Origin of the sequence: Paraburkholderia pallida, assembly GCF_004524855.1 — a bacterium.
GTDB classification, from domain to species: domain Bacteria; phylum Pseudomonadota; class Gammaproteobacteria; order Burkholderiales; family Burkholderiaceae; genus Paraburkholderia; species Paraburkholderia oxyphila.
This window is the reverse complement of sequence record NZ_CP038149.1, coordinates 1,669,765-2,583,974: the sequence shown is the minus strand read 5'-3', so window position 1 is coordinate 2,583,974 and position 914,210 is coordinate 1,669,765. Positions and strand designations below refer to the sequence as shown.

Below are 914,210 nucleotides of genomic sequence, written 5' to 3'. Positions count from 1 at the left end.
GAACAGATGCATGATCGCGAGCGTGGTGAACTCGAAATAGGTGAGCGAGACGGGCTTGTCGAACGCGTTGCGCGCGGCTTCCACGGCCTCGAAGTGCGGCAGCAGGTCGGCGTCGCTCGCTTCTGCGCCGTCGATGCGCGCACGCTCATTGAACGACAGCAGGTGCGGCGAGGTATGACAGCCGACGTGATAGCCCGCCTTCAGCAGGATGGTTTCGAGAATCGCGCAGGTGGAGCCCTTCCCGTTCGTGCCGCCGACCGTGAACATCGGGCATTCGAACTTCAGGTTCAGCGCCTCCTTGACCTTGCGGATGCGATCGAGACCCATGTCGATGCCGACCGGATGCGCAGTTTCGAGATGCGTGAGCCACGCGTCGAGGGTAGGAAAAGTACTCATCGGGACGATTCAGGAAATCCGTGCACTGCGTGCGTTCGTGCAATGGCGCGTGGGTTCGGCGCGCCGTTCACGCGCGCGAGCCGCTGCGAAAAAACGGCATTATCGCGGAAATGACAACGCGCCGCTTGCTTTCGCTTGCGGCGCGTGTGACAGGGCGCGGAAGCTGCGAGTTCCGCACGTTTGCAATTATCTTTGCTGCCTCGCCTTTACGGCGACACTAACGGCTGCTTGGGGGGACTCAGGCCACCGCGTCGGCGGGCTGACGCTGCAGCAACGCCATCAATTGGGCGATTTCTTCGCGCATCTTGCGGCGGTCGATGATCATGTCGATGGCGCCCTTCTGCAGCAGGAATTCCGAGCGCTGGAAGCCTTCGGGCAGCTTCTCGCGCACCGTCTGCTCGATCACGCGCGGGCCAGCGAAGCCGATCAGCGCCTTCGGTTCCGCGATCACGACGTCGCCGAGGAACGCGAAGCTCGCCGAGACGCCGCCCATCGTGGGGTCGGTCAGCACGGAGATGAACGGCAGCTTGGCGTCCGAGAGCTTCGTGAGCATGGCCGTGGTCTTGGCCATCTGCATGAGCGAGAGCAGGCTTTCCTGCATGCGCGCGCCACCGGAAGCCGTGAAGCAGATGAACGGCACTTGCTGCTCGAGCGCGTTCTGCGCGCCGCGTGCGAAGCGCTCGCCCACCACCGAGCCCATCGAGCCGCCCATGAACGAGAACTCGAAGCAGGCGACCACGCACGGCAGCGTGTGGATCGCGCCGCCCATGACGACCATGGCGTCGGTTTCGCCGGTGTCGTCCATCGCTTCCTTGATGCGGTCGGGGTACTTGCGGCTGTCCTTGAACTTCAGCGCGTCGACCGGCACGATTTCCTGGCCGATTTCATAGCGGCCTTCCGGATCGAGCAGACCGTCGAGGCGCTCACGCGCGTTGATGCGCATGTGGTGATCGCACTTCGGGCAGACGTGCAGATTGGCCTCCACGTCGTTGCGGTACAGGACCGCTTCGCACGACGGGCACTTGATCCACAGACCTTCCGGAATGCTCTTGCGGCTTTTCGGATCGGTTTGCTTGATCTTGGGCGGCAGCAGTTTATCGAGCCAGCTCATGAATATGGATTCCTTGTTCGTGATGCGCGGGCGCGGCAGACGGTCGTTGCTTGTCGGCCTGCAATGGCAGCAGGCCCGACGGCGACGTCATTCGATCGGGTCTCGATAGACCGGGTTCCGACCCCGACCGCGCATGGCGAAAAAGCGATTTTACAGCAGTCTCATTTCGCGTTGGCCGATACTGCATCGAGCGCGGTCCGAATGTCGCTCACGAATTGCGTGAGCGCCTCGGCGGCGGTCTCAGCCGGCGCCTGCTCGAGCAGTTGCACGATACGGCTGCCGATCACCACGGCGTCGGACACCTGGGCCACCGCGGCCGCGGTTTGCGCGTCGCGAATGCCGAAACCGACGCCGACCGGCAACGGCACGCGCGCCTTGATCGCCGGGATTTTACTCGCGATGCTCGCGACGTCGAGGTTCGCGGCGCCCGTCACGCCCTTGAGCGAGACGTAGTAGACATAGCCGCTCGCAACGCGGCCCACTTCGGCGATGCGCTCGTCGGTGGAGGTGGGCGCGAGCAGAAAGATCGGGTCGATGTCGGCGGCCTTCATCTTCGCGGCGAACTCCACCGACTCCTCGGGCGGATAGTCGACCACCAGCACGCCATCCACGCCCGCGGCCTTCGCGGCGGTGGCGAACGCGTCGGCGCCCATGCGCTCGATCGGGTTCGCGTAGCCCATCAGCACGACGGGCGTCTGGTTGTCGGTTTCGCGGAAACGCTTGACGTCGGCGAGCACGCTCTTGAGCGTCACGCCCTTCTCGAGCGCGCGCTCGGAGGATTGCTGGATCACCGGGCCGTCGGCCATCGGGTCCGAGAACGGCACGCCGAGTTCGATCACGTCGGCGCCGCCGGCGGCGAGCGCATGCATGAATTCGACCGTGCGCGCCGGATCGGGGTCGCCGGCGGTCATGAACGGGATCAGGCCTTTCTTGTTGGCGGCGGCGAGCGCCTCGAACGTGGTTTTGATGCGGGACATAACTAGGGTCCTCAGATTCGGTCGTTACCGCGCGGCGCGAGCCGGCGGCGGCGCGTCAGGCGTCCGCCGCATCGATGGCGGCCGCGGCAGCGGGCGCGGTGGCCGTCATGGCGGCCGCGCTCACGCGTTCGCGCGCGATCGCGCAGTAACTTTCGTTAATTTCATAGCCGACGAATTCGCGTCTGTGGCGTGCGCAAGCGACTGCCGTGGTGCCGCTGCCCATGAACGGGTCCAGCACGCGGCCGCCCGGCGGGCAGCTCGCGAGCACCATGCGCTCGACGATCTCAAGCGGCTTCTGGGTGGGATGATCCACGCGCTCGGCGTGCTGCCGGTGCAGCCGCGAGACGGACCAGACGTCCTTGGGGTTGTAGCCGAGCTCGAGCCACTTGCTGCCTTCGAACAACTTGCGCGAACGCGCCTTCTTCGTGACGGCATCGTACGGGATGCGGACGGGATCGAGATCGAAGTAATAATCCTTCGAAACCGCGAAGAAACCGATGTTGTCGTGCACCGAAGTGAAGCGGCGGGTCGTGCCGCCCATGCTGGGTACGCGGCGATCCCAGACGATCTCGTTAATCATCGTCATTTTCGACTTCAGATAAACGAAGATCTCGGGCGCGTACTGCCAGGTGCAGAACACATAGAGCGAGCCGCTCGCCTTGAGCTTCGGAATCGCCAGGTCGAGCCACTCGTACGTCCAGGCGAGGAAATCCTCGCCCGAGCGCATGTCGGAGTCGTTGCCGTAGTCCTTGCCGAGCCCATAAGGCGGATCGGCGACGATCAAATCGATCGAGGCATCGGGCAGGTTCGCCGCATCGGTCAGAAAATCGCGGTTCAGGAGCCGGATGCCATCGGGCACGGCAGGCACTGCCGGCACCGGGGGCACCTCGGCTGGCGCTTCGGCGGCCGCTACGGAAGCGGTCGCCTCGGCACCGGCCTCGCCCACGGGCGCCGGCATCTGCGGCTCGTCGAACTCGTCACGCATCGCTTGTGTCGCTCCGGGAGCTCAGAACTGGATGCCCGATCGCTCGGCGACCGTGTGCATGTCCTTGTCGCCGCGGCCCGACAGGTTCACCAGCAGAACCTTGTCCTTGGGCAGCGTGGGCGCGAGCTTCGCCGCGTACGCGAGCGCGTGGCTCGATTCGAGCGCCGGAATGATGCCTTCGATGCGGCAGCAGTCGTGGAACGCCTTGAGCGCTTCCTCGTCGTCGATGGTCACGTACTGCGCGCGGCCGCTGTCCTTGAGCCACGCATGCTCGGGACCGACGCCCGGATAGTCGAGGCCCGCCGAGACCGAGTGCGTCTCGATGATCTGGCCGTTCTCGTCCTGCAGCAGATAGGTGCGGTTACCATGCAGCACGCCCGGCGTGCCGGCTGCGAGCGAGGCCGCGTGACGGCCCGTCTCCATGCCGTCGCCGGCAGGCTCGACGCCGATCAACTGCACCGAACTATCCTCGATATACGGGTAAAAGATGCCCATCGCGTTCGAACCGCCGCCCACGCACGCGATCACGGCGTCGGGCTGGCGACCCGTCATTTCCGGCATCTGCACGCGGCATTCGTCGCCGATCACGCGCTGGAAGTCGCGCACCATCATCGGATACGGGTGCGGGCCCGCGACGGTGCCGATGATGTAGAAGGTGTTTTCGACGTTGGTGACCCAGTCGCGCATAGCTTCGTTGAGCGCGTCCTTGAGCGTGCGCGAGCCCGATTCGACCGGAACCACAGTCGCGCCCAGCAGCTTCATGCGGTAGACGTTGGCAGCCTGGCGGCGCACGTCCTCGGCGCCCATGTAGACGACGCACTCCATGCCGAAGCGCGCCGCGATGGTCGCGGTGGCCACGCCGTGCTGGCCCGCGCCGGTTTCCGCGATCACGCGCGGCTTGCCCATGCGCTTGGCGAGCAACGCCTGGCCGATCACGTTGTTCACCTTGTGCGCGCCGGTGTGGTTCAGGTCTTCGCGCTTCAGATAGACCTGCGCGCCGCCCAGCAGCTCGCTCCAGCGCTGCGCGTGATAAATCGGCGACGGACGGCCGACAAAATGCTTCAACTCGCGCTCATATTCGGCGCGGAAGTCGGGATCGTCCTTGAATTTCGCGTAGGCGTCGCGCAGTTCGTCGATCGCCTGCATGAGGGTTTCGGCAGCGAACACGCCGCCATAAGGGCCGAAATGGCCACGTTCATCGGGCAAATTGTACATAAGTCACTCGCTGAGGCCAGAACCCCTTGCGTTGCGCAAAGGCTGGCTGGCCCAAGAAATTATCCCGCGTCCGCTTCGCGCACTGCGCGCACGAACGCCGCCATGCGGGCGTGATCTTTCACGCCCTTGGTGCCCGGCACCTCGATGCCACTGGAGACATCGACGGCGAACGGACGCACCTGGCGAATCGCATCACTGACGTTTTGCGCGTTCAAGCCACCACTCAAAACGGCCCGACGCGCGAGCCCTGCGGGGATAAGTGACCAATCGAAGACCTTCCCGCCGCCGCCGTAGCCTTCCACATGGGTGTCGAAAAGCAGGCCGCTGGCTGATGAATAACGATTTGCCGATTCTATCAAATCGGCCTCGCGAGTATCGGCCGCCACCCGCAATGCGCGCAACCAGGGCAAACCGGCAACCGAGGCCAGCGACTCGCACTGCTCGGGGGTTTCGTCGCCGTGGAACTGCAGCAGCGTGAGCGAGACGTTGCTCGCCACCTCGCTGATCCATTGCGGCGTGGCGTTCACGAAGAGGCCCACGACCGAGACGAACGGCGGAATGTCGTGGGTGAGCTCGACGGCCTGGGCCACGCTCACCGAGCGCGAGCTCGGCGGATAGAACACGAGCCCGATGGCATCCGCGCCCAGGTCGATGGCGTGCGCGACCGCCTCGGGCGTCGAAAGCCCGCACAGCTTGATGCGCGTGCGGTGCGTGGCGGCGGTGGCAGGTTGCTCGGCTGGCGTCATGGGTTGAGGCTCGATGGCTTGTCTGGCTGTTTCAGGTTTTGCGCGGCTGTGGCGCGGCACGCTTTTGCACGATTTTCGCGTCAATTTAAGCGCGCTTTCGGGTATTTTCGGAACCGGATGCGGATGAAGCTAGGTTGCGTCGGTCCAGACCGTGCTCCACGGCACGCTCGCCGTATGCGCAGCAGGTACCGCGAACTCGTCAGGATAGCCTACTTGCGCGAGATACAGGCCATCCGGCATGAAGGTCGGCGCGGCCTTCGTGCGGTCGAGCCCGGCCAGCACCTCGGCCATCCACGCGGCCGGATAACGGCCCCGCCCCACCGCCACGAGGGCGCCCATCAGGTTGCGCACCATGTGGTGAAGAAAGGCGTTCGCGCGGAAGCGAAAGTGGATGAAATCGCCAAGCGGCCGGATGTCGATCTGATACAGGTGCTTCACGGGCGTCTTCGACTGGCATTCGGACGAGCGGAACGCCGAAAAATCGTGCTCGCCGATCAGGCAGGCAGCGGCCTCGCGCATCGCGTCGACGTCGAGCGGCGTGTGGATCCAGCCCGCACGGCCCGCCAGCATTGGCGAGCGCACGGCGTTCACGTAGAGCGCGTAATAGTAGGTGCGCTCGAACGCCGAAAAGCGCGCGTGGAACGCCTCAGGCATCGGCTGCGCCCATTGCACGGCCACCGTCGATGGCAGAAACGCGTTGGTGCCGCGCACCCACGAGAACGGCGCGCGGTCGAGATCGGTGTCGAAGTGCACGACCTGGCCGAGGCCGTGCACGCCCGTGTCGGTGCGGCCCGCAACGACCGTGGGCAGTGGCACGGTGGCGAACTCGCGCAGCGCGCGCTCGAGCGCGTCCTGCACCGTCTTGCCGTGCGGTTGCGATTGCCAGCCGCAGAACGCGGCCCCGTCGTACTGGATTCCTAGCGCGATACGCATATGGCGGCGTCGGCGTCAGGACAGCGGCGAGAGCGTCGACAGCAGCGCCTGCGCGTCGGCGCGCGTGGCGTGGTCGTTCGACTCGATCACTTCGTTGATCAGCGCGCGGGCGCCCGACAGGTCGCCGAGCGCGATGTACTCGTGCGCGAGGTCGAGCTTGTTGCGGGCGATGCGCGAGAGCTGATCGGGCGTGAAGACCGGCAGCGGCTCGGCGGAATCGGCCGGTAGATTCAGGTCGAAATCGAGCGTGAGCGCGCCAAAGCGCGGTGCGCCGAGGCCCGCGATCGCGCCTGCGCCCGCGATGCCCGCTTCGATGGCCTCGCCGGCCGGCGGCACGGGCGGCTGGACAAACGGCAGCGATTGACGCGCGATGGTCTCGGGCGTCGCGACCGGCTCCGTCGAGATCGGCATGCCGGGCATGGGCTCGGGCGTTTCGACGCGCGGCGGCAACGGCATGTCGAGGCCGCCGAGAGCGTCGACGGCGGACTTCGGAAACTCCTGCGGGACTTCCAGCTTCGGTACTTCCTGATGGGGCATTTCTACTTTTTGTTCTAGTGGGACAGCGGGTGCTGCAAACGCTTCTGGCGGCGCTTCTGGCGCGGCCTCGTCGCCCGGGATCGCGGGCGCGTGCAGATGCGGCGCTGCTGTCTCAGCAGGCGCCTCAGGTTCGGTCGGCGCCTCGGGCGCCGGGGCCTCGTGGGCGGCGGGCGCGTGCGGATCAGCCGGAGCGCCCGGGATCGTCAGTTCGATCGGGCGTGGTTCGGCATGGGCTGCCTCGTGCTCGGCGTTGGCCTTGGCTTGATCCTGCGCTTCGGCCTGGTCCTGCGCCTTGGTCTGGTCCTGCGCTTCGGCCTGATCCTGCGCTTCGGCCTGATCCTGCGCTTCGGCCTGGTCCTGCGCTTCGGCCTGATCCTGCGCTTCGGCCTGGCGGGCCAGCTCCTCCATTTCGCCCACCGTGCGCAGCCCCGCCAACCCTTCGGGCGGCAATGCGGACGCGCCCAGTTCCGCTGCGGCGGCAAAGCTCGCGGCATCGGTTGCGTCGGCGAGCGATTGCGGCTCGCCGGGCTCGACACCGTGCGGGTGCGTGCCGTGCTCCACACGGTCCGCGCACAGTTCCGCGGGACCGTCCTGCGCCGCGCCGTGCAGCGCCTCGAACCCCGGCGGCGGCAGTGCCTCGCCGCCCAGTTCGGCGGCGGCCGACAGGCTCGCGGCATCCGTGGCGCGGTCGAGCGCGGCGTCGTGGCGCGGCGTCTCGGCTTCTGCCGAGGCCGCCTCGGCGGCCTTGGCGGCGTCCATTGCGGCTGCGGTGGCTGCAACCGCACCGGCCGACAACGGCGCAGCCGGCTGTGCAAGCGATTCGGGCGGAACCGCTGCATCCTCGTACGCCGGCTGGGGCGCGGAAGTTTGCGCGGCGGGCGAGACGGCGGATGAAGGCGGCACGTCCAGCGCCTGCGCATTGGCTGCATCGGCCGCAGGCGCCGGCTTGCGGCGCTTGCGCATGAGCAGGCGCACGATCAGCGCGACGAAAGCCAGCACGAGCGCAGCCAGAACGCCCAACGTCACCGGCGAGACCTCGGGCTGCGCAGCATTTACGCCCAGCGCCGCGCCGCCTGCGGCAGCACCGCCTTGCGCACCCGCCGTCCCGGCCGGAGCGCCGGCTACCGGCGCCTGCTTGCCGATGCCGTGCTGCTGCAACGCCATCAGCACGCGATTCTTGAGTGCAAGCAACTGCTGCAGGCTCGACACCGTGACGGGCGCCGACGCCGCCGCGCCCGGCGTGGCGGACGCACCCGATGCCGCGCCTGCGGCCGGTGCGGCCTGGATGGCGCCGCTCCACGAATGAGCGTCGCTGGCTGATGCGGGCTCCGCGCCTGCATTTGCTGCGGCCGAAGCGCCGGACGCCGCCGCCGCATTCACCGCGCTCGCGCCAGCCTCCATAGACGCCGAGGCACCAGCCGCGCCGCTCGCCGCGGCTGCACCGGCATTCGCAGCCGCACCGCTGCTTGCGCCGACTGCAGCGCTGGCGGAAGCGCCCGCCGTGGTCGCTGCATGGGTGGCGGCACTGGCGCCCGTGGCACCCGAAGCCGAGGCAGCGCCAGGCGCCGCTGCGGGCGCACTCGCCGCAACGGCAGGCGCCACTGCCGAAGCCCCCGCCGCAGGCGCCGAAGCACCGGCTGCGGCGCTGGCCATGTCGGGCGTACCCGGCACGTTCAGCACGGCGCCCACCCGCAGGCGGCTCGGATCGTGCTTCATGAACGCCGCGGGATTCGCTTCGAACAGCGCCTGGCTCGCGCGTGCGAGCACCGTCTTGTCGTGCGACTGCGTGACATCGACGGCCACATCGTGCAGCGACTGCCCCGCACGGACGGTGTACTGGCCGATCACGGGCAGCGCAGCCGCAGCGGCGGAGGCGCCCGACGCGGCAGCGGCAGCCGCCGCGCCGCTCGCCGTTGCTTGAGCTGCTGCAGGCGCCGCGGTTGTTGCCGCCTTGGCGCCGCCTTGCGCGTGCGCCACACCGGCGGTACCGGCCATGGCGGCCATTGCCGCGGCAGAAACGGCAACGGCGATGCGCCGCGCTTTCAAATTCAGGTTGGTAACGGAATCAAATCGAACGATCATCAGATGCCCTGGCACACCGCTCGCGCGGCAGTCGATGAAACGGAAATTCGTTGCGTGCGGGCGCACTGGCCATCGGCCAGTTTCCGGAAATCAACCGGAAATAAAAAAGCGCCGCGACAGGCGCGGCGCTTTTATCACCCTGTCTACGCGTCATCAGGCGCGTAGTTTAATTCATTCACTTGTCGAGCAGAATGCGCAGCATGCGGCGCAGCGGCTCGGCGGCGCCCCACAGCAGCTGGTCGCCGACCGTGAAGGCGGACAGATACTCGCCGCCCATCGCGAGCTTGCGCAGGCGGCCGACCGGCACCGAGAGGGTGCCTGTGACGACTGCCGGCGACAGTTCGCGCATCGAGACTTCGCGCTGGTTCGGCACGACCTTGACCCAGTCGTTGGCCGAGGCGAGGATGCCGTCGATCTCGTCGAGCGGCACGTCCTTCTTGAGCTTGATGGTGAGCGCCTGCGAGTGGCAGCGCATCGCGCCGATGCGCACGCACAGGCCGTCGACCGGAATCGAGCCCGGCTCGCCCATGGCCGGCTTGCCGAGGATCTTGTTGGTTTCGGCGCCGCCCTTCCACTCTTCCTTCGACATGCCGTTGCCGAGGTCCTTGTCGATCCAGGGGATCAGCGAGCCCGCGAGCGGCACGCCGAAATGGGCGGTCGGCATGGCGTCGCTGTTCATGGTGGCGAGCACCTTGCGGTCGATATCGAGAATCGCCGACGACGGGTTTGCCAGATCGGTTGCAACCGCCGCATTGAGCGCGCCCATCTGCGCGAGCAGCTCGCGCATGTTCTGCGCGCCCGCGCCCGAAGCGGCCTGATAGGTCATGGCCGTCATCCAGTCGACGAGGTTCTCGCGGAACAGGCCGCCGAGCGCCATCAGCATCAGGCTGACCGTGCAGTTGCCGCCGATGAAATCCTTCTGGCCCTTGACGAGCGCGTCCTTGATGACGTCGAGGTTGACCGGGTCGAGGATGATGACCGCGTCGTCCTTCATGCGCAGCGCCGAGGCCGCGTCGATCCAGTAGCCGTTCCAGCCTGCCGCGCGCAGCTTCGGATACACCTCGTTGGTGTAGTCGCCGCCCTGGCAGGTGATGATGATGTCGCACTTCTTGAGCTCGTCGACGCTATTGGCGTCCTTGAGCTTCGTCTCGTTTTTGGCGAACGACGGTGCTGCGCCGCCTGCGTTACTGGTGCTGAAAAACACCGGTTCGATCAGGTCGAAATCGCGTTCTTCCTGCATGCGCTGCATCAGCACGCTGCCGACCATGCCGCGCCAACCTACGAGACCTACGTTCATGATTAACCCTTGAAATGGACACTTCCCCGCTTCGCTCGCCCGGCGTGGCCGCGCGGGGAAGATGAGCGGGCACGACGAGCGATCAACGAGTGATGATCGTTTTGGTAATAATCGTTTTCGTGGTGATGGCGAGCGTAATCACACGGGCCGTGCCGTGGATGTTCGAAACAGAAGTGATCTGGGGGATCGTCGCCATCGGGACAATATACACGAAAACCGTAATTTCGCGCGGGGCTTACCCGCACTTTCCGTTATTTGCGACGGGCTTTGGCCGCGCCGCCGCTGCGCGCCTTGCATCCGCGCGCATCTCAAAACATTGCCCGGGACATCTGAAAAAAGGGCACGCCTGAATACTGCTCAGGCGTGCCCTTTTACGACAGCTTTACAGCGCCGCGACCACCGCGTCGCCCATTGCTGCCGTGCCGACCTGCTTGCAGTCCGGGGTGACGATATCGCCGGTGCGATAACCCTGTTCGAGCACCTTCTTCACCGCGTTCTCGATGCGCTCTGCCTGCTCGGCGCGGCCGAGCGAATAGCGCAGCATCATGGCGGCCGAGAGGATGGTCGCGAGCGGATTGGCAATGCCCTTGCCCGCGATGTCCGGTGCCGAACCGTGCGAGGGCTCGTACAGGCCCTTGTTGTTCTTGTCGAGCGAGGCCGAGGGCAGCATGCCGATCGAGCCCGTGAGCATGGCGGCTTCGTCGGAGAGAATGTCGCCGAACATGTTGCCGGTGACGACCACGTCGAATGCCTTGGGCGCCTTCACGAGCTGCATGGCTGCGTTATCGACGTACATGTGCGAGAGCTCGACGTCCGGGTACTCCTTCGAGACATCGATCATGATGTCTTTCCAGAACTGCGAGGTTTCGAGCACGTTGGCCTTGTCGACCGAGGTGAGCTTCTTCTGGCGCTTTTGAGCGGCCTGGAAGGCCACGTGCGCGATGCGGCGCACTTCGGGTTCCGCGTAGCGCATGGTGTCGAAGCCTTCGCGCGCGCCCTTGAAGTTGCCGTCCGGCGCCTCGCGCGTGCCGCGCGGCTGGCCGAAGTAGATGTCGCCGTTGAGTTCGCGCACGATCAGGATGTCGAGGCCCGAGACGATTTCCGGCTTCAACGACGAAGCGCCCGTCAGTTGCGGGTAGCAGATCGCCGGGCGGAAGTTCGCGAACAGCTCCAGGTGCTTGCGCAGGCCCAGGATGGCTTGCTCCGGGCGCAGCGCGCGCTCGAGCTTGTCGTACTTCCAGTCGCCCACGGCGCCGAAGAGGATCGCGTCGGCGGCCTTTGCGAGCGCGAGTGTGGCTTCCGGCAGCGGATGGCCGCTTGCTTCGTAGCCTGCGCCGCCTACGGGCGCTTCTTCCAGCTCGAACTTCTCGCCGAGGGCGTTGAGGACCTTGACGGCTTCCTTGATGATCTCGGGACCGATGCCGTCGCCCGGCAACACTGCAATCTTCATCTCTTGATTCCTCGATAGGGGTTGTGTTGGGTGGGGTGGGGTGCGCTGTGCGCGCCGATGCTCGATTTGGGTTGCTTGGACAGGCTGGCGCCTGGGGTCTTGCGCTCGGGACTTCGGTGCTATTGCTCTTTGGCCTTAACTTGTATTCGCGGCGGGCCGCAGGCGTTGCCCCTGTGCGGGGCGGCGCCTACTTTTCTTTGCAGCCGCAAAGAAAAGTAGGCAAAAGAAAGCGGCTCACACCGCCAGTGTGACGCCGTCCCCCACTGCCCTTATTATCGGAGCGGCTCCGGGGCATCCGTCTCCTCGCACACTCCACCTAAGTGACAAAGGACTCATACTTCCCGCCACGCGCTACGCGCAGGCGGAAGGGTCTGCAAGGAAAACCCAGCGTGCGACCAAGTCATACGCAGGAATCCTACCAATACGCATGCATCCCCCGGGTTTGGGTTGTACCCCACGGCGCGCGTAGCGCCGCCGGATGGATGAGCCCTTAGTCACTCCGCTATACGTCCCGTGATGGCAGACGCTCCGGAGCCACTCCGATATACGGTTAGTGGTCCACTGCGTCACACTGGCGGTTTGAGCGGCTTTCTTTTGCCTACTTTTCTTTGCCGCGGCAAAGAAAAGTAGGTGCCGCCCCGCACAGGGGCAACGCTAGCGGCCCGCCGCGAAAACAAGTTTAAGGCCAAAGCAGCATAGGGCCACCGGCCCCAAAACATCTCAATACAACCGCTTAAATAACGCGGTTCTTCAGCCAGGGCTGACGCGCAAGCCGCTCAGCCTCAAACTGCCGAATCTTGTCGGCATGCCGCAGCGTAAGCCCAATATCATCAAACCCATTCAAGAGGCAATAACGCCGGAACGCGGCCACTTCAAACGGATATTCCCTGGCGCCATCCACGGTCCGCACGACCTGCTTATCCAGATCGACGGTAAGCTGAAAACCGTTAAAAGCATTCGTTTCGTTGAACAGATGATCGACATCCGCCTCGGAAAGCACGATCGGTAGCAGCCCGTTCTTGAAGCAGTTGTTATAAAAAATATCAGCAAAGCTAGGCGCAATGATCGCCCGAAACCCATACTGATCGAGCGCCCAAGGCGCATGCTCGCGCGAGCTACCGCAGCCAAAATTCTTGCGCGTCAGCAGAATCGACGCACCCTGATATCGCGGCTGGTTCAGCACGAAATCTGGATTGAGCGGACGCTTCGAGTTATCCTGCCCCGGCTCGCCATGATCGAGATAACGCCACTCGTCGAACGCATTCGGCCCAAAGCCCGTGCGCTTGATCGACTTGAGAAACTGCTTCGGGATGATCGCGTCGGTATCGACGTTCTCGCGATCGAGCGGCGCCACGAGGCCGGTATGTACGATGAATTTTTCCATGATCGGTGATCCAGTCCTCAGCCCAGCTTGCGAATGTCGACGAAGTGCCCTTCGATTGCCGCGGCAGCTGCCATGGCCGGGCTCACGAGGTGCGTGCGTCCGCCCGCGCCCTGGCGGCCTTCGAAGTTGCGGTTCGAAGTGGACGCGCAGCGCTCGCCCGGCTCCAGCCGGTCCGCATTCATCGCGAGGCACATCGAGCAGCCCGGCTCGCGCCATTCGAAGCCCGCTTCGGTGAACACCTTGTCGAGCCCTTCGCGCTCGGCCTGCGCCTTCACGAGACCCGAGCCCGGCACGACCATCGCCAGACGGATGTTCGACGCAACGCGGCGGCCGAGCTTCTTCACGACGTAAGCGGCGGAGCGCAGGTCTTCGATGCGCGCGTTCGTGCACGAGCCAATGAAGATCTTGTCCGGCTTGATCGATTCGATCGGCGTGTTCGGCTCGAGCGCCATGTACTGCAGCGCGCGTTCCATCGCGTCGCGCTTTACCGGGTCCTTTTCGCGCTCGGGATCGGGCACGCGGCCGTCGATCGACGTGACCATTTCCGGCGACGTGCCCCACGTGACCTGCGGGACGATGTCGGCGGCGGTCAGCTCGACCACGCGGTCGAAGTGCGCGCCGTCGTCGGTGCGGAAGCCCTTCCAGTATTCGACAGCCTGATCCCACTCCACGCCCTGCGGCGAGAACGGACGGCCCTTGAGGTACTCGATCGTGGTGTCGTCCACGGCCACCATGCCCGCGCGTGCGCCGGCCTCGATCGCCATGTTGCACACGGTCATGCGGCCTTCCATCGTCAGGCCGCGGATCATCGAGCCGCCGAACTCAATGGCGTAACCCGTGCCGCCCGCCGTGCCGATCTTGCCGATGATGGCGAGCACGATGTCCTTCGCGGTGCAGCCGCGCGGCAACTGGCCCTCGACCTTCACGAGCATGTTCTTGCTCTTCTTCTGCAAGAGCGTTTGCGTGGCCAGCACGTGCTCGACTTCCGAGGTGCCAATGCCGTGCGCAAGCGCGCCGAACGCGCCGTGCGTCGAGGTGTGCGAGTCGCCGCACACGATGGTCATGCCCGGCAGCGTGGCGCCCTGCTCCGGCCCGATGATGTGGACGATGCCCTGGCGCAGGTCGGTCATCTTGAACTGCGTGATGCCGTAGGCGTCGCAGTTCGCATCGAGCGTGTCCACCTGGAGCTTCGAGACCGGGTCCGCGATGCCGTGGCTGCGGTCGGTGGTGGGCACGTTATGGTCGGAAACGGCCAAGTTCGCGCTGAGGCGCCACACCGGGCGCTCGTGCAGCTTCAGGCCTTCGAATGCCTGCGGACTGGTGACTTCGTGCAGCAGATGACGGTCGATGTAGAGGAGCGTCGTGCCGTCGTCTTCCGTGTGGACCACATGGGAGTCCCACAACTTGTCGTAGAGCGTCTTTGCCATGATATGCGGGGATTGAATGACTTCGTGTGACTGCGGGGGCGTTGCGTTGTGAATCGATTATGCCACGCGAAATGCGCCGCCCGCACCGCCTCTCGTGAAAAAAAGCGATAAAAAACAGGGAGTTGGGTGGTAGTGGCGATACCTGTATCGATGTTACCCGGCGAGCGGCGCAAGCGCTTTTGGCCCGTTGCGCGCCGCCCGCGCGCAGGGAAACCCTTGTTTTTCCGGCTATTTTCCCGGCCGGTCGCACGAATCATTGCGGCCCGCGAGAGCCGGCCTGGCCGCGCAGGCGTGCCGGCGCGATGCGCGGGCCGTGCAACGGACGCCCTGGCGCAGGCACGTCGATTGCATGGTGTGCGCCAACGCACGGGCAGCCGCGATGGTGTCCCATCACACTGAACGGAAATGTCCCGGCGAATCAGGCAACCACGGAGGCCTCATGCCTTGCGCACCCGGTACCGCGTACGAGCGAACAACCAGAACAAGTCCACGCCAATGGCGGTATCGGAACGACGCTTGCGGCACGCGGCCACGCGCCGGCCGGCGCGCATCGCTGACCATCGCTGCGGCAGCCTGCGTACTCGCCGCCTTCGCGCCGTGCGCTTCGGCGCAAACGCCCTCGCCGCTCGGGGAATGGCAATACTCGGCCGGCATCCCGCTCGAAAAACTGTTCGAGCCCGAGCGGCCGCCGCTCGAGGCGCGGCTTGGCATCGGCTCAACCTTCGAGCCGCGCTACGACGGCTCGGACCGCTATCACATGCTGGCCGGCCCGAGCATCGACATCCGCTACAAGGACATCCTGTTCGGCTCTACCGGCGAAGGCTTCGGCGTGAATGTCCTGCAAGGCCCGAACTGGCGCGTGAGCGTGGCCGCCGCGTATGACCTCGGGCGGCGCGGCCAGGACGACCCATCGCGCCTGAACGGCCTCGGCAACATCAACCCGGCGCCCGAGATGAAGCTGGCCGCCGAATACGTGGTGTCGAAGGATTTTCCGCTCGTGTTCCGCGCGGCGTTCACGCGCAGCTTCGGCGGCTCGAATGGCTGGAGCGCCGACCTCGGCACCTATATGCCGCTGCCGGGCAGCAACGAAACGTTTTATTGGTTCGCGGGCCCGTCCGTGACGTTCGCCGACTCGAACTACATGCAGAGCTGGTTTGGCGTGACGCCACAGCAAGCCGCCGCCTCAGGCTACCGGCAGTACAGCGCAGGCGCAGGGCTCAAGTCGGCGGGCTTCGGCATCACGATGGTGTACTTCGTCAACAAGCACTGGTTCGTGAGCGCGGATGGCGCAATCAAGCGCCTGCTCGGCAGCGCCGCCGGCAGCCCGATCATCCAGACGAAGACCGATGGCGTGTGCGATATCTCCATCAACTACCAGTTCTGAGGCGCGACGCGCGCCCTCTTGAAACGCACGTCGCAAGCCGTGCGCCTCGCGCTCCTGGCACGCCTCACGTGCCTCATTTCCCGCTCATTTTCCGTCGCTAAGCTGACGTTTGGGCCCCGGCCCAATCGTCAGCCATCGCGCGAATCCCGCGCGTGGCCGAATTTCCACTCAGATGCAACGCCACGACAAGGACTCAGCCCATGCTCCCGCCGCTTTTCACCGCCAGCTTCCTCGGACAGCCTGTCTGGCTCTGGGCCGCCTTCCTCGCGGTGGTGATCGTGCTGCTGGCGCTCGATCTCGGCGTGCTGCATCGCGACGACCGCGAAATCGGCATCCGCGAAAGCCTGTGGCTCTCGCTCGGCTACATCACGATCGGCGTGCTGTTCGGCGGCTTCATCTGGTGGCAGCTCGGCGCACAGCCGGCCACCGAGTACCTCACCGGCTATCTGATCGAAAAGTCGCTCTCGCTCGACAACGTGTTCGTGATCGCGTCGATCTTCGGGGCGCTCGCGGTGCCGCGCGTGTATCAGCATCGCGTGCTGTTCTGGGGCATCGTCGGTGTGCTCGTGCTGCGCGCGATCATGGTGGGCCTCGGCGCGGCGCTCGTCGCGCAGTTCGAGTGGATGCTGTTCGTGTTCGGCCTCTTTCTCGCGGTGACCGGCGTGAAGATGCTGCTCGGCACGAAAGAAGCAACGAACGAAAACGCCAGCGAAAAAGCAGGCGTGGAGAACAGCAAGACGCTGCGCCTGATCCGCCGTGTGCTGCCCGTCACGCCGCGGCTCGAAGGCGGCGCGTTCATCGTGCGGCGTGCGCACCCGGAAACGGGCAAGCTCAAGCGCTTCGCCACGCCGCTGCTGGTCGCGCTGCTGATGGTCGAATTCGCCGATCTGATCTTCGCCGTCGACTCGATCCCGGCGATCTTCTCGATCACCACCGATCCGTTCATCGTCTATACGAGCAACATCTTCGCCGTGCTCGGCCTGCGCGCGCTGTTCTTCGCGCTCGCGGCCATGGCGCACCGCTTCCACTACCTCAAGCATGCGCTTGCGCTCGTGCTGGTGTTCATCGGCGCGAAGATCTTTCTGGTGGGCATCATCGGCAAGATTCCGCCGCTGCTGAGCCTCGGCGTGACGGCGGCGCTGCTCGCGGGCGGCGTGGTGGTGTCGCTCTTCAAGACGCGTGCGCCCGAGAGCAAGGGCGGCAGCCTGGAGACGCCGTAACGCGTGCGGGGACGGACCCGCGCCGTCCTCATTCTTCGCTCATTTTTCTCTGCGAGGATGAATTCCATCGCAGCCGCACCGGCCCGCAAGAGCAAGCCTGGTGCGGGCTTCGACGATCCAACTTCAACGGAGCGCATCATGAAATGCCCGAACTGTCCTGACACCACGCTCGCGATCTCGGAGCGTCAAGGCGTCGAACTCGATTACTGCCCGCAATGCCGCGGCGTCTGGCTCGACCGTGGCGAACTCGACAGGCTGATCGAACGCGCGGTGGCCGCCAGTTCCGCCGAAGCACGCCGCTTCGACGACGGCTACGGCGGGCAACACGGCGGGCACCGCGCCGCGCGCCACGACGATCACGGCGCACGGCGCAACCACGAGCGCAGTGGCGATGGACGCCGCCACAAGTCGTGGCTGCGCGACCTGCTCGACTAAGCGCGCGCTTGCGCCGCGCCCGATCCCTGCAACGACTTCTCGACCACACTCGACCATGCGAACCTACACCAGCAATAGCCCGCAGGCCGCGGGCCGAATCGTCGCCATCGCCCTGCTCGCCGACGGCCATCTGAGCTCCAGCGAACTCGCCGCCGTGCATCGCGCGCGCATGGCGGACCGGCTCGGCCTCGCGCCCGGTGAATTCGGCACGATCCTGCAAGACCTGTGCGAAGACTTGCTCACGAACGCGCATCTGGATTGGAGCGACGCCTGCAAGCTCGACTCCGGCGTGATGCAGCAGGTCATGCGCGAGCTCGAGGATCCGGCGCTGCGCGCCGAGGTGCTCAGCCTGTGCCTCGTCGCGGTCCACGCGGACCGCCATCTCGCCGATAGCGAGGCCGAGCTCGTTCGTGCACTCGCGAGCGCATGGCGCGCGCATCCGTGGCAACGCTTGCTGGCCTCATGAGCGTTCGATAGCGACACAGCAGCACCGCAGTCATAGACCTCAGTTTTGGCGTGCGCGCTGGCGCTCCCCTCCGCTACGCGCGCCGCGCGGCGAGCTTTGCGCTCGCCGCGTTTTTTTCGTTTACGGTTGTTCCTCGTTGCGGTTCGCGCGCCGCCGTTCAAACGCACACCGCCCAGCCAAGGCCCCGGACGTTGCGAATGACCGCGTTGCCAAACTTGCGCCGCACGCTGTAGATCACCGCGTCCACGGCGTTGCTCTCCACCTCCTCGCCCCAGCCATAGAGCCGCTCCTCGAGCTGCTGGCGCGAGAGGATCGCGCCGGGCCGCTCCAGCAGCGCGAGCATGAGTGCGTACTCGCGCGCCGAGAGATCGTCGGACTCGCCGTCGAAGCTCAAACGCCGCGTGTTCATATCGAGCGTCACGCGCGCGCTGCCCATCGTCGACGAGGCAAAGCCCGACTTGCGCCGCACCACCGCGCGAATGCGAGCAAGCAGCTCCTTGCTCTCGAACGGCTTGACGAGGTAGTCGTCGGCGCCGAGATCGAGGCCCTCGACGCGCGTATCCACGTCGTCCTGCGCGGTGATGATGATGACGGGCGTGGCGTCGTTGGCCTCGCGCAGGCCGCGCAGCACGTCGAGGCCGCTCATGTCGCCGAGGCCCAGGTCGAGCAGGATCGTCGTGTACGAGCCGTCGCGGACGGCCGCGCGGCCGTGCTCGCCCGTGCGCACCCAGTCGACGCTATAGGAGGCATCCTTCAGCGCGCGCAGCAGCGCGGGCCCGATCAGCAGATCGTCTTCGATCAGCAGAATCCGCATCGCTCAGTTTTCCTCAATATCTTCTTGCGCTTTTCAGTTCGCGCCGTTTCAGGCGAGCGGCAGCTCGATGCGCGCGACGATGCCCGTATGGCCATCGGCACGATTCTCGAGCGTCACGCGGCCGCCATAGCTTTGTGCCAGCGCTTGCGCAATCGCCAGTCCAAGGCCGCTGCCTTCGGCGTCGTTGCCGCCCGCGCGAAAGAAGCGGTCGAACACGCGCGGCAGGTCGTCTTCGGCGATGCCGGGGCCGTCGTCGGTCACTTCGATCGTCACCGTTTGCGCCTCGCGGCGCACTGTCACGTCGACGCGCCCGCCCGCACGCCCATAGCGAACCGCGTTGTCAACGAGATTGCGCACCAGCACGCGCATGTCGGCCTCGGTCGCGCGCACGCTGGCGTCGTCCAGACGCTCGACGCCCAGATCCACGCCGCGCGCATCGGCGAGCGGCAGCAGGTCGGCGAGCACCTCGGTCACGAGCTGCGGCAAGGCGACGTCGGCGCGCGCGCGCTGCCCGCCGCCAATCTCCGCGCGCGCGAGGCCGAGCAATTGCGACACGAGCGAGCCCGTGCGCGCCACGCCGCGCCGCAACTCGTCGAAGCGTTCGTGGTACTGATCGGGCGGCGCAGCGCGCAGATTGTCGATTTGCAACTGCATGGCCGAAATGGGCGAACGCAGCTCGTGCGCGGCGTCGGCGATGAACTTGCGCTCGGCGTTCACGAGCACCGCAAGGCGCTCGATCATGCGGTTGATCGACTCGACGAAGGGCCGCAGCTCCACGGGCGCCTTCTGCGCGTCGAGCGGCTTGAGCTCGTGCAGATCGACTTTCGCCGCGCGCCGCCCGATGCGCTCCAGCGGCCGCAGCGACAGCCGCACCGTCACGGCGATCGTCAGGACGAGCAGCGGCAGCAGCGCGAGCACCGGCAGCAGGCTCCAGAACGCCACGCGCAGCGCGTTGCGGTTGCGCATGCTGCGCGATTCGGCCACCTGGATCTGCTCGTCGCCAGCGGCGAGCGCGAAGACGTCCCAAGCCTCGCCGTCGTATTGAATCGAAGAGAAACCCGCCTGCGTGCGCGGCAGCGCGATGTCGGGGTCGCTCGTGCGGCCCGGTGCGGCGAGGTCGTGCGCGGACCAGATCTGCACGACGAGGTCGTCCGAAGGCAGGCGCACGCCGTTGGGCTCGCGGCTCGACCCGCCATGGCGATGCGGCACGCCGGATTGCACGTGCGCGGCGGCGTCGCGCAGGCTCGAGCTGAATTCGCTCGCGAGACTGCGCACCACGAGAAAGGTCCCGAACGAGCCGAGCAGGCCGACGAGAATCGCCAGCGTGCCGATGGCGATGCTCAGGCGGCGGTGCAGGGAGTGCGCGGCGAAAAACATGGAGCGGCTCGGGAATTTGGGCGCGTTCCATCATAAAGGATTCGCCGTGATCCGCAGGCGGCGGGCCGCCGTTCACGGACGGCGGCCGTGCGTCGCTGCGCGGCTGTGCGCAGCGCAAACCGGCGGGCGGCTCGCGCCATGGACGGCGTGAGCCGCCCCGAAGCCGGCGTGAGCCGCCCCGGCGCCTGTGCGGACCGCTCTAACGGCGGTGGCCGCCGCCCATGCTGCCCGTGCCGCTCCACACGGTGCCCGCATGCACGCCGCCGAAGCCGCCGCCCGTACCGCCATGACCGCCGCTGTGGAAGGTGCCGTGCACGCCCGTCATCCGCATGCCGGGGCCGCCCGCGTGAACGTGATCCATGTGATGAAAGTGATGGAAACGGTCAACGAACACGACCGACGCGCCCACGAAGAACGGCGGCCAGACGCCGTACCAAGGTGCGCCGTAGTAGTCGATGGGGCCCTGCCACGCCGGATAGACCAGCGTGCCATCATCGCCCTGCACGATCTGCCAGCTGCCGTCGGGCTGAAGGCATGCGAGGCCGCTGATCTGCTGCGGCGTGCCGTCGATATCAGCAGTGCCGATGACCGTGCGGCAGACTGGCCCGTCGGCGACCGGCATGTCAGCTACCGGCTGGGACGCCACCGGCGTCGTGCAGCCTGCCAGCACGCCGCACAGCAGGCCTGTGAAGGAAAGTTTGCGCATGATGCCGCCTCTCGCGATGGACCGACTCTGCGGCACGCGATGCGCGCCGGCGCCGTGTAGACCCCATCGATACGCCTTGCACGAGGCGTGCGCCGAAGCGTGGAAATGACGCCCGCGCGCACGTGTCATCTGCAAAACGAGGCGTGCGGCATGGCTATTCCTGATGGCGCGCCCGAGCGTTCCGGGCCCCGTTTACCAGCTGTTTCCGCGGTATGTTTTTGTTTCCGCCGATATTATTTCGCCCGGAACGCGCGCGCCAGGCGGACGATTCATGCCTGGCATTGCCTGGCGAATGCGGCAATATCGGCGCTCACGCGTGCGGCCTGGTTCAGGTACATGCCATGCGTGCCACCTTCGTAGACTTTGAGCGCGCCGTGCGCGAGCAGCGCCGCAGTGGGGCCGCCGGTCAACTCCAGCGGCGCCGAAGCATCGCTGTCGCCGTGCAGCACGAGCGCGGGCACGTCGATCTGCGCCAGCTCGCGGCGAAAATCCGTCGAGACCTGCACGCGGCTCAACTGCGCCGCCGCGTAGAGCGAGGCGCGCAGCATCATGTCCGCGGTCCACTGGATCACCGCGCGCGACGTGCCGGGCTCGAAATAGGCCTCGGCGCGCCGCTCGATCCAGTCGGGAAATGACGTCAGCATCTCGTCGAGCGAGGCAGCAAAGAGGCTTGCGTCGAGGCCATGGGGGTTATCGGCGGTCTTGAGCAGACAAGGCGTCGAGGCCGGCGAGAGCAGCACGATGCCCGCCACGCGCCGCGCGCCGTGACGGCTCAGGTAGCGCACGATCTCGCCGCTCGCGAACGAGTGCCCGACGAGCGTCACGCCCGAGAGATCGAGCGCGTCGAGCACGGCCTCGAGATCGTCGGCGAGCGTGTCGTAGTCGTAGCCACGCCCCGGATCGCTCGAGCGCCCGTGCCCGCGCCGGTCATACGCCACGCAACGAAAGCCCGCGTGCGCGAGCGGCACGCTCTGGTAGTGCCACATGTCGGCGTTGAGCGTCCAGCCCGACATGAAGACGAGCGGCGCGCCGGCGCCCCAGTCGCGGTAGTGCAGCGCGGTATCGTCGCGCACGCGGATAAAGCCAGGCAGGGTCGCAAGACGCGGATCGTGGTTCATGGTGGTCGCTCCTTTCGTTCGTCGCGCTCGTTCATGGAGTTGCTGCTGGGTGGATGAACGTCATGCTCGGCGAACGCGTGCGCGCTGGCGATTACCCCGCAGGTAATGTAGCGGGCGCATTCTACGGACGCTTAAATATCTGTGGCGAGGGATCGCGCCGAAGCACAAGCAGGCCGCACGCAAACGCCTTGCGGCAGTGCTAGATTCGTTGCTCGCGTAGCAACGCGCTCCTCGCACAACTTTGCATGGGATCGGACCCAGTGCTAAAGCACCCGGTCAGATCGCAATTCAGGAGACGATCATGAGCAGCACTTCAGAACGCCCGGCCTTCGGCGCCGCCGTCTTTTACCGCGATCCGTTCGCCGCGCTCGACTGGCTGGAGAAAGCGTTCGGCTTCACGCGCCAGTTCGTCGTCACCTCGCCGGACGGCAAGCTCTGCCATTCGGAGATGCGCTTCGAAGACGGCTACCTGATGATCTGTGGCGAGTGGCCCGGCATGCCAGCCACGAGCCCCGCGTCGCTCGAGGGAAAGAACACGCAGTCGGTGCACGTGCAGTTGAAGGGCGGCCTCGATGCGCATTGCGAGCGCGCACGCGCGGCGGGCGCGAAGATCGTGCGCGAGCCCGACGACCAGTTCTACGGCGACCGCGTCTACGCGGCATGCGACCCCGAGGGCCACCTCTGGAGCTTCGGCCAGACCGTACGCGAGGTCTCGCGCGAAGAGGCCGAGAAAGCGAGCGGGCTGAAGATTGACGGATGGATTTAACGCCGCACGTATCGAAACCGCGCGACCGCTCCTGTTCTTGCTCCCAAACAAGAACGACACAAGACCGTATGCGCACGTAAGGGACGAACCATTACCGCATCCCGCCATCATCGCCAGTGCGTCTGAACCCGGGTCGAATGCGTATCGGTATACCGCGGGTCCGGCGCTGCATCTCGATGCGTAAAGCACTGATACGTGCCACCACTGGCAATTCTTTTGGACCGGCAACGACCATTGTTGCCGCAAGATCGAATGCTTGGTCCACTGCCGCCCCGTGAGCCGCTCCTTTTGTGAGGAAATTCCGTCACATCGTCGGAAAGAACTTCATTGGCTTATAAGGCCATTGATCGAGCACAGACATCTTCGCATCAGTGCAACAAGGATTGTTACCGCACTTTACATTCCAATCGAAAGAAGAATGTAAATTCCGCGCAATGACTCCAAGGCTGCTCATGTCCCTATCCCCTTGTCGACCGACCAGGCACACCGCAATCAAATGCCTCCTGAGATATCTCGCAGTCCTGGCAATATCTGTGCTGAGTAATGCGGCTCGGGCCGAAAGTCTTGGTCAATCCGCCTTGGATGCGTTGTCTGCCGACTCCAGATTTCAGGCCGCGATGGCAACACAGCGAGCCGGTATCGAGCGAAAGCCGCAGGCGCGCGCGGGATTGCTTCCGCAGATAGGCATTCAGCAATTGATCAATCGAAATGGTGTTCGTATTCCCGGTCAGTCAGTGCCCGGTTACTCCACGGTGGGCTTCACAATCACATTGAATCAACCGCTTTTCGATTTGCAAGCGTGGGAAAACTGGCAGGAAGGCAAACTCCTTGCCACCGATGCAGATCTGGAACTGGCGCAAGCGCAGCAGGACTTGCTGCTGCGGCTGGCTCAAGCCTATTTCGACGCGCTGACCGCGAAAGTCGACCTTACCCTTTCAGTCAGGCATCGCATATCGATCGTCGAACAATTGACGCTCGCGAAACGTCGATTCGCCCTTGGTGACGCCACCATCGTCGACGAGAACGAGGCAAAAGCAAGCTTCGATATGGCGCTGTCCGACGAGATTGCCGCACAAACACGCCTGACAGCCAAATATGCGGCACTGTCGAAAATCGTCGGCCATTCCATCACGCGGGTAGATGACTTTCGGGACGATGTCCCCGTTCCCGGCCTCGATCCCGCCGGACTGACCCAATGGCTCGACGCGTCTTCCGGTAGCTACAGCGTCAGCAGAAAGCGCATCGCTCTGCAACTCGCTGAGCACGAGCGCGCCAAGGCGCGTTCGGGAGACTACCCCACCGTGTCACTGGTCGGCACGCTCAACAATGGAAACGCGGCGTTCATCAACGGACAGGCCAATTTCTACACGGGTGGCAACCGCGGCACTGCCGGCTATATCGGAGTCCAAATCTCCCTGCCGCTCACCGACGGGTTGATGACCCGCAGCCGCATACGCGAGACGCTTGCCCTGCGCGATAAAGCACAGCATGAACTCGACGATACCCTGAGCGACGCTGAGCTCGCTACCCGCGACGCGTACTCAGGCGTGACACAGGGCGCAGCACTGGTTCGCGCACTGGCGACTGCGGTTCAATCCGCCTGTGTTTCGCTGCGCTCCAACAACACGGGCTATCGGGCTGGGGTGCGCATCAATGCGGACGTCCTCGATGCGCAGGACAAACTGATTCGCGCACAACGCGATCTCGTCCGCGCACGGGCGGACGCATTGGTTCAAGGCCTCAAACTGAAGGCCAGCACCGGTACGCTCGACTACGCAGATCTGGCCGATCTCGACAGGTTGCTCCAATCCGGCCAATCGGGATCAGGCGCAAACGGAGATTGGCCATGTACCGCCTGATGCGCGCCCACCTGTTGATCGCCGGTACGCTCAGCATCCTGTCCAACCTGCTGCTACTGGCGCCTACGATCTATCTGCTTCAAGTCTACGACCGCGTGTTGCCAAGCCGAAGCATGGAAACGCTGTTCATGTTAATGGCATTTGTCGCCATCGCACTTGCTATGCAGTTTATCGTCGATGTCGCACGCAGCCGAGTCCTCTCCGATCTGGCGAGGCAAGTTGGTGACCTGCTCGACCGAATGATTCTCAAGGAGCAGATCGCCGTCAATGCTGGCCATTCGCCGACGCCATCGGTCGCGAGTCCGGGCGACGCGGGCACATTGCGCGGGTTCCTTGCCGGCTCCGGAGTACTTGCTCTATTCGATAGCCCATGGTTGATCGTTTATCTGATCGTCATCGGACTATTCCACTGGTTACTCGCGCTTATCGCGACCTTGAGCGCGATGGTGCTAGTCGGCATTGCGTTGTACGGCGACTGGAGAACCAGAAGCGCGATCGAGTCTTACGTGCGCCAACAGCGTGCCGAAGACATGCGCCTCCATGGATATCTGCGCAACGCCGAAGTGATTGTGGCGATGGGCATGATCGAGAATGTTGCCAATGCATGGGATGCCCGCAAGCACGAGCACGTTACGGCTCAACAACGCGTCGTGAACAACGGCGCGCTTTATCGCGAGGTGACGAAAGGAGTGCGGCAAGGCGTACAGGTGATCATGATGGCCGCGGGCGCGTGGCTCGTGATTTCGGATCACGCGACGGCCGGCGCGATGATCGCGACAACGATCCTGCTCGGCAAGGCCCTTGCGCCAATCGAGCAGTTGATCGGTAGCTGGAAACAACTGGGCGAGCTGCGGGACGCCTGGCATCGGCTCGACCGGCTGCTTTGCTTGCCGGAGGATGAGGAAAAGGTCGAGTTACCGCGCCCTACGGGCATGCTCGAGGTTGAGCACGTAAGCTACGCTGTGCCGATGCGCGAGCCCTCTGCACGAGGATCGGGCCGAGTGCTGTTACGTGGAGTCAACTTCTCCATCGAAGCTGGTCAAACACTCATCGTCACAGGACCGAGCGCGTCGGGTAAATCCACACTCCTGCGCATCATCGCGGGACTGTTGCGACCTCAAGCAGGTGTGGCACGACTGGATGGCGCAGACGTCAGCCAATGGTCGAGAAGCGCTTTCGGCCAACATTTGGGATACGTCCCACAGGATGTCGAGCTGATGTCCGGCACGATCGCAGAGAATATTGCGCGCTGCGAGCGACCATTGCCACTCGACTCCGGCGCGATCGTGGATGCAGCGAGGCGCGCAGGCATACACGAAATGATCCTGGACCAGCCACAGGGCTATGAAACCGAAGTAGGCGAAGGTGGACAATTCCTGTCCGGAGGCCAACGCCAACGCATAGCATTGGCTCGGGCGCTTTTCGGCAATCCGTCGCTACTGCTGCTGGACGAGCCCAACGCCAGTCTAGATGCAGAAGGCGAAGCTGCATTGGTCCGGGTCTTGCAGCAAATAAAGTCTGCAGGCGTTACGGTAGTCGCAGTCACCCACCGCCCGTCTCTGCTGGCACTCGCCGATCAGATACTGGCACTGCGCGACGGCCACATCGAATACTTCGGCCCTCCGCCCGCTGCCGAATCAGCCGCTAATTCAGACACGCCGATTCGCGATGACCTCCCGGCCAGGAGACCGTCGCCTCGCGGCGTCCTTCCTGTTCAGCCGCCCACCATCGAGCAAATGATGGGGAGCGGCTCATGAAATCACCCCGCAAGATCGTCAATAGGGGCTGTCGCTTCCCTGCCGCGCGCTCTGCCACATCGGCAAATCCCGCCGCGCGTGCGTTGCCACTGCCGCGTCGCGTGATCGTGACAGCCTGCATTGGCGTCGCAGCCGGAATCTCGCTCATGTTCGCGTGGGGCACGCTTGCGCCGCTTTCAGGGGCCGTGGTCTCGGAAGGCGCCGTGCGTGTCGAAGGGGAACGGAAGATCGTTCAGCATCAGGAAGGCGGCATCGTGAAAGCTGTCCTCGTTCGGGACGGTGACCGCGTCAAGATTGGGCAACCGCTGATCGAATTGGACAATGTCGTACCGGCCGCTGAACTGTCCGCGCTGGAAGCCCAATTTGACGCGGAACAGGCAAAGATTGCACGCCTGGCTGCCGAACGAAACCTCGCGGAAACCGTGACCTTTCCGGTCTTGCTAACTGAACGCCGCAGCAACGCACGGATCGCAGAACTGCTGCAACGCGAATCGACGCTATTCGCCACACACAAGCGTGGCCTGACCGATCAGACCGACACATTGCACAAGGAGCTTTCGCACGTCCGACGCGAGCTTGCGGTCAACGCGCAAATGGGTGAGACCATGAGGCGCAGCCTCCAGATCGCGACCCGACAACGACAGACCAATGAAACGTTGCAGCAAGAGGGCTTCGTGTCGACCGCGAGAGTCCTCGATCTTCAGAGGACGGAAACCGAGGCTCTATCGCGCGTTCAATCCAGCGAAGCGGAACTCGATCGCGCGCGGCAACGCGAGGCGGATCTCGAGCGGCGACTCGCCGCCGCGCGCAATGACTATGTCAAAGCCGCCGACGACGAATTGAAGGAAGCCAATAACCGCGCTGTTCAACTTGACGAACGTCTTAAGCCAGCGCGGGATCTCGCCACGCGCACGACAGTGAGCGCGCCCGTGGCCGGAACCGTTGTCGGACTCCGCGTCCATACCCCCGGCGCAGTGCTCGGTCCGCGAGAGGCGCTGCTCGATATCGTGCCTGCCAATGCTCCTCTGATTGTGGAAGCGAATATCCGGCCCGACGACGTGCGCGAAATCAGGCCAGGTTCCCACGCGGACGTGCGGCTGACTGCGTACAACCCTCGAACGACGCCCGTGCTGGATGGCACGGTGACCTATCTGTCCGCCGATGCCCTCTCCGACAACCAGACCCGGGCCCGCTATTACGTCGTGCGAGTTGAGATTCCGACGCGGGAAGTGGAACGCGTCAACCGTATCGCCCACGAGCCGGTCGCGCTTGGCCCGGGCATGCGTGCCGAACTGTTTATCCGCAAGCACGCGCGGTCGGCCTTCGATTATCTGCTTGAACCCGTGCTGGAAGGGATTCGCAGGTCGATGCGGGATTGATGGCTGGATAGTGCTTTTTGGGAGCAGGCTACTTTTTGGATGAATCCATCAAGAGGAGGAGATATATACCGCAAAAAGGCAAACAGGATCGTTTACTGCAGTTCATCAGATGCATGGATATTTGGCGTGTCCGATGACCACGCCAAAAAATTCATGTTTCGTGTAGTTCACCTGAGAAGGAGATGTGTATGAAACCAGCAACACCCATCGTGATAACCGCCGCTGCATTGAGCAGCAGTCTGGCGTTTGCTCAAATGCCTACGCCAGGCATTGTCGTTAGTACCGAGAATCAAAGCGGATACGTCGAAATGCACGAATTAATTTCCATGCCCAAGACAGCCATTGATTTCATTAAAAACATCAAATATGCGTTTGATAACAATTTACTTCTTGATGATCATTTTTTCGAAAAAAACAATGTATGCAACGCATTCAGCATAGACGAAAAATCATGCATCCCACATGAAATACATCAGCCGGATGGTACGCATGGGATATCGTTTTATTCTGGCGATTTCGTCGGAATATTTCCTAGAGAACAAAATTCAATTGAACCCAATTCCACTCAGCACCACAACCCACCCCCTGGCAGCTCTATTTCGACCGCACAAATCTCAATCCTCAAAACAGCCAATCCACTTGGAATAGTGAACGGTGAAATTAGCTTAATTACACGAAAAGATGGCCCAAATTTCAACGAAACAACCAATGCATTAGACGTCAATCTGCATCAAGTTTTTGAAATTCCTCTGCATGGCGTAATGCCACCTCCGAGTATCGACGCACATGGAAATGAAACATGGAAATATGAAACATCAAACCAAAATTTCAGGAAAAATCTTGTGATCAGCTTTCGTGAAGATGGCACGCTCATGTCAATTCGCGCTGAAATCGAAAAAATGGGAGGGCATCAATAATGGCCATCGCCCTCAATGCCAACACTCTCAACAAATTAGCAAATGCATTCGTAAAAAATTCATCAAAATATAACGCTATCATCGCGGCCGCTGAAAGATCTCCATATTTGGCAGACGAACTAAATGCATTTGGGGACAGCTCATGGAAGATATTAGTTGAAAATAATGGAATAGGAGTCTACACCAACCCCACCGACAAATTCATCAGTTTCCCAAGCAATTGGAACGAATCCGGCGATAAATTCGCCACCACCCAGCAGTTCGAGTTCAAAACCGACAAGAGCTACACAAAGTACGACTTCGCCACCGATGGTTCCCAGACTGCCATGCTCTATGGCACGACCGGACAAATCGTCGAAATCGCCAAATTCAATACTTCCGGCTTCAAGACCGTAGACACGTTCTTTGGCTCGAACGGCAAAGCCACCCAGCAATTCGAGTTCAAGACCGACAAGAGCTACACGAAGTACGACTTTGCCACCGATGATTCCCAAACTGTCACGCTATACGGCACGACGGGCCAAGTCGTTGAGATCGCCAAATTCAACTCTTCCGGCTTCAAGACCGTGGACACGTTCTTTGGCTCGAACGGCAAAGCCACTCAGCAATTCGAGTTCAAGACCGACAAGAGCTACACGAAGTACGACTTCTCAGCCGATGGCTCCCAGACCGCCACGCTCTACGGCACAGCGGGAAAGATCGTGGAATTTGCGAAGTTCAATCCATCGGGATTCAAGACACAGGACACGTTCTATGGAGCAGACGGAAAAGCCACACAGCAATACAACTTCAATCTCGACAAGAGTTACACCTTGTATAACTTTGTGGCCGACGGCTCGCAAACCGCGACATTATTTGGAGTCAATGGGCAGGTGACCGAATATGTAAAATTCAACACAGGTGGAATGAAGACACAGGACATCTATTTCGGCTCGAATGGAAAATCCACCCAGCAATTCGACTTCAATCCGGACAAAAGCTACACATGGCATGGCTTCAATGCGGATGGATCCCAGAGCGGCGCGCTCTTTGATTCAAACGGAAAAATAGTCGAAATGGCGCAGTTCAGCACCAATGGCTACAAGACTCAGGACATTTTCTACAATCCAGTCGGCACCAAAAAGATGCAATTCGATTTTTCCCTGGATAACAGCTATGTATCACATAAATTCGAGGGGCCAATGGAATACGTCGGCATGTTCGGGTCGAATAACATCATTTTCGACTACTACCAGTTCTCTTCAGGCAAAATGATACTACATGACTTTTTCGACAAGAGTGGCCGCGTTATCGAAGCTGATCGATATGGAATGGATGGAAAATTGAGCGGTTTTTCCAAATATCTGTACAACAACGACGGTTCGTACTGGTCCAACGACTACAATGCAAGCGGAAATCTGATCGCGAAAGCTCTGTATGGCAATGGTGGCCAAATTTTGACAGACGCTTCCATTTATAGCAACAAACTGGGTGGCGTTGGCTTTGGAAACCTGATCGCATTCGGACAGATATAAACGAAAGCGCTGTCGCGAGTTGGAAATGTCTTAATTTTCACTTTCATTCATATCAAGTATATTAAGCATTCCTACTTTTTCGCATCAGTTGCCTACAGCGCACTGCATTCGATTCGTACAGATCCGGGTCGCGCTCCTCGGCAATCCTAGATGAACAAAGAGAAACGCCCCGACGGGCAAAACCCGTCGGGGCGTTTTCGTATCGCTCAGCGTCGTCCTCACGCGACGCGCTGAAAACCGCGCACCGCGTGGCACGACAGCATGGCTTAGCGCTGCGAAACCGGCTTGGCTTCGCGCGGCGTTTCGCCGATGAAGAGCTGACGCGGACGGCCGATCTTCTGCTCGGGGTCGGCGATCATTTCGTTCCACTGCGCAATCCAGCCCACCGTACGCGCCATCGCGAAGATGCAGGTGAACATCGACGTCGGGATGCCCAGCGCGCGCTGCACGATACCCGAGTAGAAGTCCACGTTCGGGTACAGCTTGCGCGACACGAAGTATTCGTCTTCCAGCGCGATCTTCTCGAGCGCCATCGCGAGCTTGAACAGCGGATCGTCGTGCAGGCCCAGTTCTTCGAGCACTTCGTGGCACGTTTCGCGCATGAGCTTCGCGCGCGGATCGTAGTTCTTGTAGACGCGGTGGCCGAAGCCCATCAGCTTCACGCCCGAGTTCTTGTCCTTCACCTGCTTGATGAACTCGGGGATGTTGTCGACCGAGCCGATCTCTTCGAGCATGTTCAGCGCGGCTTCGTTCGCACCGCCGTGCGCCGGGCCCCACAGACACGCGATACCGGCCGCGATACATGCGAACGGGTTCGCGCCCGACGAGCCCGACAGACGCACCGTCGAGGTCGAGGCGTTCTGCTCGTGGTCGGCGTGCAGGATCAGGATGCGGTCGAGTGCGCGCACGAGCACGTCGTTGACCTTGTACTCTTCGCACGGGTTCGAGAACATCATGTGCATGAAGTTCGCGCTGTACGAGAGCTCGTTGCGCGGGTACACGAACGGCTGGCCGATCGAGTACTTGTACGCCATCGCCACCAGCGTCGGCAGCTTGGCGATCATGCGGATTGCCGAGATGTCGCGGTGACGCGGGTTATTGATGTCGAGCGAGTCGTGGTAGAACGCCGAGAGCGCGCCCACCGCGGCGACCAGAATCGCCATCGGGTGTGCGTCGCGGCGGAAGCCACGGAAGAAGAAGTGCATCTGCTCGTGCACCATCGTGTGCTGCGTGACGGTCTTCACGAACTCGTCCTTCTGGGCCTGGTTCGGCAGCTCGCCCTTCAGGAGCAGAAAGCAGGTTTCGAGGAAGTCGGCGTTCTGCGCGAGGTTGTCGATCGGGTAGCCGCGATAGAGCAGCTCGCCCTTGTCCCCGTCGATGTACGTGATCGCCGAGTTACATGCCGCCGTCGACATGAAGCCCGGGTCATACGTGAACTTGCCGGTCTGACCGTACAGTTTGCGGATGTCGATCACATCCGGGCCCATCGTGCCCTTGTAGATCGGCAGTTCGACGCTCGGCGAATTGTCGCTGAACGATAGCGTGGCTTTTACATCAGACGGGGTCATAGCACATCCTCAATCGAAGATAAACACAGGATTCGATAGTGTCGTCCGGCGCGGCGCCCGCCGCTCATGCAACTGCAGGAACAGCGGCAATTGCGGCAATTACAGCAACTACGGGCACCGCCGCATCTCAGACGTTGCGAAGCAGCTCCAGCACCCGCTTCACGTCCGGGTCGGCAAGTTCGCCTTCTGGTTCCTTGCGGGCAAGCAGCAAGTCCATCAGGTCGTTATCGCTCAGCTCGAGCAGGCGCGTGAGAGCGCCCACGTCGGCGTCGCTGAGGTCATGCTCATAGCGGTCGAAAAAACGCTCGAAAATCAGGTCGTTTTCGAGCAGACCGCGCCGCGCGCGCCAGCGAAGGCGCGCGCGGCGATGGGGATCAGACTGATGTGATTCCATTTCGCCAATTTCGATAGCGCAGCATCAAACCGCGCGGCGAACCATCAGTTCCTTGATCTTGCCGATCGCCTTCGTCGGGTTCAGGCCCTTCGGGCAAACGTCGACGCAGTTCATGATCGTGTGGCAACGGAACAGACGGTACGGGTCTTCGAGATTGTCCAGACGCTCGCCCGTGGCTTCGTCGCGGCTGTCCGCGATGAAGCGGTAAGCCTGCAGCAGACCTGCCGGGCCGACGAACTTGTCCGGGTTCCACCAGAAGCTCGGGCACGACGTCGAGCAGCTCGCGCACAGAATACACTCGTACAGACCATCGAGCTCGTCACGCTGCTCGGGCGACTGCAGACGCTCCTTCTCGGGCGGCGGCGTGTCGTTGATCAGGTACGGCTTGATCGAGTGGTACTGGTTGAAGAACTGCGTGAAGTCGCAGATCAGGTCGCGCACGACGGGCAGGCCCGGCAGCGGACGCAGCACGATCTTCGCCGGCAGGTCGTTCAGGTTCGTCAGGCACGCGAGACCGTTCTTGCCGTTGATGTTCATGGCGTCCGAGCCGCACACGCCTTCACGGCACGAGCGGCGGAACGACAGCGTCTCGTCCACTTCCTTGAGCTTGACCAGCGCGTCGAGCAGCATGCGCTCGTGCGTGAGATCCAGCTCGTACGTCTGCATGCGCGGCGCTGCGTCCTTGTCCGGATCGTAGCGGTAGACTTCAAAAATTCGTTTGGCCATTTCCGATTCCTTTTGACTGGCTTTGCCTTAGAACGTACGCGCCTTGGGCGGCACGGACTCGACGGTCAGCGGTTGCATGTGAACCGGCTTGTAGTCGAGACGGTCGCCTTCGCTGAACCACAGCGTATGACGCAGCCAGTTTTCGTCGTCGCGATGTTCGAAGTCGCTTTGAGCGTGCGCACCACGGCTTTCCTTGCGGGCTTCTGCCGAGACCATCGTTGCGCGCGCAACTTCGATCAGGTTCGCCACTTCGAGCGCTTCCACGCGCGCCGTGTTGAACACCTTCGACTTGTCCTTCAGGTGGATGTGCTTTGCGCGCTCGGCAATCTCGGCGATTTCCTTCACGCCTTCAGCCAGCAGCGCCGAAGTGCGGAACACGCCCGCGTGCTTCTGCATCGTGCCGCGGATGTCGTTTGCCACGCTCTGCGCGTACTCGCCCGAGGTCGACTTGTCGAGCTCGGCCAGACGCGCGAGCGAGTAGTCGCCTGCATCGGCCGGCAGCGGCTTGTGATCGCGCTGTTCCTTCACGTGCTTGACGATGTGATTGCCGGCCGCACGGCCGAACACCACGAGGTCGAGCAGCGAGTTCGTGCCCAGACGGTTCGCGCCGTGCACCGAGACGCACGAGCATTCGCCCACGGCGTAGAAGCCGTTGACCGGGTCTTCGTGGCCGTTCTTCGTGCCCACGACCTGGCCGTGGATGTTCGTCGGGATGCCGCCCATCTGGTAGTGGATGGTCGGCACGACCGGGATCGGCTCCTTGATGCAGTCCACGTTCGCGAACTTGAGCGCGATTTCGCGGATCGACGGCAGACGCTTCATGATCGTCTCGGCGCCGATGTGCGACAGGTCGAGCAGCACGTGGTCCTTGTTCGGGCCCACGCCACGGCCTTCCTTGATTTCCTGGTCCATCGAGCGCGAGACGAAGTCACGCGGCGCCAGGTCCTTCAGCGTAGGCGCGTAGCGCTCCATGAAGCGCTCGCCGTTGGCGTTGCGCAGAATGCCGCCTTCGCCGCGCACGCCTTCGGTGATCAGCACGCCCGCGCCGGCCACGCCGGTCGGGTGGAACTGCCAGAACTCCATGTCCTGCAGCGCGATGCCCGAGCGGGCCGCCATGCCGAGGCCGTCACCGGTGTTGATGAACGCGTTCGTGGATGCCGCGAAGATCCGGCCCGCGCCGCCCGTGGCGAACAGCGTGGTCTTGCCTTCGAGGATGTAGACGTCGCCCGTTTCCATTTCCAGCGCGGTCACGCCGAGCACGTCGCCTTCGGCGTCGCGGATCAGGTCCAGCGCCATCCATTCGACGAAGAACGTGGTCTTCGCCGCAACGTTTTGCTGATACAGCGTGTGCAGCAGCGCGTGGCCGGTACGGTCAGCAGCGGCACAGGCGCGCTGCACTGGCTTTTCGCCGTAGTTGGCCGTGTGGCCGCCGAACGGGCGCTGGTAAATCGTGCCGTCGGCGTTGCGGTCGAACGGCATGCCCATGTGTTCGAGCTCGTACACGGCGTTCGGCGCTTCACGGCACATGAACTCGATCGCGTCCTGGTCGCCGAGCCAGTCGGAGCCCTTGATCGTGTCGTAGAAGTGGTAATGCCAGTTGTCTTCGCTCATGTTGCCGAGCGAGGCGCCGATGCCGCCCTGCGCAGCAACCGTGTGCGAACGCGTCGGGAACACCTTCGAAAGCACGCAGACCGACAGGCCCGCACGCGCCAGTTGCAGCGAAGCGCGCATCCCCGAGCCACCCGCGCCGACAATGACCACGTCGAACTTGCGACGCGGCAGACCATTCTTGATTGCAGCCATTCTTTTACACTCTCCAGAGAATCTGAGCGGCGTAGCCGAGGCTGCCCAGCAGCCATGCGATCGTGAGGACGTCCAGCGTGATGCGCAGGCCGACCGGCTTGATGTAGTCCATCCAGATATCGCGCACGCCAACCCACGCGTGATAGAACAGCGCGAGCAGCGTGACGAACGTGGCGAGCTTCATCCACTGTGCGGAGAAGATCGAGGCCCAGCCGTCATACGAAAAGTCGTGCGCGCCGAAGAACAACACGAGCAGCACGATCGTGTAGATCGCCATGATCACGGCGGTGGCGCGCTGGGCCATCCAGTCGCGCAGGCCGTAGTGAGCGCCAACGACGAGGCGCTTCGGACCGATACCGTTTTTAGCCGACATTATTAGAACGCTCCGAAGAGTTTGGCCGCGAAAGCGATCGTGAGGATCGTGGAGATGACAACGACGACGAGCGAGGTTGACTTGCCCTTTTCTTTGCTCACGAGGTCATGGCTGAAGTCCATGAACAGGTGGCGCACGCCAGCGCAGAAGTGGAAGAGGAACGCCCATCCGAGGACCAGCACGATGAGCTTGACGATGATGTTGGAGAGGAAGCCCTTGAAGACCTCGAAGCTGAGCTCCGAAGTGAGGCTCTGGTCAAACAGGAACAACAGGAAAGGCAAGAACAGGAACAACAGCACACCGCTGATGCGGTGGCCGATCGATACGCGACCTGCCAGAGGCAGGCGGTATGCGAACAAGATCTGCCCAAGCCCGATGTTCCGGTATTCCGGCCTCGGTTTTTTTGCGGCTTCTGCCATGCTAGACCCCTACTATGTGTTAACACTAATACGCGATTTTAGCGCCTTTTCATATCGCGCTGCAGCGAAATCCGCCTCTGGAACCGCGGATGCGCGCACGATGCAAGCGCCTCGAAAGTGCCCGCGCACCAGGCGCGAGCGCTCACTTCAACTCAAGTCATTCTGATAGTAATACCCGGTTGTGACATACCAACCGCGACGCACTTCGACCGGACGGTCTCCATAGGTATAGGACACACGCTCGACAGATAGCAATGGGAAACCAGCCGGAACATTGAGCAGATCGGCCACGGCGGGGTCGGCAGCAACGGCGCGGATCTTCTCGCTCGCCCGTATCATGCGCGTGCCGAAGTCCGCTTCGAACATGGCGTAGAGCGGCCCCTTGTATTCGGCGAGCCGCTCGGCCGTGAGGCCGCGGAACACGCCGCCGGGCAGCCAGATTTCGTCGAGCACCGTGCTCTCGCCGTCAAACTGCAAAAGGCGCTTTATGAGCACGACCGGGTCGGCTGGCTTAAGATCCAGTTGTCGCGCGATCTCGGCCGAGGCGCGCAGGCGCCGGCACTCGAGCAGCTTGCTCACGTGCGGATGCTCCGCGCCGTCATCGGCCAGCAATCTCAGGAAGCGAAACTGGGCGCGCTCTTCGTTGTGCGTTGCAACAAACGTGCCCTTGCCCTGGCGGCGCACCAGCAGGTTCTCGGCGGCCAGCTCATCGATCGCCTTGCGCACGGTCCCCTGGCTCACCTTGTAACGGGCGGCCAGTTCGACTTCGCTGGGGATGATTTCGCCGGGCTTCCATTCGCCGGACACGAGGCTCTGTGTAATGAGCCCCTTGATCTGCTGATAGAGCGGGCTGAAGGTAGGCGACGTGGCAGCCGCGGGGGTGGACGCAGACGCGCGGGCCCCGCTCTCAGGAGCGGAGGAATTCGCGGAGGAATTCGCGTTGCTGACCGGGTTCGCACTCATGGCGCGCATTTCAACATAAAGCCCCCCGGAAATCTACCCTTTTGGCTGCAATAGATATGTCTTATATAAGACATAAGATACTGTTGACTTTGCCCCTTCCGGCTCCTACACTGCCGATCGAGCAAGGGTTTGCGGGCGACTTGAAGGGTCTGCCGGCAGCATCCGCCGCGTGGCGGAATGCGCCGCAGGGCCGCCTTGGCAATCATGCTGTTCCTCCAGGATGTTCCCCTACCCAGGCGCCCTATCCGGGCGATCCAACCTGGGCGGCCCTATCCGGGCGACCGCTTCCCATTGCTTCGTCGCACAGGTTAATGGCGCTCCCGCCTCCTGGGCGCGCGGCCCGAGCCCACAAGGCCTCGCACGCCCGCCCGGCAAAGGATCGCCGGATTCACCAACGCTTCGTGTAGCGCCCATATAGAATGGCGTTTTACTCTGGCGTCTAACGCATCTTCCTGGAGATTTTCAATGGCTAAGCCCGCAAAGCGCGTTGCCGTCACCGGCGCCGCAGGTCAGATCGCTTACTCCCTGCTGTTCCGCATCGCGAACGGCGACCTGCTCGGCAAGGATCAGCCCGTCATCCTGCAACTGCTCGACCTGCCGCAAGCGCAAGCCGCCGTCAAGGGTGTCGTGATGGAACTGGATGACTGCGCATTCCCGCTGCTCGCGGGCGTGGTCATCACCGACGACCCGAAGGTCGCGTTCAAGGACGCCGACGTCGCCCTGCTGGTTGGCGCACGTCCCCGTTCGAAGGGCATGGAGCGCAAGGACCTGCTCTCGGCCAACGCCGAAATCTTCACGGTTCAGGGCAAGGCGCTGAACGACGTCGCCAGCCGCGACGTGAAGGTGCTGGTCGTCGGCAACCCGGCCAACACGAACGCCTACATCGCCATGAAGTCGGCTCCGGATCTGCCGAAGAAGAACTTCACGGCCATGCTGCGTCTGGACCACAACCGCGCGCTCTCGCAACTGGCCGCCAAGTCGGGCAAGCCGGTCGCTGCGATCGAGAAGCTCGCGGTGTGGGGCAACCACTCGCCCACGATGTACCCCGACTTCCGTTTCGCCACGGTCGACGGCCAGTCGCTGAACGCGCTGATCAACGACGACGTGTGGAACCGCGACACGTTCATCCCGACGGTCGGCAAGCGCGGCGCGGCGATCATCGAAGCGCGTGGCCTCTCGTCGGCGGCATCGGCTGCCAACGCGGCGATCGACCACGTGCGTGACTGGGTCCTCGGCACGAACGGCAAGTGGGTTACGATGGGCATCCCGTCGGACGGCTCGTACGGCATCCCCGAAGACATCATCTACGGCGTGCCGGTGACCTGCGAAAACGGCGAATACAAGCGCGTCGAAGGCCTCGAGATCGACGCATTCTCGCGCGAGAAGATGGACGGCACGCTCAACGAGCTGCTCGAAGAACGCGAAGGCGTGGCTCACCTGCTCGGCAAGTAAACCCAGTCAGGCCAACCGGAACTCCGCAGCAGCGCGGCGGGTTCCGGTTTTTTGCGCGGCCTGCCTGACCGCAGGCCGCCTGAAACGCAGGCCGCCTGATTCGCACGCGCCTTGGGGCCTTCGCCCACCCCCTGGCTCCAGTCCCAGGACGCGTCCGAATCAGTTTCCACCTCCAGAAATCGAGCCCTGAGCCCGAAGATGCGCGCCATCACCGCCGCCGAAGTGCTGTTTGAGGGCGAAGCGCCGCCCACCCTCCTGCCCGTGTGCGATCACTACGCCGGCAGCGAGAAGCTGATGCTCAAATCGCTCGCGCTGCAGCAGCAGCTCGGCCCGGTATTCGACATCACGCTCGACTGTGAAGACGGCGCCCAGGTCGGCCGCGAGGCCGAGCACGCGGAGCTCGTCGCGTCGCTGCTCGGCAGCGAGCACGACCGCTTCGGGCGCGTGGGCGTGCGCATTCACGACTTTCATCATCCGCACTGGCGCGACGACGTGCGCCTGATCCTGCGCGCCGCAAAGCGCGCGCCGGCCTACATCACGCTGCCGAAGATCCGCGCCGTGGGCGACGCCGCCGAAATGACGGCGTTCGTCGAAGCCACGCGCGTCGAGATGGGTATCGACAAGCCTATTCCCGTGCAGCTGCTCGTCGAAACGCACGGCGCGCTCGCCCGGGCGTTCGACCTCGCCGCGCTGCGCGGCGTGGAGGCGCTCAGCTTCGGCCTGATGGACTTCGTCTCCGCGCACGACGGCGCGATTCCCGACACCGCGATGCGCTCGCCGGGCCAGTTCGATCACCCGCTCGTGCGCCGCGCCAAGCTCGAAATCGCCGCGGCCTGCCATGCCTTCGGCAAGGTTCCGTCACACAACGTCAGCACCGAGGTGCGCGACATGGAAGTCGTCGCGAACGACGCGCGCCGCGCCCGCAACGAGTTCGGCTATACGCGCATGTGGAGCATCCACCCCGCGCAGATTCCCGTGATCGTGGCCGCATTCGCGCCGCGCGACGAGGAAATCGCCGTCGCCGCCGAGATTCTGCTGGCCGCGCAAGCCGCGCAGTGGGGCCCAACGCGCCACGGCGACACGCTGCACGACCGCGCGAGCTACCGTTACTACTGGTCCGTGCTGCGCCGCGCGCGCACGACGGGGCGCGCCGTCCCTGCCGAAGCCGCGCCGCTGTTCACGCCGGGCGTCGATACGCCGGGCACCGGCACGCCGAGCGTCCAAGCGCAAGGGGCAACGTCATGAATCGCAAGCGGATTCTTTTCAAACGGTAAAAAACTGAGTCTGTACCGACAAATAGGTGAAAATAGCGTCCGCTGCGTGCTTTCGGGGCGCGCGCAGTGCACCTGGCGGCTGCATCCGGCAGCCGCGCACTGATCAACCGATTTAGAGAGAGAAAGGTCTGACTCCATGAAGAAACTGCTGATCGCTACCGTTATCGGCGCGCTGTCCACGACGATGTTGCTGGCAGCCACCGAAGCCGCCGCGCAAACCACGTCGACGACCACCGCCAAGCCCAAGAAGCCCGCGCCGAAGCACCGCATCATCAAGCGCAAGGCGAATCCGGCCAAGGAAGCGAAGGTCGACGCGGTCCCGGAAGGCTCGGAGCACTGGTCCTGCGCGGAAGGCATGGCCTTCGACCTGAAGGGCGACATGGCGCGTGACCAGATCGTCACCGTGCACTGGGCGAACAAGAACTACAACCTGCCGCGTCAGACCACGACGACGGGCGCTGACCGCTTCCACGACGCCGCCACCGGCCTCGACCTGGTCGTGATCCCGACCAAGGCCATGCTGTTCTCGGACAAGGACAGCTCGCGTCTGGCCGACGAGTGCAAGACTGTTGCAATGCAGCAAGGCGCGATGGCGCCGACCCAGGCCAACGCGCTGAACCGCAGCGCGGCTCCGGCTGCGGGCGCAAGCGCAGCTTCGGGCCAGTAAGCGGGCCGCATCGGGGAGCCTCGATGTCCGCACACGTCTCCAACGTCAGGCCGCAGCCGGATCAGGTCCTGGTCGATATCGTCGACTACGTGCTGGATTTCAGGATCGACAGCGCGCTTGCGCTGTCGACGGCGCGCTACTGCCTGCTGGACACGCTCGGCTGCGGACTCGAGGCGCTCTCCTACCCCGCCTGCACCAAGCTGCTGGGACCGATCGTGCCGGGCACGATCGTCCCGCATGGCGCCAAGGTGCCGGGCACCTCATTCCAGCTCGATCCGGTTCAGGCCGCGTTCAACATCGGCGCGATGATCCGCTGGCTCGACTTCAACGACACCTGGCTGGCCGCCGAGTGGGGCCATCCGTCGGACAACCTGGGCGCGATTCTCGCGACCGCCGACTGGCTCTCGCGCACGGCCGTCGCCCACGGTAAAACGCCGCTCACCATGCAGCACGTGCTCGAAGGCATGGTGAAGGCGCACGAGATCCAGGGCTGCATGGCGCTGGAGAACTCGTTCAACAAGGTCGGTCTCGACCACGTATTGCTCGTGAAGCTGGCGTCCACCGCCGTGGTCGGCCAGATGATCGGCCTCTCGCGCAACGAGCTCATCAACGCCGTGTCGCTCGCGATGGTCGACGGCCAGGCGCTGCGCACCTACCGCCACGCGCCCAATACCGGCTCGCGCAAGTCGTGGGCCGCCGGCGACGCCACGTCGCGCGCCGTGCGCCTCGCGCTCATCGCGAAGACGGGCGAAATGGGCTACCCCTCCGCGCTCACGGCGAAGACGTGGGGCTTCTACGATGTCTCGTTCAAGGGCCAGCCGTTCACATTCCAGCGTCCGTACGGCTCGTACGTGATGGAAAACGTGCTGTTCAAGATTTCATTCCCCGCCGAATTCCACGCGCAGACCGCGGCCGAAGCCGCCATGACGCTGCACGGCCTGCTCGCGCAGCGCGGCCTCACCGCCCAGGACATCAAGCGGGTCACCATCCGCACGCACGAAGCGGCGATCCGCATCATCGACAAGACCGGGCCGCTCGCGAACCCGGCCGACCGCGACCACTGCATCCAGTACATGGTGGCCGTGCCGCTCCTCTTCGGGCGCCTCACCGCCGCCGACTACGAAGACGACGTGGCGCAGGACCCGCGCATCGATGCGTTGCGCGCGAAGACGGCCTGCGTCGAAGACCCGCAGTTCACGAAGGATTACCACGACCCGGACAAGCGCTCGATCGCGAATGCGCTCACCGTCGAACTCAACGACGGCACGACGCTCGAAGAAGTCGTAGTGGAGTACCCGATCGGTCACAAGCGGCGCCGCGATGAAGGCATCCCGCTTTTGATCGAAAAGTTCAGGATCAACCTCGCGCGCCGCTTCCCCGCGAAGCAGCAGCAGGCGATACTCGATGTTTCGCTCGATGCGGCGCGGCTCGACGCCATGCCGGTGAACGAGTACGTCGACTTGTACGTGATCTGAGCAATCAGGCATGCAGGCAATCAGGTAGTTGTAAAGCGTAATTTCCGCGATTAAACGAAGGAAAACACCATGGCCCACAACCTCCACAAAACGCTAAAGGAATTCGACAGCGGTTCCGGCAAAGGCAAGTTCTACTCGCTGCCGCATCTCGGCAAGCAGCTCGGCGTGAAGATCAATCGCCTGCCGGTTTCGATCCGTATCGTGCTCGAGTCCGTCCTGCGTAACTACGACGGCAAAAAGATCGCGGAAGAGCACATCGAGCAACTCGCGAACTGGAAGCCCACCGCGGCCCGCGTCGACGAAATCCCGTTCGTCGTCTCGCGCGTCGTGCTGCAGGACTTCACCGGCGTGCCGCTGCTCGCCGACATCGCGGCCATGCGCGGCGTCGCCAAGCAAGTCGGCAAGAACCCGAAGGTCATCGAGCCGCTCGTGCCGGTCGATCTCGTGGTCGACCACTCGGTGCAGATCGACTACTTCCGCCAGAAGGACGCGCTCGACCTGAACATGAAGCTGGAATTCCAGCGCAACAACGAGCGCTACCAGTTCATGAAGTGGGGCATGCAGGCGTTCGACACGTTCAAGGTCGTGCCGCCGGGCATCGGCATCGTCCACCAGGTGAACCTCGAGTACCTCGCTCGCGGCGTGCACAAGAAGGCCGAAGGCGCCGACACGGTCTACTACCCGGACACGCTCGTGGGCACCGACAGCCACACCACGATGATCAACGGCATCGGCGTGGTCGGCTGGGGCGTGGGCGGCATCGAAGCGGAAGCGGGCATGCTCGGCCAGCCGGTGTACTTCCTCACGCCGGACGTCGTGGGCGTGGAGCTGAAGGGCAAGCTGCGCGAAGGCTGCACGGCCACCGACCTCGTGCTGACCATCACCGAAATGCTGCGCAAGGAGAAGGTCGTCGGCAAGTTCGTCGAGTTCTTCGGCGAAGGCACGGCCTCGCTCTCGCTGCCGGACCGCGCGACCATCGGCAACATGGCGCCCGAATACGGCGCGACCATGGGCTTCTTCCCGGTCGACGACAAGACGATCGACTACTTCAAGGGCACGGGCCGCACCGAAGCCGAAATCTCGGCCTTCGAGAACTACTTCAAGGCGCAGGAGCTCTACGGCATTCCGAAGGCCGGCGAGATCGACTACACGAAGACGCTGACGCTCGACCTCGCGACGGTCGCACCCTCGCTGGCCGGTCCGAAGCGCCCGCAAGACCGTATCGAGATCGGCCACGTGAAGTCGACCTTCACCGACCTGTTCTCGAAGCCGGTCGCGGAAAACGGCTTCAACAAGAAGGCCGACGACCTCACGGCCGAATACGCGGTGACCGACAAGGTCAAGCTGCATAACGGCGACGTGCTGATCGCGGCCATCACCTCGTGCACGAACACGTCGAACCCGAGCGTGCTGCTGGCCGCCGGCCTGCTGGCGAAGAAGGCTGTGGAAGCCGGCCTCACGGTCGCCCCGCACATCAAGACCTCGCTCGCCCCGGGGTCGCGCATCGTCACGGAATACCTGACGAAGACGGGCCTCCTGCCGTACCTCTCGAAGCTCGGCTTCGAACTGGCGGCCTACGGCTGCACGACCTGTATCGGCAACGCCGGCGACCTCACGCCGGAGCTGAACGAGTCGATCACGAAGAACGACGTGGTCGCGGCGGCGGTGCTCTCGGGCAACCGTAACTTCGAAGCGCGTATCCACCCGAACATCCGCGCGAACTTCCTGGCCTCGCCGCCGCTGGTCGTCGCTTACGCGATCGCCGGCAACATCACGCGCGACCTGATGACCGAGCCGGTTGGCAAGGGCAAGGGCGGCCGCGATATTTACCTCGGCGACATCTGGCCGACCAGCGACGAAGTCAACGCGCTGCTCAAGTACGCGATGGATGCGGACGTCTACCAGAAGAACTACAGCCAGCTCACGAAGAAGGGCGACCTGTGGAGCAAGATCGAAGGCGAGGAAGGCCAGGTCTACGACTGGCCGAAGTCGACCTACATCGCCGAGCCGCCGTTCTTCGGCACGGACTTCTCGATGACGCCGTCGTCGTCGGTGGCTGAGGTCAAGGGCGCGCGCGCACTGGGCATCTTCGGCGACTCGGTCACGACCGACCACATCAGCCCGGCCGGCTCGATCAAGGAAGACTCGCCCGCCGGCAAGTGGCTCAAGGCCAACGGCGTGCAGAAGGCCGACTTCAACAGCTACGGCTCGCGCCGCGGCAACCACGACGTCATGATGCGCGGCACGTTCGCGAACGTGCGGATCAAGAACCTGATGATCCCGGCGAAGGCCGACGGCACGCGCGTCGAAGGCGGCCTGACGATCCACCAGCCGAGCGGCGAACAGCTGTCGATTTACGACGCCGCGATGAAGTACATCGACGCCGGCACGCCCACGATGGTGTTCGCGGGCGAAGAGTACGGCACGGGCTCGTCGCGCGACTGGGCGGCCAAGGGCACGCAGCTGCTCGGCGTGAAGGCCGTGGTCGCACGCAGCTTCGAGCGCATCCACCGCTCGAACCTCGTCGGCATGGGCGTCCTGCCGCTGCAGTTCAAGGGCTCGGACAGCGTGCAGTCGCTCGGCCTGACCGGCGAAGAAACGTTCGATGTCGAAGGCCTGACGGACGACTTCAAGCCGCAACAGGATCTGACGCTCGTGATCCACCGCAAGGACGGCAAGGACGAGCGCGTCCAGGTGCTGCTGCGCATCGACACGCCGATCGAAGTCGACTACTACAAGCACGGCGGTATCCTGCCGTTCGTGCTGCGTTCGCTGCTCGCAGCGTAAGCAGGCAGTTTTGCAGGTACCGCGCCCGGCAACGGGTGCGGTCAAACTTGGAGCCCGACGCAAGTCGGGCTTTTTTTTCACATTGCGGCGGATTTTTGACAGGCGTAAGGTAGCTTTGCCTCTTGAGAACAGGCGAGCCTTATGACCCCGGCCGACGGACACCGTCACGACCGGGGTTTTTTCTGTGCGCTGCCTGGGGAGAACTTCAGGAGAAGCGCGGCGCAAGACCCGCCGCGCCGCGATGAATTCGAAATATGACGGATCACCGAATGAGGAGTTCGGCATCGCTCCAGCCAGAGCTAGACCCGTCATGAAACGTATTATCGGTGCTGACGGCCGATACGTCATTAGCGCAAGCCGCAAGAAACCATTACGTAATCTGTCAGATTTGAGGACTTGCAATGTCCGCGGCGGCGGGGCACGCGCAAGCGCACGCGGCCAGGCGGTCCGCGTGGTGGCCAGGATTGCCGCCCGCATCCGCTAACATGGCGCTAACATCACGCTTTTGCCCACGCCGCACTGCCCGCTTTGCCCACTTACACCCTTGCCTCAACCGTCAGCGCGGAGCTCGAGATCCGCAAGAGCCGCTTTATCGGCCTCGCGATTCCGGTCGAGGACCGCGAAGCGGCCATGGCCGAGCTGCGCCGCCTGCGCGACGAACACCCCACCGCCACACACGTCTGCTGGGCGCTGCTCGCGGGCGGCCAGTCCGGCATGTCCGACGACGGCGAGCCTTCCGGCACCGCCGGCCGCCCCATCCTCGAAGTGCTGCGCCATCACGACCTCGACGGCGTGCTGGCCGCGGTCGTGCGCTATTACGGGGGCGTGAAGCTCGGCGCGGGCGGGCTCGTGCGTGCCTATACCGACGCCATCGCGAGCGCGCTGCAGGACGCGCCGCGCGTGGAGCGCATCGCTCAGGCGCGCCTGACCGTGGAGGTCAGCTACGCCGACGAAACGCGCGTGCGGCACTGGATCGAGCAGGAGCGGCACACGCTGGCCGACAGCCGCTACACGATGACCGTGCGGCTGACGATCCAGCTTCCCGTCACCGCCCTCGATGCCGCGCGCGACACGCTGCGCGATCTCACGCAAGGACGCGCGGGCTTTCCCGAGCACGAGTGAGGCGGCAGGCGCCGCCCGCCGCATCCATCGCGCAGCCATCTGCCTGGCCGCGCCAATGCGCAAAAAAAACCGCCGTATGGCAACGGCGGTTAACAGGGGACGTGAAGAACAACCGCGAATCGACTATCGAATCGACCCGACGTACCCATCATGGCGATACAAAATTAAGGCAAACTTAAACGCGCGCGAAAGTGCGAGAAACTTGCGCCGCGAGGCACGGCGCGCACGCGTTGAAAGCGCAGAATCCCCCGATCGCTATAATCGATTCGAGTCTGAACGCGAACCGCATTGCGCCGCGAGTTCCGGTGAATTCCGCTGAATCCCGCCGCTTCCCGATGAAGCCATTACGCAACGCAATGCGGCCCGCCATCAACGGGGAAAGCCATCATGATTTTCGATCGTTTAAGGGCAGGCGCCGGTCCCGAACGACGCCATCGCGTCTGGAGCAAGCTGCGCATCTTCGTTGCCGCGCTTGGCACGCTCGGCTCGGCCACCGGTATCGCCATCGCCGTGACCGGTCTCGTGGAGTTCGACCACGCCAAGGTGATCAGGGGTGTCGCCGTGATCCTCGTCTGCACCGTGGTGTACGTCTCGATCCTCGTACGTGATCGCAATCGCGTCGACTAACGCGCGCAGGCGCATCGCGCGCCGTCTCACTGCGCGCGCGAGCGCGCTCTCACCGCCCTTGCGCTCACGCCTGTTGCATCCACATCGTCAGCACGATTGAATGAATTGAGCCACTGCGGCGCGCGGGCCTGATCCTCCCTGATGCTCGTGTTCGACCCGCATGCGCCGCGCTGCCGGATAAGCGGCAGCAGCTTCCCTTTAAGCAAGCGCCGGAACCTCGACGACACTGCGATAGTGGTCGTACACGCGCTCGCGCTCTTCGCTCGCGAGCTGGCGCTTCTCCACCAGCTTGAGCATGCGATGCCGGTCGGCGCCGAGCGTCGCGTAGTAGCGCTCCGCGTGCAGGCGCCGAAAGCGCAGATAGAAGTCGGGGCCCGGCAGGCCCGAAGCGGTCGCGAGCAACGACGCGTAGTCGGCCACGCGCGGCTCGCACAGCGCGGCCGCGGCGGCTTCGAGTTTTTCGTAGCGCGCCTGCAGCGGCACGCCCTGCGCGAACAGCGCATGGAATGCCGCATAGGGTACGAGGCCGCGTCGGCTCGCCGCGCGTCGCAGCAAACGCCCAACCTTTTCGTCGAGTTCCTGATTCATGCCTGTCAATTTTCGAGCGGATCGTCAATCGGTTCACCAAGTGGGCCACGAGCGGGTTCGCATCAAGACGCGCGGTGAGGCAAAACCCGCAAGCCCATTCAATCCGAATAGAATCGAATTATCAAAACGATTCATGCAAATTCGGAAAAGGCATTCTGCCCAAAATTACCGATTCGCTCTCGCCAGGTGCCCCAATGCCGGGCAAAAAAACAAAGATTGCAAACATTTCATCGGCTCTTCAGGCCATGCATCATGGCCTGAATGGGCAACATTCACGGGCATTGTTAAGCGATTTGGATAGGTTCTTTTTGCCGATAGTCCAGGATAATCCGTAAGTCAAGCAGACTATTTTTCCGCTAGCTATACACATTCCCTACAAAAACAATTATTAATATCCGCTGCGGAATGTCAAAAGCAGTCCGCACGCGCCCCGTGTGGGCGCGTTGTTTCGCCGTCCGCGACGGCCCGGCATCTAGCGAATGCCATGCGGGGCCGTGGCAAGCGAGAAGACCCGCATGCACTGAAAGGGTTGACAGGAGCGGCGCATCCGCGAGCCGCATGACCGGAATCTTTCGTTGACGAGTGATCACATGCTTACCAGAACCGAGAATTTGCCGAGCGTCGCGCGCAGAATGGCGGCCGGCCAGATGTTAGTCGAGGGTGCAACGGTCCATGCCGTGGCCGACTCCCTGCACCTCTCCGCCCAGACGGTGCGTCGCTACAAGTCGATCGTCGAAGGCGGCGGACTCGACGCGCTGCAGCAGATGAGCGTGGGCGGCCGGCCTTCGGTGCTCGACAAGGCCGCGCTGGGCTGGATCGCGAGCGCGCTGCACGGCTCCGCCCGCGACCATGGCTTTCCGAGCGATGCGTGGACCAACAGCCGTGTGCGCGAGCTGATCGGCCGCCAGTTCGGCGTGCACTATTCGCGCGTCTATACCTGGCAGATCGTTTCGAATCTCGGTCTCGGCCATCGCCTGTCGAAGTCGGCGCGCTGAAAGCGCCGGCGCCCCAAGCCACCCCCGGCTGCCGCGCGGCTTTCAGCGCTTCCCGTGTGCCCTCACGGCTTCACGACGCCCCACGGGCGCCGTGAGTTGCCGCGCGCGCGTGAGTCCAAGCCAGCAGGCGACTGCACAGAATGCACGCGGCCGCTTCGTGCCGCCCCGCTGCGTTGCCTTCCCGCCGCGTGGCGCTACGCGGCCTCGCCGGTCCATTGCTTCGCCTGCACCTGGTTGCGGCCCGCTGCCTTGGCTTCGTATAGCAGGGCGTCGGCGGCGGCGAGCAGCTTCGCGCCGCTATCGCCCACCGGCGGCTCGCAGCTCGCACAGCCCACGCTCACCGTGACACGGCCGTAGCTCGAGGCGCTATGCGCGAGATTGGACGTCTCGATGCGCCGCCGGATCTTGTCGGCGACCTTGCGCGCGCCCTGCAGCGCGGTGCCCGGCAGCAACACCGCGAACTCCTCGCCGCCGTAGCGCGCCGCCATGTCCGAGGTGCGCCGCGTGCCTGAGGCGATGCGCTCGGCCACGAGCATCAGCACTTCGTCGCCCGCGGCGTGGCCGTAGGTGTCGTTGAACAGCTTGAAGTGATCGACGTCGAAGAACAGCACCGAAAGCGGCGTCTGCTCGCGCGACGCCCGATGCCATTCGGCCACGAGCCGCTGATCCAGCGCGCGGCGATTCGCGAGGCCCGTGAGCGGGTCGGTCACCGCGAGACGCTGCAATTCGCCTTCGGCGATGATCTTGTCGCGCAGTGCGAACGCCAGCACCCAGGACACCCCCACCCACGCGCCGCCGAAGAGCGTCGTCATGACGAGCGCGAACCAGGCGCGGCGCCGCCAGGGTGCGAGGATATCGCCGACGGCGGGTGCCACGCCCACGATGATGGGCGTATTGCCCACGTGCGCGTAGGTATAGACGCGCTCCACCCCGTCCGCTTCCGAGTGCGCCGAGAAGGTCCCCGCATCGCGTCTCGAGATGATCTTGTAGTTGCGCCAGCTCGAGTAATCGGCGCCCACGCCGAGCGGCATGGGCGGCTTGCTCGCGAGCAGCGTGCCGTCCTGCATGATGATGAAGACGCCGCCGCGGCGCCCGACGTCGACCCGGTCGACGAGCTGCTGAAAATAGTCGAGCCGCACGGCCACCAGCGCGACGCCCGCGAACGCGCCATCGGGCATGTCGATGCGCCGTGTGAGCGCGATCGAGAGCACGCCGTGACGCAGGCGCGACTGATAGGGCTTCGAGATGAAGAGATCTGCATCCGGATTGCGCTGCTGCACGAGGAAATAATCGCGGTCGGCAAACGAGACGCCGGGCTCGTCGATGCCGCTCTGCGAGGCCTTCAAGTGCCCCTGCGCGTCCAGCACGTACGCGCCGCCCAGAAACGAGGCCGCCGTCGCACGGTCGAACAGCACGCGCTGGCGCAGCGCCTCGGACATCGCCCACGTCTCGGGCTGCTGCGCGGCGCTCACCGCGGCGCGCAGCGAGAGGTCGTAGAGCTCGACGTTGCGCGCGATGTCGCTGCTCACGAGCCGCACGATGTTCTCCGAATTCTCGACCGCGTGGCGCAACTCTTCGGCACGGCCCGCATAGAGCGCCGTATAGGTGAGGGCCGCCATCAGCGTGGCGATGAGCGTGCCCGCCAGCCCCGCGAAAAACGGATTGCGGCCGATCAGGCGGGTGGCGTCCTTGCCGCGCACGAGGAGCCAGTGACGCACGCGCAGCCGCAGATGGGGGACAAACACACGACGCCGGGAAGGCCCGGTGGACGGTTCCCGCACAGGTTTGTGAACGCGCTCAGACACGTACGCAATCCTCCGACAATTGCCCCGCGCGCCGGCCGCCCGCAGCGGCCCCGGCGCTGCGGCACGGCATGCACAAAAGCGTCATCAAAACGTCATAGGCGCTTTGCATGATCGAAAGCGTTGCTTTGACCGCCAATTCCGGCTCCGCCCAACCGCGCGATTTTCCGTGCGCCTAGTTTGAGGAACCCGCTCGCCATGCCGGATCTTTCCCTGTCACCCCAGCCGGGTGCCGCGCCCACCCGCGGACGCAATGTGAGCATGCTCGTCTTCCTGCTCATCATTGCCGCTGGCGCCGTCTACGTGGGCATGCATCTCGCCGACGATCTCTCGCCCGTGCGCCAGAGCTCCGCGATGCCGTGGCTCCTGCTCGGCATCGCGCTCATCATCGCGCTGGGCTTCGAGTTCGTGAACGGTTTCCACGATACCGCGAATGCGGTGGCAACGGTCATCTACACGCACTCGCTCACGCCCAACCTCGCCGTGATGTGGTCCGGCGCCTGGAACTTCCTCGGCGTGCTCACCTCCACCGGCGCGGTGGCGTTCGGCATCCTGCAACTGCTGCCCGTCGAGCTGATCCTGCAGGTGGGCAGCAGCGCGGGCTTCGCGATGGTCTTCGCACTCCTGATCGCGGCGATCATCTGGAATCTCGGCACCTGGTACTTCGGCCTGCCTTCGTCGAGCTCGCATACGCTGATCGGCTCGATCATCGGCGTGGGCCTGATGAACCAGCTGATGCACGGCCCGAATGGCACGAGCGGCGTGGACTGGAGCCAGGCCATCGGCGTGGGCAAGTCACTCCTGTTTTCGCCGATCGTCGGGTTTCTCCTGTCCGCCCTGCTTCTCGTCGTGCTCAAGGCGGTCGTGCGCGTGCCCGCGCTCTACACCGAGCCCAAGGGCAACGAGCCGCCGCCGTTCTGGATCCGCGCGCTCCTGATCCTCACCTGCACCGGCGTCTCGTTCGCGCACGGCTCCAACGACGGCCAGAAGGGCATGGGCCTCATCATGCTGATCCTGATCGGCACCGTGCCCACCGCCTATGCGCTCAACAAGGCCGTGACGGCGAGCGAGTCGCAAACCTTCATTGCGGTCTCGCAGCAGGCCGCGCGCACGCTCGACAAGTACAGCAACGGCGTGGCCGCGCCCGCGGGCGGCCCGAATGCCGTGCGCGCGGAAGTCGAACGCTACGTCGACACGCGCACGCTGACGCCTCAAACGGTGCCCGCGCTGGCTGCGCTTTCGATGCAGGTGGGCCAGCAGGTGGAGGGCTATGGTTCGATGGCGGCCGTGCCGCAATCGGTGGTGGATAACGTGCGCAACAACATGTACCTGGTCTCCGAGGCCATCCGCCTGATGGAGAAGGCGAAGCAGCCCGCCTTCTCCGAAGCCGACGACCGCGCGATCCACAATTTCCGCGGCCAGATCGACCACGCGACGAAGTTCATCCCGACCTGGGTGAAAGTGGCCGTGGCGATCGCGCTGGGCCTCGGCACGATGGTGGGCTGGAAGCGCATCGTGGTGACGGTGGGCGAGCGCATCGGCAAGCAGCACCTGACCTACGGCCAGGGCGCCTGCGCGGAAGTCGTGGCGATGGCGACCATCGGCGCGGCCGACGTCTACGGCCTGCCGGTCTCGACCACGCACGTGCTGTCCTCGGGCGTGGCGGGCACGATGGCCGCGAACGGCTCGGGCCTCCAGGCGAGCACGGTGCGCAGCCTCGTGCTCGCCTGGGTGCTCACGTTGCCCGTCTCGATCGCGCTGGCAGGCGCCCTGTACTGGGTGTTCCGGCACGTGTTCTGAAGCGCCGCGCTGGAACCGGCGCGCACGAGCAAAAAAAAGCCGCGCCCCTCGTCATGGGGCGCGGCTTTTGCGTTTGCACGCGCGCAAGGCTGCGCGGCGCTGCCGGCGTCAATAGATGTCGGGCACGAACATGTTCTCGGGCACTGGCTGGCGGATGTAATCGGGATGATGCACGCGCGCGGGCAGCGTCACGCTCGGATGCTCGATCTCGTGATACGGCACCTGGCTCAGCAGATGGTGGATGCAGTTCAGGCGCGCGCGCTTCTTGTCGACGCCCTGCACGACCCACCACGGCGCCTCCGGAATATGCGAGCGCTGCAGCATGACTTCCTTCACATGCGTGTACTGCTCCCAGCGGCGGCGGCTTTCGAGATCCATCGGCGAGAGCTTCCACTGCTTGAGCGGATCTTCGATACGGCTCTGGAAGCGCATTTCCTGCTCGTCGTCCGTAATCGAGAACCAGTACTTGACGATCTGGATGCCGCTCCTCACGAGCATCTTTTCGAACTCGGGCACCGAGCGGAAGAATTCCTCGTACTCCTCGTCGGTGCAGAAGTTCATCACGCGCTCGACGCCCGCGCGGTTGTACCAGCTCCGGTCGAACAGCACCATTTCGCCGCCCGCGGGCAGATGCTGCACATAGCGCTGGAAATACCACTGCGTGCGCTCGCGGTTGTTCGGCGCGGGCAGCGCCGCCACGCGGCACATGCGCGGATTCAGGCGCTGCGTGATGCGCTTGATGACGCCGCCCTTGCCCGCCGCGTCGCGGCCTTCGAAGATCACGACGAGCCGGTGGCCCGTGCTCACGATCCAGTCCTGCATCTTGACGAGCTCGCCCTGCAGGCGGATCAGCTCGCGGAAATAGACGCGGCGCAGCGCGCGCACGTCGTCGCTGATCTCGAGGCCGGCTTCCTGGAGGCGGTCGTCGACTTCCATTTCAAGCTCTTCGTCGTAGGCGTCGATGAGCTCTTCGTCGAGACGCCGGCGGCGATAACGCTCAGCGTCCTCGCCGGCTTCCGGCCCCGCTTCAATGCCACCTTCAATGCCCGCTTCAGTGCTCGATTCGCGCCCGGCTTGCCCGGCACGGTCCAGTTCGTTCATGGCGACTTCTCCTCTTGCGATGAATGGCAATCCATGCCAGGCGCGCTGCGGAGCATCGAGCGCGGACAGACACGGCCACGCGCCACTATCGATGCTACGGGTGTCATTCATATTTCAAATGCATCGGTGACCACCGCGGCAGCCGGCCTGCCGGGCGGCGCGCCCCCTTGGGTTCGGCCGCGGCTCAGGCCAGCGGCTTCGCGAAGCTCAACTCGTGGCCGTCCGGATCGACGAGATGAAAATAGCGCTCGCCCCACGGCGCGTCCTGCGGCGCGAAGGCGGGCGTGAGGCCCGCGGCCAGCGCCTGCGCGTAAAAGGCGTCCACGTCCGAGACGTAGAAGATCGCGCGCCCCCACCCGTCCACCTTGCCATGTGGCCCTTCGAGCAGATTCAGATAGCATGCCGCAGCCCCGGCGCCGTCGCCCAGCACGAACGACGCGAACCCGGCGATCGCGGTGCTGGATTTGTGCACGAAGCCGAGCACCTCGTAGAAGCGCACCGAACGCGCTATGTCGCTCACAGTGAGCGTGATGGCGCTCAGGGATTCGATACGTGCGACGGGCGGGTTCATGGCCTGGCCTCCTTCTAATCGTGTTCTTGCGGGCGCCGCTCGACCGCCTTGTCCGTGCCGGCCAGCAACGCCCGTCCTCTCCCGGCGACTTTAGCAGCCTTTGGGCGCCACGGGCTGCAACCGGCGCGTTTCCGCCGACGGCGGGTGCCGCTCCATATTGCGGCACGCCCGCTCCGGCCAATTCAGGCGCAGTGTTATTTGCACGACAACACCGCGACGCCGCCGACGACCCACGAATTCGGCAAGGTAGCCGTGTAACCGAGCGCAATGAGCGGCTGCGTCGCGTCATGCCCGACGACGACAGACTGGATCGACTGTTGCCCGCTAGTCGAGACGCCGTTCAACGGTGCCTGCGTATTGGTCAGCGTATAGTTGGCGTTCTCCAGATTGATCTGCATGTTCAGATTGTCGAGCGTGCGGGCACCGAGATCGAGGGTGGCCGAAGCGGTGCCAAGCGTACCGCTCGCGCCGCTGAGGTCATTGGTGACCGTGTCCGAGATCACCTGGGTACAGGCCAGCGTTCCACTTGTTGCAGTCAGCACCAGAGGTGTACCGACAGCGTAGTGAAGGCCCTGCCAGTTGCTGTAGGTATTGCCATCCGTATCCATCGCCGCGTTCCAGCGCCCGATTGCCACGTCGCTACCGAGACCCTGTATCTCCGAGACCTTGCCATGATCCAGTCCAAGGCAGTCCGTTGCCGCGTCCGATGACGCCAGCGTCGTAAAGGCGCCACTCGCCTGTTGCACCTGACTCGAAGCAGGCGCGGCAAACGCCGTGAAATTCCGGTTCTTCTGAGCGTCCGCCGGCAAGCTCGGCACCACCACGACCGCCAGCGTGCCATTGCTGGCCGCTACCTGAGAGGCCGACCCCGAATAGGCAAAGTTACCGTCCGGTCTGCACGCGACCTGAGCGGATGCCTGTGAGGCGGGGGTCGAAGAGGACTCGGGTGCAGGCGGCGTGGTCGAAGACGGCGTTGCCGCAGGTGACGCTGTCGCGCTGGACGTACTCCCGTTGCCGCCGCCACATGCGCAAAGCACGGAGGCGACCAGCACAACGGTAAGAAATTTTCGACTGCTAATGGACTTCTGCATTGCATAACTCCCTGTATCCGGTTCACCGGATTGAATATTCAAAGCTGCCCCGTCACCTGAAAGCCGAGTATTAGGCCCGGCGCGGAAAAGCCGGACGGAGCATGGATCGGCGTACCCGCGAATACTGAATTCGCGCACAGATTACACAGATACCCGGATGAGTCAGAGCCAACTTTTTGCGGGTTTGTCCTGCGTCAGTTCGCACAGCGCGCGGCGGCTCTTCCATGCCACTCCGTAGCCGTTGATTCCACCGGTCGTGACCGGGCGCTTCAATTCGCTATTGCATTCATACACGCATCTCTGCCCGATTTGGTTCAATGCACTGAGATATGTTGCATTCACAACTATGAGCGGAAAAATTCAAGATTTTGCAATAGATGATCAATAAAAAATCAGCGCATAATATTTCAGAAATCTATATTGAATTTCGATAAATAGCAGACCTTCGATTTATTGAGAGACGATGACGTGATAGCGAAGAGCGCGTGCCGATCGCGCACGGGCAGCACAAGAAACTCGCGCAAAGAAAATGGCAAATCCTGGCAATTCTCATGAGCCAAAGCGATCGCCGTGAGTGAGGCATCGCAGCGTGAACGTGAACCGGTCGGTTCGACGATACGATCGGGCACGCTGCTCGTCGCCACCCATACCGCGAGCGGCACGACAAGCACGTTTTCCCCGCGTTTTAAGGCACTTTTAAGCCGCCCTGCCTACTCTGGATTCGTCCGGCGCACACCACGCGCCGGAGTATCTGAACCATTGGAGGTAAAAATGAAAGCACGCTCAACTCCGTGGATGGGCGCGGCCCTCTCGCTTGCCGCCGCGCTCGCGCTTGCGCTCGGCGCACCCGCCGCTTTCGCCGCGACCAACAGCGGCCCGGGCACCATGGCAGCGCAGGCCGCCGCAGGCGTCCTGCCGCCGGCGCAGCACGCGGGCGGCATCTCCTACCTGTCCGGCGGCATCGGCAGCGACCAGTCGGCGGCGTTCAAAGCCGCGATGACGCGCTACCCGCTCTCGCTCGAATTCGCGCGCCAGTCAGCGAACGGCAACGAGTACCTGGCCAACGTGCCCGTGAAGATTGCCGACGCGCACGGCCAGTCGCTCCTCTCCACCCGCACCAACGGCCCGTTCATGCTCCTCACGCTGCCCAACGGCCACTACGTCGTCACGGCGAGCCACGACGGCAAGACGGTCCATCGCGCCGTGGATATCGGCAAGACCTCGCACGCGCACGAAGCCTTCGTCTGGCCGATGTAACGCGTCGCGGCTCCGTCGTCGTAGCAGCGAAATGTCCGTTTCGGCGGACGTCTCTCATCGCGTGCCTTGCATGCCTTCGCTGCACGCCTTCTCTGCACGCGTTAGCTACACGCATTAGGGGGCCGCGCGCGCTAGCCCCACCGCTTGCGCAATGCGTGCCGCGCGCGTGACACGCGCTATTTGTCTTGCGCATCGCACACCTGGCCTTCACGCCTTTTTCCCTTATGCCAGGATCGTAGCCGGATCGGGTCGACGTGCTCCGCGCGCGGCCCGCCCGCGATGCGCTCCGCATACCGCGGTTCGCCATCGTCCGCCCCAAGCGCTACGAGATGACGACCACGCCCCGATCGAATCGCCTGCCCGCGACGCGCATGCGCCGCATTGACACCCCGGCAAACGACCTGTGCGCGACACCCCGCCGCAGCACCCCACCAGAGCGCCTTGCGGCGCGCCACGACGTACATCAAACGCCCTATATCTTCGCTACGTCGGGCGGCACTGCGTCGCACCCCACGGCACTTGTCGCGCCGCGCGGCATCACACATATCGTAGGGCCGCACACCTGATCTCGCAGGTCCCTCGGTGCCACGCGGCGACGTTGGCCGGTGTGAACCGCGCTCGCAAACGAAGTCCGCACATGGCCCGAGGGACCGGCCGCAAGTCTCGCGCATTGCGCGCGGCCGCGATCGAGAGCGCGATGTGCGCCACCCAACCCGCTCGAGCATGAGGCTTCGCCGCCGCTCGGGCACGAACACCCGCAGCACGCGCGAGAGGAGAAAACATCGATGACCCGCCGCCTCACCGCCCATGGCCGAAACAACGCGCCAGGCGCGCGCGTTGCGGCCCGGCATCTGCCGCTCGCCGTGCTCGTTGCGATGCTGGCCGGGTGCGTCTCGCTCGCGCCGAACTACGAGCAACCGCCGCTGCCGGTGCCCACAACCTTCCCCGAGACCGAAGCGCCCCAAAGCGCGAGTGCACTGAACGCCACCGCCATCGGCTGGAAAGACTACTTCACCGACCCCACGCTGCAAGGCCTGATTGCCGAAGCGCTCGAATACAACCGCGATCTGCAACTCGCGATTCAGCGTGTCGAGGAAGCGCGCGCGATATACGGCATCCGCCGCGCCGACCAGTTCCCGACGCTCGGCGTGGAAGCGGACCTCGCGCGCTCGCGCGTGCCCGCCGGCCTCTCCGGCGTGGGCCGCCCGATGACGGGAAGCCAGTACCAGGCCGGCATCGGCATCGCCACGTGGGAGCTCGACTTCTGGGGCCGCGTCGCCAATCTCAAGGAAGCGGCGCTGCAAAACTATCTCGCCACCGACGCCGCGCGCCAGGCCGTCACGCTCACTCTCGTCGAGCAGGTCGCGAACAGCTACCTGAGCCTGCGCGAGCTCGACGAGCGCATCATGCTTGCGCAGGCAACCATTGCGAGCCGCGAGAAGTCGTACCGCATCTTCAAGCGCCGCTACGAGGTGGGCGCGATCTCGAAGCTCGATCTCAAGCAGGTCGAGACGTTGTGGCGCCAGGCCGTCGCGCTCGGCGCGCAGCTTCAGCAGGAGCGCGCCACGCGCCTGAATGCGCTGCAGTTGCTCGTCGGCAAGCCGGTCGACCTGCCGCACGAAGACGTGCGTCTCGACGATGCCGCCGTCATGCGCGACCTGCCCGCGGGCCTGCCCTCCGACCTGCTCACGAACCGGCCCGATATCGTCGCCGCCGAATATCAGTTGCGCGCGGCCAACGCTAACATCGGCGCGGCGCGCGCGGAGTTCTTCCCGAAGATCACGCTCACGGGCTCGTTCGGCACCGCGAGCGCTCAGCTCTCCGATCTGTTCACGGGCCCGAGCCGCGCCTGGAGCTTCGGCCCCGGTATTTCCCTGCCGATCTTCGACATGGGCCGCCGCGAGTCGAATCTCGAAGCGGCGAAGGCGCAGCGCGACCAGGCCGTGACCTCGTACGAGAAGGCGGTGCAGTCGGCGTTCCGCGACGTGGCCGACGCGCTCGCGGCCCGCCAATGGCTCGCCGAGCAGGTCGACACGCTGCGCGCGACCGTGGATGCCCAGGCCGAGCGCGCGCGCCTTGCGCAATTGCGCTACGACCACGGCGCCTCGCCGTTCCTCGAAGTGCTCGATGCGCAGCGCGACTTGCTCGTCGTGCAGCAGCAGCTCGTGGAGACGCGCCGCGCGCTGCTCTCGAGCCGCGTCTCGCTCTACGCGGCGCTGGGCGGCGGCGGCTTTGCCACGAGCGCACAGACCCAAACAACGGCGGCGACAGCGCCCGCACCGAACGGCGCAAGTGCTCCGGCACCCGCCTCCGCCCCCAAAAAACCCTGATCCGAGGTTCCCGTCATGCAGATTTCAGCCCGTAAATGGATTCCCGCCGTCCTCGTGATCGCCATTGCCGCGGGCGGCTATTTCGGCTGGCGCTACTACGCGGATCGTGGCCCCGGCGCCGGCTTCGTGAGCGGCAACGGCCGCATCGAGGCCACCGAGATCGATATCGCGACCAAACTCGCAGGCCGCGTGCAGGACGTGCTCGTGCAGGAAGGCGACTTCGTGAGCGCGGGGCAAACGCTCGCGCACATACAGATCGACACCTTGCAGGCCCAGCGCAACGAAGCCGCGGCGCAGCATCAGCAGGCCGTGAACGCCGAGGCCAGCGCGAAAGCGCAGATCGCCTTGCGCGAGAGCGACCAGCGCGCCGCCGAAGCGGGCGTGGCGCAGCGCGAAAGCGAGCTCGACGCCGCGCGCCGCCGGCTCGCGCGCTCGGAGACGCTCTCCAAGGAAGGCGCGTCTTCAATGCAGGAGCTCGACGACGACCGCGCACGCGCGAAGAGCGCCCAGGCTGCCGTGGCCGCCGCGAAGGCCCAGGTCACGGCGGCGGCGGCGGCCGTCACGGCGGCGCGCGCGCAGCAGACCGGCGCGGAGTCGGCGGTGGCGGCGGCCCAGGCCACCATCGAGCGCATCCAGGCCGACATTCAGGACAGCGATCTGAAAGCGCCGCGCGCGGGCCGCGTGCAGTACCGCGTTGCGCAGCCGGGCGAAGTGCTCGGCGCGGGCGGCAAGGTGCTCAACATGGTCGATCTTTCGGATGTCTACATGACCTTCTTTCTGCCCGAGCAGGCCGCCGGACGCGTGGCGCTCGGCCAGGACGTGCACATCGTGCTCGACGCCGCGCCGCAATGGGTGATTCCCGCGAAAGTCACGTTCGTCTCAGCCACGGCGCAGTTCACGCCGAAGACCGTCGAAACGCAGAGCGAGCGCCAGAAGCTCATGTTCCGCGTGAAGGCGCAGATCGACCGCGACCTGCTGCAAAAGCACCTGAAATACGTGAAGACGGGCCTGCCCGGCGTGGCCTGGGTGAAGCTCGACGCCAATGAGGAATGGCCGGCCAACCTTCAGGTCAAGGTGCCCTGATGAGCGAAGCCGCTGTCCGTATCGAACAAGTCAGCCTGCGTTATGGCAAGACCGTCGCGCTGCGCGCGCTCACACAGGACATCCCCACCGGCTTGATGGTGGGCCTGATCGGCCCCGACGGCGTGGGCAAGTCGAGCCTGCTCGCGCTCGTGGCCGGCTCGCGCGCGGTGCAGGAGGGCAAGGTCTGGGTGCTCGGCGGCGACATGTCGAGCAAGAAGCACCGCGACGACGTGTGCCCGCGCATCGCCTACATGCCGCAAGGGCTCGGCAAGAACCTCTACCCCACGCTCTCCGTCGAAGAGAACCTGCAGTTCTTCGGACGCCTGTTCGGCCACGACGAAGCCGAGCGGCGCCGCCGCATCGACGCGCTCACGCGCAGCACCGGTCTCGATCCGTTTCTCGCGCGCCCCGCGGGCAAGCTCTCGGGCGGCATGAAACAGAAGCTCGGCCTGTGCTGCGCGCTGATCCACGACCCCGACCTGCTGATCCTCGACGAGCCCACCACGGGCGTCGACCCGCTCGCGCGCGCGCAGTTCTGGGACCTCATCAACGGCATCCGCAAAGAGCGGCCTTCGATGAGCGTGATCGTCGCGACCGCCTATATGGATGAGGCGCAGCGCTTCGACTGGCTCATCGCGATGGACGACGGCGCGATACTCGCCACCGGCACGCCCGCCGAACTGCTCGAACGCACGCATACGGCATCGCTAGAAGAAGCCTTTATCGCGCTGCTGCCCGAAGCAAAGAAACGCGGCCACCAGCCCGTGGAAATCGTGCCCTTGCAAGCCGACGAAAACGCCGAGATCGCCATCGAAGCCAAGGACCTGACGATGCGCTTCGGCGACTTCGTCGCGGTCGACCACGTGAGCTTTCGCATCCGGCGCGGCGAGATCTTCGGCTTTCTCGGCTCGAACGGCTGCGGCAAGTCCACCACCATGAAGATGCTCACGGGCCTCCTGCCCGCGAGCGAAGGCAAGGCCTGGCTATTCGGGCACGAGGTGGATCCGCGCGATCTCGACACACGCCGGCGCGTGGGCTACATGTCACAGGCTTTTTCGCTCTACGGCGAGCTCACGGTGCGCCAGAACCTCGTGCTGCACGCGCGGCTTTTTCACGTGAACGAGGACGAGATTCCGGCGCGCGTGGACGAAATGGTCGAGCGCTTCGATCTGGCCGAAGCGCTCGACACGCTGCCCGACAGCCTGCCGCTGGGCGTGCGCCAGCGTCTCTCGCTCGCGGTGGCGATGGTGCACAAGCCCGAGCTGCTGATACTCGACGAGCCCACCTCGGGCGTCGACCCGGTGGCGCGCGACAATTTCTGGCGTCTGCTCATCGCGCTCGCGCGCGAGGACCAGGTGACGATCTTCATCTCCACGCACTTCATGAACGAAGCGGGCCGCTGCGACCGCATCTCGCTCATGCATGCGGGCCGCGTGCTCGTGAGCGACACGCCCGCCGCGATCACCGAAAAGCGCGGCGCGGCAACGCTCGAAGCCGCGTTCATTGCCTGGCTCGTCGATGCGGGCGCGGGCACCGAAGCCAGCGCCACGGGCGAGCTTTCGGCGCTCGCGGAGAACCCGCAAGCAGGCACGCACTTGACGCAGCATCGCGGCTTCAGCTTCCAGCGCGCCTTCAGCTACATGTGGCGCGAGGCGCTAGAGCTGCGGCGCGATCCGGTGCGCGCCACGCTCGCGCTCGCGGGGTCGCTGCTGCTGCTCTTCGTGATGGGCTTCGGCATCAGCATGGACGTGGAGGACCTGCGCTTTGCCGTGCTCGATCACGACCAGACCTCGCTCTCGCACAACTATGAACTGAACCTCGCGGGCTCGCGCTACTTCATCGAACAGCCGCCGCTCGCGAGCTATGCCGAAATGGACCAGCGCATGCGCAGCGGCGAGCTCGCGCTCGCCATCGAGATCCCGCCGGGCTTCGCGCGCGACGTGGCCCGAGGCAAGCCCGTGCAGATCGGCGTGTGGATCGACGGCGCGATGCCGCAACGCGCGGAAACCGTGCGCGGCTACGTGCAGGGCATGCACCAGGGCTGGCTGCTGCAGCAGGCAAAGCAGCGCCTGGGCGCCGATGCCCACGCCGCCGTCTCGGTCGAAACGCGCTTTCGCTACAACCCCGACGTGCGCAGCCTGCCCGCGATGGTGCCCGCCGTGATCCCCGTGCTGCTGCTCATGATGCCGGCCATGCTCACTGCGCTGGCCGTGGTGCGCGAGAAGGAGCTCGGCTCCATCATCAATCTGTACGTCACGCCGGTGACACGGCTCGAATTCCTGCTCGGCAAGCAGGCGCCCTATGTGCTGCTCGCCATGCTCAATTTCCTGCTGATGACGCTGCTCGCCGTCACCTTGTTCGGTGTGCCGATCAAGGGCAGCTTCCCGACGCTGCTCGGCGCGGCCGTGCTCTATTGCCTGTGCGCGACCGCGATCGGCCTGCTCGCCTCCACCTTCACGAAGAGCCAGATCGCGGCGCTGTTCTTCACGATGATCGGCACGATGATTCCCTCCGTGCAGTTCGCCGGGCTGCTCAATCCGGTCTCGTCGCTCGAAGGCGCGGGCCGCGTCATTGGCCAGCTCTATCCGGCCAGCTACATGCTCACGATCAGCCGCGGCGTGTTCAACAAGGCGCTGCATTTCGGCGACCTGTACGCGTCGTTCTGGCCGCTTGCGCTCGCCACGCCCATCGTGCTGGGCGTCACCGTCGCGCTGCTCAAGAAGCAGGAGACCTGACATGCGCCGACACCTCGCCAACATCTACCGCCTCGGTGTGAAGGAGCTCTGGAGTCTCGCGCGCGACCCCATGCTGCTCCTTCTCATCGTGTTCTCGTTCACGGCGATGATCTACTCGTCCGCGACCTCGCGGCCCGAGTCGCTGCACATGGCGCCCGTCGCCGTGATCGACAACGATGTCTCGCCGCTCTCGCAGCGCATCATCCAGGCGTTCTTTCCGCCGCACTTTCTCGTGCCGAAGCCGGTCACGCCCGCGGAGGCCGACAGGGGCATGGACGCGGGCGACTACACCTTCGTGCTCAACATCCCGCCGAACCTGCAGCGCGACGTGCTCGCCAACCGGGCCGCCGAAGTGCAGCTGAACGTGGACGCCACGCGCATGAGCCAGGCGTTCACGGGCAGCAGCTACATCCAGCAGATGATCAACGACGAAGTGACCGAGTTCGCGAACCGCTATCGCGCGCCCACCGAGCTGCCCGTCGATCTCGCGGTGCGCATGCGCTTCAATCCGAACCTCACCCAGGCGTGGTTCGGCTCGCTCATGGAGATCATCAACAACGTCACGATGCTCTCGATCATCCTCACGGGCGCAGCGCTGATCCGCGAGCGCGAGCACGGCACCATCGAGCACCTGCTCGTGATGCCCGTGACGCCCACCGAGATCATGCTCGCGAAGGTCTGGTCGATGGGGCTCGTGGTGCTGGTGGCGGCGGCGCTCTCGCTCACCTTCGTCGTGCGCGGCGCGCTGCACGTGCCCGTGGAAGGGTCGGTGGCGCTCTTTCTCGCGGGCGCGGCGCTGCACCTGTTCGCCACGACCTCGATGGGCATCTTCATGGCCACGCTCGCGCGCAGCATGCCGCAGTTCGGCATGCTGCTGGTACTCGTGCTGTTGCCGCTGCAAATGCTCTCGGGCGGCAGCACGCCGCGCGAGAGCATGCCCCCGTTCGTGCAGGACATCATGCTCGCCGCGCCCACCACGCACTTCGTCGAGCTCGGCCAGGCCATTCTCTTTCGCGGCGCGGGGCTCGCGGTCGTGTGGCAGCCGTTCCTGTGGCTCGCCGTGATCGGCGGCGTGCTGTTCGCCTTCTCGCTCGCGCGCTTTCGCAAGACGCTGAGCCAGATGGCCTGACGCCGCGCACGATGCGGTGCGCAAGCTCGCGCACCGCTTTTCGGCAGCCCCCCCCCTGCGCGCCCCTATGCGCCAAAGCGCGCCCGTACACGCCCGCCTGGCGCAGGATGCCTGCACGTTCATGCCAGATACATGAACTCCGGCCCCGTTTCCAGCTATGATCGTGATCTGCGGGCCGCCAGGCGGTGCGCGACGCGGCGGCGCCCGACGCGACGGCGCCCGACGCGCCTGCACGCTCCGGCCGGCGGGAGCGCACCTTCACACAAGAACGCAGTGGGATTCCCGGAGAGCATCGAATGGCATTGGGGTGGCTCGTCGTACTTCCGTTCGTGGCCGCGGCGCTCGTTGCGCTCGCGGCCCGGCACGCCCGTGCGCTCTCCACATGGATCGCGTTCGGCACGGCGCTGTTCGGCCTCGGTCTCCTTTTAAGCGAACGCGTGGGCATGCCCACCTACGGCGTGCTGCAGTGGCGCCGCGAGTGGGTGCCCGAGATCGGCCTCGCGCTCTCGCTGCGCCTCGACGGACTCTCGTTCATGTTCGCGCTGCTCGTGCTCGCGATCGGCCTGCTCGTCTTCATCTACGCACGCTATTACCTGGCCGGCAGCGACACGCTCCCGCGCCTCTATCTGCTGCTCCTGCTCTTCATGGGCGCGATGCTCGGCGTCGTGCTCTCGAACAACCTGCTGCTGCTCGTGATCTTTTGGGAGCTCACGAGCCTCGTCTCGTTCCTGCTGATCGGCTTCTGGCCTTCTCGGCCCGATGCGCGACGCGGCGCGCGCATGGCGCTGACCATCACGGGCGCGGGCGGCCTCTCCCTGCTCGCGGCCGTGCTCCTGCTCGGCCACGTCTGCGGCAGCTTCGAGCTGAACGACGTGCTCGCGCAAACCGGCAAGATCCAGCACGACCCGCTCTTTCCGGCCATCTTGCTGCTGACGCTATTCGCGGCGTTCACCAAGTCGGCGCAGTTCCCGTTCCAGTTCTGGCTGCCGCACGCGATGTCGGCGCCCACGCCGGTCTCCGCGTACCTGCATTCGGCGACGATGGTGAAGGCCGGCATCTTCCTGCTCGCCCGCCTCTACCCGGTCTTCGAGGGCACCGACTGGTGGGCCTATTCGGCCACGCTCGCCGGCCTCGTCACGCTCGTGGGCGGCGCCTCGATGGCGTTGTTCCAGCGTGACATCAAGGGCCTGCTCGCCTACTCGACCATCAGCCACCTCGGCCTCATCGTGCTGCTGTTCGGCCTCGACACGCAGCTCTCCACCGTGGCCGCGCTCTTTCACACGGTCAACCACGCGGTGTTCAAGGCCTCGCTCTTCATGGCCGCGGGCATCATCGACCATGAAACCGGCACGCGCGACCTGGGCCGCCTGCGCGGGCTCGCGAAATACATGCCGCACACGGCCGTGCTCGCGGGCGTGGCCTCGCTCGCGATGGCGGGCGTGCCGCTCCTGAACGGCTTTCTCTCGAAGGAAATGTTCTTTGGCGAGACGCTAGCGCAAGGCATGTTCGGGCCGCTGAACTGGGCCGTGCCCGTGATCGCGATCGTGGCCGCCGCGCTGTCCGTCGCGTATTCGTTACGCTTCGTCTGGGGCGTGTTCTTCGATGGCTCCGCGCCGCGCGACCTGCCGCACTATCCGCCGCATGAGCCGCCGCGCTTCATGAAGCTGCCGGTCGAAATCCTCGTGGTGCTGTGTCTGCTGATCGGCCTGTTTCCGCAGTACACCATTGGCAGGCTGCTCGAATCGGCGGCATGGTTCACGCTCGGCGGCAAGCTGCCCGAGTACAGCCTGAGCCTGTGGCACGGCATCAACACGCCGCTCGTCATGAGCGTGGTGTCGTTTGCGGCGGGCGCGCTGCTGTTCTTCCTGCGCCGCGACGCCTTCCGCCATCACCGCTCGGTGCTCTCGGACATGAACGCGAGCGAAGGATTCGACCGCCTCGTGCAGCGGCTCGAAAAAGGCGCGGCCGTGGTGGTGCGCGTGTTCGAGACGCGCTCGCTGCCCGACTATCTCTCGTGGATGATCACGGCGATGATCGTCGTGCCGGGCACCGCGTTCGTCGCGCTCGGCGCCTGGGGCGGCGACTTCGTGCGCCTGCCCATCGACCCGCTCACGCTGTGCGGTCTCGTGCTGATGGCGCTTCTCGCCGCGGGCGTCGTGCTGGTGCGCGCACACACGCTCTATGCACTCGTGATGCTGAGCACCTGCGGCCTGCTGGTGACGCTCGCCTTTGCGCGCTTTTCCGCACCCGATCTCGCGCTCACACAGGTGTCCGTGGAACTGGTGACGGTGCTCCTCCTTGTGCTGGCCATCTACTTCCTGCCCGCCCTGCAGCCCGACATCGAGCCGATCCCCACACGCATGCGCAACGGCGCGCTCGCACTCGCGGGCGGCGCGCTGATCGGCAGCGTGGCGTACCAGGTCATGACGCGCCCGCCCGCCCAGGGCATCGCGCCGTACTTCCTCGCCAACGCCCTGCCCGGCAGCGGCGGCCACAACGTCGTGAACGTGATCCTCGTGGACTTCCGCGGCTTCGACACCATGGTCGAGGTCAGCGTGCTCGTGGTCGCCGGCCTCGCCGTGAAGGCGCTGCTGCGCGGCCTGCGCCTGAAGGCGCCCGATACCGGGCCGGGCGGCCTGCCGTGGTCGTCGCAATCGCATCCGCTGCTGCTCGCGATCCTCGCGCGCCTGATGCTGCCGCTCACCGCGCTCGTGGCCGTGTTCGTGTTCCTGCGCGGCCACAATCTGCCTGGCGGCGGCTTCATTGCCTCGCTCATTCTCTCGATCGCGCTGCTGCTGCAGTACGTGGCGAGCGGCGTGCTGTGGACCGAGTCGCGCATTCGCATCAACTACCGCACGCTCGCGGGGCTAGGCATACTCGTTGCGGCCGCAACGGGTCTGGGCAGTCTCGCGTTCGGCCATACGTTCCTCACGAGCGCGTTCGGACACCTGCATCTGCCGCTGATCGGTGAAATCGAGCTGAGCACGGCCATGCTGTTCGATCTGGGCGTGCTGGGCGCCGTGGTGGGCACGACGCTCACGATCGTTTCGCACCTGGGCGTGCGCGACAAGGACATGCAATCCGTGGAGAAAAGCTGATGGAAGCCGCCTTCGCCGCCGCAATCGGCGTGCTCTGCGCGTGCGGCATCTACCTGTTGCTGTGCGCGCGCGTGCTGCCCGTGATCCTCGGCATCACGCTGTTCTCGTATGCGATCAACCTGTTCCTGCTCGGCATGGGGCGGCTCGCCACGGGCAAGCCGCCCGTGATCGCGGGCGGCGCTCAATATGCCGATCCGGTGCCGCAGGCGCTCGTGCTCACGGCCATCGTGATCGGCTTTGCGATGACGGCCTTTACCGTGGTGCTCGCGCTGCGCTCGCTCGCGCTCACCGGCACCGATCACGTGGACGATCAAGTCGACGGCCCACCCAACGGCGGGGAGACGCGCGGCGCATGAATCACGCCCTTCTGCTCCCCATCCTGATCCCGCTCTTCGCGGCGGGCGCCATCGTCGCGCTGCCGTTGCGCGCCAAGCGCCTGCAGCGCGCACTCAATGCGCTCGCGACGCTCGCGCTGCTGCCCGTCGCGTGCATGCTGGCCGCGCGCGCGGCACAGGGCGGCATCGCGAGCTATGCGCTCGGCTCCTGGCCCGCGCCGTTCGGCATCGTGCTGCAGCTCGACCGGCTCTCCGCGCTCATGCTGCTCCTGACCGCCGTGCTCGCGTGCTGCTGCCTGCTGGGCACATCGAGCGCCGACGCGCGGCGCGGACGCTACTTCCGCGCGCTGGTCCAGTTCGAGCTGATGGGCCTGAACGGCGCCTTCCTCGCGGGCGACATGTTCAACCTGTTCGTGTTCTTCGAACTGCTGCTGATCGCCTCGTATGCGCTGCTCCTGCACGGCGGCGGCACGCGGCGTGTGCGCAACGGGCTGCACTACCTGATCATGAACCTGGTGGGCTCGTCGTTCTTCCTGATCGCGCTGGGCGTGCTGTACGGCATTACCGGTACGCTGAACATGGCCGACATGGGCGAGCGCCTCGCGCATCTGAACGCCGGCTCGCTGCCCCTCGCACAGTTCGCGGGCGCGACGCTCATGCTGGTGTTCGGCCTGAAGGCCGCCGTGTTTCCGATGTCGTTCTGGCTGCCGCAGGCATACCGCAGCGCCATCGGCCCGGTGGCCGCGCTGTTCGCGATCATGACCAAGGTCGGCATCTACTCGATGCTGCGCTGCGACGCGCTGGTGTTCGGAGGCGGCAGCCCCGGCGGCGTGCTCGACACCTTCATGCACGACTGGGCGTGGTGGCTCGCCATCGCGACCATTGCCTTCGGCGCGCTGGGCGCCCTCGCCGTGTCGAGCCTGAAGACCACCACCGGCTATCTCGTGCTCGTTTCGGTCGGACTCCTGATCGCTGCCGTCACGCAGCAAACGCCGCTCGCGTGGAGCGCGCTGCTCTACTACCTCATCAGCACGACGCTGTGCACGGGTGCGCTGTTCCTGCTCGCCGATACGCTGGAGCCCGAGCCCGCCGCTATTACCACCACGGCGCACGCCGCGACCCCGGCCAGTGGCGCCGAGCCCGCCTCGCTCGAAGCGCTCGACGACGCGGCAGCAGCAGCCATCTCGCCCGGACCGGACGGCGCAGCGGTCGCGACACTGGCCGTGGCAACGGCAACGGGGGTGCCGGCCACGCTCGCGCCCGTGACGGCTGCTATGGCTGCCACGGCTGATGACGACCCCGCGCCGCAAACGGCGCGCAAGGAACATGCCCCCTGGCCCTCGAACGTGGCCGCACTGCTCTATCTGGCCGCGGCAGTGGGCGCGGCGGGCCTGCCGCCGCTCTCCGGCTTTCTCGGCAAGGCCATGGTGCTCGCGGCCACGCCCACGCATCAGGCGGTCGTCCTGTGGCCTGCCGTGCTGATCTCGAGCCTGCTGCTGATCGTCGCGCTGAGCCGCACCGGCACCCGCCTGCTGTGGGCCGAGCCCGCCGCGCGCGCCGCCGCCTTCGCTCCCGCGCGCGCGCCGAGAGGCAGCGCGGCCAAGCTCGCGGCCTGCGCGCTGCTGCTCGGCTGCGTGACGGCGGCTACGCTCGGCGCGGGGCCGCTGCGGCAGTATCTCGACGCCACCGCCGCGCAGCTGTTCGACCGCGCCGCCTATGTGCACGCGATCCTGCCCGCGCAAGACGCGGCGCCGGCGGCAGCGCCTGCCGCGCCACCCAAGCAGACGAACGGGAGCTGACGATGTTCAAAAGGCTCTTTCCGAACCCGTGGCTCACCGTCGTGCTGCTCGTCTGCTGGGTGCTGCTTATGAACGACGTCTCGCCCGGCAACCTGCTGCTGGGCGCGGTGCTCGGCACCGCGATTTCGTTCTGCGTGGGCAAAGGCTTGTGGCTCCAGCCGGTGCGCTTCGGCCGGCCGTGGCTGCTCGTGCGCCTGTTCGCGCACGTGCTGATCGACATCGTCGTGGCCAACGTCGAGGTCGCGCTGCTCGTGCTCGGCCCCACGAAGCGCCTGCGGCCCGCGTTCATCGAAGTCCCGCTCGACAGCACGCACGAAATCGCGCTCACCGCGCTCATCAGCATCGTTTCGCTGAGCCCGGGCACGCTGTGCGCCGAGCTCAGCGACGACCGCACGCGCCTCATCGTCCACGTGCTCGATCTCGACGACGAAGCGGCGCTCGTCGCGCTCATCAAGTCCCGTTATGAAGCCCCGTTGATGGAGATCTTCGCATGCTAGCCATCGTGATCCCGGTCTCGTTCGCGATCCTCGGCATCGCGTTCCTGCTCACGCTGCTGCGCCTCGTGCGCGGCCCCTCGCTGCCCGACCGCATCGTCGCGCTCGACACGCTCAATGTGAACGCGATCGCGCTGATCGTCGTGTACGGCATCAGCCTGCGCTCGACCGTCTTCTTCGAAACCGCGCTGCTCATCGCGCTGATGGGGTTCGTGGGCACCGTTGCGCTCACGAAGTATCTGCAGCGCGGCGACATCATCGAACTCAACTGAACGGAGGCCCGCCGATGCAAACCGCCGTCGAAGCGATCGTGAGCCTGCTGCTGCTCGTCGGCAGCCTGTTCACGCTGATCGGCGCGATCGGGCTCGCGCGCCTGCCCGACTTCTTCATGCGCCTGCACGGCCCCACCAAGTCGACCACGCTCGGCGTGGGCGGGATCGTGCTGGCTTCCGTGATCTACTTCAGCGCGCACAATAATTTCGCGAGCCTGCATGAGCTGCTGATACCCGCGTTCCTCTTTCTCACCGCGCCTATCAGCGCGCATATGCTCGCGAAAGCCGGTATTCAGCAGCGCGTGCCGCTATCGGCTGGCACGCGTGGGCGCCCGCCCACGACGGGTGCCTGCGCGGAGCATGGGGATACGCGCGAGATGAGCAGCGACGATGAAGGTGTGAATGACGGCGCGGCACTGAACCGGCACAATCCGCAGCAAGACAGCGCACCCGCCGCGCGTGCGGACGGCAAGCCTGCTCAGGACGCCTGAACCGCTGCCTGCCCGGGTGCGGCGGCCCCGCGCCCGCTCTTGTGCGCTTCGGCCAATACATAGTCGATGAAGGTCGAAGCCGCGCGCGTGTGGTGGCGATTGGGCATGTACAACATGTACATATGCGTGCCGAAAATGCTCAGGCGCCACGGTTCCAGCGAAGTGACGACCTGGCCGTTACGAATATCGTCATGCACCACGTAGTCGGGCACGATTCCCACGCCGAGCCCCTCCAGAATCGACTGGCGCAGAAAAAGAAAGTTCTCCGAAATAATTGACGGCTCGAGCAGCACCTCGTGCCGCTCTTCGCCCAGATACCCCGCGAGACGCAGTTGCCGCCCCACCACGGTCGCGGTAATGACGGGCGCGCGCGCGAGATCCTCCAGCGTTTCCGGCATGCCATGCTCGGCGGCCCATTGCGCCGACGCGCACGCAATGTAGCGCACCGCCCCCATATCCCGCGCCACGAGATTCTGCGGCGGCTCATGCATCACGCGCACGGCAATGTCCACTTCATCGCGCAGCAGGTCTTCCACGCGGTTCTCGAACATCACGTCGAGCACGATGCCCGGATAGAGGCGCTTGAAGCGGATCAGCCATTCCGACATCACGAGCTGCCCATAGCCGCTCGGCACCGAAAGGCGCACGCGCCCCTGCAGGCTTTGCCCGAGCGTGGAGACGGACTCGCGCGCCGCGAGCAGCGCGTTCTGGATCGCGCGTCCGTGCTCGTAGAGCTTCAGGCCGATCTCGGTCGGCTCCACGCGGCGCGTGGTGCGCCGCACGAGTTGCAGCCCGATCGACTTTTCGAGGTGGTTGAGGTGGTAGCTCACGTTCGCGCGGCTCATCTTGAGGCGCCGCGCGGCCTCGCTCAGGTTGCCCGCGTCGAGGATCTCCACCAGCAGGGTCAGCGCATTGACGTCCATGGCCGGGCTCACTGTCAAATAATCTTTGACAGCATGTCAATGAACCATGGGATTGTCAATTAACGTTGGCATCCACACAATGAAACCCAGATTGGAGAACCGCCATCCGGCCTGCCGCCTGCCGCGCCCATCGGGCATCGGCGCAACGGCAAGCGCTGGTCAGCCCCCTATTCTGGAGACACCCCTCATGGCAATCGAAACGGCTGCTCCCGCCGCTTTTTCCCCCGTCACCCACGAACTGCGCGGCAAGGTGCTGCTCGTCACCGTCGACAATCCGCCCGTGAACGCCTTGGGCGTGGACGTGCGGCGCGGTCTCGCCGCCGCCATCGAGCATGCCGAAACGGACGCGACCGTGCAGGCCGTGCTGATCGTCGGCGCGGGGCGCAACTTCATCGCCGGCGCGGACATCCGCGAGTTCGGCAAGCCGCCGCAGCCGCCCGCGCTGCCTGACGTGCTCCATCGCATCGAGGCCAGCCACAAGCCCGTGATCGCGGCCATTCACGGCGCGGCGCTCGGCGGCGGCCTCGAGGTCGCGCTCGCCGCGCATTATCGGCTCGCGGTGGCGGGTGCGAAGCTCGGCCTGCCCGAGGTGCAACTGGGCCTCCTGCCCGGCGCGGGCGGCACGCAGCGCGCGCCGCGCCTGATCGGCGCCGAAGCGGCGCTCTCGCTGATGCTGAGCGGCCGCCACGTTGGCGCGCAAGAAGCGCTCAAGCTCGGTCTCGTCGACCGCGTGGGCGCCAGCGAAGACATCCTCGCCGAAGGCCTCGCCTACGCACAGGAGCTGCTCGCGAGCCATGCTCACGTGCGCCGCACGCGCGACGCGCAAGGGCTGGCCGACCGCGCCGCCTCGCAAGCCGCCATCGATGCCGCGCGCGCCGACACCGCGAAGAAATCGCGCGGCCTGTTCTCGCCGCTGAAGATCGTCGATTGCGTGCAGGCCGCGCTCGACGAATCGTTCGAGGAAGGCCTGCGCTTCGAGCGCAAGCAGTTCCTCGCCTGCCTCGAGAGCCCCCAGCGCGCGGGCCTCGTGCATGCGTTCTTCGCCGAGCGCGAAGTGCAGAAGGCCCCTGAAACGAAGAGCGCTACGCCGCGCGCGATCGAAACCGTCGGCGTGATCGGCGGCGGCACGATGGGCGCGGGCATTGCCGTGGCCGTGCTCGACGCGGGCCTCGCCGTGACGATGATCGAGCGCGACGACGCCGCGCTCGCACGCGGCCGCGCGCACGTGGAAAAAGTCTACGACGGCCTGATCGCCAAGGGCCGCATGAAGCCCGAAGCGAAGGCGCAGATCCTCGCGCGATTCAGCGGCAGCACCTCGTACGACGCGCTCGCGAACGTCGACCTCGTGATCGAGGCCGTATTCGAAGACATGGCCGTGAAGCAGGCCGTTTTCGCCGAACTCGACCGCGTCTGCAAGCCGGGCGCGGTGCTCGCGACCAACACCTCGTATCTCGACATCGACGCCATCGCGGCCAGCATCAAGCGCCCGCAAGATGTGGTGGGCCTGCACTTCTTCTCGCCCGCGAACATCATGAAGCTGCTCGAAGTCGTGGTGCCGAAGGCGGTGAGCGCCGACGTGGTGGCTACCGCGTTCGAACTTGCGAAGAAGCTGCGCAAGGTCGCCGTGCGCGCGGGCGTGTGCGATGGCTTTATCGGCAACCGCGTCCTCGCCGTCTACCGCACGGCCGCCGATCATCTGATGGAAGACGGCGCCTCGCCGTACCAGATCGACAAGGCCGTGCGCGAGTTCGGCTTCCCGATGGGCCCGTACCAGGTGTCCGATCTGGCGGGCGGCGACATCGGCTGGGCCACGCGCAAGCGCCGCGCGCCCACGCGCGACCCGAAGGCGCGCTATGTGCAGATTGCCGACCGCCTCTGCGAGCGCGGCTGGTTCGGCCAGAAGACGGGCCGTGGCTACTACCTCTACCCCGAGGGCGCGCGCACCGGCACGCCCGATCCGGAAGTGGAAGCGATCATCGCCGCCGAGCGCGAGCGCGCCGGCATCACGCCGCGCACGTTCACCGACGAAGAGATCATCCGCCGCTACATGGCCGCGATGATCAACGAAGGCGCGAACGTGGTGCACGAGAAGATCGCGCTGCGTCCGCTCGACGTGGACATGACGTTCATCTATGGCTACGGCTTCCCGCGTTATCGCGGCGGCCCGATGAAGTACGCCGATACCGTGGGCCTCGCGAACGTGCTCGCCGACATCCGCGAGTTCGCGAAGGAAGACCCGCTGTTCTGGCGCCCTTCGCCGCTGCTCGTCGAACTGGTCGAGCGCGGCGCCGACTTCGCGAGCCTGAATCAAACCGCCTGAATACGGAGCTGACCCCGCGCTCATGCCGGGGTAGCCAGGAGCAAGACACATGGATCTGAAATTCACCGCCGAAGAAGAAGCCTTCCGCAGCGAAGTGCTCGACTTCCTGCGCGAGCGCCTGCCGCAGCGCATCGCCGAAACCGTGCGCAACGGCCAGCACCTCATGCGCGAGGACATGGCCGCGTGGCACGCCATTCTCAACGAGCGCGGCTGGCTCGCGAATCACTGGCCGAAGGAATACGGCGGCCCGGGCTGGAACGCCGTGCAGAAGTTCATCTTCGAGAACGAATGCGCGATTGCGGGCGCGCCGCGCATCGTGCCGTTCGGCGTGAACATGCTCGGCCCCGTGCTGATCAAATACGGCAATGAAGCGCAAAAGCGCCATTGGCTGCCACGCATTCTCGACGGCTCCGACTGGTGGTGCCAGGGCTATTCGGAGCCGGGCGCGGGCTCCGACCTCGCCTCGGTGCGCACGAGCGCCGTGCGCAAGACGGATGCAAGCGGCGACTACTATGTCGTGAACGGCCAGAAGACGTGGACCACGCTCGGCCACTACGCGAACATGATCTTCTGCCTCGTGCGCACCGCCAGCGACGTACGCAAGCAGGAAGGCATCAGCTTCTTGCTGATCGACATGAACACCCCGGGCATCGAGGTGCGCCCGATCATCACGCTCGACGGCGAACATGAGGTAAACGAAGTGTTCTTCACCGACGTGCGCGTGCCGGTGGAGAACCTCGTCGGCGAGGAGAACAAGGGCTGGACCTACGCGAAATACCTGCTCACCTACGAGCGCACCAATATCGCGGGCGTGGGCTTTTCGGTGGCGGCGCTCGCGCGCCTGAAGCGCGCCGCGCAGCATGTCACGCGCAACGGCAAGCCGCTCGCGCAGGACCCGCAGTTCGCGGCGCGCGTCGCCAAGGTCGAGATCGATCTCGAGAACATGAAGACCACGAACCTGCGCGTGATCGCGGCCGTGGCGGGTGGCGGCGTGCCGGGCGCGGAAAGCTCGATGCTCAAGATTCGCGGCACCGAGATCCGCCAGGAGATTTCGTCGCTGCTGCGCCGCGCGATGGGGCCGTACGCGGCGCCCTTCGTCGAAGAGGCGCTGCACGAAGGCTACGAGGGCGAAGCCATCGGCCCCGATGAAGCCGCCAGCGCCGCCGCGCTCTACTTCAACAACCGCAAACTGTCGATCTTCGGCGGCTCCAATGAAATCCAGAAGAACATCATCTCCAAGATGATTCTCGGTCTTTAAGAGGTCTTGCCATGAACTTCCAGCACTCTGAAGACCGCCGCATGCTCGCGGACACGCTCAATCGCTTCATTACCGAGCAATATGGTTTCGATGCACGCGATAAAATCGCGCGCTCCAGTGAGGGTTTCAGCGCCGATATGTGGCAGCGCTTCGCCGAACTCGGCGTGATTGGCGCGCTGTTCGACGAGGCCGATGGCGGCTTCGGCGGCCAGGGCTTCGACGTGGCCGTCGTGTTCGAATCGCTCGGGCGCGGCCTCGTGGTCGAGCCGTTCCTCGATACGCTGATCGTGGGCCGCACGCTCGCGCATACGGGTAGCGAGGCGCAGCGCGCGTGCATCGCGTCGTTCATCGACGGCTCGCAAATCGCGGCGCTTGCGCATGACGAACCGGGCTCGCACTACGAAGCATCGCGCGTGAGCACGCGCGCCGAAAAGAACGGCGACGGCTGGGTGCTGCAAGGCGCGAAAGGCGTCGTGCAGCATGCGGAGCATGCCGACGTGCTGCTCGTTTCCGCACGCACTTCCGGCAATGAATTCGACGAAGCGGGCATTTCGCTCTTCCTCGTGCCCCGCGATGCGAAGGGCGTAAGCGTGCGCGGCTATCGCAAGATCGACGGCGGACGCGCGGCGGAAGTGAAGCTCGATAACGTGACGCTCGGCGCCGACGCGCTCGTGGGCACGCAGGGCACGGGCTTCGCGACGCTCGAACATGCGCGCGGCTACGGCCTGCTCGCGCTCGCTTCGGAAGCGGTAGGCGCGATGGACGTGGCGCGCGATCACACGCTCGAATACCTGCGCACGCGCAAGCAGTTCGGCGTGCCCATCGGCAGCTTCCAGGCCCTGCAGCACCGCATGGCCGACGTGCTGCTCGAAATCGAGCAGGCACGCTCGGCGGTGATCAACGCGGCGGCGGCCATCGACGCACCGCACGTCGCGCGCGAGCGCGCACTTTCGGCGGCGAAGTACACGGTCGGGCGCATCGGCGCGCGCGTGGCCGAGGAAACGATCCAGCTGCATGGCGGCATCGGCATGACGTGGGAGCTGCCGCTCGCGCATTACGCGAAGCGTCTCGTGATGATCGACCATCAGCTCGGCGACGAGGACCACCATCTCGCGCGCTACATCGCACTGGAAGGCGCTGCTGCATGAACGATGCGAAGTCGCGCCGCTGCATGGATCATGCGGCGGCACGACTTCCATTCACAACGAACCAGGAGTGCCTGCTGATGCAGAGCGACAACAAGAGCCTGCCGCTGGCGGGCGTACGCGTCCTCGATCTTTCGCGCGTGCTGGCCGGCCCGTGGAGCGCAATGGTGCTCGGCGACCTCGGCGCGGAAGTGATCAAGGTCGAGCATCCCGATCGCGGCGACGACACGCGCGACTGGGGCGTGCGCGTCGGCAAGACCGAGACCGCGTACTTCAACAGCGTGAACCGCAACAAGCGCTCGATCACGCTCGATCTGCAAACGCCGGAAGGCCAGCAGATCGCACGAGAGCTCGCGAAGACCAGCGACATCTTCATCCAGAATTTCAAGTTCGGCGGCGCGGCGAAGCTTGGCCTCGGCTATGAAGCGCTGAGCGCGGAGAATCCGCGTCTGATCTATTGCTCGATTACCGGTTACGACCGCACCGGGCCCGAAGCGAAGCGCCCCGGCTACGACCTCGTGGTGCAAGGCGAAGCGGGCCTGATGGCGCTGAACGGCGAAGCGGACCAGCCGCCGCTGAAATTCGGCGTGGCCGCCGTGGATCTGTTCACGGGCATGTATTCGGCGCAGGCGATGCTCGCCGCGCTCTACGAGCGCGAGCGCACCGGGCGCGGGCGCCACATCGAAATGGCGCTGTTCGACTGCGGGCTCATGATCACCGCTTACTACGGGCTCGAAGCGCTGCTGCTGGGCGAGGACCCGCCGCGCTACGGCAACGCGCATCCGTCCATCGTACCTTATGGCGTGTTCGATGCGGCCGATGGCCCGCTCGTCATCACCGTGGGTAACAACGCCCAGTTCGAGCGCTTTTGCCGCGAGGTGATCGAGCGCCACGACCTCGCCGACGACGCGCGCTACAAGACCAACATCCTGCGCGGACAAAACCGCGAGACGCTCGTGCCAGAGCTCGAGCGCGAGCTGGGCAGCCGCCCGCGCAAGCTGTTGCTCGAACGTCTTGCGCAAGCGGGCATTCCGTGCGGCGAAGTGGCGGGCCTGCGCGAAGCGCTGCTCTCGCCGCGCGCTACGCAAGGCGGACTCGTCACGCAGCAGCCGCATCCGCACACGGAAAGCGGCACGACGCCGGTGCTCGCGCCGCCGTGGCGCTTCGACGGCGAACGCATGCCCGTGCGCCGCGCGCCGCCGCAACTGGGTGAAGGCACGCGTGACGTGCTGGAATCGACGCTGGGCTATTCGGCGGAAAAGCTCGCCGAGCTCAAGAGCAAAGGCGTTATTTGATCGGTTTGAAATCAGTTGGATCAGGAGGAGTGCTGTGAAAATTCTTGTACCCGTCAAGCGCGTGGTGGATTACAACGTCAAGGTTCGCGTGAAGTCCGATGGCACGGGCGTGGATATCGCGAACGTCAAGTTCTCGATGAACCCGTTCGATGAGATCGCCGTTGAAGAAGCGGTGCGATTGAAGGAAGCGGGCGTGGCGACGGAAGTCATCGCCGTGTCTGCGGGCCCCGTGCAGGCGCAGGAAACGCTGCGCACGGCGCTGGCGATCGGCGCGGATCGCGCTGTGCTGATCGAATCGAATGACGATCTGCAACCGCTCGCCGTGGCGAAGCTTTTGAAGGCGCTCGTCGATAAAGAACAGCCTTCGTTGGTCATTCTCGGCAAGCAGGCCATCGACGACGATTCGAACCAGACTGGCCAGATGCTCGCCGCTTTGGCTGGTTTGCCCCAGGCGACTTTCGCTTCGAAGATCACCATCGCCGATGGCAAAGCCACGGTTGCGCGTGAAGTCGATGGCGGTGCGGAAACGCTTTCCCTGCAATTGCCCGCCGTGGTGACCACCGACCTTCGTTTGAACGAGCCGCGCTATGTCACGCTGCCGAACATCATGAAGGCGAAGAAGAAGCCGCTGGAGACGGTCAAGCCTTCGGATCTGGGCGTGGATGTCACGCCGCGCCTGAAGACCCTGAAGGTTGCGGAGCCGCCCAAGCGCAGCGCCGGTGTGAAAGTCGCCGACGTGAAGACGCTGGTCGAGAAGCTGAAGACCGAAGCCAAGGTGCTGTAAGGGAGCGAGACGAAAATGACGAATCTGGTAATTGCCGAACACGACAATGCAACCGTGAAAGCTGCGACGCTGAACACCGTGGCTGCCGCGCAGAAGATCGGCGGCGACGTGCATGTGCTGATCGCAGGCCACAACGCCCAGGCGGCTGCCGACGCAGCGGCGAAGATCACCGGCGTTTCGAAGGTGCTGCTGGCCGATGCGCCGCAGCTCGAGCAAGGCCTCGCGGAAAATGTCGAAGCGACGGTCCTTTCGATCGCAAAGAACTACACGCACATCCTCGCGCCGGCTACGGCTGCGGGCAAGAACGTTACCCCGCGTATCGCCGCGAAGCTGGACGTCGCGCAGATCTCGGACATCACGGCAGTGGATTCGCCGGACACGTTCGAGCGTCCGATCTATGCGGGCAACGCGATCGCCACCGTGCAATCGGCTGATCCGATCAAGGTCATCACGGTTCGCACGACCGGCTTCGACGCTGTGGCGGCCGAAGGCGGCAGCGCAGCGGTGGAGAAGATCGAAGCGGCGGCAGACAGCGGCCTCACGCAATTCGTCGGCCGTGAAGTCACGAAGCTCGACCGTCCGGAACTCACGAGCGCGAAGATCATCGTCTCGGGTGGCCGTGGCCTCGGTAGCGGCGAGAACTACACGAAGGTTCTGGAGCCGCTCGCCGACAAGCTCAACGCAGCGCTTGGCGCGTCGCGCGCTGCGGTGGATGCGGGCTACGTTCCCAACGACTACCAGGTCGGCCAGACCGGCAAGATCGTCGCGCCGCAGCTGTACATTGCGGTGGGCATCTCGGGCGCGATCCAGCATCTCGCGGGCATGAAGGACTCGAAGGTGATCGTGGCAATCAACAAGGACGAAGAAGCACCGATCTTCAGCGTGGCCGATTACGGCCTCGTGGGCGATCTTTTCACCATCGCACCGGAGTTCGCGAACGCACTTGCCTGACGAGGCGCGTGCCACAAGACGCGCATCGAGCGGGCGCCCATCGCGGGCCAGGCTCGATGCACGACAAGCAGTAACGACCAGTGGGCCAACGCCCCCTACCGCGCCGCCGGAGAGCGGCGCGGCCATCCAATACAAATAACAGCATAGCCAGCCAGCAAGCGCATCAGGCACCCCTTGAGGGCGGCCCGACCGTGCTCGTCCGTCGCCATCGAACGGCACCGGCTGCTTTGCATGGGACACCGGAGATACCATGACCACCCAATCGATCGACACGATCAAGGCGCACCCCGAATACCGGCGGCTCGTTGCCGTGCGCCGGCGCTTCAGCTTCACGCTGACCGCGCTCATGATCGCCATTTACTACGGCTTCATCCTGATCGTCGCGCTCGCGCCGCATCGGCTCGCGCAACCGCTCTACGCGGGCGCCACCACCAGCGTCGGCATTGTCGTGGGCGTGGGCATCATCGCGGGCGCGATCGCGCTCACCGGCCTCTACGTGCTGCGCGCCAACCGCCGCTTCGACCCGGCCATGCGCACGCTCATCGCGAAGCTCCAGGGCGAGGTGCAGGCATGAACCCGATCCGCCTTCTCAGCACACTCGCACTCGCAGCCGCCAGCAGCTTCGCGCACGCCAACGTGCCGGGCGCCGCGGCGGCACCCATGCCCGCGCCGCAGCACAACCCCGTCGCCATCGGCATGTTCCTGCTATTCGTGCTCGTGACGCTCGGCATCACGCAGTGGGCCGCGCGCCGCACACGCACCACGCGCGACTTTTACACGGGCGGCGGCGGCATCACTGGCTTGCAGAACGGGCTCGCGATTGCGGGCGACTACATGTCGGCGGCCTCGTTCCTCGGCCTCTCGGGCATGGTGTTCATCTTCGGATTCGACGGCCTGATCTACTCGATCGGCTTCCTCGTCGGCTGGCCGTTCGTGATGTTCCTGATCGCCGAGCCGCTGCGCAATCTCGGCAAGTTCACGTTCGCCGACGTGATCGCGTACCGCTTCGAGCAAGGCCCGATTCGCCTGATGACATCGGCCAATTCGCTGATGGTCGTGATCTTTTACCTGGTTGTGCAGATGGTTGGCGCGGGCAAGCTCATCGAGCTGCTGTTCGGGCTGCCTTACTGGATTGCCGAGATCGTCGTGGGCGTGTTGATGGTGATCTACGTGTTCTTCGGCGGCATGAAGGCCACCACATGGGTGCAGTTGATCAAGGCGGGGCTGCTGCTGTGCGGCGCGACCTTCATGGCCGTGCTCGCACTCGCGCATTTCGGCTTCAGCGCGAACGAGATGTTCCGCCAGGCCGTCAACGTGCACCCGGGCGCCCTTTCGATCATGGCGCCGGGCAAGCTGATCCGTGACCCGCTGAACGCGCTCTCGCTCGGCATCGCGCTGATGTTCGGCACGGCCGGCTTTCCGCACATTCTGATGCGCTTCTTCACGGTGCCCAATGCGAAGGAGGCGCGCAAGTCGGTGTTCTACGCGACGGGATTCATCGGCTACTTCTACCTGCTCACGTTCGTGATTGGCTTCTCGGCGATTGCGCTGCTCGCGCAGCATCCCGAGTTTTTCCGCGTCGATGCGGCGGGGCACTTCAATCTCACGAGCGATCTGCTTGGCGGCTCGAACATGGTGGCGGTGAAGCTTGCCCAGGCGGTGGGCGGCAATCTCTTCTATGGCTTCATTGCGGCGGTCACGTTCGCGACGATTCTCGCCGTGGTGGCGGGCCTCACGCTTTCTGGCGCCACTACGGTGTCGCATGATCTCTATGCGAGCTGGCTCGCGCGTGGGCGCAAGAACGAGCAGCTTGAAATGCGTATCTCGCGGGTTGCGACGCTTGTTCTGAGCGCCGTTGCCATCGGGCTTGGCATTTTGTTCGAGCATGCGAATGTGGCGTTTCTTGTGGGACTCGTGGCTGCCGTGGCGGCGAGCGCTAATTTTCCGGTGCTCGTCATGTCGATTTTTTGGAGTGGTATGACTACGCGAGGGGCTGTAGCGGGCGGTGCGCTCGGGCTCATCTCTTCAGTGTTGCTAACGGTGCTCTCCAAGTCGGTGTGGGTGGACGTGCTTCATCATGCACATGCGATCGTGTTTCTCGATAATCCTGCGTTGGTTTCTGTGCCGCTTGCGTTTGTTGGGATTTGGGTGGTGTCGAGGATCGATAGCAGCGCGCGGGCGCGTGAGGAGCGTGAGGCGTTTGCAGCGCAGGAGTTCTATGGGCAGACTGGGCTTCTGCCTATGGAGGCTGTGGAGCACTGAGTGAGGTCCTGCGGCTTGGCGCAGGTTGCTGGCCGTTGGCCTTAACTTGTTTTCGCGGCGGGCCGCAGGCGTTGCCCCTGTGCGGGGCGGCACCTACTTTTCTTTGCAGCCGCAAAGAAAAGTAGGCAAAAGAAAGCGGCTCACACCGCTAGTGTGACGCCGTCCCCCACTGCCCTGTCCTTCGGAGCGGCTCCGGAGCATCCGTCTCCTCGCACACTCCGCCTTAATGACAAGGGGCTCATCCTTCCCGCCACGCGCTACGCGCGGGCGGAAGGGTATGCAAGGAAAACCGGGCTTGCTGCCGGGCGAATACGCGGGATCTCTGCCGCCTAATATGTTGGAATCCTCCTAATGTGCAAGAGTGCCTCCATAAATGCACTGTAGTCCTACTGAATTGCGAGAGTGCTTCCATGAAAATACGCTGGAGCCCTGCGAATACACGTGCATCCCAATGGTTTTTGTTATGCCCAACGGCGCGCGCAGCGCCGCCGGATGGATGAGCCCTTAGTCACTCCGGGTGACGGCGAGTGGCGACAGACGCTCCGGAGCCGCTCCGATATACAGGGCAGTGGGGGACGGCGTCACACTGGCGGTTTGAGCGGCTTTCTTTTGCCTACTTTTCTTTGCCGCGGCAAAGAAAAGTAGGTGCCGCCCCGCACAGGGGCGACGCTTGCGGCCCGCCGCGAAAACAAGTTAAGGCCAACGGCCAGCAACCTGCGAACGCACCAGGCCATTCAGGCGCACGCCGCCCTACCAGCGCCCTTGCGCTGCCTCCGGGCGCATATCCGCCCACCCGGTTATATTTCGCATGGAGCGCCACGCGCAATCAACCACGGCGGAACGCAACCGAACAGAACCGGCTGCAACTGCCCACGCAGCCCTCCTTCCCACTGCAGCCCCCACCCGCCCTTTCAATGGAGCACGCCTACGTCCAGCTGCTGCACCTGCTTGCCGACTATCCGGGCTGGACGCTCGCGTTCGTGGTCTTCGCCGCCTTCACCGAGTCGCTCGCGCTCGTCGGCACGTTTTTCCCCGGCAGCACGGCCATGTTCATCGCCGGCGCCTTCGCGGGCACGGGCACGCTCAATCTTGGCTGGCTCTTCGCCTGCGCCATCGCGGGCGCCGTTGCCGGCGACGCCCTGAGCTTCTGGCTCGGCCGCCGCTATCGCGACTCCATCGCCCAGATCTGGCCGTTCAGCCATTACCCCGCCATCCTCGAAAAAGCACAGTCCTACTTCGAAAGCCACGGCACGCGCAGCGTCATCCTCGCGCGCTTCGTCGCGCCGCTGCGCGCCGTGGTGCCCGTGGTCGCGGGCATGGCAGGCATGTCGCCCATGCGCTTCTTCGTCATGAACGTAATCTCGGCGCTCGTCTGGGCGCCCGCGCACATCGTGCCGGGCGTCGTGTTCGGCGCGTCGCTGCAACTGGCGGGCGCCGTGTCGTTCCGCCTCGTCGTCGCGCTCGCGATGATCGTGCTCGCCGGCTGGCTGGTCTGGCGCGTCACGCACATGGTGCTCGGGCACGTCGACGCCTGGGCGAGCGCCTCGCGCCGCGCCGCCGCACGCTGGGCCGCGGGCCACCGGGGGCAGGCGGCGCGCCGTCTCGCGCGCGCGCTCGATCCGCAACAGCCGGCGCTCGGGGCCCTGCTCGCAGTCACCGCGCTCGTGCCCGTGTGCGCGGCCGTGTTCTCCTATGTGCTCAGCAATCTGCTGCACGGCGCGCCGCTCGTGCAGATCGACCAGTCGGTGCGCCAGTTCTTTCATTCGATTCACACCACCTGGGCCGACGACGTCCTCGCCCACGTCGAAACGCTCGGCAGCAACTACACGCTCGCCGCGCTCGTGGCCACCGTCTCGGCCTGGATGGCGCTCGAGCGCCGCTGGCGCACCATCGGCTACTGGGCGCTCGCCGCCGGCGTCTCGCAGGCGCTCATCCTCGTGCTGCGCTTCGCGATCCACCACAACGCGGCCGGCGCGGCGCACGTGGGCGCCTATGTGTTCCCGAGCGACCGCGTGGCCTCGATGGTGATCGTCTACGGCTTCGCGATGTTCCTGCTCGTGCGGCGCGTGAACATGGCGCAGGCAGCCGCCGTTGCCACGGTGGGCAACGCAATCGTGGTCGCGGTCACGTTCGCGGGGCTGTATTTCGAGCGCTTCCTGTTCTCCGACGCCATCGGCGGCGCAGCTTTCGCCTCGATCTGGGTGGGGGCGGTCGTGATGCTCTCGCTATGGCGCTATCCGCAGCGGCCCGCCGAGCGCAACTTCATGCCATCCATCGTGCTTGCCGTGCTCGCGCTGGCCTTGGTGTTGCAGCGCGGCGCGGCGGAGCGCGAGGCGGCGCTCGCATCGCGCTCCACCGTGCCGCCGGTGGCCGTCACGCAGCTCGCGTGGACCGATTCGCTGTGGAGGACCTTCGCCTGCTATCGCATCGACATGAAGGGCGAGCGGCGCGAGCCGATGACGATCCAGTGGGCCGCAAGCGCGAGCGATCTGCGCGCGGCGCTGCGCGACGCCGGGTGGAGCGAGGGCGTGCAGTTCTCGCTTAAGAGCGTGCTCTCGCTCGTCGCGCCGAACGTGGATGTGCTCTCGCTGCCGCTCATGCCCAAGCTGAACAACGGCCTGCCCTCGCCGCTCGTGTTCGAGCGCGCCCATCTGCCCGGCAACCCGACGCGACCCGGCAGCCGCCGCGACGTGCTGCGCTTCTGGCCGACGGGCTACGCGATCGAGCGGCACGCGGGCGCGGCAGCCGATGGCCACGCGGGCGCGAGCGAAGCAACGGGCGCAAGCGAGACCGCCGCGGCGAGCGGAGCAACGCGCGCAACGATGGGCATGGGAGGGCCCGCAGGCGCGAAGACGCCGGCACCATCGGCCGGCGGCGCTGATCTCACGCCGATCTGGGTGGGCTCGCTCGTGCACGAGCGCTTGCGGCGCGCGTCCTGGCCGTTCAATGTGCTGACCACCTACATCGACAACGCCGACTATGCCGACAACGCAGGCGACAGCGGCAATGCGGGGCACGCCGGCAAGGCGCGCAACGCCGGCCCCGATCTGGCCGCGCCAGGCCAGCCCACAGGCTGGCACGCGGTCACCATGCCCGGCAGCGAGGGCTGCGAAGGCCGGTCCGTGACGCTGATTGTTTCCGGCGCCCGCTGAGCCCGCTGAGGAGCCCACCGAGCCACGCCGAACGCGCCAGGCCCGCTGCCGCCCCGCCGTCAGGCCGCGGGCGCGCTAGCCGCTGTGGCTTTCTGCCCAGCTTCCCGTGGCGCGAAAGCGGTCGATGCGCTCGCGCGCGTCGGCATAGGCCGCGTCGAGCGCGGCGTCGGGACCGATGTAGTTGCGCATCAGATCGTGGAAGCGGATGCTGCGCCCTTCCACATGTGCGTCCGCACCGTGGCGGCAGATGTAGCCACTGTAGTGAAAGAGCGGCTCGGGCGAGCGCGGCCCGAACGCCGGAATCGGCAACACCCAGATCTCGAAGCCTTCATGCTCGGTGTGATCCCACATGGTGTGTCTCTCATGAGCCGTGACGACGACTATCGTCGCACGTCAAGCCACTCGCCTGCAAACCGCCCTTTTTCGCGAGTTTGGCTAAACTATGCGGGCAGCGCGCTCGCGTGGCGCCTCGTGCCCCGCCGCGAACCGCACCACGCGTAGCGCCATCCGCCCCGACCTGGCACCAAACCACGCAGAACCAAGCCGAGCGATACCCCACACCATGACGCCCTCCACCCCAACGCCCGATCCGCAGTCCGTCTCCACCTCCGTCACCCGCAGCGCCATCTTCATCGTCGCGACCCTCAACGAAGGCGCCGCGAGCCGCGCCGCCGTGCGCGCCTGGTGCGCCGACGTCGCCAACCTCGCGCGCGCGGTCGGCAAGCGCGTGCCCAGCGGCAACCTGTCCTGTGTGGTGGGCTTTTCGTCCGACGCATGGGACCGCCTGTTCGGCGACCCGCGTCCGGCCGAGCTGCACCCGTTCCGCGAATTCGGCTCGGGCGAGCGCGTGGCCGTCGCCACGCCCGGTGACCTGCTCCTGCACATCCGCGCCGACCAGACCGACCTGTGCTTCGAGCTGGCCACCCAGCTGATGAACCGCCTCGAAGGCGCGGTCACGACCGTGGACGAAGTGCACGGTTTCCGCAATTTCGACATGCGCGCGATGATCGGCTTCGTCGACGGCACCGAGAACCCCGAAGGCAACGAAGCCGTGCATTTCACGGTGATCGGCGCGGACCAGGACCCCGAGTTCGCGGGCGGCAGCTACGTGCTGGTGCAGAAGTACCTGCACGACATGAAAGGCTGGAACGCGCTGAACGTGGAAGCGCAGGAACGCATCATCGGCCGCACCAAGCTGCAGGACATCGAGCTCGACGCGGACGTGAAGCCGAGCTGCTCGCACAGCTCGCTCACCACGCTCACGGACGCCGACGGCGACGAGGTCAAGATCCTGCGCGACAACATGCCGTTCGGCCGGCCTGGCTCGGGCGAATTCGGCACCTACTTCATCGGCTACGCGCGCTCGCCCGCGCCCATCGAGCAGATGCTGGAGAACATGTTCGTCGGCCGGCCGCCCGGCAACTACGACCGTCTGCTCGACTACAGCCGCGCCGTCACGGGCAGCCTCTTCTTCGTGCCTTCGCAGCCGCTGCTCGAGGCGCTCGCCGAGCGCGAGCCGAGCCTCGCAGGCGCCGTGGACACGAACCTCGACGATCAACCCGAACCCGAGCCCGCCGCCGCGCCAGGCGCGGACGGCTCGCTTGCCATTGGATCCCTCAAAGGAGCACCCCGGTATGAATAATCTCCATCGCGAGCTGGCGCCCATTTCCTCGGACGCGTGGTCGCAAATCGAAGAAGAAGTCGCGCGCACCTTCAAGCGCTCGCTCGCGGGCCGCCGTGTCGTCGATGTGAAGGGCCCCGGCGGCGTGGACCTCGCCGGCGTCGGCACCGGGCACCAGAGCGGCATCGAGGCGCCGCTCGAAGGCATCCGCGCGCGCCAGCGCGAGGTGAAGGCGCTGGTCGAGCTGCGCGTGCCGTTCGAGCTTTCGCGCGAGGCCATCGACGACGTCGAGCGCGGCGCGGACGACTCCGACTGGCAGCCGGCCAAGGACGCGGCCACGCGCCTCGCGTTCGCCGAAGACCGCGCGATCTTCGACGGCTACAAGGCCGCGCAGATCACCGGCATTCGCGAAGGCACATCGAACCCGCTGCTGCAGATGCCCGCCAACGTGGCCGATTACCCGACGGTGATCGCAAGAGCGCTCGAACAGCTGCGCCTGCAAGGCGTGGACGGCCCGTACGCAGTGCTGCTCGGCTCCGACGCCTACACGGCCGTGAGCGAGGCAAGCGACTCGGGCTACCCGATCCTCGAGCACATCCGCCGCCTCGTAAAAGGCGAGATCATCTGGGCGCCGGCGCTCCAAGGCGGCAGCATCCTCACCACGCGCGGCGGCGACTTCGCGCTCCACCTGGGCCAGGACGTCTCGATCGGCTACGCGTCGCACGACGAGAACACCGTGCGCCTGTATCTGCAGGAGAGCTTCACGTTCATGATGCTCACGTCCGAGGCTTCGGTCACGGTCACGGGGGAATAAGCGCGCGGCCGCAAGGCACGCATGCAAAAAAAGCAGGGGGCGCCCGGTGGTATCACGGGCGCCCCCTGCTGCGTTTACGTCACGGCGTTAAAGCCTCAACGCATCACTGATAGAAGTTCAGCGTGACCATGGCCGAGCGGCCCGGCGCCCAGGTCGCGTAGATCGGGTACGCGCTCTGGTAGTACTGCCGGTCGAAGATGTTGTTCACGTTCAACTGCAGATCGACCTTCTTCGTCACGCGCCACGTCGCCGAGGCGTCGAAGCGCGCGTAGCCCGGGATCCACTTGCGCGTGGTCGACGAAACCGACGCGTAAGTCTCGCTCGACACCGTCGCGCCCGCGCCCACCGTGAGCTTGGGCATCACGTCGTAGCTCGTCCACAACGTGAAGTTGTGCTTGGGCACCATCACCATCGGCAAGCCGGAGTTCTGCGGGCTGGTCGGGCCGGCGTTGGTGGTGATCGCATCGAGATACGAATAGCCGCCGAACACGGCCCACTGGTTCGTCACGTTGCCGGCAAAGCCGAACTCGAAGCCGCGCACGCGCTGCGAGCCCGCGTTGATCGTGCCGCCGAGTCCATCGCTCACGCGGGCGTTGGTCTTGTCGGTCTGGAACAGTGCCGTGGTGAGCGAGAGACGCTCGTGGAGCACGTCCCACTTCGCGCCCACTTCGATGTTGCGCGAGCGCTCGGGTGCGAGATTCTGGTTGGCCGCCGTGATCTGGTCGGTGCCGCCGCCCAGGCCCGAGTTCGCGCCCGGCGGATTCGCCGAGGTGCCGTACGACGCATACAGGCTCAGCGTCTGCACCGGCTTGAACACGAGGCCGAACTGGTAGCTGAAGAGATTCGAGGTGTTCGACAGATCGGGCACGCCCGCCTGCTGCGCCGTGACGTCGAAGCGGTCGAAGCGCAGGCCCGCGTTGAAGATCCAGCGCTCGGAAAGCTGCACGCTGTCGAACAGGTAGGCCGAGGCGATGTTGGTCTGCGTATGCGTGGCCGGGCCGGGGAAGCTCTTGTCGCCGTTGAGCAGCACGCTGCCGGTCCACGGATTGTTCGGGTTCCAGTACGCGAGCGGCGTGCAGTTGTAGGCCACCGTGCACGGGCCGCCCGAGCGGATGTTGTTGCCCTTCGAGTCGGTCACGAGATAGCCCTCGTAAAGATCCTGCTCGTGGCTGAACTCCACGCCCGCCGTGAGCGTGTGGCGCATGCCGTAGAGATCGAATTTGCCGTTCGCCTCGGTCTGGTTCGCGACGCTATTAGTCGCGTACTTGCCGCTCTTCGCCTGCAGGCTCAGGATGTTCGAAGTCGCACTCGTGAGCTGCGGGTTCGTCGCGATGTAGTCGAGCGTCGAGCGGCCGAACATCGTCGTGTTCTTGAGCTTCCACGCGTCGTTGAAGCGGTGCTCGACCTTCACCTCGCCCGTGTCGTTCTGCCCGCGCCGGTAGTCGCGCGCGTTCAGGCCGTAGAACTGCCCGCGATTGGTGGGCACCGGCGTGCCGCCCGTGGAGCGGAACGGCACGCTGAAGTCGGGCATGTCGTAGGTGTTCAGGTGGTAGTAGCTCAGCGTGACCGTGGTCGGCGTGTTCAGGCCGAACGCGATCGAGGGCGCCACGCCCCAGCGCTGGCTGTAGATGTCGGTGCGGCCCGGCTGGTCGGCGTCGTGGCCCATCGCGTTCAGGCGGATCGCCGTGGTGTCGTTGAGCTTCTGGTTCCAGTCGACAGTCGCGCGGCGGTAGCTGTCGGTGCCGAGGCCGACGCTGCCGTTGATGAAGTTCTCGTTTAGCGGCGTCTTCGTGGTGATGTCGATGCTGCCGCCCACCGAGCCACGCCCCGCGTACACCGAGTCCGGGCCCTTCACGACGCTGATGTTCTCCACGTCGAAGGTCTCGCGGTTCTGCACGCCCGAGTCGCGCATGCCGTCCACGAAGATCGAGTTGCGCGACTCGAAGCCGCGTATCACGGGACGGTCCGCCGAGGGGTTCGCGGCCGCGTCGCCGCCGAGGAACGTGATGCCGGGCACCGTGCGCAGCGCGTCCTGAAAGGTCGTGACGTTCTTTTCCTTGAGCACTTCCTGCGGGATCACCGTGACCGAGCGCGGCGTGTCGATGAGCGGCGAGGTGAACTTGTACGAGTCGAGTGTCTTTGCCTGCATCTCGGAAGGCGCCGACATGACCTTCACGGCGGGCAGCGTGGCTTCGGCGGCGGCACTGGTAGTCGCGCTAGTGCCCGCGCTGGTGCCGGCATCGGTCGCATTGGCCGTGGGCGCGGCGGAGGACGGGGCAGCGGTTGCCGGCGATCCGGCGGCCGGTGACGCAGCGGCGGAGGCTCCAGGCGTCGCCGGCGCCGTGTGGGCGGCCTGGGCGTGAACGGCCGATACGAAGAAGCCGGAGCAATACAGGGCAGCGACGGACGCGACAGCGCGCATCCGCGTCGGGAAGAGGACGGACATGGTGAGCGGTTGGGTCGAAGGCGGACACGTCCGAGCAGGGCGTCACGCGCCGCCCGCATCAGCGAAATCCTGTGTTGAGTCGTTTTTTGCGAATGCGTATGATTCTCATTTGCTGTCGCAATTGTAATTAAGCGTTATGCTTATGTAAACACTCGTTACGCATTTCGCAGGTTTTCGCTGTCAGATTCCCGGCGGCCGGCCGAGCCGAATCCGCGTGGCCGCTTCGCCGCGCGCATCGAGTGCCGGTATCATGTCGGTCCCGCTCCGCGCGCGCAGAACCGCGCCCGCCTGGCGCCGACGCATCCATTCACGACGACTCAGAGGAAGACCGCCATGACGGCCGCAACACAATTCGACCAGGTTTCCGTAGTCCGCAAAGCCAACGTCTACTTCGACGGCAAGTGCGTCTCGCACACCGTGCTGTTCGCCGACGGCTCGCGCAAGACGCTCGGCGTGATCCTGCCGGGCCAGCTGAACTTCGGCACCGACGCGCCCGAGCTGATGGAAGTGCAAGGCGGCCAGTGCCGCATCCGCCTCGACGGCAGCGACGAGTGGAAGACGTACGGCGCAGGCGAGTCGTTCTCGGTGCCGGGCAAGAGCCGCTTCGACATCGACGTCATCGAGACGCTCGACTACTGCTGCAGCTATCTGTAAAGCGCCAGGGCGCGCACGCGCCCGAGGTGATACGCCCACGCCCGCCCTGCTTCGCGCACGGCGGGCGTTTGCTCATTCATGGGGGCGTGCTGCGTGAGATCGCGGCGCGTGAAGCGCCGGAGATGAGACACGGCGCGCCGATTCACGTGCGCCGCGAGGGTTCAGCACAGGAATCGAATCACGCGCCCAGATCGGCGAGCGGATGCGTGTCCGCGCGCCACGGCGAGCACAGGAAATACTGCACGCGCTCGTCGCGCAATTCGGCGAGCGTCGCGGGCGCCCAACGCGGCTTGCGGTCCTTGTCGACGAGATGCGCACGCACGCCTTCGCAGAAGTCGCCCTCTTCGATCGCGCGCGCAACGATCCCGAGCTCCATGCGGAAGCTCTCGGCCAGCGTCATCTGGCGGCCGCGCAGCAGCGCCTCGCGCGCGACTTCGAGCATGGTCGGCGAGTAGTGCGTGAGCGCTTCGAGCGTGGCTTCGAGCCATGCACGTACGGCCTCGGGCTGCTCGCGCTCGAGATCGGCGCGCAAGGTGCGCACGATCTGCTCGACGTGCGCGCGGTGCTCGAAGTGCCGCGCAATCAGCGCCGCATGCCCGGCGAGCGCGCTTGCCTCCGGCTGGTAGGACGGTGCGCCGAACACGCCATGCAGCGCTTCGAGCACGCCGCCTTCGAAGCTGGCCTGCGCGAGGCGCGCCTCATAGCCGTCGAGCCATTCGCCCGGCACGCAGAGATCGGCGAGATCGCAGTGGAGCGCGTCGGCGCCCGTGAGCAGCACGCCGGTCAGCCCCACATAGAGCTCGGTTTCCACCGGCATCTTCGCGAGGAAATGCGTGGCGCCCACGTCGGGCAACATGCCGATGCGCGTCTCCGGCATCGCGATCTTCGTGCGCGTGGTGGCCACGCGCAGCGCCGCTGCCTGACCCAGCCCCATGCCGCCGCCCATTGTCACGCCGTCGAGCAGCGCGACGAGCGGCTTCTCGAACGTATGCAGCGCGTAGTCGAGCCGGTATTCGTCGACGAAGAACTGCTGCCAGCCGTTTTCGCCAAGCCGCTCGCCCGCGCGCGCGAGACGGTCGATCGCGCGCACGTCGCCGCCCGCGCAAAAGCCCTTCGGGCCCGCGCCTTCGAGCACGAGCGCGACGAGGGTGTCGTCGTGGCGCACGCGTTCGAGCAGCACGGCAATCTCGCGCACCATCGCGTGCGAGAGCGCATTGAGCGCGGCGGGACGGTTCAGCGTGACGATCGCGACACGATTGACCACGCGGAACAACACCTCCTGTCCGGCTTCCGGTGCGGCCGGCTCAGATGCGGCCGGCTGAGTTTTGGTCCTGGCGGAAGCGGGTAGTGCATTCATTATTTAGTTCTCCATTTCAATATGCCAGCGCGGCTTGCGCTTTTCGAGGAAGGCATTCACGCCCTCGCGCTGGTTGGGCGAATCGAACAGGTCGACGAAGCGCTCGCGCTCCACCGCGAGCGCCGGGCCGCGCGGCACGCCGTTGCGCGCCTGATGAATGAGCGACTTGCTGGACGACACGGCCTGCGGGCTGAGCGACGCCACGCGTGCGGCCATGGCGAGCGCGACCTCGCGTGCCCCACCCTGCGGGACCACCTCTTCGACGAGGCCGATGCGCAGCGCCGTGGCGGCATCCACGCGCTCGCCGGTCAGGATGATGCGCTTGGCCCAGCCCTCGCCGACGAGCCAGGGCAGCGTCTGCGTGCCGCAGCCGCACGGCAGCAAGCCGACGGCCGGTTCGGGCAGCGCGAGTTGCGCGTGTTCCTCGGCGATGCGGATATCGCAGGCGAGCGCGCATTCCAGCCCGCCACCCATCGCGTAGCCGTTGATCGCGGCAATCACCACGGGCCGCGCGTTCTGCAGCGTCTCGAAGGCGGCGCCGAATGCCGAGGCCGCCGTGCGCGCCGCTTCACGATCGCCCGTGGCGAACGCGTTCAGGTCCGCGCCCGCGCTGAAGAATTTCGGGCCGCTGCCAGTGATGACGATCGCGCGCACCTTCGCCTCGCGATTGAACGCCTCGATCACCTCCTGTAGCTGGCCCAGGCCATCGACGGTAAACGCATTCGCGGGCGGGCGCGCGAGCGTGATGAGGGCCACCGCGCCGTCATGCGTGTATTCGAATTCGATCATTTCGGACTCCGTCCAGATTTCAACGCAGCTCCGGGAAATCGTCTTCCCAGTATTCGTCGGGCTGGCGCGCGGTATCGTCCGTGCGCTCCATTTCCCGGCGGCGCAGCTCGACGCGGCGGATCTTGCCCGAGATGGTCTTCGGCAACTCGCTGAACTGGAGCCGCCGAATGCGCTTGTACGGGGCGAGCTTTTCGCGCGAGAAGCGGAATACCTCGCGCGCGAGATCAGGGCCGGCCTCGTAGCCCTGGCGCACGCTCACGTACGCCTTCGGCACCGAAAGCCGCAACGGGTCGGGGCTCGGCACCACGGCCGCCTCGGCAATCGCCTCGTGCTCGATCAGCACGCTTTCCAGCTCGAACGGGCTCAGGCGGTAGTCGGACGACTTGAACACATCGTCGGCGCGGCCCACGTAGACGTAGTAGCCGTCGTCGCGGCGCAGCGCCACGTCGGACGTGTGGTAGTAGCCGTTGCGCATCGCCTGCTCGGTGGCCTTCGCGTTGTTCGCGTAGCCCGTCATCAGGCCAAGCGGGCGATGCTCGAGCGGCAAGGCGATTTCGCCTTCGCTCACGGCTTGATCGTCGGGGTCGACGAGCTCGACGCGGTAGCCCGGCAGCGGCCGGCCCATCGAGCCCGCCATCACGGGTTGGCCCGGCGAATTGCCGATCTGGCAGGTGGTCTCGGTCTGGCCATAGCCGTCGCGGATCGTGATATCCCACGCGTGACGCACGCGCTCGATGATCTCGGGATTGAGCGGCTCGCCCGCGCCCACGATCTCGCGCAGCTTGACCGCGTAGCTTGCGAGCGGCTCCTGCACGAGCATGCGCCACACGGTGGGCGGCGCACACAGCGTGGTCACGCCGCATTGCACGAGCGCGTTGAGGGTGTCTTTCGGCACAAAGCGCGCGTAGTTATAGACGAACACACAGGCCTGCGCATTCCACGGCGCGAAGAAACAGCTCCACGCATGCTTGGCCCAGCCCGGCGAGCTGATGTTCCAGTGCACGTCGCCGGGCATGAGGCCGATCCAGTACATCGTGGAAAGGTGCCCCACGGGGTAGCTCTGATGCGTGTGCTCGACGAGCTTGGGCTTGGACGTGGTGCCCGAGGTGAAATAGAGCAGCATCGGGTCGCTCGCGCGCGTCGGGCCATCGGGCTCGAAGGCCGCATTTGCTTCGTAAGCGCGAGAGAGGTCAGTCCAGCCTTCGCGCGACGCGCCTACCGCGATGCGCTTCACGCTCGCATCGAGCGCGTCGAATTTCGCGAGCTCCGCCGCATCCACCACCACGAAGCGCGCGCCGCCCGCCTCCACGCGCTCGCGTACGTCGTCGGGCGAGAGCTGCGTGGTGGCGGGCAGCACCACGGCGCCCAGCTTCATCGCCGCCAGCATCACGTCCCAGAGCTCGACGCGGTTGGGCAGCATCAGCAGCAGACGATCGCCGCGGCCCACGCCTTCCGAGCGCAGGAAATTCGCCATGCGCGAGGAGCGCTCGGACATCTGCGCGAACGAATAACGCGTGCCACCGTTCGCGAGATCGTCGACGATCCACAGTGCCGGGTTGTCATTGCCGCGCGCCATCGCGTCGAAATAATCGAGCGCCCAGTTGAAGGTATCGAGCTGCGGCCACGCAAATTCCTCGTACGCACGCGCGTAGTCGGTGCGGTGACGCAGCAGCATCTCGCGTGCGTCGATGAAAGCCTGTGCGGAAGGGGTGAACCCGGTCATCGTCGTCTCCAGTCCCAAGGCGCGTGTGCGCGCTCATTTATCGATACATCGAATACTTCGTCATCCTTTCTTATAGCTGGCGCGCGATCACCATGCGCTGCACTTCGCTCGTGCCTTCGTAGATCTGCGTGATGCGCGCGTCGCGGTAATGGCGCTCCACCGGATAGTCGTTGAGGAAGCCATAGCCGCCGTGAATCTGGATTGCGTGCGAGCACACTTCCTCGGCCACTTCGGAAGCAAAGAGCTTGGCCTGCGAGGCCTCGGACAGACAGGGCTTGCCGAGCGTGCGCAGCTTCGCCGCATGATGGACGAGATGGCGCGCGGCGTTGATGCGCGTGTGCATGTCGGCGAGCATGTTCGCCACGCTCTGATGGCGGATCAGCGGCTCGCCGAACTGCACGCGCTCGTGCGCGTAGGTGCGCGCCGCGTCGAACGCCGCGCGCGCGATGCCGAGCGCCTGCGCCGCGATGCCGATGCGCCCGCCTTCGAGATTCGACAAGGCGATCTTGAGACCCTCGCCGCGCTGGCCGAGCAGGTTCTCCTCGGGAATCGCGCAATCGACGAGCGAGATCGGGCAGGTGTCCGAGGCGCGAATGCCCATCTTCTTCTCGTGCGGCCCCACGTTGAAGCCCGGCGTGCTGGTGGGCACGACGAAGGCCGAGATGCCGCGCTTGCCCGCGTCGGGATCGGTCACCGCGAACACGATCGCGAGGCTCGCGCGCGAGCCGTTCGTCACGAATTGCTTGTTGCCGTTGAGCACCCACTTGCCGTCGCGCAGCTCGGCGCGCGTGCGCAGGTTGTTGGCCTCTGAGCCGGCCTGCGGCTCGGTCAGGCAGAACGCGCCGATCATCTCGCCGCTTGCGAGCTTCGCGAGCCAGCGGTCCTTCTGCGCGTCGGTGCCGTACTGGAGGATCGGCCCGCAGCCCACCGAGTTGTGCACGCTCACGAGCGTCGCGCACGAGGCGCAGCCCGCGGCGATCTCCTCCATCGCGAGCGCGTAGGCCACGTAATCGGTATACGAGCCGCCCTGCTCCTGCGGCACGATCATGCCGAGAAAGCCCAGCTCGCCCAATTGCGCGACCACATCGTCGGGCAGCTTGCTATCGCGGTCCCATTGCGCCGCGTTGGGCGCGAGGCGTTCGGTCGCGAAGTCGCGCGCGGCGTCGCGGATCATCCGTTGATCGTCGGTATAGAACTCGTCCATCTGTGTCCCCTTCCTGTCTTGCCTGCGCGCTCGCGCCACGAAACGCGAACGCCTGTGCTTGAACTGTCACCCCACACGGCCGCTGCCGCAAGGTCTACGAAAAGTTTAGGCATCCGCGCACCGGCATTCGATGCCCGCCACGATCAAAATCGATGAGCGGATTTACCATAATATCGCCGGCAACCCCACCGGAAGCCGATCCTTGCAGCCAGCGCAAACCAGCAAGGTGAGCGAAAAAGGCACGATCGCGATGAGCCTCGTGCACGAGACGCTCGCGGCGACTTGCCCGTGATCCGGACCGCCGCCTCGGCGCGCAAACCCGCGCACGGCATGCGCATTTTTCTTGTTGCCAACCTTTCAGTTATCGAGATAAGACCTATAATTTTAGGGTTATCCCTAATACGAAAGGCATTGCCATGGACACTCTTTCGCGTGTAGCGCTTGGCCTGCTGACTGCGGCATGCTGCGTCGCTTCGACGAGCGCACTGGCCCAGCCGTACAACCCATCCGGTCCGTTGACGCGCGCCCAGGTGCGCGCGGACCTGGCCGAATGGCGTGCGGCGGGCTACGATCCGCTCGACTGGATCAACTATCCCGAAAACGCCCAGCGCGCCGGCGCAATCGTCGCTCAGCGACGCGCCGCGGCGGCGATGCCGCAATCGGTGCAGTAAGCGGGTCACGCTGAAGATTCTCCCCTCGGCGGGAGCGTCGATCCGTCTGTCAGGACGGACCGATGCTCCCGCTTTGTGCTTTTTGCCGCGCCCACGCCCCTCCCCCACCCGCATTTGATGCACCGCAAACTGTTGCGGCCGTTCCACGTTCGCTCAGGCTTTTCTGCACTTACCGGACAATTGTTTAAAATCCCGCCCGTAAGCCGCGCGAACCGGCCTCGAGCGACGCGCCCGTCGCCCGCCGGCGCCCCTTCCCACAACAAATCCGCACGACTCTCAAGGGCCCGACCTTCATGGACGCCATCAAACGCTATTTCGGATTCGAAGAAGCAGGAACGAACCTGCGCACCGAAGTGCTTGCCGGTTTCACTACCTTCCTCACGATGGCCTACATCATCTTCGTGAACCCGGCGATTCTCGGCGACGCCGGCATGCCGAAGGAGTCCGTCTTCGTCGCCACCTGCCTCGTCTCGGCGCTGGCTTCGATCATCATGGGCCTCTACGCGAACTACCCGATCGCACTCGCGCCCGGCATGGGCCTGAACGCCTACTTCGCGTACGCCGTGGTCAAGGGCATGGGCTTCACCTGGGAAGCGGCGCTCGGCGCGGTGTTCATCTCCGGATGCCTGTTCTTCGTGGTCACGCTGCTGCGCGTGCGAGAGGCGATCATCAACGGGATTCCGCATTCGCTGCGCGTCTCGATCACCTCGGGCATTGGCCTGTTTCTCGCGATCATCTCGCTCAAGACCTCGGGCGTGATCGTCGGCAGCCCCGCCACGCTCGTCGAGCTCGGCAACCTGCACGACCCGCACACGATCCTCGCGATCATCGGCTTCTTCGCCATCGTCACGCTGGACGTGCTCAAGGTGCGCGGCGCGATCCTGATCGGCATCGTGGGCGTGACGATCCTGTCGTTCTTCTTCGGCGGCAACCAGTTCCACGGCGTCTTTTCGGCGCCGCCCTCGATCGCGCCGACCTTCGCGCATCTCGATATCAAGGCCGCGCTCTCGACCGGCATCCTGAACGTGGTGCTGGTGTTCTTCCTCGTCGAGCTGTTCGACGCGACCGGCACGCTGATGGGCGTGGCCAACCGCGCGGGCCTGCTCGTGCACGGCAAGATGCACCGCCTGAACCGCGCGCTGCTCGCCGACAGCACCGCGATTCTCGCGGGCTCGATCCTCGGCACCTCGTCGACCACGGCCTATATCGAAAGCGCCTCGGGCGTGCAGGCGGGCGGCCGCACGGGCGTGACGGCGCTCACCGTGGCCGTGCTGTTCCTCGCGAGCCTGTTTGTCGCGCCGCTCGCGGGCGTGGTGCCCGCCTACGCAACGGCGCCGGCGCTGCTCTACGTGTCGTGCCTGATGCTGCGCGAACTCTCGGGCCTGCCCTGGGACGACGCCACGGAAGTCGTGCCCGCCGCGCTCACGGCGCTCTTGATGCCGTTCACGTATTCGATTGCCAACGGCGTGGCGTTCGGCTTCATCTCGTACGCGGGCCTGAAGCTGCTGACGGGCCGCGCCCGCCAGGTGCGCCCGATCGTCTGGATCATCGCAGCGGTGTTCCTGTTCCGCTACTTCTACCTGGGCGCGGCGTAAGCGCCTCCAGCCTTTGCGCGCGGACGCCCCGGCGGCGTTCGCCCGATGCACAAACGGGCGGCTTGCAGTGTGGACTGCGGGCCGCCCGTTTTCATTGATGCGCCGCATCACGCGCTGCGGTCACGATCCGGCGCAAGCCAGGTCAAGTATTCCGGTCACGCACATGTGCGGTGCGCTGCGACGTCCTTATCATACGAATACCTGACGCTATCGACGCCAACGCCCCACCAAGGAACCGCCCCGTGGCCACGTACCCCGCCTCCGCAGAACGCTACTCGAAGCCCGCAATCTTCTTTCACTGGGTCATCTTTCTGCTCGTCGCGCTCGCGTATCTCGCCATTGAGGTACGCGGCCCCAAAGGCACCGACAGCCGCGTGTTCTGGAACAACGTGCATTACTGGGCCGGCACGCTCGTGCTCGTGCTCGCCGTGCTGCGGCTCTTGTGGCGCATGTGGCAGGGCTCGCCGCAGGACATCGACTCGAACCGCGTGCTCACGTTCCTCTCGCGGCTCGCGCATCTGGCGCTTTACATGTTCATCTTCGTGCAGCCGCTGCTCGGTATCCTGACGATCAATACCGGCGGCAAGCCGGTCACGCTCGCGGGCATCGACCTGCAGATCATGCTGGTGGGCGCCGACCCGCTCGCGCGCAAGGTCATCAAGGACGCGCACGTGCTGATCGGCAATGCGTTCTACTGGATCATCGGCATCCACGCGCTCGCCGCCATCGGGCACCATCTGGTGTTCCGCGACAATACGCTGCGGCGCATGATCTGAACCAGGCGCGCGAGGCTCGACGCACGCCTGGCGTGAGCCAAACGAAAACGCCCCGCGGCCTCAGACAGGCCGCGGGGCGATCTCAAGCTACCCGTGACAATCAGTAATTAGCCGCTCAGGACGCCACGGCATGCGCCTGCACGAAGCGCACATAGCCGCTGCGCAGCGTCAGGCACTGCGCGCGCGTTTCGGAAAGCAGCCGGCGCGCGACCGCCTCGATGCGCTCGCGATGGTGATCGAATGCGTCGAGCATGTCTTCGGCCCGGGTCGAAGCCGCGCCGAAATGATCCTCCAGCGCCGCCGCCGTGATCGTACATTCCACCCGCTCTCCATCGATCATTGCCGGAAACGCCAAGGTCAGGTCAGGTCCCGAGTATTCGGGCACCTCGTTCGGAAACAGGATCTGCATGGAAGTGGCCTTAGGTTGAGAGTGAGCGGGCCGCGCCTTTCGATGCTCCTCCACGACATACGCGCGGTTTAAAAACCGACCGCCGCAAGTGTCGCTACGCTCGACACGATTGCGGCGGCCGTCTGGATTCACTTTAGGACACTTCCGGCTAGCTGCAAGGCCGACTTTGTCACACGCGCGAAAAGATCTTCGTGTGCGGCATTTTTCAGCGTTCTGCGAACTGGCCGTTGCGCGCGCAAACAGCTACTCCCGCACCCGGCATGGCGCACTGCAACATTACAGCCGGCCGCACGCACGGACGGCGCAACAGGCATCCCACTCTGCAGACCCGCGAACTCACGACTCGCGATGCTGGCGATGCTCGATTTCGATGTCCTTCGGGTGCACCGTGAGCATCGCCACGAATGCGACGATGCCGCTCGACACGATCACCATGCCGTAGAGCACGACTTGTTGCTCGTCGAAGAGCAGACCGTGAATCGCGACCGCGAGACCCGCCAGCGCAACAAAGACGGCGAGCGCCGCCACCAGGATCCTCAATTCGCCTTGGACCATGACGGCCCTCCGCAAGGAGCCGCGGCGGCGCCAATGACCCCGTGATACCCAGTGCGCCGCCGCCGGGACGCTACACGCGCGCCCCTGTCTTCATCCTGGCATTCGCACGCGCAAAGGCAAGCCGCACATTGAGCGCACGATCACGCGCGCAGCGCGCACGTGGCGGCGCCCCATGCGCCACTGTCCTCAAACGGGCGGATTGGCCCGGAATCGCCCGAATGTGGCGCACGCCGACCTTCCTGTACCATGGCCCGTCAGATATCGCTGCCGGAGCGCGCCGCACTGCTGCACTGCTGCACTGCTGCACTGCTGCACTGCTGCACTGCTGCACTGCTGCACTGCTGCAATGCTGCAGTGCCATGAAGCGCCGGCGCAGCGTCAAATCAAGATTGGAGACACGCGTGACCCGACACCCCTCCGCCACCGTCAAGCCCCCCGAAGCGGCCCGCGCGGACATGATCGCCCAGGCGCACGCGCGCTCACGCGCCATCGGCTTGCGCGTCTCCGAGGCGCCGGATTTCCAGCCGCTCGGCCGCAACGATCTGCGCGGTCTGATCGACGTGAATCACACGCTCTATGCCGAGGCGCGGCCTGTGATGGATGCGCTGCACGCACAGATCGTCGATACCGAGAGCATGGTGCTGCTTACCGACCGCAACGGCGTGATCCTGCACAGCCTCGGCGACACCGACTTCGTCGAGAAAGCGCGGCGCGTGGCGCTGCGTCCCGGCGTCTCGTGGGCCGAGCGCGACCGCGGCACGAACGCGATCGGCACGGCGCTCGTCGACGGCCAGCCCACCACCATCCACGCGGGCGAGCACTTCCTGCACGCGAACCACATCCTCACCTGCTCGTGCGCGCCGATTGCCGATCCGTGGGGCCGCACGCTGGGCGCACTCGACGTGAGCGGTGAATCGCACGGCTTTCACAAGCACACGCTCGCGCTCGTGCGCATGTCGGCGCAGATGATCGAGAACCATCTGTTCAACACCGAATTCGCCGATGCCATCCGCCTGCAGTTCCATGCACGCGCGGAGTTCATCGGTACGCTGTACGAAGGACTCGCGGCGTTCGCCGCCGACGGCACGCTGCTGTGCGCCAACCGCAGCGCGCTGTTCCAGTTCGGTTCGACGCTCGCTGCGCTGCAACGGCGCGGCTTCGAAGCACTGTTCGGGCAGCCGTTTCCGGCCTTCATGCAGCAGCTCATGCGTGCGCGCGGTGAATTCGTCTCGCTCACGCTGCCGAGCGGTGTGCGCGTGCTTGCGCGCGGCACGCCGGGCGCGGCGGTCGTGGGCGCACAGCCGGCCTGGCCAGAACGCGCCGCACGTGAGCGCGAAAGAGACCCAACGGGCGCCGCCCCGACGGCGGGTGCGCGCGCACCCACGGCCGCCTGGCAGCCCACGCTCGCCGACCTCGACACCGGCGACGCGCGCGTGGCCGGCGTGCTCGAGCGCGTCGCACGCGTGCGCGGACGCGACATCCCCGTGCTCGTGCTCGGCCGCACCGGCACCGGCAAGGAATGGCTCGCGCGGGCGCTGCATCAGGATTCGCCGCGCCGCGATGCGCCGTTCGTCGCGCTCAATTGCGCGGCGCTGCCCGATACGCTGATCGAAGCCGAGCTGTTCGGCTATGAGGACGGCGCGTTCACGGGCGCCAAACGCCGCGGCAGCGCCGGCAAGATCGTGCAGGCGCACGGCGGCACGCTCTTTCTCGACGAGATCGGCGACATGCCCCTCGCCCAGCAGGTGCGGCTCATGCGCGTGCTGCAAGAGCGCGCCGTCGTGCCGCTCGGCGGCGCGCGCGCGGTGCCGGTCGACTTGCGCATCGTTTGCGCGACTCACCGCGACCTGCGCGCGATGATCGCCGAAGGCAGCTTCCGCGAAGACCTCTACTACCGCATCAACGGGCTCGCGGTCACGCTGCCGCCGCTGGCCGAGCGCACCGATCTCGATGCGCTCGTGGCACGTGTGCTGGCCTATGTGCGGCGTGAGATCCACGAGGCGCCCGCGCGGATCACGCCCGAGGTGCGCGAATACTTCGCGCGCTGCCGCTGGCCCGGCAATCTGCGTCAGCTCGCGAACGTGCTGCGCACCGCCGGGATCATGGCCGAAGGCGAGGACGCCATCGACCTCGTGCATCTGCCCGAGGATCTCGCGCACGACTGCGCACCGGCTGAATGCGACGATGGCATCGAAGCCCGCGACGCCGCAGCCCCGCAGACGCCCGTCGCCCCGTGCACGCCCAAGGAAAGCGCTCACGCCTCGCGCCCGGCCCGCCTTTCGGACTGGCAGGCGCGCCTGATCGACGACGCGCTCGCGCGCCACGACGGCAACGTCTCGGCGGCGGCGCGCGAGCTGGGGTTGGCGCGCAACACGGTGTATCGGCACCTGCGGCGGCGTTGAGGCGCGTGAGGCGGAAGGCATCGCACCCGGTCGTACCCATTCACGGATGAGTGCACCCAGCCGCGCCGAATCGCACCTGAGCGCGGTCCGTCGCCTCCCATCGCCCCCTGACGCACGCATTCGCCCCGAACCGCGGCAATCGCAACGCGCCGCGCGTGCCCGCACACGCGCGGCCCGCTCTCGCGCGCCGCGCCGCCAGATTCATGCCGCCAGGTTAAGCTTCGCGTAAAACGCATCTCGCACGCGCATCATGGCCTCCGCCCAGGAACTCCACCGCTACCGGCGCAATCTCGCCGACGAACTCGACAGTGCCGCCGTCTACGACACGCTCAGCGCCGTCGAAAAGGACGCAGACCGGCGCCAGATCTTCGCCGAACTCGCGGCGTCGGAGCGCGAGCATGCCCAGGTGTGGCACGACAAGCTCGCCGCCAACGGCGTGCGCGTGCGGCCGCACCGGCGCAGCGCGAAGACACGCCTGTTGCAGACGCTCACGCGTTACTTCGGCCCCTCGCTCGTGCTGCCCACCGTCGCCGCCGCCGAGTACGCCGACCGCGACCGCTACGCGCACGAACCCGGTGCGGAGAAGCTCTCGGCACAGGAGCAGCAGCACGCCGCCATCGTGCAGTCGATCGTGGCGAGCAAGCGCGCGCACGGCCAGTCGAAGGGCGCGCAGATCGCCGGCGCCGAGTCGTGGCACAAGGGCGCGACCTCGGGCAACGACCTGCGCGCGGCCGTGCTCGGCGCCAACGACGGGCTGGTCTCGAACTTCTGCCTGATCATGGGCGTGGCCGGCGCCGGCAGCAGCAACCGTGCAATCCTGCTGACCGGCCTCGCCGGGCTCATCGCGGGCGCGTGCTCGATGGCGCTCGGCGAATGGCTCTCGGTGACCAACGCGCGCGAGCTCGCGCGCACGCAGCTCGCCAAGGAAGCCGACGAGCTCGAGCACACGCCGGACGCCGAGCGCCACGAGCTCGCGCTCATCTACCAGGCGAAGGGCATCGACGCCGACGAGGCCCGCCGCGTGGCCGCGCAGATCATGCGCGACAAGGACGAGGCGCTCAACACGCTCGCGCGCGAAGAGCTCGGCATCGATCCGAAAGAGCTGGGCGGCAATCCGTGGACGGCCGCGGCCGTGTCGTTCTGCCTGTTCGCGCTGGGCGCGGTGTTTCCCACAGCGGCCTTCCTGTGGGCGCACGGCACGGCGGCCATCGTCCAATGCGTCGCGCTGAGCACGCTGGGGCTCGCGGCCGTCGGCGTATTCACGTCGCTGTTTAACGGACGCAGCGCGGCGTTCTCGGCATTCCGGCAGATCGCCATCGGCCTCGCCGCCGCCGCATTCACCGCGGGTGCGGGCCACCTGCTTGGAGTATCGGTTTCATGAATGTCGACGAAGCCAGCCAGCGCGCGGCCAATGCAACCCGCGAGAGCGGCAACAGTGGCGAGCGTGCCGACGTGCCCGAGGCAGGCGCTGCGGACGGGCCGTCGGTGCAGTCGGGGCAGTCGGGGCAGTCGATGCAATCGGTGCCGCTCGTGCGCGTGGAGCCGCTTGGCCGCACGTTCGAAGCGCCGCCCGAGCTCACGCTGCTCGAGGCGGCCGGATTTGCCGGCATCCGCCTGCCGCGCCTGTGCCGCAACGGCACGTGCCGCACCTGCCTATGCCGCGTCGTGAGCGGGGAAGCGAGCTTCACGATCGAATGGCCGGGACTGTCGCGCGAGGAAAAGGCCGAGGGCTATGTGCTGACGTGCGTCGCGGTGGCACGCACCGATCTCGTGCTCGACGTGCCCGACGCGGAGCTTCTATAGCCCGCGCTGGCGCCCGCCCCAAACGACAAAAAAGCAACCGGCCCGCGACTTCACATCGCGGGCCGGTTGCTTTTGCGGAGCTGGGACGTCAGGCGCCCCGGTGGGCGGCGTTACTGACCGCCGAAATACACCGACTGCGGACCCTTGCGGGCGGCTTCGGAGACGTACATCGCGCCGGCCATCGACGACGAGCTGCTCACGCCACCGTACGAGCTGTCGCCCTGGGTCACGGGCGTGTTCGCGGCCGTCGAGGCGACGTTCTGATTGCGCTGGGTCTGCTGGAACTCGACGAGCTGGGCGCGCACCTGGTCGCGCGTGAGGCCCTGGTCGGACTGGGCGAAAGCGGCCAGCGGCACGGCACAGGCAGTGGCGATGACAACGGCTTGAATGAGCGACTTCATGACGATTACCTCCAGAATTGTTCGAATCGCCTGGCATGGTGCATCGCGTCGCGCACCGCAGGCGTCGATTGGATTCTAGGCAAGTGCGGGCTCCGGATATATGTCGATCACGGTGAATTCCAGTTGCGAATATCGCAATAATTCGCACGCGCAAGGGCTGCCAGGCCGGCCCATCAATGACACCCCATCCGGCCCCTTCACCGAAATAATCAGACGAAATACGCGCCAGATTGTTGTCGCCAGGAGAACACTGAATTCGTTTTATCAGTATTTACCCTGATGCCCCGAAGACCTAAAGTGTCGCCATGGGTCACGCCATCGCGCGGACCTCAAATAAAGAACTTGGAGGTTACAGTTATGAAGTCGATCATCAAGGCCGCAGTCGTTGCCGCCATCATCACCATTCCGGCGCTTTCGTTCGCCCAATCGCAAGAGCAGCCGGTCACGCGCGCGCAAGTTCGCGCCGAACTCTCGCAGCTGCGCGCCGCGGGCTACGATCCGAGCGACTGGATGCACTATCCCGAAAACATTCAGGCTGCAGAAGCGAAGGTCGCTGCCGACAAGGCCAACACGGCCTACGGCCCGTCGACGACCGGCACGTCGCAGTCCGGCCAGTAAGCACGCTTGAACGGGCGTAGCCGCGCAGTCGCGGTTGCGCCGCTGTGTTGCAGGTGCGTTGGCACCAGCCAGGTCAGGCCGCGCCGAAGCAAATCAGGCCCGCCGCTCGTTCGAGCGGCGGGCCTGATCGTTTCTGCCGTTGATGGATTGGCGCGACGGCCGTCAGTGACGGCCACCTCCGCCGCCGTGGCCGCCGCCACGTTCGCCCCCTCCACCGGAAGGTGCCCACGAGCCGCCGCGGCCTTGACCGCCATGCCAGCCGCCTGAATCGCCACCGCGGCCACCAGCGCCATGTCCGCCGCCCGGATCGCCGCCATGCCCGCCACCCGGACCGCCGCCACGGCCACCGCCATGCCAGCCCCCCGGATCGCCGCCGTGGCCGCCGTCATGCCAGCCGCGGCGGTCGTAGTCACGGTCGCGGTAATACCCGCCGCCACCGCCCCAAATGCCAATATTCACGCTGCCATACCCAGGCGCGGCATAGCCAGGCGCGTAGCCGGAATCGTAATAGCCGGGTTGACCATAGCCGTAGTCGTAACCCGGTGCCACACACCCCGCAAGCAGGGCAACGGCACCGGCCATCAGCGCAAATTTGAGCATGGCGGATTCTCCTTTCTGTTTGTAATAAATGAGCGCCCGTCTTAAGTTCTCGCTGAATTGTGAGCGTGGGTTACGAATGTAACGGCCCGGTCTGCCAGATCCAGCACCCAACCGCAGATCCTTTGAGCTTAGCTGCGGCGGCCGAGCGCGTCGTCGATCTTCCGGTCGGTCTTATATTGGCTGAGCGAATACACGGCCCAGATAGCGGCGGGAATCCAGCCGATCAACGTGATTTGCAGGATCAGGCAAATGATGCCCGAGATCGGCCGGCCAATCGTGAAGAACAACAGCCAGGGCAAAACGATTGCAATCAGTAGACGCATCCTGGGACAAGCCTCGCAAGTAAAAAAGTCAGTTGACGGGAGCGAATCGCGGTATGAGCGCGCCTTCGAATTCGACCAGTTCGAAGAAGACGGAAGCGGGCCGCGTCCAGATCGTGCCGTTCGCGGCCCGGTACACGATCATCGTGACCGATGGATCGGATTCGAGTGTCGCCTCGCAAACCAGTTCGTAGATGCCACCTTTGTAGTGCCGATAACGCACCATTGCCTTTCCCTCGTCGATCGCGCAAATCGATATTGCGCCACCGCCGTAGTTTAGCAACGGTTCGCGCGTGGCTTCGAGGTTGCGTTCGTCTGCGCCGCCGTGCCGCAGATGAGCGCCACGCCCGCCACCGCCGTCGCGCGCAGCACCGCACGCGGCTCGCCGGCGCGCGCGCGCAGGGCGATGCTGTGCAAAAGCGCCGATGCCACGCGTGCGAGCATCGCCGGATCGGCATCCGCCGCCAGTTCGCCTTGTTGCACTGCGTGCCGCAGACGACGCTCGAAGGCCTTGTCGAATGCGCGCAGGCCAGTCGCGAGGCGCTCGCGCACGTCCGCGTCGGCTACCGCCTCGACCGCCGCCGTGCCGATCAGCAGACACCCGCGCTGCGCCGCGCGCGGCGGCAAGTACCAGGCGAGCGCGCCATCGAATACGCGCAGCAGCGCCTCGGCAAGCGGGAGCGTCTCGTCGAGCGCCGCTTCCATTGCCGCGCGGCCCGCTTCGATGTAGCGCTCGACGGTCTGCAAATAAAGCGCATGCTTGTCGCCGAACGCGGCATACAGGCTCGGCCGGTTCATGCCGGTCGCCGCGCTCAGCTCGTCGAGCGAGGTGCCCGCATAGCCGTTGTGCCAGAAGGTGTCGCGCGCGTGCGCGAGCGCCTGCTCGGGATCGTAGGCGCGCGGCCGCCCGCGCGGGCGGCTATCCTTTTTTGTACCGGATTGCATAGAAATATTGGAACGACAATTTTTGTTCACTATAGTACAAAAACCCGACAAGGAGGATGACGATGGAACTGTACTTCGCCCCGCTCGCCTGCTCGCTCGCCACGCGTATCGCACTCTATGAAGCGAATGCGTCCGCCCGCTTCATTCAAGTCGATACGCAGTCCAAACTGATTGCGGAGGGTGGCGACTTTTATGCGGTCAACGCGCTAGGCCAGGTACCGGTGCTGCGCGAGGACGACGGCTGGACGCTGACCGAAAACACCGCCGTGCTGCCGTGGGTCGCCGACCGCTTCCCGCAGGCGCAGCTCGCGCCGCCCGCCGGCACGCGCGAGTGTGCGCGCATGCAGCAGTGGCTCGGCTTCATCGGCACGGAGCTGCACAAGGCCGTGTTCGTGCCGCTGCTGGGCCAGGGCGTGGATGAGGCCGTGAACACTACGCGCGCGACAAGGTGGACCAGCGCTTCGCACTGCTCGAGGCGCATCTTGCCGGGCGCGCGTATCTGCTCGATGCGTTCAGTGTCGCCGATGCCTATCTGGTCACCGTGCTCAACTGGGCCCCGTATGCGGGCATCGATCTCGCGCGCTGGCCCGCCGTTGCGGAATACGCGCGACGCATGCGCGAGCGCCCGGCCGTCGCGCGCGCCATGGCGGAAGAACTCGAGCTTTTCCGGCGCGAACGCGAAAAGCAGCGGTAGCGAACGAGCCGGCGCGCGTTGCGCTCGCGCGCCTGTGTGGCGGGCCGTTATCGTTGCGTTGATGCCGCGTTTTCGTTGCGCGCCACACGCTCAAGTCGCCAGATCGGCGAACACGGCCTTCAGGTCGCGGCCCGTGCGCAAGCGGGCCTGCCGGACCACTCGCTCCTCGATTTCGGCCAGATGCTCACGCGCGGTGGCAAGCGCCGCCGCCTGATCGCCCGCCTCCAGCGCCGCGATGATCTGCGCGTGCTCGTCGGGCGCACACGACGTGGCCTTCGACGGATCGAATAGCGCCTTGTAGAGCTCCGTGCGCGCGACGAGGGGCGCGAGCGCCGTCACGAGCGCCGCGCCGCCCGCGAGCTCGGTCAGGATCAGATGGAACTGGCCCGCGAGGCGCACCGCCTCGTCCACGCGGCCCTCGCGCAGCGCCTTCTTTTCGCTGCGCACGTGCGCGGCGAGCTCGCGGCGCATGCCCGCGTCGAGTGCGCCGCACAGACTCACGACGACACCCGCCTCGATCACCTGACGCGCCCGGTACGTCGCGCGAATATCCTCTTCGGACGGCGACGGCACGAACGCGCCGCGATTGGGCTCGAGCTCGAGCTTGCCTTCGAAGCCGAGGCGCGCGAGCACCTTGCGCAGGGCGCCGCGCGTGCAGCCGAACGCGGCCGCGAGCTCGCGCTCGACGAGCTGCTGGCCCGGCACCAGCTTGCCTTGCAGGAGCGCCGAGTTGATCGAGGCGTAGACGAGCGCTTCGACGTCGTCGGCGCTTTCGTCCGCGACGCGCGCCACATTGGCGGTCATCGCTTCATCGACAGGAGAGGGTTCGCCCGTGCGGGCGGATCGCTTTGTAGAAGCCATGAAAGAAGGCACATACGAACGGAATCAGGCGGCATTGTAGCGACGCGCTCGCCCAGACAATAGATGCAGCGCGTGTGCCAGCGTCACTTTTCGCCCTATACCGGGCATAGCGTCAACAACCATAATTGTTGACAATTATATTGTAGAATGGTCAACCAAAGATCGCCATTAAAGTTGACCAGATGAGCATGAGTTCCGACCCCATCGATTCCCGCCAGGACGCCGTGGCCGTATCGGCGCGCACGAGCGCGCTCGCCTGGTACGCCGCCATCGTCGCCATTGGGTTGAACCTGCGGCCGCTGCTCACCTCCATCAGCCCGCTCATGGCGACCATCCGCCAGGCCACCGGCCTCTCGTTCTACGGCGCCTCGCTGCTCACGAGCCTGCCGGTCGTCGCGATGGGGCTGGGCGCGTTCGGCACCGGCCTGCTCGCGCGGCGCCTCGGCGAGACGCGGGGCGTCGCGCTCGGCCTCGTCGCCATTGCGGCGGCTTGCGGTGCGCGCGCATTCGCGTCGACGGGCGGCGCGCTCATGCTCACGGCCACGGCGGCCGGCGCCGGCGTCGCGGCCATTCAAGCCCTGCTGCCCGCCGTGATGAAGCAGCGCTTCGCCCACCGCGTACCGCTCGCGATGGGGCTCTTTTCGGCATCGATCATGGGCGGTGGCGGCCTTGGCGCGAGCCTGAGCCCGCTGGCCGCGCGCCTTGGCGGCTCGTGGCACGCGGGGCTTGCCGTCTGGGCCGTGCCCGCGCTCGCCGCGCTCGCGCTGTGGATTTGGCTCAGCCGCGGCGCGCAGCAAGGCGCACAGGCCGGCACGAACGCGGCGGCAAGCAAGACGGCCGAAGCGGCGGGCGCGCCCCTCCACGTGCCGGTATGGCGCAAGCGCCGCGCATGGACGCTCGGCCTGCACTTCGGCCTCGTGAACGGCGGCTATACGAGCCTCGTGGCGTGGCTGCCCGCGTACTACCAGCAGCACGGCGCGAGCGTCGCGGCCAGCGGCTCGCTGCTCGCCGCCATGACGGTCTTCCAGGCCGTCTGCGCGCTCCTGCTGCCGCTCGCCGCGGCCCGCTTCAAGGACCGCCGCCCCTGGCTCGTCGCCGGGCTGACCGCGCAGTTGATCGGCATCGTCGGCCTCACCGCCTGGCCCGAAGCCGCGCCGCTTCTGTGGGTGGCATTCGCAGGCGCGGGGCTCGGCGGCACCTTCTCGGTTTCGCTCGTGACCGCGCTCGATCACTCGGGCGATCACCGCATCGCGGCGCGCCTCGTCGCCTTCGTGCAGGGGCTCGGCTTCGTGATCGCGGCGATCGCACCGGTCGTGGCCGGCCGCGTGCGCGACCTCACCGGCGGCTTCACCGGCGCGTGGATCATGCTCGCCATCTCCATCTCCTCGATGATCGTGCTCACGCTGGCTTTCTCGCCGCGCAGCTACGGCCACTGGCTCGGTCGGCACGGCGCCGCCGACGCCTGAGCCACCAGGGCCGGTTCACGCCCGGAACCGGTCCTGCAGCCCTTCGCACGCGGGTTGCCGCATCCGCGCAACATTGGCGCAACATCGGCACGCTATGCTCCGTCAAACGTTTGCATTCACCGCTGTACGAATGTACAGTGCGTGCAGCCGACCCTCCGTGCCGCCCACTTGCCGTTCCGGACCGCACCGCCTTCGGGCAGGCGCGTCCGCCAGCCTCGCGCACCGCGCAAGGCCGGTGCAGCCAGGCGGGTTTGCTCACCGAAACGGAGATCACGACGTGCGATTCATTTTGACGGGGACCTTGCTGTGCGTCCTCGCATCCAGCGCACTCGCTGGGGAACACTACACTGAGGTCTGGAATCCACCGGAGGCACGCGTGCCCGCGGCACGTACGCAAGACGCCCATCCGGCCACGCCCGGGAAGAAGACCCACGCGCACCATGGCACGAAGCACAAGCTTACGACCGCCGGGCGCCTGGACGCGCGCAAGGTGGCCGAGCCCTCAGTGCGCGCTTCGGCAGCCACCGTGCCGATGCTGCCCGCGGTGCCCAACGGCGCGGGCCATAGCAGCGCAGGAAGTGCGAAGCCGAGCCGCGACCGCACGCCCTACATCCCGCCGCAGATTGGCCCGGACGGCAACGTCCTGCAAGTGAGCTACGCGCCCTCCGCACCAGCGGCACACGCCGCGCAAAGCCCGCTCATGCCCGTGCCCACCGTCCCGGCCGCCGCGCCGTCCATCGCGCGCGCGCACTGAGCGCCGCCGTCTCCAGACCAGAATCGCGAAAAAAAAGCCCCGTCACCTTGCGGTGCGGGGCCGAATCCCATGTCAAGGAGATGCTCATGGAGGAGACGGTTTCATCTTAGCCGCGCCCCTCGGGCCGACCAACCAATGCTTTCAGCTATGCATATGGCGCGTTGCACGCACAACCGACCCTGCCTCGTATGCATATCCTTAGAACAAAAAGTCGTTTCGCGCGGGCCTGTGCGCTCACTAAGATGGCAGTTCAGGCTTCGGTCAGACTAAAACGAGGCTATAGCCAGGCCAACCAGGCTCAGGCGCGATTCAGGCGTTAGCCGGGCTTCACCCGCGCCGGCCCGGGAGTCGGGCACCGGGAGCGAAATCACGCGTTGCCGCGCGTCGCCGAAGGCCCGCACCGAGCCCCACCGCATATCCGAGGAGCACCCCTTGAGCATTACCGATTCCAGACACCGCCCGCTCGTCGTCGGCATTGGCGGCACGACGCGCGAAGCGTCGTCGACCGAGCGCGCACTCGCCTTCGCGCTGCGCGGCGCGGAGCAGGCCGGCGCACGCACGCGGCTGTTCGGCGGCACCTTCTTGCACAGCCTGCCTCACTACGCGCCCGAGAACGGCACGCTCACCGACGCCCAGCGCGAGCTGATCGAAGCCGTGCGCGCCGCGGACGCCATCATCATCGGGACGCCCGGCTATCACGGCGGCGTCTCGGGTCTCGTGAAGAATGCGCTCGACACGCTCGAAGAGCTGCGCACCGACGCGCGCCCGTATCTCGACGGCCGCGCCGTGGGCTGCATCGTCACCGCCTATGGCTGGCAGGCCACCGGCTCGGTGCTCACCTCGCTGCGCTCGATCGTGCACGCGCTGCGCGGCTGGCCGACGCCGTTCGGCGCCGGCATCAACACGCTCGAGACGCGCTTCGAGAGCGCGCATCAATGCTCGGATGCGAAAGTCGTCGATCAGCTCTTCACCGTCGGCCAGCAGGCCGCGCAGTTCGCGCTCGCGTTCGACGCGCAGCGCGCCGCTTCGCAGGCGGGCGACGCGCGCGCAATTGCGGCGGGTGCCGGCGCGGCGCGCAATGAGGATCGACTCAGCCTCGCCGTTTGAAGCGGCATTCGGAACGTTGCGCGCGTGCTTCGCGCACGCGCGGTTCCATCCCTGACTTGCGTCGCACCATGCGCTGCTGACCCGGGCGCCATCCCGGTGCAGGTCTCCCCAATGCGAGGCGCGCCAGGCGTGTCTCGCGTACCTGTTGCGCGCCATTTCCCCCTCCGGTCCCCCGCGCTGCGCGCGCTGGCGCACACAGGCACGCGCATTGCGTCACCCAGCACACAGACGCTTCGCGCCGTGCGATCCACATTGAAGGCGAACCGTAATCTCGCCTCATCCTGATCATTCTGCTGACCGTTCCAGGCCGCCCGTGATTTGCTTGCGACGAATGATTGGTTCCACGCGCACGCGGCTGCCCCTACGCTTCATTCGTACCCGGAAACGAGCAACGAGGCGCCCATGCGTAATACGCACAAGAGCAGGACGCACCAGCAGGATGCAGAGGCCATGAACGCACCTATCCGCTATAAAGGCTACGAAGTCGCGCCAAGCGCACAGCGGCTTCCGAACGGCCTGTACGCCGCCAATCTCACGATCGGCACGTTGTCGGCCGCGCCACCGCCGTCACAGCCCGCGACGGGCACCCCATCGAACGAGGCTGCGGACACGCTTCGAAGCGTCCCGCGCGGCGCGCTCGTTTCGTTCGACGCGCTCGACTACTTTTTCGACGAACGCCACGCGCTCGCCTACGCGTGCCGCTGGGCGCGCATGTGGATCGACGAACAGCGCCGCTGCGCGTGACGCCGCCGCCATCCTTACAGTTGTGACAGAATAGGAGTCAAATCACCGTCCTCTTTCACGCTCAATGGCCGACACCCTGACGCATCCAGCCGAAGGCGCAAGCGTTGACGAAAGCGCCCTCGCCGACCAGGACGCCGCACTGCGGCACTGGACACACGACACGCCAGGACCCATCAGGATCGGATCGGACGAACATCGGACGATGTTCTGCCGGATGCTGCTGGACACGCATGATCCCTACCGCCCCGCCGTGCTCGACTGGCCGAAGCTCGAGCCCGACGCGCTGCGGCGCCTGACTTCGCTGCCGATCTGGGACATCGCCGTGCAGACCGAGGGCCGCGCGTCGATCCGCGTGAAAACCTATGCGGCCACGGTGGCCGATCCGCTGTTGCGCACCGCCATCGACATGGACGGCGACGAAGAAGCGCGCCACAAGGTCGTGCTCTCGCATCTCGTCGAGGCCTACGGCATCGCGCTCGCCCCCGAGCCTGGCTACCCGCCGCCGAAACATCCCGCATGGGCGTGGATGTTCACGGGCTACAGCGAATGCGTCGACAGCTTCTTCGCCTTTGGCCTGTTCCGCTCCGCGCAGCGCTCGGGCTTTTTCCCCGCCGAGCTCGTCGAAACCTTCGAACCCGTGATCCAGGAAGAAGCGCGCCATATCCTCTTCTTCGTGAACTGGGTCGCGTGGTATCGCGAGAATCTGCCCTGGTGGCGCCGACCGTGGCACTCGCTGCGCGTCGCGGCAATCTGGATCAAACTGGTGTGGGACCGTGTGGCAATCGCGCGCGGCATCGACGCCGATGGCGTCGCGCACGACTCGAACTTCCTGCCCGCCAACCGCGAAGTGCTGGGCGATTCGCTCAAGCCGCGCGAAATGATCGAGTTGTGCCTGCAAGAAGACGAGGCGCGCATGCGGGGCTACGATTCGCGCCTGTTGCGCCCGACGCTCGTGCCCACGCTCGCCCGCATCGCGCTGCGCATCATGAAGAAGTAGCGCGCACACCGGAGCACCCGGCGCGGGCGCATCGCAATGCCTCACCTCCACGGCCGCACGAGAAGGAGATTGCATGACCTGGACTGTCGACCAGCAACTGACACTGACCGCGACGCAAGCCGTCGAGGCCATCCGCGCGGGGCAGCTCAAAGCCGCCGACTACGTCGCCACCTTGCTCGCGCGCGCGCAGGCGCTGGAGAACCTCAACGCGCTCACGACGCTCGATGTGGAAGGCGCGCTGGCCGCCGCGCGGCGCATCGACACGCTCGGCACGAACGAGCGCGCGCATCTGCCGCTCGCGGGCCTGCCCGTGGTCGTGAAGGACAACATCAACACGCGCGGCATGCAGACCTCCGCGGGCACGCCCGCGCTCGAAGGCTTCGTCCCCGCGCGCCATGCGCCTTCGGTGCAGCGGCTCGTGGATGCGGGTGCGATCCTGCTCGGCAAGGCCAATATGCACGAGCTCGCGTTCGGCATCACGAGCACCAATCTCGCGCCGCACGCAGGCCCCGTGCGCAACCCCTGGGACCCCGAACGAATTCCCGGCGGCTCCTCGGGCGGCACGGCCGCCGCCATCGCGGCACGCCTCGTGCCCGCGGGCCTCGGCACCGACACCGGCGGCTCCACGCGCATACCCGCCGCGCTGTGCGGCATCGTCGGCTTGCGCCCGAGCGTGGGCGACGGCGGCACCCAGCGCCGCTACCACGACCCGCAGGCCGTCGTGCCGATCAGCCATACGCGCGACACCGTCGGGCCGATGGCGCGCACCGTCGCCGACACCGCGCTCATCGACGGCGTGATCACCGGGCACGGCCCGCTCGCCCAGGCCGCCGTGACGAATCTGCGCGTGGGCTTGCCCGCGCCGTTCTGGGCGGGCCTCGAGGCCGCGACCGAGAACGTGGCCCGCGCGGCGCTCGCGAAACTCGAGGCGGCCGGCGTCACGCTCGTGCCCGTGGAGATGAGCGAAATCTTCACGCTCAATGACCGCGTGAGCATGGCCATCGCGCTGCACGAGCCGATCGAGGACCTGCAGGCGTGGCTCGACGCGAACCCCACCCGCGCGCGGACTGTGGCGGACGTGGCCGCGCGCATCGCGAGCCCGGACGTGCGCGCGGCTTACGACGACATCCTCGCGGATACGCGCGGCAGCGACTACCAGACGGCGATGACCCTATGGCGGCCGCGGCTGCAGCAGCTCTACGCGCAGACCTTCGCCGCCAGCGGCCTTGATGCGCTGCTCTTTCCGACGACACGCCTCGCGGCGGTGGAGATCGACGAGGTGAACGGATCGTCGAGCGTGTCGATCGATGGCGGCGCACCGATCGACGAACTGGAGGCGTATCTGCGCAACACCGATCCCGCCAGCAACGCGGGCATTCCGGGCCTCGCGCTGCCCGCGGGGCTGATCGACGGACGGCTGCCGGTCGGCCTCGAGCTCGACGGGCCGACCGGCAGCGACCGCAGGCTGCTCGCGATCGGACTCGCGTTCGAGGAGATTTTGGGGACATTGCCAGCGCCGGAAATTTGACGGGGTAACATGCTTTGGCGCGCCGTCGCGCACTATTCGAAGAATCTGGAGACGAACAATGAAGCTTTCGAAGCTCTTCCTTACCAGCGTACTGGCCGTATCGGCTTTTAGCCTGACCGCCGTTGCCGCTCATGCGGAAGACCTGCTGGACAGCGTCAAGCAGGCCGGGGTGCTCAAGATCGGCCTGGAAGGCACATATCCGCCCTTCGACTCCCGCAACAGCCAGGGTGAGCTCGTGGGCTTCGACGTCGACGTCGCGAAAGCGGTGGCCGCCAAGCTGGGCGTGAAACCCGAATTCATTCCCACCGAGTGGAGCGGCATCATCGCGGCGCTGCAGGCCGGGAAGTTCGATGTGATCGTCAATCAGGTGACCATCACGCCGCAGCGTCAGCAGGCGCTCGATTTCAGCCAGCCCTATACCTATTCCGCCGCCCAGTTGATCCAGCGCGCCGACGACAAGCGCGAGTTCAAGTCGCTCGACGAGTTCAAGGGCGACAAGAAGCTCGGCGTGACGCTCGGGACGAACTATGACCAGATGGCGCGCGCCGTGCAGGGCATCAACGTGCAGACCTACCCGGGGGCGCCCGAGAAGCTGCGCGATCTGGCGGCGAAGCGCATCGATGCGACGATCGACGACCGCTTGATGCTGCCGTACATCATCAAGACTTCACAGCTGCCGCTGCGCCCGGGCGCGGTGCTCCAGGGCGCCAATCAGGACATGGGCATTCCGTTCCGCAAGGGTAATCCGAAGTTCGAGAAGGCGATCAACGATGCGCTGACTTCGTTGAAGCAGGACGGGACGCTCAAGAAGATCTCGGAGCATTGGTTCGGGACCGATGTGACGGTGCCGATCGCGCAGTAACGCCTGGAGTGGTTTGGTCGCGCACGCCGGCTTTGAGGGTGGCGGCGTGCGCGAGTGGGGCGATCGCGATCGCTCCCAAGCCCTCCGGTATGCCTTGAAGTGACCGGTCGGAGCCCAAACACCCTCGAATTTCGCGAGACTCGTCAGCGCACGACGGGAATGCCGTATGCGCTCACGATGCGCGCGTCCTGCTCGGCTGCCGAAAACAGCTCCCATTCGAGACCGTTCACATCGACGCTGCTCGAATAGCCTTTTATCGAATCGCCTTCGAATCCGACATGTCGTAATTGGCCCGCCTGTTCAGGCTTCTCGTTGATCGAAAAGTTGAGCAGATCGGTGCGCCACATCGCATACTGCCCGGGCACGACAGCAGACGGCTGCTGGCCGAGCCGGCGACTGTAGTCCGCGATCGACTCGTCAAGATTGGCAACAGCGAGTGCAATGTGAAAGCGCTTCATGATGGACTCCGTAATAGTTATTCAACTCGAAAGCCACACCATTCTGGCGCAGACGCATCGGCGCAAACAGTTCAGCAATGATGCTGGTATAGGCATTACCCGTCATTCGCGTTCGATCCAGCGCCGACGCGTTCAAACGACGCCAAAATCGCTCAGAAAATATCGTTCGCGTTGTTTCCTCGATAAAGATAACGAACCTGGATAGCCCCTACCGATAGAAAACATATTCCGCAAGATAAGGCGAGCTGCCAATCTGATGTTCTGTCGAACATGGCGCGGACGGCATTAACCCGCCGACAGTATCTACGCGCTGTACATACCGGATTGCCGACAGCGTACCGGCACCGCCCGCGCCATGCGTTTCAAGCAAGAGTTGCGGGATGCTTGCCGCCGTTTCACTAGGCCGTTGCGCGATCACATGCCCCACAATTCGGCTGCCATCCTCGGCCTCCCATGAAGGCCCTGCGCCGTGCCGAACCACCGCGTGACCGCTCGCATCGAACAGCGTCGCCTGCGGACTCTTGAAGACCCACCCGAGGCGATGCTGCGCGTCGTACTCACACGAATAGTTCTGCACACCCGATGCATTCAGCGTCATCACGCGTTCTGCCTGCGGTGGATCGATGGATGCGCCGGCAGGGCCAGCAGGCGGCATCGCACACGCCCCCAGCATCGATACAACCGCAGCAGCCAAGCCTGCTTGCAAAGCATTTCTGAGCATGGTTTTCACCCCGGCGAAATGAAGCACGACCCAAAGCGTCGACCGATCAGCCAACTCGCCCGTCGACTCCGCTAGCGGTGATAGTACGCGCACTCCTCCCGGCGGCCCCGTTCCCTGCGCCTTATGACGTCGCGGACTACCGGCAACAACTGCGCGGCGCCAAATGCCAGCTCGACGACGAGGAAAGGCACAATCAGCGGCGTAGCACCGTGGTAGAGCGCGACACCCTCCCATAGAGCGAAGAGCACGCGCGCAACGCCATCGAAAATGCCGTATGCGGGCACGGTGCGCCAGAGACGAACGGCGGCCCAAACAAGCACGACGGAGCCCAGCAAGTTGGCAAATAGCGTATGGACTGGATCGAACGGCGGCACTGGGGCCGTGCTCATCGCCACAGCCATACCGTTCAGGACGCGCAAAAAAGCTCCGAGTGTCCATGGCGTCGTAAAAGCCGAAGTTGCAACAATGTCGTACCAGGCGCTGGCCCGGACGATGCGCAGGTATCGATTCGAATGTGGCATGACGCTTTCCGTTGTTTGGGCTTATAGTCTCAACCCTTGAGCATGCTCCAAGGTCAAGCACCACTGCACGACACCGCCACCTAAACGCTTCGAAGACCATGTTGATAGGCGAACTCGCAGAACGCTCCGGGTTGTCGCGGGACACACTTCGGTTCTATGAGAAGGAAGGCTTGATCGAAGGCCGCAGGCAGGCCAATGGTTATCGGGACTTCGCGCCTGAAACCGTGATCTGGCTGCAGTACGTGCGCATGAGCCAGGCGCTGGGCTTTTCGCTGAGTGAAATTCGGGAGCATGGCGCGAGCATTCGCGCGGCGGCGAATCCCGAACTGGAGTTGTCGAAGCTGCTGAGCGCGAAGCTGAAGGTGGTCGATTCGCGCATTGCCGAGCTCGAAGCGCTTCGTCAGGAAATTGCTTCACGAATTGGGCAGGCCTGTCCGCTGCGGGCTTGACCGAAAGTGGCCGCACGCGGCCAGACGAGGCCCGGCGATCCCCACGCCTCTCCCCCGTGCGTCAATTCCACGCACCCATCCGCCGCCCGCCCCGGCCCGCCGTTCCCACCTCACACCGCATCTGCATCAACCCGCCCCGGCCCGATTGGCCACCCAATCCCTTTCATCGCCGTTACAATGAGAACCGTTCTCATTTCAAGACGACAAGAATCCCCATGCGGTTGACCGACCTGACCAAGGGCGCCACTGCCTACGTCGAGCGCGTCGATGACGCCTCGGCCCGCGACCCCATTGCCCAGCGTCTGCGCGATCTCGGCTTCGTCCCCGGCGAGCCCGTGCGCGTCGTCGCGCGCGCGCCGTGGGGCGCCGATCCGCTGCTCGTGCGGATCGGCTCGACGCGCTTCGCGCTGCGACGCGCGGAAGCGCAGCGCGTGAGCGTGAGCCTGAACGTCGGCGCGGGAGCCGCCGCATGAGTCAGGCACCGCTGCGCATCGCCCTCGTTGGCAATCCCAATTGCGGCAAGACCGCGCTCTTCAATCTGCTCACGGGCGCGCGCCAGAAGGTGGCGAACTATGCAGGCGTGACTGTCGAGCGCAAGGAAGGCCGCTTTGCCACGCCCACGGGCCGCCACATCCAGGTGCTCGACCTGCCCGGCGCCTATAGTTTCGATTCGACCAGCCCGGACGAGCGCGTCACCCACGACGTGCTGCTCGGCCGCTATCCGGGCGAGGCGGCGCCCGACCTGATCGTCTGCGTCGCCGACGCCACCAACCTGCGCCTGCATCTGCGCTTCGTGCTCGAGGTCAAGCGCATGGGCCGTCCGGTCGTGCTCGCGCTCAACATGATGGACGCCGCGAAACGCCGGGGCATTCAGGTGAACGTCGCCACGCTCTCGCGCGAGCTCGGCATGCCCGTGGTAGAGACCGTGGCCGTGCGGCGCGGCGGCGCCCAGGCGCTCATCGAGCTGATCGACCACGCAGGCACCGATGCGGCGCCCGCTTCGCACGAAGGCAGCAAGAGCCAGAACCACGACGCCGACCTGCACGCCACCGTGCGCCGCATCCTCGCCGACGCCGTGACCATGCCGCGCGCCACCGACGCGCGCGACGACGCCATCGACCGCTTCGCGCTGCACCCGATGTTAGGCCCGCTGATTCTCGCGGTGGTGATGTTCCTCGTGTTCCAGGCCGTCTATTCGCTCGGCAAGCCGCTCACCGACGCCATCGGCGACGGCTTCGGCTGGCTCGGCGGTGTCGCGGGCGCGGCGCTGCCCGACGGCCCGCTGCGCAGCCTCGTCACCGACGCGCTCTTCGGCGGCGTAGGCACCGTGCTCGGCTTTCTGCCCGAGATTCTCGTGCTGTTCTTCTTCATCCTCGTGCTGGAGGAGTCGGGCTATCTGCCGCGCGCGGCCTTCCTGCTCGACCGCATGATGGTCTCGGTCGGCTTGACGGGCCGCTCGTTCATTCCGCTCCTGTCGAGCTTCGCCTGCGCGATTCCCGGCGTGATGGGCACGCGCAGCATCTCCGATCCGCGCGACCGGCTCGCCACGATACTCGTCGCGCCGCTCATGACGTGCTCGGCGCGCCTGCCCGTCTACGCACTGCTGATCGGCGCGTTCATCCCGCACCGGCTGATCTTCGGCGTATTCAATCTGCAGGGGCTCGTGCTGTTCGCGCTCTACGCAATCGGCATCGTGGGCGCAATGGCCGTGGGCTGGGTGATGAAGAAGCTGCGCCGCGACCGCGGCGAGCACGCGCTGCTGATGGAATTGCCGTCGTACCGTCTGCCGCGCGCGCGCGATATCGCCATCGGCTTGTGGGAGCGCGGCTCGATCTTCCTGAAGCGCCTCACTGGCATCATCCTCGCGCTGACCGTGCTGATGTGGTTCATCTCCACGTTCCCCTCGCCGCCCGATGGCGCGACACAGCCGGCCATCGACTACACGATCGCGGGCTATCTGGGCCGCGCGCTGCAATGGCCGTTCGCGCCGCTCGGCTTCAACTGGCAGATGAGCCTCGCACTGATTCCCGCGTTCGCCGCGCGCGAAACGGCGGTGGCCGCGCTCGCGACGGTCTATTCGGTAGCGAGCGGCGATGGCGACATCGCCGCGCTCGGCCATACGCTCGCGCAAAATTTTTCGCTGGCCAGCGCGCTTTCGCTGATGGTGTGGTTCGCGTTCGCGCCGCAGTGCATGTCGACGCTCGCCGTGATCCGCCGCGAGACGCGCTCCTGGCGCGCCGTGGTGATCTCGTTCAGCTATATGTTCGTGGTGGCCTACGCGGCCTCGTTCGTCACGTACCAGATTGCGAGCCGCGTCGTATGAGCACGAGTCTCATTCTTCAATATGCGCTCATCGCGCTGCTCGTGGCCGCAAGCCTGTGGACGGCGCTGCGCAAGCTTGCGCCCACGATGACCGCGCGCTGGCAAGCCGCCGCCGCGGCAGCGCTGCTGCGGCCGCAGCGCGGCGCATTCGCGCAGCGCCTGGGCCGCTTCGTGCAGCCGAAAGGCGCCACGGGCCATTGCGGCGATGGCTGCGGCACGTGCGGGACCTGCGGGCCGGCCGATGCGCCCGCCGATGCCCGCGCCGATGCCTCTTCACGCGAGCAGCCCGTTACGTTCCACCCGCGCCGTAAATAAGCGCGTCACCTTGTTTCGGCTACACTCGCGGCAGCAAGGCCAGCCCGCGCGAGCGCGCCGTGTGCAAGCGCGCGGCGAAACGCATCGCTCGGCCCATTCCCGATTCGCCCGACTCTCCCGTTTAGCGCCGATGCCTCACGTCCTCTCTTCTGTCGCCCATCGCAAGTCTGCCTTTGCAGCGCTGTGCGTTTCGCTCGTTGTAGCGTTCGGTGCCACCGGTTGCGTGCGTCTTTCCACGCTCGACGCAAACGGGCTCTGGAAAGTCGTCGGCGAACAATGCGTGCCGAACGCGCGCGACAAGGGCGACCCCGGCCCGTGCACGACGGTGGACTTCCAGAAGCGCTATGCGGTGCTCAAGGACATCAACGGACGCGCGCAGTATCTGCTGATTCCCACCGACCGCGTATCGGGCATCGAAAGCGCCGGGATACTCTACGGCGGTTCGCCCGAATATTGGGTAGGCGCATGGGCCGCGGGCCGCTACGTGGACGCCAAACTGAAAACGACGCTCGCGCCCACCCAGCTCGGCCTCGAAATCAACTCGTCGCAGCGGCGCTCGCAGGACCAGTTGCATATCCACGTCGATTGCATGCGTAACGACATTGTCGATGCGCTCGCGCCGTATCGTCGCGACACACCCGGCACGTGGCGCTGGACGACGCTGGACGGCAAGCGCTATCGCGTCACGCGCGTGACGCGTCTCGATGACGGCGGCAACCCATTCCGCGTGGTCGCACGCGACCTGAGTGCGCAGCAAAGCATGGCTGTGCAGACGATCCTCGTGACCGGTGCCGGCCCCGACACCGCGCGCGACGGCTGGCTCGTCGTCAATAGCGGTCTCGACGTGGAAGGCGGCACGGGCACCGCCGAAGGCCTGCTCGATCATTCATGCGCGCTCGCCCGCGCGCAATAACGCGGCGCGCGACGCTCATACCGCATCGTCTTCGCGCGCCAGGCGCGCCAGCCAGCGGCGAATCACCTGCTCTTCGTCGGGCGTGAAGCCTGCGGTCATCTGCGCCTCGAGCTTCTTGACGCGGGCACGGCACTGCTTGAGCAGCGTCTCGCCTGCGCCGCTCACCTCGATCTGCTGAATGCGTCCGTGCACCGGATGCGGCCGGCGCTCGATCGCGCCGCTACGCTCGAGGTTTGCAACGATCACGCTGACCGTTTGCGGCGTGAGCACCGCGAGCCGGGCGAGATCGGCGCCGGAGATGCCGGGATAGGCCGCGAGCATCGTCAACACTACGAATTGAGGCGGTGTGATCGCGAGGTCGGCCAGCGCGCGCTCCATGCGCAAGCGCTGCGCCGCGCCCGCCTGGCGCAATAGATAGCCCATATGGCCGGCCTCGCCGCGCTTGCCCTCGCCCGGTGCGGGAATGGCTGGGGTGCGCTCGCCGTTGTTGTTCTTCAGCATGGATGTCGCAGTCTTGCGCATGATGTCAGAGTTCGAATATGATGTTCGTGCTCTGATATTATCCTCCAACCAACGCGAGGTCCAGTCATGTCCAGCCCATCCTCCCGCATCAGCTACGAAACTTTCAGGCGCGACGCCGCGCAGGTGGCCACCGCGCTTACGGCCATGAGCAAGGCCGTCGACGAGTCGGGGCTCGAAAAGCCGCTCACTGAATTGCTGAAGATCCGCGCGTCGCAAATCAATGGCTGCGCGTTCTGCATCCAGTTCCACCTGAATATCGCGCGCGAGAAGCATGTGCCGCGTGCGAAGCTCGATCTGGTGGCGGCGTGGCATGAGGCGCCCGCGATCTATACCGAGCGCGAGCAGGCGGCGCTGGCCTATACGGAAGCGCTTACATCGAAACTGCACGAGGGTGTGAGCGACGCGTTATACCGGAAGGTGGAAGAGCAGTTCCCCGGTGCGCAGCTGGCGTTTCTGACTGCCGCCATCGCCAACATCAATGCGTGGAACCGGATTGCTGTGGCGTTGCAATTTGCGCCGCCTGTGAAGGAAGAAGCGTAAAAAAAAAAGCGTTTCGCTCTCACGAAACGCCCCAGGATGAAACTCTCAGTTCTTCACTCCCTAATCGTCACTCGGCTTCCAGCATCAGCAGTTGGGCACCATCAGCGACCTGGTCGCCCACACCGTAAAGCACCTCAGTCACCTTGCCCGCCGCTGGTGCGCCGATGGTGTGCTCCATCTTCATCGCCTCCATCACGATCAGCGGCGTGCCCTTCTCCACCACCGTGCCCGGCTCCACGAGCACCGCGATCACCTTGCCCGGCATCGGCGCCGTGAGGCGGCCTTCGCCGTGCTCCGCGTCCGCCGCGTGCGCCAGCAGGTTCTGCCATTCGAACACCATGGCCGTGCCCAGGCAGAACACGTGGAAGACGTCACCGTCGATGAACACACGGCCCGTCACGCGCCTGTCGCCTATCGTCACGCCGTATTCGTCGGTGCCTTCGCCGCGCCACCACGTGTAGCGCGCTTCCTCGCCCGCCAACGCGAACGTCTGTGCACCGCCGTCCTGCGTGAATGCCGTCGTGTACGCCGCATCGCTTTCGACGTCGCGCCATTCGAAGGTCTGCACAAAGCCGCCATTGAGCCGCCAATGCGCGAGCGCCTGCCACGGCGATGCGCCCTGCCCCAAGCCGCCCTCACGCGCGATCAGCGCCGCGCAAGCCAGCGCGAGCACCTCGCGCAGCGGTTTGTTCTGCGGTGCGAACAGCGCGTCGTTGTGACGTTCGATCAGGCCCGTGTCGAGATCGGCGCTCGCGAACGGCTCGCAGGTCACGAGCCGGTGCAGGAACTCCACGTTCGTATGCGGGCCGACGACTTCACATTCCTCGAGCGCCCGGCGCATGCGCGCGAGCGCATCGTCGCGCGTCGCGCCGTGCACGATGAGCTTGGCGATCATCGGGTCATAGAACGGCGTGATCGTGTCGCCCTCGCGCACGCCGCTGTCGATACGCACGCTCGCGCGCTCGCCCGCATCGCCAATCCTGAACTCGACGCCCGCGGGCATGCGCAGATGCTTGAGCGTGCCCGTCGATGGCAGAAAGCCGCGCGCCGGATTCTCGGCGTAGATACGCGCCTCGAGCGCATGCCCCGTCACCGTGAGTTGCGACTGCTCGAGCGGCAGCGGCTCGCCCGCCGCCACGCGCAACTGCCATTCGACGAGATCGAGGCCCGTGACCATTTCCGTCACCGGGTGCTCGACCTGCAGGCGCGTGTTCATCTCCATGAAGTAGAAGTCCGCGCCCGTCATGATGAACTCGACGGTGCCCGCGCCCTCGTAGTTCACCGCGCGCGCCGCGGCCACCGCGGCTTCACCCATTGCGCGCCGCACGCTCTCATCGAGGCCCGGCGCGGGCGCTTCTTCGAGCACCTTCTGGTGACGGCGCTGCACGGAGCAATCGCGGTCGAACAAATACACGGCGCCGCCATGTTTGTCTGCGAACACCTGCACTTCCACGTGGCGCGGGCGCGTGAGGTATTTCTCGATCAGCACGCGGTCGTTGCCGAAGCTGCTCGCGGCCTCGCGCTTGCACGAGGCAAGCGCCGCCGCGAAGTCTTCGCTGCGCTCGACCACGCGCATGCCCTTGCCGCCGCCGCCCGCGCTCGCCTTGAGCAGCACGGGATAGCCCATCGCGTCGGCTTCGCGCTGGAGCAGCGCGGAGTCCTGGTCGTCGCCGTGGTAGCCCGGCACGAGCGGCACTGCGGCTGCATGCATGAGCGCCTTGGCTGCGGCCTTCGAGCCCATCGCGGCGATGGCCTCGACCGGCGGTCCGATGAAGACGATGCCGGCCTCTTCGCAGGCACGCCCGAAATCTTCGTTTTCCGAAAGGAACCCGTAGCCAGGGTGAATCGCCTGTGCGCCGGTCGCCTTCGCGGCAGCGATGATGCGCTCGATGCGCAGGTAGCTCTGCGCTGCGCCGGCCTCGCCGATATGCACGGCCTCGTCGCACGCGGCAACGTGTTTGGCATTTGCATCGGCGTCCGAATAAACGGCCACGCTCTTGATGCCGAGGCGTCGGCAAGTCGCCGCAACCCGGCAGGCAATCTCGCCGCGGTTGGCGATCAGAATCTTGTTGAACATAGGAAGTCTCGCAATCGTTCTGGTGCGCCTGTCATTTACGCCGGATCACGCCAGCGTGGCGTGCGCTTCTCGAGGAACGACGACACGCCGTCGCGTCCCTCCTCGCTCGCACGGATGCGCGCAATCCGCACGGCCGTGTCTTCGATCAGCGCGTCGTCAATGGTCTCGCCGGCGATGTCCTGCACGAGCTGCTTGCACTCGCGCACCGCGTTCGGGCTGTTCGCGCAGAGCGTATCGGCGATGCGCTCGACGGTGGCGTCGAGCTCGGCCGCGCTCACCGCTTCGCTCACGAGGCCGAGGCGCAGCGCCGTCGCGCAGTCGAATGCCTCCGCCGTCACGAAGTAGCGGCGCGAAGCCTGCTCGCCGAGCGCGCGGATCACATAAGGCGCAATGGTCGCCGGCATCAGCCCGAGGCGTGCCTCGGAGAGGCAGAAGTGCACCGTCTCCACGGCCACGACGATATCGGCCGCGCACACGAGGCCCATGCCGCCCGCGTAGGCGTCGCCGTGCACGCGCGCGATCACGGGCTTCGGGCAGCGATACACGGCTGAGAGCATGTGCGCGAGGCGCAATGCGTCGGCGCGGTTCTCTTCGTCGGAGTAGCCGGCCATCTTGCGCATCCAGTTCAGGTCCGCGCCCGCGCAGAATGCCTTGCCGTTGCCCGCGAGCACGATGGCGCGCACGTCGTCGCGCGCGCCGAGCGCGGTGAAGGCCGCGTTCAGGTCGGCGATCATCGTCTCGTTGAACGCGTTGCGCACGTCGGGGCGATTGAGCGTGACGGTCGCGACATGGCCCGTTACCTCGACCAGCAGCGTTTCGTATTGCATCGTCATGTTCTCTTCTCCGCCCGCGCTTACATGCGGAACACGCCGAAGCGCGTGTCTTCGATCGGCGCGTTCATCGTGGCCGAAAGACCGAGGCCGAGCACGTCGCGCGTCTGGGCCGGATCGATCACGCCGTCGTCCCACAGGCGCGCGCTCGCGTAGTACGGATGCCCCTGGAGTTCGTACTGGTCACGGATCGGCTGCTTGAATGCCTCTTCCTCTTCCGCACTCCACGTGCCGCCCTTGCCTTCGATACCGTCGCGGCGCACCGTGGCGAGCACGGAGGCAGCCTGCTCGCCACCCATCACCGAGATGCGCGCGTTCGGCCACATCCACAGGAAGCGCGGCGAGTACGCGCGGCCGCACATGCCGTAATTGCCTGCGCCGAACGAGCCGCCGATGATGACCGTGAACTTCGGCACCTTCGCCGTCGCCACCGCCGTCACCATCTTCGCGCCGTTGCGCGCAATGCCTTCGTTCTCGTACTTGCGGCCCACCATGAAGCCCGTGATGTTCTGCAGGAACACGAGCGGAATCTTGCGCTGGCAGCACAGCTCGATGAAGTGCGAGCCCTTGAGCGCCGACTCGGAAAAGAGAATGCCGTTGTTCGCGATGATCCCGACCGGATGGCCCCAGATGTGCGCGAAGCCCGTGACGAGCGTGGTGCCGTAGCGCGCCTTGAATTCATCGAAGGCCGAGTCGTCGACGATGCGCGCGATCACTTCGCGCACGTCGAAGGGCTTGCGCGTATCCACGGGAATCACGCCGTAGAGGCTCTTGGCGTCGAAGCGCGGCGGCAGCGGCTCGCGCATCACGACGGGCGGCGTCTTCGTGCGATTGAGATTGCCGACGATCGAACGCGCGATGGAAAGCGCATGCGCATCGTTTTGCGCGAGGTGATCGGCCACGCCCGAAAGACGCGTATGCACGTCGCCGCCGCCGAGGTCTTCGGCGCTCACTTCTTCACCGGTGGCGGCCTTCACGAGCGGCGGGCCGCCCAGGAAAATCGTGCCCTGGTTCTTCACGATGATCGACTCGTCGCTCATCGCCGGCACGTAGGCGCCGCCGGCCGTGCACGAGCCCATCACCACGGCGATCTGCGGGATGTCCTGCGACGAGAGATTCGCCTGGTTGTAGAAGATGCGGCCGAAGTGGTCGCGATCGGGGAAGACGTCGTCCTGGTTCGGCAGGTTCGCGCCGCCCGAGTCGACCAGATAGACGCAGGGCAGGTTGTTTTCCTGCGCGATTTCCTGCGCACGCACGTGCTTCTTCACGGTGACGGGATAGTACGTGCCACCCTTCACGGTCGCGTCGTTGCAGACGATCACGCACTCCTGGCCCGCGATGCGCCCGATGCCCGTGATGATGCCCGCGCCCGGCGCGTCGTCGTTGTACATGCCGTAGGCCGCGAGCTGCGAAAGCTCGAGAAACGGCGTGCCCGGGTCGAGCAGTTGCGCGATGCGCTCGCGCGGCAGCAGCTTGCCGCGCGAGACGTGCTTGTCGCGCGCAGCCTCGCCGCCGCCGAGCGACAGCTTCTGGATCTTCTCGCGCAGGTCCGCGACCAGCGCTTCGAGCGCGGCGGCGTTCGTCTTGAAGTCGTCCGAGCGCGGGTTGAGTTTCGATTCGATGATCGGCATCTCGTGTTTCCTCAGGATGGCGAAATCAGGCGGTTTCCGCGAACAGCTCGCGACCGATCAGCATGCGGCGAATCTCGCTCGTGCCCGCGCCGATTTCGTAGAGCTTCGCGTCACGCCAGAGGCGCCCGACCGGATACTCGTTGATATAGCCATTGCCGCCGAGGATCTGGATGGCCTCGCCGGCCATCCACGTAGCCTTTTCGGCGGTATAGAGAATCACGCCGGCGCAGTCCTTGCGCACCTGGCGCACGTGATCGGTGCCGATCGTGTCGAGCTGGCGGCCCACTGCGTAGAGATACGCGCGGCACGCCTGGAACGTCGTATAGAGGTCGGCAACCTTGCCCTGGATGAGCTGGAATTCGCCGATGGCCTGGCCGAACTGCTTGCGCTCGTGAATGTACGGCACGACCGCGTCCATCACGGCGGCCATGATGCCGGTGGGGCCGCCCGCGAGCACGGCGCGCTCGTAGTCGAGGCCGCTCATGAGCACCTTCACGCCGCCGTTGAGCTGGCCGAGGATATTTTCTTCGGGCACCTCAACGTCCTGGAACACGAGCTCGCCCGTATGCGAGCCGCGCATGCCGAGCTTGTCGAGCTTTTGCGCCACCGAGAAGCCCTTCATGCCCTTTTCGACGATGAACGCCGTAATGCCGCGCGGGCCCGCTTCAAGATCGGACTTCGCATAGACCACCAGCGTGTCGCAATCCGGGCCGTTGGTGATCCACATCTTCGTGCCGTTGAGCACGTATTTGTCGCCCTTTTTATCGGCGCGCAGCTTCATGCTGACGACGTCGGAGCCGGCGTTCGGCTCGCTCATCGCGAGCGCGCCCACGTGCTCGCCCGAAACGAGCTTGGGCAGGTACTTGCGCTTTTGCGCCTCGGTGCCGTTGCGGTGGATCTGGTTCACGCACAGGTTCGAATGCGCGCCGTACGACAGGCCGACCGAAGCCGAGGCGCGCGAGATCTCCTCCATCGCCACCATGTGCGCCGTGTAGCCCATGTTCGCGCCGCCGTATTCCTCGGAGACGGTCATGCCAAGCACACCCAGGTCGCCGAACTTGCGCCAGAGGTCCATCGGGAACTGGTCGGTGCGGTCGATCTCGCCCGCGCGCGGGGCGATTTCCTTGGCCGCGAAGTTCTGGATGCTGTCGCGCAGCATTTCGACTTCTTCGCCAAGCGGGAACTGCAAACCGGGTACGTTGCTCATCCTGTGTCTCCTGTGTAGGGCGCGGGCGTTCTCGCGAGTAACGCGACTTGCCCCTTGGGGACACATTTCACGCCACATTTACGTTAACGTCAATAGAAATTTTTGAGTAACGCTCAGATTTCTTGTAATCTCCACTTCATAGCTCTCTCAGCGCATTGCAAAGCGTGAGACATCGTGCATAATTGACACGAATCCCGCCGTAAACTGAACCTTACTCAGAATGTCTACCGCCCCCAATTCCTTCCTGCCCGCGTCGCGCCGCCAGCCGGCCGGGCGCAAGTCCCAGCAGCGCGTGAAGGAGATTCTCGAGGCCGGGCGTGAGGTGTTCTCCGAAAAGGGCTACACGCGCGCCACCACGGCCGAAATCGCGCAGCGGCTGGGCATCTCCGAAGCCACGGTGTTCAGCTACTTTCGCGGCAAGCGCGAGTTGTGCTCGCGCGTGATCGGCGACTGGTATGACGAATCGATCGAGGCGATCGAGGCGGGCCTGCCGCGCGACGGCACCGTGCGCCAGCAGTTTGCATTCATCGTGCGCATGCATTTGCAACTGATGCTGGAAAGCGGCACGGGCATCTGCGAGCTGGTGCTTTCGGAGGGCCGCACGCGTCATCACGAGCTCAGCGAGGCGCTCACGGAAATGCAGCGGCGCTACACGGCGCCGCTCATGCGCGTGCTCGCGCGCGGCCAGGAATGCGGGCAGATCCGCAACGACATGCCGCTGCGCCTGTTGCGCTCGCTGATCTTCGGGCCGATGGAGCACGTGCTCTGGGACGCGACGCTCGGCAACCGCCGCACCGATATCGACGCCACAGCAGAGAAACTCGCCGACGTGTTGTGGAATGCGCTGCAGCCGCCCAATATCGAGCTGGCCGCGCTCGCGCAATTCAGCCAGGACGTGGGCGAGGCCATGCGCCGGCTCGAGCGCGAACGCGCGCCGCGCAAGGCGGGGGCGCAGTCGTCTTCGCAGGATTAGCGTCCGGTCACGCGGGTCGCAGACGCCAACGCATGGCGCGCCTTGCACGCGCCACGCGCCGGCAAGCCGTGGGGGTTTCGCGCTAAGCTGGTGCTTTCGCATCCGTCCCATCAAGCCGCCCCGCACAGACCACCATGCACGCCACGCTCACTGCTGCGCTCGCCTCCCGCTTTGCCTCACTCGCACTCGCTCACCTGACGCGCGAATATCCGAACAGGCTCACCCATTCGCTGGCCGGCCCGCAGGACATCCAGGGCCCGCGCGCGCTGCATCCCGTGTTCTACGGCAGCTACGACTGGCATTCGTGCGTGCACGGCTACTGGCTCGTCGCGCATCTGCTCGAGCGTTTCCCCGACTTGCCCGAGGCGCCGCACATCGTCGCCGTGATCGACGAGCACTTCACTGAGGCGAACATGGCCGGCGAGCGCGCCTACCTCGACCTGCCGCACAACCGCGGCTTCGAGCGGCCCTACGGCTGGGCCTGGCTGCTTGCGCTCGCTGGGCAACTGCATGGCATGAAGACGCCCGAGGCCCAGCGCTGGTCGCGCACGCTGACGCCGCTCACCGAGGCGTTCGTCGAGCGTTTCGAGGAATTTCTGCCGAAGGCGACTTATCCGCTGCGCGTGGGCACGCACTTCAACACCGCGTTCGCGCTCACGCTCGCCCTCGACTTTGCGCGCCAGACGTCGCGCGATGGGCTCGCGCGCCTGATCGAGGAGACGGCACGGCGCTGGCACGAAGGCGATGCGGGATGCCAGGCGTGGGAGCCGTCGGGCGACGAGTTCCTCTCGCCCTCGCTCATGGTCGCGGTGCTGATGAGCCGCGTGCTGGGCGCCGACGCGTTCGCCGCGTGGTTCGGGCGCTTTCTGCCCGCGCTGGCCGCGCGCGAGCCGGCCACGCTGTTCCTGCCCGCCACGGTCACCGACCGCAGCGACGGCAAGATCGCCCATCTCGACGGCCTGAACCTGAGCCGCGCGTGGTGCCAGCGCACGCTCGCGCGTGTGCTGCCGGAGGGCGACGCGCGTGCGCTCGCGCTGCGCGAAGCCGCGCAGACGCATCTGGACACGGCGCTCGAGCACGTCGCCGGCGACTATATGGGCGAGCACTGGCTCGCCAGCTTCGCGACGCTGGCGCTCGAAGCTTGAGCGCTACGGGCGCACCTGGCCTCGCTGCGCGCGCGTGGGTTAGCGGCGCACGCTGACCGCCCGCAGCGAGCGCCCCTCGCCCCCTTTGCGTGTTGCCTGCCCTCGCGGCGATCAGAACGCCGCGGCTTCCTCGGCCACGCGCTCGCACAGCGGCACGGGGTCGAGCAGCATCAAGGTGCCCTGCCCCGGCAACTCGACCGCCTCGCGCATGTCGCCGCGCGTCTGCGTACCCGCGGCGCGCGTGAACATCGCGGGCATCGTCAGCTGGGCGCTGCCATTGAGCGTGACGATATCCTCGACCGAATCGACCAGCAGTCCGTACTTTTCTCCACGATGCTCGACGATCAGGATCTTCGCGTGCGCGAGATCCTCGTAGGGCGGCATCGCATACATCGAACGCACGTCGATGACGGTCACGATCACGCCACGCAGATTCAGCACGCCGCGCACGAAGGCGGGCAAGCCCGGCGTCTTGACGATGTCGTCGCGGTAGTCGATCACCTCGCGCAATTCGGCGATGCGCACGCCGATCAACTGGCCGATGCGGAACGTCACGAGGGTCTGTCGGGTGCCACCGCGCTTTTGGGCGGCATCGCCCGCTTGCACGGCCTTGCGATAGAGATCGCGATGGCCCGTTGCCAGCGTCGCGATGCGCTCGTTCGCAAAAAGCGCATCGGCGTTCACGAGCAGCACGCCCGTCGATTCGCCCGCGGCGAGATAGCCCGCGAACAGCGAGCGATGCGCGCCTCCATAGGAAGGCATCGGCAAGAGCTCGTCTTCGCGGTACGCGACGATGCTCGCGACTTCGTCCACCAGCAGACCGAAGCACCCTGCGTCGCGGTTGAGCACCACGATGCGCCGCTCATCCGCGGCGACCACCGCATCGGGCGCACGCGCAAAACCGAGGAACGTGCCGAAATCGAGCACCGGCACCGTCGCGCCACGCAGGTTGAGCATGCCGATGCAGACCTCGTCGGCCATCGGCGAGTGCTGCAACGCCGGCACGCGGATGATCTCCTGGATGGCCCCCATCGGCAGCGCCAGCGCAGTGCCGCCCACCTTGAACGAAACATTCTGGCGACGCTGCCCCTGTTGCGCTCTGCGTTCGGTTGTGCGCGCAACTTGTTCGACGAAATGAGGCACGTCGCGCAGCCCGAGCAGCGCCGCCGCCGACAGCACCTGCAGCACGTGCTCGCCGCCGTCGAGCTTGAGCACCGCGCCGATCACGGCCGGCGCACTGCCTTCGGCTGTCTGGATCGCGATCACCTGATCCTTCGGCACACGCAGAATCTCGCCGGTTGCGTCGAAGCGCAATCCGACGCGCACGCCGGCGGTCTCCACGATCGCGATCTTGCGCGCGAGCGCGGTGCCCTCGTCGCGCAGATTCAGCAGCTGGTGCAGATCGACCACGGGAATCAGCGTGCCGCGCAGATTGAACAAGCCGAGCAGATAAGGCGGCGCGAGCGGCACCGGCGTGAGCGTCTCGGGATGATTGACGACTTCCTGGAGCGCGGCGACGGGCAGTGCGAGCTCCGTGCCGGCCAGGTGAAACGACCCGTACAGCTCGAGCTGGCCGGCGGCGGCCAGCGAACGATGGTTCATCGTGAAGCTCCGTAGCGAATGGGGACGATGGGCGTCGAACGGGAGGCGAATACCCTGCGTGAGTGGAGCCAGGCGCGCCGTTCACCCCGGGCGCGAAAAGCGGCGCACCGCGTAGTCCTGCTGCCCGCAATCGATAGTCAGTTGCCGCCCGCACTCGCCGCCCACATCCGTGTGGATGACGCGCACGCGCGCGTGCGCCAGCAGTTGCTGCGCCATGCGCACGTTCAGTTCGCCGATCGGCTCGTGAATCGTGGTCCGGTGATGCATCATGTTCGCGCCGCCCGCCAGCACGGCTTCGATTTCGCCCTCGGGCGCCGCCTGGGCGCCCATCATCGAGATCAGCGCGGGCAGCGCGTCGACCACGTACTTGGCTTCCTGGCCGTGACGCTCGGCCGGCACGGCGCGAACGCTGGCCACCGGCTCCGGCAACAGGCAATGCGCGAGCCCGCTCGTGCCGCGCGCGCGCCACAGCAGCCCGATGCCCACGCACGAGCCCAGCGTGGCGCGCAGGATTCGGGCGTCTTCCCGGGTGCTGACCGCGAGCTCGCACATCCTCACCTGCACATCACGCGTGCTCATGGTCGCGCTCCTCGCGATGCTGGCCGTTGCGGTAGATGAGCGGCTGCTCGAACGTGAACCCCGTCGTCACGCGGCTCAGGGATTCCGACTCGCCCACGATCAGCACGGCATTCGGGCGCATCGCGCGGCGCACGTTCGCGAGCACCGCCTTTTGCCCTTCGAGGTCGAAATAGATCAGCACGTTGCGCAACAGCACCAGATCGAACTGCCCCAGCTCGCGCGGCGCCGCATAGAGGTTGTGGCGGCGGAACGCGACGTGCGCGCGCAGCGCCTCGCCCACGTCCGCCTGCACGCCCTCGCTGCGGAAATACTTCTGCAACAGCGCGGGATGGCTCTGGCGCAGGCCCTCGATGCTGCGGCCCCGATAGCTGCCGGCGCGCGCGTTCGCGAGGATGCCGTCCGAGATATCGGTGCCGACGATCGCGTAACGAAACGCCGCCTCGCGCGCCCGAAACTCTTCGCAGAGCATCGCCGTGGACCACGCCTCCTCGCCGCTCGACGCCGCCGCGGACCACACGCGCAGCGCCGAACCGGGATGCGTCGCGAACCACTGCGGCAGGAAGCTCTGCGCGAGATAGTCCCAGATGCGCGGGGTGCGGAAGAACGACGTCTCGTTGGTCGTCACGAGGTCGATGAAATCGTCGATTTCATCGGCGTTCGTGTCGAGCACCTGCAGATAGTCGCGATAGTCCGGCAAACCGAGCGCCATCACGCGACGGCGCAAGCGGCCCTTGAGCATGGTCCACTTGCGCTCGTTCATGGCGATGCCGGTATGCCGGCGCACCTGCTCGAACAGCGCGCGCTGCACCGAAGGTTCGACATCCTGATCGATATCCACTCCACCCCCCAGCGTTTAGACGACGAAGCGCGCCACCGTGGTGTCGAGCCCCTCGGCGCCGCCCTTGAGCGATGCGGCTGCACGGGCGATGGTGTCGCAGGCGCCCGCCGACTTCTCGGTCTCTTCCGCCACCTGCTGGATCGCGGCGCTCACTTCGCGTGCAGCCACGAGCTGCTCGTCGGCGCCGCACGAGATCTCGGAGATCGCCTGGGTGGTGCGGGCCACGCCCGCCACGATTTTCTCGAACGCCTCGCCCGCCTGCTTCGAGATCTCGCTGCCCTGCGCGACGCGCTTGACCGACTCGTTGATGAGCTTCGAAATCTCCTTGGTTGCCTGCGAGGAACGCTCGGCCAGCTTGCGCACTTCGTCGGCGACCACCGAGAAGCCGAGCCCGTGCTCGCCGGCGCGCGCCGCCTCGATCGCGGCGTTGAACGCGAGCAGATTGGTCTGGCTCGCGATCTCGCCGATCACCTTGATGATCTCGGCAATGTCTTCCGACGAGCGGTTGATGAGCTCCATGGCTTCGATCGAGCGCGTCACCGCCTTCGCGCCGCGCTCCGCTTCCTGCTGCGTGTCCTTGGCCAGTTGATCGGCGCCGCGCGAATTGTCGGCGATCGAGTTGATCGATGCCGTCAGCTCTTCGATCGACGCGTTCATTTCCTCGACGGTCGCCCCGAGCAACTGCGCGCCGCCGGCCACCGTATCCGCGCGCGCCGCGATGTCCTTCGACGAGTCCTTGAACGTGCCCGCCGATTCCACGACCTTGCCGATCACGCCCGAAAGGTCGCTCATCATGCTTTTGATGCCCGCCGCGAGCTGGTCGATGGGCTCGTCGCCGGCCACATCGACGTGACCGGTCAGATCTCCCGACGCGGCATTGCGCACGACCGCTAGCAGCTTTTCGACCTTGAGCTGATCGCTGTCCGCGCGGCGCTTGACGCTTTCCTCGAGCTCGACCTGCGCGCTCACGTCGTTCGCGAACTTCACCACCTTGTAGAGGCGGCCGTTCACGTCGAAGATCGGGTTATAGGTGGCCTGAATCCACACCACGCGTCCGCCCTTGCCGACACGCTTGTAGCGGCCCGAGTCGAACTCGCCGCGATTGAGCTTGGCCCAAAACTCGCGATACTCCGTGCCCTGCGCGTAGGCATCGTCGCAGAACATGCGGTGGTGCTTGCCCTGGATCTCCTCGAGCCGGTAGCCGAGCGTGTCGAGGAAGTTCTGGTTCGCCTGCAGCACGATGCCGTTCGTATCGAACTCGATCACGGCCTGCGCCTTGTCGATCGCGCGCAAGCGGCCTTCGTAGTCGGCATGCTGCTGCTTGGCCTGGGTGATGTCGGTGGCGAACTTGATGACTTTGTAGGGGCGCCCATCCGCGCCGAGCACCGGGTTGTAGGACGCGTTGATCCAGATTTCGCGGCCGCCGCGCCCGATGCGGCGATATTCGCCCCGGTCGAACTCGCCGCGGCCGAGGCGTTCCCAGAACTGGCGATAGGCCTCGCTTTGCACATAATCAGGATCGCAGAACATTCGATGATGCTTGCCGCGGACTTCGTCGAGCGTATAGCCGAGCACGGCCAGGAAATTGTCGTTGGCATGCAGGATGATGCCCTGCAGGTCGAACTCGATCACGGCCTGCACGCGGTTCAGTGCTGCGCTCACTGCACTCAGCTCGATCATCTCGAGCTGCCGGTCCGGCGTCGCATGTTCCATCGTTTTACCCCCGTTGTTGTTGCAGCGGCTGTGCCTCGCGGCGCCATCCAGCGATCCGCCCGCGGCTTGCAGGCGCTCTCTCATTCGTTTTATTGACGTGTTTTATAACGTCTGACTTTTGCACCGAATCCGATCGAAAACGGCAAATCGCTGCGCCGAAGCTGCCGCTCGCAATAGGGCTTCCCTACTTGCGTTATATCGGCGTTTGCGCGACACGGCTTGACCAGGGGTTTTCGCTAATGCAAACGTTTTCTCTGCGGGATTTTTTGTGCACCGATCGAGCAATTGTCATGCGCTCGCAATACGTGCTTTTAAAACGCATAAGCGATGAAAATCGAATGAAAGGTTTCCCCTTTCCGTGCAATTTTCTTTATGCCATTTCGGATATTGTGTTGTTATGTCTTTAAAGAAAAAAGCGCGCCGTTGCGGCGCGCTTTTCATTGGATTCGAGCGGGCGAACTAGTTCGACACGTAGCCGACATACGGACCCGTCGCGCCCGCCCCCGACGACGTGCCATCGATCCCGTAAAAGATGCGCCGCCCGTAGAAGAACGGCATGCCCAGATCGACGGTCTGCGCGAGGAACGAGCCGAGATTGCTGAACGCGAAGTTCAGCGTCGAAAACAGCGCATCCGCATTGCCGATAACGATGTTCGTCGTGGCATTCACGCCGTTCGCGTCAGATAGCGCGACGGTACGCTTGAGCGGCGTGGCGGGCACATACCAGACACCATCCTGGACGATCGACCAGTCCTCGAAACTCAGCGTGTTCGAGCCCGAATCCATGAACGTCTGCACCGTGCTGCCATTGCCGACGCTGCCCGTGAAGTTGCCCCAGCGATCGGTTGCGAGCACGGTGGCGCCGGTACCGGCCAACAGGTTGTTCGACTGCGTGCCGATGCCGAACGTGACCGTGCCGGTCGCCGTGGGCGCACCGCCTGCGACAACTGCCGGCATATCCACGATCAGGCCGTTATTGTCGACGGGGAAAAGCGCCACCGGATTCGTGACCTGATTGACGAGCGGCATCGAGATCGGTGTGGCCGGAGCGCTATCGGCGTAGTAGTAGCCCGCGCGCGGCTTGCTGCCCGCACACGAGGCACCGCAGTCGTAGCGTGCGACGCCTACGCCGAGTATCCCATTCGCGCCCAGCACGGCCGGGCTGGTGAGCGCCGTGTTCCAGACGCACGAGGTCGGCACCGGCGAGACGATCGCGGCGTCGCCCATCACCTGGATCGGCACGGCGGCCGCCACTTCGCGCGAAAGCTTCACGTCTGCGGTGCGCAGGCTTCCCCACGTGTAGCCCGAGCCGAACGCGGCGCAGGCCGCCACGCTCTTGCCGCTGGCGGGATCGGTCTGCACGGGCAGGGCGGCGAGCGTCGAGGCAGGAATCGCCGATGCATAAAGGCGCAAGCCAAACGAGCCGGTGTCGAGCAGGACGTTGTCGATCGTCGCGCAACTGGTTTGTCCGCTGCTGCCTGGCTGACACACCGTGACGCTCACGAGCGGGAAATTACGCACGGCCGTGGCCGACGAGACGCGTACGGGGATCGTGTTGCCGATATCGGCGGTGGAGCCGCCACCCGATGTACCGGAATTGCCGGAACCGGAGCCGGAGTCCGATGTGCCTGAGCCGGAAGTCCCCGAACCCGATGTGCCCGAGCCGGAATTCCCCGAGCCCGAGTTCCCCGAATTGGAATTGCCCGAGCCGGAATTGCCCGAACCCGACGTGCCCGAGCCGGAGTTACCTGAGCCGGAGTTGCCTGAGCCGGAGTTGCCCGAGCCGGAGTTGCCCGAGCCGGAGTTGCCCGAGCCGGAGTTGCCCGAGCCAGAGTTCCCCGAGCCAGAGTTCCCCGAGCCAGAGTTGTTCCCCGAGCCAGAGTTACCCGAGCCCGAACCGCCAGAACCCGAATTCCCGTTATTCGCACCGCCCGAGGCGCCACCACTCGACGGGGCCGACGCCCCCGAAGCGCCGTTCGCCACCACCGCACCGTTGCCCGGCGTACCGTCTCCACCTCCGCCGCCGCAGGCCGACAGCAGCACACCGGCGCTGAGCGCGCAAACCATGATGATCTTGTTCATCGCGCGTCCCCCTCTTATTGGATCTGATCGGCACTCATGCCGAGAGGCAGCGCCTTCGGCAGCCACGCGCGCCCCGTCAACGCACCCATATGGCCGCCCGTTTCGACGACAAGGTCGTCCTGATGCACGGCAACCGGCCCGTAACCGCCGCCGCGCGCGGCGTGCGCCGCCGCGAGCCCCTTTTGCCAGCTGGGAAAGTAGCTGCCCAGCAGCGTATCGAGCGAGCCGACACGCGGTCCGCGCCAGGAAACGGCGAATACGGTGCCGTTAGCGTCGAGATATTCGTGAATCACCGTGCCGGTGTCGAGCGTGGTCGTCGTGACGGTCCAGGGCACCGCAACCGAGCTTGCAGCGGCCATCACGCGCGTACCGGGCGTGCGCTGGGCCTGCGGAAAGGCGGGTGCGCCGCCCAATGCCGCCCATGCAGGTACCGCGGCGAGTCCTATCGCGGCGGCCACACTCAATGTCAGAATCCCCTTCATGTTGTAGTCCTTAGTAAATCGATGACGTCAGCGGATGCTTCGCGCCTCGCACGGAGCGTCCGGCGAGTCTAAGCGGGTCTGAGCACGCGCATCTCGCTCGGCGAATCGAAATGACTATTCGAGTTTTTTTGCGCCCGTGCGGCGCGTCATCGTCTTACACGCTGAAAGCCCGACCGCATCGGCGTCAGACGCGCCGCCGCACAGGCATCCATGGGCATGGAACGCCCGGCGATCGATAGAAATGCGTGAAAGCTGATCGAGATCTCTTGCGCCGAAGGGAAATGCGGTTTGGCGCTCGATCTCCGAGTATTACAAGACAGCGCTCTCGCCCACCGAGGCGCCCAAGGCTCGCCGCTCGAGAGATCGCCGGCAAATCGTTCCATATAGCGGCCGCTTGCACGCCGATCGCCGCCAACGGGCGCCGCCAGCGCCAGCGGCGCCCGCGCCACGCCGCCTGCGTTGTAACAACTCGAAAAAACAGTGGCGTTCGCGTAATTGCATTGAACCTCGCAATGTCATAGCGTTGCAGAATGCGCGGGTGTGCACGGCCAGGCCGGCACGAGCGCCCGGCCCAATTCCGTTCTGGAGATCGTTGTGAGAAGGTCGAAATTGATTCTCGGGGCCGCGTTGGCCGCTCTGGCCTGCGCAAGCGGCGCGGCCCACGCGGCGCGCGTGGGCGTCGCCATCGGTGTTGGCGTGCCTTTCGGCGCGCCTTATTACTATCCGGTCGCCCCCGCGCCCTACTACTACGCGCCGGCGCCCGTGATCGTCGCGCCGCCTCAAGCGCCCGACTACGTCGAGCAGGGCCAGCCGCAAGCCCAGGCGCCCGGCGACGACAGCGGTCCGAACGACGACACGTGGTACTACTGCGACGCCTCGAGGACCTACTATCCCTATGTGAAGCAATGCTCGTCGGGCTGGCGCGCCGTGCCCGCCCAACCGGCACCTTCGAACTGATCTGACGACATCGATCGAGTCAATCATGAAACCGACCTATTTCGCGCTGCTCGCCGCTGCGGGCCTTCTGAGCGCGTGCGCCGTGGTTCCGACCGGGCCGAGCGTGATGGCCTTGCCGGGCACCGGCAAGACCTTCGACCAGTTCCGCAACGACGACTACAACTGTCGCCAGTTCGCCTTCCAGCAGGTGGGCGGCACCACGACCAACCAGGCCGTGTCCAATAGCGCCGTGGGCAGCGCCGTGGTCGGCACGGCGCTGGGCGCCGCGGCGGGCGCGGCGTTCGGCGGCGGCAGCGGCGCGGCCATCGGCGCGGGCGCCGGCCTGCTCGCGGGCAGCGCCGTCGGCATGGGCAACGCGCAAGGCTCGGCCTACGACGTGCAGCGCCGCTACGACTACGCTTATCTGCAGTGCATGTACGCCAACGGCAACCGCATTCCCGTCGCGGGACGCATGCAGACACAGCAGCAGCCGTACTATCAGACGCAGCCGCGCTATCTGCCGCCTCCGCCGCCCGGATCGCCGCCCCCGCCGCCGCCAGGTGCGTACTGAGCGACGCGCGGCCGGCCAAGCTGGTTTGCGCGCTCGCCTGCGCGAGCGCCCGAGCGCTCGAGCGGGCCCAAAAGCAACGCGCCCTTGACGGGCGCGTTTGTCTATCGCTGCAGTGTTCGACGACGCCAGCACATCGCGTCAATCAGCCCGGCAAATCCGCCATACGATACGATCTCACTTCACGTGCGTCTTCGCCTGAATTGATTCGGCATCCGAATAAAACCCCGGCGCGGTGCTGGACCAGCCAGCCGCCGCACGCAGTTGCGCAAGCGGCAAGCTCACGCGTTGCACGGCGCCCGTCTGCTGATCGATCAGCGTCATCTCCTGCGATTCGGTTCCGGCCTTCAGCTTGCCGTCCGGCGCCTCCTTGTCCTCCAGCAGAGGCTGCAGCACCGGTGCGAGCGACTTCAGCAACTGCACCGAGAGCGCGCTCGTGAACGAAAAACGTGCCGCATAAGGCTCGTGCACGAACGCGGTGAGCGTGCCGTAGAAGCGGTTGCCGATGACGAACACGAATGTCGCGGTGCGGTTCACCTTGCGCGACTCGATGAGGCGCGCGCCCGGCGCATACACGTTAAAGCGCTGGTCGCCCGTGCCGGTCTTGCCATAGACCGGCAGCGTCTTGCCGTCGGGGAGCGTCATGCCGTCGGCGAGCCGCTTGGCCGTGCCGCCTTCCACCACCGAAGTCAGCAGCTCGCGCACCACCTGCGAGATCTGCGGCGAGATCAGCGGCTGCGGCGGCGTGGCCGCGTGCACGAAGCGCGTTTCGTACGGCGTGCCGCGCGCGAAGTCGAGCGTTTCGAAGCTATGCGTCGGCAGCTTCTCGCCATTGCTGGAGACGAGGCCGATCAGATACGCGAGCGCCGAAGGCCGGTCGCCCGATGCGCCAATCGCCGCGCCATACGAAGGCGTGATGTTGTCGAACGGATAGCCGAGCGCGCGCCACGACTTGCCGATCTCGGCGTAGGCCTTCATCTCGATCATGCGGCGGATGCGCCGGTTCTGCGTCGCGTAATAGCGCGTCTTGAAGAGCCACTTGTAGGTATAGAGACGCACATCGCGGCTTTGCGCCTGGACCTGGGCGAGCGTCGCGTCGGGATGCGTGTGCAGATAGTTCAGCAGCCACAGCTCGAGCGGGTGAATGCCCGCGATATAGCCGCGATCGTTGAGGTTGAACTTGTCGATCGCGTACTTGTTGTAGTAGTTGGCGAGGTCTTCGTCGTCGAGCCACTGGAACTTGGTGTTCTTCAGTTGCGCGCGCATCAGCGCGTTGAACCAGGTCTGGTCGCCGTTGGGGTTCACGCTGCGCAGCACCGTCGCGATGCGTGCCGGGCCCTTGCGCGTGTGCTGCAGCAGCACCTGCAGCGCCTCGTCGTTGCTCTTGCCCGCATAGCGCGTGTAGAAGCGCTTCATGTAGACCTGGCTCTCGCCGTCGGCGAACTGCGTGAGGTAGTGGTTGCGCACGGCCGGATCGTCGAGATAGGTCGAGGGCGGGCCCGAGACCTGGATCATCTCGTAGTGGACGATGTCGCGCATGAGCCGCACGAACACGAGATTCACCGAATGCTGGAACGCACGCTGCACGGTGAGGATCTGCGCGTTGTCGCTCGACTCGAAGTTATTGAAGGTCTGCGCGCCGCCGCCCGTGTAGAAAGTCTCACCCGGACTCGCGGAATACTTGCGCTGCACGGCCGCTTCGAGCATCGCCGACAGCGACCGGTCGGGCGTCGTCGAGAGATAGTCGAGCGCCCAGCGCGTGAGGGCGTCGCTCGGGTCCACTTGCGGAATCATTGCGCGCAGCGTCTTCGCATCCTCGCCGGCGTATTTCTCGTGCAGCGCGCTCACGATCTGCAAGTACAAAATGAGCGTGCGCAGCTTCGCCGTCGAGCCGAGATTCAGGCGCGCGCCCGAGTTGATGTCGAACGGCTCGTTCACGCTATCGGTCTGCACGCGCACGAGGTTCTCGCCGCCGCGCCGCTCGAACAGCGTGAAGCTGTACGCGATCTTCGACGGATCGTCCCAGGGTTGCAGCATCTCGTAGCCCACGAGTCCCGCCGCGCGCGCACCGTCCTTGGTTGCGGCATCGGCGAGCCGGTCGCCCACGGCCTGCTGCACGGCGTCGTCTAGCGTGGAGGTGGCCGAGAGATCGAGGCGGTCGAGATCGTAGAGCGTCTTCAGGCCCAGCGCCTGCATCAGTTGCGTGCGCATCGTGAGCACCGCCTTGCGCTCGGCGTAGGAGGCCGGCGCGCGCGGCGCGGGCTTCGAGCGGTCGAGCGTGAGCTGCGTCGCGAGCGCGGCGTCGCGCAGCGCGGGCGAGATCACGCCGCCGCTGCCGAGCAGGCGCAGATAGCTGTCCGTGAGCTTGGCGAGCGCGTCGTTGTTCTTCTGCAGGAAATACGAGGGCGCGCGCTGGGCGATCAGCAGCGACAGCACCTGGCGGAACGCGAGCGCCTGTTCGTCGAGCGTCGCGCTCGAAATGGGTTCGCGCAGGATGCGGTTGACGTCGCGGAAGTCGCGCCCGTACCAGGCCACAAGGCCATCGCCGATGCCGTTGACCTCGCCCACGCCGGCCTTGGCCGAGAGCGGCACGGAATTCAGGTAGTGCACGAGGATCTGCTGGCGCGCGGGCATCGTCTGCGGACCGTCCAGATAGGCGCGCACCGAGGCCGACGCAATCTGGCGCAGCTTCTCGGGCGGCGTGGCGGTGCGCCCGCCCGCGGAGTGGCGGAACTTCTCGATCTGCGTGGCGAGCGTGCTGCCGCCCGGCGTCTGCTGGTGCTTGTTCACAAGGCGCGCGCCCTGATCGACGAGTGCGCGGGAGAAGCGCCCCCAGTCGATGGCCGGATTGCGGTTGGGCTGGTCGGCGGCGAGCAGGTACTTGTCTTCGATGAAGAGCAGCGAATCGCGCACGAGCGGCGGCACGGCATCGAAGTTCTCGTAGGCGCGCTGCGGATAACGCGTATGGAACAGCGTCACGCCGGTCGCGTCGCGCAGCACGATGCCGGCTTGATCCTTCTCCTCATAGGGGAGGAAAAGGCCGTCGTCGGCGAGCGAGATCATGCGTTCTGAATCGCGGGCCTGCGCCGCGACCGTGAAGCCGCGCTTTTCGAGCCGGTCGGTGAACGCCGGCAGTTGCGCATAGCCGAGCCGCACGTCGTATGGACCATTCGTCGTGGGAAAGCGGATGCTGTGGCTCGCCCCGGGCTCGACCGCGAAGCCAATGTCACGCGTGAGTTCGGAGAGGTAGCGCGCCTGCAGTCTCGAAGTGTCGATCTCGATCTGGACGATGCGCACCACGATGGCGATGGCCGCCAGAATCGCGACGAGCAAACCCCACTTGATCCACCGCCAGACTGAACCGGCATGGGTGGCAGGAAGAGGAAAACGGACCGACGGGCGGCTCATGGTTATTCTCCCTGACGTCGCGTCAGATCGCGGAGTACACCTCTGAGATAGTCTATCTCGCCTGGTTCATTCGTGTGTAGCGGTGTCGCATCACGGCGGCGTCAGTCGCTTGCCCGCAACAGCCGTGCCCGCCCGATGCGTGCGGCACCGTACATTTCTTCTCGTATTACTAGTCGTGTTTCCACTGTATCCGGCCTGGATGTCGCGCACATGGCGGCCGCCAGCCCATGTCACGCAGCGCCGGCACGCGGCATGCTCCCCGTTATAATCTTCAGTTCCTTGCCGTTTGCGGCCGCCCACTCCATGAGAAATATGAAGAAGCTTGCCGTGCCCCTCGCCCTTTCGCTCAGCCTCGGCGCCTGCGCCTGGTTCCAGGGCAATCCGGATTCTGGCCAGCCCGTCATCGATTCCACGACCAACCGGTCGGTTCAGGATGTCGTCTCGTGCCTGACGGCCGAAGCCACCCGGCACGGCGCGAGCTTCGAAACCACGGCGTTGCCGCAAGGTCAAATGCTCGACTTCGGCGATTCCAACGTCATCAAGATCCGCGCGGACAACGGCACGACCACCTATCGCTTCTACGCCGGCAAGCGGCACGCAGCGAATCTGTGGATCGAAGGCGCGAGCAAGACCTGCGCGCCCTGAGCCCGGCGCTCTGCCACGCCCGTTTGCGCGTGCGAACGGCACGTCGGCGCAAGTCCGCTTACGAATGATTACGAGACGTAAATCCGTGTATTACGGCGACACATCTTCGCCGAGGGTTTTAAGAATCGCTTAAGTCTTCGTCCGCATCATCGCGTCACCCAGAAGAAACGCTGCAGGAGGTACCCAGTGAGCTGGACAGGATCGAAAAAACAGGCAGCAACCGAGGCGCAACCGGCCCGGCCCGCAAAGCGCACGATACTGCGGCGCCTGCTGAGCCATCACGAGCTCGCCACGCTGTTGCTGCTGCTGCATGCGCCCATCGACGCGCACGCCAAACCGGAAGTCGCCACGCTGCAGGAAGCGGGCCTCGTCGAGCAGGTGCCCGGCGACGCCACCGCAGGCACCGCGCAAATCCGCCTGACACCGGAAGGCAATGCGGTGTTGCAGGGGCTCGGCCTCGCGCGCTGATATCGGCGTGGAAACCGGCGTGGGCGCGCGGGCGCCGCACGTCGAACGCGGACAGCACGACCGCGAACCAGACAAAGCAAAACGGCGGCACGCCAAAGCGTGCCGCCGTTTTTATTGCCCTGTTGCCTGAGCCGTTGCGCCGCGCCTCGCGCCACCATGCGCCGACGCGCGCGGCGTCACACGAGACGCGCGGGAGGCCCGGGATGACGCAACGTCATGCCGCCTCGCGCTCGAAGGGCATCGACTCCTCCTGCAGGCGCAGTAGCCGGTAGCCGCTCTTGTAGACGGGCTGCAGGCGAAAGCCGTTGTGCTCCTCGATTTCCAGCAGCACGCGCAGGCGCGAGACGTGGCTGTCGATGGTGCGCGTGAGCGTGTGCAGCTCGCGGCCCCACACCATCGCGTAGATATGATCGCGCGAGAGCACACGGCCGACATTCGCGAAGAACAGCGAGGCGAGCCGATACTGCGTGCCCGACAGTTCGACAGGCTTGCCGTGCACGGTGACGCTCTGGCGGCGCATGTCGAAGTGGTAGATCCCTAAATTTTGAAATAAAAATCAAATAATCAAAGGCTTACGCGCGTTTTTATAGCTAAATCTGCGTGCAAATACCTACATATGCGACCCAATAAAATCAGTCACTTACATAGGGGTTTTGAACAGGGGGAGAGCACAGCAACAGGTGGCGAGCGGGCAAAGAAAAGGCCCGCCAAAGTGGCGAGCCTTATGTCCTGAAAAACGCTCTCTTCGGCGCTCTCAAAAATCAAGCGCCCATCGTTACTGGCGAAGATGCGCAATGCTCAATGCATGGATCTCTTGAACGATTGGCGCGCGGTAGTCGAGGAACCACCCGGCTTGAAGGTTGAACATTTTGATGAGGTCTGATTCATCCTTGGGGTATTCCAGCTCGCAGGCCTGCCTCGCCACCTCACGGGACGCCTCAACGAGCCTGGCACGATCCAGCCAGTCGCACTGCGCGCCATTGGACTTCATCCAGAGCTGCGCCGACTCGATGAGGTGACCGGTACGCAAGAAGCTGCCACTGCGCACAAGCGCAAGCAAATGCCCGACCACCAGAAAGGTGAGCAGCTCCGCTTTCGTTTCCTCATCAATTAGGGTCATTTCATCCCGCCTCTTCGCATCTTCGCATCTTGCTCGCGACCACGGTGGCAAACGTCGCATCTAGCCTTCTCGAGGGCTTCCGTGGCCGCGAGCAATTATGACGCGCACCGGCTTATAATAGTTTTCTAAGGGTGTGATTGGGCCGCGGGGCAAGGACAGTCATGCTGCGCGGGGCGAGTCCAAGATTGTGATTCCTGTTGTCGTGGGTTCGAGTCCCATCAGCCACCTCAAAGAATTCAAGCACTTACGAGTGCTCGCAACGCAGAAAACAAGATTTTTGGAAGATGAAATTCCAAATTTTGGAAGATGCGATGCAAAAGGAAGCCCGCTCAATGCGGGCTTTTTTGCATTTTCAGATCTTGAACATGGGGACGGGAATGGCGATTAACTTCGAGGAAGACTTCTTCATTGCAGTAAAGGAACGCCCCTATGACGCGGTCCTTGAAATAGACGATGAACTCGCCCGTCGGGCCGAGTTCGGCGCGACATGGGACGAAGGCGATTACGAGTATCTGTTGGAGGCATATGCTCTGATCAAGAGCATGCTGGATGGCGAACTCATTGCCGTCTCGGACCGCCCTACAGCCCCGAATGTGACTGGAGATGTCGAATCGGATTGCAAGAAGCTGGCTGGGTTCATTGAGAACATTGGCGGCCAATGCAAAAGAAAGGCTGCTAAAGCGCGACTTGCGAACTTAGAGCGCTCGATGCAGGCGAAGATTGGGACCGCATTCGCTTATGAGTTTTCTCAGGGTGACCTGGATCGTGTCCAAGAGCTCATCAATGAGCTACGCGGGTTGATTTCCGAGTCGGACAAATTTGAAGAAAAGCATCAGCGCAGGCTGCTTATGCGTTTGGAGAGGCTGCAATCTGAGCTCCACAAACGTATGTCCGACTTGGACCACTTGTGGGGTCTGGTCGGTGACGCAGGGGTTGCGATCGGTAAGCTTGGCAAAGACGCAAAACCGATCATCGACCGCGTGAAGGAAATCACAACCATCACGTGGCGCACTCAGGCTCGATCCGAGGAGCTTCCGAGCGGCGCACCATTCCCTCAGCTTGAAGACCGCTCAAGTAATGACGCCGAGGACTAAATCCGCGCGCTGCCGCGCACAAAGAAAAAGGCCCGTCGCGGTGACGGGCCTCATTGGATGGCAAGCGCTCGATGCGGCGCGCGCTATGCGCCGGTCTCCACTGCCTTCTTCGCGCGCGGCGGCGCCGGGAACGCCTCCGCATGCATCTTCTTCGCTGGGAAAAGGTTCAGGAACGACCGCGCCTCGTCCGTCGACCTGCTCGCGAGCCAGCCGTCGTATTCGTCGATCGGCAGGATGACGACCGAGCGCTTCTCATCGTCAGGCTTGTGAAAACGCTTCATTAGCGGGTGATCGGCGGAATTGACCGTCAGCATGGTAAACGATAGGGCTGCACCCGTCTCCTCCTTCCATTCTCGCCACAGACCGGCGATCGCGAACGGCGTGCCGTCAGCCATGCTGATGCGCCAGCGCACTGCCTTCCCGCTCTCGTAGTTCGGTTCGTAGAACGCGTCAGCCGGAATCAGGCAAAGCTGCTGCTTCTTCCATGCGCCGCTGAAGCTCCGCCTTTCGCCCACCGTCTCCGACCGCGCGTTCATGGTATCGAAGGGCTTCACGCCGGGAGGGATGTGCTTGCGCGGCACAATGCCGAACGTCGCCACGTCGGCCCGCTCAGCGCCGTCGACGCGCCGGATGATCGGCGCCGGATAGTCCTTCCAGACATCATCGCGCCACGGGCTTTCGGGTGGCTCGACACCGAAGTGTTTGAAGAGCTGGTCGCGGCGCGCCGCGGCGTAGTTCGTGCACATGGGAAGCTCCAGGTGGCGAACCCCCAATCATAGCCAAGACGGCGTTGGTCCTGGCTATACTGTGTTTTTATACAGTATTCGCGCTAAATCGTGCCGCATCGCCCGCCACTCACCGCCGCGCGCCTCGCCCAGATCTGGAACGAGCACCCGGAGCCGATTGTCCTCGAGCTGCTGTGGGAGATCCACCGGCTGCGCTCGACGATCCTGCGCGCCAATCAGGTTCGGAGGTTTATGGGACCGGACGGCACCTACAACGTGCCGGGGCCAGTGTGGGAATGCTTCAATCGCGAGCTCGACGTCGAGCCGTGTTTGACCGACGAGCCGACCCCGCGCCAACAGGCGGTAATCGACGGGAGTGGGAAGCGATCGCGCGAGGATTAGCGGCGTGGCCGCGAGAGGCATGGTTACTGCGTTGCTGATGCTACAGAGGCAGGCGCAGCGGCAGCTTGGACAGCGCGAAAGTTTCGGAACATGGACTCAATGCGATTAGTTTGGTAGTTTGCTTTTCTGTTGCGTAACTCCAACCCACAACTAATCGAGGCGCTTGGACGGTGACTCGATATGACGCCCGCCGTCTCCCTCAGAATCGGCGGGCTTTTTCTTGGCTTTCCTTTTGAACAGACGGCGCTTCCCGACCCTAAGCGGTCTTTCAACTCGCTGAACTTGGTGTCCGAAAGCGGTCAATCGTGCCGCAATGCTAGCGCGGTTTAAGTAAATGGATAACGGTGAAATCTTGTTCAAGCAAACCCACTCAAGCATCTACGCGCGGAGACATCTTTCGTTCGTGTCAATTTCTGACGTCGACGGATTGCATAGCGGTGATCCGCGAGTGTAAATTGCGAAGGATTGAATTTGTTTCCTATAGTGTAAATGTTTCGCTGTCACTGACGAGCTTTGATCTGTTTGACTCATCACCTGGGAGCGTTCCCATGTCGACCCGAAACGACGGGGTTGTGCCAGTGCCGAATATTCAGTTCATCCTCGTTCACGGCACTTTTGCCACAAATGCGCCATGGATGGCAGATTCGTCAGCGCTAGTTAGGAGTTTGCGAACAGAATTCGGCGACGACGTCGCAGTCACACCGTTCAATTGGGATGGAAAAAACTCATTCGCGTCGCGGAAATCTGCCGAAAGAGAACTAATAAACCTTATCGAAGAGATGTCGATCGACAGAGCGTCGCCATGGATTGTGATCATCGCACACAGTCACGGAGGCAACATCGCGCTCAGAGCCGTCTCCAGGCTACGAAAACCTACACACATTCTTGCCCTGATAACCTTGGGTACTCCGTTTATAGTTTTCAGGTACCGTCAAACATTATTCTACAGACTTTATTCCGGGGCATTCTCTTTGTGGCTTGGCGCGCCAATACTGTTGGTGGCCAAGCTATCACTTTGGAATTGGTGTTCTATTATGTTTGGAGTGGCATATACTGTTATTGCTTTTTTTGCGTATCCGATTTTTTACCGAAAGCTAGAATTTTCGACTGAATTGGCTAATTCGAAAATCCACGATCAAGGGTTGAATCCAAGCGCAACGGAAGTGCCGTTGCTGTGCATCCGGCACAGAGGCGACGAGGCGCACATTGGCCTGTTCGTCTTGCAATCTATCAAACGGATTGAAAGTCTGCTATTTTCGTTTGCCACCATTTCTGACAGCACTCGACTTCTCCCTTTCAGATTGGTATTGATTCTCGTCGCCATTGTGGTTGCCGTTGCGGTAATTGGGGAAATGAATTGGGCAATGTGGTTGAACGCGCCACTCTCTCTTTTGTTGATTGCGCCCGTCAGTGTGGTGGCGAGACTTATTACCTCTCATAAATGGGGCATAGGAGGTCGACCCGATATTGCGTCGTTCTGCTTCGATGTCACGACTGAAGCGTCTCCGGAAGTATCATCAGACCTGCACGCGCAAAATTTCTCATCAATATGCGGATTTTGGAGAACCTCTGCGGTCCACGGTGCGAAAAGATTGATCACGCCACACTCGATGGGTTATTCAGATCCGAAGGCAATCAAGAGAATTTGCAGTTGGGTTAAATATGTAAGGTTAGCTTATCTATAGGGAAACGGCATCGCCGCCCGCGCGTCTACGATTCTACGGAGCAGTCGTCCAGCGTGGCGACCCTCCACGAAACGGTCAGTTGCGAGTATCAGTTCCTGGCCGAACGCGGACATTTCGCCAAGTTCATTGGCAATCCTCGATAACCCCTTTCTTATCGCCCTCCGTAGCCGCTCAAAGTACCAGGTCCCGCAATCATTTCACGCAACTAGGGATGCGCCGATGTTGCTCATGCGGAGAAGGTTTCGAAACATGGACTAAGCGCGCTCCGTCTGCTAGGTTACATTCCGCTTGCTTTGCACAACCTGTAACCGGCCGAGTACTGAGGACGGTGGCTCGGCCTGACGCCGGGCATCATTTGCGATGGGGCTCTTTTTTGGCCGTTACGACGATTCTTCCGACGAACGGACAGCGCACCACTCTATAATGTGACCAATTGGGCGGTCGCGCCGCGTGGCAAGGGCAAGGGCAAGGGCAAGCATGTTGGGTAGGAAGGATCCTAGATTGTGATTCCTATTGTCGTGGCTTCGAGCCCCATCAGCCACCTCAAAGAATTCAAGCACTTAGCCCGGTCATTGCGACTGGGCTTTTTGCGTTTCGACGTCCGTCTAACCGCTATGTAACCGGATTTTCTGAGCGCGGCGTGCCTACGGATGGACGTAGTCGATGCCGCGCCTCGCATCGCACAACATGCAAAAAATGAATCGATTTCTCGCGGCCAGCTTAGTTTCGAGCTTGGCGTTCATATCTGCCGGCACCAAAGCTCAAACGGATACGATCAATCAGCAAAGCGTCGTAACCCATGTTCCCGTGGACGCCCGCTTCGAGATTGTTCAATCGGAGTTGGCGGTTCGATGGACGTTCAAACTGGATAAATTCACCGGCAATGTCTTCCAATTGGTAGCGACGAAGAGCGGGGATTTGGCGTGGGAGGAGATGCCCAGATTCAAGAGTCGGGTACCGGACCCTGTAACTCCGGGTAGGCCCAACTATCAGATATTCATGTCTGGCATTATGGCTAAGAACATGTTTCTCATGAACGTGAATTCAGGCGCGACCTGGCAACTACAGAAAGGTAGCGACGACACCGTTGGCTGGGTGCCTTTCGAATGACCCAAGGCCAGGCGGCGCCGCCTTGACCGCACGGGAATATCCGATGCAGATCCTCCACACTTCCCCGTCCCGGCTTGCCTCCGCGCGGCGTGGAGCGTTCCGAAACGGCTAACCCACCTGGAATACCTCGCACGCATGCACGCGTAAGTGATCGGCCGCGCGAGGAATAACTGCTTGGCCGCGAGAGGCATGGTTACTGCGTTACGGCTGCTGCGGAGGCAGGCGCAGTGGCAGCTTGGACAGCGCGAAGGTTTCGGAACATGGACTCCGCGCGATTAGTCTGATAATTTGCTTCTCTGCTGCGTAGCTCACCCAGCAACTAATTGAGGCGCTTGGACGGTGACTCGATATGACGCCCGCCGTTTCTCTCAGAGTCGGTGGGCTTTTTCTTGGCTTTCCCTTTGAACGGACGGCGCTTCCCGCCCCTGATCGGTCACACGCTGCCAAGCGGATGAGCGGTCGCTTCTTGAAGTACACCGGTCCTTTGCCTCTCGCTATAGATAGCGAAATGAATGGGATGCCTTCTCCCCTACTGTGTGGCTTAAGCGAGCAAGGAACCGGGTGCACGCCACGTCAATTACTTCTTGTACTCAATCGTCAAGGTACCCATAATCATATTCTTTGCAATCTCGTAGTCCGGGTTGAACGTCACCAAGTTGTGAGCTGCAATGCCAATACCGGCAGCCCATCCACCGATCACTGTGGGCGCGACAGGAATGGCAGCAGCAGCAACCGCCGCTGCCCGGCCCTTTGTGTATACTCGGCAACGCAATCCCTCGTCCTCGATCATTTTTTCGATATGGGAGACGGCTTCTGAGAAGTTCGTTCTGTCTATGTCTTCGATGACGAACGACTTGTGATCTCTAATAAGGCTCTTTATCTTGGAATCTGCAACGCTTTTGACCGAATATACGCCATAGTCCATTTGCGCGTCCTCGTTGTGAAAAGTAGTAGGTTTTCGTTCATGAGTCAGCGCGCAGCACTAGTGAGTCCGTGACTTTGAGAAAAGACACTCAGCCTCGTTCGCCGGTTCCGCCTCTCACATCTAGGTATAACGACATCTCTAGGGAAAACTTTAGGCCACGGTGATTGCTAAGGATAATCGCCTGTAGGAGGCCCGATTCAGCCGAGCGCCACAACCGTCTTTTTTTCCTCAAAATTCTTCCCGCCACACTTTGGGCAAACGAATTTTTTCTTGGTTGTAAAAAAATTCAGAAGCCTGTTAACAGGAGGCGGATTTAGGAAATCGCGATAATTCTTATCCATAGGCCCGGCGCTATCGGTCGTAGACCACATGCAGGATTTGCAGGTTTTTGTGATTTTAAAAATTGGACCAAGCACAAGAAGAACCTCAATATTCCTGGAATCAAATTTTTTAACCGAGTTAGCCTCGGCACCTTCACCACCGCACGTGAAATTGTCGGCGATCTGCATCCCTCTGTCGAGTGACCGAAATTGGCGGCTACTGACTCATGCCTTTTGCATGGACGCGACCGCGAGTGGTCGCGAGTGACCGACTCAGTGCGACCCGAAACGGACGATCGTGAAGCTTCGATGAACGTCCGCTTACTGCGCTCCTGATGCCGCCGAAGCCGCAAAGGCTGCCGAAGCGGCGGCTGCGGCGCCGCCGAAGCCGCAGAGGCAGCAGAAGCCGCAGCTGCGGCGGCCACCGAAGCCGCAGAGGCAGCAGAAGCCGCGGCTACAGCCGAAGCCGCAGAGGCTGCCGAAGCCGCGCTAGCACCATAGACAGCCGCCACAGCCTGCGATTTTTTCGCGCCTGTCGCCGCAGAGATGTTCGCCAGAGCAGAAGGCACGGATAGGGAGCCTGCATAGGACGCAACGTCGTACATCGCCACAGACAGTGGATACTTGCCGTAGTCAAGCAGCAGATTTAGCCGGATCTGCGCCCCGATCTGCTCGCGATCCGCGTCCATCTGTGCAAGCAAGACGTACGAAAGTTGGCCGCCCTGCAGATTCTTCTGGATCGACGTCCCCAGACCACTTAGGGTAGCAGCTGTCGCCGCAAGTATGTGCGCGGTGCCTGCTGGCGAAACGGCAGCGAAAGCCCCTAGGCCGATCGCGGAAGATTCGAAGAAGGTGGTAGTGGTTCCGCTGCGGGCAAAGTAGTCTCGCTGAAACATGCTCCACATCTCGTTGATGAACGCGAGGTTCTCTCCTACCACGTGGTCGCGACAGGCACGTGCTGACGTCTGGATCTGGTCGGCGGTTCTGGCGACATGTGCTCCAGATGCGCCGTTGCCTGCGGAAGCCGCACTCGCCGGGGATGCCTCGACCGTAGCGGGATCCTCGCCGGCCGCTATCCGGTAACAGCTTTCCTCATCTACAGAAAGCTTCTGTGCGCGTTCAGTGATCGACTGGTTGCTGCTGTAAAGATAGTCTGCCGGCCGGTTTGCGCCGTTCAGCCCCATCCACCAAGGTGAGGTTTCGCACCCGCAAAGCAGCAATCCTCCTGTCAGAACCAGCAATCTAGATCTAGATTTCGCAAATAGCTGATTAGAAGTTCTCATGACGTCCCCGCAGAATCGTGAATCGCTGTACCACCGCTGACTGCATGTATTGCACGTTTCATTCGGCACGTGTGCTGACATTACAGCGTAACAAAATTTTGTATTCCGAAGAAAATCTATCGTGTAATGAAAAACCCGAACGTGTTCAAGTTGCGTTTCGCTTTCAATGCGTGCTCCACCACTTTTCGAATTCACAGATCGGTGCAAGTCTGTTTTGAAAAGACATTCTTACAGAGCTACAACCAATTAGCGTAGCGATCGCCTGGTGGCCGTGTTCATCACGCTAGAAAGTCCCCGGATAATGCGCGTCGCAGTGCGCGATCGTGGGTCCGGCCTATCCAGCGACCAGCTCGCGATGATATTCAAACCGTTTTTTACCTCCAAGCGCGAAGGCCTTGGCCTCGGATTGTCGATCAGCCGTTCGATTATCGAAATGCACGGCGGGCGGCTTTGGGCCGAAAATAACGCGGATCAGGGCGCGACGTTTTATTTCACGTTGCCCGTTGGGGATGCCACACAGCTAGATCGCTTGAAACCGCAGCCGTGACTGACTCGGCGCGATGTCCGTCCTGGCTGATGACGAAGGTTTCGCCGTGCCAACGTGACGCCACTTTGAGACGTGTTGAGGGACGGCGGGGTGCGCCTTACCGCAAAGTTTCTCTTGAGCCCGAACACCGGACCTTCCGCTGCATCGGGCCTGAGTGACCTTGACTCGATTTATGCCTTTCGCATACCAGCTGCGATCAGCGATCGATTGAGGTCTGCGTTAGCCGTCAGCCAAGTCCGGTCATCTACCTCAATCCATTTGCGGACATTCGAGCATCAGGTGTGCCGCTGACAGAGGACCGTCGGCGTTAAGTTACTCGCAGCGGGCCATTGAGGCGAATGCAGCGATGGGTGTCGAAGGGTTGTCAGTTGCAACCGTGACTGTTCGCGGTCCGGTAACAGGTGGTCCCGCCTGGCCCCTTAACCACGCCCTTGCCATTCATCGTCTTCGCCTCGCCGCCCCGGTTGGTCTGAGTCGTTCGCACTCCATTCTGGTTCGTCTGGGACGTCCAGGCCGTACCCGTGTTCCGGTTGTAGCCCCCGGCCGTCTGTCCGTTGCCACAGACCGTCTCGCCACGGGCGTTCGTCGCACATTCTGCAAACGCGTTCGCGGACAGCATTACGCATGCCAGTACTATCAGAGTCTTCATGAACATTTCCCCCAGAGGGCTTCGGCAGCCGATGTACTTTCCGCGTCAATTGAATCTTGGCCCGGGGTGCTGGCCAGTATCGTAAACTGCCTGCATTGGATATTAGTTTAGGTCTTTCGGAAGCATTTTCCTCCCTCGCAGTATCATTCACTCCGGCGAATTCGGGGCGAACGTCAAGCGATGCGATCGAAGCCGCCACTGCGCAGGAGTTTTGCGCGTTCGTCAGCGGACTTGTATCCCTTAATTTGATATCCGACGAACGGCGGCCATGGCCCTACGGGCTGGCCGGCGTGATGGCATGAGTGACCGTTGCACCTTTGGAAGCGGCCTTCGAGCGATAGCAACCGCGTATGAACGGAGAGGGTCGTTCTGAGCCGGCCGCATCTCGGCGCCTGCCGGCTGGCTCAGTCCTGCCACAAACGGACGCATTCGTGCCGCTCAAACGTTCGACAGGAGCATGCCGATCTCGTCTAGCCGCTCATTTAGCGCCGTGAGGCCGTTTTTTTTAAGCTCGCGGACGCATTTGCGGATCGCCGTTGCGTGGCGCTCTGCCGCATGATCCGGGATCTCCAGCTTTTCCGCGACATCCATTGGATTCACCTTCTCGCCGAAGTACTTCATGATCACGGCGACGCGGAATTCCTTCACAGGCGGCACAACGGGCAGCGCCGCTGCGACGTGGTCCGCGAGCTGGAACACCGCCTCACGGAAGAGCTCCGTCATCTTCCAACCGCGACAGCACGCGCGAGTGCAGTCGCACCGCTCGCTGCGAATTGCCTTGCCCGCCACTAGAGCCACCATTTGCCAGTAGTCGAGCCGGTCGAGCTCAGCGAACACCATGCCCGCCTGCCCGGCGCCGTCCAGGCCGACCAGCCCGCGGCCACTGCCGTACGCGCCGCGCTGCATGATTTTCGCCATCGGCGAAAGAGCATATTGCTGGCTCGAGTAGTTGCAGGCGAACGTGATTGCTTCGTCTGCGCTGGAGAAAATGCCTTCGTGCCTTGCGTTCATAGTCACCTTGTGGATTGTGTTGTATTCGGTCACATGACGACCGTGAAGGAGATGCTCTGATAAGTCAGCCAATCGGCTAACGCGTGCCGCAGCTCGACGTCGCGCGGCCATGCGAACTCGATTTGCGCTCGCCCATCTGAGGCGTCAACGATTTCGCCGCTGAACAGCGAGTTGTCGAACGCGATCAGGCGCGCGCCGGTCAGCGTGTCGCGATGTCGCAGCGCCGTTTCGAGCAGCGCCTCGGGCACGTCGTCGTATTGGATGTAGGCGTGTGCGCTCATTCGTCGGCAGCCCGAGGCTGGGCATCATGATCAACCGTGATTTCGACCACGGCCTCCTTGTGGAAGCCTGTGCTGCTATCGCGGCTCGTGACAAAGCTACGAACGCTGACACCGTCGGCATCCAAATCGATGCCTGCAGCCTTGGCAACTGCCTCAGACAGCACGCGCAGCATGACCTTCTCGTCAAGCGTCGCGCGATGCTTCGTGATGTTCGACTTGCTGCTGCTCACCTTGATTCCGCTCACGTTGCTTTCCTCCACTCCCCATTCACGATCACCGCTAGCCATGAACGGCGCCAGCGACTTCTTGTTGGCCGCCGCCGTGGCGACGCACCAGGCGTATTCCCCATCGACCAGCCTCTTCGCCTCGCGCAGGTGTCGCCGGAATTGCTCCGGCACGAACGCGAGCGCCATTGCGCTACGCGCGACCAGTACGCCGTTGTATTCGCGCCGCCGCAACCCGATAACCGTCGTCTCGACGGGCTGCTCGATCTCACCAGAACCAGACCGCCCCTTGATGCTGAATGTGCCAATGACAGGCATCTCGACCTGCAGACGGATAGGCTTCATGCCGGCACCTCGGCGCGCCATTCGTTGTCGCCGCTCTCCAGAAACGGGCGAAACGTGTCCCAGTTGAGCGCGACGAGCGCGTCCACCCAGGCCAGATCCTTCGTCACCCACTGCCAGCTCTTCACGAAGAAGCGATACCCGCTCGGGATCTGCGCGAGCACGTGGACGATGTATTCCTCGCCGCCCGCATCTTTCTCGCGGCAGCGCCGAAACCCGTACGCCATCGCATGCACTTGCCGCATGATTCGCTCGTTCTTGAATCGCCCATTCACCCACGTGCGCCGCGGCGCCGCAGGCATCGGCAGCTTGATCTCGACTTTCACTGGCTGCACTCTGCTTCCTCCGTAATACCCATCTTTCTTGCTCGGACATCGGCCAGCATCACCGCGAAGTCGGGCGTGTAGAACGTGCTGTCGGCCAGCCGGAACTTCCACGCCTCGAAGCCGACCCATGCGATTTCGCCCGCCTGCTTGCGCTGCTCGAGGTGCTGGGCGTAGCGCTCCTCCGTCTGGTTCATCGCGCCTGCCTTTAGGCGTCCGAGGGCTTGCGTCGCCTTCTTCGCCGCGGCGCCGGGAGCTTCCGGCTTGCTGATCGGCTGCGGCGCGGGCCGCTCGCGCGGCGCCCCGTCGTTAATGGTTGCCGTGCCGATGCCAGTCGCACCGTCTTCGAGGCGCATCGGCCATGTGGTGCGCTTCGTCACTTCGCGCCCCTCCACTTCCAGTAGGCCGAGCGGCCACGGCTTGGATCAGACGGGCCGATGTTCCCGGCCTTGCGCTCGCGCTGGATCAGGCGATCGGCGCCGCGATATGCGACCGGATCGTTGAAGGAAACGCCTAGATGCCGCGCGAGCTCGCGGGTCACCTTAAACGCCGTGAACGTCGGCGCCTGCTTCATGAAGGCGACGACATGCGCTTGATGCACAACTCGAGGCCGAGCTTCTGGCCCGCGCTAATCGCCTTGCGCAGGTAGCCGATGGTGGTCCCGCAGCGGCGCGCGAAGTCGCGTTGCGCGTCAGGCGAGAGTGAGTTCAGGTATGCGAGCAGCTTGTCCATGCCGGAACTTTACCCATGGGTAAATATCATGTCAATACCCATGGGGAATTTACCTCAAAGTAAAGCCCACCCCAGAATGCCGCCTATGGACAAGTTCGAACGACGCCGCCTGCGTCTTATAGAAATTCGTGACCAGCTATGTGCTGGCTCCGCCGCGTCGCTCGCGAAAAGGATCGACAAATCGGATTCTTACGTGAGTAGGATGCTTTGGCCCGAGGGTCGCGCCGGGAAAAAGCGCATCGGCGAGGATATGGTCGACCACATCGAACGCACGTTTGGCCTTCAAAAAGGCGCGTTCGACTCTGATGCGCCTCTTGGCTCGCTACTTCAAAGCGGGCCAGATGTCAATTCTGTGAATACAGCGGAAAAATCGGGCCTTTTCACTAGCCAGCCTACGGTTTCGGAAGGTAGCCTACACGATCGTAATGTAGAGCCTGGCCCGGAAGTGAGAGGAAAGCTGCCGCTGATCTCCTGGGTACAGGCCGGAGCCTGGGAGTCAGTAGTGGGGAATTTTGCTGTTGAAGACGCACAAGAATGGCTTCTCTCACCGATTGCAGCATCGCCGCGAGCGTATTACCTGCGGGTGCGCGGCCTGAGCATGTTCAATCCGGCCGGCGAGCCTTCGTTCCGCGAAAGCGACTTGATCCTTGTCGAGCCGCAGAGCCACGCCGAGTCCGGCGCGCTCGTAGTGGTGATGCTCGACGATGAGAAAGAGGCGACTTTCAAGCAGCTCATCATAGAAGACGGCAAGAAGTATCTCCGCGCCCTGAACCCAGATTGGCCAAACCGAATAATGCAAGTCAATGGAAACGCCACAATCTGCGGAGTCGTCAAAACCAAGGTCGTCAGGTACTAAAGCGCCTTTCGAAACGGCCATCTTAGGCATCGTCGACACCGAGACGACGGGGCTCGGCCCCAACGACGAGCCGATCAGCCTCGGCATTGCCCTATTTGAGGTTGATCTCCCCAAGGGCGGCCTGGTACGTGAACTCGACACGTACTACGGGCTGCGCGAGCCGTCAGTCCAGATCGGCGCGGGTGCGCTGGCCGTCCATGGGATAACGGCCGAGCAGGTGGCAGGCAAGCAGTTCGATGGATCCCGCGTGACGGCGTTGCTGGAGCGCGCCGACATCCTCATCGCCCACAATGCCGAGTTCGATTTCCGCATGCTCGCGCACATCATCCCGCAAGTCCGCAGCAAACCATGGCGCTGCTCCTATCGGCAGATATGGTGGAGCGACCATCTCCCGGTGCCAAATCGCAAGCTCGACACGATCTGCGAGCATCTCGGCATAGAGCGACCCAATCCGCATAATGCACTCGATGACTGCCGCGCCCTCGCTGCGGCGCTCTTTACCCGAACTGGAAAAACAGCGCGATCGCGCACGTTCTTTGGCGTCGCGCTCTCCAAGGGGGACTTTCCTCTTGTTGTGCCAGCGCGACAAACGGCGCCTGATGCGTCACGGGTGCAAGCTAGCGAGCGGGAATTTCCTACCTACGCTCCCCCGCCAACGTCTAGCATCCACGACAACCTGGTACGCGGCTTCGTCTATCTGCTTTTCATCATATTTTGCCTCGCGGTCTATAACGCGGTCATGAACTGACCGAGTCGCGCCGAAGCATCGGCGCGCCGTGTTGCAAAAAATTTTACCCATAGGTATTGACCTTAAACTTTACCCTTGGGTAACATCCCTCTCACGCACTCACCGAAGCACTGAGCGGGGGCGTCTCAAGTCGGCGCGGCGACTCTAAACAGCCCGTAACGGTCTCCAACGGCAGATAGGACGAGACTCCCCCGCTCAGTGCTGCGATACCTGATGGAGATTGAGAGATGAATCGAATCGCTTGCGATAACGCCCTGCTCGCCGCGTGCGATGACCTCTACAGCCGCGTGAAGCGCGTAGCTGCTGTCGCGCTGCTCGGCGCGGGAGTTGGTGTGTTCTGGTACGTGCTCGTCGCCCTCCGCGCTGGTGCGTAATGGGAACGATCAAGCTCGGCATGCGCCTCTGCGTCGCGCTCGCAGCCCTGGCCGCGCTCATGGCGATTCAGGCTTAGCTGGACGACATGAACGCGCCGGTCAGCTGCAACGTGCAACGCTGCGCCTGATCCCGTAAAAGCTCACCGGAGATCTTGATGTTCATCTTCTTAGTAGTCCTGCTAGTTCTCTGCGTAGGATTCTCGCTTGGTTTCGTGAGCGGATCCTTCTGGGCAACGATCGGTTTGATCGATCGGCGCGCCCGCGAGTACGAGCTCGACGCCGGCTCGCCCTACCCGCGAGTCTGGGAGTGAGCACGATGCGCTGCCATGTCCGCTGCCGCCACTGCGCCACGCGCCGCTGCTTGAAGCGAAAGCTGTCCGAGTACCTGGCGTGCCCGCGTGCGATGTCTGCGGCAAGCGCGACTACCGCGTCGACCGCTGGATGAATCGCCGCAACACGACACGCGTCACGTGCACGTGCACCGGCTACTGGTTCCCGCATCGGCAAGGCTCGTTGTTCTGCTGGAACCGCGCAGACGGCTCGCAACGCTATCCCGGTGATCCGGATTTCGCGGATCGCGAATACGACGGCCTCGCGGCCGCATAAAACAGTTTCGCGACGGCACCCACCGTGGGTGGCGTTGTGTGTCTTGGCCGGTGCCCGTATGGGCCGGTCCTTTTTCGAGACAATTGATGGAATGGAAATCAAACCTGGTGACCGACAATTTCTCTGGTCACGTCCTGCAAGATACAACGCCTGCAATCGTTGAAGGCAGCTGCGTACGCCGCATAAACGCTGGTGAACGGTCCGCACGAGTGCCCCTGAATGTCCGGCTGCCGCAGCGAACCGTGCGGAGGCGTGTAGTAGCCATACGGGCGAGTGATGTAGACCTGCATCAGACCGGCTTCGTCAATCGTCTCGTCAATGCAGGCAGTCATTACACGCCCGCGGAATACTTCCGTGCGCCATCGCATCATCGCGCCTCCTCGTCCGCTTCTATTCACGGACATGGTTCTTACTGCGCACTCGGCATACCCAGTCGCCCGGAGCGGTGCCAATGAACACCTGCCCGGAATTACTCGCAGGCGTGGTGGCCCATTCATTCGGCACGCATGAGACGATCTCGGCCCACATTAGCCGCCCCTTTTTGACGCCCGCAGCGATCGGAAACGCTCTAGCTGAAACTTCGCCGATTGCGCAATCTGATCACACGCTCGATGGCACGCCTACAGTCTTTAAAGGCGGTCCTGAAGGCAGCATCAGGACTATCAAACGGACCATAGTCGCCACTCGCTTCCGCTTGATTCCGCGGCGCGTCTACCGAAGATTCCTTGTATGTGACGGGCTCAACGATGTAGTACTGTGCCTCGCCCTTAAAGGTGAGCCTACTTTCAACTACTGCCCTCATTTGCCAACCATTGAATGTGTCGAGGCGAGTTTCCATAGATCCTCCCGTAGAGAGTTGGGAAGACCATCGCGAGATCGAAAGTACGATTCCCTAACCCATGGTGCGCCTATTACCGGCCGGTCACAAGGCATATATATCAGCGCAATGGCAGAGGTCTCCCCATGCCAATGAGAACGCTACCAGCGTTGCTCGCGGTCGCAGCGACCGTTACTGCAGCGTGCCTCTCCGTCCAGTCAGGCCTGCAGCGCGGTGGCTTCTTTGCCGAGCGCGCGCTGTGGGTCGCAGTCGGCGTCGTGTTGGTCGTGGCCGCTCACCTGCTACCCGCCCTCGTTCGGTCGCACGGCTGGCGAGTGCGCACCGTTGGCGCCCTGCTCTGGATCGGCTGCATCGTCGCTACCTGCTACGGTCACGCCGTCTTTTTCCTGACTGCGGCCCGTCACGCTGGCGAGCTGCGCGCCGCCGCCGTGCCCGTCGTGACTGCGCATGGTCGTGACTTGGCCGTGATCGCCAGTGACCGCGCAGGCGTAGTAGCGCGACTGGCGCGAGTAACGGAGCGCCGCTGCGCCCAGTCGTGTCCGGCGCTGCGCATCGAGCGCGCGACGCTCGCGGCCAAGCTGGACGCGCTCGATGCCGAGAAGGCGGAAGCGCTCCGCGTCGAGGCAGCGCAGGACCGCGCCGCCGCCGCACGCGCTGCCGCCCTCGCCGACCCGGTAACCGGCGCTATGACCGCCTTCGGCCTGCCCGCTGCCCGCGCCGACCTGATTGCCGGCCTCGCCTTCGCGGGCGTGCTTGAGGCTGTCGCCTGCTTCGCCTGGCTGCTCGCGCTGCGTGCCGCGACCGTGACTGAAATCCCGGTAACGCCCGCCCAGCAAAGGAGTAACGCCGAAGTAACGAAGCCAGTCACGCCCGAGAGTCACGCCGCCGCGTCAGTCGCGCAGCCGGTCGCGGCAGAGTCCGCCCCTGTGCTTCGCCTGCCAGTAGTCGAGCAGACCGACGACGTGACCCGAGTCAGGAACGCAGTCACAGCCGGCACGCTGCGCGCGACCGTGACCGAGATCCGGAAGTACCTGGGCTGTTCGCAGTCACGCGCCGCAGCCGTCCGCAAGCAGCTTGAACCCCAACCGATTGAGTGAGACGAGCATGGGTCATCCCGAGTTTTTGACTATCTTCGCCGCGGCGTCGGCAAAGAGCTTCTGCGCCAAATTCAACTCCTCGAGCGCGCGCGCAAGTTCCGAGAAGTCCCCGTCGGGCCGCTCGCGCAGCGCGTTCGACGCTTTCTCAAATCTAGCTCGCGCGGCCTGCAAGCGTTCGTATGCGCCGTTCAGGTCGTCCATTTTCTTTTGCATGGTTTTGGCTCCCCAATGGATCGAGGGAAATCGTAGCACGCAGCACTTGACCCACCACTAACGCAGAGACGCATATGAAGCGAGTTGTCTGTTACTCGGGCGGCCATAGCTCCGGCCGCGTCGCGATCGAGGTGGCGCGCCGCTATCCCGACGACGAAATCGTGCTGCTCAACCACGATCTGCCGTTCTGGACCGAAGACGCCGACATCAAGCGCTTCAAGCGGGAGGTCGCGGGCTACCTTCGGCTGCCGGTCACGTACGCGAGTCATGCGAATGCGCAGTTGGACCAGTTCGACGTAACGGTGGCGAAAAAGGCATTCAAGGTCGACGGCGGCTCCGAGCTTTGCACCAGCGTGCTCAAGACCGAACCGTTCATGAAGTGGCTGGCCGCCAACGCAAACGCCGATGAAACGGTTTGCTACTACGGCTTCGATGCCAATGAGACCGGGCGCATCCAGCGCAGGTCTTCGATCATGGGTGCGATGGGCTGGAAAACTGACTATCCGGTCGCGCTCTGGAGCGAACGCACGATCGTGAGCACGCTTGAAATCGGCATCCCACTGCCGAACACCTACGGCGTGTTCAAACACGCGAACTGTGTTGGGTGCCTGAAGGCTGGCTGGCAGCACTGGTACGTCGTCTATTGCACACGACCCGACATCTGGCTCAAGGCGAAGTGGGCCGAGGACGAAATCGGCTATTCGATCCACCACGACGAGAGCGGCGCGGTCTATCTGGAAGACATGGAAGACCGGTTTGAGCGAATGAAGGCCGCAGGCGTGCCGGCAACCGAACACATCCAGCCGCAGCGCTTTTGGACGCAGGCGAAAAAGATCATTGCGGTTCAGCCGCTATTTGACACGAAACCGTGCGAATGCGTGTTCTGACCACCGCTCACGAGGATTTGAGCACCGGACAACGCCAGCCGAACTCAATGACGTTCGCGTTGCGCACTCAAAGCCTCAAGGCCATGCCCAAACCCATGCAAACAGCGCCCAGCACGAATAGAAGAAACGACATCGCGGATGCGGTCTGTCCACGATTCATCGATTGGTACATGACTTTCGTAGGAATTTCGCCGCTTCCAGCAATCATCGCACCCATAGCCCGAGCTCTCGACCTGAACGCAATGACGCCAAAGCAGATGCCCCCGAGGAAAATGGCCATGCTCCAAAGCAAGAATGACTTTAAATCGCGGAAATGCCCGTTAGATACGAGTGCCTGTGACAGTGCCAACAACGCAACAATTGAGCCACTGTTCAAGGCAACAAGTAGTTTGAACGTCTGCTGCGACCAGCTATTTTCGCTCTCTATAGCGTACATGCGCTTCTCCGCATATCAGTGCGTTTTGCGTCGATCGTAGCATGAGCGCCCGCCAGTCTTATCTCTCAGGCAGCTACGCCGGATTTGGGAGTGAGAGAGGTAACCGTTCTCCCATAGACGGGAACCAGCAACACACGAAACAAGCACGGGGAAATGAACAATGAAGATTCGACTCGATGAATGGCTCAAGCGCGAATTCGATCCGCCGCCCGCAATCCGCACGGCGCGCCAGTGGATCAAAAACCGGAAGATTTTCCCGGCGCCAGAGAAGGTCGGCCGCTCGTACTACGTCGACGACAAGGCCGTCTTCCGCAATGGCGTGCAAAAGCCGCGACTCGTTCACAGGGCATTCGGCTATGGCAGCTAGGCCCCGCATCCGCCGCAGGGCCAATTGGCCTGAGAATCTGCACGAGCCGCGGCCCGGCTACTTCGTGTGGCGCAACCCGATCACGAAGAAGACGATCGCACTCGGCAACGTCCCGCTCGAGCAGGCGATATTCGAGGTGCTCGAAGCTAACGCAAAGGCGAAAGAGGTTGTGGTGACGAAGCGGCTTGTCGAGCGCATGGATGCGCACAGTGAGACGATCACTGTGCTGCTAAAGCGGATGCCCGCCGGCGAGAAGGTGAACACGATCCGCTCGCGCAAGTATCTCGACAAGGCGATCAGCGATGCGATCGGTCACATTCACTGCGATGCGCTCACAACTAAGCACGTCGCAGATATGCTCACGGCCATTGAAGAGCGCGGCGCGATGCGCTGGGCGCTCCAGGTGCGCAGCCGTGTTCGCGCCGTGTGCAGGAAGGGCATGGCGCTAGGCTGGATGGAGAAGAACCCGGCCGAGCCGACCGAGCGGCCACAGGTGAAGGTGAAGCGTCAGCGCCTCTCGCTGGAAGCCTTCCGGGCAATTCTGGCGAAGGCGCCCGAGGTTGCGCTGTGGCTGCCGAACGCCATGTTGCTAGCACTCGTCTCCGGGCAGGACCGCGCGACTATCGGGCGCTGGGAGCGCTCATTCAGCAATAGCGGTGTCTCAGTGCTCACACGCGTGAAAACGGGCGTTCGGATTGCCATCCCGAATGAACTCCGCATGGATGCGATCGGGATGTCGCTCGCCGACGTGATCGCGCGCTGCAAGTCAACGGGCGTCGTCAGCAAGTACCTGATCCACCACATCAGGGGCAATCCGGCGGCACCGAAGGGCAGACCGATCAAGCTTAAGACGATTTCCGAGAAGTTTACCGAAGCTCGTCGCCTCGCTGGGATCCCAGACGGGAACGCGCCAACGTTCCACGAGATTCGAAGCCTTTCAAAGCGACTCTACCTCGAGCAAGGCGGCGTCGATACGAAAGCGCTTCTTGGCCACATGACAGACGCCACGGCCGATCTGTATGCTAATACACGAGGGATGGAGCCAATCAACGTCAAGATCTCTGGTGCCTGAGGTTACCCGAGCGACTGACACGCGGCAAACAGCCAATCGAGTGCAAAATCCGGCCGGTAGCATCCTGCAGCGTTCGGCCAACAATGACTTACGAAAACTAGGTGTAGCCGGTTAAAGAGGCTCGCGACCGGCTAACAATTCGACAAGATCGTCAAGGAAGGCGATTAATCCGCCCGACGTACGAATAGCTTTCCAGCGGTTATTTCCTCTCCATCGCAAATAACCGATGCCTTGATGACCTTCGGGCCGTCAATCGCAAACGGGACAAGGAATACATTCGAGCCGAGGGACAGGCTCGTTGCCGGCTCTTCGGTGTTATTGCGACTCAGAAGTGACTTTTGTGTCGCTTCGAGCTCCTCAGACGATACTTCATGCCGCGCCAAGACATTTGATCCTTCACGGACTTCAAAGGCCAGCGTTCGCATCGGCTGGTCAATTGGCGTGCGTACAAATATGATGATCGCGAGCTTGGGGAGGACGAAAGGGAACGAAGGAACTATCAACTCGCCCCCATAGAGTCCCATCAACGAGGATTTATTGCCTAGTTCGATCCGCACATCATCGCAAAAATGGCAGTACGCGAGGCGACTCATTGAACTTCCACAATGTTGGTTGACTGTTGCTCGATCAGCCCGCGCAGAGAATCTAGGGTGACGTTTAGAGCGTCGGCAAGCTGAACTGCGGTCGAGAACTGAATCTGGACCTTGCCGCCCTCAATTTTTGCAATGTGAGATTGGCTCGTACCGATGGCTTCGGCGAGTTTGGTTTGTGATAACCCCGCCTGTAATCGCGCCGCTGCGATCGAATTTGGTTTGGAGCTAAACATCGAAGTGGCCGCGCGAACACGTGCAGCAACCATCTGCTCTCGAAATGCCGGATCGCGTTCTTCGCGGCGTTGAACCAAAGAACGAGGGCTGCGCCGTGATGCTTGTTCTGTGGGCGTCACATTACTGGATTCGCTAACGACTCTCACTACCAGACCTCCCGTCGATGAGGAGGCCCCAACGGCGTTAGTGTCTGATCGCAAGACCCAGTTCTTCGTAGTCGCTGCGGACGCGTAGGGTAATACGATGGTCAGGTTCATAATTGTAAGCTTCGTCTCGGAGTTCCGGTACGGTGTCGTCCGTGCGCTTCAATACGACCGCCAGAATATGAAACATCTCGTCATCTGGATCGGTCGCAGGCTCGTACGCATAGAGAATGCGGTAGTGCCGCCTTCCCCACTCCATCTCCAACGAATACATGCGATACACGTTATAGCCCGTCTGCTGCAGGGCCACCACCGCCTTACAGTCTAACTGCGGGTCCTTGTGCGTCTGCCGATAGTGCCAACTGCATAGGCGGTCCTTAAGTTCGTCACTGCCGTCAACGATTTCCAAAAACGCCCAAATATCGTACGCGTCGTTGGGCGACCTAGCCTCAATTAGCGCCAGATCGTCCTCGGCATGCTCGTGCATTTGAAGGCTCGCCACTATATCACGCAGTATATAAGTGTAGTTTACGGCAGCTCAAGAGAACAGTTGAGCCAGAACGGTGTGCACGCGTACGTTGACTCTGCAAAACGAAGCCACGCGGCGCGACCGAGCATTTTATACCGGTTGTGAAGGAAACCTGATGGGGCAGCGTGGTCACGTGCGGCGGCAGGTTCGTGCGGCCTTGCGGGCACTCGTTACTTGGGTGATCCCGCGATGCGACAATTTGCGCGTAAGCGTCGACAAAGACCTCGGTTCGAGGGGCCTCAGTGACGCCAATTCGGTCTGCACAAGCCAGAGCGGCCGCTCTGGCGCGTGATAATGAAATTCGCAAGAATCAGCTGAAGGGCGCGAATGGGTCGATAACAGCGCTTCGTGCGCAGCGATCGCCGCACGTAAAGCCAGCAGAGTTTTGAACGAATTTTGAACAGATATTGAACAGCCAAGGCGTGACAAGGCTTTCCGGCTGACGTGCCATGTCGAAGTGATACGGGCCGGCGTCGAGCGCCACATTGTCGTAACGATCCGGAAAGGCCCGCCGCAGCAGTGCGTTCACGCGCGCGCGAAACACCGACGGACACACCGGCAGGCTCACGTAGTCGTCCGCGCCCACCGAGAACGCGCGCACCACGCTTTCGTCCGAGGCGTCCTCGGAGGCGAACAGCACCGGAATCTGATTGCCGTTCACGGCGCGCACCGTCTTCAGTAATTCCGTGCCCGAGAGCCGCGAGCCCTGCCAGTCGAGCACGAGCATGTCGACGGTGGATGCGGCCAACGCCTTGGCAAGCGCAATCCCGTCACTGAATGGCATGCACGCGTGCCCGGATTGGGCGAGCGTACGCTCGATCAGCCCACGCTGGGCGGCGTCGCGCTGAAGAATCGCGATACGCATTGAGACCTCCCTTATACGAACAAAGCGGGTGCAATTCTGTGGAGATGTGCAAAGGCCGCCCATAAGAGGACTCTTAATTGCGCCGGTGTAGGGAGATTTCCTGCGGCGTCGGTGCGCAAGGCTGACAGGCAAGGGCTCAAGGCGATGGCGAGCGGCGTCGGACGATGCGGCTTGCTTCGACCTTTCACGCCGGACTGAAACGTCGAAGCGGCCAGCGTCCTAAGATAAGTCGCATGAATACGTCATCTACCTCCGCCCCGCCGTCGCAGCCCGACCAGCCCGTCCGCTTCACGCCCGCGCTTGTGCGCGTCGTGGCGACCGTGAGCGTGGGCTTCGTCGTGACCCAGCTCGACGTCACCATCGTCAATATCGCGCTTGCGCGCATCGCCGCCGATCTGCACGCTAACGTCGCCCGGCTGCAATGGATCGTCGATGCCTACACGCTCGCCTTCGCCGTTCTGATGCTCTCGGGCGGCGTGCTCGGCGACCGCTACGGCGCGCGCCGCATGTATGCGGCCGGCCTTGTCGTGTTCGCGCTCGCCTCGCTGGCCTGCGGGCTCGCCGCCAATCCGGCCCTGCTGATCGCCGCCCGGGCGCTGCAGGGCGCGGGTGCGGCCGCCATGCTGCCCAATTCGCTCGCGCTGCTCAACGAAGCCTGCCGCCACGAGCGCACACTGCGCGCCCGCGCCGTGGGCTTCTGGACGGCCGCCGGCGCCATCTCCATCGCCGCCGGGCCGATCGCCGGGGGACTGTTGATTGCCGCGTTCGGCTGGCGCAGCATCTTTCTCGTCAATCTGCCGCTGTGCGCGGCCGGCCTCGCCGCCACGCTGGCGTGGATTCCCGCATCGCGCCGCGAGACCGGCGCCTCGGCGGCACCGGGCGCGCCCTCTGCGGCCGGCGCGCCTGTGCCACGCCCTCGCAGCCTCGACGTGCGCGGCCAGCTGCTCGCCGTCGTCGCGCTCACGGCGTTCACGGGCGCGGTGATCGAATGGCGGCCGCTCGGCCTCGCGCATTGGGCCGTGTGGGGTGGTTTCGTGCTCGCCTTCGCCGCGGGCGCGGCGTTCGTTGCGCTCGAAGCGCGCATCGAAGCGCCCATGCTGCCGCTCGCCATGCTGCGCAACCGCACCTTCAGCGCGGCCGTGCTGTTCGGCGTGTGCGTGAACCTGACCTACTACGGCACCGTGTTCGTGCTCGCGCTGTTCCTGCAGCATGCGCGCGGCCAGTCGCCGTTGCAGGCGGGGCTCACCTTCATCCCGCTCACGGGCGGCTTTCTGCTCTCCAACATCGCGAGCGGACACGTGGTCGCCCGCTACGGCACGCGCTTGCCGATGATCAGCGGCGCGCTCATTGCGGGGCTTGGCTATGCGCTCCTGATACCCGTCGATGCGAATACGCCGCTCGTCGCCCTGCTCGCGGCCTTTCTGCTGATTCCCGGCGGCATGGGGCTCGCGGTGCCGGCCATGACCACGACCGTGCTGGCGTCGGTCGAGCCGGCGCGTGCGGGCACGGCCTCGGCGCTGCTCAATACGGCGCGCCAGGCGGGCGGCGCGGTAGGTGTGGCGGCGTTCGGCGCGCTCACGGGCAGCGGGTCGGCCGCGCAGGTCGTGAGCGGCCTGCATGCCGATACGGCGATTTCGGCGGCGCTTCTGCTGGTGGCCGCCTGCCTTGCCTGGAATATGCGCGCAGACGCGGCGCATCCGGCCCAGGCCCCTGCGGACGCGAAGCGGATGAAGGCGACGCGCCGGGACAAGCGCGCGTACGAGTGAGGCGTGGGAAATAAGGAGATGCCGCCGCGGCCCCGGAGATAGCGCTCGCGAGCGCGGCCACAGCCGGCCGCCGGGCCTTTGCCCCGGCGCCGGAACGCCGCGCGCGAATGCGCCCGCCTAAAGCGGCGCTTCCTGAATCGCGCCCGTGCTCAGCGCACGCTCGATCAGGCCTTCGGTTTGCGCTTTGCGAATGGCATGCGCGATCAGCCTTTCCGGCTCCTCGAGCTCGGCCTTGAGCGTGCCGATCAGCCCCGACGCGTCGAATATCACCAGCGTCTTCGCCGTGTCGGCGGCGCTGATCAGCACGCGCCGCGTGCCGTCTTCGGCAAGGCTCGCGCAGAACTGCCCAACCTTGCCACCCACGTTGAAATCGAAGTTCTCTATCACGACCCGCTCCCAGGTTTCTCGTTGGATCTTGTTCGTTGCCGACATGCCGCGCCGCACGGCGCCGCGCCTGCGGCAAGCGCCGTGCCGCCCAGGCACACTACCCGGGCCCACGACGGGGCCATTCAGCCCCGCAGGCCACCGCGCGGCGCACGCATTCCATCAATGGAAGCACGTCCCGCGCCCGTTACCGTCAGCAACAGGAATCCACCGGCGATCGCGATGTTTTTCCAGAAATGCACGACCGCGTCTTGCTGCAGTGCAGCTTGGGTCACGTTCCAGAAATCGTGCCCGAGTACGGCCGTGACGATGGTGTACACGGCCAGCGCGAACGCCACGAAACGCGTGCGCACGCCGAACACGAGCGCGAGTCCGCCGAGCAGTTCCACCGCCGTGGCGACGGGCGCCGTGAATTGCGGGTAGGCCACGCCGTGCGTGTGCAGATAAGCGATGAACCCCGCGTACCCCAAAAGCTTCATGGCGCCGCCCCACAAAAACAGAATCGCGAGCGCAATACGGGCGATGAAGATGATGAGGGAATCGGCGGGACGTGTCATGAAGGGCTCCGGTATGCAATATGGCAGTGACCCTGACCCCGTCCTACAGTTCCCTACCTAATGGATTACGCGCATAGCGGCGGCTTGCGGAACCTCCGCCGCTGGCCCGAACTCGATCCCGCGTCCAGACGACTGCGGCAGCCTCGAAAATTGCTTCGGACTGCCATCTATTTCCCACCGCTAAACGCGTGTGCCGGGCGCGCGATCCGCGTTTACCCGCACACGCTTGATTTCGGAGATCGGCTTGCTGGCACGCTCAATGCTTATGGCGCATGCCGTGTCCGCGGTGCGCGTCGAGCCAGCGGGTCACGCGCTCTTCGAGCACGCCCCGGCTACGGCGCGACACGGCCCACATGGCCGCACACACCACCACCATCACGGCAGGACCCAGCAGATAAGCAGCAACCGTTTCCCTCATGGCTCCATCTCCTGTCGCTGGGACTGGGTGCCCACGCACCGGGTCCCATCCCATGCAAAGCTCGCCATGCCATCGAACAAATTATGAGATATGAATTCTAGGCGAAACGCGCGGACATCGATAAGCGGCCTGCGCGAACGTCGCGGAGAATTTTTCGCGCGAATTTCTTATGTCGGCGCTCGCCACCCGGCGCAGCCCGTGCCGGCGGGCGCCCGAGCCCTGTACGCCAATCCATTACCTCACGGGTAATCGATCGAACGCGCCATTTCGCTAGAATCGGCGTCATGAACACGCTCGCTCACGCCTTCGCCGCTCCCTCCACTGTGCCCCCGGCCGCCGGCGCGGTGCGGCGCAGTGTCGGCGAACTGCTGCGCGAGTGGCGGCTGCGCCGCCGCATGAGCCAGTTGCTGCTCGCGACCGAGGCGGACATCTCCACGCGGCACCTGAGCTTCGTGGAGTCGGGCCGCTCGCTGCCCAGCCGCGAGATGGTCATGCATCTTGCCGAGCGCCTCGAGGTGCCGCTGCGCGAGCGCAACGCGCTGCTCGTCGCGGCGGGCTATGCGCCGCTCTACCGGGAGCGCGCGCTGGACGACCCGCAGCTCGCAGCGGCGCGCGAAGCCGTCGAGCCGGTGCTGCGCGGCCACGAGCCCTACCCGGCCCTCGCGGTCGACCGGCACTGGAACATCGTGGCGGCCAACGCGTCGCTCGCGCCGCTCGTCGGCGACGCCTCGCCCGCGCTGCTGACCGCGCCCGTGAACGCGCTGCGCCTGTCGCTGCATCCCGAGGGCGTGGCGCCGCGCATCGTCAACTGGCATGCCTGGCGCGCGCACCTGCTCGCGCGTCTGCAGCGGCAGATCGAGGCGAGCGCCGACCCGGCTCTCGTCGCACTGCACGACGAGCTGGCCGCCTACCCGGCGCCACCGCACGCCCTCCCCGCGGCCGCCGAGCCGCTCCAGCAGTCCATCGCGGTGCCGCTGCGCATCCGCACCGCGCTCGGCGAACTGTCGTTCTACAGCACGACCACCGTATTCGGCACGCCCGTCGACATCACGCTCTCCGAACTCGCGATTGAAGCGTTCTTTCCCGCCGATGCGCAAACCGCACAAACGTTGCGGGCGCAATCAGTTTGAAGCGCCACGTGTCATGCCCGCCGCCTCCATTCCACATCAGGCGAAGCGCTCTTTTACCTTTTCTGCCGCATTCATCACCGAGGTCAAGCGCGTGCCGATCCTCGGCGACAGGCGGGCCACGGTTGCCGGAGCGCACTCGCAGGCGCTCCCCGCCCGCGCTCGCACGGCCGGGGTCTGCTCGCCCACGCGAACAGACCCTAGGCGGCCGCCGCTTCGGCGGCCTCCGGCGTCGTGACCACGAGCACGCTGCACGACACGCGGTCGAGCAGCTTGCGATCGTCCCGGCCCTCCCACCAGCGTGCGAACGGGCCCCGGCGGTGATGGGCCAGCACGATGAGGTCGGCGTTGAACGACGCGCTTGCACGCGCGATCTCGTCGATTGCGCGGCCCACGGCGAAATGCCCCGTGGCCTCCAGCCCGAGCGCTTTCAGGCGCGCCACGCCGTCTTCGAGAATTTCTTTCGCCGCAGCCTCGGCAGCTTCATAGGGCACGGCGGACGCGATGTCGGTGCCCCACTGCAGCGGCGACTGGTCGAGCACCGCGAGCAGATGCGTCTGCGCGTTGCATTCGAGCGCCAGATCCTTGCCCTCGCGCAGCGCGCGACGCCCTTCGCGCGTGGCGTCGTAACACAACAGAATGCGGTTGAACGCGCCCATCTCGCTTCTCCCTGGTTCGCTCTGCCCGAACCCAACCTGCCGATTGAAACGGTTACATTGTTTATATCACGTCATGATACAAAGCAACAGTAAAGCCCACGTCGCCCGGCTTGCACCGGTAACCACGCCGATCGGTCTCGCGCCGGTCGAAACGGCGCCAACGCCGACCTGAGCGTCGCGCCCTCCCGAAACGGCGCCACGCCGCCTGCCACCGCCACGGCCGCCGCCTCGTCGGCAGACGACGCGGTTCCGACTCATGCAATTTACATATCCGCGTAAAAGAACCGTGTTACAAAGCGCGTCAACGTGCCCCACGGCCCACCCGTCTGTCACATCTTGACAAAACTAGTTACACAGGGTCGAAACACTTGTTACAACTCAATCCTCATACTAATTGAATCTGTAACGAGTATTTATTACCGATAAATGCACATTCTTTCAGTTGCATTAATCCGAAAAAGGCCGTTAAAGCGCGTTTCGACATTCATTGAGCATACCCCGACACCCCTCCGGAAAACCCTTACGACACAGCACTTTACGGCGAATCTCCCGTCCCACAAGGCCGTGCGGGTCGCCGTCACAAATGCGTCACGGATAATCAGAAAAAAATACCGAAAATATTTGTAACAGCCTGATTATTTTTTGCGAAGGGGATTGATTTCTCGAAACTGTCCTCATACAATTCGCTCCAACATGTTACGAGTTGTAACGTGTTGTATCAAAGAGTCAGGCGACGCCACCAATGAGCGGGCCGACCAAAGACCAAAAAAGTTACAACGGCGAACAACGCCGGGGGGTTAATCGGGGCTTCGGAAAAGAGAAAATGGACCGCAGCAGCGAGACGCTGGATTCAATCCGCGAAATTAACTTGTCGTACCTGATGCTCGCACAGCGCATGCTGCGCGAGGACAAGCCAGTCGGTATGTTCCGGCTGGGACTGTCGTCGGAACTGGCCGATCTGCTTTCCGGTCTGTCGCTCGCGCAGATCGTGAAGCTGGCCGCTTCCGACCAGCTCCTTTGTTTGTTCCGCTTCGACGACCATGCCATGCTGTCCGCGCTCACGCAGACAACCCGGCATGCCGACGTGGCGGCCACCCACGCGGCCATCCTGCTTGCAGGACAGCCTGCGGTGCAATTCGCCTGAGGACGGGTCATGTCGACGAACCGACGCAGCCTCACCGAAGATGCACAAGAAGTCTTTCGTGCGATCGCGCTGATCGAGCTGGGTGCGCGCATGCAGGTGCTGGAGAGCGAGCTGTCGCTCTCGCGCGACCGCATGATCCGCCTGTATCGCGAGATCCGCGGCGTGTCGCCGCCCAAGGGGATGTTGCCGTTTTCGGCGGACTGGTACATGACGTGGCTCGCGAACATCCACGCGTCGCTGTTTTACAACACGTACCTGTTCCTGAAGCATGAAGCGCGTTGCTCGCATCTCGACGCGCTCACCAAGGGGTTCCGGCTGTATCTGGAACACTGCCAGCACAGCGGGACCGAGCCGGTGCTCGATCTCACGCGTGCGTGGACCCTGGTGCGGTTTTTTGATGCCGATATTCTGCAGATGACGCCTTGCTGCCGCTGTGGCGGCAAGTTCGTCGCGCACCGCCACGACCTGCAGCACAACGTCGTGTGTGGCGCATGCCAGCCGCCTTCGCGCGCTGGCAAGACGAAGAAGGCGGCTGCAGCGCGACGGGGCGCAGAGCAGACCGAACGCGACCTTCCGGTAGAAGTCACGCCGGATGGCATTGCCGAGGCTGCATAAGCGTAGGAGACCAAAGATCCGGCAAGCCGCGCAGGCCGAACCGGGCGCAGCAAGAATAGACGCGAAGCCGTTCGGCGCTTGGGACGAGTGCCGGACGGCGAAGCGCATTAAGGGCTGTTTTGCCCTCCCCCTTCCGCCAGGCGCCGCGCGCCCCGCCTTCCTGCCGTTCCCCTCAATTCCCGCTGAACGTCTGCCCGCTCTTTGCGGGTGATGCCGCCAGAGCACACCGCAAGACACTGCGGTATCGGCTCCGGCAATTCCCGCGTAAGGACCCGCCGCTCAGCTCGAAGCGAGCGGCGCGCCAGGCGCCGCACTCGCTGCCGGCGCAGGATCGGAATTGCCCGCCGGCTGCACAGCAGGCTGCCCGCCAACCTGCACACCAGGCTGCGCATCGGGCTTCACATCGCCCCATCCGCCGCCCAGCGCGCGGATCAGATTGACGGTCGCCACCGCCTGCGAGCCCTGCAGATGGCTCGCCTGCAGTTGCGAGACCAGCACCGAACGCTCGCTATCGATCACGTTCAGATAGCTCACCTCGCCTTCCTCATACTGCGTGCGCGAGAGATGCGCCGCGCGTTGCGAAGCGCTCACCGCGTCGTCCTGCGCGCTGATCTGGTCGTTGAGCAGGCGCAGGTCGGAGAGGTTGTCCTCTACGTCGCGGAACGCCACGAGCACCTGCTGGCGATACTGCGCGACATCCTCGTCGTACTTTCCGCGCGCCTGCGCGAGGTTGGCCTTGCGGCGACCGCCGTCGAACAGCGGCAGCGTGAGCGCCGTGCCCGCGAACGGCCCGAGCAGGAACGCACGGCTCGACCACATGAAGAGGTCGCCGAGCGAGGCCGACTCGAAGCCGAACGCGCCCGTGATGTCGAGCTTCGGAAAGAACGCCGACTTCGCGAGGCCCACGCGCGCATTCGCGGCGGCCATCGCGCGCTCGGCGGCGGCAATGTCGGGGCGGCGTTCGAGCAGCGTCGAAGGCAGCCCCGGCGGCACCTGCACGACCACCGGCGCGAGCGGCGTCTCGGGGAACGTGAAGTCCGCCGGCGCCTTGCCGAGCAGAATCGCGAGGCTGTGCTCCGAGGCCGCGCGCTGGCGCGCGACGCCCACGGCGTCGGCGCGCGCGCTCGCCAGCTCGTTGCGCGCCTGCGAAACGTCGAGCTCGCTGATGTCGCCTTCCTTGAAGCGGCGCTCGACGAGCTTGAGCGCGTCCTCGCGCAGCGCCACCGTGCGCCGGTACAAATCGACGTCGGAGTCGAACTGGCGCAGCTGGAAGTAGTTCTGCGCGACGTCGGCCTGCAGCGCGAGCTGCACCGAGCGGAACAGCGCCTCGCTCTGCTGCTCGTCGGCCTGCGAGGCGTGCACGTTCGAGCTCACGCGGCCGAACAGATCCGCCTCATAGCTCGCCGTGGCCTGCGCGCGCCAGAGCGTTTGCGTGGGCACATTGGCGTTCTGCGGCAGGTATTGCGAAGCGGGCGATGCGCGCTCATAGGTCGGACCGAAGCCCGAGTCGATCGACGGGAACCACGAGGCACGCGCCGCCTGCGTGAGCGCACGCGCCTGCTGCACGCGCGCGGCAGCGGCCTTGAGGTCCTGGTTGGCCGCTTGCGCCTGCTCTTCGAGCTGGTCGAGCGCAGGGTCGCCGAACACCTTCCACCACTGGCCGCGCTGCGCGTCTTCGGCCGGTTGGGCGGGCGTCCACGAACCCACGTCGTGCGGGCCGGCTGGCTGGCCCTGCGTTTGTCCCTGCGTTTGCAGCGGCGCTTCCTTGTACGCCTTCGGCACGCCTGCATCGGGCGCCTTGTAGGTGGGCTCGACCGAGCACGCCGCGAGCCATGCGAACAGCGCCACGCTCGCGGCAAGCCGCGTCAAGCGCCACAAGCCACCCATGTCGTCGATGCCGCTCGCCTTGCCCGGCGAAACTGAATAGTTAGTCATCTTTATGATCCTTCCTTACGCGTCCACCGTAGAGCGCGACGTCCGTGCGTTGTCTTTCTGCGCCACGTGTATCGTGCCGCCCGCGATCGTGCGCAGCACCACGTAGAACACCGGCGTCAGCAGCAGGCCGAAAGCCGTCACGCCGAGCATGCCGAAGAACACCGCCACGCCCATCGCATGACGCATCTCCGAGCCCGCGCCCGACGAAAGCACGAGCGGCACCACCCCCATGATGAACGCGATGGACGTCATCAGAATCGGGCGCAAGCGCAGCCGGCTCGCCTCGATGGCCGCTGAAAGCGGCGTGTGTCCGTCGTGTTCGAGCTCGCGCGCAAACTCCACGATCAGGATCGCGTTCTTCGACGCGAGACCCACCAGCACCATCAGGCCGATCTGCGTAAAGATGTTGTTGTCGCCCTGCGTGAGCCACACGCCGGTCAGCGCACACAACACGCTCATCGGCACGATCAGGATCACTGCGAGCGGCAGCGTCAGGCTCTCGTAGAGCGCCGCGAGCACGAGGAACACCAGCAGCACGCTGATCGGGAACACCCAGACGCCCGAGTTGCCGGCGAGAATCTGCTGATACGTGAGGTCGGTCCATTCGAACTTGATGCCGCGCGGCAACACTTCGGCCGCGATGCGCTCAGCCGCCGCCTGCGCCTGGCCCGACGAGTAGCCCGGCGCCGGGCCGCCGTTGATGTCGGCCGCCGTGTAGCCGTTGTAGCGCACCACCATCTCGGGACCGTACGTGGGCGTCACCGTCACGAGCGACGAGAGCGGCACCATATCGCCCGCGGCGTTGCGCGTCTTCAGTTGCAGGATGTCGTCGGCCTTCTGGCGGAACGGCGCATCGGCCTGCACGCGCACCTGATACACGCGCCCGAAGCGGTTGAAGTCGTTCACGTAGAGCGAGCCCAGATAGATCTGCATCGTGTCGAACACGTCCGTGACCGGCACGCCCAGTTGCTTGGCCTTGGTGCGGTCGAGATCGACGTTCAGCTGCGGCACGTTGATCTGGTAGCTCGAGAAAGTCGGGCCGAGCTCGGGCGTCTTGGCCGCGCGCTTCACGAAGTCCTCGGTCGCGCGATTGAGCGCTTCATAGCCGAGCGCGCCGTGATCCTCCAGCTGCATCTTGAAGCCGCCGAGCGTGCCGAGGCCGAGCACTGGCGGCGGCGGGAACACGGCGATGAACGAGTCCTTGATGCCCGCGTACTGCTGATTGAGCACCCCCGCGATCGCGCCCGCCGCAAGCGCCTTGCCTTTGCGCTCCTTGAACGGCTTGAGCGTGACGAACACGATGCCGGCGCTCGAGCTATTGGTGAAGCCGTTCACGGAAAGGCCCGGGAACGCCACCGCGCTTTCCACGCCCGGCTGCTTGAGCGCGATCGCGCTCATGTCGCGGATCACGTTTTCGGTGCGGTCGAGCGAAGCGCCGTTGGGCAGTTGCGCGAACGCGATCAGATACTCCTTGTCCTGCGCCGGCACGAAGCCGCCCGGCACGACGCGCGCCATCAGCACCGTCGCGCCGATCAGCACCGCGTAGACCGCGAGCATCGCGCCCTTGTGGCGCAGCACGCCGTTCACGCCTTGCCCGTACTCTTCCGAGCCGCGATGGAACACCTTGTTGAACTGGCGGAAAAAGCCGCCCAGCATGCGGTTCATCACGCGCGTGAGCCAGTCCTCCTTCGCGCCATGGCCGCGCAGCAGCAGCGCCGAGAGCGCCGGCGAAAGCGTGAGCGAGTTGAACGCCGAGATCACCGTCGAAATGGCGATGGTCATCGCGAACTGCTTGTAGAACTGGCCCGTGAGGCCGCTCATGAACGCGAGCGGCACGAACACGGCCACGAGCGTGAGCGCGATCGCGATAATCGGCCCACTCACTTCCTGCATGGCCTTGTAGGTGGCATCGCGTGCGGAAAGTCCGCTGGCGATGTTGCGCTCGACGTTCTCCACCACCACGATCGCGTCGTCCACCACAATGCCGATCGCGAGCACCATGCCGAACAGCGAGAGCGCATTGATCGAGAAGCCGAACGCGAGCAACAGAGAGAAGGTCCCGACGATCGACACCGGCACGGCGATGAGCGGAATGATCGACGCGCGCCACGTCTGCAGGAACACGATCACCACGACCACGACCAGCGCAATCGCCTCGAGCAGCGTATGCACGACTGCCTCGATGCTCGAACGCACGAACTGCGTGGGGTCGTAGACGATGCGGTAGTCGACGCCCGCGGGCATGTCCGCCTTGAGCTCCTTCATCGCCGCGCGTACCTCGTCGGAGATCGCGAGCGAATTCGCACCTGGCGCCTGGTTGATTGCGAGCGCAACGGCCGGCTTGTTGTCGAGCAGCGAGCGCAGCCCGTATTCGGAGGCCGCGAGCTCGATGCGCGCGATGTCGCGCAAATAGGTCACGCCGCCGTCGGGATTGGTCTTGACGATGATGTTGCCGAATTCGCTCTCTGTGCGCAGACGCCCGCGCGCGTTCACGTTCAGTTGCAGCGGCGTGCCCGGCACGCTGGGTGAGGCGCCGATCACGCCCGCCGCCACCTGCACGTTCTGCTCGCGAATTGCATTGACCACATCCTGCGCGGTGAGATTGCGCTGCGCCACCTTCTGCGGATCGAGCCAGATGCGCATGGCGTAATCACCCGCGCCCCACAACTGCACCTCGCCTACGCCACGGATGTTCGAGAGGCGGTCCTTGACGTTGAGCAGCGCATAGTTGCGCAGATACGTCATGTCGTACTGATTGTTCGGCGAAATCAGGTGCACCACCATCGTGAGCGTGGGCGAGCTCTTGATGGTCGTGATGCCCAGGCGCTGCACGTCATCGGGCAGCCGCGGCAAGGCCTGGTTCACGCGGTTCTGCACGAGCTGCGTGGCCTTGTCGGGGTCGGTGCCCAGGCGGAACGTGACCGTGAGCGTGAGATTGCCGTCACTGTTCGCCTGCGACTGCATGTAGAGCATGTTCTCGACGCCATTGATCTGCTCTTCGAGCGGCGCCGCCACGGCTTCGGCGATCACCTTCGGGTTCGCGCCTGGATACTGCGCATGGACGACCACCGAAGGCGGCACGACCTCGGGATACTCGGAGATCGGCAACTGGAACAGTGCGATCACCCCGGCCAGCAGGATCAGCACGGACAGCACGCCCGCGAAGATCGGCCGGTCGATGAAGAATTTCGATATGTTCATGGGTCGCTCAAATAATTTCGGATGACTAACTGTGTGCGGGGATCGCACTCGCCCCGGGGACGAGTGCCGCGCGTCAGGAAGTCTTGGCGGTCTTGGGCGCGGAGTTCGCGAGCGAGGAGGCGGCGTCGCCGTCCGGGTCGCCGTTCATCGGCACCATGTTCGAGCGCACGGCTTCGCCCGGCCGCACGCGCTGCGTGCCATTCACGACCACGTGCTCACCCGCCTGGAGGCCGTTCACGATCACGCGCAGATTGCCCTGCTGCCCGCCGATCTGCACGGTGCGATAGGCGACCTTGCCCGCGCCATCCACGACATAGACGAACTTCTTGTCCTGGTCCGTGCCGATGGCCGCTTCGTCGACGAGCAGTGCCGGGTGAGGCGCGCTGCCGCTCACCTTGATGCGCGCGTAGAGACCGGGCACCAGCGCGCCATCCTCGTTGTCGAAGCGCGCGCGCACACGGATCGTGCCCGAGGCGGTATCGAGCCGGTTGTCCACCGACTCGATCGTGCCCGTGCGCGAATAGCCGGTCTCGTTCGCGAGCCCCAGATCGACGGGGACTTTCGAGCCATCCTTCATGCGGCTGATGTAGTCGAGATAGGTCTGCTCGTCGGCGTCGAACTCGGCGTAGATCGGCGACACCGAAACCAGCGTCGTGAGCGGCGGCGCGCTCGCGCCCGCCGAGACCACGTTGCCCACCGTGATCTCCGCGCGCGAGACGCGCCCCGAGACCGGCGCGACGATGCGCGTATAGCCGAGATTGATCTGCGCGGCCTCGAGCGCGGCCTGCGCGGCCTTCAGATTCGCGCTCGCTTCGCGCGCGCCGTTCTGCTTCTCGTCGTAGTCGCGCTTCGCGATGGCGTTGTCGCCGATGAGGCGCTGCGCGCGCTCCCAGTCGCTCTGCGCGTAGCCGGTGCGGGCCTGGGCGGCGGCCACCTGGGCCGCGGCCTGGTCAACGGCGGCCTGATACGGGCGCGGGTCGATCACGAACAGCGTGTCGCCCTTTTTCACGAGCGCGCCGTCACGGAAATTCACGGACACGATCGTGCCCGAGACCTGCGGGCGCACTTCGACCTTCTCGACGGCCGCCATGCGGCCCGAGTAGGTCTGCCAGTCGGTGACGTTGCGCTTGACCACGGCGGCGACATCGACTTCCGGCGCCGGCGGTGCTTCAGCGGCGACAGCCGGGTGCGAATCCAGACGCATGGCGACGAGCGAGCCGAACCCCGAAACGACGAGAAAAGCGGCGACAGCGAGTGCAATGCGCTTACGAGAATACGAGTTGAGTGACATCGCGAGCTCCAGAAAGATGAGTGGTTATTTTTTTGAGTAATGCGATCTTCGGCGCGCTGCACCGGCGCTAACAGGAGGCGCCGGCTTCAAAACAACAGCGGAAAAAGCGCACCGCTTCAGCGAGCGCTTCCGGATGCGCACCAATCTGCGCGTGCGAGACGCTCGGGTAGCGCACCACATGCGTGCGCACGCCCGCTTCGATCAAACGCACGGCATACTTCTCCGCTTCGATATGCAGCACGTCGTTCTGCGCCGTGACGATGAACGTGGGCGGCAAGCCAGCAAGACGCGAGGATTCCAGCGGCGCCGCATACGGATGCATGCGCTGCGAGGCTTCAGGCAAATACGCGCGATAGCAGGCGGCGCATTCGCTCGCGGAAATGTCCGACGCGAGCCGCTTTTCGTCGCCGAGGCGCGTGAGGCTCGGGTCGAGCATCGGCGCAAACAGCGCCTGCGCGGCGAGCCGCACATCGCCCCGATCGCGCCCGATAAACGCGAGCACGTTGGCGATCTGGCCGCCCGCGTCGTGTCCCGCCGCCACAATCCGCTTCGTACTGCCGCCGAATGCGCGTGCCCGTGTGAGCACCCATTGCGCGGCGCGATGCGCGTCTTCGGGCGCGGCCGGAAACGGAAACTGCGGCGCGAGCGAATAGCCCACCGAAACCACGAGCGCAGGTAAGCGCTCTGCGAAAAAACGGCTCGCGGCATCGGCGTCGTCGAGCGTGCCGCGCACGAAGCCGCCGCCGTGGAAATACAGCAGCACGGGCAGATTGTTCGCGCCGCGCGGACGATACAGGCGCAGCACGATGTCCTGCGCATAGCCTTCGATCGTCACTTCGCTCACGTCGATGGGTGACGATGCGCGCGCCTTGCCCGCTGGCGCCGGCACCGCTACGGGCGCAGCGGGCGCTGCAGCCAGGCGCGCTGCCGCGGACTTGCCCGCCACGGACCGCTCTGCCAGAGGGCGCGCGGAAAGCGACGCGGATTCAGAGGCAGGCTCGGACAAATCGGCGGAAATCCACGGCGTCGAACGTTTGAAGGCATCCATGTCAAAACGGCGCAATGCGCGAGAGTAGATTCGAATGGTGCGAATTGTGGGTTCGGCAGACTTGCAAATAAATGCCTATAATCCGGCAACACAATTCGGCGCACCTGAACAATCTGTTTCCCAGTATTTGCGCGAATCTCGCCGCGCAACGTGCGTCCGATGTCTTTCGGAGAATGGCAATGGACCGCCTTCAGGCCATGCAAGTGTTCACCCGCGTCGTCGACACCAACAGTTTCACGCGCGCAGCCGAAACCCTCGACATGCCGCGCGCCTCGGTCACGACGATCATCCAGAATCTCGAAGCTTTTCTGGGCGTGAGGCTGATGCATCGCACCACGCGCCGTCTTTCGCTCACGCCCGACGGCGCCGCCTACTACGAGCGCTGCGTGCGCATTCTTGCGGACGTCGAAGAAACCGAGCTGACCTTCCAGGACCGCAATCGCAAGCCGCACGGCAAGCTGCGCATCGACATGCCGGGCTCGATCGGCCGCCTCATCGTGATTCCCGCGTTGTGCGAATTTCATGGGCGCTATCCCGACATCGATCTGCAACTGGGCCTGACCGACCGCCCCGTCGACCTGCTGCAGGAGGGCGTGGATTGCGTCGTGCGCGTGGGCGCGCTGCAGGATTCGTCGCTGGTGGCGCGCCGCATTGGGCTGTTCGAAGGCGTGTCGTGCGCGTCGCCCTCGTATCTGGAACGCCACGGCACGCCGCAGACGCTCGAGGAGCTGGCCGAGCACCGCGCCGTGAATTACTTTTCGCCCCGCACGGGACGCGTGATCGACTGGGCCTTTCTCGTCGACGGCAAGGAAGTGGAGATCAAGCTCAAGAGCATGGTCTCGGTGAACGATGCCGACGCCTACGTGACGTGCGGCATCGAAGGCTTCGGCCTGATTCAGGGGCCGCGCTACATGGTGCTGCCGCATCTGAAATCGGGCGCGCTCGTCGAGGTCCTGCCCGACTTCAAGCCGCTGCCCATGCCGATCTCGGCCGTGTATCCGCACAGCCGGCATCTGTCGCCTAAAGTGCGCGTATTCGTCGACTGGATCGCCGAAGTGTTCGACCGCTGCCCGCTCCTGAGCGGCCGCGCGTCGCTCGACAAGACCTGCACGATGCGCACGATCGAGGAACGCGAACAAGCGCCCGCGCTCGAAACGCCGGTGATTTCGGAATGGGCCGCATAGGCTGGGCCGCATAGGTTGGGCCGCATAGGTTGGGCCGCATAAGCTGCACGGCGTAAGTGCGGGCACATCCACCACGCCGCTTCTTCCGACTTTTCGGGCCACTCCGGCCCCACCTTTAACGCGCGCCCTCAGGTCCCCCTGCTGGCGCGCGTTTTCACGATTGTTCCGGATTCTCAACAATTCCTTTCGCTTTCGGGACGTTTATCGCGCGAGCCCGTGCACCTACATTTGCACCTGTCGCCACGGCCATCGGTTTATTCGATGCAGCCAAGGCACCTTTAAACAGGAGCAGATCATGAAACGCACTCTCGCAGCCACGCTCGGCGCCACCGTTGTCATCACTCTCGCCGCGAGCGCGTCGGCTTTCGCAGGCGGCATCGGCCGCGCGGGCACCTATGGTCCGCAAGCCGATGCACAGGCCGCGCCGCAAGCCGGGCAAACGGTGCAAACGGCGCAAGCCCCGGTGGCCGACAACAGCGCCCCTAAAACGCGCGCCCAGGTGAAGGCTGAGATCGTCGAGGCTTATCGCGACGGCACGCTGCCCTCGCTGAACAAGACCACTTATCCGGATCAGAGCCTGGTCGGCCGCACGCAGGCGCAGCGCATCGCGCTGCAGGAAAGCCGCGCCAACGACGCGACACGCCTCGCTCGTGCCGGCGAATGAGTTTCGCCATTTCGATTCGATAAGGACGCCTGATCATGAACAATCCCCAACCTTCCGAGCTGGACAACTGGGACGAAACTACGCCTGTGTGGGCGCCGTTTCGGCACTAAAGCACGCTCGAGCAGTAAAAAGGCCCGACAGTCCGTCGACTGTCGGGCCTCCGCGAGCAGTACAAGCAGCGCTTAGCGCTTTGCGAAATCCGGTTCGAAGAACACCCAGCGCACTTGCGGGAATTTCGCCTGAAGCTCGGCCTCGATCACGTTGATCGCCTCGACCATCGTGCGGCTGTGATCGTAGTCGATCATCTCGGCCTGGACGGCTACGACCACCTCCTTGCCCCATTGCAGGGTAATGAGGCTGATGATGCCGCGAATCTCCGACCGCGCACGCAAGAACGCCTCGATGTCACGGCGCGTTTCCGGGCTCGCGGATTCGCCCACGATCATCGACTTCACCTCACGCGCGATGAACCATGAAATCAGCATGAGCAGAATGCCCACGCCGATCGACCCGCACGCGTCCCAGACCGGATTGCCGGTGATGACCGTGAGCAGCACCGCCGCAAACGCAATGGCGAGACCCGCGAGCGCGGCAATGTCCTCGCCGGCCACCACGAGCAGATCGGAGTCGCGCGTTTCGCGCGCCCAGCGCCACAGCGATTTCGTCGGCGAGCCCTTGCGGATTTCGCGCAAAGCGCCGTAAAGCGAGAACGCCTCGAGCGCCACGGAAATACCCAGCACCGCGAGCGCCACATACACGTATTGCAGCGGCTCGCGCACGATCAGCCGGTGTATGCCTTCGTACACCGAAAAGGCGCCGCCCACGAAGAACAGCAGCAGCGCCACGAGCAGCGAATAGAAGTTGATCGCGCGGCCCGTGCCCATCGGATGCAAGGGCGTGGGCGGCTCGCGCGACTGGCGCAGGCCGAACAGCAGCAAGAGTTGATTGCCGCAATCGGCCGTGGAGTGGATCGCCTCGGCGAACATCGAGCCCGAGCCCGTGAACGCCGCCGCCGCGTACTTGCAGACGGCGATGCCGGCGTTCGCCGCGAGCGCATAGAAAATGGCCTTCGGCGATTCCCCGCTCATGCGACTTCCACGCGCGCGGGCCCTGCCGTCAATTCGCCGATCACGCGTGCGGCGTCGAAGCCGTCCGCGTGAAAGAGCGCGAGCACTTCATCCACTCGCTCCGGCGCGCAGGCCACGAGCAGGCCGCCCGAGGTCTGCGGATCGGTGAGCAGCGTGCGCGCGCTGTCCGGCAATTGGGGCGCAAGCGTCACGCCTTCGCCATACGAGGCCCAGTTGCGGCCCGAGGCGCCCGTGAACACGCCTTGCGCGACGAATGCCTCCACACCGGGCAGCCACGGCAGGTCGGCGTAGCGCACGCGCGCCGTGAGGTTCGCGCCGCGCGCGATTTCGAGCGTGTGGCCGAGCAGGCCGAAGCCGGTCACGTCGGTCATCGCGTGCACGCCTTCCAGCTCGGCGAGCGCGGCGCCCGGCTTGTTGAGCATCGTGGCGGCGTCGACCATTGCCCGGTAGCCGGCGTCGTCGAGCAGATCCTTCTTGAGCGCGGCGGACAGCACGCCCACGCCCAGCGGCTTGCCGAGCACGAGCACGTCGCCGGCGCGCGCCGAGGCGTTGCGCTTCACGCGCTCGGGATGCACGACGCCGAGCGCGGCGAGCCCGTAAATCGGCTCGACCGAATCGATCGAATGGCCGCCCGCCACCGGAATGCCGGCCGCCGCGCAGACATCCTCGCCGCCGCGCAGCACCTGCGCGATCACCTCGTGCGGCAGCACGTTGATCGGCATGCCCACCAGCGCGAGCGCGAGGATCGGCTTGCCGCCCATCGCATAGACGTCGGAGAGCGCGTTGGTGGCGGCGATGCGGCCGAAATCGTAGGGGTCGTCGACGATCGGCATGAAGAAGTCGGTGGTCGCGACGATGGCCTGCTCGTCGTTGAGCTTGTAGACGGCGGCATCGTCGGCCGTCTCCGTGCCCACCAGCAGGTTCGGGAAAGCGGCGGTGAGCGGCGTGCTGCGCGCGAGCAGGGCGGACAGCACGCCCGGCGCGATCTTGCAGCCGCAGCCGCCGCCGTGCGAGAGGCTGGTGAGGCGCGGCGCGGCCGGAGCGGGCGCGAGGCGGTCGTTGTCGTTCATGAGAGGGACTCGTTCCAAAGGAAGCCGGAAAAGCGGTCCCCATATTATGGGGCAAACCTCGCGCAGACCGCGTCGACGAGCCATTGCGGATCGTCGTGAGGCAGGTCGTGGCCCGCCCACGGGTGCTCGCGGTGCGTCGCCCGCCACGCCTGCGCGAGGCGCGCCGAGCACACCGGATCGACGAGGCTGTCCGCGCGCGAGGACAGCACGAGCGCCGGGCAGCGCGGCACGCCGCGCACCGTGTAGCGCGCCGCCGCCAGCAACTGGCGCAGCGCGTTGGCGCGGCTCACGGGCGCGCTCGCACGGATGGCGCGCCAGGCGTCGAGATCGGCGGCGAGCGTGTCGCGGCGCGCGCACGTGCGCTCGTGGATCGCCGTTTCGGCGATACCGCCGGGATCGGCGCCGCGCCAGTGCCGGGCGGCGCGCAGCAGCGCGGGCCACGCAGCGGGCTGCAAGCGCTCATAGAAGCGGCTATAGGGCCGCATGCTCGTGTTGATGAGCACGAGCGACTCGACCTCTTCGGGAAAGCGCCGCGCCCACGCCGCTGCCACCATGCCCCCCAGCGACATCGCCAGCACGCGATACGGCGACAGCGCGCCCTGCCGCTGCGCCTCGGCGCGCACGGCGTCCACATAAGCATCGACATCGACAGGCGAGCGCAGATGCGCAAGCGTGCCGTTGCCCGGCAAGTCGATGGGCAGCACCGCGCCGCACCGCGCCTCGAGCAACGGCGCGAACGCTCCCCAATGGCGCGACTCGCGCGTGAGGCCGCGCAGCAGGATCCAGCGCGCCGTCATGCGCCCGGCTTCCGGTACCAGTGCCCGATTGCGCTTTGCAACACCTGCTGGCGCGCCACGCCCTGGGGCAGCCAGCGCGACGAGGAAAACGCGGCGCGTGTGAGGAAGTCGAACAGATTCGCGTGACGCCGCAATACGCGCGCGGTGCGGTGCTGCATGACCGGGTTGAACATGCCCTGGCGAGAGAAGAGCTGGCGCGGATTCTTCTTGATCCACAGCCACGAGCCCAGCTCGAGCGTGAGCGGCAAGAACACGCTGGCCTCGGGGGCGCGGTCGTACGCGCAGTCCCAGAGATCGCCGTGCAGCAGATACTGGTGGCTTTGCGGCTCGAACGTATAGCCGTGATGCGGATGCGCGCGCTCGAACATCGTCTTGAGCACGTACATCTCGGGCAGGTGGCGCATCAACTGGCGCGTGCGCGCGTAGGGAAACCAGATGCTGTCGCTCCAGCCGTAGCCCGAATGGCAATCGAGCGCGAACGCGAGCGGCCGGTGCGCAAGCTCCTCATCGACGACCTTGAGGAGCGCCTGGGCCTCGGGCTCCATCGGCGCGCCGCGCCGGCCGCGATACCACGGCAGCCAGGAGCCCACGCGCTGGCCGCCCGCGAGAAACGGTACGTGCTCGTCGGCGTCCTGAGGCGCGTTGCGCATGAGGTCCACGCCGTTCGGATTCGCGCGGGTGGCGAGCCACATGCCGCCGGGATTGCAGATCGGCATCATCACGAGGCGCACCGATTCGAGCTGGCGCATCAGCAGTTCGTCCCACGCGAGGCGGCCGACGAGCGCGCGCATGTAGTCGAGCACGAGTTGCGAGCCGATGCGCTCGAGACCGTGAATGCCGCCGAAAAAACCGATGGCGGGGGCCTGGGGATCGCGAGAGCCTACCGCTGCGACGTAGAGCGAGAACGGGCGTCCTCGGACCTCGACTTCGCCGGCGCTGCGGATGTCGAACCACGGTGCGCCTGCGTCGAGGAGCGTTTTCAGGTCCTCGTATTCCGCGAAGCTGTCGGGTAGGAAGCTTAGTCCTGGCATCTGTTTTAGGGCGTGGTTGAGCGTTGCCGCGGCTCAATAGGCTTTTATTCGTGGCGCTGACGCTTTGGGTGGTAACTTGTTTTCGCGGCGGGCCGCAGGCGTTGCCCCTGTGCGGGGCGGCACCTACTTTTCTTTGCAGCCGCAAAGAAAAGTAGGCAAAAGAAAGCGGCTCACACCGCCAGTGTGACGCCGTCCCCCACTGCCCTGTCCACCGGAGCGGCTCCGGAGCATCCGTCTCCCCGCACACTCCGCCGTAGTGACAAAGGGCTCATCCTTCCCGCCACGCGCTACGCGCGGACGGAAGGGTCTGCAAGGAAAACCGGCCTTGCTGCATGCGCAGGTGAATACGCATGCGCCCCACCGGTGTTGGGTTATGCCCCACGGCGCGCGGAGCGCCGCCGGAGGTATGAGTCCTTAGTCACTCCGAAATACGTCCCGTGATGGCAGACGCTCCGGAGCCGCTCCGATATACGGTTAGTGGTCCACTGCGTCACACTGGCGGTGTGAGCGGCTTTCTTTTGCCTACTTTTCTTTGCCGCGGCAAAGAAAAGTAGGTGCCGCCCCGCACAGGGGCAACGCTTGCGGCCCGCCGCGAAAACAAGTTAAACGCGAAAGTAACTATAACCCGCACCCATCCCCAGAAATCACAATTTCAAAGCCCCTGTCGAAAAGAATTCCCGCACAAAAGCGGGCCACCGCGAACATCTGCCGCCAATATAACCGCATCACGCCGCATTGCACGTGACACATGCGAGACGTCACACAGATGTCACAAGCGCTGACACTGTCACGCAACCGACATGATCCGAAGCCATCACAGCGCAAAGCCGCGCAAAAAAAAACATATAGTCGTCTAGACGTCGCGACACCTTCACTCAACCGTCATAGTCCCTTCCTAGAATGACCCCGACTCAATCAAGGATTCGTGGCCACGCGCCCGATCCACATGACGAATCGACATGGACGCAATCCGCATCGAACGCCTCTCGAAGACCTTTAGCGGCGCGGCAAACCGCAAAGCCCTCAACGAAATCAACCTGCGCGTAAGCACCGGCGAAATGGTCGCGCTAATCGGCGCATCGGGCTCGGGCAAGTCGACGCTGCTGCGCCACATCGCCGGATTCGTGGCCGCCGATCCGCAACCTTCGCAGATCGAAATACTTGGCCGCCCGATTCAGCAGAACGGACGCGTCGTGCGCGAAGTGCGCCGCATCCGCCGCGATATCGGCTTCGTGTTTCAGCAGTTCAATCTCGTGCATCGGCTCACGGTGGAAACCAACGTGCTGATTGGCGCGCTCGCGCGCCTGCCGTTGTGGCGCCGCCTCACCGGATGGTTTCCGCGCAGCGAGCGCGAGTTGACGGCCGCGGCGCTCGCGGAAGTGGGTATAGGCGACAAAGCGGGCGAGCGCGCCGCCAATCTCTCGGGCGGCCAGCAGCAGCGCGCCGCGCTCGCCCGCGCGCTCGTGCAGCGCGCTCGCCTGATTCTCGCCGATGAGCCAATCGCCTCGCTCGACCCCGAGTCGTCGCGCCGCGTGATGGACATGCTGCGCATGCTGAACCGCAATCACGGGCTCACGGTGCTCGTGTCGCTGCATCAAGTCGATATCGCGATGCGGTACTGCCCGCGCACGGTCGCGTTGCGCGACGGCCGCGTGGTCTACGACGGCCCGTCCGCCGCGCTCACGCCAGCCCTGCTGCACGAGCTTTATGGCAGCGCCGCGCGCGAGTTGCTCGAATCCGATCCCGCTCACGCGGCCACGCAGTGCTTCGGCGCGCAGCCCAAGGCAGCCTGAGGCTGCCCCGATTACCTCACCGCAGCCAAATCACGCAAACGTTCCCCCTCCACACGGACTCCGCCTCTCCCATGAAACTGCTCCGTTCCATGCTCTCCTGGTGCGCCGCCGGCGCCGTTGCGTTCGCCTCGCTCGGCGCATCGGCCGCTCACGCGGAAGACATCAACTTCGGCATCATCTCCACCGATTCGTCGGCCGTGCTCAAGCAGCGCTGGCAGCCGTTCATCGACGACATGAACCGCCAGACCGGCCTGCACGTGAACGCGTTCTTCGCCACCGACTATGCGGGCATCATCGAAGCGATGCGCTTTAACAAGGTGCAGATCGGCTACTTCGGCAATGCTTCCGCGATGGAAGCCGTGGACCGCTCGAACGGCGAAATCTTCGCGAAGGTGCTCTACGCCAACGGCGATGCCGGCTACAAGTCGGTGCTGATCACCAACGTCAACAGCCGCGTGAAGACGCTCGACGATGTATTCAAGAATGCCAAGGATCTCACGCTCGGCTGGGGCGATCCGAATTCCACTTCGGGCACGCTGATTCCCGGCTATTACCTGTTCGCGCAGCACGGCGTCTCGGTGAATGCGTCGGCGTTCAAGACGGTGCTGCCTTCGAGCCACGAAGCGAACCTGCTCGCCGTGGTCAACAACAAGGTCGATATCGCGACCAACAACACGATCGAACTCGCCACGCTCCAGCAAAAGCATCCGGACCGCTTCGCGCAGGTGCGCGTGCTGTGGACCTCGCCGCTGATCCCGTCCGATCCGCTCGTGTGGCGCAAGGACCTGCCCGAGGCCACCAAGCAGAAGCTGCGTGACTTCTTCTATCACTACGCCAAGACCGATCCGAAGGAGAAGAAGATCATGGCCGACATCACGGGCTACGCCGGCTTCGCGCCCGCCTCCGACGCCCAGTTGCTGCCGATTCGCCAGGTCGCGCTGTTCCAGCAGAAAGAGAAGATCGCCGCCGACACGCATCTCTCCGACGAAGACCGCAAGAGCCAGATCGCTGCCATCGACGCGAAGATCGGCGCGCTCGCAACCGCCACGAAGCAGTAATGGGCACGATGGACTTCGACGCATCGCGGCTCGCCCAGCACGCCGACGGCCTGGGCGCGGAGCCTGAGCAACGCCAGGGCGAAGCGCTCGCTCAAGCGCCGGCCAGGCCGGCGCCGCTCGCGAGCCAGATGAGCGCGGTTGCGGCCAAGCGCAGCTGGTCGTCGCTCGTGCTCTGGGCGATCGTGTTCATGCTGCTCGGCGCGGCCTGGCGCGGCGCGGACATGCGCCCGCTCGATCTGTTCGCCGACTCGCAGAACATGGGCATCTTCGCGAGCGGCTTCTTCCCGCCCGACTTCACCGAATGGCGCACCTATCTGCACGAGATGTGGGTGACAGTGGCGGTCGCGCTCTGGGGCACGGCGCTCGCCATCGTCTGCGCGGTGCCGTTCGGGCTGATGTCCTCGCACAATCTCGCGCCGCGCTGGGTCCTCCATCCGGTGCGCCGCCTGATGGACGCGTGCCGCGCCATCAACGAGATGGTGTTCGCGATGCTCTTCATCGTCGCGGTCGGGCTCGGGCCGTTCGCGGGCGTGCTCGCGCTGTGGGTCCACACGACGGGCGTGCTCGCCAAGCTCTTCGCGGAGGCCGTCGAGGCCGTCGACCCGCGCCCCGCCGAGGGCGTGCGCGCGACCGGCGCCACGCCGCTCGACGAGATCATCTACGGCGTGCTGCCCCAGGTCATGCCGCTGTGGATCTCTTACGCGCTCTACCGGTTCGAGTCGAATGTGCGCTCGGCGATGGTGGTCGGCATGGTGGGCGCGGGCGGCATCGGCGTCGTGCTCTATGAAGAGATCCGCTCGTTCGACTATGCGCAGACGAGCGCGGTGCTGATCATGGTGATCGCCGTGGTGACGGTGATCGACCTCATCTCGGCGAAATTGCGCGCGCGCGTGATCTGACACTGACGCGTTCCGCTTCAAGCACCGCAGCGCGGATTCCGTGGCATTCGCCACGGGGCCCGCGCTTATTTCTTCGTGCGGCCCTTCCTTGTGTTCTGGCGCTGCGGCGCATTCGCTGGAATAATCGACCGCTTGCGGCCGCAACCGCCCCGCCCCCTCCCACTCATTGCGCTCGTTCGATGGCAAGCTTCGTCGTCCTGTTGGTCCTGCTCTCGGCACTCATGCACGCGAGCTGGAATGCCTTTCTCCACCTCTCGGGCGACCGCGTCTGGCTGCTCGGCATGTTCTCGGTGCCTTATGTGCTCGTGAGCGCCGTTGGCGTCTGCGTGCTGCCGCTGCCCGCTGCCGAGAGCTGGCCGTATATCGCGGCATCGGCGCTGCTCGAATTCGCGTACTGCTTTGCGTTGATCCGCGCCTACCGTAGCGGCGACTTCGGGCAGATCTATCCGATCGCGCGCGGCCTCTCGCCGTTGCTCGTGTTCGTGGGCGCGCTCGTGTTCGCGCACGAGGAACTGCACGCGCTCGCCGCCACCGGCGTGATGCTCGTCTCGCTCGGCATCATGTCGCTCGCGTTCAGGCGCGGCATGCGCTTCTCGGGCGAAAGCGTGCCCTGGGCGCTCGTGACGGGTTTCTTCATCTCGACCTATTCGATCGTCGACGGCCTCGGCGCGCGCCTCGCCGGCAATCCGCTCAGCTACATCATGTGGGTCTATCTGCTCTGGAACGTCCCGCAGTTCATCGTGGTCTGCAAGCTGCGCGGCGGCGCGGCGCAGATGTTCGTCTCGAAGGCCAATGCCTTGCGCGGCATGCTCGCGGGCGTGCTCGCGCTGAGCGCGTATTGCCTCGTGATCGAGGCGTTCCGCTATCTGCCGATCGCCATGGTGTCGGCGTTGCGCGAGATGTCGTCGATCTTCGCGGTGCTGATCGGCTGGCTCTTCATGCGGGAGAAGCTCACCGCGCGCCGCATGGTCGCGTGTGTGCTTGTGACTTGTGGGGCGGTGTTGATACGGATGTGAGCGGACTCGGGCGGTGCACTGTGCTGGACGCGTCAAGGGACGCAGGCAGGCTCGATATCAGGTGGCGCTCACACCTGGACTGACGACCGTTCGAGGCGGTCGGAACGCCGTCGTCCGTCATCGACCTGTGATCATATGAAACAAACGCATTGCGGCACGCAAAATAATTTCCAATGAATCTCTACCAATTTCTGTAGAAATTCAGTCGCGCTACACAGGCATTATGCTCCTCGCTCAATTTTGAGGCGGTCATCCTGCAATTTAAATCCACATATTTCATCCAATTCAGATCATTTCCATCTGAATTTTGACTTACCAACCTCGAAATCACCTTACCAGTGTCCCCATGCTCATAAAGATTGGCCATAATCGCCAACGATCGCCTAAAATCGTCCATTCCAACCGATGAGTCGAGATAGCGAATTTCCTTTGTTCGCGCCTCCGTCACCGAAGTCAGACATGTCAATTTGTCAATAGCCGCCTCTTCCCCGGGGCTAGCAGCATCATATGCGGATTGACAATATTCCTCTTTATAGACAACCCATAATCGCTGAGTTACAACGAGATCTTGCTTATCTCTTGCAGGCATCTTACTCAGAATATTGTTATAATTTTGGTTGAGATCTTTGTCGGCAGATTCGTAATTTGAACGTGCACAGTGCTCAATCTCATAGTTAGTTTGGCCACCACAAACCGCCTTCGAAAGGGCAGCATGAGATGCAAAAAATATTGCAAGAAAAACAAAAATCTTCATCATCAATCATCTCCAACAATTACAGTTCATGCCCTTTTCGAACAATAGGGCTTCCGCTTCTCGTCTTATGATAAGTCCCCTCTGACTTGCAGGGTCCCAGAGTACCTTCATGGCACGTAGCTGTAAGGGAACACCAGGCAGATTGTTATCCTGGATTGCCTTTCTGATTTCCCTCATTTGAGCACGTGTTTTTTGGTGTGGCTTATCCTCCAAGCCTGGCCCACGATTCACAATCAAACTAAGCAAGGCCCCTTGACAATGTGGATGCAGTCGCGTGACACCCGGAAATGCATCAACGGTGTATTGTGCATAACGTCGCTTCATTCGCCTTGCCAATTCGAGCGCATTTGGGTTTGAAATTCTTATATCGGAAAGAGAAGGGATAAGTGCTCGAGCATGATCTCCGCGCCTTCCGATTGCACCAAGCAACCTCATAATTTGCCCTGGAGGCACCAATCCATTTAGATCGGCAGCAGCTTGTGCAGAAACTTGTTGACCTAAATCATAACCGTATCCTATCGTCACACCGCTAGACTGATCTCGATGATCGCCTGGAACATACGGAGTTTCGCCATATCCTTCAATTCTCAATACAAGCGAAAAGGCTTCCTTCGATGAATAGAACATCCCCTCGGTAGTTTGAAAATCCAAAACGTCCGTCTTGCATTCCTCACTACAGGTTGAGGAAAAATTCCCCACCATCCCCACCGGATGAAAATGCCACGGCATTGGCTCCTTCGGAAACCCCTCGATCCCTGCCGCCTGCTCCCACCATTGCAGCTTCCCGATCCGCTCGATCTCAGCCTTCCACAACCACAGCAGTTTCTTCATCAGCGGCGACATTTCTTCCCACTTGCCCAGCCCGCCGCCCCATTCGCTCTCCGAGCGCACCACCAGATGCGTGATCGCTTCGGCCATCCACGGCGTTTCCTGCGCGTGCTTCAACTCTTGCGCCGTCACCTTGCCATCATGGTTCGCGTCAATCGCCTTCTCGAGCTTGACGATCAAATCCCCCGCGTTCACGCTCAGCGCGCCCGGCTCGAACTCCGACTTGTCTTCATCAACCAGATACTGGTCCGTCACGTGGATATACCGCTTGAGCATGTCGACCGGCCTGAAGCGGGTGTTGTCGACGAGTTCGAACCCAGGCCAGTCCCACGGGCCGCACATCCGTGCGAGCGGATGATTTTCTTCACACACCCAGCCCTGCCGGGTTGATCCGTCCCGGGTGCCGATCGTGATGTTCCACCACCGGTGCCCCTTGTCGTCAATCGCGACGTTGTCGGCACCCAGCCTGTCCAGATCGGTGCGCCGGAATACGTCGCGGAAATCCGCGCCCGGCCCCTTCGCGCTGGAGACGTTCAGGGGGAAATTCGTCCATACCTTGACGACACCGGTGGTCGTCGTGTTCGCGAGTCTGGCCTCCACCCACACCTGGGGACCCGTGTCGGTCAGTATCGGACGCGGTGCAGGATGCCCGTGATGTCCGCCATGGGCACTCTGGGCGCTCGGGGCTGGCGTCGTCACCGTCTTCGGCTGGACCTTGACCCACCTTGAGGCCGTGGCGTTGCCCACCGGCACCAGCTTCAGGCCACCCGGGCTCTGGGGCAGCGTCCTGTCCGGCTGGGGGATGTCCGTCACCAGTTGCGCGCCGGGCGAAATCTCCAGAAACGTCTTCGCCGCCGGCAGGTCCTTTGCGCGCGTCCGGCTCTTTTCGATGAACGCCTGCAGTTCCGGTCCGGCAAAGACTTCGAGATGCAGCAGCGGCCGGGTCGGCTTCGGCGGCAGCGGCGACGCGTCGACGTAGCGCAGGTAGTGCCCCATCTGGCCCACCACGTCGCCGGCCTTCACGGCATACGGCTGCTTGAGCACGACCACCGTGTCGAGCGGCTTCGGATCGAGCACCGCATCGAGTTCTTTCACATACACCCAGCTCCACGGGGCGTGCGGCGAGACCGGCTTCCCGACCTCCGCGCTGACTGGCTGACCGCTCCTGAGCGCCCTGATTTTCTGCCAGCCGGGATGCTTCGGGTCCGTCTCGGAAACCATGAGCTCAGCGCCCCTGGGCAGGATGCCGATGAGCTTGCCGTTCGGCAGGTCGCGAACCGCGATGCCCTTCACCGGCGCAGGCAGCGGGGTGTCGTCAACCGGCTGGGCTGCAGGCGGCTTTGGGGGTGCGATAAAGCCCGCCTCGATGAATTCGCCGAGCAGGTCGTAGTCAATCGTGTCTACCGGCGCGGGTGGCGGGGTCTTCGGCTTTGGCATCGCCTGGATATTGGGCGCCCGGTCGCCCACGCGATAGTAGCGCTCGCCCTCCCAGAACGGCATCGGCGCCAGGTTCAGCTTCGCCGCACCGGCTTGCGCGGTCCGGGCCTGCTCCTGCGCCGCCTGGTAGCTGTTCCAGTCCATCAGGTGCATGTACAGGCTGAAGAACGTGAGCGTTTCGTCCGGCGCGGGCCTCGGCGGTGTCGACGTGCCTGCAGCGGAAGGCGAGGAGGCGGGTGGCGCAGCGGCTGCGCTCTGACTGGAAGCCGCCGCCGCCGATGCGCCCTGCGGGCTGGCCGGGCCCGGTTTCGCTGGCACCGGCGGCAGTTGCAGCGTGTGGCGGATCAGCACGAAGCCCGTGGAGTAGAGCGCCTGGTGGCCGTCCTGCCAGGTCTGCGCGGGATATTTGCTGTCGAGCCGGTACGCCACGACCTCGCCATCGGCGATGGCCCGCACGCCGGTATCCTGCTTCAGCATCGTGGCGGTGGACGAGCCAAAGTGCACGCCTCCGTGCCACAACCCGCTGGCGCCAAGCGGATAAAAACCGTCGTCCGCTTGCGCCAGTGCCTTCATGTACGTCATCGGGTCGGTGGCGTCATCCTTGCCGAGCGGCGTGAACGGAAAGGCCCAGTTCAACGGGGTCCAGGGGGGCGCCGGCGAGGCGGCGGGCGCAGCCGGTGTCGCAGGATGGGCCGGGTGAGGGTGCGTGCTCATGGGTCTCGGAATCGGTCGTTGTTGCTGCTGCGCGTACGGGGGGCAATTCGGGGCGGCGTCTGGCGACTTACCCGGAGAACAGCGAGCCGCGCCCACCGTCAGTCGAAACCGGGGCCGTCTGCAATGGATTGCAGCAATGAAGCATCGATCGGGAAATCCGCTCTCGAAATCGAATTAAAGCGGCGAAGAACCGGCCCAGGAAATCCAGCCTGATAGCGCGGGGATCATATCAACATGAACGCCACAGAACAGTGGCGCGATAACGATAGTTGACCGCCATCCTGCACACCTTCGATTTATGCAAGACTCATTTATTTCGGGAGCCGTCAGGCATAAAAATTATTACTAGCCCTTCGAATTCTGCGAGTGTTCGCGAAAACCTCGCCGTCGATTCGACGGCGTCCCGGCAATTGCTCAACAGTGCCAAAAGTTATCGAAAGCGATCACTCGGCAAACATCGGCAACGTCACATCAATCGCCTCGGCGAGCGTATCGAACGCGGGCGCGATTTCCTCGTCGGGCACGCACGCATAGCCGATCAACAACCCCGACGCCGCGCGCTCGCGCTCCGAGTAATAGCCCGATAGCGGCCGCACGACGATATTGCGCGCGAGCGCGGCCTCGGCCACGGCACGGTCGTCGCTGCCTTCGGGCAATTGCATGACCACGTGCAGGCCCGCGTCGCCGCCCATCGCGGGCAACGCGTCGCCATAACGGCGCGCGACCGCATCGAGCAACACCTGACGCCGCTGGCCATAGAGCGCGCGCATCTTGCGGATATGCGAGGTGAAATGCCCTTCGGCGATGAACTCCGCCAGCACGGCCTGCTGCAAAAGCTGGCCCTCGCGATAAAGCTCGGCACTCGCGGTCGCGAAGCTCTCGGCGAGCGGCTCGGGCGCGACGAGATAGCCCACGCGCAGCCCCGGAAACAGCGTCTTGCCGAAGCTGCCCACATAGATCACCTGCCCCGCCGTGTCGAGCCCCTGCAGCGACGCGAGCGGCCGGCTGCCGTAGCGGAACTCGCTGTCGTAGTCGTCCTCGATGATCCAGCACTGGTGCTGGCGCGCGTACTCGAGCAGCATGCGGCGGCGCGCGAGGCTCATCACCATGCCGAGCGGGTACTGATGCGAGGGCGTGACGAGAATCAGCTTCGGCGGCGCGGCGGCGAAATCGGCCGCCGACGGATTGATGCCCTCGCTGTCCACTGCGATCGGGCGCGGCTTGAGCCCCGAAACCTGCATCACGCTGCGCACGCCCCAATAGCACGGGTCTTCGGTCCAGATCGTGTCGCCGGGGTCGGAGAGCAGACGCACGGCCAGGTCCACCGACTGGTGGATGCCCGTCGTGATGATGATCTGCTCGGGCGAGCAGCGCACCGAGCGCGAAGTGCGCAGATAGTCGGCAAGCACGTGGCGCAGGAGCGCCAGGCCACCACCCGGCGCGTAGGTCAGCAGATCGGGGCGCAGGCTGCGCCAGTACTTGTTGTGCAGGCGCGTCCAGATGCGTGCCGGAAAGCGCGAGACGTCGGGCACGCCCGGCATGAACGCGCCGCCCTGGCGCTTCGAGACGCCCGCGCCCGCGATCAGGCGCGCGCCGCGCGTGGAGAGCGCACGGGCCGCCGTGCGCTGCGCCTGCGTGGGCGCGAACGGCCCTGCTGGGCTCTCCCCGGCATCCGCGCGAAGGGAATGGGCCTGCGCTACGGGAATCGCCGGACTTGGCGGGACGCCCTGGGCGCCTGACGAGGTGTGCGCGTCGAGGCTGTTAGTTGCGATTACGCCGGCATCACCCACCCGGCTTGCCGTCATCGAATTGGGTGCGGATCTAAAATCGACGGCATTTTTAGCCGTTCTCAGAGAGCCAATTTCCGCCGCGCCAACGATCTCGTCGGGCGTAGTATCGGCGACGAAGGTCCCGCGCCCCGTCGCCGAAGTCACATAGCCTTCGAGCACGAGCTGCTCGTACACCTGCGTGACCGTATTGCGCGCGATGCCCAGCTCCGCCGCCAGCAGCCGGGACGACGGCACCCGCGCGCCGGCCGGCAGTTCGCGCGAAAGGATCGCCTGCTGCAGCAAACGATGCAGTTGCCGGTAGACCGGCTGACCGCTGCCGCGCTCGATCCGCTGGGCCAGCCAGTCGGACAGGACACTCGCTCGCATCGAAATTGGCTCCTAATAATTTTACTGAATGGCTCTGAAATTTAGAGCCAAAGGTGAGTATAGTCGCTGCATGGACTGAGTGCGGGCCGAATGGGACCGAAAACCGGTCCACCCGCCAACCGAACCGACACTGTTTTCGAAGGAGACGAACGTGACCAAGAACGCCGATCTGCAGAACCGCAAGAACGCCATTACCCCGCGCGGCGTGGGCGTGATGTGCGACTTCTACGCCGAGCGCGCCGAGAACGCGGAGCTGTGGGACGTCGAAGGCCGCCGTTTCATCGACTTCGCTGCCGGCATCGCCGTCTGCAACACGGGCCACCGCCATCCGAAGATCGTCGCCGCCATCAAGGCGCAGCTCGACCACTTCACGCATACCGCCTACCAGATCGTCCCCTACGAGTCGTACGTCTCGCTGGCCGAGAAGGTCGCCCAGCGCGCACCGGGTAGCTTCGCCAAGAAGGCCGCGTTCTTCACGACCGGCGCCGAAGCCGTCGAAAACGCCGTCAAGATCGCCCGCGCCCACACCGGCCGTCCGGGCGTGATCGCCTTCGCAGGCGGCTTCCACGGCCGCACGCTGATGGGCATGGCGCTCACGGGCAAGGTCGCACCGTACAAGCTCGCGTTCGGCCCGTTCCCGGCCGACGTCTACCACGCCCCGTACCCCAACTCGGTCCACGGCATCAGCACGGCTGACTCGCTCAAGCACATCGAGATGCTGTTCAAGGCCGACATCGATCCGAAGCGCGTCGCCGCGATCATCTTCGAACCGGTCCAGGGCGAAGGCGGCTTCTACCAGGCGCCCGCTGACTTCGTGCGCGGCCTGCGCAAGATCTGCGACACGCACGGCATCCTGCTGATCGCCGACGAAGTGCAAACGGGCTTCGCGCGCACCGGCAAGCTGTTCGCGATGGAGCACTACGACGTCACGCCGGACCTCATGACGATCGCCAAGAGCCTGGCCGGCGGCATGCCGCTGTCGGGCGTGGTCGGCCGTGCGGAAGTCATGGACGCGGCAGCGCCTGGCGGCCTCGGCGGCACGTACGCGGGCAACCCGCTGGCCGTGGCGTCGGCGCACGCGGTGATCGAGATCATCGAAGAAGAGAAGCTCTGCGAGCGCGCCACGAAGCTTGGCGACAAGCTCAAGGCCAAGCTCAACGCGATGAAGGCCGAAATGCCGCAAATCGCCGACGTGCGTGGCCCGGGCGCGATGAACGCCGTGGAATTCTTCAAGCCGGGCACGAACGAAGCAGACGCCGACTTCACCAAGCGCGTGCAGACCGCCGCGCTGAACCGCGGCCTGCTGCTGCTGATCTGCGGCGTGTACTCGAACGTCGTGCGCTTCCTGTTCCCGCTGACGATTCAGGACAACGTGTTCGACGAAGCGCTCGCGATCCTCGAAGAGTCGATCAAGGAAGCCGTGGGCGTGCCGGCGTAAGCCTCGCGTCGCGACTTCAGCCTTAGCACACGCACTTGGTGGCCCGCCGCGCGCGGGCCCTCCACGAAACGGCACACCGGCGTTTGCCGCTGTGCCGTTTGTCGTTCTTATTGCATCGAAATCGAATCGAAGCCTGTCGGAGCTCAAGCATGAACCTGAAAGACGCATCGCTGCTGCAAAGCAACGCCTATATCAACGGCGAATGGCAAGGCGCAGAAGACGGCGCCACGCTCGACGTGATCAACCCCGCCACCGGCGCGCTGATCGGCACCGTGCCGCGCATGGGCGCCGCCGAAACGCGCCGCGCGATCTCGGCCGCGAACGCCGCATGGCCCGCCTGGCGCGCGAAGACCGCGAAGGAGCGCAGCGTCATCCTGCGCAAGTGGCACGACCTGATGATGGCGAACGCCGACGACCTCGCGCTGATCCTCACCACCGAGCAAGGCAAGCCACTCGCCGAAGCGAAGGGCGAAATCGGCTACGCCGCGTCGTTCCTCGAATGGTTCGCCGAAGAAGGCAAGCGCATTTACGGCGACACGATCCCCACGCCCGCGAATGACAAGCGCATCGTCGTGACGAAAGAGCCGGTTGGTGTGTGCGCCGCCATCACGCCGTGGAACTTCCCCGCCGCGATGATCACGCGCAAGGTCGGCCCCGCGCTCGCGGCAGGCTGCCCGATCGTGCTCAAGCCCGCCGAAGCCACGCCGCTTTCGGCACTCGCGCTGGCCGTGCTGGCCGAGCGCGCGGGCGTGCCGCGCGGCATCTTCAGCGTCGTCACCGGCGACCCGAAGGCCATCGGCGGTGAGCTCACGAGCAACCCGACGGTGCGCAAGCTCTCGTTCACGGGCTCGACGCCGGTGGGCCGCCTGCTGATGAGCCAATGCGCGGCGACGGTCAAGAAGGTCTCGCTCGAACTGGGCGGCAACGCGCCGTTCATCGTCTTCGAAGACGCCGATATCGACGCGGCAGTGGCAGGCGCCATCGCCTCGAAGTACCGCAACAGCGGCCAGACCTGCGTGTGCACGAACCGCTTCTATGTGCATGACGCCGTCTACGATACGTTCGCCGCCAAGCTGCGCGAAGCCGTGGAAAAGCTCAAGGTCGGTCTGGGCACGGAAGCCGGCATCACGCAAGGCCCGCTCATCAACGAAGCGGCCGTGCTGAAGGTGGAATCGCACATCGAGGACGCACTCGCGAAGGGCGCGCAAGTGCTCACGGGCGGCAAGCGCCACGCGCTCGGCCATGGCTTCTTCGAGCCCACCGTGCTCACGAACGTCACGCCCGCGATGAAGGTCGCGCGCGACGAAACGTTCGGCCCGCTCGCACCGCTGTTCCGCTTCTCGTCGGATGAGGAAGTGATCAGGATGGCGAACGATACCGAGTTTGGTCTCGCCGCGTACTTCTACAGCCGCGACATCGGCCGCGTATGGCGCGTGGCCGAAGCACTCGAGTACGGCATGGTAGGCATCAACACCGGCCTGATCTCGAACGAAGTGGCGCCGTTCGGCGGCGTGAAGCAATCGGGCCTCGGCCGCGAAGGCTCGCACTATGGCGTGGACGACTACGTCGTCGTCAAGTACATGTGCATGGCGGGCATGTAAGCCTGCTCGGCGATAGCCCAAAAAAACGGGCGCCGTAACAGGCGCCCGCCGAAAATCGAAACGCCGGCGCATCGCGAGGTATTCGCGCTGCGCCGGCGTTTTCGCTGGTGCGAGCGGACCGCGCGGTCCGCCAGCGCTTATTGCGCCTGGCCCACCGGCGTGACTTGCGTTGCGTAGGCCGAAACGAACACGGCGTGGATCGTGTCGCCAACCTTGAGCTTCTTCAGATCGATATCGGGCGTGGCTTCGAGCGTCACCGTCTGATAGGCGCCGCGCAGCGTGACTTCACGCTTCTTCATGTTGATGTGCTGCACCGTGGCCTGCACCTCGACCTGGCGCGCCGCGTCGTAGCCCGACGAAGCCGGCAGATAGACGTTGGTATCGACGCGCTTGCGAATGCCCTTGTCCTTGCCCGTGACCTTTTCGGCCGTCACGAGCAGTGCGTTCTTGTAGAGCACGTCGACGGTATCGCCCACGTTGAGCTGGTCGAAATTGCCCACCTGCTGGCTGAGCGCGATGTCCACGTCGTTGCCGCGCGGGCCGCGCAGCGTGACGACGCGCGCCGCACGGTCGATGCCGACGATCTTGGCCTGCACATGAATCGGCTCCGCATTGGCGACGATCGCTTGCGCCGCGCCCGCAAGCGCCGATTGTGCCTGAGGCGCCGACGCCGGCTGCTCGGTCTGCGCCGATGCGGCTTGCGCGAACGCCATGCTAACGACCACCGCTGCTGCCAACGATGTTGCCTTCATCATCTGTATTCTCCAAAAGTCGGGGTTTAGTTTTCGCTGCAACGGCTTGTGCCGAAGTGGGACGATTCTACGCGTCCCTTTTAAAAACCGACTAGAGAATGGCTGAGAGCCAGATCAGATTAAGCTGAACGCATCACAAAAAGCGCTGCTTTATTGATCGGTGTCGAATCCGAAATAATTCAGCACATTTTTTCTATCCACGAAACGTGGATGTGATGCGTATCGATATGTGACGTTGGTATGAAGTGATACAGGTATTAGGTATGCATGACGAAAAAAAACCGCGAATCAAAAGATTCGCGGTTTTATTCACTACGCATTTCCAGCGTCGACGGCAACTGAAATAATCTTCAGGCTGCCTGAACAGAATCAAACGCGCTCGATGGCGATAGCGATGCCCTGGCCGACACCGATACACATCGTGCACAGTGCATAGCGGCCCTGCGTGCGGTGCAGTTGATACATCGCCGTCGTCACGAGACGCGCGCCGCTCATGCCCAGCGGATGGCCCAGCGCGATGGCGCCGCCGTTCGCGTTGACGCGGGGATCGTCGTCGGCCACGCCGAGCATGCGCAGCACGGCCAGGCCCTGCGAGGCGAACGCTTCGTTGAGCTCGATCACGTCGAACTGGTCGATGGTCATGTTCAGGCGCGCGAGCAGCTTCTGCGTGGCGGGCGCCGGACCGATACCCATCACGCGCGGCGCAACGCCCGCGGTCGCAATGCCGATCACGCGCGCGCGCGGCGTGAGGCCGAAGCGTTTCGCGTTTTCCTCGTTGGCGAGCAGCAGCGCGCACGCACCGTCGTTCACGCCCGACGCATTGCCCGCGGTCACCGAGCCATCCGGGCTCACGACGCCCTTGAGCTTCGCCAGCGTCTCGAGGGTCGTCTCGCGCGGATGCTCGTCGCGCGACACCACGAGCGGATCGCCCTTCTTCTGCGCGATCGTCACCGCGACGATCTCCTGCGCGAGCGTGCCGTCGGCCTGCGCGCGCGCGGCCTTTTGCTGGCTGCGCAGCGCGAACGCGTCCTGATCGGCACGGCTCACGCCGTAATCGACGGCAACGTTCTCGGCGGTCTCCGGCATCGAGTCCACGCCGTACTGCTGCTTCATCAGCTTGTTGACGAAGCGCCAGCCGATGGTCGTGTCGTAGATCGCGGCGTCGCGCGCGAAGGCGCTGGCAGACTTGCCCATCACGAACGGCGCACGGCTCATGCTCTCCACGCCGCCCGCGATCATCAGGCCCGCTTCGCCCGACTTGAGCGCGCGCGCGGCAATGCCCACGGCGTCCATGCCCGAGCCGCACAGCCGGTTCACGGTCGAGCCCGGCACGGCCTGCGGCAGACCCGCCAGCAGCGACGACATGCGCGCGACGTTACGGTTGTCTTCGCCCGCCTGGTTCGCGCAGCCGTAGATCACGTCGTCGATTGCGGTCCAGTCCACGTCCTTGTTGCGCTCCATGAGCGCCTTGAGCGGCACGGCGCCGAGGTCGTCGGCGCGAACCTGCGCAAGGGCGCCCGCGTAGCGGCCGATCGGTGTGCGAATCGCGTCGCAGATGAATGCTTCCGTCATGAGAGTCTCCAGTTCCAGTCGCACGTGGTGCGATCCAATGCAAAGCTGATTGAGATTGACGGACTGCGCGGGCGATAAAAAGTGGCGGGACTCGAGCGCGCATGTCCAGATGCGATTTGTTCGTTACGCGAACTCATGGTCGTTTAACGAACAATTGACGCCCATGATAGGCGTCGCAGCGCGCGAGTGTCAAGCTGGCGTCTCACCTGATCGAAGGGGCGCATTCCGTCAGATGAAATGAAAACGGCCGCACAGAACATCTGTCTGTGCGGCCGTCGGCCTGTACGGACCGGTGCCCCGGCGGTTCCCGCCCGGGCGCCGGTCCGCGCCGGTGATTAACGCGACATCATGTTCATGCCGACGTTGTGCATGACCCAGATCGTGCCGAAGATCAGGAACGCAGCCGCCAGCACAGTATAGGCGAGCGAGAGCACATTCCAGCCCTGCCCCGACGACGTGTTCAGATGCAGGAAGAACACGAGGTGCACGATCACCTGCACGAAGGCCAGTACGGCGAGCACGACCATGATGATGCCCGGCGCCAGCGTGCCGTGCATGACGACGCCGAACGCAGCGGCCGTCAACAGCACCGCGAGGATGAAGCCCGCCACATAGCTGCCGAGGCTGCCATGGGCTTCGCTATGAGAATGTGCCATTTAGATCACGCTCCCGAGATAGACAAAGGTAAACACGCAGATCCACACCACGTCGAGGAAGTGCCAGAAAAGGCTGAGGCACGTGAGACGGCGCACTTCCCGGTCGTCCAGCTGCGGACGGCGGATCACCTGCATCATCAGCACGGCCATCCAGACGAGGCCGAAGAAGACGTGCACACCGTGCGTGCTGACCAGCACGAAGAACGACGAGAGGAACGCGCTGCGCTGCGGACCCGCGCCTTCGGCGATCAGGTGAGAGAACTCGCGCAGTTCCAGCACGAGGAAGAGCGCGCCCAGAATGAAGGTCACGCTCAGCCAGCCGAGTACCGCGCCGGTCTTGCGCTGGTGCGCGCCGAGCATGGCGAAACCGTAGGTGATGCTGGAAATCAGCAGCACGGCGGTTTCCACTGCAACGTCGCTGATATTGAACAGGTCCTTGCCCGTGGGGCCGCCCGCGAACTGATGCCCGAGCACGCCGAACGTGGCGAACAGCGCCGCGAACAGGATGCAGTCGGTCATCAGGTACACCCAGAAGCCGAAAACGGACTGTGAGGGCGGATGATCGTGATGATCGAAATCGGCAAGCGTTGCCGTATTGGTTTTCTGTAACATCGCTTAAGCCTCCACGGCGTCCAACTTGCGCTCGGCGGCAACCGTCGCACGATGGCGCTTCTCTTCGATCTCGCGAACCTTCGCGGCCGGAATGTAATACCCGTCGTCGTCGCCGAAGCTGCGTGCGGCGATGGTGACAACGATGGCGATAAACGCGAGCACACCGAGCCACGTGATGTGCCAGACGCCCGAAAAGCCCAGCACCAGACTGAACATGCCGACAAAGAAGCCCGCCGACGTATTCGACGGCATGTGAATGTCGCTGTACTTCGCGGCGAGACCCATGCCACGGCCCGTTTCCTTCATGTGGGCGAAGGCGTCGATGTCCTGCACCTGCGGGATGAGCGCGAAGTTATAGACCGCCGGCGGCGACGAGGTCGCCCATTCGAGCGTGCGGCCGTCCCACGGGTCGCCCGTGACGTCCTGGCATTCCGCCTTGTTGCGGTTCACGAACGCCATCACCCACTGGAGCACCTGGAACACCACGCCGAGCGCGATGATCGCCACGCCAATGGCGGCCACGATGAAATACGGATGCCATGCGGGGTTGTCGTAGTGGTTCAGGCGGCGCGTTGCGCCCATGAAGCCAAGCACGTAGATCGGCACGAACGCCACGTAGAAGCCCACGAACCAGCACCAGAACGACGCCTTGCCGAGCTTTTCGCTGGGCTTGAGGCCGAACACCTTCGGGAACCAGTAATGCAGGCCCGCGAGGTAGCCGAACACCACGCCGCCGATAATGGCGTTATGGAAGTGCGCCACGAGGAACAGCGAGTTGTGCAGCACGAAGTCCGCGCCCGGAATGGCCATCATCACGCCGGTCATGCCGCCGATCGAGAACGTGACCATGAAGCCGATCGTCCAGAGCACGGGGGCCGTGAAATGGACGCGCCCGCGGTACATCGTGAACAGCCAGTTGAAGATCTTCACGCCCGTGGGGATCGCGATGATCATGGTGGCGATGCCGAAGAACGCGTTGACGTCGGCACCCGAGCCCATCGTGAAGAAGTGGTGCGCCCACACGAGGAACGCGAGGATCATGATCGCGCACGAGGCATAGACCATCGTCTTGTAGCCGAACAGCGGCTTCTTGCAGAACGTGGCCATGACTTCCGAATAGATGCCGAACGCAGGCAGCACGAGGATGTACACCTCGGGGTGGCCCCACGCCCAGATCAGGTTCAGATACAGCATCATGTTGCCGCCGCCGTCATTCGTGAAGAAGTGCATCCCGAGGTAGCGGTCGAAGCCCAGCAGCGCAACGGCGATCGTGAGGATCGGAAACGTGGCCATGATGAGCACGTTCGAGCACAGCGCCGTCCACGTGAACACCGGCATCTTCATGAGGCTCATGCCCGGCGCGCGCATCTTGATGATGGTCACGAAGAAGTTGATGCCGGTAATGAGCGTGCCCACGCCTGAAAGCTGAACGGCCCATATGTAGTAGTCAACCCCGACGGTTGGACTGTACGCGAGCTCCGAGAGCGGCGGATAGGCAAGCCAGCCCACCTGCGCGAACTCGCCGACGAAGAGCGACAGGTTGATGAGGATTGCACTGATGGCCGTCATCCAGAACGACAGCGAGTTCAGGAACGGGAACGCCACGTCGCGCGCGCCGATCTGCAGCGGCACCACGAGGTTGAACAGGCCGACCATGAGCGCCATCGCCATGAAGAAGATCATGATGACGCCGTGCGCCGTGAAGATCTGGTCGTAGTGATGCGGCGGCAGATAACCCGGCCCGTCGAACGCAATGGCCTGCTGGACGCGCATCATGACGGCGTCGGCAAAGCCGCGCACGAGCATGAGCACGGCCACGATGATGTACATGAGACCAATGCGCTTGTGGTCCACGCTCGTGAGCCACTCGCTCCAGATGGTTTTCCATTTGCCGGTCGCGATCACGAGACCGAGCACGCCGATGACGATCAGCGCCATGAACGCCGTGGCGCCCATGATGATCGGCTGATCGAACGGGATTGCCTCTAATGTCAGTTTGCCGAACATGCTGCTTACCCCTTGGTCACGCACGACGGGTCGGTGAAATCCGTGACGTGGCCGTTGTTGTACTTCGCGATGATGTTGTTGAAGAGCTTCGAGTCGACCGTCGAGAAGTACTCAACCGGCGCCTTCTCGCTCGGCTCCGAGACCTTCGCGTACTGGTCCATCGAAAGCGACGTCTGCGACGCCTTCACCTTCTGGACCCACGCGTCGAAATCCTGCTGGCTCGTCGCGAGCGTGCGGAACTTCATGTCCGAGAAGCCCTTGCCGCTGTAGTTGGCCGAGATGCCCGCGTAGTCACCCGCTTCGTCGGCGATCAGGTGCAGGCGCGTCTGCATGCCCGCCATCGCATAGACCTGGGTGCCCAGCTGCGGGATGAAGAACGAATTCATTACCGAATCCGACGTGATGCGGAAATTGACCGGCGTGCCCACCGGCACGGCGAGCTGATTCACCGTGGCGATGCCGAGGTCCGGGTAGATGAACAGCCACTTCCAGTCGAGCGCGACGACTTCGACGTTGATGGGCTTCGCGCTCGATTCGAGCGGCTTGTAGGGATCGAGCTCGTGAGAGGTCTTCCAGGTGAGGATCGCGAGGAAGAGGATGATGACGGCCGGAATGCTCCAGACCACCACTTCGATCGCGGTGGAATGCGCCCATTTGGGCGCGTAGGTGGCGTTGCGGTTGGACGCGCGGTAGCGCCAGGCGAAAAAGAGCGTGAGCAGGATGACCGGTATCACCACCAGCAGCATGGCCCACGTGGCCGTGGCGATGAGGTGCTTCTCGGCCAGGCCGACGCTCCCCTTGGGGTCGAGCACGGTCAGCTCGCCGCTGCATCCCGCGAGGGAGGCGAGCAGCCCGCCGCCGAGGGGGATTAACCACCTTTTGAAGGCTTTTCTCTTCATGTTTGCCTGTTCTTCCGTTTAACCACCTGGACGCTTTTATGCATTTGCATCGCAAAATAGCCACGCAAAATGCACCCCTATCGTGTTTAGCGAAATTCTACGGAAATGGCCTATCCGGAAATTTGATCTCGGACAGATTTTTGACCCTCAACATATCTCGATCGAGCAAGCGCGACAGAAAGACGCAAATTACTTTCGATTATCTTTCAATGCGGCGAGCAGCCCATGAAGAGGGGCTTCCAGCATGCACAGAGCATGTTGGGGAGGGAAATAGAGGAGACCCTGGAGCGCGGAAGAAGTGAAAAGCAACAAGTCCTGCATTTAGTCTGACATTAATATTCGACTGGCTTCAGGGAAGATAATTTGATAATAAGATTGACTTCAACATAACGCCGAAATATCCACTCTCAAATTACGTCAACCCCAATATCCGGCTTTGATATTGCTGAAAATCAAATATCAAAGCGATAAAGTCCGTCGCCGCCTCGATTTTCCGTCTCGACCGGCCTCGCTCGCCGCGCGCCGGTTGGCGAATCAATGCGCTTGCGCTATCGTCATGGGTTCCTTACGCGCCGCCTGAAGCCCTTGATCCGACGCCCCGACGCCATGAACCCCGCCAGCCGCGCTACGCCCGACCCTTCCGACGAGCAGCCGGAGATCCCCGAAAAGCCGGGTGACTCCTACGTGCAGTCGTTCGCACGCGGGCTTTCCGTGATCCGCGCGTTCAATGCCGAGCACCCCGAGCAGACGCTCACCGACGTCGCCGCCGCCACCGGCCTCACGCGCGCCGGCGCGCGCCGCATCCTGCTCACGCTGCAGACGCTCGGCTATGTGGAGGCCGAAGGGCGGCTGTTCCGGCTCACGCCCAAGATCCTCGACCTCGGCTTCGCGTACCTCACGTCGATGCCGTTCTGGAATCTGGCCGAGCCCGTCATGGAAGCGCTCTCGGCCGAGGTGCACGAAAGCTGCTCGGCCGCCGTGCTCGACCGCACCGAGATCGTCTATGTGCTGCGCGTGCCCACGCACAAGATCATGACGATCAACCTCTCGATCGGCAGCCGCCTGCCCGCCTATTGCACCTCGATGGGGCGCGTGCTGCTCGCGACGCTCGACGAAGCGACGCTCGACGCCACGCTCGGCGCCGCGCCGCTCTACGCGCACACGCCGCGCACCGTCACTGACAAGGACGAGCTCAAGAAGATCATCGCGCAGGTGCGCCAGCAAGGCTGGGCCATCGTCGACCAGGAGCTCGAAGGCGGCCTGATCTCGATCTCCGCGCCCATCCGCAACCGTCAGGGCCGCGTTATCGCCGCCATGAACATCAGCGGCAACGCGCAGCGCACCTCGGCGAAGCAAATGGTCAAGGCGTTCCTCGATCCGCTCCTGCAGGCCTCCCAGCGCGTCTCGGAGATGGTGGCGCTGCGCACCTGATCGCGCTGGGCGCCCGCTACCGCCTCACGCGGCGTCGGCGAACACCTGGACGAGCCAGTCCGCGAACGCTCGCACGCGCAGCGAAAGCTGCCGGTTCTGCGCAAACAGCACGGAAACCGGCATGGGCGGGGGCGGCTGGTCCGCCAGCACGACGCACAGCTCGCCGTTGGCCAGCTGCTCGCGCACGCGGTAGCGCGGCACCTGCACGAGCCCGAGCCCCGCAACGGCGCCGGCCGTGTAGAGCTCCGCCCCGTTCACCGCCACCGCGCCGGGCAACGTGAGCGTGCGCACGCCCTCGGGCATCGCGAATTCGAGCGGATGCGCGCGGCCCGTGGCCGGCGAGAGATAGTTGACGGCGTGATGGCCCGACGCGAGCGCGTCGATCGACGCCGGGTCACCGTGCCGTTCGAGATACGCGGGACTCGCGACCGTAACCTGCTCGAGCAGCGCGACACGCCGCGCGATCATCGACGAATCGGCGAGCTCGCCCGCGCGCAGCACGCAATCGACGCCCTCGCGCACGAGGTCGACGAATTGATCGCCCGAGCCGATGAAGAGCTCGATGCGCGGATAACGCGCGAGAAACTGCGGCAGGCGCGGCATCACGAAATACTGCGCGAGCGTGCCCTGCATGTTCACGCGCAGGCGTCCCTGGGGATCGGTGTCGCGAAAGGCCTCCTCGGTTTCCTCGAGCTCGGCGAGCAGACGCGTGCAGCGCTGGTAGTAGGCATCGCCGTCGGGCGTAGGCTTCACTTGACGCGTAGTGCGCTCGAGAAGGCGCACGCCGAGGCGCGCCTCCAGGCGCTTGATCGAATTCGTGACGGTGGCGCGCGGCAGGTTCAGGTCTTCCGCCGCATGCGTGAAGCTGCGGCGGTCGACGATGCGCGTGAAGATCTGCATCTCCTGGAAACGGTCCAAGGGCACTCTCGAATGGGTTCAAGGGGTCGCATGCATCTTCGCATGACCCATGGCACTCGCCAAAAATACCCAGTATCGATGGACGCCCTTGCGCCCGCATAAGGACGCCTTAAGCGCGCCCGGGGCATGCTTGCCGCCTCGCGCGCGGCTTGCTCAGCTCATCGCCACCCGCTGCACCGTCGCGACGAAGGCGAGGCCCGCGTCCTCGAGCCGCCCCGAGTTGTCGATATGCGTGAGCGACGCGCCCGCGGGCACCTCGAACGGCGCGCGCCGCGCGAGACGCGCGGCCACCTGCTCCGGCGTCTCCCGCGCGCGCGAGGCGAGCCGCGCGGCCAGCACGTGCTGCGCGGCGTTCACGTGCACGAGCGACATGCGCGGATAGCGCGCGAGCGCCTCGTTCACGTAGGCGCGCGAGCCGTTCACCACCACCGTGCAGCCCAGCCCGAGCCATTGGTCGACCTCCACGCCAATGCCATAACGCAGCGCGTGGCTGCGCCATTGCAGCGCGAAGAGGCCAAGGCGCGAGCGCGCTTCGAATTCGGTGTCGGTGAGCGCGATGTGGTTTTCGCCGCCGCCGGCTTCGCGCGTGATGTAGCGATGCGCGAACAGTACACCCTCAGCCGCGAGCCGTGCCCGCGCGAAACCGAGCAGCGAGTCCTTGCCCGCGCCCGACGGGCCCATCACGTAGATCAGGCGGCACGTCATGCGCGCACCCGTGCCTGCTCGTCTGCCACGCAATCCGCGGGAAAATCCACGCGTCGCCACAACGCGAACGGTTCGCCCGGACGCGGCTCGACGTAGAGCGCGACACCCTCCACGGGCAGCGGGCCCGCGTCGCGCATCTGCGCATTCCAGGCGTGCGTGAGCGAGGCGCGCAGCGCTTCGTCGTCGAGCGAATCGGAGAGCGTCATGTGGAAGCGGAATTCATCGAACACGTACGGATAGCCCCACTCTTCGACATAGGCGCGCTGGCGTGGCGTGAGCGGCGCATCGAGGCGCCTCGCCAACTCGTCGGCCGTTTGCGCAGCGCGCAGGTGGCCAAGCGTGCGCAAGGCAGAGGCGGCGAGTTCGTTCAGCGCCTGGGCGCCGCTATCATCGGCGGCACTCAGCGCGACGAAGCGCCCCAGCGTGGCTGCCTCCACCGCAACTTCGAAGCGCGCGCGCCCCGCGCCCCATGCCTGCGCGGCGGCAAGCAGCGTTTGCGGCGTCACGCCCGCCGCGAGACGGAACGGCGGCACGAGCGTGCCGTGCCAGCCATATCGGCGCGGCGCGCCCGTGAGCGCCTCGAGCGGCTGCGCGAGCGCGGCGGGCCGCGGCGGCGCGAGGGTCTCGCCGCTTTCCGGGTCGCGGCCGAGCCAGGCGCAACCGGCCCGCCACCACTGCGACGCGCGCGGCGGCGCGTAATAGATCGCGAAGCGCGTGGCCTCGCTCCAGCTTTCGTGCGCCGCGCTCATACGTCGTGCTCCACCATCAACTGCACGCGGTCCGCCGCGAAATGCGTGATGCCGTACTTGATCGGCACGCCGTCGAGATCGACGTCGACGTTCTCGACCCACAGCACCGGCTGCTGCCGGTTGATGTTCAGACGCCGCGCCACTTCGGGCTCGGGCAGCACGCTGCCGATGCGGCTCCACTTGCGCAGATAGTCGCTCACGCCGTATTCGGCGAGCGCCTTCGAGGTGCTGTCCACGCGCTCCATGACCGCGGGAAAATCGGCGAAGCGCGCGGCCGGATACCAGCTGCGCGCATAAGTGAGCGGCACGCCGTCCGACTCGTGCAGCGTCTCCAGCCGATAAACCAGCGCGCCTGCGCGCAAGCCCAGCGCCTTCGCAACGCCAGGGTCGGCCTTCACGCGCGAGGACGCGAGCAGCTTGCCCACCGCCGAATGCTGGTGACGCTGCAGGTTTTCAGTGAAGCGCGTGCGCTTGCCGATGGTGTAGTCGATCGCCCCGGGCTGCACGAAAGTGCCGCGCCCCTGCTCCACGCTCACGAGGCCGAGCGCCGCGAGTCCCAGCATGGCGCGACGCACCGTGTGGCGGTTCACGTCGAAGCGCCGCGCGAGCTCGCCTTCGCTCGGCAGGCGGCCGTCGTCGCCGAAGCCCTTGGCCGCGATCTCGGCCGCGAGGATCTGCTCGATCTGCCGCCACACCGCCACGCCTGCGCCACGCTCTAGCGTGCTGTGCGGGGCGTCGTCGTTCGATGTCATGGTGCTGTCATTCCTCCCGGTTCCAATATGGGGTGTAGCTTGCGCATTGTAGTGTGCATGGCGTGATGGAAATATGAAAACGTTCCCCTTGCGCTCAGAGTATTGCTACCCGTGTAAACATCTAGACGTTTAGATGAGTAGATGCTTCAATGTACACCTTAGTTCACGACACAGGAACTCCGATGAACGCATCTCCCGTCCCGCCCACCGCCGCGTCCGCCGCACGGCGCGCCTGGATGGCGGTTCTCGCGCGCACCCCGCGCGCCGAGCTCGAAGCGGCCTTCAGCGCGGCGCTCGGCGGCGCGCGCGCGCCGGCCTTCGACTGGTTGCGCCCGCCCCAGACCGGGCTCGCGATGGTGCGCGGGCGCGTCGGCGGCACCGGCAACGCCTTCAATCTCGGCGAAGCCACCGTCACGCGCGCCACGCTGCGTCTGCGCGCGCAGGGCGGCAGCGGCGCCACCGTGGGCGTGGCGTGCCTGCTGGGCCGCGACAAGCGCCGCGCCGAACTCGCCGCGCTCGCCGACGCGCTCCTGCAGCAGCCCGAGCACCACGCCCGGCTCCAGACGCAATTGATCGAGCCGCTCGCGGCACGCCTGGCGGCGCAACGCGCCGCACAACGCGACGAGACCGCCAGCACGAAGGTCGAGTTCTTCACGATGGTTCGAGGCGACGCATGAACGAACAACCCAGCATCCCTGATACGCCCGATGCGCCCGGTACGTCCGGCACGCAGGCGGCCCTTCACGAGTCGCTCGATACGCTCGCGCCCGGTTTCGCCGATCCGGTCCACGACACCCAGGCTGTTTTCCGCACGCTGCTCGGCGCGCTCTCGCGCCCCGGGACGATCGCCACGATCGAGACGCCGCTGCCCGCCGCGACGAGCGAGAGCGCCTCATCATCGGGCGCACCGCGAGCGGGTCTCGCGGTGTTTGCCGCGCTGCTCACGCTCTGCGACTACGCCACGCCCGTGTGGCTCGCGCAGCCCGACGCCGCGCTGGCGGCCGCGCTGCGCTTTCACGCTGACGCGCCGCTCGCGGGCACGCCGCGCGAAGCCGCCTTCGCCTACGTGCACGACGCCGCCGCGCTGCCGCCGCTCGATGCGTTCGCATGCGGCACGCCCGAATCGCCGGAGCAATCGGCCACGGTGTTCGTGCGCGTCGAGTCCCTGACCGATGGCCCGTCGATCACGCTGCGCGGCCCCGGCATCGAGTCGACGCACGCCATCGCGCCCGCCGGCCTGCCCGCGCGCTTCTGGGAGGACCGTGCCGAACTCGCGCCGCTCTTTCCATGCGGCATCGACTTCTATTTCGTCTGCGGCGCCCAGATCATGGGCCTGCCGCGCACGACTCGCGTGGAGGTGAACTGATGTACGTCGCCGTCAAAGGAGGAGAGCGCGCGATCGAAGCGTCGTGGCGCCTGCTCGACCAGGCGCGTCGCGGAGACACGCGCGTGCCCGAGCTGAGCGTCGCGCAGATCCGCGAACAGATGCGCCTCGCCGTGGCGCGCGTGATGGCCGAAGGCTCGGTCTACGACGAAGAGCTCGCCGCGCTCGCGATCAAGCAGGCTGCGGGCGATCTCGTCGAAGCGATCTTTCTGCTGCGCGCGTATCGCACGACGCTGCCGCGCTTCGGCTACACGCTGCCGGTGGAAACGGAGCAGATGGCCGTGCAGCGTCGCATCTCCGCCACCTTCAAGGACGTGCCCGGCGGCCAGGTGCTGGGGGCGACCTACGACTACACGCAGCGCCTGCTCGATTTCGCGCTGCTCGCGGAAGGCGACGATGTTTCGGATAGCGAATCGACTGCCCTGTCTCATGCACAACACGGCGCGCAACACAACGTCTCGAACGAAGCCACGCCGATGCCGCGCGTGGTCACGCTGCTCGACAAAGAAGGCCTGATCGAGCAGGAGACGCCGTCGAGCGAGGCCTGCGAGCCCGGCGACCTCTCGCGCGAGCCGCTCGCGTTTCCCGCCGATCGCACCGTGCGTCTGCAGAACCTCGCGCGCGGCGACGAAGGCTTCCTGCTCGCGATGGGCTACGCCACGCAACGCGGCTATGCGCATTCGCATCCGTTCGCGGGCGAGATCCGCTTTGGCTCGGTGGCTGTGGAGATGGTGCTCGACGAGCTTGGCGAGGCGGTCGAGATCGGCGAGATCGAACTGACCGAATGCCAGATGATCAACCAGTTCGCGGGCAGCAAGGATGTGCCGCCCGCCTTTACGCAGGGCTACGGTCTCGCGTTCGGCCACGCGGAGCGCAAGGCCATGGCGATGGCGCTCGTCGACCGCGCGCTGCGCGCCGAGGAGTTGGGCGAAACGCTGGCCTCCCCCACCCAGGACATCGAATTCATGCTTTCGCATAGCGACAACGTGGAGGCCTCGGGCTTCGTGCAGCACCTGAAACTGCCGCATTACGTGGATTTCCAGGCCGAGCTCGAACTCGTGCGCCGCCTGCGCGCACAGCAAGCGCGCGGCGACATGCCAACCGGGGAGGCCGCATGAACGCGCCCGATACCTTTGACACCTCGCTCGCCTCGCACGAAACCCAGGCGGCCCAGGGCTACAACTTCGCGTATCTCGACGAGCAGACCAAGCGCATGATCCGCCGCGCGCTGCTCAAGGCGGTGGCCGTGCCCGGCTACCAGGTGCCGTTCGCCTCGCGTGAAATGCCGCTGCCGTATGGCTGGGGCACGGGCGGCATCCAGGTGACGGCGGCCATCATCGGCGCGAACGACACGCTCAAGGTGATCGACCAGGGCTCGGACGACACCACGAACGCCGTCAACATCCGCCGCTTCTTCGCGCGCACGACGGGCGTGGCCACTACGCGCCGCACCCAGGACGCGACGATCGTGCAGACGCGCCACCGCATTCCCGAAACGCCGCTCACCGAGAAGCAGATCCTCGTCTACCAGGTGCCGATGCCTGAACCGCTGTTCCGGCTCGAACCGCGCGTGGCCGAATGCAAGAAGCTGCACGCGCTCGCCGATTACGGGCTCATCAGCGTGAAGCTCTACGAAGACATCGTGCAGCACGGCAGCATCGCCACGACCTACGACTATCCGGTGACGGTGAACGGCCGCTATCTCACGTCGCCCTCGCCGATTCCGAAGTTCGACAATCCCAAGCTCCACATGAATGCCGCGCTGCAGTTGTTCGGCGCGGGCCGCGAGCGCCGCATCTACGCGATCCCGCCTTATACGCCGGTGAAGAGCCTCGACTTCGACGACCACCCGTTCGAAGTGCAGCGCTGGGAGCACGCGTGCGCGCTGTGCGGCTCGCGCGAGAGCTTCCTCGACGAGATGATCGTCGACGATGCGGGGCAGCGCATGTTCGTCTGCTCGGACAGCGACTATTGCCACGAGCGGCGAGACGCTGAGGACAGCCAGGAAAATGCGCAAGAAAATGCGCAGGCCAGCGCGCAGGCATTGGCAGCAGGAGAACACGTATGACGCCCGGTTTCACGCCACTCCTTCGCGCCCGCCACCTCACGAAGCAATACGGCGGCCGCAACGGCTGCCGCGACGTGAACTTCGACCTGTATCCCGGCGAGGTGCTGTGCATCGTCGGCGAATCGGGCTCGGGCAAGACCACGCTGCTCAACACGCTCGCGCTGCGCACCCCGGCCGACTCCGGCACGCTGCAGTATGTGAACGCGAACGGCGAAACGCTCGACCTGCTCACGCTTTCCGAGCCGCGCCGGCGCCTGCTCGCGCGCACCGAATGGGGCTTCGTGCAGCAGAATCCGCGTGACGGGCTGCGCGCCGGCGTCTCGGCGGGTGCCAACATCGGCGAGCCGTTGATGGCCGTGGGCGCGCGCCACTACGGGCGCATCCGCCAGACCGCGCAGCAGTGGATGCAGCGCGTCGAGCTCGACGCCACGCGCATCGACGAATTGCCCGCCGCGTTCTCGGGCGGCATGCAGCAACGCCTGCAGATCGCGCGCAATCTCGTCACGGGCCCGCGCCTCGTGTTCATGGATGAGCCCACCGCCGGCCTCGACGTTTCGGTGCAGGCGCGCCTGCTCGATCTGCTGCGCACGCTCACCACGACGCTGCATCTCTCGGTGCTGATCGTCACGCACGACATTGGCGTCGCGCGCCTGCTCGCGCACCGCCTGATGGTGATGCAAGGCGGCAGCGTGGTCGAAGCGGGGCTGACCGACCAGGTGCTCGACGATCCTCAGCATCCCTACACACAAACTCTGGTAGCTTCCGTGCTGCCGGTATAGGACGAACCATGACTCCCGATCCCTCGATCGCGCGCGCGTTCGCCGAACGCCCCGCACTCATGCTGCGCGCCGAAGACGTGCGCAAGACCTTCACGCTGCACGGCCAGGGCGGCATCGGCATCGAAGCGCTCGCGGGCGTCTCGCTCGACGTGGAGCGCGGCGAATGCGTCGTGCTGGTCGGCCCCTCGGGCGCCGGCAAGAGCACCTTCCTGCGCTGCCTCTACGGCAACTATCTCGCGAGCGGCGGCTCGATCGCCATCCGCGACGAAGCGGTGCCCGGGCAGCACCTGGAAATCACCGGCGCCGAGCCGCACGACGTGCTGCGCCTGCGCCGCAACGTGGTGGGCTACGTGAGCCAGTTCCTGCGCGTGATTCCGCGCGTGTCCGCGCTCGATATCGTCGCCGCGCCTCTCGTCTCGCGCGGCGTGGAAGAGGACGACGCGCGCGAACAGGCCGCTGCATTGCTCGCGCGCCTGAACGTGCCGCGGCGGCTCTGGCCGCTCGCGCCCGCCACCTTTTCGGGCGGCGAGCAGCAGCGCGTGAACATCGCGCGCGGGCTGATCGCGCAGCATCGCGTGCTGCTGCTCGACGAGCCCACGGCCTCGCTAGACGCCGAAAACCGCGCCGTGGTCGCGGGCTTGATCGTGGAGGCGCGCGAGCGCGGCGCCGCGATCGTCGGCGTCTTTCACGACGAGGACACGCGCGTGCGCGTGGCCTCGCGCGTGCTCGCGCTCGCCGCCCCGCAAGCGCAGGCGCCGGTTGCCGAAATGGCCTGAAAGTGCCTTGAAAAGACGCGGCCTGTCATTTGCGGCAGGCAGAATCACCGTTAAACCCGCGCTCGAAGCGCCGCTTGTACTGTATTCCGACCCGATTTCCGGAGCCCGACGATGTTGATCAAAAACGCTCGCATCGTGACGCGAGACGAAGTTTTCACCGGCACGCTGCGTGTCGAAGACGGCACGATCCGCGAGATCTCGCGCGGCACGACCGCCGCGCCCGACGCGCAGGACTGGGAAGGCGACTTCCTGTTGCCGGGGCTCGTCGAGCTGCACACCGACAACCTCGAAAAGCACCTCGCGCCGCGCCCCGGCGTGCACTGGAACACCGACGCCGCATTCGTGATCCACGACGCGCAGATCGCCGCGGCCGGCATCACCACGGTGTTCGATGCGCTCGCCATCGGCACGCGTGCCGCCGTGAGCGTGCGCGGCCGCGATGTGCAGCTCGCGAGCGCCGCCGCGCTCTCGCGCTTCTCGGAGCGCAAGCTGCTGCGCGCCGAGCACTTTCTGCACTTGCGCTGCGAGATCGCGACCGAAGACGTAATCGAACTTTTCGACATCCTGAGCGAGCACCCGCTCCTGCGCCTCGCCTCGGTGATGGACCACACGCCTGGCCAGCGCCAGTGGCACGACCGCACGCAATGGCGTCGCTTCCAGGAGCGCCACGGCAAGTGGACCGACCAGCAGGCCGAAACCATGCTCGCCGAGATGGCCACCGAGCAGGAGCGCTATGCCGACGCCCATCGCCGCGAGATCGTCGAGCGTTGCCGCGCGCGCAACATCCCGCTCGCGAGCCACGACGACACGCTCGTCGAGCACGTCGAGCAAGCGGCGGCGGAAGGCATCGTGCTGGCCGAATTCCCGACCACGCGCGCGGCGGCCGTCGAGGCGAAAAAGCGCGGCATCGCGACGATCATGGGCGCGCCGAACGTGGTGCGCGGCGGCTCGCATTCGGGCAACGTTTCCGCGCTCGAACTGGCGCAGGCGGACCTGCTCGACATCCTCTCGTCTGACTACGTGCCGTCGAGCCTGCTCACCGCCGCGTTCGATCTCGTGACCAAGGCCGACTGGACGCTGCCGCGCGCGCTCGCGACGGTCTCGTGGGAGCCGGCGCGCAAGGCGGGCCTCACCGACCGCGGCGCGATCGAGCCAGGCCTGCGCGCGGACTTCGTGCGCGTGACGATGCTCGACACGTTGCCGGTGCCGCGCGCAACGTATCGCGCGGGTGCACGCATGGTCTGAGTCCGGGCAAAGCGCGCATTCGTGCGCGCTCTCGATATGCCGCATTCGCACGCGCCACTCGTGCTGCACTGCGGCAGCGGCACGGCGTAATGAGGGCGTACCTGACAACGGACCCAACGGTACGCCATCGTTTCGTTTTCAACTCCCCTTCATATGCCGCGCGCATTCTTCAGACTGTTGCGGCGGAGCATCGCAATCGCCCTCGCCGGCGCCGCCGGCGGCTCCCGCCCCTAACCCCGAGCGCCTTATCCCACAAGGCTTTGCAGCCCGGTGCGCAGGCGTACGAACGAACGTTCAGCGGATCGAATCCCGCTATCCGGTATTACACTAGCGACGCAGCAATTTTGACCGGGTAAGCTTTGCGCCGCCGCTCGCTCCCAAGCCAGCGAGCCCAACGAATGTTCCGGCGCGAGCCGCGCCGGAATCAAGCGCGGCGGCGGCACGACCGCACGCTGCGCGCCCTGAACCATACCGAGGAGTACACATAGTGAAAAAACTGCTTGCCACCCTGTCGGTCGCCCTGCTGGCTGTCTCGGCCGGCGTCGCCCACGCCAAGGATTGGACCACCGTGCGCTTCGGCGTCGACGCGAGCTACGCGCCGTTCGAATCGAAGGCACCCGATGGCAAGCTCGTCGGCTTCGACATCGACCTCGGCAACGAGATCTGCAAGCGCCTGAACGCGAAGTGCGTGTGGGTCGAGCAAGACTTCGACGGCATGATCCCGGGCCTGAAGGCCAAGAAGTTCGACGGCGTGCTGTCCTCGATGACGATCACCCCGCAGCGCGAAGAGCAGATCGCCTTCTCGGCGAAGCTGTTCAACACGCCGACGCGCCTCGTCGCCAAGAAGGGCTCGAGCCTGCAGCCGAGCGCCGATTCGCTCAAGGGCAAGTCGGTGGGCGTCGAGCAGGGCACGATCCAGGAAACCTACGCGAAGGAAAACTGGGCGCCCAAGGGCGTGAACGTGGTGCCTTACCAGAACCAGGACCAGGTCTACGCGGACCTGCTCTCGGGCCGTCTGGACGCAGCGCTGCAGGATGAAGTGCAAGCCGACCTCGGCTTCCTGAAGACGCCGCGCGGCGCCGGCTTCCAGTTCGCGGGCAAGGAAATCCCGACGGGCGCTGCCGCCATCGGCCTGCGCAAGGAAGACGCGGACCTGAAGACGAAGATCGACAAGGCTATCGCCGACATGATCAAGGACGGCACGTACAAGAAGATCGAGTCGAAGTACTTCGACTTCGACGTGTACGGCGGCTAAGCAATACGTCCCATGCCCCGCAGCATGTGCTTGCGGGGTCAACGAAAAGGCCCGGACCGCGACGCGGTTCGGGCCTTTCGTTTCAGCATGACGCCGATACCGGACAATGCAGACCTGATTGCTGCCGGGCTTGCGCCGTTCGCGCCGGAAACCGCAGCGATCAAGGCCGGACGCCTGATGCTGGAAGAAATCGAGCGGAGTGCACGGCGTAATGAGAGCTTTGCTTTCGAAACGACGCTTTCGGGCCTCGGCTATCTGCGCCACATCGCACGATGGCAAGCGCAGGGTTATCGTGTCAGTGTGTATTTCCTGAAACTGCCCGATGCCGAGACTGCGATAGCGCTCGTGGCAAGCCGGGTTCGCCAAGGCGGGCACGACATCCCCGAAGAGGTAATACGCCGCCGCTTTGCCGCTGGCTGGGACAACTTCTGCAACCATTACCGCGGTCTGGCGGATGATTGGGCCGTATACGACAACACGGGCGATGTGCCCGTTCTGCTGGAATGGGGAGAGAAACCATGACGCAACAGGAACTTTACAAAGCGAAAAACCCGGATCTGCGTGCTTCGCTGGCAGCCATGCAACGTGCTGCGGAATTGGCACGGCAAACAGCCATCCTGACCAATACGGAAATTATCGTTGTGCGCAATGGTAAGGTGGTGCGTATCCCGGCTGAACAGTTGCGTATGGGCGAGGCATGAGCCGGGTTGATGATCTCATTGCGGAGCCTTGTCCGGAAGAAGTGATGTTCCACTAACCAGGCCAAAACCAGACAGCGTGCGCAGCGCCTCTTCGTAGCGCACCGCGCGAGCCCATCCTTTTTCATTTCCACTTCACTGCGCCGCAGGCTCGCCGCGCTCCGGGCGGGTGGCCCGCAGCGCGGCGAGATCGTCGATCAGAAGCGATACGTCGCCTGCAGCGACCCCGCCTGTGCCGAAGCGTGCGTCGTATTGATGAGCGCGTCGTAGCCCAGCGAGACGTCGAGGTTCTTCATCGGCTGCATGCTCACGCGGATGCCGGTGGTGAGATAGCCGCGCGGCAGGCTCGTGCCCGGCGCCGCGAAGAGCGTGCCGTCCTGCGACGCCACGCTCACGGCGCGGCCCGCATCGAGCACCTCGTGCGCGTAGCCGAGCCGCAGCTGCACGTTCACGGGCCGCAGCGCGTCGCCGAACGCCTTGTCGAGCGTCACTTCGGCATAAGGCTGGAGGCTGTGCACGTTGTCGGTGCCCACCTGCAGATCCTGGCCGCCCGCGCCGCTCTCGCCGAAGCCGTTCGCGTGGAAATACGCGTAACGCAGACCCACGCGCGGCGTGAGCACGAAGCTGCCCAGCGTGAGCGGCAGGCTCGCCTGCGCCGCCGTCGTGAACTCCTGGCCGACGTGATCGCCCTGCGCGGTGCCCACGCCCACGAACGGACGATTCTGCGAGAGGAAATCGACGCCGTAGCCGACGGTTGCGGCCACATCTACCGGACCGAGCGAGCGGCTGCCATAGAACGCTGCGCGCAGTGTGTCGATGGAGCCCGAATCGCCGGTCTCCGATTCGTCGAGATCGGTGTGCGTGTAGCCGCCCGCGAGACCGATCGTGTAGTCGCCAAGGCGACGCTCGGCACCCGCAAGGAAGCCATAGCGGTTGGCCTGGAAGCCAGGCTCGCCCGCGCTGCCGCCGACCTTGGTCTGCGTGCCGGTAGCGTCGATCCACGCCGCCGGCGATGCGCCCGCCGCCGTGCGCGCACCACCCGCATGCTCGAGCAGCGCGGCGCTCGCGTCCTGCGCGTTGAGCACCGTCGCCGTGCCGAGCGCCGCGTAGATGCTCGTGTCGGTCGGCGCGATGACGACCGGGGCCGTCGCCACGGGCGGATCGCTGGGCGCCGTGGACGTGGGCGCTGCAGTCGTGGATGTCGTCGACGTGGGCGTCGTGGGCGTCGTGGGCGTGGTCGGTGTTGACGCGCTGTTGGCCAACACGAGATCGACGCCGTTCGCGCCATACGCCACCGACGACGTCAACGTGCCCAGATTCGCGCCGTTCTGCAGCGTGCCCGTCACGTGCGCGAACTGGCCGCTCACGCCCTTCGCCGCCGACACGATCGCGTACTGCGTCGCCGAATAGGTGCCCGGATCGTAGGTGATCGCGAGCACGCCGTTGAGCGTCGCGCTGCCATTCACCTTGAGCTGCGAAGCCGCCGTCGGGCTCACTTCGATCGACAGCGTCGCCGTGCTCGCCTGCGTGTAATTGCCGTTCACGGTGAGCGTGCCGATCGAGCCGCCAGGCGCAACGGTGCCGCTGTTCGTCACGTTGCCGAGAATCGTACCGTGGCCGCGCAGCGTGCCCGTGCCGACGACGTTCGCGTCGCCGCCGAGCACCGCGTTCGTGTGGTCGATGTCGCCCACTTCGAGCGTGCCGCCCGAGATGTCGGTCGTGTTGGTAAAGGCGGAGCTATTGCCGTTGAGGATCAGCTGGCCGCTGCCTTGCTTGAGGATCTGGCCGGTGCCGCTGACCGAGCCGTCGAACGTCGTCGAGCCGTTGACGACGTTGAGATTGCGCGTGCCCAGCACCACGCTGCCGGTGCCGACGAGGCCCGCCACGGTCGTGCCGTTGGCGGTGGCCGAAATGTCGAACGTGCCGTAGTCGCTCACGATGCTCGAGCTCGCGATGCTGCCCGCGCCGGCGAGCGCGAGCGTGCCGCCGAGGATCGACGTCGCGCCGGTATAGGCGTTGACGCCGGTGAGCGTGAGCGTGCCCGCACCGACCTTGACGAGCGCACCGCTGCCCGCGATGGCCTGCGCGATCGAGCCGGCGTGGCCGTTGGTGTCGAACGTGCCGCCCTGTGCGCCGAGCGTGATCGCACGCGTGGCCGCGAGCGAGAACGCGCTGCCCCAGCGCAGCGTCCCGCCGCTGAGCGTGAGCGCGCCAGTTGCCGCGCCAAGGCCGCTGTCCGCGTTCACGACGAGCGCGCCGCCGGTGAGCGTCGTGCCGCCGCTGTAGGTATTCGCGCCCGTGAAGGTCTGCGTGCCACCGCTCACAGTCATGCCGCCCGTGCCCGTGATCGCGCCGCCGTAAGTCGCGGCGGCGCTCGAGCCCGTCAGCGTGAGCGTGCGGCTGCCGAGCACGACGGTGCCGCCCGTGCCCGTGCTGCTGAGGCTCTTCACCGCCGCAGCCGCCGCGTTCGAAACGTCGAACGTGCCGTCGACATCCACCGTCTGCGAGCTGGCGATGCTGCCGTTGCCGGTGAGCGCGAGCGTCGCGCCCGGGAGGATGTTCGTCGCGCCGGTATAGGTGTTGACGCCGCCAAGCGCTTCACTGCCGCCCGTCAGGCTGACATTGCCGCTGCCGCCGATCGTGCCCGAAAACGTATCGCCGACCGTGGCGTTCGTGATCGAGAAGCTCTTGCTGCCGAGCACGACGTTGCCGCTGCCGACAAACCGCGTGAGCGACGCGCCGCCCGTCACGTTGGTGATATCGAGGGTGCCGAGATCGTCGACGAGCGAGGAGCTCGCGATGCTGCCCGCGCCGGACAGCGCGAGCGTGCCGCCCGCGCCGATCGTCGTGGCGCCCGTATAGGCGTTCTGCGCGCTGAACGTCACCTTGGCGGCGGGCAGCACGCTGACCTGGCCCGCGCCGGAGATCACGCCGTTCACGTCGAGCGTAGTGCCCGAGAAGTTCACCTGCGCCGCGCTGTCGTCGAGGCTGATCGCGCCGAGCATCGCCCCGCTCTGCGTGCTGCCGATGGTCGCGCTCACGCCTGCGCTCAGTTCCACGACGCCGTTGATGAGCGAATTCGTGCCGATCGTGAGCGCGTTCGTGCCGCCCGTGAAGTCGATCGCACTGGCTTGCACGCCGCCGGACGTGCCGCCGCTGATCGTGCCGTCGTTGGTGATCGTGAGCGATGAACCGACGATGCCTGCGCCGCTGTTGGCGCTGCCATACAGCATCGGCAAAATCAGGCCGCCGCCGGTGCCGCCCGCTGCGCCCTGGATGACACCGCCGGCGTTGTTCGTGATGGTCAGGTTGTTGCCGCTCACGCCTGCGCCGCCCGTGCCGCCCGCCCCGCCGAGACCGATATATGACGAGCCGTTCGCGCCAGTACCGCCGCTGATCATGCCGCTGTTGACGACAGTCATGTCGTTGCCGGCCAGCGCGTTGCCGCCATTGCCGCCGTTACCGCCGATATAGGGACCGAAGATGATTCCACCGCTGAAGGTCGCGCTAGCACCGTTGCCGCCGCTGATCGTGCTGCCGGCCGTGTTCGTGACGCTCAGGCCGTTGCCGCTGATCGCCGTGCCGCCCGCGCCACCCGCGCCACCGCTGCCGCCATCACCGCCCGTGATCTTGCCGCCGTTGCTGACGATGCTCACGCCGTTCGCCGCGATGCCGATACCACCAGCGCCGCCGGCACCCGTCTGACCGCCGCCGAAAATGGCATTGCCCCCGCCACCACCACCGGCGCCCGTAACCCACGCGCCGGAGCCGAGCGTGATCGAAGCATCGCTCGCAGCCGAGAGCACCTGGATGCCGATGCCGCCTGCGCCGCCCGCACCGCCGGTCCCGCCCGGCAGAAATCCCTCGCCGCTACTCCCGCCGCCGCCGCCGCCACCGCCCGCGACGAAGACGCCCGGCTGAATCGTCAGGCCACCTGCGGTCGCGCCATTGATCACGATGCCGTTGCCGCCGTTACCGCCGTTGCCCCCCGATGCGGCCGCGATCGAAGCCCCACCGCCGCCGCCTCCGCCGCCAACCGCGTTCCCGGTCACCGTGAAGGTGCCCTCACTGAGCGTCGCGGCCGCTGTGCCCGCTGCGCCTGCCGCACTGAACGTCGCACCGCCGGCACCCTGAGCATTCGCCGGGTTGTCGAGCCAGAAGCCCCAGCCGCCGTCGTTGCCGGCAGGCGTGCCGCCCCCGGCGCCGCCCACGCCCCATGTGCCCGGCGCGCCGCCCATGCCCACGCCGCCGGCCACGTTATACGTCGTCGAGGCTAAGGTGGCCCACGCATTCGTACCGCTCAGCGCGAGCAGCAGGACCGCCGGACAAGCCCGCAACGCCGGCCGCAAAAAGCGCTGTGCGCGCTCAAGCGGATCGAAAACCTCAGGTGCGACGCGCACCGATCGCGCACCGCGCTTGCCCGTCGTACGCGCCAGTTCCGTGACCGCCTGCCAGGCGCCGGTGCTCGTATTCCATACCACCCGGTAAAACCGATTCATCCCCATCACCCCTTGTTATTACCGACTTTCAAGCCGGGTCCGAGCGAGTTATCGGCCCGCGCCAAGGGTTCTGAATAGGGACGCTCACGAAATACTTCTAGATCGCGTTCGCGCACCAAAATCGCTTTTTTATGGCCTGAATAAAGACAACGTTTGCGCAAACATTTTTAATTAGCCATACGAATTAATCGGGAAAATTGCCCGCTCAATGGCGCAATCGTTTGCGCCATTGAGCGGGCCGCCGGGCATCCTGCCCGCAGCGGCGCCGGACGCCGGCTACGCAGCCGCATTCTGCGCATCGCGCAGATCGGCTAAGATCATGGGCACCGGCCCGCGTTCGGGCCATTCATACCCTCACTCTGAACGCGCCGTGCGCCTCAGCGCGCCGCGCGAGCCCATCATGCAAACCCACCACCATCCGTTGATAGCGCCCGCACTCGGCACCGCGCGCCAGATCACGAGCTTCCATTACGGGCAACCCAACGGCCAACCCGGCGGCAAGAAGGTGTATGTGCAAGCGTCCCTGCATGCCGACGAACTGCCCGGCATGCTCGCGGCCTGGGCGCTGCGACGCAAGCTTGCCGCGCTCGAAGCCGCGGGCCGCCTGCGCGGCGAGATCGTGATCGTGCCTGTGGCGAACCCCATCGGGCTGAACCAGCACTGGCTCGGCCATCTCATCGGCCGCTTCGAGTCGAACACCGCGCAGAACTTCAATCGCAGCTTCTACGATCTCACGGCGCTCGTGCTGCCGCAGATCGAGTCCCGCCTCGGTCCCGACGCCGACGCGAACCGCGCGGCCATTCGCGCCGCGATGGGCGAGGCGCTCGCGGCGCAAAAGCCGAAGACCGAGATCGAATCGCAGCGCCTGGCCCTGCAACGCCTCTCCTACGACGCCGACATCGTGCTGGACCTGCATTGCGACTGGGAAGCCGCGCTGCACATCTACACGAATCCCGAGCTCTGGCCCGATGTCGAGCCGCTCGCGCGCTATCTGGACGCCAAGGCATCGCTGCTCGCGCTCAACTCGATCGGCAATCCGTTCGACGAGATTCACAGCTTCTGCTGGTCAGAGCTGCGCGAGCGCTTCGGCCACCGTTTCCCGATTCCGCATAGCTCGATTTCCGTGACCGTCGAGCTGCGCAGCCAGCGCGACGTCTCGCACGAATTGGCCGAGCGCGATGCGCAAGCCATCGTCGATTATCTGATCGAGCGCGGCGTGATCGATGGCACGGCGGCCCCGCTGCCGCCGCTCGCGTATCCGGCCACACCGCTCGCGGGCACGGAGCCGATCGTCGCGCCCGCGAGCGGCGTGATCGTGTTCCGCGCCGAATGCGGCGCGTGGATCGAAGCCGGTGCGCCGGTCGCCGATATCGTGGACCCGCTCACCGACGCGTTGACCACGCTCCACGCAAGCGTGAGCGGCGTGATGTACGCGCGGCACAGCGCGCGCTTCGCAACAGCCGGCATGGAGATCGCGCGCATTGCGGGCGACAAGCCGATCCGCACGGGTTCGCTGCTCTCGCTCTGAGGCTCGCCCAAACGCACTGGCTCGGGTCCTGCCATGAGCCAGTGCTCCGGATCGAGAAGATCTCCGTGGCAATTACTTCGCATTGCCAGGCAAACCGGAAATCCATATACGCATTCGGCTTATTCAAAGCAGAAAATCTTATAACCCGCCTTTCTCCGCTTCCAGCCCCGCATCGCCCCCTTCAAATTCCCGCCGAGCCAGTCCCGGCGCGGCTCGTGGCCGCCTGACGCCGCTCGCAAGCCCCTTGTCGCATCCGCGCCACACCAAGGCGACATTCAGCCTGCATATCCTTACTGTCACATTTCTTTCGCGGCCGACCCTTAAATTGCAGCGCGTCGCATCAACCGGCCCATCAGAGCGCCGGAGACATACGTCCTTTACCCGGAGAAACAGTTGAAAAACAAGATTCTGACCACCGCTATTCTGACCACCTTTGCCGGCGCAGCCCATGCGCAAAGCAGCGTGACCCTGTACGGCCTGATCGATGCGGGCGTGAACTACATCAACCACACGCAGAACGCGACTAAAGGCAGCTCGAAGGCCTTCACGTTCGGCGACGGCGTCGCGCAAGGCAGCCGTTGGGGCCTGCGCGGCTCGGAAGACCTGGGCGGCGGCCTGAAGGCGATCTTCGTGCTCGAAAACGGCTTCAACGTCGGCAACGGCACGGCTGGCCAGGGCAACTCGATGTTCGGCCGCCAGGCGTTCGTCGGCCTCACGAAGAGCGACATCGGCTCGCTCACGTTCGGCCGTCAATACTCGTTCAGCACCGACGTGCTCGGCGGGCAGTACTCGACCGGCGGCAACACGGTCTCGGGCAACTGGGCCTACCACGTCAACGACGTCGACCAGCTCACGTCCAGCCGCATCAACAACGCGGTCAAGTTCCAGAGCGTGAACTTCTCGGGTTTCACGTTCGGCGGCCTCTATGGCTTCTCGAACACGACCTCGTTCGCAGGCTCGCCGGCCGGCACGACGACGGCTTCGTCGCGTGCGTACAGCTTCGGCGCGAACTACGCATACGGTCCGTTCAGCCTCGGCGGCGCGTACACCGACATCACCTACCCGGCCGCGGCATCGCCCACGACTTTCTCGACCTCGCTCGCCAACGTCAACACGACCGGCAGCGCGACGGGCGTGATCCGCGATCTGCGCTCGTTCGGCTTCGGCGGCCGCTATGTGTTCGGCCCGGCGACGATGTGGCTGCTGTGGACCAACACGCGCTTCGCGCCGGTCACCGGCTCCTCGACGCTCTACAACGCCTATGAAGCGGGCGCCAAGTACGCGTTCACGCCGGCATTCACGGCCGCAGTGGGCTACACGTACTCGCGCGCTTCGGGCCTCTTCACGGCGCACTGGAACCAGGTCAACGCATCGGCCGACTACGCGCTCAGCAAGCGCACGGACGTGTACGGGCTCGTGGCTTGCGAAGACGCTTCGGGCACCTACAAGGGCGCTCCGGTCCAGGCGCAGATCGGCGATTCGTCGTCGAGCATCTTCGCGCCCTCGGGTAGCGGCTCGCAGAACCAGGTCGCGGTGCGCGTCGGTATCCGCCACAAGTTCTAAGCACGCACGGCCCGGTGCCCGCCACGGCGGGCGCCGGCACACCGTGTGGCGGGCGCGGCGGGCTCGCCCGCCTGCCTGCGGCGGCGTGCAGCCTGCCGCCCCGCGCGCGCTTCTGGTACGCTGCGCCCTTTCCCCTCGCAGCGATCGAACCGATGGAACTCCCTTTCAACGAGGCCGGCGTCTCGGTCACGCGCACCGCACTGTCCGCCGCGGGCCAGGTCTTTCCGCTGCGCGACATCGACGACCTGCGCGTCGTCGCCGGGCGGCGCAATCGCGGCTTGCCCATCGCGCTCTCGCTGATCGGCGTGGCCATCGCCGCCGTGGGCGGCGCATACGGCTCGGGAGCCGGGCTCGGATGCGGCGTGATGATGGTGGTCGTGGGTTGGCTCGCGTGGATCTGGCAGGACGCCAAACACCAGCTCTTCGTCGTGACGGGCGGCGAATCCCGCGAAGCGGTCTGGAGCAACGACCTCGCCTTCCTCGAGCGCGTCGAGCAGGCCGTGCGCGCGGCCAAGGCCGCCAGCGCCGAGGCGAGCGCGGCGCGCCCCGCCGTACAGTAAATCCGCATCGGCTCCGCGGCGAGCCCGCGGGCAACCGCACGGCGCACGAGCGCGCCGAGGCGCGCGTCAGCGCCCCGTGTCGATCGGCTTCGTGTGCCAGATCTCGCGCGCATACTCCGCAATCGCGCGGTCCGACGAAAACATGCCCATGCCCGCCACGTTCTCGATTGCGCTCGCCGTCCAGCTCGGCACGTCGACAAAGCGCCGGTCCGCGGCTTCCTGCGCCTGCACGAACGACGCGTAGTCGGCGAGCACCATGTAGTGATCGCCCCAGTCCACGAGCGTGTGGAAGATTTCCGCATAGCGGGCCGGGTCGCCGGGCGAGAAGAAGCCCCGGCGGATCTGGTCGAGCGCCATGCGCAGCTCGGCGTTCTCTTCGTAGAGCTGACGCGGCCGGTAGCCGGCACAGCGCAGCGCATCGACCTGATCGGCCGTATTGCCGAAGATGAAGATGTTGTCCGCGCCCACCGCCTCGCCGATCTCGATGTTCGCGCCGTCCAGCGTGCCCATCGTGAGCGCGCCGTTGAGCGCGAGCTTCATGTTGCCGGTGCCCGACGCCTCGGTGCCCGCCGTCGAGATCTGCTCGGAAAGATCGGCCGCCGGAATCAGCACTTCGGCCACGCTCACGCCATAGTTCGGCACGAACACCACCTTCAGGCGCTCGCCCACGACGGGGTCGTGGTTCACTTTCTCCGCCACGTCGTTGATCAGGCGAATGATGGTCTTGGCCATGCGGTAAGCCGAAGCCGCCTTGCCCGCGAACAGCACTACGCGCGGCACCCAATCCCGTTCGGGCTCCTGCATGATGCGGTTGTAGCGCGTGATCACATGCAGCACGTTGAGCAGCTGCCGCTTGTATTCGTGGATGCGCTTGACCTGCATATCGAACAGCGCGTCGGGATTGAACGCGAGGCCGGTGCGCGCGGTGAGCTTGCGGATCAGGCGCACCTTGTTCTCGCGCTTGGCCGCGCGGAACGCTTCTTCGAACGCCGCGTCGCGGGCAACCTTGCGCAGCGCGCCGAGCTCGAACAAATCGGTGCGCCATTGTGTGCCGATGGTTTCGTCCACGAGCCGCGCGAGCGGCCGGCTCGCCTGCGCGAGCCAGCGCCGCGGCGTGATGCCGTTGGTCACGTTCGTGAAGCGCTCGGGATAGAGCCGGGCGAAGTCGGCGAAGATATGGCGCGTCATCAACTGCGAGTGCAGCTTCGAGACGCCGTTCACCTTGTGGCTCGCGACGATCGCGAGATACGCCATGCGCACGCGCCGCTGACCGTATTCGTCCACGAGCGAAATGCGGCGGATGAAGTCGAGGTCGTGCGCGCCTTTCTCGCTCGCTTCGCGCAGGAACGCGGCGTTGATGTCGAAGATGATCTCGAGATGGCGCGGCAGCAGACGCGCCAATAGTTCGACATCCCAGGTTTCCAGCGCTTCGGGCATCAGCGTGTGATTGGTGTACGAGAACACGCGCTTGACGTGGCCCATCGCCTCGTCCCACGGCAGGTGATGGACGTCCACGAGCAGGCGGATCAGCTCGGGAATCGCCAGCACCGGGTGCGTATCGTTCAGGTGCACCGCGACCTTTTCGGAGAAGCGGCCGAAGGTGCTGTGCGTGCGCTGGTAGCGGCGGATCAGGTCCTGCATCGTCGCCGAAACGAAGAAGTACTCCTGGCGCAAGCGCAGCTCGCGGCCCGCCATGGTCGAATCGTCGGGATAGAGCAGGCGCGAGACGTTCTCCGAAACATTGCGCGCCTCCACCGCGCGCTGATAGTCGCCCTGGTTGAACGCGGAGAGGTCGAGCTCCTCGGCGGCGCGCGCGGACCACAGGCGCAGCGTGTTGGTCGCGCTCGTCGCGTAGCCGGGAATGATGGTGTCGTAGGCCATCGCGTTCACGTGCTCGGTCTCGATCCACTCCACGGTGCCGTTGCTCTGCACCGTGCGTCCGCCGAAGTGCACGGAATATTGCACCTCGGGGCGTGGAAACTCCCATGGGTTGCCCGAGCTCAGCCAGTAGTCGGGCTCCTCCACCTGCTCGCCGTTGATGATCTGCTGCCGGAACATGCCGTAGTCGTAGCGGATGCCGTAGCCGAAGCCCGGAATGCCGAGCGTCGCCATCGAGTCGAGAAAGCAGGCGGCGAGGCGCCCGAGGCCGCCGTTGCCGAGCGCGGCGTCGGGCTCGAGATCCATCAGCGCTTCCATGTCCACGCCGAGTCCCGCGAGCGCCTCTTTCATCGGCTCGTAGATGCCGAGCGCGAGCAGCGCGTTGGAGAAGGTACGGCCGATGAGGAACTCCATCGACAGGTAATAGACGCGCTTGGCGTCCTGGTCGTACTGGCGCCGCGTGGTCACCATCCAGCGCTCGACGAGGCGGTCGCGCACGGCCAGCGCGGCGGCATGCAGCCAGTCCTGCGGACGAGCGGTCACGGCGTCCTTGCCGACGCCATACATCATGCGGTTCGACACGGAACGACGCAGGGCGTCCGCACTGCTCTTCAACTGGTCGAATTCAAGACCCACAGCTGTCATCGAATGTCTCCCGGAAAAACGGCGCGCTGCGTCCAGCGGATGCGGCCAATGCGGCGGCTGGGCAGGCGCGGATCAGTTTGCAGAGTAGGACATTTTCGGGTGGCGTGCGGCGGCGCGGCATTCGTGCTACGCATGGTTTCTCGCGCGGATGCACGGCCCACTGGCGGCTCCCGGGGATCGCGCACCGTTGGCGGTTAGTTGCGTTTGATGCCTGGCGGCAGGTTCAGTTTTCATGACTGCGCTCGCATTCGGAGCCGGTTTCCGCTACACCTTACAGGTGGCTCACGCTTTGAAGCGTGCGCTGCAAAATCGCGCCGCGTCTGCAACAATCGCGGAATCGCCCGAACCGTGCCTGCCGCGCCCGCGCGTACCTGCCCCACCTTCGCCTCACCCGAGATCCGCCGTGTCCGAAACCCGCACCGCGCAAAGCCTCACCGAGCGCGCCGACGCGCCCATGTCGCCCAAGAACCGCCGCGCCCTGGCCGCCATCATGCTCGCCGTCGCGCTGGCGACGCTCGACACCGCCATCGCCAACACCGCCCTGCCTGCCATCGCCGCCGATCTGCACGCGGCGCCCGCCGCCTCGGTCTGGATCATCAACGCGTACCAGCTCGCGATGGTGGCAACACTGCTGCCACTCGCCGCGCTCGGTGACATCATCGGCCACCGGCGCATCTATATCAGCGGGCTGGCGATCTTCACGGTGGCGTCGCTGGCCTGCGCGCTCGCGCCCACGCTCACGGCGCTCGCCGGCGCGCGCGTGCTGCAGGGGCTCGGCGCGAGCGCGATCATGAGCGTCAACACGGCGCTGATCCGCTTCCTCTATCCGCCACACCGGCTCGGGCGGGGGCTCGGCATGAACGCGCTGATCGTCGGCGTCTCGTTCGCCGTGGGTCCGACCATCGCCTCGATCATCCTCTCGGCGGGCACCTGGCCCTGGCTCTTCGGGATCAATGTGCCGCTCGGGGCTGTCGCACTCGTGTTCGCGCTGCCGGCACTGCCGCACACGGAGCGCGGCAAGCATGCCTTCGACCCGCTCGCCGCCCTGCTCAACGTAGTGGCCTTCGCCGCGCTGATCTTCGCGCTCGGCGAGGCGGCGCAGCGCGCGCCGGGCAAGGAAGTCGCCATAGCGGCGGCGACCGCGCTCGTGTTCGGCGCGCTGCTGATCCGCCGCGAGGCCGGCCATCCCGCGCCGATGCTGCCTGTCGACCTGTTCAGGCAGCCCGTGTTCGCGCTCTCTTCGTTGACGGCCATGTGCTCGTTCGCGGCGCAGGGGCTCGCATTCGTCTCGCTGCCGTTCTATTTCGAAACGGTGCTGATGCGCAGCCAGGTGGAGACCGGCTTTCTGATGACGCCCTGGTCCGTGGTCGTGGCCGCCGCCGCGCCCATTGCGGGACGGCTCTCCGACCGCTATCCGCCGGGCCTGCTCGGCGGGATCGGCCTCGCGATCCTCGCGGCCGGCATGGCGTCGCTCGCGATGCTGCCCGCGCATCCCGGACTGGCCGACATCGTGATCCGCTTGTCGATCTGCGGCGCGGGCTTCGGTTTCTTCCAGTCGCCGAACCTGAAGGCGATCATGTCGTCCGCGCCGCCCGAGCGAAGCGGCGGTGCGAGCGGCACCATCGCCGTCTCGCGCCTGCTCGGGCAGACGACGGGCGCGGCGCTCGTGGCGTTGTGCTTCGGCATAGCGGGCGCGCATGGGCCCACGCTGGCGCTGGGTCTGGGCGCCGCATTCGCGGCGGTGGCGAGCGTGGTGAGCGGCTTGCGGCTGTTCGCGCCGTCGCATCGCGGGGTGAAGCAGTGAGCGGCGAACGAGCGGTGGCGCTCCGCGCGTGAGTGTGGCGCGCGCCCGGCCTTGTTGTGCAAGTCTGCCCAGGCGGCCCAAGCCGTGCTGCATGGCGCGCGCACCGTGAACCCGCACGGCACGCGCACCGCCCGCGTTCTCGTCAGCGCGTGAAGTAGCCCTTCACGGCCGCGACGAACGTGTCGATATCGGCGGCGCTCACGTCGAGGTGCGTCACGAAGCGCGACGCGTAGAGCATCTGCGTGAGGATGCCGCGCTCCTTGAGCCACGCCTCGAGCGGCGCGCAATCGGCCTGAGGGAACTGCGCGAACACCATGTTGGTGGCCTGCGACGCCACCTTCACTTCGTCGATCTGCGCGAGGCCGGCAGCAAGGCGCGCGGCATTCGCGTGGTCGTCGGCGAGACGCGCCACGTTGTGATCGAGCGCGTAGAGGCAAGCCGCCGCCAGCACACCCGACTGGCGCATGCCGCCGCCCAGCACCTTGCGCCAGCGGTGCGCCACGTCGATCAGTGCCTTGCTGCCCACCAGCACCGAGCCGACCGGCGCGCCCAGGCCCTTCGAAAAGCAGATCGACACCGAGTCGAACCCCTCGGCCAGCGCCTTGAGCGGCTGATTCGACGCCACCGCCGCATTGAACACGCGCGCGCCGTCGAGGTGGGTGGCGAGACCGCGGCCGTGCGCGAACTGCGTGGCCTCGGCGACATAGGCCGCGGGCAGCACCTTCCCGCCGATGGTGTTCTCGAGCGCGAACAGGCGCGTGCGCGCGAAGTGGTCGTCGATCGGCTTGATCGCGGCGGCGACGCGCTCGAGCGAAATCGTGCCGTCCTCGGCGTTCTCGAGCGGCTGCGGCTGGATGCTGCCGAGCACCGCCGCGCCACCGCCTTCGTATTTGTACGTGTGGGCCGCCTGGCCGACGATGTATTCGTCGCCGCGCGCGCAGTGCGCCATCAACGCGGCGAGGTTGCTCTGGGTGCCGCTGGGAAAGAACAGCCCCGCCTCCTTGCCGGCCTCTTCGGCCATGCGCGCCTGCAGGCGCAGCACGGTGGGGTCGTCGCCCCAGACGTCGTCGCCGGTTTCGGCGCCGGTCATGGCGGCGAGCATGGCTGGGCTGGGACGGGTAACGGTATCGCTACGCAGATCGATCATGCGGATGGCATCCTCGTAATGGCCGTGCGCGCACGGCGCGTTCCGCCGCGTTGCGCGGCGTGGAAACCATCGAGTGTATTTTCAAACGGCGCGTAGTGGGAAGCCGGGGCTAACGCGCCAACCGCCTGGACACGCCGGGTGCGCAGGGACCCGGCGCGGGGCACGCGATCGTGCCGCAGGGCGCTGACTTAACGCGGGAGCAGTTGCAGCGGATCGACCGGCTTGCCGTCGCTGCGCACTTCGAACACCACGCCCGGGATGCCGTCGTTGTCGACGCCCATTTCGGCGATCGGCTGGCCTTGCGCGACGGCGTCGTCTTCCTTCACGAGCAGCTTGCCGTTGTGGCCGTAAGCCGTCACGGTCTGGTCGTTGTGCTTGATGATGACGAGCGGGCCGTAGGCCTCGATGCCCGAGCCCGCATAGACGACGCGGCCTGCCGCTGCGGCCTTGACCTGCTCGCCCTGGGTTCCGCCGATGATGATGCCGTTGGACTTGCCCGGCGAGAAGCGCTGCAGGATCGGGCCGCGCGCGGGCCATGCCAGCGTGATGCCGACCGGCGCGGGCGCGGCGACGCCGGCGGCCGCCGGCGCGGTGTTGGTATAGGCGGGCGGAGGCGGGGCGACATTGGCGTAGCTCGGCGGCGGCGCCACGCGCAGCACCTGGCCGGGCAGCACCTGCGCGTTCGGCGGCAGCTGGTTCCAGTTCGCGAGGTCCTGCGGGCGCTGGCCATAGGCGCCGGCGATGCGCGAGAGCGTGTCGCCGGGGTTCACGCGGTAGTAGCCGGCGGGCACGCCGTTGGACGTCATGGCGGGTGCAGGGCTCGGTGCGCTTTCCCAAGGGGGCATGAGCGTGCTGCAGGCGCTGCAGACGAGCGTGAGCGCGGCCAGTGCCGCGTACGTGCCCGGGTTTCGCCGTTGTCGATTCATCTTGCTATACCTCGCTGGTTCCTCGCTACGTACGACAGGGATACGTATTTGAATGCGCGTGGGGCCGCTAGCGTTCGCCTGCGATACCCTGATTGAGCCGGAATTGGCGAACGGCCCCCATTATATCGTCCCGTGCGTGACGGCCTTTTTTCGCGCGCAGGCCGCGCGCCGCCCCCGGACCGGAGCCCGCGAAACGCTTACGGACACCCGGCGCACGCACGGCGCACCCGCTTGCGCCCTCGCCTATACTGGGTCTTGCTGCTCTCATCAGATAATCAGACGAAAGGCCTCTCGCTGTGGTGCAACGTCCGTGAGGAATCCGAGGATGAACAAAGCCACTTTCCTTTCTGTGCAGCTCAACGTCGAAGACGTCGCGACATCGCCTGGCCTCGTCGAACTGTTGAACAACCATCTCGTCTTTGCCGCCGACGTCGCAGAAGCCGCCGACGAACTGATCCAGCACGCCAGTATCGCCCGGCTGTCCGGGGGCCGGGAAGCCACGGTCGAGATTCCGGCCCTCGTGGTCGAGCGCCTGCGCGACGCGCTCGACACCCTGAGCGGCTATGACGAAACCTGGCTGTTCGCGCTCGAGCCCGGCCGCGCGCTCTTCGACGATATTGCACGCCGGAGGCGCCCGCTGCACTGAGCGCAAGCACACCACAGGCCATGGCGGAGCGGGCTGCCTACCCCGCAGTATGCCGCTCCACCTCGACCGCGTGCCGACCGCCACGGCCCGCCGCCCCGACGCCCGGGCCGCCGCGATGTCTACCATGACATTTTGGGGGATACGCCGTGAAGTCGTTCCTGAATCGCCGTAGCGCCGTGCTCTCCAACGGCGCGTCGCACCTCGTCGCCGTCGAGCACGAGGCACCGCCAGAAGCAACACGCACCGTGGACGCCGCAGTCGAGCGCGACGAATCCGCCGGACGGTCCGCGAGCGCCGGCGCCGTCACTGACGCCAGCCCGTCCGCCGAAACCGGCGCGCTTGCCCCGAGCCCGCCCGACACCGCCACGGCGGCGCGCCCGGTCTCCACGCTGCACGCGGTGCCGGCCGTGCCCTCGCACCTCTCCAACCGGCCCGTGCAACTCGCCGACGGCGCGTCGTTCGAAGCCCTCGCCGCCGCGAACGAGCTCGTGACCTTCCGCGTGTTCCGCAGCTTCGACTACGTGGTGACGCTGATGTTTCATGGCCCCACGCTCTCCTACTTCGTGACCCTGCATCAGGACAACACGCTCTGGCACGCGCTGCGGGCCAGCGATCTCGATGCGGCCGGCGCGGCGTTTCATCATCTCGAAGAGCAGGCGTCGCGCCTCGCCGATGGCGAAACGCGGCTCGCCCAACTAGCGGCGCAAAACGCGATGCTCACGAAACAGATCGAGCAGTCGGAGGCGCAAGCCGAGCGTCTGCGCGTCGACCTGCAACGCCACGCGGAGCAGGAGCACCGCGTAAGCGCCCGCCAGCATCAGGTGCGCAAGGATGTGGCGCAACTCGAAGCACAACGCATCGCCGCTCAAGCGCAGTTGAACAAGGCGCACCGGACGATCCATCAGTTGAGTGTGACGAGCAACGAAGGCGTGCCGCATCTGCCGGCTCGCTGATGACTGGCGCGCGCCTGCGGCGCGGATAAAGCCAAGCCCGGCGTTTCACGTAGAAACCCGGGCTTTTGTGATCCTGTCTGGTTTTTTTCTGGTCGCTTGCGGGTCACGCATCCGCTTTATTTGCCTTGGCCGTTTGGCTGGCTATAGTCGTTTCCACACGCGTAACTCGCGGAAGCGGGAAGTGCCAAAGCAAACAACACGGCCAGAATGGCTGCAAAGATGCGTCGCGCTTTCATTTGTCATCTCCACTGAGTCGATCATAACCGGCCGTCTCGCACGCAAATGCCGCGGCCGCGGGAAACGCAGCCAATACACCTGGCACTCACAGCGCAGCAGGCAGCTAACGAATTTTCATTTCTTGAATCCGATCGGCGGACCGGCGTAGCCATCGCCCTTGTCGTGTGCATAACCCGCCGTTGAGTACCCGATCGTCGTCGCTATCGCGACGATCACCATGATCGCAACCAGCAAGGGTCTCATGGCACACCTCCACCTACTCGCTTCATCTGATCAGCATAGGTCGGATCATTTAGCGGATCACTTACAGAGTGAGGTGTTCAGGACTTATGTGTTTGCAACCCCGGCGCGCCGCGCCGCTCTGCGAGCGGACATGAAGTCGAACGCCCATAAAAGAAAAGCGCGGGCCGGTTTGTACCGGGCCGCGCTAGACTGCATGCTGCTACTGCGTACTGCAACTTCAACTGCTTACTGCCATTGCTTGCTACGTACTGCAACTGCTAATGCAACCTCTTTGCTTACTTCGGCTTGCTACTGATTACTGCACCTTCTACTACGGACTGCGTACTACAACTGCGGACTGCGTAAAGCAACTGCCATTGCGAACTTCAACTACCCACTACACCTCTTTGCTGACTGCACCTTCTACTGCCTACCGCAACTTCTACTACTGACTGCGTAATGCAACTACCTACTGCATAAAGCAACAACCACTGCGAACTTCTACTACCCACTACACCTCTTTGCTTACTGCACCTTCTACTGCGCACCGCAACTGCTACTACCGACTGCGTACTGCAACTGCCTACTGCATAAAGCAACAACCACTGCGAACTTCTACTGCGCACTGCAACTGCCAACTGCAACCACTTTGCATACTGCACCTTCAACTGCTCACTGCAACTTCTTCAACCAACCGCGTACTGCCACTACCTACTGCGCAACACAACAACCACTGCAACATCTACTGCGCACTCCAACTACCAACTGCAACCGCTTTGCTTACTGCACCTTCAACTGCTCACTGCAACTTCTTCAACCAACTGCGTACTGACACTACCTACTGCGCAACGCAACAACCACGTCAACTTCTACTGCGCACAGCCAACTGCAACTTCCACTACTCACAACACCTTCCAACCGCTACAGGCGCGAAGCCACTCGATGCGGCTTCGCTTCAACCCGCGGCCACTGAACGGCTTAGTGGCCGAAATAAACCGATTGCGCCGGGGCGACTTGCTGCGGCTGTAGCACCGGGGCACCCGACTGCGACGTGCCGACGGCCGGCGCGCCATAACCGCTCGTATCGCCATTAGCCAGCTTTTCCTGGGTCACGCGAGCCTGTGCGGCCTGAATGTTCTGGGGGTAATTCACTTGATCGCCCGCCGGGTTGTAACCGGCCTGCTCGAGTTGAGCGAGCTCTGCGCGCACCTGGGCGCGGGTCAGGCCTTGCTGGCTCGACTGGGCAAACGAAACGGCCGGGATAGCGAGTGCTGCGGCCACGATAACTGCGGGGAAGAGCTTCTTCATGATCCGACCTCCATCTGTTTATGTCCGCTTCGAACTCGGTGTTCGTTAGCGCTTGATGAAAGTCTAGGCGTTAACCCTGACCAGGGAAAACCCTAATTACGCAATAGATCGTTGCGAAACGAGTAATAAAAAAGGGGAACTCGGTGGCTCCCCTTTTTATTCGACCTCGACCTGCAACTGCAATGCGGTCGAGCGCCGCAGTAAGCACTAACTTCGTGTGCGTCTTACGACCAGTCAGCGTGGAAGCTGCCCGGCTTGTCGATGCGCTCGAAGGTGTGCGCACCGAAGAAGTCGCGCTGCGCCTGCACGAGGTTCGCGGGCACGCGCTCCGAGCGGTAGCCGTCGAAATACGCAACCGCCGACGAGAACGCCGGGACCGGCACGCCCGCGCTCACCGCCTGAATCACCACTTCACGCAGCGCGGCCTGATAGTTCGCGGCGATGTCGCGGAAGTAGGGATCGAGCAGCAGGTTGTCGAGCTGCGGGTTCTTCGCGTAGGCGTCCATGATCTTCTGCAGGAAGCGCGCGCGGATGATGCAGCCCGCGCGGAAGATCTTCGCGATCGTGCCGTACTGGAGATCCCACTTGTACTCGTCCGAAGCCGCGCGCAGCTGCGCGAAGCCTTGCGCGTACGAGATCACCTTCGAGAAGTACAGCGCACGGCGCACCGCTTCGATGAACGCCTTGCGATCACCCGCGAACGGCTTGGCGTCCGGGCCCGCGAGCACCTTGCTCGCCGCCACGCGCTGCGTCTTGAGCGACGAGAGCACGCGTGCGAACACGGCCTCGGTGATGAGCGGCAGCGGCGCGCCCAGATCGAGCGCGTTCTGGCTCGTCCACTTGCCGGTGCCCTTCTGCGCGGCGCGGTCGAGAATCACGTCGACGAGATACTTGCCCGTCTCCTCGTCCTTCTTGGCGAAGATCTTCGAGGTGATTTCGATCAGGTAGCTGTCGAGCTCGCCCTGATTCCACTCGGTGTAGACCTGGCCCAGCTCGTCGTTCGAGAGGCCGAGCACCTGCTTGAGCACCGCGTAGCTTTCGGCGATCAGTTGCATGTCGCCGTACTCGATGCCGTTGTGGACCATCTTCACGTAGTGGCCCGCGCCGTCCGGACCCATGTAGGCGACGCACGGCTCGCCATCCGGCGCCTTCGCGGCGATCTCGGTGAGGATCGGCGCAACCAGATCGTAAGCATCGCGCGGACCGCCCGGCATGATCGACGGTCCCTTGAGCGCGCCTTCCTCGCCACCCGAAACACCCGTGCCGATGAAGTGCAGGCCCGCCTTCGCGAGCTCCTGATTGCGGCGGATGGTGTCGGTGAAGTGCGTGTTGCCCCCGTCGATCAGGATGTCGCCCTGATCCAGCAGCGGCTTGAGCGCCGCGATGGTGGCGTCGGTGGGCTCGCCCGCCTTCACCATCATCAGGATGCGGCGCGGCTTCTCGAGCGACTCGACGAACTCTTCGAGCGTGTACGTCGGCACGAGCTTGCGCTCCGGGTACTCAGCGATCAGCTCATCGGTTTTCTCGCGCGTGCGGTTGAACACCGACACCGCATGGCCGCGGCTTTCGATGTTGAGCGCGAGATTGCGCCCCATCACGGCCAGACCCACCACGCCGATTGCCTGTTTGCTCATGTTGAATCTCCACTTCAATCGATTGGGGCAATGCCGCGCGACTGCGCGCGCGGCATCGATCGTGCAAGGATAAGGGAAACGTTCTCGCGGCGTGCCGCAGCGTACATTTTGCGCGCACCGGCTTGTGGCGGCCTCCGGCGGCAACCGGAGTTCGCCCGCGTATTCGTTTCCATGCGCCCATTATTGCGCGCTTGTGTCTACCTCCCTGGTCTCCCCCGCGCCTCCTCGAGGGCCGCGATTATCGCTTACTCGCCAGCCGTCACCGGCTGCTTGCGAAAAACCACGCTGAAATTGTTGGCCGGCATCGGCACAACCGCCTCGCAGACGAAGCCTTCGGCCTGCGCGAGCGCCTCGACCGCTTCCAGATCGCGCACGCCCCACGCCGGGTCGCGCGCGCGCAAATCGGCGTCGAAGGCCTCGTTCGAAGGCGCCGTGTGCGCGCCGCCGCGCCGGTACGGACCATAGAGGACCAGTGCGCCGCCTGCCGCAATGCGCGCGCCCGCACCTTTCATCAGTGCAACAGCCGCCTCCCAGGGCGCGATGTGAATCATGTTGATGCAGACGATGGCGTCCACGGCGGCCACCGGCCAAGGCTCGCGGCGCACGTCGAGATCGAGCGGCTCGCGCAGGTTCGCGAGGCCCGTATGGGCACGCCACGCGGTAATGGACGCGCGGGCGCGCGGATCGGCATCGCTCGGCTGCCACTCGATGCCGGGCAGCGCCGCCGCGAAATGCGCGGCGTGCTGGCCGGTGCCGCTCGCGATCTCCAGCACCGTGCCGCGCGCGGGCAGCGCGCCGCGCAGCACCTCGAGGATCGGCGCTGCATTGCGCGCGGCGGCGGGCGCCGTGAGGCGGTGGATATCCGGGTCTTGGGGATCGTTCATCGTGTCGTGGTTTGAGTCGCGTGGATCGGTCAGTACAGGCTCTTTTTCATGCGCTCGGCGAGATCGGCCTCGTAGCGTTCGACGTCGAAGGTCTCGCCGTATTGCTCCGCGTTGACCCGCTTCAGCATCTCGCCCGCGCTCGGCAGCTGCGAGCGCTCGACGTGGCGCGCCGGGTCCCAGAGATTCGAGCGCGCGATCGCCTTCGCGCAGTGGAAATACACGCTTTGCACCTCGATCAGCAGCACCGAGCGCGGCGGCTTGCCGTCCACGGCGAAGCTCGCGAGCAGTTCGGGATCGAGGCTCACGCGCGCGCGACCGTTCACGCGCAGCGTTTCGCCCACGCCCGGCACCATGAATAGCAGGCCGATTTGCGGCGCGGCCACCACGTTGTGCAGGCTGTCGACGCGGTTATTGCCGGGACGGTCGGGCAAAGCCAGCGTACGCGAGTCGAGGATACGCACGAAGCCGGGCGCGTCGCCGCGCGGCGAGCAGTCGAGACCTTCGGGGCCACCCGTCGCGAGCACCACGAACGGCGAAAGCTCGATGAAGCGGCGGTAATCCGCGTTCACGTAATCGATTTCCTTGCGCAGCGAGCGCTCGTTCGGCGCGCCGTAGTGCGCTTCGAGCTCGGCGGTCGTGTTCGGCATGGGGTTTCCTTGGGGTGACGTTAGGGCTTCGTTGTTGGTGCGTTACGGATTCATTTTTGCTTCGTTGCTTGTGCCGTGGCGAGTTGCCCGAAATCGCGGTGCTTGCGCTGCCTCACACCGAAAGGCGCGCGGCCAGTGCTTCGAGCGTGGCCGCGCACGGCGCCGCCACTTTGAGCGCGAGCAGCGGATCGGCGCGCGTCTTGCCCAGATTGATCGCCGCCACGGGCTTGCCGCGCTGCTGCGCCCAGGCGCAGAAGCGATACCCCGAATACACCATCAGCGAAGAGCCGACTACCAGCACCGCATCCGCTTCGTCGAGCGCCGTCGAGGCCGCCGCCACGCGCTCGCGTGGCACGTTCTCGCCGAAGAACACCACCGATGGCTTGAGCGTGCCGCCGCACGCCTCGCAGGCGGGAATCTCGAAGGCCTGCTCGCCGTCGAAGTCGAGGTGCGCGTCGCCGTCGGCGGCGGGCTCGGCGTTCGCGCCCGCGAGCGCAGGATTGCCCGCTTCGAGACGCGGCTGCAGCGACGCGCGCGTGTATTGCGCGCCGCAGTCGAGGCAATGCACGTGGCCGATGCTGCCGTGCAGCTCGATGACATCGGAGCTGCCGGCACGCTGATGCAGACCGTCGACGTTTTGCGTGACGAGCGCGCCTACGCGCTGCGCGGCGCCGAGTTGCGCGAGCGCGCGATGCGCGCCGTTGGGCTGCGCGAGGCCGACCGTCGGCCAGCCGATCATGCTGCGCGCCCAGTAGCGGCGCCGCGCGCTTTCGGAACCGAGGAATTCCTGCAGCGTGATGGGCGGCGAGCGCTTCCAGGCGCCGTTTTCGTCGCGGTAACCGGGAATGCCTGAGTCTGTGCTGATGCCCGCACCGGTCAGCACGAAGAGGCGTGGATGGCGTTCGGCGAATGCGTTAAGCGCGTCGAGCGCGGCAGGGTCGGGTTGGGTGGCGGCGAGGGGCGAGGCGGGATCGGACATGACGGGACGGTGGGAATTCGGGGTACGAAGGTCGTCGATGCTGACGATGGCGGTATTGCTGGCGCGATGGCGCGCAATTTCAGGCGCTATCCGGGTGTTTCGGCGGGGCGCTTCGTGGATGTTCCGGCATGTGCTTTCGCTTTAGTAGATCCGGCGGATTCACCAGATCCGCGCGCCTTCGTCATGGCGGCTCCGCTCGCCGGCGCCTTCGCTGCCGAGGTTTCCTTATGGTCCTTCCCGCGGCCCTGCGCAGCCGCCGCCTGGCGCGCGGCCTCGCGCGCTTCCCAAGCCGCTAATGCGGCGCGCCAGCGGTCCACCTCTTCGTCGTAGAGATCGAAGATGCAGGGACTGCAACCGCTCTGGCAGCAGTCTTCGTTACTGGGCCGCTCGGGCGGTAAGGGACGCGGGTCGTCCTCGGGACGTGGGGGCAAAGACATGGAGGCGCGGACGTTGTGGCGGTTTGGCGCGTTCAGTATACGGGAGCGTGCGGACGCGCGTGCGGTGGCGCCACGCAGTGGACAGTCGCGCCCCGCGAACGGCATTTTGGTCGCGATGATCGTTATGAACTGCACGTTCGCTTCCAGCGGCAACTGCGCCATGTGCCGGCCATTCTGGAAGACGCTCCCGCCAGTGGCACGCCATCCGTGTCCTGCCTCAGCCGGCCAGCCTTTCCGTGGATGCACGTCGCCGATGCCTGGCTGGCGCAGGCGGGTTTTACTCCCGGACAGCCCGTGCTCCTCTCATTCGATTACAACACGCGCTACCTGACCATTTCGCCTGACTACGACTGCACCATTGCGGGCAGGCCCATGACTGGAACCGGGGCGAGGCCTTGAGCTTGGGGGCTTTGAAGCCGGGCAGCGCGTGAGGATTGAAGTCCATCACGGCAGGCTCGTCATCATGCACGATTGAACAGTACTGCATACGGCAACCCCGGCTATGGCCGGGGTTGCAAGCGAACCACTATTTTTCAGCTACTACAAATACAACGTAGCCTGTCCGCCCATTCAAACTGCGTATAAAGTCGCGGGCTACAGTAATACTCGCGTCTACATCATCCCCTTCATAAAACCAATCTTCGTAAGTCGATTCGAAGCGGCCATCTTCCGTGAGATGGTATACATCACCACCCAGCACACGCCACCGCTGTTGGGCAAACAATTCCAACGCGGTCTCCGCAACCGCAATGGGGAGCGCGGCTTCATTTAAACCGTTATCAATGAGACTTCTTCCGCTTCGGGCATACAATTCAAGTACTTTTGATATTGACATAGCACATCACTTATTCGGAACGAACAGCCGGTGGTTAATCGTGCCGTCCGGGTTGCGAATGTATTCAAATACCCCAGATGTTCCATTGTATGAGCCTGGGATCGTCAATTTCCAGCGAACCACACCATCTCCACCTGTGATCGGCTGCACAGTTCCCTCGCCCGAGAAGGCGTCTGCTGATTGAGGAAACCCGTGATAGTCGCCTGACGCCGCTTGATTGCGCACCTTAGACGTGTACGTAGCTCCGTCGAAGAAGTTGTCAGCAGTAACTGGCTGCGCCGAATCTTTGCCGCTTTTGGCCGTCCCGTTGTCGCCGCTATTCAGCGTCGCGTTGTTCGGAACGTACCCCGGCGTTCCCGGTGTAGCCATTCCTGGCGCCACCACACAACCCGCGTTGGGCGTACAAACCACCGATGGCGTCACCACGGCCCCACCCGTGGCCGGTGGCTTGCCGTTGTCGTTCGCCTGAACCAGCGGATTGGGGTCCGCCTCCGGCTGCAGCCCCGGCGAAGGAATGAGGCTGTTCAGCGCATGATTGAACGCACCCAACGGATCATTTGCCGTATCTACAACGGCATTCCATACCCGATCCACCAGTTCGCTGCCCGTGCCGCCCTGGCCGTTCGCATTCCCGGTGCTCCGGTTATACAGGTCCGCATTCGACGCCGTCGCCGCACCCGCACCGCCTCCAACCAGCGCGCCACCCAGCCCAGCCAGTACGTTCGCCGCTATATTTCCGGCTGTCATCGAACCGGTCGCACCACCAATATCATCAGCCAGACCGTTCAGCTTGCCCGCAAACGCCGATGCTACACCCGCGCCTGCCGCTCCGGCAGCCGCCGTGCCAATGCTACCCCCGCCCAGCCCGCCAATCAGAGCGCCGCCCGCAATGTGCAGGGCCGTGCGCGAGTCGCCTCCTTCGGTCCAGTTGTCGAAGTCTGCCAGGGCCGCCGACACGCCGTCCATATCGCCATTCTTCAGCGCTGTTTTCGCCGCATCAAGCGCGTCGTCACGCTTCTCGTCCGCATACGCCCCGATACTCACACCCGACGCGCGCGCCGTTGTCGATGCCAGTTTTTCCCTGATGCATCAACAACCTGCAAACCGCTTCGCCATGACGTGGCCTTCGAGATGCAATTTTTTTGCCCAGACGCGGGTTTTGATCTGGAGGCGCAGTCTGCCAGAGATCGCTTTGCGTCCATCCCAATTTCCCGCCGGGTTTGACGGCGGCCGAAGGCCGACGGCAAACACGGCGGAACAGGGCCGACGTATACCTCTGCTCCATCAACACGACTGCCTGTGTGTACCGAAGGGCCGGCTGCGCCGGCCCCCATACCGCTTACTACTCCTGTTGCACGTACCGCTCAGGGAAGTTCAGCCGCAGGAAGTAGCCCCCGGCATACTCCCGCAACTGCTCCATCACGCTATTGCCCGCTTCCGGCCGCGCCCCTTCGCCTGCGATCATCACATCCCACATGAAGCACTTGAGCACCACCTCCGGCCGCGTGCCCGCGCTTCGCACATCTCGCTGAACTGCCTGTCCACCTTCAGCACGATTTCCATTGCGTTTCTCCTGTTCGCCCAGCGCCTGACTTGCGCTGCTGGCCCTCCCAACCAACGCCGCGCGCAGACACGTCAGGGCGGGCGCAGCCCGGCGCAGCGAACCCTTGACGTGGCGAGCACGGCGTTACACTCACCAGGCCAGCAGTGCGAGTCCCCCGACCACCTTCGCAGCAGGTCCGGCACTGAACCCGTCAAGGCCGCGCAACGCGCGCCCGAAGGGGCAGCCTTGACGGTGGATGGTGTTAGACGCTCGGCCATGCGGTGCAAGACGACACGGCGGCTTGCACCGCATGACGAACCGCGCTTTGGTTTTTGGGTTTTGTCGTGGGGGTTGTCTTCCGCCGCAGGCGGCTCATCAGGAGCCCTCGGGGCGGACGGGCAGGGGCGGCTGCGAGCACGGAGCGGAGGACGCGCAGCGGCCGCAGCCCGCGCGCAGCAGACCCCGGTGGGCGGGGCCCTTCGTTCCCGCGCGCAGCGCGCTAACCTTGTCTTTCTCGTGCACGGTCCATGGCCGCGACGCGGCCACTGACTTCCCCTTGCGCAGCACTGACCGGGCCGGGGGCGCCAGACATAACGTCAATTGGCGAACTCCGGCGCATGCCGGAGTTTGCTAATTGCCAAACGTTATGTTGAATCCAGCATTGCCTGGCATTCCGAAGGGATGACGGGCAATGCTGGATTTACCCCCGGCCCTCGTGCATCTCCGGCCGCAGGCCGCTGGACCTTACTTCTCCTTCGGGCCGACAGGCACGCTGGAGTTTAAACACGGCGCGTCACCGTCCACTGCCGTATCATCTGGCGCGTCAGTGACTGAGGGCTTTCTTGACTCAGCCATCCCGAACAGGCGTCGGCTCGACTCGATGTACTCGTGCTGCCTGAGCCGTGTCACCTTCTGCTCCGTTGTCTCGCCAGCACGCTCCAGCCGCGCCGGATGCGTCGCCGTGTGAATCTCCTTGAGCGCACGGATCGCCACATGCGTATAGACCTGCGTCGTCTTCAGGTCCGCATGACCCAGCATCGCCTGCACGAAGCGCACATCCGCGCCGTTCTCCAGCATCAGCGTCGCCATCGTGTGACGGAACAGGTGGCACGCGCCGCTCTTCTGCAAACCCGAGCGCCTGATGTACTCCCGCACCAGATGCCCCAGCGGCGTTGCGCCGATTGCCTCGCCCTGGATCGACAGGAACAGCGCCGGGTTGTCATCGCCCAGCATCAGTTGCGGCCTCACTTCATCCAGATATTTCCTGATCCACGCCAGCGCACGATCGCCTACCGGCACCATGCGGTCGCGTTTGCCCTTGCCCTCACGCACCATCAGCGTGCCGCGCTCGTGGTCGATGTCGTGAACCTCCAGGCTCACCAGCTCCAGCCGCCGGATTCCTGTGCTGTACAGCGTCTCCAGGATCGCACGGTCACGCAGGCCCATCGCGCTCGTCACATCCGGCACCGCAAGGATCTGTTCGGCCTCCGGCACCGACAGGATGTGCCGGGGTAGCCGCTGCTCGATGCGCGGCATCTCCAGGTCCGCCGCCGGGTTCGAGAGGATACGGTGCTGCCGCACCAGCCACCGGAACCACACCCGGATCGGCGTCAGCCGCTGGTGCTGCGCATACCCCGAGAGCGGCTGGCCATCCTTCTTGCGGTACAGGTACAGATGCCGCTGATACCGCTCCAGCACTGCACGCGTGACCTCCTGCGGCCGGCCCACGCCCCGCTCATCGCACCACTGGATGAACTGGCGCAGATACCCTTCCTTCAGTCGGATCGACTCCACGCTGTAGTTGCGCGTGAGCAGCCATTCGAGATGCCGCTTCATCTCGTGATACAGGCTGTGCGGGTCATCCGCCGCCCCAATCACCGGGCGCGGTGCGCGGGGTGCCCCTTCTTCTCATTCGGCATCCTTAACAATACGGGCACAAGTACGATGGCGTTCGGTGGCTTCGTTTTTCTCCACGTATACCGCGTTCGCGCCAGTTTCCGCTTCGCTTTCCGGCTCAGCCCCATCCGGCAAGGCTCCCGGGGTGCCTTGCCCACCCCAACCATCCCCCAACTTTGCCCCAACCATAGGCCAACTTTGGGCCAACCTTAGCTTTCCAGACCCCAACTTTCGTTCATCGTTGTCGAGGATTTCAGCATCAATCAGCCCCGCAAGTCGCGGCTCATCGTCTGCCGCACCGTCGTATGCCAGTTCATAGAATTGCAGGCGTCCATGATGGCCGCCATGCGCGAGCAGGTATTCCTGCTCGACCGTGCGCAGGCAATGGACCTTCAGCTGGTTATCGCTCCAGCGCGTGAATTCCCGTATCTCGCGCCGCGTGAAGCGCACCTCGCGCGGCTTGACGTGCTCTTTCTGGCTGCGCTCCAGCACCATCGCATGAACCAGCTTCAGCAGCCGTCGCGTCTGCGGCGGCAACTCGTCCAGTGTGCGCCCCAGCACCTCATGCGCGATCCGGTTCGCCAGCGCAATGTCCGCCTTCGTTACCTCGATGTACGTCAGCGTCTCGCCGCGATGCATCACCGTCCTGTGCTCGCGCTGGTACTGGTGCAGCAGCGCAACCGCGCGGATCAGCGTCAGGTATTTCATATGATCGCGCCGCGTGCGCGTCCTGTCGTCCATGAACGTCAACTGTTCTGCATACGGATTCACCACATGAACCGGCCTGAGCAGCCGCTGCACGTTGCGGTGCAGTTCAACGATGTGCGAGCGCTCCGTCCCGGCCAGCAACCCTTCGAGCGTCTGTTTCGCCCGCTGCATCGCGTGAATCTGCTTCGTCTGCTCCCGGCTCTCGTTGATCGTCAGCACCAGACACCGGTTCAGCAACTCCTCATCGACATCGATGGCCGTCGTCGTCAGCATCAGCATCACCGGACCCTGCACACGATACTGCTTCGTCACCAGGTTCCCCGTCGCCTCGTCCTTGCCCGTGCTCGCAATCGTCAGCTCCCCATCGCTTTGCAGCAGCTTGAGCGCATACGCCGCCTGCCTCACGCCTTCTTCCTCAGCGATCGCCAGTATCCTGTGTTGCAGGTCCGTCTCGCCCAGGTAGAACAGGCTCTGGCCCGTCATCGCGCTGTACTGGATGCGTTCCTCTTCCGGCATCAGGTCCAGAACGGCATCCATCAGCGAGCTTTTACCGGCTGCGCTGCTCGACTGGATCAGCACCGCGAGCGGTGCATCGAGCTTGCGAGATACCGCCGCCAGATACCCAGCCAGCAGGTTCGTCGCTTCGCCCACCACGCCGCAGCGCGCCATGTCCGCCTCGAGCCGCGCCACCAGGTCCGGCGCTTTCAGCCAGTCCAGCGCCGCCGCGTGCTCGAGCGCGTCGAGCTCGACTGCGGGCTTGTCCTTCGGCGCGAGCGTTGCCCGGATCGCCTCGTCCTGCAACGCTTCGAGCTTCAGCAGCACGCGTCCCAGATCGCGCTTGAGCGTGTCCTCCTGCGAACCGAGCTCGACCGCCGCCGCCTTCAGGTACAGCCCGCGCGCCTTCGCGCTGTACACGTCCAGCGTATCCACGTGGTAATGCTCGCCGCGGCGCACCTGCGCATTCACGCGCATCTGCTCCGGGCCCAGGTTCTTTTGCCAGCCGCGCACGCGCCAGGTACGCTCGCCGAACGTGAACAGCAGTTCGCCGCCCGCCGTCTCGCTCATCTGTACGTCATCGGCCTGCGGCAACGGTGGCGGCGGCTCGTCCTTCGCCGCCTGCGCTCCGGTCTGCGTTTCCGGTTCGTCAGGCGCGGCGATGGCGGCTAAAGAAGGAGCTGGTTCGGCATCCTTATTTTCTTCAACGTCCACCGGCTCAACAGGGACCGCAGGCCTGCGCCCCTTGCCGATCCATTCGGCCTGGTGCAGCAGCACGCCCAGGCTCTTTTCTGCCGGCGTCACCTTCCTCGCGTACTCGTTGACGTCCAGCCCTTTTGGCAGCAGCACGCGCCATGTCTCGATGCCCGCTTCGCGCAGTTCCGTGCCGAGCTTTTCCGCAGCCGCATTGCCTGCGTCGTCGCGGTCGTACGCAATCCATACCGCACGCGTGCCGTGATGCTTCAGTGCCGCCCAATGATCCTGCGTAAAGCCGTTCACGCCATACGCCGCGATCACGTTGCGATGGCCCGCGCACCAGAACGTCATCGCATCGATCAGCGCCTCGCATACGATCACCTCGCGGCTCGCCACCAGCGCCACCTCGTTCCACACGCCCGCGAGCGGCAGCGACAGGTAAAGGTGCTTCGGCTGGCCCGCCGGGATCTTGTGACCCGCCGCGATGCGCCGACCGTACATCTGACGCACCGCGCCCGTCTCAAGGTCCAGTACCGGCACCACCAGGCACCCGTTCAGGTGCTCATGGCCCGAGGCGCGGTACACACCCACGCCCTGCAGCTTCGCGCGCACCTCGCGGCCTTCCTTCGAGTGCCCCGGCGGCAGCCGGTAGGTCAGGCTCTTGTTCGCGTACCCGAGCCGGAACGTGTCGACCAGCTCGCCATGCACCAGTGCGCGCTGCGTGAGATAGTCCAGCGCCTCCGGACTCTGTTTGAGTGTCGCGTGGTACGCGTCGGCCACCTCGCGCAACAGCGAGGCCTCATCGGCATCGGCGGCTAAAGAGGGAAGGTGCCGCACGTGTGAGCGGGCCACACCCACCTTTGCCGCGCCATCGAGCGGCGCATCGTTGCGCAGCAGCTGCACCGCGTGCGGCAGGCTCACGCCCTGCGTCTCCATGACCCAGTCCAGCACCGTGCCCGACGCCCCGCACCCGAAGCAGTGCCACACGTTCTTCGACTCCGACACGCTCAGGCTCGGGGTGTCCTCCTCGTGGAACACGCAGCGCATCACCCAGTCGCGGCCACGCTTTTTGAGCTGGTGCCCCTGCGATTCGATCAGCCGCACCAGCGACACCTCGCGCTTCAACCTTTCCAGTTCGTCCTGCGGAATCCGGGGCATGAATCATCCTTTCGGCTAAAACCTGTCAAGTCACTTTGTGTATACTATTTTAGTACCTATAATGTTTCAACCGTCAAGGCGCAGCAAACCGGAGGCTTACCATCATGGCGTCACTTCATATTGAGTTCGATGCGATGAGCTTCTCTGCCCGCCTGATTTCGCTACGCAAGAACAGGGGCCTTACACAGCAGGGGCTGGCCGATGCCACCGGGATTCACGTCCAGCAGGTCAAGCGCTACGAGGCGGGTTCTTCAGAACCTTCGGCCGAAGCGCTGCGCAAGATCGCAAGAACCTTTGCAATCTCCACTGACTGGCTACTTTTTGAGGATGGAGAGCGTGCGCCCTCCGATGACCTTGCCCTGCAGTTCGAGGCCGTGCAGCAGCTCTCCGACGAGGAGCGTGCCGTGGTCAAGGAAGTCGTCGAGAGCCTGATCATCAAGTACCAGACGAGACGCTGGGACTCGCTGCGCACCGCCGACACCTCAACCGCAGCCCATCGCCGCACATCAACCCGAAGCCGATAGGAACGTGAGTCCGTATGACAGACCTGATGCCCAAGCTCACCGATGTAAAGAGCCTCCAGGATCTCTCCAAGATCCTGGCATGGCCCATGCTCGTTGTTGCCTACTTCCTCGTCACCGGCCCGCAGATCACGCTCGATGGCGCCACCTGGCTCGACATCCCCGATGACCTGCCAATGCGCACCCAGACATAGCTCTTCTTTCTGATTTTATCCTGAAGGCCTTCTGGTCCGGCGGCATCGCCGCTTTCGCCTATATCTTTATCGGCGAGCTGCACGCTGAAGCGTACATCCGCTGGAACTGGGTACTTTTCCCATACGTCTCCGCCATCCTTTTTGCGCTCGCGCTGCTTGGCATCTTCGGCTCCTCGCAGTTCATCTGGCTCAAGAACCTCGACAGCTTCTGGTGCTACGCCGCCATCGTCTGGGGCTTCTTCCTGCTCGCCATGACCGAACAGCTTGTTGCCCCTTCGCAGGCGACGGACCGAACGCTCAACCGCGTAAACGAAGCGCGGGCCGTGAGTGCGCCAACACCCACGGCCCGCTGACCACCACCAGCTCCCCGGAGGAACTGATCATGGCTGACGCCAATCTTAATGCATTGACCGCCCATCCCGAGCGGCATGTAACCATCCAGCAGTCGCTGCGATACCGGCGCATCAATGCGCGGACCCGCAACGCGCCACCGCTTTATCCGTGGATCAAGCTCTCGGGGCGGTGGCTTGAACTCGCCGGCTTCGAGGCAGGACAGCGCGTGAGGATCGAGGTCCACCACGGCAGGCTCGTCATCACGCACGATTGAACAGCACTACAAACAATAAACCCGGCCGCAGCCGGGTTTATTGTTGTTACTACGCTTTACCTCTCTTTGCTTGCCAACGCGCTCGCGCCTCGTTCAGGCTGCTTTGATTCGCACCTCCCGCGAACGTAGGATCGTCGGACTGCACGGGGTCATCCTCCCAGCCACATACTTCGCATATCTCATAGTCTCCGCGCCCACTAAGCGTGAGGCTATTGCAGCACGGACACGGGAAGCGGTCTTCTTTCTCTTGCATTACTGTCGATTCCAATAATCCATTCCAGCCGACGGCTTGAACATTGTTTTTGGTGCCCCACCTATAGTCTTTGACGCAAAAGTATTCGTCGCCGGATCATAGTACAACGTATCGCCATTCGGCCGCGTCTTGATCAGCGTTCCGGGCGGGGGATTGTTCACGAAGTCCTGTGCGCCTTGAACATACTGCACTGAGTTTTGATACGCAGGGAACTCATCTCCGTGCTTGGTTGAGTGACTGTAGGCATTCTCAACAGGCGTCTTGTCCTTTGTGGAAGACCAGAATGTGCTCTTGCCACCTGCCGCAGCCCCGCAGCCAGCGCCGTCGAAGGCACCGTTGCGGCCTGGGCACCCGATGGCACCTTGGCTCCAGCCTGGCCCAGCATCGCTCGCTCCTTGTCGAGCGCCTGCTTCAGCTCCTGCGCCTCCTTCTTCGCCTCGGTGTCGTTCTTGTCGTTCGCCGCGTTGTACAGGTTCACGTTGGACCCTGTTGCGGCGCCCGCCGTGCCACCGACCGCTGCGCCCGCAAGACCCGAAGCGATATTCCCGGCCAGGTTGCCGATCAGCGATGAACCCGTCGCGCCCGACACCGAGTCGCTGAACGCTTTCATCTGGTCAGCCAGCTTCGAGGATAGCGCTGCCCCTGCTGCACCGCCTATGGTTGAGAACGCGCTACCGCCACCCAGGCCGCCGATCAGCGCACCGCCCGCGAGGTGCAGGCCCGCTCGTGCATCGCCTCCTTCACTCCACGAATCGAAGCTGGCGAGCGCCGCCGTCGCCCCGTCGAGGTCTCCATTCTTGTAGGCCGTTTTCGCCGCATCCAGCGCATCCGCGCGCTTCGCATCCGCATACGCCCCGATACTCACACCCGACGCGCGCGCCGTTGTCGATGCCAGTTTTTCCCTGATGCATCAACAACCTGCAAACCGCTTCGCCATGACGTGGCCTTCGAGATGCAATTTTTTTGCCCAGACGCGGGTTTTGATCTGGAGGCGCAGTCTGCCAGAGATCGCTTTGCGTCCATCCCAATTTCCCGCCGGGTTTGACGGCGGCCGAAGGCCGACGGCAAACACGGCGGAACAGGGCCGACGTATACCTCTGCTCCATCAACACGACTGCCTGTGTGTACCGAAGGGCCGGCTGCGCCGGCCCCCATACCGCTTACTACTCCTGTTGCACGTACCGCTCAGGGAAGTTCAGCCGCAGGAAGTAGCCCCCGGCATACTCCCGCAACTGCTCCATCACGCTATTGCCCGCTTCCGGCCGCGCCCCTTCGCCTGCGATCATCACATCCCACATGAAGCACTTGAGCACCACCTCCGGCCGCGTGCCCGCGCTCTCGCACATCTCGCTGAACTGCCTGTCCACCTTCAGCACGATTTCCATTGCGTTTCTCCTGTTCGCCCAGCGCCTGACTTGCGCTGCTGGCCCCTCCCAACCAACGCCGCGCGCAGACACGTCAAGGGCGGGCGCAGCCCGGCGCAGCGAACCCTTGACGTGGCGAGCACGGCGTTACACTCACCAGGCCAGCAGTGCGAGTCCCCCGACCACCTTCGCAGCAGGTCCGGCACTGAACCCGTCAAGGCCGCGCAACGCGCGCCCGAAGGGGCAGCCTTGACGGTGGATGGTGTTAGACGCTCGGCCATGCGGTGCAAGACGACACGGCGGCTTGCACCGCATGACGAACCGCGCTTTGGTTTTTGGGTTTTGTCGTGGGGGTTGTCTTCCGCCGCAGGCGGCTCATCAGGGAGCCCTCGGGGGCGGACGGGCAGGGGCGGCTGCGAGCACGGAGCGGAGGACGCGCAGCGGCCGCAGCCCGCGCGCAGCAGACCCCGGGTGGGCGGGGCCCTTCGTTCCCGCGCGCAGCGCGCTAACCTTGTCTTTCTCGTGCACCAGGTCCATGGCCGCGACGCGGCCACTGACTTCCCCTTGCGCAGCACTGACCGGGCCGGGGGCGCCAGACATAACGTCAATTGGCGAACTCCGGCGCATGCCGGAGTTTGCTAATTGCCAAACGTTATGTTGAATCCAGCATTGCCTGGCATTCCGAAGGGATGACGGGCAATGCTGGATTTACCCCCGGCCCTCGTGCATCTCCGGCCGCAGGCCGCTGGACCTTACTTCTCCTTCGGGCCGACAGGCACGCTGGAGTTTAAACACGGCGCGTCACCGTCCACTGCCGTATCATCTGGCGCGTCAGTGACTGAGGGCTTTCTTGACTCAGCCATCCCGAACAGGCGTCGGCTCGACTCGATGTACTCGTGCTGCCTGAGCCGTGTCACCTTCTGCTCCGTTGTCTCGCCAGCACGCTCCAGCCGCGCCGGATGCGTCGCCGTGTGAATCTCCTTGAGCGCACGGATCGCCACATGCGTATAGACCTGCGTCGTCTTCAGGTCCGCATGACCCAGCATCGCCTGCACGAAGCGCACATCCGCGCCGTTCTCCAGCATCAGCGTCGCCATCGTGTGACGGAACAGGTGGCACGCGCCGCTCTTCTGCAAACCCGAGCGCCTGATGTACTCCCGCACCAGATGCCCCAGCGGCGTTGCGCCGATTGCCTCGCCCCGATCGACAGGAACAGCGCCGGGTTGTCATCGCCCAGCATCAGTTGCGGCCTCACTTCATCCAGATATTTCCTGATCCACGCCAGCGCACGATCGCCTACCGGCACCATGCGGTCGCGTTTGCCCTTGCCCTCACGCACCATCAGCGTGCCGCGCTCGTGGTCGATGTCGTGAACCTCCAGGCTCACCAGCTCCAGCCGCCGGATTCCTGTGCTGTACAGCGTCTCCGTGATCGCACGGTCACGCAGGCCCATCGCGCTCGTCACATCCGGCACCGCAAGGATCTGTTCGGCCTCCGGCACCGACAGGATGTGCCGGGGTAGCCGCTGCTCGATGCGCGGCATCTCCAGGTCCGCCGCCGGGTTCGAGAGGATACGGTGCTGCCGCACCAGCCACCGGAACCACACCCGGATCGGCGTCAGCCGCTGGTGCTGCGCATACCCCGAGAGCGGCTGGCCATCCTTCTTGCGGTACAGGTACAGATGCCGCTGATACCGCTCCAGCACTGCACGCGTGACCTCCTGCGGCCGGCCCACGCCCCGCTCATCGCACCACTGGATGAACTGGCGCAGATACCCTTCCTTCAGTCGGATCGACTCCACGCTGTAGTTGCGCGTGAGCAGCCATTCGAGATGCCGCTTCATCTCGTGATACAGGCTGTGCGGGTCATCCGCCGCCCCAATCACCGGGCGCGGTGCGCGGGGTGCCCCCTTCTTTCTCATTCGGCATCCTTAACAATACGGGCACAAGTACGATGGCGTTCGGTGGCTTCGTTTTTCTCCACGTATACCGCGTTCGCGCCAGTTTCCGCTTCGCTTTCCGGCTCAGCCCCATCCGGCAAGGCTCCCGGGGTGCCTTGCCCACCCCAACCATCCCCCAACTTTGCCCCAACCATAGGCCAACTTTGGGCCAACCTTAGCTTTCCAGACCCCAACTTTCGTTCATCGTTGTCGAGGATTTCAGCATCAATCAGCCCCGCAAGTCGCGGCTCATCGTCTGCCGCACCGTCGTATGCCAGTTCATAGAATTGCAGGCGTCCATGATGGCCGCCATGCGCGAGCAGGTATTCCTGCTCGACCAGGCGCAGGCAATGGACCTTCAGCTGGTTATCGCTCCAGCGCGTGAATTCCCGTATCTCGCGCCGCGTGAAGCGCACCTCGCGCGGCTTGACGTGCTCTTTCTGGCTGCGCTCCAGCACCATCGCATGAACCAGCTTCAGCAGCCGTCGCGTCTGCGGCGGCAACTCGTCCAGTGTGCGCCCCAGCACCTCATGCGCGATCCGGTTCGCCAGCGCAATGTCCGCCTTCGTTACCTCGATGTACGTCAGCGTCTCGCCGCGATGCATCACCGTCCTGTGCTCGCGCTGGTACTGGTGCAGCAGCGCAACCGCGCGGATCAGCGTCAGGTATTTCATATGATCGCGCCGCGTGCGCGTCCTGTCGTCCATGAACGTCAACTGTTCTGCATACGGATTCACCACATGAACCGGCCTGAGCAGCCGCTGCACGTTGCGGTGCAGTTCAACGATGTGCGAGCGCTCCGTCCCGGCCAGCAACCCTTCGAGCGTCTGTTTCGCCCGCTGCATCGCGTGAATCTGCTTCGTCTGCTCCCGGCTCTCGTTGATCGTCAGCACCAGACACCGGTTCAGCAACTCCTCATCGACATCGATGGCCGTCGTCGTCAGCATCAGCATCACCGGACCCTGCACACGATACTGCTTCGTCACCGTTCCCCGTCGCCTCGTCCTTGCCCGTGCTCGCAATCGTCAGCTCCCCATCGCTTTGCAGCAGCTTGAGCGCATACGCCGCCTGCCTCACGCCTTCTTCCTCAGCGATCGCCAGTATCCTGTGTTGCAGGTCCGTCTCGCCCAGGTAGAACAGGCTCTGGCCCGTCATCGCGCTGTACTGGATGCGTTCCTCTTCCGGCATCAGGTCCAGAACGGCATCCATCAGCGAGCTTTTACCGGCTGCGCTGCTCGACTGGATCAGCACCGCGAGCGGTGCATCGAGCTTGCGAGATACCGCCGCCAGATACCCAGCCAGCAGGTTCGTCGCTTCGCCCACCACGCCGCAGCGCGCCATGTCCGCCTCGAGCCGCGCCACCGGTCCGGCGCTTTCAGCCAGTCCAGCGCCGCCGCGTGCTCGAGCGCGTCGAGCTCGACTGCGGGCTTGTCCTTCGGCGCGAGCGTTGCCCGGATCGCCTCGTCCTGCAACGCTTCGAGCTTCAGCAGCACGCGTCCCAGATCGCGCTTGAGCGTGTCCTCCTGCGAACCGAGCTCGACCGCCGCCGCCTTCAGGTACAGCCCGCGCGCCTTCGCGCTGTACACGTCCAGCGTATCCACGTGGTAATGCTCGCCGCGGCGCACCTGCGCATTCACGCGCATCTGCTCCGGGCCCAGGTTCTTTTGCCAGCCGCGCACGCGCCAGGTACGCTCGCCGAACGTGAACAGCAGTTCGCCGCCCGCCGTCTCGCTCATCTGTACGTCATCGGCCTGCGGCAACGGTGGCGGCGGCTCGTCCTTCGCCGCCTGCGCTCCGGTCTGCGTTTCCGGTTCGTCAGGCGCGGCGATGGCGGCTAAAGAAGGAGCTGGTTCGGCATCCTTATTTTCTTCAACGTCCACCGGCTCAACAGGGACCGCAGGCCTGCGCCCCTTGCCGATCCATTCGGCCCGTGCAGCAGCACGCCCATGCTCTTTTCTGCCGGCGTCACCTTCCTCGCGTACTCGTTGACGTCCAGCCCTTTTGGCAGCAGCACGCGCCATGTCTCGATGCCCGCTTCGCGCAGTTCCGTGCCGAGCTTTTCCGCAGCCGCATTGCCTGCGTCGTCGCGGTCGTACGCAATCCATACCGCACGCGTGCCGTGATGCTTCAGTGCCGCCCAATGATCCTGCGTAAAGCCGTTCACGCCATACGCCGCGATCACGTTGCGATGGCCCGCGCACCAGAACGTCATCGCATCGATCAGCGCCTCGCATACGATCACCTCGCGGCTCGCCACCAGCGCCACCTCGTTCCACACGCCCGCGAGCGGCAGCGACAGGTAAAGGTGCTTCGGCTGGCCCGCCGGGATCTTGTGACCCGCCGCGATGCGCCGACCGTACATCTGACGCACCGCGCCCGTCTCAAGGTCCAGTACCGGCACCACCAGGCACCCGTTCAGGTGCTCATGGCCCGAGGCGCGGTACACACCCACGCCCTGCAGCTTCGCGCGCACCTCGCGGCCTTCCTTCGAGTGCCCCGGCGGCAGCCGGTAGGTCAGGCTCTTGTTCGCGTACCCGAGCCGGAACGTGTCGACCAGCTCGCCATGCACCAGTGCGCGCTGCGTGAGATAGTCCAGCGCCTCCGGACTCTGTTTGAGTGTCGCGTGGTACGCGTCGGCCACCTCGCGCAACAGCGAGGCCTCATCGGCATCGGCGGCTAAAGAGGGAAGGTGCCGCACGTGTGAGCGGGCCACACCCACCTTTGCCGCGCCATCGAGCGGCGCATCGTTGCGCAGCAGCTGCACCGCGTGCGGCAGGCTCACGCCCTGCGTCTCCATGACCCAGTCCAGCACCGTGCCCGACGCCCCGCACCCGAAGCAGTGCCACACGTTCTTCGACTCCGACACGCTCAGGCTCGGGGTGTCCTCCTCGTGGAACACGCAGCGCATCACCCAGTCGCGGCCACGCTTTTTGAGCTGGTGCCCCTGCGATTCGATCAGCCGCACCAGCGACACCTCGCGCTTCAACCTTTCCAGTTCGTCCTGCGGAATCCGGGGCATGAATCATCCTTTCGGCTAAAACCTGTCAAGTCACTTTGTGTATACTATTTTAGTACCTATAATGTTTCAACCGTCAAGGCGCAGCAAACCGGAGGCTTACCATCATGGCGTCACTTCATATTGAGTTCGATGCGATGAGCTTCTCTGCCCGCCTGATTTCGCTACGCAAGAACAGGGCCTTACACAGCAGGGGCTGATGCCACCGGGATTCACGTCCAGCAGGTCAAGCGCTACGAGGCGGGTTCTTCAGAACCTTCGGCGAAGCGCTGCGCAAGATCGCAAGAACCTTTGCAATCTCCACTGACTGGCTACTTTTTGAGGATGGAGAGCGTGCGCCCTCCGATGACCTTGCCCTGCAGTTCGAGGCCGTGCAGCAGCTCTCCGACGAGGAGCGTGCCGTGGTCAAGGAAGTCGTCGAGAGCCTGATCATCAAGTACCAGACGAGACGCTGGGACTCGCTGCGCACCGCCGACACCTCAACCGCAGCCCATCGCCGCACATCAACCCGAAGCCGATAGGAACGTGAGTCCGTATGACAGACCTGATGCCCAAGCTCACCGATGTAAAGAGCCTCCAGGATCTCTCCAAGATCCTGGCATGGCCCATGCTCGTTGTTGCCTACTTCCTCGTCACCGGCCCGCAGATCACGCTCGATGGCGCCACCTGGCTCGACATCCCCGATGACCTGCCAATGCGCACCCAGACATAGCTCTTCTTTCTGATTTTTATCCTGAAGGCCTTCTGGTCCGGCGGCATCGCCGCTTTCGCCTATATCTTTATCGGCGAGCTGCACGCTGAAGCGTACATCCGCTGGAACTGGGTACTTTTCCCATACGTCTCCGCCATCCTTTTTGCGCTCGCGCTGCTTGGCATCTTCGGCTCCTCGCAGTTCATCTGGCTCAAGAACCTCGACAGCTTCTGGTGCTACGCCGCCATCGTCTGGGGCTTCTTCCTGCTCGCCATGACCGAACAGCTTGTTGCCCCCCTTCGCAGGCGACGGACCGAACGCTCAACCGCGTAAACGAAGCGCGGGCCGTGAGTGCGCCAACACCCACGGCCCGCTGACCACCACCAGCTCCCCGGAGGAACTGATCATGGCTGACGCCAATCTTAATGCATTGACCGCCCATCCCGAGCGGCATGTAACCATCCAGCAGTCGCTGCGATACCGGCGCATCAATGCGCGGACCCGCAACGCGCCACCGCTTTATCCGTGGATCAAGCTCTCGGGGCGGTGGCTTGAACTCGCCGGCTTCGAGGCAGGACAGCGCGTGAGGATCGAGGTCCACCACGGCAGGCTCGTCATCACGCACGATTGAACAGCACTACAAACAATAAACCCGGCCGCAGCCGGGTTTATTGTTGTTACTACGCTTTACCTCTCTTTGCTTGCCAACGCGCTCGCGCCTCGTTCAGGCTGCTTTGATTCGCACCTCCCGCGAACGTAGGATCGTCGGACTGCACGGGGTCATCCTCCCAGCCACATACTTCGCATATCTCATAGTCTCCGCGCCCACTAAGCGTGAGGCTATTGCAGCACGGACACGGGAAGCGGTCTTCTTTCTCTTGCATTACTGTCGATTCCAATAATCCATTCCAGCCGACGGCTTGAACATTGTTTTTGGTGCCCCACCTATAGTCTTTGACGCAAAAGTATTCGTCGCCGGATCATAGTACAACGTATCGCCATTCGGCCGCGTCTTGATCAGCGTTCCGGGCGGGGGATTGTTCACGAAGTCCTGTGCGCCTTGAACATACTGCACTGAGTTTTGATACGCAGGGAACTCATCTCCGTGCTTGGTTGAGTGACTGTAGGCATTCTCAACAGGCGTCTTGTCCTTTGTGGAAGACCAGAATGTGCTCTTGCCACCTGCCGCAGCCCCCGCAGCCAGCGCCGTCGAAGGCACCGTTGCGGCCTGGGCACCCGATGGCACCTTGGCTCCAGCCTGGCCCAGCATCGCTCGCTCCTTGTCGAGCGCCTGCTTCAGCTCCTGCGCCTCCTTCTTCGCCTCGGTGTCGTTCTTGTCGTTCGCCGCGTTGTACAGGTTCACGTTGGACCCTGTTGCGGCGCCCGCCGTGCCACCGACCGCTGCGCCCGCAAGACCCGAAGCGATATTCCCGGCCAGGTTGCCGATCAGCGATGAACCCGTCGCGCCCGACACCGAGTCGCTGAACGCTTTCATCTGGTCAGCCAGCTTCGAGGATAGCGCTGCCCCTGCTGCACCGCCTATGGTTGAGAACGCGCTACCGCCACCCAGGCCGCCGATCAGCGCACCGCCCGCGAGGTGCAGGCCCGCTCGTGCATCGCCTCCTTCACTCCACGAATCGAAGCTGGCGAGCGCCGCCGTCGCCCCGTCGAGGTCTCCATTCTTGTAGGCCGTTTTCGCCGCATCCAGCGCATCCGCGCGCTTCGCATCCGCATACGCCCCAATCCCCTGCGCCACCACCTGACCCGCAGCCTGCGCCGCCTGCATCGTGTCCGCCTGCTGGTTCAGGATCGCGTTCACGTCCGGCGTCTTCGACACCTGCCCGTTCGTGTCCGTCGTGTCCCGGCTCAGGGTTGTGATGTCCTGCGTCTGGTGCGTCGGGTCCGTGATGCTGATCGTCCCGGCACTGATGGCGCTGCGCGTGGTGGCGCTTTGATCACCACTGTCGTTCTGCGCCATCATCGGCACCAGTCCACCACTTCCCGGCACCGACGCCGGACCCACCGCCTTGTCCGACTTCGCTCCTGGCGACAGCCCCACCGACCCGCCCGCGCTGTTCGCCGAGTAGTGCGAGTGGTTTTCAACGTCGGAGAACGTCAGCGTGCCCGTCGTCAGACTGTTCTTTTCCGCATCCGCCGTGCTCGATATCACCGCGCCCGTCAGCCCCGTGTTCCCCTTCACGTTGACGTTAAAGCCACCGGCGCCCGCGTAAATCCCCGCCTGTTCGCCCACTTGTGCGTAATCGCCGTCCGCGTGACCCTTTTGCGCCGTCACGCTCGCGTTCGCCCCGCCGTACTGCGTGATCGAGAACCCGCCGCCCGCGCTGCTCTGGTGCGCCGCGCTCGTGGTCGTATCCTGAATCGAGCTGATATTGAGGTTACCGCCAACATCGGCCGTCACCTGTTTTCCGGCTATTTGCGAGCCCGTAATGTTCGTGTCACCGCCCGAGATGACCGTCACGCTGTTCGCGCCGCTGATATGCGACGCGTTCTGCATCTGCGCATCGCTGTTCGCATCCCCGTGCGCGTTCGACATCGCCGCAGAGATCCCGAACCCACCGCCCGTCGTCCACTGCACCCCCACACTCGCGCTACTGCTGCTGTTCGAACTGCGGGTTTGATCAGTATCCGTCGTGTTTTTTATGTTGACCTGATTCTTCGCCGCCAGCACCGCGTCGTTTGCGCTGACATTCGAACCGGCAACCGTCAGGTCACCCTGGGTTGCCACGAACGTGGCTGTACCACCAGCCTGCACGTTCGAACCACGGTTGATCGTCTGGTCTTCGGACGACTGGCTCTGACTTTGGCTCGAGCCCACGCTAACCTGCACGCCAATATCCGGCTTGCCCTTGCCGGTGATGGCGTTCTTGACACCGATGCCCGCGAGCGTCGCATCGCCGGCCGCCGCAATGGCGTGCAGGGCGCCCGCACGGTCATTGCCGCTGTCCGCCGAGCGGCCAACAGCTTGCCCCTCCGAATACGCGTTGTTGATTGCATTGCCCATGCTGCCCGCGAGACCAATCGTCAGTCCGCTGCTGCTCGTCTTCTGCGTCTGCGCCTGATGCGCCGTATCGGTCGCCGCATCAATGATCACGTTCGCCGCGGTGCCCGTGACGTTGCCACCCGCCACAAGATCACTACCCGTGACATGCAGGGTGTTCCCCGCCTGAATCGAAAGATTGCCGTCGATCGACCCAACCGTGCTCGCGTTGTTCGTGACGCTCGATTCCTGGTCGGTCGTCGCAAGCTTGTTGCTGCCAACCGTCACCGTCAGGCCGCTCGTGCCAAGCCCCGTCGTCTTCTCCTGATACGTTCCCGACGACTGCATGGTGTCCTGCGTCGTGGTGATGTTCACGTCGTGCGCCGCGCTGAGCGCAACATCGTTCGTGCCGACGATGGTGCTGCCCGCCACGTTGATGTCGTTGCCGCTCGCAATCGACACGGCATCAGCCGAAACCAGGCTGCCCTGCGAGAGGGTCGTCGTGGTATCGCGCGAGCTCGACACCTCCTTGCCGCTTACCACATTGCTGTGGCTATGCTGCTCCTGCGAATTGTCGACATGCGTCTCGCTAGCCGCGCCGATATTCGCATTACCCGTTGCCGCCAGCGTCGCCGTCCCCTTGTCGAGGCTGATCGCGCTGCCCGTGACGTTGATATCCTTGCCCGACACCACGGTGAGCGAATTGCCGGCATTCAGCGTGGTCGCCGTGAGCGTGTCGTCGGACCGGTGCAGCGATTCCGAATAACTGCCGTGACTGTCACTGCCCGAACTGTTGCTGTCGATGGTCGAGGTGGCCTTCGCCGCTTCGAGCGTCACGTTGCCGTTCGCCGCGAGCGTGCCGCCACCGCCCAGGTTGAGCTTCGCGCCCGTCGCCGTCAGGTCGCCGCCCACGCCGATCTGCGACACGCCGCCAACGCTCACCGAACTGCCCGTCACCTGGTTGATGTTCGTGTTCGACACCCCGTTCGCGCGCTCGACCACCTTGTGCTCGCCGGTCTGCACCGTGCCCAGATCCCAGTTGCCGCCCACGGCCATGCCCAGGTTGCCGCCCACGTTCAAGCTGCCCGCGTGCTGCTCGAAGTTGCCGCCCGTCACGATGGCGGCGTCGCCCGCCACGTTCACGCTCGCGAGGGAGCCGAGCGTGGTCGTGGTCCGCGTCGCGCCCGTCGCGCTGATCTGGTCGACGGTCTTCGCGGCGGTATTGAGTATCAGGTCGCCGCCCGCGTTCAGCGCGAGGCTGCCGGCCTTCACGCTGGCCGACGTCAGGTCGATATTGCCGCTGGTCGTCAGCGACATCAGGCGGCCGCTTTGCAGCGCGCCGAACGCGTTGTCGATGGACTTGCCGTCGATCGACAGCGTGTTGCCCGCCTGCACCGTGCCGCTGTTCGTGAAGACCTGCGCGTTCTTGAGGTCGATATCAGTTGCCGCGATCAGCGGCCCGTTCATGTTCTGCTGGCTGGCCTTCGCGAGATAGACGACCGGCACCAGCACGGACTGTCCGTCGACGATCTCGGTCTGCATGATGACGACGTTGCTCGTGAGCGCCGCCACCTGTTCGGCCGACAGGCCCACGCCAAATGGCAGATTGAGCGATTGCGCGAGCGATGCGCCCGCGGCGAGCAGCGCCTGGTACATCGCTTGAGGATCGCTGTACGGGCCGAGCACAGCCTTGCCGGTGAGCGAAGTAATCTGGTTGCGCACGAGCATCTGCTCGTAGAAACCGTCGCCGAGACGCTTTTCGGTGGTCTGCGGATTCAGACCGATCTGCTGGAGGTAGTAGTCGCTCGAAATGAACGTCTTCTGGTTCGTGAAGGCCGGATTCGTCTCGATCAGGTAGTCGGCCCCCGGAGTGCTCACAGGATGGAACAGGCCGCCCTGCGGGATCGTGAGGTTTTGCAGGACGTTCTGCGCCGTCGCGCTGGCGATGACCGGATTGACCATGCCCGCGCCGCCGTTGACCGTGGCCGTCCCGGCGCTCGTGCCGCCCGCGTTGCCCTGGACTGAGGAGGCGCCTCCCGTATTCGTGCCGCTCGCGCTGCCCTGGATCGAGGACGTCCCTCCCGTCGCCGTGCCGCTCGCGCTGCCGCCCGGCCCGCTGATAACCACTCCGGAGAGCGCCTGGCCGGGGGCGAGACCGAGTGACGGAATGACCGCATTGCCGGCCGTGTTGTTGACACTGATGCCGGTGCCGGAAAGCGTGCCGCCCGCCACAAAGGTCGATTCATACCCCGGCAGCCCGTAATCGCGGATATCGGCCGGCGCCGCCTGCGTGTAGCCGCCCGGACGCGAGCCGATGAACGGCGCGTCGCCAAACGGAAGGGTCCAGTCCGCGATGCTGTGGTCGTAGTTCGTGTAGTGGTAGTAGCCCGAATATGTCACCTGAACTTCGGGCGCGATTTGTCCCTGCCAGCTATTCTGGTCGAGCGTGACCGGTGCCGTGATGTTGCCGACTGACGCGACCGCGCTCCAGTAGTTCTGGAACAGGCCCACGTTCGTGGCGTCCAGGTTGCCGCCGGCAATGATCTGCGCCTGCGGGCTGATCGACGCGATCAGGTTCGCCACCGCCACGCCCGTCCAGGTCGTGTACTGGTAGCCGCTGTTCCACTGGCCGCCGTGTGGCGGCGTAGTGAAAACGCCACCGATGGCATCGGGATCGCCCGTCAAGACCCAACCGACATAGAAGGTGTTATGCACTTTTGTTAAGGGCTGTAAAGTGGACGAGCATAAGCACGGAGAACACGACGAAATGCAGACCAGCCAAGGTTTCGGGCAATCGCTCGTAGTCTCTGGCCAGTCGGCGGAAGCGGTTGAGCCAGCCGAAGCTGCGCTCCACCACCCAGCGACGCGGCAACAATACAAAGCCCTTTTTCGCCTCCGGCAACCTGACCACCTGAAGCTCGATGCCTTCATCGCGCGCGGCCTCTGCAGGCTCTTCGCCGGTGTAGCCCTGGTCAGCGAACGCGATTCTCACTGTCCGCCCCGTGGCCTGCTGGACCTGTCGCGCCAGCTCTCCGACCTGTGCACGCTCCTGTTCGTTGGCCGGTGTCACGTGCACCGCAAGCAGTTGCCCCAACGTATCCACCGCCATGTGCACCTTGCTGCCTTTCTTGCGCTTGTACCCGTCATAGCCTGCGCGTGGACCGCTCTCACACGTCGACTGCAGTGTGCGGCCATCGAGGATGACTGCACTGGGTTGACCCCGGCGATCCTGCGCCACCCGGATAATCGAACGCAGGTCATTTACCATGGCCTCGAAACAGCCTGCCTGAATCCAGCGCTGCGTCTGCTGGTAGACCGTCTCCCATGGTGGAAAGTCATTGGGCAGCAGACGCCACGGTGCACCCGCGCGGACAATCCAGCGCAAGGCGTTGAACATCTCGCGCAATTCGTAGCGACGCTGAGGCGCGTCCGGGTTCATCAATGTCAGGTACGGAGCGGCGAAGTACCACTCTTCATCCGATACATCCGTTGGGTAGGGCCTGCGTTTCTTCATCCCGCCAGGGTACCAGGTCTGGCCGAAAGTTCATAACACCTTCTAGGGATGACCTGGATCGCATGCTGCCGCGACAATGGCCGTGCAGCCCGACATGCTGATGCCAAGCTGCTCCAGCAGCGCCGGGTCGACCGGCTGCGTCAAGCCGGTCGTGGTCACAGCCGTCCGCGTGTTCGTCACCTGGGCGGCGTCGAGCTTCATGTCGCCCGCCGATTCGATCAGCCCCGACTGGTTACGGATCAGGTTGGCGCGGGTGTAGTTGCCGTTTGCATCCTTGCCGCCCGCCAGCACCACGCTACCCAGACCGTAGATCGCGGTGCTCGCCTGCGTATCGGTCATCGTGGTGTCGTCGCGGTTCTCGATATCGGCCGCGAGCAGCTCGAGCGTCCCGTCGCTATCCGTTGCGCCGATCAGCGCGGTTGCCCCGAGATTCGAGACCGATTGCGTGGCATTGAGCGAGACGCTGCCCCCGACTATCACGCCCGTATTCTCCAGCGTGTTCGAGTGCGTGGTGAGCGTGCCGCCCGCCATCATCGTGCCGCTGTTTTCGATCTCGCCCGCGTTGATGCCGAGGTTGTTCACCGCCTCCAGCAGCGCGCCATTGCTGAACGTGCCGGGCAGCGTAAAGGTGAGATCGTGGCCAGCGGCGAATTGCAGATCCGGCGTGGGCGCGAAGTCGCCCTGGACGCTCACCGCCACGTCGTTGGCCGCGCTGTATGCGCCGCCGCCCGTGAGTGCCGCCGCATTGACTGACAGGTTATGTGTCGCGCCGATCTGCCCGCTCGTGTTCGTGACCACGCCGGTCGTCGTAATCGCGACGTCACCATTCGAGCCGGTCAGGGTGCCAATCTGGCCACCGCTGTTGTCGACGGTATCGCCGTGCACCGTGACGTTCGCGCCGCTCAGCTGGCCGCCCTGCATATTCAGGAATGCAGAGGTATTCACGGCGACATTCCCGTTGCCAGTAATCACGCCGCCCCGGTTGACGGTCTGACTGCCGCCCTGCACGGTCGCGTCGCCGCTGCCGAGGTCACTGATGAGGCCGTCAGTATTGTCGACGGACGCTGCCTGAACGACGAGTGTGCTCGTGTCGTCCGCCGTACCCGTGCCGGACTGGATCTGTCCATTCGTGTTCGTGAGCGCGCCGCCGCTCGCGAGCGTATCGCGCCCTGCGTATTGTTCACGTCGCCCGAAACGTTCGCCGCAATGCTCCCCTGTGCGGCGAGTACGCCATTCGCGTTGTTCAGGTTCCCGGCCCACGCCGCGATCTGGCCGGCGGCAATGATCTTGCCGCCCACGTTCGAGAAGTACCCCGCACCACCGCCTGGTGCGATCGTCAGCGTGCCCGTTCCGGCGTCGAGGATCGTGCCGCCGTCATTGATGAGCGCACCGGGCGCGAGCGCGAGGTCCGTGCTGTTGGTCTGGAGCGCGCCGCCATTCGAGTTGTCGAACGTGCCGCTGACGTTGAACCCCATCGTGGGGGTGCCATACTGCGTAATTGCACCGCCATGGTTGATCAGGTCCGTCGCGCTCAACGCAAGCTGGTTCGCCTCGATATCGCCGCTGCTGTTGTCGAGCGTGGAGTCAATTGTGAGCGCCAGATTCGGCGCGACGATCGAGCCGCCGTTGTTCGTGAGCGAGCCGCTGTGTATGGTTTCGTTCGAGCCCGCGCCGATCTGGCCGCCATCGTTGTTCAGCGTGCCACTGACGAGGCTCAGGTCCGTGTTCGATAACAGCTTGCCGCTGGTGTTGTTCAACGCGCCGCCGACCGTAACCGCCAAGCCGTTCTGGCCGATGATCGAACCCGCCGCGTTGTCGAGCGCACCGGCCTGCGCCACGATCTGACCGTTGCTCTGGATTGTGCCGCCAGCGTTCGAGAGCGATCCTGCGCCGCTGTCTGCGTCAATCGTCAGCTTGCCGTGACCGGCGTGCGTAATCGTGCCGCCGTCATTGACGAGTGAACCAGGGGCAAGCGTGAGGTCCGTGCTGTTGGCCTGGAGCGTGCCACCGTTCGAGTTGTCGAACACGCCGCTGACATTGAAGCCCATCGCCGACGTGCCGTACTGCGTAATCACGCCGCCGCGGTTCAGTACGTTCGCCGCAGCCAGCGCAAGCTCGTTCGCCTCGATATCGCCGCCGCTGTTGTCGAGCGTGCCGCTGGCCGATACCGTGAGGTTCGGCGCGACGATCGAGCCATCATGGTTCGTCAGCGAGCCGCTATGAATCGTTAGGTTCGAGCCCGCGCCAACCTGGCCGCCATCATTGTTCAGCGTGCCGCTGGCGAGGTTCAGGTCCGTGTTCGATAGCAGCTTGCCGTTGCTATTGTCGAGCGCGCCACCGACCGTCGCCGCAAGACCGTTCTGGCCGATGATCGAACCCAACGCGTTGTTGAGCGCACCGGCCAGAGCCACGACCTGCCCGTTGCTCTGGATCGTGCCGCCAGCGTTCGAGATCGATCCTGCGCCGCCACCCGCGTTAATCGACAGCTTGCCGTTGCCGGCATGCGTGATCGTGCCGTTGTCATTGATGAGCGCACCCGGCGCAAGAGTGAGATCCGTACTGTTGGCCTGGAGCGTGCCACCGTTCGAATTGTCGAATGTGCCGCTGACGTTGAAGCCCATCGCCGACGTGCCATACTGCGTAATCACGCCGCCGTGGTTCAGCACGTTCGCCGCGGCCAGTGCGATCTGGTTCGCCTCGATGTCGCCACCGCTGTTATCGAGCATCGAGCCGATTGTGAGCGCCAGATCAGGCGAGACGATCGAACCGCCATGGTTGGTCATCGATCCGCTGTGGACCGCTACATTCGAACTCGCGCCAATCTTGCCGCCATCATTGTTCAGCGTGCCGCTGGCAAGGCTCAGGCCGGTGTTCGAGGCCACGTTGCCGTTCGTGTTGTTGAACGCGCCGCCAACCGTTGCCGCAAGACCGTTCTGCCCGATGATCGAACCCGATGCGTTGTTGAGCGCACCGGCCTGCGCTACGACCTGCCCGTTGCTCTGGATCGTGCCGCCGGTATTCGAGATCGATCCCGCGCCGCCGCCCGCGTTTATCGCGAGCGTGCCGCTACCGGCGTGCGTGATCGTGCCGTGGTCGTTGACGAGCGCGCCAGGCGCGAGCGTGAGGTCCGTACTGTTGGTCTCGAGCGTGCCGCCCGCCGAGTTGTCGAGCGTGCCCGATACCGCAACGCTCATCGGCCCCGAGCCCGTCTGCGTAATCTTGCCGCCTTCGTTGACGAGGTTACCCGGCGTCGAGATGGCGACCGTGTCCCCGTCGATCTCGCCCTTCGTGTTGTCGATGGACGCACCGCTAGCGGTAATCGACGTGCCCGAGAGCGTGCCGCCAGCGTTGTTCAGCGCGCCAGTCGCGTTCGCCGTGAGCGCACCGCCCGCGGTAATCTGGCCGCTGTTGGCGAGGTTCCACGCCTGCAATACCGCGTTCGAAAGCGCCGAGATCTGCCCGGCGTTTGTGAACGAGTAAGCGCTCGCACTGATGTTGCCGTTACCACCGATTACGCCGCCGATGCCATTGAGCAGCGTTCCTGTCACCCCAAGATTCAGACCCTCGGCGTTCAACGAGAGGATATGACCGCCCGTATTGTCGAGCGACGCCCCTGACACCGAGAGACCGGCAGCACTCTGCATCGTCCCCTGGTAGTTGGCGATGGCGCCGCCGCGCACCTGCATCGCGCCCTGCGAGACAAACGAGCCGCCCAGGTTCGCAATCTGCCCGCTTGCCTGCGCAACGAGCGCCCCATGTGCCGAGACTGCGCCGCCCTGGTTCGACAGGTTGCCCGCGCTGAGTGTCACGCTATTGCCGCCGGTGAGCGTGCCGCGGTCGTTCACAAGCGTACCCGCAGCGTTTGCCGCAACCGCGCCCCCGGCGCTCGCCGTGGCAGCCGTCAGATTCAGGTCGCCTGCGTTCGCCGTCATCGACAGATTGCCGTTGGCCGCCGTCTCGCTGCCCGCGAGATTCACGCTGCTGCCCGAGAGATTCGCGTCGCCGCCCGAGACGTTCTGGCCGGTGGCGGTCAGCGCGCCCGAGGCGGTCAAGTTCAGGTTGGCTCGCTGCGTGACGTAGCCGTTGCTGTCCACGCCCGAAGCAAGCGATCCCGTCGACGACACGGCACCGGCGCCGACATTCACGGCCTGCTGCGCGGCCAGTGTGCCGCTGTTGACCAGCGTTCCCGCCGTGTTGGCCGAGAGCGCCTGCTGTGCGTACGTGGCGCCGCTGTTCTCGATGCCCTGCGTGGCGTTGAGCGCCACGTTGCCGCTCGCGCTGGTCCTGCCCGAGAGCACGAGCTTGCCGTCCGCCTGCAAGGTCAGGTCGCCCGACTGTGCCGCGAGCGTTCCGGCATTGCCGACCCCAACCCCGTGCTCATTGCTCACGAGCAGGATTCTCCCGGCGTACATCCCGCCGAGCTGGCTGACGTCAATCGAGACGGGCGACGGGACACCGTTGCCCGCGATGGGCGTGGCCGCGAGCGTGTCATGGTTGACCTTGTTCGCACCCGCGATGACGTTCAGGGTGTTCGCATAGATCGCCGCATTGACCTGGACGGCTCGCGTGATCAAGTCCACCTGATCGACGTTCGAGCCGTTGAACCCCTGGCCCTGCACGGCGATGTTGCCGCCCGAGACGTTATAGCCGGTGAGTGCGCCGTTGGCGTCGATGAGCGGCACGCCGGTTGTGAGGACCGCGCGCGAGGTATTGATAAAGGAGCCGCCGTTCACCGACAAGCCCGAAGGATTGGCGATGACGACTGTCGCCCGCTGGCCCGCAACTTCGAGCGCCCCATTGAACTGAGAGGGGTTCGGGCTATTGACCTGGTTGACGATGACTCTGGCGGACTGGCCCGGCGCAAAGTTCGGGTTGCCGTTGATGTAGCCCGCCTGTTGCGTCTGGACGAGGGTCGGCGAGTTATTGAGGATCGCGCCGTTCCTCTGCACATCGAACTGGCTGTACGTATTCATCGATACGCCAGCGCCGCCCGGTCGATTGATGTCGACTTGCGGCAGACCGTTGGCGGTCTGCTGCACCTTCGGCGCGTTTACGCCGGATGGGACGATCTGCGCGAAGGCCCCGAGCGGCACGCCCGCGAGCAACGCCGCCGCGACGGTTGCCGTCACAACCGTCTCACCCCGGCCCCCTTTGCCACTTGCGCTTGCCGTCTCTTCGACGGCCACGAACATCCCGCGCAGACGGCTATAAACCAGCCTGTAGTTTTGATTCACCAATCGACCCCGCGTCGCATTTATTTGTCACGCGAGCCTGACTGCGGAGTGATCTCAAAACACTTCAAAAATTGTCAAAATCGCCCAAACGGGACCAACCTCAGATTTTTCTCAAGAAATTTAATGCACGGCACATCGTTTCGTGGCTTGCTTGCAACACGCCTTCACCGGCCCCCTCGGTCAGCCGCGCCCCACGAACGGCATCTTGGTCGCCATGATCGTCATGAACTGCACGTTCGCCTCGAGCGGCAGCTGCGCCATGTGCAGGACCGCATCGGCGACGAGCTCGACATCCATCAGCGGCTCGACGGCGATCTCGCCGTTCGCCTGCGGCACGCCGTGCGCCATACGCTCGGCCATCTCCGTGGCCGCATTGCCGATGTCGATCTGGCCGCACGCGATGTCGTGCCGCCGCCCGTCGAGCGACACCGACTTCGTGAGGCCCGTGATGGCGTGCTTGGTGGCCGTATACGCGATGCTGAACGGCCGCGGCGCGTGCGCCGAGATCGAGCCGTTGTTGATGATGCGGCCGCCGCGCGGGCTCTGGCGCTTCATCAGCGCGAACGCCGCGCGCGTGCACAGGAACACGCCGGTGAGATTCGTGTCGACCACGGCGCGCCAGTCGTCGACGGAAAGCTCGTCGATCTCGACCGCCTTCGCGTTGCGGCCCGCGTTGTTGAACAGCAGGTCCAGCCGCCCTTAGTGTGTATGCACGGTCTCGAAGAGCGCGTCCACCGAAGCGGCATCCGCAACATCGCACGGCACGGCCAGCGCCTCCTGGCCGGCCGCGCGCGCCTCGGCGGCGAGCGTCTCGAGCGGCTCGGCGCGCCGGCCCGTGAGCACCACGGCATAGCCGTTCGCCAGCAGCTTGCGCGCGCAGGCGCGCCCGATGCCGCTGCCCGCGCCGGTGACGAGCGCCACTTTGCGCGCGGGATGCCTGGCCGTCGCCGATGCCGCGTCTTCGTTTCGATTCGCTTCAGTCATGGTGTCTGCCTCGTTGCGGTCAATTTCAATCGATTCCATCGTGCAAGTCGTTGCCCTGGCGCGATAGGCGAGGCGCGACGGGCGATGCTCAACGCGCCGCCAACATGCCGCGCAGCACGTCCACGAACGCGCTGCCCGCCTGCGAATCCATGCCGCCGTCGCGCCACACCGCGAACACGCCCACCGTCAGTTCCGGCTCCACGCGGCGGATCGCGACCGGCTCGCCCGCGCTCCTCGCGGTGATCTCGTCGAGCAGCACGCGCCCGATGCCGCGCGCCGCCAGCGAGCGCGCCACGTACCACGTTTGCGCCTCGACGGCGGCAAGCCGCCCATCCACGCCCTGAGTCTCGAGCAGATGGCCGATGGTCTCACCAAGCGGATCGACATTGCCGATGCTGATCCAGTCGCCATCGACGAAATCCTGCAGCGCGAGCGGCGCGTCGGCAGGCGAGGGATCGTCGGGCGGCGCCACGCACACCACGGCCGTGCGGCCGAGTTCGAGCGCCTCGATGCCGGGCCGCGCGGGCGGGTTCAGCGCGACGCCCACGTCCAGCTCCCGCGTGAGCAAGGCGTTGAGCAGCTCGGCCGTATGGCGCGTCTGGACCTTGAGCGAAACGGCCGGATAGCTCGCGCGAAACGCCTGCACGGCCTGCGGAATGAGGCTCAGCCCGAGGCTCGGCAGACAGCCGATGCGCAACAGTCCTTGCGGATGCAGCGCGAGATTGCGCGCGAGGTCGCGGATGCTGTCGAGGGTCGACTGGAGCTTCTGCGTTTCGGCGAACAGCAATTCGGCTTCGCGCGTGGGCTGCAGGCGGCCGTGCGCGCGAGCGAACAGCTTCAGGCCCGCGCTGCGCTCCGCATGCGCGAGCACCTTGCTCACGGCGGGCTGCGAGACGCACAGGAGCTCGGCGGCCTTCGAGAGCGAGCCCGTGCGCATGATCGCGTGGAAGACTTCGATATGACGTAGACGCATGAGACGCGAACGCAAAAATCAGATGCGGAAATCGGCGGCCATGTCCTCGTCGCTGCGCGCCACGATCTCGCCGCTGCGCGCGGCCTTGATGAACGCCTCGTAGTCGCGCTCCACCTGATCCGCGTAGCTGGCCGCATAGCCCGCGAGCGCTTCGGCGAACGGGTCGCCGCGCCCGATATACGAAGCAATCTCGATAGCCGCGTTGCCCGACTTCGCATGCGCGCGCGCCATCGCCCAGCCGCACATGCGCGCGTAGCCCGCGAGCAGCGTGCTGTCGAGCAACTCGAGGTCCACCGAGAGCTTCATGTCGCGCAACTGGCGGAAGTAGAAGTGCCGCCCCGAGGGCCCCGTGGACCAGCCGAGGAAGAGATCGCTCGCGGCCTGCAGCAGGCGCTGCCCCTGCACCACGCGCGCGCCCTCGTGCTTGAACGCGGGCGATTTGAAGTACTGGGAAATGACCGATTGGCGCGCTTCCTTCAACTGCAGGAAGAGCGGCTTGCCGTGATGATCGACGAGCAGCATGACGAGGCAGCGCGTGCCCACGCTGCCCACGCCCACCACCTTGAAAACGAGATCCTGGATCTCGAAGTGATCGAGCAGCTCGCGGCGGTCGGGCGCGAGCGTCTTCAGATAGGCCTCGTAGGTCGGCGTGATCATCGAGCGCCAGTCGCCGAGCGTCAGCCAGTTGTCCTCGTGCTCGTAAAGCGAATTCGGGCCATGCACGTGAAAGAGCGCGGGGGGCGCGTCGCGGATCGTCCAGTGCGTGTTGGCTTTGCCTTCGCGCTCGTCGCGAAAGGCGAGCTTTTCGAGCATGCTCTCGTGCGTGCGGCCCGCGGCCTTCTCCATGCCGCGGCGAATCAGGCGGCGGCCCTCGGGCGTGAGCGCGGTCTCCACCATGCGGTCGAACGTGATCCGGTCGTACCAGAGTTCCAGCGCGCCGAATTCCGCATACTGGCGCATGCGGTCGCGATAGGTGGTCACGGCCGTCATAACGAGGTCTTCGGCCACGCCGCGCGAGTAGCGCATGTGCCGCGCGGCCACCACGAGACTCGCGACGAGCCGCTTGAGATCCCACTCCCAGGGGCCGGGCGCCACTTCGTCGAAGTCGTTCAGGTCGAACACGAGCTGGCGCTCGGGCGTGGCGAAGCCGCCGAAGTTGAGCAGATGGCCGTCGCCGCAAATCTGCATGACCATGCCCGTGTTCTGCACCTGGGCGAGATCGTGGGCCTGCAGGATCGCGCTGCCGCGAAAGAACGTGAACGGCGAGACGATCATGCGCCCGTAGCGCAGCGGCACGAGGTTGGGCACGCACCCGTCGCTGTTCTGCTTGAGCAGCGCGACCGGATCGCGCTGCAACTCGCCCACCTGCCTGTGGCTCGAACGCTTCGCGCGCTCGCGCGCGGCGCGGCCGGCCGCCTCGCGTTCTGCAACGGTCCTTCCATTCATGAACGGCTCCCTTTCTCGAGGATGTTCGTGGATGTTCGTAATGCACTCCGCATTGGCTTGCAAGGATAGCCTGACGCGCCGATCATATTTAAGCGTGCGGCCCCTTTTTGTGCAAGCCGGCAGACCGCGCGCGCAGCGAGCGCGCACGGCGTGCGCCGCTCATGTACCGTGCGCTCTGGACGCCACCCGTCAAGGTTATGGGCGGGTCGCGCCCCGGGGATGCGTCAGGGCCCGGTCCTCACCGCATTACGAGGTCACCATGAACGTCGATGTCTACGGAACACTCGTCGCCGCGTCGCTCGTGCTGTTGCTCGGCAACCGCCTCGTGGCCGCGCTGCCGCTGCTGCGCAAATGGACGATTCCCGAGCCGGTCGCGGGCGGCCTCGTGGCCGCGCTCGTCGTGTTCGGCCTGCATTCGTTCGCGCACGTCGACGTGCGCTTCGACGTCTCGCTGCAAACGCCGCTCATGCTCGCGTTCTTCGCGACCATCGGATTGAACGCCAAGCTCGCGAGCCTGAAGTCCGGCGGGCCCATGCTCGCGCGCTTTCTTGCCGTGGTGGTCGGGTTGCTCGTGCTGCAGAACGTGGTCGGCATCGGGCTGGCGTACGCGCTCGGTGTCGACCCGCTCTTCGGTCTGCTGGGCGGCTCGGTCGCGCTCTCGGGCGGACACGGCACCGGCGCGGCGTGGGGCAAGGTCTTCACGGAGCGCCACGGGCTGCAGTCGGCGACCGAGGCCGCCATCGCCTGCGCGACGTTCGGGCTTGTGATGGGCGGCATCCTCGGCGGCCCCGTCGCGCAGCGGCTCGTCAAGCGCCTCGGACGCAGCGAAGCGGCAGCGGCGCGCGCGGCCGCAGTCGATGTCGATGCCGAACACCATGCTCCAGCCGCCCAGGCCGCCCCGCAGGCGTTCGAAGAACCGCAGGCCGAGCAGCCGACCACCGCCGCCGCCTTCATCGAAACGCTCACGCTGATCGCCATCAGCCTCGCCGCCGGCAACGTGCTCGCGGGCTGGCTCACGGGCACGGCATTCGAGCTGCCCGCCTTCGTGTGCGTGCTGTTCGTGGCGGTGCTGCTCGCCAATGGCCTGGCTGTGCTCGGCCTGCCCGCGATCGAGCACGCCGTGGCGCTGATCGGCAATGTGAGCCTCGCCCTCTTTCTCGCGATGGCGCTCATGACCCTGCGGCTGTGGGACCTCGCCGCGCTCGCGCTGCCGGTATTCTCGATCCTCGTCGCACAGGTCGTGCTGATGGTGCTCTACGCGAGCTTCGTCACCTTCCGCGTGATGGGCTCGAACTACGACGCCGTCGTGCTCTCGGCGGGCCATTGCGGCTTCGGCCTCGGCGCGACGCCCACCGCCATCGCCAACATGCAGGCGGTGACCGCGCGCTTCGGCCACTCGCATCTCGCGTTTCTGGTCGTGCCGATGGTGGCGGCTTTCTTCATCGACATCGCCAACGCCATCGTCATCAAAGTGTTTCTCGCGCTGCCCATTTTTCACTGAGTTTCACTGAGCGGCCTCGCGCACGGGGCCGCTGATCCGCAGCGGCCGGACTTCGCGCTAGAATCGCGCGATGCGCCCCCGCGCGCGCTGCATCGAGTACGAACATGTCCCTCACCGCCTGGCTCTTTTTCCTGCCCGCCTGCTTCGCGCTGAACATGGCGCCCGGGCCGAACAACCTGCTGTCGATCAACGTGGCCGCGCGTCACGGCTTCATGCGCGCGCTGCTGGGCGGCACGGGCCGGCTGGTCGCCTTCGCCGCAATGATCGCGCTCGCGGCCACCGGGCTCGCGTTCGTGCTGCGCGCCTCGGAGGCCGTGTTCTTCGCCATCAAGCTCGCGGGCGCGGCCTATCTCGTGTGGCTCGCCGTGCAGCTCTGGCGCAGCGACGCTGCCCCGATCGGGATGAAGCTCGACGACGACGCCACCCTCGCGCGCATCGCACGGCGCGAATGCCTCGTGGCGGCCGGCAACCCGAAGGCGATTCTCGTGTTCACCGCGTTCCTGCCGCAATTCGTCAACGTCGCCAAGCCGATGCTGGCGCAATTCGCCGTGCTGGGCGCAAGCTTCCTCGTGCTCGAATGCGTGGCCATCGCGCTCTACTCGCTCGCCGGGATGTACCTCGGGCGCTGGCTCACGCGCGCGAGCGTGCGCCGCTGGTTCAACCGCGCGTGCGGCGCGTTTCTGGGCGTCATCGGCCTGAGCTTCCTGCTCGTGCGCCGCGCCTGATTCCGTGCCTTTTCTTCGTCTCGCAGGACATCGGGAAAACGCGTAGTTCATAACGTATTCCTGATGATTCTGCCGAGAAACTTTAACTGTCGTTAATCGACGGCAGCCCCTATGCTCGAACCATCGTCCGCATCCCACATGCGGACACGCGGTTTTCAACGTCATTGGGGAATCCATATGAAGATCTGCATCTTTGGCGCGGGCGCCATCGGCGGCATGATGGGCGTGCAGTTGGCCCGCGCGGGCGCCGACGTGAGCTTCGTCGCGCGCGGCCCGCATCTGGCCGCCATGCGCGAGCGTGGCGCGCGCCTCTTGATGGACGGCCAGGAATACGTCGCAAAGGTCCGGTGTACGAACGATCCGCGCGAGCTGGGCGTGCAGGACGTGGTGATCATCACGCTCAAGGCGCATTCGGTGGCGGGCGTGATCGACGCGATGCAGCCACTCATCGGCAAGCACACCGCCATCGTGACGGGCACCAACGGCATTCCCTACTGGTACTTCCACCGCCACGGCGGCAAGTTCGAAGGCTCGCGGCTCGACAGCATCGACCCGGACGGCTCGCAATGGACGCGTCTCGGGCCCGAGCGCGCGATCGGCTGCGTGCTCTACCCCGCCGCCGAGATCGACGAGCCAGGTGTGATCCGCCATGTGTACGGCAAGAAGTTTCCCATCGGCGAGCCCTCGGGCGAGCGCACCTCGCGCATCGTGCAGCTGCACGAAGCCATGACGGCGGCCGGCTTCGACGCGCCGATCCGCGAGAACATTCGCGACGAAATCTGGCTCAAGCTGTGGGGCAATCTCTGCTTCAATCCGATCAGCGCGCTCACGCACGCAACGCTCGACGTCATCACGGAAGACCCGGCCACGCGCGCCGTCGCGCGCACGATGATGCTCGAAGCGCAGCGCATTGCCGAGCAGTTCGGGGTGCATTTCCGCGTGGACGTGGAGCGGCGCATCGATGGCGCGGGCGCGGTGGGCGCGCACAAGACCTCGATGCTCGTCGATCTGGAGCAGCGCAGGCCGATGGAGATCGATCCGCTCCTGACCGTCGTGCAGGAGATGGGGCAGCTCGTGGGCGAGGCCACGCCCGCCATCGACACCGTGCTCGCACTCGTGAAGCAGCGCGAACGGATGGCGAAACTGGCAGCCTGAAAGCAGGCAGCACATGCTCAAACGGGCCGCGTGAAAGCGCGGTCCGTTTTGCGTTTACCGCCGGTCTTTTGCTTCGCGGAAGAGGGGAAAAAAGAACGCGCTCAAGTATTGCGCGAATGGCCGACGACAATCAGCCGGGAGAGATCAACCGATACGCGCCAGCGCGGCGGCATCACGCTCGAAGCCGTCCGCTACGTGCGCATCGTGGTTTGTCGGGCGATTGGCATCGGCGTCCGTCTCAGCGTGCCCGTGCGCGGCGAACTGGGACCACGCCGCCTGCGCGCAAGGACGCAATGAACGCGTGCGCCGCCGCACGAGCATCGTGCTCACCATCACGACAGGATGCAGCATGCGCGCGACGAGCGGCCCCGTCGGCATGGGCCAATGACACGCCGCGCCCGCCGCATCGCCCTGCGTCGCACGCGTGCCGCCGCTATCGCTACTGATCGGCAGGATGCCGATGCCCATGCCCAATTGCGCCATGCGCGCAACGCCCTCGACGTGGGCAAGCTCCTGCACGGGCCGCCCTTCGGGCCGCAGCCCCTGGAGCGCGCGCATCACCACGCCACCGCAGCCCGCCTCGCGATTGAGCGTGACGAGCGGCTCGCGCGCGAGATCGTCCCAGCGCAGCGCACCCTGCAGCGCGAGCGGATGATGCGAGGGCAGCACCGCGCACAACGGCGCGGCGGCGAGCGGCTGCACCTCGAGGTTCGCGCTCGCGAACGGCATGGCTTGCGCAATCACGCCAAAATCGGCTTCGCCCTGCTCGACGGCCTGCAAGACCGCGTCTTGCGGCAAGTCGCGCAACTGCAGCGCGAGCGAGGGAAACGCCGCGGCACAGCGCGCGAACGCGGCGGGAACCCAGCCCGAAGAAAGCGCGGGATTGCTCGCCACGAGCACGACGCCGCTATACGCCTGGTGTGCATCGCGGCCTTCGTTCAACACCATGTCGATCTCGTCGAGCAGTCGGCCGATGCGCCGCTCGAAACCGCTGCCTGCGAGCGTGAGTTCGACCTGGCGCGTGGTGCGATCGAAGAGCTTCAGATCGATGGCCTCTTCGAGATCGCGCACGCAGCGGCTGACCGCCGACTGCGTGAGCCCGAATTCGCGCGCGGCGCGCGTGAAGCTGCGCTCGCGCGCCACCGCGACGAATACCTTGAGTTGCTGGAGCGAAACGTTCATCGACATGGTCGGGCCTGTTCCTCTGGTGCGCCGCTCATTCACCCGCCTGCCTGGGCCACGGCTGCAGGCCGGCCGGATTCGCCGCGAGCGCGGCGGAGTGTTCGTCGCTACGCTCGATCAGGCGCTGGCGCATGGGCGCGAGGATGAACTTGGCGCTCACGCCCGCCGCGATCGTGATGACGGCAGCCGCAACGAACACGGCGCTCCAGCCACCGGTGGCCGAGAGCACGGAGGCCACCGGCACGAGCAGCGCGGCCGTGCCCTTCGCGGTATAGAGCGTGCCCGCGTTGGCGGCGGCGTACTTGCTGCCGAAGGTGTCGGCGCAGATCGCCGGGAAGATCGAGAAGATCTCGCCCCAGAACAGGAAGATGAGCGCGGCGAACGTGATGAACGCATACGGGTTCGTGCCGTACTGCATCATGCCGAGCAGCGCGAGGCCTTCGCCCACGAAGATGAAGAACATGGCATTCTCGCGGCCGATCTTGTCGGAGATGAAGCCGCACAGCGGCCGCGTGAAGCCATTGCAGATGTTGTCGATCGACAGCGTGAGCGTGAGCAGCGGCAGCGTCGCGCCAAACACGGTCATCGGCAGGCGTGCGAGGCCCCAGTCCTTCGCGATCGGGCCGATCTGCGCGGTCGCCATCAGGCCGCCCGCGGCAACGGCAACGAACGCCAGATAGATGACCCAGAATACCGGCTGCCTGACCATCTGCCCCGGCGTGTAGTCGACGCGCGTGACGAGTCGGCGGCCCGCCGCCATCGCGGCGCGCGGCACAGGCTTCACGAGCAGCAGCGCGAGCAGGAGGATCGCAACGCCCTGCAGGATGCCGAAGACGAAGAACGTATGCTCGTAGCCCGAGCGCGTGATCATGTTCGCGATCGGAATCACGGTGACGGCGGCGCCCGCACCGAATCCCGCTGCCGTGAGGCCGGCCGCGAGCCCGCGGCGATCCGGGAACCACTTGAGCGCGTTGCCCACGCAGGTGCCGTACACGCCGCCCGCGCCCACGCCCGCGAGCACCGAGCCCGCATAGAGCATCGGCAGCGTCGTGGCATACGAGTAAAGCACCCATGCGAGGCCCGCACAGAGGGCGCCGCCCATGACGACCGGGCGCGGGCCGAACTTGTCGACGAGCCAGCCTTCGATTGGCACGAGCCAGGTTTCAGTCAGGATGAAGATCGAGAACGCCAGCTGGATCGATGCTTCTCCCCAGTGATGGCGTGCGTTCATGGGCGCGACGAACAGCGTCCACGCGTACTGCAGATTGGCAACGAGCGCCATGCATAGCATGCCCAACACCAGTTGACTCCAGCGGTTCGTCCAAAACGGACCGCCCTCGCTCCTCTGACTGATTGCATTCATCCCGGTTGTCTCCACTAGTTCCCACTATCCATTCACGGATTGCAGCCGCTTTGCCGGCATGCATAGATATCGACTTATGATCTTGAGTCCGCCCTCTTTTAATGCTCTTTTTTATTCGATCCGGCACACGGCAATTCGAATGAAAATTAGTAATTCCGCGTTCATTAGATTAATTCATGGAGTGCCTGAGAAGCCCACCCGCCAAGCCTTCAGATACGGGTTTTCCCGCTGAAAAGTGCCTTTTCCAGGCGTTAACCCGCACGCCGACACACGGCATTCGAACGGCTTTCAAATCATGTTAGGGTGATTACTCGATTACTAAAAATTAAAGTTTGTTATTATCTTGATTCAGCATCCTTTATGGATCGGCCATGACCATGCGAAACGCCACGCTGCGCCAGTTGAAGGTCTTCGAGACCGTGGCGCGCCACCTCAGTTTTTCGCGAGCGGCGGAGGAGCTTCATCTCACGCAGCCGGCCGTCTCCACCCAGGTCCGGCAGCTAGAAGATCACGCGGGCCTGCCGCTCTTCGAGCAGCTCGGCAAGAAGATCTATCTCACGCCTGCCGGTACGGAGATGCTGCATTACAGCCGCGCGATCATGCAGCAGTTCCATGAAGTCGACGAGGCCATGAGCCAGCTGAAGGGTGTCTCGGGCGGCAAGCTGAACGTGGCCGTGATCAGCGCGGGCGATTACTTCTTTCCGCGTCTGCTCGCCGAATTCACGCGCCGCTACAAGGGCGTTCAGCTCGATCTCTCGGTACACAACCGGGAGCAATTACTGCAGCAGCTCGCGACCAACCAGACCGATCTCGCGGTGATGGTGCGTCCGCCGCAGGCTACCGACTCCATCAACGAACCGTTTGCGCCCCACCCCTACGTGATCGTGGCAGCGCCCACGCACCCGCTTGCCCACAAGCGCGGCATCAAGCTCAGCACGCTCGCGAACGAGGCGTTCATCGTGCGCGAACGCGGCTCGGATACGTGGAATTCCATGGAGGAAGGTTTCGCGGGCAAGATCACGAACCTGAAGATCGCGATGGAGATCCAGAGCACCGAGACGATCAAGCAGGCCGTGATCGCGGGCATGGGTATCGCGTTTCTCTCGGCGCATACCATCAGCCTCGAATTGCAGGTCGGGCACCTCACCGTGCTCGACGTCGAAGGCTTTCCGGTCATGCTCAACTGGTACGTCGTGCACCGCAAGAACAAGCGCCTGCCGCCCGTTGCGCTCGCCTTCAAGCGCTTCCTGCTCGAGGAAGGCGCTCAGCTCATCGAGAACATTACACGGGTGTCAGAATTGACAGTGCATAAGTAAGGTTTGATGGATCGATACGCATCCATCAGGCGTAGTTGATCCTTCGCGCCCCTCGCCGGCAGACGGCGCTGCGCCGGACGGCGTTGCCAAGGGGTGCAAATCGATGCGGTACCTTTCCCCGACTATCTGAATGTGTGGCTTTAGTGCGGCCCCTGGCGCTGCCTGAGCGCGCCATGGCGGCTGCGGTTGCGGTTGCGCCTTCGGCGCGGCAGGTCCTGTGAGGCGTGATGCGATGCACGCGGCGCTTCGCAGGACGGGTCGCAGTCCGCGAGCCAGATGTCGAAGCTCGCGGACTCGAGGGCGTCACGGCCGCCGGCCGCGACGAGCCATTGGCCCGGCACGCTCACGAAGTGCGCTGGCGCGAGCGGCTTCGACGCGATCTGCGAAGGCACACTGGCCTGCGCACCGGCGGACACGCGCACGGTGCCGGGACGCGGCGCGGCAGGTCGGCGCGCGCCGCCCATGAGACGCACGCCGAGCGCGGCAGCCAGCACGCAGGCGGCCACCAGCACCGAGAGCCCGAATTCGGCCGAGGCCATACGCACCGCCGCAAAGCCGTAGCCCAGTATCCCGAACAAAGCGAACGCAATGGCATGGACCACACGATCGACCTGCCGGAGCGGCAAGCGGCTGCGCTCGCTCATGCGTGCACCGCATAGGAGCGCGTTCGCAGCGGCGCCTGAGAGCACCGCGCCGAGCGTCGCCGTGATGTAGAGCGCGGCGCGCCCGGAGGCGGGCAACTCAGGCAGCAGGAGAAAACTGGCGAACGAGACGCAGATGGAAGCCGCACCCACCATGCAACCCGCCGCGGCCATGGCCCGTGCGCGCTTCGCGAGGTCGTGCCGTGCGCCCAGCCACAAGCCGGCAAGGGCGCCGCATTCCGCGGCGGCGAGCGCATCGGGCACATGCGCGACGAGCGCCGCAAGCAAACCCGGCGGCACGGTCAAGAGCAGTGCGAACGATATGGCGAGCGCGTTGCGCGAACGCGGCTTCGCCTCGCATGCACGCTTGCAGCGCGGCTTCGCGCGCCGCGGCGCGCGAAGCGCCCATGCCGGCGCGAACGCAGACAATTGTGCAAATGCACACACCAGCCACGCGAACACCAGGCCGCCACCCAGCCATACCAGGTCGCCCGCCAGTTGCTCCGGCATCTCTCCTCCTCGCACGCGGCGCTCAGGCCGCGCGCGTCATCAGTTCGAGCTTCGTATGCCTGCTGTGGCGCCTGTTGCCTTTGCGCCCTCGATCGGCCGCCTCGTCGCGCGATGCATCACGCGGTACCTCACGCCGTGCATCGCGCCCCGCTTCGGCACGCCGTCCCACTGGTCTTTCCGCTATGCAACCGTGGCCGACTGGCGCTCGCGGCCCGCGCCCGCCGGAGACTGCGCGTCGCCATCCGGTCGCGGCCCAAGCGTGTTCGACAACGTGCCAATACCTTCGATGGAGACCTCGACCGTCGCGCCGTCGCCGATCGAGCCCACGCCCAACGAAGTCCCGCACGCGATCACATCGCCCGGCTCGAGCGTGAGGTCCTGCGAAATCAGGCTCACTTGCTGCGCGGGTGTGAACACCATGTCGTCGAGCGGATAGTTCTGCCGCTCCACACCATCGAGCCGCGTGACGACACGCGCGCTGCGCCAGTCGAAGCCCGAGACGATGGCAGGCCCCAGGCAACAGAAAGTATCGAAACCTTTGGCGCGGCACCATTGCGGGAAGTGCGGATTTTCGGCGAGCAATCCTGCAGCCGTCACATCGTTGACGATCGTGTAGCCGAAGATCGCATCCTCGGCCTCGGCGAGGCTCGCGTTGCGGCAACGCTTGCCGATCACGATGCCAAGCTCGCCTTCGAAGACGATTTTTCCCGCATAGTGGGCAGGACGCCGAATCGGCACGCCCGAACCGATCACCGATTCCGCCGGCTTGATCAGAAAGAGCGGATGCTCGGGCACCGGCTTCTCGAGCTTCAACGCGAGCGCGTGGAAGTTATTCCAGAGCGCCACCACTTTGCCCGGCGCGCACGGCGCAAGCGGCGCGAGTGTGCGCAGCGAGAGCACGGCGCCCGTGGGCACCGCTTGATCGAGCCCTTCGTATTCGTGCAGATAGCCGTCTTCTACGCGGCCGAACACGATACTGCCGTCGTTCGCCATCAAGCGCATCCATGTGTCCATGCTTCGCTCCATCGTTGCGTGGCGCGCAGCACGCCTGTGCCGCGCGGTCCAGCGGTTCAAAGATTCACTCGTTCATGGGCACGGGCGCATCGTTGCGCCCGCATCGATATTTCGCATGCCGCTTTACGTGTCGATTTTCACGTCACTACGCGTGGCGACTCGCAGCTGTGTTCAGATCGCCCCCGAAGCGCGCAGCGAGCGGATATCCGCATCGCTATAGCCGAACTCGGCAAGCACTTCGTCCGTGTGCTCGCCGAGGAGCGGCGAGCGTGTCACATCGGTAGGGCTGTCTGAGAGCTTGATCGGGTTGCCGACCGTGAGGTACTTGCCGCGCACGGGGTGATCGACCTCGACGATGGTGCCGGTGGCGCGCAGCGACTCGTCGGCGGCGATCTCCTTCATCGAGAGAATCGGACCGCAGGGAATGTGCTGGCGATTGAGCACGGCCATCACTTCGAACTTGGTGCGATGCATGGTCCAGCGCTCGATCTCGGCGAAGATCTCCTTCAGATGCGGCAGGCGTGCATTGGGCGTGGCGTAAAGCGGGTCGTCGATCCATTCCTCGCGGCCGATCAGCTTGCAGATGCGGTCCCACACGGGCGCCTGCGCGATGAAATAGATGTACGCGTTCGGATCGGTCTCCCAGCCCTTGCACTTGAGAATCCAGCCCGGCTGGCCGCCGCCCGAGGCGTTGCCCGCGCGCGGCACGGCATCGCCGAAGCCGTCGTTCGGGTATTGCGGATACTCCTTCATGACGCCGGTGCGCTCGAGCCGCTGCTGGTCGCGCAGCTTCACGCGGCACAGGTTGAGCACGCCGTCCTGCATGGCGGCCAGCACCTTCTGGCCGCGCCCGGTGTGGGTGCGCTGATACAGAGCCGTGACGATGCCGAGCGCGAGATGCAGGCCCGTGCCGCTGTCGCCGATCTGCGCGCCGGAGACGACCGGCGGGCCGTCATCGAAGCCCGTGGTGGAGGCGGCGCCGCCCACGCATTGCGCGACGTTCTCGTAGACCTTGCAGTCCTCGTAGGGCCCGGGGCCGAAGCCCTTCACCGAAGCGACGATCATGCGCGGGTTCAGTTCCTGGATGTGCTCCCAGCTGAAGCCCATGCGCTCGAGCGCGCCGGGCGCGAAGTTTTCGACTAGCACGTCGCAGTCGCGAATCATCCGCTCGAGCACGCGCTTGCCCTGCGGATTCTTCGTGTCGAGCGTGAGCGAACGCTTGTTGCCGTTGAGCATCGTGAAGTACAGGCTGTCCGCGTCGGGGAGGTCACGCAGCTGCTCGCGCGTGATGTCGCCGGCGCCGGCGCGCTCCACCTTGATGACGTCGGCGCCGAACCATGCAAGCAATTGCGTGCAGGTCGGACCCGACTGGACATGCGTGAAATCGAGAATGCGCACCCCATCCAGTGCCTTGCCCATGTCATGTCTCCCTTGGTTAGTCGTGGCCGGGCGAGTTTCGAAAATCGGTGGACTGCGGGAACGCCAGGGCGTCCGCGGGTTACTGCCTTGCTGCGTCCTTGCTCAATACAGTATGTGATATATCACAACGAAGCAAGAGGGGATTTACCGCGTGCAAATGCAGGACGAACAAGCCGGAAGCCTTATCTGGTATGGCTTTGATGGGATTTACGGGCTCTTGCCACGCCACGGGGAAGGGAAAACCCCGAGTCGATCGTCGCGAGATATTTCAGATTCGGTGTGCGGGATGCGGGTTGCCAAGCTTGATGCGCATAAAGTCTCGGGGGGCCGCCCCCTCTCCCCCGATTGCCGCGCCCGAAACAAAAAAGGCGGAAGACCATGAGGTCTTCCGCCTGTCTTACGAGGAGGACTGCCGTCTCGCGCCGCTCAGTCGAGGAAGTCGCAATGCTTTTCGACGTACGCCGCGAGATCGAGCGAATGCTGGCGCACGAGCCGCTCAGCAAGCTCCGTATCGCGCTTTTCGAGCGCCTCGATAATGCGCAGGTGATCGACGATCGAGCGCGAAGCGCGGTCGCTCTGCGAGATCGTCATGCGCCGGATCGCGCGCACGTGCACGAAGATGTTCTTGATCGTATCGAGGATCAACTGCGACTTCGACAGCTCGACAATCGCCTGATGGAACGCGATATTGGCGTCCGAATACTCGGCGATATGCTCGGCCGGCGTGCTGTCGCGGAAATTGTCGAACATGTGGCGCAGCTTCGCGATTTCCTCGTCCGTGGCGTGGATCGTCGCGAGGCGCGCGGCCATGCTTTCGAGCGCGGCCCACATCTGGATCATCTCGACGATCTCGCGCTTGCTCTTGCGCACGATATAGATGCCGCGGCGCGGCACCATGCGCAGGAAGCCTTCCTGCTCCAGCAGCGTCATGGCCTCGCGCACCGGCGTGCGGCTCACGCCGAGCGTCTCGCTCAGCACGCGCTCGTCCAGCCGGATCTCTTCGCGCGTCTGATAGATATCGGCGTCGGCGATAGCCTGGCGCAACATCGCATAAGCCTGATCGCGCAGGCTCAGCGTGGCGTTGATGGGCTGCAGCGCCAGCTTGAGCGGCGCGGCGTCCCGGGTGGCGACTGCTTCAGTGTGTTCTGACGACATTCATTGCCTCTTTAACAACCTGCACGCCGGCTCGCGGGCGGCGCTGTGCCTGCTCGGCCGGCTTCGCGCGCGGCGCCTCGCCAAGACCGACATAACGGCCGTGTTCCGCCGCCTGCTCGATGGCCGACTGCGGCAGCCATTTGGCGATCATAACCGTAGCCGCGGCGCCCAAGCCCACAACTGCCAAACCGAAGAGTGCGAGAGAAACCAAATCCATTTGAAGCTCCGCAAGATTGAATCGTCGAATAACTCAATCATATGCTGCGTCGCGACAAAAATCAATATTTTGTATGTGATATATCAAATGCAGACATTCGACATGACGAGCAACCCATCCTGGAGGAAACCGCCGCGCGCGGCAAGGGGCGGGATGGCCGCCAGAGGACAAAACAAAGCGACCGCATCAGGGCGCCTGCCACCCGCCGGCCACTCATCGTACAAATCTTGTTGACAGCGCATGCGGCGCCCCCGCACACTCGACCCATGCACACCTCCACCCCCTTCATCCACGCAAACGCGATGAATCATCCGTGGCATACGCCGAAAGGCATGTCACGGGGAATGTGTGCGTACGAGCAATCCGGGTAGTCCAGTCTGTCCTTACGCAAATCACACAGCCCCGCCGGCATCGACGGGGCTTTTGTTTTTTTGGGTGGCAGTGCCCCGTCCGTCGGCTCCCGATATTGGAGAACACGATGGATTCCGCTTCTCAGCAGGCCGATCAGGACGATGCTTTCAGTGCCCTCGCGCACGACGACGCGCTGCCGGCTGTCTCGATCCACTTTGCCGTGCCCGTTGCCGCAACGCTCACCTGGCGCGTACGCGCCGACAGCACGCTGCGTGTCTACGGCGCGCGCATCTGGCTCACGCGCGCCCGCTCGCCCTACGATCATTGGCTGAAGCCCGGCGAAACGCTGCGGGTCTACCGTGGCGAACGCCTCTGGCTCAGCGCTGACGACGGCAACGCCGCTGCGCGTGTAACGCTCACGAGCGCATGGCGGCCACCGTTTGCGGCGGTGCGGCGCGCAGCCGCCCGCTGCGCCGGCCGACTGGCGTTGCTCACGGTGCGTCTCGCGCGCTAGCGGCGGCGGCCGAGCAGCGATCGAGGGCGGTGCCGCAGCGCAAGCCAGCGGCACTTCACGCCCTGCCCTCATGTAAAAAAGCCGGACGCGCCGCCCATGCGGCACATCCGGCCTTCGCGAAGCAAAGCGCGCTAATGCGTCAGAACACGCATCAGAACGCGCGCGTCAGAACTTGTGCCGCAGGCCCAGGTTGAACATGGTCTGCGTCGACGTTCCGTTGTAGCCGTATGAACCAATCGAAGCCTCGGCCGGCATCGAGCCGCCAGAGCCATCGCCCTGGTCGCCGCTCGCGTGCTGCCAGCCCGCGGTCATGTAGACGTCGGTGCGCTTCGAGAGGTTGTAGTCCGCGCCGATCGACACCTGGTGGTAAGTCGCGTTCGTGTCGCCATTGGCATGCGTGTAGGTGTAGCCAAGGCCGAGCAGCAGCACCGGGCTCAGCTGATAGTTCATGAAGCCCTGGCCCGTGTTGTACTTCTCGGTGCTGCGGAACACCGAGCTCGCGTCCGGCGCGTATTGCGAGTTGCTGTAGCCGAGGCCGAACGTGAACAGGCCCATCGAGTATTGCGCCGCCGCCCGCGCGATGGAAAGTGAGTGAGCGCTCGCATAGCCGCTGTTGATGGGCCCGTCGAAGGTGCCGTCCGAGGTGCTGCTCCAGCCGCCTGTGCGAATGCCGAGCCCAGCCTGGCTGTTGGCCGCGTAGAAGTAGCCGCCCGCCAGCGCGATGGGCCCGTTGTTGTAGGCGACGGCCGCCGAGTACGACTGTTCGGAGCCCGTGGAGCCCGCGATGCCGCCGAACGAATACATGGCGGCGGCTTGCAGGCCGTTCCAGACCGGCGTCGTGTACTTGACGGCGTTGTTGACGCGGAAGCTGTTGTCGTAATTGTCGACGTCGCCGGGCGTCGCGAAGACCGAGCCGAAGTAGTTGTCCTCGGTGATGCCCTGCACGAGGTCGATCAGCGGGTCGTATTGACGCCCGAGCGTGAGCGAGCCGTACTGCGCCGCGGTCAGGCCCACGTACGCCTGGCGGCCGAACAACCGGCCGCCCTGGGCCGATTGGCCCGTCGACGGATTGAAGCCGCTTTCCAACTGGAAGATGGCTTTGAGGCCGCCGCCCAGATCTTCAGCGCCCTTCAAGCCCCAGCGCGAGCCCGAGAGATTGCCGTAGCTGCTGTTGCCGAGCGCCCAGAGGTTCTTGTTGCCGTTTGCGTGATTGACGTAGGTGATGGAGGTGTCGATGGTGCCGTATAGCGTGACACTGGTCTGTGCATGCGCCACGCCGGCAGCGCCGAGCGCGACGAACGAAAGCGAAGTCAGGGCGAGTCTCTTCACGTCTTTCTCCCGGCGCAGTCAAACTTCCGCAGTCAAACAGCACGTGATCGGATCAGACTACCCCCACCGACACGCGAAGTAAAAGAATTAAAAAGCGTGTCTCGAATTGTTAACAGCGGGTTCAGAAACAGGCGTGCCCGGCCGTAAATCATTGCGTCGCGCGGCGCAGTCATGCCAGGCGAAGCGAACGTCGTGGCGCGTCCGGCGATGTATGTAGCGCATGATTCATTGAGGCCGCCACGGCATCCTCTTCTATTCATCAGACAAAAGACGATGCAATGCGCGGTAAAATCCGGGCCTGCGTTGTTGCGTGCTCATCCGGTCCCGTTTGCGGTTTCGTCTGACGTTTCTTCCGAGACCCGGTCAACCGCTCATCCCCTCCACGCGTTTGCTGCTTTACCAGTCATTTACTAAGCGTTTACGTTTTGGTTCGCCGTCACGGCCCCTCGCACCGTGTGCCGCGAAATCGCGCGGCAGCCGGACCAGCGTAACGAACAACATGCGATGCCGCCCCAGCGGACGCCGGCCACGGCGCCCGGGCGGCATCTGAGAATCGCCAGGCCTACCCATGCTTGATTTGCCCCCTTCGCGCATCGCGCGCGCCGTCGTCGTGGCGCTGCGCCGCCGCGCCCGCGTCCTGCGTCTGCAGCGCTTCGTGGCACCGGCCCTTGCCATCGGCATCTGCGCGCTCCTGCTGCTGGTGTTTCAGCACCTCTCGCGCTCCGTCGACTACCGCTCGGTGATCCGCCAGCTCTGGCACCTGAGCCCGACGCAATGGACGGGCGCGCTCGGCGCCACCGCCATCAGCTTCGTCGCACTCGTCGGGCGCGACGCCATCGGCCTGCGCTATCTCGGCGCGCAAGTCTCTCGCGGCGCGCTCTGGGTCGGCGCCATCGCCGGCTCGGCGCTCGGCAACGTCACGGGCTTCGGCGCGCTCACGGGCGGCGCCGTGCGCTGCCGCGTCTACGGCGGCGCGGGCGTCACGGCCGCGCAGATCGGCCGCATGACGGTGTTCACGAGCGTCACGCTCGCGCTCGCCCTCGCGCTCATGACCGCGCTTGGCATGGTGGGCGCCGCCGACACGCTATCGGGCCTGCTGCACCTCTCCCCCGTGGCGCTGCGCTGGATCGGCGGCATCGTGCTCGCGCTCGGCGCCGTGCTCGTCGCGGCCTGCCCCGCGCAGGCGCGCGAGATCGAGCCGTTCAAGCGCGCCTGGCTGCGCTTCGCGGTGCCCGCGCGGCGCGACCTCGTCGCGCAGTTGCTGCTCGCGACGCTCGACGTGGCGGGCGCGGGCCTCGCGCTCTGGTCGGTGATGCCGCACGCGCATATCGGTTTCGCCGACTTCCTCACCGTCTACACCGCCGCCATGCTGCTCGGCCTGATCGGCCATACGCCGGGCGGCATCGGCGTGTTCGAGGCGGCGATGGTGTTCGCGCTCGGCGCCAGCGTGCCGGCGCCCAAGGTGTTCGCCGCGCTGCTCGCCTATCGCGCGATCTACTTCGGCGCGCCGCTCGCGCTCTCGGCCGCGCTGCTCGCCGTATTCGAAGGCCGCGCGCTCAAGAATCCGCTCAACACGAACTTCGCGCGGCGCGGCGCGCTCGGCGTCTCGCAACTCGCCCCGCTGTTTCTCGCCATCGTCACTTTCGTGACCGGCAGCATGCTCGTGATCTCGGGCGCCACGCCCGCGTTCACCCATCGCATCGAGCTGCTGCAAAACTTCATCCCGCTCTGGGTGCTCGAAAGCTCGCAGTTGCTCGGCAGCCTGTTCGGCGTCTTGCTGCTGTTCGTCGCGCGCGGCCTGTTGCGCCGCCTCGACGCCGCGTGGTGGCTCGCCCTCGTGCTCGCGGTCGCCAACCTCGCGCTCTCGCTCACCAAGGGTCTCGCGTTCGTCGAAGCGGGCGTGCTGTGCGTGCTGATCGCGCTCCTGCTGGTGACGCGCGGCCGCTTCAACCGGCATTCGTCGCTGTTCGCCGAGCCCTTCACGCCGGCCTGGCTCGCCTCGGTGGGCTGCGTGATCGCACTCGCCGTGTGGGTGCTGTTCTTCGCCTTCCGCGACGTCGAGTACACGCAGCATCTGTGGTGGCAGTTCGCCTTCGACGAACGCGCGCCGCGCGCGCTGCGCGCGACGCTCGGCGCGGGCGTGTTCGCGGCGGCGCTCGCGTCGTGGCAACTGCTGCGTCCGGCGGCGGGCCGCTTCGTGATCCCCGCGAGCGAAGACCTCGCCGAAGCCGCGCGCATCGTGCGCGCGCAGGAACGCAGCGACGCGGGCCTCGCGCTCATGGGCGACAAGAGCTTCCTGTTCTCTTCGTCGCGCAACGCATTCCTCATGTACGCGAAGCACGGCCGCACGTGGGCCGCGCTGCACGATCCGGTGGGCCCGCGCGACGAATGGCCCGCGCTGATCCGCCAGTTCGTCTCGCTCGCGCACGCGCACAGCGGCCGGGCGGCGTTCTATCAGGTACGCGCCGACGCGCTGCCGCTCTATCTCGACGCCGGCCTCACGCTGATGAAGCTCGGCGAGGAAGCCCGCGTGATGCTGCAGGAGTTCGATCTCAAGGGCCCGCAGCGCGCGCATCTGCGCTATGCGCTCAAGCGCGGCGAACGCGACGGTTTCAGCTTCGAGCACCTCGATCCGGCGCAGATGACCGATAGCCTGCCGGTGCTGCGCGCGATCTCGGACGCCTGGCTCGAAGAGCGTGACGTGCGCGAGAAGAGCTTCTCGGTGGCCGCCTTCGACGACGACTATCTCGCCGCGCAGAACGTGCTGCTCGTGCGCCAGAACGGCGCGCCGCTCGCCTTCGTCACCTTCATGACGACCGACCTCAACACCGACGCGACGGTCGGCGTGATGCGCCATCTGCCGGGCGCCTCGCCCTACGCGATGGAGTATCTGTTCACGCAGCTCGCGCTGCATCTGAAGGCCGCCGGGTATCAATCGCTCTCGCTCGGCATGGCGCCGCTGGCCGGCATGGGGCCGACGCCGCTGGCTTCGTCGTGGCACCGCCTCGCCGGGCTGATCTGGCGTTTCGGCGGCAAGTTCTACAACTTCCGGGGGCTGCGCGGCTTCAAGAACAAGTTCGCGCCGCGCTGGGAACCACGTTATCTGGCCGCCTCGGGCTCGATCAGCGTCTTCATCACCCTCGCGGATCTTTCGTTGCTGGCAGGAGGCTGGCGCTCATGATTCTTCGTACTCTCTCGCTGCCGCGCCGCGCCGGCGCCGCGGCGGGCGCCGCCATGCTCGCGCTTTGCGCAGCTCAGGCCCATGCAACGCTACCGCCCGCAAACACGGCGGTCTCGCACGTCTCGGGCGGCCGCTATGGCGACGTCGCCGTGACGAAACCCATCGGCGCGATGCGCGGCTTTACCGTGCTGTTCTCCGCGGGCGAGCACTGGAACGCCGCCGACCAGACCCGCGCCGACGCCCTCGCGCAACACGGCGCCATGGTCGTGGGTGTCGATACGGAACGCTACGCAACCAACCTCGCGGCGGTGAAGACCGAGACCTGCCACAAGCTCTACGCCGACGCCGAAGCGCTCAGCCATCAGCTCGAACGCCAGGAGGCGTCGCACCAGTATTTCGCACCGATCGCGATCGGCAGCGGCGAAGGCGCGCTCATCGCGCAGCGCATGCTCTCGCAGGCGCCCGCGAACACGATGGCGGGCGCGGTGTCGCTCGATCCCGCTGCGAAGCTCGATGCGCGTTTCGCCCCCTGCCCCGCCGATCCGACGCTCTCGCGCGGCAAGGGCTTGCCTGGCTTTTTCGAGCAAGGTGTGACGACTGTTGCTGGCGCAACCAAACCGCCAGTGCCTGCGTCCGGAGCAACCGGCGCGACACCGCGAACGTTTGCCGCCACCGTTGCCGATACCGACAAGCTCGTCGCGCTGACCGCGCCGCATCTGCGCGTGCAGGCGGAAAACGAGGAAGACGTGTCGGACCTGCCGCTCGTCGAACTGCCCGCCGCGCAGCCGACCGATATGCTCGCCGTCGTGATTTCCGGCGACGGCGGCTGGCGCGACCTCGACAAGACGATCGCCGAGGCCCTGCAAAAGCAGGGTATTTCGGTGATCGGCTGGGATGCGCTGCGCTACTTCTGGAGCGAGAAGACGCCCGCGCAGACGAGCCACGATCTCGCGCGCGTGCTCAAGACCTATGCCGCGCGCTGGCACGCGAAGCACATCGCGCTGGTGGGCTACTCGTTCGGCGCGGACGTGATGCCGTTCGCCTATAACCGCCTGCCCGACGCGCTGCGCGAGAAAGTCTCGTACATGTCGCTGCTCGGCTTCGCGCCCGACGCGGATTTCCAGATCCGCGTGACGGGCTGGCTCGGCATGCCCGCGAGCGAGAAGGCGCTGCAGGTGCGTCCGGAGCTTGCGAAGGTGCCGCCTGCGATCGTGCAATGCGTCTATGGCGCCGATGAAAAAGACACGCTGTGCCCGGCGCTGGCGAACACCGGCATCGAGCTCGTGAAGACGAACGGCAGCCATCACTTCGACGGCGACTACGGCACGCTCGCAGCGAAGATCATTGCGGGGTGGAAGAAGGAGATTGCGGCGCGGGGGTGAGGGAACCCCAAAAAAAACGCCGGCTAAAAGCCGGCGCGTTCAAAGAGAGACAAACTTGTCTGGCCTTGGGGGCTCAAACCTCCACGGCCGCTGCCCGGGCGTCTTCTTCCTGCTCCACCGACGAGCGGATCAGGTAGTCAAACGCACCAAGCGAAGCCTTTGCGCCTTCACCCACGGCAATCACAATCTGCTTGAACGGCACGGTCGTCACGTCGCCCGCGGCGAACACGCCCGGCACCGAAGTCTGGCCCTTCGCATCCACTTCGATCTCGCCGTGCTTCGAGAGCGCCACCGTGCCCTTGAGGAATTCGGTATTCGGCACGAGACCGATCTGCACGAACACGCCTTCGAGCTCGACGTGATGCTTCTCGCCCGTGGTGCGCTCGAGATACGCGAGGCCCGTGACCTTCTGGCCGTCGCCGGAAATCTCCGTCGTTTGCGCGTTCACGTGCACCGTGACGTTCGGCAGGCTGCGCAGCTTGCGCTGGAGCACTTCGTCAGCACGCAGTTGCGCGCCGAATTCGAGCAGCGTCACATGGCTCACGATGCCCGCGAGATCGATGGCCGCTTCCACGCCCGAGTTGCCGCCGCCGATCACGGCGACGCGCTTGCCCTTGAAGAGCGGACCGTCGCAGTGCGGGCAGTACGCCACGCCCTTGTTGCGGTATTCCTGCTCGCCCGGCACGTCCACGTTGCGCCAGCGCGCGCCCGTGGCCAGCACCACGCTCTTCGCGCGCAGCGTCGCGCCGCTTTGCGTGCGCACTTCGAAGCTGTTGCCCACCGCTGTGAGCGCTTCGGCGCGCTGCAGATTCATGATGTCGACGTCATAGGCGCGCACGTGCTGCTCGAGCGCCGTCGCGAACTTCGGCCCTTCCGTTTCCTGCACCGAGACAAAGTTCTCGATGGACATCGTGTCGAGCACCTGGCCGCCGAAACGCTCGGCGAGCACGCCAGTGCGAATGCCCTTGCGCGCCGCATAGATCGCGGCTGCGGCGCCGGCGGGGCCGCCGCCGACGATCAGCATGTCGAAAACGTCCTTCTGGTTCAGCTTTTCAGCGGCACGCGCCGAGGCGCCGGTATCGAGCTTCGCGAGGATCTCCTCGACGCCCATGCGGCCCTGGCCGAACACTTCACCGTTCAGGTAAATGGTCGGCACGGCCATGATCTGGCGCTTCTCGACTTCGTCCTGGAACAGCGCACCGTCGATCGTGACGATCTGCACGTTCGGGTTGAGCGCGGCCATCGCGTTGATCGACTGCACGACTTCCGGGCAGTTCTGGCACGACAGCGACATATAGACTTCGAACGTGAACGCGCCGTCGAGCGCCTTCACCTGTTCGACCACTTCGTTCTCGAGCTTGACCGGGTGGCCGCCCACCTGCAGCAGCGCGAGCACGAGCGACGTGAATTCATGGCCCATCGGAATGCCCGCGAACGTCACCTTGACGTCGGAGTTCGCGCGCTTGATCTCGAACGACGGGGTACGCGCGTCGCCGGCTGCGGCGCCACGGCGTTCCTCGAGCGTGATGCGATCCGAGAGCGAAGCGATGTCCTGCAGCAGTTGCTGCAGTTCTTGCGACTTCTCGCCGTCATCCAGGTACGCAACGATCTCGATCGACTGCGTGACTTTTTCGAGGTAGCTTTTCAGTTGGGTCTTGAGATTTGCGTCGAGCATGGCGTGTTCCGGCTAGAGAAGAAGCGTGGGAATGCTAATTAATTTTTGCTGTTGCGAAAGCTTTTTGGGCCTTGCAGCGAGGCGTCCGGGCCGCAAGCCGCTAGCGTGCGGCCCGGAGATACAGCTCAGTGCGATATCAGCGTCATGCGTTTCAGGCGAAACGCATTGAATGCGCGACGCTTAGATCTTGCCGACGAGGTCGAGCGACGGCTTGAGCGTTTCAGCGCCCGGCGTCCACTTGGCGGGGCACACTTCGCCCGGGTGAGCAGCAACGTACTGAGCGGCCTGAACCTTGCGCAGCAGTTCCTTGGCGTCACGGCCAATGCCGTTGTCGTGGATTTCGCACAGCTTGATCTCGCCTTGCGGGTTGATCACGAACGTGCCGCGCAGCGCCAGGCCTTCTTCTTCGATCATCACGTCGAAGTTGCGCGTGATCGCGCCGGTCGGGTCGCCGACGAGCGGGTACTGGATCTTGGCGATCGTGTCCGACGTGTCGTGCCAGGCCTTGTGCGTGAAGTGCGTGTCGGTCGACACGCCATAGATCTCAACGCCCAGCTTCTGGAATTCGGCGTGGTGGTCAGCCAGGTCGCCGAGTTCGGTCGGGCACACGAACGTGAAGTCAGCCGGGTAGAACACCACAACCGACCACTTGCCGAGGAAGTTCTCTTCCGAAACCGGAACGAACTTGCCATTGTGGTAAGCGGTGGCTTTGAACGGCTTGACTTGCGTGTTGATGAGAGACATCAGTTGTTTCCTCGCTCTGGGTTGGAAAAGGTATGGACGAAGGTTACGGGAACCTCGACCATTTGAAAAATTGATTACGTTGATCGCCGAAATAAAGCGGGTCTATCGATCCCCATAGCCATTCCTGATGGGGCCTGCGAAGCCCGCCAGCACGGCGTTGCACGCCCGCGTCAAGCGGCCCGGACAACCCTCGGGGCGGTGAGCATACAACGAAATTGCGACATTGCGCCTCATGTGCCCGATGCGCGAAGGCTTCATGCCCGCGCACTCGCGCTGCTTGCCGGCCACACCTCGCCGGTCGCACCTCGCCGGTCGCACCTGTTCAGCCTCAGCGGCCGGCCGTGCCGGCAGTCTTCTAGATGCGGGCGCAACCGCCAAATCTCAAGCCCTGCGCACACATTCCGCAGATCATCCGCGTCAAAGCGCACCGCCGCGCGCGGTTGCCGCACGGGCAGTCAGGCGCTCGCGCAGAAATTGCGTAAACGCGCGGATGGTCACGGAAGCTTCACGATGCTGCGGATACAACACGTGCAGCGCATTGGGCGGCGGAATGAACGGTTCGAGCACCTCGACGAGCAGCCCCGCATCCACCGATCCCGCCACGATGAAGTCAGGCAGATAGCAGATGCCGAGGCCCGCCACGGCCGCGTCGCGGAGCACCTCGCCGTTGTTGGCCCGCAGCGGCCCGTGCACCTCGAACGGTGTGCGCACCCCGTCGATCATGAACTCCCACGCGGCGCGCCCCTGCTGCCCGTAGGGCAGGCAGGCGTGATGCGCCAGCTCGTCGGGCGTTTGCAGCGCGCGGTGGCGGCGCCGGTAGCCGGGGCTGCAGCACGGGATCATGCGCACGTCGATGAGCTTCTGGGCGATCAGCGTGGAATCCGCGAGCCGCCCGATGCGCAGCGCCATGTCGAAGCCCTCGCCGATCACGTCGACGTTGCGGTCGCTCAGGTCCATGTCGAAGTGCACGTCGGGGTGCGCGCGCAGGAATTCGGCGACGAGCGGCGAGAGATGCGCCATGCCGAACGACATCGGCGCGCTCACCTTGAGCAGGCCGCGCGGCTCCGAGCGCCGCGCCGACATGGCCTGCTCCGTGTCGGCCACATCGGCGAGGATGCGCCTGGCGCGCTCGTAGAACTCCTGGCCGAGATCCGTCACGGCCAGCTTGCGCGTATTGCGCACGAGCAGGCGCGCGCCCAGATCGGCTTCCAGCGCGGCCACGCGGCGGCTCACGAACTGCTTCGAAAGCCGCAGGCGGTTGGCCGCCGAGGTGAAACTGCCTGCGTCCACGGTGTTCACGAAGATTCGCATGTCGTCGAATTGCATCTCTATTGTCCACCCTCACATGACAGTGAGTCGTATTTTACGACGTTCCATCTCATGCTGGTTGACCTAAACTGACGTTCATCGCAGCAGGACATTGATCAACCGGCCTGGAGCAAGACGCCTCGGCGCCCACTCCGGCCAACAGGAGAAACGAACATGATCGAACTTCGCAAGGCAGATCAACGCGGCCGTGCCGAACATGGCTGGCTCAGCTCGCGCCACACGTTTTCGTTCGCCAACTACTACGATCCGCAGCAGATCGGCTTCTCGGACCTGCTCGTGATCAACGACGACCGCGTCGCCCCGGCGCGCGGCTTCGGCAAGCACCCGCACCGCGACATGGAAATCTTCTCGTACGTGCTGGAAGGCGCGCTCGAGCACAAGGACTCGATGGGCACCGGCTCGGTGATCGTCCCCGGCGACGTGCAGCTGATGAGCGCCGGCACGGGCGTCGCGCACAGCGAGTTCAACCACTCGGCCGAACAGCCGGTGCACTTCCTGCAGATCTGGATTGCGCCGAATGTGAAGGGCGCGCAGCCGCGCTATCTGCAGAAGAATATTCCGGGCGAGGAAAAGCGCGGCAAGCTGCGCCTGATCCTCTCGCCGGACGGCGCCAACGAGTCGCTCGAGCTGCGCCAGGACGCGCGGGTCTATGCGGGCCTGTTCGACGGCGCGGAAAGCGCGAAGATCGAGATTGGCGCCGATCGCTACGCTTATGTGCACGTGGCGCGCGGCAGCGTGAAGGTCAACGGCGTGGAGCTGGGTGAAGGCGACGGCGCGCGGATTCGCTCGGAGCGCGAGCTGACCTTCACCGACGGACACGATGCCGAGGTGTTGGTGTTCGATCTGCGTAATATCGAGGTGTCGGAGCTCTGGTCGTAACCGGGGCCCTGGCGTCAACCTTTCATTGAACGGGCGCCTGCGGTCCGGCGCGGTCCCGCCAACGAGCGGGCCGCGCCGCCGACAGGCGCAACAAAGCAAACAAACGACTTAAACGACACATCGGAGAAATAACATGCGCTACAACCTCTTCGGCCAAGGCAACGACGCCGCCCTGCTCGTCTCACGCATCCTGCTGGTCACCCTGTTCCTGATCTTCGGCTGGTCCAAGCTCACCGGATTTTCGGGCACCATCGACTACATGGCGCACGTGGGCGCGCCCGTGCCCGTGATCTCGGCGATCATCGCCGTCGTCATGGAATTCGTGGTGGGCGTTCTGCTCCTCGTCGGCTTCTATACGCGTCCGCTCGCAGTGCTGCTCGCGCTCTACACCATCGCCACCGCGCTCATCGGCCACCGCTTCTGGACCATGACCGGCATGGATCAGTACATGAACATGATCAACTTCTACAAGAACGTCAGCATCGCGGGCGGCCTGATCGCGCTCGCCGTGACGGGTCCGGGCAAGTTCTCGATCGACAGGAAGTAACGCCGGCGCCTTAAAGGCGCAGTGCGGAAAAGCGCGATGGCCTTCAAGGCATCGCGCTTTTTGTGCGTCTCCTTGCGCCGTGCTGGCCGCCTTGCCCGGCATCGCCTGTGACGCATGGCCTATGCCGTATGTCCGAATGTACTTCGATGCGTGCGCATGCGAGGATCAGTCCGGATCCATACACGGTTCGTACGCGCTTCGCCTTGCACGCGCAGCGCCGAACCCAGGCACAGCCAGCACAATAGGAAACGCCCATGCAAGACCGCCAAGGCGTGAACCGGGAGCGCGCGCAGCGCATCCTGGCACGCGAGCGCGACGCCTTTGTCGCCGCGCGCCCGAAATCGCAAAGCCTCTCCGCGCAAGCCGCGCAGCATCTGCTGTTCGGCGTGCCGCTGCACTGGATGAACGACTGGTCCACGCCGTTCTCGCTTTACGTGGATGCGGCGCGCGGCGCGACCTTCACCGACGTGGACGGGCACCGCTACATCGACTTCTGCCTCGGCGACACGGGCGCGATGTTCGGCCATGCACCGGGCGCCGTGGCGCAGGCGCTCGCGCGCCAGGCGCAGCGCGGCTTCACGACGATGCTGCCGGGCGCCGACGCCGTGGCCGTGAGCACAGCGCTTGCGCAGCGCTTCGGCCTGCCGTACTGGCAGTTCGCGATGACCGCGAGCGACGCCAACCGCTTCGCGCTGCGCTGGGCGCGCGCGGCCACCGGGCGCGACAAGATCGTCGTGTTCAACGGCTGCTATCACGGCACCGTGGACGACGTGTTCGTCGATCTCGTCGATGGCCGGCCCACGCAGCGCGCGAGCCTGCTCGGCCAGGTGCACGACCTGCTGCCGCATACGCGCGTGGTCGAATTCAACGACCTCGACGCGCTCGCACGCGCGCTCGCCGACGGCGAAGTCGCCTGCGTGCTTGCCGAGCCCGCCATGACCAACGTGGGCATGGTGCTGCCCGAGCCCGGCTTCTGGCGCGAGGCGCAGGCGCTCATGAAGCGCCACGGCACGCTGCTGCTGATCGACGAGACCCACACGATCAGCAGTGGCCCGCGCGGCTATGCGCGTGAGCACGACATCGAGCCCGATCTCTTCGTGCTCGGCAAGCCCGTGGGCGGCGGCGTGCCATGCGCGGTGTACGGCTTTTCCGCCGAACTCGCCGCGCGTGCGCAGAAGGCGAAGCTCGACGCGCCGCCGGGCCACTCGGGCATCGGCACGACGCTCACGGCAAACGCGCTCTCGATGAGCGCGATGCGCGCGACGCTCGACGAAGTCATGACCGAGGCGGCCTATGCGCATATGTTCGCGCTCGCCGAGCGCCTCGCGCAGGGCCTCTCGGCCACGATCGCGCGCCATGCGCTGCCGTGGTGCGTGACGCGCGTGGGGGCGCGCAGCGAGTTCCAGTTCTGCGCCACGCCGCCGCGCAACGGCAGTGAGGCGCGCGCCGCGATGGACGACGAGCTCGAGCACATCATCCATCTGTATCTGTTGAACCGCGGCGTGCTCATCACGCCGTTCCACAACATGATGCTCGTGTGCCCCGAGACGACCGAAGCCGACGTCGAACGCCTGATCGGCGCGTTCGATGCCTGTCTCGACGAGTTGTGCGCCCGATAAATAGAATCGGGCGGTAACGGCATGCGAAATTGCTATGCTTGACGGCCAGGCGGCGCGGCGCCCGGTCGCCTTTTCATTTCGCCCTCAAGCCAGTCACAGCCGATGCAAGACCCGCAAGAAAACCTCTTCGCCTATCTCACCTCGCTGCAGCAGTCCGCGCTCAGTGCGCTCAAGCTCCTGCCGCTCAAGAGCCGCGCCGCGCAAGGCGCGTTCATGGCGCTGCGCGCCGTCTGCGGTGCGGGCCTCGCCTATAGCATCGGCCGCGCGCTGCATACCGAGCAGGCGTTCTGGGCGGCGATCACGGCCATCGCCGTCACGCAGCACGATTACGCCGATACGCTCACGCAATCGCGCGACCAGTTCATCGGCGCGATCGCGGGCGGCATCGTCGGGTTCGCGGCGGCCACGCTCGGGCCGGAGAACATGGCCGCGTACCTCGTGGCGGTGGCCGTGGTGATCGTCGCGTGCTGGTGCCTGCGCGTGAGCACCGCGGCACGGCTGGGCGCGATCACCACCACCATCGTGCTGCTCGTGCCCAGCCACGGCTCCGTGTGGGACGTGGCGCTCTTTCGCGTGGCGGAGGTGGCCATAGGCATGGCCTGCGCGCTACCGGTGTGCTGGGGGTTTTCGTATATCGAGCGGCGGTGGCTGCATGTTTAGGTGATCAATGGGGGCAAGAATGTGCGCTATCATCGTATCCAGTGCGCACTTCGAATGACTGCCCCCGACGAGAGAATACCGTGAGACCCTCCGCTGCCCTGAATGCGCATCGCGCCGAAATCCGCGAAATCGTCACGGCCAACAGGGCAATGAACCCGCGCGTGTTCGGTTCGGTAGCGCATGGCGACGATAAGGACGGCAGCGACCTGGATATTCTGGTCGACCCGACGCCGGAAACGTCGTTGCTCGATATTGGCATCATCCAGGACACCTTGGTCCAGTTGCTCGGCGTGGAGGTCGACGTATTGACGCCCAAGGCGTTACCGGAGTCCTTCCGGGCGACCGTAATTGCCGAAGCGGTACCCGTTTGAGTCGCGACAAACTCCGGCTGCCCGAATCTGAAATACCCTGCTGAACGATCTTCCCGCTCTAGCACGCGACGTCCAGGAATTGCTCGACGAACTCGTTCGCCGGGATTGACTTCGTGCTCCAGGGCCTACCAATGGCCTCAGCGCCCTTCCGCTCTCAACCCTCGCGAAATAATCCATCTCCCCACACTGCGTAATCAACGGCGCAATAGCGGCGATAATCAGGGCCGCCGTGCGCAATGCTTCCACGAGCCACGCCCCCGCACCTTTGGGTGCGGCCAGTGCGCGCGGTTAGCGCCCAATCGCCCCGCGGATGCGAAAAACGTGCGAAACTCGTCGCCCCGCGCCATTTCGGGCGCAAGCAACACATCGCACACTAATCGCACGCAGATGAACACGAACAGCCGTCAATCCGTCCCCGCCAGCCCGAACGCTCCCGCGCGCAAGTCCATCTCGCTTCTGCAGATGCTCGCACTGATCGCCTTCGGCGGCATCGCGGCCTCGCTCGTGCTCAGACAGTTCGTCTGAGCGCCGCACCGCACAGGACGCCCGCTCTACCCCGTTTTCGCTTATGTACAAGAAAGGCGTCGCCCTCGAAATCCAGTTCTCACCCGAGCGCCTGAACGACGGCGCCGGCGATCCCTACTGGATCGACCTCACCGCCGAAGAAGCCGCCGCGCTGCTCGAAACGCTGCAAACGAAGCTTGCCGCGCGCGAGAGCACCTCGGCGCCGCTCCTCGTAGCGCTCGACACACCGCGTGAGCCGTCGGCTGCCGATGGCTCGACGGCCACCGCCGTTGTCAGCCCGGCACCCTCCACCCCCGCCGACCAGGGCCTCAAGCAATGGGTCTGCGTGATCTGCGGCTGGGTGTACGACGAAGCGGCCGGCGCCCCCGACGACGGCCTCGCACCCGGCACGCGCTGGGCCGACGTGCCCGACGACTGGCGCTGCCCGCTGTGCGACGTGGGCAAGGAAGATTTCGCGCTGGTCGAGTTCTAAAGCGTTTGCCGTGCATGAGCACCTGAACGCGTGCTCATTCACGCGCACGTCACACGCACGCCCATTCGCGCCCTGCCTTACGCCCCTTCGCGCCCGTTGGGCTCGTAGAACAGCGCAAATAGTTCAGACTGCGAACTAACGCCGAGCTTCGCGTAAATGTGCTTCTTGTGCGCACGCACGGTCTCGAACGAGATTTCGAGCCGCTCGGCAATCGCGCGGGTCGAGAAGCCGGAAAGACTCTGACGCACCACCTCGATCTCGCGCGCCGTGAGCGCCGTGCGGCCGCTTTGCCGTGCCACCGCTTCGAAGCGGCTCGCGTAATCCACGTCGCGCGCGCCAGGCGCGGCCTCGCTCGCCGCGGCGGCCTCCGACTGCGGCGCGCCCTCGTCCCCGTCTGCCGCTTGCGACGCTGCGAGCGGCTCATAGGGCAGCCGCTGCCGCATCAACGCCATCACCCATGGCGCAAACATCGCGAACATCGCAATGTCGCGCTCCGTGTAATGGTGCTTTGCACCGAGCGAGATAATCAGCGTGCGGCGCGCATCGAGCGGGAGATTGAACTGCACCTCGTCGCCGATGATGTTGCTCTTGAAATAGCGCTGGTAGTAGTCCGTCATGCGGAAGTTGTCGGGCGCGACTTCGGCGAGCGTGACGAGCCCCGCGCGCGGCCTTTCGCATGCGTTGATATAGAACGGATCGAGCTGGTACATCCCCTCCAGATACGCGCGGAACAAGAGATCCACGGTGCCGTCGGGCATCGGCGACTCGGCGCAGACGAGCGGCGCGCGATCGCGTATGAAGACGAGCGCGACCCAGTTGTCGAAGGCGAGGAAGCGCTCGATCACGCGCGTCAGGCGGGTCCAGAAATCGGGGCCGTCGAGGGCGTCGATCAGCGTCGCGATATGGTGATGGAATGCGCGGTCCTGCCAGTCGGGTTCCATCGTTCCTCCGGTCAGGGTAACCCTGCAGGGTAATTTCGCTTCAAAAATAACGTGGTGATAATAGCCTCTCCTGAAGCTTGCGCGGCCAATTATCCAGTCCGGCTGCCCGCGAGCCCGAAAATCGAGGCCCATGGAACCCGCATAGGGCGCCATGGGACCGGAGTACGGAGACAAGTATGCAACTCGAACTCGCGCAGATCCCTCTCGTTGACGGCGTAGTCGCGCCCAACCTCGCGCGCACGCTCGACGCCATCGGCAAGCGCCGTGCGGGCACCGACCTGATGGTGTTCCCCGAAGCCACGCTGACCGGCTTTCCCACGCGCGAGAACGTGCGCGACGTGGCCGAGACGCTCTCCGGCCCCTCGCTCAGCGCCGTGCGCGACGCCGCGCGCCAGGCCGGTGTGGCCGTGGCTGTGGGCCTTGCCGAGCGCGACGGCCAGAGTTTCTACAATACGACGGTCCTGATCGACGAGCGTGGCGAAATCGCGCTGCGCTATCGCAAGACGCACCTGTGGGCTACCGACGTGGGCGTGTTCACGCCCGGCGATCGCTTCGAGGTCTGCGAATTCAAGGGCATGACCGTTGGCCTCCTGATCTGCTACGACATCGAGTTTCCCGAGACCGCGCGTGCGCTCGGCATGCTCGGCGCCGAGATGATGGTCGTCACGAACGGCAACATGGATCCGTTCGGCCCCGTGCATCGCCGCGCCATTGTCGCGCGTGCGATGGAGAACCAGGCGTTCGCGGCGCTCGTGAACCGCACCGGCGACGGCGACGACAACCTCACGTTCCCCGGCGAATCCGCGCTGATCAGCCCGTTCGGCGACGTGCTGGCCGAGCTCAAGAGCGAAGACGCAGTCCTGCCCGTCACGGTGGACCGCGCGCTGCTTGCGCAAAGCCGCGAGCACTACAGCTATGTGCACGACGCCCGCATCGCGCTGAATCTCGCCGACGAAAACAACGCGCAAGGGCGCCGCTCGCTCAACATTCGCCCCCGCTCTACCCGCTAACCCGCTGTATCGGCGACGCAGCGCTCGCAAGGGCTGCGCTCGCAGTCATAACAACAAAAGATTGACGCTCACGAGGCGCGCGCTGCCCTGCTGCTGGGGCCGCACGCTCGCGTGCGGGCTTCGCCCGGCCACGCCGCAAGGCAGGTCTTAAAAGCCCGCGCAGACCAAACCGCAGTATTCAGGAGACAACTGCATCATGAAGCCTTCCTCAACGCCGGCCACAAGCGGCACGAACGGTTCAAGCGGCGCACGCGAACCACATCTCAAGCGCACGCTCGGCCTGCCCTCCGTGCTGCTGTTCGGCCTCGCCTACATGGCGCCGCTGATCGTCTACGGCACCTATGGCGTGCTCGCCGGCGCGAGCCAGGACACCGCCGCGCTCGCCTATCTCATCGCGCTCATCGCGATCGTGTTCACGGCGCTCAGCTACGGCAAGCTCGCACGCCTGTTCCCGGTGGCGGGCTCCGCCTACACCTACACGCGCAAGAGCTTCAACGCGCATCTGGGCTTCATGATCGGCTGGGCCACGCTGCTCGACTACTTCTTCCTGCCGATGGTGATCTGGCTGATCGGCGCGGCCTATCTGAACGCGGCCTTCCCGCATGTGCCCACGTGGATCTGGATCGTCGCGTTCATCGTGCTCACGAGCGGGCTGAACATCGTCGGCATCGAGCTCGCCGCGCGCTTCAACATCGTGCTGATGATCGTGCAGCTCGGCATTACCGCCATGTTTGTCGTGCTGTGTCTGCACTATGCCGAGGCAGCAGCGGGCCCCGGCGGCCTCCTCGCCGCGCAGCCGTTCTTCCAGCCGCACGTGCCGCTGTCGGCCACGATGGCCGGCGCCGCTATCGCCGCGTATTCGTATCTCGGCTTCGACGCTGTTTCCACGCTCACCGAAGAAACCATCGAGCCGGAAAAGAACATCCCGCGTGCCATCGTGCTGATCGCGCTGGTGGGCGGCGCGATCTTCGTGATCGCCGCGTACACGCTGCAACTCGCGCATCCGGGCGCCGTGTTCAAGGACCCCGATTCGGCCGCGTTCGAAATCGCACGCAAAGTGGGCGGCGACATCTTCGTGACGATCTTCCTCGCCGGCCTGATCCTCGCGCAGTTCGCCTCCGGCATCTCGGCGCAAGCGAGCGTGGGACGTCTGCTCTACGCGATGGGCCGCGACGAAGTGCTGCCCAAGTCGATCTTCGGCTTCATTCACCCGCGCTTTCGCACGCCCGCCATCAACATCGCGATTGCCGGCGCAGTTGGCCTGATCGCGCTGAAGCTCGACGTTGCGACGTCCACCTCGTTCATCAACTTCGGCGCGTTCCTCGCGTTCACCTCGGTGAACCTGTGCGTGATCCGCCAGTACCTCAGCCGCGCGCCCGGCACGCAAGGCTTCGGCGTGCTCGGCGGTATCGTGTTCCCGCTGCTTGGCGCGATCACCGACATCTGGCTGCTGGTCAGCCTCGAGAAGACCGCGATCGTGCTCGGCGTGATCTGGTTCGTGCTCGGCCTCGCGTATCTCGGCTGGATCACGCGCTGCTTCCGCCGCGCGCCGCCGGAAATGGCTGTGTAAGAGAAACTGCGTGTGGCGGCATCCACTCGCGCGGAGCGCGCGAGTGTGAGTCCGAGTGGCCATGCCGCTCTGCTAGCCGCCGCGTACGGTGGAATCGAATCGGGCTTTCGCTTCGCGCGAGAGCCCGATTTTTTTGTACCTGCGAATCGCGTACGCGCGCGATCCGTAATCTCCAGCCGCACAGGCGCGCCGCATGTGCCGCGCTACGGCCTGCGCGGTTGCGCGGTTGCGCCGTTGCGTGATTGCCCGATTGCGGGGTCGGGACGAAACAAGCGTTCGGTCACGCGGACCCGAACCGAACTACAATGCATGCCGTCCTCCGATTTGCAGGCACGTTCGTCGCCTCGTTAGTACGCACCATGCCCCGTTTTTCAAGAGTTGCCCCGTTCCTGCTGATTTCGCTCGCCACCGCCCTCAGTGCCTGTTCGTCGACCAAACCCGCGTTTCAAGACGACCAGTTGTTGAGCAGCGCCCCGAGCCCGTTCTCGCACGGCTTCAACTACGCCAGCACCGATGCCTGTGAGGCGTCGCGCCGCGCGTTGCTGAGTCAGGGCTACATGACGACGATGACGCACAACGACACCGTCGACGCCACCAAGAACTTCCAGCCGACGGTGGACCAGCACATCGTCGTGGAAGTGCACGTGGTCTGCACCCCCGCCGACGCGACGAACACGAGCATGGTCTACGTGAATGCCGTGCAAAACGGCTATACGCTCAAGAAGAGTGCGACGTCGGCGAGCGTGGGGCTGTCGATTCTGGGGTCGGTCTCGCTGCCGATCCATTCGAACAGCGATGAAATGGTGAAGGTCTCGAGCCAGACGATCCAGTCGGACGCTTTTTACAAGCGCTTCTTCGATCTGGTGGGGCGCTATCTGAACACGGTCGCGCGCAGCGAGCCGGTGCCGGGCAGTGGCGATATCAAGTCCACGCCATTGCCGCCGCCGCTGGAGCCGGACCCGGCGCTGATGAACCCGGTGACCCCGGGTGTTTCCGCGGCGCCTGCGGCAGCCGCTGCAGCGGCTGCGGCCACTGGGGTGGCGGTGCTGCATAACACCGTGCCGCCCACGACGCCCGTACAAGGTATGCAAGCGGCGGTACCCGCTGCTGCGGCTAGTGGCGTGCACGCAGTCTTCCCTGCGTCGCCCGCCTCGGAGGCGACGCTGCTCACGCCGGTCTTGCCGGCGCCGGCTGCATCGGCACCCGCTGCGGCGACGAGCCCGGCGTCGACGCCCGCCGCCGCGAGTGCGCCTGCCGGGGCCAATCATGCCGGGCAGCCCGGTGCGGCGGCCGTGCCGGCCTCGGGCGCTGCCGCAACGCAAGCGGCTGCACCGGGCGCGGGCGCTTCCACAACTCAAGCGGCCGCACCGGCCGCAGGCGCTGCCGCAACTCAAACGGCCGCACCAGCCTCTAGCACTGCCGCGGTCCAAGCGGCCGCGCAGCCCGCTGCGGCATCGGCTGCCGCCCCCGTCACCGTCGCGGCAGCGCCCACGAGCGCTGCGAATTCGGGGACAGCCACGTCCTCACCGGCACCCGCCGGCGGTACGCAAAACGTAGCGGCGGCCTCCACGTCGGGCGCGGCCAACGCGCCCGCCTCGAACTCCGCAACGGCCGCAGCCACGGCGCACTAAGTAAGCGCCCACTCTGTACCCACCCGCGCACATCGATCGACAGCGCCAGCACACACGGTCCGGATGCCGGCTCGGGCATCCGGCGCAAGCCCCACGAGCCAGAGCGGCGCGCCTAGCGCAAGCCCGCCATCATCGCCCCCATCCCCACCAGCAGGCCGCCCATCAGCCGGTTGACCGCGCGCAGGCGCCGGGGCCGCTGCAACACATGGCGCAGCCGGTGCGAGAACAGCGCCATCGACGCCACGCCGCCCGCGAACAGCAGCGCGAACGTCGCTGCCAGCACGAGGTACTGCCGGTTCGCGCTCCATGACGCATCCGCGCTGATGAACTGGGGAAAGAACGACGGAAAGAACAGCAGGGTCTTGGGATTGAGCCCCGAGGTGGCAAACCCGCGCCAGAACAGATCCCGCCGGGAAGTGAGCGCCTGCTCCGCGGGCTCGTCGCCGGACTCGCCCCCCAGCGTGCGGCTGCGCCATTGCTTGCAGCCGAGCCAGACGAGATAGGCCGCGCCCACCCATCGCAATACCGTGAGTGAGTGCTCACTAATGAGGAGCAACGAATTCAGGCAGAGCGCCGTGAAGACGAGCTGCAGCAAAACCGCAAGCGTGCCGCCCCAGACGCAAGGCAGCGCGCGGCGCCAGCCGGCGTGCAGCGCGTGGCTCATCGTGAGGACGTTGACGGGACCGGGGGTGTAGACGAGGACGAGCGCGGCGGCGAGAAACGACAAATACAGCTGGAGCGGCATTTCTTGGAGTTCGGGCGAAAACGTGGTGACGGGCGGTGCTTGAGGATCAAAAACCGGCAACAAAAAACCGCGCTTGAGGCGCGGTTTCAAATGCCATCTGCCCGATCGGACGTCGCTGGCTGCGTGATGAACGCGCGCAACGCCCGATGGCCGCCGCAGGGTGCAACGGAAAACCGGCTCAGACGGTCCACCGCGGCTCGTGGCTGCGGCGGCGCACCCCAGCGCGGGGAGGTGGCCGCGTGGGTCGTGCCGGGCAAGAAGGCATGTGGAAAATATACCGGGGATGAGCCTGTAAAGGCTTCCTGTTTTCGGGTAAAAGGCCCCTCATTGCGGAATCTTCTTCCGCTAAAATGGCGATTCCCTGTAGATAATTCCATTCATCATGAGCACCCGCGAACGCCCGCCCAAAACGCTCGACAACCAGGACCGCAAGATCCTGCGCGCGCTCCAGCAAAACGCCCGCCTTTCCAACGCCGAGCTGGCCGAGCAGGTGGGCATGTCGACCACGGCGTGCTGGAACCGCACGCGCCAGCTCGAAGCCGACGGCTACATCGACGGCTATGTCGCGCTCGTGAACCAGCGCAAGCTGGGTTTCGCCGATATCGTGATTCTCGAAGTCACGCTGGACCGCCACGAAGACGACGCGCTCGCGCGCTTCGGCGCGGAGCTCGCGGCACTGCCCGAGGTGCTGGAGGCGTATCTCGTCTCCGGCGAATACGATTACTGGATCAAGGTGGCCGTGGACGGCACGGCGGGATACGAGCGCTTCCTGCGCGAAAAGCTCTATCGCATTTCGAGCATCCGGCATAGCCGGTCGATGTTCGCGCTGCGCTGCATGAAGGATGTGGCGTCGATGCAGGTGTGAGCCATGTTGCCTTCCACAGCAGTTGCGCCCATCCCGATGCATCGGTCGGCTAGTGTAGGCCGCAAGCTGACAACCAGTAAGACAATCTCCTCTTGGCGGCGAAAAGGCTCATCGCGGTAGGCTACGTGCTCGCGGAGGCAAATGAACAATCGACAAGGATGGCCCGCTTAACTGTCGGTCCTGGAGGAACTGAGGTAGGCGGTCGCGGCACCTCGTAAACGTACGCCGGGTTATGACGCAAACGCGTCCGCTTTATACCGAAGTCGCCGCCAGCGGGCGTCCTGGGAGATAGACACCGAATGAAACCAACAAACGATATACCCTTGCCTGAGGGTGACTATCGCAACACTCTCGGCGACGTGGTCGCACTGCTCGAACAGGGTCGACAGGCCGCGGCACGCAGCGTCAATACGCTGATGACCGCGACGTATTGGCAGATCGGCCGTCGCATCGTTGAATCAGAGCAAGCTGGAAAGAATCGCGCGACGTATGGACACGCGCTCCTGCAGCGCCTGTCTGCCGACCTGACCAAAAGGTTCGGGCGCGGCTTCGGGGTTGATAACCTCGAACTGATGCGTCTGCTCTTCCAGAACTACCCCCCGGCAGTGATTTCCGAATCAGTGATTGGGAAATCTGTCGCGAATATGCCGGCGAAAAAATCCGAATCACCGATTCGGATTTTTTCGCTCCAGCATCTGGCCGAGGCCTTTCCGCTTTCATGGACACATTACGTCTACCTGCTGAGGCGCACGCGTTCGCCTGAAGAGCGTCGCTTTTACGAAGCCGAGGCCTTGCACGGTGGTTGGAGCGTGCGCCAGCTGGGTCGTCAGATTGACAGCCAGTTCTACACTCGCACGCTGATGTCTCAAAACAAGCGCGCGATGCTCGAAAAGGGCAGCATCGCGCAGCACGGCGACACCGTCACACCCGAAGAAGCAATCAAGGATCCGTACGTTCTCGAATTCCTCGACTTGAAAGACGAATATTCCGAGACGCAGCTCGAGGAAGCACTGATCCACCGGCTCGAAGATTTCCTGCTCGAACTCGGCAGCGACTTCGCATTTGTGGGCCGCCAGCGACGTCTGCGAATCGGTGACAGCTGGTTTCGCGTCGACCTGTTGTTTTTTCATCGGCGCTTGCGGTGCCTTGTCATCATCGATCTCAAGCTAACCGAGCTCAATCACGCGGATGTGGGCCAGATGCACATGTACTGCAACTACGCAAAGGAACAATGGACGCTTCCGGGCGAAAATCCACCGGTAGGGCTAATCCTTTGTGCTCGAACCAATACTGCGGTCGCACGATATGCCCTTGATGGCCTGCCGAATAAGGTGCTCGCGGCCGAATATCATATGGTCCTTCCAGACGAAGAATTGCTAGCCCGAGAGTTGGCCCGAACGCGCCGCGAATGGGAGGCCCGGCACACCGCCCGCCCAAACTCCCATCAGGTTCGTGATGAAGTGTGAGCACGTCGGCAGTTAGTTCGACGTCCACATCAAATTTGTCACGCAACTCACGCTTCGGGTGACCGCGCCCCACTCGCGCGCAGAATCATCTTCACGACCTCTTCAGTCGTAGCTTCGAAGCTCGCAGCGGAAAGCGCACGCTTGCCCGCGAGCGCGCGAATCTGCGCTTCGAAATCCGCGTAATGCTGCGTGGTCGCCCAGATCATGAAGAGCAGCGTCTTCGGCTCCACCGGCGCGAGCAGCCCTTCGCCGATCCAGCGCTCGATCAGTTGCACGCGCGACTCCATCCACGGCTTCACGCGCTTGAGCAGAATGTCCTGCATGTGCGTGGCGCCGCTGATGATCTCGTTCGCCCATACCTTCGAACCCAGCGGCCGGCGCCGCGAAAGCTCCATCTTCGCGCGCACGTAGCCGCCTATCGCGACGACCGGATCGTCGCTCGCATCGAAGGTATCGGCGGCGGCATTCCATTCCTCGAACAGATCGTCGAGCACGCGCCAGTAGAGCGCGAGCTTCGTAGGGAAGTAGTAATGCAGGTTCGCCTTGGGCAAGCCGGCACGCTCGGCAATCAGCGCCGTGCTCGCGCCCTCGAAGCCGCGTTCCGCAAAAACCGCTTCGGCGCACGCCAGCAGATGCGTTTCGTTCGACGCGCGGATCGACGCCTTGCGGCGCGGCTTGTGCGTTGCATCAGCGTCGTCGCGCACGCTCGCGGTCGGGCGCATTGCAAGGTTCGCGGCTGGCGTGTTCGTGTCGTCGTCGCGCATGGTGTTCGGTCCGCTCAAGGATGGAAAGGCATCGCGCACTTTGTCCGCTGCGCAACACCGGTTTCATTGTAGTCATGGCGTAAGCACAACGTGCGTATGCACAGGACCAGCCTCAGGGTAAACCTGCGCGCCGCGTGTGCGCTTTCACGCACTGCAACATCGATGGCACGCTTTTCGCTCGTAACACCGCATTGAATTCTCGATGTTTATCGGCTACAACCTGTCCAATCGGACAGGATTCGACTAGCGCAGTTCAACGGCGTGGACCCATCGGCAAGACGCATGCACCTTCGTAGCGCAATGCGCCCCAGACGATGGCACGAATGCTCAACAGGAGAGCACGCATGAACACAGTAAGCGAAGCCGCGCTGACCACCGCGATTCACGTGAATGGTCAGCGTCTCTGGGACAGCCTCATGGAGATGGCGAAGATCGGCGCGACCGCGAAAGGCGGCGTCTGCCGTCTCGCGCTCACCGACCTCGACAAGCAGGGCCGCGACCTCATCGTGAAGTGGGCGAAGGAAGCGGGCTGCACGGTGAGCGTCGATCAGATGGGCAATGTCTTCATGCGCCGCGCGGGCCGCAACAACGACCTGCCGCCGGTGATGACCGGCTCGCACGCCGATTCGCAGCCCACGGGCGGCCGCTTCGACGGCATCTACGGCGTGCTTGGCGGCCTGGAAGTGATCCGCTCGCTCAACGATCATGGCATCGAGACCGAGCACCCCATCGAAACGGTGATCTGGACCAACGAGGAAGGCTCGCGTTTCGCGCCCGCCATGGTGGCGTCGGGCGTATTCGCGGGCGTGTTCACGCTCGATTACGGTCTCTCGCGCAAGGACGTGGACGGCAAGACCATCGGCGAAGAGCTGCAGCGCATTGGCTATGCGGGCGAGCTGCCGTGCGGCGGGCGCAAGATTCATGCGGCGTTCGAACTGCACATCGAACAGGGGCCGATACTCGAGGCGGAGCACAAGACCATTGGCGTCGTGACCGACGCGCAAGGCCAGCGCTGGTACGAAGTCGTGCTCACGGGCCAGGAGGCGCACGCGGGCCCCACGCCCATGCCGCGCCGCCGCGACGCGCTGCTCGGCGCCTCGCGCGTGGTGCAGCTCGTCAACGAAATCGGCCTGCGTCACGCGCCGCTCGCGTGCGCGACGGTCGGCATGATGCAGGTGCATCCGAACTCGCGCAACGTGATTCCGGGCCGCGTGTTCTTCACCATCGACTTCCGCCATCCGGAAGACGAGGTGCTCGCCAAGATGGACGCCGAGCTGCGCGAAGGCATCGCGAAGATCGCGGAGCAAGGCAAGCTCGAAGCCCAGGTTGAGCAGATTTTCTATTACGCGCCGGTGCCGTTCGACCAGGCCTGCGTGAAGTCCGTGCGCGCGGCGGCGGAGCGCTTCGGCTATTCGAACCGCGACATCGTCTCGGGCGCGGGCCACGACGCGTGCTATCTCGCGACGGTCGCGCCCACTTCGATGGTGTTCGTGCCGTGCATCGACGGCATCAGCCATAACGAAATCGAAGACGCGACCCAGGAATGGATCGAGGCCGGCGCGAACGTGCTGCTGCACGCGATGCTCGAACGCGCGTGCGAGCCTGGATAACGCGGCTGACGCATCACGAGCTTCACGAGCACCGCGAGCGGCCATAGAGCCGCGTAGCCAACCCGCAGTTTCCCCACGTACCGGCTGCCGCACACCGCGCGCAGCCGGCGGACCCGTGTTTTGCCTCGCAAGGAGCATCCGGATGTCCCACTCGAACTCGCGTGCCACGCATGGCATCGCCGCAGGACGCCTTGGCGCAGAGGAACTCGGCTGCAATTTCGCCGATGTCTCTCCGCCCCTTTCCGCCGACGCCGCGGTGGTCGCCGCCGACCGCTGCCACTACTGCTACGACGCACCCTGCGTCGCGGCCTGCCCTACCGGCATCGATATCCCGAGCTTCATCCGCAAGATCGGCAACGGCAATCTCAAGGGCGCGGCGCGCGATATCCTGAGCGCCAATCCGCTCGGCGGCATGTGCTCGCGCGTGTGCCCCACCGAAATCCTCTGCGAAGGCGCCTGCGTGCGAAATCATCAGGATGGCGAACCGGTTCGGATCGGCGCGCTGCAGCGCCATGCCACCGACTTCCAGATGGCGCTCGAAGCTGAAGGCGCGGCGCCGCTCTTCAAGCGCACGAGCGAGACGGGGCGGCGCGTGGCCGTGGTCGGCGCCGGTCCCGCGGGGCTCGCGTGCGCGCATACGCTCGCGCTGGCCGGCCATACCGTCACGGTGTTCGATGCGCGCGAGAAGCCCGGCGGGCTCAACGAATATGGCATTGCCGCGTACAAGACCGTCGACGACTTCGCCCAGCGCGAAGTCGAGTGGCTCCTCTCCATCGGCGGCATCTCGATCGAAACAGGCAAGCAACTGGGCCGCGATATCACGCTCGAGGCGCTACGCGAGAGCTACGACGCAGTGTTCGTCGGCATCGGCCTGGGCGGCACGCAGGCGCTGCGCATCGAAGGCGAGGCGCTCGAAGGCGTGCGCGACGCCGTCGATTTCATTGCTGAACTGCGTGAGGCGCGCGACCTGGCTGCGCTGCCCGTGGGCCGCCGCGTCGTGGTGATCGGCGGCGGCAACACCGCCATCGACGCCACCGTGCAAAGCCGCAAGCTCGGCGCCGAGCACGTCACGCTCGCCTACCGGCGCGGCAGCGCGCAGATGAGCGCTACGTGGGCCGAGCAGGAGTTCGCGCGCACCCAGGGCGTGACGGTCGTCGAGTGGATGAAGCCGCTGCGGATCGTGGGCGCGGGCCGAGTCGAGGCCGTCGAATTCGAGCGCACGGCGCTCGACGCGAACGGCACGCTGCAAGGCACCGGCGAAATCGAGCGCATCGAAGCGGACATGGTGCTCAAGGCAATTGGCCAGAAGCTGCTGCCAGCAGGGCTGGAAGCGCTGCAATTGACCGATGGCGGCGTGCGCATCGCCGTGGATGCCGATGGCGCGACCTCGCTCGAAGGCGTCTGGGCAGGCGGCGATTGCGCGGGACACGGCGCCACCGATCTCACCGTGCAGGCCGTGCAGGACGGCAAGCTCGCCGCGCGCGCGATCGACCGCTACCTCGCCGCGCAGGCGGCGAAAGCGGCATGAGCCGCGCGAGCACGACGCGTACACCCGATAAAACGAACGCCCCATGCGTTGCATGGGACCGGAGCAAGCATTAAAGCTCACTCCGGATCGACAAGGAGCCGCATCATGGCCGATCTACGCTGCACGATTGCCGGTATTGAATCGCCCAACCCGTTCTGGCTCGCTTCCGCGCCGCCCACCGACAAGGCCTACAACGTGAACCGCGCCTTCGAGGCGGGCTGGGGCGGCGTGGTCTGGAAGACGCTTGGGCTCGACCCGCACGTGGTGAACGTGAGCTCGCGCTACGGCGCCACCACCTGGCGCGGCCAGCGCATCGCCGGGCTGAACAACATCGAGCTCATCACCGACCGGCCGCTCGACGTGAATCTCAAGGAGATCGCGCAAGTGAAGCGCGACTGGCCCGATCGCGCGCTGATCGTCTCGCTGATGGTGCCGTGCAACGAGCACGACTGGAAATGGATCCTGCCGCTGGTGGAAGACACCGGCGCCGACGCCGTCGAACTCAACTTCGGCTGCCCGCACGGCATGAGCGAGCGCGGCATGGGCGCGGCGGTGGGCCAGGTGCCCGAGTACATCGAGATGGTCACGCGCTGGGTGAAGGAAGGCACGCGCCTGCCCTGCCTCGTGAAGCTCACGCCCAACGTGACCGACATTCGCCATGGCGCGCGCGCCGCGCACAAGGGCGGCGCGGACGGCGTCTCGCTCATCAACACCATCAACTCGATCGTCGGCGTGGACCTCGACGCCATGGCGCCGCTCCCCACTGTGGACGGCAAGGGCACGCACGGCGGCTACTGCGGCCCCGCCGCGAAGCCGATCGCGCTGCACATGGTGGCCGAAATCGCGCGCGACCCGCAAACCGAGGGCCTGCCGATCTCGGGCATCGGCGGCATTTCCGACTGGCGCGACGCGGCCGAATTCATGGTGCTGGGCGCGGGCAGCGTGCAGGTGTGCACCGCGGCCATGCATTACGGATTCCGAATCGTCAACGACATGATCGACGGGCTCTCCAACTGGATGGACGACAAGGGCTACGCGAATCTCGACGCGATTCGCGGCCGCGCCGTGCAAAACGTCACCGACTGGCAATACTTGAATCTGAACTACGACATCAAGGCCCGCATCGACCAGGACCGCTGCATCCAGTGCGGCCTGTGCCATATCGCCTGCGAGGACACCTCGCACCAGGCCATCACGGCCACGCGCGACGGCAAGCGCCACTTCGAGGTGGTCGATGCGAATTGCGTCGGGTGCAATTTATGCATGCATGTCTGCCCGGTCGACCAATGCATCACGATGGAGCGCGTCGACTCGGGCCGTTACGCGAACTGGACCACGCATCCGAACAATCCGGCGCGCGTAGCCGATCCGAAGGCGGCCTGAACCTCACCATCCCAACCGCAACGAGCAGTCACGGAGAAACCGCACCATGAGCCAGCCAGCAGCAAGCGGTGGTGTAGACAGCGACGCGAGCGCGCGCCGCAGCGCCAGCGAGTTATACAACGACGACCTCGCGCCCACGGGCGCCGCGCAGCGCACGTGGCGCTGGTACCACTTCGGCGCGCTATGGGTGGGCATGGTGATGAACATCGCCTCCTATATGCTCGCGGCCGGGCTCACCGAGCAGGGCATGTCGCCATGGCAAGCGGTGGTCACGGTGCTGCTCGGCAACGTGATCGTGCTCGTGCCGATGCTGCTGATCGGCCATGCGGGCGCGAAATACGGCATTCCGTATGCGGTGCTCGTGCGCTCGTCGTTCGGCACCCAGGGCGCGAAGCTGCCCGCCATGCTGCGCGCCATCGTGGCGTGCGGCTGGTACGGCATTCAGTCGTGGCTTGGCGGCAGCGCGATCTACACGCTCGCCAACATCCTCACGCACAACGCTTTGGTAGGCGACGCACTGCCGTTTCTCGGCATCTCGATCGCCCAGGGCGCGTGCTTCCTGATCTTCTGGGCACTGCAACTCTATTTCATCCTGCACGGCACCGACTCGATCCGCTGGCTCGAAAGCTGGTCCGCGCCCATCAAGGTCGTGATGTGCGTGGCGCTGGTCTGGTGGGCGTGCTCGAAGGCAGGCGGCGTGGGCTCCATGCTCTCGCAGCCCTCGCAGTTCGCGGCCGGCGGCAAGAAGGCCGGGTTGTTCTGGGCCACCTTCTGGCCGAGCCTCACCGCGATGGTGGGCTTCTGGGCCACGCTCGCGCTCAACATTCCCGACTTCACGCGCTTCGCGAAGACGCAAAAAGACCAGCTCGTGGGCCAGGCGCTGGGCCTGCCGATTCCGATGGCGCTGCTCTCGGTGGTCTCGGTCGTGGTGACGTCGGCCACCGTCGTGATCTACGGCAAGGCGATCTGGGACCCCATCGATCTCACGAGCCGCATGGAAGGCATCGGCGTGGGTATCGCGCTCGTCATCCTCACGCTCGACACCATGTGCTGCAATCTCGCGGCGAACCTGGTCGGTCCCGCCTACGATTTTTCGAGCCTCTGGCCCAAGGGCATCTCGTACAAGGCCGGTGGCCTGATCACGGCCACCATCGCCGTCGTGATGATGCCGTGGAAGATTCTCGCCACCACGCAAGGCTATATCTTCACGTGGCTCGTGGGCTATTCGGCGCTGCTCGGACCGGTGGCGGGCATTCTCATGGTCGATTACTTCTTCATTCGCGGCACGCGGCTCGACACTGCGCAGCTCTTTGAGGAAAACGGCGAATACGCCTATTCGAACGGCTGGAACCTCGCCGCCGTCATCGCGCTGCTAGCGGGGGTGTTGCCAAATCTGCCGGGCTTTTTGAACGTCGCTTTCCCGAACGCCTTCCCCTCGGTGCCCGACGCGTTCAAAGGACTCTATACGTATGCGTGGTTCGTGGGACTCGCGATCGCGGCCGTCGTCTATGGCGTGCTGATGAAGCTCAGCAAGAGCCGCAGGCCGAGCATCGCGAGCGCATGAGCACGCGCCCATCCGGACAGACAACCGAAGGAGACATTGCATCATGGCGATCCTGATTCGAGGCGGCACCGTCGTCGACGCGGACAAGAGCTATCGCGCAGACGTGCTCTGCGAGAACGGCACGATAGCGGCGATTGGCGAGAACCTTGACGCGCCCGCCGGCGCGACCGTGGTGGACGCGGGCGGCCAATACGTAATGCCGGGCGGCATCGACCCGCACACGCACATGGAACTGCCCTTCATGGGCACGACGGCAAGCGACGACTTCTTCAGCGGCACGGCTGCAGGTCTGGCGGGCGGCACGACGTCGATCATCGACTTCGTGATTCCGAGCCCGAAGCAGCCACTCATGGACGCGTTCCGCGAATGGCGCGGCTGGGCCGAGAAAGCCGCCGCCGATTACGGCTTTCACGTGGCCGTGACGTGGTGGGACGAGAGCGTGCACCGCGACATGGGGCTGCTCGTGCAGGACCACGGCGTGTCGAGCTTCAAGCACTTCATGGCGTACAAGAACGCCATCATGGCCGACGACGAGGTCCTCGTGAACAGCTTCGCGCGCTCGCTCGAGTTGGGCGCGCTGCCCACCGTGCACGCCGAAAACGGCGAGCTCGTGTTTCAGCTGCAGCGGCAGTTGCTCGCGCGCGGCTTCACCGGGCCGGAGGCGCATCCGCTCTCGCGTCCGCCCGAGGTGGAAGGCGAGGCCGCGAACCGCGCGATCCGCATCGCGCAGGTGCTGGGTGTGCCCGTGTATATCGTGCACGTCTCCGCGAAAGAGGCGCTCGAAGCCATCACGCGGGCGCGCGCCGAAGGCCAGCGTGTGTTCGGCGAAGTGCTCGCGGGCCATCTCGTGATCGACGAGGCCGTGTACCGCGACCCCGACTGGACGCGCGCGGCCGCGCACGTGATGAGCCCGCCGTTCCGCACCAAGGAGCATCGCGACGCGCTCTGGCGCGGTCTGCAAGGCGGCCTGCTGCACACTACGGCAACCGATCACTGCGTGTTCTGCGCCTCGCAGAAAGCGATGGGGCGCAATGATTTCACACGGATTCCTAACGGATGCGGCGGCGTGGAAGACCGCATGGCCGTGCTATGGGATCAGGGCGTGAACACGGGGCGGCTCACGCCTAACGAGTTCGTGCGCGTGACGTCCACGAACGCGGCGCAGATCTTCAACCTCTATCCGCGCAAGGGCGCGGTGGCCGTGGGCTCGGACGCAGATCTCGTGGTTTGGGATCCGCAGGGCACGCGCACGATCTCGGTGAAGACGCATCATCAGAACGTGGACTTCAACGTGTTCGAAGGCATGACGGTGCGCGGCGTGCCCACGCATACGGTCTCGCAGGGGGAACTCGTGTGGGCGGACGGCGACCTGCGCGCGCGGCGCGGCGCGGGGCGCTATCTGAAGCGGCCCGCGAATCCGGGCTATTTGCAGGCCTCGCGGCTCGCGAAGCAGTTGAAGGAGACGCAGCCCGTGCATCGCGAGGGGGATCAGCCCGCCTGAGCGCCCCATCGCGACAGCACGTCAATACTGCACCACGATTGTCACGCGCCGGTTGAGCGCGCGGCTTGCGGGGTCGGTGCCGGCAACGAGCGGGAAGTTGTCGGCCCGGCCTATCGCGGCAAGCCGATGCGGCTCGACGCCCCGCTCGACCAGATAGCGCACGACAGCCCCTGCACGCGCCGAAGAAAGCTCCCAGTTCGACGCGTAGCGCGCGTTCGAGATCGGCGTGCTGTCGGTGTGCCCTTCGACAAGGATGTTGCCGTTGGGCACCTGCGCCAGCACGCGCGCGATGCGGCTCAGCACGCCGAACGAATCGGGCAGCAGCGCCGCGTCGCCGGCGTTGAAGAGAATCTTCGCGTTGATGCCGATTTCCACGCCGTGGGCCACCGGCACGATCGTGATCTCGCCGCGCTCGCGCAGCGGGTCGAGCGACGCGAGCAACGCCCTTGCGGCCGCCTGCGGCCTCGCGGCCGGCGCGGAGGCAGCCTGCGCTTGCGCCGCCAGCGACTGCGTGCGGATCGCCTGTTCGCTGTGCTTCGCGAGCTGCATTGCGTAGAGCGCAAGGAACAGCACCATCATCGTGGTGATGAGATCCGCGTAGGAGAGCAGCCAGCGGCCGGACTGCTCGCCGCCTTCGTCCTCTTCACGGTCGAAGGCGCTGACGAGCATGTCATGCGCCGGCCGGCTTTCGGATGAGATCTTCATGGGTGAAAGCGCGCTGCGTTCTCAGTTGACGGGCGCGTTTGCGGGCGCGCCCTGCCGCGACCACGCGTTCGCCTCGCCGGGTACGCCGGCACCGCGTCCCCCCACTTCCGCTGCGAGCCGCGTCGCGATCGTATGCGGTGTTTCCTTGCGCGAAATGGCGAGCAAGCCGTCCAGATAGAGCTTGCGCAGCCGCAGTTCGCTTTCGATGTGCGTGCGCATCTTCCCGTAAAGCGGCAAGAACACGAGATTGGCCAGCGCGAGCCCGTAAAGCGTGGCGACGAACGCCACCGCGATGCCCTGCCCCAGTTGCGAAGGCTCGACCAGATGCGAGGTCACCTGGATGAGCCCCAGCACCGAGCCCAGAATGCCGAACGTCGGCGCATAGCCGCCCGCCTGCTGCCAGACGCGCGCGCCCGCCAGATGCGTGCGTCCATACGCTTCCAGTTCGCGATTGAGCGCGTCTTCGAGCACGGCGGTCGAGACCCCGCTTGCCAGCAATTCGAGCCCGCGCCGCGCAAACGGATGAATGCCGCGCCAGTCCATCGACTCGAACGCGAGCAGGCCGTTGAGCTTGGCCTGGTCGCCCCATTCCAGCACGGCGGCGAGACTCGTTTCATCCACCTGCTGCGCGCGCACGAACACCGTGCGCAGGCGCAGGATCGCGTCGAAGAAGCGCGCCCACGGGTTCTGGATCATCACCGCGGCCAGCGTGCCGCCCAGCACGACCAGCAGCGCCTCGGGCTGCAGCAGCGAGGTGAACTGCCCGCCTTCGAGCGCAAAGCCAATCGCGACGGCCGCCCCACCCAGCAGGACTCCGAATAAAGTCGACAGATCCATACGCCCCCCTTACTGCGCGCCCTTCGCCTTGATCTCGCGCACCGCACCGACAAGACGCTGCTCGATCGCCTCGATCTCCACCGGATCGGCTTTGATTTCGCGCCGCATGAGCCACGAGACTTCGTTCTTGCGCGTCTCCGACATCACCGAGAGCAGGCGCTCGGAAACCGCCTTGTCTTCGAGCGTGGCGAGCAGCTTGGCGAGGTCGTAGCTATCGAGCGAGTTAACGGCTTCGAACAGCGTGCGCTGATCGACGAACAGCAGGTCGTCGAGCGCGTTGAGCTCGCCCGAGCCGCGCTTCGCACGTTGCGTGAAATACGACACGCCCTTCTGCTCGACGAAATTGAGCACCTTCGACTTTCTGAACGCGAACAGCTCCTCGGCGATCTCGTCGTGCGAGAGCTTGTTGAGCAGCAGCTTGCGCTCGACACCGATCAGCGCTTCGAGGTCGGCGAGTTCGATCAGCTCGAGTTCGCTGTTGATCGAGACGTCGAGGTCGTGGTCGGCCACCAGCGAGGCACGCTCCACGATACGAACGGGATCGAACGTGACGACCTGGCGGCCCAGCGCGCCTTCGCCAGCATTCCCGCTGGCCAGACTCGAGGCCCCCTGACCCGCCTCGATCACGACGAGATTGAGCTTTTCCATGCGGCGCAGCATCGCCATCACGTGCGGGCGCGAATGCCCCGCCACGGCACGGCACTTCTGCACGACTTCGGCCAGCGCCACGCTCACCTCGCCCGCTGCCGCACCCCCGCGTGGCCAGCCGCCTTTCGCCTCGCCGCGCTCGGCACGCTCGGCGCCCGCAAGCAGCGAGAGCACGTGGGCATACGAGAGAATGCCCGGCAGGAAGTCGGCGTGCGTGTAGGTGGCGAGCAGATCGTCCTTGGCCTTCGTGCGGCGGATCATCGTGCGCAAGACGTGGCGCAGGAGCGGCGAGACGCGTTCGAGCTCGTCTTCGATGATGCTCGCGGGCACGACGGTCAACTGGCAAAACGTCAGCGCCTTGGCGGTGCTCGGGCGCGGCTCGGTGCCCAGCAGTGCGCTTTCGCCGAAGAATTCGCCTCGGCCGAGCGTGGCGGTCACGACCCGCTTTTCGTCGCAACGCGTGGAGATTTCGACTTTGCCTTCGGCGATGACGAAGAGCACGCGCTCACCCGCGAAGCCCTCCGAATAGATCACTTCGCCCGGCGCGGCGGTGCGCGACCATGTTTGACTGCGATTCAAGGTAATACCCCGTAGCGGATGTCTTTCTTTTCGATCCCGTAAGCTGGCCGGTCTGCGTCGGCGTAGTCGAACGGGGTCTCTCGTCAGTGCCGTTTACGGCTTTCGAGCGGGGGTTCTTGAATCGGTTTGCAAGGCGGCTCGCAGGGGTTGCGGCCCGGTCGATGGCAAACTCATGCGGCAAACGTTGCGCGCGATGGGTTTGCTGGCGAAATCGGCAGGCGCAAACGATTGCGCCTGCAAAAGCGCGATCATGCGAAATGGTGGCGGGGCACGCGATGCGCCCGGCCATGTTTGAGTTGCTTAATGCTTTCGTCGATAAAGCGCGTGCTCAGGCTGCAAGCTTTCCGACAGCTCCGTTCGCGGGCGGCGCGACCACGCCGGCACGCGCGAAACGGATCGCCTCCATCAGTGCTTCATGGTCGCCCACGTGATTCGCGAGCAGCAGGATCAATTGCGCATTGGCCGACTGACTCTGCGCCTCGTCGAGATCGCGATGCATGTCGATGAGCGCCTCGTAGAAGTCGTCAGGACGCGTGAGGTTGAGTTGAGTGTTGAGCATCGTTGTCTCCATCCAAGGCTGAATTCTTGTCATCTGCGCAATGAAATCGAAAGGTGGCCGCATCTCGCGTGCGCCCGCCTTTCGCATCACCGCATCAAGCCGTACCGGCCACGCACAGCGCCCGCTTGAGCGCGCGCTCGACACGCGGCGCATCGGCGCGACGCCAGCGTGCGCACACGTGCTGATCCGGCCGGATCAAGTAGAACGCGCCGTCCTGCGCGCCGTAGCGTTGCGCGGCCAGCCCCTCGGTATCGCGCACGACCGCCGCCCCCGGCGGCAAGCCCTCAGGCGCAGCGCCCTCGCCATCGAGCACCGCCACGAAATGCATCGGCACCGGGCCTCGCGCAAGCGCATCGAGCGCCGCGCGTGTATCGCTTTCGAGCGCCGCGCCCGCGCGGCAGAACAGCAGCCCCGCGAAACGCCCGCCGAGCTGCGCGAGCAGCCACTGCGGCACACCCTGCGCATCGCTCACCGGCGCATCGGCGCACGACGCGCCCGGCACCATCTGGCCCGCGAACGTTTCTTCATCGGCCGTATTGAGCGTCGATTCGTGCAGCACCGCAGGCACCGAAAGCCGCCCGCTGTTCACCAACTGCCGTGCGAACGCATGCTCGCGCGCGAGTGTCAGCACGGCGTCGCGGAACACGCGGCTCACCGCGCTCTTGGGCGTGATGAAGTCGGTCGAGCGCGTGGAGTTGCGAATGTTTTCGTCGGCGGCGTATTCGCGCTCGCTCGCATAGGTGTCGAGCAATGCGTCGGAGGCGCGCTGCTCCAGCACCATCGCGAGCTTCCAGGCGAGGTTCTCGCCGTCCTGGAAGCCGCTATTCGCGCCGCGTGCGCCGAACGGCGAAACGAGGTGCGCCGAGTCGCCCGCGAACAGCACGTTGCCGTGGCGGAAGCTATCCATGCGCAGACACGAAAACGTGTAGATGCTGACCCACTCCAGCTCGAACTTCACGTCGGGGCCGAGCAGCGCGCGCACGCGCGGGATCACGCGCTCGGGCGTCTTTTCGAGCACCGGGTCGGCGTCCCAGCCCAGTTGGAAGTCGATGCGCCAGACGTTGTCGGGCTGGCGATGCAGCAGCACCGACTGGTTCGGATGGAACGGCGGATCGAACCAGAACCAGCGCTCGGTGGGGAAGTCGGCTTCCATCTTCACGTCGGCGATCAGGAAGCGGTCCTTGAACGTGCGGCCGTGGCTGTCGAGGCCCATGAGCTTGCGCACCGGGCTGCGCGAGCCATCCGCCGCCACCACGTAGCGCGCGAGCAGTTCGTACGGACCGTCGGGCGTCTCGATCTCGAGCGCCACGTGCGCTTCATCTGCTTCGCCCGCGCCTGGCGTGCCGCGCTGCGCGATGCCCGTCACCTTGTTCTTCCACCGGATCTCGAGGTTGGGCAGTGCCTGCGCGCGTTCGAGCAGAAAGCCCTCCACGTAGTACTGCTGCAGATTGACGAACGCCGGCCGGTGATGGCCGCTTTCCGGCAGCAGGTTGAAGGTGTAGACCAGTTCGTCCTTGCGGTACACCTTGCCCACGTTCCAGCTCACGCCTTTCTCGACCATGCGCTCGCCGCAGCCGAGCCGGTCGAAGATATCGAGCGAGCGCTTCGAAAAGCAGATCGCGCGCGAACCCGTGGAAAGCGTGCAGTCGTCGTCCACGAGCACCACGGGCAGGCCGTGCTGCGCGAGGTCGATCGCCGTGGCGAGGCCCACCGGCCCTGCGCCCACCACCACTACCGGATGCACGCACGCGGCGGCATCGGGGCTTTGCTCGCTACAACGCGTGTATTCGAAGGTCAGCGTCTGATAGTCGATCATCCTTTTGTCTCCCGTCGACCAGAGTTAGTGCTTTAGCACTTACTCTGGTCCCGTGCCGCCGTCGATCGCAGTTAGCGCTTCAGCTGTCGGCCAGAGTTCGCGCTTTAGCGCGCTACTCTGGTCCCATGCAAAGCTCTTACTGCGATCCCGGGCAAGGCATCATTTTCCCAACCACTCACGTGCTTCAGCGCAATCTCAATCCTGCAGCGCGTCCCACATATCCTTGTCGCGCTGCGCGGTCCAGATGCGCGGATGCGTGATGCCGCTCGCCTCGTCATAGGCGCGCGACACATCGAACGGCAGGCAATGCTCGTAGATGAAGACATGGCCGAACTTCGGGTCCATCGCTTCGCGCGTGAGCGCCATCGCGTCCTTGAGGTCCAGCTTCTGCTCGACCGCCTTGCGGCCCTGCGCGAGCAGCGTCGTCACGAAGTCCTTCGTATAGTCGAGGCCCTTGTTCACTTCGTCGGGCGTGACGAGCGCTGGGCCGCGGCCCGGCACGAGCTTTTCCGCACCCAGCGAGCGCAGCGCTTCGAGCGTGGCGGGCCATTGCTCGAGCTGGGCGTCGCCGCAATAGCAGGCCGCGTCGTATTCCACGAGGTCGCCCGAGAACAGCACCTTCTGCTGCGGCAGCCACACCACGGTGTCGCCCTTCGTGTGACCCGAGCCCAGGTGCGCGATCTTCACTTCGAGCTTGCCGAGGAACAGCGTGATTTCCTTCTCGAACACGAGCGTGGGCCACGTAAGGCCCGGCACCGTCTCCACGCCCGCGAACAGACGCGGGAAGCGCTCGATCTCCGACTTCATGTCGGCTTCGCCGCGCTCGACGATCATTTCGTACGTGCCGCGGCTCGCGATGATCTGCTGCGCGCCTTCCTTGAAATACGCCGAGGCGCCCAGCACGCGCACTGCGTGATAGTGCGAGAGCACGACGTATTTGATGGGCTTGTCGGTGACGCTGCGGATCTTCGCGATGAGATCCTGCGCCATGGCGGGCGTGGCGGTGGTGTCGACGATCAGCACGCCGTCGTCGCCGATGATGACGCCCGAGTTCGGATCGCCTTCCGTGGTGTACGCGTAGGCGTTTTCCGAGAGCTGCGTGAAGGTGACCTGTTTCTCTTCGAGATCGGCCTGCGATGCGAACGCCTTTGCCATCTGAGTCTCCGTATCGGTTGGGGAGCAAATAACGGAGCGAGGCGTGGCGCATGCGCCAGCAGGTGCCGGGAAGCGCGCACGGCGCCCGCCGGTGTGTCTCGCCCCGTCTGGATGTGAATGAGCCGCTGTTTTGTCGGGGTGAGGCCATGATCGCCCGCCCGTTTTTATTTGTCAATAGCGAATACACTAGCCATATGCAAATCAATCGATGGCCAGTGTTCGCGCGCCGTTCGGTTAACATGGACCCTTTTTCAGCCCGGGACAACGAGTGAAGACCCCTCGCAACGCCGCCAGGCCGCCGCAGCCCTGTTCGCCCGACGCGGACGCCGGCGGTGGGAAGACGCAGCGCGGCATTCAGAGCGTGGAAGTGGGCGCGCGCCTGTTGCGCGTGCTCGCCGACGCCCGCGTGCCGCTCGCGCCCAGCGATCTCGCGGCGGGCGCCGAAATCGCGTCGAGCCAGGCGCACGCCTATCTGGTCAGCCTCACGCGGCTCGGCCTGATCAAGCGCGACGCGCTCTCTGGGCGCTACGAGGCGGGGCCGCTCGCGCTGCGCCTCGGCCTGCTGCATCTGGCGCAGGAGCCCGCGCTGCGCGAGGCCGTGCCGCGCGCAGCGGCGCTTGCGCACGCGCACAACTGCAGCATCGCGCTGTGCATTGCGGGGCCGCAGGGGCCGACCATCGTCCGCTACGAGCATGCGAGCCTGCCGCTGCATGTGAACCTGCACGTGGGCACGGTGATGTCGCTGCCGGACACGTCCACGGGCCGCGTGTTCTGCGCGTTCCTCGACGAGGCCGCGCTGCGCGCGATGTGGGGCAACCAGACGGCGCAGCCGGTCTGGCGCGGCACGGCAGAGCCTGCTGCGGCCAACGCGGCGGCGGCCAGCAAAGCGGCGTCAAAGCAAAACCGTGCCGCACCTGAACGCGACGCCGCCTTCCCGGGCGACTTCCCAGCCGACTTCGCGGCTACGCTCGACGCCATCCGCACGCGCGGCTTCGAACTCGGCATCGACGCGCCCAGCCCCGGCGTCAGCAGCGTCTGCGTGCCGGTGCTCGATCCGCAGCGCGCGTTGCGCCTCACACTCACGGCCGTCGGCGCGAGCGGCTCGCTCGACGTGCGCCCGGCAGGCGCGCTCGTGCGCGCGCTGCGCGAAGCCGCACGCGAGATCGCCGTGGCCGCCTTTGCGGCTGCCCCCGCTTCCCCCGTATCCGATTCGAACTGAACCCGCCACCATGCCCCGAGCCCGCACCCCGTCCAGCGCCACGGACGACGCCCGCGCCGAAACCTCCGCTGCGGCGGAATCCGCCGACAAGCCGCAACGCGGCATCCAGGCGCTCGACGTCACGGGCGAGCTGCTCGCCGCGCTCGTCGCGGCCGGCACGCCGCTTTCGTTGCGCGATCTTGCGGCGGCCGCCGGCATGCCGAGCGCGAAGGCCTTTCCTCACCTGGTGAGCCTGCTCAAGACGGGCCTGCTCGCGCGCGACGAGGCGGGCCGCTACGAAGCCGGCCCCTTGAGCCTCGAACTGGGCCTGCTGGGCCTCGCGCGCCTCTCGCCCGTGCGCGAAGCCGACGCCGAACTCGTCGACCTCGCCGCCAGCACCGGCATGAGCGTCGCGCTCGCGGTGCCGGGGCCGCTCGGGCCCACGGTCGTGCGCCTCGAAGAATCGCCGCGGCCCTTGCACGTGAGCTTGCGGCCGGGCACGGTCATGTCGATCGTGAACACAGCCATCGGCCGCGTGTTCGCCGCATGGCTCGACGATGACGTGCGCGCCGAACTGCTCGCGCAGGACGGCCTGCGCCTTGCCGGCGCGCCGGCGCAATCGCAATCTCCATCTCCATCGCAACAGGCCGCGCAAGACCCACGCTACATCGAACGCCTCGCCAAGATCCGCGCGCAACGGCTCGATACGGCGCTCGGCAATCCAATCCCCGGAATCAGCACCGTGGCCGCGCCCGTGTTCGACCACACCGGCAGCGTGTGCCTCGTGCTCGCGCTGATGGGGCCGTCCTGCAACTTCGAGACGGCCAGCGAAGGCGACAGCGCGCAGCGTCTGGCCGCGGCGGCCGAGCGCCTGTCACGCCGCTTCGGCTACGTGGCGGGGGCCGCGCCGCTATAATCGGCATCCTGCGCGGCGGCACCCGGCAGCGCGCCATCGCGCCTTTTCAGCCAGGCGGCAAGAAAGCAAACAAGCAGCAAACCCGTAGCGAAAACCAGGCAGTCCCCCCAAGGAAGCGCTCATGAGCACGGCCTCCACCGGTTCCCACGCGACGCAGCGCCAGGTTGCCGACCTGCCCTGCCCGCGCGGCCTGCCGCTCGTCGGCAATCTGCTGCAGCTCTCGCCTTCGCGGCTGCATCTGATTCTCGAACGCTGGGCCGAAGAGCTTGGCACTCCGTATCGTTTCCAGGTGGGCAGCATCCCCATCACGATCTGGACCGACACCGAGCTGATCCAGCAGATCATGCGCGAGCGCCCGCACCGCTACCGGCGTTATCAGCCCATCGAGGCGGTGCTCGATGAGATGGGCTGCAACGGGCTCTTCTCCGCGGAAGGCGCGGCGTGGGAGCCGCAGCGACGCCTCGTGATGCAGGCGCTCTCGATTCCGACCATCAAGGCGTTCTATCCCACGCTCGCCGAGATCACCGGGCGGCTGCGCTCGCGCTGGCTGCGTGCGGCCGAGCGCGGCGAGACCGTCGAGATGACCGACGACCTCAAGCGCTACACGGTGGACGTGACGAGCGCGCTCGCATTCGGCGAAGACCCGCGCACGCTCGAGCGCGATCACGGCGTGATTCAGGAGCATCTGGAGCGCATCCTGCCGAGCGTGATGGGCCGCATCAACGCGCTCTTTCCGTATTGGCGCTACTTCAAGCTGCCTGCGGACCGCAAGCTCGATCAGTCGCTGATTGAAGTGCATCGCCATGTGGACGCGATGATGGCGCGCGCCCGCGAGCGCATGCGCGACGAGCCAGCCGAGACGCCGCGCAACCTGCTCGAAGCGATGCTCGTGCAACAGCAACAACAGCAGCAAGCCCAGGCGGAACCCGGCGCCGCACCGATCACCGATGCGCAGATCCGCGCAAACGTATTGACGATTCTGCTTGCGGGCGAGGACACCACGGCCGATTCGATCGCGTGGACGCTGCCCTATCTCGCGGCGGACAAGCATCTGCAGACGCATCTGGGCGCAGAGGCGCGCCGCGTGCTAGGCGATGCGAACGTGTGCCCGGACTACGCCACGCTCAAGGAGCTCGATCTCTTCGAGGCGATCTGCATCGAGGCGACGCGCCTGCGGCCCGTGGCGGCCGTGCACTCGTTCGAGCCGCTCGAAGACGTGGTGCTCGACGGCGTGGCCCTGCCCAAGGGCACGCGCATGTTCTTCGTGGCGCGGCCCGCGATGGTCGATGCGAAGAACTTCGTCGATCCGCAGCGCTACGATCCGTGGCGCTGGATGCGCAAGGGCGAGCACGAGCCCCAGAGCGGCCCGCATGACGTGCGCGCGTATCTGCAATTCGGCGCGGGACCGCGTGTCTGCCCGGGGCGCCATCTCGCGACTGTTGAGATGCGCCTCGCGCTTTCCATGCTGATGAACGAATTCTCGATCGAGATGGCCATCGATCCGGCAAAGATCAACGAGATCTCGCAGTTCACGATGGTGCCCGACACCATGCCGGTGAGGCTCACGAAGCGTCAACGCCAGGCAGCCGGACGCTAGTCCCGGTGCAGCGTGCCGCTTACTCTTTCACTTCCACATCATCCGACCCGCCGCGCGCCTGCGCGTCGCGCACCTTTTCGAGCGTCTTCGGGCCGAGCCCGAGCGCCACGCCCATCGCCAGCGCGTCGACCACCGCGAGATGCGCGATGCGCGACACGCCCGGCGCTTGAGGCGCTTCCGAAACCGGCACGCGCAAGAGCAGCGGGATGTCGACCACCCATGCGAGCCGCGAGCCCGCATTCGTGAGTGCAATAGTGGTCGCGCCGCGCTCCTTGGCGATCTGGATGCTCTCGTTGACCTCCACGCTGCGGCCCGACTGCGAGATCGCGAACGCCACGTCGCCGGGTTCGAGCAAGCCGGCATAGAGACGCTGCAAATGCGCGTCCGTAAACGCGCTCGCCGCAATGTCCAGACGCAGCAGGCGCAGCGCAGCGTCTTGCGCCACGAGCCCCGATCCCGCGCCCACGCCGAAGAAGTAAACGCGCCGCGCGCTGCCGAGCGCCGCCACCGCCGCCTCGAACACGGCCGGATCGAGCGAGGCGCGCGCGTGCTTCACGCCCTGCACCACCTGCTCCGCCACGCTGTCGAGCAGCGTGCCCACTTGCGTGAGGTCGCCGCTCGCCACTTCCCGGGCCGCGGCAAACGGCATGCCGCCCGCCGCGCTCTGCGCGAGTCGCATCTTGAAGTCGCGCAGCCCGTGCGCGCCCACCGCGCGGCAAAAGCGCGTGACCGAAGGCTCGGACACCTCGGCACGCAGCGCGAGCTCGGTGATGCTCGCGCGCATCGCGAAGTCGATGTCGGCGAGCACCATCTCCGCGACCTTGCGTTCGGCGGGCCGCAGCGACTCCGCTACGTTGCGGATGTGATGGATCAGGTTGGAGACCGGCAAGCTGTTTTCCGTGGATGAGCCGTGGAAGGTGCAAGGGTCACGATCGTCGCGCCAGGCCCGACGCTTGGCACCCCTGTTCAGTCCGTCAATCGAGCCGCTTGCCGCTTTCGGTGTCGAACAGATGCAGGTGCGCGAGAGGCAGACCCAGCGTCATGCGCTGCCCCGGTTCGATGCCGGGCCGCGCGCGCGTCGTGACGCACCATGTCGTGTCGCCTATTTTCCCGTACAAGTGGGTCTCCGCGCCAGTCGGCTCGATCACCTCGACGTTGAACGGCACGTCGCCACCCTGCGTTTCGATGTGCTCGGGGCGGATGCCGAGCGTCACGCGCGCACCCGCTGGCGCGCGGCCTTCGGGAACGGCGATGCGCACGCCGTCCTCGAGCACGAGCGCCGTGCCGCGCGCGTCGCTCATCACGCTGCCCGAGGCGAAATTCATCGAAGGCGAACCCAGAAAGCTCGCCACGAACAGATTGCCCGGCTTGTCGTAGAGATCGAGCGGCTTGCCGATCTGCTCGATGCGCCCCGAATTCATCACCACGATGCGGTCGGCCATGGTCATCGCTTCGATCTGGTCGTGCGTGACGTACACCACCGTGTTGCGCAGGCGCTGATGCAGTGCCTTGATTTCCGTGCGCATCTGCACGCGCAGCTTGGCGTCGAGATTCGAAAGCGGTTCGTCGAAGAGAAACAGCGAAGGCTCGCGCACCACGGCGCGCCCCATCGCGACGCGCTGGCGCTGGCCGCCCGAGAGCGCGCGCGGCAGACGGTCGAGATAGCCCGACAGGTTCAGCATCTTCGCCGCGGCCTCGATGCGCGGCTTGAAGCCGTCTTCGCGCTCCTTGCGGATGCGCGGCCCGAACGCGATGTTGTCGTAGACCGAGAGATGCGGATAAAGCGCGTAGCTCTGGAACACCATCGAGACATTGCGCTGCTGCGGCGGCAGCGTGTTCGCGCGCGTGCCGCCGATGGTGAGGTCGCCGCCGCTGATGTCTTCGAGGCCCGCGATCATGCGCATGAGCGTGGTCTTGCCGCAACCCGAAGGCCCGACCAGCACGACGAATTCGCCGTCCGCGATGTCGAGGTCCACGCCGTGCACGACCTGGGTGTCGCCGTAGCGCTTGTAGATGCCGTTCAGTTGTACCGCTGCCATGCTGTCCTCGTGGGCTGTCGTTGCTTGCCGTGCGTGTGTTTTGCTGCGTGCGCTTCGCATCTTCGCTACACGCGTTTTGGTTCGGGCTTCAGAACGGATCGAGCGTGAGCTCGTTCGCCATCAGCCGGTTGCCCGCCATGAGGCCCGCGTCCACCGGCAACGCCACGCCCGTGATCACGCGTGCCTGCGGCGAGGCGAGAAATTGCACAGCGTCGGCGATGTCCTCGGGCGTGGCCACATCGCCGAGCGGATACCATTTCTTTAGTTCTTCGAATATCTTTGGATGCTGCGTGACACGCGTGTGCCAGGCGGGCGTCTTCACGGTGCCGGGGCAGACGATGTTCGCGCGGATGCCGTGCGGTCCGAGCTCCATGGCCAGCGCCTTCGTGTAACTCACGAGCCCCGCCTTCGCCGCGCTATACGCGGGGTGGCCCAGCGCGGCGAGCCCGTTGACCGAGCCGATCAGCACGAGCACGCCGCGCCCGCGCTCGATCATCGAGGCGCGCACGGACTCGACCGTGTAGTAGGTGCCGTTCAGGTTCAGATCGACGTCGCGCCGCCAGCTCGCGGCGTCGGTATGCGCGAGCGTCGTGCCGAGCGCGCCGCCCGCGTTGGCCACGGCCACGTCCACCGGACCGCGCGCGGCCACGGCGCGCGCCACCGCGTCTGCCACCGCAACCTGATCGCTCACGTCGGCGGCCAGGGCTTCGAGGCGCGCGGCACCCAGCTCGTCCGCCAGCGCCTGCACGCCCGACGCGTCGCGGTCGAGCGCGAGCACCGTATCGCCCGCCTCGTGAAATCGCTTGCATAGCGCACGGCCAATACCGCCGCACGCGCCCGTCACCAGCACCACCCGGCTCATCGTCGACTCTCCGCGAATGATTCGAAAGACCCGGCCGGCACCACCGGCCGATCTGTAAATTTCCTACATAGTGGTATTTCTCGCGACCTTGGCTGCGGGTTTACACGCACGGCCCGCTGCTGCGATGCCGCATGAATTCCCCCTGCGTTACAGCATGTTAGGCAATTTCAGGCACCCGAAACAATCTCGCGTTTCCCAGGTGACAACATTTTTTTCATCCTGTAGGATTTTTTCAAACAACGCAATACGAACAATCCGATGGCCGGGCGACGGCGGCGGCAAGAACCGAAAAACCAACCAGCAACCACCCCGCATGGGATGGGACGCGGTGCACTGCACCCGTTCCCGTCAACACAGGAGACAGAGAATGGCGTTTAAGGCACGTGCATCCATCACGCTCGGCAAGCTCGCCGTTGCGCTTGCGTTCGCAGGCGTCACCATCGCGGCGCACGCCGACACGGTCCGCGTGACCGTCGCCCACTACAGCGACGCCACGGCCCCGTACTTCGAGAAGATGGCCAAGGAGTTCGAAGCCGCCAATCCCGGCACCACGATCAAGATCGAAGACGTGAACTGGGACTCGCTGCAACAGAAGCTGCAAACGGACATCTCCGGGGGCGCAAACGCCGACCTCGCGATCATCGGCACGCGCTGGCTGCTCGACTTCGTGAAGGACGACATTGCCGAGCCGCTCGATCCCTACATGGACGCGAACTTCAAGAGCCGCTTCATCGGCCCGTTCCTCGCGCCCGGCGAGATCAACGGCAAGATCTATGGCCTGCCGATCGCCGCATCCGCGCGCGCGCTCTACTACAACAAGGACATGCTCGCTTCGGTTGGCTATCCGAACGGTCCGAAGACCTGGAACGACGTGATCGAGGCGTCGAAGAAGCTCAAGGCGAAGGGCATCGCGGGCTTCGGCCTGCAGGGCAAGGAAATCGAAACCGACGTGTACTTCTACTACGCGCTGTGGACCAACGGCGGCGATGTGGTGGGCAAGGACGGCAAGGCCGCCTTCAATTCGCCGGCGGGCGTGAAGGCCGCCACGCTCTACAAGACGATGATCGACGAAGGGCTCACGGAGCCGGGCGTGACGGGCTACAGCCGCGAAGACGTGCAGAACCTCTTCAAGCAGGGCCGCGTGGCGATGATGATCTCGGCGCCGTTCCTCGCCAAGCAGCTCAAGAAGGAAGCGCCGAACATCAAGTACGGCATCGACCCGATCCCGGTGGGCACGACGCCCGCGACCTATGCGGTCACGGACTCGATCATGATGTTCAAGAACTCGAAGGTGAAGAAGAGCGCCTGGAAGTTCCTCGACTTCCTGTTCACCAAGCAACCGCGCGTGGAGTTCACGAGCACCGAAGGCTTCCTGCCGACGACGAAGGCTGAAGCCACCGACCCGGCGTTCCAGGATCCGGACACGAAGGCGTTCGTCGCGCTGCTGCCGCACGCGCGTTTCGCGCCGACCGTGACGGGCTGGGAGGACACCGCCAAGGCCGTGACCAACGCGATGCAGGCGATCTACCTCGGCAAGGCCAAGCCCGCCGACGCGCTGAACCAGGCCGCCGACGAAGCCAACAAGTCGCTCGGCAAGTAAGCGCGGCTGCCGTTTCAGCCGCTTTCTACGGCAGTTTTTTACGGCGGCTTTTTCGTCAGCCTTTTCGTCATCAAGCAGGCGCTTTATCGCCGCAAGAACCGGCGCGTGGCGTAGCATACTAATCGCTACGCGGCGCGCCGGTTCGCCCATGTAACGACCGCAATACCGGACGCTCCACGCCATGACTATGGGTCCCCTGAAGCAAACGCCACCAGCCGGTCCGGCGACCGGCGAAGCGCCCGCCCCCACCCGCGCCAGGAACCGCATGAGCCGCTCACAACGTGCTGTCGCCGTGCCCCGCGCCCCCTGGCTCCTGATCGTGCCAAGCCTCGCGCTGGCGCTGTTCATCATCAGCTACCCGATCTTCAACATCGTGTACCAGTCGCTGCACGATGTCTCGCGCTTCGGCCAGATTCGCGGCTTCAGCGGCTTGCAAAACTTCTATAACGTGTTCGCCGACCCGGTGTTCCTGAGCGCGCTCCAGAACACGCTGATCTGGACGTTCTGCGTCGTGGTGGGCACCGTGGCGATCTCCGTGCCAGTCGCGCTGATACTCAATCAGGACTTCTACGGACGTGGCATCGCCCGCACGATCGTCATGCTGCCGTGGTCGGTCTCGCTCACCATGACCGCCGTGGTCTGGCGCTGGGCCTTCAACGACGACTACGGCATGGTCAACGTCACGCTGCAGCGGCTGGGCATGATCTCGGGTCCGATCCACTGGCTCGCCACGCCCCAATACGCGTTTCCGGTCGAGATTGCCGTGGGCATTCTCGTCTCGATCCCGTTCACCACGACGATCCTGCTGGGCGGCCTCTCCTCGGTGCCCGGCGACATCTACGAGGCCGCGCGCATCGACGGCGCGAGCGCGTGGCAGCAGTTCCGCCAGCTCACGCTGCCACTGCTCAAGCCCTTCATCAACATGGCGATCCTTCTCAACGTGATCTACGTGTTCAACTCGTTCCCGATCATCTGGGTGATGACGCAAGGCGGCCCCGACGACAGCACGCACATACTCGTGACCTACCTCTACGAGCTGGGCTTCCGGCTCGGCCGGCCCGGCGAAGCCGCCGCCGTCTCGCTGATCATGCTCGTGATCCTGTTCGCATTCTCGGTGGCCTACCTGCGCGTGCAGGCAAAACGCGGCGGCAACGCGGAAGGAGACCTCGCATGAACCGCAAGCTCAAACGCTCGCTCTGGTGCTGGCTCGCGCTTTCGCCGCTCGTGGTGGCCGTGCTGTTCCCGTTCGCGGTGATGTTCTTCACCTCGCTCAAGCCCGCCTCCGAGGTGTTCGTCTATCCGGCACGCTGGCTGCCCATGCACTGGCGCTGGGAAAACTATGTCGACATGTGGCAGGCCGCGAACTTCGGCGTCGCGCTGCGCAACAGCATCGTGATCTCATGCCTCTCCACGGCGCTCGCGCTGGCCGTGAGCCTGCCCGCCGCCTACGCACTCGCGCGCTTTCCGTTTCGCGGGCGTGGGCTCTACCGGCAGTTCCTGCTCGTCACGCAGATGCTCTCGCCCATCCTGCTGGTGGTGGGCCTGTTCCGGCTCGCGGCGATGATTCCGTATGGCGACGGCAATCTCGTCGACTCGAAGATCGGCGTGATCATCTCGTATGCGGCGTTCAACATTGCATTCGCGGTATGGATGCTCTCGTCGTATTTCCAGACCGTGCCGCGCGACCTCGAAGAGTCGGCATGGCTCGAGGGCTGCAGCCGCAGCGGCGCCGTGCTGCGCGTGTTTCTGCCGCTTGCGGTGCCCGCCGTGGTGGTGACGGCGATCTTCACGTTCATCAGCGCCTGGAACGAGTTTGCGGTGGTCTATACGCTGATCCGCTCGCCCGAGAACAAGACGCTCACCGTGCAGGTCACCGACATGGTGGCCGGCAAATACACCGTGGAATGGGAACTCGTGATGGCGGCCACGCTCGCGGCCACGCTGCCGGTCTCCGTGGTGTTCGCGTGGCTGCAGCGCTATATGGTGAAGGGGCTCGCGCTCGGTGCCGTGAAATAAGCGCTCGCCCGCGCAGGTGAAGTGACGCCGGCGCGAACGCCGGCGCCTTTCCGGCTAGTCGGCGACGCGATGGATGTCGTGCGTGACGAAGCCCGTTTGATTGCTGGGCAGATCGAGCCAGGTGTCGTGGCTGAGGGTGCGGCGGATGTCGGTCAGCCCGGCGTCCCAGTGGCTCTGCATGGTGGTTCTGCCGAACTGGTAGTCCTTGTCGCCGCGCTCGAACTTCTGCTGCTGGTAAATCAGTTGCAGCACGTTGTAGCGCTTGCCGCAAGCGAGGTCCTCGACAACCTTGCAGAGGTGGTCGCCTTCGCGCACGGCCTCGGGCACGCGCTCGAGCAACTCGCGCAACAGATGCCGGTAGCGCTGCTCGCGTTGCAGCATGTCGGTGACGAGGCGCGTGCGGCTCGAGTACTGAATGTCCTTCACGCGCGTGCCCACGTTTTCGAGCGTCTGCGGCACGGGCCCGCGCGCGGACCAGAGATCCACCTGGAACACCAGCGTGTCGCGGCGCGGCGATGCGCTGAGGACTTCGTGCAACGGCGTATTCGACACCACGCCACCGTCCCAGAAGAACTCGCCGTCGATTTCGACCGGCGCGAAGCCGGGCGGCAGCGCGCCCGATGCGATGAAATGCTCGGCGCGCAGCGTCGTGCGCGTGTTGTCGAAATAGACGAAGTTCCCGGTCGCCACGTTCACCGCGCCCACCGACACCCGCGTCTCGCCGGAATTGATCCGCTCGAAATCGCAGAACCGCTCGAGGGTGGCCTTGAGCGGCGTGGTGTCGTACCAGCTGACCCGGTCCGGCGCGTTCGCGAGCCAGGGCAGCGGTGCCGGCACGCGCGGCGCAAAGAAGCCGTTCTGGCCCTGCGCGGCGGCGCTCGCGGCCTGAAACGCCGTCAGCATCGACCGTGTTGCGTCGGAAGCCATGAATAGCGCGTGCTCGAACGGTGCAGGCATGGCCGGGGTGTAGCCCGGCCTGCAGATCGTCTCCCAGAACTCGCGCAGCCGCGCCACGCGCATGCCAGGCTCGTTGCCGGCAATGATGGCCGTGTTGAGCGCGCCAATCGAAATGCCCGCGACCCAGTTCAGCGGAATGCGCGCTTCTTCCAGCCCCTCCAGCACGCCGGCCTGATAGGCGCCCAGCGCGCCGCCGCCCTGCAGGACCAGCGCAACCGTCTCGTAGTCCAGGCTGCGCGCGTGATGAGCGTGCACGGCCCCAGACCTGGCCTTGCCGCGCCCCACAGGCGCGGACCGCTCGGCGTTGTCGAGCTCGCTCATTGCATGAACCAGCCGTGGCTGACCACAAACGACTGGCCAGTGAGGGCCGCGCTCGGGAAGGCGGAGAGGAACAGCACCGTCTGCGCGACGTCTTCGACCGTCGTGAAAATGCCGTCGACGGTGCCGCCCAGCATCACCTTCTTGACCACGTCCTCTTCGGAGATACCCAGTTCCTTCGCCTGCTCGGGAATCTGCTTTTCCACCAGCGGCGTGCGCACGAAGCCCGGGCAGACCACGTGCGAGCGCACGTTGTGCTTGCCGCCTTCCTTGGCGAGCACGCGCGCGAGACCGAGCAGCGCATGCTTGGCCGCCACATACGCCGACTTCAGCGGCGAAGCCTCGTGCGAATGCACCGAGCCCATGTAGATCACGACGCCGCCGCGATCGTCCTTGTACATGTGCTTGAGCGCTGCCTTGGTGGTGAGGAAGGCGCCGTCCACGTGGATCGCCTGCATCTTCTTCCAGTCGGAGAACGCGTAGTTTTCGATCGGATTGACGATCTGGATGCCGGCGTTCGAAACGAGGATGTCGAGCGCGCCGAACGAAGCCACCACCTGATCGATGCCCTCGTTGACGGCTTCTTCGCTGGTCACGTCCATGGCGATGCCCATGGCCTTGCCGCCCGCACGCTTGATCTCGTCCGCGACGGCCTGCGCGCCGGCGGCGTTGAGGTCGGCAATGGCAACCGCGGCGCCCTGCGCGGCGAGCGTCAGGGCGATCTCCTTGCCGATCCCGCTGGCCGCGCCGGTAATCACTGCAGTCTTGCCTTCGAGCTTCTTCATCATGTTGTTTCCGCTTTGCTTGAGTGGGAATGGAGGGAACTGGCTGGAACTGTGCGGCGCTTATTGCGCGAGGTAGTCGTGCACGACTTCGCCGAGACCGAGCGTGAGGTCCGCAAGCAGATGCCGCGCCTCGACGATCTCGAGCACCGGGAGGTCCGCAACGGGTGCGAGCGCATGCGGGATCAGATGCAACGCGGCTGGCCCCGTCCACGCGCCCTTCAGCACGATGTCCTTCATGTAGTAGCGCACCAGCTCGCACACGCGCGGCGAGCCGTCCACATGCGGCACGATCTTGAGCAGGTAGTTGGGCCCCGCGAGCCGCCGCGCCTGCTCCGCCAGGTCGAGCTCGCGATGCTTGTAGCCCATCGTGCCGGTGGCGATGCGCACCGGGCCGTAGTCGAGCGTGCCGACCAGCGTGTCGGAATGCGGCGCAAGCTGGGGCGTGGCGAGCTTCTTGGGGAAGCCCCACAGCTCGCGACCGCCTGCGATCGGCGGATGGTCGTCGAGGTACATCGAGTGCGTGTAGCTACCGGGCTGGCCCTCGTACATCACCGGGATGACCTGGCCGCTTTCGGTGTAGTCGCCGAAGCCGGTCGAGTCCGGCATGCGGATGAACTCATAGCTCACGAGCGGCTCCGTGACCTCGAGCGGCTCGGGCACGACCTTGCGCAGGCGCTCGAGATCGGTGCGGTACGTGATGATCAGGAACTCGCGATTGACGAACTTGTAAGGCCCCGGCGGAAAGGCGGGGTTGGTGAACGGCATCGCGAAAGCGCGGGATTGTATGTCTTTCATATGAAGCCTCGGTGAAAGTTTCAAAAAATGCTCGCACAACATTTCGGATTACGAATTGCTTGACGCAGAGGGTCGAGCACGTGGACAACGGCAGCCCGGCAAGCGGGACACCATTCGAGGAGAAGATAGCCGAAAGAAGGGATTGACGTCGTTTGGCGGGACGGCATCTCGGCAAAAAGTATATGCGCCGAGTGTCGGGCAACGCCCCGCTAGTCAAACGATGTTTGAGAATGATTAAACGATACTCTGGAAAATCGGCAGGTCGCGTTCGGTGACGGAACCCGTCGCTTTCAGGACAGCCCACCCCAAAGCATTACATCGAGCTTGCAATCACAGTGCTGCTGCCAGGTCAGCCGTGATGCAGATGCAGCAGGATCAGCGTTAGCGTGACGAGCGAGCCGAGTGTCGAGTGCAAGATCGTGCGCGAAGTCACGTGCGCCTCGCGCCGGTAGTACTCCGCGAGCATGAACGGCCCGGTGCCGGTGGGCAGCGCCGCAAGCAGCACCGCGATTTCCACGAGCTGATCGGGCAGCGCGAACACGCGCGCGGCGAGCCACCATGTCAGCGCCGGCTGCGCCACCAGCTTCGTGAGCGTGATCCACCACGACGACTCGGGCGGCGCATCGCTTTTGGCGCGGCGCTCGGCGAGAAAAAGCCCGAGACTCACGAGCGCGCAAGGGCTCGCGGCGCCGCCCAGCAGCTTGAGGAAAGTCTCCGCGCTCGCGGGCAGCGTGAAATGCGTGCCCGATACGATCGCGCCCAGCGCGGGCGCGACGAGCAGCGGATTGCGCATGAGCGAGCGCACCACCTTGATGAGCAGCCGGTGCGGGCGACGCTCGCTTTGCAGGCCCGTCTCGATCAGCACGATAGCGAGCGCGAACAGCACGCACACCACGAGTATCGTCGCGATGGTCGTGGGCGTGAGGCTCGACGGCCCGAACGCGATCATGCACAGCGGAAAGCCCACGTAGCCCGTGTTCGGATACCCGGCGGCGAGCCCGTCGATGCTGGCATCGGCCAGAGGACGCCCGAGAAAGAGCCGCACGCCCACCACCGCCGCGAAGACGGCCAGCCCCGCCACGCCGAACGCCGCAACGAAAGCCGGTTGAAAGAGTTCGTGCCACGTTGCGTGCGCAAGGATATCGAAGAGCAATGCGGGCAACGCGAGCCACACCACGAAGCGGTTCAGCTCCGAAGCGGCCGTGGGACCGAGCACGCCGAAACGGCGGCAAGCGAAGCCAGCGAAGATGAGGCCGAAAACGGGCAGCAGGATCGAGACAGCGGAAAGCATCGGATGAACGTGAATGAAGCGCGCGGGCATGCCGTGCAGCGGGGCGCTGAGGGGCGCAGCCCATGCCCCGCACGAGCGACGAACGAAAAAAGGCGCTGGAGTTCAGTCCATTGCCGCGTGGCTCGCGTCGATCGCCCCGCTCCCCGACGAAGGCCGGATCAGCACGAGCAGCGGAATCACGAGCAGCGTGGCGACGAACATCATCTTGAAGTCGTTCAGATACGCAATCATCTGCGCCTGCTGCGTGATCGACTGGTTGAGCACCGCAAGATCGTACCGCGATCCGGCCGCGAGCATCGGCTGGACCGCGGGATTGAACGGCGTGATGTGCGCGGCGAGATCCGAATGGGCGACCTGCGTGCCGCGCGTGACGAAGGTCTGCACGACGGAAATGCCGATACTGCTGCCGATGTTGCGCATCAGGCTGTAGGTGGCCGTGCCGTCCGCGCGCAACTGCGGCGTGAGCGTGGAGAACGTCAGCGTGGAAAGCGGCACGAACACGAAGCCGAGCCCGAAGCCCTGCACCACGCCGGGCCAGACGATATCGGAGGCCGAGAGCACGAGCGTGTACTGCATCATCTGCCACAGCGCATAAGCGGACACCACGAAGCCGAACAGCAACATGGCGCGCGCGTCCACGTGCTTGAGCAGGCGCCCCGCGATCAGCATGGCGAGCATGGTGCCCGCGCCACTGGGCGCGGTGACGAGGCCGGTGGTCGCGACCGGGTAGCCCATGAGGTTCTGCAGCATGGGCGGCAAGAGCGCGCGCGTGGCGTAGAGCACGGCGCCAATCACGAAGATGAAGAGTGTGCCCGTGGCGAAATTGCGGTCCTTGAGCAGCTGATAGCGAAAGAAGGTATTAGGGCCCGAGGTGGCCGTGTGCACGATGAAGAACGCGAACGCCAGCGCGGCCATGAGCGCTTCGATGCGGATTTCGAGCGAGCCAAACCAGTCGAGCTGCTCGCCGCGGTCGAGCAAGGCCTGCAGCGCGCCGATGGCCAGCGCCAGCGTGGCGAAGCCGAACAGGTCGAAGCGCGTCTCGCGGCGCGGCGCGCGCGAGGGCATGAAGGTGGACACGCCGAAAAACGCGAACGCGCCGATCGGCACGTTGATGAAGAACACCCAGCGCCAGTTGTAGCTGTCCGTGAGCCAGCCGCCGAGCGTGGGGCCCAGCACGGGGCCCACCATCACGCCCATGCCCCAGACCGCCATGGCCTGGCCCTGGCGCTCGCGCGGATTGATGTCGAGCAGGATGGATTGCGAAAGCGGCACGAGCGACGCGCCGAATACGCCCTGCAACAGCCGCGAGCCGACGATTTCGCCCAGCGTCTCCGAAAGCCCGCACAGCGCCGAGGCCACCGTGAAGCCCGCAATGGCCACGCCGAGCAGCGGCTTCACGCCAAAGCGGTCGGCAAACCACCCCGTGAGCGGCGTAGCGATGGCCGCCGCGACGATGTACGAGGTGAGCACCCACGTGATCTCGTCCTGCGACGCCGAAAGCGTGCCCTGCATGTGCGGCAGGGCCACGTTGGCGATCGTGCTGTCGAGCGTCTGCATCAGCGTGGCGAGCATGATCGACAACGTGATCATGCCGCGATTGAGCGGCACGGCCCCACGCTGCGAGGCTGTGCCGTGCGAGACTGCGGTCATCGTGAGTTCGGGCGATGCGTGGGGAAATAATAGTAAGCCTGCTTATTATACGACTCGCTCGACCTGGCGCAATCCGGAAAAACGGGCATGCCGTTGCGGGCCATTGCGGACCGCCCGCGGGCCAGGCGGCGCGGAGCCCCCGTATAATCGCGCGATGACTACCGACCTCGAAAAGCGCTTCGGCTTCCTGGTCGTCGACGTGGGCCGCCTCTATGGCAAACGTTACGACGAGCTTGCGAAGTCGTCGCTCGAACTCACGCGCGCGCAGTGCCGCATGATTGCGTACCTCGCGCATTACGGCGACATGAACCAGGCGAGCCTTGCAGAACGGCTCGAAGTCGCGCCGATCTCCGCCGGCAGATTGCTGGAGAGGATGGAAGAAGGCGGCTGGGTCGTGCGCACGCCCAATCCCGATGACCGCCGCGAATTGCTGGTGAGCCTCACGCCGAAAGCTGAGGGCGTGCTGGGCGGCGCGCGCCGAGTGGGCGACGAAGTGCAGGCGGAAGCGCTGGCCGGCTTCACGCCCGACGAAGCCGAGCAGTTCGGCCAGATGCTTCAGCGGGTGCGCGCCAACCTGGGCGCGCTCGTCGAGCGCTAATCTTGCGCTCGTGCGCTGTTTTTACAGGTGCCGCTTTTGCTGATGCTCTTGCGTGCGAGCTTGCTGCATCACTTGCCCGCCACCTTGCGCTGGCGCCACAGGCATAGCAGATCACAGGCGAGATGCGCGGCGGCGAGCGCCGTGATCTCGCTCTGATCATAGGCAGGCGCCACTTCCACCACATCCGCGCCCACCAGGTTCACCGCTTCCAGGCCGCGCACGATCGCGAGCGCCTGCGCCGAGGAAAGGCCGCCCGCCACCGGCGTGCCGGTGCCCGGCGCGAAGGCCGGATCCAGACAATCGATATCGAAGGTGAGATAGGCGGGCCGCTCGCCCACGATCTCCAGAATGCGCTCGCGCGCCGCGCGCGGGCCGTTCTCGTGCACCCACGCCGCGTCGAGCACGTTGATGCCGAGAAAGTCGTCGTTCCATGTGCGTATGCCCACCTGCACCGAGGTCTTCGGATCGATGAGCCCTTCCTTCACGGCCTTGTAGAACATCGTGCCGTGATTGAGGCTCTCCGGGTGATCGTCGGGCCAGGTATCGCAGTGCGCGTCGAAGTGAATCAGCGAGAGCGGCTTGCCGTACTTCTCCGCGTGCGCGATCAGAAGCGGATACGTGATGAAATGGTCGCCGCCGAACGTGAGCATCTTGGCGCCCGAACGCAGAATCGTGCGCGCATGCTCGACGATCGCGGGCTTGATGGTGAGCGGATTGTGCGCGTCGAACCAGCAGTCGCCGTAATCGGCCACCGCCAGCGTCTCGAATGGATCGAACCCCCATGGATACGGATGCAGTTCCGCAATCTGCACGCTCGCGGCACGCACCGCGGACGGGCCGAGACGCGCGCCCGAGCGGAAGGTGGTGGCGAGATCGAGCGGCACGCCCGAGATCGCCACGTCCACCCCATTCAGATCGCGCGTGTAGTTGCGGCGCATGAACGACAGCACGCCTGCGTAGGTGTTCTCGATGGAGGAGCCGTGTAGCGTTGGGCGGCGGATGGCGCCGTCGCCGTGAAGAATGTCCGACATGCATTGACCCGATAGGAAAACCGCGGCGAGACACGCACGCCGCGGTGGAAGGATTCATTGGCCACGCGGCGGCACGCGCGCACCCACATCCGGTGCACGTGCGCGCCACCGCGCGGGAAGCGCGAATCCTTTAGCGCAACCGCACGAGCGTGGACTTCAGCTCGGTGTACTTCTCCAGCGCATGCAGCGACTTGTCCCGGCCGTTGCCCGACTCCTTGAAACCGCCGAACGGGAAGTTCATATCGCCGCCTTCGTCGTAGCAGTTGACCCACACCGTGCCCGCACGCAGGCGGCGCGCGATCTCGTGGGCGTTCGTGAGATTCGCCGTCCATACCGCCGCCGCGAGACCGTAGTCGCTGTCGTTGGCGATGCGCACCGCTTCGTCGATCGTGCCGAACGTGATCACCGAAAGTACCGGGCCAAAGATCTCTTCGCGCGCGATGCGTGCGTCATGGCGCGTATCGAACACCGTCGGCTCCACGTAGAAGCCACCGCTCGACGCATCCACGCGCTCGCCGCCCAGCAGCAGCGTCGATTCCTTGCGGCCGGCCTCGATATAGCCAAGCACGCGCTCCATCTGGATCTTGTCGACGATCGCGCCCATCGAGACTTCGGGATCGAGAGGATTGCCAGGCTTGTACGCCTTCGCCGCTTCCAGCAGCTTCGCGAGGAACACGTCCTTGATATCGCGGTGCACGAGCAGGCGCGAGCCCGCCGTGCACATCTCGCCCATGTTGTAGAAGATCGCGCCCGCCGCGGCCTTCGCCGCGCGATCGAGGTCCGGGCAATCGGGCAGCACGATATTCGGCGACTTGCCGCCCAGCTCGAGCCACACGCGCTTGAGGTTGGACTGGCCCGCGTACTGCATGATCTGCTTGCCCACGTTGGTCGAGCCCGTGAAGGCGATGCAGTCCACGTCGCGATGCAGCGCGAGCAGCTTGCCCGGCTCGCCGCCGCCGGGCAGCACGTTGAACACGCCCGCCGGAATGCCCGCCTCGCGCGCGAGCTGCGCCACGCGGATCGCCGTGAGCGGCGACTTCTCGGAAGGCTTCAGCACGACGCTGTTGCCTGCGGCAAGCGCCGGGCCGAACTTCCACGACGCCATCAGGATCGGGAAATTCCACGGCACCACGGCCGCCACCACGCCGATAGGCTCGCGCGTGACGAGGCCCACGAGATGATGATCGGCGGGCACGACTTCACCGCCCACCTTGTCGATGGCCTCGGCGAACCATTCCACGCAATAGGCCGCGCCCGGCACGTCCACGGTGGTGGTGTCGCCAATCGGCTTGCCCGCGTCGAGCGTTTCGAGCAGCGCGAGCTCGTCCAGGTGCTCGCGCATGAGCGCGGCCCAGCGCAGCAGGACCGCCTTGCGCTCGCGCGGGTTCAGGCCCGCCCATACACCTTGCTCGAATGCGCGGCGCGCGGCCGCCACGGCGGCGTCGACGTCGGCCGCGCCGCAGTCGGCCACGCTCGCGAGCACACGGCCGTCGATGGGGCTCACACAGTCGAAGGTGCGGCCCGAATACGCATCGCGCGGGGCGCCGTCGATGAATGCGCGACCGTCGATCTTGAGCGACGCGGCCTTGTCCTGCCAGTAAGCGAGATTTCTCTTTTCCATGAGGATGCCTCAATGATTTGCGATTCGTTCTGCGTGCCGCGAACGCGGCCGAACTTCAATCGAACATCAGTCGAACTTCGGCCTTACGGCGGCTGCACGCAGCGAACCGGATTGGCGCGAGTCAGAAAGTGGGCGGCGAATTGGCCGACACCACCTCGCAAACATCGCTCGCGCTGGGATTGCGAAACCGGTGCGGAAGGCGGCTTTCGAAGTAGTAGCTGTCGCCGGGGTCGAGCAGCCAGGTCGTGCCGTCCACGGTGAGCTCGAGCTGGCCCGCCACCACGACGCCGCCCTCGTGCCCGGCGTGCGTGAGCATTTCGCCCCCCGTGTCGGCGAGCGGCTGATACACCTCGCGCATGATGCCCATGTTGCGGTCCTTCACGTTCGCGCCAGCGAGATAGAACTCGATGGAGGCGTTGCCGAGGTTCGGCATCTCGCCGCGGCGCGACACGATGCTTGCGCCCTCGTTCAGATCAAATGTGAAGAATTCCGCGAGACTCATGGGAATGCATTCGAGCAGCTTCTTGAGCGAGCCCACGGAGGGACTGACACGACTTTGCTCGATCAGCGAGATCGCGCCGTTCGTGACGCCCGCGCGCTTGGCGAGCTCGCGTTGCGACAACCCATAGCGCTTGCGCACGTAGCGCAGGCGTGTTGCGACTTCAGTAGAAACGGATACGGACTCGGTCACGTTCGAAAGCCGGTTGATCAGGGAGCGCGCCGAAAAACGGCTGCGGGTAGCAGCGAACGACGGACGAACAACAGCAAAAACGGCGCGGTGGACGTGTTGAATATTCTAATCAGTTTGTATTTTTTTGCGTTAGTAGAAACCCCTGTAAGTTATTCGAAATATAAAAGCCGCTAGCCATATTTCGCATTCCATCGGTGTTTGCAGCCTGCCACCCGGGAAAGTGCTGACTCAAAAACGTAAAAAAATAATTGACGGCCTTTTTGGCTCGTATATGCTGGACAACAGGTCGATCGGACGGTGACCACCCGGATGAAACATCAACGCAACGCGCTGTTCATGCGGGATACATCGAACGGAACCTATGTTTAGCGTGATGCAGTGCGAACTATTCAGGTCGCGCTGAATAAGTCGGGCAATTTAACAACAACCCCAGTCGAGTGTAATTGTGAGAGTCCGTGGCCCTCTGGTGAGATGGGATCGAAGTCATGCGAGGTGTCTTCGCAGTGACTGCGCCGCCATCGCCGACGGCAGTAGCGGCAGGCTTGCCTCTCGCCTGTTTCTATCCGTCATCACAATCCTTTCGCGCCGGTCTGTTCGGCGCCATAACGCTGTCTCTGCACGCGCCTTCATCGCCGTCCATACGGACGAGGTCGCGTCGCTGCTGCCCTAGCGCCTCTTCTTCCTGCGCCGTTCGTTTTCATCGCCGTCGACCGCATGCGAGCCGTACTGCCGCACGCGAGCGGCGTGGCTGTGCACGCCTGTCCACGGTTGCGCCGCATAACGGTAGAAAACGAACCGCCTACATGATCTCAACGCGCAGCGCGATGCGTTAGCTTCACTTTCGCGCTGCACCTAAAGGCTTGCGGCCTTGCCTCGTGCAAGGTTGCAAGGTCATGTCACGCCCGTAGCGATATTTGCACTTGAGTCGAACGGGCAGAAGAAGTGAAACATTAGTCATGCGAACCAAGCCATTGATTGGAGTGACCGCCGATCGCACGATGATGGGACCGCACGCGTCGCACGTGGCCGGCGAGAAGTACATCGCCGCCGCCGTGGACGGCTCGGGCGGGCTCGCGCTGGTGCTGCCGGCGCTCGGCGCACGGCAGGCGGCGGCCGACATACTCGATGCCGTTGACGGCCTGCTCTTCACCGGCAGCTACTCGAACGTCGAGCCGCATCGCTACGGCGGCGCGGCCAGCGCCGCGGGCACGCTGCACGACCCCGAGCGCGACGCCACCACGCTGCCGCTGCTGCGCGCGGCCATCGACGCGGGCGTGCCCGTGCTCGCCATCTGCCGCGGTTTTCAGGAGATGAACGTCGTGTTCGGCGGCACGCTGCACCAGCAGGTGCATGCGGTCGACGGGCTCGACGACCATCGCGAGAACAAGGCCGATACCCTCGAAACGCAATACGGCCCGGCGCATTCCATCGCGCTGGTCGAGGGCGGACTGCTGCAACGGCTCGCCGGCGGCGCACGCGAAGCCAGCGTGAATTCGCTGCACGGGCAAGGCATCGAAACGCCCGGTCACGGACTGGTTGTGGAAGCAACGGCGCCGGACGGCCTCATCGAAGCGATCAGCGTGCCCAATGCGGCGAGCTTCGCACTCGGCGTCCAATGGCACCCCGAATGGCAGCACGCGCAGAACGCGTTGTCCACCGCGATCTTCCGCGCCTTTGGCGAAGCCTGCCGGGCCCGCATGCTGGCCCGAATACCGCGCGAAGCCGGACGCCAGCCCGCGCACACTGCCCGCGCGCACGTTTGACGCCGGCTCATACAGAACAGAGAGAACGACCATGAATGACATCGACGAATTCCTGAAGAAGCACCACATCACTGAAATCGAAGCCATCATCCCCGATATGGCAGGCATCGCGCGCGGCAAGATCATCCCGCGCAGCAAGTTCGAATTCGGCGAGAACATGCGGCTGCCGCAAGCCGTGATGATCCAGACCGTGACCGGCGACTATCCGGAAGACGGCACCCTCACGGGCGTCACCGACCCCGACATGGTGTGCGTGCCCGACCCCTCGACCATCCGCATCATTCCGTGGGCTGTCGATCCCACGGCGCAAGTGATTCACGATTGCGTGCACTTCGACGGCACGCCGGTCGAGATCTCGCCGCGCCGCGTGCTGCGCCGCGTGCTCGAGCTCTACAAGGCGAAGGGCTGGAAGCCCGTGATCGCGCCGGAGCTGGAGTTCTATCTCGTCGACATGAACAAGGACCCGGATCTTCCGCTCACGCCGCCGATCGGCCGCACGGGCCGCCCGGAAACCGGCCGCCAGGCGTATTCGATCGAAGCGGTCAACGAGTTCGATCCGCTGTTCGAAGACATCTACGAGTACTGCGATATTCAGGACCTCGAAGTCGATACGCTGATCCACGAAGTGGGCGCGGCGCAGATGGAGATCAACTTCCTGCACGGCGACCCGCTCAATCTCGCCGACCGCGTGTTCCTCTTCAAGCGCACTGTGCGCGAAGCGGCGCTGCGCCACCACATGTACGCCACCTTCATGGCCAAGCCCATGGAGAACGAGCCGGGCTCGGCCATGCACGTGCACCAGAGCCTCGTCTCGGAGGAAAGCGGCCAGAACCTCTTCACGGGTCCGGACGGCAAGCCCACCGACATGTTCTATGCGTACATCGCGGGGCAGCAGAAGTACACGCCGGCGCTCATGCCGATCTTCGCGCCGTACATCAACTCGTACCGCCGTCTGTCGCGCTTCATGGCGGCGCCCATCAACGTGGAGTGGGGCTACGACAACCGCACCGTGGGTTTCCGCGTGCCGTATTCGTCACCGGCCGCGCGCCGTGTGGAGAACCGCATTCCCGGCGTGGACTGCAACCCGTATCTCGCGATTGCCGCCACGCTGGCCGCCGGCTATCTGGGCATGACGCAGCACCTCAAGCCCACGGAGCCGCTCGTGAGCGACGGCTATTCGCTGCCCTACCAGTTGCCGCGCAATCTGGAGGAAGGCCTCTCGCTGATGAGCGGCTGCGAGCCGCTCAAGGACATCCTGGGCGAGAAGTTCGTGCGCGCCTATCTCGCGCTCAAGGAAACCGAATACGAAGCGTACTTCCGCGTGATCAGTTCGTGGGAACGCAAGCACCTGCTGCTGCACGTGTAATAGACAGGAGACACGAAAGATGAGCTATCGAATCGACGCCCCCGCCAGCGCGCTGCAAGAGCTGCCGACGACGCTGCGCGCGCAAACCGCGCGCTCGACTGCCGAGTACCGCGCACTCGACGCTGCGCATCACATCCATCCGTTCTCCGACATGGGCTCGCTGAACAAGGCCGGCAGCCGCGTGATCGTGAAAGCGAAGGGCGTGTACCTGTGGGACTCGGAAGGCAACCAGATCATCGACGGCATGGCCGGACTCTGGTGCGTGAATGTGGGCTACGGCCGCAAGGAACTCGCGGATGCGGCCTACAAGCAGCTCCAGGAGCTGCCCTTCTACAACACGTTCTTCAAGACCACGCACCCGCCGGTGATCGAGCTTTCGGCGCTGCTGGCCGAGCTCTCGCCCGAGCCGTTCAATCACTTCTTCTATTGCAACAGCGGCTCGGAAGGCAACGACACGGTGCTGCGCATCGTGCACCAGTACTGGCTCACGCAAGGCAAGCCTTCGAAGAAGGTCGTCATCTCGCGCAAGAACGGCTATCACGGCTCGACCATCGCGGGCGGCACGCTCGGCGGCATGGGCTACATGCATGAGCAGATGCCCTCGAAGGTCGAGAACATCGTCCATATCGATCAGCCGTACTTCTTCGGCGAAGCGCAAGGCGACATGACGCCCGAGGAGTTCGGCCTCGCGCGCGCCCAGCAGCTCGAAGCGAAGATTCTCGAAGTGGGCGCGGAGAACGTGGCCGCCTTTATCGGCGAGCCGTTCCAGGGCGCGGGCGGCGTGATCTTCCCGCCCTCCACGTACTGGCCGGAAATCCAGCGCATCTGCCGCAAATACGACATCCTGCTGTGCGCCGACGAAGTGATCGGCGGCTTCGGTCGCACCGGCGAATGGTTCGCGCATCAGCACTTCGGCTTCGAGCCCGACCTCATCACGATGGCCAAGGGTCTCACGAGCGGCTATGTGCCGATGGGCGCGGTGGGCATTCACGACCGCATCGCCAAGGCGCTGATCGAGAACGGCGACTTCAACCATGGCCTCACGTATTCGGGCCATCCGGTGGCCGCCGCGGTGGCGGTCGCGAACCTCAAGCTGCTGCGTGACGAACGCATCATCGAGCGCGTGAAGACGGACACCGGCCCGTACTTCCAGCAGCGTCTGCGCGAGACCTTCGGCAATCACCCGATCATCGGCGACATCTCGGGCACGGGGCTGGTGGCGGGCCTGCAGCTCGCGGAGGATCCGAAGGCGCGCAAGCGCTTCGCGAACGGCGGCGACGTGGGCACGATCTGCCGCGACTTCTGCTTCAACGGCAACCTGATCATGCGCGCCACCGGCGACCGCATGCTGCTCTCGCCGCCGCTCGTCATCACGCGCGACGAGATCGATGAAATCGTGTCGAAGGCAAAGAAGGCCGTCGACGCAACCGCGCAACAACTGGGACTTTCGTAACGCTGCAAACGTAAGGGCTGGCGGCGCACAACGGGGTGCGGGCGCCGCCCGCCAACTTTTATCTTCTGGGGAATTCAACATGAGTGTCAGACATCTTCGTCATGCCGTCGCAGTGGCCGCGCTTGCCGTCTGTGCGGGTCTCACGGCGACCTCGAGCCAGACGGCTCGCGCCGCCGACGACGCACTGAACGTGTACAACTGGTCCGACTACATCGCGAAAGACACGATCCCGAACTTCGAGAAGCAGACGGGCATCCATGTGAAGTACGACAACTACGACAGCGACGACACGCTGCAGGCCAAGCTGCTCGCAGGCAGCTCGGGCTACGACATCGTGGTGCCGACCTCGAACTACATGGCCAAGCAGATTCAGGCCGGTGTCTACCAGAAGCTCGACAAGTCGAAGCTCCCCAATCTCGCGAACCTCGATCCGCTGCTCATGCACATGATTGCCGACGCCGATCCGGGCAATCAGTACGGCGTGCCCTGGGCATTCGGCACCGACGGTGTCGGCTACAACCAGGAAGCGATCGAGAAGGCGCTGGGCGCGAACGCGCCAGTGGATAGCTGGGCACTGATCTTCGATCCGCAATACCTCTCGAAGCTCAAGGGCTGCGGCGTCTCGTTCCTCGACCAGGCCGTCGACGCCTTTGCGGCCACGCTGCAGTACATGGGCAAGAACCCCAACAGCACGAACCCGGCCGACTATCAGGCGGCGTTCGAAGTGCTGAAGAAAGTCCGCCCGTACATCACCCAGTTCAACTCCTCGGGCTACATCAACGACCTCGTGAACAACGACATCTGCGTCGCGTTTGCCTGGTCCGGCGACGTGGGCATCGCCCACCGCCGCGCCGAGGAAGCGAAGCGCTCGTATCACATCAAGTTCGCGAATCCGAAGGAAGGCGGCCTGCTGTGGTTCGACGTGATGGTCGTGCCCAAGGACGCTCCGCACCCCGAAGCGGCCATGAAGTGGATCAACTACATCGAAGATCCGAAGGTCAACGCCGCGATCACCAACGAAGTGTTCTATCCCACCGCAAACAAGGCCGCGCACCAGTTCGTGACGGCGGGGGTCGCTCAGGATCCGACGGTCTATCCGTCGGAAGACGTGCTCAAGAAAATGACGCTGATGAAGCCGATGCCGGCCGACATCCTGCGCCTCGAAAACCGTCTGTGGTCGCAGCTGAAGACCGGCCACTGATCGACTGAACGGGGCGGCCGCCCGCCCCCGGAAGAAAACCGAAGGAGAAGGAAGGAGACAACGTGCGGAAGAGGGATCGCTCGACCCCTCTCCGCCAGAAGTTTGCTGTTCGAAGTCCGGCTGTGCGCGCCGCCCCCTTATTTGAAACCGACGCGCCAGTTTCCAACGAGCTCCGTTCGCAGTACTAAGGTCCGCGAGTCGCATTTGCGCCCCGTGCGGGGCCACTCGCGCCCGCATTTGCCCACGCCATGCAAGGACATGCCGTACCGCGATCAGAAAGGAACCCAGGTTACATCATGAATTCGACGTCCCAAGTCAACGCCTCCGAAGCCGCTCGCGCCACCGCCGCGGCCAGCTCCCGCGACGCTTTCGTGCGCATCGAAAACGTCGTCAAGAAGTTCGGCGACAGCGTCGCCGTCAACAACGTGAGCCTGAACATCGCGAAGAACGAGCTCTTCGCGCTGCTCGGCAGCTCGGGTTGCGGCAAGTCCACGCTGCTGCGCATGCTCGCCGGCTTCGAGGCCGCCACCTCGGGCAAGATCTTCGTTGACGGCGAAGACCTCGCGACGCTGCCCCCGTATCGCCGCCCCGTCAACATGATGTTCCAGTCGTACGCGCTCTTCCCGCACATGAGCGTGGAGTCGAACGTCGCGTTCGGCCTGAAGCAGGAAGGCGTGCCCAAGAACGAGATCAAGGAGCGCGTGGCCGATGCGCTTAACCTCGTGCAGATGGGCCGCTACGCCAAGCGCAAGCCGCATCAGCTCTCGGGCGGCCAGCAGCAGCGCGTCGCGCTCGCCCGCTCGCTCGTCAAGCGTCCGAAGCTGCTGCTGCTCGACGAGCCGATGTCCGCGCTCGACAAGAAGATCCGCCAGAAGACCCAGCTCGAACTCGTGAACATCATCGAGAAGGTCGATGTCACCTGTGTGATGGTCACGCACGATCAGGAAGAGGCGATGACCATGGCCAACCGCCTCGCCGTCATGAGCGAAGGCCGCATCGTGCAGATCGGCTCGCCCAACGACGTCTACGAATTCCCCAACAGCCGCTTCTCTGCCGAGTTCATCGGCTCGACCAACCTCTTCGAAGGCAAGGTCGTCGAAGACGAGCCCGATCACATCTACGTCGAAAGCGAGGACCTCGAAGCGCGCATGTACGTGAGCCACGGCATCACCGGGCCGCTCGGCATGCCGGTGGGCATCTCCGTGCGCCCCGAGCGCGTGCGCGTCACGCGCGAGAAGCCCACCACGCCGCACAACTGGGCGCGTGGCGTGGTCAAGGACGTGGCCTACATGGGCAGCTATTCGCTCTATCACGTGCGCCTGCCCGGCGGCAAGGTGGTCGTCTCGAACCTCTCCAGCTCGCACCTCATGAACGAGGGCGCGCCGGCCCGAACGACGACGTCTATGTCTCGTGGTCGCCCGCCAGCGGCGTCGTGCTCACGCAATAACGGAGATGCCGACATGAGTACGACTTTACCTTCCACGACGGCCGCCTCGCGCGGCACGCTCGCACGCTTCCTCTCGCGCTTCGTGCCTTCGGGCCGCACCACCGTCATCGGGATTCCGTTCCTGTGGCTCACGCTGTTCTTTGCCGTGCCGTTCGTGCTCGTGCTCAAGATCAGCTTCGCCGACCAGATGATGGCCGTGCCGCCCTACTCGAACCTCGTCGAGATGAAGGACGGCATGGTGCACCTGGCGCTGCAGCTCGGCCATTATGTGTTCCTGCTGCAGGACAGCCTCTACGTCGCCACCTACATCAGCTCGCTGAAGATGGCCGCGGTCTCCACCTTCTTCTGCCTGCTGATCGGCTACCCCATCGCCTACTACATCGCGCGCTCGAACCCCGCCACGCGCAACGTACTGATGATGGCCGTGATGCTGCCGTTCTGGACCTCGTTCCTGATCCGCGTCTACGCGTGGATCGGCATCCTCAAGGACGACGGCCTGCTCAATCACGCGCTCATCGCGATCGGCCTGATCCACTCGCCGCTGCGCCTCTATCACAGCGATGCCGGCGTCTATATCGGCATGGTCTATTCGTACCTGCCCTTCATGGTGATGCCGCTCTACGCGCACCTCGTGAAGATGGACCTCACGCTGCTGGAAGCCGCCTATGACCTGGGCGCCAAGCCCTGGGTCGCGTTCACGCGCATCACGCTGCCGCTCTCGAAGAACGGGATCATCGCGGGCAGCCTGCTCGTGTTCATCCCGGCAGTGGGCGAGTACGTGATTCCCGAACTGCTCGGCGGCGCGGACACGCTCATGATCGGCCGCGTGATGTGGGACGAGTTCTTCAACAACATGGACTGGCCGATGGCATCGGCCGTGACGGTCGCGATGGTGGTGCTGCTGCTCGTGCCGATGGCCCTCTTCCAGCACTACCAGGTCAAGGAAATGGAGGACCGCAAATGATCAAGCCCAACCGCACCCTGTCCACGGGCGTGCTCACGCTCGGGTTCCTGTTCCTCTATATCCCGATCATCAGCCTCGTGGTGTATTCGTTCAACGAATCGAAGCTCGTGACCGTCTGGTCGGGCTTCTCGCTGAAGTGGTACGCCGCGCTGCTGCAGGACGACGAGCTCCTCACCGCCGCCTGGCTCTCGCTGAAGATCGGCCTGATGACGGCGTTCGCGTCGATTGCGATCGGCACGTGGGCCGGTTATGTGCTCGCGCGCATGGGCCGCTTCCGGGGCTTCGCGCTGTTCGCGGGCATGATCAACGCGCCGCTCGTGATTCCTGAAGTCATCCAGGGCATCTCGCTGCTGCTGCTGTTCGTCGCGATGGAGCAGTTCCTCGGCTGGCCGAAGGGCCGTGGCGTGCTGACCATGTGGATCGGCCACGTGATGCTGTGCGTCTCGTACGTGGCGATCATCGTGCAGTCGCGCGTGAAGGAGCTGAACAAGTCGCTCGAAGAGGCCGCGCTCGATCTCGGCGCCACGCCCTTCAAGGTGTTCTTCGTGATCACGCTGCCGCTGATCTCGCAGGCACTCATCTCGGGCTGGCTGCTCTCGTTCACGCTTTCGATCGACGACCTCGTGCTCTCCGCGTTCCTCTCGGGTCCGGGCTCGACGACGCTGCCGCTGGTGGTGTTCTCGCGTGTGCGTCTGGGCCTGAATCCGGAGATGAATGCACTCGCGACCCTCTTCATCAGCGCGGTGACGATCGGTGTGATCGCGGCCAACTACATCATGTCGGCCCGCGAACGCAAGCGCATGCGCGACATGCAGATGGCCTTCGTGCAGCCCGATCCCTCGGAAGCGGTGCAGGGCGCCGTGCAGGGCGCACCGGCGGGCGCGGTCGGCTCGCCGCTTGGCCGGCGCGCGGCCTGATCGCCGGATCGCAGTCCACAGAACGCAGTCCACCTAAAGCGGCGCGCGCGGTTCGCAGGCTGCGGCGCGCGCCGCGCGCAACGCCCGGCGGCACAGGGGAAAGACACGCCAGGGCGCCTGCCATAACGATCCATAAGGAGAATCCTGATGAAGAAGAAATTAATCTGTCTGCTGGTGGCCGGGGCACTGCCAGGGCTCGCTTTTGCGGACTCGACCAGCGATCAGATCAAGGCCCTGCAGCAGCAGCTCAACGCGCTGCAAAAAGAGGTGAAATCGCTCAAGAACGAGCTTGCTGCATCGAACACGGGCGCGAAGGGCACGGCGAAGAGCGCCACCGCCGCCACGGGCGCGGCCGCCGCAACGACAGCCGCTGCCGCGCCGGCCGTCGACATGTCCTCGCCCGACTACGGCAAGCAGCCTGCGCACCTGACCAACGACGACGTCGACTCGATGAAGCAGCAGATCGCGAGCCAGCAGCTGAAGGTGGACTCGCTCTCCGACGCGGCCAACACCGGCCCGATCGCGGGCCTCTCGGTCACGGGCTATATCGACCCGACGTATATCTACAACCGTGCCCCCGGCACGTCGTCGTTCCTGTTCGCGAACCACGAAAGTTCGTATAACTACTTTAACAGCACGTTCGGCGACCTCTACCTCGACATCAAGAAGACCTTCGGTGTCGGCCCGATGGCGCCTTCGGCCGAAATCACGCTCATGCCCAACCGCGGCAACGGCATCACGCTGCTGGCCAACGAGCATGGCGACATCGGCAACAACATCCTGAACACGGCGGTCATCACGGTGCCCGTGACGGCCACGGGCACGTTCGTGGCCGGTCTCATGCCGAGCTTCGGCGGCTATGAGGTGCAGCAGTCGAACCAGATGCTCACCCTCACGCACAACCTGCTCTATGACTTCTCGGATCCGGGCAGCTATGTGGGCGTGGGCTGGAACTACTCGCCCGACAGCAGCCAGTGGGCCTTCAAGTTCATGGTCGGCAACGAGCAGTACCGTACCTACGGCGCGGTCACGCAGACCGGCACGAACGCGCTGGGCGACCCCATCACGACGAGCAACAAGATCCCGACCTTCACGGCGCGCGCCGACTACACGTGGTCGAGCGCACTCGATATCGGTGGTTCGTTCAACGTGGGCCGCCAGACGCTGTCGAGCGCGCAGGATCCGACGACCGGCCAGTTCGTCTACGGTCCGGGCGGCCAGGCCACGAGCTCGGGCGGCTACTTCTTCTTCGGCGAAATGGACGCGACCTACACGCTCGCGGACATCCAGTACAACGCCGAGCTCGACTACGGCCAGCAGCAGCGCGCCGCGTTCAACGGCGGCAATGCGCAGTGGTACGGTCTCTCGCTGCTCGCGCACCGCAAGTTCAACGCGCCGGTGGTGGGCCGCATGGGCGTGACCGCGCGCTACGACGTGCTCGCCGACGGCAAGAACGGCGGCGGCGGTGGCGGCATCGCGCTCAACGGCAACGGCATGGATCCGTACAACGGCTTCGGCGTCGGTTCGGAGTGCCTGGCGACTTCGCAGGCCAACGGTGGTCATGGCTTCGAATGCAACGGCGCAACGCGTCAGGACGTAGCCCTCGATCTGCTGTTCTATCCGACGCAGCAGGTCACCGTGAAGGTTGAATATCGTCACGACTGGGCCACGCAGAAGGTGTTCCTGCGCGACGACGGCTCGTACAGCAAGAGCAACGACCTGCTGGGCGCGCAGTTCATCTACTCGTTCTGACGGGTACGTCGCGGGCGGCGGGTTACACCCCGCCGCCCGCATTTTTTTGTACGCTCCCTCTATGCTCAAATTCGCCAATCAGCCTCATGCGCCGTCGTGGTACGCGGCCACCGTCAACGACACGATCCACCACCCCGCCCTGCAAGGCACGCTGGATGCCGACGTCTGTGTGATCGGCGCGGGTCTCACCGGTGTTTCGGCGGCGCTCAATCTCGCCGAACGCGGCTATCGGGTCGCGCTCCTCGAGGCGTCGAAAGTCGGATGGGCCGCGAGCGGGCGCAACGGCGGCCAGTTGATCGGCGGCTTCGCGTGCGGCATGGACACGTTCGCGCAATTCATGAACGAGGGCGAGGTCAAGCAGATGTGGGCGATGGGCCTCGAAACGCTCGACATCGTGAAGTCGCGCGTGGCGAAGCACAAGATCGATTGCGCGCTCACACCGGGCTACTTCACCGCCGCGAACAAGCCACGCGACGTGGACGAACTCAAGCGCTGGCGCGACGAAGCGGCCAAGCGCTTCGGCTACGAACGGTTCCGTTATGTCGATGGCACCGGCGTGGGCCACTACGTGAAATCGGCGCGCTATCCGGGCGGCATCTACGATCCCGATAGCGGACATCTGCATCCGCTCAACTACACGCTCGGCCTTGCACGCGCGGCGCGCGACGCGGGCGTGCAAATCTTCGAAAACAGCGCGGTCACGCGCATACGCGACGAGCATGGCGGCCATGCGATCGAAACGGCGCAGGGCCAGGTGCGCGCGAAGTTCGTCGTGCTCGCGTGCAACACGTATCTCGGCGCGCTTGCGCCGCAGCTCGCGCGCAAGATCATGCCGGTCGGCACCTATGTGATCGCGACCGAACCGCTCGGCGCCGCGCGCATGGCAACGTTGATGCCGGCGCAAGCCGCCGTCTGCGATAGCCGCTTCGTGCTCGACTACTTCCGCCCGGCGCCCGACACCCGCCTCCTGTGGGGCGGCAAGGTGAGCTATTCGAAGCTCGCGCCGCGCAACCTGGGCGAGGCGATGCGCAACGACATGCTCAAGACTTTCCCGCAGCTCGCCGACGTGAAGGTCGAATACGCGTGGGGTGGCTTCGTCGACATCACGATGAACCGCGCACCGCACTTCGGCCGCCTCTCGCCCACCGTGTATTTCGCGCAGGGCTTTTCGGGGCACGGCGTGAACACCACGGGCCTCGCGGGCACGCTGATCGCCGACGCGATTCACGGCCAGGCCGCACGCTTCGACCTGTTCGGAAAGATCCGCCACCGCGACTTCCCCGGCGGCGCTACACTGCGGACCCCGGCCCTCGTGCTCGCGATGGCCTGGTATCGAATGAAGGATTTGCTCTGATGACACTCGACCTCGACGCCCAGGCGGACGTGCTCGCCCGCCACTCGTACTACGAAGCCACCGCCACGCGCCCCGCCGACGACGACCCCGTGCTCGAGGGCACGATCGAGGCCGACGTGTGCGTGATCGGCGCGGGCTTCGCGGGCCTCTCGGTGGCGCTGGAGTGCCGCGCACGCGGGCTATCGGTCGTGGTGCTCGACGCGCACCGGCCCGGCTGGGGCGCGTCCGGGCGCAACGGCGGACAGACGCTCGTGGGCTTCGCCAAAGACGAGGTGCTCGAAAAGCAGCTTGGCGAGCAGGGCATTCGCGCGGCGTGGGCGCTGTCCATCGAGGGCGTGGCCCTGGTGCGCGAGCGCATCGCGCGCTACGGCATCGCGTGCGATTTCACGCCGGGCTATGTGACGGTCGCGACAAAGCCAAAGCGCGCGCCCGACCTACGCGCATGGATGGACGCCGCCCGCACGCGTTGGGGCTACGACAAGCTCGAATGGCTCGACACGGATGCCACGCGCGCGCGTGTGAATTCGCAGAGCTATCTGGCGGGCGTCTACGATCCCGTCTCAGGACACCTGCATCCGCTCAAATACTGTCTGGGTCTCGCCGATGCCGCGCGCAAGGAAGGCGCTCAGCTCTTTGCGCACTCGCGCGCGCTCGACGTGGTGCGCGGCGCGCGGCCGGTCGTGAAAACCGCGCGCGGCGAGGTGCGCTGCCGCTTCGTCGTGTCGTGCTGCAACGCCGCGCCGGGCGGCGTGCTGCCCGCGCCCGTGGCCGCGCGCATCGCGCCCATTGCCTCGTACATCATCGCGACCGAGCCGCTCGGACGCGCGCGCGCCGATGCGCTGATTCCCGGCCGCGCAGCCATTTGCGACAACAATTTCTTTCTCGACTACTTCCGCCTTTCCGCTGACGACCGCCTGCTGTTCGGCGGCCGCGCCGATTCGACGGGTGCGGCGCCCGCGCAACTCACCGATGCCATGAAGCAGCGCATGACCGGCGTGTTTCCGCAGCTAGAAGGCGTGAGCGTGGAATACGCGTGGGGCGGCTTCGTGGACGTCACGCGCAATCGCGCGCCCGACTTCGGCGCCGTCGATCCGAACTATTACTACGTGCAGGGGTTTTCGGGGCACGGCGTGGCGCTCACGGGCATTGCCGGGCGTGTGGTCGCGCAGGCCATTGCCGGCGAGCGAACGTCGTTCGAGCTGTTTTCGCGCGTGCGCCATGCGCGTTTCCCGGGCGGCCCCGCATGGCGCAGGCCCGCACTCGAGATCGGCATGATGTATCACCGGGTGATGGAGATGTTTTAAAGGATCACCAAGCGATCCTTCGCGACACGCTAAAGCATCGCCCTCAACACCCCCGCCAGCGTCTCCATGAGCGCATCCGACGCCTCCGGCGTGGCCTCCGCATAGCCGAGCAGGAAGCCGTTGTATCGCACTGGCTCCCACCCATCGCGCCCATCCGGACCATCGAGGCAAAACGCGCTGAGCGGCGAAAGCGCGAGGCCATGCGCGCGCGCCGCCTCGCTCACGTCCACGTCGGCGAGCGGCGCGTCCAGGCGCACGCTCAGGTGCATGCCGCCCGCGTCGGCGGACACCGTGATGAGCCCCGCCAGATGCTTCTCGATCGCAGCCACGAGCCCATCGCGGCGCGTCTCGTAGAGCTTGCGCATACGGCGTAGATGCCGCGCATAGCGCCCGCTTTCAATGAAGTCCGCCAGCGCCGCCTGCTCGGCCACGCGGCCCTGGCGCATGAGCGTGCGATGCGCAGTCGCCACCTGCGCCACCGCCTGGCGCGGCACGACCATGAAGCCGATGCGCAGCGCCGGAAAGAGCGTCTTGCTGAAGGTGCCGAGGTAGATCACGGGCGTGTCGTCCGCGAGGCCCTGGATCGACGGCAGCGGCGGGCCGTCGTGGCGCAGCTCGCTGTCGTAGTCGTCTTCGATGATCCACGCGCCGCACGCGCGCGCATGCTCGATCAGCGCGAGCCGCCGCTCGAGGCTCAGCACGCAGCCGAGCGGATATTGATGCGAAGGCGTGAGATACACGAGACGCGGCGGCGCCACGCGCCAGTCCTCCTCGCGCGCGGCCATGCCCGCGGCATCCACGGGCACCGGCACGAGCGTGAGCCCCGCCGCCTGCATCGTCACGCGCGCGCCCGTGTAGCCCGGATTCTCGATCCAGACGCGCTCGCCTGCGTCCGCGAAGAAGCGCGCGCAAAGATCGAGGCTCGTTTGCGTGCCGTCCGTGATGAACACCTGGTCGGGCTGGCAGCGCACGCCGCGCGAGACACGCACGTATTGCGCAATGGCGTGGCGCAACGCCGGCAGGCCCGCGCTGTCGCCATAGCCCAGTTCGCTCGCGTCCACCTCGCGCAAGGCGCGCTCCACCGCCGTGCGCCACTGAGCGAGCGGAAAGGCATCGAGCGCGGGCGTGCCGGGCCGCAGCGCGGTTGCCGCGTCGCCTGACGCGCGGCGCGGCGGCAGCTCGCGCACGCGGCGCGAGAGCAGGCGCGCGGTGTCGTCGCGCGGCTCCGCACGGGCGGCTGGCTGCGCAGCGGCAGGCTTCACGTGGTTGACGATGGAGCCATGGCGCGTGGCCGCGACGAAGCCCTCCTCCACGAGCCGCTCATACGCGTAGAGCACCGAATTGCGCGCGATGCCCAGCTCCTCGGCCAGCGTGCGGCTCGAAGCGAGGCGCGTGCCGCACACGATATCGCCGTCGAGAATCGCGCGGCGCAGGCTCTCGTAGAGCAAGTCCTGTTGCGTGAGCCGGCGCGACGCACTTGCGCGCGCCTTGCGCTCGTAAGCCGCCATCATCAGCGCGTAGTCCAATCTCGTGGCTCCATATTTTGTGGCTTGAGTGGGACTAACAATGGTGCCACAAAACGCTTACGCTGACGCCTGTCTTCGAGTGGAGAATGCCATGGAGATCACGCGGCCCGCCCGGAACCGCGCGCGAACGGCGCCTGGCCGGCGTTACGCCGGCGCGCGCACTGCATGCGTGACCGCCATCGCGCTCGTGCTTGCGGCGCTGGTGTACAGGCGTGCGGACCCGGCAGCGCTCGCGCGCGACGCGTATCGCGCCTGTGCGGGCGATGCCGCGAGCGCCTTGCACGCGCAGGACGCACAGCGCCGTGAGCAAGCACTCGAAACGTTGACCGATTGCGCGGCAAAGCGTTGACGCCAGGGCGCCGGCGCCGATACGAACCTACAAACCCAAGGAGAACGAATTTGAGCCCGACGATCCACGTACGCCCCGTCACGCCTGCGGACTACGACGCATGGCGCCCGCTCTGGGACGGCTATAACCGCTTCTATGGCCGCTTCGGCCCGACCGCGCTGCCCGAGGCGCTCACGCAGACCACCTGGACGCGCTTCTTCGACGGCTACGAGCCCATGCACGCCTTCGTCGCGCTGCAAGGCGAGCGCGTGGTCGGCCTCGTGCACTTCATCTATCACCGCAGCACCACGCTCGACGGCCCGATCTGCTATTTGCAGGATCTCTTCACGAGCGAGGACGCGCGCGGCAAGGGCGTGGGCCGCGCGCTGATCGAAGCGGTCTATGCGCACGCGAAGGCTGCGAACTCGGAACGCGTCTACTGGCACACGCACGAGACGAATCACACGGCGATGCGCCTTTACGACGGCGTCGCCGAGAAGCCGGGCTTCGTCATGTACCGCAAGAACGTGTGAGGCCCAGGCAGCCTCGAGCGCGCCCTCAACGCAGGTCGCTCAGGAGCGACTCGCGCACCTCGCCGTCGATGATCTGGTCCGGCACGCGATAGTTCGGATGATCGCAGCCGATCGTGAGCGCCGCGCCTTCGCGCAGGCGCTTTTTCATTTCCGGCGTGAGCTCGAAGCGCACGAAGTGCACGGCCGAGGTCTTCTCGGCATTGTCGCGCTCGAGGTCCTCGTCGGCGATCGCGTAGACGGGCGGCTCGCCGTCCACCTGCAGGAATACGTGGTCTTCGATGCCAATGAGCCGCCCCAGCGCCGCGCGGCGCTCGATTTCGTTTTCGTACTCGATCTGCAGGGTCGCCTTCAGGTTGCTGCCATCCGGCACGAGCGGCAGGTAGGCGTCGAGCTCGCCCTGGATGCCCTCTTCGTCGAAGATCTTCTCGATGTGCAGCATCTCCTGGATCTGATAGCGGATCGTCGCTTCGTCCTCGAAGAGAAAGGTGAGGTGATTGCCCAGCGCCACGGCGCGGCGCTTCTTGTGCTCGATGATGCGGTTGCGCATCTCGGTGCGCTGCTTTGCATAGGTTTCCAGCGAGAGCAGCGAGTTTCTTGCGATCGTCATCAAGTGTGCCTCATGCGTTAAAACGGCGGCGTGAACATTTCGGCCCGGCTTGACGCGCCGGGCCCGATTTACGTCGTTATCCTCATCAAATCCCGTAAGCGCGGCGCAGCAGCGTGAGCGGATGCGCAAGCGGCGGGCCGCCCTGGGCGTTGCCGAGCTTGTTCTCTTCGATGCCCTGCGCGATGTGATGTCCCGCGAGCTGGCAATCGGAGGAGATGAAATCGGGCTCGCTCTGCGCCATCTGCTTGAACACGGGTGTGCCGATCTTCATCGCCATCGCGTGAAATTCCTTCTTCACGCCGAACGTGCCCGCGTGCCCGGAGCAGCGCTCCACCACGTTGACTTTGGTTTCGGGCACGAGCGAGAGCAGGTCGGAGGTCTTGCGGCCGATGTTCTGCACGCGCGCGTGGCAGGGCACGTGATACGAGACGTTGCCGAGCGGCGTGCGGAAATCGGTCTTGAGCAGGCCGTCGCGATTGCGCGCCACGAAGTACTCGAACGGGTCCCAGAACGCTTCGCTCACGGCGCGCGTGTCGGCGTCATCGGGAAACATCAGCGGCAGCTCGTGCTTGTACATCAGCACGCAGCTCGGCACCGCACCGAGCAGCGCGTAGCCCTCGCGCGCGTACTGCGCGAGCACCGGCATGTTCTCGGCCTGTTTCTTCGCCACGCCCTCCAGGTTGCCCTGTTCGAGCAGCGGCATGCCGCAGCACGCTTCGCTCTTCACCAGCACGTAGGGAATGGCGTTGTGATCGAGCACCGCCAGCAGATCGTGGCCGATGCCCGGCTCGTTGAAGTTCACGTAGCAGGTGGCGTAGATCGCGACCTTGCCCGGTGTGCGCTCGCCGTCGCGCACCTCGCTGGCCGCCGCCTTGCGCGCCGCGCTGCGGAACTTGCGCGTAGCGAACGAAGGCAGCCATGCGTGGCGGTCCACGCCGAGCGTATCTTCCATCACCGCGCGCATCGCCTTCGTGCCGTTCACGGCGTTGACGGTTTGCGTGACCACGGGAATGCCCGCGAGATGGCCGAGTGCGTCGGTGTTCGAGAGCACGCGGTCGCGCAGCTGCACCTCGCCGTTGCGGTAGTGAATGGCCTTCGCGCGCAGCATCAGGTGCGGGAAATCCACGTTCCACGGATGCGGCGGCACATAGGGACACTTCGTCATGTAGCAGAGGTCGCACAGATAGCACTGGTCGACCACTTTCGGAAACTGGGCCTTGTCGACGTCGTGGGCTTCGCCGCTATCGGTTTCGTCGACGAGATCGAAAAGCGCGGGAAACGCGCCGCACAGCGAGACACATCGCCGGCAGCCCGCGCAGATGTCGAATACGCGGGCGAGCTCGGTATCGAGCTGCGCCTGGTCGTAGAACGCGTCGGATTGCCAGTCGAGCGGGTGGCGAGTCGGCGCTTCGAGACTGCCTTCCTTGTGGGGCATGACGTCTCCAGTTCTAGTTGTTTCTTCTGGTTATAAGGGAGCGTTCGCGCGGCGACACACACGAGCGCACGCGCGCGGGCGCATCCGCGCGCGGCGTGCAGGCGCTGCGCGAATGCTCGCGCAGGCCGTATGCGGCCGGCCCTAGTCGGCCAGCACTTCCAGCGCCTTCGTATAGCGGTTCGCGTGGCTGCGCTCGGCCTTGGCGAGCGTCTCGAACCAGTTGGCGATTTCGTCGAAGCCTTCGTCGCGCGCGACTTTGGCCATGCCCGGGTACATGTCGGTGTATTCGTGCGTTTCGCCTGCGATCGCCGACTGCAGGTTCAGGCGCGAGCTGCCGAAGGGCAGGCCCGTGGCCGGATCGCCGACGGCTTCCAGATACTCGAGGTGGCCGTGCGCGTGGCCGGTTTCGCCTTCGGCGGTCGAGCGGAACAGCGCGGCGACGTCGTTCTGGCCTTCCACGTCGGCCTTGGCCGCGAAATAGAGGTAGCGGCGATTCGCTTGCGATTCGCCTGCGAAGGCGTCCTTGAGGTTTTGTTCCGTCTTCGAGCCTTTGAGCTGTGCCATCTATGCCTCCTTCAATCTTCCGGATTTGGGGGGACGCGGCGCTGCGCATCTTCGTGCGGTGCAGCAGAACGTGAGCGCGGACTACGCCGCTCTATCAATCTAGGAAATGTCCTTTGCGTTCCCAATTGTGATTTTCAATCCCGCCGATAGCCCGTCGACTAACCGGCCGGTCGGCCGCGGGGCGACGCCGTGCCGCACGCGCGGGAACGCTTATGTGGCCGGCGCATACGGAGAGCCTGTCTCAATATATGAATTAACGACTTGAACCCAGTTCCATACGTCCTACACTAATACTTCGGCCAGATTCGCGCGTCCCGCCCGGCGCGCCCATTCGAAGCCCTTTCGGAGCTCACATGCGATTGACCATTTTGATCAACGGCCCGGACCCGACCGTCAACCACGACTATGCCGTGCTCTGGCTCGACACCGACCAGCAACGCTGGTCGCGCGAGTCGCACGAAGGCATCGACCTCCCTGCCTGGGGCGAGATGCGAGATGCAAACGGTGTAACGGCGCTCTGCGCGCCGCTCGACGATTCCCCCCTCTGCACCCTGCGCGGCCTGCACGTGAACCGCCGCCAGGAAATCAGCTCGGCACACGGTGACGCCACGTGGTCGTGCGAGACCTCGCACGCGCCGATGGAAGGTCAATGGCGTCTGCAGGCCGTGGACCGGCAGATGGTCCACGCCGAAAACGCGCTGTTCGCAGGCTGACGGCGCCGCGCCACGCCGGCGCGTTTATTCATTCCGTCCCTCTTCCCATGATGCGGCGTCGCCCTTCCGGCGACGCCGCTTTGTTTTGGTGCGCTTCGCGCGCGGCTTGAACGCGCTCGCGGCGCGTGAGTGAACGCTCGCATCGCAGGCGAGCGTGATCGGCGTGCGCTGGCGTCATTGCAAGCGGCGCCTCAATCGGCACTCAATCGGCGTTCCATGCGGCCTCTGCCCGATGTGGCCGCGCACGATCGCGCCCGCTATACTTTCACGCCCTTTCATGCCCTTTCAGGAACGCAACACGGCGCGCACGACACACGCGTCTTGTGGGTTCCCTGGCCATTCCCGACTCGCTGATTTGCCGATTTGCCGATGAAGAAGCTGTTTGCCTGCCTCGCCATGGCCCTTGCCGGCCATGCGTTCGCCGCCCCCGCCGCGCCCGCCGCACCCGCTTGTGCCCAATTCGTTCCCGACGGCCAGTTCCCCACACTGACCAACCAGCGCATGGCGCCGAAGACGCACATGCTCTGCTATTCCGATTACGTGGTGCTGCACTCGGGCGTCACCCATGGGCCGCTCTGGTCGGCGGAGCACATCACGCGCGACCACCTCGAAGCCGCGAAGGACATGACGCGCACGAACCGCTTCTTCGAAGACGATCGCCTGCCCGAAGGCGATGGCGCGACGCTCGCCGATTACAAGCGCAGCGGCTTCGACCGCGGCCACATGAGTCCCGCGGGCAATCGCTGGAATCCGCAGGCCATGGCCGAATCGTTCTCGCTCGCGAACGTGGTGCCGCAGAACCGCGAGAACAATCAGCGCCTGTGGTCGCATATCGAAACGGCGGTGCGCAAGCTCGCGACGAAATACGGCGACGCCTATGTCGTGACCGGCCCGCTCTTCTCGGGCGCGCAGTTGCAGACGATCGGCGCGTCGCGCGTGCTGGTGCCCACGCAGATTTTCAAGGTGGTGTACGTGCCCTCGCAGCAACTCGCGTTCGCCATCGTGGCCGACAACGCGAGCGCCGATCGCTACGAGGTGCGCTCGGTGCGCGATCTCGAAGCGCAAAGCGGCATTGCGTTCCCGGGCATTCCCGCGAGCGTGGCCGCGCAAACGAAAGTGTCGTTCAACGGGCGCGCGTTTGCCGTGCGCAAATGGGGCTGGTAGGAAACGGCGAAGGCGAGGTGCGACTCACTCGCGCGCCCGCGCACGCCTCGTCCGGTTGAGCGCCATGATCGAAGCGCCTCCGGCCACTACAAATCCAGCCGGGAGACCTTCGAGCCTTCGAGCGAGGCGCCCGCCATCAGGCCGGCGTTGGTGAGCACGAAGGCCTCGATCGGATTGATGGCCGTCGACGTATCGACCTGACCGTTCACGCCCATCTTCACGAGCGCGACGGTGGCGTCCGCCCCCACCTTCCAGCCGCTGCTGCGCTTGAAGCGTTCGAAGGCGCCCTGGGTCATGAAGGCGTAGTAGACGGCGCGCGACTGTGCACCAATCTGGAAGCCGAACGAGCCGGCCGTCGTGCTGAAATAGCCTACCGTGCGGCCGCCGGCACGCAACGCGCCGCGTCCGTACTGGCCGCCCACGCCAATGGCCGCGCCGACCACGTCGGGAAACACGAGCACGGCGCTGGACTTGCCGATCAGCTCGCGCGAGCCCTTCACCGTGCCATAGAGACGCTCGAGTGCCGCATCGACATCGGCGTCGATCTCGCGGCGCCGGCGCGCGTTCTCTTGTGCAGCTTCGGCGGCGTTGCCGCTGCCGCTGGAGCCTGTCACCGCGCAAGCACTCAGCGCTGGAAGTCCCGCGAGCACCGCCAGCGACGCGGCGACGCTGCCGCCGGCCGCGAGGAATCGTCTTCTGTTCATTTTGTTTCGCACTCCCATTCAACTACGGCTGCTTGCGCGGCAGTTGCGCGACGGGATCGACGGGCTTGCCGTTCTCGCGCACTTCGAAGAGCAGCGCGCCCACGCCAGTGGCATCCGCGCCGCTCGTGGCGATCTGCTGGCCCAGCTTCACGGTTTCGCCCTCCTTCACGAGCAGCCTGCCGTTGCGGCCATAGGCGGTGATCAGGTGCGCGTCGTGCTTGACGATGACGAGCTTGCCGTAGCCCTTCATGCCGCTTCCCGCGTACATCACGCGGCCCGCGGCGGCAGCCTTCACGGGCGCGCCCGGCGCGCACGCGATGACGATGCTGCGCGACTTGCCCGCCGCGAACGGCGTGATGACGCTGCCGCTCACCGGCCAGGCGAGGCGGGCATTGGTGCGTGCGGCGGCCGGCGCGGGCGTGGGCTTGGTCGAGGCCGAAGGTGCAGGCGCAGTGGCGGAAGGCGTTGAAGAAGCACGCGCGCTTGAGGACGCAACAGCCGGCGCCGACGAGGCGGACGCCGCAGGCGCAGTTACCGGGGCCGCTGGGGAAGCGGCCACGCTTTTCGCTGGTGCCGCGGCGGGCGCAGTCGCAAGCCCCTGCACCGGCGGCGCCACGCGCAGCAGTTGCCCCACCTTCACCGTGCCGGAAGCCGGCAGCTTGTTCCAGGCGGCAATATCGGCGGCGCGTTGCTTGTGGGCGGCGGCGATGCGGTTGAGCGTGTCACCCGCCTTGACGCGATAAAAATCGGCGGTGGCGCTGGACGCAGGCACTTCGGCAACGACGACCGGGGCTTGCGTCTCGATCGGCGCTTCGGTCGCGGTGGTCGATGACGCGACGCCCGCGCTTTCGGCCACTGAGGCGTCATCGCCTCGTTGCGCGGACGACTGCCACGGCGTGACCGTGCAGGCGCCGAGCATTAAAACAGATGCCGCGGCGATCGCCATCGCGCATACGCGCGGTGCAAGCGGTAAACGCAAAGTCCGCATCGTCAGACTCGCTGGCCGGCCGCGCGGGTCGCGCCCGCTTCGTGCGGCTTCGTTTCGGCGCGCTCGGCTCGCGCCCGACCGCGCGAGTCGCCGCAACCGGTCGTGGCAACGCTGTCGCCGGCCAGCGGTGATGCGTGACGGCTCAGTTGCTTGTGTGCCTCGACGGCGGCCACGGCGGCGGCAATGCCGGCGCCCTTGTCTAGAATTCCCATGACGCGCTCCTTGTTCGACCTGCTGGAATGCCTGCGCCGCGCGGCGCAGGTGCGTCATGATCATGGGTTTGCCGCAAAGTGCAGCAGATTCGCGTGCCGGTTCTGATTCACGTCAAGGTGAACGGTGTGCGGCGCGGCCCCCCGTGGCTCCGGTTTCACATTCACGCGCGCCGGATGCGGAGTGCGCCGGATTTTGCGATGACAATTGATGACGTGGCGGGCCGCTTCTTATAATGCGAGCCCGCACGGCGCGGCCTCGCGCCGTGGCGCATCACGCTCAAGGAGGAACTCAAGGTGTTCGACGCATACGCAAACGACGACGACGTCCTGAACGTACAAGGCGACGCGCTCACGCTCACGAACGGCACCACGCGCGTGACGCTCTCGGGCACGCTCGAACTCACGCGCGACAAGCGCGGCCTCGCCGCCGCGCTCGCGCTGAAGGCGGCGCTCGACAGCGTGGTCGCGAAACTGCAGGCCGATCCGCACCTGCCCGCACAGGTCAAGGAAGAGCCGGACGCGAAGCCCGGCGTCGTCGACAATCCGTTTAAGTGATCGCGGCGCCAACCGATCGCCGCACCACAGCCGGTGAATCGGCGCGCGTCAAACCGTTCTAGAACGGCTTGCCTTCGCTAGTCTTCCACGCAGGCATGAGCGTGTTGGACGGCAGCGTTTCGTCGAGCAGCTTCTTCGCGCTCGCGGCACCCGCGATGGGCAGCCCGGTCGGATCGATGGCGCCGATCTGCGCGAGCACCGAGGCCTGATCCCAATAGATGTGCTCGTTATAGAGCTTGCTGCCGCGAAAGCAGATCACGGCGAGCATCGGCACTTCGAAGTACTTGCCGGTGGGCGCGAGGCCCGGCAGCAGCCAGTCGATCTCGCGGTCGTGCGTGCAGCAGAAGATGAACTCGTCCACCACGCGGTCCGAGCCGATCGTGCGCGAGATCGGGATCAGGCGCGTATCGGCGGGGTTCGAATGCACGAAGTGGTGCGTGTAGAAACGCTTGAGCTCGTCGTGGCCCACGCCGCCCGTCATCGTCGGGATGTGGTTGACGTAGGGCTGCGCGACCATCGTCGGCATCACGTCGTCCGGGTTGCGCGTGACGAACTCGTGGTAGCAGTGCTCCTCCCACAGCGCGTTGAAGTCGTAGATGGGACCGAGCACGCGGCGCAGCATGGCGAGCGAGCGCGAGTACGCCATCATCGCCGCCGGTTTGTCGTATTGGGGCCGCGAGGGCGCGGCGAACGCGTGATCGCAGCCGGGATACGTGTAGAGCTCGACGCCCGGCTTGCCCGCCAGCGCCGCTTCGATGCGCTCGCGCGTGGCCGCGTCACACCAGCGGTCGATCTCGCCGAAGTGCAGCATGAGCGGGCAGCGGATCGTAGCGGCCTCGTTCAGGGTGTTTTCGAGTCCCACGGCGTAATAGCCGATCGCGCAATCGACATCGGTGCGCGCCGCCGCCAGATAGGCGAGCCGGCCGCCCAGGCAGTACCCGATCGCGCCCACCTTGCCGCGCTGCGAAGGATGCGCGCGCAACTCGGCAAGCGTCTGCGCGACGTCGTCCATCGCGAGGTCGACGTCGAAGCGGTCGTGCAGCTCGAGTGCCTTCGCCATGTCGGCGCCCTCGTAGCCCAGGTCGACGCCGGGCTCGAGGCGCCAGAACAGGTCCGGCACCATCACCACGTAACCTTCTTCCGCGTAACGGTCGGCCAGCGCGCGCATGGATGCGTTCACGCCGAAGATCTCCTGCAGCAGCACGAGGCCCGGGCCGCTGCCTTCCGGCGGCAGCGCCGTGTAAGCGCGGAATTCGCCGCCGTCGCGCGACTTCACCTGGGTCCATTGTCCGTTCATCGGCTTGTCTCCTTTTGTCCTTGTGGTCGGCTGCTCGTCGGGTCAAGGTCGGCTGCTCGTCGGGTCAAGGCCGGCGGCGCGCTGCGCCTGTGGGCCTGCCAGGGCCTGGTCACGCTAATAACCGGCCCTCGCACACAACAGGTCCTATGCCGGCGCGCCAAAACCGCCCGTGGCCACGAGCGGCGGCAACCCGGATTCGCCGCGTATCCACGCGTGGTTCGCGAGCTGGGCCATTTCGCGGTCGCCGCGGCTGTCGCCGTAGGCGTATAGCGTGGCGGGCGCACGCTCGCCCCACCATGCGCGCAATCGGGCGACCTTTTCCGGGCCCCAGCAATTGCGGCCCGCGAGCCGCCCAGTGTAGACCCCATCGCGCCATTCCAGCTCGCTCGCGAGCACCGTGCCGATGCCCACGCTCGGCGCCCACTTGCGCAGATACACCGAAGGCGATGCGCTCACGAGCACCACCTCGTGGCCGAGCGCCTGGTGCTCGCGGATGCGCGCAAGCATCTCGGGGCGCAGCAAGCCGGGCAGGCGCGTGTCGACGAAGCGCTGCGCGGCGGCTTCGAGCGCCTCGCGGCGCACCGGGCCGAGCGCGGCATACAGGAAGCGCGCCTTGGTGCGGCCCCGGTCGGCCCAGCCGGGCGCGATGCCGGCGAGCCACGGCAGGCAGCGCAGCGCGGCGAGCACGAAGCCGGCGTTGCCGGCGGCATCGAGCATGAAGGCGCGGAAGCTATCGGACGTGGTGATGGTGCCGTCGAAATCGAAGGCGGCTACGACGCGGTCGTTCATGAGGCGGGACACGGAAAGCGCCACGGTCAGGGGCGCGTGGTTAGAGGTATCGCGGCAAGCGCGTGCTCGACGCTCGGGCAAGGGCGGCAGGACAAGCCCGTTGCAAGCCGGCGTCATTGTCGGCGCAAATGGCGCGCTGCCGCAATGGCGCGGCCGTTCGCCAGCGCACACAGCCTTGCTTCATGTATCGATGTTGATGCTATCGATCAATATCGATACATGCGATCGAGGCGCTGCCCGATACGGGCATACCGTCGCCCGGCTCTGGCTCAATGCACGGCACCGCACGCCATGTGTCTCACGGTGAGGCTTCACTGTGCGTGCTGCTCGAGCCGCGCCGCATCGACGATTTCGATTTCACCGTAGCGCAGCGCCACGAGGCCGTCCCGCTCGAACTGGCGCAGGATCTGGTTCACCGTCTGGCGCGAAAGCGCGAGCATCAGCGCCAGGTCCTCCTGGGGCACGCGCACCACGCCCGCGCCGCCCATCTCCCGCGCCACATCGTGGCCGCTCTCGCGGCCCGCCTCCCCGTAGCCCGTGGCCAGCAACAGCAGGCGACGCGCCACGCGCGGCGCGGCGGGCAGAAGCGCGCTCTCCTCGATGGCGTCGAACGCGAGCCGCAGCTTCTGCGCGAGCAGCAGACCGAACGCGTGCCACCAGGCGGGCGTGGCGTCCAGCAGCGCGGCCAGCGCCGCGCGCGGGACGTGAAAGAGCGTGGCGTCGCGCTCGGCATAGGCGTCGTGCGTGCGCACGCCCGCATCGAAGAGCGCAATCTCGCCGAACCATTGCGCCGGCCCCACCACGGCCAGCAACGCCTCGCGTCCGGCCGCGCTTGCGGTCCCCACGCGCATCGCCCCTTCGAGCACGCAATAGATGCCGTCGGCGGGGTCGCCGCGCAGGAACAGGCGCTCGCCCGCGCGCAGGGTGCGCACGCGGCCCGCGGCGCGCAAACCGGCACGCAGCGCTTCGGGCGCGCCGGCGAACCATGCGCTGCGCTCCAGCAGCGCCGTCACGGCGGACACGGAGGGCGCGGCGGCGTCCGCCTGCGCGCCGGTGCTGCGAAGCGCGTCGGCGGAAGCGGAGGAGGCAGCAGGGACGGGACGTGAGGTCATCGAAAGTTTGAGCGCGGCACAGGCGGAACGCCTACGCGCATCGGCGAAAAATGATGGCGATCCGATGCCAGGCGCGCGAACGCAAGAGCGCGACTGCACCGATTGCGCCAATTGTCGGCTAGCCGAAGGTCAGCGGCGCGGCGTCCCGGGATCATAATCATTTTGGAGACAGGGAGGCATCCATGAGAAACCTGACCGAGCAGCTCGCCCAATACGCCGAATACCATCGCGATCCCCGCAATATCGCCACGCACTTCGTCGGCATCCCGATGATCGTGCTCGCGCTCGCCGTGCTGCTATCGCGGCCCGCCTGGGTGAGCGTCGCCGCGTGGCCGCTGCATGGCGTGCCGCTCTCGCCCGCATGGTTCCTGTTCGGCGCCACGACGCTCTATTACCTCGTGCTCGACGTGCCGCTCGGCCTCATGATGGCCGCCGCCTCTGCAGCCTGCCTCGGGTTCGGCGCGTGGCTCGCGCAGCAAGGCACGGCGGCCTGGCTCGCGGGCGGCATCGGCCTGTTCGTGGTGGGGTGGATCTTCCAGTTCGTCGGGCACATCGCGTGGGAGCACCGCAAGCCCGCTTTCGCCGACGATCTGATCGGCCTCGTCGTCGGCCCGCTGTTCGTGCTTGCCGAAGCGCTGTTCGGCCTCGGCTGGCGTCCGGCCCTGCGCGCGGCCATCGAGGCCAAGGCCGGCCCGACGCGCATCAATCCCCCGCGCGCTCACGCGGCCCGATAGCGAGTCTCGCGCGGTCCTCGCTCGTCACACTGGCCGGTCCGGGCGCGGTCCGGGCGCATGAAGCCGTCCCGGCGTGCAGTCCGCGCGGCGTCCCGCGTGCTCGCAAAGCGCCCGAAGCGCCGGGCGGCGCAACCTAGCGCGCGAGCCTCACCAGCCGCGCGCCATGGATTGCCGTCAACGCGACGGCAATCCAGATCGGCACATAGGTCCCCAGCTCGCGCAGCCCGAACGGCTCGCGCAGCAGCACGACGGAGACGATCACGAGCAGCACCGGCTCGACATAGCCGAGGATGCCGAACAGCGCCATCGGCAGCAGGCGGCTCGCCTTCAGATAACACGCGAGCGCCACCGTGCTCAGCACGCCGAGCCCCGGCAGCAGCACCCAGGCCAGCAGCGCGTGCGCGTCGAGCAGCTTCAGCGAGCCGCCCGCGTGCACCTCGATGGCGGCCACGGGCAGCAGCAAGATCATTTCGACCGAGAAGGTCACGAGCGAATCCGCGTGAATCTTGCGGCGCAAGACGAAGTAAGGCGGATAGCCGAGCGCGACGAGCAGCGTCGGCCACGAAAACGCGTGCGTCACCCACAACTCGTGCATGACGCCCACGGCCGCGCACGCCACCGCAATCCATTGCAGCGCTTCGAGCCGCTCGTGGTAGTAGTAGCGCCCCACCAGCACCATGACGAGCGGCAGCATGAAATAGCCGAGCGACACTTCCAGCAGGCGGCCGTGCAGCGGCGCCCAGAGGAACACCCAGAGCTGCATGCCGAGCAGCGCGGCGCTGCCCGCCAGCATGAGCGCGACGCGCGGCTCCTTGAACGCGCGCGCCACCAGTTCCGCGAGTTGCGGCGCGCGCGAGCGCAGGACCACCAGCGCGAGCGCGCCTGGCGCGGTCCAGATCACGCGCCAGGCGAAGATGTCGAGCCCGCCAAGCGGGGCGAGCAGCAGGGTATAGGCCGACATCAGCGCGAACAGCGCGGACGCGCCCACGGAAAGCGTGATGCCGCGCTTGGGCTCGTAGGTGTTCACCGACATGTCGAGGCGCCGCGCGGGAGGGAGAAAGCCGGGGCGCGAGTGCGGGCGCGAAAGGCAAACGGCGCGGCGAACCGCGTGACGTTCTTGAAGAAAAGCCCAAGGGGGGCTGGAAAAGACGTTGTCATGTGAATCGGTTATTGAATAAAAGGCGGCTCGCGAAGCGGCGCTGCCAGCCAGAATTTTAATGCGCCGCGCGGCCCGCTGGAACGGCGGGCACGGGCGATGCTGCTACTGCCGGCGCGGCGAGCTCCGCGATTTAGTCCGTGAATTGCCCGCCGCGATGGACTAGAACGTAAATCTTGCTGCGGAGTCGCCACGAAGGCCGTGGTGCGCGCGAAGCAGGCATTCGCGCACCGGCGGCCCGCCGTCCAACCCCACTGCAACCCCGTTGCATGAGGCGAGAGCGAGGCGTTTTGCACTAACTCTGGCCGACCGCGAAGCATGGGGCCAGAGGAAGCGCTCTGCACTAACTCTGGCCCACAGGAGAGCGAATGACCCGATCTGCGTCCCGCCCCACGCTGCAGCCGCATGCCCCTTCCGGCCTCGCCGCCGAATTTGCCGCCGCTGTCCGTGCGGGCCTCACTCACGCGCCGCAAAAAGAGCTGCCGTCGAAGTATCTGTATGACGAAGTCGGCTCGGCGCTGTTCGAGGTGATCACGGTGCTGCCCGAATACGGCGTCACGCGCGCCGAGGAACGCCTGCTCACGCGCTACGCCGCCGAGATCGTCGAGGCGTTGCCGGCCGACGTCGTCGTCGCCGAACTCGGCAGCGGCAGCGGCCGCAAGACGCGCCGCATTCTCGAAGCGCTCTCGCGCAAGCGCCCCACCTCGCCCACTTCGTATTGCCCGATCGAGATCTCGCGCACCGCCTTGCAACTCTGCCGGCGCGAGCTGGCCGACATCGAGCGCATCTCCATCGTCGGCTACGAGCGCGACTATCTGGCCGGGCTCGCCGAGGTGAGCCGCCAGCGCAAGAACGGCGAGCGTCTTTGCGTGCTCTTTCTCGGCAGCACGATCGGCAATTTTGCGCGCCTCGCGGCCACGCGCTTTTTGCGCGACATCCGCGCGATGCTGCGCCCGGGCGACACGCTCTTGCTCGGCACCGACCTCGTGAAGCCCGTGCCCACGCTGATCGCCGCCTACGACGACGCCATCGGCGCGACCGCGGCGTTCAACCTGAACCTGCTCGCGCGCATCAACCGCGAGCTCGATGGCGACTTCGACCTGCGCGACTTCGAGCACGTCGCGCGCTTCAACCCCGATGCGCGCAGCGTCGAGATGCATCTGCGCGCGAGACGCCATGTCAGCGCGCGGGTGGGCGCGGCGCGGCTCGCGGTCGAGCTCGAGGCCGGCGAGACCATCTGGACCGAGAGCAGCCACAAGTACCACGCCGACGAAATCCCCGCGATCGCGGCCGATGCGGGCTTCGAGTGCGCGCATCAGTGGGTCGAGAAGGAATGGGGATTCGCGGAGAGCCTGTTGAGCGCGGCGTGAGCCGAGGCCAGGCTGGGCGCAGACCGCCGTTCAGGGCCGATGGGCTCTTGCACGCACGGTAAGCGAAACGTCAGGCAAACAAAAAGCGGAGCGCTTTTTTCAGGGCGCTCCGCTTTTTTTACAGTGGCAGGTTTCAGTGCTGCTCGAAACGCTCGTAACGTTTATCGGTGTGGCGCTCCTCGCTCTCCACCGAGCTCACGCGCGCCGCGGGCGGGCCGTGGCGCAGCCACGAGAGCATGCGGTCCACCTGATTCGCCGTGCCCTGGATCACGGCCTCCACCGAGCCGTCCTCCAGATTGGCGACATAGCCGCGAATGCGCAGCGCGTGCGCCTGGCGCACCGTCGCGTGACGAAAGCCCACGCCCTGCACCGTTCCGCGCACGCGCACGTAATACGTTTCCACGCGCGCATCCAGATCCGGTTCGCTCATCGTTTGATCTCCCATTGTCTTGCTGCCGATACGCCAGGCATTGTAGACGCCATGGCGCGCGGGCGCCGCCTTGCCCACGAATGCACGCGCTCGCACGGCGCGCAAACCGTGCGCCTCGCCCCGCGTCCCGCTTGATACTCCGCTTGATACTCCGCTTGATACTCCGCTCGATGCCCCGCCCGCGCCGCAAGCCCGCCGCCGTTACCGCGTCGCCGCGCCCCACGTACAATCCGTGCCACGCCAGCAGCGCGCGCCGCGCGCCGCACCGACATCCGAACTGAAAAGCGAATTTCGAATGACCGACACCTCCCGCGCCAACAAGGACCTCGTGCTGATCACCGGCGCGTCCGGCTTCGTCGGCTCGGCCGTCGCCCGCATCGCGCAGGAAAAGGGCTATGCCGTGCGCGTGCTGGTGCGCGCGACTAGCCCGCGCAAGAATCTCGAGGCGCTCGACGCCGAAATCGTCACCGGCGACATGCGCGACGCCGCCTCGATGCGCAAGGCGCTCGACGGCGTACGCTATCTGTTTCACGTGGCCGCCGACTATCGGCTGTGGGCGCCCGATCCGCACGAGATCGAGCGCGCCAATCTCGAGGGCGCCGAAGCCACCATGCGCGCCGCGCTCGACGCGGGCGTGGAGCGCATCGTCTACACGAGCAGCGTGGCCACGCTCAAGGTCACGAGCTCGGGCAACTCCGCCGACGAAACCTCGCCGCTCACGGCCGAGCAGGCGATCGGCGTGTACAAGCGCAGCAAGGTGCTCTCCGAGCGCGCCGTGGAGCGCATGATCGAGCGCGACGGCCTGCCCGCCGTGATCGTCAATCCGTCCACGCCGATCGGGCCGCGCGACGTGAAGCCCACGCCTACGGGCCGCATCATCGTGGAGGCGGCCACGGGCAAGATTCCCGCGTTCGTCGACACGGGCCTGAACCTCGTGCACGTGGACGACGTCGCGAACGGCCACTTCCTCGCGCTCGAGCGCGGGCGCATCGGCGAGCGCTATATCCTCGGCGGCGAGAACCTGCCGTTGCAGCAGATGCTCGGCGACATCGCCGGCATGGTGGGCCGCAAGCCGCCCACGATCGCGCTGCCGCGCTGGCCGCTCTACCCGCTCGCGATGGGCGCCGAGGCCGTGGCGCGCTTCACGAAGCGCGAGCCGTTCGTGACCGTCGATGCGCTCAAGATGTCGAAGAACAAGATGTATTTCACGTCGGCGAAGGCGGAGCGCGAACTCGGCTACCGCGCGCGGCCCTATCGCGAGGGCCTCAAGGATGCGCTCGCGTGGTTCCGCGAGGCGGGGTATCTGGGCACGAAGTAAGCGCCGCACGAGGCCGCTCTTTTCGCGGCTTGCGGCGCGCGCTCAAGGGATCGGTGCCGTAGTAACCTGGACGACCGTCACCGGATGCTCAAGGGAAGAACACGATGATCTCGCATGTTTTTGTGGGTGCCAACGACTTTGACCGTGCCTTCAAGTTCTATTCGGCCGTCATGAATGAGCTCGGACATCGTTTGAAGTTTTGTGAGCCCGATAAGCCATGGGCAGGCTGGATGGCCGAGGGCATGCCGCGCCCGCTCTTCATTGTCGGCAGCCCATACGACGGCAACGCCGCCGCATGCGGCAACGGTCAAATGGTGGCGTTGCTTGCGCCTGACCGGCAATCGGTCGACAACGCCTACGCCAGCGCGCTCGCGAACGGCGGTTCGTGCGAAGGCGCACCCGGTTTGAGGACCCACTACCACCCGGACTATTACGGCGCGTATTTCCGGGATCCAGAGGGAAACAAGCTCTGCGTGTGCTGTCACGCCCCCGCTCCACAGTAGTTTTGCAGGCGCTCGCTGCCCCTGGCGCGCAACGGCTGCTCAATGCGAGAGCAAATTGTTACAACTTTTGTTGCGACCTGCTTACAACGCTGCGCGGGACAGTCGCGTGCGCTATGGGTAAAATCGCGGGTCTTATCAGAGAAGCCTCGCATGAATCTTCAAGACCAGATCGGCGCGCTCGAAGCGGGCGTCGATCAGCTGATCCAGGCCGCCAGCGTCGCGCTTGCGCCGCGCCCAGTCGTTGCGGCAGCGCCCGAACAGACCCACGCGGTGGATGCCTCCGCGCCGGAAGCGGCCACGCAACATGCCGAACTCGAGCCGGAAACGCCAGCCGTTGCGGCGGCGCATCCGCACGAGCCGCAGGCGGCTGTCGTCGAAACCGAAGCTGAAGTCGAAGCCGAGACCGGAGCCGAAGCTGAAGCCGCCACGGCCGAAGTGGCGGCGGAAGTTGGGGCCGAAGTCGCGCCCGAAGTGGCGACCGCTATCGAACCGGTCGACGCCGCGGAACCCGCGCAAGCCGAGCCGGAAGCCGAAGACCGCAAGGTCATGCTGGAAGTCGGGCGGCCGTCGCAGAACGAGATCACGATGTCGATCGGCGGCCAGACGGTGTCGCTGCATCCGCTGCAGGTCGGCCAGCTGATCGAGGAACTCGCGAACGCGCGCGCCTCCATGCAGCCCGAGCCGCCGCCCGCGATTCCGCCCGGCTGGCGTTTCGCGTCGACGAAGAATCCGATGATGGCCGTGCAGAAGCAGTCGAATGGCGACCGCTTGCTGGTGCTGCGGCACACGGGTCACGGCTGGGTGCCGTTCGTGTTCTCGCCCGACATGGTCGTGCAGATGTACATGATGTTGACGCAGCGTTAAGCCTCGTCAACCGTCAGCGCGGTGCTGCGAGCGTCGGCGATGCTGCAAGAGTGCCGCGCTGACCGCAACCATTGCGCCCGAGATCACCAGACTCAGCGCAAGCAGAACGCTCACGATGACGTCCTCGTGTCCCTCGATACCCACTGCGCCGAACAAGTTGAATAGCGGCTCGAGCGTAGCGTAGCCGCGGTCGCTGTACAGCCACGCCGGGATCGCATCGATCCTGGTAACCACGACGAACACCGGCAACGCCAACACGAGCACAAGCAATAACTCGAGCACGACGCGCACGCGCTTCATCGCACGATCACCGTGCCGTAGTAGGAGATACCGGTGCGCGGAATGACACCGGTCTTCTGCGAGAGGAGCCACTGGCGCAAGCGCGCAAAGTCTCTCTGAGCGGCAATGGTGATGCAGCCTTCGCTCCGGCCCAAGCGCCCGTTTGGATGGATACGGAAATTGCCGCGCCGCACGCCGTTGATCACCGTATAGTCGTCAATCTGACCGTCGTCACGATAGAGCGCGAACCAGTCCTCATGATGGACCCCTGAGGCCTGATCCTTGACGAAATCATAGAGCCACCCCATACGACCACCGCTTGGACGGGCCACGATGTAATAGAGGCCGAGCGGCAATGGCCCTGAATTCCTGATCGCGATCGAAGCGGGATTGTTGGTGTCCACGCCACTTCCTGAAAAAGCCGCAAATCCACCGATTCCAACGCACGTGAGCGTGGACATGCGCTGCCCATTGAGGTTGTAAAAACACTGTGCAGGCATTGTGGCTCCTGTTCAACACGATCGCGCCAAAGTAAGGCGATACGCGTTGCGGAGCAACAGCAGCGAGCAGACTTATCCCGACCGCGTCAAACGCGACTTCGATAATAACCTTGGCACAGCCTCAGCGCCCCTGCGCGGGCGCCTGCACGCGCGACTTCCACTGCCCGCCCTTGCCGCGCCAGAAGCGCCAGGCCGAAGCGAAGGTCGCGCCCACGTAGAACAGCGCGACGAGCGGCAGGAACGGCGCCCACAGCGGCGAGCGGCGGTAGTACGCCAGCATCGGCGCGTAAGCGCAGCACATCAGCGCCCAGGCCACCCATGCGGGCCAGCCGAGCGGGCCGAGCACGAGCGCGACCACGGGCGGCGCGAGATAGATGACCGTCATGCCGACGATCGTCCCCGCAAGCTGCCACGCCGAGTAATGGAGCTGCGTGAACGCCGTGCGCGCGATCATGTTCCAGATGTCTTTCCACGAGTCGTACGGGCGCAGCGAGACGCTCTTCGCGGCCACGTCGAGACGGATCGGATGGCGCCCCTCGCCGCGATGCTTGATGCGCGCGGCAAGACTGCAATCGTCGATGAGCTCGGCGCGGATCGACTCGATGCCACCCGCCTCCTCCAGCGCCTTGCGGCGCACCAGCATGCAGCCGCCGGCCGCCGCCGCCGTCTTGTTGCGCGGATTGTTGACCCACGAGAACGGATAGAGCTTCGCGAAGAAGAATACGAACGCCGGGATCAGCGCCTTCTCCCAGAACGAGTCGCAACGCAGGCGCACCATCAGCGAGACGAGATCGCGCTTTTCCGCCTGCGCGCGCACCACGAGCTGCGCGAGGGCGTCGGGCGGGTGGCCGATGTCGGCGTCCGTCAACAGCAGGTAGTCGGCGTTCAGGCCGAGCGTGCGCACGGCCTCGATGCCCTGCGACTGCGCCCACACCTTGCCCGACCAGCCCGCGGGCAGCGGCTTGGCGCTCACCACCGTGAGCTTCTCCGGGCAGCGCAGCGCGAGCGCGGCGGCGCGCGCGGCTTCGGCGGTGCCGTCGGTGCTGTGGTCGTCGATCACGATGACGTGAAACTCGCCGCCATAGTCCTGCTCGAGCAGCGACGTGACGGCCTCGCCGATCGCGTCCGCCTCGTTGCGCGCCGGCACCACGGCGCACGCCGCCGGCCAGCCCGCCGCGGGCTCGACCAGCGGCAGCGGCGCGGCGGGGCGGGCGCGCCAGAAGCCGCCGCGGCCAAACAGCAGGACCAGCCAGATCACGAGCGAAAGGCAGGACACTGCAAAGAAAATCGTTGTCATCATGCGTTGTTACTCTCGATCGAAGGCATGCGCGCTCCCACGCGGCGCGACAGCCACATGGCCGCCGTGCGCATCAGCACCACGGCCCAGTCGGCGGCGCCCAGCCGGGGACGCGCGCGAAATACGTCATAGTCCGCCCGCTCGATGACTTCGAGCATGCGCAGGCCGCCGTGCACGACGCTGCACAGCTCGAGGCCGAAGCGGCCCGGCACGCGCAGCGCGAGCGGCGCGCCGCTCACCATGAGCGCGCGCGCCCGCGCCACTTCGTGCTCCATCAGCGCGCACCAGGCGCCATCCACCCTGCCCGCGGCGATCTGCGCCTCGCTCACCTTCAAGCGCTCGCGGTCGGCCTGCGGGAGGTAGATGCGGCCCCGTTTCCAGTCAGCCGGCACATCCTGCAAGAAGGTGATGAGCTGCAAGGCGGTGCAGATGGCGTCCGAATCGGCGAGGTTCTCGGGCGTGGCCTCGTCGATCAAATGCAACATAAGGTGACCGATCGGGTTCGCCGAGCGGCGGCAGAAGTCGAGCAGCTCGAAACGGTCGGCATAGCGCGTGGTGTCGATGTCCTGATCGAACGCCGACACCAGGTCGTAGAACGGCTCCAGCGGCAGCCGGCACCGGACCATCACCTTCGCGAGCTCCGCGAACAGCGCGGGATGCACGGGCGCGAGACGGCCTTGCGCCACGGCGTCGAGCCCGGCGCGGAAGTCGGCGACGCGCAGGTGGCGCTCCTCGGCGCTCCAGTCGCCTTCGTCGGCAATGTCATCGAGGGTGCGCGCGACATGGTAGATCACGCCGACAGGCGCTCGGAGCGCCTTCGGCAGCAAAATGCGCGCTACCGGAAAATCGTCGTATTGATCGGGTTCCATGAAGCGTCCAGAATGGGGTCGGTCCCGCAAGGCGCGATGCGGCCTGGTACGGGGGACGTTAGTTTAAGGGTTCCCGCACCCTGTTGCACTGCGCAATACCCCCAAGAGTGTCACAGGCTGTGTCGCCGGCAATCCTGCTGCTGGAACGCCGCAAAATGGGGCGGATAACGGGGCCAATTGCGATTGGCGTCGCGTGCGCGCCGCACCTTCCCGTTCGCTATACAGCAAAGCGGCGGCGATGGGGTTAAAATGCGCGTCTGGTTTTTTCCGCCCCCCTTTGGCGGATGTATGCAGATATCAGCACCTTATTAATATGATGGTCGCGGCGAACGGGTCTTTTCGGCTCGTTCGGAATCCGCGGCAGTCGGAGTTCGCCACCCTATGCGAGTCATCCTTGCCCAACCCCGCGGCTTTTGTGCGGGGGTTGTCCGCGCGATCGAGATTGTCGATCGTGCATTGCAGAAGCACGGCGCGCCCGTCTACGTGCGCCATGAGATCGTCCACAATCGCCACGTGGTCGAGAACCTGCGCGAGAAGGGTGCGCGTTTCGTGGAAGAGCTCGACGAAGTGCCCGAAGGCGCGGTCGCGATTTTCAGCGCGCACGGCGTCGCCAAGACCGTCGAGCGCGCCGCCGACGAACGCAGCCTCGACGTGCTGGACGCCACCTGTCCGCTCGTCACCAAGGTGCACGTGCAGGGCCGCCAGTACGTCGCGGCGGGCCGCACGCTGATCCTGATCGGCCATGCCGGCCACCCGGAGGTGGAAGGCACGATCGGCCAGATTCCCGGCACCGTGCTGCTGGTGCAGAGCGAGGCGGATGTGGGCAAGCTCGACTTGCCGCTCGACGCGCCGCTCGCGTACGTGACGCAAACCACGCTTTCGGTGGACGACACGCGCGGCATCATCGACGCGTTGCACAAGCGCTTCTCCGACATCGTCGGCCCGGACACGCGTGACATCTGCTATGCCACGCAAAACCGCCAGGCCGCGGTGCGCGAGCTGTCTTCGCAAGTCGACGTGCTGCTGGTCGTGGGCGCGACGAACAGTTCGAACTCGAATCGCCTGCGCGAGATCGGCGGCGAATCGGGTCTGCCGAGCTACCTCGTGGCGGACGGCTCGGAAGTGAAGGCCGAGTGGTTCGCCAATGCGCAAACCGTCGGCATCACGGCCGGCGCGTCGGCGCCCGAGGAAATGGTGGAAAACGTGATCGACGCGCTGCGCGCGTTGGGGCCTGTCGAGGTGTCGACGATGACGGGCCGTGAAGAAAAAGTCGAATTCAAGCTGCCGTCGAAGCTCTTGCAACCGCTCGTCGCACGCGAAGTTTAAGGAGGACACGCTTTGTCTATTCCGCTGCTACAAAAAGTCCGCGTTGGCTCGTACATCTTTCGCCAGCATTTCAGCGGCAACAAGCGCTATCCGCTCGCGCTCATGCTCGAGCCATTGTTCCGCTGCAACCTCGCCTGCAATGGCTGCGGCAAGATCGACTATCCGGATCCCATCCTGAACCAGCGCCTGTCGCTGGAGGAATGCCTCGAAGCCGTCGATGAGTGCGGCGCACCGGTCGTTTCCATCGCAGGCGGCGAGCCGCTCCTGCACAAGGAAATGCCGCAGATCGTGAAGGGCATCATGGCGCGCAAGAAGTTCGTGTATCTGTGCACGAATGCGCTGCTCATGGAAAAGAAGATGGACGACTACCAGCCGAACCCGTACTTCGTCTGGTCGGTGCACCTCGACGGCGACCGCGAAGCGCACGATCACTCGGTTTCGCAGGAAGGCGTCTACGACAAGGCCGTCGCGGCCATCAAGGAAGCCAAGCGCCGCGGCTTCCGCGTGAACATCAACTGCACGCTGTTCAACGATGCTCAACCCGAGCGCGTGGCGAAGTTCTTCGACACGGTCGGCGAGATCGGCGTCGACGGCATCACGGTCTCGCCGGGCTATGCCTATGAGCGCGCACCGGACCAGCAGCACTTCCTGAATCGCGACAAGACCAAGAACCTGTTCCGCGAGATCTTCAAGCGCGGCAACAACGGCAAGAAGTGGTCGTTCAGCCAGTCGAGCCTGTTCCTCGATTTCCTGGCCGGCAACCAGACCTACGAATGCACGCCCTGGGGCAACCCGGCGCGCACGGTGTTCGGCTGGCAGAAGCCCTGCTATCTGGTCGGCGAAGGTTACGTGAAGACCTTCAAGGAACTGATGGAAACCACCGAGTGGGACAAGTACGGCACGGGCAAGTACGAGAAGTGCGCGGACTGCATGGTCCACTGCGGCTTCGAGGCTACCGCCGTGATGGACACGGTCGCGCATCCGCTCAAGGCCGCGCGCATCGCGCTGTCGGGCCCGCGCACCACGGGCGCGTTCGCCAAGGACATCCCGCTCGACACCCAGCGTCCGGCTGACTACGTGTTCTCGCGTCACGTCGAGATCAAGCTCGAAGAGATCAAGAACGCGGCCAAGACCAAAAAGCCCGCGACTGTCGCGGCAAGCTAAGCGGCGTTGAAGGCCGCGTCCGGAAGGACGGCGGCCTTTGCACGGCGCTCGAGAGGGCGCAACGGTTCACGCCGTTGCGCCCTTTCTGCTTTTGTTGCGGCAGATCGCGGCGGCGCGACGGCAGGCGTTTTCGGGATAGCGGCGCCAGCACAATGGCGGGTTTTCCATCCACCGGATGCCGCCGCCCGGCCCGGCCCGGCCCGGCGTTGCGCTCGCCCGCCCGCCCGCGCCGCCGGCCAGGCCACGCCGGTCGCCACGAAAGCCACGCTAGCCACCATGTACGAAGCCGCACTCGCCGCCTGGCGCGCCGGGCAGCTCACCGCTGCCGATGAGCACTGCCGCGCCGTGCTCGCACAGTCGCCCGGGCACGCCGAAACGCTGCACCTGCGCACCCTGATCGCCCACCAGCAGGGCCGCACGTCCGAGGCCGCGGCGCTGTTGCGCGAAGCGCTCGCCCCGCACCAGGACGGGCAGCGCCTCGTCGATTTCGCCACCGCCTTGTGCATGCAGGGCCGTATCGACGACACGCGCGCCGCGCTGCGCCGCGCGCTCGCGCTCGATCCGACGCTGGCCGCCGCGCACTTCTATCTGTCCAACACCTTCGGCCCGGACGAGGCCGCGCAGGCCGACGCGCATCTGCGCGCGGCCCTCTGCCTCGATCCCGCGTTCGCGGAAGCGCACAACAACCTCGGCAACCTGCTGCGCACGGCGCGGCCCGAAGAGGCGCAAGCGGCGTTCGAACGCGCGATCGCGCTGCGCCCCGATTTCATGCACGCGCATTTCAACCTCGGCACGCTGCTCTTGTCCACGCAGCCCCGCGCCGCCGAGGCCGCGCTGCGCCGCGCGCTCGAACTCGATCCGGGCTTCGCGCCAGCGTGGAACCGTCTCGGGCACCTGCTTGCCGATACGCACCCCGACGAAGCCGAAGCCGCGCTGCGCCGAGCGACCGAGCTGGACCCCGAACTCGTCGCGGCGCACTTCAACCTCGGCAACCTGCTCTGCGAGCGCCGCCCCGACGAAGCGGCGCAGGCCTTGCGACGCGCGTTGGCGCTCAAGCCGGACTTCGCCGTCGCCTGGGTCAATCTCGCCCACACGCTCGCGAAAACGCATCGCGAGGAAGCCGAAGCCGCGGCGCGCGAGGCCGTCGCGCTCGACCCGGGCCTCGCGGATGCGCATTACAACCTCGGCACGCTGATCGGCGTCGCGCGTCCCGACGAGGCCGCCAGCGCGTTGCGCCGCGCCGTCGTGCTGCAGCCCGATCACCGGCTCGCGTGGCATCACCTCGGCCTCGTGCTGAAGGGCGAGCGGCTGCACGAGGCCGAAGCGGCGCTGCGCCGCGCGATCGAACTGGATCGCACGGACCCGGCCACACACGCGGCGCTCGGCAATGTGCTGCTCGACATGGGGCGGCTCGACGAATCGGTGGCGTCGTATCGGGAAGCGCTCGCGCTGGCAAGCGCCACCAACGACCGCAGCATCGACATCGTCATCGCGCACTACGACTTGATCTTCGCGCTCGCCTTCCAGACCGACGACCCGCAGGCGTTGCTCGACGAGTGCCGGCGCTTCGCGGCGTGCTTCGAGGCGCCGTTGCTCGAAGCGGCATCGCGAAGCGCGCCGGCCGATGCGCCGCCGCCCCGCGAAGACGCGCTCGCGCCCGGGCGGCGCTTGCGCATCGGCTACGTCTCGCCCGATTTTCGTTCGCATTGCCAGGCGCTTTTCACGGTGCCACTGCTCTCGCATCACGACCACGCGGCGTTCGAGATCGTCTGCTATGCGAGCGTCGCGAAGCCCGACGCCATGACGCAGCACATCAAGACACTCGTCGATGTCTGGCGCGACGTGCACACGCTCGACGACGCAGCGCTCGCGCAGCAGATCCGCGACGACCGCATCGACATCCTCGTCGACCTCACGATGCACATGGCCGCCGGACGGCGCCTGCTGTTCGCGCGGCGGCCCGCGCCGGTGCAGCTCGCGTGGCTCGCGTACCCCGGCACGACCGGCAGCACGGCGATGGACTACCGGCTCACCGACCCCTGGCTCGACCCGGCCGGCGAGCCCGGCCGCGACGCGCTCTATAGCGAGCGCTCACTACGCTTGCCGAACGCGTTCTGGTGCTACGAGGCGCAGGTTGCCGGTCTCGAGGTCAACGCCCTGCCGGCGGCGGCGGGCGCGCCGCTCACCTTCGGCTGCCTGAACAATCCGGCCAAGATCACCGACCACGCGCTGCGCCTGTGGAGCGGCGTGCTGGCCGCCGTGCCGGATGCGCGCCTGCTGCTGCTCGCGCCGCCGGGCGTGCCGCGCGAAGCGCTCAGAGCGCGCGCGCGAGCGCAGGGCATCGACCCGGAACGCGTGGCGTTCGTCGGCCATCAGACGCGCCACCACTATCTGGAGACCTACCAGCGCATCGACCTCGCGCTCGACTCGTTTCCGTACAACGGCCACACCACGAGTCTCGACGCCTTCTGGATGGGCGTGCCCGTCGTCACGCGCACGGGCCGCTCGGCGGCGAGCCGCGGCGGCTGGAGCATCGCGGCGAATCTCGGGGCGCCCGAGCTCGTCGCGCACACCGATGACGAGTTCGTGCGCATCGCCGTCGAACTGGCGCGCGACCGGCCGCGGCTGGCCGCGCTGCGCGCCGGGCTGCGCGCCCGCATGGAGGCTTCGCCGCTCATGGATGCGCCGCGCTTTGCCGCGAATATCGAAAGCGCGTATCGGCAGATGTGGCGCGCGCATTGCGACGACGCGGTGCGGCGCGAGGCAGCGCCGTCGCGGCGGCCCGGCGATGCCGTTACTTCGCGCTGAATGGCGACACCAGCAGCGCCTTCATCACCTTCACCGCTTTCGCCACCGTCATGGCCGCGCTCACGCCGGTCGCGGCCGTGCTTGCGGCCGTGCTTGCGGTCGTGCTTGCGGTCGTGCTCGCGGCCGGCGGCGTCCAGCGCTGGACCACGATGCTCGAGCCGTTGTAGTTGTCCTTCGTCACGACATACTCGCCGGTCGAGCTCAGATACGCCCGCAGGCCATACATCGAGTCCACGTCGTTGCCCACGTAGACCGTATTCGGGCTGCTGTCGATGAGCGTGGTGTCGAGCGTGCCCGTGGTGAGGTTGAAGGCGTCGATATTGGGCACGGTGTGCACATAGCCCACGAACAGCTCATTGCCGGCGGCCGTAATCGACTTGGGATTCGCGCTCGTGAGCGTGATCACCGGATTCGGCGCCGTCGTATTGCCGGCGAGCCAGCCGTGATAGACCTCGACGCGCGAGCCCACCGCGGTCCAGTCGGTGCTGCCGGTAATGCCCGCGAGGATCATCGTGTCGCTTTCGGGCAGGTAGATGATGCGCGTGAGACGCGAAAGCGTGGCCGGCGTCGGCGTGGTGATCGCGGCGCCCCATTGCGGTTGGCCGCTCGCATTGAAACCGGTCAGCGGATAGTGGGAAATGACGTTGGTCTTGTCGAGCCCCACCCAGAGATCGCCCTTGCTGTCGAGGCAAAAGCCATTGCGGACCGGCGCCGTCGTGTTGAACGCCGGCCCCGGCAGCGTGTAGTCGGGAATCGCGATATAGCCGCTCGCCGGATTGAAATGGAAAAAGTAGAACGTATCGGGATTCTGGCCGGCGGCCACGAGAATGCGCTGTCCGCCCACGTTCGCGAACTGCGCGAAATGCTCGCCGCGCGCGGGATCGGCGAGATTGATGCGCGGGTCGTTCGGATACGTGACGGGGTCGATGGTGTTGGCGACGAAGGTGCCCCCGGCCGTGCCCGAATAGACGTTCATGCCGCTGTAGAACATCGCGCCGTCGGTGGCCGGGTCCGGTACCGCGTTGCCTTCGAAGTTGACCGACTGGAGCATCCAGCGCAGATTGCCGCTGCCATCGTAGGCGTGCAGGTCGGTGCCGCCGTTGCGGCCGAGATCCCATGAGCCGCCCCACGGATTGTTCAGCACATACAGGTTCCCCGCGGCGTCCTTGCCGATGCCGGCTACGCGCGTAAAGCGTTTGGCGCCGACTTGCCCCTTGATGCCGGTGGTCGAGTCGAGATAGCCGCCCTGAATGCCGAACGTGCCGGCAAGAGCAGGCGTGCCCGTCACGTTGTAGATCTTGATGTTCATGTCGGGACCGGAGTCGCCGATCATCAACTGTAAGTTCTGCGAATCGAAATACAACGACGATGGCTGCGCGGCGGAAGCCAGTTGAATGGTGTTCAGAAGCTGACCACCTGGGCTGAACTCGAGCACCGCGCCCGCGCTCTTTTGCGCGACCCAGAGGTTGCCCCCGGCGTCCACGGCGAGCGCGCCCGGCCCCGTCACGGCGATGTCGCTCTGCCAGACGCCGGCCGTGGTGTATACGCGCACGCGGTTGCCGGGGAAGTCGCTGGCATAGAGCAGCGTGCCGGAGGTCGCGAGCCCCGTGATGACATCGGCGAGTTTCTCGGTCGTGTCGGCGCTCACGGGAATGAGCAGATCGCGAGTGCTGCTCGCGCGATTGTAGCGGCCGACGTTGCCGCTGCCGTAAGTGGTGCTGTACTGCATCGCGACGAACAGCGACGTGGCGTTACCCGTGATCGCTCCGCCCTGGAAATCGCCGTGGCCGCCGATCGAGCCCTGGCTCTGGCCGTTCTGGTAAAGGGCCACGCCGCCCTCGTTCTCGTCCCACATCGACGAGGTGTAGATCATGCCTTCGGGGGCGACCCACATCGAGCGGGCGACGTTGCCCACGCGGGTCGCATTGGTGCCATAAGTGTTGGCCACCCAGTCGGTGGTGTATTGCGCTTCGCAAACGGGTGCAACCGTTGCGGCCAGGATGAGCGCGAGCGCGGCGGCGCCCAGTCGATGCAGGACCATGAGTGATTTCTTCAAATGACGCCATGCTGTGCAGGCGTTCAAGGTGAGGTGTTGCCGACCCCGGCAAACTTGCAATCCGCTTTCCCGACGATTCGAATCCCTGCATCACGCCAGGCGCGGCGTCATGCGTCGAATTGGTGTGGAATCTCGTTCGGGTTAACGGCGAGACGCGGGCGGAGTTGAGTGCTGCGCCTCGCGTAGAGGTGGTGCCTGCGATTGTGCCTGGTGTCGCAACGAAGCGCCTCGATCGTGCCTCTTCGGTGCTGCCCGATAAGGGCCAGGTGTCACTACCGCGAGGTCATTCGAGTATGCGGGTAGTGCCGTTCAACCAGCCAACTTTTCACTGTCCCACACGCCGAGGTTAATCGCGCGTTCCAACATACCGACCGTCAGCGGTTGTTTATCGTATTTTTTTTGTTGCTTCCTTGAAAACGGCATGGCGAGAATGGCTAGCAGGTTAAAACCTTCCTCCGAAAAATATCGACTGAATTCGTAGTCACCGGGTTTTACTGGAAATCGCTCGAAGAACTTGCCCATGAATTCATCGGCATCGTCTCCAGTCAGATCCAGATCATCCTCCAACCGGTCAGACGCAGTGACCGGCTTCGTCGCACGAACACCTGCTTCTGTTCTGATGAAAGATTCGAGTTCCATCCAGGTCTGAGTCGTCATTAGAAAACCCTGTCTTCTCGTTTGACGAGTCGATTGTAATGCCGAACCGTATTGATACCGATCATGGCCACGTCATGAGAGACGATGACCCATCCCACTACCGGAACGGTGCGGCCCACAAAAGTGCCAACGTTTCTGACCATCATCACCTTGAGCTTTTTGACGCTCGCATTGGTCAGCGTCGGCAAAATTTTGCGTTTGAGATCGTAATTCAATAGCTTGCGCGATACCAGAGACGCGACGGATGTTCCTTTCGTAGCTCCGTTTGGTTTGGCGCGCGTGGATATCCAGTTCTGTCCACAAAGAATGGCCACGACGGCCTCGACATCATCTACCCCGAGCTGCTTGCATGTCTCCTCGACGGCAACATAGAAAAACAATTCCGAAGGGCTGAGATTCTGATGGACGCCAAATTGATACACATTGGCAGATACAGCGTTGTCAGTGCTCATATTTCACCTGATAGATTCAGCTGATAAATATATCGTCAATCAAAATTGATTCGACGACGCGGAACATGAGCAAGGACTCCAGATCAACGTCTTTCCACATTCATCGCCAATCCGCAACCATGAATAAAAAAAGCGCGGCGGCCTTCGCCGTCGCGCTTCGTATCGTAGATGGCCAGGTGGCCAGGTTATCGAACGTCTCCGTTCAACCGCTCATCAGCAGCATTTCCCCGCACCCGATCCATAGCGCGCGTTCTGCCGCTCGCGGAAAAACTCTTCATAGGTCATCGCCGGCCGGTCGGGATGCGTCGCGCGCATGTGCGCGACGTAGCCCTCGTAGTCCGGCAGCCCCACCATCAGGCGCATGGCCTGGCCGAGATAGCGGCCCGCCGTCTGCACGTTGTCGCGAAGTCCCGAGAACATGATGTGCTCCGTCCAGTTCCAGTCCGTGTCGCCGGCTCAATGCACGCGATTCGCCGCGACGGCCGCGCCGCCCGCCGGCATCGCTTCATACGGCGTTTCCTGCACGGTCGGACGGTCGATGCGGCGTGCGCGCGCAATCGCAATCAGCCCGTACACCACGATGCTCACCACCACGAAGATGAAGAGCCCCGAGAGCGCCGCATCCACATAGTCGTTGAAGACCATGCGCTGCATCTGCTCGAGCGACTTCGCGGGCGCGACGATCTTGCCGTCCGCGATGGCCGCCGAAAGCTTCTGCGCGTGCGCGACGAAGCTCACCTTGGGATTGCTGTCGAAAATCTTCTGCCAGCCCGCCGTGAGCGTGCAGATGAGCAGCCACACCGTAGGCGCGGCGGTGACCCACGCGAACTTCTCGCGCTTCATCTTGAAGAGCACGACGGTGGCGAGCATCAGCGCGATGCCGGCGAGCATCTGGTTCGAGATGCCGAACAGCGGCCACAGCGTGTTGATGCCGCCGAGCGGATCGACCACGCCCTGATAGAGGAAGTAGCCCCAGGCGGCCACGCACAGCGCGGTCGCGATCAGGTTTGCGGGCAGCGACTCCGTGCGCTTGAGCGCCGGGTGGAACGTGCCGAGCAGGTCTTGCAGCATGAAGCGGCCCGCACGCGTGCCCGCGTCCACTGCGGTGAGGATGAACAGCGCTTCGAAGAGGATGGCGAAGTGATACCAGAACGCCATCATCGCTTCGCCGCCGATCACCTGGTGCAGGATCTGCGCCATGCCCACGGCCAGCGTGGGCGCGCCGCCCGCGCGCGCGACGATGGTGGTCTCGCCCACGGCCTGCGCAGTATGCGTGAGCATATCCGGCGTGAGCATGAAGCCCCACTGGCCCACCGTGTGCGCCACGGCGTCGGGCGTCGTGCCGAGCACGGCGAGCGGCGCGTTCATCGCGAAGTACACGCCCGGCTCGATCACCGAGGCGGCCACGAGCGCCATGATCGCGACGAACGATTCCATCAGCATCGCGCCATAGCCGATGAAGCGCGCGTTGGTTTCGTTGTCGAGCAGCTTGGGCGTCGTGCCCGACGAGATCAGCGCATGGAAGCCCGAGACCGAGCCGCACGCGATCGTGATGAAGAGGAACGGGAACAGGTTGCCCGACCAGACCGGGCCCGTGCCGTCGATGAACTTCGTGAAGGCCGGCATCTTCAGCTCCGGCGCGACGATCAGGATGCCGATCGCGAGCGCGAGGATCGTGCCGATCTTCAGGAACGTCGAGAGGTAGTCGCGCGGCGCGAGCAGCAGCCAAACCGGCAGCACCGAGGCCACGAAGCCATAGCCGATCAGGATCCACGTGAGTTGCGTGCCCGTGAACGTGAACATGGCGGCGAGCGTGGGCGAATCGTGCACGTGCTGGCCGAACGCGATGGATGCCATCAGCAACACGAAGCCGATGATCGAGATCTCGCCGATCTTGCCCGGGCGGATGTAGCGCACATAGAGGCCCATGAAGATCGCGATGGGAATCGTCGCGGCCACGGTGAACGTGCCCCACGGCGAATTCGTGAGCGCCTTCACCACGATCAGCGCGAGCACCGCGAGGATGATGATCATGATGAGGAAGGTGCCGAACAGGGCGATCACGCCGGGGACCGGTCCGAGCTCCATCTTCACGAGGTCGCCGAGCGAGCGGCCATCGCGGCGCGTGGAGAGGAACAGCACCACGAAGTCCTGCACCGCGCCCGCGAACACCACGCCCGCGAGTATCCACAGCATGCCGGGCATGTAGCCCATCTGCGCGGCCAGCACGGGGCCCACCAGCGGGCCCGCGCCCGCGATCGCCGCGAAATGGTGGCCGAACAGCACGTACTTGTTGGTGGGCACGTAGTCGAGCCCGTCGTTGTGGCGCACGGCCGGCGTCATGCGCAAGCCGTCCAGCTGCAGGACCGTGCTCGCGATGAAGCGGCTATAGAAGCGGTACGCGATCAGGTAGACGCACACGGCGCAAATCACGATCCACAGTGCGCTGATGCGCTCGCCGTGCGCGAGCGCGATGGTGCCGAACGCGAACGCGCCTAGCAGCGCGACTAGCGTCCAGACGATAAGGCTGGATGTCCGACTCATGCCGTCTCCTGTTCCGGTTTTATGGTTTTACTTCGAGTGGGCCGTCGATGCCCACCGCATGGCCGTGTAGTATTCGCCTTCGCACCGCCTGCCACAAGCGCACAACTACGTAAGCGACCTACGTATAACTACGCAGGTCGTTGCGTCCTCAAGGGCAGGTGTAGCCGCGCCGCAAGGCCTCGCGCAGCGGCACCATCTGCTTTGGAGAATCGGCCAGCACCGCGTCCACTCCCGCGCAGGCCGCCGCCCTGTAGTCGGCTTCGGTGTTCACGGCGATCGCCACGATGCGCACGTCCGGATTCGTGCGGAAGCACTGGACCGCCGGCGCCGTCCAGAGCTGTGCATCGGCGACGGTCGAACGCGCCTCGCCCAGCGTGAACTGCTCGACGAGATCGACCTGGCGACGCCATTCGAAGCCGGTCCACGCCTGTGCGGGCGGCGGCGCCTCGCAGCGATGCGCGAGCGCGACCTCGGCCAGACGCCCGCGCGTTGCATCGCGCGACTCGAACTGGCGCGCGCGCGGCCAGGCGGAAAAGGCCTGCTGGTAGCTCGCATCGGTCGAATAGAGCAGCACACGCTCCCACGCGCCGGCCTGGTCCAGCACGCGCGCCACGGCGGCCGCCTGCGGCTGCGCGGGCAAGGCCTTCATGTCGAGGATGACGGGGACGTCAGCCGGAATCGCGTCAAGCGCCTCAGCGAGCGTGGGAATACCGACCGGCGCGCTGCGGTAGGGATAGACGGCCTGGCCGGAGGCGTCCTGCGTCTTGAACTGCCAGCCCGCGTTGACGCGCGCGAGCTCCGCGGCCGTCTTCGAGGCGACCGTGCCGCGCGCGTCGGTGAGCGAGGAGAGATCGGCGGGACGGTAGAGGACCGGCACGGCGTCGCTGCTCAACTGCACGGTGAGCCAGATGGCGTCGGCGCGATGGGCAAGCGCCGCGCGGATGGCGACCAGCGTGTTCTCGGGCGCGTCGCCCGTGCCGCCGCGATGGGCGATCACTTGCGGCACGGCCAGGTCCGTCTGCGTGATCGTGCGGGCCTCGGATTCGCCGCCGCAGGCGTTGAGCAGCAGCGCGGCGCCGGCGGCGGCGAGCAGGGCTTGGAGCGTTGTTGTTTGTCGAGTCATGGTGCGTTGGAGTCGTGGCCGCCCGATAGATGAAGAAGAAGAACCCGCCCGGCATCGAACGATGCCGGCGACGGAAGCACGAGTGGCGCTGCCCCCGTTCGGCACGGCGAGAGAGGTCAAGCAGCCACGCCGCCCGCCATCATCGCCCGCCCGGTAATCTCGATAAATGTGGGTGCGCGCCGCACCTCGCGAGGCATGCGCGCCGCCTCCAGGTATCTCCGGGTATGCTTGCAGGCTCAGCACCCGAACACCGCCATGCCCGCCCCATTTTTCTTCAACGATCGCCTGAAGACCAAGATCTTCCTGCTCGCGGTGGTGCCATTTCTCGCGGCCATTGCGAGCATCGGGATCGGCGTGCGGCAGCAGGCGACCGCGCTCGCGCGCACGCAACATGCCACGATGCAGGCAGCGTATCTGTCGAGCAAGGAAGTCGAGCTGCGCCACTACGTCGAGCTCGCGACGAGCGCGATCGCGCCGCTGTATGCGCCCGAAGCCGGCGATAGAGCCGCCCAGGACGCCAACTCCACCCATCCCGCCTCCGCGGCCAGCGCCACTGCGCTGCCCGTGCCCGCCGACCTCGCCGCCCGCCAGCGCGCCGCGCTCGCCGTGCTGCAAAAGCTGGACTTCGGCCCGGACGGCTACTTCTTCGTCTACGACATGCACGGCCGCTCGCTCATGCATCCGCGCGAGCCGAGCCTCGTCGGCCAGGATCTCTGGAACCTGCGCGACGCGCAAGGCGCGCTCACGATTCAGCAGCTCGTGAACGCGGCCTCGCACGGCGGCGGCTTCGTGCGCTACATGTGGCATCGGCCATCGACGGGCAAGCTCGCGCCGAAGCTCGGCTACGTGGTCGCGCTGCCGCGCTGGGGCTGGATGGTCGGCACCGGCATCTATCTCGACGACGTCGACTCCGCGCTCGCGCATATCGACGAGCGCGCCTCAGCCAATATCGAGCGCACGCTGCAGTGGCTCGGCATCATCGCCCTCGCGGGCGTGGGCGTGTTCGCGCTCGGCGCGCTCGTGCTCAACGTGAGCGAGTACCGCAGCACCGACGCGAAGCTCAAGCGCCTCGCGCAGCAAGTGGTGCAATCGCAGGAGCAGGAGCGCGCGCGCCTGTCGCGCGAGCTGCACGACGGCATCAGCCAGATGCTCGTTTCCGCGAAGCTGCTGCTCGAGTCGGCGCTCGCGCGCTTCGAGCGCGGCGAGGCGCGCGTCCCCGCGGCGGAAGCCTCGTTGTCCACGGGTCTCGCTCGGCTCTCGGACACGTTGCGCGAAGTGCGCCGCATCTCGCACGCGCTGCGCCCCGCGATGCTCGACGACCTCGGCCTTGCCGCCGCGCTCGAGCAACTGACGCGCGAGCTGGCCGAGGAGTCGGAGATGGAGATCGGCTTCACGCAGTCGGGCGCCCGTTCCGGTGACGCCGGAGCGCACGCGAACATGGGCGCGACGCCCTTGCCCGATGCCGTGAACACGGTGCTGTTCCGCATCGCCCAGGAAGCGCTCACCAACATCGTGAAGCACGCCGGCGCACGCCGCGCCGCGCTCACGCTCGAGATCGCGCAAAACAGCGTGACGCTCAGCATCGCCGACAATGGCCGCGGCTTCGACGTGGCCCATGCGCAGGCCGATCCGCGCGCGGGCATGGGCCTGCGCAACATGCGCGAGCGGCTCGAGCCGCTCGGCGGGCGGCTCACGCTGAGCTCGAAGCCGGGCCACACCGTGGTCGCCGCCTGGGTGCCGATACGGCCCGCCAGCCTGGCAAACGCTGCGACACACACGACAGCGAACACCGCAGGCGCGGCATCGCGCGAGACGCCCTGAACCACGCTACAAGAGAAGACAAGACGCCATGAACGAACCAGGCAAACCGGCGCGCCTCATGCTCATCGACGATCATCCGCTCGTGCGCGACGGTCTGCGCGCGCGCCTCGAAGCCGTGCCGGGCCTCGAAGTCGCGGGCGAGGCGGGCAACGCCGATGAAGCCATCGGGCTCGCCGCCGCGCTCGAGCCCGATCTCGCGCTGATGGACGTGGGCATGGCCGGCATGAACGGCATCGCGCTCGCGGGCATCTTTCACGAGCGCTTCCCGGCCATCCGTGTGCTGATGCTCTCGATGCACGACAACGTCGAGTACGTGACGCAAGCCGTGCGCGCAGGCGCGAGCGGCTACGTGCTGAAGGACTCGCCGGCCACCGAGATCGTGCGCGCGATCGAGGCCGTGCTGGCGGGGCAGACGTACTTTAGCGCGGGACTGGGCGCGCGCATGCTGCAGGCATCGCTCAAGGAGACGCCCATCGAGCGCCTCACGCCGCGCGAGCTGGACATCCTCGATGCCCTCGCCGAGGGCCTGTCGAGCAAGCAGATCGCACAACGCGCGGGGCTTTCGGTGCGCACGGTCGAGACGCACCGGCTCAATCTCAAGCGCAAGCTCGATATCGAAGGTCAGGCGGAGTTGATCAAGTTCGCGGTGGAGAACCGCAGGAAGCGCGCGGGCGCCTGAAATGCAAACGGCGCGCCTCTTGCGGAGGACGCGCCGTCTGTCACGAGCAAAGTAGCGCGGCGACGGCCGCGCGAGCGCGACGCTTTAGCTGCGCGCGTTATGCTCGATGAGGTACTTGATGAGCCCGTCGATGCCGCCCTTGGCGATCTGGTCGGCGAACTGGGTCTGATAGACCTGAATGAGCCATGCGCCCATCATGTTGATGTCGTAGATCTTCCAGCCGTTGGCGGTGCGCGCGAGGCGATAATCGATGGCATCGTCGCCGCCGTTGCTGATCACGTGCGATTGCACGACGGTGTCTTTCGCGCCCGCGCCCGTGTTGGACGGCAAGAACTTGAAGGTGACCTGGGCGTCGCGCAGCTGCGAAAGCGACGACGCGTAGGTCTTCACGAGCAGGAGCTGAAATTGCTCATACAACTTCTGTTGCTGCTCCGGCGTGGCCGTGGCCCAGGCCTTGCCGATCGCGATGCGCGTGGTGCGCTGGAAGTCGGTGGCCGGCACGAAATGGGTCTCGACCAGGCCGGTGATCTTGTTCATGTCGCCGCCACGCGCCTGCGGGTCGGCCTGCATCGCTTTCACGGTGCCTTCCACCGCGCTCTTGACGATGGCGTCCGGCGAGGACTGCGCGAGGGCGGCGCCAGAAACGCCCGACAGGAAAGCGGCGGCGAGGAATGCGGTCAGATAACGTTTCATACGCGTTCTTGGAACAGTGAATAACGGGCGCCGGCACGGCGGTCCGAAAAAAGCTTCGATCGGTGGCCTCACCCGAGACCCGATCCCGCCCCGACCGGCCCAGTATAACGGCTTTGGCGCATATGCTCGTGTGCGCGAGGCGCGCCGCAATGTGCGAGGCCGGTATACTTGAGCGCTTCACATCAAGAACAGTCAATTAACAAGGCCTCCTCGCCTTTATGCTGAAGCCATTCATCATTCACCTCGTCGCCTGGTCGGTACGCCGCGCGGCGTGGGTCATCGCATTCGCGCTCGTTCTCGCCGCGTTGAGCGGCGTGTACGTCGTGAAGCATTTCAAGATCAACACCGACGTGAGCGGCCTCGTCGAAAACAAGGGCGAATGGGCCGCGCTCGGCGACGCCAAGGACAAGGCGTTTCCGAACGGCAGCTCGTCGCTGCTCGTGGTGGTCGAGGCGCAGGCGCCCGAGCTCGCCGACGCCGCCGCCGACAAGCTCGCCGAAGCCCTCAAGCGGGATACGCGCGAATTCAGCGCCGTTTCGCAGCCCGCGGGCGGGCCGTTCTTCGAGCACAACGGGCTGCTGTTCCCGTCCACCCAGACGGTGCTCTCCACCACGGGCCAGCTCGTGCAGGCGCGCCCGCTCGTGAACCAGCTCGCGAAGGATCCTAGCCTAGCAGGCCTCGCCGGCACGCTCACGACCACGCTGCAGCTGCCGCTCACGATCGGCCAGGTGAAGCTGCCGCAAATGGCCTCGCTGCTCGGCAACGCCGCCGACGTGGTCGACCAGGTGCTCGCCGGCAAGCCGGCCGCGTTCTCGTGGCGCGCGCTCGTCGACAAGGATGCCGCCGCGAAGCCCGCCTTCGCGTTCGTGACGGTTCAGCCGGTGCTGAACTTCGCGGCGCTCAAAGCCGGGGCAAGCGCCTCGCAGGCGATCCGCGACACGGCCGCTTCACTGCATCTGGACAGCGAATTCGGCGCGCGCGTGCGCCTGACCGGCGAGCAGCCGCTCGCCGACGAGGAGTTCGCCTCGGTGCAGGACGGCGCCGCGCTCAACGGCGCCATCACGGCCATCGTCGTGCTCGTGATCCTCTGGCTCGCGCTGCGCTCGGGCCGCCTGATCGCCGCCGTGCTCATCACGCTCGTGATTGGCCTCGTCATCACCGCCGCGCTCGGCCTCATGATGATCGGCTCGCTGAACATGCTGTCAGTCGCATTCATGGTGCTGTTCGTCGGGCTCGGCGTGGACTTCGGGGTGCAGTTCGGCGTGAAGTACCGCGAGGAGCGCTTCGAGGACGACCGCCTCGACGCCGCGCTCCTGAAGACCGCGCGCACCATCGGCGTGCCGCTCACGCTGGCCGCCATCGCCGTCGCCGAAAGTTTCTTTTCGTTCCTGCCCACCGCCTACAAGGGCCTCTCCGAGCTCGGCCAGATCGCCGGCGTGGGGATGTTCGTCGCGTACTTCGCGGACATGACGGTGCTGCCCGCGCTCATCCGCGTGTTCAAGCCCAAGGGCGAGCGCGCCTCGCCCGGCTTCGCATTCCTCGCGCCCGTGGACAAGTGGCTCGCCGAACATCGCAAGCCGGTGCTGATCAGCACGCTCATCGTGGTGCTGGGCGCGACGCCGCTGCTGCTGCATCTGCGCTTCGACTTCAATCCGCTGCACCTGAAGGATCCGCATACCGAGTCGATGGCGACGCTCATCGCGCTCAAGAACTCGCCGGTCATCTCGATCAACGACGTGAGCGTGCTTGCGCCCAACCTCGCCGAAGCCGACAAGATCGCCGAGAAGCTCGCCAAACTGCCCGAAGTGGGCCGCGCCACCACGCTCAGCGCGCTGATCCCGGACGACCAGCAGCAAAAGCTCATGCTGATCGCGAGCGCCGCGCAGCAATTGCTGCCCGCGCTCACGCAGCAACCGTCCGCGCCCGTCACCGACGCCGTGCGCGTGGACATCCTCAAGCGCGCGGCCAACCAGCTCGCGCTCGCGGCAGGCGATCACCCGGGGCCGGGCGCCGCCGAGGCGAAACACCTCTCCGACAGCCTCATGAAGCTCGCCAACGCGAACGCCGCCATGCGCGATCGCGCCGAAGCGGCCTTCAGCCAGCCGCTCAGGCTCGCCTTCGCCCAGCTCGCGCGGCTGCTGCAGCCCTCGCCGATTACGCGCGAGAACCTGCCGCGCGCCATGGTGGACGACTGGGTCTCGCCCATCACGGGCCAGGCGATCGTGGATATCGCGCCGCGCGTGCCGGCGGGCGTCGATCCCAACGACGACGTGATGCTCGCGCGCTTCGCGCACGCGGTGAAAAAGGCCGAGCCGAACGCGATCGGCGGCCCGATCTCGATCCTGCATTCGGCCAACGTGATCATCCTCGCGTTCTTCCAGGCGGCGGGCTGGTCGGTGCTGCTCATCACGGCACTGCTGTGGATCACGCTGCGCCATTTCGGCGACGTGCTGCGCACGCTGATTCCGCTGCTGGTATCGGCGCTCGTGACGCTCGAGTTGTGCGTTGTGTTCGGTATCCAGCTCAATTTCGCCAACATCATCGCGCTTCCCCTGATGCTGGGCGTGGGCGTGGCGTTCAAAATCTATTTCGTGATGGCCTGGCGCGCGGGGCAGACCGGCCTCCTGCATTCGAGCCTCACGCATGCGGTGCTGTTCTCGGCCGCCACCACGGCCACGGCGTTCGGCAGCCTGTGGCTTTCGCATCATCCGGGCACCTCGAGCATGGGCAAGCTGCTCGCACTGTCCTTGTTCTGTACACTGATCGGCGCGGTGGTCTTCCAGCCTGTGCTGATGGGCAAGCCGCGCGCAAAACGCGCACGATCGCAAATCCAGGGGATCGATCAATGATTAAAAAACAAGCCGCGCTGACCATGGCGGCGGCGAGCCTGGCGCTCCTCGTGACGTCGGGCTGCGCCACGGGACCCGAGCGCAAGCCGGGCGACCCATTCGAGCCCGCGAATCGCGCGATCTTCAAGTTCAACGACAAACTCGATACCTACATCGCGCAGCCGATCGCGAAGGGCTACCAGAAGGTCACGCCGCAGCCGCTGCGCCAGGCGATCACGAACTTCTTCTCGAACCTCGGCGACGTCAGCAACTTCGCCAACAACCTGCTGCAGTTGAAGATCACCGACGCCACCGAAGACCTCATGCGTCTCGCGATGAACTCGACCTTCGGTCTGGGCGGCCTGATCGACTTCGCCACGCTCGCCGGGCTACCGAAGCACCATCAGGACTTCGGCCTGACGATGGGCCACTACGGCGTGCCGGCCGGCCCCTACCTCGTGCTGCCGCTGTTCGGGCCGAGCGACGTTCGCGACGGCATCGGCATGGGCGTGGACGTGAAGTTCAACGTCATCAACTACATCGAGCCCGCGGTGCGCAACCCGCTGTATCTCGCGCAGTTCGTGAGCGCGCGCGCTGACCTGCTCGGCGCCACCGACCTCCTCAAGCAGGCGGCGCTCGACCCATATTCGTTCGTGCGCGACGCGTACCGCCAGCAGCGCGAATCGCTGATTCGCGGCTCGCAGAACAACAATGCGCCGCCGCCGAATTACGAAGAACCGGGCGCCGACGAGGGCACGTCGGGCGGGGCGGGGGCGGCTGGGGCGGCTGGGGCGGCTGGGGCTGCGGGAGCGGCCGGCAAGTCGAACAGCGGATTGCCGAATTACGAGGATCCGGGTGAGTCGGGCGGTGCGGGCGCACCCGGTGGATCGGGTGGATCTGGCGGGTCCGGTGGCTCGAACAACGGGCTGCCGAACTACGAAGATCCGGGTGAAGCGTCGGGTGCGGCTGGCGGTGCTGCCGGTGCAACGGCGGCGAGCGGTGCTGCAGCGGCCGCGCAACCGGCTTCCGCTGCGGCTGCCGCGCAATCGGCTTCGGCGCCCGTAGCGGCTTCGGCCACGGCGCCCGCGGCCGCTTCGGCACCAGGCGCGGCGGCGGCGCCTGCGCAGCCTGCATCGGCGCCCTGATACGCGCGTCACGTTGGCGCCGCCAGTGAGCGGGCGGCGCCGGCATCAAGTTGGGAGCCTTGCCTTGAAGACGACCGTCACTATCGACGATGCGTTGTATGAGCAAGCGCTTGAGTTCGCCGAGCCCGGCATGGATAAAGCTGAACTGATCCACACGGCTCTCCGGACTTTCGTTCGGGTTCAGGCGGCAAAGCGCCTGGCCGCGCTCGGAGGAACGGTGCGCGATATGCCCGAGATTCCGCGACACCGCAGCGAGACGAACACCGGTTGAGCATCGCGACATTCAAGACGCAGCAACAAAAAACCCGGCAGGCCACAAGCCTGCCGGGTTTTTCTTTTCAAGGCGCAGTGCCATTCAACTCAATGCACTGCTTCCTCGTCGTGCTCCGCCTCGCGCTCGGCTTCGTTCGCCGCCGCCATCGCCGTGGCGTCAGCCGCCGACTGCACCGTCTGGCGATAGCGCTCGTATGCCTCATCGGCGTAACGGATCTGCTCACGCCCGTGCGGCGCCGGCTTGCCATCCGCACCGAGGTTCACGAACACCATCTTTTCGATCGTCAGGATGCTCTTGCGCGTGACCTTGTTGCGCACTTCGCAGCGCAGCGTGATCGACGTGCGGCCAAAGTGCGTCGCCTTCATGCCCAGCTCGATGATGTCGCCCTGACGCGCCGAGCTCACGAAGTTCACCTCCGAGATCAGCTTGGTCACGACGCGCTGGTTATCGAGCTGGCAAATCGCGTAAATGGCCGCTTCTTCGTCGATCCAGCGCAGCAGGCTGCCGCCGAACAGCGTGCCGTTGGGATTGAGGTCTTCGGGCTTGACCCACTTGCGGGTATGAAAATTCATGGCTGGTAACTCCTGCACATGCTCTGCCCCCAGATCCCAAACACAGACCTAGGGTTAACACTTAGTATGTTACCAGATATAGGGTTTTCCCCAGCTATTGCAATAGCCGCTCCGACAAACTGCCGGATCATCCAGGGAAAAAAGCGCCAGATGCAGTGAGCACGCGCCGCGCGGCCGTCAGCGCCTTGCGCGCCGCGCCCGCGTCGGCGGCCACGCGCAGCAGGCCGCCCAGTTGCAGCGGGTCGCGCGCGAGTTCGCGCAGGATCGGCAGGACGGCGGTAGAGCCGTCATCGCGCAGGCCCGCCATTGCCGCCTTCGGCAGGCTGCGCCAGGCCGGATCCACCACCGCGCGGCAGACCACGAACGGCAGGCCGCGTGCAGCGGCTGCAGCAGCCGCCAGATGCGACTCCATGTCGACGGCCAGCGCGCCGCCGCTCGACTGGTGCAGCGCCGCCTTGTCCGCCGCGCCGGTGAGCGGCGCAGCCACGGCGGCTTCCACGCCGCGCCGCGTCCGCGCGGCCAGCGGCGAGTCGAGCAAGGCCGTGGCCATGCGCTCGCTCCAGGCCGCATCGCAGGCGACGCGGCCAAACGGGCCGTCCACGGCACTGGCGATGATGAGCGTGCCCGGCTCGAGGTCCGGCCCGAGGCCGCCCGCCGTGCCGAAGCTGATCACGCCCGAGGCGCCGCGATCGAGCGCGGCCGCGAGCGCGCGTTCGAGCAGGTCGGCGCGCGCGGCGTAGACCGCCTCGATGCCGTCGGCGCCCTTGCCCGCCGCGATGCTCGCCTCGAAGGCCATGCCGGTCACGGCGATCACGGGCAGCGTGCCATTCATGGCGCGTGGGCGTGCAGCGGCGGGGGTGGCAGAGGCAACCGCCATCGTCACAGACCGACGCGGACGTGCGTAATGCCGTCGCGCTTGAGGTTGCGGTAGCGCGCGAGCGCCCACAGCGGGAAGAACTTGCGATAGCCGTGGTAGCGCAGATAGAACACGCGCGGGAAGCCCGTGGCCGTGAAGCGCGTTTCGTCCCAGAGCCCATGCTCGCGCTGCGTGGCCTGTAGCCAGGCGACGCCGCGCGCCACCGCCGGATGGTTCACCTCGCCCGCCGCCATCAGGCCGAGCAGCGCCCACGCCGTCTGCGACGCCGTGCTCGCTGCGCGCTCGTAGCCGCGGTACTCGAGCTTGTAGCTGGTGCCGTCCTCGCCCCAGCCGCCATCGTCGTTCTGGATGGCGATGAGCCACTGCGCCGCGCGCTTCATGCGCGAATCCGCGTGCTCGAGGCCCGCCGCGTTCAGCGCGCTGAGCGCCGTCCACGTGCCGTAGATGTAGTTCATGCCCCAGCGGCCGTACCAGCTGCCATCCGCTTCCTGCTCGGCGAGGATGTAGTTGTAGGCACGCCGCGCCGGCTCGCTCGCCACCGGCAGCTCGTCGAGCTGCGCGAGCATCGAGAGGCAGCGGCCCGAGACGTCGGCCGTCGGCGGATCGAGCAGTGCGCCGTGATCGGAGAACGGGATGCTGTTCAGGTACTCGTGCGTGTTCTCGGGCTCGAACGCGCCCCAGCCGCCGTTGCTGCTCTGCATGCCGACCACCCATTCGCGTGCGCGCGCAATGGGCTCGTCGTAGTCGCTGGTGTTGTCGATCTGGTCGACGCGGCGCATCGCCGCCACGACCACAGCCGTATCGTCGACGTCGGGGTAGTGCGGATTCGCGTACTGGAATGCCCAGCCGCCCGAACGCACGTCGGGACGGCGCGAGATCCAGTCGCCGCGCACGTCGAGAATCTGCAGCGGGCGCAGCCAGTCGAGGCCGCGCCGCGCCGCTTCGTGTGCGCGCGCATCGCCCGTTTCGATCAGCGCGTGCGCGGCGAGCGAGGTGTCCCACACCGGCGAGAGGCACGGCTGGACGTACGCTTCCTCGGCGTGGACCGTCACGAGCTTTTCCAGCGACTGGCGCGCGATCGCGCGATGCGGATGATCGGCGGGGTAGCCGAGCACCTCGTACATCATCACGGCGTTGGCCATGGCCGGGAAAATGGCGCCGAGGCCGTCTTCGCCGTTCAGGCGTTCGTCGACGAACGCCACCGCCGCGTCGATCGCGCGCTGGCGCAGATACGCCGGGAACAACGGATCGGTGATGCGCAGCACGCCGTCCACGGCGCGGAAGAAGCCGAACCAGCCCTTGCTCTGGTGCGGCGAGCGCTCGTTCAGACCCACGGTGACGGGCGCGCCGCGGAACAGCTCGTCGATGCGCACGCCGCGCGGGTTCTTCGCCACCGGGCGCCTGGCGCCCAGCACCAGCAGCGGCACGATCACGGTGCGCGCCCAGTACGAGACCTTCGAGAGATGGAACGGGAACCACTTGGGCAGCAGCATGATCTCGACCGGCATCATGGGCGCCGCGTACCAGCTGACCACGCCGTACAGCGCGAGCAGGATGCGCGTGAACACGTTGGCCTTTTCAGCGCCGCCCGCCGCGAGGATCGCCTCGCGCGCACGCACCATGTGCTCGGCATCTTCGGCATCGCCGATCATCTTGAGTGCGAAGTAAGCCTTGATGCTCGCGCTCACGTCCATCGCGCCGTCGGTGAAGAGCGGCCAGCCGCCGCCGGGCAGCTGGATGCGGCGCAGGTAGCGCGCGATCTTCCCCTCGAGCTCGAGGTTCGCCTCCTCGCCCAGGTAGTGGACGAGCAGCACGTATTCGGCGGGGATCGTGGCGTCGGCTTCGAGCTCGTAGACCCAGTGGCCATCGGCGCGCTGGTCGGCGAGGATCGCGTCGGTCGCGCGCATGACGGCGGCATCGAGCGCGTCGCTCACGTCGGCGGGCGCCGCGGCGCGCAAAAGCGCGCTCGCGTTGTCGAGCGTCGGCGCCGCGCCGAGCGCGTTCGCGAGGTCGTCGGCCGGCATGGCCTCTGAAAGATCGTTCATCGGTACATCCTGATTTTTAAGACTTAAAGCAGATCCGCGGCCTTGCGGCCCGAGCGGATTGCCCCTTCGATCGTCGCAGGCAGGCCGGTGGCGGTCCAATCGCCTGCGAGCGTCAAGTTGGTCCAGCGGGTGCGCGCCGCCGGGCGGCGCAGCTCTTCTTGCGGTACGGCCGCGAAGGTCGCGCACGCTTCGCGCGCGATCTGCCATGCGGGCAGCGGCTCGGGCGGCAGCGACGCCGCGCCCGCCACGTCGGCCCAGACGCGCCGCGCAAGCGCCTCGGATGCGCCCGTATCGAGCGCATCGAACGCATTGAACATGCGGACGGCGGCGGCGTCGTGGATCGTCGCCGAAATGCGGCCGGCGCCCGCGAACAGCCAATCGGCCGTGCCGCCCACCAGCGCCATCGGCGTGGTCAGTCCCGGCGGCGGCGCCACGGCGAAGTGCACCGTGACGACGGCCGTGTGGCGCTGCGGCGTCTGCAGCGCCGGCACGAGCGTGGCGGCGGCGGCGGCCGGCACCGCCAGCACGACGGCTTCATCGGCGCCCAATGCGACGCGGCCACTCTCGAAATCGAGTGCGACGGCGCGGGCCGCCGCATCGTCGTACACGATCTCGTTCAGGCGCGAATCGAGCCGGATTGCCGCGCCGCCGTGCTGGAGCATGCGCAGCGCCGGATCGACGAACGCGCTCGACAGGCCGTTGCGCGCCACCAGCGGCCGGAACGCCTCGCCGCCCGCGGACAGCACGTCGCGCAGCAGCGTGGCGGCCAGCTCCGCGCTGGCCTCGCGCGGCTCGACGTTGAGCGCCGCGAGAAAGAGCGGGCGCAGCAGGCGCTCCCAGAGCAGGCCGTCGCAGCGCATGGTCTGCGCCATCGTGCGGCCGGGCTTGGCGAACAGGAGCGGCAGCAGCGCGAGATAGTCCGACACCTTCGTGCCCGGCACACGCGCGTTGGCGTCGCCGATCCAGAACGGCACGCGCGAGCGCGAAAAGCGCACGGTCCAGCGCGAGCGCGCCGCGAGGTCCATGAACGCGAAGGCCGGCTCGGCCGGTCCCGCGAGCTCGTCGGCGGCGCCGATCGTGCGCACGTAATCGAGCGTGGCTTCATGGCCCGCCAGCACGAGATGATTGCCGCTGTCGAGCGTGGCCGCGAGCGTGCGGTCATAGTACGAACGGCACCGCCCACCTGCCTGCGAGGCTGCCTCGTGCAGCGCGACCTGGACCCCGCGCCGCTGCAGCCGGATGGCCGCCGCGAGGCCCGCAAGCCCCGCGCCGATCACGTGGACGAGCCGGGGCATCAGAAGATCGCGTAGCGCGCGACGATCCACATGAGCCGCGCGCGCGGCTTGACGACCTTGGTGCGCGGCAGGTCGAAGCCGCGCTCGACGGTGCGCTCGAGCAGCACGCGGTACACGCCCGACATGATGCGCGGCGCCTTGACCTGCGCGCGCGGCGTGCGGTCCATGATGGCGTCGGCTTCGGCGAAGTGGCCGAGCGCGCGCTTCACGAGCGTCGCGCAGACGCGCGGCAGCGACGGATCGGCGGCGATGTCGTGCGGATCCGACGCCGCGATGCCCTCGCGCGCGAGCAACTCGCGCGGCAGGTAGCAGCGCTTGATGTCCGCGTCCTCGTCGATGTCGCGCAGGATGTTCGTGAGCTGCAGCGCGCGCCCGAGGTGATGCGAGAGCAGGCGGCCGGGCTCCTCGTCCATCCCGAAAATCCTCACCGACAGGCGGCCCGCCGCGCTCGCGACGCGGTCGCAGTAGAGGTCGAGCGTGGCCTCGTCGGGTGCACAGATGTCCTCGGCGGCGTCCATGGCCATGCCGTCGATCATCGCGTGAAAGTCCTCGCGCGCGAGCCCGAACGTATGGATGTGGCGCGTGAGCGCCGCGAGCGAGGCGCGCGGCGTGCCGGCATAGCACGCGTCGATGTCGGCGCGCCATTGCTCGAGCCCCGCCGCACGCTCGGCGCGCGGCAGGTCGCTGTCCGCGATGTCGTCGACAGCGCGGCAAAAGGCGTAGACCTGATACATGGCGTCGCGCTGCGCAGCAGGCAGGATCCGCATCGCCAGATAAAACGAGCTGCCCGACGAAGCGGCGGCGGCGTCGGTTTGATGTGTATCGTCCACGACGAGGTTGGAAACGGCCAAGACGCTTCTCCGCTGGGGTCGCCCTCGACGGGGCTTTTCAGATATTCGGGCCCGCATGCCGCGGGTCGCCCGCGCGCGCGGACACGCGCGAGGCACCGGACCTGCCGGAACACCGTTCAGGGTCCGAGGCCGGAAACGGGCAAAAGTATAGCAACCTTTGCCGGCCGCCGCAGTCGCGGCCCAGTCAGCGGCGGCGGGGGACAGAGCGGGAAAAGGCGAGGGTCTGGACCCGGCGCTGGCGCCGCGCGAGGAGAAGCGCAATCACACGGGTGATCGCATGATGCAAATTGCATCAAACCACATGAAATTGCGGTGATTTTCGACTATCTACGACCAAAAAATCAGGAAAGCTCGTGAACCAGCGCGACGCAGCGGTTGCGCCCCTGGCGCTTGGCCCGGTAGAGCGCCGCATCGGCTTCGCTGATCATGACCTCATAATCGGGTGCGCCGGGCCGCGCGGCGGCGGCGCCCACGCTCGCCGTCACGGGCACGACCACGCCCTGCACCTCCACGGGCGCGTCGCCGATCGTGTGACGGATCTTCTCGGCCACGTGCAGCGCGTCGTCGAGCGTCGTGCACGGCAACAGCAGCGCAAACTCCTCGCCACCGAAGCGCCCGAACACGTCCTGCTTGCGCACCACCTGCGCCACGCGCTGCGCCATCGCGCGCAGCACCGTGTCGCCGGCGACGTGGCCGAATTCGTCGTTGATCTTCTTGAAGTGGTCCAGATCGAAGAGCAGCACCGACATCTCGCCGCCATAGCGCTGCCAGCGCGCGAATTCGTCGGCGAGCCGCCCTTCGAAAAAGCGCCGGTTCGCAATGCCCGTGAGGCCGTCGCGGTCGGCGTATTCGCGCAGCCGCGCCACGGCGTCCTCGCGCTCGCGCTGCATGACGCTCACATGCGTGACATCGGAGACGGTCACGCACACGGCGATCACCTCGCGCTCGCGCATGAGCGGCATGAATGTGCAGTCCTGCTGCATGTAGTCCACGCCGCCCGTGATGGGACGATCGTGGTCGAAGCGGAACAGGTAGGGCCGCTGCTCCCACGAGCTGAACGCGAAGCTGCCGAGTTGGAACACGCTCTCGACCTTGCGCGTGAGCCAGGCGCGCGGCAGGTCGGGAAAGCGCTCGAAGACCGGGCGGCCGATCACGTCGGCGGCCGCCACGCCGCTGTGGTCCTGCATGAAGCGGTTCCACATCAGCACGTTCATGTCGCGGTCGAGCACGAAGATGCCAAAGCCCACGCGCTCCACGACGAGGTCCGAGAGCGAGAGCGGCATGGCGGGCATGGCGGGCGTCGACGGCGGCGGGGCCGGCAGGTCACGGGTATTCATAGGCTGTGCAGCAACGCGTCGATGGCGCGGCTCACGTGATGGATCGATTCCTCGGCCATCAGCATGACCAGATGGGCACGAAAGCGCTGGTCCTCCAGCGCGAAGTTGACTTCCACGAGGAGCGCGAGATCCCAGGCGAGCATGCCGGGCTGGAACACCTCGTCGAGCATGATGGCTGCGCCCAGCAGCCCCGGCTGCGAGAACACCGGCATGCGCCCGAGCTGATCGAGCATCGACGAGACGCACGCGCCCGAGAGCACGTTGGCCACGTCGAAGATCAGCTCCTGCTCCGTGAGCGCGTCGCGCGTGGCGTGCGCATACGGACCGCCGATCAGCGCGCCCAGCTCGTCGATCTCGCCGCTGCGGCAGATCACGAGCGCCTCGCCCTTGATCTCGGAGCGAAAGCCCTGGCGCACCGCCGTGACCGGACCGTCGATGCCGGTCATCTCGCGCAGCGCCAGCGCCGCCTCGCTCACGGCGACCACGCGCACCCGCGGCACCGAGAGTTCGATGAAGGCGTTGAGGAGCCCCGACAGCCGCGTCGCGGCCTGGCCCATGCCGAGATTGGCGATCTCCTGGAGCGCGTCGCGCTGCAATTCCGTGAACACTCGATCAGGCATACAACCCGTACTCCTTGAGGATGGGTAGCAGCGCCTCCTGCGTAACCGGCTTGGGCACGAACGCCATCGCGCCGAGCGCGAGCGCGCGCTCCTGGGCGCGCGGCTGGACGTCGGCGGAAACAACGATCACGAACGTGTTCAGATCCTCGTGCTGCATGGCTTCGAGCACCTGAAAGCCCGTCATGTCAGGCATCGTGAGGTCGAGAAACATGACCGGTGCACGCCCGGCGCGATACAACGCCAGCGCTTCTTGTCCGTTCGACGCGTAGGAGATCTCGACATCCCAGCCCTCGGGCAGCGCCTTCGTGAGCACCTTGCGGGCAAGCAGCGAGTCGTCGGCGATCACGATGGGCAAGGACATGGCTATGCAGATTGAATGTGCGTGGGACGGAATGCGTTAAGGCGTATTAACGGCTGCGAACGCGAGTTCTTTAGCGTGCGTGCGCATTTTTATGCGTATTGCATGGAACCGTCGGCTGACTGATTGAATCGATGGCACGGCTCGACGCGCGCCCGACCGATGCGAAGCGGCTGCTTTTTTAGGCCGCTATCTTTGCCTTACAGATTGAGGACACCCCGAAAAACACGGCCTTTTGTGCGCCAGACAACGGCCATTTTTGCGCATGTTAATTATCGTGGCAGCGATTTTCGAAGCAAATTGAACTAAATGCAACTCGTCGATAATCGTTCGACGAACAAAAACGACTTGTTTTTGTCGATTTCAAGAAATAAACAATCTATCCCCCAATTAAAGGCCGGCGATTATGCCTTCGTGTACGTTTGCGCTACTCGGAACGTCGCGCAATCGCAGGAACACCGCGAGAAATCGTTCTACCTGCCCGCCGTAGCGCGCACTTTTACCCGCTTTGCGGCGGCGCACGATGGCCGCCTGCGTGGCCGGCGCGTCTATCGCCCGCGCGGATCGAATGCGCATCAAAAGCTCGAACGGCCCGAAGCGCGAGCCCGGTCGTTTATCATGTCGAAGGTCCGCCGCCGTCTTCAGCCTTATCCCTACGATGAATCCCGACCGGCCCGCAGGGCCCGACGATCGCACGCTGCCGCCGCCGCGCGCCGACGAGGTGCCGTTTCCGGCGGCGCCCAGCCACGACTTCACGGTGCGCCGCCGCACGCTGATCGCGCTGCTGCTGGCCGCGATCGTGCTGCCCTGCCTCTATGTCGCCACGATGGCGTGGAACGACTTGCGCACGCGCGAGGCCGACGCCACCGACGCCACGCTGCGCACCGTGCGCGTGGCGGAAGAGCACGCGCTCAAGGTGTTCGACATGAACGATGCGCTTGATGCGCGCATCGTCGATGGCGTGGAGGATCTCGACGACGACGGCATCCGCGTGAACGAGGCGCAGATCCACGAGAAACTCGACGCGATCGGCGGCGGCTATCCGCAGGTGGCAGCCGTCTCGATCTTCGGCCGCGACGGCGAACTGCTCGCGAGCAGCCGCTATTCGCCGCCGCCGCGCGTGTCGATCGCCACGCGCGACGACTTCGTGGGCATCCGCGACGGCCGCATGCTCGACCACGTCTCGCGCGTCATGCAAGGGCAGGTGAGCGGCGAAACGGTCTTCAACACCGGCATCGCGCGCCACGACGCCGAGGGCCAGTTCGCCGGGCTGGTCTCGGTCGCGCTGCGACCTGGCTACTTCGACAAGTTCTACAGCGAGCTGCTGGGCGACGACTCGCCGATGGCGCTCGGCCTCGTGCGCAGCGACGGCGCGATACTCGCGTTCGAGCCGCCGCCGGGTGCACGCGCGCCTCGCGCGACGCTCGCGCAGGCTTCGGCGAGCGCCGCATCCAATGGCGCCAGCTCTCCCATCGGGGCGAGCACGACGGCGTCGAGTAGCGCCGGCGCATCTGGCGCCTCCACCCCGGCCGCCATCACGGCGGACTCGCCGCTCGCCGCCGCGCTCGCGCTGGGCAAGGAAGCGGGCGTCGTGCGCATGCATTCACGGCTGCTCGGTGACAACGCGATCGTCGCCTTCCGGCGCGTGGGCGCGTATCCGGTTTACGTCGCCTGCCTCTATCGCACCTCGGCGATCTGGTCCGCGTGGTACCGGCACCTGAGCGTGCTGATCATCTCGATGTTCACGCCGTCGATCGCGCTGTGGTGCGTGATCTGGCTTTCGCTGCGCCGCCTCGCCGCCGAGGAGGAAGCCTGGGAGCGCTGGCAGGCCGAAGCCGCGATGCGCCGCTCGATCGAATCGGCCTACCGGCAGTCGCGCAAGATGGAGGCGCTCGGCAATCTCGTCGGCAGCGTCGCACACGACTTCAACAATCTGCTGATGATCGTCTCGGCCAACGTGCAGATCGCGCGACGGCGCGGCGTGACGGGCTTCGAGCGCGAAATCTCCGCCGTCGAGCGCGCGCTGAAGAGCGGACAGTCGCTCACGCGCCAGCTGCTCGGCGTCGCACGCAAGCAGCCGCTGCGCAACGAGACGATTCCCGTCGGCCGCTGGCTGCCCGCGTCGCGCGAGCTGCTGCGCGCCTCGCTCGGCGCGAAGGTCGCGCTCGTCATGGACGTCGACGAAACCGTGTGGCCCGTGCGGGTGGATGTCGCCGAATTCGAGCTCGCGCTCATCAATCTCGCCGTCAATGCGCGCGACGCCATGCCCAACGGTGGACGCTTCACCGTGCGGGCGCGCAATATCTCGTTCCGGCCGGGCGAAGGCTTCCCGCTCGATGGCGAATTCGTGCACGTCGCGCTGGAGGACACGGGCGTCGGCATGCCGCCCGACGTGCTCGCGCGCGCCTTCGAGCCGCTCTACACGACCAAGCCGAAGGGCATGGGCACGGGGCTCGGGCTGCCGCAGGTCTTCGCGTTCTGCGAGCGCTCGGGCGGGCTTGCCGCGATCGACAGCGCGATTGGCGCCGGCACTTCGGTGCATCTCTATCTGCCGCGCGCGAGCGCCGCGCCGGCCGCGCAGCGCGAGACCGAGCCGCGCGAGCACAGCACGAATCCGCCGCAAGGGCTGAGCGTGCTGCTCGTCGAGGACAACGACGAAGTCGCGGCGGGCACCGAAGCGCTGCTGCAGATGATGGGCCATCACGTCACCTGCGCGAACGACGCGGCGAGCGCGCTGGCGTTCGTGGACGCGGCCCGCGCCGCGCGCGCGAGCGACGACGATGCGCCGCACTTCGACCTCGTGCTCTCGGACATCCACATGCCGGGCACGATGAACGGCATTGATCTCGCCGAAGCGCTGCAGGCGCGTGAGCCCGGCTTGCCGGTGATCCTCGTCACGGGTTACGCGGAAGAGCTGGAGCGCACGCGCGGCGTGGACGTGCGCGTGCTCTCGAAGCCGTTCGACATCGCCCTGCTGGAGAAAATGCTGGAGGCGATCCAGCACGACCGCCAGGGGCGCGCGCGGCGGGAACGGGACGCGACGCTGTAGGTCGAAATGGCACGCGGGCACCCGGCGGGTGTGCACCGTGCGCTCGGCGAGTTACGCATGAGCGAGCTTCGCGGCACGCGGATTGCGGTATCCGTCTGCGGGATGTGGGAACGGCTATGAGGAGGAACGAGCCATGAAACAGACCGTGACCGGTCTCTTCGAGACCTACGACAAGGCGCGGCATGCGCAGGAAGCGCTGCTGCAATGCGGCTTCCCTGCCAGCGACATCGAATTGCCGGTACACGAGTCAGGTGTGCTGGCCGGCATCGAGCGGATCGTCGCGAGCTTCTTCGCTACGACGGGCGACGCACGCGCGAATACAGGCGCGCCGCCCAAACCCGAAGCACCGGCGGGCAATGTGCTGATCGGCGTGCGCGTCGCCGACGAAGCGCGCGTGGACCTCGCGTGCAATACGCTGCGCGGCGAGCACGCACTCGAAGTCGCGGTACGCGGCGGCAACTGGACATGGGCCGCGACGGACGCCGCCGATCCCGTTGCACGCGAGCATTCGGCACTCGATGAACTCGGCCTCGCCAATCTGGCTGACGCCATGCGCCGGCGCGTGGCACAACCGGCGCAGGACGAAGCGAACGAGGTTCGGCCTGGCGCCACCGGTGAGTCTGCGCGCTCATCAACCGAGGCCACGGCCCAGTCGGCGCGGCCGGTGAACGAGGCCGAGGCCACCGTGCTCGCATCGGCCAGTGCGCCGGGCGCGGGTGCTGTGATGGGCAGGGCAGCCGGCGCGCACGTCGACGTACCCGCCGCGCCGCAGGCGACGCAACCCGCGGGTGCTGCCGCGCCGCGCATTCCAGACGAATTCATCGAGTACGAAGAAGACTCGCACGACCACCGTGCATCGGATGCGCCGGATCGGCCCGTGACCGGGCAGCGTCCGACGCTGCATTAAAGAAGCTGCCGCCTGCGCGCGCCACATTGCGTGCGCAGCGCGTGTCGCGGCGCACTCAGTGTGAGCGCCGCGACACGATCCACTCCCTGCCACTCCCTGCCACTCCCCGCTACTCTCTGACGCGGACCCACCGGCTCGGCCGCGCCGCGGCCGTTGCCTAGCGACCCAACTGGCGCTTGATCCAATCGGCATAACGGTCGACGAACGCCTGCAGGAACTTACGCGTATCGTCGTTCACAATCTCGCCTTTTTCGTTGATTCGCGTGGCATCGTGCTTGATGAACATCTCGGGCTGGCCGAGCGTCGGCACGTCGAGATAGGCGAGCACGTTGCGCAGGTGCGCCTGCGCAAGCGCCGTGCCGATGGCCCCCGGCGACGTGCCAAGCACGGCACCCGGCTTGCCGCTCCACGAGTTCTTGCCCCACGGGCGCGAGCCCCAGTCGATCGCATTCTTCAGCACGCCGGGGATCGAGCGGTTGTACTCGGGGGTCACGAAGAGCAACGCATCGGCGGCCTCGATCTTCTGCTTGAATTGACGCGCGACCTCGGGGTAGTCGGCGTCGTAGTCCTGGCTGTACAGCGGCAACACGCCGATGTCGAGAAACTCGAACGAAAAATCGGCCGGCGCCAGCGACGCCACAGCATGCGCGAGTTGGCGGTTGAACGAAGCCTTGCGCAGACTGCCGACCACGACCGCAACTTGATAGGCCATCTCAGTGTCCTCCCCGGTTTGCCCCGGTAGCGCGCACGAAGCGCAGTGAAAGAGACCCCATCATAGGCGTGGGAGAAATTGGCGGTACGTCAGATGGTCGGAAAGGCGGAAGGGCGGAAGGGCCGCGCGTACGATACGCATGGCAACTGTGGATAAGCGAGGCTAGTGGGAGATTTATCCACAGATTTTGTTCACAACCTTGTGGACAAATTGGCGCGAAGCCCGATGGCGCCGGGCGATTCTCGGGATCGCGACAGGCGTCGACGCGCAGCGTGGTGTGCCGCCCTGTGGCGGAACTCGCGTGACGACGCTTGTCGCGCGATCGTGCGGCAAGCGTCGTTGCGCGGAGATTGACCGTCTCGCGAGCGGCCAACCCGGCGGGTTGTCGTGAACGAGCGTGAGTGCAAGTGCGAAACCTGCACACGAAACGACCGCCCGGCAGGATCTGCCCGAAGAAGGCCACGCGCAGATCTGGCGATCCCGCTTAAGTCAATCGAACAGCGCGGCAACGTTTTCCGGCGGACGGCCGATCACGGCACGTCCGTTACGCACGACAATCGGACGCTGCAGCAGAATCGGGTGGCGCGCGATTGCTTCGTAGAGCTGATCATCTGTGACGCCATCGGCATCGAGTGCAAGCTCCGCGTACTCGGATTCGTTGGTGCGCATCATGTCGCGCAGCGGACCGCCCAACTGGGCGTGCAGAGCCTTCAACTGGTCGACCGTGAGCGGAATCTTCAGGTACTCGACGACCTCGACCGGTTCATTGGTCGTGTTGTACGTGGTCGAGACCAACTCGCAAGTGGCGCGGGACTTCGAGCAGCGGGCGTTGTGATAGATCGTAATCATGGGTTCAAGGCGAGAATGTCTGGGGGATAGATTGCATCGGGAACAGCGGTGCCCGTCTGGTCACTCGGCACGGACACCGGTGCGGTGGATTCAAGGGCACTCCAAGCTTGTCGAATACGCGACCAGGTTGAACAGGCTTCGTGCGGGCTGTTACTGGGACGAATTTTACCGGCCAGGCTGGAGAGGGCAGAAGTAGCTCGTGAATCCAACCTCGGGCTGGTTGTGATGAATAGTGGGAGCAGCTGGGACTTAGCGGTGCCGGCGTAGGCAGCCCTTAAGGATGAAATGGCCCGAACCGGTCGCTTGATCATTGAGGCATCGCGTGACCGCTACCAAACATCTGCTGGTAGCTTTATGCGCATAAAGTTGGGGACACTTATAGCGCATGGGCTCGGCTTCGGATGGCTGTTGAAGTTCGGTGCCTGGGTGCTGCTCTTTCAAATCGACGCGACTTCACGTTCGTCCCCTCGGGCTTTATGCGCATAAAGCGGTGCTCACAGGAGAGGGCACGTGGCGCCGCACGTGCCTACTAAATGTCGTGAGTGACTCCAACTCCCAGCCCGTCATCCGTCGTCACAACCATTATGCGCATAAACCTGTCGGCCGGTCCTGCGCTACACGGCCGACCATGCAACTTCCAGGCGCTCACCAAGGACGCCCTCCGTTGCCGGAATCCTCCAGATGTCTCGCGTCCCCCGACCTTTATGCGCATAAACCTTGGCCGAATGGCCAATCCTTCATGCCGTGCGATGAAAATCATACAACTGCCGTTGAATCGCAACTTAATCCAGGTAAAATTCAAAACAATTAGCAAAAGGAGAAAATCAATTGGCAGCAGAGATAATCGCAGTCACGCAGCAAAAGGGCGGGGTCGGCAAGAGCACGATCGCGATGCATCTCGGCGCGGCATTCCACGAAAGGGGAAAGCGTGTACTCGTGGTCGATGCCGACGGCCAGAACACGTTGGTCCATTGGGCGAGCGCATCTACAGACGGGGAAACCGGCATTCCGTTCCCGGTAGTGAATCTTTCTGAGGCGGGTGGCCAGATCCACCGCGAGATCAAGAAGTTCATCGGCGACTACGACATCATCATCGTCGACTGCCCGCCGTCGATTACCGAAAAGGTCTCTGGCGTTGTCCTGCTGGCCGCTACGGTCGCCGTCATCCCCACCTCGTCCTCGCCGGCCGACTACTGGTCGAGCGTTGGACTCGTCAAGCTGATCCAGCAGGCGCAGGTCATGAACGAAGACCTGAAGGCCGTCTTCCTCCTGAACAAGACCGAAGAGAAGCGCATGCTCACGCGCGAGTTGAAGCGTGCTCTGGAAGAACTCGGTTTCCCGTTGCTCAGAACACAAATACCCACTCGCGAAGCGTACAAGCAGGCCATGGCTCTTGGCCAAACGGTCCTGCAGATGAGCGATCGCGGTGCGCGGCTCGCCGCAGTCGAAGTGCGCGCTTGCGCCGACGAAATAGCGGAGATGCTCCCCTGACTTTATGCGCATAAAGGACGCTGAATGAAGCCCTCACAATTTGCCAAAGGTTTTCAGGCACGGCCTGACACGACGAGCAGCGAAAAACGCACGGCCCTCGACCGACTCAATGCCATCGACGGCATCGTCCAGGACAAACCGAAGTCACGTGAATCGGTCGGTCGCGCAAGTCAGCCAGAGCCAGTCGAGAGCACGGAAGATGCCGCGCTTGCTTCGACGGAGCACGAGTCTGCGGAATATCGCGCGTGGCGCATTGAGCATGGTTATCGTCCCGGCCAGATCATCGAGTTGCCGCTGAAGGCAATCAAGGCGAGCCCGTTCAATCCGCGCCATTTCTATCTGAAGACGTCGATTGCCGAGCTTGCGGTCAATCTCGCCAAGCAGGGGCAGCAGCAGGCCATCCACGTGATTCCCGACTACGCGGCGCCGGGCAGCTATTACGTCAGCGACGGCGGGCGGCGCGTGCGCGCCCTCAAGGAAGCCAACAAGGAGGTCGTCAAGGCAATCGTCGTCGACTTGCCCATCGGCCTCGAAAGCTACAAGCTCGGCTACGATCTCAACGTCCAGCGCGACTCGCAGACCGTCTTCGACAACGCCATCGTCTGGAAGCGCTTTATCGACGAAAAGCATTTCCAGAGCCAGCGCGAGCTCGCCGATCATCTCGGCCTCGATGAATCGACCGTGGCTGTGGCGCTCTCCATCGCCAAGCTGCCCGAATTGGTCATGCACGAAATGGTCGCGCGCCCCGATCGCTTCGGCTCGAACATGGCCTATCAGGTTGGCCGCTATCATGGCGCACGCGGCACCGACGCCACGCTGCGTCTGATCAACCGGATCGTTGCCGACGACCTCAGCACGCGCCAGGTTGCGGACATCGTGAAGGGCCGGGCAACGCCACAGGAAAGCCCCAAGCCCGCTGGCCGACAGCGTTACGCCCAGCGCCTGGAAATCAAGCTCGACGGCGTAGCCGTGGGCGATCTGAAGTCGTACGGCGAGGACCGGCTCGAGCTGCGTTTGAAGGGTCTCACGAAGGATCGGCGCGACGCCCTGCTTCATCAAATCGAAGAAATGCTGAAGCTGAAGTAATCGCGGCAAGCAAAGAAAAAAGGTCTTCACGCGTTATGCGTGAAGACCTTTTCTATTGGTATTTCACTGGAAACCCACTGCGAGTCGGACGACACCCTGATTGCCCTGCCCCCACCGGCCGGCGGAACCGGTGACGCCAAAGCTCAGGCTGCGCGCGACTGGCTCAGCGTAAAGGCGAGCAGATCGCCGTCAGTAGGTTCGCCCCACGTCTTGCGTGCGAGCCAATCGAAGAACGCCGTATCGGCCAGTTTCGAGTCGAGGCCGCGGCGGCGCCAGTCATCGCGCAGATGTGAACCAAGCCCCGGCAACTCATCGTTCTCGAACGACGTACGTGCAATCTCGCGCTCCAGCTCGCCCTGCTCGTCGTAGAGCGCACGCGCTTCCTTGCGCCGGTAGGCCGCGTATTCGTCCATCAGGCGGGCCTTCGGATCGTCCGCCGCCACGCTCCCGGCCACCGCGCGTGTCGAGGCCGGCGTGCCCGGTGCGCCGTCTTCCACCGGGGGCGCGTAGCCCTTCTTCAATGCATCCTTGAACAGCGCTGCGGCGCTGCGCACGGGCGGCAGGCTCGTGCTGCGCATGCGCTGTTCGGTCAGCTGAAGCGCCGCGCGGATACGGTTTTCCTCGCTGTCGGCATAAAGCGACTGGGCTTCCTTCAGCGGAATGCCGATCTTGACCATGCGGTCGACGAGCGTGCTGTCGAAGACGTTCGGGTGCTCGTCGAGCGCGAGCATGGGCTGCTTGCGCTCCGTCACGCGAAACTGGATTTCGGCAACCCGCCGGCCTTCGCGATGCTCGATCAGCTCGACAAAGATGTTCGTTACGGCGTTGACTTCCGCAATGGCCGGTCGCAGGTAATCGCGTTTGAAATACTTGTACTCGCGCTTGGCTTCGTCGCCAGCCTCGGTGTCGGGCGTGCCCGACAGGATCGGCCGCCACCACTCCCACGTCTCGCGCATCGTCAGATGGCTAGGATTGGTGAGATAACGCACGCAGATTTCGTAGAGTGCGAGACCGGCGCTGCTGCGCAACTGGCTCTGGAATTGCAGGCTCAGCCGGGCATACTGGACAGGATCCAGCAGCTTCTTCTTGATCTTGGGCGCGAACGAGAATTCCACCCAGACGCGACGGGTGGCCGGGTCTTCGAGAATTTCCGCGTCGGCGATCAGTGTTGAGATGCCCCACTTGCGCCCCGGCTTCTGGCTCGAGGTGCCCTGGCTCCATTCGACCTGCACCGACACCATGCGCCGCAGATGTTCCTTGACGAGCGCCGTGTCGTTAGAATCGAACGCCGAGTTCGCGACGATGTCGGACAGGAGCGCACGGTAGGTGTCGCCAGACTCATCTGCCTGCTGCGCGACGGCGAGCAGGACGTTGAAGAGCTTGCGGGTCAGCAGGGTGATCTTGCCGCTCTTCGGCTGAATCGCGATCGCCTCGACGGCCTTGCGCAATTCGGCCGAGCTCGGGCTCACCACATCGGTTTTTTTCACGCGCTTCGTGGCCATGCGTCGGGTCGAGGTGAGATTTCGCGAAAGGATACCGCCTGTGGTGAAACGCGTCTATAGGCCCACTCTCACCATTGCCGGTGAAGCGAGTCTGCGGCGCGCACCTCACCGCGACGGGCTCCCGAAAACGCTCACCTTGCCGGCAAGCGCCTGTCCGCCGGGCTCCCAACGCACTCGGGGTTTGGGCATCCACCGCTCATCCGGAGCTTCTCCGAAAGGTGTCGATCGGCTCCCGAACAAGCTCACCTCAAAAAATTTCCTGGCGCAAACGCAACAGCAGGCCGATGTGCTCGCCGCCTTGGCGTGCCGGCGCTGATGGGCCAGCGGGATGCAGCCAGCCCGCATGGAACAGCCCAAAGTGGGGCAACCCAAATGTGCCGAACGGCTCCGAGACCATCACCGGATAGCACCTGGAGCGGATAGCGCACCCGCTTAGGCCCGCCGCATCCGCGATCCATCACCTCCCTCAGGTGCGCTAGTTGCGCAGGCCTGACGCACTGCAACGCCCCCGCCGCTTGCGTCCAACCTCTTTGTGACCAGCTATGGGTGCCCGCTGCAGCGCGTCACGAGAGCCCGCAAGCCCCCCACAGATTGCCCGAACGGCTCGACCGCCCCTGAAAAAGCTCACCTTTAACACGCCACGAGGTTTGAGTCTGTAACGCTTGTGGCCAAAACAGCAAGCCGATCCCCGCCATTACGCTCCCCGAAAACGCTCACCTTTGGAGTCTGGGAGGACGGGAATGGCCGCCGTACCCGACCTGAAGAGGCCAGCGCAACCGCTCCCGAAAACGCTCACCTTTGCTATGGAAAGCCGGAAAAAGCCAATAGATTCCTAGGGTTATCCACAATCCACGTCGACCACTCAAGGAAACCGGCCAGTCCCGAAAATTCTCACCTCAAAGCGTCGTGCAGACTGAAAGCGCGCATCACCACCTCGCACCAGAAGCTCCTGAAAAACCTCACCTTGATGGATCAGCCGAAACACCTGGCAGCATCAGGCGCCTTTGCAAATCAACCTTCCGGCGTCAGTGAACGCCAACTTGCTCCCGAAAAGGCTCACCAGAGCGACTTTTTCGGCCCAAATTGGCTCCCGAATAGACTCACCTGACGCGAGCACAGCACGACAGCCAGGGCCGATTTCGCGGCACTGCGACAAACTCCCGTAAAAGCTCACCTTAATACGCACGCGGAGTCGAGGCCTCCTGCGGCATCGTCGTCTCCGCGGTGAATCAAACACTCTTGCGCTCCTGTAAAAGCTCACCTCAGGGTCCCGAAAGCCGCAAATCCGGTCAAAATGCCCCTTCGCCTCCCGAAAAGCTTCACCTTGGCCAGGCGATTCTTCCCGATCTTCCTCACCGCAGCTTTCAGGCGGCCCAAATTGACGCCAAAAACCCGCCCAATCGCACGCCCCGAATCCCCTCACCGTTGCAATTCACGTAACAACAGCCGCGGCCCCGATGTGTCGGGGGCAGATTCCCCATCCGCTCCTGTATTGACTCACCCTTGCTGCTGAGTCAAGAATCGGGGTCGTCCCGAACCCGCTCACTTCCTGTCCCGCAGGCGCTCACCCCCTTCCCCGAAGCCCATCACCCGCCTGTCCCGCAGAGGCTCACCACCGTTCCCGTAAAGCTTCACCTGTTCGGGCTGAAACCCAAGCCAGGTAAGGGTTTGCTGTGGCGTTAACGTCTTTTAACAGGTATCAAGGGTGTTTACTTTTATTACTCTCAAGCCCATCTACCCCGCGAGCCCTCCGGGATATCCACACCCCTCAGAGCCTCGAGATCCGTTTCTGCCAGTACAACCGCTCGTGAAACAACGTCTATAAATGGTTCGCTTCCAGAAAGCCAAGCATTTACAATGGCTTATGGAACAAACTTCGTTTTGTTTCACGAAATGCTCACTCGAACGACAACAAAAGCGTCATCTGGAGTGCCTTCTTCGCCTGAATGACACATCCGCCAAAGTCCGCACGGATTTTTGTATCGATCAATACGTAATTTGTTATTATTCGATCCATTATCCCTCGCAGAGACGACCATGATTCGAGACGAAGACCGCCTGGCCCTCCGCGAAGAGCTGGAAACTTTGCGCAAAGACGGTGCGCGGCGCCAGGACCTGTCCTTACATGCCTGCAAGCGTCTCTTTTTCGACTTCGGCATCCGTCCCTCAATGGCCACCGTCCGGGATTTGACCCAGACCGGCAGCGCCAGTGACATTCCCAAAGACATCGAGCTTTTCTGGCAACGCATTCGTGCGGCGTCGAAGGTGCGCGTCGGCAACGGCGCCATTCCATCCGCGTTGGAAGAGCGCGCCGGCGAGCTCCTCGGTGCGCTATATGAAGAAGCCCGGGCGCTGGCCCGTCAGACGCTCGAGGCCGAGCGCCAGGAAATCGAGTCTGGCCGCCACGATGCCGAACAGGCATTGCGCGACGCAGAAGCCCGGCGTCTTGCCGCTGATGAAATGCTCCAGCGCAGCGAGGCCCGCATTGAAGCGGCCTGGGCACGCGTGCGCGAGCTCGAAAGCCAGCTGGCGACCGCTTCCGCGCATGGCGCACTGCATCAGGACAGCCTGCAGTCGACGGCGCGCCGTCTCGAAGCTGAAAACGAGTCGCTCCAGAAACGTATCGAGACGGAGCAGACCACCAATGCCGGCCTGCGCGACCGCATCGACGGCTTGCACGAAGAAATGCGCAAAAGCACCGAGCACTATGCGCAACAGATCAAGGATGCGCTCGCGGAGGCCGAGCGCCGCGTGAAGCCGATGTTGGTCGAGCTCGATTCGCTGCGCACGATGTCGTCCACGTGGCAGTCGGCCCAGCGCGAGGCCGGCAAAAAGGAATTCGAATTTATCCAGCAACTCGCCACAGCCAAGGCGCGGGCGGACCGGCTCGACGCCGTGTTGCGCGAGCGCTCGGACGAGGTTGACGTGCTCACGCGCCAGGTTACGACGTTGCGCACGCAACAGGGTCTCGACGGTTCGGTTGCCGGCGTGCTGTGCGCGCTCGCGCAGGCGGGGCGCCTGGGCGAGGACGAGCTGGCGCAGCTCGGCACGCGTGTCGATGCCCATGTGAGCCTGCCGGCGCATTGCCCGAACTGTGAGGACGGCGAGCCAGAGCTCGCACAGGTCGATGGCCGCTTCGAACTGTCGTGTCCCGAGTGCGACTACACATCGGGTCTGGGCGTGTCGCGGCTCGAGGCTGTTGCGCGCTTTGCAGCGGGCAAGAAAGATGCCCGAAACGCCGTTAGGTGAGTATTTTCGGGAGACGCCGGGAGTCAGGAACGGGAGCTTTTACGGGAGCCGAAGCCGTGTGCGATATAGGCGGATAGTGCTTTCCGCCTCGAGCCTCAGTCTGCTTCCGCCTCGAGCCTCAGTGTGCTTCAGTCTGCTTCCGCCTCGAGCTTCCAGCCTGCTTCAGCCTGCTTCGGGTGCGACGTCCGCGCGACTCGCGGATGCCTCCCGGTCGGCCCAGACGCGCCATGCGCGATGCAGCCGCCCCGCGGAAATCGGTTGCAGGAAGCCGAGCCACTGCCCCACCTGATCCGCGTCCGTGCCGCGCTCGAACAGATCGGCCGCGAAGCTGTTGCGCAGGGTTTGCGGGCTCGCGCGTTCGGCGCGAGTTTGCGCGATGCCCGCCGCCTCCATCAACGCATCGATTGCGCGCAGCACGGTGGCCTTGTGCATCGGACGCCCATTGGGCGAGCCGGGAAACACGAGCTGCCCGGGCAGGCCCGCGAGACGGCGCGCTTCGAGCCAGGCCCCCATCACGTCGACGGCGAAAGGCGCGAGCCGCGTGCTGTGGGTGAAAGCCGGATTGTCGGCTTCGAGGGTGATCCACTCCGAGCCGATGGCCGTGGCGTCGAGCTTCAGTGCAATGGCGTCGCCGGTTTTCAGGCCGCCGCCGAGGAAGACGGCTACGAGCGCGCGGTCGCGCCGCTCGCGCCAGCGCTTCGCGGCCGACTGCTCGGTCAGCGGCGCGAACAGCCGCGCGATCACGGCGGCACGCTCTATGGAAGTGAGAAATCCGGTGGGTTCGTTCTCGCGCGCATTGCGCCAGGCGGCCTCGCCGTCTTGGGCGATGAAGCGCGCGGGGTTCGTGGACGCCAGCTCGATCTGGCGCACGTGATCGAGCACGCGCTCGATGAGGCGCAGATAGCGCAGCCGCTGCGGCTTTTTCACCTCGAGCCCCGCGACGAATTCGGCGATCGTGCCGGTGTCCACGGAAACAATCGTCTTGCGCTTGAGCGCGAGCCATTCGAGAAACCGCCCCCATTGCACGCGGTAGACGTCGGCCGACGACTGGCGCAGATCCTGGGAAGCCAGCCAGGCGTCGAAGGCGGCGGCGGGATCGTGCTGCCAGTCCTTGCGTTGCTGGTCGAAGAGGTCGCGAGAGGAATGGGAGGCGCTCATCACTATCCTTCCGTTAGTTGCGTTACGAGAAGGGATTCTAGCGAAATCCACGCGGGCCGGGGCGCCGGCATGCGGCGAAGCCGGCCCTGCCGCGCGCGGCGACACGCGATGGCCGTCAGCCGCCCCACGCGCGCGAGCGCTTCGCTGCGGCGCGCCGCCGGGCTTCGCGCTGGGCGTCCTGTGCGCTTTGGGCCGCCCGCTCATAGGCGCTGACGGCGAATGCGAACACCGCCGGCAGCGCATTGGACTGGCCGAAGTCGACGGTTTCGTCGGTTTCCGGGTACGCGAGACCGCCAGGACGCTGGAACAGGCCGAGCATGAGCGCGTCGTGACGGCTCGCGAAGCCGAGGTCGGCGAGCGCTTCCGCCTCGATCGCGTGCAACAGGCGCCAGGTGAGCGGCACCTGCTGGGCGATATAGCGTTGCGCGATGTTGCGCACGATCTGCTCGAGGTCGCGCGCGGCCGCCTGAAAACGCAAGGCGGCCAGCTCCTGCTCGTTCGGGGTTCGCGAGGTTTGCGGGGTGTGCATGGCGGCTGCTCCGGTCGTTCTTTTTACTGTATGAATATACAGTAGTCGGCGCGATCGTGCAGCCTCATCCGTTCGGCCAGGGATCGTCGAACGGTCGGATGCGGCGCGGCGCTTGAACGTCTGCGACGGGTGACTGCCGTCCGCTCAACCGTGGATCACGATCAGCAGCGCGCGCGCCTCGCCCTTGCCCACGTTGCGGATCGCGTGCGGCTGGTCGCCGATATAGCGCGCCGTGTCCGCCGCCTTCAGCCGCTCGTGCGCGTCCCCCGCCTCTACTTCGATCGTGCCCTGCAGAACGGTGAGATGTTCGCGTGTTCCCGGCTCGTGCGCCGCCGACACCAGGGCGCCGCCTGGCTTGAGCGTGAGCTCGTACCACTCGAAATGGCCGGCCAGCTCGATCGGCCCCCAGACGCGCAACTGATAGCCCGCCTCGTGGCCATGCAGGGTCGGGATGTCGTGCGGCCCGGCTACGGTGATGGCGTCGGGCGCGCGCGGCGCGACGAACAGCGAATCGAGCTTCACGCCCAGCGCGTTAGTGAGCCGCCACGCCACGGCGATCGTCGGATTCGCCTTGTCGCGCTCGATTTCCGATAGCATGGATTTTGAGACGCCGGCCGCGCGTGACAGCTCGTCGAGCGTCATCTTGCGCTCGCTGCGCAGACGCTGGATCTGCTCGCCCACGCGCGGCGGCGCGGCAGGCGCGGCCCGAACGGACGGATCCGGGAGCTCCGCCGCCGGGTTTGCTGCGGCGCGGGATTTGCGCGTGGGGGTTTTGGCCTCCGTGTTCTCGCCTGCGTGGGCACCGGCGTGGTTCGCTGCGCCGGAATGTTCGGCCGATGAATCCGGCGATGCTGCACGCTTGCCCGCACGCGAACCTGTGCCGATGCTTGCCATAGACTGCCTCATCGATTAAAGTTGTTCGATATATCGAACTTGGGTTCGGAAAAACGAATAATTTCGCTCAAAGCTGACGGCGACTATAGCAGCCGCGGCTTGGGCTGTCAGGAGCACGATGCAATGGCTACCCCCTATCTCGATCACCTGCGCGCGACGCTCGACCAGATTCGCGCGGACGGCTTCTACAAGAGCGAGCGCGTGATCGCGACGCCGCAATCGTCGTCCATCGGCTTGGCCGACGGCAGCGACGTGCTGAACTTCTGCGCCAACAATTATCTGGGCCTCGCAAACGACGCGCGCCTGATCGCCGCCGCGAAAGACGGGCTCGAGCGCGACGGCTTCGGCATGGCCTCGGTGCGCTTCATCTGCGGCACGCAAACGGTGCACAAGCAGCTCGAAAGCGCGCTCGCCGCATTCCTGCAGACCGACGACTGCATTCTCTATTCGAGCTGCTTCGACGCCAATGGCGGCCTCTTCGAAACGCTGCTCGGCGAAGAGGACGCGATCATCAGCGACGAGCTCAATCACGCGAGCATCATCGACGGCGTGCGGCTCTCGAAGGCGCGCCGCTACCGCTACAAGAACAACGATCTCGCCGATCTCGAAGCGAAGCTGCGCGAAGCCGATGAAGCCGGCGCGCGCTACAAGCTCATTGCGACCGACGGGGTGTTCTCGATGGACGGCATCATCGCCGACCTCAAGGGCATCTGCGATCTGGCCGACCGCTACGGCGCGCTCGTGATGGTCGACGACTCGCATGCCGTGGGCTTCATCGGCGCGCATGGCCGCGGCACGCCCGAGCATTGCGGCGTGGCGCAACGCGTGGACATCATCACGGGCACGCTCGGCAAGGCGCTCGGTGGCGCGTCGGGCGGTTATGTGGCCGCGAAGAAGGAAGTGATCGAGCTGCTGCGCCAGCGCTCGCGCCCCTATCTGTTCTCGAACACGCTCACGCCGAGCATCGCGGCCGCGTCGCTCGCGGTGCTCGAGCTGATCGCGAGCGCCGAAGGCGCGCAATTGCGCGCGCGTGTGCAGGCCAACGGCGCGCATTTCCGCCGCGAGATGAGCGCGCTCGGCTTTACGCTTGTGCCGGGCGAGCATCCGATCATCCCCGTAATGCTCGGAGACGCGCAGGTCGCCGCGAAGATGGCCGATGCCTTGTTGCACGAAGGCGTCTACGTGATCGGCTTTTCGTATCCGGTCGTGCCGAAGGGCCGCGCACGCATCCGCACGCAGATGAGCGCGGCGCATACCCCCGAGCAGATCGACCGCGCCGTGGCCGCGTTTGCGCGCGTAGGCAAGCAGCTTGGCGTGATTTGAGAAGGATGACGAAATAACATGAAAGCACTTGCCAAGCTCGAACGTGCCCCGGGCCTCACGCTCACCCGCGTGAAGAAGCCCGAAGTCGGCCACAACGACGTGATGATCAAGATCCGCCGCACGGCGATCTGCGGCACCGATATCCATATCTGGAAGTGGGACGACTGGGCGCAAAAGACCATCCCGGTGCCCATGCACGTGGGCCACGAATATGTGGGCGAGATCGTCGAGATGGGCCAGGAGGTGCGCGGCTTCGAGATCGGCGACCGCGTCTCGGGAGAAGGCCATATCACCTGCGGCTTCTGCCGCAACTGTCGCGCGGGACGCCGCCACCTGTGCCGCAACACCACCGGCGTGGGCGTGAACCGCGAAGGCGCATTCGCCGAATACCTCGTGATTCCGGCCTTCAACGCCTTCAAGATCCCGCCCGAGATCTCCGACGATCTCGCCGCGATCTTCGATCCGTTCGGCAACGCCACGCATACGGCGCTCTCGTTCAACCTCGTGGGCGAGGACGTGCTCATCACCGGCGCGGGGCCGATCGGCATCATGGCCGTGGCGATCGCGAAGCACGTGGGCGCGCGCAATGTCGTGATCACCGACGTGAACGACTATCGGCTCGAGCTCGCGCGCAAGATGGGCGCGACGCGCGCGGTGAACGTCTCGCGCGAATCGCTGCGCGACGTGATGAACGAGCTGCACATGACTGAAGGCTTCGACGTGGGTCTCGAGATGTCGGGCGTGCCGAGCGCGTTCACGGCGATGCTCGAGTCGATGAACCATGGCGGCAAGGTCGCGCTGCTCGGCATTCCGCCCGCGCAAACCGCCATCGACTGGAATCAGGTGATCTTCAAAGGCCTCGAAATCAAGGGCATTTATGGCCGTGAGATGTTCGAGACCTGGTACAAGATGGTCGCGATGCTGCAAAGCGGGCTCGATCTCTCGCCCATCATCACGCACCGCTTCAGCGTGGACGACTACGAGCAGGGCTTCGCGGCGATGCTCTCCGGCGAGAGCGGCAAGGTGATTCTCGACTGGACCACCGCCTGAGGTCTCGCGCCGCTCATTGCGGCGCTGCCTCCGATGCCGCCGCCCCGCCCGGCGGCGCCTGTTCGAACTCGGCCTGGATGCGCACGTCGATCTCGTCGCCCACGGCCGGATACCACGTCGTCAGCCCGAACTTCGCGCGGCTGAAACGCCCCGTGGCCGCAAAACCGAGCGTCGGCTGCTTCGTGAGCGGATTCGGCGCATAGCCGTTGAACACCACGTCGAGCGTGACCGGTTGCGTCACGCCATGAATCGTGAGATCGCCCGTGAGCGTGCCGGCGGGCTTGCCATCCATGTCGGCGGTGCGCTCGAAATGTGTGCTGACGAAGCGGATCTGGGCATAGCGCTCGACGTCCAGCATCTGCGAACCCTTCACCATGCGATCGAGCAGCGGCACGTTGGTGTCGAGACTCGCCGCGTCGATCACGGCCTCCACCGTCGCATTCTCCAGTGCGTTCGCGCGCCAGTGGAGCTGCGCGCTCGCGCGATCGAAGCGCATCACGAAGCGCGTGTAGTGCAGATGGTCGACGTCGAACACGATGCTCCAGTGATGCGCGTCCAGCGTGTAATGTCCCGCCGGCACGGACGCCTCGGTGGGGCTCACGCTGTGCGTGACGACGCGCAGCGGCGTGCAGCCGAGCAGCAGGCAGGCCGCGGCCAGCGCGGCGCACAGCGTACGGCGGCCCGCGTGTGGGGAGGCTGCGGCTGGGGAGCGGTTCATGGCGTCTCCGTTTCGGGTGCCTGGCGAGTGAGAATCGTGACTGTAGTTACTGGAGTTACGATTGGCGGCGCACTTTTGTTCCATCGACAGCCATGATTCTTGAATGGCCGCAGATCGGGCGCGGGCCGTCATTCTTGCACGTTGCGCGGCGAGTCTCCTGGCACGAGGGACGAAGCGCATGCGCGCGCAGCCTTCGGACAGCGCCTCGAGCGCAGCGTTTGCCCCACGCATTGCCACGCGGCCCGATTTCGGGTTTGATATCGGATCGCCGCCTGTTACTGGAACGTGGGGAGCCTGGAGCGCCCGGGCCGCCCGGAGGAAGCCGCCGCATGTCCACTGCGAACGATTCGGTCCGCTTTCACGCCACGCACGTGCGCGAGGTCGACGCCATGACGGCCGCCTCGGCGCGCAGCTTCGCGCGCCATGCGCACGACCAGTACGGCATCGGCGTGATCGATGCGGGCGGCCATGTGTCCCTCTCCGATGCGGGCGTGGTCGAGGCCGTGCCCGGCAACCTCATTCTCGTCAATCCCGGCGAAGTCCACGACGGGCGTCCGCTCGGCGCGGGCGCGCGGCGCTGGCGCATGCTCTATTTCGAGCCGCGCTGGATCGATGCGCTGCAGGCCGACATCACCCAGGGCGACGACGCCGGTTTCGCGCTCTTCGCGCCCGTGATCGCCGATCCACGCCTGCGCGCGCTCTTTGATGCCGCGTTCGGCTATGCCACGGCCGCGCGCGGCGACCTCGCGGCCATGGCTTTCGATGGCGCGGCGCTCGACGCCATGACGCGGCTCGTGCGCGACCTCGGCCACCGCCGGCCGCTCGCGCCGTGCTCGCCGCTAGCCGTGGCGCGCGTGCGCGAGATGATCGACGCGGATCCGGGCCAGGCTTTCTCGCTCGCCGAGCTGGCGGGCGCCGCGGGGCTCAGCCGCTTCCAGCTGCATCGCGGCTTCGTGCAGGCGTTCGGCGTGCCGCCGCATCAATACATCCTGCATTGTCGCGTCGGACTCGCGCGGCGCCTGCTCAAGGCCGGCCACGCGCCCGCGCAGGCGGCGCTCGCGGCCGGCTTCTGCGACCAGAGCCATCTGAACCGGGCGTTTGCCCGCCAGTTCGGCGTATCGCCGGGCCGTTACCGGCTCGCGCAGGGCGCCGGCCCCGCCTGACGGTTGCCGTCGACGGCCGCAAAGGCCGCAAAGGCCGCAAAGGCCGCAAAGGCCGCAAAGGCCGCAAAGGCCGGCCGCCGCCACGCTTCGTCGCTTGCTGCACACCGATCCAAGACGCCGCGCCCGCCGCGATCTATACCGGTGCTTCAATCCCTGGAGCGCCCCATGTCCTCTTCGCTGTCACCCGCAAAATCGCCGCGCGCGTCGTCGTCGCGGTCCGTCGCGCATCTGCAGTTGACCCTCGCCATGATCACCGTGGGCAGCACGGTGATTGCCAGCAAGATCATCGGCACCGGACTCGATCCGATGCCCGCGACCGCGCTGCGCTTCGCGTTCGCACTGCCCGTGTGCTTTGCACAGGCGCTCGGCAGCGTCGGCTACACCGTTTTGCTGATCGCCGGGACGCAGCGGACCTCGGCCGCCGACGCGGGGATCATCCTCGGCACCTTGCCCGCCGTGTGCGCGCTCACCGCCGCCGTGGTGCTGCGCGAGCGCCTGCGCGCAAGCACGCTGGCCGCGGTTGGGGTGGCGAGCCTCGGCGTGGCGCTGGTCACGCTCGCGCCCGCCGCACAGCACGCAGGCAACCGTTCGCTGACGGGCGGCGGCTCGCGCCGTGCTGCTGCCGTCTCGCGACGCCGCCGCTTTGAATGGCGGCCTTCTGTCCGCCGTCGCGGCAACTGGCGCGCTGCATGCGCTACCCTCGCACGCCATGTTGGCCGTGGCGTACTACGCACTGGTGCCGACTGGTACACGCCACGGGCGCGAGGCAGCCATCTTCACGGCCGTCGCGCCCGTCTCGGGCGTGGTGCTCGCGGCGCTCGTGCTGGGCGAGCCGCTCACGCCCGCGCGGCTTGCCGGGCTTGCGCTCGTTGTCGCGGCCGTCTTCGTGATTGCGGGACCGGCCGTGTGGCGGCGTCCGGGCGGTCAGGACGCATGACGCGGCGGTTGCCCGCGCGCCCGCACGAACTCGCGTCCAGGTCGTGTCTTGACTTCGGAGAATGATCGTTCTACATTGCGTGACATGGAGAACGATCGTTCCACCTCGCGTTCCGTCGTCTGATCGACCACGGCCCGATTGACCCACGCGCGAAGCGGACACCCTGTGAAGAGATGAAGTCATGAGCAACAACACGAGTGCCGCCGCCGACGCGCCGCAAGCCTCCCCGGCCGCTTCCCCGTCCGATGCACGCGAGCGTCTGCTGGAGGCCGCCGAGGCCCTCATCTACGCGGGCGGCATCCATGCCACCGGAGTCGACGCGATCGTCCGCGCGGCGGGCGCCGCGCGCAAGAGCTTCTACACCTGGTTCGAGTCGAAGGATGCGCTGGTGGCCGCCGCGCTCGCGCGCCGCGACGAGCGCTGGATGCGCTGGTTCGTCGAAGGCACGATGCGTCGGGGTCGCACGCCGCGTACGCGCCTGATCGGCATGTTCGACGTGCTGCGCGAGTGGTTTGCCTCGGAAGGCTTTCACGGTTGCGCCTTCCTGAACGCCGCGGGCGAGACCGCCTCGCCCGACGACCCCGTGCGCGAGGTCGCCCGCCTGCACAAGGCGCGCTTGCTCGCTTTCGTCGGCGAGCAATGCGCGGCATGGGCCGAAGTGGTTGGCGCGGACCGGCGCGTGGCGGCGCGGCTCGCGCGCCAGTGGCTGATCCTGATCGACGGCGCGATTGGCGTGGCGCTCGTGAGCGGCGAGGCGGACGCGGCGCTCGATGCGCGCGCCGCCGGCCAGCATTTACTCGATGCGCTCGCGCCCCGGCCGGCCCGATTGGCTCGAGCGCCGCGAACGCGCGGCGCCGTACCCAACAAGCGCGAGGCCGCACGAGCGCGCCGCTAGCCGCGCAAGCTTCGCTGCCGTTTCTATGCGCGCGCGCCGTCCCGGTGCGCCGCCCTCTCCATGGAGCAGACGCATGAGTGCCACCCAACCGACGACGCCCGCCGAAGTCCGTCCGCCGCTGCCGCCTTTCACCCGTGAGACCGCGATCCAGAAAGTGCGTGCAGCCGAGGACGGCTGGAACACGCGTGATCCGCAGCGTGTTGCGCTTGCCTACACGCCGCAAAGCGTCTGGCGCAATCGCGCCGAATTCGTGACGGGTCGCGAAGCCATCGTCGCGCTTCTCACGCGCAAGTGGGCGCGCGAACTCGATTACCGGCTCATCAAGGAGCTGTGGGCGTTCACGGACAATCGCATCGCGGTGCGCTTCGCCTACGAGTGCCACGACGATTCGGGCAACTGGTTCCGCTCGTACGGCAACGAGAACTGGGAGTTCGATGAGAACGGGCTGATGGCGCGCCGCCATGCCTCCATCAACGACTTGCCGATTCGCGAAGCAGACCGGCTTTTCCGCTGGCCGCTCGGCCGCCGTCCCGACGATCATCCGGGCTTGAGCGATCTCGGGCTCTGAGCCGGACGCCTCGCCTCACGCCATCGCACGCGGCCCGAAGCTTCATCGCCGGGACTCATCGGCCTGCCATCATGGACGCGCCGAACGGCGGCGCCTGCGCGCTCGATGCGCGAATCCGAGCCTGGATTCCATACGCGCACGGGCGCTCTTGCTGTAAAGTTTGCAGTCGCCAGAAAGAGAGCATCAACAGACCCAGCAGCAGACGAACCGAAGCGATTCGGCAAGCGAGAGGACGGAGAGCCCATGCGGTGTTGGCAAGTGCGCGGTGGCAGGACAAGTTGGCGCGGGATCGCACCCGCTGTTCGAGAGACCGGAGTAGGTCCTGAAGCGCGCCCGGCGGCCCAAGCGCGGGCCAGGGCCCCAGCAACGATCAACGGGCGCAAGAAGGTTCCGAAGGCGGCAACGCTCATCGCGTTCACGGCGCTCACGCTTGGCGCCGCAACGGGCGCACACGCGGCCAACTGGTGCGGCGCCGGCCTGTGGGTCGATGCGATGGTCGGCTCGTACCACGTTCATCCCGACAAAGACTTCGAGCAGTTCAACCCGGGCCTCGGCATCGAATGCTGGCCCGGCGACACATGGGCGCTCACGGCCGGCGGCTTTCGCAATTCGCTGCGGCGGCCCTCGTGGTACGGCGGCGGGGTCTGGGCGCCCGAATTCCTGCATTGGGGCTACGTGCGTCTGGCGGCGATGGGCGGCATCATCTCCGGCTATAACTACGGCAACTGGGGGCTCGGCCACAATCACACGATCGGGCCCGTAGCCGCGCCCATCGTGATGGTCGCCTACAAGCGCGTGGGCGTGAACTTCATCGTCATCCCGCCGATTCCTTCCGACGACCTGCCTTTCACGATCGGGTTTCAACTGCGGGTGAAGTTCTGAGCGCCTCCCGGTCTTGCGTCAACGCGTCGAAGCATTGCCGATAGCGCTGCCTGCACGTCTCCCACCCGAACGTGTCGATGGCCTGCTGGCGACGCGCCGCCACCGCCTCGGCCGCCGAAAAGCGCGGCCAGTTTTCCGTGACGTAGCGCACCACCTCCGGCAGCTCCGCTTCGTGCTCGAAGAGCAGGACATTGTCGAACTGCTCCGCAGCCCATCGCGTAAACGGGATGGCCCGCCCGATCACCACCGGCACGCGCCCGATTGCCTCGAAGAACGCGCCGCTCACCAGCATCGAATCGGCCACGTGCGGCAGGATCAGGACGTCGGCGGCGCTGATGCGCGCGTCGAATTCGGCATCGCTGAGAAAGCGGGCATCGAGCGTGACGCATGCCGAGAGATTCCGCTCGCGCAGGATCGCGCGCAGCGCATCGACATAGGCCGCCTGACCTCGCCCGGCAATCAGCAGCGTGTGGCCGGCCGGCCAGGCGGCGAGCACCTCGGCGATGCCTTTGTAGGGCTCGACGGTGCCGAGAATCGCAAACGACGGCTCGCGCGCGCCGCTCCGCGCGGGCGGCACCACGCGCCCCGGCACGTCCCAATAGAGCGGATGCGGCAGATAGCGCGCGCAAAAATGCCCGGCGTAATGGGGATCGTGAACGATGCGGATATCGGCGAGCCAGCGCACGAGCGACATCAAGGCAACGGAGAGCATGCGCACGGCGCCGCGCGCATTGTGCACCGCGTGGTCGTGCACGAAGCACACGACTCGCGCGCGGCCGAGCGCCATCAACGTGCAATAGAGCAGCACCACCGGCAATCCGCGTAGCCGCGGCACGACGCCTCGTCCCTTGTCGATGAAGGCGCGCAGCTCGATCCAATGCAGCATCAGCACGGTCGAGCGTCTGAACAGATCGAAGCATCCGCCGCGCAGCAGGTAGCGCAACGATAGCGGCCGGACATCGTAGCCGATGTCGCGCAGCAGTTGCTTCTGCAAATCGATGTACGGATTCGTCGTATTGGTGAAGGGCGAGAGCAGCACGCGAGGCACCCGCTTGCGCGGTCGTTGCGCCTCGCGCGCGCGTGCGCTCTCGCGTTCGCCTTCGGGAAAAGCGCTGTCGCTCATGAGCGGTGCTCCTCGCGCGTCCTGGCCGGCACGCTCATTGCACCGCATGCATCGGTTGCACCGTGGCGTCCGCCGCGGCCAGCACGATGTCGATGATGCGGTCTTGCACCTCGCGCTCCAGCATGGGGAAGACGGGCAGACACAGCACCTGCTCCGCGATCGCCCGCGCCGCCGGCAGATTTCCGGGGGCGGCGGAAGCGAGGCCACTATACGCCGGGAATTCGCTGATCAGCGGATAGAAGTAGCGCCGCACGGCGATCTGGCGCGCGCGCAGCTCCGCGTAAAGCGCGTCGCGGCTGAGCGGGAAGTCGGGCGTCACGAGCACGGGGAAATACGCATAGTTAGGCGTACTGTCCGGGTCGATTTGATGCAGGCGCAGCCCTTTCACGTGACCGAGACGCTCGCGATAGTAGGCGTCGATTCGCGCGCGCGCCGCGTGAGTCCAGTCCACGTGCTGCAATTGCACGAGACCGAACGCGGCTTGAACCTCGTTCATCTTCCCGTTGATGCCGTGGCCCACCACGGTCACTTCGTCCTGAATGCCGAAGTTCTTGAGCCGGTCGATGCGCCGCTTCATCTGCGCGTCGCGGCAGACGATCGCGCCGCCCTCGAAGGTGTGGAAGATCTTGGTGCCATGAAAGCTCAGCACCGACATGTCGCCGAAGCTCAGGACCGAGCGGCCGTTGCGCCGCACGCCGAAGGCGTGCGCGGCGTCGTAGATCACCTTCAAGCCATGGCGATTCGCGATCTGCTCGATCGCCTCGACCTCGCACGGGTTGCCGTAGACGTGCACCGGCATGATGGCGCGCGTCGCGGGCGTGATTGCCGCTTCGATACACGCCGGATCGAGATTCATGCTCACGGGGTCGATGTCGGCGAAAACCGGCTTGATGCCGTTCCAGTGGATCGCATGCGTCGTCGCGACGAACGAGAACGGCGTGGTAATGACTTCGCCGGTGATCTCGAGGGCCTGCAGCGCGGTGATCAGCGCGAGCGTGCCGTTCGAGAACAGGCTGATGTGCTCCACGCCGAGGTGCTCGCAGAGGGCCTGCTCCAGCCGATGGTGCAGCGGACCATCGTTCGTCACCCAGCGGTTCGACCAGATCTGCTCCAGGTAAGGCAGGAATTCTCCGAGGGGCGGCAAAAAGGGTTGGGTGACCGGCACTACCGCGGCTTTCGTGTCGTTCATCATGATGTTGGGTCCCGTAAGCGTGGTTATCGGTTGTTTTCAGAGCGACCGCATTTCGTCGTAATAATTAAGGATGCCGAATTGAATGCCTGGGTGAGCGGCGTTGAATGATCAAACCCTTGCGGGATCAGGATCGCTGGGTCTGGGTGCCCCGCGCGAGCGGATTGGCGAGAAAGCGAATGGCGTGATCGCTGACGCTGCGCAGCGGCAGGAGGCAGAGCAGTGTCAATGCGACCGCCGCGAACTTCTTGCGCGTCGTCCAGAACGGATTCGCGAGGATCGAGCGGAAGTAGCGCCGCGAGTCGAAAACGATCCAGTGCCAGCGCCGCCACAACGGGGCGTTGTACACGCGCAGGCACAGGTGGGCTTTCTCGTAGGAGAAGTCCATGGGCTGCTCGGGCAATTGCTCGCCGAGGCGCTCGCTCACGAGCTCGCGCAGCGCGTCCCAGCGTTGCGGAAAGGCTTGCACGACCTCGGCAACGTCCTGGCTGTTCGCAATCGAGAGCCCGGCGCGCGGTTTGGCAGTCGCTCCGCTTTCGTTGGCCGGCCGATGCACGCGATAGCCGCCAAGCGGCGTGTCGATCACGCCCACCGGCCCCACCAGCGCGACGCCGTAGATGGCAAAGAAGTCGGCGGCAATGCCGCGGCGCGTCGTCTTCGGCAGTGGCAACACGCGTTTGAGCGCGCTGACGCGATACGCGTTGCCGGACGCCGGCGGTGAGGGGTAGAGCCAGCCACTTCGCAGCAGCCCCGCGCATTCGGCGGGCGGTTGCGAATGCGGCACGCAGACGCCGATGGACCGGCTGTCGCCGTCGATCACGTCCAGGGTGAATTGCACTTTCGCATAGCCGCCGCGCTCGAATGTGTCGAGCACTTGCGCAACCGCGCCTTCATACAGGACATCGTCGGAGTCGAGATACAGGATGTACTCGGTATCGGCCATTTCCAGGCCGAGGTTATACGAGCTCGCCTGCCCGCCATTGGCCTTCAAAACCGGTGTCACACGCGCACCGTAGCTCGCGATGATGTCGCGCGAGCCGTCGGTCGAGCCGTCGTCGATCACGACGACCTGGGTTCGCTGCGGTTCCTGAGCGAGCGCCGAATCGATCGCTTCGCGCAGGAACCGCTCGTAGTTGTAGCTGCATATGACGATTGTGATGTCCTTCACCGGTTATCCCCCGTAGTCAGCGAGCGCGTGCTTGTGCAACGCTTTGTGCGCTGCTTTGAGCGCTTGTCTGACACGTTTCGGCTGGTCGGTGTTGCTCGCGTTACCGCTCGCGTCCGTCCGGCCGATCCGTTCGCCTGATTGCCGTTCGTCGTGTGGCTCGTCGCCGGCAACCAAAGACTTTCACCCCTGCTGGTGCTGATAGCGAAATGAAAGTAATTGGTAATCTTATAGCGCACCGGCGATAGCGCGCGCCACCGCTATCGATGCCTATGTGTGCGGTGTTCAACACAATGACGCAGACCCACGGGAGCGCGGTTTGGGCACCGCGTTTTGCTCACCTTCGATAAGGTGAGGAATTCCAGGAGATGGAGCGAACGCATCCACGGTGCCGCCGTGTGTGCTCATGCACACATGCTCGCGCCCGCCCGGCAAAGCGCGCACGCGTCTCCCGCAAACACTCACCTTTGTGCTCACCTGACAGTCTTGCCATAATCGCGTCAGGGGCGCGCCACGCCCGCGCCATAAGATACGGAGCTTCTTGCCAAGGCCGGTATCGAGCCGATTGATATGACAAAGGGCGCCTGACTGCACGCGCAGCATGCCCAAAGGTAAATAATGAAGAAGTGGATCACGACACTGATTACAGCGAGTGCCCTGAGCACACTGGGCGCATTGGCGGCTCCGGCATCGAGCGTGGCCGCCGACGAGACCGCGTGGCTGCCTGCCACGGCCACCGCGCAATTCCAGGGCGCGAGCGCGATTGTCGAAGGCGCGAGTGGTGCGAACGTCAAGTCGACGCTTTATGTCTTCATGGACCCCAACTGTATTTTCTGTCACCTGGTGTGGAAAGCGCTGCAACCGTATGAAGCCGTCGGACTCCAGGTTCACTGGATTCCAATGGGCTTTCTGAAGCCCGATTCCGCGGGCAAGGCGGCGGCCCTGCTGCAGTCGAAGAACAGCGCGGCACTCCTGAAGGAACTGGAGACGCATTACTCCGAGAAGGACGAATCGGGCGGCATCGCGCCGCTCGCGAGCATCCCGCCGGCCGCGCAGGCGCAGCTCGACAGCAATATGAAGTTGTTCCAGGACCTGGGTTTCCAGGGCACGCCCACCATCATTTATCAGGGTTCGGGTGGCCGCTGGGCCGATGTCGACGGCCTGCCGAAGCTCAGCATGCTGCCAGGCATGCTCAATTTGCCCGCGCAGCCGATCAAGGATCCTGAATTGCAGCGCTATCGTTGAGCGTGGAATTCAGGGCAGCGCGCCGCTGAGGTGAGCTGTTCCAGGAGACGCAGGCTCAGGGTGAGCCGCACGAGGTGCGGTAATCTCACCGGCCCCGGCGATGGTGAGGAATTCCAGGAGGTGCAGGCTCAGGGTGAGCTGCGCGAGGCGCGGCAATCTCACCGGCCGCGGTGATGGTGAGGAATTCCAGGAGATGCAGGCTCAGGGTGAGCCGCGCGAGACGCGGCAATCTCACCGGCACGGCAATGGTGAGGAATTCCAGGAGTCGGCAGATCCCGAAAAGCCTCACCTTTGCGCTGCGCGGTGCGCTGCCATCGCGCACTAGAACTTGTAGTCGGGGTTCTTCGGATCGAAGGCGTCGGCCTCGAAGGTCTTCGGCGTGATGCTTTCGATCACGATCTTTTCGAACATCTGGCCGTCATTGTCGTAAGCTTCGAAGGTGCGGAAATACGGGCGGCGCAGGTCGAGCCCGAGCGTCTGCTTCTTCGCATAGAACTGCGGCTTGCCGGCTGGCGAAACATAAGTGAGCGCCACCACGCGCACGCCGCCGATCGTCCTCACCTCCACTTGCGGCTTATACGGCGCGCCCACTTCGACATACTTCTTCGCGTCCGTCATGAACTGGCTCACGATGAACTCCGTGCCGAGGTCCGTGATCTTGTGATTCGACTGCGAGCGCGCGAGCGAGCCGTCGAGCGCCGTCCACATCGGCATGACGCCGAGCAGGCCGCCCAGATGCCCGTACATCTGGTCGGTGCGTTTGGAGGCGTCGTAGATCACCTCTTCGCCCGAATGTTCGCCGTCGGGCAGCCATTTCGCGTAGATGCGCAGGGGATCGTGCGTGAGCTTGACTAGCATGTGCGCGGGTTTGCTGGGCCACTTGCCGTTCAGGCGCTCCCAGCGCGAGAGCACGAATTCGTACGACGGATAGCCCGAAGGTCCGAGCTGGATGAGTGCGGGCACGACGACGGGATCGAACGCCTGAAACAGCGCCGTGAGTTGCACATCGCTCATCTTGACGAGCGCACCGCTCTTTTGTGCGCGCTGTAGCCAGCGCACCTGCTGCTCGAGAGAGAGCTTGCCGACTTCGGCGGCGGCGTTGCCCGATGGGCTCGCCGAGGCTGGCGTGGCGTCTTGCTGGGCACCCGGTTGTGTGCTCGCTTGTGCGCTTGCATCGGGCGGCGTGTTGTCTTGCGCGAAGGTCGCCGCGCTTGCGAAGGCGAGCGCCGCGCAGGCGAGCGGTGCAGCGAGGCGCCACGCACGCCACGCCGGCGCGCGAGCGGGCTGAGCGCCGGGCGGTGTCGGATGCAATGGATCGGTATTCATGGTTTGGCTCCCTGTGTCGCTATTTTTTTGAACGAAACGTCAAACAGAACAGCGAACGGCGTGACGAAAAAAGCGCGATGGTAACGGCTGCGCTGCGGGCTGTTTCTCAATTTCCTCATCGCGCAGAACGCGGCGCGCGATTCGTTTGCATTCCTTTCTAATAAAGACGCTGGCAGCATGACTATATCGCCGCCCGGCCGCCCAGTGGCGCCGGAGCAATGGGTGCTTGTGCGCCCTCGTGCTGGTCGACGGCGATCGGCCGTTCGTCATGCGCTTGCGTTGTGCCTGCGATTACCGCACGCAGCCAGTCGCAGGTCGCCGAAGGCGCGGTGACAGGCAGCATGTGGCCGCCATTGACGATCTTGAGCGTTACACATTTCGAGCGGCGGCGCAGAGCATCGCCGTGCCGCATCCAGTTGAGGACGATGTCGTCGCGGCCGAACAGCACGTCGACGGGAACCGTCAGGTCTGCGTAGCGTGGCTCCATCTGCTCGAGATCGTCCGAATCTTCGATGGCGATGAGATCCATGGACGCGTTGTGGAACCCCTTCGGTCGCACGCTGAGGAGCGCGCCGCCGCGCGTGCGGAAGTCCGCGGGCACCGCTTCGGGCGCGAACACGGCCTTGAGCGTCGCGGTGCTCGTGGAGAGGCCGAAGGGCGTGGCGAGCATATGCGCCATGAAGCGGCGCACGCGCGCCGAGCGTACGGCGAGCGCGCGGAAGGCCTTTGGAACCTCGGTCTGCTCATGGGTGAGCGGGGCGATGAGCGCGAGCCGCGCGACCGACCCCGGATGGTCGAGCGCGACGGCCAACGCGATTGCGCCGCCGAGCGAATGCCCCACGAGCACGGGCGCCTCGAGGCCGAGCGCGGCGATGAGACGCGCAACCGTGTGCGCCTGGGCGCGAATGTTGGCCGGCGTATGCGCGCCGCGCGTGGAGTACCCGGAGCCGGGCCGGTCGATAAGGATCACGCGATGCTCGCGCGCGAGCGCTTCGAGGGGCAGGTACGCGAAATTGCGCATCTGCCCGCACAGACCGTGCACGAAGACGATGGGTGGCCCATCGGCGTTGCCGCTGCCGTACTCGGCGTAATGGATGCGCTCTCCATCGATATCGATGTGGCGGCCATCCATCGGCACGGCCTGTTCGATGCGGCGCGTCGCGCGCCGCGTGAACGACATGAGCGCGGCGCAGGCAAGGGCTATCACGGCAATTCCCGTTACGAGGGGCAAGGCGATGGCGTTCACGCGATCCTCTGTTGGCAAGATGGAGAGAAGTGAAGAACACGGTGTTCTTCGTTGTCCGTACGACTGGCTTTGTCTCAGGTGCTTTCGGGCTCGCCGCGTTCCGGCGCAGCACGGAATGCCTCGATGTCGTCCGCGCATCGCGGCTGCGCCGACGCCGGCTGCGGGTCGCGCCTTGTCCACGCGATGAAACGTTCGATGCGCATGGCAATGAGCGGCGCGTCGCGCAGGACGGTCCAGTGCGTAGCGTCGATGACCTCGCGCCGGTAGCGGCCCAGCCATTGCGCGACGCCCTCGGAGAGGGCCGGCGTCACATAGCGGTCGAGGCGCGGCACGATGAACAGCACCGGCACCTCGGTGCGCCGCTCGCGCGGACGCCAGGCGCGCGCAATGAAGTTGGCGCGATAAAGCTGCAACCCGTTGATGCCGTTGCGCAGCTGATCGGGGTCGCGCTCCGCGCGCACGCCCTCGGTCTTGCCCAGCCACCACGGCCATAGCGCCGCGCCGCCGAGGCGCCACACGAGTTGTGGCACGAGCGGCAGATGAAAGAGTGCGATGTACCAGGACTTCAGCGTCTGCGAGAGACGCATGCGGGCGTGAAAGACATGATCGAGGCACGGCCCCGAAATTGACGTATAGGAGGCAATGCGCGTCGAGTTGGCCGGGTCGGTCACGGCTTCCCAGCACTGGATCGAGCCCCAGTCGTGCGCGACGAGATGAAACGGCCGCGCGCCACAGGTGGCGTCGGCCACTGCGGACAGGTCGCGGGCGAGCTGCGCGAGCCGGTAGTCCGCGCGCCGCTGCGGCGCCGCCGAGGCGCCCATGCCGCGCACGTCGTACGCAATCACGCGGAAACGCGTATCCAGCTCGCGGCGCAGCGCCGCCCACACGCGCGCCGAATCCGGATAGCCGTGCACGAGGACCAGCGGCGGCGCGTCGGGCGGCCCGCTCACGTACACGGCGAGGCGCACGCCGTCCGATATCACGTCGAGCCGTTCCGGCGCCGAAGGCGCGTCGTGCTCGCGTGAACTGCCGTGTCCCGCTTCGCTCATGGCGCACATGTTGCGTCAGGCGGCGCGTGGCGTGCCCGCCGGATGCAGCGGCACGCGGCGCGGCGCGGCCTGCGCAGCGTATTGCGCGTTGGTCTCGTCGATCTGCGCGATGAGGCCATCGATTCGTTCGAGATACTGAAGATTGTTGTGATCCCAAGGATGGAAGCCCGGCTTGAAAAAGCGCAGCCATTCGAGCGCGATGCCGGGGAACACGCCGTGGCGCGGGCCGTAGAGAAACTTGATGAGCTGCCAGCGGCCGCCGAACTTGCCGATGCGCCGCTTGTGCCGGCGCATGAGCGCGAGGTGATAGTCGAACACGATGACCCAGAACAGCACCGTCGTCGCGAGCATCGTGCCGGTGCGCATCAGATAGCGTTTTACGCCGGGCTCGATCACGAGATTCCAGACGTCAAACGAAACGGACTTGTGCTCGGTTTCCTCGAGCGCATGCCAGAGCCACATCTGCTTGTAGCCTTGCACCGAGCCTTCGATGCGCGTGCCGGTGTCCGCGAGCAGCAGGTCGGCGAGCATCGCGGTGTAGTGCTCGAGCGCCACGGTCTGCGCGAGCTGCAGCGACGGCGGCAGCACTTTGCGCCCGAAGTTCAGGATGGCCCAGAGACGCTTGTCGAGCTTGTGCGCGGGCAGGCCCGCCGCCTCCAGCAGGTCGTTGTACTCGACATGCTCGCGCGTGTGCATCGCTTCCTGGCCGATGAAGCCCATGACCTGCTTCTTGAGCTCGGGGTCGTCGATGCGGTCGCGGTAGTGGCGCACGGCGTCCATGAAAAAGCGCTCGCCGGCCGGAAACAGCAGCGAAAGCGCATTGAAGAAGTGGGTGACCGGCACGCCCTCGACGTGCCAGTCGCAGGCCCTTTCGGGCGGTAACGCGAAGCGGATGTCGCGCCGGATCGGCATCATGCTGTTTCTCCCTGATTGCTGTTGCCTGTGTTGTTGTTCCTTGTCTGTTCGCGTGTGTCGGCGGTGCCGCTTGACAGTCCATTGACCAGTCCGTTCGACTGTTCGCGGTGCGCGCGCTTGCGGGCCTTCGCGGCCTCGCGCCGCGCCTGGAGCACGACGAGCGACTGATAGGCCGCGGGCAGCACGCGCGCGAGCCAGTCCGCCATGCGGGCGTCGCGCCCGATCAGCACGCGCCGCGCGTTGCGGCGCACGCCGTTGAGGATCGTGCGTGCGGCGTCGTCGGCGGTGGTGATGAAGAACTTCTCGAATTCGTCCTTGCCGTGCTGCTCGCTCGCCACCATGAAGCCGACCATGTTCGGCGCCACGCGGCTCGACTGCGCGATGTTCGTGCGGATGCCGCCCGGATGCACGCAGGTCGCGGAAACGCCGCACTTCATCATGTCCAGCTCCTGGCGCAGCGATTCCGTGAAGCCGCGCACCGCATACTTGGTGGCGTTGTAGGCGCTCATGCCGGGTTGCGCGAACAGGCCGAACACGCTCGACGTGTTGACGATATGCCCGTCGCCCGAGGCCTTCAGATACGGCAGGAAGGCCTTGGTGCCATGCACGACACCCCAGAAGTTGATGTTCACGATCCACTCGAGATCGCTGTACGACATGCCTTCGATCGTGCTCGAGAGGGCGACGCCCGCGTTGTTGAACACGAGATTCACGCGGCCGTGCGCGAGGACGGTTTCATCGGCCCACGCGAACACGGCGTCGCGCTCGCCCACGTCGAGCACGCGTGTGCTTACGCGCACCTTGGGGGCGAGCGCGCGTACGATGCGCTCGGTTTCGGCGAGCCCGAGCGCGTTCTTGTCCGCGAGCGCGAGATGGCAGCCGGCGCCGGCGAGCTGGACGGCGAGCGCGCGGCCCATGCCCGAGCCCGCACCGGTGATCGCGGCGACCTTGTTGTCGAAGTGCTTCATGATGAGCGTTCTCTCCCTGGCTATGCGTGGCGTTGCGCTTCGTTGCGCTTCAGACGGCCTCGGTAGTCGGCGTGGTGACGGTGAGGGGTGATTTGGCATCCTCACGATGCGGCGCGCGAAATACCTGATAATCGGCGATCGAAAAATGCGCCGTGGCCTGCCGGAAGCGCCATGTGAAGCCGGGCCAGAGCGTGGTGTTCTTGCCGTTGCGCGGGTCGAGATACCAGCTCTTGCAGCCACCTACCGACCAGATCGCCCGGTCGAGCTTTTGCTGAATACGCGCGTTGTAGCGCGCCTCCACCTGCGGGCGCACCTCGATCGCATCGGCGTGATCGTGCTTCATCGCGTCGAGCGCGCCGAGGATGTACTCGACCTGCGACTCGATCATGAAGACCATCGAGTTATGGCCAAGCCCCGTATTGGGGCCGACGATCATGAAAAAGTTCGGATAACCAGGCAAGGTCGTGCCGAGGTAGGCATGTGCGCCGTTGCGCCAGGTTTGCACGATATCCGCGCCGCCGCGCCCGATGACCGCGCCGGGGGGAAACGGATCGGCCACCTGGAAGCCCGTGCCGTAGATCAGGCAATCCACCTCGTGATGCTTGCCGTCCGCCGTGATCACGCCGGTGGCGTCGATGCGCTCGATCGCGTCCGTGACGACGTCCACATTCGCTCGTGTGAGCGCCGGATAGTAGTCGTTCGAGATCAGCACACGCTTGCAGCCGATCGTGTAGTCGGGCGTGACCGCTTCGCGCAGCGCGGGGTCCTTCACCTGATGGTGGATATGCCGCAGCGCGAGCTTCTGCACGTTTTTCATCAGCGCGGGGTGGACCGCGAAGCCCAACACGCGCGACTCCAGCATCCAGTAGAGGCCCGTGCGCGCGATCTTCTGCGTGAACGGCAGCGTGCGGAACATCCATTGTTCGAAGCGCGAGAGCGCCCGGTCGGGCTTGGGCATGATCCACGGCGGCGTGCGCTGGAACAGCGCGAGATGGGCCACCTGGGGCGCGATTTGCGGCACGAACTGGATCGCGCTCGCGCCCGTGCCGATCACGGCCACGCGCTTGCCTTCGAGCGCATAGCCGTGGTCCCACTGCTGCGAATGAAACGCCTTGCCGTGGAAGGTTTCCGCGCCGGGAATCGCGGGCAGCGCGGGCCGCGAGAGGCCGCCCATGCCGGAGATCAGCACGCGCGCGGCGAGGCGCCGTCCGTTGGCGAACGCAAGGCGCCAGCAATGCGCGCCCTCGTCCCAGTGGGCGCTGGTCAGCTCGTGGTCGAAATGCAGCCAGGGCGAGAGGCGGAACTGCTCGACGCAGCGGTTCAGATACGCGCGAATCTCGGGCTGCGGCGCGAACATGCGCGACCAGCGTGGGTTGGGCGCGAACGAGAACGAGTACACATGCGATTGCACATCGCATGCGCAGCCCGGGTAATGGTTGTCGCGCCAGGTGCCGCCCACCGAGCCGGCCTTTTCGAATAAGGCGAAGTCGGTATGGCCGCGCTGCAGCAGACGGATCGCCATGCCGAGACCGGCGAATCCCGTGCCGATGATGGCGATGCCGAGCGGCTCGGCTGCGTGGCCATTGCCGGCCGCGTCTGAGCCGACCGCGCCTGTGCCGGCCGCGTCTGAGCCGACCGCGCCTGTGCCGGCCGCGTCTGAGCCGGCCGCGCCTATGCCGGCCGCGTCTGAGCCGACCGCGCCTATGCCGGCCGCGTCTGAGCCGACCGCGTCGAAACACCGGGTGGGTGCGTTCATCCGGAGCGTCTCCCTATGGTCCAGTGATAACTGTTACATTGAATAATGTAAACATAGTGGCTGAGGCGCATTGGCGCAAGGGACTAGAGGGAGCCCTCCAGTCAATGGCGCGCAGAGCAAAACAACGCGCCAACGCCCGTCAGACGAGGGTTTCGCGCCGAGGGCGAGTGAGGCGGATGGAGAGAAGCGGACGAGAAAAACGGGGTCTTAAGACAAGCCCGCGAAGGTGAGGCGGTTCGGAGTGCTCCGCCGCACGTGTTGGGTCAGCGCTTTTTGGCTGCCGCTTTGCCAGCCGTTTTACCGGCGGATTGCTTCGCGGCTGCTCTGGCCGATTTCGGCATGGCCCGAGCCTGGGAGGACTTCGTGGCCGCTTCATCCGGTTCGGGCGGCGCCTCCTGAGCCGCAGATGCGGAAGCTGCGCCCGCGCCAGGGCGTCGCCCCAGCGTCTGCTCGAGGATCGTGGCGACGCGCCCGCCCAGATAGGCGCTCGACTGCTCTTCGAGCGCGCGCAGGATTTCGTTCTCGACGAACACGGTGGAGAGGGGCCGCAGCCGCCAGATCGCGTCGACGAGCGCGGGCATGTCGGTGGCGGGCGGCAGGGCGCCCGCGTCGTAGCGATCGAGATGCCGCACGACCATCGCGACCAGCGCGCTCGCAATGGCATCGAAATGCGGGCGCGCCTCTTCGAGCACGTCCAGCAGCTCGCGCGCCGGAATGCCTTCGCGCACTGTGGCCGCGGCGGCGTCGAGCATGGCAGGGTTGCGCGCGACGAACGACAGGCCCTGGCGTTCGAGCAGCCCGAGCTTCGCGAGCCGCGTGAGGCTGCTGGGCACCTGCGGGCCGAACAGCTTGATCAGCTCGGGCAGGGAATAGGTTCTTGGCCGTGTGTGTGACCACGGACCGCCGATCGCATTCTCGAGACCGAGAATCGAGCGCAGGTCGCCGCCGTCGTCGATGGCCTTGATGAGGTCCTGGATGTTCGAAAGCGTATAGCCGCGCGCGAGCAGGTGATTGATGAGCTTCAGGCGCGCCACGTGGGAGTCGTTGTAGATGCCCACGCGGCCGCGCTTGTCGGGCGGCATGAGCAGGTCGCGGTCCTGATAGGCGCGCACGTTGCGCACCGTGGTGCCGGCCACGCGCGCGAGTTCGTCGACGGTGTATTCACTGTCGGCGGCGGCTTCGGGCGCGGTGTCGGTAACGGGGGGCGTGGGCGATTTCGGCATGCGCCGATTTTAGCAAGAGCCGTCGCGCGAGCGCCACGAACGCGCGTTGGCGCGCACGCGCCAGGCGTGCGGGATGCACGCGAGGCACGCAAAACGTGCGAAACGTGTGAAACGCGCCTCAGAACTTGTACGACACCGCGAGGAACGAGATGAGCGGATCGGCCTTGAGCTCGGCGCGGCTCACGGCGAGCTCGGTGCCGTCGGCGGCTTTCACGATCACCGAAGACGTGGTCTTCAGCGGAATGTACGTGAGCGAAGCCACGAGCCCCAGATGCGCCGTGATGTTGTATTCGGCGCCCAGATTGAACACGGGCTGCCACGACGACGACGCCTTCGCGCTCACCTGCGTCGCTCCGGGCTTGCCCGCGCCGGCGGCGAGCACGGAGCCCAGATCGTCCTGGGTGGCCTTCACGAAGTTCGGGTTGAGCTGGATGTCCGAGAACCAGTTGTACGAGACGCCGATGCCCACGAACGGGCGGAACTTCGCGTCGGCATTCCGGAAATAGTACTGAAAGATCAGCGCCGGGCTCCATTGGCGCACGCTCTGCACGATGGGGTTGGTGGCCGGGTTGTCGAGGTTCTGGCTGCCGAGCGCGCCCGCGGGGCCGGGCGGCTTGATCGTGCCGTGGCCGTAGAGCTTGAAGGTGGGCGGCACGCCCGCCACCGAGGAGACCGCAATGTGATCGGTCAGGAAGTGGGTGAACACGAGGCCGACCGTGTTTGCGTTGTTCGTCGACAGGCTCGTGCCTTGCGACGTGAATGAATTCGGCAGGCGCAGCGGCGTGTTGATCGGCGTGGGTGCGACGGTGGTCGTGAGCGGTGTGCTCGAGTCCTTGGGCGCGACGTGGAACCAGCCGAGCACGGCCACGTTGTCGCCCGCGTGCTGGGCGTGGGCGGTCGTGCTCAGCACGACCGCCGCCGCTGCCAGCATTGGCTTTGCGATACGTCTCATCATTCCTCCCTGTTCTTTTTTGCTGCTCTCAGGTTCGGGTGTCCCTGCCTGTTGCTGGCTTTGTGCGCGGCGGCCGTCTCATGAACGGCCGTTCCTGCGCACGCCAGACTGCACGCACGCGCTAGCGTGCGTGCAGGCGGTCACCTCATGGGCTGCACGGCCCTGGTTTATCCATGTGCGACTGCGCGAGTCATGGCAGGCGTCATTGCACGAAGGCGCCGGCCGTGAAATACGGCGAGGACGGATTCGTCATGTCGAGGAAGCTGAACACGCCGCCCGTGAAGGTCATCTTGCCGGTCGGGGTCGTGCCGGTCGACGCGTTCACGTGCGTGGTCGTCACGACGCCCGGCACGCTTTCCGTGAAGTCCAGATTGAGCGCGGTCGCGAGCGAAGCCTGCGAGGCATTGAACGGATCGAGCAGCGTGGCCTGCGTGCCGGCGAGCGCGAGCGTGCGGTAATCGAACTGGCTGTCCACGCTGATGTACTCGCCGTCCTGCGAGCCCTGCGCAACAGCCGTCTGCGGCGCGAGCACGGAGATGCCCGATTCGTCGTCGGCGACGGGGCCGGTCGCGCCGCTCTGCGGATCGACGCCCACCTGCGGATACGCCACGCCCGTGCGCACGAGCACCGGCATGAGTTGCCCGCGCAGCTTGCCGACGATCATGAAGCCCTTGGCCGCGTTCTGTCCGGTCACGAGCGTGGGCTTGACCTGCCCCTGGAAGTGATCGGTTTCAAACGCGCCGCTGCCATCGGCCGATGGCGCCAGGTTCGTGCCCGGCTGCTGGCATTTGCCGGCGTTCACGCCGGTGTTGTCGCACTCGGTCCACGAGCCGTCGGCGTTGATGGTGATCTTCGCGTCGACGGCCGCGGGCAGAAAGTTCTGCGACGGCACCTGGTGATAGCCGAGCTGGTTATACGTGCCGGCGACGTTGGCGATATTCGTCTCGATCGACGAAAAGGCGATGAACGGGTAGTACGGGAACGTCGTGTCCGGCACGACGCCGATGCCGCCCGATCCCGCGAACTGGATCTGGGCGCCCGGAATCGTGCCGCCCGCCACGCCTTCGCCGATGAACACGCGCGCGGGGCGGTTCGGATCGAGGCTCGCGCCGTTGAGCTGGAACGCGCACTGATTGAGCTTCGCGGTGGGCAGTCCGGTCTCCTGAGTAATCGTGCCCGACACCACCTGGCCCTTGCGTGTGGGCGTGACGGTGCCCGTCGTGGCCGGGATCGGCGACTCCACATAGGTGATTTGCCAGGTCTTCTTGGTGGTGTCGATCTGAAGCTTGACGACTTCGCCGTCGCCGCCGCCGCCCGTGTAGACGGTGTTGTAGTCGAGCGTGGTCGGACAGAGTGAGGTTTCGACGAGTGGCGGGCTGCTGTTGCCGCCGCCACCGCCGCACGCGCTCAGCGTAAGCAGCAGCGGCGCGCCAACGCCAAGCGTCGCGATGATCCTGGATTTCATACCGCGTCTCCGGTAGTTCTTGTTGGCGGGGCGCAGGCTCCCTGTCCTTGCGCCCCGGTCGGGCTTCCTTGAATCGATTCGGCATCCGAACGAATTGGCGTCGGATGCCTGCCGCGCGACGCTTACTGCGGCTGGATCAGCGCCCCCACGCCGAAGTAGGGCTGGTTCGGGGTGGCGCTGTTGGCCGAGGTCGACGTGACGCCGCCGTTCTCCTCGCCGTTCAGGAAGATGCCGTACAGGCCGCCTACCGCGATCACGTTGCCCTTGTTGCCGTTGCCGTCGACCGCGCCAATCAGGCCCGGTTGCGTCTGCGTGTAGTCGAGCGTGAACGTGCTTTGCGTCGTCATCGTCGAGGGCTTGAGGAAGCCCGCGGTCTGGCCGTTGATGAGCGTGGCCGTGTAGGCGAAGTTCGAATCGGCGCCGATATAGCTGCCGTCGAACGCGCCCGACTTGAGCGTGGTGGCCGGCGCCATCAACGCGATGCCCGATTCGTCGTCTACGTGGGCGTTCGTGAGGTTCTCGTTCACGTAGCCGGTGCGCACGACGATCGGCACGATCGCATTGTTGAGCTTGCCGAGGATCAGATGCGCCGTCGCGCCGTTGCGCTGGACGACGAGCCCGAGGAGCGGGCCGACGAGCGGCGTGCCAACAGGAGTGGGCGTTTCGATTTGCGGCGCGTTGGCGCTGTCGAAGTAGCTGCCGTTCGCGTCAGCGGCCCACGTGCTCGTGGCCGTCGCGCAGCTCGTGTTGGTTGCGCCGGACGGTACGCTGCAGTTGCCGCTCGCATCGTACTGTTCCTGCGTGACTTCGGCTGCGGGCGCGAAGTTGTTCGACGGCAGGATGTGATAGAGCAGCGCGTTATATGAGCCCTTCAGGTCGGCGATGCTCGTGCTCACCGACGAAAAGCCGATGAACGGATAGAAGTCGAACGAACGGGCCTTCACATTGGGGAAGAGCGTGGAGGCAAGCTGGTCGCCGCTGAAGTCCACGGTCGCGCCCGGAATGCCGCCGCCCGCCACGCCGAAGCCCACATAGATGGTGGGCGGATTGTTGGCGTTATAGGCGGTCGTGTAGGTGCTGCCGCCGATCGTGCCGGTGCCCTGCTGAAGCTGGAACGCGCAGGCGATCTGCGCGGCCGTGGGCAGCGAGCCGCTGGGCGGATGCTGGACCGCGCCCGTGACCGTGAGACCCGCACGCGTGTTCTGCACCGAGCTCGAGTTCACCGGAATCGGCGACGCGAGGAAGGTGAGCGAGTAGGTCATCCTGGTGGGATCGATGTTCAGGCTCACGACTTCGCCGCTGCCCGCGCCGCCCAGGTAGGTGTTTTTGGCGATATCGGCGGCGGCCGGGCACAGCGCTGTGGTGGCGGGCTGGCTCGCGGGCGGGCCCTGGTTCGCGCAGGTCGATCCCGAGCATTGTGCCGGGGTGACGGGCGCCGGATCGCTGGCGTTACCGCCGCCACACGCGACCAGCAACGGCGTGGCGGCTGCGGCCAGCACAATGCAGCGGAGCATGCTCTCCAACATGTGTGTTCTCCCTGTTTCTTAATAATTTATGCGCTGAAGATTGGATCATGACATTGGCCGCTGTCAATTGAACGAATCACTCTAAAACTGGGCCGTGCGGCAGCGCGGCTCGCACCGGCATGGCCTGAGCCGCCTGCAACAGGGGTTTGTCCCGATGTGTTTGCGTGGCTCGTCATTGGCGCGGCGGGGCCGCCGCGCAATCGGCGTTCCCGGCGAACGTGAGGCTTGTTGCGTGCGAATCGTTCGGATTGCAAGATATTTGAAGGGGTCGATGAAAGGCTCGAGGCAAACCCGATTGGCGCATAGTCGAAGAAGGCGCGATGCGATCGATTCGGGCTGCCAGCTAAATCGACTAAGTGATTCGATATCCAAAGTAATTGGAGCGTGCGCAATGGCGTCGTTAGTGAACTGCGTGAGCGCTCAAAGGTGAGGGAATTCGGGGGTCGATTTTGGGGGGCGGCCAGCAAAGGTGAGCGTTTTCGGGGGCGCGGATGCCAGGCATGCGGCGAGTGCCGAAAAAATCGCCGATGACTGGGTAACCGGGTTCGCAAATGGCAAAGGTGAGTGTCTGCGGGAGCAGATATTCACTGCGAGGTGCCAAAAAGCGTTTTTTTCCTGCACGTTGATAAGTTGCTTCGCGGATTTTTCTTGGCAAAGCGTCTGGGAGAATCTGCAAAGGTGAGCGTTTTCGGGAGCGGTGCGCTACGGCACGCTGTCATAGAGGGGCAGTAGGGAAACGGTATAGTGACTCGCGATATGCGCTGGCCGGCTCGTCCCTCGAGCGTCGCCGACGCCGCGCTACGGAGTTGCACCATGGGCTTTTTCGACCGACTGTGGCCACGCAAACGCGCGCTGCCGGTTCAGGAGACGGCGCAGACGCGCGCGCTCGTCGAACGGCTGATCGTGCTCAGCCCCTCGCTGAAGCTCGCGCGCGATTATCGCGAGCGGCTGCGCCCCGCGCTCGCGCAATCGATTACGTACGTGCGCGACATCGTCGAGCGCCTGCCGCCCGCGCGCGAGGCGAGCGCCGCAAACTGGCTTGCCGATCCCTATATTCACGCGTTCTTTGCCGTGCCCGACGAGATCGCGCATGTGCTGAGCCGCTCGCCCGATCTGCATGCGTGGTTCGAGAGCCATCCGCTCGCGCGCGAAACCTGGGCGGTGCTGGGCATGGCGATGAACGAGCGCCGCGGCTTCGGCGTCGCGCAGCAAGGCGACCACGTGCATGCCGACGTCGCCCAGACCACGCTGAGTTTCGACGATCATCAGGTGCGTGTGTGCGGCGAATCCGAAGCGGATCTGCGCGAGCACATCGTGCAGCGCGTGGTCGAGCAGATCGCGCTGGAAGGTCTCGCGCAGATCGGCGCTGACGAGACGCGCCGCGACGCGCTGGAACAGGAGCGCGCGCTGCTGCGCACGCGCCGCCAGCTGCTCACGCGTCAGGGCGCGGGCACGCAGAAGATGGTGGGCGAGCGCGCGATCGCGAACGCCGCGGAGCTTGCGCAACTGCAGGCGCAAATCGAGGCGAACGAGCAGGCGCTCGCGGCGCTCGGCCTGAAGACGGATGCGCTCGAGCATGAAATGGACGTGATTTGCGACGTCCTCACGCATCCCGCGCAGCACGCGAACGTCGAGATGAAGCATGTGCGGCTGAGCCCGATGAACGTCGTGATCGAGCACGGCGCGCCGGGCGGAGGCGCGGAGATCGTGTTTCCGCTCGCGCATCTTCCGGCCAGTCCGCAGGGCGTGCGCGCGTTTTCGCTGATACGCTTCGCGCGCTCGGATCTCATGCCGCTGCCGAGGGTATTGGACGAGGATAGCCGCTTTGTGATTTGAGCCGGAGGCGTTCGCAATAGGGCGTCGTCGCGCGGAAGGTGAGCGTTTTCGGGAGTAGGTCTTGGTGTGCGAGGCTGTTTTGACTCAGCGTAGGGTGAAGCGAATCGATTCAGATTCATTCACCGGTGATCCGAAGCGCGCGCAAAAAAATGCGCGTTTCTTCCATTGATAACGGTGAAAAATTTCATGGGACTCCCAGGTCATGGAACATGCTTTACTAACGCACATGGCACAGCGGCGCGCAAGCGGTAAGGTGAAGGTTTTCGGGAGACATTGGTTCTGGGGCGTTCACACAAGAATTAGGTGAGTCAAGAGTGCGGAATCTGTTCACCTCCATGCGTTCATGGTTATTGGTCCAAGCCTTCCTCTCGCGTGAATCATATGAATTAGCCAAAGTCAGCAAGATTTTGATTTCGACGGCGGCTAAACAAATTCCAGTGCTCCACCAGTGCGTGGCTGTCGGGACCGGAGGTTTCATTTACGAACAGTTGTGCGCCGTCGTAAGGCGCGTAGCCAATTGCCAGCAAAGCTGGGTGCAGGCTGACTGCCATGCTTTCCGGTTCAACACTCAGTAGGTAAAGGTCAAACAGGGTGTGGAGGTCGCTTCTAAGCAGCAGACCGTTCAGGACGCCATTGTCATTTGTTTTTGCATACGGGCGGATATGTGCCGCTTCAACCAGTCCCGGGAAGGTGCACCTGGTGATTTGGCATGCCGAGCCGTAGCGTTTGATGAGCCGCTCGCGAAATTGACTTTGCCCGCGCCTAAGGCTTATTTCGCGCATTACGCGGCGTCTCGCGTCAATGATTGAATCCGGCGGCGATTGGGTTTCCTCAAAGGAGTCCGCCGCAATTGCGTCGATGTAGTCGAAGATGACTTCACGGCAGCCGGCGTCCGGGAGAACCCATGCTTCTATTTTGGCCAGATCGATCTCTTTGATCGACATTTGATCGCTTGGTCTAATGACCGCTTCATTTAGGAGTTCGAGAGTCAAGTCTTCCGGCGCACTTCTATAAGTAGAACCGTAGTGAGCGGCGTAAGTATCAACCTGAACCACCTGTCGTGCTGGTTCGTCGAACAGGTGTTGATTCCGGCATGCCCATTGTGGCCGCTTTGTCGATCGTCGCTTTATGCTTGTGACCTGACATACAGGGCAGCGCAGCCGTTCCTTTTCGCCGTTCTCAGAGGTTATCTTCGTAATCTCTGCAATGCCCAGAACCTCGGAGCCGGAGCGCAGAACTATAACGTGGCCTTCTTCTACTTGCCGGTGGTTGGCAACATCGCTGTCGTACCGGTAGATGGACGACGGGTCGTCATCATATCCAGTGTTTCCGCCGTATTGCCGCTTTCCATCAATTGTCAAAAATGACCACGCACGTGGACTCTTCACGAAGCCTCCGTTGTTCTGTCAATCAATCGTCGCGTGCCGATTGTCGTAGGCAGAATCCGAAAAGGCAAATTTGGATGACGGTGGATCTGTGGCGCGAGTGTGAATTCAATCTCGCTTAGGGGAAAGCCTTGTCAAAAGCAAGCGCATGGGTCGAGTTGCCATCGCGATGACACACTGAACATCTTTGGATTTTAGGCGAGGGCAATGGTCACGCTTGACGGCATCCGCCAAAGGTGAGGTTATTCGGGAGCGGTGCGCGCGGTCGTTTCGAGACACTAACCGTTCGAGCAGAAAGCCTTGAAAACGCTGGAAAACAAGGCCTTCTGCCTGGTGTCGAAATACCCGGCATCGCGCCGGCGATGCCGTAGCGAGACCGAAAGGTGAGCTTTTTCAGGGGTGAGCGGCGGGCCACACGGTGACGCCCGCGGGATCGATCTCGAAGCGCAGGGCACGGGTGTGCTGGCCACTGTGCGCGCAGGCGTGCGGCAACGCCGCGTCATCGGCGGGAATGTCGAACGTTTCGCCGGCCAGCTCGAGCGTGACGTAGCGGTCGCCGTGACGCAGCGAGACGCCGGCGAGGCGGCCTTCGAGCGAACCGCCGGGCGTCGCGCACAGCGCGCGTGGCGACACGCGCCACATCACGCGCGTACCTGGAGCGTGCGGCGTATCGAGGCTGGCGCTACTGCACGGCAGACGCAGCCCGCCCGCCGTTTCGATCTCGCCCGACTCAAGCACGACGCCAACACCAATGTTGTGCAGTCCGAGCAATTCGGCCACCCGCAGCGACGCAGGCCGGGCGAACACCTCGTCGACGGGACCGGCCTGCAGCGTGTGGCCGTGCTCGATTACGAGCACTTCGTCGGCGAGCAGGGCGGCTTCGTCGGGGTCGTGGGTGACGATCACGGTCACCGCGCCAATCTCGCGCTGCAGGGCGCGCAGCGACTGCTGCAGCTTGCGCCGGCGCGGCGTGTCGAGCGCGGCGAACGGCTCGTCGAACAGCAGCAACTGGCTGTGCCGCGTGAGCGCGCGGGCGAGCGCCACGCGCTGGCGCTGGCCGAACGAGAGCTGGCGCGGCAAGCGCTGCGTGAGCGTGTCGAGGCCCAGATGCGCGAGCCAGTAGCGTGCGCTGGCGGCGTCGGCATCGACGGGAAACGCCAGTTGCTGCGCCACCGTCATATGCGGAAACAGGCCATAGTCCTGCGGCATGTAGCCGATCTGGCGCCGCTCGGGCGGCAGCGCGCCGATGTCGGTCGCGCCGAGCGAGACGAAGCCCGCGTCGTTCTGCTCGAGGCCCGCGACGATACGCAGTGCGAGCGACTTGCCCGAGCCCGACGGCCCGATGATCGCGAGCCGCCGCGTGCGCGGCTGCCAGGCGACGTCGAGCGTGAAGGCGCCCAGGCGCCGCTGTGCCGCGAACGCGAGGCGCAGATCGCCGGCGTCCGCTGCCGTGGCGGCGGGCGTGAATGCGGTGAGCTCGTCGCCGTTGTCGACGCTCACCGCGAGCGTGGCGCGCGCGCCGCGGCTGTAGACCGAGAGCACCGCGCAGACGATGGCGATGGCGAGCGTCGGCAGCAGGAGCGGCATCATCGCCGGCAGCCCCTGGCCGCCGAATACCACGTAGGTGTAGACCGGTAGTGAGTACGGGTGATAGGCGACCATCACCGTTGCGCCGAATTCGCCGAACGCGCGCAGCCACGCGAGCGCGAGCCCCGCGCGAATGGCGGGCCACGCAATCGGCAGCGTGACGCGGAAGAAGCGGCTGGCGGCGTGATGGCCGAGCGTGGCGGCGACGTCGTCGTAGACCGGATCGACGGCGGCGAACGCCGAGCGCGCCGCGACGATCAGGAACGGCGCGGCCACGAAGGTCTCGGCGAGCACGATGCCGGTGAAGGAGTCGGTGAGCGAGCCGTTGAAGAGCTGGCCAATGGGGCTATACGGGCCGATCAGGAACAGCAGCAGCACGCCGCTCGTGAGCGGCGGCAGCGCGAGCGGCAATTGCACGACGAAGCCGAGCAGGGCGACGCCGCGTGCGCGCGAACGCGCGAGCCAATAGCCGAGCGGCACGCCGCCCACGAGGATGATGAGCGAGGCGACGCTCGCGCTCGCCACCGAGACGCCGACGGCCGACCCCATGGTGTGCCAGTCGACGCCGGTCCAGTCCGCCTGCTCGATCTGCGGAATGCTGGCGAGAAACGGCGCGCACAGATAGACCGCGAGCAGGGCGCCGAGCCACCAGAGCGGCCTTGCGGCGCGCTGCGCGGGTTGGGTCATGGCTGCTGCATCATTGCTGGGCGGCGTCGATCACGGCCTGCACCGAAGGCGGAATGGCCTGCGCCTCGCCCTTGACCGTGGGCTTCGTGACATCCACGCCGTGCTCGGCGAGCAGCTTGCGGCCTTCCGCGCTCAGGAGGAAGTTGACGAAGCGCGCGGCGCCCGCGTTATTCGGAGCGTCGTTGAGGATCGTGAGCGTGTAGTTGGCCTTGATCCCCAGCTCGGGTGCGGGGTGGATCGACGGAATCTTCAGGTCAGACGTTTCGGTCGAGTAGAAGAAGCCCGCGTCGAGCTGGCCCGACTGCAGACGGCCCACCAGCGTTTCTTCCGGCAACACCTGGGCGGGATTCTCGGGCGCGCCGAGCGTCTTCTCGACGAGGTCGGGCTGGTTATAGGCCTGTGCGGCCTTCGTCATCAGCTCGACGGTGAAGGCGCCCTTCGGGTCGAGCTTGGGATCGGTGCGGCCAACACGGATGCCCGGCTCTTGCAGCACCTGATCCCACTTCTTCGTCTTGAAGTCGGCGGCGAAGCGGCTCTTTGGGTTATAGCCGATCAAGAGCGGCGATTCGGCAAAATTCACGTACCACGAAACATGATTGCCGTTCGCTTCGCCCATGAGGTTGGCGTTGACTTTCGGGCTCGCGCTGATGAACACGTCGCCGCGGCGCAGCTTGCCCTTCACTTCGTTGGCGATCTTGTTCGAACCGGCTGCGTAACCCTTGAAGTGCAGGCCCGTTTCTTTCTCGAACGCAGGACCGACGCTCTTTTCCATCAGATTCACGAGCGAGCCTGCGTAGAGCACGTTGACGTCGCTGTCATCGGCCGCGAATGCGCTCGTGCTTGCGGCGAGCACGCCCGACATCACCACGACAGATGCGATCAGCTTGCGGATCATTTCTTCTACCCCGTAGCGTTATAAAGGTTCATATATTACGACGGACTGTCGGGTTCATGCACCTGGCCACATGGCCAATCTTCCCGATAACACCTGTGCGTGATTCGGCTGCGCGGCTACACTGGGCGTCTGCATTCGGACATCTCGCCGGCGCGCGCCGCGCCGGTTATTTCGTCGTTTCGTGAAATCTCAACTTTGCATGGGGCCGCACTCAACGTGCGGTTCAACAGGAGGCAATCATGCGTACCAGCGCCCGTAATCATTTCTCCGGCCAGATCGCCGAGGTCAAGGCCGGCGCGGTCAACGACGAAGTCACCTTGCGCGCCGACGGCGGTCTCGAGATCGTCGCCATCATCACGCATGGCAGCGCCGCGTCGCTGGGCCTCGCGGCAGGCAAGAGCGCGTTCGCGCTCGTGAAGGCTTCGTCGGTGATCGTCATGGTCGACGCGGACGCCAGCAAGGTCTCCGCGCGCAACGTCGTCGCGGGCACCGTCGCTTCGGTCACGAAGGGCGCCGTGAACGCCGAGGTCGTGATCGCGGCGCCGGGCGGCGCGCAGATCGCGGCCATCATCACGAACGAAAGCGCGGACCGCCTCGGCCTGGCAGCAGGCAAGGCGGCTTCGGCACTCTTCAAGGCGTCGAGCGTGATCGTGGGCGTGGACGCCTGATTCATACGCGCGTACGGCCTGCGCTGAACCGGCTCGCACGCCGGTTCTCGCGCGTGCAACCGCAATCGCGACCGACATGACCGAGACCTTGCCCGGCCACGCGGCGGCGCCCGATTTCGAGCGCCGCGCGGCGGCCTGCCGCGACCGCCTGACCGGCGTGCCCGGCGGTGCGCGCTCCGGCGACGCGTGGCTGTTCGCGCGGCTCGTGGCGGCGCGCGAAGTGCGTGGCGAACTCGCGTTGCTGGGGTTATCGGCGCACGCGTTGACGGCGCTCGCCCAGCGGCATTTCACGGCGGACGCGGTAGTGCCGTTGATGCATCTTGCGCATCAGGCCCCGGTCGTGGAGGCAACGCATGCCGCGTTCGTGGCTTCGATGCGCGAATTCCTGATTGGCCTCGCTGCGCCCGACGTCGATGCCGCCGACGCCCAGTGTCTTGCCACGATCCTCGCGTATGCGTGTCTGCGTCCCGATCACCTATGGCGCGATCTGGGACTTTCCGGCCGCGACGACGTCACGCAGATGCTCACGCGCTTTTTCCCGGAAGTCGTCGCGCGCAATCGTGAAGGCCTGCGCTGGAAGAAACTGCTCGCGCGCGAACTGGCACGGGCCACCGGCGGCGTGCCGGGGCCTGCGCCGGGTTGTCCGGGCTGCGAGGATTTCGCCTTCTGCTTTCCGCAGGGGCACGAGTAGCAAGGCCGCCAGCCGTTCGGCAGACCGAATGGCCCAGACCTTCATGTATGCTTGCGCCCATGACCCCACCCCAAAAAGATCAGACCCAGGCCAGTGCGTCGACACGGCGCGGCGAACCTGAAGTGCGTTTTCGCATGCGTGTCATGCAGGACGGCACCATCGCGCTCGGGCCAGGCAAGGTGCAATTGCTGGAAGCCGTGCGCGAGCATGGCTCGATTTCCGCGGCGGCGCGCAGCCTGAACATGTCGTATCGGCGCGCGTGGCTCCTCATGGACGAACTCAATCGCGCGCTCGAATCGCCGGCCACCGTGTCCGAGCACGGCGGACAAAGCGGCGGGGGCAGCACGCTCACGCCGGTGGGCGAAGAGATCATTCGCCTCTATCGCGGCATCGAGGCGCGGGCCGCCGCCGCGTGCGCGCCCGAAATCGAAGCGCTGAAGAAACTCGTGAAGGGCTGAGCCCGCACCTGCACGCGCGCGTCATGCGCGGTTTCTGCCGGGCGCACGATTGCGCGCTGCCTAGCCGTGGCGCAGGCAGAACCGCGAGACGGGCACGGCGGTCAGCGCAGGCGTGGCACTCACGTGCAGTCGCATCATCAATTCGACGAAGCTCGCGAGGCTCGCGGTGCGCAGCGGGTGCCAGCTTACCCGGTGGCGCTCGCACACGCGCTTGAGCGTGGCCATCGAATCGTGGTCGATGCAATCGACCGGAAACACGGCCAGGTCGGCGCCTGCGAGCGAGGCCGCCAGCAGGCCCTTGCGGTCCTCTAGGCCACCGTCGTGCACCGTGAGCTCGCCACCGGCCGCGGCCACCCAGCGCCGCAGCGCGTGATTCGATCCGGGGCGTCCGCCCACATAGACGATGCGCCGTCCCTTGAGCGCCTCGCGCGGCAGCGCGCGCGGCGTGTCGTCGTCGTCGGGCTGCGCCGCGGTTTCCATCGCGTGCGCCTCGGCGCGCAGCGCCTCGATCAGCGTGTGCGCTTCGTCAAGTTGCGCGCGCAACGTTTGCAGGGTGCTCGCGTCCGCGGCGGCGCGCTGCTCGGCGGCTTCGCGGCGGCTCGTTTCCAGCGCAAGCCGTGCGTCGCGGGCAGCCAGCGCCTCGTGCAAGGCCGCAAGCTGCGGCGCCGCTTTGTCGTGCGCATTGTCCTGCGATTCGGACCGCGCAGCCGCGTGCGACGACTGCTCGTCCAGCGCCTTGCGGGCGTCGTCGCGCTCGCGGCTCATCTCGTTCAGACGCAGCTGCTGGCGCTCGATCTTCGCCTGCAAGTCAGCGTTTTCCTCCTCCAGCGCCACGAGGCGGCGCAGATCGGCGCGGTTCGCTGCGCCCACGAGATGCGAGAGCATGTGCAGGTCGCCGAACGCCGCCTGGCGCACTTCCATCGTCGTGGCCGGATGCGTCATCAATGCCCAGTAGGCGGGGGGGATGTCGCCGTTCGCGCGCGCCTCGTTCCAGAGCGCGAGGACCGCGTCGACATCTCGCGCGGCGGCAAAGCGCCGAAGCGCGCCGGCGTAACGCGTGTCGAGCGCCTTTTGCAGCGCCTTGCTGAGCGCACCGCCCTGGATCGCGTGCTCGACCGCGGTGTGGTGAATCTCGAGATCGCTCGCCCGCTGGCCGTCGAGCGGCGTGTATTTCGGCACGAGCTTGCGCAGTTCGTGTGTGGAAAGACAGGTGCCGATGATCGAGCAGTGCAGATGCGCGTCGAGATCGGCGAGACGCGTGCGGCGCCGCGAACGGTCCAGCTCGGCCTGAGAAGGACCGCAACAGGCGGCGGGGGCGATGGCGCGTAGATGCGGCGCCTCGTCCGGCGTCGCGGCGCCCGGCGTGCGGGCGAGGCGAAACGGCGGTGCGTGCATGGTGACCTCTGATCCGGTTGGGAACGCGGGATGGCGATGCGCGTGGCGCAGCCGTTCGCGATGCCGCGCGGCTGCTTGCCGAAAGCGCAATATACCATGGAATATAACGTGATCGGGCCGCTGAACGCCCCTTGCGGCGCGCTCGCGTGCCCGATGGCGGGGGCTCGCGGAGCGTGTCTGATAGTGCTTGGCGCGCGTAGACGTCGGCTCGCGCGCTCACGTCGGCTCGCGTGCGCGCGGTGGCTCAGGCGGCGTCCCTTTGCATGGAAGCGCCTACGCCGGCATCGACGGCCGCTGGCGGTCTCGCTGCTGCATCGCCCATAGTGGTGCGCGCGTCTTCCCGATGTCGTGCGAGCACGTGCCCGACGCCCAGCCGGACGAACGCGGTATCGAGACGCTCCAGTTCGGCTGCGGTTCGCCGCATGGCGTCCGTGTCGAGGCTGAAGGCGTCGGAGAAGAGCGCGTCGCGGGTCTTGTCGAGGCGGCGCGCGTCGCGAATCGCGCGCTTGAGTTCGCGATGCTGCGCAAAGCGCGCACCGTCGACGCGACGCGCCAGCGCCGTCAGCAATGGCTGCAGCGAAGCGCCGCTGTTCCCGCGCGGCTGTGGCTCGCCCGCTGCGGCGGCGAACAGGCGGTTGAAGCGGTCGATGCTCTCGCGCAGGCGCCGGAAGGCGTCGACGATGTCGCGAATCTGCTCCGCGCGCTCGAGTCCGGACGCGGGGCGCAAGATCGTGAACGTTGCCGGGACGGGGTCGGTTGCCCGCTTGCCGGACGCCTGCGTGCCGAACGCACCGATGCTGGTTGCCGGCACGGCAGACGCCAGTAAGTCGGCTCCCCGCTCGCCGGCCGTTCGCACTCCCGGCGTTGACACGCCGCACGGCGACGCCGCGCGCGGCAGCATGGCGCTCAGCGTGCCAGGTGCGCGAGGCGTGCTCGTGGCGTTTCCCGCTGCATTCGTCGCCAGGGACCGACGGCTCACTCAAGCACCTCTTTCTGACTAATGGATTCCGGATCGCGCATCGGGAGGCCCGACGCATTCGTTATATTCTAATGTATATATCGATGCCAGTAATCCGCCGCGCACATGAATCGGGGCTCGCCGGTGCGCTCAGACCCGCTGCTTTAAAATATGCTGCTTTGCACGTCGCCCGCGCGCCGCGCCCTTCCCGCCGTTCATGAACATACCTTCGTCCGCACCCGAGGCTGCGCCCGGGCGTCTCGCGCGCAATCGCGGTTTCCAGCGCTTGTGGAGCGCACGCGTGCTCGCCTCGATGTCGTTCCAGATGCTCGCCGTTGCAATGGGCTGGCACGTCTATGCGCTCACGAAGAGCGCGTTTGCGCTCGGCCTCGTCGGCCTCTCGCAGTTCCTGCCGATGTTCCTCCTCACGCTCGTCGTCGGCCATGTCGCGGACCGCTACGACCGCCGGCGCATCGCCGCCGTGTGCCAGGGCGTCGAGTGCGCCGCCGCGCTCACCTTCGCGTGCGGCACCTTCGGCGGCTGGCTGAGCGCGCCGGTCATCTACGCGCTGGCGGCCTGTGTGGGCGCGGCGCGCGCGTTCGAGTCGCCGGCCGTGTCTTCGCTGCTGCCCGCCGTGGTGCCGCGCGCGCAGTTGCCCACGGCCACCGCCTGGTCGACCTCGGCGAGCCAGACCGCGCAGATCGTCGGGCCGGCTCTGGGCGGCCTGCTTTACGGCGTTGGCGCGGGGCCCGCCTATATCGCGTGTGCGCTGTCGTTCGCCGTGGCCGCCGTGCTCTCGTCGAGCATCGCGCTGCAGGCGCGGCCCGCCGTCCGCGCGCCCGTCACGCTTGCCTCGGTGTTCTCGGGTATCGCCTTCATCCGTTCGCAGCCCGTGATTCTCGGCGCGCTCTCGCTCGACCTGTTCGCCGTGTTGTTCGGCGGCGCGACGGCGCTCTTGCCCGTCTTCGCACGCGATATCCTGCATGCGGGCCCGCTGGCGCTCGGATTGCTGCGCTCGGCTTCGGCGGTGGGCGCGCTCACGGGCTCGATCTGGCTCGCGCATTTTCCGCTGCGCAGGCGTCCCGGCCTCGCGATGTTCGGCGGCGTGATCGTGTTCGGCTGCGCGACCATCGCGTTCGGGCTGTCGCACAACATCGCCGTGTCGCTTATCGCGCTCGCGGTGCTTGGCGCATCGGACGTGGTGAGTGTGGTCGTGCGCACGTCGCTCGTACAGCTGCGCACGCCCGAGCACACGCTGGGGCGCGTAAGTGCCGTCAATTCGCTTTTTATCGGCACTTCGAATCAGTTGGGCGAGTTCGAGTCGGGCCTGACGGCCGGATGGTGGGGCGCGCAACCCGCAGTGCTGGTGGGCGGCGTGGCGACCATCGGCGTGGCGCTGCTGTGGATGAAGCTCTTTCCCGCCCTGCGCGAGACGCGCTCGCTCGAGCACGAGGAGACGCGGGCCGCCGCAGGCGCGGGGTGAGCGAGGTGTGGGCGGGCGGGGGTCCGCCGTGCCGTCCGTTGATGCTTTCCCGGTATCCTTTTACCGAGGCGCGCGTTGTTCCCGCCCCACCGGGCCGTCACGCCAATGCGCTCCAGCTGCAACGCGGCTACACCGCAAACGCAATCACCATCAAGCAAGTGTTTATGCAACGATCGACTTTCACCCTCGGGAGCCCCGCATGCGCGTAGGCCGACCGGTCAAGGCGCTGCCGCAGCCGCTGTGCGACTACTGCGGCGCGAAGGCGCAGCTCGCCCGCCATGGCGACGAAGCCTATCCGTACCGCGACGATCACGGCCCGCTCTGGGTCTGCGCGGCCTGCGAGGCATGGATTGGCGTGCCCGCGCGCAGCACGCGCAACGTGCCGCTCGGGCGGCTCGCCAATGCCGCGCTGCGCGACGCCAAGAGCCGCCTGCACGATGCGCTCGAGCCGCTCGTCGCCGCCAAGGTGCGGCGCGACAAGGTGAACGTGTTCGAGGCCCGCGGCCGTGCGCTGCGCTGGCTCGCCGAGGAACTCGGCTTCGACCTGCCGAATCCCTCGATCCACCATCTGACACTCGAACAGTGCGAAGCGGCCATCCGCCACGTGGAAGCTTTCATGGCGGCCCGCCGCGGGTCCGACGACGCGCGCTAGCGCGAGGCCGGCGCATCGCGTCGCCGGCTCGCACCGGCTCGCACCGGCGCCAGCCCTGTCACCATTCGTTACATCCATCTCGCGCGGCGGCGCTCAACCTTGGGCGCCAGGTGCCGTTAATGCATCTGAAGAATGACCTTTTTCGTGCGACATGGCCAAGACGATCCCCTTTCCGCAGCACAAGAGCACCCGCGCCCGGCGCAATAAGGCCGAGTTGCTGCCGATGCCGCGCGCAAGCGCGGAGGACCTCGCGCTGCAAGTGCATCTGGCGCTGGCGTCGTTGCGCGCGGACGGCACCCAGCACGACGCGCAGGCGCTCCTGCATGCGCACGTGCTCGCGCAGTCGATTGCCGGCGCGGGCTACGGCGCGCTGACGCCCGAGCAGGTGCGCTGCGCCGACGAGGCGATCCTCGCGTGCTTCGCGCGCGGCGGCGCTGAGGACGACTGGCGTCTCGACGACGCGCAGTTCGAGGCCGTGAAGGCCATCGTGAGCGTGTACGACCATCAGTTGCAGAGCGCGCCGTTCTGGGTGCTGGCGGAGGCCAGCGAGCGGCTGGAACGCATGCGCACGGGCGAGGCACGGCAGCCAATGCGCAAGCGCGCGTGAAGCAGGCGGCCACGCGGCTCGACCAGGGGCACGGCGGGGCATCGGGCACCGGGATTGCGCGTTGTGTACGAGGTGGTCAAGCGGTCCGCCCCCAATGCGCAGCGCAGCGAGGGGAGCAGAAAGAAGTGAGCGCCGCCGCAAGCGGGGCCAGATAAAAGCCAGTGATGTTCGATGGAGCGTCGCGCCGCACTCTCGCTAGCTTGGGACGGCCGCGTGGTGTCCTCGGGCTGGCCGTGCAGTGGCCTTGTGGCGGCATTGGCACGAGATTTGACGCGAGGCGCGAATCGTGTTGACTTCCGGCAGTGGGCGTGACTAAAATTCGCCCGTCTTAACAAAAGGGGCTGACGCCTTGGACAGTAGCAGTTGTCGATCTTCGATTAGTTTCGCTGCCTGACCGGCACGACGTCCGCGCTCCCTTTCTTTCAGCCGCCGTCTTGCCAGCCAGGCAGATGGTGCGCGTCCAGCAGTAATCTCCGTGCACTCTGATTAGCGTCGACCCGGCGCCGCCGCGTTGTTGTTTCGCGCGCAGCACCAGGCCGATATCGCGCCGTGAGCGAATTTCGCTCGCGGCACGGTCCGTTTATTGCGCGCATTGGCAGCCGATGCGCTGCGATGCGCGGACCGCCACTTGCGCCGCGCATGGTGCAGGCCGGGATGGTCCAGGTCAGTATGGCCCAGGCCGTTTCGGCCCCCCGCGCGCCGCCGTGACGATGAGGAGTTCCGATGTCCGACAGTGACAGTTATCCGTTATGCCGCTTCCTTTTTTCGTTCCCTGAGGAAAGCGCGCAGACTTAAAGCCGCTGTAGCGCGCCGAATTGGCCTTGCATTGCGCGCAGCTGGGTCTGCTGGCTTTCCTCGCCATGGCGTCCACGCGAATGCGGGACGCGAGGAGATTCAGCATGAACTTCGGCCTTCTTCTGCCGCACCTGCCGCAAACGCAGCAAAACCTCCATCCCGATGTGATCGGCGCCCGCCAGCGCGTGCCGGCCGCTCCGCCGTGCCGCCATCCGAGACTTGCCGCGCGCTGGCGAGACTTGCGCGCACGGGTGTTCCGGAGCGCGCGGGGCTGACGTAGCTTGCGAGAGCAAGCCAAAAGCTAGACAAGAAAGCGCGGCCCCGCGCACCTGTGCCGCTATCGCGCATGGCGATGCAGGCGAGGCGCAAGGGCCGCGCGACAGCAACAAACAGCAACATCCAGAAACGCCGGTGCTTCAACACATGAATCAGTTCAATCTGCTCAACCGCTCGATGCGAACGACTCGCCGCGCAACGCGCGCACGCGGCGCCGTGCATGCATCCGTCCAAGGAGGCCGCTGATGGAGTTCAGCTTCAACCTGAACCGCACGGCCAACGCTTCGGCGTGGCGCGTGCTGCCCAATCGCTGGGACTTCGTGGCGTTCCCGCTGATCATCGGCCTGATCGCCATGGCCGTCGTGGGCTTTCATCAGACCATGGCGCCCATTGGCGTGCTCAAGACGCAGACGATCTCGCTCGATCCGGCGATGCTGCCCGAGTACGCCTTGCGCACCACGCTGCGCATGCTCGCGGCGATGGTCGCCTCGCTCGTGTTCACGCTCGTCTATGGCACGCTCGCGGCCAAGAGCCGCCGCGCGGGCCAGGTGCTGGTGCCGATTCTCGACATCCTGCAGTCGGTGCCGGTGCTCGGCTACATCTCGTTCACGGTCACCTTCTTCCTCGCGCTGTTTCCCTCGCGCGTGCTGGGCGCGGAGCTCGCGGCGATCTTCGCGATCTTCACGAGCCAGGCCTGGAACATGACCTTCAGCTTCTACCAGTCGCTGCGCACCGTGCCGCGCGATCTCGATGAAGTCTCGCGAGGCTTTCACCTCACGGCATGGCAGCGTTTCTGGAAGCTCGAGGTGCCGTTCTCGATGCCGGGCCTCATCTGGAACATGATGATGTCGATGTCGGGCGGCTGGTTCTTCGTGGTGGCCTCCGAGGCGATCACGGTGGGCAACAACACGATCACGCTGCCGGGCATCGGCGCGTATCTGGCGCAGGCGATCACGGAAAAGAACCTGCACGCGGTGGGCTGGGTCATTCTCGCGATGACGGTGGTGATTCTGGCCTACGACCAGTTCCTGTTCCGCCCGCTGGTGGCCTGGGCCGACAAGTTCCGCATGGAGACCACCTCTTCGGGCGATGCGCCCGAGTCGTGGCTGCTCGACCTGATCCGCCGTACGCGCCTGATTCACCGTCTGCTTGTGCCGATGGGCTTCATGCTCGCCACGCTCGCACGCATCCCCATTCGCGTGCAGTTGCCGAAGGCCATGCCCGCGGCGAGCGCCGCGCTCACCAAGCGCTCGCGCCTGGGCGACATCCTCTGGGCCATTTTTGTGATCGCGCTCACGGCGTACGTGGTCTGGCGCGTGGTCGCGTTCGTGCGCACCGGCGTGACGCTCGACGAAGTCGGCCATGTGTTCGTGCTCGGCCTCATTACGCTGTTTCGCGTGATGCTGCTGATCGTGATCGCCTCGGTGATCTGGGTGCCGCTTGGTGTGCTGATCGGCCTGCGCCCCGCCCTCGCCGAAAAGGTCCAGCCGCTTGCGCAGTTCCTCGCGGCGTTCCCGGCGAACCTGCTGTTCCCGGTGTTCGTGATCGTGATCGTGCGCTTCCACCTGAATCCGGACATCTGGCTCTCGCCGCTGATCGTGCTCGGCACGCAGTGGTACATCCTGTTCAACGTGATCGCCGGCGCCACGGCCTATCCGAACGACTACAAGGAAGCGGCGAAGAACTTCCGCATCCGCGGCTGGCAGTGGTGGCGCCAGGCGATGCTGCCCGGCATCTTCCCGTACTACGTCACGGGCGCGATTACCGCCTCGGGCGGCGCGTGGAACGCGAGCATCGTGTCCGAGTTCGTGCAGTGGGGCGACACGAAAATCCAGGCGCACGGCCTGGGCGCGTATATCGCGCAAACGACCGCCGCCGGCGACTTCCCGAAAATCATTCTGGGCATCGCGATGATGTCCTTGTTCGTCACGCTGTTCAACCGCGTGCTCTGGCGTCCGTTGTACACGTTCGCCGAGTCCCGGCTGCGGCTCGATTGAGATGGAGTAGACCAACATGCTGAATCCCCAAACCGTCTCAGCCGACCTGCTGTCGGTGCGTCCCGTTCCGGGCAAGGAAGTGCTCGCGGTCAAGAACGTTTCGCGCGGCTTTGCGAAGAAGGACGACGAGCGCCTCGTGCTCGACGACGTCAATCTCTCGCTGCGCGAAGGCGAAATCGTCGGGCTGCTCGGGCGTTCGGGCTCGGGCAAGTCCACGTTGTTGCGCATCATCTCCGGCCTGATCGAGGCCACCTCGGGCGAGGTGAACTGGCTCGGCAAGCCGCTCGAAGGCCCGGCCGAAGGCGTCTCGATGGTGTTCCAGACCTTCGCGCTGTTCCCGTGGCTCACGGTGCTGCAGAACGTGGAAGCGGGCCTCGAAGCGCAGGGCGTGGGCGCGCGCGAGCGCCGCGAACGGGCCCTCGCCGCCATCGACCTGATCGGTCTGGACGGCTTCGAGAACGCCTACCCGCGCGAGCTTTCGGGCGGCATGCGCCAGCGCGTGGGCTTCGCGCGCGCGCTCGTCGTGGACCCGGCACTGCTGCTGATGGACGAGCCGTTTTCGGCGCTCGACGTGCTCACGGCTGAAACGCTGCGCACCGATTTGCTCGACCTGTGGACGCAAGGCCGCATGCCGATCAAGTCGATGCTGATCGTCACGCACAACATTGAAGAAGCGGTGTTCATGTGCGACCGCATTCTCGTGCTCTCGTCGAATCCGGGGCGCGTGGTGGCGGAGATCAAGGTGCCGTTCAAGCATCCGCGCAATCGCCTGGACCCGGCGTTCCGCAAGCTCGTCGACGACATCTACGCGAAGATGACCGCGCGCGAAGCGGCCGAAGCTTCGCAACGGCGCCTCGAAGTGGGCAGCCGTTTGCCCGACGTCTCCACGAACCTGATGGCGGGCTTGATCGAGACGCTGGCGGCCGCGCCGTATCACGGCCGCGCCGACATGCCGGAAATCGCGCGCTCGCTGCATCTCGAAGTGGACGACCTGTTCCCGATTGCCGAAGTGCTGCAGCAGCTCGGCTTTGCCGACGTGCGCGAAGGCGACCTGCTGCTCACGCCGCCCGCGCGCGTGTTCGCGGAGATGGGCACGCAGGCGCGCAAGCTGATGTTCGCCGACCATCTGCTGCGTAATGTGCCGCTCGCGGCGCGGATCAAGAAGGTGCTCAACGAGCGCCCGGGCCATCGCGCACCGCGCGTGCGCTTCGAGCAGGAGCTCGAAGATTTTCTGTCCGACGTTGCGGCGGAAGAGACGCTCGATACGGTGATCGACTGGGGGCGTTACGGTGAGATCTTTTCGTACAACGACCAGTCGGAGATCTTCAGCCTCGAAGACGTGGAGGCCTGATGTTCGCTTGACGTGGTGACATGCAGCGATATCGGACCGGGGCCTTGTGCCCCGGTTTTGTTTTGTGACGCGGCAACGCCGCGACGTGCGCGTACAAAGGTGAGCTTCTTCGGGACTCGTGCAATCGCGCTCGCATCAACGCTTCGCATTGCACGCAGGTCATTGATTGGACTGGAAAGTCCACCGCGAGCCGCACGCGCGGCGGCCGCGCCGTGCCGCTTGAGGTGAGTATTTTCGGGAGTGCATGTGTGAAGCGAGGGTGAGGCCGGCGCGCGCGAGCCGCGCACCGGCCACGGTACTGGGCACCGCATCGGCCACCGCATCAATTCGGTTTGCCGCGCGCCGTGCCGCCCTGCGTGCCGCCCGAACCGCTGCCCTTGCCGTTGCGCGGCTTGGCGTTGCTACCGTCGCCTTGCGTGCCCCTCGGGCCGCCGCGTGCTTCATCGCGTGCGAGCGGCGTGCCGCGATCGTCGTCGTCATCGCCCGCGCCGCTTTCGCCATAGAGGCGCCCTTCGACATCGCCCTCATGTCCGGGGCCAACAAGGAAGCTGCGCTGCGGATTCGCGAGCTCGATGCCGCGCTCCGTGAAGCGCGCCAGCACGCGCCGGTTGAACTCGCGCTGCACGCCCCAGCGCGCCGAGTCCTTGCACTGCATCTGGCCCACGAGCGTCACGCTCGCGCCGTCCACCTGATCCACGCCCCAGTACGCGAAGTCGCTCAGAATGCCCTTCTTGAAGGCCTCGTCGCTGCGGATCTCCGCGCCGATCTCCTTGAGCGTGTCGATGGCGCGCTGCAAATCCGCGCCGTGCGCGATCAACACCTTCACCGCCGCGTTGCCGATGCCGCGGTTCGTGTTGTTCACCGTCGTGACCGAGCTGAACGGCACGGTGTAGAGCGAGCCGTCGCCGCCGCGCAGGCGCACCGTGCGGATCGAGAGGAATTCGACCGTGCCCGAGACGCCCGCGACCGTGATCCAGTCGCCTACCTGCATGGCGTTTTCAGTGAGCAGGAAGATGCCGGTGATGAAGTCCTGCACGAGCTTTTGCGAGCCGAAGCCGAGCGCCACGCCGAAGATGCTCGCGCCCGCGATGAGCGGCGCGGTGTTCACGCCGAGCTGCGAGAGCGCCGTGAGCCCGACCACCACGAAGATCGCAACGAACAGCGTGGTGCGGAACATCGGCAGCAGCGTGCGCAGGCGCGCGGCGCGCACGAAGTCGCCCGCATCGGTCCAGGCGTTCAGGCGCCGCTCGGCGGCGCCGTTCGCCGCCTCCCAGATCACGACGGCCACGGCGATGGCGATGACGATCGTCAGCAGCGCGGAGCCGATCAGATGCCCGATGGGCGCGTTGGCGATGAGACGCCCGGGGTGCAGGCCCCACACCTGCACCACAACGTCGAGCGTGACGATCCATATCGCCGCGGTCAAGATGCGCCGCAGCGCCGGGTAGTAGCGATACGCGCGGCGTTGCGCGATCGTCATGTTGTCGCCGTTGCCGCTCGGATCGAACACGCGGCCGAGCGCCCCGAGCGCGACGATGGCCACCATGCGCCCGGCGAGCAGCACGGCGAGTGAGACGCCGCCGTCGCGCATGAGCTCCTGATAACCGCCGCGCAGGTCGAGCGCCCAGACGAACCACAGCGCCATGACGACGAAGACCGCGGCGGCGGCCCAGATGTCGGAGAACCAGTGTGCGAGATAAGCGAACGACCCGCGTCCGGCGGCCCACTTGCGGATCGCCTCGGCCACGTACGGACGGCACTGCAGGATCGCTACCGCGAGCGCGACGTGGGCGAACAGGATGACGAGCTTCAAGAGTGCGAGATGCGCGTCTTCGGTCATGCCGAGCGGCACCGCCCCGCCCAGCACGCCGCCCACGCCGCCGATGACGACGATGCGCACGAGCCAGCGCTGCGCGAATGCAGCCCATGTGTCGGAGAGCGGCATGAGCCGCAGGGCATCCGAATCCGGCGCGAACAGCATGGTGCCGATGGCGATGATGACGCGGCAGATCACCCATGTGTCGACGACGTGGCCGACGGCCGCTGCTGCTGCGGCGTCCTCCGGACCGAACAGCGAGAGCACGCCTGCGGCGCAGAGTCCAAACGCGATGACGGGCACGAGTTCGAGCAGCGCGACGAGGAACGCCCAGGGCAGGCGCTTGAGCAGGCGCCAATGGTGCGCGCCGCGAATGCGGTGGCGCGCCTCGCGCGCGAGCGAGGCGATGCCTGGCTTGTAGCCGTTGTCGGCTGCGGCGGCGAGAGCGCTTGCTTTTGCGCTGGCCTGCTCGTCGACATTGCCGTCCGCGGTGGCCGGCGCCATCCCGGCTGCGGCGCGCAGGGTTTCCTGATCGGTTTCTGTTTGCACCGCCGCGGTATCGGGCGATAGCGGCGACGCTGGCGCTTTGCTCGCCGCGCCCGCGGCGTTCGACGCCGCAGCTGGGCCGCTCTTGTCCGCAGTCTCTTGCGAGGCCGCTGCGTGCACGGCGAGCGCGCGATGTGGTCTGAGGATCGCGCGGCGCAAGAGCGCCTCGATGGCGAGCGCGGGCACGAGCGTGAGCAGCAGCACACGCAGGAGGGCGCCCAGGATTGCGTGGCCTTCGGGCGTGCCAAGACGCATGCTCCACCAGTCGCGAGCAGACGTGACGTTGACAAGCGCGCCGCGTGCCCGCAGGAGCTTTTGGCCGACGATCTGTGCGCTATGGGCGGCGCCGTCGGCGATTTGCAGCACAAGGCCGTTCGAGCGCAGCGCGTTGGCGAGCGGCGCGGATGCCGCAGCACTGCTCGCCGCCGATGCCGCGGCGGGCGCGCTCGCGCCCGCGCTCGCCGAGGCCGGCGTGGCGAGTGCGCCCGCTGCTGCGATCGCGCGTAGCGTGTCTTCGACGTGTGCGCGTTGCACTGGGTCGTCGAGCACCTGGAGCGCCGAATGCGCCTGTGCGGGCGTCAGCACGACGGGCGCGGCGGGGTTCACCGCGGACGCGGCAGCCGGCGCATCCGCGCGGCACGGTGTGGCGGCGAGCAGCAGCATGCAGGCAAATGCGGCTATCAGGGAGTCGATACGCGGAGCCCGAAGGGATCGACACGCGGATCGTAAGCTGGAAAAAAGGGGCGTCCTTGTCATGGGTATCAGTCGCAACGAATCTCGGTAATTGGCCTCGTCAGGCGGACGGGCGAATGCGTGCAAACAGGCGTTTTCGCGCCCGCAGCCTCATGGACACGGCGCGCGTGCTGATGGGGCGCGCGTCATCGCTCTGTCCGAACGGATGTTGGACGCGCGAGCGCAATTTTTGTGCCGCAGGCCTGGCTGCACGGGCAGTCGTGATGGCTCACGCGCGACGGTGTTGTCGCCGTTCAATTCTGAGATTTGCTTGTCGGCCTGACGGTTCCTGTCGGCCGAATATTTTGGGATTGTTTGAAAGGGATTTTTCTGGAGATTTGATAAAAATTAAAAAAAGTCCGCACATGGTAAATCGGTACAACGTGGTTTTGATCGTGTAACTCGTTAAATTTCAAGGAAAAATTGATGTTCTTTAAAAAGTGAAAAGCATATTTCGGGCTTATGTGTGGAATCCAGGCGAGCAATGCCATTTAAATTGTTTCGATTGCTGCACTTTCTTCCTGCCCCGATAAGGAAATCATCCTTGACTGAGTCAAGAAATCTTACAAACGGAAGCAAATTTCCGACGAGCGTGACTGCCACCGACGTCGTGACCGGGTCAGGTTCGCTCGCGTGGTCGATCCTTTCGTCACGGATTCAGTGCCTTCCACGTCTGGGAAAACACGGTCATCCCGCACCAGAGAGAGCAGCCAAAGGCCCGTACGGTTACACACCGGCGTTTTGCTATGACCCTCGTGCTCATCGGTAGGCAGTTGAGCACCGTATATCCCATTCCGAACTGAGCCATTTCGTTCGTTATCCAGAACAATGTGGCGGGTTCGCAAAGAACGACAGTGATCGATTCATGCCCAGTCTGATCCCAATTCGCCGTCCGGCGCGGTGTGTCGCCGCCGGACGCCTTCTGTGCGGCCTCGCGTTACCGTGGCTGGCCGGTTGTTCGGTCTCGCCATCGATCAGCGTGCTGGGGGCCTATTTCCCCGACTGGATGTTCTGCTTCCTCGGCAGTCTCGCGATGACGCTCATCGTGCGGGCCGTGCTGGTGCGCCTGCAGCGAGAAAGCGTTTTGGGTCCGCCGTTCGTCGCGTATTCCGCATTGCTGTTGCTCTTCTCTCTGCTGTTCTGGCTGCTGTTCTTCAATTCCTGAAATGACGGAGCGGTTTCATGGCTAGTAGCAAGCCGCATCAATTTACCAGCAGGGTCGTTCCGGTACTTCTCGTGCTGGTCACGCTTCTCGTCCTGCTTTACGTGCTCTGGCGCGTCGACACCGCGCCGCGAACTGACGACGCGTACGCCTATGCCGATTCGATCGATGTCGTTCCGGAAGTCAACGGACGCATCGTCGACATGGCCGTGCACGACAACGAGGCGGTCAAGCAGGGCGATGTGCTGTTTCGCATCGACCCGCGGCCTTTCGACGACGAGCTGGCGCGCTCGCGCGCGTCGCTCGCCGCGCTCGACAAGCAGATCTCGCTGATGCAGCGCACGGTCAAGGCGCAGCAATACAACGCCGATTCTGCCCAGGCGGCGGTCGAGCGTGCCCGCGCTGCTGCCTCGCAAGCGGCCCTCACGCTGCGGCGCACAGAGCCGCTCCTCCCCAAAGGCTATGTGTCCGCGGAGGAGGTGGACCGTGCCCGCACCGCGCGCCGCTCCGCTGAGGCCGAACTCGAGGCCGCGCGCTTGCAGGCGCAGCAGGCGTCCGCCTCGGTAACCGGCGTCGACGCCCTGGTCGCACAGCGCGACGTGGTGACGGCAGAGATCGCGCTCGCGGAATTCCGCAAGGAAATGACCATCGTGCGTGCGCCGTTCGATGGCCGGATCGTCTCGTTGAAGACCACGGTGGGTCAGTTTGCATCGCCGCTCAAGCCGCTCTTCACGCTCATCGATAACCGCAACTGGTATGTCGTGGCCAACTTCCGCGAGACCGAGCTCAAGCACATCCGCGCCGGCACGCCCGCGAAGGTCTATCTGATGGCGGATACGGGGCAGCTGTTCGATGGCCGCGTCGACTCCATCGGCTACGGCGTATTGCCGGACGACGGCGGGCTCGTGCTCGAAGGCCTGCCGCGCGTGCAGCGCAGTCTGAACTGGGTGCGAGTCGCGCAGCGCTTCCCCGTGAAGATTCGCGTCGAGCGTCCGAATCCGCAACTGTTCCGGCTGGGCGCCTCGGCGGTGGTCAAGCTCGACCCCGGCTCGAGCACGCAGGCGCGCTGATACAGGAGGCCCGCTGCATGAATGAACCGATTGCACAACGGCTCGCGAACCGCTGGGACTGGCTGGCGAGGGAGCTCACGCCGTTTCCGGGCCGCGGCCAGTTCACGCTGCGCGTGACGCTCGCGTGCGCGATTGCCATCGTGATCTCGGAGACGTTCCAGGTTCCGCAGACGGCCATGTCTCTCGTCGCGGTGCTGTTCACCGCGCAGGCCAACATCACGATGACGCGCGTGATCTTCGTGGCGTTGGTCGTGGCGAATCTCATCGCCATTGCGCTCTATGTCACGGTGCTGCAATTCACCTTCGACTATCCGCTATTGCGCATCGTCTGCTCGAGCATCATCTTCTTCGCTTGCATGTTCTGCGTGCGGATCTCGAAGGCGTTCTACGTGCTGCTCGGGCCGGCCCTGGTGCTGCTCTACGCGCAGTCGTTCGTCGACATGACAGGGCAGGCCGACTATCTCGTGCGGCAGCTGCTCTGGGCCGCGTTGGCGATCACGTACGGCAGCGTGATCATGTTGCTGGTGAATTCGCTGTTTTCGTCGACTCATCCGGAACGTCAGCTTCGCGCTGAGGTGCATCGTCAGCTGGAGCGCGCAGCCGATCGTCTGTGCCGGCTCGTGGCGAACGAACCCGCCCCGCCGGCCCTCTCGCCGCAGGCGTTGCAACAGCAAGTCGCCTCGCTGCAGAGCCTGCTTGATTTTGCCGATATGGCGAGGCCGAAGGACCGCGCCAGCAACGTGTACCGGCAGGCGTGCGTGGCCGCCGTCTCGCGCGCGCAGCACATCTGCAACACTCTGCCCGGCGAGCTTGCTGCGGCATCGCCCGCCTTGCGCCGTGCGCTTGGCCGGCTGCAAGCGCAATTGCCGGCGCTGGAGGCGGCGGTTGCGGGAGAAGCCGCTTTCCGTCTCGCGTGGGAGCCCGACACGGACGAGCGCGCGGCGCTGACCGCGCTGCGTCCGGCGAACGATCTCTACTGCACGCTCGAGGCCATCGATCATTTCGACGCCGCCGCCATGCCCGACCAGGCCGCAGCCAAGCCGCCGTTGCTGCCGCCGGATACCTTCGCGAACCCGGCTTACGTCCGCTTCGCGCTGAAGGTGCTGATCAGCGGCCTGCTCGGCTACTTCGTCTACAACAGCCTGCAATGGGCAGGTATCCATACCATTCTGATCACCAGCGCACTTGTTGCGATGCCGGGCCTGGGCACCTCGGTACGGCAAATGACGCTGCGCCTCTACGGCGCGCTGTTCGGCAGCCTGGCCGCGCTGCTCGTCTTCCTCATCGTCATGCCCCGCATCGACACGATTGTGGGCTTGCTGCTCGCGACGATGCCGATCATGGCCCTGGGGGCCTGGGTTGCCGCTGGCTCCGAGCGGATGGCCTATATGGGCATCCAGGGCGCGGCGACCGCGGCCCTGGCGCTGTTCGAGCATTTCGGTCCCAGCACCGATCTGACCGAGATTCGCGATCGCATGGTCGGCATCCTGCTTGGCGTGTGCCTCTGCTGGGTGGTGTACGCCTTCATCTGGCCGGATAGCGAGCACGACGCCACGCGCAGCAAGCTCGCCGCGTTGCTGCGCTCACTGGCGCAGCTTGTGCGCGCGCCCCTGCGCCAGGACGAGCCGGCGCAGCAGATCGCTTATGCGCAGCGTCAGATGCAATGCTGGTCGTCGCTCAATGAGTGCGACATGGACCTCGAACGGGTGCGCTTCGAACCGCAGTTCAAGCACGGCGCGATGGCGCAGCTGGCCACGCAGGCCGACGCGCTGCTCGCCGTGGTGCGCGAGATGCTCGTCGAACAGGACCGGATTCATGGTCAGGCATCCGGCACCCCGATTGCCGCGCCGGGCGCCGACGCGGCGCTCGCGTCGGCCGGGACGCTGCGCGACGAGACAGCCGCCCTGATCGAGCACTACGCGGCGCGCGTTGCACGAGGCGGCGAGCCGCCGAGCGCCGGGCAGGCCGAATTGCGCGCCCACGCACGGCGGATTACCCCAGCCGACGCGCCGCCCGTTGTCGCGCACGTGCAGCGCCTTGCATGCCTCGCCGCCGACCTTCCGGGCTGGACGCGGCCTGCAGCAGAGACGGACAGCGTCACCGCCGCTCCGACGTCCCCCCGAAAAGCCCCGTGACATGAGCAAGACATCCCTATTCGTCGCAATTTGCCTGGTCGGACTGCTGTCCGGCTGCGCGTTGATGCACCGTGACTCACCGCCCCAGACCCGGATCTCGCCCGATCAGATTCACCTTGCCGGCGACATCCACTTGGCGCGCGACGGCTGGCCCGATGCCCAATGGTGGAAACGCTATGGCGACCCCCAGCTCGACGCGCTGATCGAACTCGCGCTCCAAGATTCGCCGACCATCGCGGGCGCCCAGGCGCGCGTGGCGCAATCGGGCTCGCAGGTCGACCTGATCAAGGCAGGCTCCGGCCTGCAGGTATCGGCGCTGGGCTTTCTGAATCGGGAACGGGCCTCCGGCAATGGCTTCCTCGCACCGTACTCGCTGGATTTGCCGAAGCTGGGCCTCAACGGTCCCTGGTACACCGAAGGGACCGTCGGCTTGTTCGCCGGACTCAATATCGATCTTTGGGGGCGCCAGCGTGCACTCGTGGAGGCGGCAATCGGTGCGCGCAACGCGCGCGTCGCCGAGGCCGCGGCCGTGGAGCTGGGCATTGCGGCGGACGTCGCCCAGCTCTACTTCAGCATGCAGACGAGCTATCGCCTGCTCGACCTGTTGCAGCAGACACACGAGGTGCTGGCGTTCGCCGCAGAAGCGCACCAGGGAAAAGCCGGCACGGGGCTCGAAGCCCTCGTGCCGGTGCGCGGCGCGCGCGGGCAATTGCTGGGCGTCGAACGCCAGATTGCAGCCGCGAAGGGGCAAATCGTGCAGACGCGTGAAATGCTGCGTGCCGTCACTGGCGCGAGCGAGCTGCCTGAGATCAGGCCGGTGGGGTTGCCGCAAGCCGCGGCCGGGTTGCCCGATCAGCTTGCGTACGGCTTGCTGGCGCGCCGGCCCGACCTGCAGGCAATGCGATGGTACGTGGAGGCCTCGCTGAGCGAGATCGATGCCGCGAAGGCCGCGTTCTATCCGAGCCTCGACATCAAGGCGTTTTTCGGACTCGATACCATTCAGCTTAGCAAACTGTTTCGCAGCGCGAGCCAGCAGATCAATCTGATTCCCGGACTGTATCTGCCCATCTTCGATGGCGGCCGCCTCAACGCGAATCTGCATCAGGCGCGCGCAGGCAGCAATGTGATGATCGATCAATACAATCAGGCGGTGCTCAACGCCGTGCGCGACGTCGCCGTGAGCGGAAGCCGGCTGCAAACGCTGGACGAGGAGCGGCAACTGCAGGGCGAGAAAGTCGCGGCGGCCCGCTTTGCGCAGGAGGCCGCCGACGCCGCCTACCAGCGCGGGCTGAGCAGCCGCGTGAGCGCCGAGCAGGCACGCTTGCCGTTGATCGCCGAGCAAACGGCGCTGCTGCTGGTCGATGGCGAGCGGCTGAATCAGAACATCGCACTGACGAAAGCGCTTGGCGGCGGCTATCAGGTCGCTGAAACGGCGCAGAAGTGAATCTGGGAAGGGAGAACGGGCTGAACCGCCGGGTCGCGTTTGCGGCAAGCGCCACGTCGCCAACTCGACGATGAATCGCCCGAAGGCGCTTGCACGGCGAAATGCCGAAATCGCTGAATGGGTTACGCCTCAGGGCATATCGTTTTCGCGCCAGTTCGCGAGGATGCGTGCCTTCGCTTCGAGCAGCGTTTGAACATGCGCGTCGAGATGCTGGCGGATACGCTCGGTTGGTCCGCCTATCGAGAGCCCGTAAAGATCACCGCCGGAGGGCGCTCCGCCAGAGGGCGCACCGCCAGAGGGCGCGCCGCCAGAGGGCGCGCCGCCAGAGGGCGCTCCGCCGAAGTCGAGCGCCACTGCCACCGCGGAAAGCTCGGGCGCGCTCTCGCCGAGATTCGCGTACCAGCCACGCGCTTTCGCGGCGGCGGCCTGCTCCACCAGGGCTTCGAGGCTCGTCACGGTGGCCTCCGTGTAGCGCTCGAACGCGAGCTTCGCGCCGAGCGCGGCCTGGGCCTCGGGCGCGAGTTCGCCGAAAATCGCATTGCCGATCGAGTTCGCATGCAACGGCCGCTGCGCGCCAGGCTCGCATGCATAGCGCACGGCCTTCGCCGATTCGACGACGTCCAGATACACCACCGCCGCGCCATGAATCTTGCCGAGCACGACGGTTTCGCCGCTGGCGTCGCGCAACTCGACAAGGCGCGGATGCATCATCTCCACGACGGGGTCCACGGCGTCGATGGCCTGCGCGAGCAACTGCAGTCGCCGCGTGGGATAGTAGCCGCCGCGCTTGCGCACTTCGTAGAGATAGCCGCGGCTCACGAGCGTGCGCGCGAGTGCAAGGCAGCTCGACGCGGGCACGTCAAGAAGCCGCGCCATTTCGACGAGCGGCAGCGGCCGCTGCTCGGCGGCGAAGAGCTCGAACACGTCGAGCGTGCGGGCAACGAGTTTGACGTCCATATCGGGGCTTGAAAGACGGCGTGGCGCGGGGCGGTTCAATACGATTTCGGCAGGCCGAGCACCTTCTCAGCGATGAAGCAGAGGATCAACTGCGGGCTGACCGGTGCGAGCCTCGGAATCATTGACTCGCGCAAATAGCGCTCGACGTGATACTCCTTTGCGTAGCCCATGCCGCCGAGCGTGGCGATGGCGGTCTGACACGACTGGAACGCGGCTTCGGCGGCAAGGTATTTCGCGGCGTTGGCCTCGGCGCCGCAGGGCTCACTCGCATCGTACAGCGTGGCGGCCTTCATCACCATCAGATTCGCGGCCTCGAGCGCCATCCACGCCTGCGCGAGCGGATGCTGGATGGCCTGGTTTTGCCCGATCGGCCGCCCGAACACCACGCGTTCCTTCGCATAGTTCGTCGCGCGCGCAAGCGCTGCCTGGCCGAGGCCGACCGCTTCCGCCGCAATCAGGATGCGCTCCGGGTTGAGCCCGTGCAGCAGGTAGTGAAAGCCTTTGCCTTCCTCGCCGATGCGGTCTTCCACCGGCACGCGCAGATTGTCGATGAAGAGCATGTTCGAGTCGACGGCCTTGCGGCCCATCTTCTCGATCTCGCGCACTTCCACGCGCGTGCGGTCGAGATCGGTGTAGAAGAGGCTCAGGCCGTCGGTGGGCTTTTGCACGCGATCGAGCGGCGTGGTGCGCGCGATGATCAGCATCTTGTTGGCGACCTGCGCCGTCGAGATCCAGATCTTGCGGCCCGAGAGCACGTAGTGGTCGCCTTCGCGCACGGCCTGCGTCTTCAGATGCGTGGTGTCGAGGCCGGCGTCGGGCTCCGTGACGGCGAAGCACGCCTTGTCGCGGCCCGCGATGAGCGGCGGCAGGAAGCGCCGCTTCTGCGCTTCGGAGCCGAACACCTGCACGGGGTTCAAGCCGAAGATGTTCATGTGCACGGCCGATGCACCCGAGAGCCCCGCACCCGAGCCGCTGATCGTACGCATCATGAGCGCGGCTTCCGTCATGCCGAGCCCGGCGCCGCCATACTCCGGCGACATGGCGATGCCGAGCCAGCCGGCATCGGCGAGCGTGCGGTGCAACTCGTGCGGGAAACCGCCTTCGCGGTCGCGTTCGAGCCAGTAGGCGTCGTCGAATCGCGCGCAAATCTTCTCGATGGCGGCGACGATGGCTTGCTGGTCTTCAGTCAGATTGAATTGCATCGCGAGCTTCCTGGTGGGGCAGCGCTTGGCCGGAGCCACATCGGCTACGGGCCTGTGATACGGACTGCAGATTATGTGGAGCGGGTGTGAGACGTCCACAGGCACATGCCGCAGGGCGACTTTTTGAATTGGCAATATTGCAACTAACAGCCAATCCCGGCAACCCACCACGAGGTGGCTGCGTCACGCGGTTAAAGGGCGTCTCGTGCACAGCCGGCGGGCTTGCAGCCCGTGGTCCCGTGCCGTTAGGTGATGGATAAATTCATGTCTATGAATTTATATTCACACACAAGAATTTCAGAGTCAAGAGCTTAGATCCCAGCCGACTCCGCGCCAGGACTCCGCGCGCGGCCCGCGCCGGGGCGGGTTTTGATCAGTGGCGCGCGGCGCACCCCCGGTGCTACCTTTGCACGAAACTTCAACCAGGCTGCGCAGCGGCCACCGGAGACTGCCCATGAACAGCGTCAGCATGACCGCAGTGAGCAAGGGCAAGCTAAGTCGCAAGCAGTTGATTTTCGCAGCCACCATCGGCAATGCGCTCGAGTTCTTCGACTTCACGGTCTACAGCTTCTTCGCGCTCACGATCGGCAAGCTGTTCTTTCCCACCATGTCGAGCTACGGGCAATTGCTCGCCTCGGTGGCGACCTTCGGCGTGGGCTTCGTGATGCGCCCGCTCGGCGGCGTCGTGATCGGCGCCTACGCGGATCGAGCGGGCCGCAAGCCCGCCATGACGCTCACCATCTTCATGATGGCGCTGGGCTGCGCACTGATCGGCCTCGCGCCCACCTATGCCCAGATCGGTGTGGCGGCGCCCATCATTATCGTGTTCGCACGGCTGTTGCAGGGCTTCTCGGCGGGCGGGGAGGTGGGCGCTTCCACCACGCTCCTGATCGAGGCGGGCACGCCGGCCAATCGCGGGCTGCTCGGCAGCTGCCAGTTCGCGAGCCAGGGCATCGGCGTTTCGCTCGGCGCGCTGATGGCAGGACTGCTGACGAATTTTCTTCATCCCGAGAGCCTGCTCGCGTGGGGCTGGCGCGTGCCGTTTCTGATGGGCGTGGCGATTGCGCCGATCGGCATGTGGATCCGCCGCCGTCTCGAAGAGCAGACCCAGACCGATGCGCGTCCCGTGCGCACGCCCGTGCTCGCGGTGCTGCACGACCATTGGCGCCGCGCGCTGCTGGGCACGCTGCTCACGATGGGCTCGACGGTGATCGCTTATGTCGTCACGTTCTACATGCCCACCTACGCGATCCACGAACTCAAGGTGCCCGCGCCTACTGCGTTGCTGGCGGGCCTCGTGTCCGGCGTGGTGACCTTCGTCGTCGGGCCGCTGGCTGGGCTGCTCTCGGACCGTATCAGCCGCCGCGCACTGGTGTTCTGGCCGCGCGTGGCCGTGGTGCTGCTGATCTGGCCGGCGTTCCAGTGGCTCTCGAGCGGCCCGGACGCCGCGCGCCTCCTGATTACCGTGGGCGGCCTGAGCGTGCTGCTCGCCCTGCAGGCCGCGCCCGCCATCACGATGCTGCCCGAGATGTTCCCGCGCGCCGTGCGGGCGACGGGCATGGCCATCGTCTACAGCGTGGGCGTGGCAATCTTCGGGGGCTTCGCGCAGGCGATTGCCACCTGGCTCATCAAGGCCACGGGCGACCTGCACGCGCCCGCGTGGTACGTGATGGTCTGTGCGGCGCTGTCGTGCCTCGCGCTGCCATTCATCCGCGATTTGACCGGCAAGCCGCTGGAGGATTGAGGACGCCTTGCGGCTCAGGCGCTCAGGCGCTCAGGCGCTCAGACGCTCAGACGCTCAGACGCTCAGACGCTCAGACGCTCAGACGCTCAGACGCTCAGACGCTCAGACGCTCAGACGCTCAGACGCTCAACGCGCAGTGGCTGGCGACCCGGAGCGCCGCGCCGCCTCGAGATTCGTGTCGAGCTGGCGCGCGAGCCCATAGAGCATGCCGAGCGACGGCGCGGCCACGCCCGCGCGTTGCGCGAGCTCGTAGGGCGCGCCCAGCAGCGCCTCCACTTCGAGCGTGCGGCCCGCTTCCACGTCCTGCAGCATCGAGGTCTTGAACGCGCCCAGCTTGCGCGTAATCGCGTTGCGCTGTTCGATGGTCATCGCAAGGCCGATGCCGAGCGCTTCGCCGATCGTGCGCGCCTCCGCCATGATGGCCCTGACGAGGCCGGCGGTGAGCGGGTCGTCGAGGATCACGTCGGCGCTCGAGCGCGTGAGCGCGCTGATGGGGTTCATCGTCATGTTGCCCCAGAGCTTGGCCCAGATTTCATGCTGGATCTGCCCGGTGGCCTGGACCTCGAAGCCGGCTTGCGCGAGCAGCGCGCAGGCTTCCTTTGCGCGCGCCGCCGTGCGCTGCGAGGCCGCGCCCACGATGAGCAAATTGCCTTTGCCCTTGCGGATCACGCCGGGCGCCGCAATCGATGACGACAGATGCACGACGCAGCCCGACGCCTGCGCGGGCGGCAGTGCCGCCGAAACCGCGCCGCCCGGATCGACGGACTCGAGGCGGCCATTCGCTTGCGCGCCGCCGAAGTCGGCGAGGAACCACCACGGCACGCCGTTCATCGCCGAGACGATATGCGTGTGCGGCCCGACGAGCGGCGCCAGCGAGGCGGCGGCCTGCACGAGCGCCTGGCCCTTGAGGCAGACGAATACGATGTCTTGCGCGCCGAGTGCGGCGGCGTTGTCGGTGGCGTTCACGCGCGCCGTGTAGCGCATGTCGTGCTCGGGGTCTCCGACTATCGTGAGGCCGTCGCGGCGGATCGCTTCGAGCTGCGCGCCGCGCGCGAGCACGTTGATGTTCGCGCCGTTGTCCGCGCGCGCGAGCCGCGCCGCAATGAGGCCGCCGATCGCGCCGGCGCCAACCACCGTGATACTGCGCTGCGAGGAATTCACCGCTTACTCCTTGTATGAGGGATCGATGCGCTCGACGCGCCGGATCAGTGCGGCCAGCACGTTCTCGCCGGCGCCATGCGCGGGCGAGAATTGCAGCGCGTCGCGCGTGGAGCGCGCGGTGACGGCCGGATCGATAGGAATGGCCTCGCCGCGCATCGAGTCGGTGACGCATTGGATCTCGCAGGCGCGGTTGAGCGTCCAGAGCAGCACGAACGCGTGCGCGAGGCTCGTGCCGTGCGAGAGCAGTCCATGATTGCGCAGGATGAGCAGGCGCTTCTCGCCCATCGATTTCAGCAGGCGCGGCTGCTCCTCGTCGTGCACGGTGATGCCTTCGAAGTCATGGTAGGCGACCATGTCGTGCAGTTGCGCCGAATAGAAGTTCGTGTACGCGAGGCCGCCTTCCATGCACGCGACGGCGAGGCCCGCCGTGGTGTGCGTATGCATCACGCAATGCGCGTCTTCCACGTGGGCGTGAATCGCGCTGTGGATCACGAAGCCCGCCGGATTGATCGGATAGTCGCTGGGGCTCAGGATGGTGCCGTCCAGATCGACCTTCACGAGGTTCGACGCCTTGATTTCGTCATACGCAAGGCCAAACGGGTTGATCAGGAAATGCTTCTCGGGACCGGGCACGCGCAGCGTGATGTGATTGAAGATCAATTCGGTCCAGCCCAGCAGGTGAAATACGCGGTAGGTGGCCGCGAGCTTCACGCGTGCGGCCCATTCCTGCGGCTCGCACCAGCTGGGGCGAGCGGCTTCGGGTGTTGCGCTCATGGGGGCGTCTCCGTTCTGGGTGCCGCGCTCACGCGGCAGGCGAGCTGTCGTGGATGATCAGCCGGAAAACCGATGCTACGCGCAAATAAATGCGTGTGCAAGCATCAAATTTTCGGCGAAAGCCCTTGAATTAAGGGATTCCGTAAATGGTATGCTAGCGTCGTTCAAGCCAGATGGCGAGGCCGCGCGAGACGAAAAATGACAGGCAAGAACCCGATCGAAGAGCTGTTCACTTACCGGCTGCACGTGCTGAAGAAGCAGACGGACCGCACCATGAACGAGGCGTTTTCGGCGGCGCTGGCGCTCACGCTCACGGAGGCGCGCATTCTCCTGAGCGTGGGGGCGTTCGGCCCGATTTCGGTGTCGGATCTCGGGCGCGTGTCGAATCTCGACCGCAGCCAGGCGAGCCGCGCGACCGACGTGCTGGAGCGCAAAGGGCTGCTCGAAAAGGCCTCGAACGCGGCGGACGCGCGCGGCGTGCTCGTCAAGCTTACTGCGCAGGGGCGCAATACCTGGCGGCGCGCCTCAGCCATCTCGAAGTCGAGCAATGAAGCGATTCTCGCGGTGTTGAGCGAGCCGGAGCGCGAGGCGTTGCAGAGCGCGCTGGCGAAGCTCGTGGCGCAGGGCGGCGAGGCCGAGTAAGCGAGTGACGGATTGATGAAAGCAGGGCGCCCAGGTGCGGCGCCCGCTGAGCTGGTGTCAGGCGGCAGACTGGCGGAACGCCGCGGCCAGTTCGCTCGCGCCGCGCGCAAGTAGCGCAACGTCGCTGCCTACCGCAACGAAAGTCGCCCCAGCCTGCAGATATTCGTGAGCGATCGCGCGGTCGGCGGCCAGCACGCCTGCGGCCTTGCCATGCGCGCGCACAGCGCGAATGCCGGCGACGATCGCCTCGCGCACCGCCGGCGCGCCCGGCTGCCCGAGCAGACCCATCGAAGCGCTCAGGTCCGCCGGGCCGAAGAACACGCCGTCCACGCCATCCACGGCGGCAATCTCGTCGAGCTGCGCAAGCGCGTTGGCCGTCTCCACCTGCACCAGCATGCAGAGACCATCCGCGGCGCGATGCAGATAATCGGCGGCGCCGTTCCAGCGCGACGCGCGCGCGAGCGCGCTGCCGACGCCGCGAATGCCGAGCGGCGGATAGCGCGTGGCGGCGACAGCGGCGCGCGCGTCATCGGCATTTTCGATCATGGGCACGAGCAGCGTTTGCGTGCCGATGTCGAGCAGCTGCTTGATGATGGCGGCGTCGTTGCGCACCGGCCGCACGATCGGGTGCGTGGGGTACGGCGCCACCGCCTGCAATTGCGCGAGCGTGCTGCGCAGGTCGTTGGGCGCGTGCTCGCCGTCGATCAGCAGCCAGTCGAAGCCCGTGCTCGCGAGCAGTTCGGTCACGTAAGAGTCGGCGAGCGCGGCCCACAGGCCGATTTGCGGACGGCCTTGCGCGAGTGCGCGCTTGAACGGATTGTCGAGTGTTTGCATGGGAATCCTTACTGATGCTGCACGAAAGGCAAAACGCTACGATCAGACAAAATAGAAGCCAATGCCGCCCAGCGGGCCGTAGTCGGCATGGAACGTATCGCCGGCGCGCGCGGGAATCGGCGCCGTGAACGAGCCGCTCAGAATCACGTCGCCGGCTTCGAGGCGCTCGTCGTGGCGCGCGATCTTGTTCGCGAGCCAGGCCACGCCCGTGGCCGGATGATTGAGCACGGCCGCGGCGAGCCCGCTTTCCTCAACCGCGCCGTTCTTGTAGAGCAGCGCGCCTACCCAGCGCAGGTCGACGTCGAGCGGCTTCACGGGGCGGCCGCCCAGCACCACGCCCGCGTTCGCGGCGAAGTCCGAGATCGTGTCGAACACCTTGCGTGGCGCCTTCGTTTCGCGGTCGAACTGCTCGATGCGCGCATCGATGATCTCGATGGCGGGCGTGACCCAGGCGGTCGCGTCCAGCACGTCGAACAGCGTGACGTTGGGGCCTTGCAGCGGGCGGCTCAGCACGAAGGCGAGCTCCACCTCCACGCGCGGCGCGATGAAGCGATCGGCGCGAATGTCGCTGCCGGCTTCAATGAACATGCTGTCGAGCAGCGGCGCGTAATCGGGCTCGTCGATCTGCGAGGCGCGCTGCATCGCGCGCGACGTGAGGCCGATCTTGCGGCCCTTGATCTGGTGGCCCGCCGCGAGCTTGAGCTTGACCCACTCGCGCTGGATCGCATAGCCGTCGTCGATCGTCATCGTCGGATGCGCGCGCGAGAAATGGCGCAACTGCATGCGCGTGCGTTCGGCTTCGTCGAGCTGGGCGGCCAGCTCGCGAATGAGTTGCGGATCTAGCATGTCGATTTCCGATGATTGCAGGGTTCTCGATGCACGCGCGGGTGCTCAGGTCTTGAGCCGGGCGTGCAGGTTGTTGTGCTTCCACGCGCCTTCTTCGCTGAACTCGACGATCTCCAGCGAGAGGGCGAGCCCGTGCGCGGCGAACGCTTCGGCGAAATGCTGCTTGATCGCTTCGAAGAGCGCGTCGCCGGTGGCGCGGCGCACCTCGGGCGTGCGGCCCGCGCCGATCTTCAGGCAGCCGTGCAGGAAGGCGTTATGCGGGGCGCCGTCGGCGACGAAGTACTGCTCGCAGCGCAGCGCGCGCGTGCGGATGCCGCCACGCGGGTACACGCGCGCGCCGCTCGCGTCGCGCTGCGCGTCGAGCACCTGCGCGAGCGTCGCGCAAAGCGTGCCGATGCTCGCCTCGTCGGCGAGATTGGCGCTGTATTCGAGGGTGAGATGCGGCACGATGCGCTCCTTCGGGATTCAGGCTGGCAGCGGCGTGACAGGGAAGACTGCGTTGATCTGTCCGGTGCCGGAGCTGCCGAAATACGGCGTGATGACTTCCGCGCGTCCTTCATAGCGGTCCCAGCCGAGCGCGCCCAGCAGCATGGCCGTGTCGTGCATGCCGCCTTCGCCCCAGCATTTTTCGGCGTAGAGCGGCAGCATGCCGCAAAAGGTCTTCCAGTCGCCGCGCTCCCAGAGCGAGATGACGTGATGGTCGGTCTGTTCGAGGAACGGGTCCCAGACCTTGTGCATGAACTGCTCGGCCGTGCCATTGTTCGCGAAGTGGTGGCTCAGCGAGCCGCTCGCGAGAATGGCAACGGTGCCGTCGTAGCGCTCTTCGATGGCCTTGCGCACCGCGAGCCCGAAGCGCACGCTCGTGGCGAGGTCGTGCCACACGCACCAGCCCGCAATGGAGACCGTCTTGAAGTGCTGGTCGGCGTTCATGTAGCGCATCGGCACGAGCGTGCCGTATTCGAGCGCGAGCGTCGTATCGCTGTGCGCGCGGCTCTTGACGCCCATTTCGTTCGCGACGTCGGCAATCAGATGGCCGAGCGCGGGATTGCCCGGGTACGCATACTGCATGTTCTTGATGAAATGCGGCAGCTCGTTGCTTGTGTAATTGCCTTCGAAATGCGGCGCGCAGTTGATGTGATACTCGCTGTTCACGAGCCAGTGCACGTCGAACACGACGATCGTGTCCACACCCAACTCGCGGCAGCGGCGGCCGATCTCGCGGTGACCGTCGATGGCAGCCTGGCGGCAGCCCTTGTGCGGTCCGTCGAGCTCGGAAAGGTACATTGACGGCACGTGCGTAATCTTGGCCGCCAGCGCGAGTTTGCCCATCGCGGTCTCCTTGTTTGCGTTATCGAGTGCAGGCCGTGGCTCAGGCGCCCCAGCGCGGAATGTGATGCGAGCCCATCGAGACGCAGACGTTCTTCGGCTCGAGAAACACTTCGTAGCTCCAGGTGCCGCCTTCGCGTCCCACGCCCGAAGCCTTCGAGCCGCCGAACGGCTGGCGCAGATCGCGCACGTTCTGGCTGTTCACGAAGCACATGCCTGCCTCGACGGCTGCGGCCACGCGCAGTGCGCGCCCCGTGTTCTCGGTCCACACGTAGCTGGAGAGGCCGTAGGCGATGTCGTTGGAGATACGGATGGCGTCGGCTTCGTCGTCGAACGGGATCAGGCACGCAACCGGCCCGAAGATCTCTTCCTGCGCGATGCGCATGCGGTTGTCCACGTCCACGAACACCGTCGGCTGCACGAAATTGCCCTTTTTCAGGGCTTCGGGCAGCGCGGGCGCATCGAGCCCGCCGCACGCGAGCGTCGCGCCTTCCTTCGGCCCGAGCTCGATATAGCTGCGCACCTTGGCGAGGTGGCCCTGGCTGATCATCGGCCCGACCACGGTTTTTTCGTCGAGCGGGTCGCCCACCGCGATGCGCTTCGCGCGCTCGATGAAGCGCTCCGCGAACTTCGCGTAGATCGAGCGCTGGACGAGAATGCGCGAGCCCGCCGTGCAGCGCTCGCCGTTGTTCGAGAAGATCATGAACACGGCGGCATCGAGCGCGCGCTCGAAGTCGGCATCGTCGAAAATCACGAACGGCGACTTGCCGCCCAGCTCCATCGAAAACTTCTTGAGGCCCGCGGTTTGCACGATGCGGTTGCCCGTGGCCGTCGATCCCGTGAACGAGACCGCGCGCACGTCGGGATGCGCGACGAGCGGCTCGCCCGTCTCCTGGCCGAAGCCATGCACGACGTTGAGCACGCCTGATGGAATGCCGGCCTCCAGCGCGAGCTGGCCGAGCATCGAGGCCGTGAGCGGCGAAAGCTCGCTCATCTTGAGCACCGCCGTGTTGCCGAACGCGAGACACGGCGCCACCTTCCAGGTGGCCGTCATGAACGGCACATTCCAGGGCGAGATGAGCGCGCACACGCCCACCGGATGAAACAGCGTGTAGTTCAGATGCGTGCTGGTGGGGTAGGTGTGGCCGTCCACCGCCGTGCACATCTCGGCGAAGTAGGTGAAGTTGTCGGCGGCGCGCGGCACGAGCTGCTTGCCCGTTTGCGAAATGGTCTGGCCCGTGTCCTTCGTCTCGGTCAGCGCGATCTCGGGCACGTTCTTCGCGATCAGCTCGCCGAGCTTGCGCACGAGCTTCGCGCGCTCCGCCGCGGGCTTCGCGGCCCAGGCGGGAAACGCGTCTTTCGCGGCGCGCACGGCAAGGTCGATTTCCTCGGCGCCGCCGCGCGCGACTTCCGCGAGCACTTCCTGGTTCGCGGGGTTCACGGTTTCGAAGTAGTCGCGGCCCTTGTGGGCGCGGCCGTCGATCAGGTGTTCGATGCGCATGGCGTTCTCGCTTACGTCTGTTGCGTCGGGGAAACGCGGCCGAACTCGGCGTCGGACGCGATCGTGTTGACAAGGCGGCCCAGGCCGTCGATTTCGCAAATCACTTCGTCGCCGGCATTCACGTTGACGACGCCTTCGGGCGTGCCAGTGAGAATCACGTCGCCGGGCGCGAGCGTCATGAAGCCGCTCAAATACTCGATCAGCTCGGCAATGCCGGTGACGAGGTCACGCGTGTTGCCGTGCTGCTTCAGCTCGCCGTTCACATACGTGCGCAGTTCGAGCGCGTTGACGTCGGCGATATCGGCGGCATCGACGAACCACGGCCCGAGCACGGTGCCGCCGTCGCGATTCTTCACGCGCAGGTTCGGGCGATAGTAGTTCTCGAGATAATCGCGGATCGCATAGTCGTTGGCGATGGTGTAGCCCGCGACGTACTGCATGGCGTCCTCGCGCTTGACCTCGCGCGCCGTGCGGCCGATCACGACCGCGAGCTCGCACTCGTAGTGCATGAACGTGACGTCGGCGGGGCGGCGCGTGACGCCGCGATGACCGATCACGCTGCCCGGCCCCTTGAGGAACACGAGCGGTTCTTCCTGCTTCGTGAACTGCAACTCCCTGGCATGCTCGGCGTAGTTCAGGCCGAGCGCGAAGATCGTGCCCGGCTCGAAAGGCGCAAGCCAGACGACTTCATGTTCTTCGCGCACGCGGCCGTCGGCTAGGCGCACGCGCGCGTTTTCGAGGAGACCTTCCGGTCTTGCTTCGTGGATGGCGCCTGCGTAGGCAACGCGTCCTCGCATCATGCTCGTGCTCCTTGCGTGGCGGTGTGTGCTGCCGTTTGCGGCGCGATGAATTCGATGGCGAGTGCGCGCCAGTCGGCAATGGAAATGGTTGCGCGCGCACCTTCATGCGCGATGGGCATGCCGTGCGGCACGCCGAGCGTGAGCACGTCGCCGGCGGAGAGCGTCATGAAGTCGGTCACGTCCGCGAGCAACTGCGCGACGCCGCGCACGCAGGTGGACGTATCTGCGGTAAAGCGCGGCTCGCCCTCGATGTCGACGTGGATCGCGAGCCGGTCCGGATCGGCGACATGCTTGCGCGCCTGCACCGTGGGGCCGATCACGCAAAAGCCGTCGCGGGCGCGAAAACGCACGGACGGACGATAGACGCTCTCGTGCGGCACGCTGAGGTCGGCGACCAGCGTGTAGCCCGCGATGTAATCGAACGCTTCATGCATCTTGACGCGCGCAGCGGTGCGGCCAATCACGATGCCGAGCGACGCGCCCACCTGGACGCCTTCCGCGCCCGGCACGCTCACGCGCGCGCCGTGGCCGGCGAGCGTATTGCGCGGCTTCAGATAGAGGATGGGTGCGCGGGGCGGCGCCTTGTAGGGCGGGGCGTTCACGGCTTCGCCGAGCGCTTCGAGCGCGGCGCGGTCGTTGAGCAGCGTGCCGTACACGGCGCCGGATACGGGCGCGCGGCAGCGGGCGCCACCGGCAAGCAGCGCGCGCGCCGCGTCGGCGCTCACGTCGCGCGGCAGGGCCTCGCCTTCGAGATGCAGCAGATGGTCGGCCAGTGAAAACATGTCGTGGTTCGCTTTCTCGAAAACACTAATATGTGAGTAATTCTGCGCTTGCTATGATCGAGCGTCAACCATCGATGAAGATTTCGCGGGTTTCCCCTGGTCCTGGACCCGGGCCGCCGCCTATTGAACGAAGCCACCATGTCCGATTCCTCCCGCACGTCCACCCGCGTTGCGCACCGCAACCTGCCCATGCTTCTTTTGCGCGCGCGCGAAAAGATGATGGAGCGTTTCCGTCCGCTGATAACGGCGCATGGGCTCACGGAGCAGCAGTGGCGCGTGATTCGCGCGCTCAACGAGAGCGGACCGCTGGAGCCGCGTCAGATTTCCGATCTGTGCACGATTTCGAGCCCGAGCATGGCAGGCGTGCTCGCGCGCATGGAGGCGCTGGGCCTCGTGACGAAGGAGCGCTTCGCCGACGACCAGCGGCGCGTGCTCGTGACCCTCACGAAAAAGAGCCACCAGCTCGTGAAGGCGATTTCGAGGGATCTGGAAGCGCGCTACAAGGCGCTCGAAGCGGAGGTTGGGCCGGAGGTCGTGGAGCGCGTGTATCGCGCCATCGACGATTTGCTGGCCGGGCTCGAGTGAGCGGGCGGCGCTTCTGGCCGCTCAGCCGAGCGTGTCGAACGCCGCGTCCAGATCGGCGGCGCTCGCCGGGCGCACCACGCGCGCCACTTCCGTGCCGTCGCGCAGGAACACGAGCGTGGGCCAGAGCTTCACGCGAAATGAGCGGCCGAGCGCGCGGCCCGGGCCGTCTTCCACCTTGATGCGGCGCACGCCGGGGCGCTTCGCGAACGCATCGCCGATCAGGGGCTGCGCGCCCTGGCAATAGCCGCACCAGTCGGTGCCGAACTCCAGCACGGCAAGACCGCTCAGCGCATCGATCTCCTTGCGGGCCGGGGCTTTGGTGGCGTAGCTCATCGCGTCTCCTTGCGAGGTCATTGTCATACGATACCGCAAGCGGCAGCGGCGCGCTGGCGGTGCTCACGTGCCTACGCGAGCGCGCGCGTGGCGATCGTGGCGGTCGACTCGATGCGCTCGATGAGCCAGCCATCCTCACCCTGCGCGGCAACAATGGCGTCGATCTCGGCCAGCAGCGTGTCGAGCTGCGCGCCCAGGCGTTCGCGCGAGAGGCTCGACATCGAGAGCGGCCGCGCCTTCAACTGCTCGGCGCTCACGCGCCGGTACTCGATCACCGAAATGCGCTCGATCGCGTCGAACGCCGAGCGTGCGAGCACGTCGATGTGACTTTCCCATTCCGGCGAGCGGCGCATCTCGCGCGCGGGATCGGTGTTGGCGTAACGGTCGAGCAGGTCGCGATATTGCGCGGCCCAGGGGCGCTGTGGATCGTCGAGATGCGCCGTGTTGAAGAGCGCGACGGCGCCGCGTTCGGCGAGGATCGAATCGAGCCGCGCAAGCGTGTCGACACGATCCATCCAGTGGAACGCCCGGCCGATCACCGCGAGGTCGAACTTGCCGAGCGCGGGCGAGAGGTCGTACGAACTGCCGCGGCGGTACTCGATGTTCGGCGCGATGCCCGCGCCCAGTTGCGCGGCGACTTCGAGCATGGCGGGCTCCGGGTCGATCGCCACGACGCTCGCCACCCAGCTCGCGAACGCGAGCGAGAGCTGGCCGGGGCCGCAGCCGAGGTCGAGCAGGCGCTGCGTGCCGTTCAGGCCGGCGTGTTGCGCGACGCGGCGAATGAGTGCGCTCGAGTACGCGGGGCGGCCGCTCAGGTAATGCGGCGCGGCGTTGTGAAAGCGTTCGGGAATGAAGGGCGTGACCTGGTTCATGGGTATCGGCTGAGCGGACTCGCGGGGAAGACTCGCTCAGTCTGGGGACGCGTGTTGGTGGCGTCAAGGCGGGTTGCAGCACGCTCGCTGCGTGTTGGCTGCAAAGGTGAGGCTTTTCGGGAGTGAGCGAGGCGCAGCGCGCGAGCGCACCGTCGGCGTGCCGCGCGCACAGTGTGACGAACCCGTGTCTGGCGAGAAAGTGCCTTGAAACAAGGGAAAACGTGCAACGAAGCGCCGGCACGCAAGCGTCTCGCGTCGCGTTGCTGAGCACCGCAACCGGCGCGCGAGTTCTCCCTCATTGCACAAAGGTGAGCGCTTACGGGAGTGGCCTGACGTGAGCTCGCACGCACGCGCCAGCGCACCGCCGCGCAACCACCCTGGCGCTGAACGCGCGAATCGACGCCTGTTTTCAGGGCTTTTCTTGGTGCTTGCCATGAGCCTCGGCAAGCATGAGGGGCGCACGGATCGGCGCGAAGCGTGCAAAGGTGAGAAGATTCGGGAGCCATCCGAAGCGCTGCGGGGTGGCCGGATGGACCCGCCCACGGCCGATGGACGGCCGTAGGCGTTGGGTATATAACAGCAGTGTGGGATTTTTTTCTACGACGTACCAGCAAGGGGAAACGGTTCATCATGACGAGCGACGACACGCAAAAGGATGACGCTCAAGCGCCTGGCGGCGACGCCCAGAAGCACGACCTGGAGAATCTCAACGCGGCGCTCTCGCACGTGGACGAAGGCGTGAAGACTGGCAGCATCGCCAAGGGCGCGGCCAAGGGCCTGGTCTTTAGCCTGATCGAAACGCTGGGTGCGCTGGTGGGCGACCCGGACCTGCCCGAGCATGCGCGCTCGGGCTATGAAGGCTTGCTCGAAGCGGCGCGCGAGTTGCGCGTGAAGCTGGAGCGCTGAGCATCCGAAGGCCGCGCGGGCGGCGTGCCCTATTGAGGCAAGGGGCGCGCCGCCCGAGCGGCGCTGTTGCGACTCACGACTCGGCGAGCAGCGCGGCGGCCAGCCCGTGCGGCGCCTCGCCAATCCTCAGTTCCGGCGTGCCATGCCAGTCGGCGCAACGTTGCAGCGCGCGCCGCAAATCGCTGACGAGACGGCCGCTCACGCGCACCCCCGGCTCCAGGTGCAGCGACTTCAATTCGAATACAGCCTGCGCGCGATGCGCTTTCGCGTCGGCGCGTCCGATCAGCTTGCCGCGATTCAATATCGGCAGTACGAAATAACCATACTTGCGCTTGTGCGCAGGCAGGTAGCATTCGATCGCATAGTCGAAGCCGAACAGCGCGGTCGCGCGCTTGCGGTCCCACACGATCGGATCGAACGGCGAGAGCAGCGTGGTGGCCGTCGAGGTCAGCGCGCCGCTTGCGGCGTCGTTTATGAGCGCGGCGTAGTCGCGATGCACGAATGCGTCGTGCTTCCAGTCTTCCACGCGCACGGGCACCAGCTCGCCCGCACCGGCGAGCGCGTGCAGCGCCTCGGTGTACGGGCGGCGCGGCAGGCGGTAGTAGTCGGCGGCCCAGTCGGCGCGGATCACCCCTAGTGCCTGGCAGGTGCGCAGGAGCAGCGCGCGTTCGGCGTCCGCGCGCGTGGGCAGATCGCGCGCGTCGCTCCAGTTGGGCAGCACGCGCTCGGCCAGGTCGTAGACGCGCTGAAAATTGCGGCGCTCGGCCACCATCAGCTCACCGGTCGCGAACAGCACCTCCAGATGGCGCTTCTCGGGTTTCCAGTCCCACCAGCCGCTGCCTTTCTCGCCTTGCTCGCGCGCGAAATCGGCGGAGCGCACGGGACCATGGGCGCGGATCCGTTCGAGCAGCGCCTCGATCTCGCGGCGATGCTTCGCGTGCCACTCGGCGGCGTATTTCCAGCCCATGCCCGAAGGGTCGAGCATGCGATGGCGCAGCAGCCCATAGTCCTCGATCGGCACGAAACAGGCCTCGTGCGACCAGTACTCGAAGAGGCGGCCTTCGGCCAGATGGGCGTCGAGCCAGCGCGTGTCGTAGGCGCCGATGCGGCTGAACAGCACAAAGTAAGGACTGCGCGCGACCACATGGATCGTGTCGATCTGCAGTTGCGCCATGCGCCGGATCGCGACGAGCACGTCGTCCTTGGTGGCCTTGCGGCGCGGCGGGGCGAGCAGCCCCTGTGCCGCGAGATGCAGCGTGCGCGCCGCGGCGAGCGGCAGCGTCACGCCTGGGGTCGGTTGCGCGCTCGCTTCGGATGGCGTGTCGAGCGCCGCGTCCTCACGCATTCAGGCCCGCCATCGCGGCCATCGCAGCGGGCGTCACGGCAGCGCGCTGGACGGGCGCCGCGCTCAGCCACTGGTGGATCTGCGCGACCACGGCCGCGCCTTCGCCCACCGCCGCCGCAACGCGCTTGGTCGAGCCCGCGCGCGCATCGCCGATTGCGTAGACGCCATCGACCGACGTGGCGAGGCTGCACGACGCGTCGTCGGCGCCGGTCAGCACGAAGCCGTGCATGTCGAGGGCCACGCCGCATTCGTGCAGCCATTTGGTGTTGGGGTCCGCGCCCGTGAAGAGGAACAGATGGCGCGCTTCCAGGCGGTCGGCGCCCGACGACGGACACTGCGCCTTCAGGCGGATGGCCGCGAGCCCCGCCTCGTCCTCCTCGAGCGCACCGACCTCGCAGTGCGGGTGCACCGTCACGTTCGGCAGCGACGAAATCCGGTCGATCAGATAGCGTGACATCGTCGATTCGAAGCCGGACTTGCGGATCAGCACGTCGATATGGCGCGCGTGCGTTGACAGATAAACGATAGCCTGGCCCGCCGAGTTGCCGCCGCCCACCAGCACGACGTTCTCGTGCTTGCAGAGCTTCGCCTCCACGGGCGAGGCCCAGTAGTAGACGCCGCGCCCCGTATAGCGGTCGAGCCCGGCAATCGCGGGCTGCCGGTAGATCGCGCCGCTCGCGATCACGACGGTGCGGGCGCGCACGTCGCCGCTACAGGTTTCGAGGCGGCGCGGCGCCTCGTTGCAGTGGAGCTTGCGCGCCGAGACGGGAATGGCCACGTGCGCGCCGAACTTCTGCGCCTGCACGAACGCGCGGCCCGCGAGCGCCTGGCCCGAGATGCCGGTAGGGAAGCCCAGATAGTTTTCGATGCGCGAGCTGGCGCCGGCCTGGCCGCCGGGCGCGCGCGCGTCGAGCACGATCACCGAAAGGCCCTCGGAGGCCGCGTACACCGCGGTGGCGAGGCCGGCCGGGCCGGCGCCCACCACGGCTACGTCGTAGACGCGCTCGCCGTCGAGCTCGGGCAACAGGCCGAGGCAGGTGGCGAGCTCGGGCGGGGTGGGGTGACGCAGCACCGAGCCGTCGGGGCAGATCACGAGCGGCAGGTCCTCGCTGCGCGCCGCGAAACGCTCGATTACGCCGAGCATGCTGCTTTCGTCGCGCTCGTCGAGCACCGAGTACGGATGGCCGTTGCGCGAGAGAAAGCCCTGGAGCTTGAGCATGGTGGGGTCGTCGTGCTTGCCGACGAGAATCGGGCCGCCCGCGCCTTTCTCGATCAGCGCGACGCGCCGCAGGATCAGCGCGCGCACGATGCGCTCGCCCAGCTCGGCTTCGGCGACGATGGCCGCGCGCAAGCGCTCGGGCGGAATCAGCAGCGCAACGACGGGCTCGAGTGCGAGGCCATCCACGAGTGCCGGACCGCCGGAGAGCTGGCCCACTTCGGCGAGGAAGCTGCCGCGCCCGTGCTCGGCGATCAGCCGCTCGCGACCGAGACCGTCGCGCTGAAACACCTTCACGCGGCCGGAAAGCACCACGAACATGCCGGGGCCGGTCGTGCCCGTGTGAAACAGCAACTCGCCCGGCTGCCAGTGACCATGCTCGCCAAAGCGCGCGAGCCGCGCGATCTCGTCGTCGGTGAGATCGGGGAACATCTGGTGGCGCCGCGAGGCGAGCGTCGAGAAGGGGGCCTCGGCCGGTTGCGGCTGCGTGTCGGACAGCGTGGACTGCGAAGCCTCGTAGCGAGGCGGCTCGTTGGGGGTAGAGCCCATCAGGCGTTTCTCCTCATGCGCGCGGCGGCGCGGAGGCGCCGCGCGGATTAAACGGGTTTCGGCGTGATGTTGACCGGTACCTCGGAATGCGACATGACCTGCAGCGATTCGAGCGTGCGGCCCGCGTCGCGCCAGGCGTCGATGCCGCCCAGCAGCGGCAGCACATCGACGTACCCGGCCTCGGCGAGCTTCTTCGCCATCCAGGCCGCGGAAATTTCATTGGGGCACGAGCAGTAGATCACGAGCTTCTGATCGAGCGGATACTTCTCGATGATTTCGTCGAGCTGGCGCTCGTCGGCAAAGAGCGAGCCGGGGATGATGTACGGATCGAGCTTGCGCTTTTCGGCCGAGCGGATGTCGAAGATCACGGGCGGCGGCTTGTTGGTCATCGCGCGATAGAGATCGTCGACGGTGATGCGCGCGTTCGCGAGCTTCTTGATGAGCTGGCGGCGGCGCTGCCAGCGGTAGGTCGCATAGAGCAGGAGCAGCACGACCACCACGACGGCGGCAAAGCGCCCAAGGCGGCTTGCGCCGGCGAGCATCATGTCGATCTGCGGCGCGAACAGCACGCCGATCAGGAGGCCCGTGCCCGACCAGAGCGCGGCGCCAATGCCGTCGAAGCCGACGAACTGGCGGTAGGGCGTGCCCATCGCGCCGGCCATCGGCACGGAAACGATCGAGAGGCCCGGCACGAACTTGGCGATGGCGAGCACGCGCACGCCCCAGCGGCCGAAGAAGCGCTCGGTTTTCTTCACACAGGTGTCGCGCGAGAGCGAGAGCTTGCAGAGCGTCTTGAGCGTATTGCCGCCGTAGAGCCGGCCGGCGAGAAACCAGACGCTGTCGCCGATGAGCGTGGCGACAATGGAGAGCCCGAGCACCGGCGCGACCTGCTCGCCGATCGAGCCGGGATGCATGGCGGCCATGGCGCCGAACAGCACGAGCGCCGGCATGGCGGGCACCGGCAGGCCGAGTGATCCGGCCAGCACGTTCAGGAACACGAGCGCAGGCCCGTACTGCGCGATGAGGTCATGTAGCATCGGCTTACTTCCCTTGCCCCGGAGCGCCGCGGGGACGGCGCAAACTGGAAGACTAACGTATCGATTATGGACGCATTTTGAAGGCGTGCAAGCGAGGTCCAAAGCATACGCCCAATGCGGATTTGTTGCGCTCAGGCGCGGGTACGGCGGACTTGCCGGGAGGTGGGACGTGGGAGGCGCGCGCAAGCGTGCGCACGCGAAGGCGCCGACGTGGCGTCTTCGCGTGGAGGGCCGTTACGAACGCGGCCGCGTGTTACCGGCTGTGCGATTCCCCGGGAAGCTCGGCGCCCTGCGCGCGGATGGCCGCGATCAGTTCCGCAGGCGTGATTTCATAACGCACTTCGCGGTGGATGCCCGGCTTGCGCTCGTCGACTTCGACCAGCAAGAGGCTCTTGCCGTCGGCCGCCGATTCGAGACGCAGCGAACGCGTTTCGCGTCCGGTCGCTTCGTCATGCTCGGTGAGCAGGGTCATGGTTCCGGAAGACCCGGTCGTGCGCATTGATGTTGTCCTCGTGTGTGGTCGAGCCATTGTACGGGGTCGGCTGCGCGGCGTCTCATCGCTGTGAGCGCGGGCGCACACACCTGGCCGCCCAGCCCCGGCCAGTCAGTTTAACGCGAGTCCCGGCCCGCACGTGTACCGGCATGAGGATTTTTGCGCGCCCTGCAACGGTGCATGCGCTCTGTGTTGCCGCGTGAGGCGTTGTCATGGGCATGACGCAAAGCGGCCTTAGCGGGGCACCGGCTCCCGCATTTCCTCACCGTTCGCGCCAGAAAAAACGGCTCACCTGGTAGAGGCCAGGCGAGCCGTTGAAACGCCGTTGTTACTCGGATCAGACACCCAGGTCATGGGCGCTGACAAGATCCATAGTGAGGCCTGGTCCGCGCGCCGTCGAGATGGGATTTATGCCGATCTTTCAGCTTAATCGCAGCAAGCGGTGAAATTACGGAACGCTTTCGCCTGCCGTGCGGGGCGGCGTGACCGATGCGCTTTCGTGAGCATGCGCTCGTGACAGCGCTCAAGCTTCGAGCGCTTCCTCCCGTTCATGCGCCTGAGTGTGCACCTGCACAGGCGCGTGCGAGCCGGTGCGCCGCGCCGTTCGCTGTGCGGGCGCGCTGCGCACGCTCGCGTGCGTGCCCGCGAGCGTGAAGAGGCGCACGGCCTCGTCGAGCACGTCGGCCTGCTCGGCGAGCCGCTGCGCCGTGGCGGCGGCCTGCTCGACGAGCGCCGCGTTCTGCTGCGTGGCGCTGTCCAGATGCGCGACCGCCTGATTGACCTGATGAATGCCCTCGGCCTGCTCGCCACTCGCGTTGGCAACCTCGACGATGATGGCCGAGACGCGGCTCACGGCTTCGTCGATGGCGCGCATCTGGGCGGTCGTATGGCCGACCAGCTCCGTGCCCTGGGCGATCTCGCTCACGCTCGCGTCCACGACCTGCTTGATCTCCTTCGCGGAGGCCGCGCAGCGCTGCGCGAGCATGCGCACCTCGCCGGCGACCACGGCGAACGAGCGGCCGGCCTCGCCCGCGCGCGCGGCCTCGACGGCCGCATTGAGCGCGAGGATATTGGTCTGGAACGCGATGCCGTCGATCACGCCGGTGATGTCGGCGATGCGCTGCGAGGCGTTGGTGATGCCGGACATCGTGCGCTCCATGCGGCCCGCGATCGAGCCGCCCTCGGCGGCGGCCGACTGCGCCGCGCGCGCGAGGTCGAGCGCGCGGGTGCTCGCCTCGGCGTTGGCCTGCACGGTGGTGGTGAGCTGGTCCATGGTGGCGGCGGTCTCTTCCAGCGAGGCCGCTTGCAGCTCGGTGCGGCGCGAGAGATCGAGATTGCCGGTCGAAATCTCGTGGGCGGCCTCGAGCATGCCGTCGATCTGCGCGCGCACGTCGAAGACGATGGCGGTGAGATTCGCCTGGAGTTGATTGAGCGCCTGGAGCACGTCGCCGAGATCGTCCTTCGATGCGATGGCGAGCGTCGCAGTGAGGTCTCCCGCGGCCATGCGCGTGGACGCCATCGACATCTGCGTGAGCGGGCCGCCCAGGTGGCGCGTGGCGAGCCGCCAGGCCGCGAGGCTGCACGCCGCCGCCGCGCCGAAAGCGCACCAGAACGGCATGGGCGGCAGCCCGCGCCAGGCGCCGAAGCCCGCGGCGGCGAGCGCGGCGGGCACGAGCGCATAACCGATGGCGATGCGGGTGGCCACGGGCAGACGCATGAGCGACTGCACCGCGCCAACGAGGCCGGTGCGCACTAGCTCGCCGCGGCGCAGGCGCGCGCTGCGCAGACGCCCTTCGCGCATCTGCGCGTAGAGCGCTTCGGCCTCGCGGATCTCCTCGCGGCTCGGCTTCACGCGCACGCTCAGATAGCCCACCACGGTGCCCTGCTCCGAGACGGGGGTCACGTTCGCGCGCACCCAGTAGTGATCGCCGTCCTTGCGGCGATTCTTCACGAGCGCGGTCCAGGGCCGGCCGGATTGAATGGTCTGCCAGAGGTCGGCGAAGGCCTCGGGCGGCATGTCGGGATGGCGAATGATGTTGTGGGCCTTGCCGATCAACTCTTCTTTCGCGAAACCGGAAACGGCGACGAACGCGGGATTGCAATACTGAATGCGGCCTTTGAGGTCGGTGGCCGAGACGAGCATCTGCGAAGCGGGGTAATCGAATTCCTGCTGCGTGACGGGCTGGTTGTTGCGCATGGGGTTCCTTGCAATGGGGTCGCTCATGACCCGACAACATGTAAGGATTAACGGCATTGCCCACACAAACTTTAGGGGATTAGGCGGGAGGCGCATCGACCTCGGCCCGCTCAACCGCCCCCACTCAAATGCCTGGCGAGATAATCGATCAACGCCCGCACTTTCGGCGGCAAGAACCGATTAGGCGGATAAAGCAGCCACACCGGCCCCATGTAGGCACGCGCCTCGAAAATCCATTCCGGCAACACCTGCACCAGCTCGCCCGCACGCAGTGCCTCGGCGGCCGTGAACTCGGGCAGGCTCGCAATGCCCCAGCCCTCGAGCGCCGCTTCGAGCCTTGCGCCCGCATGGTTCGCGATATAGCGGCCCTTTACCTCGACAGTCTGCGTTTGCGTGCCCTGGCTCAAACGCCAGCGATGGTCGTCGGCAGTCTCGCCTAACCAGAGGCAGTCATGCTGCGCGAGCTCGCGCGGCGTTTGCGGCGTGCCGCGCGCCGCGAGATACGCGGGCGATGCGCACAGCAGCCAGCGCACCGCGCCAAGCTGGCGCGCGGCGAGCCCTGGCGGCGGCGTGCGCGTCGGGCGGATCACGAGGTCGAGGCCGTCGCGCAGCGGATCGACTTCGTGGTCGGTGAAGACGAGCTGGACGTCCACCTCGGCATAGGCACGCAGGAACCCCGAAATCAGCGGATGGATCACGGTTTTCGCGTAGGCCGTGGGTGCGCTGATGCTCACGCGGCCCTGCGGCCTGGCGCCGAGTTGGCCGGCGGCGTCGACGGCGCCCGCCGCCGCGCCCAGCATGTCGCGGCAGTGCCGGTAGACCTCCGCGCCGGACTCGGTCACGCGCACCTGGCGCGTCGAGCGCTCCATGAGCCGTGCGCCAAGCGCCTCTTCCAGACGCTTGATCTGCCGGCTGACCGTCGAAGGCGTGCTGCCCAGCTGGCGCGCGGCCACCGAGAAATTGCCGGCCTCCACCACGCGCGCGAACGTCGCGAGGTCAGGCAGCAGGGCGAAGAGCGTAGTGGGGTTCATCGGCAAAGGCCTCGGCACTCGGTGATCGATTTGTGCACTTGCGACATAAAAGCTGTGCGGTGCCACCCGATTATCGCGAGCAGCGCAACGCCGGACAATACCTGCTCTAGCCGTACGAGCCGCTCTAACGCCGACGAGGTCCGCCCCATGTCATCCCGATCCCATCACCTGATGCATCTCACCGACTGGCTGCTGCTCGCCGTCGCTTTCGTCTGGGGCACGAGCTACGGGGTGGTGAAGCACGCGCTGGCGTTCTATCCCGTGCTCGGCTTGCTCGCGCTGCGTTTTGGCCTGACCTTCGTGCTGCTCTCGCCTGCGCTGCGGTTGCTGCGGACGGCCTCGCGCCGGGCGCTAGGCGGCGCGTTGATCGCCGGTGTGCTGTTGCTCGGCATCTTCCTGTGCGAGACGTTCGGCGTGATGCTCACGCGCGCGTCGAATGCGGCGTTCCTCATCAGCCTGTGCGTGGTGCTCACGCCGCTCGTGGAGTGGGCGATGTTGCGCAGGCGTCCGGAGCGCGCGGAATGGGCGGCGGTTGCGGTGTCCCTCGCGGGCGCGTGGCTGCTGGCGGGTGGCGCTTACGTGCCGAATGTGGGCGATGCGCTAATTCTGCTCGCGGCGCTGCTGCGCGCGATTTCCGTCTGTGTGACGAAGCGCGTGATGCGTGACGGTGCGCTCGCGCCGCTTGCGGTGACGGCGGTGCAAGCGGGCTGTGTCGCATTCGGCAGCGCCTCGATTGCCTTGCTGTTCGCGCCGCAACAGTGGCAGGCGCTGCCTGCGCTAGCGCCGCATCATGCGTTCTGGGGGAGCGTGGCGTGGCTCGTGCTGGCCTGCACGCTGTTCGCCTTCTTCGTGCAGAACTACGCCGTGCGCCGCAGCAGCCCGACGCGCGTCGCGTTGTTGATGGGCAGCGAGCCGGCCTTTGGCGCGTTGTTCGCCTGCGTGTGGCTAGGCGAGCGGCTTAGCGTGGCCGCCTGGATGGGCGGCGCGCTCATCGTCGCGGCGTCGCTTTTGGCGACGGTGCAGAGCAAACGCACGCGTGCCGCTGCCGTGGCTGAAACCATTGATGCCTGATAACGCCTGATCCCGTGGTGGACACCTTCAGTCCTTCACACCGCGCTTGCGCAGCAGATAGGTGTCCATGATCCAGCCGTTCGCCTCGCGCGCCTGGGCGCGCACGCGCACGATTTCGTCCTTCACGTCATCGAGGCGACCCGCCACGAGGATCTCGTCGGGCGTGCCCACATAGGCGCCCCAATAGATGTCGAGGTCCTCGCCCGCAAGCTGCGTGTACGCATTCTGCGCGTCGAGCATCACCACGGCGCTGTTGGCGTCGTCGGGGAAGCCGTGCTCCGCGAGCCGCCGCCCGGTCGTGATGCTCACGGGCTGGCCGATGAAGTTCAGCGGCACGCGATGCTTCGCCGCGAGCGCCTGCACGCTGCTGATGCCTGGTATGACCTCGAATTCGAACGCGAGCCGCCCCTCGGCGAGGATCGTGTCGAGAATGCGGATCGTGCTGTCGTAAAGAGACGGGTCGCCCCAGACGAGGAAAGCGCCGCATTGCCCCTCGGCGAGCTCGCTCTCGATCAGGCCTTCGAACACGCGCTGCTTGTCGCGATTGAGCTCGTCCACGGCCGCCTTGTATTCGACGCCGTCACGCCGCCGCTCGGGGCTTTCCGCTTCGACGATGCGGTAATTCGGATCTCTAATGAAACGCGCGCAAATTTCCTTGCGCAGGGCGACGAGCTTGTCTTTCGCGGGACCTTTGTCCATCACGAAGAACACATCGGCGGCGTTGAGGGCCTCGATGGCCTGGACGGTCAGGTAATTCGGATCGCCGGCGCCGATGCCGATGATGAGGATCTTTTTCACGTGGAGAATCCGGTGGATGAGTCGTCGGAGAGCGGTTCGATGCCGACGTCAATGAAAACAGGCCGCGCGATGAATCATAGCGTGAGTTCGAGTGTTCACCCATCGACGCTTCGCGGGGCAGTTTTCTTCAATACGGGCTCGGGCGCGCCGCGTACGCTCGATGGTGGATCAACGCCGGCTGGCGTATTGAGGAGAACCGTGAGCACTGCACTTTCCATGGCCGCCTTCGCGCTGGCCACGTCGATCACCCCTGGACCTGTCAATATCGTCGCGCTGGGCGCGGGCGCGCGTTATGGGCTGCGTGCGAGCCTGCGTCATGTGACCGGTGCGACCATTGGCTTTGCGCTGCTGTTGCTGTTGATTGGGCTTGGCTTGCGCGAGCTGCTTGCGCAGTGGCCCGCGCTCACGCGCGCGATCGAATGGGCGGGCGTGGCGTTTTTGCTGTATGTCGCCTGGAAACTGGCGGTGGACGATGGGCGCATCGAGTCGCCGAGTGCCGCGCGTGGCCCGTCGCTGATGGCGGGCGCCGCTATGCAGTGGCTCAATCCCAAGGCCTGGCTCGCTTCGGTTGCGGGGATGGGGGTGTATGCGGCCTCCGGCGAGAATGGGGTTGTCTGGGAGTTTGCGGCGATTTATTTCGTGGTCTGCTATGCGTCGATTGCGTGCTGGGCTTGGGCGGGGGCGTCGATGAGGCAGGCGTTGCGGGTGCCTGGCCGTGTGCGGTTTGTGAACCGCATGATGGCGGTGATGCTCGCTGTGAGTGCAATGTGGTTGCTGTTGGAGTGAGCCGCGTGGGCGGGCTCTGGCACTTTTGAGTGCGGTTGATGGATTTGGCCTTAACTTGTTTTCGCGGCGGGCCGCAGGCGTTGCCCCTGTGCGGGGCGGCACCTACTTTTCTTTGCCGCGGCAAAGAAAAGTAGGCAAAAGAAAGCCGCTCAAACCGCCAGTGTGACGCCGTCCCCCACTGCCCTGTATATCGGAGCGGCTCCGGAGCGTCTGTCGCCACGCGGCGTATAGCGGAGTGACTAAGGGCTCATTCATCCGGCGGCGCTCCGCGCGCCGTGGGGTATATCCAAAACCAGTGGGATGTGCGCGTTTTCGTAGGACTCCAGCTTATTCGATCTGCGGCTTGCCCACGCATTCACCAGCCAGCACGCCCGTGCATTCACCGGCTAACACCCCAGCGCATTCAGTGGTCGGCATCCCTGCGCATTTACCGGGCGGCACTCCAACGCATTCGCATGCAGCACGCCCGGTTTTCCTTGCAGACCCTTCCGCCCGCGCGTAGCGCGTGGCGGGAAGGATGAGCCCCTTGTCACTGAGGCGGAGTGTGCGAGGAGACGGATGCCCCGGAGCCGCTCCGAATGACAGGGCAGTGGGGCACGGCGTCACACTAGCGGTGTGAGCCGCTTTCTTTTGCCTACTTTTCTTTGCGGCTGCAAAGAAAAGTAGGTGCCGCCCCGCACAGGGGCAACGCCTGCGGCCCGCCGCGAAAACAAGTTAAGGCACCAATCGCCATAAACCCCACCAAAACGAGCCCAAAACCGAGCATCGGTCACAACTTCAAACCGCTCACTCAGCGCGTTCGACACGCGCGCTCTACCCTCGATACTGCCCCGGCGTAGCCGCCACAAACTGCCGAAAGGTCCGCTGCAAATGCGCCTGATCCGCAAACCCAGCCTCGGCGGCGACATCCGCAATAGCACGTCCGCGCCGCAACTGCACACGAGAGAACTCAATACGCCGATTCACCAAATAAGCATGCGGAGTCATGCCATATTGCTCACGAAAAGCGCGAATCAAATACGAAGGCGACAGGTCCGCTGCCGCGCAGATCTCATCGAGCTTGAGCGTACGCGTGTAATTGCCATCGATAAATTCAGCAGCCCGCACGAGCCGCTGGTTCTGCTCACGCGGCGCATTCGCACCAGGCGCAGGATTGAGCGCCTGCTGAAGCGCCACAAAGTACTGCACAACGGCACTTTCCTTGCGCAGCACGTCTTCGCGGGGACTCACGAGCACGTAATACAGTGCATTCAGCCCCGCAAACAAATCGGCACGCCAAGTGAGCGTCTGCTCGAACGGAACGAACCCCGCCTGCGTGCCGAAGCCCTGCGCGCGCTGAAGCTCCGCGAGCCAGTCCGAATCGAGATAAAACATCCGATAGGCCCACGCCTCGTCGGCGGCAGGATTGCATGCGTGCACAACGTCCGGATTGACAATGACCACGGCGCCCGCATGCACATGCTCGAGCATATTGCCGTTCGAATAGGTGCTGCGCCCGCCCGTTACCGCGCCAATCGAGAACGTGCTATGCGCATGACGCCCGTAGCGCAGCTTGCGGCCATCGGCAATGGCGCGCACTTCGATAAACGGGAGGGCGTCGTCGCGCCAGAAAGTGGGCGTGGAATCGGTCGGTTGCGGCACGGGGGGCCTCGGTGGCGTTGCAGCGCGAAGAATCGAATAGTCATATTAACGCAGACCAACGAGGCCGCTATGCGAAGCCGTATGTCGCAATCGTGTTAGCGTCGTGCTTCGATCCCCTTTTATCCCGCACAGCAACGCCCATGAATGCCGTTCCGCTCACGATCCGCACGCTCACCGAAGACGACATAGACGCGTTCCACGCCCTGCGCCTCCAAGCCGCCGTCGATACGCCCTATGGCATCGTGCCCACGCGCGAGGAAGAAGCGCGCTGGTCGCGCGAAGAAAACATCGCGCGCGTGCGCGAGACCGATCAGCAAGCCGTGTTCGGCGCCTTCGACGGCACGGCGCTGGTGGGCATCGTGGGCTGGCGGCGCGAGGCGCGCCAGAAGCTCGCCCACAAGTCGCTCATCTGGGGCGTGTTCGTCGAGCCCGCATATCGGCGCACGGGCGTCGCGCGGCGCTTGATGGAGCGGGCCGTCGAGCGTGCGCGAGCAAGCGGCGTCGAGCAGGTCCACTTGGCCGTGGGCGCAAGAAATCCGCGCGCGCAAACGTTGTACCGCTCACTCGGCTTCACCGTTTACGGCACCGAGCCGCGCGCCCCGTGCATCGACGGCGAATATTTCGACGAAGAGCTCATGGTCCTGATGCTCGACTGAACGCAACGCATATCGCGCGCGCAGCGTCCGTGCGCCAGCGCACGAAACAAGTCCATTCATCATTTCGTCATACATGAGCGTCGATAATGCCCCCCGAATAAATTGGCCTTTCGTGCCACGAGTCGCGCAACCATAGCGCGTCCGGCACGGCGAAGGCCCGGGGATTTCGACATGACCATTCGCCACCGCATCACGCTACTCATCGTGCTGATGTTCGTCGCGTTGTCCGCCATTGGCGGCTACGCGGTCTATCAGACACGCCGCAGCGCCACCGACGTCCATCAGGTCACGCAAGGCGTCGTGCCCAGCGCACTGGCTTCCGCCGATCTCGTTTCGCTCGTGAAAGACGTGCAGCTCGCGACGATGACGCTCGTCTACGCGCCCGATGCGACCACGGCCCAGTTGGCGCAGGACGAGCTCAAGAAGAAGGAAGCCGCGCTGCGCGCCGCGCTCGACGTGCAGCGCCAGGCCGCCGCGAGCCACGCGCAGGACGGGCTCGTCGAGCAGGCGCGGGAAAGCATCGCGAACTACTTCAACGCCATCGAAGAGACGGCCAACATGAAGGCCGCCGGCAAGAACGCGCTCGCGCAGGCGTATCTCTTCGCCAACGTCGCGCAGTATCGCGACGAACTCGAAGGCATCGTCACCACGATGCGCGTGGAAAAGAACCGCCAGAAAGACGCCGCCATCGAGGCGCTCAACGGCATGCTCGACACCACCACGAGCGCCATCGCCGGCGTGACGGGCGGCGCGGTGTTGCTGCTCACGCTGATCGGCGCGCTGCTGTATCGCCAGATCACGCGGCCGCTCTCGCGCATGCAGGAAATGATGAGCGAGATCGCGTCGAACCAGGACTTCACGCGCCGCGTGCCGGTGGGCCGCATGGACGAAATCGGCCACTCGATCGTCGCGTTCAACGGCATGATCGAGAAGATCCAGCACAGCTCCGCCCAGCTCAAGCGCAAGACCGCCGACATTCAGGCGATGCTGCAGAACATGCAGCAAGGCATTCTCACGGTCGTGGAAGGCGCGAGCGTGCACAACGAGTATTCGGCCTACCTCGAAGCGATCTTCGAAACCCGGGAGATTGCGGGGCGCCCGCTCATGGACCTCGTGTTCTCGCACACGGAGCTGGACGCCGACACGCTCGCGCAGATCGATGCCGCCGTGCATGCGTGCCTGGGCGAAGACGACGTGAATTTCGCGTTCAATCAGCATCTGCTCGTGAACGAGATCACGCGCACGATGCCCGATGGCCGCAAGAAGGTGCTCGACCTGAGCTGGTCGGCCATCACCGACGAAAACGACGTGGTCGTGCGCCTCATGCTGTGCGTGCGCGATGTGACCGAGCTGCGCGAACTCGCGGCGGAAGCGGGCGAGCAGAAGCGTCGCCTGCAGATGATCGGCGAGATTCTCGCGGTCAGCGAAGAGAAGTTCCATCGGTTCGTGGAAAGCTCGAAGGGCTTCATCCACGAGAACGAGCGCATCATTCGCCAGCACGATTGCGCGGACATGGATGCCGTTGCCGCGCTGTTCCGCAACATGCATACGGTGAAGGGCAACGCGCGCACGTACAGCCTTCAGCATCTCACAGGCGTCGTGCATGAAGTGGAGCAGCGCTACGACGCGCTGCGCCGCGAAGCGTCCAGCCACAACTGGGACCAGCAGGCGCTGATCGACGACTTGCAGCGCGTGCGCGAAGCCGTCGATCACTACGCGACGCTCAATGAAGTGAGTCTCGGGCGCGGTGCGCGCGCGCAGGGCGACGGTGGCGCGCTTGGCGGCCTTGGCCGCGAGCAGATCGATGCGGGCCTGCGCCTGCTGGAAAGCGCGAACGAGCACGACATCGCCTCGCTGCGCGCGATGCGCACCGAGTTGCGCCGCGTGCTGAGCGGCATCGGCACCGAGAGCGTGGAGCAGGCGCTCGCGGGCGTGCTCGGATCGCTGCCTTCGCTGGCGCAGGAGCTTGGCAAGGTCGCGCCGCACGTGCGTATCGGCGATGGCGGCTACCGGCTGCGCAGCGATGCGGCTGCAACGGTGAGCGACGTCTTCACGCATTTGCTGCGCAATTCGCTCGACCATGGCATCGAGATGCCGGCGCAACGCCGCGCGCGGGGCCTGGACGAGGCGGGGCATATCAGCATCGAACTGGGCATGGCCGACGGGGCGCTGCGCATCACGCTCGCCGACGATGGCCGCGGCCTAGCGCTCGCGCGCATTCGCGCCGTCGCGGTGGAGCGCGGCTGGTTGGGCGCGCACGAGAGCGTAAGCGACGAGACGGTTGCCGCGTTCATCTTCCATGCGGGCTTTTCCACGGCGCACAGCGTGACCGAGGTATCGGGGCGCGGTGTGGGCATGGATGCGGTCCGCGACTTCCTCGAGCGCAAAGGCGGCCATATCGAGCTGCGCTTTACCGATAGCCGGCAAGGCGCCGATTATCGGCACTTCGAAACGATCGTGTACTTGCCGCAGACATGTGCCGTCGCGTACGCCGGGGAGCACCCGGCATTGCGCGAAGCCATGCTGGCGGAATAGCGGGGGTAGCTGTGGTTTTACCGTATTTGATGGGCGCGGCGGCAGGCGTCGCGGTGGCGGCGTTGTGCGCAGCGGGGCACTCATGGCGCTCGCGTGCGCACTGGCGCGAGGCGCAAGAGGCGCAGCACGCGCAGCATGAAGAGGCGCTCGCGCAGGCCGAGGCCCGCGTGCTGGCGGCACAGGAAAGCGCCGCGCAGGAGCATGAGGCGCTGGCCGCGCAGATCGAGTCGTTGCGCGCGGATCTGGCGCAACGCAAGTGGGTGAACGAAGCGATGGAAGCGGCGCTAGGCGCCGAGCGCGCGCGCAGCGCCGAGGCACGGCAGCGCGCCGAACGCATCGCAGGGGAGGCCGCGCGTCTGAAGCAGATGTCGGCCACCTTCGAGCGCTGGCATGAGCAAATGATCTCGCTGATGGCGCAGAACCACGATATGCACCTGAAGAATCAGGAGCTCTCGTCGATCGTGAGCCATGTGCTGATCGTGTCGCTCAATGCGTCCATCGAAGCGGCGCGCGCGGGCGCGGCGGGACGCGGTTTCTCGATCGTCGCGGGCGAGGTGCGCGCGCTCGCCACGCGCTCGCAGGAACTCTCGAAGAGCTACCGCGACAGCCTGAATCGCAATGACCTCATTACCGCCGCGACCTTCCAGGACATTCAGGCGGGCGGCAAGATGATCGCGGCGTCGCTCGCGAGCGTGGACTCACTCACGCAGCAGTTGCACGCGCAGCTCGAAGCGGCGTCCGTGGAGGCGCAGGCATGATCGGCACGCACGCGCAGGATAGCTTCGAGCGGATTTTCTTTGCGGCGGCGCGCACGCGCCTCGTGACCGATCCGCAGCATGTCTGTGAGATCGTGCCGGTAACGGGCGAGGCATCGCAGGGCGAGCATGTGGTCCTGCTGACGATCTCGTCGACGCAGTTTCGGCTGCTGCTCCTGCTGCATGTCACGGATGACGAGGCCACGCGCGCGTATTACGTGGGCGGAGCAGAAAGTGCCGTGGTGGATGCGTTCATGGAGTTCGGCAACCTCTGCTGCGGGGCGATGAACCAGCAACTGGTCGAGCATTTCCCCGATCTGGGGATGTCCACGCCGTACGCGCTAGGCAGTCAATGCCTGCCGTATCTGCGCGAGCTGAAGCCGGACCATGTGAAGTCGTACGCGCTCACGATCGACGGCGCTGTGCGGCTGGGGGCGACGCTGTGCATCTGCACGCACACGCCGCTCGATTTCGTTGCCGAGGCCTTGGCCGAGACCCACGAAAGCGCGGGCGAACTCGAATTGTTTTGAAGATATCGACGTAAAGCGCGCCGCTCCGGGCGCGAAGGAAGAGAACGAGATGGCAAAGATTCTGGTAGTGGACGATTCAAGCACGGTGCGCGACGAAGTCGCGGGCTTCCTGCGCAAGAACGGTCTGGACGTGGACACGGCGGTGGACGGCAGGGACGGCCTCGCGAAGCTGCGCACGAATCCGGGCGTGAAGCTCGTGGTGAGCGACGTGAACATGCCGAACATGGACGGCCTCACGATGGTCGAGAAGATCCGCGGCGAGCTGGGCAACGCGGCGGTCAATGTCGTGATGCTCACGACCGAAAGCAGCCCCGCCATGAAGGAGCGCGGCAAGGCGGCGGGCGTGCGTGGCTGGATCGTGAAACCTTTCAAGGGCGACGCGGTGCTCGAGACGTTCCGTAAGCTGGCGAGCTAAAGGCCCGCCAGCCGCCTCGCGCCTGAGCGGCGCGCTCAGGCCGCGATGGCCTCGTCGCGGGCGCTCGCCTTCGCCAGGCTCAGCAACACCGGAATCGACTTCGACGTGGGCGTGCCCGCGCCATCGGCAATCGACGAAAGCGGCACGAGCGGATTCGTCTCCGGATAATAGGCGCCGAGGCAGCCGCGCGGAATGTCGTACTCCACCAGCAGGAAGTCCTCGACGTGGCGCTCCACGCCGTCGTCCCACACGCTCGTGATGTCCACGCGCTGGCCAGGCTCGAAGCCGAGCATCGCGATGTCCTCGCGGTTCGCGAACAGCACGCGACGCTGGCCATAGACGCCGCGATAGCGGTCGTCGAGACCATAGATCGTGGTGTTGTACTGGTCGTGCGAGCGCGTGGTCATCAGCGTCATCAACTGCTGGCCGTGCGCGGCGCGTGCGCGATGGATCGGCGTATCGAGCGCGATGGCGTGCACCACGTACTGCGCCTTGCCGCTCGGCGTCTTCCAGATGCGATCGCGCGAGGCCACGCCCAGGTGGAAGCCGCCCGGGTGCTTCAGGCGCTCGTTGTAGTTCTCGAAGCCGTCGAAGACCTGTTCGATGCCGTCGCGGATCTTCGCGTAGTCGGCGGCAAGTCCGAGCCAGTCCACCTTCTCGCTGCCGAGCGTGGCGTGCGCCATGCGCGCGACGATGGCGATTTCCGAAAGCAGATTCTGCGAGGCCGGCCGGTTCATGCCGTACGAGATGTGCACCATGCTCATCGAGTCTTCCACGCTCACGCCTTGCGGCACGCCGTTCTGCAAGTCGATCTCGGTGCGGCCGAGCGTGGGCAGAATGAGCGCGTCTTCGCCATGAATCAGATGGCTGCGGTTGAGCTTGGTGGTCACGTGCACCGTGAGCGCGCACGAGCGCATCGCCTCCCACGTGCGCGGCGTGTCGGGCGTGGCGATCGAGAAGTTGCCGCCGAGACCAATGAACACCTTCACGTGGCCTTCGAGCATCGCGTGAATCGTTTCGACCACGTCATAGCCGTGCTCGCGCGGCGGCTCGAAATCGTAGGCCTTGCCGAGGCGGTCGAGGAACGCCTGGGTGGGCTTCTCCTCGATGCCCACCGTGCGGTCGCCCTGCACGTTCGAGTGCCCGCGCACGGGGCACAGGCCTGCACCGCGCCGGCCGATGTTCCCGCGCATCATCATGAGGTTCGAGAGCAGTTGCACCGTCGCGAGCGAGTTCTTGTGCTGCGTGATGCCCATGCCCCACGTCGCAATCACCGCCTTGCCCTTCACGTAGATATCGGCGAGCTTGAGCACCTCTTCGAGCGGCACGCCGGCCTCGGCGACGATGGTGTCCCACGACTCGGCGCGCAGGTCGGCCGCGAAGGCTTCGAAGCCCACCGTATGTTCCGCGATGAAATCCACGTCGAGCACGCGTTCGGCGTCGGCGGCGCAAGCGGCGTCGTCGAGCTCGAGCGTGCGCTTGGCCACGCCCTTGATGAGCGCGAAGTCGCCGCCCACGTGCGGGCGGATGAACACCGAGCTGATCTGGACTCCTGAAGGCGAGAGCATGTCGAGCGTGTGCTGCGGGCTCGCGAAGCGCTCGAGGCCGCGCTCCTTGAGCGGGTTGATCGAGACGATGGTCGCGCCGCGCTTCGCGCAATCACGCAGCTCGCCCAGCATGCGCGGGTGATTGGTGGCGGGATTCTGGCCGAAGATCAGGAGCGTGTCGGCGTGCTCGAAGTCGTCGAGCGTGACTGTGCCCTTGCCGATGCCCACCGTGCCCGGCAGGCCGCGGCTGGTGGCCTCGTGGCACATGTTCGAGCAGTCGGGGAAGTTGTTCGTGCCGTACATGCGCACGAACAGCTGATAGAGGAACGCGGCTTCGTTGCTGGCGCGGCCCGAGGTGTAGAAGGCCGCGCGGTTCGGGTCGTCGAGCGCGTTCAGGTGCTTCGCGACGAGCCTGAACGCGTCGTCCCAGGCGATCGGCACGTAGCGGTCCTGCTTCGCGTCGTAGACGAGCGGGTCGGTCAGGCGGCCGTGCTGCTCCAGCTCGTAGTCCGATTGCGCCATCAGCTCGGTGACGGTGTGCTCCGCGAAGAACTGCGGCGTCACGCGCTTGCTGGTGGCCTCGGCGGCCACGGCCTTCACGCCGTTCTCGCAGAACTCGAAGGTGGAGGCGTGCTCGCGGTCGGGCCACGCGCAGCCCGGGCAGTCGAAGCCGTCGGGCTGGTTCTGCTTGAGCAGCGTCCGGTAGTTGCCGCCCGTCACCTTCTCCTTGATGAGGTTGATGGCGACTTGCTTGAGCGCCCCCCAGCCGGCGGCGGGATGGTGATAGGGCTCGATGCGGGGCTGTGGCTTTTTCATGTTGCGTTCGGATCTGGTCAGGCAGGGACGGTGCGGATGCGCCGCCCGATGTGCGAAGACTACTGTGTTCCTGCGGGCCCGGTGATCACAGAAAAACGAAAAAGCAAGGGATACAGTTGCGGCGATTTGACATAGACTCACGGGATCGCCCGATTCGCTTTGCCCGCCGCCCGTGACCGCCTCGCCGACTGTGCCCCGCTACGAACAACTCGCCGACGACATCGAGGCCGCCGTGCGGCGCGGCGTGTTCGGGCCGGGCGAGCGCATTCCCTCGGTGCGGCGCGCGAGCGGGCAGCATGGCGTGAGCATCAAGACCGTGGTGCACGCGTACGCGCTGCTCGAGAGCCGCGGCGTGATCGAGTCGCGGCCGCAGTCGGGGTTCTTCGTGAAGGCGCGTCCCGTGGTGCACGCAGGGCGAAATGCGCGCGCGGAGCAGGGGCCGCAGGGCGGCAAGGGGCGCCACGCCCGCGCGGCGAAGGCGCCGATGGAGCCCGTGCACAATGCGGCGCCCGCCTCGGTGGACGTGAGCCGCCTCGTGCTGTCCACCTTGCGCAGCATCGTCGCGCAGGACGCGGTGCCGCTCGGCTCGCCGTATCCGGACCCGGCGCTCTTTCCGTGGCGGCGCATCAACCAGTACGCGAACGCAATCGCGCGGCGCCACGCGAGCTGGAACCTGATCGACGACCTGCCGCCCGGCAACCCCGAGCTGATCCGCCAGATCGCGCGCCGCTACGCGGAGAACGGCGCCGACATCGATCCCGAGGAAATCGTCATCACGGTGGGCGCGACCGAGGCCATCAACCTGAGCCTGCAGGCGGTGGCGAAGCCGGGCGACACCGTGGTGGTCGAGTCGCCCACTTACTACGCGATGCTGCACGCGATCGAGCGTCTCGGCATGCGCGCGATCGAAGTGAGCACGCACCCCGAAACCGGCATCGACCTCGATGCGCTCGAGCGCGTGCTCGCGCGCAAGAAGGTGGCCGCGTGCATGGTGATGCCGAATTTCCAGAATCCGCTGGGCTTTCGCATGCCCGATGCGCACATGAAGCGGCTCGTGGCGCTGGCCGAGGCGCACGATTTGCCAGTGATCGAAAACGACGTCTATCAGGAGCTCTACTTCGGGCCGACGCGGCCATCGTCGCTCAAGCAGTTCGACACGCGCGGGCTCGTGCTGCATTGCGCGTCGTTCTCGAAGAGCCTCTCGGCGTCGTACCGCATCGGCTGGGCGCTGCCGGGGCGCTATCGCGCGCAGGTCGAGAAGCTCAAGTTCCTCAATACGCTGACCACGCCCTCGGTGCCGCAGGTGGCGCTCGCCGACTATCTGCGCCACGACGGCTACGACCGCCACCTGCGCCGATTGCGCCGCTTTTATCGCCAGCAGGCGCGCTTGATGCGTGCGATGATCGAACGGTTCTTTCCCGTCGGCACGCGCACGTCCGACCCGCAGGGCGGCTACGTGCTGTGGGTCGAGCTGCCGCCGCGCGTGGATTCGATGCAACTCTACCGGGCCGCGCTCGCGCAGGGCATCACGATCGGGCCGGGCTACATGTTTTCGATGCGCAACCATTTCCACCATTACATCCGCCTGAACTACAGCTATGCGTGGACCGCGCAGACCGAGGCGGCGTTGAAGACCCTCGGCGAGCTGGCCGCGAAAATGGCATGAGGAGACACAGATGAACCATGAAAACGACCGGCAAGATGGCGAGGCAAACGACGACGAAATCGATCCGGCGCTGGTGGCCATCCTCGAGCAGCTCTGGCGCGCGCAATGCGAAACACCGGGGCGCGCCTGGTCGCTCGCGAAGCTCTCGAAACAGGCCGGCGTGCCGATGAGCGGCCTGCGCCGCCATCTCACCGGCCTCGTGGACGGCGGCCTCGCGGTGACGACGCTCGCCGAGGACGGCACCGGCAGCGCAAGCCTTTCCGAGGACGGCCGCGCATTCTGCGCGGAGGTCTTCGGCGCCCCCGCGCCTTGACGCGGCCGGCTCCAGCGCGTTCGCACGGCCGGCCCCAAGTTACTGCACCAAAAAATTATTTCCATTCGACATGGACTATATCGACACCCTGCGGATCTTCCGTTCCGTGGTCGAGGCGCGCAGCTTCACGCGCGCCGCGGACATGCACGGGCTCGCCACGCCCGTCGTCTCGCGCGCGATCGCGCGGCTCGAAAAGCGCCTTGGCAGCCGGCTCTTTCATCGCACCACGCGCGCGGTCTCGCTCACCGAAGCCGCCGAGCGCTTCTACGACGGCTGCTGCCGCGTGCTCGACGACCTGGACGCGCTGGAGGCCGGCGCGACCGAGCAGACGCGCGAGCCCAGCGGCGTGCTGCGTCTCGTTGCGCACACGACGGCCGCGGTGAACCGGCTCGTGCCGCTCATTGCCAGCTTCAAGCGCGCATATCCCAAGGTGACGCTCGACGTGACCTTGACCGAGCGTCCCGTCGATCTGGTCGCGGACGGCTTCGACCTGGGGCTCGTGCTGCCGTTCATGCTCAACAACGACGGCACGGTCACCAAGCTGCTCGACCGCATTCCGCTCGCGCTCGCCACGACGCCCGCGTACCTCGCGGCAACCTCGACACCGCTGCATCCCGACGATCTCGAATCGCACGTGTTCGTGCCCATGCCGCCCTCGCTGCGCAAGCCTTCGCTCACATTCCGCGTCGGCGACGACGACGTGACCGTGCGCATGAGGTACGACGTCGCCTCGAACAATCCCGACTTCAACTGCGCGATGGTGCTCGAAGGCTTCGGCATCGGCATCCTGCCGCTCCCGCTCGTGCAGCGCGAACTGGAGACGGGGCGGCTCGTCACGCTGCTCGACGAGTTTCCCATCATCGACGGACAGATCGAGCTTCGCATCGCCTACGCGTCGCGCACGCTGCTGCCCGCGAAGGTGCGCGCCTTCATTGACCACGCCACCGAGTTTTTTGGCGACGCAACCCAGGTGGCGCAGAAAGGAAATTGAAGGCAAGGCGGCCCCGGCCGCGGCGATTATTGTCGCCGCGGTTATAAATTGATGCCGCGCGCGACGGTTGTTTCGGCGCGTCGCGTCGTCTAATCTGTGCATATGCACGTTTACGCGCTGTGTGCGCTGCTGCGCAGCGCGCGCCGTCTGAAGCTTCCTGATGTCTCTTTGATGGCCGGCTTCAATTGCACGGCGGCTTTTTCAACTTTAAAAGTGCATATGCACAGGTGGTCGTCATGTCGAGTCCTTCCACTTCCGCTCCGGTTGCGGCGCGGCGCGAGCGCGCGGGCCTGCCCTGGATGCCGCTCGCGCTCGGCGCGGTGGCGCTCGTGCTGGCGGTGGCGGGCGGCTACTGGTTTTTCGTGCTGCGCTTCATACAGACCACCGACGACGCCTACGTGGGCGGCAACGTCACAGTGATGGCGCCGCGCGTGAGCGGTTTCGTCGCCGAGATCCTCGTGCAGGACAACCAGCGCGTGCGCGCGAACCAGGTGCTCATGCGGCTCGACCCGCGCGACTATGACGCGAAGCTCGCCCAGGCCGACGCCGAGCTCGCGAGCGCGCGCGCCGCGGTGACGGAGCTCGAAGCGCAGCGCACGCTGCAGGCCGCGGTGATCGGCCAGCATCAGGCCGAAGTGCGAGCCTCGGACGCCGAGCTCACGCGCAGCGCGCAGGATCAGACGCGCTATCGCGCGCTCGTGAAAGACGACGCGGTGTCGAACCAGCTGGTCGAGCGCGCCGACGCCGACTACGCGAAGGCGCAGGCCTCGGTGGCGAAGAGCGGCGCTTCGGTGGTGGCCGCGCAGCGCCAGCTCGACGTGCTGGCCGCGCAGATCGCGGATGCGCAGGCGCGCGTGGCGACGGCCGAGGCGAACCGGCGCCTCGCCGCGCTCAACGTGGAATACACGACGATCCGCGCGCCGGTGGACGGCTACATCGGCAATCGCACGGCGCGCGTGGGCATGCTCGCGAACGTGGGCGCGCCGCTCTTCACGGTGGTGCCCGCCACCGACCTCTGGGTGGACGCGAACTTCAAGGAAGACCAACTGAAGAAGATGCACGCGGGAGACCACGCCGACGTCACGCTCGACGCCGCAAGCGGCACGCTGCATGGCACGGTGGAGAGCCTTGCGCCTGCCACGGGCGCGACCTTCAGCGTGCTGCCGCCCGAGAACGCGACGGGCAACTTCACGAAGATCGTGCAGCGCGTGCCGGTGCGCATTCGCGTGGCGGTGCCGCATGGCATGGAGGGCGTGCTGCGGCCCGGCCTTTCCGCCACGGTGACGGTGCATCTGCGCGATGGCGGGCAAACCGCTGCCGCCGTGGATTGACGCCGTGCATTGAGACAGGGTGGCACGACATGAGCGATACGACTTCCGCCATAGAAGTACGGCCCGTGCGGGCGGGGCACGAGGCACACGAGGCGCGTGAGGCACAAGCCGTGCATCGCGCGCTCGCGCCGCACGAGCAGCCCATGGCGCAGCGCGCCTTCGCCTTCGCGCTGATGTGCATCGGCTTTTTCATGGCCACGCTCGACATCCAGATCGTCGCCTCCTCGTTGCGTGACATTGGCGGCGGGCTTTCCGCGAGCCAGGACGAGCTGTCCTGGGTGCAAACCGCCTACCTGATCGCCGAAATCATGGTGATCCCCATGTCGGGCTGGCTCTCGAAGGTGTTCTCCACGCGCTGGCTCTTCGTGGCCTCGGCGGTGGGCTTCACGGCGACGAGCATGCTGTGCGGCCTCGCCTGGGACATCGACTCGATGATCACGTTTCGCGCCCTGCAAGGCGCGCTCGGCGCGGCCATGATCCCCACCGTGTTCACCACGGCCTTCGTGCTGTTTCCGGGCAAGCAGCGGATCGTGGCCTCCACGACCATCGGCGCGCTCGCCTCGCTCGCCCCCACGCTCGGCCCCGTGATAGGCGGCTGGATCACCGATCAATGGTCGTGGCACTGGCTGTTCTATCTGAACCTCGTGCCCGGCATCGCCGTGGCCGCGCTCGTGCCGAAGTACGTGCATATCGACGAGCCCGATCTCGCGCTCATCAAGCGCGGCGACTATATCGGCATCGCGCTGATGTGCGCCTTTCTCGGCTGCCTCGAATACGTGCTCGAAGAAGGGCCGCGCAAGAACTGGTTCGGCGACGACGCCATCGTGGCCTGCGCCTGGATCTCGGCAATCTGCGGCTTTCTCTTCATCGTGCATGCGCTCACGGCGCGGGAGCCCGTCGTCGACCTGCGCGCGCTCGCGGTGCGCAACTTCGGCATCGGCAGTGTGCTCTCGTTCGTCACGGGCATCGGCATCTTCGTGGCGGTGTTCCTCACGCCGCTCTTTCTCGCCGAGGTGCGTGGCTTCAGCTCGTTGCAGATCGGTCTTTCGCTGCTCTCGGTGGGCGTGTTCCAGATGCTCGCACTAGGCGCCTACGCGTATGCCACGCGCTTCTTCAGCATGCGGGTGTTGATGCTGTTCGGCCTCGTTTGCTTCGGCCTTGGCTGCTATCTGTACGTGCCGCTCACGCACGACTGGGGCTGGCAGCAATTCCTGCTGCCCCAGGCGCTGCGCGGCGTGGGCCAGCAGTTCGCGATTCCGCCCATCGTCACCATGTCGCTCGGCTCGCTGCCGCCCTCGCGGCTCAAGTCGGCAAGTGGTCTCTTCAACCTGATGCGCAATCTGGGCGGCGCGATCGGCATTGCCGTGAGCGCGACGATGCTCAACGACCGGCTCAATTTCCACTATCTGCGCCTCAATGAGCGCGTCGTGCACGGCGCGCCGCAAGTCGAGAGCTTGCTAGCCGGAAGCACGGACCACTGGTCCGCCATTGCAGGCAACACGCTCGATGCGGCGCAAGCGGGCCTCGCGCAACTGCATGCGCTCGTGCTGCGCGAGGCGCTCGTGATGACGTTCTCCGATACGTTCTTCGCGCTCTCGCTGTGCTTCGTGGTAGCGATTGCCTGTATTGCGTTCTCGCAGCCTATCCACAATGCGCCGCCGCCCGATGCCCATTGAGTCCTTGAGGTTTCCTATGCAATCGCGAGACCATTCTCACTCGAAGCCGGCGCGCTTCGCGCGTGCGGGGCTCGCGGCGCTCGCTGCGGCCGTGCTTGCCGCCTGCGCCGTGCAGCCCGCGCAGCACGCCGATCTGCCGGCCGCCGTGCAGGCGACGGCGCCCGCCGCCTGGCGCATCGACGCGCCGCAGGACGCCGTCGATGCGCGCGCGTGGTGGGCCCAGTTCGACGACCCGACACTCGATGCGCTGCTCTCGAGCGTGCTGAGCGGCAATCTCGACTTGCAGGCGGCGGCCGAGCGCGTGAAGCAGGCGCAATCGATCACGACACAGAAGCACGCCGTGCTGCTGCCGCAACTGGACTTCACGGCGCAAGGCGCCTACGAGCGGCAGAACACGCCACCGCCGCTCGGCTACGTGAAAGAGGCGGGCGCCGGCGTGGCGTTGAGCTGGTCGCCGGACGTGTTCGGCGGCGAGCGCCTGGACCTGCTCGCGGCGCAGGCGAACCTGGTGGGCCAGCAACACGCGCTCGACGCGGTGCGGCTCGCGCTGGCGGCGGATACCGCATCTGCCTACGTGGATCTGCGCTGGGCGCAAGCCGAACTGAAGATTCTGCAGGACAACGTATCGATCAGGCAGCGCACGTTGCAGTTGACTCAAGACCGCTTGAAGTACGGGCTTTCGACCCAGCTCGACGTCACGCGTGCGCAAACGCAGTTGAGCGAGTTGCAGGCGCGCATTCCGCGTGCGCAGGCGAGCATCGACCATCAACTGAACCTCATCGCGGTGTATACGGGGCGCACGCCCGAGTCGGTCGCGCAGCTCGCGCTGGCGGCCCCTGCACCCATTCCCGCGGCGCCCGCGGGCGTGCCGCAATGGCTGCCTTCGGAGGCCCTGCTGCGCCGCCCGGACGTGCAGGCCGCATACGCGACCGTACAGCAGCGCGCGGCCGAAGTGGGTGTCGCGCGCGCGGAGCGCTATCCGAAGTTCTCGCTCAATCTCACGGACGGCGTGCTCGCATCGTCGTATCTGGGCCTGCCCACGCTGACCGACAACCTCTTCAGCGCGGCGCTCAGCGCGACGAGCCCGATCTTCAACGCGGGTCGCATCACCGCCGATATCGAGCAGAGCGAGAGCCGCATGCGCGAGTCGCAACTGAACTTGCAGCAGACGATGTTGCAGGCGCTGCGCGAAGTGGAAGACAGCCGCAGCGACCTCGTGAGCACGGCGGGCGAGACGCAGCAGTTGCGCAACGCGGTGACGTCTTCCGAGCAGGCGCTCAAGCTCGCGAACCAGCTCTACAAGGGCGGCGCGGCGGACTTTCTCGACGTGCTGAGCGCGCAACAGACCTGGCTTGTCGACGCCGATCTGCTCAACAACGCGCAGCGCGAGCGCGCGCTTGCGGCGGTGGCGCTCTATCGGTCGCTCGGCGGCGGCTGGAGCGAAAGCGGCGATGTGGTCGCGGGCGGCACGGGCACGCCTGCCTCGCGCGCCGCGGCGTCGTGACGCTTTGCGGCGTCGGCGGCCAGGGTATCGCGCTCGCGCTCGAGAAAGTATGATGGCCCTGCACATGCGTGTGCGGGGCGAGCACGGCGCACGACAAACGAAGCGAACCAGGGTGAGCAGCGATGGCCAAGCGAGTGACGCGTGAGGAATGCAACTGTTTTGCACTGCGGCAGGCGGCGCGTTTCGTCACGCAGCTTTATGAGCGACATCTCTCGCAGGTGGGTTTGACGGCCGCGCAATTCACGATTCTTTCGCGTCTTGCCAGCCATCCGGACGCCACGGCGGCCGATCTCTCGGACGACCTCGTGATGGACCGCACGACGCTCGTGCGCGCGCTCAAGCCCTTGCAGCGCGACGGCCTCGTGCTTGCGTTGGCGGCCGAGCACGACACGCGCACGCTCGTCTACCGTCTTTCGGCAAGCGGCGCGCGCCGCTACGAGAAGGCGCATGCACTGTGGCTCGACGCGCAGGCCGAATTCGAGCAGTACATGAAGCGCGACCGCGCGCGAGCGCTGCGCGCCGAGCTCTTCGCGATCACCGGCGCAGCGGCGCATTGATGGCGCGATGAGCCGCGCATCGCGCGCTTACGTTGCTTTCATGGCGGGCCGCGTAGGTGGGGTCGCCGAGGTGCGGGCCGCGTAGGTGGGCCGCGTAGGCGAGCCGCATAGGTGAGGCCACCGAGGCGCGGGCCCCCTGGATAGGCCGCCGTAGCGAGCCTGCAACGCGCCGCGATTGCGCATACGCACACTCTCGCAAACACCAGCGTCCCGATCCGGCGCGAAAATGGCATGATGAGATTTCCTGAGTTCGACGCATGGCCGCCGGGTTCTCATGAAACGACATCGCCAGCCTTTGCCGCATTTCATGCGCGACCCCTCGCACCCAGCGTGGCGCGATCTCGCGCTCACGACGCTGCCGATCGCGCTGTTCTGCATCGTGGTCGTCGCGGTCTTCGTGTGGCTCGTCGACCCGGCGCCGCCGCGCAGCATCACCATTAGCGCGGGGCCGCGCGACAGCTCGTTCATGCAGATGGCCGAGGCCTACCGCACGATCCTCGCGCGCAATGGCGTGAAGCTCAAGATCCTGGAGTCGGACGGCTCGGTGCAGAACCTGCAGCGCCTGCTCGATCCCAAGGCGAAGGTCGACCTCGCGTTCGTGCAGGGCGGCGTGGCCGACGGACTCGACACGCGCTCGCTCGTCTCGCTCGGCAGCGTCGCGTATCTGCCCATCGTCGTGTTCTATCGCGGCTCGGGGCTCACGCAGCTTGCCGCGCTCGACGGCAAGCGCATCGCCATCGGCCGCGTGGGCAGCGGCACGCGCGAGCTCTCGCTCAAGCTGCTCGACGCCAACGGTATGGAGCCTGGCGGCGATTCCACCTTCCTGCCGCTCGACGGCATGGAGGCCGCTACGGCGCTGGTCTCCAACCGCGTGGACGTTGCCATGCTGAGCGGCGACTCCACCACGCGCGAGCTCATGCAGCGCCTGCTCGGCATTCCCGGCATCTCGGTGATGAGCTTCGACGAGCAGGCCGCCTATACGCGCCTCTTTCCCTATCTCGAGAGCATCGACTTGCCGGCCGGCGTGCTCGACCTGAGCCGCCGCGTGCCGCCGCAGACCGTGCATATGATCGGCCCGACCGTGGAGATCGTCGCGCGCAACACGCTGCATCCGGCGATCTCCGACCTCATCATCGAAGCGGCCGACGAAGTGAACGGCGTGCCCGGGCTGCTGCAGCGCGCGGGCGAATTTCCGAGCCCCGTCGCACACGATTTCCGCATTAGCGAAGACGCCTCGCGCTACTACAAGTCGGGCAAGAGCTTTCTCTACCGAACGCTGCCGTTCTGGCTCGCGAGCGTGACCGACCGCCTGCTCGTGCTGCTGCTGCCGCTCGCCGTGCTGGTCTTTCCGGCACTGCGTGCGATTCCCGCGCTGTATCGCTGGCGCGTGCGCTCACGCATCTATCGCTATTACGGCGCGCTCATCGCCATCGAGCGCGATGCGCTCAAGCACACGAGCGAGGAAGAGCGGCGCGCGCTGATTGCGGAGCTCGACGAGATCGAGAGCGCGCTCAATACGCTGCGCATGCCGCTCGCCTATGCCGATGCCTTCTATGTGCTGCGCGAGCACGTGGGCTTTGTGCGTATGCACCTGTCGCCGGGACACAAGCAACCCGAAGGCGCAGAGCATTGAATGAAAAGCGGAATTACATGCAGTGCGGATTGTTTCGAATTCCGGTTTGTTCAATGCAATTGATGCGATTTTATAAACGGGCAAACTTTAACGAAATCGCTGTTGACACCTTGAGTCATACCCCTTTATTTTTGCCGCAGTACGTTGCACGACGTCGCATCACATCGCGGTGCTGCTGTTGAGTTTCAGTCCGTACCGCAGGCAGGTCTCCTTTTCGGGAACCTGAATGACCCATCCGCAACGAGGAGGAACGATTCGTGAAATCGTCCGGTGTACGCCAGCGCGCTGCCTGGCTCATGTGCGCCGCGCTCGCGGCCGCACCGCTTTTCATCGGCCCGACCGGGCCCACCGCCGCCATTGCCCAGAACGCGGCCCATCTGTCCAACCAGCAACTCGATGCGCTCACCGCGCCCATCGCGCTCTATCCTGACGCGCTGCTCGCGCAGGTGCTCATGGCGGCCACGTTCCCGCAGGACGTGATGGCGGCCGCAGACTGGTCGAAAGCCAATCCGAATCTCAAAGGCGACGACGCCGTGAAGGCCGTTGCTTCGCAGCCGTGGGACCCGAGCGTGCAGTCTCTCGTGGCCTTCCCGCAGGTGCTGGCCACCATGGCCACCAAGCCCGACTGGGTTTCGCAGATCGGCAACGCGTTCCTCGCGCAGCCCAACGACGTCATGGACTCCGTGCAGCGCCTTCGCGCGCAGGCCCAGAAGGCAGGCAACCTGAAGACGAACGAACAGCAAAAAGTCGTGGTGCAGCCGGCAACGGGCACCTCCACCACGCAAACGATCGTGATCGAGCCCGCCAACCCGCAAGTGGTGTACGTGCCCACGTATAACCCGACCGTGGTGTACGGCGCGTGGCCGTATCCGGCCTATCCGCCCGTGTACATGCCGCCGCCTCCGGGCTATGCGCTCGCCACGGGCTTCGTGAGCGGGCTCGCGTTCGGCGCGGGCATCGCGGTGGCGAACTCGTTGTGGGGCGGCTTCGGCTGGGGTAACCACGACGTCAACATCAACGTGAACCGCTACAACAACATCAACGTCAACAACCGCATCAGCTCGAATAACAGCACGGCGAACTGGAATCGCAACGCCAATGTCGAGCGCCGCAACCAGAACTTCAACGGCCAACGCGCCGGCAATGCGAATCTGAACGGCCAGCGCAATCAGTTCCGCGGCTACGACCAGTCGCGTCAGCAGGCCGCGCAGACTTTGCAGAATCGCACCGGGCAGAACATGGGCGGCAACGCCCAGCAGCGCTACCAGGGCATCCAGCAGGGCGGCAGGCCCAACGCGAACGGCGCGCAGAACGCCAATCGCGGCAACGAGATGAACAACCGCGCGCAAAACGGCAACCGTGGCAATGAACTCAACAATCGCACGCAGGGCGCCAATCGGCCGAACGATCTCGGCAACCGCTCGCAAAGCGCGAATCGCGACAACGCGCTGCGTGGCGCCGGCGACGGCAACGCGGCGCGCGCCGACGCGCAGCGCGGTCAGCAAAGCCGTGCCGCGTTCCAGCAGCACCAGGGCGGCGGCTTCAACGGTGGTGGCGGCGGCGGACGTTCGTTCGGCGGTGGTGGCGGCGGTGGCCGGCTGGGTGGTGGCGGTGGTGGCGAACGCCACTTCGGTCGTCGTTGAATCACTATAGGAGTCTTGCGATGATCCGCAAACACGCACGCCGTCTGTCTCAACGCGCATCGCGCAGCGCGCGGCCTGCCGGGTTCGCCCGGCTCACTTCGGTATTGGCGTTCTCGCTGTTCGCCGCGCCCGCGCTGCTCGCCATGCCTGGCGCTGGCGTGGCCTCGGCGCAGGCGGTCTACGCCACGCCCGACGCCGCGGCTGACGCATTCACCAATGCGCTTGCCACCAACGACCACGATGCAATGAAGCACGTGCTCGGCAACGACTTCCAGCACTTCATCCCCACCAGGGACATCGGCCAGGAAGACATTTACGACTTCCTGGGCGCGTGGGCGAAGGGCCATCAGATCGTGCCCGACGCAACGCCCGTGGCAGGCAAGGCGAGCGCCCACCTGGCCGTGGGCGACAGTGGCTGGACGCTGCCCATCCCGATCGTGCAGAACGCCAGCGGCTGGCGCTTCGATCCGCGTGAGGGCGCCAGCGAAGTGCTCACGCGGCGTATCGGCCGCAATGAGCGCGCGGCCATGCTCAGCTCGCTCGCCTATGTCGACGCACAGAACGACTACCGCAAGCTGACGGAGCACTACGCACAGCACATCGTGAGCACGCCCGGCACGCATGACGGCCTTTACTGGCCGGTCGAGCCCGGTGAGGCCGAGAGCCCGCTCGGCCCGCTTGCCGAAACCATGCCGCACAACGCCAAAGTTACGCCGCAGGAGGGGTATCACGGCTACCACTTCCGCATCCTCACCGCGCAGGGCGCGCATGCGGACGGCGGCGCGCGCAGCTACATGGAGAACGGCCAGCTGGCCAACGGCTTCGCGCTCGTGGCATGGCCGGCGCAGTATGGCAAGACGGGCGTGATGAGCTTCATCGTCAATCAGGACGGCAAGCTTTATCAGAAGAATCTCGGGCCCAACGGCGCACGCACAGCCGCCGCGCTCAAGAGCTTCGATCCCGATTCGTCCTGGCAGCCCGCCACGCCTTGAGTCAGGTGGGTACGTGAGCACGTGAGTGTCTCCGGCCGATGCAGGCAGATGGGGCCTGCATCGGCCGGTTTCGCTTCGACGCTATTGCAGCATTTGAGCACCTGAGCACCGGCACGCCATAAATCGGGTGCAATCGCATGCGTGGGCACGCGGCTTGCGGCACCCCTCCACACACCCTCAATTGTGTGGAGACAATGACATGCAACGACGCAACTTCATGCTTTCGGCGGCCGTCGCGCTTGCCTCCGGCGGTTTGGCGCTCGCGGGCTGTACCACTACGCCAGGCAACACTTCGAACGCGGCGACCGATATGTCAAAGCGCCAGTCGATCGACGCAAGCGTCGACAACGCCATGGCGAAGCTCTATTCCACCGTGCAAGGCTCGCGTGAGCTCGTCGCGAAATCGCGCGGCGTGCTGGTGTTCCCTTCGGTGCTGCAGGCCGGCTTCATCGTCGGCGCCCAGTACGGCGAGGGCGCGCTGCGCGTGGGCGGCGGAACGACGGGCTACTACAGCACGGCCTCGGGCTCGCTGGGCCTGCAGGCGGGCGCTCAGTCGAAGGCCATCATCTTCTGCTTCATGACCCAGGACGCGCTGGCCAAATTCCGCAGCACGGATGGCTGGGCCGCGGGCGCCGACGCCTCGGTCGCGCTCGTTACGGTGGGCGCGAACGGCGCCGTCGACACCAACACGGCCACGCATCCGGTCGAAGTGTTCGTCCTGACCAACGCGGGCCTCATGGCCGACGTCTCGCTTGCGGGCACCAAGGTCACGCGCCTGAGTATCTAGGGCGCCTCGTCATGGCCGGCGCGCTCGCGCCGGGCCATGGGGGAAAGGCAGGGCGCAAGGCCTTGCCCGTCTGCCGTTGTGCGCTGAAATTCGCCCATGACCACGCAAGCGGCGCACGCCTTTTGGTGCATCCCGTCCCCCGAGGGGCTTTCCTTAACCTGAGGTTATACCCCTCGCTCAATTCGCAATTGAGTTTGTGATTTTGTCTCGCGAAACTGGTGTTCTCTGGCCACCGGGGCGGCCAGAGAACACAGAAACGAACGAGAACAGCGGGATATGCGAATTTGTGTGCTGGGCGGCGGCGTGATTGGTGTGACGACCGCGTATTTTCTTGCCCGCGATGGACATCAGGTCACGCTTGTCGAGCGTCACGCGGACGTGGCGCAGGAGACCAGCTACGCCAATGGCGGCCAGCTGAGCTATAGCTACGTGGCGCCACTCGCGGATCCTTCGGTGCTGCCGAAGCTGCCCCAATGGCTGTTCTCGCGCGAGGCGGCGCTGCGTTTCGTGCCGCGTCTGGACCCGCGCCAATGGCGCTGGTGCGTGGCATTCCTGCGCGCCTGCACGCGCGCGCGCAGCCGGGCGACCACGGCGGAGCTGCTCGGTCTCGGTTTTCTGAGCCAGCGCCTCATGCACGAGGTCGTCGCGCGCGAGGCGCTCACGTTCGACTATGTGCGCAACGGCAAGCTCGTGGTGTATCGCGACCGCGAGGCCTTCGAGGGGGCGCGCAGCCAGGCCGGCTATCAGGCGCAGTTCGGCTGCGAGCAGCACGCGCTCGATGGCGCGGCGTGCGTCGCGCTCGAGCCTGCGCTCGCGCACATCGGCGTTAATCTGGCGGGCGGCATTCACACGCCGGGCGAAGAAGCCGGCGATTGCGACCGCTTTACGCGCGGTCTTGCGCACGCGGCGCAGCGCGACGGCGTGGATTTGCGTCTCGCCACCGAATTCTCTGGACTCCGTACGAAAGATAAGCATGTGCAGGCGGCCGTGACGTCGGCAGGCGAAATCGAAGCCGATGCGTTCGTGGTGTGCCTGGGCATTCAGAGCCAGCCGATGCTGGCTTCGCTCGGCGTGAGCGTGCCCATGTATCCGCTCAAGGGCTACAGTCTCACGCTGCCCAATGCGAGCGCGCGGGGCGCGCCGCGCGTCTCGGTCACGGATGCGCATCACAAGGTGGTCTACGCGCCGCTTGGCGAGCGGCTGCGCATTGCGGGCATGGTCGATCTCACGGGCATGAGCGCGCATGCGGACAACGAGCGCATCGCGTTGCTCACGCGCCAGGCGCGCGAGACGTTTCCCGAGGCCGGCGACTTCGGCGCGATCCAGACGTGGACCGGCATGCGCCCGGCCACCCCGGACAGCAAGCCGTTGATCGGCGCGACGCATTTCCGCAATCTGTGGATGAATACGGGGCACGGCGCGCTGGGCTTCACGCTGGCGTGCGGGAGCGCGCAACTGATGGCCGATCTGCTCGCCGGGCGCGAGCTGGCGCTCGACGGCGTCCCGTTCGCGCCGGGCCGCTGAAGCACGGTGAGCAGCACGCTTCAGGCAACACCCATACGGCATCACGCATCAGATCCAGACATCACGCATCACATCAGGGCATCAAAACGGGGCACCACGAACCGCGCATTCACTGCGAGGCGACATCATCACTTTGACGAGTTGGGAGAAGAGCACGATGAACAAAACGAAACTGATCGCGGCGATGGCGCTGGCATTCACGGGGCTCTCGGGCATCGCGCACGCGGACGAGCTCACTGGCACGCTCAAGAAGGTTCACGACAGCGGCGTGATCGTGCTCGGCACGCGCGAGTCTTCGATTCCATTCTCTTACTATGACCAGAACCAGAACGTGATTGGCTATTCGCAGGAGATCGCGCTGAAGATCGTCGATGCGGTCAAGCAGAAGACCAATACGCCGAACCTGAAGGTGAAGACGATTCCGATCACCTCGCAAAACCGCATTCCGCTCGTGCAGAACGGCACCATCGACTTCGAATGCGGCTCCACCACGAATACCTTCGAGCGCCAGAATCAGGCCGCGTTCTCGAACAGCATCTTCCTCTACGGCATTCGCTTTATCACGCGCAAGGACTCCGGTGTGAAGGACTTCCCCGACCTCGCGGGCAAGACCGTCGTGACCACGGCGGGCACGTCGGACGAGCGCCTGTTGCGCAAGATGAATGAAGAGAAGCATATGAGCATGACGATCATCAGCGCGAAAGACCACGCCGAATCGTTCCTCAACGTGACGACGGGGCGCGCCGTGGCGTTCGTCATGGACGAGCCGCTGCTCTACGGCGAGCGCGCGAAGACGAAGAACCCGCAGGATTATGTCGTCGTGGGCACGCCGCCTGTTTCGGAGAACTACGCGTGCATGCTGCGCCGCGACGATCCGCAATTCAAGGCGCTCGTGGACGAGACGGTCGCGAAGATGCAGACCTCGGGCGAAATGGCGAAGCTCTACACGAAGTGGTTCACGCAGCCAATCCCGCCCAACGGCATGAACCTCGACTATCCGCTTTCGCAGCAGATGAAGGACCTGTTCGCACATCCGAACGACAAGGCGCTCGATTGATGCCGGTTCACGGTTGATTGGCAAGTGCAGGCGTGTTCGACATGCCTGCACGTTTGAAAGAGCCAAAAGAAAATGACGCAGTCCCGTGAGAGAGTGCGTCATTGTCATTGCGTGGTGCTGAACTGCGTGCACACGCGGTACTGCATATTCGTTGGTAGGCTCGATTGGATTCGAACCAACGACCCCCACCATGTCAAGGTGGTGCTCTAACCAACTGAGCTACGAGCCTGTTGAGAGCGCGAATTATAGAGAGACTCGCGCGGGCTGGCAAGCGCTTTTCGCAAATTGTTGAAAACCGCGCTTCTCGCCGTCCTGGCGAGCGGGTTCAGGATGCGGCGCGGGCCAGATCGCGCAGGGAGTGCGCCGGATCGGCGAGCACCTCGCGTGCGACCCGGGCGCGCTTCGCGATCAGCGCTTTCGCGTTGCGCATCTCGCGGCCCAGGTTCACGGTGATGGCGCCCACCAGCGCGCCATCGGCGTCGAGACCGAACAACACGCACGGCGGCGCCGCGAGTGAACCGCGGCCGATCCACTCGGCGGCGCGCATGTCGCCCGCGAACTGCACGTTCAGGCCGCACTGATCGGTCCAGAACCAGGGCGCGTCCAGCGCTTCGGGCGCGATGCCCAACATCGCGCGTGCGGCTGTCACGGCTTGATGCTTCGCGTTCTCCCATGTTTCCTGGCGGGTGACCCCTGGATTCGCAGTGCTGCGCTGGCCGGCGGCATCGCCCGCCGCATAGATGCGCGGATGCGACGTACGGCATTGTGCGTCGATCACGATGCCGTTCTCGACCTCGAGGCCCGCCATGCTCGCGAGCGCCGTTTCGGGCTCCACACCGATGCCATAGATCACGGCATTGCCTGCGACGCGCGTGCCGTCTTCGAGCGTGAGCACGATTTCATCGTGCTCGCGTGCGGCCGATGCGAGCGGTACGCCCAGATGCAGCGCCACGCCGCGCGCGCGATGCGTCTCGCAGAGATGGCGGCTCAGCACGGGCGGAGCGCAGCGCGCCATCGCGAGCGGCGCCTGCTCGATCACGCTGACCTGCGCGCCGAGATCGATGGCGCTGGATGCGAGTTCGAGCCCGATCACGCCCGCACCCACCAGCAGCACGCGCTTGCCTGGCTGAAGGGCCGTGCGCAGGCGCCGCGCGTCGTCGAGCGTGCGCAAGGTGTGGACGTCCACGCCCAGCCCGCCCAGCGCATCGAGCATCGGCAGGCGGCGTGCGCGCGCACCGGTGGCAAGCAGCAAATGATCGAAGGCGATCGAGGTGCCGTCTTGCAGCGTGATGGTTTGTGCGTCGGCGTCGAGCGCGACGGCCGGCATGCCGAGCCTGAGCTCGATGGCGTGCTGCGCGTAGAAGTCGTCCGCGTAGATCGCGCACCGTGTGGTATCCGGTTGCAGCAGCACGTCTTTTGACAGCGGTGGCCGCTCGTAGGGCCTGTGCGCTTCGTCGCCAATCAGCACGACGCGGCCCGCGTAGCCCTGCTGGCGCAGTTCCGCAGCGGCGATCGCGCCCGCTTGTCCAGCGCCCACGATCGCAATGGTCGAGGCATTCGTCATTGGCGTGTCCATCAGAGATGCAGGCCGCCCGCGGCGTGGCGGATGCCACGAATCCCAAGCCCGGCGTCCGCGTTGATCATCACGCCGCTGAGTACGCGGTTGTTCGCACGCGAGGCGAGCATCACGTAGGGGCCGGTGAAGTCCGCGGGCTGCGGAAAGAACTGCAGCGGCAGAATGCCGGCAATGGCTTCGGGCGTGCGCGAGTCCATGATGCGCAGGTCCTGCTGGCCGAGCGAAACGGGACCGCGCAGATCGCTAGCCATGCCGCAAGGGCCCACGCCGTTGACACGCACCTTTGGCGCGAGCTCGTAGGCAAGCTGGCGGATGATGCCCACGGCGGCATGCTTGCTCGCGGTATAGAGCGGGCCACCGCCGCCTGGATAGAACGCCGAGTTCGAGAGCGTGAAGATCATGCTGCCTTCGCTCGCGATGAGCGCGCGCGAGGCGGCCTTCGCACCGAGCAGATAACCCTTCACGTTGATCGAGAAGAGTTCTTGAAAGCCGCTTTCGAGTTGTTCCGGCGAGAGGTCGACGAGGCTCGACGCGTGATCCCAGATCGCCGCATTGCCGATGAAGACGTCGAGCTTGCCGAAGGTGTCGACGGCGGCCTGCACGGCGCGTTCGTTGTCGGCATAGGCCGTGACGTCGCCCTGCACGGCAACGAGCGTGTGCGCGCCGAAGCGCTCGCGCAGCGCCGCGACCTTCTGCGCCGAGCGGTCGAGCACGGCCACGCGTGCGCCTTCTTCGACGAAACGCTCGACGAGCGCGAGGCCGAGCCCCGAGCCGCCGCCCGTGATCAATGCCACTTCGTTGTCGAGCCAGCCCTTGGTCGGAGTCATCACGCGGCCTCCGGCACGTCGACGTAAATTGCACCCTCGACCAATGCGACCGGGAAGGTCTGGAGCGCCTCAGTGGCGGGCTGGCACAGCGCCGTGCCCGTCTTCAGGCAAAAGCGCGCGGCGTGCAGCGGGCATTCCACCGTGCCATCGTCTTCGACGTAGCCTTCGGACATCGAAGCATTGCCGTGCGTGCAGCGATCGTTCAGCGCGTAGAGCGCGCCGTTCACCTTGAAAACGGCGATGGCGGCGGTCGGGGCATCGACCTTGATGGCTTCGCCATCGGACAACGCGTCGTCCTGGCAGACAAAGATATGGGCCATGATCAGAAAAGCACACTCAGGTTATGGGAGGACAGCACCGCCTGATCGAGCGTGATCTCGCGGCGGCAGATTTGCCAGCCGTGCGCGCCGCCGCCCTCGGCCGTGCGGCGCACGCGGTCGATGCGGCGGCCCACGTAAATGGTTTCGTCGCGCTCTTTCTGCGCGCGGTAGAGCAGATAGTTCACGTGCGCCTCGTATTCGACGGGCGATTCGGTGGGGCGCACGCGCAGGTTCGTCACGAGGTGGCGTGTGCGCGAGGGCGGCTCCTCGGCCCACGCCATGCCCGTTTCCAGACGCGCCACGCGGCGTTCGAGCTGAAAGTACGTGTCGTTGAAAATCCACGTGGTGGGCGGCTGCACGCCGCGCCGCCGATCGCGCGTCTGCGCATTGACGGTCGTGCGCATGGTGTAGTGAATATCCTGCGCCATCAGTTCGAGCCAGTCGCGAAAGCGCCATTCGTCGAGCAGCGCGGCTTCCTGAAAGAGTAATTGCTCGATCTCGTGATGGAGGGCGTGCGGCACGCAGGCCGGTGCAGGCACCGTTTGCATTTCGGCGATTTCGCTCATTTGAGCACCTCCGCCTCGTACTGCGCCGTGCGCGCGTTCACTTCGTCCCACGACCCGGACATCAACAGATCGGCCCACCGCCGGTACATGCCACGCGCGGCCGTCTCCGAAAAAATGTAATTAGTCATGCCAGGAATGCCGTCTTCGCGCACGCGTTCACCGCCCAGACCCATCTCCATGCATAGCTTCGTCTTGCGCGCGCGGTTGCCGCGCAGTACCTTTTGCACTTCCGCCCAGTTCTCCGAGTCGTCCTGTTCGAGGAAACCCGCTGGGCCGAAGGCGCGCGTCGCACTGCGCTCGAAGGCCGCTTTCACATCGTCCGATGCAGCCTTGTCGGCGATGCAGAAGGCCCACACCTCGACCTGATTCGGCCCGCGCGGATGCCATACGCGCAGCGTGGCCGTTCCGTTGAGCCAGGACAGCGTCGGGAACATGTTGTTGTGGCCCGCGAGCCGCATTGCACGCACCTTGCCGAGGCGCGCTTCGGCTTCGGCGTAGGTGTCGCGGAAGTACTGCGAAACTTCGCCGTCGACCCATACGTTCGCGTCGGGCTGCTCGGTGAAGAAAAAGCCGCTGCCGTGGCCTGCCTGCCCGAACTGCAACGCGTCTTTCGCGGTTTCCCATACTGGGCGCGCGGTCTGGCCCGCCCCGAGCGCGCCGCTTTGGCTTCCCTCTGCGCTGGGTTTCGCGCCCAGCACTTCCACTGCGGAAGCGTGCGTGAACAAGGCGTGATACTGGTCGCTCGCGAACTGCTCGGCGGGGAATTTCCAGTTGCAGTCGATGACCCATTTATGCACGCCGCCGACAATCTCGGTGCCACCCTCGCGCCGGTCGAGCACGCCGTCGAGATACCAGGCGATGTCGCCCATATAGGTTTCGAGCTCGGGCGCGCTCGCATCCCAGTTGCCGAACACGAGCCCCTTGTAGACGGCCACGCGCGTGACTTCCTGCAAGCCCCATTTCTCCTTGCACAGGCCTTGTGGGTAGGCGCGCGATTCGAGCGGCACGTCGATCAACGCGCCATCCACGCCATACGACCAGCCGTGATACGGGCAGGTGAACGCGCGGGTGTTGCCGCAATCGGCGAAGCTCACGCGCATCGAGCGATGACGGCATTGATTGAGAAATGCCTTGATCGAGCCGTCTTTCTGGCGCACCACCACCACGGGATCTTCGCCCATGTAGGTATTGAAAAAGTCGCCGGCTTTCGGTATTTGACTGACGTGAGCAAGGAACAGCCAGCAGCGGCCGAAAATGCGCTCGAGTTCGAGCGCGTAGATGTCGGGGTCGGTATAGATCGACGACGTGACGCGGCCGTTGCGGGCGTCGACGAGTGCATCGATGTCGATGGTTGCGGACATGCGAGTCTCCTCCGTGGCTGCATTGCTTTTTTGCGGGAATGCAGACGGATCTTCGTCGTTCGCTTTATCGTTGTGAAATATTTTGTTTGTAGTCGGTTAGACTTTTGAACGATAACCCGACGACGCCTTCAGCATGGAACTGAGACACCTGCGCTATTTCATTGCCGTTGCCGACGAGCTGAGCTTCACGCGCGCGGCCGAGCGCCTGCACACGGCGCAGCCCTCATTGAGCCAGCAGATCCGCAATCTCGAAGACGAAGTGGGGACGCCGCTGTTCGAGCGCACGCGCCGCAAGGTCGAGCTGACCGAGGCGGGCAAGGTCTTTCTCGCCGAAGCGCGGCTCGTGGTGGCGCAGGCCGATCGTGCGGTGACGCGCGCGCGTCAGGTGGGGCAGGGCCGCGCAACGGTCACGATCGGCTTCGTGCCCGCCGCTGAGATTCGGGTTTTCCCGGCAATCCTGCCGCGCTTGCGCCTGCGCTTTCCCGATGTGAACGTGGAGCTGCGCAGTCTGCCGACCGCCGACCAGGAAGAGGCGCTGCTGCGCGGCGAGATCGACGTGGCCTTCATGCGGCGGCCCGTGCAGTCCAGTGCGCTGGCGAGCGAAGTGGTGCTGATCGAGCCGCTCGTGGTGGTGCTGCCGAGTGCGCATCCGCTCGCGCAGCACGAGCGCATTGAACCGCGCATGCTGGGTGGCGAGCCGTTCATCAGCACGCATCCGCAGTTTTCGGGGCAGGTGTACGACGTGGCCGATGCGTGGTTCGCCGCGCACGAGATCGAACGCAACGTCGCGCAGGTGGCCACCAATATTCTGCTGAATCTGAATCTCGTGGGCATGGGGCTCGGCTATGCGCTGCTGCCTGCGTATGTCGAATCGCTCACGAGCGCGGCGATTTGCACGCGGCCGCTGGCAGGCGAGCCGCCGCGTATCGATCTGCTGATGGTGACGCGCAAGGAGCCGCACGGCGCGGAGCTCGAGGCGCTATTCGAGCTCGTGCGCGCGAATGTACGTGACGGTGTGCAAACGTCGTGACGTAGCGCGTATTCCCGAGGGACTGGCCGTTCAGTCTTTGGTGCCGCCCGCGCCGTCTTCCTGCGCTTCCAGCGCCTTCTCCATCTCCTGCGCCGCGCGCTGCAACTCGGGCACGAAGCGGCGCACCGCCTCCGCGGGCTGGATCGCCTGTTCCAGGTAGATGACGTTGAGGCTCGCGATCACGCGCTCATGCGAGCCGATGGCCACCGCGAGCGCGCCGATCTTGCGCTGGTCCGCCCAGTCGCCGTGATTCGAGCCGAATCCGTCGGCACGCGTTTGCCGCACGAGATTGCGGACGAACGCCGGGTCCGAGGCGAGCTTCTGTTGCTGCTCGCCGCCCGCACCCGCGCGCAGCAAATCCAGTATGTCCTCGCGTTCCGCCTCGGGGCAGGCGGCAAAGTAGGCGCGACCCGCCGCCGTGAGCAGCATCGGCAGGCGGCGGCCCACCATCGCGCGGTGAAACGAGAGCGGGCTGAAACGGTGCGTGGTCTCGCGGATGATCATTGCGTCGCCGTCGGGCGTCGTGAGGTCCGATGGCCAGACGATGCGTTGCAGCAACTGGCCCATGATCGGCGGCGCGACGGTCGCGATGCTTTCGTCATCGGTGAAGCCTTCGCTCAAGGCGCGCACGTCGATCGTGAGGCGGAAGCTGTCGTCCGATGCGCTGCGGCGCACGAAATTCTCCTCCACCAGCGTCTCCAGCAAACGCCGCACCGTCGTGCGATGCAGGCCCGTGGCCTCGCTCAATTGCTGGCTCGTCGCACGCCCATTCTCCATGGCATTGAGCGCCCGGAGCACCACCAGACCGCGCGCCAGGCCCCGCACGTTTGCATACTTTGTCATGAAAAATCGCTTTTAAATCAACCCTGTGCATTCTATGCACATTTCTCGAAAAATGTTGAGAGGGCTCCGGCGCGCCCCTAGACTCGCTTGCATTCACCCGTTGGCGACACCGCTTCCAACCCGGTGATCCGTTTTCAGGCACCCCCTGTCAGCATCCGCAGCGGCCGATAAGTCGCGCGGGCCTTGCATGGGGTCGCACTAAGCACTAAAGCGCCAAGTGCGACCGATAAAGGAGACAACATGCACACTACTCCCATAGCGGCGGACCCCGTCCGCCCAGGTCATCGCTCGACCGACGTCGCCATCATCGGCGCCGGCCCCGTGGGCCTCATGATCGCCAACATTCTCGGCCTGCAGGGCGTGCGCGTCACGCTCATCGAAAAGCTCGACCAGATTATCGACTATCCGCGCGCCATTGGTTTGGATGACGAAGCATTGCGTGTGTTTCAGGCGGTCGGCCTTGCCGACGCGCTGCTGCCGCACACCACGCCCGATCACTGGATGCGCTTCGTCACGAAGGATGGCCACTGCTTCGCGTCGATCGAGCCGCGCACCGACGAGTTCGGCTGGCCGCGCCGCAATGCGTTCATCCAGCCGCTCGCCGACCGTGTGCTCTACGAGGGCCTCGCGCGCTTCGAGCATGTGGAGGTGCTGCTCGGCCATAGCGTCAACGCGTTCGTGCAGGATGCGCAGGGCGTGTCGATCGACGTGAGCGACGCAAGCGGTGCGCGCCGCACGATCCGCGCGGCCTGGATGGTGGGCGCGGACGGTGGCAACAGCCTCGTGCGTCGCGCGCTGAACGTGCCGTTCGAAGGCCGCACGAAGCCCAATCAGTGGATCGTGGTGGACGTGCGCAACGACCCGATCGGTTCGCCGCACATCTACATGCACTGCGATCACGAGCGGCCCTATGTGTCCGCGGCGCTGCCGCATGGCATTCGCCGCTTCGAATTCATGGTGATGCCGGGCGAGACCGAAGAGGAACTCTCGAAGCCCGAGAATATGGCTGCCTTGATCCGCAAGGTGGTTGCGGACCCGGAGAAGGTCGACTACATCCGCAAGCGTGTCTATACACACAACGCGCGCCTGGCGGAGACGTTTCGCGTGGACCGCGTGCTGCTCGCGGGCGACGCGGCGCACATCATGCCGGTGTGGCAGGGCCAGGGTTACAACAGCGGCATTCGCGACGCGAACAACCTCGGCTGGAAGCTCGCGATGGTCGCGAAGGGCCAGGCCGACGCCCGACTGCTCGATACCTACACGGTGGAGCGCCGCGCCCATGCGCGCTCGATGATCCACCTCTCCGAAGTGGCCGGCGATATCTTCGCGCCGACCACGCGCTTCGGCGCGCGCTTTCGCGACCGCTTCGTGCGCTCGATGAACCTGTTCCCCTCGGTGAAACGCTACTTCGTGGAAATGCGCTTCAAGCCGATGCCGCGTTACGAAGCGGGCGTGGTGCTGCTGCCGCCGCCGCAATCGGCGGGCGGCTGGCTCGCGCGCATGCTCGAACGCTCGGGCAATTCCGCACCGGGCCGCATGCTGGGCCTGATGAGCCAGAAGCGCGATTCGCTGCTCGGCCGACTCGCGTATGGCCGCGATCCGCATGCGGCGTCGCCGGTGGGGCGCATGTTCATTCAGCCGCGCGTGCGTATGGAAGACGGCCGCGTCGTGCGGCTCGACGATGCGATCGGCAACGGCTTCGCCGTGCTCGCCTGGGGCGCGGACCCCACGTTCGGCCTCACGCCGGAGGCGCGTGCGCTGTGGGAGCGGCTTGGGGCGCGCTTCGTGTTCGCGAAGCCCGACGTCCAGCTCGATTACGCCGACGACGTGCCCGAGGGCGTGCTAGCCCTCGGCGACGTGCAGGGCCGGCTCAAAGACTGGTTTAGCCGCCTGCCGGAGTCCGTCGTGCTGCTGCGCCCGGACCGCTTCGTTGCGGGCGTGTGCACGCCCCAGCAAGTCTCGGACGCGATCGTCGAGCTTGCGGGCAAGCTCGGTGTGACCGGTGTGCCCTCGCGCGAGCCGGGCGCCGTTGCAGTCCCGCACAACCGTCCCACGCGCGGCAACGTTGCCGTTGCGCGGGCAGCAGAAGCATGAGCAGCATCATCAGGAAAAGCACGCATATGCCCGTCCATCTGGAATGTCTTTCTCACACGCCGCTGCACGGCTACTTCGATCCGCCGCCGGACGTGGTGGCCGAAGTCGAGCGCGCGGGCCGTGGCGCGCGTGAGCGCGTCGAGGCCTTCGAGCCGGACCTGATCGTTGTGTTCGCACCCGATCATTTCAACGGCTTCTTCTACGACGTGATGCCGCCGTTCTGCATCGGCGCGAAGGCGCAGGCGATCGGCGATTTCAAGAGCATGGCCGGCACGCTGCCGGTGCCAGGAGATCTGGCGCATGCGCTCGCGGAGAACGTGCTCGCAGCCGATATCGACGTGGCGCTCTCGTACCGCATGCAAGTCGATCACGGTTGTGCGCAGGCGCTCGAAGTGCTCACGGGCGGCCTCGATCGCTATCCGGTGATTCCGGTGTTCATCAATTCGGTTGCGCCGCCCATGGCCACGCTGCGCCGCGCGCGTCTGTTAGGCGACGCGATCGGCCGCTTCTTCTCGCGCACGAACCGGCGCGTGCTCGTGGTGGGCTCGGGCGGTATCTCGCACGAGCCGCCGGTGCCCGAGCTCATGGGTGCCTCGCCCGAAGTGGCCGAGCGCCTGATCGCGGGCCGCAATCCCACGCCTGAGTCGCGCGCCGCGCGCCAGGCGCGCACCGTGGCGGCCGCACAGGCCTTCACGAAGGGCGACAGCCCGCTGCATCCGCTCAATCCCGAGTGGGACCGCGCGTTTCTCGAGCGCCTGGCTTCGGGCGAGTTGACCGAAGTGGACGGCATGACGAACGCGGCCATCACGCGCGACGGCGGCAAGTCGGCGCATGAGATCCGCACGTGGGTTGCCGCATTTGGCGCGCTGGCGGCGTATGGCCCGTACCGCGCGTCGCTTGATTACTACCGCGCGATTCCCGAGTGGATCGCCGGCTTCGCCACCATGCACGCCACGCCCGCGCAAGCCGCCGATGCGCTCGCGTTAGTGGCCTGACTGAACCTGTCTGGGAGAACGGTATGACCGATCCGAAACTCGTCGCGGCGCTGGCCGCGCGGCTGCGCGAGGCCGAAGCATCGCGTGTAGTGATCGAGCCCGTGCGTGGCGAGATCGTGAAGGGCGGCGATCCGGTTGACGACATGGCAACTGCCTACGCCGTGCAGCAAGCTAACGTCGATCTGCGCGTGGCCAACGGCGAGCGCATCGTGGGCCGCAAGATCGGCCTGACGTCGCTCGCGGTCCAGAAGCAGCTGGGTGTTGATCAGCCCGACTTCGGCGCCCTCTTCGCTTCGATGGCGTATGGCGACGGCGAGCCGATTCCACTTTCGCAATTGATCCAGCCGAAGGTCGAAGCGGAGATCGCACTCGTGCTCGAACGCGATCTCACGCAGGAGAAACACACGTTCGTCGACATCCTGAACGCCACTGCATATGCACTCGCGGCGATCGAGGTGGTGGATAGCCGGATCCAGGACTGGGACATCCGCTTCGTCGATACGGTGGCCGACAACGCGTCGAGCGCACGTTTCGTGGTGGGCAGCCGCCCCGTGCCGCTTTCGCAGATCGATCTCAGCGCGTGCGCGATGGAACTTTCGCGCGACGGCGAGGTGCTCTCGCGCGGCAACGGTGCCGCGTGTCTCGGCAACCCGCTCAACGCAGCCGTCTGGCTCGCCGACCGCATGGCGCAGCTTGGCACGCCGTTGCGCGCGGGCGACGTGGTCTTGACCGGCGCGCTCGGGCCCATGGTGGCCGTGAAGGAACCCGGCACCTACACCGCGCAGATCGAAGGCCTCGGCAGCGTTCGCGCGACCTTTACCGTCTGATTGAGGAACTCAAATGGCTTCGGAAAAACTCAAGGCCGCGATCATCGGCTCTGGCAACATCGGCACGGATCTGATGATCAAGATCCTGCGCAACAGCCAGCATCTGGAAATGGCGGCGATGGTCGGCATCGACCCTGCATCGGACGGCCTCGCGCGCGCCGCGCGTCTCGGTGTGGCCACCACGCATGAAGGCGCGGAAGGGCTCACGCGTCTGCCCGTTTTCGACGACATCGACTTCGTGTTCGATGCGACCTCGGCGGGCGCGCACGTGAAGAATGACGCGCTGCTGCGCAAGCTCAAGCCGTCGATTCGCATGATCGATCTCACGCCTGCCGCGATCGGCCCGTACTGCGTGCCGGTGGTGAATCTCGATTCGCATATCGATGCGCCCAACGTGAACATGGTCACGTGCGGCGGCCAGGCGACCATCCCCATTGTTGCCGCGGTGTCGCGCGTGGCGAAGGTGCATTACGCGGAGATCGTCGCGTCGATCAGCAGCAAGTCGGCCGGACCGGGCACGCGCGCGAACATCGACGAGTTCACCGAGACCACCTCGAAGGCGATTGAAGTGGTGGGCGGTGCGGCGAAAGGCAAGGCGATCATCGTGCTCAATCCCGCCGAGCCGCCGGTGATGATGCGCGACACCGTCTACACGCTTTCCGATCTCGAGGACCGCGCAAAGATCGAGCAGTCGATCGAGGAGACCGTCGCAAAAGTGCATGCGTACGTGCCGGGCTATCGCCTCAAGCAGAAGGTGCAATTCGATGTAATCCCCGCCAGCGCGCCGCTCAATATTCCGGGCCTCGGCAAGTTCAGCGGCCTGAAGACCTCGGTGTTCCTCGAAGTGGAAGGCGCTGCGCACTACCTGCCTGCGTACGCAGGCAACCTCGACATCATGACTTCCGCTGCGCTCGCCACCGCCGAGCGCATGGCGCAAACGCTGCTTAGCGTGCAAGGAGCCTAACGCCATGAGCAAGAAACTCTATATCTCCGACGTGACGCTGCGCGACGGCAGCCATGCAATCCGTCACCAGTACTCGATCCAGAACGTTCAGGACATTGCACGCGCTCTGGACAAGGCTCAGGTCGACTCGATCGAAGTCGCACATGGCGACGGCCTGCAAGGCTCGAGCTTCAACTACGGTTTCGGCGCGCACAGCGATCTCGAATGGATCGAGGCTGTCGCCGACGTGGTGAAGCACGCGAAGATCGCCACGCTGCTGCTGCCCGGCATCGGCACGATTCATGACCTGAAGGCAGCGTACAACGCCGGCGCGCGCGTCGTGCGCGTGGCCACGCACTGCACCGAGGCCGATATCTCGAAGCAGCACATCGAATACGCACGCGAGCTCGGCATGGACACGGTGGGCTTTCTGATGATGAGCCACATGACCACGCCGGAGAATCTCGCCGTAGAGGCGAAGAAGATGGAGAACTACGGCGCGACCTGCATCTACGTGGTGGACTCGGGCGGCGCGCTCACGATGAACGACGTGCGCGACCGCTTTCGTGCAGTAAAACAGGTGCTGAAACCCGAAACACAAACGGGCATGCACGCGCACCACAACCTCTCGCTCGGCGTGGCGAATTCGATCGTCGCGGTGGAAGAAGGTTGCGACCGCATCGACGCGTCGCTCGCGGGCATGGGCGCCGGTGCAGGGAATGCGCCGCTCGAAGTGTTTATCGCGGCAGCGGAGCGCATGGGCTGGAACCACGGAACCGATCTCTACACGCTCATGGATGCCGCCGACGACATCGTGCGCCCGCTCCAAGACCGCCCGGTGCGAGTGGACCGCGAAACGCTGGCACTCGGCTATGCGGGCGTGTATTCGAGCTTCCTGCGCCACTCGGAGGTGGCCGCGAAGAAGTACGGCCTGAAAACCGTCGACATCCTCGTCGAACTGGGCAAGCGCCGCATGGTGGGCGGCCAGGAAGACATGATCGTGGACGTGGCGCTTGATTTGAAGAAGCGCGCGCAAGCGCTCCAGCGGTAAGTGCGCGCCGCGTGCCACCGCCAAGTGGCGCGCGGCGTCATCGTTATCGATTATGAATAGCTGCCACAAAGAGCGGCTCAATCACAACATCGGAGACTTTGGAAATGACGTCACGAATCAGTTCTGCTAATGGAGGCCATAGCGCTAGCGCGACGAGCAGCAAGGCCACAATAGGCCTGTGCCTCGCGATCGCGCTGCTCGAAGGGCTGGATCTGCAATCGGCGGGCGTAGCCGGGCCGCGCATGGCGAAGGAGTTTTCGCTCGCCGTCGCGCAGATGGGCTGGGCGTTCAGCGCGGGCGCAATCGGTCTGCTGCCGGGCGCGGCGCTGGGCGGCCGCCTCGCCGACCGCTTCGGCCGCAAGCGCGTGCTGATGGGATCGGTGGCGTTGTTCGGCCTGTTCTCGCTGGCGACCACACTGGTCTGGAGCTTCGAGAGCCTGCTGATCGCGCGTCTGTTGACGGGCCTCGGTCTGGGCGCCGCGATGCCGAACCTCATTGCGCTGTGCTCGGAAGCGGCGGGTCCGCAGCAGCGCAGCACGGCAGTGGGCGCAATGTACTGCGGCATGCCGTTCGGCGCGGCGATTGCGGCGGTGATCGGCATGCTGGGCGCGAGCCCGGCGAGCTGGCGCGACGTGTTTTATGTCGGCGGCCTCGGGCCGATCGTGATGCTGCCGCTGCTCGGCATGTTCCTGCGCGAGTCGCAGCAGTTCGTGGCGGCGCAGGCCTCGAAGGTGCGCGAGGGCATGCCCGGCGTGACGGATGCGCTGTGGCGTCATGGCCGCGCACGCACGACGCTCGCGCTCTGGGTGAGCTACCTGGGCACGCTGATCGTGCTGTACTTCCTGATGAACTGGCTGCCTTCGATGGTGCTCTCGCGCGGCCTCACGCGCGTGCAATCGAACATCGTGTTGATGATGTTCAACCTCGGCGGCGGTATTGGGGCGGTGGCAATCGCGACGCTCATGGACCGCCTCGGCCGCCGGCGCACGGTGATCGGCATGTATGTGGGCATTGCGCTGGCGCTGGCGGCGCTCGCGCACGCCAGCGGCGCGGCTTCGATGGCGTGCGGCGGCTTGCTGTGCGGCCTGTTCCTCGTGGGCGGCCAGTCGGTGCTCTACGCGCTCGCGGGCCACGCGTATCCCACGGAAGTCCGCGGCACGGGTGTAGGCGCTGCCGTGGCAGTGGGGCGGCTCGGCTCGATCCTCGGGCCGCTCGTGGCGGGCCAGTTGTTCGCGCTGGGTCAGAGCGCCTCGATGCTGGTGGCGTCCAGCATTCCGCTGTGCGTGATCGCGGCGCTCGCGGCCTTGACGGTGGTGGGCGGCTTCGCGCGGCACGGCGCGCCCGGTGCTCAGCGTGTTTGAAATAAAGTAAGGATTTCGAACATAATGTCGGAGGAGCGCAAGCCCTCCTTTTTACGGTTACCCGAGTTTTACAGCAAGGACATCATCATGACTGCAACGGCACAAGCGATTACCGAAGCCTCCACGAGCCGGTTCGCCCGCGTGAAGGAAGGCGAGCTCGAGCTGCAAATCCACTACAACGACACTGGCGCAAACACCGCACACGCGCATGGCGAGACCGTCGTGATGCTGCACGGCTCGGGGCCCGGCGCGAGCGGCTGGGCCAACTTCAACCGCAACGTCGAGCCGCTCGTGGCAGCGGGCTATCGCGTGATCCTGATGGACTGCCCGGGCTGGAGCAAGAGCGATCCCATCGTCTGCACCGAATCGCGCTCGGAGCTGAACGGCCGCGTGCTCAAGGGCCTGCTCGACGTGCTCGACATCGAGCGCGTGCATATCCTCGGCAATTCGATGGGCGGTCATAGCGCGGTGGCGTTTGCGCTCGCGAATCCGCAGCGCGTGGGCAAGCTCGTGCTCATGGGTGGCGGCACCGGCGGCCCGAGCAACTTCGTGCCGATGCCCACCGAAGGCATCAAGCTGCTGCAGGGGCTGTATCGCGAGCCGACCATCGAGAACCTCAAGCGCATGATGAACGTGTTCGTCTACGACCCGAGCGCGCTGACCGAGGACCTCATGAAGGCGCGCCTGGACAATATGCTCGCGCAGCGCGTCCATCTCGAGAACTTCGTCAAGAGCCTGGCGGCCAATCCGAAGCAATTCACTGACTACGGCCCGCGCCTTGGCGAGATCGCGGCGCCCACGCTCGTGATCTGGGGCCGCGACGACCGCTTCGTGCCGATGGATATCGGCCTGCGTCTGATTGCCGGCATGCAGAACGCGCAGTTGCATGTGTTCAACCGTTGTGGCCACTGGGCGCAGTGGGAGCATGCGGACGCGTTCAACCGGATGGTGCTCGACTTTCTGCAGCACTGATGCCCGCGCTGCCACGGTAGACGCAGGGCGAAGCGGTGCGGGCCGCTTCGCCGGCGTTTTACGCGGCAGATGGAGGCGGCGGCAGGTCAGCCGCCGCGCTGAAGCGATCGGGTCGGGTGTTTAGATACGTTTTGCACACCGCAATGACGAGGGGGGTACACTGATCGAACCCGACGGCGCGCTATGCTGTTTGCATGACGTCGCGTCAAGGCGAGGCTGCCTGCCGGGATGTTCAACCGCATTCATCAGGGCCGTCATGAAAAAACTCGTCAATCACCCGTCCGACGTCGTGCGCGAGATGCTCGAAGGCATCGCGCTGCAGGCACCGAATGTCGTCATTCTCGGCGAGGAGAACGTGCTGATTCGCCGGGACATTCCCGAGTCCTATGCGCGTCCGGTCGCGCTCATCTCGGGCGGCGGCAGTGGCCACGAACCCGCGCACGGCGGCTACGTGGGCGCTGGCATGCTGAGCGCCGCCGTATGCGGCGAGGTGTTCACGTCGCCGCCCACCGACGCCGTGCTCGCAGCCATCCGCGCAACGGCGGGCCAGAAGGGCGCGCTGCTCATCGTCAAGAACTACACCGGCGACCGGCTCAATTTCGGGCTGGCCGCCGAGCTGGCACGCGCGGAGGGCATCCCCGTGGAAGTCGTGACCGTCGCCGACGACGTCGCGCTGCGCGGCCACGCCGAGCGCCATCAGCGGCGCGGCATTGCCGGCACCGTGCTGATCCACAAGATCGCGGGCGCGGCCGCCGCGCGTGGCGCGACCCTCGAAGTAGTGGCGGCGATCGCGCGCGACGCGGCCGCCAATCTGGGCACGATGGGCGTCGCGCTCGACGGCTGCACGCTGCCGGGCGTCGAGAAGTCGAGCTTCACTCTCGCCGACGACGAAATCGAAATCGGTCTCGGCATCCATGGCGAAAAAGGTGTCGAGCGCAGCGCGCCGCTACCGGCCAACGAGCTAACCGAAGCACTGCTGATCAATATTCTCGACGAGCTCGCCATCACGCGCGGCGAACGCGTCGTGCTGCTGGTCAACGGCCTCGGCGCCACGCCGCAAATGGAGCTCGATATCGTGCTGCGCGCGGCCATTGCGAGCCTGCGCTGCCGCGAGGTGTACGTGGAGCGGGCGTGGGCGGGCACCTTCCTTTCGGCGCTGAACATGCCGGGCTGCTCGATCTCGCTGATGCGCGTGGACGACGGCAAGCTCGCCTTGCTCGATGCGCATACCGATGCACACGCATGGCCCGGCAAAGGCTGCGTGAACCCGACCATCCGCCTCGACACCTCCGGCGTCCATCATGAGGAATCCGTAGTACCGTCGCTCGACGCGGCGCGCGCGGCGTGGGCGGCGCGGCTCAAGGCGGCGCTCGACGCGATTGCGCTCGCGTTGGTCGAGAACGAAGCGCGCCTGACCGAGCTCGATGCCTTCGCAGGTGACGGCGATCTTGGCGTGAGCATGCGGCGCGCCGCCGATGCGGTGGCCGCGACGCCGGTTCATGCGCTCGGCACGGCGCCGCAGGCGCTGGCGTCGCTCGGCGCGAGCCTGCGCCGCGCCATCGCGGGCAGCTCGGGGCCGTTCTACGCCACCGCGCTCTTGCGCGCGTCGCGTCACCTCGCGGACAAGCCGGAGCCCGCGCCGCACGAATGGGCGCAGGCGTTTCGTGGCGCGATCGAGGCGATCAGCGAATTGGGCGGCGCGAAAGCCGGCGACCGCACGATGCTGGACGCGCTGATTCCCGCGCACGATGCCTTCGAGGAAGCGCTCAATCACGGCCAGACGGTGCAGCGCGCCTGGGCAGCCGCCGTGGCGGCCGCCGAGCATGGCGCGCACGCCACGGCGCATATGCACCCGCGCGTGGGGCGTGCGAGCTATCTGGGCGAGCGGGCGATCGGCTCACCCGATGCCGGCGCGGTGGCGGTGGTGTGCTGGCTGGCGGCGTTGCGCCCGCACGTGGGCGGCAAGGCGTGAAGGCCGCTTGAATGGTGCGAGGAGCTCACCGGCTAGCCGCGTGGTCTTCAACGGTCTGACGCGCCGTCGATTGCCCTCGGCGCGCGGCCGGTCCAACGGCGAAACGCGTGGCGGAAACTCCGTGGCTCGCTATAGCCGAGCTGTTCGGCGATCGCCGCCACCGTCAGCGAGCCGTCGTTCAGAAGTCGGGTCGCCGCCTCGTGGCGAACTTCCTCGAGTAGCGCATGAAACGACAGTCCATCCTTCTCTAGCCGTCTGCGCAGCGTGCGCTCCGTCATGTGCAGCGCACTGGCGAGCGCAGTCATCGACTTGAAGCGCGAGAGGTCGCGCACCATCAACGCCCTCGCGCGATCGGCGAAGCGTGTGCCGATCATCGCCGCCCATTGACGCTCGAGCGCCTCGCATTGCTGGTGGAGCGCGTTGAAGCTCACTTCATTCGCGAGCCGCGGCATCTCCAGGCCGCTGATCGACGTGAAGACGAGAGCGTTTTCGTTGGCGTTGAAATTCGGCCGGCAACCGTAGTGGCGCACATACTCGGCCGTGTTACGCCCAGGACGGCGCACGAGATTCACCTCGTCGGGCCACACCGCTCTGCCGACGAGATCGGACACGATCAGCCGCAGGCTCGAGAGGCACATGTCGGTTTGATAGGCCTCGATATCGGGCTCGCCGTTGTAACGCGCGATGGATACCGTCATGCCCTCGGCGGACGCGCGCACGTGGACGTCGAAATAGAGGCCCATGAAGAGCGGAAATTGGCTCATGCAGCCGAACGCCTGGATGACCGAGCCGCTGATCAACATGGCGTAGCCGGCGAGACCCAGCGTCGAGACGTGTAGCCGGCTGCCGATCGCGAGGCCGATCGACGGACTCCGGCTCGCGCGCAAGAGATTGCGAAAGCAGCGCTGCTCCTGACTCCGGTTCACGTAGATGGACGGCGAGGCGACTTCGTTCGCGCTCAGGCCCGTGCCGTCGAGCAAGGCGGTGGCATCGAGGCGCCGTACGCGGCACTCGTCCAATGCCGCGGCAATGGCGTGGACGGTCGCCGGAATGTCTTCCTGGCGTCCGGGCAGCCAATCCAGCCCTGACGCCGAACGCAGGCGGCGTTCGGCGGTGCTCTGTCTTCGACGGGATTCGGGATTCATTGGCGTAGGGCTGCGATTGTCTCTCGCGAAACATAGCGGGAATGCGCGCTCGATGCCAAGCGGTTTCGGGGCCATCAAGCCATTTTCCGCGTCCGGCACAAAAAAACTGTCCGAAACTATCCCCCTATAACGTCCGCTTTTCTCATTCGTCGTCGAATTAATGTCGTTCCACAATCTTTCACAGGCGGTGGCGCTCGAGCGCCGCCGGAAAAAAATGGAGACATAGTCGTGGGCAATCGCCATGTGAGGGATGCATGAGGACTCGGGAGTCGAATCGACGTACGCCTCTCGCGGCATCGAATAGCCGCGAAAGCGTACTGTGGGATAGAGAGGGACAAGCAACGGCGAACACGCCGCCACGCAGGCTCGGACTGTTCACGCTCGTGATCTTCGGGCTCGCCTACATGTTGCCGATGACGGTGTTCACGACTTACGGCCTCGTTTCCGCGAAGACGAATGGGCATCTCGCCGCGGCTTACGCGGTGACGCTGGTCGCGATGTTGTTCACGGCCTGCAGCTACGGCCACATGGCGCGGCTCATCCCGAGCGCCGGCTCGGCGTATACGTTCGCGAGCCGCAATTTCGGCACGTCGGCGGGTTTCATGCTGGGATGGGCGCTGCTTCTGGACTACCTGTTCATTCCGATGATCAGCTACCTCGTCATCGGCGTCTACATGAAGGAGGTGTTTCCCGCCGTGCCGCAGACCGTGTGGGTCGTCGGGAGCATCGCGCTCGTCACGGTCTTGAACGTCTTCGGCATCCGGCTCGTCAGCCGCGTCAACCTGATACTCATTGCGAGCCAGATCGTGTTTATCGCGATCTTCCTGATTGCCGCGTCGCAGTTCGCTGTCGCGCACGGCCAGCCGGTGTCGCTCGCGTTGCCGCTCTCGGAGAACGCGGCGATCTTTGCGGGTGCGGCGATTCTCTGCCTGTCGTTTCTCGGCTTCGACGCCGTCACGACGCTGTCCGAGGAAACGCGCGATCCCAGGCGCACGGTGCCGCGCGCCATCTTGCTGTGCACGCTGCTGGCCGGCCTGCTGTTCATCGTGGTGGCGTTCGTGGGGCAGCTCGTCTATCCGGACTGGCACGCATTCAAGGACCTCGATTCGGCGAGCCTGGAGCTGATGCAGCGCATTGGCGGCAGCACGCTGTCGGCTTTCTTCATCGCGGTGTACGTGGCCGGGTGCTTCGCGAGCGCCATGGCCGGGCAGGCCAGCGTGACGCGCGTGCTGTTTGCGATGGGCCGTGACCAGGTGCTGCCGGAACGCATCTTCGGACATCTGCATGTGCGGCTCGGCACGCCGGTGCGCGCGACGCTCGTGGTCGGGGCCCTGTCGTTCTCGGCATTGTTCATCACGCTCGACATGGCTTCGACGATGATCAGCTTCGGCGCGCTCATCGCCTTCGCGGGTGTGAATCTGTGTGTGATTCGCAGTTATCTGGGCCAGCGGGAAAACCGCCACTTCGCCGGCTGGCTCAAATTCGGACTGATGCCTGCGATCGGCTTCGCAATGAATGTCTGGCTCTGGTTGGGACTGTCGCGGGAGACGTTCTACGTGGGTATGGGCTGGCTGGTGGTCGGGCTCTGCCAGCTCGTCTGGCTCACGCGCGGGTTCACCCGCCCGGCGCCGACGCTCACGATGAACTGAGCGGAAGATTGCAGGATTCTGATGTGGATATGAAACAGGAGAACGAAACAATGAGCAACGCGGACCTCAAACAAGACTTGCAGGCACTGGGCAAGCGCCATCTGCTGATGCACTTCACGCATGCCGACGCCTATGGCGACAAGGATCTGACCGTGTTCGACCACGGCGAGGGTTGCTGGCTCGTCGATCAGGGCGGCAAACGCTACTTCGACGGGCTCGCGGGCCTGTACTGTGTCCAGATCGGCTATAGCCACGGCGCCGAGATTGGCGACGCGGTTCGCGATCAGATGGTCCGCCTGCCGTTCGCGACCAACTGGGGCAATGGGCACGAGCCCGCCATCCGTCTTTCTCACAAGCTCGCGACGCTCGCGCCGGAAGGGATGAACCGCGTGTTCTTCACCTCGAGCGGGTCGGAGTCGAACGAATCGGCCATCAAGCTGGTTCGTCAGTACCACCAGGCGCGCGGCGAGCCGCAGCGGCGCAAGTTCATCGCCCGTCGCGTGGCTTATCACGGCACCTCGTTCGGCGCGCTGGCGTTGAACGGCTTGACGAATTACCGCAAGCATTTCGAGCCGCTGATGTCGGGCGTGCGCCACGTCAACAACACGAAGCGCTACGGCCGCCCCGTGGGCGAGACGGAGGCGCAGTTCACGCAATTCCTGCTCGACGAAATCGAATCGCTGATCATTCAGGAAGGCTCGGATACCGTGGCGGCCATCGTCGTCGAGCCGCTGCAGAACGCGGGTGGCAGCCTGACGCCGCCGGCGGGCTATGCGCAGGGGCTGCGCGAGCTCTGCGATCGCCATGGCGTGCTGCTGATGACCGACGAAGTGATTTGCGGCTTTGGCCGTCTCGGCGAATATTTCGGCTCGCGCCGCTATGGCTTCAAGCCGGACATTCTGACGTTCGCAAAGGGCATTGCCTCGGGCTACGTCCCGCTCGGCGGCGTGATTGCGAGCGACGCGGTCGTCAACACCGTGCTCGAGGGCCCGCAGCAGATGTTCCTGCACGGCGCGACGTATGGCGGCCATCCCGTCGCTTGCGCGGCCGCGCTGGCCAATCTGTCGATCATGGAGCGTGAGGGCGTGCTCGAGAACGTGCGCGAAAACGAGGGCTATTTCCGTTCGCAACTGAACGCGCTGCTCGAATTGCCGTGCGTGGGCGACGTGCGCGGCGACGGCTATCACTACTCGCTCGAGCTCGTGTCCGACAAAGAAGCGCGACGCTGGAAGGCCGATATGAGCGCGCAGACGTTCGTCTCGACGGTGCTCGCACCCGCACTGTTCGACGCGGGCCTCCTGTGCCGCGCGGGCGTCGATCACGAGGGCACGCCGATCTTGCAGTTCTCGCCGCCGCTCGTGATGTCGCGCGACGAGATTACGTGGTTTGTCGCCCAGATTCGCGACATCGTCGCCGACGCGTACGCGCGCGCGACGCGCTGAACGTGAAGGACTCACAGGAGCATTCGATGCGTAGGACCAGACAGAGCTTTATCGGCGGGCAGTGGCTCGATCCCGCGGGCGCGCAGGCAATCGATGTCATCGATCCGGCAACGGAAGTGCCCTATGCACAACTGAGGATTGGCGGACTTGACGAAGTCAATCGTGCGGTGGAGGCGGCGAAGCGCGCGTTCGATGCGTTCTCGCGCTGGACGGTCGAGCAGCGGCTTGGCTTGCTGGAGGAGGTGCTGGCGATCTACAAGCGGCGCTACGAAGAAGTCGCGCAGACCATCAGTCAGGAGATGGGCGCGCCCATCGAGTTTTCGCGCGCGATGCAAGCGGCGGTCGGCACCGCGCATCTCGAGCAGACGATCCGCGCGCTGCGCTCGTTTCCGTTCCGCAAGCAAACCGACTCGCTGCTCGTTTCGCACGAGCCGATAGGCGTGTGTGCGCTGATCACCCCATGGAACTGGCCGATCAACCAGATTGTTTGCAAGGTCGCGCCTGCGCTGGCCGCGGGCTGCACGATGGTGCTCAAGCCCAGCGAGATTGCGCCGTTCAGCGGCATCCTGTTCGCGGAGATCCTGGACGAGGCGGGCGTGCCGCCCGGGGTATTCAATCTCGTGCACGGCTACGGGCACGTCGTGGGAGATGCACTGTCACGGCATCCCGATGTCGACATGGTGTCGTTCACGGGGTCGACGCGCGCGGGCATCGAGGTGGCGAAGGCTGCCGCGGATACGGTGAAGCGGGTTCATCAGGAACTGGGCAGCAAGAGCCCGAATATCATTCTTCCCGACGCCGATATCGAGGATGCCGTCACGCGCGGCGCGCGAAGCTGTTTCAGCAATAGCGGGCAGTCGTGCAATGCGCCGACTCGCATGCTCGTGCACGTGGATCATCTGCATCGCGCGGAGCAGGCGGCGCGCGCCGAAGCCGAGCGGACTGTCGTCGGGAATCCGCGCGACGGCAGTACCGAAGTCGGGCCCGTCGTTAGCCGGACGCAGTTCGACCGCATCCAGCACTTCATCGGCGTCGGTATCGACGAGGGCGCAACGCTGATTGCAGGCGGGATGGGGCGCCCCGAAGGCTTGAAGGAGGGGTTCTACGTGCGGCCCACGGTATTCTCCAACGTGCGGCCGGATATGACGATCGCGCGGGAGGAGATCTTTGGGCCCGTGCTGTCCATCATGACCTACCGCTCCGAAGAGGAGGCGATCGCGCTCGCCAACGACTCGGTATATGGGCTTGCCGCCTATGTGCAGTCGAAGGACCTCGACCATGCTCGCCGCGTCGCGGCGCGGCTGCGGGTTGGGAACGTTCATATCAACTATCCGCCCTGGAATCCGGCGGCGCCGTTTGGCGGCTTCAAGCGCTCCGGCAACGGGCGTGAATACGCCGAGTTCGGGCTGGCGGAATACCTGGAAACCAAGGGAACGACCGGGTACGTGTAACCGGCTGTTCCGCAGCGTCCGCGCGATGCTCGCGCGGACGCTGCCGTTGTCAATTCCTCCTTGGTCGCCTCGTTCGAGGCGACTCTCCCCCGTGCCCCGGCCCTTGAGCGATTGCCTTTGGGGTCGGTACACATCTCCCCGTTGACGGCTCGAATGCCGGTCCTCGCGCGCGGCGGATATTTCGCCTTGCCTTGCGCGCGAAACACCCCGCAGGGCCGGTGCCCAGGTGGGTGGGCGGCTCGCCGGGCGTGCACTGCTATAAAATCACGGCTTAACTCTCATTGAGGATGGGCGATCGGGTCGCTCAATCGAGCGGCACGCCTGTCCGGGCATTGCACCCTCTTGCGCAATGGCCGCGGCCACCGGGCTCCCCGGATGGCCTGGAAACTCGATTCCCCCTGTAACACTAGCTAGAAAGAAGTCAGAATTAATATGGATTCGGATTCACATCGCGTTTCAGCGCCCCCTTCCGGCGCTCGGGACACCACGCCTGCCCTGCACCGTAGTCTAAAAGCCCGCCATCTGACCATGATTGCGATCGGCGGATCGATCGGCACCGGTCTATTCGTCGCTTCGGGGGCGTCCATTTCCCAGGCCGGACCCGGCGGCGCCATGGCCGCGTACCTCGTGATCGGCTTGATGGTCTATTTCCTCATGACGAGCCTCGGGGAAATGGCGGCGTTCATGCCCGTCTCCGGCTCGTTCGCGACCTACGGCGCGAAATTCGTCGACGAGGGCTTTGGCTTCGCGCTGGGCTGGAACTACTGGTACAACTGGGCCGTGACCATTGCGGTCGAACTGGTGGCCTCGCAACTGGTGATGGGCTACTGGTTTCCCCATGTTCCCGGCGTCTGGTGGAGCGCGGCTTTCCTCACGGTGATGTTCCTGCTCAACGCGCTCTCCGTGCGCGGTTTCGGCGAAGCTGAATATTGGTTCTCGCTGATCAAGGTGATTACTGTCGTCGCGTTCATCGGCATCGGCTTGCTGATGATCATCGGCATCCTGAAGGGCGGGGCCGATCACGTCTGGGGCAACTTCACGCTCGATGGCGGACCGTTCACCGGTGGCCTGCCGGCCCTGTTGGGCGTCACCATGATCGCGGGCTTCTCTTTTCAGGGCACGGAGCTCATCGGCGTCGCCGCCGGCGAATCGGAGAATCCCGGCAAAAACATTCCCCGCGCGGTGCGCCAGGTGTTCTGGCGAATTCTGCTGTTTTACGTGCTCGCCATTTTCGTCATCGGCCTGCTGATTCCGCATACCGACCCGAACCTCCTGAAATCCGATGTGACCGATATTGGCGTCAGCCCGTTCACGCTTGTATTTCGTCGCGCCGGCCTGGCGGTTTCGGCAGGCGTCATGAATGCGGTGATCCTGACCGCCGTGCTGTCGGCGGGCAATTCGGGCATGTATGCCTCTACGCGGATGCTCTATAACCTGGCGATCGAGGGGCGTGCGCCGAGGCTCTTCGGGAGGCTTTCGGCAAGCGGCGTGCCGAGGAATGCGCTTTACGCCACCACTGCGGTGGGGGCGCTGTGCTTCCTTTCGTCGATGTACGGCGATAAAACCGTTTATATGTGGCTGCTCAACACGTCGGGCATGACCGGGTTCATCGCCTGGCTGGGCATTGCCGCCAGTCATTATCGCTTCCGCAAGGGCTTCGTCGCGCAGGGATTCTCGCTCAAGGAACTGCCGTATCGATCAAAGTGGTTTCCGATTGGGCCGATATTCGCGTTCGCAGTATGTCTCGTTGTCATGCTCGGGCAGGACTACCAGGCTTTCATGGCCAACAAGATCGACTGGGCGAGCGTGCTGGCCACCTATATCGGGATTCCCTTGTTCGTCGTGATGTGGGTCGGTTACCGGATGGTGAAGAAGAGCCGGCTTGTCGGGTACGGCGAAATGGATATCGAGCCATACATGGCGCAATTGCGTGCGTCTGCACCAACGAACGGCGCGCTGGCGGCTCGGGGTGAGGCCGTCGTCAAAGCGGGCCAGGAAGTGTAGAGGGCCCTTCATGCCGAGCCGGCGGGATTCACCGTCATGAGGCACGACATGTCGATACTGGCTTTCAGGGCCCCGCACAGGTTCATCGCGATATACGCGGGCAGCACATCGCTTCGTGTGGAACCATTGACGAACGTGCATTGGACGCAGCAAATATCGCCCCGGTCGACAACGACAAACGACGCCACGGAGAACGCCTCTTGCGCTTTCAGATAGTCTTGTTCGACCAGGGCAGGCCGCTCACCGAACATCGTGTGAATCGGATGTCGTTTTGCCAGCCCGGTAGCGAATCCGGGGTCATCCGAAACACGCTGAAGGTCCGAGCCGAAGTAGTGAACGCCGCTATAGTGCTCGATACATTGATAAAGGGCGAGGAACTGCTTCTGAGGCCAGAGTGAGAGGCGAGTCGAGCCGGCAGACATCGCGTACTTGATGCATATGCTGCTGACTTCGCCCTGCGCGCCGACGAAGGCCGATTTGAAGCTGCTCACGAGATTCGGCTCATCGGTCGCCTTCACCCTGGAGGTACGCATAGCCAGGCGCTCTATGTTCATGAGGATAGGACAGTCTGCGGAGGGCTAGACCAGATGACACTCCGTTTTTTGCGGTTGAACTCAGTTGGCGATAGCGGGCAAGTTGATCGGGATGGAGGGTGCAGACTGAAGAGAATAGTCCGCACCCTCCGTATGGAGAGTTGAAGCAATGGGTACGACAAGCCGGGCCGGTGCTCAGGCCTTCTTGATGAGGCCCAGTTGCATGAGCGCCGTGACACCGTCGTCGAGCCCGAGTTCCTCGACGATGCGTCCATCCTGAAGACGGAGGACGGTGGTGCCGGTGAAGTGCATCTTGCGCCCCGTGGCTGCAGGCAGCCCGCCGACCAGGAAATCACCGAAGGCCGGGCCCGTATGCGTGCCGCCGCCTTCCCACTGGCCGACTACGTAGTCACCTTCGGCGATGAGGTCCGTGACACCCCAGAAGTTGAGGTCCGGGAATGCTTCGCGGAAGTCGGTCATGAAAGCCTTGATATCATCGCGACCGCGGCGCGGCTCATGCAGCGAGTATTTCAGCAGCATGTCGGGCGCGGCGATTTCGTCGACGATGCTCAAATCGCACTTTTCGCCCCAGAAGCGGGTGAACCAGCGACCAACGATGGCCTTGTTGTCATCTTCCTTCGACATGTTCGACTCCTTCTCAATCTCAGATGGCAGCGAAGCGGAATTGCTACGCCTGGACGAACGATATCGAACGGTAAATCTCCTTCCTATCCGTTTCTTGCGATTGAAGTTCTGCTGGAGTCGCTCACCCAGCCGGGTTTCCAGCACCGCGGGTGTTGGCCTGTCCGCCTGAACAGATACGCGTCGAATTTGGTGGCAAGAGACGGAGTGTTTTGCGTTGACGTCAGGTCTACAGTATCTCTTCAGAACATTGCTGCTGGAAATAGACCATCCGCATTGATGTGACCGGTTTCGTGAACGACGCGGGACGGACACGTCGCTGTTGCATCTGCTCGCCGCCGACTCTACCGGATGGACTGCGGGCGCGTGGAGCCCGATATGACCGTGTCCAGAAACGCCCTTGAGTTAGATATGCCGCCGGATCCAGTGGATGAAGTCACAGAATCCCGACGCCAGGTCGAATCCTGTTGCCAGGCGCTGGTCGATGCCGGTGCCGCGCACTGGTATGTCAACGATGCGGGCGACATTGAACTGGAATTGAGGACCGGAGAGGCCTACCTGTTTGGCGACCTGGGCGTAATTCGATGCAGGTAGCTAGCAAGCTGAAGTGGAAGCAAAATTAAACTTACGTCGTTGATGAAAGAGGAGAGCATCATGCAACTGTTTCTGAGCCGGCTCCCGTCGCCGTTGGGCGAGCTCCTGCTCGTCACCGACGCACAACAGACCATTCGCGCGCTCGAGTTTGCGGATCACACGTCCCGGCTACATCGCGGCTTGCGCGAGCACTACGGCAGCACCGAGCTGGTCGACTCCACAGCGCCGGAAGCGATTGCGCAAGCTATCGCACGGTATTTTGCGGGTGAGCGGGAAGCGCTCGGGGCGTTGCCGACCGCGACTGCCGGAACGGACTTGCAGCGTCGGGTATGGGCCGCACTCCGGCTCATTCCGGCGGGCGCCACTACTACGTACGGCAAGCTCGCAAAGGAATTGGGATTCGAGGACCCGCGAGCGGCCATCGATATCGGCGCTGCCAATGGCGCCAATCCGATTGCCATCGTCGTACCGTGTCACCGTGTGATTGCCAGTAACGGCGACCTGAAAGGATATGCATGGGGTTTGCACCGCAAGCGCTGGTTGCTCGAACACGAGAAGGCGATGTCCGCATCGTCCACCGTGCCCCAGACCCTGACGCTGCCGGGGTTCTGAGGATGGCAAAAAAACTTGCTGCCAATGCACAGCTTCAGGCGTTTCGAGAGGCCACCGGATTCCTTGCCTCCGTCGATGAGGATTGGGCGCAACATATCGCCCGGGTCGGTCCGTGCCGGCACGAGCCCAAGCCCGCGCGGGAGCCGTACGAGGCGCTCGTGCGGGCGATTGCATATCAGCAATTGCATGCGAAAGCCGGCGACGCAATCCTGGGCCGGCTGCTCGCCCTTTATCCAGGCGAGGATTTCCCGTCACCCGAGCAACTCCTTGCCACTGAGCCGGCGCAGCAACGCGCTTGCGGCTTCTCGGCTACGAAGCTCGAGACCATCCGCGGCATCGCGCAAGCGACGGTCGACGGCGTTGTGCCGACCCGCGCCCAAGCCTTGCATCTCTCGGACGAAGCGCTCATTGAACGGCTAGTCACCCTTCGTGGCGTGGGGCGGTGGACGGTCGAGATGTTCCTGATATACACCTTGGAGCGCCTTGACGTCTTGCCAGCCGATGACTTCGGCGTACGGGAAGGCTATCGGCGTTTGAAGGGCTTGGAGAAGTCTCCAACGCCGCGAGAGATGAGAACGATTGGGGAGGTGTTTAAACCGTGGCGGACTGTCGCCGCCTGGTATTTGTGGCGTCTGCCCGCGCGATAAAGGGCATGGCTGATGAATCAGTAAGCACGCCTCCATGGAAACTATGTTCAGCAGAACAGAAAATAGGGTGGTCTCATTGGACGTCGTCGAGACACTCAACAAGACGTTGCATGAGCGAGCCCATATTTCAACCGCGGTCGGAGAAACTCGACTCGACCGCCTTGTTGCGCAGTTGCTCGACCTTGACGATGAGGACGGGCAGGTTCTGCAGGTGTTGGGTGAAGCGCCCGGAACACACCCGGGTCAGTCTTCGGCGAATTTCCACGCAGCTCTGCAACTGGCCATCCGCGAACTTAAGCTAGCTGACCTCTTTTGTACGTCCGAAGGCCGTGAACATCACAGGAGCATCTGCCCGGCCGCTTATGACGAGCGCTCTGGCACGCATCACCCCGTTGAGATGGCGCAGTGGCGGGCCAGATATCGCGCAATGGCACCAGAGCAGCAGATGATGACGGCCACAATTATCTGGCTGTATCAGTCAGGTCGAGATTCTACGTGGCTGCGCCGAGTCCCCTGCACGTGGCGCGCGATAGAGGCTTTGCACTACATGCGGGACACGGGCTGTCTGTCCTTGTGGGTTCGACTGATTGCAACCTGCCCCGGCTGGTGAGTCGTATCCGCCCAAGATGAATTTCACCGCAAGGAATGGAGTTTTTGAGTTTGTATTTCTTCATAAAATATTCGCATTACTAAGTGTAATAGGAGAAATATCATGAAAATTCGACCCGTTTCAGCATTCAAGTACAACTTTCGGGCGCCTGGTCAGCAGGTCGAAGGCCCGATTCAGTATGCAGTTGGCAAGACGGTGCGGGACATGGTGCTGGTCGGGAAGAGTAGCAACGGCATTTGCGCGATTTTTCTCGGCGAAAACGAACAGGTGTTGAGCGAGCAGCTCGAGGCCGCGTTTCCGCGGAGCGAGTTGGAGGCGAACCAGCACGCACTGTCCCGAGAGGTTGCGCAGGTCGTGGCATTCATCGACAAGGACATTGCCGAGGATGTTATCAATCTGGATATCGGCGGTACGCCATTCCAGCAGGCTGTCTGGCAGGCGCTCTGCGGTATTCCGGCCGGGGAGACGCGCAGCTACGGTGATGTGGCCAGGCATCTGGGCGTCCCGGAAGCCGTCCGTGCCGTGGCAGGCGCTTGCGCAGCGAACGTCCTGGCGGTTGCGATTCCGTGCCATCGTGTGGTGCGCAGTAACGGTGCGATTACCGGATATCGCTGGGGCGTCGAACGCAAGCGTGCGTTGCTCGCGGAGGAGCGCAGGCAATGATGATGACGCGGGACATTGACGATGTCTTTCGGAGCAAATATGCCACGCCTGCGTACCGCGTCTTCAGGAATCGGGCTCGACGGGAGTATTGACATGGCAACACTGCAACTCTTCGAAAGCACGGACGACGCGCATTGCGAATCCATCGGACCGCGCGCATTTGTGTTGCGTGGATTCGCACTGCCTCATGCAGACGCGTTGGTTGCCGCCATCGCCGATATCGAAGCGCGCGCAGCCTTCCGGAATATGGTGACGCCGGGAGGTTTTATGATGTCCGTCGCATTGACCAACTGTGGTGAGTTTGGTTGGACGACAGACCGGCGTGGCTATCGCTACACCCGCGAAGACCCGGAGACCGGCAAGCCGTGGCCGGTCATGCCCGATGTGTTTTCGACCTTGGCGAGCCGCGCTGCTTCAGCGACTGGCTTTATCGGTTTCAATCCTGACGCATGCCTCGTCAATCGCTACCTGCCCGGTTCGCGGTTGTCGCTGCATCAGGACCGGAATGAGCGCGATTTCGACGCACCGATTGTCTCGGTGTCGCTCGGCATGTCCGCGACCTTCTTGTTTGGCGGCCATACGCGGTCGGATAGAACGGCAAAGATACCCTTGCACCACGGGGATGTCGTAGTGTGGGGCGGCGTAGACCGGTTGCGGTTTCATGGCGTTATGCCACTGAAGGATGAGCCGCATTCTGTCCTCGGAAGTCAGCGCATCAATTTCACCTTTCGCAAGGCGGGCTGAAGAGACGCCGTCCTGAAGTCGTCGGAAGTCGAATCGCGTGACAGGACGATTCAGCGTCGGTCTTTCTCGACTACGCCGACGAGGGTGACCTGCAACGATTGCTTGACAAGCTGCTTTGGCGTTCAACATAATTAACCTATCGGATAATTAACCGATTGGGAAAATAATTGGAAGCAGACCCCCTCAGCGTCACATTTGCCGCGCTGGCTGACCCGACACGACGCGCCATCCTCTCCAGGCTGGCGCAAGGCGAAGCCACGGTCGGCGATCTGGCTGGGCCTTTCGATTTGAGCGCGCCGGCCATCAGCAAGCACCTGCGCGTGCTCGCGCGGGCCGGGCTCATCACTCAAGGGCGTGACCGCCAGTTTCGCCCTTGTCGCATCGCGCCTGAGCCGCTCAAGCAGGCTGCCGACTGGGCATTGCAGTACCGCGCCCTATGGGAGCAGCGCCTTGACCAGCTCGACAGCTACCTGCAGCAACTGCAACAGAAGCCTGCCGAGGACTCGCCCGGAAAGGCTGCCCCGAAGACGACATCCAAAGTATCCTCAACGCGAACCAGGAAGACACGCCACCATGACTGACAAACTTTCCGCTCCCTTCGTCATCGAGCGTCGATTCGCTGCGCCGCGCGAACTCGTCTACGCCGCTTTGACTGAAGCCAGGCATTTGAGCGCGTGGATGAGCCCACCCGGGATGGAACTGTCCCACTGCACGGTGGATGCACGTGTGGGTGGCGTCTTTCACTACGCGATGAGACCGCGCAACGTCCCCGACGCGCCAGCGATGTGGGGCAAGTGGACGTTCCGTGAATTGACGCCCCCCGAGCGTATTGTCGTCGTCGTGCAGTTCAGTGACGCTGATGGCGGCGTGACGCGACATCCAATGGCGGAGCAATGGCCGCTCTATACGCTATCGACAACCACGCTAAGCGAGGTGGAGAACGGCACGTTAATGCACCTCGAGTGGCGCGCGCTGGACGCCAGCGAGGCCGAAGAAGCCATCTTCGACGCATCGCACGCCAGCATGTCTCAAGGCTGGGGCGGAACCATGGATGCGCTCGACAAGTACCTCGTACAGCAGCAAGCGGACCGCTGAGTCGAGATACTGGAAAGAAGTGTACTTTAGGGTGCACTTCTTTCGTTTGTGATGGCACTTTTGTCCAAAGCCCCGACAACGGCTCGGCGTGTCATGGCTTAAGCCGCGCGGGCGAAGTTCAGGTCGGCTGCGGGAACCCGTGGTTGCGCTGCAAGCGCATTGATATCCCGCAGTGTGCGGCGAAGCGCGCTACTCGAAGTAGCGGCGGTGTATTTGAAGTAAACAATCTCTACCCCGAGCGCAGCAAATTCGCGCTCGAGCTTCATGCCCTTCCCGGTACCTTGCCAATCGTCCCCCTTGAACAGCACGTTGAAGTGCAGCTCATTCCAGATTTCGACCTTGTCGCTTGTCAGGGCCGGGACGGCTGAGTCGACGAACCGGACGTTGCGAACGATTTCGAGTCGCTCATTGAGCGGAATGGTGGGCGTTACCCCTTTGTGTCTGGTGAGCACGTCGTCGGCCACTACGCCTGCAATCAGGAAGTCGCAGCACTCCTTGGCCTGACGCAGGAGATTGAGGTGTCCGATGTGAAAGAGGTCATAAGCCCCTGGGGCATAACCGATCCGATACATGACGATTCCTCACTTTGGTTAGCTTGTTGGGTGGTGTCGAGTCGTTATCTTGCGTCGTGAAAGATGATGCCGAGCGTGTTGCGATTCCCGCTTTGCAACTTGCTCACGCCGTGCCGGAGATTCGTGCGGTAGTAGCCGCGCGCCGAGCGCTCCGGTCGATAATTGACGGCGAGCACAACCGCATCGCCGTGGCGAAGCGGTACAACTTCTGCTCGCCCGGGCTTCTTGGGGTCGCTCTCGGTCAGCAGCAATTCACCCCCTTCGAAATCTCGCCCGGGTTCATCGAGCAGAAAAATGGCCTGAAACGGAAATACATGTTCGCCGTACAGGTCCTGATGCAGACAGCAATAGTCGTTCGCGCGGTAACGCAAAAGCAACGGTGTTGGCCGTGTCTGGCCAGCCCGGCGGCAAACGGCGTGGAATTGGGACAGCGTGGCCGGAAAGCGTTCGTGAATCCGCATCAACTCATGCCAGCGGTTCGCGATGGGCGCAAGGTGTGGATACAGCGTATGACGCAACTGGGCGACGATGTCGGGTAGTGGATTCGCGAAATACTTGTACTCTCCGCTGCCGAAGGCGTAGCGCGACATCACGATGTGGCTGCGAAAGCGTTCGTCATGCGGGAAGTAGTCCGCAAGCTGACGGCATTGCGCGGGATCGAGCATTTTCGGGAGGATGGCATAGCCGTCGCGCGTGAGGCTATGTTCAAACGCGGCCCAGTCAATCCTGCCGATTTTCTCCGCGAGCGTCTCATCAGTCGCATGTGTGTGACCATCGACATGGCCAGCGTCGAGCGGCAATGCTGCTTGCGTATTCATGAATGTGAGCCTCTTGTGGTTGCGTCAGTAGCGTGCTTGGGGCTGCCGGCCTTCCAGACAGCGTATTCATCGGGCAGACAGACCGCACAGGGGCGGTAGCCTGCGGCGATAGCGGTTGTCTCATCACGGAAGAACACGCGATGTCTGACATAGCCGCCGCGTGCAATTGCCCTGAGTGCCGCGCGACAATCGAGGCGACCGTATATCCGGTTGCCTTTGTGTCCGCCAAGCGCGCCAGGCACAGGGCTCGTGTACGGCTTGCCATTTCGCCCGACGAGCGTGTAAGTGCGGTGTTCATTTTTCATGGCTGTGCTCCGGCTGGGTTACGGCGCGTCGTGGAATGACAACTCAACGCCGATTCGCTCGCCTCGATGCACACGGCTGATAGCGTGCTTGAGGTTGACGCGATAGAAGCCTTTGCCGCCTTTGAACGGTTTCTTGGCGGTGCTGATGATTGCCATGTCGCCGAGTCCAAGCGGCAGCACCATCGGACGCGATTGCATGCGGGGCCGCTGCTCTGTCAGCACGAACTCGCCGCCGTGAAAATCCTTGCCCGGTTCGGATAGCAGGGCCACGACCTGCAATGGGAACACGTGGTCGCCCTCATTGCTCTGATGCAAGGCGAGGTAGTCGCCTGCGCCAAGGCGATTCAAGTGAGACAACGGTTGCGTCTGTCCTGCCTCGCGATTGAGCAGAAGAAACGCTTCCAGTTCGGCCGGATAGCGGTATTTGACGCCCAACGCCTCGTTCCAGTGATTCGCCACAGGAGCCAACCCGCGATAGAGTGCGTCGCGCCACGTCGCCCACGGCGCAGGCAGCTTTGAGGCAAATCGCAGCATGTTGCCCAATCCGAGGTCGATGGAGTTCAGGGATACGCGATGAAGCGATTTCAACGTGTCGACCTGAGCGGCAAGCTCCCGTGCCTGGTCCGGAGCAAAAGCCCGCGGCAGCACGGCGTATCCTTCGGCATCGAGTTGCGCAACAATGTCCGTCGAATCGAGCGCTCTCTGCATGATTGTGTTTGGAGCCATGGTGAAGTCCCGTTGAGTTTTGTGCGTTCGATACTCAGGCCACGGCCTCGCGGCGAAGCAGTTCACGCTTGCGGTCCACACCCCAGCGATAGCCGGAGATGTTTCCGTCTTGCCGCACGACGCGGTGACATGGAATCGCGACAGCGATGTGATTCGCTCCGCACGCCTGCGCGACGGCACGCGTCGCCTTCGGAGTACCTATGCGCTCAGCAATATCGGAGTAACTTGCGGTCGTGCCGGGAGGGATTTCGCGCAGGGCTTGCCACACACGTTCCTGGAATGCCGTACCGCGCAAGTCCAGCGGGAGATTCAGCCCAATTGACGGTGCTTCGATGAATCCGACGACCTGCGCAACCAGTTGCTCAAAGTCGGCGTCACCCCCGATGAGCTGAGCATTCGGGAACTGATCCTGGAGATCACGGACGAGCGCGTCAGGGTCATCGTTCATCAGGATCGCGCAGATGCCGCGCTGACTTTGCGCAACAAGAATCGCGCCCAGGGAGCACTGTCCGACTGCGAAGCGAATGACCGCGCCGGCGCCGCCCGCACGATAGTCGCGAGCCCGCATTCCCAACAACTGATGCGACTGCGCGTAGAACCGGCTGTTGGAATTGAAGCCGGCGCCATAAATGGCCGACGTCACGGAGGCATCCGGCGTGCTCAGCTCTTCGCGCAGCCGACGAGCGCGCGAAGCAGACGCGTATGCTTTCGGCGTCAGTCCGGTTTCCGCTTTGAAGAGGCGATGGAAATGGAAGGTGCTCACGCCGGCGTGAGCAGCAAGCTCCTCGAGGTTGGGAGGCGTCTCGGATTCGTCGATTAGTCGGCAAATACGCGTCACGAGTGCGGCGCGCCCGGCCGCGGCACTCGTTTGGTCTCCCATGGCACGGCGACTTTGACGATAGCCGGCAGCTTCTGCTGCTTCAGCGGTGTCGAAGAATTCCACATTCTCACGCTTTGGTAAACGCGTCGACGAGCTGGGTCGGCAATACACGCCGGTGGTTTTCACAGCATAGACAAAGTGCTCATCGGCCTGGACATCGCGCTTGCGTATTGCTTCCCAGCGTGCGTCATCGGTCTCATAGGTTGCAGCGATGGAGTTCATGGCGACTATCCCGAAGTTCTCAATACAGGAACCAGAATAGGCCGGGCGACATTCGCAAGAACTCCGATTCTTGCGCGTAAATCTCGTTGCGTTGAGACTGTGTTTAGTTCGGTAGCCTGAGGTAGGGTTGCCGGTTAATCGCCGATAGCCCAATGCCTGCAAAATCGAGGCGACCACCGTAGAACACGGCACATACGAATTGCGAACCTCAGCTTGGCAGGCGTGACGGGTATCGCCCGCTATCTGCGGGCGGATGTATGTCAAGGTAGGGCATGGAGTGCGCCTTTTGAATAGTCAGGCGCCGATTGGAGGGTGTACGCGGTGTGCCGCTGACCTGTCGTCAAGCGGGCACTAGGGATTCTTGCTCGCTTCAGGTTCTGGAATGCTTTCCGGCGGAGACGCGCTGGTCTTGTCGTTCTCGATTTCGATTGTCGCGCTTAGTCCCGCGCTGCAGCGAGCTCGACTTAGCAAAAGAGCGCGGAGTTCAGGGCGAAGTCCGTCTCCGCGATGAGCCACAAGTGCGTGCAACGATAGCAGTGGGAGCATGATAGACCTCACGTTGACGAGTAGCGACATTGCAATCCCATCAAAGATACAAGCATCCAAAAGCGCACTTTGCAGGATTACAAGGGGCTCGTCGGCAACACGGAACGTGTTCCGGTTGCCGACGGTACCTCCACGCTATCGCCGTGCTTCCATCCGGTCACTCCGTTCCTTGCTATTGAATATGCGCAGATGCAGTCGCACTCGCTTTACGTCTTTCGGCATGAAACGGTGCCCTCTGATGGGTTCAGGGAAACATGCCAGACTGCACCGGTCAATCTTGCTGTACAACGGGGGGTGTCTCGAACACCAAAGTTTGATTTCAAACTCAAACTAGCCCGTTGTTGGCAGCCAGTCTCTTAAACGGTCTCTCTCAAACAATCCCGGTCGCGTAAAAAACCGCGATCACGAAGAACACGGCCATCGTCTTGATGATCGTGACCGCGAAAATGTCGCGATACGATTCGCGATGCGTGAGCCCCGTCACCGCGAGCAGCGTGATCACCGCGCCGTTATGCGGGAGCGTGTCCATGCCGCCGCTGGCCATCGCCACCACGCGATGCAGCACCTCGAGCGGAATATGCGTGGCCTGCGCGCTCTTGATGAACAGATCGGACATGGCGGCGAGTGCAATGCTCATGCCGCCCGAAGCCGAGCCGGTGATGCCCGCGAGCGCGCTTACCGAGACCGCCGCGTTCACGAGCGGATTCGGAATGCTCTTGAGCGCGTCGCTCACCACGATGAACCCCGGCAGTGCCGCGATCACGCCGCCAAATCCGTACTCCGAAGCGGTGTTGAGCGAGGCGAGCAGCGCACCCGCGACGGCGGCCTTCGTGCCGGTGGCGAAACGCTCCTTCACGCGCGAGAACGCCGTGACGATCACGAACGCGATGCCGAGCAGCAGTGCGCCCTCGACCGACCAGATGCCGACGAGCTGCTTGACCGTCGTGGTGACCGGCGCGTGGATGCCGGGCAGCACGTCGGCCGTGACCGTGTAGGTGTCGCCGTACCACTGCGGAATCCAGCGCGTCAGGAAGAAGTTCGCCACGCCCACGAGCACGAGCGGCGTAATGGCGAGGAGCGGATTGGGCAGATGGTCGGTCTTCACATGCTCGGGCTCGTTCACGAGCGAGGTGCCGTACCCTTCGCCCTTTGCCATCGCGCTGCGGCGGCGCCACTCGAGATACGTCAGGCCCACGACGATGATGAAGAGCGAGCCGATCACGCCGAGCGCCGGCGCGGCCCACGCCGTGGTCTTGAAGAACGTGGTGGGGATGATGTTCTGGATCTGCGGCGTGCCGGGCAGCGAATCCATCGTGAACGAGAACGCGCCCAGCGCGATGGCGCCGGGCATGAGGCGCTTGGGAATGTCGCTCTGGCGATAGAGCTCGGCGGCGAACGGGTACACCGCGAACACCACCACGAACAGCGACACGCCGCCGTACGTGAGCAGCGCGCACACGGCCACGATCACCGCGTTCGCGCGCGAGCGGCCGATATAGCGGATCGCGGCATGGACGATCGCCTCGGAGTAGCCCGATAGTTCGATTACCTTGCCGAATACGGCGCCAAGCAGGAACACGGGGAAGTAGAGCTTCACGAAGCCCACCATCTTTTCCATGAAGATGCCGGAGAAGACGGGCGCGACGGCGGCGGGATCGGTGAGCAGGACGGCGCCGAGAGCGGCCACCGGAGCGAAAAGGATCACGCTGTAGCCGCGATAGGCGGCGAGCATGAGAAAGGCGAGGGCGGCTAAAACGATAACAAACGACATGGGGTCTCCTGTGTCGATCCCATGCACGGCTCGATGCGGCGCTGGCGCTACGGCTGGAGCGAGTGCTGCGGCTGTCGATCAGCGTTTGTGCTTCAGCACTGACTCTGATCCCATGCAAGCCCTGGTTCCCGGTCCATGCGGAGCGCTAACGCCGGTTCCATGCAAGGTGGTTGCGGCAATGCGTGTTGCACTTCGTCGATGCACTTCTGTACGGCGTTTTTATTGCATTGGCTGGCGCATGGTGCGCCGCAGCGATTGTACCGAAACGCTTAAGTATTGCGACGCAAGCTGCGCAGTCCTATCTTGACGGGAGCGGGAGCGGGAGCGGGAGCGGGTGCGGGTGCGCGGGGCGATGGGCGATGGGCGATGGGCGGCGCGCCGGGGCGGGAAGGAGACGGTGATGCGGGAAATCGGGGCAGTGCGGGGAAGGCGGCCACGCCCGCGAGCGAGACGGCGCGCGCGGCGGGCAACGATGGCTGCGGCCAGGGTTGCGGCGGCTGTCGTGGCGGTTTTCATGCTGGCGGCCGCGGCGTCCAAGGCAGTGGCACAGCCCGCGCCAAATGGCGCTGCCGCGTTGAGCGGCGTAATGGAAGTGACCGACGTGAGCGTGGCGGACACGGCAAACAGCGCGAGCGCTGCGGCTGCCAATCCCGACGAAATCAGGAACTGGTACAACGATCCGTTCTTCGCGCTCTCGAATGCGCCGGGCGCGTGTCCGCAGCCGCTCGGCCCGCGCATGACGAAGGCCGAAGCCGACGACGATGCCCACTACCGGGTGGAGCGCGGCACCACCTGCTGGCTCGCGCACAAGTGCACGAAGCCGAATTCCTACCTCTACGACGCGGACATCGCCAAGGCGATCCGCGAGCAGTTCAAGGGCGACCCCTCGCTCGCCGGCGCGAGTCTGTGGATCACGGTGCAGCGACGCTTCGTCTACGCCGAAGGATGCGCGCCGGCGGCCTTCGACCGCGCGGCGCTCGAGCGCCGCCTCGCGGCGATTCCCGACGTCGACAAGGTGTTCGTGCGTTTGCGCGCCGATCCGCACGCACTGCCGCCCTACAAGACCTTGCCTCCGGTCCGTTAAAACTTCGCCGGACGCCGTGTGCGATACGGCTTGCGCGCCGCGCAGGCGCGGTCCGGCATGGCACAATCGCAACGTCGAAAAACTAGAAGGCCCTCGGGGTACCCCATGATTCGTTCCGGTTCGTTGTTGTCCCGCTTTGGCAGGCTGTCGTCCACGCTGGGCGCCTGTGCGATGCTCGCGGCGCTGGCCGCCTGCAGCAGCGGTCCGCCGCTGTTTCTCTCGGACGGCCGCCCCACGGTCCCCGTGCAGTGCTCCGCCGCGGGCGACCACGACTCGTGCGTCCAGCAGGCCCGCGCACGTTGCGCAGGCGGCAGCTACGACACCGTCGATACGTCCACCAACGGCGGCACGTACACCCTCGTATTCGCTTGCCGCACCAAGTAACGGGACCGCGAGGTTGCGCCGCCTGCCCACCGTTTCCGGGTATGGCGGCCGCGGGCCGTGGCCGTGGAGCTCGGCCGGCTTGCGGCGCACAGCGGCGGCGTGAGGCGACGCGAGGCGAGATCAAGCCACGTCAATCAAGATCCGGCTGCAGCTAGCGGCATCAAGCGTTGCCATCCGCGCCGCCGCCGCGGCTGCGCGCGGGCAGGTTCATCAACAGGCGCAGCAGATCGGGCTGGCGCCGCGTGGCGGTCTTCTGGAAGATCGACTGTAGTTGCTTGCGCACCGTGTCGTATTGCACGCTCACCTGCGCGGCGATTTCCTTGGGCGTGAGCCCGTCCACCAGCAGATGCACGATCCGGCACTCCGCGGGCGAGAGCTCGAACGCCGTGGCCAGCACCTGCTCGTCCACTGCCGGCGCCGAGCGCGGGTGATAGAACGTGAGCGCCGCCAGGGCGCGCAGCCCGGCGATTTCGCCGGGCGTCACCACGTTGTAGAACGCATAGAGCACTTCCGGGCCACCAGGCAGCGGCGCGGTGCGGCCTCGCCCGCCGTCGGCCATGTCGGCCGTGTCGGCGGCGCCCACGATGCGCAACGCGCGTATGCGCGCCGCCGCCGTCCGCGCGCCGCTCGCGCGGTTCTTCAGGCGCGCTTCGCAAATCGCCACATCCTCCAGGAAGCGCGCCTGATAAGGCGCGGAGAACGCCAGCCGCTTGCCGCGCACGCGCACGAGCGAGGTGGCGCGCAGGAGCCGTTGTGCGGCTTCGTTGCCGTGCAGCACCTCGCCGCTCGCACTCACGAGCATGGCGGGCGGACGCACGCGGCCCGTGAGCGCGTCGGCGTCGGGCAGGAGGCGGCGCACGCTCAGGCGCACCGCGCGCACGAGATGAGGCGCGAGCCGCTCGAGCAGCGCGCGCGTGGCCTCAGGCAGCGGGGCGCCGCGCGCGGGGCCGCGGCAGGCGATCATGGCCGTGAGCGCGCCGCTGTCGATCAGCTTGCAGATCGAAACAAAGCCGCCGCCGGCCGCCATCAGGGCCGGCTCGAAGACCGGATGGCCCTCGCCGGTCTCCCGGTCCGCGCCGCAATGCAGCCATTTGCCGGGTGGGAATGCGCGCAGCCATTCGAGGCGGGCATCGTCGCGATAGAGCGGCCGGATCAGTTCGAGCGGCTCGGTTTCCCGAATACTGAAACCGTCGGCCCATGAAAAGAGTTCGCGCTGCCGGTCGAATACGCAGAGATGAACCGAGGCCGCCTCGATCGATTTCCTGAATTGGGCGCAAAAATCCTTCCAGCCGGCCGGGCGTTCTATTGTTGCGTAAATCGCATGCAGCAGACTGTCGTGCTGCGAATCGTTCGAATTCACACCGTTCTCGTTATCAAAATCCAACGCGACCGCGTGTTGCGCAAAATGCACAGCGCATATTCCCTGCACAATTGAGGAATATACAGGCGCGATTGCCGCCGTTAATCTTCGGTTCTTTCGATGACTGATAACCGTGAGGGTGGACGAGGCGCCCGTCGCGTTCCGTGCGGTAGGCAACCGATGGCGCGCCGTGCCGGGCTTATTCTCCAATGGCCGGGCATGCTGAAATTGTTGCGCCTGAAACAGGGGCCCTGAAATGAAATGGTGAAAAAGGGTTAATGAGTCAGAAAAATGACCGGGGCGGCCGGTGAAATGTCCGGTTGCGTTGATGTAATGCGCGGGTTAATCGCCCTGTGTTATGGAATATTGAATGCGCAGCCGCCGTTGTAGAGGCGGCTTCCAGAAAAAAGGTTATTCCGGGGGGGCAATGAATCATCATCAACTTGAAAAGGACATAGAGCACCTCGAGCACGTCATTGCTCGGCTCTCAGGCAACGATCGCATTCCGCTTTCCTATTGGCGCAACCGCGTCGATTCGGTATCGAGCGCAAATCTGGTCCCTTCGCAGGCGCAGCGGGTCAAGCGTATGTCGGAAGCGCTGTGCGAGCTGGAGGCACGCGCCAAAGAACGCGTGTGACATGAAACGGTTCGTCGGGGCTGCCGGTCGCAGCCCGCTCCGTGTAAAGAATCGCAATAAATTGGCTCAAACCGACCAAAAAAACGCGTAATTTGGCACGCTTCGGCGCCAGAACGTTCACAATGCGAATGTGTGACCGAACTGGAGATCATTGTTTATGCCGAGCTACAAGCAACTGACCGCCCAACTCGAAAAGCTGCACAAGGAAGTTGCGGCGGCACGCGAAAAGGAAATCGAGCAAGCGATTGCCGACATCAAGGAAAAGATCGCGGAGTACGACATCACGCCGGAAGAACTTGGTTTCTCCAGCCGGCCTGCGGCTGGTGCGCGCAAGAAGCCGATGCCGGCGCGTTATGTGAACCCGAAAACCGGCGAGACCTGGAGCGGCCGTGGCCGCGCGCCGGGCTGGCTTGCTGGCGTGAAGAACCGCGACCGTTTTCTGATCAAGGAGTAAATGGGACTCGAAGCGGAGCCCGAAATGGGGCTCAAGCGGGACTCAAAGCGGGGCTCGAGCAGGCGCTGAACGCGAGCCCGGTCCCGTAAAACCTCACCTTTGCGCGGCGCGCGGCCCGTCTGGCGCGCGTGCGCCGCGCACCGCTCCCGTATAAGCTCACCTCAGGCACGCCGCCGGCCATCCGCCGGGATGCGCCCGGCGAGCGCCTCTCCTCGCGCGCGCGCAGCGAACTCGCCGTTAACTTTTAGTCGTGCGCGGCAATGCCGTGTATCATTCGTCCCCGGCGCCTTCTGCCGTGCGCACCGGCTCGCCGCATCCGCAACGCCCGCCGCACGGCCGGCTGCCCGATTTCATCAGCGATACCCCTCCATCCATGTCAGTTGCCGAACTCAGACGCCGCCGCACGTTCGCGGTCATTTCTCACCCGGACGCGGGCAAAACCACGCTCACCGAAAAGCTGCTGCTGTTTTCGGGCGCGATCCAGATCGCCGGTACCGTGAAGGGCAAGAAGAGCGGCCGCTTCGCGACCTCCGACTGGATGGAGATCGAAAAGCAGCGCGGCATTTCGGTCGCGAGCTCGGTCATGCAGTTCGAATATGGCGATGCCGTCATCAACCTGCTCGACACGCCGGGCCACGAGGACTTCTCCGAAGACACCTACCGCGTGCTCACGGCGGTGGACGCGGCGGTGATGGTGATCGATGGCGCGAACGGCGTGGAAGCGCAGACGCTCAAGCTGCTCGAAGTCTGCCGCAGCCGCAAGACGCCCATTCTCACCTTCATCAACAAGCTCGACCGCGAAGTGCGCGAGCCGCTCGACCTGCTCGACGAAATCGAGCAGCATCTCGGCGTGGCCGCGGTGCCGTTCACCTGGCCCATCGGCATGGGCAAGGAGTTCCAGGGTGTCTACGACATCCAGCGCGACCAGGTGCGCGTGTTCCGCGCGGGCGAGCAATCGCTCGGCGGCGCGGTGGAAACGCTGCAGAACATTGGCGATGCCGATGGTGAAGCGCGCTTCGGCTATCACTGGAAGCGCACCAAGGACGAGGTCGAGCTGATCACGGGCGCGACGCCCGCGTTCGACCGCGACGCGTTCCTCGCCGGCGAGCAGTCGCCGGTGCTGTTCGGCTCGGCCATCAACAACTTCGGCGTGAAGGAGATTCTCGACGCGCTCGTCGACCTCGCGCCGCCGCCCTCGCCGCGCATGACCGTGCAGCGTCCGGTGTCGCCCGACGAGCCCAAGTTCACGGGCGTCGTGTTCAAGGTGCAGGCCAACATGGACCTCGCGCACCGCGACCGCGTGGCGTTCATCCGCGTGTGCTCGGGCCGCTTCGAGCGCGGCATGCAGCTGAAGGTCACGCGCAACAACAAGACCTTCCGCGCCAACAACGTGGTGAGCTTCCTCTCGCAGCGCCGCGAAACCGTGGCCGAGGCCTACCCTGGCGACATCATCGGCATTCCTAATCACGGCACGCTGAGCCTCGGCGACACGCTCACCGAAGGCGAAGACCTGCAGTTCACGGGCCTGCCGTTCTTCGCGCCGGAAATCTTCCAGACCATCGAAGTGGTCGACCCGATGCGCGCGAAGCAACTGGGCGAAGCGCTCAAGCAGCTCGGCGAAGAGGGTGCGATTCAGGTGTTCCGCCCGCTGCACGGCGGCGCGACGATCCTGGGCGCCGTGGGCCAGCTGCAGTTCGAGGTGGTCTCGCATCGCCTTGCGGCAGAGTACAAGGTGGAAGTGCGCATCATGCCGGCGCGCTATCGCCTCTCGCGCTGGGTCACTTGCGACGACCCCAACGAGCTGCGCCGCTTCACCGATTCGTACGCGGCCCGCATGGCCTACGATGCGTCGAACGCCCCCACGTATCTCGCCTCGCACGTCTCGGAGATCGAGGTCGCCCAGAAGGCGTGGCCGAAGATCGTGTTCAACGAGTTGCGCGAGCATTCGGGCGCGCCGTTCCGCAAGAACCTGTAAGCACCGGGCGCCGCCCCGCGCGACGGCGCCCGGCCCGGCGGCGCCGTGTCGCTGTGCGCCGCGCAAGCGCGCGCGGCGAAATGCGCGCAGCGCATTCCCGATTCGCCTATCCTCATTCGTGACGACATCCGGCGGCGCTGCCCGTGCGCGCGCCCACACGAACAGCGAGGAGGGGCAGTGACCGTACGCAATCTCGATGCGATATTCCAGCCGAAATCCGTAGCGGTGATCGGGGCCTCGCAGCGGCCGGGCAGCATCGGCAACATGGTGTGGCAGCGCCTTATCGAAGGCGGTTTTGCCGGTCCGCTCTGGGCGGTCAATCCGCGTCATGCGGGCGATTTCGACAGCTTCGACGGCAAGCCCGTGCTCGCCGATACCGGCGACCTGCCCGAGGCGCCCACCGTCGCCATCATCTGCACGCGGCCCGCCACCTGGCCCGCGCTCGTGCATCGGCTCGGCGGCCTGGGCACGCGCGCCGCGATCATCGTGGGCGAAGCGCGCAACGAAGAAGACCGCGCCGACTTGCGCCACGCGCTCGCGGCGGCGCGCCCGCATCTGCTGCGCATTCTCGGGCCCGGCACGCTCGGCGCGCTCACGCCGGCGCTCAACGCGCAACTCGGCGCAGCCGCCACGGTCGCGCGCACCGGCGGCGTGGCGTGGGTCTCGCAATCCAACGCGCTCACCAACGCCGTGCTGCGCTGGGCCGGCGCGCGCGGGCTCGGCTTTTCGCATGCGGTGGCGCTGGGCGACGAAGCCGATGTCGATGTCGGCGACGTGCTCGACTACCTCGCGAGCGATCCGGCCACGCGCGCGATCCTGCTCGAAGTGGACAGCATCCGCGCGGCGCGCAAGTTCATGTCGGCCGCGCGGGCGGCGGCGCGCAACAAGCCCGTGCTCGCGCTGCGCAGCGGCCGCGACGATCCGGGCGACGCGCTCTACACGGCGGCGTTCCGGCGCGCGGGCATCGTGCGCGTGGACACGCTCGACGACCTGCTCGACGAAATCGAAACGCTGGGCCTGGGCCGAGTGGCCGCGAGCGATACGGCCACGCTCATCACGAGCGACCGCGGCGTGGCCACGCTCGCGCGTGACGCCTTCATGAAGGCTGGCGACACGCTCGCGCGATGGAACGACGAGGCGCGCGCCGCACTCGAAGCTGCCTTGCCGCATGCGCAGGCCGGCAATCCGCTCGTGCTCGGCGATACGGCAAAGCCCGAGCACTTCGGCCTCGCGCTGCAAGCGCTCGCCTCGCAGCGCTCGACCGGCACCGCGTTCGTCGTGCACGCGCCCACCCACAGCGCACCCGTGGCCGATGTCGCGCGCACGCTGATCGAAAATCAGCGCTTCGCGTATCGCGGCATGCTCGCGTGCTTCTTCGGCGGCGTGGACGACGCCACGCGCGACGCGCTGCACGCGCACGGCATTCCCGTGCATACGACGCCGCGGCGCCTCGCACGCGCGTTTGCGCGTCTCGTCGATTACCGGCTCGGGCGCGAACTCCTGATGCAGACGCCCGAGAGCCTGCCCGCGCAAGGCGCGGCGGCGATCGAGGCGGCGCAGGGCGTGGCGCGCGCGGCGCTGGCGGCGGGGTGCGACACGCTCGAGGGCGCGGAGGCGGCGCGGCTATTGGGCTCGTTCGGGCTCGAGACGCTCGAGAGCGCGGCGCAGTTCGCGGAGCAGGCCATCGTCGACGTGAGCGTGGAGTTCCGCGACGACGCGAACTTTGGCCCCGTGTTCCACTTCGTGGCGCCGTCGCCAGACGGCTTCTCGCCGCCGCTGCGCGTCTACAGCCTGCCGCCGTTGAACTCGGTGCTCTCGCGCGACATCGTCGCGCACTCGCCGTATACGCGCTACACCACGCCCGAGCCCACGCTCGCGGTGCTCACCGAGCTTTCGCAGGTGGTGTGCGAGGTGCGCGAGATCGTCGGGATGCAGGTGACGCTGCGGGTGTTGCCTGACGCAGTGAAGGTGGTCGCGCCGCGCCTCGCGCTGGCGGAGAAGCGCAGCCGCTTCGCGATCATGCCGTATCCGCGCAGGCTCGAAGAAACGCTCGACTGGCACGGCCAGCGCCTGACGATCCGGCCGATCCGGCCCGAAGACGAGGAGATGCACCGCGCGTTCATCGACACGATGACGCCCGACGATCTGCGCCTGCGTTTTTTCTCGGCGGTGCGCAGCTTCGACCACACGCAGCTCGCGCGCATGACGCAGATCGACTATGACCGCGAGATGGCGCTCATCGCGACCGTCGAGGGCGAGGACGGCGAGCCGCGCACGCTGGGTGTGGGGCGCGCGGTGGCCGACCCCGACAACGAGACCGCCGAGTTTGCGCTCACGATCCAGTCGAATCTGAAGGGGCGCGGCCTTGGCCGCCTGCTGCTGGATCGCATGATTGCCTACGTGCGCTCGCGCGGCACGCACTGGCTGCTCGGCGAGGCGCTGCGCGAGAATGCGCCGATGATCGGGCTCGCGCGCGCCTGCGGCTTCACGGTGACGCCCACGGAGGATCCGGGCGTGGTGGGGTTCAGGATGCCGCTCGACTGAGGCGGTGTGTCCTGTCCGGAGGCGCGGCGCGGCTTCGCTGCGCCTCCGCGTTATGCCTGGACTCTCGCCAGCCGCAATCAGGCGGCGATTTTCGCGAGCGCGTCGTCCACCTGGGCGCGCGTGACGGCGAGCTCTTCGAGCCAGGCCTGCGCGTATTGCGCGCCGGTTTCCTTTTCGAGCCGGGCGATGGTCGCGGCGCAGCGCGCGGCGTCCTTCGGCGTGGCGATGAACACCTTGACCGACTGGCCGCCCTGGAACGCTTCGAACAGCGGCACGCGGATTTCCTCGGGCAGGGCCCGCGTCGTCCACTGATGCGTCTTGCCGTCGAGGGTCAGCGAAGGCGGCAGCACGCGCTCCTTGCGCGTGGCCGGGATCAGACCGAAGTTGCGCGCGGCTTCGGCAATCTGCTCGGCCGAGAACAACTCGTCGGGCGTGATCTCGAATTGCTCGATCGCGGTTTCGACGGTCTTCATCGCGCTCGCGCGGTCGTCGCGCTTTTGCTGGGCGCGCGCGACGATATCGCGCAGCTCGTCGGCTTCCTCGCTCGAAATCGTGAAGCTGGCCTGTTTCTGCTGAAGCTCGGAAAAACGCTGGAATTCTTGATCGGTCAGAAGTTTGGCCATGAGGTATGCATGCGCATCCGGCGCGCCCTGCGCACACCGGACGGTATTTTGAGAGGGTGGCCATTCTAACCGTTTTGCGCGCCCGGCTTCCAGTCGCGATGCTGAACGCGCGCAAGGGCCCGGCGCGCGCCGCACAAAACCAGGAACGTTCTGATATTCGCACCCCATCACGCTTCCTACGATGGCGTGATGAAAATCTCCACTCCGACTCCGTCGTCGCGTTCCGACGCACTGCTCAAGCGTGGCATCGACCGCCTGAACGCCGAGCAGTACACGGTTGCCGAGGCCCTTTTTCGCGAAATCCTGGCGCAAGATCCGCAGTCTGTCGCTGCGTGGCATCAGCTTGGCGTCGCGCTCGCGCGCCAGAAACGTTATGCAGAGGGCGAACAGGCAATCCGCCAGGCGCTTTCGATCGGCGAGAACGGGGCGCTGCAGCGCGACCTCGCGTGGACGTTGCTCTGGCAGGGCCGCGACAACGAGGCGATCGCGGCCTACTTCGCGGCCATCAATCTGGGCGTGCGCGAGGCGCGCATGTTCAACAACGTGGGCAATCTCCTCAAGAAGCGCAACGACGCCACCCACGCCGAGGCCGCGTATCGCGCGGCCATTGAAATCGATCCCGGCTATGCCCTCGCGCACGGCAACCTCGCCATGGTGCAGCAGGAGGCGGGACTCTACGAGGCAGCCGAGGCGAGCCTGCGGCGTGCGCTCGAACTGGAGCCGAAGTCGGCGCACTTCTGGCAGTGCTATGGCGGCTTGCTGGAGCGCCTGAACCGCCTCGACGAGGCTGATGAAGCGTATTGCCGGGGCGGGCGCTGGGAGTCGGCGCAGTACGTGCGGCGGCGCGTTGCGCACTGGCGCGATCTGGACAAGATCGACCATGCGGCGCTCGAGATGGTCGCCACGGGCGCGGCAGAGAATCTCACGCCGTGGGGGCTGCTGGGCATCCCGGCGCTCACGCCGGGGCTGCATCGCGAGGCCGGGCGGCGCTTCGCGCAGTCGCGCTGGCGCGGCGAGCTGGCCGCGCTGCCGCTCATCGCGCGCGGCGCGGGTCTCGCCGAGGCGCTGGCGGCCTGGGAGGCGGGTGCGCGCCTTCGGATCGGCTATCTCTCCTCCGACTTCTACGATCACGCCACGCTGCGCCTGCTCGCGGGCGTGCTCGAATTGCACGATCCCACGCGCTTCGACATCCATCTGTATTCGTACGGCGAGGCCGTGCCCGATGCCGCATGGCGCGAACGGCTCGCGGCGCTGCCCGCCACGCTGCATGAGATCGGCGCGCTCACCGACGCGCACGCGGCCGCGCAGATCGCGGACGACGGCATCCATCTGCTCGTCGATCTGAAGGGCTATACGACCGGCATGCGCCTCGGCATCACGGCGCTGCGGCCGGCCCCCGTGATCGTGAGCTGGCTGGGCTATCCGGGCTCGCTCGGCGAGCCGAGGCTCGCGGACTATGTGATCGGCGATGCGGTGGTGACGCCGTCTGCCGCCGCGCCGCATTACAGCGAGACGCTCGCGCTGATGCCGCATTGCTATCAGCCGAACGACCATCGGCGCCAAAGCGGACGGCGGCCTTCGCGCGCCGAAGCGGGCTTGCCCGAGCGTGGGTTCGTGTTCTGCAGCTTCAATCAGACCTTCAAGCTCAATGCGCAGATGGCGTCGGTGTGGTGCCGCCTGCTCGCCGCGACGCCGGGCAGTGTGCTCTGGCTGCTCGATCCGGGGAGCGAGCGGGCGCAGGCGAACCTGCACGACTTCTTCGAAACGAACGGCGTAGCACGCGAGCGCGTGATCTTCGCGAAGCGCTTGCCGCAGGAGGCGCACCTCGCGCGGCTGCAACTCGCGGACCTCGCGCTCGACACGCTGCCGACCGGCTCGCACACGACCGGCAGCGACGCGTTGTGGGCGGGCGTGCCGATGGTGTCGGCGCTGGGCTCGCTGTTCGCGGGCCGCGTGGGCGCGAGCCTGCTGCACGCGGTGGGGCTCGAAGCGCTGGTTGCGCGCGATCTCGACGCTTATTTCCAGATTGCGCTCGCGCTCGCGAGCGATCCGGCCTGGCACGCGCAGATACGCAAACGGCTCGCGCGGGCGAAGGCCGATGCGCCGCTCTTCGATACGGTGCGGTTCACGCGCGATCTGGAGCAGCTCTTCGTGGCGATCGTCGCGCGGGAGGCGAAGGGCGGAGAAGGGGCTGAAGGACCGGTGGTGGTGAAGAGGTGAGACGCCGCTGGAATGGAGCATGCCCTCGCACGAGCATGGGCACGGCGGATTAGATCAACTCCGCGGCTTCCCTGATTCGCATGGCCGTGCCCGGCAGCCCGCCGCGTTCGAGCGCGCGGGCAAAATCCTCAGCCGTGGCTTCGGGCTTTTTCCAGCGCGCCCGCATTCGCTTGAACGCAGCGATGCAGACGAGCGTATCGAGATCCCACTGACGGACGATGAAGCGATCGGGATCGGCCACATCGATGCCATGGGCCGCGACTGCCTCAGCAGGAAAATCGCGCAGGTTCGTTGTGACGATGCAGTCGGCGTGGCCCGCAATAGCGGCTGCGAGTACGTGCGCGTCGTTGGGATCGGGTAGCGCGATAGAGGGCACGAGGTGTTTCCATGCTCCGTCCGGGATTTGCCAGTCCGGTACGGCGTCGTGCATGGCATCGCGGCGCACGCCTAATTTGCCCACGAGATCGGGGCGGTGCCGTTCCAGCGCCGCCATCCATTCTTGTTCAATGCGATGCGTCCACTTCGCAGCAAAAAGTCCCGCGGTTGCGAGGCTCATGAGCGCATCGGTCATGGCGATGGGGAACAGAACGCACGCGTCCAGTAAAGCCGTGTAGCGTGCGTGCCCCGCCATTCAGTAATCCAGTCCGAGATCGCGGGCGTTATCTGCCATGCGGTCGAGCGCGGCGGACTGCCGTTCGCGCATCGCGCGCTCGTACGCCAGCAGGTCTTCCACGGCGATGCGACGGTGCGTGCCGACCATGCGGTGCTTGAGCCGGCCTTCCTCGATCTCCTTGATCACGAACGGCCGCGAGACGTTGAGGTAGTTGGCGGCTTCGACGGTTGTGAACTCCTGCTTGTCGGGCATGAGCACAACGGTCTTGCCCTCGCTCATCGCACCGAGCAACTGGCCGATGAGCTTGAGCGCGGCGGGCGGTACTTCGATCGAGGGATGAAGGCCGGTTTCGGTCGTGAGCGTGATGGAGACCGCCCGCGAGTGATCGAGCGCCTCCATGATGCAGCGCTGCGCAACGCGGGCCAGTTCCATTTCGTGTTCGCTCATTGCCGGAGGTGCTTCCTTGGGATTTCGTTTGAGAGTGGGCATAGCGTGGCTCCTGATGCGTGTAGCCAATAGCTGCCTGCGATGCACATACTATATGAAACAAGTGAATTAAATGCAATAAATGAAACGAGCGGAGGTGAGGCATATCATCGCCGTCGGCGACTCGCCTCACGTCTCCTGAAAGATCGCCAACGCCTGCGCGGTACGCGCTCTAATTCGAAGACGCCCGGCCGCCGGGAGTTTATTCTTACGGACAAAACCTTCGAGCCGGTCGGCCCAGTGCGCGCGCCGGTGGTCGCTTCGCAGCAAGCGAGCAAGCCTGTCAGCGCTGAGGCATTGATGCCCACGCGCGACGTGCATCGTTGATTCAATCGAGGAGACACCCCGCATGGCGCAGGAGCCCCATCCGCAGGTCGCGCAGCGGCGCCGCATCGGGCGCACGGCGCTCGAAGTGAGTGCGCTGAGTCTGGGCACGGCGCCGCTCGGCGGCCTGTATCGCGATCTCACCGGCGAAGAGGCGCAGGCCACCGTCGATGCCGCCTGGGAGGCCGGCGTGCGCTTGTTCGACACGGCGCCGCACTATGGCCACACGAAGGCGGAGCATCGCCTCGGCGATGCGCTAAGGCGCTATCCGCGCCGCGAGTACGTGCTGTCGACCAAAGTGGGCCGCCGTTTCGTGCCGCGCACGCATCCCTACGACGGCAGCGAAGGCTGGCAAGATCCGCTGCCGTTCGAAGCCATTTACGACTACACGCGCGAAGGCATCCTGCGTTCGTTCGAGGACAGCCAGCAGCGGCTCGGCATCGTCGAGATCGACATCCTGCTCGTGCACGACATCGGCCGCCTCACGCATGGCGAGCGCAACGCGCACTACTGGCGGCAACTCACAGATGGCGGCGGCTTTCGCGCGCTGGACGATTTGCGTGCGTCGGGTGCGGTGAAGGCTGTGGGTTTCGGCGTGAACGAGCGCGAAGTGATACTCGAAGCGATGCGCGAATTCCAGATCGACTGCGCGCTGCTGGCGGGCCGCTACACGCTGCTCGAACAGGCGCCGCTCGACGATCTGCTGCCCGCGTGCAGCCAGCATGGCGTGAGCATCCTGCTGGGCGGCGCGTTCAATTCGGGCATTCTCGCGCGCGGTCTCGCCGGAGATCGCAAGTTCAACTACGGCGAGGCGCCGCCCGACGTGGTGGAGCGCGTGGCGCGGCTGGAAGCGGTCTGCCGCGCGTACGGCGTGCCGCTCGCGGCGGCGGCGCTGCAGTTTCCCTATGCACATCCCGCCGTGGCGAGCGTGCTCACCGGCGCGCGCAGCGCGGCGGAATTGCGTGAGAACGTGGCGTCGTTCGAGACCAGGCTGCCGCGCGAGGTTTGGCTCGCGTTGCGCGACGAGGGTCTCGTCGATGCACGCGCGCCGCTGCCCTGAAGCTGAGTCCAAACCCTCGACGCCGGACGCCATGACCAAGCACATTGCGCACCTGCAGATCGACGCGCACCAGCACTACTGGGACCCCGCGCGCGGCGATTATGGCTGGCTCACGCCCGAGCTGAGCGCGCCGCTCTACCGGTCCTTCGGTCCCGCCGATCTCGCGCCACTGCGCTCACGCTGCGGCGTCGCGCGCACGGTGGTCGTGCAGGCTGCGCCCACCGTCGACGAAACCTGGTATCTGCTCGATCTCGCACGCCACGACGATTCGATCGCGGGCGTGGTGGGCTGGGTGCCGCTCGACGACCCGCTGGCGCCCGAGCTGATCGACGAGCTTGCGCGCGAGCCCAAGCTGCGCGCCGTGCGCCCGATGCTGCAAGACCTCCCCGACGACGACTGGATCGCGAAGGCCGATACGTCACGCGCCATCGAGGCGCTGATCGCCCACGACCTCGCCTTCGATGCGCTCATCTTCACGCGCCATGCGAGCGCGCTCGAAACGTTCCTCGCGCGCCATCGCGCGCTGCGCGTGGTGATCGATCATGGCGCGAAGCCGCCGATCAAGGACGCCGGCGAGGGCGGCGCAGGTTCGCCCGCCTTCGCTGCGTGGTCGCAAGCGATCACGCGCCTCGCGCGCTTTCCGCAGGTGTACTGCAAGGTGTCGGGTCTTGCTACCGAGGCCGCGCCGGGCTGGAGCGACGCCACGCTCAGGCCGTGGGTCGAGCATCTGCTCGCGAGCTTCGGCGCGCAGCGGCTCATGTGGGGCAGCGACTGGCCCGTGCTCAACCTCAACGGCGACTACGAACGCTGGCATGAGAGCGCCGAGCGCCTGCTCGCGCATCTGGGCGAGCGCGAGCGTGCCGCCGTGTTCGGCGGCAACGCGGCCGCGTTCTACGGGCTGCGGACCGATCCAGCCGGTTAGAAAACGCCCGTTAAACCGCCACGGCGCTGGCGCGTCTGGCCATAATGGCCGCTTGCCATACAAACGTGGCATCCCGGCGGCATCGCATCGATCGTTATCCCAAGCCTCATCACTGAACTGAACGCGGCAAGCGCGTCCGCATCGACGGGAGTGGCAGATGGTACAAAGACTGGCCGGCAAGACGGCCTTGATCACCGCGGCGGGCCAGGGCATCGGCTACGCCGCGGCCGAGCTGTTTGCGCGCGAAGGCGCACGCGTGATCGCCACCGATATCCGCATCGACGCACTGGCAGCCTTGCCGGTCGAGGCGCGCAAGCTCGACGTGCGCGACGGCGCGGCCATCGCGGCGCTCGCACGGGAACTGGGGACCATCGACGTACTGTTCAACTGCGCGGGCTTCGTGCACGCGGGCTCGATTCTCGAAGCGAGCGAAGAGGACTGGGACTTCGCCTTCGACCTCAACGTAAAAGCGATGTACCGGACCATTCGCGCTTTCCTGCCCGCGATGCTGGAGGCGGGCGGCGGCTCGATCATCAATATGTCGTCGGCGGCGTCGAGCGTGAAGGGCGTGCCCAACCGCTTCGTCTACGGCGCGTCCAAGGCGGCAGTGATAGGGTTGACCAAGGCCGTGGCCGCCGACTTCGTGACGCGCGGCATCCGTTGCAACGCGATCTGCCCCGGCACCGTGGCCTCGCCTTCGCTCGAGGAGCGCATCGCCGCCCAGGCGGCGGCGCAGGGCACGAGCGTGGACGCGGCGCGCGCGGCCTTTGTCGCGCGCCAGCCGATGGGCCGCGTGGGCAAGGCCGAGGAGATCGCGGCGCTCGCGCTCTATCTCGCGTCGGACGAGTCGGCGTTCACGACCGGCCAGACGCATGTGATCGATGGCGGGTGGTCTAACTAGTGCACCAAATCAAGGAACAGAGACGATGAAATTGCTTCGCTATGGCCCCAAGGGGCACGAAAAGCCGGGCCTCGTGGATGCCGAAGGCCGCATTCGCGCGCTCTCGGGCGCCGTTGCCGACATCGCCGGCGACGTGCTCTCCGACGCGGGCCTCGCGCAACTGCGCACGATCGACCCCGAAACGCTGCCGCTCGTGGAGGGCAATCCGCGCCTCGGGCCCTGCGTGGGCCATATCGGCAAGATGGTGTGCATCGGCCTGAACTACGCCGATCACGCCGCCGAAGCGGGCATGCCGGTCCCGGGCGAGCCGGTGGTGTTCAACAAGTGGACGAGCGCGATCATCGGCGCGAACGACGACATCGAGATCCCGCGCGGCTCGAAGAAGACCGACTGGGAAGTCGAGCTGGGCGTGGTGATCGGCAAGCCTGCGAAGAACGTGAGCGAGGCCGATGCACTGAACTACGTGGCGGGCTACTGCATCGTCAACGACGTGTCGGAGCGCGAGTGGCAGATCGAGCGTGGTGGCCAGTGGGACAAGGGCAAGGGCTTCGACACCTTCGGCCCGACCGGCCCGTGGCTCGTCACGCGCGACGAGGTGCCCGATCCGCAGAATCTCTCGATGTGGCTCGAAGTGGACGGCCATCGCTACCAGAACGGCAGCACGCGCACGATGATCTTCACGGTTGCGAAACTGGTGTCGTATCTCTCGCAGTGCATGAGCCTGCAGCCGGGCGATGTGATCTCCACCGGCACGCCGCCGGGCGTGGGCATGGGCGTGAAGCCCGAGCCGGTGTACCTGAAACCGGGTCAGACGGTGCGCCTCGGCATTGAAGGGCTGGGCGAGCAGACGCAGAAGACGCGCGCAGCGGAGTGAGCGGGCGCCTGTTCTGACTTTGCAGCAGCATGATGGAAAAACGGCCGCGGAGCACCCGCGGCCGTTTGTTTTTCTGGCTTCGCGCGCCGTGCAACGGTCATGTGTGTGTGGCGCCTTCTCCGTGCCCGCCGTTCGTGCCTCCCGCTTCGCCCATCCGGCTGACCGTGCCCTGCGCGAGCGCCACCAGGTGCTCGTCGCCGTTCTCCATCACGAACACGCTGCACTGGCAGGTGGCCTGCTGGCGCCCAGCAAAGACTACGCGCGCCCGCGCCACCAGCGTGCCGGAAATGGCGGGCCGCAGGTAATTGATCTTGTACTCGCCCGTCACCACGCGCGGACCGAGCGCCAGCGCGCCCGCGAACGTGAGTGCGTTATCGGCGAGATAGCTGATGACCCCGCCGTGCACGAAACCGTGCTGCTGCTTGAGTTCATCGCGCACGGGCAGGCGCAGCGTCAGCTCGTCGGGCCCGGCGTTCATGAGTTCGGCCCCGAGCAGCATGCTGAACGGTTGGGCGTGAAGCGCGCCGCGCGCGCGATCCAGCAAGTCGGTCATGTCAGGATTCCTCAGGGGCCACGCCCACGTAGTTTCCTAACCACTGTAGGAAGCGCCATGCGGCGGCGCAAGGTGAATCGCAAGTTCGTCGCCTCCGAATTGTTGCGAAAAATAGCGGAAATCGCGCGGGGATCGTTTCTGCAACACGCTATTGCGCATTTGATGCAGAAATTTCGCGCAATTGACCTCAATCCAACGTTTGCGAGGCCGTAAACCCGTGCGGGTGCGTGCGTTATCCCGCGCGCGCCGAACCTACTCACTGCCATCCCAGGTGTTCAAGATGTTCAGCAAGATCAAGGTCGCATCCGGCCTTTTGTGCGTTTTAGCCGCATTCTGCGTGCTCCAGCTCGTGACCGAAGGGCTCGGCTTCTGGGCGCTCACGCGCACGCACGACGACGTGAAGGATCTGTCCCGAGTGGCGCTGCGCCAGGCGAGCGCCGCCAACGAAACCACCCAGCACTTGATGGACGCGCGCATCAATCTTTCGCGCGCGGGCACCCGCCTGATTCGCGGCGGCGGCGCGGCGCCGACCGACATCATCAGCCACGCGCAGGAGCAATTGAGTGCCGCCGACCAGTCGTACGCGGAGCTCACGGCGGTCGAGCCCGTCAACGACGAAGACCGCGCACGCGTGGCCGCGCTCGGCCAGCGCTATCAGGTCTACCGCAAGGCGCTCGCGGAACTGATCGACGACCTCAACGCCAACAACATCCAGGCCTTCCTCGACCAGCCGACCCAGTCGTACCAGGACGCCTATCTCGCCGAGCTGCGCGACTTCGCGCGCTTTAGCGCGGCGGCCAGCCACGCATCGCTCGCGTCGATCGATGCGCGTCTCGTGCTGTTCCAGACCGTGGGCATCGCGATCCTGATCGTGCTGATCGCGCTCGCCACGGGCGTGCACTTCGCGCTGCGCCGCGGCGTGGTGGCGCCGCTCGAGGAAGCGGGCCGCCACTTCGACCGCATCGCGCGCGGACGCCTGAACGAAACCGTGGCCGCACGCGGCGACAACGAGATCGGTCTGCTGTTTCGCGATCTCGCGATGATGCAGGCGAGCCTTGCGCGCACGGTCCACACGGTGCGCGAGGCGGCCGGCTCGATCCACGTGGGCGCGGACGAGATCGCGACCGGCAACGCCGATCTCTCGGCGCGCACGGAGTCGCAGGCGGCCTCGCTCGAAGAGACGGCGGCCAGCATGGAAGAGCTGACGGGCACGGTGCGCAATACCGCCGACAACGCGCGCGAGGCGAATGCCCTCGCCGAGGCGGCGCTCGACGCGACCGCGCGCGGCGGCGCCGTGGTGGGCGAGGTGGTCGAGCGCATGCACGGCATCGCGCAAAGCTCGGACAAGATCGCGGAGATCATCGGCGTGATCGACGGGATTGCGTTCCAGACCAACATTCTTGCGCTCAACGCGGCCGTGGAAGCGGCGCGCGCGGGCGAGCAGGGGCGCGGCTTCGCCGTGGTGGCGGGCGAGGTCCGCGGGCTCGCGCAGCGCAGCGCGCAATCGGCCAAGGAGATCAAGACGTTGATCAGCGAGTCGGTCGCGCAGATCCGCGGCGGCTCGGAGCTCGTCGAGCGCGCGGGCTCGGCCATGCGCGACGTGTCGACGTCGATCTCGCGCGTCACGCAGATGATGGCGGGCATCAGCGCCTCATCGCTCGAGCAGAGCGCGGGCATCGACCAGGTCAATACCGCCGTTTCGCAGATGGATCAGATGACGCAGCAAAACGCGGCGCTGGTCGAGGAGGCCGCGGCGGCGGCGGCTTCGCTGCACCAGCAGACCCAGCAACTGGCCGATGCGGTGGCGGCGTTCGAGATTTCGCCTGCGGTGCTGGCCGAAGGCCGCGGGCTCGCGCAAGCCGCGGCGCGCTAGGGCAGCGCGCGGTACGCCGTCAGCAGGTGATACGGCGTAGTTGACGGCATGTCCGCGCGGGCGACCTCTCCGCTCGCGCTTCTGCATTCCACCCAGCCTTGCGGCGTGAGAAAGCGCTGCGCAAATGTCCCGATCTGCGCCTCCAGTGTTGCGCGCACAACGGTATCGCCGTGCGTCGCGATGGCGCGCAGATACTCCGTCTGCGCCCAGATGCGCTGCGTGGCGTCGATCAGGCGGCCCTGTTCGTCGAGGGACGCCGCAACGGCGCCGGTGACCGGGTCCACGCCGTGCTTCACAGCGAATGCGAACGCTCGCGCGAGCGCCTCCTGAAGCCCCGAATCACCCAGCCGGTGTGCTCCCGCCTGTGCCGCGAGCCAGAACCACTCGAACTGATGGCCCGGCTCGAGGCGGTTGCCCGCCGTGCCGAGCGGCAATTCGGCGATGCAGCCCGTGCCCGCGTGCAGGAAGTTGCGCGCGAGCGCTTCGATGAGCCGCGTGATCGCCGTGTCGAATGCGGCGTCGCCGGTGGCGTCGCGGGCGACGAGCCACGCCTCGGTCAGATGCATGAGCGGATTCTGCAGCGGCCCGCTCGTGACACTTGCAAAGGATGCGTCGAGCGCCGCGTTCAGCAAGCCGTCGTGCGCCTTGAAGCGCTCGACGATCAGCGCGGATGTCTCGCGCGCCGTTTCGAGCGCCTCGGCCACGCCGAAGCGCTGGCCGTATGCCGCGCACGCGAACACCACGAACGCATGCGTATAGAGGTCCTTCGTGGTATCGAGCGGTGCGCCCTGAGCATCGACGCTATAGAACCATCCGCCGTGCGCGCGGTCCGCAAAGGTATGGCGCAGCGATTCGAAGAGCGTGTGCGCATGCGCGGCCTCATGCTCGCCGGCCTGCGAGAACACGAAGAGCTGGCGGGCGCAGGCCATCGCGCGATAGCGCACGTCGGGCAGCGGCGCCGTGCCCGACGCATCGAGCGCTTCATGCGGCAGGCGTAGCGCCGCGTTGAAGCCGGGGCCGCGCCACAACGGCAGGATCGTGCGGTCGAAATGATCGCGCAGGCTCGCTGCGCCGGTGAGAGCGTTCATGAAAGACGTGGGCGCTCAAGGCGCGGGCACGAGGAAAACAGGGTGTCCGCGATTGTACGCCGGGGCCAGTCTGTCTCGATTATGCGGCTACGATGCATGAGACGCGGCGGCGCGCCGCACCGGGAGCGGGAGCGGCCATGGCGGCACCGGGGCGTTCGGCCGTGGCGATTCCAACAACGGGATGGCCCGCGCAAGCGGCGCACGTCCACTAGAACACGGAGAGCGACAAACATGCTCGGCAACTTCGAACTCATTTCGCGGCTGGTGCTGGCCGCCGCACTCGGCAGCGTGATCGGCTTCGAGCGCGAACGTCTGTCGTGGGCCGCGGGGTTGCGGACCCACATGCTCGTCTGCGTGGGCTCGGCGCTCATCATGATCGTTTCCGCGTTCGGCTTTGCCGATGCGCTCGGCGGCGAGCACGTCGTGCTCGATCCCTCGCGGATGGCCGCCCAGGTGGTCTCCGGCATCGGCTTCCTCGGCGCCGGCTCGATCCTGCTGCGCGGCGAGATCGTGCGCGGCCTGACCACGGCCGCGAGCCTGTGGTCGGTGGCGGCCATCGGCCTCGCAGTGGGGGGCGGTCTCTACACGGCGGCGATCGCGGCCACCGTCATCATTCTCATCATCCTCGCGGGCATCAAGCCGCTCGAGCGGCGCTTCATCACGTTCCGGCAGCGCCGGCGCATTTCGCTGCTGGTCGAGCGCGGCGCGCTCACGTTCCATTCGCTGCACGACGCGCTGGGCACGTCCAGCCCTCGCGTGAAGCAGTTCGTGGTCCAGCAGAGCGACGATTCGCCCGAGCTCGACGAAGTGATGATCGTGCTGAGCCGCGTCTCGTCGACGGAGTACGAGGCGATCTGCACGGCGTTGCGGCGCCTGTCTGCCGTCAAGGAGTTTCGCGAGGACGACACGCAAGGTTGATCCGTCACGCATGGTTCACATTCGAGGGGCTTACAGGTCTGACGTTTGCCGCTAAGATGCCTGACCAGCGGCGCGCGGGTTCTTGAGGACACGCGTCCGAGGAGCGAAACGCGGCTGTCACGCTGCGGCCAGGCGTGACCGACGCGCGACGCGAGTTCACCTGAAGCGAGTCTCATCGTCGATCCATGGCCGAACACGCAGAAAACGAACCCTCCAATACCGGACGCGCTGGGCGCAGCGCGCCGTCCCGGCGTCGAGCAGCGACGCCTCCCCCCGACACCGAAGCGAGCCTGTCAGCGGACACCGAGGCATTGGAGCCCGGCAGTGCGCTCACGCTCGATCTTTTTGGCGAAGGCCGTGAGCCGGCGCTAGAGCCTGACGCGGAAGGGACGGTGCAGGCCGCAAGCGCGAAGGAAGGTCGTGCGGCGCCCGCGCGGCGCGCGGCGCGCACGAAGGCGGCTGTCATGCCGGTGGAGGATGTTGCGAACCCCGGCTTCGGCCGGGACGAACCAGCGGTGGCTAGCGCGCCTGGCGAAGCGCAGCAACTCGCTGCCGCGTTGGAGCGCGAGGCGGCGGAGCGGGAGCGACAGGACAACGAGGCCGCAAGTACGCAAGCATCAGGGACGGCGGTTCTGGCGCACGGCGCACCGGAGCAGCGTGGCGTGCAAGGTGCGGTGGCGCAAATGGAGCAACTGGCGGCCACTACGGCCACTACGGCCACTACGGCCACTACGGCCACTACGGCCACTACGGCCACTACGGCCACTACGGCCACTACGGCCACTACGGCCAGCGTGCCGCCGCAGCCTGAAGCTACGGCCGCGCAAGAGCCGGTGCGACCTGCTCCCGAACCCGTGCCTGGCTTGCACGGCGCAGCCAACGAACCGGCGGCCGTGCCATTGTCGGCGAGCGGCTTTTCCTACGCGGCCACGAGTACCACGGGCAACCCCGCGCGCATGATCTCGGTGGTGCATCCCGCGGACGTCGACACGGCGGTCCACGGCCTCGTGCCCGAGCGCGTGGCAAGCCTGGGCGCCGAGCGCGCCGTGGCCGCCTTGCCCACCGAGATCGTCGCGGCGATGGCCGCGCAGACGCGCAGGACGAAATGGCTGTTGACGGCGGCCGTTGCCGCACTCGTGGTGACGGCGGGCGTGGCGATCGCGCAGACACTCCTGCTCGCGAGCCTCTCAGCCGATACGGCGGCGCAGCAGCAGCGCTTCGACGTGCTGATGCAGAACCAGCAGGCCGCGCTCGACAGCGTTGCGGCGCGTCTTGCCGCGCCGGCCACTGCGGCGTTGGCGGCCGCGCCGGTGCCGCCGCCGGCTGCGGCTGAGACGGGCGCGGGCGCTGCACAGCCGGCTGCAACGCCGCCGCGCCGTGCCGCGCGGGTGAGCAAGGCGCCGAAGACGCCGGAAAAAGCCGCATCGCGCGCTGCGAGCAGCAGCTCGTCGAAGACGCATCCGCAGCACACTAGCCCCTCCCGTCAGGCTGCGTCAAAAAGCTGATCTACCCCCTTTTTTCGTTTCGACCCCTGAATTTATGGCCACCCATGTGTTGTGCTGATGCAACGCATGGGTGGCTTGCCATCAAACTGCGACGCGCTGCCGCAGATTTCTTGCTGCACTGCACTAGCGTTCGACTAGGGAAAACCCTATAATGCTTTTGTTCCTAGGGAAAACCCTTAAAAGCTTGTCAAACCGGGAGTCACCATGAGCTTTATCCTTGCAGTCCTCCAAAAGGTGAACGACCTCTTCGCTTCGCCGAACCTGCCGATGGATGCCGAATACTCGTATGCAGCGCGTCACCGCGAAGCAGAACGCATCCGTCGCTCGCACTACACGCCCTTCGGCATGCCGCGCGACTAATCTCGCCGCATCGGGAGCGCAAGAGCGCCGCCATCCGCGCTGCTCTGATCGATCGCTCCAACTGTCGTTTCATCAAATGAAGCCGGTTCTTGCAAGAGAGCCGGCTTTGTTGCGTCTGGACCTGGGCGTGTAGCCGCCCATCCGGTGAGCGGCGTGTGGGTTAGATATTTCGTTATGCAGATTTAATGACGCTGCGGTGCCATGCCCAACGAGGCGCGAAGCACCCAATGGCGGCGGTTAACGCGCACGACGTAGTTTCCCTTTGTCGACAGGCACTTGGGTGAATCGCCCAGAGCTTGTCCACAGGGCTCTCAACAAAATCTGTGGAAAAGTCGCGAGCCTGCGCGCGCGCCTGCGAAGCGGTGTCTGACAGTTAGTCCTTTCGGATCAATCACCTGGCTGCGATTTCCCGGTGTTGCCCACAGGCCTCTCAACAAAAACTGTGGATAAATGCCCACCCATCCACCGTCAGCGCACGTCCCCGCCCCGTGTCATAGTGTGGGCCGCAAGAAACCCCACCGCTCACCATGTCCGACACTTACTTCTACGACCCCGCCGCCGGCCACGGCCTGCCGCACGACCCGTTCAAGGCGATCGTCGCCCCGCGCCTGATCGGCTGGATCTCGACCCGCTCGCCGGACGGCGTGCCGAATCTCGCGCCGTACAGCTTCTTCGGTGCGTTCGCCACGTTCCCCGCCGTGATCGGCTTTTGCAGCGAAGGCCGCAAGGACAGCATCGCCAATATCGAGGCGACCGGCGAGTTCGTCTGGAATTTCGCCTCGCGCCCGCTGGCCGAGCAGATGAACCGCAGCTCCGCGCCCGTCGCCGCCGAGATCGACGAGTTCGCGCTCGCCGGCCTCACACCCGCGCCGGGCCGCAACGTGGCGGTGCCGCACGTGGCCGAGGCGCCGGCCGCGCTCGAATGCAAGCTGCTGCAGATCGTGCGTCTGAATGCACTCGACGGCTCGCCCATGGACAACTGGCTCGCGCTCGGCCAGGTCGTGGGCGTGCACATCCGGCAGCAGTATCTGAAAGACGGGCTCTTCGACACCCATGCCGCGCAGCCCATCATGCGCGCGGGCTATCGCGCCGACTACGCGCAGGTCGGCGAGATGTTCGAGATGGTGCGGCCCACGGCCTGAGTGCGTGACGCCGGGCGGGGCGGGCGGGCGCGTTGCCGCCGCCGCTGTGCGCGCCGATAATGGCCCGCAAGTCACTCGCAAATCGCCGGCAACGCGCCCGCAAAGAACCCGCAATCACCCGCAACGGCCCACACAGCGCGTCGCGCGCGAGGGGAGACAGTCCATGCAATCTCCGACCGGATCGGTCGTCGCGCTCAGCTCGGCGGCGTCGACGATGTTTTCCATCGGCATGATCTTTCTCGGCTACTGGGGCCTGCATGAGCCCGTGCCGTGGCGTCTCGGTGACCGCGTGATCGTCGTGCTCGCGCTGGCGGGCTTCGCCTGTCTCGGCAGCGTGCCCTGGCTCGCCACCTCGCCCCAGAAGGCCGGCGACGAGTCGCGCTTCCTGCTCGCGCGCCGCGCCTTTCTGGCGGGCGCGTGCGCGGTGTGGATCTCGATTGCGCTGTCGCTGGTGCTGGCCTAGCGCCGCGCCTTAGAAGCGCGCGCGCAGGCCCACCGTGCCCACCACCTGGTTCGCCGTCGACGAAGCGCCGCCCGCCGTGTTGATGAACGCCACGTAGTTGTGGCCCGTGGCGTGCTGGTACATCGCTTCGGCGTAGAGGTCGGTGCGCTTCGAGAGGCGATACACCACCTGCGCGTCCATCTGCTGCCACTTCGGATCGGCGCCCCAGCTCGTGCGGTCGACGTGGCCGTCGGTGTAGGTATAGGCGAGGCCGAGGCTCCAGGCCGGGTTCAGCTGGTACTTGCCGTTCACTTCGTAATTGTTGAAGCTCATGTCGCCGCCCTGCGAGCCGAACGCGTTCGTGCCCGAGTACTCGCTGCGCGTGAACACGAAGCCGGCCGTGGCCGGGCCGAAGCTGTAGTTCAAGCCGCCGCCGAACGAGCGCAGGCGGTCCGCGCCGAGCGAGAAGCCGCCCTTGCCGTTGGCCGCCGACTCGGCGAGGTCCACGGCGCCCGGGCTGCTCGCATTCGCGCCTTGCGTGCCGTTCATCTGCAGATAGCCGGCGGCCACCGCGAGCGGGCCGTTGTTGTAGCTCGCGCCGAAGCTGTAGACGCGGTTGGCCGCGAAGTCGGGCTGGTTCGAGAATGCGTACAGGGCGCCGAACTTCAAGCCGCTATAGCTGTTGCTCGTGTACTTGACCGCGTTGTTGATGCGCAGCGAGTGGTTGAGGTTGTCGTTGTCGAACGGATGCGCGAAGCCCGTGTCGCCGAAGGTGCCTGCCGTGGCCGAGAGCGGCGAGACGAAGTCCACCAGTTCGTCGTACTGGCGGCCCAGCGTGAGCGTGCCGAGTTGGTCGCTCGCGAGTCCCACGTAAGCCTGGCGGCCGAACATGCGGCCGTCCTGGCCGAGCTTGCCGTTCTGCACGTTGAAGCCGTTTTCGAGCACGAACACGGCATGCAGTCCGCCGCCCAGGTCCTCGCTGCCGCGCACGCCGAAGCGGCTGCCGTTGACGTTGCCGCTCGTCGCCTGCCAGAGCGCGCTGCCCGACTTGCCGTTCGCGACGTTGTTCGTGTACATGATGCCGGCGTCGATCAGGCCGTAGAGCGTGACCGAGCTTTGTGCGTGCGCGGTGGTGGTGGCGAGGGCGCCAATGAGGCCAACCGCAGCGCCGAGCGCGGCGGTCGAGGCGAGCGTGGGGGCGTTCTTTTTCACGTGTAAAGCTCCTGAGGCTGTTTTTTCGTAGCGTTTAGAAATGGCTTGCTGCGGGCGAGGGCCGGCAAGCAGCGTCAGGAGTGTAAGGATCGACAGCCGCCGGAAAATCGGCTGTGACTGGAGAGGATTCTTCCTCGATCCGGGATAATTATTTCATCGCCGTGTCATAAATCGCGGCGAGGCGGCGGCTCGCGTCGCCGCCGGTGCGATAGAAGGCGTGCCCGGCAGTTTTGGTACGATGCACGCTTTGTCAGCCGATCCAGAAGCCCGCGTGAAGCGTTCCGTGTCGTTCATCCGCGCTCAAGCCGCGAAGTGGTCCTCCCGCCTGAAGCCCCTCATGTCGCGCGTCTGCGCGTTCGTGCGGCCGTGGCTCGGCAAGGGCCTTCATCATCTGCGCCATCCGACCCGGCGCGGCGTGCTCATCGCCATCGGCGCGCTGCCCGCGGCGCTCGTGCTCTACGTGCTGGTGCTGATTCCGTTCACGCCCAGCATCGGCGACATCCGCAAGGCGAGGGTGGACCAGCCCGCGCAGATTCTTTCCGCCGACGGCAAGCTGCTCGCCGAATTCAAGCCTTCGAACCGCGAGTGGGTGCCGCTCTCGCAGATCTCGCCGCACATGGTCGATGCGCTGATCTCGACCGAGGACCACCGCTTCTACGAGCATCACGGCATCGACTTCAAGCGCACAGCGGGCGCGGCGCTGCACACGTTCTCGGGCGACCGCCAGGGCGGCTCGACCATCACGCAGCAGCTCGCGCGCAACCTCTATCCCGATGAGATCGGCCGCGCGCCCACGCTCACGCGCAAGATCAAGGAGGCGATCACCGCGTTCAAGATCGAGGCCGTCTACAGCAAGCCGCAGATCCTCGAAACCTATCTGAACACGGTGCCGTTCCTCTACAACGCGTTCGGCATCGAGATGGCGGCGCGCACCTACTTCGGCGTGTCCGCGGATCAGCTCACCGTGCTGCAGAGCGCGACGCTCACCGGCATGCTCAAGGGCAACGCCTACTACAACCCGGTGATCAATCCCGAGCGCGCGCTCGCGCGGCGCAACACCGTGCTCGCGCAGATGGTGAAGTACGGCAAGCTCACGGATGCGCAGTACGCGACGCTCTCGAAGAAGCCATTGCGTCTGGACTTCGAGCGTCAGACCGAGCCACCCGGTCCCGCGCCGCATTTCGCGCAGCAACTGCGCAAATGGCTGATCGCGTGGGCGGACCGCAACGACTACAACATCTATTCCGACGGGCTCGTTGTGCACACAACGATCGATTCGCGTCTGCAGGCGATGGCCACCGCCGCGCTCAAGCAGCACGCCAATCAGCTACAGGGCAGCGCGAACAGTGCATGGAGCGGGCGCAACGGCTGCTACGCCGGCAACGATCTGTTCAAGACCTTCATGCGCGAGACGCCCGACTACAAGAGCGCGCGCGACGCGGGTGCGAGCGACGAGGACGCGCTCAAGAAGCTCGGCTCCGACCGCACGTTCATGCGCGCGCTGTGCAAGGACAAGACCACGGTGCAAGCCGGTTTCCTCGCGATCGATCCGCGCAACGGGCAGATCAAGGCATGGGTGGGCAGCCGCGATTTCGCCGATGAGCCGTTCGATCACGTGCAGCAGGCGCGTCGTCAGCCGGGTTCGACGTTCAAGGCCTTCGTCTATGGCGCCGCGTTCGCGGACGGCGCGAAGCCCACCGACACGCTGATCGACCAGCCCGTGGAAATGCCGCTCGAAGGCGGCGAGATCTGGCGCCCCAACGACGACGTCCCGCCCAGCAACAAGCCGATGACGCTGCGCGACGCGCTCGCGTTTTCGCGCAACCGCATCACGGCGCAGGTGATGCAGGCGGTGGGCCCGGACAAGGTCGCGCGTCTCGCGCGCGCGATGGGCGTGCGCGACAGCCAGTTGAACCCGGTACCGTCGCTCGCGCTCGGCACGAGCCCGGTCACGCTGAAGGAGATGGTGTCGGCGTACAGCACCATTGCGAACGATGGCGAGTACCTGGAGCCGCGCATGGTCACGAGCATCGAGGACAGCAAGGGCAATGTGCTCGCGCAATTCGCGAGCGCCTCGCCCGAGCGCGCGCTTTCCGCATCGGCGGACCGCACGCTGCTCGACACGATGCGCGACGTCGTGAATCGCGGCACGGGCGCGAGCATCCGCACGCGCTTCGGCATTCGCGCCGACGTGGCCGGCAAGACCGGCACGACCCAGGACAACGCGGACGGCTGGTTCATCCTCATGGACCCGCAACTGGTGGCGGGCGCGTGGGTGGGCTTCGACGACGGCCGCGTCACGCTCCAGAGCGAGGGCGCGCGCAGCGCGCTGCCGATCGTCGGCGACTTCTTCCAGCGGGCGTTGCGCGCGCGCATCGTCGATCCGCGTGTGCGCTTCGCGACCGAGGTCACGCCCGGCCCGTTCGAAACCTTCCGCGACCGGCTCAAGACGTGGATCGACGGCCTGTTCGCCGCGAAGCCGCCCGCCGAGGCGCCGCGCGCGCCGGCCCGCGCACCGGCGCCGCGGCCTGGCGCGCCTGTTGCGGCGCCGGCGTCTGAACCCACCGAAGTGCCGCCGACAAGCGGCGTCGCGCCAGCGGGCGCGGCTTCGGGGGCGCCCGTGCCGCCTGAGATCCAGCGCATGTTTGGCGAGCCGCCGGTGATCGGCGCTTCGGGTGCCTCGGGCGCGTCGGCGGCGCAGCCGTCGCGTCAGGAGCAGGCGCCTTATCCGCCGCAGGAGCCGTCGCTCGCGCCGACGCCCACGCCCGACGACTCCGATTCGGACAACGGCGCGGGCAACGGCAACGGCGCGCAATACACGCCGCCTTCGCCGTCGCCTGCGCCATCGGTTACGCAGCCGCAGGGCAACTGACTGGCGCGTGGCGCTTAGCGGTTTTGGATGAGGCGCGCGCTGCCGCGCCCATTCACGAGCGTCAGATAGTGCGCGAGACCCGGCGACGCGTGCGCGCCGTCGAGCTCGCCGCTGGCGATGGCTTCGAGCGCATCGAGCGCCACGTCGATGTCACGGGCGCGTTCGGCGTCGATGACCGTGCGCGCCGCGCCGCGGAACGCCAGCACCCAGGCGCCGACCGGCAGCGGGCCGGTGCGCGCGAGATCGATCGCGCAGGCGCCGTGACGCGTCACGGCCTGGGCGGCCAGGCCCTCCGCGCAGACGATGCGGGCGGGAACGCCAAGGAGCATCGGCCATGCGGATCTTGAGGGTTGCCGCATGCGCGTGTGTGGCCGCGAGCGCAGGGGCATGCCGGCGACTGCGGGGCGATCGGACGGGCGGATGAATCGGGTCATGGCACTCCTGAACACCGCGAATGGGCGGCTTGTCGGGCGAGAACGACGGCGCAAGGTAGCCGTATCTCGTTGCCCGCGACCGCGTGGCAACGGGCCGATTGATCGCGCGCAAGTGATGAAGCGCGAGGGCGGTTATCCCCAGATTTCGTGGAAAGGCCTGTGGACAACCTGTCCGCATCCGCGCCAAGGTGTTGATCCTGAAGCGAATTGTGTTTGCGGCCACGAAGCGGGCCGGTTTTTGTGCTGATATGTGTCAAGACCTGGGCAGGTTTGCCCGCGCTTCTGACAAGACTTGACGACCGGTTGCCGAAACATCGGCTAGATTCCGGCGTTTCGGCTTCTTTGGCTCGAGCAGGCGATAATGTGCGGCGGGCCAGCCGGCCTGACCCATTGGAGTGAATCGAGATGTCCCGCATGTCCCCCCTGATCCGCACGCTGTGTGCGAGCGCTATTGTTTCGGTTGTGTTGAACGCAGCGCTGCCTGCGCTCGCGCACGCCCAGGATCTCCCCGCCGCCGCGTCCCAGGCCTTGCCCGCTGCCTCCGAAGGCTTGCCCGTCGCGCCCCAGGCCTCGCCCGCTGCTTCCCAGGGCTTGCCCGCCGGGGCGGTGGCCGTGGTCAACGGCGTGCAGATTCCGCAGTCCGCGATGGAAGACGCGGTGCGCACGGCGGTGAGCCGCGGCAGCGACGTCGATACGCCGCAGTTGCGCGCGGCGCTCAAGCAGCAGTTGATCATCCGCGAAGTCCTCCGTCAGCAGGCGGTGCGCGCGCATTACGACCAGCGCCCCGAGGTGGCTCAGGCGGCCGAAGACCAGAAGGTGGACGTCGAGATCCAGTCGTGGCTGCAAGACAACGTGCACGCGCCCGAGCCGACCGAGCGCCAGATCCGGGCGCGCTATAACAGCGTGAACACCGAGCTCGGCAAATACGAGTACAAGCCGCAGTTCGTCGTGCTCGCCGACCAGGCAGTGGCGAAGGACGTGATTGCACAGGCCAGGGCCGGCCAGCCGTTCGATGCGCTCGCGCGCAAGTACAGCATCGTGCCCTCGAAGGACAACGGCGGCGAAATGCCGTGGGTGAGCTTCAAGACGCCGGTGGTCGCGGGCAAGACGCGCGGCGTGCCGGTGGACGTTGCGCGGATGCTCGCGCAGTTGCCCGTGGGCGGCGTGGCGCCGCAACCGGTGCAGTCGGGCCAGGCCTGGGTGGTCGTCAGGCTCGAAGACAAGCGTCCGATGAAAGTGGAGGCGTATAGCGACGTGAAGGATCAGATTCGCCGCCAGATCATTGCGGAATCGATGGATGCAGGCGCGGCCAAGCTTGTTAAGTCGCTCGTGCAGAGCGCGACCATCGTGCAATAACCGATTCGCTAGCGCTGGCTGGCGGGTTCGTGCTGGCATAACAGCGCGGCCCGCGAGCCAATGAAAAAAGCCGGACGGCGCGTCATGTGCCGTCCGGCTTTTTTCATGGTGCGTCCACCAGCGTGTGGCCGCGACAGTGGCCGGCTTAACGGCGCTCGCGCCAGGTGCGCAACAAGAGCGCGTTGGTCACCACGCTGACACTCGAAAACGCCATGGCGGCGCCCGCGAGCATGGGGTTCAGGAGCCCGAAGGCCGCGAGCGGAACCCCGATCAGGTTGTAGACGAACGCCCAGAACAGGTTCTGCTGGATCTTGCGCCATGTGCGCCGCGAGATGTCGATGGCGGCGGCCACGAGCGCGGGGTCGCCGCGCATGAGCGTGATGCCGGCCGCATGCATGGCCACGTCGGTGCCCGTGGCCATGGCGATGCCGATGTCGGCGGCAGCCAGCGCGGGCGCGTCGTTGATGCCGTCGCCGGCCATCGCGACCACGGCGCCCGTGCGGATCTTCAGGTCGCGGATCGTGCGCGCCTTGTCGTCGGGCAGCACTTGCGCATGAATCTCGTCGATGCCGAGCTGCGCCGCCACGGCGCGCGCGCTGCCCGCGTTGTCGCCGGTCACGAGCACGCTGCGGATGCCCATCGCCTTCAGGCGCGCCACGGCTTCGCGCGCGGTGGGCTTCACCGTGTCGCCGAAGGCGAGCAGCGCGAGCACCTCGTGCGTCGAATCGGGCTGCGCGCCGTGCGTGCTTTTAGCCGCTGCGTGGCCGGCTGCGCCACTGGATGCGCCCATCAGCCAGGACACCGTATTGCCTTCGGCTTCGAGCGCCTGTGCGCGCGCCGCGAGCGCGGGCGGCACGGCGAGACCGAGTTCCGCGACCCAGTGCGCGCTGCCGATCGCGAGAGGCCGGCCGTTCACTTCGGCCTGCACGCCGCGTCCGGGCACCGCGCGCGCATGCGCGGCGGCGGGCAGCGCCACAGCGGCCACGCCTGAGTGCTGGTCTCCGAACGCCTTCACCACGGCCTTCGCGAGCGGATGGTCGCTGTGCTGCTGCACGGCGGCGGCGAGCAACAGCGCGTCGGCGCGCGCGCTGCCGCCGGCCGTTTCGAACGCCGTGAGCGAGGGCTGGCCGAGCGTCAGCGTGCCGGTCTTGTCGAAGGCCACGATGCTCACGTCGTGCGCCGTTTCCAGCGCTTCCGCGTCCTTGATCAGCACGCCGTGGCGCGCGGCCACGCCGGTGCCGGCCATGATGGCGGCGGGGGTGGCGAGGCCGAGCGCGCACGGGCAGGCAATCACGAGCACGGCCACCGCGTTGAGGATCGCGGTTTCGGCGCTCGCGCCCGCGAGCAGCCAGCCGCCCAGCGTGATGGCCGCGATCACGAGAATCGCGGGCACGAACACGGCGCTCACGCGGTCGACGAGACGCTGGATCGGCGCCTTCTCGGCCTGGGCGCTTTCCACGAGGCGGATGATGCGCGCGAGCGTCGTTTCCGCGCCGATGGCAGTCGTGCGCACGGCCACGAGCCCTTCGCCGTTGATGGAGCCAGCGGTGACGGCGTCGTCGGGGGCCTTCGGCACGGGCAGGCTTTCGCCGGTGATGAGCGATTCGTCGATGTGGCTGCGGCCTTCGAGCACCACGCCATCGGTGGGCACGCGCTCGCCCGGCCGCACCACCACGACGGCGCCCACGCGCACCTGCGCGAGCGGCACCTCGCGCTCCGTGCCGTTTTCGCGGATGCGCGCGCGCTCGGGGCGCAGCGCGTTGAGCGCGCGGATCGCGTCCGTGGTCTGGCGCTTCGCGCGCGCTTCGAGCCACTTGCCGAAGCGCACCAGCGTGATGACGACCGCCGAGGCTTCGAAGTACAGATGCGCGGCGTCGCCGGGATGCGCGAGCATCGCGTAGACGCTCACGCCCCATGCCGCCGAGGTGCCGAGCGCGACCAGCAGGTCCATGTTGCCGGCGCCCGCGCGCACGGCCTTCCAGGCGGCGCGATAGAAGCGCGCGCCGAAGCCGAACTGGACGATCGAGGCGAGCACGAGCTGGGCCGCGGCCGGCAGCATCCAGTGCAAGCCGAGCCAGTGGCCGAACATCGGCACGACGAGCGGCGTGGTGAGCACGGCGGCCGCCAGCACGGCGCGCAACTCGCGGCGTGCGGCCTCCTGCGCGGCGGCGGCGCGCGACGGGGCGGCGCCCGTTGCGCCCGTGTGCGCCGCGCTGGTTGCAACGGTTGCATCGCTTGCGCCGGTCGTTGCGGCGGCATGCGCATCCTCGATGAGCGGCGTGGCCTCATAGCCGGCCTTCTGCACGGCCGCAACGAGGCGCTCGCGCATGGCGTCATCGACGGGCGCTTCGAGCCGCACCGCGGCGTTTTCGGTGGCGAGGTTGACGGTGGCGCTGGCCACGCCCGGCACGCGCGCGAGGACTTTCTCGACACGGTTCGCGCAGGCCGCGCAGGTCATGCCGCCAATGGCGAAGCTCGCGGTCTGGGCGGCGGCCGAAGGGCCTGCATCGGCATTCACGTCGGCGGATGCCTCGGCGCCGGCGTCCACGATGGGTTCGGCCTCGTAGCCCGCCTTCTCGACGGCAGCCACGAGCTGCACGGTGAGCGCTTTCGCTGCATCGCCGCCGGCTTCGGCGCGGGCCTCGACGGTGGCTTTTTCCGTGGCGAGATTGACCGAAGCGCGCGTCACGCCCGGCACTTTAGCGAGCGCCTTCTCGACACGCATGGCGCACGAGGCGCAGGTCATGCCACGGATTTCGAGCTCCGCCACGCGGCGTCCGGCGCGCTCGGCAGTTTCGGCAACGAGGGGATCGTTCATGATGATGACGCGCAAGCGCGAGATAACTATTCGACGTTACGCAGTATCTACGTTCCCATCATGGGAAGGTCAAGGGCCGATGCCCGACGCAACGGAGAACTATGTACAGCAGACTTTTCAGGGGCTGACGCCGGCGATACGATACCACCCGGCGGCATTGGCACCATGCTGCGCGGATTGGACCACGGCCCGGGGGGGCCGGCGCGCGGTGTCGGAGGCCGGTCGACGTCAACTCATGGACCGCCCGCTTCGCACATAATCAACAAATGACAACAAAACGCCGAATGATTCCTTATTTCCGCGCCTGCGCCGCACTCGCAGGTGTCGCCCTTATTGCCGGCTGCGCATCGACGCCCGAAGGCGTTGCGCCCAGGAGCAACGGCTGGGTCAAGGACGAAGTGTCCGATTCCTATGTGTTCGGCTATCCGCTCGTGCTGATGGACATCTCGCGCGAGGCCGCCACCGGCAGCGCGCCCGGCCAGGCCGCGCCGAACACGCTGCGCCACGCGCAGTCGCTGCCGCCCGTCGGCGCCTCGAGCCCGCGCGAGCCCAATCTCGACACGCTCGGCTCGTCCGGCTGGCTCGACGTGAGCCGCGAACCGGTGCTCGTCGCGCTGCCCGACTCGCATGGCCGCTATATGGATGCGCGCGCGCTCGACATGTGGACCAACGTCGTCTGGTCGACGGCCGCGAAAGGCAACCAGCGCGTAAGCGGCCTGAAATCGCAAACGATTGCGTTCGTGCCGGTCGGCTGGAAGGGCACGCTGCCCGCGCGCGCACAGCGCGTCGAGGTGAGCACGCGCTACGTCTGGTTCCTCGCGCGCATCGAGACGCGCGGCGGCGGCGATCTCGCTAGCGCGCGCCGTCTGCAGCGCGGCATCCGCGTGGCGCCGCTTTCCGCCTGGGATGCGCGCGGCCAGCGCGTTGCGCAGGCGGACCCGCAAACGGGCGCGAGCCTCGCCGGCGACCCGGTCGCGACGGGCGCGCCGGCCGCGCAGATCGCCGCGCTCGACGCCAAGGGCTTCTTCGACCGCCTCGCGCTCGCGCTGGAAGACAACGCGCCGGAGCCCGACGACGCGCACGCACTCAAGATTCTCGGCGACATCGGCGTGCAGCCCGGCGATCCGGCGCAGCTGCCGACCGGCGCGAAGGATGCCGCCGTCGTGAACGCGGGCCTGGCCGACGGCCGCGCGCGCGTGGCCACGCCGCCTTCGAACCTGCTGGCCGGCAACGGCTGGCTCTGGGTGGGCGACGATGCCGGCAACTACGGCGCCGACTACGCATTGCGCGGCTACGCGGCCTATGCTTCGCCGGGCCTGCCCACCAGCCGCGACGAAGCGCGTGCGCGCGTGGCCCAGGACAGCGACGGCCACACGCTGAACGGCGCGAACCGCTACGTGATTCATTTCAGCGCGAAGCAGCTCCCGCCGGTGCGCGGCTTCTGGTCGATCACGGCCTACACGCCCGACGGCGCGCTCGACGACGACGCGCCCGTGCGCGTCGCCTTCGGTGACCGCAACGGCGCGCGGCGTAACCGCGACGGCTCGCTCGACGTGCAGGTGAGCGCGGAGCGGCCGCGCGGCGGCGCCAACTGGGTGCCGGTGCCGAAGGGCGACTTCCGCCTCGTGCTGCGCATGTATGCGCCGAAGCCCCAGGCCACGGACGGCACGTGGCAGCCGCCGGCGGTCGAGCGGCAGTGATACGCGCGTGGGGCGGCAAGGTCGCCCTGCCGAAACGGTAAAGCGGCGGAGCGTCCAGGACGCTCCGTTTTTCTTTTTGCATAGCGCGGGCGTAATGACGTCATGCGCTGGTCATATCGAGTCCGCTGCTGCACGGCGCATTGCTCACCCGCTTTGCTCATCACTTCGCGGCCATCCTCCTCCGCACCTTCTGCGCGCCTTCGCGGCGCCCCCGCACGCCGACGCACCACCCGCGCCACCCGACGCATTACAGCCGCGCAAGTGCGCATCGGACCTATACTTCGGGCTGTCGGGCTCATCTTCAGTCGAATAGAGCCAACTCGTTTCACTACCGCGGCGAACTGCTCTCCGCGTCACTGGCCGTCAAGCATGGCAAGCCTCAACAAAACATCGCTGACTACTTCCTTGCAATCGGTGCGCGCCGTCGCGCGCGCCCCCCGCACACGGCGCATCTTCACGGGCATCGCGATCTTCCTCGTGGTGTTCGGACTGTTCGGCTTTTTCGCCGCGCCGCCGCTCATCCGCCACGTTGCCGAACAGCAGTTGAGCAAGCTGCTCGACCGCCCCGTCACGATCGCGCGCATCGGCCTCAATCCCTACACGCTGCGGCTCGAGGCGGACCGCGTGCATATCGGCGAGCGCGGCGGCCAGGGTGACTTCTTCGATGTCGAGAAGCTCGTCGTGCAGCCGTCGTGGTCGTCGATCTTCCGCGCGGCGCCCATCGTCGATGAAGTGCGGCTCGACTCGCCGCGCGCGACCATCGTGCGGCTCGATGCGCAGCGCTTCAACTTCACGGACCTCATCGAGAAGTTCGCGAAGCCTTCCGAGACACCGAGCAAGCAGCCCGCGCAGTTCTCGGTCTCGAACATCCAGATCGAGAACGGCCAGATCACCTTCGACGACCGCCTGCTCAACGAAAAGCACGTGATCGACCGCTGGTCGCTCGGCATTCCGTTCATCGCCACGCTGGCTTCGAAGACCGATATCTTCGTCGAGCCGATGCTGCGCGCGCGCATCGACGGCGCCAGCACGCTCGCCATCGACGGCAAGACCAAGCCGTTCGCCGCGTCGCGCGAATCGGAGATCGAGCTGCGCCTCACCGATCTCGACGTGCCGAAGCTGCTCACCTATGCGCCCACCAAGCTGCCGGTCGCACTCAAGAGCGGCAAGCTCTCGACCAACCTCAAGCTCGACTTTGTGATGTCGGGCGAGAAGCCCACGCTGCGCGTTTCGGGGACGACCGACCTCAACGACGTCGATGCCACCGACAACGCCAACGCGCCGCTGTTCGGCGCGCGCGGCCTGCATGTGGCGGCGGCTTCGCTCGAGCCGTTCAGCAACATTTATCGCTTCGACGCGATCCGTATCGACGCGCCCACGGCCTGGATCGCGCGCGACAAGGCGGGCGTGCTGAGCGTCGAGAAGCTGGTCGGCGCGCCGGCGGCGAAGGCCGAGGCGCAGGCGTCCAGCGCAAAGGAAAACGGCGAGCAAAAAGGCGCCGCGAGCGCCGCCACGGCTGTTCCGCCCGCGGCTTCGGGCGCGCAGGCCGCGCCCGCAGAAGCGCAGAAGGCGCCGCCGCTCGACCTCTCGATCCGCCAGTTCGCGATCACGGATGGCACGGTCCACGTGCACGACGAAGCGGCGTCGCGACCGGTGGAGCTGGACCTCAGCAACATCGCCACGACGCTTGCTAACTTCTCGACAGTGGCCAAGGCGCCCGCCGCCTATAACGTCTCGCTGACCTCGCAGGACGGCGGCACGGTGCAGGCCTCGGGCACGTTCGGCCTCGCCGCGAAGAGCGCCGACGCAAAGATCGCCGTGAATGCCGTGAAGCTGCCGCAGCTGCAGCCGTATCTCGACAACCTGACGGCCGCGCAGATTCAGGACGGCAAGCTGAGCCTCGACTCGGCCATCAAGGCGGACTGGGCGCAGCAGCCGGCCGCCGTGCAGGTGGGCGCGAGCACGCTGAATCTCGATGGGCTCAAGCTCGCGGCACGCGGCTCGAAGACGACGGCCGTGGCGCTCGCGAAGGGCACGGTGCAGGTGACCCAGGTCGATCTCGCGGCGCGCACGGCGCAGATCGCCGCGGTGGACGCGAATGGTCTCGCCATCAACGTCGAGCGCACGAAGGACGGCAAGATCGACCTCATGCAGCTCGCGGGCGTCCATGAGGCCGCGCCGGAACGCACGGCCATCCACGCGGCGCAGAAGTCGGTGAAGGACGGCCCGGCGTGGCACTACAAGATCGACTCCGTGAGCGTGAGCGGCGGCTCGGTCAACTTCACGGACAGCTCCACGCCGCGCCCGGTCAAGCTCGCCGTTGCGCCGCTCGACCTGAAGGTCCAGCAGATCAGCGACGACATGAAACACGCGCTGCCGATCGACCTGAAGGCCACCGTCAACAAGAAAGGCACGCTCGCGCTCAATGGCGACGTGAACCCCACGCCGCTGAAGGCGCAGCTGAAGATCGACGCGAACCGGCTCGATGCCGCCGCGTTCGAGCCGTACTTCGGCAGCGAGCTGAACGCGGTGATCGCGAGTGCGCTGCTCAACATGAAGGGGCAGCTCGCGCTCGAGCAGGGCAAGGCGCTCAAGGCGAACTATCGCGGCGACGCGGCGCTCGTGGATGTGCGCATGCTCGACAAGGCGACGTCCGACCCGTTCGCGGGGTGGCGCTCGCTGGCGCTCTCCAACCTGAAGGCGAGCTACGACGACGCGCGCGGCACCGACGTGGACGCGAGCCGCGTGACCTTCGCTGGCTTCTATGGGCGCGTGCTGCTCGACGCACAAGGCAAGCTCAATCTCAAGGACGTGGTGGCGCACCAGAGCGGGCAAGCGCAGTCGCTCACGCGCGACACGAGCGGCCACGAGCCAGTGCCGCTCACGCCGCAAGCGGCGAGCGCGCCGGTGCAGACGGCCTCGGCGCCCGCTCCGGCTTCGGTTCCGGCGACGGTGACCGCCGCGCAGCCGCCCAAGCGCCCGGTGCGCCTGCACTTCGGCCAGCTCGTGCTGCAGGGCGGCCGCGTGACCTACACCGACAACTTCATCAAGCCGAACTACAGCGCCGATCTCGTGCAGATCCAGGGCACGGTGGGCGCGTTCGGCACCGAGTCGACCACGCCCGCGCCCGTCGACGTTTCAGCGAAGCTCGCGGCGAACGGGCCCATCACGATCAAGGGCAACGTGAATCCGCTGATCGACAAGCCCGCGCTCGACATCACGGCGAGCGCGCACGATATCGAGCTCACGAATCTCACCCCGTACTCGGCGAAATATGCGGGCTATCCGATCACGAAGGGCAAGCTCAACGTCGACTTGCACTACCAGCTCGCGAACGACCAGCTCTCGGCGAACAACCATATTTTCATCGACCAGCTCACGTTCGGCGATCACGTCGAGAACGACACGGCGACGAAGCTGCCCGTGCGTCTCGCGATTTCGCTGCTCAAGAACCGGCGCGGCGAGATCGACGTGAACATTCCGGTGTCGGGCTCGCTCTCGAACCCCGAGTTCAGCCTGGGCGGCCTGATCTGGAAGGCGGTGCTCAACCTGATCGCGAAGGCCGTGACTGCGCCGTTCTCGCTGCTCGCGAACGCATTCGGCGGCGGTGGCGAGGAGCTAGGCTACGTGGAATTCGCGCCGGGCACGGCCACGCTCACCGACGCCGACAACAAGAAGCTCGACACCATCGCGAAGGCGCTCGACGACAAGCCGTCGATCAAGATCGACCTGATCGGACGCGTCGATCCGGCCGTGGACACGCCCGCGCTGCGCGAGGCGTACGTGGACCGTCTCGTGCGCCTGCAAAAGGTCAAGGCTACGGTCGGCAACGGCGAGAGCGTGGATACTTCCCAGGTGCAGGTCGATCAGAAGGAATACGACAAATATCTGACGAAGGCCTATAAGGATGCGGACTTCAAGAAGCCGCGCAATATGGTCGGCTTGACGAAGACGCTGCCCGACGACGACATGAAGCAGGCGCTCGCCGAGCACGCACCCGTGGACGACGCCACGCTGCGCGATCTCGCGCAGCGGCGCGCGCAGGCCGTGCAGCAGTACTTCGAAGGCAAGGTCGACCCGAGCCGCGTGTTCGTGGTGGCGCCCAAGCTCGACGCGAAGGGCATCGACGATAAAGGCGCGACGACGCGCGTCGACTTCGGGCTTAAATAGCGGGTCGTGAGCATGCGGGGTGGCCTCGCATGCTCCTGTCTGTCACGCCACGCGTTCGCGCGGCGTACTCGCGGTTCCAACGGTTCCAGCGGTCCTCCGCGTGCCAAACGCATGCGTTTCGATCACGCGCGCGAGCGTGGCGAACGCGGGGCCAATTGCCTCGTGCGGCACGCACGCATAACCCGTTAGCAATCCCTGGCGTTGCCGCTTGCCGAAGTAATAGGAAGCCAGCGGCCGCACGATCACGCCCGCGTCGTACGAGGCCGCGGTCACCACGCGGTCGTCGCAGTGCTCGGGCAGGCCCAGCACGAAGTGCAGCCCGGCCTCGTCGCCCATGACCGGCAGCGCGTCGCCGAAATGCCGCGTCACGGCGTCGATCAGCAATTGGCGCCGCTCGCCGTAGAGCGTGCGCATGCGGCGCACATGCGTGGTGAGACAGCCGTCCATGATGAACTCGGCGAGCACGGCCTGCTGCATGAGCTGGCCTTCGCGATAGAGCTCGGCCACGCCCGTGCGGAACGCGCCCACGAGCCGCTCCGGCACCACCATATAGCCCACGCGCAAGCCCGGAAACAGCAGCTTGCCGAGGCTCCCCACGTAGATCACCTGGCCTGAATCGTCGAGTCCCTGCAGCGAGGCGAGCGGGCGGCTGCCGTAGCGGAACTCGCTGTCGTAGTCGTCCTCGATGATCCACACCTTGTGCTGGCGCGCGTATTCGAGCAGCGTGCGGCGTCTCGCGAGGCTCATCACCATGCCGAGCGGGTACTGATGCGAAGGCGTGACGAGCGCGATGCGCGGCGGATGGCGCAGGTCCAATTCGCGCGGATCGAGACCTTCGTCGTCCACAGGAATGGGCGCGAGCTTGATGCCCGAGGCCTGCAGCACGCTGCGCGCGCCCCAGTAGCAGGGCTCCTCCACCCATGCGCGGTCGCCGGTGTCGGCGAGCAGGCGCACCGCGAGATCGATCGACTGATGGATGCCGGTTGTGATGATGATCTGGTCGGGCGTGCAGCGCACGGAGCGCGCCACGCGCAAATAGTCGGAGAGCGCGCGCCGCAAAGGCCGATACCCGCCGCCCGGCGCGTACGTGAGCAGGTCGGGGCTCACCGACTTCCAGAGCCGCGACTGCAGGCGGCTCCACGTGCGCGCGGGAAACTCGGCCACGTCGGGCACGCCGGGCATGAACGCGCCCCATTGCCTTGCGGAGACGCCGGCTTCGTCGATGAGACGCTGCCCGCGCACCGACATGTCGCCGCGCGGGCTGGGACCGGGCACGGCGCGCGTCGCGGCGTCCGGGCGCGGGCTCACGGCGGCCGAGTCGGGGCGCGTGTCCGCGACGTAGGTGCCGCTGCCGGTGGTCGAGAGGACGTAGCCTTCGGCGCCCAACTGGTCGTAGACGTGCAGCACCGTATTGCGCGCGATGCCGAGGTCTCCCGCGAGCAGGCGCGAGCTGGGCAGCTTCGTGCCGGGCGCGAGCTGGCCGGTCAGGATGGCCTGCTGCATGAGCTGCAGCAACTGGCGGTAGGCCGGTTCCACCGAGGTTTTGTCGAGTTGCGCAGCAAGCCAGTCTGACAGGATGACCATCGCCAAGTGGTTCCATCGGAATTAATGAAATGGCTCCATGAGATAGAGCCGTGAACGTCTATAGTAATCCGCACGTCAGGTCCGGATAAGCTTTACGTCAGAATAAATTAATGGTGCCGGATCTGGTTGGACTGCAAGGAGACAAGGGCGATGAAGACCTCAGAGGTGATCGTCAGCTTTCGCGGCGTGCGCAAGACGTACGACGGCGAGACGCTGGTGGTGAAGCAGCTTGATCTGGACATTTATCAGGGCGAGTTCCTGACGCTGCTCGGGCCGTCCGGCTCCGGCAAGACCACCTGCCTGATGATGCTGGCGGGCTTCGAATTCCCCACCGGCGGCGAGATCCGCCTCGAAGGCAAGCTGCTCAACAACGTGCCGCCGCACAAGCGCGACATCGGCATGGTGTTTCAGAACTACGCGCTCTTTCCGCACATGACGGTCGAGCAGAACGTGGCGTATCCGCTCGGCGTGCGCAAGGTGCCGGCGGCCGAACGTGCCGCGCGTGTCAATGACGCGCTCAAGATGGTGCGTATGGAGGGCTTCGCCAAGCGCTATCCCGCACAGCTCTCGGGCGGCCAGCAGCAGCGCATCGCTCTGGCCCGCGCGCTCGTGTTCCAGCCCAAGCTCGTGCTCATGGACGAGCCGCTCGGCGCACTCGACAAGCAACTGCGTGAACATATGCAGTACGAACTGAAGTCGCTGCACGAGAAGCTCGGCGTCACGTTCGTCTACGTCACGCACGACCAGGGCGAGGCGCTCACGATGTCGGACCGCGTGGCGGTGTTCGACAAGGGCATCGTGCAGCAGCTCGACAGCGTGGACCGCCTCTACGAATCGCCGTGCAACGAGTTCGTGGCGAACTTCATCGGCGACAGCAACCGGCTGCGCGGCAAGATTGCGGCCGTCGACGGCGAATTCTGCGAGATCCATCTCGCCGACGGCACGCGCCTGAAAGGCCGCAACGTGGCGGGCGCGCAGGCGGGCGCCGATGCCATCGCCTGCATCCGGCCCGAGCGCATGAAGCTCGCCGCCCACGGCGCCAACGGTGCCCAGACGCGGGCGGGCAGCGGCGCGAACGCGCTGGCGGGCGAGGCGCGCGGCCTCATCTATTTCGGCGACCACGTGCGCATGCGCTGCGGTCTGCCTCATCAGGACGAGTGCTTCGTGAAGGTGCCGCTCGGCACCGAGGCGCTCGCAGCCTTCGCGCCCGGCCAGCCGGTTGCGCTCGAGTTTGCGCCGGAGCATCTGCGCGTCTTCGCATGACGCCCTGAACCAGTGCGAAAACAAACCACCAAGGAGAAGGGGACTACACCATGAAGCAGATCGGCAACTTGCGCGTTGCGGCGGTCGCGGCCGCGCTCGCACTCTCGTGTGGCGTGGCGCACGCCGCGGAACTGACGGTCGTGAATTTCGGCGGCGCGAACGGCGACGCGCAGAAGGCGGCCTTCAACGAGCCGTTCCAGTCGCAGACCGGCACGAAAGTCACGGTCGTCGAATACAACGGCGAGCAGGCCAAGGTCAAGGCCATGGTCGAGGCGAAGCACGTGAACTGGGACGTGGTCGAAGTGGAGACCGGCGACATCGCGCGCGGCTGCGACGAAGGCCTCTACGAGAAGCTCGACTGGTCGAAGCTCGGCAACAAGGCCGACTTCCTTAAGGCGGCGCAGCAGCCCTGCGGCGCGGGTTTTTTCGTGTGGTCGACGGCACTGGCCTATAACGCCGACAAGCTGAAGACCGCACCCGCGAGCTGGGCCGACTTCTGGGACACGAAGAAATTCCCGGGCAAGCGCGGCATGCGCAAGGGTGCGCGCTACAACCTCGAATTCGCGCTGATGGCCGATGGGGTTGCGCCGCAGGACGTCTACAAGGTGCTCGCGACGAAGGCGGGCCAGGACCGCGCATTCAAGAGGCTCGACGAGCTGAAGCCGAGCATCCAGTGGTGGGAAGCGGGCGCGCAGCCGCCGCAGTTCCTCGTGGCGGGCGACGTGGTCATGTCGACGGCCTATAACGGCCGCATCGACGCCGCGCAGCGCGAGGGCAAGAACCTCAAGGTCGTGTGGAATGGCAGCATCTACGACCTCGACTACTGGGCGATTCCGAAGGGCTCGCCGAACAAGGCGCAGGCCCTCCAGTACATCGCGTACACGCTCTCGTCGAAGCCGCAGCAGGACTACGCGAAGCATATTGCCTATGGCCCGGTGAACGAAGCGGCGATCAAGGCGCTCGACGAGAAGACGCTCGAGAACCTGCCGAACTCGCCGAAGAACGGCAAGAACGCGATCCAGGAGAACCTCACGTTCTGGACCGACCACAGCGACGAGCTGGAGCAGCGCTTCGGCTCGTGGGCGGCGAAGTAAGGGCGTGCAGCATCAGCCACGCGGGCGCGCATCGTTCGATACCCGCTCGCGTGTGAATGGAGGAGGGCCGCGCGCGCCGCGCATCGGGCGTGGCGCGCGCGGTTCGGAGGTTTGCAGGAGACCGAATTGACAACAACGACGACTACGACACACGCAGCCGACGCCGCAGGCGATTCGGGCGCGTGCCTGAAGCGCGAGCTGCGGCTTGCACAGGCAAAGAAGCGCACGATGGCGCTCTTGCTGATCGCGCCGCTGGCGATCTTTCTGCTGCTGATCTTCGTCGTGCCGATCGCGGCGCTGCTCACGCGCGCCGTGCAGAATCCCGAGGTGGCGACCGCGCTGCCGCATACCGTTGCGGCGCTGAGCAACTGGGACCGCAAGAGCGCGCCGCCCGATGCGGCCTTTGCCGCGCTCGCGCAGGATCTCACCGCGGTGCAGGACGGCGACGCCATGGGCGCGCTCGCACGCCGCCTGAACGTGGAGATCGCGGGCTATCGTTCGCTCGTGGCCAAGACCGCGCGCGCGATGCCGCTCGCCGCCGACGACGGCCATCCGCTCAAGCTCACGCCCGCGCAAACGCGCGCCAAAATCGTCGAGCTCGACGACCGGTGGAACGATGTGACGTACTGGCAGGCCATCGCGAAGAACAGCGGCCGCTACTCGCCGTTCTATCTGCTCGCCTCGCTAGATCACAGGCAGGACGCCTTCGGCAGCATCATCCCCGCCGATCCCGACCAGCAGATCTATCTCGCCGTGTTCGGCCGCACGTTCGTGATCAGCGTAGTCGTCACGCTGTTCGCGCTCGCGCTCGGCTATCCGCTCGCGTACTGGATTTCGACGCTCCCGGAGCGCCGCGCCAATCTCGTCATGATCCTCGTGCTGATCCCGTTCTGGACCTCGATTCTCGTGCGCGTGGCCGCATGGATCGTCATTTTGCAGAGCGAAGGATTGCTCAACAAGGCGCTGATCGGCACCGGCATCATCTCCTCGCCGCTTGCGCTGCTGTTCAACCGCGTGGGCGTCTACATCTCCATGACGCACATCCTGCTGCCGTTCATGGTGCTGCCGCTCTACAGCGTGATGAAGTCGATCCCGCCCACCTACCAGCGCGCGGCCGTCTCGCTCGGCAGTCATCCGTTCGCGGCCTTCTGGCGCGTGTACGTGCCGCAGACCTATCCGGGCATCGGCGCGGGCGTGCTGCTCGTCTTCATCCTCTCGATCGGCTACTACATCACGCCCGCGCTGCTGGGCGGCCCCGCCGACCAGATGGTGAGCTACTACGTGGCGTACTTCACGAACGTGTCGATCAACTGGGGCATGGCGTGCTCGCTCGGCGCGCTGCTGCTCGCGGCGACCACCGTGCTGTACTTCGTCTACGGGCGCTTCACGCGCACCCAACTGAGCCTCGGCTAAACGGAGGCATTGCACATGAAATTCGCCAAGCCGCTTTTTGCGCCGCATACCTCGGGTATCGAACGCATCTGGTATTTCGTGCTGCGCGGCCTCGCCGTGCTCACGCTGCTCTATCTGGTCCTGCCGGTGCTGGCGATCGTGCCGCTCTCGTTTTCGTCGAGCACGTTCCTCGTCTACCCGATTCCGGGCTGGTCGCTGCGCTGGTATCAGAACCTCGTGATGTCCGACGAGTGGCGCATGGCCGCGAAGAACAGCTTCATCGTCGGGCCGGCGGCCACGCTCGTGGCGACGGTGCTTGGCACGCTCGCGGCCATCGGCATCACGAAGGCCGATTTCCGCGGCAAGGCGCTGCTCATGGCGGTGCTCATTTCGCCGATGATCGTGCCCGTAGTCGTGGTGGGCGTGGGCATGTATCTGTTCTTCGCCCCGCTCGGGCTTGCCAACACCTATCTGGGCCTGATCCTCGCGCACGCGGCGTTGGGTGTGCCTTTCGTGGTGACCACGGTGTCGGCCACGCTGCAGGGCTTCAACTACAACCTCGTGCGCGCGAGTCTCTCGCTCGGCGCGAATCCGGTTTCGACGTTCTTCCGCATTACGTTGCCCGTGATTGCGCCCGGCGTGATTTCGGGCGCGCTGTTTGCGTTCGCGACCTCGTTCGACGAGGTGGTGGTGACGCTGTTCCTCGCGGGCGCCGACCAGACGACGCTGCCGCGCCAGATGTTCACGGGTATCCGCGAGAACATCAGCCCGACGATCGCTGCGCTCGCCACGATCCTGATCGTGTTCTCCACCTGCCTGCTGCTCGCGCTCGAATGGCTGCGCGGCAGGAATGCGGCGCGCGCGGTGAAGGCCTGAAACGTAAAGCGGCGCATGCGCGCCGCTTTACCCTCGTGAACGGCTCAGGCGCTGCATTTGCTTCGCGTGCCGCCTATGTGGCGCTCATCCGCTCGCGCAGCCCATCACGTGGCGAGCACTGCGGGCAAGCGCCGCTTCACCCACTGCGTGGCCTGATCGTAGGCATGCCCCAACTGCAGCACGGAGAGATCGGCGTGCGGCTTGCCGATCACCTGCAGGCCCATCGGCAGCCCTTGCGCATTGAAGCCCGCCGGCACGCACATCACGGGCAGGCCCGCGAGCGTGCCGCCGATCACCACTTCCATCCAGCGGTGATAGGTATCCATCGTGCGGCCCGCGACGGACTTCGGCCAGTGCTCCTTTGCATCGAACGGGAAGATCTGCGCGCTCGGCAGCACGAGATAGTCGTAGTGCTCGAACAGCGCGAGCAGCGCGTTGTACCACTGCGTGCGCGCGACCGTTGCGTTCCACACGTCCTCGCCCGAGAGCTTCAGTCCGCCTTCCACTTCCCATTGCGCCTCGGGCTTGAGCAGCGCGCGCTTTGCAGGATCGCGATAGAGCGCGCCCAGCGTGCCTGCCACCGAGAAGTGGCGCAGCGTGCGCCAGCAGTCCCAGAGCTTATCCATCGGATAGTCGGGCCGCGCGGCCTCGACCTTGCCGCCGATGGTTTCGAAGTCCTTGAGCGCCGTCTCGCAGAGCGCGAGCACGCCGTCTTCCATCGGCAGATAGCCGTCGTAATTGCCGAGCCAGCCAATGCGTGCGCCGCTGAAATCGCGCGCGAGCGGACCTGTGAACTGCGCCGGATCTTCGGCGATGGAGAGCGGTGCGCGCGCGTCGTAGCCCGCTTGCGTGGAGAGCAGCATGGCCACGTCGGGCACGCTGCGGCCCATCGGTCCGGCACAGCCGAGCTGGTTGTAGAACGCGTCGACGGCGGGCACCGAAGGCACACGCCCCTGCGAAGGCCGGAAGCCGAAGATGTTGTTCCAGCCCGCCGGATTGCGCAGCGACCCCATCATGTCGCTGCCGTCCGCCACCGGCAGCATGCGCAGCGCGAGTGCCACGGCCGTGCCGCCGCTGCTGCCGCCTGCGCTGCGCGTGGGGTCGTAAGCGTTGAGCGTGGTGCCGAACACCGGGTTGTAGGTGTGCGAGCCCAGGCCGAATTCCGGCGAATTCGTTTTGCCGATGAAGATGGCGCCTTGCGCGCGCATGCGCGCGGCCACGAGCGCATCGGCTTTCGGCACTTCGTCGCGGAAGATCGGCGAGCATTGCGTGGAGGGGATGCCCGCCGTCGCAGTGAGGTCCTTGGGCGCCTGCGGGATGCCGTGCAGCCAGCCCAGGTATTCCCCGCGCGCGAGCTGGGCGTCGCGTTCGCCGGCCTCGGCCAGCAGCGCAGCGCGCTCGCGCAATGAGACGATGGCGTTGGCCGGCGTGTTCACGCGCTCGATGTGGTCGAGGAAGGCGCTCATCACTTCGCGGCAGGAGACCTTGCGAAGCCGGATCCATTGCGAAAGCTCGAGCGCGTTGGCCGCGACGATCTCGTTGGGCGTGGGCGCTTGCGTGCCCTGTTGCGCAGCCTGGGCGGGGGAACGTGATGCCTGATTCATGCGTGACTCTCGTGGACGGATGATTGCGGATGGAGCAGGGGGGAGCTTCATTGTCGCGCAGCGCGCGTGCAAGCGAAAGCAAACGGCCAGTTGCCGCGTGAATCAATGGTTGCCGCCTGGCGCGGGCGCTTGTTGCGCATTGATGGGAGTCGGCGCGCGGGTGGCTCGTGTGATGTTGGCTATTTGTAATGCCGCGATTGGTCATCAGGAGGAACCGGGTCGCGGCCACCCCACTACGCAAGTGCGGCTCGCTAGCGTGCCGCTTCGTCGGGCAACGCCGCGCCGCCCAGCGCCTGATAGAGCGCCGCCGTGTCCGTGAGCCGCGTGGCCTGCGCGCGCGTGCGGTCGAGGGCGCTTTGCAGCGCCTGGCGTTGCGCGTCGATCAGATCGAATTCGCTGACGCCGCCCGCCGCGTAGCGATCCTGTGCGATTGCTGCGCTGGCTTGCGCTTCGCGCGCGGCGTCGTCGCGGGTCTGCAATTCCAGCGCATCGTCCTGCAAGGCGTGCAGCGTGTCGGCGACCTGCTGGAGCGCTTGCAGCACGGTCTGTTTGTAGTCCGCGAACGCGGCGTCATAGGCGGCCTGCGACGCGCGCCGCTTCGCGCGCAACTCGCCGCCGTGAAAGAGCGGCTGCGTGAGCCCGAGGCCCACGTTCCAGATGTTCAGGCCGCTGACCACGTCTTCGATATGCGTGCGCTCCGAGCCCACGCCCGCCGAAATCGAAATCTGCGGAAAGAGGTTGGCCGTTGCCACGCCGACGTTCGCGCTCGCCTGATGCAGCAGCGCCTCGGCCGCGCGAATGTCGGGCCGCTCGCGCGCGAGCGTGGAGGGCAGCGTGAGCGCGAGCGTATCAGGCAGCGGCAGCGCATCGAGCGTGAGCGAATCGAGTTGCACGGCGAAGGCCGTGCTGGAGGGCTCCACACCCAGCAGGATCGCGAGCTGGTGGTCGGTCTGCGCGAGCTGGGTGGTGAGCGGCGGCAGCGTGGCGCGTGTTTGCGCGAGCAGCGTGCGCTGGCTATGCACGTCGAGCCGCGCGACGCCGCCGGCCTTGAGCCGTGCCTCCATGATCGAGAGCTGTTGCGTCTGCGCGTCGATCAATCGTTGCGTGAGGTCGATCTCGCTCTTCAGCGCCGCACGGCGGATTGCCGTTGCAACCACATTGCCCGCCACCGTGAGCCGCGCCGCTTCCAGTTCGTATTCCTGATAATCGACTTGCGCGAGCGTGGCCTCGAGTGCGCGCCGATTGGCGCCGAACAGGTCGAACACATACGAGACGCTAACCGATGCGTCGTAAAGCGTGAACGGCGCCGGATTCTGCACCTGGGTGATGCCGAATGCGGCCAGATCGACCTTCTCGCGCGTGCCGGAGAGCGTCAGGTCGACGGAAGGGAAGAGCTTCGCGCCTGCCTGCGCGTTGTAGTTCTCGCGCGCCTCGACGAGCTTCGCACGCGCGGAATCGAGCGTCGGGCTGGCACGGAGCGCTTCGTCCACGAGCGCGTCGAGCGCCGCGTTGCCGAACTGCTTCCACCACGCGCGTGGCGCCTGTGTGGCCGCCGCGAAGGTCTGCGCGGTGCCGGCCGACCCCGGTGCCGAGGCGGTGGCATCTGGCAGCGGCGCGCGCGTGTAGCTTGACCCCGGCGGCGCGGCCGGCGCATGGAAGTCCGGGCCGACGGTGCAGCCCGCGAGCGCCGTGGTTAGCAACAGCACAGGCGCGAAGGCCCGCAGTGGCGCGCGCAAAGTGGCGGAGACGAAGGGCACGGGCGGCGGTGCATCGCGTTTCATGATCGCGGCCCTAATCCAGCGTGCGCCGGTAGAAGCGCACCGCGATCGCCATCACGACCGCCGCAAAGACGGCGAGTGGCCACACGGAAGGCCACAGATCGGCCCAGCCATTGCCCTTGAGCAGGACGCCGCGCACGAGCCGGTTGAAGTAGGTGAGCGGTAGCAGGTCGCCGATCCGTTGCGCCCAGACCGGCATGCCCGCGAACGGAAACATGAAGCCCGAGAGCAGCAGGTTCGGCAGGAAATAGAACACGGCGAGCTGCATGGCCTGCAACTGGTTCTGCGCGAGCGAGGAGAGCGTGATGCCCACGGTGAGATTCGCGGCGATGAACAGCAGCGCCGAGAGATAGAGCGCCACGAGGCTGCCCGCGAACGGCACATCGAACACGAAGCGCGCGGCGAGCACGATGATGGTCGCCTGCACGAGGCCGATCGCCACATAGGGCACGATCTTGCCGGTCATGACCTCGATGGGCAGCACGGGCATGGCGAGCAGGTTTTCCATCGTGCCCCGTTCGCGTTCGCGCGTGATCGCGAGGCCCGTCATCATCACCATCGTCAGCGTGAGGATCACGCCCATGAGGCCCGGCACGACGTTGTACTGCGTGATGCCTTCAGGGTTGTAGAGGCGGTGGACCTGCACGTCGAAGGCGGCGGGTGCGCCGTTCAGATGTGCGAGCGGCCCGGTCAGGTCCTTCGCGGCCGCGGGGGCGATGAGGCCCGGCAGCGCGGCAAGCGCCGTGGTGATGGCGGTGGGGTCCGTCGCGTCCGCCTCGACGAGCAGCGAAGGCCGTTCGCCACGCAGCAGGCGCCGCGAGAAATCGACGGGAATGCTGAGCACGAACTGGACGCTGCCGCGTGCGAGCGCATGCCGCGCCGAGGCTTCGTCGGGCAGCGTTTCGACCACGTCGAAATAGTCCGAATTCTTCATGCCGGCCACGAAGCTGCGCGAGAAGGGGCTGTCGTTGCTCACGACGATGGCCGTGGGCAGGTGCTTCGGATCGGTGTTGATCGCGTAGCCGAACAGCGTGAGCTGGATGATCGGCAAGCCGACGATCATCGCGAACGTCACGCGGTCGCGCTTGAGCTGCAAGAACTCCTTGAGCACGATGCTCCACCAGCGCGACACGGAGAACGCGAGCTTCAGCTTGAACATCAGGCGGCGCCTCCGTAGTTGTCGCGGGTGTGGCTCATCAGGTAGATGAAGACATCCTCCAGGCCCGTGTCTATACGTTGCGCGCGCAACGATGTGCCGGAGACAGCGCGATCGACCGCAGCCGCGAGCGCTGCATGATCGCGCCCGCTCGCGTGCAGCACGGTGCCGAACACCACGGTTTGATCGACGCCCGGCAGGGTGCGCAGTTGCGTCGAAAGCGCGGTGAGCTGCTCGCCGTGGATCGCCCATGTTTGGAGGTCTTGCGAGGCGATTACTTCGGCGGCGGTGCCCTGCGCGAGCAGCTTGCCGTAAGCGATATAGGCGAGCTTGTGGCAGCGCTCGGCCTCGTCCATATAGTGCGTGCTCACGAGCACGGAGATGCCGCGCGCCGCGAGCCGGTGCAGCTCCTCCCAGAAGTCGCGTCGCGCGTTGGGATCGACGCCCGCCGTGGGCTCGTCGAGCAGCAGCAACCGCGGCTCGTGCAGCATGCAGGCGGCGAGCGCGAGACGCTGCTTCCATCCACCCGAGAGCGCACCCGTGAGCTGGTTCGCGCGGCTCGCGAGGCCGAGCGATTCGAGCGCGCGATCGACGCATTCGCGCCGTTTCGGCATGCGGTAGATGCGCGCGACGAAGTCGAGATTCTCGCGGATCGTGAGATCGTCCCAGTACGAAAAGCGCTGCGTCATGTAGCCCACGCTCCGCTTGATCTGCGCGCTCTCGCGCACGATGTCGTAGCCAAGACAGGTGCCCGAGCCCGAATCGGGCGTGAGCAGGCCGCACATGAGGCGGATCGAGGTGGTCTTGCCGCTGCCGTTCGGCCCGAGAAAGCCGAAGATCTCGCCGGGCGCGACTTGCAGCGAGACGTCGTTGACCACGTGCTTGTCGCCGAAATGCTTGTTGAGATTGTGCACGTCGATGGCGTAGCGCGGCCCGTCGTGCGGCGGGGTGCTGTGGTTGCCCGCGCCGTTGCCCATGTCGTTGCTCATATTGGCGCCCGTTGCGCTCATTGCAGCCGCACCTCCACCGGCTGGCCTGGATGAAGCTTCGTGGCGTCCTGCGTGGCCGGGTGCGCCTCGATCATGAAGACGAGCTTCGCGCGTTGCTCGTTGCTGTAGATGACGGGCGGCGTGTATTCGGCGGCGTTCGAGACCCAGGTGATGGTGGCGGGCACGTCCGCGGCGCAGCCGTCGCAGTGCACGAGTATCTTGCGCCCCGGCGCGAGCGATCCCACGACGGTCTCGGGCACGAAAAAGCGCAGCTTGACGTTCTGCGGCGGCAGCATCTGCACGACCGGGCTGCCCGCCTGGACCCATTCGCCCACGCGATACAGCGTGTCGTAGACAAGCCCCGTGGCCGGCGCGGCCACGCGTTTCTGATCGAGCTTCCATCGCGCCTGGGCGAGCGTCGCCTGCGCCGCGTCGACTTCGGCGGCCTGGGCGGCGATCTGCGCCACGCGCCCCGGCAGATTCGCGACACGCACCTGATTCTGCAGCTCGCGCACCTGCGCGGCGCTCGATGCGGCCTGCGCGCGCGAGTCGTCGAGCTGCGCCTGCGCGATGCCGCCCGCGCGCAGCTGCGCTTCGTCGCGCGTGAGCTGGAGCGCCGTCTTGCGCGCGGTGGCCTCGGCCTGCGCCAGCTGCGCTTCGGTCACGCGGACCTCGGGCGGGCGCTTGCCGGTCTGCAGGTCGGCGAGCTGCGCCTGCGCGGCGATGAGACGGTGGCTCGCTTCGTCGCGCGCGGCGGTCTCGTCGACGGATTCGAGCGCGAAGACGGGGGCCGAGGCGGCGACCGTCTGACCGCGCTGGACGTCGAGCTCGGCGAGCGTGCCGGATTGCGAGGAGGCCAGGTAGACGTATTCGCCTTCGACATAGCCTTGCCAGACGGCCGGTTGCTGGCGCGAGCACGCGCTGAGCGCGGCGAGGCTAACGATGCCGATGAGCGCGGACACCGCTGCGGGGCCGAACGTGAGCGCGAAGGCGCGCTCCGGCAAGGTGTCGTCACGCGGATGATCAGGAGTCCGGCGCGATTGACACACACGTTTGATTCGCCCGCTCATGATGCGCTCCCGCGGGCGGGACGCTTGCGCGCTCGCACCGGCATGCTCACCGCCGCAGGCGTGGCGTCGCGCGTAACGCCCGCCGGGGGCGTCGGCACCCGCATGGCGCCGGCGAGCAGAGCGGTGACATGGCGGCGCAGCGCGTCGCGTTCGATCTTCGGCAGGCCGCGCGTGTTCTGCCAGAGTTTCGAGGTGGCGAGCGGCAGCATGACGAGCGCGAGGATCGACATGAACAGCAGTGGCGCTTCCAGATCGGGATTGACCGTGCCCTCGCGCTGTGCATCGCCGATATGGACAACGAATCGTTGCAATTGCTCGATGGGCAGGCGTTTGAGCATGCGCTCGCGCAGCAGGCCGCCTTCGTTGACGATTTCGCGCAGCCATAGCGGCGGCAGCCACGGCAACTGCCCGGTGACTTCGAAGAGCCGCGCGATGAGCTCCTGCACGAGCGCATGCGGGTCGGCGGCGGCTTCGCTGTCCGCGCTGGCCCACACATAGGCGATGGCGCGCGCGATGCGTTCCTCGACGACGGCGTCCAGCAATCTCTCGCGATTGATGAAGTAGTAGTGGACCATAGCCGACGTCACGCCCGCGGCGGCGGCGATCTGCGCCATGGTCGTGGCGGCGATGCCCTGCTCGGCGAACAGTTGGGTCGCGCAGGCCAGCAGCCGCTCGCGCATGTCGAGATCGGCGTCGGCACGGCGACGCCCGCGCGGCTTGTGGGTCCCGATCGCGGCGGGTGGGGGCGGCGGTGCAGCAGTGACGCGGCGTGCATTCATTGATCCAGTCTAATTCACGCGTTAGTTAGGCCCAAATTTATGCGAAACGGGTTAACCCTCGTCAACCGGACGGGATCGTTTCAGAACTTTCCTATACACAAAGGTAAGGGGGTCATTCAGGCTGTCATTCTCGTGCCGCGAGGCACATCGGATCACGCCCTTTACAATGGAACAAAAAATGAAGCGCATCGTGGTAATCGATGATCATCCCATCGTCCTCAAGATGCTCGCCAACGTCCTGCATACGGAGTACGAACTGGTGGGCGAATGCAGCGACGGCGAAGAGGGCCTGCGCGTCGTGCACGAATTACAGCCCGATCTCGTTATTCTGGATCTCGAATTACCGAAGCTGGACGGCCTCTCGGTCATTCGCGGCATCCGCGCGAGGCAATCCGCCACGCGCATCCTCGTGCTCTCGGCGAAGCCGGAGCAGGTCATGGCGAATCACACCCGCATCGCGGGCGCAAACGGCTACGTAAGCAAGAGCCGCGGCGTGGAAGAGCTGTGCGGCGTGGTGAAGGCGGTGCTGCTCGGTTACGACTGCTTCCCGGCGGGCAGCTGCGGCGGCGGCCGCGACGTGGCGCTCAACGGGCTCTCCCCGCGCGAGGTGGAAGTGCTGCAATATCTCGCGCGCGGCATGAGCAACAAGGGCGTGGCGGCGCGGCTCGGGCTCTCCGACAAGACGGTCAGCACTTACAAGACGCGTGTGCTCGACAAGCTCGGTGTTTCGTCGCTGGCGGCACTCATCGAGTTCGCGACGCTCAACAAGCTCATCGACTGAAACCGGGGCGAAAAAAGCCCCAGCCGCAACCGGCCGGGGCAATGAGAATACACCGTGCGCTCCGGGGAACGAAACGCACCCTAACGTTACCTCCCCGCGGCGCGCGAGGCAACGCGCCCGCATTACGCCGCATTACTGTCGGCTCGCTTTCGGCGCGTTTCCAGGGCATCCGATGGCTCTCGATCGAGACCCATGGCGGGCTTTCCAGGCATCCATTTAATTGCACTTTGATTCGGATGTCGAATCAATCGGCCGAAAATACAGCGAGGCCGTTTTCCCTGCAGGGGAAAGCGGCCTCGGCTGAGCCGCCGCGATGGGCGGCGGCGTGGTCCCGCGTCGATCAGTAGTGGGGCGGGGGCGGCGGACGATGGTCGTCGTAACGCGTGTCATGACGGTCGCCGTGCCAGCCCGGGGGGCCCGGATCGTGCGGATGATGGTGCATCCACTCGTCATGTTCCCAATAGCGGTGGCCGTCCCAGTAACGGTTGTCGTGCCAGCCGATCGACAGTTGCACGTCCACGGGGACCATGTGCGCTTCGCCGTATTGCGGCGCCGAGTCGGCGCGCAGTGCGAACGGCGCAGACTGGGCGAAGGCGCTCGAGGCACCCATCAGCGCGCCGCCTGCGAGCAGCGCAGCGGCAAGTGCGCGTGCGGGGGTCTTCCAGCTCTTCGTATTCATATTCGTTCCTCCTCTTCGGGTTCGTCGTCGTAGCGCATTGCGTTGCGTTGCGTCCGACCACGAGACCTAGCTTAGCGAGAGCAAGGCAATGAATACGTGAGCACTTGTAATTGTTCATTTCGAGCCAGACTCTGGCCGAAAATTATGCATTTAACAGTGGGTCCTTGATGCATAACGGATTACGCGGGCTTTCTGAATATTTCCAATGAAATTTAAAGGGTCGGGTTGTCAGAAGCCGTAACATTAGCGGGCCGGCGGTCACGCAGGACCGCCCGCTGACTCGGTTTAATCTTTCATTTTTCGCGCGATAAGCATTCAAAAACCCTTCATTCAAGGGGTCTTTGATGCATTCTGCGATTTGCCCAGATCGATCGCGCTTTGCGAACCCACTTGCGCACGCAATTCGTATTTCTGGATCTTGCCGGTTGCCGTGCGCGGCAATTCGCCGAATTTCACGACGCGCGGGACCTTATAGCTCGCGAGAAAGAGCCGGCAATGCGCAATGATCTCTTCGGCCGTTGCGCTCGCACCTTCACGCAGTTCGACGAATGCGCACGGCACTTCGCCCCACTTCGCGTCGGGCATCGCCACGACCGCCGCGAGCGCGACCGCCGGATGGCGATACAGCGTGTCTTCCACTTCGATACTCGAAATGTTCTCGCCGCCCGAGATGATGATGTCCTTGCTGCGGTCGGTGATGCGCACGTAGCCGTCGGGTGTCATCACGCCGAGATCGCCGGTATGGAACCAGCCGCCGCGAAATGCCTCGTCGGTCGCGCGCTCGTTCTTCAGATAGCCCTTCATGCAGATATTGCCGCGGAACATGATCTCGCCGAGTGTTTCGCCGTCGTTCGGCACGGGCTCCATCGTCGAGGGATTGCGCACGCTGATGCCGCTCTGCAGGTGATAGCGCACGCCCTGGCGCGCGCCGAGGCGCGCCTGTTCGTCCTCGGGCAGCGTTTTCCAGCTCTCCTGGAGCGCGCACACCGAAGCCGGACCATAGACCTCGGTGAGCCCATAGACGTGCGTGAGTTCGATGCCGATGGTCTTCATCTTCGCGATCACGGCGGGCGCGGGCGGCGCGCCGGCGACCATCGTGCGCACCGTGTGCGTGATGCCTTCGCGATATTCGGCGGGTGCGTCGGCGAGCGCACCCTGCACGATAGGCGCGCCGCAATAGTGTGTGACGCCTTCGGTGCGGATCAGTTCGAACACGAGCTTTGCATCGAATTTGCGCAGGCAGACGTTCACGCCCGCGCGCGCCGCCACGGTCCACGCGAAGCACCAGCCGTTGCAATGAAAGAGCGGCAGCGTCCACAGATAGACCGCGTGCTTGGGCAGATCCCATTCGAGGATATTGCTCACCGCATTCAGGTACGCGCCGCGATGGTGATAGACGACGCCCTTCGGGTCGCCGGTGGTGCCCGAGGTGTAATTCAGCGCGATGGCGTCCCATTCGTTCGCGGGCGGCTGCCAGACGAACTCGGGGTCGCCCTGTTCGAGAAAGGCCTCGTAGTCGATGCCGCGCGGGAAGTGCTCAGGGTCCGCAGGCGCGACGTCGGCCACGGTGATGATCTTGAGATCCGGAAATTCGAGCGCCGCGCGTTGCGCGAGCGCGCCGAATTCGGTGTCGACGATGAGCGCCTTCGCTTCTCCGTGACGCAGCATGAACAGCATGGTCGCGACGTCGAGCCGCGTGTTGAGGGTATTGAGCACGGCACCCGCCATCGGCACACCGAAGTGCGCCTCGACCATGGCCGGGATGTTGGGGAGCAGCACCGCGACGGTGTCGCCGCGCGCGATGCCGGCGCGCGCGAGTGCGCTCGCGAGGCGGCGCGTGCGCGCGTAGGTTTCGCGCCAGTTGCGGCGCACCGTGCCGTAGACCATGGCGGGGCGTTCGCCATAGACTTCGGCGGCGCGTGCGATGAAGTCGATGGGCGTGAGCGGGACGTAATTGGCTTCGCGTTGCGCGAGCCCTTCTTCGTACACGTGCGTCATGGCGCTGTCTCTTGATACGTTTCCCATGCAGGGCCCGTGGGGCAGGCCCGATGCCGGTTTGTCGGTATGATTCGCGCTACCGTATCAGGACGGCGCGCGCGAGTCTGTCGCCGGCGCGACAGAGCACGTCCTCCCTACGCCAGGAACGCCCCATTTCGAGGTAAGCGCGATGACGCAGCCCATTATGCCCCCGGACCAAGAGCCGTTTGCCACAGGCCGGATCGATGCGCGCGACGCGGCACGGCTCGCGGCGCTCTACGAGCGCTGCGCGTGGTTCCGCGCGCTCGCGCCCGAGCATCGCGCATGGGTGCTCGAGACCTCGCATGCGCAGGCGTGGGCCGCGGGCGCGACGGTGGCCGCGCGCGAGGCGCCGTCCGCGTACTGGCTGGGCGTGAGCAGCGGGCTCGTGAAGCTGGCCATCTTCAATGCGTCGGGGCGCGGCTGCACCTTCTCGGGCGTGCCGCACGGCGGCTGGTTCGGCGAGGGCAGCGTGATCAAGCGCGAGCCGCGCAAGTACGACGTGATCGCGCTGCAGCCCTCGCTCGTGATGGCCGTGCCCGCCGATACGTTTCATCGGCTCATGGACAGTAGCCTGCCGTTCAACCGCTTCGTGATCCATCAACTGAACAACCGCATGGGCGAGTTCATTGCGCTGATCCAGAACAGCCGTCTGCTCGATGTCGATGCGCGCGTGGCCCAGGCGCTCGCGCAGATGTTCAATCCCGACCTGTATCCGGAGACGGGCAGCGCTCTCGAGATCTCGCAGGAGGAGATCGGCATGCTTGCGGGTGCGTCGCGGCAGCGTGTCAACCAGGCGCTGCAGACGCTCGAGCGCGAAGGGCTCGTCACGCTTTCGTATAACCGCGTGGATGTGGTGGATCTCGGCGCGCTGCGGGCGTTTGGGCGCGAGCAGATTTGAGCGGTTGCGCCTTGCGCGCAGAAGTCCTCACCAATCTTCCGCAGTCAGGAAAGATCCTTCCCTCCGAGGCCCATTTTTACGCGGCAGCGTGCTGCGTAGACTGGTCGCATTGACTCGCCGGCCGCGCGTGAAAGGCGGCCCACGCAGCGAGTCTGCTCAGACCCTCGGAGAATATGGTGAAGAACGCAATCCTACGCACAGCCCTGGTTTCGATGATCGCGATAGTGCCCGCAATCTCGTTCGCCCAGTCCATCCACAATGGCCCAGTCACGCGCGCGCAAGTGCTGCAGGAACTGGCCGATCTGGAATCGGTGGGCTATAACCCCGCGATGGGCAACGAGGTTAACTATCCCGAGAACGTGCAGGCCGCGATGCGCCGCCTCGAGGCCAAGCGCGCCAGCGAGGCCCGCGTGGCGCAACAGGATCTCTCGCAATCGGGCTATGGCGCCCAGCCCGTGCAGACGGGCGACGCCGGCGGCCCCGCGGCGGCGGGCAACGGTGAACCGCCTGCTTATCTGCACCACTAAAGATGCCACTGGGAGCGCTGCGTGCCGCAGCGCAGCGGCGAGCATCGGTCTCGCCGCCTGATTGAGCTGCGTGGAGCTTCGCTCAGCTCAGCTCAATGATCGAGTGCGAGCCGCGCGCCAAGCGCGATGAGCACGCTGCCCATCACCGCATCGACGGGACGGCGCAGCTTCTGATAGCCGCGCTGCACGCGGCCAGTCGAGAACAGCAGTGCCATGCCGCTGAACCAGATGATCGACACGGCCGCGACCGTGGCCACCGTTGCGCCGTGCACCCACATCGGCGCATGGCCGGGCAGCAGCGTGATGAACAGGCTGCCGAAGAACGCCGCCGCCTTCGGATTCGTGAGCCCGACCAGCAAACCGCGCCGATACGCCAACGCGCCGTTCGTGGCCTTCGTTGCCGCCAATGCCGGCGCTGCCGCCGCGCCCGACGCTTGCCGCAGGCTCATGAGCGTGCGCGCGCCGAGATACAGCAGATAGATCGCGCCCGCAATACGGATGCCTTCATAGAGCCACGCCAGCTGCGCGAGGATCAGCCCGAGCCCGAACACCGCGAGCGTCGCCCAGAGCGCGTGCGACGTCGAAATGCCGGCGGCCACGAACAGCCCCGCGCGGCGGCGCGCGAACGCGTGCGAGGTCACGGCGAGCATGTCGGGGCCAGGGCTCGCGCAGGCGAGCAGCATGACGCCGGCAATGCCGGCCAGTTGGGGCAAGTAGCTCATGGCGATGTCCAGATGAGAAGGCAGAAGGGCCGATGGGCGGCGCGAACGCGCCGGAGCAAAGCTGCGAGCATACCGTGAAAGCCTGTGCCGCGCTGGCGTGTGCCTTGCGTCGGCGCATGCTGGCGCGCCACGCGCGAGGCCTGGCGAGTGCCCGGTCAATCGGGCGCTATCGGGCTTGATCGAGCGTCATGAAACGCTTTTCAGGCGTCCGGCGGCACGCCGAGCAGTTTCAGCGATCCCTGCATCACGCCCGAGAATACCGGCCCCGCGACCGTGCCGCCGTAGTACGAGCCGCCCGTTGGATCGTCAATCATCACCGCGACGATCACGCGTGGTGCGCTCATCGGCGCCATGCCGACGAACAGTGCGCGATAGCGGTTCTTCGCGTAACCCGAGCCGATCTGCTTGCGCGCGGTGCCGGTCTTGCCGCCGATCCGGTAGCCTTCGACGTTCGCCGCGCGGCCCGTGCCGCCTTCGCTGGTCGCCATTTCCAGCATCTTGCGCATGGAGGCTGCGGTAGCTGGCGTGGTCACGGCGCGCGGCGCGACACCCGAAGTAGCGGCCCCCTGCGGGCCCGGCATCTCGCTCAGCAGTTTCGCGGGGTACATCGTGCCGTCGCCGGCATAGGCGGTGTAAACCTGCGCAATCTGCAGGAGCGAGGTCGATAGACCGTAGCCGTAGGCCATGGTCGCCTGCTCGATAGGACGCCAGCGCGCCCACGGCCGCACACGGCCCGCGGCGGCGCCGGGGAAGGTCACTTCGGGCCGCAGGCCGAGGCCGTATTCCTGATACTTGTTCCAGATGGTCTGCGCGGGCAGGTTCAGCGCCATCTTCGCGAGTGCGATGTTGCTCGACTTCTGGACGGCTTCCGCCACGGTCATGCGGCCGTGGTTCGAGGTGTCGTGGATCACGGCCGGGCCGATGCGGTAGGTGCCCGGCGAGGTATCGATGATCGTGTTGGCGTTGACCTTGCGCAGGTCCATCGAGAGCGCAGCGACCACGGGCTTGATGGTGGAGCCCGGCTCGAAGGTGTCGATCACGGCGCGGTTGCGCAACTGGCGGCCCGTGAGACGCGCGCGGTTGTTGGGATCGAACGACGGCCAGTTGGCGAGCGCGAGGATCTCGCCGTTCTGGGCGTCGAGCACTACGACGCTGCCGGCTTCCGCACGATTCTTTGTCACGGCGGCCTTCAGCTGCGTATAGGCGAGCTGCTGGATGCGGCGGTCGACGGTGAGCTGCACCGTGTCGCCGTTCTTCGGCAGCACGCGCTCGCTCGGCTCCGAGATCACGCGGCCGAGCCGGTCGCGGATCACCTCGCGCTGACCCGGCGTGCCGTGCAGGCGTGCGTTGGCGGCAAGCTCGACGCCTTCCTGGCCGTTGTCCTCGATGTCGGTGAAGCCGACCACGTGCGCCGCCGATTCGCCTTCGGGATAGAAGCGCTTCGAGTCGGCGATCAGCGTGATGCCGCCGGTGGCCATTTCGTCGATATGGGCCGCGGTCTCGGCGTCGACCTGGCGCTTGAGCAGGACGAACGAGCGCTCGTGCGGCAGGCGCCGGCGCAGCTCGGCGAGCGGCATGCCGAGCAGCTTCGCGAGCGGTGCGTGCGCGGCTTCGTCGAGCAGCTTGGGATTGGCCCAGATCTCGAAGGTTTCGAGGCTCACGGCGAGCAACGCACCGTTGCGGTCGACGATGCGCCCGCGCATGGCATCGAGCTCGAACGTGCGCTGGTAGCGCTTTTGCCCTTGCTTGACGTAGAAGCCGTGATTGACGACCTGCACCCAGAGCGCGCGGCCCGCGAGCGCGGCGAAGGCCGCGAACGTGACGAACACGATGAACTTCGAGCGCCACGCGGGCAGCTTCGGCGACAGCATCGGATGGCGGGTCGCGGCGGCGTGCGGGTCGCGCGGCGGTTTGCTGGAGCGGATCATCGGGTTGGTGCAGGGGGATTCATGGGTGCATTATTGTAAACATAGTGTAATTGAATTGAAATTTTGAGTGCCGCAGGGTGCTGGAAGGATGAGCGGGCGCAGGGAAACACCGGATCGGGCGGCGATATGGGTGGCGCTTCGGCCATACTCCGCCACCGGGAATGTTGTTCCGGTTGGCCGATTCCGTGATGCGTGGCTGAGTCGGCTGCGATAGCGACCAGAGAAAAATGGCGTCCACGCGGGCCATGCCGCATCCGACATGCTTGAAAAACTTCGCCGTTACTACGAACAGGAACTCGGCCTGTTGGGCGACCTGATTGACGATTTTTGTCGCAAGTATCCGAGGGCCGCCGAGCGCTTGAGCATGTCCGGCGGTTACTCCGAAGACGTGCACGTGCAACGTCTCATGCACGCGTTCTCGCTGCTCGCCGCGCGTGCCCGTGTGGAACTGGACAGCGGTGCGCCGAAATTTTCGGAGGCCTTGCTGAACGTGCTGCATCCGCACTACCTGCGCCCCTTTCCCGCCAGTTCAATCGCGAGCCTCGAGTTGATCGAGCCGCCGTCCGCGCCGCACGTCATCAAGCGCGGAACCGTGCTCACCGGCCAAAAGGGAGAGCTGCGTTTTCGGACGGTGTACGACGTAACGGGGGCGCCCATCCGTATCGCCGATGCGCACGTGTCGCCGAGTACGGTCGCGCCTGGGCGAGCCAGCCTGCCGCCCGACACCACGACGATTGTGTCGATCACGTTCGAGTCAACAGACGCGGGAGTGGGATTGACAGCCGCTATGCCGGCTGTGGTTCGCGTGCATTTGACGGGGCAGCCCAAGGCCCTGGCGGCGCTGGCGGACACGCTGCTCCTGCGCACGCGCCGGGCGTTCGTGGAGGTTGATGATGGACGACACTGGGTACCGCTTGAACGGATCCCTCTGACGGCGGCCGGTTTCGCGGAAAGCGACGCGCTGCTGCCCGACGACAGCCCGTCCGGATCATTCGTTCGCCCGCTGCTCGAATACATGGCCTTTGCGCAGAAGTTCGATTTCATCGACCTTGATGCCGCCACGCTCTTGAGGGCGGGCCGCACGCGCGAGGCGAGGCGGATTACGCTGCATCTCGCTATCGCCCAGCATCCTGATAGTCGCGCGGCACGTGCGCTCGCGGGTCTTTCATCGGACAATTTCAGACTGTTTTGCACGCCTGTCGTCAACCTCTTCGGGCGGGCGAATGTGTTGGCCCGGCATGAAGAGTTTGCCGTCGATTATCCGGTTATCGCCCTACGAAAGAAGCCCGAGCTTCGGGAAATCTATGCAATCCACCGCGTCCGTGACGCCGCAGACCGGAGCGTGATTCCACCCTATAACGCGCTTGCCCATGCAACGGCGAAGTCCGGCGCACAGGGGCGCTACTGGTTGCGGCGCAGGGACGAGTATCAGGCTCGCAATCATCCGGGGTACGAAACATCGCTGATCCTGCTGCAGGAAGATGGCAAGGCAGCGCAGCAGTGGCCCGCATTGATCCGGATCGACGTGACGTGTACCAATCGCGATCTGCCTGCTTTGATGAAGATCGGCGACCCGGGCGGGGATCTGCGCGATGAAACACCAGGATCGCGTGCGAGCCGGATCACGCTGCTGCGGCAGCCCACGCGCACATTCCGTCCGGTGAACGAGGAGGACGCGCGCATGCGCATCCTTGCGCTGACGCCGCCGAATCCGACGCAACTCGGAACCGAGGGATGGGCCGAATTCAGGCGGCTCCTTCGTCAGTGCGCGCCGACCGAAGCCCTGGCGCAACACGTTGCCACGGTGTCGCTTGTAGGCAAGAGAAGGATTCATCAGATGTTGCCGGGCAAGCCGAATCCGTTCGTCGCATACGGGCTGGAAATTACCCTGTCGCTCGACGAGCAGGCATTCTCCGGGCACAGTATGGCCGCCTTTATCGGTGTCGTGGACCGGTATTTCGCGCGCTACGCGCCCGCGAATAGCTTCACGCAGCTTATTTTGTTGTCCAAAACGAACGGCTCGGAGATACTGCGCTGCCCGCTCCGCGTTGGGCGGTCGCCGCTGATTTGAGGCAGTTAGATCAGGCTTGATATCAGGTGGCATCCGCATGTCGCCCGGTGGCCGTGCCGGGCGACCGGAATGCCGTTGTCAGTCATTGACGGGTCGCCTTCTTCGATTACGTTCGGTGAAACGTCGGGATGCTGCGGGCAGGAGACGTGGTCGCCCTTGCGTGCGACATGGCGGCCTTCGAAGCGCATGGTTGTGGAGCCGGTTTCTACTTTGCCGCCGTGGTCGGTGTTGTCGCCGACGCGAATCAGGTTGATCATAATCAAGGGAGCACCCAGGAACTTGGCCAATCGTCGGGGTTGCCCAATTGTCTGAGAGCTTCAATGCGATTCGCAGTGACAAGCCAGAGGCATCGATCAGCGTCGCTACTAACTGACGCACGGCAGTAGCGCTCCTTCTTGCCGACCCATAAGCGTTCATCAGTACGCAGATTTTCAGCATTTCTTTCTGCATTTTTTCCAGAAAGTCCGGAAAGGATCTGCTGATAGAGATCATTCAAAGCTCGATCGTCACGGTCGTATAGCCAAGCGTATGGCCGTGCGGGATTAAACGAGGGAAGAGATCCAAGCAAAAAGACCTCTCTGTCGTTGTCCGTATACCAGCCGCCTGACGCTCCTATAATTGCCTTGATGGATCGCTGCGAGACAGGATGCGGAGAGTTTGACTTCCATGTCAATACCGTCCAGTTGCTGTCGCCGATCGTATCAAGAACACGAACTTTCAAGGACTCTACCGGAATGCCATTTTCCCATATTTGAACGCCATAGCAAGGACCTACTCTCCACTGTATATCGTCCTTGAACGACGCAACACAACTGCTAACCACGGGCAGGGTAGTCGTAATTCTGTCAGAACTGTCTTTGCCCGAATCGTTGTCTGTTACTTTCACAAGGAGGGCGATGTTATGCGTATTTGCCTCAACGTGTGCCGCTTCTACGTTGAGGTGTAAAGTTGGCTCAGCTACTGCTGTCATAGCGAAGAATTCCATGACAATGCCAACTGCCAAAATTAAGAAGCGTGTGAAATACATAAATGATTCGTGAGAAATTTATGAAATTGAAATTCAGGCGATGTGGCCGATTAGACATCGGAGTCAATCTGTAGCTGCGTCTGGTTGTATCCAGATTAATAGTCAACAAGTCAACATGCTCCAAGCTTGAAATCAGTCGACTCTCACACATTGCCTTATGTCATGGCGTGCGGTCGGAATGCGGCCATCAATCATCGACGGATCACTTAATTCAATTGCGCTCAATTTGTTTTTTTAAAAAATAGCCACTCATCGTTGTTTTGGGTGGGCGGTAAGAATTGCTCCATATCGTCATAACTTTATTTCCTTTTGTTATTTTCAATGAGAAAAGCCGAGTCTCATGTTCGTAAACTGCCACACCATATTCATTCGTTGTGCTCCCATTTAAATAACTAATAAATAATATATCAATGCTGCTACTGAGTTTATTCTCTTGCGCGAAGCAAATAATGTGCTCATCCTGCTGAAATCCCTCCCGTGAGAGAGTGCATTCGCCGTTTGTGTTAATTTTCAATTTGATTTCTGTTATGACAGACTGCGTGCCATCCCAAAATGTATCGGTAAATTCGTAATTTCCACTCCAAAATCTATCTATGCTGCCTGCGGCCAAAGAGTAGCTAACTGAAGCAATCGTAAAAAGTAAAAATATCAATTTAATGATATTTCTAATTAAAACATGTCTCATCTGATCCTCCGTGTTTAACCTATATAGCCATCGCTCATGCCTTTTCTGTATTTTTCACGGAGCTTGCTTGATATCTGATATTTGGTGATGTAGCCGACATTGCCTGTATCGAATCCCGCGTTTTGCCAGTAAATTGGATCGTCAACCTCCACCCCCGAGTTATTAATTTTCTTTTTTCTTGCAATAATGTAGTCATTCTGCGTGCCAATTGCCTTGGGGTAAAAAATCATGCAGTAGACATCCTCCAAAGTATGCAATTTCCCCTGCTTTGGTAAAAAATATTTTTTTACGTAATCGAGTTGCTCTACATCGGTCATATGGGCAAGTTGTGCGGTAGTAGTTCCCAGGTTGGCAGCTGTGCTGGGCATAAACTGTATAAGCCCTGTTGCGCCACTGCCCGCGGCATTACGTATATCCGGCCTAAATGATTCGCCGGTTTCGAAGGCCATGGCAGACATCAGATAGCTTGGGTTCAACCCCAAATCCTGAGAAATGAGAATTACCTTTTGTTTGAACTGGCGTGACACTTTTTTACCCCAAGCGATCTCGTCATTTATCATATCGCCACCCGTAAAATTCCCCACCACCCCCACCGGATGAAAATGCCACGGCGTCGGCTCCTTCGGAAACCCCTCGATCCCCGTCGCCTGTTCCCACCACTGCAGCTTCCCGATCCGCTCGATCTCAGCCTTCCACAACCACAGCAGTTTCTTCATCAGCGGCGACATTTCTTCCCACTTGCCCAGCCCGCCGCCCCATTCGCTCTCTGAGCGCACCACCAGATGCGTAAGCGCTTCGGCCATCCACGGCGTTTCCTGCGCGTGCTTCAACTCCTGCGCCGTCACCTTGCCATCATGGTTCGCGTCAATCGCCTTCTCCAGCCTGACGATCAAATCCTCCGCGTTCACCCTCAGTGCGTCCGGCTCGAACTCTGACTTGTCTTCGTCCACCAGATACTGGTCTGTCACGTGGATATACCGCTTGAGCATGTCGACCGGCCTGAAGCGGGTGTTGTCGACGAGTTCGAACCCAGGCCAGTCCCACGGGCCGCACATCCGTGCGAGCGGATGATTTTCTTCACACACCCAGCCCTGCCGGGTTGATCCGTCCCGGGTGCCGATCGTGATGTTCCACCACCGGTGCCCCTTGTCGTCAATCGCGACGTTGTCGGCACCCAGCCTGTCCAGATCGGTGCGCCGGAATACGTCGCGGAAATCCGCGCCCGGCCCCTTCGCGCTGGAGACGTTCAGGGGGAAATTCGTCCATACCTTGACGACACCGGTGGTCGTCGTGTTCGCGAGTCTGGCCTCCACCCACACCTGGGGACCCGTGTCGGTCAGTATCGGACGCGGTGCAGGATGCCCGTGATGTCCGCCATGGGCACTCTGGGCGCTCGGGGCTGGCGTCGTCACCGTCTTCGGCTGGACCTTGACCCACCTTGAGGCCGTGGCGTTGCCCACCGGCACCAGCTTCAGGCCACCCGGGCTCTGGGGCAGCGTCCTGTCCGGCTGGGGGATGTCCGTCACCAGTTGCGCGCCGGGCGAAATCTCCAGAAACGTCTTCGCCGCCGGCAGGTCCTTTGCGCGCGTCCGGCTCTTTTCGATGAACGCCTGCAGTTCCGGTCCGGCAAAGACTTCGAGATGCAGCAACGGGCGAGTTGGCTTCGGCGGTAGCGGCGACGCGTCGACGTAGCGCAGGTAGTGCCCCATCTGGCCCACCACGTCGCCGGCCTTCACGGCATACGGCTGCTTGAGCACGACCACCGTGTCGAGCGGCTTCGGATCGAGCACCGCATCGAGTTCTTTCACATACACCCAGCTCCACGGGGCATGCGGAGAGACCGGCTTCCCGACCTCCGCGCTGACTGGCTGGCCGCTCCTGAGCGCCCGGATTTTCTGCCAGCCGGGATGCTTCGGGTCCGTCTCGGAAACCATGAGCTCAGCGCCCCTGGGCAGGATGCCGATGAGCTTGCCGTTCGGCAGGTCGCGAATCGCGATGCCCTTCACCGGCGCAGGCGGCGGGGTGTCGTCAACCGGCTGGGCCGCAGGCGGCTTGGGGGGAGCGATAAAGCCCGCTTCGATGAATTCGCCGAGCAGGTCGTAGTCAATCGTGTCTACCGGCGCGGGTGGCGGGGTCTTCGGCTTTGGCATCGCCTGGATATTGGGCGCCCGGTCGCCCACGCGATAGTAGCGCTCGCCCTCCCAGAACGGCATCGGCGCCAGGTTCAGCTTCGCCGCACCGGCTTGCGCGGTTCGTGCCTGCTCCTGCGCCGCCTGGTAGCTGTTCCAGTCCATCAGGTGCATGTACAGGCTGAAGAACGTGAGCGTTTCGTCCGGCGCGGGCCTCGGCGGTGTCGACGTGCCTGCAGCGGAAGGCGGGGAGGCGGGTGGCGCAGCGGCTGCGCTTTGACTGGAAGCCGCCGCCGCCGATGCGCCCTGCGGGCTGGCCGGGCCCGGTTTCGCTGGCACCGGCGGCAGTTGCAGCTTGTGGCGGATCAGCACGAAGCCCGTGGAGTAGAGCGCCTGGTGGCCGTCCTGCCAGGTCTGCGCGGGATATTTGCTGTCGAGCCGGTACGCCACGACCTCGCCATCGGCGATGGCCCGCACGCCGGTATCCTGCTTCAGCATCGTGGCGGTGGACGAGCCAAAGTGCACGCCTCCGTGCCACAACCCGCTGGCGCCAAGCGGATAAAAACCGTCGTCCGCTTGCGCCAGTGCCTTCATGTACGTCATCGGGTCGGTGGCGTCATCCTTGCCGAGCGGCGTGAACGGAAAGGCCCAGTTCAACGGGGTCCAGGGGGGCGCCGGCGAGGCGGCGGGCGCAGCCGGTGTCGCAGGATGGGCCGGGTGAGGGTGCGTGCTCATGGGTCTCGGAATCGGTCGTTGTTGCTGCTGCGCGTACGGGGGGCAATTCGGGGCGGCGTCTGGCGACTTACCCGGAGAACAGCGAGCCGCGCCCACCGTCAGTCGAAACCGGGGTCGTCTGCAGTGGGTTGCCGATCGTTGCGCTGGCACCGCCTGGCTTGTCCCAGTTCCCGCACTTTTCCAGAATCTGTCCGGTCGTCACGTTTTCGATCAAGCCCGACTTGATGCTGATGTACGAGCCGCCCGCGCCCAGCCAGAGTTCCTTTGCGGCACTGATGATCACGCGCTCGTTCGAGCTCGTGATCGTCACGTTCTCCAGGCCGGCTATGGTCACTGGGCCGCTCTGCGCCTGAATGCTGACGGGCCCCTTCGCCGCGAATATCTTGATGCCCAGGTTCTGCGCGAACAGGCTGATCTTGTCCAGCACGCTCGCCAGCAGCGATTTCCCGGCGGCAACGTTGACGTTCTTGCCCGCGACCACGTTCGCATGCTGATTCGCAGCAATGTGCGCCGACTGCTGCGTCGACGCCGCAATGCCTTCCGGGCTCGAGAGCAGCATCACCGGCTTCGCGAAGCCGTTCGCGTTGCCCGTGCCACCGCCCGCCGTGCGTCCGCCGTGTGAGGTTGTGCTCGCAACCATGTACTGGGTGGCGTCGGTGAACGTCTTGAGCGCATCGTGCCCTTCTTGCAGGCTTTCGGCCTGGTGGGTTTCGCTCGCCTTCGACACGGTCTCGAACACGGCTTCCGCGCCCGCGAGCTGTTCCGTCGCTGGCGTCACGCTCATGGGTTGCGCGCTGGCGGGTTGCGTCGAGACATACAGCCCTTGCTCGGCGCGCACGGCGCCACCGGCGCCCGATTTCAGGTCGAAGCCACGACCGAGGAACGCGCCGCGCGTGTTGTCGGACTGCTCGACAAGGTAGCCCAGGTGGAGGTGCGACCCGTAGCTGGTCGTATATAAATGGATGCGGTTCTGGCCGCTGGCGTCGTCCATCACCAGTTGGTTGAAGCCGTCTCCGCCATATTCGCGGGAGCGGAAGCCGGAGAGCAGGCCGTGCGTATTCCACACCGGCATGGTCTCGCCCCCGTGCAGCCGCGAGATGATCACGGGCATGTCGCAATCGCCGTTCACGAAGCCGACGAGTACCTGATCGCCCTTGCGCAGCGGAAAGTAGCCGCCGCGCTTCGCGCCCGCGTCCGGCATCGCGGCGCGAATCCATGCGGACGCCTTGTCGTCGCGATCCTTGCGGCTGTAGGTCATCCACACTTTCACGCGGTTGCCGTCGTCGGTGGAGATTTCCTCGTTCCCCGCCGTGGCGACGATGCCGGTCTGCAGGTGCATTTCCGGCTTGCGGTGCTCGAACGGGCTGCGGAACGGCGTGCGGCGGCGCTGCGCCTCGATTTCCACCTGAATGAAGCCCACGCTGCCGTCCGGGTGGCGCACGCTCGCTCCGACCATCGTGTTCCTTGCCTGTTCGACTTCGGCGCGCAGGCTCTTCGGAAGGTGCGCGAGCGCGTCCATGCCCGGCACGTTGTTCTGGATCAGCCAGTCGCTCGCGATGATGGCCAATTCGCGCTCGTGCTCGGGCAGTGCGTCGAACTCGGGATGGCCGGTGAGCGTGAACCAGTACCCGGGCAGCGCATAGCGCGGGCTGCCGACGGCAAAATAGCGCTTCGCCCTTGACGCCCATTCCTCGGTACGGATGCCCGCCTGCTGCTCGCCCAGGTCGCGCTCGCCCCAGCTTTGCGATCCCGTGTAGAGATAGTCTTCTCCCTGTCCCGGCAATTCATCCGTGTCCAGCGCGGGCGTGTTGACCTGCTTGTCCAGGTCCGGTCGTTTGTAGTCGGCCGTGGCGGTCGTCAGCGTGGCGCTTTGCGCTTCCTGTTGCTCGCTCAACTGAGTCAGCCCGTCGAACTCTTCGTCGCTGCCGGCGCGGCTGAATTTCATCTCCTGCTGCGGCAGTGGCGGTGCGAAGTACAGGTCGTCCGAGATGACCACCTTGTGCGACTTGCCGTCCTCCGCGAAGTCGAAGCGCGCAAACACGCCGGCTTCTTCCATGCTGCGATGAACGAAATTCCAGTCGCTTTCCCACTGCACGCGGTTCGAATACGAGCGCATTGGCGAGCGCAACTCAAACGCGTAGCGCCCACGCGCCTGGGGGTGCTTGTCGAACACGTCGAACAAGACCTGCTGACCGGACTCTTCCTGCCAGTCGCGTCGGTCGCTGCCGAGCTTGAGGAAACTCAGCCACGAGGAAAATTGAAGCTGAAAATACGTGACACCGCCATCGCTGCCAATTCTGCGGACGCGCTGCACATAGCCGTGGATCGGCAGATAGTTGCCGTTCGTCTGCCGGATCCAGAGCGTGATGGGTTGGAGCATCAGCGCACTGAGCTTGATCTTCGTGTCGTCGACCGAAGCGGCATCGACGACCACCTCGAAGTTGCGTCCGAGCCGGGCGTTGATCTTGACGTACAGGGGAACGAGCCAGTCCTCGCCAAGCGGCGTGTCGAGTCTGGCGAGGCGGTCAAACTGCGCGTACCCGGTGCGCAGCGTCCTGTCCAGCGCCTGAGAAGCCATACGTTACCCCGTTCGTGCGTGGTTCGCGCATCCAGCCGCCGCTAGAACGCCATGGCCGGAGCTGCGTGTTTGATTCCTTGGAGAGAAGAGATTTGGCCGGAAAATCTGCACCCGGAATGGGGCTAAAGCCGCGAAGACGCAGCGCAGATATTCCGGCTCAATAGGGCAGAGACCATATCAAAGCCAACAGCGGGCGACATTGATATGGGTTCGATTTTTGATGGTTATATGGAGCGCAGCAGTTAATTTATGTGTGACGCATGGTTGGCCTCAAACCTCCGCCGGCAACCTGAAGCTCGCAATCGACTCGCGCAGCCCCGTCACCTGATCCTTGAGCGAATGCGCCGCGGCCGCGGCCTGCTCGACAAGCGCCGCGTTCTGCTGCGTCACCTGATCCATCTCGCCCACGGCGCGGTTCACCTGCTCGATGCCCGCGCTCTGCTCGCGCGACGCATGGCTGATCTCTTCGAGAATCTCGTGTACGCGCCGCACCGACTGCACGATTTCATTCATCGTCGAGCCCGCGCTGTTCACGAGCTGCTGACCCTCGACCACCGTGCCCGTCGACTTTTCGATCAGCGCCTTGATCTCCTTGGCCGCCGCCGCCGAGCGCTGTGCGAGGCTGCGCACCTCTGCCGCGACCACCGCGAAGCCGCGCCCCTGCTCGCCCGCGCGCGCGGCTTCCACGGCCGCATTGAGCGCGAGTATGTTGGTCTGGAATGCGATGCCGTCGATCACGCCGATGATGTCGCCGATCTGCTGCGAGCTCGTCGAGATGTCGCCCATCGTGCGCACCACGTCGCCCACCACGGCATTGCCGCGCGTGGCAACTTCGGCGGCCTCGCTCGCGAGCGTGGCCGCGTGCGCCGCGCTGTCCGCGTTCTGGCGCACGTTGGTGGTCATCTGGTCCATGCTCGACGCGGTCTGCACGAGTGCAGCCGCCTGCTCCTCGGTGCGCTGCGAAAGGTCGGTATTGCCGGCGGCAATTTCGTTGGCCCCCACGTTGATGTTCTCCGCGCCGCTGCGCACCCGCGAGACCGTTTGCACGAGCGCACCCTGCATGGTTGCGAGCGCATGCATCAGGCTTTGCGCATTGGCGCCCTGCGCGTGCACGCGCGTGGTGAGATCGCCGTGCGCGATGCGGCTGGCCGTCTCGACAGCGACTTCGAGCTCGCCGCCGATGCTGCCGCGCACGCTGCGCACCACGAGCACCATCACGACGGTTGCCGCGCCGCCGAGCACGAAGGTCACGAGGAGCCAGCGCACGAGGTTCGCGTAGAACGCGGTGCTCACGTCGTCCATGTACATGCCGGTCACGATCACCCAGTCCCACGGCGCGAAGCGTCTCGCGTAGCTCAGCTTGGGCACGGGCGTGGTGTGGCCGGGCTTGGACCACAGATAGTCGACGAAACCGCCGTCCGGCTGGCTGCCGATCTGCGCGAGTTCGACGAAGAGGTGCTTGCCTGCGGGATCGGTGAAATCGACGAGCTTCTTTCCGACCAGCTCGGGCTTGATGGGATGCATCAGCATCACCGACTGTGAATTGTTGATGCTCAGGTAGCCGTCGGTGCCGTAGCGGATCGAGCCGATTACGGCAAGCGCCTGCTTTTGCGCATCGGCTTCGCTCATGACGTTGTGCTGCGAAAGTGTGTAGTAGTACTGGGCGACGCTGTTGGCTTCGTCGACGAGCGTGATGAGTTGCGCGCGGCGTTCGCGGATCATGCCATCGCGGCTTTGCCACGCGCCGAAGGCGACGATCAGGAGCAGGCCGATCCAGAGGATCGCGATCATCGAACGGAGTTTCTGGTTGAGGGTCATCGTCTGAATGGTCGGTCGAGGGCTTTTTTTGGGGCAGCAAATCGGGCTGTGAATCAGGCTGCAAATCGGGTTGAAACGCGGTGAAAAAACGCTTCGCCCACATGCGTTTACGGCGCTGGCAAACGTGTGCGCGAGCCAGGACGAACCCGGTGGGTAAGGACTCTCCTCAGACGAAAGAAAGTCTCATGAGCGTGGCGCGGCGTCGGCTGCGGGGGCATACCGCGGCGCACTAGCCACGACCGGCCACGCGTGCAAAATACGCCGGAAAGCGCCGTTTAAAGCCACAAATTTCACAGTAACTCCATGATTTGCCACTTCTTGCGGTAGCTGAAGGCGGATACGAATCATTTCCGCTATAGTCGCCGCTTTGGCCCCATGCCGCCGCGCCAGACCATAGGCGGCACGACGCATCTTTGCAGCTCGCGGGCCAGAAACGATTTCCCAACGATGCGACGCGCGCGGCGCAGCCACGGCTGCCGACGTGACGACGTCCACTGGAGTAACAAGATGAACGCACGCGAACCCGCCATTGCACTCACATCGCGCAGCGCACGGCTGCGCCAGATGCTGGTGAGCAACGAACTCGAATTCCTGATGGAAGCGCACAACGGCTTGTCCGCGCGTATCGCGCGCGAGGCGGGCTTCAAGGCGATCTGGGGCTCGGGCCTCTCGATCTCCGCGCAGTTCGGCGTGCGCGACAACAACGAGGCGAGCTGGACCCAGGTGGTCGACAACCTCGAATTCATGGCGGACGCGAGCGATCTGCCGATCCTGCTCGATGGCGACACCGGCTACGGCAACTTCAACAACGTGCGCCGCCTCGTGCGCAAGCTCGAGCAGCGCGGCATCGCGGGCGTGTGCATCGAAGACAAGCAGTTCCCGAAGACCAATAGCTTCATCAAGGGCGAGGCGCAGCCGCTTGCCGACATCGACGAGTTCTGCGGCAAGATCAAGGCCGGCAAGGACTCGCAGACCGACGAGCACTTCTCGATCGTCGCGCGCGTCGAGGCGCTGATCGCGGGCTGGGGCATGGACGAGGCGCTCAAGCGCGCCGAGGCCTACCGCCTCGCGGGCGCCGATGCGATCCTCATCCACAGCAAGCTCTCCAAGCCTGACGAGATCCTCACCTTCGCGCGCGAGTGGGCGGGCCGTGGTCCGCTCGTGATCGTGCCCACCAAGTACTACAGCACGCCCACCGATGTGTTCCGCAAGGCCGGCATCAGCGTCGTGATCTGGGCGAACCATCTCGTGCGCGCGTCGGCTTCGGCGATGCAGTCCGTCGCGAGGACGATTCACGAGACGCAGACGCTCGTCGACGTGGAAGACCGCATCGCGCCCGTCAACGAGATCTTCCGTCTTCAGGACGCCGATGAATATTCGGAAGCGGAAAACCGCTACCTGTCGGCTTCGCGCACGGCGGGCTCGGCGATCGTGCTGGCAGCGAGCCGCGGCTCGGGCCTCGACGCGTTCACCGAGGACAAGCCCAAGGTCATGCTGGCGGTGGCGGGCAAGCCGCTTTTGCGCTGGCTCGTCGATGCGTTCAAGAAGCATTCGGTTAACGACATCACGGTGGTGGGCGGCTATCGCGCTGATGCCATCGACACGGCGGGCGTCAAGCTCGTGCGCAATGAGCGCTACGAGCAAACCAACGAGCTTGCCTCGCTCGCGTGCGCCATCGGCACGCTTGACGCGCTTGAGAACGATACGGTGATCTCATATGGCGACCTGCTGTTCCGCAGCTACATCCTGAACGATCTGGTGGAAAGCGAAGCGGATTTCAGCGTGGTGATCGATTCGTCGCCGGAGTCGGAAAACAGCAGCACACGCGATTTCGCGTGGTGTTCGGCGGGCGACGACCGGGGCCTCTTCGGCAACACCGTGCTGCTCGAGCGCATCTCGAGCGAACCGGCCGCGAACGGTGTGGCGCCGCACGGACGCTGGATCGGCCTCATGAACGTGCGTGGCGCGGGCCGCGAGAAGCTTGCGAAGAAGCTCGCGCAACTGCAGACGCGCGCCGACTTCGACACGCTCGACATGCCCGCGCTGCTCAATGCGCTGATCGCCGACGGCGAGCAGATCGAGGTGCAATACGTGCGTGGCCACTGGCGCGGCGTGAACGATCTCGAAGACTTCCGCAGCGCGGGCGAGTTCGCGCAGGGCGTCTATACGCGGGGCGCGCTTGCGCAGGGTGTCGCTACGGAGGGCAAGGCATGATCGAAGCCGCTCAGTTTGTCGAAGCGGCGCGCTCGCGCGGCTTCGAATGGTATGCCGGCGTGCCGTGCTCGTACCTCACGCCGTTCATCAATTACGTGCTGCAGGACGAATCGCTTCATTATGTGTCGGCGGCGAACGAGGGCGATGCGGTCGCGCTGATTGCGGGCGTGGCGCTCGCGGGCAAGCGCGGGATCGCGATGATGCAGAACTCCGGGCTCGGCAACGCCGTGAGTCCGCTTACTTCGCTCACGTGGACTTTCCGCTTGCCGCAGCTCTTGATCGTGACGTGGCGTGGCCAGCCGGGCGTTGCTGATGAGCCGCAGCACGCGTTGATGGGCCCGGTCACGCCGCAGATGCTCGAGACGATGGAGATACCGTGGGAGCTGTTTCCCACGGAGGCCGAGGCTATCGGGCCGGTGCTCGAGCGCGCGATCAGGCATATGGATGAAACGGGGCGCCCGTATGCGCTCGTGATGCAGAAAGGCAGCGTGGCGCCGTATGAGCTGAAGGGCGGTGGTGCGATGCCGGAGAAGCATGCGTTGCCTGTCGCGCAGGTTAAATGGACTGGACGCAGTCCTGAACAATTGCCGACGCGTCAGCAGGCGCTCGAGCGCGTGATTGCGGCTACGCCCGCTGAGTCGACTGTCGTGGTGGCATCGACGGGGTTCTGTGGCCGTGAACTCTATGCGCTCGATGACCGTTCCAATCAGCTCTATATGGTGGGGTCGATGGGATGCGTCACGCCGTTCGCGCTTGGTATCGCGCTTGCGCGGCCGGATCTGAACGTGGTGGCGCTTGATGGCGACGGCGCGGCGCTCATGCGGATGGGGGCTTTTGCGACGCTTGGCGCGTACGGGCCGTTGAATCTTACGCATGTGCTGCTCGATAATGGCGCGCATGATTCGACGGGTGGTCAGGCGACCGTTTCGGCGCAGGTGTCGTTTGCGAATGTGGCCGCTGCGTGCGGGTACGCTGATGCGGTGGAGAGCGATGATCTCTCCGTGCTTGATGCGGTGCTTGCTGGCGCGCAGGAGCGCGCGGTGGGGCCGTCCGGTGTGGCCGGAACACGATTCGTACGGGTGATGATTGGGCGTGGCGCGCCCGATGGACTGCCGCGGCCGACTATCACGCCGCCTGAGGTGAAGGCGCGGCTCATGCGCCATATCGGCGCGCACGTTCGTGCTAGCTGACCATTATGTGTGCGTTTGAGATTTGAAGCAGTAGGGTGCTTTTGCCGCGGGGCTTCCTGCTTTGGCCTTAACTTGTATTCGCGGCGGGCCGCAGGCGTTGCCCCTGTGCGGGGCGGCACCTACTTTTCTTTGCCGCGGCAAAGAAAAGTAGGCAAAAGAAAGCCGCTCACACCGCCAGTGTGACGCAGTTCACCACTCGACTTTGATCGGAGTGGCTCCGGGGCGTCTGCCACCACGCGTCGTATATCGGAGTGACTAAGGGCTCATACCTTCGGCGGCGCTGCGCGCGCCGTGGGGTATAGCCGAAACCATTGGGATATACGTCTAGTCGCAGAACTCCACGTATTCAAATGGAGGCGCTCTCACGTATCAGTAGGACTCCAGTATATTGGGCGGCAGTACTCCCGCGCATTCGCGAGGCAGCACGCGCGGTTTTCCTTGCAGACCCTTCCGCCCGCGCGCAGCGCGTGGCGGGAAGTATGAGTCCTTTGTCACTAACGCGGAGTGTGCTAGGCGACGGATGCCCCGGAGCCGCTCCGATAAGAAGGGCAGTGGGGGACTGCGTCACACTAGCGGTGTGAGCCGCTTTCTTTTGCCTACTTTTCTTTGCGGCTGCAAAGAAAAGTAGGTGCCGCCCCGCACAGGGGCAACGCCTGCGGCCCGCCGCGAAAGCAAGTTAAGGCCAACGCAGGAAGCTCCGCGAAAAAACTTTCAATTCATTCAAAAAGGAAACGCCGATGCTGTTGCTCAACCCCGGCCCCGTAACGCTCACGGATCGCGTGCGCCGCAGCCTTCTGCAAGAAGACCTCTGCCACCGCGAATCCGAATTCTTCGACATGCAGGAAGAGGCCCGCACGCGCCTCATCGACGTCTACGATCTCGCTCCCACGCAATGGCAAGCCGTGCTCATGACCGGCTCCGGCACGGCGGCTGTAGAGAGCATGATCGCCTCGCTCGTGCCGGCCAACGGCAAGCTCCTGATCATCGAAAACGGCGTATACGGCGAGCGCATTACGCAAATCGCCACCCAGTACAACATCGCGCACGAAGTCGTAAAGCACGAGTGGATGCAAGCCCCCGACCTCGCGCGCATCTGCACCGCACTCGACGCCGACAAATCAATCACGCACGTCGCGATCATCCACCACGAAACCACCACCGGCCGGCTGAACGATCTGCGCACGCTAGGCGAGGCGTGCCGCGCACGCGGCGTACAGATGCTTGTGGACGGCGTGAGCAGCTTCGGCGCCGAAGCCATCGACTTCGCCGATACGAGCATTGCCGCCGTAGCCGCGACCGCGAACAAATGCCTGCACGGCGTACCGGGCGCGGCCTTCGTGGTGGTGCGCCGCACGGCACTCGCGCAAGCGTCGAGTCGCACCTACTACCTCGACCTCAAGCGCCTCGCCACGCTCCAGGATCAGCGCAACACGCCGTTCACGCCTTCGGTGCATGCGTACTACGCGCTCGTCGAAGCGCTGCGCGAACTCGCCGACGAAGGCGGCTGGCAAGCGCGTCACGCACGCTATGCGGCGCTTTCCGAGCAGGTGCGCGCGCGACTCGCCGCGCGTGGCATGGATAGTGTGCTGCCGAAGGATGCATCCTCGGTGGTGCTGCGCGCGTTCCGCCTACCGGCGGGCGTCGATTATCCGAAGCTGCATGACGCGCTCAAGGCGCGCGGCTTCGTGATTTATGCCGGGCAGGGCGGCTTGTCGAAGGAACTGTTCCGCATCTCGACGATGGGCGACATTCATGCCGCCGATGTCGACCGTTTGCTAGCGGCATTCGACGAGGTCACGAAGCCAGGCGCCGCCTGAAGCCAGGCTCGACGCGCGCTCAATATCCGGTGAGCACCGCGAACGCAAGCGTTGCCATCGAGAGCACGAGCAGCGCCACAAAGAGCGGCAGAATGAAGCGCAGCCATTCGCCGAACCCCACGCGCGCCGTGGCCAGATAGGCAAGCAGCATGCCGGAGGTGGGCGTGATCATATTGGTCAGGCCGCCTCCGAGCACGAAGGCCAGCACCGAGGTCTGGCCGCTCACCCCTGAAATCTGGGCGATCGGTCCGATGATCGGCATGCTCACCGCAGCCTTGCCCGATACCGAGGGGATAAAGACGTCGAGCAGCATCTGCACGGCCATGAGCCCGTTGGCCACGATCACGGGCGACTGGCCGCGCGCCAGTTGCGTGAAGGCGTGGATCAGCGTGTCCAGCACGAGACTGTTCTGCAAGATGAGCTCGACCGATGCGGCGAGACCGATCAGCAAGCCGGCGAGCACCATGCCCTTCATGCCGTCGACGAAGGCTTCGGAGGCGCTGCGCGAATCGAGCCGGCCCACGAGCGCGGTCACGATACTGATGGCCACGTAGAACGCCGATAGCTCGACGTTGCCCCACTTGAGCTCGCGTGTGCCGAACACGAGTGCCGCGGCGGCGATGGCGAGCACGACGAGCGTGGCCTGGTGGCGGCGCGAGAGCCGCGTCTGGGTCTCCTGCGCCGCGACGGCAGCCTCGCGCCGATAGCCGCTGCGCCGCACATAGAACAGCAGATACGCGATGCCGAGCGCGAGAAAGACCACGAACACGCCGAGCCGCAACGCAATGCCGCTAAAGAGCGGCACGCCGACAATGGGCTGCGCGACGGCCAGCGAAAGCGGGTTCGTGACCGAGGCGATATAGCCGACCTTCGCCGCAATGGCCACCAGCGCGACCGCGAACAGGTTGGACAGGCCGAGCCGTTTCGCGAGCAGCATCACCATCGGAATGATGACCAGGTACTCCGAAATAAAGCCGAGCAGCGTGCTGCCGAGGCCGATCAGGATCATCAGCAAGGGGGCGAGCACGTAGACGTTGCCGGCCGTCAGCTGCAAAAGCCGGTCGATACCGGCGTCCACCACGCCGGTGCGCCGCATCACGCCGAACATCCCGCCGACGAACATCACCATGAAGATGAGCGGCGCGTTCTTGATGAGCCCATTGGGCACCGCCACGAAGACCGAGACGAGACTCGCGGGCGCGGCGTGCTCCGGCGTGCTCTTCGTCACCGCCGGCGCGGCGAGCGTCGCAATGCCGCCGGTTTTGGGCACCACGTGGTAGGTGCCCGGAATCACGAGCTTGCCCTGGCGCTCGAACTGCCCGGCATCGACGAACCAGGTCATGGCCAGCGCCGCGGCGAGCACCCAGAGCATCATCACGACCGGATGCAGCATCTTGCCGTGCGGTTTCTTTTCCGGGCCGGCGCTCCCGGCGTTTTCTGCATGTTCGGCGGGCGGTGCTGCGTCGTGCTGGGAAGAGGGCGGGGCGGCGAGCATGGTGTGGCGTCCTTGGTGCGGTGTCAGGCGGGGAGCGCGACGCGCGCACCCGTATAGCCGAGCTCGGCGGAGATCGTCGCGGCGCAGGCTTGCAGGCGCTCGAGATAGTCGGGTATCTCGGCCCGGCCGATGCGCATCTCCGGGCCGGAGACGGCCACGGCCGCCACCGCGGCGCCCGACATGTCGCGCACCGGCACCGAGATCGCGACCGCGCCCGGCGTCACTTCGCCGAGGCTGACCGCATAGCCCTTGCGCGCAACCGCGTCGAGTTCTTCGAGCAGGGCGATCAGATCGGGCGCGTCGGGCATCTTCTTCACGCGTGCGAGATATTCGGTGCGCACGGCGTCGGGCGCGAAGGCGAGCAGCACTTTGCCCGAAGCGCCATGGTTGATCGGCCGGCGATTGCCGACCGCGCCCACCGCGCGCATCTGGTGCGTGGTTTCGCAGCGCGCCACGCAGACCGTTTCGAGTCCCTCGCGCACGCGCAGCACGATCGTCTCGTTGATCGCCTGGTTGAGCGCGAGCATGTGGCGCGAGGCGGCTCGCACGAGCGTGTTCTGCTGCGCCGCGGCTACGCCCAGTACGAAGGCCTGCGGGCCGAGCGCGTAAGTGGCGGTCTGCGCGTCCTGCACGACATAGCGATGCAGTTCGAGCGTGCACAGCATGCGATAGGTGCGCGATTTGTTGATGCCGAGCTGCGTGGACAGCTCCGTCACGCCAAGGCCGGGGTGCTCGGCTACATAGCTCAGCAGCTTGAGCGCGTTGTCGACTGCATCGACGATATAGGTCATGTCGGTCTCACTGTGCTTCGAGTTGCGCGCGAACGTAAGCGGCCAGCGCCTCTGCGAAGGCGTCGAGGTCGCGCTTGAGCGCGTCGAAACCCGCATGCTTCGCGAATGCCGCTTCGTCCATATAGAGCGCGCGATTCAGTTCGATCTGGATGCTATGGCGCCGGCGCGCGGGATCGCTCACGGCACGCAGCAAGTCGCCGCCCTGATAGGGCTCGTTGATCTGCACGCGATAGCCGGCCGCGGCAAAGTGCTCGGCGACCCATTGCGTGAAAGCGGGGTCCGACGTGGTGCCGCGCCGGTCGCTGACGACGAGATCGGGACGCGCCTCGCCGGCATCGACGTTCATTGCGTTGCCGCGCGACTTCATGGAATGGCAGTTCACGTGCCATAGCGCGCCGTGCCGTGCATACGCGGCATCGGCCGCCTCGCGCAGTGCCGCGCGATAGGGCTGGTAGTACGCGTCGATGCGATGCCGCACTTCGGCAATCGGCAGCTTGCGGTCGTAAAGCGGCACACCTGGCAGTGCGTAGCGCCGGATCAGGCCCATGCCGCGCAGCGTGTAGCGCTCCGGCACGAGCGGCTCGGGCCACGGCTCGGCGAGCAGCTCGGCGTCGATGTCGGTGACGGCGCGGTTGGGGTCGATATAGGCGCGCGGAAAGCGCGCGCCGATCAGTGTGCCGCCGTGTACGGGCACACCGGTCCATAGCTCGTCGACAAATGCGTCCCACGTAGTGAGGATCGCCTCGCGCGGCGCAACCGTGCCGAAATCGTCCGGCAGTGCAATGCCGCTGTGCGGCGAATCGAACACGATCGGCAACGGTGCGGCCTGGGCAGCAACCGTGAAACACGGTGCCGGGTCGTCCGCCTGTGAGGAGAGGGGGCCGGGGGCCGCCATGGAGGTCTTCGTCATTGCTTGTCGATCAATGGGTTCGCGTTTTAAAGAATAAAACAGCGTTTTAAATTTAATCGAAAGCCTACCGCCGTCCATGAAATGAGCGGATTGGGGTTTCCCCTGGCGTGAGGCCGCAAAGCCGGCGAAATCGCACAACCATCAAGCGTTTAAGGGATTTTTGAGGACGCCGCGGCGGCCCGTTATGCGTCGCGGGTTGATGACAGCTTCTTGACGGGGCAGAAACGATGCCCGAATAATAAATAATACGCTGTTTTAAACAATAAAACAAGCGGTTCGACGGGGCGCGGAACTCCCTATCTGGAGGCCGCGCGAGCGGCGGCGCACGCAACGGTGCTTTGCTTGATCCGCGATCCGGTTTAATCAGCAGTACAGAGAATATGCCGCGCCAGCAGAGGCGGACATCAAGATCATCACTACACGGCATCTCGCATGCCAGAAGGAGAAAAAAATGAAGCAGACCTACCGGCGCACCCTCGCACTCGTCCTCGGCGGGATGGGCCTCGCGGCCTCTCAGGCCCACGCGCAGTCGAGCGTGACGCTGTACGGCATTGTCGATGGCGGCTTCACCTATACGAGCAATCAGGGTGGCAAGGCGAACTACCAGGCAACGGCCGGCAGCGAGCAGGGTTCACGCTGGGGCCTGCTCGGCAGCGAGGATCTCGGTGGCGGCAACCACGCGATCTTCCGTCTCGAGAACGGCTTCAATCTGATGACGGGCACGGCAAGCGCGAACGGGCGCATCTTCGGCCGCCAGGCGTGGGTGGGTCTCGCGAGCGACCGCTGGGGTTCGCTGACGTTCGGCCGCCAGTACAACGCGGCACAAGACTCGCTCGAGCCGCTGCAGATGGCGGTGGTGACGTCGCAGTACGGCACGCACCCGTTCGACACCGACGACCTGAACAACACGTTCCGTACCGATAACGCCGTCAAGTACGTGACGCCGGTGTATCGCGGCCTCTCGGTCAACTCGATGTACGGCTTCAGCAACAATGCGGGCTCGTTCGGGACCAATCGCTCGTGGAGCGTGGGCGCGAGCTACGCGGGCGGGCCGCTGCAGTTCGGCGCGGCCTACGTTCAACTCGACAATCCGGCCACCGATACGACCGGCGCGATTCCTTCCGATAACTACTTCACGTTCCTGAAGGGCATCACGCAGCAGCGCATCTGGGGCGCGGGCGGCATCTACAGCTTCGGCAAGCTGGGCGTGGGCGCGATGTACACCAACGTCGCGTTCGAACTCACGCCCGAGAGCCAGCACCAGAACTACCAGAATGCGGAAGTGAGCCTGCGCTACGAGATCACGCCGGCCGTCCATGCGGCGATCGGCGAGACCTGGACGGGCGTGACGTCGAACGGCAAGAAAGATAGTTGGCACTACTGGCAGACGACGAGCGCGCTCCAGTACTTCCTCTCGAAGCGCACCGACGTCTATCTCGACCTGATCTACCAGCGCGCGACGAACGCGGTGGCGCAGATCGAGGGCACCTCGGGCGCGTCGAGCAGCGGCACGCAGTTCCTCGTGGTGACGGGTATTCGCCACAAGTTCTGAGTGCGGCGGCGGCGGGCAGTGCGCGGCGTTGCACGCCCGCAGATTCAGCCCGCCGCGCGTTCTCGCGAGCGCACCGCCGTCGCTTCCGCGGCGCTCTTGAGCGAACTCTTGCGGCGCGCCCGCGCCTTCTTCAGCCAGATCAGCACGCCCGTCACGCTCAGCATCGCAACGGCCACGCCCGTGAAGCTGATCGCGATGCGGCCCGGCAATCCGGCGATGCGTCCCGAGTGCAGCGGAAACTGCGCCTGAATGAAGACGTCGCCCGCGCTGCCGCGCCCGGGAATCTGTCTGGCGATCACCTCGCCGGTGCGCGCATTGATGACGAGCCAGGGATTGCCGAGGCCCGCGTCGCCGTGATCGTTGCCCGCTGCGTAATAGCCCACGCCATAGGCACCGAGCGCCGGCATCGCGAACAAGCCGCCGGGCGGCGCGGCGATGCTTTCGCGGCGTCCCAGTGCGCTCGCCGCGGCCACGATGCGCGTGCGCGCCGCGGCGGCTTCGGCGGCCGTGAGCGCAGGGCCGGGCGCGGCGGTGCGGAACGGGTCCGGCGCGAGCGTCGAGAACAGCGACACCACGGGGCGCACGATTTGCGTGCCCAGGTTCATCGAAATCGACGTGAGCGCGACCACCAGCAGCAGACCCCAGAGCCAGACGCCACCCGAGCGGTGCAGGTCGAACGTGAGCGCGTAGCCGCCGCGCTTGACGCGAAACGCGAGCGACTTGCGCCAGCTCTTGAGGTTCGGAAAGGCGAGCACGATGGCGATGAAGCCGTCGAGCAGCCAGACCATGCCCACGACCCCCATCGTCCAGACGCCGAAGTCGATGCCCATTTTCGTCGGCAGGAAGAGCGTGTAGTGGAGCTGGTAGAGGAACGGAATCAGGTTCAGGCGCGAGAGCGAGGGCGCCCCCCACATGCGGCGGCCTTGAATGACGCCGGTGGCCGGGTCCATCGCGACCTGGTTGTAATCGAGTGCGAACGGCTCGCCGGTCGTCGGATCGAGGCGCGGCTCCACGCGCACGACGAAGGTGTGGCCGGGCTCGACCGAGAGCGGCATGTAGCCAACTTGCGCGCGCGGATCGGCGGCTTCGAGGCGTTGCGCGAGCGTGAGCGCCGGTAGCGGCGCGCCCTCCGTGGAGGCGCGATAGAACGACGGATTAAGCGCCGCGTCGAGTTCGTGATCCCACGCAATCACGGCGCCCGTGAGGCCGGCGAGAAACAGGAAAGCCGCCGTTCCGAGTCCGAGCCAGCGGTGCAGGCGGACCAGCAGGGCTCTCATGCGGCGGCGCCGGGCGTGCGCCGGGCGCGGTGGTTGGCCCGGGCGGGCGCGGTCGGGAAGGCGGTCACGTTGATGGCGTCGGATCGAATTTGGGGTTGAGCGAAACTTGATTGCAAATGCGAATCGTTTGCATTCTACGGACGCACGAGCGCCGATGCAAGCTTCGCGAAAGCAGGGGAAATCGGCGCCGCGTGGGACGGGCGAGTGGCATAGCGCGCGAGCCGTGCGCTATGCCGCCCGCTCCATCAGCGCGGTATTCAATAAGCAGGAATGTGCCGACGCGCGGCCGTGATTCACGCGGCCGGCGAGCGGAGGCGTCTCGTCAAACCGGATCTTTATTCGGCGGACCGTCCGGCCGTTGCGGCTCCTCGCCGTGATGTCCGGGCGGCGGCGGCGTGAGCGGATCGCGCTCGGGATCGCGCGTCGGATCGGCGAGCGGATCGGGTAGCGGATTGGTGTGCGAGCAGATCATCGCGGGTACCTCGTGCGCAGGCGTGGCCAATCGGGCACGACGTGTGGATGGTCCTTATAGCGTAGGCGATCGGCGCTCTTCGTGCGGACTTTCGCATGCGCGCGAGAGACGTCCGGCGCGCGCCGGAGACCCGCGGAGATTAGAGGCCATTCAGGTCGGCGGGCGTATCGACGTCGCGCAGGATGCCGGGGTCGTCCACGTCGATGCGAGTGAGCGCGGGCGAATTGAGCAGCGCGCGGGCGCCCGTGTCGCCGTCGAGTGCGAGCAATGCCGCGCGGTGCTCGAGGCCGAATCCGACCGGATGGCCGCGCTGTTCGCGATAGAACGGCGCGACGAGCGGCTTGCCTGCATCCAGCTCGCGCGCGACGGCCTCGATGGTCGCGTGCGCGATGCGTGGCATGTCCGCGAGCGCGACGATCCAGCTTTCCCCCTCGGTGTCTGCTTCGATGGCGGCGGCGAGACTCGCGCCCATGCCCCTCACGGCGGCGGCGGCGAACACCACGTCGCAGCCCGCGTCGTTCAAGACGTGGGCGAGCACTTCCGCGCCCGGACGCACGACGGCAATCACCTTTGGCGTGACCATCAGGAGCCGGTGCGCGGCCTCGTGGGCGACACTGATGCCGTCGGGCAGCGGCGCGAGGAGCTTGTTGCGCAAACCGTTGGGATCGAAGCGCGATCCTGTGCCGGCGGCGAGCAGTACGCCGGTGGCGAGCGAAGCGTAGGCCATTGGGGAGTACCGCGCGAGAGGGGAACGCGTTGATTGTGCGGTGCAACCGCGCCCGAGGCAAGCCCGGGAAGACGCGCGGCGCGGCGTGCGTGCTGTGGCTAGGTGCGGTTGTCACGCAATCGTCACACCGGTGTTGCCTGGCCGTTCCCTCGTCGTTGTGCCGCCGTTGTCTCGCCTTCGCCTGAGCATCACATGATCGGCACACGGCCTATGCCCGTGCGTCACGCCAGCGCGTGGCGCGGCAGCATGACCTTGTCGAGCGTGATCGGCAAATCGCGCACGCGCACCCCTGTTGCGTGATAGATCGCGTTGGCGATCGCCGCGGGCACACCGGTGATGCCGATCTCGCCGATGCCGCGCACGCCGAGCGGGTTGAAGCGCAAGTCCGGCGCGCCGACGAACAGCACGTCCAGATCGCCGATGTCGGCGTTCACGGGCACGTGGTATTCAGCGAGATTGCCGTTGGCGAAGCGGCCCGTGCGCGTGTCGAGCAAGGCGTCTTCGTGCAGCGCCGTGCCCACGCCCCACACCATGCCGCCCATCAACTGGCTGCGCGCCGTTTTTTCGTTGAGCACCTGCCCCACGTCGTAAGCGCCGACGATGCGCGCCACGCGCAGCGTGCCGAGTTCCGCGTCCACATGGACCTCGGCGAAAACCGCGCCGAACGAGTGGAACGCGTACTGCTGGCGCTCTACGCCGGGCTTCTCCGATGCCTGCGCCTCGATTGGCTTGCCGCCCGCGCGCGCGATGATGGCGGCGGCCGGATCGCGGCGCGAGGTGTCGTTGTTCAAGACGACCCAGCCGTCGACGACCGTGACGTCGGCGGGCGTGGCGCCATGGACCGGCGAAGCGCCATCGGCAATGGCGAGCGCGATCAGCTTGTCGCGCGCGGCGCGCGCCGCCGCCTGCACGGCGGGCGAAACGCTTGCGGCCGACTGCGAGCCGCCCGAGACCGGCGCGCGCGGCAGCGATGAATCGCCGAGCGCGAAGTGGATGCGCTCGGGCGGGAAGCCGAGCGCATCGGCGGCCACTTGCGTCATCACCGTATAGGTCCCGGTGCCGATGTCCTGCGTGCCCGATGCGACCATCGCGGTGCCGTCGGGCAGGATGCGCGCTATGGCCGCCGCTTCGCTGCGGTTCGCCGGATAGGTCGCGCCCGCCGTGCCCATGCCGATCAGCGTGTTGCCCTCGCGCATCGCGCGCGGCGCGTTCACGCGGCGCGACCAGCCGAAGCGCTCCGCGCCCGCCACATAGCACTCGCGCAGCGCCTTCGACGACCACGGCTTGCCGTCCTGCGGCTCCATTTCGGCGTAGTTCTTCAGGCGCAACGCAATGGGGTCCATCTTCAGGCGCCATGCGAGCTCGTCCATTGCCGATTCGAGCGCGAACGAGCCCGTCGTCTCGCCGGGCGCGCGCGTGAAGGTGGGTGTGCCGACGTTCAGCGGCACGACGCGATGGCTCGTGCTCAGGTTCGGGCTCGCGTACATCATGCGCGTGACGAGGCCCGACATCTCGGTCCAGTCCTCGAACGTCGAGGTGTGCGAGAGCGTATCGTGGCGCACGGCGGTGAGCGTGCCGTCCGCGCGCGCGGTAATCGAGAGATGCTGTTCCGTGCGCGGCCGCGAGCCCACCGGCCCGAACATCTGCGTCCGCGCGAGGGCGAGGCGCACGGGGCGGCCGGTCTGCTTCGCCGCCATTGCGCACAGACTCACGTGAGACCATGAGGAGCCCTTACAACCGAAGCCGCCGCCGATGAACGGCGAGATCACGCGGATGTGGTCGGCCGGAATGCCGAACACGGCGGCCACGGCGGCGCGATCGTTCGTCACGCCCTGGGTCGCGTCGTAGAGCGTGAGCTCGGGGCCGTCCCAGCGCGCCATCGTCGCGTGCGGCTCCATCGGGTTGTGGAACTGCGTGGGTGTGGTGTAGACCGCTTCGATGCGCACTGCGCCTTCATGCATACCCGCTTCCACATTGCCGCGCTGCGAATCCATCGGGCGTCCCAGCATGCTGGGCGGCGTGTGCGCCTGCGCTTTCGCGCGCGCGAAGTCGAGCGTCGCCGGCGTGGCGGCATAGGTCACGTTCACGTGCTGCGCGGCGTCGGTGGCGTGCTCGAGCGTATCCGCCACCACGACCGCGATGGGCTCGTTGCTGTAGCGCACGACGTTGTCCTGCAGCAGCGTGAGGCGCCGCACGCCGGGCGGCGAAATCGGCGGGCGCCCCGCGTTCGGCAGGCGCATCGCGTTCTGCCAGGTCATCACGAGCAGCACGCCAGGCAGCGCCTCGGCGCGGCGCGTGTCGATCGACGTGATCGTGCCGCTCGCCACCGTGCTCGTCACCAGCACGGCATGCGCGAGCCGCGCCTCGGGAAAATCCGCCGCATAGTTCGCGCCGCCCGTCACCTTGAGCATGCCGTCGATGCGATCGACTGGCTGTCCGATCAGCTTGTTCATGCGTATTCTCCCGTGCCGGTTGCAGCGTTGCCCGCAGCCAGCATCGCGGCGCGCACGATTGCGCGCTGCGCGAGCTCGACCTTGAATGCGTTGCCGGAGAGTGGATGTGCCTGCGCGAGTTCGGCCGCGGCGGCGGTGCGCAGTGTGGTCGCGTCGAGCGTGCGTCCGGTCAGGTGCTGCTCCGCGCGGCTCGCGCGCCACGGCTTGTGCGCGACGCCGCCGAGCGCGATGCGCGCCGCGCGCACGTGCTGGCCGTCGAGCTGCAGTGCCACCGCCACAGAGACGAGTGCGAACGCGTAGCTAGCGCGGTCGCGCAGCTTCAGGTAGTGCGTGTAATCGCTGAACGCGGGCGGCGGCAGGTCCACCGAGGTGATCAGCTCGCCGGGTGCGAGCGTGGTGTCCAGTTCGGGACGTTCGCCGGGCAGCCGGTGAAACTGCGCAATCGGAATCGCGCGTGGACCGCCTGGGCCGCGCACCTGCACGGTGGCGTCGAGCGCCGCGAGCGCGACGCTCATATCGGACGGATTCACGGCCACGCATTGCGTGCTTGCGCCGAGGATCGCGTGCATGCGGTTGAAGCCCTCACGCGCGGCGCAGCCGCTACCGGGCGTGCGCTTGTTGCATTGCGCGAACGCGGTGTCGTAGAAGTAGGCGCAACGCGTGCGCTGCATGAGATTGCCGCCCACGGTGGCCATGTTGCGCAATTGCGGCGACGCGCCTGCGAGCAGCGCCTGCGTGAGCAGCGGATAGCGCGTGCGCACGAGCGCATGATTCGCCGCGTCGCTGTTGCGCGCGAGCGCGCCGATGCGCAGGCCGCCATCGGGCAACGTCGTGATGCTATCGAGCGCGGCAATGCGCGTGATGTCGATGAGCGCAACCGGATGCGCGATGCCGCCTTTCATGAGGTCGAGCAGATTTGTGCCGCCGCCGATGAAGGCCGCGCCCGGCTGCTGTGCGGCGGCAATGGCGGCGTCGATGTCGGCGGCGCGCTGGTAGGAGAGGGCGTCCATGGCCGTGCTCCTTTTTTCAGGCGCTGGCCGCGTGCGCATCGCGCACGGCGGCCACGATGTTGGCGTAGGCGCCGCAGCGGCAAATGTTGCCGCTCATGCGCTCGCGAATCTCCGCGTCGCTCAGTTGAGCAGGGGGCCTGCGCACGTCGGTGGTCACGGCGCTGGCCGCGCCGGCTGCAAATTCCGTGAGGCACGCGGTGGCCGAGCAGACCTGGCCTGGCGTGCAGAACCCGCACTGCAGCGCGTCGCGCTCGATGAAGGCGCGTTGCACCGCGCTGGGCGCAGTCGCGCTCGCGAGGCCTTCGACGGTCGTAATGCGCTGGCCCTCGTGCATCACGGCGAGCGTGAGGCAACTGTTGATGCGCCGGCCGTCCACGAGCACGGTGCAGGCGCCGCACTGGCCGCGGTCACAGCCCTTCTTCGTGCCGGTGAGGCCCGCATAGTCGCGCAGCGCATCGAGCAGCGTCACGCGCGGCTCGATATGGAGCGCGTATTCGCGGCCGTTGATGTCGAGCTTGACCGGCTGGGCCGGTGTGGGCGTGGGTGGTGGTGCAACGGCATCGGCGGGGGACGGCGCGCTTTGCGAAGGTGCGTCTTGCGACGGCGCATTCTGCGCATGCAGATGGGGCACGCTGCCCAAAGCGGCAGCGGCGGCGGCCGATTGCAGGAAGCGGCGGCGCGCGAGGTCGGCGGGGGACGCGTCGTCGCGTTCGCGCGACGCATCGAGGGGACGTTCGTTGGACATGGCGTTCGACAGACTCCAGGACGAAGGCAAGACGAAAAGCGCGCTATGCAAGCTGCGCAGCGATGCAAAAACGCACGGCGCGTGGCCGCGCAGGGTTGCGTGGCGCGCTTGTCCGAATGCAGCAAATCCGATGCCGCGGCCGCTTGGGCCGATGGCCCCTGCCGCCGCGATCAGAACTGCACGTTGCGCTTGTCGAACCTGAAAGTAAAGCGCTGGAACGCGGGTTTTATGGCGCGAATTGCTTGCTGGCGCAACGCTGTCGCGGGGCTGGCGCCGGGCCGTCGTGAAGCTGGCGTGATGGACAGAATCGCGTTGTCGTGCGCGCCGGACGCGAACGCGAGCGGCGCACCCGTCACGCGACGGGAAAAGTAGCGCAGTGCATCGAAGCGCGCCGCGGCGCCTTTCAACGCGCCACGCCACCCACGCACTTACTCAGGCGCTTCATCGAGGTAGCGATGCACGAACGCGATCGCCATGCTGCCCTCGCCAACGGCCGAGGCCACGCGCTTGACCGGGCTCAGCCGCACGTCGCCGCAGGCGAAGATGCCGGGCACGCTCGATTCGAGCAGCCAGGGATCGCGCCGGTGCGACCAGCGCCCCGCTTTCACGATGTCGTCGCCGGTCAGCACGTAGCCGCGCTTGTCGCAGGCGATCTCGGGCGGCAACCAGTCCGTTTGCGCATCGGCGCCGATAAAGACGAACAGGCCGCCACATTCGCGCCGGCTCACACTGCCGTTCGCCGTATTGAGCATGTCGATGGCGGTGAGATGCGTGTCCCCGTACACGCCGACCACTTCGGTGTTCAACTCGACGGACACGTTCGATTGTGCCGCGACCTGTTCGACGAGATAGCGCGACATCTTCTTTTCGAGCGAGTCGCCGCGCAAGACCAGCGTGACGCTGCGCGCGTGGCTCGCGAAATACAGCGCCGCCTGGCCCGACGAATTGCCGCCGCCGATCAGATACACGTCGAGCCCGTGCGTGCCGCTTGCCTCGCTGCGCGCCGCGCCGTAATAGATGCCTTTGCCGATGAAGCGGTCGAAGCCCTCGATCTCGAGGCGCCGCCACGCGACGCCCGTGGCGAGGATCACGGTGCGCGCGCGCACCACGTCGCCGCCGTCGAGATGGACGGCGTGCGCGGCCGTGTCGATGCGCGCGACGGCGCGCGTGACGAGGATCTCGGCGCCCAGCCGTTTGGCCTGCTGCAAGGCGCGGCTCGCCAGTTCGTCGCCGGAAATGCCGCCGGGAAAGCCGAGATAATTTTCGATGCGCGACGAGGTGCCGGCCTGGCCACCGGGCGCTTCACGCTCGACCACAATCGTACGGAGTCCTTCCGACGCGCCGTAGACGGCCGCGGCGAGCCCGGCCGGCCCGCCGCCGATGATGAGCGTGTCGTATTCGTCGCGTCCCGGCTGAGTCTGCAAGCCAAGCCGCTCCGCGACCTCGCGCGTGGTGGGGCGGGTGAGCAGCGTGCCATCGGCAAGGCGCAAGGTGGGGCAGGCGTGGTCCTCGGGGCAGGCGCCATCCCAGCGGCTCTTGAGCTCCGGCGCATCGGGCGTGAGCCATTCGCAGCTGATCTGGTTGCGCGCGAGGAACTGCCGCAGGTCCGCGCAGGCGGGGTCCCAGCGTGCGCCTATCATCGTCACGCGCGTCTTCGGCGGCTCGGCGGAGAGGCCCTGCAGTCCGCCGATGCGTTCGCGCGCGAGTGCGCCCATGCGGGTGGCGACGTCGGACGAGGCAGCGGCTAGCGCATAGTAGTGCTGAGCGTCTACGCGCATGACACGCGAGGGCTCGGCTGCGCGATAGGCGCCCGGAAACGGCGAACTGAGTGCGAGCGGCACCTCGCCGAAGATCGTGCCCGGCACGCGCCAGCCGAGCGTGCGCTCGACGCCGTCGAACCGCTTGACGACCTCCATCTTGCCGGACAGCACCGCATAGAGCGCACGTTCGCCGCCTTCGTGCACGGCGTATTCGCCGGGGCTCAGATGCAGATCCGCGGAGGTATGGGCGAGGCGTTCGAGTTCGGTATCGGGCAGCGTGGAGAAGAGGGGGATCGCGCGAATTTCGTCTATGGTCAGCATGGCATCGCCAATGAGCGGGCAAGCAGGAAACGACGATGGGAAAACGACGCGGCACGGCGCCCGGGCTTTGCGGCGCGGACGTTTCATGCAGTATAGGCGGCGCTCTGGCCGGCGTTGATCGAATCAATCGACTGAGGAATCGCGCGCGTTTTCAATCGTGACGGCGGCTGCGCCGCAGTCGGTCGATGGTGCGGCAATAACGAGGACCGCTAATCGATGGCGCCGTCCTGCGCTTCGCCCAGCGCCAGCGCGGCTATGGTGTCGCGCAGCCAGGTCAGCGCCGGGTCGGCGTGGCTGCGCGGATGCCAGGCCGCATGCATCGAGAAGCCGCGCGCCTCGAACGGCAGCTCGAACAGGTCCACGTGCTCATGGCAGCGCGCGACGAGCCGGTAGGGGAGCGTCGCCACATAGTCGGTGCGCGCGAGCACGTCGGGCACGAGCGTGAAGTGCTGCACCGAAAGCGCCACGCGCCGGCGCCGCCCGAGCGCTTCCAGATGCTCGTCCATGAAGCCGAAGAAGCTGCCGCCGCTGGTCGAGACGAGCACGTGCTCGAGCGCGCAATAGCTGTCGAGGTCGAAGGCGGCGGTGCCGCGCGGGTGCCCTTTGCGCTGCGCCACGACGAAGCGCTCGTCATAGAGCTTCCTCGCCTTCAACGCCGGCGGCACCTGCTGCGCGGAACCGAGCAGCAGATCGATCTCGCCGCGCTCGAAGCGTTGCGCGAGCGAGCCCGATTCGATGGCGACGAACGCGAGCTGCACGCCCGGCCCCGCGAGGCGCGCCCACTCGATCATCAGCGGCAGGCCGAGCACGGCCACGCACTGATCGCTCGCGGCGACCACGAAGCGCCGCGTGCCGGTGCGCGGATCGAACGCCGGCTGGCGGCGCACCACCGTTTCGAGCGTTTGCAGCGCCGCGCGCAGCGGCTCCATCAATTCGAGCGCGCGCACCGTGCGTGTCATGCCGCGGCCATTGGCGGCGGGAATCAGCAGCGGGTCGTCAAAGAGCTGGCGCAGCCGCGCGAGCTGGGCCGAAACGGCCGATTGCGTGAGGTTCAGGCGCGCGGCGGCGCGCGTCACGTTCGATTCCGCGAGCAGGGCGTCGAGCGAGACGAGCAGGTTCAGGTCGATGCCGGAGAGATCGATCACGGTGATGGGTGCCATGCGGGGAATCGATTTCAAGAATACGTCCGCTTCGCCTACAGTTCAATCCGTCAGACGAACCGTGCAAGCCTTATTCCGTCGGACCAAGGACCAAGGAGAACGAAGCCATGAAAGCCTGGATGCTCGATCGACCCGGCCAGCCGCTCGCGCTGCGCGAAGTGCCGCGACCCGAACCGCGCCGCGGCGCGCTGCTGGTGGGCGTGGAGGCCGTGCCGCTCTTGAGCTACACGCGCCAGTACGTCGAGGGCAAGCTGCCCTACGGCTACCCGGGCGGGCCGTTCTCGCCGGGCACGAACGGCGTTGGCCGCGTGCTGGCGGTCGGCGAGGGCGTGTACGGCTATCGCCCGGGGCAGCGCGTCGCGCTGAGCCCGTACTGGATCGCCGACGAGGCGCTGCGCGAGCCGGCCCAGGCGCTGCTCGGCCTCACCACGATCAGCCCCGACAGCGCGCCAATGCTCGCCGACTTCGCGCACGGCACCCTGCGCGAGGCGGTCGAGTTTCCGGCTTCCACGGTGTTCCCGCTCGACGGCCTGGACGACATGCCGTCCGCGCGCCTCGCCGCGCTCGGCAAGCTCGTGGTGCCGTTTGGGGGGCTGCGGCGGGGCCGGCTAGCCGCGGGCGAAACCGTGGTGGTGAACGGCGCGGCCGGCGCGTTCGGCTCGGCGGCGGTGCTCGATGCGCTGGCGCTCGGCGCGAGCCGTGTGGTGGCGCTCGGGCGGCGCGCCGCCGCGCTCGCGCCGCTCGCGGAGCTTGGCGGTGGGCGTGTCGCCACCGTGGCGCTCAGCGGCGACATCGCACGTGACAGCGAGGCGATCCAGGTCGCGGCGGGTGGCGGCGCCGATCTCGCCTTCGACATGGTCGGCCACGCGACCGACCCGAACGCGACGCTTGCCGCGCTGCGCAGTCTGCGCCGCAACGGCCGCATGGTGCTGATGGGCAGCATGGAGGTGGAGCTGCCGATCGCCTATCGGGAGATGCTGCTCAACAACTGGGAGTTGATGGGCCACTTCATGTACAGCGGCGCGGACTATCGGGCGCTGATCGCGCTCGTGCGCTCCGGCCAGCTGCCGCTCGATGCGATCGAAATCGAGCGCTATCCGTTCGAGGCGCTGGAGGCTGCGATCGACGCCGCGGAGAAGGCGCAGGGGCTCACGTGCGTGACGGTTTGCATGCCCTGAGGCGCTGAAAAAGCCCTTGAAAAAACGATTCGGCCCGCAGGCGCGATGTGCGCGTGCGGGCCGATGTCAATGATCGATGAGCCGGGCGGCGCGTACAGACAAGCCGCGCGCCGCTCACGAGCCTCAGTCGATGCCGTGGAACACGGCGTCGTCCGGGCCGAGGTACGCAGGCGGACGCCACGCGGCATCGCGCATCGAGTGCTGCACGAGATTCTCGACGCCCAGCAGCACCGCGAAGATCGCCATGCGCACCGGAATGCCGTTGTCGGTCTGGCGGAAGATCGCGAGGCGCGGATCGTGGTTCAGATCGGTCGAAAGATCGTTCGCACCCGGGCGGCTGTCGCGCGGCAGCGGGTGCATCACGAGCGTTTCGGCGCTGCAGCACTCGTCCATCAGCGCCTGATTGATCTGGAATTCGGGCGTGTAGCCTTCGAACGATTCGTCGGCGAAGCGCTCCTTCTGGATGCGCGTCGCGTACACGACGTCCGCGCCGCGCAGGCCTGCGCGCAGGTCGTGCGTCTGCTCGACCACGTGGCCATTGGTCGAAATCTTGTCGACGATGTACGCCGGCATTTCGAGCTGCGGCGGCGAAATGAGCGTGAACTTGATGCCGCGATACAGCGCGAGCAGCTTCACGAGCGAGTGCACCGTGCGGCCGTATTTGAGGTCGCCCACGAGCGCGATATGCGCGCCGTCGACGATCTTGCCCAGACGCGAGAACTCGCGCTGGATCGTGTAGAGGTCGAGCAGCGCCTGGCTCGGGTGCTCGCCGGGGCCGTCGCCGCCATTGATCACGGGAATGTTCACGGCGCGCGCGAACTCGGCCACCGAGCCTTGCTCAGGATGCCGAATCACCATCGCATCCACGTAGCCTGCCATCACGCGGCTCGTGTCGTAGATCGATTCGCCCTTGGCCATCGACGAGAACGTGAAACCCGTCGTGTCGCACACCGATCCGCCCAGCCGGCAGAACGCGGCGCCAAAGCTCACGCGCGTGCGCGTGCTGGCCTCGAAGAACAGGTTGCCGAGCACCGCGCCTTCGAGCACGCGCGAGATTTTCCGGCGGCGCGCGATGGGCTGCATGATGTCGGCCACGCGGAACAGGGCTTCCACGGAATCGCGCGAGAACTGGTCGACCGACAGCAGTTGCGGCTTGCCTTCGAACTGCATCTGGCTGGCCAGCGAACGCGGATCTACGCTTTGCGTATAGACTTCGCGCGTTTCACCGTTGCCGACGATCTCCGACACGAAGCGCTCGACGATCTCGGGCATCGCGCGCGATTCCTGCGACTCTTCGGGCAGCAGCCAGGTGTCGAGCGCCCGGCGCGACACGCCGATGCGGCTCGCGAAGGCGTCGCGGGTCATGTTCAGACGCCGCATGGCGTCGCGGAGGAAGGCTTGTTGCGGAACGCTCATGCTGGGCACCTGTGATGGCTGGTTGATGTACGCGGTGCGTATATTAGTGTGCCTGCGTGAGAAGTCAAGCGCTTTTGCGGCTCGCCCCGGCCGCGACACGCGCGATTTGCCGCGCCCGCGCGCGCTTTTATCGGGATGGGCATTTTTGAGGCGCCGGGATAATCGCGGTTTCGATTATGGAGGGGCCGGCGCGCGCCGGGCCTGGCAGCCTGAGATGTACGCATTGTTTTGCACCCTGGTGTCGTGCGCAGCACTCGTGCGCGCGAAACGGCGCCGCCGCCGGAGCCGGCCATGAAGATGCCCTGGTCGAGCTCGGTCGACGAGCTTTCGAGCGGCGAGACCCGCTTTGTCACCCACCGCGCCGCGCGCCGCACGGCGGTGGTGGCCGCCTGCGCGGCCGCCGTGCTCGCGCTCGCGGGCGGCATCGCCATCGGCCGCTACGGCGGCATGGCGCTGGCGCCCGCGGCGCCCGGCCCGGCCGGCGCGGAGATGCACCACTACGTGGTGGGCGAGATCGGCCGCATGAACGCCTCGATTGCGCTGCTCGATCCGCGCATCGCGCGGCTTGCCGCCCAGCTTGCCGAGCTGCGCCAGTTCGACCAGCGGCTGCGCGCGCAGCCGCCGCGCGGGGCGGCGGTGGCGCCCGCCGCGCCCGCCACGCGCTCCGGCGACGACGACGGCGGCGAGGGTGGCCCCGCGCTCGCGCCGCGGCACTGCGTCGAGGCGTCCGCCGCGCGAGCCAACGCGCGCGCCGTCAATGGCGAAGTCGACTGCATGGCCGCCACGCTCGGCGCGCTCGAGCAGGCCGTGGCGCAGCACGAGGCGGCGTGGGACGCGTTTCCGGGCCGCCGCCCCACCGTGGCAGGCCGGCCCGGCTCGCCGTTCGGCAACCGCATCGACCCGTTCACGCAGCGCCTGAGCTTCCATCCGGGGCTCGATATCGTCGCGCCCACGGGCACGCCGATACTCGCCGCGGCGGGCGGCCGCGTCATCTTCGCGGGGCAGAAGTCGGGCTATGGCAACGCGGTGGAGATCGATCACGGCAACGGCTTCGTGACGCGTTACGGGCACGCCTCGAAGATCGACGTGCAGGTCGGGCAGGTCGTGCTGCCGCGCGAGCATATCGCCGACGTCGGCTCGACCGGGCGCTCGACCGGCCCGCACCTGCACTTCGAGGTGATCGTGAAGGGCCTGCAGGTCGATCCCAAGGACTATCTCGATCTCTTCAGCGCGTACCGGGACGCAAGCGAAGCGGCCAACCGCGCCGTAAGCGGAGCAGCGAACGGGGCGGCAAGCGGAGCAGCGAACGCGCTAGCAAACGGCGCCGCAAGCAGCGCTGGAGGCGTCAATGGCTGACCTACGGCGTTCCGCGCGCCAGCGCCGCGACGCGCAGCGCGCCTTCGAACTGCAGCCCGTGCGCTCGCGCGCATGGCGCTGGGGCGTGGCGCTCGCATGGACCGCCGTAGCGGCGGCGGCCGGCGCGGGGCTCACCGCGTGGGCGCTGTATGCCGATGAAGGCGGGCGTTGCCCGGTCGTCGCGCCCGATTTGCTGCAAACGCGGCTCTCCAACGCCGAGCTTGCGCTGGAGCAGGAGCGCGCGGCGCGCTCGGCCTTGCAAAAGGCGGCGGACGCGGCGCAGGCCGAGGCCGCGAAGCTGCAAGCCGAGCTCGTGTTCTTGCGCGGCCACGGCGCGCGCCCGAACGCGCATTGATCCCGCGCGCGTGCTTGAACGCGAAATCGGCCAGGCCCTTTCAGACCAAACGCAACGAAACACAACCGAACACAACCAAACGCAACGGTGTCACCCATGTTCAAGAAGAAGAAACCCCAGCCGGGCATCGCCCAAACGAAGCTCGCGACCTTGATTTCCGAGGACGTCCGCATCACGGGCAACCTGGAATTCGCCGATGGGCTGCGGCTCGACGGCCAGGTCAACGGCAATGTCAGCAGCAAGGCGGGCGCGCAGACGCTGCTCGTGCTGAGCGAGCGCAGCAGCGTGCAGGGCAACGTGCACGGCTACGACATCGTGGTCAATGGGCGCATCGTCGGCGACGTGATCGCCGATCATTTCGTCGAGCTGCAGGCGAACGCGCACGTGGTCGGCAACATCTACTACCAGCAATTGCAGATGGATTGCGGCGCGAGCGTGGACGGCAAGCTCACGAAGCGCGACCCGGGCGAGGCGCCGAGCCTGCTGCTCGATACCTCCGTCGTGGACGTCGAGGTCCACAGCTGATTCTTTAAGCGATGTGCGCAGGCTCGCGCGGTTTCCCGCGATTTCCCGAGTTTTCCGGTACACTGCACCGCATGTCACGTCAGCCGAATTCCTCCGTCACGTTGTTCGCCGTCGCCGCTTCGCGCGCGACGCGTGCGTGCGTGCAGGCTTCGCGCCCGTGCCTGAAAGCCAAAGCCAAAAAACAGCCGCTCATCTGACCGGAGTTCGCTGTTCCGTCAGATGTGCGATGGAACGGCCTGCCGGCGGCGCCCCGCCTCTTTCTCCCTACTGGCTTGCCCGATTCCCGCGTACGGATCGACGGACCTTCCATACGGTCGCGTTCAAGGGAAAGTCATGTCTTCGTTTTCGGGTATCTGGATTCCGCTCGTCACACCGTTCAATCGCGGCGCCGTCGATCACGAGGCGCTCGACGCGCTCGTGCGCCACTATGCGCAGGCGGGCGTAGCGGGTTTTGTTGCGCTCGGCACGACGGGAGAGCCGGCCGCGCTCGACGATCGCGAGCAGGACGCCGTGCTCGCCACCGTGCTCGCGAGCGCGGGCAGCTTGCCGGTGGTCGCGGGCGTGAGCGGCAATCACACGCAGTCGGTCTGCGAGCGCGTCGCCGCGCTCAACGAAACGCCGGTAGCGGGCGTGCTGGCGGCGGCGCCGTATTACATTCGCCCGTCGCAGGCAGGTGTGATCGGACACTTCGCGGCGCTCGCCGACACGAGCCGCAAGCCCGTGATCCTCTACGACATTCCCGCGCGCACCGGCGTGCAGCTCGAATTGCCGACCTTGCTCGAACTGGCGGGCCATGCGCGCATCGTCGCGGTGAAGGATTGCGGCGGCTCGCTCGAGAAGACGCTCGCGCTGATTCTCAACGGCCGCCTGCAGGTGCTCTGTGGCGAGGACATCGAAATGTTCGGCGTGCTGTGCGCGGGCGCGAGCGGGGCGATTGCGGCATCGGCGCATCTGTTGCCGGAGCGTTTCGTGGCGATGGAGCGGGCGCTGCGCGAGGGACGTCTCGCCGATGCGCGCGCGCTCTGGCACGCACTCGTGCCGCTCGTGCGCGCGGCGTTCGCGGAGCCGAATCCGGGGCCGGTGAAGGCGGCGCTCGCGCGGCGCGGGCTCATTCGCAATGAGCTGCGCGCACCGATGACCTGTGCGAGCGAGGCGCTCGAAGAGACGTTGGGAAGGATGGTGGCGTGAAACTGTGGCGAAAATCGCTACAGCAGCGGCGCGTCCTGAAATGTGGGACGCGCCGCGAGCCCTAGCTCGTGGCGCGCGCGCTGGCGCTGCTACGCGCACGGCGCCGCGTGCGCGGGCGTTCGGCGTCCACCGCTTCGCCATTGAGCAGAATGCGGCGCCCGGGCACGTGCTCCGCCACGAGGCGCGCGATGTCGAGCGCCGAACTCTCGGCGGGCACGACCTGGCGGCGCGCGCCGTCGTCGAGCAGCGTGGTCCATTCGACGAGCCGATACGCACGGCCCCATGGATTCTGCAGCGGCATGGAGACACGGCACGACGCCACGCGTGTAGTCGAGCCGTCGCGCAGCAGGGACTGCAAGTGCATCAGCACATCGTCGTCTTCAACCATGACCTCGCTCCTCCTCGGCTAACCGCACAAAAAAACGCCGCCGATGTTCCGGCGGCTCAACAGGGGTGAGCATATGTTTGCAGCGAAGAATTAAACCAGGCTTAAGAGACGGTGCCGGCCGCGTGCGATCGACGCTCGCGCCGCGCGCATGCGGCTGTGAAGCGCGCGCGAACGCCCGCTGCGCGAACCGCGGTCCGCGCGGGAGGGGCAACTTGCTGGCGGGAGTGGGGCGAGCGATCAGTGCGGGTTTGCGCTGTTTTGTCGCAGGGTCGCGCGGACCTTGCGCGCGGCGAAGAGCGGGAGATAGTCGAGGATGCGTGCGTCGGCGCGATAGTTGTCGAGCGCGTCGGCGTAGATGCGGGCTACCGTTTCCTCAGGGGTATTGGTCTCTTCGGCGATGCTGTGGACGATTTGCTCGGCGTCGACTTGGGGCATGGTGGTTCTCCAGTCAGCGAGGGGGCGAGGCAGGCGGAGATGCCATTCAAGGACAAACTCGCGCGCGACGCCAATTGAATCGGCCTATCGGGAGCGGCGTGCGGCCGCGAAAAAGCACGCGCGCAAATGCATCGTCCCCGGCCAGGGCATGGCGCCCTGACCGGGGACGAGTAAGCGAAGCTGATCGCGATGCGGCGTTCGCCGCTTACGCCACGTTCTCGAGCGACGGATAGTCCGTGTAGCCGGTTTCGCCGCGCGCGTAGTAGGTCGACGGATTCGGTGCATTGAGCGGCGCGTTCATTTCGAAGCGGCGCGGCAGATCCGGATTCGCGATGAAGAGCTGGCCCCAGGCGACGGCATCGGCTTCGCCATCGGCGAGCACGCGTTGCGCCGCTTCCAGCGTGAACTTTTCATTCGCGATGTACGGGCCGCCGAATTCGGCCTTCAATTGCGGCCCGAGACGGTTTTCGCCGAGCGACTCGCGCGCGAACAGGAACGCAATCTTGCGCTTGCCCAGCTCGCGTGCGACGTAGCCGAACGTTGCTGCCGGGTTCGAGTCGCCCATCGTGTGCGCATCGCCGCGCGGAGCGATGTGTACGCCCACGCGATTCGGCCCCCAGACGTCGATGCACGCGTCGGTGATTTCGAGCAGCAGACGCGCACGATTTTCGATCGAGCCGCCGTAGCCGTCGGTGCGCTGGTTGGTGCTGTCCTGCAGGAACTGGTCGAGCAGATAGCCGTTCGCGCCGTGAATCTCGACGCCGTCGAAGCCCGCGGCCTTCGCATTGAGCGCGCCCTGGCGGAATGCGGCGATGACGCCGGCGATCTCGTCGGTGGCGAGCGCACGCGGCGTGACGTAGGCGCGTTGCGGACGCACGAGGCTCACGTTGCCCTGCGCCGCGATGGCGCTCGGCGCGACGGGCAGCGCGCCGTCGAGGAACAGCGGGTCAGAGACGCGGCCCACATGCCACAACTGCAGGAAGATGCGCCCGCCCTCGGCATGCACGGCCTCGGTCACGAGCTTCCAGCCCTCGACCTGTTCCTGCGACCAGATGCCCGGCGTTTCCGCGTAGCCCACGCCCTGCGGCGTGACCGAGGTCGCCTCGCTGATGATGAGGCCCGCCGAGGCGCGCTCCGCGTAGTACTTCGCCATCAGTGCATTGGGCACGCGCGCTTCGCCCGAGCGCTGGCGCGTGAGCGGCGCCATGATGATACGGTTGGGCAGCGTGAGGTCGCCGATTTGAATGGGGTCGAAAAGCGTTGCCATGTGTTCACCTTGTTGCGGGCGCGGCCCGCGGCCTTGAATCGATACGGAAAATGAAGCCGGCCTTGCCGGTCGGCTTGCGACGATGCTCGCCGTCACAACTGCTTGCTCACGAGGGCCAGAAACGCCTCGATCACTGGCTCGTTGCGCTTGAAGAACACCCATTGGCCGACGCGTTTGGACGTGACGAGCCCCGCCTTCTGCAGCGCGGCCAGATGCGCCGACACCGTGGATTGCGAGAGCTCGCAGTGCGCGTCGATCCGGCCCGCGCAGACGCCGTGCTCGAGCGGAAGCTCCTGATCGGCGAAATGGACCTTCGGCTCGCGCAGGCATGCGAGGATCTCGCGCCGCACGGGATTCGCCAGCGCCTTGTAGATCGCATCGACGTCGACGTCGAGCGTTGGGGTCGGTTCAGATTTCTTCATGGGCGTTGCATCGTAACTGTGCGAATCATATATCGCATTTTAACGATATGGGCGATGACACTGATTTCAAGAGGGTTGTCCGTCCGGCGAGGCGAAAGACCGCACTTTACGGAGTTGGGGGTTCGGGGCAGCCGGCGGTGGATGCGCATGCGCGGCGCGCAATTCCGCTTCAGCGCGAGCGCGGCTTGCTTGTCGCCGCGACTAACTGCATAGGATTCGCAAAGATCAGACGAAAGACGATGGTCTCGAACGCGATGTCGTGGCCAAACTCTGTTCGTTAATTAGATAAGGAATCCGTATTTCAGATAGCAAGCCTGCTCTGCCGATTGCGCCAGCATCCGCACCGAAAGTATGTCGTAATCATCTGATTTGAAAGGATTTTATAAGGCAAAGACTGGCGCCGCTTTCCATCTCTATTCGACCAATCGCATCGCTCCCGCCCGCAATACGATTTGCATCAAGGAAGGGCGCCTACACCAGATCCCAGTTCACGCGCAGTGGCCTCAAGCTTGTCGGCCAATTGCCGTTAGAGGGGTTCGGGGGATGAGTCGATCCTCCTTTGTGGCCAATCTGCAGGCAATTATGCTATGCAGTCCTTACTTAACAAGGAGTCTTCCCATGCTGCGTTTTATCCGTTCCCTTTCGCGCGACGAGCGCGGCGTCAGCTCGCTGGAATATGCGGTTCTTGGCGGCATCATCGTCGCTGCCCTCGCTCTGGTTGGCACGTACATCGCGGGCAGCAATGGTACGGGTGGTATTCAGGGCCTCTTCAACACGCTGCTCACGAAGGCCACCAACGCGATCTAGTGGTCGTGATGCTCCGGCCCAGCATGAGCCTGTGCGAGCCGGAGCCCACCTTCCTCGGTGCAGAGGCAAACGATGCTAGCCCTGGGTGTAGTGAAAGCGGGTGCCTGCATGACCCTCGTCGTGCTCGCAGGTTTCGATCTGCGCATGCGGCGCCTGCCCAATGCCGCCGTGGCCGCGTTTGCCGCCCTGTATTTCGTCAACGCCGCGATGATCGGGCTCGTCCATGCGTCATGGGACATCCATGTGGCTGCGGGTGCGGCGTCGCTTGGCGTGGCTGCACTGATGTTTCGATTGGGTTGGCTCGGCGGCGGTGACGTCAAGCTTGCCGCCGCGGTCTTCCTTTGGGCAGGGCCCGAGTCCTCGCCGGTGCTGGTGGTGGTTTCGTTGTTCGGAGTGCTTGTGGCCCTCGCCGTGCTCGCCGTGGCCGGCTTGCAGCGCATTCCCGCCCTGGCGGGCTTGAGCATGCGGCTGGACTGGATCGCGCCGGCGCGCGGCGTCCCGTACGGCGTCGCACTCGCGTTGGGCGGCATCGTCGCAGTCTTGTTGCAGCCCACAGCCGGCCATCGCACGACGCTCGCCATGCTTCAGTTGCTCGTTTAGTTATCCAAAGTTACCTGCTGCCGAGTCGTGCGCCGCCAGCCTGAATACAAGGCCGCCCCTATGCAAAACTTCATCAAGCTTGCCGCGCTCGTTGTCATCGCCGCCATTGGCGCATTTATCATTCGTGCGCTGTTCATTGCGGCATCGAGCCCGCACGCGGCGTCTCACGCACCGATGGTGCGCGTGCGCGCCGCTGCCGACGATTTGCCGGACGGCCTGCTGTTGCGCGACGCGGACCTCGTATGGAAGACGATGCCGCGCGACCAGGTCCCGGCAGGCGCACTCGTCGAAGCGCCCGCCGACGACAGCAGCGCGAAAGACCTCAAAGGCGATCTGCTGCGGCACGCGGTACGCGCGGGGACGCCCCTTGGCGTTGCCGACGTGATTTTGCCGGGCGCCCCCGGTTTTCTCGCCGCTGCGCTCAAGCCTGGCATGCGGGCGATCTCGGTGGCCGTCGACGACGTCTCGGGCAATGCCGGGCTCATTCAGCCGGGCGACTATGTCGACATCCTGCTGACCCAGCAGATGCGCAACGAAACAGGCGCTCATGTCGATCCTGCGCGTGCGGTCGAATCGGAAACGGTCGCCGAGCGCGTGCGCGTACTTGCGGTCGGCACGGCGTTTCGTCGTCCGAAGGATGACGACAGCGCCGCGGGCAACGCCCCGAGCACGAACGCTCGCACCGTGACCATCGAAGTCACGCCGACGAGCGCCCAGACGATCACGGTGGCGGCGCACCTCGGCACGCTCTCGCTTGCGTTGCGCAGTTTTGCCACGCGTGACCGGCACGCGCCGGATGTCGAGGACGTCGCCATGACGCGGACACCGCCGGTGTGGGCCGGCGACGTCTCGCGCGCGCTGCGCGGTGAAAGCGCACCGGCCACGCCGCACGCGCTGAAAGCCGCCGCACCGGCGCCGCATGTCGTCATCTACCGCGGCTCGACCGTCGAGCAGGCAGACGTTGACTTGCCCGGCGGCACGTCGACAGGCGCGCCGGGCCTGCCGCCGCTGCCTGCCGGCATGCTGCCCGCCGCGCCCCCACGCGCCGACGCGGCTCCCGCCACCGCTGCAGGATCATAGGACACCCCATGTTCAGCCTCACACACGGCAAGCCGTTTTCACGCTGCGCGCGGGCTTGCGCAGGCGGCCGTTTTGCCGTCACCGCCATGTTCGCCGTGCTGTCTGTCATGGCCTCGTTCGCCGGCCCCGGCGCGGGGGCGGCATGGGCGAAAGAGCCCGCCGAACCCGCCGATGTGTTGTCGGTAGCGGCAGGCAGTGGCACGTTGATCGAGCTGCCGCAGCCCGCCGTGGCCGTCTTTGTCGCCGACCCGAACGTTGCCGATGTCCATGTGCCGACGCCGCGCTCGGTGTTCGTGCTCGGCAAGAAGTCCGGCACGACGACCCTGTTTGCACTTGGCCCGAACAACCGGGAAATTCTGCGCAAGACGATCAGCGTGTCCACGGATACGGCTTCGATTCAGCGCCTCGTCGACGCGCGCTTCCCCAAATTCGGGGTCACGGTCTCGGGTGCGCCCGGTTCGCTGATGGTCAGCGGCGCGGTGCCGAGCGCGGCGGATGCCGATGCCGTTGTCCAAACACTGCAGCCGTATCTGCACGCCAACGAGCAGCTCGTGAACCGCCTCTCGGTCGCACACCCGATTCAGGTGCTGCTGCGCGTGCGTATCACCGAAGTGGATCGCAACATCACGCAGCAACTGGGCGTCAACTGGAATGCCATTGGCGCGGGCGGCAACTTCTTCGGTGGGCTGTTCAACGGGCGCGCGCTTTTCGACGCGACGACGAACCTGTTCAACATTCAGTCCAATGGGGCGTACTCGGTGCTGGGCGGCTTCAAGGCCGGCAAGACGACGATCGAAGGCGTGCTCGACGCGCTCGATCAGGAAGGCTTGCTGACGATGCTGGCGGAACCGAACCTGACCGCGATGTCGGGCCAGACGGCGAGCTTCCTCGCCGGCGGCGAGCTGCCGATCCCGGTGCCGCAGAGCGGCACGACGAGCACGATCACGATCGAATACAAACCGTATGGCGTCGCGCTGAACTTCACCCCGACCGTGCTCGCCGACAACCGCATCAGCCTGAACGTACGGCCCGAAGTCAGCCAGATCGATCCGAGCAACAGCATCACGCTGAACTCGATCGTGGTGCCGGCGCTGACCGTGCGCCGCATGGAGACCACCGTCGAGCTGTCGAGCGGGCAGAGCTTCGCCATCGGCGGACTCCTGCAGAGCTCGACGAGCGACGTGCTCTCCGAGCTTCCCGGCCTCGGCGGCCTGCCGATTCTCGGCAAGCTGTTCTCGTCGAAGAAGTACCAGAACAACAAGTCGGAGCTCGTCGTCATCGTGACGCCGTATATCGTCGGGCCGACGGGGCCGGGCCGCCTGCGCGGCGCGCTGGACGACGTCATCAACCCCAGCAGCGACATCGAGTTCGCCGTGGGCCAGTCGCTCGGGATCGACCCGCTTTCGGCCAATTCGCCTCGCCTCGTTGGCGCTGCGGGCTTCGTCTATTGATCTTCACATGGGACCGCGATGAACGCTCGGCTCTCCCTCATTGCCACGATTTTCGCCGCCATGGCTAGCGTTGGCCTCGCGTCGTGCATGTCGGCGCAGCCGCCGCTCGGCATGCCCGATCCCTCCGTGATCGGCTTTACGCCCGGCGACGGCGGACGCGCGACGCCGCCGCAGTGCGCCTCGCTCAATCAGCGCTCCGGCATGCTCGATGCGGGCGAGGCGCGGCCTGGCGTGGCGTTCGGCTGCGCGACCTACTCGAACCTGGCCACGATGCTCGCGCGGCCCGCCGACCTCGTGGCGCCCGTGCCCTACACCGGCGCGGACGCGCCGCTCGCCGCAAGCGCGGTGCGGCGCTACGAGGAAGGCCGGTCGATTCCGCTGAGCACGGATTCTTCGAGTTCTTCGTCGAACTCGGCATCGACGACGGGTTCGCCGTCCGGATCGCAATAACGGAGATGGGACGCATGGGCGCTTTCGAATCGAACATCCTCAAACGCCGGAGCCGTCCGTCCGGCGCCGAGAAACTCATCGCCGTCGTCGCCGACACGCAAAGCATCGAGGTCGTCAAGAGCGTCATCGTCGATCAGGGCATCGCGACCTCGCACGTCACGCTCGGCTCGCTCGACGATGCGTACGAAATCATGACTTCACTGAAGGAGTCGCCACGCTACCTGATCGTCGATGTGACGGGATCGACGATGCCGATCTCCGATCTGACGCGTCTCGCCGAGGTCGTCGATCCCTCTGTCGCCGTGATCGTGGTGGGCGAGCGCAACGATGTCGGGCTCTTTCGCAGCCTGCTGCACCTCGGCGCGCAGGACTATCTCGTCAAGCCGCTCACCGCGGAGCTCGTCCGGCGCGCGCTGACGTCCACCGACGGCGGCACGTCGGCTCGCATGGGCAAGGTGCTCTCATTCGTCGGCGCCCGGGGCGGCGTCGGCGTCACGACGATCGCCACCGCGCTCGCTTCCCATCTTGCCGGCAAGACGCGGCGCCGCATCGCCTATGTCGATCTCGATCCGTACGGCGGCGCGGCCACCTCGATGCTCGGCGTCACCGCCAACAACGGGCTCATCGAATTGCTGCAAAACCCGCAGCGGCTCGATCAGCAACTGATCAATCAGGCTTTCGTCGCGCAGAGCGATCGTCTTCTCGTGCTGGCCTCGGAGCTCCCGTACAACCAGGAGTTCGTCTTGCGTTCGGGCGCGCTCAGCGAGCTCGTCGCGATGCTCAAGCGCCACTTCCACTACATCATGCTCGATCTGCCCGGGCGCGCGGGCCGACTCGTCGAGGAAGCGCTCGATGCGAGCTCGACGATCCACGTCGTGGCCGATCTCTCCGTGCATTCGGCACGCGAAGCGGCGCGGCTTTGCCGTTTCGCCCAGACCCTCGACGGCGCGCCCGCCATCACGGTGCTGCTCAACGAAGCGCGGCAGCCCGTTTCCGGGCGCGTTCGCGAGGACGATTTCGCCAACGCGCTCGCACGCGGGTCCGTGCATTCACTGCCCTACGAGCCGCAGAGCCTTGCTCTTGCCGAGAACCTCGGTGAAGCCGAAACGCTTGCCCACGCACAACGCTCGCCGTTCGCAACGGCCATCGTGTCGCTGGCCAATACGATCACGGGCAGCGAAGCGACCGTGGCCCGCGAGCCGTGGTACAGGCGCCTGTTGCCCACGCGGAGGGCGAGCTGATGTTCGGCCGCCGCAACACCCTCGCGATCGGCCCGTCCTTCGGCGATGCCGATGAGCCCCGCAGCGGGGCTCCCGACCCCGCTGCAGCCGAGCCCGAAGGGAGCAAGCGCGAGGCGGCGCTGGCTGCGTCGGCAGGCTCGCCGGCCGCCGTGAGCCACGCCGCCGCGGACCGCAATGAAGCGCTGATCCGCTCCGAGACGTTCAAGGCGATTCGTGCGGCCGTGTTTGCGTCGATGAACATGTCGGCGGCGCTGACGATGTCGCGCAGCGAGGTCCGCACGGGCGTCGAGCAGATCGCGGCCGAGACGACCGCCCGCGAGCGCTTGTCGCTGACGCTGGCCGAGCAGACGCTGGTCGTCGACGAGATTCTCAACGACATGTTCGGCATCGGGCCCATCGAGCCCCTGCTCGCGGACGAACGCGTCACCGATATTCTCGTGAACGGACCGGACCAGGTCTACGTCGAGCGTGGCGGCCGCCTTGAACTGACGACGCTGAAGTTCCGCGACAACGCGCATGTCATCAACGTGGCGCAGCGCATCGCGGCCGCAATCGGGCGGCGCGTCGACGAAAGCAGCCCGATGGTCGATGCACGTCTTGCCGACGGCAGCCGCGTCAACGTCGTGCTGCCGCCGATCGCGCTGCGCGGGGCATCGATCTCGATTCGCAAGTTCGCCAAACGCAACATCACGCTCGGCCGGATGGCGCAGCAAGGCAATATCTCGACGCAGATGGTGGACGTGCTGCGCATCGCGACGGCGTGCCGCCTGAACATCATCGTCTCCGGCGGCACGGGCTCCGGCAAGACGACGCTGCTCAATGCGCTCTCGCGCTTCATCGACGAAACCGAGCGCGTCGTCACGATCGAGGACGCCGCCGAGCTGCAACTGCAGCAGCCGCACGTCGTCAGCCTCGAGACGCGGCCCGAAAACAGCGAAGGCCTCGGCGGCGTCTCCCAGCGCGACCTCGTTCGCAACGCGCTGCGGATGCGCCCGGACCGGCTCATTCTTGGCGAGACGCGCGGCACGGAAGCATTCGACGTCTTGCAGGCGATGAATACGGGGCACGACGGATCGATGACGACGATTCACGCGAACACCCCGCGCGATGCCATCACGCGACTCGAGAGCATGGTGATGATGGCCAACGGCAATCTACCGCTCCTGTCGATCCGCAGACAGATTGCCAGCGCCGTCAATCTGATCCTGCAAGTCGAGCGCATGCGTGACGGCGTGCGGCGCGTGACCCATGTGACCGAGATCGCGGGCATGGAAGGCGACGTCGTCATCACGCAAGACCTGTTCACGTTCCGCTACAACGGCACCGCTTACGAAGAGCAGGTGCGCGGGACGTTCGACTGCTCGTCGCTGCGTCCGGTGTTCTCCCAGCGCGCAGCCTACTTTGGTCTCGAAGAGGCGCTGCTCGCGGCGATGCAATCATGAGATCCGCGGACGTCATCGGCTTCGGCGCGTTCTTCGCCTTCGTCATCGGCGGCCTCATCGTGCGCGCGTTGCGCAGCATCGCGCGCCAGCAGCCGCGTACGCGCATTCGCGCGCGCGTGGCCGAGGTGCGTGACGATTCCAGGGCCACGCTCGCGGAGCGCGACGCGGCGCAACAGGCGCAGCTGCTGCAGCCCAAGCGCCGCTTTGCCGACCACGACGCCCTCTTCGCCGTCGTTACGGCCTGGCACGAACGCATACGCACGGTCAGTGGCCCGGGCGGTGTTCGCGCGATGTATGTCATCGCGAGCGCGGCACTCGTTGTATCGATAATCGGCACGGCGTTCGCGCCTGTGGGGCCGGTGCTGCACGTGCTCGCCTGCATCGTCATTCCGGTTCTCATCGTGCGGGGGGCTTACCGCTGGTTGATCGATCGTTTCAGGAAACGCTTTCTCGCCGTCTTTCCCGATACGATCGACCTCATCATTCGCGCGGTGCGCGCCGGCATTCCCGTCGTGCAGGCCATCTGCGTCGCGGGCGTCGAAAGCGAGGAGCCGGTGCGGACGACATTTCGCACCATGGGCGATGCCTTGCTCGTGGGCGCCGAGCTGAAGGAGGTGCTCGAGCAGGCTGCGGCGCGCCTGAGGCTCGCCGACTTCTCGTTCTTTTCCGTCTGCCTGAACCTGCAGCGCGAGACGGGCGGCAATCTGGGCGATACGCTCGAGAACCTCTCGGGCATCGTGCGCATGCGGCGCGACATCCGGGCAAAGAGCAAGGCGCTCACGGCGGAAGGGCGACTCGCGAGCAAGATGATCGCAGCCGTCCCGTTCACGCTCATGGCCTTTCTCTACCTCGTCAATCGGCCCTATCTCGAGACGCTCACGAATACCCGGGCCGGACACAAGATCCTCACGCTTTCCGCCGTGCTGCTCACGATCGGGCTGTGGCTCATCAACAAGATTTCGAACCTGGACACGTCGCGATGATGAACGCCGACCTCTGGCGCAATGGCGCCCTGCTTTTCCTGCTCGCAGCGTTCACCCTGTGGCTGGTCCGGCGCGATTCGAGCCCGCGCGCACGCATCGTTCAGCGCACCCGGCAAGCGGTGGGCCGCGTGGGCGTCGACAACAATGCGACGGCCGACGCCGCGAAACGCATGCCGCAGCGCTTCGCCAAACGGATCGCCGCGCTCGGCGAACGGCTGCCTGTCGTGCAGGCCGACGACCGCGCCAAGCTGGCCATGCGTCTTGCCAACGCGGGCTTCCGCGACCAGCGCGCGGTCGCCGTCATTGCGGGGCTCAAGATCGTTGCGGGAGCCTGTCTCGCGCTCGGCGCCATCGCTCTCGGCGGGCATCTGCCCAAGGTCGGCCAGATATTTGCGGTGCGTGCGCTGCTGATGGCGGGCGCATTCGTCGTCGGCATGATGCTGCCGGAATATGCACTCGCGTTCTTCATCCGGCATCGCCGCAAAGCGATCGCCGCCGCGCTGCCCGACGCGCTCGATCTGCTCGTCGTCTGCACCAACGCAGGCAATAGTCTCGTGGTTGCCATCAAGCGCGTGGCGAGCGAGCTGCGCATCATCTGCCCGCAGCTTGCCGATGAGTTCACCGTAACAGCGGACGAACTCAGCATTGGCGGAGACACCGCGCAGGCGCTCCATGGGATGTCGGCGCGAGTCGGTCTGCCCACGATGCGCGCACTGGTGACGACGCTGGTGCAGTCACAGAAGTACGGCACGCCGGTCACGCAATCGCTGCGCACGCTGTCGCGCACCGAGCGGACCATGCAGATGGTCGCGCTCGAGGAAAAGGCCGCCAAGCTGGCACCCAAGATGGTGATGCCGATGATGTTCTTCATCATGCCGACCGTCTCGCTCATTGCGGCGGGGCCGGCGGCCATTCGAATCATGGCCGTGTTCAACGGCCATTGAGCGCCTCGTGGTTTCAGGAGTTGAAATTGAACCCATCTCTTCCGAAGCTTGCGCGCGCGACGCTCGTCGCGCTGCTGGCACCGCTGGCCGCCGCGTTGCTTGAAACGGGTTGTGCAAGCAATCACTTCGTGACGCCCCAGCCGGCTGCCGCCACGCACCTGCCCGATGCGCAGGCCGACATGCATGTCGCCGAAAGCGCGCTTGAAGCCGGCGACACGCAGCTTGCCATGTCGCTCTTCGAAAAGGCGCTGAAGACCGACCCGCAATCGAAGGCCGCGCAGCTCGGTCTCGGCGATGCGATGTATCAGAGCGGCGACCTCGCGCGCGCCGGCGTCCTCTATGCGCGGGTGGCAGCCGCCGCGCCGGACGATGCGCGCGCGATGCTCGGGCTCGCGCGCGTCGCGCTGCGTCAGCGGCGGCTCGACGAGGCCGAGAGGCGCTATCGCGAACTCCTCGCGGCCCATCCGGAGCATGCGGTAGCGGCCGAGGGGCTTGGCACCACACTGGATCTCGAGGGCAAGCACGTGCAGGCGCAGGCGGTCTATCGGGCGGCCTTGCAGCGCCACCCCGAGGTCGTGGGGCTCAATGCGGATCTCGGCCTGTCACTCATCCTGTCCGGCGATGTGCGCGCGGGCGCCAATGTGCTGCTCGACGTAGCCGGCTTGCCCGACGCGCCGCCACAGGCTCGCCATGACCTCGCGCTCGCGTACGGATTGCTCGGCAACAGCGAGGCGGCCAGGCGTATCCTGGTCACCGACATGCCGGCCGATTCCGCGGACGACAATCTGCGCTTCTATCAGCAACTGCGTGAGCGCCTCGCTACCACGAAGCGTGACACGGGTGGTGCGGGCGATGCGGGCGCGGGTGGAACACAGCCGGTGTCGGCGGCGAGCACCATCGCTGGCGGAGTGCTCCGTTGAAGGCGCGCGGGCGCTCCGGCCGCGGTTCCCGCGCTCACGCGCGTGGCGTCGTTTCGCTCGAGTTCGTGCTGATGCTGCCGTTCCTGCTGATGCTGTTGTTCGGCATCGTCGACGTGAGCATGGTGCTTTGCGACAAGGCCGTGATCACCAACGCGGCCGGGGAGGCGGCGCGCCAGGGCGTCGTGCTGCGCGCGTCGCCCTATACGCAAGGCCAGATCCAGACGGTTGCGCTCGCCTATACGAACAATGGCCTGGTGACCAGCGGCACGAACACGCCCCCTACGGTGACCGTGAGCCCGACGGGCGGCTGCGCGGCCGCCGGTAGCAGCAATCCGCTGCAGGTGAGCATTAGCTACACCTACAACGGCGTGGTGCTCGGCTCGGCATTCAGCGCACTAACGGGGCCTGTCACGGTGAAGGCCGTCGCGGTGAAGAACTGTGAATAAGGGCGTGCATACCCGCCGGGCCGCGGCTGCGACCCTTTGCCCGTCGCCGCTGCGGCGCCATACGCGAGCGCGCCCGCACTCGCGCGTGCGTGCGAGACCGCAAGAGCGCGGGTCGGTCGTACTCTGGTTCTTGCTGACGTTCACGGTGCTGCTGATGTTCGGCGCATTTGCGATGGACCTGCCGCTTGTCTTCGCGGCCAGCGGCGAATTGCAAAACGGCGCTGACGCAGCGGCGCTCGCCGGCGCTGGCGCGCTCCTCCAAAACAACGCTACAGCGCTGAACTGGGCCGGGGCGGCCTCGTCCGCAACGGCGGCCATTGCGTTGAATTCGTCGGGCGGTGTCAAGCTCTCCAGCGGAGCGGTCACGGCGGGCTATTGGGACATTGCCGCGTCGTCGCCCACGCTGCTCACGCCGAGCCAGGTCACGCTGCCGGGCACGTCGGGCCAAATGCTCGAGCCCGCGGTACAGGTGACGATCACTCGCAATGCCGCGAGCAATGGCGGCCTCGTGTCGTTGCTGCTCGGCTCGCTGCTCGGCATGCAGTCGACCGCCGATAGCGCAACGGCCGTGGCGGTCATTGCGCCGCCGTCCGCGGTGCCCGCCGGCGCACTCTTTCCTATGGTCATGGATCAGTGCGTGTACAACCAATACTGGAACTCGGCACAGAATGCACCCACGCTCAATGCGGCAGGCCAGCCTTACGAGTTCGAGATCGGCAACGGCCAAACCTATGGTTCGTCCTGCGAAGCAGGGCAGTGGACGTCGTTCCTCATCGTCGCCAACGACACGCCGACGATCACCGGTTTGATCACTAACGGAAATCCGACCGCACTTTCGATCGGGAGCAGCATCTACATCGAGCCAGGTGTGAAGGCGGCCGTCTACAAGAGCGTTCCCATGGGAACGACCGTCCTCATGCCAGTCGGCACCCAGATCGTGAGCAAGACCACCGTGTCGATCATCGCGTTCGCCGCCTTTTACATCGACACCGTGAGCCAGGGTGGCAAGTACATCGAGGGGCACTTCGTAGCCGGATACAAGATGCCGACGCAGGGGACCGGCGTGTCCTCGTCGAACTATGGTGGCTACGTCGCGCCGCGTCTCGCATTTTGAGCTGGGCGGCGGCGCTCAATAAAAGAAAGTCGCGCGATACACGCGCCATGCTCGGAGAAAGCCGTCTTCAATGGCGATACAGGTCGGCCAGGAGTTCGGGCGACGCGCGGCGTTCGTTCGTTCGTTTTGCCATGTACCATGCGCCGGTATGTCGATAGTGGTGCCATTTTCCATCTGACGCGCCCGCATGGGCCGCCACTTTCAGGCGTTCGTTACGGCCGGCGTAAGCAGGCCTTGCAACCGCCGCGCGAGACGAGACCCACATCTCGCTGGCGTTTGCCTGAGCGACCAGCGTGCGGGCCTCAGGCTGCGTTTCGGGCGTATCGCCGCGTAATGCGATGGCCGAGCCCGTTGCGTCGCTTACGCAATCCCATTGGCCGGCCAACGCGCAGTTGTGCGCCTGGGCGAGCAGCACCCTGACCGGTGCGATCGCTTCGAGCGGCATCAGACGGCCTGGCGGTGCCTGCACACTGGCCAGCCAGGCGCCGCTGGCCGTGTCGGGCGTGTCGGATTGTGGATCACGCAACCGATGCGCGTGATCGTAGCCGATGCCGGCAGCCAGTACGAGCACGTAGAACGCGACGCTCAGCGCCACGCTGAGCCCGGCGCCCGATGTAGCGGGTGTCGGGGAGTCGCCGCGTTCGTGTTCGATTGCGTGCCCGCTGTTGGCAGGCTCGTCAATCGACTGATCTTCAGGCGGGTTCGGTATCGCCATGGCTCGGGTGTTTCCTGAGGAGCGGGCCGCGCAGACCGTGCAGCTTTCAAACCTGTCTGACGCTTACCACTTGATCTGGGCATTCATGGTGCCGGTCTGGACGATTTCGAATTTCATCTCGCCCCGGTAAGTGCCTTCGATACGGTAGTCCGCGTCCGGCACGGAAAACAGGCAATGCGGACCGGCGGCGATGAAATCCATCAGCACACGGCCGTGCCGCCTCACCTTGACGGAAACCTCGGTCAGCGGGGCGCCGCTCGACGAGGAGACAAACGTCACACCAAGGTTGAACGGATGTTGAGGGTCGGGAGACGTTACGTGAGCGTCGATGTTCGTATTACCGCAGACGTAATAGAGCATCTGTTGCGGCGCCGCCGGAGCGTTCGATTGAGCAGCCGGCGTGGTGGAACTGGGTGGGGCGGTTGGCGCCATGGGTGCCGATGGCGCTGTCTCAGCCATTGGCGTCATGGGTTGCGAGTTTTGTGTTCCAACGGGTCTCGCGATCTGTGCCCAGGCAGATACCGCATACGCACTGGTGAAGAGCACGAGGCTCACGGGCAGGAGCAGACCTTTTTTCTTCAGAGTCCCCATGGTTATCTCCCTCTTTGGTGTGCAACTAGGATAGGGACCGTGGGGGCCAAAAGCAACCGCTCACGGGTCGTCAGTAATTTATGCCGCGTCCGTCCACTCGACCACAGAATGCAGGTACATATAGCAGCATAGTTGTGTTAACTAAGTGAAGAAGAGTACTCAGTTGTAACCGGATGAAACGTGCTGATGGATCTCGCATAACCGTGAACTAGAGTGTGGTCATGTGCCTCACGGAGAGGTAGCAATTCAAGTGCCGCACGTTCCTGGTGCGGGAAGCGTTGAAACACACCTGCAACGCTTCGATGTTCTGATCTGATCTGATGTGTTGTCCCGGTACTGTGTCTATCGGGCAATCGCAAGGACGCCGCAAGCCGGATGTTCCGGGTCTGCCGATTGGCGAGCGTGCCGTAGCGCTCGATATTCCATGATGTACTGACGATTTCTTCGCTGCTTCAACAGCGAAGAGTAGCGCGGTTGTGATTGGAGCCTGACTCCATATTTGATTGAGTCCGCAATAAAAAATACTTCACCGATCAGATGAATGACGAGTGAGGACATCACTTGCCGCGCGGGCGGGTGATGCTTGGGCGTCCCGTACCATGCGTTCATAGGTGCGCCCGTTGACTGACATTCACGATCGCTGTGCATGCGTGAGTGGTATTGCCTTGGGATGTTGTGCAGAAGCGATATTCGTACGCAGAAAGCGGTACGACATTTGCAAGTGCCGTGTCGTGTGTCGTACTGAACGACAACAAACAGCAAGGGGCAAACAAAAATGGTCGAGAGCAAGCGTTCGTACACGTCGCCTCGGCGGCGTCCACTCAGTGCATGCGCCCCCGCGGCGGTCATGCTTTTGTCAGCCTACGCAGTGCTCGAAAGCAAGGACGGTTTCGCGCAGGGCGTCGACGCTGCGAAGCCAGTGGTGTTCATGGTGGCGCTCGCGGACAATGCAGCGAGCAGCGATCCCGTCGTACGCCCCGTGATGACCGATGCTTCGGGGAGCACCGTGTATGCCGTCACGGCCTCGACGGACGTGCCCCAAGACACCGTGAGCGACGCTTCGGGCGTTCCGGTTTCGTCGCCTTCCGGGAACGTCGCGCCGGCGCCGGCCGAGACGGTTGCACAGGAGAGCGCGGCGTCGGCAACGGCAACAGCGCCCGTAACTGCGCCCGCGGCGCCGGCAACTGCGCCGGCCGCAGCGCCAACGGCTGAACCGCCGCTTGCTCCCGCTACTGCCGCTGCTCCCGCAACGCCTGCTGCCCCCGCGCCCATGCAGCAAGCGCAGCAGGCACAGGACAATAGCCCCACGCAGCCTGCTCCGCAGCCTGGGCAACAACCCGCACCTCAACCTGCACCTGTTACGCCGCAAATGCAGCTGCCCACGACCGGAAACGGTCCGCAGCCCGGCGAGGATTTGCGCCATCAGATCTTTGGCCTCGCAACGAGTGGCGGTGCGAACCGCGCGCTCGAAGAAGCGAAGAAGCGCCCCGATGTGTTCTCGGCGGTCGATCTCGCGGAGATCGAGGAACTCGCGATCCGGCAAGAAGTGCGGGGCGGCCGCTCCAAGGTGCGCGCAATGACGAGCACGGACCGCTTCGATTCGCTCGATGCCGCCATTCATCATGCGGAAGAATTCGACAAACGTCTGCCGAATACGCCGGAGTACGCGCAAGTGCGCGCATCGCTTGCCGGCGATCGCACCGTTGCGTATGCCGCGCGCGGGCGCATGGAAGACGCCGTCGCCGTGTTCGAAACCATCCCGCAGAATTCGGAGGTGTCGGCCGAGGCCCTCGCGTCGGTGGGCGACGCCTATTCCTATTTGCAGCAGCCGGCCAAGTCGGAAGCGGTGTATCGCCGTGCCATCGAAGAGACGCGCGCGGCGCCCTCCGACGCCGCAACGCTCGGCTACCAGTACGGTTCGCACACGCGTCTGATCGATCTGCGCGAAGGCCTGTTCTATGCGCTCACTGATCAGAACAAATATGCGCAGGCCCACCAGGTGCTCGACGACATTCACGCCGGCCTGCCGCCGGCCGACGAGGTGCATCCGTGGGATCCCGCAAACGACGACTATCTGCGCTACTACCGGCTGGTCGCGCAGTATCAGATTTACATTGGCCAGACGAAAGAAGGCATGGCCGGATTGCAGCGGCTCGAGCAGCAGGTGCCGTTCAACGCGGAAGTGCGCGACGCGCAGGCCGATGCGGTGCTCGGCACGGGCCAGACGCGGCGCGCTCGCGACATGTATTCCGCGACCTTGACGGACCATCCGGACAACATCGAGGCACTCTCCGGCCTCGGGCGCGCATCGATCGCGCTCGAAGACTACGCGAACGCGCACCGGATCAACACGGCTTTCGATGACACGTTCCCCGAGAACGGCTCCGTGCGCAGCTTCAAGCGCGACTATCAGGCGTACCTCGCGCCGGTATTGACGGTCGACGTGAACGGCGAGCATGGCAACTCGGTGCTGGCGGACAACGAGTTCAGTATCGACACGACCCTGTATTCGCCGCCGATCTTCGACAACTGGCGCGTCTTTTCCCATACGTTCTATGGCTATGCGAACACGGACATCGGCAATGTCAGCCGTACCCGCACCGGTATTGGCGGCGACTATCGCAATGGCCCGTTGACGGTGACCGGCGAAGCGACGCGTTCGATGGGCAGCGACGGACGCACCGGCGGCAACGGCGAAGTCTCGTATGCGTTCAACGACTATTGGTCGGCGAGCGCCGGCGTCGACAGCGACAGCAACGCGCTGCCCATGAAGGCGTACCTCAACCATATCTGGGGGAAAACCGCGGAGGCCAGCCTCAATTTCACGGATACCGATCAGCGTTCGGCTTCGCTGTCTTACTCCGCGGCGCGCTACAGCGACTCGAACTTCAATCAGGAGATTGCGTTGAGCGGGACGCAGCGCGTATTCACGACAGCGAACCAGTTCGTGAATATTTCGCTGAACCTGAGTACGGACAGCAACACGATTACCAATGCGGCCTATTTCGCGCCTTCGCGCGACTACACCGCGGAAGTGGTCGCCATGCACCAATGGGCGATCTGGCGCAGCGGGGAAAAAGCCCTGGTGCAGCGTTTCTATTTGACCGCGGGCGCCTATAACGAGCGCGGCTTCGGTACGAGCGCGGAGCTTGGGGCCCGTATCGAACACGCGTGGACGTTCAGTCACGACATCACGCTCAAGTATGGCTTCGGTGTGCTCAGTCACGCGTACGACGGATCGCGTGAATTTTCGGAGATCGCCTATGCCACGCTCACAGTTCCCTTCTGACCTTGAAATCCGAGAGGAGGCGGGCGATGCAATCTCGTCGACGTTTTATTTGTAGCTGTCTGGGTGCGATGGCAGGCTGTTCGCTGTTGCCATCGCTCGCGCCCGCGAAGCTGATCGACATCCTCCCGCCGGCCGATCCGGCCGATGGCAAGACTTTTCGTGTGATCTGCTTTCACGATGTGCGCGACAACCTGCGTGCCGAGTTCCATACGAACAGCATGATCGACCCCTATGCGGTCGACACCGGCACGTTGACATCGATTTTTTCGTGGCTCGATACGAACCACTACAACCCCGTGACGTTCAGCGCAATTGTGGCGTCGCGCAGCGGCGGTGCGCCGTTGCCGCCGCGCGCCGTGCTGCTGACCTTCGACGACGGCTTCAAGAGCCACCATGACAAGGTGCTGCCGCTGCTCAGGCAGTTCAAGTATCCCGGCGTGATGGGGATCGTCACGTCGTGGATCGATACGCCCGCGGATTCGGGCATTCGGCTTTCGGACGCCGTAGTCGTGCCGCGCGACACGTTCATGTCATGGGACGACGTGCGCAATGTGGCGGCATCGGGGCTCGTCGAGCTGGCCTGCCACACGCACGATCTGCATCACGGCGCCATTGCCAATCCTCAGGGTAACGAACTGCCGGCGGCCACTGCGCATCTGTACCTGAAAGACCAGCAGCGCTACGAGACGGATGCCGAGTTCGAGTCGCGCGTGCGTGGCGACCTCGGCAATTGCATGCGGCAGGTCAAGCAGCAGACGGGCGTGTCGATCCGCTCGATGGTGTGGCCTTATGGGGCGCAGAATCTGACCGTGCGCTCCGTGTCTGCACGCCTTGGCATGCCCACGCAGTTTACGCTCGAGTCCGGCCCGAATACGCCGGACATTCCGCTCGATCGCCTGCGCCGCATTCTTGCGACGTATGACATCGACGTGGGCGATTTCGAGCGCTCGATGCGCGAGCCTGCTCAGAACCGCGGCGAGATCAATCCGGTGGAGCGGCCCGTCGTGGTCTCGCTCGACGATGTCTACGATCCTTCGCCCGACGCGCAGGAGAAGAAGCTCGGCGCGCTGATCGAACGCATGTATCGATTGAAGCCGAGTTCGGTTTATCTGCAGGCCTTTTCGGACCCTTCGCGCTCGGGATTGGCGCGCGCGCTCTATTTCCCGAACCGGCATTTGCCGATGCGCTCCGATTTGTTCTGCCGCGCGGCCTGGCAGTTGAATACGCGCGCCAATGTGGAGGTTTATGCCTGGATGCCGGTGCTCGCCTTCGCGGTGCCGGACAAGCTCAACGGGCGCGTCGAGTTCGTCACGGCAGCCGCGGGCAGCACCTTGCCGCCCGGCGCGTCGGGCGTGCGCCGGCTCAGTCCGTTCGATCCGGCGGCGCGCGCTTATGTGCGCGATCTGTATGAGGATCTCGGCAAGTACTCCGCATTCAACGGCGTGCTGTTCGGCGAGGACGTGACGCTCAGCGATTTCGAGGACGACGGGCGGCACGCGCGCCAGACCTACGCGAGCTGGGGCTTGCCGGGCAATGTCGAGCAGATCCGCGCCAATCCAGAGACGATGAAGCGCTGGGGCACGCAAAAGACCCGCTATCTGCTCGACCTCACGAAGGAGCTGCGCCAGATCGTGCTGGACAGCCAGAACAGCGACGAAGTGCTGACCGTGCGCACGATCTTTCCCGACGTCTTGCTCGACCCGGGCAACGAGCCGCGCTATGCGCAAAACTATCCGACCTTTGTGAGCGCGTACGACTTCGTGGGTCTGCTCGCCATGCCGTCGCGACAGGGCATCACGGCGGTGGACAGCTGGCTCGACAAGCTCGGCCGGGTGGTGCAGGCCGTGCCGGATGGCCCGCGCCGCACGGTCTTTCTCCTCGAGGCAACCGATGCACAAACGGGCGACAGCGTGCCGACCGCGCGCCTGACCGATCAGATGCGCCATCTGCGCGAGGAGGGCATGGTGAGTTACGGGTACTACCCCGACAATTTCGCACGCGATCTGCCGAATGCGGTCGCATTAACCGACGTCATGTCGACGCGCCAGCGCCTCGATCCCGCGTCGATCAATGTGCTGCTAAAAGGCGCTCAGGCCGGAGGAGTACGGTAATGGTGCATATCGTGATCAACCGGCTGCAGGACTTTATTTTTTTCTACCCGTTCTTCATGTCGTATCTATGGATGATCGGGGGCTCCGTGCATTTCCTCGCGCTCGAGCATGGCCGGTCGCGCTCGCCGAGCGCATTGAGAATGTCGGGGATGCCGAAGGTGGCCGTCATTGTGCCGTGCTTCAACGAAGAGATGAATGCGCGCCGCGTGTTTCATCATCTGGCGACACTGAAGTACCCCAATTACGAAATCATCGCAGTCAACGACGGCAGCCGCGACCGCACCGGCGAGGTACTGAACCAGCTCGCCACCGAGATTCCACATCTGACCGTCATTCATCATTCGAAGAACGAGGGCAAGGCGATTGGCCTGACCACTGCCGCGGCGCTCACGAACGCGCCTTACCTCATGTGCATCGACGGCGACTCGCTGCTTGGCGAGGATGCGATCGAATGGATGCTCGAGCACTTCATCTCCGACCAGAACGTGGGCGCGGTGACCGGCAATCCGCGCATCCGCACGCGCACGTCGCTGTTAGGCCGTATGCAGGTGGGCGAATTTTCTTCGATCGTCGGACTGATCAAGCGCACGCAGCAGGTCTATGGGCGCATCTTCACCGTCTCGGGCGTCATCACGATGTTCCGCAAGAGCGCGCTCGCCGATGTCGGCTACTGGAGCTCCGACATGCTGACCGAGGATATCGACATCAGCTGGAAGCTGCAGTGCAACGACTGGCGCGTGGCCTACGAGCCGCACGCACTGAGCTGGATCCTCATGCCGGAGACGCTCAAAGGGCTCTACAAGCAGCGCCTGCGGTGGGCCAAGGGTGGCATTCAGGTGTTGTTCAAGTACGCGGGAAGGATTCTGTTCGGGCAGCGCCTGATGATGTGGCCGCTCTTCGTCGAGTACGCGCTCGGTATCGCCTGGGCTTATTCGATGGCGTTCATCCTGCTGCTCTCGCTCGTCAACGCGTTCTACACGTTGCCGCCGGACTGGCACGTCTCGCTGTTGCCACACTGGCACGGCATGCTGTTGGTAGCGACCTGCGTGTTGCAGATCATCGTCGGCTGCGTGATCGACCGGCGCTACGACGAGAAGCTGCTGCTCTACATTATGGACACCGTCTGGTATCCGCTTGCGTTCTGGTTGATCAACATGGTCACCACTGTCGTCGCGCTGCCCATCATCGCCTTCGGGCGCCGCGGCAAGCGCGCAGTCTGGACTAGCCCTGATCGAGGTATACAGCATGAACAACACGCCCGTCATTGACCTCTCCCTGCGCAACCCGCAACAGATCATGTCCGACTACGGCATCGCTCGCGGTGTCCTGCTGGTGCTGTGGTTCCGGCTGCTGCGGCCGGCCTGCGTCGGTTCGATGTGGGCGGGCATTACGATCTACGCCTATCGCTATCTATTGCCGTTCGAGGAGGGCGATCTTTCGTGGCCCGAACTGGTGTCGTATTTCGCGGCGATTGGCGCGATCGCCTCGGTTTTGACGATGTGGATGATACTCGCGCGCGTGGCGCACCCGTTTGCTTCGAAGTCGCGCACGCAGCGTCTGCTGCGTCGCAAGGCAGGGCTGACGGTCGAGCCTGGTCCGTTCGCCGGAGCCGCTTCGCGCGAGCTGAACTCGGTAGCGCGGGTGTTCGTAGCCTCGCATGACGCAAACGGGCTGATCGCGGCGCTGCGCGTGCTGTCCGTAGCAGGACCGGCTACGAGCGGTGCGGGCGCTGCGGGCGAGCGCGAAGCCACGGGCGGCGGCAGCTACGGCAACTCGAAGCAGACGGTGTACACGTCTGCGGCCAAGACGTCGCTCCGGACGCCACGGCATTGAGTCGACAGGCCGATGCGCTGCCACGGCAAAGCGGACGCCGACATGGATCGCACCTTCGAGCGTGCCGGGCGACGCCGCCGATCCGGCTGGCTGGCCGCGGCCGGATTCGCCCTCGCGGTCGCGGCGTATCCGGCGTCCAGCGGTAGCGCCAGCGCCGTGGTGGTCACTGCGCGGCAGGCGCCGCCCGGGGCAGTGGTGGCCGTGCCGGCGCCCGGTCTCGGCGACGAACGGCGCTTCATGCACGGCATCGGCTGGGCGAGCGCCGGCGGCGACAAAAGCTGGGTCTTCTTCAGCAGCTCGGGTCTGCCGCCACGTGGTGCGAATCGTGACGGCAGCTGGCCGCACGACGTCTATGTCGGCGCGTGGTCGCCGGGGCATCCGCGCCTCTCCGGCGTGCATATTTTCATCAGCCGTCCGGAAGCGCAGGAGCCCGTATCGGTCGCGCAAAATACCGAGGGCAATATCTTCGTCAGCTTCGAGGACGGCTGGAACACGCCGAACGAAGTCAGCCAGCGTTACGGCGTCTATCGAGCGAACCTGGCGCCCATCAAGCCCTATCCGAACGATGTCGAGTCGGGCGGCCATTCGGGGCATGTGGCCGCGGTTGGCGAGCGCTTCGTCGTGTTCTATTCGGAGGACTGGGTGAACGGCGGCGGTGTCGACAACCTCGGCACCGGCAACGGCGTGTATGTGAAGGTCTACGACGGCTCGGGCAAGCTGTTGCGGCACGAGAACGTGGCGGCCCATGTTCGCGAGTGGTGGCCCATGATTGCGGGCTCGTCGACCAAGGCGCTGCTCGTCTGGCAGAAGTACATTCCCGGCGAGATTGTCGCGCAACTGGAGTTTGCCGTGTACGACCCCGTGAGCGGCAAGATCGAGCGGCCGGAGGATGGGGTCAATGTGTTCCGTGTGCAGTACTACACGTATGCCGCGGCCTGGGTGCCCGCTGTGAACCGCTTCGTGCTCGAGGCGACGCTGGAGAACGGGCGCACTTCGATACTGTTGATCGACGAAGCCGGGCTCGTCACGGCGAAACTCGAATGTTTGCCCGCCTCCGTGCGCGAATCGAGCATCGCGGTGGACGGCAACGTCGCGTATGTGCCCACGCGCGACGGCCGCTTGATGGCGCTTGCGCTGACCGGAAGCACGATCGACTTGCAGGGCATGATGCGTGCTCCGTTTGCCTGGGGCAACACGGGTGCGATTGGCATTCCGTATGGTCCTGGCGCAGTTCATTTTGTCTCGCTTTCGCCGGTTGGCTTGCGTGAAGCGAACTTCAACGTGCACAACGAGGTGGCGCCTTCCGCATCGGATCGCTGCGGCCCCGAACGTGCACCAAAGCAGTCGGACGTTTCGACGGACGACTAAGGGAGGCGATCATGTGCGGAATCGTTGCGGGCGTGGCCCAGCGCAACATCGTACCTTCGTTGCTGGAAGGTCTGAAGCGGCTCGAGTACCGCGGATATGACTCATGCGGCGTTGCGGTGCTCCAGCGCGGCGAAGCGCGCCGGGTTCGCACGCTCTCGCGCGTGTGCACCCTGGAGGCCGACGCGCGCGCAATCGACCTCGATGGCGCGACCGGCATCGCGCACACGCGTTGGGCGACACACGGCATGCCGGTGATCGACAATGCGCACCCGATCTTTTCCGGCGAGCTGATCGCCGTCGTGCATAACGGCATCATCGAGAATCACGAGCAGTTGCGCCAGTCGCTGCGCGCGAAGGGCTATGTGTTCACGAGTCAGACCGATACCGAAGTGATCGCGCATCTGGTTCACGAACACTATTGCGGCGATATTCTCACGGCGGTACACAACGCGACCAGAATGCTGCAAGGTGCCTATGCGATTGCCGTGATGTGCCGCGATGAGCCGGGACGCGTGATTGGCGCGCGGCAGGGTTCGCCGCTCGTCGTCGGCATTGGAAAGGAGGGTGTGTTTCTTGCCTCGGATACGTTTGCGCTTGCCGGTAGCGCTGAACGATTCATTTATCTCGAGGAAGGCGATCTCGTCGATATCGAAGGCAAAGACGTCAAGATCCTCGACAAGGAGGGGCAGGCCGTTACGCGCCGCGAGATTGCCTTCGTACGCCACGCGTCGGATGCGGAGCTTGGCGCTTACCGCCATTTCATGCAGAAGGAAATCTTCGAGCAACCGGTAGCTGTCGCGCGCACGATTGCGTCGGTCACGGGGCGCGAAACGCATCAGGCGGGTATGCCGAAGCCGGAAGAACTGGCTGAAGTGACGAACGTCGTGATGCTCGGTTGCGGCACCAGCCATTACGCGGCGTTGACGGCGTGCGGCTGGTTCGAGCACTTTGCCAACGTTGCCGCGCGGGCCGAGATTTCCAGCGAGTATCGATATCGCGATTATGTTTCGCCGGGCAATACCCTCGTTGTCGCGGTTTCGCAGTCGGGTGAAACCGCCGATACGCTTGCCGCGCTGCGTTATACGCAGTCGATGGGCGAGCAGCGAACGCTGGCGATCTGCAATGTCGCGGCGAGCGCGATGGTCAGGCAATGCCGCTGGTCATTCATCACAGAGGCTGGCCCCGAGGTGGGCGTGGCGTCGACAAAGGCCTTCACGACTCAGCTTGTCGCGCTGTTCATGCTTGCGATCCAGATGGGCAAGCAGCGCGGGCACGTGAGCGAAAGCGAAGCTGAAAGCTATATGCGCCAGCTCACCGCCCTGCCGGATGCGATGCGCAATGTGCTGGCGCGCGAGCCCGAAATCATGGCGTGGGCCGAAGCGCTTTATCAATCCGATCACGCGCTTTTTCTCGGGCGCGGCACGCACTATCCGATTGCACTCGAAGGCGCGCTCAAGCTCAAGGAGATTTCCTATATCCACGCGGAAGGGTACCCCGCGGGCGAACTCAAGCACGGGCCGCTCGCGCTCGTGACCGATGCCATGCCCGTGATCGTGACGGCGCCCAACGATGCGCTCCTGCACAAGCTGAAATCGAATATGGAGGAAGTGCGGGCGCGAGGCGGACGTCTCTTCGTGCTCGCCGATTCGGACACGGGCTTGACGGTGGAGTCGGGCATGCGCCTGATCCACATGCCGGCCTGGTTCGGGGCGCTTTCGCCGGTGCTGCATGTGGTGGCGCTGCAGTTGCTTGCGTATCACGTGGCGTGCTTGCGCGGGACCGATATCGACAAGCCACGGAATCTCGCGAAATCGGTTACGGTGGAGTAGGGGGCGGGTTTTGGGTTGTGGCCACCGGCAATCATAGGTGTGATTTTTGTAACGCATATGTTGTGATGGCCATCCGAACACCTTCGCACCACATATTTCAATGCATGGTCTTGCGCGCGAGCGCGTCGAGCAGGGTGGTGACGCTCATGTCCTCGTCGAGCTCAGGCCAGAATAGTTGCTGGCCGTCCAGAGAGATTGCGAGGTGCTCGCGTTGCTCACTGGATGCCTCGTCGAGAGTAGGGAACAGGCGCAGGGGCAGTTGGATAGCGCGGGCGTCAGACAGGTCGATATACATCATCGGACCATCGAAGGCCACGTCGATTGCATAGGGTTGCATGGCGACTATCCTGGTGGCAGACGGGACTTCCAGGATAGGTCGCTGCTGGCTGTTACCCAAGCAAAGAAAAAAAGCCCCGCATTGCGAGTGCTTCTCGAGTGTACTCGTGGCTGTCACGCGGGCACGCGCTGTGCCCACGGCGCGAGAAGGTATGGAAGAGCTGCCAGGTCACAACAGTCAAACGCGTGGCAGATGCGACCGATGATGAATGCACCTGCGAGCATTCCAATCGGCGCTCCGATGCGGCCAGAGAAACTGGTGCCACCGATGATTGCAGCCTTCATCGTGTCGGACTCGATGCCGATACCAGCGTTTGCCAAGCGTCGCCTCCTATTTGACAAGTTGCAACACGTCGCGGAACTGGGGATGCTGGCAGGAGCGTAACCACTCGAACGCGACCATCTCCACGGTCGACACTTCGGCACCCGCTCTGGCGAGCCGGTCTATCGCCGCATCACGGTCTGAAGTTTTACGCGAACCGATCGCGTCTTTGACGAGCGTGACCTGCAAGCCTTGACTCAGCAAGCCAATCACAGTTTGCAGTACACAGACGTGCGCCTCGCAGCCAGCAACAATTATCCTCGTTCGCCCTCCAGGTAACGCGTCGACCAGACCTTCTGCGGTCGCATCGAAATGGTCCTTAACGATGGTGTTCGAGCACAGGCTCTTGATATTCTCCGCGTTCTCACCAAGCCGCTGGGGACTCTGTTCGGTGCCGATGATGGGCACGTTGAGCAACTGCGCGATTCTGCCCAGCCGGGCAGCCTGAGCTACGACCACCGCTCCTTCATGTATTGCAGGCATAAGTCTCGTTTGCAGGTCCACCAGGACGACCACTGATGCCTCTAGCGTATGCAGCATTGCCGTTCCTTTGGAGGGGCGTCTTCTAGGATAGCCTCGTTTTTGCGCCGGCGCACCACATGTTTGGCTGTCGGCGTGGTGGTGCTGGGCTGTGGGCTCGCACGAAAGCGCCGGTGCACGAGGGGACGACTATTAGTGTTGCTCACTGCATGGGGCAATTGTCGGCCATTGAGGAGGAAGCGGTGCGCGCTCTCTTCATTGGCGAGTCCGAACGCCGCCCAGCTCTCACGCGCGAAGCTGCGCAGGTCTGACTGTCGCCAGTCTGCTGCCAGCAAACGGGTCGGCATTCCAGTCCACGCTTGGGCGCTTGCTTGGCTCCTGGTCACACGACGTATTGATTGCAAAATGCTGAAGTGACTGTCCGGCGCTGGTCGCATGCATAGGCATCTGCTTCGGTCGAGCCGTCGGAGCCTGAAGATTCAAGCTGGGTTCGCAGGAGACGGCGGGCAGCGAGGTCTGTCAAAGTGCCGTCGAGAATATAAGTTGCGCCCTGCACGCCCTCGTGGTGCGGGAAATAGCCGAGCTTGGTGCGGTTCGGGCCGGTGACGGCGTCGACCTTATACCTTCGGGCTGCGCATAATAGCTTGGTGAGTGCCTGAAGGCGGCTTGAGTTCAGCCACCTTCTTTTTTCCGCCGTCGAGTTTGAACACGTAATCTTCCGAAAGCGACCTCGAGATGTTTCTGACGAGCATTGAGCACCAACCGGCATGGGTAGAACTCAGGGCTCGAGAAACGACTTCGGACTAGCGGTGCGGTCCAACTTCAAGGTGAAGGTAAAACGCTCGCGTATGTTCGCACGACCTCGGGTCTTCAACCCGATAAGGAGCCGAGAGTCTGGGTGGCCACCAGTTTCGGAAGGGGTTCACATAAGCATTGGCACAGGTCGTTCTCGAGGGCGACCGTCTTGCCCATTACCGTCATTGACCGCGGCGAGCCATCGCTGATGATGACGCCGGTCGTGCCGCAGGCCGGGCACTGAACCGACGCCCCAAGGAAGGCCAGGGGCTGCCCCTGAAATGACGCGTCCCCGATACCCTCGACGACAACGCCGTCGCGGTCCGTCTTGTCGCCCTTGCGGATGAAGCGGCGACTCATGTTGCGAGCCGCTTTGTAGTGCGGGGCGCAGCGTTGCATGCGCGCTCGACGTCTTCGGGCCATACGGGCTCGCGACACGTCAATTGGGCGAGGTAGTTAAGACAGCCCTGGATAACGCTTGGAATTGCAGTCAACGCAAACAGAAGCCACAAGGCGGGGTTCGGCGAATTGACAATGTCGGACACGTCTTCAAACTGCATTTTCAGGGAGTTCCTGAGCGAAATTTTTGTCGGCAGGAACTGCGTAATCGGCGGCACCGCAGAGGCACCGTCCGCCATGAAGCGCCGATAGTATTCGAAGAAGCTGTAGAACTCCCCCATCACCTGCTGGCCGACCTCGCTATCCTCCTCGAACGCCAACACCACGCGCTTTCCGAGTGAGAACGTGTCGATAACCTGTCCGCTATCGCTGAGCACAAGACACCGGACCAGCCGGGAGGCGGTCCTTGCGGCACCAGCCTTCGCTCGCCGCTCCACGTAGAAGAAGGCCTTGTCCCAGGGAACCGAAACTAAGCCGCCTGGCCCGTTGTGACGAAATGCGTAAATCATCTGATTCTGCCGACTGAGTCGAATCGGATAGCGCGTGTACCCGAAGCAGTCGCGCATCATGGCCCATACGCCGACCCCAAACAGCCCCATGAAGATGACCAGGCAAAAAGAAAGCCCTCCGTACACAATCCCGGTCTCACCCCGCTCCGCATATATTGGTGGCATATGGGTCATCATCCACAATATGAGAAGAATGCCTGCAAGTGACGCCATACCCGGCAAAAGAAAAGCCAGGAGACCATATCCCTTATCCCTGAACCTGGCATCCGAAATTTCGAGGCAAGATTCACTTATTGAAAAAGCAGTAAAACCATCCTTCGGTGTTGCTGAGCAAGGCTCGCCAGTTGGGAGGCGGGCAGCCTTTTCCTCATCGGTCAGTGGCCGGTTGAGCTGATACCGCGTAAATCCCTCAAACATCTCAATCCTCTTGAACCACGAAAACCTCGCCACACGACATTCTGGTCGCCGAGATGAAAAGACATCAATATCGCTGGAACTGGGTAACGCCAAGTGGTTGCCAACAATGTCTCGAATGCTAGCCCAGCTACTTCTTGGGCTTTCGCGAACCCTCACCCCGACAACGAGCCGAGCGTCTGCGACGCCACCAGCCTTGGAAGCGGGTCACATTTGCATTGACAGAGGTCGTTCTCAAGGGCGACCGTCTTGCCCATTACCGTCATTGACCGCGGCGAGCCATCGCTGATGATGACGCCGCTCGTGCCGCAGGCCGGGCACTGAACCGCAGCCCCAAGGTACGCCAACGATTGCCCCTGAAACGAGGTGCCATCGAGACCCTCCGCGACTACCCCATCCCGGTCCGTTTTGTCGCCCTTGCGAATGAGACGGCGACTCATGACGTAAGCCGCTCAGTCGCGGGCAGTACAGCGCTGCACGCGCGTTCGATGTTTTCGGGCCACACAGGCTCGCGGCAGGTCAGTTGGGCAAACCACTGCATCAGGGAGAAAATCAATGCGGGAAGTACGCCAATCCCCATTACCAGCCACACCATCGGATTGCTCGAGTTAGTCAGGGCTGACCAGCCTTCAAAATTCAACCGAAGCGAATTGCGCAGGGAAGCGCCCTTCGGCAGGAACTCCGTTACGCGCGGCACCGAATCAGGTCCGTTTTCCATGAAGCGGCGGTAGAATTCGAAATCCTGGTAGAGGATTTTCATGACCTCTTGGCCTCCCATACTGCTCTCATCGAATGCCAAGACGACTCGGGTTCCTACCGAAAACGTGTCCTTAACCAGTCCCTTGTCGTCAAGAACAAGGCAGCGAACCATACGCGGCGTGGTACGCGCAAGGCCCTGTCTAGGTTTGCGTTCGACGTACAGGAAGGCACTATCCCAGGGCACCGATACAACCCCGCCTGGTCCGTTGTGCTTGAACGCGTAAATCATCCGGTTACGCCGGTCAAAGCGGACAGGCCTGCAGGTGTAATTGAAACAATCACGGGTCAATGCCCAGATACCAATGCCCGAGAAGCCGAGCGCGATAACCAGGAAAAAACCAAGCACCCCATACATGAGCCCCACTTGTCCCCGCTGCTCGTAGATTGGAGGTAGGTGAGTCATCAGCCAAAGTACGCCCGCAGTGAATGCCAACGAACCGAGCCCAGGCAGCATAAACGCAACGACCCCCCAGCCTTTCTCGGAATAGCGACCATCACGAACTTCAAGACAGGTATCGCTCATCGAGAACACGGAACGGTCATCCTTGGGCATATCAGACACAGACTGTCCGATTGCAAGGCGCGCAGCCTGCTCTTCCTCGCTGACCGGCCGGTTCAGGCGATACCACGAGATTCCATCAAATGCCATCTCACTTCTCCATCACGAAAGCATGGCCACAAATGCCTTCTGGTCTTCAGCCAAAGTCTGAAACCGCTCTGTATCCGCTTTCAACCCAAAAAAGCATCGTTCAAGCCACTCGTCCACTTCCTTACCTTTGAAGTAGTTGATAAGGACACCAATCAGGGCAGCGATAAGTAGAAGCGGCAACGCCACGACGGCAGCAGCGGACGCAGAAAGGAACACGACTGAGTAGGCGAGAGCAAAGCCTGTAAGCGCTGACCCAGCTTCCAAGACAGCCATCGTTACGTTGCCCTCCTTCACATCCTGCCAGGCATGATAGGCGTCAATGGCTGCGGACACGAGGCCAACAACTGCGCCGCCAAACTTTCCCGGTTCAGGCTGTCGGTGTAGACCTCTTCGCCCGACGGCCCAACCACGACGGCCGTCTGCATGTGCATGACGGGCTTGCTGTGCTCGAACGGACTGCGATAGGGTACCGCGCGACGCTGGGCTTCGATTTCAACGAGGAGGAAGCTTTCGTTGCCCAAAGGGTCGCGCGACGTCAATGCAGATTGAAGGTCCCTGTACTCCGCGCGCATCCTCGATATGCGCCGCTCGAGGCTGTCGGGAAAGGGCCGACTGTTGCCAAGCGGCAGGTTGTTCTGGATGAACCATCGCACGCAGAGAACGGCGAACTCGCGGTCTTCAGCCTTGTCCTTGTCGTGCTCAGGATGACCCTGCAGCGTGAAGTACCGACCCGCATTCATGCACGGCACATTGCCCACGCCAAAAAAGCGCTTGCTGCGCGAAGCCATCTCTTCGAGGTGGATGCGAACCGCGCGCTCGCCCAGGTCATCGTAAGAGCTGCCGGTGATGGGAAAACTGTAGTGCCCGGCGTACTCGTAGACCTCGAGCCCCTCGGGGACGTCACCCTGAACAGCCGGCGACGGGCCGCCTCGTTCCCGGGGCCGCGAGGGTGCCTTGTAATCGGCAGTGCGAAAGCCGTATCCAATACTCTGGGCGGTGCGCTCGCTACCCCATTCTACGAGCGTGCCGTCCTTGCCATCCCGGTGACCGCGATAGAAGGACACCTGAGGCTCATCGAGAGGCTTGAAGCCGAATATGTCATCGGTGACGACAATCGTATGGGATTTTCCATCCTCCGACTGCTCGACGTAGGTGAGCCAGCCTTCCGACTCCAGCAGGCGATGAACGAAGTTGTAATCCGTCTCGTACTGGGTACAGTACGAGCGACTGGCGCCCCGAGTCTGGGTATCGAAACGGAATTTTCCTCTCGCCCACACGTGGCCGTTAAATACTTCGGTCAGGATGTCGGCCGTCGTCTGCTCCTGGAAGATGCGCGCGTCCTTGCGCAGGCGCAGGAACTCCATCCACGAGGAAAACGAGAGCTGGTAGTACGTCAGGCCGCCATCCGAGCCGAGGCGTCGCGTCGCGTGAACGTACCCGTGCCAGGGCAGATAGGTATCGTCTGACTGCACAAGCCATAACGTGACGGGCTTGGCCATCAGCGTCTTCAACTCAACGGTCTGCTGCCGCGAAACGAGGTCGACCGTGAATTCATAGTCACGGCCGATTCTGGCCTCACAAACCGCGCGCTGAGGCAGCAGAACCTGTGCACCAAGAGGCGTCTCGAGGATGAGCGTCCTGTTCGCTTGCTCCACTCCCGCATCCGCGAGCAGTGAATGGGCCGAGATACCCATATTGCATTCCCCCGTGGCACACCAACTATTTAAAGACCTGAATCATAAGAGGAAAATTGCCTGCCACACAACGCAGTCGAGCTGTTTTTGATGCCAATTGAATCGCTGCGAAACGCATCGGAAATTCATTCCGTCAGAGAAGTCCCGCAATACAGAAAGCCAGCATTATTTACTCGTAAATTGCGGAGCCTTCGTTCAGGCCAGAGAAGGTGTCGAGTGGTCTATTCACGCTCGCATCCAACAGGATGGGGCAAGTGGTTCCTGGTCGTCAGGCGAGGTATGGTCGGATGTCAAGACGGATGATGGGAAAGACACGCTGGATGAGAGTACGCTCAAGGCGAGGCTGCATGACTGCGTCACGCACGTGATGTCCATCGGTTTGCTTGAGAGCAATCTTGGCCCCGATAACGCCGTCGTAGTTGGACTGCGTACGCTGGAAAAGCAGGATATCGAGAAGGCGAAAGCGCTTCGCAATTCACGTCAGAGCGGTGGCTAGGTCTGGTGCTCCATCAAACAGCGAATTCACGGTCACAACATCGCGGCATCACCGAAGCGACGTTGGCCGTCACGTATATTGCAAGACTGGTCGGACGACAGGCTTTTGCTGGAACGGCGAATAGCCACAATAGCGAAATTTCGGGGCCGAGGGCTAAATACGTTAATCCGGCATGGGAAAAGAATGGCATTTGACGGAAACATCTGGGTCAAGCTTAAGCGGCCGTTATCCGACGGGGAAAAGAGTCAGCATCTCGAGGTGGGTGCCCCTGTCGGCGCAGTCGCACGCCCCGGGCACTCCGTGTTCGACATCAATGACATCTTTCTCGAAATGAGCGATGTGATGTTCCTCGAACGGGGCGTGATTACGTGGGGCGGCCCATGGCTATTGGCGGGCGCTTTCATGCTCCTTGACTTCTGCTACTTTGCGTTTGCGACACCACCAAAAGGTGTACACGGCGGGGAGCTCGTAGCGGCTTACGCCTTTGCGGCCTGCTTTCTGGTATTTTCCCTGGGCCTGGTTGCGGTCATACTTTGGGCCCTGCACCTCGAGAATTTTACGTGGACCCGTAGACCTGTCCGCTTTAACCGTCAAACCCGGATGGTCCATGCCTACCGGGGTGCGGGCTCACAGGAAGTCATCTCGGTTCCGTGGGAGAAAGCTCACTTTTTCATCGAGAAACGCCCACGGGGTGCCATTGTGCGCGCCATTCCGTTTGTCCTGCGCTGCCATGTCCTTGACGACAGCGGTAACGTTGTTCAGTCGTTTTCTATAGGCCCGCGCCTTCTGTCGTTTGACGACGAGACGACGGAGGCGGGTGCGGCCACGATGGAGAAAGTCAAGGCCCGCCTTGAGTTCATTCGCCGGTATATGGAAGGTGGCCCTTCGGCCGTGACAGTAGAAGAATTGCTGCCCAGCACCACCTCCTTTGCTGCTGCCCGCTGGATAGCCACCTGCGATGACAAGATTTTGATTGAACAGGGACATGGCGACATGGTCAGGAGAACGTCTTTCGTGGGCTATATCCAGTCTGTGTGTGCGTGGCTGAGCTGGAAAACGTGCAGAAAGCCGGTTTGGCCGGAAGCTATTCAACAGTCATCGAAACCCGGCGCCTTCGTGGCGGGTGCAACCAAGGTCTGAAAGCTGAATGCCCTGCGAATTTTGATTCGATGGCCTACGATTACATGCCCCGAGGGCCGTCACTCAAGGCCTCTTTCAACATAAATTTTCACGCTTCAAGGAAACGTGAAACGAATTCATTTGGGAAAGTACTGGGTGGCATCGTCGCAGTGCCCATGTTGCTAATGGTGCTTCTGCGTTTCAAAGCCCAGTTAGCCAGTTGCGAGGCAGTATGACCGGCAGACGTTCAACGGGCATCATCCGCGCCTGGTCCGCTGCCATTGACGCGGTCAGGTCGTCCGGTTCCATCCCAAACTCAGCCATTCTGCGCCGCAGTTAGCCTGTGACACCGTTTCGTGCGGTGGGGGAGCGCAATGGCAGGCGCGGAGCCGGTTCGCGAACGCTGGCGCAGTTTGGTTAGGCGACGCAGATGCCCGGCACCGCAACTTTCTGGAATAGGTGCGGCGTAGCAGTGGCCGACGATGGATAGGCCGAGAGTTTGGCCCTGAATTCAGGATTTGTGAACGCAGCCCGGAAATCAGCGGTGGATTCCCAGACGGCGTAATTGAGGTACGTCGGACGCTCGCCAACCGCACGATGCAGTTGGGTGGAGATGAAGCCCGCCTGACGCTTCATGAATTCCGCGTCGTCCTGCCAGACTTGGAGGAACATCTGCTCGTCGGCGGTTTCCAGTGTAAAGACATTCACCAGTACGACGGGGGCGGCATCAATTGCGACCTGGCGCTCTATCGGAAAGGCGGGATCAAGTGGGTGGATGTGCATTGCGAACTCCCTCAACGTACGGTTGTGAGGTGCACAATGGTTTCACATTGACATTATGATGTCAATGTGAAACCATTGTGCCATACTTGGAAAATGGTGATAGATGCGTAAAACCAAGCGAACGCCTGCCGGAACGCTCTTGTCAGAGATGATTCTGGACCTGTTTCGGCTCAACAATCGGCTTCTCTCGGCGGCAGACCGACTGGTCGCCGAGCTGGGTCTGACAAGTGCCCGTTGGCAGATTCTTGGGACCATCGCCACAGCCAGGCAGCCGCAACCCGTCGCCTGGCTGGCGCGCGATGTCGGAGCACATCGTCAGAACGTTCAGCGCATCGTTAATGAGCTCGCGGAGGAGGGAATCGTTGCCTTCGAGCCTAATCCTCACCACCGACGGGCGGCCCTTGTCGTCTTGACGGATAAGGGCTTGCGGGCGTTTGAGGACGCGATGCGCTTGCAGGTGCCATGGGTCAACAATCTTGCTGATGGACTGCAAGTAGAGGACCTTGATGCGACACAAAAGGTCATCACTGAGGTGCTTCGGAAATTGGAAGGCGATGGTGAGTAGCCAGCAGTAGACCGCAAACTCGAGAGTGTGGGGCATCATCGAGGTGAGCGGGGCCGCGACCATCGCGACCGTCCTGACTGCATAGGGTTTCGACGCGTTCAACGAGTGGTTCCACGAGTACGTCGTCGGCGTCTGGCCACGCGCGGCCCGAATTGCAACAACTTAGGAATGTCACTCCGCGACTACGCGGCAGACGTTTCCTAACGGAGTGCGTGAACTATGAGGAAGCAGTTGACCGCAGCAATTGCGACCAATCTCGCGCTGCTAGCCGTCGGGGCACTGGCGGGAACTGTCAATGTTGACTACAGGAATGCGACCTTCCGCATCGACAACGAAGACGTGACGTTGTCGAACGGCGAGCGAGCGGTACCGGCAGCGCCTGGCTCGGCAATGCGGCACGTGACGCGTGTGTTCGGCAAGCCCGTCGGTGGCCGGCCTGACTCAAAGCCTGCGACTGCGGTATTCCTGGCCGACGAACCAGGTGGTAGCGGCACCTTTTACTACGTCGCGGTGGCTATCAGTGACTGCAGTAAGACGAATGCTGTCTTCCTTGGCGACCGCATCATGCCGCGGTCGATTGTGTTCAATGGCCGCTCCATCGTCGTCACCTACCGAGACCGAAAACCGGACGAACCCATGACGGCCATCCCCAAGGTGACGAAGAGCATGACACTTGGCTTTGATTCCAAAACCTGCCGGCTATATTTTGATTCTGTAGATGTGGCACACTCCGCACACCTGCGTCGGCCTCCACTCAAGCTAACATGGGTGACTAGAAGGTGTTATGCACTTTTGCTAAGGGCTGCAAAGTGGACGAGCATAAGCACGGAGAACACGACGAAATGCAGACCAGCCAACGTTTCGGGCAATCGCTCGTAGTCTCTGGCCAGTCGGCGGAAGCGGTTGAGCCAGCCGAAGCTGCGCTCCACCACCCAGCGACGCGGCAACAGTACAAAGCCCTTTTTCGCCTCCGGCAACCTGACCACCTGAAGCTCGATGCCTTCATCGCGCGCGGCCTCTGCAGGCTCTTCGCCGGTGTAGCCCTGGTCAGCGAACGCGATTCTCACTGTCTGCCCCGTCGCCTGCTGGACCTGTCGCGCGAGCTCTCCGACCTGTGCACGCTCCTGTTCGTTGGCCGGCGTCACATGAACCGCAAGCAGTTGCCCCAACGTATCCACCGCCATGTGCACCTTGCTGCCTTTCTTGCGCTTGTACCCGTCATAGCCTGCGCGTGGGCCGCTCTCGCACGTCGACTGCAGCGTGCGGCCGTCGAGGATGACTGCACTGGGTTGACCCCGGCGATCCTGCGCCACCCGGATAAGCGAACGCAGGTCATTTACCATGGCCTCGAAACAGCCTGCCTGAATCCAGCGCTGCGTTTGCTGGTAGACCGTCTCCCACGGCGGAAAGTCATTGGGCAGCAGACGCCACGGTGCACCCGCGCGGACAATCCAGCGCAAGGCGTTGAACATCTCGCGCAATTCGTAGCGACGCTGAGGCGCGTCCTGGTTCATCAATGTCAGGTACGGAGCGGCGAAGTACCACTCTTCATCCGATACATCCGTTGGGTAGGGCCTGCGTTTCTTCATCCCGCCAGGGTACCAGGTCTGGCCGAAAGTTCATAACACCTTCTAAAGTGGCGTAGCGGTGTACGGCTGCGGTTCGTGCCATGATTCGTGGACTGTGACCTTCACATCTATGCGATGAACGTACGCACCTCAGCACATTCTGCCCGTTTCGTTTCAGGCTCGACCATGCGTCACGTGGTTGTCATGGCGGGCACCGGCGCAGTCGGCCTGATGGCGGTATTCGCAGTCGACCTTGCGAACCTTTTCTATATATCGCTTCTTGGCGATACTTCGGTGGCGGCGGCTGTGGGTTTCGCGGGCACCATCACCTTCTTTCATGTCGCCATCGCAATCGGTGCGACCATTGGAGTGAGTGCGACCGTCGCCCGCTTACTCGGCGCTGGTCAACAGGTCAAAGCTCGACAGGTCGCTTCCGCCAGTCTCATCTGGATGGGCATCGTGACCATCATCTTGAGCGCAGTGACGCTGGCGCTACTTGACCCAATTCTTGACGCGCTCGGTGCGAGAGGGGAAACGCGCGAGTTGGCTCGCACGTTCCTTTACATCACTGGCCCGACCTGGCCGCTGCTTGCAATTGGAATGTGCACGGCGGCGATTATGCGCTCGACTGGCGATGCGCGGCGAGCCATGATGGTGACTCTTACGGGGGCTGTCATCACGGCGGTTCTAGACCCAATTCTCATCTTCGGCCTGCGCCTTGGATTGACTGGGGCGGCCGTTTCGAACGTCGTCGCACGCATAGCGTTGGCCGTTGTAGGTTTGTACGGAGTGGCTAGAGTCAATCATCTGGTCGGCCGCCCACGTATTTGGCGCTCGTGGCGGGATGTGAAGCCCGTGCTCAAAGTGGGACTTCCGGCCGTCCTGACCAACCTGGCGACGCCAGTCGCCAGTGCGTACGTCACGCATGCAATGGCGCGCTTTGGTCCAGCGGCGCTCGCCGGACAGGCCACAATTGACCGTATCTCGCCGGTTGCCTTCGCCTTGATATACGCGCTGACCGGAGCGGTCGGCCCCATCATCTCGCAGAACCTCGGTGCTGGCCGTGCAGACCGAATTCGGGAAACTGTACGAAACAGCCTCGCGTTCGTCCTGCTGACCGTTGCAGTGGCTTGGGTCGTGCTGGCGTTGGCCCAGAACAGTGTGATTCGCGCTTTCTCCGCGCACGGAGCTACCGCAACAATCATTTCGTTTTTTTGCTCATGGCTGGTCGCAAGCTATGCCTTCGTTGGATGTCTTTTCGTGGCGAACGCGACGTTCAACAATTTAGACCGTCCTCTGCTATCGACGCTATTCAATTGGGGACGAGCAACACTCGGGACATTGCCGTTTGTAGCGGTCGGAATCCGACATGGTCCCATCGGTGTGCTGGTGGGCCAGGCAGTGGGGAGTGCGATTTTCGGAACGCTGGCGATGCTGGTCGCCTTTCTTGTCGTCAGGCGTCTGCCGATGGGAGATTGCGCTCGCCTGGCACAGCTGCACGCCAATGAGCCGAAGTCGTCGGCAGTCAGCGTCCCGGGCGCGGCGGCTGGCAATACCATCGCGCCGCGTGTGCAATGATGCTCGCTATCTGTCCCTTCAGGATGAGCAGCACGCTTATAACGGCATTGTGAGGCAAGTATGGCATTCGACGGAAACATCTGGGTCAAGCTGCGGCGACCCTTGTCTGACTGGGAAAAGACTCAGCATCTCAAGGTGGGTGCCCCTGTCAGCGCAAGCGCACGCCCTGGACACTCCGTGTTCGACATCAATGACATCTTTCTCGAAATGAGCGATGTGATGTTCCTCGAACGGGGCGTAATTACGTGGGGCGGACCGTGGCTTTTGGCGGGCGCTTTCATGCTCCTTGACTTCTGCTACTTTGCGTTCACGACGCCACCGCTTGGTGACAGACAGGTAAAAAAATAAAGGATTCCTATGCTTGCTCGTCGTATCGTTGCCGCAGGTCTTGTCCTGCTGCTCATATTTGCGATTGCTGTTGCGTGGTTTGCGTGGGGTGGCGGTGCCAGGCGTCTCGCAACACGACAAGGGGGGAACGAATTTCTCACGTATGCCTTGGCGTGTGGGGATGAGAAGTCATGTAATACGCCGGCAATATTCTTCAATGGGGGAGTTGAACCTCAAGCGCCGCATGGTGATCTAGCTGAGAATTTGAATAAGCTCCTTGAAGCGCATCCAGACGTCAGAACTATTTGCTTTGACTCTGGCGGTGGCAATGTTCAAGAGGCATTGAAAGTCGCGAAGCTAATTGAATCGAGGCACCTAGACACATGCGTAACCCAGCTTGCAAATAACGAAGGACAACTTATTTACCTCGCAACGGCATGTCATTCATCATGTATTTTGATGTTTGCGGCAGGTGAGCGGCGAATAGCTCTTCAGCCAGATATTGCCTTTTTGTTCCACCGGGACGACGCGGGCAACCTCTACAAGTGGGATATCGAGAATTTCTACAAAGAAAGAGCTCATTCGGCCAAAGAGCCCAGATTGATAGGGGTGGCAGAATTGACATTATCTCAATCCAATGAGCGTCCGATTTTGAAATCGGTCGCGAACCTCATGAGCGACTACGGGTTGGTGACGGACGTTGAGGCACACAACGTAAAGCGAAATGCCCCAAAGTGCTCAGCGCTCGCCACTTGTATCCGGCATGAAGGCCCGGAGTGCTCGCCTGAGAAGGACGGCACGGTGTACGTTTTGCCTCCAACCGGACTGCTCGACAAACGTTCCTGTTGAACTGAGAGTCTCCAGGATTCCATACTGCTGAAAAGGCAGCTAGTGGACAGCGCTTCGCCGAGGTTAGCCGAAACTAATAATGGTCGCCAGTTGGTTCGTGACAAAAAGTTGAGAACAGGGAATCTGTTGTAAGCGGATACTGACTTCTAACAAGCGATCGCGATGCATGACCACATGACGTGTACTCAAAGCGTCAGTTCCTCCTTTGCCGCGCCGCCGGAGTTTTTTTGCGCTGTTTGTCCATCGGCACCCGGCCCGCGCGTCATTGAAGTGGCGGCCCGATGTAATCGTCCGCCATTAACCGATGATGGAGGCTCATATGCAATACCTGCTGATGATTTATTCAGAAGAAAACCGCTGGGCCGAGATGACCGACGCCGAGCGGCAGCAAGGCGTCGCCGCGTATCACGCGTACACCGAATCGTTGGACAAGGCCGGTGCGCTGGTCGGCGCCAACCGGCTGCAGCACACGAACGCGGCCACCACGGTACGGTTCGTCGACGGCAAGCCGCAGGTGCTCGATGGACCGTACTCCGATTCGAAGGAGCAGCTCGCCGGCTACTACCTGATTGACGTGCCGAACCTCGATGCGGCGCTCGCGTGGGCTTCGCGTTGTCCCGGCGCGGCGCACGGCATCATGGAAGTGCGCCCGGTCTGGACAGCGCCTTACGAAGCGCCATCTGCGGCATGAGTCCGACCGGCGGCGCGCGTGACGCAGACGGCGCCGCGCAAGCGATGGCCGAGGCGGTCGCTCGCCGCAGCTACGGCAAGCTCGTCGCGCTGCTGGCCATGCGCACGCGCGACGTTGCCGCGGCCGAGGACGCGCTGGCCGACGCGTTCGCGGCCGCGCTGGCGGACTGGCCGGCACGCGGCTGCCCCGCCAATCCCGAAGCGTGGCTGATGACGGTTGCGCGCCGCCGGGCGATCGACGGCGCGCGCCATCGACGTGTCGGCGACGAAGTGACGAACCAGCTTGCCATCCTCGCCGACGAGATCGGCGAGGATGAGGCCGCCGCGTTGCCCGACCGGCGGCTCGCGCTGCTGTTCGCGTGCACGCACCCGGCGATCGACGCCGCGATTCGCACGCCGTTGATGTTGCAGGTGGTGCTGGGGCTCGAAGCGAAGACGATTGCGTCCGCGTTCCTGATGTCGCCCGCCGCGATGAGCAAGCGCCTCGCGCGGGCGAAGAACAAGATCCGGGACGCGGGCATTCCATTCTGCGTGCCCGAGCACGAAGCATTGCCCGGCCGGCTTGCCGCGGTGCTGGAAGCGGTCTATGCGGCGTATGCGCAAGGGTGGACCGACCCGCATGGCCGCGATGCCGAGCGGCGCGATCTCACCGGCGAGGCGCTGTTTCTCGCACACCTGCTCGTCGAACTGCTGCCCGAGGAGCCCGAGACGCTGGGTCTGCTCGCGCTGATGCTGTATGCGCAGGCGCGTTGCGATGCACGACGCGATGCGGCGGGCGATTATGTGCCCCTGTCAGCTCAGGATCCGGCGACATGGAATGCGCCGATGATCGACGCAGCCGATGCCCTGCTGCGGCGCGCGAGCACGTTCCATGCAATCGGCCGCTTTCAGCTCGAGGCCGCGCTGCAGTCGGCGCATGTGCACCGCTGCCGGACGCTGCGCCCGAACTGGGATGAGATCGTGCAGCTCTACGATGCGCTGCTCGCGATTGCAGCGTCGCCGGTGGTTGCGGTGAACCGCGCGCTGGCGCTGGCGGAACGGGACGGCCCGCAGGCGGCGCTAGCCGCGCTCGAGCCGTATGCGGGCGACCCGCGGCTGGCCGACTATCAGCCCTATTGGGCCGCGCGTGCCGATTTGCTCGCACGCGCCGGCGCGAAGGCCGAAGCGCTCGGCGCGTACGATCTCGCCATCGGCCTGGAACGCGATCCGGCCGTGCGCCGGTTCCTGCAGCGCAAGCGCCTGGCGCTGTCATCGGCGAGCAGCTAGAACGGTTCGTGACCGGCGCCGCATCATGTGCGGTACTACAGGGCGCTCGCGACGCTCTGAGTGCTGCCGGCTTCCAGCGACACATTGCGCGTCTCGCTGCCGCGCAGCCACCAGTACGCCGCCGCAATCGGCCCGGGCAACGCCAGCGCCAGCAGGGCGATCAATGCTGATGATGGCGTGCCCGAACTGGCGTAAGCGTTCGTCAACATCAGCGGCGCCACCACCGCCCCGACTCGTCCCACTGCGACCGAAATACCCAACCCCGTCGCCCGGACACGAGTCGGCAGAATTTCGGACGAGACCACGTAGCCGGAAATGTAGGCCCAGGTCACGCCGAACTGGATCATGCAGTAGCCGATCACCATGCCGGGCAGCGAACTCGTGCCGTAGATCACGAGGATCGACAGGGTCGTGAATGTGTAGCTGACGAACAGCGACGCGCGCCGCCCCCAGCGCTCGACCAGCACGGACGCAGTGAGGCCGCCCATCAGCGCCGCCGCGTTGCCGTACATGTAGTAGAGCGGCATGTCGCCAGCCGGCACCTTCATGAACGGCAGAATGACGAGGGCCATCAACGACAGCACACCGTAGACGACCGCGGCCTGCGAGAAGTTGAATGCGCTCGCAACGAGGCAGCGGGCGCGATACTCGCCGAACAGCGCTTTCACATTCCACCAGAACGCGACCTGTTCCGGCATGAACCCAACCGACGGGTAACGCCTGGCCGCTTGCGCCGCCTGCTCCGGCGACGCGCAGCCGACGATCCGGTCGACGATCGCCTCGGCTTCCGTCACGCGGCCTTGTTGCAGCAGCCAGCGCGGCGATTCCGGAATCGCGCGGCGAATCCAGAAGAACAGCAGTGCCATCGTCGTGCCGAGGCCGAAGCCGACGCGCCACGACAGGTCCGCGGGCAGGTTGTTCAGCACCAGATACGACACAGCAGCGGACAGCAGCGCGCCGAGCGGGAAGCCCGAGAGAATCAGCGAGTCGGTCTTGCCACGATCCCGCTTCGGAATGAATTCGCCCATCGTCGCGGTGACCGCGGAATATTCACCGCCGACCGCCAGGGCCGTCATCGCCCGGAAAAACAGGAACGAGTCGAAATTCCACGAGAACACGGTCATCACGCTGAACGCGGCGTACCACAGCAACGTCGCGAGAAAGAGCCGCTTGCGGCCGAAGCGGTCGGCCAGATAGCCGAAGCCGATCGCGCCGACAAGCATCCCGAACACCCATACGCTGACAGCAATAGAACCTTGTCCCGCGCTCAGATGCCATTGCGTCTTCAGCACGCCAAACACGCTGCCGATGATGTTGGTTTCGAACGAATCGAGTGCCCAGCCGACGCCCAGCGCGACGATCATCAAGGTGTGAAAGCGCGTCCATGGCATGTTGTCGAGGCGCGCGAGCGCGTCTGTATGTATCGTGTTTTCAGCGTTCACGAGAGTTCCTTGAGCAACTGCGGTGCGAAATTGAAAGAGGGAAAGCGGGCACGCGAGCCAATGAAATTGCGTCCACGAGCACCGTCGAATGCGTCGTCGACAATGCGGGCCCATTCTGCTGATGCAATCCCGTATGCGGCCGGATGCGTATCGACGTTCAGCAGTCCAAGGAATTCACCGAGACGTTGTGGCGCGTGATCCAGCGAGCCGAAGATGGCTTCGAGCGCGGCGTCGCACGCCGGATCGGCGCCGATGGCGGCCTGCATCACTGCCGGCAGGCAGAACGAGCACGCCAGGCCGTGCGGCACACCATGGCCGAGCGTGATCGCATACGAAATGTTGTGCGCGAGTGCGGTGCGCGTATTCGAAAACGCCAGACCCGCACGCAACGCACCGAGCGCCATCTGGCTGCGCGCGTCGAGATCCGAGGGGTCGGCTGCGACGCGCGGCAGCGCGGCGATGATCTCGCGGGCGGCGTCGACGGCGAGGCCGCGCGTGACGGGATTCGCATGCACGTTCCACAAACTTTCGAGCGCGTGCGACAGCGCATCGAGTCCGCTCGCGACGGTCTGCACGGGCGGCAGGCCCACCACGAGCCGCGGATCGACCAGCACGGCTTCCGGGTAGAGATCGTCGCGCGACAACGACAGCTTGCGGTCGTTCTCCGGATCCCACACCGTGGCCCATGACGTCACTTCGCTGCCGGTGCCCGACGTGGTCGGAATCGCGATGATCGGCAACGCTCTGCGGCCGCTTTCGCGCCCCTGGGTCAGGTACGCGAGCATCGGCTCGAATTCGCCGTGCTCGGCGGCCAGCACTTTCGCCGAATCCATCACCGAGCCGCCGCCCAATGCGACGAGCACGTCGGGCAATCGAGGCAACGCCGCGAGTTGCGCGCACGCCGCGCGCAACATCGCAATGGAGGGATTCGCTTCGACGTTGTCGATACAGGCGAGTGCGGGACCTGCGAGCGTTTCGATGCGCTGCGTCATCGCGCGGAACGGTGCGTCGGGATAAGTGATGACCGCATAACTGCGGCCATTCAGCAACGTGCCGATTTCGTTGAGCGTGTCGACGCCAACGCGCACACGCACCGGGTTATGAAAGCTCCACGTATTCACGCCTTTTCTCCAGCGGCGAGGCGCATTTCGATGGCATCGATCACCGGCAGCAGATCGGCGATGCTGTCGATCACATAATGCGCACCGGTCCGCGCAAGGCGCTGACGCGCGGGTTCGATCCGTGCGCGGCGCGCCTCGCTGTCGAGTGCTTGCCAGTCGGCCAGCGACAAACCCACCTCGTTGCCGCTTGCCGCAATGCCTACGGCCCACATGCCGGCCGCGAGACCGGCTTCGAGTCCGGTCGGGCTATCGTCGACGACCACGCAGGCGCACACGTCGGGCGCGCCGAGCGCCAGCGCGTTGTTGAGGCACATGTCGGGGAACGGGCGTCCGCGCAACACATCGCTCACCGTGCAGCAGTGGTCCGGGCTATAGCCTTTGTCGCGCGCGATCGGCATGAGGTTGTTCATCACTTCGCGCGGATAGCCGGTCGTGCTGCCGATGCGGATGCCGCGGGCGCGCAACGCCGCGATTGAATCGAGCGCGCCGGGAATCAGGTCGCTGTAAAGCGCCACGTTGCGTTCGTCGACGCGCAGAAATTCGGCATAGAGCGCGTCGACGTCGCTATCGTTCGACGCCGCGCGATGGTGCGCTTTCCAGCGCGCCTGCACCCCGGGCATCTGCAGAATCGCGACGATGTGTTCGCGCTTGGCTGCGCCCATCGGCGCGCGCGCCTCGGCTTCCGAGATCGGCACGCCGGCCGTTGCGAAACACTGGCGAAACGCGTCGACCGGTGCGATGCAGCCGAAATCCAGCACGGTGCCGGCCCAGTCGAAGATCGCGGTGGTGATGGGGCCGCGATAGGTGCGGCCAGACGAGGAGGCGGCAGGAGAGACAGGTGATGGCATCGTGTTCATGACCCAAAAAGGTAGGTGGGGTGTCGATGAACAGAGCTTAGTTTTGTCACATGACGCGTCTATGATCGAATCACCCGGGTAAAAGCGGGTTTTCAACCGATTTTTTCGATGGATCGTTCGGCCCTTTAACCATGATGAATTCGTCAGACAGGTCATGACGCTTGTTCAATTGCGCAGTTTCATCGCCGTCGTTCAGCACGGCGGATTCACCGCGGCGGCGCGCGCGTTATCGATCAGCCAGACGACGATCACTTCGCAGATCCAGGCACTCGAAGAAGAGCACGGTGTCGAGTTGTTTCATCGGCGAGGCAGGCGTGTCGAGCTATCCGCGGTCGGCATGGATTTGCTGCCGATCGCGCGGCAGATCAGCGGCCTCGAAACCGACGCGACGTCAATGCTGCACGACAGCGGCACGCTCAAGCACGGCTCGCTGAAGATCGGTGCGGTCGGGCCGTTTCATGTGACCGAGATGATCGAGTCGTATCACGCGCTGTATCCGCATATGCATCTCTCCGTCACGCTAGGCAATTCGGAGGCGGTGTTGCGCGACCTGAACGACTACGCCTGCGACGTGGGTGTAATCGCGAGCGTGTTCGACGACGAGCGGTATCACATGCAACCGTATGCGCAATATCCAGTCATTGCGTTCGTCAACCGCGCGCACCGGCTGGCTGCACGCGACACGATTACGCTCGCCGAACTGGCCGCCGAACCGCTGCTGATGCGCGAACCCGGCTCGACCACGCGCAAGGCGCTCGAAACCGCGTTCCGCGAGGCCGGCTTGAATCCGCGCACGGCGATGGAAATCGGCAGCCGCGAAGCGTTGCGCGAGGCGGTAGCGCGTGGGCTTGGCGTGGGCACGGTATCGCATTCGGAGTATGTTCCGGATGACCGGTTACGGCCCTTGCGTATCGATGGCGATCCGGTGAGCACGTACATTCACGTGTGCTGCTTGCGCGAACGACGCGATAGCATGCTGGTATCGTCGTTTTTCAAGGCGTTGAAAGGGAACCCCAATCGCGGCGGGTAAAACGGCCGTGGGCACGGCGAATTGGCGCATGGGTGACCGCTCGTCGGGACGGCTCCGAGGTCTGAATGTCCGGACGAGGGCGCCGTGGCAACCTCGAATATCGTCGTTTTGCGCCGCGGCTATGAATGATCTGGAGGCACGGGCAACGGGCCAAAAAACATGGCCTTGAGCCGATTTTTGCCGAGCGCCCGTGCCAGCTCCGCGATCACGCAATAGTTGAAGATCAATGTCACGAGCAGGATCTGAATCGCCCAATATCGCGGCCAACTGATATGGGCGATCAACGCGTGGTTCGCGGCAGCAAAGCTGCCGGCTTCTTTCCAGAAGTCGTAGAGCCGCTCCAGATAATGAATGACGAGCGCGACGATCGCGTACATCAACGTCTTCCAGGAGACGTTCCAGACGAGCGGTTTGTCGGGAAACTGATTGATGAAGGGCAGCATGTCCGCGATCAGCACGGACTTGCCGAGGATCAGCGACGAGATCAGGACCGATCCCGAGGTGGGCAACGTTATACCCGTCTGCTTGACCATCAGTGAACGGATCAACACGACGATGTGAAGAATGATGAAGAAGAAAATCGTCGGCGGTAAAACCTTCTTGAACTCTTCCTTGGCCTTTTCCATCAGCGAGCTCATGGTGTTCTCCAGTCATCGGCGATGCCGCAAGGGCACCTGAAAGACGTTATCCGAAAAGCAAAATCGCTGTCCGCGCCACGGCCGAGCGATGCCGGTGAACGTTTGTATGGCATCGGCAAACGGCAACGCACCGCACAACTTCGTCCGGACGTTCGCGAACTTCTGAAAGTCGATACTGGTGCGGGCACCAGCTTGCTTGCGCGGTTGCGCATTGCGTCCCGCTATGCGATCGGAAAGAGCGTGACCGGCGTCTCGCATGGTCTCGCGCCTGGTTTCCGAACAGTGGCGGGCTTCCCCCGATGGCTGCCGTCAATCGAAACGATGTACCGTCCCTAAACTGAGTATCATCGCCGCAACGGATCGAACTCGCTCCAGGAGGAACACCATGAAGAAGTGGGCTCTGTGGCTGTTTTCGCTCTATCTGATCCTCATTGCGCCGGCTACGACGGGAGCCGTCACGGCGGCCGCGCAGCCGGCCGGCGTGGCCGCCGCCGCACCAGCCGGTGCGGGGCAGCCAGGACACGCGCTGCGGGTGGCCATCGCCCCGGTCGCACCGTTCGTGTTACCGCAGTCGGGGGCACCGGTGGGCTTCAGCATCGACATCTGGTATGAGATTGCACACCGCATGCATGTCGATTTCACATGGGATCGCGTCGCGAATCAGCCTGATCTGCTGTCCGCCGTCCAGCGCGGCGACGCGGATATTGCAATCGCCGCGATCACCATGACGCCGGAGCGCGAAAAGCTCGTCGACTTCTCGCTGCCGTATTTCGATTCCGGCTTGCAAATCATGGTGCGCGCGCAAAACGACAACTCGTTCGTCGCGACGTTCAAGTCGGTGCCCTGGCTCGCCCTCGGGCAGTTCCTGGCTGCCGCCGTCGTGATCGTCTTCATTCTCGCCAATCTCGTCTGGCTCATGGAGCGCCGCCACGATGCCAACTTTGACAAGCCCTGGCTGCGCGGGGTGGGCGAAGGGCTCTGGGTGACCATGCTGATCATTGCGACAGGCGAGCATGGCGAGCGCGAGAGCGCCGGGCTATGGAAAAGAATACTGGTACCCGCGATGTGGCTGATCGGCGTGGTGCTGATCGCGCAGTTTACGGCGACCGTCACGTCGTTCCAGACGGTTGCGCGTCTGCAGTCGAACATTCGCGGACCGGATGATCTTCCCGGCAAGACGATCGGCACGGTGCCGGGCACGGTCTCGGCCGATTACCTCACTGAGCGCGGCTTGCCGTTCGTGAACGTCAACACGGCCGCCGACGGGTTCCGGATGCTGATGCGCGGCGACGTGCAGGCCATCGTCTACGATGCGCCGACGCTTCAATACTGGGCGGGCCGACTCGGCAACGGGTCGCTCGCCGTCGTTGGCCCAATATTCAAGCCTGCCAAGTACGGGATCGCTTTGGCGAACGGCAGTCCGTTGCGCAAGGCCATCAACGAAACCCTGCTCGCGATGTACGAAGACGGCACCTACGACCAGATCTACCGGAAGTGGTTTACGGAGAGCAAGTAGGCCGAAGGGGCGTCGCGTCGCGCTCATTCCGAAGCATTCGCGCGCAAGCGCATGGCGTTGCAGCCGGCGCCGGCCTATTCGTTTAGGAATACCTGGCTTTCGGGCCAGTTCACGACCGGCTGTCCCGCATCTTCACTCGCGTCGCCTCGCGAAAATCGGTAATTGTCGGAAATCTTGCAATTCGGATGATCTCCCGCTGCGAATCTATAAATTTGAAATAAATCGAAATGATCTGTAAATAAATCAGTTATAGATTTGTAATTTATGTGCGCCTGCACCATTTTGGCTAATGATGCAGAGGTGCTGGAACCATTGTGGTGCGGGGCTCCTAGGCATTTAGAGTTAATCTTCTAAACAACGTTTTCTGACATCAAAAAAAGTTTGCTTAACTGCTTTTTGTTTTGCTACATTTCGATGCGCTGAAACAAAAATGAAACACGCCGCTGCTTGTCCGACATCCCGGGGATGTTTCGACAGGCAATACGGGCTTGTTGTTTGGCCGGATTGATACAGGGCGTGCACGGCATAGAATTAGTACAACTACCTATGTTGTGCCGCTTGCAAAGACTGCGTGCGTCCCGGAGCAGCCTCGCCGTTTCCATGTGGGGTTTCTACGTATATGTTTCGCAGTCCGATTGAATTCAAGGATTTAACCGGTTCTGTCAGGCGGACGGTCATGCAATGACACGGATTCGCTGCGGCCACGATTTGGGCGCGCTGCGCCCGAGGGAGCGAAGGTGGTGATGAAAGTGCAAGTGGAAGTGCCAGCCGGTGGCGCGCGCTCGAGTGGGCCTGGCCGTCCGCGCGAGTTCGGACGCAAGCAGCAAAACCCCGTGCGCCGCTATGGCGGGATTGGGGCGGTCGTCGTCCTGCACGCGGTCCTCATCTACGCGTTGGTCAATGGTCTTGCCACCAAGGTCGTGCAGGTCATCCAGCATCCCATTGAAACCAAGATCATCGAGCCGGTGAAGCCGCCGCCGCCGCCGCCGCTGCCCACCGTGCAGCTGCCGCCGCCCAAGTTCGCGCCGCCGCCCCCGCCGTTCGTGCCGCCGCCCGAAGTGCCGGTGCAGGCGCCGCCGCAGACGACCATCACGCATCAGGCGGCACCCGTCGTGAGCGCGCCGGTCACCGCGCCGCCCGCGCCTCCCGCACCTGTGCAGGCGAAGCCCGTGAGCCACGAAGTCGGTGTCGTGTGCCCGAACTCGGATGAGATCCGTTCGTCGATCCGCTATCCGAAGGAGGCGCAGGAAAACGGCGTGACCGGCGACGTGCTCATCGAATTCGTCGTGGACCCGCAAGGCCACGTGACGAATGAACGCGTGGCGCAGTCGGCCAGCGACGACAGCCTCGACGCTGCCGCATTCAACGCAGTGAAGAAGTTCAATTGCATTTCGCAGGGTCAGCCGGTGCGCGTGCAGGTTCCGTTCTCGTTCAACCTCAACTGATACGAACGGGCTTCACGTCACGGATGGCGAGTCACTACCCAAGGTTTTAGAAGTTCAACGGATGAACTGGAGCAGGCATGAAAAAGCGTTCCTACGCCGCACTGGCGGCCAGCATGTTGATCGCCGTAGCCACGGTCGATACCTTTGTCGCTCCGCAGCTTGCCAACGCGCAGGCTAGCGACGCCACTGCCGCGGCGTCGGCGCCCGCGATCGCCGCCGCTTCGGCGCCGGCCACCGCGGCGCTCGCGGCACCGGCGCCCGCCGCGGCCGCGGACCAGCCCGCACCGCCGCCCGCGCCGGCGACCTCCGAGACCGTCACGAACCCTTATGGCCTCGGCGCGCTCTGGAAGAACGGCGACTTCGTCGCGCGCTTCGTGCTGTTGCTGCTCGTGGTGATGTCGATGGGCAGCTGGTACATCATGATCACCAAGTTCTTCGAGCAGTTCCGTGCCAATCGCCGTGCGAAGAGCGCGGATGAGCAGCTCTGGAGCGCGCCGTCGCTCGCCGATGGCGCGAAGCAGCTCGAGGAGTCGTCGCCGTTCCGCTTCATCGCGGAAACCGCGATCGAGGCCGGTGCGCATCACGACGAAGCGCTGCTCGAAGCCGTCGACCGCAATACGTGGATCGACGTCTCGGTCGAGCGCGCCATCACCAACGTGTCGAACCGCATGCAGGACGGCCTCGCGTTCCTCGGCACCGTGGGCTCGACCGCGCCGTTTGTAGGCCTGTTCGGCACGGTTTGGGGCATCTATCACGCGCTGACCGCCATCGGCATCGCGGGCCAGGCTTCGATCGACAAGGTCGCGGGTCCTGTGGGTGAAGCGCTCATCATGACCGCCATCGGTCTGGGCGTGGCCGTGCCGGCCGTGCTCGGCTACAACTTCCTCGTGCGCCGCAACAAGGCGGTGATGGAGCGGGTGCGCGGCTTCGGCGCGCAACTGCATACGGTCCTGCTGGCCGGCGGCAAGCGTGCCGGGCGCGCCGCGCCGCGCGCCGTGATGGCCGACTGAGCGAGGGGCACGCCATGGCCATGAGCGTTGGAGGGGAAGGCGGCGACGACGAGGTGATCTCGAGCATCAACACCACGCCGCTCGTCGACGTGATGCTGGTCTTGCTGATCATCTTCCTGATCACGATTCCGGTGGTCACGCACACCGTGCCGTTGCAGTTGCCCAAGGAGACGGTGCAGCCGCTGCAGACCACGCCGAAGAGCATCGAGATCGCAGTGAACCGCGATGGCGACTTCTTCTGGAACGAGACGCTGGTGGATGGTCCGACGCTGCTCGCGCGCCTGAAGTCGGTCTCGGAGCAGCAGCCGCAGCCCGAGGTGCACGTGCGCGGCGACCAGGGCACGCGTTACGAGTTCATCGGGCGCGTGATCACGTCGTGCGAGCGCGCCGGGATCGCGAAAGTGTCATTCATTACGGAGCCGCCTGCGCGCGGCGGTTAAAGGGTAAAGAGGGGGCGGTTATGGGCATGAACGTATCGTCGGGCGGCAGCAGCGAACCCGAGGTGATGGTGGATATCAACACCACGCCGTTGATCGACGTGATGCTGGTGTTGCTGATCATGCTGATCATCACCATTCCGATCCAGATGCACGCGGTCAAGATGAATCTGCCAGTGGGCAACCCGCCGCCTCCGGCCGTGCAGCCGGAGGTGGTGCAGATCGACATCGACTTCGACGGCACCATGACCTGGAACGGCACCCTCGTGCCCGACAAGGCGGCGCTCGAGCAGCGTTTCGCGCAGGTCGCGGCGGAGCCCGTGCAGGCGGAGATCCACCTGCGTCCGAACCGGCTCGCGCCGTACAGGGATGTGGCCGAAGTCATGGCGGCGGCGCAGCGCGAAGGCGCAACGAAGATCGGTCTGATCGGCAACGAGCAGTACATGCAGTGAGGCATACAAGGCGATGAGCATTCCTGATCGATTCAAAAGAGCGGCGCTCGCGCTCGCGGTGAGTGGCCTCTCGGCGCTGGCCGTGCTGCCGGTGGCGGCGCACGCCGCGGACACACTGCGTCCCGATGTGGCCAAGCCGCTGAACGATGCGCAGAACCTGTACCGCGCGCACCACTACGACGACGCGCTCGACAAGATCGCGCAGGCCGCGGCCGTGCCGAACAAGACGCCGTACGAAACGTACATGGTCGAGGAGATGCGCGGCGCCGCGGCCATGGCGGCGGGGCAGAACGGCGTGGCAGCGCAGGCTTATGAGTCGCTGCTCGCGAGCGGCCAGCTCAAGGGCGAGGACGAGCAGCGCACGACGGCGGCGCTCGCGGGCATCTACTTCCAGCAGAAGAACTACGCCCAGGCAATCAAGGTCGCGCAGCGCTACCAGAAGGCAGGCGGCGGCGATCCGCAGATGGCCACCTTGCTGGTGGAGTCGTACTACCTCTCGGGCGACTACGCGAGCGCAGTGCACTTGCTGAACACGAGCGTGGACGCCCAGGTGCGCGGCGGCCACGCGCCGGACGAGGCGCAGCTGCAATTGCTGGGCACCTGCGCGCAGCATGCGAACGATCAGGTGGCTTATCGCGGGGCGCTCGAAAAGCTCGTCGCGTATCACCCGAAGCAGGCGTACTGGGATGACCTGCTGCACGCGATCCGCAGCAAGCCCGGCTATTTCGGCGCGCTCGATCTGGATACCTACCGCCTGCGGCGCGCGACGGGCTCGCTTGCCAGCGCCAACGACTACATGGAGATGACGCAGCTCGCCATCGTTGCGGGATCGACGGCTGAAGGCAAGCAGGTAATCGACCAGGGCTTCGCGTCGGGTGCGCTCGGCCACGACGCCGGCGCGGATCGTGAGCATCGACTGCAGGCGCTTGCGGCGAAGCGCGCCCAGGCCGGCCCCGATCCGGCCAACCCGGTCGCGCCGTTCGACGCGGCCTTCAATCAGGTCTATGCGGGCCAGGCGAAGCAGGGGCTCGCGACGATGCAGGCGCTCATTGCGAAGGGCGGGCTCGATCATCCGGATCTCGCGCAGCTGCGCCTTGGCGAGGCGTATTACGCAGCGGGGCAGAAGGCGCTTGCCGTGCAGGCGTTCAAGGCAGTCAAAGGCAGCGACGGTAGCGCCGATCTCGCCCAACTCTGGATTCTGGTGGCATCGAAGCCGTGATCGCTTGAGCATGGTGCGCGGCGGCACTTCGGGCGCCGCCGCGGGAGGCAACGGCGGAGGTGTCGCTGGAGGTGCCGAAAAGCACGAAGTGGAATAAGGACTCCAAATCGACTGGAGCAGCTTGCCGGTCGGAGCATTTCCGTCATGAGGCGTCGGCCCGGGAAGTCGAGCGGTGGGGACGTGCCGTGCCTGAGGGAAAACAATTTGGCGATATCAAACTCATTTTGACGCGTGATTTCTCGCTAGCTATGGTTTCGCCACTCGATAACAAGGCCGTTGTAGCAGCAACAATAGGGAACAGGGTTCGGGGGGTGCGCCAGCGGCTCCAGCTCACGCTGCAGGACCTGGCAACTGCGTCGGGGGTCTCGAAGCCGTTCCTTTCGCAGGTCGAGCGCGGGATGGCAACGCCCTCCATTGTGACGCTCTCGGCTATTGCCAAAGCGATGGGCGTCACGCTGCAGTATTTCGTCGAAACGCAGGATGAAGAACAGGCCGTTTTCCGGCGCGACGATCTGAAATTCTTTGGATTCGCGGGCTCGGCCAACCAGTTTGGCCGCCTCACGAACGCAGGCACGAACCGCCTGCTCGACGCGCAACTGGTTCGGATGCCGGCTGGAGAGACGACACCGGTGGTCATGACATCCGCCGTGGAGGAGTTCATGTACGTGATGAGCGGCGAGGTGTCGCTCACCCTGGAAGGCAGGACCTTTGTCTTGCAGGCCGGTGACACCGCGCACTATGAATCGTCGGTGCCGCATGCGTGGGTCAACACGGCCGATGAGGAAAGCGTGTTCGTGTGGGTCGGCACGCCGAAGCTGTTCTAGCTGGATCGCGTAACGCGGGATGGCATGCGAAGCAAGGTATTTCGTTAGGTATACGAAAAAATTAAAGAAGGTGAGGTTCCGCAGGGCAGGGCTCAACAGGGGTGGATGGTGCAGTAGTGAAGTGGCTGAAGGCGGGGAACAAGCGGCGCGGCGCGACAGCGTCGTCAAATCGAGCGGCGGGGTTCACGAGACCTTGCTTCGCATAACCGAAGTGGACGTGACCGACGAGTGAGAAGGGGAAAAAGTGAAACAAAGGGTACTGGCGCTAGCCATTCGAAGAATAATCTGGGCTGAACTGGCGTTGTCGGCGGCCATCGCCATGCCGGCGTTTGCGCAGAGCCAGCCGCCGGCCAACGCCGGCACGGCTGCTGTGCCGGAAAGCGCTTCGGCGCCAGCGGCGACCTCGCAACCGGGCAAGTCCTCGCCTGCGGCTGCCGCCGCGGGCACGGGCGCTGCGGCCACAGGCGCGGCGGCTGCCGCAGGCGCGGCCGGCACCGGGCCCGTGAAGCAGTTGAAAAAGTTCGAGGTGACGGGCTCGCTGATCCGTCAATCGGACAAGACGGGCTTCCAGCAGGTGCAGACCGTCACGCAGAAAGACATTCAGAATAGCGGCGCGACGAGCGTGGCCGACTTCCTGCGCACGACCACGGCCAACTCGGCCAACAGCTGGAGCGAAGGCCAGGCCGGCAACTTCGCCGCCGGCGCGGCCGGTATTGCGCTACGCGGCTTGAGCGAGAAGTACACGCTCGTGCTCGTCGACGGCCAGCGCGTGGCGCCGTTCGCCTTCTATTCGAACAGCACCGACAGCTTCTTCGACCTCAACACCCTCCCCCTGAACGACATCGATCGTATCGAAATCGTGAAGACGGGCGCCGTGTCGCAATACGGCTCGGACGCGATTGCGGGCGTGGTCAACATCATCACGAAGCACGATTTCCGCGGCCTTCAGCTCGACGGCAGCTACGGCAGCTCGATCAGCGATGGCGCTGGCAACGGCACGACCAAGTTCAGCGCACTGGCGGGCTTTGGCGATCTCAATGCGGACCGCTTCAACGTCACCGCCTCGGCGAGCGTCTATCACGATGCGGGCTCGACGCTGGCCGACCGCGACTCCACTTCCGCGCAGGACTTCACGAACCGGCCGGGCGGCCTCTCGCTGCTCGCGCCGTCCTACTGGCAGACGGGTCCGAACACGGCGCAGGCGTTGAGCGGCTGTCCGTGGGGCGGCGCGGTCCATCCGGCCGGCAGCAACTTCCTCGGCGCGGCGGCCGGCCTGGGCGGCACGGTGTGCAGCTTCAACACGGCCAACGGCATGTCGATCGCGCCCGAGACCACGCGTGCGAGCGCGAAGGTCCACGCCGACTTCAAGATCGACGACACGACCACGGCCTTTGCCGACTTGTGGGAAAGCTACAACGAGACCACTACCAACGACGGTCTCTGGAACAACATTGTCGGCAGCCCGCAGCAGCCGACGCTGGCGTACACCCCGGGCGTCGGCCTGACGCCGTTCAACAACACCGTGCCCGCAGGCAGCCCGTACAACCCGTTCGGGGTGGCGACGCCGCTCACCTATGCGTTCCCGAACACCGTAACGGAAAAGACCGACGCGAACTACTGGCGCGGGTCCACGGGGATTCACGGTTCGTTCACCTTGCCGAAGGCCGGTGACTGGGACTGGTCGGCTTCGTACAGCCATTCGCAGAGCAACGTTTCGAACACCTACACGAACCAGCTCAATACGGCTGCGCTCAACAACATCTTCCAGAACGGCACGTTCAACTTCGCCAATCCGTCCTCGACGCCCAACGGCCTGAACGGCCTGTACCAGGACGCGAACAACCAGGGCATCTCGAAGCTCGATACGGTTGACGCAACGCTGGCCACGCCGAACCTGTACCATCTGCCCACGGGCGATATCGGCATTGGCTTCGGCGCGCAGTTCCTGCACGAGAGCGAGGTCATCAACCCGGGTGCGGAGTATCTGGACGGCACGGTGCTCAACCCGAATCTGGAAACCGTCAACGGCCAGCGCAACGTCGCGGCGGTCTACTACCAGGTCGATATTCCGATCATCCGGAACCTGACGTTCAGCCAGTCGGGCCGCTACGACCACTACAGCGACTTCGGCGGTGCGTTCTCGCCGCGCTTCGCACTGCGTTACCAGCCGATCCAGCAACTGACGATGTACGGCTCGTATAACCGCGGCTTCCGTGCGCCGACGTTCGTTGAAAACAGCAATTCGCAGACGCTCGGCATCCAGCAGTTGTCCAACGGCACGGTCACCACGATCACGCAGGGCAATCCGGATCTGCAGCCGGAGCGCACGCGCAACATCAACCTGGGCTTCCAGACCTCGCCGACGCGTACGACCGACTTCGGCTTCGACTGGTACAAGATTCGCGTCGACCACGTCATTGGCGAAGCGGCCAGCCCGTCGTCGGTGGTGACCAACGCGCAGGGGCAGATTCTCTACGAAACGTTCCCGTACGAGAACCTCGGCTACCTCGATACGAACGGCTTCGAAGGCACGTTCCGCCAGGCGCTGCCGACGAAGATCGGTACGTTCTCGCTGCTGGGCGACTGGGCCTACGTGAACCAGTTCAAGCTCGGTCTGCCTTCGGGCCCGATCAACGGTGCGGGCAACAACTTCACGCTCTCGCAACCGTTCGGCGGCAGCTTCCCGCGCTGGAAGGGCAATACGACGCTGAACTGGGCGTATCACGGCTGGAACGCGGCTCTGACGTGGGAGTTCACGGGCCCGTATACGGAGACGCTTACCGCGGCCGCGCCCACGCTGCCTTCCGGCAAGGTGGGCTCGTACAGCCAGTTCAACCTGATGGTCACCTATACGGGCATCAAGCACTGGACGATCTACGGCGGTATCAACAACATCTTCAACCGTACGCCTCCGTTCGATGCGGTCTTTGCGAGCAGCGCGCTCAACCAGACCGGCTACGACACGTCGCTGTACAACTACATCGGCCGGTTCGCGCAGATTGGAGCGACGTACAAGTTCTAATCCGTATCTGATGAGTAGTGCGTAGTACGAGATTCAGGCGGCGGTAGCCGCCTGAATCGCATGTTTCCCGTAGTGGCGAGCGACATCGGCACACCCTGCCGTGTCTAATCAACGAACCGTGCATCGGCCACACGCCGGCGCGCGTCCTCAAGCAGACTGACAATGAGATTGAAGAAGTTGAGGTTGTTGCGATGCTCGCTCGTAGCGCCCGCACTGGCCGTTGCCATCGGCACGCTCGCGGCGGCCCAGACGCCGGCCCTCGCCGCGACGGCGCTCGCGCAGTACGACCAGCCGAAGTATCCACCCGGCTTCACGCATTTCGACTATGCGGACCACGACGCGCCAGCCAACGGCACGCTGATTTTCCAGAACTACAATCAGTTCACGAGCTACGATTCATTGAATCCGTTTCTCGTGCGCGGCACGGCGGCGCCGGACATCCAGAACCTGATGTTCGACACGCTCATGCAGCGCAGCTGGGACGAGCTCGCGTCCGAATACCCGCTGATCGCGGACAATGTCGAGGTGGCGCCCGACCAGGCGTCGGCCACGTTCCATATCAACCCGGCCGCGCGCTTTTCCAACGGCGATCCGATCACGGCCGCCGACGTCAAGTATTCGTTCGATACCCTGACGAGCCCGCAAGCCTCGCCGCTCTTCAATGCGCAGTTCTCGGTCATCAAGCGCGCGGTCGTGGTGGACCGGCAGACGATTCGCTTCGAGTTCCGCCGGGCCGAGCGCGACGCGCCGCTCATCGCGGGCGATTTGCCGGTGTTCTCGCCCAAATGGGCGCGGCGCGCGGACGGCACGACGATCCCCTTCGACCAGCTCTCGAACGTGCCGCCCATTGCGAGCGGCGCGTATCTGATTGACGGGCGCAAGAACGACAAGCAGATCGCGTATCGCCGCAACCCCGACTACTGGGCCGCGAATCTGCCAACGCGGCGCGGCATGTACCGTTTCGAGCACATCACGTTCAAGCTCTACGTCGACCTGTACACGCAGCTCGAAGCCTTCAAGGCCGGCGACGACGACATACACGTGGAATACAGCGCGACCCAGTGGGCGCGCAAGTACGTGGGCAAGAACTTCCGCAACGGCATGCTCAGGAAGGGCGATTTCGCGGACGGCCCGGCACAGATGCAGGGCATGCTCTTCAACTTGCGCAAGCCGATGTTCGAGGACGTACGCGTGCGCCACGCGCTGTCGCTGGCGTTCGACTACGACTGGATGAACCGCATGATGTTCTACGGCCAGTACGTGCGCCTGCATAGCTATTTCGAGCAGAGCCCGTTCCAGGCCACGGGCACACCGGGCGACAAGGAGCTGCAGTTGCTCGCCCCGTACCGTGCGAGCCTGCCGTCCGCGGTATTCGGGCCGATGCTCGAGCAGCCGGGCACGTTGCCGCCCGATTCGCTGCGCGGCAACTTGCGCGAGGCGCGCGATCTGCTCGCGCAGGCCGGCTGGCACTATCGCGACGGCGCGCTGCGCAATGCGCAAGACGAGCCCATGACGATCGAGATCCTCGACGACCAGCCGGGCATGGACCGCGTGATCCTGCCTTATACGCAAGCGCTCGCCACGCTCGGCATCAACGCGCACCTGCGCGAGATCGACAGTGCGTTGTACCAGAAGCGGCTCGACAACTTCGAGTACGACATGACCACCTGGCTCTACAGCCCGGTGACGATTCCGGGCGCGGAACTCGAGCGCCGTTTCGGCACGGCTGCGGCGTCGCAGGTGGGCTCGGAGAACTATCCGGGCGTGCGTTCGAAGGCCGTGGACGCGCTCGTGGCGGCGGTCCAGGCGGCGAACACGCTCGACGATCTCGAAGCGGCCACGCGTGCGCTCGACCGGGTGTTGATGAACGAGTATTACCTCGTGCCCGAGTACTACGCACCGAACGCGCGCATCGCCTACAAGACCACCTTCGCCTACCCGAAGACCATCCCGGTTACGTACGGGGCCGAGGACTGGACCATCGACTACTGGTATCGCAAGCCCGCATCGGCGCAACCCACCCCGGCTGCGCAGGCGTCCGCCCACTGAGGAGCACCATGTTTGCCTATATTTTCCGACGATTGTTGCTGATGGTGCCCACCTTGATTGGCGTCGTCACGCTCACGTTCGTCGTGACGCAGTTCGTGCCGGGCGGCCCGGTCGAGCAGATCATGGCGCAACTGCGCCATGGCAACGCGCACGGCGGCGAGGGCGGCTCGGGCGGTGGCGGCTATCACGGCAGCCAGGGCGTGGACCCGCAGCAGATCGAGCAGATCAAGAAGCAGTTCGGTTTCGACAAGCCGCCGCTCACGCGCTACTTCGTCATGCTGAAGAATTACGCGAGCTTCGATCTGGGCCAGTCGTACTACCAGCACGACAGCGTCTGGAACGTGATCCGCTCGCGGCTGCCGGTCTCCATCACGCTCGGCTTGTGGACGGTGTTGCTCACCTACCTGATATCGGTGCCGCTCGGCATTGCGAAGGCGGTGCGCAACGGCTCGCGCTTCGACACGGTGACCAGCGTGCTCGTGCTCGCCGGCTACGCGGTGCCGGGCTTCGTGCTGGGCGTGCTGCTCCTGATGCTGTTCGGCGGCGGCACGTTCTGGCAGGTGTTCCCGATGCGCGGCCTCACGTCCGATAACTTCGCCGACCTGAGCCTCACGGGCAAGCTGTTCGACTACCTCTGGCACATCGTCTTGCCGGTGACGGCTTCCGTGGTGGGCAACTTCGCGATCGTCACGATCCTGACGAAGAACACCTTCCTCGAGGAAATCGGCCGCCAGTATGTGCTCACGGCGCGCGCGAAAGGCGCGCCCGAGCGCGACGTCCTCTGGAAGCACGTGCTGCGCAACGCCGCGATTCCACTCGTCACGGGCCTGCCGGCCGCGTTCGTGGGCGCATTCCTGAACGGCAACCTGCTGATCGAAACGCTGTTTTCCCTGAACGGCATGGGGCAGCTCTCGTACGACTCGGTGATCCGCCGCGATTACCCCGTCGTGCTCGGCTCGCTGTTCTTGTTCACGCTGATCGGCCTCATCACCAAACTCATTGCTGACGTCTGCTATGTCCTCGTCGACCCCCGCATCCAGTTCCACCGCCTGGACCGCTGAGTCCGCAGCCGTAGCGCATGCGCCGTCGGTTTCGCCGTGGCGGCGCACATGGCAGCGCTTTCGCGCGCAGCCGCTCGGCTTCTGGAGTCTCGTCATCTTCGCCACGCTGTTCGCGATCAGCCTGTTCGGCGAGGTGCTCGCCAACGACCGGCCGCTCGTGGTGCGCTACGAAGGGCACTACTACTTCCCGATCGTGAAGGACTACCCGGAGACGATCTTCGGCGGCGACTTCCCCGCGAAGACCAATTATCTCGATCCGTATATCAGGCAGCGGCTCGAGTCGAACGGCAACTTCGCGGTCTATCCGCCCAATCATTTCCATTACGACACGATCGATTACTTCGCGGCGCAGCCGTATCCCTCCGCGCCCTCGGCCAGCAACTGGCTCGGCACCGACCAGTTCGGCCGCGACGTGCTCTCGCGCCTGCTCTATGGCTTCCGGCTCTCGGTGCTGATGGCGCTCGCGCTCACGGTCTCGGGCGTCGCGCTGGGCGTGCTCACGGGTGCGGTGCAAGGTTTCTATGGAGGACGAACGGATCTGATCGGCCAGCGCATCATCGAAATCTGGAGCTCGATGCCGGACCTGTATCTGCTCATCATCTTCGCGTCGATTTTCGAGCCCACGCTATGGCTGCTCTTCATCCTGCTTTCGATGTTCGGCTGGCTCGTGCTTTCCGACTACGTGCGCGCCGAGTTCCTGCGCAACCGCTCGCTCGATTACGTGAAGGCCGCGCGCACCATGGGTCTCTCGAACTGGCAGATCATGTGGCGCCACGTGCTGCCCAACAGCCTCACGCCGGTCATCACGTTCCTGCCGTTCCGCATGAGCGCGGCGATTCTTTCGCTCACGAGTCTCGACTTTCTCGGGCTGGGCGTGCCGCCGCCCACGCCGAGCCTGGGCGAATTGCTGCAGGAGGGCAAGAACAATCTCGAAGCGTGGTGGATTTCGCTTTCGGCTTTCGCGGCGCTCGTGATCACGCTGCTGCTGCTGACTTTCATGGGCGACGCGCTGCGTAACGCTCTCGACACGCGCCGCAAAGGCTCGGCATTCGGCGGAGGCAAGTGATGAATCGTCCTTTGCTGGAAATCGACCGCTTTGGCGTGCGCTTTGGCGAGAAGGTGGCCGTGCGCGAACTGAGCCTTTCGATCGCACGCGGCGAGCGCGTGGCGCTCGTGGGGGAATCGGGCTCGGGCAAGAGCGTGACGGCGCTATCGATCCTCGGCCTCGTCGACCATGCCGAGCTGTCGGGGCGCATGCTGTTCAATGGCGAGGATCTGCTGAAAAAGACCGAGCAGCAGATGCGCGGCATACGCGGTGCCGATATCGCCATGGTGTTCCAGGAGCCCATGACGGCGCTCAATCCGCTGTATACGGTGGGCAAGCAGATCGCGGAAAGCCTGCGCCTGCATGAGGGGCTGAGCGCGGGCGCGGCGCGCGAGCGCGGCATCGAGCTGTTGCGGCGCACCGGCATTCCCGAGCCCGAGCGCCGCATCGACAGCTTCCCCCACCAGCTTTCAGGCGGCCAGCGCCAGCGCGCGATGATCGCGATGGCGCTCGCGTGTCGCCCGCGTCTGTTGCTCGCCGATGAGCCCACCACGGCGCTTGACGTGACCGTGCGCCAGCAGATCGTCGACCTGCTGATCGAGTTGCAGGAGCAGGAGGCGGCCGAGCGCGGCATGGCCGTGCTGCTCATCACGCACGACCTGAACCTCGTGCGGCGCTTCGCGCAGCGCGTGGCGGTGATGGAGAAGGGCGTGCTCGTGGAGACGAATACGACCGAGGCGCTGTTCTCGAGCCCGCAGCACCCTTATACGCAGCGCCTGCTCGACAGCGAGCCGAGCCGCGAGGTGGCGGCAATCGAAGCCGGCGCGCCCCCCATTCTCGAAGTGAAGGGTCTGGCCGTGGACTACCGGACGGCGGCCAAGGGCTGGCGCTCGGTGTTTGGCAGCGCAACGTTTCGGGCCGTGCACGAAGCGGACCTGAGCTTGCGTCGCGGCGAAACGCTCGGTATCGTCGGCGAATCGGGCTCGGGCAAGTCGACGCTCGCGGCCACGGTGCTCGGCCTGCAGGGGGCGGCGGCGGGCGAGATCCGCATTGACGGCATCCCGCTCTCGGAGCAGCGCACGGCGCGCGCGCGGCGCGAGCTGTATTCGCGCCTCCAGGTGGTGTTTCAGGATCCGTTCGGCTCGCTCTCGCCGCGCATGACGATCGAGCAGATCGTGGGCGAGGGGCTGGCCGTGCATCGCCCCGATATCGAAGGGCCGGCGCGGCGCACGCGCATCGCCTCGCTGCTCGAGGAAGTAGGGCTGCCGGCCGATTCGCTGCAGCGCTATCCGCACGAATTCTCGGGCGGGCAGCGCCAGCGCATCGCCATTGCGCGCGCGCTCGCGGTCGAGCCCGAGCTGATGGTGCTCGACGAGCCCACCAGCGCGCTCGACGTCTCGATCCAGAAGCAGGTGCTCGCGCTGCTCACGAACTTGCAAAAGAAGTACAAGCTGAGTTATTTGTTTATCACGCACGATCTGGCCGTGATGCGCGCGATGGCGCACCGGGTGATCGTGATGAAAGCGGGCCGCATCGTCGAGCAGGGGGAAACGCTCGACGTGCTGCATGCGCCGTCGCATCCTTATACGCAGTCGCTGCTGGCTTCCTCGATGCTGCAGGAGCCGCCACAGCCGCCGGACCTCAAGGAGAAGTTCGCATGATCGATGAACGCTGGGCGCAGGCCGCACAGGCGCTAAAGAGCGGCGCCGACTTCTGGTCGCTGCGCATCGTGGACGAGCATATCGAGAACCACGCCGTGCGCAACGACGTCGTGCAGCCTTTGCACGCCGTGCGCGAGCGTGGCGCCATGGTGACCGCGTGGGCCGGCGCGGGTGCGGGCTACGCCGCCACGGCCGACTTGAGCGCAGCGGGGCTGCAGCGTGCGCTCGACATCGCCACGGCGCGGGCGCAGGCCAGCGCACACTTCTCGCTGATCGACCATCGCGAGCTTGCCCGGCCCGCGGCGAGCGGCAGCTATGCCTCGCCGAACCTGGAAACGCCGCTGCCCACGCGCGGCGAATGGCTGGAGCGCCTCGCGCAGCAATGCGCGGCCGCGAACCTCGATGCGCGTATCGTCGAGCGCGTGGCGAGCATGCACGTCGCGCACGCGGACCAGCTCTACCTCACGTGCGATGGCGTGCGCATCGAGCAGCGCTTTCGCTACCTGATGCCGGGCCTGAGCGTGGCCGCGCACGCCGACGGCGACACGCAGGTGCGCACGCTCGCGGGCGACCATGGCGCGCTCGCCCAGGGCGGCATGGAGATCCTCGCGCGCCACGGCTTCGAAAGCGCGGGCGCGCGCGTGGCCGACGAGGCGCTGCAACTGCTCGCGGCGCCAAACTGCCCGTCGGGCAAGCGCGATCTGCTGCTGATGCCGGACCAGATGATGCTGCAGATCCATGAGTCGATCGGGCACCCGCTCGAACTGGACCGCATTCTCGGCGACGAGCGCAACTTCGCGGGCTGGAGCTTCGTGAAGGCGGAGATGTTCGGCAGCTACCAGTACGGCTCGGAGCTGCTGAACGTGACGTTCGATCCCGAGCTGCGCGAAGAAGCGGCCACCTACGCATTCGACGACGACGGCAGCGCGGCGACCAAGCAATACCTGATCCGCAACGGCCGGCTCGAACGGCCGCTGGGCGGGGCGCTCTCGCAGCAGCGCGCGGGGCTGCCCGGCGTGGCGAACTCGCGCGCGGCCAACTGGAATCGCCCGCCCATCGACCGCATGGCGAACCTGAATATCGAGCCGGGCTCGCAAACGCTCGAGGCGATGATCGCCAACATCGAGAGCGGCATCCTGATGACTTCGAATACCTCGTGGTCGATCGACGACCATCGCAACAAGTTCCAGTTCGGCTGCGAATACGGCCGGCTCATCGAGAACGGCAAGCTCACGCAGGTCGTGAAGCGCCCCAACTATCGCGGCATTTCGGCGAGCTTCTGGCGCAGCCTCGCTGCGGTGGGCGACGCGAGCACGCGCGAGGTCTACGGCACGCCGTATTGCGGCAAGGGGGAGCCCGCGCAGGTGATCCGCGTCGGGCACGCGTCGCCCGCGTGCGTATTCAGCAACGTCGACGTGTTCGGAGGCGCCTGATGAGCGACAGACTTTTCCCGAGTGAGCGCGCGAGCGTGGACTGGCATACGCATTTCATGATGCTTGCGGGCGAGATCGACGCGCTGTTGGTCGAGGGCGAAACGGCGCTCACGTCGTTCGCGGGCGAGCAGTCGGATTTCATCCGCTTCAATGGCGGCAAGGTCCGGCAGACCGGCCAGGTCTCGCAGGGGCGGCTCACGCTGCGCCTGATCGACGGTGCGCGCCAGGCGTATTCCACGCTCGACATCTGCGGCAACGCCGGGCAGGACCTGCGCGAGGTGAGCGCAGCGCTGCAGACGCTGCGCGCCGGCCTGCGCGACGCACCCGACGATCCGCACTTGCTCTACGACACCACGTCATGGCAGCGCACCACGCGCCGCGCGGGGCGCTTGCGCGATCCCCACGCGCTCGTGCACGTGGTGGCCGAATGCGCGCGCGGGCTCGATTTCGTGGGCTTCTACGCGGGCGGATCGGTCTCGCGCGGCTTCGCGTCGAGCGGCGGCAGCCGCGGCTGGTACGAAGTCGAGAATTTCTGCTTCAGCTGGTCGCTCTATCATCCGGGCGGCCGCGCGATCAAGACGAGCTACGCGGGCGAGAACTGGGACGACGCAGTGTTCGCCCGCAAGGTGCAGGAGGCGGCGGCGCGCTTGCCGGTGCTCGCGCTCGCGCCGCGTGCGCTGGGTCCGGGCCAGTATCGCGCGTGGCTCGCGCCAGCGGCGCTCGAAGAGCTGCTGGGCGTGACCGCGTGGGGCGGCTTCTCGGCGCGCGCGCACGCGACTGCGCAGAGCCCGCTTCATCGGTTGCATGGCGGCGAGGTCGCGCTGGACGCGCGCGTCTCGATTGCGGAGGATCTGGAGCTCGGCATCACGCCCGCCTTCAACGACGACGGCTATCTGCGCGCGAGCGTGCCGCTCGTGCGCGAGGGGCGCAGCGTCGCGCAACTGACGAACGCCCGCACGGCCCGCGAGTACGGCCTGACGCCCAACGGTGCGCTCGCGAACGAGGCGCCTGCGTCGCTTGCGATGGCGGGCGGCGATCTCGCGGAGGAGGACGTCCTCGCGGCGCTCGGCACCGGGCTCTATGTGGGCAACCTGTGGTACGTGAACTTCTCGGACCGCATGAGCTGCCGCCTGACCGGCATGACGCGTTTCGCCACGTTCTGGGTGGAAGAGGGCCGCATCGTCGCGCCGGTGGATGCCATGCGCTTCGACGACAGCCTGTACGGCCTGCTGGGCGAGCGGCTCGAGCGCCTGGGCGCGCAGCCCGAGCTGCGCCTCTCCGACGACACATGGGGCCAGCGCGCGACGGGCGGCATGAAACTGCCTGGGGTGCTGGTGAGGTCGTTCGAACTGACGCTGTAGCCCGCCAGTCCACGCCCGGCGACTCGAAGAACAAGAAGGAAACAACCATGCAGTCGAGGTTACCCGAAGGGCTCGTTGTGCGCGCACTGCGCCCCGGCGATGCCGAAGCGTTCCATGCGCTGCAGCATGGCCCGTCGATCGTGCGCGGCAATGCGGACGCACCGTACAGCTCGGTTGGAGAGACGCGCGAGTGGATCGCCGGTGTCTTGTCGCCCGCGCTCGCCATCGGTGCGTGGGTGGGCGAGACGATGGTTGGCGAGGCCGAGCTGCACCCTCAGAAGCTGCGTCGCGCGCACGTGGGCCAGATCGGCATCAGCGTGCATGACGGCTGGCAGCGGCGCGGCATCGGCGCCCACCTGATGAGGCAGATTCTCGATTTCGCCGACAACTGGCTCGGCCTGCGCCGGCTCGAGCTTCATGTCTTCACCGACAACGCCCCCGCGATCGCGCTCTATCGCCAAAGCGGTTTCGAAGTCGAGGCGCGCTTTCGCGGCACCGTGTTGCGCGAAGGCGTGCTCATCGACGCTTTCCTGATGGCGCGCCTGCGCGAGGCGCTGCCATTCGCTCAGGAGTGCAGCCCATGCACGACATGACTTCATCGCCCACGTCCACGTCTGCCGGCGCTATTCGCGTGCGTACTTCCGAGCCGTCCGATTTCGACGCGCTCGTCGACATGATGAATCAGCCAGGCGTGCGCCACGGCACGCTCCTGAGCGGCTGGCGCACGCCCGAATCCTTGCGCACATGGCACGATAGCCGGCCGCCGGGCTGCATCACGATCTGTGCTGAAATCGATGGCCGCGTCGTCGGCCAATCGCATCTCGCGGTCGCGAAGCCGCGCCGTTCGCACTGCGCGTCGCTGGGTTTCGCCGTGCACGACGCCTATCAGCGGCGCGGCGTGGGCAGCGCGTTGATGGCGGCGATGGTCGAGTGCGCGGACCATTCGCTGGGCCTGCGCCGCCTCGAGCTCGAAGTCTTCGCCGACAACGCAGCGGCGATCGCGCTCTATCGCAAGTTCGGCTTCGTGGTGGAAGGGCGCTCGCGCGGCGCCGCCATGCGCGACGGCCTGCTCGCCGATACGCTCCACATGGCGCGCTACGCGGACGCCCCGCCGTTCGCGTATCCATCAACCTCGTAACCGCGGACCGACAAGCGCGTGCCCTTCTTCTTCATCGACAGGCCAGTCTTCGCGTGGGTCATCGCGCTCGCCGTGATGGTCGCGGGCGTGCTCGCGATTCCCATGCTGCCGGTCGCGCAGTATCCGCGGCTCTCGCCGCCGCGCATCGTGATCTACACGCAGTATCCGGGCGCGTCGCCGGAAGAGGTGGACGCGAATGTGGCGAGCGTGATCGAGGAGAGCCTCGATGGCATCGAAGGTCTGCAGTACTACGAAACGACCAGCGACGCGCTCGGCAACCTCGAAATCGACGTGACCTTTGCCCCGGACAGCAATCCCGACATCGCGCTCGTGGATGTGCAGAACCGGCTCAAGCAGGTGGAGGCGCGGCTGCCGCAGCCGGTCGTGCAGCAGGGCATCGACGTGGAGAAGGCCGCCAACACCTTCTTGATGCTCGTCGCGCTGACCTCCACCGACGGCACGCGCGATTCGGCGCAACTGAGCGACTACCTGAACCGCTTCATCCTGCGCGACCTCAAGCGCGCGCCGGGCGTGGGCGCGGCGGAGCTCTGGGACTCCGACGAGGCCATGCGCATCTGGCTCGATCCCGTGAAGCTGCGCGAATACGGTCTCACGGCCGCCGAAGTCAACCTGGCCATCTCCGCGCAGAACGCGCCGGTGACGGCGGGCACGCTCGGCAACGCGCCGTTCGTGAACGGGCAGCAAACCACCGAGTCGGTGAGCGTGAAGGGGCAGCTCGACACGCCCGAGGAATTCGGGGAGATCGTGCTGAAGGCGAAGACGGACGGCTCGCTCGTGCGGCTGAGCGACATCGCGCGCGTGGAGCTCGGCCGCGCCGATTATTCCTTCTACTCGCGGCTGAACGGCCGCCCCGCGGCGACGGTGGGCATTCAGCTGGGCCCGCGCGGCAACGCGCTCGAAACGTCGAACGCGATCCGCACACGGCTCGCGGCGCTCTCGAAGCACCTGCCGCCGGGCATGGCGATCGAGATCCCGTTCGATACCGCGTACTTCGTGCGCGTGGCGATCCACGAAGTGGTGATCACGCTCATCGAAGCCGTGGTGCTCGTGTTCGCCGTGATGTGGCTGTTCCTGCGCGACCTGCGTTCAACGCTCGTGCCCACCGTGGTGATTCCCGTCACGCTCATGGGCGCGTTTCTCGCGCTCTACGCGGGCGGAATGTCGATCAACGTGTTCACGATGTTCGGGCTCGTGCTCGCGATCGGCATCCTCGTGGACGATGCCATCGTCGTGGTGGAGAGCGTGCACCGCGTGATGCATGAGCGCGGTCTCCCGCCGCGCGAGGCCACACGCGCCGCGATGAAGCGCATCGGCGGCGCGATCGTCGGCGTGACGGCCGTGCTTACGGCCGTGTTCGTGCCGATGCTGTTCTTCAACGGCAACGTGGGCGGCATCTACCGGCAGTTCGCGGTGGCGATGATCGCGTCCATGCTCGTCTCGTCGTTCATGGCGCTCTCGCTGACGCCGGCCCTGTGCGCCAACTTGCTCAGGATGCCGAAGCCTGTGCGCAGGCCGGAGCGCGGCCTTGCCGCGCAAGCGGCGCGGGCCTCGCGCGGCTATCGCGCACTCGTGGCCGCGCTGCTGCGGCGCGGCCCGCGCTTGCTGGCGATCTACGCGCTCCTGTGCGCAGTCGGGGCGCTGCTTTACTGGAAGCTGCCGCAGGGCTTCCTGCCGAGCGAGGACGAAGGTCAGCTGCAGGTGATGATCCAGTTGCCCGCGGGCGCCACCCAGGCGCGCACGTTCGACGTGGTCAAGCGCGTGGAGGCGATCCTCGGCAAGCAGCAGGCGGTGGGCAACGTGACGAGCGTGGTGGGCTGGAGCTTCGCGGGCAGCGGCCAGAACGTGGCGATGGCGTTCGTCGAGCTCAAGCCATGGGGCCAGCGCGGCAAGGAGGAAAAAGACGCGCAGACGCTGCGCGACGCGCTCAACGAGCAGTTCGCGACAATCCTCGACGGCGATGTGCAGGCCACGCTGCCTTCGGCAGTGCCGGGCATCGGGCACGCCGAGGGTTTCACGTACCGGCTGGAGGATCGCGGCGGCGCGGGGATGGACGCGCTGAAAGCCGCGCGCGACCAGCTGATCGACGCTGCGGGCAAGAGCCGCGTGGTGGCGCAGGTCCATTCGGAGGACCTGCCCGACGCGCCGCGCGTGGAGCTCGACGTCGACCGCAACAAGGCCTACGCGTACGGCGTCTCGTTCGACCGCATCGCGGACGTGCTGGGCAGCACGTTCGGCTCGAACTACGTCAACGACTTTCCGGCGGGTGGCCGCATGCGTCGCGTCATCGTTGCCGCCGACGCACCTACGCGCATGAGCGACAGCCAGTTGCTCGAGCTGCCGGTGCAGAATTCGGCGGGCGGCACCGTGGCGATGTCGTCGATCGCGGCCACGCACTGGACGCTCGGCCCCGTGATGCTGAGCCGCTACAACGGCTATCCCTCGCTCGACGTGACGGGGCGCGCAGCGCCGGGCCATAGCTCGGGCGAAGCGATGGCGGAAATGGAGCGGCTCGCACTCGCGCTGCCCGATGGCGTGTCCGGCGAATGGACCGACGCCGCGTTCGAAGAAGTGCAGGCCGCGCGCCAGACGCCGCTCCTGCTCGGCCTCGCGCTGCTCGCGGTGTTCATGGTGCTCGCGGCGCTCTATGAGAGCTGGATCACGCCGCTCTCGGTGCTGCTGGTCGTGCCGCTCGGCGCGGTGGGCGCGGTGAGCGCGATGCTGTTGCGCGGGCTGCCCAACGACATCTATTTCAAGGTGGGGATGGTGACCGTGATCGGCCTCGCGGCGAAGAACGCCATCCTGATCGTGCAGGCCGCGAACGTGCGCGTTGCGCGTGGCGTGCCGCTCGGCGCGGCGGTGGTGGGCGCGAGCGGCGAGCGCCTGCGGCCTATCGTGATGACCTCGGCGGCGTTTCTGCTCGGTGTCCTTCCACTCGTGATCTCACAGGGCGGCGGTGCGGAGAGCCGGCACTCGATCGGCACGGGGGTGTTCGGCGGCGTTATCGCAGCTACGCTGCTCGGGCTCGTGTTCACGCCCGTGCTCTATTACACGGTGGTTTCGCGCACGCGTGCGAAGGGTGTGGGACGCGCGTTGCCGCGCCGTCGTGAGCACGGCTTGCCGCAAACGGTGGAAGACAGTGAAACGCAAGCGCTTTGAAACGTGCTGGAAGCGCTGCCAGTGAAATTGGCCCTGAAGCTGCCACACCGCAACGGTGGGCAGCGCGGCTTCAGAAGATACGCGGCGTACCCACCCAGACGAGCACGGTTTCCTGATCCGACGTGTTGCTCCAGGCGTGCGGCACGGTCGATTCGTAGTGTGCGCTGTCCCCCGCGCGAACCACGAACGACTGGCCTTCGAGCGTGAGCGTCACTTCGCCCGAAAGCACGTGCAGGAATTCCTCGCCGGCGTGCGTGGTGACTTCGCTGTCGCGCTTGCCGGGCGGCATACGCACGAGAATGGCCTCGAGCTGGCGGCCGCCGGTTGGGTTGGTGAGGCGCGCATAGAGGTTGGCCGAGTCGGCGAAGCCAAAGAACTTGAGATCCTGGCCGCGGCATACGCAACCCGCTTCGGTGGGCGCATCGACGAAATAGCTGACCGGCACGCCGAGCGCCTTGGCGATGCTCACGAGCGATGTGATCGAGGGACTCGCAAGATCTCGCTCGACCTGGGAGAGAAAGGGTTTGGAGAGCTGCGCCGCCGTGGCGATGTCATCCAGTGTGCGGCCTTGCCGCTGACGCAGTCCGCGAATCTTGCTGCCTACGGAGACGACGTTTTGTGATTCGACGGCTTTCGAAACCATGGCGGAACTGTGTTGTCTGATGAATGTGCTTTGACCCGGATCTCATGCCAGCCAAAGCACCGGCACATGGCGCGATTCATTGGATGCCCAATGGCTGCTGATATCCGTGGATGCCTCATTCAGGCATCTCGCGGCTTGCAGTGTGGAAGGTCACTGCGAAACGCCAGATGTCCCTGAGGATTCGATTCTAATTATCGCGTGTGGAACTGCGATCATGGGCCAGGTTCGGCGTCCATGAACGACAAACTGCAGGTCGCAGCATAACACTATTCAATGACTGGCTAATAATCACCATTTGTTTTATATGGGCAGCAGGCGGGTCGCTTGTGGCGCGGGCGCATCAGGTTCCGAATTCAGCCATCCTGGGACGCAGTCAGGCCACGATGTTTTCGTGCTTTAATTCGCATATCTAATTGTAATATGCGCTGTGCTCAGTTATTTGGCCGAGAAAAGAAAGTCATAGGCCAGCAGGATGGGACAGCTCGAATGAGTTGAGTGTCCTTGATGGCGGCCGCCAAGGGTACAGCAAGTTGCTACTTCTGCGGCTCGCGCACGGTCAGGCTGGCTTGCGTGGTCTCGTCAGGGTGCATGGAGCAGTAAGCGTCGCACAGGGTCGCGCATAGTTGTGCGAGTGCCGCGAGATTCACCGCCTGGTCCGCATGCTCGACTTCCCCGGCGTTGAGTATGTCGTCGAGGACTGGGGCGAGACGGCGCAATCGCCGGAATGTCTCAGCATCGAGTTCCATTTCACTTCCCGTGTTCTGGTAATAGCGCGCTTTCGGGCAGGATGGCTCCACGGCGAAGCGGCCATCCAATTCTTGACGTGCCTCGTGAGCACGATTCGCGTAATAACTCTTTGCTTGCCGATTTTGACGCGCTGCACAATAGACGTCAATAAAATTCGCACTTGGCCACGGAGTCGTTGTCTCACAAGGGGCGGTGGGCCTCGTGATATGGCCCGATAACGGCCGGAAAAGCGAATCGATGCACGCTGCAGGGCCGGATTGTGCGGTGCACATAAATATTCGCTTTTCAGGCGAGGACAAAGGGAATACCCTTACTGTGTTTCCCTATTGGAGGCTTGTCGTTGTGTCTACTCTTCTCGAGCGAGACGGACTCGTTGCGACTTGGCGTCGGATTCACCCCAACCCTGATTCCGGGTTGTGGGAATGCTGTGAACTGGATAGTAGCGGCGAAGCGGTGCCGCATCCGCAGCCCTCAGCAAGGCGCCAGATTGTCGTGACCGACGTCTACTGCCAGATCGCCGAGCAGATTGGTCACGTGGCGGCCATGTCGGTCGCCGTGGCGACGCCCTCATTCGGGATCCGCGTACCGGACGTTGTCTGGATGCCGCCTGAAAAGTGGGAAGGGTTTGACCGGGAAAGCCCAGTCCCGTTTGTGCCTGACTTGTGTGTCGAGGTGCTCCTTGACCGCACGTTTGCGCATGACATCGGCCCGCGAGTCAGGGCTTACCTTGAAGGCGGCGCCCGAGAGGTCATTGTTGTCGGCCAGCGCGGAGAACTGCAATTCTTCGGAGCGAATGGGCCGCTGAAGTCGTCGGCGTTCGGCATAGCGCTCTCACTCGAGCGGATGTACTTCGACGAGTTTGCCCCGGCTTCCCACTAGGACAAGACACCCAATCGTGTCTGCCATCGTTGAGCCGGGGTGAACCCGTGCCTCACAGGTCCGGCTTTGCCTTGACCATATTGTCCGACCTTCGCATGCCGGGCAAAGCCTCGACGAAAAAATCTGCCTGCAATGCCGCGCCCGCCTGGACGTCGTATTGCGAGAAGTCCCGGACACCCGCCGCCATTAGCACCTCATCATCGAGAAAGAAATTTCCCGTGCACTTCCTCGACGGGCGGGTCAGGATGTAGTGGGCCGCGTCGGCGACAATCTCCGGCTTGCGGCACGCTGCAATCATCTCCGCACCGCCGATCTCGTTTTGCACGGCGGCAGTGGCAATCGCAGTTCTTGGCCACAGCGAATTCACGGCGACGCCACGGTCCTTGAACTCACCAGCCAGCGCGAGGGTGAACAGGCTCATCGTGTACTTCGCGATGGTATAGGCCGGGAAATCCTTGAACCACTTTGCATCGGTGACGAGCGGTGGCGACAGCGTGAGGATGTGTGGATTCGTCGAATTGAGCAGGTGAGGCAGGCAGGCCTGGGCACAGACAAACGTCCCTCTCCCGTTCACCCCATGCATCAGGTCGTACCGCTTGACGGGCGTATCCAGCGTTCCCGTCAAACGGATAGCGCTGGCATTGTTCACGAGTATGTCGATGCCGCCGAACACCTCAACGGTTTGGGCAACCGCAGCCTTGACGCGTTCTTCATCGCGAATGTCGACGACCAGCGCAAGCGCCTTTCCGCCTGCCGCTTCAACAGCCGCCGCCGCCGTATGGATCGTGCCCTCGAGCCGCGGGTCCGGGTCGGCAGTCTTGGCGGCAATCACGATGTTCGCGCCGTCACGTGCCGCCCGGAGTGCAATGGCAAGTCCGATACCGCGACTGCCTCCTGATATGAATAGCGTCTTGCCGCCGAGATTCATGGTCGTCTCCTCAATGCTTGGCCTGGTTTGTGGTTAAGTACGAAACGCGGCGTTGCCACGAGTCAAAACGGCAAGACTGAAGTGGAACGCCGTTGCTGCGACGGCGTGTTGAACGATGGTGGCGCGGCTTTCACGGCTTCCTGACTGGAATGAGCCGTCCCAAGCGAGGCAACGCGACCGCAGCACATCAGGCGCGTTGCAGGGCGGGCTACCGTTTCGCAACGCCTAGCTCAGTTGAAAATCGCGTGGCACTTCCGGCTCTTTCTCGTAGCGAAAAACATTCAGGTCGTCATACTGGATGGCGGGCTTGCGCCCCGATATCAGATCTGCGAGAAGCTGCGCCGAGCCGCATGACATAGTCCATCCGAGCGTGCCATGTCCCGTGTTGAGATAGAGGTTCGGCACGGCGGTGTGGCCGACAATCGGCGTTCCGTCCGGCGTCATGGGCCGCAAGCCGGTCCAGAAAGTCGCTTTCGATGTGTCTCCGCCGCCAGGGAAGAGGTCGTTGACGCACATCTCGAGGGTCTCGCGACGCGCCTCGCGCAGACGCTTGTCAAAGCCAACGATCTCAGCCATGCCGCCGACGCGGATGCGCTTTTCGAAGCGTGTGATGGCGATCTTGTAGGTCTCGTCGAGGACAGTTGAGACCGGTGCGCGAGCTTCGTCGACGATAGGCGCCGTGATGGAATAGCCCTTGAGGGGATAGACGGGAATCTTGACGAGGCCGGACAGGAAATTCGTGGAGTAGGACCCGAATGCGACAACGAACGCATCGGCGTGGATGAGCTTGGCACCATGGCGCACACCGGCGACTTTGCCGCCCTCGACCACCAGACCATCGACCAGCGTGTTGTAGCGGAAGGTCACGCCCGCCTGCTCGGCCAGTGCGGCGAGTCGCGTGGTAAACAGTTGACAGTCGCCCGTTTCATCGCCGGGCAAGCGCAGTCCGCCGGTCAACTTATGCGAGGTGGCAGCCAGTGCGGGCTCCACGCTGGCGAGTTGATCCCGGGACAACAACTCATACGGGACATGCGCCTCCTTCAGCACCGCGATGTCCTTGGCCGCGCCTTCAAACTGCTGTTGCGTCCGAAAAACTTGCAGTGTGCCGCCCGTGCGACCTTCGTACTGAATTCCCGTTTCGGCCCGCAGCGCCTTCAGGCAATCGCGGCTATATTCCGCGAGTCGAACCATGCGGTTCTTGTTGATGGCGTAACGCTCGGCCGTGCAGTTCTGCAACATCTGCCACATCCATTGAAGCTGAAACTGCTTGTCTTCGTCGTCGGGACGAATGGCAAGCGGTGCGTGCTTCTGGAACATCCACTTCACGGCCTTGAGCGGCACGCCCGGCGCAGCCCACGGCGCTGCGTAGCCTGGCGAAATCTGCCCCGCATTCGCGAAGCTCGTTTCGCGTGCGGGACCCGGTTCCCGATCGACGACAACGACATCATGACCCGCACGCGCGAGATAGAACGCGCTTGTCACCCCAACCACGCCACTGCCCAGTACAAGGACTCGCATATCAGTCGACTCCGCCGCCAGAGATATTATTAATTACTCAAATAAGACCTGACAAACCGCGAGAATTGCAGTGCTTTGGTAAATCATATTCTCTTATTGGTCGTTCACGGTGGGTCAGCGGCCTGGCCATCGCGTCGTCTGCTTTCCCTTTATGCTGCACTGAGGCCAACGGCCTGTGGCTCTCGCAAACATCTCTTGCACATCCTTTGACGACTCTGTCGAGTCCATCGTCCGCGCAGAATCTGTTGCACCGCACCACCTTTTGGAGGATATTTAAGCTGCACGCACGCCGCGTCGCCAGCGTCGACCCAGCGGCCCGCTCGTCCGGGTCATCGTTTCCGTTCGGCTCCTCTCGGGGGCGCCGGCGACGGAGGATTGCCATGGAACTCTGTAATGAGTGCAACAGCCTTGATGGACGCTCGTCGAGTTTCGTCAGCAATGACGAGATGATTCTGGTTGGAGTGGGGCAATGCGAAGGTCGCGTTGCCCTCGAGCACTATCGTTGCCGCAAATGCGGTGCGCTCATGGTCCGGCAGCTGTGTGGCGAGTCCTCAGAGCAGGTTTGGATGGCGCTCGTGTAACCGGTGTCGTCTTGCGGTGGGTTCGCCACTGAGCGCGCCGTGCTTATCGCGCGAAAGCGTAGACCTGTTCGGCAAACAGGAGGACGGCGACGAGAATCATCGCTGCGCCGGAGAGCTGCCCCACCATGCGAGCCGCCTTGGGTCGGGTGCCCAGAACAATCTTCGATCCCAGGCCGACGACGGAGTAGACCGAACCGACGTTGACCATGTGCACAAGCCCCAGCGCCACGATCTGGCCGGCCGCCGACCATCCGGCATTGGGCCTGACGAACTGAGGCAAGAGGGCGACGAAAAGCAGAATCGCCTTTGGGTTCAGGCCGCTGATGGCGAATCCCCGCATTGACCATCCCCACGGGCTCTTTTGTGCGTCGTCCTGACCGGCAGCGATTTCGGGCGGACGCATCAAAGTCCTGATTCCCAGCCAGAGCAGATAGGCGCCACCGACGACCGTCAAGATGCTCAGCACTGCCGGAACGCGCGTAACCAGTTTTCCAATGCCTGCCGCTACGACTACGGTGATCGCAAGGTACCCGAGCAGCATCCCACCGACCGCGGGTGCAACCATGCGACCGCGCAGGCCAGCCGAAATCGCGTAAGCCCAGTCTGCTCCTGGGACCATGACCAACGAGAACGAGACGACCCAAAACGCCGTCAACAAACTAGCTTCCACTGCACCACTTCCGGTTATGCGGGCACCCTCGCCCAAGGGGGTAAATATTACGGATTCGGACCCGGAAAGTGCTCCCCATTTCTTGCCTGCAGGCTTGGCCGGGAGCTAGAATTTCGTGCATGGACGCAATCGACCGCAAGATTCTTGCTGAGATACAGCAAGATGGACGACTTTCAATCACGGAGCTGAGCGAGCGGGTTGGCTTGAGCCTGTCGCCGTGCCAGCGACGACTGCGCGCGCTCGAGCGCGCACAGGTCATCAGCGGCTACCGTGCCACGATCGACCCGGCAACGGTCGGGCTGAATTTTTCCGCAATCGTCTTCGTCACGCTGAGTGGAAGCAGTAGCGAAAGTATCCGGTCGTTTGAGGACGCGCTCGTGGGCATTCCGGAAATCACGCTGGCCGAGCGCCTCTTTGGCGAGCCCGACTACATGCTGCACGTCGTCACGCGGGACTTGAAGGCGTTTCAGGCGCTGTACGACCGCCGGTTGACGGCGCTGCCTTCGGTATTGAAGTTGACGTCGACGCTCGTCATGAAGAGCATTTTTCACGACCGGCCGCTGCCATTGTGATTGCGAGTAGCAGCTCGGGAATTGCCGGTTTCGTGTGACAAATAAATCGTCGGCTTCTTGCGACTGCTTGTTCAACGGCTGCGTTTCGGTATAATGGACCGGCGTTCGAGATATCGAACGGAATTTCTGAAGTAGAGCATCCAGAGTCGGACTATCCGACGCCAACCTGCCCTCCCGGGCAAGGTGGACGCCTTTGAGGCGATGCGGCCGATCCACGGCAACGAAACGGGAGCAGCATGGCTAGCACCGGTTCGATCAACATTCATCCGGAGCAACCATGCGCCAAGATACCTCTACCTCCTCCCCAGCAGTCTGTCACGACTGGTCGCACATCCTTCCGGGTTTCACGTTGACGCATACGGTTCATCTCGTGTCGAGACTGGATCTGGGTATTGTCTCGACAGCCGCCGCCATGCTCGAAGGTGAAACAGCTGCCGTCGACCGTTGGGCCGTCACCCGATGCGGTGACGTTCTCGAGCAAAAAATCGTTCTCGGCGCAATGACGGAAGAGCAAGCGGTTCGACTGCGCGAACAACTTGCCGCGCTCGACGGCGTATTGCGCACGAGGATGGAGCATCATTTCATTCGCTCATCCAGCCGTGCGCCGCTCTGATTGCAACCCGCGAGCGGACAAGTCACGGAGCGCTTTTATTTCGAGTAACAGACACTTGTTCGCTTGAAATGAAAGCGTGCCGTGGCGGTCGTGAGCGTCGTTCCTGGGTGGCAGGGCAACAGTGCCTGCACGCTCTATAAGACGGTGCAAGCGCCTCAGCCGGCGCCGAGGCGCTCCGGTTTGATGGTCGCGAGTCGGGTGCCCGCAAATGGGTCATCGCGCCAGTCAACGTTATTGCTTTTCATCGACTCCGCCGCCGTGGTCGCGCCAATTGCAAAATGCTCGAGCGACTGTCCAGCGCTGGTCGCCTGAATCACCCACTGCGGGGCATCGCCTTTGCCGTCCCAAGTGTTGCCGGTGGCGTCGCGGTATCGCGCCGCTCGCAACTGCTCCTGGTCTGCTGCAATGGACGCGGCGATATCGTCGGGTTCAATTCCAAATTCGGCCATCCGGCGCTGCAGGTAGGCCACTATGCTATCGCGTTTTCGTTCGTCCATTTCGTGATGTTCCGCTCCGAATGCAACTCTTGAGCAGATTACTGCAAGTCGCATGCCGCCAGGATAGCACAGGTCCAATGGGCGTCCTTGATAGCGGCCCGCGAATATCCAGCCGGTCAGCCCGTGGCTAGCTGATGCGCACGGTCTGCCTGATGTTGCGCGGCACGTTCTTCGGCCTGCTTTTTCGCAACGTGACGCCCGACAATGCAGCCTCCGACCGCGCCGACGACGGCGTGGTGACCCGCGTAGTGGCCGGCTACGCCGCCGACGACTGCGCCTTTGAGGCATCCGGCTGCATTGGCTGTTCCGGCTGCGGCCAGGCCCAGCGCGGTGGCCGCGAGGAGCATGGTGATTCGATGATTAACTTTCATGACGGGCTTCCGTTTGATATTGGGTTATCGGCATGGGTTCAATAGTCCCGGTGGTCATGGTCGTGCCATTCCCGCTCATGCCACTGGCGCTCGCGCCATTCGTGTTCACGCCGTTCGTGTTCGCGCCATTCATGTTCGCGCCAGTCATCGTCGCCACGCGAGGCCATCATGACCGGAGCGGGGACATACGCTGGAGGCGGCGGAGCAACGTAAGCCGGTTGAACTGGGGCGTAGGCTATGCCAGGCACTTCAACGCCGACGGCTACATCAACATGCGCGCTTGCCGCCGTCGAGGCCGCCAATGCAACTGCACCCAGTACCACGCCGAGAATCGTCCTGTTCATTTCCTTTACTCCTCCGCACGTTGTGTGCGTTCCTGGTGAGCACGGATCGGAGTGTATGCGGCGCGATCGGACACAGGTGCAACGGCGTTGCGAGATTGGTAACAGCGAGTTATTCAGGAGCTCGCCGGCCGATCGGTGAACCTGGGGGCGCTGACCTTTTAGTTTTAGTATCGAGCGGCACGGTGATTTAGATAGGACTGCAACAGTAATTGAATGTTTTCTTAACCGGCAGGGTTGGCGCTATGCACGAAGAACTTGAAGTCATCGGGAATGAATCTTCCCTCGGAATCCAGATCCATCTCGATCAGCTTCTTGACGACGACCATTGCCGTATCGTCACCCCCGAGGTCATGATCGAACGAAAACTCATAGGGGCGCCCGTGCGATTCCGGCAGTGAGACCGCTTCGCTCGACGTGCGAGTGACGACCCATGTCGACGACACCGGGTCACGAAGATCATCGATGAACAGGCGATAGCGGCTATGTGTCATATCGGCCAGCGTATTCGAGCTCGGACGCGGTGGATCCTGGTCTGAGGCAATTGTCCCGAGTATGGCCGAGTCTATGAGCGCCGAGACACAAGCCTTGCGCAATTCTGTTCCAGGCTGACCTTCGGTCGGTCAGGTGCACACCTGATGCTCAATCCATCCGGCTTCGGTGGACAGGCTGTCGTCGACCTTGGTCGCGGGACGCTCCCGTCGAAGGATGGCAGCACCTCGAGGGTTGCGTTCCACAAGCCGTGCGGGTCGATGGGTCGTGCCAGCAGTGGATGTCATGGCTGCGCGGTGCCAGTCCGGCCAGGGAGTGTCGTGTCGGGTCGCCATGATTCGGACGGGGTCCGCGGGCAGGTCAACGAGCGCGAAATATGGCCCGAAAAAATTTTTCGCAAATGCGCTTGACGGCTTTGCGAATGACCCGCATAATTCGCCTCCTTCGCTGATCGCTGCGAACGAAAACGAAGCGATTAAGACGAATTGCTCTTTAAAAATTTACAGCCGATAAGTGTGGGCGCTTGATGAGTTTCAGCGGCCTGACGGTCCTTCGGGGCAGTCAGGAGTAGCGAAAGTATCAAGAGTCTCACACTAAAGTAAGTCAGGTTTTTGAATTTATTCAAATTCCTGTCAGCTTTGAGTGAGCGACCGGTTCGAAAGAACCGAAAACAGTAACAGGTTTGAACTGAAGAGTTTGATCCTGGCTCAGATTGAACGCTGGCGGCATGCCTTACACATGCAAGTCGAACGGCAGCGCGGGAGCAATCCTGGCGGCGAGTGGCGAACGGGTGAGTAATACATCGGAACGTGTCCTGTAGTGGGGGATAGCCCGGCGAAAGCCGGATTAATACCGCATACGATCTACGGATGAAAGCGGGGGATCGCAAGACCTCGCGCTATAGGGGCGGCCGATGGCGGATTAGCTAGTTGGTGGGGTAAAGGCCTACCAAGGCGACGATCCGTAGCTGGTCTGAGAGGACGACCAGCCACACTGGGACTGAGACACGGCCCAGACTCCTACGGGAGGCAGCAGTGGGGAATTTTGGACAATGGGGGCAACCCTGATCCAGCAATGCCGCGTGTGTGAAGAAGGCCTTCGGGTTGTAAAGCACTTTTGTCCGGAAAGAAATCCTTTTCGATAATACCGAGAGGGGATGACGGTACCGGAAGAATAAGCACCGGCTAACTACGTGCCAGCAGCCGCGGTAATACGTAGGGTGCGAGCGTTAATCGGAATTACTGGGCGTAAAGCGTGCGCAGGCGGTGATGTAAGACCGATGTGAAATCCCCGGGCTTAACACGGAACTGCATTGGTGACTGCATCGCTGGAGTATGGCAGAGGGGGGTAGAATTCCACGTGTAGCAGTGAAATGCGTAGAGATGTGGAGGAATACCGATGGCGAAGGCAGCCCCGGCCAATACTGACGCTCATGCACGAAAGCGTGGGGAGCAAACAGGATTAGATACCGGTAGTCCACGCCCTAAACGATGTCAACTGGTTGTCGGGCCTTCATTGGCTTGGTAACGTAGCTAACGCGTGAAGTTGACCGCCTGGGGAGTACGGTCGCAAGATTAAAACTCAAAGGAATTGACGGGGACCCGCACAAGCGGTGGATGATGTGGATTAATTCGATGCAACGCGAAAAACCTTACCTACCCTTGACATGTATGGAATTCTGCTGAGAGGTGGAAGTGCCCGAAAGGGAGCCATAACACAGGTGCTGCATGGCTGTCGTCAGCTCGTGTCGTGAGATGTTGGGTTAAGTCCCGCAACGAGCGCAACCCTTGTCCCTAGTTGCTACGCAAGAGCACTCCAGGGAGACTGCCGGTGACAAACCGGAGGAAGGTGGGGATGACGTCAAGTCCTCATGGCCCTTATGGGTAGGGCTTCACACGTCATACAATGGTCGGAACAGAGGGTTGCCAAGCCGCGAGGTGGAGCCAATCCCAGAAAACCGATCGTAGTCCGGATCGCAGTCTGCAACTCGACTGCGTGAAGCTGGAATCGCTAGTAATCGCGGATCAGCATGCCGCGGTGAATACGTTCCCGGGTCTTGTACACACCGCCCGTCACACCATGGGAGTGGGTTTTGCCAGAAGTGGCTAGTCTAACCGCAAGGAGGACGGTCACCACGGCAGGATTCATGACTGGGGTGAAGTCGTAACAAGGTAGCCGTATCGGAAGGTGCGGCTGGATCACCTCCTTTCCAGAGCTCATCGCTCAAGCTTGTTAAAGCGCTCACACTTGTCGGCTGTAGAAAAGACAGACTCAGGGGTCTGTAGCTCAGTCGGTTAGAGCACCGTCTTGATAAGGCGGGGGTCGATGGTTCGAATCCATCCAGACCCACCAACTGGTCTGACGAGCAAAACCCCTAAGTTGCATGACTGGGGGATTAGCTCAGCTGGGAGAGCACCTGCTTTGCAAGCAGGGGGTCGTCGGTTCGATCCCGTCATCCTCCACCAATCTTCAATGCCTAGTGTCCGGTAGAAACACAAACCGGGTATTACGCATTGGCGATTGAGCCAGTCAGAGCGATGTGAGTAAAACCATATCGGCTGTCGTTCTTTAACAATCAGGAAGAAGTAGTAAAGAGATTCATCTGAAACGCACTTAGAGATGGGTGTGGAGTAAGTGAATCAGGGTTGTGATTGTATCAATGTATTTTTAAGTGATCGAAAGATTGCCTTGAAATACGGCGCAACACGAATACTCAACCTGTAATGAGTGGTCTGACGCGAGCAATCGCCGCAAGACACACCCGTTATAGGGTCAAGCGAACAAGTGCATGTGGTGGATGCCTTGGCGATCACAGGCGATGAAGGACGCGGTAGCCTGCGAAAAGCGGTGGGGAGCTGGCAAACAAGCTTTGATCCACCGATATCCGAATGGGGAAACCCACTCCGTATGGAGTATCCATGACTGAATACATAGGTCATGCGAAGCGAACGCGGCGAACTGAAACATCTAAGTAGCCGCAGGAAAAGAAATCAACCGAGATTCCCAGAGTAGTGGCGAGCGAAATGGGATCAGCCTGTACTCTTTATCTGTATTGTCAGCCGAACACTCTGGAAAGTGTGGCCATAGTGGGTGATAGCCCCGTAGGCGAAGGCAGTATGGAAGAACTAGGTGTACGACAAGTAGGGCGGGACACGTGAAATCCTGTCTGAAGATGGGGGGACCATCCTCCAAGGCTAAATACTCGTGATCGACCGATAGTGAACCAGTACCGTGAGGGAAAGGCGAAAAGAACCCCGGGAGGGGAGTGAAATAGATCCTGAAACCGCATGCATACAAACAGTCGGAGCCTCGCAAGGGGTGACGGCGTACCTTTTGTATAATGGGTCAGCGACTTACATTCAGTGGCAAGCTTAACCGAATAGGGCAGGCGTAGCGAAAGCGAGTCCGAACAGGGCGTTCAGTCGCTGGGTGTAGACCCGAAACCAGGTGATCTATCCATGGCCAGGTTGAAGGCACGGTAACACGTGCTGGAGGACCGAACCCACTAACGTTGAAAAGTTAGGGGATGAGCTGTGGATAGGGGTGAAAGGCTAAACAAACACGGAAATAGCTGGTTCTCTCCGAAAACTATTTAGGTAGTGCCTCGTGTATCACCTTCGGGGGTAGAGCACTGTCATGGTTGAAGGGTCCATTGCGGATTACTTCGCCATAGCAAACTCCGAATACCGAAGAGTGCAATCACGGGAGACAGACATCGGGTGCTAACGTCCGGTGTCAAGAGGGAAACAACCCAGACCGCCAGCTAAGGTCCCCAAATATGACTAAGTGGGAAACGAAGTGGGAAGGCTAAAACAGTCAGGAGGTTGGCTTAGAAGCAGCCACCCTTTAAAGAAAGCGTAATAGCTCACTGATCGAGTCGTCCTGCGCGGAAGATGTAACGGGGCTAAGTCATATACCGAAGCTGCGGATGCGAGCTAGTCTCGCATGGTAGGAGAGCGTTCTGTAAGCCTGCGAAGGTGCATCGGAAGGTGTGCTGGAGGTATCAGAAGTGCGAATGCTGACATGAGTAGCGATAAAGGGGGTGAAAGGCCCCCTCGCCGTAAGCCCAAGGTTTCCTACGCAACGTTCATCGGCGTAGGGTGAGTCGGCCCTAAGGCGAGGCAGAAATGCGTAGCTGATGGGAAGCAGGTCAATATTCCTGCACCATTGTTGAATGCGATGGGGGGACGGATCGCGGAAGGTTGTCCGGGTGTTGGAAGTCCCGGTCCTTGCATTGGAGAAGGCGCTTTGGCAAATCCGGGCGCGGAATTCAAGGGTGCGAGGCCATCCACCTAGGTGGAGAAGCAACTGGAAGTGGTTCCAAGAAAAGCCTCTAAGCTTCAGTTCAACAGTGACCGTACCGCAAACCGACACAGGTGGGCGAGATGAGTATTCTAAGGCGCTTGAGAGAACTCGGGAGAAGGAACTCGGCAAATTGGTACCGTAACTTCGGGATAAGGTACGCCCGGTAGCTTGACTGGCTCGCGCCAGAAGGGTGAAGGGGTTGCAATAAACTGGTGGCTGCGACTGTTTAATAAAAACACAGCACTCTGCAAACACGAAAGTGGACGTATAGGGTGTGACGCCTGCCCGGTGCCGGAAGATTAAATGATGGGGTGCAAGCTCTTGATTGAAGTCCCGGTAAACGGCGGCCGTAACTATAACGGTCCTAAGGTAGCGAAATTCCTTGTCGGGTAAGTTCCGACCTGCACGAATGGCGTAACGATGGCCACACTGTCTCCTCCCGAGACTCAGCGAAGTTGAAGTGTTTGTGATGATGCAATCTCCCCGCGGCTAGACGGAAAGACCCCATGAACCTTTACTGCAGCTTTGCATTGGACTTTGAACCGGTTTGTGTAGGATAGGTGGGAGGCTATGAAGTGTGGACGCTAGTCTGCATGGAGCCGTCCTTGAAATACCACCCTGATCTGTTTGAGGTTCTAACCTTGGTCCGTTATCCGGATCGGGGACAGTGCATGGCAGGCAGTTTGACTGGGGCGGTCTCCTCCCAAAGGGTAACGGAGGAGTACGAAGGTACGCTAGGTACGGTCGGAAATCGTGCTGATAGTGCAATGGCATAAGCGTGCTTGACTGCGAGACTGACAAGTCGAGCAGGTGCGAAAGCAGGTCATAGTGATCCGGTGGTTCTGTATGGAAGGGCCATCGCTCAACGGATAAAAGGTACTCTGGGGATAACAGGCTGATACCGCCCAAGAGTTCATATCGACGGCGGTGTTTGGCACCTCGATGTCGGCTCATCTCATCCCGGGCTGTAGCCGGTCCCAAGGGTATGGCTGTTCGCCATTTAAAGAGGTACGTGAGCTGGGTTTAAAACGTCGTGAGACAGTTTGGTCCCTATCTGCCGTGGGCGCTGGAAGTTTGAGGGGGCCTGCTCCTAGTACGAGAGGACCGGAGTGGACGAACCTCTGGTGTACCGGTTGTGACGCCAGTCGCATCGCCGGGTAGCTATGTTCGGAAGAGATAACCGCTGAAAGCATCTAAGCGGGAAACTCGCCTCAAGATGAGACTTCCCCGGGGACTAGATCCCCTTGAAGGGTCGTTCGAGACCAGGACGTTGATAGGTCAGGTGTGGAAGCGCAGTAATGCGTTAAGCTAACTGATACTAATTGCCCGTAAGGCTTGATCCTATAACAGGTGTGTTTTATACACGCATGGTTGAGTGATCGCGTGTTGTGCCGGAAACAACACAACCCCAATCAGCAAAAACCTCTTTACGCTTCTTCCAGATTGGCTGTGGCGCCCATAAGGCGACGCAGCAACCCGTCAAGCCTGATGACCATAGCGAGTCGGTCCCACCCCTTCCCATCCCGAACAGGACCGTGAAACGACTCTACGCCGATGATAGTGCGGATTGCCCGTGTGAAAGTAGGTAATCGTCAGGCTCCTTATGCAGTATGTCCAGAACCCCGGTGGCTCCGAAAGAGCACCGGGGTTCTGGCGTTTACGCGGCTGAAAAACCTGCAGAATTGCACGTCGCCCATGACCTCATCTGGGCACATGGCCCATTTGGAGGCGCCATATTGCACTGCACACTATCATGAGCGCTTGAACGCCCACCCCGAACACCGAATCTCAACTTCGAAGTCAGGTGCGCCATGGCCGAATTGCTGCTTGGAAACGTCGATGAAAGCGTTCCCGACGAGGAGATCAACGCTTTTTTGCAGAAGTATGGCTTTCCGCCGTACGACAACATTCAGCGCATAGCGGGTACGGGCTCGCATCCCGCCGCGCTGCTGCACTACGCCAACGTATCCGATGAAGTGTTGCGCGCGCTCCAGCCCCGCGTGCACAACATGTTCTGGAACGACCGCACGATTAGCGTACTGATACTGCCAGTGCGCGAAGCCGACTGAATACATGGCTTCAGCACCGCCTGTGGGCGCTGACCCTGCGCGGGAGGCGTATACGCCTGCTACGAAGCGCCTGGCGCAAACCAGGCGCTGTCCGCGCACTATCACCATCCCCCTTGCCGGCAAGCGTCACGCCGTCGGGCAACGTGACGCCATCGATCCAGACGTCCTGCACCGCACCGCTGCACGGCACCTATCTCGTCTACGTGAATTATTACGGCAACGGCAATAGCGGCAGCGACATGACGGTGGCGCAAGTGACCATCATCACCGACGAAGGCACGCCGAACGAAAAGAGCGAGACGGTACGCGCGCCCATGCGCAAGCCGGGCGAGCTGACACTCGTGAAGCGCTTCGTCATCCCTTGAGGACCTCCGCAGGCGCGTGCCACGCGCGGCATCGTCGAATAAATCAGGAAGGATCCCTGAATAGATCGTTGAGCTGATTGCCGGGTGCTGCATTGACGAAGCCGTCGAAGCGGCCTTGCACGAGCGTCTCCACGGCGCGCATGAGGCCACCCCATGCCGAGCGGGCCAGCGCGCCGCCCACGCTCACGCGCCGCACGCCCATTGCCGCGAGATCCTGCAGCGTGAATTCCGAGGGCGAGCCGATCAGCACGTTGACGGGCTTGGGCGCCACGGCCGTCACCACCGCAACGATCTGCTCGCGCGTGTGGATGCCGGGCATGTAGAGGCAATCCGCGCCCGCCGCCGCATAGGCCTTGATGCGCGCAAGCGCATCGTCGAAATCGGGCTCGCCAGTGAAGAAGTTTTCCGCGCGCGCCACCAGCAGCGTGTCGCCGCCACGTTCGTCGATCGCGCGGCGCGCGGCCTTCACGCGCTCGACCGCAACCTCCAGCAGGAACAGCGGCGCGTCCGGATCGCCGGTCGAGTCCTCGATCGAGAGCCCTGCCACGCCCGTGTCCACTGCGAGGCCCACGCTTTGCGCGACCCCTTCCGCATCGGTGCCGAAACCGTTCTCGAAGTCCGCGTTGATGGGCAAACCGGTGGCGGCGACCATCTCGCGCAGATGCGCGAGGATGGCGTCGCGGGGCAGCGAATTGTCCGCGTGGGCGCGCGACCATGCAAAGCCCGAGCTGGTCGTGGCAAGCGCCTTGAAGCCGACGCCCTCGAGATAGCGGGCGCTGCCCGGGTCCCAGGGATTGGGCAAGAGAAAGCAGCCGGAAGCATGCAAGGCGCGGAACGCGGCGCGTTTTTCCGCGACGCTGCGTGGCGAAGAGGGCATGGCGTGTCTCCAGGGTAGGGCGAGCCGACGTGGTGGCGCTGCGCTCGCGTCGAGCTTGGGAAGCGTCGGCATTGGCGGCGAGGCCGGTCAGCGTGCATTGTGCTCCAGCGCGCGCCGGTGCGCTCTCGCGCTGCCGCGCCTGGCCCACACGCCGCGCCCGCTATCATATGCACTGTCCCCAATCCGATCAGTCTGCTCCGATGGCAAAGCCCTCCGCTTCGAAACCCACGCCGCCGCGCATGTCCGATGTCGCCAGCCTCGCGGGCGTGTCGAAGATGACGGTCTCGCGCGTGCTGGCGGGGCAGAGCGCCTCGGAGGCCACGCGTGAGCGCGTGCAGCGTGCGATCGACGAACTGGGCTACGTTGCCGATGCGGCGGCGGGCGCCCTGTCTTCGGGACGCTCGTCGTTCGCCGCGGTGCTGGTGCCATCGCTATCGAGCTCGAACTTCTCGGACACCGTGAACGGGCTCACCGCCGTACTGGAGCCGCATGGGCTCGAATTGCTGATCGGCGACACGGACTATCTGCCCGAGCGCGAGGAGCGCATCGTCCGCCAGATGCTGCGTCATCAGCCGCGCTGTATTGCGCTCACCGGATCGCAGCACACCGCCGCCACGCGCGCGCTGCTCGAGCGCTCCGGTGTGCCGGTTGTCGAGATGTGGGAGCTGCCAGCGGCGCCGGTCGACATGGCGGTTGGGTTTTCCAACGTGAGTGCTGCGCGCGAAATGGTGCGCTATCTGGCGGAAAAGGGTCATCGGCGCATCGCGTTTCTCGGCGGCGCGAGTGAGCTGGACCGGCGCGGCATCGACCGGCTCAAGGGCTATCAGCTCGAAGTGAAGGCGCTCGGGCTAGGCGAGCCGCGGGTGGTGCGCCTGGGCGATTCGCCCATCACCATGAGCCACGGCGGCCCCGCCATGGCGGCGCTGCTCGAGCGCTGGCCCGACACACAGGCGGTGATGTGCGTAAGCGACATGTCCGCGTTCGGCGCGATCATGGAGTGCCAGCGGCGCGGACTCGCGGTGCCCGGCGATATCGCCGTGGCGGGCTTCGGCAACTTTGAGATCTCGGCATGCTGCCATCCGACCATCACGACGGTCTCGGTGGACGCCTACGGGATCGGCCGCCGCGCGGGCGAGGCGCTGCTCGGCGCGCTCGCCGCCGACGCAGGCGAGCGTGGCGCACACGCGCGCCGCACCGCAAGGACGCGCATTCACTACGCCGTGGTGTCGCGCGAAAGCGCCTGAAATGGCCGCTCGCGTCCGCGGGCATGCGAACTTTCGATTTCCCTGCAAGAACCCTTTGATGGCATAGTCGTCGTGACTTGAAGCGCCGAACGGCCATGCTAACATTCGATTGTTACCGGTAACACCATTCCGCCGACTGCATCAAAAGGGCACCCGGGCAGGCCCACACAGGAGACACCGCATCATGACCCAATCTCTCCCGAGCCGTCTGCGCAGCCAGGAATGGTTCGACGATCCTTCGCACGCGGACATGACCGCGATCTACGTCGAACGGTTCATGAACTACGGCCTCACGCGCGAAGAGCTGCAGTCGGGGCGGCCCATTGTCGGCATCGCGCAAACGGGCAGCGACCTTGCGCCCTGCAACCGCCACCACATTGCGCTAGCGGAGCGCGTCAAGGCGGGCATTCGTGACGCGGGCGGCATTCCGATGGAATTTCCGGTGCACCCGCTTGCGGAGCAGAGCCGCCGCCCCACGGCCGCGCTCGACCGCAATCTCGCGTATCTGGGCCTCGTCGAAATCCTGCATGGCTTTCCTCTCGACGGCGTCGTGCTCACGACGGGTTGCGACAAGACCACGCCCGCGTGCCTGATGGCCGCAGCCACGGTCGACCTGCCGGCCATCGTCCTCTCGGGCGGCCCGATGCTCGACGGTTGGTATGAAGGCAAGCGCGTGGGCTCGGGCACGGTGATCTGGCACGCGCGCAATCTGCTGGCGGCAGGCGAGATCGACTACGAAGGCTTCATGGCGCTCACCACGGCTTCGTCGCCGTCCATCGGGCACTGCAACACGATGGGCACCGCGCTCTCGATGAATTGCCTTGCCGAAGCGCTCGGCATGTCGCTGCCCGGTTGCGCGAGCATTCCGGCCGCGTACCGCGAGCGCGGGCAGATGGCGTATGCGACGGGCAAGCGCGCCGTCGACCTCGTGCGCGACGACGTGCGCCCCTCGCGCATCATGACGCGCGAGGCATTCGAGAATGCGATCGTGGTGGCTTCGGCGCTGGGCGCGTCGACCAACTGCCCGCCGCATCTGATTGCGATTGCGCGGCATATGGGCGTCGATCTATCGCTCGAAGACTGGCAGCGTCATGGCGAGCAGGTGCCGCTTCTCGCGAACACGATGCCGGCGGGCGAGTACCTGGGCGAGAGCTTCCACCGCGCGGGCGGCGTGCCGGCCATCCTGCGCGAACTCGATCGCGCGGGCTTCGTGTGGCGCGCTTGCCAGACCGTCTCGGGCCGCACGATCGGCGAGATTGCAGATACCGCTGCCGCGGCGGACCACGACGTGATCCGTTCCTGCGACGACCCGCTCAAGCACGGTGCCGGCTTCATCGTGCTTTCCGGAAATTTCTTCGACAGCGCCATCATGAAGATGTCGGTGGTGGGCGAGGCGTTTCGCAAGACGTATCTGAGCGAGCCGGGCGCGCCGAATGTGTTCGAAGCGCGCGCCGTCGTGTTCGACGGCCCCGAGGACTATCGCGCGCGCATCAACGATCCGTCGTTGAAGATCGATGAGCGCTGCATGCTCGTGATTCGCGGTTGCGGCACGGTCGGCTATCCGGGCAGCGCCGAAGTGGTGAACATGGCGCCGCCGGCCGAACTGATCAAGCAGGGCGTGACCGCGCTGCCGTGCATGGGCGACGGACGCCAGAGCGGCACCTCGGCGAGCCCCTCGATTCTCAACATGTCGCCGGAAGCCGCGGTGGGCGGCGGTCTCGCGTTGCTGCGCACGGGTGACCGCATCAAGGTCGATCTCAACGCGCGTCGCGTAGAAGTGCTGATCGATGCAGACGAACTCGAACGCCGCCGCGCGCAGACCGATTTCCAGGCGCCATCGTCCCAGACGCCATGGCAGGAGCTTTACCGCAAGACGGTCGGGCAGCTTTCGACGGGCGGTTGCCTCGAACCGGCCACGCTCTATCTGCGTGTGATCGCGCAGCGCGGTGAGCCGCGCCATTCGCACTGAGCCATCTTGCGCGCCAGACTGCGCGGGCGCGCCGCTATTCAGAGCGTCTTGCCGATGCGGTGCGCCATCTCCACGATGGCGATCGTCATGCGCTTTTCGCGGCGTGCGTCGAGCCGCTCGAGCGGCAGGCTCGTGCTGACCGCGACGCGCTTGCCGAGCACGGTCACGCCGACGAACGCCGCAAAGCAGGCGAGGCCGGCGGTGACCTCCTCGCGCTCCTGGGCGAGCCCCGAGCGGCGGATCGAGGCGAGCGCCTGCAGAAGATCCTGGCGGCGCGTAAGGGTACGGGCCGTGACGGCGGCAAGCTGCTTCGGCAATAGACCAGTTACTTCGTCATCCGAAAGACTGGCGAGCAGTGCCTTGCCGAGCGCACAGCAATGCGCGGGCAGGCGAGAGCCGAGATCGGAGACGAGCCGCACGGGCCGCGCGGCGTCTTCGCGAGCGATATAGACCACCTCGGCGCCGTCTAGCACGGCGAGCTGCACCACCTCGTTGTGAATGGAAACGAACGTAGCCGCTTCATGTCGGAACGCTTCCTGCAACTGGTCGTGCCGCACATAGGCACTGCCGAGCTCGAACAGCGTCACGCCGATGATGTAGCCATCCGCGCGCTTTTCGATCCAGCGCCGGCGCTCCAGCGAATCGAGTACCAGATAGAGTGTGCTGCGCGAAAGGCCGGTTTGCTCCGCAATGGCGGCGGCGCGTACCGGTGCCTGGGCGTGCGCCAGCACGTCGAGAATGTCATGGATGCGCTTGAGCGCGGGCACTTCGTAGGCGTCAGGCATGGCTCGTGACCCGATTCGATATCCAACAGGTTGGAAATACTAGCACCAGGTTGGACAGTGTGCTCGGGCGCTCCTACGATCGACGTGCTTTATCCCATGTGACGTCGTCAACACCCGCAACGAAGCGGGTCCACCATCATGGCCAATTTGTCAGTTTCCCGATTCCTGCCCACCGATCTCGAAGAGGCGTTGCTGGTCGGCCGCGTCTGGCGACGCGATGGTGCGCACGAGGGGCCGTGCGTGGTTGCCGTGCGCGGCGGCCAGGTGTTCGACATTACGTGCATTGTGGCAACCACGGCGGACCTGTTCGATCGCGACGATGCACTCGAGATCGCGCGCAACGCGCCGGGCGAGGCGCTAGGCGCGGTGGCGGATCTGCTTACGGCGAGCCTGCCTGACGCAGTCGGTGCCGGACGTTCGGCCGACGGGTCGGCGCGCCTGCTCGCGCCTTGCGACGTCCAGGCAATCAAGGCGTGCGGCGTGACCTTCGCGGTGAGCCTGATCGAGCGAGTGATCGAAGAGCAGGCGGGCGGCGACCGCACGAAGGCCGCGGACGTGCGCGCGAGCATCACCGCGCTGGTCGGCGCCGACCTCTCGCAGATGGCGCCGGGCTCCGAAGCCGCGCTGCGCCTGAAGGAGGAGTTGCAGCGTCGCGGGGCATGGTCGCAATATCTCGAAGTGGGAATTGGTCCGGATGCCGAAGTGTTTTCCAAGTCGCAACCGATGTCCGCGGTGGGTTTCGGCGCGGATGTCGGCTTGCTGCGCGCATCGGCATGGAACAATCCGGAGCCGGAGATCGTGCTGGCGGTGAATGTGCGCGGCGTGGCGGTGGGCGCGACGCTTGGCAACGACGTGAACCTGCGCGATATCGAAGGCCGTTCGGCCTTGCTGCTCGGCAAATGCAAAGATAACAACGCGTCGTGCGCGATCGGTCCGTTCGTGCGTCTGTTCGATGGGCGCTTCACGCTCGATTCGGTGCGCGAGGCGAGCGTCTCGCTGCACGTGGCGGGCGCCGACGACGGTTTCGTGCTCGACGGCGTGAGCCATATGCGGGAAATCAGCCGCGACCCACAGCAGCTCGTCGAGCAGACCTGTGGCGCGCATCATCAATACCCGGACGGCTTCATGCTGTTCCTCGGCACGATGTTCTCGCCGATCCAGGACCGCGACGCGGCGGGCTCTGGCTTCACGCATCATATTGGCGACATCGTGACGATCTCGACACCGCAGCTGGGCGCACTCGTCAACACGGTGAAGCTGTGCGACGAGATTGCGCCGTGGACATTCGGCGTGCGTGCGCTCTACGCGAATCTTGCCGCGCGCGGGATCGCGCCCGCTGCGTAATTTTTCCGAACGGAAACCGGAAGCGGGGCGAGGGTTTCCGTTCGGAAATACCGGCACGCTATTTTTCCTCGAACGCGTTCCTTGGTATCGTTGTGTCCACGCCGTTCGGCGCTGCGATGTGCGTGTCGCGCGAATGCGCATCGGGCAATGAGCACGGATTGAACACGAATCGACGCAGGCGGCGTTTCATTGATGCCCGCCGTGCCGTCACAGGGAGTCGCGGACGATGAAATATTCGAATCTGGTAGAGCGCTTGCAGGGGCGGCGCACGTCGGCGTGGGAGATCCATCACGCCGCGCAGCAGGCGGCGGGGCGTGGCGAGGACGTGATCGTCCTGAGCGTGGGCGACCCGGACTTCGCGACCCCCGAGCCGGTCGTCGAGCGCGCCGTGGCGGCGTTGCGCGCGGGCGATACGCATTACACGGCCATCATGGGTCGCGAGCCGTTGCGCGAAGCCATCGCGCGGCAGCACGCGGCGGCGGGCGCGCGCGATGTCACTGCGCAAAACGTGATTCTGTGCGCGGGTGCGCAGAACGGGCTGTTCGCCGCTTCGCTATGCCTGTGCGAAGCGGGCGACGAGGTGCTCGTGCCGGAGCCGATGTACCTGACCTACGAGGCCGCGATTCGCGCATCGGGCGCGACGCTCGTGCCGGTGCCCGTCGATCCGGACAACGGTTTTCATCTCGACTGCGACGCGCTCGAAGCGGCGGTCACGCCGCGCACGCGGGCGATTTTCTTCGCCACGCCGTGCAACCCGACCGGCGCGGTGATGCCGCGTGAGCACCTCGAGCGCATCGCGCAGCTCGCAAAGCGTCACGATCTCTGGGTGGTTTCCGACGAGGTCTATGCCGACCTCACGTTCGAGCGCGAGCACGTGAGCATCGCGTTGCTCGACGGCATGGCACCCCGGACGGTCACCCTCGGTAGTCTTTCGAAATCGCATGCGATGCCGGGTTGGCGCATTGGCTGGGTGATCGCGCCGGAAACGCTGATCGGCCATCTGGGGCGGCTGGCGCTGTGCATGCTCTATGGCTTGCCCGGCTTCATCCAGGAGGCGGCGCTGACGGCACTGGAGCAGCGCGAGCAGATCGTGGCGCAAATGCGCGCGATCTACCGGCGCAGGCGCGATCTCGTCTATGCGCGCCTGAGCGGCGTGCCGGGATTGCGATGCCTGCTGCCGGAGGCCGGCATGTTCATGATGATCGACGTGCGCTGCACCGGCCTCGATCCGCACGCGTTCACTTGGCAGCTGTTCGAGGCGCAAAAAGTGTCGCTGCTCGACGCGAGTGCGTTTGGCGAAACGGCAAGCGGCTTTGTCCGCTTCGGCTTCGTGGTCGATGACGCGCGGCTCATCGAGGCCTGCGAGCGGATTGCGGCCTTCGTCCGGCAACTGCCCGGGATTGAGCGCTAGCCGGCTTCGAAATACAGGCGGGTCGGCTCGAAGAGATTGGACGGCAGCGTATCGCGCGTGAACCAGGCCCAGCGCGCGCATTTTTCCGGCTCCATGACAGCGGGCGTGCCATGTGCCTCGCCTTCGATGAACAGCGTCACGTGACGCACGCGGCCCGCCTCGAGCCAGCCGGTGGCCCAGCCGCCGGAGCGCGGCTCCAGCAATTCGAGGCCCGTTTCTTCGCGCAATTCGCGCGCGGCCGCAACCCGCGGATCTTCGCCCGGCTCGACCTTGCCGCCAGGAAACCCCCATGTCTCGAAGCCCCAGCGCGTCGTCCTGAGACCGAGCAGCCACGCGCCATCGCGCTGGATGACGACGCCGGCGCCCAGGACGGTGACGGGCGCCTCAAATGCTTTAGCGATTGCCATCGAACAGGTCGTTGAGCATCTCGTCGAAGGCCGCCTGGGCGTCTTCGAGCTCCTGCAGCGCGGCGTCGAATGTCTGCAGCGCGAACTGCGACGGCCGGCCTTCGCCCTGTGGCGGAAACTGCGTCTGCAAGGCGGTGAACGCCGTCTTGACGCGTTGCGTTGCGTTCAGCACGCGATCCATCGCGGCGGCTTCTTCGGCTCGTGCCTGTTCTGGGTTCATCGAAAGCTCCGGTTAGAAAAGAGGGTAAGGCGGGGCGGGGACGCTCACGGCAGAGGCAGTCGGCCCTCGGACTTCACGGCGCGCAGCGACAACGCCGATTCGACCGCCGTGACGCCCGGCAGGCTGCGCAATTCGTCGCGCATGAAGGTGCCGTAGTCGTCGAGGTCGCGCGCCACGACCATCAGAATATAGTCCGCCGTGCCGGCCACGTTGTGGCACGAGAGAATCCGCTCGATGGCACACACTTCACGCTCGAAGCGGTCTGCCAGTGCCCGGTCGTGCACGGCGAAGCGCACCGAGACATAGGCGAGCACGCCGTAGCCGAGCGCACGCCGCGAGAGCATGGCCCGGTAGCGCTCGATATAGCCGTCCTGCTCGAGCCGCTTGAGGCGGCGCGCGCAAGGCGTTTCGCTCAAGCCGACGGTTTCGGCGAGCCGGGCGATCGGCATTCTGCCGTCCGCCTGCAGTGCGCCGAGGATCGCACGGTCGAGTTTGTCGAGGTCGCTCATGTCGTGGAGTGGTTTTCCGATTCCGATGAGGAGATTTTAGGGCATTCCGCTTCAAACTGAAGGGTTATCCACAAAAAACGTCAGAATTCGCTCCGGCGTTAGCGGCAACATAGAGCCTCTTTCAAGCGAGGCCATCATGATTTCCGCCCACCTGCTGTTGATGTTCATTGCCGCTCTGATCGTCGTCTCCGCATTGCCGGGCGCGGACATGGCGCTGGTGATGCAGACCAGCATGAGCCGCGGTGCGCGCCGCGGTTTCGCGGCGGCCTGCGGCCTTGCGCTCGCGCGCGCCACGCACGTCACGCTCTCGGCGTGCGGCCTCGCCGCACTGTTGCATAACGCGCCCTGGCTATTTGAGATCGTGCGCTATGCGGGCGCTGTCTATCTGACGTGGATCGCCGTGCAGATCTTCCGCGCGCCGGCTTTTGCGTTGCCGGATCAGGCTGGCACAGCGGTCGAGCGTCCGCTGCGCGCGGACTTCTTCAAGGGCCTGCTGACCAACTTGCTCAATCCGAAGGCGCTGCTGTTCTGTTCGGTACTGCTGCCGCAGTTCATCCGCCCCGAGTTGGGCTCGGTCTGGTTGCAGGTGACCGAGCTGGGCATCCTGCTCGTGATCGTGTGCGCACTCTTCGACGTGATCTATGTGCTGGGCGCGGCCCGCATCGCTGTGTGGCTGCGCCGACATCCGCTCGCGCAGACCGTGCAGAAGTGGGCATTTGCGTCGGCGCTGATCGGTTTCGCGGTGCGGCTCTCACTCGATTGATGCGTTTGCCGCGACCCAATCGCTAAATGGCCCGCCGCGTGCATACGGCGGGCCCCGGCGCGTCACACGTTGCTCGTGCGACGCGCGCGCCGGCCTCGTGAGCGAAGGCCGCGCACCCAGGCGTTTTACGCGCTCGGATTGCCGCCCAGAAAGTCCAGCTTGCCCAGCTCGACGCCGTTGTGGCGCAGGATGTCGTACGCCGTCGTCACATGGAAGTAGAAGTTGGGCAGCACGAAAGCCAGCAGATAGTTCTGGCCCGTGAACTCGATCGGGCCCGAGCGCATCTTCAGCGTGATGCTCTTGCCTTCGGTGCCGTCGATCTGCTCGGGCTTGAACGTCTTCAGATAGTCGATCGTCTTCTGGATACGCGCATGCAGGTCGTCGAAGCTCACTTCCACATCTTCGAATTTCGGTGCATCCACGCCCGCGAGGCGTGCGGCGCAGCCCTTTGCCGTATCCGTGGCAATGTGAATCTGGCGCGCGAGCGGCAGCATGTCGGGGAACAGCCGTGCTCCGGTCAGCACCGAGGGATCGATCTGCTTTTCAGCCGCGTGTGCCTGTGCCTTCCCGATGATGGTCTGCAGGTTGGCGAGGCCGCGCACGAGCACGGGCACCGAGGCTTGATACATGGTGATGGACATGGGAAATCCTCGTTTCTTTGAATGGGCACGCCGGCCTCCGGAGCGGAGATTGGCGGGCGGCTCATTATGCGCCATCGGTTTTGCCGCCGCCATTGCCTGAACGGCCGATCTTGCGGCGTCGCCAGGATCTCTGCTCTCATCGGGGGCCTGTTTCCACGAAAGAACGCCAGTGCGCATCAAGCCGTGCAAGGCGCGGTTGCTCTGCCGAGAGCGTTCTTTGCCCTGAACGAGGAGAATCAAATTGAGACCTGCTCGATACGGCATAGGCAAATATGACGTGAGGTATCATGGCTGAAAGGAAAATCCATGACGCGCGCCACATCATTGCAAAACGCCGTGGCAATGGCGAATTGCGACGCGAAGTGTGGGTGAACGAGCGAGGTCGGGTAACGCGCTACAACCTGGCCTACATCAATCACAACATCTATCAACGCGATAACGGCAGGGTCATTGGTTATGACAATGCGCACGGCTACCATCATCGACACTACTTTGGAAATGTCGAGGCGGTGGGTTTCGTGAGCTTTGAAGACATCGAGGATCAGTTCACGCGTGACTGGAGCGCATTGAGGCATACACCATGAGCAAACTGCATTTTGGGCACGGGACGGAAGCGGATTTTTTTGCAAGCGGCAAACGCGTAGCGCGTGACGCCGATCGCGGAGAAGCCCTGGTCGAAACCCGGGCATTGACGTTCGAAGATCCCGCTGACGCAATACAGTTGCTGGCCGAAGCTCGCGTCGGTGTCTTTCGGGCGATCGAGGCTCATTGCGTTCGATCGCGGTAATCGTTGTTCGATCGCGCTGCGGCTGCAATGCGGCCAAGCGTGATGTGAACGTGCGGCCAGCAGGGGCTTTGTTTCGGTCGAGAGCGTGCCGAATACCGTTGGAATGCCAGTTGCGGGTTGCACAAATGTGCTCGGGCGCTTGTGGCCAGGATGTCCCAAGCGTCCTCGGCTGACTCAACGCCAACCGAAGCCTCTGTATGCCCCCCCATTCGCATGCATGTTTCCTCATGCATGCGCAATTCGGTGACGGTCGAGTCTACCTATTAATCTGCATAACGAAATAAAATATTCCTTGCGACTCGCGGGGTTAGGCATGGGTGTCTGTCGGTGCTCCAGAAGGGGCGGGTAGCCGCACCTTGGCGAAAAAAGGATGTTTCGGGAATTGGGTGCCGGTTGAGGCAACGCCAAAAGCGCGAAGATCCGGCCCGGCCCGGCGCGGCGAACTGCGGGTTGTGCGAAAACGTGCAGCGTTTGGCGCAGCAGATTCACCACTTAGAATTTGAATGTGTTTTAATTACCCGGCATTGACCATCTATTTCGTGTCGTACGGCAGCGTACGGTGCGTCGACCCATGAACGCAGAATTGGCAGAAGGACGTCGCGCCGGGCGTCGCATGGCTGAAGGCAGGGCATGCCGGGAGCGTCTGCGCGGCCCGCGCTCGCTCGGTTACGCGCTGCACGGCGCACTGTTGGCGCTCGCCGTTGGCGGCGCCGTGCGCAGCGCGCCCGTCATGGCGCAGGACGCGCAACTGCTCGATGCGCGCGTCACCCAGGAGTCGGTGGCGGAGACGATTTGCCGGCCGGGCTACGCCGATACCGTGGCGCCACCGTTCGACGAAGCGATGGCGCTGAAGGACCGTCTGCTTGCCGCGCGCGGCATCGACTCCGGCGACGGCGTTGCCTACGCGCTCGACCGGCGCGTGCCGATCCTGCTCGGCGGCTCGCCCGATGCCGCTGCGAATTTCGACCTGCTCCCGTGGGGCGGTCACGCTGGCGAACGGCGCAAGTCACTCCTTACCGTGCGGCTCAAGCGTTGCGTATGCGCGGGGCGGATATCGCTCGCTCATGCGCAGGCGGCCATCACCGGCAATTGGGCGCACCAGTACGATCAGCTCACGCGCATGCAATGCGGCACCGATGTAGGCGATACCACCTCGGCGAGCAGCGACGAAGGTCCCTGACGCGCACAATCGCCCTCCGAGGGCGGACCCACGATCTCTTTCCAGCGCGCCGATGTGCCCCTGCCAGGCACGATGATTGCAAGCACGGAATCGGCTCATCCGACCGGCTGCAGTCCGACAAAATGACGCAGCGCGCAGGCTGGAGATTGAGACTATCCTGCCTATGATCAACAAATGAGGAGAAAGCGAAATGCTATCGTCGACTCTTGTCCTGCTTGCAGCCGCAGCCCTGCTCGGACAGGCGGTTTGGGCTCGCGCAAAGGCGCGCGCGAGTCTGCAACCCGTGCGGGTGCGAGCCGATCGACCGCGCCGCTACCGGTAGTTCAACATGCACCTGACCGTCTGGAACGTCCCCGAAACCTGTAGTGAAGAAGAAGTGCGCGACTTCATCAAACGTGAGCTTGGGCATTACGCCAAGGGCGTCACGGTGTACGACGTGGGCACGCCGAACGCGCATGCGGACATCGAACTCGATTCCGAAGTGCCTTACGTGGGCGAATCGGTCGCGCGCGAGTTGCAGAGCCGGCGCCTTGCCGGCGTCGCACTGCGTGTGAGCGCCGCGCCGTTCGACTGCGAGGGGCCGCAGGATGCGCGCCCAGCGGCAATGCGCTGATTTTTCGCGATTTGCCGTAGTGTCACACTGATCGCGCCCTGCTTGCAGTGGCGCGATGGTTTTTCCGCATCGCTTCCTCGTCGCGCGCCCTTCGCCAGAATCAACTTCCCGCCCTGCCTATGCGCCGTTACTCGCCTGCTTTGGCCGGCACGGGATCTTATGGCGTGCAGGGCAGGGCGCGCTTGTGCCGTGTCGTGTCGTAAAAGCGCAGGATCGTCGCATGGGCGAAGTCGCTGACCGGCTTGCCCTCAAGAAAATCGTCGATCTCGTCGTAACTGACGCCATAAGCGTCTTCGTCGGATCGCAGCGGGCGCAACGTTTCGAGGTCGGCGGTCGGGATCTTGTCCACGAGCCGTTCCGGGGCGCCTAGCAGGCGCGCAAGCGTGCGTACGCGCCGCTTGGTCAATCCGGCCAGTGGCAGCACATCCGCGCCGCCGTCACCGAACTTGGTGAAGAAACCCATCAATGATTCTGCCGCGTGGTCGGTGCCGATGACGAGGCCGGCGCGTGCGCCCGCCACCGCGTACTGCGCGATCATTCGCTGGCGGGCCTTGATGTTGCCGAGCACGAAGTCTTGCTGGGCTGCATCTGCAAACGCCAGGCCGCCCGCGGTCAGCGATGCGAGCATTGCGTCGGCGGGCGGGGCGATGTTTGCGCTCAAGGTCTCGTCGGGGGCGATGAAGGCGAGCGCCTCGGCGGCATCGGCTTCGTCGCGCTGCGTGCCGTACGGCAGGCGCATCGCAATGAAGCGCGCCTCGTGGCCCTCGGCACGCAATGCCGTGACTGTCAACTGTGCGAGCCGGCCCGCCGTAGCGGAATCGATCCCGCCGCTGATCCCGAGCACCAGCGTGCGCAACCCGCTCGCGCGCAGGCAACTAGCGAGAAACGCGATGCGGCGCTCGCGTTCTTCGGGTGCGGAAAATGCTGCGGTGACGTTCAGCTCGGCGGCAATCTCGCGCTGGCGGTGTTGCCAGGTTTCGCGCATGGGGGCGGCGTTCATACTGGGCTCCTTGGGCGGTCTATCGTTTTGTGCTGCGTGCGTCGTACTGCGACTCGCGTGCGTTGTCTGGTTTAATGGCGGATGGTCCTGCCGCGGCGCTGGCCGGGTATGGGCGTAGTGGGGAGCACGTTCTCAGCCGGGCGCGCGGTAATCGTTTCCAGACAAAACGCAAAATCTGCCGGATTCACAATGAAGAAAAGTTTCTCGCGCGGCGCGCTTGCGCGCGTGAATGGTGGTGTTCGGGGCGACTTTACGAAGGCCCATTATCGCGGAGCGCGGCATGCGCCGCTGCGGATTTGCCGCGTGCTGTGCGCGGCTGCCTGCGCGTGGTTGGCCGCTAGTGCATGGGCGGCGGAGGCCGGGCCCGCCTCGGGCGCGCATGCGGTGTCGGGGGCCGTGCAGGCTGCCCATAAGCCATCGTCCGGAGCCGCCGCGGCGACTCACCCGGTTGCGTCGGGTGCCATCGCGGCTTCGACTGCGGCTATGCCAACCGCGACGGCTGCGGTATCGGGCGCGTCGGTGCCTGTACGGGCTTCGTCCGCGCAAGGCGTTGCCCCGGCATCAGCGGCTTCGGCCGCATCGTCGGCCGCATCGGCATCTTCGGCCTCGAGTGCAGTGCCCGCATCTTCGGCTTCGGCGGCATCGTCCGCTGCTGTGCCTGCAACGGCGGCTTCCGCTCCTGGGCCGGCTCCGCTCACGTTGCCCGAGCATCCCAAGCTCACCGCCGCGCAGGCGGCCGCGGAAACACACCAGGCGCTGGCCATGCGCCAGACGTTCGCGCGTGACGTGAAGCGCCGCCTGCGCGTGCCGCTGGCGGATCAACGTGCGTACGGCCAGCGCCTGCAGGCCGCGCTCGGCGAAAAGAACCTCGGCGCGCTGGCCGGCGAGTTCGTCATCCTCGTGGACCGTGCCGCCACGGTCCAGACGCTCTTCATTTACTTCCGAGCGATGCCGGGCGAGCCGTGGCAGATGATCGGCGCCTCGCCCGTCGCGACGGGCCGGCCGGGAGAGTTCGACCACTTCCTCACGCCGCTCGGCGTGTTCGAGCACACGCCCTCGAACATGGACTTCCGCGCGGAAGGCACGATGAACGATAACGGCATCCGTGGCTACGGTGCGCGCGACATGCGTATCTACGATCTTGGCTGGGTCGACGGCGAGCGCGGCTGGGGCAAGGGCGGCCGCTCGCCGATGCGCTTCCAGATGCACGCCACCGACCCCGACCGGCTCGAACCGCTGCTCGGCATTCGCCATTCGAAGGGCTGCGTGCGCATCCCCGCGTCGCTAAACGCATTCATCGATCACTACGGGATCATCGACGCCGAGTACCAGGCGCTCGTCGATTCGGGCAAGTCGCTCTGGGTCCTGCACTCGAACCGCGAGGTCACGCCGTGGGCGGGGCGCTTCATCGTCGTGATCGATTCCGAGCGCAAGACGCGGCCGGCATGGGCGCCGGCGCCGGGTAGCAAGGCGCGCGCAAAGGTGCCCAAGGGTGGCGACACGGCCGATTGACGGCGGATTGAGCGCCGATTGACGGCCGCCGGGAGCGATGCGCGGCGGGCCATGCGCCCGCCGCGCTCCTGTGGTGGGGCACTCAGGCAGTCAGCCGCGTCGCGCGATCAGCACGCCTGCGAGCGCTACACCGAAGCCGGCTATCTGGATCGGCGCGAGCGTTTCGCCGAATAGCAGCCAGCTTTCGAGCGCGGCGAGCGGCGGCGCGAGAAAGAGCAGCGCCGTGGCGCGGGCCGCATCGCCGTGGCGCACCATCCAGACGAGCAAGGTCACGCCCACGCCCGAGAGCATCGCGATGCCCCATGCGAGCGAGATCCAGAGCGTCGTCGATGCAATCCAGCGATGTTCGCCCAGCGCGAGCGCCAGCAGCGCCGCGACCACCGCCGCGCCCGCATTCTGCACCGCGCTCGCGCTGCGGATATCGGCTTTGGCGAGCGAGGTCTTCTGATAGAGGGTGCCAGCGGTGATTGCGCCGACCGCGAGCACCGCGACGAGCACGACTACGAGCGCGTTCGCATGCGTGCCCGAGGCGCCGGCCGCCGCGGTGGTGGAGACGCCTGCGGCCGCCGCATGCAGCTTCGGCATCAGCACAAGCACGACACCGGCGAGGCCGAGCGACAGGCCTTGCCAGCGCCGCGTCGTGAGGCGCTCGCCGAACAGCGGCGCGGCGAGCACGGAAGTCAGGAGCGGCTGCAGTGCGCCGAGCAGCGCCATCACGCCCGCGCTCAGGCCTTGCGCGACGGCCCAGTAACTTGCCCCCAGATACACACCCTGCAGCAGTGCGCCGGCGAACAGGTGCTTGCCGAACTCGCGTCCGCGCGGCCATGGCGCACGCTGTGCGAGAGCAACGCACGCGAACAGCGCCGCAGTGCCGCCGAAACGCGCGAGCAGGAACAGGTTGGGATCGGCGTAAGGTGCGATGGCGCGGGCGACTACGAAGCCCGTCGACCACAGGACGACGAAGAGGGCGGGAGCGAGCGAGGCGAGCATTTTATGGTTATGGCGAGCAAGAGCGGCGCCCCGGGGTTCGGTCGGCGTCGCGCAGCCGGCACGCTTAAATGCGCCGCTACGCGAGTATTTCGCGCTCCATTTTGCAGACAGTTTGCGAAAGACCCGAAGTATCACCCGGGCGGGCCGGGCCGGTCTTGTTCAGGACTGCACTGGTCCGGCGGGCTGGGAGTGCACGGCGTGCGGCGCGCCCTCGCGGTTCGCCTGGTTGATGGGGACAGCCGCGAAAACCGTCGCGGCCACGCCGACCAGCACGCCGCTCACTGCGCATGCGATCAACAATGCGCGCGTGCGCCGGTGCTCGCGGTGCAGCGCCTCGAGCACCGCGGCCTGGGCTTGCGCGGCGCCTGGGCCATGCGCCGTGCGGGTGTGATGCTGCATGAAGTGGTAGATGAGTTGCGGCACGCGTGGCGCGATCTGCGCGAGATGCGGCAGCTCCTGGGAGAGCCGCTTGATCCAGCCTTGCGGGCCGAGATCGCGCCTTGCGATGTCCGCGAGCGTCGCGCTCGCGATACCCCACGCATCGACGCCCGGATGAATCGTGCGTGCAAGCGCCTCGGCGTTGCCGAACGCGCGCTGCGCGGCGGCGAGCCGTGGCGACACCTCGCCGCCGAACGGCTGGACCGAGTGCAGCAGATGATGAAGCACGGCACTCGCGCTGCGCGTGCTCGTATCGCTCGCGAAATGCGCTTCGCTGCGCGTGCGCAACTCGGCTTCGATCTGCTCGGTGCGCGCGTGCGCGGGCACGTGGCCCGCAACGTGGTGCAGCGCAGCGAGCCGCGCGTAATCCTGCTCGAACAGCGCCGTCGCGCCATGCACGAAGAACTCGCGCTCGGGCGAGGAGAGACTCGTCATCAGCGCCGCGCTTGCGAACACGAGGCGGCCGCGCGTCTGCGGCTCGACACTCACGGCCACGCGCCCAGCGTCGAAGGCGGCGTGGAAGAAGCCATGCTCGAAGGCCTGTTGCGTGATCACCTCGATCAGATGCGCGGCCACGCGCGTCACGTTGATGTGATGTTCGGCTAGTCCGGCGATGTCGGTTACGCGTACCGTGTCGATGTGCTCGACCGTCAGTGTCTGGGCCGTGCAGAAGTCCCAGATCACGTCGGGCACCACGACGCGCGCGTCGTTCGCGAGGTGGTGTCCCGTCTGGCTCAGATTCGCGGCCTGCGCGCGCAGATCGAAACGGCGTTGCAGATCCTCGCGCAGCGTCTGGGCGAGCGCGCGCAGGCCCAGCTTGCGCGCGGCGCCCGAGAAGCGCTCGAGCCAGCGCGCCACGGTGCAGAGCAGCGCGGCGTCGTCGTCGACTTCCTGAACCTGCTTCGCGCGCAGCACGCGCACCGTCACCATCTGATGGCCGCTGGCCGGCAGCGCAAGGCGCGCGACGTGGGTCTGCTCGCACCAGCCGTTTTGGCAAGGCGTAGGGTCGATCCACGAGAAGAGCGTTTGCGGCGGCTTGCCGAGCGCCGCGTGCAGGGCGGCATCGAGCTGCTGCGGCGTGAGCGGGTCTTCGAAGTGCTCGACGGCGTCGATGGCGTCGTGCAGCGTCGTGGCGGCGAGCTCGGGCCTGGTGGCGAGCGTCTGCGCGAAGGCGCCCGCGAGCGGCGCGAGGCGCGGCAGCGCGCTCGACAGATGCGTGGCGAGGCGCTCGTCCTCGCGCATGCGCGAGGCGAGCGAGACGATCCAGTGCAGCTTGTGATGCTCGGGCGCTGCGAGCCAGATCAGCCGGATGCCATAGCGCAGCGCGCAGAACAGCAGATGCAGTTGGCGAAGTCGTGAACGCATGGGGGCGGCAGTCGACGGAACGACAAATCGACAAAATGGAGGGCCGTCCGGTTCCCGAACGGCCAACACGAGATTAGCAGGGATGGCCGCGGGATGGCAGGGCCGTTTGGTTCGTTTCGGCCCATTTCGCGCCGGTCCGCCACGCGCCGGTCCGGTCGTGCGGGGGCACAGGGCGTGCCGCCAATCGGCGCTGTTGCGGATCACGCGTAATACAATACGGCGGCCTTTCCGATTTCACGCGCAAGCGCGCCCACCGAGATGCTCGCAGAACAACGTCACCAGTACATCCTTTCTGAAGTGAACCGGACCGGCGCGCTTTCGGTGGCGGATCTCGTGCGCGAATTGCGGGTCTCGCGCGAGACGATCCGGCGCGACCTCAATACGCTCGCCGGGCGCGGGCTGCTCGTGACGACTCATGGCGGCGCGCTGTCCAGCGACCGCAGCGAGCCGGACCTCGATGTGCGCGAGGCCGCCAATGCGAGCGCCAAGCGCGCCATCGGCGAGCGCGCAGCAGAGTTCGTGCCCGACGGCGCGTCCATCATCATCGATTCGGGCAGCACGACGCACGCGCTCGCGCGCGCGCTCATCGACCGCCATCGCCTCACGGTCTACACCAACGACTGGCGCATCGCGCTCCTGCTCGGGCGGCGCAACGAGAACCGCGTGACGCTGCTGGGCGGCGAGCTGTCCGATCAGGAAGAGGCCACCTTCGGCCTCGATACGGTGCAGCAGCTCGCCCAATATCACGTCGATTACGCGTTCGTCGGCGCGGGCGGCATTACCGCCGACGGCTGGCTGACCGACTACACGCGCATGGTCGCCGAGGTGCGCAGCCGCATGCTCTCGGCCGCCGCCTGCGCGGTCGTCGTGGCGGACCACTCGAAGTTCGGCCGCGTCACGCCGGTGCGCATCAACGGCTTCGAGCGCGCCCGTTACGTGATCACCGAGCTCGCGCCCGAAAAGGGCATTGCCCGCGCCATTGCCGCGCGCGGGCCCGAGCTTCTCGTCGCCTGATTTTCTTTTCCTGAGCCTCCCACCGGCGCGGCGCGCGTACGCACCGCGCGCCTTGTCCTGCCCGCCGCTCCGGGTGACTCCCCGATCTGATCGCCGCATGCGCGTCGCCGCTGGGGTTTTCGCACGCGGTGTCATATGCTTATTTTTGGCGAATTGTGGAATTTTCTGACATTCGCCACAATCGTCATTGCCCTGTCACGAAAACCTGTGATTCTTGCCGGGCCCGTTCAGACGGGGCCGGCGCGCGAGACGGGGCGGCTCCTGGTGTGCCATGCGGCACGGCGGTTTTAGGGTGGCAACGGCGGATTGCAGACAATCTGCAATCCGTGCGCCGCACCGGACGGGCATAACAGGCGGCGCAGTCCGCTGACGTTCGACATTCGACTAAGCACGCATCGGGTATCCCCGAGCACAAGGTTTTTGCCTTCGGAGAGCGACATGAACCACAGGAATTCCCATCGCGCAGGTTTCGCGCGCAAGGTGCTGCCCATGGTGGCCGCCGCCACGCTGCTGCAATGCGCGGCAATGAGCGCCCACGCCGCCGGCGCCGTCGTGCTGTACACGGCCGACGGCCTCGAAAATCTCTACAAGGACGTCCTGCCTGCCTTCGAGAAGAAGGAAGGCGTCAAGGTCAATATCGTGACGGCCGGTAGTGGCGAAGTTGTGAACCGCGCCAATGTCGAAAAAGATTCGCCGAAGGGCGACGTGATCGTCACGCTGCCGCCGTTCATCCAGCAGGCGCAGCAAGGCGGCCTGCTGCAGCCGTACCAGAGCGTGAACTACAAGAACGTGCCGGCCATGGCGAAGGCCTCGGACGGCTCGTGGGCGACGTTCGTGAACAACTACTTCTCGTTCGCGATCAACCCCGAAGTCGTGAAGAACCAGCCGAAGACGTTCGCCGACCTCCTGCACCCGGATTATTCGGGCAAGGTCGCGTACTCGAACCCGGCCACGGCCGGTGACGGCATGGCCGTGATCATCCTCACGACCTCGCTGATGGGCGAAGACAAGGCGTTCGACTATCTGAAGAAGCTCGAGCAAAGCGCCAAGTTCCACACCAAGGGCACCGGCTATCTCGACGTGCTGCTCTCGCGCAACGAAATCTCGGTGGCCAATGGCGACCTGCAGATGGATCTCGACGATGCAGCCAACGGCGGTCTCTCGCTCAAGCCGATCTTCCTCGCCGCCGACGCGGGCGGCCATCCGACGACGTTCCAGCTGCCGTACGCGATCGGCCTGATCAAGAATGGTCCGAACCAGGCGGAAGGCAAGAAGCTGATCGACTATCTGATGTCGACGGAAGTGCAGTCGAAGGTGCCGGATATCTTCGGCATTCCGGGCCGCACGGACGTGGCGCTCACGGGCAAGAACGGCGAAGCGGTCAAGCAGGCGATCCAGGGCGTCAAGCTGATTCCGGTGGACTGGAACCAGGTGATGGCGAAGAAGGCCGACTGGACCACGCGCTGGAAGAACGAGGTGATCGGCTCGTCGGGCAAGCAGCTCGAAGTCGTGAAGCCGCAGTAAGGCGTTTGAGCAATATCTGAGTACTTTGTATGGGACCAGAGCCAGCGCTTTTTGAGCGCGGGCTCTGGTCGACCGTTTTGCAGGAGAAGAACCCGGTGAATACCGCAAGCCTTGCGTCGGGCCAGATGGCCCGCGCACTGCCGGATGTGTCCGGCCTGACCGATACCTCCGATGCGTCCAGCTTCGGCGGCGCAGCGGGCGTGCAGATCGACCGCCTGAGCGTGCGCTTCGGCACGCGCACGGTGCTCGACGATCTGTCGCTCACCATCCGCCGCGGCGAATTGCTGACCGTGCTGGGCCGCAGCGGTTGCGGCAAGACTACCCTGCTGCGTTTCATCGCCGGGTTCATCGAAGCCGATGCGCTCGCGGGCTCGCTCACCGTCGCGGGCCGCGACCTGACCCACGTGCCGCCGCATCAGCGCAACCTGGGACTGCTGTTCCAGAGCTACGCACTCTTTCCGCATCTTTCGGTGTTCGAGAACGTCGCGTTCGGGCTCAAGGCGCGCCGCGTGCCGTCGCGCGACATCGCGCGGCGCGTGGCCGACGCGCTCAAGCTCGTGCAGCTCGGCGACGCGGGCCACGTCATGCCCGCCCAGCTCTCGGGCGGCATGCAGCAGCGCGTGGCGCTCGCGCGCGCGCTCGTGATCGAGCCGGACGTGCTGCTGCTCGACGAACCGCTTTCGGCACTCGACGCCAATCTGCGCGCCTCGGTGCGCTCCGAGCTCAAGGCGCTGCACGAGCGGCTGCCCGACCTCACGATCGTCTGCGTGACGCACGATCAGGACGATGCGCTGGTGCTATCCGACCGTACGCTCCTGATGCGCGATGGCCACATCGCGCAGCTCGGCACGCCGCAGCAGCTCTACGACACGCCCAACGACGCCTACGTCGCGCGCTATCTGGGCGCGGCGAACCTCTTGCCGCCGAGCGTGGCGTTCCCGGTGGGCGATGCGCGTCACGACGTGCGCGACAAGCTCGCCTGCCTGCGCCCCGAAAGCCTGCGCATCGCGCCGCTGGGCGAAGGCAGCCTGCACGGCACGATCGAGTCCGTCGAATGGTATGGCTCGGTGCTCTCGGTGCCGGTCCTGCTCGACGCGATGCCCAACGATCCGGTGCTCGTCACCATGCAACGCGGCCACGGCATGACGCCGGAAAAAGGCATGCGTGTTTCCCTGCGTTACGAGGCTGACGATGTCGTCCTTATCAACCCCTGATTCCGCTTTCCCGGGTGCGCCGCTGCCAGGCGCGGAAGCGCACGCGGCCGCCGCGCGTCGCCGCGAGCGGCGCGCGCAATGGCATATCGCCTTTCTGCTCGTGTTCGTGCTGGGGCCGCTCGTCGTCTATCCGCTCGTGCGGCTCGTGCTGCTCAGCCTGACCGGCGCGCATGGCCTGAGCTTGCACGCCTATGAGGCGTTCTTCGGCAATCCCGATTCGCGCGGCGTGATCGGCACGACGTTGTGGATCCTGTTCCTCAGCGCGGGCCTCGCCTCCGTGCTCGGCGTGGCGATCGCCGCGATCCTGTTCTTCAAGCCGTTTCCGGGCGCGCAGCTCGTGACGCGCTTTCTCGAACTGTTCGTGGCGTTTCCGTCGTTTCTCGTCGCCTTCACGCTGATCTTTCTGTACGGCTCGCAGGGCTCGGTGAGCATCGGCCTGCAGCGGATCTTTCATCTGCAGGCGCCGCCGCTCGATTTCCTGTTCGGCATCGGTGGGGTCGTGCTCGCGGAAGTGGTGTTCTATGCGCCCTTCGTCGTGCGCCCGACGCTCGCCGCGTTCTCGCTGCTCGACATGCGTCTGATCGAGGCCGCGCGCAGCCTGGGCGCGAACAACCGCATGGTCGCCGCACGCGTGATCCTGCCGCTCGCGTGGCCGGGCATCGCCGCGGGCACGATTCTGTGTTTTCTGCTGACGTTCAACGAGTTCGGCATTCTGCTCGTGCTCGGCAGCGCGCATCTGGTCACGCTGCCGGTGGCGATCTATAGCTCGGCGACCGTCGATCTCGATCTGCCGACCGCCGCCGCGGGTGCCGTCGTGATGCTCGCAATGTCGCTTTCCCTGTATGCGCTGTATCGGCGCGTGAATCGCCGCAGTCATGGAGGCGCGCGCAATGGCAAATAATCCTGCAACCAATCCCGTGGCGGCGGCTTCGGACCACATCGCCCTGCCGCCGAAGCATCTGCGTGCGCGGCCCGTCGAGCGCAGCGTTCTCGCGCGCTTTGGCAGCGGCGTGCTGCTCGCGCTCGCCGCATTGCTGTGCTTCTGGCTCTTCGTGCTGCCGGTGATCGTCGTCGCACTTTCGAGCGTGGCCTCGCACTGGTCGGGCACGATACTCCCCGACGGCTTCAGCACGCGCTGGTTCGAGCGCCTCGGCTCGAGCGACTTCGACGCGCTCACCACGAGCCTTGAGGTCGGCTTCGGCGTGGCGGTGCTCGGCACCGCACTCGGCCTGTGGCTAGCGCTGGCGCTCGAAGGGCGCGACCGGCGCGGCCTTGGCGCCATTGCCGACGCGCTCGCGATGGTCCCCAACGGCGTGCCGAGCGTGGTGCTCGGGCTTGCAGTGCTGATCGCCTATCACAAGGCGCCGGTGGATCTGTCGAGCTCGGCGGCGATTGTCGTGTTCGTGCAGCTCGCGCTGGTGCTGCCGTTTTGCTATCGCTGCGCGGCGGCGGGGCTGCGCCCCGAGCTGACCGTGCTGCGCGAAGCGGCCGCGAGCCTCGGCGCGCCGCCCGCGATGGTGCTGCGCCGCGTGGTGCTCCCGCAGTTGGTGCCGGCGATCCGCGCGAGCCTCGCGCTGGGCTTCGCGATCTCGCTCGGCGAGCTCGGCGCGACGCTCACGGTGTATCCGCCGGGATTCGCAACGGTGCCGATCGTCGTGGTAGGCGCAGTCGAGCGCGGGTATTACCTGCCCGCTTCGGCGCTCTCGCTGATCCTGCTGATCGTGTCGCTGGCGGCACTGTCGCTGATTGCCGCGCGCGTGCCGCGCCGGCGTGCGGACTGAAACGATGGACGGCATGCGCACCGTTGCGCTGCACCGTCTCGCAGGACCGGCCGGGGACGATGCGGACCCGGCAGACGAGCGGGATCGCGGCCTGAGCGCCGTGCGCCTGCCGGCAATGACGCGCGATGCCGATCTGCGAAGCGCGTCGCGCGCCGAAGTGGCGACGCCGCTCGCGCTGGTGCGCCAGCATTCGCTGGCCGACCTCGTGCGCGACGAGATCGAGCGCTGCATCGCGCGCGGCCAGCTCGCGCCGGGTGCGAAGCTCGTCGAAACCGAATGGGCCGCGCGGCTGCAGGTCTCGCGCGGACCCGTGCGTGAAGCGTTTCGCGCACTCGAGCAGGCGGGGCTGGTGCGCAACGAGAAGCATCGCGGCGTGTTCGTGCGCAGCGTGTCAGGCGCGGAGGCGGATGAGCTTGCCTCGCTGTGCTCGGTCCTCGAAGAGGCGGCGTGCCGGATGCTGGCGGCGCGTATCGACGCGGCGCAGGTTGGCGCGCTGCACGAGCGGCTCGAGGCAATGCGCACCGCGCTCGCCGACGAGGATGCGTTTGCGCGCGCGTGCGAAGCCTTTCGCGACGCACTGGTCGAGGCGGCCGGCAACGGCAAGCTGTACGAGGCCTGGCGGCGCGCTGCCAACGAGCGGCGGCTGTCGCCGCGCGAACAGCAGAGCGAGGCGGCGCGACAGGCGTCCTGCGCGCGGCATCGGGCGGTCTTGAACGCACTCGCCTCGCGCGACGCCGACGAGGCGGTCGCCCAGATGCGCACGCAGGAGAAACACGATGAACGGGACGTCGATGACGTCCGTTGACTGGCTGAGTAATTGCGCGCTGGCGCGATCGGCAATAGGAGGATGGGCAGCATGGCACTGAGTCTGGAAGATATTCGCGGCTTGTTCGAGCAGCATGGCGGGCAGGCCTATAGCGGCGAGCTCGTGACGCAGCTCGAGCACGCGCTGCAAAGCGGCGCACTGGCCGAGGAGGAAGGGGCGAGCGAGGAACTCGTGGCGGCGGCCTTCCTCCACGATCTCGGACATCTGCTCAATCGCCAGGGCGAAACGCCGACTGAGCGCGGTATCGACGACCTGCACCAGTACTACGCGCTGCCGTTCCTGCGGCCGATTCTGCCGGCAAGCGTGCTGGAGCCGATCCGGCTGCACGTCGATGCGAAGCGCTATCTGTGCGCAACCGACGAAGCATACTTCGGTCGCCTGTCACCTGATTCGGTGCGCAGCCTCCAGCTGCAAGGCGGCATTTTCGACGCCGATGGCGCGCGCGAATTTGCCGAGCGCCCCTTTGCCGACGACGCGGTGCGCCTGCGCCGCTGGGACGACCTCGCGAAGATCGAGGGCAAGCAAACGCCGGGACTCGACCACTACCTGCAGATCGTCGATCGCGTGATGCAACGCCACGTGTGAGTCGGTTTCGCGTCTTTTTCGAGGGGGCTCAAAAACCCCCTTGCCAGATGACATCCCTGTGACTAGAATTCAGTCCCTTCGCTTGCGGCGGTTTGCGCAGCGAAGGCCGCCGCGAGAAACGGCGGGGTGCGGGGAGTCGACAGTTTTTAAACGGTGACGTTAAAAAAGATGTTGACGAAACGCGAAAGAGTCTGCATAATCTCGTTTCTCTGCTGCTGACGCAGCAACGCAGAAAACGCCGGGCAGTAATGCAGTAAGCCGGTGGGTTTCGCGATCGATCTTTAAAAATTTACAGCCGATAAGTGTGGGCGCTTGATGAGTTTCAGCGGCCTGACTGGTTCTTCGGAGCCGGACAGGAGTAGCGAAAGTATCAAGAGTCTCACACTAAAGTAAGTCAGGTTTTTGAATTTATTCAAATTCCTGTCAGCTTTGAGTGAGCGACCGGTTCGAAAGAACCGAAAACAGTAACAGGTTTGAACTGAAGAGTTTGATCCTGGCTCAGATTGAACGCTGGCGGCATGCCTTACACATGCAAGTCGAACGGCAGCGCGGGAGCAATCCTGGCGGCGAGTGGCGAACGGGTGAGTAATACATCGGAACGTGTCCTGTAGTGGGGGATAGCCCGGCGAAAGCCGGATTAATACCGCATACGATCTACGGATGAAAGCGGGGGATCGCAAGACCTCGCGCTATAGGGGCGGCCGATGGCGGATTAGCTAGTTGGTGGGGTAAAGGCCTACCAAGGCGACGATCCGTAGCTGGTCTGAGAGGACGACCAGCCACACTGGGACTGAGACACGGCCCAGACTCCTACGGGAGGCAGCAGTGGGGAATTTTGGACAATGGGGGCAACCCTGATCCAGCAATGCCGCGTGTGTGAAGAAGGCCTTCGGGTTGTAAAGCACTTTTGTCCGGAAAGAAATCCTTTTCGATAATACCGAAGGGGGATGACGGTACCGGAAGAATAAGCACCGGCTAACTACGTGCCAGCAGCCGCGGTAATACGTAGGGTGCGAGCGTTAATCGGAATTACTGGGCGTAAAGCGTGCGCAGGCGGTGATGTAAGACCGATGTGAAATCCCCGGGCTTAACCTGGGAACTGCATTGGTGACTGCATCGCTGGAGTATGGCAGAGGGGGGTAGAATTCCACGTGTAGCAGTGAAATGCGTAGAGATGTGGAGGAATACCGATGGCGAAGGCAGCCCCCTGGGCCAATACTGACGCTCATGCACGAAAGCGTGGGGAGCAAACAGGATTAGATACCCTGGTAGTCCACGCCCTAAACGATGTCAACTGGTTGTCGGGCCTTCATTGGCTTGGTAACGTAGCTAACGCGTGAAGTTGACCGCCTGGGGAGTACGGTCGCAAGATTAAAACTCAAAGGAATTGACGGGGACCCGCACAAGCGGTGGATGATGTGGATTAATTCGATGCAACGCGAAAAACCTTACCTACCCTTGACATGTATGGAATTCTGCTGAGAGGTGGAAGTGCCCGAAAGGGAGCCATAACACAGGTGCTGCATGGCTGTCGTCAGCTCGTGTCGTGAGATGTTGGGTTAAGTCCCGCAACGAGCGCAACCCTTGTCCCTAGTTGCTACGCAAGAGCACTGGGAGACTGCCGGTGACAAACCGGAGGAAGGTGGGGATGACGTCAAGTCCTCATGGCCCTTATGGGTAGGGCTTCACACGTCATACAATGGTCGGAACAGAGGGTTGCTGCCGCGAGGTGGAGCCAATCCCAGAAAACCGATCGTAGTCCGGATCGCAGTCTGCAACTCGACTGCGTGAAGCTGGAATCGCTAGTAATCGCGGATCAGCATGCCGCGGTGAATACGTTCCCGGGTCTTGTACACACCGCCCGTCACACCATGGGAGTGGGTTTTGCCAGAAGTGGCTAGTCTAACCGCAAGGAGGACGGTCACCACGGCAGGATTCATGACTGGGGTGAAGTCGTAACAAGGTAGCCGTATCGGAAGGTGCGGCTGGATCACCTCCTTTCCAGAGCTCACCGCTTAAGCTTGTTAAAGCGCTCACACTTGTCGGCTGTAGAAAAGACAGACTCAGGGGTCTGTAGCTCAGTCGGTTAGAGCACCGTCTTGATAAGGCGGGGGTCGATGGTTCGAATCCATCCAGACCCACCACTTTGTCTGCATAAGGCGAAAGCGGATCCCTCGAGCATGTATGACTGGGGGATTAGCTCAGCTGGGAGAGCACCTGCTTTGCAAGCAGGGGGTCGTCGGTTCGATCCCGTCATCCTCCACCAATCTTCAATGCCTAGTGTCCGGTAGAAACACAAACCGGGTATTACGCATTGGCGATTGAGCCAGTCAGAGCGATGTGAGTAAAACCATATCGGCTGTCGTTCTTTAACAATCAGGAAGAAATAGTAAAGAGATTCATCTGAAACACACTTAGAGATGGGTGTGGAGTAAGTGAATCAGGGTTGTGATTGTATCAATGTATTTTTAAGTGATCGAAAGATTGCCTTGAAATACGGCGCAACACGAATACTCAACCTGTAATGAGTGGTCCGACGCGAGCAATCGCCGCAAGACACACCCGTTATAGGGTCAAGCGAACAAGTGCATGTGGTGGATGCCTTGGCGATCACAGGCGATGAAGGACGCGGTAGCCTGCGAAAAGCTACGGGGAGCTGGCAAACAAGCTTTGATCCGTAGATGTCCGAATGGGGAAACCCACTCCGTATGGAGTATCCATGGCTGAATACATAGGCCATGTGAAGCGAACGCGGCGAACTGAAACATCTAAGTAGCCGCAGGAAAAGAAATCAACCGAGATTCCCAGAGTAGTGGCGAGCGAAATGGGACCAGCCTGTACTCTTTATCTGTATTGTCAGCCGAACACTCTGGAAAGTGTGGCCATAGTGGGTGATAGCCCCGTAGGCGAAGGCAGTATGGAAGAACTAGGTGTACGACAAGTAGGGCGGGACACGTGAAATCCTGTCTGAAGATGGGGGGACCATCCTCCAAGGCTAAATACTCGTGATCGACCGATAGTGAACCAGTACCGTGAGGGAAAGGCGAAAAGAACCCCGGAGGGGAGTGAAATAGATCCTGAAACCGCATGCATACAAACAGTCGGAGCCTCGCAAGGGGTGACGGCGTACCTTTTGTATAATGGGTCAGCGACTTACATTCAGTGGCAAGCTTAACCGAATAGGGCAGGCGTAGCGAAAGCGAGTCCGAACAGGGCGTTCAGTCGCTGGGTGTAGACCCGAAACCAGGTGATCTATCCATGGCCAGGTTGAAGGCACGGTAACACGTGCTGGAGGACCGAACCCACTAACGTTGAAAAGTTAGGGGATGAGCTGTGGATAGGGTGAAAGGCTAAACAAACCCGAAATAGCTGGTTCTCTCCGAAAACTATTTAGGTAGTGCCTCGTGTATCACCTTCGGGGGTAGAGCACTGTCATGGTTGAAGGGTCCATTGCGGATTACTTCGCCATAGCAAACTCCGAATACCGAAGAGTGCAATCACGGGAGACAGACATCGGGTGCTAACGTCCGGTGTCAAGAGGGAAACAACCCAGACCGCCAGCTAAGGTCCCCAAATATGACTAAGTGGGAAACGAAGTGGGAAGGCTAAAACAGTCAGGAGGTTGGCTTAGAAGCAGCCACCCTTTAAAGAAAGCGTAATAGCTCACTGATCGAGTCGTCCTGCGCGGAAGATGTAACGGGGCTAAGTCATATACCGAAGCTGCGGATGCGAGCTAGTCTCGCATGGTAGGAGAGCGTTCTGTAAGCCTGCGAAGGTGCATCGGAAGGTGTGCTGGAGGTATCAGAAGTGCGAATGCTGACATGAGTAGCGATAAAGGGGGGTGAAAGGCCCCCTCGCCGTAAGCCCAAGGTTTCCTACGCAACGTTCATCGGCGTAGGGTGAGTCGGCCCCTAAGGCGAGGCAGAAATGCGTAGCTGATGGGAAGCAGGTCAATATTCCTGCACCATTGTTGAATGCGATGGGGGGACGGATCGCGGAAGGTTGTCCGGGTGTTGGAAGTCCCGGTCCTTGCATTGGAGAAGGCGCTTTGGCAAATCCGGGCGCGGAATTCAAGGGTGCGAGGCCATCCACCTAGGTGGAGAAGCAACTGGAAGTGGTTCCAAGAAAAGCCTCTAAGCTTCAGTTCAACAGTGACCGTACCGCAAACCGACACAGGTGGGCGAGATGAGTATTCTAAGGCGCTTGAGAGAACTCGGGAGAAGGAACTCGGCAAATTGGTACCGTAACTTCGGGATAAGGTACGCCCTGGTAGCTTGACTGGCTCGCGCCAGAAGGGTGAAGGGGTTGCAATAAACTGGTGGCTGCGACTGTTTAATAAAAAACACAGCACTCTGCAAACACGAAAGTGGACGTATAGGGTGTGACGCCTGCCCGGTGCCGGAAGATTAAATGATGGGGTGCAAGCTCTTGATTGAAGTCCCGGTAAACGGCGGCCGTAACTATAACGGTCCTAAGGTAGCGAAATTCCTTGTCGGGTAAGTTCCGACCTGCACGAATGGCGTAACGATGGCCACACTGTCTCCTCCCGAGACTCAGCGAAGTTGAAGTGTTTGTGATGATGCAATCTCCCCGCGGCTAGACGGAAAGACCCCATGAACCTTTACTGCAGCTTTGCATTGGACTTTGAACCGGTTTGTGTAGGATAGGTGGGAGGCTATGAAGTGTGGACGCTAGTCTGCATGGAGCCGTCCTTGAAATACCACCCTGATCTGTTTGAGGTTCTAACCTTGGTCCGTTATCCGGATCGGGGACAGTGCATGGCAGGCAGTTTGACTGGGGCGGTCTCCTCCCAAAGGGTAACGGAGGAGTACGAAGGTACGCTAGGTACGGTCGGAAATCGTGCTGATAGTGCAATGGCATAAGCGTGCTTGACTGCGAGACTGACAAGTCGAGCAGGTGCGAAAGCAGGTCATAGTGATCCGGTGGTTCTGTATGGAAGGGCCATCGCTCAACGGATAAAAGGTACTCTGGGGATAACAGGCTGATACCGCCCAAGAGTTCATATCGACGGCGGTGTTTGGCACCTCGATGTCGGCTCATCTCATCCTGGGGCTGTAGCCGGTCCCAAGGGTATGGCTGTTCGCCATTTAAAGAGGTACGTGAGCTGGGTTTAAAACGTCGTGAGACAGTTTGGTCCCTATCTGCCGTGGGCGCTGGAAGTTTGAGGGGGCCTGCTCCTAGTACGAGAGGACCGGAGTGGACGAACCTCTGGTGTACCGGTTGTGACGCCAGTCGCATCGCCGGGTAGCTATGTTCGGAAGAGATAACCGCTGAAAGCATCTAAGCGGGAAACTCGCCTCAAGATGAGACTTCCCCGGGAACCAGATTCCCTTGAAGGGTCGTTCGAGACCAGGACGTTGATAGGTCAGGTGTGGAAGCGCAGTAATGCGTTAAGCTAACTGATACTAATTGCCCGTAAGGCTTGATCCTATAACAGGTGTGTCTGCCTCCGCAGAGGAGGAAAGAGGACGCACAGGTTGAGAGATCGCGTGTTGTGCCGGAAACAACACAACCCCAATCAGCAAAAACCTCTTTACGCTTCTTCCAGATTGGCTGTGGCGCCAGGTTCACCAGAACCCGTGCGACGCAGCAACCCGTCAAGCCTGATGACCATAGCGAGTCGGTCCCACCCCTTCCCATCCCGAACAGGACCGTGAAACGACTCTACGCCGATGATAGTGCGGATTGCCCGTGTGAAAGTAGGTAATCGTCAGGCTCCTTATGCAGTATGTCCAGAACCCCGGTGGCTCCGAAAGAGCACCGGGGTTCTGGCGTTTACGCGCGCAAAACACCCCAAAATCATGCGCATAAAAAAAACAGCCGTCGCTTTGACGGCTGTTTTGCATTCGGCATTCGAAAGACTGCAGTTCACTGCGCAGCTTTAGTCTTCTGCGTTGCTGCAAGCGCATCGGGCGTCGAAATTGCAGCGGCATCTGCGAGTTGTTCCTGCGTGAGCTCTTCGAGCAACGCCATATCGCGAGCAATCACCTGCGGGAGATGCGCCCGCAGAAATTCCACCCAGGTTTTCGTTTTCGCATCGACGAATTTGCGCGACGGATACAGCGCATATACGTGGTTCTTCTGCAGGATGTGCTGGGGCAGCACGCGCACGAGCGTGCCGTTGCGCAGACCTTCTATTGCCGCATACACCGGCAGCATGCCAATGCCCATTCCTTCACGAATCGCTACCGCCAGCGACTCCGCAATGTTCACCTGAACCGGACCGTCCACGTGCATCTCGACGTTGCCTTCGGGCCCTTCGAGCACCCATTCATGCGCGGGCGCAGTCGGCGTCTTGAGGATCAGGCAGTCGTGATGCGCGAGGTCGGCTGGCGTGCGCGGCGCGCCGTGCGTATGCACATACGCCGGTGATGCGCACAGGATGCTGCACGACGAACCCAACTGGTGCGAAACGAGATCGGAGTTCGGCAGCGAAGCCGCAGTGACCACCGACACGTCGCTGCTGCCCTCGAAAAGATCGGGCATGCGTTGCGAGAGCGTAAGCTCGACCGTCACTTCGGGGTGCAAAGCACGATAGCGCGAAATCGCGGGCAGCACGTACTGTTGCCCGATGCTCGCGAAACTGTGCATACGCAACGCCCCCGCGGGACGCTCGTGGGCGCAACTGGCTTCTTCTTCGGCGTTGTCGACGTCCGCGAGAATTTGCGAGCAGCGTTTCAGATAACGTTCGCCGGCGGGCGTGAGGGCGAGTCGGCGCGTCGAGCGGTTCAGGAGGCGCGTACGCAGATGCGCCTCCAGTTCCGAGACTGCGCGCGACATCGCGCCCGTGGTTGAATCGAGCGACTGGGCCGCGGCGGTGAAACTGCCGGCTTCGACAACGCGGACAAACACCCGCATATTTTGTAGCGTATCCATCAGACCTTCTTCAAGAACTTCTTGTTCGGCACGAAAACCGTATTGTCCGCCTTGCGGACCCCGACATTGTTGAGCGATCTGGAACGGAGGTTCCCCGCCCGTCCCGTTAATTCGCTCAACTGACGCTCCTACAATCGGCGCTGGTCGACCCAGGTTGGCGCTTTAACGCTCACCGGGTCCCATGCAACTTCGTTGCTCAGCCACTGCGCCTGCAGCGGCTTTCTTCGTAACAATCCGAGCGTAGTGCGTTTTAAATGAACCGCCAGCCAGCGATATATCGAGCGATCGACCCGCGTCATCGCGCCGAAGTCATATGGCGAGCCGCGCGGCGCGGCCTGCGAGACTGGCAGGGCAGCAGTGGCGCGATCTGGCTGCATCTGCTGAAAACAGTGGCTGCGGGATTGCTCGCGATGGGTATTTCGATGTTGCTCGATCTGCCGCAGCCGCGCATTGCAATGACGACCGTGTTCGTGCTGATGCAGCCGCTCTCCGGCATGGTGTTCGCGAAGAGCGTCTATCGCATCGTGGGCACCGCGGTGGGCATGGTCGCGGCGGTGGTGTTGGGGGCCGTGTTCATCCAGCAGCCCGAACTCTACATACTCGGGATGACGGGATGGGTGGCCGCCTGTACCGCGGCCGCCATGCGCAATCGCCATTTTCGTTGGTACGCTTTCGTGCTGGCAGGCTATACCGCTGCGCTGATCGGCATTCCGCTCGTGATGCAGCCCAACGGACTCTTTCTCGCCGCGCTTGGGCGCGGGGCCGAAGTGGCCGTGGGGATTCTCTGCTCCGGGGTGGTCAGCGCCGTCATCGTGCCCCGGCAGTCGGGCTCGGTGCTCGAACGCACCTTGCGTACCCGATATCTTGATTTTACTGCGTTCGCGGCGCTCGTGTTGTCTGGCGGCCTCGAAAGAGGCGCATTTGAAGGGCGATTCGCGAAACTCGTCGATGAGATCGTCGGCTTCGAGGCCACGCGCGCGTTCTCAATTTTTGAAGATCCGATCATGCGCTCGCGCAGCCAGTTGCTTGCGCGCCTGAACGGCGAGTTCATGGACGTATGTGCGCGCCTGCATGCACTACGTCAGTTGAAGAAGCGTCTGCGCTGGAGCGACGAGGCCATCGCGCCGCTTGCGCCGTATTTCAGCGAGCTTGCGACGCTGCTCGCACAACGTCCGCGCCAGGGCGAGGCCGATCGTGCATATGCACTGCGGATCGCCCAAGACCTCGATACGTTCAAGCGCACACTGCCGCGCCACGTGCGCGAGACGCGCCGGCCACTCGAGGCGGCAGGATCCGACGCGCTGCAGGACTTCGATACGACCGCCGAGCTGATCTACCGCTTCACGACCGAAATAGCCCGCTACAGCAGCACATGGGCGTCGCTCACCCAGGCCGGTCTGCCGCCCGAGCCGCGCATGACGCGCTATGTGCCGCGCACGAGCTGGTATGTCGTGGCGTTCACGTTCCTGCGCACGGCCGTGGTGGTGGCCGCGCTCGGCTGGTTCTGGGTGGAGACCGACTGGCCGAGCGGCGGCCTCGCGATGATCGCCGCCGCGTTGACCTGCGCGCTGACCTCGTCGGCGCCACGCGCCACACGCATGGCTTTTCAGATGGCAGCGGGTGCGGGCTGCGCGGCCGTCGTCGGCTATCTGCTCACCTGCTACGTGTATCCAAACATCGATGGCTTCCCGCTGCTCTGTGCCGCGCTCGCACCGGTGCTCGCGCTCGGCGCGTTCTTCGCGACGCGGCCACGCATCGCCGGTTTCGGGGTCGGATTCTCGGTGTTTTTCTGTCTGCTCGCGGGCCCCGACAACGTGATCGTCTACACCCCCGATCTGCTGATCAACAACGGCATCGCGGTCGTCGCGGCGATGGTCGTGGCCGCCCTCGCGTTTGCGGTGGTTTTCCCGCCGCACATGAACTGGCTCGTCGAGCGCATGCGCGTGGCGCTGCGCGCTCAGGTCGAACTCGCCTGCCGTGGCGAGTTGCAAGGCCTCGGCCAGCAGTTCCAGTCCGGCACGCACGACCTGATGCACCAGTTGCGGCTGCTGCTCAACGGCCGCAAGCAGGCCCATCGGCGTGCGCTGCGCTGGATGCTGATCACGCTCGAAGTGGGGCACGCCGTGATCGACTTGCGTCACGAAGCCCAGGCGGCCACGTGGCTCGGAATGGCAGAGCGCAGATGGTCCACGAGCCTCGATCAGGTGCTGGACGATATCGCGCGCCTGTTCGAGAACCCGGACCCGGCGCAACTGGAGCGTGCACTGTCGTCGGTGCGCGCGGCCACCTGGATCGCACAGGAAGCGCTTCCCGGTGTTCACCACGACCGGGAGCGCAGGCACGACGTGCAGCGGCTCCTGAGCCACTTGCACTTCATTCGCAGCGCGCTCATCGACCGCGATGCGCCACTCGGCGCGCTCGCGCGTCGGGCGCGCCACCGCCAGCCATTGCGCCCCGGCACACCTTGAAATAGCGGCATGACGGCAGGGCGCCTGCGCGATCTTGCCGCAGTCTGGAAATATGCCTTCCACCCCGCCTTCTTAATCATTCCTGGCCCCGGTCATATAGTGACATCACTGCTTCGCAGTACCCGTTAGCACTGGAGAGTAAAATGAAGTCCCTGAAGATCGCTGTTGTTGCCTGTTCGCTGTTTGCCGCCGCCGCTGCTTATGCACAGAACGAAGCACCGGCAGCGAGCGTCCCTCAGCAGGTCGCGCAAAGCGCAGCCCAGCCGGCTGCGCAGGCACCCGCCAATCAGATCGCAAAGCCCGCCAAGAAAGACGAATGCGTCGGTCCGGTCAGCTTCTGCAACCTTTATTTCGGTAGCTGAGATCGAGTGACTGCCCGCCAACCATGAGCGAGGCGCAAGCTTGAGTTTCTTGCCGCGGCGCCTTCGTAAGAGGCCTCGCGGCTTTGCGCATTGTGGCTGCAAAACTGTATTACGCATGCTTTAATGCAAGGCCGCTGAAGCGAGACCTGAAAAGGGCACTTGGTGATCAGTGTGTTTGTGGAGACTTTGATGTACGAAGACCGTATTCGTTGTGCCGCATTGCGCGGGAAAATCACTTCGGCTGCCGAGGCCGCGAAACTCGTGCGCAACGGCATGCGTGTTGGCGCGAGCGGCTTCACGCGTGCGGGCGACACGAAGGCCGTGCCGCTCGAACTGGCGCGCCGTGCGCGCGAAGAAAAGGAGCCGCTGCGCATCACGCTGATGACGGGCGCCTCGCTCGGCCACGACGTAGACCGCACGCTGACCGAAGCCGGCGTGCTCGAGCGCCGCTTGCCGTTCCAGGTCGACGCCACGTTGCGCAAGGCCATCAATCGCGGCGAAGTCATGTTCGTCGACCAGCACCTTTCCGAGACCGTCGAGATGCTGCGCGCGAATCTGCTCGGCAAGCTCGACCTCGCGATCATCGAGGCCGCTGCGATCACCGAGACGGGCGGCATCGTCCCCACGACCTCGGTCGGCAATTCGGCGAGCTTCGCGATCCTCGCGGAGAAGGTGATCGTCGAGCTCAATCTCGCGCAGCCGCTCGCGCTCGAAGGTCTGCACGACGTGTGGATTCCGGGCCGCCGCCCGCATCGCGATCCGCTGCCGATCGTCAGCCCGCAAGACCGCGTGGGCACGAGCTTCATCGATATTCCGGCCGAGAAGATCGCCGCCATCGTCATCACCAACGAGCACGACAGCCCCTCGACCGTGCTGCCTGCCGACGAAGAGACTGCGAGCATCGCGGGCCACCTCATCGAGTTCCTGCAACACGAGGTGAAGCATGGACGCATGAGCGCGCAACTGCCCCCGCTGCAGGCCGGCATTGGCACGATCGCGAATGCAGTGCTCTCGGGATTCGTGAACTCGCCATTCGAAGCGCTTACGATGTACTCCGAAGTACTTCAGGATTCCACCTTCGACCTGATCGATGCGGGCAAGATGGTGTTCGCCTCGGGCGCCTCCATGACGCTCTCCGCTCCGCGTCAGGCACAGGTGCTCGCCGAGCTCGACCGCTATCGCGACAAGCTCGTGCTGCGCCCGCAGGAAGTGAGCAACCATCCGGAAGTGATTCGCCGCCTCGGCCTCATCGCGCTGAACACGGCGCTCGAATGCGACATCTACGGCAACGTGAATTCCACGCATGTGGGCGGCACGCACATGATGAACGGCATCGGCGGCTCGGGCGATTTCGCGCGCAATGCCTCGTGCGCGATCTTCGCGACCAAGGCCATCGCGAAGGACGGCCGCATTTCCAGCATCGTGCCGATGGTGCCGCACGTCGATCACAACGAGCATGACGTGGATGTGATCGTCACCGAGCAAGGTCTTGCCGACCTGCGTGGCCTCGCGCCGCGCGAGCGCGCGACGCTGATCATCGAGCGCTGCGCGCATCCGCTCTATCGCGACCTGCTGCGCGACTACTATCGCGACGCGCTGAAGATCGGTGGCCAGACGCCGCACAATCTTGCCAGGGCGTACGAAATGCATCTGCGCTTCAACGAGACCGGCTCGATGCTGCCGGTTGCGCCAGAGGCGTAAGCGGGCGAACGCGTCGTGAACGGCTGATCGTCGAGACACGCGAGCGGCGCAAGCAACTAGAGCCGCAAGCCGATAAAAAAGCGGGAGCACCGGTGACGGTGCTCCCGCTTTTCATTTGACGGCTTTGAATCGCTACGCTCTTCGGAACAGCCTGATGATGAAGAGCAGGATGACCGCGCCGACGATCGCAGTGATGATCGAGCTGATCATGCCGCTACCGATGTGGATCCCGAGCAGGCCCGCAAGCCAGCCGCCAATGAAGGCACCGACAATCCCGACGATGATATCGACGATCAATCCGAAGCCGCCGCCCTTGACGAGCACTCCGGCGAGCCAACCCGCGATTGCGCCGACGACCAGCCATCCGAAGAAGTTGTGGTGCATATAGCAGCCCCCCTTGTTGATGTGAACAAATCAAGCTGAACTGGAGCTTAGTCCAAGGGCGGGATCGAGTCCATGAAACGCGGCCAGAATTGACAGTTCTTGTAGCCTGCCGCGCAGCATTGCAAAAATTGCAACAGCAATGAAATGAATTCGTAAGGAATGCGTGCCGATTATGGCCGTCGCCCGCTCATTCGGGCGCAACCTCGGTTTCCGCGGCGGTCCAGCTTACGCTCGAGACGCCTTTTTCCATGCTCAGGCGGCTCGCCATCAGCTCGAGCTTGGGCTGGTATTTCGGATGCAGGCGCAGGGTCGCGGTGACGCGCAGGCGCTGCGGGTCGCCAGGAACGTCTTCGCTCGTCAGGCTCTGAAAAGAAAGCGGCGTGGAATACATCGAGTTCGAGAGCACGGTGCGAATGTGGATCTCGTCCTCTTCGCGGCACACCACCGTGAGCACGTAGAGGCTCACGAGGTCGGCGTTGGAGACCGGCGCCTGATTGATGATGCGGCTCACCTCGCGCAGCAAGGTGTTGGTGAGCAGCACGACGCCCGTGCCCGCGAACGCCGGCAGGAAATGGCCCGAGCCGCACAGCACGCCCACGGCGGCCGAGCACCAGAGTGTCGCCGCCGTATTGATGCCCTGAATGGAGCCCTTGTCGCGCATGATCACGCCGCCGCCCAGAAAGCCCACGCCCGAGACCACATAGGCCGCGATCTGCGTGACGCCCGCGACGCCGTTGCCGGTGAGCACGCCGAGCGTGACGAACAGGCACGCGCCGCTGGCGACGAGCGTGATGGTACGCAGGCCAGCGGTGCGCTGGCGCATCTGGCGTTCCACTCCGATGGCGACGCCGCAGGCGAATGCCGCGAGAAGGCGCAGGGCGAAATCGTAAGTCATCGTTCTGTCATGAGGGCGGCACGCGGGATGCCTCGCGTCGCTCGCGATGCGATCCGCAATGCAAGGGGGCGCCGTGGATCATACGCGGGACAAGGCGGCTCGCCAAGCTGGCGCGGCTGCCATGTACGGGTCAGCATGGGGCCACGGCCTGTAAGCGAGACTGGCTCCATTGATGATGGAGTGGGCTAGCGAATGTACGGGAGCTGTTGATGGATACGCTGCGAAACATGCGGATCTTCGTGAGGGTGGTGGAATCGGGCAGCTTCACGCGCGCCGCCGCGAGCGAGACGATGACGACGGCACAGGTTTCGCGCGCCGTCACCGATCTGGAGTCGCGCCTGCGCGCGCGGCTTTTGAACCGGACCACGCGGCGCATGTCGCTGACCGAGGCCGGCGAGCGCTATCTGCAAAGCTGCAGGCGCATTCTCGCCGATATCGAGCAGGCGGAGGCCGAAGCGGCCGCCGCGCAGGCGAATCCGGCGGGCAGGTTGCGCGTCTATGGCGGCACGAGCTTCGGCCAGCACTATGTGATGCCGCTGATCGCACGCTACCAGCAGCATCTGCCCGATGTGGCCGTTGACCTGACCATCGCGCAAGAGATGCCCGATATCATCGAGGAAGGCTTCGACGTGGCCGTCGTGGTGGCCGCCGAGCTCGAGGATTCCGCGCTGATCTCCCAGCATCTGGGGAGCACCGCCGCCATTCTGTGCGCGTCGCCGGCCTATTTGCACTTGCGCGGCGAGCCGCGCTCGTTCGACGACCTCGAGATGCACACCTGCCTGCACCTCACCGATGCGAGCCTGCCCGCGGGCCAGTGGGTCTCGGAAGGGCCGTACGGCGAAACCTTTCGCCATACGGCCGTGACGCCGTTCCAGGTGAACAATCCCGAGGCGCTTGCGCTCGCCATCCGCGAGGGCATGGGCATCGGCCCGCTGCCGGTGCCGGTGGCGCTGCCGGGACTCGCCGACGGCTCGCTTGTGCGCGTGCTGCCCACCCATCGCCTGCAAAAGCTCAACATCTACGCCCTCTATGCCTCGCGCCGCTATCTGGACGCGAAGATCCGCACCTTCGTGGAGTTCCTGCGCGACAAGGTGCCGGCCGTGCTTGCCGAGCAGGAAGCCGCGCTCGCGGCCTGCGCTGCGCCGCCACGTCAGCGCACCGCGGCACGCGCCCGCATGCACGAAGCGCGCCAGTCCCATGAGGTGCATGAAGTCGAGCGGCTGCGGCTCGTGAACTGAGCCGCAGCGTCTAGTGCGGTGGCTTGCGCGAAGCGCAACGCGCACGAGCGCCGTGCCACGCATGAAGTGAGCGCGTGCCGAAATGCGCGTGCCTGTCAATTTCGCCATTTTCGCGCCAGTGCGCGGCCACCTCGATTGCCTATGATGCGAGACCTTCCGAGCGATGCGTCTCGCGTATTCACCCCTCGCCTGAATTGTCCGAAACCGCCTCATGTGGATCGTCAACCTTGCGCTGAAGCGGCCCTATACGTTCATCGTGATGGCCATCCTGATCGTGCTGGCCACGCCCTTCGTGCTGATGTCGATGGCCACCGACGTGCTGCCGAACATCAACATCCCTGTCATCAGCATCATCTGGTCGTACACTGGCTTCTCGGCGCAGGACATGGCCGAGCGCATCACCTCGGTCAATGAGCGCGGCCTGACCACCACCGTCAGCAACATCGAGCACATCGAATCGCAGTCGCTGCCGGGCATCGCCGTCATCAAGCTGTTCCTGCAGCCGGGCGCGAACCAGCAGTCGGCCATTGCGCAGGCCGTCGCCTTCGAGCAGGCAACGCTCAAGCAGATGCCGCCGGGCGCCACGCCGCCGCTTGTGATCAGCTATTCGGCCTCGAGCATTCCGGTGATCCAGCTGGGGCTCTCCAGCAAGTCGATGAGCGAGCAGGCGCTCGCCGACATCGCCATGAACTTCCTGCGTCCGCAGCTCATTACGATTCCGGGCGCTCAGGTGCCGTATCCGTACGGCGGCAAGACGCGCGTGATCTCCGTCGATATCGACACGCACGCGCTCATCTCGAAGGGTCTCACGCCCTCCGATATCGTCAGCGCGGTCAACGCGCAGAACCTCATCTTGCCGACCGGCACGGCCAAGCTCGGCCAGACCGAATACCGCGTGGACACCAACGCGTCGCCCGACACGCTCGCGGGCCTGAACCGGATTCCGGTGCAGACCGTCAACGGCGCGACCACCTATCTCGGCGACGTCGCGCACGTGCGCGACGGCTTCACGCCGCAGACCAACGTGGTGCGCCAGGACGGCCAGCGCGGCGTGCTCATGTCGGTCCTCAAGAGCGGCGATGCGTCCACGCTGCAAGTGGTGGGCGCTCTGAAAGACCTGTTGCCGAAGGTGCGCGACACACTGCCCGCGGACCTCGTCATCAAGCCGCTTTTCGATCAGTCGATCTTCGTTTCGGCGGCGGTGCAGGGCGTGGTGCGCGAGGCGCTGATTGCCGCCGCGCTCACGGCCGCGATGATCCTGCTGTTCCTCGGCAACTGGCGCAGCACGGTCATCATTGCCGTCTCGATTCCGCTGTCGATTCTCGCCTCGATCATCGCGCTCTTCGCGCTTGGCGAAACGATCAACATCATGACGCTCGGCGGTCTCGCGCTCGCGGTGGGTATCCTCGTGGACGACGCCACCGTGACCATCGAGAACATCGAGCGCCACCTGCATCTGGGCGCGGGCCTGCACGAAGGCATACTCGAAGGCGCGGGCGAGATCGCGGTGCCGGCGCTCGTCTCCACGCTGTGTATATGCATCGTGTTCGTGCCGATGTTTTTCCTCACGGGCGTGGCGCGCTTTCTGTTCGTGCCGCTCGCCGAGGCCGTGGTGTTCGCGATGATCGCCTCGTACATCCTCTCGCGTACGCTCGTGCCCACGCTCGCGATGCTGCTCTTCGCGGGCCACGACCCGGGCGCTCACCCGCAGCAAGGCGCGCGCCTCTCGGGGTTCGCGCGTGTGCATTGGCGCTTCAACCACGCGTTCGAGCGCGTGCGTGCGAATTACATCGCGCTCCTGAGCGTCCTGCTCGCGCGGCGGCGTTTATTCGGCAGCACGTTCCTGGCGTTCTGCCTGCTCTCGCTCGGGCTCGTGTTCTTCCTCGGCCGCGACTTCTTCCCCTCGGTCGATGCGGGCAACATCCGCTTGCATATGCGCGCGCCCACGGGCTACCGCATCGAGGAGACGGCGCGCCTCGCCGACGAGGTCGAGCAGACGATCCGCTCGGTCGTGCCGCCCGATCAGCTCGCCACCATCGTGGACAATCTCGGCCTGCCGTATAGCGGCATCAATCTCTCGTATAGCAATGCGGGCACGATGGGCACGCTCGACGGCGAGATTCAGATCGCGCTCAAGGACGGGCATGCGCCGTCGCATGTCTACATCGACAAGCTGCGCACGCTGCTGCCGCAGCGCTTTCCGGGCGTGGAGTTCTTCTTCCAGCCCGCCGACATCATCACGCAGATCCTGAACTTCGGGCAGCCCGCCGCCATCGACGTGCAGGTGGTGGGCGCGAACCTTGGCCAGAACATGGCGCTCGCCAGCACGCTGCTCAAACAGGTGCGCCAGTTGCCCGGTGCCGTCGACGCGCACATCGAGCAGCGCAACAACGAGCCCGCGCTGATGCTCGCCATGGACCGCTCGCGCATGCAGCAGCTGAATCTGAGCCCGCAGAACGTTGCGCAGGACGTGCTGGTCGCACTCTCGGGCAGCTCGCAGACCGCGCCCGCCTTCTGGGTGAGCCCGCAGACCGGCGTGGAGTATCCGCTCACCGTGCAGACGCCGCAGTACCGCGAGGCGTCGCTCAACGAGGTGATGGAGACACCCGTGTCCGCGCACGCAGCGACAGCGGGCGCGGCGGCGCCGCTGCAGCTCGTGAGCAACCTCGTGCAGCTCAAGCCGCACGACGGGCCGGCCATCGTCACGCACTACAACATCCGTCCGGTGATCGACCTGCTCGTGAGCGTGGAGGGCTCCGATCTCGGCTCGGTGGGTTCGCATATCGACGCGTTGATCAAGAGCGCACAGGCGCACGCGCCGCGCGGCACCACCATCACGATGCGCGGGCAGATCGGCACCATGCGCAGCTCGTTCGTGGGGCTGGGCGTGGGGATTGCGATGGCGATCGTCCTCGTCTATTTGCTGATCGTCGTGAACTTCCAGTCGTGGGCCGATCCGCTCATCATCGTGAGCGCCTTGCCGGCGGCGCTCGCGGGCATCGCGTGGATGCTGTTCATCACCGGCACGCATTTGAGCGTGCCCGCGCTCACGGGCGCGATCATGACCGTGGGCGTGGCGACCGCGAACAGCATTCTCGTGGTGGCGTTCGCGCGCCAGCGCCTGGCCGCCGGCGCGACGCCGCTCGCGGCCGCGCTGGAGGCGGGGGCGACGCGTATTCGCCCGGTGCTGATGACCGCATTCGCGATGATGATCGGCATGGTGCCGATGGCGCTCGGTCTCGGCGAAGGCGCGGAGCAGAACGCGCCGCTCGGGCGCGCGGTGATCGGCGGCCTGATGTTCGCGACCGTCTCCACGCTTTTGTTCGTACCGCTGATGTTTGCCACGGTTCATTCGCGGCTCGCGCGCCGCGCGCAAAGCAAGCGCGAACGCGAGGCGCAACGCAGCCGAACGCCACGTCAATGAGCGCGTACGACGCTAACCGGACACGCTATTCCTGGTCGAAGACATGAACGAACCCCATCACCACTCATCCCTCGACATCGCCGTGGGCGGCGAGCAAGGCATGGATTTGCCCGGGCGTGCGCAGGCAGGCAAACGCGCACGCGTCGCGGTGATCATCGTCGCGCTGCTGCTCGCAGCCGGCGCGGCACGCACGATCGTCTCGAACGTGATGAACGCGCATCATCTGGCCGACGTCACGAAGCAGAACGCGAAGCAGTACGTGAGCGTCGTGCAGCCCGTAGCGGCCGGCGGGGACGGACGCATCGCGCTGCCGGGCACGCTGCGCGGCTACGTGGAAGCGCCGATCTATTCGCGCGCGAACGGCTATGTGCTCAAGTGGTATGCCGATATTGGCGCGCACGTCCAGCAAGGCCAGCTGCTCGCGGAAATCGATACGCCCGAGATCGACCAGGAGCTCGCGCAGGCGCAGGCGCAGCGCGACCAGTCGGCTTCGACGCTCGCGCTCGCGAAGACCTCGTTCGACCGCGCGCAGCAGTTGCGCCAGCGCGATGCGGTTTCGCAGCAGGAGCTCGACGACCGCCAGGGCGCGTACAACCAGGACGTCGCGAATCTCGCGGCGGCGGACGCCAACGTGCGCCGCCTGCAGCAGATGAAGTCGTTCCAGCGCATCGTCGCGCCCATCACGGGCGTGATCACGCAGCGCAATGTCGATATCGGCGACCTCGTGAACGCGGGTAACGGTGGCGCGGGGAGAGCGCTGTTTGCGATCGCGCAGTCCGATCCGCTGCGGCTCTATCTCGACGTGCCGCAGACCTACGCCCAGCAAGTGGCCGTGGGCCAGCACGTGAGCGTGACCGAGCAGGAGATGCCCGGCGTGACGTTCGACGGCACGGTCACGCGCACCTCGCAGGCCATCGATGTGGCCACGCGTACGCTGCAGGTCGAGATCACGCTGCCCAATCATGATGGCCGGTTGCTGCCCGGCGCCTATGTGCAGGCGGCGTTGCAGACCGATTCGAAGGGAGTCCTGACGGTTCCGGGCAACACGCTGCTGTTCCGCGCGGAAGGGCCGCGCCTCGCGGTCGTGGACGCGCAAGGCAAGGTCAAGCTCAAGCCCGTCGAGATCGCCCAGGATCTCGGGCAGACGCTCGCTATCAGCCGTGGGCTCGATCCGGGCGATCGCGTCGTGCTGAATCCGAGCGACTCGATCGCAGACGGCGACAGCGTGGTGGTGGTCGCGCCGGGCAAGGGCGGCGCCGCGGCTGCGGGCCATGCCGGCGCACGAGGCGCGACGTGAGCGCCGCGAGACTCATCAAGCGCCGCATGCTGCAACGCGTGCGTCCGACGGTCACGACGCTCGCTGTGCTAGGCGCGGCGGGACTGGCGGCCTGCACGGTCGGCCCGGACTATCGCGCGCCGCAGACGGCGAGTCCCGCCGCGTGGCGCGTCGACCCCGCCGACGCCTACTGGCACGCGGCGCAGCCCTCGCACGCGCCGCTCGATCCGCAGTGGTGGAAGGTGTTCGGCAATGCGGAGCTCGACGGCCTCGAAACGCAGGCGCTCGCGGAGAACCAGACGCTGCGCATCGCGGTCGCGCATTACGAGCAGGCGCGCGCGACGCTCGCTTCGGTGTCGTCGCAACAGGCGCCGCAGGTTTCGCTCGATGCGAACCTCGCACGCGCGCGCGTCTCGGCGAACCGTCCGCAACTGAGCTATTCGACGCCGAACATGTCGACCGTGCAGAACGAAGTCGCCGTTGGCGCGACCATCAGCTACGAGCTCGACCTGTTCGGGCGCATCCGGCGCATGGTGGAGTCGGCGCAGGCGTCGGAGCAGCAGGCCGGCGACGATCTCGCCAATGCGCGCCTCGTGCTGACGGCGGAACTGGCAACCGATTACTTCGCGCTGCGCGAGCTCGACGACGAAATCGACGTGGTGCACCGCTCCGTGGCGCTGCAGCAGAAGGCGCTCGATTTCGTGAATGCGCAACATGACCTGGGCGCGGTCTCGGGCCTCGAGCTGCTGCAGCAGAAGGCGCAGCTCGACGCCACGCAGACCCAGCTCCAGTTGCTCGAGAACCAGCGCCAGCAGGACGAGCACGCCATCGCCGTGCTGATCGGCAAGCCCGCGCCCGAGTTCGCGCTCGCGCCGCAGGTCGTGGCGCTGCCCGTGCCCGCGCTGCCCACGGGCCTGCCGAGCGAGCTGCTGCAGCGGCGCCCCGACGTGGCCTCGGCTGAGCGCGCCATGGCCGCGGCCAACGCGCAGATTGGCGTGGCCCGCTCGGCGTACTTCCCGGACATCACGCTCTCGCCCACGCTGGGCTGGGAGTCCACGCGCTTCGGCAATCTCTTCACGGCGCCGAGCCTGATGTGGTCGCTCGGCGCGGCGGCCGGCGAGGTGCTGTTCGACGGCGGCAAGCGCGCGGCGGGCGTGGACTATGCGCAGGCCGGCTACGAGTCGGCGCAGGCGTCGTATCGGCAAACGGTGCTCACCGCCTTTCAGGAGGTGCAAAATGCGGTGACGGGGCTTTCGGTGCTCGATCTCGCCGCGGCGAACGGCCAGGCCGCCGTGGACGACGCACGCAAGTCCTTCGATCTCGCGAACGACCGCTACCAGGGCGGGCTTGTGGCGTTCATCGACGTGCTCAATGCCGAGCAGCAACTGCTTGCCAGCGAGCGCCAGGAGGTGCAGATTCACGGTCAGCAGGCGGCTACGGTAGTCTATCTGGCGAAGGCGCTGGGCGGCGGCTGGAGTGCAGACGATCGCGCGCTCGCCTGCAGCGCGGGCACCTGCCGCGAAATGCCGGGACCCCAGGCGAGCGCCGCGCCAGGAGGAGGATGATAATGAAAGTATTGGTGATCGAAGACGAGCGCAAGGTGGTGGATTACCTGCGCAGCGGGTTGAGCGAGCAGGGCTGGGTCGTCGACGTCGCGATGGACGGCGAAGAGGGCGCGTGGATGGCCACCGAGTACGACTTCGACGTGATCGTGCTCGACGTGATGCTGCCCAAGCTCGACGGCTTCGGTGTGCTGCGCGCCGTGCGCGCGAAGAAGGACACGCCGGTCATCATGCTGACCGCGCGCGACCGCGTGGACGACCGCGTGCATGGCCTGCGCGACGGCGCCGACGACTATCTGACCAAACCGTTCTCGTTCCTCGAACTGGTCGAGCGTCTGCGCGCGCTCACGCGCCGCGCGCGCGCCCAGGAGTCCACGCTCATCTCGGTGGGCGACCTGCAGGTGGACCTTATCAGCCGCCGTGCGACGCGCGACGGCGTGCGGCTCGATCTCACGGCCAAGGAGTTTCAACTGCTTTCGGTGCTCGCGCGGCGGCGCGGGGAAATCCTCTCGAAGACGCTCATCACCGAGCTCGTGTGGGACGTGAACTTCGAGAGCAACGCCAATGTGGTGGAGACGGCCATCAAGCGGCTGCGCGCGAAGCTCGACGGCCCGCACGCGGCCAAGCTGCTGCACACGATACGCGGCATGGGCTACGTGCTGGAAGTGCGCGAGGACGGAGGCCAGCCATCATGAAGCGCTCGATCTCGCTGCGGCTTTCGGCGATGTTCGCAGCGGTGTCGCTGGTCGTGTTCACGCTCACCGGCGCGGGGCTCTTTCTGCTGATGCAGCATCAGCTCTTCAACGAGCTGCGCGAGACGCTCGACACGCGCGCGCGCATCGCGGGCCTGATCGTCTCGCATGCGCCGGACGTGAAGAAGTGGGCCTTCGTGCAGGAGAAGCTGCGCGATCTCTCGCCTTCGGACAGCCGCATGCATTACTACGTGGAAGGCCCGGACCCGCGATTTCGCTTCGGCGCGCCCATCGCCGGAAAGGTCACCGGCGATGTCGGCCCGAATCATCAGCTCGTGCGGCCGGCGGGCTGCGACTACGACATGATCGTCACGAGCATGATGGTGCCCGCCAGCGGCGACCGGCCCGAGGTGAAGCTCGTGGTGGCCAGCGACTGCATCCGCACGGAAAGCATGCTGCGGCGCTTCGGCATTGCGCTGGGCGTGCTGATCGCGCTTTCGACTATCGCGGTGGCGCTCCTGAGCCGCGCGGTCACGCGCTTCGGTCTCGCCCCGCTCACGCGGCTCTCGCGCGAGGCGGCGCAGCTGAGCCCCTCGAACCGCCGCCAGCGCCTCTGTGACGGCGAGTTGCCCGAAGAGCTGCACGAACTCGCCACCTCGTTCAACGGCGCGCTCGAGCGGCTCGACACGGCCTACGAGCGCCTCGAATCGTTCAATGCCGACGTCGCGCACGAATTGCGCACGCCGGTGAGCATCCTGATCGGCCAGACCCAGGTGGCGCTCACGCGCGATCGCTCGGTCGCGCAGTTGCAGCAGACGCTGCAATCGAATCTTGAGGAATTCGAACGATTGCGTGTGATCGTCAACGACATGCTGTTCCTCTCGCGCAGCGACCGCGGCGAGCGCGCGACCGAGCTCACGGAAGTTTCGCTGCGCGGCGAAGTCGAGCGTATGCTCGAGTTTCTGGAGATGCCGCTCGAAGAGGCGCAACTGAGCGTGCAGGTACACGGCGATGCGCGCGCGTGGGTGAATACCTCGCTGATTGGCCGCGCCATGAGCAATCTGTTCGTGAACGCGATCCAGCATTCGCCGCCCGCAACCGTGCTGCAGGCGACCATCGCGCCGCAGGACGGCCATGTCGAAATTGCCGTGTCGAATCCCGGCGAGCCGCTCGACCCGGTGGTGCGCGAGCATATTTTCGACCGCTTCTACCGCATCCAGGAAGCGCGCTCGAACAGTCACGAGAACCACGGCCTCGGGCTGTCCATCGTCAAGGCGGTGGCGGAGATGCACGGCGGCAGGGTATTCGTGCGCAGTGCGAACGGTGTCAATACGTTCGGCTTTTCAGTGGCCGTGCAGGGCGGCGACACGGCGGCCAGCGCGCCGGTCACGCCCGACGTCACGCGCCAGGGCCGCGCGGGGCTGCCGCTGCACGTCTCGTCCTGAGGCCGCGCCATCTTCGCGCGGCTTGCGCGCTAGACGAGGTCGTCGTCCGTTTGCTGGTTGGCGTCTTCTTCGTTCTGGTGGTGCTGGTCGCGGCGCAGCAGATCCCAGCAGCTGATGAAGAGCGCCGCAATCAGCGGCCCGATCACGAAGCCGTTGATGCCCATCAGCGAGATGCCGCCTAGCGTCGAAATCAGCACGACCCAGTCGGGCAGGCGCGTGTCCTTGCCCACCAGCACGGGACGCAGCACGTTGTCCACGGTGCCGATCACGAGCGTGCCGAACAGCGCGAGGCCGACGCCCTTGGCGAGCGCGCCCGTCGAAATGAAATAGATGGCGATGGGCACCCACACGAGCGCCGCGCCCACCGCGGGCAGCAGCGAGAGCAGCATCATCACGAAGCCCCACAGCAGCGCGCCCTGAATCCCCAGCACCCAGAGGGCAATGCCGCCCAGCGCACCCTGCACGAACGCCACCGCCACATTGCCCTTCACAGTCGCGCGGATCACGGTCGTGAACTTGCGGATGAGATGCTGCTTGTGCGATTCGTCGAGCGGGATCGCATCGCGTATGAGCCGGGAAATCTCGCGGCCGTCGCGCACGAGAAAGAAGAACATGTAGAGCATCACGCAGAAGCTCACCATGACCTGCACCGTGATCTGCCCGACGCTCAGCGCGCGTGTGGCGACGAACTGGCTGATTTGCGCGGCGCCCGCGGAAAGGCGCTGCTGGAGGCCCGGCAGATCCATCAGGTCGTAGCGCGCAAGCAAGTTTTGCAGCGACTGCGGCAGGGCATGCACGATCTGGCTGAAGTAGGTCCCGAAGTCGAGACTGCCCGAGCGCACCTGCGAGTATGCGTAGCCCACCTGCTGGATCAGCGTGCCCGCCACGAGCGTGAGCGGGAAGATCACGATGACGAGACAGATCGTGAGCGTGATGAACGCGGCGAGCGTGCGCCGCCGCCCGAGGCGCGCGACGATGCGGCGCTGGACGGGCTGGAAGATCAGCGCGAGTATCGCGCCCCACAGCACGGTGCTGAAGAACGGCGCGAGCACGAAGCACAGCGCGATGGAGACGACGAAGAGCAGCAGATAGAAAGCGGTCTGGTGGAGTTGCTTGTTGCCGTCCATGAGCGGTGGATTCCTGTGCGTTACGGGCAAGCGCAAACCCGGGCGAGCGGGTGGCGTTGTCGAGCATGATACGGCCTCGCGCGGGCTGCTGGCGGCAGCCTGCGCGCCGCCGGTGCCGCGTTGCTGCGGGTAGCCTTGCGGGGTCTCGAACGAGGCTCGCGGCAGGGGCGTTTGGGCGCGCTCCAGTGACGACTTGGATGCGCGCGCAACAATCTATGGCAATGGACTCAACGGGCGCCGACGAGCCGCACGCGCGTGATTTCCGACGGCGCGCCAAGCCGTTTCGGCGGCCCCCAGTAGCCCGTGCCGCGGCTCGTGTAGACCCATAGGCTGCCGAGCTTTTCGAGGCCCGCCGTGAACGGCTGCTGCAGCCGCACGAGGAAATTCCAGGGGAAGATCTGGCCGCCGTGCGTATGGCCCGAGAGCTGCAGCGTGTAGCCCGCATCGGCGGCGGCATGCGCGGTGCGCGGCTGATGGGCGAGCAGGACGCGCGTGTTCACGTCGGCGGGCGCGCCGCGCAGCGCGCCCTGCGGATCGCTGCGATGCGCGGGATCGAAGTGCCCGCCGGTGTAGTCGGTCACGCCTGCGAGCACGAGCCGCGCGCCGCCGTGCTCGATCACCACGTGCTGGTTCATCAGCACGGTGAGGCCGATGCGCCGGAACTCGGCGACCCACGCGTCGGCGCCCGAGTAGTACTCGTGATTGCCGGTGACGAGGTAGACGCCGTGATGCGACGCGAGCCGTCCGAGCGGCGCCGTGTGATTCGACAGATGCTGCACGCTGCCGTCCACGACATCGCCCGTGATCGCCACCACGTCGGCGTCGAGCTGGTTCACGGCGCGCACGATCGCATCCACGTAGTCGTGCTTGATGGTGGGGCCGACGTGAATGTCGCTCAACTGAACGATCGTGAAGCCGTCGAGCGCGGCGGGCAGCCCGCGGATCGGCACGTCGACGCTGCGCACGCGCGCGCGCCGCCGGGCGTTGAAAAAGCCGAACGCGCTCGAGCAGAAGGCGAGCAAGGCCACGGCAGCGGCGCTGCCCGTGCGCCAGCTCGCGAGATCGACGTTGCCCGGCCAGATTGCGGCGACGGTCATGAGCGAGGCGAGCACGAGATCGCGCACGATCGTCAGCATGAGCAGCGACGAGAAAAAACCCATCGCGAGCATGCCGGTCCATGCGAGACGGTCGCCGAGCGGCTGGCGCTTGAAGCGGCGCGAGAGCATGCCGGGTGGAATCACCAGCACGGAAAACACGAGCCACAGCGCGGCGAGCCACTTGCCCGCGGCGGGCACGGGCAGGTCGGGAATCAGCCGGAAGCCGACATAGATGTGCAATAGCACACCAATCGAAATGAAGCGGAGCAGAAACGAGAGTCGGGGCATGTCGGGCCGATGGTTAACTCAGTTAGCTCAGGCAACTGACGCAACGGGGTGGGAGGCGCGGGCACGTACATTGGGCGGACCGCAAAGCGTGGCGGATTGCGCGAGGCCGGCGGCGCGCGTTGCATGGCGCACGAGGCGATGCGGGCCAATGCATGGCTCACGCATCCGAGGCATTTTACCGGCAGCGCAGCGTTCGTGCCGGAGCGGGGCAGGTGCGACTTCGGCGCACTGCAGCACCGCATGCAAGGGCGCGGTGCAGGCGCCACTCGCAGCTTGCAGCGGGCTTGCGGCGGCCGTGCCGGAATCGTGCGCGCACCGGCGAACGGCAGCACGACGGAGCGAGTGCGGCACTGCGGCATAACCCTGGATTGCCAACCTCGGGCCGCCGTCGCACTATTTTCTTGCGGGCCCGTGTACGCTATTAAACGTTCATTGAATCGGCCTGACCGATGGACTATGCTCGAATCGAGGCCCGTGCGGTTTCGGGCGCTCTGGGGGGAGACGGGTCATGAAAATCACCAAGCCGGATGTGCAAGGGCTTCATGGTCGTCATGTCGGTCATGAGGGTAGTCACGTCATGGTGCCGATGGTCGTGCTGTCGATCATGGCCGTAGTGCTGTATTTCTCGGTCAGGCACGTCGACATCCTCGAGATCGGCCGCAGCGCGCTATTCGACGTCGTGATGGTGTTCGTCGCGCTCGGCATAGCGGGATTCTTCGGCGTAGTGGGGGCGTGGCTGCGCTCGCGCACGACCGACGAACCGCCCGAAGGCTTCTGCTTCGTGGGTGCGCTCATTGGCGCGGTCGTGTTCTATATCGCGCTGCTGACCTGAGGCGGCGCCTTTTCCGGTCCGATGTTCGATCTCTTCGACGATAGCCCGCAACCCGACATCGACTGGCATCCCGCGTGGCTTGCACCTGCGGCGGCCGCCGCCTGGCTCGCGCGCATCGTCGCCGAAACGGATTGGCGGCAGGAGCGCATCCGCACGCCCGGCGGCTGGGTCGACCAGCCGCGGCTCACCGCATGGCAGGGCGATCCCGGTGCCGTCTATATCTATTCGGGCATCCGCAACGTGCCGCAGCCGTGGACGTCGGCCGTGGCCGAGTTGCGCGACGCCATTGCCGCGCTCTGCGGCGTGCGCTTCAACAGCGTGCTGCTCAACCGCTACCGCAGCGGCACGGACAGCATGGGCTGGCACGCCGATCATGAACCCGAGCTCGGGCCAGAGCCTGTGATCGCCTCGCTGAGCCTTGGCGCGACGCGGCGCTTCGACTTGCGCCACAACGCAACCGGCGTGACGCGCTCATTCCCGCTATCGAGCGGCAGCCTGCTTGTGATGCGCGGCAAGACCCAGGCGCAGTGGCGCCACCGCGTGCCGAAGGAGCCCGCGGTGAGCGGCGAGCGGGTGAATCTCACGTTTCGGGTGGTGATGCCTGAATTGCGCAAGAAGTAGGGGAGTTGGCGGATTTTGTCTGGTGATTGGGTGAAATTGCGCCTGGATTATGTGCTTCCGGACGATATCGCGCTAAAAATCCAATTCAACTTTATGCGCATAAATATTTAATTCGCGGATTCACACCGACAGCAGGCATCGCGTCAGTCGACGCCCAGACGCCGCCGCACGGTGGCCGCGAGCCGGTCGAGCGGCAAGGTGGCAGCACTCAATGGCGCGACTTCGGGGTAATGCTCGCGCGCGATGTCGGTGAGCACCTGGCCGGGTGGCGCTTCAACCAGCACGGTCGCGCCCGACTCGATCATGACCGTGAGCGCGTCGAACCAGCGCACCGTGTAGCGCATGTTGGTGGCAAGGTCGGCGCGAATCGCATCGGCGTCATGGAGCGGACGGCCGCCGCGATTGTCGACGTAGACCCCCTCGGGCGAGCGAAACGGAATGTCGCGCGACCACGCCACGAGCTGCTCCGTTGCGTCGGCAAATAGTTCGCAATGCGAAGGAACGGAAACCGCGAGACGCTGCGCTTTGCGCGCGCCCGCCGCGAGCGCGCGTGCAGCGAAGGCTTCGAGCGCCGCGTTGGCGCCTGCCACGACGATCTGGCGCGGCGCGTTGACGTTGGCTACATAGACGCGCTCGCTGCCGTCCTGCGCATTCGCTAGCGTCTCGACCTGAGTCTCGCTGAGTCCCGAGACCGCCGTAAGGCCGTAGCCCGACGGCCACGCGGACTCCATCAGCTCGGCGCGCTTCTTCACCATGCGCAGAGCGTTGGCGAAATCGAGCGCCCCGGAGCACACGGCGGCCGGATAAGCGCCCACGGAGAGCCCGGCACTGAATTGCGGCGAGAGCCCCGCCTGAGCGAGTGCGCGTGCGTGCGCCACGCCGGCTACCACGAGGCCGATCTGCACCGCGACCGTCGATTGCAGCGCCTCCGCACTATCGAGCGCAAGCACGTCGATGCCGAGCGTTGCCGAAGCTTCGTCGAGCGTTTTGCGCACGATCTCGTGCTCGGGCAGCCGGTGCAGGAAGCCGGGGCTTTGCGCACCCTGGCCAGGAAAGAGGCAGGCGAGGCTCATGACGGTTGCCAGGGATCGGCAACGAGGCGCGCGCCGTCGCTCGCGCGTGCGAGCACGCGCGACTTCTTGCCTGGCGCGAGCTGCGCGAGTTCGGCAAGTGCAACGCCGCCTGCCGGCGTTTCCACCTGTGCGTCCACGCGTGTGCCCGCGCGCTGCGCGGCGTGCGCGAGCGCGGCGGCGAGCGCGTGGATCGTGGCCGCGTCGCTGCGTTGGGGCATGCGGATCAGCACGTCGAGATCGCTGGATTCGGTGAGCGTGGGGGCCTGGGTGGCCAGCTCGAAGCCCGCGCTGCCCGTTGGCCCCCAGACGAAGTCGTGCAGGGGGCCTGGAGTCTCGCGCAGTGCCGCGAGGGCCACGAATGCCGCGAATGTGGCGCGAGCGGGTGAGGGCGCTGCCGCGAGCAGCACTTCGGGCGAGATGGACGATTCGATATCCTCAACATCGACCCATGTGCCGAATCGCTCGGCACGCGTGGCGCCGCGTACGCCCGCCGCCACGAAGCCCGGCGCGGCCTGGGCGCGGCGCACGACCGCGAACGGCGCGCGGGCGAATGCCGTGCGCACCCAGTCCGGCTCGCCCTCCACGGGCGTGAGTCGCGCGAGCCGGAGCAGATCGTGCGCGCGCCAGCGCGGGTCGTCCGCACGCGGTGCCTCGGGCGCGAACGGCGGCGCGGCGCACACTCGCATCAACTCGCGTCCCACTGTTGCGCGAGCCGCTTGCGGACCTCGATCGACGCCGCGCGCGTGCGTTGTGCCGCTTCGCCTTGCAGGCGGTGCGCGAGGCCGCTCTTGTCCTCGCGCGCCTCGCGCACCCTGCGTGCAAGCACTTCGCGCACACGGGCGACTTGGGCGTCGTCCGGCGCATCGGCATCGACGTCTGCAATCAGTTCGTCGAGCAGCCCGAGCTTCGCGAACGAGGCCATCGAATACGACATCGGCACGATCTTCTCGCCGAGTTCGTCGAGGTCTTCGACGCTGCGGCGCGTGACGCGCGCCGCCGCTTCCTTGCCCATCGCGTGCACCATCGTGCCGGGCGCATCGAGCGCGACGATGCGGTTCGCCTGATAGCCGTGCGCGAGGAACGCGCCCGACATGGCCGGGCCGACGATCAGCGCCACGACGGGATGCCCGGCGAGGCGTGCGCTCGCATAGGCGTCCACGGCGGCGGCGCAGGCGAGGTGGATGCCGAGCATCTCTTCGCGATAGCCGTACGCCTGGCTCTTCACGTCGACGATGGCGACGATCGGGCGGCGCGTGCCGCTGGCGGCGTCTTCGGCGATCGCTTCGCGCACGGCCTGGGCGAGACGCCAGCCCTGCTCGAGGCCCACCACGTTTTCGCGCGCGCGGGGGAAGCGGTTATCGGGATCGGGCGCGACCGTGATGAAGCGCGCGGTCTCGCCGCCGAGTGGCGCATCGGCATAAGGCACGCAGGGCGTGCATGCGTCGTCCGGCGCGCCTGCGAGTGCGCGCAGCCACAGCGTGCCCCGGCTCAGATTCGTATCGCTCATGCCGGCTCTCCGTGCGTGCTGGAAGAAGTCAAAGAGGTGTCGAACATCGTGCCCATCTTGTCGGGCGCGACGCTGGCGGGATCGATCTGCGCGAGCTTCGCGAGCGTGGCCTCGACCTGCTCGGTGCGATGCGCGTGCGGCACGCCGCGTGCGAACGCGGCACGTACGGCGGCGCGCACGTCGTCTACGGCGTCGTCCACGAGCGCGTCGGCGTAACCGGTTCGCTCGCGCTGCTCGCCGCCGATCAGCTGCCACACGTGGCGCCGGTCGCTCGAGTCGAGCTCTTCGATGCCCGCTTCCTGCTCGATCACTTCGGGGCCGTTCATGCCGAGACGCCCTTGCTTCGTCATCACGAGATACGAGCACAGGCCGGCCGCGAGCGACATGCCGCCGAAGCAGCCCACCATGCCCGCGATCACGCCGACCACGGGCACATGGCGGCGCAGCGCGACGATGGCCGACTGCATCTCGGCGATCACGGCGAGGCCGAGGTTGGCTTCCTGCAGGCGCACGCCGCCGGTCTCGAACAGCACGACGGGGCGCACGATCTTGCCGCGCTCGCAGTCGGCAAGCGCGAGCTCGAGCGCGGCCGCGATCTTGCTGCCCGATACCTCGCCGATGCTGCCGCCCTGGAACGCGGACTCGATCGCGCATACGACGGCGGGCTCGCCGTCGAGCGTGCCGCGCGCGATCACGGCGCCGTCGTCGGCCTGGCACACGATGCCCTGCAGCGGCAGCCACGGCGACTCGAGGCGGTCGAACGGGCCCAGCAGCTCGCGGAAGCTGCCCTTGTCGAGCACGGCGGCGGCGCGCTCGCGCGCGCTCAATTCGATAAAGCTCTCGCGCAGCAGCGCGGACGTGTTCGGACTCGTGCTCATGCCTCGCCTCCTTGCGCAGCGTCTTGCGCGGCTTCCACGGCTTCGGCAAGGCGCAGCGCCACGACGCCGGGTGTCGCACCGAAGTCGTTGATCTCGATGAGCGCCGCGCCGTCGTAGCGCGTGAAGAAGCGGTCGAGCACGCTCTTCCAGATATGGCCGTAGCCGTCCACGCTCGTGTGCACGACCACGCGCGCCTGCATGGCGACGGCGGGCTGCAGCAGCACTTCGAGATCGCCCGAGCCCACCACGCCCACGTGGGCGCGCGTCGTCACGGCGCGCTGCGCCGGATAGTCGAATGTCAGTTGTTCCATGAAACCGTCCTCCCGCCGATGCGGTGGTGAAGCAGTCTGTCGATGAAGAGCGTCGCGGCGAGCAAGTCGGCCGCGCCACCCGGCGATGCGTTGAGCGCCAGTAGCGCACGTTCGAGTGCGTCGAACGCGGCGCGGCCCGCGCGCGTGGCGATGCCGCCCGCGTCGCGCACGCGCTGCGCCCCCGCCTGCGCGGCCTCGCGGCCCGCGAGGCCCGCGCGGTGCAGCACGCAGGTGTCGTCGAGCGAGGCCATGATGGCGAGCAGTGCGTCCACGCGCGCTGCCGCTTCGTCGTGCCCTTGCGCGCGCGCCGCATGAAGCGCGGGCAGGCCCACGTCGATCACGTGCGGAAAGCCATCTTGCGCTTCGCGGCGCGCGCCGCCCACGTTGTAGCGTTGGCGCACGCGTTCGCCGTTGCTTGGCGTGGGTTGGGCAGTGGGTGCCATGCGGTCGTCGAAGCGCGCGATCTGCGCTGCCGTTTCCGCAATCTCCATGGCATGCGGATGGCCGCCCCACGGATGGCCGCCCCACGTAAATACGTTAGTGCCACCCGATGGCGTATGCACGATGGTTGCGCCCGCAACAAGAAGGCCAACGATCCAGATCGCGCCGCGGTGCGCGTTGCTGCCGCCGGTTGCGCACATCATCGCGGCTTCGCCGGCGCGGCCGATGCGCGCGAGGTCGGTGCGCAGCGCGCTGCCCGGCGTCGCGCCGCGCGAAGCGCGCGCGAGCGCCGCAAACGTGGGTTCGAGCGCATGCGCGGAACGCAGCATCGTCGCGAGATCGAGATCGACGTGCGCGCCGCTGCCGCGTGCGTCCACGAGCGCGGGCTTGGGCGTGAGGCGCGCCTCCTCGATGAGCGCATCGCGGGCGAAGCGCGCGAGTTGCGCTTCGGGATCCAGCGCGGCATCGCGGGCGGCCTGTGCATGACGTGACGGTGGCGACGCCGGTGACGTCGTACAGGCGGCCGCTGCGCCTTCGACCAGCGTGTCCAGTGAGAGCGTGCGCATCGCGCTTACCAGCTACGGAAGCGCGCCGGCGGCGTATAGAGCCCGCCCGACCACGTCACGAGATCGTCGATGCTGCGCGCCGCGAGCAGCGAGCGTTTCGCGTCGCCGCGGCGGATGCCGAGATCTTCGGGGAACTGAACGATGCCGCGGCGGCGCAGTTCGTCGGTTTTCTCGGGGTTGGCGCGCAGGCCAATGGGCGTCACGCCCGCGACCGCCGCGAGCACGGCCCGCCGCTCGTCGATGCCCTCCGCGCGATGCAGATGCGCGATGCCTTCCTCGGTCACGACGTGGCTCACGTCGTCGCCGTAGATCATCACGGGCGCGATGGGCATGCCGCTCTTTTCGCCCACGGCAATCGCGTCGAGTTCGTCGACGAAGGTTGGCTCGCCGCCTTTCTTCCACGTTTCCACGAGTTGCACGACGAGTTTGTGGCCACGCGCAATCTGCGATTGCGGGTCGCTCGCCTTCAGCAGCTTGAGCCACGCCTCGCTCGCGTGGCGGCGCCCGCGCGGATCGTGGCCCATGTTCGGCGCGCCGCCAAAGCCGGCAAGCCGCCCGCGCGTGACGGTGGACGAGTTCGCGTCGGCGTCGATCTGCAGCGTCGAGCCGATGAAGAGATCGACGCCGTACTGCCCCGCGAGCTGGCACAGCACGCGGTTCGAGCGCAGGCTGCCGTCGCTGCCGGTGAAGAACACGTCGGGGCGCGCGGCGACATAGGCCTCCATGCCCACTTCGCTGCCGAAGCAGTGCACGCTCTCGACCCAGCCCGATTCGATGGCCGGTATCAGCGTGGGGTGCGGATTGAGCGTCCAGTTGCGGCAGATCTTGCCCTTGAGGCCGAGCGATGCGCCGTAAGTGGGCAGCAGCAGCTCGATCGCCGCGGTGTCGAAGCCGATGCCGTGATTGAGCGACGTGATGTTGTACGGCGCGTAGATGCCCTTGATGGTCATCATCGCGGTGAGCACCTGCAGGTCGCCGATATGGCGCGGATCGCGCGTGAACAGCGGCTCGACCGCGAAGGGCCGGTCGGCCTGCACGACCACGTCCACCCACGAGCCGGGAATGTCCACGCGCGGCAGTTCGTCAACAATTTCGTTCACTTGAACGATCACGATGCCCTGGCTGAAGGCCGCGGCTTCGGCAATCGTCGGCGTGTCCTCGGTGTTCGGGCCGGTGTAGAGATTGCCGTGACGGTCGGCTTTTTCCGCGCACAGCAGCGCGACCTGCGGAATCAGGTCGACGAACATGCGCGCGTAAAGCTCCACGTAAGTGTGAATCGCGCCCACTTCGAGCCGGCCGTCTTCGAGCAGTTGCGCGACGCGCAGGCTCTGCGGACCGGCGAACGAGAAGTCCACGCGGTGCGCGATGCCGCGCTCGAACAGCGTCAGATGCTCGGGGCGGCTGATGCTCGAAATCAGCAGATGAACGTTGTTGAGCTTCGCGGGATCGGCCTTGGCGAACGAGCGCGAGAGGAAGTCGGCCTGCTTCTGGTTGTCGCCTTCGAGGGCGACGCGGTCGCCGGGGCGGATCAGCAGTTCCAGCGCTTCAGTCATGCGCGCGGCAGGCAGGATGCCGTCTTCGAGCCAGCCGGCAATGGCGGCGAGGCGCCGGGCCTTTTCATCGCGGCGCGTGGTCCACGAACGCGGAGCCGGGTTGACGAGGTCGGGCGAAGTGGGCGTTTCAGCTTGAGGCTTCATCGGGAGTTCGGCTCCGTGAGCGGGGTGTTGCGGGAGAGGCGGAAGCAGCGGTGGCAGCAGTGCGGGCGCGCCGTTTTTTGGCGGCGGGCTGCGCCGCTGCAAGCTCGGTCAGGAAACGATAGATCAGTTCGCCCGTGCCCAGCAGGTGCTCGGCCACGAGCGCCTGTGCGGCGGGGATGTCGCGCCGCTTCACGGCGTCGAGGATCTCGGTGTGCTCGGCATCCGATTCGCCCTTGTAGGCCGGAAAGCCGAATTTCAGGCGCAGATAGCGTTCGCCGCGGCGATGCAGGCTGGCGAGCATCTCCATCAACTGCGGGCGGCCGGCGGGCGCATAGAGGCTCATATGGAAGGCCTCGTTGCGCGCCACATAGAGCGACGGGTCGCGCTCGCGCGACGCGGCGGCAGCCAGCGCGCTCACTTCGCGCAGCGAGGCGTCCGTGTGATTCGGAATCGCGAGGCCTAACGCGAGGCTCTCCAGCGCGGAGCGGATCTCGTAGATCTCGCGCGCTTCGTCGCGCGAGAGCGAGGCGACGCTCGCGCCCTTGTTGACTTCGATGCGCGCCCAGCCTTCGCTCGCGAGCTGGCGCAGCGCCTCGCGCACGGGAATCGCGCTCACCGAGAAGTGGCGCGCGATCGCGTCCTGGCGCAGCGGGGCGTCGGGCGCGAGCGCACCTTCGACGATGGCGGTGCGCAAGGCGTCCGCGATCATGCGCGAGGTGCTGGCGCGCGGCGCCGCGGCGGCCGGCAGGCCCGGCAATGCGTGCGGTGCAGGTTGTGAGGCGTCCATGTCGTTGCCTTCCAGGGGAAAACCATTCGTTGCGTGACTCATGAGATCACATATTATATATAAAACGGTGACTTTGAAAGTCCCGGAAACCCTAAACCTGCGCAGCGCAATACGCAGACGAATGCGCAGGAAATAGGGGCTCGCGGATAGCCCATGGTATGCCCGCGAGTGTTTTGAAGGATCGAAAGGGAGCTTGAGACAGCCGGCGCAAGCCCGGTTCGCGTGCTGGCCCGTGTGGCGCCGCTCTGGCGCACTCGGGATCACAGAAGAGAGGAGCATATGAATTCGATCACCGGGGCCGCGCAGCGCGCCCAGAAGACGCCGCTCAACCGCTCGCAGATCGCAGGTTTCTGGGGCGCCTGGGCGGGCTGGACGCTCGACGGCATGGACTCGTTCATCTACGCGCTCGTGCTCACGCCGGCGCTCACCGAGCTGCTGCCACGCTCGGGCTACGCGGCGACGCCCGCGAACATCGGCCTCGCGGGCTCGATCCTGTTCGCGCTTTTTCTGGTGGGGTGGGGCCTCTCGTTCATCTGGGGGCCGATGGCGGACCGCTTCGGCCGCACGCGCGTGCTGGCGGGCACGATCTTCATGTTCGCGATCTTCACGGGGCTCTCGGCCACCGCGCAGAGTGTCTGGGCACTCGGCTTCTACCGCTTTCTGGCGGGCGTGGGCATCGGCGGCGAATGGGCGCTCGCGGGCACCTACGTCGCGGAGTCGTGGCCCGAGGATCGCCGCAAGATGGGGGCGGGTTATTTGCAGACCGGCTACTACGCGGGCTTCTTCATTGCGGCGGCGCTCAACTACACGGTGGGCGTGCACTTCGGCTGGCGCGCGATGTTCCTCACGGGCGCGATTCCGGTGGTGGTCGCCATTCTCGTGCTAACGCGCGTGGAAGAGCCGGCCACATGGCAACGCTCCGAGGCGAGCCACGTGCACCGTGGCCACCCGCTGCGCGAGATCTTCGGCAGTGCTTATCGCCGTCGCACCGTGGTGGCGTGCGCGCTGTTGACGATCGCGATCATCGGCCTGTGGGCGGGCGCCGTCTATGAGCCTTCCGCCGTGATCCAGCTCGCGACCCGCGCGGGCGCGAACAAGGCCGAGGCCATCCGCACCGCATCGATCGCGACCGGCATCCTTTCCATCGGCACGATACTCGGCTGCCTCGCGCTGCCGCCCATGGCCGAGCGCATCGGGCGCAAATGGACGCTCGCGGTCTATTTCGCCGGCATGGCCGTCACGATTGCGGCGAGCTTCGGCTGGGCCTACTACCTCGAGAACGGGCTCGTGCCGTTCATTGCGATCCTGTTCGTGCTGGGCTTTTTCGGCGGCAACTTCGCGCTCTTCAGCCTGTGGCTGCCCGAGCAGTTCGAAACGCGCGTGCGGGCCACGGCGTTTGCGTTCTGCACCTCGTTCGGGCGCTTCGTGGGGGCGGGCGTGAACTTCCTGCTGGGCGCTGCCGTGCTGCGTATGCACACGCTGGGCGTGCCGGTCGCGCTCACGGCGCTCGCGTTCGTGCTCGGCCTGCTGATCATTCCGTTCGCACCGGAGACCAAAGGCGAAACGCTGCCTTCGTAAGGCGTGTTTCGAGTCGTCCCTTCACCACTTCGACCGCCTTGGGCGGCGCGCCCTAGCGCCGCCTGAGCGCGAGGCCCATCGGCAAGAGGCGCCAGCCGAGATTCACGCCGAGGCTCGCCGTCACGATCAGCACCATGCCCGCGAGCTGCGGCACGCTCAGTGCGCGGCCGTAGACGATGGCGTCGACGGCGATGGCCGTGAGCGGATAGATGAACAGCAGCACGGCGATCACAGGCGTGGTGAGCCTGGGCAACGCGCCATAGATCAGCACATACGACAGCCCCGTGTGCAGCACGCCCATGCCGACGAGCCAGCCCCATTGCGCGGGCGCGATATGCGCGAATTCGAGCGGCGCGACGAACGGGGCGATGAGCGGCAGGCAGATCGTGCCCACCGCGCATTGCGTGAGCGTGAGCAGATGCGGGCGGAGCTCGCGCAGGCTCTTCGCGATCAGCGTGACGCTCGCATAGAGCACGGAGCCGCCCAACGCTTCGGCCAGACCGATCAGATAGCGCGGATGGTCCGCTACATGGCTTTCGGCGAGCACGCCCGAGGCGAGCACGAGGCCCACGAAGGCAATCGCGATCCAGCCGAGCCGGTCGGCGCCCAGCCGCTCGTGAAAGAGCGCCGCGCCCATCAGCACGACCCAGAATGGCTGCACATGAAACACCACTGTCGCGACTGCGATGCTCGTGCGATGAATCGAATCGAAGAAGCCCACCCACTGCGTGACCATCAGCACGCCCGAGATGAACGCGAGCGCGAACGTGCGGCGCGTGAACTGGCCTCGGGTGAGCCAACCCTTCCACGCGCAATAGCCGGCGAGCGCGAGCATGCCGAAGAAGCAGCGGAAGAACACGAGCGTGAGCGCGCCCAGGTGCGCCTCTTCGACGAAGATGCCGATCGTGCCCATCAGGAGCCCGCCGCCCGCGAGCATGACGACGCCCTCGCGGCGGCCGGCGTGGAGTTCGGATTGCATGGCCGGAGTAGATAGAAAGCGTGTTGAAATCCGGCTCAGTATTCGTCAGTTGCGGGGTAGCGGCAAACGAATTAAATTGAAGAATTCCATCAACGCGGCTTATGAATCATGAATCCCGAGTTCGACCTCGACCTGTTGCGCACTTTCGCGGCCGTCGCGGACGCGGGCAGCTTCACGAAGGCGGCCGTGACCGTGCATCGTTCGCAGGCGGCCGTGAGCATGCAGATCAAGCGGCTCGAGCAGATGCTCGGCACCACGCTGTTCACGCGCGACACGCGCAATCTCGCGCTCACGCGGCCCGGCAATACGCTGCTGGAATATGCGCGGCGCGCGCTCGATCTGCAGGAAGAGGCCTGGTCGGCGCTGGTGCGGCCCGAGGTGACGGGGCGCGTGGTGCTGGGCGCGCCCGACGACTACATGGCCGCGCTGCTGTCCCCGGTGCTCAGGCGCTTTTCGACGCTCTATCCGCATGTGGAGATCGAGATCGTGTGCGCGCAGAGCGTGGCGCTCGGGCCGATGCTGGCGGACAACAAGATCGACGTTGCCTTCGTCACGCGCGACAAGAAGCTGCGCGGAGAATACGTGCGCAGCGAGGACATGGTGTGGGTGGGTTCGCCCGACGATCCGGCGCCGCTCTCGATGTCGCCGTTGCCGGTGGGCCTCTATGAACATGGGAGCGTGGCGCGCGCGCATACGGTGGCGGCGCTCGATGCGGCGCGCATTCGCTATCGCGCGGCCTATAGCAGCGCGAGCCTGCTGGGGCTGATGGCGACCGTGGAGGCGGGCATCGCGGTGGTGGCACTCACGCGCTGCAGCGTGCCGGCGCGCTTCGAAATTCTCGGCGAGGCGCAGGGACTGCCGAAGATCGAGCCGCTCGACATCATCGTTGCGCGCAGCGTGAAGTCGAACCGGCCGACCTGCGATTACTTCGTACAGCAGATGGTGCAGGATCTCTCGGTGCGGCGTCAGCGGCCGTAACCGGCGCGCTTTTTATCGAGGATAAACGCTGACTTCGCCACCCACGGCAATGCGCACGCGCTCACCGGGGCGTGGGGTGCGATAGCCCGGCACGCGGGCGCGCAGCGTCGTGGGCGTGCCGGAGAGCTCGAGCGTGAGCGCCGCATCCTGCCCCTGGAAGGTGACCTCGCGCACGAGTGCATCGAGGGCGCCGTCGTGTGCCGTGAGTTGGGGCAGCACGTCGATTTGCTCGGGGCGCAGCATCACGTCGACTTCGCCGTCCTCGGACCGAATGCCTTCGGCCAGCGGCAGCCTGCCGAGCACGCAATGTGCCTCGCCGCCCGCGACGCGCCCAGGCAGCAGTACCGCTTCGCCCACGAAGGCCGCAAGCTCGCGCGTGACGGGGCGGCGGTAGAGCGTCTGCGGCGGCGCCGTCTGCACGAGACGCCCGCGCCACAGCACGGCCACTTCATGGCCGAGCGAGAGCGCTTCGGCCTGGTCGTGCGTGACCAGCACGGCGGTTGCGCCGGCGGCCGCGAGCGCGCGCGCCACGGCCTCGCGCGTTTCCACGCGCAGCGCCGCGTCGAGCGACGAGAACGGCTCGTCGAGCATCACGAGCCCCGGCGACGGCGCCAGTGCGCGCGCGAGCGCCACGCGCTGCTGTTGCCCGCCCGAGAGTTGCTGAGGCGCGCGATTTGCATAGGACTGCGGCAAGCCCACGAGCTCCAGCAGTTCCGCCACGCGATGCTGCGCGCGGCGCTGCGTGCGTGGTAGTCCGAACACGATGTTCTCGGCCACGCTCAGGTGCGGAAACAGCGCGCCTTCCTGCGGCACGTAGCCGATCTGCCGCTGCTCCGCAGGCAAATGCAGCGACTCGCCGGTCACGCGTTTGCCGCCGATCTCGATCGTGCCGCTGTCGGCGCGCTCGAAGCCGCATAGCAGGCGCAGCAGCGTGGTCTTGCCGCTGCCCGAGGGGCCGAGCAGCGCGACCAGCGTGCCCGAGTTCACCGTGAGGTGGACGTCGTGCAGCACGGGGTGGCCGTCGAAGGACTTGGAGAGGCCGGCAATGCGTAGTGTGCTCATGGACGTAACGGGCAGAACGTAGGGGCGAAGCAATCAGGATGCGTCAGCGGGCGGCGCTTCGTCGGCGGACGCGGGCAACGGTCCGGACGCGTGCGCGGCGAGCGCCGACTTGCCCGCGAACGCGAACAGCAGCCCCGAGGCCGCGAGCGAGAGCGCGGTGAGCAGCGCTGCATAGGGCGCGGCGGCGGCGAACGCGAGCGTCGAGGTATCGGACCAGACCTGGGTGGCGAGCGTTTGCGTGCCGATCGGCGCGAGCAGCAGCGTCGCGTTCAGCTCGGTCACGACCGAGATGAACACCATCGAGGCGGCCGCGCCAAGGCCCGGCCCCGCGAGCGGCAGCACGACGCGGCGCAGCGTGGCGAACCAGCCGAGGCCGAGCGAGCGCGCGGTTTCTTCGAGCCGCTGCTGCGCCTGCAGCAAGGCCGCGCGCACGCTCACGAGTGCGAGCGGCAGGAACAGGATCGCGTAGGCGACGATCAGGAGCGTGGTGCCCTGGTAGAGCGGCTCGAGCGCGCGCACGGCGAGCGAGACGATGGCAAGCGCGATGACGAGGCCCGGCACGCCCTGCGCGATGAACGCGGTGCGCTCGAGAAAGGTGGCTGCGCGGCTCGGGAAGCGCGCGAGCAGATACGCGAGCGGCAACGCGAGCAGCGCGGTGACGACGGCCGCAATGAGCCCGAGCCGCAGCGACGCCAACGTGGTCGAGAACAGCAGTTCGGGCGAGACTTCGGCGGGCGTGATCGCGGCGGCGCCGGGCTGCGTGAGCCAATAGCCGATCATCCCGAGCGGCACGCCGAGCGTGCCCACGTTGAGCGCGACGAAGCCCGCCGCAACGGGCCAGCGCCAGCGGCCGAGCGCGTGGCGCACGCCCGCGCGTCGCGTGCCGCGATCGATGCGCTCGTAGCGCGCGCGTCCGCGCACGCGGAACTCGAATGCGAGGCACACGAGACACAGCACGATCAGGACGCAGGCAAGCAGCGATGCGCCGCCGCTATCGAAGCTCGTGCGGTATTCCGCGTAGATTTCGGTGGTGAAGGTGCGAAAGCGCAGCAGCGTGAACGCGCCGAATTCGGAGAGCACGCCCAGCGCGACCAGCAGCATCGAGCCGAGCAGGGCGGGGCGCAATTGCGGCAGCACCACGCGCACGAAGGTGGTCCAGCGGTTGCAGCCGAGCGCGCGCGCGCATTCTTCGAGCGCGGGATCGAGCCCGCGCAGCGCGGCGGCCACGGGCAGGTACACCAGAGGGAAATAGGCGGTCGTGATGACGATGAGCGCGCCCAGAAAGTCCTGCAGATCGAGGCTCAGCGAGACCCACGCATAGCTCGTGATGAACGCCGGCATCGCCAGCGGCGCGGCGGCAAGCAAGGCCCACAGGCGGCGCCCCGGCACGTCGGTGCGCTCGACGAACCAGGCGAGCGCGGTGCCGAGCACCGCCGAGGCGAGCGTCGCGCTCACGGTGATGCTCAGCGTGTTGACGAGCAACTCGCCAACGAGCGGCCTGAACAGGAGCTCGGCCGCATCGGCAAAGCCGAACGAGAGCGCGCGCCAGAACGTCAGCGCGAGCGGCAACAGCACGAGCACAGGGCCGAGTGCCGCGGCCAGGAATAGCGCGCGTGGCGCCCGGCGGCGCGCGGGCTTGCTCGCTGCGTCGTCCGGGCTTTGCGGCATGGCTTGCGCCGAAGTTACGGCTTCACTCACAATTTACTCAGACATCCTCTGCAAATTACAGCAAGCCTGCCTGGCGCAGCAGACGGCCTGCCTGGCTGTCGTCGCCGAGCTGCTGGATCGTCAGCGCGGGCGGCTTCAGTTGATCGAACGGCTTGTTGATCGGCTCGCCCGCCACACCCGGGCGCAGCGGATATTCGAAACTGATATGACCTTGCGCCATCAACTTCTGTGCGCGCTCGCTCACGAGGTAGGCGAGGAACTTCTGCGCGCCGTCCGGGTTGTGCGCGGACTTCGTCACCGCCGCGCCGGACACGTTCACGAGTGCGCCCACGTCGCCGTCGGCGAATTGCGCGACTGCGCTGCGCGTGCCCTTGTCGCCGATCTCCGCGTGCAGGCGGTCCCAATAGTAGTTGTTGATGATACCCGTCGCCACGGCGCCGCGGTTCACGGCGGCCACCACGCCTTCGTCGTCGTCGAAGATCTGTGCGTTGTCCTTCAGGCCCTTGAGCCACGCGAGCGTCGCGGCTTCGCCCTTCACGGCGAGCACGGCGTCCACGAGCGGCAGGAAGTCGGCGTCGCTCGGCGCAATGCCGACCTTGCCCTTCCACTCGGGCTTGGCGAGATCGAAGATCGATTGCGGCAGTTGCGAGGGCTGCACCTTCGTCGTGTTATAGGCGAGCACGTCCTGGCGCGCGGTCACGGCAACCCACTGGCCGGCCGGCGAGTTGTAGCGGGCGGGCACTTGCGTGAGCGTCGCGTTCTCGACCGGTGCGAGCAGGCCCTTCTCTTCGAGCAGCATCAGCTCGGGCGAGTTTTCGGTGAAGTAGACGTCGGCGGGCGTCTTCGCGCCTTCGGCCACGAGCTGCGCGGCCAGCGCCGGGCCTTCGCCGCTGCGGATCTTCACGTCGATGCCGGTCTGCTTCTCGAAGTCCTTCGCGAGCTGGTTCACCACCTGTTCGTGCTGGGCGCTGTAGAGCGTGATCGAAGCGGCGTGCGCGGCGAGCGGCAGGGCGCCTGTGAGCGCCATGGCAACGGCAACGGCGCGTGCACGGAAAAACGTCTTGTTCATGATCTGTCTTTGTCCGTTCTTGTCGATTGAATCCGGATTCAATCTGGATTCAATCGGGTTTGATTCTTGAAGGAGGCCTTTTTTCAGGCCTCGAACAGTTCGGCGCCGATGAACGAGCCCGGCTTCGCACCCGGCGGGCACGCGAAAACGGCGCTGCCCACGTGGGTGGTGAACTGGTTCATCATGTCGAACTTCGCGAGCTTCTCGTTGATCGGAATGAAGCCCGTGCGCGGGTCGCCCTGATGCGCAACGAAGATGAGACCCGCATCATATTCGGTTTCCTGGCGCCACGGCGGCCAGCGCTCGATATAAAAGTTCGTGCTGTCGTTGTACGAGTACGAACGGCGCAGGATCTGCGCGCCGTTGTTCGAGGCGCGGTTCGAGAGACGCACGTGCGAGTTATCGGGGATCAGCGGATTGCCGTCCTTGTCCTGAGCGTCCAGATCGACCGCATCGAACTCCTTGTCCTTGCCGATGGGCGCGCCGCTGTACTTGCGGCGGCCGAACACCTGCTCCTGAAAGCCCAGCTGCATCTGGTCCCAGTGCTCGAGTGTGATGCGGATGCGGCGCACCACCGTATAGGTGCCGCCCTGCATCCAGGGCGCGTCGGCGGCGGTGGCCCAGACGAACTGGTTCATCGCCGCGGCGTCCTTGGTAGGCGGATTGTTGGTGCCGTCCTTGAAGCCCATCAGGTTGCGCGGCGTTTGCCCGCGCGGGCCCGAGAGGAAGCCGGCCTGGCCCCAGCGCATGCGCAGCACGCCGTAGCCCTGGCGCGCGAGCTGGCGCACCGCGTGGAAGGCCACTTGCGCGTCGTTCGCGCAGGCCTGCACGTAGAGGTCGCCGCCGGTCTTCTCGGCGATCAGCTGGTCGCCGTTGAAGCGCGGCAGATCGACGAGCGCGGCAGGACGCCGATGCGCGAGGCCGTAGCGGTCCTTGCCTTCCGACGTGAAGAGGCCCGGGCCGAAGCCGAACGTCACCGTGAGGCCTGCCGGCCCGAGTCCGAGCACGTCGCCCGAATCCGGCGCGGGATGGTCGTCGCTCACGCCGTCGAGCGCCACCGCGCTCTGGCCTTGCGTCATGCGCGCGGCGGACTCGGTCCACTGGCGCAGCAGCTTGATCACATCGTCGCGCGAGGCGGTCGTGAGGTCGAACGCCGCCACATAGGTGTGCGCCTGTTGCGGCGTGACGATGCCGCCCTGGTGCTCGCCGTAGAACGGCTCGACGGCGCTCATCGGATCGGCGGCCAGCGCGTGGCCCTTGGCTTGCGCGGCCTGCGCGAGGCCCGGTGCCGCAAGGCCCGCGCCCAGCGAGGCGCCGGCCGCCACCGCGGCGCCGCCTGCCTTCAGGAAACCGCGCCGCGCGGGACGCGCCGGGCAGTTTTGGGAATCATCGGAGGACATGTTATTTCGCCAGCACGAGAGTGTTCACGTCGTCTTCGACGTAGTAAAAGCCGTCGCCCGCCGGAGTGAGCGCGATGCCGAAGAGGTCGCCGTTGCCCGGCGGCGTCTGCGCCTTGTCGGTATCGATCCAGCGTGCGTAAAGCTGCTTGCCCGTCGCCGGGTCGATTTCGACGACCTGGCCGTTGAGCGCGTTGGTGACGAGCAGATGGTTCTGGGGCGTCGCGATCATCGCGAGCGGGCGGTGCAGCAGGCCGTCGGCGGTGAGCTGGCGGCCCACGCCTGCGCTCGTGTCGCGCGTGAGCGGGTCTTCGATCACGTTGATGCGGTTGCCGATCGCATCCGACACGTAGAGCAGCTTGTTGTCGGGCGAGAGCGCGAGGCCGGTCGGGCCAACGAGGAACACGCCCTTGTCCGCCTGCGCGCCGAAGCCGCTTGCCACTACCGTCTCGCTCTTCACGACCGGCGCCTGGCCGCTCGGAATGTCGAGGTCGAGGCGCAGCACCGTGGCCTGCTTGAACACGGGCGGATCGCCGTCCGCGCCGCCCACGCCGAAGCCCGCGTTGCTCACGAACAGCGTGGCGTGGTCGCCGTTGTCGAGCACGGCCATGTTGCCCCACGGGTCGTTGATGTTCGGCGTGCTGATGGCCTTGGCGATCTTGCCGTTGCTGTCGAGCACGATCAGGCAGCCCGCGCCCTTGGTGTTGGTCGTGCCGTCGTTGCTCGGCGTGCTGCCGACGATCACCCAGCCCGACTTCAGCATCGTCATCGCGGTGGAGAGGCCCACGCCGCCCGGACACTCCTTGAGGTCGCGCGGAATGGTCGCGAACAGCGACATCTGCTTCGTGTCGGGGTGATAGTCGACGATGGTGCTGCCGGTGCCCTGCAGGTTCGCGGCGTTGTTGAAGTTGTCGACCAGCACGTCGCCTTGCTTCACGGTCCCGGCGCTCACCGGCGCGACGTAGATCGCGTACGGGTTCTGGTCGCCGTTGTCGGGCACCGTGTTGATGAGCGTGGTGTGATGGTGGACGGTTTCGAGCAGGCCCGACTGGTCCGCGTGCGCCGCGAGCGGCGCGCCGCCCAGGAGGGCAGCGGCGCCGAGCGCGAGCGCCGCGCGGGCGCCATGGGCCGAGCACAGCAGAAGCTTGCGCGTGGCGTGGTTCATCGTATTTCTCCGTGCCTCACCCGCGCTGCGCATGAGCGGTGCGGCTTCGTTCGCCAGCGTGCGTGAGGACTTGGGGTTGAACATGATGCTAAGGATCAGAACGTAATGTTGGTGCGCACGCCCACCACGAAGGTGTTGCGCAGCGGCTGAGTCGGGTCGCTCGGGTTCTGGCCGGCGCCCGCGTTGAAGGTGTACTGCGCGTCGGCCTGCAACTGCCACCACGGATTGACCTGGTACTGGTAGGTCGCCTCCAGCGTGGTTTCCTGCGTGCGCACGCCGTACGGCCCCGTGTTGAAGGTGCGGTAGTCCATGTCGAGGTCGTGCACGTAGTTGCCGACCTTGATATAGGTGAGCGCGAGACCGACGCTGTCGTTGTCGCGGCCCTTGAAGGGCGCCTTCATCACGATGCCGGCGTTGGCGGAGAGGTCGACGAGATTGCGGTCGCCCGGCGCGCCCATCACGCGCGCGAACACGCCGATGCTGCGCGGCCCGTCGGGGTCGGGGCGCCACACCATCTGATCGGCCACGGCGTAGATGCTGTAGTCGCCGTGATGCTGAGCCGGGATGCCGGTCGTGGCCGGATTGTTGAGCGAGAGGCCGGTGTTGTCGTAGCGCTGGTCGGCGAACGACTCGTTGTTGTACCAGAAGCCGAGCTTGTAGGTGCCGGGCAGCTTGCGGCTCGTATCCGCGCTCACGAGCTCGCCTTCGGACGGCTGGTTGATCGCGTACTGCAACTCGCCGATCACCATCGTGCCGTTGTGCAAGTTGAAGTTCGTGCCGCTCAGGTTGTTAGGATTGTTGCCGAGCGGGTCGCCGTCGAACACGCCCAGCAGGCCCGTGAGCGAAGGCGTGATCTGGCCGCGCAGGCGCACGCCGAGACCCGCGAGCGGGTAGGCGGGGCCGCCCGAAGGCATGTCGTACGAGGGCAGCCCGGGCCAGCCGAACATCGTGTTCACGAAGAGCGCGGCGTACTGGCTCGTGATGAATTCCTGGTCGAGGCTCTGCTGACCGATCTTCACGTCGACTTTCTTGTCGAGGAACGACTGCTGGTACCACATTTCCCACAGGCGCGTGGTGTCCTGCGCTTCGATGCCGCTCGCCGTGTTCAGCGTGCCCAGGTTCAGTGCGCTCAGATTGGAGCCGTGAATCTGCAGTGCGCTGATGTTGAAGAGGCCGCCAGGAATGCCGAGCGCCTTGCTCGTGTCCACCTGGACCGTTGCCGTGGTCAGGCCGTCATAGGTGCCGCCGCGGTTGAGGCCGCCGCGCAGGTTCGCGAGATATTCGCTCGTTTCGGTCAGCTGAAAGGTCACGCCATATTTGCCGAGCCAGGGACGCAGGCCGCCCATGTCGCCGAGCAGGTTCTGGCGGCTCCAGATGCCTGTCCAGAAGTCACCCGGCTGCGCCTTGATCGCGAGATCGGCTTCGGGCGCTTCGGGGGCGGCATCGGGGTTGGCGCTCGATTGTGCGTGCGCGCTGCTACACACGAATGCAGCGCAGGCGGCCCACATCGCGAGTCCACGCACGGCGGGGGCGCGTCGTCCAGACATACGGACTGACCGGTTGAATTTCATCGCATTCCTTACTTTTTGCTTTCTTTGTGGCCGGATCGAATCGGCGTGCCCTTATGCGTCTGTGTGCGCGATACGCAAGCGGCTTGTGTTATTTGCCTCCAGGACGGCGCAATCGTACGCATCGTGAATACGATCGTCAACACAAATGAGAATGATTATCAAAACAATTACTTGCCGTAAGCACGGATATTACTAATACCTGTCTATACCGATGCCAATTATTACAATCAGTCAGTTTCGACGTTATCTGGTATGAAGAAAGAACTCGAATATCATCGATGCATCAGGCCGCCTTCCGGGTCTCTTCGATTCTTTCGAACAGCGAGTCGCCTCCATGACCGACCTCGATTTCCGTTTTGATCTCGATCGTTATTTCGCGCGCATCGGTTACGACGGCGAGCGCAAAGCATCGCTCGACGTGCTGCGTGCGCTGCATCGCCTGCATCCGCGCGCAATTGCTTTCGAGAACCTCGATCCGTTTGCGGGGCGGCGCGTGTCGGTGGCGCCGCCCGACGTGTTCGACAAGCTCGTGGCGTCACGGCGCGGTGGCTACTGCTTCGAGCACAACACGGTGCTCGCGCACGCGCTCATGCAACTGGGCTTTCGCATCGAGCCGCTGGCCGCACGCGTGCTGTTCGGCCGCCCGGCCGGCACGATCACGCCGCGCACGCACATGCTGCTGCGCGTGCACGTGGACGGCGCGGCCTGGCTCGCCGATGTCGGTTTTGGCAGCGCGTCACTGTGCGCGCCGCTCTTGTTCGCCGAGCGCGGCGCGCAAGCGACGCTGCTCGAGCCCGCGCGGCTCACGCCGCTCGGCGAGCGCGAGTGGAAGCTCGAGCAGTACGACGGCAATGCATGGATCGATGTCTATCGCTTCGACGACGCGCCCGCGCAGTGGGTCGATTACGAAGTGGCGAACTGGTACACGTCGGCGGCGCCGCAATCGTTCTTCACGGAAAACCTGATCGCCTGTATCGCGCGCGAAGACAGTCGCGCGATCCTCTTCAACGACCGCTATGCGGAGCGCGATGCCACGGGCCAGCAGGCGACGGAGCATTTAATCGGGAGTGCAGAGGAACTCGCGCGCTGCCTGAACGAGCGCTTCGGCATCGATACGGCGGGCTTCGACATGGATGCGCTGTTTGCGCGGGTGCAAGGGCGAGGCGCGAGTCGCTGAAGCAGGGGGTGAGGCATGGCGCAAGATGCGCCTTGCATGGGACCGGAGGACACGATGGACAAGCTGCTCGTCAAGCGTCTGTTCACGCAGACGTTCATCTGGCTGGTGTTTCAAGGCGCGCTGCTGTTCATCTCCGCGGGCACGCTCGCATGGACCGCCGCGTGGCTCTGGCTGCTCGAATTTGCCGTGACCAGTGGCTGGATCGGCCTGTGGCTCGCGCGCACCGATCCGGGCCTGCTCGCCGAGCGTCTTGCGCCCTTCGCACAGCGCACGCAGGCAGGCTGGGACCGCGTGTTCATGATGGCGGTCTCGGTGGGCTGGTGCGCGTGGCTGTGCCTGATCGGCATCGACGCCGTGCGCCATCACTGGTCGTTCGTGCCGTTCTGGCTGAACGTATGCGGCGCGGTGGCGATCTTCCTCTGCATCTATGCCATGCGTGCCGTCTTCGCAGCCAATCGCTACGCTGCGCCTGTCGTGAAGATCCAGAGCGAGCGCGGCCACGCGGTGAGCGACAGCGGTCCGTATGCCTACGTGCGCCATCCCATGTATGCGTTCGCGATCCTGCTGCTCGCGGGCACCCCGCTCATGCTCGGGTCATGGTGGGGCCTCGCGTGCGTGCCGTTCATGGTGGCGGCAATCGGCTGGCGCGCCGTGCGGGAAGAGCGCGTGCTAGCCGCCGAGCTGCAAGGCTACCGCGCGTATATGGAGCGGGTGAAGTACCGGTTCGTGCCCGGCGTCTGGTGAGCGCCGGGCACGCGAGTATCGGCGATGCTCAGCGGGAACGCGTGGCCTGCGCGCCGCCGCTTGCCAGCTCGTTCGCATAGCGCCGATAAAGCCAGGCGAGCGCCGCGCTCGTGAGCATCGCGAAGACGATGTTGACGACGCTTTGCCCGATGGCGAGCGCGGTGAACCACGCGGGCGTTTGCACGGTGTCGGGCGTGACACCGGCGATGCCGAGGCCGAGCAGCGCGAGCACGCCGCAAACGAGCAGCGGCAGCGCCGTGACGCACGAGACGCCCAGCAGGCTCCAGAAGTGTCCGCGGCTGTCCCGCCACGCGGCGCCGAGCGCAAAGCGCCCGCCGATGGCGAGCGACGGATAGAGCAGGCTGAGCCGGACGCCGATGAACACCCAGATCACGCCGATGATCAGCGAAAGAAAGGCCACGCCGCCTTCGTGGCGCGGGCGCAGCACCAGCCAGAGGGCGGCCGCGATGCCCACCAGCGCGAGCATCATGACGAGGCCCAGCCCCACGATGCGCGCAAGCGGCTTCGCGCCGGCCGCCATGAGCGGCGTCGTGCGTTCGTCGAGCAGCACGAAGCGGTAGATCTTCACCGTGAACCAGATATAGACGAACGCGTTCAGTAACGAGGCCAGGTTGGCGGCGAGGACGAGGCCGGCGGAAGGCAGTTCGCCTTCGCCCGGCACGGGCCGCCCGGCCAGCACGAGCCAGCCGAGCACGGCGTAGGCCACGAAGGTGACGAACACGAGCGCCGGCATGCGCGTGAGCGCTTCCCCGGCGCTTTTCCACGCGCGTTTCACGCATTCCATAAAGGTCATCTGCTGCATGGTTTTTATCGCAGGAGTTACAGACGGCCTACAGTCTAACGCGGAGCGGGCAACGCATTGCGTGGAAGCGCGCGTTATTTGACGGCGAAGAGCGTGAGGTTCATGAAGACCTTGAACGCGAAGCCGAGCGAGACTGCCGCGCCCACGCCGGCGCACCAGAGCAGCACGAACCAGAGCCAGCCCGGCAGCGTGCGCTTTGCGCGCGAGGCGGGTGCACCGGCGGCGCCGGGCTTAGTGGTAGTGATGGGTGTCGCCATGACGGAGCTTGCCTCGGAAGACCCAGTAGCTCATCGCCGTGTACGCGACGATGATGGGCAGGATGAACGACGCGCCAACCAGCGTGAACGTCTGGCTCTCGCGCGGCGCGGCGGCTTGCCAGAGCGTGAGCTGCTGCGGGATCGCATAGGGCCACAGGCTCACGAGCAGCCCCACGTAGCCGAGCAGCACGAGCGCGAGCGCGGCGGCGAACGGCGTCTTGTGATGGCGCGATTGCACGGCCCAGCGCATCCACACGGCGCACGCGAGCACGAGCAGCGGCACCGGCGCGAGCCGCCAGAACAGACCCGAGCCGAACCAGCGTTGCGCGATGAGCGGGTCTTGCAGCGGCGTCCACACGCTCACGAGCGCGATGAAGCCGAGCAGCATCACCGTGAGCGGCCACACGAGCTTGTGCAGGCGGCGCTGCAGGTCGCCTTCGGTCTTGGCGATGAGCCAGCAGCTGCCGAGCAGCGCATAGGTCGCCACGAGCCCGAAGCCCGAGAGCAGGGAAAACGGCGTGAGCCAGCCGAAGGCGTCGCCGGCAAAGCGCCCGTCGGCCATCGGAATGCCTTGCAGGAAGGCGCCCAGCGCGATGCCCTGGAAGAACGCCGCGCCCGTCGACCCGCCGATGAACGCGAGATCCCACAGATGCTTCGTGCGGTTGGCCTTCACGCGGATCTCGAAGGCCACGCCACGGAAGATCAGGCACACGAGCATGAATACGAGCGGCAGATAGAGCGCCGAGAGCACCGTCGAATAGACGATGGGGAACACGGCGAAGAGCCCCGCGCCGCCCAGCACGAGCCAGGTCTCGTTGCCGTCCCAGACCGGCGCGACCGTGTTCATCATGAGATCGCGCTCTTCTTCGTCGGGGAAGAGCGGGAACACGATGCCGATGCCCAGATCGAAGCCGTCCAGCACGACGTAGAGTAAAAGGCCGAGCGCGATGATCGCGGCCCAGATGACGGTGACGTCCATGTTTGCGTTGCCTCGTTTCGAATGCGGTTCGTGCGGGTTTTTGCGGGTCGTGGGGATGGCTGGATCAGGCGTCGATCAGCTGATCGGCGTCGGAAGTCGGGCGCCGCGCGGGTTGGCTCGTGGCAAGCGCAGCAGGTGCGAGCCGTGCACCGGCAGCTGGCATGCCGTGCTGCGCATCGTGGTGCGTGGCGGGCCGCGCCGCGGGCGGCTTCGTGCCTGGCACGGCGCCCGGCAACGCCGGGCCGGTGCGTATGAGCTTGAGGATGTAATAGATGCCCGTGCCGAACACGAGGAAGTACACGACGACGAAGGTCATCAGCGAAATGCCCACTTGCTGCGCCGTCAGCGGCGAGACGGCTTGCGAGGTGCGCATCACGCCGTAGACCACCCACGGCTGGCGGCCCGCTTCGGTCGTGATCCAGCCCGCGAGCAGCGTAATGAAGCCGGTCGGGCCCATGGCCAGCGCGAAGCGCTGAAACGCGCGCGACTCATAGAGCGTGCCGCGCCGGCGCAGCCACCAGCCGGCCACGCCCAGCACGATCATCAGGATGCCTAAGCCAACCATCACGCGGAAGGTCCAGAACAGGAGCGTCGAGTTCGGGCGCTCCTCGGGTGGGAACGACTTGAGGCCCCGGATCTCGCCGTCCCAGCTATGCGTGAGGATCAGGCTGCCGAGATGCGGAATCTTCACGGCGTAGCGTGTGGTTTCCGCCTGCATGTCGGGAATGCCGAACAGGTTGAGCGCGGTGCCGCCCTGCTCGGTGTCCCACAGGCCTTCGATCGCGGCGATCTTCGCGGGCTGATACTCGCGCGTGTTCAGTCCGTGAGCATCGCCCACCAGCGCCTGCACGGGCGCAAGCACCAGCAGAAGACCGAGCGCCATCGAGAACGTCTTCTTCACGGCCGCGTCGCGCCGGCCCTTGAGCAGGTGCCACGCGCCGGTCGCGGCCACCACGAGCGCGGCCACGATGAACGCGGCGATCGCCATGTGCGCGAGGCGGTACGGGAACGAGGGGTTGAAGATGATCTTGAACCAGTCGGTGGGCACGACGTGGCCGTCGACCACCTTGAAGCCTTGCGGCGTCTGCATCCAGCTATTCGAAGCGAGAATCCAGAAGGTGGAGATGAGCGTGCCGATGGCCACCATCAGCGTCGCGCCGAAGTGCGCGCGGGGGCTCACGCGGTTCCAGCCGAACAGCATGATGCCGAGGAAGCCCGCTTCGAGGAAGAACGCGGTCATCACCTCATACATGAGCAGCGGACCGGTGACGGGTCCCGCGAACGAGGAGAAGCCCGCCCAGTTGGTGCCGAACTCGTAGCTCATGACCACGCCCGAGACGACGCCCATGCCGAAGGCCACGGCGAAGATCTTCGACCAGAACAGGCACAGGTCCTTGTAGAACGGTTTGCGCGTCTTGAGCCAGCAGCCTTCGAGCACCGCGATGAAGCTTGCGAGGCCGATGGAGAGCGCGGGAAAGACGATATGAAAGGAGACGGTGAAGGCGAATTGCAGCCGGGCCAGGTCGAATGCCGATAGCGACGAGAGAGCCTGTAATGCGGGGATAGACGATTGCATGTGCGTGCCTGCTGTGTGCTTGCGTAGCGAAAAGCGCTTTCGCGTGAGGCTTCGCGCGGCGGTTGGCGGTGAGGGCGCCGCGCGCGCGATGCGTCGTGCGAATGGACGTAAGCGTAGGGGAACAGGACGCGTTTTGCTGCGCTGCGACGTGCGCCAGCGTGTCGCAGCAGTCAATCGTCAAGCGACGAAATCGTGCGCTAAATCGTTGATAGTGATCAATTTAGATTAAGGATTCACTGCGAATTGATTTGGAGCATGAGGTGCGCGCTGCGTCAATTTGCGTCAAATCGGGCGCGATTCTCGGGGATGGCGCGTGCGGTGCGTCAATTCGCCCAGGTGCGAAAATGCCTGGCGTTCGAATCGAATCGGCGCGGGTCGGCGGGGCAGGTGCGAGGCCGCGCGGCGTCTGGAGGAGCATGTGCTCGAAGCCGCGGCAAAGCCTCGCGATCAATCATCAGGACAACGATCTAATGGGGCGGGCAGGCTCAGCGCGGATCGCTCCACAGCTTGCCGGCCGTCGCCCAGTTTTCGGTCTTCACGTCGGTGAAGATGATGTCGACGGATTGGGCATCCACGCCCAGCACCTTGCAGGTGGTCTCGGTGAGCGCGGCGGCCAGCTCGCGCTTTTGCTCGACGCTGCGGCCCTCGAACATCTCGATGTGGAAAGTCGGCATGGGGATCTCCTTGTTTGCAGGGGGGAATGAAAGGGATTCAGTCGCGATACGACGTGTCGATGCGGTCGAGCTTGCGCAACAGCGCGGGCCATTCGAGCACGCCCTCGATCGCGCCGCCGTCGCGCAGTTGCTCGGCGGTGTGCGCGCAGACCTCGGGCGTCGGCATCACGAGCGGCACGCCGCCCGCCTGGGCCTGCAGCTGGATCTCGCAGGCCTTGATGAGCGTCGCCATGAGCACCCACGCCTCCGCGATGGTGCGGCCCGTGGTGAGCGTGCCGTGGTTGCGCAAGAGCATGGCGGGATGCTCGCCCAGGCTCGCGGTCAGGCGCGCGCCTTCGGCGGGGGTGAACGCGAGGCCCTCGTAGTCGTGCCAGCCTAGCTGGCCGTAGAAGCGCAGCGCGTGTTGCGAGGCGGGCAGCAGGCCGTCGCGCTGGATCGAGACGGCGATGCCCGCCGTATTGTGCAGGTGCATCACGCACACGGCGTCGGGGCGCGCGAGATGCACGGCCGCATGCAGCGCGAAACCGGTCGCGTTGACCGGATGCTCGCTCTTGCCGACGATGCGGCCTTCCGTGTCGATCTTCACGAGATTCGAGGCGCACACCTCGTCGAAGGCGAGGCCGAACGGATTGATCAGGAAGCGGCCGGGCTCGCCGGGCACGGCGGCGGATACGTGCGTATAGATCAGGTCGTCCCAGCCATAGAGCGCGATGAGCCGGTAGGCGGCGGCAAGGTCCACGCGCAGCTGCTGCTCCTCGGCGGAGGGCGGCGTGGCGTCGTCAGTGACGCTGGCAGGACGATGGGCGAATGACATGGACGGCTCCTTCAGCGGGCGGTAGAGCGGGCGCGTGACCCAAGTTGCGGCTCGGTTTGCTGTCCGGGTGGCGCTCCGGTTTGTGCTTCGATTGGGGCTCCGGTTTGTGCTCCGATTGGCAATTCGGTTTGCGCCCCGATTTGCACCCCGGCTAGTGTTCCGATCGGTGATTTCATTTGTGCCTCGATAGGCGATGCAATTTGCGGCGCGCGAGGCATGGCCGCTTCGTCGCGCAGCGTGCTGCCTTCGGCGCTGGCGTCCGCGCCGGGTACATCGCCGCTCGCGGACGCCTGGCGCGGCCGTGACCACGCCGGCATCATCAGGCGCCATACGCCGTGCACGGTCCAGCCGGCCAGCGCGAACGGCGCGGTCATGGCGGGCAGGCCCAGGCGCACGGCGGCCAGATGCAGCGCCGCGGCAAGCATCGTCGCACAGATTGCGGCACGTGCGCCGAGCGCGCTGGCGGCGAGCGCCGCCAGCGCGCCATTGAAGCCGCAGAGCCCCGCGGCGAAGCTCGCGGGCGGTGCGCCGAACGCATATTCGATGGCGCTCGCGAGCGCCGCGCCGCCGAGCGCATAGGCCGCCGCACGGCGCGACGACCAGGCTAGTCCCGCGAGCAGCACGAGGCCCGGGAGCGCGCCCGAGGCGAACGTGGTCTGCGCGACGCCGCTCAATATGCCCGCCGCCGCGTCGAGCCAGGGCTGCGCGAGCCGTGCCGGTGCAAGCGCGCCGGCCGCAGCGGCATGTGTGCCGCCGGCGCCGAGCGCGAGCCACGCCCAGGTCGCGATGAGGCAGGGCGCGGAATAGACGGAGAGGCCCGCGTGGCGCAGCCAGCGCGCGAGCGGCGCGCCTATCCACGCACTGGCCGCCGACGCCAGCAGCGCGAGCGCGACGGCCGTGCCGGTGTCGCCCGCGAAGGTGAGCGCCGCCAGTCCCGCGAGCGCGCCATTGAAGCCCGCGAGGCCGTCGCGGATCTCCGTGCGCGGCTGGCCGGCCAGCCGCGCGCAGACGTTGGCCGTCGTCGCGCCGATCAGCGCCGCGCACGCGAGCCACGGGTCGCACAGGGCGAGCGCCGCGAGCACGCAGACGCCGGTGCCGGCGTGCCGCTGCAGGACGATCTGGCCGAGACTGCGCAGGAGCGTGCGCAACGGCCCGGCGAGGCCGGACGGGGCGTCCGTGGCAGAAGCGTCGGCGCGTGGGCTGGCGAAAGCGGCGTCCGGATCGGCTTGGGCGGGCGCTGGGGTGGACATGTTGGGCGAATGGGAGCGAAGAAGGCGCGGACTGTGAAATGCGGATTCGGGCGAACAAGGGACGCAGCGGACTCAAAACACGGCCGAAAACCGCGGACCAGAAGCGAGGCGGACCCAAGGCAGCGGGCCGGAAACCGCGCCCGGTCGACCCGCATCGCGAGGATAGGCGAAGCGGGGCGTCTTGCGTATGCGCGGGTGTTGATAGTCGCTATTTGCTGGCGATCCGGCGATCCGGCGCCGCTGCGCCGGACTCGCGGTTCTGGTTCCGCGCCTGCCTGACGGGCATCGCGTGGCTGGGGCGCCGTCTGCGCTACGATGCCCACAGCGGCCAGGCAGTAGCTTTGCTCGCGACCGCCAGGCATGAGACCGCGAAGCAAAGAACCCGGGTAAGCGCACTGCATGGGACCGGAGTAAGCGCTAACTCGGGCCGACCGCGAAGCGAACGACAGGAGACGAATCATGCGTGAGGTACGTTGGGCTTCGGAGGAGGGCGTCGGCATCGAGCATCTGGCCTTCGATGCGAGCGGTGGCGCGATCCGCGTGGAAAGCGTGGTGGTCGGGCAGCGCTACGGCAAGGCGTATGGGCTCTGCTACACGGTGCATTGCGACGCGCTCTGGCGTGCGACTTACGCGGCGTTTCGCGTGATGGGCGGCAAGGCTTTTGCGATGCATGGCGACGGCCACGGCCACTGGCGCGACGGCGAGGGCCGCACGCTCGAGGCGATCGAAGGCTGCATCGATATCGACATCGCGGCCACGCCGTTCACGAACACGCTGCCGATCCGGCGTCTGAACCTCGTGCGCGGCGAGCGCCGGGAGATCGAGGTCGCCTATATCGCGGCGCCCGGGCTCGTGCCCAAGCGCGTCGAGCAGGCCTACGTGTGCCTCGAGCCGGATCGCGCGTACCGCTACGAAGGTATCTTCCGCGACTTCACCGCGGACCTGTGCATCGACGAGGACGGCCTAGTGATCGACTATCCCACGCTGTTTCGCCGCCTGCCGCCTCCCACGCGCTGACACGGCGGGGGCGTGCAAAACCGGCGAAGCGGCATCGGGCAGCCGCCTCGAGCGACACGGCCTTAAGAGGCCAGGCATCAGGCGGCCCTACCTAACGCGGCCCGGCCTCAGGCGCCCCCGCCTTGCGCGGCCCGACCGCCGGCGGCCCCAACTACGCGGCCCCACCTACGCGGCCCCACCTACGCGGCCCGACCCGCCTCCGTCTTGCCGAACAGCAGATGCTCGATGAGATCGTTGTCGATGGTCTCGTTATTGAGCGTGCGCGCGAGCAGCTCGCCCGCGAGCAGTTGCGGCGAGAACACCATGTCGGGCTGCAACAGGCGCAGGCGCTGCAGATTGCGGCTGTCGTTCACGAGCGCTACGGTGCGCACCTTCGGCGCAAGCTCCTTGATCGCGAGGATCACGAAGGCGTTCTCTGCGTCGTCCATGCGTAGCGCGAGCACGGCGAGCGCCGTCTCCGCGCCCGCGTGATGAAGCGTATGCGTGTCGCTCGCGTCGCCTTCCACGAGATCGGCCTCGGGCGGATAGGTGTGCGGCGTGCCCGGCGCGACGATCACCGTGACGGCGTAGCCGCGCTTCTTGAGGCCCGCGTACACGCTGTGCGCGAGCGGCGAGGCCCCGACGATCAAATAATGGTTCTTGCGGGTCACGTTGGAGATGCCTCCCTTCACGATGCGTTTGAGCTTGCCGCCGATCACCGGCCCGAGCACGGCGCTGACCGAGGTGGCGAACACGGTGATGCCGAGCACGACGATCGAGGTCGTGAAGAGCCGTGCGGTGTCCGAGCGCGGCACGATATCGCCGTAGCCCACCGTCGACATCGACACGATCGAGAAGTAGAACGCCGTGACGAGCGTGCGGATGGGCGGCTCGAAGCCGTCGCCGAGATAGAGCGCGCCGAACACCGCATAAATGAGCAGCGAGCTGATGCTCAGGAATGCGAACAGCGTGCTGGCGGCGAAGCTCGAGCGGTCGAAGCGCCGCCAGTAGTAGATGAGCGCGAAGGCCAGCGCGAGCGTGAAGGCGAACACGACACTGCTGCGATAGTCGCCCCACAGGCTGATGCCGGCGGCCGCGGCGAGCAGCAGGAGCGAGATCCCCCACGCCACGCGGGCGCGCAGCGCAATGCCCATCGCCATCGTCGTGAGGCCCGCCGCGATCACGGCCTGCGGCAGCGCGAGCACGCCGAAAGCGTTGATGAGCGAGATCCAGTCTTCGAACCACGAGCCGCGCGAATGGCGCAGCACGTTTTCGGCTACGGGGCGCAGGAGCATCAGCCCGTCGACGACGAGCAGCAGCGCGAGATACCCATGCGGCACGAGCTGGGTGGCGAGCGTGCGCAGGCGGCGCGCGAAGGCTTTCATACGGGCTTCGGCGGGCAGGGCGTTACGCGCCGTGCTGGGCCGTCGGGCCCGCCGCCGGCAGCGCGGGTTGTGCCGCTTGCGCGGCTAGAGCCGCTGGCTCAGCCTGCGTCTGCACGATATGCAACTCGCGCGCGCGCAGCGGCAGCGCGCATTGCGCATCGGTCAGCGCCTGGCGCACCTTGCGCGAGAGATTCCAGCGCATGTCCCAGAACGTGTCGATGTTGGACCAGACGCGGATGTTCAGGACCGCGGTACTGTCGTCGAAGCGGCTGACCATCACCTGCGGCGCGGGCGTTGGCAGCACGTTCGGTTCGGCGGCGGCAAGCGTGCGCAGCACGTCTATGGCACGGTTCACGTCGTCGCGCACCGAGACCTCCACTTCGAGGTCGAGGCGCCGCGTGGGATTGCGGCTGTAATTGCGGATCGAATTGCTCCACAGCGCGCTGTTGGGCACGTATTCGCAGATGCCATCGGGCTTGGTCAGGCGCGTCGTGAAGAGATTCACTTCCTCGACGGTGCCCGCGACGCTGACGCCGCTGGCGCCATCGATGTAGTCGCCCACCTTGAAGGGCCGCAACAGCAGCAACATGATGCCCGCGGCGATGTTCTGCAGCGTGCCTTGCAGCGCGAGGCCGATGGCGAGACCCGCGGCGCCGAGCACGGCCACGATGCTCGCGGTCTGCACGCCCACTTGCGAGAGCGCGCCGACGATCGCGACGAGGCGCACGCCCCACAGCGACGAGTCGCGCACGATGGGGCGCAGCGTGGCGTCGATACTGTCCTGTCGCGCGAACCAGTTGCCGACGCGCCGTGCGATCCACCAGCCGATCCAGAGGATCGCCGCGGCCGCGCAAAGGCGCAGCGCGAAGCCGGTGAGGGCGTCCCACAGGAAGTTCCAGTTGGACGGGTGAACTTGATTGAACAGGGATTCCATAAGCGCGAAGTCCTCGAAGTCTGCCGGACCGGCGCGCGGCCGGCCTGCCTGGAGGACGTATTGTAAAGGCGCGCGTGCAGCATCGAGCCGCACGGTGCGCACTTCTCACGCGATTTTGCGCCCGATTTCGCCCTCAGCTTCCCGCTCAGTTGCGCGCGCTCTCGTGCGCGCTATTGTGCGCCGTTGCCCCCGGCAAGGTGCGCTGGCCTTCGCCCAGCGTCCGCTGCATGAGGGTCGTGTCGCGCCAGGCGTCGTGCTTGAAGCCCACCGATCGCAGCGTGCCCACGAGCTCGAAGCCCAGGCTGTCGTGCAGCGCGAGCGAGCCGCCCTGCGGGTCGGCGACCACAGCAATCATCTGGCGCCACGGGCCGGCCTCGCAGCGCGCGATCAGCGCTTCGAGCAGCGTGCGGCCGAGGCCGCGTCCGCGAAACGCCTCGTCGATGTAGATCGAGTCTTCGATGGTGTAACGGTAGGCCGCGCGCGGCCGGTAGGGCGTGGCGTAGCAATAGCCGGCCACCCGGCCGTCGATCTCGGCAACGAGCCATGGCAAGCCTTGTTCGCGCACGGCGGCGTGGCGGCGCAGCAACTCGTCCTGTGCGGGCGGCGTCTCTTCGAACGAGGCCGCGCCATACAGCACGTGATGGGCGTAAATCGCCGCGATGGCGGGGAAGTCGGCGGGCGTGGCGTCGCGCAGGAGCGGCGCGGCGATGCGAGGTGCATTCATGAGCTTGGTGCGGGGTTGGCGCGCTTTCGTGGGCGCCGCGCGGGCGATATCGGCATCAGGCATGGGCAGCGCGGCAATGCTTTTCACTATGCCTTGGACGGGCGATGAAAAGTAGCGCGTCAAAAATGCGCCGCCCAGCGAGGCCGCTCCGGCGACGCCTTGGCAACACTGCGCAGGCACCGTGGCGGCGCTTCAGTAACATGTCGGCGGCATTTCGCTGACACCGCTACAACATTTCGACGTCGCTTCTACAACGTCATCCGCGTTGCGCCTGCGGCGCGCGGTTCGATGCCGGAGCACCGCGCCCGAAGCGGCGCGCCCCGGCCACGCAGCCGATCACCACGACAGTCACGGCGATCATCGCGGGCGGCACGGCCTCGTGCAGCAGCAGCGCGGCGAGCACGAAGCCGAAGAACGGTTGCAGCAACTGCAGCTGGCCCACGCCCGCAATGCCGCCGAGCGCGAGGCCGCGATACCAGAAAACGAAACCGATCAGCATGCTAAAGAGCGACACATAGGCGAGCCCCCACCACGAGGCCGCGCTTACCGCCGCGAACGAGACGGGCAAGCACCACCAGGCGAGCGGCAGCATCACGGGCAGCGAGATGACGAGCGCCCAGCAGATCACCTGCCAGCCGCCCAGGTGCCGCGAGAGCCGCGCGCCTTCCGCATAGCCGAGTCCGCAGGCGACGATGGCGGCCAGCATCAGCGCATCGCCGACGGGCGACGCGTCCACGCCGTGACGCAGCGCGAATGCGACCACGGCGCCGCTGCCGATGGCCGAAAAGACCCAGAACGCCGGCTGCGGACGCTCGCCGGCGCGCAGCACGCCGAAGATCGCCGTGGCGAGCGGCAACAGGCCGACGAAGACGATTGCATGTGCCGAACTCACATGGCGCAGTGCGAGCGCGGTGAGGAGCGGAAAGCCCACCACCACGCCAAGCGCCACAATCACGAGCGGCCAGACTTCACGCCGCTCGGGCCGCGGCGCGCGCAAGACGAACAGCAGCAGCGCGCCTAGCGCACCCGCGATCGTGGCGCGCGCGCCGGTGAGAAAGAGCGGGTCGAGTCCGAGCACGGCCAAACGCGTGGCAGGCAGCGAGCCGCTGAAGATGAGGACGCCTGCGAGGCCGCAGAGCCAGCCGTCGGTGGTGGAATCGAGGGGTTTGCGCATGGGTGGTGTAGTCGGAAAGAGCCTGTGCCGGTCGCGCCATGATGCGCGTTCGGCGGCAAACCGGTAAGCCAAGGATCAGTACAATATGGACAAACTGTATTGAACACGGAGCAGTACAGATGGAAGACACCCGGCAGACAGGAAACCTGGCGCTGACCCGCGTCGAGCAGGTGATGCAGGCGCTGCGCGAGCGCATCGCCTCGCGCGCACTGGCGGCGGGCGCGCGCGTGCCGTCCATCCGCACGATGAGCGAGCAGCTCGGCGTCTCGAAGTCCACGGTGGTGGAGGCGTACGAACGGCTCGTCGCCGAAGGCACGCTCATCGCGCGGCGCGGCTCCGGCTTTTTCGTGGCGGGGCATGTGCTGCCGGGCGCGCAGGGCGCCTATGGAGCATTCGCGGCGCGCGGGCTGCCGGGCCCGCGCCTCGATCGCGAGATCGATCCCTTGTGGCTCACACGCCAGTCGCTCGAAACCGATGCGCGCGCGCTGCGGCCGGGCTGCGGCTGGCTGCCCGCATCGTGGTTGCCACAGGATGCCGTGCGGCGCGCGTTGCGCGCCATCGCCCGCGACCCGCGCGCCCAGCTCACCGACTACGCCTCGCCGCTCGGGCTGCCTGCGCTGCGCCAGCAACTGGCGTGGCGGCTGGCGCAGCACGGCGTGGAAGCCGCGCCGGAGCAGATCGTGCTCACCGACGGCGGCAGCCAGGCGCTCGACCTCCTGTGCCGCTTCCTGCTCGAGGCCGGCGACACCGTGGTGGTCGACGACCCGTGCTATTTCAACTTTCAGGCGCTTTTGCGCGTGCATCGGGTGAAGGTCGTGAGCGTGCCGTATACTCCCGCGGGCCCCGATCTCGCGGCGTTCGAGCGCGTGCTTGCCGAGCACCGCCCGCGCCTTTACGTGACCAACTCGGCGATCCACAACCCCACCGGCGCGACGCTCGCACCCACCGTTGCGCATCGGCTGCTCAAGCTCGCCGAGGAATACAACCTGTTGATCGTCGAGGACGACATCTTCGCCGACTTCGAAACGGATCCGGCGCCGCGCCTCGCTGCCTTCGACGGGCTCGCGCGCGTGGTGGCCATCGGCAGCTTTTCGAAGACGATGACGGCGGCGGCGCGCTGCGGCTATATCGCGGCACGCGCTGACTGGATCGAGCCGCTCGTCGACCTGAAGCTCTCAGTTTCGTTCGGGAATGGGGAACTGGCCGCGGATCTCGTGCAGCGGCTGCTGGTGGACGGCACGTATCGGCGCTATCTGGACGGCCTGCGCGCGAAGCTCGCCGACGCAATGGGCGACACGTTGCGCCGTCTCGCGGCGGCGGGCGTCACGGCGTGGACGCGCCCGCAGGCGGGCATGCTGCTGTGGGCGCAATTGCCCGATGGGCTCGACGCGGCGCTAGTCGCGCGCGAGGCGCTTGCGCACGGCGTGGTGCTTGCGCCGGGCAACGTCTTCAGTGTGTCGCGCAGCGCGGGCAACTTCCTGCGCTTCAACGTTTCGCAGTGCAATCGGCCGAAGGTCTACGAAACGCTGCAACGCGCGATGGAGCGGGCCACGGAGGCGAAGGCCGAGCCCGCTTGAGCCTGCTTGACCCCGTCTAAGCCCGTCTAAGCCCGTCTGAGCCCGCTTGAGCCAGCTTGAGCCAGCTTGAGCCAGCTTGAGCCAGCTTGGGCCGGCGAGGGCGTGGCGAGGGCGTGGCGGCAGCGCGGCGCTTTTGTGCGTCACGCCGCGCCGTTATCCGCGTGCTTGCCCGATCAGGGCTCGTGGCGCAGGTAGCCTTCCTTGCTCGGATCGCGCATGCGCCACGACACGATCAGCGAGACTGCGCACAGCGCGGTGACATACCAGTAGAACGTCGATTCGCTGCCGACCGACTTGAACCACAGCGCCACGTACTCGGCCGAGCCGCCGAAGATGGCGTTGGCAACCGCATACGAGAGGCCCACGCCCATCGCGCGCACTTCGGGCGGGAACATCTCCGCCTTGATGAGGCCGCTGATCGACGTGTAAAAGCTCACGATCGCGAGCGCGACCACGATGAGCCCGAACGCGGCCATCGGGCTCGACACGTCCTTGAGCGCATGCATGAGCGGCACCGTGCCGAGCACCGAGAGCGAGCCGAACAGGATCATCGACATGCGGCGGCCGATCTTGTCGGAGAGCGCGCCGAACACCGGTTGCAGCAGCATGTAGACGAACAGCGCGCCGGTCATCACGTTGCTGGCGGTTTTCGCGTGCATGCCGGCCGTGTTCACGAGGTATTTCTGCATGTAGGTCGTGAACGTGTAGAAAATCAGCGAGCCGCCGGCGGTGAAGCCCACCACGGTGAGAAACGCGCCCTTGTGCTGCCACACGCCGCGTATTGTGCCGGCGTCCTTCTTGTGGCGCGATTCGCTCGTCGAGGTCTCGTCGAGCGACTTGCGCAGATACAGCGAGATCAGCGCGGCGGCTGCGCCCACCACGAACGGAATGCGCCAGCCCCATGCCTTGAGCTCCTCGGTCGAGAGCGTCTGCTGCAGGACCACGAGCACGAGCAGCGCGCAGAGCTGGCCGCCGATCAGCGTCACGTACTGGAACGAGGCGAAGAAGCCGCGCCGGCCCTTGAGCGCGACCTCGCTCATGTAGGTGGCGCTCGTGCCGTACTCGCCGCCCACCGAGAGCCCCTGGAACAGGCGCGCGATCAACAGTAGCAGCGGGGCGAACGCACCGATCTGCGCATAGGTCGGCAACGCCGCGATCACGAGCGAGCCGCCGCACATCATCAGCACGGAGATCATCATCGCGGCGCGGCGGCCGTGGCGGTCGGCGATGCGGCCGAACAGCCAGCCGCCGATCGGGCGCATCAGGAAGCCCGCCGCGAAGACACCGGCGGTGTTCAGCAACTGGGTCGTGGTGTTGCCGCTCGGGAAGAAGGCAGGCGCGAAATACAGCGCGCAGAACGAGTAGATGTAGAAGTCGAACCACTCGACGAGATTGCCCGAAGAGGCGCCGACGATGGCGAGCACGCGTCTGCGGGTGTCGTGCGCGGTAGGCACGGCTGGCGCGGTCTTGACGTCCATGGGTGGGTCTTTTCCTGTGTAGTGCGCGGGGTGATGCGCTTATTGGGGCACGACGGCTGTGTGAGCGTCGCGTGTGATTGCGCGGGCCGCCCTGTCAGGCGCGCGGCTACAGGATTTTAGCTAATCGTAATATTTTTGCTGGAAAACGTAAGGTTGGCACGCGCACGCGAAACGCGAGGGCGCAGCAGCGCCGGCAGGGGCAGGACATGCGGCCGAAGCGCGGCGCGCGGGGAAGGGGGGCGGGGCGGCTGGGGTGTCAGCGCGCCGCCGCGGATTTCACTGGTGCTTGCGCAGCGGTACGTCGCGCAGCAGCCACGCCAATGCGAACGCGAACACGACCACGCACGCCGCCGAGAAATAGACCGTATGCAGCGCACCGGCGAACGCGTCGAGGTACTGGGCGTGCACCGCAGGCGGCAGATGATGGATCGCATCGGGCGTGAGCGGCTGGGGCAACTCGACCCCGCTGCTCAACATTGTTTCGAGGCGCGCATTCAGCCCGTGGGAGAACACCGCGCCGAATGCGGCCACGCCCACCGAGCCACCAATCGAGCGAAACAGCGTCGCGCCCGAGGTGGCCACGCCCATATGCTTGAACGCCACGGTGTTCTGCACCGCGAGAATCAGTACTTGCATCACCATGCCGAGGCCGCAGCCGAGCAGGCCCATATACAAATACATCTGGGTGATCGGCGTTTCGATGCGCAGTTGCGCGAGCAGCGTCATCGCGGCAGCCACGAGCGCCGTGCCGACGATCGGAAACATCCGGTACTTGCCGATCTTGCTGATGAGCCTGCCCGAGATGACTGACATGATCAGCACGCCGCCCATCATCGGCAGCATCTGCATACCGGCCTCGGAAGGCGTCGAGCCCTTCACGACCTGCAGATAGAGTGGCAGGAACGTGACCGAGCCGAACAGCGAGACGCCCACGATGAAGCCGATCAGGCTCGAGAGCACGAAGGTGCGCTCGCGAAACAGCTCGAGCGGCATGATGGGCTCGACGGCGTGCTTTTCCTCATGGATGAAGCCCGCGACGGCCACCATGCCGAGCACGAGCGTGAGCCACAATTGCGGCGAGCTCCACGGCAGCAGGGAGCCGCCTTCGCTCGTGAAGAGGATCAGGCAGGTGAGGGCGGCGGCGAGCCAGCCCGCGCCCATGTAGTCGATCACGTGCTTCACGTGCGCGACGCGCGGCTTGAATACGGCGCCGATCACGGCGAGCGCCACGGCGCCCAGCGGCAGGTTGATATAGAAGATCCAGCGCCACGAGAGATGCTCGACGAGAAAGCCGCCGATGAGCGGCCCGATCACGGTCGCGAGGCCGAACACGCCGCCGAACATGCCCTGGTACTTGCCGCGCTGCGCGGGCGGAATGACGTCGCCGATGGCGGCCATCGTCACGACCATAAGGCCGCCGCCGCCCACGCCCTGCAACGCGCGCAGGACGATCAGCTGCTCCATGTTCTGCGCTACGCCGCATAGCGCGGAGCCCAGCAGGAAGATGGCAATGGCGGCCTGCAGCACGATCTTGCGGCCGAACAGGTCGCCGAACTTGCCGTACAGCGGCACCACGATGGTGGAGCTGAGCAGGTACGCGGTGACGACCCAGGAGAGCCGGTCGAGCCCGCCCAGTTCGCCAACGATGGTGGGCAGCGCCGTCGAGACAATGGTCTGGTCGAGCGCGGCGAGCAGCATGACGAGCAGCAATGCCGGAAACAGCAGCCGGATCGGGGGATGCCCGGTTGCCTGCGTGGGGCCTTGTGTGGCCTGGGTCGTGTCTTGCATGGGGGATTGCATCGGGATTCTCCAGCTTTTCTCGATCGTTTCGAGATCGCCTTCGATCTTGAAATTAATTAACTTGAAGATTAATATTAGGATAATTCTCAACGGCCGTCAAAGGCCGAAAACGTAACCCGATGAAAGAACCCAAAGCGCGTGCGGCAACTCCGCGCACTATCCGATCTGCCACGAAATCTGCCGCGAATTCGGCCGAATCGCCGGGAGCGCCGGCATCGGCGGCAACCCCCGCTGGCGAAAAGCCCAAGCCGCGCCGGCCCGGCCGGCCGAGCGGCGGCGTGGGCGGCGCCGAGCAGCGCGAGCGTCTGATTGAAGCTGCGCTCGCGCTGTTCGCGCGTCAGGGCATCGTCGACACCACGCTTTCCGCGATCGCGCGCGAGGCCGGCGTCACGCCCGCGATGGTGCACTACTACTTCAAGACGCGCGACCAGTTGATCGACGTGCTCATCGACGAGCGCTTCCTGCCCCTGCGCTCGGCCACAGGCGGCGTTTTCGAGGCCCATCCCGACGATCCCGTAGCGGCGCTCACGGCGCTCACGCTGCGCTTCGTGGAAGTGGGGCAGACGCATCCGTGGTTCGCGCCGCTGTGGATACGCGAGGTGATCAGCGAGGGGGGCTTGCTGCGTCAGCGCATGCACGAGCGCTTCGGGCACGAGCAGCAGCGCGCCGCGCACGAGGCCATCGCGCGCTGGCAGCGCGAAGGCAAGCTCAACGCGGCGCTGGAGCCGTCGCTGCTGTTCCAGTCGCTGCTCGGGCTTACACTGCTGCCGCTCGCCACGGCACACGTGTGGCGCAATGATCTCGTGCCGCGCCGCGTCGGCGCCGAGGAGATCGCACGCCACGCCGTGGCGCTGATGACCCAGGGCATACGGCCTGCATAGCCGCACTATTGGCGTTCGCGCAAGGTGCCGCGCATTGCGGCGCGGCGGTATTCATCCGATCGAGGTCCACTCTGACTTCCGCACAGCCCGTTCATGCTCCTGTCGTCGTCTGGTTCCGCGACGATCTGCGTCTGGCCGATCAGCCTGCGCTCGCGTACGCGGCCGCCACGGGGCGGCCGCTCATCTGCCTCTATGTTCACGATCCTCAGGCGGCGGGCGAGCGCCCGCCCGGGGGCGCGGCGCGCTGGTGGCTGCACGAAACGCTGCGGGCGCTCGATGCGGCGCTGCGCGAGCGCGGCGGCCGGCTCCTGCTGATGCAAGGCCCCGAGAGTGAGATGCTCGAAGCGTGCGTCGCGGCGAGCGGCGCCGCCGGCGTGTTCTGGAACCGCCGGTACGGCGGCAACGAGCGCGACGCCGACGCCAGACTGAAAGCGCGGCTGCGCGCGCGTGGCCTTGAGGCCGAGAGCTTCAACGGCACGCTGCTGTACGAGCCGTGGACGGTGCTCAACCAGTCCGGCGAGTCGTTCCAGGTATTCACGGCCTGGTGGCGCGCATGCCGTCGTGCTGGCGATCCGCCGCCGCCGCTGCCCGCGCCGCAACGGTGGAATTTTCAATCGCTACCGGCACGTCTTACCCAATGCGCATTGAAGCTCGACGATCTCGGCTTCGCGCCGCACAAGCCCGACTGGGCCGGCGGCCTGCGCGAGACGTGGCCGGCGGGGGAGGAAGCCGCGCTTGAACGCCTGAGCGCGTTTTTCGCCGACGATTTCGAGGCCTATGCGGACGAGCGCGACGCACCGGGGCTCGCGGTGACCAGCCGTCTTTCGCCGTATTTGCGCGTGGGCGCGCTCTCGCCGCGTCAGGTGTACGCGGCGCTGAAGGCGGCGCAACACGACGTGAAAGCGGGCTCGCCCGCGAGCCGCGAAACGAGCGCGGAAAAATTCTCCAGCGAACTGGGGTGGCGGGAGTTCTGCTACTACCAGCGCTACCACTATCCCGATCTGGCGCAGCGCAATCTGCGCCCGGCGTTCGACGCCATGCCGTGGCGCCGCGACGCCCGCGGCCTGCGCGCATGGCAGCGCGGCCTGACGGGCTATCCGTTCGTCGACGCCGGCATGCGCGAGTTGTGGCGCACCGGCTGGATGCACAACCGCGTGCGCATGGTGACCGCCTCGTTCGCGACGAAGCATTTGCTGCTGGACTGGCGCGCCGGTGAGCAGTGGTTCTGGGACACCCTCGTCGACGCCGACCCAGCCAGCAATCCGGCCAACTGGCAATGGGTCGCCGGCTCCGGCGTGGACGCGGCGCCGTACTTCCGCATCTTCAACCCCGTCTTGCAGGGCCAGAAATTCGATCCGCGCGGCGCTTACATCAGGGAATGGGTGCCAGAGCTCGCGTCATTGCCCGACAGGCTGATCCATCAGCCCTGGAAGGCGAGCCAGGAAGACCTGGAAGCGGCGGGCGTGCGTCTCGGCGTGGACTACCCGCTGCCGGTGGTCGAGCACGAATTGGCACGCGCGCGGGCGCTCGAGGCTTTCGCGAAAACCGGCAAGGCGCGAGGCAAGCCAGCCGGCCGCGGGCAAAAAGAGAGCGAATGAGGGTCAATGACCCGATTCGCACAGGCACGCCGACATATGCGCCTGTCATCGGCGTGACTTTGATTGCGGCTAACGTGCGCGGCGCCGGGTTGAACGCCCGGCATCGGGATTGCTCTAATTGGGCGATCGGGCACGTTGCCCGTAGTGTGTTGCCCGCTGCGAACCGCGCGCCCATTGCGCCGCGCGGCAAGCCAAACAGACAGAACGGCATTCAAGCAAACACAATGAACGCAGTACACAAGCTCGACCAGACGACCATCGTGCTGGTCGAAGACGACCCGCAAAGCCGGGATTCCCTGACTTCCTTGCTGGAGGCGGAGGGCGCCCACGTCGTTGCGGTGGAGGACGCCGAAGCGGGCGTCGAAGCGGCACTGAGCCTCATGCCCGATGCAGTGGTCTGCGATCTGGACCTGCCCGCGATGGACGGTTTTTACCTGATCCAGCGCCTGCGCGACCATGAAATCCGCGGCGATCACGCCCCGGCCGTCGCGGTGGCGCTCACGGGCCACACCGACGAAAGCTGGCGCCTGCGCAGCATCGGCGAAGGTTTTCAGCACTTCATGACCAAGCCGGCAAGGCCCGAGGCGCTGGTGGCGTTGCTGAGCGACGCAATCGACGCACGCCACGTGCCTTGAGCGGTCAAGGGCGGAGCGGCATCAGGCGAGATCCTGCGCCGCTCAGGACTGTGCGGTGGCCTTCACGGCTTGCGCGCTATCAGCGCCGGCTGCTTCGGCCTGAGCCGCCTGGCATTGCGCGCAGACGCCCTTGAGCTCGATGCCGTCGCCGGAGAGCCGGTAGCCCGCAGCTTCGATCTGCGCGACGAGCGCCTGACGCAGCTTCGGCTCGTGCAACTCGGTGACATTGCCGCATTGCTGGCAGACGACGAGGATGCCGTGCTGGCACTGCGTGAGATCGTGGCAGACAGTGAACGCGTTGATCGATTCGATGCGGTGGACGAGTCCCGCCGAAAGCAGGAAGTCGAGTGCGCGATAGACCGTCGGGGGCGCCGATCCCGGATGGATCTGGCGCATTTCGTCGAGCAGCGAGTAGGCCTTGGTTGCGCGGCCGGACGTGAGCAGCAGCTCGAGCACCTTGCGGCGGATCGGCGTGAGCTTTTCGCCGCGCTCGCGGCAGTAGGCCTCGGCCATCGCGAGCGCGCTTTCGAGCGACGCGCCGTGCGCGCCATCTGCACCATTCGCGCCGCCCTCGCCATGACGGTGATCGTGCGCTTCGTGGGCGTGATCGTGATCATGCGCGTGGCCGTGCGGGGCCGCGGTGTCCGGGGACGGTTTGGCTGTCTTCATGCCGCGATTATACGGGGCACGCCGCGCCTGCGCTGGCGCGCCTGGGCGGCGCTGGCGTGCATGAGGCGGCAGGCCGGGCGGCGTGCGCCACCCGGGGGCGCTCAGGTCAGCGGCAGGTCGATGTACTTGCGAAAGCCCTGACGCTGCGCGAGGCGCTGATACCAGCGCTCGAGGTTCGGCAACGCGGGTCGCTCGATGCCTTCGAGCCCGAACCAGCGCCGCGCGAACGAGCCCAGCACGATGTCGGCGAGCGAGAAGCGCTCGTTCTCAAGGAAGAAGCGGCCTTGCAGATGGTGGTCGAGCAGCGTCCACAGCGCGGCCACGCTTTGCACATCGGCTTCGATCTTCACGGGGTCGCGCTTCTCGGGCGGCGTGCGCACGAGTGCGAGAAAGAGCGGCCGTTCGGCGGGCGCGAGCGTGCCGATCGACCAGTCGAGCCAGCGCTCGATCGAGGCGCGCACCTTCGGGTCGGCCGGGTAGAGCAGGCTCGAGGGGCCGTACTCCATGGCCAGATAGCGCAGGATCGCATTCGATTCCCACAGCACGAAGTTGCCGTCCACGAGGGTCGGGACTTTGCCGTTCGGGTTCATCGCGAGGTAGGACGGTTCGTCGAGGTGGCCGAACTGGCCGCCCGCGTCGATACGTTCGAACGGCAGCACGAGCTCGTCGCAACACCACAGCACTTTCTGGACGTTCACCGAGTTGGGGCGTCCCCAGATTTTGATCATCTGGTGCTCTCTCCTTTGCAGCAAAAAATTGGCGCGCGATACGCCGCGACATCAGGCGCAGGCGGCGCGCGGCACGGCCCCGTCCGATGGGGACCGGGACCGCAACGATACACGATTCGCGCGGCTTTTTTATTCCGCGATGGCGCGAGCCCGGCACATCGCTGGACTTCGTCCAGGCTGCGCACATCGGGCTCGTCGATTACCAGGGGCGCGCACACCCATCATAAGCCGATCGTTTCCGATAGCCGACGAGCCTTCTGCCCTGGCATGGTGGCCAACGTCCGCCTGGCACTGACGGCGCGCAAGTCCGTGGCGCTGTTCAAGCGCTATGTTCCCCAGACTGACAGAACGAAGGAACGGCGGCATGGCCAGGAAGAAGGCAACTATCGTGTCACCGGCGGCGCCTGCAACGCTGCTGGGCGACATTCGGGCACTGATCGAGGCGTCGCGCCAGCGCGCCGCCCTGGCGGTCAATGCGGAGTTGACCCTGCTGTTCTGGCGCATTGGCCGGCGCATCCATACGGAGGTGCTGGCCGGGCAGCGGGCCGGATACGGCCAGGAAATCCTGCCGACGCTGGCCGCGCAGCTTGTACGCGACTACGGGCGCAGTTTCGCGGACAAGAACCTGCGACGCATGGTGCAGTTTGCCGTCACTTTTCCGGCCGAGCCAATTGTCGTGACGCTGTCACGACAATTGAGCTGGTCGCATTTTGTGGCGCTGATCCCGCTGAAAGACCCGTTGCAGCGGGACTATTACGTGCAAATCTCCTGCGCTGAACGCTGGAGTGTGCGCACGTTGCGCGAGCGCATCGACTCGATGCTGTACGAGCGCACGGCGCTGTCGAGGAAGCCGGATGCGTTGATCGCGCAGGAACTGGCGACCCTGCGCGATGCGCAGCGCATGTCGCCGGCGCTGGTGATGCGTGATCCGTACATTTTTGACTTCCTGGGGCTGCAAGACACGTGGCAGGAAGGCGACCTCGAGGCTGCGATCATCCGTGAAATGGAATCCTTCTTGTTGGAGCTGGGTGCGGGTTTTAGCTTCGTCGCCCGGCAAAAGCGTATCCAGATCGACGACGAGGATTTTCATCTTGATCTGCTGTTCTACAACCGCAAGCTGCAACGGCTGGTGGCGGTTGAATTGAAGGTGGGTGAGTTCAAGGCAGCGTACAAGGGGCAGATGGAGTTGTATCTGCGCTGGCTGGACAAGTATGAGCGGGAGCCGGAGGAAGCCTCGCCGCTGGGGATCATTCTCTGCACGGGCAAGAAGTCCGAGCAGATTGAGCTGCTCGAGCTGGACAAGTCCGGCATTCACGTTGGCGAGTACCTGACGACCTTGCCCTCGCGTGCTGTGCTGGGCGAGCGGTTGCAACGGGCAGCGCAGCGGGCGCGGTTGCAGATCGAGCAGCGCAAGAGCGACAGCGACTAATCCTGCTCCTATCCTGCGGCCGCGCGCAGGTACGTAGAATAGCCGCTGCACGACCTGGCTGAATCTGGCCGACCCCGGCAAACCGCGACGAGGACCGTCCATGGCCCGCATTGTCCCCGACGACTGGCAACATCTGGAAGCGACCGGCGCCGCCGCGCGCGAACGCGAGACGCTCGCGCTCCTCGAGCGCGGCCTGCCCGCCGGCTACACCGTCTATCACGGCGTGCACTGGACGCGCCTTACGGAAGGATTCTCCGTGTTCGGCGAGGCGGATTACGTGATCGTGAGCCCTTCCGGGCGCGCGCTGATCGTCGAGCAGAAGACCGGGTTCCTGCGCGAGACGAAAAACGGCCTCGTAAAGGCGTATCTGCAGACCGAGCGCAATGTCGCGGTCGGGCTCGCGCGCACAGTGGAAGCGTTGCACCTGCGCTTCACGGCCGCGTTCGGCGTGGGCAACTATGGTCTCGAGGCGCTCTTTTACTGTCCCGACCATGCGGTGCGCGAGCCGGCGATTGCAGGCGTGCAGGCCTCGCGCATCGTCGACGCCACGCGCAAGGCGCAGCTCGCGGCCATCGTGCGCGAGGCGCTGCCTGCCGACGAGCCGCGCCTGCCGTGCGCCGCGAAGATCCATCATTTTCTCGCCGACGAGCTCTCGCTCACCCCCGACGCCAGCGCGCTGGTGGGTGCGGCGGGCACGCTAGTCACGCGGCTTGCGGGTGGGCTCGCGACTTGGGCGCGACGGCTCGAATTCGAGCCGTTTCGCCTGCGCGTGATCGGCACGGCGGGCTCGGGCAAGACGCAGCTCGCGTTGCAGGTGATGAGCGATGCGCTCGCGCGCGGCGCACGCACGCTCTATGTGTGCTTCAACCGGCCGCTCGCGGACCACATTGCGAAGGTTGCGCCGCCCGAGGCAAGGGTGGCCAACTACCATCAGCTTTGCGACTGGGTCTCGCGCGACGGCGGCCATGTGCCCGACTTCGAGGGCACGAACGTCTTCGACGATCTGGAGCGGCGCTTCGCGCAGGCGCCCATCGACGCGCGCTGGCAGTTCGATGTGGTGATCGTCGACGAGGGGCAGGACTTCCAGCCGGCTTGGGTCGACGCGCTTGCGCGCCTGTTGCGTCCGGGCGCGGCGTGGTGGTGGCTCGAAGACCCGCTGCAGAACCTCTACATGCGCGAGCCCGTGGCCCTGCCTGGCTGGACGGTGCTGCGCGAGACCACCAATTACCGCAGCCCGCGCGACATCCTCGCGTTCTTGCGCGAAGTAGCGGGCGAGGCCGTGCCCGCGCTCGCCCAGCATGCGGCGGGCAGTCCGTTCGACGGCTCCGAGGTCACACTCGCTGCTTGGGACGAACGCGCCGAAACGAGCGCGGGCGGCAGGTTGGGGGATAGCGCGCAGGAGCCCGCCGTGGTCGCGGCGACCAAGCGCGCGATCACGCAGGCGCTCTCGCTCGGCTTTCGCAAGCAGGACATCGTGGTGCTGTCGTTCCGCGGCCGCGAGCATTCGCATTTCACGGCGCTCGACCATCTGGGACCGCATCGGCTGCGCAGCTTCACGGGGCAATTCGACCTGTTCGGCAATCCGCAGTATCGCGATGGCGACGTGCTGCTCGATTCGATCTATCGCTTCAAGGGACAGTCGGCGCCTTGCGTGATCCTCACGGATGTCGACTTCGGGACACTCGACGAGCGCACGGCGCGCAAGCTCTTCGTGGGTGCGACGCGCGCGACCATGAAGCTGATCGTGGTGGCGTCGGCGCGCGCCGCGCGGGCGATGGGGCGCGATCCAGCGGCGGCCGGCGAGCACGTTGTGTCGGCGGCAGTAGCCTCCATAGCCGCGCGCGAGAAGCGCTGAGACGCGGAACCGGACCACCCGCGCATCAACCCCAGGCCGACGCGCCGATCAGCGTGCCTGCGCGCGCCTGGGCGTTCCACCAGATCACGCGCAACAGCGGTGCGAGCCGCGCGATGTAGATGGCCTGCACCGGGTCGCTCTCGATGAAATGCGTCACGCCGCAGCGCACTGCGGCGGCGGCCTTGTGCGCGGCTGCGCCCGACGGCGTGTCGTCGTGCTCGCCCGGCGCGCGCATCATCAGCTCCAGATGCCCGAAGCCGTGCCGGTCCAGCCATGCCTGGGTGCGCTCGCGGTCGATTTCGGGGCGGCCGGTGATGATCGCGCGCGTGTGCTTCAGGTCGATGTCCGGCACGCGCTCGAGCGGCAGCAGCGCGTCGCGCTCGGCAAGCGCCGCTTCGAGATCTTCGTCGTAGCGCGAGAGCGGGATGTCGGGCAGGAGAATCCCGTCAAGGTCGATCGCGTAGACCGCGTATTCGTGATCGTCGCCCATGCCCGTGCCTTCGCGCGCGCCCTCGCGCGACCAGTCGGCGCGATAGCGGTCGGTATAGGCCTGGCGCTCCCAGGGGAACAGCGCGAAATAGCCGCTCGCGTCGATCGAATAGTCGGGCTGCAAGCGGCTCAGGTCGTCATACGCGCCCGTGAGCGTGCGCACCACGAGGCCGTGCTCGCGCAGGAATGCGATGCAGTCGACGAGCGTATGGCCCCGTCCGGCAATGTCCTCGCACACCAGCACCTTCGAGCCGGGCTCGGGCATGGGCAGCGTGGAGTCCCAGCGCACCTCGCGCGTCTCGCGTGAATAGCGCAGGAAGGCCACGTTCGCGCCGGTCGCGTGCGAGACCATCAGCGCGAGCGGCGCGCCGCCGCGCAGGATGCCGACGACCGCAGCGAAATCCTCCTCGATCAGCAGCGGCTGCAGTGATTCGACCCAATGGTCGAGCTGTTCGTAGGTGAGCGGAACGACGGGTTTGTTCATGGGACGGGGGTGACAGTGCGATGACGGTCTATTGCGCCACGCGGCCGCGTGCTGCCGATGCGTGCGTCAGCGAACAAGACCTCTATTGTCGGAATAATGTTTGACGATATTATGCCTATGCTTGCCGGCTCATGCAGACCGGTACGATGCGGGTCAATCAAAGGGCCATATCGTAGAACTGCACGTAGGACTGCGCGCAGGGCTGCGGCATGAACACACAATGAATATTGCGCCAGGGGAGCGAGAGCCATGCAGGATCCTGTTGTCGGGCAAGACGGCCGGCACGACGCCCGGCCCGCATGCCGCGAGCGCCGGCGCTTCACGGCTGCGCTCGCGGGGCTGCTGGCGATGGCCGCGTTGCCGGTGCCCCGGCTCGCACTGGCCGCTTCGGACGGCTCGCTTCAGCTCGATGTGAACGGCGAAGTGCATGTGACCAATGACGCCGCGCACACCGATTATCACTTCAGTGAAGCGGCGCTGCTCAAGCTGCCCGCGCATTCGATCGTGACGGCCACCACCTGGACGCCGCGCTCGACCTTCACGGGCCCGCTGCTCTCGGATGTGCTCAGTATCGTGGGCGCTTACGGCAGCCAGATCGAAATTCACACCATCGACGACTACACTTGCGTTGTGCCCGTGTCCGACGCCGCGCGCTATGGCGCGGTGCTCGCCTACGAGATGAACGGCAAGCGCCTGAAGGTGAGCAATTTCGGTCCGCTATTCCTGATCTATCCGCGCGACCAGTTCCCGATGGAGCTCGACGGCGCGGCGGGCGACGCCAAGTTCGCCTGGCAGATCGTTTCGATGACCATCAAGCAGTGAGAAGGTGATGCGACGTCCGCTGCGGCGCCTGCTGCATGTGCTGATCTGGGTTGCCGCGCTGGTGCCGCCGGTGATGGCCGTGGGCTATCTGCTCTACGCGAACCTGCTCAATCCCAACGTGGTCCAGCGCCTGACCGGCAACTACGACGGCCTCTACTGGGACGCCGCGCAGATGCAGATCGCCTACGCGCGCTTCGAGAGCCAGTTGCTGATCTACGCCGACGGCCTCGACCGCGACATCGACAAGGTGCGGCTGCGCTACGAGGTCCTGCAGTCGAAGCTCAACGTGATGAAGAGCACGACGCGCACGCTCGCGAGCAAGCCCGAGCTCATGAAGCGTCAGCAGGCCGATCTCGCTGCGATCCATGCCGCGATTGTGCCGTTCGACGCCGAAATCGCGACGCTCGCCGAGAATCCCGAGCGCGCGGTGCCGATGCTGATGGTGCTCGACGCGCAGTGGGCCCAGGTGACCGATCTAGCCTTGAGCCGGCGCTTCGCCGATGTGACCGAGCGCGAAGGCATCCGGCGCGACTTCATCGCGAAGCGCCGCGAAATGTTCGCGGCGGGCCTCGTGCTGCTGATGCTCTCGGCGGCGGCGGCGGTGCTGCTCGTGATGAACGGCTATCGGCGCACGCGCCTGATCCGGCAGCAGCATGCGGCGCTCGAGGCCGAGCACCAGGCGAGCCGCGCCGCGCGCGAGGCAAGTACGGCCAAGGACGCCTTCCTCGGCATGATCAGCCACGAGTTGCGCACGCCGCTGCACGCGATTGTCTCGTCGATCGAGCTGCTCGGCTTCAACTCGCATTCCGAGTCGGACAGCAAGGTGATCCAGCGGCTCGAAACGGCAGCGCGCCAGCTCGAGGCGCAGATGAAGGACCTCACCGACTACGCGCGCCTTGGCGCAGGCAAGCTCGAATTGCGCCAGGAAGCGTTCGACCCGCGCGAGCTCCTGCAGTCGATCGTCGACGAAAACGAGCAGGCCGCGCGCGCTCGCGGCCTCGAGTTCGAGTACGCCTGCCACGGCGTGCATCGGCGTCTCGTGGCCGATCCGCACCGCATCCGACAGATCGCCAACAACCTCGTGACCAACGCGATCCGTTACACCGAGCGCGGCTCGGTGCGCATCGAGTTCGTCAGCGGGGCGGTCGTGCATGGCGGCGTGCCGCTCGCGCAAACGTTGGCGATCATCGTGAGCGACACCGGGCCGGGCGTGCCCGCCACGCAGATTCCGCTCATCTTCAAGGAGTTCACGCAGCTCGATACCTCGCGCTCGCGCCGCTACGAAGGCGCCGGCATGGGGCTCGCGATCGTGCGCGGGCTCGTCGACCTGTTCGGCGGCACGATCGAAACCGATAGCCGCGTAGGCAGGGGCACGACTTTCACGGTGACGATTCCTGTCACGACGGTGGTGGCGCCGGTCGCCGACGTGCTCGCGCCGGCCCCCCACGACGAGGCGCAGCAGCAGGTGCTGGTGGTGGACGACAACCCGCTGGTGCGCGAGTCGCTCTGCGAGATGGTCGCGCACATGGGCTATACGGCGCTCGCGGCCACTGACGCGGACAGCGCGCTGGCCCGCCTCGACGAGACGCATTGCGGCGTTGTGCTGCTCGACCTGCACATGCCGGGCCGCGACGGCTATGCGTTTGTCACAGGGCTCGAGGCGCGCGAGGGCGCCGGGATCGGCGAGCGTCCGCGCGTGATCGCCGTGAGCGCCGACGTGCCCGCGCTCGCGGCCGCCGCCGCTGACAGCGAGAATCCGTTCTTCGACTTGCTGCCCAAGCCGGTGCACTACGAAGTGCTGCGCACGGCGCTGCTGCGCGCGCTCGATGCGCCGCGCGCGCAGCGTGCACCGCACCTGCCGGATCTGCCGCATCTGCCCGATACGCAGCAGACATCCGGCGAAGCGCGCGAGAAGCTTGGGACCTGAGCAGCCCGAAGCACACTGCGCAAAGCGCGCGCTGGCGGCGCGCCCTGAGGGCGCGTCAGCCTTGCAGTCCGGGTAATCGTGGTGATGCGGCTGGCGTCAGCCGCGATTGAGGCGCTTGGAAAGATCGGCGACGAGAATCGCCATGCGCGCGGGCTTTTCGTAGCAGGCCACGTTGTAGTGGCGCACCACCTGGCTGATCTCCGACTCGCTTGCCTTGCCCGTCAGCAACTCGCCCGTGAGCACGAAGATGGGCGCGTCGGGATTCTCGGAGGCGCGCACCTTGCGGATCGCCTCGGCGGAGGTCTGGCTGCCGAACAGCCAGTCGATCACCACGCCGTCGAACACGTTGTGCTCCAGTGCATGATCGAACGCGGCGAGGCCGTAGAGGGCGTGCGCCGTGTAGCCGCAATGCTCGAGATAGTCGCGCAGGTTGTCGGCGGAGGACTGATCGTCGTCCACCACGGCGATGAGCGGCTTGTCGGACTCGGCGCGGCGCGGGTAGATCTCGATCTTGTGAACTTCGCGCGCATTCTGATAGAGCGCGCCGTCGGGGCGCACCACGCGCCACTGGCCCTGCTTCTCGTAAGCGACGAAGTCGGGGCGGCTGCCGGGCTCCACGGGCGCGCCAATCCAGGCCGTGCACGCAAGCTCCACGGCGCTCACGCACAAGAGCGCCTCCTGCGCGCTCGCGCCCACCATGCCGGGGTCGAGCAACTGCGCGCCGAACAGCTGCCCGGCGGGCTCGCCGAACGCCTCGGCCACTTTCTTGATTTGCGCGAGTGTCCACGGGCTGTTGCCGCGCAGTTTGCGGTGGCCCTGCGAAAAGCTCAGGTCGAGGATCCGGCATAGCTCCGTCGTTTGCTGACGTTTGCCGATGCCATGACGGCTCATCAGCTCGCGTACGCGTTCTGCGACCGAGACCGAGTCGGTTGAATGTTCAACGTTCGACATGCTGCAAATGGGGGAGGATCGAGGGACGGTTTGGGCTAATTATCTCGTGCCGCGGCGCCGCTGTTGGAAGAAATAATTCTGACAGGGCGTGGGCGCACATTATTCTAAACGCATAATTTTACAGTTGCGTAAGTTTTCAGCGGCAACATACGGTGACGTCCGTTATCTTGGCGCAACAACCGTTCCTGGGGCAAGCGGCGGCGCCATTGAGCCCGCGCGAATACGCCCGTATTTGCGACAATAGCCGCTCTGCGCGAACTCCCGGGGCCGGGCCGCGGGCCTGTCCACTTGGCGGGGCAGCGCTCGCATCGCGGCGATGTCGTGAGGAAAGATTGAACGAAATAACCAGCAAGCCTGCACAGATACCGGTGGGTGAGGACGCAACGGATCGCGGCCACGATGCCGGGCCACCCGAAGTCCGGCATCGTGACGTGCCGTATTACAGCCAATGGGGCAGCCCGGACTGGGTGGCGCGCATCGTCGAAGAGGGCGCAGACCCGTGCGACGATCCAGGCTGGCGCGCGAGCGGCTTCGCGCTGCCCGGCGACTACCGTTTCTGGGCAAAGCGTCTGTGTGGGCTGACCTGCTTCGAATCCGCGCTCGACTACTGGGGCATCGCCCACGCGCCGCGAGCCGGGCTGCTCGACGATGCGCTGCGCCACGGCGTCTATCGCATGCGTGAGGACGGCGGCGTGGACGGCCTGATCTACCGGCCGTTCGCGGCATGGGCCGAGGCCGCGTTCGGCGTGCGCGTGGAGGTAATGACCGACGAGGACATCGAGGCGAGCGCCGCGCGCCTGGACGCCGACACGCTCGCGATCGTCTCCGTGAGCCCCGAGATCCGCTATCCCGAGCGCGCGAACGCGCATCGGGGCGGCCATCTGATCCTGCTGCACGGACGCAGCGATGGCGGGGTGTGGTTCCACAATCCGTCGGGCGTCGCGCCGTACCAGGCCAATGCCTGGCTATCCTATGAAACCGTTGCGCGCTTTCACGCGCGGCGCGGGATGGCGCTCACGCGCCTGGCGTGAGCACCACCTGATCGAAAACGGGCGGGTAAGGCGCGGGCAGCGCCGCCCGCTGTGCCCGTCTCTGCATCAAGCCGGTTGCAGTCCCCCCAGCAATTGCCGCACGCGAGACAGATCGCGATTGATCGCGCCCGCGTCCTCGAAAAGCGCCGCGAGCCAGTCGACGAATACGCGCACGCGCGGCGAGACCTGGCGCGACTTCACGAACGCGACCGAGACGGGCGTGGGCAGCGGCTTCCATTGCGGCAGCACCTCGACGAGCGCACCGTTGTCGAGGTAGGGCTGCGCCGCGAGCAGCGGGGGCTGGACCAGCCCATACCCTTGCAGGCCGCAGGTGAGATAGGCGAACTCGTCGGAGACGTGCACGAAGCCGTCCACCTTCACCTTGGTCGCGCTGCCGTCCACTTCGAAATCGAACTCGAAGGGGCGGCCCGTGAGCGGCGAAATGAAATTCACCACCGGGTGCCGCGCGAGATCGTCGAGCGATTGCGGCGCGCCATGGCGCTCGAGATACGCGGGGCTCGCGCAGGTCACGTGCTCGAGCACGCCGAGACGCCGCGCGGCGAGCCCCGAGTCGGGCAATTCGCCGAGCTGGATGCTGCAGTCCACGCCCTCGCCGACGAGGTCGACATTACGCAGGCTCACGCCGATCACGAGATCGATCTGCGGATAGCGCGCGTGGAAATCGTCGAGCGCGGGCAGCACGATCGCGTTGGCGATCAGCCCCGGCATCTCCACGCGCAGCCGGCCGCCGATCGCGCCCGGCGACTGGCGCACGCTCGCTTCGGCATCGTCGATGTCGGCGAGGATTTGCGCGGCGCGCTCGTAGTACGCGGCGCCTTCGGGCGTGAGCGAGAGACGGCGCGTCGTGCGCACGAGCAATTGCGTGCCGAGCAGGGCTTCGAGGCTCTGCATCAGCGTGGTTGCACTGGCGCGCGGCATATCGAGCGATTGCGCGGCTTTGGTGAAACTGTTGGTATCGACGATGCGAACAAAGGTGCGCATCGCCTGGATGCGGTCGATCACGGGCGAGCTCCTGAAGATAGTTAGGACTGCGTGAACAACTTCCGCGCTACGGCAGAAAAGAGGTGAACCGCAAAGCGGCGAAAGCGCTTCGCGGCGCCGGCGTCTCGCGGATTGGGCGCGCGGCGGTTAAGCAACGATGTCGGTTCAATGGCGGCGCTCGATGACTGCTAACGGCAGCGCCGGCTCGACTACGTGAGGCCGGGAAAAAGAAGGCCTCGATACGAAAGGGCTGGTTGGGCCGTCCCGAATGGACGGCCCGGCGGGGCAGGGTAGGACGTCGTACGTGGCGCGCTTACTGGCGCAGCGAATCGATATCGATCACGAAGCGGTACTTCACATCGCTCTTGAGCATGCGCTCGTAGGCGTGGTTGATGTCCTGCATCTTGATCATTTCGATATCCGACGTAATGCCATGCTGCCCGCAGAAGTCCAGCATTTCCTGCGTTTCTGCAATGCCGCCGATCAGCGAGCCCGCAAGACGGCGGCGCTTGAAGATCAGATTGAACACTTGCGGCGAGGGGTGATCGTGCTCGGGCGCACCCACCAGCGTCAGCGTGCCGTCGCGTTTGAGCAGCTCGATGAACGGGTTCAGGTCGTGCTGCGCGGCCACCGTGTTGATGATCAGGTCGAAGCTGTTGGCGTGCGCCTTCATCTGCTCCGGGTCTTTCGAAATCACGACTTCGTCGGCGCCGAGGCGCTTGCCGTCCTCGATCTTCGAAGGCGAGGTGGTGAACAGCACCACGTGCGCGCCCATCGCATGCGCGAGCTTCACGCCCATGTGGCCGAGGCCGCCGAGGCCCACGATGCCGACCTTCTTGCCGGGGCCCGCGCCCCACGTGCGCAGCGGCGAATACGTGGTGATGCCCGCGCACAGCAGCGGCGCTGCGCCTGCCGGGTCGAGGTTGTCGGGCACGCGCAGCACGAATGCTTCGTCGACCACGAGTTGCGTCGAGTAGCCACCGTAAGTGATGTCGCCGCTCACGCGGTCGACGCCGTTATAGGTGCCCACGAAGCCGTTCTCGCAATACTGCTCGAGGCCTTCCGCGCAGCTCGCGCAGGTGCGGCACGAGTCGACGAGACAGCCGACGCCCACGAGCTGGCCCACCTTGAAGCGCGTGACGCCCTTGCCCACTTCCGTCACGCGGCCGACGATCTCGTGGCCCGGCACGGCCGGATAGAGCGTGTTGCGCCATTCGTTGCGGGCCTGATGCAGGTCCGAGTGGCACACGCCGCAGAACTGCACGTCGATGCGCACGTCGAGTTCGCGCAGATCGCGGCGCTGGAATTCGTACGGGGCGAGCGGCGAGGCGGCGTCGCGGGCGGCATATCCGTAAGTCGGGTACATGGGCGATGACTCCTGAATCTGAGTTGCAAGGGGCGCGCAAACGCCGAAACGCAGCGCATCGAGCGCCACGCGGATCGGGTGTTGCGGCAGGGTTCCCATCCTAAGGACCGGGGCCGACCCAGGGAATACCTGAAGCTATCGAAGACTTGCCTGTTTCTCCTGCCGAAGTACGCTCGCATGCTTTCGGTGATAGATTGACAAGCCTGTTTCTCTGTCGCTATCGATGAATCCAGGGTGGCAACTGTCATGAAAAGCTCACAAATCCTCCGCGCGGCGCACGGTGGTGCCGCGCTCGCGCCAGCCGCTGCGGTAGCGCCGCTCGTCTCCACGGCCAGTTCCGCCAACGCGTCGCGCCCGGCACCCGACGACGCGATGCAGCGCCGCGTGGTCGAGCTGCTGCTGCAACTCACGCAGCACGACGGCGTGCATTGCACGGCGCTCGAAGGCGTGCGGCTCTACCGCGGCAGCCAGAGCCATCCGCGCAGGCCGGTGATGTACGAGCCGAGCATCTTCATCGTCTGCCAGGGCCGCAAGCGCGGCTTTCTCGGCGACCAGATGTTCATCTACGATGCGCAGCAATATCTCGTGCTCTCGGTGCCGCTGCCGTTCGAGTGCGAGACCGAGGCCACGCCCGAGAAGCCGCTGCTCGCCATTTCCGTGCGCGTCGATCTGACGATGGTGGCCGAGTTGCTGATGGCGCTCGACGACTCGCGCGGCAGCGCGGTGTCCGAGCCCGCGGGCATCTATGCGACGCCGCTCGACGCGCCGCTCTCGAACGCCGTGCTGCGCCTGCTCGAAGCGCTCACGCAGCCGTGCGAGGCGCGCATCCTGGGCCCGGCGATCGTGCGCGAGATCTGCTATCGCGTGCTCACGGGCGAGCAGGGCGATGCGATTCGCGCAGCGCTCACGCATCAGCAGCATTTCGGCCGCATCGCGAAGGCGCTGCGCCGCATTCACAGCGACTACCGTGGCGATCTCGACGTGGGCGTGCTGGCCGCCGAGGCCGGCATGAGCCTCGCGGTGTTCCATGCGCACTTCAAGGCCGTGACCTCGACTTCGCCGATGCAATATGTGAAGACCACGCGCCTGCATCACGCGCGTCTCTTGATCACGCACGATGGCATGAACGTGAGCGCGGCGGCCACGCGCGTGGGCTACGAGAGCGCCTCGCAGTTCAGCCGCGAGTTCAAGCGCCTGTTCGGCTGCACGCCCGCCGACGAAATGCGCCGGGCGCGCTGCGCTGCCGAGGCCGCCGCGCCGCGCGTGGAAGCGCCTGCGCGCTATGTGACCGTGGTGTGAGCCGCCGTTGGAGTCGCCGATATCCATGAAGAATTGATTCGTATAACGAATGAATGATGTCGCCATGAACCCAGCCTCGAAACCGCGCCTGCTCGTGCTGATCCCGCTCACCGGAGCCGACCGTGCCGAGCTGGCCGGGCACTTCGACGTGCTCTATGCACCCGATGCGCAGCAGCGCGCGCAGGCGATCGATCAGCATGGCCACACGGTGCGCGCCGTGCTCACGAACGGCACGACCGGGCTCACGACCGACGAAATCGACCACATGCCCGCGCTCGAACTCGCGGGCGCGCTGGGCGCGGGCTATGAGAATCTCGCACTCGATCATGCGCGCTCGCGCGGCATCGCGCTGTGCAACGGCGCGGGCGTGAACGCCGATTGCGTTGCCGATCACGCGATGGCGCTCCTGCTCGCCGCCGTGCGCGCGGTCCCGCAGTTCGACGCCGCGTGCCGGGCCGGTGTCTGGCGCGATGCGCTGCCGATGCGGCCCACGCTCACCGGCCGGCGTCTCGGCATCGTCGGCTATGGGCAGATTGGTGCGAAGATCGCGCGCCGTGCCGCGGGCTTCGAAATGACGATCGGCTATCACAATCGCTCGCCGCGCGAGGGCGTGAGTGCACGCTATTTCGACACGCCGCTCGCGCTCGCGCAATGGAGCGACTGCCTCGTGGTGGCCACGCCGGGCGGTGCGCAAACGCAGCACCTGATCGATCACGCGGTGCTCGACGCGCTCGGGCCCGAGGGCTTCCTCGTCAACGTTTCGCGCGGCAGCGTGGTGGATACGGCGGCGCTGGCCGTTGCGCTCGCACAGGGCACGCTGGGCGGCGCCGGCCTCGACGTCTACGAGGGCGAACCCGCGCCGCCGCAGGCGCTCGTGGCGCTCGAGAACGTCGTGCTCACGCCGCACGTGGCCGGCACGTCGCCCGACGTGCGCGCGGCCAGCATTCGCCACTTCATCGCGAACGCCACGCAATGCTTCGCGGGCGCGCCGCTGCTGACTCCGCTCTGAACACGCCTGAGCGCGCCGCGATCCTGACGGCGCGTAATCACGCTCGAATCTCGTCGGACCGAGCGGCAAGCCGCAGATTCCGTGGTTGCATTCGCGACTGAAACGGGCACGGGTTGCACCGTGCCTCTCCCCAAAAAGTTGCACTTCACGAGCGAATCGGAGTTTACCCGTATGGTCTCGAGAATATGGGATCGGCAAACTACGTTCTAATACAGAGACAGTGTCTCTTATAGAGAGACAGACGACAATGCTCAAAAGTTTAGGAAGCGCCCTTCAACTGATGCGTTACTTCACGGCCCAGCAACCCGCATGGGGCGTGCGCGAACTCGCCAAGGCGAGTGGCGTGCATCACGCGGTCGTGCACCGCGTGCTCGCCACCTTTGCCGCCGAGGGCTATCTGGTGCAGGACGAACTGGGCCGCTATGCGCTCGGCCTGCGCTGGTTCGAAATGGGCGAGATCGTGCGCCATACGGTGTCCCCCACGGAGGTCGTCGGTCCCGTCCTGCACCGCCTCGTGGAGGAAAGCGGCGAGACGGTGTTCCTCTCGGTGCTCGACGGCGACGAGGGCCTGTGCCTGAACATCGCGCACAGCGAGCAGCAGTTGCGCTTCTCCATCGAAGAAGGGCAGCGCTTCCCGCTGCACGAGGGGTCGCACGGCAAAGCCATCCTGGCGTTCCTGCCCGATGCGGTGCGGGCCGGGCTGTGCGCTCAGGCTCAGCCCCACGGCGAGCCTGTGGAGCGTGCGGCGCTCGACGCGCATCTCGAACAGATCCGCACGGAGGGCTGGGCCTATACGTGCGAGGAGTCGGCCCCGGGCGTGGCTGGCATTGCAGTGCCGGTGTGGACGCGCGACCGGCAGCGGGTGGCCGGATCGCTCGCCATCTCCGGACCCATGCAGCGGCTCGACGAGGCGTCCGTGCCGCGCCTGCTCGACGTGCTGCGCGAGGCGCAGCGCAAGATCGAGGGCGTCGTGGGCCTGCTGCGCTAAGTACTACGAATCAGGCGCGAGGCCTCAACCGGCCCGGCCGCCTGCCCATACCAATCAGGGAGACAAAAATTGATGAACACGATGCACGAACAGGGCACGCAGGACGGCCCTGCCGCGCGGGCGCCAGCGTCGCTGCGCGTCCGCTTTGGGGAGCCGCTGCTGTTGCTGGTTTCGCTCGCGCTCTCGGTGCTGGGCGCGATCATTGGTATGCAGTTGATCGTCACGCTCGGCATTTCGGCCAATACCTCGGTGATCGGGGCGCTGATCGCCATTGTGTTTTCGCGCATTCCGATCGAAGTGGCGCGGCGCTTTCGCGTGCTGGAGCGGCAGAATCTCGTGCAAACGGCGATCTCGTCGGCCACTTTCGGCGCCGGCAACTCGCTCATGATCCCGCTCGGCGTGCCGTATGCCGTGGGCATGCCGGAGCTCTCGCTGCCGATGATGATCGGCGCCCTTGCGGCCATGCTGGTTGACGGCGCGATGCTCTATTTTCTGTTCGGCACGCGCACCTTCCCGGCAACCGGTAGCTGGCCGTCCGGCGTCGCGACCGCGGAAGCGATCTGGGCCGGCGACCAGGGCGGCCGCAAGGCGGCCTTTCTGGGGCTCGGCGTGCTGGTGGGCGTGGCGGGCTCGTGGCTCGGCGTGCCGATGTCCGCGTTCGGCGCGGCGTTCCTCGGCAACATCGCCGCGCTCACGATGTTCGGCATTGGCTTGCTGGTGCGTGGCTACTCCGTTGCCGTGACCGGCATCGACATCGCCAAGGCCTACATCCCGCACGGCATCATGATCGGCGCGGGCACGGTCGCCATGATCCAGGTGGGCAGCGAGATCTATCGCGCGCGCCAGGCTTCGGGCGCGCAAGTGCAAATGGCCGCGCAGGCGTCTTCGGCGGGACGCGCGGGGCGCATCCTCGCGGGCGGCTACGTGATCTACGCGCTCATCGCCTTGCTCATCACGGGACTCGCCGGCGGCTTCACGCACATGTCGCTCGGCATGGCCATCGCGTTCGTGCTGTACGCCGCCTTTGCCGCCTATGTGCACGAGCTCATCGTGGGGATCGCCGCGATGCATTCGGGCTGGTTCCCCGCGTTCGCCGTTGCGCTCATCACGTTGACGATCGGCATCCTGATCGGCTTTCCGCCCACGGCGCTGGCCGTGCTCGCGGGCTTCTCTGCGGCCACTGGCCCGGCTTTCGCCGATATGGGCTACGACCTCAAGACTGGCTTCCTGCTGCGCGGCGAAGGGCGCGACCCCGAGCTCGAGCTCGCGGGGCGGCGCCAGCAGTTCATCGCCGCCATGGCGGGTTTCGTCGTGGCCGGCGTAGTCGTCCTGCTCTTCAGCAAGGGCTTCTTCGCGCGCGACATGCTGCCGCCCGTCGATCGCGTCTACGCCGCGTCGATCAAGGCCGGCTCGTCGTGGGAGATCACCCGCAGCCTCGCGCTGTGGGCGATTCCGGGCGCGCTTCTGCAATGGCTGGGCGGCGCGAAGCGGCAGCTCGGCGTGCTGCTGGCCACGGGCCTCTTGCTCACTTCGCCGCTCGCGGGCTTCGCGGTGCTGGCGGGCCTGCTGCTGCGCCTCGTGCTGCGCCGCATGCGCGGCAAGGAACCGCCCGAGCTGAGCGCGTTCGCAGGCGGCGTCATCGCCGGCGATGCGTTGTTCACGTTCGGCCGCTCGCTCATCAAGATCAAGTAATTCCGCTTTCGAAGACAACGTCATGCCACTGGATATAGAACAGATTCGCCGCGATACGCCGCTCACGCAGAGCACGATTTATCTGGACACCGCCGCCGCATCGCTGCCGCCGGACGCGGTGCTCGACGAGGTGCGCGGCTACCTGCACGACACCGGCCATATCGGCATCTATCTGCCCGCGTTTCGTAAGGAAACCTATGCACGTGTCGATGCGGTGCGTGCGCAACTCGCCGCGTTCCTGAACGCCCAGCCGGACGAGATTGCGTTCATGAAGAACGCGAGCGAGGCCATTTCGCTGGTCGCGCAGGGCATCGACTGGAAAGTCGGCGACGAGATTCTCGTGGCCGATACGGAGATGCTGAGCAACCTGCTGCCGTGGAAGCGCCTCGAGCACACGCGCGGCGTGACCGTCCGGATGGTGGCCGCCAACAGCGAGGGCGTGCTGGACCCGCAAGCGTTCGCGCAGGCGATGACGCCCCGCACGCGGCTGCTCACGTTCTCGCATTTGCCCAATTCCACGGGCGCGCTGCAGGATGCCGCGGCGATCTGCGCCGTGGCGCGCGAGCATGGCGCGCTGTCGCTCGTCAACGCTTCGCAGAGCGCGGGCATGGTGCGCACCGACGTGGCCGCGCTCGGCTGCGATTTCCTGGCCGGGTGCGGACGCAAGGCGCTGCGCGCCACCGAAGGCACGGGCTTTCTTTACGTGCGTCGCGCGCTGGCCGACGGCATGGAGCCCGCACTGGCGGGATGGTGGAACGGCACTTACGACAGGAGCACGGGCGCGTTGTCGTTCGTTTCGGGCGCGCGCCGCTTCGAGGCGGGCTGCCCCATCGTGCCCGCCATTCTTGGCCTTGGCGCGGCGCTGACCTATGCGCAAACCATCGGCATCGACGCCATCGAGGCGCGCGTGCGCGAGCTCACGGCCTATGCGGTCGAGCGCCTGGCCGGCCTGCCCGGCTTCGAGCTGTATGGCCCGCGCGACGCTTCGCGGCGCATCGGCATCGTGCCGTTCAACGTGCGGGGCGTCGATCCGGCTGCGATCGTCGCCGAGCTGGAGCAGCAAAGCTGCATCATCGAGGCCGGCAATTTCATGGCCGATGCCATTCTCGCGCGCTACGGGGTGTCCTCGATGGCGCGCGTCTCGCTGCATTACTTCAACACGCACGAAGAGATCGACCGCGTGACGGCGCTCGTTCGCGCGGCAATTTCCCGTTGATCCCGACCACTGAACCGGAAGACAGACCATGAACCAACGCATTCTGCTCATGAGCAGCTCCCGCAAGGACAGCCTCGGCTACCTCGAACACGCGGGCGACCAGATCCACGCTGTGTTGCGCCGGGAAAAACGGCGCGTCGTATTCGTCCCGTACGCGGGCGTGACGTTCAGCTTCGATACCTACGAAGGCATGGTCAAGCCCGTCTTCGAACAGCTCGGCTACGAGCTCGAAGCGATCCACCGCAGCGCCAACCCGCGTGCGGCGATCGAGCAGGCGGACGCCATTGCGGTCGGCGGCGGCAACACGTTCGCGCTGCTCAAGCGCATGTACGAAGCCGACATCGTCGAAGCGATCCGGGCGAAGGTGCACGCCGGCACGCCCTATATCGGCTGGAGCGCCGGCAGCAATGTCGCGTGCCCGACAATTCGTACGACTAATGACATGCCGATCGTGCAGCCACCGACGCTCAAGGCGCTGGCGCTCGTGCCGTTTCAGATCAATCCGCACTTCATCAGCGGCAAGCCGGCCGGGCACAACGGCGAGAGCCGCGAAGAGCGCCTCGCCGAATTCCTCGAGATCAACGCACCCGAGCAGGTCTTCGCGCTGCCAGAGGGCTCGGCGCTGCTGAGCGACGGCACGACCGGCACGGTGCTCGGCGAGCGCGGCGCGCTCCACTTCGAGAGCAAGGACACGGTGACGAAGCTCGCCGAAAACGAGTCATTCGCGCTGAGCCGGATTACCGGCCCCGCGGGACTGCAGAACTGGGCACGATTCAGCGTATAGGCCGGCACACAAGCCAGCTGCGCGCAAGACGCAGGCAAATCAGGGAGATCAAAACAATGAAGAAGCACTACGTAGCGCTCGCGCTCAGCGCGGGCGCGGCGATGCACGCGCATGCGCAATCCACGGTGACGCTTTACGGCATCGTCGACGTCGGGATCAGTTACCAGACCCATACGAATCCGGCGGGCTCGTCCACTTGGGCGATGCAGCAGGGCAACGAGGGCTTTCTCTCCGGTAGCCGCTTCGGCCTGACCGGCAAGGAAGACATCGGCGGTGGCTGGTACGCCGGGTTCACGCTCGAGAACGGCTTTCTCGCCAACAACGGCAAGCTCGACCAGCAGGGGCAACTGTTCGGGCGCCAGGCGTTCGTGAAGCTCGGCCAGCAGCGCTACGGCGAGCTCGCGCTGGGCCGCCAGTACACCACGGCCAACACCATGCTCTATTACGTCGATCCGCTCGGCGTGGGGGCCGCGCCGACCAACTCCTGGCAGGTGTTCATGACCGGCCAGCGTTATGACAATGCGGTGAGCTACACCGGCAACTATGGCCCCTTGCAGGCGATCGTGGAGTATGCGATGGGCGGCATCGCCGGTGACACGCGTGCGCGCTCGTCGATCTCCGCGGGGCTCAAGTACGCGCAGCCCAGTGTGACGGCGATCGTGGATGTCCAGCAGACCAACGATACGCAGGATCGTTACGCGCGCATCTATCTGGCGGGCGTCAAGGTGCCGGCGGGACCGGTGGACCTCTATGCGAACTACTTGCATAGCGATCGGGAGGCCGGCTTCGATTCGTCCAATGGCGGTGAGGACACCGCGTCGATCACGAGCATGGCGTCCGGCTCGCCCACGGCGGCCGTGGCGATCAACCGGGTGTTCGCGAGCCATCGGCGCGACGACTTCTTCACGGTGGGCGCCGGCTGGCACATTGCGCCGCAGTGGCAGTTGATTGGCGCAGGCATGTACGACCGTACGCTCGCCCAGTCGTTCAGCGGCACGCGCACGACGGCGTACGGCGTGCTCGACTACTCGCTGAGCAAGCGCACCGATGTCTATTTCGCTGCCGCCTACGAACGCGTCACGGGCGGCTGGGCCGGCCTGTTCGGCAATACGACCACCAACGCCGCAGCAGCGGGGGGCGCCGGACTCAATGGCCGCAACGAACAGGTGTCCACGTTTGCGGGATTGAGGCACCGCTTCTGAAACATGTGTTGCCTGCCGAAAACACGGCAGGTACTAATTTAGTTGTACAAAGGAGGTAGGAAAGTATGTCTTTGCAATGTACGCTGACGGTCCACGAAGCGCTCGACAGTGCGAAGGTCAACGGGCAATCCATCGTCGCCATGTTCGCTCCGTATGTGGAGATGGGCGTGAAGGTGACCGTGACGACCGTCGCAGGCGAGGCGCCCGCGGATCCAGCCAAAACGACCGACTTCATTTCGATCCTGATTCCGGGCACGACCGGCAAGACGGCGGGCGGCAACGCGCGCACGCTCGGTGTGATTGGCCGCAACGGCGCGATTGGCGGGCGGCCCGTGCGCATCGGCATGATTTCGGACGCGGATGGGCCGATCGGCTCCATCGCCACCGCGCTCAAGCTGGCGAAGATGAAGGCGGCCGGCGACGACCTGCCGGGCGACGTGATCGTCACCACGCACATCGCGAAAGACGTCTCGATCACCTATAACGACGGCGTGCCGTTTGCCGGCATGCCGGTGTCGTCGGCGACCATGAACCGGTACCAGGTGTCGCCCGAGATGGACGCGATCCTCTCGATCGATGCGTCCAAGGGCAACCGCATCGTCAAGCAGCGGGGCTTCGCGATCTCGCCGACCGCGATGCAGGGCTACATCCTGCGCATGTCGCCCGATCTCGTGAACATCATGGAATCGACCACGGGCCGCCCCGCGTTCACGCTGCCGATCAGCCAGCAGGACATCACGCCGTACGACAACGGCCTGTACCACTTCAACAGCATCATGCAGCCGCACGCCGCGACGCCAGCGCCGGTGGTCGGCGTGGCGCTCACGGCGCAGTCCGTGGTGGGTGGCAGCGATTCGAGCGCCAATCACGAAATCGACATTGCCGAAGCGGTGCGCTTTTGCGTGGAGGTGGCCAAGCGCTTCACGGTGGCGTCGCCGGACAACCCGTGCGAGTTCTACAACGCGGCCGAATGGCAGAAGATCCGGCAAGCGTACCCCGATCTTTCGGTGTTCCAGACCTACGGCCATGCGGAGCTGCGCCGCGCCTGACCCATCCTGGCCCTCCCGGGCGTTGCCGGTTGTTGGCGGCGGCGCGCCTCGGGGGGGCGTCTAAAGACGAAATCAAGGCTAACCCGATGCCGACTTAAGGCCGCCTTAAGGTGCGCCAAGGTAGCGTTCACTGCTCCGATTCGCCCCGGACGCCCTTTCTTCGCCCTCCGGCTATGTACGCTGGACCACGTGCCGAAGAAAGTCTCCACAGTGGCGGCCATCCGCGCGGTTATGCATGCCGTATCATCTTCCGTTGAGCGACGAAGTCTCGCTCGCTGCCTTGCGCGCCGCGCACGGGCGGCCGACTTCCCGGTCCCGGGAGCCATGAGACGTTACGCATGCAAACTTTGATCGAGGCATTGCACCGAGCCGCCGACCTCGTGGTGAACGACTTCTATGAGGAATTGGCGCGCTTGCCCAAGTCCCGGCGCATCCTCGAAATGCTGTCGGGAGAGGAACTCGCGCATCTGAAGACGCGGCAGGTGCAGAACCTGCTCGCGCTCGCGCAGCCGTCATTGACCTCGCAGGAGCGTGCTGAAATGGGGATGCGCGTCGGGCGCATCCATGCCATCGTCGGGCTCGACAAGGAAGAGCTCGTGCGCAGCCGCGGCATCCTGCAGGAACTCGTCGACAAGCAGATCGGGCGCAATGTGAGCCGCCAGGCGCTCTCGCTGTACGCGCGGCGCCTGATTGCGGACACCGCCTGGCAACTGAAGGCGTATCAGGCGGTGCAGGATTCGCAGCAGGAGGTGCTTCAGCGCATCACGCGCATTGTCTGGGAGGCGGGCAGCTATACCCATTTCATCGACCAGGTCATTGCCGCGCTTTCGGATCACGACGAGGTGACGGGATGCGCGATCGGCCGTCCCGATGCGGCGGGAATCTTCCACTTCGAGGCGGGCGCGGGCGGCCGGGGGCACCCAGGCCGCAGTGGCGCGGACGGCAGTGGCGGGTTGATCGACGCGTTGACAGCGGAGGGGCACGTCATCAGCGTGCGTGCCGACCACCCGTGCGGGCAGGGCGCCGTGGGGCGCGCCTGGCGCAGCGGCAAGGCCGAGCGCGTCGTCAATTATCAGACCGATCCGCTCGTCGCGCGCTGGCGCGATGTCGCCGCGCGCGAGGGCTTGCGCTCCGCCGTTGCGCTGCCGCTCGCCGCGACCGGCCAGCCGCCGATCGCGATCCTGATGCTCTATAGCGCGTGGCCGGGCGGTTTCGTCGGGCCGGACCAGGTGGCTTTCGTCGAACTATTGCAGACGCTGCTCGGCTGTGCCGTCACCCGCCTGCAGACCCAGGAGGGGTTGCACGGCGCCGCGGTGCCGGTGAGCGTGCGCCAGCATTGGGCCGCGCTCGTGCGCACGGGCGCGCTGCAGATGCACTATCAGCCGCTGCTGAATCTGGCCACGGGCCGCTGCGGCAAGGTGGAGGCGCTCGCGCGCCTGCGCGACGGCGAGCGCCTGCTCATGCCCGACGAATTTCTCTTCGCGCTGGCCTCCGACGATCTGCTCGAACTCTTCGCGCGCGGGCTGCACCAGGCGCTCGCCGACCGCCGCCAATGGCTCGCGGCGGGACACGATCTGGCAATCTCGATCAACCTGCCGCCGGCCGCGCTCAACGACATCCGCTATTTCGAAGCGGCCCGCGAGGCGCTGCAGACGTACGCGTGCCCAAGCGCGCAGCTCACGCTGGAAGTTCTGGAGACCGAAGCATTCTCGCTGAACGAGGGGCAGCGCTCGATCCTTGGCAAGTTTCGTGCGCTGGGCGTGCTGCTCGCGCAGGACGATCTCGGCTCGGGGCATAGCGGGCTCGCGCGGCTGCGCGAATTGCCGTTCGACTGGATCAAGATCGACCGCGAGATCGCCCATCTCGACGGCGACACGGCGCTCGACGCGCTGCGCGTGGTGTATCAGGTGACGCGTCTCGGCCATTCGCTCGGCAAGCTCGTGCTGGCGGAGGGTGTCGATTCGGCGGATCTGCTGGCTGCGCTCGCGATACTCGGCGTGGACGGCGCACAGGGCTACGTGATCGCGCGGCCCATGCCGGCCGCGCAACTGCCCGCATGGATTGCCCGCGACGAGGCGCGCGAAGTACACGAAGCGCGCGAGGCGCCCGGCGCGCGCGCGGGCGAGAGCGTGCTTGCGCGGCTCGCACGCTTCGTGGTCTGGGAAGAACGGGTGCTCATGATCGCGGCAGCGCCCGGCGCGGCGCGCGATCTTCTCAAAGCCGCCGCGGTTGTCGCGAACACGCCGCTGGCCGACGCGCTGGTGGGACTCGGCGACGTGCTGCCGGCAGGCGAGGCGCGCGAGGCGCTCCAGCGCGATCTCCTGCGCGCCTTGCTGGAAGGCGGCCGCGAGAGCGACGCGTGGCGCGCCGCGCGCGATCGCCTCATGAGCGCGATCGCGGCGACGGCGCACGAGACTCACGCCCCCGAGCCCGTACCGTCGCACACGCACTGAGCGGGCCGCGGCGCGCCCGTGATGCGCGCCCGGTTCGCACGTTCCCCGCGCCTTACTCGGCCAACGCGATGGCCACATCCGTTGCCGCCGCCGGCTGCCTGTGTTGCAGCACCGCGATGCACACGAGCGACACAGCTGAAAGCGCGCTATAGAAGAGCGCCAGCGGCCACCATTGCCCGGGGAAGTCGTGTGCGAGCAGCGTGCCGATCAGTGGCGTGAGGCCGCCCGCAAGCGCCGCGCAACATTGGTAGGAGATCGAAATAGCTGAATAGCGCACGCGCACCGGGAAGGCGTTCGTCATGAAGCCCGCCATCACCGCATACGAGCTCGACATGCACATCACGGCAATGGCAATGCCGATTACGATGGCGGCCGGCTTGCCGGTCGAAACCAGCACGAACATCGGCCAGGGCGAGAGCATCGCGAGCGCTGCCGCGAGTGTGAGGAAGCGGCCCGCGCCCACGCGCTGCGCGAACCAGCCCGAGGCGAGCTGCGTGAAGAGCTGGATGAATGCGACCACGAACAGGCAGTCGAGGATCAGCGCGCGGTCGAGGCCGAGCGTCTGCGTCGTGTAGTTGAGCATGAAGGTGTTGACGAACCACGCTCCGGCCACGCCGATCACGTTGGCGCCGAGGCACAGCAGCACGACGCGCCAGCTGTCGCGCAGCACTTCGAGGATCGGCAGCGCGGCCGTGCGGCGCTGGGTCTTCAGCGCCTCGAACTCGGGCGATTCGCTCACGCCCGAGCGGATCAGCAGGCCCACCACGAGCAGCACCGCGCTCGCGATGAACGGCAGACGCCAGCCCCAGGCAAAGAGTGCGGCGTGATCCAGATGCGCGACGCTGCGAAACGCGAGCAGCGCGAGGATCAGCCCCGCGGGACTGCCCAGTTGCGCGAACGAGGCGAGGAACGTGCGCTTTTCCTTCGGCGCATGCTCGCCCGCCATCAACACCGCGCCGCCCCATTCGCCGCCGATGGCGATGCCCTGCGCGATGCGCAGGGCGACCAGCAGGGCCGGCGCGAGCGCACCCGCGCTGGCGTAGGTGGGCAGAAAGCCGATCCCCACGGTGCCCACGCCCATGATCGAGAGCGTCGCGACCAGCGCCTTCTTGCGGCCGATGCGGTCGCCCAGATGTCCGAACACGAGGCCGCCGAGTGGCCGCGCGAAAAAGCCCACGGCGAAGGTGCCGAACGAGGCGAGCGTGCTGTAGAACGGCTCGTTCGACGGGAAGAACAATTTGCCGAAGATGAGCGCCGCCGCGGTGGCGTAGATGTAGAAGTCGTACCACTCGATCGTCGTGCCGACGAAGGCGGCCAGTGAAGCGCGCGCGGGCTGGCGCGCGGAAATGCTCGTCATGTTTGTCTCCTTCAACCTTCATTTAAGCGGTCGAGCCGGCTCGGGCCGGTCTTCTATCCGTTGATGTCGCGTCCTGATTGCGTTTCGCGTGTTATCCCTTCACCACCCCCGCATCGAAGAGCTTCTGCTGGGTGGCGGCGTCGATGCCGAGCGCGTCGAGCACCGCGCGCGTGTCGCCGCCGAGCGCGGGCGGCGGCGTGCGATAGGTAGCCGGAGTGCGCGAGAGCTTGACGGGCGCGCCCGTGCCCCGATAGCCGTCCATCTCGACGAGCATGCGGCGATGCTGCGTGTGCGGATGGGCCACAACGTCATCGACCGTCTGCACGGGACCGCACGGTACGCCCGCAGCGATCAGATCGCGCGCGAGCGGCTCGCATTCGTGTTGCGCGAGCCGGGCTTCGAGCGCCGCCTTCAACTCGGGCCGGTGTGCGCAGCGGCTGCGGTTGTCGGCGAAGCGCGGATCGTCGGCGAGTTCGGGCACGCCCAGATGCGCACAGAGCTTCGCGAACTGCCGGTCGTTGCCCACCGCGAGGAAGATGGGCGCGGTGCCGGTCGCGTAGCTGTCGTAGGGCGCGATGTTCGGATGCGCGTTGCCGCTGCGCTGCGGCGTGCGTCCGTTGCCGAAGAAGTTCGGCAGATGCGGATGCAGCAGCGAGACGCCGCAGTCGTAGAGCGCGATGTCGACCGACTGGCCCTGGCCGCTCTTTTCGCGCTCCGCGAGCGCGAGCAGGATGCCCGCGAGCGCATTCAGGCCCGTGACCATATCGACGATGGGCAGGCCGATGCGCAGCGCGGGTCCGTCGCTTTCGCCGTTCACGCTCATGAGGCCGGCCATCGCCTGGATCACGGCGTCGTAGCCGGGCAGGCCGCCGAGCGGGCCGTCGGGGCCGAAGCCGGAGATCGCGCAATGAATCAGGCGCGGGAAGCGCGGCTTGAGATCGCGTTCGTAGTCCATGCCCCAGCGCGCGAGCGTGCCGGGCTTGAAATTCTCGACGAGGACGTCGGCGCCTTCGAGCAGCTGCCAGAGAATCGCGCGGCCTTCGTCGCGCGACAGGTCGACGGCAATGCCCTGCTTGTTGCGGTTCACGCCCACGTAGTACCACGCCGTTTCGTCGAGAAAGGGCGGGCCCCAGCCGCGCGTTTCGTCGCCAACGGGCGGTTCGAGCTTGATGACCTCGGCGCCGTGGTCGGCGAGTGCCTGCGTGCAGTACGGACCGCCCAGCACGCGGCTCAGGTCGATCACGCGCAGGCCGTGCAGCGCGCCGTTGACCGTGGACGATGCGGATGCTTCGGATATCTGATGAACGCTCATCGCTCGGACCTCACTGTGCGGGCAGCAGTTGCATCGCGTCCGCGAGCGGCAGCGGCAGTTCGTCGACCAGCGCGCGCAGTTGCGCGGCGTCGGCGTCGCGTTCGTCGAGCGCGAGCGGATCGCGCGGCAGCAGCTTGTGGCGCACGATCAGGTGCGCGAGTGCGAGGCGACGGTAATCCTGCGCGCCGCGCGAGACTTGCGCGGCCTCGCAGGCCATGAAGGCGGCCGTGGTGGCGTGATAGAGCGCGCTCGCGGCCTGGCGCACCGACTCGTCGCGGCCGCATTCGGCCACGCTTTCGAGCGCCGCGCCCGCGCGTTCGAAGGCGGCGCGCAGAAGCGCCGCGCTCGCTTCGGGCAGGCCCGCTTCGGCGAGCTGCGCGCGCACGTAGCGCGCGAGCGCATCGAGCGCGCCTTCGCGTTTGGCCGCGCGCGCGACGTCGAGCGCGACGATGTTGCTCGTGCCTTCCCAGATCGAGCCCAGATGCGCGTCGCGCACGAGGCGCGGGTCGCTCCATTCCTCGATATAGCCCACGCCGCCTCGCACTTCCATGGCGTCGCCGGTCACGCGGCGCGCGTCGCGGCACGCGCGGAACTTGATGAGTGGCGTGAGGATGCGCACGCACTTCGCCGCAAGCTCATCGCCGCGGTCGGCGCGCGCGAGCAGCGTGGCGATCTGCATGAACATCGTGCGCGCCTGCTCGGCGGGCAGCATCATCTTGAGCAGTTGGCGCTGCATCAGCGGCATCTCGATCAGCTTGCGGCCGAACGCTTCGCGATGGCGCGCCACATGCAGCGCTTCCGTGAGCGCGCGGCGCATGAGGCCCGCCGCGCGCACGCCGTTCGACAGACGCGACATGTTGATCATGTCCGCCATCTGATGGAAGCCGCGGCCCACTTCGCCGATCAAAAACGCCTGCGCGCCTTCGAGCACGATCTCGCCACTCGCCATCGAGCGGCTGCCGAGCTTGTCCTTGAGGCGCACAATGCGATAACTGTTGCGCGTGCCGTCGGGCCGCGTCTTCGGCAGCAGGAAGAGCGCGAGCCCTTTGATGCCCGGGGGCGCGTCGTCGGCGCGCGCGAGGACCATCGCGAGATCGGCGTCGGCGTTCGAGCAGAACCATTTGTCGCCGTAGAGGCGCCAGGTGTCTTCGCCGTTCGCGCCGCGTTCGCGGACTGCGCGCGTGGCGATGCGTGCGACGTCCGAGCCCGCGGCCTGCTCGGTCATGAACATCGCACCCTGATAGAGCGTGTCGAAGTCTTGCGACGCGAGCATCGGCAGATAGCGCGCGACGAGCTCGGGCGAGCCGAAGCGGCGCAGCGTGCGCGTGAGCGAGTCGGTCATGCTCACGGGGCAGCACAGCCCGAATTCCGCCTGCACGAACAGATAGGTGAGCGCGTACTTCACGAGCGGCGCGGGCGCGTTCTCGCGATGGCTCATCGCGGCGAGGCCGAGCTCGGCGTAGGCGACGCGCTCGAGCGCGACGTAGTCGGGATGCTTTTCGAGGCTCTGGAGCGGCTCGCCGCGGCGCGTGCGCTGCTTCAGCGTGGGCGGATTGTGGTCGGCGACGAGCGCCAGCGCATCGAGCTCGTCCGAGGCGCGCTGGCCCAGGGTGACGAGTTGGGGCGCGATGGCGGCGTAGGCCGCATCGCCGAGATAGCTGCGCAGCAGCGGGGCCAGACCGGGGTCGCTCGTGAAGAAGTTGATGCCGCGGCTGTCGGGAATGTTGGCCGAGCCGTCGGCTTGCGCGGCGACGGTGGAAAGTTCGCTCATGAGGGTGTCTCCAGCCCTAGGGTTTGTTTGGATCGGCGCGCTCAGGCGCGACAATGGGTCCCAGCACAGAGGCCAAGCTTAGGCACGGCGACGATAACGGTCCAATACAAACGATGTCCTGTACGATAAGCAGTATCTATCGATAACGACATCAAGCAGACGACAAAACCGGACGGAGACACCGCGATGGAACTCAAGCAATTGCGCTATTTCGTGGCCGTGGCCGAGGAACTGCACTTCGGGCGCGCGGCGCGGCGGCTCTTCATTTCGCAGCCTGCGCTGAGCTTCGACATCCGCAAGTTCGAAGAGCAACTGGGCGTGCAGCTGCTCGAGCGCACCAACAAGGCCGTCGCGCTCACGAACGCGGGCTTCGTGCTGCTCGAAGAGGCGCGGCGGCTACTGGAGCAGGCCGAGGAGGTGCGGCGCATCGCGGCGCGCTCGGCAGATGGGCTTGCGGGGCGGCTGCGCATCGGCTTCGTGAACTCGATGCTCTATCGCGGGCTGCCCGAGGCGGTCCGGCGTTTCGAGGCCGATCACCCCGCCGTGGAGGTCGTGCTGCGCGAGATGAACACCATCGAGCAGGTGCACGCGCTGCAGCGTTTGCAGATCGATCTGGGCTTCGCGCACTGGGGGCGGTTTCCGGCCGAGGTACACTCCGAGCCGCTGTTTTCCGAGCCGTTTCTCTGCTGCCTGCCGGCGGGACACCGCTTCGCGCGGCGCCGGCGCATCGAGCTCGCCACGCTCGCGCGCGAGCCGTTCATTCTGTTTCCGCGCTCGGTGTCGCCGCATTATCACGATCAGATCATTGCGACCTGCGTGGAGGCCGGCTTCAGTCCGCAGATCCGCCACGAGGCGAGGCTGTGGCAGACCGTGGTGACGATGGTGGAGTTCGGCATGGGCATCGCGCTCGTGCCTGCCGCGCTCGGCAACATGGGCGGCGAGCGTGCGGTGTTCAGGCCATTGGCAAGCAATCCTTATGAATCGCAGGTGCTCAAGCTGTTGCGCGCGGGCGAGACCGACGCCAGCGTGCAGGGGTTCGTGGAGTATCTGGCGCTGCAGGGGCGCGTTAGTCCGTAGTGGGCCGGCGCATCAGACGGACTGAACTTTCTTGTCCGGGCAATGGGGCGAGCCCAAGTCCAGACAGCGGTAAATCTCCTCGACGATACGTTGCCGCCTCGTTGGTCTATGGAAAACCTTCCAGCGCCAGCGCTTGATCAACAACAGCGTCGTGCACAGGAGCCATACGGCTGCGACGCTGGCGATCGGCCAGGCAGCTTCTGGCCAGAGTAGTGGCCTCGCAAGTGCATAATCGATAGCGAAGGAAACGCCCAATAGCGCCGAGACTGCCCCGATATATTTGAACTCGCTGTTCGGAGCGATTCGGGTCGCAGCGTTTTTCGATTTCACATTCATCCAGCGATAGTGAGCGACATACCCGCACTCGTCTTCGAGACTGTACAGGCCGTAGACCATCCGCGGATCGTTGTTGTCGCTTGCGCCATCGAGTACGGCCACGGCAACCTGATCGCCTTCAGCCAGGAAGGGCGCTGAATCCCGGTCCGAGGTCCCCGTGGAAAACACGAGGTCGCGTTGACCGATTTTGAATTGATATGTGGCGGGGTAGATGAAGGATTGCCAATAGACTTTGGTCGTTCCGCTCAATGTGATTTTATTCAAGCGGCCCTCGATCCTCGTGAATTTGGGTATTTCAACGGCCATGAAGCTCTCCTTCCCGCATCGCGCTATCCGTCGAATGCGTCGAGGCCTGGTAGCGAAGCCGTGCCGACTCCATGGCATCGAGTGTGGCTTTGCGCCGACGGCACGTGTAGAGCGTGCCAAGCTGGCCGATGCCCATGATCAGGGCCCACAGCGCGGCAATGGCGCCCAGGAGTCCTGAAAGTGCCAGGAGGATACTCAGTAACTTCGAGATGTCGGCCACGCGCAAGCCGGCCCAGAGGCCCAATACGGCGACCAGGGAGCCCCATGTCAGGAAGCGCAGCGTTGCCGGTGTGGAAGCGATGGACCGTTGAATCATTGCCTGTCGCGAGGCGATTGAAATGACGGGACGACTATCGGAAAGGAGCCAGCCTAACTCGTGGGTCCCGTCTTTCAACTGGAACACGCCAGCGATCACCCGTCCGCCGGTGTCGGCGATCGATTGAAAATCATCGGCGATTGATTGGCGGGATTGAAAATCGCCATACGCTTCGAGATGGCCATCGACCTTGACGCCGTCCAGGCGAAAACGAATAGGGGTCATGGTGACGGAGACGGCGCGGCGGTATTTTTCCAGCGGGCCTTCCAGTACTTTTACGCAGATGGCGCGTGAATCCTGCTCGATTCTTATGGTTTCATTCATTGATTGTCTCGCTTGGCGAGCGGATCGCTGCTGCTAGTCGACGTTTCCAGCCTCGATGATATCCGCAAGCGATTCAGACAATAACCTGATCGCCGCGCGCGGTATGCGACGGCCGCGGCAGCGGACCGCCATCGGCGAGCACGCGCGTGATGCCCTCGGCATCGAGCGGCTTGCTGAAGCGGAAGCCCTGCGCTTCCACGCAGCCGAGCGCCAGCAGAAACTCCTGCTGCGCGAGCGTCTCGACGCCTTCGGCAATGACGGACAACCCCAGCGCTCTCGCCAGCGTGACGATCGCCTTCACGATCGCCCCCGTGTCGCTTTCCTCGACGCGATGCACGAACGCCTTGTCGATCTTGATGCGATCGACCGGCAGCGCCCGCAATTGGCTCAGGCTCGAGTAGCCCATGCCGAAATCGTCGACCGACACACTGATGCCGGCGCCGCGAAACTCGTTGAGGCGCCGCACGGCGAGGTCGGGCTGCTGCATCAGCGCGGTCTCGGTGACCTCGAGTTCGAGTTTCGTCGGATCGACGCCCGTCTCGCGCAAGATGGCCTGAAACGTCTCCACGATATTCGGGCGCTGCAACTGCAGCGGCGACAAGTTGATCGCGATGCGCACGGGCGCAATCCCCATGCGCCGCCAGACGGCCGCCTGGCGACAAGCCTCCTGGAGCACCCACTCGCCGAGCTTCGCGACGAAGCCCGACTTTTCCGCAATCGGGACGAACTCGGCCGGCGCGATCTCGCCATAAACCTCGTCGTACCAGCGCACGAGCGCTTCGACGCCGAGCACCTGGCCATTACGCATGTCGACCTGCGGCTGGTAGTGCAGGCGCAGCATGCCGTCTTCGATCGCTCTTCTGAGACGTGCCGAGAGGATGAGCTTCGCGTCGGCGTCCGCGCGCATCTCGGGACGATAGCGTTCCCAGCAATTGCGGCCGCGATTCTTGGCCGCGTACATCGCCATGTCCGCACACGGAATCAGCGTTTGCGCATCGCAGGCATCCATGGGAAACACGCTGACACCGACGCTCGCGCTGACCACGAGCTCATGCCCGTCGATGAGCACGGGCTTGGCCATTGCCGCGAGCACGGTGTCGGGCAGATCGAAGCGCGCCGTCTCGCCCCGCCTGCCAGGCGCCACGACGATGAACTCGTCGCCGCCATAGCGCCCGACGATGTCGCCCGGGCGGGCGCAGGCACGCAGACGCTCGGCGACTTCGACGAGCAACTGGTCGCCGACGCTGTGCCCGAGCGCATCGTTGACGGTCTTGAAGGCATCGAGGTCGAGGAAAACGACATGGACGGTTTCGCCGTTGCGGCCGGGGGCCGCGAGCAGGGCCTGCAATCTCGTGCTGACCGCCGCACGATTCGCGAGCCCGGTCAGGCTGTCGCATTCGCTCAGCTCGCGCATGCGGCGCGAGCGATCGAGCAGCTTCACCGAGACGTCATGCGCCGTTTTGGCAAACAGCAGCGGATAGACGCAGATGATCGGCAGCCAGACCGGCGCGACCCGCATGCTCAACGGATAGAAGGCGATGCCGAAGGTTGCCGCCCCGGCCACCAGACCGGCAGCACTGGCGCCCAGCCCGGCGGCGAAGAGCGGCCATCCGCCGATCGCCATGTTGTCGAGCGCGAACATCAACAGGATGACGATGGTCGCGACGGGCTCGAAACGAACGGCTACGGCGAGCCAGCCGCCGAAGGCCGAATCGACGAGCATGTTCCAGCGCTCTTTGCGGGGCGCATCGCCAAGGGGAGGGCTCACGAGCCGGTAGGCGACATGAGGCCAGACGAGGCAGACGACCAGCACGCCCACGAGGAGCCACGCCGGCGCGTGCTGCAGGTGCAGCAAGGACAGCATGGGGAGCGCGCCCATCGCGTAGCCGAGGGTCCTGAGCACGTAAATGCGCCGCACAAGGCCGATGGTCCAGGCCCTGTCGCCCTGGGCGGACGTGAGCACGGGGTCTCCTCCGTCAAGTCTTATGATTTAACGAGAGTAGCCCAGATTTATCTGTCGGTCTAACGCCAAACGTTTGACATCGGCGGCAGCCCCCGCTAACCGCAGGTTCCGATCTCCCCACAGGCAGTGCAGAAGTCGCAGCCGTCGCGCCGGATCACGGCGTTCGCGCCGCACGAGCCGCATTTGCGGCCGAGCATCGCGTGAGGCGCCGCGAGCGCCGCGTCGGCGGGCAGCGCGTTGGGGCCGTCGAGCACGCGCTCGCCCGCGCGCGTTGCGGCATCGGCTTCGCCAACAGGACTTGCGCCTGCGCGCGCGGCGCCTTCGGCGCGCCGCTGCGCGAGCAGCCGCGACGGCACCTGGCGCCCCTCGGCGTCCAGAAAGCCGCGCCGGTGCAGGATCTGCTGGATCGCATAAGCGATGGCCGCCACCTCGGAGTCGTGCCACAGCGGCGTGCGCTTGCCGTCGAGCCGCTGGGTCTCGCCATAGCGCACCTGGCCGCGGTCCCACGAGACCTTGCGCAAGTCCTGCAGATTGCGCGCGACGAAGCCGCCGCGCGCCGCGAGCGAGAGCGAGCGCATCGTCGCCGTGATCCATTGTTGCGACTCGTCGCGCTGGCCGATGGGAATGAAAAATTCGATGGGCCGCTCGATCGTCATCGATTCGCCGCCCACCTGGCCCGTCACTTCGAGGAACGAGACGGCGACATAGAGCGAGACCTTGCCCGTCTGCGTGAGGTATTCGATTTTCTCGATCACGGCGGGCAGCTCGCCCTTGGGCCGATGGTCGATCGCCACGCGCAAGGGGTCGAGCAGGACGTCGCTCTGGGCGTCGTCGAGCGCGTCGCCGGCGGCGGGCAGCGTCTGCAGCACCGCGCCGAGCGTCTCGTTGGGCCGATAGGTGGCAAGGCCCTTGAGCCCGCGCCGCCATGCGTCGAGATAGAGGTCCTCGAAGGCCTCGAACGGATAGTCGGCGGGCACGTTCACCGTCTTCGAGATCGAGGTGTCCACGAACGGCTGCACGGCCGCCATCATCGCCACGTGCTCCTGCGCGCTCATCTGCAGCGCGCTCACGAAATACTCGGGCAGCGCGTTGACATCGCCGCCCAGCTCGCGATAGACGCGCCACGCGTGGTCCTCGACCGTGAAGGTCTCGTTGCTGCCATCGGCCATGCGGCGCGTGCGCTGGTAGGTCCACGAGAACGCTGGCTCGATGCCGTTCGAGGCGTTGTCGGCGAAGGCGAGGCTCACGGTGCCCGTGGGTGCGATCGAGAGCAGATGGCTGTTGCGGATGCCGTACGCGCGGATCTCGGCCTGCAGGTCCTCGGGCAGGCGCGAGGCGAAGGTGCCGGCCGCGAGATACGTGTTCGCATCGAACAGCGGGAACGCGCCGCGCTCGCGCGCGAGCGCCACCGACGCGCGGTACGCCGCGTCGCGCATCGTGCGGCCGACCCGCGCGCCGAACGCGCAGCCTGCGTCCGAGTTGTAGCGGATGCCGAGCATCACGAGCGTGTCGCCGAGGCCCGTGAAGCCCACCCCGATGCGCCGCTTGGCCGCCGCTTCCGCCTGCTGCTCGGGCAGCGGCCAGAGCGTGACGTCGAGCACGTCGTCGAGAAAGCGCACCTGGGTGGCCGTGCGCGCGGCGAGCTCGTCCCAGTCGAACGCCGGCTGGCCACCGCGCAGTTGCGCGAACGGCTCGCGCACGAAGCGCGTGAGATCGAGCGGGCCGAGATTGCAGCAGCCATAGGCGGGCAGGGGTTGCTCGCCGCACGGATTGGTCGCGCGGATGCTCTCCAGCGCGCGCAGGTTGTTGTCCTCGTTCATGCGCGAGATGAACACCACGCCGGGCTCGGCCATGTCGTAGGTCGAGCGCATGATGGTGTCCCACAGCGCGCGGGCGCGCTTTTCCGCGTAGACCCACAGGCCGTCCTCGCGCTGCTTGAGGTCGCCTGCCGCGCGCAGCGCGGGCGAGGGCGCGGCGCGATGCACGAGCGGCCAGATTTCATCGTTCTCGACGGCGCGCATGAAGTCGTCGGTCACCGCCACCGAAACGTTGAAATTATTCCAGCGTCCCTTCGAATGCTTGGCCTCGATGAACTCGGGCAGGTCGGGGTGATCGCAGTCGAGCACGGCCATTTGCGCCCCGCGCCGCGAGCCCGCGCTCTCCACGGTGCGGCACGAGGCATCGAACACGTCGATGTAGCTGCACGGCCCGGAGGCGCTCGATCCCGTCGATTTGACGTGCGCGCCGCGCGGACGGATCGCCGAAAAGTTGTAGCCGACACCGCCGCCGCGCCGCATGGTCTCGGCGGCCTGCAAGAGCGCGACGTAGATGCCGGGGCGGCCTTCGTCGTCCACGCCCTGGATGCTGTCGCCCACCGGCTGCACGAAGCAGTTGATGAGCGTCGCTTCGATGCCGGCGCCCGCCGCGCTCATGATGCGGCCCGCGCCCAATGCGCCGTGGCGCAGGTTGTCGACGAAGCGCGCCTCCACCTCGGCGCGCAGCGCGGGCGGCTCGGCTTGCGCGACGCCGTGGGCGACGCGGCGATAGATGTCGTCGGCGCTTTGCTCGTCGCCCTTGGCGTACTTTTCGAGCATCACGTCGAGCGAGAAGGACTGCGCGGGGAACGGGAGCGGGGACGTGTCTTCAGCCATGGCCGGGCCTCTCGGGGCGCCGCGCGCTCGCTGGACGAAAGATGACGGGTGCGAGAGGCGTGGCGGCGGTTGCGGGACGAAGCGCCGCTCGCGCAAGAGGTGCGCGGCCGGCGCCATCTTCTGCAACCTTACCGCAGCGGCGGCGGTCGTGTGTCAGACAGCGCGTCGCGGAGAGGAGGAACTCAGTCAGGCCGCTTCGCTCAACGGCACATTGGCGACGAGGTCGCCGAACACTTCCGCTGCGATCATCACCGAGGCATTGAGCGGCGCCGGCCGTTCGGCCGGCTTGTACACGGCGTCGCCGCGGCGAATCTTGCGGCGCGAGACGGCGCAGGTGCCCGAGGTGTGCGCCGAACGCCGGCGCCAGCGTTGTTCGCCATAGTGGCAACGGCCGGGTTCAACCCAGCGGATCACGAGCGCTGAATCCGTTTGTTCGAGGATTTCGATGCGTTCACCGTTGGCTCCGTCAAGCGCAAGACACGCTTTCTTTCTCATTGTCGGCTCCGTAAGTGGGGTTTGCCCGGACTGTATTCCTGTGCGCCGCCAAGTGCCATTGTGTCGCCGTTGAAACACCATTCCACAAACGACAACAATCTCCCTGCGACACTATGCGATTAACGAAGGAATGGGGGTTTGCGGACGGTCAGGGCGCGACATGCCGGATTTGTGCAACGCAGTGTTGTGCAAAGCGCGACACGAAAATCGGCCTGGAGGGATGGGGTTGGAACGCCGGGAGCCGGCACGAATCAGATGAAATGCGGCCTGAGGCGGCGGCTGGCGATTCGCGTTTTCGGTGCGCCGCCCGTATGCTGGCGGCCTGACGATTCGTCCGGGGCCGGCTTTGCGCCATGCCGGCGCGCCTCGCGTTCGAATGCCTGTAGGCTCGGCTAGATGGACACCCAGCTGCCGGCATCTGCTTGCGGGTCCGATTTGCTGCGCCGCAAGAGCCGTCTTGTCGAATTTTCACGAGGTTACATGATTCATCGCCCGCCTGCTCCCAACTCCGCAAACGAGCAAAAAAACCAGCGCTTCGCTTCCGCCGCGCTGTTCGCCGTGCTCGTCCTGCTCGCGCTGTGGGTCGTGCGCGAGTTCCTGCCCGCCGTGGCCTGGGCGTGCGTGGTCGCCATCGTGCTGTGGCCGGCCTATCAGGCCATCGAGCGCCACCACTGGTTCAAGTGCCGCACCACGTGGATCGCCACGCTGCTCACGGTGGGCATCGCGCTGCTCGTCGTGCTGCCGATCACGGTCACGGCGATTCAGGCGGGCGGAGAGGCCCACGAGCTCTACCTGTGGGTGCGCGCGGCCCAGGAGAACGGCGTGCCGGTGCCCGACTTCGTCTCGCAGCTGCCAGTCGGCAGCCACTCGGTGAGCGCCTGGTGGCAGACCAATCTCGCGCAGCCGCTCAAGGCCTCGCCCGCGATGAAGAGCCTGCACAGCGACGCCCTCGTGACGTTCGGACGGCATTTCGGCGCGCGCGCCCTGCATGCGTCGATGACCTTCGGCTTCATGCTCGTCACGCTGTTCGTGATCTTGCAGGCAGGGCCGAGGCTCTCCGGCACCGTGATGCGCGGCGCACGCCGCGCGTTCGGCGCGGATGGCGCGCAGTTGTTGCAGCGCATGGCCTCCGCCGTGCGCGCGACGGTGACGGGTCTCGTGGTCGTCGGGCTGGGCGAGGGCGTGCTGCTCGGCATCGCCTACATGTTCACCGGCGTGCCGCATGCGGCGCTGCTCGGCACCGTCACCGCCATCGCGGCGATGCTGCCGTTCTGCGCGCCCGTCGTGTTCTGCGGCGCGGCGCTGTGGCTCGTCGTGCAAGGCTCGGTCATCGGGGCCGTCGCGCTCGCGGTGTGCGGCGTCGTGGTGGTGTTCGTCGCCGAGCACTTCGTGCGGCCCGTGCTGATCGGCAACTCGACGCGCCTGCCCTTCCTGCTCGTGCTGTTCGGCATCTTGGGCGGCGCGGCGACCTTTGGGCTGATCGGCATCTTCATCGGCCCGGCGCTCATGACCGTGCTGATGGTGCTGTGGGTGAACTGGGCGGAGTGATGCCGGCGATTCAGGCCTGTGGCCGCATGCCCTGCGGGCGTGGGCTCTCCGGGACGCCGGGCGGCTTTCATGAGCAGCGCACGGCTTTGAGCGGAGCGCGGTTCTCACGGACGCCGCGCGGCACTTTTAGCGCACGCAGGCGAGCGTGTACTTGAGCGCGGCGGGCAACAGCTCACGCCAGACGGGCCAGACGTGGCCGCCATCGACGATGCGCAACGCAGCGGGGTTGCCCGCCTCGCGCAGGCGTGTGTAAAGCAGCGACGACTCGGCCTGGATCACGAGGTCGTCGTCGCCCGAGGCGATGAAGATGGGCACGCGCCAGGGCCGTCCGAAATAGCCACTCCATAGCGCCGGATAGTTGAGCGCACGCCAGATGTGCGGGTCGAACTGGTGCTCGCCGAACACACCCACGCGCCGCGCCGACGAGGACAGCGGCGGGTCGCCCGAGTAGATCGCCGGCGAGAGCAGGAAGGTGCCGCAAAACATCTCGGGGTGCTCGAACGTGTAGCGCAGGGCACCGAATCCGCCCATCGAGACGCCGCCGATCGCGCGCGCGCCGCGCTCGTCCTCGACCGCGAAATGCGATTGGACCTCCGGTATGAGGTCGGCGAAGAAGGCCGTCTCCATCTTTTCCTTGCGATCGACGTACCAGTCGGTGCCGCCTTGCGGCATCACGATCACGACCGGAGGAATCTCATGGTGGGCGATCAGCGTATCGACGGTGTTCTGCAGGTCGCCTTGCGTGACCCAGTCCATCGCATCGCCATTGTTGCCGTGCAGGAGATAGAGCACCGGATAGCGCGCCGCGTCGGTGCGATAGCCGGTGGGCAGGTAGACCGCGTACGGCCACTCGCGGCCGAGCGCCGTTGCGTGGAAGCTGTGCAGCGCGACCGTGCTGGCCGCGGCGGGGGCGGTGTAGGCGAAGAGCGTGGTGAGTGTCGCGAGGGCCGCGAGCAGCGCGGTGCGCGCGATTTTCATCAGCCCGTTGAGCCCGTTGTGCCGATTGACGTTGCGATTGCTGAAGCCCTTGATCGCCGTGAGACGGACTGCGGCACGCGCCGCGCGAGGCGAAGCGTGGTGCGGGCCGAACAGCGCGGTGCGAGAGGAGCTGCGCATGGCAGGAGAGCCGGTCAGGAAGGCGCGTCAGCGGCGCGGGGTCACCATGCTAGCAGTGGCCCGTGCGCGCCGGAAGCATGGCGGCGAGCGGCGCAGGCACGGGTCCGGAAAAAATCCGCGCGCGCGAGGCCGCGCGGTTTCGTCTGTGACTTTGGCGTGCCTGCGAAACGGACGGATCTTTGCGTGGTTGCCGGTCCGGTCCGCTCAGGCCGACACCTTCGCGCGCGTGGGCAACAGACGCTTGAGCGGATCGGATGCGCGCGCAACCAGAAGCAGCGCGGTGAGCGCGAAGGCGTCGGCGGCGAGGCCGAGCGGCACGTTCAGATAGCCGTCGGTGTACCAGTAGAGCAGCGAGTCGACCGTCAGCGAGATGACCGCGCCGGCCACGAACGAGAGTAGCCCCTTGCGGCCCACGAGTCCCACCCACGGCAGGGCGGCGGCGAGCTTCTTCGCCCAGCCGAGCCGGATCACATGCGCGGTGAGCCAGGCCACGCCGAAGAAGTTGATCGCGCGGAACCAGGCGAGATTGCGCTTGAACTCCCCATCGAGCGCGGTGTTGCCCAGATGCAGACGGTAGATGGCGGCCCCCGCGACTACGGCGAGTGCGAGCGCCGTCACGAAGGCGCCGAGCTTGCGCTGCGCGGTGACGCTTTGGAACACCGGCTGCGTCTGCGCGATCACGCCGGCCACGAACAGCAATTGCCAGGCGAACGGATTGAAGTCCCAGTTGACGTCGGCCACATGCGGCAGCCATGGCGTGAGATGCGGGGCGATGCCCCACAGCGCAAGGCTGATCGCGGCCAGCAGCCACGGCCGCGTGCGCGCGAGCGGCAAGGCGAGCGGCGCGGCCAGCGCGAAGCACGCGTACATCGGCAGCACGCCGGCGAGATACGGCTGGCGGCGCAGCAGCACGATGTCGCGCAGCGCCGCGGCGGGGGCGAGCGTGAGATCGTCGAGATCGGTGGTGGCGAGGTTCGGCGCGTCGACGTTGCAGGCGACCAGGACCGCCGTCACGAGCAGCATGAGCAGCGCGGTGACCACGAAGGCGCGGTAGATCTCGAACGCACGCTTGATGAAGCGCTGACGCGCGACGGCTTCGGTTCGGCGCGCGCAGAGCGCGGCCCAGGCGGTGGCCGTGGCGAAGCCGCCGAGGAACACGAACACTTCGGCGGCGTCGCACAGCGCGTAGGCGTGCAACGTGACGCGCGAGACGATGCTGCCGCCGATGTGGTCGACGACGATGATCAACAGGACAAGGCCACGAAAGAAGTCGAGTTCGACGAGACGATTGGATGACTGTGACATGGCTCCGGCGTCAACCGGACGCGGCGCGCCGAGCGGGCCGGAAACGGCCGGGTGGCGCGCACGGCCGTGCTGGCGCGTGCAAAAAAGGTCGCTGCGGCGGCAGGTTGCCGGAGCGCGATGCTCGACGACGGCAACTGCCTTGGCTTGCCACTCGGGCAGCCGTTGCGCAGCAACGGTTCAAGCCCATGTGACGCAAGCGCCGGGGCCGCGATAGCGCCGCCTCCTGCGCAAGGCCGGAGCGGCACGTGGAGTCAAAGGCCCGGCAAACAGCGACGAGGACAACGGCGGCCCAGGAGTGACCTGTACTGGCGCGCCAAGGTTCCCACGGACCGGGTCTTACGCTTGACGGCCGCAATACTACATGAGTTTCAAATGGCTTTCAGTGGGCGCCACGACTTAAGTTCTGGTTCAGCGCGCCGATATGTCATGAAATGAGGGCTGGATCTGGCGCCGTTTCAGGCCGCGCAGGCGAGAAGATGACGCATCTTTTTAAGATTTGTATCAGAGTGTTGTCGCCTGCCTGATCTATGTGAATTGCGTTTTACAATGCCAGACTGTTTTCAAGATAAAAGCGGAATTGCCGTCTTGAGTTTTGCGCGACAGTGGCCGATTTTGTCGGACAAAGCGTGCATTTTGGATGCAAATGGAAGCGGGTCGGACGCGGGTGCTTGGGCCGGCGAGTGGGGCGGGAGCGCGATATGACGCTGCAGACCTGGCCACTTCGCCTGCTGTGGAGTGTCCGGCTACTCCGATCGACCGCGAAGCATGGGACCAGAGTAAGGCGCTAAAGCGCCAACTCTGGTCGACAGGAGATTAACAATCATGTTTGAGGATCGTTCAGATCCGCGCGCCAACAGTCTGCTGACACGCCGCTTGTGGCAGCGCCTCGCAGGGCTCGGCCTGGCCGCGTTGCTGGGCGCTTGCGCAAACGTTGGCGAGCAGCAGCCGGCGCCTGCGCAGCCGCAGCCCGATCCGTCGGCGGCGGTGAGCCCCGCTTCGGGTGCCGCCGCAACGGCAACTGCAACCAATGCCGCGGCGAGCCAGCAACAGGCCGCTAGCACGCCGGTCACGCGCGTCGTCACGAAAACCACCTGGGTGCGTGTGCGCCGCGGCGATTCGCTGCTGCGGATCGCGTCGAGCCATAAGGTTTCGGTCAAGGATCTGGCGGCATGGAACGGCATCAAGCCCACCAGCCATGTGCGGGCCGGCCAGTCGCTCAAGCTCGTCTCGAAGCAGACGATTACGGTGCAAGCCGCTGCGCCTGCTCAGGCAGGCAGCACGAATGCCGCAGCGAGTCCGGCGGCGGACGCAGCGGAAGGCCGCGAGGTCGCGGCCGAGGTCAAGCGCCATGCGCGCAGCGTGGCGCTGGTGTGGCCGGCGCAGGGCCGCGTCGTGGAGCCGTTCGAGCCGGGCACGACGCGCGGCATCGAGATCGCGGGCAAGGCTGGCGACCCGGTGATCGCCGCCGCCGACGGCAAGGTCATGTATGCGGGCACGGGCCTGAACGAGTACGGCAGCCTGATCATCGTCCAGCACAACAAGGACTTCCTCACCGCCTACTCACACAACCGCCGTCTGCTCGTGAAGACGGGTGACATGGTCCACCAGGGCCAGCAGATCGCGGAGATGGGTAGCGAGAACAACGACCGCGTGGCGGTGCTGTTCGAGGTGCGCCGCGACGGCAAGCCGGTCGATCCGATGCCGTATTTGCCGACGTCGCCGCAGGGCTGAGCGCGCCGATTCCGATCGCGGCGCAAGGGCGCCGCGTTTCTATTGTCCGATTTGCGCGGCGAGGCCGAGCTCGCCCGCAACCTTTCCGAGCCGCTTGTCTCGCGTCCAGATCGCGACGCCCGGCTGCAGGCGGGCGGACGCAAGCAGACTGGTATCCACGTAGCCAATGCCGCGATTGAACAGCTGCGCTTGTTCGATCAGATAGAACGTCTCTTCCGGCGTGGCGATGGGCACGGCTGGCAAGTCGCGTAACGCGCCAAGGACGACCTCGCGCTCACGCAGGCTGCCAAGCGAGATTTCCCCGATCACGTAAGCATGCGCGAGCACGCGCTCGTCTGCGAGCAGGCCCGTCAGCAGGGGATCGGCGGCGTTGAAATGGTCGATCCAGATCGATGTGTCGACCAGAATCATTCGACATCCGTCCGTCGGCGCGGCGCTGCGACGATGCCGGGCTGACTGCCGCCAAGGTTCGCAAGCCGTCGCGCGGCCTCGCGTTGGATCAGGGCTTTGAGGGCTTCGCGCACGAGCGCAGACTTTTCTTCCAGACCGGTATAGGCCTGGGCTTTGGCGATCAAGTCGTCGTCGAGAGCGATGGTGGTGCGCATGATGGTTACCCCTCAAGGTACAGGCATAAAATATAGCATCGATTGATGCGCATTTTGATGTATCCATGGCCGGTCCGGTTGTTTAGCTGGAAAAGCACTGGCGTAAAGCAAAAACGCCCTGATGCATCGCAGCATCAGGGCGTTTTTTAAATCAGCGCAGGCAGCGTGCTTCTTAAAAGCGCTTCTTAAAACGAATCCCCCGGCACCCGCACCGTCCCCTCCATCAGCACGCGCGCGCTGCGGCTCATGATGGCCTTCGTGACCGTCCATTCACCGCCTTCCTGGCGCGCCTCCGCGCCCACGCGCAGCGTGCCCGACGGATGCCCGAAGCGCACCGCGTTGCGTTCGCCGCCGCCTGCCGCGAGATTCACGAGCGTGCCCGGAATGGCCGCCGCCGTGCCGATTGCCACGGCCGCCGTGCCCATCATGGCGTGATGCAGCTTGCCCATCGACATCGCGCGCACCAGCAGATCGACGTCGCCGGCTTCCACGCGCTTGCCGCTCGACGCCGTATAGCCCACAGGTTTCGCGACAAAGGCAATCTTCGGCGTGTGCTGGCGCGTGGCGATCTCGTCGAGGTTCTTGATCAGGCCCATGCGCAGCGCGCCGTGCGCGCGGATGGTCTCGAACTTCTTCAGCGCCTCGGCGTCGCCGTTGATCGCGTCTTGCAGCTCGGTGCCCGTGTAGCCGATGGCCTCGGCGTTCACGAAGATCGTCGGGATGCCCGCGTTGATCATCGTGGCCTTGAGCGTGCCGACTCCCGGCACTTCGAGGTCGTCGACGAGCTGGCCGGTGGGGAACATCGCGCCGCCCGCGCCTTCTTCTTCGGCGGCGGGGTCGAGGAATTCGAGCTGCACTTCGGCGGCGGGGAAGGTCACGCCGTCGAGTTCGAAGTCGCCGGTTTCCTGCACCTGGCCGTTCGTGATGGGCACGTGCGCGACGATGGTCTTGCCGATGTTGGCCTGCCAGATGCGCACGGTGAAGACGCCATTCTCGGGAATGCGGCTCGCGTCGATCAGGCCGCCGCTGATCGCGAACGGGCCCACAGCGGCCGAAAGATTGCCGCAGTTGCCGCTCCAGTCGACGAAGGCCTTGTCGATGGCGACCTGGCCGAACAGATAGTCGACGTCATGACCGGGCCGGCTGCTCTTCGCGACGATCACGGTTTTGCTGGTGCTGGACGTGGCGCCGCCCATGCCGTCGATTTGCTTGCCGTACGGGTCGGGGCTGCCGATCACTCGCATGAGCAGCTTGTCGCGCGCAACGCCGGGCGTTTGCGCGGCTTCGGGCAGATCCTGGAGGCGGAAGAACACGCCTTTACTGGTGCCGCCACGCATATAGGTAGCGGGGATTTTGATCTGGGGTATATGACTCATGAGAATCCCGTGTCGATGATGTCAACGAACTCCCCTCTCCCTGGAGGGAGAGGGGCAGGGGGAGAGGGGGGGGCGGCGCCTTTCGCAACTTCTCCAACGATCACCTCGAGCACCGCTTCGATGTTCTGCAATATCTCGTCGTTCCAGAAGCGCAGCACGGTGAAGCCCCGGCTCTGCAACCAGGCATCGCGCGCTGCGTCGTCGGCGCTGCCGTTGTGTTGCCCGCCATCGGCTTCGATGACCAGGCGCGCACCGAAATGCACGAAGTCCACGATATAGGGGCCGATGGGCTGTTGCCTGCGGAACTTCTGACCGCACAGGCGATGCGCACGGAGGTGGCGCCAGAGTAGGTGTTCCGCGTCTGTCATGTTTTTACGCAGAAACCTGGCGAACTGGATTTGATTTGGTGCGGCCACCATCCCCCCTCTCCCCAACCCCTCTCCCGCAAGGGGAGAGGGGCTGTTTGGTCAGGCTGCTTCCGACGACTCGAGGAAGTCCTGTGCGAAGCGCTGCAGCACGCCGCCCGCTTCGTAGATCGAGACTTCTTCGGCCGTGTCGAGGCGGCAGGTGACCGGCACCGCCACGCGTTCGCCGTTCTTGCGGTGAATCACGAGCGTGAGGTCGGCGCGCGGCGTGCGCTCGCCGATCACGTCGTAGGTCTCCGTGCCGTCGATGCCGAGCGTCGTGCGGTTCGTGCCCGCCTTGAACTCCAGCGGCAGCACGCCCATGCCGATCAGGTTCGTGCGGTGAATGCGCTCGAAACCTTCCGCCACGATCACCTCCACACCCGCAAGGCGCACGCCCTTGGCCGCCCAGTCGCGCGACGAGCCCTGGCCGTAGTCCGCACCCGCAATGATGATCAGCGGCTGCTTGCGCTCCATGTAGGTCTCGATGGCTTCCCACATGCGCGTGACCTTGCCTTCCGGCTCGATGCGCGCGAGCGATCCCTTCTTCACCGCGCCGTCCACCACCGCCATCTCGTTGATGAGCGTGGGGTTCGCAAACGTCGCGCGCTGCGCCGTGAGGTGGTCGCCGCGGTGCGTCGCGTACGAGTTGAAGTCCTCTTCGGGCAGGCCCATCTTCGCCAGGTACTCGCCCGCCGCGCTGTTCGCCATGATGGCGTTGGAAGGCGAGAGGTGGTCGGTCGTGATGTTGTCGCCGAGCACGGCGAGCGGGCGCAGGCCCTGCAACGTGCGCTCGCCCGCAAGCGCGCCTTCCCAGTACGGCGGACGGCGGATATAGGTGCTTTGCGCGCGCCAGTCGTAGAGCGGGTCCGTGGTCTCACCGCTGGCGGCCGTAACCGCGAACATCGGTTCGTAGACCTTGCGGAACTGCTCGGGCTTCACGCTCTGCGCAACGATGGCGTCGATTTCCTCATCGCTCGGCCAGATGTCCTTCAGGTACACCGCCTTGCCGTCCTGGTCCGTGCCGAGCGAGTCCTGTTCGATGTCGAAGCGGATCGTGCCGGCAATCGCATAGGCGACCACGAGCGGCGGCGAGGCAAGGAACGCCTGCTTCGCGTACGGATGGATGCGGCCGTCGAAGTTGCGGTTGCCCGAGAGCACGGCGGTCGCGTACAGGTCGCGGTCGATGATCTCCTGCTGGATCTTCGGATCGAGCGCGCCCGACATGCCGTTACACGTAGTGCACGCGAACGCTACGATGCCAAAGCCGAGCTTTTCCAGATCCGGCAGCAGGTTGGCCTCTTCGAGGTAAAGCTCGACGGCCTTCGACCCCGGCGCGAGCGAGCTCTTCACCCACGGCTTGCGTGTGAGGCCGCGCGCGTTCGCATTGCGCGCGAGCAGCGCGGCGGCAATCACGTTGCGCGGGTTGCTCGTGTTCGTGCAGCTCGTGATGGCGGCGATGATGACCGCGCCGTCGGGCATCTGGCCCGGCGTTTCTTCCCACTTGCCCGCGATGCCGCGCTCGGCCAGCGCCGAGGTGGGCAGGCGCTTGTGCGGATTCGACGGGCCGGCCATGTTGCGCACGACGCTCGAGAGATCGAACTTGAGCGTGCGCTCGTACTGCGCGTTCGCGAGCGTATCAGCCCAGAGGCCCGCGGTCTTTGCATACGTTTCGACGAGCTTGACCTGCTCTTCCTCGCGGCCCGTGAGGCGCAGATAGTCGAGCGTCTGGTTGTCGATGAAGAACATCGCGGCCGTGGCGCCGTATTCGGGCGCCATGTTCGAGATGGTCGCGCGGTCGCCGAGCGTGAGGCTCGACGCGCCTTCGCCACGGAACTCCAGATACGCGCCCACGACCTTTTCCTTGCGCAGGAACTCGGTGAGGGCGAGCACGATGTCGGTGGCGGTGATGCCGGGCTGGCGCTTGCCGCTGAGCTCCACGCCGACGATGTCGGGCAGGCGCATCCACGAGGCGCGGCCAAGCATGACGTTCTCGGCTTCGAGGCCGCCCACGCCAATCGCGATCACGCCGAGCGCGTCCACGTGCGGCGTGTGGCTGTCCGTGCCCACGCAGGTGTCGGGGAACGCCACGCCGTCGCGCGCCTGGATCACGGGTGACATCTTCTCCAGATTGATCTGGTGCATGATGCCGTTGCCCGGAGGAATGACGTCGACGTTCTTGAACGCTTTCTTCGTCCAGTTGATGAAGTCGAAGCGGTCCTCGTTGCGCCGGTCTTCGATCGCGCGGTTCTTCTTGAACGCGTCCGGGTCGAAGCCGCCGCATTCCACGGCGAGCGAGTGATCGACGATCAGCTGCACCGGCACGACCGGATTCACCTTGGCGGGGTCGCCGCCTTGATCCGCGATGGCGTCGCGCAGGCCGGCGAGATCCACGAGCGCGGTCTGGCCGAGGATGTCATGGCACACGACGCGTGCGGGGAACCAAGGGAAGTCGAGCTCGCGCTTGCGCTCGATGAGCTGCTTGAGCGAATCGGTGAGCGTAGCCGGGTCGCAGCGGCGCACGAGGTTTTCGGCGAGCACGCGCGAGGTGTACGGCAACGTGTCCCAGGCGCCGGGCTGGATGGCATCGACGGCTTCGCGCGCGTCGAAGTAATCGAGCCGGGTGCCGGGAAGGGGCTTGCGGTAGGCGGTATTCACGGCTGTGGGGACCAATGAGGTTGTAAGCGGGGTGTTGCAGGGGACCGGCGCGCGAAGTGCTTGCGCGCTGGCTCCGGTCGACGGAGGCGACGTCGTCACTGTACGACGCATCGCCTCCGGTATCGTCTAGCCAATGCTTTGCATGGGGCCTGAGTAAGTGCTAAAGCACTAACTCAGGCCGACAGGCTAACGTTTAGCGATCAGCGCTTGCCGATCGGCGCGAACTTCAGATTCTCCGGACCCGTGTAATTGGCGCTCGGGCGGATGATCTTGTTGTCGATGCGCTGCTCGATGATGTGCGCGCTCCAGCCTGCCGTGCGTGAAATCACGAAGAGCGGCGTGAACATGGCCGTCGGCACGCCCATCATGTGATACGACACGGCGCTGAACCAGTCGAGGTTCGGGAACATCTTCTTGACGTCCCACATCGTCGATTCGAGGCGCTCGGCGATGTCGAACAGCTTCAGGTTCGACTGCTCCTTCGAGAGCTTCTTCGCGACTTCCTTGATGACCTTGTTGCGCGGGTCCGAGATCGTGTAGACCGGATGGCCGAAGCCGATCACGACTTCCTTCGCTTCCACGCGGCGGCGGATGTCCGCTTCGGCCTCGTCCGGCGTCTCGTAGCGCGACTGGATCTCGAACGCGACTTCGTTGGCGCCGCCGTGCTTCGGACCGCGCAGCGCGCCGATCGCACCGGTGATGGCCGAATAGATGTCCGAGCCCGTGCCCGCGATCACGCGGCCCGTGAAGGTCGAGGCATTGAACTCGTGCTCCGCGTAGAGGTTCAGCGAAACATGCATCGCGTCCACCCACGACTTCGAGGGCTCGCGGCCATGCAGCAGGTGCAGGAAGTGGCCGCCGATCGAGTCGTCGTCGGTTTCCACTTCGATGCGCTTGCCGTTGTGCGAGTAGTGATACCAGTACAGCAGCATCGAGCCGAGCGAGGCCATCAGGCGGTCGGCGATATCGCGCGCGCCGGGCAGGTTGTGGTCGTCCTTCTCCGGCAGCACGGTGCCGAGCACCGAAACGCCGGTGCGCATCACGTCCATCGGGTGCGCCGAGGCCGGCACCCATTCGAGCGCCGCCTTCACGTTCGCGGGCAGGCCGCGCAGCGCCTTGAGCTTGGTCTTGTAGGCGGCCAGCTCGGCCGTGTTCGGCAGCTTGCCGTGCACGAGCAGGTAGGCGACTTCCTCGAACTCGCACGCGGTGGCGAGGTCGAGAATGTCGTAGCCGCGGTAGTGCAGGTCGTTGCCGGTGCGGCCCACGGTGCACAGCGCGGTGTTGCCCGCCGTCACGCCGGACAGCGCGACAGACTTCTTCGGCTTGAAGCCGCCTGCGGCCTGCGTGGTGTTATCGGTTTCGCTCATGGTGTCGTCCTCTCACTAATGTTCTGAATGGGGTGCGGTTATTTCTTCGCGGCGAACAGCGCGTCGAGCTTGTCTTCGTATGCGTGATAGCCGAGGTACTTGTAGAGGTCCTCGCGCGTTTGCATCGTCGAGACGGCGGCTTTCTGGGTGCCATCGCGCTTGACGGTCTCGTAGAAGTTCAGCGCCGCCGCGTTCATCGCGCGGTAGGCGCCGCAGCAGTAGAGCGCGATGTCCACATTGGCGCTCTTCAGCTCTTCGGTCGTGAAGAACGGAGTCGAGCCGAACTCGGTGAGGTTCGCGAGGATCGGCACCTTCACCGCAGCGCGGAAGCGGCGGTAGTCGTCGAGCGTCTTCATGGCTTCGGGGAAGATCATGTCGGCGCCCGCTTCCACGTAGGCTACCGCGCGCTCGATGGCGGCGTCGATGCCTTCCACGGCGGCCGCGTCGGTGCGCGCCATGATGACGAAGCCGTCGTCGGTGCGCGCGTCCACTGCGGCCTTCACGCGGTCCACCATCTCGTCGGTTGCAACGACTTCCTTGCCCGGGCGATGCCCGCAGCGCTTCTGGCCCACCTGGTCTTCGAGGTGCACGGCCGCGACGCCGGCCTTGATGAACGACTTGATCGTGCGCGCGATGTTGAAGGCGCCGCCCCAGCCGGTGTCGATGTCGACCATCAGCGGGATGTCCACGGCGTCGGTGATGCGGCGCGCGTCGATCAGCACGTCGTCCATGGTGCTGATGCCGAGGTCCGGCACGCCGAGCGAGTTCGCGGCCACGCCGCCGCCCGAGAGGTACACGGCCTTGAAGCCGGTCTGCTCGGCGAGCTTGGCGGCATAGGCGGTGATGGCGCCCACGACCTGCAGCGGTTGTTCGGTGGCCACGGCCGCGCGGAATTTCGCGCCGGCGCTTGCGGGGGATTTCGTGTTCATATGTGCGAGTCTCCGAAGGAACGGGGCTGGTACTGCAGTTACCGTGCCAGCTTGTGATGGTGTCGCTAATCCGTTGATTTTGCGCCGGATAGACTTTCGTGCGCTTCCCGCCCCGATTTCCAGTTTGAAATTGCGATTTCAAATTTGAAATTCAGGCGCGATAATGAAATGTCGATGAAAATCCGAGCCGCAGTCTCATGAACCGCTTTCCCTCCGCCTCCGAATTCCGCCCGCGCGTCTGGGCCATGGGCATCAGCCGCCTGCGCGACCTGTTCCGCGACATCGCCGGCGAATACGACGGCCTGGCCGACCTGCGCGTGGTTCCGCGCGGCTTCGAGGAAGCCGCCGCCGAAATCGCCGCCGCGCCGCCGAACCAGCGACCCGACGTGGTCGTGGCGGCGGGCTCGAACGGCACCTACCTGAAGGCGCGCATCGACCTGCCGGTGGTGCTCGTGCAGCCTACCGGCTTCGACGTGATGCAGGCGCTCGCCCGTGCGCGCCGCGAGGCCGACCTCGTCGCGCTCGTGACCTATGGCGAGACGCCCTCCGAAGTGCGGCGCTTCGCGAGTGCGTATGGCCTGGACGTGGTGTTCGCCTCGTATCGTACCGTGCAGGACGCCGAGGCCTGCGTGCTGGACCTGCGCGACCGGGGCGTGGGCGCGGTGGTGGGCCCAGGGCATGTGAACGACCTCGCGGCTCGGCTCGGGCTCGCGCCGTTCTTCGTCTATTCGCGCTCGTCCGTGCGTGCGGCCTTCGACAACGCGCTCGAAGTCGTGCAGGCCACGTGGCGCGAAACACAGCGGCGTCAGCGTCTGGACAGCGTGCTGCAGCATTTGCGCGATGGCGTGGTGGCGCTCGACGCGAATGGGCGCGTGGAGGCGATCAACCAGCGCCTCGCCGGCGTGCTCGGCATCGATCCGGCGGCGGCCGGGGGCCGCCTGCTCGAAGACCTCGCGCCCGACATCGCCTTCACGCTGCCCGACGCCGATGGCGAATCGCTCGAAACCGTGCGCGGCGTGAGCTACGTCGTGCATCGCGGGCCGCTCGTCGACAACGGCGTGACCACGGGCGCCGTGCTCACGTTTCAGGAGTCACGCGCGGTGGAGCGCCTCGACCGCACCTTGCGCTCGCGCCAGCGCACCCAGCAGTTCGTGGCGCGCTACCGGCTGGGCGACCTGAGTGGCGCGACGCCGGGCATCGCGCGTGTGCGCCAGCTCGCGCAGCGCTACGCCCGCTCGGACGCCACCGTGCTGATCCGCGGCGAAAGCGGCACCGGCAAGGAGATGGTCGCGCAGGGCATCCATCGCGAGAGCGCGCGGCGCGATTTCCCGTTCGTGGCGATCAACTGCGGCGCGTTTCCGGAGGCACTGCTGGAGAGCGAGCTGTTCGGCTACGAGGAAGGCGCGTTCACGGGCGCGCGGCGCGGCGGCAAGGTCGGGCTGATCGAGGCGGCGCACCGCGGCACGCTCTTTCTCGACGAGATCGGCGAGATGCCGCTGCCGCTGCAAAGCCGCCTCTTGCGCGTGCTGCAGGAGCGCGAAGTGGTGCGGCTGGGCGCGACCGAGCCCACGCGCGTGGACGTGCGCGTGGTGGCGGCCACGCACCGCGCGCTCACCGAGCAGATCGAGTCGGGCGAATTCCGCGCGGACCTGTTCTATCGACTGAACATCCTGAATCTGGCGATTCCGCCGCTGCGCGAGCGCGGCGCCGACATCGTGCCGCTCGCCGCTGAACTGCTGCTGCAGTCGGCGCGCCGCGAGCCGCGCGTGGCGCTGCGCATCCGCACGCAGGACGATGCCATGCGCGCGCTGGCGCCGTTGGGCGAGGCGCTCGCGCGTCACGGCTGGCCCGGCAACGTGCGCGAATTGCAGAACGTGGTGGAGCGGATGGTGGTGGAGCTCGCGGATTCGGACGTGGACGTGCTCACGCCCGAGGTGCTGCGCGCGATTGCGCCGGAGGTGTTCGAGCTTCGTGGCGGCGCGGCGCGCGCGAGCGCTGCGAGGACCGTCGAGGCGTTGCAGGACGATGGCGCCGATGCGGCTGACGTGGCCGATCAGCCGCTCACCTTGCGCGAACGCAGCCTGACGGTGGAAGCCGACGAGATCCGCGCGGCGCTCGAGGCGCACGGCGGCGACCGCGACCGCGTGTGCGCGCAGCTCGGCATCAGCAAGACGACGCTGTGGCGGCGCTTGAACGCCGCCAGGGCAAAGCCACGCACGAACCACGCAAACGGTGGCAACGGTGGGAATGAGGGAGGCGGCGTGCCCGCGCGGCGCAAGCCGGCGCGCGAAGCATGACGCGCAAAAGCGCGCCGCCTTCAGCGCGCGCTCAGTTCTTGATGCCGTTCAGCAGTTTCGCAACCGCGCCGTGCTGGTGCAGCACTTCGGGGCTCTTTTGCAGGAGCGCCTGATAGCGCTCGAAAAATTCCTCCGACTCCTCGCCCGCAAAGAGGCCGGCCACCCCTTCGGCGGCGCCCACGCGGTCTTCGGCTTTTGCGTCCTTCGCATCGAGCGTTTCGTCGACGTTGGCGATCACCGTCGAGAGCGGCATGAGCCAGCGGAACCCCGAGCCGTTGATCAACACCTGCAGGAAGGCGGCCGGCGTCGTCGGGCCGAACTCGCGTTCGTACTCGGCGCGCTCGTGATCGAGGATCGCCTTGTGTAGCGTGAGGAGCGGCTTGCGGACTTCGGAGAGGAACTGGATTGCGCGGACTTCGTCCATCGTGGCGGCTCCTGGATTGTGTTCGACATCGCGCGGCGCACAAGCCGCGCGCCCATGCCGACGATGGTAGCGCAACGGGGCGGCGCGCGTGGCTATGATGCAGCGCGCCTGCCATGGCGTGCCGGATATCGCGTGCCGGATATGGCGTGAGTGAAGCGGCGTGACTCATGTGGCGTGAGTCATCCGGCGTGCCTGAGACAAGCACAAGCGGCGCTCGCAACAGCCTGCCTGCACGCCTCGCGCGGCGGCGCTACACTCGGCCGGTCCTCGAATGGCCATTTTCGTGCCAGCGTGCCGCGCATTTGAGTCGCGTGCAGGAACAACGCCTTGGCATGGCCTTCGATTGATTGCTTGCACTGACCAATCCCCACATCGGAGAGCCGCCTCATGACGACGTTAACCATCAATGGCGAGACACACACGATCGATGCGCCGCCCGACATGCCGCTGCTCTGGGTTCTGCGCGACATCGTCGGCCTCACGGGCACCAAGTTCGGCTGCGGCATTGCGCAATGCGGCGCATGCACCGTGCATCTCGACGGCGAGGCCGCGCGCTCGTGCGTGCTGCCCGTCGCGGCGCTCGAAGGCCGCAAGATCACGACGATCGAAGCCGTGGGCGCCACGCCCGCCGGGCAGAAGGTCCAGAAGGCCTGGCGCGATCTGGACGTGGTGCAGTGCGGTTACTGCCAGTCGGGGCAGGTGATGTCGGCGGCGGCGCTCATCGCCGCGAACGCGAACCCGAGCGACGCCGACATCGATGCCGCCATGGCGGGCAACATCTGCCGTTGCGGCACCTACACGCGCATCCGCGCGGCCATCAAGCAAGCCGCGAAGGAGGCCTGATATGTCGCAAGGTCTCATCGAGGCAGGCAAGGGCGCCGGAGCCGCGCGCGCCGCGGGCAGCGCGGGCGTTTCTCGCCGGACGTTCCTCAAGCTCGGCGCGGCGGCGGGCGGCGGGCTGCTGCTTGGCTTCAGCGTGGGGGCGCTCGGGCAAGGCGACACCACGGACGCGAATGCAGCGCGCAAGTCGGTGATCGGCGGCGACGGCAATGAGGCGCCGCAGCCAGGCGTGTTCGAGCCGAACGCGTTCGTGCAGATCGACCGCGCGGGCAAGGTCACGCTCATCATGCCGAAGGTGGAGATGGGGCAGGGCACCTATACATCGCTGCCGATGCTGATCGCCGAGGAACTCGAAGTGCCGCTCGACAGCGTGACGATCGATCACGCGCCGCCCGACGCGAAGCTCTTTTTCGACCCGCTGCTCGGCGGCCAGCTCACGGGCGGCTCGACCTCGATCCGCTACGCCTGGGAACCGCTGCGCCGCGCGGGTGCGACGGCGCGCGTCGTGCTGATCGCGGCGGCCGCGCAGCAATGGCAGGTCGATCCCGCCACTTGTCACGCGAAGAACGGCGAAGTGCTGCACGACGCAAGCGGAAGGCGCGCGCCGTACGGCTCGCTCGTGGACGCAGCGGCGAAGGTGCCACTGCCGCAGAACGTCCCGCTCAAGGCGCCGAAGGATTTCACGCTGATCGGCAAGCCCACGAAGCGGCTCGACTCGCCCGAGAAGGTGGACGGCAGCGCGCTCTTCGGCCTCGACGTGCGGCTGCCCGGCATGGTCTACGCGGCCATCGTCAACTGCCCGGTGTTCGGCGGCACGCTCGCGCGCGTCGACGACACGCACGCGAAGCAGATCCCCGGCGTCACGCAGATCGTGAAGGTCGACAACGCCGTGGCCGTGATCGGCGCGCATACGTGGGCCGCGAAACGCGGCGCGGCGGCGCTCGTCATCGAATGGAACGAGGGCGCGGCGGCGCAACTTTCGATGCGGCAGATTGTTGGCGAGCTGGCCGAGGCCGCGCAGAACGGGCAAGGCGCCGTGGCGCGCAAGGACGGCGACGTGCAGCAGGCATTCGGCGCCGCGAAAACGCGTGTCGATGCCGTCTACCAGCAGCCCTTTCTCGCGCACGCCACCATGGAGCCGATGAACTGCACCGTGCACGTGCGCGCCGACGCCTGCGAGATCTGGGTGGGCACCCAGGTGCCCACGCGCACCGTGGACGCGGGCGTGGCCGTCACCGGCCTCAAGCCCGAGCAGATCGTCGTGCACAACCATCTGCTGGGCGGCGGCTTCGGGCGGCGTCTCGAAGTGGATCACATCACGCAGGCGCTCAAGGTCGGCAAAGCCGTGAATGCGCCGGTCAAGGTGCTCTACACCCGCGAGGAGGACATTCAGCACGACATGTACCGGCCGTACTACTACGACCGCATCTCGGCGGGGCTCGACGCCAACGGCAAGCCGGTGGCGTGGCAGCACCGGATCGTGGGCTCGTCGATCATCGCGCGCTTCGCGCCGCCGGTGTTCAAGAACGGCCTCGATCCGGACGCCGTGGAGGTGGCCTCCGATCTGCCCTACGACTTGCCGAACCAGCTCGTCGACTACGTGCGTCAGGAACCGCACACGGTGCCCACGGCGTTCTGGCGCGGCGTGGGGCCGACGCGCGGCACCTTCGTGGTGGAGAGCTTCATCGACGAATGCGCCGTGGCCGCGAAGACCGATCCCGTGCTCTACCGGCGCAACTTGCTCGGCAAGACGCCGCGCGCGCTCAACGTGCTCGACGTGGCGACGCGCGCCGCGAACTGGGGACCGCCCGTGCCCAAGGGGCAGGGGCGCGGCGTCTCGGTGATGCACGCGTTCGGCAGCTACTTTGCGATGGTCGCCGACGTCACCGTGACGAACGGCGAGGTGCGCGTGAACCGCGTGGTGTGCGCGGTCGACTGCGGCATGAGCGTGAACCCGGAGACGATCGAGGCGCAGGTCCAGGGCGGCGTGGTGTTCGCGATTTCGGCGGTGCTCTGGGGTGAGGTCACGATCGAGCGTGGGCGCGTCACGCAGAACAATTTCACCGATTACCGCGTGCTGCGCATCGACGAGGCCCCGCGGATCGAGGTGCATATCGTGCAGAGCACCGAGGCGCCGGGCGGAATCGGCGAGCCGGGCACGGCGGCGCTCGCGCCGGCGGTGACCAACGCGATCTATGCGGCCACCGGTACGCGCCTGCGGCAGTTGCCCGTTGGGCGTCAGCTCATGAACGCGCAAAGCGCCTGAGGGGACGATGATGACGACATTCAACGCACCCTTGGGCGTCCAAGGAAACGCTACTAACGGTCTGCCGCCCAACCCACTTTCAAATGAAGGCCGAGGTACGGGTACGCGACATCGAATCGAGCGTTCGAAAGGCAAGCAAGGTTGGCTTTGCAGGAAGGGCCGCAGTGGGCCGCGGCGGGCATCCGTTGCCGTCACTGCTGCGGCGCTGGCGGCCGCGACACTCGCGCTCATGCTTACGCCGGGCGTCGCTGCGGCAGCCACCAGCGCCGCGCCAAACGCCGACGCCGCCACACTCCAGCGCGGCGCCTACCTCGCCCAGGCCGGCGACTGCGCGGCCTGCCACACGGCGCCGCACGGCAAGCCGTTCGCGGGCGGCTTGCCGATGAACACGCCGCTCGGGCGCATCTACACGACCAACATCACGCCCGACCCGGGCACGGGCATCGGCGGCTACAGCGAGGCCGATTTTGCGCGCGCGCTGCGCGAAGGCGTCGCGAAGGACGGCCACAACCTTTATCCGGCGATGCCCTATCCGTCCTACGCCAAGGTCCGCGACGAAGACGTGGCGGCGCTCTATGCGTACTTCATGCACGGCGTCGAGCCGGTCAGCCAGGCCAACCGCGAGAGCGATATCAAGTGGCCGATGAACATGCGCTGGCCGCTCAAGATCTGGAACGTCTTCTTCCTGAAAGCGGGCGTCTACGAAGACAAGCCGGGCAAGGACGTCGCCTGGAACCGCGGCGCGTACCTCGTGCAGGGCCTGGGCCATTGCGGCTCGTGCCATACGCCGCGCGGCATCGGCTTCAATGAGCAGGCACTCGACGAAAGCGGCAGCGCGTTCCTCACCGGCGCGCTGCTCGACGGCTGGTTCGCCTCGAACCTCACGGGCGAGCACAACACCGGGCTCGGGCGCTGGAGCCCGGCCGACCTCGCGCAGTTCTTGAAGACGGGGGCGAACCAGCACGCATCGGCGTTCGGAGCGATGACGAGCGTCATCAACAACAGCACCCAGGCGCTCAACGACGCGGACATCGGCGCGATCTCGGCCTACCTGAAGTCGCTGCCGGCGGCGGGCGGCGATGGCGCGGCGGCGTACGCCTACGATCCCAAGGCCACCAAAGTCTCGCTGGCGCGGCCCGCCAACGACGCGGGCGCGCGCGTCTACACGGCGTACTGCCTGCATTGTCACGGCGCCGACGGCCGCGGGTTCGCGCCCTTCTTCGCGCCGCTGGCGGGCAATCCCAACGTGCTGGCGAAAGAGCCCGCTTCGCTGATCAACGTGACGCTGAACGGCACCGGCGACCTCGTGATCCAGGGCATTCCGGCGCCGTATCCGATGCCGGCCTATCGCGGCCAGCTGAACGACCAGCAGATCGCCGATGTGCTGAGCTTCGTGCGCGCCGGCTGGAACAACGGGGCGGGCGCGGTCGGGGCCGCCGATGTTGCGAAGCTTCGGGCGATGACCGAGCCGGTGCAGCAGGCGCAGGGGACGCAGTGAGACGCGCGGCGGCGGGAAGGGCGCCGCTCGCCCCGGCTGCGGCGACCGGGACGGCAGCCGGCGCGCTCCCCATCGTCGCGCTGCGCCGCCAGGAACTGCCCATCGATACCGTCGAGCTCGCGCGTTTCATGGTCGGCAAGTATCTGGTCCGCGATGCCGATGAAGGCGCGGATGGCGCGCGCATCGTGGGGCGCCTTGTCGAAGTGGAAGCCTATCCGCTTGGCGACTCGACGAGCCACGCGTTCCTTGGGCGGCGCGCCTGGAACGCGTCGATGTTCCTCGCGCGCGGCCACGCCTATGTGCGGCTCACTTACGGCAGCGCCTGGATGCTGAACATGTCGAGCGAGGCCGAGGAGGTGGGGGCGGGCGTGCTGTTTCGCGCCGTCGAGCCGCTCGAAGGACTTGTGGCGATGGCGCAACGGCGCAGCGGCGCGCCGCTGCGCGATCTCGCGCGCGGACCCGGGCGGCTCACGCAGGCGTACGGCATCGGCCCATCGTTCGACGGCGTCGATCTTTGCAGCGGGCGAGGGTTATGGATTGGGCGCCTCGACGCAAGGGCGCAAAGGGCGGCCCGGCACGAGCCGGCGCGGGCCGTGGAGGTGACCACGCGCATCGGCCTGTCGCGCGAAACCGATCGGCTGCTGCGGTTCTACGAGGCGGGCAGCCCCTTCGTCAGCGGTCCGCGCAAGCTGCTGGCGGGCAATGCCTGAGGCCGATTGTTGTGCATATTGCATTGTTGCCAGGAACGAAACTGTATTTTTGAGAAATAGGTATTTGCCCTTATCGCTTGCCTCAATAAACTTCAAATCGTTGGCTCGCGGCAAGCCGTTGCAAGCCGGCCCACAACAAGCGATGGAGGTAAGTGATCATGAAGACCCGTACCCTGATTCAAGCCGCTGTCTTGGCGGCGCTCGTTGCTGCTCCGGCGCTGTCGTTCGCGCAAGACCAGAGCAACGCACCGAAGACCCGCGCTGAAGTCCGCCAGGAATTGATCCAGCTCGAGCAGGCCGGCTATAACCCGGCAACCGCCAATGACGCGACCTATCCGGGCGACATCCAGGCCGCCGAAGCGCGCGTTACGCAGCAAGAAGGCATGGCCCAGACGCAATTGCCGACCGCTGATACCACCGGCTATGGCGGCGCGCCCATGGGCACGATGCAGTCGGGCCAGCCGGCGCCCCACATGGCACCCGCGCAGTCGATCTATTTCGGTAACTGATTTCGACGCTGAGGCTCGGCGCGCAGGCGAGACGCGATGCGGCCAGCGCATCGCGCCCGGTGCCATTCGCACTCGCTAGCCGGACTCGCCGGTTTTGCCGGGATTGACTTCAGGCAGCGCACTCAGGCACGCGGTGCGCGTGCCCATCCTCGATCGCCACGGCCGGACGGGCTGCGCCCGCCTGGCCCGCGCGGTTTGCCAGCCCTCGCAGCATTTTCATTGCGTGGAACCTCCGCCGCCGCAAGGTGGCTTCGCCCAACCCGCCCCGGATTGGGCTTTTTTTGCTGGGCGCGCAAATCGCCCATGCGGGGGCTGCGCGCCGGAAGGCCTGCCGTGCCCCCTACGAGCCGTCAGCTACCCGGACCGCCGGTGATGTAATGCTCGAGCTGCGAGATCGTGAACTGCTGCTCGGCGATGATCTCCTTCACGAGGTCGCCGATCGACACCATGCCCACGAGCTTGCCGTCGGCCATGACGGGAAGGTGGCGCATGCGCCGCTCGGTCATGATCGCCATGCAGTCGTAGGTGGTCTGGTCGAGCTCCACGAAGCGCACGTGCGGGCTCATGATGTCGCGCACGGCGGTCGTCTTGGACGAACGGTCCATCAGCACGATCTTGCGTGCATAGTCGCGCTCGGTGACGATGCCGACGATCGCGTCGCCGTCGGTGACCACCAGTGCGCCGATCTGCTTGTCGGCCATCAGGCGGATGGCGTTGAACACGGAATCGCTTGCGGCGATCGTATGGACCGCCTGTTCCGGCTTGGTTTTGAGTACTTGGGCAACGCTCGTCATAGGGCGACTCCAGTTCGTCCTTCTTGTCGTTCGGACATTGCGTGGTGTGGCACGAGCGGGGTGCGCACCATTCGTGCCAGTTCAGTAAGCCATGAAAGCCATACCAGTATAGGCCGATGGACGCTCGCGCGGCGTCCGGATATGCGCGCGATGGCACATGGCGCCTGGGGGCAGCAGGGCGGGATGGGCCAAATGGCGGTACACTCCGGTTCCAAACATCAATCCGGCATTGGGCCGGTTTTTGCCAGCCATTTGTTCCAGATCATGCCTACGCTTCAAGAGCCGTCCTGCGCGGACGGCGATAACGCCGACGAATGCGTCGTGCTTGACGCAGTCGCCACGCTGCCTACCCGTTACGGCACGTTCGAGTCTTATGTTTATCGGGTCAAGGACGGCGGCGCCGAGCATGTCGCGCTCGTGATGGGCGACGTGGGAAGCGGCGAGCCCGTGCTCGCGCGCCTGCATTCCGAATGCCTGACCGGCGACGTGTTCGGCTCGTACCGCTGCGACTGCGGCGAGCAGCTCGACCTCGCGCTGCGCTACATCGCTGCCGAGGGGCGCGGGGTGCTGCTGTATCTGCGTGGTCACGAGGGCCGTGGTATCGGCCTGTCGAACAAGATTCGCGCCTACCAGCTGCAACAGCAGGGCCGCGACACCGTCGAGGCGAATCTCGACCTCGGCCTGCCCGACGACGCGCGCGAATACGATTCGGCGGCGGCGATCCTGCGCCTGCTGAAGGTCACGTCGGTGCGGCTGATGAGCAACAATCCGAAGAAGTTCGACACCCTTTCGAAGCACGGTATTCCCGTGATCGAGCGCGTTGCGCTGGCGATTCCGATGCGCGAGGAAAACGAGCGCTATATCCGCACCAAGCAGGTCAAGTTCGGGCATTACTTCGAAGAGAACGAATAGGTTTGGCTTGGGCGGGACATTCCACCTGACCTTTTTCCGCAAAGACCTCCGCCGGGGATCCGTATCGGGTCCTTTTAGATCGATCGCGTTGATGCTGCGTGGCTCGCCTGCGAGCGGGCCATTGCGGCACGCGTTTGCCGATCCGTCTTCGGCCAGCGGAAACAATCTCGCGTCGGCCGTCAGCCGGCATCCGTACCGCAACCTGACGAATAGCGAAGGCCGTGACGCGCGCCTCGATCGCTGGATCAATGGCGAGCAGATCGCCCCTCGCGGGTTCCCCAAGCTTTTTTCCTCGGCCATGGGGCTCTCTTGCCCTGTTCGCGATGCGGTCGATCGGCTGGTCGGCGTACACCATGACGGGCCATTTCAGCGTAGGGTCCGCAACGGTAAATTGAGGCAGGGAATGATGAGAAAACTGGTTTGGGGCAGTCTGGCCGGTGCCGCCTGCGTGGCGTTGCTATTCTTCGGTGCGCTAAAGGTGCGCCCGGCGAACGCAGCAACGGTTGACACCGCAAGTCAGCATGAATCGAGCGGCAACCCGTTGGCAGCCGCCGATGATACTCCCATCGTCGCCCCCGATCGCCTCGAATTGCGCGCGGTGGGCATCCGGGTCGACAAGTGGGCACAGACTCAAGTCTGGGATATGTTGAAGAAGCAGACAGACGCGTATCGCAGCGTGCTGCCAGCGGACGCCGGCAGCTATGCGGCGTCTCGCGACCTGGTTCAGTCGCAGGCCGACCGGGCGCTTGGCTCGTCCTTCAAATACAGTGCGGGCGAGGGCGTCGAGCGCTGGCCGGTTCCCGTCATCATCTTCGGGCCACCCAAGGCGTCCGATATCGACAACAAGATCGCCAACTTCATTACCGCCAACCGCCAGGCGGCGAGTCTCGCGCAACACATGTTCCTGACTGCGCAGGCCGTCAACGTGACGAATCCGCAGGCGCAGATCGACTGGCTCTTCGACTTCTTCGCGAAGAACCCGCAAGTGCCGCAAGTGCTCATCTACGGTTTCGACGGTGCGGCGGTGCGCACCTGGTTCGAGCATGTGTCTCTCCCCGAAGGGCAGTTCGTGCCTTCCCAGTTCGATGCAATGGTGGGGCTGCTTGTGTCGCGCACCGATCGTGTCGATGCGTACATGCGCCCATTCGTCAGCAACGACCCAGAAGACGCAGGTCCCGACGACCGCCAGTACGACACGATCAAGCTGGCCAACTTCTTCTGGAATGTGAATTCGGAGCCGAAGCCGGGTCTCGACGTTTCGCCGCCGAGCGTGGCCCACTGGCAGTCGAAGCTGCCCCTGCTTGCGCAATCGCTGGACAGCAAGGGGCCCGGCACGTTCAAGCCCGACCCGTGGTTTCCCGCGCGATGGGCGCGTTGGCAGCTAGACGAATTCGACCGCGAGCCGATGCTCGGCTATCTGCACAAGCCGGTTGCCGTGCGCTTGACCGACGCGAGCGGACAGCCGCTGAAAGCCTCTGCCACGGCTGCAGCCCTGCGCGAGGGCTGGGAAAAGGTGCAGGCCCAGTTGCCGAATAACGGCAAGGTCGCGCGGGTGTTCTTCGATAGCGTCGCCACGCCGGCTGTGTTTCCGCTGCTGCATTCGCTCGCGATGGAGGATGGCCTCGACCCGACCAGCATCACGGAAGGGTTCGACGTCGGGCATCGAATCGGCAATGTGGGGATCATGGGGTCGATGGTCGGTATTGCGATGTCTACGATGGCCAGCTACGACGTCGGACAAGGCAGCGTGACCGTCAACATGACGCCGGACGGGCAGCTTCATTTCATTCTGGTGACGCCGCCTGACGAGGCGGAGAAGGCCGCGAACACGGAGCGCCGTCAGTTGCCGGCGGATCCTTTTCGACACCTTATGCCCAGAGTGTGATGCGGACGGAAAGCATCAGCCGCAACCGGTGGCTACCGACATGAACGCAATGGAATACACGGCCAGCCGCAGCCCATTGAAGCGGTCCCGGCCTTACGGCACGAGCACCGTCGACCCAACCGTCCTGCGCGACTCCAGCGCGCGATGCGCGTCGGCGGCCTCGGCGAGGGCGAACGTCTGCCCGGGTTCACTGCGGATTTTGCCGGCCAGCACGAGATCGAAGAGCTCGCTTGCCATCGAGAGCATATGCGATCGCGGCGTCGCGTAATGCACCATCGCCGGCCGCGTCACCCAGATCGAGCCCTTGCGCGCCAGCACCCGGGTATCGAGCACCACAGGACCGGATGACGTGCCGTTGCTCACCAACGTGCCGCGTACCTGCAGGCTATCGAGCGAGGCGTCCAGCGTATCCTTGCCCACCGAGTCGAATACGACCTCCACGCCCTTGCCGTCGGTAAGCTCGCGCACGCGTTCGGCAATGTTCTCGCGCGAGGTCACGATGGTGTGCGTGCAGCCGTTGCGTTGCGCGATTTCCGCCTTTTCGTCGGTGCTGACTGTCCCGATCATGGTGACGCCGATCGCCCGCGCCCACTGGCTGGCAATCGACCCCACCCCGCCCGCCGCGGCGTGGTACAGGATGGTTTCTCCGCCTTTGAGCGGATAGACCTGCCGGAACAGGTACTGTGCGGTCATGCCCTTCATGATCAGTGTCGATGCAGTCTTGTCGCTGATGCCGTCGGGCAGGGGAATCAGCACGTCGGCGGGCATCACGCGCACATCCGAATAGGCACCCTGGGGTCCCAGCAGGTAGCCGACTCTGTCGCCCACCTTGATGTCGGCCACGCCCTCGCCGATCGCTTCGACCACGCCCACCGCATCGGAACCCAGGCCATTGGGCAGGGCGAGCGGGTATTGGCCGGTACGGAAATAGATGTCGATGAAATTGACGGCAACATACGTGTGCCGCACCCGAGCCTGGCCGGGACCAGGCTCACCCACCGAAACGGTTTCGAGCCTGAGAACTTCAGGTCCTCCGGTCTGCTCGAATCGAATCGCTCGTGACATATTCAGTATTCCTTTGTGAATAATCGATGATTGTGCGGCCACCAGGCCACCAGGCCACACGGCCCGTCTTCGCGGACGTGTGCCCGCGGCGTCCAATGCAGGGCAGGGCATATCGCCCGCGTGCGGGAGGCTTCAGTCCGGCTTGCGCAGGAACCCCTGGTTGCCGCCGTTTCGATTGGGGGCGAAGCCATTGGCCTGCAGCGTCTCTTCCGCTGTGTCATAGAACACGCCGATCTTGCAGATCTCGCGTGCCTGTTTCGCTGTCGCGATCGGGCGGCCGAATTCGCCCGCGATACGCACCAGTTGCCTGACTTGCTCCACCGAGCTCATCTTGCCCGTGCGGGTCTGGTTCCACAGCACATCCTCGATACCGCACCTGACATGCAGGCCCAGGGCAATACCGATCATATTCACAGGCAGCACATTGAGGACAGAGCTTTCCACCGTGACTACCGCACCGTCGGGCACGGCGCGCAGCATGTTGGCCAGGTTGTAGATGTTCGCCTGATCCATGCCGCCGCTGATGGCCACCCAGTTCATCACCAGCGGCCCCTTGTACACGCCGCGGCGTATCAGGCGTTCGATCGTTTCAAAGCTGTTGATGTTGTAGACCTGGAACTCGCTTTGGATGCCGGCGGCCGAGAGGCGCCGGATGTGCTCCTCGATAAAGCTCGGGTTCGAGGGTACGATCATGTCCTTGTAGGTCCCGTAGAGGTGTGGGAATCCGCGCGATACGCCCTTGAAGTCGTCGATGCCGGCGTGCTCCGTCACGTTCATCTGGGTGGTGTTGACGGTGACCGTGACCTGGTCTGGTTTCGGATCGAGTTCGGCCAGCATGTGTCGCGTGTCGTCGGAGAGCCATTTGGCTGCCGCGCCGTCGCTCTCGGGCGCGAAGCTGATGGAGCCACCCACCTGGATGATCATCTCCGGCACGCGCTCGCGCACGCCGGCGATCAGCTCATTGAACATGGACAGGCGCTTGCTGCCCTTGCCATCGGCTTCGCGCACATGCAGATGCAGCACGGTGGCGCCGGCTTCGTAGCAATCCACCGCCTTCTGGATCTGCTCTTCCATGGTGACAGGGATATCTTCGGGGAAGTCCGAGGGAATCCAGCCCGGCGCATAGGGCGCGGCCGTGATGATCAAGGGCTGCTGGTTCTCGGGATACAGGTGTCCGTCAAGAAAATTCATGATGAGGGATCTCTACGTGAAAGATAGATGATAGGGATTCCGAACGACATGGCTGGCTCGCTCGCATGGTCAACAGGGCGGCAATGGCGACTGCACTTTTCCTTCCCACCGTGACTCGGGTTCGGCCGCGCGCTGGCACAAGGCCAGTGTTGCTTTCAGTGTAGTCCCGTCATCGAATAATGTCGACAAGAATATTCGTGGCGAGGTACGATGCGGCTGAGAACCTTCGGGCTGCGTCGATACAGGCTGGATTCAGCCCATCGCAATGGGGTACCTGGTGTAATTATTGATGTCGACAATAATAAAATTTAGCGATCATGGCGCTGCCGACGTTCGACCGAGCGATCGGACCATGGCCGGCAGCAATGGGAGCCGATGGGTGTCTGGCTAGTCGCACAACGCAAAGAAAACGGAGGAGACGCAATGAAGCTGAAATGGGGAGCGGTAGCCGTGTCCGCAGTCCTGGCGGGCGCTGCGCACGCGCAATCGTCTGTGACGCTATATGGCGCCATCGACACGGGGCTGCTCTATCAGAGCACCTCGGCCGCGTCGTACGCGGGCAACGCGAAGAACCTGGGGCATCTCTATTCCCTGAAAGACGCTGGCATCTATGCCAGCTTCTGGGGCATCAAGGGCACCGAGGACATTGGCAACGGCTACAAGGTCAATTTCCGGATGCAAGGCGTGTTCAATTCCGGCACCGGCAAGTTTGGCCTCGCGGATACGACGGGGGCCTCCGCGATCTTCGGCATGCAGTCGAGCGTGGGCGTGTCCGGGCCATTCGGTTCGGTCGACCTCGGGCGGCAGTACGCGCCGATGATCTTCGCGATGGCCGACACCGACGTGCGCGCTGCGCAGTACTTCGGCAGCGTTCTCGGGGCGTGGCTCGGCCTGAACCAGGCCGCGCACTGGACCGGCACGAATACCAACGTTCCGATCGGCGCGCTGTATGACGATAACGCGATCGTCTATCAGTCGCCGAAGTTTTATGGCGCCTGGCTTGCGCTGGAGTATGCGCCCGGTGGCGTGGCGGGGCAGTTTCAGGGCGGTACGCGTGAATCCGCCGTGCTCCGCTATTCGAACTACGGCCTGAACCTCGCGGCGGCGTACTACAACGGGCACGACACCAACCTGGCCGCAGCCACGCCCACTGGCCTCGACAACAACCGCTTCTACTACGTTGGCGGCAAGTACACCTTCCATGGCGTATCGGTTTCGCTCGGGTATGGTCTTGGGCAGAATCCCTCCGACAAGGCCTCAGCCAACCTCGAATTCATTTCGGCTGGACTCGGCTATCAATTTACGCCGTTCTTCAGGCTGACCTCGGGCTTCTACTATATGAAGGACCGCAACGATTCCGCGAATCATTCGAGCGAATACGCGCTGGGTGCGGAATACAGCGTGTCCAAGCGCACGCTGCTCTATGCGCAGGTGGGCTATGTCAACAACCGGGGCACCATGAATCAGGCCATCACGTATGGAGCACCGGTTGCACCAGGCGTTTCCACAACGGCGGCGAATATCGGCATCCGCCACACATTCTGAAGACATGAAATGCAACCGGAGCATGCAATGGTAAAGAACATGATCGCGGGCATTTCGCTCTGCGCGGCGATTTTCACGCTGCTGGCAGGGCTGAGCGTCGATGCGAATGCCCAGGACAACACCATGCCGGAGGCCTCGACGGCGATCCCCGCCACGCCAACGGCAAGGGAAGTCAGGAAAGCAAACCGGGCGCTGAGCCGCAAGGTGTATGCCGCGCTCGCGAAGCACAAGGAAATCAACGCCGGTGACATCAGCATCGTCGCAAGAAGTGGTGCGGTCACCCTCAATGGCACCGTCACCGAGTCTTCACAGATCGGCGCCGTGGCGGAGATCGCGAAGGGCGTACCGGGCGTGACTTCCGTGACGAACCGGCTTTCGGTCCAGCGATCCTTTGGCGAGTAGAAGACCGCCGCACCTGCCGCGTCGATTGCGGGGGGATACGTGAATCCATGAAGGAGACGGAGTTGAATCTTTATACGAGCCCGGCCGCATCGACCGAGTCATCCAGGGTTGCCGGCGGTACCCGCGCATATGCGTGGTTGGTATTTGCGTTGATGTTTTGTCTGCTGTTGTCCGACTACATGTCGCGGCAGGCGCTCAACGCGTTGTTTCCGATGCTGAAGCTGCAGTGGGGCCTCTCCGATACCCAGCTCGGTTCGGTCAGCAGCATCGTGCCGTTGGCGGTTGGCGTGCTGACGCTGCCGTTCTCACTCGTTGCGGACCGCTGGGGGCGCGCCAAGAGCATCACGCTGATGGCGGGCTTGTGGAGCGTCGCCACGCTCGGATGCGCGATTGCCGCCAATTACCATGAGATGTTTGTCGCACGCATGTTCGTCGGTGTCGGTGAGGCCGCCTATGGAAGCGTGGGGCTCGCCATGCTCATCGGCATTTTTCCGAAGCGCATGCGCTCCAGTATCGTCGGCGGTTTTACGTCTGCGGCGGCCTTTGGCTCGGTGCTCGGTGTTTCACTCTCGGGCATCATCGCGACCCACCTCGGGTGGCGCTGGTCAATGGGCATGATGGCGATATTCGGTCTGGTGCTGGTCATTGTTTATGGCGTTGTCGTCACGGAAAAGCGCATGGCGTGTGTGTGTGCAGACGAGACCGATGACGCTGCGGTACATGATCGCCTCGCATGGGCTCCCCGGGCACTGCTGTCCAGCCTGTTTCCGTCGCGATCGGTGCTGTGTGCCTATCTTGGCAGTGCACTGCAGCTGTTCATTCAGGGCACGCTGTTCGTGTGGCTGCCCAGCTACCTGAACCGCTACTGGGGGATGCCTGTGGGCAAAGCGGCCGTTGTGGCGGCGGGTCTCGTGCTTGTCAGCGGTCTGGGCCAATTCCTGTGTGGCGTGATAACCGACTGGGTAAGCGGGAATTCGTCGCTCAGAAGGTGGAACATGGCCATTGGCTATTGCCTTGCGCTCGGCGTGCTGCTGGAGTTCGCATTTCGCTTGCCGCCCGGCAACCTGCAGCTCGCATTGCTGGCGCCCGCCGTGTTCTTTCTGGCCAGCTCGTTCAGTACGTGCGGCGCGATCATCGCGGGAGCCACGTCACCGACGATCCACGGCTCGGCTTTTGCCACGCTGACGCTGTTCAACAATATCCTCGGGCTCGCAGCTGGCCCATTCGTTACCGGGATGGTGTCCGACGCGGTCGGCCTTCAAATCGCCCTGCGGTGGCTTCCCGTTGCGGCAATCCTGCCTTTGACGATGTATCTCCTTGGTCGATGGTGCCACTGCGCGCAAGCGCGGCGCTAACACGAGTCCGACCACTGAACGGTATCTGGAATTCCCGGAGAGAAGCATGAACGTTCTGGCTGATGAACCTGTAACAACTAATCAGGATGCCTATCTGATAAGCAAGAGGCAGGCATGGTTTGCCTTTGGGATGACGTTCGCACTGATGTTCTTCGACTTTATCGATCGGCAGGTGATCGTCTCGCTGTTTCCCCATATCAGGAGCGAGTGGGGTCTGAGTGACAAGGAACTGGGCGCGCTCGTGTCCATCGTCTCCATTGTCGTGGGAGCGGGCGGCATACCCGTCGCGCTGGTGGCGGACCGGATGGGCCGCGTGAAGAGTATCGTCGCGATGGCTGTCTGCTGGAGCCTGGCAACGATCTCATGCATGTTCACGGCCAATTTCAGTCAACTGTTTGCGGCACGCGCCGTGGTGGGCATCGGCGAAGCCGGTTACGGCTCCGTAGGCGTGGCCCTGATCTCGACGTTGTTCCCCGGCCGCTTGCGCAGCGCCGTGCTCGGTGCTTTTTACGCTGCGCCGTCGCTGGGTTCTGTCCTCGGGGTGCTGTTGGGCGGGGCCATTGCGGCCAGGTGGGGGTGGAAGTCGGCTTTTGGCGTGGTCGGCCTGCCTGGGCTCGTATTGGCATTGCTCTATTTGTTCGTGCGTGACTACAGGACGCTGCCGCTGGCCGCCGATTCAAACAAGACGACGCAGTCGCTGGGGGACACGCTGAAACACATTTTCGGCACCCTGGCACGCACGCGAACACTGCTATGGGTGTGCGTCGCTGCTGCGGCACAACTGATTACCGTTTCGGCCATCTGGTCCTGGCTCCCCAGCTATTTGAACCGCTTCCAGGGCATGTCCCCGGAAGCCGCGTCGAGGGCGGCGGGACTGGTCGTGCTGGTCGGCGCCGTGAGTTGTACGGTGTGGGGCGCAGTGGTGGGGCGCCTGGCACTGCGCAGGCCGCGCAACAAGCTACTCGCGCTGTCTGTGCTGTGTCTAGTCACGTCGATCGTCCTGGCGGGTGCATTTGGCGGAAGCTATGCGGCGCATGTGCGGTTCGACCTGATCGTGCTCGGGGCCTTTTTCATGAACTGCACGGTGGGTGTGGTTGCCGGGATTGCGATGGACATTATTCATCCAGGCGTTCGCTCCACGGGTGCAGCGGTGCTTTCCCTCTTTCAAAATATTTTCGGCCTGGCTGTGGGGCCCTTTCTGACGGGCATCGTGTCCGACCAATGGGGTTTGCAAAGCGCCTTGACGGTCATTCCCTTGTTTAGCGTGCTGGCTGCGGTGTGCTTCGTCATTGCAATGCGCAGCTACGACGCGGACGCCGCCCGAATTTCCGCCGTCGAACTGGAGAGGGAGCCGCTTGGCGGCGATGCACTGAACGCTGAAGTACGAGCCTGACCCAATCATTCAATGTCGATATGAATAGTCGAGGAACAAGGAGTAACCGCTCATGATCAAGATCGAAAGGCTGACCTTTTGCATTGGCGCAGAGGTGTCCGGTGTGAACATCGGAGACGCAGCAAGAGATGCGTCGTTGTTTGCAGAAGTAAAGGCCCTGCTGCTCAAACACCGGGTGCTCTTCTTCCGGGATCAACGGATCTCTCGCGAGGAGCACGTTGCTTTTGCGAGCAGATTCGGGAAGCTGGAAGATCATCCTGTTGCGGGAAGCGACCCGGACCATCCTGGCCTCGTGCAAATCTACCGGTCGGAGGAAAAGAACCCTTATGAAAATAACTACCATACCGATGGACTCTGGCGAGCCGCGCCGTCCATGGGTGCGGTCCTGCGCTGCATCGAATGTCCTGAGGTCGGCGGCGACACCATCTGGGTCAACATGGTCGAGGCGTACAGGCAATTGCCGGACGATATCAAGAAGCGCATCGAGGGATTGAGGGCGAAGAGCAGCATCGAGCACTCGTTTGGCGCAGCCATGGGGCTAGAAGAGCGCAGAAAACTGGCCGCGCAAAATCCGGAGGTGGAACACCCGGTCGTGCGGACCCATCCTGAGACTGGCGAAAAGGTGCTTTACGTCGGTAGCTTTACGACCCACTTCGTCAATTACCATACCGTCGATAACGTGCGGTATGGCCTCGACAAGACGCCAGGCGCCAGTCTTCTACTCAATTATCTGCAGAGCCAGGCATCGATCCCCGAGTATCAGGTTCGCTTTCGCTGGAAGCCCAATAGTGTGGCGGTTTGGGATAACCGGTCGACCCAGCACTACGCGGTCATGGACTATTGGCCGGCTCCGCGCAAAATGGAAAGAGCCGGGATCGAAGGTGACAGGCCTTATTGACGGGTTTCCGGCTCAAGATCGCTTCGGCTGAACGCTATGGCTCGCCACAAGACGCAAAATCTTCCCGATTTTTCCGCACTCCTTACGCCGAAAAATTCGTTGATGCTGGCAGTGGAGCGGGCGGTGCTGCGCGGGCAGGACTGCGCCTGTGCTTCGGTGCCCATCGCCGAGCAGATCGCTGCTCGCCTGGCCGGGGTGATCACGCTGGATCTCGTGAAATCGGGGCAGCGCTTGCTGGAAGCGGATATCAGCGAAGTGCTGCACGTCAGCCGCGCGCCGGTCCGCGAAGCCTTGCGCATCCTGGAGCGGGACCGGTTGGTGGAATTTCAGGCGAGACGCGGAGCGATCGTGACGGCGCCCGACGAGAACGAACTCAGGGATATTTTCCGGGTGCGCAGTGTGCTGTATGTCACGATGCTGGAGCAGGCGACCCGCGAGAACTTGCCGGAACTCGAAGCGCTATTGACGGCGCATATTCCCAGGCTGGCCCAGGCTGCCGAGGCGTCGATAGACGCTTATGCCGTGGAGAGTTTCCTCCTGAATTTCGCCACAATCGGTCTGTGCCATAACCGGCTTCTGGTCGATATCCTGCACTCGATCTCATTGCGAACGCTACGTTACGTCCGGCTGGGCATGGTGGCTGCGCCGCAAACGATCCGCACATCCTTGGAGGTCTGGCGCGCGATGCAGGACGCCGCCATGAGGCGGGACGGCCCACTCCTGCTGGCCCTTGCCACTTCGCGTCTGGACGAGGCACGGGATGCGGCTGTTCGCGCAGTCGTGGAACAGCCGTCTTGACCGTATTAGGCAAAGCGGCACGCGAGCCGCTCTGGGCGTCCGCTACTTCACGCGGCGCGCTCGCATTGGCTCGAAGCGATCTCCTGCCGAAACAATTCGGCGAGCTTGTCGGCCGCGAGCGAGAGCGGCGCGTCGCGCAGCTTCATGATGCCAAGCCGAAGCGGCGGGAACTCGAGACGCAGTGGCACGCGCGTTGCCTGCTGCGCATAAGGCTCCACTTCGAGCATGCCCACGGGCACCGCAAGCAGCGCGTCGCTGCGCGCCATCAGGTTCCAGCTCACACCGAACGTGTTCGCGCGGATGATGCGTGTGGGCAACGGCAGCCGGGCCCGGCGCAGGTAGTCGAGCAGATTGCAATGGTGGCTGCCGGGCGAAAGCGTCATGGCCCACGTGCACTCGGCCAACTGGCTCCATTCGGTGGCGTTTGCCATAGGGTGCCCGCGTCGGCAGACCACGATCGTCTCGAGCGTGCGCAGCGGCTCGAAGTCGAACTCGCCACTGACCTCCTCCTCGGCCGGCGCAGCGACCGCGAAGTCGATCGAGCCATCGCGCAGCGCGTGCAGCACATGAGGCATCAGACCTTCCTCGAAAGTCAGTTCTGCCAACGGCATGATCTTGGTGAAGCGCTCGATGACCGTGGGCAGCGCGCCAAGGAGCACCATCGGCGTCACTGCGGCCGCCACATGCCCGCGTTTGCCGCCAAGAAGCTGCTGAATGTCCTGGCGCGCCAGCGCGAGCTGAGCCTGGGCGAGGCGCGCCCGCGAGGTGAGTTGACGGCCGCATTCGGTCAGCTGCACGCCGCGTGAGCTGCGTACGATGAGCGGCGCGTCGAGATCCTGCTCGAGCTCGCGGACCGCTTTCGTGACCGCGGCCTGGCTCAGATGCAAATGGCGCGATGCGCCTCGAATGCTGCCGGTTTCGACCAGGGCAAGCCAGGCCTTCAGGTGATGGTCCTTCATGTCTCGTCCGCCGCGTCCCGGCCCATCGGCCGATGACGATGCAGCGTGGTCTCCTTCGGGATTTAGATGTTGCCGACTCGCGGGACCCCGCCGCAACGGCTCAGGGTTACCCCTGGGAGAGGGGGCAGCACGACAACCTGCAGTGGTCACCGCGAACAATATATCGTCTTTTGCGATCGGGCTGTCCCAGTTAGCCTCTTTCCAGTCTCTGATGTTGGTCCGCGCGGTCAGGCGGGCATAAAAAAACGAAAGCCAATCGAGAGTCCTGGAGGAGCACATATGAGTCAAGCATGGTGGCGCCTGAGCGCAACGGAAATGTCCGCCCTCGTCGCGCGCCGCGACGTTTCATCGAAAGAACTCGTGGAGAGTTGCCTCGCGCGGCTGGAGGAAGTCAATCCGCATCTCAACGCGGTCGTGGACGTGCTTGCGGATAGCGCACTCGAAGCCGCCGCGGCGGCCGATGCCGCCGTTGGCCGGCGCGACGCCACTGGCCTGCTGCATGGCGTGCCGGTGACGGTCAAGGTGAACGTCGACATGGCGGGGCGCGCGACGTCCAACGGCGTGGTGGCCTACAAGGATCTGATCGCGCGCGAGGACAGCCCGGTCGTGGCGAATCTGCGCAAGGCCGGCGCGGTCATCATCGGCCGCACCAACGCGCCCGCGTTTTCGTACCGGTGGTTCACCGACAACGACCTCTACGGCAGAACGCTGAACCCCTGGGATGCCGGCCTGACGCCGGGCGGCTCCAGCGGCGGCGCTTCGGCGGCGGTGGCGGCCGGCATCGGCGCGATCGCACATGGCAACGATCTCGGTGGATCGATTCGTTATCCTGCGTATGCATGCGGCGTGGCGGGACTGCGGCCGACCACGGGGCGCGTGCCCGCCTACAACCCGTCGCAAAGCCGCGACCGCACGCTTGCGGTGCAGCTCGCTTCGGTGCAGGGGCCGCTCGCGCGCACGGTGGGCGACCTGCGCCTCGCGCTCGCGGCCATGGAGGGCGGCGATACGCGCGACGCCTGGTGGATGCCGGTAGCACCGACACCACTCGATGCATCGAACGCACCGAAGGGCGCCCTGGCGCCGTTTCCCACGCGGGTGGCGGTGTGCGCGCAACTGCCGGGCATTCCCACCGACCCGGTGGTGATCGCAGCGGTCCAGCAGGCCGCGCGCTGGCTCGAGGAAGCCGGCTGCGTCGTGGAGGAGGTGGTGCCGCCGCGCTTTGACGAAGCCTCAGAGCTGTGGTTGAAGCTCGTGACCAACGAGGCGCTCACCGGACTCGACAAGACCATTGAGGACTGCGGCGACCGCGCCATCCGCACGGCGTTCGGCAGCCAGCGCCGCATCGCGCCGACGCTCGACCTGGCCGGCTACATGGACGGCCTCTCGCAACGCACGGGCCTGTTGCGCGAATGGCAAGCCTTCTTCGCGCGCTATCCGCTGCTGCTGATGCCGGTGTCGTGCCAGCGTCCGTTCGCTATCGACGCCGACCAGCACGGCGACGACGCGATGCGCCGCATCCTGCAGGCGCAGGGCCCGCTGCTTGCGACAGCGGTGCTCGGTTTGCCGGGCTTGAGCGTGCCGCTCAGTGTGGCGGCATCCTCCGGCACTACCATGCCTTCGGGTGTGCAACTCGTAGCGGGCCGCTATGGCGAAGCGCTGTGCCTCGCCGCGGGAGAAGCCATCGAGGCGCGTGCGGGCGTCTTCACGCCGATCGATCCACTTGCCGCTGCTGTGCGCAGCATGGGGTGAGCCGATGCTAAGGGTTCTGATCGGGCTTGGATTGCCCTATGCCGGCGTGCTGGGGCTGCTGCCCTGGATCGCTTCCGCCGACGTCTACGTGCTGGGCGTACCGCTCGTGTACGCCTGGATGTTTCTGTGGTTCGTACTGACCTCGGCGTGTCTCTTCGTCTGCTGGCACGGCTTCGACAAGCACGCCGCCGACGCCACGCAGGACGATCTCTGATTGCAAGGGAGCACGCGCATGTCAACCGTAGTCTTCGCCGGCTTTATGCTGGCTTCGTTCGCACTTGCGTTGCTCTCGCGTCGCGGCGTGGGCACGCAGAGCGTGCAGGATTTTTTCGTCGCGTCGCGCCAGTTCGGCAGCGTGCTGGTCTTTTTTCTCGCTGCGGGAGAGATCTACAGCGTCGCCACGATGGTGGGCTTCGCGGGCGGCATCTACGCGAAGGGGCCGACCTACGGTGTCTGGTTTCTCGGCTATATTCTGCTTGCCTATCCGCTCGGCTATTTTCTCGGGCCGCGCATCTGGGAGGCGGGCAGGCGCTTCAATGCGATCACGCTGCCCGACCTGTTCAGGGGCCACTTTCAGGACCGCACGATCGAGCGCGTGGTCGCGCTCACGTCGATCCTGTTCCTGTTGCCGATGGCGCAACTCCAGTTCACTGGGCTTGCTGCCGCCTTACGCGGGCTGGGCTGGCAGTTCGAGACGCTGCATCTGGTCATCATCGCGGCGGCGCTCGCGCTCGTCTATATCATGATCGCCGGTATCCGCTCCTCGGCCTACGTCGCCGTGCTCAAGGACACGCTCATGGTCCTCGCGATCGTTGCCACCGGGGTTGCCGTGGCGCAGCGTGTAGGCGTGACGACGGTGTTCCACGAAGCCGGGCTGCAGGTGAGCAACCGCATGGATTCCACGCAACTGCGCTTTGCCATGAGCACGATTCTGTTCCAGTCGCTCGGCTTTCTCGCCATGCCATTCGGTGCGCAGATGTTCTTCACCGCGAAGAGCGCTAACACGATCCGGCGCAGCCAGATCGCCATGCCCCTGTATATGCTGATGTATCCGTTTCTCGTGATCGCGTCGTACTATGCGCTCAGCCAGCACTACAGCCTGAACTCGGCGAACGAGGCGTTCTTCGTGGCGGCCAACGACCTTCTGCCGCCATGGCTGCTCGGGCTCGTGGCGGCCGCCGCCGTGCTCTCCGCGCTGCTGGTGCTCACCGGCATGTGCCTCGCCATCGGGCCCATCGTCAGCCGCAATTTGCTGCCGGGCGTGGGCGGAGCGCAACAAAAGGCGGCCGCGAAGATCGTCATCGTGATCTATCTGGCCGTGTCGATCGTCATGACCAGCGCGACGCCGACATTGATGCTCACGCTCATCAACACGACCTATTACGGCGTCGGGCAATTCTTTCCGGGGCTAATTGCCGTGCTGTTCTCGATGCGCATCCGGCCCGCCGCGGTGACGGCCGGCATTCTCGCGGGAGATGGCCTGGCGCTCGCGTTCTACCTGGGCCGCTACGATCTCGGCGGCTTCAATCCTGGCTTGCTGTGCCTGGTAGTCAACTGCATGGTGATCGCGGTGCTCGAGTACGTGTTGCGGGCCACGCGGGCGAGTGGGGCGGTGCGGTCCTGAAGGCTTGACGAGGAGGCGCCGATATTCGGGCGCGCCATCGCGCGCCACCCCGCATCGCGCCGCGTCGATCAGTGACGGTGTTGCCGGCGCCTGTCATGGATAGTCAATCGACTGGCGCGCATGATCAAGCGGGGAATGGGCCCAAACCGGACAATGGCACGCATCACTATCGGGCGGCGCGCTGGACTCGCCAACGCGCTCGCCTGCGGATGCGACAGCCGCTTTCCCCCCGGAGACCCCGCATGAATTTTCTCGACGGCCACCTCTTTCCCGAGAATCAACAGCCCTTGATCATTACCGCGGCGCCTTACGCGCCAGGCTGGTTGCCCTCGGACTTTCCCGAGGACATTCCGGTCACCATGGATGAGCAGATCCAGAAAGCGGTGGACTGCTACAACGCGGGCGCCACGGTGCTGCATCTCCATGTGCGCGAACTCGATGGCAAGGGCAGCAAGCGTCTGTCGAAGTTCAACGAACTGATTGCCGGCGTGCGCAAGGCGGTGCCGGAGATGATCATCCAGGTGGGCGGCTCGATCTCGTTTGCGCCCGAAAACGAAGGGCAAGCGGCGAAGTGGCTCTCCGACGACACCCGCCACATGCTGGCCGAGCTCGAACCCACGCCGGACCAGGTCACGGTGACGGTCAATACTTCGCAGATGAATGTCACCGATCAGGCGGAAGACGCCGACTTCAAGGGCACCTCGCGCGAGAACCCGACGCTCTTTAACGCGTACAAGGAAATGACCGTGCCCGCACAGCCGGGCTGGGTCGAGGAGCACGTGCGCCGGCTGACGGCCAGGGGCATCCAGAGCGCGTTCCAGTGCTACAACCTCAACAGCTTCGAGTCGGTGGAGCGGCTGATGCGCCGCGGCTTCTACAAGGGCCCGCTGGTCATGAACTGGGTGGCGATCGCCGGCGGCATGGATACGCCGAACATCTACAGCCTCGGCAACTTCATCCGCGCGGTGCCCGACGGCGCGGTGGTCACGGTGGAGAGCAATGTGCGCAATGTACTGCCCGTGAACATGATGGGGATTGCGATGGGCCTGCACGTGCGTTGCGGCACGGAAGACTGCCTCTGGAACCAGAAGCGCACCGAAAAGATGAGCACCGTGAAGCAGATCGAGCAACTCGTGCGCATCTCGCGCGAATTCGGCCGCGATATCGCGACGGCGAAGGAGGCGCGCGAGATCAGCAAGATCGGTGTGTTCTACGACACGGTGGAGGAATCGCTGCACGCGAACGGCTTCGCACCGAACCGCAACGGCGGCACGCAAGGCTTCCTGCGCAAGACGGCTTGAGGCAGCGCCCGCGCGGTCCGGCTTTCATGCCGCGCCGGTATCACCTGTGCTTGCGGGGCGGCGCTTCGTGAGCGACGAGGGCCAGGGCCAAGCGTACGCGCAATCCTTCGCGAGGAAAAAAAATCGCTTGCAGCGGCAATAATGGCCCGCTATCTTTGCACTGTTCGATGAACTGCAGCGGGAGAGACTGTCACTGCGAAAGCATTTGACGGCGCCGACGGAGCAACCGCCCCGGAAACTCTCAGGCACAAGGACCCTGCAGCGAGAACACATCTGGAGAGCGGCGCGCAGGCGCCCACCGAAGGAGATTTCCGCCCGGCGTGCTGGATGCCGGCGCGGGAAGAAACTCTCAGGTACATGGACAGATGGGGCACGGTTGTCGGAAACGACAGTGCTCAATCTAATCTGGACCATGTCATGTCACGAATCGCCATCATTGGCGCCGGGATCACCGGCGTCACGACCGCTTACGCCCTTGCAAAGCGCGGCTTTCGCGTTACCGTGTTCGAACGCCACCGCTATAGCGCCATGGAGACGTCGTTCGCGAACGGCGGTCAGCTTTCGGCGTGCAATGCCGAAGTCTGGAACAACACCGCCACCGTCTTCAAAGGCCTGCGCTGGATGCTCACGCGCGACGCGCCGCTGCTCGTGAATCCGCTGCCCGCGTGGCACAAATATTCGTGGATGGCCGAATTTCTGCGGCAGATCCCGAACTATCGGGCCAACACGCTCGAAACGGTGCGCCTCGCAATGGCGGCCCGCGAGCACCTGTTCGAAACGGCCCGTAACGAAGGCATCGAGTTCGACCTCGAGCAGCGCGGCATCCTGCACATCTACAAGGACCGCAAGAGCTTTGACGTGGCCACGAAGGTCAACGCCGTCCTGACCGAAGGCGGCCTCGATCGCCGGCCCGTGACGCCGGCCGAGATCCGGGAGATCGAGCCGGCCCTGGAGGGCGCGTTTTTCGGTGGCTTCTTCACGCCCTCGGATTCGACCGGCGACATCCACAAGTTCACGCGCGGCCTCGCGATGGCGAGTGTGCGGCATGGCGTCGAATTCCACTACGACACGCAGATCGCCGCGATCCGGCGCGACCCGGGCGGCACGTTCACGCTCTCCACGCTGTCGCAGAACGATTCGCATGACGAAATATTCGAACGTATCGTCGTTTGTGCGGGCGTGAACAGCCGTGCATTCGCGTCGATGCTCGGCGACCACGTGAACGTGTATCCGGTGAAGGGCTATTCGATCACCGTAGGTCTCGACGACGAAAAGAGCCAGCGCGCGGCACCCTGGGTCAGCTTGCTCGACGAGAGCGCGAAGATCGTCACGAGCCGGCTCGGCGCCGACCGGTTCCGCGTGGCGGGCACGGCCGAGATCAACGGGTTCAACCGCGACATTCGCGCGGACCGTATCGCGCCGCTGGTCGAATGGACCCGCCGTCTGTTCCCGCAGGTCGACACGTCGCGCGTGATTCCGTGGGCGGGCCTGCGGCCCATGTTGCCGAGCATGCTGCCGAAGGTCGGCAGGGGGCGCATGCCGGGCGTGTTCTACAACACGGGGCACGGACATCTGGGCTGGACCTTGTCGGCCGCAACGGCGGAGAACGTCGCCGCGCTGATCGAGGGCATGGCCGGCACGGCTCAGGGCGTTCGCCTCGCGGCAGCCTGAGCGCGCGGCGCGCCGCGGCTACTTGCGGCGCGCGGGTTTTGTTGCGTCTCCGTGCCGGCCCGCGCGGTCATTCAGCCAGACCTCCTGCAGGTCGATCATGAACGCCTGCAGGATGGACGGCACGGCGGAGGCCCGGCGCGTCACCGCGCAAAAGGGTGACTGCATGCCGAACTGCTCGGGGCCGATGCGCCGCATGTCGTCGCGTTCCACCCAGCGCGCCGCATAGTGGTTGGGCAGGAATCCGATATATGCGCCGGAAAGAATCAGGATCGCCTGCGCTTCGACGTTGTCGACCGTCGCGGCGGCCTTGCTCGCGCTGAGCATCTTCAGATCGTGCTGCTGCAGGTAGCCGCGCGCCGCGATGCGGCTCGCAGCGATGGCTTCGATCTGAACGCCACCTTCCCCCGCCCCCGCAAACAGGGGGTTCCCCTTGCCGCAATAGAGCCCATCGGGTTCTTGATAGAGCTCGGTATAGGTGAGGCCCGGCACGTGGATCGGGAAGTGCCCGATCGCAACATGAAGCCTGCCGTCGAGCACGCGCTCCTCGAGCTCCGCCGGCGTGCCGATGTAGACGTCGACATGCACGTCTTCGCCGCGCGAAACGAACTTCTGCAAGGCCCGCGGCAGCGGCGAAGCGGTGTCCGTCACCGTGTTGTCGATGATGCCCAGATAGAGTCGGCCCGCGATATGCTGCTTCAGCGCGTCCGTGTCCATGCAGAACGCCTCTACGGCAACCTGCAGGCGCTGGGCCGCCTCGTACGTTGCGAGGCCGTGCTCGGTCAGGCGGAAGCCGCCGCGGCCGCGCTCGCACAGCTTGAGGCCGAGGCGCGTCTCGAGCGTGGTCATCTGCTCGCTGATGGTCGACTGGCTCACGTTCAGCGTTGCCTGGGCCGCTGAAAAGCCGCCGCATCGCACGACATGCATGAAAACCCTGAGTAGCTTGAGATCCACGTCCTGCAGTTGCGTCATTGCCCGCGTTCTCCATGATCGCTTGCTTCGGAAATTCCGATATGAATATCTGAACCCCGGGATTTTTGGTCAAAAATAATACCCACATAGTGTCTCAAAGCGGCGGCCCGATAAAAACCGGGTCGTTCACCGATTCCTGACTGGATGACCCAGCGGATCACACACGGAGACACTCATGCCGGGCAACACATACGAAAGCGGGCGGCTGGATTTGCCGTTCGTGGGCCATTGCACGTTCGCGAAATCGCCGGTCTGCCTCGACTGGGATCGCATCGACGCCGATGTGGCGATCCTCGGCGCGCCCAACGACATGGGCACGCAATGGCGCTCGGGGGCGCGCTTCGGGCCGCGCAGCATCCGCGAAGCGTCCACGCTGTTTTCGTTCGGCCACGCGGGAGCCTACGATCACGAAGACGACGCGCTCTATCTGACGCGCGACCAGGTGCGCATGGTGGACGTGGGCGACGCCGACATCGTCCACACCGACATGGCGGCGAGCAACGCCAACATCGAAAGCGCGGTGCGCAAGATTCTCGCGAATGGAGCGATGCCCGTGACGCTCGGCGGCGATCATTCGATTCACGCCCCGGTGATCCAGGCGTTCGAGGGCCATGGCCCGATTCACATCGTGCACTTCGACGCGCATCTGGATTTCGTCGACGAACGCCACGGCGTGCGTTACGGACACGGCAATCCGCTGCGGCGCGCTTCGGAGATGCAGCACATCAGCGGCATGACGCAGCTCGGCATCCGCAACGTTTCGTCGTCGAACCGCGGCGACTATGACGCCGCGCGAGCGGCGGGCTCCGACATTCTTTCCGTGCGCGACGTGCGCCGGCTCGGCGCGGAGGGCGTGCTGGCACGGATTCCCGAAGGCCGCGCCTACTACATCACGATCGACATCGACGGCTTCGATCCGTCCATCGCGCCGGGCACGGGCACGCCGAGCCATGGCGGCTTCACCTACTACGAAGTGCTGGAAATCATCCAGGGGCTCGCGCGCCGCAGCCACGGCAACGTGGTGGGCATGGACCTCGTGGAAGTCGCTCCGGCCTACGATCCGGCGGGCGTGACGCCCATTCTTGCGGCTCAACTGCTGCTGAATTCGATCGGCGTCATCTTTCACGCTCGCAGCCAGCATCGGCGCTAAGCCATTGAGTCATTGAGGCATTGAGGACCAGGGCCAGCGACGCAGGCAACGGCACGAAACATTAATGCGCGCGCCGTGGGCGCACGACGCCGCGCGAGATCAGGAGACAAGCTTGGATTCCATCGTACGAAACTATCTGGAGCAGTTCGGCGTGCGTGAAGCAACGCGGCGCTTTCTCGAGCAGCCGCAACGCATGTTCATCGCCGGCGCGTTCGTGCCGGGCAGCGAGGGCGAGGTGCTCGACGTGGTCGAGCCGTCCACCGAAGGCATCATCACGCAGATTCCGCTCGCCACGGCAGGCGACCTCGACCGTGCAGTCGCCGCGGCGCGCGGGCAGTTCGACGGCGGCGCGTGGCGGCGCCTCAAGCCGCTCAAGCGCGAGCGCCTGCTGCATCGCCTCGCCGATCTGATCGAGGCTCACGCCGACGAGCTGGCCGAGATCGAGTCGATCGACGTCGGCAAATCGGTGGCGAATGCGCGCGATGTGGATGTCCAGGGAACCGTCGACACGTTCCGCTATTTCGCGGGCTGGGCTTCCAAGCTGCACGGGCGCACCGTGGAGCCTTCGCTGCCCGGTCACTACCTCGCCTATACGCGCAAGGAGGCCGTGGGCGTGGTGGGGATCATCGTGCCGTGGAATTTCCCGCTGCAGACGCTGGCGTGGAAGCTGGCTGCGGCGCTCGCGGTGGGCTGCACGGCGGTGATCAAGCCCGCGGAGCTGACCTCGCTGTCGACGCTGCGCTTCGCCCAGCTCGTGCAGGAGGCCGGCATTCCCGACGGTGTGGTGAACGTCGTGACCGGGCGCGGCAATGTGATCGGCGCCGCCATGGCGCGCCACCCCGGCATCGACAAGGTGACGTTCACGGGCTCCACGGCGGTGGGGCGCGAGGTCGGCAGCGCGGCGCTCGACGGCGTCAAGCGCGTCACGCTCGAGCTGGGCGGCAAGTCGCCGGTGCTCGTGCTCGACGATGCGGACATCGAGGCCGCGGCGCGCGCGGTGGCGAACGGCATGTTCTTCAACTCGGGGCAGGTGTGCGACGCCGGCAGCCGCCTCTACGTGCAACGCAGCGTGCACGAACGCTTCCTCGCCGCGCTGATCGACTACACGCGCACGCTCAAGATCGCGCCGGGCCTCGATCGCGACTGCTTCATCAGCCCGCTCGTCTCGGCGCAGCAGAAGGCGCGTGTGACGTCGTATATCGAGGCGGGCCGTCGCGAAGGCGCGGAACTGGTGTATGGCGGGCGCAACGTGGAGGGATCGGGCTATTTCGTTCAACCGACGATCTTCGCGCATTGCCGCCCGGACATGCGCATCGTGAAGGAGGAGATCTTCGGGCCCGTGCTCGTGAGCGCGCCATTCGACGACCTGAGCGAGGCCGTCGCGCTCGCAAACGACACGCCGTATGGCCTCGCCGCGGCGATCTATTCGCGCGACCTGAATCGCGTGCATGCACTGGTGCCGAAGCTGCGCGCCGGCAGCGTCTACGTGAACGCGCATAGCACGATCGATCCGGCCATGCCGTTCGGCGGCTTCAAGGCATCGGGCTTTGGCAAGGACCTCGGCGCGGAGCAGCTCGACGCCCTGATGGAGACCAAGGCCGTCTGGATCACGCTGAACGACGCGTAGCGGCGCGTCGGTATCAAGTCTTCGATACGCGGCGGACCGGCCCGCTCTCGCGGGCCGCGCTCCGGGCGTCCTGTCTTTATGCAGCATCGTCCATTACGACATGGGGCACACGATGGAAGCAAACGAAAGAGTCGCGGCACGGATTGCAGCACCCAGCGCCGCCATCGGCGAGCACGGCGCGATCGAGGGGCATTCGATCGACTTCATTCCCGAGAGCGAGCGCACCGACCGGCTCTCGCGTCAAGGGCCGTTCTGGTTTCTCGGCAACTTCACGTTCTTCACGATGACCATCGGCTTCGTTGGGCCGAGCGTGGGCCTGAACGCGCTCTGGACGACCGTGGCCGGCACGCTCGGCATCATGTTCGGCACCTTGTTCATGGCGTTCCACGGCTCGCAGGGCCCGCATCTGGGCCTGCCGCAGATGATCCAGTCGCGCGCGCAGTTCGGCTATCGCGGCGTGGTCCTCGTGCTGCTCGCCACGCTGTTCGTGTTCGCGGGTTTCAATATCGTCAATCTCGTGCTGATGATGCAGGGCCTCAAGGCGCTGTTTGGCTGGGACCCGCTCAAGGTGGCGCTGGTCGTGACCGTGCCCGCGGCGGTCCTCGCCATCCTCGGCCACGACTGGATGCACCGCAGCTTCAAGTGGGCGTTGTATCTGTCGCTGCCGCTGTACGGCTTCGTCACGCTGGCGGTGCTCATGCACTGGGTGCCCGATCTGCCGCTGCCGGCGGCGCTGCCCGGCACGCCGCCGCCCGCGCCGCTTGGCTTCTGCTGGACCGGGTTCATCACGCAGTTCGCCGCTGCCGCGAGCTATAACATCGCTTACGCGCCCTATGTGTCGGACTATTCGCGCTATCTGCCAAAGAACACGCCGAGCGGCCGTCTGATCGCCGCGGTGTTCCTCGGGGCGTCGCTCTCGGGTGCCTGGATGATCGCCGTGGGCGGCTGGCTCGGCGACCACCTGCACGCCACCGACGTGCTCGTGGCGCTCAACCAGGTCGGCAGCGATCTGTCGCCGCGCCTCGGGAGCGTGGTGGTGGCCGTCACGATCGTGGCCTTCCTGCCCGTGATAGCGATGAACATCTACAGCGCCAAGCTCACGGCCATCACGGGCGTCGATTCGTTCAGGAAGATCGAGCCCACCGCCCGCGTGCGTGTGCTGGCGATTCTCTTCGTGGTGGTGCTTCAGCTCGGGGTCGCACTCAGCATCTATACGTCGGGCAAGGGGCTCTCGGTCCTGAATATCTACCTGGTGGTGATGCTCTACTTCCTCGTGCCCTGGACCGCCGTGAACCTCACGGACTACTTCTTCGTGCGCAAGGGCCGTTATGCGATCCCGCACTTCTTCCTGCCGCACAACAACATCTACGGCACATGGGGCGCACGCGGCCTGATGTCGTATGCGATCGGGTTTGCCGCGATGATCCCGTTCTTCTGCATCTTCGACGGCGCCAACGAAGTCTATGTCGGCCCGTTTGCGCGGGCGATGGGCAGCGTGGACCTGGCCTGGCTCGTGGGGCTGTTCGTCTCGGGCATGGCGTATTACCTGCTGAGCCGCTCGCTCGATCTTCGCCGCGAGGAGGCGCTCATCGCGCAGATCGAAAAGACCCTGCCTCAGTACACCACGGGCGACCAGCGCTTCTGAACGCCATATTGTCAGGATAACGAATCAGGAATTCATCATGGAAAGCGGGCAATACGACTACATCATCGTGGGCGCGGGATCGGCGGGCTGCGTGCTGGCCAACCGGCTCACCGAGGATCCAGCAGTGAGCGTGCTGGTGCTCGAGTACGGCGGCAGCGACCGCAGCATCATCATCCAGATGCCAAGCGCGTTCTCGATGCCGATGAACACGCGCAAGT

The 914,210-nt window shown here is 65.2% G+C and carries 810 protein-coding genes, 5 tRNA genes, 6 rRNA genes, 9 pseudogenes and 2 riboswitches (2 of these 832 only partly in view); of the genes and pseudogenes, 427 read left to right on the top strand and 403 right to left on the bottom strand.

Annotated elements, in window-relative coordinates; genetic code table 11:
• The 9 genes from folC to asd form a co-directional block, all read right to left on the bottom strand.
• Positions 1-396, bottom strand: the 5' end (the start) of a protein-coding gene (gene folC / locus E1956_RS26700; RefSeq protein WP_134754439.1) for a bifunctional tetrahydrofolate synthase/dihydrofolate synthase. It extends 915 nt beyond the left edge of the window; the window shows 396 of its 1,311 coding nt (coding positions 1-396); its start codon is at positions 394-396; its stop codon lies off the left edge, out of view.
• 238 nt (positions 397-634) lie between these two features.
• Positions 635-1,507: an acetyl-CoA carboxylase, carboxyltransferase subunit beta gene (gene accD, locus E1956_RS26695; protein ID WP_134754437.1), complete on the bottom strand. Its 873-nt coding sequence runs from the start codon at positions 1,505-1,507 to the stop codon at positions 635-637.
• Positions 1,508-1,668: 161 nt separating this feature from the next.
• A complete protein-coding gene (gene trpA, locus E1956_RS26690) occupies positions 1,669-2,484 on the bottom strand; it encodes a tryptophan synthase subunit alpha (protein ID WP_134754435.1) in 816 nt (271 codons plus the stop codon).
• A 55-nt stretch (positions 2,485-2,539) separates the two neighbouring features.
• Entirely contained in the window at positions 2,540-3,469 is a 930-nt protein-coding gene (locus E1956_RS26685; RefSeq protein ID WP_134754433.1) for a DNA-methyltransferase, read from the bottom strand.
• A 21-nt stretch (positions 3,470-3,490) separates the two neighbouring features.
• Positions 3,491-4,684: a tryptophan synthase subunit beta gene (gene trpB, locus E1956_RS26680; RefSeq protein WP_134754431.1), complete on the bottom strand. Its 1,194-nt coding sequence runs from the start codon at positions 4,682-4,684 to the stop codon at positions 3,491-3,493.
• Positions 4,685-4,743: 59 nt separating this feature from the next.
• Positions 4,744-5,430, bottom strand: coding sequence for a phosphoribosylanthranilate isomerase (locus tag E1956_RS26675; protein WP_134754429.1), 687 nt, complete (start codon positions 5,428-5,430; stop codon positions 4,744-4,746).
• A 129-nt stretch (positions 5,431-5,559) separates the two neighbouring features.
• Positions 5,560-6,363 carry a tRNA pseudouridine(38-40) synthase TruA gene (truA, locus tag E1956_RS26670; RefSeq protein ID WP_134754427.1) on the bottom strand — a complete coding sequence of 268 codons (804 nt, stop codon included), beginning with the start codon at positions 6,361-6,363 and terminating at the stop codon, positions 5,560-5,562.
• A gap of 15 nt (positions 6,364-6,378) precedes the next feature.
• The gene (locus tag E1956_RS26665) at positions 6,379-8,982 is read right to left on the bottom strand and encodes a FimV/HubP family polar landmark protein (RefSeq protein WP_134754424.1); all 2,604 of its coding nucleotides are present in this window, start codon (positions 8,980-8,982) and stop codon (positions 6,379-6,381) included.
• A gap of 175 nt (positions 8,983-9,157) precedes the next feature.
• The gene (gene asd / locus E1956_RS26660) at positions 9,158-10,279 is read right to left on the bottom strand and encodes an aspartate-semialdehyde dehydrogenase (protein WP_028219531.1); all 1,122 of its coding nucleotides are present in this window, start codon (positions 10,277-10,279) and stop codon (positions 9,158-9,160) included.
• Positions 10,280-10,368: 89 nt separating this feature from the next.
• On the opposite strand from asd, the gene E1956_RS46315 reads away from it, so the two are divergent.
• The gene (locus tag E1956_RS46315; RefSeq protein ID WP_167760122.1) at positions 10,369-10,629 is read left to right on the top strand and encodes a hypothetical protein; all 261 of its coding nucleotides are present in this window, start codon (positions 10,369-10,371) and stop codon (positions 10,627-10,629) included.
• Positions 10,630-10,661: 32 nt separating this feature from the next.
• Here the strand turns inward: E1956_RS46315 and leuB are convergent, their stop codons facing one another.
• The 3 genes from leuB to leuC all read right to left on the bottom strand — a co-directional run bounded on the left by leuB (position 10,662) and on the right by leuC (position 14,540).
• A complete protein-coding gene (leuB, locus tag E1956_RS26655) occupies positions 10,662-11,729 on the bottom strand; it encodes a 3-isopropylmalate dehydrogenase (protein ID WP_134754422.1) in 1,068 nt (355 codons plus the stop codon).
• A gap of 733 nt (positions 11,730-12,462) precedes the next feature.
• A complete protein-coding gene (leuD, locus tag E1956_RS26650; protein ID WP_134754420.1) occupies positions 12,463-13,113 on the bottom strand; it encodes a 3-isopropylmalate dehydratase small subunit in 651 nt (216 codons plus the stop codon).
• A 17-nt stretch (positions 13,114-13,130) separates the two neighbouring features.
• Positions 13,131-14,540 (bottom strand): 3-isopropylmalate dehydratase large subunit, encoded by a 1,410-nt coding sequence (gene leuC, locus E1956_RS26645; RefSeq protein WP_134754418.1) that lies wholly within the window; start codon positions 14,538-14,540, stop codon positions 13,131-13,133.
• 439 nt (positions 14,541-14,979) lie between these two features.
• On the opposite strand from leuC, the gene E1956_RS26640 reads away from it, so the two are divergent.
• From E1956_RS26640 to E1956_RS26625, 4 genes are all read left to right on the top strand, one after another.
• On the top strand, positions 14,980-15,924 hold the full coding sequence (locus E1956_RS26640; RefSeq protein WP_134754416.1) for a MipA/OmpV family protein: 945 nt from the start codon (positions 14,980-14,982) through the stop codon (positions 15,922-15,924).
• Between the two features lie 200 nt (positions 15,925-16,124).
• Positions 16,125-17,144 (top strand): TerC family protein, encoded by a 1,020-nt coding sequence (locus E1956_RS26635; RefSeq protein ID WP_134754414.1) that lies wholly within the window; start codon positions 16,125-16,127, stop codon positions 17,142-17,144.
• Positions 17,145-17,282: 138 nt separating this feature from the next.
• Complete coding sequence (locus E1956_RS46990; protein ID WP_134754412.1) at positions 17,283-17,579, top strand: TFIIB-type zinc ribbon-containing protein; 297 nt, start codon at positions 17,283-17,285, stop codon at positions 17,577-17,579.
• A 55-nt stretch (positions 17,580-17,634) separates the two neighbouring features.
• Complete coding sequence (locus E1956_RS26625) at positions 17,635-18,045, top strand: tellurite resistance TerB family protein (RefSeq protein ID WP_134754410.1); 411 nt, start codon at positions 17,635-17,637, stop codon at positions 18,043-18,045.
• Positions 18,046-18,202: 157 nt separating this feature from the next.
• Here E1956_RS26625 and E1956_RS26620 read toward each other — a convergent pair whose 3' ends face one another.
• The 4 genes from E1956_RS26620 to E1956_RS26605 form a co-directional block, all read right to left on the bottom strand.
• Complete coding sequence (locus E1956_RS26620; protein ID WP_134754408.1) at positions 18,203-18,859, bottom strand: response regulator transcription factor; 657 nt, start codon at positions 18,857-18,859, stop codon at positions 18,203-18,205.
• 48 nt (positions 18,860-18,907) lie between these two features.
• Entirely contained in the window at positions 18,908-20,236 is a 1,329-nt protein-coding gene (locus E1956_RS26615; protein WP_134754406.1) for a sensor histidine kinase, read from the bottom strand.
• A 199-nt stretch (positions 20,237-20,435) separates the two neighbouring features.
• Positions 20,436-20,942, bottom strand: coding sequence for a hypothetical protein (locus E1956_RS26610; protein ID WP_134754404.1), 507 nt, complete (start codon positions 20,940-20,942; stop codon positions 20,436-20,438).
• A 269-nt stretch (positions 20,943-21,211) separates the two neighbouring features.
• Entirely contained in the window at positions 21,212-22,060 is an 849-nt protein-coding gene (locus E1956_RS26605; protein ID WP_134754402.1) for an alpha/beta fold hydrolase, read from the bottom strand.
• A 301-nt stretch (positions 22,061-22,361) separates the two neighbouring features.
• Between E1956_RS26605 and E1956_RS26600 the strand changes: the two genes are divergently transcribed.
• The 6 genes from E1956_RS26600 to E1956_RS26575 all read left to right on the top strand — a co-directional run bounded on the left by E1956_RS26600 (position 22,362) and on the right by E1956_RS26575 (position 30,252).
• Positions 22,362-22,826, top strand: coding sequence for a VOC family protein (locus tag E1956_RS26600; protein WP_134754400.1), 465 nt, complete (start codon positions 22,362-22,364; stop codon positions 22,824-22,826).
• Between the two features lie 533 nt (positions 22,827-23,359).
• The gene (locus E1956_RS26595) at positions 23,360-24,685 is read left to right on the top strand and encodes a TolC family outer membrane protein (RefSeq protein WP_232071635.1); all 1,326 of its coding nucleotides are present in this window, start codon (positions 23,360-23,362) and stop codon (positions 24,683-24,685) included.
• On the top strand, positions 24,673-26,442 hold the full coding sequence (locus E1956_RS26590; protein ID WP_134754396.1) for a type I secretion system permease/ATPase: 1,770 nt from the start codon (positions 24,673-24,675) through the stop codon (positions 26,440-26,442). Before E1956_RS26595 ends, E1956_RS26590 begins: the two co-directional genes overlap by 13 nt.
• Positions 26,439-27,821, top strand: coding sequence for an HlyD family type I secretion periplasmic adaptor subunit (locus E1956_RS26585; RefSeq protein WP_134754394.1), 1,383 nt, complete (start codon positions 26,439-26,441; stop codon positions 27,819-27,821). The genes E1956_RS26590 and E1956_RS26585 overlap by 4 nt, the downstream gene beginning before the upstream one ends.
• 188 nt (positions 27,822-28,009) lie before the next feature.
• Complete coding sequence (locus E1956_RS26580; protein WP_134754392.1) at positions 28,010-28,738, top strand: hypothetical protein; 729 nt, start codon at positions 28,010-28,012, stop codon at positions 28,736-28,738.
• The gene (locus E1956_RS26575; RefSeq protein ID WP_134754390.1) at positions 28,738-30,252 is read left to right on the top strand and encodes a hypothetical protein; all 1,515 of its coding nucleotides are present in this window, start codon (positions 28,738-28,740) and stop codon (positions 30,250-30,252) included. The genes E1956_RS26580 and E1956_RS26575 overlap by 1 nt, the downstream gene beginning before the upstream one ends.
• Positions 30,253-30,518: 266 nt before the next feature.
• Here E1956_RS26575 and gltA read toward each other — a convergent pair whose 3' ends face one another.
• The 7 genes from gltA to E1956_RS26540 form a co-directional block, all read right to left on the bottom strand.
• Positions 30,519-31,820, bottom strand: coding sequence for a citrate synthase (gltA, locus tag E1956_RS26570; protein WP_134754388.1), 1,302 nt, complete (start codon positions 31,818-31,820; stop codon positions 30,519-30,521).
• A gap of 127 nt (positions 31,821-31,947) precedes the next feature.
• Entirely contained in the window at positions 31,948-32,214 is a 267-nt protein-coding gene (locus tag E1956_RS26565; RefSeq protein ID WP_133193347.1) for an FAD assembly factor SdhE, read from the bottom strand.
• A gap of 24 nt (positions 32,215-32,238) precedes the next feature.
• Positions 32,239-32,940 (bottom strand): succinate dehydrogenase iron-sulfur subunit, encoded by a 702-nt coding sequence (locus tag E1956_RS26560; RefSeq protein ID WP_028221308.1) that lies wholly within the window; start codon positions 32,938-32,940, stop codon positions 32,239-32,241.
• 27 nt (positions 32,941-32,967) lie between these two features.
• A complete protein-coding gene (sdhA, locus tag E1956_RS26555; protein ID WP_134754386.1) occupies positions 32,968-34,743 on the bottom strand; it encodes a succinate dehydrogenase flavoprotein subunit in 1,776 nt (591 codons plus the stop codon).
• A gap of 4 nt (positions 34,744-34,747) precedes the next feature.
• The gene (gene sdhD, locus E1956_RS26550; protein ID WP_028221310.1) at positions 34,748-35,116 is read right to left on the bottom strand and encodes a succinate dehydrogenase, hydrophobic membrane anchor protein; all 369 of its coding nucleotides are present in this window, start codon (positions 35,114-35,116) and stop codon (positions 34,748-34,750) included.
• A gap of 2 nt (positions 35,117-35,118) precedes the next feature.
• Complete coding sequence (gene sdhC, locus E1956_RS26545) at positions 35,119-35,535, bottom strand: succinate dehydrogenase, cytochrome b556 subunit (protein ID WP_028221311.1); 417 nt, start codon at positions 35,533-35,535, stop codon at positions 35,119-35,121.
• Positions 35,536-35,682: 147 nt separating this feature from the next.
• Positions 35,683-36,498 carry a GntR family transcriptional regulator gene (locus tag E1956_RS26540; protein ID WP_043287667.1) on the bottom strand — a complete coding sequence of 272 codons (816 nt, stop codon included), beginning with the start codon at positions 36,496-36,498 and terminating at the stop codon, positions 35,683-35,685.
• Positions 36,499-36,963: 465 nt separating this feature from the next.
• Here E1956_RS26540 and E1956_RS26535 point away from each other — a divergent pair, with 465 nt between their 5' ends.
• From E1956_RS26535 to E1956_RS26505, 7 genes are all read left to right on the top strand, one after another.
• Positions 36,964-37,950, top strand: coding sequence for a malate dehydrogenase (locus tag E1956_RS26535; protein WP_134754384.1), 987 nt, complete (start codon positions 36,964-36,966; stop codon positions 37,948-37,950).
• Between the two features lie 198 nt (positions 37,951-38,148).
• Positions 38,149-39,195: an HpcH/HpaI aldolase/citrate lyase family protein gene (locus tag E1956_RS26530; protein ID WP_134754382.1), complete on the top strand. Its 1,047-nt coding sequence runs from the start codon at positions 38,149-38,151 to the stop codon at positions 39,193-39,195.
• A 165-nt stretch (positions 39,196-39,360) separates the two neighbouring features.
• On the top strand, positions 39,361-39,891 hold the full coding sequence (locus E1956_RS26525; protein ID WP_134754380.1) for a hypothetical protein: 531 nt from the start codon (positions 39,361-39,363) through the stop codon (positions 39,889-39,891).
• A gap of 23 nt (positions 39,892-39,914) precedes the next feature.
• Positions 39,915-41,366, top strand: coding sequence for a bifunctional 2-methylcitrate dehydratase/aconitate hydratase (locus tag E1956_RS26520; protein ID WP_134754379.1), 1,452 nt, complete (start codon positions 39,915-39,917; stop codon positions 41,364-41,366).
• Between the two features lie 69 nt (positions 41,367-41,435).
• The gene (gene acnA, locus E1956_RS26515; protein WP_134754377.1) at positions 41,436-44,153 is read left to right on the top strand and encodes an aconitate hydratase AcnA; all 2,718 of its coding nucleotides are present in this window, start codon (positions 41,436-41,438) and stop codon (positions 44,151-44,153) included.
• 528 nt (positions 44,154-44,681) lie between these two features.
• Entirely contained in the window at positions 44,682-45,275 is a 594-nt protein-coding gene (locus E1956_RS26510) for an IMPACT family protein (protein ID WP_134754375.1), read from the top strand.
• A gap of 387 nt (positions 45,276-45,662) precedes the next feature.
• On the top strand, positions 45,663-45,902 hold the full coding sequence (locus E1956_RS26505) for a hypothetical protein (RefSeq protein WP_134754373.1): 240 nt from the start codon (positions 45,663-45,665) through the stop codon (positions 45,900-45,902).
• A gap of 198 nt (positions 45,903-46,100) precedes the next feature.
• On the opposite strand, the gene E1956_RS26500 is transcribed toward E1956_RS26505, so the two are convergent.
• Positions 46,101-46,490 carry a hypothetical protein gene (locus E1956_RS26500; RefSeq protein ID WP_043287658.1) on the bottom strand — a complete coding sequence of 130 codons (390 nt, stop codon included), beginning with the start codon at positions 46,488-46,490 and terminating at the stop codon, positions 46,101-46,103.
• A 590-nt stretch (positions 46,491-47,080) separates the two neighbouring features.
• Between E1956_RS26500 and E1956_RS26495 the strand changes: the two genes are divergently transcribed.
• Positions 47,081-47,485: a helix-turn-helix domain-containing protein gene (locus E1956_RS26495; protein WP_028221320.1), complete on the top strand. Its 405-nt coding sequence runs from the start codon at positions 47,081-47,083 to the stop codon at positions 47,483-47,485.
• A gap of 194 nt (positions 47,486-47,679) precedes the next feature.
• Here the strand turns inward: E1956_RS26495 and E1956_RS26490 are convergent, their stop codons facing one another.
• Positions 47,680-49,230 carry a sensor domain-containing diguanylate cyclase gene (locus tag E1956_RS26490; protein WP_232071633.1) on the bottom strand — a complete coding sequence of 517 codons (1,551 nt, stop codon included), beginning with the start codon at positions 49,228-49,230 and terminating at the stop codon, positions 47,680-47,682.
• A gap of 255 nt (positions 49,231-49,485) precedes the next feature.
• On the opposite strand from E1956_RS26490, the gene E1956_RS26485 reads away from it, so the two are divergent.
• Complete coding sequence (locus tag E1956_RS26485; RefSeq protein ID WP_134754371.1) at positions 49,486-51,087, top strand: inorganic phosphate transporter; 1,602 nt, start codon at positions 49,486-49,488, stop codon at positions 51,085-51,087.
• Positions 51,088-51,195: 108 nt separating this feature from the next.
• Here E1956_RS26485 and ppk2 read toward each other — a convergent pair whose 3' ends face one another.
• The 4 genes from ppk2 to E1956_RS26465 form a co-directional block, all read right to left on the bottom strand.
• A complete protein-coding gene (gene ppk2, locus E1956_RS26480) occupies positions 51,196-52,188 on the bottom strand; it encodes a polyphosphate kinase 2 (RefSeq protein WP_134754369.1) in 993 nt (330 codons plus the stop codon).
• A gap of 184 nt (positions 52,189-52,372) precedes the next feature.
• The gene (locus E1956_RS26475; RefSeq protein WP_134754367.1) at positions 52,373-52,759 is read right to left on the bottom strand and encodes a VOC family protein; all 387 of its coding nucleotides are present in this window, start codon (positions 52,757-52,759) and stop codon (positions 52,373-52,375) included.
• A 194-nt stretch (positions 52,760-52,953) separates the two neighbouring features.
• Positions 52,954-53,850, bottom strand: a complete 897-nt coding sequence (locus tag E1956_RS26470; protein ID WP_134754365.1) for a hypothetical protein — start codon at positions 53,848-53,850, stop codon at positions 52,954-52,956.
• A 407-nt stretch (positions 53,851-54,257) separates the two neighbouring features.
• Positions 54,258-54,521 carry a hypothetical protein gene (locus E1956_RS26465; RefSeq protein ID WP_134754363.1) on the bottom strand — a complete coding sequence of 88 codons (264 nt, stop codon included), beginning with the start codon at positions 54,519-54,521 and terminating at the stop codon, positions 54,258-54,260.
• A gap of 100 nt (positions 54,522-54,621) precedes the next feature.
• Between E1956_RS26465 and E1956_RS26460 the strand changes: the two genes are divergently transcribed.
• The 11 genes and pseudogenes from E1956_RS26460 to E1956_RS26410 all read left to right on the top strand — a co-directional run.
• A complete protein-coding gene (locus tag E1956_RS26460) occupies positions 54,622-55,107 on the top strand; it encodes a carboxypeptidase-like regulatory domain-containing protein (RefSeq protein ID WP_232071631.1) in 486 nt (161 codons plus the stop codon).
• 785 nt (positions 55,108-55,892) lie between these two features.
• Positions 55,893-57,437 (top strand): efflux transporter outer membrane subunit, encoded by a 1,545-nt coding sequence (locus E1956_RS26455; RefSeq protein ID WP_134754361.1) that lies wholly within the window; start codon positions 55,893-55,895, stop codon positions 57,435-57,437.
• 15 nt (positions 57,438-57,452) lie between these two features.
• Complete coding sequence (locus tag E1956_RS26450) at positions 57,453-58,520, top strand: HlyD family secretion protein (protein WP_134754359.1); 1,068 nt, start codon at positions 57,453-57,455, stop codon at positions 58,518-58,520.
• Entirely contained in the window at positions 58,520-61,255 is a 2,736-nt protein-coding gene (gene rbbA, locus E1956_RS26445; RefSeq protein WP_134754357.1) for a ribosome-associated ATPase/putative transporter RbbA, read from the top strand. Before E1956_RS26450 ends, rbbA begins: the two co-directional genes overlap by 1 nt.
• A 1-nt stretch (position 61,256) precedes the next feature.
• A complete protein-coding gene (locus E1956_RS26440; protein ID WP_134754355.1) occupies positions 61,257-62,384 on the top strand; it encodes an ABC transporter permease in 1,128 nt (375 codons plus the stop codon).
• 296 nt (positions 62,385-62,680) lie between these two features.
• Positions 62,681-65,482, top strand: a complete 2,802-nt coding sequence (locus E1956_RS26435) for a monovalent cation/H+ antiporter subunit A (protein ID WP_134754353.1) — start codon at positions 62,681-62,683, stop codon at positions 65,480-65,482.
• Positions 65,482-65,838 carry a Na+/H+ antiporter subunit C gene (locus E1956_RS26430; protein ID WP_134754351.1) on the top strand — a complete coding sequence of 119 codons (357 nt, stop codon included), beginning with the start codon at positions 65,482-65,484 and terminating at the stop codon, positions 65,836-65,838. Before E1956_RS26435 ends, E1956_RS26430 begins: the two co-directional genes overlap by 1 nt.
• Positions 65,835-67,616 (top strand): monovalent cation/H+ antiporter subunit D, encoded by a 1,782-nt coding sequence (locus E1956_RS26425; RefSeq protein WP_134754349.1) that lies wholly within the window; start codon positions 65,835-65,837, stop codon positions 67,614-67,616. The genes E1956_RS26430 and E1956_RS26425 overlap by 4 nt, the downstream gene beginning before the upstream one ends.
• A 2-nt stretch (positions 67,617-67,618) precedes the next feature.
• Positions 67,619-68,113, top strand: coding sequence for a Na+/H+ antiporter subunit E (locus E1956_RS26420; RefSeq protein ID WP_134754347.1), 495 nt, complete (start codon positions 67,619-67,621; stop codon positions 68,111-68,113).
• Complete coding sequence (locus E1956_RS26415) at positions 68,107-68,382, top strand: K+/H+ antiporter subunit F (protein WP_134754345.1); 276 nt, start codon at positions 68,107-68,109, stop codon at positions 68,380-68,382. Before E1956_RS26420 ends, E1956_RS26415 begins: the two co-directional genes overlap by 7 nt.
• Before the next feature lie 14 nt (positions 68,383-68,396).
• Positions 68,397-68,717, top strand: a pseudogene (locus tag E1956_RS26410) (Na+/H+ antiporter subunit G); the annotation flags it as partial.
• Positions 68,718-68,860: 143 nt separating this feature from the next.
• On the opposite strand, the gene E1956_RS26405 reads toward E1956_RS26410, so the two are convergent.
• On the bottom strand, positions 68,861-69,796 hold the full coding sequence (locus E1956_RS26405; RefSeq protein ID WP_134754341.1) for a LysR family transcriptional regulator: 936 nt from the start codon (positions 69,794-69,796) through the stop codon (positions 68,861-68,863).
• 187 nt (positions 69,797-69,983) lie between these two features.
• On the opposite strand from E1956_RS26405, the gene E1956_RS26400 reads away from it, so the two are divergent.
• From E1956_RS26400 to E1956_RS26360, 9 genes are all read left to right on the top strand, one after another.
• A complete protein-coding gene (locus E1956_RS26400) occupies positions 69,984-72,116 on the top strand; it encodes an FAD-dependent oxidoreductase (RefSeq protein ID WP_134754339.1) in 2,133 nt (710 codons plus the stop codon).
• Between the two features lie 49 nt (positions 72,117-72,165).
• Positions 72,166-73,374 carry an acyl-CoA dehydrogenase family protein gene (locus tag E1956_RS26395; RefSeq protein ID WP_134754337.1) on the top strand — a complete coding sequence of 403 codons (1,209 nt, stop codon included), beginning with the start codon at positions 72,166-72,168 and terminating at the stop codon, positions 73,372-73,374.
• 11 nt (positions 73,375-73,385) lie between these two features.
• Positions 73,386-74,522 carry an acyl-CoA dehydrogenase family protein gene (locus E1956_RS26390; protein ID WP_134754335.1) on the top strand — a complete coding sequence of 379 codons (1,137 nt, stop codon included), beginning with the start codon at positions 73,386-73,388 and terminating at the stop codon, positions 74,520-74,522.
• Positions 74,523-74,599: 77 nt separating this feature from the next.
• On the top strand, positions 74,600-75,814 hold the full coding sequence (locus E1956_RS26385; protein WP_134754912.1) for a CaiB/BaiF CoA transferase family protein: 1,215 nt from the start codon (positions 74,600-74,602) through the stop codon (positions 75,812-75,814).
• 34 nt (positions 75,815-75,848) lie between these two features.
• Positions 75,849-76,598, top strand: a complete 750-nt coding sequence (locus E1956_RS26380; RefSeq protein ID WP_134754333.1) for an electron transfer flavoprotein subunit beta/FixA family protein — start codon at positions 75,849-75,851, stop codon at positions 76,596-76,598.
• Between the two features lie 15 nt (positions 76,599-76,613).
• Positions 76,614-77,549 carry an electron transfer flavoprotein subunit alpha/FixB family protein gene (locus E1956_RS26375; RefSeq protein WP_134754331.1) on the top strand — a complete coding sequence of 312 codons (936 nt, stop codon included), beginning with the start codon at positions 76,614-76,616 and terminating at the stop codon, positions 77,547-77,549.
• Positions 77,550-77,799: 250 nt separating this feature from the next.
• Positions 77,800-78,123 carry a DUF485 domain-containing protein gene (locus E1956_RS26370; RefSeq protein ID WP_134754329.1) on the top strand — a complete coding sequence of 108 codons (324 nt, stop codon included), beginning with the start codon at positions 77,800-77,802 and terminating at the stop codon, positions 78,121-78,123.
• Complete coding sequence (locus E1956_RS26365; protein WP_134754326.1) at positions 78,120-79,811, top strand: cation acetate symporter; 1,692 nt, start codon at positions 78,120-78,122, stop codon at positions 79,809-79,811. The genes E1956_RS26370 and E1956_RS26365 overlap by 4 nt, the downstream gene beginning before the upstream one ends.
• Positions 79,812-80,725: 914 nt before the next feature.
• Positions 80,726-82,963, top strand: coding sequence for a VTT domain-containing protein (locus E1956_RS26360; protein WP_134754324.1), 2,238 nt, complete (start codon positions 80,726-80,728; stop codon positions 82,961-82,963).
• Between the two features lie 75 nt (positions 82,964-83,038).
• Here the strand turns inward: E1956_RS26360 and E1956_RS26355 are convergent, their stop codons facing one another.
• Positions 83,039-83,314 carry a hypothetical protein gene (locus E1956_RS26355; RefSeq protein WP_134754322.1) on the bottom strand — a complete coding sequence of 92 codons (276 nt, stop codon included), beginning with the start codon at positions 83,312-83,314 and terminating at the stop codon, positions 83,039-83,041.
• Between the two features lie 211 nt (positions 83,315-83,525).
• Between E1956_RS26355 and E1956_RS26350 the strand changes: the two genes are divergently transcribed.
• A complete protein-coding gene (locus E1956_RS26350) occupies positions 83,526-84,605 on the top strand; it encodes a Dyp-type peroxidase (protein WP_134754320.1) in 1,080 nt (359 codons plus the stop codon).
• Positions 84,598-85,398 carry a family 1 encapsulin nanocompartment shell protein gene (locus E1956_RS26345; RefSeq protein ID WP_134754318.1) on the top strand — a complete coding sequence of 267 codons (801 nt, stop codon included), beginning with the start codon at positions 84,598-84,600 and terminating at the stop codon, positions 85,396-85,398. The genes E1956_RS26350 and E1956_RS26345 overlap by 8 nt, the downstream gene beginning before the upstream one ends.
• 103 nt (positions 85,399-85,501) lie before the next feature.
• Here the strand turns inward: E1956_RS26345 and E1956_RS26340 are convergent, their stop codons facing one another.
• Positions 85,502-87,844 (bottom strand): TonB-dependent receptor, encoded by a 2,343-nt coding sequence (locus tag E1956_RS26340; protein WP_134754316.1) that lies wholly within the window; start codon positions 87,842-87,844, stop codon positions 85,502-85,504.
• Between the two features lie 333 nt (positions 87,845-88,177).
• Here E1956_RS26340 and ppnP point away from each other — a divergent pair, with 333 nt between their 5' ends.
• Positions 88,178-88,498, top strand: a complete 321-nt coding sequence (gene ppnP, locus E1956_RS26335; protein ID WP_134754314.1) for a pyrimidine/purine nucleoside phosphorylase — start codon at positions 88,178-88,180, stop codon at positions 88,496-88,498.
• 178 nt (positions 88,499-88,676) lie between these two features.
• Here the strand turns inward: ppnP and E1956_RS26330 are convergent, their stop codons facing one another.
• From E1956_RS26330 to E1956_RS26315, 4 genes are all read right to left on the bottom strand, one after another.
• On the bottom strand, positions 88,677-89,855 hold the full coding sequence (locus E1956_RS26330) for an enoyl-CoA hydratase/isomerase family protein (protein WP_134754312.1): 1,179 nt from the start codon (positions 89,853-89,855) through the stop codon (positions 88,677-88,679).
• 3 nt (positions 89,856-89,858) lie between these two features.
• Positions 89,859-90,644 (bottom strand): enoyl-CoA hydratase, encoded by a 786-nt coding sequence (locus E1956_RS26325; protein ID WP_134754310.1) that lies wholly within the window; start codon positions 90,642-90,644, stop codon positions 89,859-89,861.
• A 19-nt stretch (positions 90,645-90,663) separates the two neighbouring features.
• The gene (locus E1956_RS26320) at positions 90,664-92,367 is read right to left on the bottom strand and encodes an AMP-binding protein (protein ID WP_134754308.1); all 1,704 of its coding nucleotides are present in this window, start codon (positions 92,365-92,367) and stop codon (positions 90,664-90,666) included.
• 70 nt (positions 92,368-92,437) lie between these two features.
• Positions 92,438-93,571, bottom strand: a complete 1,134-nt coding sequence (locus E1956_RS26315) for an acyl-CoA dehydrogenase family protein (protein ID WP_134754306.1) — start codon at positions 93,569-93,571, stop codon at positions 92,438-92,440.
• A 130-nt stretch (positions 93,572-93,701) separates the two neighbouring features.
• On the opposite strand from E1956_RS26315, the gene E1956_RS46310 reads away from it, so the two are divergent.
• From E1956_RS46310 to E1956_RS26300, 4 genes are all read left to right on the top strand, one after another.
• Positions 93,702-93,863: a hypothetical protein gene (locus tag E1956_RS46310; protein ID WP_167760121.1), complete on the top strand. Its 162-nt coding sequence runs from the start codon at positions 93,702-93,704 to the stop codon at positions 93,861-93,863.
• A 124-nt stretch (positions 93,864-93,987) separates the two neighbouring features.
• Positions 93,988-94,242, top strand: a complete 255-nt coding sequence (locus E1956_RS26310; RefSeq protein ID WP_134754304.1) for a DUF4148 domain-containing protein — start codon at positions 93,988-93,990, stop codon at positions 94,240-94,242.
• 293 nt (positions 94,243-94,535) lie between these two features.
• Complete coding sequence (locus E1956_RS26305) at positions 94,536-95,837, top strand: NCS2 family permease (protein ID WP_134754302.1); 1,302 nt, start codon at positions 94,536-94,538, stop codon at positions 95,835-95,837.
• Between the two features lie 242 nt (positions 95,838-96,079).
• Positions 96,080-96,613 carry a cytochrome b gene (locus E1956_RS26300; protein ID WP_134754300.1) on the top strand — a complete coding sequence of 178 codons (534 nt, stop codon included), beginning with the start codon at positions 96,080-96,082 and terminating at the stop codon, positions 96,611-96,613.
• 115 nt (positions 96,614-96,728) lie between these two features.
• On the opposite strand, the gene E1956_RS26295 is transcribed toward E1956_RS26300, so the two are convergent.
• Positions 96,729-97,022, bottom strand: a complete 294-nt coding sequence (locus E1956_RS26295; protein ID WP_028222907.1) for a DUF1488 family protein — start codon at positions 97,020-97,022, stop codon at positions 96,729-96,731.
• 336 nt (positions 97,023-97,358) lie between these two features.
• Positions 97,359-97,577, bottom strand: coding sequence for a DUF2964 family protein (locus E1956_RS26290; RefSeq protein ID WP_134754297.1), 219 nt, complete (start codon positions 97,575-97,577; stop codon positions 97,359-97,361).
• Between the two features lie 455 nt (positions 97,578-98,032).
• Here E1956_RS26290 and E1956_RS26285 point away from each other — a divergent pair, with 455 nt between their 5' ends.
• The 3 genes from E1956_RS26285 to E1956_RS26275 all read left to right on the top strand — a co-directional run bounded on the left by E1956_RS26285 (position 98,033) and on the right by E1956_RS26275 (position 101,782).
• Positions 98,033-99,979, top strand: a complete 1,947-nt coding sequence (locus E1956_RS26285) for a sigma-54-dependent Fis family transcriptional regulator (protein ID WP_232071797.1) — start codon at positions 98,033-98,035, stop codon at positions 99,977-99,979.
• Between the two features lie 250 nt (positions 99,980-100,229).
• Entirely contained in the window at positions 100,230-101,360 is a 1,131-nt protein-coding gene (locus E1956_RS26280) for a VIT1/CCC1 transporter family protein (protein ID WP_134754293.1), read from the top strand.
• Between the two features lie 131 nt (positions 101,361-101,491).
• A complete protein-coding gene (locus E1956_RS26275; RefSeq protein WP_134754910.1) occupies positions 101,492-101,782 on the top strand; it encodes a 2Fe-2S iron-sulfur cluster-binding protein in 291 nt (96 codons plus the stop codon).
• Between the two features lie 110 nt (positions 101,783-101,892).
• Here the strand turns inward: E1956_RS26275 and E1956_RS26270 are convergent, their stop codons facing one another.
• Entirely contained in the window at positions 101,893-102,183 is a 291-nt protein-coding gene (locus tag E1956_RS26270; protein WP_134754291.1) for a DUF4148 domain-containing protein, read from the bottom strand.
• Positions 102,184-102,540: 357 nt separating this feature from the next.
• On the opposite strand from E1956_RS26270, the gene E1956_RS26265 reads away from it, so the two are divergent.
• On the top strand, positions 102,541-102,801 hold the full coding sequence (locus E1956_RS26265; protein WP_043287210.1) for a DUF4148 domain-containing protein: 261 nt from the start codon (positions 102,541-102,543) through the stop codon (positions 102,799-102,801).
• Between the two features lie 162 nt (positions 102,802-102,963).
• On the opposite strand, the gene E1956_RS26260 is transcribed toward E1956_RS26265, so the two are convergent.
• From E1956_RS26260 to E1956_RS26245, 4 genes are all read right to left on the bottom strand, one after another.
• Positions 102,964-103,401, bottom strand: coding sequence for a hypothetical protein (locus E1956_RS26260; RefSeq protein ID WP_134754289.1), 438 nt, complete (start codon positions 103,399-103,401; stop codon positions 102,964-102,966).
• A 128-nt stretch (positions 103,402-103,529) separates the two neighbouring features.
• Positions 103,530-103,724: a YqaE/Pmp3 family membrane protein gene (locus E1956_RS26255; RefSeq protein WP_134754273.1), complete on the bottom strand. Its 195-nt coding sequence runs from the start codon at positions 103,722-103,724 to the stop codon at positions 103,530-103,532.
• A gap of 28 nt (positions 103,725-103,752) precedes the next feature.
• A complete protein-coding gene (locus tag E1956_RS26250; RefSeq protein ID WP_134754271.1) occupies positions 103,753-103,947 on the bottom strand; it encodes a DUF1653 domain-containing protein in 195 nt (64 codons plus the stop codon).
• 50 nt (positions 103,948-103,997) lie between these two features.
• Positions 103,998-104,666, bottom strand: a complete 669-nt coding sequence (locus tag E1956_RS26245; RefSeq protein ID WP_134754269.1) for a TetR/AcrR family transcriptional regulator — start codon at positions 104,664-104,666, stop codon at positions 103,998-104,000.
• 56 nt (positions 104,667-104,722) lie between these two features.
• On the opposite strand from E1956_RS26245, the pseudogene E1956_RS46985 reads away from it, so the two are divergent.
• Together E1956_RS46985 and E1956_RS46980 are read left to right on the top strand one after the other, a co-directional pair.
• Positions 104,723-104,890 (top strand): annotated as a pseudogene (locus tag E1956_RS46985) (thioredoxin domain-containing protein); the annotation flags it as partial.
• A 224-nt stretch (positions 104,891-105,114) separates the two neighbouring features.
• The gene (locus tag E1956_RS46980; RefSeq protein ID WP_232071628.1) at positions 105,115-105,360 is read left to right on the top strand and encodes a glutathione binding-like protein; all 246 of its coding nucleotides are present in this window, start codon (positions 105,115-105,117) and stop codon (positions 105,358-105,360) included.
• Between the two features lie 90 nt (positions 105,361-105,450).
• Here E1956_RS46980 and E1956_RS26235 read toward each other — a convergent pair whose 3' ends face one another.
• Complete coding sequence (locus tag E1956_RS26235; RefSeq protein WP_134754267.1) at positions 105,451-106,164, bottom strand: GntR family transcriptional regulator; 714 nt, start codon at positions 106,162-106,164, stop codon at positions 105,451-105,453.
• 245 nt (positions 106,165-106,409) lie between these two features.
• On the opposite strand from E1956_RS26235, the gene E1956_RS26230 reads away from it, so the two are divergent.
• From E1956_RS26230 to E1956_RS26200, 7 genes are all read left to right on the top strand, one after another.
• Positions 106,410-107,687 (top strand): cyanate transporter, encoded by a 1,278-nt coding sequence (locus tag E1956_RS26230; RefSeq protein WP_232071626.1) that lies wholly within the window; start codon positions 106,410-106,412, stop codon positions 107,685-107,687.
• Between the two features lie 277 nt (positions 107,688-107,964).
• Positions 107,965-108,441, top strand: a complete 477-nt coding sequence (locus E1956_RS26225; protein WP_134754263.1) for a hypothetical protein — start codon at positions 107,965-107,967, stop codon at positions 108,439-108,441.
• 414 nt (positions 108,442-108,855) lie between these two features.
• Positions 108,856-109,548 carry an NADPH-dependent FMN reductase gene (locus tag E1956_RS26220; RefSeq protein WP_418789299.1) on the top strand — a complete coding sequence of 231 codons (693 nt, stop codon included), beginning with the start codon at positions 108,856-108,858 and terminating at the stop codon, positions 109,546-109,548.
• A 450-nt stretch (positions 109,549-109,998) separates the two neighbouring features.
• Positions 109,999-110,292, top strand: a complete 294-nt coding sequence (locus E1956_RS26215; protein WP_134754259.1) for a transcriptional regulator — start codon at positions 109,999-110,001, stop codon at positions 110,290-110,292.
• A gap of 64 nt (positions 110,293-110,356) precedes the next feature.
• Positions 110,357-111,289 (top strand): ferritin-like domain-containing protein, encoded by a 933-nt coding sequence (locus E1956_RS26210; protein ID WP_134754258.1) that lies wholly within the window; start codon positions 110,357-110,359, stop codon positions 111,287-111,289.
• Positions 111,290-111,362: 73 nt separating this feature from the next.
• Positions 111,363-112,817: an indoleacetamide hydrolase gene (gene iaaH, locus E1956_RS26205; protein ID WP_134754256.1), complete on the top strand. Its 1,455-nt coding sequence runs from the start codon at positions 111,363-111,365 to the stop codon at positions 112,815-112,817.
• A 58-nt stretch (positions 112,818-112,875) separates the two neighbouring features.
• A complete protein-coding gene (locus E1956_RS26200) occupies positions 112,876-113,679 on the top strand; it encodes a transporter substrate-binding domain-containing protein (RefSeq protein ID WP_134754254.1) in 804 nt (267 codons plus the stop codon).
• 143 nt (positions 113,680-113,822) lie between these two features.
• On the opposite strand, the gene E1956_RS26195 is transcribed toward E1956_RS26200, so the two are convergent.
• The 3 genes from E1956_RS26195 to E1956_RS26185 form a co-directional block, all read right to left on the bottom strand.
• Positions 113,823-114,137, bottom strand: coding sequence for a VOC family protein (locus E1956_RS26195; RefSeq protein WP_134754252.1), 315 nt, complete (start codon positions 114,135-114,137; stop codon positions 113,823-113,825).
• A 208-nt stretch (positions 114,138-114,345) separates the two neighbouring features.
• The gene (locus E1956_RS26190; protein WP_134754908.1) at positions 114,346-114,858 is read right to left on the bottom strand and encodes a DUF3455 domain-containing protein; all 513 of its coding nucleotides are present in this window, start codon (positions 114,856-114,858) and stop codon (positions 114,346-114,348) included.
• Positions 114,859-114,929: 71 nt separating this feature from the next.
• A complete protein-coding gene (locus E1956_RS26185) occupies positions 114,930-115,379 on the bottom strand; it encodes a hypothetical protein (RefSeq protein ID WP_134754250.1) in 450 nt (149 codons plus the stop codon).
• Between the two features lie 98 nt (positions 115,380-115,477).
• Between E1956_RS26185 and E1956_RS26180 the strand changes: the two genes are divergently transcribed.
• The 5 genes from E1956_RS26180 (at position 115,478) to E1956_RS26160 (ending at position 119,378) form a co-directional block, all read left to right on the top strand.
• Complete coding sequence (locus E1956_RS26180; protein WP_134754248.1) at positions 115,478-115,828, top strand: MerR family DNA-binding transcriptional regulator; 351 nt, start codon at positions 115,478-115,480, stop codon at positions 115,826-115,828.
• 215 nt (positions 115,829-116,043) lie between these two features.
• Positions 116,044-116,301, top strand: a complete 258-nt coding sequence (locus tag E1956_RS26175) for a FeoA family protein (RefSeq protein ID WP_134754246.1) — start codon at positions 116,044-116,046, stop codon at positions 116,299-116,301.
• Positions 116,298-118,151 carry a ferrous iron transporter B gene (gene feoB / locus E1956_RS26170; protein WP_134754244.1) on the top strand — a complete coding sequence of 618 codons (1,854 nt, stop codon included), beginning with the start codon at positions 116,298-116,300 and terminating at the stop codon, positions 118,149-118,151. Before E1956_RS26175 ends, feoB begins: the two co-directional genes overlap by 4 nt.
• Positions 118,148-118,465, top strand: a complete 318-nt coding sequence (locus E1956_RS26165) for a DUF6587 family protein (protein WP_134754241.1) — start codon at positions 118,148-118,150, stop codon at positions 118,463-118,465. Before feoB ends, E1956_RS26165 begins: the two co-directional genes overlap by 4 nt.
• Before the next feature lie 223 nt (positions 118,466-118,688).
• Positions 118,689-119,378: a CDP-diacylglycerol diphosphatase gene (locus E1956_RS26160; protein WP_232071624.1), complete on the top strand. Its 690-nt coding sequence runs from the start codon at positions 118,689-118,691 to the stop codon at positions 119,376-119,378.
• Positions 119,379-119,393: 15 nt separating this feature from the next.
• On the opposite strand, the gene E1956_RS26155 is transcribed toward E1956_RS26160, so the two are convergent.
• Complete coding sequence (locus tag E1956_RS26155; RefSeq protein WP_134754237.1) at positions 119,394-119,900, bottom strand: MarR family winged helix-turn-helix transcriptional regulator; 507 nt, start codon at positions 119,898-119,900, stop codon at positions 119,394-119,396.
• Between the two features lie 66 nt (positions 119,901-119,966).
• On the opposite strand from E1956_RS26155, the gene E1956_RS26150 reads away from it, so the two are divergent.
• Entirely contained in the window at positions 119,967-120,440 is a 474-nt protein-coding gene (locus tag E1956_RS26150; protein WP_134754235.1) for a carboxymuconolactone decarboxylase family protein, read from the top strand.
• A 67-nt stretch (positions 120,441-120,507) separates the two neighbouring features.
• Here E1956_RS26150 and E1956_RS26145 read toward each other — a convergent pair whose 3' ends face one another.
• The 4 genes from E1956_RS26145 to E1956_RS26130 are packed head-to-tail and all read right to left on the bottom strand — an operon-like array spanning position 120,508 to position 126,185.
• Entirely contained in the window at positions 120,508-122,517 is a 2,010-nt protein-coding gene (locus tag E1956_RS26145) for an acetyl/propionyl/methylcrotonyl-CoA carboxylase subunit alpha (protein ID WP_134754233.1), read from the bottom strand.
• 35 nt (positions 122,518-122,552) lie between these two features.
• Positions 122,553-123,344, bottom strand: coding sequence for an enoyl-CoA hydratase/isomerase family protein (locus E1956_RS26140; RefSeq protein WP_134754906.1), 792 nt, complete (start codon positions 123,342-123,344; stop codon positions 122,553-122,555).
• A 26-nt stretch (positions 123,345-123,370) separates the two neighbouring features.
• Positions 123,371-124,978, bottom strand: coding sequence for a carboxyl transferase domain-containing protein (locus E1956_RS26135; RefSeq protein ID WP_134754231.1), 1,608 nt, complete (start codon positions 124,976-124,978; stop codon positions 123,371-123,373).
• Between the two features lie 25 nt (positions 124,979-125,003).
• Positions 125,004-126,185 carry an isovaleryl-CoA dehydrogenase gene (locus tag E1956_RS26130; RefSeq protein ID WP_134754229.1) on the bottom strand — a complete coding sequence of 394 codons (1,182 nt, stop codon included), beginning with the start codon at positions 126,183-126,185 and terminating at the stop codon, positions 125,004-125,006.
• 220 nt (positions 126,186-126,405) lie between these two features.
• Here E1956_RS26130 and E1956_RS26125 point away from each other — a divergent pair, with 220 nt between their 5' ends.
• Entirely contained in the window at positions 126,406-127,158 is a 753-nt protein-coding gene (locus E1956_RS26125; RefSeq protein WP_134754227.1) for a TetR/AcrR family transcriptional regulator, read from the top strand.
• A gap of 134 nt (positions 127,159-127,292) precedes the next feature.
• Positions 127,293-128,303, top strand: coding sequence for a DUF2891 domain-containing protein (locus E1956_RS26120; protein ID WP_134754225.1), 1,011 nt, complete (start codon positions 127,293-127,295; stop codon positions 128,301-128,303).
• Positions 128,304-128,414: 111 nt separating this feature from the next.
• Here the strand turns inward: E1956_RS26120 and E1956_RS26115 are convergent, their stop codons facing one another.
• From E1956_RS26115 to E1956_RS26090, 6 genes are all read right to left on the bottom strand, one after another.
• Positions 128,415-129,905 carry a chemotaxis protein CheW gene (locus E1956_RS26115; protein ID WP_134754223.1) on the bottom strand — a complete coding sequence of 497 codons (1,491 nt, stop codon included), beginning with the start codon at positions 129,903-129,905 and terminating at the stop codon, positions 128,415-128,417.
• An 81-nt stretch (positions 129,906-129,986) separates the two neighbouring features.
• Complete coding sequence (locus tag E1956_RS26110; RefSeq protein WP_134754221.1) at positions 129,987-130,484, bottom strand: chemotaxis protein CheD; 498 nt, start codon at positions 130,482-130,484, stop codon at positions 129,987-129,989.
• Positions 130,471-131,322 (bottom strand): CheR family methyltransferase, encoded by an 852-nt coding sequence (locus E1956_RS26105; protein ID WP_134754219.1) that lies wholly within the window; start codon positions 131,320-131,322, stop codon positions 130,471-130,473. Before E1956_RS26105 ends, E1956_RS26110 begins: the two co-directional genes overlap by 14 nt.
• Before the next feature lie 15 nt (positions 131,323-131,337).
• Complete coding sequence (locus E1956_RS26100) at positions 131,338-133,035, bottom strand: methyl-accepting chemotaxis protein (RefSeq protein ID WP_134754217.1); 1,698 nt, start codon at positions 133,033-133,035, stop codon at positions 131,338-131,340.
• A 459-nt stretch (positions 133,036-133,494) separates the two neighbouring features.
• A complete protein-coding gene (locus E1956_RS26095) occupies positions 133,495-135,117 on the bottom strand; it encodes a DUF3443 family protein (RefSeq protein WP_134754215.1) in 1,623 nt (540 codons plus the stop codon).
• A gap of 14 nt (positions 135,118-135,131) precedes the next feature.
• Positions 135,132-135,599 carry a DUF2844 domain-containing protein gene (locus E1956_RS26090; RefSeq protein WP_134754213.1) on the bottom strand — a complete coding sequence of 156 codons (468 nt, stop codon included), beginning with the start codon at positions 135,597-135,599 and terminating at the stop codon, positions 135,132-135,134.
• Between the two features lie 594 nt (positions 135,600-136,193).
• On the opposite strand from E1956_RS26090, the gene E1956_RS26085 reads away from it, so the two are divergent.
• Together E1956_RS26085 and E1956_RS26080 are read left to right on the top strand one after the other, a co-directional pair.
• Positions 136,194-136,556, top strand: a complete 363-nt coding sequence (locus tag E1956_RS26085) for a hypothetical protein (RefSeq protein WP_134754211.1) — start codon at positions 136,194-136,196, stop codon at positions 136,554-136,556.
• Between the two features lie 25 nt (positions 136,557-136,581).
• On the top strand, positions 136,582-137,106 hold the full coding sequence (locus E1956_RS26080) for a YMGG-like glycine zipper-containing protein (RefSeq protein ID WP_134754209.1): 525 nt from the start codon (positions 136,582-136,584) through the stop codon (positions 137,104-137,106).
• Positions 137,107-137,280: 174 nt separating this feature from the next.
• On the opposite strand, the gene E1956_RS26075 is transcribed toward E1956_RS26080, so the two are convergent.
• A complete protein-coding gene (locus E1956_RS26075; protein WP_134754208.1) occupies positions 137,281-140,511 on the bottom strand; it encodes a transglycosylase domain-containing protein in 3,231 nt (1,076 codons plus the stop codon).
• A 312-nt stretch (positions 140,512-140,823) separates the two neighbouring features.
• Between E1956_RS26075 and E1956_RS26070 the strand changes: the two genes are divergently transcribed.
• Positions 140,824-141,156, top strand: coding sequence for a hypothetical protein (locus E1956_RS26070; RefSeq protein ID WP_134754206.1), 333 nt, complete (start codon positions 140,824-140,826; stop codon positions 141,154-141,156).
• A gap of 186 nt (positions 141,157-141,342) precedes the next feature.
• Positions 141,343-141,624: a hypothetical protein gene (locus tag E1956_RS26065; protein WP_134754204.1), complete on the top strand. Its 282-nt coding sequence runs from the start codon at positions 141,343-141,345 to the stop codon at positions 141,622-141,624.
• A gap of 214 nt (positions 141,625-141,838) precedes the next feature.
• Here E1956_RS26065 and E1956_RS26060 read toward each other — a convergent pair.
• Positions 141,839-142,168, bottom strand: a pseudogene (locus E1956_RS26060) (winged helix-turn-helix domain-containing protein); the annotation flags it as partial.
• 231 nt (positions 142,169-142,399) lie between these two features.
• Positions 142,400-142,744 (bottom strand): hypothetical protein, encoded by a 345-nt coding sequence (locus E1956_RS26055; RefSeq protein WP_134754200.1) that lies wholly within the window; start codon positions 142,742-142,744, stop codon positions 142,400-142,402.
• A 284-nt stretch (positions 142,745-143,028) separates the two neighbouring features.
• On the opposite strand from E1956_RS26055, the gene E1956_RS26050 reads away from it, so the two are divergent.
• Entirely contained in the window at positions 143,029-143,838 is an 810-nt protein-coding gene (locus tag E1956_RS26050) for a hypothetical protein (RefSeq protein ID WP_134754198.1), read from the top strand.
• 83 nt (positions 143,839-143,921) lie between these two features.
• Here E1956_RS26050 and E1956_RS26045 read toward each other — a convergent pair whose 3' ends face one another.
• On the bottom strand, positions 143,922-144,584 hold the full coding sequence (locus E1956_RS26045; RefSeq protein ID WP_134754196.1) for an SOS response-associated peptidase: 663 nt from the start codon (positions 144,582-144,584) through the stop codon (positions 143,922-143,924).
• Between the two features lie 90 nt (positions 144,585-144,674).
• Between E1956_RS26045 and E1956_RS26040 the strand changes: the two genes are divergently transcribed.
• From E1956_RS26040 to E1956_RS26030, 3 genes are all read left to right on the top strand, one after another.
• Positions 144,675-144,965 carry a hypothetical protein gene (locus tag E1956_RS26040; RefSeq protein ID WP_134754194.1) on the top strand — a complete coding sequence of 97 codons (291 nt, stop codon included), beginning with the start codon at positions 144,675-144,677 and terminating at the stop codon, positions 144,963-144,965.
• Positions 144,966-145,513: 548 nt separating this feature from the next.
• Entirely contained in the window at positions 145,514-146,650 is a 1,137-nt protein-coding gene (locus E1956_RS26035; RefSeq protein ID WP_134754192.1) for an esterase/lipase family protein, read from the top strand.
• Between the two features lie 663 nt (positions 146,651-147,313).
• Entirely contained in the window at positions 147,314-147,760 is a 447-nt protein-coding gene (locus E1956_RS26030; RefSeq protein WP_134754190.1) for a hypothetical protein, read from the top strand.
• Between the two features lie 577 nt (positions 147,761-148,337).
• Here E1956_RS26030 and E1956_RS26025 read toward each other — a convergent pair.
• Complete coding sequence (locus tag E1956_RS26025) at positions 148,338-148,685, bottom strand: hypothetical protein (protein WP_134754188.1); 348 nt, start codon at positions 148,683-148,685, stop codon at positions 148,338-148,340.
• A gap of 313 nt (positions 148,686-148,998) precedes the next feature.
• The gene (locus E1956_RS26020) at positions 148,999-150,288 is read right to left on the bottom strand and encodes a hypothetical protein (RefSeq protein ID WP_134754186.1); all 1,290 of its coding nucleotides are present in this window, start codon (positions 150,286-150,288) and stop codon (positions 148,999-149,001) included.
• 265 nt (positions 150,289-150,553) lie between these two features.
• Between E1956_RS26020 and E1956_RS26015 the strand changes: the two genes are divergently transcribed.
• Positions 150,554-150,835, top strand: coding sequence for an ATP-binding protein (locus E1956_RS26015; RefSeq protein ID WP_269467641.1), 282 nt, complete (start codon positions 150,554-150,556; stop codon positions 150,833-150,835).
• A gap of 1,087 nt (positions 150,836-151,922) precedes the next feature.
• Here E1956_RS26015 and E1956_RS26005 read toward each other — a convergent pair.
• Genes E1956_RS26005 through E1956_RS46305 form a run of 7 tightly spaced genes read right to left on the bottom strand, consistent with a single transcriptional unit; the run spans position 151,923 to position 154,397 of the window.
• The gene (locus E1956_RS26005; RefSeq protein ID WP_134754182.1) at positions 151,923-152,528 is read right to left on the bottom strand and encodes a hypothetical protein; all 606 of its coding nucleotides are present in this window, start codon (positions 152,526-152,528) and stop codon (positions 151,923-151,925) included.
• Positions 152,525-152,776 (bottom strand): phage portal protein, encoded by a 252-nt coding sequence (locus tag E1956_RS26000; RefSeq protein ID WP_134754180.1) that lies wholly within the window; start codon positions 152,774-152,776, stop codon positions 152,525-152,527. The genes E1956_RS26005 and E1956_RS26000 overlap by 4 nt, the downstream gene beginning before the upstream one ends.
• Entirely contained in the window at positions 152,773-153,345 is a 573-nt protein-coding gene (locus E1956_RS25995; protein ID WP_134754178.1) for a hypothetical protein, read from the bottom strand. The genes E1956_RS26000 and E1956_RS25995 overlap by 4 nt, the downstream gene beginning before the upstream one ends.
• Positions 153,342-153,677, bottom strand: coding sequence for a hypothetical protein (locus E1956_RS25990; RefSeq protein ID WP_134754177.1), 336 nt, complete (start codon positions 153,675-153,677; stop codon positions 153,342-153,344). Before E1956_RS25990 ends, E1956_RS25995 begins: the two co-directional genes overlap by 4 nt.
• On the bottom strand, positions 153,665-154,045 hold the full coding sequence (locus tag E1956_RS25985) for a hypothetical protein (RefSeq protein WP_134754175.1): 381 nt from the start codon (positions 154,043-154,045) through the stop codon (positions 153,665-153,667). Before E1956_RS25985 ends, E1956_RS25990 begins: the two co-directional genes overlap by 13 nt.
• A complete protein-coding gene (locus E1956_RS25980; protein WP_167760119.1) occupies positions 154,042-154,239 on the bottom strand; it encodes a hypothetical protein in 198 nt (65 codons plus the stop codon). The genes E1956_RS25985 and E1956_RS25980 overlap by 4 nt, the downstream gene beginning before the upstream one ends.
• Positions 154,236-154,397 (bottom strand): hypothetical protein, encoded by a 162-nt coding sequence (locus tag E1956_RS46305; RefSeq protein ID WP_167760118.1) that lies wholly within the window; start codon positions 154,395-154,397, stop codon positions 154,236-154,238. The genes E1956_RS25980 and E1956_RS46305 overlap by 4 nt, the downstream gene beginning before the upstream one ends.
• Positions 154,398-154,482: 85 nt before the next feature.
• On the opposite strand from E1956_RS46305, the gene E1956_RS25975 reads away from it, so the two are divergent.
• The 4 genes from E1956_RS25975 to E1956_RS25965 all read left to right on the top strand — a co-directional run bounded on the left by E1956_RS25975 (position 154,483) and on the right by E1956_RS25965 (position 156,981).
• Positions 154,483-155,253 (top strand): S24 family peptidase, encoded by a 771-nt coding sequence (locus tag E1956_RS25975; protein ID WP_167760117.1) that lies wholly within the window; start codon positions 154,483-154,485, stop codon positions 155,251-155,253.
• Positions 155,201-156,001, top strand: a complete 801-nt coding sequence (locus tag E1956_RS25970; RefSeq protein WP_134754169.1) for an exonuclease domain-containing protein — start codon at positions 155,201-155,203, stop codon at positions 155,999-156,001. Before E1956_RS25975 ends, E1956_RS25970 begins: the two co-directional genes overlap by 53 nt.
• Before the next feature lie 227 nt (positions 156,002-156,228).
• The gene (locus tag E1956_RS46300; RefSeq protein ID WP_167760116.1) at positions 156,229-156,375 is read left to right on the top strand and encodes a hypothetical protein; all 147 of its coding nucleotides are present in this window, start codon (positions 156,229-156,231) and stop codon (positions 156,373-156,375) included.
• Between the two features lie 390 nt (positions 156,376-156,765).
• Positions 156,766-156,981: a hypothetical protein gene (locus E1956_RS25965; RefSeq protein ID WP_197732874.1), complete on the top strand. Its 216-nt coding sequence runs from the start codon at positions 156,766-156,768 to the stop codon at positions 156,979-156,981.
• Positions 156,982-157,079: 98 nt separating this feature from the next.
• Here the strand turns inward: E1956_RS25965 and E1956_RS25960 are convergent, their stop codons facing one another.
• Positions 157,080-157,352 carry a hypothetical protein gene (locus E1956_RS25960; protein WP_134754167.1) on the bottom strand — a complete coding sequence of 91 codons (273 nt, stop codon included), beginning with the start codon at positions 157,350-157,352 and terminating at the stop codon, positions 157,080-157,082.
• Positions 157,353-157,968: 616 nt separating this feature from the next.
• On the opposite strand from E1956_RS25960, the gene E1956_RS25955 reads away from it, so the two are divergent.
• Positions 157,969-158,916, top strand: coding sequence for a hypothetical protein (locus E1956_RS25955; protein ID WP_232071620.1), 948 nt, complete (start codon positions 157,969-157,971; stop codon positions 158,914-158,916).
• A gap of 12 nt (positions 158,917-158,928) precedes the next feature.
• Here E1956_RS25955 and E1956_RS25950 read toward each other — a convergent pair whose 3' ends face one another.
• Positions 158,929-159,117: a hypothetical protein gene (locus E1956_RS25950; RefSeq protein WP_134754165.1), complete on the bottom strand. Its 189-nt coding sequence runs from the start codon at positions 159,115-159,117 to the stop codon at positions 158,929-158,931.
• A gap of 86 nt (positions 159,118-159,203) precedes the next feature.
• On the opposite strand from E1956_RS25950, the gene E1956_RS25945 reads away from it, so the two are divergent.
• Positions 159,204-160,016 carry an adenine nucleotide alpha hydrolase family protein gene (locus E1956_RS25945; RefSeq protein ID WP_134754163.1) on the top strand — a complete coding sequence of 271 codons (813 nt, stop codon included), beginning with the start codon at positions 159,204-159,206 and terminating at the stop codon, positions 160,014-160,016.
• A 67-nt stretch (positions 160,017-160,083) separates the two neighbouring features.
• Here E1956_RS25945 and E1956_RS25940 read toward each other — a convergent pair whose 3' ends face one another.
• The gene (locus E1956_RS25940; RefSeq protein WP_134754161.1) at positions 160,084-160,452 is read right to left on the bottom strand and encodes a hypothetical protein; all 369 of its coding nucleotides are present in this window, start codon (positions 160,450-160,452) and stop codon (positions 160,084-160,086) included.
• 160 nt (positions 160,453-160,612) lie between these two features.
• Here E1956_RS25940 and E1956_RS25935 point away from each other — a divergent pair, with 160 nt between their 5' ends.
• Both E1956_RS25935 and E1956_RS25930 read left to right on the top strand, forming a co-directional pair.
• A complete protein-coding gene (locus E1956_RS25935; protein ID WP_134754159.1) occupies positions 160,613-160,819 on the top strand; it encodes an excisionase in 207 nt (68 codons plus the stop codon).
• The gene (locus E1956_RS25930; RefSeq protein ID WP_134754157.1) at positions 160,767-161,891 is read left to right on the top strand and encodes a phage integrase central domain-containing protein; all 1,125 of its coding nucleotides are present in this window, start codon (positions 160,767-160,769) and stop codon (positions 161,889-161,891) included. The genes E1956_RS25935 and E1956_RS25930 overlap by 53 nt, the downstream gene beginning before the upstream one ends.
• A gap of 164 nt (positions 161,892-162,055) precedes the next feature.
• Here the strand turns inward: E1956_RS25930 and E1956_RS25925 are convergent, their stop codons facing one another.
• From E1956_RS25925 to E1956_RS25910, 4 genes are all read right to left on the bottom strand, one after another.
• The gene (locus tag E1956_RS25925) at positions 162,056-162,484 is read right to left on the bottom strand and encodes a DUF6941 family protein (RefSeq protein WP_134754155.1); all 429 of its coding nucleotides are present in this window, start codon (positions 162,482-162,484) and stop codon (positions 162,056-162,058) included.
• Positions 162,481-162,864 (bottom strand): helix-turn-helix transcriptional regulator, encoded by a 384-nt coding sequence (locus E1956_RS46295; protein WP_197732873.1) that lies wholly within the window; start codon positions 162,862-162,864, stop codon positions 162,481-162,483. The genes E1956_RS25925 and E1956_RS46295 overlap by 4 nt, the downstream gene beginning before the upstream one ends.
• Positions 162,865-162,901: 37 nt before the next feature.
• Positions 162,902-163,348 carry a hypothetical protein gene (locus tag E1956_RS25915; protein ID WP_134754152.1) on the bottom strand — a complete coding sequence of 149 codons (447 nt, stop codon included), beginning with the start codon at positions 163,346-163,348 and terminating at the stop codon, positions 162,902-162,904.
• 352 nt (positions 163,349-163,700) lie between these two features.
• A complete protein-coding gene (locus E1956_RS25910) occupies positions 163,701-164,255 on the bottom strand; it encodes a response regulator transcription factor (RefSeq protein ID WP_167760113.1) in 555 nt (184 codons plus the stop codon).
• 233 nt (positions 164,256-164,488) lie between these two features.
• On the opposite strand from E1956_RS25910, the gene E1956_RS25905 reads away from it, so the two are divergent.
• Positions 164,489-166,021 carry an MFS transporter gene (locus E1956_RS25905; protein WP_134754148.1) on the top strand — a complete coding sequence of 511 codons (1,533 nt, stop codon included), beginning with the start codon at positions 164,489-164,491 and terminating at the stop codon, positions 166,019-166,021.
• A gap of 117 nt (positions 166,022-166,138) precedes the next feature.
• On the opposite strand, the gene E1956_RS25900 is transcribed toward E1956_RS25905, so the two are convergent.
• The 3 genes from E1956_RS25900 to E1956_RS46290 all read right to left on the bottom strand — a co-directional run bounded on the left by E1956_RS25900 (position 166,139) and on the right by E1956_RS46290 (position 167,380).
• A complete protein-coding gene (locus E1956_RS25900; protein WP_134754146.1) occupies positions 166,139-166,408 on the bottom strand; it encodes a hypothetical protein in 270 nt (89 codons plus the stop codon).
• 122 nt (positions 166,409-166,530) lie between these two features.
• Complete coding sequence (locus E1956_RS25895) at positions 166,531-166,962, bottom strand: DoxX family protein (RefSeq protein ID WP_134754144.1); 432 nt, start codon at positions 166,960-166,962, stop codon at positions 166,531-166,533.
• 256 nt (positions 166,963-167,218) lie between these two features.
• Entirely contained in the window at positions 167,219-167,380 is a 162-nt protein-coding gene (locus E1956_RS46290; protein ID WP_167760112.1) for a hypothetical protein, read from the bottom strand.
• Positions 167,381-167,664: 284 nt separating this feature from the next.
• Between E1956_RS46290 and E1956_RS25890 the strand changes: the two genes are divergently transcribed.
• Positions 167,665-168,510 (top strand): helix-turn-helix domain-containing protein, encoded by an 846-nt coding sequence (locus E1956_RS25890; RefSeq protein ID WP_134754142.1) that lies wholly within the window; start codon positions 167,665-167,667, stop codon positions 168,508-168,510.
• Positions 168,511-168,707: 197 nt separating this feature from the next.
• Here E1956_RS25890 and E1956_RS25885 read toward each other — a convergent pair whose 3' ends face one another.
• On the bottom strand, positions 168,708-169,166 hold the full coding sequence (locus tag E1956_RS25885; RefSeq protein WP_134754140.1) for a universal stress protein: 459 nt from the start codon (positions 169,164-169,166) through the stop codon (positions 168,708-168,710).
• A gap of 823 nt (positions 169,167-169,989) precedes the next feature.
• Here E1956_RS25885 and flhD point away from each other — a divergent pair.
• Together flhD and flhC are read left to right on the top strand one after the other, a co-directional pair.
• Entirely contained in the window at positions 169,990-170,310 is a 321-nt protein-coding gene (gene flhD, locus E1956_RS25880; protein WP_028220752.1) for a flagellar transcriptional regulator FlhD, read from the top strand.
• A gap of 9 nt (positions 170,311-170,319) precedes the next feature.
• Positions 170,320-170,925, top strand: a complete 606-nt coding sequence (gene flhC, locus E1956_RS25875) for a flagellar transcriptional regulator FlhC (protein ID WP_028220753.1) — start codon at positions 170,320-170,322, stop codon at positions 170,923-170,925.
• 279 nt (positions 170,926-171,204) lie between these two features.
• Here flhC and E1956_RS25870 read toward each other — a convergent pair whose 3' ends face one another.
• From E1956_RS25870 to E1956_RS25855, 4 genes are all read right to left on the bottom strand, one after another.
• Positions 171,205-172,812: an efflux transporter outer membrane subunit gene (locus E1956_RS25870; RefSeq protein ID WP_269467643.1), complete on the bottom strand. Its 1,608-nt coding sequence runs from the start codon at positions 172,810-172,812 to the stop codon at positions 171,205-171,207.
• Positions 172,813-172,875: 63 nt separating this feature from the next.
• Positions 172,876-176,061, bottom strand: a complete 3,186-nt coding sequence (locus E1956_RS25865; RefSeq protein ID WP_134754138.1) for an efflux RND transporter permease subunit — start codon at positions 176,059-176,061, stop codon at positions 172,876-172,878.
• A gap of 73 nt (positions 176,062-176,134) precedes the next feature.
• The gene (locus tag E1956_RS25860) at positions 176,135-177,352 is read right to left on the bottom strand and encodes an efflux RND transporter periplasmic adaptor subunit (RefSeq protein WP_134754136.1); all 1,218 of its coding nucleotides are present in this window, start codon (positions 177,350-177,352) and stop codon (positions 176,135-176,137) included.
• A gap of 67 nt (positions 177,353-177,419) precedes the next feature.
• Positions 177,420-178,241, bottom strand: a complete 822-nt coding sequence (locus tag E1956_RS25855; protein ID WP_418789298.1) for an alpha/beta hydrolase — start codon at positions 178,239-178,241, stop codon at positions 177,420-177,422.
• Between the two features lie 338 nt (positions 178,242-178,579).
• Between E1956_RS25855 and E1956_RS25850 the strand changes: the two genes are divergently transcribed.
• Together E1956_RS25850 and E1956_RS25845 are read left to right on the top strand one after the other, a co-directional pair.
• Positions 178,580-179,584: a LysR family transcriptional regulator gene (locus E1956_RS25850; RefSeq protein WP_134754132.1), complete on the top strand. Its 1,005-nt coding sequence runs from the start codon at positions 178,580-178,582 to the stop codon at positions 179,582-179,584.
• A gap of 295 nt (positions 179,585-179,879) precedes the next feature.
• Positions 179,880-180,248, top strand: coding sequence for a DUF4148 domain-containing protein (locus tag E1956_RS25845; protein ID WP_134754129.1), 369 nt, complete (start codon positions 179,880-179,882; stop codon positions 180,246-180,248).
• Between the two features lie 182 nt (positions 180,249-180,430).
• Here E1956_RS25845 and E1956_RS25840 read toward each other — a convergent pair whose 3' ends face one another.
• From E1956_RS25840 to E1956_RS25825, 4 genes are read right to left on the bottom strand one after another with little or no spacing between them, the layout of a single operon-like run.
• Positions 180,431-181,336 (bottom strand): cation diffusion facilitator family transporter, encoded by a 906-nt coding sequence (locus E1956_RS25840; RefSeq protein WP_134754127.1) that lies wholly within the window; start codon positions 181,334-181,336, stop codon positions 180,431-180,433.
• A complete protein-coding gene (gene selD / locus E1956_RS25835) occupies positions 181,333-182,406 on the bottom strand; it encodes a selenide, water dikinase SelD (protein ID WP_134754125.1) in 1,074 nt (357 codons plus the stop codon). The genes E1956_RS25840 and selD overlap by 4 nt, the downstream gene beginning before the upstream one ends.
• Before the next feature lie 44 nt (positions 182,407-182,450).
• Positions 182,451-183,203 (bottom strand): alpha/beta fold hydrolase, encoded by a 753-nt coding sequence (locus E1956_RS25830; protein ID WP_134754123.1) that lies wholly within the window; start codon positions 183,201-183,203, stop codon positions 182,451-182,453.
• Positions 183,200-184,234: a M14 family zinc carboxypeptidase gene (locus tag E1956_RS25825; protein WP_134754121.1), complete on the bottom strand. Its 1,035-nt coding sequence runs from the start codon at positions 184,232-184,234 to the stop codon at positions 183,200-183,202. The genes E1956_RS25830 and E1956_RS25825 overlap by 4 nt, the downstream gene beginning before the upstream one ends.
• 959 nt (positions 184,235-185,193) lie before the next feature.
• Here E1956_RS25825 and phnC point away from each other — a divergent pair.
• The 4 genes from phnC to E1956_RS25805 all read left to right on the top strand — a co-directional run bounded on the left by phnC (position 185,194) and on the right by E1956_RS25805 (position 189,000).
• Positions 185,194-186,027: a phosphonate ABC transporter ATP-binding protein gene (gene phnC, locus E1956_RS25820; protein WP_134754119.1), complete on the top strand. Its 834-nt coding sequence runs from the start codon at positions 185,194-185,196 to the stop codon at positions 186,025-186,027.
• A 71-nt stretch (positions 186,028-186,098) separates the two neighbouring features.
• Complete coding sequence (gene phnD, locus E1956_RS25815; RefSeq protein WP_134754117.1) at positions 186,099-187,085, top strand: phosphonate ABC transporter substrate-binding protein; 987 nt, start codon at positions 186,099-186,101, stop codon at positions 187,083-187,085.
• Positions 187,086-187,213: 128 nt separating this feature from the next.
• Positions 187,214-187,984 carry a phosphonate ABC transporter, permease protein PhnE gene (gene phnE / locus E1956_RS25810; protein WP_134754898.1) on the top strand — a complete coding sequence of 257 codons (771 nt, stop codon included), beginning with the start codon at positions 187,214-187,216 and terminating at the stop codon, positions 187,982-187,984.
• A gap of 179 nt (positions 187,985-188,163) precedes the next feature.
• Entirely contained in the window at positions 188,164-189,000 is an 837-nt protein-coding gene (locus E1956_RS25805) for an EamA family transporter (protein WP_134754115.1), read from the top strand.
• A gap of 181 nt (positions 189,001-189,181) precedes the next feature.
• On the opposite strand, the gene E1956_RS25800 is transcribed toward E1956_RS25805, so the two are convergent.
• From E1956_RS25800 to pdxR (E1956_RS25790), 3 genes are all read right to left on the bottom strand, one after another.
• On the bottom strand, positions 189,182-189,757 hold the full coding sequence (locus E1956_RS25800; protein WP_134754113.1) for a lysozyme inhibitor LprI family protein: 576 nt from the start codon (positions 189,755-189,757) through the stop codon (positions 189,182-189,184).
• Between the two features lie 3 nt (positions 189,758-189,760).
• A complete protein-coding gene (locus tag E1956_RS25795; protein WP_134754111.1) occupies positions 189,761-192,733 on the bottom strand; it encodes a lysozyme family protein in 2,973 nt (990 codons plus the stop codon).
• 443 nt (positions 192,734-193,176) lie between these two features.
• On the bottom strand, positions 193,177-194,889 hold the full coding sequence (gene pdxR, locus E1956_RS25790) for a MocR-like pyridoxine biosynthesis transcription factor PdxR (protein ID WP_134754109.1): 1,713 nt from the start codon (positions 194,887-194,889) through the stop codon (positions 193,177-193,179).
• Between the two features lie 151 nt (positions 194,890-195,040).
• On the opposite strand from pdxR (E1956_RS25790), the gene gabT reads away from it, so the two are divergent.
• Together gabT and gabD are read left to right on the top strand one after the other, a co-directional pair.
• Positions 195,041-196,327, top strand: a complete 1,287-nt coding sequence (gene gabT / locus E1956_RS25785) for a 4-aminobutyrate--2-oxoglutarate transaminase (protein ID WP_263458592.1) — start codon at positions 195,041-195,043, stop codon at positions 196,325-196,327.
• A 149-nt stretch (positions 196,328-196,476) separates the two neighbouring features.
• On the top strand, positions 196,477-197,928 hold the full coding sequence (gene gabD, locus E1956_RS25780) for an NADP-dependent succinate-semialdehyde dehydrogenase (RefSeq protein WP_134754107.1): 1,452 nt from the start codon (positions 196,477-196,479) through the stop codon (positions 197,926-197,928).
• Between the two features lie 137 nt (positions 197,929-198,065).
• On the opposite strand, the gene E1956_RS25775 is transcribed toward gabD, so the two are convergent.
• The 6 genes from E1956_RS25775 to cyoA form a co-directional block, all read right to left on the bottom strand.
• On the bottom strand, positions 198,066-198,680 hold the full coding sequence (locus E1956_RS25775) for a hypothetical protein (RefSeq protein ID WP_134754894.1): 615 nt from the start codon (positions 198,678-198,680) through the stop codon (positions 198,066-198,068).
• Between the two features lie 369 nt (positions 198,681-199,049).
• On the bottom strand, positions 199,050-200,252 hold the full coding sequence (pcaF, locus tag E1956_RS25770) for a 3-oxoadipyl-CoA thiolase (protein WP_134754105.1): 1,203 nt from the start codon (positions 200,250-200,252) through the stop codon (positions 199,050-199,052).
• Between the two features lie 335 nt (positions 200,253-200,587).
• The gene (gene cyoD, locus E1956_RS25765) at positions 200,588-200,908 is read right to left on the bottom strand and encodes a cytochrome o ubiquinol oxidase subunit IV (RefSeq protein WP_028221735.1); all 321 of its coding nucleotides are present in this window, start codon (positions 200,906-200,908) and stop codon (positions 200,588-200,590) included.
• Complete coding sequence (cyoC, locus tag E1956_RS25760; RefSeq protein ID WP_134754103.1) at positions 200,909-201,520, bottom strand: cytochrome o ubiquinol oxidase subunit III; 612 nt, start codon at positions 201,518-201,520, stop codon at positions 200,909-200,911.
• Positions 201,521-201,523: 3 nt separating this feature from the next.
• Positions 201,524-203,527: a cytochrome o ubiquinol oxidase subunit I gene (gene cyoB, locus E1956_RS25755; RefSeq protein WP_134754101.1), complete on the bottom strand. Its 2,004-nt coding sequence runs from the start codon at positions 203,525-203,527 to the stop codon at positions 201,524-201,526.
• Positions 203,528-203,532: 5 nt separating this feature from the next.
• Entirely contained in the window at positions 203,533-204,426 is an 894-nt protein-coding gene (cyoA, locus tag E1956_RS25750; protein WP_134754099.1) for a ubiquinol oxidase subunit II, read from the bottom strand.
• 606 nt (positions 204,427-205,032) lie between these two features.
• Here cyoA and E1956_RS25745 point away from each other — a divergent pair.
• Positions 205,033-205,857 carry an IclR family transcriptional regulator gene (locus E1956_RS25745; protein WP_134754892.1) on the top strand — a complete coding sequence of 275 codons (825 nt, stop codon included), beginning with the start codon at positions 205,033-205,035 and terminating at the stop codon, positions 205,855-205,857.
• 24 nt (positions 205,858-205,881) lie between these two features.
• Here the strand turns inward: E1956_RS25745 and E1956_RS25740 are convergent, their stop codons facing one another.
• The 4 genes from E1956_RS25740 to phnF all read right to left on the bottom strand — a co-directional run bounded on the left by E1956_RS25740 (position 205,882) and on the right by phnF (position 208,981).
• Entirely contained in the window at positions 205,882-206,775 is an 894-nt protein-coding gene (locus E1956_RS25740) for a LysR family transcriptional regulator (RefSeq protein ID WP_134754097.1), read from the bottom strand.
• A 153-nt stretch (positions 206,776-206,928) separates the two neighbouring features.
• Entirely contained in the window at positions 206,929-207,480 is a 552-nt protein-coding gene (phnN, locus tag E1956_RS25735) for a phosphonate metabolism protein/1,5-bisphosphokinase (PRPP-forming) PhnN (RefSeq protein WP_134754095.1), read from the bottom strand.
• On the bottom strand, positions 207,477-208,229 hold the full coding sequence (locus E1956_RS25730; protein WP_134754093.1) for a DUF1045 domain-containing protein: 753 nt from the start codon (positions 208,227-208,229) through the stop codon (positions 207,477-207,479). The genes phnN and E1956_RS25730 overlap by 4 nt, the downstream gene beginning before the upstream one ends.
• The gene (gene phnF, locus E1956_RS25725) at positions 208,226-208,981 is read right to left on the bottom strand and encodes a phosphonate metabolism transcriptional regulator PhnF (RefSeq protein WP_028221727.1); all 756 of its coding nucleotides are present in this window, start codon (positions 208,979-208,981) and stop codon (positions 208,226-208,228) included. Before phnF ends, E1956_RS25730 begins: the two co-directional genes overlap by 4 nt.
• A 182-nt stretch (positions 208,982-209,163) precedes the next feature.
• Here phnF and phnG point away from each other — a divergent pair, with 182 nt between their 5' ends.
• The 10 genes from phnG (at position 209,164) to E1956_RS25675 (ending at position 217,189) form a co-directional block, all read left to right on the top strand.
• On the top strand, positions 209,164-209,658 hold the full coding sequence (phnG, locus tag E1956_RS25720; RefSeq protein ID WP_134754091.1) for a phosphonate C-P lyase system protein PhnG: 495 nt from the start codon (positions 209,164-209,166) through the stop codon (positions 209,656-209,658).
• On the top strand, positions 209,655-210,347 hold the full coding sequence (phnH, locus tag E1956_RS25715) for a phosphonate C-P lyase system protein PhnH (protein WP_134754089.1): 693 nt from the start codon (positions 209,655-209,657) through the stop codon (positions 210,345-210,347). The genes phnG and phnH overlap by 4 nt, the downstream gene beginning before the upstream one ends.
• Positions 210,347-211,483, top strand: a complete 1,137-nt coding sequence (locus tag E1956_RS25710) for a carbon-phosphorus lyase complex subunit (RefSeq protein WP_134754087.1) — start codon at positions 210,347-210,349, stop codon at positions 211,481-211,483. Before phnH ends, E1956_RS25710 begins: the two co-directional genes overlap by 1 nt.
• On the top strand, positions 211,480-212,433 hold the full coding sequence (locus E1956_RS25705; protein WP_134754085.1) for an alpha-D-ribose 1-methylphosphonate 5-phosphate C-P-lyase PhnJ: 954 nt from the start codon (positions 211,480-211,482) through the stop codon (positions 212,431-212,433). The genes E1956_RS25710 and E1956_RS25705 overlap by 4 nt, the downstream gene beginning before the upstream one ends.
• Positions 212,430-213,212: a phosphonate C-P lyase system protein PhnK gene (gene phnK, locus E1956_RS25700; protein WP_134754083.1), complete on the top strand. Its 783-nt coding sequence runs from the start codon at positions 212,430-212,432 to the stop codon at positions 213,210-213,212. The genes E1956_RS25705 and phnK overlap by 4 nt, the downstream gene beginning before the upstream one ends.
• An 8-nt stretch (positions 213,213-213,220) precedes the next feature.
• Positions 213,221-213,988 carry a phosphonate C-P lyase system protein PhnL gene (phnL, locus tag E1956_RS25695; protein WP_134754081.1) on the top strand — a complete coding sequence of 256 codons (768 nt, stop codon included), beginning with the start codon at positions 213,221-213,223 and terminating at the stop codon, positions 213,986-213,988.
• Between the two features lie 111 nt (positions 213,989-214,099).
• The gene (locus E1956_RS25690; RefSeq protein ID WP_134754079.1) at positions 214,100-215,233 is read left to right on the top strand and encodes an alpha-D-ribose 1-methylphosphonate 5-triphosphate diphosphatase; all 1,134 of its coding nucleotides are present in this window, start codon (positions 214,100-214,102) and stop codon (positions 215,231-215,233) included.
• A 487-nt stretch (positions 215,234-215,720) separates the two neighbouring features.
• Positions 215,721-216,488, top strand: coding sequence for an ABC transporter substrate-binding protein (locus tag E1956_RS25685; protein WP_133193480.1), 768 nt, complete (start codon positions 215,721-215,723; stop codon positions 216,486-216,488).
• A gap of 12 nt (positions 216,489-216,500) precedes the next feature.
• A complete protein-coding gene (locus E1956_RS25680; protein ID WP_232071618.1) occupies positions 216,501-217,010 on the top strand; it encodes a zeta toxin family protein in 510 nt (169 codons plus the stop codon).
• Complete coding sequence (locus E1956_RS25675; protein ID WP_134754076.1) at positions 217,007-217,189, top strand: hypothetical protein; 183 nt, start codon at positions 217,007-217,009, stop codon at positions 217,187-217,189. Before E1956_RS25680 ends, E1956_RS25675 begins: the two co-directional genes overlap by 4 nt.
• Positions 217,190-217,383: 194 nt before the next feature.
• Here the strand turns inward: E1956_RS25675 and E1956_RS25670 are convergent, their stop codons facing one another.
• Positions 217,384-221,685 (bottom strand): autotransporter domain-containing protein, encoded by a 4,302-nt coding sequence (locus E1956_RS25670; protein ID WP_134754074.1) that lies wholly within the window; start codon positions 221,683-221,685, stop codon positions 217,384-217,386.
• A 400-nt stretch (positions 221,686-222,085) separates the two neighbouring features.
• Between E1956_RS25670 and E1956_RS25665 the strand changes: the two genes are divergently transcribed.
• The 3 genes from E1956_RS25665 (at position 222,086) to E1956_RS25655 (ending at position 225,336) form a co-directional block, all read left to right on the top strand.
• Entirely contained in the window at positions 222,086-223,213 is a 1,128-nt protein-coding gene (locus E1956_RS25665) for a succinylglutamate desuccinylase/aspartoacylase family protein (RefSeq protein WP_134754072.1), read from the top strand.
• Positions 223,214-223,606: 393 nt separating this feature from the next.
• Positions 223,607-224,776, top strand: a complete 1,170-nt coding sequence (locus E1956_RS25660; protein ID WP_134754070.1) for a porin — start codon at positions 223,607-223,609, stop codon at positions 224,774-224,776.
• Between the two features lie 152 nt (positions 224,777-224,928).
• Positions 224,929-225,336 (top strand): DUF6232 family protein, encoded by a 408-nt coding sequence (locus E1956_RS25655; protein ID WP_134754068.1) that lies wholly within the window; start codon positions 224,929-224,931, stop codon positions 225,334-225,336.
• A gap of 66 nt (positions 225,337-225,402) precedes the next feature.
• Here E1956_RS25655 and E1956_RS25650 read toward each other — a convergent pair whose 3' ends face one another.
• A complete protein-coding gene (locus tag E1956_RS25650; protein WP_134754066.1) occupies positions 225,403-227,859 on the bottom strand; it encodes a glycogen/starch/alpha-glucan phosphorylase in 2,457 nt (818 codons plus the stop codon).
• A 454-nt stretch (positions 227,860-228,313) separates the two neighbouring features.
• Between E1956_RS25650 and E1956_RS25645 the strand changes: the two genes are divergently transcribed.
• Complete coding sequence (locus E1956_RS25645; protein ID WP_134754890.1) at positions 228,314-229,663, top strand: MFS transporter; 1,350 nt, start codon at positions 228,314-228,316, stop codon at positions 229,661-229,663.
• Positions 229,664-229,805: 142 nt separating this feature from the next.
• On the opposite strand, the gene ltaE is transcribed toward E1956_RS25645, so the two are convergent.
• Together ltaE and E1956_RS25635 are read right to left on the bottom strand one after the other, a co-directional pair.
• A complete protein-coding gene (gene ltaE, locus E1956_RS25640) occupies positions 229,806-230,810 on the bottom strand; it encodes a low-specificity L-threonine aldolase (protein WP_134754064.1) in 1,005 nt (334 codons plus the stop codon).
• Positions 230,811-230,998: 188 nt separating this feature from the next.
• The gene (locus E1956_RS25635) at positions 230,999-231,736 is read right to left on the bottom strand and encodes a peptidoglycan DD-metalloendopeptidase family protein (RefSeq protein WP_134754062.1); all 738 of its coding nucleotides are present in this window, start codon (positions 231,734-231,736) and stop codon (positions 230,999-231,001) included.
• Positions 231,737-232,061: 325 nt separating this feature from the next.
• Here E1956_RS25635 and E1956_RS25630 point away from each other — a divergent pair, with 325 nt between their 5' ends.
• Both E1956_RS25630 and E1956_RS25625 read left to right on the top strand, forming a co-directional pair.
• Positions 232,062-232,382: a hypothetical protein gene (locus tag E1956_RS25630; RefSeq protein ID WP_134754060.1), complete on the top strand. Its 321-nt coding sequence runs from the start codon at positions 232,062-232,064 to the stop codon at positions 232,380-232,382.
• Between the two features lie 146 nt (positions 232,383-232,528).
• Positions 232,529-233,335 carry a DUF2968 domain-containing protein gene (locus tag E1956_RS25625; RefSeq protein ID WP_134754058.1) on the top strand — a complete coding sequence of 269 codons (807 nt, stop codon included), beginning with the start codon at positions 232,529-232,531 and terminating at the stop codon, positions 233,333-233,335.
• Positions 233,336-233,686: 351 nt separating this feature from the next.
• Here the strand turns inward: E1956_RS25625 and E1956_RS47415 are convergent, their stop codons facing one another.
• The 12 genes from E1956_RS47415 to E1956_RS25565 form a co-directional block, all read right to left on the bottom strand.
• Entirely contained in the window at positions 233,687-233,815 is a 129-nt protein-coding gene (locus E1956_RS47415) for a hypothetical protein (RefSeq protein ID WP_256377785.1), read from the bottom strand.
• A gap of 957 nt (positions 233,816-234,772) precedes the next feature.
• A complete protein-coding gene (locus E1956_RS25620; protein WP_134754056.1) occupies positions 234,773-235,102 on the bottom strand; it encodes a DUF4148 domain-containing protein in 330 nt (109 codons plus the stop codon).
• 224 nt (positions 235,103-235,326) lie between these two features.
• Positions 235,327-236,736, bottom strand: coding sequence for an NADP-dependent phosphogluconate dehydrogenase (gene gndA, locus E1956_RS25615; RefSeq protein WP_134754054.1), 1,410 nt, complete (start codon positions 236,734-236,736; stop codon positions 235,327-235,329).
• A gap of 245 nt (positions 236,737-236,981) precedes the next feature.
• A complete protein-coding gene (locus tag E1956_RS25610) occupies positions 236,982-237,620 on the bottom strand; it encodes a DUF938 domain-containing protein (protein ID WP_134754052.1) in 639 nt (212 codons plus the stop codon).
• Between the two features lie 29 nt (positions 237,621-237,649).
• Positions 237,650-238,267 (bottom strand): pyridoxamine 5'-phosphate oxidase family protein, encoded by a 618-nt coding sequence (locus E1956_RS25605; protein WP_134754050.1) that lies wholly within the window; start codon positions 238,265-238,267, stop codon positions 237,650-237,652.
• A gap of 112 nt (positions 238,268-238,379) precedes the next feature.
• On the bottom strand, positions 238,380-239,246 hold the full coding sequence (locus E1956_RS25600; protein ID WP_134754048.1) for an NAD-dependent protein deacetylase: 867 nt from the start codon (positions 239,244-239,246) through the stop codon (positions 238,380-238,382).
• A gap of 86 nt (positions 239,247-239,332) precedes the next feature.
• Positions 239,333-239,845: an oxidoreductase-like domain-containing protein gene (locus E1956_RS25595; RefSeq protein ID WP_232071616.1), complete on the bottom strand. Its 513-nt coding sequence runs from the start codon at positions 239,843-239,845 to the stop codon at positions 239,333-239,335.
• A 364-nt stretch (positions 239,846-240,209) separates the two neighbouring features.
• Entirely contained in the window at positions 240,210-240,518 is a 309-nt protein-coding gene (gene imm40 / locus E1956_RS25580) for an Imm40 family immunity protein (RefSeq protein ID WP_134754044.1), read from the bottom strand.
• A 6-nt stretch (positions 240,519-240,524) separates the two neighbouring features.
• Positions 240,525-241,562 (bottom strand): hypothetical protein, encoded by a 1,038-nt coding sequence (locus E1956_RS47505; RefSeq protein ID WP_197732872.1) that lies wholly within the window; start codon positions 241,560-241,562, stop codon positions 240,525-240,527.
• Positions 241,563-241,860: 298 nt separating this feature from the next.
• Positions 241,861-241,995 carry a hypothetical protein gene (locus tag E1956_RS47410; RefSeq protein ID WP_256377784.1) on the bottom strand — a complete coding sequence of 45 codons (135 nt, stop codon included), beginning with the start codon at positions 241,993-241,995 and terminating at the stop codon, positions 241,861-241,863.
• Positions 241,996-242,805: 810 nt separating this feature from the next.
• Positions 242,806-243,939 (bottom strand): site-specific tyrosine recombinase XerC, encoded by a 1,134-nt coding sequence (xerC, locus tag E1956_RS25570; RefSeq protein ID WP_256377783.1) that lies wholly within the window; start codon positions 243,937-243,939, stop codon positions 242,806-242,808.
• Positions 243,940-243,969: 30 nt separating this feature from the next.
• Positions 243,970-247,014: a CHC2 zinc finger domain-containing protein gene (locus tag E1956_RS25565; protein ID WP_134754040.1), complete on the bottom strand. Its 3,045-nt coding sequence runs from the start codon at positions 247,012-247,014 to the stop codon at positions 243,970-243,972.
• Positions 247,015-247,148: 134 nt separating this feature from the next.
• Here E1956_RS25565 and E1956_RS25560 point away from each other — a divergent pair, with 134 nt between their 5' ends.
• The 3 genes from E1956_RS25560 (at position 247,149) to E1956_RS25555 (ending at position 248,336) form a co-directional block, all read left to right on the top strand.
• Positions 247,149-247,538, top strand: a complete 390-nt coding sequence (locus E1956_RS25560) for a helix-turn-helix domain-containing protein (RefSeq protein WP_335930006.1) — start codon at positions 247,149-247,151, stop codon at positions 247,536-247,538.
• Positions 247,539-247,552: 14 nt separating this feature from the next.
• On the top strand, positions 247,553-247,729 hold the full coding sequence (locus E1956_RS46280; RefSeq protein ID WP_167760109.1) for a hypothetical protein: 177 nt from the start codon (positions 247,553-247,555) through the stop codon (positions 247,727-247,729).
• 382 nt (positions 247,730-248,111) lie between these two features.
• Positions 248,112-248,336, top strand: a complete 225-nt coding sequence (locus E1956_RS25555; protein WP_134754030.1) for a SymE family type I addiction module toxin — start codon at positions 248,112-248,114, stop codon at positions 248,334-248,336.
• Between the two features lie 49 nt (positions 248,337-248,385).
• Here E1956_RS25555 and E1956_RS25550 read toward each other — a convergent pair whose 3' ends face one another.
• The 9 genes from E1956_RS25550 to E1956_RS46685 form a co-directional block, all read right to left on the bottom strand.
• A complete protein-coding gene (locus tag E1956_RS25550) occupies positions 248,386-248,589 on the bottom strand; it encodes a CPCC family cysteine-rich protein (RefSeq protein ID WP_133193506.1) in 204 nt (67 codons plus the stop codon).
• A 157-nt stretch (positions 248,590-248,746) separates the two neighbouring features.
• Complete coding sequence (locus E1956_RS25545; RefSeq protein ID WP_134754036.1) at positions 248,747-249,454, bottom strand: hypothetical protein; 708 nt, start codon at positions 249,452-249,454, stop codon at positions 248,747-248,749.
• 298 nt (positions 249,455-249,752) lie between these two features.
• Positions 249,753-249,974: a hypothetical protein gene (locus tag E1956_RS25540; RefSeq protein ID WP_134754034.1), complete on the bottom strand. Its 222-nt coding sequence runs from the start codon at positions 249,972-249,974 to the stop codon at positions 249,753-249,755.
• A 731-nt stretch (positions 249,975-250,705) separates the two neighbouring features.
• Positions 250,706-251,116, bottom strand: coding sequence for a tyrosine-type recombinase/integrase (locus E1956_RS47350; protein ID WP_252120251.1), 411 nt, complete (start codon positions 251,114-251,116; stop codon positions 250,706-250,708).
• Complete coding sequence (locus tag E1956_RS47345) at positions 251,038-251,874, bottom strand: tyrosine-type recombinase/integrase (RefSeq protein ID WP_167760110.1); 837 nt, start codon at positions 251,872-251,874, stop codon at positions 251,038-251,040. The genes E1956_RS47350 and E1956_RS47345 overlap by 79 nt, the downstream gene beginning before the upstream one ends.
• A complete protein-coding gene (locus E1956_RS46700) occupies positions 251,871-252,839 on the bottom strand; it encodes a hypothetical protein (protein WP_197732871.1) in 969 nt (322 codons plus the stop codon). The genes E1956_RS47345 and E1956_RS46700 overlap by 4 nt, the downstream gene beginning before the upstream one ends.
• Positions 252,808-253,143 carry a hypothetical protein gene (locus E1956_RS46695; RefSeq protein ID WP_197732870.1) on the bottom strand — a complete coding sequence of 112 codons (336 nt, stop codon included), beginning with the start codon at positions 253,141-253,143 and terminating at the stop codon, positions 252,808-252,810. Before E1956_RS46695 ends, E1956_RS46700 begins: the two co-directional genes overlap by 32 nt.
• Positions 253,137-253,628, bottom strand: a complete 492-nt coding sequence (locus E1956_RS46690; protein ID WP_197732869.1) for a hypothetical protein — start codon at positions 253,626-253,628, stop codon at positions 253,137-253,139. Before E1956_RS46690 ends, E1956_RS46695 begins: the two co-directional genes overlap by 7 nt.
• Positions 253,629-253,726: 98 nt before the next feature.
• The gene (locus tag E1956_RS46685; RefSeq protein ID WP_134754032.1) at positions 253,727-254,911 is read right to left on the bottom strand and encodes a CHC2 zinc finger domain-containing protein; all 1,185 of its coding nucleotides are present in this window, start codon (positions 254,909-254,911) and stop codon (positions 253,727-253,729) included.
• Between the two features lie 368 nt (positions 254,912-255,279).
• Between E1956_RS46685 and E1956_RS46680 the strand changes: the two genes are divergently transcribed.
• From E1956_RS46680 to E1956_RS25515, 3 genes are all read left to right on the top strand, one after another.
• The gene (locus E1956_RS46680) at positions 255,280-255,429 is read left to right on the top strand and encodes a hypothetical protein (RefSeq protein WP_197732868.1); all 150 of its coding nucleotides are present in this window, start codon (positions 255,280-255,282) and stop codon (positions 255,427-255,429) included.
• 14 nt (positions 255,430-255,443) lie between these two features.
• A complete protein-coding gene (locus E1956_RS46270) occupies positions 255,444-255,620 on the top strand; it encodes a hypothetical protein (protein WP_167760109.1) in 177 nt (58 codons plus the stop codon).
• A 385-nt stretch (positions 255,621-256,005) separates the two neighbouring features.
• Complete coding sequence (locus E1956_RS25515; RefSeq protein WP_134754030.1) at positions 256,006-256,230, top strand: SymE family type I addiction module toxin; 225 nt, start codon at positions 256,006-256,008, stop codon at positions 256,228-256,230.
• A 49-nt stretch (positions 256,231-256,279) separates the two neighbouring features.
• Here the strand turns inward: E1956_RS25515 and E1956_RS25510 are convergent, their stop codons facing one another.
• The 8 genes and pseudogenes from E1956_RS25510 to E1956_RS25480 form a co-directional block, all read right to left on the bottom strand.
• Positions 256,280-256,483, bottom strand: a complete 204-nt coding sequence (locus E1956_RS25510; RefSeq protein WP_133193506.1) for a CPCC family cysteine-rich protein — start codon at positions 256,481-256,483, stop codon at positions 256,280-256,282.
• A 395-nt stretch (positions 256,484-256,878) separates the two neighbouring features.
• Positions 256,879-261,258 (bottom strand): annotated as a pseudogene (locus E1956_RS25505) (hemagglutinin repeat-containing protein); the annotation flags it as partial.
• A gap of 46 nt (positions 261,259-261,304) precedes the next feature.
• Positions 261,305-262,111: an IS5 family transposase gene (locus tag E1956_RS25500; RefSeq protein WP_134752154.1), complete on the bottom strand. Its 807-nt coding sequence runs from the start codon at positions 262,109-262,111 to the stop codon at positions 261,305-261,307.
• A gap of 42 nt (positions 262,112-262,153) precedes the next feature.
• Complete coding sequence (locus tag E1956_RS47500) at positions 262,154-263,056, bottom strand: hypothetical protein (protein WP_269467640.1); 903 nt, start codon at positions 263,054-263,056, stop codon at positions 262,154-262,156.
• A 23-nt stretch (positions 263,057-263,079) separates the two neighbouring features.
• Positions 263,080-267,348 (bottom strand): two-partner secretion domain-containing protein, encoded by a 4,269-nt coding sequence (locus tag E1956_RS25495; RefSeq protein WP_472802080.1) that lies wholly within the window; start codon positions 267,346-267,348, stop codon positions 263,080-263,082.
• A 177-nt stretch (positions 267,349-267,525) separates the two neighbouring features.
• Positions 267,526-268,329, bottom strand: a pseudogene (locus tag E1956_RS25490) (SDR family oxidoreductase).
• An 88-nt stretch (positions 268,330-268,417) separates the two neighbouring features.
• Positions 268,418-269,302 (bottom strand): LysR family transcriptional regulator, encoded by an 885-nt coding sequence (locus E1956_RS25485; protein ID WP_134754028.1) that lies wholly within the window; start codon positions 269,300-269,302, stop codon positions 268,418-268,420.
• An 18-nt stretch (positions 269,303-269,320) separates the two neighbouring features.
• Complete coding sequence (locus tag E1956_RS25480) at positions 269,321-270,748, bottom strand: DUF2252 domain-containing protein (protein WP_134754026.1); 1,428 nt, start codon at positions 270,746-270,748, stop codon at positions 269,321-269,323.
• 259 nt (positions 270,749-271,007) lie between these two features.
• On the opposite strand from E1956_RS25480, the gene gltS reads away from it, so the two are divergent.
• The 3 genes from gltS (at position 271,008) to E1956_RS25465 (ending at position 274,129) form a co-directional block, all read left to right on the top strand.
• A complete protein-coding gene (gene gltS, locus E1956_RS25475; protein ID WP_134754024.1) occupies positions 271,008-272,249 on the top strand; it encodes a sodium/glutamate symporter in 1,242 nt (413 codons plus the stop codon).
• A 104-nt stretch (positions 272,250-272,353) separates the two neighbouring features.
• Entirely contained in the window at positions 272,354-272,974 is a 621-nt protein-coding gene (locus tag E1956_RS25470; protein WP_134754022.1) for a LysE family translocator, read from the top strand.
• Positions 272,975-273,151: 177 nt separating this feature from the next.
• A complete protein-coding gene (locus tag E1956_RS25465) occupies positions 273,152-274,129 on the top strand; it encodes a 2-dehydropantoate 2-reductase (protein ID WP_134754020.1) in 978 nt (325 codons plus the stop codon).
• Between the two features lie 144 nt (positions 274,130-274,273).
• Here the strand turns inward: E1956_RS25465 and E1956_RS25460 are convergent, their stop codons facing one another.
• Positions 274,274-275,317: a LysR family transcriptional regulator gene (locus tag E1956_RS25460; RefSeq protein ID WP_232071614.1), complete on the bottom strand. Its 1,044-nt coding sequence runs from the start codon at positions 275,315-275,317 to the stop codon at positions 274,274-274,276.
• 28 nt (positions 275,318-275,345) lie between these two features.
• Positions 275,346-276,674 carry an oxalate/formate MFS antiporter gene (oxlT, locus tag E1956_RS25455; protein ID WP_134754018.1) on the bottom strand — a complete coding sequence of 443 codons (1,329 nt, stop codon included), beginning with the start codon at positions 276,672-276,674 and terminating at the stop codon, positions 275,346-275,348.
• Positions 276,675-277,045: 371 nt separating this feature from the next.
• Here oxlT and E1956_RS25450 point away from each other — a divergent pair, with 371 nt between their 5' ends.
• On the top strand, positions 277,046-277,990 hold the full coding sequence (locus E1956_RS25450; RefSeq protein WP_134754016.1) for a LysR family transcriptional regulator: 945 nt from the start codon (positions 277,046-277,048) through the stop codon (positions 277,988-277,990).
• A gap of 140 nt (positions 277,991-278,130) precedes the next feature.
• Here E1956_RS25450 and E1956_RS25445 read toward each other — a convergent pair whose 3' ends face one another.
• The 5 genes from E1956_RS25445 to E1956_RS25425 form a co-directional block, all read right to left on the bottom strand.
• Positions 278,131-279,141, bottom strand: coding sequence for a hypothetical protein (locus E1956_RS25445; protein ID WP_134754014.1), 1,011 nt, complete (start codon positions 279,139-279,141; stop codon positions 278,131-278,133).
• Between the two features lie 180 nt (positions 279,142-279,321).
• Positions 279,322-280,155, bottom strand: coding sequence for a fumarylacetoacetate hydrolase family protein (locus E1956_RS25440; RefSeq protein WP_134754012.1), 834 nt, complete (start codon positions 280,153-280,155; stop codon positions 279,322-279,324).
• 171 nt (positions 280,156-280,326) lie between these two features.
• On the bottom strand, positions 280,327-281,574 hold the full coding sequence (frc, locus tag E1956_RS25435) for a formyl-CoA transferase (protein WP_028219030.1): 1,248 nt from the start codon (positions 281,572-281,574) through the stop codon (positions 280,327-280,329).
• A gap of 426 nt (positions 281,575-282,000) precedes the next feature.
• Positions 282,001-282,729, bottom strand: a complete 729-nt coding sequence (locus tag E1956_RS25430; RefSeq protein WP_133193521.1) for a GntR family transcriptional regulator — start codon at positions 282,727-282,729, stop codon at positions 282,001-282,003.
• Positions 282,710-282,946 (bottom strand): hypothetical protein, encoded by a 237-nt coding sequence (locus E1956_RS25425; RefSeq protein WP_134754010.1) that lies wholly within the window; start codon positions 282,944-282,946, stop codon positions 282,710-282,712. Before E1956_RS25425 ends, E1956_RS25430 begins: the two co-directional genes overlap by 20 nt.
• Positions 282,947-283,424: 478 nt before the next feature.
• On the opposite strand from E1956_RS25425, the gene E1956_RS25420 reads away from it, so the two are divergent.
• Positions 283,425-283,811 (top strand): DUF2917 domain-containing protein, encoded by a 387-nt coding sequence (locus tag E1956_RS25420; RefSeq protein WP_134754008.1) that lies wholly within the window; start codon positions 283,425-283,427, stop codon positions 283,809-283,811.
• Positions 283,812-283,976: 165 nt separating this feature from the next.
• Here the strand turns inward: E1956_RS25420 and E1956_RS25415 are convergent, their stop codons facing one another.
• Positions 283,977-285,140, bottom strand: a complete 1,164-nt coding sequence (locus E1956_RS25415) for a porin (RefSeq protein ID WP_134754006.1) — start codon at positions 285,138-285,140, stop codon at positions 283,977-283,979.
• 568 nt (positions 285,141-285,708) lie between these two features.
• Between E1956_RS25415 and mprF the strand changes: the two genes are divergently transcribed.
• Both mprF and E1956_RS25405 read left to right on the top strand, forming a co-directional pair.
• Complete coding sequence (gene mprF / locus E1956_RS25410; protein WP_134754004.1) at positions 285,709-288,321, top strand: bifunctional lysylphosphatidylglycerol flippase/synthetase MprF; 2,613 nt, start codon at positions 285,709-285,711, stop codon at positions 288,319-288,321.
• The gene (locus E1956_RS25405; protein WP_232071612.1) at positions 288,318-289,703 is read left to right on the top strand and encodes a virulence factor family protein; all 1,386 of its coding nucleotides are present in this window, start codon (positions 288,318-288,320) and stop codon (positions 289,701-289,703) included. The genes mprF and E1956_RS25405 overlap by 4 nt, the downstream gene beginning before the upstream one ends.
• 73 nt (positions 289,704-289,776) lie before the next feature.
• Here E1956_RS25405 and ahpF read toward each other — a convergent pair whose 3' ends face one another.
• The 3 genes from ahpF to E1956_RS25390 form a co-directional block, all read right to left on the bottom strand.
• A complete protein-coding gene (gene ahpF / locus E1956_RS25400; protein ID WP_134754002.1) occupies positions 289,777-291,378 on the bottom strand; it encodes an alkyl hydroperoxide reductase subunit F in 1,602 nt (533 codons plus the stop codon).
• Between the two features lie 180 nt (positions 291,379-291,558).
• The gene (ahpC, locus tag E1956_RS25395; RefSeq protein WP_134754000.1) at positions 291,559-292,122 is read right to left on the bottom strand and encodes an alkyl hydroperoxide reductase subunit C; all 564 of its coding nucleotides are present in this window, start codon (positions 292,120-292,122) and stop codon (positions 291,559-291,561) included.
• A gap of 417 nt (positions 292,123-292,539) precedes the next feature.
• Positions 292,540-293,448: a LysR family transcriptional regulator gene (locus tag E1956_RS25390; RefSeq protein ID WP_134753998.1), complete on the bottom strand. Its 909-nt coding sequence runs from the start codon at positions 293,446-293,448 to the stop codon at positions 292,540-292,542.
• A 156-nt stretch (positions 293,449-293,604) separates the two neighbouring features.
• Here E1956_RS25390 and E1956_RS25385 point away from each other — a divergent pair, with 156 nt between their 5' ends.
• The 7 genes from E1956_RS25385 (at position 293,605) to E1956_RS47495 (ending at position 298,524) form a co-directional block, all read left to right on the top strand.
• On the top strand, positions 293,605-294,330 hold the full coding sequence (locus tag E1956_RS25385; RefSeq protein WP_134753996.1) for a pirin family protein: 726 nt from the start codon (positions 293,605-293,607) through the stop codon (positions 294,328-294,330).
• A gap of 133 nt (positions 294,331-294,463) precedes the next feature.
• A complete protein-coding gene (locus E1956_RS25380; RefSeq protein WP_134753994.1) occupies positions 294,464-294,877 on the top strand; it encodes a DoxX family protein in 414 nt (137 codons plus the stop codon).
• Positions 294,878-295,131: 254 nt separating this feature from the next.
• Positions 295,132-296,496, top strand: coding sequence for an aspartate aminotransferase family protein (locus tag E1956_RS25375; RefSeq protein ID WP_134753992.1), 1,365 nt, complete (start codon positions 295,132-295,134; stop codon positions 296,494-296,496).
• A gap of 102 nt (positions 296,497-296,598) precedes the next feature.
• Entirely contained in the window at positions 296,599-297,156 is a 558-nt protein-coding gene (locus E1956_RS25370) for an FUSC family protein (RefSeq protein WP_134753990.1), read from the top strand.
• 80 nt (positions 297,157-297,236) lie between these two features.
• Positions 297,237-297,527 carry a nucleotidyltransferase family protein gene (locus tag E1956_RS25365; RefSeq protein WP_134753988.1) on the top strand — a complete coding sequence of 97 codons (291 nt, stop codon included), beginning with the start codon at positions 297,237-297,239 and terminating at the stop codon, positions 297,525-297,527.
• Positions 297,528-297,914: 387 nt separating this feature from the next.
• On the top strand, positions 297,915-298,052 hold the full coding sequence (locus E1956_RS46265) for a hypothetical protein (protein ID WP_156992325.1): 138 nt from the start codon (positions 297,915-297,917) through the stop codon (positions 298,050-298,052).
• Between the two features lie 43 nt (positions 298,053-298,095).
• A complete protein-coding gene (locus tag E1956_RS47495) occupies positions 298,096-298,524 on the top strand; it encodes a rubredoxin (RefSeq protein WP_134753986.1) in 429 nt (142 codons plus the stop codon).
• Between the two features lie 77 nt (positions 298,525-298,601).
• Here the strand turns inward: E1956_RS47495 and E1956_RS25355 are convergent, their stop codons facing one another.
• Positions 298,602-299,465 (bottom strand): helix-turn-helix transcriptional regulator, encoded by an 864-nt coding sequence (locus E1956_RS25355; protein WP_134753984.1) that lies wholly within the window; start codon positions 299,463-299,465, stop codon positions 298,602-298,604.
• A gap of 176 nt (positions 299,466-299,641) precedes the next feature.
• Here E1956_RS25355 and E1956_RS25350 point away from each other — a divergent pair, with 176 nt between their 5' ends.
• From E1956_RS25350 to E1956_RS25340, 3 genes are all read left to right on the top strand, one after another.
• The gene (locus E1956_RS25350; protein WP_134753982.1) at positions 299,642-300,475 is read left to right on the top strand and encodes a carbon-nitrogen hydrolase family protein; all 834 of its coding nucleotides are present in this window, start codon (positions 299,642-299,644) and stop codon (positions 300,473-300,475) included.
• Between the two features lie 196 nt (positions 300,476-300,671).
• Positions 300,672-302,045: an APC family permease gene (locus E1956_RS25345; RefSeq protein ID WP_134753980.1), complete on the top strand. Its 1,374-nt coding sequence runs from the start codon at positions 300,672-300,674 to the stop codon at positions 302,043-302,045.
• Between the two features lie 461 nt (positions 302,046-302,506).
• Complete coding sequence (locus tag E1956_RS25340) at positions 302,507-303,676, top strand: DUF2242 domain-containing protein (protein WP_232071610.1); 1,170 nt, start codon at positions 302,507-302,509, stop codon at positions 303,674-303,676.
• A 112-nt stretch (positions 303,677-303,788) separates the two neighbouring features.
• On the opposite strand, the gene E1956_RS25335 is transcribed toward E1956_RS25340, so the two are convergent.
• Positions 303,789-304,421, bottom strand: a complete 633-nt coding sequence (locus E1956_RS25335) for a LysE family translocator (RefSeq protein ID WP_134753978.1) — start codon at positions 304,419-304,421, stop codon at positions 303,789-303,791.
• Positions 304,422-304,803: 382 nt separating this feature from the next.
• Here E1956_RS25335 and E1956_RS25330 point away from each other — a divergent pair, with 382 nt between their 5' ends.
• Complete coding sequence (locus E1956_RS25330; RefSeq protein WP_134753976.1) at positions 304,804-305,286, top strand: Lrp/AsnC family transcriptional regulator; 483 nt, start codon at positions 304,804-304,806, stop codon at positions 305,284-305,286.
• A 299-nt stretch (positions 305,287-305,585) separates the two neighbouring features.
• Positions 305,586-306,752 (top strand): PDDEXK nuclease domain-containing protein, encoded by a 1,167-nt coding sequence (locus tag E1956_RS25325; RefSeq protein ID WP_134753974.1) that lies wholly within the window; start codon positions 305,586-305,588, stop codon positions 306,750-306,752.
• Positions 306,753-306,799: 47 nt separating this feature from the next.
• Here E1956_RS25325 and E1956_RS25320 read toward each other — a convergent pair whose 3' ends face one another.
• Positions 306,800-307,516, bottom strand: a complete 717-nt coding sequence (locus E1956_RS25320; protein ID WP_134753972.1) for a TetR/AcrR family transcriptional regulator — start codon at positions 307,514-307,516, stop codon at positions 306,800-306,802.
• A 344-nt stretch (positions 307,517-307,860) separates the two neighbouring features.
• Between E1956_RS25320 and E1956_RS25315 the strand changes: the two genes are divergently transcribed.
• The 5 genes from E1956_RS25315 to hydA all read left to right on the top strand — a co-directional run bounded on the left by E1956_RS25315 (position 307,861) and on the right by hydA (position 315,102).
• Positions 307,861-309,126: a Zn-dependent hydrolase gene (locus tag E1956_RS25315; protein WP_134753970.1), complete on the top strand. Its 1,266-nt coding sequence runs from the start codon at positions 307,861-307,863 to the stop codon at positions 309,124-309,126.
• 142 nt (positions 309,127-309,268) lie between these two features.
• A complete protein-coding gene (locus E1956_RS25310; RefSeq protein WP_134753968.1) occupies positions 309,269-310,654 on the top strand; it encodes an NAD(P)-dependent oxidoreductase in 1,386 nt (461 codons plus the stop codon).
• A gap of 105 nt (positions 310,655-310,759) precedes the next feature.
• Positions 310,760-312,037, top strand: a complete 1,278-nt coding sequence (preA, locus tag E1956_RS25305; protein ID WP_134753966.1) for an NAD-dependent dihydropyrimidine dehydrogenase subunit PreA — start codon at positions 310,760-310,762, stop codon at positions 312,035-312,037.
• A 46-nt stretch (positions 312,038-312,083) separates the two neighbouring features.
• The gene (locus E1956_RS25300; RefSeq protein ID WP_134753964.1) at positions 312,084-313,601 is read left to right on the top strand and encodes an NCS1 family nucleobase:cation symporter-1; all 1,518 of its coding nucleotides are present in this window, start codon (positions 312,084-312,086) and stop codon (positions 313,599-313,601) included.
• A gap of 43 nt (positions 313,602-313,644) precedes the next feature.
• Entirely contained in the window at positions 313,645-315,102 is a 1,458-nt protein-coding gene (gene hydA, locus E1956_RS25295) for a dihydropyrimidinase (RefSeq protein WP_134753962.1), read from the top strand.
• 21 nt (positions 315,103-315,123) lie between these two features.
• Here the strand turns inward: hydA and E1956_RS25290 are convergent, their stop codons facing one another.
• The 6 genes from E1956_RS25290 to E1956_RS25265 all read right to left on the bottom strand — a co-directional run bounded on the left by E1956_RS25290 (position 315,124) and on the right by E1956_RS25265 (position 321,401).
• The gene (locus E1956_RS25290) at positions 315,124-315,807 is read right to left on the bottom strand and encodes an OmpA/MotB family protein (RefSeq protein ID WP_134753960.1); all 684 of its coding nucleotides are present in this window, start codon (positions 315,805-315,807) and stop codon (positions 315,124-315,126) included.
• 21 nt (positions 315,808-315,828) lie between these two features.
• Positions 315,829-316,644, bottom strand: coding sequence for a flagellar motor protein (locus E1956_RS25285; RefSeq protein ID WP_134753958.1), 816 nt, complete (start codon positions 316,642-316,644; stop codon positions 315,829-315,831).
• A gap of 9 nt (positions 316,645-316,653) precedes the next feature.
• Positions 316,654-317,871, bottom strand: a complete 1,218-nt coding sequence (locus E1956_RS25280; RefSeq protein WP_134753956.1) for a cyclic nucleotide-binding domain-containing protein — start codon at positions 317,869-317,871, stop codon at positions 316,654-316,656.
• 328 nt (positions 317,872-318,199) lie between these two features.
• A complete protein-coding gene (locus tag E1956_RS25275) occupies positions 318,200-318,430 on the bottom strand; it encodes a DUF2783 domain-containing protein (RefSeq protein ID WP_134753954.1) in 231 nt (76 codons plus the stop codon).
• A 94-nt stretch (positions 318,431-318,524) separates the two neighbouring features.
• Entirely contained in the window at positions 318,525-320,246 is a 1,722-nt protein-coding gene (locus tag E1956_RS25270) for an FAD-dependent oxidoreductase (RefSeq protein WP_134753952.1), read from the bottom strand.
• A 195-nt stretch (positions 320,247-320,441) separates the two neighbouring features.
• Positions 320,442-321,401: an MBL fold metallo-hydrolase gene (locus E1956_RS25265; protein WP_134753950.1), complete on the bottom strand. Its 960-nt coding sequence runs from the start codon at positions 321,399-321,401 to the stop codon at positions 320,442-320,444.
• 268 nt (positions 321,402-321,669) lie between these two features.
• On the opposite strand from E1956_RS25265, the gene E1956_RS25260 reads away from it, so the two are divergent.
• The 3 genes from E1956_RS25260 (at position 321,670) to E1956_RS25250 (ending at position 325,112) form a co-directional block, all read left to right on the top strand.
• Positions 321,670-322,620: an IclR family transcriptional regulator gene (locus E1956_RS25260; protein ID WP_134753948.1), complete on the top strand. Its 951-nt coding sequence runs from the start codon at positions 321,670-321,672 to the stop codon at positions 322,618-322,620.
• 10 nt (positions 322,621-322,630) lie between these two features.
• On the top strand, positions 322,631-323,515 hold the full coding sequence (locus E1956_RS25255; protein ID WP_134753946.1) for an IclR family transcriptional regulator: 885 nt from the start codon (positions 322,631-322,633) through the stop codon (positions 323,513-323,515).
• A 121-nt stretch (positions 323,516-323,636) separates the two neighbouring features.
• Positions 323,637-325,112, top strand: a complete 1,476-nt coding sequence (locus tag E1956_RS25250) for a cytochrome P450 (RefSeq protein WP_134753944.1) — start codon at positions 323,637-323,639, stop codon at positions 325,110-325,112.
• Between the two features lie 19 nt (positions 325,113-325,131).
• Here E1956_RS25250 and E1956_RS25245 read toward each other — a convergent pair whose 3' ends face one another.
• From E1956_RS25245 to E1956_RS25235, 3 genes are all read right to left on the bottom strand, one after another.
• Positions 325,132-326,001 (bottom strand): MurR/RpiR family transcriptional regulator, encoded by an 870-nt coding sequence (locus tag E1956_RS25245; RefSeq protein WP_134753942.1) that lies wholly within the window; start codon positions 325,999-326,001, stop codon positions 325,132-325,134.
• A gap of 85 nt (positions 326,002-326,086) precedes the next feature.
• On the bottom strand, positions 326,087-327,151 hold the full coding sequence (locus tag E1956_RS25240) for an ABC transporter ATP-binding protein (protein WP_134753940.1): 1,065 nt from the start codon (positions 327,149-327,151) through the stop codon (positions 326,087-326,089).
• 88 nt (positions 327,152-327,239) lie between these two features.
• Positions 327,240-328,013, bottom strand: coding sequence for an SDR family oxidoreductase (locus E1956_RS25235; RefSeq protein ID WP_134753938.1), 774 nt, complete (start codon positions 328,011-328,013; stop codon positions 327,240-327,242).
• Between the two features lie 367 nt (positions 328,014-328,380).
• Between E1956_RS25235 and E1956_RS25230 the strand changes: the two genes are divergently transcribed.
• The 3 genes from E1956_RS25230 to E1956_RS25220 all read left to right on the top strand — a co-directional run bounded on the left by E1956_RS25230 (position 328,381) and on the right by E1956_RS25220 (position 331,629).
• A complete protein-coding gene (locus E1956_RS25230) occupies positions 328,381-329,613 on the top strand; it encodes an ABC transporter substrate-binding protein (RefSeq protein ID WP_134753936.1) in 1,233 nt (410 codons plus the stop codon).
• Between the two features lie 265 nt (positions 329,614-329,878).
• On the top strand, positions 329,879-330,787 hold the full coding sequence (locus E1956_RS25225; RefSeq protein WP_134753934.1) for a carbohydrate ABC transporter permease: 909 nt from the start codon (positions 329,879-329,881) through the stop codon (positions 330,785-330,787).
• A complete protein-coding gene (locus tag E1956_RS25220) occupies positions 330,784-331,629 on the top strand; it encodes a carbohydrate ABC transporter permease (RefSeq protein ID WP_028219070.1) in 846 nt (281 codons plus the stop codon). Before E1956_RS25225 ends, E1956_RS25220 begins: the two co-directional genes overlap by 4 nt.
• Before the next feature lie 54 nt (positions 331,630-331,683).
• Here the strand turns inward: E1956_RS25220 and E1956_RS25215 are convergent, their stop codons facing one another.
• The 5 genes from E1956_RS25215 to E1956_RS25195 form a co-directional block, all read right to left on the bottom strand.
• The gene (locus tag E1956_RS25215) at positions 331,684-332,907 is read right to left on the bottom strand and encodes a DUF3734 domain-containing protein (protein ID WP_134753932.1); all 1,224 of its coding nucleotides are present in this window, start codon (positions 332,905-332,907) and stop codon (positions 331,684-331,686) included.
• Positions 332,904-333,689 carry a 3-hydroxybutyrate dehydrogenase gene (locus E1956_RS25210; protein ID WP_134754878.1) on the bottom strand — a complete coding sequence of 262 codons (786 nt, stop codon included), beginning with the start codon at positions 333,687-333,689 and terminating at the stop codon, positions 332,904-332,906. Before E1956_RS25210 ends, E1956_RS25215 begins: the two co-directional genes overlap by 4 nt.
• A gap of 60 nt (positions 333,690-333,749) precedes the next feature.
• On the bottom strand, positions 333,750-334,526 hold the full coding sequence (locus tag E1956_RS25205; protein WP_167760107.1) for an acetoacetate decarboxylase: 777 nt from the start codon (positions 334,524-334,526) through the stop codon (positions 333,750-333,752).
• Between the two features lie 307 nt (positions 334,527-334,833).
• A complete protein-coding gene (locus tag E1956_RS25200) occupies positions 334,834-335,775 on the bottom strand; it encodes an AEC family transporter (RefSeq protein WP_134753930.1) in 942 nt (313 codons plus the stop codon).
• Positions 335,776-335,877: 102 nt separating this feature from the next.
• The gene (locus tag E1956_RS25195; RefSeq protein ID WP_134753928.1) at positions 335,878-337,425 is read right to left on the bottom strand and encodes a DHA2 family efflux MFS transporter permease subunit; all 1,548 of its coding nucleotides are present in this window, start codon (positions 337,423-337,425) and stop codon (positions 335,878-335,880) included.
• 154 nt (positions 337,426-337,579) lie between these two features.
• On the opposite strand from E1956_RS25195, the gene E1956_RS25190 reads away from it, so the two are divergent.
• Positions 337,580-338,023 carry a MarR family winged helix-turn-helix transcriptional regulator gene (locus E1956_RS25190; RefSeq protein ID WP_134753926.1) on the top strand — a complete coding sequence of 148 codons (444 nt, stop codon included), beginning with the start codon at positions 337,580-337,582 and terminating at the stop codon, positions 338,021-338,023.
• Positions 338,024-338,091: 68 nt separating this feature from the next.
• Here the strand turns inward: E1956_RS25190 and speB (E1956_RS25185) are convergent, their stop codons facing one another.
• The 3 genes from speB (E1956_RS25185) to E1956_RS25175 form a co-directional block, all read right to left on the bottom strand.
• A complete protein-coding gene (gene speB, locus E1956_RS25185) occupies positions 338,092-339,054 on the bottom strand; it encodes an agmatinase (protein ID WP_134753924.1) in 963 nt (320 codons plus the stop codon).
• A 130-nt stretch (positions 339,055-339,184) separates the two neighbouring features.
• Positions 339,185-340,675: an aldehyde dehydrogenase gene (locus E1956_RS25180; RefSeq protein WP_134753922.1), complete on the bottom strand. Its 1,491-nt coding sequence runs from the start codon at positions 340,673-340,675 to the stop codon at positions 339,185-339,187.
• A gap of 121 nt (positions 340,676-340,796) precedes the next feature.
• Positions 340,797-341,366 (bottom strand): cupin domain-containing protein, encoded by a 570-nt coding sequence (locus E1956_RS25175; RefSeq protein ID WP_134753920.1) that lies wholly within the window; start codon positions 341,364-341,366, stop codon positions 340,797-340,799.
• A gap of 445 nt (positions 341,367-341,811) precedes the next feature.
• On the opposite strand from E1956_RS25175, the gene E1956_RS46965 reads away from it, so the two are divergent.
• The 11 genes and pseudogenes from E1956_RS46965 (at position 341,812) to E1956_RS25120 (ending at position 354,887) form a co-directional block, all read left to right on the top strand.
• A complete protein-coding gene (locus tag E1956_RS46965) occupies positions 341,812-342,036 on the top strand; it encodes a hypothetical protein (RefSeq protein WP_232071609.1) in 225 nt (74 codons plus the stop codon).
• A gap of 286 nt (positions 342,037-342,322) precedes the next feature.
• Positions 342,323-343,129 (top strand): gamma-glutamyl-gamma-aminobutyrate hydrolase family protein, encoded by an 807-nt coding sequence (locus tag E1956_RS25165; RefSeq protein ID WP_134753918.1) that lies wholly within the window; start codon positions 342,323-342,325, stop codon positions 343,127-343,129.
• Positions 343,130-343,160: 31 nt separating this feature from the next.
• On the top strand, positions 343,161-344,495 hold the full coding sequence (locus tag E1956_RS25160) for a glutamine synthetase family protein (RefSeq protein WP_134753916.1): 1,335 nt from the start codon (positions 343,161-343,163) through the stop codon (positions 344,493-344,495).
• A 19-nt stretch (positions 344,496-344,514) separates the two neighbouring features.
• Complete coding sequence (locus tag E1956_RS25155) at positions 344,515-345,948, top strand: aspartate aminotransferase family protein (RefSeq protein WP_134753914.1); 1,434 nt, start codon at positions 344,515-344,517, stop codon at positions 345,946-345,948.
• A 79-nt stretch (positions 345,949-346,027) separates the two neighbouring features.
• A complete protein-coding gene (locus tag E1956_RS25150; RefSeq protein ID WP_134753912.1) occupies positions 346,028-347,149 on the top strand; it encodes a polyamine ABC transporter substrate-binding protein in 1,122 nt (373 codons plus the stop codon).
• 296 nt (positions 347,150-347,445) lie between these two features.
• Positions 347,446-348,596, top strand: a pseudogene (locus tag E1956_RS25145) (ABC transporter ATP-binding protein).
• Between the two features lie 13 nt (positions 348,597-348,609).
• Positions 348,610-349,560, top strand: a complete 951-nt coding sequence (locus tag E1956_RS25140) for an ABC transporter permease subunit (protein WP_134753910.1) — start codon at positions 348,610-348,612, stop codon at positions 349,558-349,560.
• Positions 349,557-350,477, top strand: a complete 921-nt coding sequence (locus E1956_RS25135) for an ABC transporter permease subunit (RefSeq protein ID WP_134753908.1) — start codon at positions 349,557-349,559, stop codon at positions 350,475-350,477. The genes E1956_RS25140 and E1956_RS25135 overlap by 4 nt, the downstream gene beginning before the upstream one ends.
• Before the next feature lie 147 nt (positions 350,478-350,624).
• A complete protein-coding gene (locus E1956_RS25130; RefSeq protein ID WP_134753906.1) occupies positions 350,625-352,229 on the top strand; it encodes a DUF3138 family protein in 1,605 nt (534 codons plus the stop codon).
• A gap of 61 nt (positions 352,230-352,290) precedes the next feature.
• Positions 352,291-353,583 carry an NAD(P)/FAD-dependent oxidoreductase gene (locus E1956_RS25125; protein ID WP_134753904.1) on the top strand — a complete coding sequence of 431 codons (1,293 nt, stop codon included), beginning with the start codon at positions 352,291-352,293 and terminating at the stop codon, positions 353,581-353,583.
• Complete coding sequence (locus E1956_RS25120) at positions 353,583-354,887, top strand: NAD(P)/FAD-dependent oxidoreductase (RefSeq protein ID WP_134753902.1); 1,305 nt, start codon at positions 353,583-353,585, stop codon at positions 354,885-354,887. Before E1956_RS25125 ends, E1956_RS25120 begins: the two co-directional genes overlap by 1 nt.
• A 29-nt stretch (positions 354,888-354,916) precedes the next feature.
• Here the strand turns inward: E1956_RS25120 and pdxR (E1956_RS25115) are convergent, their stop codons facing one another.
• Positions 354,917-356,413, bottom strand: a complete 1,497-nt coding sequence (pdxR, locus tag E1956_RS25115; protein WP_134753900.1) for a MocR-like pyridoxine biosynthesis transcription factor PdxR — start codon at positions 356,411-356,413, stop codon at positions 354,917-354,919.
• Positions 356,414-356,504: 91 nt separating this feature from the next.
• On the opposite strand from pdxR (E1956_RS25115), the gene E1956_RS25110 reads away from it, so the two are divergent.
• Complete coding sequence (locus E1956_RS25110) at positions 356,505-356,762, top strand: hypothetical protein (protein WP_134753898.1); 258 nt, start codon at positions 356,505-356,507, stop codon at positions 356,760-356,762.
• A 50-nt stretch (positions 356,763-356,812) separates the two neighbouring features.
• On the top strand, positions 356,813-357,274 hold the full coding sequence (locus tag E1956_RS25105) for a GNAT family N-acetyltransferase (RefSeq protein WP_134753896.1): 462 nt from the start codon (positions 356,813-356,815) through the stop codon (positions 357,272-357,274).
• Between the two features lie 25 nt (positions 357,275-357,299).
• Here the strand turns inward: E1956_RS25105 and E1956_RS25100 are convergent, their stop codons facing one another.
• The 3 genes from E1956_RS25100 to E1956_RS25090 all read right to left on the bottom strand — a co-directional run bounded on the left by E1956_RS25100 (position 357,300) and on the right by E1956_RS25090 (position 359,880).
• A complete protein-coding gene (locus tag E1956_RS25100; protein ID WP_134753894.1) occupies positions 357,300-357,881 on the bottom strand; it encodes a DUF3501 family protein in 582 nt (193 codons plus the stop codon).
• 85 nt (positions 357,882-357,966) lie between these two features.
• A complete protein-coding gene (locus tag E1956_RS25095) occupies positions 357,967-359,316 on the bottom strand; it encodes a heterodisulfide reductase-related iron-sulfur binding cluster (RefSeq protein ID WP_134753892.1) in 1,350 nt (449 codons plus the stop codon).
• Between the two features lie 141 nt (positions 359,317-359,457).
• Positions 359,458-359,880, bottom strand: coding sequence for a rubrerythrin family protein (locus E1956_RS25090; RefSeq protein ID WP_028218209.1), 423 nt, complete (start codon positions 359,878-359,880; stop codon positions 359,458-359,460).
• A 353-nt stretch (positions 359,881-360,233) separates the two neighbouring features.
• On the opposite strand from E1956_RS25090, the gene E1956_RS25085 reads away from it, so the two are divergent.
• Entirely contained in the window at positions 360,234-360,593 is a 360-nt protein-coding gene (locus tag E1956_RS25085) for a DUF3564 domain-containing protein (RefSeq protein WP_028218210.1), read from the top strand.
• Between the two features lie 369 nt (positions 360,594-360,962).
• Positions 360,963-361,757 (top strand): DNA/RNA non-specific endonuclease, encoded by a 795-nt coding sequence (locus E1956_RS25080; RefSeq protein ID WP_134753890.1) that lies wholly within the window; start codon positions 360,963-360,965, stop codon positions 361,755-361,757.
• Positions 361,758-361,843: 86 nt separating this feature from the next.
• Here the strand turns inward: E1956_RS25080 and E1956_RS25075 are convergent, their stop codons facing one another.
• The 3 genes from E1956_RS25075 to E1956_RS25065 all read right to left on the bottom strand — a co-directional run bounded on the left by E1956_RS25075 (position 361,844) and on the right by E1956_RS25065 (position 363,661).
• Positions 361,844-362,461 carry a BPSL1445 family SYLF domain-containing lipoprotein gene (locus E1956_RS25075; protein WP_134753888.1) on the bottom strand — a complete coding sequence of 206 codons (618 nt, stop codon included), beginning with the start codon at positions 362,459-362,461 and terminating at the stop codon, positions 361,844-361,846.
• Between the two features lie 22 nt (positions 362,462-362,483).
• Positions 362,484-363,317, bottom strand: a complete 834-nt coding sequence (locus E1956_RS25070; protein ID WP_232071607.1) for a peptidoglycan DD-metalloendopeptidase family protein — start codon at positions 363,315-363,317, stop codon at positions 362,484-362,486.
• A gap of 134 nt (positions 363,318-363,451) precedes the next feature.
• The gene (locus E1956_RS25065) at positions 363,452-363,661 is read right to left on the bottom strand and encodes a hypothetical protein (protein ID WP_134753884.1); all 210 of its coding nucleotides are present in this window, start codon (positions 363,659-363,661) and stop codon (positions 363,452-363,454) included.
• Between the two features lie 294 nt (positions 363,662-363,955).
• Between E1956_RS25065 and E1956_RS25060 the strand changes: the two genes are divergently transcribed.
• A complete protein-coding gene (locus tag E1956_RS25060; protein WP_028218213.1) occupies positions 363,956-364,216 on the top strand; it encodes a hypothetical protein in 261 nt (86 codons plus the stop codon).
• Positions 364,217-364,274: 58 nt separating this feature from the next.
• Here the strand turns inward: E1956_RS25060 and E1956_RS25055 are convergent, their stop codons facing one another.
• From E1956_RS25055 to E1956_RS25045, 3 genes are all read right to left on the bottom strand, one after another.
• Positions 364,275-365,513, bottom strand: coding sequence for a dienelactone hydrolase family protein (locus tag E1956_RS25055; RefSeq protein WP_134753882.1), 1,239 nt, complete (start codon positions 365,511-365,513; stop codon positions 364,275-364,277).
• A gap of 144 nt (positions 365,514-365,657) precedes the next feature.
• Entirely contained in the window at positions 365,658-366,302 is a 645-nt protein-coding gene (locus E1956_RS25050; RefSeq protein ID WP_134754876.1) for an HAD family hydrolase, read from the bottom strand.
• A 311-nt stretch (positions 366,303-366,613) separates the two neighbouring features.
• Positions 366,614-367,414, bottom strand: coding sequence for a Crp/Fnr family transcriptional regulator (locus E1956_RS25045; RefSeq protein ID WP_134753880.1), 801 nt, complete (start codon positions 367,412-367,414; stop codon positions 366,614-366,616).
• A 182-nt stretch (positions 367,415-367,596) separates the two neighbouring features.
• On the opposite strand from E1956_RS25045, the gene E1956_RS25040 reads away from it, so the two are divergent.
• Positions 367,597-368,148 carry an Mpo1 family 2-hydroxy fatty acid dioxygenase gene (locus E1956_RS25040; RefSeq protein ID WP_134753879.1) on the top strand — a complete coding sequence of 184 codons (552 nt, stop codon included), beginning with the start codon at positions 367,597-367,599 and terminating at the stop codon, positions 368,146-368,148.
• A 133-nt stretch (positions 368,149-368,281) separates the two neighbouring features.
• Here the strand turns inward: E1956_RS25040 and rarD are convergent, their stop codons facing one another.
• Positions 368,282-369,181: an EamA family transporter RarD gene (gene rarD / locus E1956_RS25035; protein ID WP_197732867.1), complete on the bottom strand. Its 900-nt coding sequence runs from the start codon at positions 369,179-369,181 to the stop codon at positions 368,282-368,284.
• 491 nt (positions 369,182-369,672) lie between these two features.
• Between rarD and egtD the strand changes: the two genes are divergently transcribed.
• Positions 369,673-370,674 (top strand): L-histidine N(alpha)-methyltransferase, encoded by a 1,002-nt coding sequence (gene egtD, locus E1956_RS25030; RefSeq protein WP_134753877.1) that lies wholly within the window; start codon positions 369,673-369,675, stop codon positions 370,672-370,674.
• Positions 370,675-370,807: 133 nt separating this feature from the next.
• On the opposite strand, the gene E1956_RS25025 is transcribed toward egtD, so the two are convergent.
• A complete protein-coding gene (locus E1956_RS25025) occupies positions 370,808-371,104 on the bottom strand; it encodes an acylphosphatase (protein ID WP_028218220.1) in 297 nt (98 codons plus the stop codon).
• Between the two features lie 295 nt (positions 371,105-371,399).
• Between E1956_RS25025 and hpnA the strand changes: the two genes are divergently transcribed.
• The 3 genes from hpnA (at position 371,400) to E1956_RS25010 (ending at position 373,789) form a co-directional block, all read left to right on the top strand.
• Positions 371,400-372,422: a hopanoid-associated sugar epimerase gene (gene hpnA / locus E1956_RS25020; protein WP_134753875.1), complete on the top strand. Its 1,023-nt coding sequence runs from the start codon at positions 371,400-371,402 to the stop codon at positions 372,420-372,422.
• 104 nt (positions 372,423-372,526) lie between these two features.
• Positions 372,527-372,925: a VOC family protein gene (locus E1956_RS25015; protein ID WP_134753873.1), complete on the top strand. Its 399-nt coding sequence runs from the start codon at positions 372,527-372,529 to the stop codon at positions 372,923-372,925.
• Between the two features lie 150 nt (positions 372,926-373,075).
• Positions 373,076-373,789: a hypothetical protein gene (locus tag E1956_RS25010; RefSeq protein ID WP_134753871.1), complete on the top strand. Its 714-nt coding sequence runs from the start codon at positions 373,076-373,078 to the stop codon at positions 373,787-373,789.
• A gap of 6 nt (positions 373,790-373,795) precedes the next feature.
• Here the strand turns inward: E1956_RS25010 and E1956_RS25005 are convergent, their stop codons facing one another.
• From E1956_RS25005 to hpnC, 4 genes are all read right to left on the bottom strand, one after another.
• Positions 373,796-374,089, bottom strand: coding sequence for a hypothetical protein (locus tag E1956_RS25005; RefSeq protein WP_134753869.1), 294 nt, complete (start codon positions 374,087-374,089; stop codon positions 373,796-373,798).
• Positions 374,086-374,568 (bottom strand): DUF2778 domain-containing protein, encoded by a 483-nt coding sequence (locus E1956_RS25000; RefSeq protein WP_134753867.1) that lies wholly within the window; start codon positions 374,566-374,568, stop codon positions 374,086-374,088. Before E1956_RS25000 ends, E1956_RS25005 begins: the two co-directional genes overlap by 4 nt.
• Positions 374,569-374,689: 121 nt before the next feature.
• Complete coding sequence (locus E1956_RS24995; protein ID WP_134753866.1) at positions 374,690-375,868, bottom strand: glycosyltransferase; 1,179 nt, start codon at positions 375,866-375,868, stop codon at positions 374,690-374,692.
• Entirely contained in the window at positions 375,865-376,734 is an 870-nt protein-coding gene (hpnC, locus tag E1956_RS24990) for a squalene synthase HpnC (RefSeq protein WP_134753864.1), read from the bottom strand. The genes E1956_RS24995 and hpnC overlap by 4 nt, the downstream gene beginning before the upstream one ends.
• A 381-nt stretch (positions 376,735-377,115) precedes the next feature.
• Between hpnC and ispH the strand changes: the two genes are divergently transcribed.
• The 3 genes from ispH to E1956_RS24975 all read left to right on the top strand — a co-directional run bounded on the left by ispH (position 377,116) and on the right by E1956_RS24975 (position 382,032).
• A complete protein-coding gene (gene ispH, locus E1956_RS24985; protein ID WP_134753862.1) occupies positions 377,116-378,060 on the top strand; it encodes a 4-hydroxy-3-methylbut-2-enyl diphosphate reductase in 945 nt (314 codons plus the stop codon).
• A gap of 12 nt (positions 378,061-378,072) precedes the next feature.
• Positions 378,073-379,224, top strand: coding sequence for an adenosyl-hopene transferase HpnH (hpnH, locus tag E1956_RS24980; protein WP_134753860.1), 1,152 nt, complete (start codon positions 378,073-378,075; stop codon positions 379,222-379,224).
• Between the two features lie 276 nt (positions 379,225-379,500).
• A complete protein-coding gene (locus E1956_RS24975; RefSeq protein ID WP_134753858.1) occupies positions 379,501-382,032 on the top strand; it encodes a tetratricopeptide repeat protein in 2,532 nt (843 codons plus the stop codon).
• Here the strand turns inward: E1956_RS24975 and E1956_RS24970 are convergent.
• The 6 genes from E1956_RS24970 to E1956_RS24945 all read right to left on the bottom strand — a co-directional run bounded on the left by E1956_RS24970 (position 382,019) and on the right by E1956_RS24945 (position 388,864).
• Entirely contained in the window at positions 382,019-384,073 is a 2,055-nt protein-coding gene (locus E1956_RS24970; RefSeq protein ID WP_134753856.1) for an SMP-30/gluconolactonase/LRE family protein, read from the bottom strand. The two genes, E1956_RS24975 and E1956_RS24970, sit on opposite strands and share 14 nt — an antisense overlap.
• Before the next feature lie 324 nt (positions 384,074-384,397).
• Complete coding sequence (locus E1956_RS24965; protein ID WP_232071605.1) at positions 384,398-384,727, bottom strand: DUF1493 family protein; 330 nt, start codon at positions 384,725-384,727, stop codon at positions 384,398-384,400.
• 17 nt (positions 384,728-384,744) lie between these two features.
• Positions 384,745-385,197 carry an STM2901 family protein gene (locus E1956_RS24960; protein WP_134753852.1) on the bottom strand — a complete coding sequence of 151 codons (453 nt, stop codon included), beginning with the start codon at positions 385,195-385,197 and terminating at the stop codon, positions 384,745-384,747.
• Positions 385,198-385,410: 213 nt separating this feature from the next.
• Positions 385,411-385,617 (bottom strand): YbdD/YjiX family protein, encoded by a 207-nt coding sequence (locus tag E1956_RS24955; RefSeq protein ID WP_134753850.1) that lies wholly within the window; start codon positions 385,615-385,617, stop codon positions 385,411-385,413.
• 36 nt (positions 385,618-385,653) lie between these two features.
• Positions 385,654-387,741 (bottom strand): carbon starvation CstA family protein, encoded by a 2,088-nt coding sequence (locus E1956_RS24950; protein WP_134753847.1) that lies wholly within the window; start codon positions 387,739-387,741, stop codon positions 385,654-385,656.
• A 148-nt stretch (positions 387,742-387,889) separates the two neighbouring features.
• A complete protein-coding gene (locus E1956_RS24945; protein WP_134753845.1) occupies positions 387,890-388,864 on the bottom strand; it encodes a glycerophosphodiester phosphodiesterase family protein in 975 nt (324 codons plus the stop codon).
• A 255-nt stretch (positions 388,865-389,119) separates the two neighbouring features.
• Here E1956_RS24945 and E1956_RS24940 point away from each other — a divergent pair, with 255 nt between their 5' ends.
• Positions 389,120-390,685 (top strand): cache domain-containing protein, encoded by a 1,566-nt coding sequence (locus E1956_RS24940; protein ID WP_134753843.1) that lies wholly within the window; start codon positions 389,120-389,122, stop codon positions 390,683-390,685.
• 28 nt (positions 390,686-390,713) lie between these two features.
• Positions 390,714-391,364 (top strand): response regulator, encoded by a 651-nt coding sequence (locus E1956_RS24935; RefSeq protein WP_134753841.1) that lies wholly within the window; start codon positions 390,714-390,716, stop codon positions 391,362-391,364.
• An 84-nt stretch (positions 391,365-391,448) separates the two neighbouring features.
• On the opposite strand, the gene E1956_RS24930 is transcribed toward E1956_RS24935, so the two are convergent.
• Positions 391,449-392,057 (bottom strand): MlaC/ttg2D family ABC transporter substrate-binding protein, encoded by a 609-nt coding sequence (locus tag E1956_RS24930; RefSeq protein ID WP_134753839.1) that lies wholly within the window; start codon positions 392,055-392,057, stop codon positions 391,449-391,451.
• A gap of 218 nt (positions 392,058-392,275) precedes the next feature.
• Here E1956_RS24930 and hpnN point away from each other — a divergent pair, with 218 nt between their 5' ends.
• The 3 genes from hpnN (at position 392,276) to E1956_RS24915 (ending at position 396,301) form a co-directional block, all read left to right on the top strand.
• A complete protein-coding gene (gene hpnN, locus E1956_RS24925; RefSeq protein WP_134753837.1) occupies positions 392,276-394,906 on the top strand; it encodes a hopanoid transporter HpnN in 2,631 nt (876 codons plus the stop codon).
• A complete protein-coding gene (locus tag E1956_RS24920) occupies positions 394,903-396,030 on the top strand; it encodes an MlaA family lipoprotein (protein WP_232071603.1) in 1,128 nt (375 codons plus the stop codon). Before hpnN ends, E1956_RS24920 begins: the two co-directional genes overlap by 4 nt.
• A 64-nt stretch (positions 396,031-396,094) precedes the next feature.
• Positions 396,095-396,301, top strand: a complete 207-nt coding sequence (locus tag E1956_RS24915; RefSeq protein ID WP_134753835.1) for a type II toxin-antitoxin system VapB family antitoxin — start codon at positions 396,095-396,097, stop codon at positions 396,299-396,301.
• An 89-nt stretch (positions 396,302-396,390) separates the two neighbouring features.
• Here the strand turns inward: E1956_RS24915 and E1956_RS24910 are convergent, their stop codons facing one another.
• The 8 genes from E1956_RS24910 to E1956_RS24875 all read right to left on the bottom strand — a co-directional run bounded on the left by E1956_RS24910 (position 396,391) and on the right by E1956_RS24875 (position 404,262).
• Positions 396,391-396,876, bottom strand: a complete 486-nt coding sequence (locus E1956_RS24910) for an acyl-CoA thioesterase (RefSeq protein WP_134753833.1) — start codon at positions 396,874-396,876, stop codon at positions 396,391-396,393.
• Positions 396,877-397,003: 127 nt separating this feature from the next.
• Positions 397,004-397,708 carry a phosphorylase gene (locus E1956_RS24905; protein WP_232071601.1) on the bottom strand — a complete coding sequence of 235 codons (705 nt, stop codon included), beginning with the start codon at positions 397,706-397,708 and terminating at the stop codon, positions 397,004-397,006.
• A gap of 47 nt (positions 397,709-397,755) precedes the next feature.
• Positions 397,756-399,798 carry a squalene--hopene cyclase gene (shc, locus tag E1956_RS24900; RefSeq protein ID WP_134753830.1) on the bottom strand — a complete coding sequence of 681 codons (2,043 nt, stop codon included), beginning with the start codon at positions 399,796-399,798 and terminating at the stop codon, positions 397,756-397,758.
• Positions 399,799-399,821: 23 nt separating this feature from the next.
• Positions 399,822-401,093, bottom strand: a complete 1,272-nt coding sequence (hpnE, locus tag E1956_RS24895; protein WP_134753828.1) for a hydroxysqualene dehydroxylase HpnE — start codon at positions 401,091-401,093, stop codon at positions 399,822-399,824.
• Positions 401,093-401,944, bottom strand: coding sequence for a presqualene diphosphate synthase HpnD (gene hpnD, locus E1956_RS24890; RefSeq protein ID WP_134753826.1), 852 nt, complete (start codon positions 401,942-401,944; stop codon positions 401,093-401,095). Before hpnD ends, hpnE begins: the two co-directional genes overlap by 1 nt.
• A gap of 341 nt (positions 401,945-402,285) precedes the next feature.
• Positions 402,286-403,236, bottom strand: coding sequence for a GGDEF domain-containing protein (locus E1956_RS24885; protein WP_167760132.1), 951 nt, complete (start codon positions 403,234-403,236; stop codon positions 402,286-402,288).
• Positions 403,237-403,277: 41 nt separating this feature from the next.
• On the bottom strand, positions 403,278-403,901 hold the full coding sequence (locus E1956_RS24880; RefSeq protein WP_134753824.1) for a chemotaxis protein CheC: 624 nt from the start codon (positions 403,899-403,901) through the stop codon (positions 403,278-403,280).
• Positions 403,894-404,262 carry a response regulator gene (locus E1956_RS24875; RefSeq protein ID WP_134753822.1) on the bottom strand — a complete coding sequence of 123 codons (369 nt, stop codon included), beginning with the start codon at positions 404,260-404,262 and terminating at the stop codon, positions 403,894-403,896. The genes E1956_RS24880 and E1956_RS24875 overlap by 8 nt, the downstream gene beginning before the upstream one ends.
• A gap of 655 nt (positions 404,263-404,917) precedes the next feature.
• Here E1956_RS24875 and E1956_RS24870 point away from each other — a divergent pair.
• Together E1956_RS24870 and E1956_RS24865 are read left to right on the top strand one after the other, a co-directional pair.
• The gene (locus tag E1956_RS24870; RefSeq protein WP_134753820.1) at positions 404,918-407,308 is read left to right on the top strand and encodes a response regulator; all 2,391 of its coding nucleotides are present in this window, start codon (positions 404,918-404,920) and stop codon (positions 407,306-407,308) included.
• A 133-nt stretch (positions 407,309-407,441) separates the two neighbouring features.
• Complete coding sequence (locus E1956_RS24865) at positions 407,442-408,215, top strand: hypothetical protein (protein WP_134753818.1); 774 nt, start codon at positions 407,442-407,444, stop codon at positions 408,213-408,215.
• A gap of 157 nt (positions 408,216-408,372) precedes the next feature.
• Here the strand turns inward: E1956_RS24865 and E1956_RS24860 are convergent, their stop codons facing one another.
• Both E1956_RS24860 and arsC read right to left on the bottom strand, forming a co-directional pair.
• On the bottom strand, positions 408,373-408,927 hold the full coding sequence (locus E1956_RS24860) for an NADPH-dependent FMN reductase (protein WP_134753816.1): 555 nt from the start codon (positions 408,925-408,927) through the stop codon (positions 408,373-408,375).
• A gap of 489 nt (positions 408,928-409,416) precedes the next feature.
• Positions 409,417-409,776 (bottom strand): arsenate reductase (glutaredoxin), encoded by a 360-nt coding sequence (gene arsC / locus E1956_RS24855; protein WP_134753814.1) that lies wholly within the window; start codon positions 409,774-409,776, stop codon positions 409,417-409,419.
• 828 nt (positions 409,777-410,604) lie between these two features.
• Between arsC and parA the strand changes: the two genes are divergently transcribed.
• Positions 410,605-411,267: a ParA family partition ATPase gene (gene parA, locus E1956_RS24850; RefSeq protein ID WP_028218253.1), complete on the top strand. Its 663-nt coding sequence runs from the start codon at positions 410,605-410,607 to the stop codon at positions 411,265-411,267.
• 24 nt (positions 411,268-411,291) lie between these two features.
• Positions 411,292-412,353: a ParB/RepB/Spo0J family partition protein gene (locus E1956_RS24845; RefSeq protein WP_134753812.1), complete on the top strand. Its 1,062-nt coding sequence runs from the start codon at positions 411,292-411,294 to the stop codon at positions 412,351-412,353.
• A 143-nt stretch (positions 412,354-412,496) separates the two neighbouring features.
• Here E1956_RS24845 and E1956_RS24840 read toward each other — a convergent pair whose 3' ends face one another.
• Positions 412,497-413,855 carry a replication initiation protein gene (locus E1956_RS24840; RefSeq protein WP_134753810.1) on the bottom strand — a complete coding sequence of 453 codons (1,359 nt, stop codon included), beginning with the start codon at positions 413,853-413,855 and terminating at the stop codon, positions 412,497-412,499.
• A 2,037-nt stretch (positions 413,856-415,892) separates the two neighbouring features.
• Between E1956_RS24840 and E1956_RS24835 the strand changes: the two genes are divergently transcribed.
• Positions 415,893-417,104 carry a DNA-binding protein gene (locus E1956_RS24835; protein WP_134753808.1) on the top strand — a complete coding sequence of 404 codons (1,212 nt, stop codon included), beginning with the start codon at positions 415,893-415,895 and terminating at the stop codon, positions 417,102-417,104.
• A gap of 162 nt (positions 417,105-417,266) precedes the next feature.
• Here E1956_RS24835 and E1956_RS24830 read toward each other — a convergent pair whose 3' ends face one another.
• The 3 genes from E1956_RS24830 to E1956_RS24820 form a co-directional block, all read right to left on the bottom strand.
• A complete protein-coding gene (locus tag E1956_RS24830; RefSeq protein ID WP_134753806.1) occupies positions 417,267-418,262 on the bottom strand; it encodes a tyrosine-type recombinase/integrase in 996 nt (331 codons plus the stop codon).
• 115 nt (positions 418,263-418,377) lie between these two features.
• Entirely contained in the window at positions 418,378-418,791 is a 414-nt protein-coding gene (locus E1956_RS24825; RefSeq protein WP_134753804.1) for a DUF2471 family protein, read from the bottom strand.
• Between the two features lie 144 nt (positions 418,792-418,935).
• Complete coding sequence (locus tag E1956_RS24820; protein WP_418789278.1) at positions 418,936-419,685, bottom strand: helix-turn-helix domain-containing protein; 750 nt, start codon at positions 419,683-419,685, stop codon at positions 418,936-418,938.
• 123 nt (positions 419,686-419,808) lie between these two features.
• Here E1956_RS24820 and E1956_RS24815 point away from each other — a divergent pair, with 123 nt between their 5' ends.
• Positions 419,809-421,008: a glycine C-acetyltransferase gene (locus E1956_RS24815; protein WP_134753802.1), complete on the top strand. Its 1,200-nt coding sequence runs from the start codon at positions 419,809-419,811 to the stop codon at positions 421,006-421,008.
• Positions 421,009-421,026: 18 nt separating this feature from the next.
• On the top strand, positions 421,027-422,058 hold the full coding sequence (gene tdh / locus E1956_RS24810; protein ID WP_134753800.1) for an L-threonine 3-dehydrogenase: 1,032 nt from the start codon (positions 421,027-421,029) through the stop codon (positions 422,056-422,058).
• 13 nt (positions 422,059-422,071) lie between these two features.
• Here the strand turns inward: tdh and E1956_RS24805 are convergent, their stop codons facing one another.
• Positions 422,072-422,776: a YceI family protein gene (locus tag E1956_RS24805; RefSeq protein ID WP_134753799.1), complete on the bottom strand. Its 705-nt coding sequence runs from the start codon at positions 422,774-422,776 to the stop codon at positions 422,072-422,074.
• 329 nt (positions 422,777-423,105) lie between these two features.
• On the opposite strand from E1956_RS24805, the gene E1956_RS24800 reads away from it, so the two are divergent.
• Positions 423,106-423,939, top strand: coding sequence for a helix-turn-helix transcriptional regulator (locus tag E1956_RS24800; RefSeq protein ID WP_134753798.1), 834 nt, complete (start codon positions 423,106-423,108; stop codon positions 423,937-423,939).
• A gap of 146 nt (positions 423,940-424,085) precedes the next feature.
• Here the strand turns inward: E1956_RS24800 and E1956_RS46960 are convergent, their stop codons facing one another.
• The gene (locus E1956_RS46960; protein WP_167760034.1) at positions 424,086-424,226 is read right to left on the bottom strand and encodes a hypothetical protein; all 141 of its coding nucleotides are present in this window, start codon (positions 424,224-424,226) and stop codon (positions 424,086-424,088) included.
• Here E1956_RS46960 and E1956_RS47555 point away from each other — a divergent pair.
• From E1956_RS47555 to E1956_RS24780, 5 genes and pseudogenes are all read left to right on the top strand, one after another.
• Positions 424,186-424,434: pseudogene (locus E1956_RS47555) on the top strand (DMT family transporter); the annotation flags it as partial. The gene E1956_RS46960 and the pseudogene E1956_RS47555 sit on opposite strands and share 41 nt — an antisense overlap.
• 118 nt (positions 424,435-424,552) lie before the next feature.
• Entirely contained in the window at positions 424,553-424,876 is a 324-nt protein-coding gene (locus E1956_RS47550) for a DMT family transporter (protein WP_335930009.1), read from the top strand.
• Positions 424,877-425,057: 181 nt separating this feature from the next.
• The gene (locus tag E1956_RS24790; protein WP_134753797.1) at positions 425,058-425,771 is read left to right on the top strand and encodes a TetR/AcrR family transcriptional regulator; all 714 of its coding nucleotides are present in this window, start codon (positions 425,058-425,060) and stop codon (positions 425,769-425,771) included.
• A gap of 73 nt (positions 425,772-425,844) precedes the next feature.
• Positions 425,845-426,339 (top strand): nuclear transport factor 2 family protein, encoded by a 495-nt coding sequence (locus E1956_RS24785; protein WP_134753795.1) that lies wholly within the window; start codon positions 425,845-425,847, stop codon positions 426,337-426,339.
• A gap of 243 nt (positions 426,340-426,582) precedes the next feature.
• Entirely contained in the window at positions 426,583-427,221 is a 639-nt protein-coding gene (locus E1956_RS24780) for a hypothetical protein (RefSeq protein ID WP_232071599.1), read from the top strand.
• On the opposite strand, the gene E1956_RS24775 is transcribed toward E1956_RS24780, so the two are convergent.
• The 3 genes from E1956_RS24775 to E1956_RS24765 all read right to left on the bottom strand — a co-directional run bounded on the left by E1956_RS24775 (position 427,187) and on the right by E1956_RS24765 (position 430,701).
• Positions 427,187-428,344 (bottom strand): glycosyltransferase family protein, encoded by a 1,158-nt coding sequence (locus tag E1956_RS24775; RefSeq protein ID WP_134753793.1) that lies wholly within the window; start codon positions 428,342-428,344, stop codon positions 427,187-427,189. The genes E1956_RS24780 and E1956_RS24775 overlap by 35 nt on opposite strands.
• Positions 428,345-428,378: 34 nt before the next feature.
• Complete coding sequence (locus E1956_RS24770) at positions 428,379-429,536, bottom strand: DegT/DnrJ/EryC1/StrS family aminotransferase (RefSeq protein ID WP_269467638.1); 1,158 nt, start codon at positions 429,534-429,536, stop codon at positions 428,379-428,381.
• 124 nt (positions 429,537-429,660) lie between these two features.
• Positions 429,661-430,701 (bottom strand): glycosyltransferase family 2 protein, encoded by a 1,041-nt coding sequence (locus E1956_RS24765; protein WP_134753791.1) that lies wholly within the window; start codon positions 430,699-430,701, stop codon positions 429,661-429,663.
• Positions 430,702-431,316: 615 nt separating this feature from the next.
• On the opposite strand from E1956_RS24765, the gene E1956_RS24760 reads away from it, so the two are divergent.
• The gene (locus tag E1956_RS24760) at positions 431,317-431,943 is read left to right on the top strand and encodes a thioredoxin fold domain-containing protein (protein WP_134753789.1); all 627 of its coding nucleotides are present in this window, start codon (positions 431,317-431,319) and stop codon (positions 431,941-431,943) included.
• Positions 431,944-432,264: 321 nt separating this feature from the next.
• On the opposite strand, the gene E1956_RS24755 is transcribed toward E1956_RS24760, so the two are convergent.
• The 10 genes from E1956_RS24755 to E1956_RS24710 all read right to left on the bottom strand — a co-directional run bounded on the left by E1956_RS24755 (position 432,265) and on the right by E1956_RS24710 (position 444,369).
• Positions 432,265-433,269, bottom strand: coding sequence for a DUF1571 domain-containing protein (locus E1956_RS24755; RefSeq protein ID WP_134753787.1), 1,005 nt, complete (start codon positions 433,267-433,269; stop codon positions 432,265-432,267).
• Between the two features lie 181 nt (positions 433,270-433,450).
• Entirely contained in the window at positions 433,451-434,449 is a 999-nt protein-coding gene (locus tag E1956_RS24750) for an alpha/beta fold hydrolase (RefSeq protein WP_134754860.1), read from the bottom strand.
• Positions 434,450-434,589: 140 nt separating this feature from the next.
• Positions 434,590-435,564, bottom strand: a complete 975-nt coding sequence (locus tag E1956_RS24745; RefSeq protein ID WP_134753782.1) for an alpha/beta fold hydrolase — start codon at positions 435,562-435,564, stop codon at positions 434,590-434,592.
• Between the two features lie 15 nt (positions 435,565-435,579).
• Complete coding sequence (locus E1956_RS24740; protein WP_134753780.1) at positions 435,580-436,479, bottom strand: metal-dependent hydrolase; 900 nt, start codon at positions 436,477-436,479, stop codon at positions 435,580-435,582.
• Positions 436,476-437,447 carry an SDR family NAD(P)-dependent oxidoreductase gene (locus tag E1956_RS24735; protein WP_134753778.1) on the bottom strand — a complete coding sequence of 324 codons (972 nt, stop codon included), beginning with the start codon at positions 437,445-437,447 and terminating at the stop codon, positions 436,476-436,478. The genes E1956_RS24740 and E1956_RS24735 overlap by 4 nt, the downstream gene beginning before the upstream one ends.
• A 49-nt stretch (positions 437,448-437,496) precedes the next feature.
• Positions 437,497-439,203, bottom strand: coding sequence for a flavin-containing monooxygenase (locus E1956_RS24730; protein WP_232071595.1), 1,707 nt, complete (start codon positions 439,201-439,203; stop codon positions 437,497-437,499).
• 263 nt (positions 439,204-439,466) lie between these two features.
• Positions 439,467-440,426 (bottom strand): MerR family transcriptional regulator, encoded by a 960-nt coding sequence (locus tag E1956_RS24725; protein WP_134753776.1) that lies wholly within the window; start codon positions 440,424-440,426, stop codon positions 439,467-439,469.
• A gap of 118 nt (positions 440,427-440,544) precedes the next feature.
• Positions 440,545-441,378 (bottom strand): OmpW/AlkL family protein, encoded by an 834-nt coding sequence (locus tag E1956_RS24720; protein WP_167760131.1) that lies wholly within the window; start codon positions 441,376-441,378, stop codon positions 440,545-440,547.
• A 202-nt stretch (positions 441,379-441,580) separates the two neighbouring features.
• Complete coding sequence (locus tag E1956_RS24715; protein ID WP_134753774.1) at positions 441,581-442,843, bottom strand: DUF2957 domain-containing protein; 1,263 nt, start codon at positions 442,841-442,843, stop codon at positions 441,581-441,583.
• Between the two features lie 122 nt (positions 442,844-442,965).
• Entirely contained in the window at positions 442,966-444,369 is a 1,404-nt protein-coding gene (locus E1956_RS24710; protein ID WP_134753772.1) for a DUF2957 domain-containing protein, read from the bottom strand.
• 813 nt (positions 444,370-445,182) lie between these two features.
• On the opposite strand from E1956_RS24710, the gene E1956_RS24705 reads away from it, so the two are divergent.
• On the top strand, positions 445,183-446,205 hold the full coding sequence (locus E1956_RS24705; protein ID WP_134753770.1) for a hypothetical protein: 1,023 nt from the start codon (positions 445,183-445,185) through the stop codon (positions 446,203-446,205).
• A gap of 386 nt (positions 446,206-446,591) precedes the next feature.
• On the opposite strand, the gene E1956_RS24700 is transcribed toward E1956_RS24705, so the two are convergent.
• The 3 genes from E1956_RS24700 to E1956_RS24690 form a co-directional block, all read right to left on the bottom strand.
• The gene (locus tag E1956_RS24700; protein WP_134753768.1) at positions 446,592-447,593 is read right to left on the bottom strand and encodes an HNH endonuclease; all 1,002 of its coding nucleotides are present in this window, start codon (positions 447,591-447,593) and stop codon (positions 446,592-446,594) included.
• Positions 447,594-447,983: 390 nt separating this feature from the next.
• Complete coding sequence (locus E1956_RS24695) at positions 447,984-449,864, bottom strand: ABC transporter ATP-binding protein/permease (protein WP_134753766.1); 1,881 nt, start codon at positions 449,862-449,864, stop codon at positions 447,984-447,986.
• Positions 449,865-449,874: 10 nt separating this feature from the next.
• On the bottom strand, positions 449,875-450,759 hold the full coding sequence (locus tag E1956_RS24690; RefSeq protein ID WP_134753764.1) for an extracellular solute-binding protein: 885 nt from the start codon (positions 450,757-450,759) through the stop codon (positions 449,875-449,877).
• 239 nt (positions 450,760-450,998) lie between these two features.
• Between E1956_RS24690 and E1956_RS24685 the strand changes: the two genes are divergently transcribed.
• The 3 genes from E1956_RS24685 (at position 450,999) to E1956_RS24675 (ending at position 452,576) form a co-directional block, all read left to right on the top strand.
• Positions 450,999-451,427, top strand: coding sequence for a TOBE domain-containing protein (locus E1956_RS24685; RefSeq protein WP_134753762.1), 429 nt, complete (start codon positions 450,999-451,001; stop codon positions 451,425-451,427).
• Positions 451,428-451,503: 76 nt separating this feature from the next.
• Complete coding sequence (locus tag E1956_RS24680; RefSeq protein WP_134753760.1) at positions 451,504-452,118, top strand: nitrogen fixation protein NifQ; 615 nt, start codon at positions 451,504-451,506, stop codon at positions 452,116-452,118.
• Between the two features lie 59 nt (positions 452,119-452,177).
• A complete protein-coding gene (locus E1956_RS24675) occupies positions 452,178-452,576 on the top strand; it encodes a winged helix-turn-helix domain-containing protein (RefSeq protein ID WP_232071593.1) in 399 nt (132 codons plus the stop codon).
• A 60-nt stretch (positions 452,577-452,636) separates the two neighbouring features.
• Here the strand turns inward: E1956_RS24675 and E1956_RS24670 are convergent, their stop codons facing one another.
• Together E1956_RS24670 and E1956_RS24665 are read right to left on the bottom strand one after the other, a co-directional pair.
• Positions 452,637-453,971, bottom strand: a complete 1,335-nt coding sequence (locus E1956_RS24670) for a DUF2325 domain-containing protein (protein ID WP_134753758.1) — start codon at positions 453,969-453,971, stop codon at positions 452,637-452,639.
• Positions 453,972-454,215: 244 nt separating this feature from the next.
• Positions 454,216-454,782: a hypothetical protein gene (locus E1956_RS24665; protein WP_197732865.1), complete on the bottom strand. Its 567-nt coding sequence runs from the start codon at positions 454,780-454,782 to the stop codon at positions 454,216-454,218.
• Between the two features lie 364 nt (positions 454,783-455,146).
• Between E1956_RS24665 and E1956_RS24660 the strand changes: the two genes are divergently transcribed.
• The 6 genes from E1956_RS24660 to E1956_RS24640 all read left to right on the top strand — a co-directional run bounded on the left by E1956_RS24660 (position 455,147) and on the right by E1956_RS24640 (position 462,090).
• Positions 455,147-456,412, top strand: coding sequence for an MFS transporter (locus E1956_RS24660; RefSeq protein WP_134753756.1), 1,266 nt, complete (start codon positions 455,147-455,149; stop codon positions 456,410-456,412).
• 199 nt (positions 456,413-456,611) lie between these two features.
• Positions 456,612-457,064 (top strand): zinc-finger-containing protein, encoded by a 453-nt coding sequence (locus E1956_RS24655; protein ID WP_134753754.1) that lies wholly within the window; start codon positions 456,612-456,614, stop codon positions 457,062-457,064.
• Positions 457,065-457,215: 151 nt separating this feature from the next.
• Positions 457,216-457,671, top strand: coding sequence for a hypothetical protein (locus tag E1956_RS24650; protein WP_134753752.1), 456 nt, complete (start codon positions 457,216-457,218; stop codon positions 457,669-457,671).
• Positions 457,672-458,570: 899 nt separating this feature from the next.
• On the top strand, positions 458,571-458,741 hold the full coding sequence (locus tag E1956_RS46250) for a hypothetical protein (RefSeq protein WP_167760104.1): 171 nt from the start codon (positions 458,571-458,573) through the stop codon (positions 458,739-458,741).
• Between the two features lie 246 nt (positions 458,742-458,987).
• Entirely contained in the window at positions 458,988-460,739 is a 1,752-nt protein-coding gene (locus tag E1956_RS24645; protein ID WP_134753750.1) for an ABC transporter permease, read from the top strand.
• 16 nt (positions 460,740-460,755) lie between these two features.
• The gene (locus E1956_RS24640; RefSeq protein WP_028218281.1) at positions 460,756-462,090 is read left to right on the top strand and encodes an ABC transporter ATP-binding protein; all 1,335 of its coding nucleotides are present in this window, start codon (positions 460,756-460,758) and stop codon (positions 462,088-462,090) included.
• A gap of 322 nt (positions 462,091-462,412) precedes the next feature.
• On the opposite strand, the gene E1956_RS24635 is transcribed toward E1956_RS24640, so the two are convergent.
• A complete protein-coding gene (locus E1956_RS24635; RefSeq protein ID WP_197732864.1) occupies positions 462,413-465,115 on the bottom strand; it encodes a mechanosensitive ion channel family protein in 2,703 nt (900 codons plus the stop codon).
• Between the two features lie 934 nt (positions 465,116-466,049).
• Here E1956_RS24635 and E1956_RS24630 point away from each other — a divergent pair.
• The 4 genes from E1956_RS24630 to E1956_RS24615 are packed head-to-tail and all read left to right on the top strand — an operon-like array spanning position 466,050 to position 470,995.
• On the top strand, positions 466,050-466,349 hold the full coding sequence (locus tag E1956_RS24630) for a YtcA family lipoprotein (RefSeq protein WP_134753748.1): 300 nt from the start codon (positions 466,050-466,052) through the stop codon (positions 466,347-466,349).
• Positions 466,350-466,366: 17 nt separating this feature from the next.
• The gene (gene mdtN / locus E1956_RS24625; protein WP_134753746.1) at positions 466,367-467,416 is read left to right on the top strand and encodes a multidrug transporter subunit MdtN; all 1,050 of its coding nucleotides are present in this window, start codon (positions 466,367-466,369) and stop codon (positions 467,414-467,416) included.
• 17 nt (positions 467,417-467,433) lie between these two features.
• Complete coding sequence (locus E1956_RS24620) at positions 467,434-469,551, top strand: FUSC family protein (RefSeq protein ID WP_134753744.1); 2,118 nt, start codon at positions 467,434-467,436, stop codon at positions 469,549-469,551.
• Between the two features lies 1 nt (position 469,552).
• The gene (locus E1956_RS24615; RefSeq protein WP_134753742.1) at positions 469,553-470,995 is read left to right on the top strand and encodes an MdtP family multidrug efflux transporter outer membrane subunit; all 1,443 of its coding nucleotides are present in this window, start codon (positions 469,553-469,555) and stop codon (positions 470,993-470,995) included.
• 129 nt (positions 470,996-471,124) lie between these two features.
• Here E1956_RS24615 and E1956_RS24610 read toward each other — a convergent pair whose 3' ends face one another.
• The gene (locus E1956_RS24610; RefSeq protein WP_134753740.1) at positions 471,125-471,952 is read right to left on the bottom strand and encodes an IclR family transcriptional regulator; all 828 of its coding nucleotides are present in this window, start codon (positions 471,950-471,952) and stop codon (positions 471,125-471,127) included.
• A 35-nt stretch (positions 471,953-471,987) separates the two neighbouring features.
• Complete coding sequence (locus E1956_RS24605) at positions 471,988-473,154, bottom strand: acyl-CoA dehydrogenase family protein (protein WP_134753738.1); 1,167 nt, start codon at positions 473,152-473,154, stop codon at positions 471,988-471,990.
• A 454-nt stretch (positions 473,155-473,608) separates the two neighbouring features.
• On the opposite strand from E1956_RS24605, the gene E1956_RS24600 reads away from it, so the two are divergent.
• Entirely contained in the window at positions 473,609-474,898 is a 1,290-nt protein-coding gene (locus tag E1956_RS24600) for an MFS transporter (protein WP_134753736.1), read from the top strand.
• 126 nt (positions 474,899-475,024) lie between these two features.
• Here E1956_RS24600 and E1956_RS24595 read toward each other — a convergent pair whose 3' ends face one another.
• The gene (locus E1956_RS24595) at positions 475,025-476,059 is read right to left on the bottom strand and encodes a ketopantoate reductase family protein (protein WP_134753734.1); all 1,035 of its coding nucleotides are present in this window, start codon (positions 476,057-476,059) and stop codon (positions 475,025-475,027) included.
• Between the two features lie 3 nt (positions 476,060-476,062).
• Positions 476,063-476,833, bottom strand: a complete 771-nt coding sequence (locus E1956_RS24590; RefSeq protein WP_134753732.1) for a class II aldolase/adducin family protein — start codon at positions 476,831-476,833, stop codon at positions 476,063-476,065.
• Positions 476,834-477,031: 198 nt separating this feature from the next.
• On the opposite strand from E1956_RS24590, the gene E1956_RS24585 reads away from it, so the two are divergent.
• Positions 477,032-477,475 carry a MarR family winged helix-turn-helix transcriptional regulator gene (locus E1956_RS24585; RefSeq protein WP_134753730.1) on the top strand — a complete coding sequence of 148 codons (444 nt, stop codon included), beginning with the start codon at positions 477,032-477,034 and terminating at the stop codon, positions 477,473-477,475.
• 57 nt (positions 477,476-477,532) lie between these two features.
• Here E1956_RS24585 and hpaI read toward each other — a convergent pair whose 3' ends face one another.
• The 7 genes from hpaI to E1956_RS24550 are packed head-to-tail and all read right to left on the bottom strand — an operon-like array spanning position 477,533 to position 483,564.
• The gene (gene hpaI, locus E1956_RS24580) at positions 477,533-478,309 is read right to left on the bottom strand and encodes a 4-hydroxy-2-oxoheptanedioate aldolase (RefSeq protein ID WP_134753728.1); all 777 of its coding nucleotides are present in this window, start codon (positions 478,307-478,309) and stop codon (positions 477,533-477,535) included.
• Positions 478,310-478,351: 42 nt separating this feature from the next.
• Positions 478,352-479,155, bottom strand: a complete 804-nt coding sequence (hpaH, locus tag E1956_RS24575) for a 2-oxo-hept-4-ene-1,7-dioate hydratase (RefSeq protein WP_134753726.1) — start codon at positions 479,153-479,155, stop codon at positions 478,352-478,354.
• A gap of 45 nt (positions 479,156-479,200) precedes the next feature.
• Positions 479,201-479,602: a 5-carboxymethyl-2-hydroxymuconate Delta-isomerase gene (locus E1956_RS24570; protein ID WP_134753724.1), complete on the bottom strand. Its 402-nt coding sequence runs from the start codon at positions 479,600-479,602 to the stop codon at positions 479,201-479,203.
• Positions 479,603-479,620: 18 nt separating this feature from the next.
• Complete coding sequence (gene hpaD / locus E1956_RS24565; protein ID WP_134753722.1) at positions 479,621-480,484, bottom strand: 3,4-dihydroxyphenylacetate 2,3-dioxygenase; 864 nt, start codon at positions 480,482-480,484, stop codon at positions 479,621-479,623.
• A gap of 40 nt (positions 480,485-480,524) precedes the next feature.
• Positions 480,525-481,982: a 5-carboxymethyl-2-hydroxymuconate semialdehyde dehydrogenase gene (hpaE, locus tag E1956_RS24560; protein WP_134753720.1), complete on the bottom strand. Its 1,458-nt coding sequence runs from the start codon at positions 481,980-481,982 to the stop codon at positions 480,525-480,527.
• An 11-nt stretch (positions 481,983-481,993) separates the two neighbouring features.
• The gene (locus E1956_RS24555) at positions 481,994-482,782 is read right to left on the bottom strand and encodes a fumarylacetoacetate hydrolase family protein (RefSeq protein ID WP_134753718.1); all 789 of its coding nucleotides are present in this window, start codon (positions 482,780-482,782) and stop codon (positions 481,994-481,996) included.
• Positions 482,779-483,564, bottom strand: a complete 786-nt coding sequence (locus E1956_RS24550; protein WP_134753716.1) for a fumarylacetoacetate hydrolase family protein — start codon at positions 483,562-483,564, stop codon at positions 482,779-482,781. The genes E1956_RS24555 and E1956_RS24550 overlap by 4 nt, the downstream gene beginning before the upstream one ends.
• 189 nt (positions 483,565-483,753) lie before the next feature.
• Between E1956_RS24550 and hpaR the strand changes: the two genes are divergently transcribed.
• Positions 483,754-484,149 carry a homoprotocatechuate degradation operon regulator HpaR gene (gene hpaR, locus E1956_RS24545; protein ID WP_134754852.1) on the top strand — a complete coding sequence of 132 codons (396 nt, stop codon included), beginning with the start codon at positions 483,754-483,756 and terminating at the stop codon, positions 484,147-484,149.
• A 21-nt stretch (positions 484,150-484,170) separates the two neighbouring features.
• On the opposite strand, the gene E1956_RS24540 is transcribed toward hpaR, so the two are convergent.
• Together E1956_RS24540 and E1956_RS24535 are read right to left on the bottom strand one after the other, a co-directional pair.
• Positions 484,171-484,482, bottom strand: a complete 312-nt coding sequence (locus E1956_RS24540) for a thioredoxin family protein (RefSeq protein ID WP_335929966.1) — start codon at positions 484,480-484,482, stop codon at positions 484,171-484,173.
• A 71-nt stretch (positions 484,483-484,553) separates the two neighbouring features.
• A complete protein-coding gene (locus E1956_RS24535; RefSeq protein WP_134753712.1) occupies positions 484,554-485,354 on the bottom strand; it encodes a class I SAM-dependent methyltransferase in 801 nt (266 codons plus the stop codon).
• Positions 485,355-485,984: 630 nt separating this feature from the next.
• Here E1956_RS24535 and E1956_RS24530 point away from each other — a divergent pair.
• Positions 485,985-486,260, top strand: coding sequence for a hypothetical protein (locus tag E1956_RS24530; protein WP_028218300.1), 276 nt, complete (start codon positions 485,985-485,987; stop codon positions 486,258-486,260).
• Between the two features lie 73 nt (positions 486,261-486,333).
• Here E1956_RS24530 and E1956_RS24525 read toward each other — a convergent pair whose 3' ends face one another.
• The 6 genes from E1956_RS24525 to E1956_RS24500 form a co-directional block, all read right to left on the bottom strand.
• Positions 486,334-487,605 carry a winged helix-turn-helix domain-containing protein gene (locus tag E1956_RS24525; protein WP_134753710.1) on the bottom strand — a complete coding sequence of 424 codons (1,272 nt, stop codon included), beginning with the start codon at positions 487,603-487,605 and terminating at the stop codon, positions 486,334-486,336.
• Complete coding sequence (locus E1956_RS24520) at positions 487,598-489,370, bottom strand: FAD-dependent oxidoreductase (RefSeq protein ID WP_134753708.1); 1,773 nt, start codon at positions 489,368-489,370, stop codon at positions 487,598-487,600. Before E1956_RS24520 ends, E1956_RS24525 begins: the two co-directional genes overlap by 8 nt.
• Before the next feature lie 47 nt (positions 489,371-489,417).
• Entirely contained in the window at positions 489,418-490,407 is a 990-nt protein-coding gene (locus E1956_RS24515) for a DedA family protein/thiosulfate sulfurtransferase GlpE (protein ID WP_134753706.1), read from the bottom strand.
• Between the two features lie 253 nt (positions 490,408-490,660).
• Positions 490,661-490,906: a hypothetical protein gene (locus E1956_RS24510; protein WP_028218303.1), complete on the bottom strand. Its 246-nt coding sequence runs from the start codon at positions 490,904-490,906 to the stop codon at positions 490,661-490,663.
• Positions 490,907-491,423: 517 nt separating this feature from the next.
• A complete protein-coding gene (locus E1956_RS24505; protein ID WP_134754848.1) occupies positions 491,424-493,097 on the bottom strand; it encodes a methyl-accepting chemotaxis protein in 1,674 nt (557 codons plus the stop codon).
• 110 nt (positions 493,098-493,207) lie between these two features.
• Entirely contained in the window at positions 493,208-494,128 is a 921-nt protein-coding gene (locus E1956_RS24500; RefSeq protein WP_134753704.1) for a LysR family transcriptional regulator, read from the bottom strand.
• 147 nt (positions 494,129-494,275) lie between these two features.
• On the opposite strand from E1956_RS24500, the gene E1956_RS24495 reads away from it, so the two are divergent.
• Positions 494,276-495,199 (top strand): DMT family transporter, encoded by a 924-nt coding sequence (locus tag E1956_RS24495; protein WP_134753702.1) that lies wholly within the window; start codon positions 494,276-494,278, stop codon positions 495,197-495,199.
• 27 nt (positions 495,200-495,226) lie between these two features.
• On the opposite strand, the gene cobF is transcribed toward E1956_RS24495, so the two are convergent.
• Positions 495,227-495,997, bottom strand: a complete 771-nt coding sequence (cobF, locus tag E1956_RS24490; RefSeq protein ID WP_134753700.1) for a precorrin-6A synthase (deacetylating) — start codon at positions 495,995-495,997, stop codon at positions 495,227-495,229.
• 198 nt (positions 495,998-496,195) lie between these two features.
• Between cobF and E1956_RS24485 the strand changes: the two genes are divergently transcribed.
• A complete protein-coding gene (locus E1956_RS24485; RefSeq protein WP_134753698.1) occupies positions 496,196-496,783 on the top strand; it encodes a LysE family translocator in 588 nt (195 codons plus the stop codon).
• 813 nt (positions 496,784-497,596) lie between these two features.
• Here the strand turns inward: E1956_RS24485 and E1956_RS24480 are convergent.
• Positions 497,597-498,457, bottom strand: a complete 861-nt coding sequence (locus E1956_RS24480; protein ID WP_418789297.1) for a helix-turn-helix transcriptional regulator — start codon at positions 498,455-498,457, stop codon at positions 497,597-497,599.
• 107 nt (positions 498,458-498,564) lie between these two features.
• Between E1956_RS24480 and E1956_RS24475 the strand changes: the two genes are divergently transcribed.
• From E1956_RS24475 to E1956_RS24455, 5 genes are all read left to right on the top strand, one after another.
• Positions 498,565-499,080, top strand: a complete 516-nt coding sequence (locus E1956_RS24475) for a GNAT family N-acetyltransferase (protein ID WP_134753694.1) — start codon at positions 498,565-498,567, stop codon at positions 499,078-499,080.
• A 171-nt stretch (positions 499,081-499,251) separates the two neighbouring features.
• Positions 499,252-501,615 (top strand): ATP-binding protein, encoded by a 2,364-nt coding sequence (locus E1956_RS24470; RefSeq protein WP_134753692.1) that lies wholly within the window; start codon positions 499,252-499,254, stop codon positions 501,613-501,615.
• A gap of 11 nt (positions 501,616-501,626) precedes the next feature.
• A complete protein-coding gene (locus E1956_RS24465; RefSeq protein ID WP_134753690.1) occupies positions 501,627-502,373 on the top strand; it encodes a methyl-accepting chemotaxis protein in 747 nt (248 codons plus the stop codon).
• Positions 502,370-502,900, top strand: coding sequence for a hypothetical protein (locus E1956_RS24460; RefSeq protein ID WP_134753688.1), 531 nt, complete (start codon positions 502,370-502,372; stop codon positions 502,898-502,900). Before E1956_RS24465 ends, E1956_RS24460 begins: the two co-directional genes overlap by 4 nt.
• 49 nt (positions 502,901-502,949) lie before the next feature.
• Complete coding sequence (locus E1956_RS24455) at positions 502,950-503,315, top strand: response regulator (protein ID WP_134753686.1); 366 nt, start codon at positions 502,950-502,952, stop codon at positions 503,313-503,315.
• Between the two features lie 35 nt (positions 503,316-503,350).
• Here the strand turns inward: E1956_RS24455 and E1956_RS24450 are convergent, their stop codons facing one another.
• Positions 503,351-505,678, bottom strand: coding sequence for an FdhF/YdeP family oxidoreductase (locus E1956_RS24450; RefSeq protein WP_134753684.1), 2,328 nt, complete (start codon positions 505,676-505,678; stop codon positions 503,351-503,353).
• Between the two features lie 190 nt (positions 505,679-505,868).
• Here E1956_RS24450 and E1956_RS24445 point away from each other — a divergent pair, with 190 nt between their 5' ends.
• From E1956_RS24445 to E1956_RS24385, 13 genes are all read left to right on the top strand, one after another.
• The gene (locus E1956_RS24445) at positions 505,869-507,344 is read left to right on the top strand and encodes an aminotransferase-like domain-containing protein (RefSeq protein WP_134753682.1); all 1,476 of its coding nucleotides are present in this window, start codon (positions 505,869-505,871) and stop codon (positions 507,342-507,344) included.
• Between the two features lie 10 nt (positions 507,345-507,354).
• The gene (locus E1956_RS24440; RefSeq protein WP_134753680.1) at positions 507,355-507,657 is read left to right on the top strand and encodes a helix-turn-helix domain-containing protein; all 303 of its coding nucleotides are present in this window, start codon (positions 507,355-507,357) and stop codon (positions 507,655-507,657) included.
• Between the two features lie 70 nt (positions 507,658-507,727).
• Positions 507,728-508,648, top strand: coding sequence for a LysR family transcriptional regulator (locus E1956_RS24435; protein ID WP_134753678.1), 921 nt, complete (start codon positions 507,728-507,730; stop codon positions 508,646-508,648).
• Between the two features lie 236 nt (positions 508,649-508,884).
• Positions 508,885-509,979, top strand: a complete 1,095-nt coding sequence (locus tag E1956_RS24430; protein WP_134753675.1) for an HlyD family secretion protein — start codon at positions 508,885-508,887, stop codon at positions 509,977-509,979.
• A 143-nt stretch (positions 509,980-510,122) separates the two neighbouring features.
• On the top strand, positions 510,123-511,655 hold the full coding sequence (locus E1956_RS24425) for a DHA2 family efflux MFS transporter permease subunit (protein WP_134754846.1): 1,533 nt from the start codon (positions 510,123-510,125) through the stop codon (positions 511,653-511,655).
• Positions 511,656-511,671: 16 nt separating this feature from the next.
• Positions 511,672-513,159, top strand: a complete 1,488-nt coding sequence (locus E1956_RS24420; protein ID WP_134753673.1) for an efflux transporter outer membrane subunit — start codon at positions 511,672-511,674, stop codon at positions 513,157-513,159.
• Between the two features lie 122 nt (positions 513,160-513,281).
• Positions 513,282-513,716: a MarR family winged helix-turn-helix transcriptional regulator gene (locus tag E1956_RS24415; protein ID WP_134753671.1), complete on the top strand. Its 435-nt coding sequence runs from the start codon at positions 513,282-513,284 to the stop codon at positions 513,714-513,716.
• Between the two features lie 274 nt (positions 513,717-513,990).
• On the top strand, positions 513,991-515,349 hold the full coding sequence (locus tag E1956_RS24410) for a TAXI family TRAP transporter solute-binding subunit (RefSeq protein WP_134753669.1): 1,359 nt from the start codon (positions 513,991-513,993) through the stop codon (positions 515,347-515,349).
• A gap of 257 nt (positions 515,350-515,606) precedes the next feature.
• A complete protein-coding gene (locus E1956_RS24405; protein WP_232071591.1) occupies positions 515,607-516,992 on the top strand; it encodes a DUF3300 domain-containing protein in 1,386 nt (461 codons plus the stop codon).
• A 20-nt stretch (positions 516,993-517,012) separates the two neighbouring features.
• The gene (locus E1956_RS24400) at positions 517,013-517,984 is read left to right on the top strand and encodes a DUF2950 domain-containing protein (protein WP_134753667.1); all 972 of its coding nucleotides are present in this window, start codon (positions 517,013-517,015) and stop codon (positions 517,982-517,984) included.
• 199 nt (positions 517,985-518,183) lie between these two features.
• The gene (locus tag E1956_RS24395) at positions 518,184-518,771 is read left to right on the top strand and encodes a BPSL1445 family SYLF domain-containing lipoprotein (RefSeq protein WP_134753665.1); all 588 of its coding nucleotides are present in this window, start codon (positions 518,184-518,186) and stop codon (positions 518,769-518,771) included.
• 225 nt (positions 518,772-518,996) lie between these two features.
• The gene (locus E1956_RS24390; protein WP_335930005.1) at positions 518,997-520,295 is read left to right on the top strand and encodes a D-amino acid dehydrogenase; all 1,299 of its coding nucleotides are present in this window, start codon (positions 518,997-518,999) and stop codon (positions 520,293-520,295) included.
• Positions 520,296-520,452: 157 nt separating this feature from the next.
• Positions 520,453-521,352: a glutamate/aspartate ABC transporter substrate-binding protein gene (locus E1956_RS24385; RefSeq protein ID WP_134753661.1), complete on the top strand. Its 900-nt coding sequence runs from the start codon at positions 520,453-520,455 to the stop codon at positions 521,350-521,352.
• A 152-nt stretch (positions 521,353-521,504) separates the two neighbouring features.
• Here E1956_RS24385 and E1956_RS24380 read toward each other — a convergent pair.
• The 6 genes from E1956_RS24380 to hcaE all read right to left on the bottom strand — a co-directional run bounded on the left by E1956_RS24380 (position 521,505) and on the right by hcaE (position 526,002).
• Positions 521,505-521,581: transfer RNA gene (locus E1956_RS24380), tRNA-Val, on the bottom strand.
• Between the two features lie 96 nt (positions 521,582-521,677).
• Positions 521,678-522,916, bottom strand: coding sequence for a 3-phenylpropionate/cinnamic acid dioxygenase ferredoxin--NAD(+) reductase subunit (hcaD, locus tag E1956_RS24375; protein WP_134753659.1), 1,239 nt, complete (start codon positions 522,914-522,916; stop codon positions 521,678-521,680).
• Positions 522,917-522,927: 11 nt separating this feature from the next.
• On the bottom strand, positions 522,928-523,755 hold the full coding sequence (gene hcaB / locus E1956_RS24370; protein WP_134753657.1) for a 3-phenylpropionate-dihydrodiol/cinnamic acid-dihydrodiol dehydrogenase: 828 nt from the start codon (positions 523,753-523,755) through the stop codon (positions 522,928-522,930).
• Positions 523,755-524,075 carry a 3-phenylpropionate/cinnamic acid dioxygenase ferredoxin subunit gene (gene hcaC / locus E1956_RS24365; RefSeq protein ID WP_134753655.1) on the bottom strand — a complete coding sequence of 107 codons (321 nt, stop codon included), beginning with the start codon at positions 524,073-524,075 and terminating at the stop codon, positions 523,755-523,757. The genes hcaB and hcaC overlap by 1 nt, the downstream gene beginning before the upstream one ends.
• Before the next feature lie 2 nt (positions 524,076-524,077).
• The gene (hcaF, locus tag E1956_RS24360) at positions 524,078-524,641 is read right to left on the bottom strand and encodes a 3-phenylpropionate/cinnamic acid dioxygenase subunit beta (RefSeq protein WP_232071589.1); all 564 of its coding nucleotides are present in this window, start codon (positions 524,639-524,641) and stop codon (positions 524,078-524,080) included.
• Positions 524,638-526,002, bottom strand: a complete 1,365-nt coding sequence (hcaE, locus tag E1956_RS24355; protein ID WP_134753653.1) for a 3-phenylpropionate/cinnamic acid dioxygenase subunit alpha — start codon at positions 526,000-526,002, stop codon at positions 524,638-524,640. Before hcaE ends, hcaF begins: the two co-directional genes overlap by 4 nt.
• Positions 526,003-526,135: 133 nt before the next feature.
• Here hcaE and hcaR point away from each other — a divergent pair, with 133 nt between their 5' ends.
• A complete protein-coding gene (gene hcaR / locus E1956_RS24350; protein WP_134753651.1) occupies positions 526,136-527,032 on the top strand; it encodes a DNA-binding transcriptional regulator HcaR in 897 nt (298 codons plus the stop codon).
• Between the two features lie 30 nt (positions 527,033-527,062).
• Here hcaR and E1956_RS24345 read toward each other — a convergent pair whose 3' ends face one another.
• Positions 527,063-527,875 (bottom strand): DNA-binding transcriptional regulator, encoded by an 813-nt coding sequence (locus E1956_RS24345; protein WP_134753649.1) that lies wholly within the window; start codon positions 527,873-527,875, stop codon positions 527,063-527,065.
• Positions 527,876-528,115: 240 nt separating this feature from the next.
• On the opposite strand from E1956_RS24345, the gene E1956_RS24340 reads away from it, so the two are divergent.
• The 8 genes from E1956_RS24340 (at position 528,116) to E1956_RS24305 (ending at position 538,090) form a co-directional block, all read left to right on the top strand.
• Entirely contained in the window at positions 528,116-529,969 is a 1,854-nt protein-coding gene (locus E1956_RS24340; RefSeq protein WP_134753647.1) for a bifunctional 3-(3-hydroxy-phenyl)propionate/3-hydroxycinnamic acid hydroxylase, read from the top strand.
• A 26-nt stretch (positions 529,970-529,995) separates the two neighbouring features.
• Entirely contained in the window at positions 529,996-530,964 is a 969-nt protein-coding gene (locus E1956_RS24335) for a 3-carboxyethylcatechol 2,3-dioxygenase (RefSeq protein ID WP_134754840.1), read from the top strand.
• A gap of 23 nt (positions 530,965-530,987) precedes the next feature.
• Complete coding sequence (gene mhpD, locus E1956_RS24330) at positions 530,988-531,791, top strand: 2-keto-4-pentenoate hydratase (protein ID WP_134753645.1); 804 nt, start codon at positions 530,988-530,990, stop codon at positions 531,789-531,791.
• Between the two features lie 13 nt (positions 531,792-531,804).
• On the top strand, positions 531,805-532,755 hold the full coding sequence (locus E1956_RS24325) for an acetaldehyde dehydrogenase (acetylating) (RefSeq protein WP_134753643.1): 951 nt from the start codon (positions 531,805-531,807) through the stop codon (positions 532,753-532,755).
• 4 nt (positions 532,756-532,759) lie between these two features.
• A complete protein-coding gene (gene dmpG / locus E1956_RS24320) occupies positions 532,760-533,785 on the top strand; it encodes a 4-hydroxy-2-oxovalerate aldolase (RefSeq protein ID WP_134753641.1) in 1,026 nt (341 codons plus the stop codon).
• A gap of 104 nt (positions 533,786-533,889) precedes the next feature.
• A complete protein-coding gene (gene mhpT, locus E1956_RS24315; RefSeq protein ID WP_134753639.1) occupies positions 533,890-535,146 on the top strand; it encodes a 3-(3-hydroxy-phenyl)propionate transporter MhpT in 1,257 nt (418 codons plus the stop codon).
• 87 nt (positions 535,147-535,233) lie between these two features.
• Complete coding sequence (locus E1956_RS24310; RefSeq protein WP_134753637.1) at positions 535,234-536,118, top strand: alpha/beta fold hydrolase; 885 nt, start codon at positions 535,234-535,236, stop codon at positions 536,116-536,118.
• Between the two features lie 256 nt (positions 536,119-536,374).
• The gene (locus tag E1956_RS24305) at positions 536,375-538,090 is read left to right on the top strand and encodes a dihydroxyacetone kinase family protein (protein WP_134753635.1); all 1,716 of its coding nucleotides are present in this window, start codon (positions 536,375-536,377) and stop codon (positions 538,088-538,090) included.
• Positions 538,091-538,137: 47 nt separating this feature from the next.
• Here E1956_RS24305 and E1956_RS24300 read toward each other — a convergent pair whose 3' ends face one another.
• Entirely contained in the window at positions 538,138-539,235 is a 1,098-nt protein-coding gene (locus E1956_RS24300; protein ID WP_134753633.1) for an AraC family transcriptional regulator, read from the bottom strand.
• Positions 539,236-539,489: 254 nt separating this feature from the next.
• Here E1956_RS24300 and E1956_RS24295 point away from each other — a divergent pair, with 254 nt between their 5' ends.
• From E1956_RS24295 to E1956_RS24280, 4 genes are all read left to right on the top strand, one after another.
• Positions 539,490-540,884 carry an APC family permease gene (locus E1956_RS24295; protein WP_134753631.1) on the top strand — a complete coding sequence of 465 codons (1,395 nt, stop codon included), beginning with the start codon at positions 539,490-539,492 and terminating at the stop codon, positions 540,882-540,884.
• A gap of 50 nt (positions 540,885-540,934) precedes the next feature.
• Positions 540,935-542,326, top strand: a complete 1,392-nt coding sequence (locus tag E1956_RS24290) for an aspartate aminotransferase family protein (RefSeq protein WP_134753629.1) — start codon at positions 540,935-540,937, stop codon at positions 542,324-542,326.
• Between the two features lie 26 nt (positions 542,327-542,352).
• Complete coding sequence (locus E1956_RS24285; protein WP_134753627.1) at positions 542,353-543,777, top strand: aldehyde dehydrogenase family protein; 1,425 nt, start codon at positions 542,353-542,355, stop codon at positions 543,775-543,777.
• 432 nt (positions 543,778-544,209) lie between these two features.
• Positions 544,210-545,781, top strand: a complete 1,572-nt coding sequence (locus E1956_RS24280) for an amino acid permease (protein WP_134753625.1) — start codon at positions 544,210-544,212, stop codon at positions 545,779-545,781.
• 8 nt (positions 545,782-545,789) lie between these two features.
• Here E1956_RS24280 and E1956_RS24275 read toward each other — a convergent pair whose 3' ends face one another.
• Together E1956_RS24275 and E1956_RS24270 are read right to left on the bottom strand one after the other, a co-directional pair.
• Positions 545,790-546,272, bottom strand: a complete 483-nt coding sequence (locus E1956_RS24275; protein WP_134753623.1) for a hypothetical protein — start codon at positions 546,270-546,272, stop codon at positions 545,790-545,792.
• A 237-nt stretch (positions 546,273-546,509) separates the two neighbouring features.
• Positions 546,510-546,959, bottom strand: a complete 450-nt coding sequence (locus E1956_RS24270) for an ester cyclase (RefSeq protein WP_134753621.1) — start codon at positions 546,957-546,959, stop codon at positions 546,510-546,512.
• A gap of 375 nt (positions 546,960-547,334) precedes the next feature.
• On the opposite strand from E1956_RS24270, the gene E1956_RS24265 reads away from it, so the two are divergent.
• The 8 genes from E1956_RS24265 (at position 547,335) to E1956_RS24230 (ending at position 551,921) form a co-directional block, all read left to right on the top strand.
• Positions 547,335-547,550 carry a hypothetical protein gene (locus E1956_RS24265; RefSeq protein ID WP_232071587.1) on the top strand — a complete coding sequence of 72 codons (216 nt, stop codon included), beginning with the start codon at positions 547,335-547,337 and terminating at the stop codon, positions 547,548-547,550.
• A gap of 60 nt (positions 547,551-547,610) precedes the next feature.
• A complete protein-coding gene (locus E1956_RS24260; protein ID WP_134753619.1) occupies positions 547,611-548,162 on the top strand; it encodes a methylated-DNA--[protein]-cysteine S-methyltransferase in 552 nt (183 codons plus the stop codon).
• Positions 548,163-548,164: 2 nt separating this feature from the next.
• The gene (locus E1956_RS24255; RefSeq protein WP_134753617.1) at positions 548,165-548,809 is read left to right on the top strand and encodes a DNA-3-methyladenine glycosylase family protein; all 645 of its coding nucleotides are present in this window, start codon (positions 548,165-548,167) and stop codon (positions 548,807-548,809) included.
• Between the two features lie 34 nt (positions 548,810-548,843).
• Positions 548,844-549,419, top strand: a complete 576-nt coding sequence (locus E1956_RS24250; protein ID WP_134753615.1) for a hypothetical protein — start codon at positions 548,844-548,846, stop codon at positions 549,417-549,419.
• A 102-nt stretch (positions 549,420-549,521) separates the two neighbouring features.
• On the top strand, positions 549,522-550,082 hold the full coding sequence (locus tag E1956_RS24245; protein WP_134753613.1) for a methylated-DNA--[protein]-cysteine S-methyltransferase: 561 nt from the start codon (positions 549,522-549,524) through the stop codon (positions 550,080-550,082).
• Between the two features lie 93 nt (positions 550,083-550,175).
• Positions 550,176-550,826, top strand: a complete 651-nt coding sequence (alkB, locus tag E1956_RS24240; protein ID WP_134753611.1) for a DNA oxidative demethylase AlkB — start codon at positions 550,176-550,178, stop codon at positions 550,824-550,826.
• Positions 550,827-550,993: 167 nt separating this feature from the next.
• On the top strand, positions 550,994-551,407 hold the full coding sequence (locus E1956_RS24235) for an ArsR/SmtB family transcription factor (protein ID WP_134753609.1): 414 nt from the start codon (positions 550,994-550,996) through the stop codon (positions 551,405-551,407).
• Entirely contained in the window at positions 551,400-551,921 is a 522-nt protein-coding gene (locus tag E1956_RS24230; protein ID WP_134753607.1) for an SRPBCC family protein, read from the top strand. The genes E1956_RS24235 and E1956_RS24230 overlap by 8 nt, the downstream gene beginning before the upstream one ends.
• A gap of 98 nt (positions 551,922-552,019) precedes the next feature.
• On the opposite strand, the gene E1956_RS24225 is transcribed toward E1956_RS24230, so the two are convergent.
• The 6 genes from E1956_RS24225 to E1956_RS24195 all read right to left on the bottom strand — a co-directional run bounded on the left by E1956_RS24225 (position 552,020) and on the right by E1956_RS24195 (position 557,761).
• Positions 552,020-552,493: an FAD synthase family protein gene (locus E1956_RS24225; protein ID WP_134753605.1), complete on the bottom strand. Its 474-nt coding sequence runs from the start codon at positions 552,491-552,493 to the stop codon at positions 552,020-552,022.
• A 44-nt stretch (positions 552,494-552,537) separates the two neighbouring features.
• The gene (locus E1956_RS24220) at positions 552,538-553,311 is read right to left on the bottom strand and encodes a 2OG-Fe(II) oxygenase (protein WP_134753603.1); all 774 of its coding nucleotides are present in this window, start codon (positions 553,309-553,311) and stop codon (positions 552,538-552,540) included.
• Entirely contained in the window at positions 553,308-553,616 is a 309-nt protein-coding gene (locus E1956_RS24215; protein ID WP_134753601.1) for an Ada metal-binding domain-containing protein, read from the bottom strand. Before E1956_RS24215 ends, E1956_RS24220 begins: the two co-directional genes overlap by 4 nt.
• 18 nt (positions 553,617-553,634) lie before the next feature.
• Positions 553,635-554,324 carry a 2OG-Fe(II) oxygenase gene (locus E1956_RS24210; protein WP_134754837.1) on the bottom strand — a complete coding sequence of 230 codons (690 nt, stop codon included), beginning with the start codon at positions 554,322-554,324 and terminating at the stop codon, positions 553,635-553,637.
• A gap of 52 nt (positions 554,325-554,376) precedes the next feature.
• Positions 554,377-555,444: a bifunctional DNA-binding transcriptional regulator/O6-methylguanine-DNA methyltransferase Ada gene (ada, locus tag E1956_RS24205; protein WP_134753598.1), complete on the bottom strand. Its 1,068-nt coding sequence runs from the start codon at positions 555,442-555,444 to the stop codon at positions 554,377-554,379.
• A gap of 916 nt (positions 555,445-556,360) precedes the next feature.
• On the bottom strand, positions 556,361-557,761 hold the full coding sequence (locus E1956_RS24195) for a GntP family permease (protein WP_134753594.1): 1,401 nt from the start codon (positions 557,759-557,761) through the stop codon (positions 556,361-556,363).
• A gap of 472 nt (positions 557,762-558,233) precedes the next feature.
• Between E1956_RS24195 and E1956_RS24190 the strand changes: the two genes are divergently transcribed.
• The gene (locus E1956_RS24190) at positions 558,234-558,845 is read left to right on the top strand and encodes a BON domain-containing protein (protein ID WP_134753592.1); all 612 of its coding nucleotides are present in this window, start codon (positions 558,234-558,236) and stop codon (positions 558,843-558,845) included.
• Positions 558,846-558,950: 105 nt separating this feature from the next.
• Positions 558,951-559,229: a hypothetical protein gene (locus E1956_RS24185; RefSeq protein ID WP_134753590.1), complete on the top strand. Its 279-nt coding sequence runs from the start codon at positions 558,951-558,953 to the stop codon at positions 559,227-559,229.
• A gap of 160 nt (positions 559,230-559,389) precedes the next feature.
• Here the strand turns inward: E1956_RS24185 and E1956_RS24180 are convergent, their stop codons facing one another.
• Positions 559,390-560,589 carry a helix-turn-helix transcriptional regulator gene (locus tag E1956_RS24180; protein ID WP_134753588.1) on the bottom strand — a complete coding sequence of 400 codons (1,200 nt, stop codon included), beginning with the start codon at positions 560,587-560,589 and terminating at the stop codon, positions 559,390-559,392.
• A gap of 427 nt (positions 560,590-561,016) precedes the next feature.
• Here E1956_RS24180 and E1956_RS24175 point away from each other — a divergent pair, with 427 nt between their 5' ends.
• From E1956_RS24175 to E1956_RS24160, 4 genes are all read left to right on the top strand, one after another.
• Positions 561,017-561,226 carry a hypothetical protein gene (locus E1956_RS24175; protein WP_134754835.1) on the top strand — a complete coding sequence of 70 codons (210 nt, stop codon included), beginning with the start codon at positions 561,017-561,019 and terminating at the stop codon, positions 561,224-561,226.
• 157 nt (positions 561,227-561,383) lie between these two features.
• Positions 561,384-561,680 carry an H-NS histone family protein gene (locus E1956_RS24170; RefSeq protein ID WP_134753586.1) on the top strand — a complete coding sequence of 99 codons (297 nt, stop codon included), beginning with the start codon at positions 561,384-561,386 and terminating at the stop codon, positions 561,678-561,680.
• Positions 561,681-562,053: 373 nt separating this feature from the next.
• Positions 562,054-563,655, top strand: a complete 1,602-nt coding sequence (locus tag E1956_RS24165; protein ID WP_134754833.1) for a peptide chain release factor 3 — start codon at positions 562,054-562,056, stop codon at positions 563,653-563,655.
• A 177-nt stretch (positions 563,656-563,832) separates the two neighbouring features.
• Positions 563,833-566,199 carry a bifunctional acetate--CoA ligase family protein/GNAT family N-acetyltransferase gene (locus tag E1956_RS24160; RefSeq protein WP_134753584.1) on the top strand — a complete coding sequence of 789 codons (2,367 nt, stop codon included), beginning with the start codon at positions 563,833-563,835 and terminating at the stop codon, positions 566,197-566,199.
• Between the two features lie 77 nt (positions 566,200-566,276).
• Here E1956_RS24160 and E1956_RS24155 read toward each other — a convergent pair whose 3' ends face one another.
• Entirely contained in the window at positions 566,277-566,822 is a 546-nt protein-coding gene (locus E1956_RS24155) for a hypothetical protein (protein ID WP_134753582.1), read from the bottom strand.
• Between the two features lie 189 nt (positions 566,823-567,011).
• Between E1956_RS24155 and E1956_RS24150 the strand changes: the two genes are divergently transcribed.
• Positions 567,012-569,042: an O-linked N-acetylglucosamine transferase, SPINDLY family protein gene (locus E1956_RS24150; protein ID WP_134753580.1), complete on the top strand. Its 2,031-nt coding sequence runs from the start codon at positions 567,012-567,014 to the stop codon at positions 569,040-569,042.
• 49 nt (positions 569,043-569,091) lie between these two features.
• Here E1956_RS24150 and E1956_RS24145 read toward each other — a convergent pair whose 3' ends face one another.
• Complete coding sequence (locus E1956_RS24145) at positions 569,092-569,673, bottom strand: PIN domain-containing protein (RefSeq protein WP_134753578.1); 582 nt, start codon at positions 569,671-569,673, stop codon at positions 569,092-569,094.
• Positions 569,674-570,102: an excisionase family DNA-binding protein gene (locus tag E1956_RS24140; protein WP_232071583.1), complete on the bottom strand. Its 429-nt coding sequence runs from the start codon at positions 570,100-570,102 to the stop codon at positions 569,674-569,676.
• 388 nt (positions 570,103-570,490) lie between these two features.
• On the opposite strand from E1956_RS24140, the gene E1956_RS24135 reads away from it, so the two are divergent.
• From E1956_RS24135 to E1956_RS24120, 4 genes are all read left to right on the top strand, one after another.
• Positions 570,491-571,525 (top strand): aldo/keto reductase, encoded by a 1,035-nt coding sequence (locus E1956_RS24135; RefSeq protein WP_134753574.1) that lies wholly within the window; start codon positions 570,491-570,493, stop codon positions 571,523-571,525.
• A 52-nt stretch (positions 571,526-571,577) separates the two neighbouring features.
• A complete protein-coding gene (locus E1956_RS24130) occupies positions 571,578-572,447 on the top strand; it encodes an amidohydrolase family protein (RefSeq protein WP_134754831.1) in 870 nt (289 codons plus the stop codon).
• A gap of 157 nt (positions 572,448-572,604) precedes the next feature.
• Positions 572,605-573,348, top strand: coding sequence for an SDR family oxidoreductase (locus E1956_RS24125; protein ID WP_134753572.1), 744 nt, complete (start codon positions 572,605-572,607; stop codon positions 573,346-573,348).
• Between the two features lie 25 nt (positions 573,349-573,373).
• On the top strand, positions 573,374-574,222 hold the full coding sequence (locus E1956_RS24120; RefSeq protein WP_134753570.1) for an ureidoglycolate lyase: 849 nt from the start codon (positions 573,374-573,376) through the stop codon (positions 574,220-574,222).
• Positions 574,223-574,319: 97 nt separating this feature from the next.
• Here E1956_RS24120 and E1956_RS24115 read toward each other — a convergent pair whose 3' ends face one another.
• A complete protein-coding gene (locus E1956_RS24115) occupies positions 574,320-574,775 on the bottom strand; it encodes a PaaI family thioesterase (protein WP_134753568.1) in 456 nt (151 codons plus the stop codon).
• Between the two features lie 280 nt (positions 574,776-575,055).
• Between E1956_RS24115 and E1956_RS24110 the strand changes: the two genes are divergently transcribed.
• Complete coding sequence (locus E1956_RS24110; protein WP_134753566.1) at positions 575,056-576,648, top strand: methyl-accepting chemotaxis protein; 1,593 nt, start codon at positions 575,056-575,058, stop codon at positions 576,646-576,648.
• Here the strand turns inward: E1956_RS24110 and E1956_RS24105 are convergent.
• Complete coding sequence (locus tag E1956_RS24105; RefSeq protein ID WP_134753564.1) at positions 576,645-577,736, bottom strand: AGE family epimerase/isomerase; 1,092 nt, start codon at positions 577,734-577,736, stop codon at positions 576,645-576,647. The genes E1956_RS24110 and E1956_RS24105 overlap by 4 nt on opposite strands.
• 231 nt (positions 577,737-577,967) lie before the next feature.
• On the opposite strand from E1956_RS24105, the gene E1956_RS24100 reads away from it, so the two are divergent.
• The 5 genes from E1956_RS24100 (at position 577,968) to E1956_RS24080 (ending at position 582,124) form a co-directional block, all read left to right on the top strand.
• The gene (locus tag E1956_RS24100; protein WP_134753562.1) at positions 577,968-578,654 is read left to right on the top strand and encodes an MgtC/SapB family protein; all 687 of its coding nucleotides are present in this window, start codon (positions 577,968-577,970) and stop codon (positions 578,652-578,654) included.
• 311 nt (positions 578,655-578,965) lie between these two features.
• On the top strand, positions 578,966-580,159 hold the full coding sequence (locus E1956_RS46245; RefSeq protein ID WP_167760103.1) for a hypothetical protein: 1,194 nt from the start codon (positions 578,966-578,968) through the stop codon (positions 580,157-580,159).
• A 204-nt stretch (positions 580,160-580,363) separates the two neighbouring features.
• A complete protein-coding gene (locus E1956_RS46240) occupies positions 580,364-580,519 on the top strand; it encodes a hypothetical protein (protein WP_167760102.1) in 156 nt (51 codons plus the stop codon).
• A 527-nt stretch (positions 580,520-581,046) separates the two neighbouring features.
• Entirely contained in the window at positions 581,047-581,661 is a 615-nt protein-coding gene (locus E1956_RS24085; RefSeq protein WP_134753555.1) for a flavin reductase family protein, read from the top strand.
• A gap of 163 nt (positions 581,662-581,824) precedes the next feature.
• A complete protein-coding gene (locus E1956_RS24080; protein ID WP_028221235.1) occupies positions 581,825-582,124 on the top strand; it encodes a hypothetical protein in 300 nt (99 codons plus the stop codon).
• 9 nt (positions 582,125-582,133) lie between these two features.
• Here the strand turns inward: E1956_RS24080 and E1956_RS24075 are convergent, their stop codons facing one another.
• Entirely contained in the window at positions 582,134-583,255 is a 1,122-nt protein-coding gene (locus E1956_RS24075) for a porin (RefSeq protein ID WP_134754829.1), read from the bottom strand.
• A 397-nt stretch (positions 583,256-583,652) separates the two neighbouring features.
• On the opposite strand from E1956_RS24075, the gene E1956_RS24070 reads away from it, so the two are divergent.
• The gene (locus E1956_RS24070; protein ID WP_134754827.1) at positions 583,653-586,187 is read left to right on the top strand and encodes a penicillin-binding protein 1A; all 2,535 of its coding nucleotides are present in this window, start codon (positions 583,653-583,655) and stop codon (positions 586,185-586,187) included.
• A gap of 14 nt (positions 586,188-586,201) precedes the next feature.
• Here the strand turns inward: E1956_RS24070 and E1956_RS24065 are convergent, their stop codons facing one another.
• Positions 586,202-586,621 (bottom strand): HypC/HybG/HupF family hydrogenase formation chaperone, encoded by a 420-nt coding sequence (locus tag E1956_RS24065; protein ID WP_134753553.1) that lies wholly within the window; start codon positions 586,619-586,621, stop codon positions 586,202-586,204.
• Between the two features lie 414 nt (positions 586,622-587,035).
• Here E1956_RS24065 and E1956_RS24060 point away from each other — a divergent pair, with 414 nt between their 5' ends.
• Complete coding sequence (locus E1956_RS24060; RefSeq protein ID WP_134753551.1) at positions 587,036-587,977, top strand: peptidylprolyl isomerase; 942 nt, start codon at positions 587,036-587,038, stop codon at positions 587,975-587,977.
• Positions 587,978-588,122: 145 nt separating this feature from the next.
• Here the strand turns inward: E1956_RS24060 and E1956_RS24055 are convergent, their stop codons facing one another.
• Positions 588,123-590,795: a heavy metal translocating P-type ATPase gene (locus tag E1956_RS24055; protein WP_134753549.1), complete on the bottom strand. Its 2,673-nt coding sequence runs from the start codon at positions 590,793-590,795 to the stop codon at positions 588,123-588,125.
• A gap of 284 nt (positions 590,796-591,079) precedes the next feature.
• Here E1956_RS24055 and E1956_RS24050 point away from each other — a divergent pair, with 284 nt between their 5' ends.
• Both E1956_RS24050 and E1956_RS24045 read left to right on the top strand, forming a co-directional pair.
• Positions 591,080-592,495, top strand: a complete 1,416-nt coding sequence (locus tag E1956_RS24050) for a DUF1254 domain-containing protein (RefSeq protein WP_134753547.1) — start codon at positions 591,080-591,082, stop codon at positions 592,493-592,495.
• A 369-nt stretch (positions 592,496-592,864) separates the two neighbouring features.
• Positions 592,865-596,665, top strand: coding sequence for a DUF748 domain-containing protein (locus E1956_RS24045; protein ID WP_134753545.1), 3,801 nt, complete (start codon positions 592,865-592,867; stop codon positions 596,663-596,665).
• Positions 596,666-596,707: 42 nt separating this feature from the next.
• Here the strand turns inward: E1956_RS24045 and pdxR (E1956_RS24040) are convergent, their stop codons facing one another.
• Positions 596,708-598,255, bottom strand: a complete 1,548-nt coding sequence (gene pdxR, locus E1956_RS24040) for a MocR-like pyridoxine biosynthesis transcription factor PdxR (protein ID WP_134753543.1) — start codon at positions 598,253-598,255, stop codon at positions 596,708-596,710.
• A 144-nt stretch (positions 598,256-598,399) separates the two neighbouring features.
• On the opposite strand from pdxR (E1956_RS24040), the gene E1956_RS24035 reads away from it, so the two are divergent.
• From E1956_RS24035 to E1956_RS24020, 4 genes are all read left to right on the top strand, one after another.
• Complete coding sequence (locus tag E1956_RS24035) at positions 598,400-599,512, top strand: ABC transporter ATP-binding protein (RefSeq protein WP_134753541.1); 1,113 nt, start codon at positions 598,400-598,402, stop codon at positions 599,510-599,512.
• 50 nt (positions 599,513-599,562) lie between these two features.
• Entirely contained in the window at positions 599,563-600,606 is a 1,044-nt protein-coding gene (locus tag E1956_RS24030; RefSeq protein WP_134753539.1) for an ABC transporter substrate-binding protein, read from the top strand.
• 126 nt (positions 600,607-600,732) lie between these two features.
• On the top strand, positions 600,733-602,019 hold the full coding sequence (locus E1956_RS24025) for an ABC transporter permease (RefSeq protein ID WP_167760099.1): 1,287 nt from the start codon (positions 600,733-600,735) through the stop codon (positions 602,017-602,019).
• A gap of 15 nt (positions 602,020-602,034) precedes the next feature.
• The gene (locus tag E1956_RS24020) at positions 602,035-602,874 is read left to right on the top strand and encodes an ABC transporter permease (RefSeq protein ID WP_134753537.1); all 840 of its coding nucleotides are present in this window, start codon (positions 602,035-602,037) and stop codon (positions 602,872-602,874) included.
• 104 nt (positions 602,875-602,978) lie between these two features.
• On the opposite strand, the gene E1956_RS24015 is transcribed toward E1956_RS24020, so the two are convergent.
• The 6 genes from E1956_RS24015 to E1956_RS23990 form a co-directional block, all read right to left on the bottom strand.
• Positions 602,979-604,478 carry an amidase gene (locus E1956_RS24015; RefSeq protein ID WP_134753535.1) on the bottom strand — a complete coding sequence of 500 codons (1,500 nt, stop codon included), beginning with the start codon at positions 604,476-604,478 and terminating at the stop codon, positions 602,979-602,981.
• A gap of 251 nt (positions 604,479-604,729) precedes the next feature.
• Positions 604,730-606,259: an efflux transporter outer membrane subunit gene (locus E1956_RS24010; RefSeq protein ID WP_134753533.1), complete on the bottom strand. Its 1,530-nt coding sequence runs from the start codon at positions 606,257-606,259 to the stop codon at positions 604,730-604,732.
• 10 nt (positions 606,260-606,269) lie between these two features.
• The gene (locus E1956_RS24005) at positions 606,270-607,415 is read right to left on the bottom strand and encodes an ABC transporter permease (protein ID WP_197732862.1); all 1,146 of its coding nucleotides are present in this window, start codon (positions 607,413-607,415) and stop codon (positions 606,270-606,272) included.
• Positions 607,415-608,389 carry an ABC transporter ATP-binding protein gene (locus tag E1956_RS24000; RefSeq protein ID WP_134754820.1) on the bottom strand — a complete coding sequence of 325 codons (975 nt, stop codon included), beginning with the start codon at positions 608,387-608,389 and terminating at the stop codon, positions 607,415-607,417. Before E1956_RS24000 ends, E1956_RS24005 begins: the two co-directional genes overlap by 1 nt.
• A gap of 29 nt (positions 608,390-608,418) precedes the next feature.
• Positions 608,419-609,471 (bottom strand): HlyD family secretion protein, encoded by a 1,053-nt coding sequence (locus E1956_RS23995; RefSeq protein ID WP_134753531.1) that lies wholly within the window; start codon positions 609,469-609,471, stop codon positions 608,419-608,421.
• Positions 609,468-610,250: a TetR/AcrR family transcriptional regulator gene (locus tag E1956_RS23990; protein WP_232071581.1), complete on the bottom strand. Its 783-nt coding sequence runs from the start codon at positions 610,248-610,250 to the stop codon at positions 609,468-609,470. The genes E1956_RS23995 and E1956_RS23990 overlap by 4 nt, the downstream gene beginning before the upstream one ends.
• A 178-nt stretch (positions 610,251-610,428) precedes the next feature.
• Between E1956_RS23990 and E1956_RS23985 the strand changes: the two genes are divergently transcribed.
• Entirely contained in the window at positions 610,429-611,031 is a 603-nt protein-coding gene (locus E1956_RS23985; RefSeq protein WP_028222556.1) for a response regulator transcription factor, read from the top strand.
• Between the two features lie 340 nt (positions 611,032-611,371).
• Here E1956_RS23985 and E1956_RS23980 read toward each other — a convergent pair whose 3' ends face one another.
• Complete coding sequence (locus E1956_RS23980; protein WP_134753529.1) at positions 611,372-611,710, bottom strand: hypothetical protein; 339 nt, start codon at positions 611,708-611,710, stop codon at positions 611,372-611,374.
• 330 nt (positions 611,711-612,040) lie between these two features.
• Positions 612,041-613,708 carry an acyl-CoA synthetase gene (locus tag E1956_RS23975; protein ID WP_134753527.1) on the bottom strand — a complete coding sequence of 556 codons (1,668 nt, stop codon included), beginning with the start codon at positions 613,706-613,708 and terminating at the stop codon, positions 612,041-612,043.
• Between the two features lie 184 nt (positions 613,709-613,892).
• Here E1956_RS23975 and E1956_RS23970 point away from each other — a divergent pair, with 184 nt between their 5' ends.
• Both E1956_RS23970 and E1956_RS23965 read left to right on the top strand, forming a co-directional pair.
• Entirely contained in the window at positions 613,893-614,627 is a 735-nt protein-coding gene (locus E1956_RS23970; RefSeq protein WP_134754816.1) for a Crp/Fnr family transcriptional regulator, read from the top strand.
• Positions 614,628-614,800: 173 nt separating this feature from the next.
• Positions 614,801-615,154 carry a DUF4148 domain-containing protein gene (locus E1956_RS23965; protein ID WP_134753525.1) on the top strand — a complete coding sequence of 118 codons (354 nt, stop codon included), beginning with the start codon at positions 614,801-614,803 and terminating at the stop codon, positions 615,152-615,154.
• A gap of 92 nt (positions 615,155-615,246) precedes the next feature.
• Here E1956_RS23965 and E1956_RS23960 read toward each other — a convergent pair whose 3' ends face one another.
• On the bottom strand, positions 615,247-615,876 hold the full coding sequence (locus E1956_RS23960; RefSeq protein WP_134753523.1) for a LysE family translocator: 630 nt from the start codon (positions 615,874-615,876) through the stop codon (positions 615,247-615,249).
• 200 nt (positions 615,877-616,076) lie between these two features.
• Positions 616,077-617,804 (bottom strand): peptidoglycan D,D-transpeptidase FtsI family protein, encoded by a 1,728-nt coding sequence (locus tag E1956_RS23955; protein WP_134753521.1) that lies wholly within the window; start codon positions 617,802-617,804, stop codon positions 616,077-616,079.
• 259 nt (positions 617,805-618,063) lie between these two features.
• On the opposite strand from E1956_RS23955, the gene tssF reads away from it, so the two are divergent.
• Entirely contained in the window at positions 618,064-619,875 is a 1,812-nt protein-coding gene (gene tssF, locus E1956_RS23950) for a type VI secretion system baseplate subunit TssF (RefSeq protein ID WP_134753519.1), read from the top strand.
• Between the two features lie 5 nt (positions 619,876-619,880).
• Here tssF and E1956_RS23945 read toward each other — a convergent pair whose 3' ends face one another.
• From E1956_RS23945 to E1956_RS23920, 6 genes are all read right to left on the bottom strand, one after another.
• Positions 619,881-620,132, bottom strand: coding sequence for a PAAR domain-containing protein (locus tag E1956_RS23945; protein ID WP_134753517.1), 252 nt, complete (start codon positions 620,130-620,132; stop codon positions 619,881-619,883).
• 2 nt (positions 620,133-620,134) lie between these two features.
• Entirely contained in the window at positions 620,135-620,902 is a 768-nt protein-coding gene (locus tag E1956_RS23940) for a lysozyme inhibitor LprI family protein (protein ID WP_134753515.1), read from the bottom strand.
• A gap of 211 nt (positions 620,903-621,113) precedes the next feature.
• Entirely contained in the window at positions 621,114-621,587 is a 474-nt protein-coding gene (locus tag E1956_RS23935; protein ID WP_134753513.1) for a DUF5991 domain-containing protein, read from the bottom strand.
• A 14-nt stretch (positions 621,588-621,601) separates the two neighbouring features.
• Complete coding sequence (locus tag E1956_RS46235; RefSeq protein ID WP_167760098.1) at positions 621,602-624,451, bottom strand: lysozyme family protein; 2,850 nt, start codon at positions 624,449-624,451, stop codon at positions 621,602-621,604.
• A gap of 67 nt (positions 624,452-624,518) precedes the next feature.
• A complete protein-coding gene (locus E1956_RS23925) occupies positions 624,519-627,029 on the bottom strand; it encodes a type VI secretion system Vgr family protein (RefSeq protein ID WP_134753511.1) in 2,511 nt (836 codons plus the stop codon).
• Positions 627,030-627,299: 270 nt separating this feature from the next.
• Positions 627,300-628,847 (bottom strand): methyl-accepting chemotaxis protein, encoded by a 1,548-nt coding sequence (locus E1956_RS23920; protein ID WP_134753509.1) that lies wholly within the window; start codon positions 628,845-628,847, stop codon positions 627,300-627,302.
• Positions 628,848-629,354: 507 nt separating this feature from the next.
• Between E1956_RS23920 and aepX the strand changes: the two genes are divergently transcribed.
• The 3 genes from aepX (at position 629,355) to E1956_RS23905 (ending at position 634,068) form a co-directional block, all read left to right on the top strand.
• The gene (gene aepX, locus E1956_RS23915; RefSeq protein WP_134753507.1) at positions 629,355-631,061 is read left to right on the top strand and encodes a phosphoenolpyruvate mutase; all 1,707 of its coding nucleotides are present in this window, start codon (positions 629,355-629,357) and stop codon (positions 631,059-631,061) included.
• A complete protein-coding gene (aepY, locus tag E1956_RS23910; RefSeq protein ID WP_134753505.1) occupies positions 631,058-632,251 on the top strand; it encodes a phosphonopyruvate decarboxylase in 1,194 nt (397 codons plus the stop codon). Before aepX ends, aepY begins: the two co-directional genes overlap by 4 nt.
• Before the next feature lie 737 nt (positions 632,252-632,988).
• Positions 632,989-634,068 (top strand): 2-aminoethylphosphonate aminotransferase, encoded by a 1,080-nt coding sequence (locus tag E1956_RS23905; protein WP_134753503.1) that lies wholly within the window; start codon positions 632,989-632,991, stop codon positions 634,066-634,068.
• 19 nt (positions 634,069-634,087) lie between these two features.
• Here the strand turns inward: E1956_RS23905 and E1956_RS23900 are convergent, their stop codons facing one another.
• The 3 genes from E1956_RS23900 to E1956_RS23890 are packed head-to-tail and all read right to left on the bottom strand — an operon-like array spanning position 634,088 to position 637,264.
• A complete protein-coding gene (locus tag E1956_RS23900) occupies positions 634,088-635,563 on the bottom strand; it encodes a YfcC family protein (protein WP_134753501.1) in 1,476 nt (491 codons plus the stop codon).
• Positions 635,564-635,586: 23 nt separating this feature from the next.
• Positions 635,587-636,354 (bottom strand): IclR family transcriptional regulator, encoded by a 768-nt coding sequence (locus E1956_RS23895; RefSeq protein WP_134753499.1) that lies wholly within the window; start codon positions 636,352-636,354, stop codon positions 635,587-635,589.
• 7 nt (positions 636,355-636,361) lie between these two features.
• Positions 636,362-637,264 (bottom strand): N-formylglutamate amidohydrolase, encoded by a 903-nt coding sequence (locus tag E1956_RS23890; RefSeq protein WP_232071577.1) that lies wholly within the window; start codon positions 637,262-637,264, stop codon positions 636,362-636,364.
• A gap of 451 nt (positions 637,265-637,715) precedes the next feature.
• Between E1956_RS23890 and E1956_RS23885 the strand changes: the two genes are divergently transcribed.
• On the top strand, positions 637,716-638,816 hold the full coding sequence (locus E1956_RS23885) for a porin (RefSeq protein WP_134753497.1): 1,101 nt from the start codon (positions 637,716-637,718) through the stop codon (positions 638,814-638,816).
• Positions 638,817-638,860: 44 nt separating this feature from the next.
• Here the strand turns inward: E1956_RS23885 and E1956_RS23880 are convergent, their stop codons facing one another.
• The 6 genes from E1956_RS23880 to E1956_RS23860 all read right to left on the bottom strand — a co-directional run bounded on the left by E1956_RS23880 (position 638,861) and on the right by E1956_RS23860 (position 645,500).
• On the bottom strand, positions 638,861-640,093 hold the full coding sequence (locus tag E1956_RS23880; protein ID WP_134753495.1) for a PepSY-associated TM helix domain-containing protein: 1,233 nt from the start codon (positions 640,091-640,093) through the stop codon (positions 638,861-638,863).
• Between the two features lie 322 nt (positions 640,094-640,415).
• A complete protein-coding gene (locus E1956_RS46230) occupies positions 640,416-640,565 on the bottom strand; it encodes a hypothetical protein (RefSeq protein ID WP_165976784.1) in 150 nt (49 codons plus the stop codon).
• 139 nt (positions 640,566-640,704) lie between these two features.
• The gene (locus E1956_RS23875; protein ID WP_134753493.1) at positions 640,705-641,292 is read right to left on the bottom strand and encodes a nucleotidyltransferase family protein; all 588 of its coding nucleotides are present in this window, start codon (positions 641,290-641,292) and stop codon (positions 640,705-640,707) included.
• 221 nt (positions 641,293-641,513) lie between these two features.
• Complete coding sequence (locus E1956_RS23870) at positions 641,514-643,745, bottom strand: xanthine dehydrogenase family protein molybdopterin-binding subunit (RefSeq protein ID WP_134753491.1); 2,232 nt, start codon at positions 643,743-643,745, stop codon at positions 641,514-641,516.
• Positions 643,742-644,755 (bottom strand): FAD binding domain-containing protein, encoded by a 1,014-nt coding sequence (locus E1956_RS23865; protein ID WP_134753489.1) that lies wholly within the window; start codon positions 644,753-644,755, stop codon positions 643,742-643,744. The genes E1956_RS23870 and E1956_RS23865 overlap by 4 nt, the downstream gene beginning before the upstream one ends.
• A 16-nt stretch (positions 644,756-644,771) precedes the next feature.
• On the bottom strand, positions 644,772-645,500 hold the full coding sequence (locus tag E1956_RS23860) for a (2Fe-2S)-binding protein (RefSeq protein ID WP_134753487.1): 729 nt from the start codon (positions 645,498-645,500) through the stop codon (positions 644,772-644,774).
• 45 nt (positions 645,501-645,545) lie between these two features.
• Between E1956_RS23860 and E1956_RS23855 the strand changes: the two genes are divergently transcribed.
• Positions 645,546-645,872 carry a hypothetical protein gene (locus E1956_RS23855; protein ID WP_167760097.1) on the top strand — a complete coding sequence of 109 codons (327 nt, stop codon included), beginning with the start codon at positions 645,546-645,548 and terminating at the stop codon, positions 645,870-645,872.
• Positions 645,873-645,928: 56 nt separating this feature from the next.
• Here E1956_RS23855 and E1956_RS23850 read toward each other — a convergent pair whose 3' ends face one another.
• Positions 645,929-647,581 carry an FAD-dependent oxidoreductase gene (locus E1956_RS23850; RefSeq protein WP_134753483.1) on the bottom strand — a complete coding sequence of 551 codons (1,653 nt, stop codon included), beginning with the start codon at positions 647,579-647,581 and terminating at the stop codon, positions 645,929-645,931.
• A 209-nt stretch (positions 647,582-647,790) separates the two neighbouring features.
• Positions 647,791-648,741, bottom strand: coding sequence for a LysR family transcriptional regulator (locus E1956_RS23845; RefSeq protein WP_134753481.1), 951 nt, complete (start codon positions 648,739-648,741; stop codon positions 647,791-647,793).
• Positions 648,742-648,848: 107 nt separating this feature from the next.
• On the opposite strand from E1956_RS23845, the gene E1956_RS23840 reads away from it, so the two are divergent.
• Positions 648,849-649,919 (top strand): zinc-binding dehydrogenase, encoded by a 1,071-nt coding sequence (locus E1956_RS23840; RefSeq protein ID WP_134753479.1) that lies wholly within the window; start codon positions 648,849-648,851, stop codon positions 649,917-649,919.
• A 123-nt stretch (positions 649,920-650,042) separates the two neighbouring features.
• Here the strand turns inward: E1956_RS23840 and E1956_RS23835 are convergent, their stop codons facing one another.
• On the bottom strand, positions 650,043-651,335 hold the full coding sequence (locus E1956_RS23835; RefSeq protein ID WP_028223157.1) for an aspartate carbamoyltransferase: 1,293 nt from the start codon (positions 651,333-651,335) through the stop codon (positions 650,043-650,045).
• Positions 651,336-651,626: 291 nt separating this feature from the next.
• Here E1956_RS23835 and E1956_RS23830 point away from each other — a divergent pair, with 291 nt between their 5' ends.
• From E1956_RS23830 to dapA, 4 genes are all read left to right on the top strand, one after another.
• Positions 651,627-652,691 (top strand): M23 family metallopeptidase, encoded by a 1,065-nt coding sequence (locus E1956_RS23830; RefSeq protein WP_232071575.1) that lies wholly within the window; start codon positions 651,627-651,629, stop codon positions 652,689-652,691.
• Complete coding sequence (locus tag E1956_RS23825) at positions 652,684-653,046, top strand: hypothetical protein (protein ID WP_134753477.1); 363 nt, start codon at positions 652,684-652,686, stop codon at positions 653,044-653,046. The genes E1956_RS23830 and E1956_RS23825 overlap by 8 nt, the downstream gene beginning before the upstream one ends.
• Positions 653,047-653,142: 96 nt before the next feature.
• On the top strand, positions 653,143-653,571 hold the full coding sequence (locus E1956_RS23820) for a bactofilin family protein (RefSeq protein WP_134753474.1): 429 nt from the start codon (positions 653,143-653,145) through the stop codon (positions 653,569-653,571).
• 333 nt (positions 653,572-653,904) lie between these two features.
• A complete protein-coding gene (gene dapA / locus E1956_RS23815; RefSeq protein WP_134753472.1) occupies positions 653,905-654,759 on the top strand; it encodes a 4-hydroxy-tetrahydrodipicolinate synthase in 855 nt (284 codons plus the stop codon).
• Positions 654,760-654,913: 154 nt separating this feature from the next.
• Here the strand turns inward: dapA and E1956_RS23810 are convergent.
• The 4 genes and pseudogenes from E1956_RS23810 to E1956_RS23795 form a co-directional block, all read right to left on the bottom strand.
• Positions 654,914-655,147: pseudogene (locus tag E1956_RS23810) on the bottom strand (DUF2866 domain-containing protein); the annotation flags it as partial.
• Between the two features lie 237 nt (positions 655,148-655,384).
• Positions 655,385-655,582, bottom strand: coding sequence for a DUF3562 domain-containing protein (locus tag E1956_RS23805; RefSeq protein WP_134753468.1), 198 nt, complete (start codon positions 655,580-655,582; stop codon positions 655,385-655,387).
• Positions 655,583-655,787: 205 nt separating this feature from the next.
• Entirely contained in the window at positions 655,788-656,849 is a 1,062-nt protein-coding gene (locus tag E1956_RS23800; RefSeq protein WP_134753466.1) for an alkene reductase, read from the bottom strand.
• 92 nt (positions 656,850-656,941) lie between these two features.
• Entirely contained in the window at positions 656,942-657,271 is a 330-nt protein-coding gene (locus E1956_RS23795) for an ArsR/SmtB family transcription factor (protein ID WP_134753464.1), read from the bottom strand.
• A gap of 618 nt (positions 657,272-657,889) precedes the next feature.
• Between E1956_RS23795 and E1956_RS23790 the strand changes: the two genes are divergently transcribed.
• The 12 genes from E1956_RS23790 to E1956_RS23735 all read left to right on the top strand — a co-directional run bounded on the left by E1956_RS23790 (position 657,890) and on the right by E1956_RS23735 (position 668,749).
• Positions 657,890-658,078: a Flp family type IVb pilin gene (locus E1956_RS23790; RefSeq protein WP_134753462.1), complete on the top strand. Its 189-nt coding sequence runs from the start codon at positions 657,890-657,892 to the stop codon at positions 658,076-658,078.
• Positions 658,079-658,186: 108 nt separating this feature from the next.
• Positions 658,187-658,678, top strand: coding sequence for a prepilin peptidase (locus E1956_RS23785; protein ID WP_232071573.1), 492 nt, complete (start codon positions 658,187-658,189; stop codon positions 658,676-658,678).
• A 60-nt stretch (positions 658,679-658,738) separates the two neighbouring features.
• On the top strand, positions 658,739-659,758 hold the full coding sequence (cpaB, locus tag E1956_RS23780; RefSeq protein WP_134753458.1) for a Flp pilus assembly protein CpaB: 1,020 nt from the start codon (positions 658,739-658,741) through the stop codon (positions 659,756-659,758).
• 8 nt (positions 659,759-659,766) lie between these two features.
• Positions 659,767-661,209, top strand: coding sequence for a type II and III secretion system protein family protein (locus tag E1956_RS23775; RefSeq protein WP_167760096.1), 1,443 nt, complete (start codon positions 659,767-659,769; stop codon positions 661,207-661,209).
• Positions 661,210-661,227: 18 nt separating this feature from the next.
• Positions 661,228-661,659 (top strand): CpaD family pilus assembly lipoprotein, encoded by a 432-nt coding sequence (locus E1956_RS23770; protein WP_134753456.1) that lies wholly within the window; start codon positions 661,228-661,230, stop codon positions 661,657-661,659.
• A gap of 14 nt (positions 661,660-661,673) precedes the next feature.
• Positions 661,674-662,900, top strand: a complete 1,227-nt coding sequence (locus E1956_RS23765) for a CpaE/TadZ family protein (RefSeq protein ID WP_134753454.1) — start codon at positions 661,674-661,676, stop codon at positions 662,898-662,900.
• The gene (locus E1956_RS23760; protein ID WP_134753452.1) at positions 662,900-664,342 is read left to right on the top strand and encodes a CpaF family protein; all 1,443 of its coding nucleotides are present in this window, start codon (positions 662,900-662,902) and stop codon (positions 664,340-664,342) included. The genes E1956_RS23765 and E1956_RS23760 overlap by 1 nt, the downstream gene beginning before the upstream one ends.
• Positions 664,339-665,325, top strand: coding sequence for a type II secretion system F family protein (locus E1956_RS23755; protein WP_134753450.1), 987 nt, complete (start codon positions 664,339-664,341; stop codon positions 665,323-665,325). Before E1956_RS23760 ends, E1956_RS23755 begins: the two co-directional genes overlap by 4 nt.
• Positions 665,325-666,269 carry a type II secretion system F family protein gene (locus tag E1956_RS23750; RefSeq protein ID WP_232071789.1) on the top strand — a complete coding sequence of 315 codons (945 nt, stop codon included), beginning with the start codon at positions 665,325-665,327 and terminating at the stop codon, positions 666,267-666,269. The genes E1956_RS23755 and E1956_RS23750 overlap by 1 nt, the downstream gene beginning before the upstream one ends.
• Positions 666,270-666,295: 26 nt before the next feature.
• Positions 666,296-667,189 carry a tetratricopeptide repeat protein gene (locus tag E1956_RS23745; protein ID WP_167760095.1) on the top strand — a complete coding sequence of 298 codons (894 nt, stop codon included), beginning with the start codon at positions 666,296-666,298 and terminating at the stop codon, positions 667,187-667,189.
• Complete coding sequence (locus E1956_RS23740) at positions 667,186-667,635, top strand: TadE/TadG family type IV pilus assembly protein (RefSeq protein WP_256377780.1); 450 nt, start codon at positions 667,186-667,188, stop codon at positions 667,633-667,635. Before E1956_RS23745 ends, E1956_RS23740 begins: the two co-directional genes overlap by 4 nt.
• Positions 667,636-667,720: 85 nt before the next feature.
• Positions 667,721-668,749 (top strand): TadG family pilus assembly protein, encoded by a 1,029-nt coding sequence (locus tag E1956_RS23735; RefSeq protein ID WP_256377779.1) that lies wholly within the window; start codon positions 667,721-667,723, stop codon positions 668,747-668,749.
• 67 nt (positions 668,750-668,816) lie between these two features.
• Here E1956_RS23735 and E1956_RS23730 read toward each other — a convergent pair whose 3' ends face one another.
• Both E1956_RS23730 and E1956_RS23725 read right to left on the bottom strand, forming a co-directional pair.
• Complete coding sequence (locus E1956_RS23730) at positions 668,817-669,464, bottom strand: hypothetical protein (RefSeq protein ID WP_134753444.1); 648 nt, start codon at positions 669,462-669,464, stop codon at positions 668,817-668,819.
• 63 nt (positions 669,465-669,527) lie between these two features.
• Complete coding sequence (locus E1956_RS23725) at positions 669,528-670,055, bottom strand: hypothetical protein (RefSeq protein ID WP_232071571.1); 528 nt, start codon at positions 670,053-670,055, stop codon at positions 669,528-669,530.
• 847 nt (positions 670,056-670,902) lie between these two features.
• Here E1956_RS23725 and E1956_RS23720 point away from each other — a divergent pair.
• The 6 genes from E1956_RS23720 to glmS are packed head-to-tail and all read left to right on the top strand — an operon-like array spanning position 670,903 to position 680,485.
• Positions 670,903-673,344, top strand: a complete 2,442-nt coding sequence (locus tag E1956_RS23720; RefSeq protein WP_134753442.1) for a PgaA family protein — start codon at positions 670,903-670,905, stop codon at positions 673,342-673,344.
• A 26-nt stretch (positions 673,345-673,370) separates the two neighbouring features.
• Positions 673,371-675,455: a poly-beta-1,6-N-acetyl-D-glucosamine N-deacetylase PgaB gene (pgaB, locus tag E1956_RS23715; protein ID WP_134753440.1), complete on the top strand. Its 2,085-nt coding sequence runs from the start codon at positions 673,371-673,373 to the stop codon at positions 675,453-675,455.
• Positions 675,455-676,723: a poly-beta-1,6-N-acetyl-D-glucosamine synthase gene (pgaC, locus tag E1956_RS23710; protein WP_134753438.1), complete on the top strand. Its 1,269-nt coding sequence runs from the start codon at positions 675,455-675,457 to the stop codon at positions 676,721-676,723. The genes pgaB and pgaC overlap by 1 nt, the downstream gene beginning before the upstream one ends.
• Entirely contained in the window at positions 676,701-677,288 is a 588-nt protein-coding gene (locus E1956_RS23705; protein WP_134753436.1) for a Biofilm PGA synthesis auxiliary protein PgaD, read from the top strand. The genes pgaC and E1956_RS23705 overlap by 23 nt, the downstream gene beginning before the upstream one ends.
• 42 nt (positions 677,289-677,330) lie before the next feature.
• Complete coding sequence (locus tag E1956_RS23700) at positions 677,331-678,656, top strand: PQQ-binding-like beta-propeller repeat protein (RefSeq protein WP_197732861.1); 1,326 nt, start codon at positions 677,331-677,333, stop codon at positions 678,654-678,656.
• An 11-nt stretch (positions 678,657-678,667) separates the two neighbouring features.
• Positions 678,668-680,485 (top strand): glutamine--fructose-6-phosphate transaminase (isomerizing), encoded by a 1,818-nt coding sequence (gene glmS / locus E1956_RS23695; protein ID WP_134753434.1) that lies wholly within the window; start codon positions 678,668-678,670, stop codon positions 680,483-680,485.
• Positions 680,486-680,582: 97 nt separating this feature from the next.
• Here glmS and E1956_RS23690 read toward each other — a convergent pair whose 3' ends face one another.
• The 9 genes from E1956_RS23690 to E1956_RS23650 all read right to left on the bottom strand — a co-directional run bounded on the left by E1956_RS23690 (position 680,583) and on the right by E1956_RS23650 (position 686,842).
• Positions 680,583-680,822: a DUF2442 domain-containing protein gene (locus E1956_RS23690; protein ID WP_134753432.1), complete on the bottom strand. Its 240-nt coding sequence runs from the start codon at positions 680,820-680,822 to the stop codon at positions 680,583-680,585.
• A gap of 113 nt (positions 680,823-680,935) precedes the next feature.
• Complete coding sequence (locus E1956_RS23685) at positions 680,936-681,142, bottom strand: hypothetical protein (RefSeq protein WP_134753430.1); 207 nt, start codon at positions 681,140-681,142, stop codon at positions 680,936-680,938.
• A 10-nt stretch (positions 681,143-681,152) separates the two neighbouring features.
• Positions 681,153-681,683: an isochorismatase family protein gene (locus E1956_RS23680; RefSeq protein ID WP_134753428.1), complete on the bottom strand. Its 531-nt coding sequence runs from the start codon at positions 681,681-681,683 to the stop codon at positions 681,153-681,155.
• A gap of 810 nt (positions 681,684-682,493) precedes the next feature.
• Positions 682,494-682,778, bottom strand: coding sequence for a PAAR domain-containing protein (locus E1956_RS23675; protein WP_134753426.1), 285 nt, complete (start codon positions 682,776-682,778; stop codon positions 682,494-682,496).
• Positions 682,775-683,743 carry a DUF6708 domain-containing protein gene (locus E1956_RS23670; RefSeq protein ID WP_134753424.1) on the bottom strand — a complete coding sequence of 323 codons (969 nt, stop codon included), beginning with the start codon at positions 683,741-683,743 and terminating at the stop codon, positions 682,775-682,777. The genes E1956_RS23675 and E1956_RS23670 overlap by 4 nt, the downstream gene beginning before the upstream one ends.
• Positions 683,744-683,895: 152 nt before the next feature.
• Positions 683,896-684,180: a PAAR domain-containing protein gene (locus tag E1956_RS23665; protein ID WP_134753422.1), complete on the bottom strand. Its 285-nt coding sequence runs from the start codon at positions 684,178-684,180 to the stop codon at positions 683,896-683,898.
• The gene (locus tag E1956_RS23660; RefSeq protein ID WP_134753420.1) at positions 684,177-685,148 is read right to left on the bottom strand and encodes a DUF6708 domain-containing protein; all 972 of its coding nucleotides are present in this window, start codon (positions 685,146-685,148) and stop codon (positions 684,177-684,179) included. Before E1956_RS23660 ends, E1956_RS23665 begins: the two co-directional genes overlap by 4 nt.
• Before the next feature lie 12 nt (positions 685,149-685,160).
• Positions 685,161-685,481, bottom strand: coding sequence for a hypothetical protein (locus E1956_RS23655; protein WP_232071569.1), 321 nt, complete (start codon positions 685,479-685,481; stop codon positions 685,161-685,163).
• Positions 685,439-686,842 carry a type VI secretion system Vgr family protein gene (locus E1956_RS23650; RefSeq protein WP_134753418.1) on the bottom strand — a complete coding sequence of 468 codons (1,404 nt, stop codon included), beginning with the start codon at positions 686,840-686,842 and terminating at the stop codon, positions 685,439-685,441. The genes E1956_RS23655 and E1956_RS23650 overlap by 43 nt, the downstream gene beginning before the upstream one ends.
• Positions 686,843-686,939: 97 nt before the next feature.
• On the opposite strand from E1956_RS23650, the gene E1956_RS23645 reads away from it, so the two are divergent.
• Together E1956_RS23645 and E1956_RS23640 are read left to right on the top strand one after the other, a co-directional pair.
• Complete coding sequence (locus tag E1956_RS23645; RefSeq protein ID WP_134753416.1) at positions 686,940-687,338, top strand: hypothetical protein; 399 nt, start codon at positions 686,940-686,942, stop codon at positions 687,336-687,338.
• A 183-nt stretch (positions 687,339-687,521) separates the two neighbouring features.
• Positions 687,522-688,478 (top strand): DUF6708 domain-containing protein, encoded by a 957-nt coding sequence (locus E1956_RS23640; protein ID WP_134753414.1) that lies wholly within the window; start codon positions 687,522-687,524, stop codon positions 688,476-688,478.
• Positions 688,479-688,874: 396 nt separating this feature from the next.
• Here E1956_RS23640 and E1956_RS23635 read toward each other — a convergent pair whose 3' ends face one another.
• A complete protein-coding gene (locus tag E1956_RS23635; protein WP_134753413.1) occupies positions 688,875-689,240 on the bottom strand; it encodes an antibiotic biosynthesis monooxygenase family protein in 366 nt (121 codons plus the stop codon).
• A 103-nt stretch (positions 689,241-689,343) separates the two neighbouring features.
• On the opposite strand from E1956_RS23635, the gene E1956_RS23630 reads away from it, so the two are divergent.
• Positions 689,344-689,805, top strand: coding sequence for a MarR family winged helix-turn-helix transcriptional regulator (locus tag E1956_RS23630; protein WP_134753411.1), 462 nt, complete (start codon positions 689,344-689,346; stop codon positions 689,803-689,805).
• 782 nt (positions 689,806-690,587) lie between these two features.
• Here E1956_RS23630 and E1956_RS23625 read toward each other — a convergent pair.
• Positions 690,588-691,394, bottom strand: coding sequence for an IS5 family transposase (locus tag E1956_RS23625; protein ID WP_134750941.1), 807 nt, complete (start codon positions 691,392-691,394; stop codon positions 690,588-690,590).
• Positions 691,395-691,508: 114 nt separating this feature from the next.
• Between E1956_RS23625 and E1956_RS23620 the strand changes: the two genes are divergently transcribed.
• The 5 genes from E1956_RS23620 (at position 691,509) to E1956_RS23600 (ending at position 696,083) form a co-directional block, all read left to right on the top strand.
• Positions 691,509-692,951 carry an MATE family efflux transporter gene (locus E1956_RS23620; protein ID WP_134753409.1) on the top strand — a complete coding sequence of 481 codons (1,443 nt, stop codon included), beginning with the start codon at positions 691,509-691,511 and terminating at the stop codon, positions 692,949-692,951.
• 60 nt (positions 692,952-693,011) lie between these two features.
• Positions 693,012-693,299, top strand: a complete 288-nt coding sequence (locus tag E1956_RS23615) for a hypothetical protein (RefSeq protein ID WP_134753407.1) — start codon at positions 693,012-693,014, stop codon at positions 693,297-693,299.
• Between the two features lie 9 nt (positions 693,300-693,308).
• The gene (locus E1956_RS23610) at positions 693,309-694,127 is read left to right on the top strand and encodes a hypothetical protein (protein ID WP_134753405.1); all 819 of its coding nucleotides are present in this window, start codon (positions 693,309-693,311) and stop codon (positions 694,125-694,127) included.
• A 319-nt stretch (positions 694,128-694,446) separates the two neighbouring features.
• Positions 694,447-694,818: a YciI family protein gene (locus tag E1956_RS23605; RefSeq protein ID WP_134753403.1), complete on the top strand. Its 372-nt coding sequence runs from the start codon at positions 694,447-694,449 to the stop codon at positions 694,816-694,818.
• The gene (locus E1956_RS23600; protein ID WP_134753401.1) at positions 694,815-696,083 is read left to right on the top strand and encodes an RNA polymerase sigma factor; all 1,269 of its coding nucleotides are present in this window, start codon (positions 694,815-694,817) and stop codon (positions 696,081-696,083) included. The genes E1956_RS23605 and E1956_RS23600 overlap by 4 nt, the downstream gene beginning before the upstream one ends.
• A gap of 35 nt (positions 696,084-696,118) precedes the next feature.
• Here the strand turns inward: E1956_RS23600 and E1956_RS23595 are convergent, their stop codons facing one another.
• The 3 genes from E1956_RS23595 to phnX are packed head-to-tail and all read right to left on the bottom strand — an operon-like array spanning position 696,119 to position 699,494.
• Positions 696,119-697,474 carry an MFS transporter gene (locus tag E1956_RS23595; RefSeq protein WP_134754799.1) on the bottom strand — a complete coding sequence of 452 codons (1,356 nt, stop codon included), beginning with the start codon at positions 697,472-697,474 and terminating at the stop codon, positions 696,119-696,121.
• Between the two features lie 47 nt (positions 697,475-697,521).
• Complete coding sequence (psrA, locus tag E1956_RS23590; RefSeq protein ID WP_134753399.1) at positions 697,522-698,646, bottom strand: iron-containing alcohol dehydrogenase PsrA; 1,125 nt, start codon at positions 698,644-698,646, stop codon at positions 697,522-697,524.
• Positions 698,643-699,494 carry a phosphonoacetaldehyde hydrolase gene (gene phnX / locus E1956_RS23585; protein WP_134753397.1) on the bottom strand — a complete coding sequence of 284 codons (852 nt, stop codon included), beginning with the start codon at positions 699,492-699,494 and terminating at the stop codon, positions 698,643-698,645. Before phnX ends, psrA begins: the two co-directional genes overlap by 4 nt.
• A gap of 163 nt (positions 699,495-699,657) precedes the next feature.
• Between phnX and E1956_RS23580 the strand changes: the two genes are divergently transcribed.
• On the top strand, positions 699,658-700,533 hold the full coding sequence (locus E1956_RS23580) for a LysR substrate-binding domain-containing protein (RefSeq protein WP_134753395.1): 876 nt from the start codon (positions 699,658-699,660) through the stop codon (positions 700,531-700,533).
• 119 nt (positions 700,534-700,652) lie between these two features.
• Here E1956_RS23580 and E1956_RS23575 read toward each other — a convergent pair whose 3' ends face one another.
• Positions 700,653-701,171: a hypothetical protein gene (locus E1956_RS23575; RefSeq protein WP_134753393.1), complete on the bottom strand. Its 519-nt coding sequence runs from the start codon at positions 701,169-701,171 to the stop codon at positions 700,653-700,655.
• 256 nt (positions 701,172-701,427) lie between these two features.
• Between E1956_RS23575 and E1956_RS23570 the strand changes: the two genes are divergently transcribed.
• The 17 genes from E1956_RS23570 (at position 701,428) to E1956_RS23490 (ending at position 724,021) form a co-directional block, all read left to right on the top strand.
• Positions 701,428-702,687, top strand: coding sequence for a transporter substrate-binding domain-containing protein (locus tag E1956_RS23570; protein ID WP_134753391.1), 1,260 nt, complete (start codon positions 701,428-701,430; stop codon positions 702,685-702,687).
• Positions 702,688-703,430: 743 nt separating this feature from the next.
• Entirely contained in the window at positions 703,431-704,132 is a 702-nt protein-coding gene (locus E1956_RS23565; RefSeq protein ID WP_134753389.1) for an energy transducer TonB, read from the top strand.
• A gap of 77 nt (positions 704,133-704,209) precedes the next feature.
• Positions 704,210-705,142 (top strand): MotA/TolQ/ExbB proton channel family protein, encoded by a 933-nt coding sequence (locus tag E1956_RS23560; protein ID WP_134753387.1) that lies wholly within the window; start codon positions 704,210-704,212, stop codon positions 705,140-705,142.
• 14 nt (positions 705,143-705,156) lie between these two features.
• Positions 705,157-705,582 carry an ExbD/TolR family protein gene (locus tag E1956_RS23555; RefSeq protein WP_028220784.1) on the top strand — a complete coding sequence of 142 codons (426 nt, stop codon included), beginning with the start codon at positions 705,157-705,159 and terminating at the stop codon, positions 705,580-705,582.
• 20 nt (positions 705,583-705,602) lie between these two features.
• Entirely contained in the window at positions 705,603-706,031 is a 429-nt protein-coding gene (locus E1956_RS23550) for an ExbD/TolR family protein (protein WP_134753385.1), read from the top strand.
• Positions 706,032-706,044: 13 nt separating this feature from the next.
• Positions 706,045-707,250 (top strand): tetratricopeptide repeat protein, encoded by a 1,206-nt coding sequence (locus tag E1956_RS23545; RefSeq protein ID WP_134753383.1) that lies wholly within the window; start codon positions 706,045-706,047, stop codon positions 707,248-707,250.
• Positions 707,251-707,498: 248 nt separating this feature from the next.
• Positions 707,499-708,074, top strand: coding sequence for a helix-turn-helix domain-containing protein (locus E1956_RS23540; RefSeq protein ID WP_134754797.1), 576 nt, complete (start codon positions 707,499-707,501; stop codon positions 708,072-708,074).
• 244 nt (positions 708,075-708,318) lie between these two features.
• Positions 708,319-711,096, top strand: a complete 2,778-nt coding sequence (locus E1956_RS23535; protein WP_134753381.1) for a TonB-dependent receptor domain-containing protein — start codon at positions 708,319-708,321, stop codon at positions 711,094-711,096.
• A gap of 162 nt (positions 711,097-711,258) precedes the next feature.
• A complete protein-coding gene (locus tag E1956_RS23530) occupies positions 711,259-713,145 on the top strand; it encodes an extracellular solute-binding protein (protein WP_134753379.1) in 1,887 nt (628 codons plus the stop codon).
• Positions 713,146-713,153: 8 nt separating this feature from the next.
• Complete coding sequence (locus tag E1956_RS23525; protein ID WP_134753377.1) at positions 713,154-714,206, top strand: microcin C ABC transporter permease YejB; 1,053 nt, start codon at positions 713,154-713,156, stop codon at positions 714,204-714,206.
• Positions 714,160-715,272 (top strand): ABC transporter permease, encoded by a 1,113-nt coding sequence (locus tag E1956_RS23520; protein WP_134753375.1) that lies wholly within the window; start codon positions 714,160-714,162, stop codon positions 715,270-715,272. Before E1956_RS23525 ends, E1956_RS23520 begins: the two co-directional genes overlap by 47 nt.
• Positions 715,272-716,912, top strand: a complete 1,641-nt coding sequence (locus E1956_RS23515; protein WP_134753373.1) for an ABC transporter ATP-binding protein — start codon at positions 715,272-715,274, stop codon at positions 716,910-716,912. The genes E1956_RS23520 and E1956_RS23515 overlap by 1 nt, the downstream gene beginning before the upstream one ends.
• Entirely contained in the window at positions 716,909-718,345 is a 1,437-nt protein-coding gene (locus E1956_RS23510; RefSeq protein WP_134753371.1) for a TldD/PmbA family protein, read from the top strand. Before E1956_RS23515 ends, E1956_RS23510 begins: the two co-directional genes overlap by 4 nt.
• Positions 718,345-719,706: a TldD/PmbA family protein gene (locus tag E1956_RS23505; protein WP_134753369.1), complete on the top strand. Its 1,362-nt coding sequence runs from the start codon at positions 718,345-718,347 to the stop codon at positions 719,704-719,706. Before E1956_RS23510 ends, E1956_RS23505 begins: the two co-directional genes overlap by 1 nt.
• A 47-nt stretch (positions 719,707-719,753) precedes the next feature.
• Complete coding sequence (locus E1956_RS23500; RefSeq protein WP_134753367.1) at positions 719,754-720,299, top strand: GNAT family N-acetyltransferase; 546 nt, start codon at positions 719,754-719,756, stop codon at positions 720,297-720,299.
• Positions 720,287-720,844: a GNAT family N-acetyltransferase gene (locus E1956_RS23495; RefSeq protein WP_134753365.1), complete on the top strand. Its 558-nt coding sequence runs from the start codon at positions 720,287-720,289 to the stop codon at positions 720,842-720,844. Before E1956_RS23500 ends, E1956_RS23495 begins: the two co-directional genes overlap by 13 nt.
• A gap of 18 nt (positions 720,845-720,862) precedes the next feature.
• Complete coding sequence (locus E1956_RS23490; RefSeq protein ID WP_134753363.1) at positions 720,863-724,021, top strand: multidrug efflux RND transporter permease subunit; 3,159 nt, start codon at positions 720,863-720,865, stop codon at positions 724,019-724,021.
• 70 nt (positions 724,022-724,091) lie between these two features.
• On the opposite strand, the gene E1956_RS23485 is transcribed toward E1956_RS23490, so the two are convergent.
• Positions 724,092-724,664: a cupin domain-containing protein gene (locus tag E1956_RS23485; protein WP_028220798.1), complete on the bottom strand. Its 573-nt coding sequence runs from the start codon at positions 724,662-724,664 to the stop codon at positions 724,092-724,094.
• Positions 724,665-725,197: 533 nt separating this feature from the next.
• Positions 725,198-725,410 (bottom strand): hypothetical protein, encoded by a 213-nt coding sequence (locus tag E1956_RS23480; protein ID WP_134753361.1) that lies wholly within the window; start codon positions 725,408-725,410, stop codon positions 725,198-725,200.
• A gap of 238 nt (positions 725,411-725,648) precedes the next feature.
• Here E1956_RS23480 and E1956_RS47405 point away from each other — a divergent pair, with 238 nt between their 5' ends.
• Positions 725,649-726,290, top strand: coding sequence for a Uma2 family endonuclease (locus tag E1956_RS47405; RefSeq protein ID WP_256377778.1), 642 nt, complete (start codon positions 725,649-725,651; stop codon positions 726,288-726,290).
• Between the two features lie 52 nt (positions 726,291-726,342).
• Here E1956_RS47405 and E1956_RS23470 read toward each other — a convergent pair whose 3' ends face one another.
• The 3 genes from E1956_RS23470 to E1956_RS23455 all read right to left on the bottom strand — a co-directional run bounded on the left by E1956_RS23470 (position 726,343) and on the right by E1956_RS23455 (position 729,987).
• Positions 726,343-727,218 carry an SDR family oxidoreductase gene (locus E1956_RS23470; RefSeq protein ID WP_134753357.1) on the bottom strand — a complete coding sequence of 292 codons (876 nt, stop codon included), beginning with the start codon at positions 727,216-727,218 and terminating at the stop codon, positions 726,343-726,345.
• 225 nt (positions 727,219-727,443) lie between these two features.
• Positions 727,444-728,736, bottom strand: a complete 1,293-nt coding sequence (locus tag E1956_RS23465; RefSeq protein WP_134753355.1) for a D-amino acid dehydrogenase — start codon at positions 728,734-728,736, stop codon at positions 727,444-727,446.
• A gap of 624 nt (positions 728,737-729,360) precedes the next feature.
• A complete protein-coding gene (locus tag E1956_RS23455; protein WP_232071563.1) occupies positions 729,361-729,987 on the bottom strand; it encodes a LysE family translocator in 627 nt (208 codons plus the stop codon).
• A 119-nt stretch (positions 729,988-730,106) separates the two neighbouring features.
• Between E1956_RS23455 and E1956_RS23450 the strand changes: the two genes are divergently transcribed.
• Positions 730,107-730,559: an Lrp/AsnC family transcriptional regulator gene (locus E1956_RS23450; RefSeq protein ID WP_134753351.1), complete on the top strand. Its 453-nt coding sequence runs from the start codon at positions 730,107-730,109 to the stop codon at positions 730,557-730,559.
• 131 nt (positions 730,560-730,690) lie between these two features.
• Positions 730,691-730,794, top strand: a riboswitch (SAM-I-IV-variant riboswitch).
• A gap of 42 nt (positions 730,795-730,836) precedes the next feature.
• Positions 730,837-731,172, top strand: coding sequence for a hypothetical protein (locus E1956_RS46225; RefSeq protein WP_167760094.1), 336 nt, complete (start codon positions 730,837-730,839; stop codon positions 731,170-731,172).
• 155 nt (positions 731,173-731,327) lie between these two features.
• Here E1956_RS46225 and E1956_RS23440 read toward each other — a convergent pair whose 3' ends face one another.
• The 4 genes from E1956_RS23440 to E1956_RS23425 form a co-directional block, all read right to left on the bottom strand.
• A complete protein-coding gene (locus tag E1956_RS23440; protein ID WP_134753349.1) occupies positions 731,328-731,669 on the bottom strand; it encodes an H-NS histone family protein in 342 nt (113 codons plus the stop codon).
• 116 nt (positions 731,670-731,785) lie between these two features.
• Complete coding sequence (locus tag E1956_RS46955; RefSeq protein WP_418789270.1) at positions 731,786-732,040, bottom strand: hypothetical protein; 255 nt, start codon at positions 732,038-732,040, stop codon at positions 731,786-731,788.
• A 38-nt stretch (positions 732,041-732,078) separates the two neighbouring features.
• Complete coding sequence (locus tag E1956_RS23430; RefSeq protein WP_134753347.1) at positions 732,079-732,384, bottom strand: hypothetical protein; 306 nt, start codon at positions 732,382-732,384, stop codon at positions 732,079-732,081.
• 221 nt (positions 732,385-732,605) lie between these two features.
• Complete coding sequence (locus tag E1956_RS23425) at positions 732,606-732,875, bottom strand: cyclic-phosphate processing receiver domain-containing protein (protein WP_134753345.1); 270 nt, start codon at positions 732,873-732,875, stop codon at positions 732,606-732,608.
• 682 nt (positions 732,876-733,557) lie between these two features.
• On the opposite strand from E1956_RS23425, the gene E1956_RS23415 reads away from it, so the two are divergent.
• The 7 genes and pseudogenes from E1956_RS23415 to E1956_RS23385 all read left to right on the top strand — a co-directional run.
• Positions 733,558-735,082, top strand: a 16S ribosomal RNA gene (locus E1956_RS23415).
• A 66-nt stretch (positions 735,083-735,148) separates the two neighbouring features.
• Positions 735,149-735,225: transfer RNA gene (locus tag E1956_RS23410), tRNA-Ile, on the top strand.
• Positions 735,226-735,262: 37 nt separating this feature from the next.
• A tRNA-Ala gene (locus E1956_RS23405) sits at positions 735,263-735,338 on the top strand.
• 305 nt (positions 735,339-735,643) lie between these two features.
• Positions 735,644-738,521, top strand: a 23S ribosomal RNA gene (locus E1956_RS23400).
• Between the two features lie 141 nt (positions 738,522-738,662).
• Positions 738,663-738,776, top strand: a 5S ribosomal RNA gene (gene rrf / locus E1956_RS23395).
• The 16S, 23S and 5S rRNA genes sit together here with 2 tRNA genes alongside, the layout of an rRNA operon.
• Before the next feature lie 213 nt (positions 738,777-738,989).
• Complete coding sequence (locus E1956_RS23390) at positions 738,990-739,247, top strand: RNA-binding protein (RefSeq protein ID WP_134753343.1); 258 nt, start codon at positions 738,990-738,992, stop codon at positions 739,245-739,247.
• 164 nt (positions 739,248-739,411) lie between these two features.
• Positions 739,412-739,612: pseudogene (locus E1956_RS23385) on the top strand (DUF2135 domain-containing protein); the annotation flags it as partial.
• 43 nt (positions 739,613-739,655) lie between these two features.
• Here the strand turns inward: E1956_RS23385 and E1956_RS23380 are convergent.
• A complete protein-coding gene (locus tag E1956_RS23380; RefSeq protein ID WP_134753341.1) occupies positions 739,656-740,489 on the bottom strand; it encodes an isocitrate lyase/PEP mutase family protein in 834 nt (277 codons plus the stop codon).
• A gap of 200 nt (positions 740,490-740,689) precedes the next feature.
• Here E1956_RS23380 and E1956_RS23375 point away from each other — a divergent pair, with 200 nt between their 5' ends.
• Together E1956_RS23375 and E1956_RS23370 are read left to right on the top strand one after the other, a co-directional pair.
• Complete coding sequence (locus E1956_RS23375) at positions 740,690-741,733, top strand: LacI family DNA-binding transcriptional regulator (protein ID WP_197732858.1); 1,044 nt, start codon at positions 740,690-740,692, stop codon at positions 741,731-741,733.
• A 184-nt stretch (positions 741,734-741,917) separates the two neighbouring features.
• The gene (locus E1956_RS23370; RefSeq protein ID WP_134753339.1) at positions 741,918-743,702 is read left to right on the top strand and encodes an IlvD/Edd family dehydratase; all 1,785 of its coding nucleotides are present in this window, start codon (positions 741,918-741,920) and stop codon (positions 743,700-743,702) included.
• Between the two features lie 38 nt (positions 743,703-743,740).
• Here the strand turns inward: E1956_RS23370 and E1956_RS23365 are convergent, their stop codons facing one another.
• Positions 743,741-744,487, bottom strand: coding sequence for an IclR family transcriptional regulator (locus E1956_RS23365; RefSeq protein WP_134753337.1), 747 nt, complete (start codon positions 744,485-744,487; stop codon positions 743,741-743,743).
• A 138-nt stretch (positions 744,488-744,625) separates the two neighbouring features.
• Between E1956_RS23365 and E1956_RS23360 the strand changes: the two genes are divergently transcribed.
• Positions 744,626-745,831: a fumarylacetoacetate hydrolase family protein gene (locus E1956_RS23360; protein ID WP_134753335.1), complete on the top strand. Its 1,206-nt coding sequence runs from the start codon at positions 744,626-744,628 to the stop codon at positions 745,829-745,831.
• Between the two features lie 226 nt (positions 745,832-746,057).
• The gene (locus E1956_RS23355; protein ID WP_134753333.1) at positions 746,058-747,242 is read left to right on the top strand and encodes a pyridoxal phosphate-dependent aminotransferase; all 1,185 of its coding nucleotides are present in this window, start codon (positions 746,058-746,060) and stop codon (positions 747,240-747,242) included.
• Here the strand turns inward: E1956_RS23355 and E1956_RS23350 are convergent.
• Genes E1956_RS23350 through E1956_RS23340 form a run of 3 tightly spaced genes read right to left on the bottom strand, consistent with a single transcriptional unit; the run spans position 747,239 to position 748,378 of the window.
• Positions 747,239-747,649, bottom strand: coding sequence for a nucleotide triphosphate diphosphatase NUDT15 (locus tag E1956_RS23350; protein WP_134753331.1), 411 nt, complete (start codon positions 747,647-747,649; stop codon positions 747,239-747,241). The two genes, E1956_RS23355 and E1956_RS23350, sit on opposite strands and share 4 nt — an antisense overlap.
• Positions 747,636-747,869: a hypothetical protein gene (locus E1956_RS23345; protein WP_035534754.1), complete on the bottom strand. Its 234-nt coding sequence runs from the start codon at positions 747,867-747,869 to the stop codon at positions 747,636-747,638. The genes E1956_RS23350 and E1956_RS23345 overlap by 14 nt, the downstream gene beginning before the upstream one ends.
• A gap of 44 nt (positions 747,870-747,913) precedes the next feature.
• A complete protein-coding gene (locus E1956_RS23340; RefSeq protein ID WP_134753329.1) occupies positions 747,914-748,378 on the bottom strand; it encodes an Lrp/AsnC family transcriptional regulator in 465 nt (154 codons plus the stop codon).
• Between the two features lie 136 nt (positions 748,379-748,514).
• Here E1956_RS23340 and E1956_RS23335 point away from each other — a divergent pair, with 136 nt between their 5' ends.
• On the top strand, positions 748,515-749,141 hold the full coding sequence (locus E1956_RS23335; protein ID WP_134753327.1) for a LysE family translocator: 627 nt from the start codon (positions 748,515-748,517) through the stop codon (positions 749,139-749,141).
• 125 nt (positions 749,142-749,266) lie between these two features.
• Here E1956_RS23335 and E1956_RS23330 read toward each other — a convergent pair whose 3' ends face one another.
• On the bottom strand, positions 749,267-749,782 hold the full coding sequence (locus tag E1956_RS23330; protein ID WP_134753325.1) for a DUF1993 domain-containing protein: 516 nt from the start codon (positions 749,780-749,782) through the stop codon (positions 749,267-749,269).
• 287 nt (positions 749,783-750,069) lie between these two features.
• Here E1956_RS23330 and E1956_RS23325 point away from each other — a divergent pair, with 287 nt between their 5' ends.
• A complete protein-coding gene (locus E1956_RS23325) occupies positions 750,070-750,366 on the top strand; it encodes a toxin-antitoxin system TumE family protein (RefSeq protein ID WP_028222128.1) in 297 nt (98 codons plus the stop codon).
• Here the strand turns inward: E1956_RS23325 and E1956_RS23320 are convergent.
• Positions 750,324-750,692 (bottom strand): hypothetical protein, encoded by a 369-nt coding sequence (locus E1956_RS23320; RefSeq protein WP_134753323.1) that lies wholly within the window; start codon positions 750,690-750,692, stop codon positions 750,324-750,326. The genes E1956_RS23325 and E1956_RS23320 overlap by 43 nt on opposite strands.
• 448 nt (positions 750,693-751,140) lie before the next feature.
• Here E1956_RS23320 and E1956_RS23315 point away from each other — a divergent pair, with 448 nt between their 5' ends.
• Together E1956_RS23315 and E1956_RS23310 are read left to right on the top strand one after the other, a co-directional pair.
• Positions 751,141-751,749, top strand: a complete 609-nt coding sequence (locus tag E1956_RS23315) for a hypothetical protein (RefSeq protein WP_232071561.1) — start codon at positions 751,141-751,143, stop codon at positions 751,747-751,749.
• 328 nt (positions 751,750-752,077) lie between these two features.
• Positions 752,078-752,362, top strand: coding sequence for an RNA-binding protein (locus tag E1956_RS23310; RefSeq protein WP_134753321.1), 285 nt, complete (start codon positions 752,078-752,080; stop codon positions 752,360-752,362).
• A 157-nt stretch (positions 752,363-752,519) separates the two neighbouring features.
• Here E1956_RS23310 and nadE read toward each other — a convergent pair whose 3' ends face one another.
• Positions 752,520-753,347 (bottom strand): ammonia-dependent NAD(+) synthetase, encoded by an 828-nt coding sequence (gene nadE, locus E1956_RS23305; RefSeq protein ID WP_134754787.1) that lies wholly within the window; start codon positions 753,345-753,347, stop codon positions 752,520-752,522.
• A gap of 303 nt (positions 753,348-753,650) precedes the next feature.
• Between nadE and E1956_RS23295 the strand changes: the two genes are divergently transcribed.
• Positions 753,651-754,874, top strand: coding sequence for a L,D-transpeptidase (locus E1956_RS23295; protein ID WP_418789296.1), 1,224 nt, complete (start codon positions 753,651-753,653; stop codon positions 754,872-754,874).
• 90 nt (positions 754,875-754,964) lie between these two features.
• Here the strand turns inward: E1956_RS23295 and E1956_RS23290 are convergent, their stop codons facing one another.
• Both E1956_RS23290 and E1956_RS23285 read right to left on the bottom strand, forming a co-directional pair.
• The gene (locus E1956_RS23290; RefSeq protein ID WP_134753315.1) at positions 754,965-755,864 is read right to left on the bottom strand and encodes a DMT family transporter; all 900 of its coding nucleotides are present in this window, start codon (positions 755,862-755,864) and stop codon (positions 754,965-754,967) included.
• Positions 755,865-756,023: 159 nt separating this feature from the next.
• Positions 756,024-757,667 (bottom strand): ABC1 kinase family protein, encoded by a 1,644-nt coding sequence (locus E1956_RS23285; RefSeq protein WP_134753313.1) that lies wholly within the window; start codon positions 757,665-757,667, stop codon positions 756,024-756,026.
• Positions 757,668-757,925: 258 nt separating this feature from the next.
• Between E1956_RS23285 and E1956_RS23280 the strand changes: the two genes are divergently transcribed.
• From E1956_RS23280 to rrf (E1956_RS23220), 12 genes are all read left to right on the top strand, one after another.
• A complete protein-coding gene (locus tag E1956_RS23280) occupies positions 757,926-758,681 on the top strand; it encodes a DeoR/GlpR family DNA-binding transcription regulator (RefSeq protein ID WP_134753311.1) in 756 nt (251 codons plus the stop codon).
• Positions 758,682-759,119: 438 nt separating this feature from the next.
• Complete coding sequence (phnS, locus tag E1956_RS23275) at positions 759,120-760,205, top strand: 2-aminoethylphosphonate ABC transporter substrate-binding protein (RefSeq protein WP_134753309.1); 1,086 nt, start codon at positions 759,120-759,122, stop codon at positions 760,203-760,205.
• A 95-nt stretch (positions 760,206-760,300) separates the two neighbouring features.
• Positions 760,301-761,419 (top strand): 2-aminoethylphosphonate ABC transport system ATP-binding subunit PhnT, encoded by a 1,119-nt coding sequence (phnT, locus tag E1956_RS23270; protein ID WP_232071559.1) that lies wholly within the window; start codon positions 760,301-760,303, stop codon positions 761,417-761,419.
• On the top strand, positions 761,397-762,320 hold the full coding sequence (locus E1956_RS23265; RefSeq protein WP_134753307.1) for a 2-aminoethylphosphonate ABC transporter permease subunit: 924 nt from the start codon (positions 761,397-761,399) through the stop codon (positions 762,318-762,320). The genes phnT and E1956_RS23265 overlap by 23 nt, the downstream gene beginning before the upstream one ends.
• The gene (gene phnV / locus E1956_RS23260) at positions 762,310-763,200 is read left to right on the top strand and encodes a 2-aminoethylphosphonate ABC transport system, membrane component PhnV (RefSeq protein ID WP_134753305.1); all 891 of its coding nucleotides are present in this window, start codon (positions 762,310-762,312) and stop codon (positions 763,198-763,200) included. Before E1956_RS23265 ends, phnV begins: the two co-directional genes overlap by 11 nt.
• A gap of 115 nt (positions 763,201-763,315) precedes the next feature.
• Positions 763,316-764,005: a GntR family transcriptional regulator gene (locus E1956_RS23255; RefSeq protein ID WP_134754783.1), complete on the top strand. Its 690-nt coding sequence runs from the start codon at positions 763,316-763,318 to the stop codon at positions 764,003-764,005.
• Between the two features lie 51 nt (positions 764,006-764,056).
• The gene (locus E1956_RS23250) at positions 764,057-764,611 is read left to right on the top strand and encodes a phosphonate degradation HD-domain oxygenase (protein ID WP_134753303.1); all 555 of its coding nucleotides are present in this window, start codon (positions 764,057-764,059) and stop codon (positions 764,609-764,611) included.
• 475 nt (positions 764,612-765,086) lie between these two features.
• Positions 765,087-766,612, top strand: a 16S ribosomal RNA gene (locus E1956_RS23240).
• 66 nt (positions 766,613-766,678) lie between these two features.
• A tRNA-Ile gene (locus E1956_RS23235) sits at positions 766,679-766,755 on the top strand.
• 46 nt (positions 766,756-766,801) lie between these two features.
• Positions 766,802-766,877 (top strand) — tRNA-Ala (locus E1956_RS23230).
• 305 nt (positions 766,878-767,182) lie between these two features.
• Positions 767,183-770,062, top strand: a 23S ribosomal RNA gene (locus tag E1956_RS23225).
• Positions 770,063-770,234: 172 nt separating this feature from the next.
• Positions 770,235-770,348, top strand: a 5S ribosomal RNA gene (gene rrf, locus E1956_RS23220).
• Positions 770,349-770,500: 152 nt separating this feature from the next.
• Here rrf (E1956_RS23220) and E1956_RS23215 read toward each other — a convergent pair.
• Entirely contained in the window at positions 770,501-771,508 is a 1,008-nt protein-coding gene (locus E1956_RS23215; RefSeq protein WP_134753301.1) for a LysR family transcriptional regulator, read from the bottom strand.
• 254 nt (positions 771,509-771,762) lie between these two features.
• Here E1956_RS23215 and E1956_RS23210 point away from each other — a divergent pair, with 254 nt between their 5' ends.
• The 3 genes from E1956_RS23210 (at position 771,763) to E1956_RS23200 (ending at position 776,039) form a co-directional block, all read left to right on the top strand.
• Positions 771,763-773,976: an FUSC family protein gene (locus E1956_RS23210; protein WP_134753299.1), complete on the top strand. Its 2,214-nt coding sequence runs from the start codon at positions 771,763-771,765 to the stop codon at positions 773,974-773,976.
• Positions 773,977-774,119: 143 nt separating this feature from the next.
• A complete protein-coding gene (locus E1956_RS23205; RefSeq protein WP_134753297.1) occupies positions 774,120-774,338 on the top strand; it encodes a hypothetical protein in 219 nt (72 codons plus the stop codon).
• A 189-nt stretch (positions 774,339-774,527) separates the two neighbouring features.
• Positions 774,528-776,039 (top strand): acetyl-CoA hydrolase/transferase family protein, encoded by a 1,512-nt coding sequence (locus tag E1956_RS23200; RefSeq protein WP_134753295.1) that lies wholly within the window; start codon positions 774,528-774,530, stop codon positions 776,037-776,039.
• 132 nt (positions 776,040-776,171) lie between these two features.
• On the opposite strand, the gene E1956_RS23195 is transcribed toward E1956_RS23200, so the two are convergent.
• A complete protein-coding gene (locus E1956_RS23195) occupies positions 776,172-776,423 on the bottom strand; it encodes a GlsB/YeaQ/YmgE family stress response membrane protein (protein WP_028221491.1) in 252 nt (83 codons plus the stop codon).
• Positions 776,424-776,610: 187 nt separating this feature from the next.
• Positions 776,611-777,318, bottom strand: a complete 708-nt coding sequence (locus E1956_RS23190; RefSeq protein ID WP_134753293.1) for an MgtC/SapB family protein — start codon at positions 777,316-777,318, stop codon at positions 776,611-776,613.
• Positions 777,319-777,527: 209 nt separating this feature from the next.
• Between E1956_RS23190 and E1956_RS23185 the strand changes: the two genes are divergently transcribed.
• The 6 genes from E1956_RS23185 to E1956_RS23160 all read left to right on the top strand — a co-directional run bounded on the left by E1956_RS23185 (position 777,528) and on the right by E1956_RS23160 (position 786,955).
• A complete protein-coding gene (locus E1956_RS23185) occupies positions 777,528-778,556 on the top strand; it encodes a LysR family transcriptional regulator (protein WP_134753291.1) in 1,029 nt (342 codons plus the stop codon).
• 211 nt (positions 778,557-778,767) lie between these two features.
• A complete protein-coding gene (locus E1956_RS23180) occupies positions 778,768-781,980 on the top strand; it encodes an efflux RND transporter permease subunit (protein WP_134753289.1) in 3,213 nt (1,070 codons plus the stop codon).
• Between the two features lie 43 nt (positions 781,981-782,023).
• Positions 782,024-783,277: an efflux RND transporter periplasmic adaptor subunit gene (locus E1956_RS23175; RefSeq protein WP_134753287.1), complete on the top strand. Its 1,254-nt coding sequence runs from the start codon at positions 782,024-782,026 to the stop codon at positions 783,275-783,277.
• Positions 783,278-783,303: 26 nt separating this feature from the next.
• Complete coding sequence (locus tag E1956_RS23170; RefSeq protein WP_134754781.1) at positions 783,304-784,821, top strand: efflux transporter outer membrane subunit; 1,518 nt, start codon at positions 783,304-783,306, stop codon at positions 784,819-784,821.
• Positions 784,822-784,823: 2 nt separating this feature from the next.
• Positions 784,824-785,513, top strand: coding sequence for a heavy metal response regulator transcription factor (locus E1956_RS23165; protein WP_134753285.1), 690 nt, complete (start codon positions 784,824-784,826; stop codon positions 785,511-785,513).
• Positions 785,510-786,955, top strand: a complete 1,446-nt coding sequence (locus tag E1956_RS23160) for a heavy metal sensor histidine kinase (protein ID WP_134753283.1) — start codon at positions 785,510-785,512, stop codon at positions 786,953-786,955. The genes E1956_RS23165 and E1956_RS23160 overlap by 4 nt, the downstream gene beginning before the upstream one ends.
• Positions 786,956-786,984: 29 nt before the next feature.
• Here the strand turns inward: E1956_RS23160 and E1956_RS23155 are convergent, their stop codons facing one another.
• The gene (locus tag E1956_RS23155) at positions 786,985-788,082 is read right to left on the bottom strand and encodes an AI-2E family transporter (protein WP_134753281.1); all 1,098 of its coding nucleotides are present in this window, start codon (positions 788,080-788,082) and stop codon (positions 786,985-786,987) included.
• 227 nt (positions 788,083-788,309) lie between these two features.
• Positions 788,310-789,467, bottom strand: a complete 1,158-nt coding sequence (locus tag E1956_RS23150; protein WP_134753279.1) for a metallophosphoesterase — start codon at positions 789,465-789,467, stop codon at positions 788,310-788,312.
• A gap of 508 nt (positions 789,468-789,975) precedes the next feature.
• On the opposite strand from E1956_RS23150, the gene E1956_RS23145 reads away from it, so the two are divergent.
• Entirely contained in the window at positions 789,976-790,299 is a 324-nt protein-coding gene (locus E1956_RS23145; protein ID WP_134753277.1) for a hypothetical protein, read from the top strand.
• A gap of 21 nt (positions 790,300-790,320) precedes the next feature.
• Positions 790,321-790,920 carry an alpha-ketoglutarate-dependent dioxygenase AlkB family protein gene (locus E1956_RS23140; RefSeq protein WP_134753275.1) on the top strand — a complete coding sequence of 200 codons (600 nt, stop codon included), beginning with the start codon at positions 790,321-790,323 and terminating at the stop codon, positions 790,918-790,920.
• Positions 790,921-791,063: 143 nt separating this feature from the next.
• Here the strand turns inward: E1956_RS23140 and mdcH are convergent, their stop codons facing one another.
• Genes mdcH through E1956_RS23100 form a run of 8 tightly spaced genes read right to left on the bottom strand, consistent with a single transcriptional unit; the run spans position 791,064 to position 798,222 of the window.
• Complete coding sequence (gene mdcH, locus E1956_RS23135) at positions 791,064-791,993, bottom strand: malonate decarboxylase subunit epsilon (RefSeq protein WP_134753273.1); 930 nt, start codon at positions 791,991-791,993, stop codon at positions 791,064-791,066.
• Positions 791,990-792,679, bottom strand: coding sequence for a malonate decarboxylase holo-ACP synthase (locus tag E1956_RS23130; RefSeq protein ID WP_134753271.1), 690 nt, complete (start codon positions 792,677-792,679; stop codon positions 791,990-791,992). The genes mdcH and E1956_RS23130 overlap by 4 nt, the downstream gene beginning before the upstream one ends.
• A complete protein-coding gene (gene mdcE, locus E1956_RS23125; protein ID WP_134753269.1) occupies positions 792,679-793,500 on the bottom strand; it encodes a biotin-independent malonate decarboxylase subunit gamma in 822 nt (273 codons plus the stop codon). Before mdcE ends, E1956_RS23130 begins: the two co-directional genes overlap by 1 nt.
• On the bottom strand, positions 793,497-794,378 hold the full coding sequence (locus E1956_RS23120; RefSeq protein WP_134753267.1) for a biotin-independent malonate decarboxylase subunit beta: 882 nt from the start codon (positions 794,376-794,378) through the stop codon (positions 793,497-793,499). The genes mdcE and E1956_RS23120 overlap by 4 nt, the downstream gene beginning before the upstream one ends.
• Positions 794,375-794,689 carry a malonate decarboxylase subunit delta gene (locus tag E1956_RS23115; RefSeq protein ID WP_134753265.1) on the bottom strand — a complete coding sequence of 105 codons (315 nt, stop codon included), beginning with the start codon at positions 794,687-794,689 and terminating at the stop codon, positions 794,375-794,377. Before E1956_RS23115 ends, E1956_RS23120 begins: the two co-directional genes overlap by 4 nt.
• Positions 794,677-795,696, bottom strand: a complete 1,020-nt coding sequence (locus tag E1956_RS23110; protein WP_134753263.1) for a triphosphoribosyl-dephospho-CoA synthase — start codon at positions 795,694-795,696, stop codon at positions 794,677-794,679. The genes E1956_RS23115 and E1956_RS23110 overlap by 13 nt, the downstream gene beginning before the upstream one ends.
• 5 nt (positions 795,697-795,701) lie before the next feature.
• A complete protein-coding gene (mdcA, locus tag E1956_RS23105) occupies positions 795,702-797,393 on the bottom strand; it encodes a malonate decarboxylase subunit alpha (RefSeq protein WP_134753261.1) in 1,692 nt (563 codons plus the stop codon).
• A complete protein-coding gene (locus E1956_RS23100; protein WP_134753259.1) occupies positions 797,377-798,222 on the bottom strand; it encodes a GntR family transcriptional regulator in 846 nt (281 codons plus the stop codon). Before E1956_RS23100 ends, mdcA begins: the two co-directional genes overlap by 17 nt.
• A gap of 237 nt (positions 798,223-798,459) precedes the next feature.
• On the opposite strand from E1956_RS23100, the gene E1956_RS23095 reads away from it, so the two are divergent.
• Positions 798,460-799,758: an MFS transporter gene (locus E1956_RS23095; RefSeq protein WP_134753257.1), complete on the top strand. Its 1,299-nt coding sequence runs from the start codon at positions 798,460-798,462 to the stop codon at positions 799,756-799,758.
• A gap of 52 nt (positions 799,759-799,810) precedes the next feature.
• Here the strand turns inward: E1956_RS23095 and E1956_RS23090 are convergent, their stop codons facing one another.
• Entirely contained in the window at positions 799,811-800,737 is a 927-nt protein-coding gene (locus tag E1956_RS23090; RefSeq protein WP_134753255.1) for a DMT family transporter, read from the bottom strand.
• A 108-nt stretch (positions 800,738-800,845) separates the two neighbouring features.
• Here E1956_RS23090 and E1956_RS23085 point away from each other — a divergent pair, with 108 nt between their 5' ends.
• The gene (locus E1956_RS23085; protein ID WP_134753253.1) at positions 800,846-801,715 is read left to right on the top strand and encodes a LysR substrate-binding domain-containing protein; all 870 of its coding nucleotides are present in this window, start codon (positions 800,846-800,848) and stop codon (positions 801,713-801,715) included.
• A gap of 12 nt (positions 801,716-801,727) precedes the next feature.
• On the opposite strand, the gene E1956_RS23080 is transcribed toward E1956_RS23085, so the two are convergent.
• The 6 genes from E1956_RS23080 to E1956_RS23055 all read right to left on the bottom strand — a co-directional run bounded on the left by E1956_RS23080 (position 801,728) and on the right by E1956_RS23055 (position 809,623).
• Positions 801,728-802,777 carry an ABC transporter ATP-binding protein gene (locus E1956_RS23080; protein ID WP_134753251.1) on the bottom strand — a complete coding sequence of 350 codons (1,050 nt, stop codon included), beginning with the start codon at positions 802,775-802,777 and terminating at the stop codon, positions 801,728-801,730.
• 33 nt (positions 802,778-802,810) lie between these two features.
• A complete protein-coding gene (locus E1956_RS23075) occupies positions 802,811-804,445 on the bottom strand; it encodes an ABC transporter permease (RefSeq protein WP_134754779.1) in 1,635 nt (544 codons plus the stop codon).
• A gap of 55 nt (positions 804,446-804,500) precedes the next feature.
• Positions 804,501-805,514 (bottom strand): iron ABC transporter substrate-binding protein, encoded by a 1,014-nt coding sequence (locus E1956_RS23070; RefSeq protein ID WP_134753249.1) that lies wholly within the window; start codon positions 805,512-805,514, stop codon positions 804,501-804,503.
• Positions 805,515-805,597: 83 nt separating this feature from the next.
• A complete protein-coding gene (efeB, locus tag E1956_RS23065) occupies positions 805,598-806,914 on the bottom strand; it encodes an iron uptake transporter deferrochelatase/peroxidase subunit (protein WP_134753247.1) in 1,317 nt (438 codons plus the stop codon).
• 1 nt (position 806,915) lies between these two features.
• On the bottom strand, positions 806,916-808,076 hold the full coding sequence (locus E1956_RS23060; protein ID WP_232071557.1) for an NHL repeat-containing protein: 1,161 nt from the start codon (positions 808,074-808,076) through the stop codon (positions 806,916-806,918).
• Between the two features lie 95 nt (positions 808,077-808,171).
• Positions 808,172-809,623: a carbohydrate porin gene (locus E1956_RS23055; protein ID WP_418789269.1), complete on the bottom strand. Its 1,452-nt coding sequence runs from the start codon at positions 809,621-809,623 to the stop codon at positions 808,172-808,174.
• Between the two features lie 358 nt (positions 809,624-809,981).
• Here E1956_RS23055 and E1956_RS23050 point away from each other — a divergent pair, with 358 nt between their 5' ends.
• On the top strand, positions 809,982-810,824 hold the full coding sequence (locus E1956_RS23050; RefSeq protein WP_134753243.1) for an arylamine N-acetyltransferase family protein: 843 nt from the start codon (positions 809,982-809,984) through the stop codon (positions 810,822-810,824).
• A 54-nt stretch (positions 810,825-810,878) separates the two neighbouring features.
• A complete protein-coding gene (locus E1956_RS23045) occupies positions 810,879-811,568 on the top strand; it encodes a methyltransferase family protein (protein WP_134753241.1) in 690 nt (229 codons plus the stop codon).
• A 28-nt stretch (positions 811,569-811,596) separates the two neighbouring features.
• Here E1956_RS23045 and E1956_RS23040 read toward each other — a convergent pair whose 3' ends face one another.
• The 7 genes from E1956_RS23040 to E1956_RS23010 form a co-directional block, all read right to left on the bottom strand.
• Entirely contained in the window at positions 811,597-812,373 is a 777-nt protein-coding gene (locus E1956_RS23040) for a hypothetical protein (RefSeq protein WP_134753239.1), read from the bottom strand.
• Positions 812,374-812,465: 92 nt separating this feature from the next.
• Complete coding sequence (locus tag E1956_RS23035) at positions 812,466-812,648, bottom strand: hypothetical protein (protein WP_134753237.1); 183 nt, start codon at positions 812,646-812,648, stop codon at positions 812,466-812,468.
• The gene (gene cydB / locus E1956_RS23030) at positions 812,623-813,627 is read right to left on the bottom strand and encodes a cytochrome d ubiquinol oxidase subunit II (protein WP_134753234.1); all 1,005 of its coding nucleotides are present in this window, start codon (positions 813,625-813,627) and stop codon (positions 812,623-812,625) included. The genes E1956_RS23035 and cydB overlap by 26 nt, the downstream gene beginning before the upstream one ends.
• A gap of 64 nt (positions 813,628-813,691) precedes the next feature.
• Positions 813,692-815,203 (bottom strand): cytochrome ubiquinol oxidase subunit I, encoded by a 1,512-nt coding sequence (locus tag E1956_RS23025; RefSeq protein WP_134753232.1) that lies wholly within the window; start codon positions 815,201-815,203, stop codon positions 813,692-813,694.
• A gap of 485 nt (positions 815,204-815,688) precedes the next feature.
• Positions 815,689-815,877 (bottom strand): 4-oxalocrotonate tautomerase, encoded by a 189-nt coding sequence (locus E1956_RS23020; protein ID WP_134753230.1) that lies wholly within the window; start codon positions 815,875-815,877, stop codon positions 815,689-815,691.
• A gap of 37 nt (positions 815,878-815,914) precedes the next feature.
• Positions 815,915-816,691 (bottom strand): class II aldolase/adducin family protein, encoded by a 777-nt coding sequence (locus E1956_RS23015; RefSeq protein WP_134753228.1) that lies wholly within the window; start codon positions 816,689-816,691, stop codon positions 815,915-815,917.
• A gap of 11 nt (positions 816,692-816,702) precedes the next feature.
• A complete protein-coding gene (locus tag E1956_RS23010) occupies positions 816,703-817,941 on the bottom strand; it encodes an urea transporter (protein ID WP_134753226.1) in 1,239 nt (412 codons plus the stop codon).
• Positions 817,942-818,400: 459 nt separating this feature from the next.
• Here E1956_RS23010 and E1956_RS23005 point away from each other — a divergent pair, with 459 nt between their 5' ends.
• Positions 818,401-818,958, top strand: coding sequence for a putative glycolipid-binding domain-containing protein (locus tag E1956_RS23005; RefSeq protein WP_134753224.1), 558 nt, complete (start codon positions 818,401-818,403; stop codon positions 818,956-818,958).
• 179 nt (positions 818,959-819,137) lie between these two features.
• On the opposite strand, the gene kch is transcribed toward E1956_RS23005, so the two are convergent.
• The 4 genes from kch to E1956_RS22985 form a co-directional block, all read right to left on the bottom strand.
• On the bottom strand, positions 819,138-820,322 hold the full coding sequence (kch, locus tag E1956_RS23000) for a voltage-gated potassium channel protein (protein ID WP_134753222.1): 1,185 nt from the start codon (positions 820,320-820,322) through the stop codon (positions 819,138-819,140).
• Between the two features lie 22 nt (positions 820,323-820,344).
• Positions 820,345-821,256, bottom strand: coding sequence for a mechanosensitive ion channel family protein (locus E1956_RS22995; RefSeq protein WP_134753220.1), 912 nt, complete (start codon positions 821,254-821,256; stop codon positions 820,345-820,347).
• A gap of 145 nt (positions 821,257-821,401) precedes the next feature.
• A complete protein-coding gene (locus E1956_RS22990; RefSeq protein WP_134753219.1) occupies positions 821,402-821,980 on the bottom strand; it encodes a GNAT family N-acetyltransferase in 579 nt (192 codons plus the stop codon).
• A 256-nt stretch (positions 821,981-822,236) separates the two neighbouring features.
• Positions 822,237-823,154: a DMT family transporter gene (locus tag E1956_RS22985; protein WP_134753218.1), complete on the bottom strand. Its 918-nt coding sequence runs from the start codon at positions 823,152-823,154 to the stop codon at positions 822,237-822,239.
• Between the two features lie 119 nt (positions 823,155-823,273).
• Between E1956_RS22985 and E1956_RS22980 the strand changes: the two genes are divergently transcribed.
• A complete protein-coding gene (locus tag E1956_RS22980; protein ID WP_134753216.1) occupies positions 823,274-824,731 on the top strand; it encodes an aminotransferase-like domain-containing protein in 1,458 nt (485 codons plus the stop codon).
• 173 nt (positions 824,732-824,904) lie between these two features.
• Here the strand turns inward: E1956_RS22980 and E1956_RS22975 are convergent, their stop codons facing one another.
• Positions 824,905-826,209 (bottom strand): MFS family transporter, encoded by a 1,305-nt coding sequence (locus E1956_RS22975; RefSeq protein WP_134753214.1) that lies wholly within the window; start codon positions 826,207-826,209, stop codon positions 824,905-824,907.
• A 276-nt stretch (positions 826,210-826,485) separates the two neighbouring features.
• Positions 826,486-827,997, bottom strand: a complete 1,512-nt coding sequence (locus E1956_RS22970; protein WP_335930004.1) for an MDR family MFS transporter — start codon at positions 827,995-827,997, stop codon at positions 826,486-826,488.
• Positions 827,998-828,128: 131 nt separating this feature from the next.
• Between E1956_RS22970 and E1956_RS22965 the strand changes: the two genes are divergently transcribed.
• The 3 genes from E1956_RS22965 (at position 828,129) to E1956_RS22955 (ending at position 831,123) form a co-directional block, all read left to right on the top strand.
• Positions 828,129-828,890, top strand: coding sequence for a TetR/AcrR family transcriptional regulator (locus E1956_RS22965; RefSeq protein WP_134753211.1), 762 nt, complete (start codon positions 828,129-828,131; stop codon positions 828,888-828,890).
• A gap of 53 nt (positions 828,891-828,943) precedes the next feature.
• On the top strand, positions 828,944-830,488 hold the full coding sequence (locus E1956_RS22960) for a cryptochrome/photolyase family protein (RefSeq protein ID WP_418789295.1): 1,545 nt from the start codon (positions 828,944-828,946) through the stop codon (positions 830,486-830,488).
• A 224-nt stretch (positions 830,489-830,712) separates the two neighbouring features.
• Positions 830,713-831,123: a response regulator gene (locus tag E1956_RS22955; protein WP_134753206.1), complete on the top strand. Its 411-nt coding sequence runs from the start codon at positions 830,713-830,715 to the stop codon at positions 831,121-831,123.
• Positions 831,124-831,165: 42 nt separating this feature from the next.
• Here E1956_RS22955 and E1956_RS22950 read toward each other — a convergent pair whose 3' ends face one another.
• Both E1956_RS22950 and E1956_RS22945 read right to left on the bottom strand, forming a co-directional pair.
• The gene (locus E1956_RS22950) at positions 831,166-831,792 is read right to left on the bottom strand and encodes a Fur family transcriptional regulator (protein ID WP_134753204.1); all 627 of its coding nucleotides are present in this window, start codon (positions 831,790-831,792) and stop codon (positions 831,166-831,168) included.
• A 101-nt stretch (positions 831,793-831,893) separates the two neighbouring features.
• Entirely contained in the window at positions 831,894-832,520 is a 627-nt protein-coding gene (locus E1956_RS22945; RefSeq protein WP_134753202.1) for a glutathione S-transferase family protein, read from the bottom strand.
• Between the two features lie 364 nt (positions 832,521-832,884).
• On the opposite strand from E1956_RS22945, the gene E1956_RS22940 reads away from it, so the two are divergent.
• A complete protein-coding gene (locus tag E1956_RS22940) occupies positions 832,885-833,949 on the top strand; it encodes a PDDEXK nuclease domain-containing protein (protein WP_134753200.1) in 1,065 nt (354 codons plus the stop codon).
• 100 nt (positions 833,950-834,049) lie between these two features.
• Positions 834,050-835,804: an ATP-binding domain-containing protein gene (locus tag E1956_RS22935; RefSeq protein WP_134753198.1), complete on the top strand. Its 1,755-nt coding sequence runs from the start codon at positions 834,050-834,052 to the stop codon at positions 835,802-835,804.
• 25 nt (positions 835,805-835,829) lie between these two features.
• Here the strand turns inward: E1956_RS22935 and E1956_RS22930 are convergent, their stop codons facing one another.
• Positions 835,830-836,777, bottom strand: coding sequence for a phosphoribosyltransferase (locus E1956_RS22930; protein ID WP_134753196.1), 948 nt, complete (start codon positions 836,775-836,777; stop codon positions 835,830-835,832).
• A 348-nt stretch (positions 836,778-837,125) separates the two neighbouring features.
• Between E1956_RS22930 and E1956_RS22925 the strand changes: the two genes are divergently transcribed.
• Positions 837,126-837,599 carry a putative pterin-binding protein gene (locus E1956_RS22925; RefSeq protein ID WP_134754775.1) on the top strand — a complete coding sequence of 158 codons (474 nt, stop codon included), beginning with the start codon at positions 837,126-837,128 and terminating at the stop codon, positions 837,597-837,599.
• A gap of 7 nt (positions 837,600-837,606) precedes the next feature.
• Positions 837,607-839,526, top strand: coding sequence for an ATP-binding response regulator (locus tag E1956_RS22920; RefSeq protein WP_197732857.1), 1,920 nt, complete (start codon positions 837,607-837,609; stop codon positions 839,524-839,526).
• A 96-nt stretch (positions 839,527-839,622) separates the two neighbouring features.
• Here the strand turns inward: E1956_RS22920 and E1956_RS22915 are convergent, their stop codons facing one another.
• Complete coding sequence (locus E1956_RS22915; RefSeq protein WP_028217922.1) at positions 839,623-840,477, bottom strand: helix-turn-helix domain-containing protein; 855 nt, start codon at positions 840,475-840,477, stop codon at positions 839,623-839,625.
• Between the two features lie 368 nt (positions 840,478-840,845).
• Here E1956_RS22915 and E1956_RS22910 point away from each other — a divergent pair, with 368 nt between their 5' ends.
• Positions 840,846-841,508 carry a C39 family peptidase gene (locus E1956_RS22910; protein ID WP_134754771.1) on the top strand — a complete coding sequence of 221 codons (663 nt, stop codon included), beginning with the start codon at positions 840,846-840,848 and terminating at the stop codon, positions 841,506-841,508.
• 66 nt (positions 841,509-841,574) lie between these two features.
• Here E1956_RS22910 and E1956_RS22905 read toward each other — a convergent pair whose 3' ends face one another.
• Both E1956_RS22905 and E1956_RS22900 read right to left on the bottom strand, forming a co-directional pair.
• On the bottom strand, positions 841,575-842,531 hold the full coding sequence (locus E1956_RS22905; protein ID WP_134753194.1) for a LysR family transcriptional regulator: 957 nt from the start codon (positions 842,529-842,531) through the stop codon (positions 841,575-841,577).
• 292 nt (positions 842,532-842,823) lie between these two features.
• Positions 842,824-843,876, bottom strand: a complete 1,053-nt coding sequence (locus E1956_RS22900; RefSeq protein ID WP_134753192.1) for an NAD(P)-dependent alcohol dehydrogenase — start codon at positions 843,874-843,876, stop codon at positions 842,824-842,826.
• Positions 843,877-844,248: 372 nt separating this feature from the next.
• Here E1956_RS22900 and E1956_RS22895 point away from each other — a divergent pair, with 372 nt between their 5' ends.
• The 9 genes from E1956_RS22895 (at position 844,249) to E1956_RS46950 (ending at position 855,568) form a co-directional block, all read left to right on the top strand.
• Positions 844,249-845,175 (top strand): AraC family transcriptional regulator, encoded by a 927-nt coding sequence (locus E1956_RS22895; RefSeq protein ID WP_232071782.1) that lies wholly within the window; start codon positions 844,249-844,251, stop codon positions 845,173-845,175.
• 64 nt (positions 845,176-845,239) lie between these two features.
• Complete coding sequence (locus E1956_RS22890) at positions 845,240-846,184, top strand: 2-hydroxyacid dehydrogenase (protein ID WP_134753187.1); 945 nt, start codon at positions 845,240-845,242, stop codon at positions 846,182-846,184.
• Positions 846,185-846,431: 247 nt separating this feature from the next.
• Positions 846,432-847,172, top strand: coding sequence for an IclR family transcriptional regulator (locus tag E1956_RS22885; protein WP_134753185.1), 741 nt, complete (start codon positions 846,432-846,434; stop codon positions 847,170-847,172).
• Between the two features lie 72 nt (positions 847,173-847,244).
• Entirely contained in the window at positions 847,245-848,864 is a 1,620-nt protein-coding gene (locus E1956_RS22880; RefSeq protein ID WP_418789268.1) for an OPT/YSL family transporter, read from the top strand.
• 28 nt (positions 848,865-848,892) lie between these two features.
• Complete coding sequence (locus E1956_RS22875; RefSeq protein WP_134754767.1) at positions 848,893-850,080, top strand: aminotransferase class V-fold PLP-dependent enzyme; 1,188 nt, start codon at positions 848,893-848,895, stop codon at positions 850,078-850,080.
• Between the two features lie 28 nt (positions 850,081-850,108).
• On the top strand, positions 850,109-850,864 hold the full coding sequence (pepE, locus tag E1956_RS22870) for a dipeptidase PepE (protein ID WP_134753183.1): 756 nt from the start codon (positions 850,109-850,111) through the stop codon (positions 850,862-850,864).
• A gap of 56 nt (positions 850,865-850,920) precedes the next feature.
• Complete coding sequence (locus E1956_RS22865; protein ID WP_134753181.1) at positions 850,921-852,066, top strand: porin; 1,146 nt, start codon at positions 850,921-850,923, stop codon at positions 852,064-852,066.
• 65 nt (positions 852,067-852,131) lie between these two features.
• Entirely contained in the window at positions 852,132-853,115 is a 984-nt protein-coding gene (locus tag E1956_RS22860; RefSeq protein WP_134753180.1) for a DUF1177 domain-containing protein, read from the top strand.
• A gap of 338 nt (positions 853,116-853,453) precedes the next feature.
• Positions 853,454-855,568, top strand: coding sequence for an EAL domain-containing protein (locus E1956_RS46950; protein WP_232071553.1), 2,115 nt, complete (start codon positions 853,454-853,456; stop codon positions 855,566-855,568).
• Positions 855,569-855,620: 52 nt separating this feature from the next.
• On the opposite strand, the gene E1956_RS22850 is transcribed toward E1956_RS46950, so the two are convergent.
• The 3 genes from E1956_RS22850 to E1956_RS22840 form a co-directional block, all read right to left on the bottom strand.
• The gene (locus E1956_RS22850) at positions 855,621-856,925 is read right to left on the bottom strand and encodes an MFS transporter (protein WP_134753178.1); all 1,305 of its coding nucleotides are present in this window, start codon (positions 856,923-856,925) and stop codon (positions 855,621-855,623) included.
• Positions 856,926-857,016: 91 nt separating this feature from the next.
• Entirely contained in the window at positions 857,017-858,237 is a 1,221-nt protein-coding gene (locus E1956_RS22845; protein ID WP_134753176.1) for a CaiB/BaiF CoA transferase family protein, read from the bottom strand.
• Between the two features lie 10 nt (positions 858,238-858,247).
• Entirely contained in the window at positions 858,248-860,008 is a 1,761-nt protein-coding gene (locus E1956_RS22840) for an acyl-CoA dehydrogenase family protein (RefSeq protein ID WP_134753174.1), read from the bottom strand.
• A gap of 186 nt (positions 860,009-860,194) precedes the next feature.
• Here E1956_RS22840 and E1956_RS22835 point away from each other — a divergent pair, with 186 nt between their 5' ends.
• Positions 860,195-861,085: a LysR family transcriptional regulator gene (locus E1956_RS22835; RefSeq protein WP_134753171.1), complete on the top strand. Its 891-nt coding sequence runs from the start codon at positions 860,195-860,197 to the stop codon at positions 861,083-861,085.
• A 12-nt stretch (positions 861,086-861,097) separates the two neighbouring features.
• Here the strand turns inward: E1956_RS22835 and E1956_RS22830 are convergent, their stop codons facing one another.
• The 5 genes from E1956_RS22830 to E1956_RS22810 all read right to left on the bottom strand — a co-directional run bounded on the left by E1956_RS22830 (position 861,098) and on the right by E1956_RS22810 (position 867,476).
• On the bottom strand, positions 861,098-861,727 hold the full coding sequence (locus E1956_RS22830) for a hypothetical protein (protein WP_134753169.1): 630 nt from the start codon (positions 861,725-861,727) through the stop codon (positions 861,098-861,100).
• Entirely contained in the window at positions 861,717-862,367 is a 651-nt protein-coding gene (locus E1956_RS22825) for a hypothetical protein (protein WP_134753167.1), read from the bottom strand. The genes E1956_RS22830 and E1956_RS22825 overlap by 11 nt, the downstream gene beginning before the upstream one ends.
• 73 nt (positions 862,368-862,440) lie before the next feature.
• Complete coding sequence (locus E1956_RS22820; RefSeq protein WP_134753165.1) at positions 862,441-864,330, bottom strand: putative bifunctional diguanylate cyclase/phosphodiesterase; 1,890 nt, start codon at positions 864,328-864,330, stop codon at positions 862,441-862,443.
• 95 nt (positions 864,331-864,425) lie between these two features.
• Positions 864,426-866,981, bottom strand: a complete 2,556-nt coding sequence (locus E1956_RS22815; RefSeq protein WP_134753163.1) for an adenosylcobalamin-dependent ribonucleoside-diphosphate reductase — start codon at positions 866,979-866,981, stop codon at positions 864,426-864,428.
• Positions 866,982-867,167: 186 nt separating this feature from the next.
• A complete protein-coding gene (locus E1956_RS22810; protein WP_134753160.1) occupies positions 867,168-867,476 on the bottom strand; it encodes a DUF3331 domain-containing protein in 309 nt (102 codons plus the stop codon).
• Positions 867,477-867,956: 480 nt separating this feature from the next.
• Here E1956_RS22810 and E1956_RS22805 point away from each other — a divergent pair, with 480 nt between their 5' ends.
• Entirely contained in the window at positions 867,957-869,024 is a 1,068-nt protein-coding gene (locus E1956_RS22805; protein ID WP_134753158.1) for an AI-2E family transporter, read from the top strand.
• Between the two features lie 126 nt (positions 869,025-869,150).
• Here the strand turns inward: E1956_RS22805 and E1956_RS22800 are convergent, their stop codons facing one another.
• A complete protein-coding gene (locus E1956_RS22800; RefSeq protein ID WP_134754763.1) occupies positions 869,151-870,002 on the bottom strand; it encodes an alpha/beta hydrolase in 852 nt (283 codons plus the stop codon).
• A gap of 342 nt (positions 870,003-870,344) precedes the next feature.
• Positions 870,345-871,445, bottom strand: coding sequence for an OpgC domain-containing protein (locus tag E1956_RS22795; protein WP_134753156.1), 1,101 nt, complete (start codon positions 871,443-871,445; stop codon positions 870,345-870,347).
• Positions 871,446-872,267: 822 nt separating this feature from the next.
• Here E1956_RS22795 and E1956_RS22790 point away from each other — a divergent pair.
• On the top strand, positions 872,268-873,176 hold the full coding sequence (locus tag E1956_RS22790) for a peptidoglycan DD-metalloendopeptidase family protein (protein ID WP_134753154.1): 909 nt from the start codon (positions 872,268-872,270) through the stop codon (positions 873,174-873,176).
• Between the two features lie 39 nt (positions 873,177-873,215).
• Here the strand turns inward: E1956_RS22790 and E1956_RS22785 are convergent, their stop codons facing one another.
• From E1956_RS22785 to prpB, 7 genes are all read right to left on the bottom strand, one after another.
• Positions 873,216-873,587 carry a type II toxin-antitoxin system VapC family toxin gene (locus E1956_RS22785; protein WP_134753152.1) on the bottom strand — a complete coding sequence of 124 codons (372 nt, stop codon included), beginning with the start codon at positions 873,585-873,587 and terminating at the stop codon, positions 873,216-873,218.
• A complete protein-coding gene (locus E1956_RS22780; protein ID WP_134753150.1) occupies positions 873,584-873,781 on the bottom strand; it encodes a type II toxin-antitoxin system VapB family antitoxin in 198 nt (65 codons plus the stop codon). The genes E1956_RS22785 and E1956_RS22780 overlap by 4 nt, the downstream gene beginning before the upstream one ends.
• Before the next feature lie 185 nt (positions 873,782-873,966).
• Positions 873,967-875,157, bottom strand: coding sequence for a 2-methylaconitate cis-trans isomerase PrpF (gene prpF, locus E1956_RS22775; protein ID WP_134753148.1), 1,191 nt, complete (start codon positions 875,155-875,157; stop codon positions 873,967-873,969).
• Entirely contained in the window at positions 875,154-875,576 is a 423-nt protein-coding gene (locus E1956_RS22770; RefSeq protein ID WP_134753146.1) for an endonuclease domain-containing protein, read from the bottom strand. Before E1956_RS22770 ends, prpF begins: the two co-directional genes overlap by 4 nt.
• A 48-nt stretch (positions 875,577-875,624) precedes the next feature.
• A complete protein-coding gene (acnD, locus tag E1956_RS22765; protein WP_134753144.1) occupies positions 875,625-878,219 on the bottom strand; it encodes a Fe/S-dependent 2-methylisocitrate dehydratase AcnD in 2,595 nt (864 codons plus the stop codon).
• 200 nt (positions 878,220-878,419) lie between these two features.
• Positions 878,420-879,586: a bifunctional 2-methylcitrate synthase/citrate synthase gene (gene prpC / locus E1956_RS22760; RefSeq protein WP_134753142.1), complete on the bottom strand. Its 1,167-nt coding sequence runs from the start codon at positions 879,584-879,586 to the stop codon at positions 878,420-878,422.
• 38 nt (positions 879,587-879,624) lie between these two features.
• Entirely contained in the window at positions 879,625-880,515 is an 891-nt protein-coding gene (gene prpB, locus E1956_RS22755; protein WP_134753140.1) for a methylisocitrate lyase, read from the bottom strand.
• A 197-nt stretch (positions 880,516-880,712) separates the two neighbouring features.
• Between prpB and prpR the strand changes: the two genes are divergently transcribed.
• Positions 880,713-882,812: a propionate catabolism operon regulatory protein PrpR gene (gene prpR / locus E1956_RS22750; protein WP_134753138.1), complete on the top strand. Its 2,100-nt coding sequence runs from the start codon at positions 880,713-880,715 to the stop codon at positions 882,810-882,812.
• 31 nt (positions 882,813-882,843) lie between these two features.
• Here the strand turns inward: prpR and E1956_RS22745 are convergent, their stop codons facing one another.
• Complete coding sequence (locus E1956_RS22745) at positions 882,844-883,236, bottom strand: thioredoxin domain-containing protein (protein WP_134753136.1); 393 nt, start codon at positions 883,234-883,236, stop codon at positions 882,844-882,846.
• 387 nt (positions 883,237-883,623) lie between these two features.
• Between E1956_RS22745 and E1956_RS22740 the strand changes: the two genes are divergently transcribed.
• From E1956_RS22740 to E1956_RS22720, 5 genes are all read left to right on the top strand, one after another.
• Positions 883,624-884,079 (top strand): (2Fe-2S)-binding protein, encoded by a 456-nt coding sequence (locus E1956_RS22740; protein WP_134753134.1) that lies wholly within the window; start codon positions 883,624-883,626, stop codon positions 884,077-884,079.
• A gap of 1 nt (position 884,080) precedes the next feature.
• Positions 884,081-886,342, top strand: a complete 2,262-nt coding sequence (locus E1956_RS22735; RefSeq protein WP_134753132.1) for a xanthine dehydrogenase family protein molybdopterin-binding subunit — start codon at positions 884,081-884,083, stop codon at positions 886,340-886,342.
• 229 nt (positions 886,343-886,571) lie between these two features.
• The gene (locus E1956_RS22730; protein ID WP_134753130.1) at positions 886,572-887,840 is read left to right on the top strand and encodes a c-type cytochrome; all 1,269 of its coding nucleotides are present in this window, start codon (positions 886,572-886,574) and stop codon (positions 887,838-887,840) included.
• Between the two features lie 71 nt (positions 887,841-887,911).
• Complete coding sequence (locus E1956_RS22725) at positions 887,912-888,550, top strand: DNA-3-methyladenine glycosylase (RefSeq protein WP_232071780.1); 639 nt, start codon at positions 887,912-887,914, stop codon at positions 888,548-888,550.
• A 158-nt stretch (positions 888,551-888,708) separates the two neighbouring features.
• Positions 888,709-889,059, top strand: coding sequence for a DUF4148 domain-containing protein (locus E1956_RS22720; RefSeq protein ID WP_134753128.1), 351 nt, complete (start codon positions 888,709-888,711; stop codon positions 889,057-889,059).
• A 350-nt stretch (positions 889,060-889,409) separates the two neighbouring features.
• On the opposite strand, the gene E1956_RS22715 is transcribed toward E1956_RS22720, so the two are convergent.
• Positions 889,410-889,853, bottom strand: coding sequence for a CBS domain-containing protein (locus E1956_RS22715; protein WP_134753126.1), 444 nt, complete (start codon positions 889,851-889,853; stop codon positions 889,410-889,412).
• A 264-nt stretch (positions 889,854-890,117) separates the two neighbouring features.
• Here E1956_RS22715 and ribA point away from each other — a divergent pair, with 264 nt between their 5' ends.
• Positions 890,118-890,765, top strand: coding sequence for a GTP cyclohydrolase II (gene ribA / locus E1956_RS22710; RefSeq protein WP_028217958.1), 648 nt, complete (start codon positions 890,118-890,120; stop codon positions 890,763-890,765).
• Between the two features lie 7 nt (positions 890,766-890,772).
• The gene (locus E1956_RS22705; protein WP_134753124.1) at positions 890,773-892,650 is read left to right on the top strand and encodes a type VI lipase adapter Tla3 domain-containing protein; all 1,878 of its coding nucleotides are present in this window, start codon (positions 890,773-890,775) and stop codon (positions 892,648-892,650) included.
• A 93-nt stretch (positions 892,651-892,743) separates the two neighbouring features.
• Here E1956_RS22705 and E1956_RS22700 read toward each other — a convergent pair whose 3' ends face one another.
• Together E1956_RS22700 and E1956_RS22695 are read right to left on the bottom strand one after the other, a co-directional pair.
• A complete protein-coding gene (locus E1956_RS22700) occupies positions 892,744-893,715 on the bottom strand; it encodes a quinone oxidoreductase family protein (RefSeq protein WP_134754759.1) in 972 nt (323 codons plus the stop codon).
• A gap of 132 nt (positions 893,716-893,847) precedes the next feature.
• Complete coding sequence (locus E1956_RS22695; protein WP_134753122.1) at positions 893,848-894,906, bottom strand: beta-keto acid cleavage family enzyme; 1,059 nt, start codon at positions 894,904-894,906, stop codon at positions 893,848-893,850.
• Between the two features lie 423 nt (positions 894,907-895,329).
• Here E1956_RS22695 and E1956_RS22690 point away from each other — a divergent pair, with 423 nt between their 5' ends.
• The 6 genes from E1956_RS22690 (at position 895,330) to E1956_RS22665 (ending at position 901,297) form a co-directional block, all read left to right on the top strand.
• A complete protein-coding gene (locus E1956_RS22690; protein WP_134753120.1) occupies positions 895,330-896,451 on the top strand; it encodes a porin in 1,122 nt (373 codons plus the stop codon).
• A gap of 39 nt (positions 896,452-896,490) precedes the next feature.
• On the top strand, positions 896,491-896,853 hold the full coding sequence (locus tag E1956_RS22685) for a BON domain-containing protein (protein ID WP_197732856.1): 363 nt from the start codon (positions 896,491-896,493) through the stop codon (positions 896,851-896,853).
• A gap of 62 nt (positions 896,854-896,915) precedes the next feature.
• Positions 896,916-898,208, top strand: coding sequence for an MFS transporter (locus E1956_RS22680; RefSeq protein ID WP_232071551.1), 1,293 nt, complete (start codon positions 896,916-896,918; stop codon positions 898,206-898,208).
• Between the two features lie 46 nt (positions 898,209-898,254).
• Positions 898,255-899,601: an MFS transporter gene (locus tag E1956_RS22675; RefSeq protein WP_134753116.1), complete on the top strand. Its 1,347-nt coding sequence runs from the start codon at positions 898,255-898,257 to the stop codon at positions 899,599-899,601.
• Positions 899,602-899,656: 55 nt separating this feature from the next.
• Positions 899,657-900,499: a TauD/TfdA dioxygenase family protein gene (locus tag E1956_RS22670; RefSeq protein WP_134754755.1), complete on the top strand. Its 843-nt coding sequence runs from the start codon at positions 899,657-899,659 to the stop codon at positions 900,497-900,499.
• Positions 900,500-900,535: 36 nt separating this feature from the next.
• Complete coding sequence (locus tag E1956_RS22665; protein ID WP_134753114.1) at positions 900,536-901,297, top strand: GntR family transcriptional regulator; 762 nt, start codon at positions 900,536-900,538, stop codon at positions 901,295-901,297.
• A 47-nt stretch (positions 901,298-901,344) separates the two neighbouring features.
• On the opposite strand, the gene E1956_RS22660 is transcribed toward E1956_RS22665, so the two are convergent.
• Positions 901,345-902,256 (bottom strand): LysR substrate-binding domain-containing protein, encoded by a 912-nt coding sequence (locus tag E1956_RS22660; protein ID WP_134753112.1) that lies wholly within the window; start codon positions 902,254-902,256, stop codon positions 901,345-901,347.
• A gap of 279 nt (positions 902,257-902,535) precedes the next feature.
• On the opposite strand from E1956_RS22660, the gene E1956_RS22655 reads away from it, so the two are divergent.
• The 5 genes from E1956_RS22655 (at position 902,536) to E1956_RS22635 (ending at position 908,601) form a co-directional block, all read left to right on the top strand.
• Positions 902,536-904,005: an amidase family protein gene (locus E1956_RS22655; RefSeq protein ID WP_134753110.1), complete on the top strand. Its 1,470-nt coding sequence runs from the start codon at positions 902,536-902,538 to the stop codon at positions 904,003-904,005.
• Between the two features lie 4 nt (positions 904,006-904,009).
• On the top strand, positions 904,010-904,219 hold the full coding sequence (locus tag E1956_RS22650) for a DUF3311 domain-containing protein (protein ID WP_134753108.1): 210 nt from the start codon (positions 904,010-904,012) through the stop codon (positions 904,217-904,219).
• Between the two features lie 18 nt (positions 904,220-904,237).
• On the top strand, positions 904,238-905,629 hold the full coding sequence (locus E1956_RS22645) for a sodium:solute symporter family protein (protein WP_134753106.1): 1,392 nt from the start codon (positions 904,238-904,240) through the stop codon (positions 905,627-905,629).
• 242 nt (positions 905,630-905,871) lie between these two features.
• Positions 905,872-906,930, top strand: coding sequence for a beta-keto acid cleavage family enzyme (locus tag E1956_RS22640; RefSeq protein WP_134753104.1), 1,059 nt, complete (start codon positions 905,872-905,874; stop codon positions 906,928-906,930).
• A gap of 263 nt (positions 906,931-907,193) precedes the next feature.
• Positions 907,194-907,305: riboswitch (glycine riboswitch) on the top strand.
• Positions 907,306-907,347: 42 nt separating this feature from the next.
• Complete coding sequence (locus E1956_RS22635; protein ID WP_134753102.1) at positions 907,348-908,601, top strand: D-amino acid dehydrogenase; 1,254 nt, start codon at positions 907,348-907,350, stop codon at positions 908,599-908,601.
• Between the two features lie 18 nt (positions 908,602-908,619).
• On the opposite strand, the gene E1956_RS22630 is transcribed toward E1956_RS22635, so the two are convergent.
• On the bottom strand, positions 908,620-909,570 hold the full coding sequence (locus E1956_RS22630; protein ID WP_134753100.1) for a LysR family transcriptional regulator: 951 nt from the start codon (positions 909,568-909,570) through the stop codon (positions 908,620-908,622).
• Between the two features lie 175 nt (positions 909,571-909,745).
• Between E1956_RS22630 and speB (E1956_RS22625) the strand changes: the two genes are divergently transcribed.
• The 4 genes from speB (E1956_RS22625) to betA all read left to right on the top strand — a co-directional run.
• Positions 909,746-910,720 carry an agmatinase gene (speB, locus tag E1956_RS22625; RefSeq protein ID WP_134753098.1) on the top strand — a complete coding sequence of 325 codons (975 nt, stop codon included), beginning with the start codon at positions 909,746-909,748 and terminating at the stop codon, positions 910,718-910,720.
• Positions 910,721-910,832: 112 nt separating this feature from the next.
• Positions 910,833-912,347: an aldehyde dehydrogenase family protein gene (locus tag E1956_RS22620; protein ID WP_134753096.1), complete on the top strand. Its 1,515-nt coding sequence runs from the start codon at positions 910,833-910,835 to the stop codon at positions 912,345-912,347.
• A gap of 112 nt (positions 912,348-912,459) precedes the next feature.
• The gene (locus E1956_RS22615) at positions 912,460-913,992 is read left to right on the top strand and encodes a purine-cytosine permease family protein (protein ID WP_134753094.1); all 1,533 of its coding nucleotides are present in this window, start codon (positions 912,460-912,462) and stop codon (positions 913,990-913,992) included.
• 37 nt (positions 913,993-914,029) lie between these two features.
• Positions 914,030-914,210: the 5' end (the start) of a choline dehydrogenase gene (betA, locus tag E1956_RS22610; RefSeq protein ID WP_134753092.1), read on the top strand. 1,532 nt of this gene lie beyond the right edge of the window; only the first 181 of its 1,713 coding nucleotides appear in the window; the start codon lies at positions 914,030-914,032; its stop codon lies beyond the right edge, outside the window.

Bases quoted from the DNA above. Each gene is read 5' to 3' on its own strand.
- accD (WP_134754437.1), bottom strand. From the start codon at position 1,507: ATGAGCTGGCTCGATAAACTGCTGCCGCCCAAGATCAAGCAAACCGAT.
- trpA (WP_134754435.1), bottom strand. From the start codon at position 2,484: ATGTCCCGCATCAAAACCACGTTCGAGGCGCTCGCCGCCGCCAACAAG.
- E1956_RS26685 (WP_134754433.1), bottom strand. From the start codon at position 3,469: ATGCGTGACGAGTTCGACGAGCCGCAGATGCCGGCGCCCGTGGGCGAG.
- trpB (WP_134754431.1), bottom strand. From the start codon at position 4,684: ATGTACAATTTGCCCGATGAACGTGGCCATTTCGGCCCTTATGGCGGC.
- E1956_RS26675 (WP_134754429.1), bottom strand. From the start codon at position 5,430: ATGACGCCAGCCGAGCAACCTGCCACCGCCGCCACGCACCGCACGCGC.
- truA (WP_134754427.1), bottom strand. From the start codon at position 6,363: ATGCGTATCGCGCTAGGAATCCAGTACGACGGGGCCGCGTTCTGCGGC.
- E1956_RS26665 (WP_134754424.1), bottom strand. From the start codon at position 8,982: ATGATCGTTCGATTTGATTCCGTTACCAACCTGAATTTGAAAGCGCGG.
- asd (WP_028219531.1), bottom strand. From the start codon at position 10,279: ATGAACGTAGGTCTCGTAGGTTGGCGCGGCATGGTCGGCAGCGTGCTG.
- leuB (WP_134754422.1), bottom strand. From the start codon at position 11,729: ATGAAGATTGCAGTGTTGCCGGGCGACGGCATCGGTCCCGAGATCATC.
- leuD (WP_134754420.1), bottom strand. From the start codon at position 13,113: ATGGAAAAATTCATCGTACATACCGGCCTCGTGGCGCCGCTCGATCGC.
- leuC (WP_134754418.1), bottom strand. From the start codon at position 14,540: ATGGCAAAGACGCTCTACGACAAGTTGTGGGACTCCCATGTGGTCCAC.
- E1956_RS26640 (WP_134754416.1), top strand. From the start codon at position 14,980: ATGCCTTGCGCACCCGGTACCGCGTACGAGCGAACAACCAGAACAAGT.
- E1956_RS26635 (WP_134754414.1), top strand. From the start codon at position 16,125: ATGCTCCCGCCGCTTTTCACCGCCAGCTTCCTCGGACAGCCTGTCTGG.
- E1956_RS46990 (WP_134754412.1), top strand. From the start codon at position 17,283: ATGAAATGCCCGAACTGTCCTGACACCACGCTCGCGATCTCGGAGCGT.
- E1956_RS26625 (WP_134754410.1), top strand. From the start codon at position 17,635: ATGCGAACCTACACCAGCAATAGCCCGCAGGCCGCGGGCCGAATCGTC.
- E1956_RS26620 (WP_134754408.1), bottom strand. From the start codon at position 18,859: ATGCGGATTCTGCTGATCGAAGACGATCTGCTGATCGGGCCCGCGCTG.
- E1956_RS26615 (WP_134754406.1), bottom strand. From the start codon at position 20,236: ATGTTTTTCGCCGCGCACTCCCTGCACCGCCGCCTGAGCATCGCCATC.
- E1956_RS26610 (WP_134754404.1), bottom strand. From the start codon at position 20,942: ATGCGCAAACTTTCCTTCACAGGCCTGCTGTGCGGCGTGCTGGCAGGC.
- E1956_RS26605 (WP_134754402.1), bottom strand. From the start codon at position 22,060: ATGAACCACGATCCGCGTCTTGCGACCCTGCCTGGCTTTATCCGCGTG.
- E1956_RS26600 (WP_134754400.1), top strand. From the start codon at position 22,362: ATGAGCAGCACTTCAGAACGCCCGGCCTTCGGCGCCGCCGTCTTTTAC.
- E1956_RS26590 (WP_134754396.1), top strand. From the start codon at position 24,673: ATGTACCGCCTGATGCGCGCCCACCTGTTGATCGCCGGTACGCTCAGC.
- E1956_RS26585 (WP_134754394.1), top strand. From the start codon at position 26,439: ATGAAATCACCCCGCAAGATCGTCAATAGGGGCTGTCGCTTCCCTGCC.
- E1956_RS26580 (WP_134754392.1), top strand. From the start codon at position 28,010: ATGAAACCAGCAACACCCATCGTGATAACCGCCGCTGCATTGAGCAGC.
- E1956_RS26575 (WP_134754390.1), top strand. From the start codon at position 28,738: ATGGCCATCGCCCTCAATGCCAACACTCTCAACAAATTAGCAAATGCA.
- gltA (WP_134754388.1), bottom strand. From the start codon at position 31,820: ATGACCCCGTCTGATGTAAAAGCCACGCTATCGTTCAGCGACAATTCG.
- E1956_RS26565 (WP_133193347.1), bottom strand. From the start codon at position 32,214: ATGGAATCACATCAGTCTGATCCCCATCGCCGCGCGCGCCTTCGCTGG.
- E1956_RS26560 (WP_028221308.1), bottom strand. From the start codon at position 32,940: ATGGCCAAACGAATTTTTGAAGTCTACCGCTACGATCCGGACAAGGAC.
- sdhA (WP_134754386.1), bottom strand. From the start codon at position 34,743: ATGGCTGCAATCAAGAATGGTCTGCCGCGTCGCAAGTTCGACGTGGTC.
- sdhD (WP_028221310.1), bottom strand. From the start codon at position 35,116: ATGTCGGCTAAAAACGGTATCGGTCCGAAGCGCCTCGTCGTTGGCGCT.
- sdhC (WP_028221311.1), bottom strand. From the start codon at position 35,535: ATGGCAGAAGCCGCAAAAAAACCGAGGCCGGAATACCGGAACATCGGG.
- E1956_RS26540 (WP_043287667.1), bottom strand. From the start codon at position 36,498: ATGAGTGCGAACCCGGTCAGCAACGCGAATTCCTCCGCGAATTCCTCC.
- E1956_RS26535 (WP_134754384.1), top strand. From the start codon at position 36,964: ATGGCTAAGCCCGCAAAGCGCGTTGCCGTCACCGGCGCCGCAGGTCAG.
- E1956_RS26530 (WP_134754382.1), top strand. From the start codon at position 38,149: ATGCGCGCCATCACCGCCGCCGAAGTGCTGTTTGAGGGCGAAGCGCCG.
- E1956_RS26525 (WP_134754380.1), top strand. From the start codon at position 39,361: ATGAAGAAACTGCTGATCGCTACCGTTATCGGCGCGCTGTCCACGACG.
- E1956_RS26520 (WP_134754379.1), top strand. From the start codon at position 39,915: ATGTCCGCACACGTCTCCAACGTCAGGCCGCAGCCGGATCAGGTCCTG.
- acnA (WP_134754377.1), top strand. From the start codon at position 41,436: ATGGCCCACAACCTCCACAAAACGCTAAAGGAATTCGACAGCGGTTCC.
- E1956_RS26505 (WP_134754373.1), top strand. From the start codon at position 45,663: ATGATTTTCGATCGTTTAAGGGCAGGCGCCGGTCCCGAACGACGCCAT.
- E1956_RS26500 (WP_043287658.1), bottom strand. From the start codon at position 46,490: ATGAATCAGGAACTCGACGAAAAGGTTGGGCGTTTGCTGCGACGCGCG.
- E1956_RS26495 (WP_028221320.1), top strand. From the start codon at position 47,081: ATGCTTACCAGAACCGAGAATTTGCCGAGCGTCGCGCGCAGAATGGCG.
- E1956_RS26485 (WP_134754371.1), top strand. From the start codon at position 49,486: ATGCCGGATCTTTCCCTGTCACCCCAGCCGGGTGCCGCGCCCACCCGC.
- ppk2 (WP_134754369.1), bottom strand. From the start codon at position 52,188: ATGAACGAACTGGACCGTGCCGGGCAAGCCGGGCGCGAATCGAGCACT.
- E1956_RS26475 (WP_134754367.1), bottom strand. From the start codon at position 52,759: ATGAACCCGCCCGTCGCACGTATCGAATCCCTGAGCGCCATCACGCTC.
- E1956_RS26470 (WP_134754365.1), bottom strand. From the start codon at position 53,850: ATGCAGAAGTCCATTAGCAGTCGAAAATTTCTTACCGTTGTGCTGGTC.
- E1956_RS26460 (WP_232071631.1), top strand. From the start codon at position 54,622: ATGAAAGCACGCTCAACTCCGTGGATGGGCGCGGCCCTCTCGCTTGCC.
- E1956_RS26455 (WP_134754361.1), top strand. From the start codon at position 55,893: ATGACCCGCCGCCTCACCGCCCATGGCCGAAACAACGCGCCAGGCGCG.
- E1956_RS26450 (WP_134754359.1), top strand. From the start codon at position 57,453: ATGCAGATTTCAGCCCGTAAATGGATTCCCGCCGTCCTCGTGATCGCC.
- rbbA (WP_134754357.1), top strand. From the start codon at position 58,520: ATGAGCGAAGCCGCTGTCCGTATCGAACAAGTCAGCCTGCGTTATGGC.
- E1956_RS26440 (WP_134754355.1), top strand. From the start codon at position 61,257: ATGCGCCGACACCTCGCCAACATCTACCGCCTCGGTGTGAAGGAGCTC.
- E1956_RS26435 (WP_134754353.1), top strand. From the start codon at position 62,681: ATGGCATTGGGGTGGCTCGTCGTACTTCCGTTCGTGGCCGCGGCGCTC.
- E1956_RS26430 (WP_134754351.1), top strand. From the start codon at position 65,482: ATGGAAGCCGCCTTCGCCGCCGCAATCGGCGTGCTCTGCGCGTGCGGC.
- E1956_RS26425 (WP_134754349.1), top strand. From the start codon at position 65,835: ATGAATCACGCCCTTCTGCTCCCCATCCTGATCCCGCTCTTCGCGGCG.
- E1956_RS26420 (WP_134754347.1), top strand. From the start codon at position 67,619: ATGTTCAAAAGGCTCTTTCCGAACCCGTGGCTCACCGTCGTGCTGCTC.
- E1956_RS26415 (WP_134754345.1), top strand. From the start codon at position 68,107: ATGCTAGCCATCGTGATCCCGGTCTCGTTCGCGATCCTCGGCATCGCG.
- E1956_RS26405 (WP_134754341.1), bottom strand. From the start codon at position 69,796: ATGGACGTCAATGCGCTGACCCTGCTGGTGGAGATCCTCGACGCGGGC.
- E1956_RS26400 (WP_134754339.1), top strand. From the start codon at position 69,984: ATGGCAATCGAAACGGCTGCTCCCGCCGCTTTTTCCCCCGTCACCCAC.
- E1956_RS26395 (WP_134754337.1), top strand. From the start codon at position 72,166: ATGGATCTGAAATTCACCGCCGAAGAAGAAGCCTTCCGCAGCGAAGTG.
- E1956_RS26390 (WP_134754335.1), top strand. From the start codon at position 73,386: ATGAACTTCCAGCACTCTGAAGACCGCCGCATGCTCGCGGACACGCTC.
- E1956_RS26385 (WP_134754912.1), top strand. From the start codon at position 74,600: ATGCAGAGCGACAACAAGAGCCTGCCGCTGGCGGGCGTACGCGTCCTC.
- E1956_RS26375 (WP_134754331.1), top strand. From the start codon at position 76,614: ATGACGAATCTGGTAATTGCCGAACACGACAATGCAACCGTGAAAGCT.
- E1956_RS26370 (WP_134754329.1), top strand. From the start codon at position 77,800: ATGACCACCCAATCGATCGACACGATCAAGGCGCACCCCGAATACCGG.
- E1956_RS26365 (WP_134754326.1), top strand. From the start codon at position 78,120: ATGAACCCGATCCGCCTTCTCAGCACACTCGCACTCGCAGCCGCCAGC.
- E1956_RS26360 (WP_134754324.1), top strand. From the start codon at position 80,726: ATGGAGCACGCCTACGTCCAGCTGCTGCACCTGCTTGCCGACTATCCG.
- E1956_RS26355 (WP_134754322.1), bottom strand. From the start codon at position 83,314: ATGTGGGATCACACCGAGCATGAAGGCTTCGAGATCTGGGTGTTGCCG.
- E1956_RS26350 (WP_134754320.1), top strand. From the start codon at position 83,526: ATGACGCCCTCCACCCCAACGCCCGATCCGCAGTCCGTCTCCACCTCC.
- E1956_RS26345 (WP_134754318.1), top strand. From the start codon at position 84,598: ATGAATAATCTCCATCGCGAGCTGGCGCCCATTTCCTCGGACGCGTGG.
- E1956_RS26340 (WP_134754316.1), bottom strand. From the start codon at position 87,844: ATGTCCGTCCTCTTCCCGACGCGGATGCGCGCTGTCGCGTCCGTCGCT.
- ppnP (WP_134754314.1), top strand. From the start codon at position 88,178: ATGACGGCCGCAACACAATTCGACCAGGTTTCCGTAGTCCGCAAAGCC.
- E1956_RS26330 (WP_134754312.1), bottom strand. From the start codon at position 89,855: ATGAATGCACTACCCGCTTCCGCCAGGACCAAAACTCAGCCGGCCGCA.
- E1956_RS26325 (WP_134754310.1), bottom strand. From the start codon at position 90,644: ATGATCGAATTCGAATACACGCATGACGGCGCGGTGGCCCTCATCACG.
- E1956_RS26320 (WP_134754308.1), bottom strand. From the start codon at position 92,367: ATGACCGGGTTCACCCCTTCCGCACAGGCTTTCATCGACGCACGCGAG.
- E1956_RS26315 (WP_134754306.1), bottom strand. From the start codon at position 93,571: ATGGACGAGTTCTATACCGACGATCAACGGATGATCCGCGACGCCGCG.
- E1956_RS46310 (WP_167760121.1), top strand. From the start codon at position 93,702: ATGCCCGCCACGATCAAAATCGATGAGCGGATTTACCATAATATCGCC.
- E1956_RS26310 (WP_134754304.1), top strand. From the start codon at position 93,988: ATGGACACTCTTTCGCGTGTAGCGCTTGGCCTGCTGACTGCGGCATGC.
- E1956_RS26305 (WP_134754302.1), top strand. From the start codon at position 94,536: ATGGACGCCATCAAACGCTATTTCGGATTCGAAGAAGCAGGAACGAAC.
- E1956_RS26295 (WP_028222907.1), bottom strand. From the start codon at position 97,022: ATGCAGATCCTGTTTCCGAACGAGGTGCCCGAATACTCGGGACCTGAC.
- E1956_RS26290 (WP_134754297.1), bottom strand. From the start codon at position 97,577: ATGGTCCAAGGCGAATTGAGGATCCTGGTGGCGGCGCTCGCCGTCTTT.
- E1956_RS26285 (WP_232071797.1), top strand. From the start codon at position 98,033: ATGATCGCCCAGGCGCACGCGCGCTCACGCGCCATCGGCTTGCGCGTC.
- E1956_RS26280 (WP_134754293.1), top strand. From the start codon at position 100,230: ATGGCCTCCGCCCAGGAACTCCACCGCTACCGGCGCAATCTCGCCGAC.
- E1956_RS26275 (WP_134754910.1), top strand. From the start codon at position 101,492: ATGCAATCGGTGCCGCTCGTGCGCGTGGAGCCGCTTGGCCGCACGTTC.
- E1956_RS26270 (WP_134754291.1), bottom strand. From the start codon at position 102,183: ATGAAGTCGCTCATTCAAGCCGTTGTCATCGCCACTGCCTGTGCCGTG.
- E1956_RS26265 (WP_043287210.1), top strand. From the start codon at position 102,541: ATGAAGTCGATCATCAAGGCCGCAGTCGTTGCCGCCATCATCACCATT.
- E1956_RS26260 (WP_134754289.1), bottom strand. From the start codon at position 103,401: ATGCTCAAATTTGCGCTGATGGCCGGTGCCGTTGCCCTGCTTGCGGGG.
- E1956_RS26255 (WP_134754273.1), bottom strand. From the start codon at position 103,724: ATGCGTCTACTGATTGCAATCGTTTTGCCCTGGCTGTTGTTCTTCACG.
- E1956_RS26250 (WP_134754271.1), bottom strand. From the start codon at position 103,947: ATGGTGCGTTATCGGCACTACAAAGGTGGCATCTACGAACTGGTTTGC.
- E1956_RS26245 (WP_134754269.1), bottom strand. From the start codon at position 104,666: ATGCAATCCGGTACAAAAAAGGATAGCCGCCCGCGCGGGCGGCCGCGC.
- E1956_RS26235 (WP_134754267.1), bottom strand. From the start codon at position 106,164: ATGACCGCCAATGTGGCGCGCGTCGCGGACGAAAGCGCCGACGACGTC.
- E1956_RS26230 (WP_232071626.1), top strand. From the start codon at position 106,410: ATGAGTTCCGACCCCATCGATTCCCGCCAGGACGCCGTGGCCGTATCG.
- E1956_RS26215 (WP_134754259.1), top strand. From the start codon at position 109,999: ATGAACGCACCTATCCGCTATAAAGGCTACGAAGTCGCGCCAAGCGCA.
- E1956_RS26210 (WP_134754258.1), top strand. From the start codon at position 110,357: ATGGCCGACACCCTGACGCATCCAGCCGAAGGCGCAAGCGTTGACGAA.
- iaaH (WP_134754256.1), top strand. From the start codon at position 111,363: ATGACCTGGACTGTCGACCAGCAACTGACACTGACCGCGACGCAAGCC.
- E1956_RS26200 (WP_134754254.1), top strand. From the start codon at position 112,876: ATGAAGCTTTCGAAGCTCTTCCTTACCAGCGTACTGGCCGTATCGGCT.
- E1956_RS26195 (WP_134754252.1), bottom strand. From the start codon at position 114,137: ATGAAGCGCTTTCACATTGCACTCGCTGTTGCCAATCTTGACGAGTCG.
- E1956_RS26190 (WP_134754908.1), bottom strand. From the start codon at position 114,858: ATGCTCAGAAATGCTTTGCAAGCAGGCTTGGCTGCTGCGGTTGTATCG.
- E1956_RS26185 (WP_134754250.1), bottom strand. From the start codon at position 115,379: ATGCCACATTCGAATCGATACCTGCGCATCGTCCGGGCCAGCGCCTGG.
- E1956_RS26180 (WP_134754248.1), top strand. From the start codon at position 115,478: ATGTTGATAGGCGAACTCGCAGAACGCTCCGGGTTGTCGCGGGACACA.
- E1956_RS26175 (WP_134754246.1), top strand. From the start codon at position 116,044: ATGCGGTTGACCGACCTGACCAAGGGCGCCACTGCCTACGTCGAGCGC.
- feoB (WP_134754244.1), top strand. From the start codon at position 116,298: ATGAGTCAGGCACCGCTGCGCATCGCCCTCGTTGGCAATCCCAATTGC.
- E1956_RS26165 (WP_134754241.1), top strand. From the start codon at position 118,148: ATGAGCACGAGTCTCATTCTTCAATATGCGCTCATCGCGCTGCTCGTG.
- E1956_RS26155 (WP_134754237.1), bottom strand. From the start codon at position 119,900: ATGCGCAAGACTGCGACATCCATGCTGAAGAACAACAACGGCGAGCGC.
- E1956_RS26150 (WP_134754235.1), top strand. From the start codon at position 119,967: ATGTCCAGCCCATCCTCCCGCATCAGCTACGAAACTTTCAGGCGCGAC.
- E1956_RS26145 (WP_134754233.1), bottom strand. From the start codon at position 122,517: ATGTTCAACAAGATTCTGATCGCCAACCGCGGCGAGATTGCCTGCCGG.
- E1956_RS26140 (WP_134754906.1), bottom strand. From the start codon at position 123,344: ATGCAATACGAAACGCTGCTGGTCGAGGTAACGGGCCATGTCGCGACC.
- E1956_RS26135 (WP_134754231.1), bottom strand. From the start codon at position 124,978: ATGCCGATCATCGAATCGAAACTCAACCCGCGCTCGGACGACTTCAAG.
- E1956_RS26130 (WP_134754229.1), bottom strand. From the start codon at position 126,185: ATGAGCAACGTACCCGGTTTGCAGTTCCCGCTTGGCGAAGAAGTCGAA.
- E1956_RS26125 (WP_134754227.1), top strand. From the start codon at position 126,406: ATGTCTACCGCCCCCAATTCCTTCCTGCCCGCGTCGCGCCGCCAGCCG.
- E1956_RS26120 (WP_134754225.1), top strand. From the start codon at position 127,293: ATGCACGCCACGCTCACTGCTGCGCTCGCCTCCCGCTTTGCCTCACTC.
- E1956_RS26115 (WP_134754223.1), bottom strand. From the start codon at position 129,905: ATGAACCATCGTTCGCTGGCCGCCGCCGGCCAGCTCGAGCTGTACGGG.
- E1956_RS26110 (WP_134754221.1), bottom strand. From the start codon at position 130,484: ATGAGCACGCGTGATGTGCAGGTGAGGATGTGCGAGCTCGCGGTCAGC.
- E1956_RS26100 (WP_134754217.1), bottom strand. From the start codon at position 133,035: ATGGAACATGCGACGCCGGACCGGCAGCTCGAGATGATCGAGCTGAGT.
- E1956_RS26095 (WP_134754215.1), bottom strand. From the start codon at position 135,117: ATGAACAAGATCATCATGGTTTGCGCGCTCAGCGCCGGTGTGCTGCTG.
- E1956_RS26090 (WP_134754213.1), bottom strand. From the start codon at position 135,599: ATGAAGGGGATTCTGACATTGAGTGTGGCCGCCGCGATAGGACTCGCC.
- E1956_RS26080 (WP_134754209.1), top strand. From the start codon at position 136,582: ATGAAACCGACCTATTTCGCGCTGCTCGCCGCTGCGGGCCTTCTGAGC.
- E1956_RS26075 (WP_134754208.1), bottom strand. From the start codon at position 140,511: ATGAGCCGCCCGTCGGTCCGTTTTCCTCTTCCTGCCACCCATGCCGGT.
- E1956_RS26070 (WP_134754206.1), top strand. From the start codon at position 140,824: ATGAAGAAGCTTGCCGTGCCCCTCGCCCTTTCGCTCAGCCTCGGCGCC.
- E1956_RS26055 (WP_134754200.1), bottom strand. From the start codon at position 142,744: ATGACCCTAATTGATGAGGAAACGAAAGCGGAGCTGCTCACCTTTCTG.
- E1956_RS26050 (WP_134754198.1), top strand. From the start codon at position 143,029: ATGAAATTCCAAATTTTGGAAGATGCGATGCAAAAGGAAGCCCGCTCA.
- E1956_RS26045 (WP_134754196.1), bottom strand. From the start codon at position 144,584: ATGTGCACGAACTACGCCGCGGCGCGCCGCGACCAGCTCTTCAAACAC.
- E1956_RS26035 (WP_134754192.1), top strand. From the start codon at position 145,514: ATGTCGACCCGAAACGACGGGGTTGTGCCAGTGCCGAATATTCAGTTC.
- E1956_RS26030 (WP_134754190.1), top strand. From the start codon at position 147,314: ATGCCGCGCCTCGCATCGCACAACATGCAAAAAATGAATCGATTTCTC.
- E1956_RS26025 (WP_134754188.1), bottom strand. From the start codon at position 148,685: ATGGACTATGGCGTATATTCGGTCAAAAGCGTTGCAGATTCCAAGATA.
- E1956_RS26020 (WP_134754186.1), bottom strand. From the start codon at position 150,288: ATGAGAACTTCTAATCAGCTATTTGCGAAATCTAGATCTAGATTGCTG.
- E1956_RS26000 (WP_134754180.1), bottom strand. From the start codon at position 152,776: ATGAGCGCACACGCCTACATCCAATACGACGACGTGCCCGAGGCGCTG.
- E1956_RS25995 (WP_134754178.1), bottom strand. From the start codon at position 153,345: ATGAAGCCTATCCGTCTGCAGGTCGAGATGCCTGTCATTGGCACATTC.
- E1956_RS25980 (WP_167760119.1), bottom strand. From the start codon at position 154,239: ATGAAGCAGGCGCCGACGTTCACGGCGTTTAAGGTGACCCGCGAGCTC.
- E1956_RS46305 (WP_167760118.1), bottom strand. From the start codon at position 154,397: ATGGACAAGCTGCTCGCATACCTGAACTCACTCTCGCCTGACGCGCAA.
- E1956_RS25975 (WP_167760117.1), top strand. From the start codon at position 154,483: ATGGACAAGTTCGAACGACGCCGCCTGCGTCTTATAGAAATTCGTGAC.
- E1956_RS25970 (WP_134754169.1), top strand. From the start codon at position 155,201: ATGGAAACGCCACAATCTGCGGAGTCGTCAAAACCAAGGTCGTCAGGT.
- E1956_RS46300 (WP_167760116.1), top strand. From the start codon at position 156,229: ATGAATCGAATCGCTTGCGATAACGCCCTGCTCGCCGCGTGCGATGAC.
- E1956_RS25960 (WP_134754167.1), bottom strand. From the start codon at position 157,352: ATGATGCGATGGCGCACGGAAGTATTCCGCGGGCGTGTAATGACTGCC.
- E1956_RS25950 (WP_134754165.1), bottom strand. From the start codon at position 159,117: ATGGACGACCTGAACGGCGCATACGAACGCTTGCAGGCCGCGCGAGCT.
- E1956_RS25945 (WP_134754163.1), top strand. From the start codon at position 159,204: ATGAAGCGAGTTGTCTGTTACTCGGGCGGCCATAGCTCCGGCCGCGTC.
- E1956_RS25940 (WP_134754161.1), bottom strand. From the start codon at position 160,452: ATGTACGCTATAGAGAGCGAAAATAGCTGGTCGCAGCAGACGTTCAAA.
- E1956_RS25935 (WP_134754159.1), top strand. From the start codon at position 160,613: ATGAAGATTCGACTCGATGAATGGCTCAAGCGCGAATTCGATCCGCCG.
- E1956_RS25930 (WP_134754157.1), top strand. From the start codon at position 160,767: ATGGCGTGCAAAAGCCGCGACTCGTTCACAGGGCATTCGGCTATGGCA.
- E1956_RS25925 (WP_134754155.1), bottom strand. From the start codon at position 162,484: ATGAGTCGCCTCGCGTACTGCCATTTTTGCGATGATGTGCGGATCGAA.
- E1956_RS25915 (WP_134754152.1), bottom strand. From the start codon at position 163,348: ATGCACGAGCATGCCGAGGACGATCTGGCGCTAATTGAGGCTAGGTCG.
- E1956_RS25910 (WP_167760113.1), bottom strand. From the start codon at position 164,255: ATGCGTATCGCGATTCTTCAGCGCGACGCCGCCCAGCGTGGGCTGATC.
- E1956_RS25905 (WP_134754148.1), top strand. From the start codon at position 164,489: ATGAATACGTCATCTACCTCCGCCCCGCCGTCGCAGCCCGACCAGCCC.
- E1956_RS25895 (WP_134754144.1), bottom strand. From the start codon at position 166,962: ATGACACGTCCCGCCGATTCCCTCATCATCTTCATCGCCCGTATTGCG.
- E1956_RS46290 (WP_167760112.1), bottom strand. From the start codon at position 167,380: ATGAGGGAAACGGTTGCTGCTTATCTGCTGGGTCCTGCCGTGATGGTG.
- E1956_RS25890 (WP_134754142.1), top strand. From the start codon at position 167,665: ATGAACACGCTCGCTCACGCCTTCGCCGCTCCCTCCACTGTGCCCCCG.
- E1956_RS25885 (WP_134754140.1), bottom strand. From the start codon at position 169,166: ATGGGCGCGTTCAACCGCATTCTGTTGTGTTACGACGCCACGCGCGAA.
- flhD (WP_028220752.1), top strand. From the start codon at position 169,990: ATGGACCGCAGCAGCGAGACGCTGGATTCAATCCGCGAAATTAACTTG.
- flhC (WP_028220753.1), top strand. From the start codon at position 170,320: ATGTCGACGAACCGACGCAGCCTCACCGAAGATGCACAAGAAGTCTTT.
- E1956_RS25870 (WP_269467643.1), bottom strand. From the start codon at position 172,812: ATGGGTGGCTTGTGGCGCTTGACGCGGCTTGCCGCGAGCGTGGCGCTG.
- E1956_RS25865 (WP_134754138.1), bottom strand. From the start codon at position 176,061: ATGAACATATCGAAATTCTTCATCGACCGGCCGATCTTCGCGGGCGTG.
- E1956_RS25860 (WP_134754136.1), bottom strand. From the start codon at position 177,352: ATGTCACTCAACTCGTATTCTCGTAAGCGCATTGCACTCGCTGTCGCC.
- E1956_RS25850 (WP_134754132.1), top strand. From the start codon at position 178,580: ATGGACCGCCTTCAGGCCATGCAAGTGTTCACCCGCGTCGTCGACACC.
- E1956_RS25845 (WP_134754129.1), top strand. From the start codon at position 179,880: ATGAAACGCACTCTCGCAGCCACGCTCGGCGCCACCGTTGTCATCACT.
- E1956_RS25840 (WP_134754127.1), bottom strand. From the start codon at position 181,336: ATGAGCGGGGAATCGCCGAAGGCCATTTTCTATGCGCTCGCGGCGAAC.
- selD (WP_134754125.1), bottom strand. From the start codon at position 182,406: ATGAACGACAACGACCGCCTCGCGCCCGCTCCGGCCGCGCCGCGCCTC.
- E1956_RS25830 (WP_134754123.1), bottom strand. From the start codon at position 183,203: ATGACGGCGCGCTGGATCCTGCTGCGCGGCCTCACGCGCGAGTCGCGC.
- E1956_RS25825 (WP_134754121.1), bottom strand. From the start codon at position 184,234: ATGCCAGGACTAAGCTTCCTACCCGACAGCTTCGCGGAATACGAGGAC.
- phnC (WP_134754119.1), top strand. From the start codon at position 185,194: ATGGACGCAATCCGCATCGAACGCCTCTCGAAGACCTTTAGCGGCGCG.
- phnD (WP_134754117.1), top strand. From the start codon at position 186,099: ATGAAACTGCTCCGTTCCATGCTCTCCTGGTGCGCCGCCGGCGCCGTT.
- phnE (WP_134754898.1), top strand. From the start codon at position 187,214: ATGAGCGCGGTTGCGGCCAAGCGCAGCTGGTCGTCGCTCGTGCTCTGG.
- E1956_RS25805 (WP_134754115.1), top strand. From the start codon at position 188,164: ATGGCAAGCTTCGTCGTCCTGTTGGTCCTGCTCTCGGCACTCATGCAC.
- E1956_RS25800 (WP_134754113.1), bottom strand. From the start codon at position 189,757: ATGATGAAGATTTTTGTTTTTCTTGCAATATTTTTTGCATCTCATGCT.
- E1956_RS25795 (WP_134754111.1), bottom strand. From the start codon at position 192,733: ATGAGCACGCACCCTCACCCGGCCCATCCTGCGACACCGGCTGCGCCC.
- pdxR (WP_134754109.1), bottom strand. From the start codon at position 194,889: ATGCGAGCGAGTGTCCTGTCCGACTGGCTGGCCCAGCGGATCGAGCGC.
- gabD (WP_134754107.1), top strand. From the start codon at position 196,477: ATGAACCTGAAAGACGCATCGCTGCTGCAAAGCAACGCCTATATCAAC.
- E1956_RS25775 (WP_134754894.1), bottom strand. From the start codon at position 198,680: ATGAAGGCAACATCGTTGGCAGCAGCGGTGGTCGTTAGCATGGCGTTC.
- pcaF (WP_134754105.1), bottom strand. From the start codon at position 200,252: ATGACGGAAGCATTCATCTGCGACGCGATTCGCACACCGATCGGCCGC.
- cyoD (WP_028221735.1), bottom strand. From the start codon at position 200,908: ATGGCACATTCTCATAGCGAAGCCCATGGCAGCCTCGGCAGCTATGTG.
- cyoC (WP_134754103.1), bottom strand. From the start codon at position 201,520: ATGTTACAGAAAACCAATACGGCAACGCTTGCCGATTTCGATCATCAC.
- cyoB (WP_134754101.1), bottom strand. From the start codon at position 203,527: ATGTTCGGCAAACTGACATTAGAGGCAATCCCGTTCGATCAGCCGATC.
- cyoA (WP_134754099.1), bottom strand. From the start codon at position 204,426: ATGAAGAGAAAAGCCTTCAAAAGGTGGTTAATCCCCCTCGGCGGCGGG.
- E1956_RS25745 (WP_134754892.1), top strand. From the start codon at position 205,033: ATGAACCCCGCCAGCCGCGCTACGCCCGACCCTTCCGACGAGCAGCCG.
- phnN (WP_134754095.1), bottom strand. From the start codon at position 207,480: ATGACGTGCCGCCTGATCTACGTGATGGGCCCGTCGGGCGCGGGCAAG.
- E1956_RS25730 (WP_134754093.1), bottom strand. From the start codon at position 208,229: ATGAGCGCGGCGCACGAAAGCTGGAGCGAGGCCACGCGCTTCGCGATC.
- phnF (WP_028221727.1), bottom strand. From the start codon at position 208,981: ATGACATCGAACGACGACGCCCCGCACAGCACGCTAGAGCGTGGCGCA.
- phnG (WP_134754091.1), top strand. From the start codon at position 209,164: ATGAACGCATCTCCCGTCCCGCCCACCGCCGCGTCCGCCGCACGGCGC.
- phnH (WP_134754089.1), top strand. From the start codon at position 209,655: ATGAACGAACAACCCAGCATCCCTGATACGCCCGATGCGCCCGGTACG.
- E1956_RS25710 (WP_134754087.1), top strand. From the start codon at position 210,347: ATGTACGTCGCCGTCAAAGGAGGAGAGCGCGCGATCGAAGCGTCGTGG.
- E1956_RS25705 (WP_134754085.1), top strand. From the start codon at position 211,480: ATGAACGCGCCCGATACCTTTGACACCTCGCTCGCCTCGCACGAAACC.
- phnK (WP_134754083.1), top strand. From the start codon at position 212,430: ATGACGCCCGGTTTCACGCCACTCCTTCGCGCCCGCCACCTCACGAAG.
- phnL (WP_134754081.1), top strand. From the start codon at position 213,221: ATGACTCCCGATCCCTCGATCGCGCGCGCGTTCGCCGAACGCCCCGCA.
- E1956_RS25690 (WP_134754079.1), top strand. From the start codon at position 214,100: ATGTTGATCAAAAACGCTCGCATCGTGACGCGAGACGAAGTTTTCACC.
- E1956_RS25680 (WP_232071618.1), top strand. From the start codon at position 216,501: ATGCCCCGCAGCATGTGCTTGCGGGGTCAACGAAAAGGCCCGGACCGC.
- E1956_RS25675 (WP_134754076.1), top strand. From the start codon at position 217,007: ATGACGCAACAGGAACTTTACAAAGCGAAAAACCCGGATCTGCGTGCT.
- E1956_RS25670 (WP_134754074.1), bottom strand. From the start codon at position 221,685: ATGAATCGGTTTTACCGGGTGGTATGGAATACGAGCACCGGCGCCTGG.
- E1956_RS25665 (WP_134754072.1), top strand. From the start codon at position 222,086: ATGCAAACCCACCACCATCCGTTGATAGCGCCCGCACTCGGCACCGCG.
- E1956_RS25655 (WP_134754068.1), top strand. From the start codon at position 224,929: ATGGAACTCCCTTTCAACGAGGCCGGCGTCTCGGTCACGCGCACCGCA.
- E1956_RS25650 (WP_134754066.1), bottom strand. From the start codon at position 227,859: ATGACAGCTGTGGGTCTTGAATTCGACCAGTTGAAGAGCAGTGCGGAC.
- E1956_RS25645 (WP_134754890.1), top strand. From the start codon at position 228,314: ATGTCGCCCAAGAACCGCCGCGCCCTGGCCGCCATCATGCTCGCCGTC.
- ltaE (WP_134754064.1), bottom strand. From the start codon at position 230,810: ATGATCGATCTGCGTAGCGATACCGTTACCCGTCCCAGCCCAGCCATG.
- E1956_RS25635 (WP_134754062.1), bottom strand. From the start codon at position 231,736: ATGAATCGACAACGGCGAAACCCGGGCACGTACGCGGCACTGGCCGCG.
- E1956_RS25630 (WP_134754060.1), top strand. From the start codon at position 232,062: ATGAACAAAGCCACTTTCCTTTCTGTGCAGCTCAACGTCGAAGACGTC.
- E1956_RS47415 (WP_256377785.1), bottom strand. From the start codon at position 233,815: ATGAGACCCTTGCTGGTTGCGATCATGGTGATCGTCGCGATAGCGACG.
- E1956_RS25620 (WP_134754056.1), bottom strand. From the start codon at position 235,102: ATGAAGAAGCTCTTCCCCGCAGTTATCGTGGCCGCAGCACTCGCTATC.
- gndA (WP_134754054.1), bottom strand. From the start codon at position 236,736: ATGAGCAAACAGGCAATCGGCGTGGTGGGTCTGGCCGTGATGGGGCGC.
- E1956_RS25610 (WP_134754052.1), bottom strand. From the start codon at position 237,620: ATGAACGATCCCCAAGACCCGGATATCCACCGCCTCACGGCGCCCGCC.
- E1956_RS25605 (WP_134754050.1), bottom strand. From the start codon at position 238,267: ATGCCGAACACGACCGCCGAGCTCGAAGCGCACTACGGCGCGCCGAAC.
- E1956_RS25600 (WP_134754048.1), bottom strand. From the start codon at position 239,246: ATGTCCGATCCCGCCTCGCCCCTCGCCGCCACCCAACCCGACCCTGCC.
- E1956_RS25595 (WP_232071616.1), bottom strand. From the start codon at position 239,845: ATGGCGCAGTTGCCGCTGGAAGCGAACGTGCAGTTCATAACGATCATC.
- imm40 (WP_134754044.1), bottom strand. From the start codon at position 240,518: ATGTCAATATCAAAAGTACTTGAATTGTATGCCCGAAGCGGAAGAAGT.
- E1956_RS47410 (WP_256377784.1), bottom strand. From the start codon at position 241,995: ATGTGGGATGTGATGATCGCAGGCGAAGGGGCGCGGCCGGAAGCGGGC.
- E1956_RS25565 (WP_134754040.1), bottom strand. From the start codon at position 247,014: ATGCCCCGGATTCCGCAGGACGAACTGGAAAGGTTGAAGCGCGAGGTG.
- E1956_RS25560 (WP_335930006.1), top strand. From the start codon at position 247,149: ATGAGCTTCTCTGCCCGCCTGATTTCGCTACGCAAGAACAGGGGCCTT.
- E1956_RS46280 (WP_167760109.1), top strand. From the start codon at position 247,553: ATGACAGACCTGATGCCCAAGCTCACCGATGTAAAGAGCCTCCAGGAT.
- E1956_RS25555 (WP_134754030.1), top strand. From the start codon at position 248,112: ATGGCTGACGCCAATCTTAATGCATTGACCGCCCATCCCGAGCGGCAT.
- E1956_RS25550 (WP_133193506.1), bottom strand. From the start codon at position 248,589: ATGCAAGAGAAAGAAGACCGCTTCCCGTGTCCGTGCTGCAATAGCCTC.
- E1956_RS25540 (WP_134754034.1), bottom strand. From the start codon at position 249,974: ATGGAAATCGTGCTGAAGGTGGACAGGCAGTTCAGCGAGATGTGCGAG.
- E1956_RS47345 (WP_167760110.1), bottom strand. From the start codon at position 251,874: ATGAGAAAGAAGGGGGCACCCCGCGCACCGCGCCCGGTGATTGGGGCG.
- E1956_RS46700 (WP_197732871.1), bottom strand. From the start codon at position 252,839: ATGCTGACGACGACGGCCATCGATGTCGATGAGGAGTTGCTGAACCGG.
- E1956_RS46690 (WP_197732869.1), bottom strand. From the start codon at position 253,628: ATGAGCGAGACGGCGGGCGGCGAACTGCTGTTCACGTTCGGCGAGCGT.
- E1956_RS46685 (WP_134754032.1), bottom strand. From the start codon at position 254,911: ATGCCCCGGATTCCGCAGGACGAACTGGAAAGGTTGAAGCGCGAGGTG.
- E1956_RS46270 (WP_167760109.1), top strand. From the start codon at position 255,444: ATGACAGACCTGATGCCCAAGCTCACCGATGTAAAGAGCCTCCAGGAT.
- E1956_RS25515 (WP_134754030.1), top strand. From the start codon at position 256,006: ATGGCTGACGCCAATCTTAATGCATTGACCGCCCATCCCGAGCGGCAT.
- E1956_RS25510 (WP_133193506.1), bottom strand. From the start codon at position 256,483: ATGCAAGAGAAAGAAGACCGCTTCCCGTGTCCGTGCTGCAATAGCCTC.
- E1956_RS25500 (WP_134752154.1), bottom strand. From the start codon at position 262,111: ATGAAGAAACGCAGGCCCTACCCAACGGATGTATCGGATGAAGAGTGG.
- E1956_RS25485 (WP_134754028.1), bottom strand. From the start codon at position 269,302: ATGCGTCTACGTCATATCGAAGTCTTCCACGCGATCATGCGCACGGGC.
- E1956_RS25480 (WP_134754026.1), bottom strand. From the start codon at position 270,748: ATGAATGGAAGGACCGTTGCAGAACGCGAGGCGGCCGGCCGCGCCGCG.
- gltS (WP_134754024.1), top strand. From the start codon at position 271,008: ATGAACGTCGATGTCTACGGAACACTCGTCGCCGCGTCGCTCGTGCTG.
- E1956_RS25470 (WP_134754022.1), top strand. From the start codon at position 272,354: ATGTCCCTCACCGCCTGGCTCTTTTTCCTGCCCGCCTGCTTCGCGCTG.
- E1956_RS25465 (WP_134754020.1), top strand. From the start codon at position 273,152: ATGAAGATCTGCATCTTTGGCGCGGGCGCCATCGGCGGCATGATGGGC.
- E1956_RS25460 (WP_232071614.1), bottom strand. From the start codon at position 275,317: ATGTCGATGAACGTTTCGCTCCAGCAACTCAAGGTATTCGTCGCGGTG.
- oxlT (WP_134754018.1), bottom strand. From the start codon at position 276,674: ATGAATGCAATCAGTCAGAGGAGCGAGGGCGGTCCGTTTTGGACGAAC.
- E1956_RS25450 (WP_134754016.1), top strand. From the start codon at position 277,046: ATGACCATGCGAAACGCCACGCTGCGCCAGTTGAAGGTCTTCGAGACC.
- E1956_RS25445 (WP_134754014.1), bottom strand. From the start codon at position 279,141: ATGCCGGAGCAACTGGCGGGCGACCTGGTATGGCTGGGTGGCGGCCTG.
- E1956_RS25440 (WP_134754012.1), bottom strand. From the start codon at position 280,155: ATGGACACATGGATGCGCTTGATGGCGAACGACGGCAGTATCGTGTTC.
- frc (WP_028219030.1), bottom strand. From the start codon at position 281,574: ATGGGCAAGGCACTGGATGGGGTGCGCATTCTCGATTTCACGCATGTC.
- E1956_RS25430 (WP_133193521.1), bottom strand. From the start codon at position 282,729: ATGTCGTCAGAACACACTGAAGCAGTCGCCACCCGGGACGCCGCGCCG.
- E1956_RS25425 (WP_134754010.1), bottom strand. From the start codon at position 282,946: ATGGATTTGGTTTCTCTCGCACTCTTCGGTTTGGCAGTTGTGGGCTTG.
- E1956_RS25420 (WP_134754008.1), top strand. From the start codon at position 283,425: ATGGATTCCGCTTCTCAGCAGGCCGATCAGGACGATGCTTTCAGTGCC.
- mprF (WP_134754004.1), top strand. From the start codon at position 285,709: ATGCTTGATTTGCCCCCTTCGCGCATCGCGCGCGCCGTCGTCGTGGCG.
- E1956_RS25405 (WP_232071612.1), top strand. From the start codon at position 288,318: ATGATTCTTCGTACTCTCTCGCTGCCGCGCCGCGCCGGCGCCGCGGCG.
- ahpF (WP_134754002.1), bottom strand. From the start codon at position 291,378: ATGCTCGACGCAAATCTCAAGACCCAACTGAAAAGCTACCTCGAAAAA.
- ahpC (WP_134754000.1), bottom strand. From the start codon at position 292,122: ATGTCTCTCATCAACACGCAAGTCAAGCCGTTCAAAGCCACCGCTTAC.
- E1956_RS25390 (WP_134753998.1), bottom strand. From the start codon at position 293,448: ATGCAATTCGACGACATGCGAATCTTCGTGAACACCGTGGACGCAGGC.
- E1956_RS25385 (WP_134753996.1), top strand. From the start codon at position 293,605: ATGATCGAACTTCGCAAGGCAGATCAACGCGGCCGTGCCGAACATGGC.
- E1956_RS25380 (WP_134753994.1), top strand. From the start codon at position 294,464: ATGCGCTACAACCTCTTCGGCCAAGGCAACGACGCCGCCCTGCTCGTC.
- E1956_RS25375 (WP_134753992.1), top strand. From the start codon at position 295,132: ATGCAAGACCGCCAAGGCGTGAACCGGGAGCGCGCGCAGCGCATCCTG.
- E1956_RS25370 (WP_134753990.1), top strand. From the start codon at position 296,599: ATGCAAGACCCGCAAGAAAACCTCTTCGCCTATCTCACCTCGCTGCAG.
- E1956_RS46265 (WP_156992325.1), top strand. From the start codon at position 297,915: ATGAACACGAACAGCCGTCAATCCGTCCCCGCCAGCCCGAACGCTCCC.
- E1956_RS47495 (WP_134753986.1), top strand. From the start codon at position 298,096: ATGTACAAGAAAGGCGTCGCCCTCGAAATCCAGTTCTCACCCGAGCGC.
- E1956_RS25355 (WP_134753984.1), bottom strand. From the start codon at position 299,465: ATGGAACCCGACTGGCAGGACCGCGCATTCCATCACCATATCGCGACG.
- E1956_RS25350 (WP_134753982.1), top strand. From the start codon at position 299,642: ATGCAACTCGAACTCGCGCAGATCCCTCTCGTTGACGGCGTAGTCGCG.
- E1956_RS25345 (WP_134753980.1), top strand. From the start codon at position 300,672: ATGAAGCCTTCCTCAACGCCGGCCACAAGCGGCACGAACGGTTCAAGC.
- E1956_RS25335 (WP_134753978.1), bottom strand. From the start codon at position 304,421: ATGCCGCTCCAGCTGTATTTGTCGTTTCTCGCCGCCGCGCTCGTCCTC.
- E1956_RS25330 (WP_134753976.1), top strand. From the start codon at position 304,804: ATGAGCACCCGCGAACGCCCGCCCAAAACGCTCGACAACCAGGACCGC.
- E1956_RS25325 (WP_134753974.1), top strand. From the start codon at position 305,586: ATGAAACCAACAAACGATATACCCTTGCCTGAGGGTGACTATCGCAAC.
- E1956_RS25320 (WP_134753972.1), bottom strand. From the start codon at position 307,516: ATGCGCGACGACGACACGAACACGCCAGCCGCGAACCTTGCAATGCGC.
- E1956_RS25315 (WP_134753970.1), top strand. From the start codon at position 307,861: ATGAACACAGTAAGCGAAGCCGCGCTGACCACCGCGATTCACGTGAAT.
- E1956_RS25310 (WP_134753968.1), top strand. From the start codon at position 309,269: ATGTCCCACTCGAACTCGCGTGCCACGCATGGCATCGCCGCAGGACGC.
- preA (WP_134753966.1), top strand. From the start codon at position 310,760: ATGGCCGATCTACGCTGCACGATTGCCGGTATTGAATCGCCCAACCCG.
- E1956_RS25300 (WP_134753964.1), top strand. From the start codon at position 312,084: ATGAGCCAGCCAGCAGCAAGCGGTGGTGTAGACAGCGACGCGAGCGCG.
- hydA (WP_134753962.1), top strand. From the start codon at position 313,645: ATGGCGATCCTGATTCGAGGCGGCACCGTCGTCGACGCGGACAAGAGC.
- E1956_RS25290 (WP_134753960.1), bottom strand. From the start codon at position 315,807: ATGAAGATCTCATCCGAAAGCCGGCCGGCGCATGACATGCTCGTCAGC.
- E1956_RS25285 (WP_134753958.1), bottom strand. From the start codon at position 316,644: ATGGATCTGTCGACTTTATTCGGAGTCCTGCTGGGTGGGGCGGCCGTC.
- E1956_RS25275 (WP_134753954.1), bottom strand. From the start codon at position 318,430: ATGCTCAACACTCAACTCAACCTCACGCGTCCTGACGACTTCTACGAG.
- E1956_RS25270 (WP_134753952.1), bottom strand. From the start codon at position 320,246: ATGATCGACTATCAGACGCTGACCTTCGAATACACGCGTTGTAGCGAG.
- E1956_RS25265 (WP_134753950.1), bottom strand. From the start codon at position 321,401: ATGGCAAAGGCGTTCGCATCGCAGGCCGATCTCGAAGAGAAACAGGTC.
- E1956_RS25255 (WP_134753946.1), top strand. From the start codon at position 322,631: ATGCCCCGAGCCCGCACCCCGTCCAGCGCCACGGACGACGCCCGCGCC.
- E1956_RS25250 (WP_134753944.1), top strand. From the start codon at position 323,637: ATGAGCACGGCCTCCACCGGTTCCCACGCGACGCAGCGCCAGGTTGCC.
- E1956_RS25240 (WP_134753940.1), bottom strand. From the start codon at position 327,151: ATGGCAGCGGTACAACTGAACGGCATCTACAAGCGCTACGGCGACACC.
- E1956_RS25235 (WP_134753938.1), bottom strand. From the start codon at position 328,013: ATGAGCCGGGTGGTGCTGGTGACGGGCGCGTGCGGCGGTATTGGCCGT.
- E1956_RS25230 (WP_134753936.1), top strand. From the start codon at position 328,381: ATGGCGTTTAAGGCACGTGCATCCATCACGCTCGGCAAGCTCGCCGTT.
- E1956_RS25225 (WP_134753934.1), top strand. From the start codon at position 329,879: ATGAGCCGCTCACAACGTGCTGTCGCCGTGCCCCGCGCCCCCTGGCTC.
- E1956_RS25220 (WP_028219070.1), top strand. From the start codon at position 330,784: ATGAACCGCAAGCTCAAACGCTCGCTCTGGTGCTGGCTCGCGCTTTCG.
- E1956_RS25215 (WP_134753932.1), bottom strand. From the start codon at position 332,907: ATGAGCGAGCTCGACAACGCCGAGCGGTCCGCGCCTGTGGGGCGCGGC.
- E1956_RS25210 (WP_134754878.1), bottom strand. From the start codon at position 333,689: ATGAAGAAGCTCGAAGGCAAGACTGCAGTGATTACCGGCGCGGCCAGC.
- E1956_RS25205 (WP_167760107.1), bottom strand. From the start codon at position 334,526: ATGTTGTGCGAGCATTTTTTGAAACTTTCACCGAGGCTTCATATGAAA.
- E1956_RS25200 (WP_134753930.1), bottom strand. From the start codon at position 335,775: ATGCTTTCCGCTGTCTCGATCCTGCTGCCCGTTTTCGGCCTCATCTTC.
- E1956_RS25195 (WP_134753928.1), bottom strand. From the start codon at position 337,425: ATGACCGCAGTCTCGCACGGCACAGCCTCGCAGCGTGGGGCCGTGCCG.
- E1956_RS25190 (WP_134753926.1), top strand. From the start codon at position 337,580: ATGACTACCGACCTCGAAAAGCGCTTCGGCTTCCTGGTCGTCGACGTG.
- speB (WP_134753924.1), bottom strand. From the start codon at position 339,054: ATGTCGGACATTCTTCACGGCGACGGCGCCATCCGCCGCCCAACGCTA.
- E1956_RS25180 (WP_134753922.1), bottom strand. From the start codon at position 340,675: ATGGAAAAGAGAAATCTCGCTTACTGGCAGGACAAGGCCGCGTCGCTC.
- E1956_RS25165 (WP_134753918.1), top strand. From the start codon at position 342,323: ATGCGAACCAAGCCATTGATTGGAGTGACCGCCGATCGCACGATGATG.
- E1956_RS25160 (WP_134753916.1), top strand. From the start codon at position 343,161: ATGAATGACATCGACGAATTCCTGAAGAAGCACCACATCACTGAAATC.
- E1956_RS25155 (WP_134753914.1), top strand. From the start codon at position 344,515: ATGAGCTATCGAATCGACGCCCCCGCCAGCGCGCTGCAAGAGCTGCCG.
- E1956_RS25150 (WP_134753912.1), top strand. From the start codon at position 346,028: ATGAGTGTCAGACATCTTCGTCATGCCGTCGCAGTGGCCGCGCTTGCC.
- E1956_RS25140 (WP_134753910.1), top strand. From the start codon at position 348,610: ATGAGTACGACTTTACCTTCCACGACGGCCGCCTCGCGCGGCACGCTC.
- E1956_RS25135 (WP_134753908.1), top strand. From the start codon at position 349,557: ATGATCAAGCCCAACCGCACCCTGTCCACGGGCGTGCTCACGCTCGGG.
- E1956_RS25130 (WP_134753906.1), top strand. From the start codon at position 350,625: ATGAAGAAGAAATTAATCTGTCTGCTGGTGGCCGGGGCACTGCCAGGG.
- E1956_RS25125 (WP_134753904.1), top strand. From the start codon at position 352,291: ATGCTCAAATTCGCCAATCAGCCTCATGCGCCGTCGTGGTACGCGGCC.
- E1956_RS25120 (WP_134753902.1), top strand. From the start codon at position 353,583: ATGACACTCGACCTCGACGCCCAGGCGGACGTGCTCGCCCGCCACTCG.
- E1956_RS25110 (WP_134753898.1), top strand. From the start codon at position 356,505: ATGGAGATCACGCGGCCCGCCCGGAACCGCGCGCGAACGGCGCCTGGC.
- E1956_RS25100 (WP_134753894.1), bottom strand. From the start codon at position 357,881: ATGACGATCGCAAGAAACTCGCTGCTCTCGCTGGAAACCTATGCAAAG.
- E1956_RS25095 (WP_134753892.1), bottom strand. From the start codon at position 359,316: ATGCCCCACAAGGAAGGCAGTCTCGAAGCGCCGACTCGCCACCCGCTC.
- E1956_RS25090 (WP_028218209.1), bottom strand. From the start codon at position 359,880: ATGGCACAGCTCAAAGGCTCGAAGACGGAACAAAACCTCAAGGACGCC.
- E1956_RS25085 (WP_028218210.1), top strand. From the start codon at position 360,234: ATGCGATTGACCATTTTGATCAACGGCCCGGACCCGACCGTCAACCAC.
- E1956_RS25080 (WP_134753890.1), top strand. From the start codon at position 360,963: ATGAAGAAGCTGTTTGCCTGCCTCGCCATGGCCCTTGCCGGCCATGCG.
- E1956_RS25075 (WP_134753888.1), bottom strand. From the start codon at position 362,461: ATGAACAGAAGACGATTCCTCGCGGCCGGCGGCAGCGTCGCCGCGTCG.
- E1956_RS25065 (WP_134753884.1), bottom strand. From the start codon at position 363,661: ATGGGAATTCTAGACAAGGGCGCCGGCATTGCCGCCGCCGTGGCCGCC.
- E1956_RS25055 (WP_134753882.1), bottom strand. From the start codon at position 365,513: ATGAACGGACAATGGACCCAGGTGAAGTCGCGCGACGGCGGCGAATTC.
- E1956_RS25050 (WP_134754876.1), bottom strand. From the start codon at position 366,302: ATGAACGACCGCGTCGTAGCCGCCTTCGATTTCGACGGCACCATCACC.
- E1956_RS25045 (WP_134753880.1), bottom strand. From the start codon at position 367,414: ATGACCTCACGTCCCGTCCCTGCTGCCTCCTCCGCTTCCGCCGACGCG.
- E1956_RS25040 (WP_134753879.1), top strand. From the start codon at position 367,597: ATGAGAAACCTGACCGAGCAGCTCGCCCAATACGCCGAATACCATCGC.
- rarD (WP_197732867.1), bottom strand. From the start codon at position 369,181: ATGTCGGTGAACACCTACGAGCCCAAGCGCGGCATCACGCTTTCCGTG.
- egtD (WP_134753877.1), top strand. From the start codon at position 369,673: ATGACCCGATCTGCGTCCCGCCCCACGCTGCAGCCGCATGCCCCTTCC.
- E1956_RS25025 (WP_028218220.1), bottom strand. From the start codon at position 371,104: ATGAGCGAACCGGATCTGGATGCGCGCGTGGAAACGTATTACGTGCGC.
- hpnA (WP_134753875.1), top strand. From the start codon at position 371,400: ATGACCGACACCTCCCGCGCCAACAAGGACCTCGTGCTGATCACCGGC.
- E1956_RS25015 (WP_134753873.1), top strand. From the start codon at position 372,527: ATGATCTCGCATGTTTTTGTGGGTGCCAACGACTTTGACCGTGCCTTC.
- E1956_RS25010 (WP_134753871.1), top strand. From the start codon at position 373,076: ATGAATCTTCAAGACCAGATCGGCGCGCTCGAAGCGGGCGTCGATCAG.
- E1956_RS25005 (WP_134753869.1), bottom strand. From the start codon at position 374,089: ATGAAGCGCGTGCGCGTCGTGCTCGAGTTATTGCTTGTGCTCGTGTTG.
- E1956_RS25000 (WP_134753867.1), bottom strand. From the start codon at position 374,568: ATGCCTGCACAGTGTTTTTACAACCTCAATGGGCAGCGCATGTCCACG.
- E1956_RS24995 (WP_134753866.1), bottom strand. From the start codon at position 375,868: ATGATGACAACGATTTTCTTTGCAGTGTCCTGCCTTTCGCTCGTGATC.
- hpnC (WP_134753864.1), bottom strand. From the start codon at position 376,734: ATGGAACCCGATCAATACGACGATTTTCCGGTAGCGCGCATTTTGCTG.
- ispH (WP_134753862.1), top strand. From the start codon at position 377,116: ATGCGAGTCATCCTTGCCCAACCCCGCGGCTTTTGTGCGGGGGTTGTC.
- E1956_RS24975 (WP_134753858.1), top strand. From the start codon at position 379,501: ATGTACGAAGCCGCACTCGCCGCCTGGCGCGCCGGGCAGCTCACCGCT.
- E1956_RS24970 (WP_134753856.1), bottom strand. From the start codon at position 384,073: ATGGTCCTGCATCGACTGGGCGCCGCCGCGCTCGCGCTCATCCTGGCC.
- E1956_RS24965 (WP_232071605.1), bottom strand. From the start codon at position 384,727: ATGGAACTCGAATCTTTCATCAGAACAGAAGCAGGTGTTCGTGCGACG.
- E1956_RS24960 (WP_134753852.1), bottom strand. From the start codon at position 385,197: ATGAGCACTGACAACGCTGTATCTGCCAATGTGTATCAATTTGGCGTC.
- E1956_RS24955 (WP_134753850.1), bottom strand. From the start codon at position 385,617: ATGTTCTCGGGACTTCGCGACAACGTGCAGACGGCGGGCCGCTATCTC.
- E1956_RS24950 (WP_134753847.1), bottom strand. From the start codon at position 387,741: ATGAGTCGGACATCCAGCCTTATCGTCTGGACGCTAGTCGCGCTGCTA.
- E1956_RS24945 (WP_134753845.1), bottom strand. From the start codon at position 388,864: ATGACTCGACAAACAACAACGCTCCAAGCCCTGCTCGCCGCCGCCGGC.
- E1956_RS24940 (WP_134753843.1), top strand. From the start codon at position 389,120: ATGCCCGCCCCATTTTTCTTCAACGATCGCCTGAAGACCAAGATCTTC.
- E1956_RS24935 (WP_134753841.1), top strand. From the start codon at position 390,714: ATGAACGAACCAGGCAAACCGGCGCGCCTCATGCTCATCGACGATCAT.
- E1956_RS24930 (WP_134753839.1), bottom strand. From the start codon at position 392,057: ATGAAACGTTATCTGACCGCATTCCTCGCCGCCGCTTTCCTGTCGGGC.
- hpnN (WP_134753837.1), top strand. From the start codon at position 392,276: ATGCTGAAGCCATTCATCATTCACCTCGTCGCCTGGTCGGTACGCCGC.
- E1956_RS24920 (WP_232071603.1), top strand. From the start codon at position 394,903: ATGATTAAAAAACAAGCCGCGCTGACCATGGCGGCGGCGAGCCTGGCG.
- E1956_RS24910 (WP_134753833.1), bottom strand. From the start codon at position 396,876: ATGAATTTTCATACCCGCAAGTGGGTCAAGCCCGAAGACCTCAATCCC.
- E1956_RS24905 (WP_232071601.1), bottom strand. From the start codon at position 397,708: ATGAATGGCACGCTGCCCGTGATCGCCGTGACCGGCATGGCCTTCGAG.
- shc (WP_134753830.1), bottom strand. From the start codon at position 399,798: ATGAACGATCTTTCAGAGGCCATGCCGGCCGACGACCTCGCGAACGCG.
- hpnE (WP_134753828.1), bottom strand. From the start codon at position 401,093: ATGCCCCGGCTCGTCCACGTGATCGGCGCGGGGCTTGCGGGCCTCGCG.
- E1956_RS24885 (WP_167760132.1), bottom strand. From the start codon at position 403,236: ATGCCCGCCATGCCGCTCTCGCTCTCGGACCTCGTCGTGGAGCGCGTG.
- E1956_RS24880 (WP_134753824.1), bottom strand. From the start codon at position 403,901: ATGCCTGATCGAGTGTTCACGGAATTGCAGCGCGACGCGCTCCAGGAG.
- E1956_RS24875 (WP_134753822.1), bottom strand. From the start codon at position 404,262: ATGTCCTTGCCCATCGTGATCGCCGACGACTCGCTGCTTGCCCGCAAG.
- E1956_RS24870 (WP_134753820.1), top strand. From the start codon at position 404,918: ATGAATCCCGACCGGCCCGCAGGGCCCGACGATCGCACGCTGCCGCCG.
- E1956_RS24865 (WP_134753818.1), top strand. From the start codon at position 407,442: ATGAAACAGACCGTGACCGGTCTCTTCGAGACCTACGACAAGGCGCGG.
- E1956_RS24860 (WP_134753816.1), bottom strand. From the start codon at position 408,927: ATGGCCTATCAAGTTGCGGTCGTGGTCGGCAGTCTGCGCAAGGCTTCG.
- arsC (WP_134753814.1), bottom strand. From the start codon at position 409,776: ATGATTACGATCTATCACAACGCCCGCTGCTCGAAGTCCCGCGCCACT.
- E1956_RS24845 (WP_134753812.1), top strand. From the start codon at position 411,292: ATGAAGCCCTCACAATTTGCCAAAGGTTTTCAGGCACGGCCTGACACG.
- E1956_RS24840 (WP_134753810.1), bottom strand. From the start codon at position 413,855: ATGGCCACGAAGCGCGTGAAAAAAACCGATGTGGTGAGCCCGAGCTCG.
- E1956_RS24835 (WP_134753808.1), top strand. From the start codon at position 415,893: ATGATTCGAGACGAAGACCGCCTGGCCCTCCGCGAAGAGCTGGAAACT.
- E1956_RS24830 (WP_134753806.1), bottom strand. From the start codon at position 418,262: ATGAGCGCCTCCCATTCCTCTCGCGACCTCTTCGACCAGCAACGCAAG.
- E1956_RS24825 (WP_134753804.1), bottom strand. From the start codon at position 418,791: ATGCACACCCCGCAAACCTCGCGAACCCCGAACGAGCAGGAGCTGGCC.
- E1956_RS24820 (WP_418789278.1), bottom strand. From the start codon at position 419,685: ATGGCAAGCATCGGCACAGGTTCGCGTGCGGGCAAGCGTGCAGCATCG.
- E1956_RS24815 (WP_134753802.1), top strand. From the start codon at position 419,809: ATGGCTACCCCCTATCTCGATCACCTGCGCGCGACGCTCGACCAGATT.
- tdh (WP_134753800.1), top strand. From the start codon at position 421,027: ATGAAAGCACTTGCCAAGCTCGAACGTGCCCCGGGCCTCACGCTCACC.
- E1956_RS24805 (WP_134753799.1), bottom strand. From the start codon at position 422,776: ATGAACCGCTCCCCAGCCGCAGCCTCCCCACACGCGGGCCGCCGTACG.
- E1956_RS24800 (WP_134753798.1), top strand. From the start codon at position 423,106: ATGTCCACTGCGAACGATTCGGTCCGCTTTCACGCCACGCACGTGCGC.
- E1956_RS46960 (WP_167760034.1), bottom strand. From the start codon at position 424,226: ATGATCTTGCTGGCAATCACCGTGCTGCCCACGGTGATCATGGCGAGG.
- E1956_RS24790 (WP_134753797.1), top strand. From the start codon at position 425,058: ATGAGCAACAACACGAGTGCCGCCGCCGACGCGCCGCAAGCCTCCCCG.
- E1956_RS24785 (WP_134753795.1), top strand. From the start codon at position 425,845: ATGAGTGCCACCCAACCGACGACGCCCGCCGAAGTCCGTCCGCCGCTG.
- E1956_RS24780 (WP_232071599.1), top strand. From the start codon at position 426,583: ATGCGGTGTTGGCAAGTGCGCGGTGGCAGGACAAGTTGGCGCGGGATC.
- E1956_RS24775 (WP_134753793.1), bottom strand. From the start codon at position 428,344: ATGAGCGACAGCGCTTTTCCCGAAGGCGAACGCGAGAGCGCACGCGCG.
- E1956_RS24770 (WP_269467638.1), bottom strand. From the start codon at position 429,536: ATGATGAACGACACGAAAGCCGCGGTAGTGCCGGTCACCCAACCCTTT.
- E1956_RS24760 (WP_134753789.1), top strand. From the start codon at position 431,317: ATGAAGAAGTGGATCACGACACTGATTACAGCGAGTGCCCTGAGCACA.
- E1956_RS24755 (WP_134753787.1), bottom strand. From the start codon at position 433,269: ATGAATACCGATCCATTGCATCCGACACCGCCCGGCGCTCAGCCCGCT.
- E1956_RS24750 (WP_134754860.1), bottom strand. From the start codon at position 434,449: ATGTCGTTCACGCGGCGCGCGACGCGCCGCATCGAACAGGCCGTGCCG.
- E1956_RS24745 (WP_134753782.1), bottom strand. From the start codon at position 435,564: ATGAGCGAAGCGGGACACGGCAGTTCACGCGAGCACGACGCGCCTTCG.
- E1956_RS24740 (WP_134753780.1), bottom strand. From the start codon at position 436,479: ATGATGCCGATCCGGCGCGACATCCGCTTCGCGTTACCGCCCGAAAGG.
- E1956_RS24735 (WP_134753778.1), bottom strand. From the start codon at position 437,447: ATGAAGCACTTCGACAACAAGGTCGCCGCGATCACCGGTGCGGGCTCG.
- E1956_RS24730 (WP_232071595.1), bottom strand. From the start codon at position 439,203: ATGAACGCACCCACCCGGTGTTTCGACGCGGTCGGCTCAGACGCGGCC.
- E1956_RS24725 (WP_134753776.1), bottom strand. From the start codon at position 440,426: ATGCCGAAATCGCCCACGCCCCCCGTTACCGACACCGCGCCCGAAGCC.
- E1956_RS24720 (WP_167760131.1), bottom strand. From the start codon at position 441,378: ATGAGACGTATCGCAAAGCCAATGCTGGCAGCGGCGGCGGTCGTGCTG.
- E1956_RS24715 (WP_134753774.1), bottom strand. From the start codon at position 442,843: ATGAAATCCAGGATCATCGCGACGCTTGGCGTTGGCGCGCCGCTGCTG.
- E1956_RS24710 (WP_134753772.1), bottom strand. From the start codon at position 444,369: ATGTTGGAGAGCATGCTCCGCTGCATTGTGCTGGCCGCAGCCGCCACG.
- E1956_RS24705 (WP_134753770.1), top strand. From the start codon at position 445,183: ATGGGCTTTTTCGACCGACTGTGGCCACGCAAACGCGCGCTGCCGGTT.
- E1956_RS24695 (WP_134753766.1), bottom strand. From the start codon at position 449,864: ATGACCCAACCCGCGCAGCGCGCCGCAAGGCCGCTCTGGTGGCTCGGC.
- E1956_RS24690 (WP_134753764.1), bottom strand. From the start codon at position 450,759: ATGATCCGCAAGCTGATCGCATCTGTCGTGGTGATGTCGGGCGTGCTC.
- E1956_RS24685 (WP_134753762.1), top strand. From the start codon at position 450,999: ATGCGTACCAGCGCCCGTAATCATTTCTCCGGCCAGATCGCCGAGGTC.
- E1956_RS24680 (WP_134753760.1), top strand. From the start codon at position 451,504: ATGACCGAGACCTTGCCCGGCCACGCGGCGGCGCCCGATTTCGAGCGC.
- E1956_RS24675 (WP_232071593.1), top strand. From the start codon at position 452,178: ATGACCCCACCCCAAAAAGATCAGACCCAGGCCAGTGCGTCGACACGG.
- E1956_RS24670 (WP_134753758.1), bottom strand. From the start codon at position 453,971: ATGCACGCACCGCCGTTTCGCCTCGCCCGCACGCCGGGCGCCGCGACG.
- E1956_RS24660 (WP_134753756.1), top strand. From the start codon at position 455,147: ATGAACATACCTTCGTCCGCACCCGAGGCTGCGCCCGGGCGTCTCGCG.
- E1956_RS24655 (WP_134753754.1), top strand. From the start codon at position 456,612: ATGCGCGTAGGCCGACCGGTCAAGGCGCTGCCGCAGCCGCTGTGCGAC.
- E1956_RS24650 (WP_134753752.1), top strand. From the start codon at position 457,216: ATGGCCAAGACGATCCCCTTTCCGCAGCACAAGAGCACCCGCGCCCGG.
- E1956_RS46250 (WP_167760104.1), top strand. From the start codon at position 458,571: ATGAACTTCGGCCTTCTTCTGCCGCACCTGCCGCAAACGCAGCAAAAC.
- E1956_RS24645 (WP_134753750.1), top strand. From the start codon at position 458,988: ATGGAGTTCAGCTTCAACCTGAACCGCACGGCCAACGCTTCGGCGTGG.
- E1956_RS24640 (WP_028218281.1), top strand. From the start codon at position 460,756: ATGCTGAATCCCCAAACCGTCTCAGCCGACCTGCTGTCGGTGCGTCCC.
- E1956_RS24635 (WP_197732864.1), bottom strand. From the start codon at position 465,115: ATGCTGCTGCTCGCCGCCACACCGTGCCGCGCGGATGCGCCGGCTGCC.
- E1956_RS24630 (WP_134753748.1), top strand. From the start codon at position 466,050: ATGCCCAGTCTGATCCCAATTCGCCGTCCGGCGCGGTGTGTCGCCGCC.
- mdtN (WP_134753746.1), top strand. From the start codon at position 466,367: ATGGCTAGTAGCAAGCCGCATCAATTTACCAGCAGGGTCGTTCCGGTA.
- E1956_RS24620 (WP_134753744.1), top strand. From the start codon at position 467,434: ATGAATGAACCGATTGCACAACGGCTCGCGAACCGCTGGGACTGGCTG.
- E1956_RS24615 (WP_134753742.1), top strand. From the start codon at position 469,553: ATGAGCAAGACATCCCTATTCGTCGCAATTTGCCTGGTCGGACTGCTG.
- E1956_RS24610 (WP_134753740.1), bottom strand. From the start codon at position 471,952: ATGGACGTCAAACTCGTTGCCCGCACGCTCGACGTGTTCGAGCTCTTC.
- E1956_RS24605 (WP_134753738.1), bottom strand. From the start codon at position 473,154: ATGCAATTCAATCTGACTGAAGACCAGCAAGCCATCGTCGCCGCCATC.
- E1956_RS24600 (WP_134753736.1), top strand. From the start codon at position 473,609: ATGAACAGCGTCAGCATGACCGCAGTGAGCAAGGGCAAGCTAAGTCGC.
- E1956_RS24590 (WP_134753732.1), bottom strand. From the start codon at position 476,833: ATGAGCGCAACACCCGAAGCCGCTCGCCCCAGCTGGTGCGAGCCGCAG.
- E1956_RS24585 (WP_134753730.1), top strand. From the start codon at position 477,032: ATGACAGGCAAGAACCCGATCGAAGAGCTGTTCACTTACCGGCTGCAC.
- hpaI (WP_134753728.1), bottom strand. From the start codon at position 478,309: ATGCAAACACTCGACAATCCGTTCAAGCGCGCACTCGCGCAAGGCCGT.
- hpaH (WP_134753726.1), bottom strand. From the start codon at position 479,155: ATGCTAGATCCGCAACTCATTCGCGAGCTGGCCGCCCAGCTCGACGAA.
- hpaD (WP_134753722.1), bottom strand. From the start codon at position 480,484: ATGGGCAAACTCGCGCTGGCGGCCAAGATTACGCACGTGCCGTCAATG.
- hpaE (WP_134753720.1), bottom strand. From the start codon at position 481,982: ATGCGCATCGAACACCTGATCGACGGCCGCGCCCACAAGGGCCGCGAC.
- E1956_RS24555 (WP_134753718.1), bottom strand. From the start codon at position 482,782: ATGATGCGAGGACGCGTTGCCTACGCAGGCGCCATCCACGAAGCAAGA.
- E1956_RS24550 (WP_134753716.1), bottom strand. From the start codon at position 483,564: ATGTTTTCACTGGCCGACCATCTGCTGCATCTCGAAGGCGAGGCCCTG.
- hpaR (WP_134754852.1), top strand. From the start codon at position 483,754: ATGCTTCTTTTGCGCGCGCGCGAAAAGATGATGGAGCGTTTCCGTCCG.
- E1956_RS24540 (WP_335929966.1), bottom strand. From the start codon at position 484,482: ATGAGCTACGCCACCAAAGCCCCGGCCCGCAAGGAGATCGATGCGCTG.
- E1956_RS24535 (WP_134753712.1), bottom strand. From the start codon at position 485,354: ATGAACCAGGTCACGCCCTTCATTCCCGAACGCTTTCACAACGCCGCG.
- E1956_RS24530 (WP_028218300.1), top strand. From the start codon at position 485,985: ATGACGAGCGACGACACGCAAAAGGATGACGCTCAAGCGCCTGGCGGC.
- E1956_RS24525 (WP_134753710.1), bottom strand. From the start codon at position 487,605: ATGCGTGAGGACGCGGCGCTCGACACGCCATCCGAAGCGAGCGCGCAA.
- E1956_RS24520 (WP_134753708.1), bottom strand. From the start codon at position 489,370: ATGGGCTCTACCCCCAACGAGCCGCCTCGCTACGAGGCTTCGCAGTCC.
- E1956_RS24515 (WP_134753706.1), bottom strand. From the start codon at position 490,407: ATGCTACATGACCTCATCGCGCAGTACGGGCCTGCGCTCGTGTTCCTG.
- E1956_RS24510 (WP_028218303.1), bottom strand. From the start codon at position 490,906: ATGCGCACGACCGGGTCTTCCGGAACCATGACCCTGCTCACCGAGCAT.
- E1956_RS24505 (WP_134754848.1), bottom strand. From the start codon at position 493,097: ATGCGCAACAACCAGCCCGTCACGCAGCAGGAATTCGATTACCCCGCT.
- E1956_RS24500 (WP_134753704.1), bottom strand. From the start codon at position 494,128: ATGAACCCCACTACGCTCTTCGCCCTGCTGCCTGACCTCGCGACGTTC.
- E1956_RS24495 (WP_134753702.1), top strand. From the start codon at position 494,276: ATGTCATCCCGATCCCATCACCTGATGCATCTCACCGACTGGCTGCTG.
- E1956_RS24475 (WP_134753694.1), top strand. From the start codon at position 498,565: ATGAATGCCGTTCCGCTCACGATCCGCACGCTCACCGAAGACGACATA.
- E1956_RS24470 (WP_134753692.1), top strand. From the start codon at position 499,252: ATGACCATTCGCCACCGCATCACGCTACTCATCGTGCTGATGTTCGTC.
- E1956_RS24460 (WP_134753688.1), top strand. From the start codon at position 502,370: ATGATCGGCACGCACGCGCAGGATAGCTTCGAGCGGATTTTCTTTGCG.
- E1956_RS24455 (WP_134753686.1), top strand. From the start codon at position 502,950: ATGGCAAAGATTCTGGTAGTGGACGATTCAAGCACGGTGCGCGACGAA.
- E1956_RS24450 (WP_134753684.1), bottom strand. From the start codon at position 505,678: ATGAAAAAGCCACAGCCCCGCATCGAGCCCTATCACCATCCCGCCGCC.
- E1956_RS24440 (WP_134753680.1), top strand. From the start codon at position 507,355: ATGAACCATGAAAACGACCGGCAAGATGGCGAGGCAAACGACGACGAA.
- E1956_RS24435 (WP_134753678.1), top strand. From the start codon at position 507,728: ATGGACTATATCGACACCCTGCGGATCTTCCGTTCCGTGGTCGAGGCG.
- E1956_RS24430 (WP_134753675.1), top strand. From the start codon at position 508,885: ATGTCGAGTCCTTCCACTTCCGCTCCGGTTGCGGCGCGGCGCGAGCGC.
- E1956_RS24425 (WP_134754846.1), top strand. From the start codon at position 510,123: ATGGCGCAGCGCGCCTTCGCCTTCGCGCTGATGTGCATCGGCTTTTTC.
- E1956_RS24420 (WP_134753673.1), top strand. From the start codon at position 511,672: ATGCAATCGCGAGACCATTCTCACTCGAAGCCGGCGCGCTTCGCGCGT.
- E1956_RS24415 (WP_134753671.1), top strand. From the start codon at position 513,282: ATGGCCAAGCGAGTGACGCGTGAGGAATGCAACTGTTTTGCACTGCGG.
- E1956_RS24410 (WP_134753669.1), top strand. From the start codon at position 513,991: ATGAAACGACATCGCCAGCCTTTGCCGCATTTCATGCGCGACCCCTCG.
- E1956_RS24400 (WP_134753667.1), top strand. From the start codon at position 517,013: ATGATCCGCAAACACGCACGCCGTCTGTCTCAACGCGCATCGCGCAGC.
- E1956_RS24395 (WP_134753665.1), top strand. From the start codon at position 518,184: ATGCAACGACGCAACTTCATGCTTTCGGCGGCCGTCGCGCTTGCCTCC.
- E1956_RS24385 (WP_134753661.1), top strand. From the start codon at position 520,453: ATGAACAAAACGAAACTGATCGCGGCGATGGCGCTGGCATTCACGGGG.
- hcaD (WP_134753659.1), bottom strand. From the start codon at position 522,916: ATGACGAATGCCTCGACCATTGCGATCGTGGGCGCTGGACAAGCGGGC.
- hcaB (WP_134753657.1), bottom strand. From the start codon at position 523,755: ATGACTCCGACCAAGGGCTGGCTCGACAACGAAGTGGCATTGATCACG.
- hcaC (WP_134753655.1), bottom strand. From the start codon at position 524,075: ATGGCCCATATCTTTGTCTGCCAGGACGACGCGTTGTCCGATGGCGAA.
- hcaF (WP_232071589.1), bottom strand. From the start codon at position 524,641: ATGAGCGAAATCGCCGAAATGCAAACGGTGCCTGCACCGGCCTGCGTG.
- hcaE (WP_134753653.1), bottom strand. From the start codon at position 526,002: ATGTCCGCAACCATCGACATCGATGCACTCGTCGACGCCCGCAACGGC.
- hcaR (WP_134753651.1), top strand. From the start codon at position 526,136: ATGGAACTGAGACACCTGCGCTATTTCATTGCCGTTGCCGACGAGCTG.
- E1956_RS24345 (WP_134753649.1), bottom strand. From the start codon at position 527,875: ATGACAAAGTATGCAAACGTGCGGGGCCTGGCGCGCGGTCTGGTGGTG.
- E1956_RS24340 (WP_134753647.1), top strand. From the start codon at position 528,116: ATGCACACTACTCCCATAGCGGCGGACCCCGTCCGCCCAGGTCATCGC.
- E1956_RS24335 (WP_134754840.1), top strand. From the start codon at position 529,996: ATGCCCGTCCATCTGGAATGTCTTTCTCACACGCCGCTGCACGGCTAC.
- mhpD (WP_134753645.1), top strand. From the start codon at position 530,988: ATGACCGATCCGAAACTCGTCGCGGCGCTGGCCGCGCGGCTGCGCGAG.
- E1956_RS24325 (WP_134753643.1), top strand. From the start codon at position 531,805: ATGGCTTCGGAAAAACTCAAGGCCGCGATCATCGGCTCTGGCAACATC.
- dmpG (WP_134753641.1), top strand. From the start codon at position 532,760: ATGAGCAAGAAACTCTATATCTCCGACGTGACGCTGCGCGACGGCAGC.
- mhpT (WP_134753639.1), top strand. From the start codon at position 533,890: ATGACGTCACGAATCAGTTCTGCTAATGGAGGCCATAGCGCTAGCGCG.
- E1956_RS24310 (WP_134753637.1), top strand. From the start codon at position 535,234: ATGACTGCAACGGCACAAGCGATTACCGAAGCCTCCACGAGCCGGTTC.
- E1956_RS24305 (WP_134753635.1), top strand. From the start codon at position 536,375: ATGAAAAAACTCGTCAATCACCCGTCCGACGTCGTGCGCGAGATGCTC.
- E1956_RS24300 (WP_134753633.1), bottom strand. From the start codon at position 539,235: ATGAATCCCGAATCCCGTCGAAGACAGAGCACCGCCGAACGCCGCCTG.
- E1956_RS24295 (WP_134753631.1), top strand. From the start codon at position 539,490: ATGAGGACTCGGGAGTCGAATCGACGTACGCCTCTCGCGGCATCGAAT.
- E1956_RS24290 (WP_134753629.1), top strand. From the start codon at position 540,935: ATGAGCAACGCGGACCTCAAACAAGACTTGCAGGCACTGGGCAAGCGC.
- E1956_RS24285 (WP_134753627.1), top strand. From the start codon at position 542,353: ATGCGTAGGACCAGACAGAGCTTTATCGGCGGGCAGTGGCTCGATCCC.
- E1956_RS24280 (WP_134753625.1), top strand. From the start codon at position 544,210: ATGGATTCGGATTCACATCGCGTTTCAGCGCCCCCTTCCGGCGCTCGG.
- E1956_RS24270 (WP_134753621.1), bottom strand. From the start codon at position 546,959: ATGTCGAAGGAAGATGACAACAAGGCCATCGTTGGTCGCTGGTTCACC.
- E1956_RS24265 (WP_232071587.1), top strand. From the start codon at position 547,335: ATGACCGTGTCCAGAAACGCCCTTGAGTTAGATATGCCGCCGGATCCA.
- E1956_RS24260 (WP_134753619.1), top strand. From the start codon at position 547,611: ATGCAACTGTTTCTGAGCCGGCTCCCGTCGCCGTTGGGCGAGCTCCTG.
- E1956_RS24255 (WP_134753617.1), top strand. From the start codon at position 548,165: ATGGCAAAAAAACTTGCTGCCAATGCACAGCTTCAGGCGTTTCGAGAG.
- E1956_RS24250 (WP_134753615.1), top strand. From the start codon at position 548,844: ATGGAAACTATGTTCAGCAGAACAGAAAATAGGGTGGTCTCATTGGAC.
- E1956_RS24245 (WP_134753613.1), top strand. From the start codon at position 549,522: ATGAAAATTCGACCCGTTTCAGCATTCAAGTACAACTTTCGGGCGCCT.
- alkB (WP_134753611.1), top strand. From the start codon at position 550,176: ATGGCAACACTGCAACTCTTCGAAAGCACGGACGACGCGCATTGCGAA.
- E1956_RS24230 (WP_134753607.1), top strand. From the start codon at position 551,400: ATGACTGACAAACTTTCCGCTCCCTTCGTCATCGAGCGTCGATTCGCT.
- E1956_RS24225 (WP_134753605.1), bottom strand. From the start codon at position 552,493: ATGTATCGGATCGGTTATGCCCCAGGGGCTTATGACCTCTTTCACATC.
- E1956_RS24220 (WP_134753603.1), bottom strand. From the start codon at position 553,311: ATGAATACGCAAGCAGCATTGCCGCTCGACGCTGGCCATGTCGATGGT.
- E1956_RS24215 (WP_134753601.1), bottom strand. From the start codon at position 553,616: ATGAAAAATGAACACCGCACTTACACGCTCGTCGGGCGAAATGGCAAG.
- E1956_RS24210 (WP_134754837.1), bottom strand. From the start codon at position 554,324: ATGCAGAGAGCGCTCGATTCGACGGACATTGTTGCGCAACTCGATGCC.
- ada (WP_134753598.1), bottom strand. From the start codon at position 555,444: ATGAACTCCATCGCTGCAACCTATGAGACCGATGACGCACGCTGGGAA.
- E1956_RS24195 (WP_134753594.1), bottom strand. From the start codon at position 557,761: ATGTCGTTTGTTATCGTTTTAGCCGCCCTCGCCTTTCTCATGCTCGCC.
- E1956_RS24190 (WP_134753592.1), top strand. From the start codon at position 558,234: ATGGCTGCGGCCAGGGTTGCGGCGGCTGTCGTGGCGGTTTTCATGCTG.
- E1956_RS24185 (WP_134753590.1), top strand. From the start codon at position 558,951: ATGATTCGTTCCGGTTCGTTGTTGTCCCGCTTTGGCAGGCTGTCGTCC.
- E1956_RS24175 (WP_134754835.1), top strand. From the start codon at position 561,017: ATGAATCATCATCAACTTGAAAAGGACATAGAGCACCTCGAGCACGTC.
- E1956_RS24170 (WP_134753586.1), top strand. From the start codon at position 561,384: ATGCCGAGCTACAAGCAACTGACCGCCCAACTCGAAAAGCTGCACAAG.
- E1956_RS24165 (WP_134754833.1), top strand. From the start codon at position 562,054: ATGTCAGTTGCCGAACTCAGACGCCGCCGCACGTTCGCGGTCATTTCT.
- E1956_RS24155 (WP_134753582.1), bottom strand. From the start codon at position 566,822: ATGGCCAAACTTCTGACCGATCAAGAATTCCAGCGTTTTTCCGAGCTT.
- E1956_RS24150 (WP_134753580.1), top strand. From the start codon at position 567,012: ATGAAAATCTCCACTCCGACTCCGTCGTCGCGTTCCGACGCACTGCTC.
- E1956_RS24145 (WP_134753578.1), bottom strand. From the start codon at position 569,673: ATGGCGGGGCACGCACGCTACACGGCTTTACTGGACGCGTGCGTTCTG.
- E1956_RS24140 (WP_232071583.1), bottom strand. From the start codon at position 570,102: ATGAGCGAACACGAAATGGAACTGGCCCGCGTTGCGCAGCGCTGCATC.
- E1956_RS24135 (WP_134753574.1), top strand. From the start codon at position 570,491: ATGGCGCAGGAGCCCCATCCGCAGGTCGCGCAGCGGCGCCGCATCGGG.
- E1956_RS24125 (WP_134753572.1), top strand. From the start codon at position 572,605: ATGGTACAAAGACTGGCCGGCAAGACGGCCTTGATCACCGCGGCGGGC.
- E1956_RS24120 (WP_134753570.1), top strand. From the start codon at position 573,374: ATGAAATTGCTTCGCTATGGCCCCAAGGGGCACGAAAAGCCGGGCCTC.
- E1956_RS24115 (WP_134753568.1), bottom strand. From the start codon at position 574,775: ATGACCGACTTGCTGGATCGCGCGCGCGGCGCGCTTCACGCCCAACCG.
- E1956_RS24110 (WP_134753566.1), top strand. From the start codon at position 575,056: ATGTTCAGCAAGATCAAGGTCGCATCCGGCCTTTTGTGCGTTTTAGCC.
- E1956_RS24105 (WP_134753564.1), bottom strand. From the start codon at position 577,736: ATGAACGCTCTCACCGGCGCAGCGAGCCTGCGCGATCATTTCGACCGC.
- E1956_RS24100 (WP_134753562.1), top strand. From the start codon at position 577,968: ATGCTCGGCAACTTCGAACTCATTTCGCGGCTGGTGCTGGCCGCCGCA.
- E1956_RS46240 (WP_167760102.1), top strand. From the start codon at position 580,364: ATGAGCTTTATCCTTGCAGTCCTCCAAAAGGTGAACGACCTCTTCGCT.
- E1956_RS24085 (WP_134753555.1), top strand. From the start codon at position 581,047: ATGTCCGACACTTACTTCTACGACCCCGCCGCCGGCCACGGCCTGCCG.
- E1956_RS24080 (WP_028221235.1), top strand. From the start codon at position 581,825: ATGCAATCTCCGACCGGATCGGTCGTCGCGCTCAGCTCGGCGGCGTCG.
- E1956_RS24070 (WP_134754827.1), top strand. From the start codon at position 583,653: ATGTCGCGCGTCTGCGCGTTCGTGCGGCCGTGGCTCGGCAAGGGCCTT.
- E1956_RS24065 (WP_134753553.1), bottom strand. From the start codon at position 586,621: ATGACCCGATTCATCCGCCCGTCCGATCGCCCCGCAGTCGCCGGCATG.
- E1956_RS24060 (WP_134753551.1), top strand. From the start codon at position 587,036: ATGTCCCCCCTGATCCGCACGCTGTGTGCGAGCGCTATTGTTTCGGTT.
- E1956_RS24055 (WP_134753549.1), bottom strand. From the start codon at position 590,795: ATGAACGATCCCCTCGTTGCCGAAACTGCCGAGCGCGCCGGACGCCGC.
- E1956_RS24050 (WP_134753547.1), top strand. From the start codon at position 591,080: ATGATTCCTTATTTCCGCGCCTGCGCCGCACTCGCAGGTGTCGCCCTT.
- E1956_RS24045 (WP_134753545.1), top strand. From the start codon at position 592,865: ATGGCAAGCCTCAACAAAACATCGCTGACTACTTCCTTGCAATCGGTG.
- E1956_RS24035 (WP_134753541.1), top strand. From the start codon at position 598,400: ATGAAGACCTCAGAGGTGATCGTCAGCTTTCGCGGCGTGCGCAAGACG.
- E1956_RS24030 (WP_134753539.1), top strand. From the start codon at position 599,563: ATGAAGCAGATCGGCAACTTGCGCGTTGCGGCGGTCGCGGCCGCGCTC.
- E1956_RS24020 (WP_134753537.1), top strand. From the start codon at position 602,035: ATGAAATTCGCCAAGCCGCTTTTTGCGCCGCATACCTCGGGTATCGAA.
- E1956_RS24015 (WP_134753535.1), bottom strand. From the start codon at position 604,478: ATGAATCAGGCATCACGTTCCCCCGCCCAGGCTGCGCAACAGGGCACG.
- E1956_RS24010 (WP_134753533.1), bottom strand. From the start codon at position 606,259: ATGAAACGCGATGCACCGCCGCCCGTGCCCTTCGTCTCCGCCACTTTG.
- E1956_RS24005 (WP_197732862.1), bottom strand. From the start codon at position 607,415: ATGTTCAAGCTGAAGCTCGCGTTCTCCGTGTCGCGCTGGTGGAGCATC.
- E1956_RS24000 (WP_134754820.1), bottom strand. From the start codon at position 608,389: ATGGGCAACGGCGCGGGCAACCACAGCACCCCGCCGCACGACGGGCCG.
- E1956_RS23995 (WP_134753531.1), bottom strand. From the start codon at position 609,471: ATGAGCGGGCGAATCAAACGTGTGTGTCAATCGCGCCGGACTCCTGAT.
- E1956_RS23990 (WP_232071581.1), bottom strand. From the start codon at position 610,250: ATGAATGCACGCCGCGTCACTGCTGCACCGCCGCCCCCACCCGCCGCG.
- E1956_RS23985 (WP_028222556.1), top strand. From the start codon at position 610,429: ATGAAGCGCATCGTGGTAATCGATGATCATCCCATCGTCCTCAAGATG.
- E1956_RS23980 (WP_134753529.1), bottom strand. From the start codon at position 611,710: ATGAATACGAAGAGCTGGAAGACCCCCGCACGCGCACTTGCCGCTGCG.
- E1956_RS23975 (WP_134753527.1), bottom strand. From the start codon at position 613,708: ATGACGCACGTGTACGAAGAAGGGCTCGCGCAACGCGAAGCCAATTAC.
- E1956_RS23970 (WP_134754816.1), top strand. From the start codon at position 613,893: ATGCCCCCGGACCAAGAGCCGTTTGCCACAGGCCGGATCGATGCGCGC.
- E1956_RS23965 (WP_134753525.1), top strand. From the start codon at position 614,801: ATGGTGAAGAACGCAATCCTACGCACAGCCCTGGTTTCGATGATCGCG.
- E1956_RS23960 (WP_134753523.1), bottom strand. From the start codon at position 615,876: ATGAGCTACTTGCCCCAACTGGCCGGCATTGCCGGCGTCATGCTGCTC.
- E1956_RS23955 (WP_134753521.1), bottom strand. From the start codon at position 617,804: ATGATCCGCTCCAGCAAACCGCCGCGCGACCCGCACGCCGCCGCGACC.
- tssF (WP_134753519.1), top strand. From the start codon at position 618,064: ATGCTTGAAAAACTTCGCCGTTACTACGAACAGGAACTCGGCCTGTTG.
- E1956_RS23945 (WP_134753517.1), bottom strand. From the start codon at position 620,132: ATGATCAACCTGATTCGCGTCGGCGACAACACCGACCACGGCGGCAAA.
- E1956_RS23940 (WP_134753515.1), bottom strand. From the start codon at position 620,902: ATGTATTTCACACGCTTCTTAATTTTGGCAGTTGGCATTGTCATGGAA.
- E1956_RS23935 (WP_134753513.1), bottom strand. From the start codon at position 621,587: ATGAGACATGTTTTAATTAGAAATATCATTAAATTGATATTTTTACTT.
- E1956_RS46235 (WP_167760098.1), bottom strand. From the start codon at position 624,451: ATGAGCACGCACCCTCACCCGGCCCATCCTGCGACACCGGCTGCGCCC.
- E1956_RS23925 (WP_134753511.1), bottom strand. From the start codon at position 627,029: ATGGCTTCTCAGGCGCTGGACAGGACGCTGCGCACCGGGTACGCGCAG.
- E1956_RS23920 (WP_134753509.1), bottom strand. From the start codon at position 628,847: ATGACCCTCAACCAGAAACTCCGTTCGATGATCGCGATCCTCTGGATC.
- aepX (WP_134753507.1), top strand. From the start codon at position 629,355: ATGAACGCACGCGAACCCGCCATTGCACTCACATCGCGCAGCGCACGG.
- aepY (WP_134753505.1), top strand. From the start codon at position 631,058: ATGATCGAAGCCGCTCAGTTTGTCGAAGCGGCGCGCTCGCGCGGCTTC.
- E1956_RS23905 (WP_134753503.1), top strand. From the start codon at position 632,989: ATGCTGTTGCTCAACCCCGGCCCCGTAACGCTCACGGATCGCGTGCGC.
- E1956_RS23900 (WP_134753501.1), bottom strand. From the start codon at position 635,563: ATGCTCGCCGCCCCGCCCTCTTCCCAGCACGACGCAGCACCGCCCGCC.
- E1956_RS23895 (WP_134753499.1), bottom strand. From the start codon at position 636,354: ATGACCTATATCGTCGATGCAGTCGACAACGCGCTCAAGCTGCTGAGC.
- E1956_RS23890 (WP_232071577.1), bottom strand. From the start codon at position 637,264: ATGACGAAGACCTCCATGGCGGCCCCCGGCCCCCTCTCCTCACAGGCG.
- E1956_RS23885 (WP_134753497.1), top strand. From the start codon at position 637,716: ATGAAGCAGACCTACCGGCGCACCCTCGCACTCGTCCTCGGCGGGATG.
- E1956_RS23880 (WP_134753495.1), bottom strand. From the start codon at position 640,093: ATGAGAGCCCTGCTGGTCCGCCTGCACCGCTGGCTCGGACTCGGAACG.
- E1956_RS46230 (WP_165976784.1), bottom strand. From the start codon at position 640,565: ATGATCTGCTCGCACACCAATCCGCTACCCGATCCGCTCGCCGATCCG.
- E1956_RS23875 (WP_134753493.1), bottom strand. From the start codon at position 641,292: ATGGCCTACGCTTCGCTCGCCACCGGCGTACTGCTCGCCGCCGGCACA.
- E1956_RS23870 (WP_134753491.1), bottom strand. From the start codon at position 643,745: ATGAACAAGCTGATCGGACAGCCAGTCGATCGCATCGACGGCATGCTC.
- E1956_RS23865 (WP_134753489.1), bottom strand. From the start codon at position 644,755: ATGGACGCCCTCTCCTACCAGCGCGCCGCCGACATCGACGCCGCCATT.
- E1956_RS23860 (WP_134753487.1), bottom strand. From the start codon at position 645,500: ATGTCCAACGAACGTCCCCTCGATGCGTCGCGCGAACGCGACGACGCG.
- E1956_RS23855 (WP_167760097.1), top strand. From the start codon at position 645,546: ATGCAAGCTGCGCAGCGATGCAAAAACGCACGGCGCGTGGCCGCGCAG.
- E1956_RS23850 (WP_134753483.1), bottom strand. From the start codon at position 647,581: ATGCTGACCATAGACGAAATTCGCGCGATCCCCCTCTTCTCCACGCTG.
- E1956_RS23845 (WP_134753481.1), bottom strand. From the start codon at position 648,741: ATGGCACCCATCACCGTGATCGATCTCTCCGGCATCGACCTGAACCTG.
- E1956_RS23840 (WP_134753479.1), top strand. From the start codon at position 648,849: ATGAAAGCCTGGATGCTCGATCGACCCGGCCAGCCGCTCGCGCTGCGC.
- E1956_RS23835 (WP_028223157.1), bottom strand. From the start codon at position 651,335: ATGAGCGTTCCGCAACAAGCCTTCCTCCGCGACGCCATGCGGCGTCTG.
- E1956_RS23830 (WP_232071575.1), top strand. From the start codon at position 651,627: ATGAAGATGCCCTGGTCGAGCTCGGTCGACGAGCTTTCGAGCGGCGAG.
- E1956_RS23825 (WP_134753477.1), top strand. From the start codon at position 652,684: ATGGCTGACCTACGGCGTTCCGCGCGCCAGCGCCGCGACGCGCAGCGC.
- E1956_RS23820 (WP_134753474.1), top strand. From the start codon at position 653,143: ATGTTCAAGAAGAAGAAACCCCAGCCGGGCATCGCCCAAACGAAGCTC.
- dapA (WP_134753472.1), top strand. From the start codon at position 653,905: ATGTCTTCGTTTTCGGGTATCTGGATTCCGCTCGTCACACCGTTCAAT.
- E1956_RS23805 (WP_134753468.1), bottom strand. From the start codon at position 655,582: ATGCCCCAAGTCGACGCCGAGCAAATCGTCCACAGCATCGCCGAAGAG.
- E1956_RS23800 (WP_134753466.1), bottom strand. From the start codon at position 656,849: ATGGCAACGCTTTTCGACCCCATTCAAATCGGCGACCTCACGCTGCCC.
- E1956_RS23795 (WP_134753464.1), bottom strand. From the start codon at position 657,271: ATGAAGAAATCTGAACCGACCCCAACGCTCGACGTCGACGTCGATGCG.
- E1956_RS23790 (WP_134753462.1), top strand. From the start codon at position 657,890: ATGCTGCGTTTTATCCGTTCCCTTTCGCGCGACGAGCGCGGCGTCAGC.
- E1956_RS23785 (WP_232071573.1), top strand. From the start codon at position 658,187: ATGACCCTCGTCGTGCTCGCAGGTTTCGATCTGCGCATGCGGCGCCTG.
- cpaB (WP_134753458.1), top strand. From the start codon at position 658,739: ATGCAAAACTTCATCAAGCTTGCCGCGCTCGTTGTCATCGCCGCCATT.
- E1956_RS23775 (WP_167760096.1), top strand. From the start codon at position 659,767: ATGTTCAGCCTCACACACGGCAAGCCGTTTTCACGCTGCGCGCGGGCT.
- E1956_RS23770 (WP_134753456.1), top strand. From the start codon at position 661,228: ATGAACGCTCGGCTCTCCCTCATTGCCACGATTTTCGCCGCCATGGCT.
- E1956_RS23765 (WP_134753454.1), top strand. From the start codon at position 661,674: ATGGGCGCTTTCGAATCGAACATCCTCAAACGCCGGAGCCGTCCGTCC.
- E1956_RS23760 (WP_134753452.1), top strand. From the start codon at position 662,900: ATGTTCGGCCGCCGCAACACCCTCGCGATCGGCCCGTCCTTCGGCGAT.
- E1956_RS23755 (WP_134753450.1), top strand. From the start codon at position 664,339: ATGAGATCCGCGGACGTCATCGGCTTCGGCGCGTTCTTCGCCTTCGTC.
- E1956_RS23750 (WP_232071789.1), top strand. From the start codon at position 665,325: ATGAACGCCGACCTCTGGCGCAATGGCGCCCTGCTTTTCCTGCTCGCA.
- E1956_RS23730 (WP_134753444.1), bottom strand. From the start codon at position 669,464: ATGGCGATACCGAACCCGCCTGAAGATCAGTCGATTGACGAGCCTGCC.
- E1956_RS23725 (WP_232071571.1), bottom strand. From the start codon at position 670,055: ATGGGGACTCTGAAGAAAAAAGGTCTGCTCCTGCCCGTGAGCCTCGTG.
- E1956_RS23720 (WP_134753442.1), top strand. From the start codon at position 670,903: ATGCTTTTGTCAGCCTACGCAGTGCTCGAAAGCAAGGACGGTTTCGCG.
- pgaB (WP_134753440.1), top strand. From the start codon at position 673,371: ATGCAATCTCGTCGACGTTTTATTTGTAGCTGTCTGGGTGCGATGGCA.
- pgaC (WP_134753438.1), top strand. From the start codon at position 675,455: ATGGTGCATATCGTGATCAACCGGCTGCAGGACTTTATTTTTTTCTAC.
- E1956_RS23705 (WP_134753436.1), top strand. From the start codon at position 676,701: ATGAACAACACGCCCGTCATTGACCTCTCCCTGCGCAACCCGCAACAG.
- E1956_RS23700 (WP_197732861.1), top strand. From the start codon at position 677,331: ATGGATCGCACCTTCGAGCGTGCCGGGCGACGCCGCCGATCCGGCTGG.
- glmS (WP_134753434.1), top strand. From the start codon at position 678,668: ATGTGCGGAATCGTTGCGGGCGTGGCCCAGCGCAACATCGTACCTTCG.
- E1956_RS23690 (WP_134753432.1), bottom strand. From the start codon at position 680,822: ATGCAACCCTATGCAATCGACGTGGCCTTCGATGGTCCGATGATGTAT.
- E1956_RS23680 (WP_134753428.1), bottom strand. From the start codon at position 681,683: ATGCTGCATACGCTAGAGGCATCAGTGGTCGTCCTGGTGGACCTGCAA.
- E1956_RS23675 (WP_134753426.1), bottom strand. From the start codon at position 682,778: ATGAGTCGCCGCTTCATCCGCAAGGGCGACAAGACGGACCGCGACGGC.
- E1956_RS23670 (WP_134753424.1), bottom strand. From the start codon at position 683,743: ATGTTTGAGGGATTTACGCGGTATCAGCTCAACCGGCCACTGACCGAT.
- E1956_RS23665 (WP_134753422.1), bottom strand. From the start codon at position 684,180: ATGAGTCGCCGTCTCATTCGCAAGGGCGACAAAACGGACCGGGATGGG.
- E1956_RS23660 (WP_134753420.1), bottom strand. From the start codon at position 685,148: ATGGCATTTGATGGAATCTCGTGGTATCGCCTGAACCGGCCGGTCAGC.
- E1956_RS23650 (WP_134753418.1), bottom strand. From the start codon at position 686,842: ATGGGTATCTCGGCCCATTCACTGCTCGCGGATGCGGGAGTGGAGCAA.
- E1956_RS23640 (WP_134753414.1), top strand. From the start codon at position 687,522: ATGGCATTTGACGGAAACATCTGGGTCAAGCTTAAGCGGCCGTTATCC.
- E1956_RS23635 (WP_134753413.1), bottom strand. From the start codon at position 689,240: ATGCACATCCACCCACTTGATCCCGCCTTTCCGATAGAGCGCCAGGTC.
- E1956_RS23630 (WP_134753411.1), top strand. From the start codon at position 689,344: ATGCGTAAAACCAAGCGAACGCCTGCCGGAACGCTCTTGTCAGAGATG.
- E1956_RS23625 (WP_134750941.1), bottom strand. From the start codon at position 691,394: ATGAAGAAACGCAGGCCCTACCCAACGGATGTATCGGATGAAGAGTGG.
- E1956_RS23620 (WP_134753409.1), top strand. From the start codon at position 691,509: ATGAACGTACGCACCTCAGCACATTCTGCCCGTTTCGTTTCAGGCTCG.
- E1956_RS23615 (WP_134753407.1), top strand. From the start codon at position 693,012: ATGGCATTCGACGGAAACATCTGGGTCAAGCTGCGGCGACCCTTGTCT.
- E1956_RS23610 (WP_134753405.1), top strand. From the start codon at position 693,309: ATGCTTGCTCGTCGTATCGTTGCCGCAGGTCTTGTCCTGCTGCTCATA.
- E1956_RS23605 (WP_134753403.1), top strand. From the start codon at position 694,447: ATGCAATACCTGCTGATGATTTATTCAGAAGAAAACCGCTGGGCCGAG.
- E1956_RS23600 (WP_134753401.1), top strand. From the start codon at position 694,815: ATGAGTCCGACCGGCGGCGCGCGTGACGCAGACGGCGCCGCGCAAGCG.
- E1956_RS23595 (WP_134754799.1), bottom strand. From the start codon at position 697,474: ATGCCATGGACGCGCTTTCACACCTTGATGATCGTCGCGCTGGGCGTC.
- phnX (WP_134753397.1), bottom strand. From the start codon at position 699,494: ATGCCATCACCTGTCTCTCCTGCCGCCTCCTCGTCTGGCCGCACCTAT.
- E1956_RS23580 (WP_134753395.1), top strand. From the start codon at position 699,658: ATGACGCTTGTTCAATTGCGCAGTTTCATCGCCGTCGTTCAGCACGGC.
- E1956_RS23575 (WP_134753393.1), bottom strand. From the start codon at position 701,171: ATGAGCTCGCTGATGGAAAAGGCCAAGGAAGAGTTCAAGAAGGTTTTA.
- E1956_RS23570 (WP_134753391.1), top strand. From the start codon at position 701,428: ATGGTCTCGCGCCTGGTTTCCGAACAGTGGCGGGCTTCCCCCGATGGC.
- E1956_RS23565 (WP_134753389.1), top strand. From the start codon at position 703,431: ATGAAAGTGCAAGTGGAAGTGCCAGCCGGTGGCGCGCGCTCGAGTGGG.
- E1956_RS23560 (WP_134753387.1), top strand. From the start codon at position 704,210: ATGAAAAAGCGTTCCTACGCCGCACTGGCGGCCAGCATGTTGATCGCC.
- E1956_RS23555 (WP_028220784.1), top strand. From the start codon at position 705,157: ATGGCCATGAGCGTTGGAGGGGAAGGCGGCGACGACGAGGTGATCTCG.
- E1956_RS23550 (WP_134753385.1), top strand. From the start codon at position 705,603: ATGGGCATGAACGTATCGTCGGGCGGCAGCAGCGAACCCGAGGTGATG.
- E1956_RS23545 (WP_134753383.1), top strand. From the start codon at position 706,045: ATGAGCATTCCTGATCGATTCAAAAGAGCGGCGCTCGCGCTCGCGGTG.
- E1956_RS23540 (WP_134754797.1), top strand. From the start codon at position 707,499: ATGGTTTCGCCACTCGATAACAAGGCCGTTGTAGCAGCAACAATAGGG.
- E1956_RS23530 (WP_134753379.1), top strand. From the start codon at position 711,259: ATGAGATTGAAGAAGTTGAGGTTGTTGCGATGCTCGCTCGTAGCGCCC.
- E1956_RS23525 (WP_134753377.1), top strand. From the start codon at position 713,154: ATGTTTGCCTATATTTTCCGACGATTGTTGCTGATGGTGCCCACCTTG.
- E1956_RS23520 (WP_134753375.1), top strand. From the start codon at position 714,160: ATGTCCTCGTCGACCCCCGCATCCAGTTCCACCGCCTGGACCGCTGAG.
- E1956_RS23515 (WP_134753373.1), top strand. From the start codon at position 715,272: ATGAATCGTCCTTTGCTGGAAATCGACCGCTTTGGCGTGCGCTTTGGC.
- E1956_RS23510 (WP_134753371.1), top strand. From the start codon at position 716,909: ATGATCGATGAACGCTGGGCGCAGGCCGCACAGGCGCTAAAGAGCGGC.
- E1956_RS23505 (WP_134753369.1), top strand. From the start codon at position 718,345: ATGAGCGACAGACTTTTCCCGAGTGAGCGCGCGAGCGTGGACTGGCAT.
- E1956_RS23500 (WP_134753367.1), top strand. From the start codon at position 719,754: ATGCAGTCGAGGTTACCCGAAGGGCTCGTTGTGCGCGCACTGCGCCCC.
- E1956_RS23495 (WP_134753365.1), top strand. From the start codon at position 720,287: ATGCACGACATGACTTCATCGCCCACGTCCACGTCTGCCGGCGCTATT.
- E1956_RS23485 (WP_028220798.1), bottom strand. From the start codon at position 724,664: ATGGTTTCGAAAGCCGTCGAATCACAAAACGTCGTCTCCGTAGGCAGC.
- E1956_RS23480 (WP_134753361.1), bottom strand. From the start codon at position 725,410: ATGGAACTCGATGCTGAGACATTCCGGCGATTGCGCCGTCTCGCCCCA.
- E1956_RS47405 (WP_256377778.1), top strand. From the start codon at position 725,649: ATGCACGCTGCAGGGCCGGATTGTGCGGTGCACATAAATATTCGCTTT.
- E1956_RS23470 (WP_134753357.1), bottom strand. From the start codon at position 727,218: ATGAATCTCGGCGGCAAGACGCTATTCATATCAGGAGGCAGTCGCGGT.
- E1956_RS23465 (WP_134753355.1), bottom strand. From the start codon at position 728,736: ATGCGAGTCCTTGTACTGGGCAGTGGCGTGGTTGGGGTGACAAGCGCG.
- E1956_RS23450 (WP_134753351.1), top strand. From the start codon at position 730,107: ATGGACGCAATCGACCGCAAGATTCTTGCTGAGATACAGCAAGATGGA.
- E1956_RS46225 (WP_167760094.1), top strand. From the start codon at position 730,837: ATGCGCCAAGATACCTCTACCTCCTCCCCAGCAGTCTGTCACGACTGG.
- E1956_RS23440 (WP_134753349.1), bottom strand. From the start codon at position 731,669: ATGGACGAACGAAAACGCGATAGCATAGTGGCCTACCTGCAGCGCCGG.
- E1956_RS46955 (WP_418789270.1), bottom strand. From the start codon at position 732,040: ATGAAAGTTAATCATCGAATCACCATGCTCCTCGCGGCCACCGCGCTG.
- E1956_RS23430 (WP_134753347.1), bottom strand. From the start codon at position 732,384: ATGAACAGGACGATTCTCGGCGTGGTACTGGGTGCAGTTGCATTGGCG.
- E1956_RS23425 (WP_134753345.1), bottom strand. From the start codon at position 732,875: ATGACACATAGCCGCTATCGCCTGTTCATCGATGATCTTCGTGACCCG.
- E1956_RS23390 (WP_134753343.1), top strand. From the start codon at position 738,990: ATGGCCGAATTGCTGCTTGGAAACGTCGATGAAAGCGTTCCCGACGAG.
- E1956_RS23380 (WP_134753341.1), bottom strand. From the start codon at position 740,489: ATGCCCTCTTCGCCACGCAGCGTCGCGGAAAAACGCGCCGCGTTCCGC.
- E1956_RS23375 (WP_197732858.1), top strand. From the start codon at position 740,690: ATGGCAAAGCCCTCCGCTTCGAAACCCACGCCGCCGCGCATGTCCGAT.
- E1956_RS23370 (WP_134753339.1), top strand. From the start codon at position 741,918: ATGACCCAATCTCTCCCGAGCCGTCTGCGCAGCCAGGAATGGTTCGAC.
- E1956_RS23365 (WP_134753337.1), bottom strand. From the start codon at position 744,487: ATGCCTGACGCCTACGAAGTGCCCGCGCTCAAGCGCATCCATGACATT.
- E1956_RS23360 (WP_134753335.1), top strand. From the start codon at position 744,626: ATGGCCAATTTGTCAGTTTCCCGATTCCTGCCCACCGATCTCGAAGAG.
- E1956_RS23355 (WP_134753333.1), top strand. From the start codon at position 746,058: ATGAAATATTCGAATCTGGTAGAGCGCTTGCAGGGGCGGCGCACGTCG.
- E1956_RS23350 (WP_134753331.1), bottom strand. From the start codon at position 747,649: ATGGCAATCGCTAAAGCATTTGAGGCGCCCGTCACCGTCCTGGGCGCC.
- E1956_RS23345 (WP_035534754.1), bottom strand. From the start codon at position 747,869: ATGAACCCAGAACAGGCACGAGCCGAAGAAGCCGCCGCGATGGATCGC.
- E1956_RS23340 (WP_134753329.1), bottom strand. From the start codon at position 748,378: ATGAGCGACCTCGACAAACTCGACCGTGCGATCCTCGGCGCACTGCAG.
- E1956_RS23335 (WP_134753327.1), top strand. From the start codon at position 748,515: ATGATTTCCGCCCACCTGCTGTTGATGTTCATTGCCGCTCTGATCGTC.
- E1956_RS23330 (WP_134753325.1), bottom strand. From the start codon at position 749,782: ATGTCCATCACCATGTATCAAGCCTCGGTGCCCGTGCTCGTGCGCGGC.
- E1956_RS23325 (WP_028222128.1), top strand. From the start codon at position 750,070: ATGGCTGAAAGGAAAATCCATGACGCGCGCCACATCATTGCAAAACGC.
- E1956_RS23315 (WP_232071561.1), top strand. From the start codon at position 751,141: ATGAACGCAGAATTGGCAGAAGGACGTCGCGCCGGGCGTCGCATGGCT.
- E1956_RS23310 (WP_134753321.1), top strand. From the start codon at position 752,078: ATGCACCTGACCGTCTGGAACGTCCCCGAAACCTGTAGTGAAGAAGAA.
- nadE (WP_134754787.1), bottom strand. From the start codon at position 753,347: ATGCGCGAAACCTGGCAACACCGCCAGCGCGAGATTGCCGCCGAGCTG.
- E1956_RS23290 (WP_134753315.1), bottom strand. From the start codon at position 755,864: ATGCTCGCCTCGCTCGCTCCCGCCCTCTTCGTCGTCCTGTGGTCGACG.
- E1956_RS23285 (WP_134753313.1), bottom strand. From the start codon at position 757,667: ATGCGTTCACGACTTCGCCAACTGCATCTGCTGTTCTGCGCGCTGCGC.
- E1956_RS23280 (WP_134753311.1), top strand. From the start codon at position 757,926: ATGCTCGCAGAACAACGTCACCAGTACATCCTTTCTGAAGTGAACCGG.
- phnS (WP_134753309.1), top strand. From the start codon at position 759,120: ATGAACCACAGGAATTCCCATCGCGCAGGTTTCGCGCGCAAGGTGCTG.
- E1956_RS23265 (WP_134753307.1), top strand. From the start codon at position 761,397: ATGTCGTCCTTATCAACCCCTGATTCCGCTTTCCCGGGTGCGCCGCTG.
- phnV (WP_134753305.1), top strand. From the start codon at position 762,310: ATGGCAAATAATCCTGCAACCAATCCCGTGGCGGCGGCTTCGGACCAC.
- E1956_RS23255 (WP_134754783.1), top strand. From the start codon at position 763,316: ATGACGCGCGATGCCGATCTGCGAAGCGCGTCGCGCGCCGAAGTGGCG.
- E1956_RS23250 (WP_134753303.1), top strand. From the start codon at position 764,057: ATGGCACTGAGTCTGGAAGATATTCGCGGCTTGTTCGAGCAGCATGGC.
- E1956_RS23215 (WP_134753301.1), bottom strand. From the start codon at position 771,508: ATGGATACGCTACAAAATATGCGGGTGTTTGTCCGCGTTGTCGAAGCC.
- E1956_RS23210 (WP_134753299.1), top strand. From the start codon at position 771,763: ATGAACCGCCAGCCAGCGATATATCGAGCGATCGACCCGCGTCATCGC.
- E1956_RS23205 (WP_134753297.1), top strand. From the start codon at position 774,120: ATGAAGTCCCTGAAGATCGCTGTTGTTGCCTGTTCGCTGTTTGCCGCC.
- E1956_RS23200 (WP_134753295.1), top strand. From the start codon at position 774,528: ATGTACGAAGACCGTATTCGTTGTGCCGCATTGCGCGGGAAAATCACT.
- E1956_RS23195 (WP_028221491.1), bottom strand. From the start codon at position 776,423: ATGCACCACAACTTCTTCGGATGGCTGGTCGTCGGCGCAATCGCGGGT.
- E1956_RS23190 (WP_134753293.1), bottom strand. From the start codon at position 777,318: ATGACTTACGATTTCGCCCTGCGCCTTCTCGCGGCATTCGCCTGCGGC.
- E1956_RS23185 (WP_134753291.1), top strand. From the start codon at position 777,528: ATGGATACGCTGCGAAACATGCGGATCTTCGTGAGGGTGGTGGAATCG.
- E1956_RS23180 (WP_134753289.1), top strand. From the start codon at position 778,768: ATGTGGATCGTCAACCTTGCGCTGAAGCGGCCCTATACGTTCATCGTG.
- E1956_RS23175 (WP_134753287.1), top strand. From the start codon at position 782,024: ATGAACGAACCCCATCACCACTCATCCCTCGACATCGCCGTGGGCGGC.
- E1956_RS23170 (WP_134754781.1), top strand. From the start codon at position 783,304: ATGCTGCAACGCGTGCGTCCGACGGTCACGACGCTCGCTGTGCTAGGC.
- E1956_RS23165 (WP_134753285.1), top strand. From the start codon at position 784,824: ATGAAAGTATTGGTGATCGAAGACGAGCGCAAGGTGGTGGATTACCTG.
- E1956_RS23160 (WP_134753283.1), top strand. From the start codon at position 785,510: ATGAAGCGCTCGATCTCGCTGCGGCTTTCGGCGATGTTCGCAGCGGTG.
- E1956_RS23155 (WP_134753281.1), bottom strand. From the start codon at position 788,082: ATGGACGGCAACAAGCAACTCCACCAGACCGCTTTCTATCTGCTGCTC.
- E1956_RS23150 (WP_134753279.1), bottom strand. From the start codon at position 789,467: ATGCCCCGACTCTCGTTTCTGCTCCGCTTCATTTCGATTGGTGTGCTA.
- E1956_RS23145 (WP_134753277.1), top strand. From the start codon at position 789,976: ATGAAAATCACCAAGCCGGATGTGCAAGGGCTTCATGGTCGTCATGTC.
- E1956_RS23140 (WP_134753275.1), top strand. From the start codon at position 790,321: ATGTTCGATCTCTTCGACGATAGCCCGCAACCCGACATCGACTGGCAT.
- mdcH (WP_134753273.1), bottom strand. From the start codon at position 791,993: ATGAGCCTCGCCTGCCTCTTTCCTGGCCAGGGTGCGCAAAGCCCCGGC.
- E1956_RS23130 (WP_134753271.1), bottom strand. From the start codon at position 792,679: ATGCGAGTGTGCGCCGCGCCGCCGTTCGCGCCCGAGGCACCGCGTGCG.
- mdcE (WP_134753269.1), bottom strand. From the start codon at position 793,500: ATGAGCGATACGAATCTGAGCCGGGGCACGCTGTGGCTGCGCGCACTC.
- E1956_RS23120 (WP_134753267.1), bottom strand. From the start codon at position 794,378: ATGAGCACGAGTCCGAACACGTCCGCGCTGCTGCGCGAGAGCTTTATC.
- E1956_RS23115 (WP_134753265.1), bottom strand. From the start codon at position 794,689: ATGGAACAACTGACATTCGACTATCCGGCGCAGCGCGCCGTGACGACG.
- E1956_RS23110 (WP_134753263.1), bottom strand. From the start codon at position 795,696: ATGCGCACGCTCTCACTGGACACGCTGGTCGAAGGCGCAGCGGCCGCC.
- mdcA (WP_134753261.1), bottom strand. From the start codon at position 797,393: ATGAAGCCTCAAGCTGAAACGCCCACTTCGCCCGACCTCGTCAACCCG.
- E1956_RS23100 (WP_134753259.1), bottom strand. From the start codon at position 798,222: ATGAGTCACGCAACGAATGGTTTTCCCCTGGAAGGCAACGACATGGAC.
- E1956_RS23095 (WP_134753257.1), top strand. From the start codon at position 798,460: ATGAATTCGATCACCGGGGCCGCGCAGCGCGCCCAGAAGACGCCGCTC.
- E1956_RS23090 (WP_134753255.1), bottom strand. From the start codon at position 800,737: ATGCAATCCGAACTCCACGCCGGCCGCCGCGAGGGCGTCGTCATGCTC.
- E1956_RS23085 (WP_134753253.1), top strand. From the start codon at position 800,846: ATGAATCCCGAGTTCGACCTCGACCTGTTGCGCACTTTCGCGGCCGTC.
- E1956_RS23080 (WP_134753251.1), bottom strand. From the start codon at position 802,777: ATGAGCACACTACGCATTGCCGGCCTCTCCAAGTCCTTCGACGGCCAC.
- E1956_RS23075 (WP_134754779.1), bottom strand. From the start codon at position 804,445: ATGCCGCAAAGCCCGGACGACGCAGCGAGCAAGCCCGCGCGCCGCCGG.
- E1956_RS23070 (WP_134753249.1), bottom strand. From the start codon at position 805,514: ATGAACAAGACGTTTTTCCGTGCACGCGCCGTTGCCGTTGCCATGGCG.
- efeB (WP_134753247.1), bottom strand. From the start codon at position 806,914: ATGTCCTCCGATGATTCCCAAAACTGCCCGGCGCGTCCCGCGCGGCGC.
- E1956_RS23060 (WP_232071557.1), bottom strand. From the start codon at position 808,076: ATGAACCACGCCACGCGCAAGCTTCTGCTGTGCTCGGCCCATGGCGCC.
- E1956_RS23055 (WP_418789269.1), bottom strand. From the start codon at position 809,623: ATGTCTGGACGACGCGCCCCCGCCGTGCGTGGACTCGCGATGTGGGCC.
- E1956_RS23050 (WP_134753243.1), top strand. From the start codon at position 809,982: ATGACCGACCTCGATTTCCGTTTTGATCTCGATCGTTATTTCGCGCGC.
- E1956_RS23045 (WP_134753241.1), top strand. From the start codon at position 810,879: ATGGACAAGCTGCTCGTCAAGCGTCTGTTCACGCAGACGTTCATCTGG.
- E1956_RS23040 (WP_134753239.1), bottom strand. From the start codon at position 812,373: ATGGAATGCGTGAAACGCGCGTGGAAAAGCGCCGGGGAAGCGCTCACG.
- E1956_RS23035 (WP_134753237.1), bottom strand. From the start codon at position 812,648: ATGGCGACACCCATCACTACCACTAAGCCCGGCGCCGCCGGTGCACCC.
- cydB (WP_134753234.1), bottom strand. From the start codon at position 813,627: ATGGACGTCACCGTCATCTGGGCCGCGATCATCGCGCTCGGCCTTTTA.
- E1956_RS23025 (WP_134753232.1), bottom strand. From the start codon at position 815,203: ATGCAATCGTCTATCCCCGCATTACAGGCTCTCTCGTCGCTATCGGCA.
- E1956_RS23020 (WP_134753230.1), bottom strand. From the start codon at position 815,877: ATGCCGACTTTCCACATCGAGATGTTCGAGGGCCGCAGCGTCGAGCAA.
- E1956_RS23015 (WP_134753228.1), bottom strand. From the start codon at position 816,691: ATGTCATTCGCCCATCGTCCTGCCAGCGTCACTGACGACGCCACGCCG.
- E1956_RS23010 (WP_134753226.1), bottom strand. From the start codon at position 817,941: ATGTCCACCCCAGCGCCCGCCCAAGCCGATCCGGACGCCGCTTTCGCC.
- E1956_RS23005 (WP_134753224.1), top strand. From the start codon at position 818,401: ATGCGTGAGGTACGTTGGGCTTCGGAGGAGGGCGTCGGCATCGAGCAT.
- kch (WP_134753222.1), bottom strand. From the start codon at position 820,322: ATGAAAGCCTTCGCGCGCCGCCTGCGCACGCTCGCCACCCAGCTCGTG.
- E1956_RS22995 (WP_134753220.1), bottom strand. From the start codon at position 821,256: ATGGAATCCCTGTTCAATCAAGTTCACCCGTCCAACTGGAACTTCCTG.
- E1956_RS22990 (WP_134753219.1), bottom strand. From the start codon at position 821,980: ATGAATGCACCTCGCATCGCCGCGCCGCTCCTGCGCGACGCCACGCCC.
- E1956_RS22985 (WP_134753218.1), bottom strand. From the start codon at position 823,154: ATGCGCAAACCCCTCGATTCCACCACCGACGGCTGGCTCTGCGGCCTC.
- E1956_RS22980 (WP_134753216.1), top strand. From the start codon at position 823,274: ATGGAAGACACCCGGCAGACAGGAAACCTGGCGCTGACCCGCGTCGAG.
- E1956_RS22975 (WP_134753214.1), bottom strand. From the start codon at position 826,209: ATGGACGTCAAGACCGCGCCAGCCGTGCCTACCGCGCACGACACCCGC.
- E1956_RS22970 (WP_335930004.1), bottom strand. From the start codon at position 827,997: ATGCAAGACACGACCCAGGCCACACAAGGCCCCACGCAGGCAACCGGG.
- E1956_RS22965 (WP_134753211.1), top strand. From the start codon at position 828,129: ATGAAAGAACCCAAAGCGCGTGCGGCAACTCCGCGCACTATCCGATCT.
- E1956_RS22955 (WP_134753206.1), top strand. From the start codon at position 830,713: ATGAACGCAGTACACAAGCTCGACCAGACGACCATCGTGCTGGTCGAA.
- E1956_RS22950 (WP_134753204.1), bottom strand. From the start codon at position 831,792: ATGAAGACAGCCAAACCGTCCCCGGACACCGCGGCCCCGCACGGCCAC.
- E1956_RS22945 (WP_134753202.1), bottom strand. From the start codon at position 832,520: ATGATCAAAATCTGGGGACGCCCCAACTCGGTGAACGTCCAGAAAGTG.
- E1956_RS22940 (WP_134753200.1), top strand. From the start codon at position 832,885: ATGGCCAGGAAGAAGGCAACTATCGTGTCACCGGCGGCGCCTGCAACG.
- E1956_RS22935 (WP_134753198.1), top strand. From the start codon at position 834,050: ATGGCCCGCATTGTCCCCGACGACTGGCAACATCTGGAAGCGACCGGC.
- E1956_RS22930 (WP_134753196.1), bottom strand. From the start codon at position 836,777: ATGAACAAACCCGTCGTTCCGCTCACCTACGAACAGCTCGACCATTGG.
- E1956_RS22925 (WP_134754775.1), top strand. From the start codon at position 837,126: ATGGCCGCGTTGCCGGTGCCCCGGCTCGCACTGGCCGCTTCGGACGGC.
- E1956_RS22920 (WP_197732857.1), top strand. From the start codon at position 837,607: ATGCGACGTCCGCTGCGGCGCCTGCTGCATGTGCTGATCTGGGTTGCC.
- E1956_RS22915 (WP_028217922.1), bottom strand. From the start codon at position 840,477: ATGTCGAACGTTGAACATTCAACCGACTCGGTCTCGGTCGCAGAACGC.
- E1956_RS22900 (WP_134753192.1), bottom strand. From the start codon at position 843,876: ATGTACCCGACTTACGGATATGCCGCCCGCGACGCCGCCTCGCCGCTC.
- E1956_RS22895 (WP_232071782.1), top strand. From the start codon at position 844,249: ATGCAGCGCCGCGTGGTCGAGCTGCTGCTGCAACTCACGCAGCACGAC.
- E1956_RS22890 (WP_134753187.1), top strand. From the start codon at position 845,240: ATGAACCCAGCCTCGAAACCGCGCCTGCTCGTGCTGATCCCGCTCACC.
- E1956_RS22885 (WP_134753185.1), top strand. From the start codon at position 846,432: ATGCTCAAAAGTTTAGGAAGCGCCCTTCAACTGATGCGTTACTTCACG.
- E1956_RS22880 (WP_418789268.1), top strand. From the start codon at position 847,245: ATGAACACGATGCACGAACAGGGCACGCAGGACGGCCCTGCCGCGCGG.
- pepE (WP_134753183.1), top strand. From the start codon at position 850,109: ATGAACCAACGCATTCTGCTCATGAGCAGCTCCCGCAAGGACAGCCTC.
- E1956_RS22865 (WP_134753181.1), top strand. From the start codon at position 850,921: ATGAAGAAGCACTACGTAGCGCTCGCGCTCAGCGCGGGCGCGGCGATG.
- E1956_RS22860 (WP_134753180.1), top strand. From the start codon at position 852,132: ATGTCTTTGCAATGTACGCTGACGGTCCACGAAGCGCTCGACAGTGCG.
- E1956_RS46950 (WP_232071553.1), top strand. From the start codon at position 853,454: ATGCAAACTTTGATCGAGGCATTGCACCGAGCCGCCGACCTCGTGGTG.
- E1956_RS22850 (WP_134753178.1), bottom strand. From the start codon at position 856,925: ATGACGAGCATTTCCGCGCGCCAGCCCGCGCGCGCTTCACTGGCCGCC.
- E1956_RS22845 (WP_134753176.1), bottom strand. From the start codon at position 858,237: ATGAGCGTTCATCAGATATCCGAAGCATCCGCATCGTCCACGGTCAAC.
- E1956_RS22840 (WP_134753174.1), bottom strand. From the start codon at position 860,008: ATGAGCGAACTTTCCACCGTCGCCGCGCAAGCCGACGGCTCGGCCAAC.
- E1956_RS22835 (WP_134753171.1), top strand. From the start codon at position 860,195: ATGGAACTCAAGCAATTGCGCTATTTCGTGGCCGTGGCCGAGGAACTG.
- E1956_RS22830 (WP_134753169.1), bottom strand. From the start codon at position 861,727: ATGGCCGTTGAAATACCCAAATTCACGAGGATCGAGGGCCGCTTGAAT.
- E1956_RS22825 (WP_134753167.1), bottom strand. From the start codon at position 862,367: ATGAATGAAACCATAAGAATCGAGCAGGATTCACGCGCCATCTGCGTA.
- E1956_RS22815 (WP_134753163.1), bottom strand. From the start codon at position 866,981: ATGGCTGAAGACACGTCCCCGCTCCCGTTCCCCGCGCAGTCCTTCTCG.
- E1956_RS22810 (WP_134753160.1), bottom strand. From the start codon at position 867,476: ATGAGAAAGAAAGCGTGTCTTGCGCTTGACGGAGCCAACGGTGAACGC.
- E1956_RS22805 (WP_134753158.1), top strand. From the start codon at position 867,957: ATGATTCATCGCCCGCCTGCTCCCAACTCCGCAAACGAGCAAAAAAAC.
- E1956_RS22800 (WP_134754763.1), bottom strand. From the start codon at position 870,002: ATGAAAATCGCGCGCACCGCGCTGCTCGCGGCCCTCGCGACACTCACC.
- E1956_RS22795 (WP_134753156.1), bottom strand. From the start codon at position 871,445: ATGTCACAGTCATCCAATCGTCTCGTCGAACTCGACTTCTTTCGTGGC.
- E1956_RS22790 (WP_134753154.1), top strand. From the start codon at position 872,268: ATGTTTGAGGATCGTTCAGATCCGCGCGCCAACAGTCTGCTGACACGC.
- E1956_RS22785 (WP_134753152.1), bottom strand. From the start codon at position 873,587: ATGATTCTGGTCGACACATCGATCTGGATCGACCATTTCAACGCCGCC.
- E1956_RS22780 (WP_134753150.1), bottom strand. From the start codon at position 873,781: ATGCGCACCACCATCGCTCTCGACGACGACTTGATCGCCAAAGCCCAG.
- prpF (WP_134753148.1), bottom strand. From the start codon at position 875,157: ATGAGTCATATACCCCAGATCAAAATCCCCGCTACCTATATGCGTGGC.
- E1956_RS22770 (WP_134753146.1), bottom strand. From the start codon at position 875,576: ATGGTGGCCGCACCAAATCAAATCCAGTTCGCCAGGTTTCTGCGTAAA.
- prpC (WP_134753142.1), bottom strand. From the start codon at position 879,586: ATGAGCGAAACCGATAACACCACGCAGGCCGCAGGCGGCTTCAAGCCG.
- prpB (WP_134753140.1), bottom strand. From the start codon at position 880,515: ATGAACACGAAATCCCCCGCAAGCGCCGGCGCGAAATTCCGCGCGGCC.
- prpR (WP_134753138.1), top strand. From the start codon at position 880,713: ATGAACCGCTTTCCCTCCGCCTCCGAATTCCGCCCGCGCGTCTGGGCC.
- E1956_RS22745 (WP_134753136.1), bottom strand. From the start codon at position 883,236: ATGGACGAAGTCCGCGCAATCCAGTTCCTCTCCGAAGTCCGCAAGCCG.
- E1956_RS22740 (WP_134753134.1), top strand. From the start codon at position 883,624: ATGACGACGTTAACCATCAATGGCGAGACACACACGATCGATGCGCCG.
- E1956_RS22735 (WP_134753132.1), top strand. From the start codon at position 884,081: ATGTCGCAAGGTCTCATCGAGGCAGGCAAGGGCGCCGGAGCCGCGCGC.
- E1956_RS22730 (WP_134753130.1), top strand. From the start codon at position 886,572: ATGCTTACGCCGGGCGTCGCTGCGGCAGCCACCAGCGCCGCGCCAAAC.
- E1956_RS22720 (WP_134753128.1), top strand. From the start codon at position 888,709: ATGAAGACCCGTACCCTGATTCAAGCCGCTGTCTTGGCGGCGCTCGTT.
- E1956_RS22715 (WP_134753126.1), bottom strand. From the start codon at position 889,853: ATGACGAGCGTTGCCCAAGTACTCAAAACCAAGCCGGAACAGGCGGTC.
- ribA (WP_028217958.1), top strand. From the start codon at position 890,118: ATGCCTACGCTTCAAGAGCCGTCCTGCGCGGACGGCGATAACGCCGAC.
- E1956_RS22700 (WP_134754759.1), bottom strand. From the start codon at position 893,715: ATGTCACGAGCGATTCGATTCGAGCAGACCGGAGGACCTGAAGTTCTC.
- E1956_RS22695 (WP_134753122.1), bottom strand. From the start codon at position 894,906: ATGAATTTTCTTGACGGACACCTGTATCCCGAGAACCAGCAGCCCTTG.
- E1956_RS22690 (WP_134753120.1), top strand. From the start codon at position 895,330: ATGAAGCTGAAATGGGGAGCGGTAGCCGTGTCCGCAGTCCTGGCGGGC.
- E1956_RS22685 (WP_197732856.1), top strand. From the start codon at position 896,491: ATGATCGCGGGCATTTCGCTCTGCGCGGCGATTTTCACGCTGCTGGCA.
- E1956_RS22675 (WP_134753116.1), top strand. From the start codon at position 898,255: ATGAACGTTCTGGCTGATGAACCTGTAACAACTAATCAGGATGCCTAT.
- E1956_RS22665 (WP_134753114.1), top strand. From the start codon at position 900,536: ATGGCTCGCCACAAGACGCAAAATCTTCCCGATTTTTCCGCACTCCTT.
- E1956_RS22660 (WP_134753112.1), bottom strand. From the start codon at position 902,256: ATGAAGGACCATCACCTGAAGGCCTGGCTTGCCCTGGTCGAAACCGGC.
- E1956_RS22655 (WP_134753110.1), top strand. From the start codon at position 902,536: ATGAGTCAAGCATGGTGGCGCCTGAGCGCAACGGAAATGTCCGCCCTC.
- E1956_RS22650 (WP_134753108.1), top strand. From the start codon at position 904,010: ATGCTAAGGGTTCTGATCGGGCTTGGATTGCCCTATGCCGGCGTGCTG.
- E1956_RS22645 (WP_134753106.1), top strand. From the start codon at position 904,238: ATGTCAACCGTAGTCTTCGCCGGCTTTATGCTGGCTTCGTTCGCACTT.
- E1956_RS22640 (WP_134753104.1), top strand. From the start codon at position 905,872: ATGAATTTTCTCGACGGCCACCTCTTTCCCGAGAATCAACAGCCCTTG.
- E1956_RS22635 (WP_134753102.1), top strand. From the start codon at position 907,348: ATGTCACGAATCGCCATCATTGGCGCCGGGATCACCGGCGTCACGACC.
- E1956_RS22630 (WP_134753100.1), bottom strand. From the start codon at position 909,570: ATGACGCAACTGCAGGACGTGGATCTCAAGCTACTCAGGGTTTTCATG.
- speB (WP_134753098.1), top strand. From the start codon at position 909,746: ATGCCGGGCAACACATACGAAAGCGGGCGGCTGGATTTGCCGTTCGTG.
- E1956_RS22615 (WP_134753094.1), top strand. From the start codon at position 912,460: ATGGAAGCAAACGAAAGAGTCGCGGCACGGATTGCAGCACCCAGCGCC.